Raw genomic sequence first — 922,746 nt, 5'->3', positions numbered from 1 at the left:
TCGCCCCGTTCAGGTCTGTGCCGCAATGAAAGCCCAAGCCCGCCATATCCTGGTGAAAACCGCCGAAGAAGCCGAACAGCTCAAGCAACGCATCGCCAAGGGCGAAGCCTTCGACGTGTTGGCGAAGAAATACTCCACGTGCCCCTCCGGCAAGCGCGGCGGGGACCTGGGTGAAGTGCGCCCCGGGCAAATGGTCGGCGCCATCGACGCGGTGATCTTCAAGAAACCTCTGCGGGTGGTGCATGGGCCGATCAAGAGCAAGTTCGGGTATCACCTGGTGCAGGTGTTTTATCGGGATTGAGGGATGCCGGCCCCGAAGCGGCTCCTGTGGCGAGGGGATTTATCCCCGCTGGGCTGCGCAGCAGCCCCAAGTTCGGCAGCTCGGTGTGCCAGGAAGATTGCGTCCACTGTTTTAGGGCTGCTTCGCAGCCCGGCGGGGATAAATCCCCTCGCCACAAAGACAGCACTTCCAAAAATGTCGCTACTTGGGTATCAACGCCCCCGGCACCTGAATCACCCGACTCGCCAGCCAATGCCCGGCCTCGGCCGCCTCCGCCGGGCTACCGCCCAGTAAACGACTCGCCAGGTAGGCGGCGCTGAACGAGTCTCCCGCCGCTGTCGTATCCACCACGCGCTCAACCCGTTGAGCTGGCACCTCATAGAACTGTCCATCACAACGGATCAGGCAGGCCTCGGCGCCACGCTTGAGCACCACCTCCGGCGTACCGAGTTGCCCATAGGCCGCGAACACCGCCTCGCTGTCGGCATGACCGAACAGCGCCTGTTCGTCCTCCACGGTCAGCAACGCCAGCTCGACGTGGGGCAACACGCTGCGGTAAGCCGCCCGGGCGGTCTCGACCGAAGCCCAGAGCCGTGGCCGGTAGTTGTTGTCGAACACCACCTGGGCACCGCGTCGCCGCGCCTCGATCAAGGTTTCGATGAGTTTGCGCCGGCCCTGCTCGCCAATCACCGCCAGGGTGATACCGCTGAAATACAGCACGTCATAGTCCGGCAAGGCTTCCAGGATCGGCGCGGCGGCCGGCGTGGTGAAGCACTCGCGCACCGCGGCCTCGTTGCGCCAGTACAGAAAACGCCGCTCGCCGGCCGCGTCGGTCTGGATGCAGTACAGGCCCGGCAGGCGTCCGGGCAAACGCTGGACCCTGTCCAGGCCGATGTTTTCTTCGGCCCAGCTGCGGCACATGGCGTCGCTGAAAGAGTCGTCGCCCAGGGCGGTGACGTAATCCACCACGCCCTTCTCGCCCAACGCGCGGGACAGATACACCGCTGTGTTCAGGGTGTCGCCACCGAAGCTCTGCACCAGACTGCCGTCGGCGCGGTGTTGCAGTTCGATCATGCATTCGCCGATCAGGGCGATGCGGGGTCTGGAATTGCTCATGGATGATCCTGATGGTTCGCCGGTGTATTGCAGGCCGCTATCGCGAGCAAGCTCGCTCCCACAGGGATCGTGGTGAACACAGGTTTTGTATTCACAACAAATCCAATGTGGGAACGAGCTTGCTCGCGATAGCCGCGACTCGGTCTCAAGACCTAAAAGCAGGTCTCCATAAGCTCAACCACCCGCAACCCCTCATCCACCAGGCACCCCACCCGCCACTTGTCGAACGTCAGGCACGGGTGGGAAGTCCCAAACGCAATGATGTCGCCCACCCGCAACTCAACCCCCGGCGCCACCGTCATGAACGCATGCTGGTCCATCACCGCCGTCACCTTGCAAGCGCTGACATCGTCGCCCGTCACCGAATCAGCCTCTGCTTTGTAGCGTTTGAGCGGCACCGGCAGCCCGGCGTCATAGGCGACGTCGCGCTTGCCCAGGGCGATCACCGCGAAGCCCGGCTCCGGCATCGACTGCACGTGGGCCCAGACTTCCAGGGCCGGGCGCAAGCCTTCGTGCAAGTCGCTGCGCCGCTCCAGCACGCAGCACTGGGCTTCCTTGTAGATGCCATGGTCGTGGGCCACATAACTGCCGGGACGCAGCACGCTGAGGAAACGCCCTTGGGCATTCCGGGCTTCGAAGGATTCGGCAATCAGGTCGTACCAGGCCGAACCCGAGGCGGTAATGATCGGCTTGGCGATGGCGAATGCGCCGCTGTCCTGCAACTGCATGGCCAGGCCCACCAGCGACGCGGCGAATTGGCGAATGCCGCTGATGGCGTGATCGCCGTGAATCACCCCTTCGTAGCCTTCGATGCCGGTCAAGGCCAGCGCCGGTTGCGCGCCGATGGCCTCGGCCAACGCCAGTACTTCGGCTTCGGTCCGACAACCGCAACGACCGCCGACGATGCCGTACTCGATCATCACATTGAGCCGCACGCCGCGAGAGGCGAAATAAGCGCCCAGGTCAGCGACATTGTCCGGATGATCGACCATGCAATGGAATTCGAACGCCGGGTCGGCCAGCAGATCGGCAATCAATGCCATGTTGGGTTTGCCGACCAGTTGATTGGCCATCAGCACCCGCCGTACGCCATGGGCGTAAGCAGCACGGGTCTGCACTGCCGTGGCGAGGGTCAGGCCCCAGGCGCCGGCTTCGAGCTGGCGGCGGAACAGCGCCGGGGTCATGCTGGTCTTGCCGTGGGGCGCCAGCTCGGCGCCGCTGTCACTGACGAATTTCTGCATCCAGCGAATGTTGTGCTCCAGCGCCTCGCGGTGCAGCACCAGTGCCGGCAGGCTGACGTCCCGCAACAGATGAGCGCCCACGGCAGCGGCGCCCTTCTCGACGTACGCGTTATCGATGGCAGAAGACATGTTCGAACTCCTCACACAGCCATGGGCTGGCTATTCGTTGATGCGACGGGCCAGGTTGTTGGCGCTTTCGATCAGCACCCGGCGGTAGTCGGCGTAATTGTTCTTGGCGTCAGCCCTCGGGGCGACGATGCACAGGGTCGCGATGGCAACGCCGCTGGGGTCTTTGACCGGTGCGGCGAAGCAGTGGGTGAAGGTGTCGGCGACGCTGTCGAAGGAGAAGAATCCATCGACGCCAGCCTGGCGGATTTCCTTGAGGAATTGCTCCAGGGGCAAGCGCTCGCCGTCCGGCAGGATGAAATCGTCAGGGTCGATCAGGTCGATGATCTGCTGGTCGCTCAAATGCGCCAGCAACAGGCGCCCGGAGGCCGTCCAGGGGATGGGCGCGTTCTCACCGATGTCCGAGGAAATGCGGAAATGCCGCTCGCCTTCCTTCATCAGCGCGACCGTGTATTTGCGCCCGTTGAGCAGGCACATCTGCGCCGTTTCCCGGGTCTGCCGGACGATGTCCTGCAAGGCCTGGTCAGCCTCGCGACTCAGGTCGAAATGCCGCAGGTGGGCCTGGCCGAGAAAATACAACTGGCGCCCCAGGTAGACATGGCCGTCCTTGCCCACCGGCTCGAGGATGCGCCGTTCCAGCAGAGACGCCACTAGTTCATAGACCGTGGACTTGGGGCTGCCGATGCCGCTGGCGATGTCGTTCGGGCGCAGCGGCTGGCCGATTTCCTTGAGGAAATCGAGGATATCGAACGCCCGATCCAATCCCCGGGCCCGGCGTTTGATGGTGTCTTCGGTCATGTCTTGGATTCCCATTCAATTGGCCGCGAGTGTACGCAGACTGCAAGCTGGCCACAGCTCATTGTGGCGAGGGGATTCATCCCCGCTGGGTGGCGAAGCCGCCCCAAAATTTCTGTTATGGCAAAAAAGTTGGGACTGCTTCGCAGCCCAGCGGGGATAAATCCCCTCGCCACAGGTGATCACTTTTTTCTTGTAGGCCACGCAGTCGATCTCGACCTTGCAATCGACCATCATGCTTGCCTGCACACACGCCCGGGCCGGGGCGTGTTCCGGGCTGAAATATTCGCCGAAGACCTTGTTGAAACTCCAGAAATCCCGCGGATCTTCCAGCCAGACGCCGCAGCGCACGACGTCTTCCAGGCCATAGCCAGCCTCTTTCAGAATGGCGATCAGGTTCTTCATGGTCTGGTGAGTCTGTTCGACGATGCCGCCAACAATGATCTCGCCATTCATCGCCGGCACCTGGCCGGACACGTGCAGCCAACCATCGGCCTCCACGGCGCGGGCGAAGGGCCGTGGTTGTCCGCCACCTGCGGTGCTGCCGGTGCCGTAGCGCGTAATGCTCATGGGTTATCTCCTTGTTGAAATGAATTAAAAACGCGTGTTCTTGAGGAATTCCGCCAGGCGCGGCGATTGAGGTCGCTCGAACAAATCCTTAGGCGGCCCCTGCTCTTCGATGCGCCCCTGGTTCATGAAGACGATCTTGTCGGAGACCTCGAAGGCGAAGCGCATTTCGTGGGTCACCAGCAGCATGGTCATGCCGTCTTCGGCCAGGCCCTTGATCACATTCAAAACTTCGCCGACCAGCTCCGGATCGAGCGCAGACGTCACTTCGTCAAACAGCATCAGGCTCGGGTTCATCGCAATCGCCCGGGCGATCGCCACGCGCTGTTGCTGGCCGCCGGACAACTGACCGGGAAAGTGATCGCGCCGTTCCAGCAGGCCGACCCGCTCCAGCCATTTTTCGGCCAGGGCCACGGCCTCGTCCTTGGGCAGCTTTTTCACCTTGAGCAAGCCCAGGGTGACGTTCTGCAGCGCAGTCAAATGCGGAAACAGGTTGAATTGCTGGAAGGCCATGCCGGTCATGGCGCGATGCCGGGCAATGACTTTCTCGGCGTGACGCACGCGCTTGCCACCCACCTCGTCATAGCCGATGGACTCGCCGTCGAGCATGATCTGGCCGCCCTGGAATTCTTCCAGCATGTTCACGCAACGCAACAGCGTGGTCTTGCCCGAGCCACTGGAACCGATCAGCGTGACCACGTTGCCGCGCTGCATGCTCAGGTCCACGCCCTTGAGCACTTCCAGCGGACCGTATTGTTTGCGCAGGCCACGAATGTCCAGCAGCGGTTGGGTGTTGGAGGGCTTTGTATTGGAGAGTTTCGAAACGTCAGTCATGGCAACGCCACCCGTTTTTCAATGTGCCGCCCGAGCAATTCGATGGCGTAGTTGATGATGAAGAAGAGAAAACCGGCGAACAGATAGAACTCCAAGGTCATGAAAGTCCGGGCGATGATCTGCTGGGTGCTGAGCAGCAATTCAGCCACACCGATCACCGACAGCAAGGTCGAGGCCTTGACGATTTCGGTGGAGGAATTGACCCAGGTGGGCAAAATCTGCCGCAACGCCTGGGGCAACAGCACGTAGCCCAGCGCCTGGTAGAACGTCAGGCCGATGGCTTGGCTCGCTTCCATCTGCCCACGGGGCAACGCCTGCAAGGCACCGCGCACGATCTCGGCCACGTGAGAGCCGCAGAATAGCGTCAGGCCCAGCACGCCGGCCTGGAACGCGCCGATCTGCCAGCCCAGGGCCGGGGCCATGTAGAAGCAGGCCAGCACCAGCACGAACACCGGTGTGCCGCGAATCAGGTCGACGTAAAAACGAAACGGCGCGCGCATCCAGACCCGCCCATACGTCAGGGCCAATCCGGCGACGACACCGATCAACGTGCCCAATACAATCGCCAGCACCGAACATTGCACGCTGGTCAGGAAGCCGTTCCACAAGGTGTCCCGGGCGACCCACAACTCATGTGGCCAACTGGGGGATTCGTACATGGGAAACTCCTAACGGCGGATCGCCAGGCGCTGCTCGAAATACCGCAGCAGCATGGCAATGAGGTAACAGGCCGCGACATACAGGGCCGTGGTCACCAGCCAAGTTTCGATCACGCGGTAGCTCTCCACGTTGATCTTGCGGGCGTAATAGGTCAGCTCCGGCACGGCAATCGCCGCCGCGAGGGAGGTGTCCTTGAACAGCGAGATGAAGTTGTTCGACAAGGCCGGCAGCACGTTGCGCAGCATCACCGGCACGGTGACGTAGGCCTTGACCTGCCATTCGCCGAGGCCGATGGCCAGCCCCGCTTCACGCTGCCCCTTGTGGATGCTCAACAACCCGCCGCGAAACACTTCGGTCAGGTAGGCCCCGGCGTACAGCGACAGCGTGATGACGAACGACGGCAGTTTGTCGAGGCGGACGCCCAAGCTCGGCAAGGCGAAGTAGATCAACAGGATCAACACCAGGATCGGCGTATTGCGGATCACCGTGACATACACCGACGCCAGCACCCGCAGGAGCCGATGTTTGCTGAGCAGCGCGAATGCCATCGCCAGGCCGATCACGCAACCAATGGCGATCGACACCAGCGCCAGGGAAAGCCCCAGGCCCAGCCCCGCGAGCAGGGTGTCGAAATCGCGCCAGACGGCGGCAAAGTTCAACTGATAATTCATGGTCGGCAGCACCTTCGACGGAGCGCCCGCAAGGGGCGCCCCGGGCTCACAGGGTCATTTGAATTCAACAGGGAAACCGATCGCCGGCGACGGCAGGTCAACGCCGAACCACTGCTTGAACGACGCCGCGTAGGTAGGGAATTCCACGCCGGTCATGGCCTCGTGCAGGGTGGTGTTGACGAAGTTCAGCCAATCCTGGTCGCCGCGCTTGACCGCACAGGCGTAGGTTTGCGGGCTCCAGGCATACGCCGGGCTGCGGTAGCGCCCAGGGTTCTGCACCATCAGGTATTTGACCGAGGACTGGTCGGTGGCGGCGGCATCGGCGCGGCCGGAGTTCACCGCCTGGTACATCAGGTCGACGCTGTCGTACTGGTCGACCTTGGCCTTGGGCAGCGCCTGGTGTACCAGTTCTTCGGCGTAGACGTTCTGCAACACTGCCACGGTGACGCCATCGCCAGCAGCCTTGAGGTCTTCGATTTCCTTGTACTTGCTGTTGGCCGGCAACAGCAGGCCCACCCCTTCGCGGTAGTACGGCAAGGTGAACGCCACTTGCTGGGCGCGACTGGCGGTGACGGTGATGAACTGGCAGCTCATGTCGACCTTGTCGGTCAGCAGGTTGGGAATCCGCGCATCGGAAGACTGCACCACGAATTCGACTTTCTCGGGATCGTTGAACAAGCCCTTGGCGACCATCCGTGCGATGTCGATATCAAAGCCCTGCAACTTGCCATCCGCTCCCTGGAAGTGCCACGGCGCATTGGTGCTGCCCGTGCCCACGATCAATTTCCCGCGTTGCAGCACGCTGTCCAGCTTGCTGTCGGCCGCCTGGGCGACACCCATGGCAGCCGTCGTGGCCGCGAAGAGAAAAACACACGCTTTGAACAAGGAAGGTCGGCGTTGCATGGCAAGCACTCCAGGGTGAGTTTATTCCGCTATACCGGAATGTGGTATGTAACAACGGAATAGACAGCAGAAAGTGTGCCACAGCCTTTCGACGCGGTGGAGCGGAAAATGGAATTTCAACGAAATCAGGCAGATAGAAAAACAGCGGGTGCAGGACGAAATCATCGCGCGTTTGCGGTTGCTACCGTTGGCTACGGCTGTCGGGTAGCAAGGCCCCAGCGCGAAGCACATCGAGTGCGCGATACACCCCAGCGCACCAAAATGGTCATCCCTACGTTTTTGCAAAGTTAGCCCGGCAGATACAGCAGATTCTTCTTTGCCAAGCCCAACAACGGCACAACCCGCCAGGACCGCTTTGTTAGTTTATGGGCATGCAATCACGACCTGCTGCCGGCAGTGTCATCAATGCTCTACGGGAGCCCGAAGGATGACCAAACCCTCTTATATTCCGCACAACACCGGACAGTTCTACATCAATGGTCGTTGGCAGTTGCCGGCCCAAGCGACGATGCTGGCTGTGATCAATCCGGCCACCGAGGAGGTAATCGCCGAGGTCGCCCAGGGCTCGTCCGACGACGTCGACCGCGCCGTCACGGCAGCTCGGGCGGCGATGCCCGGCTGGGCCGCGACGCCAGTGGCCGATCGCGCGAAAATTCTCGACAAGCTCCACGAACTGATCCTCGAACACCAGGAATCCCTGGCCCAGGTGCTGTCCCTGGAAATGGGAGCGGCGATCGGTTTCGCCCGCTCCATGCAAGTGCCGTTGGCGGCCGAACACGTCCGGGTGGCGCGCGATGTGCTGTCCACTTATGCATTCCAAAAGATCGAGAACGGCACCGCCATCGTGCGTGAACCCATCGGGGTCTGCGGCCTGATCACGCCGTGGAACTGGCCGCTCTACCAGATCACCGCCAAGGTCGCCCCGGCGATTGCCGCCGGCTGCACCGTGGTGCTCAAGCCCAGCGAACTGTCGCCCCTGAGCGCCCTGTTGTTCGCCCAACTGGTACACGACGCCGGTCTGCCGGCGGGGGTGTTCAACCTGGTCAACGGCGGCGGTGCCGAAGTCGGTGCGGCCATGGCGGCGCACCCCGACATCGACATGATCTCCATCACCGGCTCCAACCGCGCGGGCGCCCTGGTCGCCCAAGCCGCGGCACCGACGGTAAAACGCGTCACCCAGGAGCTGGGCGGCAAGTCGCCGAACGTGTTCTTGCCCGACGCCGACTTCGCCAAGGCCGTGCCGCCAGGCGTGATGTCGGCGTTGCGCAATGTCGGCCAGTCTTGCAGCGCCCCCACACGAATGATCGTGCCGAGGAACCGCCTGGCGGAAGTCGAGGCACTGGCGGCGACCACGGCCAATGCGATCGTCGTCGGCGACCCCTGGTCGGAAGACACCGTGCTGGGCCCGATCGCCAACGAGGCCCAGTTCAAGCGCGTGCAAGCGATGATCGAAGCGGGCCTCGCGGAAGGCGCCAAGTTGATTTGCGGTGGGCCAGGTCGCGTGGACGGCTTTGCCAAAGGCTTCTACACCCGGCCAACGGTGTTCTCGCAAGTCGATAACGGCATGCGCATCGCCCAGGAAGAAATTTTCGGCCCGGTGCTGTGCATCATTCCGTACGACACCCTGGACGAAGCCGTCGCCATCGCCAACGACACCGTCTACGGACTGGGCGCACACGTCCAGGGCCAGGACCTCGACCAGGCACGCGCCGTGGCCGCGCGCATCCGTGCCGGGCAAGTCCTGCTCAATTACCCAACCTGGAACCCGATGGCCCCGTTCGGCGGATACAAGCGCTCGGGCAATGGGCGTGAATATGGGGTCCATGGGTTCGAGGAATATCTGGAGATCAAGGCGATTGTCGGATTTGGTTGATCGCTCTGATATCGCGGACATCAAATGAAACCGAATTGACCAGCGTTATCCTTGGATTGGCGCATTGCAGCCCGGAGAATGGCCGGCCTCATTTGGCAGGACACATCAATGCGGCAAATCAGCGTCAACGCAAAGCCACTCAGGGGCCTGCATCGCCGCCTTCGCTCAATCGAGCGCTGGGCGTCGAGTTTTGAAGGCAATTTCTATCCAAGGCAGGACGGTTACCGATATTCGAACTGGAAAATCCCAGTCCACGAACTGCTGGTCGAAGGCGATCAAGCCCGGATCGAAGTCCAGGCGTTCTGCGTCCAGCAGTTGCTCGAGGCAGCGGCCCACCTATCCCGGGCGGCAGACCGCTCCGAAGGTTATTACCGCGTCGCCTGCCTTCTGACATGGCCATGGCTCTTTGAAAGCGAAGTCACCATTTTCTATGACAAGGACTACTACCTGGGTTTCCTCAGCGACGCGAACGCGCTAGCGCCCCAACGGATCAGCGACAAGTTGGCGCTGCACGTTCCACCCAATTTCATTGAGCACGGGCGTAACGTAGTCCACCCAGAAAACAACATCACAGTCCAATGGTGGTGCATAGGCGAACCGGCCTGAGCACCTCGCCAACCCTACTCCTCTGCCCGCCCCCCGCCCTCGCGATCCCCCTCATACCGCCGCGCCAGCGCAAACGCCGAGCAACCAGGATTCGCGGCGCACGGTCCAGCATTCGTAGGTGGGCTTGAGTTGATCGGGGGCGTCGAGCGCGCCGAGGTGCACTTCGATCTCGTCGCCGCTACGGGCGAACAGTGACGAGCCGCAGTGGGGACAGAAAAAGCGTCCGGCGTAGTCCCGGGTTTCGCCCGTGACGGTCACCGCATCCCGGGGGAACACGGCCGCCGCGAAAAACACTGCGCCATGGTGCTTGCGGCAATCCAGGCAATGGCAAAGGCCGACCCGGTAAGGGCGGCCGGACGCTTCAAGGCGAACGTTGCCGCACAAGCAACCGCCGGTGAATCGGTCCATCGGTCTTCTCCTCTGCAGTCGGGAAAAAATGTCATGACGCATGCCGATCAAGGATAGGCGCATGCTGCGCCATCAGCTCGATCACCCAGTCGATGAACACCCGCAGCTTGGCACTGATATGCCGGTTCGGCGGGTAGGCCACGTACATCGGCATCGACTCCAGGCGCCAGTCTTCGAACAACGGGACCAATGTCCCCTGCGCCTGGTGGACCCGCGACATGTAGGTGGGCAACCAGAGCACCCCGAGCCCCGCCAGGCCGGCGGCGAGATAGGCATTGCCATCGTCGATCGCCAGGGCGTAGCGCCCCTTGATATGCAGGTGCTCGTCCTGCCGGTGCATGGCATAGGGCAAGGCTTTGCCGGTGCGTGCCCAGAGGAAACCGACGACGCGGTGCTGGGAATCCTCCAACTCGCGGGGATGAGCCGGAGTGCCCAGACGCGCCAGGTAGCTCGGCGCGGCGAAGACGCCCAGGGCCAGGTCGCCGACGCGCCGGGCAATCAGCGATTGGTCCGTCAGCTCGCCACCGCGAACCACGCAATCGACGTTCTCATCGATCATGTCGACGATGCGGTCGCTCACCCCCATGTCGATCTGAATGTCCGGGTAACGCTCATAGAACGCCGGCAACGCCGGGATCAGGATCAGCGCCGCCAATGGGCTCGGCACATCGACCCGCAGTCGGCCGCGCGGCAACGCCTGGGCGCCGGACAGGCTGGTCTCGGCGTCGTCCAGGTCAGCCAGCAGGCGAATCGCCCGCTCGTAGAACACCGCGCCGTCCGCCGTGACGTTGACCTTGCGCGTGGTGCGGTTGAGCAACTTGACCCGCAGCCGCGCTTCGAGCTGTTGCACCAGTTGCGTGACGGTGGTCTTGCTCATGTGCAGCGTCTCGGCGGCCTTGGTGAAACTGCCGGCCTCCACGACACGCACGAACGCCTGCATCGCGTCGAAACGATCCATTCTTTGCCTCGGATTGTTTGGTTTCTACAAACAGTGATCGCCAAGGTTGCTCGTTTATCGCCCGGGCACAAGCCCCTAGAGTGACTTCATCGTTGAGTTCCGGCCGCTATCGGCCATTGATGGAGAGATTCCCATGACCACCCGAGACGTTGTTTTCCCACCCGGCCGCCAGGCGCTTTACGAGCGCAACCGTTATTCACCGGCTGTTCGCTCCAACGGTTTGCTGTTCGTCTCCGGACAGGTCGGCAGCCGCGAGGACGGCACGCCGGAGCCGGTGCTGGAAGATCAGGTGCGCCGCGCCTTCACCAACCTGAATGCGATCCTCGCAGCCGCCGATTGCAGCTTTGACGACGTGATTGACGTCACCGTCTTCATGGTCGATCCGGAGTCGATCTTCGAACGGGTCTGGAGCGTCGTGGCCGAATTCTGGGGCAACGCGCCGTACCCGACGGTAACGGCGGTGGGTGTGACGTGGCTGTATGGCTTCCAGTTCGAGATCAAGGTGGTTGCCAGGTTGCCAGGGTCCTCCTTGTAGCATCTGGCGTGTGGAGGGTCTGCGGTGAGTGTGATGGCTGTGCGTGCGCCATCGCGAGCAAGCTCGCTCCCACAGGGTTCCGTGCTGGCAGGAGAATCGAAGTCACCCCTAATAAATGTGGGAGCGAGCTTGCTCGCGATCGCGTAGGGTCAGCTTGCATGGTCTTTTCTTCCGACCGCAGGCTACCCTTTCACCGCCGCCTCGATCGCCGCGATGTCGATCTTGGTCATCGTCATCATGGCCTCGAAGGCGCGCTTGGCGGCGGCTTTGTCGGAACTGGTGACCGCATCCACCAGCACCCGCGGGCTGATCTGCCACGACACGCCCCACTTGTCCTTGCACCAGCCGCAGGCACTCGCCTGGCCGCCGTTGTCGATGATCGCGTTCCACAAGCGGTCGGTCTCGGCCTGGTCGTCGGTTGCGATCTGGAACGAAAACGCCTCGCTGTGCTTGAACATCGCCCCGCCGTTCAAGCCGATGCAAGGAATGCCGATCACCGTGAAATCCACCGTGATCACATCGCCCTGGCTGCCCGACGGGTAATCGCCCGGCGCGTGGTGGATGGCGTTCACCGCGCTGTCGGGAAAGGTTCTTGCGTAAAATTCCGCCGCCTCTTGCGCAGTGCCGTCGTACCAGAGGCAGATCCTGTTCTTGTTGTTCATTCGGATTCTCCGAAAGGGACTGGACCGTGAAGTCTAGCAGTCCCTCCGGAGGTGAATGGACTCAGGTGAACAGATCGACGCCCAACTGGAATGCCACCCACAACGCCAGGCCGGTCGCAAACATCAGCGCAATGTTCTCGAACAGATTGTTGCGGTATTCCTTGCCCAGCAGCGATTTCTGGTTGGACATGATCAGCAGGCCCAGGGAGATCACCGGCAGGCCAATGATGTTCAGTGCATTGACACCGATGGTCAGGGTCACGAAGTCCGGCATGCCCGGCAACGACCAGATCAACGGCGTGACGAGGATGAACAGCATGAACCACTTGTGCATCGGGTCGCGGTGGAATTCCTTGCCATAACGCTCGCGACGCTCGGGTCGCACGTGCTGGAAAGCATCGGTGATCAACATCGGGAACGCCGTGGTCTTGCCGGAAATGCTGGCGAACAGCGTAGCGAAGACGCCGATGAAGAACACGTACCAACCGATCGAGCCAAAGAACATTTCCAGGGCCTTGCCCAGGTCGCCGAGGGTTTTCACCTCGATACCGTTTGGCCGAAGAATCTCCGCGCCAACGATCCAGATCGCCAGGTTGATGACGATCCCGACGAACACCGCAAACAGCAGGTCGTTGCGCTGGATACGCTTGTGCTCCGGCCCGACCCAGCCTTTCTGGCGCATGACATAAGGGTGGACGAAGTTGGCGATGGAGCCCGCCACCGCACCGATCACCGAGACCGCCACCAGCAGCGCACCGTGCACGCCTTCATCGGGCGGAATGCTGAAGCCGATGGTGCCTTTGACGATCCCGGCGACATCCGGACCGGACATGACCGCCAGGGCCAGGAATGCCAGCGTCATGATCGCCAGCAAGGCCTTCATCACGCCTTCGATCATCGAATAGATATTGCGCCCGACGAGCATCCACACCGCCAGCACCACCGCCACCGAGCACAGCAGCGGGTAGTCGACCTTGAGCAGCATCGCCAGGGCCTCGCCGGCGCCCTTGATCATGTAGGCGTTCATCAAATGGCCCATGAGCAGCGCGTACACCAGCAGGAACCAGGCGAAGAACGGATTGAGCTGGGCGTAGCCCTGGAGGATGGTCATGCCCTGGTTATTGCAGAGCTGGAAGCGCGCGATGATGTTGACGATCAGGTATCGCAGCAGCAGGGACACCGCCAGCACCCACATCATGGCGTAGCCATAGTTCGCACCGGCCACGGAAGACGTGATGAGGTCGCCGGCGCCCAGCCAGGACAGCACTGCAATGATGCCGGGGCCAAGAAGCTTCAAGAGGCGTACGAAGCGGCTCTGCGCGGGAGCCACGGCCTGGCCTTCGGCGGAAGGAATGCTCGACATGGATGAGTCTCCGTTGTTTTTTTTGTGAGAAACGGAAACAGTCGACCACATTACGTACGACATCGTACAACTAAAATCAGACTGGAATTATGTAGAAATGTTTCATGGGCCCCGGGGCTCAAAGACACCGGGGCCGTCGACCTTCGTCACGGCGCCTCCCTCCGCTCACCGTTATTGATCATCCAGCGAATCATGCTCGCCAACGGCACCCGATAGTGCTGGGTTGCGCATTGGCCGGCCTGCTGCGGGTCGTACCATTCGACGTAGCGGCTGAACAGCACATGGCGGCCGTCCTCGGCCACCCGCAGCTCCATTTCGCGGCAATGCAACATTCCCTGATCGAGGGTTTTTACCCGTCGATGCAGGACCAGCGCCTGGCTATTCATTCGCGGCGCCCTCTTCCCCACATCGTGGAGCGTCCTGGACGGAACCCAACTTTCCTTGCGCGACAAAATCGGCACGGCGCTGGGCGATGGCGTCGCGAAGCGCCACGTAGTAATCAGGCTGGGTCTGCAGCTTGTCGGTGAGCGGCAACGCCTCCGCGCGGCCATCGACGACGCCACCCACGGTCTTGATCGTACCCAGTGTCTCGACGGTATCGCTGTTGTCGCCGAACGGATCGACCGCAAAGCTCACCACCTTGCCGGTCGCGTCCCTCAGGTTGGCGGTGCCCAGCAGCGGCAGCTCGACGATCGGTCCGGGAGCGATGTTCCAGACGCCAAACGTCTGGCCGAAATCGGACTCGTGGCGTTCGATGCCCAGCTTGCCCGACACATCGATCAAGCCGACGATACCCACCGTGGTGTTAATGGCAAAACGGCCCAGTGTGTTGACCGAACGCTGCCCGTTGCCTTGCAGCAAATCGTTGATGAACACCTTGGGCTCGCCGAAGTTGGCGACGAAGTTGTGCACGCCGGCCTGGAGCATGTCCGGCAATTTGCGATACCCACGGGCGATCGGGGCCAGGGCGTAATCGTCGACGGTGCGGTTGAAGGCGAAAATGCCACGGTTCACCGGTTCGGCTGGATCATGGACGGCGAAGGGCACGCTCTCGCAACTGCCTGGCGTGGCAGTGGGCGTACTGCTGCAACCGCTGGCGAGTGCCGCCAGCGCGACGAGGACGGTGGATCGGACAAGCAACGGCGCGGGTTTGGTGATCGGCATGCGGGGCTATCTCGGGGAGGAATGGGGACGATACCAATCAGCCAATGACGCGGTTCCTGTGGCGAGGGGATTTATCCCCGCTGGGTTGCGAAGCGACCCCAAAACCAGGCACCACGGTACGTCTGGTTCATTGAGTCAACAGCTTTGGGGCTGCTTCGCAACCCAGCGGGGATAAATCCCCTCGCCACGGGTTCCGTTTGCCATCGTCTAACCAACTGGAATCGACCCCATCCTGCCGCCGTTTTCTTGCCCACAGATTTCCGGATTATTGCTCTCCGGCAGCTTTGTTTCCGGATTGAAATATATGACGCAAGCCCCGGATTGCCCCTAGTATTCCACCCGTATTCATTGCCCGACGTGACCCCCGTGAGCCATTTACTCCTGGTGGACGACGACCTCGAAGTCCTCGCCCTCCTGCGCAAATTCCTCGAACAACATGGCTATAGCGTCGAAGTCGCCGCCGACGGCAAAGCGCTGTGGCAAGCGGTGGAACGCCGACAGCCGGACCTGATCATCCTCGACGTGATGCTGCCGGGCGACAACGGACTGGTGCTCTGCCAGCGCCTGCGCACCGAGCACCGGGTCGGGATCATCATGCTCACCGCCATGGGCGAGTTGAGCGACCGCGTCGTCGGCCTGGAAATGGGCGCCGACGACTACCTGACCAAACCCTTCGACGCCCGTGAGTTGCTGGCCCGGGTGCGCGCCGTCCTCCGGCGCACCGGTGAAGCCAGGGGCGCCCTGGGCGACTTGACCCGCCCGGTCCTGGAATTCGACGGCTGGCAACTGGACGTCACCCGCCGCGAGTTGCGCTCCCCCGACAAGGTCATGATTCCCCTGTCCAGCGGCGAGTTCGAACTGCTGCTGGTCTTCGTCGAACATCCACGTCGGGTGCTCAGCCGCCAGCAACTGCTGGACCTGGCCCGTGGCGAAACCTTCGATGCGTTCGACCGCAGCATCGACGTGCAGGTCAGCCGACTGCGTCGCAAGCTGGAGACCGACGTCACGGGCCCGTCGATGATCCGCACCGTCCGCAACAGCGGCTACTTGTTCAGCCCCCACGTGGTGAAGCGATGACACCGGGCGGCACGAAGGTGTCTCGACCACGGGACACCGTGGCGCGGTGGATCGCCTTGACCACGATGGTGGCGATGCTGACGTTGCTGGCCCTCAACGAATTGTTCGGGGTATTGGCCGGTGCCTGGGCGCGCCCTCCCCTGATGGAAACCGGCCTGATGGACAAGGCCGCGGCAATCACGCGCATCATCGATTCCGCCGCTCCCGGGCAACGCCACGACATCGCCAAGACCGCCAGCGACCCGGGGCTCAGCGTGCAATGGTTGCAGCGCTATGAGGACGCGCGGTTGCCAGTCATCGGGGACCCGGAGTTCAGTGAAGGCTCGGTTTTCCTGCGCCGGCAATTGAACAGGCCCGACGCCCGAATCGAGGCCTATGAGCCGGACGATTGGCCAACCAAGGATAATCCTGACAGGCGCTACGCGGTGATCATCGAGCTGACCGACCACACCTGGGTCATATTCTCGGTGTCATCCCGCAGTTGGGGCCTGGGGGAATGGCAACGCAACCTGATCATCATCGCGCTGATCCTGCTCTCAACCTTGATCGTCGCCCTGATCGCCACACGACACCTGGCGACACCCCTGGAGCACTTTGCCGAGGGCGCCCGGCGCTTCGGCGTGGACTTCCGGGCGCCACCGATCCCAGTCGTGGGCCCCTATGAAATCCGCCAGGCGATCCTCGCGTTCAACGCCATGCAGGCCCAGCTCAAGCACTTCGTCCAGGATCGCACGCAGATGCTCGCGGCCATCTCCCACGACCTGCGCGCACCGTTGACCCGCATGCGCCTGCGCGGGGAATTCATCGAGGACGCCGACCAGCAATCGAAGCTGTTCAGGGACGTCGACGAAATGCAGGCAATGGTCAACGCCGCACTGGAATTCTTCCGCGACGAAGCACGCCTTGAACACGCCACGGCATTTGATCTGGCTGAGCTGCTGCACACCGTCGTCGATGACTTCAGGGACGCCGGCACCGAAGTGTCGTTCGAAGGCGCCCAGCGTTTTGTCTATGTCGGCCGGCCCATCGGGATCAAGCGTGCGCTGACCAACCTGATCGACAACGCGGTCAAATATGGCAGCGAGCCCGGCGTTCGTTTGAAAGCCTTCGCCGATTGCGTCGAGATCCGCGTCGTCGACCGCGGGCCGGGCATCGCGCCTCACTACCAAGAGCAGGTATTCGCGCCGTTCTTTCGCGTCGAGGGCTCGCGCAACAAGAACACCGGCGGCGTCGGCCTGGGCCTGTCGGCGGCACGGGCGACGGTGCTGGAGCATGGCGGGACACTGGTGCTCAGGAATCGACGCGATGGCGGCCTGGAAGCCAGGGTCTCGCTGCCGCTCAATTGACCCCGGCGAGGCGCGCTGAAGAACGATGCCCTAAAACCCACGCGATTTCGGTAGGATGTCCGGCCTTTTGACCCGGACCCTGTCTCGTGGAATTGCCTCGATGATCCTGATCGTTTACGCCCATCCCTACCCCGACCAGTCGCGCGTCAACCAGCAGATGCTCAAGCGCGCGTCCGCCAATCCGGACGTGGTCATACGGTCGCTCTACGATCTCTACCCAGACTTCGCCATCGACGTCGAGGCGGAACAGCGCGCCGTCGAACAGGCACAACTGGTCGTGCTCCAGCATCCGATGTACTGGTACAGCATGCCGCCCCTCCTGAAATTGTGGATCGACAAAGTCTTCACCCATGGCTGGGCCTACGGCAAAGGCACCACCGCCCTCAATGGCAAGGGCCTGCTGTGGGCCGTGACCACGGGTGGCGAGCGGGAACATTTCCAGATCGGCGCGTACCCGGACTTTTCGGCGCTGGCCCAGCCGCTCCACGCCACGGCCCTTTATTGCCACATGCGTTGGCTGGAGCCGGTCGTCGTGCACGGCGCGTATGCCGCCGAGTCCGAAGCCCAACGCGCACAAATCGAACACTACGGCGCACGCCTGGCCTCTTGGAAGGAAGATTGAGATGGAGACGCACAGCCTGATCGAAATGCTCATCTACCTGGCCTCGGCAACGCTGATCGTGCCGATTGCCGTGCGCTTCGGCCTGGGCCCGGTGTTGGGTTACCTGCTGGCCGGCTGCGTGATCGGCCCGTGGGGGCTCAAGCTAATCACCGATGTGAAGGCGATCCTGGAATTCGCCGAAATCGGCGTCGTGCTGATGCTGTTCATCATCGGCCTTGAGCTTGATCCCAAGCGCCTGTGGGCGCTGCGCCGGATGGTGTTCGGCGGCGGCGCCTTGCAGATGCTGGCCTGCGGCGGCGCGATCGCGGCGTTCTGCGCGGCCTTGGGTTTGAACTGGACGGCAGCGCTACTGGTCGGCCTGACGTTGAGCCTGTCCTCCACGGCCATCGCCATGCAAGCGATGAGCGAACGCAACCTGACCGCCACCGCCGTCGGGCGCAGCAGTTTTGCAGTGCTGTTGTTTCAGGACATCGCGGCCATTCCCCTGGTCGCCATGATCCCGCTGTTGTCGGCCCACGGCGAAACTCCGTCAGGCATGGCCTTGGCGCTATCGATCGTGAAGATCGTCGCCGCCATCAGCGTCGTCGTGCTGCTCGGACGCTACGTGACGCGACCGCTGCTGCGTTTCGCCGCGCGCTCAGGCCTGCGGGAGATCTTCAGTGCCGTGGCGCTGTTCCTGGTGTTCGGTTTCGGGTTTCTGCTCGAAGAAGCCGGCCTGTCGATGGCCATGGGCGCGTTCCTCGCCGGAGTCTTGTTGGCGAGTTCCGAATACCGCCATGCCCTGGAGAGCGACATCGAGCCGTTCAAAGGTCTGCTGCTGGGGCTATTCTTCATCGGCGTCGGCATGTCGATCGATTTCGGCACGCTGATCAACGCACCGCTGAAAGTCATCACCCTGACCCTGGGCTTCATCCTGATCAAACTGCTGGTGATCAAGACCGTTAGCCGCTTCCTCAACGTCCCCGCCGGCCAGCGCTCCTGGCAAGCGGTGCTGCTCGGCCAGGGCAGCGAATTCGCTTTCGTGGTGTTCGGCGCCGCGACCTTGGCCGGCATTCTCACCGACCAATGGGGCAAGAGCCTGACGCTGGCGGTAGCCCTGTCCATGTGCCTGACGCCGCTGCTGATCCTGCTGCTGGACCGAATAGAGTCGGCCACCAAGAAGGACAGTCAGGAATCCGACCTCGTCGATCAGCAGAATCCACGGGTGATCATCGCCGGCTTCGGTCGTTTCGGGCAGATCGCCGGGCGCTTGCTGATGTCCTGCGGCGTCGAGGTGGTGGTTCTGGATCATGACCCCGACAACATCGAGACGCTGCGCAAGTTCGGCGTAAAAGTGTTCTACGGCGACGCCACGCGCCTGGATCTGCTCCACGCGGCCGGCGCGGCCCAGGCGGTGGTGCTGATCAATGCGATAGACGACCAGCAGGACAACCTGACGCTGACCCGCATGGCCCAGGAATATTTCCCCGGGTTGAAACTGATCGTGCGGGCGCGGGACATGGCGCACCTGATCACCCTGCGGCAACTGGGCGTGGAAAGCGCCGAGCGGGAAACGTTCGAAAGCGCGCTGGCATTGGGTCGCAGCGCGTTGGTGCAGATGGGCGTCGGCGCGTACGAGGCGCGCGAGCGCGCCGATCAGTTCCGTCGCCTCAACCTGCGCATGCTCGAGGAAATCGTCGCCCAGCCGGAAGACGACCTCAAGTTCCGGCACGACGCCTACCGCCGCGCCAATGCGCTGCTCACCGAGATGTTCAACGAAGACCGCCAGCGACCGATTGACAGTTGGCCTGAACATCACCGAAACGAGACGGAAAAAAGCGACGGCTAGATCTTGATACAGCCCGTCTGAAGTATCCGTGGCGAGGGAGCTTGCTCCCGCTCGATTGCGCAGCAATCGCACGATCTTGGGTCTGCTGCGCAGCCCAGCGGGAGCAAGCTCCCTCGCCACGGGTGTCAGCCATTTACCCGCGCGCCATGATCGCCGGCGCGCGTCTTCAGTCAACCAACCCATCCAACTCGGCCAGCATCTGCGTCGGGATCTTCAGCTCACTCGCCGAGAGGTTTTCCCGCAGGTGCGCCACCGACGAGGTGCCGGGAATCAGCAGGATGTTCGGCGCACGTTGCAGCAACCACGCCAGCGCGACACACAACGGCGACGCCTCCAGGCGCGCCGCTACGCTCGACAGGGTTTGCGACTGCAGCGGCGTAAACCCACCCAATGGGAAAAACGGCACGTAGGCGATGCCTTGCTTGCCCAGCTCGGCAATCAGTTGTTCGTCGTCACGATGGGTCAGGTTGTAGTGATTCTGCACGCACACCACCTTCGCGATGCCCTGGGCCTGCTTGACCTGGGACGCCGTGACGTTGCTCAGGCCCAAATGCCGGATCAAGCCCTGGCGCTGCAATTCGGCCAGTGCCGAGAATTGTTCCTCGATGTCGTCATCGGCGGGTGCATGCAGATTGCCCCAGGCGCGCAGGTTGACCACTTCCAACACATCCACGCCGAGGTTGCGTAAGTTGTCATGGACGGCGCGGGTCAACTCGGCCGGGCTGTGGGCCGGGTTCCACGACGCATCTGCACCGCGCACGGCGCCAACCTTGGTCACGATGACCAGATTCTCGGCGTAAGGGTGCAACGCTTCACGAATCAACCGGTTAGTGACATGGGGCCCGTAGAAGTCGGCGGTGTCGATATGGTTGACGCCCGCCGCCACCGCTTCGCGCAGCACGGCGATGGCCGCTGCCGGATCCTTGGGCGGCCCGAAGACCTGGGGCCCCGCCAGTTGCATCGCGCCATAGCCCATGCGCTTGACCGCACGATCGCCCAGTTGAAAAGTCCCTGCGGTGTCTGCCCTGCTCATCTCGTACCCCTTGGATTAAATGTGCCTGGGCCGACTATAGGCGTTGACCACTCCACTGATAATCGGGTGCAATCCGAACGGGTTGTACGGCGGAGAGAACAATGGCGACGGATATCCAGGACTTGCTGTCCTTTGTGGCGGTGGTAAATGCGGGTGGGTTTCGTGAAGGCGCGCGGCTCAGCGGCAAATCCGCGTCCAGCCTCAGCGATGCTGTACGCCGCATCGAAAGCCGCCTTGGCGTGCGCCTGCTCAACCGCACCACCCGCAGCGTGGTGCCGACCGAGGCCGGCGCGCGGTTGATGGAACGCATCGTGCCGGCCCTGGGCGAAGTCGAATCGGCGCTGGACGTGGTCAACGATTTTCGCGACCGCCCCTCAGGCACCCTCAGGCTGAACGTGCCGGTCAGCGCCGCCCGGCTGGTGCTGCCCGCGATCATCGCGCCGTTCTTGAAAAGCTACCCCGACATCAGACTGGAAGTGGTCACCGAGGAGAGTTTCGTCGACATGCTCGCGGCCGGGTGTGACAGCCGGCATTCGCTACGACGAACGCCTTGAGCAGGACATGATCGCCATCCCCATCGGCCCGCGCTTGCAGCGCTTCGCCACCGCCGCCTCGCCGGCATACCTCGACGCCCGGGGCCGGCCCGAGCACCCGCGGGATCTGCTTCGGCACGCGTGCCTGGCCGGCAAGTTTCCCAGCGGGGCCATGCCGCTCTGGGAGTATGAACGTGACGGGGAAACCATCAGCGTCGAGCCGAACGGCCCGTTGATCGTGCGCATCGGCGGCGCCATGGACCTGGCGGTACAAGCGGCCATCGACGGCCTGGGTGTTGTCCATTTGTTCGAGGATTGGCTGCGGCCGTACCTCGACAGCGGCGAACTCGAGCCGGTACTTGAACCATGGTGGCAGCGCTTTACCGGACCGTTCCTCTACTATCCCGGCCGCCGCTACCTGCCCTCGCCGCTACGGGCATTCGTGGACTTTATCAATCAGAACCGGGGCGAAACGAACAACACCGTCCACTGTGGGAGCGAGCCTGCTCGCGAAGGCGCTAAGCACATCCAACATCTCCACACACTGAACCACCGCTTTCGCGAGCAGGCTCCCTCCCACAAAGGTTCTGCGCCGTGCCCGCGTCCAACAAACAACACTGCTCACTGTGGGAGCGAGCTTGCTCGCGATGGCGGCAGTACATTCAACATCCCCGCAAACTGAACCACCGCTATCGCGAGCAAGCTCGCTCCCACAAAGGTTCTGCGCCGTGCCCGCGTCCAACAAACAACACTGCTCACTGTGGGAGCGAGCTTGCTCGCGATGGCGGCAGTACATTCAACATCCCCGCAAACTGAACCACCGCTTTCGCGAGCAAGCTCGCTCCCACAAAGGTTCTGCGCCGTGCCCGCGTCCAACAAACAACACTGCTCACTGTGGGAGCGAGCTTGCTCGCGAAGACGGTGGTTGATTCCCCCCACTGCCCGCTCGTCTCCCCGTCGCAAGGATTTTCGAACCAAGCATATCGCCACGGCTCGGACCTACATAACACCGCCGCAAGCCACCGTGCTGCGCTTCGACAAGCACGGTTTCGACGGCGGGATCATCAAGGTTCCTTTGCGCTTTGCTGCCGGGAGTTTTCGCTATGTGTGACGGTCTTGTTCAACACGTTTCTTCCAAGGACTCCCTGGCATATTTCGACCAGCGAGACATTTCCGGCGGTCATTTCGGGACAAGCCTGACGCCCGTGGAATTGTGCGTGGCCACCCCGCCGAAGACGCAGCCGCGACACGGCATGATCGCGCCAAACATGCAGGTCAGCGCCATCCGCCGTCGTGGTGGGCGCCTGGAGTGCATCAAGGTTCGCTGGGGCTGGTCGCCCATCTGGTCGGTGGGAACAATGCCTCCGCTGACGCACCTGCCGTTGCACCTGGTGATGCGCTCCAAGGTGTTCGACCAGATCAAGCGCGAGGGCCGCGTGCTGGTGGCGGTGGACGGCTGGTATGAATCGCCGGAACCGACCACGCCTCACCAGGCACAGCGTCCTGCCTACGTGACCTCCCGGCAATCGACTCCGATCTTCATTGCCGCCCTGGCCCAGGCCTGCGAAAACCCCCTGGGCTGCGACGGCTTGGCCCTGGTGACCTATGGCGACATCGCAAGCCAGCAGCAGCGCCTGTTGGCGTTCAACGCAGAAGACGCACTCGAATGGCTGGCGCCTGACCTGGGTTGGGAGCAGGCGCAGCAACTGATCGAGCGCATGAATGCCACGCCGCCGCACCTTGAACCGGGGGTGACCGTTCAACGCCCGGCCCAGGGCGGCCTTTGATCTGGAAGATGAAGCCATGTACGTAATCATGGGTGCCACGGGGCACGTTGGATCGGCCACGGCCCGAGCCTTACTGGCGCCAGGGCATGCGGTGATTGTCATGACCCGCAACGCCAGCCACGCCACGGAATGGCACGCCAGGGGCGCTCAGATCGTCGAAGCGCATGCTGAAAACGTCGAGTCACTGCGCGCCGCCTTTCAACTTGGGCGCAGGGCGTTCATTCTCAACCCGTCGGCGGCCCCCAGTACCGATACCGATGTGGTGGAACGAGGCACCGTCGCCAATATCCTGTCCGCCCTTGATGGCTCGGGGCTTGAGAAAATCGTGGTGCAATCCACCGCTGGCGCCCAGCCCGGCGAACGTATCGGCGATCTCAGCGTCTTGTGGGAACTGGAAGAAGGCTTGCGCAACCAGCCTATCCCGGCGGCGATCAATCGCGGCGCCTATTACATGAGCAACTGGGACAGCCTGCTCGACACCGTCCGAGATACCGGCAAGCTCCCCACGCTATTTCCCGCCGACCTGGCCTTTCCCATGGTGGCGCCTCGGGACCTGGGCGAAGTGGCGGCCGCACGGATGCTATCGTCGATTGACGACGTTGGCGTGCGTCACGTGCAAGGACCTCGCCTGTATTCGCCCAACGATGTGGCGCAGGCTTTTTCCAAGGCCCTCGGCCGGCCGGTCGAGGTCCAGGTGATACCCAGGGACCAATGGGAAAGCGCCTTCCAGCGCCTCGGTTTCAGTCTCGCCGCGGCGCAATCCTATGCGCGCATGAGCGCCGTCAGCCTCGACAGCGGCTTCGATGTGGGCGATGACGCGGCCCTGCACGGCACCACGACGCTGGAGGTCTACATTGAGGCGCTGGTGCAGCGCAGCGGCCTGGGAGCACTGGGATAACGGAATGCAGGAACGTTGCAGCAATGGGCGCTAAACTGCCGCGGTCTTTTTTTCCAGCATGAGGTTTTGCATGAGCAACCCAGACATCACGTTCACCCCCGACCCGGACGCAGACTCCATCTCCTCCGACGTCGCCGGCTTCGGCAGCTTGCTGGTTTCCACGCAAATCCCGACCCGCGCCGACGGCAGCCTGGAACTGGGCGACATCACGGCGCAAAGCGAGTGCACGTTGCAGGCGCTCAAGATTGCCCTGGAACGTGCTGGCAGTTCCATGGACCGCGTGCTGCACCTGACCATCTACCTCACCGACATGGCTGACCGCGCAGCCTTCAACGAAGTCTACAAACGCTTCTTCGCGAAGCCGTGGCCAGTGCGCGCGGCTGTCGGCGTGGCGGCGCTGGCGGTCGAGGGGATGCGGGTGGAAGTGACGGCGATGGCGGCGAAGGGCTGAACCGCACACCTCAGACAAGCGAGGAGCTTTTGTGGCGAGGGGATTTATCCCCGCTGGACTGCGCAGCAGTCCCAATAGCAGTCACCTCGGTGTGTCAGGCTTATCTCCATCCACCTCTTTGGGGCGGCTTCGCCACCCAGCGGGGATAAATCCCCTCGCCACGGGTTCTGTGTTTACTCATCTTTTCAGCCTACAGAGGGCTGTGTTTATTCGGTTGTAGGATCCTTCGCGTTCGGGCTACGTCGTCTTGCGCCGTTACCTACAACTACGCCAGAATCCGCCGGCTTGTGCGCCTTGGGGCCGGGCTTTACTGTTGCTCGGTCGCTGAAAATCAGCGATCGGGTTTGGTAGCCCGGCTTCTACATGACGCACAGCTTCACTGTTTCAGTTGCCCTTGCGCATCTGTATCAATGGTGGCCATGCGTAGGGCGTCTTCGGGCGCGCCGGTGTTCATGTGGACCGGTCTACCAACCTTCGTATGGCCGCCACCCTTCGTTTGGTAGCGAGGGTGAAGGCTCCTCTGAATTCCACATGAGACCTTCATTATGTTCAAAGTAACCCCGAATCCTCCCGACACCGATCCAGCCGACGCGAAGGCATTCGACGAAGCCGCCGACCGCGCCCTCGATTACTACCTCAAGCCTAAACCCAGCAAACCAACACCCGACCCCAGTCAACTGTTCACCGTGATCAACGGCGTGGGCAACGAAGCCCTGCTCGCCAACCTCAGCGAAACCCTCGCCTCGGCCAATGCGATGATCAATGACCTGGCGTTCGACCTGGACAGTTCGCGACGACACGTTGCGCTGGGCATCCTGCAACTGATCGAAATGGGCGCAATGCTGGCCAACCGTGCGCTGGACAACGTCGAAGCGCGCTAGCCGCCGTTGCACATCCCCTTTGTGGCGAGGGGATTCATCCCCGCTGGACTGCGCAGCAGTCCCAAGTTTTTTGCCAATGCATAAATTTTGGGGCGGCTTCGCCACCCAGCGGGGATAAATCCCCTCGCCACAAAGGGAGTTGCGTGCAATCCAGGGACAAATCCCCGCCTATACTTCTCTGCCAATCCCCCCGGGGCCTGCACTTCCAACAATAAAAAGCAGAGGTGGAACATGGTCTGGCAACAAGTCTACGATCCCTTCGGTAATGCGGTGCTGTCGACGTTCCTGGCGGCGGTTCCGGTGGTAGTGATGCTGGCGTCCCTGGCGTTCTTTCATGTCAAGGCGCACCTCGCGGCGTTGTACGCCCTGGCCTCGGCGTTGCTCATCGCGATTTTTGCCTTCGGCATGCCGGCCAACATGGCCGGTTCGGCGGCGCTTTATGGCGCGGCCAACGGGCTGCTGCCCATCGGCTGGATCGTGCTCAACATCATCTTCCTGCACCGGCTGACCACCGAGAACGGTTCGTTCAAGGTCCTGCAGGATTCCCTGGCGCGCATCACCGATGACCGCCGCTTGCAGCTGCTGTTGATCGCCTTTTGTTTTGGCGCGTTCTTCGAAGGCGCGGCGGGTTTCGGCACGCCGGTGGCGGTGACCGGCGCGATCCTGATCGGGCTGGGCTTTTCGCCGCTGGCCGCCTCGGGCCTGGCGTTGATCGCCAACACCGCTCCCGTCGCGTTCGGCGCCCTGGGCACGCCGATCATCACGCTGGCAAAAGTCACCGGACTGGATGAGATGGAGCTGTCGATGATGGTCGGTCGGCAACTGCCGTTCTTCTCGGTGATCGTGCCGTTCTGGCTGATCTGGGCGTTCGCCGGCTGGCGCAAGATGCTGGAGATCTGGCCGGCGATCCTGGTGGCCGGCGTCAGCTTCGCCATCCCGCAGTTCCTGGTGTCGAACTTCCACGGGCCGATGCTGGTGGACGTGATTGCCGCGCTGATCTCCATGGCGTGCCTCACCGGGTTCATCAAGGTCTGGAAACCGGCCACGGTGCATACGTCCGCGGCGCTGTCGGGCCGACACGATGATTCGAAGATCGACGCCAGCGAAGCACAGGCGCCGGTCGCCAGCGCCGCGTTTTCCAACGATGCCCGTCCTGCCGTGCTGCGCGCCTGGATGCCGTGGATCATTCTCACGGTGTTCGTGTTTGCCTGGGGCACCCAGGGCTTCAAGAACATCTTCGACACCCGCCCGGCCATCGACCCGCAGACACAATCGGCCAAGCTCGACCCACAGGGCAAACCGATGCGCGAAGCCAATCCGATCTTCTCGCCCCTGCTGACCTTCGGCACCATCCACCAGCAGATCGAAAAGGTCCCGCCCGTGGTGCCCCAGCCTAAAACCGAGGAAGCGGTCTACAAATTCAACTGGTTCACCGCCACCGGCAGCGGCATCTTTTTGGCGGCGGTTCTCGGCGGCTTGCTGATGGGCTATTCGATCCCGCAACTGGTGCGCCAATACCTGCGAACGTTATGGGTGGTGCGCTATTCATTGATCACCATCGTGGCGATGTTGGCGTTGGGTTTCCTGACGCGTTATTCGGGCCTGGACGCGACCATGGGCCTGGCGTTCGCCGCGACGGGCATTTTCTACCCGATGTTCGGCACGCTGCTGGGCTGGCTCGGCGTGGCACTGACCGGTTCGGACACGGCTTCCAACGTGCTGTTTGGCGGATTGCAGCGGGTCACGGCGGAGCAATTGGGCATCAGCCCGGTGTTGATGGCTGCCGCGAACAGTTCAGGCGGGGTGATGGGCAAGATGGTCGACGCCCAGTCGATCGTGGTCGCTTCCACCGCAACCCGTTGGTACGGTCACGAAGGGGAAATCCTGCGCTATGTGTTTTTCCACTCGGTGGTGCTGGCGATCCTGGTGGGCGGGCTGGTGACGTTGCAGGCGTATGTGGCGCCGTTCAGTCACATGGTGGTGGGCGGACGTTGACCGAGGACCGGGCATGATCGGGTTGTTGTGGCGAGGGGATTTATCCCCTCGCCACAGGCAAGCCTTTACAGCCGGTAGGCTTGCCTTTCTAGCAGGGTATTACTGAACGTTCTTCAGCTTGACCACATCACCGGACACCGAGGTGGTGTAGCCGGTCAGGACCCAGGCCCAGAACCAGTTTTCCTGGACTTGGGTGTTGATCATGGCGTCGCCGCCCTTGGCCTGGATCGCCGCGGTCTGGGCACGGACGAAACGGTTGTTCTGGCGGATCGGGATCACGCCGAACAGCAGCAGGCCGGTGGCCTTGGCTTCGCTGTGACCGACGACGGTGTATTGGCTGCTGTCGTACTGCTGGGTCTTCATCGGGGTGCCGGTGCAACCCGCCAGGACCAGGCCGAACAGTGCGCCGGCGACAACTTTGCTGATGTGGTTCATTTGAGGCTCCATGGATAAACGCCCGGGATCCATCTCTCGGGCGGCGCGTACTCTAACCGATCAGCAATAAAATGACACAACATCCTCTGCCCATTTCAGGGCTCGAAAGGCCCATGGCAGAGCCATTCGTCAGGTGCGCCTCCAGCGAAACAGACTCGCGTCGATAGCATGAAAACTACGCCACGGAAGGCAGTTTCTTGTCTTGACGACCGCCAGGTAACGGCCGGTCCCGTTGGAGGGTTTCATCATGATCGACGTAACAGTCTGGAGCGTTACCCTGCCGGTGCAAACGCCCGCGCAGGTCGTGGCGACCAAAGCCATGCCGAGTTTGAAAAACAAGTATTTCGACAATAACGGCCAGCGGATCGTCTTCTGGGCGCCCGTCACCGGCTCCCATACCGGTAACAGCAAATTCCCGCGTTCCGAACTGCGGGAAACCAGCAAGGATGGGAAGCATCGCAATTGGCGCTACAACAGCGGCACCAACACACTCAAGGGCGAACTGTCGGTCAACCAGGTGCCGTCGGAAGGCCGTGTGGTGGTGGCGCAGATTCACGCCAAGAATGCCCCGACGCCGTTGTTGAAACTGGTTTACCGCTACGAAAAGGGCACCGGCAACATTGACGTGGAATACCGGGTCAAGCCCAACGACAAAAAGAGCCCGGTGATCTACACCGTGCCCAAGGTGCCGTTGAACAAATCCTTCTCCTACACGTTGCAAATGGACAAGCAAGGCCAGCTCACGATGCTGATCGGCAGCAGCGGCAAACAGGTGAAGCTGGACAAGTCCTGGTACGGCTACGACTTCTATTTCAAGGCCGGCGTCTACACGCTGGACAACAAGGGTTATTCCAACGAAGGCGGGAAAGTGACCTACACCAAGCTGAGCGCCAGTCACAAGTGACTGACGCTCTTCCCACATTTACGCCTTGGACGGTGCCACGGCCGCTTGACGACCACTGAAGGTCAACAGGAAACCCACGAACACCACCAGCGCAAAACCGGCCGGGAACAGCCAGATGCTTTTCCAATCATGGCCGCCTTCCACCACGAAATGATCGGTCACCTGCCCCGCCACCCAGAAACCGATCAACATCCCCACGCCATAAGTCGCCAGGGTGATCAAGCCCTGGGCTGAGCTGCGCAGGTGTTTCGGCGCCTTGGCGTCGGTGTAGACCTGCCCCGAGACAAAAAAGAAGTCGTAGCAGATGCCGTGCAGGGCGATGCCGATGAACAACATGAACGCCAGCTCGCCGTTGTCGCCGTAGGCAAACAGCACGTAGCGCAACGCCCACGCCAACATCCCCACCAGTAGCGCCAACTTGATGCCGAAGCAGTGGATGAACAGCGGCAACAGCAACATGAACAGCACCTCGGACACCTGCCCGATGGCCATTTTCGCCGTCGGGTTGGTCATGCCGGTTTCGGCCAGGAAGGGATTGGCGTTCTGGTAATAAAACGCCAGGGGGATGCAGATCAGGATCGAGGCGATGAAGAACACCAGGTAGCTGCGATCCTTGAGCAGGCCCAACGCATCGAGCCCCAGGGATTGCTTGATGCCGCTCGCACTCGCCTGCTCCTTGAGCGGTGACGTGGCGGGGAGCGTAAAACTGTAGAGTCCGAGGACCAGCGAGGCGATGGCCGCCATCAGAAAGGTGTTGCGCAAGCCACCGGATGCAATCGCCTCGCGCGAATCCCAGGCGAACACGAAGCTGATCACCACGCCCGCGGCGATCCAGCCCAGGGTGCCCCAGACCCGGATGCGTGAGAACTCCAGCGCCGGGTCGCGCATTTGCCGGAAGGCCACGGAATTGACCAGGGCCAGCGTCGGCATGTAGATCACCATGTAGGCCAGCACGAAGGGGTAGAACGCGCCGAAATCCACCGCCGAATAAAGCTGATACAGCAACACCGCGCCCACCAGGTGCAACACCGCCAGGATGCGCTCGGCGTTGAAGTAGCGGTCGGCGATCAGGCCGATCACGAACGGCGCGATGATCGCCCCCCAGGACTGGGTGGCGAAGGCCATGCCGACCTGCCCGCCACTGGCTTGCAGCGTGCTGGACAGGAACGTGCCGAGGGTGACGAACCAGCCACCCCAGATAAAGAACTGCAGGAACATCATCACGCTGAGGCGTGCGTTTATCGTGGTCATGGCTGTCACCGTCTTGTTGTTCTTGTGAAATTTGAAGCCTCGTTTAGAGCACTTTGTGGCGAGGGGATTTATCCCCGCTCGGTTGCGAAGCGACCGCAAAAATTTGGGGGGCGGCTGCGCAGCCCAGCGGGGATAAATCCCCTCGCCACAAGGGTTACGTCATCGCATTGGGGGCAACCCCAACAACCGCCGGTTGGATGCCTCATCCGCCGTGACTCCGGCAAAATCATCGAACGCCTTGGCCGTCTTGTTGATCATGTGCCGCTGGATGAACGCCGCGCCCTCGGCCGCGCCCTGTTGCGAATCCTTCAGGCAGCACTCCCACTCCAGCACCGCCCAGCCATCAAAGCCGTATTGGGTCAGCTTGCTGAAAATCGCCTTGAAATCGATCTGCCCATCGCCGAGGGAACGGAACCGGCCCGGGCGATCCACCCAGCCCTGGTAGCCGCCATAGACACCGGAGCGGGCGTCGGGGCGAAACTCGGCGTCCTTGACGTGGAACATGCGGATGCGCGCGTGGTAGCGGTCGATGAAGCCCAGGTAATCCATCTGTTGCAGCAACAAGTGGCTGGGATCGTAGAGAATCGCGGCCCGTGGATGATGGTCGACCGCCTCGAGGAAGCGCTCGAACGAGGCGCCGTCGTGCAGGTCTTCGCCGGGGTGGATTTCGTAGCACAGGTCCACGCCCGCCGCATCGAAGCAATCGAGGATCGGCCGCCAGCGCCGGGCCAGTTCGGCAAAGCCTTGCTCGACCAGGCCCGAGGGGCGCTGCGGCCACGGGTAGATGTACGGCCACAGCAACGCACCGGAAAACGTCGCGTGGGCCTTGAGGCCCAGGCGCTGGCTGGCGCGGGCGGCCAGCTTCAGTTGCTCGATGGCCCACTCGGTACGCGCCTGGGGCTGGCCGCGCAGGTGGGCCGGGGCGAAGTCGTCAAACAACGCATCGAACGCCGGATGCACCGCCACCAATTGGCCTTGCAAGTGCGTCGACAATTCGCTGATCTCGACGCCGGCCGCTGCGCACGTGGCCTTGAGTTCGTCGCAATAGGCCTGGCTCTCGGCGGCCCGGGCCAAGTCGATGTAACGCGTGCCCAGCGTCGGCACCTGGATGGCTTTGTAGCCCTGCGAAGCGGCCCATCGGGCGATATTCGCCAAGCTGTCGAACGGCGCTTCGTCGGCCATGAACTGCGCCAGGAAAATCGCCGGCCCGCGCAGGCCGCGCGATGTTTGGTCGTGGGTCTTCACAGCTGCGATGCTCCGGTTTCCAGCGTGGTCCACTTTGCCTCGCCACGGTGATTGATGATGGCGGCCTCGATAAACGCCATGCCGCGCAAGCCGGTTTCGATGCCAGGTACGCCCGGCACATCAGGGCCTTCGACCTGGGCACGAATGGCCTGGGCGAAATCGCCGTAGAGGTTGGCCATTGCCTCCAGATAACCCTCCGGATGCCCCTGCCGGCAGACGCATCCGCCGAGTCGCCGCTTCACACAGCCAAGGCTGGCCGACACCACTGCGCAGGACGCGCAGCGGTTGGTCGACGGCGCGATGGATCAGGCTCGACGGTGCTTCCTGGCGCCACTCCAGCGCGCCTTTGTCGCCATAGACGCGAATCTTCAGCGGGTTTTCTTCACCGGTGCAGACCTGGCTGGCGAGCAACACGCCGCTAGCGCCGCCCTCCATCTTGAATAGCATCGCGGCGTCATCGTCCAACTGCCGCCCCGGGACATGGGTGCCCAGGGTGGCGCAGAGCTGCCGGATCGGTTGATCCGCGACGAACTCGGCCAGGGAAAACGCGTGGGTGCCAATGTCGCCGATGCAACCACCCAAGCCAGACCGGGCCGGATCATCGCGCCATTCGGCCTGCTTGTTGCCCTGGGCGGCGACGTCCTGGCTGAGCCAGCCTTGGGGATACTCGACGAACACTTTGCGCACCCGACCGATCACCCCCGAACGCACCATTTCCCGGGCCTGCCAGACCATGGGATAGCCCAGGTAAGTGTGGGCCAGGCCGTAGAGGCAACGACTGTCTTGCAGCACGTCCCTCAAGGCCAGCAACTCCTTGAGATTCAGCGCGGCGGGCTTCTCGCTGAACACGTGGAAGCCGGCCTTCAGCGCTTGGCTGGCAATCGGTGCGTGGAGGTGATTAGGCGTGACGATCACCAGCAATTCCATGCGCTGATCCAGCGGCAGCAGCGCTTCGTCGTCGAGCATCTGTTGCCAGTCGTGGTAACAACGCGATGCCGCCAGCCCCAGCGCCGCGCCGGTCTGCCGGTTGTTATGAGGGTCGCGACTGAACGCGCCGCACACCAGCTCGAAACCGCCGTCCAGGCCCGCGGCCTGACGATGGGCCTGGCCGATGAATGCGCCCTCCCCACCGCCGACGAAGCCCATTCTTATTTTCGGTGCTACAGGATTCATCGCGATTCTCTTCTGTCCGGATCGATGATGTAACCGGTTACATCATGACGGGAATCTAGGCTTGGTTTTGTCGCCTGTCAAACGCTATGGAACAGGCTTGAGATGTGTCGGGCGACAAACCTGCGGTAAGCTCGCCGCCATGCCTGGGTCGCCAGGCGCCGAATCGAGGTGCCCTTGTCCAACATCCGTGAAGTGGCCCGGCTGGCCGGTGTGTCGGTGGCCACGGTGTCCAGAACACTGAAATCTCCCGAACGCGTGCTGCCCGAGACCCGGGACAAGGTCAACGCAGCGGTACTCCAGGCCGGCTATCGACCGAACCTGATGGCGGTGCAGTTTCGCTCCCGGCGCACCGGCAACCTGGTGATTCTCGTGCCGACAATCGCCAACACGTTTTTCGCCCGGGTGATCAGCGGCGCCCAACAAGCGGCGCAAGCGGCCGGCTATCGGCTACTGCTGTGCGACACCCAGGGCCGCGAAGCCATCGAGCAGGAATTCGCCGCGCTGGTCTACGCCCATCAGGCCGACGGCGTGATCCAGTTGCGCGCCAGCGACCCCTTTGTCTCATTGCCTCCCGGCACCGACGCGCTGCCCCTGGTCAACGCCTGCGAGGTGGTCAAGGACGCGCCCTACCCGACCATCAGCCTGGACAACCGCGGTGCCGCGCGCGCCATGACCGAGCATTTGATCGGACTCGGCCATCGTCGCATCGGCATCATCAAGGGCCCGCGCAGCGGCCCGCTGACCCTCGACCGCGTGGCCGGTTACCAAGATGCCTTGGGCAACGCCGGTATCGCCCTCGATCCTGAATTGGTCTGCCACGGCGACTTCACCCTCAAGGCCGGCTACGACGGCGCCGGGACGATGCTCACACTGGCCGAGCGCCCCAGCGCGCTGTTCTGCGAGAACGACGAAATGGCCATCGGCGCGCTCAAGCGCATCAAGCAGATGGGCCTGCGGGTGCCCGAAGATATTTCCCTGGTGGGTTTTGACGATATTCCGTTCGCCGCGTATTGCGATCCCCCGTTGACGACCATTTCCCAACCGGCTGAAACCTTTGGCAACAAAGCCGTGGAGATGCTCATCGCGCTGATCGAGAAGAAACCCATCGCCCAGCAGCATGTGCAGCTGCCGTTCGAACTGACTGTGCGCGGCAGTTCGGCGTCGCGAACAGTGTAGGAGCTGGCGAAGCCTGCGATCTTTTGATCTTTGATCTTTCGCTTCCGATTCAATCGACAGCGAAAAGATCGCAGCCTCGTTTCACTCGGCAGCTCCTACGGCTCCTACGACGCCTCGACTCGCCAACACCCACGTTTCGACTACAGTGGAAAGACTCTGCATAAAGCCATAACAAGACGGAGAGTCCTCAATGCGAGTCAACAAGCGCTTCACCCTCCTGGCCGCCGCCGCAGCCTTGGCGGTCGCCACCACCGCCCAAGCTGCCCCGGTGTACATCAACATCCTGACCGGCGGCACCAGCGGTGTGTATTACCCGATCGGGGTCGGGCTTTCCCAGATCTACAGCAGCGGCATCGAAGGTTCCAAGACATCGGTACAGGCCACCAAGGCTTCGGTGGAAAACCTCAACCTGCTGCAAGCCGGGCGTGGGGAGCTGGCGCTGGCCTTGGGCGATTCGGTGGCCGATGCGAAAAACGGTGTGGAAGATGCCGGCTTCAAGGCCCCGCTGACCAAGCTGCGGGCGATTGCCGGCGCCTACCCCAATTACATCCAGATCGTCGCCAGCGAAGAATCGGGGATCAAGACCCTCGCGGACCTCAAGGGCAAGACCGTTTCCGTCGGGGCGGCAAAATCCGGCACCGAACTCAACGCCCGGGCGATCTTCAAGGCCGCCGGCCTGACCTACAACGATATGAAGGTCCAATACCTGCCCTTCGCCGAATCGGTGGACCTGATCAAGAACCGCCAACTGGACGCCACCCTGCAATCCTCCGGCCTGGGCATGGCCGCCATTCGTGACCTGGCGTCGACGATGAAATTGAACTACGTGTCGATTCCCACTGACGTGGTACAGAAGATCGGCAACCCGGCCTACCAGAGCGCCATGATCCCCGCCAACACCTACGACGGCCAGGCGGATGCCGTGCCCACCGTGGCCATCACCAATATCCTGGTAACCCGCGCGGATGTCCCGGACGAAGTGGCCTATCAGATGACCAAGCTGCTGTTCGACAACCTCCCCCGCCTGGGCACCTCCCACTCGGCGGCCAAGGACATCACGTTGAAAAACGCCGCGAAGAACCTGCCGATCGCCCTGCACCCCGGTGCCGAGCGCTACTACAAGGAAGTGGGCGCGCTGTAGCCGCTGGCCTGCAACGGCGCGGGGCGCCGTTGCAGCATTGCGTTTCACCTCCGCACGTCGACAACAGGCAGGCATTTCATGAGTGAAGACCAGCACGGCATCGCCACGGACCCACGGGACTGGCCCAAGACGCTGTTCTACGTGGCATTGCTGTTTTCCGTATTCCAGATCATCACGGCGGCCTTTTCACCGGTTTCCAGCATCGTGCTGCGGGCGGTGCATGTGGGCTTTCTGCTGTGGGTGGTATTTTTGAGCTACCCGGCCCACGGCAAGCAACGGCCCTGGCAGCCCTTGGCCTGGGCCTTGAGCCTGGCGAGCGTGGCGACGGCGCTCTATCAATGGGTGTTCGAGGCCGACCTGATCCAGCGTTCCGGCGACCTGACGACCGCGGACATGGTCATCGGCGTCATGCTGATCGTGCTGGTGTTCGAGGCGGCGCGGCGGGTGATGGGCATCGCCTTGCCGATCATCTGCGGCCTCTTTCTCGCCTATGGCCTGTTCGGCGAACACTTGCCAGGCGAACTGGCCCATCGCGGCTACGGCGTCGATCAAATCATCAACCAATTGGCCTTCGGCACCGAAGGCCTGTACGGCACGCCGACCTATGTATCGGCCACCTACATCTTCCTGTTCATCCTGTTCGGCGCGTTCCTGGAAAAGGCCGGCATGATCAAGCTGTTCACGGATTTTGCCATGGGCCTGTTCGGCCACAAGCTGGGCGGCCCGGCGAAGGTGTCCGTGGTGTCGTCGGCGCTGATGGGCACCATCACCGGCTCGGGCATCGCCAACGTCGTGACCACCGGCCAGTTCACCATTCCGCTGATGAAACGCTTTGGCTACAAGGCCGCGTTCGCCGGCGGCGTGGAAGCGACGTCGAGCATGGGCAGCCAGATCATGCCGCCGGTGATGGGCGCGGTGGCGTTCATCATGGCCGAGACCATCAACGTGCCGTTCGTGGAGATCGCCAAGGCCGCGCTGATTCCGGCGTGCCTGTATTTCGGCTCGGTGTTCTGGATGGTTCACTTGGAAGCCAAGCGCTCCGACCTCAAGGGCCTGCCCAAGGACCAATGCCCGAGCGCCTGGGGCGCGGTCAAGGAGAGCTGGTTCCTGCTGATCCCATTGGCCGTTCTGGTCTACCTGCTCTTTTCCGGCCGCACGCCGCTGTTCTCCGGCATGGTCGGGCTGGCGCTGACGGCCATCGTGATCCTCGGCTCGGCGATCATTCTCAAAGTGTCGAACTACGCCTTGCGCTGCGCCTTCTGGGTCGCGCTGGGCATCCTTTGCGTCGGGTTCTTCCGGCTCGGTATCGGCATCGTATTCGCGGTGATCGGCGTGCTGGTGGTGGCCTGCTGGTTCATGAAAGGCACCCGGGAAACCCTGGTCGTCTGCCTGCACGCCTTGGTGGACGGCGCCCGGCACGCCGTTCCGGTAGGGATCGCCTGCGCCTTGGTCGGCACCATCATCGCCGTGGTCTCGCTGACGGGCGTGGCGTCCACGTTCGCCGGCTATATCCTGGCGATCGGCAAGGACAACCTGTTCCTGTCGCTGCTGCTGACCATGCTCACCTGCCTGGTGCTGGGCATGGGCATCCCGACCATCCCGAACTACATCATTACCAGCTCGATTGCCGCGCCCGCGCTGCTGGAACTTGGCGTGCCGCTGATCGTGTCGCACATGTTCGTGTTCTATTTCGGCATCCTCGCCGACCTGACCCCGCCAGTGGCCCTGGCCTGCTTCGCCGCCGCGCCCATCGCCAGGGAGAGCGGCCTGAAGATCAGCTTCTGGGCGGTGCGCATCGCCCTCGCCGGCTTCGTCATTCCATTCATGACGGTGTACAACCCGGCGTTGATGCTGCAGGGCGACAATCTGTGGATGACGGCGTACATGGTGGTCAAGACGTTGTTGGCCGTCGGGCTCTGGGGGATGGCTTCCACTGGATACCTGCAACAGAAAATGCCGGTCTGGGAACGCCTGATGTGTTTTGCCGCCGGCGCGATGCTGGTGGTTGCCCTGCCCCTGACCGATGAGATCGGCTTCGTGCTGGGTGCGCTGCTGATTTTCCAGCACGTCTGGCGCTCACGACGTGTCGGGCGAGCCTTGGCGTGATTGGCTTGTGCCTGGGCTTGTCCGGCGTGGTCTGGGCACACCTTGAACTCAGCGAGTTCACGCTGGCCTGGAACCACACCATCGAGAAGATCCGTTGGGAGGAGGATTATCGGGTCAGCGAACAGGGCCTGATCCTGGGTGAGGCCAGGGTCAAGGGCAACGGCGCCGGCATGGAAATACCCGAGGGCGCTCGGCTGGAAAACGGCAGTTGGCGATACCACCGCGAACTGCCGCCGCTGCAACCGCTGAAGCTCGGCCGCACACCCCAGGCCGGCGACTATCAGCTGTGTCACGCCGGCGTTTGCCAGCCGATGGCGCATTGGCTGGGGCCGCCCGATGCGCAACAACCGGCCGTGGAATTGTGGAGCTGCCCTCTGTGATCGTCACTCAGCGCTGATGGAGCGCCACGCCGCTTGTGCCAACAACTCCCGGTGAGCCTTCGGGCTGGAGGGCACCCGCCCCGCCAGCCATGCCCGGCAATAACTTTCAGACGCGCCAATGATCAGCGAGAACATCAACTCGGCGGGATAGCGCTTGAGCGCCTCGCCCTGCTCTGCGGCGCTCAGCCACTGCCACAGTTGACCGTTACGTGAGGTGTTGCGGCTGGCGAGCTCGTCCTTGAACGGTCCCTTGGTTACCGCAAAGCGCGCGTGATACTGGAAACGCGCCCATTCGGGCTGGCTGTCCACCCAATCAACGTAGCTGTAGATCAACGCTTGCACGCCCTGTTCGGCGGTTGTCGCCTCGGACAGATATTGCTCGCGCAAACGCGCCTGATCCTCCAGGGCGGTGAAGAACAGCGCCGCCACCAAGCCTTCCTTGTTGCCGAAATGATGGTAGATCGCGCCGACGCTGGTCTGGCATTCGGTGCGGATCATTTCAATGGTGGTCGCCTCGATGCCCTGCTCGTTGAACAGCGCCAGGGCCTTGCGAAAGATATCGCGCTTGAGCTCGGCCCTTCTGCCGGGGAAGGCGCGTTCGAGTAAATCTGCTGTTTCCATGCTTGGCATTAACCGGTTCGTTGGATGGACCGGGCGCTGGGTTGCCCGTGATGAAGTGAGCACAGCTTGACAGATTCGCCACCAACAGAATACCGTTCCGTTACAGAACATTATTCTGTAAAAGAACATCATTCCGCAAAATCACTCGTCAGCGAGGCTTCACATGAATCAGGTTCTCGGTATGTTCAACAGCGCAGGTCCGGACGCCTTCAGCAAAATGGCCTGTCAGATGGCACCGTACTTTTCCACCATCAACCCGCTGGTCACAGAGTTGCGCCAGGGCGCGGCAACCGTGCAGGTGCCGTTTCGCAAGGAAATCACCAATCACCTGGGCACAGTCCACGCGATCGCCATGTGCAACGCCGCCGAGTTGGCTGCGGGCATGATGACCAACGTTTCCATTCCGGAAGGCGCCCGCTGGATTCCCAAAGGCATGAGCGTGCAATACCTGGCCAAGGCCAAGAGCGATGTGACGGCGGTTGCGAATGGCGACGAGGTGGACTGGCAGACCGAAGGCGACAAGATCGTGCCGGTGGACATTCATGACGTGGAAGGCAAGAAGGTGTTCACGGCGCAGATCACCATGAACGTGAAGCTGGGTTGAGGCCGAGGGCGTCCAGGACGCCCTCTATCCAATGATTGTGAAAATCGTGGCGAGGGGATTTATCCCCGCTGGGCTGCGCAGCAGCCCCAAACCTGTGAACTCAATATTCCTGGCACACCGAGTTGCCTGGTTTGAGGGCTGCTTCGCAGCCCAGCGGGGATAAATCCCCTCGCCACAAAACAGGTGCTCGACTCACTGAGAGACGTTGCTGAGCCTATTTTTTGGTCAGGCGAACGTCGCCCCCCGGGTGTTCACGAACAACGAGTACAGCGAGTGGCTGCCGGCCATGAACAGCCGGTTGCCTTCTCGCCCGCCGAAGCAGATGTTCGGGCAGCGTTCCGGCAACGAGATGTGCCCGATAGCCTTGCCCTCGGGGTTGAACACCCGCACGCCGTCGAGTTTTTCCAGGTCGGCCTTGGGATCGCCATTCCCGCCCCAACCGCACCAGAGGTTGCCGCTCTCGTCGCACTTGATCCCATCGATGGCCGCGTAGTCCAGCCCTTCGATGTGCTTGCGCCGCTCCCCCAGGGTGCCGTCATCCTTGACCGTGATCGCCCAGATCAAACGGTTGGGCTTGGCCCGGCCTTCGACTACGTAGAGGGTTTTTTCGTCCGGGGAAAAGCACAGGCCGTTGGGCCCCGCCAAATCGTCGATTACACGGCTGAGCTTGCCGGTCTGGCCGTCGATGCGGTAGACCGCGTGAGGCTGCGCCGGGGTGACTTTGTGCCCTTCATAATTGTTGCCGGTCTGGAACGGTGGATCGGTGAACCAGATCGAGCCGTCCCGCTTGCAGACGATGTCGTTGGGCGAATTCAACGGCTTGCCGTCGAAACTGTCGGCCAGCACGGTGATGGTGCCGTTGGGTTCGGTGCGCGTGATGCGCCGACCTTCGCTCGTCGTGGTCGAACCTTCGCAGACCAGCAACCGCCCCTGGCGATCGCGGCACATGCCGTTGGAGAAGTTCGAGTTCTCGCGGTACACCGACAAGCCACCGGTTACTTCATCCCAACGCACGATGCGGTTGTTGGGAATGTCACTGACCAGCAGGTAGCGACCGTCGCCGATCCATACCGGCCCTTCCGCCCAGCGCAAGCCGCTGGCGAGCTTCTCGACGCTGGCGTTGAAGATGCGCAAGTCCATGAAGCTGGGGTCGAGGATATTGATCAGGGGGTCTGGATAGCGCTGGCTCAGCGGCTCGGCCTGGGCCAGGCCGGACAGGTTTCCAAGTGTCGCGGCGGCGGCCGAGACCACCAGGGATTTCTTCAGGAAGATCCGGCGCCCCTGATCGGCGGTTGCAGGTTGCGAAGCATCCATCGTACGTCTCCGTTAATTATTATTGGACGGGGACGTTTGTTTTACTCTCTGATAGGACATCGTACAAGATCAAAAATACAGTTGTTGCTTGGCAGCGGCCTTCACGGCGTAGAAAAAGCCGAAATCGGCTTGAACGCGGCATATAACCTGACACTGAAACCAAGAAGCGTTTTCCGACAGGCTTGTTAGCGCTCGCCATATACGGTAAAAATTCGACTCAGTTGTACGACAACAAAATCAAAAGCCCGCTAAAGGGCTGACGCTGCTCACTCAAGATCGTCTAACAACCTGTGGCGAGGGAGCTTGCTCCCGCTGGGTCGCGAAGCGGCCCCAAAACTGCTGAATGCGGAGTTTTATATACACCGCATTCGCCGGTTTTACGGCCGCTTCGCAGCCGAGCGGGAGCAAGCTCCCTCGCCACGGGCCCCCCTTTTCTTAAGTGAGCAGCATTACGCTAATAGGGCTTGTTTCGCGCCCTCCTTTTGAGACGTCCTGCCATGACCCGCTCCATCGCCGCATCCAATGTTCCCATTCCATTCCCCCGCCCGATCGCCGTGCTCATTCTGCTCTGCATGGGCTGCGCCTTCGCTGGCAACCATGTCGCCGCGCGGGCGGCGTTCGATGACGGGGCCGGCGTGTTGCTGGCGATCCTGCTGCGCTCGGGCGGGACGTTGCTGGTATTGGCGGCGATGGTGTTGTGGCAACGCCAGAGCTTGCGCCTGCCGCCCGGCGCCTGGCGCTGGCAGTTGGCGTTGGGCCTGCTGATCGGCGCCCAAAGCCTGTGCCTGTATTCCGCCGTGGCCCGGGTGCCGGTGGCGCTGGCTCTGTTGGTGGGCAACGTCTTCCCGATTCTCCTGGCCCTGTTGACCTGGGCCCTCGGCGGCCCGCGCCCGACTGCCCGTACCGCAACGCTGATGGGCTTGATCCTGGTGGGCCTAGTATTCGTGCTGGAGGTGCCGACGCGGTTGGCGTCCCAGGCGGATGTCGGCCCGCAATGGCTGCTGGGGGTTGGCCTGGCGTTCTGCGCCGCGTGTGTCTTCGCGTGCGCGTTGTGGATCACCGATCACAAGTTGTCCCAGGTGCGCGGCTCAGTACGCAGCCTGCTGACGATTTTCATTGTGTTCAGCAGCGTCAACCTCGCCGGCCTCACCGGGGCCCTGCCCGGCGGCCTTGACTTCCCCGCCAGCAGCACCGGCTGGCTGGCGCTCGCCACCCTGATGGTGCTTTACGGCACCGGCTTCATCGTCTTGTTCATGTGCGTGCCGCGCCTGGACATGCCGCGCAACGCCCCGGTGATGAACATCGAACCACTGGCGACCCTGCTGATCGGCTGGCTGGTGCTGGACCAGATGCTCAACCCGGGGCAGATCCTGGGCGGCGCGATCGTGGTGACTGGCATCGTGTTGCTGACGTGGCGCAAGGTTGAGCGGGTCAAGGCGCCGGTGGAAGCTCACAACTGAATGCTTTTGTGGCGAGGGAGCTTGCTCCCGCTCGAGCGCGAAGCGGTCGCAAAAACCGGGGCTGCTGCGCAACCCAGCGGGAGCAAGCTCCCTCGCCACAGAGGGCTGTGTGGGTCCAGGGATTTGAGTGTTTGCCAGCTCTGAAACTAGTTTCAAAAGCCGCAGTCCTACCCCAGCCCTGAACGATGCATCCAGGGCTGACCGGCGCCGTTCTGGCGTCAAGGCAATTCCCTCCCGAGCCGTTCGCCCCATGCGCCATCCTGTTCGCTCTCGCCGTTTCGCTTCGCTGTGCCTCACGATCCTGTCTTCTCTCCTCGCCAACCCGGCCCATGCCCGGGGCGAAGGGCAACTGGTGAGCGCTATCAACGATTACCGCAGCCAGTCCCAACGGTGTGACTGGCAAAGATTGCGCGCCGCGCCCCCCTTGGTACTGCGCTCGAACCTGGCGTTGCCGATCGGTTTCCGTGGCGGACTGCGCGACGCACTGAAGGACGTGGGTTATCAAGCCCGCGAGGTACGCAGCATTCGCCTGACCGACGCACGGGACGCCGACGAAGCGTTGGAAATGCTCGCAGACGAGCATTGCGCGGCGCTGCTGGACAATCGGTACGCCGATATCGGCGTCAATCGGGTCGGTGACGAGTGGCGCGTGGTGTTGGCGCAGCCCATGGGGGGCAGCACGCGAATGAGCGATGCGGGCGCGCCGGACAAGACGCTGCTGGCCCAGGTCAACGCCGCCAGGGCCAAGCCACGGATGTGCGGGCGCCAGCGCTTTGCCGCCGCTCGGCCGTTGAGCTGGAACGCCGCCCTGGGTACCGCCGCCCTCGGGCATAGCCGCGCCATGGCCCGGGGTAATTATTTCGCCCATCGCGACCCGGACGGTCGCTCCACATCCGACCGGGCCAAGGGCGCCGGCTTTCGCGGACATAAGCTGGGCGAAAATATCGCCGCCGGACAACGCTCGCCGAGCCAGGCCATGGGCGACTGGCTCGCCAGCCCCGGGCATTGCGCCAACCTGATGAACCCGATGTTTACCCAGATGGGCGCCGCATCCGCCAGCGATCCGAGCAGTGATGCGGGGGTGTACTGGACGATGGTGCTTGGCGCGCCATAAGCCAATAGGCAGACATCATTGTGGCGAGGGGATTTATCCCCGCTGGGCTGCGGAGCAGCCCCCTGAACCAGTGCTCGGTGTGTCGGGCCGTGAGGGAAGAGGGGCCGCTGCGCGCCCCAGCGGGGATAAATCCCCTCGCCACAAATGCGGTATTTCAGATACTGAACTTGGCCAGCCCTCAAACCGGCCGACGCACCGCCCTCACCTTGCCGCTGCCGCCCCCGCCACAAAAGAACCGGTCCGCACCATCGGACTCCAGCCCCGACACGCCGATCCCCGGCGGCATCGTCACGCTTTCCAGCACTTGCGCCGTTTGCGGATCGATACGCCGCAGGTCGCTTTCATCATCTTCCCAGGTGCCATGCCACAGCTCGCCATCGACCCAGGTCACGCCCGTGACGAAGCGGTTGGATTCGATCGTGCGCAGAATCCTGCCGTCGGCCGGGTCGATCTGCAGGATCTTGCGCGCCTTGTACTGACCGACCCAAAGTGAACCTTCGGCCCATGCCAGGCCGGAGTCATCACCACTGTTGGGCGCCGGGATCGTCGCCACTACCTGGCCGGTGCGCGGATCGATCTTGCGGATGCTGTCGCCGGCAATCTGGAACAGATGCTGACCGTCGAATGCCGTGCCCGCATTCGCTGGAACATCAAGGGACTGCACGGTCTGGCCACTGGCGGGATCGAGGGCGTGCAGCTTTTCGCCCGAGGCGAACCAGACGCGCTCGCCGTCATGGCTCACGCCGTGCACGCAGTCGACGCCTGGAAACGGGCCGTATTCACACAGGATTTGTGCCTCTGAACGTTTCATCTCACATCGCCTCATCGGTGGGTGTGATTGCATCCTAGCCATCGAACGGCAGCGCAGTGAGTAACAATACCGTCGCGAATCCGGGCATCGGTGGCGCCGTCCAGCGCCGGGCCCTGGCGCGACCGAACGACTGCGCCTTGCCATTGGCCGCAAGGGTTTCCAAGGCTCGCTGCACACTGCGCTGGCTGGTGCCCAGGGCCAACGCGAGGGCCGAGCTGGACCAGGCTTCTCCATCCGCCAACAGCGCCAGCACCGCCCCGCAGGGTTGCTCGACGACATGCGCCAGTACCTGGATCTCGTCGGCATGGCGTGGCGTCAGGATAAAACCGCGCCGGGTCGCGACGACGTCGGCCACTGGACGCAGCGCCTTGCGCAACCGTCCCATCTCGACCCGCAGCCGGACGCGGTGGGAGTCGTCCGTCAACTTCAAGCCAAAGGCCTGGGTTACGAGCACTTCCCGCGAGGCATCGCCGGGCCAGGCTTGAGCCAGTTCGCGGGCCAGGGCAAACAGCACCGGGCGCCGGGCAAGTGAAATCTGGCGGCCTGCGTTGCCGACCGCATATCGGCAGGCATCCACCACCAGCGCCGCGCCGCCCAACAGGGCTTGCACCTCTTCGAGTGGCAACAAGCGCTCTTCGCCTCGGGCGACCAGGCGCGCTGCGGGCATACGCAGCATTTGCCAGGCGCTTTCGATTTCAGCATTCAACGCGCCAATGCCCGCTTGCCGTGCGGCGTGCCCGGCCCGTTCAAGGGCCTCGCGGGCGGTCTGCGCCTGCAGTCGTCGCATGGCAATGCCGAGCGGTCGCCAATTCGCAAGCCGCCCGGGACGCCAAAGGCAGGCCGTCAAGGTCCAGCTCGACGAGTTTGAGCTCGGCCTCGTCGAGCCGGCCCATCAACAACGACCGGCGAATCTCGATGGTCCGCGCATGGCCCGCGTTCGCTCGATCGCCTTGGGTTTCGAGCACCGACCGAGCGGCGTCGAGGCGCTTCATCGGCCAGGCGAGGTCACGGGAAGCCAGGGCAATTTCAGCCTCGGCGACGACGCACCGCGCCCGCGCCATGGCCTCCCTGGGCCCGAAGGCCAAACCGGCCCGCCGCATCAGGCCCTTGGCTTTTTCCAGCTCTCCCAACTGGGCCATGGCAATGCCACGAAGCGCGAGGGCCGGGGCATCATTGCGCAAGGCGACACGATTGAGCGCGGCCACCGGGTCCCCCGCCGCCAATGCGCGCGCTGCTGTGGTGATCATAAGATCCGTTACCATTCCCGCAGCTCCCTGTGGCGAGGGGATTTATCCCCGTTGGGTCGCGAAGCGGCCCCCTGTATCCCGACTGCTACACCGCAGTGACAGGCACAGCTGGGGCTGCTTTGCAGCCCAACGGGGATAAATCCCCTCGCCACAGAGTTGACCTGAGCGTTCGCTGGTTTTGAATCAAAGGCGGATCTTGGCCAGCCGGCATCACATCGATCCGCGACACCGCACTGCTCAACCGCCCCAGTCGATGGTTATGATTGGCGATGATCTGCTCCGCCGTCATGCTGCCGTTGTCCACCGTCGAATGGGCGTCGGCGGCCAGGACCACTTCGTACCCCAGGGCATGGGCCTGGCGCACGGTCGCGTTGATGCAATAGTCGGTTTGCAGCCCGCAGATCACCACGCGATCGATGCTCCGGGCTTGCAACAGCGCCAGCAGGTCGGTCTGGTAGAACGCGTCCGGCGTGGTCTTGCGCACCCGCAAGTCATCAGGTCCGGTGAGCAGGCCGCCGGCCAATTGCCAGGCGGCACTGCCATGTGCCAGCGAACCGTCCAGCTCTTCATGCTGGACCAGGATCACCGGCAGGTCGACAGCCCGCGCCCTGGCGCTGAGGTCGTTGATGGTCTGGACCAGGCGCTGGCTGTCGAAGCATTCCTCCTCGCCAGCACACAACCCCTCCTGGACATCGATAATCAGTAATGCGGTGCTCATGTTTCCCTCTTCGAATGGTCAGTAGCCCAACGACAATCCGGTGTTGCGGCGTGGATCGTTAGCGCCGTAGAAGCGGTTCTTGCCCACCGGCTTGCCGCCCAATGACGGCGCGCCCACCAGGATCGCGGCGATGTGGTTCGGATCCTGTGGCCCGGCAAACTTATGCCCCCAGCTCTCCAGCAGCTTGAGCGTATCGGGGCTGGCGGCGAAGGTTTCCAGGTTGGTTTCCTCCGGCATCCACTGTTGATGGAAGCGCGGCGCATCCACCGCTTCCTGCAGGTTCATGCCGTAGTCGATCACGTTGAGGATGGTCAGCAAGGTTGCCGTGATGATGCGGCTGCCGCCCGGGGTCCCGACGACCATCACGGTCTTGCCGTCCTTGGTGACGATGGTCGGGCTCATGGACGACAGCGGCGCCTTGCCCGGCGCGATGGCGTTGGCTTCGCCCTGCACCAGGCCGTACATGTTGGGCACGCCGACCTTGGCGGTGAAATCATCCATTTCGTCGTTGAGGATCACTCCGGTCTTGCTCGCCATCACGCCGGCGCCGAACCAGTCGTTGAGGGTGTAGGTGACGGAGACGGCGTTGCCCCACTTGTCGACGATCGAATAATGGGTAGTGTTGCTGCCCTCATGGGGGGCCACGCCGGGTTTGATTTGTTTCGAGTCACCGGCTTTCTGCGGCTCGATCGCCGCACGCAGCTTCGCCGCGTAGTTCTTGTCCAGCAGGTGGTCGATGGGGTTCTGCACGAAATCCGGATCGCCCAGGTAGCTGTTGCGATCGACGTAGGCGTGACGCATGGCTTCGATCTGGTAGTGCATGCCCTGTGCCGAGTGGAAACCCAGGTCTTTCATCGGGTAGCCGTCGAGGATGTTCATGATCTGGCACAGCACCACGCCGCCGGAGCTGGGTGGCGGCGCGGAGATGATGTGGTAGCCGCGATAATCGCACTCCACCGGTGCCAGTTCGCGGGTCTTGTACTTGTCCAGGTCAGCCTGGGTGATGATGCCTTTGTTGGCTTGGCTGGACGTGACGATAGCGTCGGCGACCCAACCTTTGTAGAAACCATCGGCGCCCTTGGTGGAGATTTCCCGTAGCGTCTTGGCGAGGTCCTTCTGCACCAGTTTCTGGCCGGCCTGCATCGGCTCGCCGTTGTGCAGGAAGATCGCGCCGGAATCACGCGCATCCTTCTTGAACACATCGGTGGCGGTTTCCAGCAGATCGACATCCCCCTGCTCCAGGACAAAACCGTCCTCGGCGAACTTGATGGCCGGCGCGATCAATTCCGCCCGGGGTTTGCTGCCATATTTCTTCAGCGCCAGTTCCATGCCGGAGACGGTGCCGGGCACGCCTACCGCCAGATGGCCGCGCGTGCTGAGTTCGGGGATGACGTTGCCGTCCTTGTCCAGGTACATGTCCGCCGTGGCGGCCAGGGGCGCTTTTTCACGGAAGTCCAGGAAAGTCTTGCGGCCATCGGCCATCTGCAAGGTCATGAAACCGCCACCACCGAGGTTGCCCGCCGCCGGGTAGACCACCGCCAGGGCATAGCCCACCGCCACTGCCGCATCCACCGCATTGCCACCGCTCTTGAGCACATCGACGCCAACGTGGGTCGCTAGGTGCTGGGCGGTCACCACCATGCCGTTCTCCGCGGCAACCGGGGCTTGGGACGCAGCGTGGGCAGTCAGACAGCAGAGGGAGAGCGAGGTGGCGATGAGGGTCCGGGCCAGGGATTCGAACTTCATGAGTCGGTCTCTTCTTGTTTTAAGGGTCGGGATCGCTTCAAAAGCACAGACGAGTATGGCTCGGTTTGCGCAATGTGCCCGTTTCCCGTCGAGCGACTTACGTCATCGTCGTCCTTGGGATAGGCTCACTGCGCTTGATCATCCCAATGCACAAGGACATCACTGATGACGCTGCGAATCGAACGCACGGACGCTCCAACCGATGAACAACGCCAGGCCATCCTCGCGCCACTGCGGGCCTATAACATCGCCCAGACAGGCGGAAGCGCGCCAGAACCGGTCGCCTGGCTGGTGCGCGACGAGCACGACGAAATCGTCGGCGGACTATACGGCCGAGTATTTTTTCGTTGGCTCTATATCGAGTTGCTGGTCGTGCCTGAACAGGCCCGGGGTCAGGGCACAGGCTCGGAATTGATGCAGATGGCCGAACAGCTGGCCAGGGAAAAGGATTGCGTGGGCATCTGGCTCGACACCTTCGACTTCCAGGCCCCGGACTTCTACCGCAGGCATGGTTTCACCGAGTGCGGCAAGATCGAGGACTATCCACCGGGGCATCAGCGTTTCTTCTTCCAGAAGCGCCTGATCCAGGCCGATTGAAATACCGATCTTGTGGGAGCGGGCTTGCTCGCGAAAGCGGTTAACTATTCAACATCGTTGCCGACTGACTCTGCGCTTTCGCGAGCAGGCTCGCTCCCACGGGGACAATAGTCAGGCCACCCCAGTCATTGTGGGAGCGAGCCTGCTCGCGAAGGCAGACACCTCGGTCTATCAGCTCAAAGACACGTCGCCAACGCCGCCAACCGGCGCTTGGCGACAAAGTCGTCATGCTTGGCGTAGTAATTCAACGCCGTACCCGTGGCACTGGCTTGCAGATCGACAAACGATTCGGCCGAGCGGGTGTACACCGTCGAGCCGCCATTCTTGCCCGGTTGCAAGTAGGCGTCGGCATCGACACCAAACACCGCTTCATCTTCCCAGGCAAACTTCACGCACTCGGCGACATTCTGCTGCGGCTTGTCGGAGGCCAGGGTCTTGTAGGGGGCTTGGGTCCGGGCTTGTTCCATCGCCGAACCCGCGCAGCCGGCCAGCAGGGTCGCGGCCACGGCCACCATCAGCATTCGCATCGCATTCACTCATCGAGAAAAAAACGGACTGTAGCATTGCGCCCCCTGTTGCCGTGCGGCTTTACCGAAATTTGCACGCGACAACGGCTATCGATTCGCGCAACCTGTTGGCTTATCGACCAAGGAGCGACCATGGCGACAACCGAACAGCAACACGAACGAGCCCTGCAGATCTTCCTCGACGAACGCCCCGAGCTGCGCGACGAACTGGACAACCTCAACCCGCTGCTGGCCCAGGCCAAGGGCGAAACCGCCGCGCAATACCGCGCCGAGCGGTTGCATGAAGCATTCGAAGCCGAGGCCGAAAGCGTCGGGTTGTTCGCCTGGGAACTGACGCTGTTGCTAACGACCGACTCAGCCGAGGACTACCAGGCCCAACGCATGGAAGTGCACAAGGAAGTGGCGGAAATGGCGGGGATGGAATGGGCAGAGTATTGCGAGCTGTATGGCCTCGAAAGCCAAAGCTGAACAACCCGCTGTGGCGAGGGGATTTATCCCCGCTGGGCTGCGAAGCAGCCCCCGGATGTGCCAACGCGGTGTATCAGGCAAACCACAGCGACCTAAAGAGGGGCCGCTGCGCGCCCCAGCGGGGATAAATCCCCTCGCCACAATGAGTACATCTGGGTTCTGTTTTGGAAGACCTGTAATCGCCCCCTCGTCCATAAAGCATTATCATGGCCGCAGTTTTGCTGATCGGGTCCGTCATGAAGTTCGCCATCGCGCTGTTTTCCGCCGCTCACGCGCCCTCCTCGCGCCGCGCCTTGCTGTTTGCCCAGGCAGCGCTGGCCGCCGGGCATGAAATCGTGCGGCTGTTTTTCTACCAGGACGGCGTCTACAACGCCGCCAACAGTGTCGTCACGCCTCAGGATGAACAAGACCTGCCCCAGCAGTGGCGCGCATTCGTCACCGAGCATCAGCTCGACGGCGTGGTGTGCATCGCGGCGGCGTTGCGCCGTGGCGTGTTGAACGCGGAAGAAGCCCAGCGCTACCAGCGTTCGGCGGCCAGTGTCGAAGCGCCCTGGGCGTTGTCCGGGCTCGGCCAGTTGCACGATGCGATCCAGGACGCCGACCGCTTGATCTGTTTTGGAGGCGCATGATGGCCAAGTCTTTGTTGCTCATCAGCCGCCAGGCCCCATGGTCTGGCCCTGGCGCCCGGGAAGCGCTGGACATCGTCTTGGCCGGCGGCGCGTTCGACCTGCCCATCGGCCTGCTGTTTCTCGATGACGGCGTGTTCCAGCTCGCCGCCGGACAGCACGCCAAGGTTGTCCAGCAAAAGGACCTGAGCGCCAACTTGCAGGCATTGCCGATGTTTGGCGTCGACGACCTGTTTGTCTGCGCCGACAGCGCCGCCGAACGCGGTCTCGCTGTCGATGCCCTGGCGCTGGACGACCTGAACGTATTGGGCGCAGCGGACATCGCCGCGCTCATTGACCGCTATGACCAGGTGATCACCCTCTGATGTCGACCTTGCATGTGTTGTCTCATTCCCCCTTCGGCGACAGCCGTCTCGCCAGTTGCCTGCGGATCCTGGGCACTCACGACGCGCTGCTGCTGTGCGGCGACGCGGCCTACGCGCTGCAACCCGGTACCGCGCCGTTCTCCACGCTGCACGCCAGCGGCTGCAAAGTGTTCGTCCTGACCGAAGACGCACAGGCCCGCGCCTTGCCTGTTCCGGACTGGGCCGAGGCCATCGATTATCCAGGCTTCGTCGAACTGTCGATCCAGCATGACAAGGTCAACACCTGGCTATGAAGACCCTGACCGTAGGCGAGCGCGGCATTGCGCTGGACAAAGATGGCTATTTGACCGATCTCAATGACTGGTCCGCCGACGTCGCCACCGCCTTGGCCACTGCCGAAGACATCGAGCTGAGCCCCGAACATTGGGAAATCCTCGAACTGCTGCGGGCCTTCTACGATGAGTTCCAGCTGTCCCCCGCTACCCGGCCGCTGATCAAGTACACCGCGCTGAAACTGGGGCCGGACAAAGGCAACAGCCTGCACCTGAACCGATTGTTCAAAGGCACTCCCGCCAAACTCGCCGCCAAGCTGGCGGGCCTGCCCAAACCGACGAATTGCCTATGACCGACTTCCCAGCACTGACCCTTGAAACCCCCGCCGAGCACCCGTTCGCCCAGTTCGTGCGCATTCTTGGCAAAGGCAAGCGTGGCGCCCGCAACCTGACCCGTGAAGAAGCGCGGGAAGCCATGGGCATGGTGCTCGACGAGCAGGTTGAAGAAACCCAGCTGGGTGCGTTCCTGATGCTGCTGCGGCACAAGGAAGAAAGCGCCGAGGAAATGGCGGGCTTCACCGACGCCCTGCGTCAGCGCCTGGAGGTACCGACATTGGCGGTGGACCTCGACTGGCCAACCTACGCTGCGGCAAGAAGCGTCATCTGCCCTGGTATCTGTTGGCCGCGAAATGCCTCGGACAAAACGGCGTGCGCATCTTCATGCACGGCGGCGGGGCCCACACGGCGGGCCGGCTCTACACCGAGCAACTGCTGGGTTTCTTGAGCATCCCGTTGTGCCGCGACTGGCAGCAGGTCGGCACCGCACTGGACCACGGCGGCCTGGCCTTCATGCCGCTGGTGGACTGGGCACCGCAGATGCAGCGCATGATTGACCTGCGCAACACCCTGGGCCTGCGCTCGCCAATCCACTCCCTGGCGCGGATCCTCAACCCGTTGGCCGCACGCTGCGGGCTGCAAAGCATCTTTCATCCGGGCTACCAGGCCGTGCACCGCGAGGCCAGCGGCTTGCTCGGCGACACCGCCATCGTGATCAAGGGCGACGGCGGCGAGATCGAGATCAATCCGGACGCCGACAGCCATTTGTACGGCACCACTGGCGGCAGCAGCTGGGATGAGGAATGGCCGCGCCTGTCCGAGCAACGCCACGTCAAACCGGAGAGTCTTGACCCCGAGCATTTGAAAGCGATCTGGCGTGGCGACATCGAAGACAGTTACCCGCAACTGGCGCTGATCGCTACCATGGCCCTGGCCTTGCGCGGCCTGGGCGTTACTCGCGACGAAGCGCTCGACAAGGCACGCCAGTACTGGCATGCCCGAGACAGATCGATTTAATCGATCATCAGCGCCCAACCTTTGCGCTATTAGTTCGAACCTATCGGAATAGACTCGTCTCCAATGATTATTGAGCGAGGACATCCAGATGGGTTTGTTGGTCGAGGGCCGCTGGCAGGACCAGTGGTATGAAAGCAAGGACGGCAGCTTCCAGCGTGAACAGGCACAACGGCGCAATTGGGTGACCGCCGACGGCAGCGCCGGCCCCTCGGGCGAGAGCGGTTTTGCCGCCGAGGCCGGACGCTACCATTTGTACGTCTCCCTGGCCTGCCCCTGGGCGCACCGGACGCTGATCTTTCGCAAGCTCAAGGGCCTGGAAAACCTGATCGACGTCTCGGTGGTCTGCTACCTGATGCTGGAAAATGGCTGGACCTTCGACAAGGCCCACGGCTCGACGGGCGACAAACTCGACGATTTGCAATTCCTGCATCAGCGCTACACCGCCGACACGCCCGACTACACCGGCCGCGTCACCGTGCCGGCGCTGTGGGACAAACAGAAGCGGCGCATCGTCAGCAACGAATCGGCGGAAATCATCCGCATGTTCAACAGCGCTTTTGATGGCTTGACCGGCAACGACTTGGACTTGTATCCCGAACACCTGCGCCATGAGATCGATGCGTTGAACGGGCGTATCTACCCGGCGGTGAACAACGGCGTGTACCGCGCCGGGTTCGCGACGACCCAGGCCGCTTATGAAGAAGCCTTCGACCAATTGTTTGCCGAACTGGATCGATTGGAAGCCTTGCTGGACACCCGTCGCTACCTGGCCGGCGAATACCTGACCGAAGCCGATATCCGCTTGTTCACCACGATGATTCGCTTCGACGCGGTGTACTTCGGTCACTTCAAATGCAACCTGCGGCGCATCGCCGATTACCCGAACCTGTCGAACTGGCTGCGAGAGCTGTACCAATGGCCGGGCATTGCCGAGACCGTGGATTTCACTCACATCCAGGGGCACTACTACGGCAGCCACAAGACCATCAACCCGAATGGGATCGTGCCCAAGGGGCCGAATCAGGATTTCACCGTGGCCCATGATCGGGAGCGGTTGAGTGGGAAAGGGATTTGGCGAGGTGCTGGGAACTGATCCTGGATTCTCGCGGTATTTGAAGGCCTCATCGTCGGAACGCCGCCCGGAGCAAGCTCGCTCCCACAGTGGACTGTGTTCAAACATGGCCTCCTGTGGGAGCGAGCTTGCTCGCGATTGGGGCCGACGCGGTCCTCAGACCTGCCCCTGAGCCCCTTCAAACCAAGCCAGTTTCTCGCGCAACTGCACCACTTCCCCAACGATAACCAGGGTCGGCGCATGCACTTCATGCTCGGCCACCAGCCGTGGCAAGTCCGCCAAAGTGCCGGTGAAAACCCGCTGGTTTGACGTCGTGCCTTGCTGGATCAACGCCGCTACGGCGTATTCGCCGCGCGACCGTGCTTGATCAGCTCGGTGCAAATCACTGGCAAGCCGACCAGGCCCATGTAGAACACCAACGTCTGTGCTGGCGAAACCAGGTCCGCCCACGGCAAGTCGCTGGTGCCATCCTTGAGGTGACCGGTGATGAAACGCACCGACTGGGCATAGTCGCGATGGGTCAGCGGAATCCCGGCGTAAGCCGCGCAACCACTGGCGGCAGTGATGCCCGGGACGACCTGGAACGGGATGCCATGGGCCGCCAGTTCTTCGATCTCTTCGCCACCACGGCCAAAGATGAACGGGTCGCCGCCCTTCAACCGCACCACGCGCTTGCCTTGCCGGGCCAGGTCGACCAATTGCTGGTTGATCTGATCCTGCGGCACCGCATGCTCGGAACGACGCTTGCCAACGTAGACCCGTTCGGCGTCGCGCCGGCACAGTTCGAGGATCGCCGGTGCCACCAGGCGGTCGTACAGCACCACGTCCGCCTGTTGCATCAGGCGCAAGGCGCGGAAGGTCAGCAGGTCCGGATCGCCCGGCCCCGCGCCCACCAGGTAGACTTCACCCGGCGCGTTCGGCGCCTCGCCGTCGATCTTCTCCCGCAGCAGCCGCTCGGCCTCCGCGCCCTGCCCGGCCAACTGACGATCGGCAATCGGGCCTTGGAACACCTCTTCCCAGAATGCCCGGCGCTGCTGGACATCGGGGAACAAGCCTTTCACCTGATTGCGAAAACGCGCCGCCAAACCGGCCAGTTGCCCGTACGTAGACGGAATCCAGGTTTCCAGCTTGGCCCGGATCAGTCGCGCCAGCACCGGCGCATCGCCGCCACTGGACACCGCGATCACCAGGGGCGAGCGATCGACAATCGCCGGGAAGATCACGCTGCAGAGCGTCGGCGCGTCCACCACGTTGACCGGCACACAACGCTTGTGGGCGTCGGCCGAGACCTGGGCATTGAGCGGCTCGTCGTCGGTGGCGGCAATGATCAGCCCGCAACCGTCCAGGTCCGCTTCCACGTAACCACGCTGGACGCATTCGCCGCCGCTGCCACTGACCAATTCCCGCAGTTGCGGTTCGATGTCGGGTGCGACCACCCGCAACAACGCGCCGGCGTCGACTAGCAGGCGAGACTTGCGCAGGGCAATCTCGCCGCCGCCGACCACCAGCACGCGGCTGCCGCGCAGGTTGTGGAACAGTGGCAGATAGTCCATTTAGCCGATGACCTCGATGCCGCCCATGTACGGTTTCAGCACCTCAGGCACACGGATCGAACCGTCGGCCTGCTGGTAGTTTTCCAGCACCGCCACCAGGGTACGACCCACCGCCAGGCCGGAGCCATTGAGGGTGTGGACCAGTTCCGGCTTGCCGGTTTCCGGGTTGCGGAAGCGGGCCTGCATGCGGCGCGCCTGGAAATCGCCGCAGTTGGAGCACGAGGAAATCTCGCGGTACTTGTCCTGGCTCGGAATCCACACTTCCAAGTCATAGGTTTTCACCGCACTGAAGCCCATGTCGCCGGTGCACAAGGCCAGGGTGCGATACGGCAGCTCCAGCAGTTGCAGGACTTTCTCGGCGTTGGCGGTCAGGCTTTCCAGGGCTTCCATGGACTTCGACGGCTCGACGATCTGCACCATCTCGACTTTGTCGAACTGGTGCTGGCGGATCATCCCGCGGGTATCACGGCCCGACGCGCCGGCTTCGCTGCGGAAGCACGGCGTATGGGCGACGAACTTGATCGGCAGTTGCTTGGCATCGACGATCTCGCCCGCGACGATATTGGTCAGCGAGACTTCGGCGGTCGGGATCAGGTACAAGTCGGCTTCGCCGTCGCGGCTGATCTTGAACAGGTCTTCCTCGAACTTCGGCAACTGGCCGGTGCCTTGCAGCGCCGGAGCCTGGACCAGGTACGGGGTGTAGGCTTCTTCGTAGCCGTGCTCGGTGACATGCAGGTTGATCATGAACTGCGCCAAGGCGCGATGCAGACGGGCAATCGGCCCGCGCAGCAAGGCAAAACGCGCGCCCGACAGCTTGGCGGCGGTCTCGAAGTCGAGCCAGCCGAATTTTTCGCCCAGGGCCACATGGTCCTGTACCGGGAAATCAAAGGTGGTCGGCGTGCCCCAGCGGCGTACTTCGACATTGCCGTCTTCGTCTTCACCAACCGGCACCGATTCGTGGGGCAGGTTCGGGATGCCCAGCAGGATCGAGTCCAGCTCGGTCTGGATCGCGTCCAGCTCGGTCTTGCCTGCGCTCAACTCGTTCGCCATGCGCTCGACATCGGCCATCAGCGGCGCGATGTCTTCGCCGCGCTGCTTGGCCTGGCCGATGGATTTGGAGCGCGCGTTACGTTCAGCCTGCAGGGCTTCGGTGCGGGTCTGGACGGTCTTGCGCTGTTCTTCCAGCGCTTCGATGCGCGCGACATCCAGGGCAAAGCCACGGGAAGCCAGGCGGTCCGCTACGTCCTGAAGGTTGCTACGTAACAGTTTGGAATCGAGCATGTCGGTCTCTCGTTATCAAAGTTTGGTCAGGGACAGGCCGGCCCAGGTGGCGAGCAGCCCGCCGAATACGGTGATGGCCGCGTAGCCCAGGGCCAGCAGCACTTGGCCGCTTTCCAGCAGGCGCACCGTATCCAGTGAAAAGGATGAAAAGGTCGTCAGGCCGCCAAGAAAGCCGACCATCAGCCCCGCACGCACCTCGATGGGCACCTCGGGGCGAATCAAAAACAGGCCGTAAAGAACGCCGATCAGCAGACAGCCCACGATATTAACGGCCAGCGTCGCGGTATAGAAGTGCCTGGGCCAATTTGCATTGATCCAGTTACCGGTGGCGAAACGCAACAACGTGCCGGCAACGCCACCAGCGGAAACTGCGAGTATCAGGGGGATCAAGGCTTTCTCCGCTGCCGTGGACTCAGGCGATCCAACTGCGCCAAGTGATTGAGCTTCTCGCCGATCTTCAACTCAAGGCCACGGGGCACGGGCTGGTAGAAGTGCTGGGGGTCGAGTTCTTCGGGAAAATAGTCTTCGCCGGCGGCATAAGCGTCGGGCTCGTCGTGGGCATAACGGTATTCGTCGCCATAGCCCAACTGCTTCATGAGCTTGGTCGGCGCGTTGCGCAGGTGCAGCGGCACTTCCAGGGAGCCGTGCTCGGCGGCGCTGCGCATCGCGGCCTTGAAGCCCATGTACACGGCGTTGCTCTTCGGCGCGCAAGCGAGGTAGGTGATGGCCTGGGCCACAGCGAGCTCGCCTTCCGGGCTGCCGAGGCGTTCCTGCACGTCCCAGGCCGCCAGGCACAGGCTCAGCGCGCGCGGGTCGGCATTGCCGATGTCCTCGCTGGCCATGCGCACCACCCGCCGGGCCAGGTACAGCGGATCGCAACCGCCGTCGATCATCCGCGCAAACCAGTACAGGGCACCGTCGGGATTGGAGCCCCGTACCGACTTATGCAGGGCCGAGATCTGGTCGTAGAACGCCTCACCGCCCTTGTCGAAACGCCGACGGGTATCGCCCAGCAGGCTTTGCAACAGCTCGACGCCAATTTCGCTGTCGTCTTCGGCCAGGTCCGAGGCGTTTTCCAGCAGGTTGAGCAAGCGCCGGCCATCGCCGTCGGCGGCGCTGAACAATATCTGGAAGCCCTCATCGCTGAGGCTCAGGTGACGCTTGCCCAGGCCACGCTCCTCAGTCAGCGCGCGATGCACCAGCTTGCGCATGGCCGCTTCGTCGAGGCTCTTGAGTACGTAGACCCGAGCGCGGGACAGCAAGGCGTTGTTCAGTTCGAACGAAGGGTTTTCGGTGGTCGCGCCGATGAAAATCAGCGTGCCGTCTTCGACATAGGGCAGGAACGCATCCTGCTGGGACTTGTTGAACCGGTGGACTTCGTCGACGAACAGGATGGTGCGCTTGCCGTACTGGCCGGCCTGCTGCTTGGCTATTTCCACCGCCTGGCGAATTTCCTTGACCCCGGCCAGCACCGCCGACACCGTTTCGAAATGCGCGTCCGAGACTTCCGCCAGCAGCCGCGCCAGGGTGGTCTTGCCCACGCCCGGCGGGCCCCAGAAGATCATCGAATGCAGGGCACCCTGCTCCAGGGCCTCGCGCAGAGGCTTGCCGCGGGCGAGCACATGTTCCTGGCCGACGTACTCATCCAGGTTGGTCGCGCGCAGGCGGGCGGCCAATGGCTGGGCAATCGGGGCGCTTCGAAACAGGTCCATGATTACTTACGAAACCTCCGCTGGGTCCTGTTGCCGACCAGTGAGTTGATTGAACACCACAATCCACTGTGGGAGCCATTGGGTTATTCCTGGATCACATCCGCACCCTTGGGGATGTCGAACTTGAACTTGGACGCGGCGATCGGCTCGTTGGCCTTGACCCCGGTGAACAGGATATTGGTGCGCTGGCCGACGCTGTCGATCAGTTGCATGTCATTGACCAGGCCATTACGGAACGACAGGCGCAGGCTGTCGAACAGGCTGTCCTTGGTCTTGGGCTTGAGCGTGAAGTCAATCACGCCGCCCGCCTCCTTGGAGGTAATGTCGAAACTCTGGCTGATCTCGGAGATGTCACCGGACAGCAGCAACGCCGGCGTCTGGGTCAGGCGGTGGTCGAGGGTCTTGATGGTGACCTGCTCCAGGTCCGGGTCCCACAGGGACACTTTCTTGCCGTCGGAAACCATCAGTTGCTCGGCGGGCGCATCGGTATGCCAGTAGAACAGGCCGGGGCGCTGCAGGGCCATGTCACCGGCGGTTTCCTGCAATTGGGTGCCACTGCCGTCGAGGGTCAACTGGGAAAAGCGTGCCGTCAGGGTCTGGGAGCCACCCAGCAATTGAGTCAGGCGGGCCACGTCCTTTTCGCCGGCGTGGGCCGACAACGTGCTCAAGGCCAATACGGGCAACAGCAGCATGCGAATCAGGCGCATGGGAATCCTCATGAATTCGTGGGGGGTCGAGCGGCGCGTCATCACGCCGCCCGGGTAGTCAGTCGCGCATCGGGCCCGGCGCGAGCACTTCGCGCGAACCGTTGGTGTTCATGGCCGTCACGACCCCGGCCATTTCCATGGCTTCGATCATGCGGGCGGCGCGGTTGTAGCCGATCTTCAGCTTGCGCTGCACTGCGGAAATCGAGGCCCGGCGGCTTTCCAGGACGAACTGCACCGCTTCGTCATAGAGCGCGTCGGTCTCGGCATCGTCATCGCCGCCACCGCCACTGCCGCCTTCAAAGCCACTGCCAGCCTCTTCGACACCGTTGAGGATGTCATCGTTGTATTCGGGCGCGCCGCGCAGCTTCCAGGCTTCCACCACGCGGTGTACTTCATCATCGGAAACAAACGCGCCGTGGACACGAATCGGCAGGCTGGTGCCCGGCGGCATGTAGAGCATGTCGCCATGGCCCAGCAGCTGCTCGGCACCGCCCTGGTCGATGATGGTCCGCGAGTCGATCTTGCTCGACACCTGGAACGCCATGCGGGTCGGGATGTTGGCCTTGATCAGGCCGGTGATCACGTCCACGGATGGCCGCTGCGTGGCAAGGATCAAGTGGATACCGGCCGCACGGGCCTTTTGGGCGATACGGGCGATCAGTTCTTCGACCTTCTTGCCGACGATCATCATCATGTCGGCAAATTCGTCCACCACCACCACGATGGTCGGCAGCTTGTGCAGCAGCGGCGCTTCGTCGTGGATGCTTTCGCGGTGATACAGCGGATCGCTCAATGGCGTGCCGGCCTCTTCGGCTTCCTTGACCTTGGCATTGAAGCCCGACAGGTTGCGCACACCCATCTTCGCCATGAGCTTGTAGCGACGCTCCATCTCGGCGACGCTCCAGCGCAGGGCGTTGGCCGCATCCTTCATGTCGGTGACCACCGGACACAGCAGGTGCGGGATGCCCTCGTAGATCGACAGTTCGAGCATCTTCGGGTCGATCATGATCAGCTTGGCGTCTTCCGGGCCGGACTTGAACAGGATCGACAGGATCATCGCGTTCACACCCACCGACTTACCGGAACCGGTGGTACCGGCCACCAGCAAGTGGGGCATCTTCGCCAGGTCGGTGATGACCGGCTTGCCGCCGATGTCGTGGCCCAGGGCCAGGGTGACCGGAGACTTGTGGTTGTCGTATTCCGGCGTCGACAGCACCTCGGAGAAACGCACGATCTGCCGGTCTTCGTTGGGAATCTCGATGCCCACGGTGGTCTTGCCGGGAATGACCTCCACCACCCGCACGCTGGTCACGGCGAGGGAGCGCGCCAAGTCCTTCGCGAGGTTGGCGATACGGCTGACCTTCACCGCCGGCGGCCGGCTGGATTTCGTAACGGGTGATGACCGGGCCCGGATGGATCGAATCCACCGAGACCTCGACACCGAATTCCTTGAGCTTGATCTCCAGCAGGTGACCGACCGCTGCCAGGGACTCGGGGGAATAATTGAGTTGCTTCTTCTCGGCCGGGTCGAGAATCGAGATCGGCGGCAAGGTGCCCTCGACCGCGCTGTCGACGAACAACGGTGCCTGTTTTTCCTTCTGCACGCGCTTGCTTTGCTCGGGCGGCTTGGCCGGGGCCATGGTGATGACCGGCGGCACCTGCTTCTCGCGCTCGGACATGTGCTTACTCAGGGCCTGCTCGCGCTCGATCAGGCGTTCCTTGACCTTGGCCTGCTCGCGTTTGTCCGGCGTGGTCGGCGCCACCACGTCATGGACCCGATCGTCCACCTCGCGCAGTTGCGCCACCAGTTGCTTGCGTTCGTTGCGCGCCGCCCACCAGCGGTTCAGCGCGCCCTGGATCAGCTCGATGAGGTCGAGGGTGATCTTGCCGGTGACGTCCATGACCTTGAACCACGACAGGTCGGTGAACACGGTCAGGCCGAACAGGAACAAGGCGATGAACAGCAGCGTGCTGCCTTGGATATTCAGCGCATTCCTGGCCAGGTCGCCGAGACTTTCACCCAGCGCGCCACCCGCCCCGGCCGGCAGGCCAGTGGGCGCATGGAAATGAATGTGGGCCAGCGCGGCCCCTGACAACACCAGGAACACCAGGCCAATCAGGCGCCAGGAGAACAGCCAGCCGCTCCACTGCCAGGGCTCATGGCGCTGGCGGAAGATCTGATAAGTCTTGATCGCCAGCAGCAAGGGGAAAATGTAGGCGAAATAGCCCAGCACCATGAACAGGATGTCTGCGCTATAGGAACCGGCGGGGCCGCCGAAATTCTGCACGTCGTCGATCTTGCTGTTATGACTCCAGCCCGGATCGTCCTTGCCGTAGGTCAGCAAGGCCATCATCAGGAACAGGCACAGGGCACCAATGGCGATCAACGCACCTTCCTTGAGCCGGTAGTGCAATTGTTGGCGCCAGAGCGGAACGACTGTCTTGGGTGCTGCGGTGGATTTCTTCAAAACGCTTCTTTTCCTGCGCCTATGGCGCGTCCATCTGTTGAATGACTATGAAAAACTGCCCGTGACGAGCAGGTAAAAAAGTGAATGTGCACATCCGGTACTACTTTTACCACTGTGGCATGCGTCCGGAAAACCGCAGGTGTTGCCGAAGATTTTGATCTTTTGCCTTCCCTGCGCTCAAAACTCAAGCATTGTACGGGTTTGTCATGCCCAAGGCATTGCCCGCACGCTCGGCGACAGCATAGCCATGATCAGGGTTCTCGGGCGCCAATTTGAGCATGCATTCTCTTTTGTGACAAAGGCTTATGAGGTGTTTTTATGAGCGAAGCGAAGCATTCACGCCTGATTATTCTCGGTTCCGGCCCTGCAGGGTACAGCGCTGCTGTCTATGCGGCCCGTGCCAACCTCAAACCCGTTGTCATCACCGGCCTGCAGGCCGGTGGCCAGCTGACCACCACGGTTGAAGTCGATAACTGGCCCGGCGACGTCGAAGGACTGACCGGCCCGGTGCTGATGGAACGCATGCAGCGGCATGCCGAGCGCTTCGACACGCAGATCGTCTACGACCATATCCACACCGCCAAGTTGCAACAGCGCCCGTTCGAACTCATCGGTGACAGCGGCACCTACACCTGCGACGCGCTGATTATCGCCACTGGCGCCTCGGCCCAGTACCTCGGCCTGCCGTCGGAGGAAACCTTCGCCGGCAAAGGTGTTTCAGCCTGCGCGACCTGCGACGGTTTTTTCTACCGAAACCAGGTAGTGGCAGTGGTCGGCGGCGGCAACACCGCCGTCGAGGAAGCCCTGTACTTGTCGAACATCGCCAAAGAGGTGCACTTGATCCACCGGCGGGACAAGCTGCGCTCGGAAAAGATATTGCAAGACAAGCTTTTCGAGAAAGCCACCAACGGCAATATCCGCCTGCACTGGAACCAGAACCTGGACGAAGTTCTCGGCGATGCCAGTGGCGTGACCGGCGCGCGCCTGCGGCACAGCGAGACCGGCGAAACCAGTACGCTGTCCCTGGCCGGGGTCTTCATCGCCATCGGTCATAAGCCCAACACCGACCTGTTCCAAGGCCAACTGAAGATGCGCGACGGCTATTTGATCGTGCGCGGCGGCAGCGAAGGCAACGCCACGGCCACCGACATCGAAGGTGTGTTTGCCGCCGGCGATGTGGCCGATCATGTCTACCGCCAGGCCATTACTTCCGCCGGTGCCGGGTGCATGGCCGCCCTGGATGCGGAAAAGTATCTCGATGACATCCCGGCCGTTTGACGGTTAACCTCTAGGCGGGCTCTGGTTCATCTGGAGCGCCGCCCTCCCCTTCTGCAAGCCCGGACACCCATGCTGACTTGGTTACAACGCAACACCTTCGATTTTCCGCCACTGGAAAAAGCCATGCGCGACCCCAACGGCTTGCTCGCCGCCGGTGGGGATCTGTCCGCCGACCGCTTGATCCAGGCCTATCGCCACGGTTGTTTTCCGTGGTTTTCCGAAGGCCAGCCGATCCTGTGGTGGTCGCCGGATCCGCGTACGGTGCTGTTTCCCGACGAGCTGCATGTCTCTCGCAGCCTGGGCAAGCTACTGCGCAAGCGCCGCTATGAAGTGACGTTCGACCGGGATTTCGCCGCCGTCATCAAGGCCTGCGCCGCGCCCCGCGATTATGCCGACGGCACCTGGATCACCGAAGCCATGCAGACCGCTTATCTGGAACTGCACCGACGCGGCTTCGCCCATTCGGTGGAAGTCTGGGATCAAGGCGCACTGGTGGGTGGCCTGTACGGCCTGGCGATGGGGCAACTGTTTTTTGGCGAGTCCATGTTCAGCCGGGCCGACAATGCGTCGAAATTCGGCTTCGCAACCTTGGTCCAACATCTCAAGGAGGCGGGTTTCGTGCTGATCGACTGCCAGATGCCTACGGAGCACCTGCATAGCCTGGGCGCGCGGTCGATCCCCCGCACGACGTTTGCCGGCTACCTGAAGGCGCATCTGGACCAACCGAACCACGCCACCTGGGTTTGCTGAGCGATATTCGCGCTCCTGGCTTACACTTGAATTTGAAGCTTATACCGAGGGTTGATCATGACCGAGTTGGCGCGCTTGAAGTTCTATGCCACTCAACCCCACTCCTGCAGTTACCTGCCCGAGGAGCAGGCCACGACCCTGTTCCTCGACCCTAGCCAGCCCATGGATGTGCATGTCTACGCAGATCTGTCGGAGATGGGCTTTCGTCGCAGCGGCGATCACCTCTACCGGCCCCATTGCCAGCACTGCAATGCGTGCGTTCCGGCGCGCATCCCCGTGGCCCGATTCACCCCCAACCGGCAGCAGAAGCGTATTTTCAAGCGCAACGCCGACGTACAGGTCCGCCCCGCCAAGCCGCAGTTCACCGAAGAATATTTCGACCTGTACCAGCGCTACATCGAACAACGCCACGCCGACGGCGACATGTACCCGCCCAGCCGGGACCAGTTTTCGACCTTCCTGGTGCGCGACCTGCCATTCTCACGTTTTTATGAGTTCCGCCTCGAGGGCCGGCTGGTGGCCATCGCCGTTACCGACCTGCTGCCCAACGGCCTCTCGGCGGTCTACACCTTCTATGAGCCCGACGAAGAAAAGCGCAGCCTAGGACGCTACGCAATCCTCTGGCAGATCAATGAATGCCGCCGCCTGGGCCTGGAAGCGGTGTACTTGGGCTACTGGATCAAGAACTGCAAAAAAATGAACTACAAGACCCAATATCGGCCCATTGAATTACTCATCAACCAGCGGTGGGTTGTCCTGAACTAGGGTTTGTACGAAAAGTTGCCGAGCGGCGATCAGGCAAGGCGAAAACAGGCGAGGAACGGCCGGGGTCGCGCTCGACTTGACTGGTTGTCAATGAGCATTCCGAGCCTGTTTTCAACGCAGCATGATCGTCGCGCAGGCACTTTTCGGACAAAGCCTAGGGGCCGCTCGTAGTCTGCGCCTTATCCACGCGCCGCATTCATTGAGTAACTCCGAAGAACCCCTTGGCTTGCCCCCCTTTTTCGGGCACAATGCACGCCGCTTTTGCCTGGCGCAGTTGCACCGGGCCATTCACTGGATACCGAGGGCTTTACTGCATGTCGAAAGAAGACAGCTTCGAAATGGAAGGCACTGTCGTCGACACCCTGCCCAACACCATGTTTCGTGTGGAGTTGGAAAATGGGCACGTCGTAACCGCGCATATCTCCGGCAAGATGCGCAAGAACTACATTCGTATTCTTACCGGTGACAAAGTGCGCGTCGAGCTGACGCCCTATGACTTGAGCAAAGGGCGCATCACTTACCGCGCTCGCTAACAAGTCAATACAAAACGCCCGGCTCATGTCGGGCGTTTTTGTTTGCCTGGGATTTGCCCCAATCTTCAGAAACACACGCCCCCCCTGTGGGAGCGAGCTTGCTCGCGAAGGCGGCGGCACAAGCACCGTTGATGCAAGCTGCCCCACCGCTATCGCGAGCAAGCTCGCTCCCACAGGGACTGGTGATGAAACCCAATCTTGTTCCATGCCCACAGCAGCGCCTGGTGTAGGCATGGAACAGCAAAAAGGCGCCTTTCGGCGCCTTTCGCTTTGTTGCAGGTAACGATCAAGCCATTTCGGCCGTGGTTTCGAAGTCGAAAGTCAGCTCGCCGTCCTTGATGTCGATGTGAACCACACCGCCATGCTCGGCCAGTTCGCCAAACAGGATTTCCTCGGCCAGCGGACGCTTGATCTTGTCCTGGATCAGGCGAGCCATCGGCCGCGCACCCATCGTCACGTCGTAACCACCTTCCGCCAGCCAGCTGCGCGCCGCATCGGTGACCTCCAGCAATACACGCTTGTCTTCGAGCTGCGCCTGAAGTTCGGTAAGGAACTTGTCCACCACGCTCTTGATGACCTCATGGCTGAGGCGACCAAACTGGATAATGGTGTCCAGGCGGTTGCGGAATTCAGGCGTGAAGCTCTTCTTGATCACTTCCATCGCATCGGACGAGTGGTCCTGATGGGTGAAACCGATCGAAGCGCGCGCCGCAGTCTCGGCACCGGCGTTCGTGGTCATGATGATGATCACGTTGCGGAAATCCGCCTTGCGCCCGTTGTTGTCGGTCAGCGTACCGTGGTCCATCACCTGCAGCAGCAGGTTGAAGACTTCCGGATGCGCTTTCTCGATCTCATCGAGCAACAGCACGCAGTGAGGCTGCTTGGTAATCGCCTCGGTCAACAGGCCGCCCTGGTCGAAACCGACATAGCCCGGAGGCGCACCGATCAGACGCGATACGGTGTGGCGTTCCATGTACTCGGACATGTCGAAGCGCACCAGCTCGATGCCCATCGCCTTGGCCAGCTGCCGTGCCGCCTCGGTCTTGCCGACACCGGTAGGCCCGGCGAACAGGAACGAACCGACCGGCTTGTCCGGCGACTTGAGTCCCGCGCGGGACAGCTTGATGGCGGTCGAAAGCGAGTCGATGGCCGCATCCTGGCCGAACACCGTCAGCTTCAGGTCACGCTCCAGGTTACGTAGCAGTTCCTTGTCGGAGCTGGTGACGTGTTTTGGCGGAATCCGCGCGATTTTGGCGACGATGTCCTCGACTTGCGGCACCTCGATACGCTTGACGCGATTCTCCACCGGCTGCAGCCGCTGGTAGGCGCCCGCCTCGTCGATGACGTCGATGGCCTTGTCCGGCATGTGCCGATCATTGATGTAGCGCGACGCCAGCTCGGCAGCGGCGCGCAATGCCTCGTCGCTGTATTCGATGTTGTGGTGCAGCTCGAAACGCCCTTTCAGGCCACGCAGGATGCCGATGGTGTCTTCCACCGACGGCTCCGACACATCGACCTTCTGGAAACGCCGTGCCAGGGCACGGTCCTTCTCGAAGATCCCACGGAATTCCTGGAACGTGGTCGAGCCTATGCAACGGATATCACCCGAGGACAGCAGCGGTTTGAGCAGATTCGAGGCATCCATGACCCCACCCGACGCAGCGCCCGCACCGATGATGGTGTGGATCTCGTCGATGAACAGGATCGCTTGCGGGCGTTTTTTCAGCTCGCCGAGCAGCGCCTTGAAGCGCTTCTCGAAATCGCCACGGTATTTGGTACCGGCCAGCAAGGCACCCAGGTCGAGGGAATACACCACGCTGTTGGCCAACAGATCCGGCACCTGGTTGTCGACGATGCGCTTGGCCAGGCCTTCGGCGATTGCGGTCTTGCCCACGCCTGCCTCACCCACCAGCAACGGGTTGTTCTTGCGGCGCCGGGCGAGAATCTGCGCAACGCGCTCGACTTCCGCCTCGCGCCCAACCAGCGGATCGATGCGGCCCTGGCGGGCCAGCTCGTTCAGGTTGCTGGCATACGCGTCCAGCGGATTGCCTGAAGAAGAAGACTCACCGCCCTCGTCGTCCTGCATATCCTGTTCACCCTCGGAATGATCGCCATGCCCCGGCACTTTGGAAATGCCATGGGCAATGTAGTTGACGACATCGATACGCGCGACGCTCTGCTGCTTGAGCAGGAACACCGCCTGGCTTTCCTGCTCACTGAAGATGGCGACCAGCACGTTGGCCCCGGTCACTTCACGCTTGCCCGAGCTCTGCACATGGAAGACAGCACGTTGCAGCACCCGCTGGAAGCCCAGGGTTGGCTGGGTTTCGCGATCCTCGTCGTGAACGGGGATCAGTGGCGTGGTGGAGTCGATGAACTCTTGCAAATCGTGCTTGAGTTTGTCGAGGTTCGCGCCGCAGGCACGCAAAACGGTGGCGGCAGCCTCGTTATCCAGTAGGGCCAACAGCAGGTGTTCGACTGTCATGAACTCATGACGCTTCGAACGAGCCTCCTTGAAGGCAAGATTGAGGGTGACTTCGAGCTCGCGGTTTAACATGGTTCACCTCATACCCAAGTGGTCGGCGTTAACCGTCCTTCTCGATTTCACAGAGTAGCGGATGCTGGCTTTCCCTGGCGTACTGGTTGACCTGCATGGCCTTGGTCTCCGCGATGTCGCGGGTAAACACACCACATACTGCCCGTCCCTCTGTATGAACGGCCAGCATGACCTTGGTCGCCAGCTCACGATTCAGGTTGAAAAACACCTCGAGCACTTCGACGACGAAATCCATCGGTGTGTAGTCATCGTTGAACAAAACCACCTTGTACATCGGTGGCGCCTGTAAAGCGGGCTTTGATTCCTGAACAGCAATGCCCGCTGAATCGTCGTCATGTTGATCCGGGCGATCCTGATTGAATGTTAGTCGAATCTGGCTGATTGCATGCATGGAAAGAAAGGTTCGTTTTAGTTGGCAAATACAGTGATGGGGCCGCTTGCGGGCGATTTCAACCGCTACCGCCCGATCACCTTGACTAACGGCAAATCGGTGTTACAACCAATAGAGCCCACCGTGGGTTAAAAAGGTCCGCGAAGTCAATCCGATTTCCATGATCGACGGCGGATCATCAGGATGATACTCCGTTGCCGGGGTGTGTTGCAGAGGGAAATTGGTATGTCAGGTACCACCAGCATGCGAGTCAAGGGAAAGGTCAAATGGTTCAATAACGCCAAGGGCTACGGTTTCATTATCCAGGACGGGAAGGACGAAGATCTCTTCGCTCATTATTCCGTCATTCAGATGGACGGCTATAAAACCCTGAAGGCAGGACAGCCCGTGACGTTCTGCATGATACAAGGGCCAAAGGGCGTACATGCCGTTGAAATTCGTCCGGTCGCCGTCGACGCCGAGAGCACTCAGGCCAGCGAAAAGCCAGAGCCGACCAGGGTCCACGTCAAGCCTCGGGTCACCGAGGACCATTAAAGGCCTGCCCCACGCATGAAAATGCCCGGTTTCGATCACTCGAACCGGGCATTTTTGTGTCCAGGCTTCGCTTACATATGGGAAATCAGCGCATCGCCGAAACCGGAAGACGACACCAGCTTGGCACCGTCCATCAGGCGCTCGAAGTCATAGGTCACGGTCTTGGCCGAAATCGCGCCGTTGGTGCCCTTGATGATCAGGTCAGCCGCTTCGGTCCAGCCCATGTGGCGCAGCATCATTTCCGCCGACAGGATCAGCGACCCCGGGTTGACCTGATCCTTGCCTGCGTATTTGGGCGCGGTACCGTGGGTGGCTTCGAACATCGCCACGGTGTCGGACAGGTTGGCGCCCGGCGCGATGCCGATACCACCTACTTCCGCCGCCAGGGCATCGGAGAGGTAGTCGCCGTTGAGGTTCAGGGTGGCGATCACATCATATTCCGCCGGACGCAGCAGGATCTGCTGGAGCATGGCGTCGGCGATGGCGTCCTTGACCACGACATTCTTGCCGGTCTTCGGATTCTTGAACTGCATCCATGGCCCGCCGTCGAGCAAGGTTGCGCCGAACTCTTCGGCCGCCACTTCGTAGGCCCATTCCTTGAAGGCACCTTCGGTGAACTTCATGATGTTGCCTTTGTGCACGATGGTCAGCGAGTCGCGGTCGTTATCGACGACATATTGCAAGGCCTTGCGAGCCAGGCGCTTGGTGCCCTGTTTGGAAACCGGCTTGACACCGATACCGCAATCTTCGTCGAAGCGGATCTTGGTGACGCCCATTTCTTCTTTAAGGAACTTGATGACTTTGGTGGCTTCGGCCGAACCGGCCTTCCACTCGATGCCGGCATAGATGTCTTCGGAGTTCTCGCGGAAGATCGTCATGTCCACGTCGCCAGGTTTCTTGACCGGGCTGGGCACGCCTTCGAACCAACGCACCGGGCGCAGGCAGACATACAGGTCGAGTTGCTGGCGCAGCGCCACGTTCAGCGAGCGGATACCACCACCGACCGGCGTGGTCAGCGGACCCTTGATGGAAACCACGTAGTCCTTGACCGCGTCCAGGGTTTCCTGGGGGAGCCAGGTGTCCTGGTCATAGACCTGCGTGGCTTTTTCACCGGCATAGACTTCCATCCAGGAAATCTTGCGCTTGCCGCCGTACGCCTTCTCGACCGCGGCGTCGACCACCTTGATCATGACCGGACTGATATCAACGCCAATGCCGTCGCCTTCGATGAAGGGGATGATCGGATTGTCGGGAACATTAAGAGAATGGTCTGCGTTGACGGTGATTTTGTCACCGACGGCCGGAACCTGAATCTTTTGATACCCCATGCTGAACTCCATTGCTTGGATTGAACATCTGGCTTGCGTTCGAGCGTAACCCAGTTGAATCGGCACGCAAACCCTACGTTAGGCCCATCCGTGGCAAAGCCTTGCACTTCGCGGTGTACAAGCCTGAAAACCAAGGGAAAAGCGCCAAACATGAGCATAGTCCGCCCCAGGAGTACTGCGACGTTTAGACCAATGGACGTGTACGGAAGTCTATGAACCATCGGCAGATCGCCAGCTACCTATGTATAATGCCGCCGCTGACCACAGGGTCACGACGGCTGACGGCTCTATTACGAGACTTTCCGCCATTTTGAAAGCCGGACCGTTACCGCGGCCCGACCGCTTGACGCTCGACTGATGCACCCAACATCACCGCGAAGAAACCTCGACATTCGGCTCACGGATGACTTTGAACGAACGCGCTTACCCGGCGCCCCTCGAGTTTCTGCGCATGCTTTAGCAAAGAAGAGAGTTAATCCGAATATGCCCACCCGCTCGAAGATCATCTATACCTTCACCGACGAAGCGCCTGCCCTCGCCACCTATTCGCTGCTGCCGATCGTCGAAGCCTTCACCGCTTCGGCCGACATCGCCGTGGAGACCCGCGACATCTCCCTCGCAGGGCGCATCCTGGCCAGCTTCCCCGAGCAACTGGGTGACAAAGCCGTAGCCGACCACCTTGCCGAACTGGGCGACCTGGCCGTTACGCCTGAAGCCAACATCATCAAGCTGCCGAACATCAGCGCCTCGGTACCGCAACTGCAGGCCGCGATCAAGGAATTGCAGGCCCAGGGCTACGCACTGCCGGACTACCCGGAAACCGTGGCCAGCGACGCCGAGAAAGACGCCCGCGCCCGCTACGACAAGATCAAGGGCAGCGCCGTGAACCCGGTCCTGCGCGAAGGCAACTCCGATCGTCGCGCGCCGCTGTCGGTCAAGAACTACGCCCGCAAGCACCCGCACAAGATGGGCGCCTGGGCTGCCGACTCCAAGTCCCACGTCGCTCACATGAACGCCGGCGATTTCTACGGCAGCGAAAAAGCCGCCCTGATCGACGCCGCGGGCAGCGTGAAGATCGAGCTGATCGCCAAGGACGGCACCGCCACCGTCCTGAAGGAAAAGACCACCGTTCAAGCCGGTGAGATCCTCGATTGCGCCGTGCTGAGCAAAAACGCCCTGCGCAACTTCATCGCCGCCGAAATCGAAGACGCCAAGCAAAAAGGCGTCCTGCTGTCGGTCCACCTGAAAGCCACCATGATGAAGGTCTCCGACCCGATCATGTTCGGCCAGATCGTCGCCGAGTACTACAAGGACGCGCTGGCCAAGCACGCCGAAGTGCTGGAGCAGATCGGTTTCAACCTGAACAACGGCATCGGCGACCTGTACGCCCGCATCAAGGCCCTGCCGGCCGAGCAGCAGGCCCAGATCGAAGCCGACATCCAGGCGGTCTACGCCGTGCGTCCAGCACTGGCGATGGTCAACTCCGACAAGGGCATCACCAACCTGCACGTGCCGAGCGACGTCATCGTCGACGCCTCGATGCCAGCCATGATCCGTGACTCCGGCAAGATGTGGGGCACCGACGGCCAGCTGCACGACACCAAGGCCGTGATCCCGGATCGCTGCTACGCCACCATCTACCAGGCGGTGATCGAAGACTGCAAGCAACACGGCGCCTTCGATCCGACTACCATGGGCAGCGTGCCAAACGTTGGCCTGATGGCCAAGAAAGCCGAAGAGTACGGTTCCCACGACAAGACCTTCCAGATCAAGGCTGACGGCGTGGTCCGCGTTTCGGACAACAACGGTCGCACCCTGCTGGAGCAGAACGTCGAGGCTGGTGATATCTTCCGTATGTGCCAGACCAAGGACGCGCCGATCCAGGATTGGGTCAAGCTGGCCGTCAACCGTGCCCGCGCCAGCGCCACCCCGGCGATCTTCTGGCTCGACCCGATGCGTGCCCACGACGGCGTGATGATCGAGAAGGTCCAGGCTTACCTGAAGGACCACGACACCAGCGGCCTGGACATCCGCATCATGTCGCCTGTCGACGCGATGAAATTCACCCTGGCTCGCACCCGCGAAGGCAAGGACACCATTTCGGTGACCGGCAACGTACTGCGCGACTACCTGACCGACCTGTTCCCGATCATGGAACTGGGCACCAGCGCCAAGATGCTGTCGATCGTGCCGCTGATGAACGGTGGCGGCCTGTTCGAAACCGGCGCCGAGCGGTTCGGCACCCAAGCACGTGCAGCAACTGCTGGAAGAAAACTTCCTGCGCTGGGATTCCCTGGGCGAGTTCCTGGCCCTGGCCGCTTCCCTGGAACACCTGGGCGTGACCTACAACAATCCCAAGGCGCTGGTGCTGGCCAAGACCCTCGACCAGGCGACTGGCGAGTTCCTGGATCGCAACAAGTCGCCTTCGCGCAAGGTCGGCGGCATCGACAACCGCGGCAGCCACTTCTACCTGACCCTGTTCTGGGCCCAGGCATTGGCCGTCCAGGATGACGACGCAGCCCTCAAGGCGCAGTTCACCACCCTGGCCAAGACCCTGACCGACAACGAAGAAAAAATCGTTGCCGAGCTCAATGCGGTCCAGGGCAAGCCCGTGGACATCGGCGGCTACTACTTCGCCAACCCGGAACTGACCCGCAAGGCCATGCGCCCGAGCAACACCTTCAACGCGGCGATTGCTGCGCTGGTGTAAGGTTGCAAGGAAGCACCACGAACCCCGGCCTTGTGCCGGGGTTTGTGTTTTTATGCATACCCTATTTGCCCCTGTGGGAGCGGGCTTGCTCGCGAAGGCAATTTATCATTCAACATTTGCATTGACTGACACACCGCTTTCGCGAGCAAGCCCGCTCCCACAGGGGATTCGCATCTCAATCCAACAATAGAGGAACCATCATGGACTGGAACCCCCACATCACCGTCGCCACCATCGTCGAAGACCACGGCCGCTTCCTGATGGTGGAAGAATCCAAGGGCGGCCGCGCAGTACTCAACCAGCCCGCCGGCCACCTGGACCCCAACGAAACCCTGATCGAAGCCGCCGTGCGCGAAACCCTCGAAGAAACCGGCTGGGACGTCGAGCCCACCAGCGTCACCGGCATCTACCTCTACACCGCCCCGAGCAACGGCGTGACCTACCAACGGGTCTGCTTCGCCGCCAAAGCCCTGAAACACCATCCCGAATACCAACTGGACGACGGCATCCTCGGCGCCAAATGGCTGTCCCGTGACGAACTGCTCGAACAGCGCGATCACTGGCGCAGCGAGCTGATCATCCGCTGCATCGACGATTACCTGGCCGGCCATCGCCATAGCCTGGCGCTTATCCGCCCTTCTCTTTAGCCTTGCGCGCCCGGGCCTGATAGAATCGCGTCCTTTTTCAAGACACTCATTGAATTCCTATGCGTGATCCAGCCTCTTCGAACACCCCAAAGCAACGCGTCATCGTCGGCATGTCCGGTGGCGTGGACTCTTCCGTTTCCGCCCTTCTGCTGATGGAGCAGGGTTATGAGGTGGAAGGCCTGTTCATGAAGAACTGGGAAGAAGACGACGGAACCGAATACTGCACCGCCATGGATGACCTCGCGGACGCCCAGGCCGTGTGCGACAAGATTGGCATCAAGCTGCACACCGCCAACTTCGCCGCCGAGTACTGGGATAACGTGTTCGAGCACTTCCTGGCCGAATACAAGGCCGGCCGCACGCCGAACCCGGACATCCTCTGTAACCGCGAAATCAAGTTCAAGGCATTCCTCGACTACGCGATGATGCTCGGCGCCGACCTGATTGCCACCGGCCACTACGTGCGCCGCCGCGACATCGATGGCCGCACCGAACTGCTCAAGGGCCTGGATCCGAACAAGGACCAGAGCTACTTCCTGCATGCCGTCGGCGGCGAGCAGATCGCCAAGACCCTGTTCCCGGTCGGCGAACTGGAAAAGCCCGAAGTGCGCGCGATTGCCGAGAAACACCAGCTCGCCACCGCCAAGAAGAAGGATTCCACCGGCATCTGCTTCATTGGCGAGCGTCGCTTCAGCGACTTCCTCAAGCAGTACCTGCCGGCCCAGCCGGGCGAGATCAAGACCACCGAAGGCGATGTCATCGGCCGTCACCATGGCCTGATGTACCACACCATCGGCCAGCGCCAGGGCCTGGGCATCGGCGGGCTGAAAGACGCCGGCGAAGAGCCGTGGTATGTGCTGGTCAAGGACCTGGAGCACAACGAGCTGATCGTCGGCCAGGGCAACGACCACCCATGGCTGTTCTCCGGCGCCCTGCTCGCCTCCGACATCTATTGGGTCAACCCGATCGACCTCAGCGAACCGCGCCGCCTGACGGCCAAGGTTCGTTATCGTCAGAGCGACCAGCCTTGCACGCTGGAGAAAACCGCCAGCGGTTATCGCGCCACGTTCGATGATCCGCAGCGAGCCGTCACGCCCGGCCAATCCGTGGTGTTCTACGACGGTGAAATCTGCCTGGGCGGCGGCGTGATCGAAGTCGCCGAGCCATGGAGCAGCAAGGCATGACGCCGATCCAGGAACAACTGACGGCGCTGGGCGGGGTATTTCTCGCCGCCGTGCTGGTGGATCGCATCGCCAAGACCGGCCAGACCAACGAAGCCGGGCTGGGCTGCATGCTCGGCAGCCTTCTGGTGCGCGACCCCAAGCACACCCTGGAAGTCTACGGCGGCGATGATCTGAACCTGCGCGAAGGCTATCGTGCCTTGATCGGCGCCCTGGAACGCGACCCCAGCGCCCTGCAACGCGAACCGCTGCGCTACGCCTTGTCGATGCTCGGGCTGGAGCGTCAGTTGGCCAAGCGCGACGACCTGCTGGAAACCATCGGCAAGCGCCTGCCGCAGATCCAATCCCAGGTCGAACATTTTGGCCCGTCCCACGAAAACGTGATCGCCGCGTGCGGCGCGCTGTACCAGGACACCTTGAGCACACTGCGCCAGCGTATCCAGGTGCATGGCGACATGCGCAACCTGCAACAACCGAGCAATGCCTCGAAGATCCGCGCGCTGTTGCTGGCCGGGATCCGCTCGGCACGCCTGTGGCGGCAGTTAGGCGGCCATCGCTGGCAACTGGTGATCAGCCGACGCAAATTGTTGAAAGAGCTGTACCCATTGATGCGCAACGAATAAGTCGCCTCGACCTTTTTTTGTGGATTTGAGGGCTGCCTTGCAGCCCAACGGGAGCAAGCTCCCTCGCCACAGGTAATAAACAGCTTTATCTCGTTACGCGTAATACGCCGGTCAGTTGGCGACGGACCGGCGTCTGTTTTCATGTATGATACGCGCCCCATTTCGTTGCCCGACTGTCCGAGAACACCCCATGCAGCTCTCTTCGCTCACTGCGGTTTCCCCTGTAGACGGCCGCTACGCCGGCAAAACCCAGGCCCTGCGCCCGATTTTCAGCGAGTACGGCCTGATCCGTGCTCGCGTCCTGGTTGAAGTGCGCTGGCTCCAGCGCCTGGCCGCCCACCCTGGCATTGGTGAAGTCCCGGCCTTTTCCGCCGAGGCCAACGCAGTGCTGAACGCCCTGGCCGACAATTTCGCCCTGGAGCACGCCGAGCGCGTCAAAGAGATCGAGCGCACCACCAACCACGACGTCAAGGCGATCGAATACCTGCTCAAGGAGCAGGCGGCCAAGCTGCCGGAACTGGCCAACGTCAGTGAGTTCATCCACTTCGCCTGCACCAGCGAGGACATCAATAACCTGTCCCACGCCCTGATGCTGCGCGAAGGCCGTGACGACGTGCTGCTGCCGCTGATGCGCCAGACCGCCCAGGCCATCCGCGAGCTGGCGATCCGTTTCGCCGACGTGCCGATGCTGTCGCGCACCCACGGTCAACCGGCTTCGCCGACCACCTTGGGCAAGGAACTGGCGAACGTGGTCTACCGCCTCGAGCGTCAGATCGCCCAGGTGGCCGCCGTGCCGCTGCTGGGCAAGATCAACGGCGCCGTAGGCAACTACAACGCCCACCTGTCGGCCTACCCGGACATCGACTGGGAAGCCAACGCCCGCGCCTTCATCGAAGACGAACTGGGCCTGAGCTTCAACCCGTACACCACCCAGATCGAGCCACACGACTACATCGCCGAGCTGTTCGACGCGATCGCACGTTTCAATACCATCCTGATCGACTTCGACCGCGACATCTGGGGCTACATCTCCCTGGGTTACTTCAAGCAGCGCACCATTGCCGGGGAAATCGGTTCCTCGACCATGCCGCACAAGGTCAACCCGATCGACTTCGAAAACTCCGAAGGCAACCTGGGCATCGCCAACGCGCTGTTCCAGCACCTGGCGAGCAAGCTGCCGATCTCCCGCTGGCAGCGCGACCTGACCGACTCCACCGTGCTGCGCAACCTGGGCGTGGGTTTCGCCCACAGCGTCATCGCCTACGAAGCCAGCCTCAAGGGCATCAGCAAGCTGGAGCTCAACGAGCAGAAGATCGCCGCTGACCTGGACGCCTGCTGGGAAGTCCTGGCCGAGCCGATCCAGACCGTGATGCGTCGCTACAACATCGAAAATCCGTATGAAAAGCTGAAAGAACTGACCCGTGGCAAGGGCATCAGCCCAGAAGCGCTGCAGACTTTCATCGATGGCCTGGACATGCCGGCCGACGCCAAGGCTGAACTGAAGAAGCTGACCCCGGCCAGCTACATCGGCAACGCGGCGGCACAAGCCAAGCGCATCTGATCCATCGCTTCACCTTGAGACGCCCGGCCGCGCCGGGCGTTTTTATTCGCGTCTGAAAAGTATATTTTTTCAATAGGTTACACATGAATCCTGACATTCCACTGCAACTCCTGGGCGGTATCACGGCACGGGAGTTCCTGCGCGACTACTGGCAGAAGAAACCCCTGCTGATCCGCCAGGCGATTCCTGATTTCGAAAGCCCGATCGATGCCGACGAACTGGCCGGCCTTGCCCTGGAAGAAGAGGTCGAATCGCGCCTGGTGATCGAGCACGGCGAGCGCCCGTGGGAGTTGCGTCGCGGCCCGTTCGCCGAAGATGAGTTCAGCAAACTGCCCGAGCGCGAGTGGACCTTACTGGTGCAGGCGGTCGATCAATTCGTCCCGGAAGTCAGCGAGCTGCTGGAGCATTTCCGCTTCCTGCCGAGCTGGCGCATCGACGACGTGATGATCAGCTTCGCCGCCCCGGGTGGCGGCGTGGGCCCGCACTTCGACAATTACGACGTATTCCTGCTGCAAGGCCACGGCAAGCGCAACTGGAAGATCGGCCAGATGTGCGACTCCGAAAGCCCGCTGCTGCCCCACGCGGACCTGCGCATCCTCGCCGATTTCGAGGCCACCGACGAGTGGATCCTGGAACCCGGCGACATGCTCTACCTGCCGCCACGCCTGGCTCATTGCGGCGTCGCCGTGGACGATTGCATGACTTACTCGGTCGGCTTCCGCGCACCGAGCGCCGCCGAAGTCCTGACCCACTTCACCGACTTCCTCAGCCAGTTCCTACCGGATGAAGAGCGTTACACCGACGCCGATGCACGCCCGGTGACCGACCCGCACCAGATCCAGCACGACGCCCTGGACCGCCTCAAGGGCCTGCTGGCCGAACACATGAGCGACGAGCGCTTGCTGCTGACCTGGTTCGGCCAATTCATGACCGAGCCACGCTACCCGGAATTGGTGGTGGGCCCGGAACTGGAAGAAGACGACTTGCTGGCCGGCCTGGAACAGGGCGCAGTGATCATCCGCAACCCGAGCGCGCGCCTGGCCTGGTCGGAAGTCGATGACGACCTGCTGCTGTTCGCCAGTGGCCAGAGCCGTTACCTGCCGGGCAAGCTGCGTGACCTGTTGAAGATGATCTGCGCCGCCGACGCGCTGCACATCGAAAACCTCGGCCCATGGCTGGCCGATGAAGACGGTCGCGGTCTCATCCATGAATTGGTCAAGCAAGGCAGCCTGGGGTTCGCCGATGAATAAAATTCACGTTCGTGTCGCAGACTGGCAAAAGGATAACGCCGAGATCCGGCGCATTCGTGAAGCGGTGTTCATTGCCGAGCAATCCGTACCACCGGAGCTGGAGTGGGATTCGGATGATCAGGACGCCGTGCATTTCCTGGCTCTCGAAGGCGACTTCCCGATCGGCACCGCGCGCCTGTTGACCGATGGCCATATCGGCCGGGTGTCAGTCCTCAAGGATTGGCGCGGGCTGAAGGTCGGCGACGCGCTGATGCAGGCGGTGATTGCCGAGGCCGAGAAACGCGGGCTCAAGCAGCAGATGCTCAGTGCCCAGGTGCATGCCACGCCGTTCTATGAGCGACTGGGGTTTGCAGTGGTCAGCGAGGAGTTTCTCGAAGCCGGCATTCCGCACGTGGACATGGTGCGGCGCTCGGCCTGAGGCCCGCAGGAAGCACCACCATAATGCCCTGTGGCGAGGGGATTCATCCCCGCTGGGTTGCGCAGCAACCCCAATGAAGCTGCCTGGATTCAAACTGACACACCGCAGCGACTGATTTGGGGCTGCTTCGCAGCCCAGCGGGGATAAATCCCCTCGCCACGAAAGCGTCCTGCAACGCCCAAAACGCCCCGCCATCCTCCGATGCCGGGGCGTTTTGCCGTCTATCATTCAACTTGCCCCACTCGTGGCCGACAAACTGGCAATATCAAGCCTTTGTCTCGCGGAGAAATGGACATGTCCCTACGCACCCTGCTGGCCACCCTGCTGCTCGGCTGCAGCCTGTCAGTCATGGCCGACACGCAAGTCGTGCCACTGAACTACCGCACCAGCGCCGACCTGCTGCCGGTGGCGCAGAACTTCATCGGCAAGGACGGCCAGGTCAGCGCCTACGGCAACCAACTGATCGTCAACGCCGAGCCCGGCAAGATCGAAGAACTCCGGCAATTCCTGGCCCAATTGGACACCGCTCCCAAGCGCTTGCTGATCACCGTAGACACCAACGAAAACAACCTGCAGGGCGACCAGGGCTACTCGATCAACGGCGCCGCGCCCAGCCAGACCCGCATCATCAACCGCAGCACGGCCAGCCGTGACGGCGGCGTACAGCAGATCCAGGCCAGCGAAGGCCAACCAGCGCTGATCCAGGTCGGCCAGAGCGTGCCTTTCACCAGCAACCAGACTGACGGCTACGGTCGCATGCAAAGCCAGACCGAATACCGCAACGTCACCCAGGGTTTCTACGTCACCGCCAGCGTCACCGGCGAGACCGTTCATCTGAACATCAGTACCAACCGTGACCGCATGAGCCAGGAACGTCCCGATGTAGTGAACGTGCAAAGTACCGACACAACCGTCAGCGGGCGCCTTGGCGAATGGATCACCCTGGCTGGGGTGAATCGCCAGACACAAGCCGATAAACAGGGCCTGACCCGCAGCTACTCGACCCAAGGCCGCGACGACATGATTCTGCGGGTGAAGGTCGATACCTTGAACTGAAGCACCAGAAACTGACTGATGAGTCGTATTAGACCAAAGATGTAGTGCCATAAAAAAAGCACTACAAAACGTTTGACGAGCCAAAAAACCGAAGGCATGATGGCCTCGCTCCCGCTAATCAGGGGCCCTGGCAAGGGCCTTCGGGTCGATGCTTGCAACCACCCTGCGAGCCGATTCGTGTCTGTACCGCCCACAAGGTGTGTTTGACGAGGTTGCGACTGGAACGAAGTTGTCCCGAGGGACGGAAGCGTAACTAGGTAACCCGGCATCACTCTGAGTTCGTATAAAGGCCCACGACGCCCGAATGCGCCCGCAGTTCGCCCCTACCTGCTCACTTTCCCCTCGAGCCCATCGTTCATCCCGTCGCCACCCCGCCTTGACCGACTTGTATGCCAGCCTCCTGATCAGCGAGCAGCCCTTCACACCCATGACGGGTGCGATTGGCAAGCTGGAATCTTCCAGCCCAGAACGACCATCCATACAAGACGCGACGAGGTTTATTTCCATGGCACTGACACGCGAACAGCAAATTGCAGCCCTTGAAAAAGACTGGGCTGAGAACCCGCGCTGGAAAGGCGTGAAGCGCAATTATTCCGCTGCTGACGTCGTCCGTCTGCGTGGCTCGGTTCAACCTGAGCACACCTTCGCGAAGATGGGCGCCGAGAAGCTGTGGAACCTGGTGACCCAGGGCGCCAAGCCAGCCTTCCGTCCCGAGAAAGATTTCGTCAACTGCATGGGCGCCCTGACCGGCGGCCAGGCTGTGCAGCAGGTCAAGGCCGGCATCCAGGCGATCTACCTGTCGGGCTGGCAAGTGGCCGCGGACAACAACTCCGCCGAGTCCATGTACCCTGACCAGTCGCTGTACCCGGTGGATTCGGTTCCAACCGTGGTCAAGCGCATCAACAACTCGTTCCGTCGTGCCGACCAGATCCAGTGGAAAGCCGGCAAGAACCCGGGCGACGAAGGCTACATCGACTACTTCGCGCCAATCGTGGCTGACGCCGAAGCCGGTTTCGGCGGCGTGCTGAACGCCTACGAGCTGATGAAGAGCATGATCGAGGCAGGCGCCGCCGGCGTTCACTTCGAAGACCAACTGGCATCGGTGAAGAAATGCGGCCACATGGGCGGCAAGGTACTGGTTCCGACCCAGGAAGCCGTACAGAAGCTGACCGCTGCCCGCCTGGCCGCCGACGTTGCCGGCGTACCGACCATCATCCTGGCCCGTACCGACGCCAACGCCGCTGACCTGCTGACCTCCGACTGCGACCCGTACGACCAGCCGTTCGTGACAGGTACCCGCACCCCGGAAGGTTTCTACAAAGTGCGCGCCGGCCTCGACCAGGCCATCGCCCGCGGCCTGGCCTACGCCCCGTATGCCGACCTGATCTGGTGCGAAACCGCCAAGCCGGACCTGGACGAAGCCCGTCGTTTCGCTGAAGCGATCAAAAAGGAATACCCGGACCAACTGCTGTCCTACAACTGCTCGCCTTCCTTCAACTGGAAGAAGAACCTGGACGACGCGACCATCGCCAAGTTCCAGCGCGAACTGTCCGCCATGGGCTACAAGCACCAGTTCATCACGCTGGCCGGCATCCACAACATGTGGCACAGCATGTTCAACCTGGCGCACGACTACGCCCGCAACGACATGACGGCCTACGTGAAGCTGCAAGAGCAGGAGTTCGCTGACGCCGCCAAGGGTTACACCTTCGTGGCTCACCAGCAGGAAGTGGGCACTGGCTACTTCGACGACATGACCACCGTGATCCAGGGCGGCGCCTCGTCCGTGACCGCGCTGACCGGGTCGACCGAAGAAGAACAGTTCCACTGATCCAAAAAGCAAGCGGCCCTTGCGGACCGAATAAAAACTAACCGCAAAGCCGACGATCTGAAGCCCCGACTGGTTCGGGGCTTTTTTTTGCCGGTTTCCCCGGTTCGTTTTTCATACCTTGAAATGACTGACCAACTGCTGCAACTGGTTGCCCAGGCGGGCCAGCTCGACGCTGGAGGCTGCGGTTTCTTCGCTGGCCGAGGCAGTCTGCTCGGATACATCGCGCACGCTCAGGATACTCCGGCTGATTTCCTCGGCCACCGAGCTTTGCTGCACTGCCGCGGCGGCAATCTGTTGGTTCATGGCCTGGATGCCCGACACCGCCTGGGTGATGTTGCCCAGGGATGCGCCAGCCTTGCCCGCCAATTCCACGCTGCTGTCGGTCAGCTCGCGGCTATTTCGCATCATGCTCGATACCTGGCGCGTGCCGTTCTGCAAGCCCGCCACCAGGTTTTCAATCTCTTCGGTGGAATGCTGGGTACGCTGGGCCAGCCCACGTACTTCGTCGGCGACCACGGCAAAACCGCGCCCGGCGTCGCCCGCGCGAGCGGCCTCGATGGCCGCGTTGAGGGCCAGCAAGTTGGTCTGTTCAGCCACCGCCCTGATCACGTCCATGATCGTGCCGATGCGCCCGCTTTCCTGTTCCAGCTCACTCATGGCTTCGACCGAGCGACCGACCTCGCTGGCCAGGCGCTCAATCTGAACGATGGCTTGCGCGACCACTTGGTCGCCAATACGGGCTTGCGCATCGGCCTCAGATGCGGCCGCGCGCGCTTGTTCGGCATTACGCGCGACCTCATGCACAGTGACCGACATTTCGTGCATGGCGGTCGCCACCTGATCGGTCTCGGTCTTCTGGCTGTTGACCCCGGCGCTGGTCTGCTCAGTGACAGCCGACAGCTCTTCTGCGGCGCTGGCAATTTGGGTAACACCATCGCGAATGCCAGCGATCAGGTCACGCAAGGTGGCGCCCATGCGCTGGATACCCTGCTGCAACATACCCAGCTCATCACTACGGGTCACGACCCTGTGTTGTGTGAGGTCGCCTGCGGCAATGCGATCGACCACCGCCAATGTGTCTCGCAACGGCCGAGTAATCTGACGGGTAATGATCAGCGCGGCAAAAATCCCCAACACCATCGCCAAGGCAGCACAGCTCAACTGCAGGACGCGAGCCTGGGCGCTGTCTTCGTCCCGGGAGACGAGTTGGCTGGCATACATCTCGTCACAGAGGCGGGTGATGGTTTCACCCAGATCGACCGTGTCCTGCACGGCCTTGCCAATGGCCTGGGTGCTGGCCGTGAAATCCTGCACCGAACGGCGGTAAGCAACCAGCGCGGTTTCCAGTTGCTTGAAGGTGTCGGCGTAGGCCGGACCGAACGCGCTGTTGAGGGTTTCGATGCCCTTGAGCGTATTTTCGAGCTGGCGGTTGGCGGCCTGCTCGGTGGCGCTGTTGGGGTTGCCGGTATAGCCACGCACTTCATAACGCACCAGCGCCACGTCCTCTTTTGCCTTGAGGATGATCCTGTACAGCTCGAAACGGCGCTCATCCGAGGCAGGCATTGCTTGTACATCTTCGATGACCTTGGCAATCAGCGCGGCGCCCTTGACGGCATTGACGCCCATCTCCTTGCGCATGGCTGCGTCATTGCGATAGGCCTCGCGCATCGTATTCAGCGCCACTTGATATTGCGTGCTGGCTTGCTCGATCAGCGCAAGCTTCTTCAGGTTTTCCGGTTTTTTCAGCTCGCTTGCGAGGCTTTTCTGCTTGGCGACAAACTGCTCCAGCGAGGCCTGGATCAATGCTCCCTTTTGCTCATCGCCCCTGTCCAACTGGTATTGCAAGCGAGCCCGGCGCAGGTGATCAAGGCGGTTGCCGAGCTCGGTGATGCTGGTCATACGATCGGTACGCTCGATCATTTTCCCCAGGCTGAACCAGCCGGTCGCGGCGAGAACGGCGGTCAGTAGCAGCACAACGGCAAAGCCCAAAGCCAGCTTGAGCATAACGCTCATATTCGCGATCCAAGAGTTCATGGCATTCCTTACGGTACTCAGCCGCGAACAAGGAAGGCCGGCGCGGCTATCCAGGAAGCGGGCGTTAGCCTAATCACGTATTGATATAGATGATTAGATGAATGAGTCGCAAAGATAGCCATTTGATATCAAACCTTCAAGACAAGTTGACGATGGCTGGAATGAGCGAAGCGCTGGTCGTCAAAAATCGACAGGAGATCGGACCTGAGGCGCTGGCGCGTGTTGATCGAATGAAAATTGATCGAACGCAGTATCGGGGTGTCTGAAAAGGAGTAAAACGTTCGGCGCTGACAATTGCAGTAGCGGCGATGTAAGAAAGACTCTCATGCACGACAGTAAGTGCATCGTGGAAAGGTCGGTACAGATAATAATAATTATCATTTGAAAGGCATTATCATTGTTACATTCCGCGCGAAATATTATTGATGAAGTGACGTCCAGTGCCCACCCGGCCTGGGTTGCAAGGCCATGGAGGTACGCTATGTCCTTATTCCAATAAATAATTTCGCTATAGGAATTTTACTTGCCCGGTGTTTAGCCATAAAATCACCGCGATTGATTGCTGCGACATATCGTCACTGCGTTATTTCTTTTCAAGCTCAGAGACCATTGCTCTCTGTTAAGGATTTCCAGCATGCCCGAAGCGACAGGACTCATGGCCCACAACTGGGGCTTTGCCATTTTCCTTCTGGGCGTGGTCGGCCTGTGTGCCTTCATGCTCGGCGTGTCGAGCCTGCTCGGGTCAAAAGCCTGGGGCCGCAGCAAGAATGAACCGTTCGAGTCCGGCATGCTGCCTACCGGTGGCGCCCGCTTGCGGCTCTCAGCCAAATTCTATCTGGTCGCGATGCTCTTCGTGATCTTCGATATCGAAGCCCTCTTTCTCTTTGCCTGGTCTGTGTCCGTCCGCGAAAGCGGCTGGACCGGATTTGTCGAAGCTCTCGTTTTCATAGCAATTCTGTTGGCAGGTCTTGTCTACCTTTACCGGGTGGGGGCTCTTGATTGGGCTCCGGAAGCTCGGCGCAAGCGGCAAGCGAAGCTGAAACAATGAGGCTTTGGCAATGCAATACAATCTCACCCGGATCGACCCCGATGCTCCTAACGAGCAGTATCCGATCGGCAAGCGGGAAACCGTCGCCGATCCGTTAGAAGATCAAGTCCACAAAAATATCTTCATGGGCAAGCTCGAAGACGTGCTGAACAGCACGGTCAACTGGGGTCGCAAGAACTCCCTGTGGCCGTACAACTTCGGCCTTTCGTGCTGCTACGTGGAAATGACCACCGCCTTCACGGCGCCCCACGACATCGCGCGCTTTGGCGCCGAGGTTATCCGGGCATCGCCGCGCCAGGCGGATTTCATGGTTATCGCCGGTACCTGCTTCATCAAGATGGCGCCGATCATTCAGCGCCTCTACGAGCAGATGCTCGAACCCAAGTGGGTTATCTCCATGGGTTCGTGCGCCAACTCCGGTGGCATGTACGACATCTATTCCGTTGTTCAAGGGGTGGACAAGTTCCTGCCCGTGGATGTCTACGTGCCCGGCTGCCCTCCTCGCCCCGAAGCGTTCCTGCAAGGCTTGATGCTGCTGCAGGAATCGATTGGCCAGGAGCGTCGCCCTCTGTCCTGGGTCGTTGGTGATCAAGGCGTCTATCGCGCCGAGATGCCGTCGCAAAAGGAACAGCGCCGCGAACAGCGTATCGCAGTCACCAACCTGCGCAGCCCCGACGAAGTCTGATCCAAGCTCTGTTCTGAAGAAGAAACGAGAACCTGGCTTCATTCTTTACGTTGACCGAAAGCGATAAATAACCATGACTACAGGCAGTGCTCTGTACATCCCGCCTTACAAGGCAGACGACCAGGATGTGGTCGTCGAACTGAACAACCGTTTTGGCCCCGAGGCGTTCACCGCCCAGCCGACCCGCACCGGCATGCCGGTGCTTTGGGTTGCCCGTGCCAAACTCGTCGAAGTCCTGACCTTCCTGCGCAACCTGCCCAAGCCGTACGTCATGCTCTATGACCTGCACGGCGTGGACGAGCGCCTGCGCACCAAGCGTCAAGGGCTGCCCGACGGCGTCGACTTCACCGTGTTCTATCACTTGATGTCGATCGAACGTAATAGTGACGTAATGATCAAGGTCGCCTTGTCCGAGAGCGACCTCAGCGTGCCGACCGTGACCGGCATCTGGCCGAACGCCAACTGGTACGAACGCGAAGTCTGGGACATGTACGGGATCGACTTCCCCGGCCACCCGCACCTGTCGCGCATCATGATGCCGCCGACCTGGGAAGGTCACCCGCTGCGCAAGGACTTCCCGGCCCGCGCCACCGAGTTCGACCCGTTCAGCCTGTCCCTGGCCAAGCAACAGCTCGAGGAAGAAGCCGCGCGCTTCAAGCCGGAAGACTGGGGCATGAAGCGTTCGGGCGCCAACGAGGACTACATGTTCCTCAACCTCGGCCCCAACCACCCTTCAGCCCACGGTGCGTTCCGCATCATCCTGCAGCTGGACGGCGAAGAGATCGTCGACTGCGTCCCGGACATCGGCTACCACCACCGTGGTGCCGAGAAAATGGCCGAGCGCCAGTCCTGGCACAGCTACATTCCGTACACCGACCGCATCGACTACCTCGGCGGCGTGATGAACAACCTGCCGTACGTGCTTTCGGTCGAGAAACTCGCCGGGATCAAGGTGCCGGACCGGGTCGATGTCATCCGCATCATGATGGCCGAGTTCTTCCGCATCACCAGCCACCTGCTGTTCCTGGGGACCTATATCCAGGACGTGGGCGCGATGACGCCGGTGTTTTTCACCTTCACCGACCGTCAAAAAGCCTACACCGTGATCGAAGCCATCACCGGTTTCCGCCTGCACCCGGCCTGGTACCGCATCGGCGGCGTGGCCCACGATTTGCCGCGCGGCTGGGAAAAACTGGTCAAGGATTTCGTCGAGTGGATGCCCAAGCGCCTGGACGAGTACACCAAGGCCGCCCTGCAGAACAGCATCCTCAAGGGTCGTACCATCGGCGTCGCTGCCTACAACACCAAGGAAGCCCTGGAATGGGGCGTCACCGGTGCCGGCCTGCGTTCCACCGGTTGCGATTTCGACCTTCGCAAGGCGCGCCCGTATTCCGGCTACGAAAACTTCGAGTTCGAAGTCCCGCTGGCGGCCAACGGTGACGCCTACGACCGCTGCATGGTTCGCGTCGAGGAGATGCGCCAGAGCGTCAAGATCATCGAGCAATGCATGCGCAACATGCCGGAAGGCCCGTACAAGGCGGATCACCCGCTGACCACGCCGCCACCGAAAGAGCGCACGCTGCAACACATCGAGACCCTGATCACGCACTTCCTGCAGGTTTCGTGGGGCCCGGTCATGCCGGCCAACGAATCCTTCCAGATGATCGAAGCGACCAAGGGCATCAACAGTTATTACCTGACGAGCGACGGCGGCACCATGAGCTACCGCACCCGGATTCGCACCCCAAGCTACCCGCACCTGCAGCAGATCCCTTCGGTGATCAAAGGCAGCATGGTCGCGGACTTGATCGCGTACCTGGGTAGTATCGATTTCGTTATGGCCGACGTGGACCGCTAAGCATGAACAGCACGCTTATCCAGACAGACCGTTTCGCCCTGAGCGAAACCGAGCGCTCGGCCATCGAGCACGAGCTGCATCACTACGAAGACCCGCGCGCGGCGTCGATCGAAGCCCTGAAGATCGTCCAGAAGGAACGTGGGTGGGTGCCTGACGGCGCGCTCTACGCCATCGGCGAGATCCTTGGCATCCCGGCCAGCGACGTCGAAGGCGTTGCTACCTTCTACAGCCAGATTTTCCGCCAGCCGGTAGGCCGCCACATCATCCGCGTCTGCGACAGCATGGTCTGCTACATCGGCGGCCACGAATCGGTGGTCAGCGAGATCCAAGGCAAGCTGGGCATCGGCCTGGGCCAGACCACCGCCGACGGCCGCTTCACGCTGCTGCCGGTGTGCTGCCTGGGCAACTGCGACAAGGCACCGGCGCTGATGATCGACGACGACACCTTCGGTGACGTCCAGCCGGATGGCGTCGCCAAACTGCTGGAGGGCTACGTATGACCCTGACTTCCTTCGGGCCCGCCAACCGCATCCAGCGTTCGGCCGAAACCCATCCCCTGACCTGGCGCCTGCGTGACGACGGCGAGGCAGTCTGGCTGGACGAATACCAGGCGAAGAACGGCTATGCCGCCGCGCGCAAGGCATTCGCCGACATGGCCGCCGATGACATCGTCCAGACCGTGAAAGACGCCGGCCTCAAGGGCCGTGGCGGTGCGGGCTTCCCCACCGGGGTGAAGTGGGGCCTGATGCCCAAGGACGAGTCCATCAACATCCGCTACCTGCTGTGCAACGCGGACGAGATGGAACCCAACACCTGGAAGGACCGCATGCTGATGGAGCAACTGCCCCATCTGTTGATCGAAGGCATGCTGATCAGCGCCCGTGCGCTGAAGACCTACCGTGGCTACATCTTCCTGCGCGGCGAGTACACCACCGCCGCCAAGCACCTGAACCGTGCCGTGGAAGAAGCCAAGGCCGCAGGCCTGTTGGGCAAGAACATCCTGGGCAGCGGCTTCGATTTCGAACTGTTCGTCCACACCGGCGCCGGGCGCTACATCTGCGGTGAAGAAACCGCGCTGATCAACTCCCTGGAAGGCCGTCGCGCCAACCCGCGCTCCAAGCCGCCCTTCCCTGCCGCCGTTGGCGTGTGGGGCAAGCCGACCTGCGTGAACAACGTCGAGACCCTGTGCAACGTGCCGGCGATCATCGCCGACGGCGTGGACTGGTACAAATCCCTGGCCCGTGACGGCAGCGAAGACATGGGCACCAAGCTCATGGGCTTCTCCGGCAAGGTCAAGAACCCTGGCCTGTGGGAACTGCCGTTCGGCGTCACCGCGCGCGAGCTGTTCGAGGACTACGCCGGCGGCATGCGCGACGGCTACAAGCTCAAGTGCTGGCAGCCCGGCGGCGCCGGTACCGGCTTCCTGCTGCCGGAACACCTGGACGCACAAATGTACGCCGGCGGCATCGCCAAGGTCGGCACCCGGATGGGTACTGGCCTGGCAATGGCGGTGGACGACAGCGTCAACATGGTCTCGCTGCTGCGCAACATGGAGCAGTTTTTCTCCCGTGAATCCTGCGGTTTCTGCACCCCTTGCCGCGATGGCCTGCCCTGGAGCGTCAAGCTCCTGATGGCCATCGAGAAAGGCCAAGGCCAACCCGGCGACATCGAGACCCTGCTGGGCCTGGTGGGTTTCCTCGGCCCAGGCAAGACCTTCTGTGCTCACGCACCGGGTGCCGTGGAGCCGTTGGGCAGCGCAATCAAATACTTCCGCCCTGAATTCGAGGCCGGCATCGCGCCAACCCGCGCGGGCGATCTCAATCAGGTGGTCACGCCGACCATGGTCGGCGCGTAACGACGCTTAAAAAAGGCGAAGGGTCCGTGCCCTTCGCCTTTCGTTCGATGACGCCTTTTCACCGAGGCTGTTTGGATTCGGACGAATGACAAGATTCCATTAGCCACGCCCGCTGACACCGGGCCAACGAAGAACTTTGAACCATGGCCACTATCCACGTAGACGGCAAAGAGCTCGAAGTCGATGGCGCAGACAACCTGTTACAGGCATGTCTGTCGCTGGGCCTCGACATTCCTTATTTCTGCTGGCACCCCGCCCTTGGCAGCGTTGGCGCCTGTCGCCAATGCGCAGTCAAGCAGTACACCGACGAGAACGACAAGCGTGGTCGGATCGTCATGTCCTGCATGACCCCCGCCACCGACGGCAGCTGGATCTCCATCGACGACGAAGAAGCGAAAGTGTTTCGCGCCAGCGTCGTCGAATGGTTGATGACCAACCACCCTCACGACTGCCCGGTCTGTGAAGAAGGCGGACACTGCCACCTGCAAGACATGACCGTGATGACCGGCCACAACGAGCGCCGTTATCGCTTCACCAAGCGTACCCACCAGAACCAGGACCTCGGCCCGTTCATCTCCCACGAGATGAACCGCTGCATCGCCTGCTACCGTTGCGTGCGTTTCTACAAGGACTACGCCGAGCGGCACCGACCTGGGCGTATTCGGCGCCCACGACAACGTGTACTTCGGTCGCGTTGAAGACGGCACCCTGGAAAGCGAATTCTCCGGCAACCTCACCGAGGTCTGCCCGACCGGTGTGTTCACCGACAAGACCCACTCCGAGCGCTACAACCGCAAGTGGGACATGCAGTTCGCACCGAGCATCTGTCATGGCTGCTCCAGCGGTTGCAACATCAGCCCGGGCGAGCGCTACGGCGAACTGCGTCGCATCGAAAACCGCTACAACGGCTCGGTGAACCAGTACTTCCTGTGCGACCGTGGCCGTTTCGGCTATGGCTACGTCAACCGCAAGGATCGCCCGCGCCAGCCGCTGCTGGCAGACGGCGCCAAGCTGAGCCTGGACGAAGCCCTGGACAAGGCCGCCGAACTGCTGCGCGGTCGCAACATCGTCGGCATCGGCTCGCCTCGCGCCAGCCTGGAAAGCAACTACGCCCTGCGTGAACTGGTCGGCGCCGAGCACTTCTACAGTGGCATCGAAGCCGGTGAGCTGGAACGCATCCGCCTGGTGCTGCAGGTACTCAAGGACAGCCCGCTGCCGGTGCCGACGATGCGCGACATCGAAGACCACGACGCGGTGTTCGTCCTTGGCGAAGACCTGACCCAGACCGCCGCCCGCATGGCCCTGGCCCTGCGCCAGTCGGTCAAGGGCAAGGCCGAGGACATGGCCGACGCCATGCGCGTCCAGCCATGGCTCGACGCCGCCGTGAAGAACATCGGCCAGCATGCGCTGAACCCGCTGTTCATCGCCAGTCTCGCTGAAACCAAGCTCGACGACGTGGCCGAAGAATGCGTCCACGCCGCCCCGGACGACCTGGCGCGGATCGGTTTTGCCGTGGCCCACGCCCTGGAGGCCAGCGCCCCGGCCGTCGACGGCCTGGACAGCGAAGCCGCCGCCCTCGCCCAACGCATCGCCGACGCCCTGCTGGCCGCCAAGCGTCCTTTGATCATTGCTGGCACCTCCCTGGGCTCCAAGGCGCTGATCGAAGCCGCCGCCAACATCGCCAAGGCCCTGAAGCTGCGCGAGAAGAACGGCTCCATCAGCCTGGTCGTGCCGGAAGCCAACAGCCTTGGCCTGGCCATGCTCGGTGGCGAATCGGTCGATGCAGCCCTGCAAGCCGTGATCGACGGCAGCGCCGACGCCATCGTGGTGCTGGAGAACGATCTGTTCACCCGCACTGACAAGGCCAAGGTCGATGCTGCGCTGAACGCCGCCAAGGTTGTGATCGTCGCCGACCACCAGAAAACCGCCACCACCGACCGCGCCCACCTGGTGCTGCCGGCGGCGAGCTTCGCCGAAGGCGACGGTACGCTGGTCAGCCAGGAAGGCCGCGCCCAGCGCTTCTTCCAGGTTTTCGACCCGCAATACCTGGACGCCAGCATCCTCGTCCATGAGGGCTGGCGCTGGCTGCACGCCCTGCGCGCCACCCTGCTGAACCAGCCGATCGACTGGACGCAACTGGACCACGTCACCGCCGCCGTCGCTTCGAGCAGCCCGCAACTGGCGCGCATCGTCGATGCCGCGCCGTCCGCCGCGTTCCGCATCAAGGGCCTGAAGCTTGCTCGCGAACCGCTGCGCTACTCCGGTCGCACGGCAATGCGCGCCAACATCAGCGTCCACGAACCCCGCACCTCCCAGGACAACGACACGGCATTCTCGTTCTCCATGGAAGGTTACTCGGGCTCCGCCGAACCGCGCTCGCAAGTGCCGTTCGCCTGGTCGCCAGGTTGGAACTCGCCACAAGCCTGGAACAAGTTCCAGGACGAAGTCGGCGGTCACCTGCGTGCCGGTGATCCGGGCACTCGCCTGATCGAAAGCCAGGGCGATGGCCTGGGCTGGTTCGCCAGCGTCCCACGTGCCTTCAATCCGGCACCGGGCACCTGGCAGGTCGTGCCGTTCCATCACCTGTTCGGCAGCGAAGAGAACTCTTCCAAGGCCGAACCGGTGCAGGAACGCATCCCGGCCGCCTACGTGGCACTGGCCAAGTCCGAAGCCGATCGCCTGGGCGTCAACGACGGTGCCCTGCTGAGCCTGAATGTGGCGGGCCAGACCTTGCGTCTGCCGCTGCGCATCAATGAAGAACTGGGCGCCGGCCTGGTGGCCCTGCCGGCTGGCCTGGCGGGTATTCCACCGGCGATTTTCGGCAAGACTGTCGACGGTCTGCAGGAGGCAGCGCAATGAGCTGGTTTACCCCTGAAGTGATCGCCGTGATCCTGACGGTCCTCAAGGCCATCGTGATCCTGCTGGCCGTGGTGGTCTGCGGCGCATTGCTGAGCTTCGTCGAACGTCGCCTGCTGGGCTGGTGGCAGGACCGCTACGGTCCGAACCGCGTTGGTCCGTTCGGCATGTTCCAGATCGCCGCCGACATGATCAAGATGTTCTTCAAGGAAGACTGGACCCCTCCGTTTGCCGACAAGGTGATCTTCACCCTGGCACCGGTCGTGGCCATGAGCGCCTTGCTGATCGCCTTCGCGATCATCCCGATCACCCCGACCTGGGGCGTGGCGGACCTGAACATTGGCCTGCTGTTCTTCTTCGCCATGGCTGGCCTGTCGGTGTACGCGGTGTTGTTCGCCGGTTGGTCGAGCAACAACAAGTTCGCCCTCCTCGGCAGCCTGCGGGCCTCGGCCCAGACCGTGTCCTACGAAGTGTTCATGGGCCTGTCGCTGATGGGCATCGTGATCCAGGCCGGCTCGTTCAACATGCGCGACATCGTCGAGTACCAGGCGCAGAACCTGTGGTTCATCATTCCGCAGTTCTTCGGCTTCTGTACTTTCTTCATCGCTGGCGTGGCCGTGACGCACCGTCACCCCTTCGACCAGCCGGAAGCGGAACAGGAACTGGCCGACGGTTACCACATTGAATATGCCGGCATGAAATGGGGCATGTTCTTCGTTGGCGAGTACATCGGCATCATCCTGATCTCGGCGCTGCTGGTAACGCTGTTCTTCGGTGGCTGGCACGGTCCGTTCGGCATCCTGCCGCAACTGTCCTTTGTCTGGTTCGCCCTGAAGACCGCGTTCTTCATCATGCTGTTCGTCCTGCTGCGCGCCTCGATCCCGCGCCCACGCTACGACCAGGTGATGGATTTCAGCTGGAAATTCTGCCTGCCGCTGACCCTGATCAACATGCTGGTGACCGCTGCGATCGTTTTGTTGAACGCGCCTGCGGCCGCGGTTCAGTGAGGATTTGACCCATGTTCAAATATATTGGCGACATCGTTAAGGGTACCGGTACCCAACTGCGAAGCCTGGTCATGATCTTCGGCCATGGCTTTCGCAAGCGCGACACCCTGCAATACCCGGAAGAACCGGTCTACCTGGCACCGCGTTATCGCGGTCGTATCGTCCTGACCCGCGACCCTGACGGCGAAGAGCGCTGCGTGGCCTGCAACCTGTGCGCCGTGGCGTGCCCGGTGGGTTGCATCTCGCTGCAGAAAGCCGAGACCGAAGACGGTCGCTGGTACCCGGACTTCTTCCGCATCAACTTCTCTCGCTGCATTTTCTGCGGCCTCTGCGAGGAAGCGTGCCCGACCACCGCGATCCAGCTCACGCCGGATTTCGAAATGGCCGAGTTCAAGCGTCAGGACCTGGTGTACGAGAAAGAAGACCTGCTGATTTCCGGTCCCGGTAAAAACCCTGATTACAACTTCTATCGTGTTGCAGGTATGGCCATTGCCGGTAAGCCGAAAGGCGCCGCGCAGAACGAAGCCGAACCGATCAACGTGAAGAGCTTGCTGCCTTAAGGAAGAAAGATGGAATTCGCTTTCTATTTCGCATCGGGTATCGCGGTGGTGTCCACGCTTCGTGTGGTCACCAACACCAACCCCGTGCACGCCCTGCTCTACCTGATCATTTCGCTGATCGCCGTGGCCATGACCTTCTTTGCCCTCGGTGCGCCGTTCGCCGGTGCCCTGGAAGTGATCGCCTACGCCGGCGCCATCATGGTGCTGTTCGTGTTCGTGGTGATGATGCTCAACCTCGGTCCGGCGGCGGTCCAGCAGGAACGCTCGTGGCTCAAGCCTGGCATCTGGGCGGGACCGGTGATCCTGTCCGCCCTGCTGCTGGGTGAACTGCTGTATGTGCTGTTCGCCCACCAGAGCGGCCAGGCCATCGGCCACACCACCGTGGGCGCGAAAGCCGTGGGCATCAGCCTGTTCGGTCCGTACCTGCTGGTGGTCGAACTCGCCTCGATGCTGCTGCTTGCCGCAGTCGTCACGGCGTTCCATTTGGGCCGTAACGAGGCGAAGGAGTAATCACATGCCTGCTATCCCTCTCGAACATGGCCTGGCGGTTGCCGGCATCCTGTTCTGTCTCGGTCTGGTCGGCCTGATGGTCCGCCGCAACATTCTGTTCGTGCTGATGAGCCTGGAGGTCATGATGAATGCCTCCGCCCTGGCCTTCATCGTCGCGGGCGCTCGCTGGGCGCAACCGGATGGACAGATCATGTTCATCCTGGTGATCAGCCTGGCAGCCGCCGAGGCCAGTATTGGCCTGGCGATCCTGTTGCAGCTGTACCGCCGCTTCCACACTCTCGATATTGACGCTGCCAGCGAGATGCGCGGATGAACCTTCTTTTCCTGACTTTCATATTCCCCCTCATCGGTTTCCTGCTGCTGTCGTTCTCCCGTGGACGCTGGTCGGAAAACCTTTCGGCGCTGGTTGGCGTGGGTTCCATTGGCCTGTCCGCCATCGTCACGGCCTACGTGATCTGGCAGTTCAACGTCGCCCCGCCGGAAGGTGGCGCGTACGTGCAGGTGCTGTGGCGCTGGATGGCGGTAGAAGGCTTTACGCCGAACTTCGCCCTCTACCTGGACGGCCTGTCGGTGACCATGCTCGGCGTGGTGGTCGGCGTGGGTTTCCTGATCCACCTGTTCGCCTCCTGGTACATGCGCGGTGAAGCCGGTTACTCGCGTTTCTTCGCCTACACCAACCTGTTCATCGCCAGCATGCTGTTCCTGGTGCTCGGCGATAACCTGTTGTTCCTGTACTTCGGCTGGGAAGGCGTGGGCCTGTGCTCGTACCTGTTGATCGGTTTCTACTACAGCAACCGCAACAACGGTAACGCCGCACTCAAGGCCTTCATCGTCACCCGCATCGGCGACGTGTTCATGGCCATCGGCCTGTTCATCCTGTTCCAGCAACTGGGCACGCTGAACATCCAGGAGCTGCTGGTCAAGGCGCCCGAGCACTTCAAGGCCGGCGACTTCTGGATCGTCCTGGCGACCCTGATGCTGCTGGGCGGTGCTGTCGGTAAATCCGCGCAACTGCCGCTGCAAACCTGGTTGGCGGACGCGATGGCCGGCCCGACGCCGGTTTCGGCACTGATCCACGCCGCGACCATGGTGACCGCCGGTGTCTACCTGATCGCCCGTACCCACGGCCTGTTCGCCCTGGCGCCGGACATCCTGCACCTGGTCGGTATCGTGGGCGGCGTGACCCTGGTGCTGGCTGGTTTTGCCGCACTGGTCCAGACCGACATCAAGCGCATCCTCGCCTACTCGACCATGAGCCAGATCGGCTACATGTTCCTGGCCCTGGGCGTCGGCGCCTGGGAAGGCGCGATCTTCCACCTGATGACCCACGCCTTCTTCAAGGCCCTGTTGTTCCTCGCCTCCGGTGCGGTGATCGTGGCCTGCCACCACGAGCAGAACATCTTCAAGATGGGCGGCCTGTGGAAGAAACTGCCGCTGGCCTATGCCAGCTTCATCGTTGGCGGCGCGGCCCTGGCGGCCCTGCCACTGGTCACCGCCGGCTTCTACTCCAAGGACGAAATCCTCTGGGAAGCGTTCGCCAGCGGTAACCAGGGTCTGCTTTATGCCGGCCTGGTGGGTGCGTTCATGACCTCACTGTACACCTTCCGCCTGATCTTCATCGCGTTCCACGGTGAGGCCAAGACTGAAGCCCACGCCGGCCACGGCATTGCCCATTGGCTGCCGCTGTCGGTGCTGATCGTGCTGTCGACCTTCGTCGGCGCCATGATCACCCCACCGCTGGCCGATGTGCTGCCGCAAAGCGTCGGCCATGCCGGCGGCGAAGCCAAGCACAGCCTGGAAATCGCCTCGGGTGCCATCGCCCTGGCGGGTATCCTGCTGGCCGCCCTGCTGTTCCTGGGCAAGCGTCGCTTCGTCACGGCCATCGCCAACAGCGGCATCGGGCGTTTCCTCTCGGCCTGGTGGTTCGCTGCCTGGGGCTTCGATTGGATCTACGACAAACTGTTCGTTAAGCCATACCTTGCGATCAGCCACATTCTGCGCAAAGACCCGCTCGACCAGACCATTGGCCTGATCCCGCGCATGGCCAAGGGCGGCCACACCGCCCTGAGCCGTACCGAGACCGGTCAACTGCGTTGGTATGCGGCTTCCATGGCGGCTGGCGCCGTGCTGGTTATCGGCGCCATCGTGCTGGTAGCGGTCTGATATGAACCTTGCGAACTTGCGAAAGGAAACGAGCCCGTCATGATTCTGCCCTGGCTAATCCTGATCCCCTTCATCGGCGGCCTGCTGTGCTGGATGGCGGAGCGTTCCAGCTCTACCCTCCCGCGCTGGATTGCGCTGCTGACCATGTCCCTGGAACTCGCGCTCGGCCTCTGGCTGTGGGCGACCGGCGACTATTCATTTGCACCGGCCCCTGGCGCCGATCCGACCTGGGCGCTTGAGTTCAAGCACACCTGGATCGAGCGCTTCGGCATCAGCGTGCACCTGGCCCTCGACGGCCTGTCGCTGCTGATGATCCTCCTGACCGGCCTGCTGGGTATCCTCTCGGTGCTCTGCTCCTGGAAAGAGATCCAGCGTCACGTCGGTTTCTTCCACCTGAACCTGATGTGGATCCTGGGCGGTGTCGTCGGCGTGTTCCTGGCGCTGGACCTGTTCATGTTCTTCTTCTTCTGGGAAATGATGCTGGTGCCGATGTACTTCCTCATCGCGCTCTGGGGTCACAGTTCGTCGGACGGCAAGAAGACCCGGATCTACGCGGCGACCAAGTTCTTCATCTTCACCCAGGCTTCCGGCCTGATCATGTTGGTGGCGATCCTTGGCCTGGTCCTGGTGAACTTCAACAACACTGGCGTGATTACCTTCAACTACGCCGACCTGTTGAAAGTGCAGATGTCCAAGACCACCGAGTACGTGCTGATGCTGGGCTTCTTCATCGCCTTCGCGGTGAAGCTGCCGGTGGTGCCGTTCCACTCCTGGCTGCCGGACGCCCACGCCCAGGCACCGACCGCCGGTTCCGTGGACCTGGCCGGTATTCTGCTGAAGACGGCGGCCTACGGCCTGCTGCGTTTCGCCCTGCCGCTGTTCCCGAATGCCTCGGCCGAGTTCGCGCCGATTGCCATGACCCTGGGCCTGATCGGGATTTTCTACGGTGCGTTCCTGGCCTTCGCCCAGACCGACATCAAGCGCCTGATCGCATTCTCCAGCGTTTCGCACATGGGCTTCGTGTTGATCGGGATCTACTCCGGCAGCCAGCTGGCCCTGCAAGGCGCGGTGATCCAGATGCTGGCCCACGGCCTGTCGGCGGCGGCGCTGTTTATCCTCAGCGGTCAGTTGTACGAGCGCCTGCACACCCGTGACATGCGTGAAATGGGCGGCATCTGGTCGCGCATCGCCTACCTGCCGGCGATCAGCCTGTTCTTCGCGGCCGCGTCCCTGGGCCTGCCGGGTACTGGCAACTTCGTCGGCGAGTTCCTGATCCTGATCGGCTCGTTCGTCAGCGCCCCATGGATCACCGCGATTGCCACGTCCGGCCTGGTGTTCGGTTCGGTCTACTCGCTGATCATGATCCACCGCGCCTACTTCGGTCCGGCCAAGTCGGACGAAGTGCTGCGTGGCATGGACGGTCGCGAACTGATCATGGTGCTTGGCCTTGCGGTGCTGCTGGTTTACCTCGGCGTCTATCCGCAGCCGTTCCTCGACACTTCCGCCGCCACGATGCATGGCGTGCAGCAGTGGCTCGGCACCGCCTTCTCTCAACTCGCTTCGGCCCGGTAAGAGCGCTATGGAATTCACGATTCAACACTTTATCGCGCTTGCGCCGCTGTTGATCACCAGCGCCACGATCATCGTGGTGATGCTGGCGATCGCCTGGCGCCGCAATCACGCACAAACCTTCCTGCTGTCGGTGGCGGGGCTGAACCTGGCCTTGCTGTCGATTCTGCCGGCCCTGAAAGTCGCGCCACTGGCGGTCACACCGCTGATCCAGATCGATAGCTTCGCGTGCCTGTACATGGCGCTGATCCTGGTCGCCACCCTCGCCTGCGTCACCCTCGCCCACGCCTACCTGGGTGATGGCGGTTCGGGTTACCCGGGCAACCGCGAAGAACTGTACCTGCTGATCCTGATGGCCGCCGCCGGTGGCTTGGTCCTGGTCAGCGCGCAGCACCTGGCCAGCCTGTTCATCGGCCTGGAGCTGCTGTCGGTGCCGGTCTACGGCCTGGTGGCCTACGCCTTCTTCAACAAGCGCTCGCTGGAAGCCGGCATCAAGTACATGGTGCTGTCGGCGGCCGGTTCCGCGTTCCTGTTGTTCGGCATGGCCCTGCTCTACGCCGAAGCCGGCACCCTGAGCTTCGTCGGCATCGGCCAGGCCCTGGCGGCCACCGGCCTGCCTAGCCCGATCGCGCAACTGGGCCTGGGCATGATGCTGATCGGCCTGGCGTTCAAGCTGTCGCTGGTTCCGTTCCACCTGTGGACCCCGGACGTCTACGAAGGCGCCCCGGCGCCCGTGGCGGCGTTCCTCGCCACCGCGTCGAAAGTGGCGGTGTTCGCGGTCATGGTGCGGCTGTTCCAGATCTCGCCAGTGGCGAGCAGCGGCGTGCTGAGCAACGTGCTGACCATCATCGCCATCGCGTCGATCCTGTTCGGTAACCTGCTGGCACTGACCCAGAGCAACCTCAAGCGCCTGCTGGGTTACTCGTCCATCGCCCACTTCGGCTACCTGCTGATCGCCCTGATCGCCAGCAAGGGCCTGGCCGTGGAAGCCATCGGCGTGTACCTGGTCACCTACGTGATCACCAGCCTCGGCGCGTTCGGCGTGATCACCCTGATGTCCTCGCCGTACAACGGCCGCGACGCCGACGCCCTGTACGAATACCGCGGCCTGTTCTGGCGCCGTCCGTACCTGACCGCCGTGCTGACCGTGATGATGCTGTCCCTGGCCGGCATCCCGCTGACCGCCGGCTTCATCGGCAAGTTCTACATCATCGCCACCGGCGTCGAGGCTCACCAATGGTGGCTGGTCGGCTCCCTGGTGCTGGGCAGTGCCATCGGCGTGTTCTACTACCTGCGCGTCATGGTCACCCTGTACCTGATGGAACCGAACCTGCGTCGCCACGATGCCGAGTTGCACTGGGAACAAAAGGCAGGCGGCGTGATGCTGCTGGCTATCGCCATCCTGGCGTTCTTCCTCGGTGTATATCCGCAGCCGTTGCTGACCTTGGTTCAGCAGGCTGGGTTGACCGGCTGATTGCCTGAGCGTCATCGGTAACAAAAATGCCCGTATCGTGAGATGCGGGCATTTTTTTTGGCTGCTCTATCACAAGGCGTGATAGCCGGCCGGCCTTGGCTCAGCCAGACTCAGGCGATTGATACTGACACCTTATTCAATATGATTTATTTTGCTGCTCATAGCTTCAAAATTAATCACCTATACTCAGCCTTCGAGAGTGACTGCTTCAGAAGACTGGCTCCTACTGTCGATTGCCAAGGAGAAATCCACCATGACTACCACTGCGAAGACCCGATCGGTCACGGCTCATGTCCCGGTCCACCTGGCCGAGAAAGTCGACCTGATGGCCGAGCGACTCGAGCGCTCCAGGAATTGGATCGTCAAACAGGCGTTATCTGCCTGGATCGACCAGGAGGAGGAGCGAAGCCGGCTGACCCATGAAGCGTTGGCGGACGTGGACGCTGGCCGAGTAATTGACCATCAGGCTGTCCAGGCTTGGGCCGACAGTCTCAGCACCGACGCCCCGTTACCGGTACCGCGCTGATGGAGTTGAAGTGGACCAGCAAGGCGCTTTCCGACATTGCTCGACTTTATGAGTTTCTGGCTTCGGTAAATCAACCCGCCGCCGCGCGGACCGTGCAACAACTCACGGCAGCGCCCAGCTCTCTGCTGGTTAACCCGCGAATTGGTGAACGCCTGGAAGAGTTCGAACCTCGAGACGTACGCAGAATTCAGGTCGGCCATTACGAAATGCGCTATGAAATAGTCGGTTCTACCCTTTACCTGCTACGCCTTTGGCACACCCGTGAGGATCGATGACTTGGGCTTGACCAACCAGACCACCGTCGCGCAGAAGCTGTTTTCATTTTGGAAGCCGCTGCGTTGAGCGTCGATATCGATTGCATAGTCGTCGGCGCAGGCGTCGTCGGCCTCGCTGTGGCGCGGGAGATGGCACAGGCCGGGCATGAAGTGCTGGTGATCGAAGCAGGCGATGCCATCGGCACGGGCATCAGTTCGCGCAATTCCGAAGTGATCCATGCCGGGCTTTATTACCCGCCCGGCAGTCTCAAGGCGCAGTTGTGCGTCGAAGGCCGGCGACGGCTATATGAGTACTGCGACAGCCACGGCGTCGAGACTCGCCGGCTCGGTAAATTGATCGTGGCCAAGGATCAGGCACAGTTGGCGGGGCTTGAAATGCTGCTGGCCCGCGGCCTGCTCAACGGCGTCGACGACCTGCGCCTGCTCGATCAGGAACAAGCACAGGCACTGGAGCCGGAGCTGTCCTGTGTCGGCGCGTTGTACTCGCCCTCCACCGGAATCGTTGACGTCCATGCCTTGATGCTGGCGCTGCAGGGCGATGCCGAGGCGGCCGGCGCCAACGTGGTGTTTCGCACGCCCTTGCTGGAGGCCCGGGTTATCGACGAGGGCTTCAGCCTGGTGTTGGGCGGCACGGCGCAGATGACATTGTCCTGCCGGCAATTGATCAACGCCGCTGGCCTCCAGGCCCCTGCCCTCGCCCGCCGGATCGAAGGCCTCGACCGGCATTGGGTGCCTGATGAATACCTGTGCAAGGGCAACTACTTCCAACTGTCCGGGCGGGCGCCGTTCCGCCATCTGGTCTACCCCGCGCCGGAAGCGGCCGGCCTGGGCATTCACATGACCCTCGACCTGGCCGGCCAGGCGCGCTTCGGTCCTGACACCGAATGGGTCGATACGGAAGATTACCGAGTGGATCCGGCTCGAGCCGAAGCCTTTTACCAGGCCATTCGAAATTACTGGCCAGGCCTGCCCGATCAGAGCCTGCAACCGGCCTACAGCGGGATCCGCCCGAAAATTTCCGCACCGGGGGAACCGGCTCGGGACTTTCTGATCAGCGCTGCCGCCGAGCATGGAATACCGGGTCTGATCAACCTGTTCGGCATCGAATCGCCCGGACTGACATCTTGCCTGGCGCTGGCGGAACGGGTTCGGCAACAGATCGACAACACCTGACCCGGCAGCGCAAAGTGCAAGGCGTTTTAACCGCCGCTCATGCAGCCTGCACGATGACAAAACTCGACTCCGTCATAACTAACTGTTTTTAAAGAGAATTTAAAAGCGACTCGGCTGGCACGAGGGATGCACCTTTCCTGTCACGTGGCGTCGGCGCTCGAAGCCGGCCCGCATCCGTGAATGACCGAGGAGCAGCACATGAACGCCATCGACCTGTTGAAAGCCGACCATGAACGCGTCAAAGCCATCCTCACTCAGCTGAGTGAATCCACTGATCGCGCCGTCAAGAAACGCACCGAGCTGCTGGCGAAGCTGGAAATGGAAGTGACCATCCATACCCGCCTCGAAGAAGAAATCCTCTACCCGGCCTTCAAGCAGGAAGGCGGCAAGGAAGAAGCCGAGATGTACTACGAAGCCAAGGAAGAGCACCGCACCGTCGACTCGCTGGTGCTGCCGGACCTGAAAACCACCGATCCTTCCCAGCCTGAATTTGCGGGCCGGGTGAAGGTGGTCAAGGAGCTGCTGGAGCACCACATCGAGGAAGAAGAAAAGGAAATGTTCCCGAAAGCCAAGAAGGTGCTGGGCAAGGCCAAGCTGGACGCCTTGGGCGAACAGATGGAAACCATGAAGGCGCAGTACAAGAAAGAACTGAGCAGCGCCAACCTCGCCGCTTGATCGAAGGCCGCGAACGCTTCAGCCACTCATCAGGATTGAAGCGTTCCGGCCTTTATTGCATCCGCTCGCGCAGGAACTCCACCAGCGCCTGCACCGGGCGCGAAGCCTGGCGATGTTGCGGGTAGACCGCCGACAGCGCCAACGGCTCGGTTTCAAAGCCCTCCAGCAGCTTGACCAACCGCCCGTCCTTCAACGCCTCACCAAGGATGAAGGTCGGCAGGTAGGTGATCCCCATACCGGCGATCGCCGCATCCCTGAGCAGGTCGCCGTTATTGGCCCGCATCCGCCCCGCCACTTCCAGGACCAGCGGTTTGCCATTTCCCTCGAAACGCCACTGCACCTGACGGCTGTGTCCATAGGGCAGGCAGTCGTGATTGCGCAGGTCTTCAGGTCGTGCGGGCGTGCCGTTCTCCGCGAGATAGGCCGGGCTGGCGCAGTACACCCGTTCGATGCTCGCGATGCGCCGGGCGATCAGGGTTGAATCCTCCAGCACGCCGATCCTCAGCGCCAGGTCGTAGCCCTCGCCCAGCAGGTCCACCGAGCGATCGCTCAGGTCCACCTCGACGCTAACGTCCCGGTAGCGCTGCAAGAACTGCGGCAGCAGGCAGCCCAGGTGCGCCACGGCGAACGACAACGGCGCGCTGAGTCGAATGGTCCCGCGCGGCTCGCTGGTCTGGCCGCTGATGCCCTGCTCCACTTGCTCGACTTCACTGAGCAGGCGCAACGCCGCCTCGTAGTAGCGCTGGCCGAGCGGCGTCACGTCCAGCCGTCGCGTCGAGCGGTTGAGCAAGCGCACGCCCAGGCGCTGCTCCAGCTCCATGAGCTTGCGGCTGACGAATTGCTTGGACAGCCCGAGCTTGTCCGCCGCCGCGGTGAAACTGCCCGACTCCATGACCTGGGCAAATATGCGCATTTCTTCGAAGGGGTTCATTGTCATTCCGTGGGTGGGACTTAGAAACATCCAAGCCAAATACAAAACCTGTGGCGAGGGGATTTATCCCCGCTGGGCTGCGTAGCAGACCCAATAACTAACCATGTGAACATTCTGACACACCGAGTAAGCCTATTTTGGGCTGCTGCGCAGCCCAGCGGGGATAAATCCCCTCGCCACAAGGGTGCTTCGGCAGACAAAAAGATGCCCGCACATTGGCGGGCACCTGTTCAGCCAGGACGCTGCTTACTTGGCCGTCAGCGCCGAGTAGCTGTTCATCAGGTTGCGGTAGTTCGGAATGCGCTGGGACAGCAGGTTGCCCAGGCCTTCGATGTCGTTGCGCCAGTCGCGGTGCAGCTCACAGGCCACCGAGAACCAGTTCATCATCTGCGCGCCCGCAGCAGTCATGCGCACCCAGGCGGCTTGCTGCACGGTTTCGTTGAAGGTACCCGAGGCGTCGGTCACGACGAATACGTCGAAACCTTCCGCCAGGGCCGACAGGGTCGGGAATGCCACGCAGACATCGGTCACCACGCCAGCGATGATCAGTTGCTTGCGACCAGTGGCCTTGATCGCCTTGACGAAGTCTTCGTTGTCCCAGGCGTTGATCTGGCCTGGACGTGGAATGTACGGCGCGTCCGGGAACATTTCCTTGAGCTCCGGCACGATCGGGCCGTTAGGGCCTTGTTCGAAACTGGTGGTCAGAATGGTTGGCAGGCCGAAGAATTTAGCCAGGTCAGCCAACGCCAATACGTTGTTCTTGAACTCGTTGGGCGAGAAATCCTGGACCAGGGAAATCAGGCCAGTCTGGTGATCGACCAGCAGGACCACCGCGTCGTCTTTGTTCAGGCGGTTGTAGGCGGGAACGTTGCTCATGGGATGACTCCTTTGGGATGGATGTTACAGCCCCCATGTGGGAGCGGGCTTGCTCGCGAAGGCGTCGTCACATCCAACAACCTTGCAAGCTGACACACCGCTTTCGCGAGCAAGCCCGCTCCCACAGGGGAATATGTTTGTCAGTCAAAAGGCAAAGCAGGAACAGCCAAACGCGCCCCAGAAACCCTGGAAGTCGCTGACCGGGACGTTCGACAAGCGCGCCCGTTCGTGGCTGTGGGAGTGCACCGTGCACGGACCGCTGCACTGGTGGACCTGGGCCTGCAACGGTGAGGTCGGACGCCAATGGCCCGGGACCTTGACCACGGGCGACCAGTCCGGCAGCACCGGGACGCTGGCCGGGCCGAGTTTTTCGAAGTCGCCGGCGGCGTAGACCACCTTGCCGTCGACCACGGTCAACACCGACTCGATCCACTTGATGGCTTCTTCCTCGACGCTGAAGAAGTCCGCGCTCAGGGCAGCCAAGTCCGCCAGTTGGCCGACCTTGATCTGGCCTTTCTTGCCCTGCTCGGACGAGAACCAGGCGCTGCCATGGGTGAACAGTTCCAGCGCGGTCAGGCGCGGCAGGCCTTCTTCGTGCAACGACAGGCCGCCAACGGTACGACCGCTGACCATCCAGTACAGCGAGGTCCACGGGTTGTAGCTGGAGACGCGGGTGGCGTCGGTGCCGGCGCCCACCGGCACGCCTTCGGCGAGCATGCGCTTGATCGGCGGCGTGGCCTCGGCCGCCTTGGCGCCGTAGCGATCAACGAAATATTCGCCCTGGAAGGCCATGCGGTCCTGGATTGCGATACCGCCGCCCAGTGCTCGCACGCGTTCGATGTTCTTCGGCGTAATGGTCTCGGCGTGGTCAAAGAACCATGGCAGGCCGTTGAACGGGATGTCGCGGTTGACCTTCTCGAACACGTCGAGCATGCGGCTGATGGATTCGTCATAGGTCGCGTGCAGGCGGAATGGCCAGCGCTGTTCCACCAGATGACGAACCACCGGTTCCAGGTCCTGCTCCATGCCTGGCGGCAGGTCCGGGCGCGGTTCGAGGAAGTCTTCGAAGTCCGCTGCGGAGAACACCAGCATTTCGCCGGCGCCGTTGTGCCGCAGGAAGTCGTCGCCCTGGTGCAGCTTGACGCTGCCGGTCCAGTTCTTGAAGTCGGTGAGCTCTTCCTTGGGCTTCTGGGTGAACAGGTTGTAGGCGATGCGCACCGTCATCTGTTGCTCGCGGGCCAATTGCTCGATCACCGCGTAGTCGTCCGGGTAGTTCTGGTAGCCGCCGCCGGCTGTCGATGGCGCTGGTCAGGCCCAGGCGATTGAGCTCGCGCATGAACTGGCGGGTGGAGTTGACCTGGTATTCCAGCGGCAGCTTCGGTCCCTTCGCCAGGGTCGAGTAAAGGATCATCGCGTTGGGCCGCGCCACCAGCATGCCGGTCGGATTCCCGTTGGCATCGCGAACAATCTCGCCACCGGGCGGGTTCGGCGTGTCGCGTGTGTAGCCGGCCACGCGCAACGCGGCGCGGTTGAGCAAGGCGCGGTCGTACAAATGCAACACGAACACCGGGGTATCGGGCGCGGCCTGGTTGAGTTCTTCCAGGGTCGGCATGCGTTTTTCGGCGAACTGGAATTCATTCCAGCCGCCCACTACGCGTACCCATTGTGGCGTCGGCGTGCGGTCGGCCTGGTCCTTGAGCATGCGCAAGGCATCGGCCAAGGACGGCACACCTTCCCAGCGCAATTCCAGGTTGTAGTTCAAGCCGCCACGGATCAGGTGCAGGTGCGAGTCGTTGAGCCCGGGAATGACGGTGCGGCCCTTGAGGTCAATGACCTGGGTGCCGCTGCCACGCAAGGCCATGGCCTCGGCGTCGGTGCCCACGGCGACGAAGCGCCCTTGGCTGATGGCAACCGCGCTGGCGCGAGGCTTCTCGCGGTCGACGGTGTGGAATTGGCCATTGAACAGAATCAGATCGGCGTTCATAGGGTTTCCTTGTGAATGGGAAGAAGCAAGGGACAGGCGCGGCCAGAAAGCCGCGGCGGCGCTGAGCAACGATCCGGCGGCGAGCAGTTGGCGGCGCAGCGGATCGGTTGGATCGTCGTTATTGGCCATGGCCGGGCTCCAGGTGTTCGTGGGCCTTGGACGCTTCCAACCATGGCGCGAACAGGCGGGTCGCCAGCGGCATGCACACGTACACCACCGAAAGCACGATGGTCACGGTGATCAGGAACGTGGCGACCACGTAGTTGGACAGGAACGCGTTGAGTTGCAGCAGCGGGCCCCAGAGCAAGGGCACCAGCAGCGTGTGCGGCAGGATGACGAATAGCGTCACCACCGATTGTTTCCAGCGCGGTGGCGGCGTAGCGGCATCGGCCAGCGGGGCGAACCAGAATTCCTTGTGGGAGGCGACTTCAGTCTGGTCGCCGTCGGCCAGCAGCGGCGTGGCCTCATTCACCAATTCGCGGCGCTCGGACGAGTCCAGCCAGCGCTGCATGGCCTCGGTGGAACAGAAACGCAGCACGCAGGTAAACAACGACAATCCGCCCTGCTTGCCCCGGACCACATCCACGCCCAGATGCCCCGGCCACTGGCCGGCAACGCTGACGATGCGCCGCAACCAGGCTTCATAGGCGCCGTCCTGGCCGGCCTTGATCCGGTGCTTGACCACCAGCGTGACGATTTCGTCGGAACCGGGCATGGCCGGTTTCGCGGTGGATTCGAGGGTTGGGGATTCAGACATGGCGAAGCACTCCATCAAAACGCGTGTTCATCGCCAGGCGGCCGGGGCCGGCAATGAATACGCTGGTAAATATGATCAGCAGTAACCAGCCGAACTGCCCTTCTTCCAGGCTCCACTGCGGATGCACCACCAGCAGCGCCACGGCCAGCAGGAACAGGATCGGCAGGCACGCCAGGCGCACCAGCACGCCGGCCATGATCAGCAACGGACACAGCACCTCGGCGAAAATCGCCAGGATCAGCGTGGGTGCGGCGCCGAGGTGGAACGGGTCTTCGATGCGGGTCAGTTCGGCGCTGTAGTTCAGCAACTTGGGCAAGCCATGCACCCACAGTAGGAACAACGCGCCGCTCAGGCGCAGGAACAGCAGGCCCAGGTCCTGCATGCGGCGTTCATCAGTGCTATTCATCGGTGGGCTCCGGCCGGGTCCGTCGAGACGGCCGCGGCTGCAGGCAACGGTTGGGACATGTGGGTGGCGATGCGCGAACGCAGCCAGCGCTCGGCGGGGTCGTTGTCATGCACGCCGCTCCAGACCATCGACAACTCGGCGGCATTGATTTCGAACGGCGGGTCTTCGGCGCGTAGCGCACAGCCTTCCACCAGCGCACAGGCGGCGTAGTCGGGAACGGTGGCGATCAGCTCGGTGCCGGCCAGCAAGGCCCGCAGGCCGCTGAATTGCGGTACCGCCAGCACGACCTTGCGCGCCCGGCCGATGCGGGCCAGGTCCAGGTCGATGTTGCCGCTCAGGTCGCCCGAAAACGAGACCATGGCGTGGGGCCGCGAACAGTACTCGTCCAGGGTCAACGGCCCGGGACGGTTGTCGCCGCGCAAGACCTTGCAGGGAATGTCCCGCAGTTTCTTGCGCTTGGCATTGGCTGGCAAGTCGGTGGTGTAGCTGACGCCGACGCTGATCTCGCCGCTGGCCAGCAGCGACGACATCAGCAGGAAATTGGCCCGGCGCACCACGACGATGATGCCCGGCGCTTCTTCGCGCAGTTGACTCAGCAGTGGCGGAAACAGGCCGAACTCGGCATCGTCCGACAGACCGACGCGGAACACGTCGCAACTGGTGGACGGGTCGAATGCCTTGGCCCGGCTGACCGCGCTGGAAATGGTGTCCATGGCCGGCTGCAGTTCCTGCAGGATCGCCAGGGCCCGCGGCGTGGGTTCCATGCCTCGGCCGTGGCGGATCAGCAGCGGGTCGTCGAACAGATCCCGCAGCCGCCCGAGCGCCGCGCTCACCGCCGGCTGGCCCATGAACAGCTTTTCGGCGACGCGGGTCAGGTTCTTCTCGAACATCAATGCCTCGAAGATCACCAGGAGGTTCATGTCGAGACGGCGTAAATCGTTGCGGTTCATGGGTGTCGTTCCTGTTCAATACCGAACCTGTGGGAGCGAGCTTGCTCGCGATGGCGTCATCACATTCAACATCGATGCAAGCTGACTCACCGCCATCGCGAGCAAGCTCGCTCCCACAGGTTTGCGCCCTGATCAGCCTCGGATGAACGCCAACAGGTCAGCGTTCAGTTGGTCCTTGTGGGTGTCGGTCAGGCCGTGGGGCGCGCCTGGGTAAACCAGCAGCTGCGAATTCTTGAGCAGTTTGGCGGCCGCGATGCCGGCGGTTTCGATCGGCACCACCTGGTCGTCATCGCCATGGACCACCAGGGTCGGCACGTCGATGTTGCGCAGGTCTTCGGAAAGGTCGGTCTCCGAGAACGCCTTGATGCAGTCGTAAGTGTTCTTGTGGCCGGCAAGCATGCCTTGCATCCAGAACCAGTCGATCATGCCCTGGGAAACTTTGGCGCCCGGACGGTTGGCACCGAAAAACGCGCTGGCCACGTCCTTGTATAGCTGAGAACGGTCGGCCAGGGAGGCTTGGCGGAAGCCGTCGAAGACTTCGATGGGCAGGCCGCCAGGGTTGGCCGGGGTCCTGAGCATCAACGGGGTGACGGCCGAGATCAGGCCGAGCTTGGCGACGCGGGCGGCGCCATGACGACCGATGTAGCGCGCCACTTCGCCACCGCCGGTGGAGAAACCGAGCAACACCGCGTCCTTGAGGTCCAGGCGCTCGATCAGTTCGGCCAGGTCATCGGCGTAAGTGTTCATGTCATTGCCATCCCACGGCTGGCTGGAACGCCCGTGGCCACGGCGGTCGTGGGCAATCACCCGGTAGCCGTTGGATGCGAGGAACATCATCTGCGCCTCCCAACTGTCGGAGTTCAATGGCCAGCCGTGGCTGAAGACCACCGGTTGGCCAGTGCCCCAGTCCTTGTAGTAGATCTCTGTGCCGTCGCGGGTGATGAACGTGCTCATGACATGACTCCTTGAGGTGGGTGGATCGCTCAATGGTCCGGCCAGGGGAGATATTTGCGTGAGTTAAACGTTGTTAATTTTTTCGGAACTGACGTGCTTTTGTGGCGAGGGAGCTTGCTCCCGCTGGGCTGCGCAGCGGCCCCGGGATTGTCGCCTCGGTGTGCCGGATTGATTGGGAAACGAGGGTTTTTGGGGCCGCTTCGCGGCCCAGCGGGAGCAAGCTCCCTCGCCACGGGTTTGGCGTTGCGCAGGGACATGGCAACACCACCCGCCGTTGCGCTTGACATAAAACCTGAGGAATATAGTCGGGTACAGCCCATCTCCATGGACAGAACCATGAGCACGCCATGAGCCAATACCTCAGCCTGCCCGTCGAAAAGACGGTGCATTTCGGCCCCTATCGGGTCCATCCGCGCCAGCGCCTGGTGTTGGAGGGCGGGCAGCCGTTGCGCCTCGGGCGGCGGGCGGTGGAGATTCTGCTGGCACTGCTCGAACACGCTGGCCAGGTGGTGAGCAAGCAGCAATTGATCGCCCGTGTCTGGCCCAAAAGCGTGGTGGAAGACACCAACCTGCGGGTTCACGTGGCAGCCCTGCGCAAGGCCTTGGGCGACGGACAGGCTGGCCAGCGCTACATCGTCACCGTGGCGCAGCGTGGCTACAGCTTTGTCGCGCCGGTCACCAGCGAACCGCCCGAGCAACTGGCCCGTATCCCCCACCCTTCCCTGGCAGGCAACCTGCCGCCGCGCCGCACCCGCGTGATCGGACGCCAGGGCCTGGTGGAAAGCCTGGTCGCCCAGTTGCCGCGAAAACGCTTCATCACCCTGGTCGGCAGTGGCGGCATCGGCAAGACCACCGTTGCCTTGCGCGTCGCCGAGCGGCTGATCGGACATTACCGTGATGGCATCTATCTGCTGGACCTGGGCTCGCTCAACGACCCGGCCATGATCGCGCCGAACCTCTGCGCCCTGCTGGAGCTGTCGCCGCAAGACGGCGCACCGCTTGAAACGATCCTCAGACCGCTCAAGGATCGCCATTTCCTGCTGGTGATCGACACCTGCGAGCATTTGATCGACGCCGTCGCCCTGCTCTGCGAGACCTTGCTGCGCGGCGCTCCTCACCTGCACATCCTGGCCACCAGCCGCGAGGGCTTGCGCGCCGAGGGCGAGCATGTGCAGCGCCTCGAGTCCCTGGCGCTGCCGCCCCGGGGAATGGCCATCGAAGGCTATCCGGCCCTGGAATACCCGGCACTGCAACTGTTTGCCGAGCGGGCGATGGCCAGCCAGGACGACTTCGAGCTGACCGACCATCAGATCCCGCTGGTCATCGACATCTGCCAGCGGCTGGATGGCATTCCCCTGGCCATCGAGCTGGCGGCCGCACAGGTGGGACGCTTCGGGCTCGAAGAGCTGCGCCGCCAATTGCAGGACAGCGTCGCCCTGCTCGTCCACGACAATCACGCCAGCGCACCGCGCCAGCAAACACTGCGGGCCACGCTGGATTGGAGCTTCGCGCTGCTCACCGCCTGCGAGCAGACTTGCCTGCGACGGTTGGCGGTGTTCATGGGCAACTTCAACCTGGCATCGGCGGCAGCGGTCATCGTCGGCCAGCATGTGGCGCCCGAACAGGTGCTGGTGTCGATCAGTCAACTGGTCGCCAAATCGCTGCTCAACGTCGAGATCGGTGACGAAGAGGTCCGCTATTGCCTGCTGGATACCACCCGCAGCTACGCCTTGGAGAAATTGATCGCGGCAGGCGAACTCGCCGCCAGCCAGGCGCGCCACGCCGAGCGCTGCCTGACCCTCATGGAGCAGGCTGAAAAAGATTGGGAACAGACCCCGACGCGGCTGTGGATCGCGCGCTACGCGACCTACCGCGACGACATTCGCGCGGCGCTGGACCGAGGGCTGGGCCCGCACGGTTCCCACAGCGTGGCGATCCGCTTGACGGCGCGCACCCTGCCCCTCTGGCAGGAGTTGTCACTCCTCAAGGAGCACGGTCTTTACGTCAACAAGGCCCGGGAACTGCTGCAAGGCAGCGCCTCGCCATGCCCAAGGTTGACCCTCGCCCTGGAACTGGCCCACGCCAGTCTCAACTACCACACCGAAGGCGGCACGCCCGCCACCGTCGCGGCGTTCGCCACGGCTCGGCGCCTCGCCCGACAGTATCAAGACCTGGCCGGTGAACTGCGGGCCCTGTCCGGCCACATGACGGTCAACCTCAGTTGCGGGCGCTATCAACAGGCGTTGGAACATTGCCAGGAGTTCGACCGGCTGGGCCTGCCGGGCGATCCGGTCATGTCCTTGAGTGCCCAGCGCCTGCGAGTACTGGCGTTGCATTTCATCGGCGACCAGGGTGCGGCGCGGCACGATGCCGAGCAGGTCATCCAGCGCCTGGCCCAGAACGGTCACTTGAGTCGCTTCACTCACGGTTTCGGCGTGCAATACGAACAGAGCGTGGCGGCGCTGACGATCCTGGCGCGGATCCTCTGGCTCCAGGGCTTCCCCGAGAAAGCCCGGCGCACCGCCAACCTCGCCCTGCAGATTGCCCTGCAAATCAACCACGGCCTGTCGATCTGCTACACCCTGGCGGTGAGTGGTTGCGTGATCGCCCAGTACACCGGGGATTACTCCACCGCCCGGGAACGGCTCGATATGCTGAAACACCAGGCCCGGAAACACTCGGTGATGCTGTTCCATGACTGGGCCTGCCACTTCGAGCGCGCGTTCGACGGCGGGCCCCTCGAGGCGTGCCCGTCCCCTACCAGTCTTATCCAGGACATGGTCGTGACTGTCCGGCCGGATACCGTCAGCCCGACCCAGATCGAACGTGCCCACAGTGGCGCGGCGGGCTGGTGCTCGGCGGAGATCCTGCGTGCCGCCGCCGAAGCCTTGCTGGCACAGGGCGGTGCGGGTGCCGAAGCGAATGCCGAAGCCCATCTGCTGGCCGCGCTGGCCGTGGCACGACGCCAAGGCGCGCGCGCCTGGGAGCTGCGCGGTGCCATCTCCCTGGCCCGCCTGTGGCAGCGGCAAGGTCAGGACGAGGCCGCGCACGACCTGCTCGGGCCGGTCTATCGAGGCTTTGCGGAAGGGTTCGACACCCCCGATCTAACGGAAGCCGGCGTGCTGCTCCAGGCGCTGGCTCGTCGGCTCGGGTCGTGAATGGCGCAGCTGCCACGCGTTCTGGAGCACGTAGCGGCGCCGCAGCAAATGCCACTGGCCATTACGCCGCAATTTTTCCAGGGCATAGGCACGGGTGGTGTTCAGCAGATAGAACCGAGTCCCTTCGGCCCGTTGTTCGACCATCACCAGCGATTGCCTGACCAGCCGTGACAGCAGCCAGGGCAACCGCTCCATACCCAGGTCAGTGCAACTGATGACGGCCATCGCGGCTTTCAGGGAAAACGCCTGTTCAAACACCGCCAGTCTCTGGAACACCGTTTGTTCATCGCGACTCAAGCGCTCGAAGCTCCAGTCCAGCGCTGCCTCCAGGCTGCCGTGACGCGCCACGGCCGTGCGACGCCCGTGGCTGAGCACCGACAGACCGCCGTCCAATTGTTCCAGAACGCCAGCAACCCCCAGGACATCGACTTGGGCCGCCGCCAATTCCAACGCCAGCGGTACGCCATCCAGGCGCCGGCAAATCTGTGCGAGGAGCACCAGGTCACGCTCCCCCGGCGTGAAGCCTTGCTGTCGAGCGCCGACGCGATCCATCAGTAACTGCACCGCCGGGCACGCCAGCACCTGGTGATCCGGGTCGCGGGGCGACGCCACCGTCAGGCCGGGCAGTTGCAGGACATTTTCTTGCGCCAGATCGAGGATTTCACGGCTGCTGAACAACAGCGACACACCGGGGGCCGACGCACCCAGCATCAGGGCCAATTCCCGACAGGCCCCGAGCAAGTGTTCAACACCGTCGAGCACCAGCAACACCCGGCAGGATTGCAGTCGCTGCTCCAACGGTCCGTCTTCCAAACCGAGGGCATGGCAGATCCGCGGCGCAATCAGGCTCGGGTCGTTGATGTCGGACAAGTCAATGAACCAGGCGCCTTGGTCGAAATGCTCCAGCAGCAGCTCTGCTGCCCGCAGGACCACAGTGGTCTTGCCGACGCCGCCCGAGCCGGTGACGGTGGTCAGGGGCTGGCGCGGGACTTCGACAAGCAACCGCCCCAGCACTTTGTCGCGTCCGATCACCGGGCTCAGGCGCGCGGGTAGATTGTGCCGCTCGCCCTGTTCGGCATCGGGCCCGTCGGCACTCGGCTCGACAACCAGCGGCGCGGCAAAGCAGTAGCCCTGGTGGGGGTGATTGAGGATGTAGCGTTTGCCATCCCGTCCGTCGCCGAACGTTCGCCGCAGCGCCGCGATATGCACCCGCAGGTTGATCTCCTCCACCACGCTGTCAGGCCAGACGTGAGCGATGAGCGTTTGTTTGCTGACGAAGCTGCCGGCGTGCGCCACCAGCAGTTGCAGAATATCCAGGGCGCGACCGCCCAACGCCAGGGGTTGGCCGTCGCGGGTGACCAGTCGCTGCTGTCGGTGAAAGACAAACGGACCGAAGCCCACCGTCTGTTCGGTGCCAGGTTTGACGAAGCTGTTCATTGAGCGATCCTGCGCCAGATAACCGGTCCGGGCGTGGCGTTGCGAATCATCGCAAGCGTCTGCCCTGGCTCTTTGCGCATCCTTTCCAGAGGGTTCGCCCTTATCTTGGCAGCCACCCGCCAGAGAACAATGCTGGCACAGGACGCATCACGGACATCACGGTGCCCTGGACGGACACCGACGGCTCAACTGAACTGTTGACGGTACTGGACTGGGGTCAGGCCGAGCTTTTCGCTGAACAGCAAGCGCATGTGGCGGACGCTGCCGAACCCGCTGCGAAAGGCCACGGTCTTGAGGGGCAAGTCGGTGGACTCCAGCAACTGTCGCGCCCGGTCGATGCGCGCGCCCTGGAGGAATTCCATGGGGGTCATCTTCACTTCCCGGACGAAGAGCCGGGCGAAGTGCCTGGAACTCATGGCCGCCAACGCCGCCATGCGCTCGATGGTGAACGGCTCTTCCAGATGCTCCATCACGTAATGCTGCACGCGGGTGACCGCCGACTCCTGGGTCGCCACCGCCGCCACCAGCGGACTGAACTGCGCCTGCCCGCCTTGGCGTTTCATCACCACCAGAAGCACCTTGGCGATATCCAGCGCGACCTTCCGTCCATGATCCTGGGCGACGATAGACAACGCCATGTCGATACCGGCCGTGACACCGCCGGAGGTGATCAAGCGCCGATCCTGCAAATAGATTTTGTCGGTCTCGACCAGCGCCTTGGGGAAACGCTGGATCAAGCGTTCGGTGTAATGCCAATGGGTGGTGACGCGGTGTTCGTCGAGCAACCCCGCCTCGCCCAGCACGAAGGCACCGGTGCAGATAGAGCCGTAGCGCGTGGCCCGTTGCGCCGACGCCCGCAGCCAGGCATGCAAGCCAGGATGCCTATCGTTATAGGCACCAGGACCGCCCGGCACGAGCAAGACGTCATAGGCGGCCCACGCCTGGTCGATGTGGAAATCGGCCTGGACCGTCACCCCGTTGGACGCCCGCAATGGGCCCCGCTCGGTGCCCAGGGTCAGCAGCTGATAGTGCTGATCGGGCGCAAGAAAACGATTGGCGATGGAAAACACTTCGAGCGGCCCGGCCATGTCGAGCAGCAGGAAATCAGGGAACAGCACCATTGCAACGGTTTTCATGGGAGAGACGCCAAGATCGAGAAGAACATGCCGGACCTTGTGGGAGCGAGCTTGCTCGCGATAGCGTCCCTCCAGTGGCATCCATGCACCTGACACGTCGCTATCGCGAGCAAGCTCGCTCCCACAAGGATCATCGGCTGGCATTATGACGAAGCCAAGCGCCCGCTGCGAGATTGTCCACTCAGAACGGACAGTATTTCGCCATTGAGCCGCTTATTGAACAGGCCGATTACCATTAATCTTCTTCTGAACCCGGCGAACGGCCACGGCCACCGCCCACTGAACCAGGAGAATTCTCATGCTGACCCTTCGCAAAGCTTCTGATCGCGGTATTGCCCGTCACGGCTGGCTGACCTCGTTCCACACCTTTTCCTTTGCCAGCTACCGCGACCTCAACCAACAAGGTTTTTCCGACCTGCTGGTCATCAACGATGACCGGGTTGCCGCCGCCAAAGGTTTTGGCCAGCACCCGCACCGGGACATGGAGATCTTTTCCTATGTGCTCGAAGGCGCGCTGGAACACAAGGACACCTTGGGCACCGGATCGGTCATTCGCCCGGGCGACGTGCAGTTGATGAGCGCCGGCAGTGGCGTGGCCCACAGTGAGTTCAACCACAGTGCCGACGAGCCGGTGCACTTCCTGCAAATCTGGATCGTGCCCAACGTGGTCGGCGCCACGCCGCGCTACCAGCAGGAGCACTTCAGCCCCGAACAGAAACGCGGTCGCCTGCAACTGATCATTTCTCCGGACGGCGCCGAGGGATCGCTTCACGTTCGCCAGGACGCACGGGTGTATGCCGGACTGTTCGACGGCCAGGAAAGCGCCACGCTGACGTTGGCCGCCGATCGCTACGCCTATGTCCACGTGGCCCGGGGCAGTGTCGAACTCAATGGCGTGCGGTTGCAGGAAGGCGATGGCGTGCGGGTGCGCCAGGAACAGGCGCTGACATTGGGCAATGGCCAGGATGCCGAGGTACTGGTGTTTGACCTGCGGCCACAGGAACTGCCGCAGATGCCATGAGACCGGTGCCTTGTGCAACCTGTGGGAGCGGGCTTGCTCGCGAAAGCGGAGGGTCAGTCAACATTGAGGTTGACTGGACTGACGTCTTCGCGAGCAAGCCCGCTCCCACATTTCTCTTATCCGCTGTTATTCGTTTTCCTGGGCAAACGCCCCGACGACCTCATCGATCACCGCCCGCACCCGCGCCGTGTGGCGCAGGTCCGCGTGCGTCACCAACCAGACCTCGTACGGCAGCGGTCGCGTGCGTTCCGGCCACAGGCGCACCAAGCCATCGCGCTCGCCCATGTACACCGGGATTTCCCCGACACCGATACCCGCCGCAATCGACCGGCGCACCAGCAGGCTTGAACTCAGGCTGGCAACGATCCGCCCACGGCTGACCGGCTCGGCGACCAGGGTGAAATCCTTCTGGCCCTGCAAGTACGGCTGATAGACCACCAGGTCATGGCCCTCAAATGCGCTGCCAGGCGTCGGCTCTCCATGGGCATCGACATAATCCCGCGAAGCAAAAAGTCCCACCGGCCAGCGGGCGATCCGCCGGGCGATCAGGTCGGGATTGTCTGGGCGGGTGTTGCGCACGGCGATGTCCGCTTCGCGCTTGACCAGGCTGATGATCTGCGTGGAGGCGTCCAGTTGCACGCGCACATCGGGGTGCCGTTGATGCAGGCGGGCAATGGCCGGGATCAGGAAATCGATCGCCAGCGAATCGGTCGTGGCCACGCGCACGTTGCCGATCAAGCGATCGTCCAGGCCCTGGATCCGTCGCTCCAGCTCCAGCGCCGATTGCTCCATTTTTTCCACGGACTTGAGCGCGGCTTCGCCCATTGCCGTCAAGGCATAACCGTCGGAGGTACGCAGAAACAGCGCCGCGCTCAGGGATTTCTCCAGCGCCACGATACGCCGTCCGACAGTGGCCTGGTCCACCCCCAATACCCGTGCGGCGCCACGCAAGGTCGACTCTCGACAGACCGCCAGGAACACCCGTGCGTCATCCCAATTCATCCGTCCTCCGGTGATGCATAACTGCATCGCTGTGCCGCACAATCGCTGCATAAACGCAACAACGATAGCCGATATGCTGGGCGCCATAAACCTCTCACGGGATCGCCATCATGCGTACATCATCCGCAGCGCTCGATTCACCTCCGACCGGCATCTGGTTGCCGATATTCGCCGGCCTCTGCGCCAGCCTTGTCAGCATTGGCCTGGCGCGATTCGCCTATACCCCGTTGATTCCGTCGCTGATCGAGGCGCATTGGTTCAGCGCGGGCGACGTCGTCTACCTCGGCGCGGCCAACCTCGTGGGCTACCTGATCGGCGCCCTGCTCGGTCGGCCCATGGCTCGGCGGCTGCCCCATAAAAATGCCCTGCGGTTGATGATGCTGGCAGTGACCGCTGCGTTTTTCGCCTGCGCCTTTCCACTGTCGGTGACGTGGTATTTCGCCTGGCGGCTGCTGTCGGGGATCGCCGGTGGCGCGATCATGGTGCTGGTGGCGGCGACCGTGCTGCCCCATGTGCCCGCCGCGCGCAGAGGGTTGGCCAGCGGCGCGATTTTCCTCGGGATCGGGCTGGGTATCGCGGGCTCCGGAACGATCGTGCCGCCCTTGTTGAGCCTGGGCCTTGAGGCCACCTGGCTGGGGCTCGGCGTGCTGTCGCTGGTGCTGACCGGGCTGAGCTGGTTCGGTTGGCCGCAGGATTTGCCCCACGTGGCCGCCGCGAAACACAGCACCCCGGAGGACACCACGCCCCGAGCCGTCTATCTGTTATTCGCCCAATACGCTTTCATGGCGGCCGGGTTGGTGCCAGCGATGGTGTTCCTGGTGGATTACGTGACCCGAGGCCTAAAGGCCGGTGCTCATGTCGGTGCCCTGGTGTGGGTGATGTACGGCGTCGGCGCGATTATCGGGCCCGTGAGCTATGGCTTTCTCGCGGATCATCTGGGCGCGCGCCGAAGCATTCGCCTGGTGCTCGCCGTGCAGGCCGTTGCCCTGGGTTTGCTCGCAGTTTCGCAGACGTTCCTGGCGCTGGCGTTGCTGGCGGTGCTGATCGGTTCGTTTCCGCCGGGTATCGTGCCGCTGGCCCTGGCGCGGGTGCATGAACTGGTGCCAAACCATCACCGCCAACAGGTGGCCTGGAGCCGTGCAACGGTGTCATTCGCCACGTTCCAGGCGGTGGCCGGTTTCGCCTATTCCGCGCTGTTCAACGCCAGTGGAGGGCACCATGCGTTGCTCTTCCTGATTTCCGCTGGCGCGATTGTCATTGCCTTTTTGTTCGACTACATTCCTCGCATTGCGGTGTCTGACACAAAAGCTTAAAGTTCCGCAAATTCGTCGGAGTCCGACCAGCGGTCAGCATTGCCATCATATTGCAATGTTGACTCGCTCCGACAAGCCAAGCAAAATGATTTCACTTGGCCACCACCCTCTGTCGTAGGTCCTTTCACGGAAGAAAAGAATGAAAAGGGTTATTTCTCTGGTCGCTGTCCTCGCGGCTTGCCCAGCGACAGCAGACGTACAGCAGATCCAGTACAACTACGATGATTCGAATGCCGAGTACGCCATCGTCTCGTTCGTCGAAACGGGTTCGGCTGTGCAGGCAACCGTTAGAAGAACCGGTGCCTATTTCACCAATTACACCAGGCTCGAACTTGATTGCGCCAACCGCAATGTCCGTCACATGGGCATGTACAACAGCGTCGAAGGTGTTGAAAAAGCCGAGTTCGACCAGATGCAAGGCCGGATCATAGACGGTTCGATCGCCGACGAAGTGGGAAAGGTGCTGTGCAAGGGCACGACCTTGACCGCCTCGCAGACAGAAGAATTGCCGACCGAAGATTTATTGGACGACAAGAGCTGAATCTAATCGCTTGCCTTCAGCGCTACCATTCGTAGCCGCGAAGGCAATTGCAGAACGAGTTCCTGAAGCTCTCGGACATTGGATGTCCCGCAGTTGATAAGCAAGGCCTTGCGGCTCGCCACTCGCTGCTCGAAGACTTCTTTTATTTCTGCCCAGACAGAAAAAAAGCCAACCTGACCGATCGCTTGAACACCCGCCTTGATCGGCGGGCGGGGAATCCTGATGCACGCTAGAAAGATATTCGAACTGCTGATGTCGTCGCTGGGCTACGTCTTGATCTCACTGCTTTGGTTCGTCTACGCCGTCCCGGGGATGATCGAACTGGATTCCGACTTTTCCCTCATAGCCGCCGCTTTTGGCTCCATCGTCTGGCTGTGTGCCACGGGCTGTATCGTCCTGTACGTCGTCCAGCGGATGCGCACGGCCTGATTAGGGCTCATTGCGATACGTGTTTTCGCCCGAAGGCCGAACGGTAGCTGCCGGGCGGAACACCAAAAAAATCCCGGAAACGTCGCTGGAAATGCGGGGAGCTGACAAAGCCCGTGGCCACGGCGATTTCCGTGACTGATCGATTGGTCTGCTGGATGAGCTGGCGTGCACGGGTCAGGCGCAGTTCCAGGTAATACCGCGTCGGGGTCGCACCGAGAAACCGACAGAACCGCCGCTCCAGTTGACGCTTGGACACCTTGACGCACGCCGCCAGCTCATCGATCGTCAACGGCTCCTCGACGTTCTGCCACATCAGTTCCAGTGCCAGCTTGAGACTTTGCGGCAGCGTCGGATCGGTCTCGACGAAGATCGGCGGCAGGTCGCTGGCGTCGTCGCCCGACTCGTCGCAGCGCAGGATCTCCTCGATCGCCCCCACCAGCGCTTCCCCACCCGTGCGGCGAATCAACTGCAGCATCATGCGCAACGAACTGTTGGCGCCCGCGCAACTGACGCGCTCGCGATCCACCACATAAGCGCGGCTGGAGACCTTCACAAGGGGGAACATCTCGGCCATGGTCGCGCGACTTTCCGGATGGACCGCGCATTCGAAGCCGTCGAGCAGGTTTGCGTCAGCGACAAAGAACACGCCGTTCCACAACCCGCCCAACAAGGCGCCAGAGGTTGCGTTGGCGCGCAGTTTGCGCCGCAGCAACGGCGAGCCTTGCAGCTTGACGCGAAAGCCGTCGGCGACAATCAGCACGTCCAGGTTGTCCGGCAGTTGCGCCAGCTCGACATCGGCCGAAATGACGATGCCCAGGTCACTCGTCACCTGCCCGCCCGACGCGCCGACCGTCAGCACTTCATAAAGCGGCATGTCGCTCATCAGGTTCGCGGTGACCAGCGCGTCCACCGCGCCGGTAAAGGACATCATCGAAAAATTGTCCATCAATACAAACGCGACACGGACCGGCGCCTGGCCGGGCGACGCAGCGCCCTGGGGCCGATAGGCCATGTTCTTGTTCTTGAGTACGCTTTCGAATGCGCTTGGCATGGGGCCTCGGGAGACAGGAAGGCGATCTTGACCGGAGCCGGGCACACGGCCCGAACCCTGCCATCTTCCCGATTAACCACCCAAGCGACCATCGTCTGCGCGACATCACTGTCAGCGATAACGACCTCCGACAAATGGCTACCTCAAGGGAATACGACCTTGGTCGATAGCCTATGGGTAGGCATGGGCGCTTTCCCTTCCAGAGTTCGCAACGCTCACCGCTAATGTTTCCGCCGTTCCAACACCGATAAATACCTGCGGGAGAAGTCATGAATATCAAACAGAAGCTGACATGGGCGTTCGCGGCCATTGCCTGCGTACCGGTGATCCTGGTGGCGGTGCTCGTGGTATTGAACCTGCGCGATGCGGCACAAGCCAACTTCCTGGACAGCAGCGGTCGCGAGATCCGCCAGATCGACAACGGCATGAAGCAGTTCTTCGACGGCATCATGCAAAACGTCGAATTCTTCGCCAAGGACCCGCGGATCGTCGCGGCCAAGGACTTGAAGAATTATTCCGCCGCCGACGCTGCGCAAACACCCCTGCCCGAGACCAACAAACAGATCCTGGACATTTTCGACCGGTTCGCCAAGAGCCATCCAACCACCGCCTACCTTTCCGTCGGCCTGGCGGACGGTGGCTATGCCAGTTGGCCGGATGATCCGAAAATCTCCAATTACGACCCGCGCGTGCGCCCTTGGTACAAGGCCGCCATCGCCGCGCCAGGCACCACCGTGAAGACCGATGCCTACTACTGGGCGCCGGATGACGTGTCGTTGATCGGCATCGTGCACACCGTCAGCGACGCCGCCGGCAAGCTGGTGGGCGTGGTGGGCCTGGACGTGTCGCTCAAGCAACTGACTGAGCTGGTCAAGAACATCAAGCTCGGCGACAGCGGCTACCTGATGCTGGTGGAAGCCAGCGGCAACGTCCTGGTGGACCCCGCCGATGCCAAGCACAACTTCAAGCCGCTGGCCGATCTCGGCCCGAACTACGCCGCACTGGCCAAGAGCAGCGATGGCGCCACCCAGATCGAGATCGATGGCGTGCCCTACATGGCCAACATCGTCACCTCCAAGAGCCTGGGCTGGCGCTTCATTGGCCTGATCAAGCGCGACGAAGTCATGGCCGGTGCATCGAGCCTGACCTGGCTGATCGCCGTCATTGCCGCCGCCCTGGCCGTGGTCTTCGCCATTGTCGGCGCCAGCTTCGCCAGCGTCATCGTCCGGCCGATTCGTGGCGTTGCCAACGGCCTGCAGGAAATCGCCGAAGGCGAAGGCGACCTCACCCGTCAGCTGGCCGTGCAAGGCAAGGACGAAACCGCCACCCTGGCGAGCTGGTTCAACCAGTTCCTGGGCATGATCGCGCAGTTGGTACAACGCATCGGCAGCGCCTCCTCCGACCTGCAGAATGCCGCCGCCGATACCAGCGATGTGGCCCAGAACATGAACGAAGCCGCCGGGCGCCAGCGCCAGGCCGTGGAACTGGTGAGTACCGCGTTCAACGAAATGGTCGCCACCGCCAACGAAGTCGCCCGCTCCTGCAGCCAGGCCGCCGTCAGCGCGGACACGGGTTATCGCGACGTTCACGACGGCCAGCACCACATCGGCGAAGCCACCGGCAGCGTGTTGAAGCTGAGTGAAGAACTGCAGCAGTCGACCCAGACCATGCAGGCGCTGGAGCAGGACAGCAAGAACATCAACACGATCCTGGACACCATTCGCTCGATTGCCGAGCAGACCAACCTGCTCGCCCTCAACGCGGCCATCGAAGCCGCCCGTGCCGGTGACCAGGGCCGCGGCTTCGCCGTGGTGGCCGACGAGGTACGCGCCTTGGCGCGGCGTACCGCCGACTCCACCGGCGAGATCGACAGCCTGCTCGGCAACCTCGCCCGGCGCACCCAGGAAGTGACACACCAGATGCAGAACAGCCTGCAGGTGTCGCACACCAGCGTCGAGCGCATCCAGCAGGCCCGCGACAGCTTCGACAAGATCCGCACGTCGGTGGACTCGATTCGTGACCAGAACACCCAAATCGCCACCGCTGCAGAGCAACAGCACCAAGTGGCCGAAGACATCAACCGGCACATCGCGCAGATTCATTCCGATGCGCAGCTGGTCGAGGAATTCGCCCACACCGCACAGACCGGTTCGAGCCGTCTGACGGATATTTCCGGGCAGCTCAAGGGCTTGGTGGGACGCTTCAAGTTCTAAACCGGGCTTAGGTCCACTGAAGATCCAATGTGGGAGCGAGCCTGCTCGCGAAGACAGTGTCACAGTCGACGAAGCATATAGACTGTGCCGGCCTCTTCGCGAGCAAGCCCGCTCCCACAAAAGCCTTGCGGTTCCCTGTGTTTTTTGCCTGCTGAATATCCTGTGTCGGAACGAACTTGCTCACTCCCCCACAAGGTGCCAGAGTCAGCGCTCAACCAACAGGACAGGCTCCATGCTCCACAAGCAACTGATCAGACGCCTGGACCTCATCACGCTTCAGTTGTTCGTCGCCGTCCATGAAGAAGGCACCTTGACCCGCGCGGCATCGAGGGAAGCTATCGCGGTGTCGGCGGCCAGCAAGCGCTTGATGGAGCTTGAGGAAGTGCTGGGCGTCGCGCTGTTTTCCCGTACCGCAAAAGGCATGTCCCTGACCGCCGCCGGCGAAACACTGCTGCACCACGCGCGACGCATGCTGGCCGAGGTGGAAAAAGTCGGCATCGAAGTCGGTGAGCATCTGCAAGGGCTCAGGGGCTACGTGCGCATGCTTGCCAATCTCTCGGCCATCATCCAATTCCTGCCTGAAGACCTGCACAGCTTCGTGTCCACCCACCTGCGGGTGAAGGTCGATCTGGAGGAGCGCCCCAGCACCGGTGTGGTCGAAGGGATCATCGACGGTGTGGCCGACCTGGGCATCTGCACGATGGACAGTGACACCAAGGACCTGTTCAGCGTGCCTTACCGCCACGACCGCCTGGCCGTGGTCATGCGCCCTGACCATCCATTGGCCAACCGGGCCCAGGTGGCCTTTTCGGAAACCTTGCCCTACGACCATATCGGCCTGCACGCCGCGAGCTCGATCAACAGCCGCGTCCACGCCGCCGCCAACGCCCTCGGCGAATCCTTGCGCGTGCGCATCCATGTGCCGGGGTTCGACGCGGTGTGTCGGATGGTGCAGGCGAACATGGGCATCGGCGTCCTGCCATACAAAGCCTACGAATTGTTTGGGCAAGGCCTTGGATTGACGGTCGTGCCGCTCACCGATGACTGGTCCCATCGAACGCTGTTGCTGGTGGTGCGCGACCGCGATGCCCTGTCCCCCGTGAGCCGGTTGTTGTTCGACCATCTTCAGCTCAGCGAGTGATCCAACGCCGCGTTCGCGAAACGCGAACGCCCCTTTCCAACACAAGGTTGGAATCCGCCTCGGGTCAGCCTCTAGTCTTGGCACAAATTCCAAGAAACACGAGGCTGCACCATGACTGCTCTTAGCGGAATCCGCGTCATCGAGATCGGGACACTCATCGCCGCCCCTTTTGCCGCGCGCTTGATGGCTGAATTTGGTGCCGAGGTGATCAAGATCGAAAGCCTTGGCCAAGGCGACCCACTTCGCAAGTGGCGAAAGCTGCATGAAGGCACCTCGCTCTGGTGGTACCTGCAGTCACGCAACAAAAAATCCCTGGCACTCAATCTCAAATCCGCCGAAGGCATCGCGATCGTCAAGCAACTGGCCGAAAGCGCCGATGTGCTGATCGAGAATCTTCGCCCTGGTGCATTGGAAAAACTCGGGCTGGGTTGGGACGTGCTGCATGCGCTCAATCCCAAGCTGACCCTCGTTCGGATCTCCGGTTATGGGCAGACCGGCCCTTACCGCGACCGCCCGGGATTCGGTGCGATTGGCGAGGCCATGGGCGGGGTTCGCTACACCACCGGCGACCCGCAATCGCCGCCCGCGCGCATGGGCGTCAGCCTTGGCGATTCGCTGGCCTCGATGCATGCGGTCATGGGCGCGCTGATGTCGTTGTTGCGGGTCAAGACCGGCCAGGGCGACGGCCAGGTCGTCGACGTTTCCCTCGTCGAAAGCGTGTTCAACGTGATGGAAAGCCTCGTGCCGGAATACGCCATGCTCGGCCATGTCCGCGAACGCAGCGGCGGCGCCTTGCCGGGCATCGCGCCGTCCAATACCTACCCGACGGCGGACGGTGGCTACGTCGTCATCGCCGGCAACAGCGACCCCATCTTCAAGCGCCTGATGATCGCCATTGGGCGACCCGACCTGGGTGAAAATCCGGCATTCGCCCATAACGACGGACGGGTCGCGGAATGCGAACAGCTCGATCGCGCTATCAGCGAGTGGAGCATCAGGCTGCCAATCGATGCGGTCCTCGACACGCTGGAAAAAGCCGAGGTGCCGGCGGGGCGAATCTACTCCGTGGAGGACATCGTCAGCGACCCGCACTACCAGGCGCGCGACATGATCCTGGATGCGCAGCTTCCGGGCGGCGCCGCCGTAAAGATGCCCGGGATTGTCCCCAAGCTGTCGGCCACACCGGGCACCGTCAATTGGCAAGGGCCGAGCCTCGGCCAGCATACCCAAGCGGTACTGGGCGAATTGGGCCTGGACGAAAGCGCCATCCAACGCCTGAAGAATGAGGGGGTCGTGCAATGATCACCGACTACTCGCAACGCCTTATCGTCCAGGAAGTCTCGCCCCGGGATGGCCTGCAGATCGAGCCGACCTGGGTCGAAACGGCGGACAAGGTCCAACTTATCGATCAGCTGTCCCTGGCCGGCTTCACGCGAATTGAAGCAGGATCCTTTGTGTCGCCCAAGGCCATTCCCGCGCTGCGCGATGGCGAGCAAGTGTTCCAGGGCATCGCGCGACGCCCCGGGGTCATTTATGTCGCGCTGATCCCCAACCTCAAGGGCGCACAACGGGCGCTCCATGCCGAGGCCGACGAACTGAACCTGGTGTTGTCAGCGAGCCAGAGCCACAACCTGGCCAACATGCGCATGACCCGCGAGCAGTCCCTGGCCGCCTTCGCCGACGTGGTTTCGCTGGTGAGTAACAGCGGCGTCAGCCTCAACGGCTCGGTAGCGACGACCTTTGGCTGCCCGTTCGAAGGGCCGGTCGATGAAGACGTGGTGATGCGCCTGGTCGATGCCTACCAAACGTTCGGCATGCAGGGTGTGACCTTGGCCGATACCACCGGCATGGCCAACCCACGCCAGGTCTACCGACTGGTGCGTCGGGTGCTGGAACGACTTCCCGCCAGTGCCTTGACGTTGCACTTCCACAACACCCGAGGCCTGGGCCTGTGCAACGTGCTGGCAGCCTACGAGGCCGGGGCCCGGCGTTTCGACGCCTCGCTCGGTGGACTGGGAGGCTGTCCTTTCGCCCCGGGCGCCTCAGGAAATATCTGCACCGAAGACCTGGTGAATCTCTGCGAAGAAATCGGCATCGACACCGGAATCGACCTGCCCCACTTGCTGAAACTGTCCCGCACCCTGCCCTCGCTTCTCGGGCACGAGATGCCAGGACAAGTGGCCAAGGCGGGACGAAATCGTGACCTTCATCCGCTGCCTCCTGGCATCGATTGACACACAACGAGGCGACTCGGGTCGCCAGCCAGACAACAAAAACAAAAGAGTTCCCCTAGGGAAACTCGCCTGGAGAAAAAACTCATGTCCGTATCCGTAACCTCACAGGGCGACGGCGTCGCCACCGTGGCCAACGATGAAAAAGCCTTGATCGCCAAAGTGGCATGGCGCCTGATGCCCTTGATCATGGTCTGCTATCTGTTCGCGTTCTTCGACCGCATCAACATCAGCTTCGCCAAGTTCCAACTGCAAGCCGACTTGAGCCTGAGTGATACCGCCTACGGCCTGGGCGCCGGACTGTTCGTGGTCGGCTACGTCCTGTTCGAAGTGCCCAGCAACATGATGCTCTACAAGGTTGGCGCGCGGCGCTGGATCGCTCGCATCATGATGTCCTGGGGTATCGCGACGGCGCTGATGGTATTCGTCACCGCCGAGTGGCAGTTCTACGTGCTGCGCTTCATCATCGGAGCCATGGAAGCAGGCTTCGCCCCCGGTGTGCTGTACTACCTCACCCTGTGGTTTCCACAGAACTACCGCGGGCGCATCACCTCCACGCTGTTCTTGGCGTCTGCGTTTGCCGGGTTGATCGGCGCACCGGTCTCCGGCCTCGTCCTGGGTCATATGGACGGCGTCCTGCAGATGCGCGGCTGGCACTGGCTGTTCCTGCTGGGTGGCATTCCCTGCGTGGGCCTGGGCCTGGTCGTGCTGTTCACCCTCAAGGACCGCGTCACGGACGCCAAATGGCTGACCGATGCCGAGAAAACCTACCTGGCCAGCCGGATCGCCAGCCAGGAACCCCACAAGCATGGCGGCTCATTGATGACGGCGCTGAAATTGCCGGGCTTCCTGATGCTGGGCCTGATCTACTTCCTCATCCAGGTCGCCTCGTACGGGCTCAATTTCTGGGCGCCGCAACTCATTCGCAGCGCCGGCACCGAAAGCCCGACCATCATTGGCCTGCTCACCGCGGCGCCTTATGTCTGCGGCGCCATCAGCATGATTGTGATCGGGCGCTGGTCCGACGCCACCGGGGAGCGGCGCAAATTCGTCTGCGGCCTGGTGCTTGCCGGCGCGATCGGTTTCTTCAGCGCGGGCATCTTTGCGAGCCACACGCTGCTGCTGACCATTTCCCTGGCGTTGCTCGGCAGCGGCATCATCGCCTCGATCCCGGCCTTCTGGGCGCTTCCTCCCAAGCTGCTCGCAGGTGCAGGAGCCGGCGCGGCGGGAGGGATCGCGCTGATCAACACACTGGGGCAGTTCGGCGGGATCGTCAGCCCGGTGATGGTGGGCTACATCAAGGACATGTCCGGCAGCACCACGCCAGCGCTGTATGTCATCGGCGGCACCTGCATCCTGGCCGGGGCCTTGCTGATGTGGGGCTTGCCGCAGTCGTTGAGGACGCTGGACAAGAATCAATAGCGACCTTACGAGCCATGGACGGCTCGCCCACCCGTTCGCTACCCTTTTGCCTTGATCGCATACATCCCGCCGGCAATCACCAGACAGGCGCCCACGACGGTCCAGGTGTCGGGTAGCTCGCCGAAGACCAACAGGCCGATCAGCGTGGCGAACACCAGAAGAGAATAGTTGAACGGCTGGAGTGTGGCCGCCGTTGCAACCTTCAGTGCCTGGAGCAATAACAGCTGGGCCACCACGCCGGTCATGGACAGCACTGCTATCAGGCCCCATTGCGCCGGGCTCGGTGATACCCAGCCTGGAAGGCCCAACATGGTGATCGCTACCGCGCCGAAAAAACCCATGTGAAGCATATTCGTGGCGAACGAGTCCTGCCGGCTGATACGTCGGGTCAGCACACTGAAAATCGCGAAACCCAACGCAGACAACAACGGAATCAGCGCTGCCAGTTCGAAGACGCCGGAGCCTGGACGAAGGATAACCAGCGTCCCCGTGAAGCCAATGGCGGCGGCAATCCATCGACGCACACCAATGAACTCGCCCAGGAACGCCCCTGCCAATGCCAACGTCATCAAGGGGAACACCGCATACAGCGCATGCATTTCCGCCAGCCCCAGATAGCGCAGCCCCAGTCCAAACAGTGCGCTTTCACCGACCCCGATGAGCGCACGAATGACCTGCTGGCAAGGATGGTGGCTTCGATACGCAGTCCGCAGGCTGCCCTGATAGACGCTGTAACCGACAGCAAAAGCCAGGAACACCCAATAGCGCACCATGACCAGTTGTGCGATCGGGAGGTCTTTGACCAGTACTTTGGTGACGCCATCCTGGGCTGCGAAAATCAGCATGGACAGAAGGCACAGGGCGATCCCTAACCGAGGGCGGGGGGTGTCATGATCATGCACCGCGCGCACCTGGGACGGTATCTTCAAGCAGGCTGCTCTCTGTGCGGCGCCTCGCAATGCTATGGCGCAACCGATCCCGTTCCAGCGCTTCGGCGGCTACGAGTGCTTCAACGCCGGCCCCGGCTTCGACTTGTTCAATGAAGTTCAAAATCGCCTTTTTCATGAACCAGTGCGAGGTCCGGTCCAACCTGGCCGATGCCGACTTCAACCTGGCGCGTGTCTCCTCATCCAACTTGATACCCAGCGTTGTCACGGTCATCGCTCAGCCTCTGAATGGAACAACCCCCTGCCCTGCTACACCTGCGACAGGACACAGCAGACAGTGCCCTCGGCTCTCGACCAAGGGCACCGGACTGCAACAGCTATCGGATAGCAACGACGATTACTGGGCTGGCGTCGCAGAAGCCGTCTGGCTGCCAAACATCGCTTCGAAACGCGGCTTGTTGGTTGCGTAATATTCCGCAACCACTTTGTCCGCCGTGCTGTCACGGGCATCCGCCATCAACTTCTCGAGGTCAGCCTTGGGGATCTTGAAGTTGGCGAAGAAGCGCGCCACGTCAGGGTGCTCCGCGCTGAATCCTTTGCGTGCGACGGCGTGGATCTGCTCGGCACCACCGAAGATCTGCTTCGGATCATCGAGGTAGCGCAGCGGCCATTTGGCGAACATCCAGTGCGGACTCCAGGCGTTGACCAACGACCATTTGTCGCGCTTGATGTTGCGATCCAGCTCGCTCAGCATCCCGGACTCCGACGAAGCCACCATCTTGTAGCCGTCGAGCTTGTATTCCTTGATGGCCTTTTCCGTCAGCTTGTACTGACCGTTGCCCACTTCCGATGTGAGGATCTTGCCACCGAGTTTTTCCCGCACTTCAGGCTTGTTGAGGTCCTCGACACTGGCGATCTCGCTGGTGGGAATGGAAGTGGGCACCGCCATGCCGATCCGGCCTTCGTACAGCACGCCGAGGTCTTCGAGCCTGTCCTTGTATTTGTCATAGAAGGACTTGTGGGTGCTGGGCAGCCAGACCATCGGGATCAAGTCGATATTGCCGTTAGCCAGCGCCTGGAACTGGATGCCGATGTCGGCCAGCACCAACTTGACCGGTTGCTTGAGGTGATCCTGCAACGCGGTGTTCGCCAGTTTCACCGCGATTTCCGTGTCCGACCAGTTCACCCAGCCGATACGGATGGGCGCGGGCTCCTCGGCTTGGACGATCAGGCTGCTGCAGGCTAAAGCAAGGCCTGCAAACCAGCCGATTAAAGTTTTACTGGGTAACGTCATCATGTGCATCTCCGCAGACTGTATTAATAGTTATTGGCAGGGCAGCAGAAGCATTCATTTTCCCATCACGACCGCACGCGGCCATCCGGTGGGTTCTAGTTATGAAAATCACGGGGACTAAAGTTTTTCGGCCCTCCTCCGCCCTCTGGCGTTTCCAACCGCAATGACCGGCTCATTCACAACGCCTTCTCGAGTGCCGGCAAAGCCTCGAACAAATCCGCCACCAACAGGTAATCCGCCACCTGGGCAATCGGCGCCTCGGCGTCCTGGTTGATCGCAACGATCACTTTGGAACCGCTCATGCCCGCCAGGTGCTGAATGGCGCCGCTGATGCCCGCCGCGATGTAAAGCTCTGGCGCGACGATTTTTCCCGTCTGCCCAACCTGCAGGTCATTGGGGGCGAACCCTGAATCCACGGCTGCGCGGGAGGCACCCACCGCGCCACCGAGCTTGTCCGCCACGCGTTCGATCAAGGCAAAATTGTCTTTGGCCTGCATCCCCCGGCCGCCGGACACCACGACGCGGGCGCTCGACAGATCGGGCCTTGCACTGGTTGTCAGTTGTTCACTGACAAAGCGGGCGTGGGTTGAGCTTTGGCCGCCCTCCACCGCGATGACTTCGCAGGGGTTGTCCTGTGTCAGCGCTTGGGCAAACGCCGAGGCGCGAACGGTGAGCAGCTTGATTGGATCGAGGGATTGAAACGTGGCGATCGCGTTGCCGGCATAGATGGGACGCTGGAAAGTGTCCGCCGAAACGATAGCGGTAACGTCGGAAAGCATGCCGACATCCAGGCTGGCCGCGACCCGCGGCAACAGGTTGCGACCCATGCTGCTGGCGTCAGCGAAAACGTGCGTATAACCCTCGCAGACCAACGACGTGATCAGCGGCTGGGTATTTTCGGCCAGTGTTTTCTCGAACCGCGCATCTTGTGCGAGCAGGACTCGGTCCAGGCCTTGGACGAGCGCAGCTTGGCGCGCCACTTCCGGCGCATCCGCTCCACCCAAGACCAGCAAATCCGTCTCGCCCCCCAGCGCCAGGGCGGCGGTCACGGCGCTGCGTGTACCTGCCGTCAGTTGACCGGCACTGTGCTCGGCGATCACTAAACTGCGCATCAAATCACCCCCGCCACGTTTTTCAGTTTATCCACCAGCTCAGTCACCGAAGCGACCGTGATGCCTGCCTTGCGCACCGGCGGTGGGACCACGCCCAACAATCGAGCGTGTTCCTTCACGCTCGCGCCCAAGGTGTTGGCGGCAATGATTTCCAATGGTTTTTTCTTGGCTTTCATGATGTTCGGCAACGACGCGTAGCGCGGTTGGTTCAGGCGCAAATCACAGGTCACCACGGCGGGCACCGTGAGGGCGACGACCTGGCTGCCGCCGTCGACTTCACGCTCGACGACCCATTGCCCGTCGACATGATTGACCGCCGAGGCGTAAGTGGCCTGACCGCAGCCGATCAACTGCGCCACCATTTGCCCGACCTGATTGTTCTCCTGGTCAATCGCCTGCTTGCCGAACAGGATCAGTTGCGGCTTTTCCTGATCGATCACCTTGCTCAAGTACTTGGCGACGTTGAGCGGCTCAAGGACCGCGCTCGTCTCCACCAGAAGTGCTCGATCCGCGCCCAGCGCCAATGCGGTGCGCAATTGTTCCTGCGCCGCAGGACTGCCCACCGAGACCACCACGACCTCGGACGCCAGCCCCTTCTCCTTGAGGCGGATTGCCTCCTCCACTGCGATCTCGCAGAACGGGTTCAAGGCCATTTTCACGCCGTTGAGCTCGACGTCCGAACCGTCAGCCTTTACCCGGACTTTCACATTCGGGTCGATGGCGCGCTTTACCGCAACGAGCACTTTCATGATTCCTCGCATCCCCCTCGCACTCTGGATCGACGCGGGCGACCGGCTACACGTGCCGGATCACCCCTGTTTCGACTGGATGGTAATCCTGGTTTTTCCACGACGCAAGAAAAATGTACACCAGTGTCTCAATCGTTGACACACATGAACATTGCACATACCGTTATGTCAAAACCAAGCCTGATGTTCTGTTCCCGGAGCAACACCATGTCCAGTGATCCTCTGCTGCAGCCCTACAAAATCAAGCATCTGACGCTCAAGAATCGGATCATGACCACCTCTCATGAACCGGCGTATCCCGTCGATGGCATGCCGAAGGACTTGTACCGTGCCTATCACGTCGAGCGGGCCAAGGCTGGCGTGGCGTTGACCATGACCGCCGGCTCCGCCGCCGTTTCCCGGGACAGCCCGCCAGTGTTCAACAACGTGCTGGCGTACAAGGACGAAGTGGTCAAATGGATGAAGGACCTGACCGACGAGTGCCACGAGCACGGCGCGGCGGTGATGATCCAACTGACCCACCTGGGCCGGCGCACGCGCTGGGACAAGGCAGACTGGCTGCCGGTCGTCTCGCCGTCCCATCGTCGCGAAGCATCCCACCGGGCCTTCCCGAAAAAGATGGAAGACTGGGACATCGACCGGATCATCAAGGATTACGTGGATGCCGCCGAACGCATGAAGGCTGCCGGCCTTGATGGCCTGGAGCTGCAGGCCTACGGGCATCTCATGGATCAATTCTGGTCGCCACTGACCAACGATCTCGACGGGCCCTACGGCGGCTCGCTGGAAAACCGCATGCGCTTCACCTTCGATGTGTTGCGCGGTATCCGCCAGCGTTGCGGCGAGGATTTCCTGCTGGGGGTGCGCTACACCGGCGACGAAGACTTGCCAGGGGGCTTCGGTGCCAGCGACGGCATCCGGATTTCCCACATGCTCAAGGACAGCGGCCTGGTGGATTTCCTCAACGTCGTGCGCGGGCATATCGATACCGATGCCGGCCTCACCGACGTGATCCCGATCCAGGGCATGCGCAACTCACCGCACCTGGATTTTGCCGGCGAGATTCGCTCGGCCACCGGTTTCCCGACGTTCCATGCGGCGAAGATCCCGGACGTCGCCACCGCGCGACACGCCATCGCCTCGGGCAAGGTGGACATGATCGGCATGACCCGCGCCCACATGACCGACCCGCACATCGTGCGCAAGATCATCGAGAAGCGTGAAGAAGACATCCGTCCCTGCGTTGGCGCCAACTATTGCCTGGATCGCATCTACCAGGGCGGCGCCGCGTACTGCATCCACAACGCCGCCACCGGGCGCGAAACCACCATGCCCCACGACATTCCCAAGGCGTCGGTCAAGCGCAAGGTCGTGGTGATCGGCACCGGCCCGGCGGGGCTGGAAGCGGCAAGGGTAGCCGGTGAACGCGGCCATGACGTCACGGTGTTCGAAGTGGCCGACCAGCCAGGCGGGCAGATCCGCCTGACCGCGCAGAGCGAGCGTCGCCGCGAGATGATCAGCATCATCGACTGGCGCATGGCGCAGTGCGAACGACTGGGCGTGAAGTTCCAATTCAACACCTGGGCCGAAGCCGAGACAGTCCTGGCCCAGGAGCCGGACGTGGTGATCGTCGCCACGGGCGGCCTGCCCCACACCGAGGTGCTCAAGCAAGGCAACGAACTGGTGGTTTCGACCTGGGACATCATTTCCGGCGACGTCAAACCCGGCCAGAACGTGCTGATCTTCGACGACGCCGGCGACCACGCGGCGCTACAGGCGGCCGAGGTGATCGCCAACAGCGGTGCGAAACTGGAGATCGTCACGCCCGACCGATCGTTCGCGCCGGAAGTGATGGCCATGAACCTCGTGCCATACATGCGCAGCCTGCAAGACCTGAACGTCACCTTCACCGTCACCTATCGGGTCGATTCCGTGGAGAAGCGCGACGGCCAGTTGGTTGCCAGCTTCGGCAGCGATTACGGCCAGGTGCACAAGCAGCGCGTGGTCGATCAGGTGGTGGTCAACCACGGCACCCTGCCCCTGGATGACCTGTACTTCGAACTGCGCCCGCATTCGAAAAACGACGGCGCGGTTGAACAACACGATCTGATTGCAGGGAAAACCCAGAACATCGTGACCAACCCCGAGGGCCGCTTCCAACTGTTCCGCATCGGTGACGCGGTGTCGGCGCGTAATACCCATGCCGCGATCTACGATGCGCTGCGGCTGGTCAAGGACATCTGAAGGCGCAGCCCGATAAGGATCGAGCAACGTTCGCCCTGAATAAGAAATGCGCTCAATCCGTGGCGAGGGAGCTTGCTCCCGCTGGGCTGCGCAGCAGACCTGTTATGAGCGCTTCGCACTCAAGCGGGAGCAAGCTCCCTCGCCACGGGTTATCCCGTCCGTAAACCTCTACAACCAACAGAAAGGAAATGAAATGTCCGTTTTTACCCATGTCACCGTCGGCACCAACAACCTGGCAAACGCTCGCGCATTCTATGACGCTACCTTGAAGGAAATCGGCCTGAAGCGCGTTGCCGACCTTGATGAGGCCGGCTCCATCTGGGGCGTCGACAAGCCTTCGTTCTTTGTACTGAACCCGGCCAACGGCAACCCGGCGTCCATCGGCAACGGCGTCACCGTGAGTTTCGAAGCGCCGGACCGGGCGGCGGTCCATGCCTTCCATAGCGCCGCGCTGGCGAACGGCGGCGTGTGCGAGGGGCTGCCGGGCTCTCGCGGCTGGGCGGAAAATGCCTACGCGGCTTATGCCCGGGACCTGGATGGGAACAAGCTGGCGGTGTATTGCTTCAAGGCTGAGTAATGAGATGTAGCTTGCTCGCAAAAGCGGTGGGTCAGTGACAGGGATGTTGGATCGGCTAACGCCTTCGCGAGCAGGCTCGCTCCCACAAGGGGATTGAGTTGCATACGATGTTTGTGGTGGATAAAGAGCCCAATGTGGGAGCGAGCCTGCTCGCAAAAGCGGTGGGTCAGTCACAGGGATGTTGGATCGGCTGTCGTCATCGCGAGCAAGCTCGCTCCCACAAGGGGATTGAGTTGCATACGATGTTTGTGGTGGATAAAGAGCCCAATGTGGGAGCGAGCCTGCTCGCGAAAGCGGTGGGTCAGTGACGGGGATATTGGATTGGCTGACGCCTTCGCGAGCAAGCCCGCTCCCACAAGTTCCATGCAGTGGATCAGCCTTGGAGCCCTTTGCGTGCGACTGCGGCGCCGGCTTGCAACGCCCTTCCCACCTGCGCCTCGAAATGCCCCTGGGTCATTGACTGCAAGGCGGCGGCCGTCACGCCGCGATAGGCGACCAGGGCATCGATCATCTGCTGGGCATCACGACTGACGAGCAACTGGCTGCTGTCGACCACGACATTTTTCGCGGCAAGCAGGGCAATCTCGGCTGGAATGCCGGCCGCCATTGCCTGATTCGCCAACGCCGTCATCAACAAGGCAGGAAAGGCCGGACCGGTGCCCGACAGCGCGCAGAGGTAATCAATGAAATCTTCCTGCTGGACCTCGGCAGCCGTGCCCACGCATTCGAACAAGCGCTGAACCAGGCTTTTCGTCGTCGGCTCTGCCACGCCAGCGCAATACCACGGCGTAAAGGATTGCCCGATCTCCACCGCCGCGTTGGGCATCGCCCGTACGACCCTTGAAGCCGAGGTCTGCGCGGCAATCGCCTGCGCCGTGATTCCGGCCATCAGTGAAATGACCGTCTTGCCCATCGCGTCGAGGGTCAGGTTGGCGAACTGCTCGGGTCGTACCGCGATGACGATGACGTCGCTGCGGTCCACCAGTGCCTGGTTGTCGGTGACCAGGCAAACGCCTTGCTGCGCCAGTGGATGTGCCCCGGAGCGATTGGAGAGGATCAGATTACCCGCTCGGCAACAAGGCCTTCGCCAGCACGGCCTTGGCAATCGCCCCACCCAGCCAGCCCGTACCGCCAATGATGCCCAGCGTCGGCTCGGTCATTTTTCAGCCGTCTCTTCAAAAGTTTCCACCAGCGGCACAAAGACCCCAGGCTCTTTTTCGGCATAGCCGAATTTGCCATAGAAACGATCCAGCTCGCGCTGCTTGGGCACCTTGCCGGTGAAGATGCTCACGTACTGGGGGATGCGCTGGAAACGCACGGTGATCAGCTCGCTGGTGTTCATGGTGATGTAGCCGATCTGCGTCAGATAGATCGTCCGGGCTCGCGCGTCGGCCCCTTGGCTGTCGTAGCCAAAGCGCTTGAACATGCTCGCCAGCGCGCCCATTCGCTGCTCGTCGACAACGGCAACTTCTTGCGCGACCTCTGCGGACTGGAGCGCCCAACTGCGCACCGCGAATTCAAACTGCGAGTCGAACAGTTGTGGGTTGAGCCAGCATTCGAAGACATTCAGGATCGCCTCGGAGATGCTCTCGGCGTAGCTTTCGCTTTGCCGGATCAACCCGCCGGTGTTGGTCTCGCGCCAGCGCGACAGCAGGGCCGCCAGCAACTGTTCGCGATCCTCGAAGAACCAATAGAAGCTGGTGCGTGACAAACCCAGGCGCTTGGCCAACGGCATGACCCGGACCGCATCGATGCCGGACTCCTTCAAGGCCTCGTAGGCCGCTTCCAGCCACCCTTCGGGCGACCCCCGCCAACCCGCGTCCTGGGCCTTGCCACGTGCCTTCCCTACCTGGGGCATCTTGCATCCACCTTATTGAACATACGTAATGCGAATGTACTCGGATGCCCGCTAAATGTACACCTAAGTACATTTGATCGACTCACCGCCTCTTATTCCCCCGAGAGCGCAAAAAAAATTGATGAGAAAAAGTCATGAACGGCTGATTTTAAATGGTTTGTCAGCGTGGCAGGCCCGGGACGAGTATCTGCTCCAGGCAAACCAAAACAACAACGAGCCGCCTCTATGTGGACTACGCAAGAAAAACTTCCATTGGGCGAGCACATCGCCCGGTACGTCGAGTGGCTGACCCAGCATGGCGCTGATGTATTCGACGCCATATCGTCGTCGCTCTCCGAAATCATCAGCCTCTTCACCAGCGCCCTGCTCTGGTTCAATCCGTTGGCCTTGATAGGGCTGCTGGCGCTGCTCGCCTTCTACATTCAACGCAAGGTGAGCCTGACGCTGTTCGTCGCGCTGTCGTTCCTGCTGATTCTCAACCTGGGCTACTGGCAGGAAACCATGGAGACCCTGGCCCAGGTGACATTCGCCACGCTGGTGTGCGTGATCGTCGGCGTGCCGCTGGGGATCGTCGCGGCGCATCGCCCCTGGTTCTACGCAGCCTTGCGACCGGTGCTCGACCTGATGCAGACCGTGCCCACCTTCGTCTACCTGATCCCGACCTTGACGCTGTTCGGCCTCGGCGTCGTTCCGGGGTTGATCTCCACGGTGGTCTTCGCGATCGCCGCGCCGATTCGCCTTACGTACCTGGGCGTGCGTGACGTCCCGCAAGAATTGATGGACAGCCGGCAAGGCGTTCGGTTGCTCGCGTCGCCAGTTGTTGGCCCGCATCGAACTGCCCCATGCGATGCCGAGCATCGCCGCCGGCATCACCCAATGCATCATGTTGTCGCTGTCGATGGTGGTCATCGCCGCGCTGGTTGGCGCGGACGGCTTGGGCAAACCTGTCGTCAATGCGTTGAACACGGCTGATATCGCCATGGGCTTCGAAGCAGGCCTGGCGATCGTGCTCCTGGCGATCATCCTCGACCGCATTTGCAAACAGCGCGAAACCGTAAGACGAGGTGACGCATGAGCATCATTCGTTTCGAAGACGTCGACGTCATTTTCGCCCATCGTCCCAAGGCCGCGCTGGACCTGCTGGATCAAGGTTTTTCCCGGTCGGACATTCTGCAGAAGACCGGCCTGATCGTCGGCGTGGAAAAGGCCAACCTGGAAATCAACAAAGGCGAAATCTGCGTATTGATGGGCTTGTCGGGTTCCGGCAAGTCCAGCCTGCTGCGCTGCATCAACGGCTTGAACACGGTGAGCCGCGGCAAGCTCTTCGTCGAACACGAAGGTCGGCAGATCGACATTGCCGCCTGCACCCCAGCCGAGTTGAAAATGATGCGCACCCAGCGCATCGCCATGGTCTTCCAGAAGTTCGCCCTGATGCCCTGGCTGACGGTGCGCGAGAACATCGGTTTCGGTTTGGAGATGCAGGGTCGCCCAGAGAAGGAGCGGCGCAGACTGGTCGACGAAAAGCTCGAACTGGTGGGCTTGACCCAGTGGCGCAACAAGAAGCCGGACGAATTGTCCGGCGGCATGCAGCAGCGCGTGGGGCTGGCCCGCGCCCTGGCGATGGACGCAGACATTCTGCTGATGGACGAGCCGTTCTCGGCCCTCGATCCGCTGATTCGCCAAGGGTTGCAGGACGAATTGCTCGATCTGCAGCGCAAGTTGCACAAGACCATTGTGTTCGTCAGCCATGACCTGGACGAAGCCCTCAAGCTGGGGACGCGGATCGCGATCATGAAGGACGGCAAGATCATTCAGTACAGCAAGCCCGAAGAAATCGTGCTCAACCCGGCCGACGACTACGTGCGCAACTTCGTCGCCCACACCAACCCGCTGAATGTGCTGTGCGCGAAAAGCTTGATGACTCCGCTGGACCGGTGCGTCTTCGCCCAAGATGAATACTGCCTGGATACGGTACAGAACCTCTGGATGGCACTGGATCAGTCCCGAGGACTGGCCAGCATCCGACGAGGCGCAACCGCCCTGCCGACGCAACGCTGGGAGGATGGCAAGGCCCTCGGGACCTTGCGCCGCCAAGTCACACTGGTAGCGCCGGAAACCAGCATGCGAGTCGCCTTGGGGATCCGTTATGAAACAGGTCATCCATTGCTCATAGTCGACGATGCCCAAACCGTCCTGGGCGTATTGGGCGACGTGGAACTGTACCGGGCGTTGCTCGGCCATGACCTGTCGCGCCCGGTCTTACCCGAGCCATTGCCGGAGCCTTCGGTGGCTTGAACAAACGACACCCATTTTTCCTGCTGCACTGCTTGCCCGCCAACCACCGATCATTTGCCTTGAGTGAGATCGACGATGAACCCTACCTTGAAAACCCATCGTGAACTGCTGGCCGATCGCGCCCCCGGCCATGGCATGCCCGGCGGTCTGTTCGGCCGCCAGGATATTTTTGAAACCGACGTCGATGTCTTTTTTACCAAACACTGGATCCTGGTCGGGGTCACCAGCGACGTTGCCGAACCCGGCGATGTCTCCACGATCGACATCGGCAAATCCTCGATCATCCTGGTGCGCGATGACGACGAGCATGTGCAGGCCTTCCGCAACGTCTGCCGCCACCGTGGGGCGCGCCTGAAACAGGCCGGCAAATCGACGGTGGGCATGCTGGTCTGCCCTTATCACCAATGGACGTACGACCTCGATGGCAGCCTCAAACATGCCGCGCACATGGGCAAGGACTTCGACCCGGGGTGCAAGAGCCTGATCCCTGTCCATACGCGCGTGGTCGGCACCCATGTTTTCGTCTGCCTGGGTGACGAGCCGCCAGAAGACATCCTGTACCTGGACCAACTCATGACGCCGCGTTTCGCTCAATATGACCTTGCCCATTCCAAGATCGCCTACGAGTCGGAGATCATCGAGAACGGCAATTGGAAACTGGTGATCGAGAACAACCGCGAGTGTTATCACTGCGCCGCCACCCACCCCGAACTGACGGCGTCGTTCCTGCCGGAGGATTTCGGCTTCTGCACCGATGGGCTGGGAGAGGACTCGCTCCAGGCGCTGCAGGAGTACCACCAGCGCAACGCCAATACCAAGCAGGACTGGGAGCGCGAAGGCTACCTGTGTGACGCCGTCGAGCATCTGGGCGAGGACGCGGTGACTCAGTTCCGCTCCCAGCGCCTGGTCATCGCGGGCAACGGCGAATCCCAGACCCTCGATACCCGCGTGGCCTGCACCCGGCTGTTTGGCGACCTCACGCGCCGCGACCTGGGCGACATGCACTTGTGGACCCATAACTCATGGACCCACATCATGAGCGATCATGCGATCGTCTCGTACATCATCCCGCTGGCGCCCGATAGAACCCTGGTGCGCACCAAATGGCTGGTGCACGCCGACGCCGTCGAAGGCGTGGACTACGCGTTGGACAAGCTGACCGAAGTCTGGGCGGCGACCAACCTCCAGGACGCCAGCCTCGTCGGCATCACCCACAGCGGCACCCAGGACCCGGCCTACACGCCCGGACCGTTCTCGGCGTTTACCGAAACCTATGTCGACCAGTTCTCGCGCTGGTACGCGGCGCGTCTGGCCGCCCACGGCGTGTGAGGGATGAACATGACGATTTACGAAAAGCTGACGCGCCCTGAACGTTTTACCGATCCGACGACCTGGGGAGCGTTTGGCGCGCAATGGCACAGCGGCGAGCAGAAGACCTTGCAGTGTTGCGCCGTGCGACAGGAAACCCATGATGTAAAAACGTTCACTTTCCAATGCGCGGACTTCAGCGCGTTGAGTTTCGAGCCGGGCCAGTTCATTACCCTGTCGCTCGTCATCAATGGGCAGGCCATTGCTCGGTGCTACACCCTGTCGTCTTCACCGACTCGCCCGTTCGCTTTTTCGATCACCGTCAAACGCGTGCCCGGAGGCGTGGTGTCGAACTGGCTGCATGACCATCTCAAGCCTGGAGACAACCTCAAGGCGTCCGGGCCGGCGGGCAGCTTCACGCCGGTTGGTCATCCAGCGGCAAAACTGTTGTACCTCTCCGCCGGTTCCGGCGTGACCCCGTTGATGTCGATGACCCACGCCGCCTGCGACATGGCTGCCAACCTGGACATTGTTTTCGTGCACAGCGCTCGCACGCCGGCGGATATCATTTTCCACGGCGAGTTGACGCGAATGCAGGCCGATATGCCGGGACTGCGGGTCATCGATATTTGTGAAGGGCTTGGCGACGCCAGCCACTGGCAACAGCCGATGGGTCGTCTCGATTTGCCTTTGTTGAGCCAACACGTCCCGGACTTCAAGGAGCGAGAAATCTTTACCTGTGGCCCCCAGGGTTACATGGAAGCGGTCAAGGCGTTGCTCAGGGAAGCGTCGTTCGATTTCGGCCACTATCATCAGGAAAGCTTCGATATCGCGGTGCTGAATGAGGAACCGTTGATCGAGCAAGCCGCTCCATTGGATCAACAGGACATCTTCACGGTCACGCTGGCACGTTCGGGCAAGACCTTCAGCATGCCCGGCCACCAGACCGTGCTGAGCGCAGCCAAAAAGGCCGGTGCGATTGTGCCTTCATCCTGCAGCCAGGGCGTTTGCGGCACCTGCAAGACCGCCCTGCTGGAAGGCACCGTGGACATGAACCACAACGGCGGCATCCGGCAACGGGAGATCGACAAGGGCCTGCGTTTGCTGTGTTGCAGCAAGCCGACGTCCAACCTGGTGATCGATCTCTAGCCGTCATGCCGGATTAGGTAGTCACTGCGCGCAGGCTTCTGCACAATCGCCCTGCGCTTGAAACCAACAAGACAGTGACCCAGCCCGATGAAACTGCAACCGTTGCCGCCGCTCAACAGCCTGGTAGCGTTCGAAGCCGCCGCACGCCACCTGAGTTTCACCGTGGCGGCCCGCGAACTGAACGTCACCCAGGGCGCTGTCAGCCGCCAGATACGCCTGCTCGAGGATTACCTGGGCACAGCGCTGTTTGTCCGCACGACCCGTGAGATCAACCTCACCGCGACAGGCAGCCAGTACTACGAAAGTGTTCGCGATACGCTGCAACAGATCGCCCGCGCCACGGCTGGCGTGCGTCATTGGCAAGGCGCGCAGCAAGTCACGGTGGTCACCAGCACGGCGATGGCATCGCTGTGGTTGCTGCCGTTGGTTTCGGAGTTCCAGCGTCAGCACGAGGAGATCGACCTGCGCATCATCGCGACCGATCAAGTCGAGGATTTCTCCCGCCTCGACTGCGACCTGGCGCTGTACTACTGCAGCACACCCCCCAAGAACATGAAGGTCACTGCGCTGTTCAATGAAGAAATTTTTCCGGTGTGCAGCCCGGCCTACCTGTCTCAGCATCCCGAGGCGGGCAACCTTGAACAACTCGGCGCCTGTACCTGGCTGTGGCTCGAGGACCAGCATCGGGACTGGATTGGCTGGAAGGAATGGTTCCAGCGCCTGGGCCATCCAGCGCCAGAACCTCGTCGACGCATCAACATCAACAACTACTCGATGCTGATCCAGTCGGCGCTGGCGGGCCAGGGAATCGCCCTGGCCTGGACGCGGTTGCTCGGCGACCACCTACAGACCGGCAATCTCGTGCGCCCGATATCCGCCATCTTGTGCACCGATGCGCAATTCTGCTTGTTGGAGCCCCTGGGCCAGGTGCCGAACCGGCAAAGCGTCAACCGCTTCCGCGAATGGTTGATGGCGCACCTGGCACAGACAGAGGATGCCTGACCCGTGGAACCTCGAACCCGTTTATCAATCAGCTTCAAAAATCAGCATTCACGGCCGATAACCAGAAAAGAGCCCAGTGATTGGGTGGTGGGAATACGGCGGGAACCGGTGATGACAGACATATATCTGCTGATAGCGAGCGGAACTGACCAGAGCGATGCCTACGTCCTGGGTTGGTTCGATGATCGAAACAAAGCCAGGGAAGCGGCCGAGCAGAAGGAATGGGAAGCTTATCGCGCCAGCCTGAAAGCGGAACATCCTTGGTCCAGCCAAAAACCGTTGGCGCCGGACAAGACCGAGTATCGGCGCTATTGGATCAAGACCGTTTCGAAGTTCGAACATGTGTCCGTGCCGAGGTCCCTGGCGGTTCACTGAGCGGCGCCCAGGCTTTTTACCCATCGCGCAAATTTAACGAACTGTGCGCTCTCGCCAAGGGTCTAGAAAATTAAGCCCATCCGATGAGAGCGTTCCTATGTTGAAATTTCTTGGTGGTACCGTTGGGATCATTTTCCTGATCGGCCTGATCGTGGTCATTGCCCTGTTCAAGTTCATCTTCTGATCCCCCACAGCGGTAGCGCAATGCGCTACCGCTGGTTTTCCTCGGGGTCGGAGGCTGGCAAGGACGCCAGGATCTGATCACGGCAAACTTCAAGGATTTCGTCTGCCAACGGCGAATCATCCGGGCAAGCGCGCGAGAGCATGACCGCGCCGATGGCATGGGCGAGCAAGTTGATCATCTTTGCCCGTCCACCTTCTCCTGTGGGCTCGAACTTTTCCTCAAGGGTAGCCAGCGTGCCTTCCACCCCATTGGCAAACGTGGCCTTGACCTCATCGGACTGACGCGCCGCGTCGCCACACAACGCCGCCATCGTGCAGCCGTTGCCCCGAGCGTCGCGGTGCTCCCGCGAGACATACATGGCAAAGAACCCAGCGACATCCAGGTCGCTGGCGCTGGTCAATGAGCGCGAAAGACTGTCCGCAGCGGCTTCGGCCATCAGGTCGGCCTTCGAACCGAAATGCTTGTAGAAACCGCCGTGGGTGAAGCCGGCCGCGGCCATCAAGTCCGCCACGCCTATCCCGTCAAAACCTCGCTCGCGAAACAACACGGACGCCGTCTCGACGATGTGTTCCCGGTTTGCCTGTGCCTGGGCCTTGGTGACTCTCATGTTCGTTTACCTCGTACCACTCCGATCAAGTCTTCATCATACATAGATGCCAACCGTAATCAAATTCGTTGACAGTTTAGATTTCGATCATCATCCTAAGCGCAAGCCGCACCCACCGCTCATCTACTGGCACGGAAACGAGAGACATGACCGATCAGATGCTGTTTACCCCCTATACCCTGGGCTCCCTCACCCTCGCCAACCGAGTCGTGCTGGCGCCGCTGACGCGTAACCGCGCAGGCAAAGGCTTCGTTCCCAGTGAATTCGCGGCGACCTATTACAGCCAGCGCGCATCGGCAGGCTTGCTGATTGCCGAGGCCACGCAGATCTCGCAGCAGGGACAGGGTTATCAGGACACGCCCGGCATCTACACCCAGGCGCAGATCGCCGGCTGGCGCGAAGTGACCGATGCGGTCCACGCCAAGGGCAGTCGGATATTCCTGCAACTGTGGCACGTCGGGCGCGTGTCCCACGTGGCCCTGCAGGAAAACGGCGCCGCCCCGGTAGCGCCTTCCGCCCTGCGCCCCGCCACCAAGGTGTTCGTCAATAACAGCTTCGAGGATGTGTCCGAACCGCGAGCGCTCGACGTGAGCGAGTTGCCGGGAATCGTCAATGATTTCCGCCAAGCGGCTGCCAATGCCATCGCCGCCGGGTTCGATGGCGTGGAGATCCACGGTGCGAACGGCTATCTGCTCGATCAGTTCATCAAGGACGGCGCCAACATACGTACCGATGCCTACGGTGGCTCGATTGAAAACCGCGCCCGCCTGCTGCTGGAAGTGACCGCCGCCGTCGTGAGCAAGATCGGTGCCGGACGCACCGGCCTGCGCATCTCGCCGGTCTCGCCCGCCAACGGCGTGTCCAGCAGCGCACCGCAGGCGCAGTTCGACTACATCGTCGATCAGCTCAACACCCTGGACATCGCCTACCTGCACGTCGTCGAAGGCGCGACCGCCGGGCCGCGTGATGTGGCGCCGTTCGATTTCGCCGGCTTGCGCCAGCGCTTCAACAACACCTACATCGCCAACAACGGCTACGACCTGGACCTGGCCACTTCGCAGCTCCTGGAAGACAAGGCCGACTTGATCGCCTTTGGCCGCCCGTTCATTGCCAATCCAGACCTGGTGGAACGCCTGAAAAGCGCCGTCCCTTTGGCTGCCCTCAACCCCGCGACCCTCTATGGCGGCGGCGCCGAAGGCTACATCGACTACCCGACGTTCGCCGAGGCGAATGCCCAATAGCGCCGAAAAAAATCACGCAGTTGATCGCCCCCCAATCCTGAAGAGACTGACACCATGACCACTCGCACAACCGTTCTCATCACCGGCGCTTCCACCGGTATCGGCGCCGTCTATGCCAAGCGCTTCGCCCAGCGCGGCCATGATCTGGTGCTGGTTGCCCGCGACAGCACGCGGCTAGAAGCACTGGCGACTGAACTGCGCAACGAACACACCGTGACCGTTGACGTGCTCCAGGCCGACCTGACCCAAATCGGCGACCTGCACAAAGTTGAAACCCGCCTGCGCGATGACGACCGCATCGGCATCCTGATCAACAACGCAGGCGCCGCCCAGTCCGGCAGCTTCATCGAACAGACCACCGACAGCGTCGCGCACCTGGTTTCACTCAACACCACCGCGCTGGTCCGGCTCGCCAGCGCCATCGCCCCACGCCTGGCAAACGCCGGCGACGGAGCGATCATCAACATCGGCTCGGTGGTTGGCCTCGCACCGGAATTCGGCATGTCGGTCTACGGGGCGACCAAGGCTTTCGTACTGTTCCTGTCCCAAGGGCTCAGCCTCGAACTGACCCCAAAAGGCGTCTACGTCCAAGCCGTCCTGCCGGCGGCGACCCGGACCGAAATCTGGGAACGCGCCGGCATCGACATCAATACCTTGAACGAGATCATGGAAGTGGGCGACCTGGTCGATGCCGCACTGGTCGGCTTCGACCGTCGCGAACCGGTGACCATCCCGCCGCTGCAGGACGGTGCGCGCTGGGATGCGTTGCAGGGGGCACGGCAGGGATTGTTGTCCGAAATCAAGCAATCGGCGGTTGCCGAGCGCTATAAAACCCAGGCCTGAACTGGGCAAGCGATGGCGAAGGTTCTACCTTCGCCATCGCTTGCGGTGATTATTGGGCGTCTTCCGCCGCCGCTTCGTCCGCATCCTCCGGTGGCGCCCCATAAGGCTTGCCAATCTCGACCCGGTCAGCCTTTACCCAACCGGTATAGTCCTCACCGTCCTTGGCGATGAAATTCACTTCCAGCCATGATTCGTCTTCCAGGCTGGAGTAAATGGTGAGGGAGTCGCCGGGTATGACGAAAATCTTCTTGTTGGCACAGGCTTCATCCGGTGCCTCATGGAAATGCAGGCGCCCGGTGCCGATGACCTTGCCTTGCACCGAAGGATGAAACTCAGGCACTGTCCCCGAGAGTTTTTCCGCCAGGGCCGAGCAGTTAACCTTAACGGCGGCCTGGCTCAGGCTGCTGAACAGGCATAGGCACAACAGGCTGGCGCGCAGATACATTCGCGGATTCCGTCTGGATGGGAGCCGTAGGATATAAAGTCTGGAATGCGCGGGGAAGAGACGTATCGGCATTTATAAACGGCTGCGTGGGGCCAAATCATCAGACCTCAAGGCCGCAATGACATGACGGACACAGAGACAGTCTGCGCCGACTGGGAACCGCTTGATCTTGAGTGGCATCAAGGCTTCGCGTTCATGGACGACGTGCTTCTGGGCGATGGGCGCGTGCCAGACGTCTACATCCTGCTCAGCCCTGAAGGCGCACGACCCGGCGAGCTAGCCCAACGTGCCGGGGACGGAGGTTATCCGCCCTCGCCGTTGATGGCCGGCCAGCCGGTCTGGCGGCATCGACGCAACCCGTGGATCTTGCGTGATGCGTTGCACGATTATTACCTGCTCCCCGATTACCGGGAGCGCCATGGTTACCATGCGCTTCAGGCCCTGCCTTTTCAGTTCCACCGGAGTTTGGAAAGTCTCGGCCACCAGTACTGGCGTGACGAAACCGGCGCCTATTGGTTCGGCGAATACGCGATCACCGAAATCCGGCAGGCACGACCCGACAGCCTGGCGCTGTTGCCATCGTCGCCCGTCTCGGTGGCTTCAACCTCTGCGTTGTTCAGCGACGGGGCGAGCATCTTCCTGCACGGAAAATTCATCGCCGCCGCCACCGCTCGGGTGCGGTACTGCAACCATCCGTCTTATCGGGTGATCGACGGGCAAGTCTACAAGGGCTTCAAGCCCCTGCACCAAAAGGACGGCACACCGCTGCCGATCGCAAACCCCGACGACTTCCACATGCTCGCCCAACGCTGGGGAACTGACGGACAGTCGATCATCGTGCAAGCGCAGCATGGCTCGAGCATTTCGTATGAATACTTCTACCGCATCGACAACGCCGACCTGGCAACCTTCACCGTGCTTAACGAACGCTACGCCAAGGACAATCGACGGGCCTATTACCTGACGGGGAAAACCATCCGCTACGTCGGCGATTTCCGCCTGCTCAAGTGTTCGCAGCCGACATTCGACGAGTGCGGCCGCGTGGTCAGCGCCAGTGAGTACGAGGATGACTATTTTGCCGTGGACGACAAATTCGTCTACGCCGCCGGGACCCGCTTGCGTGACGCCCATGGCCCGAGCTTTCGCCACTTGGGATTCGATTACTACCGTGATCGCCAGTACGTCTATCAACGCCAGAAACGCCTTGATGTCGACGTGGAAAGTTTCGTAGTGGCCCAGCTCTATCGCAATGACCAGGATTACGCGCCCGTACTGGCAGGCGACAAGAACGGCCCGCTGGGTTCTGGCGGAATAATCGATGCAGCCATGCAACAAGCCTGGGCCCCCTATTTCGAGGCCCATCCGCAATTGAAGGATTATTGGTGGCACCGCTTGCAGGCAAAGGCTGGCGCCGCGCAAATATTTTCAGAAACGGCGCCTTTACGCGCCATCGGCCTCGGCTTCGATGTGGGCCGCCAAGTGCATTTTCATGGACGGGCGATCAACGGGCTGGACGCGGCGAGTTTCAAACTGCTGGACACCCACCTGTGCGGCGATGCCCACGGTCTCTATCTGATCCCGTTCCATAACGCCGAAACGCAAGTGCCCGAACGTTTCTCCACGGAGCCTGCCGAGCACTTCCGCTCCTTGGGATCGCCTTACCTGACAGACGGAAAAACCGTGTATTGCCACCGGGTCTTCTATCATCCCCCCGAACCCATTCGGAAGGCTCACGCAGCGACTTTCGAGTCCTGTGGACATGGCTGGGCCAAGGACCGGGAAGCGGTGTATTACTACGGCGAGGCGAAAAAACGCCTCCATCCCGCTGAGACCCGCGTGCTCGGCACTTACGCCATCAGCCCTGCCCTGATCTTTTCGGAGGGCAAGTGGCTGGATGTCGACTTCGACCCTGATGAAGTCCGCGTGCCCCATCCGGATTTCCTGCAACTGGGAACACGCAAGTTGTTCTGCCATCGACGGCCGCTAAGCGCCAAGCGTTTTGATCTGGCCACCCTGGAGTTCCTGACCGAGCGCTATGCCCGGGACAGGCATCGGTTCTATTACTACGATGGGCATGGGACATTGACGGAGGTTGATGAAGCGGATTATTGGGCATCCCTTGGACAGCCGGTGGCGGGCGCTTAGAGATTGCACTCGTACTGATATTCGAAGGGGAAAAATACGGTATCGACCACCAAGGAGAACGGTGCGTCGATAAGCAAGAAAGGGATCAGCTTTCCTTTGGACGTGCCCACCAGCCACCAGTCGAAGCGCAGACCGATGTAGGGGCATCTGTGCTTGTCGTAGTCCATCCGCATCGCGGTGGCCATGCAGCCGCTCAAGCTGGTGATCAAGATCAGTAGAATTGCTTTCCGTAGCACTTGATGTCCTTGTTAGTTTTGCAAAGCCCGCGTAGGCCACCTTGGTTGGAAACCCCAGCGATGGATACGAAGGCGCATGGTTGTATGTTTTGCATACGCACAAGAAAGCCGATCTATCTGATCGGCTTAAATACCTGAATCAGTCAGGATACAGGGTCTGGACGGAGTGATTCGAACATTCAAGTTTGGTCAGGAGCATCAATCCTTGCGCCAGGTCTTCGAAGGTTGGGCCGCCGAGACAAAGCCGAATGCCGGCCGCCTGGTCAGTGTGATCGACCATGACCGATTCTGGCGCAGTCACTTTGATGCCAACCGCGGCAGCCGCTGTGGCGAAGCGATCGGCAGCGTCGCGTGGCATCGGTAGCCAGACGTGAAAGGCGTCCGGATGCCAGACAAGCCCGGCCGCGCCGAACAGCGAAGCGGCCAGGTCTGCTCGGCGTCGCGCTTCATGGCGCAGGTCCTGGGGGATCGATGCGATAACGCCACTGGACAGCCACTCCTCCACCACCGCGCAGGACAATGGCGACGGGGTCATTGGGACATCCTGCAAGACTGCTTGCGCGGCGGCATTCATGCCGTCCGGTAGCGTGAGCATGCCGATCCTCAGCCCGGGACCGATGGATTTGGACAGCCCGTTGACGTGCAAGACTCTCTCGGGCGCCAGCGTCACAAGCGCAGGTTCAAGTGGAGGTCCCAACGCGTAGACGCCATCCTCGATGATCCAGGCCCCGGACCGTCGACAGACATCGACGATAGCCTGCCGTCGCGCCGTGTCCATCGTTGCCGTCGTCGGATTGTGCAGCGTCGGGGTGAGATAAACCGCTTTGCCTGCGCTTGATTCGAGGCTATCGAGGGCGTCTGCAAGCGCCTGCGGCAGCATGCCTTGCGCATCGATCTCGACGCCTTGCATCCGGTAACCCTTGCGCCGGGCCAGGGCAATCGCGCCGGGATAGGTGATGCGTTCTGTCAAAATCACCCCTTCAGGACCGCAGGCAATATCGAAGGCCAGGGAAATGGCTTGGCGGGCATTACTCGTCAGCGCCAGATGCGACGGCTTGACCTCTATGCCGAGCGTTTCAAGCCAGCGCGCCAACAGACGGCGATGCTCCAGATGCCCGGCGGGCGGTGAATACAGGTTGAGATGATCGGTGTCGATCTTGCGCGCAATACCGGTCAGCGTCCGCGCCAAAAGACCGGCCGTCAGCATTGCCGGCGGCACGTTGGACGAGAGGTCGATCTGCCGGTCCTCATGTGCCTGGTGGATCGCCACGAACATTCCCCGGCCCTTGATGCTGCGCACCAGACCTCGTCGCTCCAGCACCGCATAGGCTTTGGTCACCGTGCCAAGACCGATCTGCAACTGCCACGCGAGGTCTCGATGGGCAGGCAGACGGTCACCCCCTTTCAGTCGCCCCTCGATGATGTCGTCGGCCAGGGCAAGCACCAGGCGCTCGGCGACACTCGCCTCGATGTCTGCAAGGCGGGGTATCCAGGGCGATTGAAGACGCATTGCCACCCTCCAGAATGATTAATAGTGTCGCGTGACACTATATAAATAGCCATAAAGTGTCACGCATATTAGGGTATTTCACGAAATCAATCTTTCACCATCAGTCTGGCCGCGATGACGGGGCGAGGCAGCGGAGCGTCCAATGTTTAGCCATGTGACCGTGGGCACAAATGATCTTGAGCGTGCAGGCGCTTTTTATGACGCTATCCTCGCGCCACTCGGTCTGAAACGACGAGTCGTAGTACCTGATGGCGGTCCGGCGGCGCTTTGCTGGGTCGCCGCCGAAGCGCCTCTGCCACGCTTCTATGTCTACATCCCTGCCAATGGCGAGCCATCGTCGATCGGCAACGGCAGCATGGTCGCCTTCTCGGCGTCCTCTGATCACGCCGCGGCGCTGGCCCATGCGGCGGGACTTGCCCATGGCGGGACGGACGTAGGAGCGCCCGGGCCGCGTCCCCGCTACGGTGACGGCTATTTCGGCGCATACCTTCTCGACCCCGATGGAAACAAGGTCCATATCGTTCATCGCGCGGATCTGCTGCAACCATGAAAAAAAACCACGCTTTACAGCGCAGCGGATCGCCGCATCCATTTCATGGGTTGCGGTATTCATTCCAAGGAGCCGCTCAATGATCGGCAGCCCGATCCTGCTCGCCTTCGGCACCTATGTCCTTGCCGCTGCAAGTCCAGGCCCCAGCAACATGGCAATCATGGATGTGGCGATGCGTGATGGTCGCACGCGCGCCCTGATGCTAGCGTCCGGCGTCATCACCGGCTCGCTCTTCTGGGCGATCCTGGCGGCCACGGGTATCAGCGCCTTGCTGGCCGCCTATGCCCAGGCGCTGTTATTGATCAAGGTGGTCGGCGGTGTCTATTTGCTTTATCTCGCGCTGCGTGCTCGGCAGATCCGCCATGCAGTCGACTGCGGACCGCACCAGCACGGTGGCAGGACAGGCGCCGCGTTACCTGTCGCTGTACCGCCAGGGTGTCCTTATGCACATCAGCAATCCCAAGGCCATCATGTCCTGGATGTCGATCATGTCGCTCGGACTCCGAGGGGACGCTCCACCGGGCACCTTATCGGCGATCATCGGTGGTTGCGCAGCGCTCGGCGTCATCATCTTCGGCGGCTACGCCATCGTTTTCTCGACCGCCACGATGATTGCCTGCTACGCCCGCGCAAGGCGCTGGATCCAGGGGCTTTTCTCGGCGCTGTTTGGCGTCGCGGGATTGAAGCTTCTGGTCTCGGCAAACTGATTTCGTGTTGAAACCAATGGGCCTGGTTCCCCTTCAAGGCAGGTCAGGCGAGCCTGTGTCGCCACGCAGGTGAGAGAGAATGTGATGACCCAGGTGATCCATATGATCGACGTATTCGGAGCAAAAGCCCTGAGTGGAAACCCACTGGCGGTGGTCATCGACGCGGATGCATTGCAGACAGATGACATGCAGCGCCTGACGCGCTGGCTCAACCTGTCGGAAACAGCCTTTGTGCTTTCGCCCACGCATCCGCAGGCGGACTACAGGCTGAGGATTTTCACGCTGGACAGGGAAATGCCATTTGCTGGACACCCGACGCTGGGAAGCTGCCATGCCTGGCTTTCGACCGGACGGGCGCCGAGGAATGAAACGCACATCGTCCAGGAGTGCGGTGTGGGCCTCGTGACCATTCGCCGTGAACAAGGACGGCTTGCCTTTGGCGCTCCCCCACTGCTCCGTTACGGCGCTCCGTCGAAGGTGGAATTAACCGAGGTGCTGCAGTGTCTCGGCATTGAACCCTGTGAGGTCGTTGATGCGGCGTGGATCGACAACGGTCCCGGATGGCTGGGAATCCGCCTGGCTTCGGCAGAGAAAGTCCTTTCCCTGCAACCGGCCCGGAGCTGGCCACGCAGAATCGACTTTGGCGTCATTGGTCGTCACGCCCATGGCGATGCCACCTTCGAAGTTCGCGCCTTTTTCAGCGATCACCTCGGTGCCATTGTCGAAGACCCGGTTACAGGCAGCCTTAATGCCTCACTGGCACAGTGGTTATTCGACACAGGTGTGGTTGAGCAAGACTATGTCGCCGCCCAAGGAACCCGCCTCGGTCGCCAAGGGCGCATCCACGTAACTCGCGATGATGCAGGCCAAATCTGGATCGGCGGCGAGACACGCACTCAGGTTGAAGGTCGCATTAGCGCAGGGGGGAAGGGGCTGGTTGCAGTAAATGCCTAGGCGACGGCATGGAGATCGCGCACCTGCAGAGGTGTTTCCGGCCTTTTGCTGGACGGCGTCAATGAACGATTCACGTGTTTGAATATCAGCGAAATTACCGGTTAGTTTTGCGCATGTTTTACACGCACACAAAAAAGCCGATCTAGCTGATCGGCTTAAGTGTCTGATTTTACTCAGTAAATATGGTCGGGACGGAGTGATTCGAACACTCGACCCCTAGCACCCCATGCTAGTGCGCTACCGGACTGCGCTACGCCCCGACTAGGCGTGAATCTTGTTCCGCTTCTCAACGGAACGCTCAGGAATATATCGCAAGCTTTTGAAAACTGGAAGTATTTAAAAGCAGAAATTTATTTCTTGAGCACCACCAGCACATCTTCAAGCTCGGCGATCATCTGGCGGATCATTTGTTTGTACTGGGTTGTGTCGTCCTTGGCCTCATCACCGGAGAGGCGCAGGCGTGCGCCGCCGATGGTGAATCCCTGGTCGTACAGCAGCGCGCGGATCTGCCGGATCATCAGCACGTCCTGGCGCTGATAATACCGGCGGTTTCCGCGGCGCTTGACCGGGTTGAGTTGAGGAAACTCCTGCTCCCAATAGCGCAGCACGTGCGGCTTAACCGCACACAGCTCGCTGACTTCACCAATGGTGAAGTAGCGTTTGCCTGGGATGACGGGTAGCTCGTCGTTATGACTTGGTTCCAGCATAAGCCTCAACTCGGGCCTTCAATTTCTGCCCTGGACGAAAGGTGACCACACGGCGAGCCGTGATCGGGATTTCTTCTCCCGTTTTCGGATTGCGGCCAGGCCGCTGGCGTTTGTCCCGAAGGTCGAAATTGCCGAAACCCGACAATTTGACCTGTTCGTTGTCCTCGAGAGCGTGCCTGATTTCTTCGAAAAACAGTTCGACCAATTCTTTGGCCTCCCGTTTATTCAGGCCCAACTCCTCATACAGACGTTCCGCCATCTCAGCTTTCGTCAGAGCCCCCATACGTCACTTCCTTAACGTGGCGTTCAACCTGTGTTCGAGCGAGGTGAGGATATTCTGCGTTGCGGTATTCACCTCATCGTCATTAAGAGTGCGCGATGGATGCTGCCAGGTCAAGCCGACGGCAAGGCTTTTTCTATGAGGATCAATGCCTTTACCCTGATACACGTCAAATAGCCTGAGGTCCGTCAGCCATTCGCCTGCATTTTCACGAATTACTGCCAGAACCGCGCTGGATGCGACATCGACGTCAGCCACCAGGGCAAGGTCGCGGCGCACTTCAGGAAAGCGTGACAACTCCTGGAATTTCGGCATTTTTCCTTGCGCGACTTCGGCCAGGACCAGCTCGAAAATGAAGACTGGACGGTCCAGACCCAGGGTCTTGGACAATTCAGGGTGGATCGCGCCGACGTAACCGACTTCACGACCGTCTCGCTCGATGCGCGCGGTCTGGCCCGGATGCAGCGCCGGATGCTTGCCAGGCACGAAAGTGAATGCGCCGAGCGCGCCGGCAAAGCCCAGCACGGCTTCCACGTCGGCCTTGACGTCGAAGAAGTCGACGACATCGCGCCCTTGTGCCCAGCCTTCCGGCAGGCGGCTGCCGCAAACGACACCGGCCAGCATTGGCTCTTGCTTCAAGCCGTCCAGCTGACCCACGAAGCGCAGGCCACTCTCGAACAGCCGCACGCGATCCTGCTGGCGGTTCAGGTTGTGCTGCAACGACTTGACCAGGCCCGGCCACAGGGACGAGCGCATGGCCGCCATGTCGTTGGAAATCGGGTTCGCCAGCAACAGCGGCTCGACACCCGGGTTGAACAGTTCGAACTGACGCGGATCGATGAAGCTGTAGGTGATCGCTTCCTGATACCCACGAGCCACCAGCAGGCGACGCAGCTCTGGCAGTTCGCTGCGAGCCTCAGCCTTGGCTTGCGGGGCCAGACGCGCCTGCGGATAGCGAACCGGCAGGCGGTTGTAACCGTACAAGCGAGCCAGTTCTTCGATCAGGTCGACTTCCAGGCTGATATCGAAGCGGTGGCTTGGCACTTCAACCTGCCACTGCCCTTCCCCATCGGCACGGATGGTCAGGCCCAGCGCGCCGAGCAGACGCTCGACTTCGGCTGGAGCCATTTCCATGCCCAGCATCTGGGTGATGCGTTGGGCACGCAAGGTGACCGGCGCAATCTTTGGCAAATGCTGTTCGCTGACCGTCTCGATGACCGGGCCGGCTTCGCCGCCAGTGATCTCCAGCAGCAGGCCAGTGGCGCGCTCCATGGCTTCACGTGCCAGTTGCCAGTCCACGCCACGCTCATAGCGGTGCGAGGCGTCGGTGTGCAGGCCATAGGAACGCGCCTTGCCGGCGACCGCGATCTGATCGAAGAATGCACTTTCGAGGAATACATCGCGTGTGGTCGTAGACACGCCGCTGTGTTCGCCACCCATCACGCCAGCAATCGCCAGGGCTCGGGAATGGTCGGCAATGACCAGCGTATCGCTGCGCAAGGCCACTTCCTGGCCGTCGAGCAGTACCAGTTTTTCGCCTTCCTCGGCCATGCGCACGCGAATGCCGCCGTTGATTTCGGCGAGATCGAACGCGTGCAGCGGTTGGCCCAGTTCAAGCATCACGTAGTTGGTGATGTCGACAGCCGCGTCGATGCTGCGCACTTCGGAGCGACGCAGACGTTCAACCATCCACAGTGGTGTCGGCTTCGAAAGGTCGACGTTACGGATCACGCGGCCCAGGTAACGCGGGCACGCTGCCGGTGCCAGAACCTCGATCGAGCGCACTTCATCGTGCACGGCGGGTACAGACGCGATCACCGGACGCGTTACCGGGGCGTCATACAGCGCGCCGACTTCACGGGCCAACCCGGCCACCGACAGGCAGTCGCCACGGTTCGGGGTCAGGTCGACCTCGATGCTCGCATCGTCCAGGCCCAGGTATTCACGAATGTCCTGGCCCACCGGCGCATCGGCCGGCAGCTCCATCAGGCCATCGTTGCCTTCGCCAATCTGCAGTTCCGCCTGGGAGCACAGCATGCCGTTGGACTCGACACCGCGCAGCTTGGCTTTCTTGATCTTGAAGTCGCCCGGCAGTTCGGCGCCGATCATGGCGAACGGAATCTTCAGGCCCGGACGCACGTTGGGCGCACCGCACACGACCTGGAACGTTTCCGCGCCATTGCTGACCTGGCAAACCCGCAGCTTGTCGGCGTCTGGGTGCTGCTCGGTGCCCAGCACCTCGCCCACCACCACGCCGCTGAAGGCACCGGCGGCCGGCGTCACGCTATCGACCTCAAGGCCGGCCATCGACAGGCGAGCAACCAGCTCGTCCTGGCTCACCTGCGGGCTTACCCAGCCACGCAGCCATTGTTCACTGAATTTCATCCTGCTCTCCTAAAGGTTCGTTACGACTAGCGAAATTGCGCGAGGAACCGCAAGTCGTTGTCGAAGAACAGACGCAAGTCATTCACGCCGTAACGCAGCATGGCCAGGCGCTCGACGCCCATGCCGAAGGCAAAGCCCGAGAATTCTTCCGGGTCGATCCCGGACATGCGCAGCACGTTCGGATGAACCATGCCGCAGCCCATGACTTCCAGCCAACCGGTCTGCTTGCAGACACGGCAACCTTTGCCGCTGCACATCACGCATTCCATGTCGACTTCAGCCGATGGCTCGGTGAACGGGAAATACGAAGGGCGGAAACGCACGGCCAGTTCTTTTTCGAAGAACACCCGCAGGAACTCTTCGATAGTGCCCTTCAGGTCGGCGAAATTGATGTCGCGATCAACCAGCAGGCCTTCGACCTGGTGGAACATCGGCGAGTGGGTAATATCGGAGTCGCTGCGATACACACGGCCTGGGCAGACGATGCGGATCGGCGGCTGCTGCGATTCCATGGTGCGGACCTGTACCGGCGAGGTATGGGTGCGCAACAGCATGTTCGCATTGAAATAGAAGGTGTCATGCATCGACCGGGCCGGGTGATGGCCTGGGATGTTGAGCGCCTCGAAGTTGTGATAGTCGTCTTCGACCTCAGGGCCTTCGGCAATGCCATAGCCGATGTGGGTGAAGAACTGCTCGATGCGTTCCAGGGTCCGGGTCACCGGATGCAGGCCACCGGAAGTCTGGCCACGGCCAGGCAGGGTCACGTCGATGGACTCGGCGGCGAGCTTGGCAGCCAGGCCTGCCTCCTCGAACAGCGCCTTGCGCGCATTGAGGACCTCTGTGACACGTTCCTTGGCGACGTTGATCAGCGCACCGACCTGCGGACGCTCTTCGGCCGGCAGGTTCCCCAGGGTCTTCATCACCTGAGTCAACTCGCCTTTCTTGCCAAGGTAGTGAACCCGGATTTGCTCCAGGGCATTGATATCTTCAGCGCTTTGCACAGCCTCTAGTGCTTGAGCGACCAGCGCGTCCAGGTTTTCCATGTACAGACTCCAGATACAAAATAGGGGAAGAGCTTTAAGGCTCTTCCCCTATTTATGACGTTTGACACCTGGGCCCGCAGATGCGGACCCCGGTGACTGCCGGGGGTACTTAAGCCAAGGTGGCTTTAGCTTTCTCGACAATCGCAGCAAACGCCGCTTTTTCGTTCACTGCCAGATCAGCCAGAACCTTACGGTCGATCTCGATGGACGCTTTTTTCAGGCCAGCGATGAAACGGCTGTAGGACAGACCGTTAACACGAGCACCAGCATTGATACGAGCGATCCACAGAGCGCGGAACTGACGTTTTTTCTGACGACGGTCACGGTAGGCGTATTGGCCTGCCTTGATTACCGCTTGCTTGGCAACACGGAATACGCGGGAACGCGCGCCGTAGTAGCCTTTAGCAAGTTTCAGAATTTTTTTGTGACGCTTACGGGCAATGACGCCACGCTTTACACGAGCCATGAGTTACTTCCTCTATTCTTGATCCAAAAATTAACGAAGGCGCAGCATGCGCTCGACTTTTGCCACGTCAGACGGATGCAGCAAGCTGCTACCGCGCAGTTGACGCTTACGCTTGGTCGACATTTTGGTCAGGATGTGGCTCTTGAAAGCGTGCTTGTGCTTGATACCGTTAGCAGTTTTCAGAAACCGCTTAGCAGCACCACTTTTGGTTTTCATCTTTGGCATGTTCGGATACTCCGCATTCAGTTGATAAACATAATCGCAAGGCCTGCCGTGCCCTGTTGATTACTTCTTCTTTTTCGGGGCGATGACCATGATCAGCTGGCGTCCTTCCATCTTAGGATGCTGTTCGACCGAACCGTACTCGAGCAGGTCTTGTTCAACCCGCTTGAGGAGTTCCATCCCCAGCTCCTGGTGGGCCATCTCACGGCCGCGGAATCGCAAGGATACCTTGGCCCTGTCCCCGTCACTCAGGAAACGTACCAGGTTGCGCAGTTTTACCTGGTAATCCCCTTCCTCCGTCCCTGGACGAAACTTGATTTCTTTTACCTGAATCTGCTTCTGGTTTTTCTTCGCCGCGGCAATCTGCTTCTTCTTCTCGAAGATCGACTTGCCGTAGTCCATCACCCGGCAAACGGGCGGGACTGCGTCGGCGGAGATTTCCACCAGATCAAGCTTGGCTTCTTCAGCAATACGAAGCGCTTCATCAATCGAGACGATGCCAATCTGCTCGCCATCAGCGCCAATTAACCGAACCTCGCGTGCCGAGATATTCTCGTTGATCGGGGCTTTCGGTGCAGCTCGTTTATCTTGTCTCATTTCACGCTTAATAATAATTACTCCGAATCTGGGCGACCACGCCGGGAAACCGCTTGCGCGAGAAACTCAGCGAATTCGGCGACGGGCATCGAGCCCAGGTCAGCACCTTCACGAGTACGCACAGCGACAGTCTGCATCTCGACCTCCCGATCTCCAATAACCAAGAGAAAGGGAACCTTGAGCAAAGTATGCTCGCGGATTTTAAAGCCGATCTTTTCATTTCTCAAGTCGGACTTGGCACGAAATCCGCTTTGGTTGAGAGTTTTTTCGACCTCGGCGGCAAAATCTGCCTGTTTATCAGTGATATTCATGATCACTGCCTGGGTCGGCGCCAGCCACGCGGGGAACGCGCCCTCGTAATGCTCGATCAGAATCCCGACGAAACGCTCGAACGAACCGAGGATCGCGCGGTGAAGCATGACCGGGTGCTTGCGGCTGTTGTCTTCGGACACATATTCAGCGCCCAGACGGATCGGCAGGTTGAAATCGAGCTGCAAGGTACCACACTGCCACACGCGACCGAGGCAATCTTTCAACGAGAATTCAATCTTCGGACCGTAGAAGGCGCCCTCGCCTGGCTGCAAGTCGTACGCAAGGCCCGCACTATCAAGGGCTGCGGCCAGGGCGGCCTCGGCGCGATCCCACAGCTCGTCGGAACCGACGCGTTTTTCCGGACGAGTGGACAGCTTCATTTCGACTTCGGTGAAGCCGAAGTCGCGATAGACGTCCATGGTCAGCTTGATGAAGGCGGCGGATTCTGCCTGCATCTGCTCTTCCGTGCAGAAGATGTGCGCATCGTCCTGGGTAAATGCCCGCACGCGCATGATGCCGTGCAGCGCACCCGATGGTTCGTTACGGTGGCAGGCACCGAACTCGGCCAGGCGCATTGGCAGTTCGCGGTAGCTCTTCAAGCCCTGGTTGAACACTTGCACGTGGCAAGGGCAGTTCATCGGCTTGATGGCGTAGTCGCGGTTTTCCGACTGGGTGGTGAACATGTTGTCGGCGTAGTTGGCCCAGTGCCCGGATTTCTCCCACAGGCTGCGGTCGACCACTTGCGGCGTCTTGATTTCCAGGTAGCCGTTTTCACGCTGGACCTGGCGCATGTACTGCTCAAGCACCTGGTACATCGTCCAGCCGTTCGGGTGCCAGAACACCATGCCCGGGGATTCTTCCTGGGTATGGAACAGCCCCAGGCGCTTGCCGATCTTGCGGTGATCGCGCTTCTCGGCTTCTTCGATACGCTGGATGTAGGCCGCCATTTGCTTCTTGTCCGCCCAGGCAGTGCCATAGACGCGCTGCAACTGCTCGTTCTTCGCGTCGCCACGCCAGTAGGCGCCGGACAGCTTGGTCAGCTTGAAGGATTTCAGGAAACGCGTGTTCGGCACGTGCGGGCCACGGCACATGTCGACGTATTCTTCGTGGTAGTACAGGCCCATGGCCTGCTCGTCCGGCATGTCTTCCACCAGACGCAGCTTGTAGTCCTCGCCACGGGCCTTGAAGACTTCGATGACTTCGGCGCGCGGGGTGACTTTCTTGATGACGTCGTAATCTTTCTCGATCAGCTGCTGCATGCGCTGCTCGATGGCCGCCATGTCGTCCGGGGTGAAAGGACGTTCGAAGGCGATGTCGTAATAGAAGCCTTCGTCGATGACCGGCCCGATGACCATTTTCGCGCTCGGATACAGCTGCTTGACCGCATGGCCAACCAGGTGAGCGCAGGAGTGACGAATGATCTCCAGCCCCTCTTCATCCTTGGGCGTGATGATTTGCAGCGTGGCATCGCTGTCGATGACATCGCTGGCGTCGACCAGCTTGCCGTTGACCTTGCCGGCCAGGGTGGCCTTGGCCAGGCCCGCGCCAATGGATGCGGCGACCTCGGCTACGGAAACCGGGTGATCGAATGAACGTTGACTGCCGTCGGGAAGAGTAATAGTTGGCATGGCGCCTCCTCTCCTAGTGGTGACCCCTACCAAAGGTCACGTGGGTTGGGATGAGCCAGTACAAGATCCAGTCCAGGCCATTCAATGACGAACGCCTGCCTTACAGCGGCAGGAGCCTTGCGGCCAACCGGGAAAACCGAACCAGAGTGACTGGGATTCAAATCAGGGTTAATCGAACATTTGCCGCCACCGGGACCTGTCGTCATCCGGCGCCTGAGAAATACCCGAGCCCGGCATCCTAGCACAGATGAACGGTCATCGCCGCCTCCGGATGGAAGCGCGCGTAAACTCACGCTTTTTATGCCAAAGTGCTGAACCGAAGCGCCTGCAACGCCTCAGATAACAAGACATCGACCCCAAAAGGAGCATCCTCGCATGCGTCTGAATACACTACTGGCAGTAGTCGCCCCCCTCGCCCTGCTGCTTCCGCTGGCCGCCCACGCCGAATGGCCGAAGGGCGAGCGTGAAAAATACATGGCCCAGTGCACTGAAGCGGCCACTCCCCAGATCGGCGCAGCAGCGGCCAAATCACACTGTGCCTGTGGCGCCGACGCGATCAAATCCTATCCGGCCAGTGACATCCAGGCGCTGATGGACAACAAGGCCACCCCTGAACTGCAGCAGAAAGCGCTCGGTCAAATCGCCAAATGCAAGGCCAATCCACCTGCGAAAAAATGAATAATCGGTACCACGCGAGGCCCTCGGCGCCGATAAAAAGGGCCGAATAAACGCTTTTTCGTACGATTTTTTCAGGTTTTTCAGCTTTTTTTATCGTCTTTACTTTCGGCTGAAAGCCTTTGAAACCGGGGCTTTCAGCCAATCCGGACGATAGAGAAAACACGACTGATTGGCAAACAGCTCGTCCGGGGGGCTCCCAAATCGAACATTTCGACTATGATACCCGGGTGTGCCCAGTTGGCCTGAGCAGCACAGTACACTGAAAATATATGTTTCTTGGAGATACACCATGTCTAATCGCCAAACCGGCACCGTTAAATGGTTCAACGATGAAAAAGGCTTCGGCTTCATCACTCCTCAAGGTGGCGGTGACGACCTGTTCGTACACTTCAAAGCTATCGAAAGCGACGGTTTCAAAAGCCTGAAAGAAGGCCAGACCGTTTCCTTCGTGGCTGAGAAAGGCCAAAAGGGTATGCAAGCTGCACAAGTTCGCCCAGAGTAATTTCCCGGCGCGCTAAAAAAACCCCGTCCAAGTGACGGGGTTTTTTATGGCCGGTCGAAAACCGAATCAGCCGCAGTTCACCCGATTGATCACCAGGTTGGCATCGGTATTGAGGTTCAGGCGATCGGAGCGGTACTCAAGGGTCACCATGTCGTTGGGCTTGAGAATACGAGCAATCTGCGCACCCGCACGAGTCCGTGCCTGCTCCAACAACTCCGGCGAGGCCTTCTTGCCGATCGCGAACTCGGCGGACTTCGCTTCGCAGCGGTCATGGCCGGTCTCGGCCGCCGCAGGTTCGGGGGTCGATTCAGAGGTGCTGCTGCAACCGCTCAACAGCGCAACGGCCAGCAAAGTACTCAGTGACGCGAGCTTCCAAGGCATGAAGCCTCCTTTTTTGATTGATAAACAGAGAGCGTGCGACAACCCAAACGGGGCTTGGTTTCAGCACCGTTGCCATCCGCCTGGGCAAAGCTGGCAGTTTGCCTGAGCCCGCGACCCTGTTCGGTCCAGAATCGTGACTGGATATGAACGCGGCTCAATAAACGTCGATGTAATCGAAAGGTGGATTGGGCCAGTTGTCCTTCAGCGCGTTGTAGATCTGCATGACCCAGACCTCGTCGCTGGCAGCGACCCGACCGACATATCCCGAGCCCTTCGCCCAGGTCTCGAGCCGAAACCGCAAGTCGCCGATATCAGTGCCACCGACCACACCCGAAGACAAATAGGCGATACCGCTCTTGGTCACGCGCAACTGCGTATGCTCGTCGTCACTGGCCGAGGCCAGCAATTGACGAACCGCCTCGACGGTGAGGCCGTCAGGAGCATTCAAATCGATCTGCACGGCGGGGCTCCCTTGAAAAATAAAAAGACGAGTGTCGCACAGCCCTCCCCCGATGCCTAAGTCGCAGTGCCAAATCCCTGGCAAAAATGTTTAACTCAGCCTACCGACCTCCAACTCGCGAGCCCTACCATGAGCACCGTCAGCATCGAAGCCACCATCAATGCCAAATGGTCGGAGGGCCATAGTTCCTATAGCCCGGGCAGCCCGGAGGAATTGGCAGTTATCTGCATAGAATTGTTGGTGAGAGAGTTGGGCACGGAGGTAGCCCGCGACTTTATCCAGCAAGCGTTCGAACGCTACCCGAGCATCGTCGACGCGGTGGATTGAACTCATGTGCCCCCAGGCCCAGCCTGCGGACACATAGCCAGGCAGGTTACTTCAGGCGCGCCAGTCGCTCGGTCAGCAGGTCAAAGAAGCCCTGGGCATCGCCGTTTTCCACCCAGAACGCGTTCTTCGGTGCTTTCAGGCCGTCGTACCAGTCGACGATGGTCTGCCCGAACGTCGGGCCCTCGCGACTGTCCACGACGACATTGACCGAACGACCGCTAAACAGTTGCGGCTTGAGCAGATAGGCAATCACCGTCGCGTCGTGCACCGGCCCACCCGTCATCCCGTAGTGCTCCATGTCGCCCTTGACGTATTCGTTGAGGATATCGCCGACCAATTTGCTGGCGTTGTTATTGAGCGCCGCAATCTGCTTCAGGCGTGCCTCGCTGGTGAGGATCTTATGGGTCACGTCCAACGGCAGATAGGTCAGCTTCACGCCACTTTTGGCAACCACTTCGGCCGCCTGGGGATCGGCGTACAGATTGAACTCGGCCACCGGCGTGATATTGCCGCCGTTGAAATGCGCGCCGCCCATGATGACCACTTCCTTGATGCCCTGGACGATGTCCGGTTCCTGGATCAGCGCAAGCGCGAGGTTGGTTTGCGGCCCAAGCATGGCGATGGTGATGCTGTGCGGCTTGGCGGCCTTGAGGGTGTCGATCAGGTAGTTGACTGCATTGCCCTGGGCCAAGCCTTTCTTCGGCTCATGCACGGTTACACCCGACAGGCCTTCCTTGCCATGGATGTTTTCCGCGTAGATCGGCGTACGCATCATCGGCTTTGGCGCACCGGCATAGACCGGGACCTCTTCGCGCCCTGCCCACTCCCGGGCCAGGCGCGCATTGCGAGAGGTCTTGTCCAGGCGCACGTTGCCTGCGACCGTGGTCAATGCGCGGATATGCAGTTCTTCGGGCGACGCCAGGGCGAACAACAGCGCAACCACATCATCGGCGCCCGGGTCGGTGTCGATGATCAGGTCGATTTTTTCTGCCGCCTGGGCGCTTGCGGTGGTGATCAGGGACAAAAGCAGCAGACTCCGCAGCAGTTGATGGACTTTCTGAGCATAGCGGTGCATGGCGCACTCCTTGTGCAGGTGGGTAAGACTCAGAACGTGACGCCCGCGACCAGCACCACGTTGCAATAGGGAGAGCACTCTCCCGTGCGGATAATCGCCCTCGCCTCGCGGCTGAGCAGCTTGAACTGTTCGTGACTGACCAGCTCCCGCGAGCCCAACGCGCCTTCGGCATGCAACGCCTCCAACGTGGCCAGGGCCGACGGTTGCTTATCAAGGATTTCCTCGGCCAGTACGTGGCTCTCGACCTGCATTTCGCTGAGCACCACCTTCAAGGTACTGACGAAATCAGGAATACCATGGGTCAGCGCCAGGTCGATCAGCTCGACGTGTGGCGGGACCGGCAGGCCGGCGTCGCCAATGACCACTTTGTCGCCATGGCCGAGGGACGCAATCAACCGTGACATGGCCACGTTCAGCAACGGAGTCTTTTTCATGATTTGAACGCCTGTACTTCCAGCAAAGTGGGGATGGAGGGCTGAGCGCCCGCGCGAGTGACCGACAGCGCAGCGGCGACCTGACCAAAACGAATCGCCTCGACTTCGTCCTTGCCGCTCGCCAGCGCGGCTGCGAAGCCACCGACAAACGTATCGCCGGCCGCCGTGGTGTCCACGGCCTTGACCCGTGGCGCGGGGAAGTGCTCGAAGCTCGAACCATTGGCGAACATCAACCCTTGGGCGCCCAGCGTCACAATCACTTTGCCGGCACCAGCCGGCAATCAACTGCGTCGCGGCAGCTTCGGCGGTTTCCAGGGAGTCCACCGCCAGACCACTCAGGACCATCGCTTCGCTTTCATTGGGGATCAGGTAGTCGACGTAGGCGTACCATTCGGCCGGCAGCGCACGGGAGGCCGGCGCCGGGTTGAGGATGACGGTCTTGCCGAGTTCGCGTCCGCGCTTGAGCGCATGCCCCACAGTAGCATCCGGCACTTCGAGCTGGCAGATGATGACATCGGCGCTTTGCAGCACGGCGTCGAAACGCTCGAGCACCGCTGGCGTCAGCTCGCCATTGGCCCCGGCGACGATGACGATCGCATTCTGGCTGTTGTCATCGACCACGATCAGCGCCACACCGCTGGAGCCGTCCACGACGCTGACCGCCTGGCAATCGATGCCCTCGGCCAACAGCGCACCGCGCAGTTGCTGGCCGTAGGCGTCACTGCCGACGCAGCCGACCATGGACACCTGCGCGCCCAGGCGCGCGGCGGCCACCGCCTGGTTGGCGCCCTTGCCACCTGGAATGGTAGAGAACGACTCTCCGATCAGGGTTTCACCACCGCGAGGCAGACGCGGTGCACGGGTCACCAGGTCCATGTTCAGGCTGCCTATTACCACTACGTTTGCTGGCATTGCTTCATTACTCATCTATTCGGTTCAGCGGTACTGGGCGAATGTGCCGGACAGCGGTGCAGTCGATTCTCGCAGGACAATGCTCGGCGTCACGATCCGCTGGTCAGTGACAAGCCCCGGCGTAGCGATGCGTCGCAGCAAAACTTCTGCAGCCATTTCGCCAAGCTGCAGGATCGACTGCCCCACCGTGGTCAGCGCCGGGTAGACATAACGGCTCATCTGGATGTCATCGAAGCCGATGATCGACAGCTCGCTGGGCACGCGCACATTGCGTTCGGCGGCGGCGCGCAGCGCACCGATACCGATCATGTCGTTGGCGGCGAAAATCGCGCTGGGCGGTTGCTGCTCAAGCAGTTGTGCCGCGGCCCGATAGCCGCCGGTACTGGTGAAATCACTTTCAAGCATGCGCTCCACAGGCAGCTCGATCCCCGCCTCTTTCAGCGCACGGCAATAGCCCGCCAGGCGCATTTGCGCCACGCTGGTGTCCGCCGGCCCACCAATAAAAGCGATGTCACGATGGCCCAGCTCCAGCAGGTGCCGAGTCGCGAGGTACGCGCCGTACTCGTGGTCGATGCGCACCAGGTCCGCGTCCACGCCGTCAAGCCCACGGTCAACGATCACCATGGGCGTGCGCACGTTGGCCAGCCCTTCGGCCAAGCCGACATCGCCCCCGGCCGAGGCCACGATCAGCCCGTCGATGCGTTTTTCCAGCAACACCCGCAGATAACTGCGCTGCTTGTCCGGGTTGTCATCGGAGTTGCAGAGGATCACGCAATAACCATTGCGCTCGCAGTAATCCTCGATCCCCCGAGCCAGTTCGGCGAAGTACGGGTTGAGACTATTGGGCACCAGCAGGCCGATGGTTGCCGTGGTCTTGGCCTTGAGCGAGCGCGCCACCGCGCTGGGCACGTAGTCCAACCGCTCGATTGCCGCCTCGACCTTGCGTCGCACCTCGTCACTGACCGGCCGCGTCTTGTTCACGACGTGGGACACGGTCGTGTAGGAAATGCCTGCAAGCGCCGCCACATCCTTGATCGTCGCCATGGTTCAAGCCCGCCGGCTGGCGCGCTGGCTGCGGTACGTGTCGAGCACCACCGCCACCACGATCACCGCGCCGGTAATGATGCGCTTGGTCGGTTCGGTGGCGCCGATCTGGGCCAGGCCCGCCGCCAGCACCGAAATGATCAGCACGCCGAAGAAGGTACTGATCACCGAGCCACGCCCGCCCATCAGGCTGGTGCCGCCGATCACCACGGCCGCAATGACCTGCAACTCAAGCCCCGAACCCGCGTTCGGATCCGCCGCTTCCAGGCGCGAAATCTGGAACAGCGCCGCAACGCCAGCCAGCAACCCCATCAGGCTGAACACCAGGATCTTGTAGGGTTTTGGGTTGATCCCCGCCAGGCGCACGGCTTCCTCGTTGGTGCCGATGCCGATCAGGTAGCGGCCGAACACGGTGCGGGTCAGCACCGCCTGGGCGATGAAGATCACCAGCAAGGCAATGATGAACGAAGGTGAAATGCCGAAGGCGATCGGGTTGGACAGCCAGGCGAACGAATCGCCGATGTAGGCGGTCCGCGAACCGGTCATCTGGTACGCCAGGCCCCGGGCCATTTCCAGCACGCCCAGCGAGACGATGAACGATGGGATACGCCAGGCCACGGTAATCGAGCCGGTGACAGTCCCCGCCAACGCGGCCACGGCCATGCCAAGCAAGGCCGACGGCCAGACGCTCCAGCCCCAGCCGAGCACCGCGACGCTGACTGTCGAGGCGGCGAGCGCCAACACCGATCCCACCGATAGGTCGATGCCACCGATGATCAGGATAAAGGTCATGCCGACGGCCAATACCATCAGGTCCGGAATCTGGTTGGCCAGGGTGCTGAAGGTGTCATAGGACAGGAAGTGGCTGCTCAGGACCGAGAACAGCGCGACCATGGCCAGCAACGCGCCAGCCAGGCCCAGGTAGGTGCCGAGGCCATAGAAATTGCCAGTGGATTTGCCAGCGGCAGGTGCGGTTTTCATGAGAGATCCCTAGGCGCTGCTTCGTTGAGCAGCGCATCACGTTTCTGGTAGCCGGCGAACGCGGCGGCAAGCAAGTCATCCTGGGTCCAGCTGTCGCGCTCGAAGGTATCGATCAGGCGCCCGGCGGACAACACGCCGATGCGATCACAAATCAGCATCAGTTCCCGCAGGTCACTGGAGACCACGACCAACGCCTTGCCCTGGCGAGTCAACTCACCGAGCAATGCATAGATGTCGAATTTGGCGCCGACGTCGATGCCACGGGTCGGCTCGTCGAACAGCAGCACCGAGCAATCGCGCTCGAGCCAGCGGCCGATCACGACTTTCTGCTGGTTGCCGCCGGACAGTTCGGACACCAATTGCGTCGGGCTCGAGCTGCGGATGCGCATCGCGTCGATCTGCCGCTGCGCCAACGCCACCTCGGCGCTGCCATTGACCAGGCCGGCGCTGGAAATCTCCGGCATGTTCCCCAGGGCGATATTCGCCGCGATGGATTGCGTCAGCAGCAGGCCTTCGCCCTTGCGATCCTCAGTGATCAAGGCGATGCCGTGGGCCACCGCATCGGCCGGCGACCGGATGCTGACGACACTGGCCGGCGAGCCCAGCGCCACGGTGCCGCTGTCGGCCGCATCGGCGCCGAAGATCAGCCGCAACAACTCGGTGCGCCCTGCCCCGATCAGGCCGGAGATGCCAAAGATTTCACCACTGCGCACTTCAAAGGATACGTCGCGGACCTTGTCGGACCGGCTCAGCCCCTTGACGGTCAGTGCAGGAGCACCGATTTGCCGGGGGCCCAGGTCGATGTGCTCGCCCAACTCACGGCCGACCATCAGCGTCACCAATTGTTCGCTGTTGTAGTTCGCCATCGGCTCGACGCAGACCAGGTTGCCGTCGCGTAGCACCGCAATGCGCTGGGCGACCCGCGCCAACTCTTCGAGGCGATGGGAGATGTAGATGATCGACACGCCGCGCGCCTGCAAGCGTGTGATCTGCTCAAAAAGCATTTCGACTTCGCGGGCCGTCAGCATCGCGGTCGGCTCATCGAGAATCAGCACATGGCAATCGCCGATCAGGTTGCGGGCGATCTCGACCATCTGCTGGTGGCCGATGCCCAGCTCACCGACCAGCGTGTCGGGATCAATTGCGTCGAGCCCCACCTGGGCCATGGCCTCGACCGCCGCCTTGCGCAGTTGCTTGCGGCTGATCCAGCCACCGTGGCTAGGCAGGTTGTCGAGGAACAGGTTCTCGGCCACGGACAGCGTCGGCAGCAGGTTGAGTTCCTGCATGACCATGCGTACACCCAGCGATTCCGCCTGGGCCCGGCTGCCGGGGCGGTAATCCTGCCCCTGGAATTGCATCTGCCCGGTCGTTGGCGTGACCAGGCCACCGATAATCTTGGACAAGGTACTTTTGCCGGCACCATTTTCGCCGGTCAGCGCCAGCACTTCACCGCGCATCAACGTCAGGTTGATATCGCTCAGTACCGGCTGGGCATAGGTCTTGCCGATACCGCTGACGCACAGGACAGCGTTCGGGTCGCGAACGGACATAACAAACTCTCCAATGCGCTCGCCCGGACGGGCGAGCGCCGTTGTGTCGCCAGGGTTACGGCTTGGTCACCAGCTCGACCGGAGTTTCGATAACGCCGTTGGCGCCGCTGTCGACTTTTTCACCCTTGAGGATCTTCAGCGCGGTCTCGATACCGAACACAGCCTGCTTGGCAGCGAACTGATCAGCAGTCGCCAGGACACGACCGTCCTTGAGCATCGGCTTGATCGCGTTGATGTTGTCGTAGCCGACCACTTGCACCTTGCCCGCCTTGCCAGCAGCGCGCACGGCCGAGACCGCGCCTACCGCCATGCTGTCGTTACCAGCCAGCAACGCCTTGATGTTCGGGTATTCGCTGAGCATCGACGAGGCAACCTGGTTGCCCTTGTTGATTTCCCAATCGCCCGATTGCAGTGAAACGACCTTGACCTGCGCCGCCTCCATCGCATCCTTGAAGCCCGCGGTGCGTGCCTGGGCATTGGTGGTGGTCGACACGCCTTCGATAATGCCGACCTCGTCACCGGCCTTGAGCTGCTTGGCCAGGTATTCCCCCACCAGGCGAGCGCCCTTGCGGTTGTCCGGACCTACGAACGGCACGTTGATGTTCTTGCTCTTGACCACTGCCGGGTCGAGCTGGTTGTCGATGTTGATCACGGTGATACCGGCGTCGACGGCTTTCTTGATCACCGGCACCATGGCCTTGGAATCGGCCGGCGCGATAATCAGCGCATCGACTTTGGACACGATCATTTGTTCGACAATGCGAATCTGATTGGCGGTGTCGGTTTCATCCTTGATCCCGTTGGAGATCAGGTCGAAATCGGCGGAGTGTTCCTTTTGATACGCCTTGGCGCCATCTTCCATGGTCAGGAAGAATTCATTGGCGAGGGACTTCATGACGAGCGCGACCTTGGGTTTTTCCGTGGTCTGGGCGAGCGCCGAGGAGAAAGGCAGCGCTGCGGATGCGGCCGCGAGCATGGCGACGGCGAGAAGGCGTCCAGCGAATGGCAGCTTCATGGGTTCACTCCGATTTTATGATTATTGTGAGCAAAATCGTCGCACGGCAATCGCGCAAACGTTTGCGTGGAATGAACTATGGTAAAGCATCGGCGTTTTGTCAACGTCCCGTTTTCATCCGGAACGTCATCGATCAAGCCGTGGTGTCGACCAGCGAACCCGAGCTGGATTCTTTCGCCAGCTCCTTGATCAAGCTGCCCGTAACCTGCTGCAGCGCGCCGGTGGTGTCGGCGATCTGACCCTGGATCGACAGGATAGCAGTCGTCTTGGCATCAGGCGTCGGATAAGGACGCGCCTGTGCCGCGGCAAGCTGCTGTTGCTGCTCGCGCAGTTGCTGTTGAAGCTCCTGCATGCGCTTGAGCAGTATTTTTGTGGCAATGCTTTGGTCGCTGTCGCTTTTTTCGGTCTTGCTCTCGGCTTCGGTCGCCAGATTCGCACGGACCTTGCCAGGCGCTTGCGTTTCGCCAAGGGCCTCGTCGGCTGCGTCGGCGCTCGCCTCGCTCAGGGCATTCAGCGTGGCCGCGGATTTTCCGCCAATGGTGATGGCGGCGGCATTTGGAAAGCCGATTGAAATGGACATGTCTCGCTCCGTGAAAGAATTTCCTACAAGCAAGATCGTCCGCTAGGGAATTTTCTTTAGGCCTCTGGCGGAATCTGCTGAAGACAGAGGACCTTTCTCAATAAAAAAATCCTTCTTCCTACATCAAAACGCAAAAAGCGCTGTCAGACGATTTTCTTGATTTTTAAGCAGTTGCGTAAATGCCTACAAATAAATACTGTATGCACGTACAGCTTAATAAGGATAATCCTGTGGCCACGCCCTCCGCTGCAACTACTCCCTTAGATTCCTATACACGACTCGGTCTTCGGGTCTCGAAAATCATCAATTCCCCCACCGCACAAAAAGCCAAGGCCGCGCTGATCTTCCGTCTTCCTGATGAACCGGTGGACGAATGGGAACGGCTGCTGGAGGAAATAGACGAGAACGACAACGTCACCCTCGCTTATCGCGACGATGGCGGCGTGCAGGTTTTCTGGGTTGTGCCGAAGGAAGATTGAGCCTGATGATTGTTCGCTGTTTAGCTTTATCGCTCGTCTTCGTTGCCATGGGCGCGCAAGCCGCTGCTCCCCGCACCTTCAACGAAGCCAAGAAAGTCGCCTGGAAACTCTACGCCCCGCAATCCACCGAGTTCTACTGCGGCTGCAAATACACCGGCAATCGGGTGAACCTGGCGGCCTGCGGTTACGTGCCACGCAAGAACGCCAGTCGCGCCGCACGCATCGAGTGGGAACATATTGTCCCCGCGTGGCAGATCGGCCATCAGCGTCAATGCTGGCAACAGGGCGGGCGCAAGAACTGCACGCGCTACGACCCGGTGTACCAACGGGCCGAGGCTGACCTTCACAACCTGGTGCCCAGCATTGGCGAGGTCAATGGCGATCGCAGCAACTTCAGTTTCGGCTGGTTGCCGGTGCAGAAGGGCCAATACGGTTCATGCCTGACCCAAGTGGACTTCAAGGCCAAGAAAGTCATGCCCCGCCCTTCCATCCGGGGAATGATCGCCAGGACGTATTTCTATATGAGCAAACAGTACGGCCTGCGTCTTTCGAAACAGGACCGGAGCCTGTACGAAGCCTGGGACAAGACCTATCCCGTGCAGGCCTGGGAGCGCCAGCGCAACCAGAGCGTTGCGTGCGTGATGGGGCGCGGAAACGAATTCGTCGGCCCGGTGGACATGAAGGCCTGCGGCTGAACACTTGAAAAACAAAAGGCCCCGGACGTGCGCGTCCGGGGCCTTTTGTTTGTCCGTCTGTTTATCGTGCTTGACGGATAATCCACAACCTGAGTCTCGATGTTGCGCTTCTTGGCGCGGACCAGGGCAGCGGTGATTTGCTCCTGCTTGGCTTGAGCCTCGGCTTCGGAGCTCAACGGCCCGACCAGAACCCGATCCTTGCCATCCTCCCGGACCACAGTGGACATGAAGCTGTGCTCGATCAGCCATCCGGTGAGATCGCTGACGGCCTGGGGCGTCTCGCCGCGAACCTCGACCGCCCATTGGGGCGCCGCAGCGGCCGCCGGCGTGGAGCTCGCCACTGCTTTCGGCTTGGGTGCCTCGACGTCGCGCCCTTCCCCACATCCAGCCAGCGCCAATACCGCGATAACCCAAGCCAATTTACGCACAACGATTCCCTCGCAAGACATGAAGCGGGGATTTTAGCATCCGCTCTCGCCAACAACGCCCTAAACAGTGCGCAAAACACGAGAATCCTGCCCGGCGTCTCTGTATAGTCGCACCCTGGGAATTAATGCTGCGTCTGCACGTCAGAAAGAGGCACCCACATTGTGACACTTAGCACTAATCTATAAGCAGTACCGACATCTGCACTGTCTGAATCAGGTGCCCTATAAAGCTATCAAGGAGAACACCATGCTGATACTCACCCGCAAAGTCGGTGAAAGCATAAACATTGGTGACGACATCACGATCACCATTCTGGGCGTAAGCGGCCAACAAGTCAGGATCGGCATCAACGCCCCGAAAAACGTTGCGGTGCATCGTGAAGAGATTTATCAGCGTATCCAGGCCGGCCTTACCGCCCCGGACAAGCCTCAAACGCCCTGAGCCTTGCCGCAGTCCGCAGCCAGCCCGCTTGCATCACCGCAAGGCTGGCTAAAGATGCATATCGACCGCGCCTCGCCCTGCCCCATCCGCCTTGACCTCGTCCAGCCGTGAAACCGATATTAATGGCTTGCCTCGTAGCATGGCTGTCAGACGTTTCGTTTTAATGGCGGGGAAGCAGGCGTTCGTGGCCGGTCAACCCAAGCTCACGCCGCGAGCCATCCCCGTGGCGGCGATCACCATCAGGATCAACAGCAACGCTTCCAAATGGCTGATCCGTGCATAGCGCCCCGCCCTCGATGGATCGATCGCGCGCCCTTTGCCGAGGGCTATCCGCCATTTGATCAGGGCGATCATCGGCGCGATTTCAAGCAACAGAATCGCCACGAACAGCGTCATCTTCAGGTGAAACAGCGGCTGATGCAGGTAATAGTCAGCGCCTTTTTCGTACCCGGCAAAAGCGCGCATCCCACCCGTTACCAGCAACACCAGCGCTGACAGTCCCCATGCGTTGTCCGCAACCAGGACATTGCGAACCACGTCAGCGCCCCCTGCGAGTCGGCGCAACGCCGTGCCACGGGTCAGCACCGCCCAGAACCCGAGGGCGAACGCCAGGAGATGGATGGCCGCGAGAGACCAGTGAGCGAGCATGGGAGGACTCCTGTCAGAGGATGTCGAATTGACCTGACAGTACTAGCTCATAATTAATCGATTGCTAGGGTTGGAATGCAAAAAACTGTGGGAGCGAGCTTGCTCGCGATGGGGATATATCAGCAGACAAACATGTTGCCTGACACTCCGCCATCGCGAGCAAGCTCGCTCCCACAGTGGGTATTTCGCGTCTAAGAGATCTTAGTCCGCCAATCGCCAGGTCGTCCCGCCCTTCCCGTCTTCCAGCACCACGCCCATGGCGGTGAGCTGGTCGCGGATGCGGTCGGATTCGGCCCAGTCCTTGTTGGCTCGCGCAGCCAGGCGCGCCTGGATCAACGTCTCGACCTCGGCGGCGTCCACGCGGCCTTCGGCGCCGGCTTGCAGGAAGTCATCGGCTTCGAGCTGCAACACACCCAGCACGCTGGCCAGTTCCTTCAAGCGCGCGGCCAAGCCCGCCGCCGCATCAAGATCGCTCTCACGCAGGCGGTTGATCTCACGCACCATCTCGAACAGCACCGCGCACGCTTCCGGCGTGCCGAAGTCGTCGTTCATCACTTCGGTGAAACGCGCCACGAATGCTTCGCCACCAGCGGGCGCCACGGCAGGCAGGCCCTTCAACGCATGGTAGAAACGCTCCAGGGCACCCTTGGCATCCTTGAGGTTATCTTCCGAATAGTTGATGGCGCTGCGGTAGTGGCTCGACACCAGCAGGTAACGCACGACTTCCGGGTGGTACTTGTCGAGCACGTCGCGGATGGTGAAGAAGTTGTTCAAGGACTTGGACATCTTCTCGCCGTTGATCCGGATCATGCCGCAATGCATCCACGCGTTGGCGTAGGTCTTGCCGGTGGCCGCTTCACTCTGGGCGATTTCGTTTTCGTGGTGCGGGAATTCCAGGTCGCTGCCGCCGCCATGAATGTCGAAGGTCTCGCCCAGGCAGCAGGTCGACATCACCGAGCACTCGATATGCCAGCCCGGACGCCCGGCACCCCACGGTGAATCCCAACTCGGCTCGCCCGGCTTGGCGCCCTTCCACAGCACGAAGTCCAGCGGGTCTTCCTTCGACTCGTCGACTTCGATACGCGCACCGATGCGCAAGTCTTCGATCTTCTTGCGCGACAGCTTGCCGTAGCCCATGAACTTGGCGACGCGGTAGTACACGTCGCCATTGCCCGGTGCATAGGCGTAGCCCTTGTCGATCAAGGTCTGGATCATCGCCAACATGCCCGGGATGTGGTCCGTGGCGCGCGGTTCCAGGTCCGGCTTCTGGATGTTGAGGCGCGCCTCGTCCTCGTGCATGGCCTTGATCATGCGCTCGGTCAACGCATCGTAAGGCTCGCCGTTTTCACGGGCACGGTTGATGATCTTGTCTTCGATGTCGGTGATGTTGCGCACGTAGGTCAGGTCATAACCGCTGAACCGCAGCCAGCGGGTCACCAGGTCGAAGGCGACCATGCTGCGGCCATGACCGATGTGGCAGTAGTCGTACACGGTCATGCCGCAGACGTACATGCGCACCTTGTTGCCATCCAGCGGCTTGAAGACTTCTTTGCTCTTGGTGAGCGTGTTGTAGATCGTAAGCACAGGGTTTCCCTTAAGACTTGATCACTGACCCCAGGAATCGCGCAAGGTCACGGTACGGTTGAACACCGGAGCACCGGGTTTCGAGTCCTTGATATCCGCGCAGAAGTAACCTTCGCGCTCGAACTGGAAACGGTCTTCCGGCTGTGCGTTGCCCAGCGATGGCTCGGCACGACAACCGGTGAGTACCTGCAAGGAGTCAGGGTTGATGTTGTCCAGGAAACTGGCGCTGTCTTCGGCCTTCTCCGGGTTCGGCGAACGGAACAGGCGATCGTACAGGCGCACTTCGCACTCGACGCTGGCGGCGGCCGGCACCCAGTGGATCACGCCCTTGACCTTGCGACCTTCCGGGTTCTTGCCCAGGGTGTCGGGGTCATAGGAGCAACGCAGTTCGACGATGTTGCCGTCGGCGTCCTTGATGGCCTCGTCGGCACGGATCACGTAGCTGCCGCGCAGGCGCACTTCGCCGGCAGGCTCCAGGCGCTTGTAGCCTTTTGGCGGCTCTTCCATGAAGTCTTCACGGTCGATGTAGATTTCCCGGGCGAACGGCAGGACGCGCACGCCCATGTCTTCCTTCGGGTGGCACGGCAGCTCGAGGTTCTCGACCTGGCCTTCCGGGTAATTGGTGATGACCACTTTCAGTGGGCGCAACACGCACATGGCGCGCGGCGCGCTGTGGTCGAGGTCGTCGCGGATGCTGAACTCCAGCATGCCGAAGTCCACCACGCCGTCGGAGCGGTTGGTGCCGATCATCTCGCAGAAATTGCGGATCGACTTCGGCGTGTAGCCACGACGGCGGAAGCCCGACAGCGTCGACATGCGCGGGTCGTCCCAGCCGCTGACGTGCTTCTCGTCCACCAGTTGCTTGAGCTTGCGCTTGCTGGTGATGGTGTAGTTCAGGTTCAGGCGGCTGAATTCGTACTGGCGCGGGTTGGCCGGCACCGGCAGGTGTTCCAGGAACCATTCGTACAGCGGACGGTGGCTTTCGAATTCCAGGGTGCAGATCGAATGCGTGATGCCTTCGATGGCGTCCGACTGGCCGTGGGTGAAGTCATAGTTCGGGTAGATGCACCACTTGTCGCCCGTCTGGTGGTGATGGGCATGACGGATGCGGTACATGATCGGGTCGCGCAAGTTCATGTTCGGCGAGGCCATGTCGATCTTGGCGCGCAGCACACGGGCACCGTCCGGGAACTCACCGGCGCGCATGCGGGCGAACAGGTCCAGGTTCTCTTCCACGCTGCGATCGCGGAACGGGCTGTTCCGGCCCGGTTCGGTCAGGCTGCCACGGTATTCCTTGGCCTGCTCCGGCGTCAGGTCGCACACGTAGGCGTTGCCGGACTTGATCAGCTCGACCGCCCAATCATGCAACTGGTCGAAATACTGCGAGGCGTAGCGCACTTCGCCGGCCCATTCGAAACCCAGCCACTTGACGTCGCTCTTGATCGCGTCGATGTATTCCTGGTCTTCCTTGGCCGGGTTGGTGTCATCGAAACGCAAGTGCGTGACGCCACCGAACTCCTCGGCCAGGCCGAAGTTCACGCAGATGGATTTGGCGTGACCGATGTGCAGGTAGCCGTTGGGCTCCGGCGGGAAGCGGGTGACGATCTGCGTGTGCTTACCCGAATCCAGGTCCGCCTGGACAATCGGGCGCAGGAAATTGACCGGCACGGCCGGGCCGGTCTTGGAATTCGAGGTAGGGTCGACAGTGGGCTTGCTCATAGGATCCTTGAACGTACAAGTGCGCGGCCGGGTGCGGCCTGATAAATCAAAGCCCGTATCATAGCCGATGCTGTCAAGCACCTGACAGGCCGAGCCGGCAAACGATTGAATTTAATCGATGAGCCGATGAAAAACAGCCTCGAAATTCGTGCCCGGCACGCTAAACTGCCCAACCTGGCCGATTACAGCCAGACCGGTTGCGGGCGTCCGCGCCCCCGAAACCCACGAATTCCTTGAAAGAGTAGTGATCATGACCCAAGTCAAACTGACCACCAACCATGGCGACATCGTCCTGGAACTGAACGCCGAAAAGGCACCGATCACCGTTAAGAACTTCCTTGAGTACGTCGAGGCCGGCCATTACGAAAATACCGTTTTCCACCGTGTCATCGGCAACTTCATGATCCAGGGCGGTGGTTTCGAGCCGGGCATGAAAGAAAAGAAAGACAAGCGCCCAAGCATCCAGAACGAAGCCGACAACGGTCTTTCCAACGACAAGTACACCGTCGCCATGGCTCGCACCATGGAGCCGCATTCGGCCTCCGCGCAGTTCTTCATCAACGTTGCCGACAACAGCTTCCTGAACCACAGCGGCAAGAACGTCCAGGGCTGGGGCTACGCAGTATTCGGTAAAGTCACCGCTGGCACCGACGTGGTCGACAAGATCAAAGGCGTGTCCACCACCTCCAAGGCCGGCCACCAGGACGTGCCAGCAGAAGACGTGATCATCGAGAAAGCCGAGATCATCGAAGCGTGATATTGCTGATTTCAGATTTGCATCTGGAAGAGGAGCGCCCGGACATCACCCGGGCGTTTCTGGATTTACTCGCCACACGCGCCCGCTCGGCGCAAGCGTTGTACATCCTGGGCGACTTTTTCGAAGCCTGGATCGGCGACGATGCCATGACGCCGTTCCAGCGTTCCATCTGCCAGGCCCTGCGCGAATTGAGCGACAGCGGCACGGCCATTTTCCTCATGCACGGCAATCGCGACTTCATGCTCGGGCAGGCTTTCTGCAAAGCGGCTGGCTGTACCTTGCTCAAGGATCCGAGTGTCGTGCAGTTCAACGGTGAACCGGTGTTGCTGATGCACGGCGACAGCCTCTGCACGCGAGATATCGGCTACATGAAGATGCGCCGCTGGCTGCGCAACCCGCTCACGTTGTTCATCCTGCGCCACCTGCCACTGGGCAGTCGCCAGAAACTGGCACGCAAGCTGCGCAGCGAAAGCCGCACCCAGACGCGGATGAAAGCCAACGACATCGTCGACGTCACGCCCGAAGAGATCCCGCGGATCATGCAGCAATACGGCGTGAAGACCTTGGTCCACGGCCACACCCACCGTCCCGCCATCCACAAGCTGCAACTGGGCGAACACGCAGCGAGACGCATCGTGCTGGGGGATTGGGACAAGCAAGGCTGGGCGTTGCAGGTGGATGAACAGGGGTTTGCGCTGGCGCCGTTCGGGTTTGCCCCGCCGCCACAACTGCCGGCACCCGATACGATCCCTGACTACATATAGATCCCTTGTGGGAGCGAGCTTGCTCGCGATAGCGGTGGATCAGTCAACGGTGATGTTGAACGTGAATCCGCCATCGCGAGCAAGCTCGCTCCCACAGGAGTTCATGGTTGCTTCAATGACCGCTGGCAGCAGGCCCCGCCTTCGCCGCGAACGGCGGCTTCGCCAGCCACACCAGCAGGATCAACCCCATGAACGCCCAGCCCAGCAACGTGAAGTAATCCACGGTGGAGAGCATGTACGCCTGGCTGGTGAGGATCTGGTCGAGCTGGGCATAGACCGGCGTGCTCGCGCCACCGAGTTGGTTGATCGTCTCGCGGGTGGCCGGCTCGAAGGTGCTGATGCTTTCGCTCAGGTACGCATGGTGCTGATCGGCGCGGCGGATCCAGATCCAGGTGGTCAGCGACGCGGCGAAGCTGCCGCCCAGGGTTCGCAGGAACGTCGCCAGCCCCGCGCCATCGGCGATCTGGTGCGGCGGCAGGTCCGACATCAGGATGCTCAGGGTCGGCATGAAGAACAGCGCCACGCCGATGCCCATGAACAACTGCACCAGGGCGATGTGCTGGAAATCCACCTCGTTGGTGAACCCGGCGCGCATGAAGCAGCTCAGGCCGATCGCCAGGAACGCCAGCCCGGCCAACAGGCGCAGGTCGAACTTGTGGGCGTACTTGCCGACGAAGGGCGACATCAACACCGGCAGGATGCCGATGGGCGCCACCGCCAGGCCGGCCCAGGTGGCCGTGTAGCCCATCTGGGTCTGCAACCATTGCGGCAGGATCAGGTTGATCCCGAAGAACCCGGCGTAACCGCCCACCAGCACAATGGTGCCGATGCGAAAGTTGCGATAGGCAAACAGCCGCAGGTTGACCACCGGATGTCCGTCGGTCATTTCCCAGATCACGAATACCGCCAAGGCAACGACTGAAATCAGCGCGCCAATGATGATGAAGTTCGATTCGAACCAATCCAGGTCATTGCCCTTGTCGAGGATCACCTGCAACGCACCGACCCCGATGATCAGCGTGATCAAGCCGACATAGTCCATCGGCTGGCGACTAGTGACCACGGGCCGCGCCTTGAGCTGCTGGCGCACGACCATCACCGCGAAAATGCCGATGGGCACGTTGATGAAAAAAATCCACGGCCAGCTATAGCTGTCGGTGATCCAGCCGCCGAGGATCGGCCCGGCAATCGGCGCCACCACCGTGACCATCGCCAGCAACGCCAGGGCCATGCCGCGCCTGGCCGGCGGGTACACGGCAATCAACAGGGTCTGGGTCATCGGATACAACGGCCCGGCGACCAGCCCCTGGAGTACACGGAAGCCGATCAGCTCTGGCATGGAGGTGGATATCCCGCACAGGAACGAGGCCAGGACGAACAGCATCGTCGCCCACAAAAACAGCTTCACCTCGCCAAAGCGACGGCTCAGCCATCCGGTCAGCGGCAGCGCGATGGCGTTGCTCACGGCGAACGAGGTGATCACCCAAGTACCCTGCTCCGAGCTGACGCCCAGGTTGCCGGAAATAGTCGGCAAGGCGACGTTGGCGATGGTGGTGTCGAGCACCTGCATGAACGTCGCCAGCGACAAGCCAATGGTGCTGAGCAACAGGCTGGGCGGCGTGAAGGACGCGTTATTGCTCATTGCGAGAGTCCTATGAAACGGAGGTGGTGAACTACTGGCGCCCCGATGAAATGGAATTACGCCCTGTGGCGAGGGGATTTATCCCCGCTGGGCTGCGTAGCAGCCCTTGTTTGATTAGATGAATGAGTCCCTGATACACCGGGTCGCAGTTTTAGGGCCGCTGCGCAGCCCAGCGGGGATAAATCCCCTCGCCACAGGGTTGGCGGCGCTGCCTCAGCGCTGTGCGGTATTGCTCGTCGCCGCGCTGTTCTCATGAATCAAACGACTGATCATCGCGTCGGCATCGGCCAATTGCCGGTCATAGACCTGGGTGCTGAACGAGGCTTTTTGCGGTGGCTGCTGGGCCAGTACCGGGCCGCTCTGGTCATGCAGGTTGACGTTGACCTGAGTCGACAGGCCGACCCGCAGCGGATGCTTGGTCAGCTCCTCGGCATTGATATGAATGCGCACTGGCACCCGCTGGACGATCTTGATCCAGTTACCGGTGGCGTTCTGCGCGGGCAGCAAGGCAAATGCGCTGCCGGTGCCGGCGCCCAGGCTGTCGACCGTACCGCTGTATTTCACGTCGCTGCCATACAGGTCAGTCTCGATGTCCACCGGCTGGCCGATGCGCATGTCGCGCAGTTGGGTTTCCTTGAAGTTGGCGTCGATCCACAACTGATCCAGCGGGATCACCGCCATCAACGCCGTGCCCGGCTGCACTCGCTGCCCCAGCTGTACGGTGCGCTTGGCAACATAACCGGTCACCGGCGCGATCAAGGTGCTGCGCGCGTTGGACAGATAGGCCTGGCGCAGTTGCGCAGCCGCCGCTTGCACGTCGGGGTGGGACGACACCACCGTGTCATCCACCAACGCGCTGGTGGTCTTGAGCTGTTGCCGGGCGTTGGCCAAGGCGTTCTGCGCCGAGGTCAGGTCGTCCCGTGCGTGGGACAGTTCTTCCTGGGAAATCGCTCCGCCGGCCGCGAGGTTCTTGCGTCGGCTGTAGTTTTCCTGGGCCTTCTGCACTTCGGCCTCTTGCGCATGCACCTGCGCCTTCATGCCATCGACATTGCTGTACAAGCCGCGCACCTGGCGCACGGTACGGGCCAGGTTGGCCTGGGCACTTTGCAGCGCGACTTCGGCATCGTTCGGGTCGAATTGCACCAGCACCTGGCCTTCGCGCACCAGGTCACCGTCATCGGCGCCAATGCTCACCACCGTGCCGGTGACTTGCGGGGTGATTTCCACCACATTGCCGTTGACGTAGGCGTCGTCGGTGCTTTCGTTCCAGCGACCATACAGTTCGTGCCAGGCCCAGACACCCACGCCGGCGAGAATGACGATCAGGGCCAGGGCCAGCAGCATCACCTTGCGCTTGCGCGGATTGCTGCCGTCCTGTGGGGTTTGTTGAGTTGTTTCGGCAGTTGCCATGACAAATACCTCGAATCAGTGAGTTGACGCGGTGGCGGCCGGTGTGGCCGAAGCTACGGTCCGGGTCTCGAAACCACCGCCCAGGGCCTGCATCAGTTGGATCGACAGGTCGATCTGCTCGGCATTGAGGGTCGCCAGTTGGCGTTGGGCCTGGAGCAGTTGCTGCTCGATGCTCAGCACGTCCAGGTAATTGCCGATGCCGGAGCCATAGCGCTGGACCACGGTGTCGTAAGAGCTTTGCGCGATATCCACGGCATGTTGCTGGGCGCCGATCTGCCGACCGATGTCACGCAACTGGTTGATGGTGTCGCTGACATCGCCAAGGGCCGCGACCAGGCTCTTGTTGTATTGCGCCACCGCCAGGTCGTAGTCGGCGTCCCGGGCATCGAGATCGGCCCGCAGGCGTCCGCCGTCGAAAATCGGCAGCGACACCGTCGGTGCCACATTGAAGAAACGGCTGGCCGAGCCGAACATCGCGTCACCCAACAGCGATTGCACTCCCGCCGCCGCGCTCAAGTTGAGGTTGGGGTAGAAATTGGTCTTGCCGGCTTCGATGTTCTTGCTCGCCGCCTCGACCCGCCACCGCGCCGCGACCAGGTCCGGACGACGGCCCAGCAATTCGGCCGGCAGATTCGACGGTAACGCCACGGCGCTGGCCTGCAGCACGTTGGGCCGGGCGATTTCGTTGCCACGGTCCGGCCCTTTGCCCAGCAGCACCGCCAAGGCGATCTTGGCGCTTTGCAAACGTTTCTCCGCGTCGATCAACGTTGCATCGGCGCTCGCTTCCAGGCTTTCGGTCTGCTGGAACTGATACTGGCTGTCGATCCCGGCGCCGAGGCGACGCTTGCCCAGGTCCAGCATCTGCCGCGTGCGCTTGAGGTCTTCGTTGGCCAAGTCATGAATGATATGGGCCTGGCCCAGGTCGCTGTAGGCCCGGGCCACATCGGCAGCCAGGGTCAGTTGCGCGGCCTGGCGGTCGATCTCGGCGGCGCGGGCCTGACCGAGGGCGGCTTCCCAGGCGGCGCGCTGGCCGCCCCAGAGGTCGAAGTTGTAATTGAAATCCACGCTCAGCGAACGCAACGTGCTGTAGGCCCCACCCTGCCCTTGCGGATCCTGGTCGCGAGCCAGGCGCGAACGGCTGACGCTGCCGCTGGCATCCAGGGTTGGCAGGCGTGCGGCGTTGGCGGCATAGGCGGCGGCACTGGCCTGGTGAACCCGGGCGCTGGCGATCTGCATGTCCGGGCTGTCGTGCAGCGCTTCGCGGATCAGGCTATCGAGTTGTGGGTCGCCGAGGCTTTTCCACCAGTCGCTTTTCGGCCACGAGGCCGGCGACAGCTTGACGCCAGTCAGGGACTGTCCCGCCTGGAGGCTCTTGGCTTCGAGGCTGACCCCTTCGGTCTTCAGGCCGCTGTAGCTGGCACAACCGGCGAGGCTCATGGCCAGCAGCACCAGGCCCAAGTGGGTACGCAAGGTTTGACGCTTCATTTTTTCCCCCAATCGCAAGACGGTGATGGGGTCACCGGCGGCGAGCAGTATTTTCTTGAGGATGTCTTCGAGGGTTTGCAGCTCCTCGCGGCTGATGGCACTGGCCAGTTGATTCATCGCATCGGCACCGATGAACGGCAGGCGATCGGCAAGGGCCTGGCCGGCTTCGGTCAGCACCAATTGCACTTGGCGCCGGTCCTCTGCCGAGCGTTGGCGAACCAGGAAGCCCTTCTGCTCCAGGCGATCGAGCATCCGTGTCATCGAGCCGCTGTCCAGGGACAGGTAGCGGCACAGTTCGACCGGCGTGTCGATGCCGTGCTGGGCCATGATGATCAGCACCTTGAACTGCGCGGCGGTGATGCCGACGGGCTCCATGTGGGTGTCGATGATCCGATCCTTGAGCAGCGCGGCACGGCCGAGCAGCATGCCGAGATGGCAATTGTGGAAATCGCCTGGGGTGAAATGCTTCATCTGGATACCGTTGTCGGAAGACGTTTTGCTGCCTAGGCAGCGAATGTATGTCGAGATATTACTGCTTAGGCAGCAAATGTCAAACAAATAGTTAGTTAGCTACGCATAGACAGACCTGTGGGAGCGGGTTTACTCGCGAAAGCGGTGTGCCAGTCAGCAATTTTTTAGCTGATAGACCGCATTCGCGAGCAAGCCCGCTCCCCACAGGTTGTTTTGAGGAGGGATCAGAAATCGCGCTTGTAGAAGATATCCAGCGAGCTGGCGACGCCGCTGGCGGCTTCGAGGTAGACCTTCTTGCTCAGCTTGTAGCGCAACGCGATGGTATTGGCCGGTTCGAACACGCCCACGCCATAGCGCAGGCTGAGTTTTTCCGACAGGTTGCCACTGGCGACCACGCTGGTGTCGTTGCCGCTGCCCTGGGTGTCGAGCTGGAAATCTTCGATACCCAGGTTGTTGGCCAGGCTGGTGGTCACGCCGGCGCTGCCCATCAAGCCCAGGCCCAGCGCGGCCTGGGCGAGCATGTTGTTGTCCTCGCCGGTGGTGCTCAACGGCCGGCCCAGCACCAGGTAGGACAACGCCTGCTCCTGGCTCATGGCCGGCTCGGAGAAGATCTGCGTGGTCGGCTGCTCGGCGCTGCCACTCAAGCGAATACCGGCGATCACATCGTCGGTCTGGCGGATCGCTTCAATGTCCAGGTAAGGCTGGTCGATCGGCCCGGCAAACAACAATCGCGCCCGGCGTACCGTCAGGCGTTGTCCGTAGGCCCGGTATTTTCCGTCGTTGAGCCAGAGCTCGCCGCGCGTGTCCATGTTGTCGCCGATGTGTACTTGGCCTTGGACGTTGGCCGTCAGGCCAAAACCCGAGAAGGCGAGTTTTTCCTGGCCGACGATGACATCGATGTCCATCGCCATCGCAATCGGTGCCTTGCCCTCTTCAGTCTGGTGGCCGACGATCACCGTGTCATCCGATACCTTGACCGTGGACGGCGGCAGCTCGCGAACTGTGATCTCGCCCTTGGGCACCAGGACCTTGCCGGCAATCGAAAGTCGTTCGCCTTGCATCGTGATGTTCAGGTTCGGCGCCACGTCCAGCACTGCGTAGGGTTCGACAGTGACCGGCAGTTGCGAGCCCTTGAGGGCCAGGTCCATGGTCAGGGCCTCGCCCCAGCCAATGCTTCCGGTCAGGCGGCCCTGCCCGCTCTTGCCACTTTTCCAGGCGCCATCGAGCCTTACCGTATCACCGGCGATCATGGCCCGCAGTTGCAGGGCTTCGAGGCTGATCGGCAGTTCCGGGCCGGACATTTCGCCGTCGCTGAGCACCAGGTTGCCGTTGACCTGGGGCGCGAGCAATCCACCGGACAGCGTGCCACTGCCGTTCAAATGACCGGTCAGGGTTTCCACCATCGGCACGAACGGCCGGGCCACCGACAGGTCCAGACCATTGAGTCGGAAGGAGCCGCTCAAAGGCTTGCTGGCCGGCAACGGGTTGATCCGTGCCTGGAGCGTCAGCTCACCCAGCCTCGCGCCGACGAAATTGATATCGGTATCGATGCGCGTCGGCGTCAGGCGGCTGCTGAGCGTCAGGGTCTGGTAGGGGAAATCCAGCCATTGCCCCTTGTCCTGCTCCTTATCTCGAATCCGCAAAGTACCGCCGCTGGCATCCACCAACACGCGGCCGTTCGGGCCGCTGGCCGGCAGGTCCAGTTGCAGGTCGGCGTTGAGCTGTCCGCGCCAGCCAAAATCCTTGGGCATCCACTGGGCCAGGCTTTCGATGGGGAATTGCTTGAGGTGATAACGCAGCTTTGGCTCCGGCATCAATCGCTGATCTTCCCCGCAGAGGCTGGCCTGGCCGGATCGCCAGCAGTGGGCACCGAAGTTCAGCGTGCCGTTGGCCAGGCGCTCAAGCGTCGCTGGTGCCTGCAAGCGCCAGGTCTGCCCGCCGACCTGCACGTCGCCGCTGGCGAGGCGTCCGCGCCAGTTGCCTTGGTCGAGCGAACCGTCGAGGGCCAAGGTGGTTTCCAACTGCGGCCCCTGCAGGTCGAGGTTGAGCCTCTGTTGCTTGATGTCGCCCTGGCCGCTGACCGTCAACACGCCCAGCGATGTTTCGCCGGCCCGGATGCCGCTCGCCTTCAAGTCGACCTTGCCCCGCTGCGCACTGTCGAGCGTCGCGTCCAGGTTCAGGCTTTGCAAGCGGTTGTCCTGGAAGGCCAGTTGCGTACCTTGCAAGTCGAGCTTGCCTTGCGGTGCCTTCAGCGTCCCGGCGAGATCGACGCGGCCGGTGATTTGGCCGCGCAATTGCGGCCAGAGCTGGGCCAGGCGCAAGAGCTTGATATCGATCTGCCCTGTCAGTTTCTGCTGCAGGCTGCCCGTGCCGTTGATGCGGTTGTCGCCCAGACGAATATCCAGCGCGCCGAGATTCCATTGTTCGCCAGCCCCGCTGGCCTTGGCCTGGAACAGCGCCGGCTGGCCGCGCAGCTTGCCCTTGAGGTCCAGGTCCGCGTCGAGCTCGAGGCGCTCGTTTTTCATCGTTCCCTTGCTGCGCAACGGCCCGGCCAGGGTGCCGGGCAACTCGCCGAGCCAATACGCCGGGTTGATGGCCGACAATTGCAGCGCCGTATCCCAGGCAACGCCGTCGGCAAATTGCAGGCTCAAGTGCCCTTCGGCCTTGCCCTGCCCGGCGGCGAGCTTGAGCTGTGGCAAATGGATCTGCGTCAGGTCGCCGCTGAACGGGCTGTCCAGGCTGAACGCCCCGGCCGGACCGTCCAACGCCGCGTGGAAATTGCCGAGGTATTTGCCATCGGTGTACGAGACTTCGCCATTAAAACGGCGCAACGTCACTTGCGGTTCGTCGATCAGTGGATAGAGGCGATGCCAAGGGAACTCCAGCCAAGCGATCTTCGCTTCGGCGCTCAGGCCTTCGCGCCAATCCAGCTGCCCGGTGAGCTTGAGGCTTTGCTGGTCGCCCGCATCCAGATCGAGGCCAGCGATCTGTGCGCCGTTGGCGTCGACCTTGCCGCTGAGCGACAACGCCACCGGGCCTTTCTCGGCGGGCAAACTCGCCTTGCCGAGCAGTTGATAGCCATCTTTCAGGTTACCCTCGCCGGTCAGTTCCAGCTGATTGAGCAACAGCGTGTCCGGCAGGTCGGCGCTGGCCTTGAAGCCGTCGGCGGTGATGCGCACCTTGGCCGGCAGGTTGTCCGCGAGCGGTTGCAACTCGCCCTTGAGGTGACCTTGCAGATAACCACTGCTGTCGGCAGTGAGCTCAAGGGTCCTGAGCAGATCGCCATCGACTTTCAGATCCAGCATCCAAGGTGTCGCACCCGGTGCCGGCAATGTCAGTTGGCCCGCAGCACTGAGCGGCCAGTTCCCACGCGGCTGCAACAGGCCGGACAGTTTCAGGCTCAACTCGTCGCGCTGCAATTGCACCGAGTCGATCTGCAGACCTTCGGCGGTCCAGTGCGCCGCCAGTTGCAACCCCTTGAGCTGTTCGCTGCCGTTGAACGACAGGCTGCCCACCTGGACGTCGCCCAACTCGATCGCCAAGGGCAAGTCCAGGTCCGGCAGGCTGATCGGACCGCTGCTCGGTGCATCGGAAGAGGCCGGCAGCTGCAAGGCAATCCTGTCGGCCTTGAGCTGCTCGATGCACAGGGTCATGCGTAAAAGGCAAAACGGCGACCAGGCGAAGATCGGCCGATCGAGTTCTACCCGGCTGGCGTCCTGTTGCCACACTACCCGGTCGGCATTCCACTGCCCGCCCAGCCGCCCCTGGAAACTCTCCACGGTCAGCCCTGGCACCAGGCCAAGGGCCCAGCGGCTGCCAAACGCCGTGCCCAACACGATGCTCAAGGCCAGCAAGACCGACACCAGCAACCCGCCAAGGGCAAGCAGCGTTATTTTCAAACCGCGATTCACAACTCAGGCCCCATGGAAAAGTGCAATCGAATGCCGCCGTCGTCGTCCAGGGCATGGGCCAGGTCGAGGCGGATCGGGCCGACCGGCGACACCCAGCGCACGCCGACACCCACGCCGGTCTTGAGGCTTGGCAAATCGAGATTATTGAAAGAGTTGCCCTGGTCAACGAAGGTTGCGACGCGCCATTTTTCCGCGACCGAATATTGATACTCGACGCTGCCGGCCACCATGTAGCGGCCGCCGATGCGATCGCCGTCGGAGTTTTCCGGCGACAGGCTCTGGTAGTCGTAGCCGCGTACGCTCTGATCGCCGTCGGCAAAAAAACGCAGGGATGGCGGGATCGATTTGTAGCCATTGGTAGCGCTGCCGCCGATCTGGGCGCGGGCCAGGAAACGATGCTTGTCGAACACAGTGGTCAAACCCTTGACCATGGCGGTGCCATACAAAAGGTTGTTGTCCGAACCCAACCCTTCCTTGGCGACCTTGGTGTCGAATTGCAGGCGATAGCCATGGTGCGGGTCGATACGGTTATCGCTGCGCAGGTACGAATAGCTGACGCCCGGCATCAGCAACGTACTCAGGCCCGAATCGTCGCCAAGACGGTATTCCTCGCGCTGCCACTTGAGCGACACCACACGCTGCCAGCCGCTGGGCAACTTGCTGTGCCATTCGGGCCCCACGGTCAGCAGTTTGCTGAGGGTGTCGGTGCCGGCCAGTTCTTCATATTGATAACCGTCGGCGTAGCGCAGCTTATCGGTCAACGGCGGGTCCAGCGGCACGTCGTACCAGAGGCCGATGTTTTGCCGGGGCGCCGAGACTTCCGCCTCCCAACCGTAGCTGTGCCCTTGCGGATTGACCCAGTGGCGCGTCCAGTTGGCCTTGGCCCGGGGGCCGACGTCGGTGGAGAACCCCAGGCCCAGCCCCATGGTGCGAGGCTTGCGGGTGTCGAGCTTGACCGCCACCGGGATCACGTTGTCGGTGGCCGCGGTGGGCGTCGCATCGACGCGCACGCCTTCGAAGTAGCCGCTCGATTGCAAGGCCTGGTTGAGTTCGGCGATGAGCTCGGAGTCGTAGGGCGCACCCGCCTTGAACGGCACCATGCGTTGCAGCAGGTCTTCATCGAAGGGTGTATCACCTTCGAAGCTGACCGCGCCCAGGGCGTAGCGCGGCCCGCTGTCGTAGATCAATTCGATGTCGGCGATACCGGCCTGCGGGTCCACGCGCAACGTCTGGCTGATGAACCGCCCACTGAAAAAACCATAGCGCGAGGCCTGGTTCTGGATTGTCCGCTTGGCGTCTTCATAGCGCCCGTGGTTGAGCACCGCTCCGGGTTTGAGGCCTGGGTTGTCAGGCACGCGGAAGCCCTTGAGCGACGCCGCCGGGCCGTCGATGCGGATCGTGACATTACGCAAGTGCACCGGCTCGCCGGGGTCGATGCTCAGGATCAGGCGCGGCGCCTTGCCCGCCTGGACCTCACTGTCGATCTGCGGCTGGTAGTAGCCCAGCGCCTGGGCCGCTTTGCGCGCCTGCTCCTCGGCGCCGCGACTGAAACGCAGCAACGCCTCTTCGTCACGATCGCCCACACCACCGATGTAGCCTTCTACGTTGGCCTTGAGTTCGTCATTGGAGGGTTTGACCCGCACATCCAATTCACTTTGTGCCAGCGCCACGCAGCTGAGGGACAGCAAGAGCGCGCCACCGGTCATTCGTCCTGGGAAATTCATGGCGCGGATGCTATCACGAGGTCGGGAGCCTGATAGAGCCAGACGATTCCCAAAAGTTCGTCTGACTAAGCCGTCGCGCTCTGCAGGACCTGCGGGTTCGCATGAAAGAAAACATGCTCGCGGATCGGTCCTACCGCTATTTCGCCAATTTCCTCATAACCCTGGCGTTTATAAAATTCGAGATAACGGGGATTTCCAGTGTCCAGCACCACGCCTTGGGAATGCTCGTCCACGGCACACCAGTTGTGCACCGCCTCGAGCAACTGTTCGCCGTAGTGTTTGCCCTGGAATTGCGGATGAACGCCCAGCAACGGCAATACATGCACCGCGTCCGAAGGCAGGCAGGCCAGCACGGCGGCGTGATAGTCCAGGTACCGTCGGGTACAGCGGAACCCCGTGCTCAAGACCATGCGCAGGCGCCAGGCCCAACTCTCGGTGATACCCAGACGCCGCTGCGGCGGGGCGATCAGGGCGATGCCTATCAGGCGGTCGTTGACCAGCAGGCCAATGGCCGGCAGGTCCTGGAGGAAATGCTGCTTGACCAGTTCACGCACGGTCGCCCGCACCCGCTGTTCATAGCCGGGACGCTCGGACTCGAACAGGTAGCTGAAGGTCGGCTCGTGGCGATAGGCCTGGTAGAGCAACGAACGGGCTTCGCGGGAATAGCCGCTGTCGAGCATATGGATATCAGCAGTGGCGGTTTCAGGCATGGCGTTGCGTCTCCTGGGCGGGCTCGATGAGGCCTGCTCTTATTGACTACGAACCCGATAGGGCTGCGATCGTTCCTACATGCCAAGGACATTAGCAGTGCATTTGTCCTACTGCCACGCTAGCCCCGCTCCCACATGTCAGCTAGCATCGCAGTTTTGCCAGGACAGCCGACCATGAAGATCGTCTCCTTCAACATCAACGGCCTGCGAGCCCGTCCCCATCAGTTGGCGGCACTGATCGACAAGCACCAGCCGGACGTGATCGGGTTGCAGGAAACCAAGGTCCACGACGAACAGTTCCCGCTGGCCGAGGTGCAAGCCCTGGGTTATCACGTGCATTACCACGGGCAGAAAGGCCACTACGGTGTCGCCCTCCTCTCGCGCCAAGCGCCGTTGACCTTGCACAAAGGCTTCGAGACTGACGATGAAGATGCCCAGCGGCGTTTCATCTGGGGCACGTTTGCCGATGCCAACGGTGTGCCGGTGACCATCATGAATGGTTATTTCCCCCAAGGTGAAAGCCGCGATCACCCCACCAAATTCCCGGCCAAAGAGCGCTTCTACAGCGACCTGCAGCAATTGCTGGAAACCCGCTTCAGCAACGACCAGCCGGTCGTGGTGATGGGCGACGTGAACATTTCCCCGGAAGACTGTGACATCGGCATCGGCCCGGACAATATGAAGCGCTGGCTGAAGACCGGTAAATGCAGCTTCCTGCCGGAAGAACGCGAGTGGATGGCGCGCCTGAAGAATTGGGGCCTGGTGGACAGCTTCCGCCACCTGAACCCAGACGTCACCGACCGCTTCAGCTGGTTCGACTACCGCAGCCGCGGTTTCGAAGACGAACCCAAGCGCGGGCTGCGCATCGACCTGATCCTGGCGTCCCACGGCCTGCTGCCACGGGTCAAGGACGCTGGCGTGGACTATGAACTGCGGGGCATGGAAAAGCCGTCGGACCATGCGCCGATCTGGTTGGAACTGAGCTGAATCCCAGCCACAGAAGATCCCTGTGGGACTGTGGGAGCGAGCCTGCTCGCGAAAGCGGTATCGATGTCGCATGACTGCGCCAGACACACCGCCTTCGCGAGCAGGCTCGCTCCCACACTTGATCGCGCCGGTCATTCGTTTCTCGTCGCACCTCTGTCATCTTTCAGTAACCCGACTGACTTAATCTTCCGGCACTTCCCAAGGTCAGAAGGTGGCCGGCATGCGGCTGTGCGTTGTGTTTTTCCTCGGTCTCTGGCTGCCATGCGTGGCATGGGCCGACCGTCTGCCCATTCCCGAACAGGGCCCTGCCCTGCGCCTCCAGGGCTCCAACACCATTGGCGCGGCGTTGGGGCCGGCCCTGGTCCGCGGACTGATGGAGAACCAGGGATTGCTCAAGGTCAGCGCTGAAATCACCGGCCGCGACAACGAGCAACGCATCGTCGGGCAGACCGCCGAAGGCCAGCGAGTCACAGTCGACATCGCCGCCCACGGCTCCAGCACCGGATTCACTGCGCTCAAGCAAGCCAACGCCGACCTGGCCGCCTCTTCCCGGCCGATCAAGGAAAGCGAACTGAAGGACCTGGCGGCCCTCGGCGATCTGAAAAGCCCGACATCCGAACAGGTCATCGCCATCGACGGCCTGGCGATTATTCTTCACCCACAAAACCCATTACGGCAGCTCGACACCGTGCAACTGGCACGCATCTTCAGCGGCGAGGCAAAAACCTGGGAAGCGGTGGGTGGCGTCGGCGGGGCGATTCATCTATACGCCCGGGACGAGCAGTCCGGTACGTATGACACCTTCAAGGAATTGGTACTCAACCGACAGGGAAAAAAGCTGGATCCTACGGCCAGACGCTTCGAATCCAGTGATCAACTGTCGGATGCCGTCAGCCAAGACCCACAAGGCATCGGTTTCATCGGTCTACCCTACGTGCGCCAGGCGAAACCTCTGGCGATTGTCGATGGCGATTCCCAACCCATGTTGCCGCTGAACAACCTGATCGCCACCGAGGACTATCCCCTTTCCCGGCGTCTGTTCTTCTATTTACCGCCCTTGCAGACCAATCCGTGGGCCGAGGCGCTGGTGGACTTCACCCAAAGTGAACAGGGCCAGGCTATCGTCGCGGCCAACGGCTTCATCGCCCAGACAGTCCAGGCGATGTCGGTCCCCCCCAACGCCTTGATGCCCGAGGGCTATCAAGCCCTCAGCCGCCATGCCCAACGCCTGACGGTGAATTTTCGTTTCGAAGAAGGCAGCGCCAATCTCGACAACAAGGCCCATCAGGACCTGGGGCGCGTGCTCGATTACATCAAGCAGCATGGCAAAGCCGATCGGCGCGTGACCCTGGTGGGTTTTGGTGATGCCAAGGACGATCCAGCGCGGGCCGACCTGCTGTCCAAACTGCGGGCGATGGCGGTGCGGCGTGAACTGGTCAAATTCGGCGTGGCGTTGCGTGAGGTGCGCGGTTTCGGCGCGTTGATGCCGGTGGCGGCCAACAGTGAAGATGAAGGACGGGTTCGCAATCGGCGGGTGGAGGTTTGGGTGTATTAGAAAGCTTCGCAATCCAAAGCGAAGCCAGTCATGTGGCGAGGGGATTTATCCCCGCTGGGCTGCGCAGCAGCCCTAAAACAGTGAACACAATCTTTCTGACATACCGAGTTGGCTGGTTTGGGGGCCGCTGCGCAGCCCAACGGGGATAAATCCCCTCGCCACGAAAGCTCTGATGTTTATGTCGATAATCTTGGCGTAGGAAGGGACTCCAACTTCTTGCGCCATTGCCTACAACTACGCCAGAATCCGCCGGCTTGTGCGCCTTGAGGGTGGGCTTTACTGTTGCCCGGTCGCTGAATATCAGCGATCGGGTTTGGTAGCCCGGGTAAAACTAAGGCGCACAGTTCCGGCATATTTATTATGGCGGCTGTGCGTGGGGCGCCTCCTGGCGCGCTGGGTTTGCCTTGGTACCCGGTCTACCAACCTGCGTATAGCCGCCACCCAATGTTTGGTAGCAAAGGGTTGCGGCTCCCATTACCAAGGAGTTTCATCATGTTCAAAGCAACCCCAAATCCGCCGGACAACGATCCAGCCGACTCAGCAGCGCTCGACAAAGCGGCAGCAGACCGCGCCCTCGATTACTACCTGAAACCCAAATCCAGCACACCGAAAACCGATCCAGGCCAGCTCTTCACCCTCATCAACGGCATCACCACCGAAGCCCTCCTCGCCAACCTCAGCGAAACCCTGGCCTCGGCCAACGCCATGATCAATGACCTGGCCTTCGACCTGGACGGCTCACGCGCGGCACGTCGCCCTGGGCATCCTGCAACTGGTCGAACTGAGCGGACTGCTGGCGAATCGCGCGCTGGATAACGTCGAAGCCCGTCCCTCGACATAACGCATCCCTGTGGGAGCGAGCTTGCTCGCGAAGGCGGTATGTCAGTCAACACTTGATCGACAGACCGATCGTTTTCGCGAGCAAGCTCGCTCCCACAGGGTTTCGAGGCGTTCGCCCTATTCCCGGCCAACGCCCCGAACGACATAGCACACTACCGCCCCGCCAATTCCATGATCATCCGCGAGAGCAAATAGATTCGCGGCACCACGCTCTCGACTTCAGCGTATTCCTCAGGGGTGTGAATGTTACCCCCGACGATGCCAAAGCCATCCAGCGTCGGCGTGCCAACCCCGGCCGACAGGCTGGCGTCCGCCGCCCCGCCGCTGCCTTCTTCGGTGAGTTTGCGCCCCAGTTCGCCGTAGATACCCTGGGCCATGGCCATCAATCGATCCGACTCCTTCGTCTGCGGCATCGGCGGCAAGCCACGCTGCAGGCTGGTGGTGACTTCGGTGTCGGCGATCAACTTGTCCTTGGACACCCGGGCCAGGTCTTTTTCGATGCGGTCGAATTCTTCCGGCACCGCCGCCCTCACGTCGGCCTTCGCCGTGGCCTGGTCGGGAATCACGTTGGTCCGGTCACCCGCCTTGAGCACGGTGAAGTTGATGGTGGTTTTCTTCTCCGCGTCGCCGAGCTTGCCCAGTTGCAGAATCTGATGCGCCGCCTCCATCGCCGCGTTGCGCCCCAGCTCCGGCGCCACACCCGCGTGGGCCGCCTTGCCCTTGACCTCCACCAGCGCCGTTGCGCTGCCCTTGCGCCACACCACCAGACCGTCAGCCGGACGACCCGGTTCAAGGTTCAGGGTCACGTCGTGGGCCTTGGCGGTTTTCTTGATCAGGTCGGTGGCGGCGTCCGAGCCGGTTTCTTCGCTGGCGTCGAGTAGGAAGGTGATCTGCGCGTAATTCTTGAAGTCGAGGTTTTTCAGCACTTTCAAGGCATAGATGCCGGCGACGATACCGCCCTTGTCGTCCATCACCCCCGGCCCGTAGGCCCGGCCATCCTTGATATGAAAAGGCCGCTCGGCGGCGGAGCCTTCCTTGAACACCGTGTCCATGTGGGCCATCAGCAAGATCTTCGCCTTGCCGGTGCCCTTGAACGTCGCCAGGACATGTTGAGTACCGTCCGAATTGGGCACCTTCTCGATGGTCGCGCCGAGCTTTTGCAGCTCATCAATGGCGATATCACCGACCTGGGTCAGCCCCGGTACATAACCGGAACCGGAGTCGATATTCACCAGCCGTTCCAGCAGTTTCAGGGCCTCGCCCTTGTACTGCTCGGCATCGGCCAGCACTTGCTGATGGGGCTGCGCAAAGACAGCGGGGGCGAAGGTGCCAAGGGCCAGGCTCAAGCCAAGACTGACGGCCAGACGGGAGCGACGAGCGATAACGGTCATGAGTTCATCCTTGTTTCGTCGGGAAAGTACCCTTGAGGGAGTCAAGGGGCACCCTACCCGACAAAACGCCAATGCTCTAGACCGTCGACGTCTCCAACACCGGTCGATGTCGCTGACAGACAACCCGATTACGCCCGCCAGTCTTGGCTTCGTAGAGCATCTGGTCAGCGTCGTTGAGCCATGCACCGGCATCGCCATAAGCCGGGCTAAACGCCGCCAAGCCAATGCTCAGGCTCACTTTCAAGGCCGGATCCTGCTCATAGGCGAGCGTGGCAAAACGTTCGCGCAAACCGTCCATGGCCTGGACCGCGTTGTGCAAGGTCAGGTCCGGCAGGATCACGCAAAACTCGTCGCCACCGTAGCGCCCGACAATGTCCGCGGCCCGCAGGTTTTGCCTGAGCAGCTTGCCGAGCTGGCGCAGCACAACGTCGCCGGCACCATGGCCGTAGGTGTCATTGATGGCCTTGAAATGGTCGATGTCGATCAGCGCGATTGCGCCGTGGATTCCGTCCGATGGATGACGCAGGCAACGCTGGAATTCTTCATCGAGTCGATCTTTCCAGGCGCCATGGTTGAGCAGCCCGGTGAGGCTGTCGGTGCGACTGAGGGCCAGCAATTCTCGCTTCTGCCGGCCGAGCGTGTAGGCTTGGCGAAAGCAGATCCAGCCCAGCGCCAGCGGATACAGGCACAGCAGCGGCAGGCAAGCATAAAGTTGCGCCGGGCTGGTCATGGGTACGCCGGTCAACGGGAAAATCACGCCCCCCACCGCGATCCCGGCCACTTGGGCCGCGGCCCCGACCAACAGGAAACGCAGGCCGCCGATGGCAACGTTGTTCATCGCCATCATCGCCAGGGTGACAGCCGTGGGCAGCGGATTGAATTGCATCGCGGCGACCCAGAAGCCGCCAAGAAAGGCATCGATCAGCAGGTTGCGGTGTTCGGCGTGGTACGGCACCGCCGAGCGACGCGCCCATTGATAGGACACGTGCGGCCAGAGCAAGCCGTTAAACAACATGAAGCCCCAGACCCAGGGCGCCGGGTCGAGGGGCAGGACGGCAACACTCACCACCAGCAACCCCAGCGCCAGGCCTAGGATGCGCGATGTATAAAGCCTCCTGGCCAGCGAGAGTCCCTTTTTTCCCGTCTTATGCATAGAGGCCTCTGCACCGCCGGTCTCCCGATCGCCGGGATGGGTTGTTGGGAGTCTATCAGGGCGCCGTCAAATAGCCATCACTCCATGCAGGGGGTATTTATCCCACCGGACGAACGTAGTTCTTCGCATATTTTGGCTATACATGAGGAGGGGAATTGTTGCCCGACACAGCGCGTATCAAAGCAGACACCTGCCTGACATCGCGATATTCCAAGGTTTCAGCTTCACTTACCTTGATCCGTCGGATCATATCGACGGGTCAACATCCAACGTGACCCATGGAGGGCAACGACATGCTGGTGTTGTGGGTGGTCCTCGCCGTGTTCATCGCCTGGAGCTGGCTGACGTATCCGGGCATCGGCCACGTGCTGTATGACCTGGGCATGGCCCTGGAAGCGCGGCTTTACCGGCTGCACAAGATCACGGTGCCCATCAGTGAAATGACGGTGTCGACCTGGCAAGGTGGCCCTTATGAAGCGTCCGGCAGCATCCTGATGCTGCACGGCTACAGTGCCGACAAGAACCTCTGGCTGCGCTTCGCCCGGCATTTTGTCAGCCAGTACCGCGTGGTGATTCCCGACCTGGCCGGCCATGGCGAAACCGGCTTCAAGGTTGGCGGCGGCTATGACATTCCGACCCAGGCCCGGCGGGTGATCGAGCTGCTCGATGCCTGCGGCCTGGACAAGGTCCATGTGATCGGCAATTCCATGGGCGGCCACCTCGCGGCGTGGCTGGCGGCGACCTCACCTGACCGCGTGCTGACCCTGGCGCTGATCGACCCGGCGGGCGTCACCGCCCCCCAACCCAGTGACATGGAACGCCACCTGGCCGCTGGGCATAACCCGTTCCTGGTGTATTCGCGGGATGATTTCGCACCGTTCTACGCCATGACCATGGCCTCGCCGCCCTGGTTGCCGAGCGTGGTGCTGGCGGCACTGGCCGAGCGTTACGAACAGCGCCGGGAAGAACTGGCGGAAATCTTCGTCGATTTTCGCGCCAGCCCACCGATGGAGCCCCGCCTGAACGACATCCGCGCGCCGTCGTTGCTGCTTTGGGGGCGCAAGGACCGGCTGATCGACGTCAGCAGCGTGCCGGTCTGGAGCAAGGGCATCGCCGATTTGCGGGTGGAGATCTGGGACGGCGTCGGCCATATGCCGATGGTAGAGAAACCCGGGAAAACGGCGGCGTTATATCGGGATTTCCTGAGGGGATTGGGGCAGTGAACACAAGGCAGGCTTGATTGCTTGCGACGACGTCTTCGGCGGGAGCCTTCGGATCAGTCCCTGGCAGAATGAAGTCCTGAAGATTCTTCGTTTGCCGGCATTGGCGAAGGCTGCGATCTTTCGTTCAACTTTCCCACAGCCCTCGCCAGGAATTCTCACGATGAGCTTCGTCAGCCCCGACTTGATCCGCCAACGCTTTTCCAGGGCGATGTCCGACATGTACCGCGACGAGGTGCCGCTGTACGGCGCACTGATGAACCTGGTGGAACAGACCAACGCCCAGGTGCTGGCAAACGACTCCCCGCTGGCCGAACACCTGCGCAGCACCGGCGAGCTCGAGCGCCTGGACTTGGAACGCCACGGTGCGATCCGCGTCGGCACCGCCGCCGAGCTGGCGATGCTCGGTCGCCTGTTTGCGGTGATGGGCATGGAGCCGGTGGGCTATTACGACCTCACGCCTGCCGGGGTACCGGTGCACTCCACGGCATTTCGCGCTGTTCACGAGGCATCGTTGCAAGTAAGCCCGTTCCGGGTCTTCACCTCGCTGTTGCGCCTGGAGCTGATTGAAAACACCGAGCTTCGGACCTTTGCCGAGTCGGTGTTGGCCAAACGGCAGATTTTCACCGCCGACGCCCTCGATCTCATTGAGCTGGCCGAGCGCCAGGGTGGCCTGACGGAGCACCAGGCTGACGAGTTTGTCCTGCAAGCATTGGAAACTTTCCGCTGGCACCACAGCGCCACGGTCACCGCCGAACAATATCGACAACTCAGCGCCCAGCATCGGCTGATCGCCGACGTCGTGGCCTTCAAGGGCCCACACATCAATCACCTGACGCCGCGCACCCTGGACATCGACATCGTCCAGGCCCAGATGCCGCGGCATGGCATCACGCCGAAGGCCGTGGTCGAAGGTCCACCTCGCCGACAGTGTCCGATCCTGCTGCGCCAGACCAGCTTCAAGGCCCTCGACGAACCCGTCGCGTTTACTGACTCGCCTCAGTCCAAGGGCAGCCACAGCGCGCGTTTCGGCGAGATCGAACAACGCGGCGCCGCCCTCACGCCCAAAGGTCGTGCGCTGTACGATCAATTGCTCAACGCCGCACGGGACGCCTTGGGGGAATTTCCCAACGAAGCCAACGCGCAACGCTACAACGCGTTGATGGCTGAACATTTCGCCCAATTCCCGGACACTCTCGATGAGTTACGCCAGCAGGCACTGGCGTACTTCCGCTACTTTCCGACATCGAAAGGCCTGGCCGCCAAGGGCACGTTGGCCAAACCGCTCACACTGGAGTACTTGTTGGAACAGCAATGCCTGCGCGCAGAGCCCTTGGTGTACGAAGATTTCCTGCCAGTCAGCGCCGCCGGTATTTTCCAGTCGAACCTCGGCGATGCCGCCCAGAGCCACTATGCCGGACAGTCCAATCGGCAGGCATTCGAAACCGCACTGGGACGAACAACCATCGATGAGTTGGCGCTGTACGCCGCGACACAGCAGCGCTCCATCGATGAGTGCATGTCTGCGTTGGGTGCGTAGAAAAGCCGAAGGCAAGACGGCGCAAGAAGTTGCACGGGGCGCTGGCTTCAATCCAGCGCTTGTCGCCGTTTCAGCCGCCCCAGCGCAGTGTGCAATCGACGGGGATACACGGCGCAGTCCATTGCGTGAATGTCCGGCGCTTGATGTCGGATTCGACAGCGCCGCTTCACCAAGCCACTGATTTATAGAGGTTTTTTAGCGAATGGCACAGCTCTTGATAACTCAGGCAGCCTCGGGACGATTCGCGACCCGGGCTTTCAGATTATTCCGCAAGGAGAGCATCCATTGGCTACCCCCGCTTACATGTCCATCGAAGGCACCAAACAAGGTCTGATCACTGCCGGCGCGTTTACCGCCGACTCGGTGGGCAACACCTATCAGGAAGGTCATGAAGACCAGGTCATGGTGCAAGGCTTCGAGCATCAGGTGATCATCCCGCGCGATGCCCAGTCGGGCCAGCCAACCGGTCAGCGCGTGCACAAGCCACTGGTCATCACCAAGGTTTTCGACAAGGCCTCGCCGTTGCTGCTCGCCGCACTGACCAGCGGTGAACGCTTGACCAAGGTCGAAATCCAGTGGTTTCGCACATCAGCCGCAGGCACCCAGGAGCACTACTACACCACCACCCTGGAAGACGCGATCATCGTTGACATGAAGGACTACATGCTCAACTGCCAGGACCCGAACAACAGCCACTTCACCCATCTGGAGGATGTCCACTTCACGTATCGCAAGATCACCTGGACCCATGAAGTCAGCGGCACGTCCGGCTCCGACGACTGGCGTTCACCGGTCGCCGGCTAAGTCACACAGGTGTTCGCCCAGTGCGACGGCCTCGGCATTCCATGCACTGGTAAAGAGCCTGACACTGGGCGAACGCAGACAATAATAGTGGAGCTTGCGCGGGATGTCCGTGAGCCCCACTTAAATAATTTTTCACGCCATGGGCCAAGGAATCCTTGCCCTCCCCCGCCAACAACTTCAATCGCGCCGGGCCGTTTTCTGCGCATCGGTTTCCTGCGCATCGGGATTACCGTGGCGTTGCTCACGCTTGGCCGGGTCGTTGGGGCGCAACGCGTCGTTGTCCCGCTCCACTTCACCAGGCATGGCCGGCTTATCAGGGTTGTGTTCGGATGGGTCTGATGTGGGCTTCATCTTGAATTCCTTCTGCTGTAGTGCCAACTGCTGGCGTGGGATTGCATGGCGGCGATGGCGTTTTAATCCAGGACCGAGTTGTCCTTTTCGCGAGCAGGCTCGCTCCCACATTGGAATGCATTCTTCTGTGGGAGCGAGCCTGCTCGCGAAAGGGCCGCCATAAGATCAGGCGTCGGGGTCTGCCACTTCCGCTGCGACGTTGGCATCCGGCGAGCGCTGGTGAAGTTCCTCGGCTCTGGTCTTCAGTTCTTGCCAGCGGTCCAGGTCAATCTCTCCCAGGCCGAACAGATCGTCAGCCAGCCGCATCAGCTCGGTGAAATGAGCGTCGGGCGACTGCTGGAAGTAAGCCTTGTCGTCGAACAGTCGCTGCCAATCGGCCAGCGACGGTGGTTTGAGGTCATCGCTCATGAAGGACTCCCGCGAGGCATTCATAAGCTATGAGGGGCGACGGATGCGGGGAGTTCCGGCGATTCTCAATAGCCGGTCATTTCCAGATAGCCGCTCCCGCCGTGACTGCCGCTCAGTTGCACCGGCCCTTCCCAGTAGGGAATGCGCAGGTTCATCCAAGCCCCGGGATTCAGCGCCCGGGTGGTAATGTCGAGCTGTTTGCCGGGGATCTTGACCGACCAGCGCACCGGCATCGCGCGCCCCGCGACCTTGGCGGTGTCCAGCGGCGCGAGGCTGATTTCGTCGGCATGCAACGTCGTCGCCTGGCCATGGGCATCGATCCAGGTTCCCGTGAGATACGGTGCGCCTTCCTTATGGCGCATGCGATAGAGCATCACCTGTTCGCCGCTTTCCAGGTGCAGCGAAAACCAGTCCCATCCGGTCTGGTTTTCCGTCAGCGGCTGGCTGCTCCACTCACGGTCAAGCCACGCTGGGCCGCTGACTTCGTAGCGCTGGCCGTCGATTTCCAGATGACCACGCGCCTGGAAAAACGGCTGGCTGTAGTAATACGACGCTTGGCCCTGCGCGGATTTCTGGCTGAAACCCTGGTCGCCTTGCAGGACCAGCGGACGCGTCGACCTGAGCTGCAGTTCATAGTTGAAGTGTGCGTCACGCGCCTTGAGCTGCATCGCCGCCAGGGGATCATTGCCAGTGGCTTGAGTCGTCAATTGCCAATCATCGATCCAGGCATCGAAAGGCGTAGTCCGCACCCCGGCCTGCCCGACGCCGCCCCGGGCGTAGCGCTCGGCGGCATGGTGGACGCTGGCGGAGGTCACGGCGGCGTGGCCGAGCCAGATCGTCTGGTTGCGCCAGCCACTGCCCTGCACCGCAGGATCCTGGGCGCTGCGGAACAACGTCCACTGCACGCCGAAATCCCGCCCTTCGGCGTCCTTGAGATTAGCGGTGATGTACCACCATTCGATGCGGAAACCTTCATGAACACCGTGATCGGCTGGGAAGCTGAACACGCGCCCGGGCACCACGGGCGTGAACGCAACGGTGTGGGTGCCGAGACCGGCAAAACCCTTTTCCGGCGGCGTCGAGTCATCACAACCGGCAAGCAATGCAAGGAGCATCAGGCCGACTCTAATCTTCATGGGCAAACGTCCTCAGCAAATCCGTCGGCTGCGTGCGGTACAGCGCGTACAGCGGCCAGGCCGATGCCAGCAGCGTGGCGAGCATCGCCAAGGCCAGCAGTTGCGCCAGTTGCAACGGAAAGACCCGCAACGGCAGGCGCCAGCCAAAGGCCTGCACATTGATCACCGCATCCAGGCACCAGGCCAGGGCAATGCCCAGCGGCACGGCCAATAACAAGGTCAGCAGCGCCAGCAGCCAGGTCTGGCCAAGGTTGAGCAGCATCAATTGCCGCCGCGTGACGCCTATTGCCCACAGCGGTGCCAATTGGCCGAGGCGGCTCTGGCTCTGGGTCAACAGGCTGATGAACAACGCCACCCCGGCTACGGCCAGGGTCAGGCTGTTGAGCGCGGCGGTGGCGGCAAAGGTGCGCTCGAACACTTGGGTTGACCAGCCTTTGAGCCGGGCCTGATCGACGATGCGGCTGTCGTCGAGGTTGAACCGGTTTTGCAACGCCGCCAGCAAGGGTGGGATCTTCGACGGTTCGATGCGCAGGTTGAAACGATACGGCGTGAGCTGCGGCCAGTGCGCCAGCAGGTGCTTCGCGTTGATCAACACGTGGCCCTTGGGATTGCCGTAGTCGGCGTAGATTCCGACGATGCGCGGCGCCCACGGACCTTGTGGGGTCGGGAGGGTCAATCGATCACCGATCCGCACTTTCAGGCGCCGGGCCAGTTGTTCGCTGAGCATCAGCGTGTCGGCGCCGGCCAGTTGCTCCCACGCCTGGCCGTCGGTCGACTCCAGCAACGGCCAGTGCTGGCGATAGGAAGCATGGTCGATGATGCCGAAAATGTCCGTCGGCCAGCCTTGCAAGGGAATCGACACCTGCCAGTTGGGCAGCACGGCGGTGACCGTCGGTTGTTGCTTGAGCCAGTCGTACAGCTCGCCCGCCTGGGCTGGCGTCTGCGGGCTGATATACAACTCGGCGGTCAGTCGTTGCTCCAGCCAATCGCTGAACGTCTGGCGAAAACCGGAGGTCATGCTGCCGAAGCGCCGATGTTCGCCGCCAACGCCAGCAGCAACGCCATCAGCGCCAGGCTCAGCGTGGGCAATTGCTGGCGGCAATCAGCGAGAAACCACTGCCCGAGCACCGAACGGCTGCCACGCAACAACCGGTTCAACACCCCATTGAGCAGCACCGGCAAAGCCAGCGCCGCGCCCAGCAACAACGTCGTCATCAAGACAAAACCGCTCGCCAGGCTGTCGCCCCGGACCAGCACCGACACGGCGATCAGCGCGGCCAATGTCGCCACCGCTCCCTGGCGCCGCAGCCATCGCGCATGGGCCTGGTGCCAGGCCTGGGGATTGGCCAGCGCCAGCAGAGGCAGGCGTGCAGCGCGCAAAAGACTCTGGGCCCCGGCCAGTAGCGCGCCGAGCAGGCCCAGGCCAATCCCGCCCAGCCACCACCAGGGGCTGAGGTTCAATTGCCCGGGCACTTGCGCGCCGTACAGGCCCCGCAGGCTCGCCGCCACATCGGGCAGCAACAGACTCGCCAGCCAATACCCACTGAGCACGCCAGCCACGCCGCCCAACAAGGCCAACGCGCCCAGCTCCAGCGCCAGGCTGATGATCAGCACCCGCGCGCTGACGCCGCAGGCCCGCAGGGTTCGCAACAGGCTGCGGCGTTGTTCCAGCGCCAGGCCGATGGCCGCATGAACGATGAACAACCCCACCACAAACGACAGGAACCCCAGCGCGTCGAGGTTCAAATGGAAGCTTTCGGTCAGGCGCGACAGGTTGTTTTCCTCGTCCGCGTGCTTGAATTGCAACAGGCCGTTGAATGCCTCGGGCAAAGTGGCCGTGAACGTGGCGGGCAGCAGCAATCGCGAAACCTGCTCCGGCAAACCCAGCAGTTGCTGGGCGAAGCCGATGTCCATCAACAACACGCCCGGCGCCATGTCGGGTTGCACATGCAAGGGCGGCAAGGCCTGGTCGCCGACGGTGCGAGGCCTGTCGCCCTCCTTCAGCCCCAGGGCTTGCAAGGTCGAGGGGGCGATCCAGGTACGCCCGGCACTGGTGAAGAACTCCACCACTTCATCGATTTCCCGGGCCTGTCCCGCCACGGCCGAACCCGGCGGCAGCGACACCGGGTCAATGCCCATCACTTGCAGCCGCTGCTCTTCGTGCCCCTTGAGCGTCACCCGCGCCTGCAACACCGGCGACACGGGCCAGCCTTGGCGACGCAGGTCGACAAACCATTGCTGCGCGAAGGTGCCGCCACCCGGCGCGCTCAGGCTGGCCTGGGGTTCGCCACCGATCAACTGGCTGGCCCGGGCGTAGCTGTCGCGAGCCTGGCTGTTCAGTGCCTGGACGCCGATGAGCAGGCTGGTGGCCAGCCAGAGCCCGGTCAGCACACTGAAGAATTGCACCGGGTGTCGTCGCCAGTGGCTGAGCAGGGCCTTGAGCGTCTGGCGAAAAACCATCAGGCCTGGACCGCCTGTGCCAAACGGCCACCTTGCAGCACCACACGATGCGCGAGGCGCGCCGCTACTCGTTGACTGTGCGTGACCATCAACAGGCTGGTGGGGCTGCCGTCGAGCAATTCCAACAGCAATTGCAGCACTTCGTCGCTGGTGGCTTCGTCGAGGCTGCCGGTCGGCTCGTCGGCCAACAGCAAGGGTGGCCGTGAAGCCAGCGCCCGGCCCAGCGCCACCCGTTGTTGCTGTCCGCCGGAAAGTTGTTCGGGATAGCGCCGCAGCAGGTCTGTCAGTCCGAGTCGCTGCACCAGATGCGCCTGCCAGCCAGCATCGAAACGCCCACACAGGCGCGCCTGGAAGGCGAGGTTGTCATCCACCGACAGGCTGCTGATCAGGTTGAATTGTTGGAACACCAGGCCGATTTCCGTGCGTCGCCAATTGGCCAGTTGGTGCTCGCTCATGCCGTCGAGCTGGTAGTTACCGCTACGGATGCTACCTCGGTCCGCTTTGTCCAGGCCGGCGACCAAGTGCAACAAGGTGCTCTTGCCGCTGCCCGATTCACCCATCAGCGCCAGGCTGCTGCCCGGAGGTAGCGTGAGGTCGACGCCCTGCAACACGGGTAGTGGGCCTTGGGGTGTGGCGTAGCTTTTGAAGACGTTGCGGACTTCCAGCATGGGCAGGACTCGGGGCAGATCGGCGAAGGCGTCAGGATAGCGGAGGTTCGGGGGTAGTGAGAGTTCCAAAAAGATGTGTGTGGTGCCACAGCCGACACAAATGTTGGATGTGCCTGCCTCTTCGCGAGCAGGCTCGCTCCCACAGAGGGTGCGGCGCGCGTGAGTTTCGGGTCAGTTGAACATCCAAGTGTGGGAGCGAGCCTGCTCGCGAAGGGGCCGGCACTTGCACCGTCCTCTCCGCTATGGCGCTGAATCAGCCATTATCGGCCTTCACTGCCCCGCCGCCACTTCGGTCTTCACCGGCCCTGGTGTGACGATGCTGTCCAGGTCGATATGTTTCCAGGCCGGCTTGGCCCCCAGCCGGGCATTGAAGCGGTAGTTGAAGGTGAAGTCGTCTTCGGTCGGTTGGTTCAATGGCTTGCCATAGTGGGCCATGATCCCGGCCGGGTCGTAGCCCATCAACTCCAGCAGCGTCGGGAAGATGTTGTAGTGGCTGGAGCGATCCTTGTTCTGTGCCAAGGTGCCGCGCCAGTCCAGCGTCTGCAGTTGGCGGCCCTGGATCACGACGAGCGGCACCAGCCCTTCTTCCTCCACCGGATCACCACCGCAGTGGGTGTTGAGCCCGGGGTTGCCGCGTTCGTGGAGGTCCTGGCCATGGTCGGAGGTGTAGATCAGCACGGCGTTCGTGAGGTTGCCTTCACGGAAAAGTCGCTGGAAAAATTCGCCGACGTTCCACAGCAAGGTGTTCTGGTAAGCGTTGCGGTAGAGCGCCCAATCGCCTTTCTCGCCGTTGAAACCATCGCGGCTGCCGGTGTCGCTCACGTCTTGGAACTGCCCGCGTGGCAAGGCCGGACGGTAGGTCATGAAGTCATCGGGGTATTTGTCATGGACTGGAAAATGCGCGCCGACCTTGTTGATCACCACCAGCTCGGCCCGGTCGTTACCCAGCAACTCGACCAGCTTCGCCACGGCCGCCATGTCCCGGTCGCGTACGCGGGTCTGGTCGAATTGGACGAATTGATCGATCGCTTTTTTTTCCAGCTCGGTCATCAGGTTCTGCAGATTGCCGCCGGTGCGCTGGGCGTCGATGTAGACGGTGCGCAACCCGGCCTGGTGGGCGTACTGCCAGATCGACGGTTGTGTGCTGTTGATGCGCACGTAGTCGGCTCGGGTGCCGCCATAACGCAGGGTAACGTTGGTGTCGGCGCTGCAATTGGCAACAGACGCCGCGTAGCCATAATTGAAAATGTCGACGCCGGGGGGCGGTGTCTTCAGCCCAGTGGAGATGCCGGACGGGGTGTTGATGTCGAGGTAGTTGCCGGCAATGCTTTCGTCGATGATCAGCACGATATCGTGGTCGATCGGAGAAGATTGCCGGGCGAGACTGACCGGCTCCCGAGGCCCGACGGTGTTGTGCAACGTCTCGTAGATGAACAGGTTCAGATAGGCCAGCGGCGTGTACATCACCGGCAGGCCGCGCGCGCCCTCGCCCGCTCGCACGAACAGCACAGCGCTGAGCAGCAGCACGCCCAACACGGGCGCGACGATCGGCACGTAGCCGGGCAGCGGTAGCCGACGTCGCGGTTTGAGGGCGATGCCCAACAACAGCAACACACCGCCGGCCACCGCGCTGATGATGACCTCGCGATATTGATAGGCCGCCTCCTGGATAAAACCACCGGAATACACCAGCGAGACGAACTGGCTGTAGGTCAGGTAGCTGTCGGTCACCCGCATGTACGTCTCGAAGAACACCGCCGAGACAAACATCGCCAGGGCAAACAGATGCCTGACCAACGCCGGACGAATGTAGGCGGTCATCCATAGCGCCAGCGCCAAGGCCAGGAACATCGCGCCAAACAGCACCGTTGCAAGACCAAAACCCAGGGCCGCCAGACGCTCCAGGTACAAGTCATGCCCCCGGAAAAGGTACAGCACCAGCAGCACTTCCTTGAGGTATCGGGTCATGGTTTCTCGACGGCGTCGCGCAGCAATGGAGGGTTCGCTTTCTGCACACTAGCAGCGGGTTTTCAAAGCGCAAGAAACTGGACGAACGGCCAGAGCGTCAAAAAAAAGTTAGCCCGAAAATGACACCTTTGACACCCATAAAATATAAAAAACTATGGATATATACCGTTCATCGCCTCGTTAAACAGCGATATCACCCTTTAAAAACGGCACTTATCCAAGTCTGTCAATGACTTGATATCAAAAAGCCCCAATCTCTCGAGTTTGCCAACACTGACAACTGTCATTTTGCTGACACGCTTTTCAGAACCTGCGCTATACCCCTCTAAACAGTTTCATCCGAGTTACATCAATCGGTTTACGAGGCGCGCGAAAGATGGACGTGAGCGTATTTGGAACGGGGTATGTAGGGCTGATACAGGCGGCGGCGCTGGCCGATGTCGGGCACCGCGTCCTGTGCGTCGACATTGACCCGAACAAGATCCGTCAATTGCAGCAAGCGGTACCGCCGATCAGCGAGCCGGGACTGTCCGGCCTGCTCGAAGACAACATCAAGACCGGACGCCTGTCGTTCAGCTCCCAGGCCAGCGATGCGGTGAACCATGGCGAACTGATCTTCATTGCCGTCGGCACGCCCGCCGATGAAGACGGCTCGGCGGACTTGAGCCATGTGCTGGCGGTCACCCGGCAAATCGCTGATTTCATGGACAGCGATCGCACCCTGATCATCAAGTCCACGGTGCCGGTCGGCACGGCTGACAAAGTCGCCGAATGCGCTCGCCAGGCCTTGGCGCGGCGTGGCCTGAAACAGCTGAATGTCCGCGTCGTCTCCAACCCCGAATTCCTCAAGGAAGGCAGCGCCCTGGCCGATTGCATGCGCCCGGACCGGATCATCATCGGCACCGGCGATCAGTTGGCGCGGGATCAGATGAGCGAGCTCTACGCGCCGTTCTGCCGCAACCACGAAAAACTGATGTTCATGGACAACCGCAGCGCGGAGCTGACCAAGTACGCCGCCAACGCCATGCTCGCCACCCGCATCAGTTTCATGAACGAACTGGCCAACCTCACCGAACGCCTGGGCGCCGACATCGAGGCCGTGCGCAAGGGCATCGGCTCGGACCCGCGCATCGGCTATCACTTCATCTACCCGGGCTGCGGTTTTGGCGGCTCGTGCTTTCCCAAGGACCTGCGGGCCTTGCTGCACACCGCCGAACAAAGCGGCATGCCCCTGCGCCTGCTGCGCAGCGTCACTGATGTGAACGACAGCCAACGGCACATTCTCTTCGAAAAACTGGCCCAGCAGTTCCCCGACGGATTGGCCGGCAAGTCGATTGCCATCTGGGGCCTGGCCTTCAAGCCCAACACCGACGACATGCGTGAAGCGCCCAGCCGCTACCTGATGGAAGCGCTCTGGCGCGAAGGCGCGAAAGTCCATGCCTACGATCCGGAAGCCATGTCCGAATGCCGGCGCCTGTATGGCTACCGCAAAGACTTGAACCTGTGCGCGACCCGCGATGACACGCTGGAAGACGCCGACGCCCTGGTGATCTGCACGGAATGGAAGAATTTCCGCGTGGTGGATTTCGATTTCCTGGCCGGCAAGCTCCGTGCGCGGGTCATCATCGATGGTCGCAACCTGTACAACCCCGAGCACCTCGCCGCTGCCGGGCTGCTGTATCGCGGCATCGGCCTGCGGCACACCGTGCCCAGCGTCCCGGGGCCACAAGCGTGAACATCCTGGTGACCGGCGCGGCCGGTTTCATCGGCGCCCATTGCGTGCTGCGGTTGCTGCGCGACGGCCACGACGTGTGCGGGCTGGACAATTTCAACGACTACTACGACCCGCAACTCAAGCACGACCGCGTGGCATGGGTGAAGGACCAGGTCGGGGAATTTCCACTGGCGCACATCGACCTGACCGACGCGTCGGCGATCGATGAATTGTTCCAGCTCCGTCGCCCGGACGTGGTGATTCACCTCGCCGCCCAGGCCGGCGTGCGTTATTCGCTGGAAAATCCCCGCGCCTATGTCGACAGCAATCTCGGCGGGTTCCTGAACATTCTCGAAAGCTGCCGCCATCACCCGGTCAAGCACCTGATCTACGCCTCTTCCAGCTCGGTGTACGGCGCCAACCAGCGCACACCCTATTCGGTGCAGGACGGCGTGGACCATCCGTTGTCGTTGTACGCGGCGACGAAAAAGGCCAACGAATCGATGGCCCACAGCTACAGCCACCTGTTCGGCATCCCTTGCACCGGCCTGCGGTTTTTTACTGTGTACGGCCCCTGGGGCCGGCCGGACATGTCGCCGATCCAGTTCGCCAAGGCCATCACCGAAAACCAGGTGTTGCAACTGTTCAACCACGGCGAGCATGCACGCGACTTCACGTATATCGACGACATCGTCGAGAGCATCGCCCGGCTGGTCGAACGCCCGCCTCGCCCGATACCGGACTGGAATCGCGAGCAACCAGACCCGGCCACCAGCCTGGCGCCATGGTGCCTCTACAACATTGGCGGACAGCACCCGGTGGCGCTGCGGACCTACGTCGCGCTGCTGGAAAAATACCTGGGCCGCACGGCCCGGATCGAGCTGCTGCCCCTGCAGCCGGGGGACGTGCTCAACACCTGCGCCGATGCCAGCGACCTGGCCCGGGCCACCGGTTTCCAACCGCGCATCGAACTGGACGACGGCCTGGGTCGCTTCGTCGACTGGTTCCTCGATTACTACGCGCACCCCATCGTCCACGCGCCGCTTGCGGCCGAATCTCAGCGGAGGAGTCTATGACCCGACATGAACAAGGCATCCCGATCAGCGCCTTCGGACGCGACAAACGTGTCGACCCCGAGCACCGCCGACGCCTGGACGCGGCGATTCACCGCCAAGGTCGCGGCTGGTTGACCGGTCGCGACGGCGGTCGGCCCTGGACGGTCTCGCGGACCAATCGGGTGGTGGCCTGCCTCGGCGCACTGGCGATCCTGGTGCTGCTCGCCCCGGTTCTGCTGGGCCTGGCATTGCTGGTCAAGTTTTCCAGCCCTGGCCCGGTGTTGTTCGTGCAAAAACGCACCGGTTATCGCGGTCGCGTGTTTGGCATGTACAAATTCCGCACCATGGTCGCCGACGCCGAAGCCCTGAAAGAGTCGCTGCGCCACCTGAACAAGCACGGCGCCGACGCCATCGACTTCAAGATCGACAACGATCCGCGCATCACCCCCATCGGCCGGTTCCTGCGACGCAGCAGCCTCGACGAACTGCCCAACCTGATCAACGTAGTGACCGGTGACATGCGCCTGGTCGGCCCCCGGCCCACCTCGTTCAACGCCTATCGCTACAAGGACAACCATCTTGTGCGCCTGAGCATCTACCCCGGCCTCACCGGCCTGTGGCAGATCTCCGGGCGCAGCAATATCGACTTCGACCAGCGCGTGGAACTGGACCTCAGCTACATCGCCGAGCAGAGCCTGATGTTGGATTTGAAGATCCTGATGATCACCCCCTTCAAAGTTTTCAGCGGCCACGGAGCGAGTTAAATGGACGGTTCGACGAATATCCTGACCATAGCCAGCCCGAGCGAGACCAACCTGACCTCGACCGTGCTCGACCCGGATCTGCGGATCCTTCTACTGACGGCCGCCAACACCGGCACCGGCACGAGCACCAGCGCGATGGCGCTGGCTGCCCAGCTGGCGCAGATGAGCAACGGTCGCGTGCTGCTGGTGGACGCAAGCCAGTCGCCGCATAACCTCAGCCAACAACTGTCGTTGCAAAAAGAGCGCGGTTTCAGCGACCTGCTGTTCAACAGCCTCGCCCCGCCCCTGCTGCAAGACTGTGTGGTGCAGATTTCCAGCCTGCCCTTCGACGTGCTGCCCAACGGTCGTCTCGGGCACAACGCCGAACGCCTGAGTCCCGAGCGACTGCGTCCGTTGTTCCGGCAACTGGCGACGCAATACCGCTTCGTGGTGATCGACGCCGACGCGGTGTACTCGGCCACCGACACCTTGGTCATGAGTACCCAGGTGGACGGCGTGGTGCTGGTGGTACGCGGCGAGGACACCCGCTGGGAAGTCGCCCAGGCCGCGCGGCAGCGCTTGGTCCAGGCCGGCGCGAAGGTCGTCGGCAGCGTGTTCAACCGCCGCAAGTACTACATGCCGAAGTGGCTCTACAACAACCTTTAAGCCTGCAAAAGGATGACGAGATGAACGCCAGAATGCTTGTCCTGCTGTTGCTGCCGCTTGCCGGTTGCTCCAGCCACAACGAAAACACGACGATGCCGGTGCAGATCCTCACGGCCGCGCCGGCCAATGCCCAGGCCACCGACATGCCCCGGGTCGAACAGACGCTGCGGCCGCAGGACGTGCTGGATGTGATTTTTCACATCGACACGACCTCTTCCCAGGCTTATCGCGTGCAGCCGGGCGACCAGGTTGCCCTGAACTTCACCGCTGCCAGCCAGCTCAACGGCACGCAACAGGTGATGCCCGACGGCACTATCGAACTGCCGGGCGCCAACACCTCGGTGAAAGTCGCCGGCCTGACCACCGACGAGGCACGCCTGGAAGTGCAGCGTGCCTACAACCAGAAGATGCTGTTCCAACCCAACCGCAACCAATTGAGCGTCCTGGTGACCAGCCCGATGTCCGGTGAGGCGAACTTGCGCAACACCTTGATCCACCCGGCCACGGGCATGAGCCGGGAGATCATCGTGGGCCGGGATGGCTACGCCGCCTTCCCGGAAATCGGTTCCGTGCCGTTGCAAGGCATGACCGTTACCCAGTTGGAGACCTTCCTCAACGAGCGCTACGCCCAGTTGCCAGGCCACATGACCGTCGACGTGCTGCTCAAGTCCACCGCCGACAACGAGATCTATGTGCTGGGCGAAGTGGCCCAACCCGGTTCCTACCCGATCCGCCGGCCCATCTCGGTCCTCGAGGCGCTGACGCTGGCCCGCGGCACCAACGTCAAGGCCCGGCTCGACTCGGTGGTGATCATGCGCCGCAACGGCAACCAGGTCGAAACCCGTCATTACGACGTGGAAAAAGCCTTGAGCGGCGATGCGTCGCAGATCGCCTACCTGCAACCGGAAGACATGCTCTTCGTACCCAAGACCGGCCTGGCCAAAGCCGGTGAAATGGCCCGGCAACTGGCCGACGTGGTGCTGTTCCAGGGCGTTGGCGTCAGCTTCGGTTATGACCTCGACAACAATAGCAACGGCAACTGACCCGGGTGAATGATCATGAATCCCAAGGAAAACTACCTGCACGAGTTCTTCAGGATCTTCTTCGCCAACAAGCAGTGGGTGAAGCGCGTCTTCCTGATTTTCGCCGTGATCGCCCTGGTGCTGCCGTTGATGCTCAAGCAGAGCTTCGACATAACCGCCCAGGTGATCGTCCAGTCGAAAAAACTCTCCCAAGGCGATGCCACGACTTCGCTGAACCAGGAAAACGCAACGTTCGTTCCGCCATCCCTGGCGGACATGGAAACCGAGAGCAACATCCTGCGCTCGCCAGCGTTGATTCGCGAAACCATCAAGGCCCTGCGCGACCAGGGGGAATACACCCCAAGCCCGGGCGTCCTCAACAAATGGGTGAGCGAACCGTTCAAGCGCTACATCACCCAGCCGCTGCGCGAATACGTCATCAACCCGGTGCGTGACGGCCTGGGGCTTGAAGTCGACCCCGTGCGCGACACGGTGCTCGACACGCTGACCGACGAGGCGATCGAAAACCTGAAGATCGAGACCCTGCCCGGTTCCAACGTGATCTCCATTGTCTACAGCTTCGGTGATCCGGCCCAGGGCACCCGGTTCGTGGGGCAACTGCTGCAAAACTACCTCACCGGCCGCCAGGACTTGCAGTCGATCGAGTTGCCCCAGACGTTCTATGAGCAGAAGAAAGTCCAGTACCAGACGCGCCTTGACGGTTTGGAAGGCAACCGGCTGACGCTGCTCGAGGGCGTTGGTTCTTCCGATCCCAAGGAAGAAATCACGTTCCGCTTGAATGCGATCAACACCGAAGAGCAGGCCCTGAACCTGTACCAGGATCGCCTGCTGCAAAGCCAACGCTGGCTCGATTACCTCAAGACCAGCCTGGCGGCGGCGAACAGCTCGCGGTTCAACGACTACACCTTCCCCTTCACCTTCACCACCACCGTGGACAACATCGCCTTCGAAGACAGGGAAATCAGGCAATTGGGTGAGCAATTGACCAGCCAGGTCAGCCGCTACATGAACGACCTGGCGATTTTCCAGCCCAGCAGCGAACCGATGTTGCTGGCGCGCGAACAGATCATGCGTACCCGCCAGCAATTCCTGAAAGTGGTGAATAACCGCATCCAGGAACGCACCACCGACCTTGCGGTGGTCAGCTCGGTGATCAATCAGAAAGTCGAACGCATCGCCGCCTTCAAGGACCGCATCCACCAGTTGCAGGAAACCCAGAGCAAACTGCGGCAAATGGACACCGAGATCAACGCGCTCCACGCGGCGTTCTCCACCTATGCCCAACGCTTCGCCGAAGCCAGTTCCGCCCGCTCGTTGGACAACGACCTGTCCAACGCCCGGGTCCTGAGCCCGCCGTTCGAACCGACCGCCGCAGCGTTTCCCAAGCCGGTGCTGATCATCGCCTTCGGCCTGTTCAGCGGCCTGCTGCTGGCGATCGCCCTGGTCTATGTGCGTGAGTTCTTCGACCATCGCTTCAAGCACCCTGCGCAAATCAGCCACCAATTGGATCTGCCGGTGCTGCTGGTGATCAACGAGCAATCGCCCGAACAGATCAACCCGCACCGCAACTGGAGCGTGCCCAGCCTTGTCCATTGGGTGAAAAATTGAACGCGCCGTTCGGCCCGTCCCGCCAAGACAGCCCCCTGTCGATCATTCATCTGCTCGACAGCGGCGGCTTCTATGGGGCCGAGCGGATGTTGCTCGATCATTGCCTGGCGACGCCCGGCCAGCATCAAGTGGTGTTCCTGGCGGCGCCGCCGACGTTGATCACGCGGTTCCGCCAGGCCGGGGTCGATTGCTGCCATTGCGCCAATTGGGCCGAGCTGCTGCAACATTTGCGGCACCGGCGCGACGAGCGACCGCTGATCAATACGCACAACTTCAAGGGCCTGTTGTTCGGCTGGGCAGCGGCAACGATGCTGCGCCTGCCGCTGGTGATCACCCAGCACGGCTTCACGCCACGCAGTCCCAAGCAGCGGTTCTATACGTGGCTGAGCCTGCAACTGTGCCGCACCGCGCCGGTCAAGCGTGTGGTTTGCGTGGCCGAAAGCATCGCCGCGCTGCACCGCCGGGCCAGCGTTAACGCGGACAAGCTCGACGTGATTCCCAACGGTTTGCCAGCCGCCACGACGCCGCTGCCCCATCGCGACGACAGGCAACGCTGGCGGGTCGGCTACGTCGGCCGCTTGAGCAGCGAAAAAGGTCCGGACCTGTTCCTCGACGCCATGATCCCGCTGTGCCAGCGCCATGCTTCGCTGCACGCGGTGATGCTCGGCGATGGCCCGGAACGCCAGCCGTTGCTCAAACGCATCGCCGATGCCGGGCTGCCAACGCGCATCGAGTTGCCCGGCTATCAGACCGACATGGACGACTGGTGGAGCCGCCTCGATGCGCTGGTGATCAGCTCGCGCACCGAAGGCACGCCGATGATCCTGCTCGAAGCCATGCAGGCCGGCGTGCCGGTGGTGGCGTTCGGCGTCGGCGGTATTCCCGATATCCTGCAGGACCGTCACAACGGCCTGCTCGCCACGCCGGCCGACAGCGAGGAGCTGGCACGCCAGATCGAAACGCTGTACAGCGAACCACCCCTGGCGCGAATCCTCGCCGACAACGCGCGCCGTACCCAAAGCGACCGCTATGACCTGCGCACGCTGGCCGAACGCTGGTCACAACTTTATATCCGCACGGCACGGGAGGCTCGGCCATGATCGTCCCGCTCTCGATCGTCAGTCTGCTGGGGCTGGTGTGCCTGGCATTGCTGGCCAGTCCTTATCCGTTTCTCGCACCGGGTGCGGTGCTTGGGCTCGTGGGCGTTGCCATGCTGTACCGCAAGCCCACTTGGGGTTTGCTGGGCATTGCCGCGCTGCTCCCGTTCGAAGGCCTGTTCAAGGACAACGCGTTTTCCGGCAGCAAATTCTTCGGTGTGGCGCTGATCCTGATTCTGATGCTGCAGTTGGCCTTGCACCAGATTCCTGCGACGCGCTTGCGCAGCAATATCTGGAAGCCGCTGCTCGGCTTCATGGCCCTGTATGGCCTGAGCCTGTTGATCTCGGAAAACATGGACCTGTCCCTGACACAGCTGCGTGAACTCTCGGTAGGGCTGATTCTGTTCGTGATCACGTTGCTGATTGGCCGCGAGCTGAACCTGGATATGTTCGCCCGACTGATGACCGTGAGCGTCGCCACGGCCTGCGTGCTCGCGATGTTTTCAGCCAAATACCAGGATCAGGGCCGCGCCTCGGGTCTGTTGGAGGACCCGAACGCCTTTGCCCTGTTGATTGCGTTTACCGTGCCGCTGGCATTGTGGTTGACCATTCGCAGCCAGAACTTGCTGCAACGCTTGTTCTGGGGTGGCGGCTTCATCCTGTTGTTGGGCGGCATGACCAAGACCGAATCACGCTCAGGCCTGGTCGTGTTGCTGCTCAGCCTGGTGATCGGGTTGTATCACTACAGGGCGCAGCTGCCACGCATACGTCCCCGGCACCTGGGGTTCGCGATGCTCGGCCTGGCGCTGGCTGTTCCAGCGACAATCGCCGTGATGCCGGCTGGCTACGTGGCACGCATCCAGTCATTGAGCATTCTCAGTTCCGGCGCCAACGCCTACCAGGACGGATCCTTGGGACGCCGCGCCTCGTACATCTTGGTGGGCAGCCAGATGATCCGGGAGAAGCCGATACTCGGTTCCGGCCCGGGAACGTTTCCAGAGCACTACGCCCCCACCGGTTACGCGAAGGCGTTCTCGGCCAATCGCAAACGGGGGGATCTGTACCGCCAGGCCCATAACACCTATCTGGAGATCTTCAGCGAAGTCGGCGTGCCGGCCGGCTTGATGTTTGTCGGCATGATTGGGCTGGGCCTCTACAACCTGGTGCGCGCGCGCCAACTCTGGCTCCAGCGTCGGGACTGGGCCCAGGCGGACCTGTTGACGCACCTGGGCATGAGCTTCCTGTCGCTGGCATTGTTCCTGATGTTCCTCAGCGCGCAGAACCACAAGTTGCTGTGGATCATGCTCGCCTTGACCAGTGTGCTGCGCTACCACGCCGAACAGGTCGAGCCGCAGGAGGCCCGTTCATGAGCCGCGTAAGCGTCGTCATCCCGATGTACAACGAGGCCCGCCACATCGGCCGTACGTTGCTGGCCGCGCAGGAAGCGGCTCGCCAGGCGCAACTGGAATGCGAGCTGATCGTGGTCGACAACGGCTCGGACGATCACGGCCCGCGCATCGCCAACGAACTGGGCGCACGTGTGCTGATCGTGCCTGGCGTGCACATCGGCGCCCTGCGCAACCGCGGCGCGGCGGTCGCCAGCGGTGAATGGCTGGCGTTCATCGATGCCGACATGGAAATGCCGGCCGACTGGCTCAAGTTGTTGGTTGAAATGGAAGGCCGCCAAGGTGATGTGCTGGGGCTTGACTTGGACACGCCCGCGCAAGCGCCTTGGTTCGCCCAAGCGTGGCAGCGCCGCAGCCAGCGCCCGGGATCGCGCCCCTTGCGCCGGGTGCAGTGGCTGCCCAGCGCCAACCTGCTGATGCGCCGCACCTGGTTCGGCCAGGTCGGCGGTTTCGACGAAACCCTGCGCACCGGTGAAGACAAGGATTTTTCCCTGCGCTTGCGCGAAGCCGGTGCGCAGTTGCTGCTGGTCACTGAAAGCCTGGCCTTGCACTGGGGTTACGAAGGCAGTTGGCGCGAGTGGATGAGCAAGGAACTGTGGCGCCAGGGCAGTCACTGGCAGTTGTTGCGCAGTCACGGGCCGAGCCTGCGCCTGTTGCGTTTTCCTGCGCTGTCGGTGGGCATCTGGGGCCTGGATTTCCTGGCACTGGTCGCCCTGCTCCAAGGCCAGGCGCGCCCGGCCTTGATGCTGTTATTGATCGCCACGTTGCCGGCCTTGTTTCTCAGCCTGCGCCAGAGCCACCGCGCCCCGCGCTTGACGTTGCAATTGTGGGCCTTGCACGAGGTGCGTTTGCACCTGACTGGCGCCGCGTTGTTGCTAAATCTTTTTCAATGGAATGCCAGGAGACCTGCCCGTGGCTGAATTCATTTATTGGTCTTGCCTGTTGCTGCCGGTGTACGCCTACCTCGGCTACCCCGTGCTGTTAACCCTACTGACGCCTTTTTTTCCGGTACGGCGCTACGGCAAACCCTTGCCGATGGATGTCAGTATCGTCATCGCCGCCCACAACGAGGCGCGGCACATCGAAGAAAAGTTGCGCACCTTGCTGGCCCAAGATTATCGGGCGCATTCGCTGCGGATCATTCTCGCCAGCGACGGTTCCACCGACGACACCGTGGCCTGCGCGCGCAGAATCGGCGACTCGCGCATCACCGTGCTCGACCTGCCACGCCAGGGCAAGGCCGCCGCCCTCAATACCGGCGTGGCCCATAGCTATGGCGAGATCCTGGTGTTCACCGACGCGGACAATCAATGGGCCCCGGACACGCTCGGCCACTTGCTGGCGCCGCTGGGCGATCCGGAAGTTGGCGCCTGCGCCGGGCACATGGACATCCCCGTGCCGGGCAAAGGCCTGAGCCTGGGCGACAGCCTTTATCGGCACTATGAAGGCTGGTTGCGCCGGGTGGAAAGCCGCACAGGCTGCATGGTCTCGGCCGACGGCGCGTTATTGGCGCTGCGCCGGGCACTGTTCCAGCCGATACCGGCGCAAGTCAACGATGACTTTTTCCTCAGCACCTGCGCGGCCGGCAGGCCGGCAAATCGATCGTTTATGCACCGAAGGCCCGGGTGACCGACCAGGGCGTGGACGAAGCCGGCAAGCAGTTTCGTCGTCGCCAGCGGGTCACCGTCGGCGGGTTGCAGAGCCTCGCCCAGCGTCGGGAACTGCTCAACCCGCTGCGTCATGGGCTCTATGCCATCGGGTTGATCAGCCACAAATTGATCCGCCGCCTGGCGCCGGTGCTGCTGCTGCCCTTGTTGTTGAGCAACGCCTGGCTGTGGAACGACCATCCGTTCTATCGCCTGAGCCTGGTGGCGCAGTTGCTCGGCTACGCCATGGCACTGATCGGGTTGCTGGACGCCGGCCACCGTTTGCCCCGGCCCTTTCGCCTGGCGGCGTTCGTGCTGGTGACGCTGGCGGGCATGAGCATCGGGCTCTGGCAGTTCCTGCGAGGCCAGCGCTACAGCCAATGGAATCCCGAGCAGAATCGTTAAGGAGATGGCCGATGTCGATCAAATACGTTTTCAAGCGCACCGGCGGCTGGCTGTACCTGAACACGTCCCTGGGTCGCCATCCGTTGCGTGGCGCCGGCGTCATCCTGATGCTGCACCGGGTGCTGAACAACGACCGCGCCGCCGAACTGCCCCATCGCAACGAGCTGTGCGTGGGGCCCGATGCATTCGAACATTTGCTGATCTGGCTGCAACGGCATTTTGAATGCGTGCCCCTGATGACATTGCTGCTGGCCGACCCTGAAAGCGTTCCAAACCGTCCCCGGGTGGCCCTGACGTTCGACGATGGCTGGCGCGACAATGCCATGAACGCCTTTCCCCTGCTGCGCCAATACCAAGTGCCTGCGAGCATTTTCCTGTCCACCGATTTCGTCGGCAGCCGCCAGCACTTCTGGTGGGAAAGCATCGGCGAAACCCTGTGGGGCAGCCATGGGCAGGTAGCACGGCATTCGCTGATCGAGCATTTGCAGCACGCCGGCCGGCCGTTGCCGGTGCTGCTCGATGATATCGACGACGAGCGCCGCAGCCTGGCGCTACTGCACTATCTGCAAAGCCTCAAGACCCTCGATGCGCGCACCTTGAGCGACCTCACCGAAGCCTGTCCGCACGGTGCCCAACCCCAGGCGCTGGACTGGACCCAGGTGCGCATGCTCGAAGATTCCGGCCTGGTGCGCTTCGGCCCCCATGGCGCCAGCCACGCGATTCTGACGGGCCTGGACGACCAGCGCCTGCACGAGGAACTGACCCGCAGCTGGACCGCCCTGGAGAATGGCTGCGCCCAGCCCTTGCCGGTGTATTGCTACCCCAACGGGGACAACGACGCCCGTGTGCGCGAGCATGTGGCGGCCCACGGTTTTCCGTTCGCGCTGGGCACCCAGGCCGGACTGTATCGCCATGACGGCGACCCGCTGAACCTGCCGCGTTTCGGCGTCAGCCAACGCAACGCCTGCCACCCGGAATTGTTGGCTTGGCGCATTCGTCGAGGAGCCCGCTCATGAACCGCGCACGTTACCTCAAGCTCCTGGTGTTGAGCATGGGCACAAGCCTGGCGATGCTCTGCCTGCGCCTGTTGCGCAACGTCTTGCTGGCACGGATCCTGGGGCCCAGCGAACGCGGGCTGTTGGCGCTGCTCAGCACCCTGCCGGACTTGATCAGCGCCATCACCAGTGGCGGGCTGAATTCCGCCGTGGGTTATCAGGCGGCGCAGCACCGCTCGATGAGCCTGCTGCTCAGCCATGTGTTGGTCTTCGGTTGCCTGCTGGCGGGACTGCTGACGTTGCTGGTGGTGGCGCTGGTACGTGAATTCGGCGCCGAACTGGACATCGCCGTGCAACTGGGGCTGCTGGCCTGGCTGCTGTTGCTGGCCGTACCGCTTGCGGTACTCAAGAGCGGCCTACTGACGCTGCACAACGCCTCCGGCGGCGTTGGCGCGTTCAACGCCTTGCGGCTGATGGAATCCCTGGTGCCGCTGTTGCTCTTCGTGGCGCTGTTCTGGATATGGAAAGACACGGCGCTGGAAGCAGCGCTGATCAGCTGGCTGGCGGGCCTGAGCCTGGTGGTGCTGGCAGGTTGGATGTGGTTGCGTCGCGATCATTCGATCACCCTGCGCTGGGACCGCACCGGCCAGAACGAACTGTTGCATTACGGTGTCCGCAGTCACCCGGATATCCTGTTCCAGCAATTGATGATGCGCTCGGACTACCTGTTCATCGGCGCACTGCTGGGCAGCACGGCGCTGGGACACTACGCCATGGCCAGCGCCGCCGCGGAACTGCTGCATATCGTCCCGGAAGCGGTCACCACGCCGCTGATGAAAAGGCTCCTGCAGCAAGACACCGATATGAAGCGCCTGACTCCGTTGGCCTTGCGCCTGACCGCCACCGCCATGCTGGGCGCCTGCCTGGGCATGGCACTGGTCGGCGAATGGCTGATCGTCACCCTGTTCGGCATCGCCTATCAACCGGCGTACTCGGCCCTGCTGGCGCTGCTGCCAGGGGTATTCGGGTTGTGCTACGCGAGCATCCTGCGCCTGGACCTGCTAGGCAAGAACCGCCCCGGCGCTGTTTCGCTGATGATGGGCGGGGGGGCGCTGTTGAACCTGGCGCTGAACGTGATCCTGATCCCGCGCTACGGCATCGTCGGCGCTGCCGCCGCTTCTTCAATTGCCTACCTGGGCGTGACCCTGCCGATGCTCGCCATGTATTGCCGCCTCAGCGGCGTGTCGCCGTGGCAGACGCTGATTATCCTGCCCAGCGATCTGCTGCCGATGCGTCAGATGCTGTTGGGAAAATCCGCGTGAATACCTTGTCCAGCAAAATCGCCATCGCGAGCAAGCTCGCTCCCCCAGGGTCCGGTGGCGGACACAACATGTGTAAGCACCACAAATCCCTCGTGGGAGCGGGCTTGCTCGCGAAAGCGGTGGGTCAGTTTGCGGTGATGTTGAAGGTGACGGCCTCTTCGCGAGCAGGCTCGCTCCCACAAGGGTCCGGTGTTGGACATGGCATCCGCATTCACCGCAGGTCCACTGTGGGAGCGAGCTTGCTCGCGATGGGGCCAGTGCGGCGCTTGCTCAAAATGGGCGGCTGTCTGTGTTTCCTGTTTTTGGCAACCTCGGCCCAAGGCGCGTCCATGCAATGGACCGGCATCCGTGACGGCAGCCTGTATCTGCAAACCGACCGCCCGGACACCGTCACCGTCCGCTGGGTGCCCGCCTGGCAAGCCGAGGCCAATGCCGAACATCTGTATCTGCTCGACGGCCATGGGCGATTGGCGGGTGAGCGCCTGGTCAAGGCGGATCAGACCCGTGGCGAGCAGCAATGGCCGCTGCTGCCGAGCGCCACCAGTTACCGACTGGAAATTCCCGGCTACAGTTTCCGGCGCTATAGCGTCGAACACGACGCGCGCATCCGTGCGTTGTTCGCCCCGGCCAAGGTGCATTTCAGTGCTGAAGCCCACGATGGCGACGAGCTGTATTTCAAAGTGGCAGCGGGCGAACAGGCGGTGCTGGCGGGCAAGTTCCACGGCGGCGTACGTGCGTTGCAAGCCCGGCGGGTTGCGGACGGCAAGCAGCTGCAACTGAATCTCAAGCCACAGCGGGCCTATTGGCAATTCGATCAGGTGGCCCTCCCGGTGGCGGACGCGGACCAAATCTGGCGCGTGCACCTGCAAGGCAACGGCAAGGTCGCGTTCTGGTTGGACGGCACCGCCAACCTGTTCGCCCAAGACCCGGCGCACTTGCAACCAGTGCGCCAGGATCCGGGGCAGACCCACCTGACGCTGCACGACGAGGCGCTCGGCACGACCCCCAAATTGGGCATATATATGCCCTATGAATTACTGCCGCCCTCCAGCTACGCGGTGCTCGATGCGCTAAAACCCCAGGCGGCAACCCTCTACAGCTTCGTCGACGTCATGGCGGCCAAGGTCAATCACGAAGATGCTTTCCGACGCTTGTACCGGGGGCGCTTCGGCATCAGCCAAGACATTACCCTGTTGGCCGCCAGTCAGCGCCGGGCGGATCTGCAGGCCGACCGGACCAGTCTCAGCGGCTTGCAAGCCTGGCTCATGTCGACCCGAGCCTCGGACGACAACGGCGTCCACTACCTCAGTTTTGCCGACGAGCCAAACCTGAACTACCCGGACTTCGCCAGTTTCCAGCAAGTGTTCCAAAGCATGGCTGCCCAGGTCCGCGCCGATCCCGCCAACGCACGCGCCGGTGTTCGCATCGCCATACCCGCCAGCTCCCGGTTCACCAATGGCCCCTTTACCGACAATGCAGCTGACAAGCGCGGGATCGACTGGGCACGGCGCCTGCTCGCGACGTCCGACGATCAGATCGACGCCCTGGCCTGGCATGAATGGATGATCCGCGACCTGCTGGCAACCCGGGTCTATCGCGACAGCGTCCGCCAAGCCGCCAACCTGGTGGGACTGGACAGCCAGGGCCGGCCCCGCAAGGCTTTGCTATTGGACCAGACCAACATGTCCAGCGGCTCGAGCCTGAGCCCTTACGACCAGGAGACCCACTACGCGGCCTTGTGGTGGACCTCGGTGGCGATCAACGCCTCCGCGGATGGATGGCTCGACATGCTCAACTGGTTCATGCTCGCCGACGAACCTGAATACCCCAAAGGCATGGTGCGGGTGCTGGACAATGAGCGCTTCGAACTCAAGCCCGTAGGCCTGGCCCAGCAGTTCATCCAGCAGCATTGGCTCGACCAGGTGCTGCGCCTGGACAACGACGCGTTTGAAGTCGACGTACTGGCCATGGCCACCGGCAAGCAACGCAACCTGCTGGGCGTGAACAAAAGCACCCGAGCCCATCAGGTCAGCCTCGACGGCACGGCCTGCCCCCAGCCAGGCATGAGCCTCCTGTATTTCGGCCCGGACAACCGCAGCCAAAGCGTTCCGTTTGATTGCAAGGCCGGCCAGGTCGGCTTTCTCCTGCCAGGGGAAACCGTGTTCGCCCTCGGTTGGACAGCTCCGCTTTCACCCCAACCCGCCACCCGTCAGGAGGCACCATGAACGCTCTGCAAACATTGCGTGATCACATCCAGAAAAAAGGTCTGCGCGCCGTCCTAAAACAGCTATGCAGACGCTACGTATTTTCCCATACCCGACTGGTGTGGCTGGAGCACGATATACGCACCCCGCTCCCCCCACACAACCTCAAGCCCTACCCACCAATGCGCCTGGAATTCATCACAATCGCCAACGCCGACGCATTTGCCCGGCACTTCGGCGACCGCGTCGAAACCATGCGCGAGTTGGCGGCCGAAGGCTATACGGGCTTGATGTACCTGGATGATCAGGGCGATACCGTGGGCTTCGCCTGGGCCAGCACCCGGGACTATTTCGACCGTCATTTCTATCGTTGCAACTTTCCGATCAAGCCTGGCGAGTACTTCCAGTTCGGTGGCGAGGCGATTCGTCGATACTGGGGAACCAGTATCTCGGCGGACATGCAGTTGGAGGTATGGAAAGTCATGGCAGACCAGGGATGCCACACGATGGTCGATGTCTGCGATTTGCAAAACGTCCAGGCGATCAAGATGCATATCCGCATGGGCTTCCAGGAGCGCGGCAAGATCACCCACGTGTATCGCCTGTTCGGTCATTGGAGGTTCTTTCGCGACACGCTTTACCGCGGTTCTGTGCTGGACGGCTTTCGTAAACCGGCCCAGCCGGTTACCTCGACAGCAGCGGCCTGACTTCCATGGCGATCCGGTACCAATGGTGTCGCTCCCTGGGCGCGGAGGATTTCCCTGCAACAGCTTATGAACAGCTGCGAACGCAGGTGGCCGACGCCACACCGTTCAACACCCTGGCCTGGCTGCAGGCGGCGGAATTCGCCCTGGTGCCGGAGCAGCAACTGCATATCCTGCTGGGCTGGCACGACCAGACCTTGTGCTTCTGCCTGCCCCTGATATCAGGACTGGAACGTATCGGCGGGCTGCGGTTCCGGGTGTTGCGTCATTTGGGTTTTCCAATGGCCGACCGCATCGCCCTGCTGGCGCGCATGGACGCCGAGGGCATGGGCCAGGCGCTGATGCAGATCCGTCAGCATTTGCCCCACGCGTTGCTGCAGATCAATGAAGTGATCGAGCCCGTCGGGGAGCAAAGCGTCCTCAGCGCCTGGATGGCGCTGAGTTCCACCGGAGAGCGGCGCCTCAGTTGCCGGGTTCCGGTGCACCTGATCACTGAAAGCGACCATCAGGAGATCTCTGGCGATCCACGCTACAAGCTGCGGCGAGCGCGCAAGCGAATCGCGGCTTGTGGTGCCGAGATCCGTCGGATAACGCCAGACGCCATCAGCATGGGGCAACTGTTGCGCGCCCTGGCCGATGTCGAGGACGCCAGTTGGAAAGGCGAGGAAGGCGTCGGCATCTTCGCCACCCCCTTCGCCGGCAATGGATGAACCTCGCCTTCACCGCCCTCGCCGCCCAGGGCCTGGTGCGAGTGGTGATGCTGGAGCTGCACGGCGAATGCATCAGCTATCGCCTCGGCCTGCTGGATCAGGGCCGGCTGTATGACTACAACCTGGCGTTCCTGCCGCAACACGCCGACCTGGGCAGCGGCCGGGTATTGCTCGAAGAGTGGATTCGCTGGGGGCTGGACGAAAACTGGCGGTGGATCGATGCGTCGCGGGTCAGCCTGGAGAACTCCAACCACCAACTGCACGAGCGCATGACCGGACAACTTGAACAGTGGCGCTGGAGTTTTTACTCCTGGCAACCCGATGGCTTGCTCCTGGGGTTGGCCTTGCGGCTATGGAAGAGCCTGAAACCCTGGCTCGGCAAGCGCAAGGCCAAACCAGCCGCGACGACGGCGTCTTCCACCAAACATCACGAGAATACGCATGCCTCGCCAAGTGATCGTCAACGCTGATGACTTCGGGCTCAGCCTCAGTGAAAACGACCTGATCCTGCGAGCCTTCGAGGCCGGCGTGATCAGCTCCGCCACGGCGATGGCCAACATGCCGGGGTTCGACCAGGCGTGCGAACTGTCCCGGCACCCGTTGCTTGAAGGGCGCGTCGGCCTGCATTTCAACCTCAGTTATGGACCGCCGCTGAGCCCGGCGATCAAGTCACGGAAAAATTTTTGCAATGCCGCGGGCGAGTTCGACCTCAACCTCTCGCGATACTGCCTGCGCCTTGGGTCGCGAGATCTGGCGGCGGTGGAAGAAGAGCTCCAGGCCCAGTGGCAACATTGCCTTGACCGTGGCCTGCGCCCCAGCCACCTGGACTCGCATCAGCACGTGCACAACATCTGGCCCGTCGGACAGCTGGTGGCACGCTTCGCCGCTCGACACGGCGTACCGGTGCGCCTGGCGCGCAACCTGGGGCCAAACCTGAGCGTGCCCAAGCGCATCTTCAAGACGTTGTTCAATCATCGCCTGCGCCGGCTGTGCGGCGCGACCGCCGACTACGTCTGCACACCAGCGGACCTTGACCACGCCGCGCCGCCGGGCCACGGTTCGCTGGAAGTAATCGTTCATCCACTGGAACTGGATGGCGACTTCGGTGACGCCAGTTTGCTACCGGGCAACTCACTGACCCAGGTGCTGCACCAGCGCCTGGCGGGGGTGCCGAAGGTGGGATATGGCGAGAATGGGCGCAGGTTCGTGCTGGTTGACGTGGGAGTGACTCCACCAGAACCGAGTTAAACGCAAATCCTGTGGGAGCGGGCTTGCTCGCGAAAGCGTCCTGACAGTCAACATTCTTACTGACTGACACACCGTCTTCGCGAGCAAGCCCGCTCCAGCAATAGCTGCATGCCTTGCGTCGACGTCAGTGACCCAGGCTCACCCGCGCCAGCGAGGCACGGCGATCGATGGCTTCACGCAGCCGACGTCTTTGCGCCTCCCACACCATGGCGTCGACCCGGACCGAACGCATCAGCACCAGCATCGCTGCCTTGGCATTCAGGTATTCAACCCATGCATCCCGGGCCTTGAGCCTGTGTCGTTCTTCATCGCTCATGTCCATGCGCCTGAGCGCCAGGGCGCATTCGTCCTGGATCAGCGGCCCAAGGGTCATCTGGATCCGGTGAGGAGCCTTGAAGCCTGCCGTACCGGCGACGATTTCCCGCGCCCGATCCAGGCCCCATTCCAGCGCCTGGGGAAGGGGTTCACGCAAGGCGCGGTCATGGAATTCCTCGACCCAGACGGAGCCGTTCGGTCGATAAACACAGACGAAAACCTGTGTGATGCTCTGCTGGTTGATCCGTGTCTGGACCTCGACCTGCGTGCCGTCCTCAAGAACTTCTTCGTGGTTGCGGCCTGGCAACCGGCTGTTCACCCAAAGCCAATACTGTGCGCTTCTACGTCGCATCGCGTTGCCCTCCCCCTAAGGAACAAGGAGTAAGGCACACGGGTGAAGTATTTTCCAGCCACGAAAAGTGCGCTCCGGACGAATGACAGCGTCGTCTATCGGTCGAGCTTTTTCTCCACCTGGGCGACCTTGTCCTGAAGTTTTTCAGCATCCTGTTCATGGCTCTTGATCGACTTGGGCGTGATCGTCTTGTCCACTTTGTCAGTTGCCGAATCCGGCTGGCGCACATCGCGCTCGACCACATCCACCGGCTCACCGGAAGCGTCTTTCGCCGGTGCATTGTTGCCAGGTTGGGTCTGCCCTTTGGAATGCTCGATCGTCATGATGTCGTCCTCGATGTGATGGTTGTCGAATTTTCGAGTGGGGCGAAACGGCGAGAGTTCGATCGGGTTGCACGTACCCTGGAAAGGCAGAGCGAAACCACGGGCAAACTGTCCGAAATCCCTGCGCGCAATCCAGAGAATCTGCTAAAAAGCAGCTTCTGTCCGAGTAGCGAATCGCATCGATGCCCGCATTTTTATTTTCTCGCTTCAAACAGCGCTGGCTGGCCTGGTCGTTGATGATCGCAACGGTGGTCGGCCTGCCAGTGGGCTGCGCGGCGTTGCAGCACAAGGAGCGCGAGCTGGTGTTTCGCATCGAACCGGGAACAGCGAGCTGGTTCAGCGGCCTTCCCAGCGGTTTGCAGGAATTCGATCTCAAGCCCAAGAATTTCAAGGCCGGGGAAAATATCCATGGCTGGTGGTGGCCGGCTGAACGCAAGAACGCACCGGCCATCCTGTACTTGCACGGTGTGCGCTGGAACCTGACCGGGCAATTGTTTCGCATCCAGCAATTAAGGGCGCTGGGCTATTCGGTGCTGGCAATCGATTACCGTGGCTTCGGCAAGAGTCAGGGGGACCTGCCGTCGGAGTCCAGCGTCTACGAAGACGCGCGAGTCGCCTGGGAGCACCTCGTAAAGCTGCAACCGGATCCGGCCCTGCGGCTGATCTACGGTCATTCGCTGGGTGGCGCCGTCGCGGTGGACCTGGCGGCGGAACTGGGCCAGGAGGCTGCAAGCAACGGCACCCCGGTGCCGGCCCGAGGCCTGGTGATCGAATCCACATTTACATCGCTGGGCGATGTCGCCACCGCCATGGCCGACACGTCCTTGCCGGTGCGCTGGTTGCTCTCGCAGAAGTTCGACTCCATCGACAAGATCGGCGAGATCAACATGCCGCTGTTGATTGTCCATGGTGCGGCCGACCGCTACGTGCCCCCCCGCTTCAGCGGACAGTTGTTCAACGCCGCCCGGGAACCCAAGCGTTTGCTGCTGGTGCCCGGAGCCACGCATAACAACAGCATGAGCCTGGCGGGCAGGACGTATCGGCAGGCGCTGGACGCGTTGATGAAAAGTACCCCCTCGTCGGTGGCTGGAAACTCCCAGGCCAGCCCGGACAAAGCGGGTTGATCCACAACCACCTGTGGGAGCGAGCTTGCTCGCGATGGCGGCGGCACATTCACATGGATGCAAACTGAACCACCGCTATCGCGAGCAAGCTCGCTCCCACAGGGGATTGGGTTACTTCAGATCCTGGGTAAAAAAAACGGCACCTTTCGGTGCCGTTTTTTATTGCCGGTACAAGATTACTTGCGCGCCGCCTCCCAAGATTTCAACAGCTCGGTGTAGCTCACGGTTTCACCTTTAGGCTTCTCGTTCGCCAGTTTCGGCTTCGGTGCGCCCGGCTGGTCGAACCAGTATTGCGCGTCGCGCTCAGGGTTCATCTTAGGTGCGCAGGTGGCTTGGGCCTTGGAGCGTTCCAGGCGAGTCATGATTGCGTCCTGGTCCTTGGCCAAGCCATCGAGGGCCTGCTGTGGCGTCTTCTCGCCGCTGGCCGCTTCGGCGATGTGGCTCCACCACAACTGCGCGAGGCGTGGATAATCCGGCACGTTGGTCCCGGTCGGGGTCCATTGCACGCGGGCCGGGCTGCGGTAGAACTCCACCAGGCCGCCGAGTTTCGGCGCCAGGTCGGTCAGGGCCTGGGAGTTGATGTCCGACTCACGAATCGGCGTCAGGCCGACGATGGTCTTCTTCAACGAAACCGTCTTGGACGTCACGAACTGCGCATAGAGCCAGGCCGCGAGTTTCTGCTTCTCAGGCGTGGACTTCATGAACGTCCACGAACCCACGTCCTGATACCCCAGCTTCATGCCCTCTTCCCAATACGGACCACGTGGCGAAGGCGCCATGCGCCATTTCGGCGTGCCGTCGGCGTTCACCACCGGCAGGCCCGGCTTGGTCATGTCGGCGGTGAACGCGGTGTACCAGAAAATCTGCTGGGCGATGTTGCCTTGGGACGGCACCGGGCCGGATTCGGAGAAGGTCATGCCCGCCGCTTCTGGTGGCGCGTACTTCTTCATCCAGTCCACGTACTTGGTGGTGGCGAACACGGCCGCGGGGCCGTTGGTGTCGCCACCACGGGTCACGCTGGAACCGACCGGGTGGCAATCCTCGACACGGATGCCCCACTCGTCCACCGGCAAACCGTTGGGCAGGCCCTTGTCGCCGCCGCCGGCCATGGAGAACCAGGCATCGGTGAAGCGCCAGCCCAGGGACGGGTCTTTCTTGCCGTAGTCCATGTGACCGTAGACGCGCTTGCCGTCGATCTCCTTGACGTCTTCGGAGAAGAACTTGGCGATGTCTTCATAGGCCGACCAGTTCACCGGTACACCCAGCTCGTAGCCGTACTTTTCCTTGAACTTGGCCTTCAGGTCCGCACGCTCGAACCAGTCGGCGCGAAACCAGTACAGGTTGGCGAACTGCTGGTCGGGCAGTTGATAGACCTTGCCGTCCGGCGCGGTGGTGAAGGAAATGCCGATGAAGTCCTTGAGGTCCAGGGTCGGCGAAGTGAAATTCTTGCCTTCGTTGGCCATCAGGTCGGTGATCGACTCGGTCTTGCCGTAGCGAAAGTGCGTACCGATCAGGTCCGAGTCGTTGACCCAACCGTCATAGATGTTCTTGTCCGACTGCATCTGGGTCTGCAACTTCTCCACCACGTCGCCTTCTTGCAGCAGGTCGTGGGTCAGTTGGATCCCGGTGATTTCGTTGAAGGCCTTGGCCAGCACCTTGGATTCATATTCGTGAGTGGCGATGGTTTCCGACACCACGTTGATTTTCATCCCGCGAAACGGCTCGGCGGCCTTGATGAACCACTTCAACTCTTCGAGCTGCTGCTCGGCTGTCAGCGTCGACGGCTTGAATTCACTGCCGATCCATTTTTTAGCGGCGTCTTCATAGGCGTCGGCCCAGGCCGAAGCGCTCAGCCCGCTGAGTGCCAGCGCGGCTGCCAATGAAACGCTATGTCGCAGCTTATTGTTTTTATCGAACATAGAGACCTCCTGTTTGGGTTTAAGAGCCTGATCGTCGAATGGTCGCGATTAGCCCCACCGCATCACTGCCAACAGCCACACCAAAGACAACGCGAACGCTATCCAGATGCTCCAGTCGGTGGCGCCGATTACCAGCAGATGCAGGTAGGCGCTACCGAGAAGACCGATAAACAACCGATCGCCACGGGTGGTGGCAATCGGCAGGAAACCACGCCGAGGGATGCTCGGCGAACGCAATTCCCACGTGGTCATGCCTATCAACAACAAGGCGATGACACCAAAAAACGCCGCCGTCGGGACGGTCCAGTTCATCCATTCCATCATCGACTCCTCAGACCCGGCCCAGGGCAAAGCCCTTGGCCACGTGGTTGCGAACGAACCAGATCACTAGCATGCCCGGCAGGATGGTCAACACCCCCGCCGCCGCCAGCACGCCCCAGTCGATACCCGACGCCGACACCGTACGGGTCATGACCGCCGCGATCGGCTTGGCATTCACCGAGGTGAGCGTACGGGCCAGCAACAGTTCGACCCAGGAAAACATGAAGCAGAAAAATGCCGTCACACCAATGCCGGAGCCGATCAACGGGATGAAGATCTTGGCGAAGAACTTGGGGAAACTGTAGCCGTCAATGTAGGCGGTCTCGTCAATTTCTTTTGGTACCCCGGACATGAACCCTTCGAGGATCCACACCGCCAGCGGCACGTTGAACAGGCAGTGGGCCAGCGCCACCGCGATGTGGGTGTCGAACAGGCCGATGGACGAATACAACTGGAAAAATGGCAGCAGGAACACTGCCGGTGGCGCCATGCGGTTGGTCAGCAGCCAGAAGAACAGGTGCTTGTCCCCCAGAAACCGGTAGCGGGAAAACGCATAGGCCGCTGCGGCAACGCGACGCCCAGGGAAATCACCGTGTTCAGGCTCACGTAATACAGCGAATTGAGGTAACCGGTGTACCAGCTCGGGTCGGTGAAGATCACCTTGTAGTTGTGGAAGGTGAAATCGTGCGGCCACAGGGTCAGGCCGCCAAGGATCTCGGTGTTGCTCTTGAACGACATGTTCAGCAGCCAGTAGATGGGCACCAGCAGGAACAGGATGTAGATCAGCAGGGGTATCAGCTTTCTCTTGCTCATTGTGCGGGCCTCAACGGTTGGCGTCGGAGTGCGTCATGGCGGTGTAGAACAGCCAGGACACCAACAGAATGATCAGGAAATACACCAGGGAAAACGCCGCCGCCGGGCCCAGGTCGAATTGACCGATAGCCATCTGCGTCAAGGTCTGGCTGAGGAACGTGGTGGCGTTGCCCGGCCCGCCGCCGGTGAGTACGAACGGCTCGGTGTAGATCATGAAGCTGTCCATGAAGCGCAGCATCACGGCGATCAGCAGCACACTCTTCATCTTCGGCAACTGGATGTGCCGGAACACGGCCCAGTTCGATGCTCGGTCGATCCGCGCCGCTTGATAATAGACGTCGGGAATCGCTCGCAGCCCCGAATAACACAGCAGCGCCACCAGCGACGTCCAGTGCCAGACGTCCATCACCAACACAGTGACCCAGGCATCCATGGTGTTGGCCGCGTAGTTGTAGTTGATTCCCAGGCCGTTGAGCGTCGAACCGAGCAAACCGATGTCGGCGCGGCCGAAAATTTGCCAGATGGTGCCGACCACGTTCCACGGGATCAGCAACGGAATCGCCAGGATGATCAGCACCAGGGATGACCATTTGCCCTTGGTCGGCATGGTCAGGGCGATGGCGATGCCCAGGGGAATTTCAATCAGCAGCACGCACGCCGAGTAGATGAACTGGCGCAACAGTGAATCGTGCAAACGGGGGTCGAGCAGCACCTGCTTGTACCAGTCGGCGCCGACGAAGTAACGGCTGGACTGGTCGAAAATGTCCTGCACCGAATAGTTGACCACCGTCATCATCGGGATCACGGCGCTGAAGGCCACCAGCAAGAACACCGGCAACACCAGCCACCAGGCCTTGTTGTTCTGCACCTTGTTCATGGCTGCACCTCGCTCAACGGTTCCAGCAAATACTCATCGGCATAGACCATCAGCCATTGGGCCGGAAAACTGATGTACGCGGTGCCTTCGGGCACAGGCTTGTCTTCGGCCAGGCGGACCTTGATCGGCGCGCCATCGAAGTTGAGGGTCAGGATCTTGTAGGTGCCCAGGTCTTCGACGTGCACCACGTCAGCCCGCATCGCGTCGTCATAGGGGCCGTCCCAGACATGAACGAATTCGGGGCGGATACCAACCTTCAGGGTTTTGCCCTGGGCCTCGGCAACGCGTTGTTGCAGGGTTTCGGACAGAGGCAAGTGGGTCGAGCCGAAGCCGACGCCACCGGGCTGCGCGGTGACCTCGATCAGGTTCATTCCCGGGCTGCCGATGAAGTAGCCGACAAAGGTGTGGCTGGGACGCTCGAACAAGTCCCGTGGCGTGCCGAACTGCACGATCTGGCCGCCGTACATCACCGCGATCTTGTCGGCGAATGTCGAGGCTTCCAACTGGTCGTGGGTGACGTAGACCATGGTGATGTTGAACTGTTCGTGAATCTGCTTGAGCTTGCGCCGCAGCTTCCATTTAAGGTGCGGGTCGATCACCGTCAGCGGTTCGTCGAACAGGATCGCCGACACATCGTCGCGCACCAGCCCGCGGCCCATGGAGACTTTCTGTTTTTCGTCGGCGGTGAGGTTGCGAGCCTTTTTATCCAGCAGATTCTGCAGGTCGAGGACCTCGGCGATTTCCTGCACCTTGGTGTGGATTCGCGCCTCGGCCATGCCCTGGTTGCGCAGCGGGAAGGCCAGGTTGTCGAACACCGTCATGGTGTCGTACACCACCGGGAACTGGAACACCTGGGCGATGTTGCGGCGCTCCGGGGTCAGCTCGTTGACGACTTTGCTGTCAAACATCACCTGCCCTTCAGACGGGCTGAGCAAGCCGGAAATGATGTTGAGCAACGTGGACTTGCCGCAGCCCGAAGGCCCGAGCAGCGCATAGGCGCCGCCCTGCTCCCAGATGTGGTTCATCTCGCGGATCGCGTAGTCCTCGGGGCCCGCCGGGGTGCTGGTGTAGCTGTGGGCGAGGTTCTGCAAACGAATTTCAGCCATCAGGCAACCCTCGCGATACGCTGCCCTGGGGCTTGGACCAGCTTGCCCTGGGCGTCGAAGACAAACAGTTTATGGGTCGGGATGTAGATGCGGATCGGCGCGTCAACGTCGTATTCATGCACGCCCGGCAAATGCAGCACCAGCAGGAAGTGTTCGTTGCGCACATGCAGGAACGTTTCCGAGCCGCTGATCTCGGCCACCTCGACGGTCACGGCCAGTTCGAGGTCGTCGTCATTGCTGGGCACCAGGGAAATATGGCTGGGGCGCACGCCGAATCGGAACTCGCCCTCACCCACCGGGCGCAGGTCGACGTTCAGCGGAAAGTGGACGAAATTGGCGAAGCTGACTTCATTGCCGGCGATCCGTCCGGGCATGAGGTTGATCGGTGGTTCGGAAAACAACTCGGCGGCCAGCACCGTTTGTGGCTGGTGATAGACCGAAGAAGATTTACCACTCTGGATCACCCGGCCTTCGTGAAGAATCGTCGTGGTGCCGCCCAAGGCCAACGCTTCGTTGGGTTCGGTGGTGGCGTAGACAGCGATGGTGTGGCGGGCCTGGAACAGTTCGCGCATTTCCTGGCGCAGCTCTTCGCGCAGCTTGTAGTCCAGGTTCACCAGCGGCTCATCGAACAGGATCAGCTCGGCGTCCTTCACCAGCGCCCGGGCCATCGCCGTGCGTTGCTGCTGACCGCCGGACAATTCCAGCGGGTGACGCTTGAGGAATTTTTCGATCCGCAACATTTTTGCGGTTTCCAGGACTTTACCCTGGATGATGTCTTCGGACACACCGCCCTGGCGCAACGGCGAGGCGATGTTTTCGAAAACGGTCATGGTCGGGTAGTTGATGAACTGCTGGTAAACCATCGACACGTTGCGCAGCCGTACTGGACGGTTGGTGACGTCGACGCCGTTCATCAGGATGCGGCCGCTGTCGGGCTTGTCCAGACCGGCCATCAGGCGCATGAGGCTGGTCTTGCCGGACAGCGTGCGGCCCAGCAAAACGTTGAAGGATCCGGGTTCGAAACTCAGATTGGCATCGTCGATCCAGGGCTGGCCCTCGACGGTGCGACAGATGTGCTCAAGCTTTAATGACATGGCTCGGCCTTTTTATTATTTGGAGTCAAGCGACCCGAATACAAAAGCGAAAGCCGTGCCAGAAATCGCAACCTATTGATCAGGTTGATATTTACCCTGATTCCTTGGGAAAAGACGTTCGTTGGTGAACACAAGTGAACAATCAGGAATGAACAACTGAACAACCAGCCGGTTGACAATGAACAATTTTGAACAACACTGAAAGAACGCTATCTGCCGGCCTGACGATATCCCTTGTGGGAGCGAGCTTGCTCGCGATGGCGGTGGATCAGTTGCATTGATGTGACTGACACACCGCCATCGCGAGCAAGCTCGCTCCCACAGGATCTGTATATGAAGTGATATTCAGGCCTGCCCCAGCACAAGGAACCTGTGCGAGACTTGCCACAACAATAAAAACAGCTCCTGCGAGAGTGCCCCATGGCCGCACCTGCTCCTGCCTTGACCCACGAGGCCATCATCCAGGCTTCCTGGTCCCGTTGCCGTGCCTTTGGCCTGAATCACCAGAGCGTGCCTGCGTTCGATCAACTACCGGCCGACGGCATCGCCCAGTTGCTGGAGAGCCAGCATTCACTGGTGCAGACCACCCACCAGGAAGTCTTGCCGTACTACGAGAACATCCTGAGCAATTCCAATTGCCTGATCATGCTGGCCGACCATCAAGGCCAGGTCCTGACCTCCTGGGGCACCCAGCGCTTCATCGACCCGAAACTGGCCCATGGCTTCAGCAGCCGGCGCGAGCTGGATGGAGCGCTGCACCGGGACCAACGCCATCGGCACCGCGCTGGCCTGCGAGCAGGCCGTGCACATCGAACATGATGAACACTTCCTCAAGGCCAACCGCTTCATGACCGGTTCCGCGGCGCCGATCTTCGACGCCGAACGCAAGGTCATCGCGGTGCTGGACGTCTCCAGCGACAGCTACCTGCCGCCCTCCCACACCCTGGGCATGGTCAAGATGATGAGCCAGACCGTGGAGAACCGGCTGATCCTCAACCTGTTTCGCGGTGAACATTTCCAGCTGACGTTCAACACCGGGCTGAACAACCTCGACAGCCAATGGGCCGGGCTGCTGATTTTCGATGAAACCGGTCAAATCCTGTCGGCCAATCGCCGCGCCGACAATCTGCTGGGCCTGAGCCTGTCGCGGGTGAGCATCGAAAGCCTGTTCAAGGTCTCGCTGATGGAGCTGTTGAACCAGCCCGACGGCCTGCCGTTCGCCTTGCAGGCGTCCGGACGCAATCGCTTCCAGTGCCTGCTCAAGCGGCCGAAACAGCTTTCGGTCAAGCCACGCATTTTCGCCGAACCGACGCCCTCGCCGACGCCAGCGCCGGCCAACACCGGGATCAGTCTCAACTCTCTGCACTTTGGCGACAGTCGCGTGGAAAAAGCCGTGCGCCAGGCTGAGCGCTTGCTTGAAAAAGATATTCCGCTGCTGATCCATGGAGAAACCGGCGTTGGCAAGGAAGTGTTCGTCAAAGCGCTGCACCAGGCCAGTTCGCGTTGCAAGCAACCGTTCATCGCGGTCAACTGCGCGGCGATTCCCGCCGAGCTGGTGGAATCGGAACTGTTCGGCTATGAAAAAGGCGCCTTCACCGGCGCCAATCAAAAGGGCAGCATTGGCCTGATCCGCAAGGCTGACCGGGGCACGTTGTTCCTCGACGAAATCGGCGATATGCCGCTGCCGACCCAGGCCCGGCTGCTCCGTGTGTTGCAGGAGCGTTGCGTGCAACCGGTGGGCAGCGCCGAGCTGTTCCCGGTGGACATCCGCATCATCTCCGCCACCAACCGCTCGCTGCGTGAACAGGTGCAACTGGGGCGGTTTCGTGAGGATCTGTACTACCGCATCGGCGGCCTGACCCTGGAGCTGCCGCCGCTGCGCGAACGCAGCGACAAGCAGGCGCTGTTCAAACGCCTTTGGGAACACCACCGCGAGCCGACCCAATGGGCTGGCCTGAGCCGTGAAGTCCTGGAGTTGTTCGAGCAACATCCTTGGCCGGGCAATCTGCGGCAAGTCAGCAGTGTGCTGCAAGTTGCCCTGGCCATGGCCGAGGAGCAGCCGATCCGCCCGGAGCATCTTCCTGACGACTTCTTCGTTGACTTGGAAATGGAACCGGTGGAGACGCCGGAGCCACTGACGGTGGACCTGAACGATGCCGAGGACCTGAACCGCCAGTTGCAGGCGGTGGGCGGGAACATTTCCCACCTGGCGCGGCGCCTCGGAGTCAGCCGCAACACCTTGTACAAGCGCCTGCGACAATCTGAAAGCTGACACAAATCCTGTGTGGGGGTGAGCTTGCTCGCGATAGCGTCAGTTCAGCCGATGATGAGGTGACTGATACAACGCCATCGCGAGCAAGCTCGCTCCCACAAGCTGCCATTTCATTGGAACAACGGATCAGTCGAACGCACCGTTGAGCACTTCATAGATGATACCGCTGGCGATCGCCACCAGAATCAAGTCCGTGCCAACCTGCTGCCATTCATAACCGTCATAGTGCGGCAAACGCCCCAGCAAACGCCCGTCGAGCTTCTTGGCGATGCCAGGGGGGAGCGGTTTGCCACGGGCCAGGTTCTTCTGGATACCCGGCGGCAGTGCCGGGCCCGGGCTCCAGTAATCGCGATAACCGCCAATCACGCCAAGAATGCCGCCACGATCGATGCTCGGGCCGTTATGCCAATCGCCACCGCCCTGGTTGCCTTTGCCACCCTGGTTGCCCTTGTTACCGGAGTTTCCCTGGCCGCCCTGGTTACCCTTATTGCCAGCATTTCCCTGTCCGCCCTTGCCTCCTTGCCCCTGGCCTTGATCGAATTGAGCGTTTCCCTTGCCGTTACCCGGGTCCGCCACAACAATCCCAGGGCCCGCGGCCAAGGCGAAACAGGTGACTGCAGCAATCAACGAGCGCGATTTGAACATGGCAGTTCTCTCAAAAAGGGGATGTCCCCTGTAAAGATATAGAGACTAACGGTGATATTAGTTCCATATCACGCTTACGTCATTCGCCGGCCCGACCTGGTCCACTGTTGCCCGAAAACGCCGCCACCCTGCGCCACAGGTTGATTGACTTGGTTTTGTATTATCAGTGACTTATTTCTGAGGCATGGTTGAAACGTTGCCGGCCTCGACGGCCACTGGTCGCCTTTGAAACTTCGCGAACGTCACGCGGGCGTGTCTGGCTCAAGGTTTGCAGCGGACCGTGGTAGCAGCGCAGGACGACGTCTTCCTGGCGCGGCAGCAAATTCTCAACGCTTGGTCAGCCACCGGAGATGTACCGTGTCAACTCTCAACGAAATCGCAGCGAACCACGCGAGAATGGCAAAGTTAAAGGAAGAAGAGTCGATGCGGCTGAATGCGCTTCAAAGCCAGATAGTGGGCAGTTTTGAAATGCCGTCCACCCAGCCTACACATGAAATGCCGCTGCACTTCTTGACCATAGCGACGGAGCATGTTTTTGCCGAGGCCGTGATTTGACGGTTTGCCCTGGTATTTGATCAACCTGTCGCCCGTTATACAACGGGCGCGTCACGTTCGCCTGCCTTCAACTTCTCTAGCCTTCCCCCAAGCGCCATGCCTGCGTCCGCAGGATCTACCGTGATGCCCATCACAGATCAGCGAGTCAGCTAAACAGCCAGTGCGGTATTTTCGTGCGCGAACGCTTATAAAGCGGACAGTAAAACTGCTTCAAAGTCGCGCGACCTCTCGAGAGAACGAATTCTTTCATGGAAAACAAGGAACGATAAAAATGAGCACCCCCGAGCACGTGGAAAGCACCGACAAATACAGCGCCAAATGGCAAGAACGCTTTGACTTCTTTGAAACCTATGGCGCACCCAACGACCCGCGCTACAAGGAAGCCGTCAAGACGCTGCCGGACTTCAAGAAAAAAATATTGATCAATGCCAACGTGATCGCGTTTTTCTTCGGCCCGATCTACCTGTTTGTCCTGGGACTCTGGAAGAAAAACCTGGCCCTGCTTGGGGCTTTCCTGGCGATCAACATCGTATTGAGCGTGGTCTTCGCCATTATCGGCATGGATTTCCCCCGACCTTTGAGCATGGGCCTGAACGTCGCGATGTCGATGATGTACGCGCTGATGACCAACTACGCTTACTACTTGAAAGAAATCAAAGGCGAGCAAGACTGGAATCCGCTCAAGGGCATGCGTCTCTGATAACGGGTTTAATCGTCAGTGCGCATAAAAATGGCGTAAACCGTCAAGCCTGAGTGTCTATTGGAAGTCGCCTGGGATAACCAGGCTTTCTTCCAAGGAGCTCGAAAATGGCTGACGACTTGAGCAACCGCGGACCGCGAGACCGGAGCCGCATCAACACTTCCGAAGAGTGGGAACTGAGATACTGGACAAAAGAGTTCGGCGTAACCGAAGACGAACTCAAGGCAGCGGTCAAGGCCGTTGGGGCAGGAGCCGAAGATGTTCGCAGGCAACTGAAAAAATAATCTAAAAGCCCTACATGACTGTAGGGCTTTTTTGTAGGTATTCGCGCCCCTCGATAAGCCTGTTAGAAAAAATGAATTACCCGCCGTGACGTTCGGTCAACAATTATGAACGCAGTAATCTGACGAGGTAACAGCGATGACTATCGAAGCAGAGACACTCGTACAACTGACCGAAGCACTTCAAGAACGCGGCATGGTACTGGTATCCGACGTGGCGTTTATCCGCGCACCCTATCGGCAGGATCATCATTGGGTTTGCACGGTCGAGTGATTAGGAATCCGCCGTGTTCATCGCGCCGGCAGTTCAATCAGAACGCGCCTGCGCCGAAAGCGGAACATCGAACACTCGATCGAATATCCACTGAAAAACCAGCGAGTAAAAAAAGAAAAATACAAACAAGCCCAGGTTCGTCACCAGCGCCAACCACAGGCTGATACCCAACCAGGCTCCAATCACCGGCGTCAGGATCAGCGTCAAGCCGCCCTCGAATCCAAGGGAATGAAGCAGTCGACGTTGCCAATTGCGATGGCGGCTGCGCTGACGCCGCTCCCACCATTCGAACAGGCCGTTGAAAAGCATGTTCCAGGCCAGCGCAACGGCAGAAATCACCAGCGACAGCAGGGTCGAATAGGCCATGCCCTGCCCATAGACGAGCGCAAGGGATGGCGCGACAAAAAGCACACCACCGGCCTCATAGAGTATGGCCTGAAGAATTTTGCGAGCTGCACCTTGCATCGATGGACTCCAGGAACCGAGAAGGAACCACAGCCTGGCAAGTTGAGCGCTCACGCTCAATTGAGCTAAATTGAGCCACGCTCAACCTGAGTAACCTTCCCGCCCATGTTCGCCAAACTGCCCCTTACCGCGTTGCGCGGCTTCGAATCCGCCGCACGGCTGGGTAGCTTCAAGGCGGCGGCCCAGGAACTGAATGTCAGCCCGGCGGCGATCTCCCATCAGGTCAAAAGCCTCGAAGCGTTTCTCGGCGTGCGACTGTTCGAACGCTCCAGCCAAAACGTGCGCCTGAGCGCTGACGGCGAACGCCTCCAGCCGTACCTGCACCGCGCCCTGCTCGATATCCAACACGGCCTGCAAATGCTGGTGCCGTCGTGTACCGCACAGTCCTTGGTGGTGAGCACAACGCCAGCGTTCGCCAGCCTGTGGCTGATACCTCGGCTCGGAGACTTTCATCGGTTGCATCCGGAGATTGATGTCAGGCTGCACAGCAGCAACGACGTGGTCGACCTACAACGTGACGCCAGCATCGACCTGGCGATCCGGGCCCTCTTCGCGCCAGATCCTCACCTGTTCGAGCAACCGCTACTGGATGAATACTTTGGTGCTTATTGCCAACCCGGTTGGCAACCGCCCACAGCGGGCTCGCCCGTCGAACTCATCGACGTGCCATGGCTGAGCAGCGCAAATGTCGCGGTCGATTGGGCTGCATGGTGCGCCAAGGCCGGCACCCTGGGCTGGCTGGAGAACGCGCGCTTTCGACGTTATGACGAGGAACAGCATGCCTTGCAGGCGGCGGTCGCGGGGCACGGGCTGGTGCTTGCCAGCAATGTGCTGGTTGCCGACGCGGTTGCGCGTGGGGAGTTGATTGATTACCGGCCTGAGGTTCGTTTGGCGGGGGCGCGGTATACGGTGGTGTGCGTGCCGGGGCGGGAGCGGCAGGTGGAGGTGCGGGCTTTTAGTGAGTGGGTGTTGGGGCGGAATGTTGGTTGAGTTGGATAGCACCATCAAAGAAGTTTGTTGCAGGACAAGGTGATACTTCACGGAGAGCCACATCAGGATGGAAGATGGAGACGGAGCTATTTCCTCGGAAAAATGCCGAAATGAAAATTCCGTCCCTGCGTCAAACCTCGGTGAGAACAGTACTGGTAGGATCCTGCTATCTTTTTTTGATAGCATGAGCAAAATGAACAACAGGCACCGGAAAATTTGGGAAGCGATCTACCACACGCCAACCAGCGCGACGGTAGTGTTTGCTGACATTGAGGCTTTAGTCGTTCATTTGGGCGGTCAAGTGTTGGAACGCCAAGGATCGCGGGTCAAGCTCGTGCTACGAGAGGCCCAGTGACGCTGTCATCGGCCGCACCCCGGAAAGGAAGCCAAGAAATATCAGGTAGAAGAGGCTCGTGAATTTTTCCAGCGGGCAGGAGTAGAGCTATGAACAGCATGACTTATAAGGGTTACACAGCCCGAGTTGAATTTGATGAGCGCGACGACATCTTTGTCGGCCGGGTCCTGGGCGTCCGTGACATCATCAGCTTCCATGCCGACTCAGTGGCGGAGCTACGAGCGGAATTTGCTGCCGCGATTGAGGATTATTTGGCGGACTGTGCCGAGCAAGGTATCAGCCCAGAGAAGCCCGCTTCGGGGAAGGTAATGCTGCGCATCCGCCCGGAAGTGCACGCCGCGGCTACCATTGCAGCCCAAGCCGCTGGCAAAAGCCTGAACCAGTGGGCGGACGAAGTGTTTGAACGAGCAGCACACGCTTGACCACAAACAAGCCCGGCACCAAACCGGGCCTTCAATGAAGCACTCTACGGCTTTCCCCTATCCTTATGCGGTCAAGGGCGCGGTTTAACGCATCCAGCGCCTTTAAGAGTGCCTGTGCCTCGGCTTCCCGACCATCTCCCCACAGGCGCTCAGCCATCTTGTTGAGCGCCAGGATAGATCGCTCGATTTCGGCAGCACTGGCTGTCGTTTTGTCGTCTGGTTGTTTCTTTGGCATGTTCACTGATGCTTTCTTCAAGGTGGGTCGGCGCTTTCACATTACAGGCATACCACGAGGCACCCGACGGTGCACCTAAGCATCGCAGAGCGCCACGCTCAAGCCCAGATGGCCGACTCTCTGTGAATAATCAGCGCCAGCCTAAGCCTACTTCGCACCACCGTTGCCACGATTCGTCTGGGCGTCCTGGTCGGACCCGGGGTTTCCAGGCGGCGGATTCCAATCTTCAGGCCTCTCGCCAGTGCCCTGCTTTGGCTCAGACTCAGCCTGCTCAAGACCGGAACCATGTCCTTTGCCCGTATCAGGCGCTTTCTCATCTGGCCCCGGATATGGCGCTTCCGGACCGTTATTATCAATCACCATAATCCCTCTCCTGTCTGGAGCGCAGTTCTGCGCATACGTATGAGAGGGCTTGCTTACATAGGAAGTGCTATGTCCGCGACGAGTGGAAGACCCCTTCGAAAAGCGAAAAGGCTCGATGCACGAAACTGTTGAAGCGAGCGGCATCACGCCGCAACCCTGATTGTTGTCCGCCAATCAGGCACAGGTGGGCCACATGACCAATCACTTCTGCTTCGCCTGGCAGATGAGCGAAGCGGCGACCCGTTCGTATCGCGAAGTCGAGTCGTGTTGTGTCAACTCGCTGCTGGAACTCGCCTACCAACGGATCGTGCAGCGACCAGGCGCGGATGGAAATTTCCCGGCCAGGTTGTTTCTCAGCGGCAATGCTCAAGTAGCGTTTCAAGGTATCGCCCGCGCTACGCCCCTCCCCCGCATAAGCGAGCATGCGCTCCGTGTAGTCTTCTTCCCAGGCGGTTAGCAAAGTGCGAACAAAATCTTCGCGATTATGGAAATGGTGATAGAACGATCCGCGCGTCACATTCAATCGGCGCGATAGACTTTCGGCTGAAATGCCAATATGCCCTACCTGGTCGAGGGCCTCAAAACCAGCCGCGATCCAATGGTTACGCGTTAGTTTTTCCATTCGTTATTTCGCTCCTATTTCGCACCATACAGGCTGTGTATGGCGCGCAACCGATTGATACCTTGCGAATACCGGCAAAGATGGCCGTTGCGTTTCATACGCCAGCAGTTTTGATGGAGCTCGCCTTGAAGAAAATCGTTCTAGTTGCTTTCGACCAGTTCACGGATATCGACCTATTCCTGATGTGGGACATCTTGGGCCGCAACACCAAAGACTGGCACGTCCGAATATTGGCTTCCAGCGCTATCGTGCGTTCGGCCCATGGCCTGCCTGTTTCAGTGCACGGTCCGCTTTCCGAGGCCAACAGCGCCGACGCGGTATTGTTCGTCAGCGGCAAGGAAGGGATACCCGCCGCACTGGCCGCCCCGGATTTCCTGCCATCGTTCGAACTTGCCCCCAGACGCCAGCGAATCGGCTCCATCTGCGCTGGAGCTTTCATTCTCGAACGGCTTGGGCTGCTCAGCGGCCGGGCAACTACGCACCCGGATGCACGATCGGGCTTGCAAGCCCTGGGACTCGAATCCGTGGACCAGCCGCTTGTATGCCAAGGGAATGTGGCAACCGCGGGTGGATGCCTTTCGGCGCTCTATCTGGTGGGATGGTTGATCGAATCCTGGTTCGATGTCGACAAGCGCCGTGCGACATTGCTCCCTGTTCTGCCAGCGGGGCAACAAGCACTCTATGATGCCTTGATCGGGCTCAGTATCCGACAAGCAGAAATGGGCGCCGCCCAACAAAAAAAGCGACATGGCATGTCGTCTAATTGGTAGTAGCACTCAGGAGAGATCCCCTATGCCCCGAAAATTTGAGCTCATCACGTCCGTGCCAGTCCCCTCAAGGTCCGGCATCACGCACCTTTACAAGTCGATGAACCTGGCGGACGCTTTTGCGATTCGGCTACCTGCGGGCACATCCGGCGATCCAGATTCGCTGGCTCGATTCATCCTTTCCAACCAACCATCCTGGATCGGATGGCTCATGAAAGTCCGAGACACCATCGCTGCCTGCTTTGGTCTCAAGACAGCCAGGCATCTGGCGACGCTTGCTGATCGGATTCAAATCTTCAAGGTCTACAGCACGAACCAGACCGAAATCGTCTTGGGAGAGGACGACAAGCACCTCGACTTCCGGATATCGATCCTGTGTTCAGGAGAGGCAGAGCCAGAGGGCAATCGCCAACTGGTGTTTTCAACCGTGGTCCATTGTCACAACCGTCTGGGCCGGGCCTACCTCTTTGTTATTGCTCCGTTTCACCGCTTGGTTGTCAAGGCCAGCCTCCGCCGTGCAGCGCGCGTTGGTTGGCCTTTGGCTGCCTGAGGCGCGACACAAAAAATCCCGTGACGAGGGAGCTTGCTCCCGCTGGGACGGTCCGACGCTTCGGGCGAAGCCGCCCCAAAAGGCATGGCGCTTTTTTTCCAGAAAACCGAACAAAGACTGAAAGCGAACCGGGCTCCTCGCCTTACTTGGCTTTTGCGCCCTTGATGTCACTGATGATTTTCTGGGAAATAGCCTCGACCTGCTCCTTGGTCATCGCCGACATGACGCCTTCCCAGGCAGACGACGACGTGTCGTACGTTCGGGTGCCGATCAGGCGGCCTGATTTCAAGTCCAAGTAATCTGCGCTGGAGTTGACCCACGCATTCCCCACCATGACTCCTGCACCGTAGCGTGCGCCAGGCGTCAGATAACGGAAATTGCTCACGTTGATCTTGATGCCAACCCCCTCTTTACCCCCAGGACTCGAAGCCTGGCCCTCCGCAAGGCTGTAGCCGGCGCGAGTCGCTTCGACTTGCAGTGCATCGTGCCATTCCTGTTTCAAGCGAGGCCAGTCCTCGCTCTGTTGAACCTTGCTGTTTCCCTGGAAGTTCACCACCAGGTTTTGCTTGGCTGACTCTTGGATGACCAGCGTTTCTGTCCCGCCGCTTTTGACGGAAGCAGCGCATCCGCTCAACATCAAAAGCGCAACAGCACAGGACAGTGCAATCGAAAGCTTGGAGTTGTTCATTGATTTCCCTATCCAAAAATCGGTGAGATGGAGGTCAAGTATGTCCGCCGGGGCAGACCGGTTATGAGCCGCCCATTAACGGGCGCTTGCCGGGGTCACTTCAGCACGAAGAGCGATCCATGCCAAGGCCGCAATCCACACGACGCATACCCCGTAATTAAGCCTTTGGTACAGGCCAAATCCATGCCCTTCGGCGAATGCCTTGGACATCATCGCGACCGTCACGACAGCCAGGATCAAGCAAAGCATCGAGAACCTTCCGAAACCAGGTGACGACAACAGTCGTTTGCCGAGGAAAGTCCACAACACAATGGCCAGCGCCAGCGTGACGAACATGATCAAACCCGCCAGGTTATGAACCTGCTGGGAAATTGAAGGCTGCGCTAAGCGCACATCCCTGATCACAGGAAAAATAGCCAGCAGCAAAGCTCGCCAAGCCATGGAGCAATACTAAAACGGCGCTGAACAGGGCGAGGCGCGATCCCCCGAAGTTGCGTATCAAACCTATCGCGAACAGTACGAATAGCACACCCAGCGGAAAGTTATTCACCCAGGCCGAATAACCATGCGTGGGAGCCCCTACCGCGCCCAACATACTCATCGCCTGGTCGAGATGGCTATAACCCGGATAGCCCAGCGACGTCAGCGCCACACCCGCGAACAACCAAAGAGGAATCAACAGACCCAGTCCCAGCAAAATCCGGTCAATGGTTTTCAAAGTACGACGCTCCTTTTTAATGGCAATGGACCGCTCCGTCTCCTACGAAGCGTCGTCATGCTAGCGGGCGTCCGGCATGGAGGGTATCTATTTTTGCAAGCCAGCGGGTAGATGCGTCATCCTGTGGCCCCTTCGAACCATGGACGGTCCTCATGAGCAAATGCTTGCCGAGCACTTTTTCGCCGATTGCGAGAAAGCTACTCATTGCTGCGCTAGGAATCTTATCGCTCATACAGCCTTCGTCTTCCTTCGCAGATAACGTCAACGGCGAAAAACTCTATTTGCAGAGATGTGCCATGTGTCACGGAACAGACCTCAAGGCAACGGGACCACTGGCTGGAAAAAGCAACCCTCCCACGCCTGACCTCACGACGTCCGCCTTCAAAAAGCGGCTGAGTGATTATCCAGGCGTTATCGTGTCCTCGATAATACTTCGTCCGAATGGCGACTTGATTCCGAAGACGTTGCGAGAGAATGGGGTACGGTTACCGCCACATGCTTGGAGCGTTATGGATCTGCGGGATTTGAATCAGTATATGCGTGGGGTGATTGCGGGAAATCGGTGATCTTTGAAACGAAAGGCCGAGGCTTGAATCCGAGGTCTACAAGCTTGGCTCTCGATGCTCGTGCGTAGCCGATGCTACTTCCCGGAGGGGAATCGATTGATGATCATCGAGACTGCTTGCGCCGGAGAGGCAAAGGCTGTGTCTATGCAAAACGGAGCTTCATCCCATGGCTCATATTCATGATCCATTACAGACTGCCAGGTGGGTGGCGTCAGCCCGGGAATATCGACCGTTCTTGTTTCGACCCGGCGTCGATGTTCATGTTTATCGGAGCAAATCACGTAGATGTTTTCCAGTCGGCTACCCGCTTGCAGGGCAACTTCGCTCCACGCGATTCGGCTTTCGAGGACCGGATTGACGCAATCAACAATGACGGTATGGCCCAAACGAAGATTATTCAAAGCAAGCTCATTGGCAACCATGTAACCACTGCGTCCCACGTCCTGCGCAAGAGCGCCAGAGTTTCGAATTGCCTGCTCAATCGTATCGACGCGCAGGTACACGGCGCCCGTCTTAACGGCTAGATTATTGGCGATAGTCGTTTTTCCGGTACCGGGAAGGCCGCTGAAGACGATGAGCATTCCATTTCCTTTTGATAGTGGGCTAATCCAGTGTAGGCAGTCGTGTTCCCGAGGTGGCTTCAATATTGCGGGAGAAGAAAGGCAGAAAAAGGTGAAAAAGGGAACGCCAGCACTACCCTGTCCGCCTTCTTCCGGCCGCTCACGGCGAATTGCCAAACGGATCATCGCGCGCGCCAAACGCAGCCCCTATATGTGATCGTCCCGGACATTGAAGGATGCTACGCATCAGCATCTTGACTTTCAGTATCCGACTGGATACGGTCAGCGCATGAACTATCTCATCCAGCAAACGCAGACATTCTCCGCTTGGCATTCATCGGTCCGTGACCTGTGAGCAAAAATTGCTATCGCCCGCCGCATTGATCGAGCTGCGGCGGGCAACTTGGGTGATGTAAAAGCGGTCGGGGATGGGGTTTTAGAGTTGCGCGTGGACGTAGGCGCTGGGTACAGAGTCTATTTCACCATGCGCGGTGGAGTGGTCATCGTGCTACCGGCAGGTGGTGACAAATCTTCACAAAATGCTGATATTCGGCGAGCGAAAAAATTGGCAAAGGAGATTTGAACATGAGCCAAAACCTGACGACATTTGATATGGCCGCGCTGCTCGATAGCGATGAAGCAATCAGTGAATACCTTTCTCAGGTGTTGGCTGACGGTGACAGTGAAGAGTTCCTTCGAGCGATTGGTTACGTAGCCAAGGCCCGCGGCATGGCGCAGATCGCCAAAGACTCCGGCTTGGGGCGAGAAAGCTTATACAAGGCGTTCGCACCAGGATCAAAACCGAGATTTGATACCGTGCTCAAGGTCATTCATGCGCTAGGTATTGATCTTCATGCGCAGCCTGGGCATGGAACTGAACATTCGCCAGCCTGAGAGTGGGTCCAATTTGCCCCTTTCCTTCGCGCCCTGTTCTTTGGCCTGCCAAACTTCTTTGCCCATACCATGCTTTAACCGGAATGCATGCCTTGCCTCCTTGAACCTTTTTCCACCCTTTATGAAACGGGCGACTATTTAGTCGCCCATTTTCATTATTCCGCCACCTGCGCTCGCAATCGTCGCCCGATCACATCCATGACGTCACAACCATCGCGCAATGACGTGGTCAGCAATTTACAAAAATCAGTCAGCACCACCGTGTCTGAGCTGATGTCAGAGCGAAACGCGATATTTTCCAAGACTTGGGTCACCGTGCGGATGCGGTAATCGGCCGTTTCGAAAAGGACGTCTAGAGGCGCTTCGGTGTCGATGAGCAGGGTTGCGGGGATGCAGTCGATGCCGGTGATGGGCATGTATCGGGTCATGGGGAGTACCTTCAATTGATAATGGGCAGGAGCTTCTGCGCTTCATTCAATCGAGTCGCCAAACCCGAGTCGCTATCTTGGCGACAGAGAGACAATAGGCCGCGCAATCTAAATGCTGCAATGTGCTGGCTTCTGAGATTCGTGTAGGAATTTGCGCCAATGCCTTTCGCGGCGCTCGTTTGGGCTCTCATTTCAGCGCTGTCGCCAGTTTTTAAAGACAGTTATCTTCTGCTCTGACGCTTCGCGCTCAGCACTTGAAAAGTACCTCGCACCGGGCACACCACCCTTCAGCTGCGCTCCGGTTCATTGGAAAACGGAGGGGAGGATGACTCGTATCGGCAACCGTCAAAACCAGAGAGAATCTTATGAATCTGCGCCGAATTTCGTCGGCAGGAACGCTCGTGCCTGCCCCTTCGACTATTTGAAGAACGCCGCCCGATACCTTGCTGTCAATCTGTTGCCACTCACACTGCCAGCCTGTTACCCACGTGAAGTCTTGAATTTGATAGTCGCCGGTGGCGCTTTGGCATTGAGCGAGTTTCTTGCTGGAGAGGTCAAAGACAAAAAACAGGGGGCTTGGATAACCGAGCATCTGAGTATCATCAAGGCTCAGACCTTCTTTTAGGTTGATGGATGCTACAAGTGCTTTTGCTCGCCGCTTGCGCCGTATCAAATGCCATATGGAGAGGCAAAATATAGAAATAGAAGCCAGGAAGAGCTGACGTCCTTCGACGGTAAGCTTACCGGACGAAAACTCTATCATGCCCCACACGAATCCTATCGTCGCAAGCCCCGATACCCAAGCGGCGGGGATCACTACACTGTTAGCGAGACGAGCTCCGAGCGTCCTCAAACAGGTTTTCATCATAATTCAGTTTTCGTCTCGGAATTGTTTAGCCAGTATCCCAAGCCTAGTCATCACGGCATCGACCTTCGCCTTGTCGTGCGCATACGGCGCCAAGAATGCCAGGATCATGTAGCGGTCTTCATAAAGCTCGCCCTGTACGTAGACCAAAGCGGCATCCAGCTGCGGCCGCTTTATGTCGCATTTTCTGTAGGCTTGCCGATCGGAGGCCCTGAACGTTTGGGGTGGTAGAGCGATATGAATATGGCGAAGTTGGCCGGATCGAGCCGCTGCCGGCTCGTGATATGGCTGATCACACCCCATGTAACTGGGAAGTGTCTGACCTTTGCTATCCATGCAGACGGTAAAATCTTTAATTATCTGGTCTAGTGCAAAAGGATGAGCTGCGAGTGCCAACTCGACATCAGCCCGCAATTCAGGATGGATTTCGACTCGAATCGCCACTATCCGACTTGATCGATCAGACGCTGCGTGTTGCGGGCCGTCAGGGCTTTCAGGCCGTCCAAGTCGATATCGCTCTCGATGACATTCGGGATGATCGTGCGTTGACGTATCAGGGAATCATTCATCGCCGCGACCGAGCGCGCCTTCGCTACAGCTCGAAGCAGCGTATTGAACTCTTTTTCGTGCCCGACCGGAGTACCGGCTTCACGGAGCCTCTTCTCTACAAACCTCAGGTTGTCTGCTATTAAGCCAAAAGGGTGGTCTTCCAGATGGCGCTCCGGAACCTCTGCCTCGCACAAAATCCTGGTGTATTTACTCATGTCGGTTTCGAGCTTGCGCAGTTCGCCAACAACACTTTTCACAAGATCCTGTACATTCGCCTGGGTCCGCTTCGCTGCTGCAGTTGACTGTTTGGCTGGCACTACTTCCGCATGCGCCATTTGATCAGTCATGACCAAGCATGCCGCAACCATAGTCATGGCGATGGTCGGCCCCGACCAAGAGCCTTTGCTTTGAGCTGCTACTGTCATAACGTCACCAAATCTATCGAATTGCTCAAATACTATACAGTGAAATCAAGGCTCGATGCATGGCAGCGAGCAGCCGGTAGTAAAGCCAGCGACACGCCTATCCACCGATTTACCAAACCTCTTTTCTGAAAACGCTCAGAGCGTAACGCGATAAAAAAACTCCGGCGAGGGGTTTGGGGTCAGATTAGTGCCCTTGAAGAGATTTTCAGAAACCTCCTACGTCGCAGCTATGCAAACCCCAGACGCAAAAAAGGGCCAACCTCTCGGTTGACCCTTCTAGACCGCTAGCAGAGCGGATTTTGTTTGGTAGGCGCGATTGGAACCGAGGGGCGAACCGAGGGGGACAGACCACAATTTTGGTCCGTCTATAATCGGCCAGTCGCATAATCATGGTCTGTCCCCGTTTCCATTCTGTCATCAAATTTTGCAGGCCACCTGCGGAGCCGCAGCAGGCGTCAACTTTTGGGGAATCACAATTGAAGTGCCAGGCACCGCGCTCAGTTCGAGAACCGCCAACATGCAAATAAGCGCTTGGTCGCCATCTTTGTTTGGACTGCTAGCCCTTCCGCTGCTTTCTCAGTGTAGGACTTACACCCAGCCGCCATAGCGATAATCATAGCGAAACCGAGGATGCTGAAGCCGCGCTTGAACTGCATAAACCGTCCTGTACTCCATTCGTGGATCGGCTATTCAACCCCACCCATTATAAAAATGCCAGCATAGCGCCATCTCCACGGAGCGCCTGGATCAGTCGAGATCAAACCCATTGGGTGAGAGAGTCATAGATTCGGTGTAGGTCGCCGGATCAATGATTTCGCGGAGGAAGACGACCTCGGCCAATTTCCGAGCGCTATCAGGTAACCCCACCCATTCCAGCAGCGCCCTCGCGTCTTCCTCTATTGCCGCGAGCGCGTCTACGTCGCTTTGAAGTCTAATATCGGCCGCCGGGCAGTGTGAGCTCAGATAGATGACAGCCCTTACATCTACGCCAGCAGCGCAAAAGCCCGCTGCGTTGGATATCGAGAAGCTTACGGTTGAGGTGACGCGTGTAACGATCGATAGAACAATTCATCCAAGTTACCCCTGGAGGAATTCTCTCATCGATGCACCGACGCTCAGATATCAGGTGGTAGGTCGTTCGTATCGGCGATAAGCGGAGCGTTCATAAAAGCATCCCAGCTTTCGTAAGCCTCGTGCTGCTTCTTGTGTGCGGCATCCCACTCGGGACCTGAAACACACCTTGATGATACTAGCTGCATCATTCCCATAGTGGCTGCGTCAAGCTCCACTAGAAGCTGGTGCGACTTAAATCTAAAGTCGTCAATACCAGACATTGTATTTCTCCTGAGCGGAACTCACCGCCATTGAGAAACAGCCGTTCCTCGGGCGGTTGAGTGATGGCGTCTCAGATAGTTCACACCGCCTGGCCGCCGGTCAGTTAGAAACCTCAAAGCTTGCGGTAGACGCCGAGTCTTGCGGTAGAAGGGAGAGGAGCTAGTCGCGTGGCCGTGAGAAGCATTGCACGGGCTACGCCAAAGGCCAGAGCTGCCGTCATAGATTCCGATGATCGCTCTTTGTAATACTCCTCAAAAAGCATTGCGCCCTTTTCGTCATACGCCCCGATGAATAGTTGGGTTGCGCCGTTGCGGGAGGTGCGCACCTGGACATCGATCTGGCCGCCGCCTGGTAGCAGGCCATCATGGCATCGAGTATGAAGTGCACAATCAGCCCACTCCCAGAAGACCCTCCTTCTTTGCTTTGTATACATGAGCATCGTGGCCTGAGAGGGTTTCATTTCTTTTACTCCCTTTTCAGGGACAAAAGTAAACTCATTGAATTAAACCGTGACCTCGAGGTATCCGAAGCCCACAAACCCAAATAGCACAACCGAGCGCCGGCAAGCTGTGCGTGTATCAGCTGAAGTCCAGCACCTCAGAAACCAACCCCGCCGACTCGGTGTAGCCCGCCAGATCAATGATCTCGCGGAGAAAGACGACTACCGCCAGTTTCTGAGCATCGTCAGGCAATCCCATCCATTTCAGCATCGCCCTTGCATCCTCCTCGATTGCCGCGAGCGCATCTACGTCGTTTCGCAGTCTCATATCGACCTCCGGCCAGTGTGAGTCCGGATAAGTGATAGCCCTTATCTCCGAATCGCGCCAGCCGCAGCGAAGGCTATAACGTTGGGAATCCAGACGTGCGCACTGAAATGGCCTGAGTGTTCGAATCGGAACTGAAGCAGATCAAAACGCCCACGGCATCGACAACCAGCAGGACGTTCACCAGCGGCTGCTGATGAACCTGATCGGGGCATACTTCGAGTCCCAGGCCAAGATGCGGCATCAGGCGGTGACACGTTTTGTTGTTACCGAAAAGGTGTCACGACTGATTGAGGCCGCTGCCATGAAGTCGCTTGCCGATGATCCGCCAGAGCCTGACGAGGAAATCGTCTTGCCGCCTCGCGGAAAATCTATTGAATAAAACTTTGCAGTCTGCGCATATGATCACGCATCGCAGTGGCAAGATTTTCTTTTTCCAGCAAGATCGCCTTCCATTCCTTTATTAAATGCTCCCCTGCATGGAAAAGCGATTGCGGTCTAGGCGACAAAAGCTCTGCCTTTTCATGGAAGTTGCTGATAGTTTTTGTAGTAGATAGGAATCTTTCTTTGACTTTTGCATCGGCGAACAAATCCACTGCTGCATTCATTGCCGAAAGTTCGTTGTGGATTTCGTGTCCAAATTCTTCTGTTCGTAGGAAGCTTTCGAGGGCTGTTAGAACTGAAAGATAGTGCCCTTCCACCAGATGGCGGATCGCTGCCTTTTCAGCTCGTTTCGCCGTTTCAGTAGTCGTGATGTTGTTGAGCAGCCAGGTCAGTGATGAGCCAGCCAACACGGAAACGGCAGATATTATGCCGACAGTAACCATTGCCAATTCCTGAGCCATCTTTCCCCTCGATCCGGCTCCAAGCCGATCAACCGTAATACCCCAACTCAAACCAAATTACCGCCACCAGTCACGGAGGGGGCTTTTACTCGATTTTGATCTTCATGTTGGGCTCGGTTTCCATGGTCGGACGACGCAACTCCGGATCGTTTGCGTCAAGACAACGGAACTGCACCTCGGCATTCGCATGGCGGCCGTAACCTTTGTCTATGGATGAATCTTTCAGCGGCATCAGCTGCTTGCCCTTACCCTCGCAGAAACCATTCGCCTGCTGATATAGCTCCGCCTTTACGGCCCCACCACTGAAGGCAGTAAAGCTACCATCCTTCGCGATCATGTAAGTGTCGCGCCCCATAGGCACAACACCTGGACCAGAGCAACCAACCATGAACAATGCACTCGTTGAAATCAGCAAAAGCCGCATCTATTGCGCTCCATGCGTTAGTGATGGCAAATAATAGAGCTATCAATCTGCCACTTTACCAAATTTCGCAAATGACGATCCAACACAGGGAGCGCAGAGCCTGCTACTGGCGTTAAAGCCTATGGCACACCTGCGGCACTTCTGGTTCGGCTTTTGCGCCGGGTCATGGCGCGCTTAGAACGGCTTGCTAGCGACAGCATTCCAGACAGATTCTTTTTCCTTGACGCGTCTTTGGAGCTCTAAGTTCGACCATGTGTGGCTGCAAACGATCATTTTTTGTCGCCACGGCTTTATCTTGTCATCAAGCGTACCATTGTGATCATCAACGAAACCCGAGAGTAGTAACGGTTTTAAATAAATCGAATACTCAGCAACAAACAGCGCAGAGTACCATATTAATAAACGCTCACTTTCGGATAACTGTACACGCAACGTATTTATAGCAAAATTTTTGAAACTATCACTAGCTGCTTCCTTAAGGAGAAAATCCAACACCAGAAAAACCGAATCAACATAAAGCCCTATCGAGGGCCATTTGTCCGTTCGCCACTTTTTGAACTTCTCTTCAGCCGAGAGAAAGGCGTCCATGTCAACGCCATCGATTTGGGAACATATGCTGATAATTCTAGCGAGAGAATCCCGCAATGCCATAACCGCATGATGTTGAGCCTGATGGCCATAAACGTACTCGCTAGGTATTGCCTTTGGCCCAGCGTACTTAACAGTCAAAAGCTTCGTGTTCAACGCATTCTCATTCATCAGTCCGATCAATTGAAAAAGGCGCTGTTCTCTAAGCTGCTCATCATGCCTACGCTCACCATCTTTATTGGCGGCCAACTGGGTCCGAAGAGTCACCAGCAATGCTATGAAAGCGAAAAATGACAGTATTGGATTCAATACACCGCCAAAATAATCACCGAACTGCCCCCACTTCTCTTGATCATTAAGGACATATGTTGAAAATACAGATACGTACCTTCCTGCAACACCAACAATCACAAGCAGGGCAAACGCCGCCGAACAATAAAGCCAAACCGTAAGTTTATTTCCTTTATCCACCATCTAAACTCCCAAATAGCCGTTAGCAATCGCCTGCCGACAATATCACGCCTGCCGGTCCACCTCCGGTGTAAATAGGCTATGGCTCGTTCTGCTAGGGCATCGAAGCGGCACCACTTGCATGGGAGTCGCTCGGCCAAGGGTCAGCTGTCCAAGAAACTCATTCGTTTTCGTCTACTGATGTTGGCCCACCAAATCTGGAGGGGAAATGGCATGCCTGACAACCTTGATACTGGCCAGCTAGATCAGGCGTTTGGAGGATTGGTCGGGGGTACGTTGGCGCTGAGTCGTTTGTCGTCACGCCGAGCTTGAGCAATTTCTTCCATCGCCCTAAGGGCGTCTGGATCACCACATAGAGCCATGCATTCAAGGCAATCCCCTCCACAGTCCAAAAGCTCGGGCCGGGAATTTAGCGGTCGCTTACATATGCTGCACTTCTTCATTTCGAATCCCGAATTAACAGACCGATAAAAACGTCGAGCCCTTATACAGCTGAACTGCTAATGGCCAGCCCCTCAAGCCTCGATAGCTGCTACCAATTTGACGCTTTGCAATAGTAATTCACCATCACAACCTTTCGCCGCTGCACGCGGCATGGAGCATCATCATGGCAAAAATCATTGCCCAAATGACAGTAAAGCTCCCTCGCCTCATGGAGGTGAGCGAGTACAGAAAACTACGGTACGCAGGCGGCAAACCCAGCGTGCAGCAGCTCAAAAGATGGATCGAGGAAGGAGAAGTGGTCGGGGAGATCAAGGGAGGGATGTACTTTGTTGACCTGCAGGCAGCAGTCATGGGAGCAAACGACCCGCTGCTGGCACAGATGATGGAGATTGGTTGATGGCGGCTCGGCCACGCATATTGAAAAACAGAAAGTTGCCGCCGAACCTCTACCCCAACGGAAAATATTGGCGGTACCGCAATCCCATCACCGGCCTGGTTACAAGCATCAATCGCCCTCTGGAGGAAGCAATAAAACTAGCGCGGGCGGCCAATCTGAAGCTGTCGGCGCTGGTTGTTGACGACGGCGCGCTACTCACCGTATTGACTGGCGAGCGCCTGCCGACGATCAACATCCTACTGCAGCGTTTCCAAGACGAGTGGCTTAAGGACAAAGGCTACGCAACTCGCACACTGGAGGAAATCAAGTTCAAGCTTCAGCGGTACCAGCGAGACCTTGGCGAACGCCTGATTGGGCAAATGGACGTGCTTGCCATGGCTGAATACCTGGACCAGTTCAGCAACAACGCCTATACAAAGCACCGCGGTCTCTGGATACAGATATTTGCTTTCGCTGTGGCTAAAGGCCTGGCAGAGCGAAATGTGGCCGAGCTAACCCTGGTGAAAAAGGAGGCGGAGAAGAAGCGTCAGCGTCACACCCTCGAAGGACTGAACTCAATCATCAACGCCGCAACTACGCCTCCGTGGTTAAAGCGTGCTATTCGCCTAGCATTGACCAGCCTCCAGCGGCGCGAGGACATCGTGACCTGGCTGAAGTCAGCCGCCAACATGGAAGAAAACACGCTGACCGTTTCGCCCGGAAAAACTCAGGGTTACAGCAATCCGGTTCACCTCAAAATCAAGATGGGCGCAGCCCTACGTGAGGTTGTAGGAGAGTGCCTACGCTCACCCGTAGCTTCCCCCTACCTGATCCATTACAAGCCCAAGGCGAGGCGCAGAGAGCAGATCAATGCGAAGGATCACTGGACCTCGGTGACGCCGGACTACCTGACCAAGGAGTTCAGCAAGGCCAGGGACGAGGCGCACGCCTACGACTACATGCCAGCCGGAGAGCGTCCTACTTTTCATGAGATTCGCGCTTTAGGCGCGTGGCTCTATGAGCAGCAGAACTTCCCCCAGGAATACATCCAGGCGCTGCTCGGTCATGCTGACGAAAAGATGACGAAGCACTACCAGAAGGGACACGGTGAGCAGACGATTGAATACGTCGAGGTGGGTGCCGAATTGGCGTTGTGAGGTGGGGTTTTGCAAAAGTTTTGAAAAAGTTTTGAAAATCGCACCCAACAAAAAAGGGCCCACCTTTCGGTGAGCCCTTCTAGACCGCCCAGCAGAGCGGATTTTGTTTGGTAGGCGCGATTGGACTCGAACCAACGACCCCCACCATGTCAAGGTGGTGCTCTAACCAACTGAGCTACGTGCCTGCTGTGAGGCGGCATTTTACGGAATTCCGGAGGGGTGTCAACACCTTTTTTTCACCTAACCCTATGAATATGCAAAATATTTAATTTCACCGATACAACGAAGATTTAGGGGTGGCTGGCGGCGGATTTTTATCTCGGGTAGGATCGCCGCATTCGTAAAAAATATAAAACAGAGGTTCCAGAATGGCGAACACATCCTACCCAGCGTCGTATTACGCCGCATCGGCCAATCCGGCGCCGTCGCGCCCTGCCCTGCAGGATGATGTCGAAACCGATGTGTGCGTGATCGGTGCGGGCTATACGGGGTTGTCTTCCGCGCTGTTTTTGCTGGAGCACGGTTTCAAGGTCACGATCGTTGAGGCAGCCAAGGTTGGGTTTGGTGCTTCGGGTCGCAACGGCGGTCAGATCGTCAACAGCTATAGCCGCGACATCGATGTGATCGAGCGCAGCGTTGGTCCGCAGCAGGCGCAGTTGCTCGGCAATATGGCGTTCGAGGGTGGGCGGATCATTCGCGAGCGGGTGGCGAAGTATCAGATTCAGTGCGATTTGAAGGACGGCGGTGTGTTCGCCGCCCTCACTGCTAAACAGATGGGTCACCTGGAGTCGCAGAAGCGTCTATGGGAGCGTTTCGGTCATACGCAACTGGAGCTGCTGGATCAGCGGCGTATTCGCGAGGTGGTGGCTTGCGATGAGTATGTGGGTGGCATGCTGGACATGAGCGGTGGGCATATTCATCCGCTCAATCTGGCGTTGGGCGAAGCGGCGGCTGTGGAGTCGCTGGGCGGGGTGATTTACGAGCAGTCGCCAGCAGTGCGCATCGAGCGTGGCGCCAGTCCGGTTGTGCATACGCCGCAGGGCAAGGTCAGGGCCAAGTTCATTATCGTGGCGGGCAATGCTTACCTGGGCAATCTGGTGCCGGAGCTGGCAGCCAAGTCGATGCCCTGCGGTACGCAGGTGATCGCCACCGAGCCACTGGGTGATGAACTGGCTCATCGCCTGTTGCCACAGGATTATTGTGTCGAAGACTGCAACTACCTGCTTGACTACTACCGACTGACAGGCGACAAGCGTCTGATTTTCGGTGGCGGCGTGGTGTATGGCGCGAGGGACCCAGCGAACATCGAGGCGATCATTCGACCGAAGATGCTCAAGGCGTTTCCGCAACTCAAGGATGTGAAGATCGATTACGCCTGGACCGGAAATTTCCTGCTGACGCTGTCGCGTCTTCCGCAGGTCGGGCGGCTGGGGGATAACATTTATTATTCGCAGGGCTGCAGCGGCCATGGCGTGACGTATACGCATTTGGCGGGCAAGGTGCTGGCCGAGGCGCTGCGTGGGCAGGCAGAGCGTTTTGATGCGTTTGCGGACCTGCCCCACTACCCTTTCCCTGGCGGTCAGTTGTTGCGCACGCCGTTTGCGGCGATGGGGGCTTGGTATTACGGGTTGCGGGATCGGTTGGGGTTCTGAGGCGAGTTCGCCATTTCACCGAGGGGCTGCTTTGCAGCCCAGCGGGAGCAAGCTCCCCTCGCCACAGGGGGCTGTTCCAATCTTCAAATCCCGGAAACAAAAAACCCCGGTCTTTCGACCAGGGTCTTTGCTATCGATTGGAAGAAGCTCTTCAGCTTTCTTCTTAGCTTCAAGGCGTTCAGTGGGCCTCGAAGCAGATATGGCGCAGCGGACGGGACTCGAACCCGCGACCCCCGGCGTGACAGGCCGGTATTCTAACCGACTGAACTACCGCTGCGTATCGCTGTGGACTTTCGTCCATCTAACTCGTCTGATCAAAACCCGTAGGCTTGGATCTCGAACCAGGCGAACCTGCTTCGGAAAATATGGCGCAGCGGACGGGACTCGAACCCGCGACCCCCGGCGTGACAGGCCGGTATTCTAACCGACTGAACTACCGCTGCGCGTCGGTGGAGGCTTTTGACAGCTTCCATCTTGCTTTCGCAAGACTCTCAAGAAACATGGTGGGTGATGACGGGATCGAACCGCCGACATTCTGCTTGTAAGGCAGACGCTCTCCCGGCTGAGCTAATCACCCTTTGCTGCGTTGAGGCCGCGAAATTTACGCAGGTACCGATGCTAAGTCAATAGCAGCGTTGGATTTTTTCAAAAACAGTTTCAAGCGGCAAGCACCAAGCTACAAGTAAAAGCACCGGACCCGCACCACGCTGCTTGCAGCTTAAAACTTGCCGCTTGCAACTGCCCCTCACTCATAAATCATTTTCTTGGTCATGCCGCCGTCCACCACGAACTCCTGCCCCGTGACAAAACCGGCATTGCGCGACAACAACCACGCCACCATCGCCGCCACGTCCTCCACCGTGCCTACCCTGCCCGCCGGGTGCTGGGCGTGATCGGCGTCGGTGAGCGGCTGCGCACGACGTTGTGAAGGGTCTCGCGCGTCGATCCAGCCAGGGCTCACGGCATTGACCCGAATCTCCGGCCCGAGGCTGATCGCCAAGGCGTGGGTGAGCGCCAGCAGGCCGCCCTTGCTCGCCGCATAGGCCTCGGTGTCCGGCTCCGATTGCGCTGCGCGGGTCGAGGCCAGGTTGACGATAGCGCCGTTGTGGGCACGCAGGTACGGCGCGCAATGCTTGGCCAGCAGCATCGGCCCACCCAGGTTCACCGCCAGGACCCGGTTCCAATAGGCAAGGTCGAGGCTTTCCAAGGTGATGTTGTGCGGGTCGGCGATAGCGGCGTTGCATACCAGCGCATCGAGGCGTCCGAACTGCCCAAGCACCTCAGCAACAGCAGTGGCAACCTGAGCCTCGTCCGCCACGTCCATGGCAATGAACCAGGCGTTGTCGCCCAACGCCTTCGCCACTTTGGAACCGCGCTCGCGATCCAGATCGGTCAATACGACCTGCCAGCCTTCACAGATCAACCAGGCGGCAATACCGAGGCCGATGCCCCGCGCGGCGCCCGTAACCAATGCAACCCGGCCATGAGTACCGCTCGGCGGCGTTGCCAGCTCAATCACAAGGCCGCCAACCCGCGAGCCAGGTCGGCTTGCAAATCCGCCACATCTTCGAGGCCGACCGCCACGCGGATCAGGCTGTCACGAATACCCGCCGACTCACGTTCCTGCGGCGACAGGCGACCATGGGACGTGGTGCTCGGATGGGTAATGGTGGTCTTGCTGTCACCCAGGTTGGCAGTGATGGAAATCAATCGGGTCGCGTCGATGAAGCGCCAGGCGCCCTCCTTGCCCCCCTTGACCTCGAAGCTCACCACTGCGCCAAAACCACGCTGCTGACGCAAGGCCAGTTCATGCTGCGGATGGCTATTGAGGCCGGCGTAATGCACTTTCTCGATGCCCTCCTGCTGCTCCAGCCACTCGGCCAAGGCTTGGGCATTGGCGCAATGGGCCTTCATCCGCAGACCCAGGGTTTCCAGGCCCTTGAGGAAGATCCAGGCGTTGAACGGGCTGAGGGTCGGCCCGGCGGTGCGCAGGAAGCCCACGATCTCTTTCATCTGCTCGCCACGACCGGCGACGACACCGCCCATGCAACGGCCCTGGCCGTCGATGAACTTTGTTGCCGAATGCACCACCACGTCCGCGCCCAGCTTCAGCGGTTGTTGCAGCGCCGGGGTGCAGAAGCAGTTGTCGACCACCAGCATGGCGCCCTTGGCGTGGGCGATTTCCGCCAGCGCGGCGATGTCCACCAGCTCGGCCAGGGGATTGGAAGGCGACTCGACGAAGAGCAGCTTGGTATTGGCCTTGATGGCAGCATCCCAAGCGGAAAGGTCCGCCAGGGGCACGTAATCGACCTCCACGCCGAAACGCTTGAAGTACTTTTCAAACAGGCTGATGGTCGAACCGAAGACGCTGCGCGACACCAATACATGGTCGCCGGCACTGCAAAAACTCATCACTACAGCCATGATCGCGGCCATGCCAGTGGCGGTGGCAACCGCTTGCTCGGCACCTTCCAGGGCCGCGATGCGCTCCTCGAAAGCCCGCACGGTGGGGTTGGTGTAACGCGAATAGACGTTGCCCGGCACTTCACCGGCAAAGCGCGCAGCCGCATCGGCAGCGGTGCGGAACACGTAGCTGGAGGTAAAGAACATCGGATCGCCATGTTCGGCTTCCGGTGTACGGTGCTGGCCCGCGCGAACCGCCAGGGTATCGAACGCTACGCCGTCAAGGTCGCTGTCCAGCCGACCGGCATCCCAATCCTGACTCATGCTGCCACTCCTTTATTCGGTTGAACGCAAACCGGCCCCTCAGGGCCGGTTGGGTGTCACTTAGTTGTTGTACAGATCGATGATCGCGCTGACCGCCTGAGTCTTGGCCTTGGACGCGTCGTTACGCGCGTTCTCGATCCGGTTCAGGTAGGCCTCGTCGATGTCGCCGGTGACGTACTTGCCGTCGAATACCGCGCAATCGAACTGCTCGATCTTGATCTTGCCGCCACCCACCGCTTCGATGAGGTCAGGCAAGTCCTGGTAGATCAGCCAGTCGGCGCCGATCAGGTCGGCCACTTCCTGGGTCGTGCGGTTATGAGCGATCAGCTCATGGGCACTCGGCATGTCGATGCCGTAGACGTTCGGGTAGCGCACGGCCGGGGCCGCCGAGCAGAAGTAGACGTTCTTGGCGCCAGCTTCGCGGGCCATCTGGATGATCTGCTTGCAAGTGGTGCCGCGCACGATGGAGTCGTCCACCAGCATCACGTTCTTGCCGCGGAATTCCAGCTCGATGGCATTGAGTTTCTGGCGTACGGATTTCTTCCGTGCGGCCTGGCCCGGCATGATGAAGGTACGGCCGATGTAGCGGTTCTTCACGAAGCCTTCGCGAAACTTCACGCCCAGGTGGTTCGCCAGTTCCAGGGCCGCGGTGCGGCTGGTGTCCGGGATCGGGATGACTACGTCGATGTCATGGTCCGGGCGCTCGCGCAGGATCTTGTCGGCCAACTTCTCGCCCATGCGCAGGCGCGCCTTGTAGACCGAGATACCGTCGATGATCGAGTCCGGGCGCGCCAGGTAGACGTGCTCGAAGATGCACGGGGTCAGGCTCGGGTTGGTCGCGCACTGGCGGGTGTACAGCTTGCCGTCTTCAGTGATGTAGACCGCTTCGCCCGGGGCCAGGTCGCGAATCAGGGTGAAGCCGAGCACGTCCAGGGACACGCTCTCGGAGGCGATCATGTACTCGACGCCTTCGTCGGTGTGACGCTGGCCGAACACGATCGGACGAATACCGTGCGGGTCGCGGAAGCCGACGATGCCGTAGCCGGTGATCATCGCCACCACCGAGTAGCCACCCACGCAACGGTTGTGCACGTCGGTCACGGCAGCGAACACGTCTTCTTCGGTCGGCTGCAGCTTGCCGCGCTGGGCCAGCTCGTGGGCGAAGACGTTGAGCATCACTTCCGAGTCGGAACTGGTGTTGACGTGGCGCAAGTCAGATTCGTAGATCTCCTTGGCCAGTTGCTCGACGTTGGTCAGGTTGCCGTTGTGTGCCAAGGTGATGCCGTACGGCGAGTTGACGTAGAACGGCTGGGCTTCGGCCGAAGTCGAGCTGCCCGCTGTCGGATAGCGCACATGGCCGATGCCCATGTGGCCGACCAGGCGCTGCATGTGACGCTGATGGAACACGTCACGCACCAGGCCGTTGTCCTTGCGCAGGAATAACCGGCCGTCATGGCTGGTCACGATACCGGCAGCGTCCTGGCCGCGGTGCTGGAGCACGGTTAGCGCGTCATACAGCGCCTGATTGACGTTCGACTTACCGACGATACCGACGATGCCACACATGCGACGCAACCCCTACTTAATGGATCTGAACTGAACAACACTCACTGCGGCGTTTTGGCCGTCGGCAAGAGGTGTTCCTTGAACGGTATTTCAGCGGGTACGCTGATACCGCTGGCAAGCCACTGACTGCTCCAACCCAGGATCAGGTTCTTGGACCAGTCTGCGACCAATAGAAATTGTGGCACGAGCCGGGACTCCTGCCACCACGTATCCTGCTGTACCGGCCCCAGGCTCAACAGCCCGACGGCGACGACCACCAGCAACGCGCCACGCGCCGCGCCGAAGGCCATGCCCAGGAACCGGTCCGTCCCGGAAAGCCCGGTGACGCGAATCAGTTCGCCGATCAGATAATTGATCATTGCGCCCACCAGCAAGGTGGCGATAAACAAGATGGCACAGCCCGCGATCACGCGGGCCGACGGTGTTTCGATATATCCGGCGAGGTACTGGGACAGCGAGCCACCAAACATCCAGGCTACGACTCCCGCGATGATCCAGGTCAGCAGCGAGAGCGCTTCCTTGACGAAGCCGCGACTCAGACTGATCAAAGCGGAGATGGCGACGATTGCAACGATCGCCCAGTCAACCCAGGTAAATGGCACGGTGCAGCCTACAGACGGATAAGGCGGCGCATTTTAGCAGAGCGCAGGGCTGTCGGTAAGCTGCGTGATTCAAATCAGCCAAATGGCGGTCAACCGCGCTCTGGCTGGAAGCGCACCACGAAGCCCTTGAGGTTCTGCTGGCGATTGAGCAGGTCGCGCAGGCGGTCGGCCTCGGCACGCTCGATCAACGGACCGACAAAGACCCGATTCTTGCCATCGGCAGAACGGATGTAGGCGTTGTAGCCCTGGCTGCGCAGGTTTTTCTGCAGTTTTTCGGCGCTGTCACGACTGGTCAGGCTGGCCAGTTGCACCGACCAACTGACCGACAGGCCATTGGCATCCACACGGCTTTGCGTGGTGTCCGGCTTGGGGGCTGCGGTGATCGGCTGGGTCGGGGCTGGCTTGATAGCGGGTGCCGCCGGAATAGGCGTTGGCGCGACGGCTGGCTTGCTCGGCACAGTCGGAGCGGGCGCGACAGGCGCTGTTGGCGCAGCAGGTTCCTGGGCGAGTTCTTCATCGCCCGGCACCGGCTCCTGAGGCAGCGCCTGGGGCTCGGGAACCGCGACCTGCTCAACCTGCACAGGCGGCACCGAAGGCGCCTGCGGGGCGGCCGGCGCATCAACCGTGACCTGGCGCTGCTCGTCCTGACGGGAAAACAGCATCGGCAGGAAGATCACCGCCAGGGCCACCAATACCAGGGCCCCGACCATGCGCTGCTTGTACGCCTTATCCAGCAATGCCATCTGCAGCTTCCTCCGTGGAGCGCCGGGCCAGCCATTGCAGGGCCTCGGCAACGCAAAAAAATGAGCCGAACAACAGGATCTCGTCATCGGGTGTCGCCAGGGCACACTGCCCTTCCAGGGCGGCGGCGACGCTGCCATAAGCATCCACCGAAGCGCCACGACGCTGCAAGGCTGCCTGCAACTCTCTGGCCGGACGCGAACGCGGTGATTCCAGCGGCGCCACGGCCCAGTGCTGGACACTAGCATTCAACGCGTCGACAACGCCATCCAGGTCCTTGTCCGATAGCAGCCCGAACACCGCCAGGCGCTTACCTGTCACCGGACGGCGCGCCAGGCGTTCCGCCAGATACAGCGCCGCGTGGGGGTTGTGGCCGACATCCAGCAACAGGTTCAGGCGCTTGCCTTGCCAATCGAACGAGCGGCGATCAAGACGACCGACGACGCGAGTCGCCTGCAACGCCTGGACAATCTGCCCGGACTCCCAGGGCAAGCCCAGCAATAGGTAGGCCTGGAGTGCCAGCGCGGCGTTCTCCATCGGCAAGTCCAGCAGCGGCAGGTCATGCAGCTCCACCGGGTTGCCCTTGGCATCGCTGCCACGCCATTGCCAGTGCTGCTCGGTCATGGCCAGGTCGAAGTCCCGCCCACGCAGAAAGAACGGGCAACTCAGCTCGCGAACTTTATCCAGCAACGGTTGCGGCGGATCGAGATCGCCGCAGAGTGCCGGCGCACCCTGGCGAAAGATGCCGGCCTTCTCGAAAGCCACGGATTCACGGGTGTCGCCCAGGTAATCGGCGTGATCCACCCCGATACTGGTGACCAGGGCGATATCCGCGTCCACGAGATTGACCGTATCCAGACGCCCACCCAGGCCAACTTCGAGCACGACGGCATCCAGGCCGGCACGGGCGAACAGCCAGAACGCCGCCAGGGTGCCCATTTCGAAATAGGTCAGGGAAGTCTCGCCCCGCCCGGCTTCCACCGCCGCGAAGGCTTCGCACAGCTGCGCGTCAGAGGCTTCGATGCCGTTGACCTGCACCCGCTCGTTGTAGCGCAGCAGGTGCGGCGAACTGTAGACACCGACATTCAACCCCTGGGCCCGCAGCAGCGAGGCCAGGAAGGCGCAGGTCGAACCCTTGCCGTTGGTGCCGGTGACGGTGATGACCCGAGGCGCCGGCTTGGCCAGTCCCATGCGGGACGCTACCGCTTGCGAGCGTTCCAACCCCATGTCGATGGCCGATGGATGCAGCTGCTCGAGGTAGGCAAGCCATTCGCCCAGGGTGCGTTGGGTCATAGCCCGGCAGGCACTGGCGGAACTACGATCGGTTCGATCGGTGCGGCGACGAACTTCGGCGTCGGCAGGCCCATCAACTGCGCCAGCAGGTTACCCAGGCGCGGACGCAGCTCCTGGCGATGGATGATCATGTCGATCGCGCCGTGCTCCAGCAGGAATTCGCTGCGCTGGAAGCCTTCCGGGAGTTTCTCACGCACGGTCTGCTCGATCACGCGCGGGCCGGCGAAGCCGATCAGGGCTTTCGGCTCGCCGACGATCACGTCGCCCAGCATCGCCAGACTGGCAGAAACACCGCCGTAGACCGGGTCGGTCAACACCGAGATGAACGGAATGCCTTCTTCACGCAGGCGCGCCAGTACCGCGGAGGTCTTGGCCATTTGCATCAGCGAGATCAGGGCTTCCTGCATCCGCGCGCCACCGGAGGCGGCGAAGCAGATCATCGGGCAACGGTTTTCCAGGGCGTAGTTGGCGGCGCGAACGAAGCGCTCGCCGACGATGGCGCCCATGGAACCGCCCATGAAGGAAAATTCGAAGGCCGAAACCACCACCGGCATGCCCAGCAGGGTGCCGCTCATGGACACCAGGGCGTCTTTCTCGCCGGTCTGCTTCTGGGCCGCGGTCAGGCGATCCTTGTACTTCTTGCCGTCGCGGAACTTCAGGCGGTCCACGGGCTCCAGGTCAGCGCCCAGCTCCACGCGACCTTCGGCGTCCAGGAAAATATCGATACGGGCACGCGCGCCGATGCGCATGTGGTGATTGCACTTGGGGCAAACGTCCAGGGTCTTTTCCAGCTCAGGGCGGTACAGCACCGCTTCGCAGGAAGGACATTTGTGCCACAGACCTTCAGGCACCGAGCTTTTCTTTACCTCGGAACGCATGATCGAAGGGATCAGTTTGTCTACCAACCAGTTGCTCATGCTTTCTTTCTCCAGTACCGGCGGCCCGAACGCTCTGGTTCGCGGCCCCGCGTATGCCCTTGAGCTTAAATTCATTGTGCGGCGAGGATCGAGGAACCACCGCGGTCAGCGCGAAACATGACCTGCGCCCAGCTCCACCATCCCTGCCATTCCCGACAACCGCTGCACCGCGATTGCCACTACGCTATCGGCCCACCCGGAGGCGGCGCCTGCCTGCTTTGTACAGTGCAGGTATGGACGGCGGCAGTCTGCCAGCCGTCACATTGACGATTGGCTGCTGCGCACAGCCGCCATGAACGCCCGGATCTTCGCCGGGTCCTTGATGCCCCTGGCCTGTTCCACCCCGCCGCTGACGTCCACCGCATAAGGGCGAACCCGCACAATGGCCTCACCGACGTTGTCCGCCGTCAGGCCACCGGCCAGGATGATCGGCTTGCTCAAGCCCTGCGGTACCAGCGACCAGTCGAAGGCTTCGCCAGTCCCACCCGGAACCCCTTCCACATACGTGTCCAGCAAGATACCGCTGGCACTGGCGAAGGCTGCACAACTGGCCGCGATGTCATCGCCCGCCTTGACCCGCAACGCCTTGATGTACGGCCGATGCCAGCCTTCACAGTCAGCCGGGGCCTCGTCACCGTGGAACTGCAAGAGACCCAACGGCACCGCATCGAGGATTTCCCCCAGTTCGCAACGGCTGGCATTGACGAACAGTCCCACCGGGGTCACGAACGGCGGCAGAGCCTGGATGATCGCCCTCGCCTGCTGCACCGTCACCGCCCGCGGGCTCTTGGCGTAGAACACCAGCCCGATGGCGTCCGCACCGGCCTCGATCGCCGCCAGCGCGTCTTCGACCCGGGTGATTCCGCAAATCTTGCTGCGAACGACCGGCATGGTGGCTAAAACCTCAGGCAAATCCGTGAAAGTCCCGGATGGTAACAAATGCAACGAAGGGCGTCAGCCGTCGAGTTCCGAGAAGCCCGTGAGGAAATGTGGCCCGATGTAACGCTCCGGCAGCTCAAACTCGTCACGGTATTCGACCTGCACCAGGTACAGGCCGAAGGGGTGCGCCGTCACGCCACCGGAACGGCGAATGCGACTGTCGAGCACTTCCTTGACCCATTCCACCGGCCGCTCGCCGGCGCCGATGGTCATCAGCACGCCGGCAATGTTGCGCACCATGTGGTGCAGGAACGCGCTGGCGCGGATGTCGAGCACGATCATCTTGCCGTGACGGGTCACGCGCAGGTGATGCAACTCCTTGATCGGCGACTTGGCCTGGCATTGGCCGGCACGGAAGGCACTGAAGTCATGCACACCCACCAGGTATTGCGCAGCCTCGGCCATGCGCTCGACGTCCAGCGGACGGTGATTCCAGGTGATTTCCTCGTTCAGGTGCGCCGGGCGAATCTGATCGTTGTAGATGACGTAGCGATAACGCCGGGCGATGGCCTTGAAGCGCGCATGGAAATGCGCCGGCATCACCTTCGCCCAGCTGACGCTGACATCGTGCGGCAGGTTGATGTTCGCGCCCATGACCCAGGCCTTCATCGAGCGCTCGACCTGGGTGTCGAAATGCACCACCTGGCCGCAAGCGTGCACACCGGCATCGGTGCGTCCGGCGCAATGCAGCGACACGGGCGAATCGGCGACTTTGGACAGCGCATTCTCGAGGGTTTCCTGCACCGTCAGGACACCGGAGGCCTGACGCTGCCAGCCGCGATAGCGAGAGCCTTTGTATTCAACGCCCAAGGCGATTCGAAAAAAGCCGTCGGCCGCCATTTCGGCGGCCGGGTTGTCTATGTTTGCCAAGGAATTACAGCCTGCTGAGGTACGCAAAGGCGGGCATTATAAAGCGGGTGCGGTGGGATGCCAGTGCAACGATGATCCGGGTTGGAACGACGGGCCCTTGTGGCGAGGGAGCTTGCTCCCGCTGGCTGCGCAGCAGCCCCTCCCTTGGTGCGCCGGCTATTTTTGCGAGCGCTGCGCACTCGAGCGGGAGCAAGCTCCCTCGCCACTACAGCCGCGTGAACTGCCTGCAAACAAAAACGGCAGCCTCACCGGCTGCCGTTTTTAGTTACCGCCGACTCACGCCAGTCGCGACAACATCTCCTTCGCTTCGCTCTGCTGGGTCGCATCGCCCTCACTGAGGACTTCGCCAAGGATATCCCGCGCACCATCGTTGTCGCCCATGTCGATATAGGCCTGGGCCAGATCGAGCTTGGTCGCCACTTCGTCGGTGCCGCTGAGGAAATCGAAGTCCGGCTCGTCGTCGGCGGTCGCCAGGGCATCTTCAGCCGTGAAGGTTGGCTGGGCCAGACTGTCGGAGAGCCGGTCCAGCTCGGCGTTGACGTCGTCCAGCTCGGATTCGAAGGCATCCTTCGGCTGCTCATGAGCATCCATCTCGTCGGCCAGGGACAGATCGAAATCCGCCGGCAGCTCAAGATCGTCCGACGGCGTATCGTCCAGGAGCGGCGTTTGCTCTGCTGGAACGTCCAGCCCCTTGAGGTCGTCATCCAGGTCCAACAGGAAATCTTCATCGGCCAAGGCCGGTGCCGGAGCATCGGCGCCGAGGTCCAGATCGAATTCCGGCAGATCGTCCAGGCTTTCATTAGCCTGGGTCTGCTGCTTGAGCACCGATTCGAAACTCAGGTCGTCGTCTTCCGGAAACGCGTCCAGCTCGGCCAGCGGCTCGGGTGCCGGGGCGGTCGGAGTTGTGTCCAGGTCATCCAGGCTCAGGTCGAAGGCGCTGTCGAGTTCTTCATCGGTTGCCGGCTTGTCTTCCAGCAGGTCCTTGACGTACTGCGCGTCCAGCTCAGCGGCCACAGCCGCTGCTGCCAGGCCTGCCGAGGCGGCGACGACCATGGCCGGGAAACGGCTCTTGAGCTGTTCCACCTGGGCATAGTTCTCGCCATTGGCGACCAATTGGCGCTCCTGGGCGATGAACGCATCGCGGTCGCCCTGCTGGCCGTAGACTTCCATCAGTTTCAAACGCAGGTCGCTGCGCTGAGGCTCGGCCTTGATGCCTTGCTCAAGCAGGTCAGCCGCCTGGTTCAAGCGACCACGATCGATGTGGGACTGTGCCTGGGGCAACACATCGTCGGAGCGGTCGGCGGCCGGGGCCACCAGCGGCGCGGCGATCGGTGGCGTGACGACGACGGGCGCGACCACCGGGGCTGGCTTCGGTGCCGGTGCCGGTACTGGCTTGGGTTCGAGTTTTACGCTGGGGGATGGAACCTCAATGCCCTCGAAGCTGCTCGGGGGCAGATCGAGCTCCGGGGAGAAGTCGGCCTCCTCCTCGAGGGCTCGGGCCATACGCACATGTTTCTCGGCTTCCTGCTGGGCCTTGCGGCGACGCGCAAGCAGCAATAGCAGCAGCAACAGGACCAACGCACCGCCACCAATCAACCCCAGCAGGATCGGATTGGTCAGCAGGTCATTGTATTTTTTCTCATCGGAAGCCGCCGGCGTCGGCTCGACCGGCGTGGCCGGTGGGGTCGCTTCAGGAGCCGCCTCGGGAGTCGCTGCTGGCGCGGTTGCCGGTGCTTGTGCCGACGGTGCGGGCGTCAGTTCTGCCGACATCGCCGGGGTCGATCCGCCCGTGGGCGGGACAGCGGCGCCTTCGGCCTGCATCTTGGCCAGTTGATTGTTCTTCAGCTCGATCAGACGCTGCAGCTTATCCAACTGGCTCTGTAAATCCGCCATGCGACTTTTCAGTTCTTCGTTGTCGCGACGAGCCGAATCGAGGCTTTCCTGGGTCACGGCAAGCTTGTTGCTCAGCGCCTGGGCATCGCCCGCAGCCCCTTTGCCCTTGCCGCCCGCCTTCGCCGACTCGGCGGAAACCAGGCTCAGGTTATCGCGACCGGCGGCCTGTGCCGGCGCGCCTTCCTTGCCGCCACGCTTGGTGGCATCCAACTGTTGCCGGCCGTTACCCGCCACGCCTCGACGGCCCTGGCGCCAAGCGGCATTCTGGGCCGCCACTTCGGCGATCGCCTGGGGTTGCGGCAGCGCCGTGCTCTGCACCGGATCGGGCAGGCGCAACACCTGGCCAGTCTTGAGCAGGTTGATGTTGCCATTGATGAAGGCGTTCGGGTTCAACGCCTGGATCGCCAGCATGGTCTGCTGGACCGACCCACCGTTGCGTACCTTGGCGGCGATTTCCCACAGGGTGTCGCGCGGCGTGGTGGTGTATTGGGACGGCTTGGTCGCGCCAGTGACCGGCGTGGCAACCACTTGGGACGGCTTCGCCCGGGCGGCATCGGCGGCCTGCGGCGAGAATTTGGACGGATCGAGCAGTACGCTGTAGTCGCGCAGCAAGCGGCCGTTGGGCCACATCACTTGCACGAGGAACTTGACCATCGGCTCGGACACCGGCCGGCTGGACGTAACGCGCAGGACGCTCTTGCCGTTGGCGTTGATCACCGGGGTGAAGCTCAAATCGTTGAGAAAGGCTTGGCGATCAATGCCCGCCTTGGCGAATTCTTCGGGTGGGGCCAGGCTCGGCACCACTTCGGCAGCGGTCAGTTGCTGGACATCGAGCAGTTCGATTTCGGCCACCAGAGGCTGGTTCGGCGGCGATTTCAGGGTCAACTCCCCGAGCCCGAGCGCATGCGCCATACCGGAGGACAGCGCCGAGGCGGCCGCTATTGCTAACACCAGTTTGCGAACTTGAACCATAGCCTCTTCCTTTGTTTGAACATTCCTCGGCCAGCGAGAAGGTGTTGATGCCGCTGCCGTAAGGCATTGCGCGCAGCCCCGAAGCGACGGTGCGCGCGATCGTTTCACTCATGCCCGGGAAAGCGTCCCCGGGAGGGAGGTTCGCCTTCAGCACTCTGGCCAAGCATAGCGCCCAGCTAGAATCATTCGACAAATTGTTGCCAAGTATCTTTTACAGCAGGTCTTTTATCAACAACTCAGCCACCTGCACCGCATTGAGCGCCGCGCCCTTGCGCACGTTATCTGACGTCAGCCACATATTTAGTTCCGCCGGATCGTCGATACCGCCGCGCACGCGACCGATGTAGACCACATCCTGCCCTACCGCATCGCCTACCGGGGTCGGGTAATCCCCCGCCTCCACCAGCTCGATACCCGGTGCTGCCTCCAGGGCCGCGTTGACCTTAGCCAAGTCAACAGGACCGGCAGACTCCACGGTCACGCTAAAGCTATCGCCAAAAAACACCGGGGCTTGAATGCAAGTGACGGAAATCTTTAACAAAGGTTGCTCCAGCACTTGGCGCAACTCACTCACCAGGCGTCTTTCAAGCTGGGTATGGCCCTGCTCATCGGGAGTGCCCACCTGGGCCAACAGATTGAATGCCATCTGCCGATCGAAGAATTTCGGCTCGAGCGGACGAGCATTGAGCAACTCGGCGGTCTGGCGCGCCAGCTCGCTCACAGCTACACGGCCCTGGGCGGACACGGCGAGGCTGGCGGTCAGGCTCACGCGCTGTATATCCAGGCATTGGCGCAGCGGTGCCAAGGCAACGGCCAGGACCGTGGCCGAGGGGCTGGGGCTGCTGACCTGAAACGGTTTGGACAGGTTGGCCAGCACCTGCGGGTTGGCCTCCGGCACGATCTGCGGCGCCTGGTCGGCTGGCAGCGCACCGGACAGGTCGATCAGCGCGCAACCGGCGGCGGTGGCTCGCGGGGCGAAGCTCAGGGTCACTGCCGGCCCCGCCGCGAAAAACACCAGTTGGACTTTGCTGAAATCGAACTCATCGACCTCGCGCACCCGCACGTTTTTGCCACGGAACATCACCGAGCTGCCCGCCGATTCGCTGCTGGCCAGCAGGTGCAGGTTGCCTATGGGGAAGTCGCGTTCTTCGAGAATCTGGACGAGGGTTTCGCCGACAGTACCGGTGGCGCCGATCACGGCAATATCAAAGGACTGGCTCATGGGTCTACCTCAGGTAAAACGTGGGGAGCGGCACTTTACCGGGTGGTGGGTGGGCAGGCAATTGAACACAAGAGAACCTGTGGCGAGGGAGCTTGCTCCCGCTCGGTTGCGTAGCGACCGCCAGATTGTTGGGGCTGCTGCGCAGCCCAGCGGGAGCAAGCTCCCTCGCCACGGGGATTGCACCAAACCAATAGAAAAAACCCGCGCCTCTCACAAGGCGCGGGTTCTTTCACAGCAGCAACCGATCAACGTTCAAGCAGGATCCGCAGCATGCGGCGCAGCGGTTCAGCCGCGCCCCACAGCAGTTGGTCGCCGACGGTGAAGGCACCGACGAACTGCGAGCCCATGTTCAGCTTGCGCAAGCGGCCCACCGGTACGTTCAGGGTGCCGTTGACCTTGGTCGGGCTCAGCTCCTGCATGCTGGTCTCACGGTTGTTCGGCACCAGCTTGACCCAAGGGTTGTGCTGGCTGATCAAGCCTTCGATGTCGGCGATCGGCACGTCTTTGTTCAGCTTGATGGTCAGCGCCTGGCTGTGGCAACGCATGGCGCCGATGCGCACGCAGATGCCGTCCACCGGGATCGGGCTCTTGAAGCGACCGAGGATCTTGTTGGTCTCGGCCTGGGCCTTCCACTCTTCGCGACTCTGGCCGTTCGGCAGTTCCTTGTCGATCCACGGAATCAGGCTGCCGGCCAGCGGCACGCCGAAATTCTCGGTCGGGTAGGCATCGCTGCGCATCGCTTCGGCGACCTTGCGGTCGATGTCCAGGATGGCACTGGCCGGGTTCGCCAGTTCATCGGCCACGGCGCCGTGGGTCACGCCCATTTGCTTGATCAGCTCACGCATGTGCTGCGCGCCACCGCCGGAAGCCGCCTGGTAGGTCATCGCGCTCATCCACTCCACCAGACCAGCCTCGAACAGACCGCCCAGGCCCATCAGCATCAGGCTGACGGTGCAGTTGCCGCCGATGTAGTTCTTGGTGCCCGCATCCAGCTGCTGGTCGATGACCTTGCGGTTCACCGGGTCGAGGATGATCACCGCGTCGTCCTGCATGCGCAGGCTGGAAGCGGCGTCGATCCAGTAACCCTGCCAGCCGGCTTCACGCAGCTTGGGGAACACTTCGCTGGTGTAGTCGCCGCCCTGGCAGGTCAGGATCACGTCGAGGGTCTTGAGTTCTTCGATGCTGTAGGCATCCTTGAGCACACCGGTGTCCTTGCCCACGGACGGGCCTTGGCCACCAACGTTGGAGGTGGTGAAAAACACCGGCTCAATGAGATCGAAATCCTGCTCTTCCAGCATTCGCTGCATGAGCACGGAACCGACCATGCCGCGCCAACCGATCAGACCTACACGTTTCATCGCAACTACACCTTTACAAAAGTGGGCCACCGTCGAAGCGGTGGGCCCGAAAGATTACAGATTCCGCAACGCGGCGACTACTGCATCGCCCATTTGCTGCGTACCGACTTTGGTACAACCTTGCGACCAGATATCACCGGTGCGCAAGCCTTGGTCCAGGACCACGCTGACGGCTTTTTCGATCGCGTCGGCGGCATCGTTCAAGTTGAAGCTGTAGCGCAGCATCATCGACACCGACAGGATGGTCGCCAATGGGTTGGCAATGCCCTGCCCGGCGATGTCCGGTGCCGAACCGTGGCACGGCTCGTACATGCCCTTGTTGTTAGCGTCCAGGGAAGCAGACGGCAGCATGCCGATGGAGCCGGTGAGCATTGACGCTTCGTCGGACAGGATGTCGCCGAACATGTTGTCGGTGACGATCACGTCGAACTGCTTCGGCGCGCGGACCAGTTGCATCGCGGCGTTGTCGACGTACATGTGGCTCAGCTCGATGTCCGGGTAATCCTTGGCCACTTGCTCGACCACTTCACGCCACAGTTGGCTGGAAGCCAGGACGTTGGCCTTGTCCACCGAGCACAGCTTCTTGCCCCGCACGCGGGCCATGTCGAAGCCGACCCGGGCGATACGGCGGATTTCGCTTTCGCTGTACGGCAGGGTGTCGTAGGCCTGGCGCTCGCCGTTTTCCAGCTCGCGGGTGCCGCGCGGAGCGCCGAAATAGATGCCGCCGGTCAGCTCACGGACGATGAGAATGTCCAGGCCGGAGACGATTTCCGGCTTCAGGCTCGAGGCGTCGGCCAGTTGCGGGTAAAGGATCGCCGGACGCAGGTTGCCGAACAGGCCCAGTTGCGCACGAATCTTCAGCAGGCCGCGCTCAGGGCGGATGTCGCGTTCGATCTTGTCCCATTTCGGGCCGCCCACGGCGCCCAGCAGCACGGCATCGGCGGCACGGGCCCGGTCGAGGGTTTCATCGGCCAGCGGCACGCCGTGCTTGTCGATGGCCGCGCCACCGATCACGTCGTGGCTGAGCTCGAAGCCCAAGCCGTACTTGCCGTTCGCCAGTTCCAGGACCTTGACCGCCTCGGCCATGATTTCCGGGCCGATGCCATCACCCGGGAGAATCAGAATCTGCTTGCTCATGCTTTCCTCGTTTGTTCGGTTTTCGGCACCACCCGCTGGGGCTGGCCGGGAAAAATCTATCGCTCGGCCCACAGCACCAGCACATCTGTACTGAACGAACCATCGGCCTCAATCTGAAAATATTCACGCACTTCGTCGCCCATCGAACGCTGCAGCTCGAGAATCGCAGCACGCATTACCTCGGGGGTGCGCATGCGCTCGACCCAGGACTGGTATTCCAGGCGCAGGCGCTGGCGCGAAGTACTGCGGGTGTGCAGCCCCGCTTCGCTGACCTGGCGCAACCATTCATCAGCCGAATAATCACGCACATGGCTGGTGTCGCGCAGCACTTCGATGCTCTGCAAGTAGGTGTCCAGCAACGGCGTCCCCGGCGACAGGATGTCGATGAACGCCATCACCCCGCCAGGCTTGAGCACCCGGCGCACTTCTCGCAGCGCCAGGCCGAGATCGCTCCAATGATGCGCCGAATAACGGCTGAACACGAAGTCGAACTCACCGTCGGCGAACGGCAACCGCTCGGCGGCGCCACGAACCGTGCTGATATTGCCCAGGCCGCGCTCAGCCGCTGCTGCGGTCACCACGTCGAGCATCTGCTGCGACAGGTCGTAGGCCACCACTTCACCGGCCAATGGCGCCACGTGGAAACTCACATGGCCGGCGCCGCAGCCCAGGTCCAGCACACGGGCATCGCCACGACCGGCCAGCTCGGCCTGCAACAGCGCGAACTCGGTACCCTGGGCGTGCACGGCACTGCTCAGGTAGGCCGAGGCCTGTTCACCGAATTGCTTTTGGACGACTTGGCTGTGGGCGGTGCTGGTCATGGGGATTTCCTTTTTAGGTCTAGCTTTGTATTGCCAGTGCCGCCGTCTTCGCGAGCAAGCCCGCTCCCACAAGGGGTTTTGTGAACGCCGCTAATCCAGTGTGGGAGCGGGCTTGCTCGCGAAGAGGCCAGCACTGACTGCATCAATTTCCGGTCAATCAAGCATCGCGAAACAACCAAGGCTGGCTCGCCCGATGCTTGGCTTCGAACGCGGCAATCGCCTCGCCGTCCTGCAAGGTCAGGCCGATGTCATCCAGGCCATTGAGCAGGCAATGCTTGCGGAACGCATCGATCTCGAAACCCAGCACCTTGCCGTCGGGACGGGTCACGGTCTGGGCCGCCAGGTCGATCTGCAATTGATAGCCAGGGTTGGCCTCGACCTGCTGGAACAGCTCATCCACTTCGGCGTCGCTGAGGATGATCGGCAGCAAGCCGTTCTTGAAGCTGTTGTTGAAGAAGATGTCGGCGTAGCTCGGCGCGATGATGCTGCGGAAGCCGTACTCTTCCAAGGCCCATGGCGCGTGTTCGCGGCTCGAACCGCAGCCGAAGTTCTCCCGGGCCAGCAACACACTGGCGCCCTGGTAACGCTCGGCGTTGAGGACGAAATCCTTGTTCAGCGGACGCTTGGAGTTGTCCTGGTACGGCTGGCCGACGTCCAGGTAGCGCCACTCGTCGAACAGGTTCGGGCCGAAACCGGTGCGCTTGATGGATTTCAAGAACTGCTTGGGAATGATCTGGTCGGTGTCGACGTTGGCACGATCCAAAGGCGCGACAAGACCGGTGTGCTGGGTAAAAGCTTTCATGCTGCGCTCCTTCAGATCAATTCGCGGACGTCGACGAAACGGCCGTTGACGGCGGCCGCGGCGGCCATCGCCGGGCTCACCAGGTGCGTACGGCCACCGGCGCCTTGACGGCCTTCGAAGTTACGGTTGGAGGTGGAAGCGCAATGCTCGCCCGACTCCAAACGGTCCGGGTTCATGGCCAGGCACATCGAGCACCCCGGCTCACGCCATTCGAAACCGGCTTCGAGGAAAATCTTGTCCAGCCCTTCTGCTTCGGCCTGGGCCTTCACCAGGCCAGAGCCTGGGACCACGATCGCCTGCTTGATGGTCGAGGCGACCTTGCGGCCCTTGGCGATCACGGCAGCGGCGCGCAGGTCTTCTATCCGCGAGTTGGTGCAGGAACCGATGAACACGCGATCGAGCTGAATGTCGGTGATCGCCTGGTTGGCGCTCAAGCCCATGTACTTCAAGGCGCGGACAATGGAATCGCGCTTGACCAAGTCCATTTCCTTGGCCGGATCCGGCACGTTCTGGTCCACCGCCAACACCATTTCCGGCGAAGTGCCCCAGCTCACTTGCGGCTTGATCTGCGTCGCGTCGAGCTCGACCACGGTGTCGAACTTCGCATCGGCGTCGGACACCAGGTCTTTCCAGGCTTCGACCGCCATGTCCCATTCCGCGCCCTTTGGCGAGAACGGACGGCCCTTGACGTATTCCACGGTTTTTTCATCGGCGGCCACCAGGCCAACGCGGGCCCCGGCTTCGATGGACATGTTGCAAATGGTCATGCGGCCTTCGACGGACAAGTCGCGGATCGCGCTGCCAGCGAACTCGATCGCATGGCCGTTACCGCCAGCGGTGCCGATCTTGCCGATCACGGCCAGGACGATGTCCTTGGCGGTCACGCCGAACGGCAACTTGCCCTCGACGCGCACCAGCATGTTCTTCATTTTCTTGGCGACCAGGCACTGGGTGGCGAGCACGTGCTCGACCTCGGACGTACCAATACCGTGGGCCAAGGCGCCGAATGCACCGTGGGTCGAGGTGTGCGAGTCGCCGCAGACCACGGTCATGCCCGGCAAGGTCGCGCCCTGCTCCGGGCCGATGACGTGGACGATGCCTTGGCGCACGTCGTTCATCTTGAATTCGACGATGCCGTATTCGTCACAGTTGTCGTCGAGGGTCTGGACTTGCAGGCGCGAGACCTGGTCGGCAATCGCCTCGATGCCGCCCTTGCGCTCCGGCGTGGTCGGTACGTTGTGGTCCGGGGTCGCGATGTTGGCATCGATGCGCCACGGCTTGCGCCCGGCCAGGCGCAGGCCTTCGAAGGCTTGCGGCGAGGTCACTTCGTGGATGATGTGACGGTCGATGTAGATCAGCGCCGAGCCATCGTCGCGCTGCTTGACCAAATGCGAATCCCAGAGCTTGTCGTAGAGCGTTTTGCCGGCCATCAGACGGTTTCCTCATCAGCTTGTTTCTATGCCCTGGGTCTTGAACAGGTCAATGACCCCTTGGCTTGTGAGGCTGATGTTATGAGGCTACATTAAATAACTCAAATTCATATTTTTCATACTTTGCATAACCAACAGGAATTCGACTGAAACGGCCATGGACCTCGCCAACCTCAACGCCTTTATTGCCATCGCCGAAACGGGCAGCTTCTCCGGTGCCGGCGAACGCCTGCACCTGACCCAACCCGCCATCAGCAAGCGGATTGCCGGGCTGGAACAGCAGCTCAACGTGCGCCTGTTCGATCGACTGGGCCGCGAAGTCGGCCTGACCGAAGCCGGTCGGGCCCTGCTGCCGCGGGCCTACCAGATCCTCAACGTACTCGACGACACTCGCCGCGCCCTGACCAACCTGACCGGTGAAGTCACCGGGCGCCTGACCCTCGCCACCAGCCACCACATCGGCCTGCACCGCTTGCCGCCTTTATTGAGGGAGTTCACCCGACGCTACCCACAGGTGGCCCTGGATATTCAGTTCCTGGATTCGGAAGTGGCCTACGAAGAAATCCTCCATGGCCGGGCAGAACTGGCCGTCATCACCCTCGCCCCCGAACCCCACGCGCTGGTACGCGCCGCGCCCGTGTGGGACGACCCGCTGGATTTCGTCGTGGCCCCGGAGCATGCGTTGCTGGAAAACGGCGCGGTGAGCCTGGCGGACATTGCCTTGCACCCAGCAGTCTTCCCGGGCGGCAATACCTTCACTCATCACATCGTGCGGCGATTGTTCGAAGCCCAGGGCCTGACGCCGAACATCGCCATGAGCACGAATTATCTGGAAACCATAAAGATGATGGTCTCCATCGGCCTGGCCTGGAGCGTTTTGCCGCGCACCATGCTCGATGAGCAGGTAGCGCGCATTCCTTTGCCGGGCATACAGCTCAGTCGCCAGCTAGGCTATATCCTGCACACCGAACGGACGCTGTCGAACGCCGCGCGGGCCTTCATGGCTCTATTGGACGCACAAATCGATCTGCCAGGGACAAGGGCATAAGTTGTGCTACTCCTATAGGGCCACTACGCCTGCGCATAACGCCCATCTGCCCAAGGCCCGCTAGAGAATGCCCAAACCCGCTGACCATCTCCCGCCCCTGCCGCGTATCCAGGCGCTGGACCCGAAACGGTCCGAGCAAAGCTGGGACAGCGCGCCACAATTGCTGGCCGCCCTGAACGGAGCGCGGCTGGGGGCTTGGTCGTGGGACATCGATACCGGGCAGATCAGTTGGTCGCGCGGCACCCAGGCACTGTTCGGCTTCGATCCGCGCCAGCCGTTGCCCGCAGACGTGGATTACCTCGACCTGCTGCTGCCTGAGGACCGATCCAGGGCCGTGCGCGCGTTCCACGCGGCGGTGGCCGGCGCACCGCTTGAACAGGCGATGCACCACCGCATCGTCTGGCCCGACGGCAGCCTGCACTGGCTGGAAATCAGCGGCAGCGTGCTACCCGACAAACACGGTCGGCCGCGCATGATCGGGGTCATTCGGGAAATCACCCACCAGCGCGAACGGGAACAAGCGCTGCGCAGCTCGGAAAAGCGCTTCGCCACGCTCTTTCACCTGTGCCCGAACATGGTCCTGCTCACCCGTCAGGAGGACGGGCTGATCAGCGAAGCCAACCAGTATTTCGAAAGCCTGTTCGGCTGGCCGGTGCATGACGTGATCGGCCGCACCACCCTGGAACTGGGCTTGTGGGTAGACCCCAGCCAACGGGCGAAACTGGTGGAAGCGACCAAGGCCAAGGGCGAACTGATCAGCATGGAGGTGGAGTTCCGCGCCAGTAACGGCCAGATCCACAATGGCATTCTCAGCGCCCAGAAGGTCGAGCTCGAAGGCCAGCCTTACTTGCTGAGCACGTTCCTCGACACCACCGAGCGCAAACTCGCAGAACAGGCTCTCAAGGACAGCCAGGAGCGCCTCGACCTGGCCCTTGACTCGGCACAACTGGGGACTTGGGACTGGCACATTCCCAGCGGCATGCTCTACGGCTCGGCCCGGGCAGCGCAGCTTCATGGCCTGGAGCCCAAGGCATTCCATGAATCGTTCGATGCGTTTTTCGAAGGTGTACCTACCGAAGAGCGCAATAACATGCGCAACGCCTACCGCAGCCTGCGCGAAGGCCCGGCGGGCAACTATCAACTGACCTACCGCGTACAACTGCCGGACGGCAGCTCGCGCTACCTGGAAAGCCGTGCCCGTCTCTACCGCAACGACGACGGCAGCCCCCTGCGCATGGCCGGCACCTTGCTCGACATCACCGACCAGGTGGAGCGCGAACAGAGCCTGGCGGCCTCGGAAGAAAAATTCGCGACACTGTTCCAGGTCAGCCCCGACCCGATCTGCGTCACCCACCAGGACGACGGCCGGTTTATCGAAATCAACTCCAGCTTCACCCAGACCTTCGGCTGGGCCGCCAGCGACGTGCTCGGTCGCAGTGCCGACGAGATTGGCCTGTGGGACGCTTCGGGCAGCAGCCTGCAACGCATCGAGCGGGTGATTCGCGAACAATCGCTGAGCAATGTCGCCGTGGTGGTCTATCACAAGAATGGCCAGCCGCTGACGTGCGTCATTTCCAGCCGCCAGATCAACGTCGGCAACCAGCCTTGCATCGTCACGACCCTGCGAGACATCACCCAGCAGCAACGCTCCGAAGCGGCGCTCAAGGCCAGCGAGGAAAAGTTCGCCAAGGCGTTCCACTCCAGCCCGGACGCCATCACCATTACCGAATTCGAAAGCGGCCGATACCTGGAAGTCAACGACGGCTTCTGTCGCCTCACCGGTTATCGCGCCGATGAAGTGATTGGTCGTACGGTCTACGAAGTTGGCATCTGGGCCGAGGAGAAACAGCGCGCGGCCCTGTTGGCGGAATTGCAGCTCAAGGGCCGTGTCCTTCACCAGGAAATGCTCGGGCGCAACAAGCGCGGGGAAGCGCTCACGGTGGAGGTGTCGGTCGAACCGATCACGCTCAACGAGAAGGCTTGCCTGCTGCTGACCGCCCGGGACGTGAGCCTGCTGCGCAACGCCGAGGCCCAGATCCGCCACCTCGCCTACCACGATTCCCTGACCAACCTGCCCAACCGGGCGCTGCTGATGGACCGACTGAGCCAGCAGATCGCCTTGCTCAAGCGCCACAATCTGCGCGGGGCATTGCTGTTCCTCGACCTGGACCACTTCAAGCACATCAACGACTCCCTTGGCCATCCGGTGGGCGACACGGTGCTGAAGATCATTACCGCTCGCCTCGAAGCCAGCGTGCGCCTCGAAGACACCGTGGCGCGGTTGGGCGGCGACGAGTTCGTGGTGTTGCTCAGCGGCCTGGAAGGTACGCGCGGCGTGGTCAGCCAACAGGTGCAGAACCTCGCCGACACACTGCGCGAACTGCTTTCCGAGCCGATGTTCCTCGACGGCCAACGGCTGCAAGTCACGCCAAGCATCGGCATGGCACTGATTCCGGACCATGGCTCGACGCCCACCGACCTGCTCAAGCGCGCCGACATCGCCCTGTACCGCGCCAAGGATTCGGGACGCAACACCTCGCAAATGTTTCACACCACGATGCAGAAAGCCGCCAGCGAACGGTTGCGCATGGAAACCGACCTGCGCCAGGCCTTGGCCCGCAATGAGTTCAGCGTGCATTTCCAACCCCAGGTCGACGCCCGGGACAACCGTATCATCGGAGCCGAGGCGTTGGTGCGCTGGCATCACCCGGACCTGGGCGCACAATCGCCCAACGAATTCATCAAGGTCCTGGAGGACAGTGGGCTGATTCTCGAGGTCGGCACCTGGATCCTCGATGAAGCCTGCGATGGCTTCAGGCAACTGATCGCCAAGGGCAAGATCGATCCGCAGCAATTCAGCCTGTGCGTGAACATCAGCCCACGGCAATTTCGCCAGAGCGATTTCGTCGAACGCATCGAAAACAGCCTCGCCCACCACGGCCTGCCGTGTGGCATGTTGAAGCTGGAAATTACCGAGGGCATCGTGATCCAGAACCTGGACGACACCATTGCCAAGATGCGCCGGCTCAAAAAGCTTGGAGTGAGCTTCGCCATGGATGACTTTGGCACCGGTTATTCGTCGCTGACGTACCTCAAGCGCCTACCGGTCGACACGTTGAAAATCGACCAGTCATTCGTGCGGGACGCCACCAGCGACCCGAACGACGCCGAAATCATCCGCGCCATCGTCGCCATGGCCCGCAGCCTCAACCTGGTGATGATTGCCGAAGGCGTGGAGACCTTGGAGCAACTGCAGTTCCTGCAAGGGCTCGATTGTCATTTGTACCAGGGTTATCTGCACAGCCGGCCGTTGCCGCTGGAGGCGTTTGAGCGGTTGTTGCCGTGACATGGAAACGCGGCGGGGAACCCTTGTGGCGAGGGGATTTATCCCCGTTGGGCTGCGAAGCAGCCCTAAAGCCGTCGCCTCGGTGTGCCAGGATAAACAGCGTCGTCTGTTCTTTTTTGGGGCCGCTTCGCAGCCCAGCGGGGATAAATCCCCTCGCCACAATTAATCTTCCACCGATCTCAAAAATGAAAAAGGGCGCCATTTCGGCGCCCTTCTTCAATGGCGATGGATCAATTCTCCAGCGCGGGTTTCTGCTGCGCACCGTTGATAGGGATGCGCTTGGCTTTCGCCTCTTCCGGTACCACGCGCAACAGGTCGATGCTCAACAGACCGTTGCTCAGGCCGGCGGATTTGATCTCGATATGATCCGCCAACCGGAAGGACAGCTTGAACGCACGCTGGGCGATGCCCTGGTGCAGGAAGGTCACGCTGTCGTTGCTGGCCTCGCGCTTGCCGCCACTGATGGTCAGCACACCTTTCTCCACTTGCAGGTCCAGGTCTTCTTCCCGGAACCCGGCGGCGGCGACTACGATGCGGTATTCGTCATCGCCATGTTTTTCCACATTGTAGGGTGGATAGCTGCTGCCCGGCTCGTTGCGCAGTGCGGTTTCGAACAGGTCGTTGAAACGGTCGAAGCCCACCGAGGAACGGAACAGAGGGGCCAGCGAAAATGCAGTACTCATGATTCAAATCTCCTGAAAGTTCAGCAAGTTTTTTTGTCTCCGCGACCCGAATTCGGCATCGCGTACCCCTTATCTAGGGTCTGCCAAAAACTTTTCAAGAGCCTTTTTTTGAAATTTTTTCAGGCCGCTTGGGTGCGCTGCACACCCAATAAATGGCCCACCGCGTCCAGGTCGGTTTCCCGGCGCACGGCACTGAACAGCTCAACCGCCTCAGGGTAGTTGCGGGTCAGCATGGCCAGCCATTGTTTCAAGCGACCCGGCGCCTGGCGTGGCGTCAGTTGCTCGACCACTTGCAACCAGAAATCCTGGAGCATCGGTTGCAGGTCGGCCCAGGTCATCTCGATGATCTCCTCACCGGCCCGGGCAGCGGCGATCTGCCGGGCCAGGTCGGGACGGGACACCAGGCCACGGCCGAGCATGATGTCCTCGACACCGCTGATTTCGCGGCACCGGCGCCAGTCTTCGACGCTCCAGATATCGCCATTGGCGAACACCGGCACCTTGACCACGTCCTGGACGCGGGGAATCCACTCCCAGTGGGCCGGTGGCTTGTAGCCGTCAACCTTGGTCCGCGCATGCACGACGATATGCGCCGCGCCACCTTCAGCCAGCGCCGTGGCGCAGACCAGCGCGCCGTCCGGGCTGTCGAAGCCGAGGCGCATCTTCGCTGTAACCGGAATGTGCTTGGGCACGGCGCGCCGTACGTGCTCGACAATTTCGTTGAGCAGCTCAGGCTCTTTGAGCAACACCGCCCCGCCCCGGGATTTGTTCACGGTCTTGGCGGGGCAGCCGAAATTCAAGTCGATCACCTCGGAACCCAGCTCGCAGGCCAGCGCCGCGTTCTCCGCCAGGCACACCGGGTCGGAGCCCAGCAATTGCACCCGCAGCGGCACGCCCGCGGCAGTCCGGGCACCGGCCAGCAGTTCAGGGCCGAGCTTGTGGAAATAGGCCGGTGTGAGCAGACGGTCGTTGACGCGGATGAACTCGGTGACGCACCAGTCGATACCGCCAACACGGGTCAGGACGTCCCGCAGGATGTTGTCGACCAACCCCTCCATGGGCGCCAGGGCAATTTGCATGGAAACACACACTCGAACGAAAAAACGTGCGGCAGTTTAGCGGATTTTGCCCCCGACATCGGAATTCACCACCAAACCCTGTGGGAGCGGACTTGCTCGCGATGGCGGAATGTCAGTTTGCGGGGAGGTTGGCTGTGCCGACGCCTTCGCGAGCAAGCTCGCTCCCACAGGGTACTTGAGCGTTCAAAAATCCAACATTCACCACAAATCCCTGTGGGAGCGGGCTTGCTCGCGATGGCGGCGGGTCAGTTTGCGAGGATGTTGGATGTACCGCCGCTATCGCGAGCAAGCTCGCTCCCACAGGGATTTAGCGCTACGCCATACCCTTCGATGAATTCCGCCGGCATGCGCTTGGGCCGGCCAGTGGACAGTTCAATGCAGACGAACGTGGTCTGGGCCCGCAGCAACGTGGTGTTGTCGCTGGGACGGACCAGTTGGAAATGCCGGGTCATTTTCAGCCGCTGGTCCCAGTCGACGATCCAGGTCGCCAACTGCAATTCGTCGCCCTCATAGGCCGCCGCCAGGTAATCGATTTCATGCCGCACCACTGCCATGGCCCGATCCAGCCGGCGGTACTCCACCAGGTCCAGGCCCAGGCGCTGGGAATGGCGCCAGGCGCAGCGTTCCAGCCAGATGACGTACACCGCATTGTTGGCGTGGCCCAGCCCGTCGATGTCTTCGGCATTCACCTGAAGGTCAATGATGAACGGCGTTGCCCGATCCCAGCCCATGCCCGTCTCCTGTCAAATGTGGATCGGGGCAGTGTAACGGAAGCTCAAGCCGATTGCCGCGCTTGCAGGCTGCGTCCGGCCAACAGTGATAACACGCCATCAATGACACGGGGATCGGCCAGGACTCGCTGATGGCCGCCCTGGGGTAACCGCAGCAAGCGACTGTCGAACCAGGCCTCATGGATCAGCTGCGATTCCTTCACCGAAACCGACGTATCGTCCTCGGCGTGGACGATCAAGCCCGGAATATCCAACTGGTATTGCGCGACGTCCATCTTCGAAGCCTGCATGCCCACGTCTTGCTCCACCTGGCGAATAAAGGCCGAGCGCGCCCGGGGTGGCATTCCCATCATCCGGGCAAAGCCACGCAGCACGCCGAGGATCCGCGCCGGCGCGGCGATGCTCACCAGCGTCTCGGTGCGCAAGCCCAACTGAACTGCCAGCATGGCACTGGCGCCTCCCATGGAATGGCCGATGACCGCTTGCAATGGTGGCAATTCCGCCGCGGCCTCAAGCATTGCCCGGGCAAACAACAGGACGTTGGCCTCATGACCGGGCGAGCGGCCATGGGCCGGCCCATCCAGCGCCACTACCGTATAGCCGGCATCGACGAGCGCGTTGATCAAGGCCGCGAACTGCGTTGGCCGCCCTTCCCAGCCGTGCATCAGCAGGACGGCCGGGCCTTTGCCCCAACGCAAGGCGGACAGGCCGAAGCGCAAGGTGATGCGCTCCGACGAAGCCAGCAATGGCAGCTCCCAATCTCGCGGTGGCAGGTTGCGGGGACTCATGAACACCTTACGCATTTTCTTCGCCACCAGGCGCGGAGCTATCCGGCCAAGGGTGCCATTGACGCCACGAATCCAGCTCAACCTGTCCATGCTCATCTCCAGGGCTTGCGCCTCAGCTCAGCGCACCGCCGACTTGGCGGCGCGCAGCAAACGATCCGATAACTCGCCCGGGCCCAACGCCCGTGCCAGGGCCAGGCCGCCAACCATCAAGGCAATGTCGGCCAGCGCTTTGTCAGCGTCTTCAGGGCTGGCCGCCAACTGCGCGACCATCAACTCGATATGTTCGTTAAGCACCTCGCGAAACGCATCCGGCAGCCGCCCGAGTTCACCGACCGACGCCGGGATCGGGCACGCCTGCTCGGTGGAGTCACGGTGCTTGCGCGACAGGTAGAACGCTGCGACCAAGGCGCGCCGCTCCTCACCCGTCAGTTCCGAATCCATGTCGGCGATCAAGCCACGGCGACGATTCAGCAATTGCTTGAACGCCTCCAGCATCAACGCGTCCTTGCTTTCGAAATGGGCATAGAAACCGCCCACCGTCAGCCCGGCCGCGCCCATCACCTCGCCCACGCTCGGCTCGGCCGGCCCGCGCTGGATCAGTGCATCACTGGCGGCCTTGAGAATGCGCTCACGGGTTTGTGCTTTTTTATCGCTCATCGTTGCCTCCGAATATTACGATTGAAATATTATTCCCATAATAAATTTCCGCAAGCGAAATATTGACCGCTGGTCAGAAGTATTTTTCGAGGATAAGGAAATTGGCTGAACGCCAGACAAACAAAAGGGCCATTCAATAATTGAATGACCCTTATAAAATCCCGCAGAGCGGGTAATCGTGGCGTCCCCTAGGGGACTCGAACCCCTGTTACCGCCGTGAAAGGGCGGTGTCCTAGGCCACTAGACGAAGGGGACACAAACCTTCTGAACATGATCAGCGCTGAGAACTGATCGCTTCAAGGCCGGTGTGGCCAGACCTTGAAGTGTAAATTGGTGGAGCTAGACGGGATCGAACCGTCGACCTCTTGCATGCCATGCAAGCGCTCTCCCAGCTGAGCTATAGCCCCGGATTTTTCGCCTCGCGGCGGAGCGACATCTTGTAACATCGCTTCTGTAAAACTGGCGTCCCCTAGGGGACTCGAACCCCTGTTACCGCCGTGAAAGGGCGGTGTCCTAGGCCACTAGACGAAGGGGACGCAAACCCTTCTATACAACTGATCAACGCTGAGTGTTGATCGCTTCAAGGTCGGTGTGGCCAGACCTTGAAGTGTAAATTGGTGGAGCTAGACGGGATCGAACCGTCGACCTCTTGCATGCCATGCAAGCGCTCTCCCAGCTGAGCTATAGCCCCTCATCGCTGAGGACGGGGCGAATCTTAAGGGCGTATCGGAGGGCTGTCAAATTTATTTTCAAAGAATTTGAAAATTTTTTGCCGGGATAACAATCACTTACCGACAAACCCCGGAAAACCGGGGCATGCCCTGCTCCATCGACCGCTTAAGCAATCGCGCCCAGCAGTTTTTCCCACTCCTTGTTTTCCTTCTTCGACACGCCACCGAGCAGATCGATGGCTTGGCGCAGGCGGAAACGGGTCAGGTCCGGCCCGAGGATTTCCATCGCATCGAGCACCGACACCGAGCTCGCCTGGCCGGTAATGGCGGCGAACATCAGCGGCATCGCATCGCGCAATTTCAGTTCCAGGGATTCGACCACGGCCTGGATGGTCGCGGTGATGCTGTCCTTCTCCCACTGACGCAGGCTTTCGAGCTTCCACAGGATCAGTTGCATCAACTGCCGTACCTGGTCGCCCGAGAGCTTCTTGGATTCGAACAGCTTCGCATCAGGCGTCACGCCGCCGGCAAAGAAGAACCCGGCCAACGGGGCGATCTGGCTGAACGTCTCGACCCTGCCCTGCACGTGCGGCGCGATCTTCATCATGTATTCGGGGTTGAATGCCCACTTCTGCACGCGAGCGGCGAATTCTTCAACCGGCAAGTCGCGCAGCCACTGGCCGTTGAGCCAGGATAGCTTTTCGACGTCGAAGATCGGCCCACCCAGGGAAACACGGGACAGGTCGAAGTGCTCGACCATTTCCTGCAGGGAGAACTTCTCGCGCTCGTCCGGCATCGACCAGCCCATGCGTCCCAGGTAGTTGAGCATCGCCTCGGGCATGAAGCCCATGCGCTCGTAGAACGTCACCGAGGTCGGGTTCTTGCGCTTGGACAGCTTGCTCTTGTCCGGGTTACGCAGCAGCGGCATGTAGCACAGCTGCGGTTGCTCCCAGCCGAAGTATTCGTAGAGCAGGATCAGTTTCGGCGCCGACGGCAGCCATTCTTCACCGCGCAGGACGTGGGTGATGCCCATCAGGTGGTCGTCGACCACGTTGGCCAGGAAGTACGTCGGCAGGCCGTCGGTCTTCATCAGCACTTGCATGTCCATGCGATCCCACGGGATCTCGACATCGCCACGCAGCATGTCTGGCACCACGCAGACGCCTTCGCTCGGCACCTTCATGCGGATCACGTGGGGCTCGCCAGCGGCCAGGCGACGGGCGACTTCTTCCTTGGACAGCAGCAGCGCGCGGCCGTCGTAGCGCGGGGTTTCGCCACGGGCGATCTGCTCGGCGCGCATCTGGTCGAGCTCTTCGGCGGTGCAGAAGCACGGGAATGCGTGCCCCATGTCCACCAGTTGCTGGCAGTACTGCTTGTAGATCTCGCCACGCTCGCTCTGGCGATACGGGCCGTGCGGACCGCCAACGTCCGGGCCTTCGCTCCAGTCGATGCCAAGCCAGCGCAGGGCGTCGAAAATCTGCTGTTCCGACTCGCGGGTCGAACGCAACTGGTCCGTATCCTCGATCCGCAGGATGAACTCACCGCCGTGCTGCTTGGCAAAGCAATAGTTGAACAAGGCGATGTAAGCGGTGCCGACATGGGGATCGCCAGTAGGCGAAGGCGCGATGCGGGTACGGACGGTGGTCATGGCATGTCTCGGAAAGAAGATAAAAGCAAAGATCAAACAGGGGGCGAATGGTAACAGGCGATGGTGGGCGGGCTCCAGTGAGAGCGGGATTTGTGTGGCATCTCTCAGACCGAGTCGCCTCCTTCGCGAGCAAGCCCGCTCCCACAGGAGATCGCATGCAGCCTGGACGACTCGGTCAACTGTGGGAGCGGGCTTGCTCGCGAAGAGGCCGTCGAAGCCACCGCAAATTCAGACAGCCAGCAACCGCTCCCGCAACTTGCCAATCTCATCGCGCAATTGCGCCGCCGCCTCGAACTCCAGGTCCCGAGCCAGTTGGTACATCTTCTCTTCCAACTGCCGGATTCGCTTGGTGATTTCGCTCGGCGAGCGCAGTTCGGCCTCGTAGCGGGCGCTCTCTTCGGCGGCCTTGGCCATGCCCTTGCGCTTCTTGCTGCGCGAGCCGGGCACGGTGGCGCCTTCCATGATGTCGGCGACGTCCTTGAACACACCTTTAGGGGTGATGCCATTGGCCAGGTTGAAGGCGATCTGCTTGTCGCGGCGGCGCTCGGTCTCGCCGATGGCCCGCTCCATGGAACCGGTCATGCGGTCGGCATACAGAATCGCGCGGCCATTGAGGTTACGCGCCGCGCGGCCGATGGTCTGGATCAACGAGCGCTCGGAACGCAGGAAACCTTCCTTGTCTGCGTCCAGGATCGCCACCAGCGACACCTCGGGCATGTCCAGGCCTTCACGCAGCAGGTTAATGCCCACCAGCACGTCGAAGGTGCCCAGGCGCAGGTCGCGGATGATCTCGACCCGCTCCACGGTGTCGATGTCCGAGTGCAGGTAACGCACCCGCACGCCATGGTCGGCCAGGTAGTCGGTGAGGTCTTCGGCCATGCGCTTGGTCAGCGTGGTGACCAGCACCCGTTCCTCCAGCGCCACGCGCTTGGTGATTTCCGACAACAGGTCGTCGACCTGGGTCAGCGCCGGACGCACCTCGACTTGCGGGTCGACCAGGCCGGTCGGCCGTACCACCTGCTCGACCACCCGCCCGGCATGCTCGGCTTCGTAGTTGCCAGGGGTGGCCGAGACAAAAATCGTCTGCGGGCTGACGCTTTCCCATTCGTCGAAGCGCATCGGCCGGTTGTCCAGTGCCGAAGGCAGGCGGAAACCGTATTCCACCAGGGTTTCCTTGCGCGAACGGTCGCCTTTGTACATGGCGCCGACCTGGGGCACGCTGACGTGGGATTCGTCGATCACCAGCAAGGCGTCAGGCGGCAGGTAGTCATACAAGGTCGGCGGCGGCGCACCCGCCGGACGGCCCGACAGGTAGCGCGAGTAGTTCTCGATGCCGTTGCAGTAGCCCAGCTCCAGGATCATCTCCAGGTCGAACCGGGTCCGCTGCTCCAGACGCTGGGCTTCCACCAACTTGTTGTTCGAACGCAGGTACTCCAGGCGCTCCTGCAACTCGACCTTGATCCCTTCGATGGCGTCCAGCAGGGTTTCCCGGGGCGTCACGTAGTGGCTCTTGGGGTAGAAGGTGAAGCGTGGCAACTTGCGGATCACTTCGCCGGTCAGCGGGTCGAACGCCGAGATGCTCTCCACTTCATCGTCGAACAGCTCGATGCGGATCGCTTCCAGGTCCGATTCCGCCGGGTAGATGTCGATCACATCGCCGCGCACCCGGAACGTCGCCCGGGCGAAATCCATGTCGTTGCGGGTGTACTGCAAGTCCGCCAGGCGCCGCAGCAAGGCGCGCTGGTCGAGTTTGTCGCCGCGGTCCACGTGCAGCACCATTTTCAGGTAGGTTTCCGGGCTGCCCAAGCCGTAGATGCACGACACCGTGGTGACGATGATCGCGTCCTTGCGTTCGAGCAGTGCCTTGGTCGCTGACAGCCGCATCTGTTCGATGTGGTCGTTGATCGAGGCGTCTTTCTCGATGAAGGTGTCCGACGACGGCACATACGCTTCGGGCTGGTAGTAGTCGTAGTAGGAAACGAAGTATTCCACGGCGTTGTTCGGGAAAAACGCCTTGAACTCGCCGTACAACTGCGCCGCCAGGGTCTTGTTCGGCGCCAGCACCAAAGTCGGTCGCTGCACCTGGGCGATCACGTTGGCGATGCTGAAGGTCTTGCCCGAGCCGGTTACACCGAGCAATGTCTGGTGCGCCAACCCGGCCTCGATGCCTTCGACCATCAGGCGGATGGCTTCTGGCTGGTCGCCGGCGGGCTGGAAGCGAGTGACGAGCTGGAATTCAGACATGACATGACCCCTGGGTTCATTCCTGTCGGCCAGGCGACGGGAACAAGAAAGACCGAAACGACTGACGCCGCCCGAGGAAAAAGTTGGAATTCACACAATGTGGAGGTGAATGCCTTCGCTTTCAAGACGAACGTCCTACACGCCTTGCAGACTTTGACGCTGCGAAGGGACTAACGGTCGAAAAAAATCGAAAATACTTACGGTAAACGCCGATTAGCCTGTCGCCCTGCCCGGTGATGGCCTCTATACTAGCTCCCCGTTTGTGCACCGCTCTAGTGCATCCGGCTGGAGCGCGACACGTCCCCTCACTCTCCATTCAGAGCCGCGCACTAATGAGCCTGTTTTCCGCTGTCGAATTGGCACCACGCGACCCCATCCTGGGCCTCAACGAAGCTTTCAACGCCGACCCCCGTACCAATAAGGTCAACCTGGGCGTGGGTGTTTACTGCAACGAAGAAGGGCGCATTCCATTGCTGCGCGCCGTGGTCGAAGCCGAGACGATTCGCGTGGCCCAGCACGTTTCCCGTGGCTACCTGCCGATCGACGGCATCGCCGCCTACGACCAGGCGGTCCAGACCCTGCTGTTCGGCAAGGACTCCGCGCTGATCGCCTCCGGTCGCGTCATCACCACCCAGGCCGTAGGCGGTACCGGCGCATTGAAGATCGGCGCCGACTTCCTCAAGCAACTGCTGCCTGACGCAGTCGTGGCCATCAGCGACCCGAGCTGGGAAAACCACCGCGCCCTGTTCGAAACCGCCGGCTTCCCGGTGCAGAACTATCGCTACTACGACGCCGCCACCCACGACGTGAACCGCAGCGGCCTGCTGGAAGACCTCAACGCCCTGCCCGACCGTTCGATCGTTGTGCTGCACGCCTGCTGCCACAACCCGACCGGCGTGGACCTGAGCCCGGAAGACTGGAAAAACGTGCTGGCCGTGGTCAAGGCCAAGAACCACGTTCCGTTCCTGGACATGGCCTACCAGGGCTTCGGCAAAGGCATCGATGAAGACGCCGCCGCCGTGCGCCTGTTCGCCGAGTCGGGCCTGACCTTCTTTGCCTCCAGCTCGTTCTCCAAGTCGTTCTCGCTCTACGGCGAGCGCGTCGGCGCCCTGTCGATCGTCAGCGAGTCGAAAGAAGAAAGTGCCCGCGTGCTGTCCCAGGTCAAGCGCGTGATCCGCACCAACTATTCCAACCCGCCGACCCACGGCGCCAGCATCGCCGCCGCGGTGCTCAACAGCCCAGAGCTGCGGGCCCAGTGGGAAGAAGAACTGGCCGAGATGCGCCTGCGCATTCGCGGCATGCGCGACCAGATGGTGGACATGCTGGCCAAGGCCGCGCCGCACCACGACTTCAGCTTCGTCGCACGCCAGAGCGGGATGTTCTCCTACTCCGGCCTGACCGTCGAACAAGTGACGCGCCTGCGCAACGAGTTCGGCATCTATGCCCTGGACACCGGCCGCATCTGCGTGGCCGCGCTGAACCAGAACAACATCGAAGCGGTGACCAAGGCCATCGTCCAGGTGATCTGACACTCGATGGGGTGAAAAATGGGAGGCCCTTGGCCTCCCGTTTTTTTGGGCCAACCTTGTGGCGAGGGTTAGTGTTCCGGCCGGAGCTGTGTGAAGCGGTAACATTTGCTACCTGAACGCCTCAGCCACGAAAATCCCGCCCAATCATCAACCCAAGCTTGACTTCTCTTTTCCAATCAGTAACATACGCGTCATTCCGCGATAGCTCAGTTGGTAGAGCAAGTGACTGTTAATCACTGGGTCCCTGGTTCGAGTCCAGGTCGTGGAGCCAGACAGCAATAATCAAAGCCCTTGAATCGAAAGATCCAGGGGCTTTTTTGTGGGCGCTTTTCCAGCCTCCAAGGCCCGCTGATGGCCGTGGACCGCCTGTCCAAGGTCGCTACCAGAACAATAATCTGGCGCCAATGCGGCATCATGGTCTGAATCCTGCTTTGTTTTTCCAACTCCCCAAGCTGTCACCTGAGCGTCATGGCGGTGCCGCACACTGTCCCGGTCCGCCATTGCAGCTTCATAACAACAAGGACGAAGCCATGCCAACACAAAACCCTCACCGCATCGTCGGACTGTGCACCTCGAGCAAGGTGTACAACGCACTGACCGAGCTCAAGCACCTGGAAGGCCACCGCAGCGCCAAGTTCCTTTCCCTGCTCGCGGAAAACCTGGTCCGCAAGGGCCTGCTCAACGAGCAGGAAGTGGTGCACATGCTCGATCTGGTGGTCGATTGAGCGACATCGATTCCAACTATCGAGCCTGTTGATTTTTCCTCATCCCGCAGGACACGTAAGGTAACCCCATCGATTGATGGAGGTTCCCATGCCGAAGGTTCAAATCATGTCTGTTGTTGGCAGCGCCGTCCCCGCCCCGCTCAGGGAGCGCGGCCTGTTGGCTTGCTGGTATCTGGTGCAGGACGGCGTGACCGTCAGCGGCCCGCTGACTTCCCTGCCCGCCGCCCAAGCCATGTCGCAGCGTATCGGCCCTTACTTGCTGCGCGCCTAGGGCAACTGAACCCGAGGCGTGTTCTCGACGAACAACGCCCAGCAGGACATGAACAGCGCCGCGATCAACGGGCCGATGACGAAGCCGTTCAGGCCGAACACCGCCAACCCGCCCAGCGTCGAGACCAGCACCATGTAATCGGGCATCTTGGTGTCCTTGCCCACCAGGATCGGACGCAGGAAGTTGTCCACCAGGCCGATCACGAAGACGCCGAACAGCACCAGCACCACGCCCTGCCAGATCGAGCCGGAAAGCAGGAAATACACAGCCACCGGCGCCCAGACGATACCCGCGCCCACGGCCGGCAACAGTGACAGGAACGCCATCAGCACCGCCCAAGGCAACACCGTCGGAATGCCCAACACCCAGAAAATCAAGCCCCCCAGCGCACCTTGGGTGATCGCGACGAGCAGGTTGCCCTTCACGGTCGCCCGCACCACCCGGTTGAATTTCAGTTGCAGGCGGCGCTTCTGGTGCTCGGCCAAAGGCACGGCCGAGCGCACCTTGCGCACCAGCTCCGGACCGTCGCGCAGGAAGAAGAACAGCAAATAAAGCATCACGAAAAAACTCACCAGGAACTGGAACGTGCCCTGGCCGAAACTGAATGCCTGGGTGGCGAAGAACTCGCTGCCCTGCATCGCGCTCTTGACGATCTTGTCCCGCAGCCCGCTCAGGTTGCCCAAGCCGAAACGATCCAGCAGATGCTGGAAGTACGGCGGCAGCGCGTCCTTGAAGCGAGCCAGGTAATCGGCAACATCCAGCTCGCCGCTTTCCAGGCTCTTGTACAGCGCCGCACCTTCCTGGACCAGCAAGGTACTGATGACAATCACCGGCAAGATCGCAATCAGCGTGCAGATGGCCAGGGTCAACAGCGTGGTGAGGTTGCGCGGCCAGTTGAGCTTGAATTGCAGGCGACGCTGCAGCGGCGCGAAGACGATACCCAGGATGACCGCCCAGAACACCGCCCCATAGAACGGCAGCAGGATCCAGACGAAGGCGATGCTGACCAGGATCAGCAGTACCATCTGCGACTTGTTTTGGAGGTTCTTGCGGTTCATTTGCTTTCCATGTCCTTGGCAGATAAACGTTAGTCCGCCAGGACTCGCCGGAGTGCCGTCGCGTCTGCCGCGCATCCTTGATCCAGATCAATACCGCCTGGCCGGCCGTGGCCTACCCTCGCCGCTTTTTGCGATCCGACGCCACCATGCCCCTCGTAGCCCCCGAACTGCTCGCCCCCGCTGGCACCTTGAAAAACATGCGCTATGCCTTTGCCTACGGTGCCGACGCGGTATACGCCGGTCAACCGCGCTACAGCTTGCGGGTGCGCAACAATGAATTCGACCACGCCAACCTGGCCGTCGGCATCGACGAGGCCCACGCGCAGGGCAAACGTTTCTACGTGGTGGTGAACATCGCCCCGCACAACGCCAAGTTGCGCACGTTCCTCAAGGATCTTGAACCGGTGATCGCCATGGGGCCGGACGCTTTGATCATGTCCGACCCTGGACTGATCATGCTGGTCCGCCGACATTTCCCGCACATGCCGATCCACCTGTCGGTACAGGCCAATACGGTGAACTGGGCGAGTGTCGAGTTCTGGCAACAACAGGGCCTGAGCCGGATCATCCTGTCCCGGGAGTTGTCGCTGGAGGAAATCGCCGAGATTCGCCAGCAGGTGCCGGCCATGGAACTGGAGGTGTTCGTCCACGGCGCGTTGTGCATGGCCTATTCCGGACGCTGCCTGCTGTCCGGCTATCTGAACAAGCGCGATGCCAACCAGGGCAGTTGCACCAACGCCTGTCGCTGGAAATATTCAGCGCAACCGGCGATGGAAAACGCCGTGGGGGATATCGTCCAGGTGTATCAGCCGGAACCGACCCTGGGCCTCGGCGCGCCGACCGACCAAGTGTTTTTGCTGCGAGAGGCCAATCGCCCGGACGAATCCATGCCCGCCTTCGAAGACGAGCATGGCACCTACATCATGAACGCCAAGGACCTGCGAGCCGTGCACCATGTGGAAAAACTGACCCACATGGGCGTGCATTCATTGAAGATCGAGGGCCGGACCAAGTCGCACTTCTATTGCGCGCGCACCACCCAGGTCTATCGCCGCGCCATCGATGACGCCATGGCTGGCCGGGAATTCGACCGCAGCCTCATGGCCGACCTGGAATCCCTCGCCCAGCGCGGCTACACCGAAGGCTTCTTGCGCTCGGCATGTGCATGACGAATACCAGAACTACCAGAACGGCAGCTCGGTATCGGAGCGCCAGCAGTTCGTCGGGGAGCTGACCGGCGCCCGGCGCGAGCGCTTGGCCGAGGTCCGGGTAAAGAACCGCTTCGGCCTGGGGGATCACATGGAGCTGATGACACCCAAGGGCAATTTCCACTTCGACCTGCACCAGTTGCAGAACATCAAGGGCCAAGGCATCGACGTCGCGCCGGGGGACGGGCATGTGGTGTATGTGCCGATTCCGGATGCGGTGGATTTGCGGTTCGGGTTGTTGATGCGGGATGTGCGGGAGCCATAGCACTGGCACTGATCCGATAATGCAGGCGCAACCAAACAACTGTGGGAGCGAGCTTGCTCGCGATGGCGGTGGGTCAGTCAAATGAATGCTGGCTGATCCGCCGCCATCGCGAGCAAGCTCGCTCCCCACAAGGTTTTGTTGTGTTTGCGTCTGTCGAACCCGGCAGAAACTGCCGAAGGCTGCGATCCTCCGCTCTCGATAAGGCCTGGCGGGCCAGGCGAAAAACGTCTGGATCGAAAGCGAAAGATCGCAGCCTTCGGCAGCTCCTGCTGCCCCGGGATCAGATCCGGAACTGCCCCACCAACTTGCCCAGGCGCTGGCCCAGGTCGGCCAGGCTACGGGAAGTCTGGGCGCCGAGCTGGGTTTCGTCGGCGACGCTGTCCACGGCCACGGCAATCTGGTGCACGCTGCGGTTGATTTCCTCGGCCACGGCGGTTTGTTCCTCGGCGGCGCTGGCAATCTGGGCGTTCATCGAGTTGATGGTGCCGATCAGCTGGGCCATGGTATCCAGCGACGCGCCAGCCTCGTTGGCCCGTTCCGAAGTACCATCGCCAGCCTCGCTGGAACGGCGCATGGCCTCCACCGCCGCATGGGTACCCGACTGCAGGCGGTCGATCATCCCCTGGATTTCCTGGGTACTTTGCTGGGTCCGGCTGGCCAGGGCGCGAACTTCATCGGCCACCACCGCAAAACCACGCCCCGCCTCACCGGCACGCGCAGCCTCGATAGCAGCGTTGAGGGCCAGCAGGTTGGTCTGCTCGGCAATCGAACGAATCACCCCAAGCACGCTGACAATCGAAGCCACGTCCTGTTGCAGGCTGTCCAGGGACACCCCGCTGCTGCGGATATCGTTCACTAGTGCATGAATCTGCTGGATGCTGCCGGCCACCACCCGCTTGGCGGACTGGCCTTCTTCATCGGTCTGCTGGGCCGCGACGGCAGCACCCTGGGCACTGCGAGCGACTTCCTGGGCTGCGGACGACATCTCGTTGATCGCCGTGGCGACCTGATCGGTCTCGTGGCGCTGGCGCTCCATCGCCTGTTCGGAGCGCTGTGCCTGCTCGGACACCTGTGTTACCAGGCCGGTCAGTTGCGAGGTCATGTCGGTGATCTGCCGCACCAGGCCATGGATCTTGTCGACAAAACGGTTGAACGAACCGGCCAGTTGGCCCAGCTCATCCTGACTGGTGATCGCCAGGCGCCGGGTCAGGTCGCCCTCGCCCGCCGCGATGTCGTCGAGGTTGTCTTTCATCAGGTGCAGCGGCCGCAGGATGGTGTTGGCGAGCAGCAGGCCCACCACCGCGATCACCAGCAACACCACGGCGGCAATCCCGACGATGCTCAGGATCACGCCTTGCACGCGGTCGTGGACCTTGGCTTCCACCAGTGCGACCTGGGCTTCGATGCCGTCCAGGTTGACCGAGCTGCCGACCGCCATGTCCCATTTGGACAGGTATTCGGTATAGCCGAGCTTGGGCACCAGGTCCTTGCTGCCGGGCAGCGGCGAGCTGTATTCCAGGTAATGCGTACCGTCCTTGGCGACTTTCACCAGGTCGCGGTTGACGTAGACACCGTTCGGGTCGCGGTTGTCCTTGAAACTCTTGCCCACGCCATCGGGGCTGTTGGCCTTGAACAGGCGAATGGTCTCGGAGTCGTAGCCGAAGAAGTAACCATCCTTGCCATAACTGACGTTGGACAGCAGCTTGATCGCCTGGGCGCGTGCCTCGTTGTCGCCAGGCGCGGCGGCATCGTAGAGCGGCTTGATCGCGGTAAGGCCCACCGCCACGTAGTTCTGCAACGTGGCCTTGGCTTCGCTGAGCAGACGCTCGCGAGTTTGCTGGACTTCGTTGCTGGCTTGCTCCTTCAAGATGAATGCCGTGGTCAAGCTGATGATCACCGCAGACAGCAAAACCGGCAGTATTGCCAGGGACAGGACTTTAGCCTTCAGGCTCAGGCGCATGCTGTTCACTCTTGTAGATGTTATGGCGTGGTTAGCTGGGTTAACGGCAGCGCACGGCAAAACTGTAGGACAAGGTGAACGGTTGGCGGGAGTCATTGAATTCAAGGGCCCCATCGCGAGCAAGCTCGCTCCCACAGGGGGATGATGCGAACACAAAATGTGTGAGCACCACCGGACCCTGTGGGAGCGAGCTTGCTCGCGAAGAAGGCGGCGCGGTCTTGGCCTACAACACCATCGCCGCCACCCAACCAAACGCCAGCAGCGGCAGGTTGTAGTGGAGGAAGGTCGGGACCACGGTGTCCCAGATATGGTGGTGCTGGCCATCGATGTTCAGGCCGGAGGTCGGGCCCAAGGTCGAGTCCGAGGCGGGCGAGCCGGCGTCGCCCAGGGCACCCGCGGTGCCGACGATGCAAACGATCGCCAGCGGGCTGAAGCCCAGTTGCAGGCACAGCGGCACGAAGATGGTCGCCAGGATCGGCACCGTGGAAAACGACGAGCCGATGCCCATGGTCACCAACAGCCCCACCAGCAACATCAGCAGCGCACCGACACCCTTGTTGTGGCCGATCCAGGCCGCCGAGGTTTCCACCAGGCTCTGGACTTCACCGGTGGCCTTCATCACTTCGGCGAAGCCCGAGGCGGCGATCATGATGAAACCGATCATCGCCATCATCTTCATGCCTTCGGTGAACAGGTCATCGGTCTCGCGCCAACGCACCACACCCGAGACCGAGAAGATCAGGAAGCCCGCCAGCGCACCGATGATCATCGAATCGAGCAGCAGCTGGATGGCGAATGCCGCCGCGATCGCCAGCCCCGCCACCAGCAGACTGAGGGGGTTGTAGCGTACGGTGACCTGCTCGGCGCGAGCGATCTTCTTCAGGTCGTAGACGCGTTTTTTTCGATAGGAAATGAACGACAGCACCAGGCCAAACACCATGCCCAGCGCCGGGATGCCCATGGCGTGGGTGATGTTGATGCCGCTGACGTCCACGCCACTGCGGGCGATATTGGCGAGCAGGATCTCATTGAGGAAGATGTTGCCGAAGCCCACCGGCAGGAACATATACGGTGTGATCAGGCCGAAGGTCATGACGCAGGCGATCAGCCGGCGGTCCAGCTGCAGCTTGGTCAGCACATAAAGCAGCGGCGGCACCAGCAGCGGGATGAAGGCGATGTGAATGGGCAAGATGTTCTGCGAGGCGACGGCAACCGTGCCCAGCAGGCCGATCAGCACCCATTTGACGCCTGTGCCGCCCGCGGCGTCCTGACGATCCACCATGGCCAGGGCCTTGTCGGCCAGGGCGTGGGCCATGCCGGATTTGGCAATCGCCACCGCGAAAGCGCCCAGCAGCGCGTAGGACAATGCCACCGTCGCACCGCCACCGAGGCCTGCGTTGAACGCCTTGAGCGTCGCCTCGATCCCCAGGCCACCCATCAAGCCGCCGACCAATGCGCCGACAATCAGCGCGATCACCACGTGCACGCGGGACAAGCTGAGCACCAGCATGACGCCAACCGCGGCAATTACTGCATTTATCATCGTTACCTCAAAGCACAGCGATGGAAAGCCACCGGACAAAAAGGTCGCGACTTTGCAGCAAGCGGCGGCAAGCTGCAAGGGCCATGCAGCGGGTTTTGCAGTCACTGCCCATCCATTGTGGGAGCGAGCTTGCTCGCGATAGCGGAGGGTCAGTCGATATTCATTTTGCTGAACTGACGCTATCGCGAGCAAGCTCGCTCCCACAGGGGCTCTGCGCCACCATTGGTATGTTTCAGCGCCTGGGCAAGTCGATCACGACTTTCAACCCGCCCCATTCGCTTTCATCCAACGCCAACGTCCCGCCCCAGGTATCTACGATGTCGCGCACGATGCCCAGGCCCAGGCCGTGGCCGTCCGTCTGCTCGTCCAGGCGCGTGCCGCGGCTGAAGACCTGGTCGCGGCGGTCTTCGGGGATGCCCGGGCCGTCGTCCTCCACGGTCAGGCTGAAGCCCTCGGCCGTCTCGGTCACGCTCAAGCGCACTTCGGCGTCGGCCCATTTGCAGGCGTTGTCCAACAGGTTGCCCAACAGTTCCAGCAGGTCTTCCCGATCCCACGGCAGGTGCAAGCCGGGCGGCGCGACGCAGGCCAGATGCAGGTGCTCGCCATGGATCATGTTCAACGTCGCCAGCAACCCCGGCAACTCGGCGTCGCAGTCCAAGTGCGCACCGGGCAAGGCATCGCCCGCCAACCGGGCGCGGTTGAGTTCGCGGTTCAGGCGCTGGCGGACCTGTTCAAGTTGTTCAAGCAACAGCTTGCGCAACTCCGGATAGGGATCGAGCTTTTCGTTCGAGGCCAGGCTTTGCAGCACCGCCAGCGGGGTTTTCAAGGCATGGCCCAGGTTACCGAGGGCATTGCGTGATCGCTTGAGGCTGTCTTCGGTATGGGCCAGCAGGTGGTTGATCTGTGCCACCAGCGGCTCCAGCTCCCTCGGTACCTGTTCATCGAGCTGCGAACGCTGCCCGCGCTGCAATTGGGCGATCTGCTCCCGGGCTTTCTCCAAGGGACGCAAGGCGCGCTGCACCGTAAGCCGTTGCAACAGCAGAATCAGCAGCAAGCCCGCCAAGCCAAGGCCAAGGCCGACCTGCTGCATTCGCAGGAAGCTGTCACGCACCGGGGTGTAGTCCTGGGCGACGCTGATGGAAATGGCCTGGCCCAGGCGTCGATAGTCGGTGCGCAAGACCAGCAGTTTCTGGCCTTCGGGACCCAGTTGCAGGTTGCTGTGCAGCCCCGGATGGTCGAGCTGGGGCAGTTCCTGGTCCCATAGGGAACGAGAGCGCCAATGCTCTTCGGCAAAATCGATACGGAAGTAATGTCCCGAAAACGGTCTTAGATAAGCCGGGGACAAGCGTCGCTCATCCAGTTGCAGGCCTTGCGGACCACGTACCAGCGCCACCAACAGGTTTTCACTGTCGTTGCGCAATCCTGCTTCCAGGTAACGCTGCAAGCCCAACTCGAACAACCACAGACTGGTCTGTGCCAGGATCAGGCCGACCACGACCATCACACCGATCAGTCCAAGGCTCAGGCGCCGCTGGATGGATCTCACTGCGCCTGTCCGCCGAACAGGTAACCCTGGCCGCGGCGGGTTTCGATCACGCTGCGCCCCAGTTTGCGGCGCAGGTGATTGACGTGGACTTCCAGCACATTGGAATCGCGCTCGGTTTCACCGTCATACAGGTGCTCGGCGAGATGACTTTTGGACAGGATTTGTTCGGGATGGAGCATGAAATAGCGCAACAGGCGGAACTCGGCGGCGGTCAATTGGATTTCCGCGCCGTCGCGAATCACGCATTGCCGACCTTCGTCCAGATGCAATCCCGCCGCCTGTAGCGTGGGCTGATTGACCTGGCCATGGGAACGGCGCAGCAGCGCCTGGATGCGCAGGTGCAGTTCCTCGGGATGGAACGGCTTGGTCAGGTAATCATCGGCCCCGGCCTTGAGCCCTTCGATGCGCTCGGCCCAGGACCCCCGGGCGGTGAGAATCAGCACCGGGGCGGTCAAGCCAGCCGCCCGCCATTGGGTCAGGACGTCGAGTCCCGGAACTCCGGGCAGGCCAAGGTCGAGAATGATCAAGTCGTAGGGCTCGCTGCTGCCCTGGTAAACCGCATCGCGACCATCGGCGAGCCAATCGACTGCGTAACCCTGTCGGGCCAGCCCGGCCATCAGCTCGTCGGCCAGGGGAACATGGTCTTCCACGAGGAGCAGGCGCATCAATCTTCCTTATCTTTGAGTAAACGGCCGGTTGCGGCCTCAAGGTCCAGTTCGCGCACTACGCCATCGGTATCCAGCAGCTCGACTTCATAAATGTAGACGCCGTGCTTTTCCTCAAGCTCGGCTTCCAGCAACTTGGCACCGGGGTGGCGGTCCAGTGCCTGTTGGAGCAAGTGTTCCAAGGGCAGTATCACGCCCTGCTGGCGCAATTGCAGGGCTTCGTCCTGATCCAGGTCTCGGGCTGCCGCCAGCGAGCAAAACGTCAACAGCGCCAGCGCCCAGCGGCTGCGGGCGCGAAGATTAAGCTTCATTACGTATCCTGATGATTCTTGAGCACCTCGCCGGTAACGGCGTCGAGTTCCAGGTCCCACTCGATGCCTTTGGCATCACGCAGGTCCACCTTGTAACGGTACTTGCCGTAATCCTCTTCCAGCTCGGTATCGGTCACCTTGGCATCAGGGTGTTTGGCCAGGGCAGCGGCGTTGAGTTTCTCGAAGGACAGGATGGTACCAGCGTCCAGCAGTTTTTTGGCCTCGTGGTCATGGAGGTCTCTGGCTTGAGCCAAGCCAGCGGTCAGGATCATGAACGTCGCGATAAAAAAGGCAGTCAGGCGGTTCACGGGTTATCTCCTTTTTATAATTTCACCGGAAAACTGTATCGGGGTGAACTTAACTGAAACTGAATTGCCATCATGGAACACATGTCAATCTGGGAGCTTGCTCGCTCCCACAGGGTCTTGTGTCGTTATAATTCACCGCTTGCCAGCATTCGAGACCGGTATGACCGCCATCCATATCAAGTTCCCCGCCCTTGCCCTCAAGGCCGGCCCCCGTGCCTTTCAGCGTATCCGCCAGGCGGGCCTCAGTGCCGCCGACGTCGGCACCCTGCCCGGCGCCGCCGGTGGTCCGAAGGCATTGGGTATCCAGGGGCTGGACCTGGCACTGTTCGGTGAATGGCTCCCCGCCGCGCCCCGGGAGCGTTCGCTGATCGGCGCTTCGGTTGGCTCCTGGCGCTTTGCCAGCGCCTGCCTGCCGAACGCAGCCGAGGGCATCCAGCGCCTGGGCACGTTGTATAACGAACAGAGTTTCGCCAAAGGCGTGACCATGGCAGGCGTCAGCCAAAGCTCCCAGCGCATGCTCGATGACTTGCTGGAAGGCCGCGACCTGACGATCCTCGACAACCCGCATTACCGGCTCAACATCATGGTAGTCAAGAGCCACGGCCTGCTGTCACAAGACCACCGAGGCCGGCTGGGCCTGGGTTTGTCGTCGGTGATTGCCGACAACCTGCGGGGCCGCGCACGCCTGTCGCGGCATTTCGAACGACTGATCGTGCACGACCCACGCCTGGCCCCACCGCTGCACCCGCTGACAGACTTCCCGTCGCGCTTCGTGCCCCTGGTGGCCGGCAACCTGCGCCAGGCACTGCTGGCGTCCGGCTCGATCCCGATGGTGATGGAAGGCGTGCGCGACCTCCCCGGTGCCGGCGCGGGCACCTACCGCGACGGCGGCCTACTGGACTACCACCTCGACCTGCCCTACAGCGGCGAAGATATCGTCCTCTATCCGCATTTCACCGACCGGGTCATTCCCGGCTGGTTCGACAAGGGCCTGCCATGGCGCAAGGGCAACGCCGAGCGCCTCCAGGACGTGCTGTTGCTTGCCCCATCGCGCGAATACCTGGCCCGCCTGCCGTACGGCAAACTACCGGACCGCAACGACTTCAAGCGCTTCATGGGCGACGACCCGAGCCGCCGCAAATACTGGCGCACCGCGATGGACGAAAGCCGCCGGCTCGGCGACGAATTCCTGGAACTGACGGCCAACGGTGGATTGGGCGAGCGTTTGCTGACCCTTTAGTCAGCATGCTCGCGCATCACACGGATCAACCTGATAAACTCCGCCGCCTGCCTCGCGACCGCTACCTTAAAGAGCCTGAACCTGTGGAAATCTTCAAAGAATTCACCTTCGAATCCGCCCACCGTCTGCCCCACGTGCCCGAAGGCCACAAGTGCGGCCGGCTGCATGGCCACTCGTTCAAGGTGGCGATCCACCTCAGTGGCGACATCGACCCGCATACGGGCTGGATTCGCGACTTCTCGGAAATCAAGGCGATCTTCAAGCCGCTCTACGAGCGCCTTGACCACAACTACCTCAACGACATCCCTGGCCTGGAAAACCCGACCAGCGAAGTCCTGGCCAAGTGGATCTGGAATGAGTTGAAGCCGCTACTGCCGGAACTCAGCGCCATTCGCATCCACGAGACCTGCACCAGCGGCTGCATCTATCACGGCGAATAAAAACCGGCGCAGCTCCCTGGCGAGCCTTCTGTGACAAGGAAACTTCTGTGGCGAGGGAGCTTGCTCCCGCTGGGCTCTGTAGGAGCTGGCGAAGGCTCGGGCCGCGTTCGGACGATCTTTTGATCTTTCAATTGAGTTCAAATTCTGGGAAAAAAGATCGCAGCCTCGCTTCGCTCGGCAGCTCCTACAAGCCCAGCGGGAGCAAGCTCCCTCGCCACAAGGTTGTCCCTGCTGAATCCCATTGACCTATGCTTGATCCCCTGAGCCATTTTCAGTGGAGTATCAAGCATGACCAACGGGCCGCTGGATCAGGTCTACGACTTCAACGGGCATTCTGTCCGCTACGCCATCCACGGCGAAGGCCCGCCGCTGGTATTCGTCCATGGCACGCCGTTTTCTTCCTATGTATGGCATCGGATCGCGCCGCTGTTCTTCACTACGCACCGAGTGCACTACTTCGACCTGCTGGGTTATGGCCAGTCCACGCAACCGGATGCCGACGTGTCCCTGGGCGTACAGAACCAACTGCTTGCCCAACTGCTGGAACACTGGAAGCTGGAACGCCCCGACGTGGTGGCCCACGACTTCGGCGGAGCCACCGCGCTGCGTACGCACCTGCTCAATGGCAAGGACTACCGCAGCCTCACCCTGATCGACCCGGTGGCCCTTTCCCCGTGGGGTTCACCTTTTGTCCAGCACGTGCGCCGGCACGAAGCGGCGTTCAGCGGCCTCCCCGATTACATTCAGCAGGCCATCGTGCCGACTTATATCCGCGGCGCGATCAAGCGGGACATTCCCGATGAAGAATTGGCGCCCTACGTGCAACCGTGGCTTGGCGAGCCGGGCCAGGCGGCGTTCTATCGGCAGATTGCGCAGATGGACGAGTGCTACACCTGCGAGGTCGAAGGGCTGTACCCGAGCGTACGCTGCCCGATCCAGATATTGTGGGGCGAAGATGACCAGTGGATCCCCATCGAGCGCGGTCGGACGTTGCACGGGATGATTCCGGGGGCGCTGTTTCAGCCCGTTCCGAACGCTGGGCACCTGGTCCAGGAAGACGCGCCGGAAGTGATTGTCGCGGCAGTTATGCGGTTCCTGGCGTGACTTCCCTCGATACAAGCACGGCGCATTCCCCTGTGGGAGCGGGCTTGCTCGCGAAGGCGGTGTGTCAGGTCCAGATACATTGACTGACACACCTTCGCGAGCAGGCTCGCTCCCACAAAAAACCGGATAAGCAGTGAGCGCTGTGTTCCAACTTGAATCACCGCCGCACCGCTTTCGCTCCTCGCAGCACACCCAACCCACAAATTGACTATAAATAACCAGCCCTCACCCGCTTGGCACGGCCGCTGCACGCTTGCGACTTTCCTTCTCCTACGCAAGGACCGCCACAATGACTCAGAACGATCCGGGCAATGACTATCCCTTGAGCGAAGTCCCGATGAGCGCTCGCAAGGGTTTGGCCTCCACGGCCATGGTGCTGCTGGGCTTCACGTTTTTCACCGCGACCATGTTTGCCGGCGGCAAGCTGGGCGTGGCGTTCGGTTTTGCCGAGATGCTCACGGTCATCGTCATCGGCAATCTGCTGCTGGGCCTTTATGCCGCGGGCCTGGGTTATATCGCCTTCAAGAGCGGGCTCAATTCGGTGCTGATGGGCCGCTTCTGTTTTGGTGAGGTGGGCAGCAAGCTCAGCGACTTGATCCTCGGTTTTACCCAGATCGGCTGGTACGCCTGGGGCACGGCCACCGCGGCGGTGGTGCTGGGCAAATATTTCGAATTGGGCCAGGGGACGGTGCTCGGGCTGATGGTGCTGTTCGGGCTGGGGTTCTGCGCCACGGCGTATATCGGCTATCGCGGACTGGAGATTCTTTCGTACGTCGCCGTACCGGCCATGTTGTTGCTGCTGATGCTCTCGATGTGGGTCGCGACGCAGAAGATCGGCGGCCTCGACGGGCTGCTGGCAGTCGTGCCCACGGGCAACCTGGACTGGTCGACGGCGATCACCCTGGTTTTCGGCACGTTTGTCAGCGGCGCCACCCAGGCGACCAATTGGACTCGATTCTCCCGTTCGGCGAAGGTCGCGGTGCTGGCGAGCCTGATCGGCTTTTTCCTCGGCAACGGCCTGATGGTGCTGATCGGCGCCTACGGGGCCATCGTCTATCAACAGCCTGACGTGGTCGAAGTGCTGCTGTTGCAGGGCTTCGCCATGGCCGCGATGGCGATGCTGCTGCTGAACATCTGGAGCACCCAGGACAACACCATCTACAACTTCGCCGTGGCCGGCTGCAACCTGCTGCGCACCCGTCGACGCAAGGCGGTCACCCTGGCCGGCGCGGTGATCGGCACGCTGCTGGCGCTGCTGGGCATGTACGACATGCTGGTGCCTTATCTGATTCTGCTCGGCACGGTCATCCCGCCGATTGGCGGGGTGATCATGGCCGATTTCTTCTTCCGCTGGCGCGGTCGTTACCCGCGCCTGGCAGAGACGCAGCTGCCAGCGTTCAACTGGCCCGGGCTGTGCGCCTATGGCGTCGGCACCGTGGCCGCTTTCAACTCGCCATGGATCGCACCACTGGTAGGAATCGCCGCCGGCGCGCTAACGTATGTGCTATTGATCGGCGTAACCGGCACTCGCACTGCTGACGCGCCCCTACAAGACCTCTAAAGGACTCGCCCGATGCACATCATCAACGCCCGCCTGCGCAATCGTGAAGGCTTGCATGAACTGCACCTGGAAAACGGCCTGATCGCCAGTATCGCCCGGCAGACCGAGGCCCCCAGCCTGGGGGCCGAAGACATCGACGCCGAGCGGCAACCTGGTCGTGCCGCCCTTCGTCGAGCCGCACATTCACCTGGACGCCACGCTGACCGCTGGCGAACCGCGCTGGAACATGAGTGGCACGTTGTTCGAGGGTATCGAGTGCTGGGGCGAACGCAAGGCCACCATCACCCACGAAGACACCAAGACCCGCGCCCGGAAAACCCTCCAGGCCCTCGCTGCCCATGGCATCCAACATGTGCGCACCCACGTCGACGTGACCGATCCCACACTCACCGCCCTCAAGGCAATGCTCGAAGTACGCGAGGAGAGCCGTCATCTGGTGGACATGCAGATCGTCGCGTTTCCCCAGGAAGGCATCGAGTCCTACCGCAACGGCCGCGAGCTGATGGAAGAAGCGATCCGCATGGGCGCCGACGTGGTGGGCGGCATTCCACATTTCGAGTACACCCGCGACCAGGGCGTCAGCTCGGTGAAATTCCTCATGGACCTGGCCGAACGCACCGGTTGCCTGGTGGACGTGCATTGCGACGAAACCGACGACCCGCACTCGCGCTTTCTCGAAGTGCTCGCCGAAGAAGCCCGCAGCCGCGACATGGGCGCCCGCGTCACCGCCAGCCACACCACCGCCATGGGCTCCTACGACAACGCCTACTGCGCCAAGCTGTTCCGCCTGCTCGGGCATTCGGGCATCAGCTTCGTATCGTGCCCGACCGAAAGCATTCACCTGCAGGGACGCTTCGACAGTTTTCCCAAGCGCCGCGGCGTCACGCGGGTCAATGAACTGCTCGAAGCCGGGATGAACGTGTGCTTCGGCCAGGATTCCATCGTCGATCCGTGGTACCCCCTGGGCAACGGCAACATCCTGCGGGTGCTCGAAGCCGGATTGCACATCTGCCACATGCTCGGCTACCGCAACCTGCAAAGTGCCCTGGACCTGGTCACCGACAACAGCGCCAAGGCCATGAACCTGGGCGAGCGCTACGGGCTGGAGCCTGGCCGTCCGGCGAACCTGCTGGTCCTCTCGGCCGACAGCGACTACGAAGTGATCCGCAGCCAGGGCCTGCCGCTCTACTCGATTCGCAACGGTGAAGTATTGATGAAGCGGCAGATGCCGGTGGTGGAGTTCGGGCCGCAGCTGGACTGAAATCACCAATACCTGCAGGAGCGAGCTTGCTCCGGGCGGCGATCCGACGATAGCGGTCTGTCCGTTGACAGCGATGTGACCGACCGGGCGCTATCGCGAGCAAGCTCGCTCCCACAGGGGACCTCAGTCGTGCACTGATTTTGCGCCCGCCGAATATCTACTGTGGGAGCGAGCTTGCTCGCGATGGGGTCATTGGCCGCGCCGCACCAAACAACCTCACCCGCACCAGCTCCCCCGCCTCTTCTTCCAGCAGAATCGGCGCAGTCCCGCCCGGCATTACGACCCTGACCACCCCCGCTTTCACCCAACCCACCCGCCACGCGGCACTGGCCACCGCGCTGGCGCTGGTGCCCGACGACGCGGTAGGACCTTCGCCCCGCTCGAACACCCGGGCGGCGATTTGTCCTTCGGCTTCGAGCCGCGCCCATTGCAGATTGATCCCTGCCAGACAAGGAACTCCCACCCCGCCCGGCGCCGCATAGGCAATGTCGGCCAGGACCCGCGACAGGGCCCGCGCGCGCATCTGCGCAAGGCTGGGCAACGCCGCCGCATCATCGAGCAAACTCACACAGTGAGGATTGCCGATGCGCACGAACTGGCTGTAGCCCCACGCCGTGTTCAACGCATGAAGCGCTGGAACACGGCTCACTTCGCACGGGCCGAACATCACGTTTTCGACACCATGGGCAGCCACGGCCCGTGGTCCGAACAGCGGCGCGCCCAGGTCCAACCAAAAACCCTGGACACCTTCGAATTCAGCAGCGCGAACCGAGGTCTGCACCGGTGAGACGCCTTCAGTTTTGTCGTGATGAACCTGCAGCAGACATTCACCGTCGCCCACCAGCAAACCTCGCTCCTGCAAGGCCATGGAAAAAATCGTCAAGCCATTGCCGCTACGCTCGGCAAGCGTCCCGTCGGTATTGACGATCAACACGTCAAACGGCGGTGCGTCCTGAAACGGGCCGATCAGCAGGCCGTCACTGCGATGAGCCTTGGCATCCGGCGGCGCTTCGCCCGGCGCCCATGCACAAAAAGCCTGCACGGCGGCAGCGCTCCAGGTTTCTCGGGTTTGCGCAGCCTGGGCAGCAGACGATGGCAGGTCGATCCCCAAGGCACGGACTTGCCGTGGCGAAACGACGCCATAGATATTGCCGCGTGCATCGTAGAACTGTGCCATGGACAAACCCGGATCGATCAACAAGGGCCGTTACTGTATGCCGGCGAAGACTACGAGGGCAAAGCTTGCCGGACACCCTGGCATTCGCGTCGGCACCTTGAGGTCGCAGTGAGGTCAGTGGATATGCAAGCATAGGCGCCTGCTCGCAACACCGTACCGCACGAAAGCCAAGGATGTTTCATGACCGCGATTACCCCTCCACCTACCTTTGCTCCAGGCCGCCTGGAACAGATGTCCACCCGCATCGCCTACCTCATCGCCGGGATCGGCATCGCCGCCTGGGCGCCGCTGGTGCCTTACGCCAAGGTGCGGGCGAACCTGGACGAAGGCACCCTGGGGTTGCTGTTGCTGTGCCTTGGGGTCGGGTCGATCCTGGCGATGCCGATTTCCGGCGCGCTGGCGGCACGGTTCGGCTGCCGTCGGGTGCTCAGTGGCGGCACGCTTTTGGTCTGCCTGGCATTGCCGTTGTTGGCAACGATGAGTTCCCTGCCATGGCTGGTGGCGGCGTTGTTTTTGTTCGGCGCCGGGCTCGGCACCGTGGACTCCACCGTGAACCTGCAAGCGGTCATCGTCGAGCGCGCCAGCGGCAAGACCATGATGTCGGGTTTCCACGGCATGTTCAGCCTCGGCGGGATCATTGGCGCGGCCGGCGTTAGTGCGCTGCTCGGCCTCGGGCTTTCGCCGCTGGCGGCGACGCTGGCGGTCAATGCCGTGCTGTTGGTGGCGCTGTTCAAGGCGGCGCCGCACCTGCTGCCCTACGGCAGTGAAAGTTCAGGTCCGGCGTTTGCCATTCCCCACGGCGTGGTGCTGTTTATCGGCATCCTGTGCTTCATCGTATTCCTGGCCGAAGGCGCGGTACTGGACTGGAGCGCCGTATTCCTGGCTAGCGAGCGCGCGGTGGATACCGCCTATGCCGGGTTGGGTTATGCCGCGTTTGCGCTGACCATGACCGTCGGCCGGCTGACCGGCGATTCGGTGGTGCATCGCCTGGGCGCCAAGCGCGTGATCATCTACGGCGGGTCGATCGCGGCGGCGGGTTTCCTGATCGCCACCGTCGCACCGATGTGGCAAGCGGCGCTGCTGGGTTATGCATTGGTCGGCGCCGGGTGTTCGAACATCGTGCCCGTGCTGTACACCGCCGTCGGCAAACAGACATTGATGCCCGAAGCCATCGCCGTGCCGGCCATCACCACCATCGGCTATGCCGGCATCCTCGCGGGGCCGGCATTGATCGGGTTTGTTGCCCATGGCAGTAGCCTGGGTATTGCGTTCGGGTTGATTGCACTGTCGTTGGTGGCGGTGGCGGCCAGTGGGAAGGTGTTGAAGGTCTGAGGTCTTGCAGATTTCCCCGTGGCGAGGGAGCTTGCTCCCGCTCGGCTGCGAAGCAGTCGTAAACCGATGTATGCGGTGTGCCTGAAGCTCCGCGTCCAGCAGGTTTTAGGGCCGCTTCGCGGCCCAGCGGGAGCAAGCTCCCTCGCCACAGGGGTACGCCTCAACCTTGGAGCTGGATCAAAACCCCACGCTCGCCTGCACGAAGAACGTACGCGGCGCGCCGACGTAGATGCCCGAGTTGTTGTCGCTGGAACGGGTGTAGTACTGGTGATCGAACAGGTTCTTGACCCCGGCGCCGACTTTCAGGTTCGACAATTGCTCGCCGAAGTCGTAACCGGCCCTTACGTTCCAGAGCATGTAGCCAGGCATGTCGCCATACCGACCATCGGCGTTACCGTCGGTGATGTAGTTGTCGCTGAAGCTGCCGTCAGGATTGACACTGTTGCCCGGTGAACGCTGCTTGGACTGGGCGAAGCCGTCGAGGTTGTAGGTCCAGCGATTGACGTCGTAGCGCAGGCCAACGGTGGCCACCTGGCGAGAGTAGAACGGCAGGTCGCGGCCCTTGAAGCTTGGGATATCCCCTTCATAAGTCGCGCGGGTGTAGGTAAAACCAGCACTGGCGGTCAGGCCCTCTAGGCGCGGGTCGAGCGCGGCCATGTCGTAGTGCACCGACGCCTCCAGGCCCTGGTGCTTGGTGGCGCCCATGTTGGTCCAGCCGACGTCGTTGCTGATGTACTGCAACTCGTCGTCGAAATCGATGTAGAACAGCGTCACTTCGCCGCCCCATACGTCATCGTTGTAGCGCGTGCCGATTTCGTAGGTCTTGGCCTTTTCCGGGCTCAGGCCATTGGCGGTGTTGTTACCTTCACCGCCCTGGCCCAATTGGAAATACTGCAGGCTGCCAAACGAAGTTTCGTAGTTGGCGAACAGCTTCCAGGCATCGGACAGGTGATACATCACGCTCAAGGCCGGCAGCGGTTCGTTGCTGTCGATGCTGCGGCGTTTTTCCTGCACGGGATTGCCGGCGGTGTCGAGCACCGGGCGGTCGTGCCATTCGGTGCTGATGCTTTCGAAGCGGATGCCTGGGGTGATGGTCCATTTGCCGACGTCGATCTTGTCATCGATGTAGACCGCGTGGGCTTCGGTGCCACCGGTGCGGTCCTGGTAGACGTGGCCATCGGAACCCGGGAGTACCACCGGTTCGTTGTTGCGCAGCGCCAGGCGGCTGGCCTCTTCGTGCATGCCTTCCTTGAGGTAGCGATAACCGACACTGGCTTCCTGGGTGGTGGGCCCGAAATCAAACACATGGGAAACCCGAGGCTCGATGCCGAAGGTGTAATACGTGCGCGGGTAGGACACCAGGTTGCGCTGGTCCCGGTTAGCGATGGTGCTGCCGCGGTAGCTGTCGGAGTAGTAGGTCAGCACCTCGGCCTGGGTGCGATCGCTGATCTCGCGAATCCACTTGAAGGACACGTCCTTGCGCCGGCCGCTGAAGTTGTCCCAGTCGCGGTCGGACTGGTACGGGTCGGCGTCGTACTGGGCCTGGGTCAAGCCGCCAGGCATGTCGGCCTTGGCGTCGTAGTAATGGAAATTCAACGAGAAGTCATCGACATCGGTCGGCGCCCAATGGGTCTTGAGAATGACGTCGTCGATGTCGTTGCCGTTATTGCTTTTGCGAAAACCGTTGCCGTTGACGCCGGAATACAACAGCGCCACGCCCAGGCCGTTGTCAGCGGTGCCGCCGAGAAACGCCGTGTCGATGTGCTTCCAGCCGCCGCGCTGGGATGTTTCCAGGGTGCTGCCGATTTCCCCGGTGGCTTTTTCAGGAATGGCGCGGGTGACGAAATTGATCACCCCTCCGACGTTCTGCGGCCCATAGCGCACCGACCCGGCGCCGCGCACCACGTCGATGCTGTCCAGGTTGCCGGATGAAATCGGCGCCATGGACAGTTGCGGTTGGCCGTACGGCGCGAACGCCGCTGGTACGCCGTCGATCAACACCGTGGAGCGTGGCGACAGGCGCGAGGTGAGGCCGCGCACGCCGACGTTCAGGGAAATATCACTGCCACCGGTGCCGTTGGCGTCCTGCACTTGCACACCGGGCACGCGACGCAGCACATCGCCAACGTTCATCGCGCCCTGCTCGACCATCGCCTCGCGACGGATCACCGTCCGCGCGCACGGCGTGGTTCTGCACCACTTCGGCATTGGCATCGCCGAGCCAGTCGCCAACCACCTGGATGTCGGTGGTGCCCAGTTCCAAAGGACCCGCCGTGGGCGGCCGGCAGAATGGTCACCGAGCCTTCATCGATCTGGTATTGCAGGCCGCTGCCCTGTAACAGTTGGCTGAGCGCCGCCTCCGGGGACAAGGTGCCTTCCACCGCCGGGGCTTGCTTGCCGGCCACCAGCTCCGGGCTGAAAAATACTTGCAACGAGGTCTGCTGGCCCAGCTGGCTCAGCGCCTGGCCCAAGGGTTGCGCCTGGATATGGATGGCTGTGGCGACCTGGTCGGCAAAGGCCTGGGGCAACCCGGCGCTGACAGCCAGGCTCAGGGCCAGCGGCAGCCAGCGTACGGGAAGGCGTTTGTTGTTTTTGGCGAAAGTTTTCACGTCGAACCTTGTCCTGTCGAATCGCAAGAATACGCGTCTGTTAATGCAAACCAGTTGCAGTTGGACAAGAAGACGAAGAACTCGAAAAAAACCTGAATCTATTTCGAAATTATTTCCTGGCTGCCGTCATCCAGCGTGCGCACGGCCACCGGCAGGATGTTTGGCAAGGCCTTGAGCAGCGCCTCGGGATTGTCCGAACGAAACACGCTGGTCAGGCGCAGGTTGCCCACCGATGCACTGGCAACCCGCAGGGGCTTGGCGCGATAACGGGACACTTCCTCGGCCACTTCACTTAACGGCGCATTGTTGAACACCAGTTTGCCGTTGCGCCATGCGGTGACTTCACCGGCATTGATCGCGTACGGCGCCGCGACCTTGCCCCGGGCATCGATCCGGGTGCCGAGGCCAGCCGTGAGGTTGACGGGCATGTCGCGACCCTGGACCCGGACGCTGCCCTGCTCCACCGCCACCCGGGAACCGTCGGCATCACGGCGCACATCGAAGCGCGTACCGGTAACCGTCACCTGGCCGTTGCCCGCGTCCACGGTGAACGGACGTCCCGTGTCATGCTCAACGCTGAACAGCGCCTCGCCCTCGACCAGTTCCACCCGGCGTTGGTGATGGGCGAACTGGACACGCACGTGGCTACGGCTGTTGAGGTCGATCGCCGAACCATCCGGCAAGGCGACATGCCGACGCTCACCGAGCGCGGTGGCAAATTCGCCGCTGTAATCGCCCGCAGCGTCCAGGCCACTGAACAGCCCCAACCCGACCGTCACCGCGAGCAACCCCGCGGCCACGGCAAAACGCAGCAGTGGTCGGCGCTTCGCACGTTCGGCGGGGCGTTCGCACAACGCTTGCAGACGCTCCTTGGGCAGCAGATCCGTCGCGCTCCAGATGCCTTGGAGCAGTTGAATCTCGTCGCGATGGTTGGGATGTTCGCTCAACCAGGCATCGAAACGCTGACGCTCCTCGACGCCCATCACCGGGTTTTGCAAACGCACGAACCATTGCGCCGCCTCGTCGCGAACCCTGCTCTGCCCGCACGGGCATTCACGGCTATCCATCATGGAAGGGTCCTGTGGCTCAGGTGGAAGAAGACGACGGGTCATTGTCCTGGCCCGTCCAGGCGATCCCGCAGATGGCGCAGGGTGCGGATCATATACTTTTCCACCATGTTTTTTGACAGCCCCAGGCGTTCGGCGATTTCCGCCTGGGTCAGGCCCTCGATCTTCTGCCAGACGAACACCGTGCGGCAGTTGGCCGGCAGTTCAGCCAGTGCTTGCTCGATGGAGTCCGCCAGTTGGATCGCGTGCATGTAGTGCTCCGGGTCGCTCGCAAGCGATGGGGTGTCGAACGCCACTTCCTCTAGGGCGCCCCGTCGATCTTCACGCCGATAGCCGTCCACCGCAATGTTGCGCGCCGTCTGGTGCAGGTAGGCCCGTGGCTGCTCCACTTGCGCCGAATCGGATTCGAGCACCCGCACGAAGGTGTCGTGGGCCAGGTCCTCGGCCTGCTGGCGATTGCGCAGGCGACGGGTCCAGGTGCCGATCAACTCTTCGTAATGCTCGAAAAAGCCGGGTCTGCGGGGCAGCTTGGGGATCATCGCGGCGCGCTGTGGGGACGGGATGTGAATAGTAATAGTTACTATTAATAGGAAGCAAACGCCGCCCGACCGGCTGGCACCAAAATAAAAGTGTGGGAGCGAGCCCGCTCGCGAAAGCGGTGTGTCAGTCAATAATTTTTATCGACGGTCGGTCCGCCTTCGCGAGCAGGCTCGCTCCCACAGGGGCAGGTCAGAACCGGCACACCGCCGCCGCTCCCGTGTCGGTCGGCATGACATGCTCGGGCGGCACCACGACGACCTCCCCGCCTTGGCGAGTCACGGCGAGGATCAGCTCATCCAGCACATCGGGTGCCTGCTCGTCGCCCGTCTCGTCAATCAGCAGCCGGCCTTTATCCAGGTCGAGCTGGCCTGGAACCTGGCGCTCCGCCTCCACCAGCAACAGCGCGACGCGGCCTTCCCAGGCGGCCTTGGCGATCTCCGCCAGTTTGTCCAGCGAACGCCCCTGCCCCACCGCGACGCCATAACGATTCAAGCTGTCGACAACGCGGTCAGCGTGGCTGTGGGCCATGAGTTTCGAGCAGTGCACACGCAACTCCTCCACACTCAATCGCGAAGGATCACCCTCGATGCCCTGCGCCAGTACGTTCGGGTTGTGACTGACGGCACGGAACACCGCCTGGTTCTCCGGCAGGGCCACCAGAATCATCGGCAGGCCCGACGGTTGCGAATGGTATTGCAGGATGGCTTTGTCCGCGGCGCGGAAGAACCGTTCGCGGTCCAGGTTGATTTCGTCCTGCTTACCGCCGCTGCGGCGGCCTCATGCATCATCGCATCGCCGCGTTCGCCGCTGCGGCTGAAACCATTGGGAAAGCCCTGCTGGTCACCCGGCGTCAGCTCGTCACCGAGCGCCTCGTTCTGGTTGCGCGGCACCTGTTCGGCCAGTTCGATTTTTTCCAACTGTTCCGAGGAGCCTTCATAGAGCCAGACCTCGTTGCGGGTCAGGCACAGCGCTTGATAACGCTCGGTAGACTGGACCAGGCGCAACAACGGCTTGAGGTAAGGATGGCTGTTGGCGAAGGCGCATTGCGGCACGCGCTGGCTCACCGAGATGACTTTGAAATAGTCACGGGCGCCAAACACTGCGATGCCGTCGCGGTTGGAATTCCAGAAACCCTGGTCCTCCACCAGCGCCAGGAATGGCTCGAGCAAAGGCGCGCAGTCCATGTCCGGGTGTTGCTGTTCCAGTTGGGTCTGCAGGTCGCGCACCAGGTTCTTGTAGCGGATCGGGTCCTGGCTGCGCTCGGGGAATGTGCGGTGGGTGGGCATGTACAGCGAAAGGCTCGGCTGTTCCTCGAACGCCAGGAGCTCGGCCAGTACTTGCCGGCTGAAGGGTTGATGAGCGGTCATGATCGCCTCCTTATTCTTTGCCACGAGCCTCTTGGTTTTCGAGGAAGTCTTCCTCCAGCATCGCGTCCACCATTTCGGGTGGCGCTTCATCGGTGGGTGCGGTCACACGCCCCATCGACTCGACGGCGGGGTTGAGCTTGCCGATCTGATGATCGAGCGCGTGCAGCATCTTCTCGGCGGCGCCCTCCACGGCCAGTTCGAGGCTCTCGGCCTTGTGGCTGACCGACATCGGCGAAAGTCCTTGCATGCGCGCCTCGATCTGGCAGCGCTTGTCGGCGGCGCCGCCCTTCTGGGCGTTTTCGTCGCTGACGTGGATTTCGATGCGGGCCAGTTGGTCTTCGAAACGCTGCAGCGCCTCCACCACCGTACTGCCAACCCACTCCTGCAGACGGGCACTGCCTTCGATATGGTTGCTGTTGACTTGAACTTGCATGATCGACTCCTTTGCAAAAGACGGCTGGCGCCGCCTGTTGTAGGTAGAAGAAGATCAAACGGGCGAAGTTCCCGGCGTGGGATGACTGGAGCCTGAGCGGCTGATGATGACCTCTGTGGGAGCGAGCTTGCTCCCGCTCGGCTCTGTAGGAGCTGGCGAAGCCTGCGATCTTTTGATCTTTGATCTTTGATCTTTCGCTCCAGAATGCATTGGCAGTGAAAAGATCGCAGCCTTGCTTCGCTCGGCAGATCCTACAGCGCAACCCAGCGGGAGCAAGCTCCCTCGCCACGGGGGCTACGGTGCTGCGGCTAGCGTGGAGGCTGGGGCGGCTCGATGTCATCCAGTGCTCGATTGGCCAGTAGCGTTCCCAGCTCGATCAATTGCTGAAGCCCCAACGCCACATGCCGCCGCGACCCTTCCAGGTCGAAGGCCAGGTCGTTGGCCATGGCATTGGCTGAAGCCAGGGTTTCGCTGAGGGTGGTCAGTATGGATTCGGTGTTGAGGCCCTTGGCCACGGTAAAGATCTGGCCGTCCTGGGTGTCGGGCTTGGCTGGCTTGTTGGGCGATAAATGGATGTCTAGAGCTCGATCGGCCGCTTCGCGACGTTCTGCTGAGTCGAGGCGGGTGTAGGCGGAGAGATCTTCGGCTTTTCTTGGGGGGTTGGGGGTGTTCTTGACCATCTTGAAACTCCTGACTTGATAGTGAGCTCACCCACCTCGTGACCAAACGAGGGTGGTGGGCTATACGCAGGTTGGTCAACCGGGAAGTCAGGCACCCGGCGCACTCGAGAGTGCCCCGCGCACAGCCCGCCGCAAAGCATACCGACAAAAGCGCCGAGATGCTGAGTTGCGCATGTGCGCCTGACTTCGAACAGGTGACCAAACCCGGTCGCTGATTTTGCAGCGACGGACAAAGCCTATCCCCACCGCTTCCGAACCACCAACCGACACGACTTGTCAGAAATTTCCGGCTCGCCACATTTTTTGTAGGAACACCCTCCCCCGTGGCGAGGGAGCTTGCTCCCGCTCGGCTGCGCAGCAGACGCCGCTTCTCAGCTCAGAAACTCTGGGGTCGCTTCGCAACCCAGCGGGAGCAAGCTCCCTCGCCACGGGTTTGCGTGTTCAGCCAGGTTGATCTCATAAAAAAAGACCCGCACTAGGCGGGTCGTTTTTTTGTTTTGGAGGAGATCAGAACTGCGGCGTGTACTTCACCGTGAACATCAAGTTACGCGGATCGCCAAAGTTGTTGTTGCCATTGAGCTGGTTGTAGGCCGGCGTTATGTAGGTCTTGTCGAACAGGTTGTTGGCATTGAGCGCCAGATCGATCTCTGACGTCAGCTTGTAGCCGACACGGGCGTTCCATACGGTGTAGCCCGGGATTTCACGATCATAGTCGTAAACCAGCGTGTGGCTTTGGGTGGTGAAGCCCAAGCCGGTGCTGACACGACTCCAGTCGCCTGTGAACTGGTAGTTGCCCCACACCCGCAGCATGTGTTTTGGCGTCCAGGTGCTGAAGACTTTGCCTTCGTTACTGTCGGTGTCTTTCAGGTACTTGGTGGTGTTGTAGGTGTAGCCCGCGAACAACTGCAAGTTGTCTACCACTTCACCGCTGATTTCAGCCTCGATGCCCTGGCTGCGCACGGTCCCAGACGCACTGGAGCAGTTCAAATCAGTACAGCCTGGAATTCTGACCGCACGGTTTTCATGATCGTAGCGAAAGACAGCCAACGAAGTGTTGACCCGACCATCCATCAACTCACCCTTGAGGCCAACCTCATAGTTTTTACCAACGATGGGCTTGAGCACCGAACCGCTAGGATCCAGGTTGGTCTGGGGTTGAAATACGTCCGTATAGCTGGCGTAAACCGCCCATTCGCGGCTCAGGTCATAGACGATACCGGCATAGGGCGTGACCACACCGGTTTCGGTTGAGTAGCTTGGCGTGTTGCGTGTAATTCCGGCTGCCATTTCAGTTTTCGACTTGTAGCTGAAGTCATACCAACTGACCCGGGAACCCAGGATCAGCGTCAGATCGTCCACTGGCTTGACGCGCCACGTGCCATAGACGCCTTTCTGCCGGATATCGTATTTGCTGAGAGTGCCCCGGCCGCCTGCGGCGATCAGACTGTCATAGCTGACGTCCGGGCGGTTGTTGTCCAGATCGAAGATCGTGTCGCTGCTGGCGTTGAAAGTCCGGGCGTATTTGTCATCCGTTTCCAGCTGGGAGAAGTTACCGCCGAGCATGACTTCCTGCTCCATCGACAGGGCTTCGAATTTGCCGACCAGGTTCATGTCCAGACCTACCTTGGTGGACTGGAAATCAGTCACGAAGTCGGCATATTGCACACCGGTGCCATCAGGATTGAGACCGACGAGGGCATTTTGCGTCCGCTGGTTCTTCGCCTGGTTATCCTCGCTCATGTACACGCCCCCCACCTTGAAGGCCCAGTCCTCATTGAAGCGATGCTCCAGATCGGCATAGTAGGTGGTGACATCGATTTCAGAACGGTTCCAGCGCGCGCCGGTGTAGGTGGAGCGCGACACGTCCGGCATCGAGCCATCGGCGTAGCGCGGCAAACCACGGATGTTGCCGCGCGACTCGCCATTGGATTGGCTGACCGCCAAGCCCAGGGTGGTGTCTTCGCTCAGGTCAACGTCCAGCGCGCCGTACAGCGAATGGGTCTTGCTCCAGGCATGGTCAACGAAGGAATTGCTCTGGTCTTCGTCGAGGACGATGCGGCCACGGACATTGCCAGCGTCGTTCAGCGGGCCGCCAGCGTCCAGTTGCAGCCCGTAGTGATCCCAGGAACCAGCCTTGCCGGTCAGGGTCACGGTCGGTGCGCTCTGGCCACGCTTGCGCACCAGGTTGACGGCGCCGCCGGGGCTGCCGGTGCCTTGCAGCAGGCCGGAGGCGCCACGGAGGATTTCCAGGCGGTCGTAGAAAATCAGGTCCTGGGTCGCCCAGTTGCCCAGCGAATAGGTGTTACGCGGAATCGGCACGCCGTCGTACTGCCAGTCGTCGATCTGGAAACCGCGCGACGACAGGATCATGCCTTGGCCGACGCCCTGCAGGCCGACGATGCCGGTGGTCTGGTTGACGGCGTCCTTGAGGTTGACCAGGTTCTGGTCATCCATCTGCTTGCGCGTCATCACGGTGATCGACTGGGGAATTTCCTTGAGGGTGTGGGTGCCCTTGCCGATCGTCACGGCATTGCTGGTGTACGAGTGGCTGCCTTCGGTCGTCGCATTCAACTGTTCGGCGTTGATCGTTGTCGCGCCCAGTTCCAGGCCCGCGCTGCCGGAACCCTTTACCAACATCAGCGTGTTGCCCTCGAGGCTGTGGCGCACGCCGGTGCCCTTGAGCAACTCGGTGATGGCTGCCTGCGGGCTCATCTTGCCGCTGACGCGATTGCTTTTCAGGCCGGCCAATTCGTCGGCGTTGTAGATCACTTGCTGGTTGGTCTGTTGGCCGAACGCTTGCAGCGCCTGCGGCAGCGGCTGCGCAGGGATATTGAGGCTGACGTCCTCCGCCATCACCTGGGCGCTCAACGACAATGCACCGACCAGACCCAGGCCCGACAACACCCGGCGCGAACGCAGGCCGCGAGACATGACCAGTGCCTTGAACAGCGGTTTCAACTCATGAATTGCCGACATCGTGCTCTCTATTATTGGTAGAAGTGAAAAGTCCATGGGGGCCGAATGGCCTGCCGTTCGCCAGCACGGTTTAGCGGCTGACCGGCCCCTCCCCGGGCACGGTCATCCGGCTGGACGACAGCGAAATTTTTCCTGGACACAACCGGCGCCTGGGCTGCCCTGCCCGAGCCGATTTGCCCGCATACCCTAGTAAGACGCAGCACCTGGGAAAAACCGGAATGAGTTTATTTATCATTCGCGAAAAAAAATAAAAAAAGCCGGCGCTTGTCGGCGCCGGCCTTTTGTTCTTGCCCTGTCAACTACCTTGCGCCGCCTTGGCGGCTTGCAGTTGCCGAGCCTGCTCAGTCAGGCGAGCCTTTTCCTCAGGGCTCATCGCCTCCATGCGCAGGCGTGCCTGGGCGATTTTCTCCAACTGCCCAGGGCTGCTCTCCTGCGACCGCAAGGCCACAGCCAACGAAGCCACGGTCGGATGATCGAAGACCAGCCCCGGATGGATGTCGCACTGCAGCAGCTTGCGAATGCCGGCCACCAACTTGATCACCAGCAGCGAATGACCAGCCGGCAGCGAAGAAGTCGCGGTCAATGCCCAATCGTTCAATTCCGAGCAGTTGCGCCATGCGCGCAGCGAGCAATTGTTCGAGTCCGTCACGGGGTCCGGCGCCCTCTTCATCGCCCGTCGCGACTGCCAACTGCTGCAACGCCTGGCGATCGATCTTGCCGTTGGCCAACCGAGGGAAGCGTTCGATCAGGTGCCAATGCTGCGGCACCATCACGCTGGGCAAGCGTGCGTTCAGTTGCGCCCGCGCAGTGTCCAGCACATCCGAAGGCAAGCCTTGCGGTGCCACGATAAAGGCCAGCAAACCCTGCTCGGCCGGTAGCACCAGCGCCTCGCCCACCTGCGGCACGCGCAGCAGCTCGGCCTCGATCTCCGCCAGCTCGATGCGGAAGCCGCGCACCTTGACCTGCTGATCGCGCCGCCCTTGCAGCTGAATCCCGCCGTCCGGGCGATAACGCGCCAGGTCGCCCGTGCGGTACAGGCGCTGCGCCGGATCGAACGGGCTCTGGATGAACGTCTGCCCGTCGGCCTCCGCATTCAGATAACCCCGGCACAACTGCGCGCCGCCCAGGTACACCTCGCCCAGCACGCCCACCGGCACCAGCCGCCGCTCGGCGTCCAGTACGTAGACTTGGTTGTTGCCCAGCACCTGGGTCAGCGCCGAGCAGTCATCGTCGCCCTTCAATGACAACGGATGAATCATGACGCCGACGGTGGCCTCGGTCGGCCCGTAGTGGTTGAACACTCGGCAATCGCTGCGCAATCGGGCGATGCGTTCGATCAACGTCGGGGCAATCGGCTCGCCGCCGAGCACCAGGGTGCGCGGCAATGTCGCTTGTTCGCTGTCGAGCAACGCCGCGAGGTGCGACGGCACGATCTTCAGGCAATCGATTTGATGCTGGCGCATGAACGTGGCGAACAACGCGCCGTCCTGCATCTGCTCATCGCTGGCGACATGCAGGGTCGCGCCATTGAACAACGCGCCAAACAGCGCCGTGTTGCCCAGGTCCGCCGCCACGGTGGAGCTGAAGGCCACGTGTCTGCACTGATCCAGCGCCAACGCCTGGCTGGCCTGGGCGGTGTAGTTGAGCAATTGCCGATGCTCGATCACCACGCCCTTGGGCACACCGGTGGAGCCGGACGTGAACAACACATAGGCGATGTCGTTGCCCTTGGTCGCCAGCGCCGGCAACGTCGCGTTCGCTGGGCTGAGCCCGGCCAATGCCAGGACCTTGCATGGCTGGTCCTGCCACGCCGGCAGGTACGCCGCATCGGTGAGCACCACTGCGGCGCTGGCCTGTTCCAGCATCAATGCCTGACGGGCCTGGGGCCATTGGGTGTCCAGCGGCAGATACGCGGCGCCGATGCGCCAGCTCGCCAGCATGGCGATCACCAGCTCCGCCGAGCGTGGCAAGGCCAGGGCGACAATCGAACCCTCGCCCAGGCCTTGGTCTTGGAGGCCGAGGGCCACGCGCTCGACCTGTGCGTTTAGCTGACCGTAGCTCAAGGATTGATGGGCGTCGGTCAGCGCGATAATGTCCGGCGTCCGCAGCGCCAGATCTGCAATACGTTGCGGCAGATAGCGGTGATCGGCCAGCGCCTTCATCGGCGGGTTGATCGCGCGCAAGCGCTGTTCCTCGCTGCGGCCCAGCAGGTCGAGCTGCGCCAGCGGCGTTTGCGCATCCGCAGCGATAGCGGCCAGCAGCACGTCGTATTGTTCCAGCACGGCGCTGGCGGCGGCTTGCGAGTAACGAGCGTCGGCGTAATGCAGGTCGATCGCGGCAAGCTGCTGGGTATCGTCCAGTTGGACCGTTAGCAGCAGCTCAAGCGGATCAGTCTGCACAAGCGAAGATCCTGTCCACTTCAGACCGCCGTCGCTGTGGACGAAACTTGCCCGAGCGACCGCGAAACCGTAGGCCGGATTCGCCGCGTCCGGCGCCAGCTCCGGCGTCCAGTATTCCTGCCAGGTACGATGCGCTTCGAGCCGCGCGGCCAACTCCCCCAGCCACTCGCTAAACGGTGCACTGGGGGACAACGGTACGCAAAGCGGCAGGGTTTTCTCGAACACGCCAATGGCATTGGCGAAGTAGTCGTAATCGCCGCGGCTGTCGTGACGGATGCCCACCAGTGCCTGGTCGGAACCGCTCAGGCGGCCCAACAGCAGCCACCACGCTCCCTGCAATAAGGTCGACAGCGATTGCCCAAGCTCATCGGCCAAGCGCTGCAAAGCATCGCGCCGGGCCGGTTCCAAGGCCAATGACACACGCGCATCGGCGGTCCCGCTGCCGGCGCGGCGTGCCGCCAGCCACGGCGTGTCGATCTGCGTCTGCAAGCCTTGCAGATGCTGCTGCCAATAGGTTCTCGCGGTGGCGGCATCTTCATCCAGCACCACTTCGCTGCGCCATTCCAGGTACTGGGCGAACTCGCCCGGCGCTTCGTCTTCCGATACCTGGCCCGCGTAAGCCTGGCGTACCTGTCCAAGCAGCAGGTCCATCGATGGCGCATCAGCACTGTAGCGGGCGATGCCCAGCAGCAGTTGCCATTGCCGTGGCGCCAGACGATAAAGCACCGCCTGGACGCCGGCCGATTCGCCGACTACGAACGCCTGGCCCAGGGTTTCGTTGATCTGCGCCTGGACCTCTTCAGCAGGTTGCTCGCTTGGGTTTATCGTCAACGGGAAGCGCCCGGCCTGGGCCACCTGACGCAGGCCGTGGAAGCCGGCGACCTTGACCAACCGTGCCAGCAACATCGGCTGCTGCGCCGCCAGTGTGTCGAACGCGCCGTGCAATCGTTGCGGATCGAGGTCGCCATCGATGATCACGCTCACCCAGCGCAGGGCCTCGCCACAAGTCACCGTGCCCGACAATTGTTCAAGCGCCTGCTGCTGCTCGGGCGTCAGGGCGAAACCCGCTTCCTGCGTGTCCATCATCACCTCGTTCATGCTCCGGTTTCCTCGGTATTGAATGCGCCCCGGGCAGATTGCCCAACGGTCGCTGGCCGTTGCAGGCTGGCGTGGTCGTACATATCGCCCATGGCGACGACGATTTTGCGAGGTCCTTCGAATGGGTCGCGGGCGTGGGCCACCAGCATGTTGTCCAGCAGGATCACATCGCCTTTCTTCCAGTCGAAACGCACCGCGCAGGCTTCGTACAACTCACCGATACGCGCCATCACCTCGTCTTCGATCGGTGTGCCGTCGCCGTAATAGACGTGCCTAGGCATGCGCTCCAGGCCGTACATCGACAACAGGTCCTGGCGCACGTCCGGCTCCAGCCAGTAGATGTGATGCAACTGCACTTGGTTGAAGAAGGATTTTTCCCCGGTGATCGGGTGTGTGATGATCGCCGGCCCCGGCGTGCGGGTCTGCAATTCGTCGTTGTCGAGCCAGCGCCACTGGATACCGCCGGCCCGGCATCGGGCTTCCACTTCGAGACGATTTTCGGTCTTGAAGAAGTGCTGCCACGACACGTCGAGCTTGTCGGTGAAGGTGCGCACGTACAGCAGCCCTTTGTCCTCGAACTGTTCGCGAAGGTCCGCCGGCAGTTTCTCGTACATCAGGCGGCAGTCCACCACCGGGGTCGCGCCGCCCACGGGCGCGGCCTGCTCGCAATAGAACATCTGCTTGCGCGGCCAACGGTCCTGGTGGGAGCTCTCGTTGTGGAACAGGATCATCTTGCGTTCCGGGTACGGCGTGGAGCGGTAGGTGTTCTTGCCCCCTTCCTTCTTCGGCAAGTCGCCGTACTGGCCGTACAGCCCCGGTTGAATCGCTTCGGCGAACGCTTCGAAGCCCTGGATGCCGTCCAGCGCGAATCCACGGAACAGAATGCCGGCGTGTTCGGCCAGTTTCTGTTCGATCAAGGGTCGGTTCTGCCGGATCCACTCGGTGACGTCCAGGTGCGGCTCGCCGGGCTCCAGCATCAGCGGGAAACGTTGTGGCGCCGCCACCAGCGATTCACGCACCAGCGCCGGACGCGGCCGCGCGGCCGGTGTCGCCGAGCGCTTGAGGAACTTGCCCAGTTTGTCGGCCTTGGGCCCCGGGACGTTGGCAGGCGTGGCGGCTGTCGCCACGTTGTCGACTGGCATGCTGATAGCTCCCAATTGAATGTCCTGATCAGCGACGATCTGTTCCAACAGGGTCGTCCAGGCCCGGATCAGGTACTGGACGCGCTCATGTCCGAACAAGCGTGTGGCGAACTGCCAATTACCGCGCAATTGCCCTTCTTCTTCGTCAACGAACAATGCCATGTCGAATTTAGAATGGTTCTGCAGCGCCGGCAGGAACTCCACGCTCAAGCCGGCCATGGAGCGCGTGCGCACCGGCACGTTGTTCATCACGAACAGCACCTGGAGCAACGGGTTCATGCCTTTGTGACGAGGCACGCCGGAGGCGTCGACGATCTGGTCGAACGGCAAGTCCTGATGCTCCAGCGCGCCGAGCAGATCGTCCTGGGCCTGGGCCAGGAATCGGCTGAAGGTCACGCCCGCATCGAAGCGCGAACGCAGCGGCAGGACGTTGACGAAGAAGCCGATCAAGCGTTCCAGCTCAGGTTGCTCGCGCCCGGCGACGTCAGCACCCACCACCAGATCCTGCGCGTTGCAAAGGCGATGCAATAACACCTGGAACGACGCCAGCAGCGTGCTGTACAGCGTGACGCCGGCCTCACTCGCAATGCGCCGCAATGCCGCGCTGAGGTCGGCAGACAGTTCGAACTGCAACGCATCGCCCTCATACGACGAGGTCTGGCCGCGAGGATTGTCCAGCGGCAGGTCAAGCCGCCCGTTGTAGCCGTCGAGTCGCTGTTTCCAATAGTCGGCCTGGCGCGCCAGCACGCCCTGGTCTTCCAACGCCTGCTGCCAGAGGGCGAAGTCATGGTATTGAACCTCCAGCGGCGCCAGCGGCATCGGTTCGTGGCGCGAAGCGGCTTCGTAGATCTGCACCAGTTCGTTGATCAACAACCCCATCGACCAGCCATCGGAAATGATGTGGTGCATGGCGTACAACAACACGTGCTCGGTCGGGCCCAGGCGCAGGATCCGCCCACGCAGCAGCGGCGCCTGTTCCAGGTCGATCGGGGTACGCGCATTGTCCAGCGTCGCCTGGGCCACTTGTTCCTGCTGGGCGCCAAGTGATAGATCGGAGAGGTCGACCAGCGGGAAATCCAGCTGGACTTCGTCGGCGATCACCGCCAGCGGGTCGCCTTCGTCGTCCTGGACATACGCGGTGCGCAGCACGGCGTGACGGCGCGTCACTTCGGCAAAACTGCTCATCAGCCGCTCGACCGACAACTCGCCGCTCAGGCGCAGGGCCATGGGCATGCCATACGCCGAAGTGCCGCCGGACAACTGCTCGGCGATCCACAACCGCCGTTGCACCAGCGACAACGGCGCCGATTGCCTTGGCCCATGGGCCTTGAGCCGGACCTTGCTGGAATCGCCTGCGCGCACGGTTGCGTCAGCGGCCTCGCTCATAAGCGCCGCCAATGCGCTGAGCCGTGGCTGATCGAACAGATCGCGCAAGCTCAGCGGATAACCCGTGAGTTTGCGCAGCCGGGAAATGGCCTGGGTCGCCAGCAATGAGTGACCACCGCGTTCGAAGAAATGATCGTTGCGGCCAACCTGTTCTACTTCCAGGACTTCTCGCCAGACGTCGGCGACCTGTTGCTCCAGTTCGCTTGCGGGTGGCGCGTAACCGTTTTGCGTCACCCCGGTTTCCACGCCCGGCAACGCCTTGCGGTCGAGCTTGCCGTTGGGGGTCAACGGCAGGTGATCGATGAACAACCAGTGCGCCGGGATCATGTAGTCCGGCAGGTGTTCCTTGAGTCGGGCTTTGAGTGGATCGCGCAGGGTGTCGGCGTCCAGCGACGCCACCACGTAGGCGACGAGTTGCTGCCCGCCCGGCCCTTCCTGGGCCAGCACCGCAACTTCGTTGACCTCGGGCTGCTGCAACAACCGCGCTTCGATTTCCCCCAGCTCGATACGGAAGCCGCGGATCTTCACCTGATGGTCGATGCGGCCCTGGTATTCGAGCACGCCGTCGGCGCGATAACGGCACAGGTCGCCGGTGCGGTACAGGCGTTCGCCGGTGGTGGAGAACGGGTTGGGCACGTATTTTTCGGCGGTCATCGCCGCGCGACCGAGGTAGCCCCGGGTGATGCTCGGCGCCGCTCAGGTACAGCTCAGCCGACACGCCTTGGGGGACGGGTTGCAGGTCGGCGTCGAGCAGGTAGCTGGCGGTGTGCTTGAGCGGGCGGCCGATGTTGGCCGTGCCGCCAGGGGTGCGGCGGGTCCAGGTGGAGTAGGTGGTGTCTTCGGACGGACCATAAAGGTCATAGACATGCTCAACCCCCTGTGGGAGCGGGCTTGCTCGCGAAGGCGTCCCCTCAGTTAGCCCATCATTGACTAACCCACCGCTTTCGCGAGCAAGCCCGCTCCCACAGGTGAGGGGTGTTGGGTAGAGAGCATCCACCAGGCTTTGCTTCAGCGGTTCACCGGCCAGGTTGATGATGCGCACGCTTTGCGGGATATCCCCGCTGCGCTGCAACGCGGCGATGGCCGAGGGCACGGTATTGATCAGGCGCACCTGGTCGCGGGCCGGCAGGTGCGGCAGTTCCAGGGCGTTGCGGGCAATGATCAGCGAGCCGCCGTTGGCCAGGGTCACGAAGAGCTCCCATACCGACAGGTCGAAGCACACCGAGGTCGAGGCGAGTACGCCTTGGATGTCGTCGCGGCTGTAGACGGTTCTGGACCAGTCGATCAATGCCAGGACGTTGCGGTGGGCGATGGCCACGCCCTTGGGTTTGCCGGTGGAGCCGGAGGTGTAGATGACGTAGGCGAGGTTGTCTGGGGTGACCGCTGTGTCCGGTGCGGTGAAGGGATACGAGCTCAACTCAGCCCGGTCCAGCATCAGCACTTCGGTCTCAGCTGGAACCGTCAGCGTCTGCGCCACTGCCTGCTCGATCAGCAACACCCGCGCCCGACTGTCATCGAGCATGTACGTCAAGCGCTCAGCCGGGTAATCCGGGTCCAGCGGCACATACGCACCGCCAGCCTTGAGCACCGCCAGCAGGGCGATCAGCAATTGCTCGGAACGCAGCATCGCCACGCCTACGCGCACTTCCGGGCCGACGCCCAGTTCGATGAGTTTGTGGGCCAGGCGATTGGCGCGGCCATCGAGTTCGCTGTAGCTCAGGCGAACATCATTGAACGTCACCGCCAAGGCATCCGGCGATGCTTCGGCCTGACGAGCGATCAGTTGGTGAACGCAGACGTCCTGTTCGAACGGCGCATCCACCGGATTCCAGTCATGAGTCAGGCATTGATGCTCATCGAATTCCAGCATCGACAGCTCACCCAACGGGCGCTCGCCCTGAGCGGTCATCTGCCCGAGCAACTGAGCCAAATGCGCCGCCAATCTTTCCACCGTGGCCGGGGCGAAGCTCGCCAGTTGATAACTCACGTGCACCGACAACTGCCGCTCCAACCCCACCAACAGCGTCAACGGATAGTTGGTCTGCTCCTGGGTGATTGGCGAACCAAAGCGCAAACCGTCCGGCGCGCCCTGCTCCAAAGCTTCGGCGATTGGGTAGTTTTCGAACACCAGCAGACTGTCGAACAACGCGTCGCCGCCCTGCCCGGCCCAACGCTGGATATCCAGCAACGCGGTGTGCTCGAACTCCCGCAGGGCCAGGTTCTGCGCCTGCACCGCTTGCAACCAACTGTCCAGCGACTGCTCGGCTCGAGGGCTGGCGATCACCGGCAAGGTGTTAATGAACAGGCCGATCTGCTGCTCGATGCCAGGCAAGTCCGCTGGGCGACCGGCGACCGTCGCGCCAAACGCCACGGTGGGTTTACCGGTGTAGCGCTGCAACAGCAGCAGCCACGCCGCCTGCACCAGCGTGTTCATGGTGACTTTCGAAGCCCGGGCGAAGGTTTCCAGGCGTCGGGTCAGTGCTTCGTCCAGCACTTGCACATGATCGCCATAACCAACACCAGCCTCCGTCGGTTTGGCCACCGCATCGGCCAGCCGCGTTGGTGCTTCCAGGCGTATCAGCGCAGGCTTCCAGAACGCCTCGCTGGCCGCCGCATCCTGGCGCTGCAGCCACGCGATGTAATCCCGATAACGTCCGCCGGCCACAGCAACAGATTGCCCGCTGTAGCGTTGCAGCACTTCACCAAGCAACTGCGAATTGCTCCAGCCGTCCATCAAGATGTGATGGCTGGTGTAGATCAAGTGATAGCGATCATCCGCGACCCGCACGACCACCAACCGCAACAACGGCGCCGCTTCCAGGGCAAACCCTTCCTGGCGCTGGGCCGTTGCGAGGGTTTCGAGGTAGCGAGGCAAATCAGCCTCCATGCGTGCGTCGTGCAACTGCAACGCAACCTCCACACGCTTGTGCACCACCTGCAACGCACGCTTGAAATCGCCGTCCCAGACAAAACCGCTGCGCAGCACGTCATGGGCGTCGGTCGCCGCTTGCCAGGCCTGGCGGAAGCGTTCGACATCCAATCCTTCGACCTCCACGCGCATCTGGTTGATGTAGTGGCCGGCCTGTTGCTCATACAGCGTGTGGAACAGCATGCCCTGCTGCATCGGCGACAGTGGATAGAGGTCCTCCACGTCTCGGGCCATCAGCGGCAAGGCGTCCAATTGCGCCTGGTCGAGCCCGGCCAGGGGGAAGTCCGACGGCGTGAAGCCGTGGCGCTGGGTCTCGCAACAGTGGTCGATCAAGTCCTGCAATTCGCGAGCGTAATCCACGGCCAGTGCCTGGATCGTCGCTTCGTCGAACATCTGCGTGCTGAAGGTCCAGTCGATGCTCAACTCGCTCGGCATAGACGCTGCCATTGAGGGTCAACCAGTTGTCCAGCGGCGCCAACGGACTCTGCGCGGCGCCCGCCGACTCGCTGGCCGGGACAAACAGCCCGCCGGCCTCTTCGCTGAAGCCGCTGTCGAACTGCCCCAGATAATTGAAGGTGATACGCGGCACCGGCAGTGCCGCGAGGGCACGACGCGTCGGTTCATCGCCCAGGTAGCGCAACACGCCAAAACCAAGCCCTTTGTCGGGGATGGCCCGCAGTTGCTCCTTGATCGCCTTGATCGAGCCTTCGGCGGTCGCCGTCGGGGTCAGGCGCACCGGGAACAGGCTGGTGAACCAACCCACGCTGCGGCTCAGGTCCAGATCATCGAACAGCGCCTCACGGCCATGGCCTTCCAATTGAATCAACGTCGAGGCCTGGGCAGTCCAACGGCCGATCACCCGAGCCAGCGCCGTCAACAGCAGGTCGTTGACCTGGGTGCGATAGGCCGCCGGTGCTTGCTGCAACAGTCGTCGGGTCAGTGCCTTGTCCAGCCGCGTCTGCACTTGCGCCCCATGGCACCTGCGCAAATCACTTCCCGGGTGGTCACAAGGCAGGTCGTGGCGAGCGCCTTCCAGTTGCGCCTGCCAGTACGCGACTTGGCCCTGCAACGTCGCGCTGCCGGCATGAATCTGCAACCGTTGCGCCCAGGCCTGTGCAGACGTGGTCTTGGCCGGCAATGTCGGCGTCTGGCCGGCCTGCAATTGGTCATAGGCCCGTTGCAAATCTTCCAGCAGAACCCGCCACGACACGCCGTCCACCACCAGGTGATGGATCACCAGCAACAGCCGCTGGCTGCCATCGGCCAGGGTCGCCAGAACACCGCGCAGCAGCGCGCCGCTGTCCAGTTCCAGGCTGCGCTGGGCGCGTTCGGCCAGGCCTTCGAGGGCCTGCGCATCCGCGACTTCGGCGGTCCACAGCAAGGGTGAGTGCTGCCAGAGTGAACGCTGCTCCATCAAAGTCTTATGGCGAGCGATCCAGGCGCCGTCCCCATGGGTGAAGGCCAGGCGCAAGGCATCGTGATGTTCGACCAAGGCCTGCAACGCCTGCTCCAGATGCCCGGCGTGCAACGCTCGCACGCCCTTGAGCAACACCGACTGGTTCCAGTGATGAGGCTCGGCCATGGCCTGTTCGAAGAACAACTGCTGGAACGGCAACAGCAGCGCCTCCCCTGTCACCGGGCCCTGGTCGATCACCAGCCCGCCGTCTCCGGTTGTCGCCACGCCGGCCAAACCCTGGATGGTCTGGTGCAGGAACAGGTCCTTGGGGCTGAAAAGGATACCGGCCTGACGGGCCCGGCTCACGACCTGGATGGAGATGATCGAATCGCCGCCCAGCTCGAAGAAGTTGTCGGTCACGCCCACGCGCTCCCTGCCGAGCACGCTTTGCCAGATATCCACCAGCGTCTGTTCCTGCGCGGTCACGGCTGCGACGTAGGCCTGGGGATGGGCGCTCGGCTCGGCCTTGGGCAGCGCCTTGCGCTCGAGCTTGCCGTTGGGGCTGACCGGCATTTTTTCCAGCCACACCCAGTGTTGCGGCACCATGTAGTCGGGCAAGGATTGGCTCAGATGTTCCCTGAGGCGCGCTTGCAGTGCCTGGCGAACGGCGTCGTCGGCGGCCAGCAGTTCCGCGCGCGCCGGAACCACATAGGCGACCAGCAGCGTGCCGTCCTGGGCCAGGACCACGGTTTCGCGCACCGCCTCGTGCTCGGCCAGGCGCGCTTCGATTTCGCCCAGTTCGATGCGCAGGCCACGGATCTTCACTTGATGGTCGATCCGCCCGGCATATTCGATCACACCGTCAGGGCGATAGCGCGCCAGATCGCCGGTGCGATACAAGCGCTGGCCATGGCCGAACGGCCCGGTGACGAAGCGCTCGGCGGTCAACGCCGCGCGTCGATGGTAACCCCGCGCCAGCCCCTCGCCCGCCAGATACAGTTCGCCAATCACGCCCACCGGCACCGGCGACAACTCATCGTCGAGGATGTAGGTGCCGAGGTTGGCGATCGGCTGGCCGATCGGCACGCTGTCGCGCTGCTCGTCGACACAGGTCCAGTGGGTCACGTCGATGGCCGCCTCGGTCGGGCCGTAGAGGTTGGACAGCTTGGCGTTGGACAGCTTGGCGAACACCTGCTGCTGGGCATCCACAGGCAGCGCTTCGCCGCTGCAGACGATTCGCTTGAGGCTGGTGCATTCGGCCACGCGCGGGTCCTGCACAAACGCCTGGAGCATCGACGGCACGAAGTGCAGCGTGGTGATGCCCTGGGCCGTGATCAATTCGATCAACAGCGCCGGGTCGCGATGGGCGCCTGGCGCGGCCACCACCAGCGTCGAACCGGTCAGCAGCGGCCAGAAGAATTCCCACACCGACACGTCGAAGCTGAACGGTGTTTTTTGCAGCACGCTGTCCGAGGCATCGAGGCCATACGCCTGTTGCATCCAGCACAGCCGGTTGACCAGGCCGCTATGGCGATTGCCCGCGCCCTTGGGCTTGCCGGTGGAACCGGAGGTATAGATCACGTAAGCCAGGTTTTCGCCGTGGACTTCGACGTCGGGATTGCCGTCGCGGCTGGCGTACAAGCCGTCGTCGGGCGAGTCCAGCACCAGGCTGCGCAACCCGTCCGGGATCGGCAAGGCCTCCAGCAGGTGTTGCTGGGTCAGCAGCAAACCAATGCCGCTGTCTTCGAACATGTAGGCCAGGCGATCACGCGGGTATTCGGGGTCCAGCGGCACGTAGGCGCCGCCGGCCTTGAGGATCGCCAACAGCCCCAGCACCATCTCCACGGAACGCTCCACCGCGATGCCCACCAGCACGTCAGGACCAACGCCCTGGTCGATCAAGCGATGGGCCAAGCGGTTGGCCCGGGCATTGAGTTCGCGGTAGCTCAGGCGTTGCTCGCCGAAGACCAGCGCAGGCGCGTCCGGGGTCCGGCTCACCTGTTCCTCGATCAGGCTTTGCACGCTGCGCTCGAGCGGGTATTGCTGCGCCGTCGCGTTCCAGTCAATGAGCATGTGCCGGTGCTCGTCCGCGTCCAGCAGCGACCACTGCGCCACCGGGCGATGCAGATCGTGCGTCATGTCATGCAACAGGTTGAGCCAATGCCCAGCCATGCGCTCGATGGACACCGGCTCGAACAGATCCGTCGCATAGGTCAGGGCCGCATGCAGGCCCTGCGGGCTCTCGACCGTGTCCAGGCTCAGGTCGAATTGCGCGGTGCGCTGCGTCCAGCCCAGGGGTTCGACGCAAAGGTCCGGCAAGGCATTGGCGAACGCCGAATCGGCTTCATTGCGGTGGTTGAACATCGCCTGGAACAACGGGCTGTGGCTGAGGTTGCGCTGCGGTTGCAAGGCATCCACCAATTGCTCGAACGGCAGGTCCTGATGCATCTGCGCGGCCATGGCCGTTTGCTTAAGCTGTTGCAGCAGCGCGGCACCGCTCAGCTCGCTGTGGAACTCGCTGCGCAGGACCTGGGTGTTGACGAAGAAACCGATCAGCCGCTCGGTTTCCAACCGTTGTCGGTTGGCGATCGGCACGCCGACGCGGATGTCGGCCTGGCCGCTGTAGCGGTGCAGCAGCGCCTGGAACGAACCGAGCAACAGCACGAACAACGTGACGTTTTCCCGTCGCGCCAGGGCCTTGAGACCGGCGCTCAACGCCGCGTCCAACACGATTGGCAGGCGTGCGCCGCGCAGGCTTTGCTGGGCTGGGCGCGGATGATCGGTGGGCAGTTCCAGCAACGGTTGTTCGCCACCCAGTTGCCCGGACCAATAGGCCAACTGACGATCCCGCTCACCGTCCGCCATCCATTGCCGCTGCCAGACGGCATAGTCGGCGTATTGCACCGCCAACGGTGGCAGATGCGCTTGCTGGCCTTGGACGAACGCCGAATACAGGCTCATCAGGTCATCGACCATCACCTGCAAGGACCAGCCATCGGAGACGATGTGATGCAGCGTCAGCACCAGGATGTGGTCCTGTTCGTCCACTTCCAGCAGCGCCACGCGCAGCAACGAATCAGTCAGCAGATCGAACGGGCGGTGGGTCTGTTGTTCGATCAAGGCCTGGATGTCGCGCCCTTCCAGGCGCTGCTCGACGAAATCGACCTGCCCCTGCCCGCGAATGACTTGGCAGGTGCGCCCATCCTCTTCGACGAACAAGGTGCGCAAGCTTTCGTGATGCGCCACCAGCGCGGCGAAACTCTGGCGCAGCGCCTCCTTGTCCAGCGCGCCGCGCATCCGCAGGGCCGTGGGGATGTTATAGGCGGCGCTGTCCGGGTCCATTTTCCAAAGGAACCACTGGCGTTCCTGGGCAAACGACAGCGGCAGTGGCGCATCACGAGGCACCGGCACCAGCGCCGGAGCCTGTTCGCCGGGCGCGGCCTCGAACGCCGCGACGAACGCCTGCAAGGTGCTGTGTTCGAACAGGCTGCGCAGCGGCACCTCGATGCCCAGCACTCGGCGGATCCGCGAAACCACTTGGGTCACCAGCAGCGAATGCCCGCCCAACTCGAAGAAATTGTCCTCCAGGCCCACGCGCTCAAGCTTGAGCACGTCCTGCCAGATCGCCGCGACTTGTTGCTCGGCCTCACTACGAGGCGCCACGTAGGCCTGTTGCACGTCGCTGGCGTCGGGCGGCCGGCAGGGCCTTGCGATCGATCTTGCCGTTGGGCGTCAGCGGCAATCTTGCCAGGAACAACAGGTGCGCCGGGACCATGTAGTCCGGCAACTGCGCCTTGAGGGCGGCCTTGAGCGTGGCGCGCAGCGACGCATCGGGCTCCGGCACTTCGCCGCTGGCAGGCACGACGTAGCCCACCAGTTGCGCACCGGTCGGGCCGTCGTGGGCGACCACCACGGTTTCGCGCACACTGTCCTGGGCCAGCAAAGCGGCTTCGATCTCCCCGAGTTCAATCCGCAGGCCGCGGATCTTCACCTGATGGTCGATACGGCCGAGGTATTCGACCACCCCTTCGGCGCGATAACGGGTCAGGTCGCCGGTGCGGTACAGCCGTTCGCCGCAGGTGGAAAACGGATCGGGCACGAAGCGTTCGGCGGTCAGCCCCGGGCGCTGGAAATAACCACGGGCCAGGCCGGCGCCACCGATCAGCAGCTCACCCGGCGCGCCGGGCGGGTTGAGCGCCAGGTCGCTGCCGACGATGTACAGCGCCGTATTGTCCAGCGGCTGGCCAAGGAAGGGCCGGTCGCGCTCGGGGCTCAACGGGTGCACCGCCGACCAGATGGTGGTTTCGGTCGGCCCGTAGAGGTTCCAGAGCTTCGGCGAAAGTGCCAGCAGTCGCTGGGCCAGTTCCTGGGGCAAGGCTTCGCCGCCGCACAGGAAAGTCCGGCCTGCCAGCACCGAGGCCTGCTCGTGATCGAGCAGCATGCGCCAGCTCGACGGCGTCGCTTGCAGCACCGTGACGTCGTGTTGTTCGATCAGCGCCAGCACCGCTTGCGGATCCTGGTGCACGTGCTGCCCGGTCAGCACGATGCTGGCCCCGGCGCAGAGCGGCCCATAGATTTCCAGGCCGAAAATATCGAAGGAGAAGGTTGTCAGCGACAGCATGCGGTCGCTGGCCACGAGGCCTGGCTGGGCGATCATGCTGGTGATGAAATTGCCCAGCGCGCCATGGCGAACCATCACGCCCTTGGGCTTGCCGGTGGAGCCGGAGGTGTAGATGACGTAGGCCAGGTGCTCGCCAGTCAGCGGCACCACCTGGCAGGTTTTCGGAGCGTCTTGCAGTGCGGCGTCCGGCTGGTCCAGCAGCAGGGTCCGGAGCGTCGGCGGGATCGGCAATCGCCCCTGCAAACGGGCCTGGGTCAGCAACAGCCCGATGCCGCTGTCCTCGATCATGTAGGCCAGGCGTTCCTCGGGATACGCCGGGTCCAGCGGCACGTAGGCGGCGCCGGCCTTGAGGATCGCCAGCAGGCCGACAATCATCTCGACGCTGCGCTCCACCGCGATGCCCACCCGCTCGCCAGCGGACACGCCCAGCTCGATCAAGCGGTGAGCCAGTTGATTGGCGCGGGCGTCCAGTTGTCGGTAGCTCAGGGATTGTCCATCGACGGTCAGCGCCAGTGCGTCAGGGGCTCGGTGCGCCTGGTCAGCGATGCGCTGGTGGACGCACACGGCTTCGGTGCCGTGGTCGGCGACACGCAGCCATTGCTGTTGCGTGAGGCGCTGTTGCGCCGGGTCAAGCAGCGGCAGTTCGCCGACTCGCTGGCGGGGCGCATCGACGATGCCTCGCAGCAGGTTTTGCCAGTGCTCGGCCAGGCGCTCGACGGTCCGCGGTTCGAAGAGATCAGTGGCGTAGGTCAGCTCTGCGGCGACGCCCTGCTCGGTTTCGTAGGTGCCCAGGGTCAAGTCGAACTGGGCGGTGCGCCCTTCCCATGTCAGGTCCTCGACCCGCAGTTGCGGCAGCTGCATCTGCCGACGGCCCGCAACATCGGCGTTCTGGTGGTTGAACATGACCTGGAAGATCGGGCTGTGGCTGAGGCTGCGCTCCGGTTGCAGGGCTTCGATCAGTTGCTCGAACGGCAGGTCCTGATGGGCCTGGGCCGCCATGGCCGCTTGCTTGACCTGGGCGAGCAATTCATCGAATGGCATCTGCCCATCGACGTGGGCATTGAGGACCTGGGTATTGACGAAAAAGCCGATCAGCCCTTCAGTCTCGACCCGATTGCGATTGGCCGTCGGCACGCCGACGCGGATCTGCGGTTGGCCGCTGTAGCGGTGCAGCAATGCCTGGAACGAGGCGAGCAGCACCATGAACAGGCTGGCGCCTTCACGCTGGGCCAGTTGCTTGAGGGCGCTGGCCAGTTCCGGCGCCAGCTTCACGTCCAGCCGCGCGCCACGAAGGCTTTGCACCGGGGGGCGCGGATGATCGAACGGCAGCTCCAGCACCGGTTGCTCGTCGCCGAGGGTCTGGACCCAAAAGGCCAACTGGCGTTCGCGCTCGCCGGCCTCCAACCAATGGCGCTGCCAGATGGCGTAGTCGGCGTATTGCACCGGCAGTTCCGGCAATGCCAGCGGCTGGCCGCCGGTGTCGGCGGCGTAACAGCGCACCAGTTCATCCACCAGCACGCGCATCGACCAGCCATCGGCGATGATGTGGTGCTGGATCAACACCAGCACGTGGTCGTCCTCGGCGATTCTCAACAGCGAAACCCGCAGCAACGGCCCGTGGCGCAAATCGAACGGACGCGCGGTTTCGCCTTCGACGTAAGCCTTGATGCCCGCGTCCTCGCTGACCGATGAACCGATGGGCAGCGCCTCGACAGCGATGCTCAGGGGCAGGTGCCGGTGGATGACCTGCACGGCTTGCTCGCCATGCTCGGCGAACGTGGTGCGCAAGCTTTCGTGGCGCTCGACCAGGGTATTGAAGCTGCGCTCCAGGGCCGGCACGTCCAACTGGCCCTTGAGACGCAAGGCGCTGGGAATGTGGTAGGCCGAACTGTGCGGGTCCATTTGCCAGAGGAACCACTGGCGCTCCTGGGCGTAGGACAGCGGGATGTGCTCGAACCCGGAACGCACCTCGGGGATCGGCAGGTTGGCCGGCGAGACGCCTTCTTCCAGCATCTTCTCCAGGTACAGCCTGCGTTTGTCCAGCGGCAGAGTGATAAAGCGCTTGGCAACTCTCAAAGCAACACTCTTGTCCATCAGACTTCCTCCATTTCATCAAGCAGGGCGTCCAGCTTGTTCAGTTTCTCTTCATTGATTGGCCCGTCGCTGCTGTCGAGTCGGGCGACGAAATCCTGCAGGACGGGGTGCTGGAACAGCAGTTGCGGGGTCAGGCTCAACCCCAGTTCGAGGGCCATGCGCGAGACGGCGGTGACCGCCAGCAGCGAGTGGCCGCCCAGCTCGAAGAAGTGATCGCTGAGGCCCACGCGTTCGACGGTGAGCACCTGGGCCCAGATCGCCGCGACTTGCTGCGCCAGTTCGCTGACCGGTGCTTCGTATGCGCTTTGCGAGCGCCCGGCCTCGATGCCCGGCAACGCCTTGCGGTCGAGCTTGCCGTTGGGGGTCAGCGGCAGTTGGTCGAGGAACAGCCAGTGGGCCGGGATCATGTAGTCGGGCAGGTGTTCCTTGAGTCGGGTCTTGAGTGATTCGCGCAGGGTGTCGGCGTCCAGCGAGGCCACCACGTAGGCGACCAACTGCTGCCCGCCCGGCCCTTCCTGGGCCAGCACCGCAACTTCGTTGACCTCGGGCTGCTGCAACAGCCGTGCCTCGATTTCTCCCAGCTCGATGCGGAAGCCGCGGATCTTCACCTGATGGTCGATACGGCCCTGGTATTCGAGCACGCCGTCGGCGCGATAACGGCACAGGTCGCCGGTGCGGTACAGGCGTTCGCCGGTGGTGGAGAACGGGTTGGGCACGTATTTTTCGGCGGTCATCGCGGCGCGACCGAGGTAGCCCCGGGTGATGCTCGGCGCCGCTCAGGTACAGCTCAGCCGACACGCCTTGGGGCACCGGTTGCAGGTTGGCGTCCAGCAGGTAGCTGGCGGTGTGCTTGAGTGGGCGGCCGATGTTGGCCGTGCCGCCAGGGGTGCGGCGGGTCCAGGTGGAATAGGTGGTGTCTTCGGACGGACCATAAAGATCATAGACATGCTCAACCCCCTGTGGGAGCGGGCTTGCTCGCGAAGGCGTTCCCTCAGTTAGCCCATCATTGACTGACCCACCGCTTTCGCGAGCAAGCCCGCTCCCACAGGTGAGGGGTGTTGGGTAGAGAGCATCCACCAGGCTTTGCTTCAGCGGCTCGCCGGCCAGGTTGATGATGCGCACGCTTTGCGGGATATCCCCGCTGCGCTGCAACGCGGCGATGGCCGAAGGTACGGTGTTGATCAGGCGCACCTGGTCGCGGGCCGGCAGGTGCGGCAATTCCAGGGCGTTGCGGGCAATGATCAGCGAGCCGCCGTTGGCCAGGGTCACGAAGAGCTCCCATACCGACAGGTCGAAGCACACCGAGGTTGAGGCGAGTACGCCTTGGATATCGTCGCGGCTGTAGACGGTTTTGGACCAGTCGATCAATGCCAGGACGTTGCGGTGGACGATGGCCACGCCCTTGGGTTTGCCGGTGGAGCCGGAGGTGTAGATGACGTAGGCGAGGTTGCCTGGGGTGACCGCTGTGAACGGCTCGCTCAACGGATAACGTGAAAGGTCGAGCTGATCAAGCATCAGCACTTCGGTTTCAGCCGGAACCGTCAAAGCCACCGCCTGCTCGGTCAGCAGCACTTTCGCACGGCTGTCATCAAGCATGTAGGCAACACGTTCGGCCGGGTAATCCGGGTCAAGCGGCACATACGCACCGCCAGCCTTGAGCACCGCCAGCAGGGCGATCAGCAATTGCTCGGAACGCGGCATCGCCACGCCCACGCGCACTTCCGGGCCGACGCCCAGTTCGATGAGCTTGTGGGCCAGGCGATTGGCGCGGCCGTCGAGTTCGCTGTAGCTCAGACGAACATGATTAAACGTCACCGCCAAGGCATCCGGCGATGCTTCGGCCTGACGAGCGATCAGTTGGTGAACGCAGACGTCCTGTTCGAACGGCGCATCCACCGGATTCCAGTCATGAGTCAGGCGCTGGTGTTCATCGAATTCCAGCATCGACAGTTCACCCAGCGGGCGCTCTCCCTGCGCGGTCATCTGCCCCAGCAACTGCACCAGATGCGCCGCCAATCGCTCCACGGTAACCGCCGAGAAACTCGCCTGCTGATAACTCATGTGCACCGACAACTGCCGCTCCAACCCCACCAGCAGCGTCAACGGATAGTTGGTCTGCTCCTGGGTGATTGGCGAACCAAAGCGCAAACCGTCCGGCGCGCCCTGCTCCAAAGCTTCGGCGATTGGGTAGTTTTCGAACACCAGCAGACTGTCGAACAACGCGTCGCCGCCCTGCCCGGCCCAACGCTGGATATCCAGCAACGCGGTGTGCTCGAATTCGCGCAACGCGAGGTTCTGCGCTTGCACCGCTTGCAACCAACTGTCCAGCGACTGCTCTGCCCGAGGACTGGCGATCACCGGCAAGGTGTTGATGAACAGGCCGATTTGCTGCTCGATGCCAGGCAAGTCCGCTGGGCGACCGGCGACCGTCGCGCCAAACGCCACGGTGGATTTACCGGTGTAGCGCTGCAACAGCAGCAGCCATGCCGCCTGCACCAGCGTGTTCACCGTGACTTTCGAAGCCCGGGCGAAGGCTTCCAGGCGTCGGGTCAGTGCTTCGTCCAGCACCTGCATATGATCGCCATAACCCACACCAGCGTCCGTAGGCTTACCCACCGCATCGGCCAACCGTGTCGGTGCTTCGAGGCGCTGCAGCGCAGGCTTCCAGAACGCCTCGCTGGCCGCCGCGTCCTGGCGTTGCAGCCACGCGATGTAATCCCGATAACGTCCGCCGGACACAGCAACGGATTGCCCGCTGTAGCGCTGCAGCACCTCGCCAAGCAACTGCGAATTGCTCCAGCCGTCCATGAGGATGTGGTGGTGGCTGTAGATCAGGTGATAACGCTGCTCATCGAGACGTACGATCATCAGCCGCACCAGGGCCGGCGCGCTCAGGTGAAGTTGTTGGCGTTCAGCATCGGCCAGGGCCTGCAGGGTCTGGTCAGGCAGCGGATCATCGCGCAGATCGTGCAGGCTGTAAGGCAGTTCCAGATACTTGCTGACCACTTGCACCGGCGCCGGCAAATCGCCCTGCCAGACAAACCGCGTGCGCAGGATGTCATGGGCATCCACCGCCGCCTGCCAGGCCTGGCGGAAGCGTTCCGGGTCCAGCCCTTCGATGTCCAGGCGCAGTTGGTTGATGTAGTCGCCGCCCGCGTCGCCGTACACGCCATGGAACAGCATGCCTTGTTGCATCGGTGACAACGGATACAGGTCGACGATCTGCTCGGACGGCAGCGGCAGTCCATCCAGTTGTGGCTGGCTCAGGCTCGCCAGAGGGAAGTCCGACGGCGTCACACCGCTGTGCTCGCCCCGGCAGCAATGCTCGATCAGCCGCTGCAACTCCAGCGCATAATCGTCGGCCAGGGCCTGGATGGTGGATTCATTGAACTGCTCGCGGCTGAAGGTCCAGCCCAGGTTCAGTTCGCCGCCGAACACCTGGCCGTTCAAGGCCAGCGCATTGGCCAGCGGTGCTTCGGCGTCCAGCTCATCGCCGGCGCCTTCATCAGCCGGGATGAACAAGGCACCGTCGGCCTCGCTGAAGCTGGCGTCGAACTGGCCCAGGTAGTTGAAGGTCAGGCTCGGCGTCGGCAGCCCGGCCAGGATCGCCCGCGTCGCGTCATCTGCCAGATAAGCCAAGGCGCCGAAACCGAGGCCTTTGTCGGGCATCGCCCGCAGTTGCTCCTTGATCTGCTTGAGGCAATCGCCCAAGTCCGCCCGTGGCGTGAGCCGGGCCGGGTACAGGCTGGTGAACCAGCCGACGGTGCGGGTCAGGTCGACGTCGTCGAACAAGGCTTCGCGACCATGGCCTTCGAGCTGGATCAGCGCGCTGTCGTGGCCGGTCCAGCGCACCATCACCCGGGCCAGTGCCGTGAGCAGCAAGTCGTTGACCTGGGTGCGATAGGCCTTGGGCGCGTCTTGCAGCAGTTGCCGGGTCAACGCGGCGTCGAGTCGCGTACGCACCGTCACCGCCAGGCGGTTCTGCTGGCCGCGCGGCAGGGTTATCCATCGGCAACGAAGCATCGACGTCTTCGAGCTGGGCCTGCCAGAGCGCCAGTTCCTGCGCCAACCGGTTGCTGCGGGCATGCGCTTGCAGGCGCTCGGCCCAGACCTGCGCCGAGGTGGTTTTCAGCGGAAATCGCAGCACCGCTCCGCTGGACAACTGGTGATAGGCGCTTTGCAGATCCTCGAACAGGATTCGCCACGACACACCGTCGATCACCAAGTGATGCACGGCCAGCAACAAACGTTGGCTGCCATCGGCCAGCGTCGCCAGGACCGCCCGCAGCAAGGGGCCCGCTTGCAGGTCCAGGCTGCGCTGGGCCTCGTTGGCGATGCCTTGCAACGCCTGCGCATCAGGCGCGTCCACGGTCCAGAGCAGGTCTTCGGATTGAGTGTCCGCAGAACGGTAAACCGCCCTCCAGCCGTCGTCCTGCTCGGTGAAGCTCAAACGCAGGCCATCGTGATGTTGCAGCAGCGCGCTCAACGCCTGGCTCAGGATCGGTGCGTCCAGACGCTGGGTCGGCTTGAGCATCACCGCCTGGTTCCAGTGATGACGCTGCGGTATCGCCTGTTCGAAGAACACCCGCTGCACCGGCAACAGCGCCAGCCCACCCGTCACCGGCCCCTGGTCGATGACTTGCGCGGCCTCGCCCTGGCGAACCACGGTCGCGAGCATTTCCAGGGTCTGATGCTGGAACAGGTCCTTGGGCGTGAAATGCATGCCGGCCTGGCGAGCGCGGCTGACCGCCTGGATCGAGACGATGGAATCGCCACCCAGCTCGAAGAAATTATCCTGCAGGCCGACGCGTTCAAGCTTGAGCACGTCCTGCCAGATCGCCGCCAGTTGCTGTTCCAGCGCAGTGCGCGGCGCCAGGTAGGCGTTCTGGGATTGGCTGGCATCAGGCTTGGGCAGATTCTTGCGGTCGAGCTTGCCGTTGGGGGTCAGCGGCGGGCGTTCGAGCAGCAACAGATAAGCCGGGACCATGTGCGCCGGCAAGGTCGCCTTGAGTTGCTCACGCAAGTGCTCGGCAAAGTCTTCGCGGGAAGATTCTGCCGCGACTACATAGGCCACCAGACGCTTGCCGCTGCCGGCGGTGCCTTCCTGGGCCACGACCACCGCTTCGCGCACGCCATCAAGGGCTTGCAGGCTGGCTTCGATTTCACCCAGCTCAATGCGGAAGCCGCGGATCTTCACTTGGTTATCGATGCGATCCAAGTAATCGAACGTGCCGTCGACGCGCTGGCGCACCAGGTCTCCGGTGCGATACAGCAAGCCCCCTGCGCTGAACGGATCGGCGACAAAGCGCTCGGCGGTCAGCCCCGGCCGGTTCAGGTAACCACGGGCCAATCCCGTGCCGCCCAGGTACAGCTCACCGGCCATGCCTTGGGGCAACAGGTTCAGGTCGGCATCGAGCACGTAGGCGCTGCGGTCGCCGATGCGGCTGCCGATGGGCGCGTAGGCAGCGCCACACGACACCTCGCGACCGGCCTTCCAGATCAGCGGTGTGACCACCGTTTCAGTCGGGCCATAACCGTTGATGATGTACTCGGGACGCAAGGCGCGCTTGACCCGTTCGAAACTGGCGTTGGGCACCGCGTCACCGCCGAAGCAGTAGATGCGCACCTTCGGCGGGTTGCCCTCGCGCTCGGCGTGTTCGGCCAGTTGTTGCAGGTACACCGGCGGGAACGCCACCACCGTCACGCCGTGCTCGTGCATGGCGTTGTATGTCTGTTCCGGGGTCCACAGGCTGTCATCGCGAATGAGCAGCGACGCACCGTGGGTCAGGCTGGTGAGCCAGCGCTCGTGGGCGCCGTCGAAAGCGAACGACATGAAATGGAATTCGCAATCGCTGTCGCGCATTTCATAACGCTCGCCAATGGCCTGGCAGTGCATCGCCAGCGGACCGTGGGCCACGCTGACGCCCTTGGGGTTGCCGGTGGAGCCGGAGGTGTAGATGACGTAGGCCAGGTTATGCGGGTCGAGTCGAACCGTTGGCGCGCTGGTCGGCAGCTCGCGCAGGTCGAGGCGGTCCAGCTCCAGCAACGGCAACGACTCATCCACGGGCAACTGCGCCGATACCGAGGAGTCGCTGATCAGCAGCGCCAACCCGGCGTCCTTCATCAAGTATGCCAGGCGCTCACGGGGGTAGCTGACGTCCAACGGCACGTAGGCACCGCCGGCCTTGAGCACCGCCAACAGCGTGACGATCACCCCTTCGCTGCGCGGCAGGGCCACGCCGACGCGGGTTTCCGGACCGACGCCGCGGCTGATCAAGGCGTGGGCCAGCTGGTTCGCGCGCCGGTCGATCTCGCCGTAGCTGAAATGTCGGCCATTGAAAATCACCGCCGTGCGCTGCGGGCGATCGGCCGCCAGCGTGGCGATCCGCTGGTGCACGGGAATGTCCACCGGGTACGACTGCGGGCGGTTGTCGGCCTGTTGCCGGGCGTGTTCGACGCCGTTGGCCAAGGCGATTTCACCCAGGTTGCGCCCGGCGTCCTGGCTGAATTGTTCGAGCAGGTGCAGCAGATGAGCACTGATGTGATCAATCATTTCGTCGGCGAACTGCCGGCGCTCGTAGCTGTAGTGCAGCGCCAGTTGTTCACCGAGGGTGACCGCGACGCTCAGGGCATAGTGCGTCTGCTCACGGTTGGCAACGTCGCCGAACGTGACATCGCTGCCGGTGCCTTGCTGCAAGGCCTGGGCAATCGGGTAGTTCTCGAACACCAGGAGGTTGTCGAACAGCGCCTCGCCGCCCTGCCCGGCCCAACGCTGGATGTCCGCCAACGGCGTGTGTTCGAACTCCCGCAGGCTCAGGTTCTGTGCCTGCACCGCTTGCAACCATTGGCCGACCGTCTGGTCCGGACGCGGGCTGCCGATCACCGGCAAGGTGTTGATGAACAGGCCGACCTGCTGCTCGATGCCCGGCAGATCCGCCGGCCGACCGGCCACGGTCGCGCCAAACGCCACGGTCTGGTGCCCGGTGTAGCGTTGCAGCAACAGCAGCCAGGCCGCTTGCACCAACGTGTTGACGGTGATTTTCTGCTGGCGGGCAAACGCTTCCAGCGCTTGGGTGCGCCGCGCGTCGAGCGTCAGGAAATGATCACCGTGGCCGCTCTCGCCACCGCCCGAGGCGGCGCGGGCGAGTCGGGTCGGCTCCTGCAACGAGGCCAGTTGTGCGCGCCAGAAGTCCTGGCTGAGCTGGCCGTCCTGGCGTTGCAGCCAAGCGATGTAATCGCGATAACGTCCAACACTGCTGGCCGGCACGCGCCCGCTATAGCGCTGCATCACCTCGCCGAGCAACTGCGAATTGCTCCAGCCATCCATCAGGATATGGTGATGGGTGTAGATCAGGTGCCATTGTTCGGCGCCGGTCCGCACCAGCACCAGGCGCAACAGCGGCGCCTGGCTCAAGTCGAAACCTTGCGCGCGCTCGGCCTCGGCCAGTGCGGCGAGGGCCTGGGCCGGGTCGGCCTGCTCGCGCCAGTCCAGCACGGTGAACGGCAACTGGACCTGCTTGTGGACGATCTGCAGCGGTTGCGCCAATTCTCCCTGCCAGACGAAGCCGCTGCGCAAGATGTCTTGCGTCGCGACGGTGGCCTGCCACGCCGCACGGAACCGCTCGGCATCCAGGCCTTGCACGTCCACCCGCAACTGGTTGACGTATTCGCCGGCCGCCTGCTCGTACAACGTATGGAACAACAAGCCCTGCTGCATCGGCGCCAGCGGGTAGACATCGTCCAACTGACCGGCCGGCACCGGCAGATGATCGAGTTGCGACTGGGTGATCCGCGCCAGTGGAAAATCCGACGGCGTGGCTTGCGGTTCTGCCAGGTTGACGCAATGGTCGATCAGCGCCTTGAGCTCGACGGCGTATTGATCGGCCAGTTGCTGCACGGTCGCGCTGTCGAACATCTCACGGCTGAAGCCCCAGCTCATCGCCAGCTCGCCGCCATGCACCTGCCCTTCCACCGTCAGCCAGTTGGCCAACGGTGCCGTCGGGTCCTGGGCGACGCCACTGCCTTCGCCGGACGGCACGAACAGCGCCGCCTCATCGAACTGGCGGTCGAACTGGCCGAGGTAGTTGAAGGTGATACGCGCAGTCGGCAGATCCGCCCATTGCGCTTGCATCGACGGCGTCGCCAGATGACGCAGCACGCCGTAGCCCAGGCCCTTGTCCGGGACGCTGCGCAGTTGCTCCTTGATGGTCTTGATCGAGCCGCCGATGTCATCGGTGGCGGTGAGGTTGACCGGAAACAGGCTGGTCAGCCAGCCCACCGTGCGGGTCAGGTCGATGTCATCGAACAAGTCTTCGCGGCCATGGCCTTCGAGCTCGATCAATGTGCCCGGCTGCCCGCTCCAGCGGCTGATGGTGCGGGCCAACGCGGTGAGCAGCAAGTCATTGACCTGGGTGCGATAAGCCGCAGGGGCCTGTTGCAGCAATTGCCGGGTGAGTCCGGCCTCCAGGCGCCATTCGATCTTTGCACCGTGGACGTTTTGCAGGCTTCCCTGCGGGCGTTCGCACGGCAGGTCCCGCGCGCCTTCGTGCTGGGCTTTCCAATAGGCCGACTGATCGTCAAAGCGCGAGGCTTCGGCATTCAGCCGCGCCGTCCAGCTCTGGAACGCGCTGGTCTTGGCCGGCAACGTCACGCCGCCACCCGCCGCCAGTTGCTCGTAAGCTTGCTGCAAATCTTCCAGCAGCACCCGCCAGGACACGCCGTCCACCGCCAGGTGATGGATGATCAGCGCCAGCCGCTGGCTGCCGTCGGCCAGGTTTACCAGCATGGCGCGCACCAGCGGCCCGTCTTGCAGGTTGAGGCTGCGCTGCGCCTCGTCGCACAGCGCGTTCAACTGCTCAACGGATCGGGCATCGCGCTGCCACAGGTCGGCGTTTTGCAAAAGCGGTCCATGGCTCTGCCGCCAGCCGTCGGCGTCTTCGACAAAGCGCAGGCGCAAGGCATCGTGATGGTTGATGACGCAGGTCAGCGCCGCGTCGAGCCGTTGTGCGTCCAGCGGTTCCCGTGGGGTCAGCAACAGCGACTGGTTCCAGTGCGCGCGGTCCTGCATCGCCTGGGCGAAAAACTGCTGCTGGATCGGCCCGAGCACGGCATCGCCAGTGACCGGCCCTTGGTCCAAGGCACTGTGGCTGTCACGGCGAGCCACCGACGCCAGGCTGCGCACGGTCTGGTATTGGAACAGGTCACGGGGATGAAGATGGATACCGGCCTGTCGCGCGCGGCTCACCACTTGGATCGAGATGATGGAATCGCCACCCAGTTCGAAGAAGTTGTCTTCGAGGCCGACGCGCTCCACTCCGAGCACGTCCTGCCAGATTTCAGCCAGGGCGGTTTGCAGCCCATCCTGCGGGGCGACAAACGCTTGCCGGGGCGCGGCGTCCGGTTGTGGCAGGGCCTTGCGATCGAGCTTGCCGTTGGCGGTCACCGGCAGGCAGGCCAACGGCATCAGGTAGGTCGGCACCATGTACTCCGGCAGACCGGCCAGCAGCCAGGCCTTGACGTCCTGTTGCCACTGCTCGTGCGGGTCGCTGTTTTCCAGCACCAGATAACCCACCAGATACTTGCCGTCCTGCACCAGCACCACGGCCTCGCGCACCCGCGGATGTTGCACGAGGCGGGTTTCGATTTCGCCGAGCTCGATGCGCAGGCCGCGCAGCTTGACCTGATGATCGAGGCGGCCGAGGTATTCGATCACGCCGTCGGCGCGCTGGCGTACGCGGTCGCCGGTGCGGTACAGGCGCGCGCCGTCGTGAAACGGGCACGGCACGAAACGCTCGGCGGTCAGCGCCGGACGTTGGTGATAACTGCGCGCCAGCCCCGCCCCGCCCAGGTACAACTCGCCCGCCACGCCCCACGGCACCGGCGACAGATCGGCGTCGAGCACGTGGGTGCGCAGGTTGGCGATGGGCTGGCCGATCGGCACACAATCCGCGCCCTCGTCGACGCAGGTCCAATGGGTCACGTCGATGGCCGCTTCGGTCGGGCCATAGAGGTTGTAGAGCGCGGCGTCCGGCAGTTTGGCGAAGACCTGCTGCTGCGCATCCAGCGGCAACGCTTCACCGCTGCAGACGATGCGCTTCAAACCTTCGCAGGTTTCCACGCCCGGCTCATGGATGAACGCCTGCAACATCGACGGCACGAAGTGCAGCGTGCTGACGCCATGACGGTTGATGGTGTCGATCAGTTGCCGCGGATCACGATGGGCACCTGGCGCGGCAACCACCAATCGCGCCCCGGTCATCAGCGGCCAGAAGAACTCCCACACCGAGACGTCGAAACTGAACGGGGTTTTCTGCAACACCGCGTCGCTGTCGTCCAGGCCATACGCCTGTTGCATCCAGCACAAGCGGTTGACCAGAGCCGCGTGGCTGTTGCCGGCGCCCTTGGGTTTGCCGGTGGAGCCGGAGGTGTAGATCACATACGCGAGATTCAGCGGGTCGACCGTCACGTCGGGGCGACTGTCGCTGTAGCTGTCGAGCCAATCGTCGGGCTGATCGAGCGCGATCACCTCGACGCCGTCGGTCGGCAGAACCGCCGAGAGCGAACGCTGGGTCAGCAGCAAGCCGATGCCACTGTCCTGAATCATGTAGGCCAGGCGATCCTGCGGATATTCCGGGTCCAGCGGCACGTAGGCGCCGCCGGCCTTGTGGATCGCCAGCAGGCCGACCACCATTTCCACTGAACGCTCGACGCAGATGCCAACCAGGCTGTCGGGCCGCACACCGCGCCCGAGCAGCAGATGGGCCAGTCGGTTGGCGCGGGCATCGAGCGCTGCATAACTCAGGCTTTGTTCGCCGAACAGCAACGCCGGGGCGTCCGGGGTGCGCGCCACCTGGGCTTCGATCAGTTGATGCATGCACAGCTCGGTCGGGTAGCGTTGGGCCGTGGCGTTCCAAGCGTGGACCAGCGTGGCATGCTCGTCGGCGTCGAGCAGCGGCAGCTCGCCGATACGTCGGGTCGGATCGGCAATCATCGCGGTGAGCAATCGCAGCCAATGCCGCGCCATGCGCGCGATGGTCGGCGCTTCGAACAGGTCCTCGGAGTACGTCAGCGCGGCGTGCAACGTGCCGGCTTTTTCATAGGTGTCCAGGGTCAGATCGAATTGGGTGGTGCGGGTCTGCCACTCGATCATGCCCAATTCGAGGCCGGACGCCGTGCGGATCGTGGTGACATCCGCCACCTGGGGTTGATGGTTGTACATCACCTGGAACAGCGGCGTGTGGCTGAGGCTGCGCTCCAGCTTCAACGCGTCGACCAGGCGTTCGAACGGCAAGTCCTGATGAGCCTGGGCGCCGAGGGCGATCTCCTTGACCCGGTGCAGCAACTCGTCGACCCGGGTCTGGCCATCCAGTTCGGTGCGCAGCACTTGGGTGTTGACGAAGAAACCGATCAGGCCTTCGATTTCATCCCGGTTGCGGTTGGCGATGGGCACGCCGACACGGATGTCCGATTGGCCGCTGTAGCGATGCAGCAGCACGTTGAACGCGCCGAGCAGCAGCATGAACAGCGTGACGCCCTGCTGCCGGGCGGTGCCGCGCAGTTGCTCCGCCAACCCGCTGTCGATAGCGAACTCATAACGGCTGCCGCGGTAGCTCGGCACGGCCGGGCGTGAGTGATCGGTGGGCAACTCCAGGACGGGATGCTCATCGCCCAATTGCGCCTGCCAATACGCCAGTTGCCGCGCCTGCTCACCGGCCTCCAGCCAACGGCGCTGCCACAAGGCATAGTCGCTGTACTGGATCGGCAAATCAGGCAGTTGCGGCGACACGCCGGCTTCATGGGCGTCATAGCAGCGGATGAACTCGTCGATCAGCACGTTCATCGACCAGCCATCGGAGACGATGTGGTGCAAAGTCAGCAGCAGCACGTGCTCCTGCGCATCGAGCTTGAGCAGTTCGACCCGCAGCAAGGGGCCATTCGACAGATCGAAGGGCCGCATCGATTGTGCTTGCGCAGCCTGGCGCACCGCTTGCTCGCGCTCGCCTGCCGGCAAGCCGCTGAGGTCCTGTCGCTCGATCATCAGCGGCGCATCGGTGGGCACTTGCAGCAGGCTGTCGTCGGCCTGGCGCTGGAACACCGTGCGCAGGGTTTCATGGCGCGCCACCAGGCTGGCGAAGGCCTGTTCCAGCGCCGACAGGCTCAACGCACCCTTGAGCCGCACCGCCCCGGGCAGGTTGTAGGCGCCGCTTTCGGGATCCAGTTGCCAGAGAAACCACATGCGCCGCTGGGCGTAGGACAGCGCCTGGCGATCCTCGGCTTCGACGCCCTGGGGAATGGGGAAACGGCTGAAGTCCACGCCCTCCTTGTCCAGCGCGGCGAGGAACATCTGGCGCTTGTCCAGGGGCAGCCCGATAAACCGGCGAGCAAGTTTCAAGGCGTCTTCAGCATTCATTTCTGGGTATCCGGAATCAGTGGGCACAAGGCACAAAGGCATGTCGTCCCTATGAAACGAACGCAAACCGGAAAAATTAGCGATTGGGAATAAGTGTCAGCAGGCGCTGATCGACCGGGATCCAGGCCCGTGCGCAATGCCCGCTCGCCTGCCATTACCAAGCCATCGGGCCCGACGCTCCATTACTGGGCAATACGCTTTGATTCGGTGCAATAAATCCCCCTGCACCTCGGCCAACCTGGGGATCGGCCAGTAGATCCCGGCGCCCGAGCCACTTGGCACAACCACTGCATAACGTCCATCAACATACATTTGGCAACGCCTTCAACGATGAGGGCGGTGCTTCCCGAGAGAACGGGACCAGGACAAAGGCGTCCTCGCTAGTTTTGCTAGCGAGACGCCTTTTTTTGTTTTCGAAAAAATTGCCGAGCCAGCCTGACCGCCGTGATGAGACAGGCCTGAGCCCGCGGAGAACCCTGATGAAAAAACTCAAACTGGTGATGATCGGCAACGGCATGGCCGGGGTTCGAACCCTCGAGGAACTGCTCAAGCTGAGCAACGAGCTCTACGACATCACAGTGTTCGGTGCCGAGCCCCACACCAACTACAACCGCATCCTGCTCTCGCCCGTGCTGGCCGGTGAGCAGACCTTCGAAGAGATCGTGCTCAACGACCTGAGCTGGTACCTGGACAACAACATCAAGCTGCTGCTCAACCGCAAGGTCGTGGAGATCGACCGGGTCAAGCGCCGGGTCATCGCCGAAGACGGCAGCGAAGCCGAATATGATCGCCTGCTGATCGCCACCGGCTCCACGCCGTTCATCCTGCCGATCCCCGGCAATACCCTGGACGGCGTGATCGGCTACCGCGACATCGCCGACACCCAGGCGATGATCAACACCGCCAAGACCCACAAGCACGCCGTGGTGATCGGCGGTGGCCTGCTCGGCCTGGAAGCCGCCAACGGCTTGAAGCTGCGCGGCATGGACGTGACCGTCGTGCATATCGGCGAATGGCTGCTGGAACGGCAACTGGACAAGACCAGCGGCCAATTGCTGCAGACCGCCCTGGAAAGCCGTGGCCTGAAATTTCGTCTCAGCGAGCAGACCCAGGCCCTGCACGACGCCGGCAATGGCCGGGTCGGCTCGGTCCAGTTCAAGAACGGCGACATCATCCCCGCCGACCTTGTGGTGATGGCGGCCGGCATCCGCCCCAACACCGAACTGGCGGAAAAAGCCGGCATCCCCTGCAACCGCGGGATCCTGGTCAACGACACCATGCAGACCTATGACCCGCGCATCTACGCCATCGGCGAATGCGCCAGCCACCGCGGCACCGCCTACGGCCTGGTGGCGCCGCTGTTCGAGCAAGCCAAGGTCTGCGCCAACCACCTCGCGCAACTGGGCTTCGCCACTTACAAGGGCTCGGTGACGTCGACCAAGTTGAAAGTCACCGGCATCGACCTGTTCTCCGCCGGCGACTTCATGGGCGGCGAAGGCACCGAGACCATCACCCTTTCCGACCCGATCGGTGGCGTCTACAAGAAGCTGGTGATCAAGGATGACGTGCTGGTCGGTGCCTGTCTGTACGGCGATACGGCGGATGGCGGCTGGTATTTCCGTCAGATCCGTGAGAATCACGCCATCAGCGAGATCCGCGATCACCTCATGTTCGGAGAAAACGCCCTGGGCGATGTAGGACACCAAGGCCAGGACAAAGCCATGAGCATGGCCGACACCGCCGAAGTCTGTGGCTGCAACGGCGTGTGCAAGGGCACCATCGTCAAGGCGATCCAGGAACACGGGCTGTTCAGCGTCGACGACGTGAAAAAACACACCAAGGCCGCCAGTTCCTGCGGCTCTTGCGCCGGCCTGGTGGAGCAGATCCTGATCAACACCGTGGGCGGCGCGGCGGACGTTAAGCCGAAAAGCGAAAAAGCCATCTGCGGTTGCAGCGACCTCAACCATGGCCAGATCCGCCAGGCGATCCGTGACCAGCACCTGCTGACCATCGCCGGGACCATGAGCTACCTGAACTGGCGCACCCCGAATGGTTGCGCCACCTGCCGTCCGGCCCTGAACTACTACCTGATTTCCACCTGGCCCGGCGAAGCCCAGGACGATCCACAGTCGCGCCTGATCAACGAACGCGCCCACGCCAACATCCAGAAAGACGGCACCTATTCCGTGGTCCCACGGATGTGGGGCGGCGTGACCAACCCGTCCGAACTGCGGCGCATTGCCGATGTGGCCGACAAGTACAACGTGCCCATGGTCAAGGTCACTGGCGGTCAGCGCATCGATTTGCTGGGCATCAAGAAGCAAGACCTGCCCGGCGTCTGGAAAGACCTCGACATGCCGTCCGGCCACGCCTACGGCAAATCCATCCGCACCGTGAAGACCTGCGTGGGCAGCGAGTTCTGCCGCTTCGGCACGCAGAACTCGACTCAGTTGGGGATCGAGCTGGAGCACGACCTGTTCAACATGTGGTCGCCGCACAAGGTGAAACTGGCCGTCTCCGGCTGCCCGCGCAACTGCTCGGAAGCGGGCATCAAGGACGTCGGAATCATCGGCGTCGATTCCGGCTGGGAGATGTACATCGGCGGCAACGGCGGGATCAAGACCGAGGTCGCCGAGTTTTTCGTCAAGCTCAAGACCGCCGAAGAAGTGCGCGAATACAACGGCGCTTTCCTGCAGCTCTACCGCGAGGAAGCCTTCTACCTCGAACGCACCGTGCATTACATGCAGCGGGTCGGCATGGAGCACATCAAGAAAGCCGTGCTGGAAGACCCGGAGCGGCGCAAGGCCCTTCACGAACGCCTGAAGTTTTCCCTGTCGCTGGAACAAGACCCTTGGAAACAGCGGCTGGAGCAACCCCAACTGAAAAAAGAGTTCGAGGTCATCCCCGTGAAGAACTTGGAGGTGCCAGCATGAATTGGCTGGATATCTGCGCGCTGGATGAAATCAACGCCCTGGGTTCACGCATCATCCAGGGGCCGAAAGGCGATATTGCGATTTTTCGTACCAGTGACGATGAAGTTTTCGCACTCGATGACCGCTGCCCACACAAGGGCGGTCCGCTGTCCCAGGGCCTGATCTACGGCAAGCGCGTGGCCTGCCCGCTGCATAACTGGCAGATCGACCTGGAAACCGGCCTGGCCCAGGCACCGGACGTGGGTTGCGCCCATCACCACTCGGCCCGGGTCGAGAACGGCCGGGTCATGCTGGCCCTGCGGGAAGCAAGCTCATGAGCCGCCAGACCACAGCCTCGACCTGCTGTTACTGCGGGGTCGGTTGCGGCGTGTTGATCGAGCATGACGGCGAGCGCATCCTCGGCGTCAGCGGTGATCCCGCCCATCCGGCCAACTTCGGCAAATTGTGCAGCAAGGGCTCGACCCTGCACTTGACCGGCGACCTCGCCGCCCGCGCCCTGTATCCGGAACTGCGCCTGGGCAAAAACCTGGCCCGTGGACGCACCGACTGGGACAGCGCGCTGGACCATGCCGCGCATGTTTTCGCCGAGACCATCGCCGAGCATGGCCCGGACAGCGTGGCGTTCTACATCTCCGGCCAATTGCTGACCGAGGATTACTACGCCTTCAACAAACTCGCCCGGGCCTTGGTCGGCACCAACAACATCGACAGCAACTCTCGGCTGTGCATGTCTTCTGCCGTGGTGGGCTACAAACGCAGCCTCGGCGCTGATGCCCCACCCTGCAGCTACGAAGACTTGGAACTGAGCGATTGCGTGATGATCGTCGGCAGTAACATGGCCTACGCCCATCCGATCCTGTTTCGTCGCCTCGAAGAAGCCAAATCCCGCCGTCAAGAGATGAAAATCATCGTCATCGACCCCCGGCGCACCGACACCTGCGACCTGGCGGACCTGCACCTGGCGATTCTGCCGGGCACCGATGTCGCGCTGTTCCATGGGATTTTGCATTTGTTGCTGTGGGAAGACTGGATCGACCGCAGCTTCATCAAGGCTCACACAGAAGGCCTCGCGGACCTGAAGAACCTGGTGCGCGACTACACGCCCGCCATGGTCGCCCAGCTCTGCGGCATCAGTGTCGAGCAACTGCACCAATGCGCCGAATGGATCGGCACCTCACCCAGTTTCCTGTCGCTGTGGTGCATGGGCCTGAACCAATCCACCGCCGGCAGCGCGAAAAACAGCGCGCTGATCAATCTGCACCTGGCCACCGGCCAGATCGGTCGGCCGGGTGCGGGACCGTTCTCGTTGACGGGCCAACCCAACGCCATGGGCGGTCGGGAAACCGGCAGCCTGTCGAACCTGCTGCCGGGCCATCGCGAAGCCGCCAACCCGGAACATCGCGCTGAAGTGGCCGATTACTGGGGCGTCGACCAACTGCCCGCGACCACCGGTTTGAGTGCGATCGAACTGTTCGATCAGGTGCGCAGCGGCAAGATCAAGGCCCTGTGGATCGCCTGCACCAACCCGGCGCAGTCGATGCCGGACCAGGCCGCCGTGCGCGAGGCCCTGCAAGCCTGCCCGTTCGTGGTGTTGCAAGAGGCCTTCCGCACCACCGAGACCGCCGCGTTCGCCGACCTGCTGCTGCCCGCAGCCAGCTGGGGCGAAAAAGAAGGTTCGGTGACCAACTCCGAACGGCGCATTTCCCACGTTCGCCGGGCAATCAACGCACCGGGAGAAGCGCGACCGGACTGGGCCATCACAGTGGATTTCGCACAACGCCTGGAGAAACGCCTGCGCCCGGGGCAATCCAGCCTGTTCGCCTTTGACGCTCCGGCCCAGTTATTCGATGAATACAAGCAACTGACCCGTGGTCGCGACCTGGACCTGTCCGGGATCAGCCACGCGCTGATCGATCAACTCGGCCCCCAGCAATGGCCCTTCCGCGAAGGCGCCACGGTCGGCACCGCCCGTTTGTACGTGGATGGAATTTTTCCTACCGAAAGCGGCCGCGCCCGATTTGTCGCCGACCCTTATCGCGCCGCCAAGGAATTGCGTGACGCCCGCTATCCGCTGACCCTGAATACCGGTCGCTTGCGTGACCAGTGGCACGGCATGAGCCGCACCGGTACCGCTGCGCAGTTGTTTGGCCATGTGAACGAAGCGGTGCTCAGCCTGCACCCCGACGAATTGACTCGCCATCGCCTGCAAGCCGGTGATCTGGTCAGCCTCAAGAGCCGTCGCGGCAGCCTGATCGTGGCCGTCGACAGCGACGACAGCGTGCGCCCCGGCCAGGCTTTCTTGCCGATGCACTGGGGCGATCGGTTTCTCAAGGGAGGGGTGAACACCCTGACCCAGCCGGCGTTCGATCCACTGTCCAAACAGCCAGAGCTCAAGCACAGCGGCGTACGCCTGGAAGCTGTAAACCTGCCCTGGCAACTTTTCGCGCTGGTCGAAGGCGATGTCCAACAACATTTGGAGACGTTGCGCCCGCTGTGTGAGGCGTTTGCCTACGTCAGCCTTAGCCTGACCGGTCGCGAACGTCCGGCGTTGCTGATTCGCGCCGCCAGTGCCGTTGCACCCGACCCACAACTGCTGAAGGCAATCGACGAACAACTGGGGCTGATCGAAGGGCCGGTATTGGCCTACGACGATCCGCGTCGCGCCATCGGAAAACGGGTGCGGATCGAAAACGGGCGTATCACCGCCATACGCCTGGCCGGCGAAACCCTGGCTCGGCATTGGCTGCAGAACCTGTGGCTGGAAGGTCGTGCCGACGAGCAACTGCGGCGTTGGCTGCTGGCGCCGTTGAGTGCGCCACCAGGCAACGCCGGCGCGGCCGTGGGCGGCGGGAAGACGCTGTGCAACTGCATGAACGTCAGCCAGCGCGCAGTGTGCGCCGGTATCGAGCGCGGCCTGGATTTGCAGGGCCTGAAAAAAGAACTGGGCTGCGGTACGCAGTGCGGTTCCTGCGTACCGGAAATCAAGCGCCTGCTGGTTGCCACCGCGCAACCGGTCGCCGCGATATCGTGAGGAAAACACTATGAACGCAAAAGTCTGGCTGGTCGGTGCGGGTCCCGGCGACCCTGAATTGCTGACTCTCAAAGCCGTGCGCGCCTTGGGCGAAGCCGACGTGGTGTTGATCGATGACCTGGTCAACGACGCGGTGCTGGAGCACTGCCCCGATGCGCGCATCATCGCCGTGGGCAAGCGCGGCGGTTGCCGCTCGACCCCCCAGGCGTTCATTCACCGGTTGATGCTGCGTTATGCCCGCCAAGGCAAATGCGTGGTACGCCTCAAGGGCGGCGACCCGTGCATTTTCGGCCGGGGCGGTGAAGAAGCGCAGTGGCTGCGCGAGCATGGCGTTGAAGTGGAACTGGTCAATGGCATCACCGCCGGCCTCGCGGGGGCGACCCAGTGTGACATTCCCCTGACGTTGCGCGGCGTTGCGCGGGGCGTGACGCTGGTCACCGCCCACACCCAGGATGGCAGCAGCCTGAACTGGCAAGCCCTTGCACAGGGCGGGACAACGCTGGTGGTGTACATGGGCGTGGCGAAACTGAGCGAGATCCGTGAGCAATTGCTGGCCGGTGGCCTCGCGGCGGATACGCCCGTGGCCATGATCGAAAACGCCTCCCTGCCCCATCAACGCGACTGCCGCAGCAACCTGGCCTCGATGGAAACCGATGCCGGTGCGTTTCAACTCAAGAGCCCGGCGATCCTGGTGATTGGCGCGGTGGCCGGTGCTGCCGAATTGGCCACCTCGCCTTCTGCCTTCGCGCAGGCTTCAATCCTCTAAAAGACAACCCCAAAACCTGTGGGAGCGAGCTTGCTCGCGATAGCGGTGGTTCAGTCACACATACATTGACTGACACACAGCCATCGCGAGCAAGCTCGCTCCCACAGTTGGATCTGCGTACGCCGGGGGAGATAAGTCGGCAGAATGGTCGCCTCCGCGAGCAGGCTTGCTCCCACAGGTTTTATGTTCCCTGTATAAATCCCAGGCAAAGAAAAACCCGGCCTAGGCCGGGTTTTTCCAAAGCTTCGGGCTAATTACTTAGCTTGGGCTTCAACCTGCGCTTCTACGCGACGGTTAACTGCACGACCAGCTTCAGTGGCGTTGTCAGCTACTGGGCGGGATTCGCCGTAGCCAACAGACTGAACGCGGGACGATTCAACACCGTACTGGTTGGTCAGAACTTGCTTGACGGCGTTTGCACGACGCTCAGACAGTTTCTGGTTGTAAGCGTCAGGACCGACGGAGTCAGTGTGACCTTCAACAGTGGTGCTGGTGGATGGGTACTGCTTCATGAAATCAGCCAGGTTCTTGATGTCGCCGTAGCTGTTTTCTTTAACAACAGACTTGTCGAAGTCGAACTTGACGTCCAGCTCAACACGTACGACTTCAGCAACAGCTGGGCAGCCATCAGCGTCAACGGTTACGTTGGCTGGGGTGTCAGGGCACTTGTCGACGTTGTCGCACACGCCATCGTTGTCGCTGTCGGAGCAGACTTCAGCCGGAGCTGGAACTGGAGCAGCAGCAGGCTTGGAGCCGCCACCGAAGTTCACACCGATACCGACGCTAGGAGCCCACTCGGTGTCGCCCTGGTCGATGTTGTACTGAGCTTCAACGCCGGCACGGGCGTAGAAGTTGTCGGTGAAATACAGCTTGGCGCCGCCACCAACGTTGGCGAAGGTAGAACGGTTACGACCGTTGCTGCCATTCTGGTCGATGCTCTGGTCCGAGAAACCGGCAGAGACGTAAGGACGCAGCATGTCGCCTGGGTTGTTGAAGTGGTACAGAGCGTCCAGAGCGGTGTTCGCGCCCTTGACGTTAGTGCCGTCTTCGGTACGTGCGTTGTGCACTTCGTCGTAGGCCAGACGCAGTTCAACGTCGTCGGTCAGGAAGTAACCAACCGAACCGCCGAACAGGTTGCCGTTGTTCTTGAAATCACGAGCGCTGTCGAACATTTCTTTCTTGGCGAAGCCTTCGATTTCAACTGCGCCTTGGCCTTGTGCCAGAGCGCCGAACGAAGTGGCAGCAATCAAAGAACCAATGGCAAAGCCCAAGGTGTTTTTCAGTTTCATCCGTTAAATCCCCATCTGGTGATTGTGAAGCAGTCCCGCAAACCGGGGGACAACTCGGCGGCAAGTCTATCAGAACTTGCCTACACGTAAGAGATATTTGCGCCGAACTAAGTTTCGGCAATGCCTGCAAATTTCTCACGCAGCTTGTCAAGAGCGCGCTTGTAACGCATTTTTGTCGCGCTCAAACCCATATGCATTATGTCTGCGATCTCCTGGAATTCCAGTTCTGCGACAAATCGTAGCACCAGAATTTCCCTGTCGATCGGGTTCACATAAACTAGCCAGCGATCGAGTCCACCCTTTTCCTCGGGCTTGGGCGCCTTTTCTTCAGACGCTTCCTCGAGAGGGTCAAGGCTCAACGCGTCCATCAACCGACGCTTTCGCCGTTCCTTGCGATACTGCGTGATGCATTCGTTGTAGGTGATGCTATATAGCCACGTCTTGAACTTCGATTTCCCCTCGAAGTTCTTCAAGCCGTACAGCACCTTCAACATCACCTCCTGACAGACATCATCAGCATCGCGATCGTTCCCAAGATACCGTGCACAAACGTTAAATAATGTTCTCTGGTAACGCCGCATCAGTTCTTCGTAAGCGCGTGTTACGTGGAACAGTTCCGTATGCGCGCGCGCAACCAACTCCTCATCGGAGAGATCACGGGGGTCGTAGCGCGTGGATAGCGATTGGGGTTTGTTCAAAACAAGTCGGGCCGACAGTCTAGGTCAATGTGCGCCGCAATCTGCGATGACAGGCATTTTGCGGCGGCATACATTAGCAGGATTTGCCGGGTTAGCGGCTACTCACATGCTGTTCCAGCAGGATCCGATTGGAAAGCGACACCAACTCGCCCTCCTCGGTCAGCAATGTGGTTTTCACCGTGCCGATCTCTTCGATCTGGCCTTCGACCTCGCCAACACGCACTTGTTGCCCAACCTCATACAATTCACGCACATAGATTCCCGCAAGAATCTGACCGGCAATTTCCCGGCTTCCCAACCCCATTGCCAGCGCGACCGCCAGACCAACGGTAATCAAGACAATCACGATCACATGGTTGAGCAGGTCTGTCTTGACCTCCAACTGACTGATCGCAACCGAAATACTGATGATGATCACCAGGCCCTGGGCGATTCGCCCGACGCCGAGCGGCGTAATCCAGCCCAACCCCCTCGGCCGCGCCGCGTACCAGCCCATTGGCCAGTTGCGCCAGCAAGACACCGACCAGCAGCACCAGCGCGGCACCGAAGACCTTCGGCAAATACAGCGCCAGCATGTCGAGGGTCGCCGAAACGCGCTCCAGTCCAAGGGACTCAGCGGCGGAAACCAGGAATATAAGCAGGACAAACCAATAGACGATCTTGCCCACCAGCGTCGAGATTGGCACCTGGATGCCGCCACGGGACAACAGTTTGGTCAGGCCGGTGCCGCCCATCAGGCGATCGAGGCCCAATTTGGCGAGCAGCTTGGACAGCAGCGTGTCCAGCAGCTTGGCCACGACGAAGCCCAACAACAGCACCACCAGGGCGCCGAACAGATTGGGAATGAAATTAGCCACCTTGGTCCACAACGCGGTCATTGCCGTGACGAGGCTCTGGGTCCAGAGATCGAGTTCCATATTCAGTCAGCCTTATCAGCGGTGCGAGTAACAGGTTTGCGACGGGAAACCGGCGAGACGTGGGCCGACCCGTTGTTCAGGGCGATCATCAGCGCGGGCAGCCAGCGGCCCAGCAGGCTGAACAGATCGCCAGCGCCGACCTGGCGGTTGGCGGTTTTGAGTACACGGCCCAGGCAGGCGTCATCGTCACGGCTGGACGGCGAAGCCTTGAGCATGTCGCGCAGAGACTGTTCAAACGGATCGTGCATACGCACCTCTCGTGATGTCTGTGGAAGACGCGATCAAATTTCGCCGGGTCACATGAAATCCCATCACACCCAACGCAAACGGCGGAACAGCCACCATTGTCCCAGGGCCACGCAGGCCATCAGCAGGCAGGCGACGATGAAGCCGTAGGGGCTTTCGGAAAACGGAATGCCGCCGACATTGATGCCCAGCAGGCCGGTGAGAAAACTCATCGGCAGGAAAATCCCGGTGATGATGCCGAAGCGGTACATGGTGCGGTTCATGCGCACCGAAAGACGCCGGTCCTCGGCCTCCAGCACAAGCCCCACGCGCTCCCGGGTCAATTCCAGCTCTTCGAGGTAACGGGTCAGGCTGTTGTTCAATTCATTCCAGTAGTCGCCGTCGTCCTCGACAAACCAGGGCAACTTGATTCGCGACATCTGCCCGAAAATATCCCGTTGCGGCGCCAGGAATCGCTTCAGCCCGGCGGCCCTTCGGCGGATGTGCAGGATGGCGTCATGCTCGGGGGTATACCGTTCGTCGGTGTCGAGTTTTTCTTCCTCGCCATCGACGATTTCAGACAGGCACGTCACCAGGTCCTGCACTTTGTTGGTCAGGTATTGCGCCATATAAAGGATGAGTTCCGACGCCGTCCTGGGTCCCTTGCCCTCGGCCAGCTCCGCCAGCAGCTCGTCGGTGGCGCGCAACGGCCGCAGCCGCAGGGAAATCACCCGCTGGGCTGCGGCGAAGATGCGCACCGAGACCATGTCTTCCGGCTCGGCGCCCGGATTCAGGTTGATTCCGCGCAGAAACAGCAGCAGCTCGGCGTTGGGCAGCGGCAGCAGGCGGGGACGGGTGTTCTCCTCCAGCAGCAGGTCGCAGTTGAACTCACTCAAGCCACTGGACTTGCGCAACCACGTATGGGTCTGCGGATGACTGCGATCCCAATGCAGCCACAGGCTTTCGTGGGCCTGCAGTTGCAGATCGTCAAGTTCGGTCCGGGCTATCGAACGCGCGCCGCCTTTTCCATCCAGCACCAGGGCATGCACCAGCCCCCATTGCGCGTTTTCTTCCTCGAACATCCTCATCCCTTATGGTCAAGACGCTTATTCAGGCATTTTCAGCGGGCTCGGCGAGACGATCACGCCGTTGTTGTCCGCGTAGACGTATTCGCCCGGACGGAAGGTCACGCCAGCGAAGGTCACTGCCACGTTGAGCTCGCCGACGCCACGCCGATCAGTCTTCATCGGGTGGCTGGCCAGGGCCTGGACGCCAAGGTCGGTCTGGGCAATGACGTCGACGTCGCGGATGCAACCGTAGATCACCAGCCCTTCCCAGCCATTTTTCGCAGCCTTTTCGGCCAGCATGTCGCCCAGCAACGCCCGGCGCAGGGATCCACCGCCGTCGACTACCAACACCTTGCCCTTGCCGTCGAGTTCAACCTGTTCCTTGACCCGCGAGTTGTCTTCGAAGCATTTGATGGTGACGATTTCACCGCCAAAGGAATCGCGGCCACCGAAATTGCTGAACATCGGTTCCAGGACTTGCACCAGGTCCGGGTAGGCATCGCACAGGTCGGGCGTGAGGTAATGGTTCATCGAACAACTCCTGCTGGGCTTGAACGTCTGGCTGAATGAACAACCGTTTGTGACCGGAACAACGTAGCGCGTCATATCTTAGCCGCAAGCCGGCCAGAGCGAAATGCCCCTGGCCAGAGCCTCGGTATCAGACCGCTTCGGCCAGCCTGGGCTGGTCCGCCAGCAATGACGCCTGCTGGTCTTGCAACCAGCGCCCTACCAGCGGCCAGACCTCCGCTTGCGCGGCCTTGCTGACGAGCATCTCGACATGGCCAAAATCACCGGTGAAGCCCTGTTCCCGCCCCAGGCAGACAAACTGCTTGTGCTCGGAACCGATCTGCTCGAACAATTTTCGACAAGCCCAGGTGGGATCCTGGTGATCGCCGGCCGCACTCACCGCCATTACCGGCACCTGCACATCGGCCAGGCCTGCCCACCAATTTTTCTCGGCGTCGCCGAAACGCCCGAACAGGCCATACCAGCGCATGCTCTCCAGGGCCAGTCCGATGGGTTCATCTTCCGGGCCGCGCTTGAGCCTGGTACCGGACAATTGTGCGAAACGCTTGAGAATGAAACGCCCGCTCCATTCCACCGGCGGGATTTTCAACGGCCAATAGGTGCGGCTGACCTGGGTGCCGAAAAATGCCGCCGACGCCACGGCGGGCTCGCCCAGGTAATGGCCACCCAGGGCTGCCGCCAAGGTGATACCGCCCAGGGAATGGCCAATCCAGTGCGGCACTTGTCCACTTTGCTCGCGCACAAAGGCGCCGATGGCCGGCAGGTCATACCGGGCGTAGTCGGCCACGCGATTGTTGCGATAGCCCTGGTTGCGCTGGGACAAGCCATGGCCGCGCATTTCGGGAATCCAGACATCGAAGCCTAGGCGTGTCAGGTACGCCCCCAGGCCAAGGCCCTTGGGCGAGTACCAGAAGCGTCGGTTGGAAAAACTGCCGTGCAACAGGATCACCGGGACACCACGGCTTTCGCCGGCATCGGCCATGCCCAGCCGGGTGACGGCCAGCTCAACACTGTAGTCCGGGCTGTTGCCGGGCTTGAGGCGATAGACATCTTCGCTCAGATCACCGCGCCGCTCGGCACTGATCAAGGCGACAGGAAAAAGGTTGCTGCTGCTTTGCATAATCTTCTTGCACAAAAAAGGGCGGCTTCCAGATGGAGCCCGCCCTACTTCAAATCAAAAGGGGCCAATGAACTGACAGCCATGGACCCTGTGGGAGCGAGCTTGCTCGCGATGGCGGTGGGTCAGCAACATCAATGCTGGCTGACACTCCGCAATCGCGAGCAAGCTCGCTCCCACAAGGTTACCCGGCTTACATTACCGGTGAGCTCCCTTCACTCGATCAGACCGCAGCCTGACCCTCAGCCAGGAAGAACCAGGTTTCCAGCACGGAGTCCGGGTTCAACGAAACGCTTTCGATACCCTGCTCCATCAGCCACTTGGCCAGGTCCGGGTGGTCCGAAGGGCCCTGGCCGCAGATGCCGATGTACTTGCCGGCCTTGTTGCAGGCAGCAATGGCGTTGGCCAGCAGCTTCTTGACCGCCGGGTTACGCTCGTCGAACAGGTGGGCGATGATCCCGGAATCCCGGTCCAGGCCCAGGGTCAGCTGGGTCAGGTCGTTGGAACCGATGGAGAAACCGTCGAAGAATTCGAGGAACTCGTCGGCCAGGATAGCGTTGGACGGCAGCTCGCACATCATGATCACGCGCAAGCCGTTTTCGCCACGGGCCAAGCCGTTTTCCGCCAGCAGGTCGACGACCTGGCTCGCTTCACCGAGGGTCCGCACGAACGGCACCATGATCTCGACGTTGCTCAGGCCCATCTCGTTGCGCACACGCTTGAGGGCGCGGCATTCGAGTTCGAAGCAATCGCGGAACGACTCGCTGATGTAGCGCGAAGCACCACGGAAGCCCAGCATCGGGTTCTCTTCTTCCGGCTCATAGAGCTTGCCGCCGATCAGGTTGGCGTATTCGTTGGACTTGAAGTCCGACAGGCGCACGATGACCTTCTTCGGCCAGAACGCCGCCGCCAGGGTGCTGATGCCTTCCACCAGTTTCTCGACATAGAAACCGACCGGATCGTCGTAGCCGGCGATGCGCTTGTCGACGCTGTCCTTGATTTCCTGCGGCAGGCCGTCGTAGTTCAGCAGTGCCTTGGGGTGCACGCCGATCATGCGGTTGATGATGAATTCCAGGCGGGCCAGGCCCACGCCGGCGTTCGGCAACTGCGCAAAGTCAAAGGCGCGGTCCGGGTTGCCTACGTTCATCATGATCTTGAACGGCAGCTCCGGCATGGCGTCCACGGAGTTCTTCTTGATGTCGAAGCCCAGCTCGCCTTCGAAGATGTAGCCAGTGTCGCCTTCGGCGCAGGAAACGGTCACGCCCTGGCCATCCTTGAGCAACTCGGTGGCATTGCCGCAACCGACCACGGCCGGGATGCCCAGCTCACGGGCGATGATCGCCGCGTGGCAGGTACGGCCGCCACGGTTGGTGACGATGGCGCTGGCGCGCTTCATCACCGGTTCCCAGTCCGGGTCGGTCATGTCGGAGACCAGTACGTCGCCGGCCTGGACCTTGTCCATCTCCGAGACGTCCTTGATGATCCGCACCTTGCTCGGCGCCGATGCGCTGGCCGATGGCGCGGCCTTCCACCAGCACGGTGCCGGTTTCCTTGAGCAGGTAGCGCTCCATGACGTTGGCCTGGGTGCGGCTCTTCACGGTTTCCGGGCGGGCCTGCACGATGTACAGCTTGCCGTCGTCACCGTCCTTGGCCCATTCGATGTCCATCGGGCACTTGTAGTGCTTCTCGATGATCATCGCCTGCTTGGCCAGTTCGCTGACTTCGGCGTCGGTCAGGCAGAAGCGCGCGCGGTCGGCCTTGTCGACGTCGACGGTCTTGACCGAACGACCGGCCTTGGCTTCGTCGCCGTAGACCATCTTGATGGCCTTGCTGCCCAGGTTGCGGCGCAGGATGGCCGGGCGACCGGCTTCCAGCGTGCCCTTGTGGACATAGAATTCATCCGGGTTCACCGCGCCTTGCACGACGGTTTCGCCCAGGCCGTAGGCACCGGTGATAAACACGACGTCACGGAAGCCCGACTCGGTGTCGAGGGTGAACATCACGCCGGCGGTGCCGGTTTCGGAGCGGACCATGCGCTGCACGCCGGCGGACAGGGCGACCAGCTTGTGGTCGAAGCCCTGGTGCACGCGGTAGGAAATGGCACGGTCGTTGAAAAGGGAGGCGAAGACTTCCTTGGCGGCCCGGATGACGTTTTCCACGCCACGGATGTTCAGGAAGGTCTCCTGCTGGCCAGCGAACGAGGCGTCCGGCAAGTCTTCGGCGGTGGCCGAGGAGCGCACGGCGACGGCGATGTCGGGGTTGCCTTCGGAGAGCTTGGCGAAAGCGGTGCGGATCTCGGCGTTCAGTTTCTCGGGGAACTCGGCTTCCATGATCCACTGGCGGATCTGGGCGCCGGTCTTGGCGAGGGCATTGACGTCATCGACGTCCAGGGCATCGAGCGCATCGTGGATCTGCTGGTTCAGGCCGCTCAGTTCCAGGAAATCACGATAAGCCTGGGCGGTCGTGGCGAAGCCACCTGGCACCGAGACGCCGGCATGCGGCGAGGTTACTGATCATCTCGCCCAGGGATGCGTTCTTGCCCCCCACATGCTCTACATCATGGACGCCGAGCTTATCGAGGGAAACTACGTACTCTACCAAGGTGATCTCTCCACTAACTGTGTTGGAAAAGCTCAAGGCACCGACGGCTCCAGGGGGAGCGCTAGCCGGCGATATGGCCTGGACCTGGAAAATAAGTGAGAATGCGGGCCACGGGCGGCCGGCAAATCGCGCCTATCATATCCAAGAATCGTGACTAGCTCACTAGCTTAAGGCCCAAGGCGCAAATGAAACGATCTGCTTTCTTTATCTCCGACGGCACCGGCATCACGGCCGAAACGCTAGGCCAAAGCCTGTTGGCACAGTTCGAAAACATTACCTTCGCCAAATTCATACGCCCGTACATCGACAGCGTCGACAAGGCGCGGGCCATGGTACAGCAAATCAATAAAGCCGCCGAAACCGACGGTTTCCGGCCGATCATCTTCGACACCATCGTCAATCAAGACATCCGTGAGATTCTTGCAACGTCGAATGGTTTCATGATCGACATTTTTTCCACGTTCCTGGCGCCCCTGGAGCAGGAGCTGAGCGAGCATTCTTCCTACTCGGTCGGCAAGTCCCACTCCATTGGCCACAACTCCAACTACATGGAGCGGATCGAGGCGGTCAACTTCGCGCTGGACAACGACGACGGCGCCCGCACGCATTATTACGACAAGGCCGACCTGATCCTAGTGGGTGTGTCGCGGTGTGGTAAGACGCCGACGTGCCTGTATATGGCGATGCAATTCGGCATCCGCGCGGCCAACTACCCGCTGACCGAAGACGACATGGAGCGCCTGCAACTGCCCAGCGCCCTGCGCGCCCACCAGCATAAGCTGTTCGGCCTGACCATCGACCCGGACCGCCTCACCGCGATCCGCAACGAGCGCAAGCCCAACAGCCGCTACTCAAGCTACGCCCAGTGCGAGTTCGAAGTGCGCGAAGTGGAAAACCTGTTCCGGCGGGAGAACATTCCCCACATCAACTCCACGCATTTTTCCGTGGAAGAGATTTCGGCGAAGATCCTGGTGGAGAAAGGGGTGGAGCGGCGGTTCAAATAAGGCAGCTATGAGCTGCAAGCTGCAAGCTGCAAGCTGCAAGCCAGAGTGGCCGCTGTTAGCTTGTAGCTTGTAGCTTGTAGCTTAAGGCTCTAGTCGCTTCACCAGCGCCTGCCCCACCTCCAGCGCCGACGCCGGGTTCTGGCCGGTGATCAACTCCCGGTCCATGACCACATGGGACGTCCACGGCGAGGTATTGCTGCTGTATTGGCCGCCCGCCTGCTCCAATGCAGTCTGTGGATAGAATTTCATGGCCCCGCCGCCCAACAGCCCCTTGGCCAATTCCTCTTCCTGATTGCTGATGACCGTCATCTTGTACCCGGCGTAAATCCAACCGGACTGGGCCGAGGCCTGGCCCTTGGTGGCCAGCTGCCGGACGAAGCCGTTGGCATCGGGTAGCGTCGACAACAGGGCGATCGGCCCGTGGCAGACCAGTGCGGTGGTTTTGCCTTTCTCATGGAAGTGCGTCAAGACCCGGCCCAGCGGCGCGCTGGTGAGCAGGTCCTGCATCGGCGCGTGCCCACCAGGAACGTACAGCGCATCGAACCGATCCAGGCCCATTTGTTCGGCACGGGTCAGGCTGATCACCGGTGAGTCTTCGGGCGAGGTGATTTTCAGTCGGGCCAGCAACGCCTGGTAGCGCTCAAGCTCCGCCGCGTCGTTATTGAAATACATCTTGTCCACCGAGGAGCGGTCCAGGGTCGGCGCCTTGCCCTCGGGCGTGGCGAAGGTCACGTGGTGACCGGCATCCAGCAACAGCTTCACCGGTTGTAGCAGCTCGTTGAGGTAGAACCCTGTGGAAAAGAACTGGCCATTTTTCAGATCCAGATGATCGGCATCCGACAGAACCACGAGCACGTTGTCGGCATGGGCCGCGGCACTGATACCGGCCAGAACGACAGACGTTGCCAAGGCAGTGAGCTTTTTCATGATGACTCCGCTTCGATAAAAGTTGTGCTCACTGTATTGATGCGCCTGCCGGCGATAAACTGGCTTCCAGGAACATCAGTTGGCCTCTGGAGGCAATAATGGCCCGTCGATTCGATCATCTGGCCGATGTGGAAGCCTTCGTCACCGTCGTGGAAAAAGGCACCCTCAGCGCTGGCGCTATCGCCCTCGGCACCACGCCTTCGGTGCTGAGCCGCGCCATCTCGCGCCTCGAAGCCCGGCTCGGCGTGCAACTGTTGCGACGCACCACCCGGCGGCTGAACCTGACCGATGCGGGGACGTTGTACCTGGAACAGTCGCGCTCGGCCTTTGCCCTGATTGATGATGTCGAGCGACGAATCCAGGGCCAGGACGGCGTGTTGACCGGCCGCGTGCGCCTGAGCGTGCCAACCACTTATGGCCATTACCGCCTGCCGGCGCTGCTGTCGCGTTTCGCCCAGGCGTGCCCGCAGGTGCGGGTCGAACTGAGCATCACCAACCGCAACGTCGACCTGGTGGCCGAAGGGTATGACCTGGCGATCCGCCTCGGGCCGCTGCCGGACAGTGGATTGGTCGGCCGCAAGCTGGAAGACGCCCGCCTCTGCCTGGTGGCCGCGCCGCGCTACCTGGAGCGTGCGGGTACGCCCACGCACTTCGACGAACTGGCCGCCCACGCCTGCCTGCCCTTCGTGATGCCCAGCAGCGGACGCATCGCGCCGTGGCTGTTTCGTGAACACCGGGAAGACCGGGAATGGTTGCCGAGCGGGCAATGTGCAAGTGTCCGATGACGTGCTGGGCATCGTGTCCCTGGCCCAGGCCGGGATGGGGATCTGCCAGAGCTATGAATTCATCGTCCGGGAGCGAGTCGAGCGAGGGGAACTGGTGGAGTTGCTGGAGGACTTTGGCGGCCGCAGTCGAACGTTTTCCATCATCTACCCGCCCCATCGACAATTGCCGGCGGCGGCGCGGGCGTTGATTGATTTCATGGCGGAACAATAGGTGGTAAACGCCACCCCCTGTGTGTGCGAGCTTGCTCGCGATTGCGGAGTGTCAGTCAGCATCAATGTTGCTGATCCGCCGCTATCGCGAGCAAGCTCGCTCCCACATGGGGCCCGACGTGACTGCAAGATTTGTATTTCCCTACAGCCCTACTGGAAAATTTCCGTGCTGCCACAGCTTCAACAGTTAGTGAGCCGCTGCCGCCTGCTCTTCCATCTTCTTGCGCAAGCTCAACGGCCGCATGTCGGTCCAGACCTCTTCGATGTAGGCCAGGCATTCCTTCTTGAAGCCGCTCTTGCCGACGGTGCGCCAGCCCTCGGGAACGGCCTTGTAGTCCGGCCAGATCGAATACTGTTCTTCGTGGTTGACCACGACCTGGAAGAGGATGTCCTCGCGGTCGAATACTGAAGTCATGGTGTTTCTCCGTCGTTGCTCAAGGTTCGCCGCGCCACGGGCGCAGCCAAGGTATGAAAAGGAACGTACCGGGCCGGATGAAAATTAGGCTTCGGCGACGGCGGCCTCCAGGGCGCGCCGGAAAATCTCGGCGACCCGATCGATTTCCGCCGCGGTAATGATCAACGGCGGCAGGAAACGCACCACGCCGCCCTGGCGGCCACCCAGCTCGAGGATCAATCCGCGCTTGAGGCATTCACGCTGCAACCGCGGCGCCAGGCGTGCATGCACCGGCGGATGCCCCAAGGCGTCCGGCTTGCCGGTCGGGTCCACCAGCTCGACGCCGAGCATCAGGCCGCGACCGCGAATGTCACCCAACTCCGCGAAATCCCGCTGCAGGATGTGCAAGTGCTCGCTCAAGCGCTCGCCCATGGCGGCGGCGTGGGCCGACACGTTGCGCTCCACCAGGTAGCGCATCACCGCAGAACCGGCGGCCATGGCCATCTGGTTGCCGCGGAAAGTCCCGGCATGGGCTCCCGGCAGCCAGGTATCGAGCCAATCGCGATAAACCACAACCGCCAACGGCAGGCTGCCACCGATGGCCTTGGACAGTACGACCACGTCCGGAATGATGCCGGCGTGCTCGAACGCGAACATCTTGCCGGTCCGGCCAAAGCCACTCTGGATTTCATCGACGATCAGCGCCACCCCGGCCTGCTCGGTGATCCGCCGCAGGCCGCGCAGCCAATCCAGATCGGCCGGTATGACACCGCCCTCGCCCTGCACCACTTCGACGATGACCGCTGCTGGCAATTGCACGCCGGCCTCCGGATCGTTCAGCAGGTTTTCCAGGTAATGCAGATTGGCCTTGATCCCCTCCGCGCCGCCCAGTCCGAACGGGCAGCGGTAATCATAGGGATACGGCATGAACTGCACGCCGTTGCTGAGCAACGCCCCCAAAGGCTTCTTCGGCCCCAGGCTGCCCATCAGGCTCAGCGCGCCCTGGCTCATCCCGTGATAACCGCCCTGGAACGACAACACCGTGCTACGCCCCGTTGCGGTGCGGACCAACTTGAGCGCGGCTTCCACCGCGTCCGTGCCGGTAGGGCCGCAGAACTGGATTTTCGCTTCAGCGGCGAGGGCCGCCGGCAACAGGCCGAACAGGTCCTGGACAAAGCGGTCCTTGACCGGCGTGGTCAGATCCAGGGTGTGCAGGGGCAGCTCATCGGCAAGCACTTGCTGGATCGCTTCGATCACCGCCGGGTGGTTGTGCCCGAGCGCCAGCGTGCCGGCGCCGGCCAGGCAATCGATGAACGTGCGGCCCTCGACATCTTCTACGTACAGACCCTTGGCGCGCTTGAGGGCCAAGGGGATTCGTCGTGGATAGCTGCGGGCATTGGATTCCTGGCGACTCTGGCGGGCCAGCAAGGGTGATTCGTTGAATTGATAAAGCGTCTCGACCGGCGCAGGGCTGACCCGTGCTGGCGGTGCTTGGATAGGACTGGTGACTGGCATGTTCTCGACCCCGGGATGAATGACCAAAAGGCGCACCGGGCAGGTGCGCATTCCGAAGCGCACATGCAGGTTTCCTGTTGTGGAAACGCATCAGCGAGGCAAGGATTTACTGCCGGATAAAGACCGTGGCGAGGGAGCTTGCTCCCGCTGGGCTGCGCAGCAGCCCCTCAAGCCAGGACACGCGGACCGTCAGATGAATCAAGCCCACAGGTTTGAGCCCGCTGCGCGGTCCAGCGGGAGCAAGCTCCCTCGCCACAGGTTATCTACGGACCGGGCGATAGTTGCACCGGCACGGTCAGCTCGACACGCAACCCGTCCGGGCGGCTGTCGAACTGCAGGCCGCAGCCGCAACGCTGGACGATGGCCTGGACAATCGCCAGCCCGAGTCCGCAGCCGTTGCTCTGGCCATTGCGCCAGAAGCGCTGGGTCAGGTGCTGGATATCGTCGGCTGCGATGCCAGGACCGTGGTCGCGCACCTGGAACCGCACACGCTGGCCGATCGTTTCCAGGTTCAATTCGATCTCGGTGTCGTCCGGGGTATGGCGCACGGCGTTCTCCAGCAGGTTGCGCAGCGCGGCGATGGACAGCACGGCCGGCATCTGCACCGGCGCATCGGTCAGTTGAGGCGACAGCTGCAATTTGATCCGCCGGGGTGCGCCGCCGGTCGCGTCCTGGATGGCCAGCCGCGCAACCTGCTCGGCGTTGCATTGCACCCCGTCATCGAACGACAGGCTGCCCTCCACCCGGGCCAGCAGCAACAGTTGCTCCAGCGTGCGATGCAATCGGTCGGCGCCCTCTTCCGCCCGGGCCAGGGACTGGTCACGGGCGGCGCCCTCGGTCATGCGCGCCACCTGCAGGTGTGTCTTGATGGCGGTCAACGGGCTGCGCAGTTCATGGGCGGCATCGCCGGTCAGCCGTCGCTCGCGCTCGATGGTCTTGCCGATGCGCTGGAGCAACTGGTTCTGGGTCTCCAGCAAAGGCCGCAATTCGCTGGGCAATGGGTGAATCTGCAACGGCTCGAGGGAATCCGCGTTGCGCCGCGTCAGTGCATCGCGCATGCGGTTGAGCGGCGCCAAGCCCTGGCCGATGCCCAGCCACAGCAGGCACAGGCAACCGAGCAAGGCCACGCCGACCGGCACCGAGGCCGCCAGCAGCACCGACAGGTTCAACGCCTCGCGTTCGATCTGGCGGTCCGCGGTGGTAATGCGCAAGTCGCCTCGGGCCAGGGTAAAACTACGCCATGGCGCGCCGTCGATCATCTGGTCGTGGAAACCCATTTTCTCGGCTTCCAGTGGCTGCCCCGGGGTGTCATGGCTACGCGCCAGAATCTCCCCGCGCAGCGAGCTGACCTGGCAGGCCATGCCACCTGGGACGCTCAATTGTTCCGCGCTGAAATGCGTGCCCTCCCCCTTGCTGGGTACCGGCGGCAACTGCTCCAGCAAGCCGGCGACCATCCGCGCCGAAGCCACCAGGCGCTGGTCGAGGGAAAACATCATCTGGTTGCGCAGGTCGCTGAGCATCCAGGCAGCGGCCAAGGCCCAGATCAGGGCAAAGGCCGCGCCGAGGGTCAGGCTCAGGCGCAGTCGCAGGCTGATCACTTGGCCGATTCCCCGCCATCGGCCGGCCCCAGGCGATAGCCCAGGCCGCGCACCGTCTCGACAATCCCGTTGCCCAACTTGCGCCGCAAATGGTGGATATGGACGTTCAAGGCGTTGCTTTCCAGCTCGTCGTTGAAGCCATAGACGCTGTCCTTGAGTTGCTCGGTGGAGAGCACCCGGCCACGACTGTGCAGCAGCGCCTGCAACAGCGACTGCTCGCGGCGGGACAGGTCCACCGGTTGGCCGTCCAAGGTGGTTTCCCGGCTGCTCGGGTCATAAGTCAGGCGACCATGCTCGATCAGGTTGACACTGCGCCCGGCCACGCGCCGCAGCAACGTGTGCAAGCGCGCCGCCAGTTCGCGCAGGTCGAAGGGCTTGAGCAAGTAGTCATCGGCCCCGGCCTGCAAGCCATCGACCCGGTCGGTCACCGAATCCCGCGCGGTGAGGATCAGCACAGGCATTTCCAGGCCTTGCTGGCGTAGCTGCTTGAGCAACTTGAGGCCGTCTTCATCCGGCAGGCCCAGGTCCAACACCATGACGTCGAATGTCGCCACGCCGACCATCGCCCGCGCCGCCGATGCGGTGGCGACGTGCTCGACGGTCAGGCCTTGAGCCGTGAGCCCGGCAACGATGCCGCTGGCAATCAACTCATCGTCTTCGCAGACCAGTACGTGCATGGTGAGCCCCACGGAAAAAGGTAGATTAGGCGGGTGGCCGATTAAGCCGACATTATGCGACGAGTCGGGCAAATATGGGCGATCATTGGCGCCTGCCGGTATCGCCGGGTTAATCGACGGTTAATCGCCGGTCGCCACTGTGCCCTTCACTTGCTTCGTTAAGGCTTTGTCCATGCGTCGATTGTTTTTGCTGTGGCTGTTCCTGATCTCGGGCCTGGCCCAGGCCGCCAATCCCTTCGAAACCAAACCCGATTTCCTGCCGGTGGAGAAGGCATTCGTCTTCACTTCCGAACGCCTGGACTCCGGTGAAACCCAATTGTTCTGGCAGATCGCCGACGGGTACTACCTGTATCAGCAGCGACTCAAGTTCGATGGCCTGGCCGACGCGCAAAAACCCAAGCTGCCCGAGGGCGAAGCACACAGCGACGAATTCTTCGGCGACCAGCAAGTGTATCGCCAGGCCCTGGAGCTGAAGATTCCCGCCGGGGCGACCGGCAAGATCAAGGTCGGCTTCCAGGGCTGCGCCGATGCGGGCCTGTGCTATCCGCCCCAGACCCAAGTCGTCGACCTGGGCGGCAACACGCCGGTGGCAGCCACTGGCGAAGCGCAGGACCAGGCCCTGGCCAGCGGCTTGCAACAGCGTGCGCTGGGCTGGAGCCTGCTGGTGTTCTTTGGTTTGGGACTGTTGCTGGCGTTTACCCCCTGCTCGCTACCGATGCTGCCGATCCTGGCGGGATTGGTGGTGGGCAGCGGCGCCGGCCCCCGGCGCGGCCTGGCATTGGCTGGCAGCTACGTGATCAGCATGGCCTTGGTCTATGCCGCCATGGGTGTGCTCGCGGCGCTGCTGGGCGCCAATCTCCAGGCAGTGCTGCAGCAACCTTGGTTGCTGGGGACTTTCGCGGCAGTGTTCGTGGTGTTGGCGCTGCCGATGTTCGGCTTTTTCGAATTGCAACTGCCCGCCGCCCTGCGTGATCGCTTGGAAAACGCCGGCCGCCAGCGCCGCGGTGGCAGCCTGGTGGGCGCTGGCATTCTCGGGGCGTTGTCCGGCCTGTTGGTCGGCCCCTGCATGACCGCCCCCTTGGCGGGCGCGCTGCTGTACATCGCCCAGAGCGGCAATGCGCTGCACGGCGGCCTGATCCTGTTCACCATGGGCATCGGCATGGGCTTGCCGCTGTTGCTGCTGGTGACCGTGGGCAATCGCTTCCTGCCCAAGCCCGGCGCCTGGATGAACCTGCTCAAAGGTGTATTCGGCTTTCTGTTCCTGGGTACCGCGCTGCTGATGATCCGCCCGGTCATCGATGGCTCGCTGTGGATCGGCCTGTGGGGCGCGCTGCTGGTGATCGCCGCCTACTGCGCCTGGCGCCAGACCGAAGGGTTCGGCCGCGCTGCCTATCTGTGGGGCAGCGTATCGCTGCTGTTCGGCCTGTGGGGCAGCCTGTTGGTGATCGGGGCAGCGGGCGGCAGCGATGATCTGTTCAAGCCGCTGGAGGTCTACAGCGGTGCCCGCGCCACTGCGACCGCCGAGACCCGGGACGCATTCACCACGGTCAGCGAGCCCGCCGCCCTGCAACGCGAACTGGACGCCGCCAAGGCCAGGGGCCAGTGGGTCTTGCTGGACTACTACGCCGACTGGTGCGTGTCCTGCAAGATCATGGAAAAACAGGTATTCGGCCGCACAGCGGTGCTGGACGCCTTGAAAGGCGTGCGCCTGCTGCGCCTTGACGTCACCGCCGACACACCGGCCAGCCGCGAACTGCTCAGCCGCTATCAGGTACCGGGGCCACCCAGCCTGTTGTGGATCGGCACAGACGGTGAAGAACGTCGCAACCAGCGGATTACCGGCGAAGTCGACGCCAAGGGTTTCCTGGAGCGCTGGAACACGACGCGGAACGCGCCCTGATGTTGACGTTGACCTTGGGCACCTTTGCCATCGCCCTCAATCATCTGCTGTTGATCAGCGCATTGGCGTTGGCGACTTTCGTCGGCTGGCGAGTGGCAAGGCGCGGCGGCGAAAACCCCGAATCGGTGCTGTTCGGACTGTTCCTGCTGGGACTCCTGACCGCAAGGATCGGGTTTGTCGTCGCTTACTGGAAACATTATCGGGATGACCCGTGGCAGATCGTCGATCTGCGCGACGGCGGCTTCCTCGCCTGGCCGGGCATCATCGCGCTGCTGGTCGGCGCCCTGCTATGGGCACGGCGCCGTCCGGGCCTGCGTCGACCGTTGGCTTTCAGTGTCACCGGCGGCCTGCTGTTCTGGCTCGTGGGAACAATGTCGCTGACGATCTATGAACAAGGCACCCGCTTGCCGGAGATCGACCTGCGCACTGCCGACGGCGAAACCGTGAGCCTCATCGATTATCAGGGCGGCCCGCTGGTGATCAATCTCTGGGCCACCTGGTGCCCGCCCTGCCGACGTGAAATGCCGGTGCTGGAAGAAGCCCAGAAACAGCGTCCGGACCTGACGTTCCTGTTCGTCAACCAGGCCGAAAGCATGCAAAGCGTGAGCACCTACCTCGCCACGCAGGGCTTGAGCCTCACCAACGTGCTGTTCGACGGCAGCGGTCGCCTTGGCCAGGCCGTCGGCTCGATGGCGCTGCCGACGACACTGTTCTACAGCGCCGACGGCCGCCTGCTCGGCAGTCACCTGGGCGAATTATCCGAAGCGAGCCTGGCCCGGGCACTGGAATACTTCGAAACGCCGGGTTCGACCACGGCGGCCCACCCCGCGACAAGGAAACTGCCATGCCCCGCCTCCACCACCTGCTGACACTGGCCTTCGCCAGGCGCGCTGCTGCAAGCGCCGCTGCTCCAGGCCGAAGAACTGCCTGCGGCCATCCAGAAGATCGAAGCGAAGGGCGCGAAAATCGTCGGCACCTTCGAGGCGCCGAACGGCTTGCGCGGTTATGCCGCGCAATACCAGAACCGTGGCATGGCCCTGTACCTGACGCCGGATGGCAAGCATGTGCTGCTGGGCAACCTATATGACGCGGACGGCAAGGACCTGAGCGCCGAGCCGCTGCAAAAACTGGTCTACGCCCCGATGGCCAAGGCCATCTGGGCGAAGATGGAGACCAGCAACTGGATCGCCGACGGCAACAAGGACGCACCGCGCACCGTATACCTGTTCAGCGATCCGAATTGCCCGTATTGCAACATGTTCTGGGAACAGGCCCGGCCCTGGGTCAGGGCCGGCAAGGTGCAGTTGCGCCACATCATGGTGGGCATCATTCGCGAAGACAGCCCGGGCAAATCGGCCGCGCTGCTCGCCGCCAAGGAGCCGGAGAAAGCCCTGGCGGACCATGAGAAGGCCGGCAAGGCCAGTCCGCTCAAGCCGCTCAAGGAAATACCGCCGGCCATCCAGGCAAAACTGGACGCCAACCAGGCGTTGATGGACGAGCTGGAGCTCTCCGCCACCCCGGCGATTTTCTATCTGGATGACCAGGGCGAGCTGCAACAACAGCAAGGCGCGCCGTCTCCGGACAAACTGCTGAAAATCCTCGGACCGAAGTGAACCGGTACACCGAACTGTGGCGAGGGGATTTATCCCCGCTGGGTCGCGAAGCGGCCCCAACACTGTCGACTTGGTTTGTCAGCTTCACCGAGGTATCTGGTTTTGGGGCGGCTGCGCAGCCCAGCGGGGATAAATCCCCTCGCCACAAAGTCAGTGCATCCGTTTCAGGAATTTCAACAACGCCTCGGTCACAAACTGCGGATTCTCCAGGTTGGAAATATGCCCCGCCTGTGGAATCAGCACATGATCGCAGCCAATCAGCTCGGCCATTTCCAACGCCTCGGACGGTGGCCGAGGCTTGTCCTGGTCACCGCACATCACCAGCGTGCGCTTGGCGTTCAATCCAGGCAGGCGCGGCAGGATGTCGTCCCGACCAAAAATGATCCGCCCCAACGGCACGATGCTGTCCTTCAGGCGCTCAGTCGGCAGCGCGGCCAATGCGGCGCGGAACTGTTGATAAAGCGAGGACTGCGGATCGATGCCCGGCCGGAAGAAAATCGGCACGATGATGTCCAGCAAAGGCTCGGGAATTGCGCCGCTGGCTTCGATCTTGTCGAACAGCGAAAAGTAATACAGCCGGGTCGGCTCCGGCTCGACGCCGACGTAGGTGTCCATCAACACCAGCGACTTCACGCGCTCGGGCGCGGCCAGCGCCAGCCGCGCGCCCCACATCCCGCCCACCGACAACCCGACCAGGTTGAAGCAGTCGATCTCCAGGTGATCCATCAACGCCAGCGTTTGACGGGACAGGTCGTCCAGCGAATTCATGCCCTCAGGCAAACGTCCTGACTGCCCATGGCCCCACAGCTCCGGGACGATGACTCGATAGTGCTCCGATAACGCATCAATCTGCGGCGCCCACATGCTCTGGTCCCACAGATAACTGCTGCCCAGCACCACCACCGGGCCATGGCCCTGGTCCAGGTAATGGAGCGGTTGTCCGTCAATCGTTGCAAAGGGCATCGGTGGCCTCCTTGTTTGGGAATGAAAAAACCTTGGGGAGACTGGGCCGCGAAGCGCCAGACGTCAACCTTGGGTCCCTGAGGTGCTGTCAATGGCCTCATCGCGAGCAAGCTCGCTCCCCACAGGGAGTGATCGACACAAATCCCATGTGGGAGCGAGCTTGCTCGCGATGGGGCCGTTACACGCACCGCAAAACTAAAGCCCTTCCAACTCCGCCATCAAATCATTCAACCGATCCACCTTCTCCTCGGTGATTTCACTGGCCTCCAACCCACCGATGTATTCAGCCAATTCCCGCACGGTGCTGCACTCGAACATGGCCCTGAGCGGCACGTCCCGTTGCAAGGCTTTTTGCACGCGCGAGGCGATTTGTGTCGCCAGCAACGAGTGCCCGCCCAGTTCGAAGAAATTGTCTTGTACGCCCACCCGTTCGGCCTTCAACACCTCGGTCCAGATATCGGCCAGGGTTTGTTCAAGATCGCTGCTGGGCGCCTGGTAGTCCTGACTCTGCAGTTGACCGATTTCCAGCGCCGGCAGCGCCTTGCGATCGAGTTTGCCGTTGGCATTGAGGGGCAGGCGATCGAGCCACAGCCAGTGCAGCGGCACCATGTATTCCGGTAATTCGCTGCGCAGGCGCTGTTTGATTCGATCCAGGCGTTCGCTCGGGCTCAGCGTGGCGTCGGCGGCAACCAGATAGCCCACCAAGTGCTTGCCATTGACGCCTTCCTGCACACCGACGGCCGCGTCGCGGACTTCGGGCTGCTCGTGCAGCCGTGCTTCGATTTCCCCCAGTTCGATGCGGTAGCCACGAATCTTCACCTGATGGTCGATGCGCCCGACGTATTCCAGCACGCCATCGCTGCGGCGACGTGCCAGGTCGCCGGTGCGGTACAGCCGCCCGCCCGGTGCGCCGAACGGGTTGGGCACGAACACCGGCGCGGTACGCAGCGGATCGCCGACATAACCACGCCCCACCCCGGTTCCGGCGACGCACAGCTCGCCCACCGCGCCCACTGGCACCAGTTCCAGGGCGCCGTCGAGCAGGTACAAACGGTTATTGTCGGTCGGCGTACCGATGGGCAGGTAGGTGCCACGGGTCGAGGCCATGTCGACTCGGAAGAACGCCACGTCATCGGAACATTCGGCCGGGCCGTAGGCATTCACCAGGCCGATGTCCGGGTAACGCGCCAGCCACTGATGGGCAAGTTCCGGTGGCATCGCTTCGCCAGTGGGCAGCATCCAACGCAAGCCATCCAGGCCGATGCGCTCCTGGGCAAGCATGCCCTGGATCAACGACGGCACGCTCTCCAGCACGGTAATGCCCTGGCGTCCGACATGGTCCAGCAGTCCTTGCGGATCGTGGGCGATCACATTGGGCACGATGTCCACCCGAGCCCCGAACAACGGCGCGGCCAGGAACTGCCACACCGAAATATCGAAGCTCTGGGACGCAGTCTGGGCAATCACATCGGCCTCATCCAGCGCCAGGTACGGCACTTTGCTGAGCTGGTTGTTGAGCATGCCGCGCTGCTGGACCATCACACCTTTGGGCAACCCGGTGGAGCCAGAGGTGTAGATCACGTAGGCGAGGTTGTCCGGCCCGCTGTAAACGCCGGGATTGTCCACCGCCTTATCACTGGCCTGGACGTCTTCCCAGACCAGCAGCTTCGGCCGCCCGGCACAGGCGAACGCTTCCAGCAAGGCCAGCGCCTGCTCGTGACAAGCCCGCGTGCACACCAGCAACGGCGTGCGACTCAATTCGATGATGCGACTCAGGCGCTGGCTCGGCAGGCCCGGGTCCAGCGGCAGGTAACCGCCGCCGGCCTTGAAGCTGCCGATGATCATGCCGAGTAAATCCAGGTCGCGCTCAGCGAGCAGCGCCACTGGCTGGTCGAGACCGACGCCCGCCTCCACCAGCGCATGACCGAGGCGGTTGCTGCGCTCGTTCAACTCGGCGTAAGTCCAGGTGTCGTCCTGGCAACTGGCGGCAATACGTTGCGGATGAGCCGCCACCCGGGCCTCGAACAGCTCGACGTAACTCTCCTCCAGCGGATAGGTCCGCGCGCTCTGGTTGCAACCTTCGATGAGGAAATCCTTCTCTTCAGATCCGATCAGCGCCAACTCGGCCATGTCACCGTGGAAACCTTCCATCAACGCCAGCAGCAATCGCTTGAACTCGCCCAGCAGCCCTTGGACCGTCGACTCATCGAAGTAACGCTGGTCGTAGGACAGGTGCAGCCCCAGATCGTCGCCCGGATAACACACCGCCGTCAGCGGGAAGTTGGTGTGGGTGCGGCCTGAATCCGAGGTGGCGTTGAGACTCTGGGCGCGGTCCAGCACCGAAACCTCCACCGGCGCGTTCTCGAACACGAACAGGCTGTCGAACAACGGCTGGCCCTTGGGCAGCTCGCTGACTTCCTGGATGCTCACCAGCGGCAGGTATTCGTACTCGCGCAGTTGCATGTTGCTGTCCAACAAGCCGTTGAGCCATTGGCGCACGCTGCAGCGCTGGTCATCCGCCGGGATCCGCACCCGCAAGGCAACGCTGTTGATGAACAGCCCCACCGTGCGCTGCATCTGCGGCAGCTCCACCGGACGCCCGGCCACGGTGACGCCGAACAATACGTCGCGATCACCGCTGATACGGCGCAACACCAGGGCCCACGCCGCCTGGGCGAAAGTGTTGACGGTCAATTGATGGGCCTGGGCCAGCTCGCGCAGGCGCGCACCGTCCCGGGCGTCGAGGCGGGTGTAGCAATCGCCGACGACCATGCCGCCGCTGTCACCGGCGTGTTCGCGCAGGAACGGCCGGTCACCCGGGATCGGCGTGGTCCGCTCGAAGCCTTGCAGGTTCTGTTTCCACCATTGCCGGGCTTCGGCCAGGCCCTGGCGCTGCAGCCAGCCAATATAGTCTCGATAGCGCGGCGGCACGGCCAGGCGAGGCTCGCGCTGTTCACCGAGGGCGGTGTAGATCTCGAAGAAATCATCCATCAGCAACGAACGACACCACGCATCGATGAGGATGTGGTGGTTGCTCATCATGAACCAGTAGCGCGCCGCGCCAACTCGGATCAAACGCAAGTGGAACGGCGCCTCGTTCAACAGATCGAAACCGGCCTCGCGCTCGCGCTTGAGCAGCGCCTGGAGCTTGGGCTCCTGGGCGTCGTCGGGCACTTGCGTCCAGTCGAGGTATTCCACCGACGTGCGGCCGGGCTTGTGGATGACCTGCAGCATGTCTTCGCCGACGTTCCAGCAGAACGAGGCGCGCAAGGCTTCGTGACGGGCGATCACCGCTTGCCAGGCCTGGGCGAACCGCTGCGGGTCGAGTTCGCTGTTGATGCGGTAGCGGTCCTGCATGTAATACAGGCCGGTGCCCGGTTCCAGCAATGTGTGCAGCAGCATGCCTTCCTGCATCGGCGTCAGTGGGTAGACGTCTTCGATCTCTGCGGCCGGCACCGGCAGGTTGTCCAGCTGTGCCTGGGTCAGTTTCGCCAGCGGGAAGTCCGACGGCGTCAGGCCGCCCGCCTCGTCCGTGAGGCAATGTTCGATCAGGTGCTGCAATTCCTCGAGGTAGGCGTCGGCCAGCGCGGCGATGGCCTGGCGATCATGGCGCTCGGCGCTGAAGGTCCAGCGCAGCGCCAGTTCGCCGCCACTGACCTGGCAGTCGAGGCTCAGTTCGTTGGGCAGCGGTGCGTCAGGGTCATGGATCGCGCCAAGCGCTTCGTCCAGCGGGCGGAACAACGCCTCCTGGCCGAGGGCATGGTCGAGCTGGCCGAGGTAGTTGAAGGTGATCGTCGCTTGCGGCAGGCAGGCCATGGCCTCGCGGGTGCCGATGTCTGCGAGGTAACGCAGCACGCCATAGCCGAGGCCCTTGTGCGGCACCGCGCGCAGCTGTTCCTTGATGGCTTTGATCGAGTTGCCGATGTCAGCGGCCGACGGGCTCAGGCGCAGCGGATAGACGCTGGTGAACCAACCCACGGTGCGGGTCAGGTCGATGTCATCGAACAGCGCCTCGCGGCCATGTCCTTCGAGCTGGACCAGCACCGATTCATGCTGGCTCCAACGGCACAACACCCGGGCCAGCGCGGTGAGCAACAGGTCATTGACCTGGGTGCGATAGGCGCTGGGGGCTTGTTGCAGAAGTTGCCGGGTGCGCTCGGCGTCCAGGCGCAGGCTGACGATGTCGGCATGCCGTTCCTGCCGCCCGCCGTCGGGACGGGCGCAAGGCAGCGTCACGTCCGGGCCACTCAACTGGCCTTGCCACCAGCTCAACTCTTCGCGCAGGGACTCACTGCCGGCGTAAGCCTGCAAACGCGCGGCCCAGTCACGGAACGGGCTGGTCTTGGCCGGCAATTGCAGCGTTTGTCTGTCGAGGCATTGGCGATAGGCGGTTTGCAGGTCGTCCATCAACACCCGCCACGACACACCGTCCACCACCAAGTGGTGGATCGCGATCAGCAAGCGCTGCCGACCATCAGGCAACTCTGCCAACACGGCCCGCAGCAGCGGCCCGTTCGACAGCGCAAAGCCTCGCTGCGCCTGGGCAAACACGGCTTCGCAGGCTTGCGGCGAATCCACCGACACAGCCTCCAGCAGCGCCCCTTCGAACACTGGCTGATGCTCGGCGCGCCAGTGCCCGGCGCGGTTGCCGAAGCCCAGGCGCAAGGCGTCGTGCTGCTCGAACACCGCGCGCAACGCTTGCTCCAGGTAACCCGGCTGCAAGCGCAGGGTCGGCTCCAGCAACAGCGCCTGGTTCCAGTGATGACGGCTGGGTATTTCACTGGCGAAGAACCAATGCTGGATCGGCGTCATCCCCGACTCGCCGCTCAACAATCCTTGCTCGGCGCTCACTTGTTCGCTGCGCGTGGCGACGGTCGCCAGGGCCTGCACGGTCTGGTGCTGGAACAAATCCCTCGGCGTGAAATGCAGGCCCTGTTGCCGGGCCCGGCTGACGACCTGGATCGACAGGATCGAATCGCCGCCCAGCTCGAAGAAATTGTCGTTGAGGCCGACCTGCCTGACGTTCAACACGTCGCACCAGATCGTCGCCAACGCTTGCTCCAAGGCACTGCTCGGCGCCACGTACTGTTGGCGATTGAGTTCGGGATCGGGCGTCGGCAAGGCGCGGCGGTCGAGCTTGCCGTTGGCGGTCAGCGGCATGCTCGGCAACAGGATCAGGTGCGCGGGCACCATGTAGTCCGGCAGTTGCGCCTTGAGGTGATTCTTCAGCGCTTCACGCAGCGCCGCTTGCCCGGCGGCATCCTGTTCGGCGATGTCGCTGACCAGGTAACCAGCCAATTGCTTGCCGCCCGGCATATCCAAGGCCAGTACCACGGCCTCGCGCACGGCGTCGTGTTCCAGCAGGCGGGTTTCGATTTCCCCCAGTTCGATACGGAAACCGCGAATCTTCACCTGATGGTCGATCCGCCCCAAATACTCCACCTGACCGTCGGCGCGCTGGCGCACCAGGTCCCCGGTGCGGTACAGCCGTCCGCCGTCAGTGCTGAACGGATCGGCGACGAAGCGCTCGGCGGTCATGCCCGGCCGCTGATGATAACCCTGGGCCAACCCGGCGCCGCCGACATACAACTCACCCGTCGCGCCTTGCGGCACCAAGGCCAGGTCGGCGTCGAGAATGTAAGCGACACGAGCGCCGATCACGCTGCCGATCGGTACGCTGCCGGCGCCCTCTTCCAGTTGTTCCGGGGCCAGGCTCGCCAGCGGCATGACCACGGTTTCGGTCGGGCCATAGGCGTTGAAGAACAGGTTCGGGCTGAACGCGGCGCGGATACGCTGCAGATGTTCGCCGGTCAGGGCTTCGCCACCGGTGATGCACATGCGCACCGGCAGCGTCTGGCCCTGGGTTGCCAGCCATTGCGCCAATTGGCTGCCATAGCTGGGCGTGAAACCGAGGATGTTGATGCGGTGCTGGCGGATCAGGCCGCAGATTTCTTCGGCATCCCACTGGCCCTGCGCGCGCAGCACCACGTGGGCGCCACTGAGCAACGGCACCAGCAAGCGCTCGGTGGCGGCGTCGAAATTGATCGAATAAAAATGCAGTTCGCAGTCATCGGGACGCATGCCGAAGCGCTGGATCACTGCCTGGCAATGCATGGCGATCTCACCGTGGGACACCACCACCCCCTTGGGTTTGCCGGTGGAGCCGGAGGTGTAGATCAGATAGGCCTGGTGCTGCGGTAGGTTGATCAGCGGCGGCGACTGGTCGGGATAATCCGCCAGGGCCTCGCGATCGTCCTCCAGGCACCAGCGCTGCACGCCCTCCGGCAGTTGGCCGATGGCTTGGAACATGGCCCGATCGCTGAGCAGCAAGCCGACGCCGCTGTCCTCGATCATGTAGAGCAAGCGGTCCAGCGGATATTCCGGATCCAGCGGCACGTAGGCGCCACCCGCCTTGAGGATCGCCAGCAGGCCGACGACCATGTCCAGCGAGCGCTCCAGGGCCAGCCCTACCCGGACCTGCGGTCCGACGCCACGTTCGCGCAACATCCAGGCCAGGCGATTGGCCCGGCGCTCGAGTTCGGCATAGGCCAGGGTCTGCCCGGCGAACGTCAGCGCCGGCGCATCCGAGCGCAACCGGGCCTGCGCTTCGAACAATGAATGGATGCATTGATCCAGGCGATGCTCGCCCGGCTCTTCGCCGAGGCTGTCGAGCAGCTGCTGCTGTTCACTGGCGTCCAGCAGCGGCAGCTCGCTCAGCCGCCGAGCCGGATCCACCAGCAGCGCTTCCAACAGGTTGCGCCAATGCCCGGCCATGCGGGCGATGCGCGGTTCGTCGAACAGGTCGGTGCTGTAGGTCAGGCAGCAGCCCAGGCGTTGGTCCAGGTCAGTGACTTCCAGGTTGAGGTCGAACTTGGTCGCCCGCGCATCGTTGACCAGGTAGTCGACGCTCATACCGGCCAGCGTGCGGCTCTGCTGGAACTCCCAGCGCTGCACGTTGCACATCACTTGGAAGAGCGGGTTGTACGCCGCACTGCGCGGCGGTTGCAGGGCTTCGACCAAATGATCGAAAGGCAGGTCCTGGTGGGACTGCCCCTCGATGACCGTGTGGCGCACCTGCTCGAACAACTCGCCCACCGACATCTGCCCGTCGAGTTGGCAACGCAGCACTTGGGTATTGAGGAACGCGCCGATCAGCCCTTCGCTTTCCGGACGGATGCGATTGGCCACCGGCGCGCCGATGCGCAGGTCGGTCTGGCCGCTGTAGCGATAGAGCAGCACGGCCAGGGCGGCGGTCATGGTCATGAACAGGGTCAAGCCATGCTCGGCGTTGAACGCTCGGACCCGTGCGGCCAAGTCATCGCTGAGGTCGAAACGGAACAGTTCGCCGCGATAACTTTGCACCGGCGGACGCGGGCGGTCCGCCGGCAATTCCAGCAAGGGATGTTCGCGGCCCAGTTGCGCGGTCCAGTAATCGAGCTGGCGCTGGCGCTCGCCGGACTCCAGCCATTGGCGCTGCCAGGCGCTGTAGTCGAGGTATTGCACCGGCAACGGCTCCAGCGGTGACTCGCGGTCATCGATGAAGGCTTCGTACAGCGCACTGAGCTCGCGGGCGAAAATGTCCATCGCCCAACCTTCGGTGACGATGTGGTGCAGCGTCAGCACCAGGTAATGTTCGCGCTCGGCGGTCTTGACCAGGCAGGCCCGCAGCAGCGGCCCGGTTTCCAGATCGAAGGGTTCGTGGGCCTCGCTGTCCGCCAGTTGTTGCACGCGTTGTTGGCGAAGGTCGGCATCGAGCATGGAAAAATCTTTCCAGCCCATGCGCAGGCCCGTCTCGTCGTGTACCTGTTGGCGAGGCACGCCGTCGATGCTTGGGAACGTGGTGCGCAAGGTTTCATGGCGCAGGATCAAGGCCTGCAACGCCGCTTCGAAGCGCCCAACATCCAGCATTCCGCGCAACCGAGCCATGCCGCCGACGTTATAGGCCGGGCTGTCCGGCTCCATTTGCCAGAGGAACCACATGCGCTGCTGGGAATAGGACAGCGGCACCGGTTGGCTGCGGTCGACTTTCTCGATCGGCGGCTGGCGGTTGGTCCGACCGCTGGCCTGGATCAGCCGCACCTGCTCGGCGAAGGTGCCCAGCTCGCTGGCTTCGAACAGCGTACGCAACGGCAGCTCGACGTCGCAGGCCTGGCGCGTGCGGGAAATGATCTGGGTCGCCAGCAACGAATGGCCGCCCAGGGCAAAAAAATCATCCCGCAGGCCGATGCGGGCAAGGCCGAGCACGTCGCGCCAGATTCCGGCGATCTGCTGTTCGAGGGCGGTGGCCGGCTCGACGTGTTCGCGCACCTGCCATTGCGGCTCCGGCAAGGCGCGACGGTCGAGCTTGCCGCTCGGGCTCAAGGGCATGGCGTCCAGGCGCAACAATTGCGCGGGCACCATGTAGTCAGGCAGCTCGCTGGCGAGGGCGTTTTTCAAGCGAGCGGCTTGGTCGGCCGCCTCTTCATCGGGCGTTGCTGCGGTGTAATAGCCGATCAACTGCGGACCGGCCGCCGTGTCGCGCACCAGCACCGCCGCCTGGGCGACGCCATCCTGGGCCAGCAAGCGCGCCTCGATTTCCTGTGGTTCGACACGGAAACCGCGCAACTTGACCTGTTGATCGAGGCGGCCGAGGTATTCGATCACGCCGTCGGCATCCCAGCGCGCCAGGTCGCCAGTGCGGTACAGGCGTGCGCCAGCCGATCCTTGGGGATCGGCGATAAAACGTTCAGCCGTCAGCGCGGGACGCCCGAGGTAACTCCGGGCCAGGCCCAGGCCACCGATGCACAGCTCACCCGGCACGCCGACGGGCACGGGATTGAGTTCGTTGTCGAGGATGCGGCACAGCACGTTAGCCAAGGGACGACCGATGGGCGAGCGCTCGCCATCGCCTGCGGTGCAATGCCAATGGGTGACGTTGATGGCGGTTTCGGTCGGGCCGTAGCGATTGTGCAACTGCGCCGTCGGCAGTTGCGCGAGCACTCGGTTGCGCAACTCGGCCGGCAAGGCTTCGCCGCCGGAGAAAATCCGCCGCAGGCTCGTGCAACGGGCACTCAAGGGCTCGTCGATAAACAGGCTGAGCAGCGGCGGGACGAAGTGCAGCGTGGTCACGCCGAACTGCTCGACCAGTTGCGCAATGCGGTGCGGGTCGCGGTGTTCGCCCGGGCCCGCCAGGACCAATTGGCTGCCGGTGATCAGCGGCCAGAAGCATTCCCAGACCGACACGTCGAAACTGATCGGCGCCTTTTGCATCAACACGTCGGTCTCATCCAGCCCATAGGCGGCCTGCATCCATTGCAGGCGCTCGGCCAGGGCCGCGTGAGTATTGCCGACACCCTTGGGTTGGCCGGTCGAGCCGGAGGTGTAGATCACGTAGGCCAGATGATCGCCGTGCAGGTGCAGCTCCGGCGGATTGCTCGGCCATTGCTCCAGGTGCAGCGCGTCCATGGCGATGACGCTGACGCCCTCGCAGGCCGGCAAGCGTTCGAGCAGTGCGGTTTGGGTCAGGAGCAGATCGACACCGCTGTCGTGGAGCATGTAGGCCAGGCGTTCGCTCGGGTAATCGACATCCAGCGGCACGTAGGCGCCGCCGGCCTTGATGATCGCCAGCACGCCGATAAGCAACTGCGGCGAGCGTTCGGCGGCAATCGCCACGCACACGTCCGGGCCGACACCTTTGTCGCGAAGATAATGGGCCAGCCGATTGACCTGGGCGTGCAGCTCGGCGTAGTCCAGCGCACCACCGTCCCACTGTAATGCAGTGCGTTGCGGGGTGCGGCGGGCCTGCTCATTGAGCAGTTCCGGGAGCCATTGCGTGGCGGGCTCGCAGGGTGCCGCCGCCCAACGCTGCTGCTGGGCGCGTTCTTCGACGCTCAGCAGAGGCAAGTCGCCGAGGGCCTGTCGTGGATCAGCGCAGACCGCCCGCAGCAAGCTGCAAAAATGCTCGGCCAGGCGTGCGATGGTCGCCGCCTCGAACAGCTCGTCCGCGTAGTCGAACGACAGTGTCAGCCGGCCGTTACGGTCTTCTTCGCTGTGCAATTGCAGGTCGAACTTGGCTTCGCGGCTGTGCCATGGCAATTCATCGGCCAACAGCCCCGGCAGGCGCCGCAACGCGCCAAGGTCGCGCTGCTGGTGGTTGAACATCACTTGGAACAGGCCTTGTTCGCGAGCCTGGGGGAAAGCTTCCAGCAGTTGTTCGAAGGGCAGGTCCTGATGAGCCTGGGCGCCGAGCGTCGCCTCCCGGGCCTGGGCCAACAGCGCGGCGAAGGGCCGGCGCGAATCGGTTTGCGCGCGCAGCACCTGGGTGTTGATGAAGAAGCCGATCAGCCCTTGGGTTTCCAGGCGCGGGCGGTTGGCGTTGGGCACGCCGATGCGCAGGTCGGATTGGCCGGTGTAGCGCTGCAGCAAGGCCTGGAACGCCGCCAGCAACAGCATGAATACCGTGGCGTCGTGCGCCTGGGCGACCTGGCGCAGGGCATCACCGAGCGTCTTGTCCAGGCGCAGGCTATGGCGCGCGGCGCTGCGATGCCGCTGGGCACTGCGCGGATGGTCGGTGCTCAGCGCCAGGGTCGGGTGCTCATCGCCCAACTGCTCTTTCCAATAGCGCAGTTGGCGCTCGGCTTCGCCCTGGGCGAGCCATTGTCGCTGCCAACTGCCGTAGTCGGCGTATTGCAGGGGCAGCGGTGCCAGTTCGGCGGTGCGTCCTTGGGACGCGGCGGCATATAGCCGCGAGAACTCGTCGATCAAGACGTTCATCGACCAGCCATCGGCGATGATGTGATGCATCGTCACCAGCAACTGATGATCGTCTTCAGCCAGGCGCAACAAGGTGACCCACAGCAGCGGTCCCTTTTCCAGATCGAACTGAGTGGCCGCTTCGTCTTCGCGGATCTGCCGCGCCCGGGCTTCGCGCTCGTAGGCAGGCATGTCGCTGAGGTCGATCACCTGAAGATTGAACTCACCGGCTGGATCAATCTGTTGCAGGGCCACGCCATCGCGCTCCAGAAAGCGCGTGCGCAAGGATTCGTGGCGCTCGATCAATTGCTGAAAGCTCTGGCGCAGCGCTTGTTCGTCCAGCTCGCCACGCAGGCGCAGGGCGCCGGGGATGTTGTAGGCGCGGCTAGCAAGGTCCAGTTGCCAGGTCAGCCACAAACGGTTCTGGGCCAGGGACTGCGGCAGGGCTTCATCGCGGGCCAACGAATTGATAACGCCCTGGGGCTGGCCTCCGTCTTGTTGCAGATTCGCCACCGCCGTCGCGAAAGCGCCTAGGGTCGGCGCTTCGAAGAGCAGGCGCAGGCTGAGCTCCACGCCCAGCACTTCACGCAACCGCGCAATCACTTGGGTGGCAGTGATGGAGTTACCGCCCAGCAGGAAGAAATGGTCAGCGCTGCGTACCCTATCGACCTGCAAGTGCTCGCACCAGAGTTGGCCGATCAGGTCTTGCAGCTCGGATGACGGCGCGAACTCGTCGACAGTCCCAGCCTTTGCCGAGGGAAACAATGCATAGCTGTCGAGGCTGCCGTCCGCCAATCGCGCGCGGCACGCCGAACGTTGCAGTTTGCCGCTGGACGTCTTCGGCAGCGCCCCCGGGTTGAGCAGCACCACCACGCTCGGCGCTTGCTGGCAGGCCTCGGCCACGGCCTGGCGAATCGCGTTGATCAAGGCTTCGGGAGACAGGATCTTCTGCACGCTGCGGCTGATCTCGGCGGCGATGCCGATGCCTTCCTCACCCGCCTCGTTGACGGCGAAGGCGGCGACGCGGCCTTTGCGCACCACCTCCACTTCCCGCTCGATGGTCTGCTCGATGTCCTGTGGATAAAGGTTGTGCCCGCGCACGATCAGCATGTCCTTCAAGCGTCCGGTGATGAACAGTTCGCCTTCGCGGACAAAACCCAGGTCACCGGTGCGCAGCCACGTGCGGCCGTCATGCTCGACGAAGGTCTTGGCGCTGGCCTCGGGGTTGCGCCAGTAACCGTGGGCGATGCTCGGCCCGGCGGCCCAGACTTCGCCGACCTGATTGTCGGCCAACGGTTGCAAGGCGTTGGGCTCCACGATCAGCACCGCATGGCCCGGCTGGTTTACACCGCAGCTCATCACCGCGCTGCCCTGCCCCGGTTCGGCACGGTTCTGCGTCAAGGCCGCGTCGTCCATGCGCATCGAGGGAATGCCCTGGCCACGTGGCGTGCCGGCGACGAACAACGTCGCCTCAGCGAGCCCGTATGAGGCCATGAAACTGTCAGCCGTGAAGCCGCATGCCGCGAACTTCTCGGCGAAGCGCTCCAGGCTGTCGAGGCGGATCGGCTCGGAGCCGGAATAAGCGACGCGCCAGCCGCTCAGGTCGAGGCGGCCCAGGGCAGACTCACTGACCCGTTCGCTGCACAGGCGATAGGCGAAGTCCGGGCCGCCGCTGATGGTGCCGCCGTATTCGCTGATCGCTTCGAGCCAGCGCAACGGCCGGGCGAGGAAATAGGCCGGCGACATCAGTACACAAGGCACGCCACTGAAGATCGGCTGCAACAACCCGCCGATCAGCCCCATGTCGTGATACAGCGGCAGCCAGCTAACGATGACATCGTCAGGATTCACATCGATGCCGAAACCATGACGAATCAACAGCTCATTGGCGACGAGGTTGCCGTGGCTGACCTGCACGCCCTTTGGCAATGCAGTGGAGCCGGAGGTGTATTGCAGGAAAGCGATGTCATTGTCTTGCAGGTCCGGCGCCTGCCATTGCTCGGCGCGGGCCGGATCGAGCGTATCGACGCACAACACTGGCGGCGCCGATTCGATGGCCTGCAAGGTGTCGCGCAAGTCAGCGGTGGTCAGCAACAACCGGGGTTCGGCGTCGGCGATGATCGACAGCAAGCGCTCCTGATGATGCCGACGGGTGGACTCCGGCGGATAGGCCGGTACAGCGATCACACCGGCGTACAGGCAGCCGAAGAACGCCGCGACGTAATCAGGGCCGCTGGGAAACAGCAGCACCGCTCGATCGCCGATTTTCGCTTCGCCCTGCAACGCCGCCGCGATCGTCCGGGCGCGCCGGTCCAGGTCGCAATAACTCAGTACCACGCCCTGCTGCGGACTGTCGGCAAGGAAGCGCAAGGCGACCCGATCCGGAGTCAACGCGGCGCGGCGCTGGAGGGCATGGGCCAGGGTGCTTGGGAGTTCGAACGCGTCGGTCATGGGGGGTTCCTGCCTGAAATTCGGCTTGCAAGTAGTCACCCATGGGGACGGATAACACCGCCAGATAATTAGTCGCTGCTCCCAGGCAACGCGCGCGCAGCGGCGCTCAGGCCCGTAGCACCCCGCGACAACGAGTCGCAGCGCTCAGTCTGGACTTCCTTTCATCAATAATTCTTCTTCTCAATTGACAATAATTATCATTAAGCCTAATTTGGCCCCCGATGTGTAGGACGGATCCGCTGGCCCGACCGTCCTGCTAACTAATTGCAGCAAGGTGAATTCCATGACGGAACAAGTATCCACAAGCAGGTGCGACTCACCGCTACTTCAGGCATTCGTCGATAACCGAACCATCCTGGTCAAGATCGCAGCGCGCATCACCGGGTGCCGGTCCCGCGCGGAAGATGTGGTCCAAGACGCGTTTTTCAGGCTGCAATCGGCGCCGCAGATCACCTCCTCCATCAAGGCCCAGCTCAGCTATCTGTTCCAGATCGTGCGCAACCTGGCGATCGACCATTACCGCAAGCAAGCGCTGGAACAGAAGTACTCGGGCCCTGAAGAGGAAGGCTTGAACGTGGTGATCCAGGGAGCTTCGCCGGAAACGTCGCATATCAACTTTTCCACGCTCGAGCACATCGCCGACGCGTTGACCGAGCTGCCCAGCCGTACTCGCTACGCCTTCGAGATGTACCGCCTGCACGGCGTGCCGCAGAAGGACATCGCCAAGGAATTGGGCGTCTCGCCAACCCTGGTGAACTTCATGATCCGCGACGCCCTGGTGCATTGCCGCAAGGTGTCGGGGGTACGCGGGGATACGTTTGCGCGGCGGTGATCAGCCGATTTGCCGATGCCCAATGTGAGAGCGGGCTTGCTCGCGAAGGCAGAGTGCCAGCTGACTTCTGTGCCAGCTGATACACAGCCTTCGCGAGCAAGCCCGCTCCCACAGGGACCTGCTCATCTCACATCAGCGAACACCGATCAAAAAACCGCTCCCGCCCCAGGATCATCAACGCCGCCCGCTTATGCGGGAAATCGAATTCCTTCTCACAATGGAAGCATTGGTTATGCAAATGCCCGATCATCCGGGCGTTGTCGGCCCGAGGCTCGGCCACCACGCGCTGGGTGCGTGGATCGTCGAGAAACAGGTAGTGCACCAGCGCGGATAGCCAGCTCGCGACTTTATGCGGGCCCCGATGTTGTTCCTCGCCCACCAGCATGTGGATACCGCGGTCATAATCGTGGGCGTCATAGAACGGCGCGATTCGATCTTCCTTGGCCCAATAGGCTTCGAAATAGGCGAATGGCTGGTCGTCGAAACAGCCGATCAACGTCAAGACCCGAGGGTCGTGCTGCAGTTTGCCCAGATACTCGCGATGCTGCTCCAGGCTGCCCTCCTCTTGCCAGAAGCTGGCGACCCGAGGGCTGTTCTGCCAGCGATTGAAGCGTGTCAGGTCCTGCTCGATTTCGAGGGTTCGCAGGGACACCCAAGCCCCCAGCCGCGCATCGAAACGTCGATACACCTCGCCTCGTGGCTTGATCGGTCGACGAGGATGGCGCTTGCCATCGGTGATGATCATTTGCTGCGGATAACTGCCGTTGAATGCTTCCCCCAGCCAAGGTTGCGGCAATTGCCAGAACAAGACGCGCTCACAGACGTATTCGTTCACCTCGGGCGTGCCCGCCAGCAAGCCACTGAGCAAGGCTTCGCCGGGGCGTTCGTCAAGGTGCCAGACCAATTGCTGGCAATCGGGATCCCTGGCAAACAACCAATAGCAGGCGGCCCACAGCGCCGGCCCTACAGGCCGGTCGTTGGCTTCTTGAAGATGCACATGAAGTTGAGGGCCGCGCTCCAGGCGCAGGCGGATCAAGGGCGCGCCTTCGAGCATCAGGCTCAGATGACGCTCGGTTTCATCAGCGCCGAGGTGGCGGCCACCCGGCAAGGGCAGCGTTGTTGAAGGCTTGGAGATGGACATTGGAGCGGCTCACGTATTCGTCGATGGTCAACGTGTGACGTGAGCCGGAATGGGAAATTTAGTCTGGCTCAATGAGCGTGTGGTGGCACCAACTCGATCCGGTAGGGCTGGAAGATCTCCAACATTTGCCCATTGTCCCGCAGTTTCTGCAGCAACCGTTGGAACACATCGGCACTGATGGGCGCCTGGGGTCGGATCAGCGCGTAATGGTGATAGATCTGATCGATGCGCTCGGAAACCAGCAACTGGGGGCCTACCTCAAGATTGCGCAACAGGTAGTCGCTGAGGTACGAGCGGGTCACCAAGGCAATATCCGCGCGCCCGCGCACCACCATCTGCAAATTGCTGTCGTGGGAATAGGTCAGCGTGGCGTTGTACTGCCTGATAAGGAACTTGGGGTCGGGGTTGAACTCGGCAAAGGCGTAGTGATAACCGCTGAACAACGCCAGGCGCTTGCCCCTCAGGTCAGCGAAATATGATTGCTGGCGATCTGGCTGGCGCTGGGTCACAAAGATCTCGGCGTCTTCCAGCCCCATGTCGACTGCGGTATGTGGCACATCCTGCCAGCCCCAGTCCGGGTTCTCGAAAATCGCCATGTCGACGCGTCCCTGCTTGAAATCATTGAAGCGGCGCGGAATCGAAGTGGGCACCAGGACGAACTGGTAATCGGCCTGCGATCGATTCAGGGCCTCCACCAGTTGCGGCAGCAGGCCGGTGTCGGCGCCGTTTTCGGGCCGAACGGTATAGGGTGGAAAATGTGCCGCGCCAATCCGCACCAACTGCGCCGCCTCAAGGGAAGACGTCAGGAAAAGAGCCAGAGCGGCCAGCAAAACACGTGAGGTCATCCCCATCGGCAATAACGTCAAGATACCCCACTCCCCTAAAAGACCCATCAATACAGTGACGCTAGGCGGTTTCAGCCGCTTAGCCAGCCATGCGGCCAATTTTAAGCGGTCGCTTGCTTATTATTTTTCTGCCAACACAAGGATCAGGGCCTGCTCGGCCAGTTCATCGAGACTCAGGCTGCCTTCGGTGCGAAACCAGGTGGTGGTCCAGGACAACGCACCGGTCAGGAAGCGCCGGGTAATGGACACGTCCCCGCGAATATACCCGGCCTCCTTGGCCCGCCCCAAGACTTCAAGCCAGACATCTTCATAAATATTGCGCAGGGCCAGGACGTGGCGCTGTCCGTCCGCGGACAGGGAACGCCACTCATAGACCAGCACCGCCATCGCCTCGCCGGTGCCGCCCATGATCGACTGCAATTCGCAGCGGATCAGCGCCAGCACCTGCTCGCGCACGCCGCGGGCCTCGGCCAGGGCCGCGCGCATCAACGCAGTGTTGTAGCGGATGGTTTCCTCCATCACCGCCCGAAGGATTTCGTCCTTGCTCTTGAAGTGATGAAAAATGCTCCCCGACTGGATGCCCACGGCACTCGCCAGGTCGCGCACAGTGGTGCGCTCGAAGCCTTTGTTACGAAACAGGTGAGCCGCGGTCTGGAGCAGTTTGCCGCGAGCACTGTCCGGGTCGGTCAGCTGACCGTTGTCGACCAGCTCGCGCATCACGCCCTGGGTTTTTTGCTCGTCCACCTGCGTTCTCCCACAGTCGATCAACCCATGCACGGCTATTTCATCAAATCGGCGTGGGCAATTTAAGCTGGCCGGGGCAACCTAGCAAGCGCTCGGGGCCAGGACTAGGCGGATGCGCCGGGTTTGACTACGCTCAAACCCATCAGCACGCCGATACCAGGAACTTTAGCGATGCCTCACTGGCTGGTGATTGATCTGGAGGCCACCACCGATGAAGGTGGCTGGCCGGTAAGCGAAATGGAAATTATCGAAATCGGCGCCAGCCTGGTGAACCGAGACGGCCGGGAGGTGGATCATTTCCAGCGGTTTGTCCGGCCACTGCGGCGACCGCTGCTCACCCCTTTTTGTCGCCAGCTGACTCACATCAGCCAGGCCAACATCGACAGCGCCGCCCCGCTGACCGAGGTCTGGCCTGTTTTCGAGCGTTGGTTGGCGCCCTATCACGCCAATCTTGAGGGCTGGATCAGCTGGGGTGACTACGATCGCAAGCAATTGCTGCAGGAATGGCAGCAACAACAACTGCAAAGCGTGCTTGGTCAGGTTCAGCACATGAATCTCAAGCAACGTTTCGCCAAGGCGCGTCGGCTGGAGCGCCCCTTGGGGCTCAATGCAGCGTTGCAATTGGCCGGGCTGCAGTTCTGTGGGCAACAGCACCGCGCACTGGAGGACGCCCGCAACACGGCGCGATTATTGCCTCTTGTGCTGACAGGCTGAGCGGTTCGCCGGGCGCGACAGATGACGACTGTTGTGGCCTTGTGCATACTGGCCGGCCTTTTTCAGCCCTTTCTCGAGGAATCGCCCATGTTTAAAGTCAACGAGTACTTCGACGGCACCGTCAAGTCGATCGCGTTCGGCACTGCCGAAGGCCCAGCGACCATTGGCGTCATGGCACCGGGCGAATATGAATTCGGCACCGCCCAGCGGGAAATCATGCACGTAGTGTCTGGCGCCCTGAGCGTAAAGCTGCCTGACAGCACCCATTGGGAAACCTTCGAGGCCGGCAGCCAGTTCAACGTCCCGGCCAACAGCAAGTTCCAGCTCAAGGTGGCCGTCGACACGGCTTACCTGTGTGAATATCGCGCCTGATATTTTCGTGGCGAAAACGGTTGTCCGGTAAATAGAAATGCCCGTGTCATTGGACACGGGCATTTTTGTTCTTGAGAGTTTTATTCCAGCACTTCGACCGGCATCCCCACTTCAAGCCTGCCGTTGCCGTCATTCACCAGGTTCTGCCCGAACATCGCGCCGTCAGGCGTCGAACGGTACTGCTGCAACGTCGCGAAAGGCTCGCGATTCGGATCGCGCTCACCGGTTTGCGGATCGACGGTGGTCATGATGCATCTTGAGCATGGCTTGACCACCCGGAACTCCACGTCGCCGATACGAATCCGCTTCCAGCCGTCTTCGGCAAATGCCTCGCTGCCCTCGATCACCAGGTTGGGACGGAAGCGCAGCATTTCCAGGGGGCGGCCGACCTTGCCAGACAGATCCTGCAAAGAGGCCTGTCCAATCAACAACAAAGGAAAACCATCGGCGAAAGCAACCTTGTCGTCGTCCCGGCCATAGCCGGCTGCCGTGGTACGGGCCAATTCCACCGGGACATGGACCAGCCGGGTGCGCTGGCCGATGAATTCGCTGACCCAGGCCGCCGCCTCGTCCCCGGCATCCGGCACCCGCAAGGTGTCACGCCAGATGATCACGCCGCGTCGTTGTTCTTCGATGACTGGCGGCAATGCCGCTTCGAAGGTGCCGTAGCCCGGCGCACTGAGCGTCAGGCCGCCCGCCTCGTTCCACAAGGCCGACAGCTGGCTCATTTTCGCCACGGCCCGCTGGGTCAGGAATCGCCCGCTGCCTTCATCGACGAGCATCCAGCGGCGGTCACCGTCCAACCCCAGCTTGTCCAGGCCAATCCCTTGCAGCGATTGGCCCTTGCCGGATTTCAACGGATAACGATACAGCGCGCTCAGCCGCAACATGGTCAGCTCCCCAGGCGAAAAAAGCCACCTTATACGAGCCGGCCACCGAAGCAAACCGGGATCGGTATCAGTCGAGCATCAGCCGCTGGCGCACCACGTCTACCAGCTTGTCCGGCTGGAATTTGGAAAGGAAATTGTCACAGCCGACTTTCTTGACCATCGACTCGTTGAAGCTGCCGGAGAGCGAGGTATGCAGCACCACATAGAGTCCACGCAAGCGCGGATCGTTGCGAATCTCGGTGGTCAGGCGATAACCGTCCATTTCCGGCATTTCGGCATCGGTGAAGATCATCAGCAACTTGTCGGTCATCACCTCGCCGAAGTCCGCCCAGGCCTTGAGCATGTTCAGCGCCTTCAGGCCGTCGCTGGCGATGTGCATCTTCACGCCCAACTGGCCCAGGGTGTCACGCAATTGCGAGAGCGCGACGTTGGAGTCGTCCACCAGCAGGACCTCACGGCCACGGGCGCGCTCCAACACCGGGTCTTCGAGCTTGTCGCGGGAAACCTTGGCGTTGTAAGGGACGATTTCGGCCAGGACTTTTTCCACGTCGATGATTTCCACCAACTGGTCGTCCACCTTGCTGATGGCGGTCAGGTAATGCTCGCGGCCGGCGCTGGTCGGGGGTGGCAGGATGGCTTCCCAGTTCATGTTGACGATGCGGTCCACGCCACCCACCAGAAACGCCTGGACGGAGCGGTTGTACTCGGTGACGATGATGGTACTGTTCGGCCCCGGCACCAACGGGCGCATGCCGATGGCCTGGGACAGGTCGATGACCGGCAGCGTCTGGCCACGCAGGTTGACCACGCCGCAGACGAATGGATGGCGCTGGGGCATCAAGGTCAGCTTCGGCAGTTGCAACACTTCCTGGACCTTGAATACGTTGATGGCGAACAATTGCCGCCCGGCCAGCCGAAACATGAGAATTTCCAGGCGATTCTCACCCACCAGTTGGGTTCGTTGATCTACTGTGTCGAGAATGCCGGCCATCGATGACTCCTGGGCTTGTTCGGATGAATCCTGTAATGGCGCTATCGGCGTCCTGCGCCAAATCTTGACCCTGAAATGAAATATCAAGGCGAGAGATTGATATCACATTAACATCATGCTTTACTGGCCTCCTGCTTTTTTTCATCCTCCTGTCCCCGCCGCGCGACTTCGGTTTGCGGACAAAGTTCCCCTGCCTAAGGGTTTCCCCTAGGCACAATCAGGTCCAACCTGATATTCCCGCTATTCAATAGCCATTAATGTGACGCCATTCTCATTGCTGAACGGAGTCAGGCTTTTGTGCGCGACCACAGGACATCGACCTTCCAGCCTTTCGGCCGATCCCGCGCGTGCAATCGTTTGCGCGCCGGACTCTGCCAAGCGGCGGGGATGCGCGAGGCGCCGTCGTTCGTTCACGGCCATGGGATCCAGCGTTCGCCACACGCGATTTACTTTCGCCTGACATGATGTTGTGGAGATAAGCATGCCGAACGATCGCAAGAACTGGAGCCAGCGCCTTCCAGAGTTCCTGACCGAAGCCGAGACGCTCTTGGCCAAGTCGGAGGAATGCCTGAGCCACCTGCAACTGATCAACAACGACAAGGACGCCATTGATTGCATGCTCAGCACGTTGCTGAAATTGGCAAACAAGGCCGATGCACTTGCGTTGGAGGCCGTTTCGGATTTTTCATTGCACATCCATGGCCTGCTCACCCATGCGCAAAATCGCATGGAGTTGCACGACCAGGCGTTGGGCGCATTGAAAGACTGCTTCACACTGATGGCCTGGCAACTCGAACTGGTTGACCACACCACAGGCAAATTGAGCCTGGACAGCAGCGAACAAACCTCCCTGATCGAAGCGTTTGCGTTCCAGGTGGGCCAGAATCCTTGCCAAGCGCTGCAAACTCCACGCCCGCTGGGGCTGGTACCCTACGCTCAGAAACAAGCATGAAACCGCCCGTCATGGCAGCCAGCCAAGTGCCCGGCTCACCGAGCTTTGCTACCACCAAGCCGAGCGCGACCAACGATATTTGAAGTGGTACTATGTCTTCCGTCAGTCACTTCGAACCGCCGCGCCAAAAGCCGCCAACCGAAGCCGTCCTCGACCTGAACCTTTTACCCGACCCGGCCCGTCAGATTCGCTGACTGGCCTGCCCGCAGCGAACATCCATTGGCTCCATCCGTTATGTACGCCAGCTTCAAGTCATTTACCTCCTGGCCACCCTCCCGAGAAAACGCCCGTCGGCTCACACTTTTGCTGTGCATCTGCTCGACCCTCGGCAGCCTGCTGGCCTACTGGTCGGCCATGACGGTGCCGCTGAGCTTGCTTGCACTGAACATGGCGGTCTTGGCCTGCGTCTGGATCCAGTATCGACTGTCGCGCAAGTCGATCAAGTTCCAGCCGCAGGAACTGGCCGACCGACTTCTGGAAGTCCAGGAAAACGAACGTCATCGACTCAGTCGCGAATTGCACGATGACATTGGCCAGTTGCTGACCGCGGCCAAGCTGCAGAGCGAATGGCTCAAGCGCCGCATGCCGCAAGAGCTGCAAGACCAATGCTCTGTCCTCAGCGAAACGCTCGACGAGACCCTGAACAAGGTGCGCGATGTGTCGGCGATTCTCAATCCGAGGCAATTGACCAGCCTGGGCCTGGAAGCCAGCCTGCGTGCGCATTTGCTCAAGACACTGGCCAATACGTCCGTGAACTGGAGCCTCGATTGCCAGCAGCGCATGACCGGCATACCGGAAGAAATGACCGTCGCCGCCTTTCGCATCACCCAGGAAGCGATCACCAACATTCTGCGCCACGCCCAGGCAAAGAATCTCCTCGTGCGCCTGCAACGGCTGCCCGAAGGTTTGACATTAGTGATCAGCGACGACGGCCAGGGATTTGTCCCAGCCGACCACCCTGCCCGCGAAGGACAACGCGGCATGGCCGGCATGTCGGAGCGGGTCGAGCAACTGGGCGGTACGCTCAAAATAGTCAGCGAGGCCGGCAAAGGCACGCATATCGAAGCTCGTTTTCCCTGGGCGCCCCGCGCCCTGGAGCGGGCCAGCAAGAATAAGGTTCTCCATTGACTTGTAATTTGCTTTTGGTAGATGACCATTCGCTTATCCGTGCGGGTGTGCGCGCCCTGGTCCTGGACCTGCCTGGCTACGCCGTTGTCGGCGAAGCCAATGACGGCTCGCAGTTGCTGGAGCTGGTGGAACGGCTCAACCCCGACATCGTGCTGCTGGATATTTCCATGAAAGACACCAGCGGCCTGCAAGCCTTGCAGCAACTCAAGCGAGTACGTCCCCACAGCAAGGTCCTGATCCTGTCCATGCACACCGACCCCGCACTCATCATGCAGGCGCTGGAATCAGGAGCGCACGGCTACCTGCTCAAGGACACGACCCCCACCGAACTGGGCCACGCGCTGGAAGCCCTGCGCAACGACGAACGCTACCTGAGCCCGGCCATTGCCCACACCGTGATCAACCAGGCCCTGACCCGCGTTCAAAAATATCAGCCCGATCCTGCCCAGACCCACAACCTGACGGCACGCCAGTTGGAAATCCTGCGACTGATCGTTCGCGGCAAGTCCACCCGGGAAATTGCCAACGGCCTGAGCCTGAGCATCAAGACGGTGGAAACCCATCGGGCTCAGATCATGAAGCGCCTGCAGATCCACGACGTGGCCGGGTTGGTCTTGTTTGCCGTGCGCGAGCAGATCATCAGCCTGGACGATTGAGCTTCGTCGAGCCGCCCAGCAGAGGCGAATCGGCGGGCAGATGTACACGTAGCGCTTGCGGGCGAACCGTAAAACGCAGGTCGTCTACTTGCAACGGTTCGCCGTCCAGATTGATGTCGAGGCCTTGGGCCACCTTGATTTCCACCCACGGCAAGCGTGCTCGCACGAACATGTTGTCGATGCCCAGCCCACCGGCCAGCAAATCCTTGAGCGTACTCACCACTTCCTGAGGCGCCGGCAAAATACTGATATCGAGCAAGCCATCGTCCGCCAGCGCCTCCGGACACAGCAAATGCCCTCCTCCGGCCTGCCTACCATTGCCAATGCCCAGCGCCAACAGATCGCCCCGCCAATGAAAACCGGGCCCCTGCAGCTCGCCATAGGCTGCGCTCAATTCGCTGAAGCGCGATAGGCCGGTGAACAGATAGGCAGCGCCGCCGAGGATTTTTTTCAGGTCCTCGGAGGTGTTCGCCGTCACCTGGCTACCGAAACCACCCGTAGCCATGTTCAGAAAGATCTGCCCGCCAACTTCACCAAGATCGACCGCCTGCGGCGTGATATCCAGCAAGTCCAAGGCGCGATCCGGTTCCAGCGGCACACCGGCGGCCCGGGCAAAATCATTCGCGGTACCCAAAGGCAGCAATACCAGGCTGGCGTCGCCGGATTGCTGGGCAATGGCTTCGGCAATATCGCGCAAGGTCCCGTCCCCGCCGCCAGCGATCAATCGGTTATAACCCGCGTCCAGGGCCTCATCCACACACCGCCGGGCATCGCCCGCTTCCCACGTCAACCGCACTGCCAAGTCCCAGCCTTGTTTGCGCTTGAGCATCACTGCCGCGCGAACCTCTTCGTTGAGCGCTTGCTTGCCGTGCAGGATCAATAGCGCCTTGCCTTTGCTCATCGTTGTCTCCGTCATTGGAAGGTTCAGGAAATGGGACCGCTCATTCGCTGGAAATAGCCCCGGACATGGGCAATATCCGCAAAAAACCTGATCAATTTCTCGATTCCAAGAATTTTCTTACAAGACTTGGCGAATCAGCTCAATTGACCCTCTAACCGTATTGAGACACCTTGACAGGGTGTTGTGCTGAACCTCTAAACAACCATCAGACAAGGATGTGTAACCCATGGATGGATATGTCACGGCCCCCTGGGGCCCGCTCACGCGCTCAAGAAATCATGGCGACAGGGGGAAATGCCCCATGCATAGCCATGAATACAAGCTGTCACCCCGCCACCTCGCATCCTTCGGGAACGAACCGGCCGATCTCAAAAGCGAATGCAAACGTTGCAGTAATCCCGTTGGAGGAATTGATTTGGAACCGCGCGTCGTTGAATTGGAAACCCACCTCAAATACATCCGAAGGGACATGGATGAAATCCGTATCGACGTGAAGGCCGTACGACACCGCCTTGCCTATCTGGCGGGTGCGGCGGCAGTCGTGGTCGGGCTGCTGGGGTGGGTCGCGAACAATCGTTTCGACCAGTTGGTGATGCTGCTGTCGCGATAAAGGCAACAGCGCGTAGAGACCCGATACAGAATCAGGCCGCAGCACGTTGGCGATTGCCGGGCTAGTCCAGGACTTCGCTCAAGGGGATGAAACTGACGATATCGCCTTCAGCCAGCGTCCTTCCTTCAAGGACCTCCACCAGCCCTTCGGCCCAGGCGGCACTACGCAGGACACCGGAGCTCTGGTTGCGATAAATGATGGCTCGACCATTTTCGATGCGTCCTCTCAAGAACTCGCGCCGATTGCCTGCCTTCGTCCAGACGAAACCGGCGGGCACCTGGAACTTGAGAGGCGACACCGCCTGAACACCTTGGCGACGCAACAGATAAGGCCGCGCCAACAGGGCGAAGGTCACCAGGGTCGAGGCAGGGTTTCCAGGCAGGCCAATCACCGGCACGCCGCGAAAATGCCCGAACGTCAGCGGTTTTCCCGGCTTGATGGCGAGCTTCCAGAGCGTCAACTCCCCTTCTTCACGCAACGCAATGCCCAGGAAATCCGCCTCCCCCACCGATACACCGCCCGTGGAAAGAATCAGGTCGACGTCCGATAGTTGAGCCAGGCAGGTGCGAGTCGTGGCCAGGTCATCAGGCAGGATACCCGCATCGACCACATCACAACCCAGGCGTTGCAACCAACCACAGAGCAATACGCGATTACTGTTATAAATCTGCCCCGGCCCCAGGGGCTGGCCGGGCTCTACCAGCTCATCACCTGTGGACAGCACAGCAACTCGCACCCTGCGTATCACGCCCAGCGATGCACGCCCCAAGGATGCCGCAAGCCCCAACTCAATCGGCCCCAGGCGAGTGCCGGCGCCGAGAACCTGCTCTCCAACGGTTGTTTCCTGTCCTTGGGGACGGATGTTCTGACCGCAGGCCATGGGCTGGGTAAACCGCACCCGCTGGTCGTCTTCGACGATGACGTTTTCCTGCATCTCGACGCAATCGGCGCCCATCGGGATCGGCGCCCCCGTAAAGATCCGCGCACAGGTGCCAGCGGCAAGGGGGTCCGGAGATTGCCCGGCAAAAATCCGCTGGCTGATCACCAGCGGTGTTTCACCATCCCAGTCAGCCAGGCGCAAGGCGTAACCGTCCATGGCGCTGTTGGGCCATGGCGGGAGGTCGAGCGTCGAGACCAGATCCTCCGCCAGCACTCTTCCCTGGGCCTCGGCCAATGACACTCGCTCGTGCTGGACGATGGGCGTGGCGGCCGCCATCTCGAGCAAGCGCTCCAAGGCGACCTCGACGGCCATCAAGGCACCCGTCTTGCCCGGTTTACCCACGGGATTCACAAGGGGCCGCCTGTTTCAAATGGGCCACGAAATTGCACGGCCTGTGCCGCGCGTCGAGCTGCTCGGCCAGGATTCCGTCCCATCCCGTGCGCACCGCATTGGTAGACCCGGGCAGGCAACATACCAGCGTCCCGTTGGCCAAGCCGGCCAGTGCCCGCGACTGGACAGTGGAGGTACCGATGTCCGCCACGGAAATCTGCCGGAACAGCTCGCCGAAACCATCGACCTGCTTGTCCAACAGGCACGCAACGGCTTCCGGCGTGCTGTCGCGCCCGGTAAAGCCGGTACCGCCAGTGATCAACACCACTTGCACGACATCGTCGGCGATCCAGGCGGCAACTTGCGCCCTGATCTTGTACAAATCATCTTTGAGCAACACCCGTGCCGCGAGGTTGTGCCCTGCCTCCGTGAGGCGATCGACAAAGACCTGGCCCGAGGTGTCGGTTTCCAGGGTACGGGTATCACTGACAGTCAGCACCGCGACATTGAGCGGCACGAAAGGTACATCAGCCTTGGCTTTCATAGGCTCGTCCAGTTGTAGGGGAAACAGCCTGGTGTTATATCACAGCGTCCCATTTTTTCGCCCGTGCGGAGACACCCGATGACCTCGAATAATGCCCTGCCACCTTGCTCCGTGCTGCTCCTCGCTGGCGGACGCGGTCAACGCATGGGTGGGCAGGACAAGGGCTTGCTGGAGTGGCGAGGTGAACCGTTGATTGCCCACCTTCATCGGCAAACCCGCACCCTGAGCGACGACCTGATCATTTCCTGCAACCGCAACCTGGAGCGCTACGCATCGTATGCCGACCAGTTGGTTCATGACGATGAAGGTGACTTTCCGGGCCCGCTGGCTGGAATCAGGGCTGGTCTCAAGGCAGCGAAGCATCCTTATCTGCTGGTGTTGCCGTGCGACGTACCGCAAATCGACTCGAGTCTGCTGGACAGCATGCGCGAAACGGCCAGCAAACATCCTGACAAACCACTGATGGTGCGTCACGGCGAACATTGGGAGCCGCTGCTTTGCATCATTCCCCGCGCCTTGTCAGCCACTTTCGAACAAGCCTGGAGCGATGGAGAACGCAGCCCCGGTCGCATCATGCGCACGCTGCAAGCAGTCGCCTTGCAATGCCCGTCCAACGATCCCCGACTGGCCAATCTCAACACGCCGGAACTCCTCGCCCAGCACAAAGGCGTGTCAGATTGACACTAGCCAGGAACTTGCGCGCGATGTATACGTCTGAAGGTCAGTAACTTGAAGAATCCATTTCGGAGAAACACCATGAACCAACGGACCCTCGCTACTTTCATGCTCGCGCTGGGCCTCGCCACTCTCGCCGGGTGCGCATCGCCAACAGTGATCACCTTGAATGACGGTCGCGAAATCCAGGCCGTCGACACGCCTAAATACGATGAAGAGAGCGGCTTCTACGAATTTGAGCAACTGGACGGCAAGCAGACTCGCGTGAACAAGGACCAGGTTCGTACCGTTAAAGATCTGTAATCTTCAACGTCACAGCCAGATACAGAAAAGCCCGCATTGATTGCGGGCTTTTTTTTGCCTGTCGAAAACGCAATGGCTACCACTGAAGCGTAATGTTGCTTTCAAAAAACCGATCCTGATTCGTGACCGGATCGACGAAACGCAATTCTTGGGCCAGCAACTTGAGCGGATTGGAGTAGTCATCCTGGGCATCCCGAATCACATCGGGGTAGAACGGATCGTTACAGATAGGTGCGCCCAAGGCATTCATATGCACGCGCAACTGATGTTTTTTACCGGTGACCGGATACAGTCCATAGCGCCACAGGTCACCGTTTTTTTCCAGCACGTCGATGGCCGTCTCGGTATTGGGTGCGCCCGCCCCCTCCTGCATTCGGAAAAACGGCTCGCCATCGACCAACCGGCTCTCATGCACGCGGGGAAAACTCAATCCAGGCAACGCGGGCGCAATCGCCTGGTAGCTTTTTTCGATTCGGCGTGTCGGAAACAACGATTGATAGATCGAACGGGTCTGCGGGTTGGCTGAAAACAGCACAAGCCCGGCCGTGTGCCGATCAATACGGTGCAGGGGCACCAGATGCGGGTTATCCAGCCGACGGATCAATCGCCGCAACAAGGTCTGCTCGACATATTCGCCCGCCGGAGTGACAGGGAGATAATGCGGCTTGTCTGCCACCACCAGGTGCTCGTCGGCATAGAGGATCGACTCGAGCACTGGGATCGGTTTTTCATCGGGCACTTCACGAAAATAGTGGATGCGAAGGCCTTCACGGTATGGCAGATCGGCACGGATCGCCTTCCCCTCCCCGTCCAGCACCCGGCCCCGTGCAATCCGGTCCAGCCATTGCTCACGGCTGATCGCGCTGAAATGCTCGCAGAGGCATTCCAGCACAGTCTGCCAGGCACCGGGCGGCAGGTACAAAGTGCTGGCCTGCTGATGAGCTGCGGAAAACGATGAACCGGGCATTGAAGACTCTTTACCTTTTTGCTGGGGCCGGCATTATCCGACAGTCATCTACGCCAGCCCAGCGATACCTGGCTCAGGCGGAGACCGTTGTCCGCCTTGCAGCGGCTTCGGTGAATTCCTTCAACCAGCGCAGCACTTCGACCGCCTCCCAGCGCCCCGGATCGTACAAGGCATACAAGAGGCCCTGATATCCCACCACATCCAGTTGCTTGTGGTAGCCGGCGCGCTGGAACAGCGCTTCTATCTCGGCGAAACAGGTATTGAAGTGCAGCTTGTTGAAAGGTGTCTTGCCCTCCGTGACCAGACCGTCCAGACGCAACTCCAGTACCGCTTCGCGTACAACGTCCACGGACATCCGGTTCACGCTGTTTTTCAATTGCTCGACATTGACCAAGGGTTGCACTCCAGTAGCTGTATGGACATACAGTAACCGAAGAACACCCTTTCGCCAATGGCGGCATGCAGGTCCAGCCGATGGAAGGCGTCAACGCAGGAATGAAGCAACCCGGTCAGGATCGTCGAACGGCCAATCCAGTTCCGCACCCGTGTCGATCCTGCGCAACACGGGAATGCGCAGCCCGTAGGCTTCGGACAAGACATCGCTCTCGGCAATATCAACCAGTTCCACCAACAATCCATGTTCGACGAAAGGCATCAACACACCCTCGGCGACTTCACACAGATGGCAACCCAGGGTGCCGAACAGCTGGCATTCCGGTGTCATGGCAGGTACCCCAAAAAGACAGATCGCCATTCTAGGCCCGCCCCACGCAACCGTCGAGCCGGGTACCATGTCGCAGTTTGTTTCGGTAAAACGCTGACGCAAATCACTGAGCCCAAATGCTTTTCCAGTGATGCTCGGTGTTTTTTCTGTTCTACGCTGGGTCTCGTAAACCTTGAAACGGAGTTTCTCTTGTTCGCCAACCTGCTGATCATTCTCGCCTCGTCCCTGGTGGTCATTGCCCTGTTCAGGCGCCTGCGCCTGCCACCGGTGCTGGGCTATCTGTGCGTCGGCCTGGCTGTCGGGCCCACCGCGCTGGACTGGGTGAATGACAGCGAAGAGCTGCCAGACCTGGCCGAGCTTGGGGTGGTTTTCCTGTTGTTTTCGTTGGGGCTGGAGTTCTCGCTGTCGAAGATGCTCGAACTGCGTCGGGTCGTGTTTGGCCTTGGAAGCCTGCAAGTTCTCTGCTCAGCCGCGCTGCTGGGCGTGCTGCTGGCAGGCAGTGGCGCTCCGCTGGCGGCGGCACTGCTACTCGGCGCAGGACTGGCACTGTCTTCTACGGCCATTGTCAGCAAGGAGCTGTCCAGCCTGGGAGAGATCTTCAGCAGCCACGGCCAGAACGCGATCGGGGTGCTGCTGTTCCAGGACGTCGTCGCGGTATTGCTTTTGACCCTGGTGCCTGTGTTTGCAGGTAACAGTGACGACGCCTGGTATTGGGCGTTGCCCTTGACCCTGGGCAAGACGCTGGTGCTGTTCGGCGGCCTGTTGCTGGCCAGCCGGCTGCTGCTGCCGCGCCTGTTCCATGAAGTGGCGGCATCCCGCTCCGCCGAGCTCTTCGTTTTGCTGGCCCTGGTGATCGTGCTGCTCACGGCGTGGCTTACCCACCTGCTCGGCCTGTCACCGGCCCTGGGAGCGTTCCTGGCTGGGATGCTTTTGGGTGAAAGCCATTACCGGCACCAGATCGAGGCGGACATACGCCCGTTCCGCGACATCCTGCTCGGGTTGTTCTTCGTCAGCATCGGCATGCTGATCGACCTGCAATTGTTCATGGACGATGGCCTGCTGATCCTCGGATTGACCCTCGGCCTGATGACCATCAAGGGCTGCGTGGTGGCCGCACTGGTGAAATGGCGCGGCAGCGATGGCGAAACGGCCTGGCGCAGCGGCCTGGCCCTGGCCCAGGGTGGCGAGTTCTGTTTCGCCCTGATGGCCCTGATGCAACAGAACCACTTCATGCCCGCCGATATCGGTGGCCTGCTACTGGCCGCGACATTCTGCTCGATGCTGGTGACTCCATTATTCCTCCGCGCCGCGCCAGGCATAGCTGCCCGGCTGCACCGCAAACCCAACGAAGAAGCGCAACTGGAGCAGATCAGCGAACGCAATGCAGGCCTGTCAGGCCACGTGGTGATTTGCGGGTATGGTCGCGTCGGCCAGTCCATTGGGCGTTTCCTACGCCGCGAGGGGCTGGAATTCGTCGCCCTGGACGACGACCCGGTCATCATCCGGGAAGCCACTGCGGGCGAACATTGCGTGCATTATGGCGATTCACGCCGAGCGGACCTGCTTACCGCGGTCGGGCTCGGTCGCGCGCGATTGGTGGTGATCGCGGTGGACAAGACAGACATCGCGATGACGGTACTCAAGGAGGTCCGGCGGGTGAATTCGCACGTACCTGTCCTGGTGCGCACCCGCGACGACAGTCAACTGGCCGAATTGCAGGCCGCCGGAGCCACCGAAGTGGTCCCGGAACTGCTGGAGTCCAGCCTGATGCTGGCGTCCCACGCGCTGATCATGCTCGGGTTGCCTGAACAGCGAGTCCGGCATCATGTCGATCAAGTCCGCCACGAGCGTTATGGGCTCCTGCACGGATTTTATCCGGGCAACCAGGACAAGGAGCCGTGATACCGATCAGTCCAGGTTCACCGCGCCGATCTTGTGGATCGACAGGTCGGCGCCGTAATACTCTTCTTCCTGGGTCAGACGCAGCCCCAACAAAGCCTTGATCGCCCCGTACACCGCGAACCCGCCGATCAGCGCAATCCCCACGCCTAGTGCCGTACCGATCAGTTGGCTGGCCAGGCTCACCCCGCCCAGGCCGCCCAAGGCCTGCTGGCCAAAGATCCCGCAGGCGATACCGCCCCAGACACCGCATAGCCCATGCAACGGCCAGACACCCAGTACGTCGTCGATTCTCCATTTGCCCTGGGCCGCTGTGAAACACCACACAAACAGAGCGCCTAGGCAATCGCGCCGGTCGCCAGCGCTCCAATCGGATGCATCAGGTCGGAGCCCGCGCAAACCGCCACCAAGCCAGCCAACGGTCCGTTGTGCAGGAAGCCCGGGTCGTTGCGCCCGACAATCAACGCCGCCACGGTCCCGCCCACCATCGCCATCAAGGAATTGACCGCCACCAACCCGCTCACACCGGGCAAGGTCTGGGCGCTCATCACGTTGAAGCCGAACCAGCCGACGATCAGGATCCACGAACCCAACGCCAGGAACGGAATGCTCGACGGGGCGAATGCCACCAGTCGCCCGTCCCGGTAACGCCCGTTACGCGGTCCGAGCAGAAGTACAGCGGCCAACGCCAGCCAGCCACCCATGGCATGGACCACCACAGAACCGGCAAAATCGTGGAAACCGGCACCGAAATGGCTCTGCAGCCAAGCTTGCAAGCCGAAGTTGCCGTTCCAGGCCACGCCTTCGAAAAAGGGATAGACAAACGCCACGATCAGCACCGTGGCGCACAGTTGCGGCGCGAAGCGGGCTCGCTCGGCTATTCCACCGGAGATAATGGCCGGGATCGCAGCGGCAAATGTCAGCAAGAAGAAAAACTTCACCAGGCCATAGCCGTGGTCCGCAGCAAGGGCCGCCGCCGGTTGCACAAACGTCACGCCATAGGAAACCCAATAACCGATGAAAAAATAGGCCAGGGTCGAGACAGCAAAATCACTGAGGATCTTTGATAGCGCGTTGACCTGGTTTTTTTGCCGGACCGTCCCGACTTCCAGGAACGCAAACCCGGCATGCATGGCCAAGACCATGACAGCACCAAGCAGGATGAACAGCGTGTTGGAACTATGGACCAGACTGTCCACGGCGCTTTGCATATTTTCCATGGTGATTGGCAGACCTGAAAAAGTTGAAAAAGCACCGAAGCGGTTCATTTCGCGCCATCAGCGCACCAAATTAAAACAATCCGCCAGCCTGTCGAAGGCGGTCGAACCGCTTTGGTGCATGACAATGAGCGAACCGATGCCCTGCTTCGTCGTGCTTTGCGTTTTTTGATTTTCTGGATCAAGGTTTTAGGGCGCTCGCCCAGCTTCAGCGCACTGGCGCAGGCTCACGCACCAGTACATGGCAAAAAGCCGAGCAAAAGTTGTACCAGTCAGTTTCACTGAACCTTCCTGCATGGCTCATACTCGAACGCTTCAGACGTCACCTACGGAGATCCACCCATGGCCAGAACCCAGGCAAAGACTGCTCAAGAAACGCTGATGGAAGACTTTCAGACGCTGGTCAGCGATACCGAGCGACTGCTGGATCACACCGCGACGCTGGCGGGCGACCAAGCTGACGAACTGCGCAGCCAGATCCACGAAACCCTGCTGCGCGCCCGCGAGACGCTCAAGCTGACCGAAGAATCCGTGCGCGAGCGCGGCCAGGCCGCCGTGATCGCCACCGAAGAATATGTACAGGCCAATCCCTGGCAATCGGTTGGTATTGCCGCAGGCGTTGGCTTTTTGATCGGATTGCTGGCGACACGGCGCTAATGATGGGTATCGACGAATCCGGCTCGCCCGAAACGGGCACAAGACCTACCGCACGACGCCTGGGCGCGGCGTTCCTCGGCTTGCTGCACAGCCACGTCGAATTGTTCGGCATAGAATTGCAGGAACAGAAGGCCCGTACCGTCAGCCTGTTGCTATTTGCCGGCCTGGCGCTGGTCTTTGCCTTGTTGTTGTTGGTTGGACTGTCCGCGCTCGTGCTGATTCTGGTGTGGGACACCTACCGCCTGGCGGGGATCATTGGCCTTTGCCTGTTCTACCTGCTGGCGGCATTGTTCTGCGGGCTTCGGCTCAAGGCTGCGATCTACGACGAGTCCTCGCCTTTCCATGCCACCCTCGAAGAACTGGCCAATGACCGGGAGCGCCTGTTGCCATGAGCCTGCCCGATATTCCTCAAGCCCGTACCCGACAGGAGATGCGCAAGGCGCTGGTGCGTTTGCGCATGGAGATGCACCGCCAGGAAATTCGCCAGGAAACGCGGCAACTGCTGCACCCCCTGCAACGGGTGCGGGGGTTTACGCAAAGTTGGCATGAGGGCTTCGGGCTCAAGCATGCCTCGCTTTGGGGCGTGGCCGCGGTCACCTTGCTGGGTTTCCTCGGCGGCAAGCGAACCCGGCGCGGGCGCTCCGGGGGCTTGTCGCGCCTGATCCGGCTGGCAACGACATTGCTTCCGCTGATCAAGCTCGCCAAGAGTACGCGTAAACCCTGATACTGCTCGACGGGCCCTTCTCATCGAACGGCCCGCTTCGACTGTCAATGCAACACCCTGGCACAACTGATCGCATCCCTCAGGCCTTGCAGGACACCGCGCGAACCGGGAAGCTAGGGCATCGACTCAACAAACGGAGCAACCGGCCTTGGATTGGCACACCCTGCTGACTCGCGAACGCCTGGGAAAAACGCTGCACAGTCCGGAAGAACTGGGCCGCAGTCCATTTCACAAAGACCATGACCGCATTATCTTCTCCGGTGCATTCCGTCGCCTTGGGCGCAAGACCCAGGTGCACCCGGTGTCCAGCAACGATCATATCCATACGCGCCTGACCCATTCGCTCGAGGTCAGCTGCGTCGGACGTTCGCTCGGCATGCGCGTCGGAGAGACCATCCGCAGCGCCCTGCCAGACTGGTGTGAACCCAGCGACCTGGGCATGGTCGTGCAATCGGCCTGCCTGGCCCACGATATCGGCAACCCGCCGTTCGGTCATTCCGGCGAGGACGCCATCCGCTATTGGTTCCAACAGGCCGCAGGGCGTGGCTGGCTTGATGCGATGAGCGAGGCCGAGCGTAACGACTTCCTCAATTTCGAAGGCAACGCCCAGGGATTCCGGGTTCTCACCCAGCTTGAATATCATCAGTTCGACGGTGGCACCCGGCTCACCTATGCAACCTTGGGCACTTACCTGAAATACCCTTGGACAGCCCGTCACGCCGACTCACTGGGCTACAAGAAGCACAAGTTCGGCTGCTATCAGAGCGAATTGCCGCTTCTGGAGCAAATCGCCCACAAACTTGGCCTGCCGCAGATCGAGGATCAGCGCTGGGCAAGGCATCCGCTGGTCTACCTGATGGAGGCCGCCGATGACATCTGTTACGCGCTGATCGACCTGGAAGACGGTGTGGAAATGGACCTGCTGGAATATTCGCAGGTGGAATCGCTGCTGCTGGACCTGGTCGGAGACGATCTGCCGGAAACCTATCGCCAGCTTGGACCATTGGATTCCAGGCGACGAAAGCTGGCTATCCTGCGCGGCAAGGCCATCGAACACCTGACCAACGCCGCCGCCCGTGCGTTCGTCGAACAACAGGATGCGCTGCTTGCCGGCACACTGCAGGGCGACCTCGTGGAACACATGCACGGGCCGGCCAAGCGCTGCGTGTTGAATGCCAAGGACATGGCCCGCAAGAAAATATTCCAGGACAAGCGCAAGACGCTCAACGAGATCGGTGCCTACACCACGCTGGAAATCCTGCTCAACGGTTTTTGCGGCGCCGCCCTGGAACAACACGGTGGTCGAACGCCCTCATTCAAGAATCGCCGAATCCTCGATTTGCTGGGCAACAACGCCCCCGATCCTGACGGGCCGCTGCATGGCGCTTTCCTGCGGATGATTGATTTCATCGCAGGCATGACCGACAGCTATGCCAGCGAAATGGCCCAGGAAATGACGGGGCGCACCCGCCAGTGAACTGACCCGGCAACGACCGGAATCCTGCGGGAGCGAGCGGCTGCGCTCCCGCAATCGGTGGTTTGACTGCTTCTTCAATAAACATTTTCCAATGGCTTGGAAAACGCTGGCGAGTGGCTGGAAATAGCTGAAAACTGCAGCCCTGCTTAGTTTCACAACTTGAAAACACATACACAAGCTAGAAGATAAACATCCCCTTCCCACGCTACCCGCCTACTAATTGGCTAAGTACATCGTGGTATCTCGCGTCTTTTTTTGTAGGAAAGTTCTGAAATTGATCACGCGTGCCCCGTCTCCTCGTACGAGCTGGCCTTAACTGGGCTAAGGTGCGCGCTTTATTTAAGCTTGCAGGGGACTTTATTCATGAACTCCGTTTTCATTGTCGACGATCATCCGGTCATCCGCCTCGCCGTTCGAATGCTGCTGGAGCATGAAGGTTATAAAGTCGTAGGGGAAACTGACAACGGCGTCGATGCGATGCAAATGGTGCGCGAGTGCATGCCCGACTTGGTCATCCTGGATATCAGCATTCCCAAACTTGACGGACTGGAAATTCTTTCACGCTTCAATGCCATGACCACGCCGCTCAAGACATTGGTGCTGACGGCTCAATCCCCTACGCTCTTTGGCATTCGCTGCATGCAATCCGGCGCCTCCGGCTACGTTTGCAAACAGGAAGATCTCAGCGAACTCGTCAGCGCAATAAAAGCCGTACTGTCCGGCTATAACTATTTTCCCAGCCAGGCGCTGACGCCCGTCGCTCATGACGATCCCCGCAGTATCGAGCTGGATCTTTTCAAGAGTGTCAATGACCGCGAGTTGATGGTTCTGCAACTTTTTGCCCAAGGCCGCACCAACAAGGAAATAGCCAAGGGCATGTTCCTGAGCAATAAAACAGTCAGCACCTATAAAAAACGGCTCATGCAAAAACTTAAAGTTAAGTCGTTGGTAGACCTGATTGAAATGGCAAAGCGAAACTCGCTGGTGTGAGAAACAATCGGATGTTCAATCGCATAAGCAACTATCTTCTGCTGTTAGGCGCAGGGTTATATGCGCAGATGCTCATGGCGACGCCGAATATGCCCCAGCGCTACGCGCTATTGAGTCGCGCGACGACGGATCCTATCGAAATCCGTCTCGACGAGACCCAACGAACCTGGCTGCAAGGTCGCCAGGAATTGGTCCTCGGAACTTCCGCGCCGGATTACCCGCCCTTCGACCTTTCCACCAGCGGGCGCGACTATGAAGGCATGACCGCCGATTATGCGGGCCTCATCGCCAAAGCGACCGGCCTGCCAATGAAAGTCCTGCGCTTCGCCTCCCGCGAGGCGGCCATTACCGCGCTCAAGCAGGGGCAAATCGACCTGCTCGGCAGTGCCAACGGTTTCGAAGCCCGAACCACCGGCATCGTCCTGTCGACTCCCTATGCCGTGGATCAACCGGTCCTGGTCACCCGGACGAGTGAAAACCGGCCCCTGACCGACGATCTCGAAGGGCTGCGGTTGAGCATGGTCTATCACTACCTGCCCCTGCACGAAATCGAAAAGCTGTACCCCAAAGCGTCTGTCATCGCCTACCCCTCCTACCAGAACGCCATCAACGCAGTCGCCTTCGGGCAGGCCGATGTATTTCTCGGCGACACCATTTCCACCCATTACATGATCAACAAGGGGTACTTGGGCAACATCCGCATGGCCAGCTTCGCCAAACATGAGTCGTCCGGATTCGCCTTCGCGCTGCGACACGACGACACCCGATTGCTGGACATCATCAACGCCACGCTCAACCAGACCCCCATCGCTGAACAAGCGGCAATTTCCAAGCGCTGGAGTGCCGAGCAGCGATCTGTACCTCACGGATCACAAGATACAACTGACCGACCGCGAACAGCGCTGGCTGGCCCAGCACCCCACAGTCCGAGTGGCCGTGAACGAAACGTTCGCCCCATTTACCTTTTTCGATCCGGACGGCGATTTCCGCGGCATCAGCGCCGACTTGCTGGAACGGGTCAGGCTGCGTACCGGCCTGCGCCTGGACATCCAGCGCCACGGGACAGACGACGGCATGATCGCCGCAGTCCTGGACGGCCAGGCGGACGTCATTGCCGCGCTCTCGCCCAGCCGCGAACGGCAACGACTGCTGAGATTCAGCCGTCCCTACATGGACAGTTCCTTCGTCCTGTTGACGCGCAAGCAGTCCGATACCCCGGCGACACTGGACCAGTTCGCGGGCAAGCGCCTGGCGATCGCCAAAGGCAACCCCGTCATCGATTGGCTACGCAGCCAGTACCCGGGCCTGCAAATAATCGAAACCATCGACTCGCTGCACGCCGTCCAGTTAGTCGCCCAAGGGCAAGCCGATGGCAGCGTGAACTCCCTGGTCATGGCCAATTACTTCATGTCCTCCCATACCTTGCGGGACACCTTGCAAATCAGCAGCACCGTGGGCACCCAGCAGGCAATGTTTTCCCTGGCCGTTGGAAAAAATGCCACGGAGCTCAATTCCATCCTCGACAAAGCCTTGACCAGCATCGACCCGGACGAGTTGGGCGTCATCAACAACCGTTGGCGTGGCTACGTCCCGGCGTCGGAAGTGGCCTGGCGCACCTATAACCGCGTGTTCCTGCAGGTCGCCGCAGGCGCTGGCCTGTTACTCCTGCTCTCCCTGGCCTGGAATGCCTACATGCAGCGCCAGATCAGGCAACGTCAACAGGCAGAGCTGGCGCTCAATGACCAGCTGGAATTCATGCACGCCCTGCTCAACGGCACGCCCCACCCGATCTATGTGCGGGACCGCAACGGTTTCCTGCAAAGCTGCAACGACAGCTACCTTGAAACATTCAATGCAAGACGCGAGGACGTCATCGGCAAGAACGTCATGCCCGGCGCCATGAGCAACGCCTTCGAGGCGCAGGAATACCAGGCGGACTATCAACGGGTGATGACCGAAGGCATTCCCCTGATCGTTGATCGGCCGCTGCACATCGGTGACAGGAAGCTCACGATCTACCACTGGATCCTCCCCTACCGAAATTCGGCCGCTCAAGTACAAGGCATCATCGGCGGCTGGATCGATATCAGCGAACGGCGAGAGTTGTTCGACGAATTGCGTGCCGCCAAGGAGCAGGCCGAGAATGCCAACCGGGCCAAAAGTACCTTCCTGGCGACCATGAGCCATGAGATCCGCACGCCGATGAACGCCGTGATCGGCATACTCGAGCTCGCCCTCAAGCACGCCGACAAAGGCCAGGTGGACCGCTCGGCAATAGAGGTCGCGTACGAGTCGGCCTCCGGCATGCTGGAGCTGATCGGCGATATCCTCGACATCGCCCGTATCGAATCAGGCCATCTGAGCCTGGCGCCCGAACGTGTCGACCTGAGAGCCCTCTTGCAGTCGGTCATTCGCGTGTTCGCGGGATTGGCCCGGCAGAAAAACCTGGCGTTGTCATTGCACTTCGAGCCTGCCGAAGGCAATCCGAACGTGCACATCGACCCATTGCGATTCAAGCAGGTCATCTCGAACCTGATCAGCAACGCCCTGAAATTCACCGAGCAAGGAGAGGTCAAGGTGAGCGTGAAGCTGTCGCCAACCGTCCACGAAGAAACGCTGCACATGCAACTGGAGGTCAGCGACAGCGGCATCGGTATCAGCCCGGCGGACCTGGGGCGGCTGTTCGAGCCGTTTGCCCAGGCCGATAACAGCAGCCGGATGGCGCGCAAGGGCGCAGGCCTGGGCCTGGTGATCAGCCGTCACCTCTGTCGGATGATGGGGGGCGATCTGCGGATGGACAGCCAGCCAGGCGTTGGCACCCAGGTCCGGGTCTCCTTGCAATTGACCGCCTTGCCCGGTGCTCCGGCGCACCCTGAGGCCGAACCCATGGTCGAAACCGCCGCCTGTGCATTGAGCGTCCTGGTCGTGGACGATCATCCGGCGAATCGCCTGCTGATGTCCCAGCAATTGGAATACCTCGGCCATCACCACCACCTCAGCCACGACGGCGAGCAAGGGCTCAAGGCCTGGCTGGACGGGGATTTCGACCTGGTGATCGCTGATTGCAACATGCCCATCATGAGCGGCTACGAACTCGCCAGGGCGATCCGTCTGCGCGAGACGGAACATCAGCTACCGCCCTGCACCATCCTGGGATTCACGGCCAACGCACAACCCGAGGAAAGACAGCGTTGCAAGGATGCCGGCATGAACGATTGCCTGTTCAAACCGATCAGTCTGAGCGCGCTGAATCAATGGATGAACCAGACCAAACCCGCCAAGCGTCCCCACGCATTCAACGCGCAATGCCTGCACGCCCTGACCGGAGGCAACCCCGTGTCGACGCGACGCCTGCTGGCGGAACTGCTCAGCAGCAACCGTTCGGACCGGCAGGAGTTGCTTGACGCCGCTGAAAACGGAGACAGGCGAGCATTGGCCGAGACAGCCCATAAAATCAAAGGCGTCGCCCGCATCGTACAGGCGACTTCGTTGGTTCAACTCTGCGAGGCATTGGAGCTGGCCTGTCATCAAGCGCCAGAACGAATCGAAGGGCATGCCCAGGCCCTCGAACAGGCAATGACAGAACTGGAGCAGGCCCTGCAAACGGAGATCATCAAGGCAGAATAACCCAGTGTTTACTATGCTGTTCGCTCAGCAGTGCGTAGCGGGGGCGATCCCCCCGAACACTTGGAGTGACGGAAATGCCCAGCGCACCGCGTCCGGAAAAACGCCGGTTTCCCCTGCACGTCCATATCAGCGTGATGTTCACGCTGCTCTTGCTCCTGACGGGCGTGGTGCTGGGTATATTCAATTACCAGCAAACCACCCAGATCATCCTGTCCAGCAGCGAAAAACTGTTCAATCGCGTCGAACAGGATGTGCGCGTGGACCTGTACGACACCTACGAACCGATCCGTCATCTGTTGGGCCTGCTGGCTGATTACCCGGCCACCCGCGAGCCCCGGATGGCGGAACGATTGGCCCTGCTCGCGCCTTTCAGCCGGGCACTGAGGGACAACCCGAACCTGGCGTCGTTGTACCTGGGCGATCGCAATGGCGACTTTCTGATGGTTCGGCCATTACGCACCGGGACCTTGAGAACCGCCCTCAAGGCCCCGGCCGACGCGACGTATCAGGTCTGGACCGTGGAACGTACGAGCGATGGCCAGGTTCACTCCCGATCGCTGTTCTATGACCAGGCCCTGACGCTCGTCGGCCAGCAAGACAATCCCGACGAAACCTTTGATCCACGCAGCCGGGGCTGGTTTCGCAGCGCAATGGAAACGGCGGAGCAGATTACAACCGAGCCCTATGTGTTCTTTTCCACCCGGAACATCGGCACGACCCTCGCCCGCCGCAGCGGCGAGCGTGCGGTCATCGGTGCCGACCTGACCCTGGCCGCCCTGTCCCAGACGCTGGCCAAGCACAAGGTCACCCCTGGCACCGAGATCGTCCTGCTCGACCCTCAAGGCAACGCGGTGGGCTATCCAGACAGCGGCCGACTGATCGTTGATACGGAATCATCAAGGCTGATCAAGGCCCGCGACCTGAACCCGGCGATTGCCGCCGCGCTCGATGAAAACAGCGACACGCCGCGCCTGGAGGCGGCGGGTCGCCAATGGATCGTTTCCCGCAGCCACATGCAGGAGGGCGGGCCACAAGGCCTGGAACTGGCGTTGCTGGTGCCGGAAGACGAGTTATTGGCCGATGCCTATCGCATGCGCTGGCAAGGCGCCCTGATTACCCTCGCCACCTTGCTGCTGTGCTTGCCCTTGGGCTGGCTGACCTCAAGGATCCTGGTCAAGCCGTTACGGTCCTTGGTGCAGGAGGCCGATGCGATTCGCAGCTTCGACTTCGATTACCCGGCGTCCCGTCGCTCCCCGGTGCTGGAAGTCGATCAGTTGGGCGTTTCCATGGCCCGCATGAAAGAGACCCTGGCGAGCTTTTTCGAGATCACCGCCAGCCTGCGTGCCGAAACCCGCTTCGCCCCGCTTTTGGAACGGGTGCTGTTCGAGACCGTGAAAATCGGCCAGGCCCAGGCCGGGCTGATCTATCTGCGCGAAAACGATGGCGAGCAAGTCAAGCCGTATGGACTGGTCATCGACGGAACCCCTCGGGACCTGCAAACGCTCGAACTGCAAAGCTATACGCTGAATGCTCCGAGCGGCCCCCATTGGTTTCAACGATTGACCGTCGCGGAAACACTGGTGTGCTCCCTTGGCTTCGAACAGGCCGGCGATCTGCGCGGTGTCCTGCTGGCTATGGACGCACCACGCGTCCACCTGATCGGCATTCACCTGCGCAACCGTCACCAGGAAACCGTCGGCGTGCTGGTGCTGTTGATCAGCGACAGCGGCACCGACGCCGACCTGGAAAAACTCCAGCCAGACCGCATCGCGTTCCTGCAGGCTGTCTCCGGCGCCGCGACGGTGAGCATCGAAAGCCAACGCTTGCAAGCCAGGCAGAAGCAACTGCTGGACTCGTTCATTCAACTGCTCGCCGGTGCGATCGATGCGAAAAGCCCTTACACCGGCGGCCATTGCCAGCGAGTACCCGCGCTGACGCTGATGCTCGCCCAAGCGGCAGCCGCCAGCCAGGCGCCCGCGTTCGAAGGGTATCGACCGACGGAAGACGAATGGGAGGCGCTGCACATAGCGGCCTGGCTGCACGACTGTGGCAAGGTCACTACACCTGAGTACGTGGTGGACAAAGCCACCAAGCTGGAAACCTTGAACGACCGCATCCACGAGGTCCGTACCCGCTTCGAAGTCCTCAAGCGCGACGCCTGGATCGATTACTGGCAGGCGCTGGCAAGCGGTGGCGAAGCGTCATCCCTGGCCCGGCAACGCGATGCGGCATTGGCGGCCCTGGATGATGACTTCGCCTTCGTCGCACGTTGCAACCTGGGCTCCGAAGCCATGGCCGACGATGACTTGCAACGCCTGCAACACATCGCCCAGCGCACCTGGACCCGCACCCTGGATGATCGCCTGGGCGTTTCCTGGGAGGAAAACCGCCGCCAGGCACGCGTCCCCAAACCGACGCTGCCCGTCACCGAATCATTGTTGGCGGACAAACCCGAACACCTGTTCGAGCGGCATGAGGCCGAGCTGATTCCGGCGGACAATCCGTGGGGCTTCCAGCTCGACGTGCCCACCTGGAAATACAACCGCGGCGAACTCTACAACCTCTGCGTCACGCGCGGCACCCTGACCCGCGAAGAGCGTTATGTGATCAATCACCACATGGTCCAGACCATCCTGATGCTCAGCCAGTTGCCCTTCCCCAGCCACTTGGAAAACGTCGCGGAGATCGCCGGCGGCCATCACGAGAAAATGGACGGCACCGGTTATCCCAAGCGACTCAAGCGCGAACAGATGAGCCTGCCGGCTCGAATGATGGCAATCGCCGATATCTTCGAAGCCCTGACAGCGGCCGACCGACCATATAAAAAAGCCAAGAAACTGAGCGAGGCCCTGGGCATCATGGCCACCATGTGCCGTGACGCCCATATCGATTGCGAGCTCTTCAAGCTGTTCATCGACGAGCGGATCTACTTGCGTTACGCCGAGGAATATCTTGATCCGCGCCAGATCGATGATATCGATCCGGGCAGCCTGTTGGCCAAGGCAGGATTGAACGCGTGATCAGCACTCGGTCAAACGCAGGAATATCGCCGCCAATTGCTCGATGCCGGCCTGGTCATGCTCGGTAAAACGCGCCAGTTTCGGACTGTCCAGGTCCAGCACGCCGATCAGGCGCCCGTCCTTGACCAGCGGCACGACCAATTCGCTGTTCGAGGCGCTGTCGCAGGCGATGTGCCCGGGGAAGGCGTGGACATCTTCGACGCGCTGGGTCTGGAGCGTCGCGGCGGCGGCACCACACACGCCGCGACCGAAGGGAATCCGTACACAGGCGATCTGCCCCTGGAACGGGCCCAGCACCAGTTCTTCGTTGCGATTAAGGTAAAAACCGGCCCAGTTCAAGTCGTCCATCTGATTGAACAGGAACGCCGAGAACTGCGCCGCGTTGGCGATGAAATCGCGCTCATCCGCCAGCAACGATTGCAGCTGCGCCGACAGCAGTCCGTAGCCTTCGAGACCTGCGCCGGTGTTCGTCAAATCGATCATGCGTTGTGCTCCAGAAGCTTGAGGCCCACCCAATAACGGGCAAATTGATAGGCGCACCGTCCATTGCGGTTGCCGCGCCCGGTCGCCCAGCGGACCGCCTCTATGTCCAACGCTTCGTCACGTTGCCAGGCCAGCCCGGCCTTGGCGGCGAGTGTGCCGATCCAATGCTCTACCACGTCGAGGAAATGCTCTTGGGTAAAGGGATAGAACGACAACCACAAGCCGAAACGGTCGGACAAGGCGATCTTGTCTTCGACGGCCTCGCTGGGGTGAAGCTCGCCGTCGACCCGCTTCCAGTTCTCGTTGTCGCTTTCCTTCTCAGGCACCAGGTGACGCCGGTTGGACGTCGCATACAGCAGCACGTTATCCGGCGCCTGTTCGAGGGAACCGTCCAATACGCTCTTGAGGACGCGATAATCGCCTTCACCGGACTCGAACGACAGATCGTCGCAGAACACCACGAAGCGCTGGGGCAGCTTGGCGACCTGTTCGACCACCCGGGGCAGATCGGCCAGGTGATCACGCTCGATCTCGATCAGCCGCAGGCCATGCCCGGCGTGTTCAGCCAGCAAGGCTCGTATCAGGGAGGACTTGCCCGTGCCACGCGATCCCCACAGCAGCGCATGGTTGGCTGGCATGCCGTCGATGAACTGCCGGGTATTGCGGCCCAACTGCTCAACCTGGCGATCCACGCCAATCAGGTCCGACAACCGCATATCGAGACTGACTTCAAGCGGCAGCAGGAAACCGCTGCGCCCGTCACGCTGCCAGCGCGCGGCCAGGGTCTGCGTCCAATCGATGGCGGGCCGTGGCGCCGGCAAGAACGGCTCTATGCGAGCCAGCACCGCATCGGCGCGGTCAAGAAAAGCAATTAATCGAGCGTCCACGTCTTCTCCTCGGACAGGTTCACGGTAATGATGACGCTACAGCGACGAAACGACGAAGCCGATGGCGGGTCTGTTTCACACGACACTACTCACCGGTCGCACCGGTATTCAGAGATGATCAGCTATGCTTGACCGGCGAAGGGAAACGTAAGTGGTTCACCATTCCATGGATATCAGGTTCACCCAACGGCTGTCGTACAAGCAGGCCCGACTGACCGTCCTGGTGGGTTTCGTGCTGGGCACGTTGTTAAGCCTGGTGCAGATCGGCATCGATTATGCCAGCGAAGACGCGTCGATCAACCGTGAAATCCTGTCCCTGTTGGAAATCAGCCACAACCCGGCATCGCGCATCGCCTATAACATTGACGCCGAACTCGCCCAGGAACTGGCCTTGGGCCTGTTGCGTTCACCGGCCATCATTGGCGCCGAACTGATCGATAACAACAATACGGTGCTGGCGAGCGTCAAGCGCCCTGAACTGCAAAGCAACTACCGCTTTATCAGCGACTTTCTTTTCGGCGCCCAACGCCAGTTCGAAGACCGACTCTATTTGAACCATCTGCCTGACGAGTCCCTGGGTATCCTGCGACTGGATGTCGATACGTATTCCTTCGGCAGTCGCTTCCTGCGCCGGGCCGAGGTCACCCTGCTCAACGGTTTCGCCCGCAGCCTGATCCTGACCGGCCTGCTGCTCGCCTTGTTCTACGTCATGCTGACCAAGCCACTGGTACGGGTCATCCGCGAGCTGAGCAGCCGCGACCCGAGCAGCAGCGAGCAAAGTCCCCTGGAATGCCCTACCGGCCACCAATACGACGAAATCGGCGTGCTGGTGTCGGTTGCCAACCAGCAGTTTGAAAACATCTCGACCGAAATACAGCAACGGCGCACGGCTGAAAATCGCCTCACCGATTACCTGGCGCAACTGGAAAACATCGTTTCGGCGCGCACCGCCGAGCTCAAGGCCATCAATGCCCGCCTCAGCCAGTCCAACGATGAACTGGAGATTGCCCGGCGTACCGCCCTGGACATGGCCGAAGCCCGCTCCGCGTTCCTGGCCAACATGAGCCATGAAATCCGAACGCCACTCAACGGACTGCTCGGGATGATCGCGTTGTCCCTGGACGGTCCATTGACCGCCGAACAACAGCAACAGCTCTCGATTGCCCATGACTCGGGCAAGGTATTGGTGGAGCTGCTCAACGATATCCTCGACCTGTCCAAGTTCGACGCCGGCCAACTGGAACTCGAACGCATACCGTTCGACCTCGGCTCGCTGATCGAGGACACCGCCAACCTGCTGTCACAAAATGCCGCGCCGAGCGTCGAACTGGCGTGCCTGATCGAACCGCAGTTCCCCGCCCAGGTATTGGGCGATCCGACCCGCGTTCGCCAGATCGTCAGCAACCTGCTGTCCAACGCCTTGAAGTTCACCCGCTTCGGCCGGGTCGACGTGCGCTTGAGCCAACACGAAGGCGGCGTGCGGATCGAGGTCTGCGACACGGGCATCGGCATACCCCAGGAAGCCCAGGCACGGATCCTCCAGCCGTTCACCCAGGCTGGCGCCGGCATCACGCGCCAGTTCGGCGGCACCGGGCTCGGGCTGGCACTGACCTACAACCTCTGTGAAGCCATGCAAGGCCGGTTGACGATCAGCTCCGAGGCGGGCTTCGGCAGCCAATTCTGCGCAGACCTGCCACTGCCTTGTCACACGCCCGCAGCCCCCATCGAGCCCTTGCGTGGCAATGTCGTCGCCATTACCACCGCCAATAGCGGATTGGCCGAATTGTTGGGAATGCTGGTGCCCGGCTGGGGATTGGACTATGTACAACGTTCCGTGGATGACGGGCTGCTGGGGCTCAAGCCCGACATCCTGATCACCGATTGCCCGGAATGCCTGTTCAATCTGCGGCCAACTTTCGCGGCGCCGATCCTGCTGGTGACCGCCTACGGCAGCTTCATGCCCAGCGAAGAGGCGGCCGCCCTCGCCCCCTTGCTGCAACAAGCCCGGCCGCTGGCGCGCCATGCGCTTTATCAGATATTGCGGCGCGCCCTGCAAAGCGAGGCGACCACCATCAACGACGCGCAGATCGAAGCGCTGGCGCCTTCGCGCCGCGGGCGAGTGCTGTTGGTGGAAGACAACCCCGTCAACCAATTGGTGGCCAAGGGCATGCTGGTGAAACTGGGCTGCGAGGTCGTCGTCGCGGCCCACGGCATCGAGGCCCTTGACCAGCTCGAACAGCAGGATTTCGATCTGGTGTTGATGGACTGCAACATGCCGGTCATGGACGGTTATGAAGCCAGCCGGCAGATTCGTCGCAGCGGGCGCTGGCTCAACCTGCCAATTGTCGCGCTGACTGCCAATGCGATGCCCGAGGAACGCGAACGCTGCCGCGCCGCCGGCATGAGCGATTATCTGTCCAAGCCGTTCCGACGCGAAGAGCTCGCGGCATTGTTGGATCAGTGGGTGCCCACTACGTCAGCGCTTTGATCTGGGCTAACAAATGATCCAGGCTGTCTCGCAGGTCCCCTACGCGATCCAGGTCGATGCCGCTGTCGCAGAGCAGACGGGCCTTGAGCGGGCCGACCTGCTCGCGCAGGGCCTTTCCACTGTCCGACAGGCTCAAATGAACCTCGCGTTCATCACGGGCTGAACGCTGGCGCTGGACCAACTCCAGTTGCTCCAAACGCTTGAGCAACGGCGTCAGCGTGCCGGAATCAAGCAGTAGACGCTCCCCCAGTGCCTTGACCGTGGGTTGTTCCGGAGCGTTTTCCTGCCATTCCCACAGCACCAGCATCGCCAGATACTGCGGGTAGGTCAGGCCGAGCTGATCCAGCATCGGCTTGTAGCCGCGAATCACCGCCCGCGACGCGGCATACAGCTTGAAGCACAGCTGGCTGTCGAGCTTCAGCGAATCGACTGACAGATCGTTCATTTGAGCAGGGCTTCGATCTCGGCGGTGAGGTCCTGGGGCTTGGTGGTCGGGGCGAAGCGCTTGACCACCTGGCCATCCTTGCCGATCAGGAACTTGGTGAAATTCCATTTGATGCCTTTGGACCCCAGCACGCCAGGCGCCCGCTGCTTGAGCTGGACGAACAGCGGATGGGCATTGGCACCGTTGACCTCGATTTTCTTGAACAATGGAAAGCTCACGCCGAAGTTGAGTTCGCAAAACTCGGAAATCGCCCCCTCATTGCCCGGCTCCTGCTTGCCAAATTGGTTGCAGGGAAAGCCCAGCACCACCAGCCCCCGGTCCTTGTAGGACTGCCACAACGCCTCGAGCCCTTTGTATTGCGGGGTGAAGCCGCACTGGCTGGCGGTATTGACCACCAGCACAGCCTTGCCGGCGAAATCGGCGAGAGTCTTTTGCTCGCCCTTGATGGTGGTGCACGGGATGCTCAGCAGATTGTCGGTCATGGGGGGCGGCTCCTGAAGAAGTTAGGACGCCGAAGATAGCGAGCAATTAAATTGTGTGCAATTTAATTATCGGGACACACCGACGTGCCGAGAGGCTTTTGTGGCGAGGGAGCTTGCTCCCGCTCGACGGCGCAGCCGTCGTAACCCCCGGCGGACGCGGTCTGTCTGGGCAAACTCCGGCAAATCGGTTTTGGGGCGGCTGCGCCGCCCAGCGGGAGCAAGCTCCCTCGCCACAAAGGACCGCGCAGAATTTTACTCGCGTGGCACGAGATCCAGGCACACCGAGTTGATGCAGTAACGCAGCCCGGTCGGCGGCGGGCCGTCCGGGAAGACATGCCCCAGGTGCGCATCGCATTTGGCGCAGACCACCTCGGTGCGGATCATGCCATGGCTCACATCCCGCACTTCCACCACCGCGCTGCCTTCGATCGGCGCGTAGAAACTCGGCCAGCCACAGCCCGAATCGAATTTGGTCGTCGAATCGAACAGCGGTTCGTTGCAGCAGATGCAGTGGTACACACCGTCGGTCTTGGTCGCGTTGTATTTCCCGGAGAACGGTCGCTCGGTGCCTTTGAGCCGGCAGACGTTGTATTGCTCCGGGTCGAGCATGTCACGCCATTCTTCAAGGGTTTTCTGCAACTTTTCCATCGTCCTACCTCGGCAATTGAAAAAGCCCGATCCGACGCTTTTCCGCGGATCGGGCGGCACGTATGATTGCGCCTCGTCAGGCGCCAGTCTGGCAGTCACGTCATGCGCATTCAAATGGATTGTGGCGCATCTACCGCGTCCGGCCCGGGCACAGACGCAGGATCCCCAGTACGGTAGTTCATATGCCGCCTGGATCGTTCATTTTCGGGAACACATCGCCATGCAGGTCAGCAAATCGAACAAGCTCGCCAACGTCTGCTACGACATTCGCGGCCCGGTGCTCAAGCACGCCAAACGCCTGGAAGAGGAAGGCCACCGTATCCTCAAGCTGAACATCGGCAACCCGGCACCCTTTGGTTTCGAAGCGCCCGATGAAATCCTCCAGGACGTCATCCGCAACCTGCCGACCGCCCAAGGCTACAGCGACTCCAAAGGCCTGTTCAGCGCGCGCAAGGCCGTGATGCAGTACTACCAGCAAAAGCAGGTAGAAGGCATCGGTATCGAAGACATCTACCTGGGCAACGGTGTGTCCGAGCTGATCGTCATGTCCATGCAGGCCTTGCTCAACAACGGCGACGAAGTCCTGGTGCCGGCACCGGACTATCCGCTGTGGACCGCCGCCGTGAGCCTGTCCGGTGGCAACCCGGTGCATTACCTGTGCGACGAACAGGCGAACTGGTTCCCTGACCTGGCGGACATCAAGGCCAAGATCACCCCGAACACCAAGGCCCTGGTGATCATCAACCCGAACAACCCGACCGGCGCCGTCTATTCCCGGGAAGTGCTGCTGGGCATGCTGGAATTGGCCCGCCAGCACAATCTGGTGGTATTTTCCGACGAGATCTACGACAAGATCCTCTACGACGACGCCGTTCACGTCTGCACCGCCTCCCTGGCGCCGGACTTGCTGTGCCTGACCTTCAATGGCTTGTCCAAATCCTACCGGGTGGCGGGCTTCCGCTCCGGCTGGATCGCCATCTCCGGGCCCAAGCATCATGCCCAAAGCTACATCGAAGGCATCGACATGCTGGCCAACATGCGCCTGTGCGCCAACGTGCCGAGCCAGCATGCAATCCAGACCGCACTGGGCGGCTACCAGAGCATCAACGACCTGGTCCTGCCCCAGGGGCGGCTGCTGGAACAACGCAATCGCACCTGGGAACTGCTCAACGACATTCCTGGCGTCAGTTGTGTCAAACCAATGGGCGCCTTGTATGCCTTCCCCCGGATCGACCCGAAAGTCTGCCCTATCCACAACGACGAAAAATTCGTCCTGGACCTGCTGCTCTCGGAAAAACTGCTGGTCGTCCAGGGCACGGCGTTCAACTGGCCATGGCCGGACCATTTCCGTGTCGTGACCTTGCCGCGGGTCGATGACCTGGACCAGGCCATCGGCCGCATCGGCAATTTCCTCAAGTCCTACCGCCAATGATCCAGCCAGCGTGCGAGGCCCCTCACCTCGCACGCTGTCTGATTCAGCAACACATCCGTTCTGTGAGCGCCACCAGGCCTTCTACACTGGGATTCGAGAGCGGATGGTCGACGCAACGCAACGTTCGCGGGGCGCGGATGCCGGATCTCATTTCCAGAGTCACTTTCAGAAAAGTCTTTCAAACATTTAGGACGGCTGTAGGACACAGTTTGAAATAGTAGGCGAGTTGAATAGCCCGCGGCAGCACCTTATATACCCCGCATAACGCTACATCTTTAGCATGAGGAGATTGCTACCACCATGATGCGCATCCTGCTGTTTTTGGCCACTAACCTGGCGGTCGTGCTGATTGCCAGCATCACCCTGAGCCTTTTTGGCTTCAACGGGTTCATGGCGGCCAACGGGGTTGATCTCAACCTCAATCAGCTGCTGATCTTCTGTGCGGTGTTCGGTTTCGCCGGTTCGCTGTTCTCGCTGTTCATCTCCAAGTGGATGGCGAAGATGAGCACCAGCACCCAGATCATCAGCCAGCCGCGCACTCGCCACGAACAATGGCTGCTGCAGACCGTCGAGCAGTTGTCTCGCGAAGCCGGGATCAAAATGCCCGAAGTCGGGATCTTCCCGGCCTACGAGGCGAACGCCTTCGCCACCGGCTGGAACAAGAACGACGCACTGGTCGCCGTCAGCCAGGGCCTGCTCGAACGCTTCTCGCCGGATGAAGTCAAGGCCGTGCTGGCCCACGAGATTGGCCACGTCGCCAACGGCGACATGGTTACGCTGGCGCTGATCCAGGGCGTGGTGAACACCTTCGTGATGTTCTTTGCCCGCATCATCGGCAACTTCGTCGACAAGGTGATCTTCAAGAACGAAGAAGGCCAGGGCATCGCCTACTACGTGGCGACCATTTTCGCCGAACTGGTCTTGGGCATCCTCGCCAGCGCCATCGTCATGTGGTTCTCGCGCAAACGCGAGTTCCGCGCAGACGACGCCGGTGCACGCCTGGCGGGCACCAGCGCGATGATCGGCGCCCTGCAGCGCCTGCGCGCGGAACAAGGCCTGCCGGTGCACATGCCCGACACCTTGAACGCCTTTGGTATCAACGGTGGCATCAAGCAGGGCCTGGCGCGCATGTTCATGAGCCACCCGCCACTGGAAGAGCGAATTGACGCGCTGCGTCGCCGTGGTTGATCGCTAGAGTCTCAAAAGGAAAGCCCGCAGCAATGCGGGCTTTTTTTCGGTTGCCAATTCATCTGCAACCTCGCCTGGCACAAACACGACACATCAACGCCTGGAAATCAGATACACCCGCTCATCCAACCGCTTCACCCCCGCCTGCAAGAATTTCCAGCTCTCCCCAAGCACATCCTGCTCCTGCAAAATCTCCAGACGCCAAGCGCCACCCAGCAACCGCTGCACTTCTTCATGCCCAACGGAAAACGGCGGCCCAGGCATTTCGTCCTGGTTGTAATCGAGGGTAATCAACAGCCCGACGCAGTCTGGCAATATTTTCAGCAAATGCGCCACGTACCGCTCGCGCATCGGCGCAGGCAATGCGATCAATGCAGCGCGGTCATACAACGTCGCGCAATCAGCCACGTCCAAAGGCGTCAGCGCAAAGAAATCACCGCAGCGAATTTCGATGGCACCGGCACGAAATATCTTGAAGGCGCCCTCCTCGCTCACGTTCGGCTCAAGCTGATGCTCCTGGAAAAAATCAGTGACGGCTTTCTCTGACAACTCAATTCCGAGCACGGAAAAACCTTGTTGCGCCAACCACATCAGATCCAGCGTCTTGCCGCACAGGGGCACCAACACTCGAGTCTCTTCGGGCAATCCCAATTGGGGCCAGAAACGCTGCAGATAAGGGTTCACCTCCGGCAGATGAAAGCCGATCTGGTTGGTTGACCAACGCTTGTGCCAAAACTCGGGGTCCATGGGGTTCGCTCCATAAATTCGATCAAAACAGGTTAAAACTTATATTAGATTTTGATCATTGACCTGACAGAAGATGACACATCTTAACGCTCAGGAGCCCGTCCATGCTGCCCAGCCTGTTTATTTCCCATGGCTCACCGATGCTCGCCCTGGAGCCCGGCGAAAGCGGCCCGGCGTTGGTTCGCCTGGCCGCGCAGCTGCCCAGGCCAAAGGCGATCGTCATTGTCTCGGCTCATTGGGAGAGCGACGAGCTGCTGGTCAGCGCCAACCCGCGACCGCGCACCTGGCATGACTTCGGCGGGTTTCCACCGGCACTGTATGAAGTGCAATACCCGGCGCCTGGCGACCCTAGACTGGCGGAACAGGTGGCAGACATGCTCAACGCCGCGCATCTGCCGGCACGCCTCGACTCTAAGCGGCCATCCGACCATGGCGTCTGGGTGCCGCTGTCGTTGATGTACCCCGAGGCCGACATTCCCGTGGTGCAGGTCTCCTTGCCCAGCCATCAAGGCCCGACACAGCAAACGCAAGTCGGCCGCGCATTGGCGAGCCTGCGGGAACAAGGGGTGCTGGTGATCGGTTCCGGAAGCATTACGCATAACCTGCGGGACCTGGATTGGAACGCCGGCCCTGAAACCGTCGAACCCTGGGCCAAGGCGTTTCGCGATTGGATGGTCGCCAAACTGGCGTCGAACGACGAGGTGGCGCTGCACGACTATCGCCGCCAGGCGCCCAATGCCGTGCGCAGCCATCCCAGCGATGAACATTTGTTGCCGCTGTATTTTGCCCGAGGGGCTGGGGGGACATTCAGCGTTGCCCATGCGGGGTTCACGATGGGGACGCTGGGGATGGACATCTATCGGTTCGACTGATCGCAAACCGAGTCGCGCCAATCGCGAGCAAGCTCGCTCCCACATTGGGTCTTCGGCGCTCACAAATCCCCTGTGGGAGCGAGCTTGCTCGCGATGGGTCTCCCCGCCGCTCGCACTGAAAAAACACCACACGACAGGCAAAAAAAATCCCCGAACCAGTCGGGGATTTTTCATGCTCGGTCAATCAACCCGCAGGTCGATCAATCCTCGCGGTAGCGACGCAGCTTGAGCTGCTTGCCGGCCACGCGGGTGTCCTTGAGCTTGGTCAGCAACTTCTCCAGACCATCTTCCGGCAATTCCACCAGGCTGAAGCTGTCACGCACCTGGATGCGACCGATAGCTTCGCGGGCCAGGCCGCCTTCGTTGAGGATCGCGCCGAGCAGGTTCTTGGCGGCAATGCCGTCACGAGCGCCCAACGCGGTACGGCAACGGGCACGGCCTTCGGCCAACGGGATCGGTGCACGACGCTCGCGATCACCACGGTCCGGACGATCGCCACTGCGCTCAGGACGGTCGCCACGCGGTGCGTTGTTCGGCACCAGCGGACGTTCCTTCTCGATCGCAGCCAGGTTCAGCGCTTGGCCGTTGGTGGCCTTACGCAGAAGGGCAGCGGCCAGGGCACGCGGGGTGCAACCGATGTCGGCGGTCAGGCGATCGAGCAGATCACCGTGGGTCGATTCGGCGTCAGCCACAAGCGGCGACAGGCTGTTGGTCAGTTTCTTGATGCGCGCATCGAGAACAGCCTGGGCGTCCGGCAGGCGAACTTCAGCCACCTTCTGGCCAGTCACACGCTCGATCACTTGCAGCATGCGGCGCTCACGCGGGGTAACCAGCAGCAGCGCGCGACCTTCGCGACCGGCGCGGCCAGTACGGCCGATACGGTGCACGTAGGATTCCGGATCGTACGGCATGTCCACGTTGAACACGTGGGTGATGCGCGGAACGTCCAGGCCACGGGCAGCAACGTCGGTCGCCACAACGATGTCCAGGCGGCCATCCTTGAGGGAGTCGATGACGCGCTCACGCTGGTTCTGGGCAATGTCACCGTTCAGCGCAGCGGCTTTGTAGCCTTTGGCTTCCAGGGCGCTGGCCAGGTCCAGGGTCGCTTGCTTGGTGCGCACGAACATGATCAGGGCGTCGAAGTCTTCGACTTCCAGCAGGCTCAGGACGGCAGAGGTCTTCTGGTCGGCGTGAACCAGCAGGTGAGCCTGCTCGATCGCGGTGACGGTCTGGGTCTTGCTCTGGATCTTCACGTGCTTCGGATCGCGCAGGTGGCGTTCGGCGATGGCACGGATCGACTGAGGCAAGGTGGCCGAGAACAGGACGGTCTGGCGGGTCTCAGGCATGGCCTTGAAGATGACTTCCAGGTCGTCCATGAAGCCCAGCTTGAGCATTTCGTCCGCTTCGTCGAGAACCAGGTGGTTCACGGTGGCGAGGACTTTTTCGTCGCGACGCAGGTGGTCGCACAGACGGCCCGGGGTGGCGACAACGATTTGTGCGCCATTACGGATTGCTTTCAGCTGTGGGCCCATCGGCGCGCCGCCGTAGACAGCCACAACAGTCACGCCCGGCATTTGCTTGGCGTAGGTTTCGAAAGCGGTTGCAACTTGTAGCGCCAACTCACGAGTTGGGGCCAGGATCAGAGCTTGCGGCTCGCGCTTGGACGGATCAATGCGGTGCAGGATCGGCAGTGCGAACGCGGCGGTCTTACCCGTACCGGTTTGCGCCTGACCAATCATATCGTGACCGGCGAGAATGATCGGGATCGACTGCTGCTGAATGGCCGAAGGCTCTTCATAGCCGGTAGCGACTACTGCAGCGACAATATTGGGATGAAGTTCAAGAGCGGCGAAGCCGCCGATTTCCTGGGTCATGGGTCTGCCTCTAAGTGCATCCGCAAAGACCCATGCTCCAAAGCTGCGCATGCCGTGTTGAGACTCAAGAGTCGCCCTGGCAGCTTTGTCGGCGGGGATTTGCGAAAACGAATGAATGAAAAAGAACGTCGCGGAAGCATCCGTTGTGCGGACATGCAACCGAAGCTGGCTTCGGGGAATTGCGCTACCTTGACGCGGCCCGGCTAAAGGCCGGCGCGCACTATACCGGAATTCGCCAAAAAAGGGAGATTTTTTTATCGACGGAAGGTGTGGCGGAGCTCTGTGCAATAGCCGTTGGGGGCGTCAGCTAAAACGATTCATCTTCGGATGGGATGAACTCTATTGTGGCGAGGGGATTTATCCCCGCTGGGCTGCGAAGCGGCCCCAAAATACCTGAGCTACCGATGCGTGAGCGAGCTTTAGGGGTCGCTTCGCGACCCAGCGGGGATAAATCCCCTCGCCACAGGAATTTCGTTGTGCCCTGGGTTCGTGTCACGTCGCCGGGCGGATGGCCTTGATCAACGACTGCAACGAATAACCCAACCGCGGCGCCAATCCTTCGGCCCGGGCAACCAGCCCGTCCATATCCAGCTCCTGGTCGAGGTCCGCCGGCACGATCAGGATCACGTTGCCCTCCTTCACCGGCAGCTCCCAATAATGCCGATGATAAAGACCACGCAACAGCGCGGCGCCCAAGGGCTTGCCGTCATCGGTCGCCCATTGGTTGATCACCAGCCAGCCGCCGGGGTTGAGGCGCTTCTGGCAGTTTTCCAGGAACCCCCAGGCCAGATGGCCTACGCCGGGACCGACGTCGGTATAGAGGTCGACAAAAATCAGGTCCGCCGGCTCTGCCGTTTCAAGCAATTCCAAGGCATCGCCGACGCGAATGTACAAACGCGGATCGTCATCCAGCCCAAGATATTCGATGGCCAGGCGCGGCACGTCGGGGCGCAGCTCGATCGCCTCGACATCTTCCAACGGCAGGAACTTGAGACAGGCCTGGGTCAGCGTCCCAGCGCCCAACCCCAGGAACAACGCGCTTTCCGGCTGCTCATGACACAACGCACCGATGAGCATGGCGCGGGTGTAGTCATATTCGAGCCAGCTCGGGTCGGCGGTGAACACGCAGCTCTGCTCGATGGCATCGCCGAATTCGAGAAACCGGTAATCGGCCACTTCGAACACGCGGATCATGCCGAACTCGTCGTGCACCTCGGCGAGCAAATGCTCGACGCGCTCCTCTGTCATTTCATCTCCTGATGTTGCCGGGCGGGCATGGGCCTGCGTATACGGGGCAAAGGCGCGATTGTCCGCGAAGCAAGCGGAACAGGTCACGCACTAATTTGCTGATAACATGAGCGCCCGAGCGTAAACCACCTAGAGATCATGATGAGCCAACCCTGGAGCCCTGACAGCTGGCGCGCCCTGCCGATCCAGCAACAACCCCGCTACCCCGACGCCGCGCACCTGTCGCAGGTGGAGCAGACCCTGGCCAGTTATCCGCCATTGGTGTTTGCCGGTGAAGCCCGGGAGTTGCGCCGTCAGTTCGCCGAGGTGACCCAGGGCCGGGCGTTCCTGTTGCAAGGCGGCGACTGTGCCGAGAGCTTTGCCGAGTTCTCGGCCGCCAAGATCCGCGACACCTTCAAGGTGCTCTTGCAGATGGCGATCGTCATGACGTTTGCCGCCGGTTGCCCGGTGGTCAAGGTCGGGCGCATGGCCGGGCAATTCGCCAAGCCACGCTCGGCCAACGATGAAACCATTGACGGGGTAACGTTGCCGGCCTATCGCGGCGACATCGTCAACGGCATCGGTTTCGACGAAAAAAGCCGCGTGCCGGACCCGGAGCGGTTGTTGCAGTCCTATCACCAGTCCACCGCCACCTTGAACCTGCTGCGCGCCTTCGCCCAGGGCGGCTTTGCCGATCTGCACCAGGTGCACAAGTGGAACCTGGATTTCATCGCCAACTCGGCCCTGGCGGAAAAATACAGCCACCTGGCCGACCGCATCGACGAAACCCTGGCGTTCATGCGCGCCTGCGGCATGGACAGCTCGCCGCAACTGCGCGAAACCAGCTTCTTCACCGCCCACGAGGCGCTGCTGCTCAATTACGAAGAAGCCTTCGTGCGTCGCGACAGCCTGACCAATGATTATTACGACTGTTCGGCCCACATGCTGTGGATCGGCGACCGCACCCGTCAGTTGGACGGCGCGCATGTCGAGTTCCTGCGCGGGGTGAACAACCCGATCGGGGTCAAGGTCGGCCCGAGCATGAACCCTGACGACCTGATCCGCCTGATCGACGTGCTCAACCCGGACAACGACCCGGGCCGGCTGAACCTGATCGCCCGGATGGGCGCCAACAAGGTCGGCGATCACCTGCCGCAACTGCTGCGCGCGGTGCAGCGCGAGGGCAAGCAGGTGCTGTGGAGCTCCGATCCGATGCACGGCAACACCATCAAGGCCAGCAGCGGCTACAAGACCCGGGATTTTGCGCAGATCCTGGGCGAAGTGAAGCAGTTCTTCCAGGTCCATGAAGCCGAAGGCACCTATGCCGGCGGTATCCACATCGAGATGACCGGACAGAACGTCACCGAATGCATCGGTGGCGCGCGACCGATCACCGAAGACGGCCTATCGGATCGCTACCACACCCACTGCGACCCGCGGATGAATGCCGATCAGTCGCTGGAGCTGGCGTTCTTGATTGCCGAGACGTTGAAGCAGGTGAGGCGATGAGCCAGACAGTTTTGTAGTGCCTGGCCTATCGCTTTCGCGAGCAAGCTCGCTCCCACATTGGATCTGCTGTGGACACAAAATCTGTGGTCACGAGGCCCCTGTGGGAGCGAGCTTGCTCGCGATGAGGCCAGCTCAATCACCCTCGATCTGGGCCAATGCCACCGCCAACCGCCCCCCACTCACTCGCTGGCAATTGAGCTGAACCCGCTCCAACCCCAACCAGTTGGCCATGCGCCGCAGATTCGTCGCCAACGCCAGCATCCCCTCCTCGTCCAGCCCCGCCTCTTCCTCGTGCACTGCATGCACCGCCAATTGCCCCACCGCCCGCTCAGCCCGCAAGTCCACCCGCGCCGCAATCCGCTCGTTGTGCAGAAACGGCAAGACGTAATAGCCATACACCCGCTTGTGCACCGGCGTGTAGATCTCCAGCCGATAGCGAAAATCGAACAGCCGCTCGGTACGACTGCGCTCCCAGACCAACGAATCGAACGGCGACAGCAGCGCACTGGCGGCGACCTTGCGGGGAATTTTCACGGTGGGTCGGCACCAGGCTGGCTGCTTCCAGTCCTCAACCTGGCAACGTAGCAGTTCGCCCGCCTCCTCCAGTTCGGCAAGCCGTTCACGGCTGTCCGCCGGACTCAAGCGAAAGTAGTCGCGCAGGTCCTTTTCGGTAGCGACACCCAAGGCTTCGGCAGCATGGATGAGTAAAGCGCGCTGGGCCTGGGCTTCGTCCGGCAGAGGTTGTCGCAGCACGGAATCCGGCAGGACCCGTTCCGGCAAATCGTAAAGCCGCTCGAAGCCCCGCCGTCCCGCCACCGTGACTTCACCCGCTGCGAACAACCATTCCAGCGCATGTTTTTCCGCGCTCCAGTCCCACCACGGGCCAGCCTTTTCCTGGCGCGTGGACAAACTGCCCGCGCCAATTGCTCCCTGGTCCCGGACCGCTTGCAGGACGCGGTGAATCACGTCTTGCTGCTCCTGGCCGAAACGCGCCAGTTGCTGGTAGATACCCGCGCCACGCGCCGCCCGCGCCATTCGCCAGCGCATCAACGGGTACATCGCCACCGGCAGCAGCGAGGCTTCATGCCCCCAATATTCAAACAGCGTGCGACGGCGGCCCTGGCTCCAGGCGGCTTGATCGAGCAAATCGCGATTGTAATGACCGAGGCGGGAAAACAGCGGGAGGTAATGCGAGCGCACCAGCGCGTTGACGGAGTCGATCTGCAGGACGCCGAGGCGTTCGATCAAGCGGTTGAGGCGCAAGGGTTGCACCGAAGCTGGCGAAAGCCGCCCATCGAATCCTTGGGCGGCCAACGCCAGGCGCCGGGCCTGTTTGAGGGTAAAGGATACAGTCGCGGGCATGGAGATCTCCTTGTCTGCTCGCAACCTACCTCACCATTGAACGGTTTGTGTAGGGAAGGATGGCTCATTTGTGCATTGGGTCGTCCCAGAATGGCCGAACCACTTCCTGCTCCACGTCGGCCCGACTTACGCCGATGTCCTTGAGCGCCTCGTCGCTCATGCCGGCCAGCAATTCACGCTCGTGGTGCAATTCGTACCATCGACTAACCTTATGCAGCAGAGCGCTGACCGAGAAGCCATGGGAGAGTTTTTCTATCAGTAGATATCCTTTTTGACCTTTCATCGTGATGTCCTCCGTTTGGGATGGCTCAAGTCTCGCGCTAACGCTAAGATCAATCCAACGAATGTTTCTTATGCAATACATCTCGGAGATTGATCCATTGTCGAGTTACCCGAGCATCGATACGGAAGTGCTGCGTACCTTCGTTGCCATCGCCGACCAAGGGGGGTTCACCCGCGCCGGGGAACTGGTCAACCGCACGCAATCCGCCGTCAGCATGCAGATGAAGCGCCTGGAAGAGGACGTGTTGCAGCGGCGGCTGTTCGAGCGCGACGGGCGCCAGGTCAAGCTCACCGCCGAGGGCCAGGTGTTGCTGGGTTATGCCCGGCGGATCCTCAAGCTGCACAGCGAAGTGTTCAATACGCTGCGTGAACCGCACATGGTCGGCACGGTACGCATCGGCACGCCGGATGATTACGTGATGCGGTTCCTGCCCGGGATCCTGCAACGCTTCGCCCAGTTCTATCCCCTGATCGAAATCGAAGTGCACTGCGAATCGTCCAAGCAGTTGCTGCTGCGCCAGGACCTGGACTTGTCCATCGTCACCCGCAAGCCGGGGGATGAGATCGGCCAGTTGCTGCGCAAGGAGCGCTTTGTCTGGGCCGAAGCCGCCTGCTTCAACGTCCATGAACAAACACCGCTGCCGCTGGCGATGTTCAACAGTGATTGTTTCTGTCGGCAATGGGCGTGCAACGCATTGGATGCAATGGGCCGCGATTATCGCGTGGCGTACAACAGCTCGAGCCTGTCGGCGCTGATGGCCGTGGTGGGCGCGGGCCTGGCGATCACCGCGCAATTGGAAAGCCTGCTGACCCCGGACATGCGGGTGCTCGGTGAGGCGGAGAACCTGCCGGAGCTGCCCGAGGCCAGCATCATGTTGATCCGCAACTTGCACAACCCGTCGCCGATCACCGAGTGCCTGGCCGAGCACATTGTCGAAGGCTTCAAGCTTTAAAGATAAGCAACACCGCACACAACACCAGGAAACCGCAGAACAGCCCGCGCAGCAGTCGCTCCGGCAAGGCGTGGGCGACTTTCACGCCCCAGCTGATGCTCATCAGCCCACCGATGGCCAGCGGCAGGCCGATCCACCAATCCACCTCATGGTGAAACGCATAGGTGGCGAGGGTCACCCCGGTGCTGGGCAAGGCCAGCGACAGCGACAATCCCTGGGCCACGACCTGAGTGGTGCCAAACACACTGGTGAGGATCGGCGTGGCGACAACCGCCCCGCCGACGCCAAACAGACCGCCCATCGTCCCTGACGCCGCCCCCAACACGCCAAGCCATGGCCAGCCGTGGCGCATCTGCGCCGAAGCGGGTGCCGTCGCGGCGAACATTCGGATGAGGTTGTAGGCCGCCAGCACGACCAGGAACACCACGAAACCGATTCGCATGCTTTGCGCGTCAATGCCCACGGCCCAGATGGAGCCGAGCCACGCGAAGCAGAATCCCATGGAGGCCAACGGCAGGACATGACGCATCTCGATGCGATTGCGTTGATGATAACGCCACAGCGCCAACATCACGTTGGGCACCACCATCACCAGCGCCGTGCCTTGGGCGATCTGCTGGTCCAGACCGAACCATACGCCCAACACCGGTATCGCGATCAATCCGCCGCCAATGCCAAACAATCCCCCCAAGGTGCCCAATGCGGCGCCCAACAGCAAATACAGCACGACCTCGACCACAGACGATTCTCCCTTTATAAGGGCGCCTATCCTACGCAGTTGGCGATAACCAGGAAATGCATAGCTGATCAGGTCGTCAGAATTATCTGGTGCATTAAAGGTTCGTCCGCTAGATTCACCTGGACTACTGATTGAAAGGTTTCGCCATGAGCACTCAACACGACAGCCCCGACCCTTGCGACGCCCTGTTATTGGATAACCAGGTCTGCTTCGCCCTCCATTCCACGTCGCTGCTGATGACCAAGGTCTACAAGCCGCTGCTCCAGGCATTGGGCCTGACCTATCCGCAGTACTTGGCGATGATGGTGCTGTGGGAAAAAGACGGTTTAACCGTCGGTGAAATCAGCAACCGGCTGCTAACCGACCCAGGTTCGCTGACGCCACTGCTCAAGCGCCTGGAGGCCGAAGGTTTGCTGAGCCGCACCCGCAGTCGGGAAGACGAACGCGTGGTGATCGTCGAGCTCACTGAGCAGGGCCGCACCCTGCAGAAAAAAGCCCTCGACATCCCGCAATGCATCCTTGCCGCCAGCGGCCAGACCCTGGAGCAATTGAAGAAGCTGCAACTTGACCTGCAAGAGCTGCGCGGGCATTTGCAAGACAGCCTCTAAATCACCGAAACACCGCTAATCCCTGTGTGCGAGCTTGCTCGCGAAAGCGGTGGATCAGCTTGCAGTGATGTTGGATATGCCGACGTCTTCGCGAGCAAGCTCGCTCCCACAATAGTCCTGCGCTGAATGCAAAGCTCATGGAAACCCAAGATCCCTGTGGGAGCGAGCTTGCTCCGGGCGGCGTTCCGACGAAAGCGGCGGCAAATCCGACATCCTCTGTTCAGATCCACCGCTATCGCGAGCAAGCTCGCTTTCACATTGGATTTCTGATGTAAGCAAGGTCTCGTCATCCAGCAACCTCTGTGGAACGAGCCTGCTCGCGATAGCGGCAGCCCTGTCTACCCTCCCCCCTCGAAAAATTTCTACTCTCAAAAATCGCTCTAGCTAAAGGCTTTCAGGCCTTTTCAGTTTGCCGACTCCATCTTGCCCCGAAAATTTATCTTGCGCGCAAATTATTAGTGCATTACATTCTCCTCACACCTACTTAGCGCGCAAACATTTAGCGCGAAACACTCAACCAGAAACGAGGCCTCCACCATGAAAACTCTCTACACCGCAATCGCAACCTCCACCGGCGGCCGTGACGGTCGTGCCATCTCCAGCGACAACATTCTCGACGTCAAGCTCGCCACGCCCAAGGAACTCGGCGGTGCAGGCGGTGCGGCGACCAACCCAGAACAACTGTTTGCCGCTGGCTACTCGGCCTGCTTTATCGGCGCGCTGAAATTCGTCGCCAGCCAGACCAAACGCAAAATCCCGGATGACGCCTCGATCACCGCCCATGTCGGCATCGGCCAGATTCCTGGTGGTTTCGGCCTCGACATCGACTTGCACATCACCTTGCCGGGCCTGGATCAAGCCGAAGCCCAGAGCCTCGTTGATGCAGCGCACCAGGTTTGCCCGTACTCCAACGCTACCCGCGGCAACGTTGACGTGCGCCTGCACGTAGCCGTTTAACCCTCTTCCCCGACCGAATTTCAAGGAGATAGACATGAACATCAGCAAAACCCTGACCGGCGCCCTTCTCGCCCTGAGCATCAGCAATGCCTTTGCCGGCGATATTGTCGAACACAACACCCAGGCATTTCTCGACGCACTGAATGCCGGCACCGGCAAGCCGCTGGAGCAGTTGTCACCCAAGGATGCCCGCGCGGTACTGGTCGGCGCCCAGGCAGGTGTGAAATTGACACTGCCCAAGGCCGATGTCAGCGAGAAGACCATCAAGGTCGACGGCCAATCGATCAGCCTGACCATCGTTCGTCCGGCCGGGGTCAAGGGTGAGCTGCCAGTGTTCATGTTCTTCCACGGCGGCGGTTGGGTGCTGGGGGATTTCCCGACCCACGAACGACTGGTTCGGGATCTGGTAGCGGGTTCGGGCGCCGTCGCGGTGTTCGTCAACTACACGCCGTCACCCGAAGCGCATTACCCGGTGGCGATCAACCAGGCTTACGCCGCGACGAAATGGGTGGCCGAGCACGGCAAGGAAATCAATGTCGATGGCAAGCGCTTGGCCGTGGCGGGTAACAGCGTGGGTGGCAACATGGCGGCGGTCGTGGCGCTGATGGCCAAGGACAAGGGTACCCCGGCAATCCGCTTCCAGGCCTTGTTGTGGCCGGTGACCGATGCCAGTTTCGAGACGGCGTCCTACAACCAGTTTGCCGAAGGACATTTCCTCAGCAAGAACATGATGAAGTGGTTCTGGGACAACTACACCACCGATGCCGGGCAACGTAACGAGATCTATGCCTCGCCACTGCGGGCAACCACCGCGCAACTCAAGGGCCTGCCGCCCGCGCTGGTGCAGACTGCCGAGGCCGACGTGCTGCGCGACGAAGGCGAAGCGTACGCCCGCAAGCTGGACGCGGCCGGCGTCCCCGTCACGGCGGTGCGTTACAACGGCATGATCCACGACTATGGTTTGCTCAACGTCGTGAGCCAGGTGCCAGCGGTGCGTTCGGCGATGTTGCAAGCGTCGCAAGAGCTTAAGCAACACCTGAAGTGAAGGTAATCCCTTGCTTTTGTGGCGAGGGAGCTTGCTCCCTCGCCACAGGGGCCGGGTCGAAATATAGATATAAAAAAGCCCGACTCAATGGTCGGGCTTTTTCATACAGAAGACTTCGCTTATTTAGCGCGGCCTTTGTAGGAACCGCCTTCGCGGGTATCGATCTCGATCATGTCGCCGATTTCGATGAAGTCAGCAACCGACAGCTCGGTACCGTTCTTCAGTTTGGCAGGCTTCATCACCTTGCCGGAAGTATCACCGCGAGCGGAGCCTTCGGTGTAGTCGACCTGACGCACGATAGTGGTCGGCAGTTCTACGGAAACCAGGCGCTCTTCAAAGAATACGGCTTCGCAAACGTCGGTCATGCCTTCTTCAACGAATGGCAGAACGCTTTCGATGTCTTCGGCGTTCAGCTCGTACATGGTGTAGTCAGTGGTGTCCATGAACGTGTAGGTGTCGCCGCTGATGAACGACAGGGTCGCTTCTTTGCGGTCCAGGATCACGTCATCCAGTTTGTCGTCCGCACCGTAGACGGTTTCGGTCTTGTAGCCGGTCAGCAGGTTTTTCAGCTTGGTCTTCATGATCGCGCTGTTGCGACCCGACTTGGTGAATTCAGCTTTCTGAACCAGCCAAGGATCGTTGTCGATACGAATCACGGTACCGGGTTTGAGTTCTTTACCAGTTTTCATTGCGAATATCCGAATTTGGATGGGATTTACAAAAATCTAGGCCGCGTATCATATCCAATTTCGGTAAAACTTCACCAGCGCCGTGGCAAGATCGGCTCGTGACGCCTGTTCCAGGCACCACGACCGGGCATGTTCGGCCAACTCCCGATCCTTCTCGCAGGCGGCTTTCCAGTGTTCGGCCATGTCTTGACCGGCATTCCAGGTGCGCCAAAGACCGCTGATCGCTTTTTCCGCTGGCTCGGAAAGTCCTTCGGTGTACAGCTTGAGAAACGCCTCGAGTTTCTCCAGGTGGACATCTTCTTCCTGTTGATAAATGTGCCAGAGCAGCGGCCGACCCGCCCATTGTGCCCGCACGAAGGAGTCCTCGCCGCGCACGGCGTTGAAATCGCAGCACCATAATAGTTGGTCGTATTCATCCTGACGGACGAAAGGCAATACCTGCACCGTCAGGGCGCCACGGCGATACGAGGCTCCCGCCCCAAGGCCGTCAATGCCCGCCCAACGCTCGACATCCCCCAGGATGCGTCCTTCCGGAACCAGGACATGCCACGGACGGGTATCCGTCGCCATCGTGTCAAACCAGCTCGCCAACCCGGCATTTTCGTAGGCGAACAACGAAATCAGACGTGCCCCAGGCTCCCGCTCGACGCCCAGCCCCCGCAGGAAAACCTGTTGTGCAGCGCCATCCTGCTGGAATTGTCGACGACGCTCCAACAGCCCCGCTTCGCGCAGCAAGCCACCGGTGCCTTCCTGGAAGCCTGGAAAGAAGAAATACTTCTGCACGTGCTTGTATTTCACCGACGGCAGACCGTGACAACCGATCACCCAGTCCTCGGCGCTCAGGTAATCGAGGTTCATCCACAACGGCGTTACCTGGCGCTCGGCCATCGCATCCATGTAGGCGCTGGGCAACTGGCAGGCAAACGCGGCGATCACCACATCGGCCGCCTCGACAGGCAGCCAATCCTTGGGCCAGTGACGCACTTGAACGCCCTGCTGCCACTGTTCGGACAGCGCGGGGTCTATTTCCGGACACAGCCGTTCAAACGCACGCAGGTCATCGACCCAAAGCCGAACCGCGACCCCATGCTCGGCCACCAATTGCCGCGCCAGGCGCCAAGTGACGCCGATGTCGCCGAAGTTATCCACGACGGTGCAAAAAATATCCCAACGCACGGTCATTCCCGACTCCCTGTGGCAAAGCCTGATTGTCCCGTATTAAACCCATGATGCAGAAGGGCCGACGGCGATTAATCTTCATGCGACAATCAGCGCCTAACCGTGCCCCTGCCAGGAAGCAGTCATGCCTGATTACCCATCGCCGCCGCGCCTTTCAGCCTTGAAATTGACCGTCAGTATCGCCTTGGGCCTGTGGCTGGGATTCGTCGCCATCGTCCTGACAGGTTGGTTGCTGTCCAGGTTCCTCTTCGCTGAACAACTGGCCCCGGTGGCCGCTGCGGTTCATCAACTGGCGCAACCGCCAGCGGTGCAACCGGCGCCCGAGCCGCCCACGCCGATGTTCGAGCAATTCCAGCAGAACCTACAGAAGAACGAGCAGCGCCAGGCGCTGGAACAGGTACGTAGCAACCCGCGCAACCTGTCGAACCCCAAATGCCAGTTCTGGCTGCAACAGGACCAGAACGCGCCGAGCGAGAAAAGCCGCGCCAACGTCCTGCAATTCTGCGAGTGATCATGAACAAACAGACTGTCCACCAGTTGATCCTCGACAAACTCAAGATTGACCTCGACATTGCCGAACGCGCCGCGCAGACCGCCTACGAAACCGCGACCCACGAAGAAAATATCGCGGAGAACAAATACGACACCCTCGGCCTGGAAGCTTCATACCTTGCCGCCGGACAAGCCCGACGCGTCGAAGAGATCCGCCAGGCGCTCGCTCTCTGCCAGAACCTGACACTGAGGCCTTACGACGAAGAGCGCGGTATCCAGGTCGGCACATTGATCGGGCTGGAAGATGAGGATGGCCGCCAACAGTGGCTATTCCTTGGGCCGGACGCAGCGGGGCTGAAGGTCTCGCTGGTGGGGCAGCCGATCACCGTCATCACCCCTCGCTCGCCGCTGGGCCGGAGCCTGCTGGGCAAGTTCGAAGGGGATGAAGTGGAAATCGTCGTGGCGGGTGCCCGGCAACAGTTCGCAGTCACCGAGGCTATCTAGCTATCGGTCAGTGCACCGGCAATTCGACGCCGTCGAACAGCTCTTCGAGTTCCTGCTTGTTGTGGCACTGGATGGCCTTGGCCATGACTTCGCGCGTCAGGTGCGGTGCGAACTTCTCGATGAAGTCGCACATAAAGCCACGCAGAAAGGTGCCACGACGGAAGCCGATCTTGGTCACGCTGGACTCGAACAACTCGCTGGCGTCCAACACCACCAGATCACTGTCGAGCTTGGTATCGACGGCCATTTTCGCCACGATGCCCACGCCCAGGCCCAGGCGAACGTAGGTCTTGATCACGTCGGCGTCGGCGGCAGTGAACACCACTTTCGGGGTCAAGCCACGATGACTGAAGGCTTCGTCGAGTTTCGAACGACCGGTGAAACCGAACACGTAGGTCACGATCGGGTACTCGGCCAACGCTTCGAGGGTCAGCTTCGGCAATTTGGTCAACGGGTGGCCCTGGGGCACCACCACGCAGCGGTTCCAGCGATAGCACGGCATCATCACCAGATCGCCGAATAGCTCCAGGGCTTCGGTGGCAATGGCGAAGTCCACGGTGCCGTCGGCGGCCATCTCGGCGATCTGCATCGGCGAGCCCTGGTGCATATGCAGCGCGACATCCGGGTATTGCTTGATGAAATTGCTGATCACCGGCGGCAGCGCATAACGGGCCTGGGTGTGAGTGGTCGCGATGGACAGCGTGCCTTTTTTCTCGTTGGAAAATTCCTGGGCAATCTGCTTGATGCTCTCGACCTTGCGCAGGATCTCGCCAGCCGTGGTGATGATGCGTTCACCGGCCGGGGTCACGCGGGTCAGGTGCTTGCCACTGCGGGCGAAGACTTCGACGCCCAGTTCGTCTTCCAACAGGCGGATCTGCTTGCTGATGCCAGGTTGCGACGTGTAGAGGCTTTGTGCGGTAGCGGAAACGTTGAGGTCGTGGTGCGCCACTTCCCAGATGTAGCGCAATTGTTGAAGCTTCATATGTATCCCTCAAAGCAGTTGGATGCGACGGGCATCAGCGACGGCATATAACTATATGAATGGTTGTATTAATAAATCTAGAACTTTTTATAAAAAAGCCATCATTTAGCCCTAGGCCTCTCCCTGCCATGCGGCGCTGGACCAGCGGCACCAGGTAGACCGGCACCCGGGATAACTGCAATACCCGTGCGGCGGTCCTGCCCAAAGGAGTTTCTCCATTCGCCCCCTGGCAGTGACTGCCTACGATCAACAAATCGACGGAGAGTTTCGCAGCCTGCTCGAGAATGACCTGGGACGGGTCACCCTGGAATACCCTCACCGACTTGATCAGTTGCAAGTCCTGCTGCCCCTCCCCCAACTCCTCGCGAAAGCTGTCCAGTACTCGCTGCTCGATATTGGCCATCACCGTATTCAGACCCTGGCGATGAAATTCGTTCAGCGCCTGCTCGTCCAGATAGCTTTGCAACACCGACTCGGCGAACAGCCCCATCGGTTCCACCGCATGCACTACATACAACTCGGCTTCAAACGTCCGTGCCAACGCCAAGGCATGCTGCATCACATAAGGGGCATAAAGCCCCAGGTCTGTGGCGTACAGCATCGAACGAATCATGTGACCTCCTCGAATGCCAGAATGGCGGAGATTGATTCAGCTTAGCAGCGCGCCAACGAGCGTGACGTGTGGCGTAACGCCTCAAAGTACGGGCGGTCAGAGCTTCACTTCGTTGCTGATGCCATGGGGCACATGCCCGGTGGCAACCACCTCGCGGGCAAGCTCGCAATGGCCGGTCTGGTCATCGAAAAACACGTCGGCGGCAAAGGCTTCGAGGAATGCCGACTTGGTCAGGCCGCCCAGGAACAGCGACTCGTCCAGACGAATATCCCATTCTCGCAGCGTACGGATGACCCGTTCATGGGCCGGCGCCGACCGAGCCGTGACCAATGCCGTGCGGATCGGGCAGGCATCCTCCGGGAATTCGCGCTGCAGGGCATTGAGCGCCGCCAGGAACCCCTTGAACGGCCCGCCTCGCAGTGGCTCGCGCGCGGCTTGGCGTTCACTGGCCTGGAAGGCTTCGAGGCCACCGCTCTGATAGATGCGTTCAGACTCATCGGAAAACAGCACCGCATCACCGTCAAACGCGATGCGCAGCTCCTCGCTGGCGGCACGGCTGGCCCCGCCTGACAGGATCGTTGCCGCCGCAAATCCGGCGTCCAATGCGCTGCGCACATCTTCGGCATGGGTGGAGAGGAACAGGTCGCAGCCGAACGCCTTGAGGTATGGATAAGGACTTCGACCGCCAACGAACGCGGCGCGGGAGATCGCCAGGCCGTAATGATGAATCGAGTTGAACACCCGCAGGCCAGTGTCGGCGCTGTTGCGCGACACCAGGATCACCTCGACACGGGCTCGCCCCAGGTGCTCGTTGAGATTGAGCAATTTCTGTACGAGGGCGAAGGCGTCCCCAGGCTCAAGGACCTCGTCTTCATGCTCGATCTGGTATTGCCGATAGGCCTCGACACCACTGGAAAGATAGACCTTGTGGCTTTCCCTCAGGTCGAACAAGGCTCGCGATGAAATCGCCAGCACCAGTTTGTCGTCGATGTTATTCGCCATGCTGTCCCCCTTCATCCATCAACGATTGCGGCGGTCCAGGAACGCCAGCGCCTGATACAAGGCTTCGATCTTCGGCAAATCGCAGCCCGCCGCCTTCGCCGCTGCCAGTGGCCGGCCGTAGATCGCATCCAGCTCCAACGGCCGTTCATGGGAATAATCGTGATACATGCTCGGCCAATAGTCGGGCATCTTTTCGGTCATCGTAAAGAGATAGTCGGCATACCCTGGTGCGATTTGATGCCCGCAGGCTTGCGCACCGCGTACCACCTCCGCCATCAAGGCCTGGACCAGACCGCGACTGTGGTCATTGGCCATCAACGGCGTGGTGCTGGCGCCCAGCAGCACCGAGAGGCCGTTGTACGGTACGTTCCATACCAGCTTCTGCCAGCGAGCCTGTTGCAGGTCGGGCATGGACTGGGAGTCGATACCCGCGGCACGAAACAACCCAGCCCCCTCCTCGACAATCGCCATGCGTTCGTCCTGGCCCTGGCAAGGACCGCTGTGATAACCGATATTCACCGCGCCAAGGGCCTGATGGGCAACGATGCCCGGCCCGACGCGGTGAACGCAGACCAGGCACAGGCCGCCCAATAAATGCAGTGAGTCGGGCAGTAGCGGCCGCAGATCATCCTCGACATCGAGCCCGTTCTGCAGCAACAGGACTTTAGCGCCGTCAGCGGCAGCCTGGATGATGACCGGGGCCAGGTCGGCATTGCTGGTGGTCTTGGCGCCCACCAGCAGCCAGTCGCAAGGCGGCATTTCGTTTGCCGAACGGTAAGCCTGGACCGGGTTGAGGGCCAGCGTGCCATGGACTGCGCTGTCGACTCGCAGGCCGCTTTCGGCCACGGCGGCAAATTCACTGCGCAACAAGAAATGCACATCGAAGCCGGCACGTGCCAGCATCACGCCGTAGAAGCCGCCAATCGCCCCGGTGCCGATCATTCCTATCCGCGCTTTTACGCCTGCCTGCATTACCGTAGTCCTCTTTGAAAACAATCCGTGCACACTATCAACGGGGGCCAGACGGCATGCAATCCAGATTGTAAGCAGCCGTGAAATTAATCCCCGGCCTGCCTTCGTAATTAAGGTCATCCAAACACCTGTGGCGAGGGAGCTTGCTCCCGCTGGGACGGTCCGACGCCTCGGGCGGAGCGGCCCCAAGACTTTGCGGTCGCTGCGCAACCGAGCGGGAGCAAGCTCCCTCGCCACGGGTCCATCGCTTTTCTCATGAGAACCTCATTACAGCCAGCCTTCGGGCTCGATGGCCAGACAAATAGGGATTAAACCCGTGCCTGCCCATTGTCGAGCCACCTCCTAACGCGCTAAGGTTCGGCTCCCCGACGCGCTTAAATCCGCTGTGCACCGCCGCGCGGGGATCGCTGGCGGCCGGCACCCGTGACCTGACGAGTAACACGATGGCTGATTTACCGATCAACGACCTTAACGTCGCCTCCAACGAAACCCTCATCACGCCTGACCAGCTCAAGCGCGACATTCCCTTGAGCGACGCTGCCCTGCGCACCGTGACCAAGGGTCGGGAAGTCATCCGCAACATCCTCGACGGCACCGACCATCGCCTGTTCGTGGTCATCGGGCCTTGCTCGATCCATGACATCAAGGCTGCCCACGAATATGCCGAGCGCTTGAAGGTGCTTGCGGCGGAAGTCTCCGACACCTTGTACCTGGTGATGCGGGTGTATTTCGAGAAACCTCGGACGACCGTTGGTTGGAAGGGCCTGATCAACGACCCGTACCTGGACGACTCCTTCAAGATCCAGGACGGCCTGCACATCGGCCGCCAGTTGCTGCTGGACCTGGCCGAAATGGGCCTGCCCACCGCCACCGAAGCCCTGGACCCGATCTCCCCGCAATATTTGCAGGACCTGATCAGCTGGTCGGCCATCGGCGCGCGCACCACCGAATCCCAGACGCACCGCGAAATGGCCTCCGGCCTGTCGTCGGCCGTCGGCTTCAAGAATGGCACTGACGGCGGCCTCACCGTCGCCATCAACGCCTTGCAGTCGGTTTCCAGCCCCCACCGTTTCCTGGGCATCAACCAGGAAGGCGGCGTGTCGATCGTGACCACCAAGGGCAACGCCTACGGCCACGTCGTGCTGCGCGGTGGCAACGGCAAGCCGAACTATGACTCGGTCAGCGTCGCGCTGTGCGAACAGGCGCTGAACAAAGCGAAGATCAAGCCGAACATCATGGTCGATTGCAGCCACGCCAACTCCAACAAGGACCCGGCACTGCAACCGCTGGTGATGGAAAACGTCGCCAACCAGATCCTGGAAGGCAACCAGTCGATCATCGGCCTGATGGTGGAAAGTCATCTGAATTGGGGCTGCCAGGCGATTCCGAAAGACCTCGCCGATTTGCAGTACGGCGTCTCCATCACCGATGCCTGCATCGACTGGAGCGCGACCGAGAAGACCTTGCGCGGCATGCATGCCAAGCTCAAGGATGTGCTGCCTAAGCGTCAGCGCGGCTAAAAGATCGCAGCCTCGTTGCACTCGGCAACTCCTACCCTACATAGCTCCTACACTTTGGAGCGGGGATGTAGGAGCTGGCGAAGCCTGCGACCTTTGCTTCCTTCAGACATAAAAAAACGCCGGGCTTTGCAGCCCGGCGTTTTTTTATGGTGAATTCTTGGTCTATCAAAGCTTCGCCGCGTGGCGCTGGTGGCGCTCCATGTAGCGCTCTACATAGGAGCAGGACGGGATCACCGTGTAGCCCATTTCTTCAGCGAACCGCAGCGCCTCTTCGGTCAACTTCGCGGCGATCCCCCTGCCACGCAATGCGTTGGGCACGAAGGTGCGATAGATGTCCAAGGTCTGCTTGCCCAGGTCCATATAGGTCAGATAGGCACGATGACCGTCCACAATGGTCTCGAACTGATGACCAGCCTGGTCATGGTGGATGGAAACCGCCTCGCTCATCACTACTCCTCGCGGGTCTGAATGCCGACCCCTACCTTACCGATGTTTTTCCGGCGAAGGAACCTCTACGCCACCCCGTGCCAATCCGGTCACCGAGGGCAAAAAACCAGCCGCCCAAACCTGAGCACGTCGTGAATAGTAGGCACCAATGACGCAAATGCTCAAGACACGCCTGTCACTGAAGTGGTGAACCTCGACGGGTTTATCGGTTGAGCCTCACTTTCAAGCGCTAGTCGGTCCAGACGCTATAGCTGAACATCGCCAGTTGTTGAGTCTTGAGACGAGCGCCCGCTGTTAAAGTCACCGCCATTAGCAATAAAAGATCCCTGGCGGACTGCACAAAAAATGAACAAAAGTCCAGGAGAATCAATAAACAACGACTTTTAGCGCCTTCGGTTGAGTTGACCGGTCTGCGGAACTTTTTTCAGCGGCACGCTCCATTCCCACGGTTGAGGCTGTGTATTTTTTAAACAACCAACAGAAAAGTTGCCTGAAAAAGAATCACCGCCTACAATTTTTTTGCTTCTTGCGCTACGTCAGTTTACTTACTACAAGTAATGAGTAGTATGTACGCCGGCTAACTCCTCACTCTGGGGAGACAGTCACTAAATAGAAAGTCCTTGAAGGGGAACACGATGAACAACGTTCTGAAATTCTCTGCTCTGGCCCTGGCCGCAGTTCTGGCTACCGGTTGCAGCAGCGCATCGAAAGAAACCGAAGCACGTCTGACTGCCACCGAAGACGCAGCAGCTCGCGCCCAAGCTCGTGCAGACGAAGCCTACCGTAAAGCTGATGAAGCTCTGGCTGCTGCTCAAAAAGCACAACAGACTGCTGACGAAGCTAACGAGCGTGCTCTGCGCATGCTGGAAAAAGCTAGCCGCAAGTAATAGTCCTTCGGGATTGTTATCGAGCCGACCCACTAGTGGGTCGGCTTTTTTATTGCCCGGTATTCTCCTGGCGATAAAAAACCCGCCGACATCCTGGAATGTGGGCGGGTTGTCGTAGAGTCGCTTATTGGGTCAGATCGACCGGCGCGCTCGATACCATCGGTGCCGAAGTATTCGGAACGGCAACCTCTACCGGCAGGCCGTCTTCGGCAGCCACCACGTCACGCACCACGTCCCAGTTCATGCGCAAGTTGCTGGTGATGTCTTCCCGCTTGAGCATCGCGTTGATGACCGCGGTGTGCTTGTCCACCACGGACGGGTTGCCCTTGTCGTCCAGCGGCGTATGGGCTTCCAGGTAAACCTTGCCGCCGCTTACGCCCAACTTGTACGGGTCGTTGATGATTCGCACCGAAGTCCCCACCGGCACCATGCTCGCCATTTCCAATACGTTGTTGTTGAACATCCGGAAGCAACCGTGGCTGGTACGCATGCCAATACCGAACTTCTTGTTCGAACCATGGATCAGGTAGCCCGGGGTGCCCAGGGTGAACTTGAACGGACCCAGCGGGTTGTCAGGGCCTGCCGGTACGACGTTCGGCAGCGGATCGCCATCGGCGGCGTGTTCAGCCTTGATCGAAGCTGGAGGCGTCCAGGTCGGGTTCGGTGTCTTGGCGATGATGCTGGTGTGGGCGATAGGCGAGCCCCAGCCTTCACGGCCGATCCCCAGCGGGAAGGTGTAGACCACGTTCCGCCCCTTGGGAAAATAGTAGAGACGGTATTCGGCGAGGTTGATCACGATCCCTTCGCGCGGGCCTGGCGGCAGGATGAAGCGGGTCGGCAGGACGATTTCGGTGCCCGCGCCCGGCAGCCACGGATCGACCCCAGGGTTGGCCGCGACCATCTCGCTGTAGCCCAGGTCATAGGTGGTGCCCAGGTCGGCGAAGGTGTCTTCGTATTTGGCCTTGATGACCTGCACCTGGCCGACGATGTCTTCACCCGGCGGTGGCAGAGGCAGCTCCAGGGCAGCAACGGGACCAGCCATACACAGGGCGGCAAGAGACAGGCAGCGGGCGACGGCAGGCAAGCGCGGCAACATCCGGGAAATCCTTCGCAGATCGAACAGAGGGTGTGGAAGCGGCGATTGTACACTGCCACCCGTTATTTCGGGGAGAGCGGCGCTGAAGCGCCCGATGCGCAGCATGCCGGGGGATTGAACTGAAACCCTGTGGGAGCGAGCTTGCTCGCGATTGGCAGTGAGCCTGCCTGCACTGTATGGGGCTGTGCCTGCCTATCGCGAGCAAGCTCGCTCCCACAAAAAAGCGATACTTTGAGCCAGGAGGATCACAACTCGAACCGCAACTCCGGCCAGATCGGCGAAGTCCCGCGTTTCTGGGACTCCAGGATTGCCCGGCACAGCGAGCACAGGCGATGGTCCTGGAAAATCTTGCGATCGACGCTCGACCAGCGCGGCTGGGCCGGCAGCAGACTGCCACACAGCGTCCGGTCGGCCGAACCGCCAAGCTCCAACTGCCGGGTCACCAAGTGCACCCGTACTTCCTGACAGGCGAACAGATCCAACTGCTCGTCGGGCTCGATCAGTTGGTAGGCAAACAGGGACCAGGCTGGACGCGGCATCGGGGGCTCCAAATCGGGGGCGCCACATTAGCCGAAACACCGCCTGTAGAAAAGCGTCAAAGCAGCGGTTTCAGCGTCGGCCAGACATTTTCCAGCAACTTGCCCTGGGCTGCGACGGACGGGTGCAATCCGTCGCCTTGCATCATCCCGGGCACACCTCCGATCTCCTTGAGAAAAAACGGCACCAGCGGCACGTTTTTCTCCTCCGCCAACGTGCTGTAGACCCGTGCGAACGCATCGGTATAGCGGCGTCCATAGTTGGGGGGCAGTTGCATCCCGAGCAAAAGCACTTTCGCCCCACTGGCGCGGGAGCTGTCGATCATCGCTGCAAGGTTTTGTTGCAATTGTGTTGGCGGTTGTCCACGCAAGCCATCGTTGCCTCCCAGTTCCAGGATGACGAGCTCCGGCTTATGGGCTGAAAGCAGCGCCGGCAGCCGTGCCAGCCCACCTGCGCTGGTGTCGCCACTGATCGAAGCATTGACCACCTTATCGTCGAAACCCTCGGTCTTGAGCCGTTGTTCGAGCAACGACACCCAGCCTTGCCGGGTATCCAGGCCGAAAGCCGCGCTGATACTATCGCCAACGATCAGGACTGTACCCGCCGCTGCGTTCTGGGCCATGCACATCAAGGCCAGGCCGGCACTCAAAAACCACACTCGCATCGGATTCTCCATGGGCTCAAGCATTCTCACCGCGACGGACCTTAGCAAAGTGGTTCCCAGCGCGGAAGGTGAACTGACCATCCTGCACGAACTCAGCCTGGAACTGAACAAAGGCGACAGCCTCGCCATTGTCGGCGCATCCGGTTCCGGCAAATCCACGCTCCTGGGCCTGCTCGCCGGCCTCGATCTGCCCAGCGGCGGTGAAGTCACCCTTGCCGGCCAGGCCCTCAGTACATTGGATGAAGATCAACGGGCCCGCGTGCGCGCCGAACACGTCGGTTTCGTCTTCCAGTCGTTCCAGTTGCTCGACAGCCTCAACGCACTGGAAAACGTCATGCTGCCGCTGGAACTGGACGGTCGCAAGGACGCCCGCGAGCGCGCCACGCAACTGCTGCAACGGGTGGGGCTTGGCCAGCGGCTGACCCATTCGCCACGCCAGCTCTCCGGCGGTGAACAACAGCGCGTCGCGATTGCCCGTGCGTTTGCCGCCGAACCCGACGTGCTGTTTGCCGACGAACCCACCGGCAACCTCGACAGCCACACCGGCGAACGCATCAGCGATCTGTTGTTCGAGCTGAACAAGGAACGCGGCACGACCCTGGTGCTGGTCACCCACGACGAACGCCTGGCCCATCGCTGCCTGGCGCCTGATCCGACTTGAAGCCGGCCAGATGGTCGCGCCCCTGGAGCCTTGATGGCACGCTTGCCCCTGTTGCCCCTGTTGCGCCTGTTCAGTCTTGCCGTCCGCCAGTTGCTGCGCGATGCCCGCGCCGGTGAACTGCGCGTGCTGTTCTTCGCCCTGCTGGTGGCCGTGGCGGCGAGCACCGCCATCGGTTATTTCGGTGCCCGGCTCAATGGCGCGATGATGATGCGCGCCACCGAATTCCTCGGCGCCGACCTTTTGCTCGAAGGCAGTTCCCCTGCCCGCCCGGAACAGATCCGCAGCGGCACCGAGCTGGGCCTGGAACATGCTCGTGTGGTCGAGTTCTCCAGCGTGGTCGCCACCGACAACGGCATCCAGCTGTCCAGCGTCAAGGCAGCCGATGACATCTACCCTTTGCGTGGCGAGTTGAAAAGCGCCCCGGCCCCTTTCGCCCCGGAAGAAACCGGTGGACGACCGGCCCCAGGGGAAGCCTGGGTGGAAGCACGCCTGTTGACGGCACTGGACCTGAAGATTGGCGACAGCATCGATGTCGGCAACAAGACCCTGCGCCTGAGCCGGGTGCTGACCTACGAACCGGATCGCGCCGGTAATTTCTACAGCCTGACGCCTCGGGTCATGATCAATCTCCAGGACCTGGATGCCACGGGCGTGGTGCAACCGGGCAGCCGGGTCAGCTATCGCGACCTGTGGCGCGGTCCGGCGCCGAGCATTGCAGACCTATCGCGACCTGGTCAAGCCAGGCCTGGAACCCAACCAGCGCTTGCAAGACGCCCGGGATGGCAATCGACAGATCGGCGGTGCTCTGGGCAAGGCCGAGCGCTACCTGAACATGGCCAGCCTGGTGGCGGTGTTGCTGTCCGGCGTCGCCGTCGCCCTCTCGGCCAACCGCTTCGCCACCCGCCGCTTCGATGCGAGTGCGCTGTTGCGCTGCCTGGGCCTGTCCCGCCGCGAAACCATGGTGCTGTTCAGCCTGCAACTGGCAATGCTGGGCCTGTTGGCGAGCATCAGCGGCGCGCTGCTTGGCTGGATCGCCCAGTTGGGGTTGTTTGCCTTGCTGCATGACCTGCTGCCCACCACCGTGCCGCCAGGCGGGATGCTGCCGGCCATTGCCGGGATCGGCACCGGGCTGGTGGCCCTGGCGGGGTTCGCCTTGCCCCCGCTCGCCGCCCTGGGTCGGGTACCACCGCTGCGCGTGTTGCGACGGGACATGCTGCCGATCCCTTCCAGCAGTTGGGTCGTCTACGGCGCCGCATTGGGCGCGCTTGGGCTGATCATGTGGCGCCTGAGCCTGGACCTGGTGCTGACCTTCGCCTTGCTCGGTGGTGGTGTGATTGCTGCGCTGGTGCTTGGCGGCTTGCTGTTACTGGCGTTGCAAAGCCTGCGCAGGATGCTGGCGCGTGCCTCGCTGCCCTGGCGGCTGGGGCTCGGCCAACTGCTGCGTCATCCCCTGGCGGCTGCCGGCCAGGCGTTGGCGTTCGGCCTGATCCTGCTGTCCATGGCCCTGATTGCGCTGCTGCGCGGCGAGTTGCTGGACACCTGGCAAAACCAGCTGCCGAAAAACGCGCCGAACTATTTTGCCCTGAACATCCTGCCCAACGACAAGCAGGCGTTCACCGACAAACTGGTCGCTCTGTCGGCGCAATCGGCCCCTCTCTATCCTGTGGTACCCGGGCGACTGATCAGCATCAATGGCGAGCCGGCCACGGAGTTCGTCACCAAGGACTCGGCAGGTGACCGGGCACTGCAGCGAGACCTGAGCCTGACCTGGGCTGAGGATTTGCCGGCGGGCAACGTCGTGACTGCCGGGTCCTGGTGGTCGCAGCAGCCGTCGGACGATATCCCGGGGGTTTCGGTCGAAGGCAAGGTCGCCGATAACCTCAAGATCAAGTTGGGCGACCGCCTGGTGTTCAGCGTTGGCGGCGTCAATCGGGAAGCGAAGGTCACCAGCTTGCGGGAGATCAACTGGGACAACTTCCAGCCGAACTTCTTCATGATCTTCCAGCCCGGCACCCTGAAGGATCTGCCGGCCACCTACCTCACCAGTTTTTATCTGGCGCCCGGTCACGATCAACAGATCGTCGACCTGTCCCGGGCCTTTCCAGCGGTCACGATCCTGCAAGTCGAAGCCTTGCTGGAACAGCTGCGCAGTATCCTCGCCCAAGTGACGCTGGCCGTGGAGTATGTCTTGCTGTTCGTACTGGCGGCGGGCATGGCCGTGCTGTTCTCGGGCTTGCAGGCCACCCTCGACGAAAGGATCCGGCAAGGCGCATTGCTACGCGCCCTGGGCGCCGAGCGGCCGCTGCTGACCAAGGCCCGGCGCATCGAGTTCGGCTTGCTGGGTGCGGTCAGCGGCTTGCTGGCCGCCCTGGGTTCGGAACTGGTGAGCCTGGTCCTCTACCGCTATGCCCTCGACTTGCCTTGGCATCCACACCCATGGCTGCTGGTGCTGCCGTTGGTGGGAGCATTGCTGATCGGTGGCGCAGGTGTATTCGGTACCCGTCGAGCGCTCAACGCCAGCCCGCTGACAGTGTTGCGCGAGGGTTGATAGACTTCGGGCCTCGTCATCACAAGAAGTCGCCATGAGTCGCTATCGCCCTCCCCGCACCGCCGGCACCGCGCTGATCACCCCCGAGGGTGAAGCGCGGATGCGCGCCGAACTTCATGAGCTCTGGCACGTGCGCCGCCCCCAGGTGACCCAGTCGGTCAGCGAGGCGGCGGCCCAGGGCGATCGCTCGGAGAACGCCGAGTACACCTACGGCAAGAAGATGCTCCGGGAAATCGACAGTCGCGTGCGTTTCCTCACCAAACGCCTCGAAGCACTCAAAGTCGTCAGTGAAAAGCCCAGTGACCCGAACAAGGTTTACTTCGGTGCCTGGGTCACTGTGGAGGACGAGGATGGCAACGAGTCGCGCTATCGCATCGTCGGGCCCGATGAACTGGATTTAAAACAACATCTGATCAGTATCGATTCGCCGCTCGCCCGGGCATTGATTGGCAAAGCCCTGGATGCCGAAGTCCGAGTCCAGACACCTGCCGGAGAACAACTGATCTATATCACCCGCATCGAATACCTATAACCAACCTGATTACAACTTCTACAGCAACGAAACATTGAAGTACAAGACAGAGACATTCTTGGTTTGACTTCAACTTGCCCATGCAGGAAATTAAATGTGCGCCAGACGCGCACTTTTAATTAATCACCTGATTATTCAAGGATGAATAACATGAACGCAAACTTCAGCGACCGCTGGATGGATAACACACCGGGCATTTATAAACTTCGTATCGATGAATTGATCCTGCCCGGCACGCATGACTCGGGGTCTGACAAGCAAGCTTCGAAAATGATGCTGCCCAACGAAATCACCCAGGACGTGCCTGTCCGCGATCAGATCATGCGGGGATTTCGGGTGCTCGACTTGCGTGTAGAGCTTTTCCCTGGCCAACCCATCGGCCATCCACGTCGTTTTCAGCTGTATCACCTCACCGCTTCTGGCCGCACCGTGGCCGACGATGTGCTTGGCGCGCTCAATGCCTTCTATGCGGATCCCGGACGCCAGAATGAAATAATCATTTTGAACTTCCATCAGTTCAAGAACTTCACCGAAGCTTCACATGAAGAACTCCATGCCTTGATCGATCAAACGATTGGGAACCGATTAATACCGTATTCCCAAAGTTATCTTACGCTGGAGCAACTACGACAACAGATGCCGGGAAAGAACGTGGTCATTTCCTATAACTGGCGTTCCGGCGACGGTTACTGGCCCGGTGTCGAACAACAATGGATCGGGGAGAACTACATAAGCACTTCGACACTGAAAGTCTTCATGGACGAAGCCAGTTCCAAGCCCAAAAGGCCCTACGCTCTGCGTGCCATTCAATGCGCCAAATATACCGGCCTTTACGTCCCGGACGATTTCAGCGACAAAGTGGACCTCTGGTTCGCGTCCAAGGACAGCGAGAGCTATATCCAGCGCTTCCATATCATCAACACTGACTGGTCGACACGAAGCAACATCGTGCTCAACTGCATGCACGCCAACCAATTCAGGGCCCAGGCCAAAGGCTGACGCCCTTAACGGCGTGTAATCAGCCCTTGCCTGGCTACACGGGTCAGTTGCTTGATCATTTCGGGAGCTTCCGCCCCCGTAGGGGACTGGATGACGGCCAAGTCGAAACTGTCATTGGCGAAACGCGCCAATGACTCGCCGTCCTCGACAAACTGGATGAGGAAAGCCGCCGGGCCATGGCTACGCCGCGGCCAGCCGTCGAGATAACGCAACAGCGTCGGCTGGTGAGTACCGCCGAGGAGAATTTTGGGGTTGCGTCGGACAAGGTTCGCCGTGATTGGCGCAAGACGTACAAGGGGGCTGGGTGTGTTCATCGTGTCGTGTCTCTGCCTCAAAAGTCTGCATGGCAGGTGAGAGGCAACACCGAACCAGCGCTTTAGCGGTATTTCGAAGCCGTGTTTCCTGGCTTCTATCGGCAACTGGATGAGTCACCTGGCGCCCCGCAAGTAGCTGTTTAAATCGGCGCATGAGCGGCATCCTAGAGAAGCCAACCGGGCAGTGTCAAGAATCGCCGCCCACAAAAAAGGCCCGTACTGGACGGGCCTCGATGATTCAAGCGAGCGATCAGCCAGCAATGGCCCGATCCACGGACAGCTTGCCTGCGCCTTCGATCAGCACCGCGACACTACCCGCCAGCAAGGCCAAGGCAAACTCGTAACCGTTGTTGGCCATGAACAGACCATTACCGATGTGCACGGAGAAAATCGCAACCAGCGACAAGATTGCCAGCCCCAATGCCGCCGGGCGCACCAACAGACCGATGATCAAAGCCAGCCCGGCAAAGAACTCAGTGCCGCCCGCCAAGGTTGCCATCAGGTAACCCGGAGCCAGGCCAATGCTTTCCATCCATTGCGCCGTCCCTGCCAGGCCATAACCGCCAAACAGACCAAACAGCTTTTGCGAACCGTGGGCGGCGAAAATGATCCCTACGACGACGCGCAAAACAGTCAGGCCGTAGCCAGCACGGGAGGACAATACTTTGTTGATGAGAGTGCTCATGGGGTGCATTCCTTGGTGTATGTGTGGTTGGACGCCATATTAATCAAATAATCCTATTGAAATAGCGCAAAATCTCCGCCATAATAATCAGTTTATTTGATCACTTCCGCAAAACCACCTCTCGTTCCTGGGACTCCAGCGACTCTCGCTCCCGGTCAAACGCCAGATAGTATTTATTCACACTATTAACGTAGCTGACGGCGCCCATTCCCACCTGCTCCATGGCGATTCGCTCGACCTGGAAAAACCACTGGTCAGGATTAAGGCCTCGCCGCCGGGCCTCGGCACGCATGCCTTGCACGCGCTCGGGGCCCATGTTGTAGGCAGCGAGGACAAACGCCATCCGCTCGCGCTCGTTGAGCTTGGAGCTGGCGAAGAACTTGCGGCGGATCATGGCCAGGTATTTGGCACCGGCCTGCACATTGGCATCCAGGTCCTGAATGTTATCGACTCCAACCCGCTGGGCCGCGGACGGCGTAATCTGCATCAGGCCCGTTGGGGCGCCACCACTGCGCGCCTTGGGTTGCAGGGCTGATTCCTTGAACGCCAGGGCCGCCAGGTTTAGCCAGTCCATGCCTTGGGCCTGGGCATGCTTCTGCAGGACCGGACGCAGTTTTTCCAGGCGCTGGCGATCGGCCCGGGCCAGCGGATAGTGGACCTGATACAAGCGGCGGTAGATGCGCAGGAATGCAGCGTCCTCATTGGCGGGCACTTTATAGGTCGCCAGGAACCGGTCGATGCTCGCTCGCAACATCGCGGCGTCGCGACGAACGAACCAATGTTCGTCACTTGGCTCGCCGATGAGCACCTGGCGGTCAAAGCGCAGCTTAGAAAGGATCTTGCCCCAGCGTTCGGCGATTGGTTGCTCGACGATGGTCAGGTGGAAGATTCCGCCCTGGACCATTTCCAGCACGTCCTCCACTGCCAGCGTGGGATCGACCCATTCGATCTTCACCGCAGGCAACTTCAGCAACGCCAGCTTCTGGTTGATCTGGCTGACCGCGTCGCCCGCCGCGCTGCCGTTGGGCAAGGCCAGGGTCTTGCCAGACAATTGTTCGACGCGGGTATAACGCTTCTCGCCCTTGATGCCCACCAGCAGCAGGGGCACATCGGTGCGGATCGGATCACTGGCGCTGACCGCATGGCCCGCTTGTGGCTCAAGCAATTCGCCAGGGGCCACCAGGTCGCCCTCCCCACGCTGCAAGGCACCGAGCAACTGGTCCTTGGCTTTGGGAATGATCTTGAGGGTAATTTCCTGGCCATCCCGGGCATGGCCATTGAGGTACTGCTCGAAAGCACGCAACCGATGATATTCGACGCCGATGGGTTGGCCCTGGACTTCGCCGGAACTGTTGCGGCTCTGATTGACCAATACTCTCAACACCCGGCTGCTGCGTATTTGCGCCAGGTCGCGCGTGGTTCCCGGCGCAACGGCCTGCACCGGCCCAGGCAGCCGGGCGTCGGCCGGCATCGGCAACAGCAGCGAACAACACAACAGTAGCAACACCTGGGGACGTGTCATCCACTCTCCGGAACGATACTGGCGAGCCAATCGCCTCGCAAAAGCGAGACCGGGTCGACAGAAACAGAGCACCTTGGGGCGCTGAAAAGTGCGAAAGACTGGCACAGCGATGGCATTTGCACCACCCCCGACCTGTCTCGTGGCCTCAACAGACAGCTCCAACTCGTTGTAGTTCTTGGCTTTTCTTGTATTTCTACAGCTCTGATATGCTTTCCGCCCTTTGGGCCGAGGTAGCACCATGCAACTCATCGATATCGGCGTCAACCTGACCAACCCCAGTTTCGCCGACAAACACCAGGCCGTGCTTGAGCGCGCCTATGAAGCCGGGGTCTGCCAATTGGTGTTGACCGGTACCAGCATCGAGGGCAGCGAACAGGCGCTCGAACTGTGCCAGCATCTCGATGAAGACGGGCAACGACTGTTTTCCACCGCCGGTATCCACCCCCACAGCGCCAGCGACTGGACCGCCGACAGTGCCCGGCACCTGAAGGATCTGCTCAAGCAGGACCGCGCCCGCGCGGTGGGTGAATGCGGATTGGACTTCAACCGTGATTTTTCTCCGCGCCCCCAGCAGGAAAAAGTCCTGGAGGAGCACCTTGCCCTCGCCGTCGAGTTGCAATTGCCAGTCTTCCTTCATGAGCGCGACGCCGACCAGCGCCTGCTGGAAATCCTCCGGGATTTCCGTGACCGATTGCCCGCCGCGGTGGTGCATTGCTTTACCGGCGAGAAGAAGGCGCTGTTCAGCTACCTCGACCTGGATCTGCACATCGGTATCACCGGGTGGATCTGCGATGAGCGCCGGGGCACGCATTTGCATCCCTTGGTGCGCGAGATTCCCCGCGGCCGGCTGATGCTCGAAAGCGATGCGCCGTACCTGCTGCCACGCACCCTGCGGCCCAAACCGAAGAACGGTCGCAACGAACCGGCCTACCTGACGGAGGTGTTGCGCGAAGTGGCCTTGCACCGGGGCGAAACCCAGGAAGACCTGGCGGCCCACAGCACGGCCTGCGCCCGGGCGTTTTTTGGGTTGCCCGATATCTCAGATTGAACGCATCCCATGTGGGAGCGGGCTTGCTCGCGAAGGCGGTGGTTCAGCCAGCACAGCAGTAACTGACCCAACGCCTTCGCGAGCAAGCCCGCTCCCACAACGACTCGCCGATATCCGTTGACCCACATCAAAACCCAGTCTTCCGAATAGCAGCAAAATAATGGCACCTTGCCAAAACTGTTTCCGCTATCAGAGAAGACCTTCCATGGGTGCCTGGCTTAGCAATATTTCGCTGAAATACAAATTCTGGGCGGTCAACGCCGTCGCCTTCGCCACCACATTGCTCCTGGTGCTCTATGCCATGCACCTTGAACAGCAGGTCCGAGGGGTGAGCCTGGGCCAGGTCTTCGGCGAGCGGTTCGGTCAATACGCCATGGCGGTGTTCGTGCTGATGCTGGCGATGCTTGGCGCGTCGCAATTGCTGATCCGCTTTCTGCTCAGTCAGCTCAACACCTTGAAAGACGTGATGCTGCACGTGGAGAAAACCGGTGACCTGTCTGCCCGCGTGCCGTTGGCCTGCAAGGACGAAGTGGGCCAGATGGCCGCTGCGTTCAATGCCATGCAGGCCGGCTATCAACGCGTGGTCGATACCGTTGCCAGCACCGCGCGGCAACTGGACAGTGGCGCGGCGCGACTGGCGTCGAGCATGAACGAAGTACGCCACGGCATGCTCGGCCAGCAGAGCGAAACCGATCAGGCCGCCACGGCGATCAACGAAATGTCGGCCACGGTTTATCACATCGCCCAGCACGCCGGCGCCACCCGCGACCTGTCGAAAACCACCGACACCCTGGCCGGAAATGGTCGCGAAGTGGTCAGCCGCGTGCAGCATTCGATCACCGGACTGTCGACCGGCGTCCAGCAGACCGCCGAAATGATCCAGCGCCTGGCCGAAGACAGCCAGAAGATCAACGGCGTGGTCAGTGTGATCCACAGCATCGCCGAGCAAACCAACCTGCTGGCGCTCAATGCGGCCATCGAAGCGGCCCGTGCCGGCGAGATGGGACGGGGCTTTGCCGTGGTGGCCGACGAGGTGCGCAACCTGGCCAAGCGGGTCCAGACCTCCACGGATGAAATCACCACCATGGTCTCGGCCCTGCAGGCGGGAACCCGCGATGCGGTGGATTTCATGCAGGAAAGTTCGCACAAGGCCGACGACTGCGTGCAACAGGCTTGCGAGGCCGGAGAGGCACTGGCGCAGATCACCGAGGCGGTGGCGCAGATGCGCGAGAGCAACACCCAGATCGCCGTCGCGGCTGAACAGCAGAGCCATGTCGCCGAAGAAATGAACCGGGCGGTGGTGAGTATTCGCGACGTGACCGAAAACACCGTGCGCCAGACCGTGGAGTCGGCGACCACCAGTCATGAACTGGCCACGTTGGCGGGAGAATTGAACAAAGCGATCGGGCAGTTGAAACTCTAAATATTGAATTTCCGGGTGTGCCTTTGTGGCGAGGGGATTCATCCCCGCTGGGCTGCGAAGCAGCCCCCGAATCCGGTGCTTTGTTAGATCAGGTTGATCGCATCCAGGTATTTGGGGGGCGCTCCGCACCCCAACGGGGATGAATCCCCTCGCCACAAAAAGTCTTTTCGCTATCAGCGCCTATCGCGATGATAGCCAACCGCGATTCGCCGCCCTGCCCGGCCCGACCTATCCTTGGGTTATTCGGTTTCACGAACTCAAGGAACAGCATCATGGGCAAACGTCACCCCAACCTTCCGGCCTGGCAATGGCGCGCCTACCCTGAAAATCATCGCCACCCGACCAACCTGGTCTTGCACCTGATCGCGGTGCCGCTGTTCATCGTTGCGTTTTTGCTGATTGTGTCGGGTGTGTTCAGCCTGAGCCTGGGCGATGTCGCCATCGGGGTGATCGGCGTACTCGCCGCGCTGGGCTTGCAACGCCACGGCCATAGCCTGGAAACACAGGCTTCCGAACCATTCAGTGATCGCAAAGACGCCGCGTCGCGCCTGCTGGTGGAGCAATTCCTGACCTTTCCCCGGTTCTTCCTCAGCGGCGGATGGTGGCGCGCCTGGCGCGATCGCCACCACCATTGAAGGACCGCCTGATCAGCCGAAAATCGTCACCGTCTGCCGGCTCATGGCGATCAGCCGGCCATCGGCGCTCCAGAATTTCGCCGCGACATGACCGTAACCGTCCTGGGCATGTTCGATCTCGGCGAGATACTGGCACCAATCCAATGTCGAGAGCTCCAGCAATGGCTGGACGAATTCGATGGTCCAGGTAAGCGTGCTGCCCGGCGCCATCTGGGTGAGGTGCGGCAGCAGCGCTGGCGGCCAGGCGTCCACCAACGCCAGGATGTGACCTTCGTCCAACGGCTCTTCCTTGACGTCCCCGCGCAAGCGCACCCAGCCTCCCATGCTGCGGGATTTGTTGCCGGTAAATGGCAATCCTCCAACGCTCCAACGCATTGCCAAATGACGCATGAACTCCGGGGTTCCGCCCTTGATGTAAGGCAACTCCTGGCACAGCTCGACATCCTTGAATTCAGGCGCGGGGTCGGCCTGCACCGCCACGACGGAAGATCGCGACGCGCCAAAGCTGCCTTGCACCACCGTCACGACCTGGCCGTTCTGCACGGCACGGCCCAATACCTGGCTGACGGCCTTGCCTTCGCGCAACACATCGACTTGAAAACTGACCGGCACGTCGGGCTCGACCGGACCGACAAACGTGATCGCCAGCGAACGCACCGGGCGATCCGCCGGGACGCATGCACGCATCGCCTCGTATTGCAGCGCCGCGACCAAGCCACCAAAGCTGGCACGCCCCTGGCCCCATTCAGGCGGGATCACCACGGCGTCTGGCTGATTGCGCACGGCATCGATCAAATCGGAAAAGCGCATGTCGACCTCAGAAGCAGGAAAAAAGATGAAGGGATCTTAACCAGCCCGCACGAGCAGTACAGCGCTCATTCCGGCCAAAGAGACTGACAGAAAAGCCGCGGGCCAAGAATCCACCGCGAATATCCTGTGGGAGCGGGCTTGCTCGCGAACGCGGTAGGTCAACGCATACGCTGTGACTGCACGATCGCAATTCGCGAGCAAGCCCGCTCCCACAAGGAGAACATGCAAGATTCAGGATTTATCGAAGCAACTGGCAATCAATTTATCCAGCACCCGATCGGACTTGGCCTCGGCCTTTTCCATGGTGATTTGCCAGACCGGTACACAGGGTTGCAGGTCGGCTTCCTGCTCGGCCCGCGCCAGCCACTGCCAGCAATCGTGCCAATCGCCCAATGCGCCCTGGGCGGACTTGAGCCGTGGCATGGCCGCCTCCGGCAAGCGATCGAGTTCAGGATAGGCTTCGATGGCGTAGCGCACGCGCTTGATCAACAGGCGCAGGCGATGACGGTCATGAGCCGGATCACGCAAGGCCTCGCCGAGTTTTTTCCATTGTTTGTCGAGGCGTTTTTCGATGCGTTTGCGCAGCCCGTCGAGCAAGCCCTGGCGCTGGGCTGCACGGATGAAGCGTGGGAACGCGTCGAGAATCATCAACAGCTGCGCCAGCTCGGGGCTGCCGGCCACGGCGGGATACGCCTCGGCCATTTGCACCTGGCGCCGCTGCGCCGCCTCGGTCTTGCCGTGCTTCTCGAGATAGGCCGCCAGCACTTCACGGTCGCGCAAAGGCGTGGTCAGGCTACCGACTGCCGACGCGGCCGTTTCCAGCTGCTCGACACCGGGCAGTCCACGCAACGGACGAAGCAGGCTGCGCAACCGACGGACCGTGGTCCGCAGGTCATGCAATGCTTCGCTGTCGGTTTGGGCGTTCAAGCGGGCCTGACAGGCCAGCAGGCGGACTTCCAGGCCCAGTATCCGGGCCACCAGCCGATCGATCATGAGACGTACTCCGTACGCAGCCTCAAGCGATAAGCTTCAAGCGGCAAGTGGAGCGGCGCCCTCTTGAAGCTCAAAGCTTAAAGCTTGCAGCTGCCTTTATCATCTTCCTGCGCGGGATTCGCGGATGTAGAAGCGGGCCTTCTCGGCTTTTTTGGTGCAGCCTTCATACGCTTCGAATTGCTGCTGGGTCTTGGCACCGGTCAGCAACGACAGGGCCTTGGAGTAGCTGACGGTACCGGCGAATCCTTCGGCCTTGGCCAGGTCAAGTTCACGCCATGCGCTGTCGAGCTGGCTGCCGCAACTGTCGCGGTAAGCGGTCTTGCTCGGCGCAACCGGCCAGGGCCAGAACCATCAAGGATGCCATCAGGGGCAGGCAGATCCGGGCTTTCATCGATAACACCTCAAGTCAGGTAAACAGTCGTGCTGGTATGACGGCTTTGCCGATAAAAAGTGCCTCGGCTCGACCGGTATATTCAAGTGTGGACGAGAATACGCAAATGCCGTCGTGGCGTGTCAAAAAACGACGTCTACGCCACAACGATTTGAGCCGGGCCGTCGATCAGTGCATTGTTGACGTCTGTTCGACGAGAGGCCACCTCATGACAAAACGTGTCGCATTGGTATTGGGCTCGGGCGGCGCCCGGGGCTACGCCCATATCGGAGTGATCGAGGAGATCGAACGGCGCGGCTACGACATTGCCTGTATCGCCGGCTGTTCCATGGGCGCCGTCGTCGGTGGAATCTATGCCGCCGGCAAACTCGAGGATTACCGCAACTGGATCGAAAGCCTCGATTACCTGGACGTGTTGCGGTTGGTGGACGTCAGTTTTCGCCTGGGGGCGATTCGTGGTGAGAAGGTGTTCGGACAGATCCGCAAGATTGTCGGTGAACTCAATATCGAAGACCTGCGCATTCCCTATACGGCGGTCGCCACCGACCTGACCAACCAGCAGGAAATCTGGTTCCAGGAAGGTTGCCTGCACCAGGCGATGCGGGCCTCGGCGGCCATTCCCAGCCTCTTCACCCCGGTCATGCAAGGCAACCGCATGCTGGTGGACGGCGGCCTGTTAAACCCATTGCCGATCGTGCCGGTGGTGTCGAGCCATTGCGACCTGATCATCGCGGTCAACCTCAACGCCACCAACCAGAAACAATACAGCCTGCCAGTGATCCAGCGCCCCGCGGCGTTCCGGCGTCGCTTCGACACCTTGGTCAGTTCCCTGGGGTCACGGCTGCCGTTTCGCCGCAAACAGGCCGAGCAGTTGCTGCTGTTGGAACAGGAAGCGCTGAAGGCCGAAGCAGCCGATATCAACCCGTGGATCGAGTCCGCCGAGCCCGAAGGCCAGCAGCCTGCCGCCGCGCCGGAAACCGAAGGCGCACCGAGATCCGCCACCGGCTCGTTCATCATCGACAACGTCGGGCCGGCGTCCTTGCTGGACCTGATCAACCAGAGTTTCGAGGTAATGCAGACGTCGTTGGCCCAGTACAAGATCGCCGGTTATCCACCAGATGTGCTGATCAACGTGCCGAAGCGAGTGTGCCGGTTTTTCGAGTTCTACAAGGCGCCGGAGCTGATTGCGCTAGGGCGGGAGATTGCCAGGGATACGCTGGATCGGTATGAGCGTGAGCAGAGCTGAAAGTGTTTGTAGACTTTTTGTGGCGAGGGGATTTATCCCCGCTGGGCTGCGAAGCGGCCCCAAAAAAGTATCAGAAATGGATTTTTCTCCTGACACTCCGAGTGATGAAATTTTAGGGCCGCTTCGCAGCCCAGCGGGGATAAATCCCCTCGCCACAACAGCGCTTGGCTTTAGATCTCAAAGGTGATCAAGCACCCTCCTCCAACAACCGATACCCCACTCCCGCTTCAGTCACGATAAACCGAGGCCGGGTCGGGTCGTCGGCCAGTTTCTGGCGCAGGTGACCGACGACGATGCGCAGGTAGTGGCTGTCTTCAACGTGGGTCGGACCCCAGATGTCCTTGAGCAATTGCTGCTGGGTGATGACCCGCCCCGGATGCCGCGCCAACTGCGCCAGCACCGCGTATTCCTTGCGGGTCAGGGCCACTTCGGCGCCGTCCAGCAGGACCCGGCGATAAGCCAGGTCCACCGTCAGCGGGCCCAACGTCAATGCCGCTGGCGGTGCTTCGCCTGCTGGCGCCTGTCGCAGTAGCGCACGCACCCGGGCGAGGAACTCCTGGATGCCGAATGGCTTGGTCACGTAATCATTGGCGCCATTGTCCAGCGCCTCGACTTTCTGCGCTTCGCTGGCGCGTACCGACAGGACCAGCACGGGCACCGCCGACCATTGGCGAAACTCGCGCAACACTTGCTGGCCGTCCATGTCCGGCAAGCCCAGGTCGAGCACCAGCAGATCCGGCTTGTTCAACGCCGCCTGGGCCAGGCCCTCGGCGCCCGTTTCGGCTTCGAGCACCTTGTAGCCTTGGGAGGCCAGGCTGATGCGCAAGAACTTGCGAATCTGCGGCTCGTCATCGATGACCAAAAGGGTCGCGCTCTGGCTCATGGGTTCCATTCATCACAATCAAGTCGCGAGAGCATAACGCAGCGCCGGTCAGGCTTCATCGTCCATGCCCGGTTGTGCCTGCAAGGGCAAGTGCAAGGTGATGCAGGTGCCGCGCCCGTCGAGGCCGTCGCCGACGCTGATCCGCCCGCCATGGGCACCGATCATGCCCTGGCAAATCGCCAATCCGAGCCCGGTGCCTTGCCCACCGCGATCACCGCGGGCAGCGGTGTAGAACATGTCGAAAATCTTCTCGCGCTCTTGCTCGGGGATGCCTGGCCCTTCATCCGCCACGGCGAACAAAACTTCGTCTACCGTCGCCTCGGCACTGAGCAACAATCGGCCGTGGACCGGGGAGAACCGCGCGGCGTTCTCCAGCACATTGACCAGGGCCTGCTCGATCAGCGCAGCGTGGACATACAACAACGGCAAGCCGGCCGGCACTTCGACGCTGACGGCCAGCGGCGCCAGCACCGCACGCAAGCGGTTCAGGGCACTGCCGACGATGTCGGCCGGCGACACCCAGTCCCGGGCCAACTTCAGGGCGCCGTGACCCAGGCGCGTCATGTCGAGCAGGTTCTGGATATAGCGATCCAGCCGCTCGGCCTCATCGCGGGTGCCTTCGAGCAGTTCGCGACGGTCCTCGATCGGAATCGCTTCGCCCAACGCCAACAAGCTGTCGATGCTGCCGCGCATGGACGTCAGCGGCGTGCGCAAATCATGGGAGACAGAGGCGAGCAAGGCGCTGCGCAATTGTTCGGTTTCGCCGTGCAGGCGCGCCGCCTCCAGGTCCTGCGCCAGTTGTGCCCGGGCCAGCGCCTGGGCCAACGGCTGGCTGAGGGCCGCCAGCCATCGCCGTCGCTGGTCGCTGAGCGGCTTGCCGTCTTTCGTGCAGACGCCGAGCAACCCCAGCGGCTCGCCCTCCGCCGACAAAGGCCACCACCACCAACGCCCGGACGGCAGCGTCGCGGTACCGGCGCCGGCCGGTTGATCGTGTTGCCACGACCAGTCGGCGGCGGCGCGCTCGGCCTCGTTGAACGTCAGCGGTTCGGGGGTCTCGACTTTCCAGCCAGCCGGGCCGTCCCGATTGAGCAAGCACAGTTGCAAGTCGTACTCGCTGTTGAGATGGAGCACGGCGGCGCTGATCACCGCCTGGCGATCGGTCGCGGCGGTCAGTTTGCGTGACAAGTCGAGCAGCTCCCCGGTTTCCTGCTGGGTGTCGCGCAGCGCCTGCAACTGGCGCCGCTGGCGGGCCGCGAGGTTGCCGGTCAAGGCCGCCATCAGCAGGAAGAACACCAGCGTCAGCACGTCCTCTTCGCGTTGAATCGTCAGGGAAAAATTCGGCGGAATGAACAGGAAGTCATAGGCCAGGAACGACAGCGCCGCACAGGCCAGCGCCGGGCCGAGGCTGCTGCGCACCGCCACCAGCAACACCGCCATCAGAAACACCAGGGAAATGTTGGGCAACGCCAGCAGCCCGGATATCCCCCAGGCCAAGGCGCTGGCCACCACCGTCGCCACCAGCGCCAGCGCATAGTCGAAACCGGTCTGGACGGAACCTGCACGCTGGCGGGCGGGTGGCGGCGATCCATCGCTGTCCAGTACGTTGATTTCCAGGCCACGGGCGTTGCGCAACAGGCGCGACGCGAGGCCACCGCCAAACAGGTTCCGGCGCAGGCGTGGCCGGGACTGGCCCACCAGCAGCAATGTCGCGCGACGTTGCCTGGCGTGTTGGATCAAGGTCTTGGCGACTTCGCCAGCCCGCAGCAGCACCACTTCCCCGCCGAGCCTTTCCGCCAGTTGCTGGACGTTTTGCAAGCGTTGGCGCGACGCCTCGTCCCGTGTCGCGCCGTTATCCACGTGCACGACGCTCCACGGCAGATGCCGACGCTGGGCGACCCGACTGGCGTGGCGCACCAGCCGTTCAGCCCGCACGTCGCCGTCCACGCCCACCAACAGCCGTCCCTGTACCGCCGGAGCCGACTGGCCCAGTTGTCGATAGCCCTGGGCCAGATCGTTATCCACCTGGGCGGCGGCGGTCTGCATGGCCAGTTCGCGCAAGGCGGTCAGGTTGGTCTGGGAGAAAAACGCATCGATCGCGGCCCGGGCCTGTTCCGGCACGTAGACCTTGCCGTCGCGCAAGCGCTCCAGCAGCTCGCGCGGTGGCAGGTCGATCAACAACAGCTCATCGGCTTCCTGCAATACCCAATCCGGCAACGTCTCGCGCACCTGCACGCCGGTGATGCCGCGCACCTGATCATTGAGACTTTCCAAGTGCTGGACGTTGACCGTGGTGTAGACGTCGATGCCAGCGGCGAGCAGTTCCTGGATGTCTTGCCAGCGCTTGGCGTGGCGACTGCCGGGCGCGTTGCTGTGGGCCAGTTCGTCCACCAGCACCAGGCTCGGGCGGACGGCGAGCAGGCCGTCGAGGTCCATTTCCTCAAGCATCACGCCGCGATATTCCGAACGTACCAATGGCTGCTGCGCCAGGCCATTCAACAGCGCTTCGGTCTCGGCGCGCCCGTGGGTTTCGACGACCCCGGCGATGACGTCCGTGCCTTGACGCAACCGGGTGTGGGCCGCTTGCAGCATGGCGTAGGTCTTGCCGACGCCCGGAGCGGCGCCCAGGAAGACCTTGAGACGGCCACGGTCGTGGCGCGGCAGGTTGGCTAACAGTGCATCGGCGCGGCTGGCGTCGCTCATGCTATGTCTCTTGTTTCAGGGATGGAATTGAGCCTCTGTGGGAGCGAGCTTGCTCGCGATGGCGGTCGTTCAGCCGCCACTGTCATTGACTGACCCACCGCTATCGCGAGCAAGCTCGCTCCCACAGGTTTTTACAGTTTTTCCAGGGCCATGTTCAGCGCCAGCACGTTCACCACCGGCGGGCCTACCAAGGGCCGCTCGGTGTTGTCATCGAGCAACTGCTGCAATGTCGACACCGGCACATTCCTGGCGGCGGCGACACGCGCCAGTTGATAGGCAATCGCCGCCGGAGGCAAGTGCGGATCCAGCCCACTGCCGGAGGTGGTCAGCAGCGCCAGGGGCACCGGTCCCTGGCCGGGCACTTGCAGCTTGTGGGCGTCATCGATCACGCGGGTGGCCAGTGCCGGGTTGCTGGGCGAAAGATTGCTCGCGCCGCTGGCCACCGTGGCAAAGGCACCTGCCGAGGGGCGCGAATGGAACCAGCCATCGCCGGTGAAATCCTGGGCGATCAACCGGGAGCCACGGACCTTGCCGTCGGCATCATGAATCAGGCTGCCGTTGGCCTGGTCCGGGAAGGCGACTTGCGCCACGCCGGTGACGAGCAATGGGTAGGCGACGCCGGTGAGCAGCGTCATCAGGAGTAACAGGCTCAAGGCCGGGCGAATCAAAGTGAACATTTCAAATCCTCAGTTGAAACACAGCTTGGTGAGTGAACACACATTTGTGGCGAGGGGATTCATCCCCGCTGGGTTGCGCAGCAGCCCCAAAAGAACCGCCACATTCATGTCTGACTACCGCAATCACAATCTTGGGTCTGCTTCGCAGACCAGCGGGGATAAATCCCCTCGCCACAAAAAAACTCACACCCAAGGCTCAAACCAAGTGCAACCCCGTCAATAACAAATCAATCGCCTTGATCCCCACGAACGGCACCGCGATCCCGCCCAGGCCGTAGATCAGCAGGTTGCGCCGCAGCAAGGCCGCCGCGCTCGCTGCCTGCACCCGCACGCCGCGCAGGGCCAGGGGGATCAGCACGACGATGATCAAGGCGTTGAAGACGATGGCCGAGAGGATCGCGCTCTGCGGGCTGCTCAGGTGCATGACGTTCAGCACGCCAAGCTGCGGATAGATCGAGGCGAACAGCGCCGGCAGGATCGCGAAGTATTTGGCGATGTCATTGGCGATGGAGAACGTGGTCAGCGCGCCACGGGTGACCAGCAATTCCTTGCCGATCTGCACCACGTCCAGCAACTTGGTGGGATCGCTGTCGAGGTCGACCATGTTGGCCGCCTCGCGTGCGGCCTGGGTGCCGTCGTTCATCGCCATGCCCACATCGGCCTGGGCCAGGGCCGGAGCGTCGTTGGCGCCGTCGCCGCACATGGCGACCAGCCGGCCATCGTTCTGCTCATGGCGGATGCGCGCCAGTTTTTTCTCCGGCGTGGCCTCGGCCAGCACATCATCCACGCCCGCTTCGGCAGCAATCGCGGCGGCAGTGAGCGGGTTGTCGCCGGTGACCATCACCGTGCGGATGCCCAGCTTGCGCAGCTCGGCAAAGCGCTCGCGGATACCGGGCTTGACCACGTCCTTGAGGTGAATGGCGCCGAGCAATTTGCCGTCCACGCAGACCAGCAACGGCGTGCCGCCGCTCTGGGCGATCTTGTCGACTTCCCGCGCCAGTGCAGTGGGCAGCCCGTCACGGGGCAGGCCGATGAAACTCAACAGGGAATCCACCGCGCCCTTGCGATAAACGCGTCCTTGATAATCCACGCCGGACAAACGGGTTTCGGCGCTGAAGGGCACGGCGGTCAGCGCGTCCAGAGCGGGTTCGGCCTGCGGATGCAACCCGCGTAGGTATTCGACGATGGACTTGCCCTCGGCCGTGTCGTCAGCCAGGGAGGCGAACAAGGCGCCTTCGGCCAACGCCTTGGCGCTTACGCCTGGGGCCGCATAGACCGCGGCACAGCGGCGATTGCCAAAGGTGATGGTGCCGGTCTTGTCCAGCATCAGCACGTGCACATCCCCTGCCGCCTCTACCGCGCGGCCGGACTTGGCGATCACGTTCAAGCGCACCAGGCGGTCCATCCCGGCGATGCCGATGGCCGACAGCAATCCGCCGATGGTGGTGGGGATCAACGTCACCAACAGCGCCACCAGGAACACCAGCGGCAGGCTGCCATTGGCAAAGTGGGCGAACGGCTGCAGCGTCACCACCACCAGCAGGAAGATCAGCGTCAGGCCGATCAGCAGGATATCCAGCGCCACTTCGTTCGGGGTCTTCTGGCGTTTGGCGCCTTCAACCAGGGCGATCATGCGGTCCAGGGTGGACTCGCCGGGATTGCTGGTGATGCGCACCAACAACCAGTCGGAGACCAGGCGCGTGTTGCCGGTGACCGCCGAGCGATCGCCGCCGGACTCACGGATGACCGGTGCCGATTCCCCGGTAATCGCGGCCTCATTGACCGCCGCGATGCCTTCGATCACTTCGCCGTCACCGGGGATCATCTCCCCTGCCGCGACCCGTACGACATCGCCTTTGCGCAAGCGGGTGGCGGGTACGACTTCAAAGCCGTCCGCGGTCTGGCGACGAGCGCTCAAGCCTTCGCTGCCGGCCTTGAGGCTGTCGGCACGGGCCTTGCCCCGACCTTCGGCCAAGGCTTCGGCGAAGTTGGCGAACAACACGGTGAACCACAGCCATAGGGCGATTTGCGCGGCCACGAAAGTCGGCACGGCGCTGTCGGGAACCAGGCACAGCACGGTGGTGAGGATCGCGGTGAGCTCCACCACCAGCATCACCGGCGCACGGTGCAACTGGCGCGGGTCAAGCTTGACGAACGCTTGCACCAGCGCTGGCCGCCACAGGGCTGACAGATTGGTTTTGGCTTGCTCCGGCGCCTTGGCGACGACGGTCTTGCTCATTGGCATGTTCATCATCAACTCCTCAGAAACCCAGGCTCAGGTGTTCGGCGATCGGGCCGAGAGCCAGGGTCGGCAGGAAGGTCAAGCCGCCTACCAGCAGAATGGTCACGGTCAACAGCGTCACGAACAGCGGGCCATGGGTGGGAAAGCTGTTCTGGCCGATGGGCGCGGTTTTCTTCAGGGCCAGGCTGCCAGCCAACGCCAGCACCGGCAGGATGTAGCCGAAACGACCGATCAACATGCCCAGGCCCAGCATCAGGTTGTGAAACGGCGTGTTGGCGCCGAAGCCGGCGAACGCCGAACCGTTGTTCGCCCCCGCCGAGGTGTAGGCGTAAAGCAACTGGCTGAAACCGTGGGCGCCAGGGTTGCTCACCGCCGCGGCAGGGCCGGGCAGGCTCGCGGCGATGGCGCCGAGCACCAGCACGCTCACCGGCATCACCAGCAGCGTCACCACCAGCAACTGCACTTCCCGGGCGCCGAGCTTCTTGCCCAGGTATTCCGGCGTGCGACCGATCATCAAACCGGCCAGGAACACGGCAATCAGGACATTCAGCAACATCCCGTAGAGCCCGGCGCCGACACCGCCGAAGATCACCTCGCCGACCATCATGTTGACCAGCGCCACCATCCCGCTCAGCGGATTGAGGCTGTCGTGCATGGCGTTGACCGAGCCGTTGGACGCCGCCGTGGTCGTCACCGACCAGAGTACCGTGGCGGTGGTGCCGAAGCGTGCCTCCTTACCTTCCAGCGGCGCAGTTTGTTCGACGGCTGCGTCGTCGAGGGCTGGATTGGGTTGGTATTCGGCCCACAGCGACGTCGCCCCGCCGATCAGGAACAAGGCCAGCATGCAGGCGATAATCGCCCGGCTCTGGCGCAGATCCTTGACGTAATGACCGAAGGTGAACACCAGCGCCGCCGGGATCAGGATGATCGACGCGACTTCGAAGAGATTGGTCCAAGCGGTCGGGTTCTCGAACGGGTGCGCCGAATTGACGCCGAAGAAACCACCGCCGTTGGTGCCCAGTTGCTTGATCGCAATCTGGCTGGCCGCCGGACCGAGAGGAATCACCTGATCGACGCCCTGCATCGTCACCCCATGCACATAATGCGCTAAGGTCTGCGGCACGCCCTGCCAGACCAGGAACAACGCCAGCAACAGGCACAGCGGCAACAACCCATAGAGCGTGGCACGGGTCATGTCGACCCAGAAATTGCCCAGGGTCGTGGCGGACTTGCGCCCGATCCCACGGCACAGCGCAACCAGCACGGCCAGGCCCGTGGCGGCGCTGACGAAGTTCTGCACGGTCAGGCCGATCATCTGGCTCAAGTAACTGAGGGACGCCTCACCGCTGTAGGACTGCCAGTTGGTGTTGGTCATGAAACTGACCGCCGTGTTGAACGCCTGGGTCCATTCCATGCCGGGCAGGTTTTCAGTGTTGAGCGGCAAATGCCCCTGTAACAGGAGTACGGCGAACAACAAGGCGAAACCCGCCAGGTTGAAGGCGAGCAAGGCCAGGGTGTACTTCTGCCAACTCTGCTCGGTGGTCGAATCGACACCGGCCACCTTGTAACAACACCTTTCCACCGGACCCAGCAACGGGGAGAGCCAGGTGCGCTGGCCTTCCATCACCCGATAGTAGAACCGCCCCAGGAAAGGCGCGGGGATCAGCACCAGCGCGAAAAAGCCGAGGATCAGCCCGTAGTCATAACCGTGCATAGCCGCTCCTAACCCCGGTCCGCGCGCAACAGCGCAACCAACAGATAAATGAACAGCGCCACTGCCAGCAGCAGCGACACCCCGTCCAGAACACTCATGGGATTTCTCCGTGGTACGGCGTCGTGCCGTGTGTGGAGGGATTGTCGGCAGGGAGGGTGTAAAGGTGCGAGATCGAGGGTGGGGTGGGGGAATAAAGAATCTGTAAAAATTGGTTTCTTGGTTGCCCGGGTGGACCTCATCGCGAGCAAGCTCGCTCCCACATTGCTCGGGCTGGGAATGAAAATTCGGAGCCACTAAAGATCCCCCTGTGGGAGCGAGCTTGCTCGCGATGAGGCCAGCCCAGGCACCGACGCTCCGAACTGGGGCACAAACCCAGGCGATCCAGCCGCGAACATCCCCGATACGACACGATTCTCCCCATTACGACCGCCCGAACCATACTGGCACGTCCACTGCACTGCCCTCCTCCAGCGCTTTTGCTACTTATCGAGGGGGAGCCACCAATGAACACACAACTAAAACCCACCCTGGGCACCCTGCACTTATGGGGCATCGCCGTCGGCCTGGTGATATCCGGCGAATATTTCGGTTGGAGCTACGGCTGGGGTGTCGCCGGCACGCTGGGCTTTCTGGTGACATCGTTCATGGTCGCGGCCATGTACACCTGCTTCATCTTCAGCTTCACTGAACTGACCACCGCCATTCCCCACGCCGGCGGACCGTTCGCTTATAGCCGCCGGGCCTTTGGCGAAAAAGGCGGTTTGATCGCCGGACTCGCGACGTTGATCGAATTCGTCTTCGCCCCGCCTGCCATCGCACTGGCCATCGGCGCCTACCTGAACGTGCAATTCCCGGCGCTCGACCCGAAACACGCCGCCGTCGGCGCGTACATCGTGTTCATGGGCCTCAACATCCTCGGCGTGAAACTGGCCGCAACCTTCGAATTGATCGTCTGCGTACTGGCCGTCGCCGAGTTGCTGGTGTTCATGGGCGTGGTTGCGCTCGGCGTTCAGCTTCAGCAACTTCGCCCTGAACGGCTGGGCCGGCTCCGACGTGTTCGGCGCACCCGCCATTGCCGGGATGTTTGCAGCGATCCCCTTCGCGATCTGGTTCTTCCTCGCTATCGAAGGCGCCGCCATGGCCGCCGAAGAAGCCAAGGACCCGAAACGCACGATTCCGAAAGCCTACATCAGCGGCATCCTGACCCTGGTGGTATTGGCCATGGGCGTGATGTTCTTCGCCGGCGGCGTGGGTGACTGGAGCACCTTGTCCAACATCAACGACCCGCTGCCCCAAGCCATGAAAGCCGTGGTCGGCGAAAGCTCCGGCTGGCTGCACATGCTCGTCTGGATCGGCCTGTTCGGCCTGGTAGCGAGCTTCCACGGCATCATCCTCGGCTACTCGCGCCAATTCTTCGCCTTGGCCCGCGCCGGCTACCTGCCCGCCTTCCTCGCCAAACTCTCGCGTTTCCAAACCCCACACCGCGCCATCATCGCCGGCGGACTGATCGGCATCGCCGCCATCTACAGCGACGGCCTGATCAACCTCGGCGGCATGACTCTCACCGCCGCGATGATCACCATGGCCGTGTTCGGCGCCATCGTCATGTACATCATGAGCATGCTCAGCCTGTTCAAGCTGCGCAAAACCGAGCCCAACCTGGAACGCACCTTCCGCGCGCCGGGCTACCCGATCGTGCCGGGCATCGCCCTGGTCCTGGCCGTGGTGTGCCTGGTGGCGATGGCTTGGTTCAATGCGCTGATCGGCTTGATCTTCCTCGGCTTCATGGCGGTGGGTTTCGTGTACTTCGTGATGACCGCACAGTTGCGTGCCGACGCTCCGGCCGATGCGATGTTGACCGGGCTATAAGGTGAGCCAGGCATAACCGGCGTAGTATGGAACCACTGCGAACAGTCTTCGCTCATAAGTGGTACGGGCAATGACCAGCGAAATACTCGTCTGGCCATTGCCCCTCAAGGAGAGCCCTATGCCCTGGTATGCCTGGTTAATCTTGATCGTCGCCATCGGCTCGATCGTGGGTGGTTTGATGATGCTGCGCGACACCGCCAACAAGGTTGAGCTGACGGACGAACAGCGCAAGCGTGTTGCCGAACGCAATGCGGAAATGGATGCGAAAGAGGCGAAGGATCGCTGACTGCTTGCTGCGCATCACTCTGTGGCGAGGGGATTTATCCCCGCTGGGGCGCGTAGCGGCCCCAAAACGTTTGAACTCGCAGTTTTAGAGTCAGGATCACTCCCGTAGGGAGAGGGCTGCTACGCAGCCCAGCGGGGATAAATCCCCTCGCCACAGAGGGCAATGCCTTGCCGCGTCAGCAGTGTTATTTCTCCCAATCCGCCTTGGCAATATGCAACCCGTGCAGCCCTTTGTAAGCCGCCCGCTCCGGCTGACTCCAGCCTTGTAGCAACGAATCCTCCAACCGATAAATCTCCACCCCCAGCGGACGACAAACGCTTAAAGGATCCTGCGCTTCCGGCCCCCACATCGCCAGCGACAGATCCCCTCCAGGACAAGTCGACAGCGCACACAACAAATCAATCTCGGCAAAAAACTCCAGGTAGTCGCCCTTCTGCGCCGGACACGCCTTCATGAAATACATGTCGTCATGATTCAGCCCGGTGCACTGGAAGATATTCAACACGTCATGCACATCGAACTCCGTCAGGCCGTGGGGCAACACCGCACGGGTCAGGTTCGAGTGACAGTGATGATGGAAATCCTCACCGGTCAGCTTCTTGTTCACATACGGGTCACAGCGCGTCCCCAACAAATCGTGCAAGCGCCCTCCATGTTCGTCGATGCCGTAAGCCGCCAAGCTATCATCGGTGATCGTTACCAATGGCCGCAGGAATGGCAGGTTCGACCACAACCGATCATAGGTGCTGACATGAGCGCCTTGAAGCTGACGAGTACGAGCCGCCCATAAGCGCTCCCGCGGATCGTTGGCATTCCAGACGTTGAAGTCCCCCACTTGCGGACCGACCGGGGTTGTCACACGGAAGACATGACCGGCCGGCACATGCCAGGCACGGCCGGTGCGGATTGGGACTTCGAACTGCTCGATCAGCGTGCGCTTGTCCTGCTCGGTGCGGATGCGGTCGTAGAAGGGTTTGTCCACTTGCAGGGCGGAGCCTTTGCTGACCTGGTAGGCGGCTGGGTAGTCTTTGTACATGACGCGAGTCCTTTGATCAGTGAGGGTTGGCGGGAGTCAGCAGATGCAGAAGCAACTGCTCGGAATCGTCGAGGTAAAGGCTCAACTCGTCGTGGGCAGCGCGCTTGTTACTTTCGGCCAGCAAATCGTGGATCTGCCGGTCACGGGCAAGCCACGGCGCCTGGAAACGTGCCTCATCGGGGGCGGAACAAAACACCAAACGCAGCTGCGCCACCACATTAGTGAAGAACTCATCGAGCAAGGGACTGCGCATCAGCCCCACGATGTGCTGATGAAAGGCCAGACCGTGGGTGCCCACCGCTCGCCAATCTTCGCGCTCGCGAGCCAGCTCGGCGGCCTCCAAGGCTTCGAGCATGCGGTCGGACTGGTATTCGCTCAGCGGATTGCTAGTGAGAATGGCCTGGAGTTCCAAGGTGCGACGGACCTTGAACACGTCGCGGACGTCGTCGACACCCAACCTGCGGACCATGACCCCTTTGTTACGCACGTAACGGGTCAAGCCCTCCTGACCGAGACGGTGTAACGCTTCGCGAATGGTGTTGCGAGAAGCGTTGTAGGCTGAGACCAGGTTGTTTTCGATCAGCGCCATGCCGGGGATGAGGCGGCCGCCGATGATGTCGGCGCGGAGTTCGAGGGTGATCTGGTCGGCTAGGGAAAGGGGGTAGGTCATGGGGGGCCTTGGATTGTTGAACAATCGGTTGGCGTTAGGTAATCAGTTTTTGTGCCAACCACGACAACGCACGGAACAATTCAACTGCATTCGCTGAATAGCAAAAAGGCCAGTCATCCGACTGGCCTCCCTTAAATAACCTTCAGTTCACTTCCAGCTTGTCACGATTCCTATCGAGAATCGCCTTGCCGATGCCCTTGACCTCAAGCAATTCGTCCACCGACGAGAAAGGCCCATTATTCTCTCGATACGCAACAATCGCCTCGGCCTTGCCCTTGCCTATCCCTGACAGCTCGCGCTGCAACGTTGCGGCATCTGCCCCGTTCAAATCCACCTTGGCGCCTTGCGTTTTCGCTGGCTGCTCCACCGCCAACGGCGAAGATACCAACTCCGGCTTGACCGCTGGGGCAGCAATAACAGCAATCGAGGCGCTGGTGAGGAAGGCAAAAATCAGCGAGTAGAAATAGCCTGTACGCATAAGTGACGCTCCATGACATCGTTGAGAGAGAAGCAGCTTTTCCGAAGCTGCTTCTCAAATTTAGACGATAGGGGGGAGCTGTCAAAAGTGTGTACGTTACTGTTTGTGTAATAATTGAAAATGAGTTCTGCCTTCACGTCGCTGCTAATTTTATTAGGTCGCAATCGTACCCTTTGAACAAAGCGAGCCGAACGGTATCGGGTCCTACGGTTGCCCTTTTTTTGACCACGCACATGTCATACCATCTCAGTGTTCTAAAGCCGCTGCGCGCTCACCGCTATTTGCCCCACTTACTATGGTGATTTAGGAACAGAGAACAGGCACTGCAACCTTCATATCAACTTTGACCTAAGCTTCAGCCCTTCAATGGATTTTTTCGACAGCCTATCGGCTTAGGAAAGAGGTTGGCTTTCCGATACAGAGAGGCTTGATAGTGGAACTCTTGTATAAATCGGCACAGACCAATCGCTGATTATTCGCATGGAGTGTGAAATTGTGGGTCGATCGCGCCTTCGCACAGTGGTTACGTAACAGCGAGCCGCGGTATCGATGCTTTACACGCAAGCATGCCGAGGTCTTTTCTCATAATCTCGTAGCCTCTCCAAGCTGAGCTGAATGTAGTCGAGCAGCTACGTATAGCGTATGATGTGCGGGCAGGCGTAACTCAAGAATGAATCCGAGGACACACCTTGTCTCGCATAACCAAAGATCAATCCAAACAATTGGACTCAATACGCGGTTTATCGGCCCTAATAGTATTGGCGGGGCACACCCACCAGGCCTTTATTCGCCCAACATTTAGCGAAACGTCTATTTATGTAAGTTTCCTAACTCAGTTCGCAGTAATGGTTTTCTTCGTACTAAGCGGATTCTTGATTGGAAAATCGATTTGCAACAACATTTCAACCAACGGTGATTTCAGCCTCGCTAAATATGCAAAAGATAGAGCACTTAGACTCTACCCTCCACTTATAGCTGCGATAGTACTGATGCTGATTTTGGCAATGCTAGCGCCGTATTTTTTTACAAGCGGAACAGCCAACTACTTAAGCATTCCAGGATTTAGTTTTATTCGGGAAACGTTCACAGCTAACGCAAAGCATATATATGGCACATTAGTATTTTTTAATGGATTCAAAACGACCACACCTGCGATTAACGGACCACTATGGAGTTTATCAATCGAAGCTTGGTATTACGTTATCGCAGCAGCAATTTTTTTATGGCCGACAAAAAAATTGCCGCTACCTTTCTTACTCTAATAACCATAGCAATAACTTATAAAAATCCGTTATTTTTTATTCTTATGCCGATTTGGCTTGCCGGCTTGGGCTTAGCTTTTATCCATCGCGAACGGCCAAAAATGAATAACAGTGTGTTTTTTTGTCTATTTATCATACTAACCATTGGAACAATATTTTCCATTTGGCTAGTACTTACGACAGAGGCAAACGACTCCAGCCCTTTAGGCGATCGCATGAATCACTTTAGGCTTATCTCTGGCCTATGGTTCGCTAGCTTTCTAGCGTTACTGCTGGGTAATGCCTTAAGATTCCCAACAATATTCCAGAGGACTGCGGCGTTTTCTTACACTCTCTATATAACTCACTTTCCAATCATTCTTTTTGTAGTCGGAATGACGCAGAAAATATTTATTCAATCGTTCTCCAATGCCCTAGCTTTATCACTTACAACAATGGTTATCGCCATTGTAGCCTCTATTTTTCTATCAAAAACCGTAGAAAACAAAAAACTCGTAGAAGACTTCATTTCCACGCATCTAAAAAAAGCAAAATATCTAAACAACAAGGTTCCATAAAGAGGATGAAGTTCTGGACCTAGCCTTGAGGGTATAATGACAAGACCATATTAGGGCACGCCATGCTGATTCTGGCCCAGTAGGATTACTCGCCCGGATCATTTGGCGAAGTTTGACCCTCAGACTCCCGGCACTTGGACTAAAAGCAAGCCGTTACGCTCTCGGGACAATATTCTGACTCGCTTACGGTCAGGGCTCGAGATGGCGCTGCTGGTAGATCCAGTCAACAATCTCTCCGTCCGGAGCGTAGCCACTGACGGTGTCACGAAGTAATTGACGGACTCGTGCATAATCGTCTTCTTCGATGGCGATGAGTAAATCTGCCAGCCTTAGCTTGAGGACATCCCAAGGCAGGAAGTCCTCATTGGCACTCATGATCATTGGATGCTGGGTCGCGACGACGTTGTCGCCTATCAACAATTCCTCATAAAGCTTCTCGCCGGGGCGCAAGCCGGTGAATTTGATTGAAATATCACCGTGCGGATTCTTTTCGGAGCGAACGCTCAAGCCAGACAAGTGAATCATCTTCTCCGCCAGCTCAACGATTTTCACCGGCTCGCCCATGTCCAGCACAAACACATCTCCACCCAAGCCCATGGAACCCGCCTGAATCACCAGTTGAGCTGCCTCGGGAATGGTCATGAAGTATCGCGTGATCTTGGGGTGGGTAACGGTCAACGGCCCGCCGGATTTGATCTGCTTATGGAACAGCGGAATAACCGATCCGGAGGAGCCCAGTACGTTACCGAAGCGGACCATGGTGAAGCGGGTCTTGTTAACTCGTGAGACGTTGGCCTGGTCACCGAACAGCACAGGGGCCAATTCACGACTCAATGCTTGCAACGTCAGCTCAGCGAGCCGCTTGGTGCTACCCATTACATTGGTCGGCCGTACAGCCTTGTCCGTGGAGATCAAGACAAAGTTCGACACACCCGCCTGCAATGCAGCCTGTGCAGTGTTCAGGGTACCGATTACGTTGTTCAAGACACCTTCGGCGATGTTGTGCTCGACCATTGGTACGTGCTTATAGGCCGCTGCGTGATAGACCGTGTCGACATTCCAAGTCTTCATCACATCGAGCAGTTTCTCTTGGTTGCGAACCGAACCCAAGATCGGCAATAGGCGAACAGATAGAGACTCCCGAGCGATTCGCGGCTCCAGTTCGGACAAAATGCTGTAGAGATTAAATTCGCTGTGCTCGAAAAGCAGCAGCGTGGTGGGTTTCAGCGCAAGGATCTGTCGGCAAAGCTCTGAGCCGATCGAACCGCCAGCACCCGTGACCAAGACCGACTGGCCTGTGATGCAATGTTCTAATAGATCAGGCTGCGCCGGCACTGCATCACGTCCTAGAAGGTCCGCGATATCCACTTCCTGGATGTCGTCCACCTTGACCCGGCCGCTGGCCAGATCCATGAAGCCCGGGACGCTGCGTACGTGCAATGGGAAGCCTTCGAGCAGGGTCAGGATTTCTCGACGGCGACCACGTGATGAAGAAGGGATGGCGAGCAGTATTTCCTGGGCGCCAGTCGCATCGATCATTTTTTGAATGTGGTTGGGTTGATAGACCTGGAGCCCTGCGATGACGCGATCGGCGATGCTGCTGTCGTCATCAATGAACGCGACAGGGCGCATCACCCGTCCCATGCGCAAGGCAGCGACGAGTTGGTTGCCTGCTGCGCCGGCGCCATAGATAGCAACCTTGGGTAGGCCATCGTCACGGTTGGTGAAGGGCACATGTTGGGCCGCGGTGAACCAGTCGCCCAGGAAGTATTGGCGCATCACGAGACGAAGCCCGCCGATCATGATCAGGCTCAACCACCAATAATTGAAGATAATCGAGCGCGGGACGACAGTCTTGTGGTTGCTGTACCAATACACCACTAAGGCCAATAGCAGCGCCGAAAGGCTCACTGCTTTACAAATAGTGATCAGCGCATCGTTACCAAAGTAACGCATGACAGCACGGTACATGCCGAAACGGATGAAAATAGGAATGGCGACCAGTGGAGCCGATGCGAACAGCCACAGATGCGTTTCGATCGGTGCAATCAACGCGTCGACACCCAGTCGCACGACAAACGCAAGCCACAGCGCAATCCAGACCAGCACAATATCCATGGCAACCTGAATTGCTCGCTTATGGCGCCTCGGGAGTCCCAACAAGACTGTTCTTAATTTATCCATGAATCCTTCCTGCACCCTGGCCAACTCCTAAACCCCGTCCGCCCTTACGCCGGTGGCAAACCACCGTGCGTTGGACAATCCATAACCGAAAAAAGCGAACCTAGCGTGAAATCAGGCCTTTTCAAGCTCGCCCGCATGAAACCTGACCGCAAGCATCACCAATGGCACATAAGCCACTATCAAAGCCAAGGCTCCGTCGATGTTCAACAATACGACGCATGCAGCCAACGGCAGCAGCCATAACAAATTGATTGCCATCACCGCCAAAGTCACAGGTAGATGCCGACCGAACTGACGCGAAGCGAACTGGTAGGCGTGGCTGCGATGAGCCTCGTAGACCTTGTCGCCACGAAGCAGCCGTCTTAGCAATGTGACGGTTGCGTCGACTATAAAAACACCGAGAAGGATCAGCCAAACCCATAAAAATTTGGATGAAACCCAGGCAGCCTGCAGCGACAGCATTCCCAGGATAATCCCGAGGAAGCCGCTACCCGCATCCCCCATGAAAATACGTGCGGGAGGGAAATTCCAATATAGAAAGCCAGCTACCGCCAGAGCGAGCAATAACGGAGCCACAATCAAAGATCCAAAACCTCCCAGCCAGTAAAGCAGACACGCCCCGAGACAGACGCAGATAGCCTCCACACTGGCAATACCGTCGATGCCGTCCATGAAGTTGTAGAGATTCAACATCCAAACCAAGTAAAGAACTGCCAGGACGTGCCCAAGCCAAGCCAGGTTAATTTCCACGTTAAACATTGTGATTACTGGCATCCCGCCTAGCCAATAAAGCGCCCATACCGATGCTATGAAATGTCCCAACAAACGCCAACGGGCAGCGATGTGGCCGTGATCATCGAGGAAACCGAGCACAGCGACTCCAGTTCCCGCCCCTAGCATTGACCACATAGCGTGCCAGGGCAGTAAATCGCTAGCGGCGAATATTGGCAGAGCCGCCAGGAAACTCAACACAATGGCCACGCCACCGCCACGTGGGGTTGGGGCGGAATGGGAGCTGCGGATATTGGGAACGTCAATCAGATTCCGGGCAAGGGCATACCTACGCAGCGCCCCGGTCAATGAAAGCGACAATAGTGCGACCAAAAGAAACATCAACCAAAAAGGCATAGGAAAACAAGCTCATAAATAGGATATTCAACGACCACGGGAGACGTAATCTTCTCCAGCTTTGAACAAAGCCTCCTCCGGACTCATCGGAGGACACCAAGATAAAATATCCCGAACCATGCGAGAGTCAATTGCAAGAGAACCGTAGAGTTGCTCATATGTGGTTTTACGTCCTAATAATGCTGCCCCCATCCGCACAAACATGTCGGGCAGGTAAAACAATCGCGCGTCACGTCCCATCCCTCTGGCGATGTATTGAATAATTTGAGTTGTCGATACATCCACCCCGTCGCTTACCAGAAATGTTCGGTTAGCTGCTGCATCATGCTCAAGACAAATCTGTACTAGGTCAACAAAATTCTCAAGCGCGACCATACTACGTTTATTGTCGACATTGAGAAAAGGGAGCGGAGCACCGCTTGCGATCAATTTCAACAACAATCCAAAATTACCAGGCGCGTTTCCTGCATAAATTAACGGCGGGCGCAATACAACCACCTCCATCGCGCTTCCGGAAGAAATGTCCTGAAGCCCCTTTTCTGCCTCAAGCTTTGACACGGCATAGTCTGCATGGGGGTTTAACGGAGAACGCTCGCTGAGGTAGCTATTATTTGTGACTGAGCCGTGTACGCCTATTGAACTTATAAAGATAAACCGCTTTACCCCGCAATCAGCAGCTTGGCGCGCCAAATTAAGCGTCGCGTCAACATTTACCTTCCTAAATGCTGTTAAAGGATCCTCATGCCTGTCATTTAACTTATGAGCTCTTCCTGCGACATGCACGACAATATCCACATCTTTCAGCAATGTAGTCCATCTGGTTTCAGCCGAAAGATCACCGATGCCTATAATTTGGGAGCCATCCGACATCATTTGCGTTAAGCGGGATGTGGCCAGAAGAGAATAATTAAGTCTCAGAGCTGTGCGTAGACTGTTTCCGACAAAACCAGTGCTACCCGTCAGGAGAACCTTTTTCATAATTCTCACTATTTAAAATAACTTGCCAACTTGAACGGCACCTTCATCGCCACCAACAAAATATTCGTGTAAATGCCATTCTCCCTGCAAGCCCTTACAATTTCCAAATTCTGATGTATCCGCCACCAAAAACCAGTTGTGCTTATACCACCCTCTCTCATTTTAACCATAACAGCGGAATGCCTTACCATTTTCACGCCTTTTGACATAAACCGGGCCATTAACTCGAAGTCCGCGGAGACTCGATACCCCAACTTATAACTTCCATACTTGTCGAAAAGCTCACGCCGAGCGTAAAAAGTAGGGTGAGGTATCATAAATCCGAAACGGACTTTCCAAGGCGAGAAGCCAGAAGAAGAATATCTGCGAGTCACAACATCCATCTCCTTGCGCTGCACAAATACCAGATCTGCATAGACGGCATCTGCGCTGGGGTTATTTTGCAGATGAGCAACCAGATTCTGGATCACATCACTACCAGCAAATACGTCATCAGAATTCAGTATACCGACAAAATCCCCGGTGGCGGCCTGGACGCCCTTATTCATGGCATCATATATACCTTTATCGGATTCGCTTATTACCTTAGAAATTCGCCCCCCGTATTCAGAGATCAGTTCGAGCGTGCCGTCCTTTGAGGCACCATCCACAATTATATATTCGATATCAGGGTATTGCTGCGACAAAACAGACTCGATAGTATCTCTGATAGTCTCAACACTATTGTAGCAAACAGTAATTATTGAAATCTTCAACACCATCAACTCCGACCGTATATATCTTCAAAACGAACAATATCATCCTCGCCCAAGTAGGTTCCTGATTGAACCTCAATAAGCTCTAAAGGAATGACGCCCGGATTTTCCAGGGAATGTATCTGACCTACCGGAATATAAGTGGACTGATTTTCCGTTACCAGATAACTTTTTTCACCGTTAGTTACACGAGCAGTTCCACTTACGACTATCCAATGCTCAGCGCGATGATGATGCATCTGCACTGATAATTTAGCGCCGGGATTTACCGTAATACGTTTAACCTGATAGCGCGGTCCGTTATCAACGGAGTCGTAGACACCCCAGGGGCGATAAACCTCACGGTGATTAGAGTATTCTGGTCGCTTACAACTTTTCAACTGATCGACTATCTTCTTTACGTCTTGGACGTCGTTTTTATGAGCCACCAATACAGCATCTTTGGTTTCAACAATCACCAAATCATCTACACCAATAGCGGACACCAGCCGATGAGTGGCGTGCAGATAACTGTTAGTCGTCCGTTCGGTGAGTACATCGCCTTTAAAAACGTTACCACCAGAGTCTTTGTCCGCCACGTCCCAGAGAGCTGACCAAGATCCCACGTCACTCCACCCCGCATCAAGCGGCACCATCACCGCATCAGAAGTGCGCTCCATGACAGCATAATCAATTGAAATTTCTGGACATTCAATGAAGGCTTCAGCGTTGATGCGAGTAAAATGCATGTCCTGTTGGGCACTTGCAAACGAAGCCTGACAGGAGCGAAGAATATCCGGTGCAAAGCGCCCTAGCTCTTGAAGATAACGGCTAGCTCGAAACATGAACATGCCGCTATTCCAAAAATACTCTCCACTCTCCAAATATTTCTGAGCCGTGGCGTAGTCAGGCTTCTCTACAAACTGGCTAACCATGTACCCGCCGCCTGTTATCTCCTTGCCCTTCTCCAGATAACCGAAGCCTGTTTCAGCATGAGTAGGCACTATTCCGAATGTGACCAGCTTTCCCAATTGAGCCAAAGCCAAAGCACGGGCGACGCTGGCATGAAATGCCTTAACGTTTCGAATTAGATGATCTGCGGGAAGGACAAGTAGGACCGGATCAGCTCCGGTAGCAGTAGCCTGCAATGCAGCTAACGCAATTGCTGGAGCAGTATTGCGCCCCGCCGGCTCAAGCACGATCCTCGCATCCTCCATTTCCAGCTGCCGCAATTGCTCAGCCGCAAGAAATCGGTGCTGTTCGTTACAGATCAGTATCGGCACCTCGTGAGCCAGCCCGTCCAGGCGTTGAATTGTGGACTGCAACAAAGACTGCTGAGCGTCGACCAACGGTAGGAATTGCTTGGGATTAAGCTGGCGAGAAAGCGGCCAGAGGCGGGAACCCATACCACCCGCCATGATTACTGGAAGAAACATACAAAGTTGTCCTTTAGGGCCCGCTGTCGAAGTGCTGCTGGCTTATTATCCAAGGCTAAATAGGGCAATTTCCATAAACCGGCCTAACAGCCGTCAATTCCTGACCTCTAGCTGATGCTCTACGAACCACTGGTACGCATCGCTTAGCCCTTCCTCCAGATCAATCGTTGCCTGCCAGCCCAACGCTCGGAGACGAGACACATCCAAGAGCTTACGTGGGGTACCATCAGGCTTGCTTGCATCAAAAGATAACAACCCGTTGAAGCCTGTGACCTTCGCAATAGTTTGCGCGAGTTCGCGTATGGTACAGTCTTTACCAGTTCCAACATTAATATGCGACAGCATAGGCCGAGTGTTGGCCTGATAAGTTGCCTCGTCAAGTTCCATCACATGTACGCATGCCGCGGCCATGTCATCGACATGTAAAAATTCGCGCATCGGGTTACCACTTCCCCAAATAACAACTTCTTCTTGGTTGGCTTGCACCGCCTCATGAAAACGACGTAGCAAGGCCGGAATTACATGGCTATTGCTCTGATGATAATTATCATGCGGCCCATAGAGATTGGTTGGCATTACGCTACGATAATCACGGCCATATTGACGATTGTAGCTCTCGCACAGTTTTATCCCAGCAATTTTTGCTACCGCATATGGCTCATTAGTTGGCTCTAAAATTCCCGTGAGCAAGGTCTCCTCCTTCATTGGCTGGGTCGCCTGCTTAGGATAAATGCACGAGGATCCTAGGAACAGCAAGCGTTGGACATCTGAATGATGCGCAGCCTGGATCACATTTGCCTGAACCATGAGATTTTCATATATGAAATCTGCGGGGAGCGTATTATTGGCATGAATACCCCCCACTTTGGCTGCTGCTAGATATACTTGATCAATTCGATTTTCCGCGAAAAAATCAAACACCGCCTGTTGATTTAGCAAATCCAGTTCATCACGACTGGCACATAAAATGGAGCGGTAGCCAAGAGCCTGAAGGCGACGTACGATGGCGGACCCCACCATGCCTCGATGGCCTGCCACGAAAATAGTCTGGTTTTGTTCGCGTGACATCATTAGTTCTCCAAAGCGACGGGAACATCATGGCCGTGTTGTTTGAGCAATGCATGACGCCGAGCCGCCTTGAGGTCCTCACGAACCATTTCTGCACACATTTGCTGTACGGTGATTTCCGGGACCCACCCCAGATTTTTCTTGGCTTTGCTTGGGTCCCCTAATAGGGTTTCAACCTCAGCAGGTCGGAAATAACGCGGGTCCACACGAACGACCACATCTCCAATATTTAGTGCAGGCGCGAGCTCACCGTCAATCCGCTCCACTAACGCCCGCTCCTCCACACCTTCGCCTTCGAAACGCAACGTAATCCCCAGCTCAGCTGCAGACCAACGCACGAACTCGCGCACGGAATACTGGACACCAGTAGCGATAACGTAATCTTCTGGCTTCTCCTGCTGCAACATCATCCATTGCATACGTACGTAGTCTTTGGCATGTCCCCAGTCACGAAGTGCATCCATGTTGCCCAGAAACAGGCACTGCTCCAGCCCTTGAGATATATTTGCTAAAGCTCGTGTGATCTTGCGCGTTACGAAAGTCTCGCCACGGCGCGGCGATTCATGATTAAACAAAATTCCGTTACATGCGTACATACCGTAAGCTTCACGATAATTGACCGTAATCCAATAAGCGTAGAGCTTAGCAACAGCGTATGGAGAACGCGGGTAGAAAGGCGTCGTTTCCTTCTGAGGAGTTTCCTGAACGAGGCCATACAATTCAGAGGTTGAAGCCTGATAAAAGCGCGTCTTCTTTTCCAACCCTAACAACCGAATAGCTTCGAGAATTCTCAGCGTACCCATCGCGTCTACATCAGCCGTATATTCAGGAGACTCGAAACTGACTGCGACGTGTGATTGTGCTCCGAGGTTGTATACTTCATCCGGCTGTACTTCTTGGATGATTCGAGTGAGGTTAGACGAATCGCTCAAATCGCCGTAATGGAGAACAAAATTACGGTTATTTACATGCGGATCTTGGTAAATATGGTCCACGCGTTGGGTATTGAATGAAGAGGCCCTACGTTTGATGCCGTGAACCTCGTAACCTTTCTCCAAGAGCAGCTCGGCAAGATAAGAGCCGTCTTGTCCAGTAACACCAGTAATAAGCGCTTTCTTAGCAGTCATTCTAAATTCTCCATATCGAGTTAATCAAATGCCTTTCAACATGCCTCTAACAACATCCGGCATTTTAAAAGTAGCATCCCACCCTAATTTTTTACGCGCTTTGGATGTATCAGCGCGACTAACCAAGAGGTCGGTGGGACGAAAAAACTCCTCGTCAACCACTACATGAGACTCCCAACTGAGCCCAAGACAGCTGAAGGCCTCTTGAACAAACTCCTCCAATGTTGCTGTATGCCCAGTCGCTATTACATAATCCTCAGGCTCATCCTGTTGCAGCATCAACCACATTGCCTCCACGTACTCGGGCGCCCATCCCCAGTCACGGGAAATATCCATACGACCCAACCGCAGCTTCTCAGAAGAACCAGAAGCAATACGCTTGGCAGTTGATATAATCTTCTGGGTTACGAAACGAGTGGGTCTCAACGGCGATTCGTGATTGAATAGAATCCCGGTGCAAGCATACAGGTTATATGCTTTTCGATAATTATCGACCAACCAGTATGCGGATGCCTTAGCAACTGCGTACGGACTGGAAGGCTGTAACGGCGTTAGTTCTGAAGCAGCCGCTCCTAATGTATCACCGAAACACTCACTGGACCCTGCGTGATACATACGCACAGGTCGTTCGGTCATACGGCAGGCCTCCAGCATATTGAGTGTCCCCAGTGTAATGCTTTGGATGGTTTCCGCTGGCTGCTCAAAGGATAACCCGACCGACGATTGACCAGCTAAATAATAGACTTCGTCGGGAGAACTTTTTTTCAAAGCCATAATGACGCTCCGAAAATCCTCGGGCACCATTGATAAAACCCTAATTCTGCCCTCAGGAATCCCGAGTGCCCTCCAGTTCTGGAATGACGCACCCTGAGCATCTCGTGAGGTAGCCCAAACAATATAATTTTTGCTCAGCAGGTAACGCGCTAGGTAGGAGCCGTCCTGCCCACTCGCACCGCAAATCAGTGCAACTTTTTGGTCAAATACCAAAACTCACCTCACCAATTTACTATAAACCGCCAGAGTATCATCGGCACAATTACTCCAGGAAAATCTCTTCAACCTTTCCTGGCCAATACCGGTCAATGTTTGCGCAAGAGACGGAGAGAAGGCGAGTTCCTCAATGACCGTGGAAATATTTTCTACCGAAGCGGGGTCAAAATAGGCACCTGCCTCGCCTACAACCTCAGGCATCGAGCTCGTATTGCTTAGCGCAACAGGACAGCCATTCGCCAGAGCCTCTAAGGGGGGAAGACCAAACCCCTCGTACAACGAGGGGTATACAAACACAGAAGCATTACGATAGAGCTCCCCCAGCGTCACATCCGACCCTCCCATTTGCTTGACCTGCTGCGCGTGGATAGCTAACCCACTGATCATATCTTTTTCAGTTTGGGAGAACCCTCCCCCTCCGAACGCTATGATATCAAATTCGTCCTTCAGTCGACTGGACGCTGCAAAAGCTCGTAGGAATCCAGAGAAATTTTTGTAACCGCCACGATTACCTACAAAAAGTAGATATGGGCGCCGCGCCGGACTCAAAATGGTAGTCGACGGAGAACCAGTTACAAAATTATCAAACCCCAGGTGCACGACTGAAATTTTTCCTGGGTCAACTGCGAACAGTCGTATCAGATCCTGCCGTGTACTTTCGGAAATACAAATCACGTGATCGGCTCGTTCAACCGCTTTTCGTTTGCGCATTGAAATATTCCCAAACTTAGAGAACTCATTGGGAAAAAGCTCGTGAACCATGTCATACACTGTCACTACCGCAGGAATATTTCTTCCACGCTTATCGAACACAGAATAGTAGGTTTCATGCACGACATCAGGATGCCATTTTTCAATTTTTCGATTAGCAACAAAATTATTATATAGTATAGTAGGTCGCATTAACTTGGAGGCCGACTTAGCAATACGCCGCCCCTCTACTAAGCCCTCATCAACTCCCTGCAAATATTCGTTGCAATGTAGCGGAGAGAAAATTTTAACATCATGGGAACTTTTAGAGAACTGCTCAGCCAAACGTACAAAGTACCTTGAAATACCACCATAGGCTTGCAAACAAAATATCTGATAATCCATAGCGATTCGCATTTATCTTCTTCCACATCAAGATTATAAAATAACAGCAATAAAAAACTAATACCCTTTAAATAACTGACTAGTCCCTCTAGCCCATCTCGCCCATTTATACACCGTACATCAACCGAAAAACAGCGCCTCCAAAAACATCAAATTTCGTTCGGCGGCAAAAATCGCTGATCATCTCGACTCTCAGATTTTATATGCCATGTAGCCATCAGCGCAGCCAATGAGACGTAAAGACAGGGAGAAAAATACCCATATCCGCGAAAAAAAAACTCGACGACATAACCAAACACCAAACCTTGAAGAACCATTATTTTTTTCGTCACGTCGCTTTTCAACGAAACCGAAGAGCTTGAACCAACCTTTATCAGCAAGCACACCAAAAACAATATATATAGGATTGCGAGCATCACTCCAACCAAACCAAATTCACTTATTATTTTCGCGGCGAGAAATCCACCACTTGTAATATTCATAAACTTACCTGTCAAATCCTCAAGCTTATATGATATATCACTTAGCTCGGTCCCTTCGTACCCTAGCATCTGAAAGCCAAGGCCTCTCCATTCCGTTGCATTGAGATTTATGTAACTTAAATCCCACCCCTGAAGCCACACCAAAGTTGTAATATTCTCCGTCCCCGAGAAGCTAAGACGACTGGAAAAGTACTCAACATCTGAAATAAAATAATAACCCACACCTAAAATTACCACCGGAGCAATCAACACCCCCCAACAAAAATAAATAGCTTGAAGCCGAACAATCATCACAACTATCACGATTACCACAAATAACAAAAATGTGAGACTCGGAAAAAGAAACGAGAATAAAATCATGTTTACAACCATATAAAGCCCAAAATTTCGGGAAGCAACAAAGCTATAACCCACGGCAAACATCCCATAACACACCGCAAAAAAACTTGGCTCAGAAAAAGGGAAAGGGTATTTTATTTTCTGCTCCCAACCGACAATTAAAAACTTATAAACAAGCCCAATCCAACCAAGGACAGCTAGAACATGAAGAAGCAGCATCAAAGATTTCTCCAACTCGCGCCATTCGGCCTTAGCCAGCCTACTTGAGAGCAAAGGAGAGGTTAGCAAGACAGCGATAAATGCCACTGCAGACAATGTTCTAACGTCACCAATAATATAATAAATATACAAAGAATTTAACATCAAAACACAGCAAACCGCCAAAACCCATAAAAACGTTTTGGTATGCAACATTCTGATCTGCTTAATATTTAGCCAAAACACAATCCAAGAGGCCAATATAAATCCCGGTGCAAGGGAGGACGTCTCGAATAGAACATATATCGCGTTCGGCAAAAGAAGCATAACGATCAAAGATAAAGCGACACCTTTTATCGCGTATCTTTCTTTAGATCTATTCATTTTGACCGTTTCATGATCAATCACCTCAGAGCAAAGCTCGCGTTTGGAACTGTTAATAAACTCTCTTAGCCCCGCAACCACTAAACCCCAACGTCTATAATCGTTTTGAAACCTCGGGCTACACAGGCCAAGTTTTCAGGTGTTATACATGCAGGGTTTGAGTCGGGGTCGCTAATAACCCCTTTGAATATCCGAGCCGACAGCCAATCCTCGTACTCCAATAAAGTCATTTTATCTTTTCCGTGCTTCTTCGAAGTTTCAATTATTTCACCAAGCGAAGAGACCTTAAACTGATCAATGGACAAGTGATGGCACAGGGCAAGCTCGTTAAAAAAAGCCTTGGCAAATGTAAAAGAGGGAACACCTAGTAAGGCTGCCTCATAAGCAGCCGTACCGGAAACGGTGACCACCGCCTGTGCATTCTTGATTAGTTTATGACTATCCTCATTCTCCCCAATTAAAAACACATTGTGAAGCCGAGTCACCTTATTATAAAAAAATATAGACCTGTCGCCTATTGCATTGCTGTGTTCCTTCACTAACAACCGCCAGCCATCCGGTAAAGCACGCCATATATTAAGAATATTGACATATTGATCGTCGTAATAACGACCAATGACATCTACAGAGGCCTCCGGTTGTTTATGCAACGGATACAATACATAGCGCACATTCTCTGCGCAGCTAGTTAAATCTCGCTTTTTGACGATTCTATATAATTCTCTATTGAACTCGCGCGCAAGGTGCTTTATTAGCTTTTTGGGCTTTGAATGCAACATCGCCGGGTTATCACTCTCATGATTTTTCCCGACTATAAAATTCATCAAACGTTTTATTCTATCACCCAAAGAAAAATACTTATTAACAAGCTGGTTATTCAAGCCTAGATAGTCAGGCTTAGCCAAAGTAATTTTTATATGCTCATAATCCATACCCGACGAACGGGCAGTCAGTTCCGACTGTTCTTCATCACTAAAAAAAGCGAAATGTCCCGAGGGCATGCGTACCGTATGTGGTGAGAGATAACGGCAGTTAAGTGATGGAAACATTTTTGTTATTCTGAGGATGAGCATTTCATGCCCCCAGGTAACCTCACCAAAAATATTTGCAATCTTATTGTTATTTACAAAATCGTATATCGGCTTCTGTACCCCACTCAAATAACTATGAGCCCATACCTGTTGCTCTTTTAGAGACCTATCACCAAATATAATTTCGTTCAGCCTAAAATTTGCGATAGGATCGCCGGATGCCCCTCGGCTTAGTAAAAGAACTTTATCTTCGCCGTATTCTACTTCCAGCTCTCGCTTCAGCTTGTCACTGACGGTTATCCAATATACTGAGACCCCGACCTTGGCCAGCTCCTGAGCGATACCACGAAAGAAAACTGTCTTTTTTTGATTGGCCACGAAGCAAATATTTTTACTCATTACTATACTCTATGCGTGCAACCATAAGGACGTCATTTAATCTAAGAACCTTGCCTGGGTTATTCCACGCCCCATAACAAGTACAACAAAAACTTTTCAAATTATTCGATTATCAGGCTCTGCAATTAAATTTATAAGCACAGGAGAGTTAGCCTCGATATCACACTTAACTTTTCTTCCGACAATACTGCTTAAATATTTTGGAGCCAAGCCAAAACCGGGGCGAACGCTACGTATACTGTCGCTCGTAATTACCTCGCCCTTCTTTAGGGTTCTAACAAAATACAAGGAACGTCTGAACTGCACGTTCCCTTGTTCACTGGATTTACGACCGTAATTAATATTGCCTAAAGCCGCCCATGCCGTTTTGCTATCCCGACAGAGCGCTACAAGCTCCGCAGGCTCGAGTGAAAAACTGTCATCAGGACCGCCGCCGCTGCGATCAAGGGTAAAGTGTTTCTCGATAATCGCCGCCCCCAGTGCAACGCTTGCAATCGCCGTTGTGTTGTCTAACGTATGGTCGGATAACCCTGTTACCAAACCATGGCGGTTGATCATGTCTGGTATCGTCCGTAGATTATAATCTTCTGCCGGAGCTGGATAACCACTAACACAGTGAAGAATAGCCAACTCTTCACAGCCGCCCTCCCGCGCGGCCTCAACAGCCTCGGCTATTTCATCCGCGTCCGCCATCCCTGTTGAAATGATCATTGGTTTACCAGTAGCGGCCACGTACTTAATCAAAGCTAAATCAACAGCCTCAAAAGAGGCTATTTTATAAGCAGGTGCATTTAGATCTTCCAATAGATCTACAGCAGTGGAGTCAAACGGCGAGCTAAACATAGTTATATTCAGCTTTCGGGCATAATCAAACATTGGACGATGCCATTCCCAAGGCGTATGAGCCCATTCGTAAAGCTGATAAAGTGTTTTACCGTCCCATAGACCGCCCTTAATCTGAAAGTCCGGTCCATCAGAATTAAGTGTAATTGTATCAGGGCGGTAGGTTTGAATTTTCACGGCATCTGCGCCAGATTTTTTTGCCTCTTCAATAATCCTAAAAGCAGAATCTTTATTACCATTATGATTCGCCGACATCTCCGCAATTATATAAGGAGGGAAGTCAGATCCGATTTTTCGACCATCGATAGAAATAAATTTATTCATCATCAACCCTCTCTAAACTTACTTTATATTTAAAACCGTGCATTCTAAAAAAAGCAGGGAATCGATCGGGATCGCTGATTCGCATTAAATCGAATTGGTTACTTATGCTTTGTTCTGGATCCAATTCACTATCGTCAGGATTGCGCTTTGGGTAATACGAAGAACCCACCTCCGCTTGAACGACAGGACGCACACAATGAAAATTCTCAACGGCAAATGTCATCAACTGACTTTCCGCCTCGAATAGAAGAGCATTGATTTCATGACATAATAGATGCTTTGGAACTTCGATCTTTAATTTCCGCCAAACACGCCCACTATCAACTTTGTCTTCCGCCTCTAATAACGTAACGACTAGTTGATCAGCTCCCTCTAGGATAGTCCATACATGAGGACTCCATCCCCGCCCCTGTGGTAAATCGCTTGCATGAATTACCAGCGTTTTTTTAAATTTGTTACGATCGACAGCCTCAATTATCTCTCCACAAGAGATAAGAAAAAGTATATCGCCCGACTCTAACTGAGACTTACTTCTGACCAGAACCACATCGTGCTGCGTCTGATGCAAATCTAACCAGCATTTCAACATATGATTGACGGGATGCGTTTCAGAACTACAAAAAATAGTGATTTTCATTTTTGCGCTTTCCCAAGCCACGACACAAGCGCTGCGCATCCCGCTCCATCTGTGACTGTAGCTGCCGCAGCGCTCAGTCGCTCCAAGAGCGATGGATCTTGCAGCAAGGCGTTGACTGAGTTAGTAATTTTCTCATTAAACGAAGGACTTTCAGGACTGCCCAAGGAGATAGCACTTCCACTATCTTGCAACGCCTTGCCGATCCCCATCTGGTTAGCAGCGAGAATCACAAATAGAGAAGGTAGTCCTAAACAGCACCTTTCCCATGATGTGCTACCTGCTGCGCCAATTGCCAAGTCACTGACCAACATTACTTCAGCCATATTATCGATATTACTCAAAACTTTTGTCGGATAGGGCATCGTCGCGGCCAGATCTTTAACATTTTTCAACCAAGGCGAAGTCCCCCCCATCACAACCGTGATGTTTATACTTGAGCGTAAATTTAAAGCACTTAAAGCCAGCATAATACGACTGGTTACGTTTTTTTCATCTACCCCCCCCATAGTTATGATTATATTTTTGAGAGAGGACGACGCTCTACGGCTTAAACTTTCATTGCGCAGCTCTGCAAAATCTTTTCGTAACAGCGCGTACCTGGGCCCGATTAATAACTCACAATCGGACGGAACATAAAATTTGTAATCTAATGGTAGTCGCCCTAAGTTTTGATCAAGCAACAGATCGCATAGATGAGCACGGTCCGCTAGGTCATCTATCACCATTAGTTTACGGCTGTACCTAACTGCTACTTTTTCCCACTGTTCGTCCAACGAGTAATGATCAACAACGAGCCAATCCGGCCTTAGCATTTCCAAGATGAGCTTGCTAGCATTTGCATCCTTCAGCTGTGTAGTTCCCAACCAATCTGCGTGGGATGGGGAGGGTGTGCGCACTGATTGCTTTTCGCTGAACTCAAGATCGGTCCGCAGCTTGTGAACTGGGAAACTTTTACTTTCAATATAACTAATCAAATTACCCGGATGTTCCCGACAAATAAAATGACATTCGGCGCCTACGGCTTTTAGCGCTTCAGCCAGCGTAAGACAACGCATAACATGCCCACTGCCAATCAGCAGCGAGGCATCTGCCCTGAATACTACCGTCATGCCTTTCATGCTTTGGCGCTTTCCGCTTGAAAGGCTTTATACATCCATTCAGCACGAACCCAATCTTCTGGGGTATCGATGTCTTGCACGCGGTGGCGCGGCAGCACCACGGCGCTGGACGCTGGGCTGAAAATCACATGCCCAGCCAGCCAAGCACTTGCCAGCCCCCAATAGAATTGCCCGGCGTCGTGGTAGCTCTCCTCCAGATCCTGGGAGCGAGTGTTGAAGTGCTCGGCGTGGAACATTTCCACACCTCCGTTTTCAGTCAGGCGAATCGCTCGCTGAATTGGGAATGCATAGCTGGTAACTGAAAATGCGTATTGGCTGCCCGTTCGCTCAAGAGTCGCCAGACCTCGCTGCAAATCTTCAGGGCTGACGAACGGGGCTGTCGCATAAAGGCAGCAAACCTGCTGGGCTTCAAACCCATCAGCCCTGAGACGTTCAATTGCTTGCTGAATAACCGGTATTGTTCCGGTGTAGTCGTCAGCCAACTCAGCTGGACGCATGAATGGAACGCTGGCTCCGCAATCACGCGCAACACCGGCAATCTCTTCGTCATCCGTAGACACAATGACCTTATCAAAACAGCCACTCTCGAGCGCCGCCTCGATTGACCAAGCGATCATTGGCTTGCCACAAAACATCTTGATGTTTTTTCGCGGGATTCGCTTGCTGCCGCCCCGGGCAGGAATGACGGCAAGTTTCATGCGTTCACTGCCTGATTAATGGCAGCTACCACCTGGTCTTGCTGTTCATCACTCATGGTCTGGAACATCGGAATGCTGATAGCTTCGCGATAGTAATCCTGGGCTACCGGGAAATCTTCCGGCTTGAACCCCATCTGTGCGTAGTACGGCTGCGTATGGACAGGAATGTAATGCAGGTTCACCCCAATCCCCTGCTCCCTCAGGGATTCGAACACTTGACGGTGGCTCTTGCTGATCTTGTCCAGCTGTAGCCGAATCACGTACAGGTGCAGGCCTGAATAACTGTCGGGATGTTGCCATGGGACAGTTACGGGCAACGCCGCGAGCAGATCGTTATAACGCGCCGCCAATTGGTGACGCCGAGCAATGTATTGATCCAGACGCTCCATCTGGCTGACGCCCAAGGCCGCCTGCAGTTCGGTCATTCGGTAATTGAAACCCAGATCGATCTGCTGGTAGTACCAAGGGCCGTCGGACTCGTGAGTCATTTGCTGCGGATCGCGAGTAATCCCATGGCTGCGCAAAAGCGCCATCTTGTTCGCCAGTTCGGCATCATTGGTCAACGCCATCCCGCCTTCCGCGGTAGTGATGATTTTTACCGGGTGAAAGCTGAATACGGTGATGTCGCTATATTTGCCGCTTCCGATGAACTCGCCTTGGTATTTTCCACCGATGGCATGAGAGGCATCTTCAATCACCATGAAGCCATAGCGCTTGGCGAGCCTATGGATTGCCTGCATGTCGCAGGGCTGGCCACAGAGGTGTACCGGCACGACCACCTTAGGCAGCGTACCCTCTCGCTCAGCCTTTACCAGCTTGCGCTCCAGCGCTTGGGGGCAAAGGTTGTAGGTTCGAGGATCGATATCAACGAAATCAACCTGGGCACCGCAATACAAACCACAATTCGCAGAAGCTACGAACGTAACGGGACTCGTCCATAAACGATCACCAGGACCCAGCCCCAAGGCGAGGCATGCAATATGCAGCGCCGATGTAGCGCTATTCACTGCAAGCGCATGGCTAGCACCCACATGGGCAGCAACCTGTTGCTCAAAACGAGGCACCATTGGCCCCTGGGTGAGGAAATCAGATTGCAGTACACCGACAACCGCGTCGATATCGGCTTGGGTTATGTCCTGGCGACCGTATGGAATCATGGATCAGATACTCCCGATCTTCGCTTCGTTGGCAGTGATCCAGTTGCCTAGATCCTCGTCGCTCATCCACTCGGTATTGTTATCACTGGCGTAGACGAACCCTTCCGCGACTTTCTTGCCGTCCTTGATACGTTTCGGGCAGGTCGCCCAGTCGTTGATGACCGGCAGGATCTTGAAATGCTCGGGATATTCGTAGGTGTAATAGGAGTCCTCGGCGCTGATCATCTGCTCGTGCAGCTTTTCCCCCGGGCGGATGCCGACGATCTTTTGCTTGGCGTCCGGGGCGACCACGCGGGCGAGGTCCGTCACCTTCATCGAAGGGATTTTTTTTACGTAAATTTCGCCGCCTTCCATATCCTCGAAAGCGTGCCAAACCAACTCGACCCCTTCCTCCAGCGAGATCATGAAGCGAGTCATGCGCTCATCGGTAATCGGTAGCTCGCCCTTGTCCTTGATGGACATGAAAAAGGGGATGACCGAGCCGCGCGAGCCCATGACGTTGCCATAACGCACGACGGCCATGCGAGTTTCGTGGCCGCCTGCATATGAATTACCGGCAACGAATAATTTATCGGACGCCAACTTGGTAGCACCGTACAGGTTGATCGGGCTACTGGCCTTGTCGGTGGACAACGCGACAACACGCTTGATGCCCTTATCGATACAGGCGTCGATCAGGTTCATGGCGCCGTTGATATTGGTTTTGATGCACTCGAAAGGGTTGTATTCCGCTGTCGGTACGATCTTGGTAGCAGCTGCGTGCACGACGTAGTCAACGCCATCAAGGGCGCGATAAAGACGCTCTTTGTCGCGAACATCGCCAATAAAGAACCGAACGCGCTTATCGCCTTCGAATTTCTTCGCCATGTCCCATTGCTTCATTTCATCACGGGAGAAGATGATGATCTTCTTCGGGTTGTACTTGGCCAGGGTCATCGGCACGAATGTGTTACCGAACGAGCCGGTACCACCGGTAATGAGAATGGTCTTATTGGTGAACATTGACGCGTCCCTTGGTTGCTTCCTGCCCGAAGTCAGGATTGAAATAAACGATAAGGCGCCGGAGTCAGGCGATGGAAACTCCAAGCCTTCCAACACAGGATGAAAAAGAAACTGATGCACAACCCCAGCGGCACAGCCAGCTGCGGCCGGTACTGCGCGAAAATCCAGGTAGCCAGAACGAATATTAGCAAACTGGCAATGTGGCTATGGATGATAGGCCTGTCACGCCCTTGGGCGTACAAACCATAATGCGGAACCATGCCTAGCGCATATAATACCGTAGCCAGCAGGATCCAGACGAATAAGCCTTGCTGTTCAGCATAGAGCGGCTTACCAAGCCAATCCAACAGGTGACCTATCGCCAGCAATCCAACCATCGCAAAAAGCCCTGAAAGGGCCGCAGTCTGAAGGAGTAGCTTGCGAAAGCTCCGGCGAAACCCGTCGCCATCGGACCGCTGGTACGAACTGATCAAATCAGGGTAAATAAACGCAAATACACCAGCATCAAGGAACGAAATTAGCGCCATGCTGATGCCCGTAAACAGGACATAAGCGCCCAACACCTCCATACCCGCCAATGCTTGAAACCAGTATCGATCCAGCGTGAAGAGGCCTCGAATCGCTAACGTCGCAACCAGGAGCGCAAAGGCTATCTTCAGCCCTTTAATGATCCAAGCCCAATCTACCTCCTGTCGCCATCCGTCGAGCCCCATACGCTTGATTCTGCAAATACCTAGAAGCAGAGCTATCCCCCCACCCACTGCCCAAGCCCCAAATACGACGTCAAGGTCTCGGGCCTCAGGCATGACAAACATCAGCCCAGTAACCAGGACCGCCCAGACTCCTGAGCGAAAAAACAGCATGAGACTGGCATAGAGCTGATCCGACACCGCAACCAACAAACGACCTAGCTCCTGAGTAAGATGCTCGAGTATCAGCAGCGCAAAAAACCAACCGATAACGCTCATCGGCAACAGATCTTCAACAAAGATCAAACTCAACAGTGGCAGGAAAATCGCGTAGAGGAGCACGGTCAAAGCGGCTTGGGCTTTGATCACCCCACCCCATTCCTCGCGACCTCGCTTGAGCAGCTCACGGGTACTGTAGGTATAGAAATCGAAACCCAAGAGATATAAGGAATATCCCACCGTTGCCGTCAGCAAGCCATAGATACCCAGCTCAGCCGGCTCGAGAAATCGGGCAAGAAAAAAGATAAGTAAGAATTTGCTGGCTAACGTCAAGCCGCGAATCGCTACGTTGGACAGTTGCAAGAAGTGATTATTGGACATTAAGCTCAATCAGTTAATATACGGGGCAATCGGCGAGAACCTGGCCTAGCTTGACCTTCAGAACACGGATTGCTTAGTCGGTCACGGTCCAAAACCCATACGCTCGTCAGATTATTATTCGGGGCAAGTGCATAATTGTCGGCCATGCCAAATGGAAGCGCAACATGAATGCTTACACATCTTTTGCAACAAGCCAGCCTTATAACACAGTCTAAGCTCTCAACAACGCCATCAAGACGCCACTAAATACACCACCTGCACGCTAGCATCCAATATCCAACCTTCGCCCTCCCCTCGGCTATCGACTAGCTGCGCGCTAGCGAAAATCAGCATTAAATTCCCAAAAATTAAAAAACCTGTCAGGCCAAAACACCAAACAGGTTAATACACATGAGATAGCACCTGGGATTCAGAAATAAAAATGAACCGCAGCCACGTTAAAGCTGGACACCTTTATCACGAATTACAACATATCTGACCAAAGCAAAAAAACCGCCAATCATCAGACCCGCAACGAAGCCCAACACCAAAATCAACCCCTTCCTCGGCTTAATCGGACTCTCCGGAACCTCAACACTACCATCCTGCCGATAAACCGAAATCAACTCAGCATCAATATTCAACTTACGATAAAAGCTATACCGCATCTGCAACGTCCGCAGATCCGATATAAAGGCATCATCCGACGCCCTGGATTCCAACGTCTGAATTTCAGCAGCCAATGCTTTACTGCCGCGCTGGTAATCCATCTTGCTACCGGCATCAACAGTAATATCTACCGCAGCAGAAGAATTAACCGTTGGTGTAGTCAAACCAATCGCCTCAGCGATTCTCAGCGCTTCCCGCAGCTGTTGAATCCGATCCTCACGCACCCGCTGCGCAGTCTCCCGTAAGCTGGTAATCCGCTGCTCCAGATTACGAGCTCTCACGGAAGCCTCAGCCGTGACGTTCTTGATCAGCTCTGACTCGGCCGCCTGACTTGCCCGTGCTACGTAGGCCTTGGCCCATTCGGTTGCCTTTACCGGATCACCGCTTTGAACCGTGACCGAGAAACGATCAGGGGTATCCTTGCCTGGCCCCTTGACCACCAGCTCTCGCGAGAACCGGTCATACAGGCGATCGAGAGCGCCCTTTCGCTGGGACTCATCGAGCGAGGGGAGATAGATTTCGTTAAAGAAGGTCTGGCGAAGGGATTCGCCTTGTAAGTTACGAGCAAACACTTCGTAAACATGTTTGATGGAATACGTTTCCAGCTCGGTACTTTTCCCACGCCCATAGTTCAACTCAGCGATCCCATTCTGAGTCGGCGGCATAATAAAAAGCTTTGCTTCATAGACAGGTTTGCTGAGAAACGCGTAAGCAGCGGCACCAGCAGTAACCAAAAGAGTTATGGCGATGATCAACCACTTTTGAGCCCAAAGCCCACGTGCGAGGGCGATCAGGTCGATTTCATCTTCGTCGCGCACTGCAATACGATTATCTTGCATGGATAGCCTCGCTTCCTTTTTTTAGCTTTACGCTTGCGGACACACTGGACGCATTAAAAGGTAAGACGGGCAAGTCCCCGGCGGACACGGCGGTGTTTTTATTTAAATTAAACAAATGCAGCATACCCAAAGTCAGAAATTTGCGGCAGCGATCCTTACTCCAAGACTACAGGGTTCACATTCCATTATTTCAGCCGCCTACCTCTCCCGGCGATCCACGCCAAAAGGGGGCCAATCATCATTCCACAGAGAAGCGCTAGCAAGACAAAAACCGAAACAGGAAGTTGCGGTGCCGACCATCCGAGAAACAACAATGCGACAGGCTGATCGTTTTCAAGCACGAACAGTACGATAGCCGAAGCCACGAGCACCGCAAGTACGACAAGCGCCAGGCGCCTAAAGTTCCGCATGGGGACCTCTTTTTCTGGGGGCCGTTTCAGACGTCGTCATCCTCATCCTCATTCACCCGGTCTCGCAGCTCCTTGCCCGGCTTGAAGTGAGGTACAAATTTTCCATCGAGGCTGACCGATTGGCCGGTTTTTGGGTTGCGACCCACCCGCGGGGCGCGGTAATGCAGGGAAAAGCTGCCGAACCCACGGATTTCGATACGATCTCCGGTGGCCAGGCATTGGGACATTTGTTCGAGCATGGTCTTGATGGCCAGCTCCACATCCTTGGACGAGAGCAGCCCTTGATGGGTGACAATCCGTTCGATCAACTCCGACTTCGTCATGTTTTTCCCTTCTTTTTCAAGCAGCTAGGAAAATCGCTTCAAAGGTTTTAGCATGCCCGGAGGAATTTGAACAGCCCAACTATTGACATATCTGCCACGCATGCTGATCGCCCCTTTTCGGTGCAAACGCACAGAATCCTTCAACTAGCGACACATGACCAGCATCTTTCTTGTCACGTAACCTGCCGGATTGAAGCCGAAAGGATATTGATCCTGGTCCTTGGCATCATCCGATCGGGTTATTACCTTGTAGCCTTGATCCTTGCACTCCCTGGCGGCGCGCTTGTAGCACTTCTCCCAGCCGGAACCCAATCCCGAACAGTCGATCTCGATGCCGCTTACACCACGTACCGCGTGGGTCTTGGTGCTCGTCACGCACCCCGCCAACGTCAGCATAATGGCTACCAAAAAGAGCTTGTTCATTCAGATCCTTTCAATAAGAGACAGGCTCCTGCCTCGGATGTTTTTGATTATGTTTCATAACAGAGACAGCCTGATGAAGCGGTTGGTTTCGCCGCGCCCCGAATGATCATGACCACTCCTTGTTCGATCGAGATAAGCCCGAGAAATCGCAGGCACAAAAAAGGGCGACCGAAGTCGCCCTTTTTCTATGGTCTGACAGAACTCAGTTCTGTTTTTCCATCTGTGCACGCAGCAGGTCGCCCAGAGTGGTAGGACCAGCAGCAATGTCAGTGGCTGGCTTGTCGCGCAGGCTCTGGATTGCTTCTTTCTCTTCAGCATCGTCTTTCGACTTGATGGAGAGCTGGATTACGCGGCTCTTGCGGTCAACGCTGATGATCTTGGCTTCTACTTCTTCGCCTTCTTTCAGGACGTTGCGCGCGTCTTCAACGCGGTCACGGCTGATTTCGGAGGCTTTCAGAGTCGCTTCGATATCGTCGGCCAGGGTGATGATGGCGCCTTTGGCGTCAACTTCTTTCACGATGCCCTTAACGATTGCGCCTTTGTCGTTCTCTTGAACGTACTCGGAGAACGGATCGCTTTCCAGTTGCTTGATACCCAGGGAGATGCGCTCGCGCTCAGGGTCAACCGACAGGATAACGGTGTCCAGCTCGTCGCCCTTCTTGAAGCGGCGTACGGCTTCTTCGCCCACTTCGTTCCAGGAGATGTCGGACAGGTGAACCAGGCCGTCGATGCCGCCGTCCAGACCAATGAAGATACCGAAATCGGTGATCGACTTGATGGTGCCGGAGATTTTATCGCCCTTGTTGAACTGGCCAGAGAAGTCTTCCCATGGGTTGGACTTGCACTGCTTGATGCCGAGGGAGATACGACGACGCTCTTCGTCGATGTCCAGGACCATGACTTCCACTTCGTCGCCGACTTGTACGACTTTCGAAGGGTGGATGTTCTTGTTGGTCCAGTCCATTTCGGAAACGTGTACCAGGCCTTCAACGCCTTCTTCCAGCTCAGCGAAGCAGCCGTAGTCAGTCAGGTTGGTAACACGAGCGGTGACGCGAGTGCCTTCTGGGTAACGGGCTTTGATAGCGACCCATGGATCTTCACCCAGTTGCTTGAGGCCCAGGGAAACACGATTGCGCTCGCGATCGTACTTCAGAACCTTGACATCGATCTCGTCGCCAACGTTGACGATTTCCGAAGGATGCTTGATACGCTTCCAGGCCATGTCGGTGATGTGCAGCAGGCCATCGACGCCACCCAGATCGACGAATGCGCCGTAATCGGTGAGGTTCTTGACGATACCCTTGACCTGCTGGCCTTCCTGCAGCGATTCCAGCAGAGCTTCACGCTCGGCGGAGTTCTCGGCTTCCAGGACACTGCGACGGGAAACGACAACGTTGTTGCGCTTCTGGTCCAGCTTGATGACCTTGAATTCCAGCTCTTTGCCTTCCAGGTGCGTGGTGTCGCGCACTGGACGGACGTCAACCAGGGAACCTGGCAGGAACGCACGGATGCCGTTAACGTCGACAGTGAAGCCGCCTTTAACCTTACCGTTGATAACGCCCTTGACCACTTCCTCAGCTGCGAAGGCCGCTTCCAGAACGATCCAGCATTCAGCACGCTTGGCTTTTTCACGGGACAGCTTGGTTTCACCGAAGCCATCTTCAACCGAATCCAACGCTACGTGAACTTCGTCACCAACGTTGATGTTCAGTTCGCCAGCGTCGTTGTAGAACTGCTCAAGCGGGATCAGCGCTTCAGACTTCAGACCAGCGTGAACGGTTACCCAGCGAGCCTGGTAATCGATATCAACGATAACGCCGGTGATGATGGAGCCTGCCTGAAGGTTCAGGGTTTTCAAGCTTTCTTCAAAGAGTTCCGCAAAGCTTTCGCTCATTTTAATTCCTGTTGATTAGGGCGAAGTAAACGCCCATCTCCACACCCCAGACGATGTGGGTTAGTTTCATATATAAGAAGCACCGCAGGACTATGACTGGTCCCCTGCGGAGCTTCCTGGTCACCCGGCGATATCGCGAAGCGCGATCTCGCTCATGATGCGTTGCAACACCTGGTCGATGGACAACTCCGTGGAATCCAGCTGTATCGCATCGGCCGCCGGCTTTAGCGGGGCCACTGCGCGCTGGGTATCACGCTCGTCGCGTGCACGGATCTCATCTAGCAGACTCGACAGACTAACATCCTCGCCTTTGCCCTTCAACTGCAAATATCGGCGACGAGCCCGCTCCTCCGCGCTGGCGGTGAGGAAAATCTTCAGCGGTGCATCGGTGAACACCACCGTGCCCATGTCCCGGCCATCGGCCACCAACCCCGGCGGTTCCTGGAATGCCCGTTGGCGCTGGAGCAATGCCTCGCGCACCGCCGGCAACGCGGCGACCTGGGAAGCCCCGGCGCCGACGCTTTCGGTGCGAATGACATCACTGACTTCGTCACCTTCGAGGATGATTCGCTGCAACTGGCCATCGGTGGCGGCGATGAATTGCACGTCCAGATGCGCGGCCAGGGCCTTGAGCAGCTCTTCGTTGGTCAGGTCGACGCCATGGTTGGCGGCTGCGAAGGCCAGCAAGCGATACAGGGCACCGGAATCGAGCAGATTCCAGCCCAGTTGCTTGGCCAGCATGCCGGCGATGGTGCCCTTGCCCGATCCGCTTGGGCCATCGATGGTGATGACCGGTGCCTTGATGTTCACGACTGTGCCTCTTGTGCTACTCGAATACCAACCTGCGCGCACAGCGCCAGGAAATTCGGGAACGACGTGGCGACGTTGGCGCAATCATGGATGCGGATCGGCGCGCTGGCGCGCAGGGACGCAACGCTGAACGCCATGGCGATACGGTGGTCGCCGTGCCCATGGACTTCGCCACCGCCAATCTGGCCGCCGTCGATGATGATACCGTCCGGCGTCGGTTCGCACTTGACGCCGAGCGCCAGCAGGCCGTCCGCCATCACCTGGATACGATCGGATTCCTTGACCCGCAGCTCTTCGGCGCCGGTCAGCACGGTGCGGCCTTCTGCGCATGCAGCCGCGACGAACAGCACCGGGAATTCGTCGATAGCCAGGGGAACCAGCGCTTCCGGAATCTCGATACCCTTGAGTTTAGCCGCTCGCACGCGCAAGTCCGCAACCGGCTCGCCGCCCACTTCACGCTGGTTTTCCAGGGTGATGTCGGCGCCCATCAGGCGCAGGATGTCGATGACGCCGGTACGGGTCGGGTTGATGCCGACGTGCTCGAGCACCAGGTCGGAGCCCTCGGCGATCGAGGCCGCCACCAGGAAGAATGCCGACGAGGAGATATCGCCCGGCACTTCGATGTGGGTCGCCGTCAGTTTGTTGCCGGATTCAACGGACGCCGTGGCGCCGTCAACCGTGACCGGGTAGCCGAAGCCGCGCAGCATGCGTTCGGTGTGGTCGCGGGTCGGGGCCGGCTCGGTGACGGTGGTCTTGCCTTCGGCGTAGAGCCCCGCCAGCAGCAGGCAGGATTTCACCTGGGCGCTGGCCATCGGCATGGTGTAGGTCAGGCCCTTGAGCTTGTTGCCACCACGAATGGTCATCGGCGGGCGACCTTCAGCCGCGGTCTCGATCACCGCGCCCATTTCCCGCAACGGGTTGGCGACACGGTTCATTGGACGCTTGGACAGCGAGGCATCACCGGTCAGGGTGCTGTCGAAGTCCTGGGCGGCCAACAGGCCGGACAGCAGGCGCATCGAGGTGCCGGAGTTGCCCAGGTAGATCGGGCCCGGCGCAGGCTTGAGGCCGTGCAGACCGACACCATGAATCGTCACGCGGCCGTGGTGCGGGCCTTCGATGACCACGCCCATGTCGCGGAACGCTTGCAGCGTTGCCAGGGCATCTTCGCCCTCGAGGAAACCTTCCACCTCGGTCACGCCTTCGGCCAGGGAGCCGAGCATGATCGAGCGGTGGGAAATCGATTTATCGCCCGGTACACGAATCCGCCCACTGAGGGAGCCACCAGGTTGTGCCAGGAAAATCAGATCGTTGGAGTTCATAGCGTCCACATAGGCCCGACGGGCCAGGATTTTACTGAAATGCTCGCGGGCCACCCTGGCGCGTGTGAAAACGCCCAGCAATTGGTGCCCGTCCCCTGCATCGACCGCGTCGCGCAAGGCGTCGAGATCGCTGCGAAATGTATCGAGTGTGCGCAGGACAGCTTCGCGGTTGGCGAGGAAGATGTCGTGCCACATGACCGGGTCGCTACCCGCGATTCTCGTGAAATCGCGGAAACCGCCGGCAGCGTAACGGAAGATCTCAAGATTTTCATTGCGTTTGGCCAATGAATCCACCAGACCGAACGCCAGCAGGTGCGGCAAATGGCTGGTGGCGGCCAATACTTCGTCGTGTCGCTCGACTTGCATGTGCTCGACATCCGCACCCAGCTCGCGCCACAGGCGATCCACCACCGCCAGCGCCGCCGGATCCGTCTGGTCCAACGGCGTCAGAATGACTTTATGGCGACGGAACAGCTCGGCGTTGGAAGCTTCCACCCCGCTCTGCTCGGAGCCGGCGATCGGATGCCCGGGCACGAAACGCGCTGGCATGCCGCCAAACGCCTCGGTCGCCGCCCGCACCACGTTGCCCTTGGCGCTACCCACATCAGTGAGAATCGCTTGCCCGAGATCCATCCCAGCCAATCGGGCCAGCAGTTTCTCCATGGCCAGGATCGGCACCGCCAGCTGGATAACGTCCGCCCCCTGGCAAGCGAGCAGCAAGTCGTCTTCACAGCGATCGACCACGCCGAGCTCTACAGCAAGCTTGCGCGATTGCGGATCAAGGTCGACCCCGACGACTTCCCGGCACAGCCCGCTTTCACGCAGGCCCTTGGCGAACGAGCCACCAATCAACCCGAGACCGACCACCACCAGGCGACCGATCATAGGTGCCGCAGGTTGCAGCGAGGTGACATCAACCACGAGCCAGGACCTTGCTCAACGCCTCCAGGAAACGGCTGTTTTCCGCGCGGCAGGCCAACGGTGACCCGCAGGTGATTGGGCATGCCGTAATTCGCTACCGGACGGACGATCACGCCTTCGCGCAGCAGCCCTTGATAGACCGGCGCCGCGACGCAACCCACATCTACACAAATGAAGTTGCCCTTGGAAGGAATCCAGCCCAGGCCCAACTCACGTAAGCCGGCTTCCAACTGTTGCATGCCGGTTTCGTTCAAGCGACGGCTTTCCGCCAGGTAGGCTTCATCCTGCAATGCGGCGCAAGCGGCCGCCAGGGCGAAGCTGTTGACGTTGAACGGTTGGCGCACGCGGTTCAGCACATCGGCCACCACGGCGGTGGACAGGCCGTAGCCAACCCGCAGCGACGCCAGGCCATAGGCCTTGGAGAAGGTGCGCGACACCAGCAGGTTCGGGTAGGCAGCCAGGAAATCCAGACCGTCAGGCAAATCGCTGCCTTCGGCGTATTCGATGTAGGCCTCGTCCAATACCACCAGCACGTGCTCGGGCACGTCTTGCAGGAAATCGTCCAGGGCCTGGGCGTCGAACCAGGTGCCGGTCGGGTTGTTCGGGTTGGCGATGAAGACCACGCGCGTGTTGGCATCGATGGCGGCCAACATGGCCGGCAGGTCATGCCCCCAATCCTTGGCCGGAACCACATGAGCATCGGCGCCGACGGCCTGGGTGGCAATCGGGTAGACCGCGAACGCGTGCTCGCTGAACACCGCGTTGAGGCCTGGCGCCAAATACGCACGGGCAACCAGTTCGAGAATGTCGTTGGAACCGTTACCCAGCGTCACTTGGTTCAGCTCGACGCCGCAGCGCTCGGCCAGCAGGCTCTTCAATGCGAAACCATTGCCATCCGGGTAACGGGTCAGCTCGGCCAGTTCGTCGCGGATTGCCGCGAGCGCCTTGGGGCTCGCGCCCAACGGGTTTTCGTTGCTCGCCAACTTGACGATGCTGGCCGGGTCCAGGTCCAGCTCGCGGGCCAGTTCGTCCACGGGCTTGCCCGGAACGTAAGGCGAGAGTTGTTGCACGCCTGGCTGAGCCAGTGCGAGGAAGTTGCCACTCATTAGCTATCCGCCCTTAAAGAACTGCCTTGGGGTAGGAACCCAGCACCTTGAGTGCCACTGCTTCCTGACTGATTTTCTCCAGCACACCTTTTACCAGCGGATCGCGGTGGTGGCCGACGAAATCGATGAAGAACACGTAGGTCCATTTACCGCTGCGCGACGGACGGGTCTCGATGCGTGTCAGATCGATACCGTTGTCGTGGAACGGCACCAACAGTTCATGAAGCGCGCCGGGCTTGTTGCTCATGGAGACGATGATCGAGGTCTTGTCGTCGCCGGTTGGCGGTACTTCCTGGCTGCCGATCATCAGGAACCGCGTGGAGTTGTCCGGACGGTCCTCGATTTTTTCGGCCAGGCGCGTCAAGCCGTAGAGGCCCGCCGCCATGTCACCGGCGATGGCCGCCGAGTTCCACTCACCCTTGACCCGCTTGGCCGCTTCGGCGTTGCTCGATACCGCCACGCGCTCGACATTCGGGTAATGGGCGTCCAGCCACTTGCGGCACTGGGCCAGGGACTGGGCGTGGGAGTAGATCCGGCTGATGCTGTCGGTCTTGGTGTTCTCGCCCACCAGCAGGTGATGGTGGATGCGCAGCTCGACTTCGCCGCAGATCACCATGTCGTGCTCGAGGAAGCTGTCCAGCGTGTGGTTGACCGCGCCTTCGGTGGAGTTCTCCACCGGCACCACGCCGAAATTCACCGCGCCGGCGGCTACTTCACGGAACACTTCATCGATGGCCGCCATCGGTTTGCTGATCACGGCATGACCGAAGTGCTTCATGGCGGCCGCCTGGGTGAACGTGCCTTCCGGTCCCAGGTAGGCGACTTTCAGCGGCTGCTCGAGGGCCAGGCACGAAGACATGATCTCGCGGAACAAACGCGCCATCTCTTCGTTGCCCAGCGGCCCCTTGTTGCGCTCCATGACACGCTTGAGCACCTGCGCTTCACGCTCGGGGCGATAGAACACCGGGACTTCGCCTTCGGCCAGGGAAGCCATCTTCACCCGGGCGACTTCCTGGGCGCAGCGCGCGCGCTCGCTGATCAGTTCCAGGACTTTTTCGTCCAGGGCATCGATGCGCAGGCGCAGCGCCTTGAGTTCTTGCTCAGACATCAGCCGTGTTCCTTCTCGAACTCTGCCATGTAGGCGACCAGCGCATTGACGGCGTTGATGTCCACGGCGTTGTAGATGGAGGCGCGCATGCCACCGACCGAACGGTGGCCCTTGAGGTTCAGCAGGCCGCGCTCGTCGGCGCCAGCCAGGAACGGCTTGTCGAGACGGTCGTCGGCCAGGCGGAACGGGACGTTCATCCACGAGCGGTCGGACTTGTTGATCGGGTTGCTGTAGAGGCCGCTGGCGTCGATGAAGTCATACAGCGTGCGCTGCTTCACTTCGTTGAGCTTGCCGATGGCTTCGACACCGCCCTGCTCTTTCAGCCACTCGAACACCAGGCCCGACAGGTACCAGGCCAGGGTCGGCGGGGTGTTGTACATCGAGCCGTTATCGGCCGCGACCTTGTAGTTGAGCATGGTCGGGCACAGGGAGCGGGCGCGGCCGAGCAGGTCTTCGCGGATGATCGCGACCAAGATCCCGCTCGGGCCGATGTTCTTCTGGGCGCCGGCGTAGATCATGCCGAAACGGGAGATGTCCACCGGGCGCGACAGAATGTCCGAAGACATGTCGGCCACCAATGGCACGTCGCCGGTTTCCGGGATCCAGTTGAATTCCAGGCCACCGATGGTTTCGTTAGGCGCGTAGTGAACGTAGGCAGCGTCGTTGGACAGGTTCCATTCGTTCTGGCCAGGAATGGCGAAATAGTCGTAGGGCTTGGCGGTAGCCGCCACGTTGACGTGACCGTAGCGCGACGCTTCTTCGATGGCTTTCTGCGACCAGATGCCGGTGTCGATGTAGTCGGCCTTGCCGTTTTCCGGCAGCAGGTTCAACGGGATCTGGGCGAACTGCTGGCTGGCGCCGCCCTGCAGGAACAGCACTTTATAGTTGGACGGGATGTTCAGCAGATCACGCAGGTCCTGCTCGGCCTTGGTGGCGATGGACACGAACTCATCGCTGCGATGGCTCATTTCCATGACCGACAGGCCCTTGCCGTGCCAGTCGAGAAGTTCACCCTGGGCGCGCTTCAGGACCGCCTCAGGAAGCGCCGCCGGGCCGGCACAGAAGTTATAGGCTCTCTTGCTCACATCCAATCTCGCTCTGATCTGGTGGTCACTTAAATCTTTTGATCTACACACAACTCCACTGTGGGAGCGAGCTTGCTCGCGATAGCGGCACAACAGTCAACATTGATGTTGAATGCCAGTCCGTCATCGCGAGCAAGCTCGCTCCCACAGGGGGGCCGTTCACTCAAGGTATGAAACCTCAGGGGAGCAGCATCACCCCAGAGGGGAATGTGCAGTGTCGCAAATTTTCAAACGGAACAAACAACAAGGGGGCGAATCTTCATCCGCCCCCTGTGTGTCCGCTTAGTCCTGCGGTTCTTCTTCGTCTGCGGCAGCGTCGAGTGGTTGATCGCCGACGGTGTCGTCGACATCGGCACCGAGGGTGCCATCGAACGCTACACCTTCTTCGCCTTCTTCCCCTTCCAGCTCCTCGCCTTCGACTTCCGACGGCTCCTGGACGCGCTCGAGCCCGACCAGTTTTTCGTCTTTGGCGAGCTTGATCAGCGTCACGCCCTGGGTGTTACGACCCAGGCTGGACACTTCGTCGACCCGCGTACGTACCAGCGTGCCCTGGTCGGAGATCAACATGATCTCCTCGCCATCGAGCACCTGGACGGCACCGACCAGGCGGCCGTTACGCTCGTTGCTGACCATGGCGATCACGCCCTGGCCCCCACGCTTGTACTCGGGGAACTCGCTGATGGCGGTACGCTTGCCGTAGCCACGCTCGGAAGCAGTGAGGATCTGGCTGCCTTCTTCCGGGATCAGCATGGAAATCAGCTTCTGCCCTTCCGGCAGGCGCATGCCGCGCACACCGCGGGCGGTACGGCCCATGGCGCGAACGTCGGATTCCTTGAAGCGCGTGACCTTACCGCCATCGGAGAACAGCATGACTTCGCGCTCGCCGTCAGTGATGGCGGCGGAAATCAGCACGTCGCCTTCGTCCAGTTCCAGGGCGATCAGGCCGACGCTGCGCTGGCGGCTGAAGGATTCCAGCGGGGTCTTCTTCACGGTGCCGTTAGCGGTTGCCATGAAGATGTAGTGACCTTCGGTGTATTCCTCCACCGGCAGCATGGTGGTGATGTATTCACCATCATCCAGCGGCAACAGGTTGACCAGCGGACGACCGCGGGCGGCACGGGATGCTTCGGGGATCTCGTAGGTCTTCAGCCAGTACACCTTGCCCTTGCTGGAGAACAGCAGCAGCGTGGTATGGCTGTTGGCGACCAGCAGGTGGGCGATGTAGTCCTCGTCCTTGACGCCGGTCGCCGACTTGCCTTTGCCACCGCGACGCTGGGCCTGGTAGGCGGCCAGCGGCTGGGTCTTGGCGTAGCCGCCGTGGGAAATGGTCACCACGCGCTCTTCTTCCGGGATCATGTCGCCCAGGGTCAGGTCCAGGCGCGCATCGAGGATCTCGGTGCGGCGCACGTCGCCGTATTCGGCGCGGATCACTTCCAGTTCTTCGCGGATCACTTCCATCAGGCGCGTGGCGCTGTTGAGGATGCGGATCAGCTCGCCGATCTGGTTGAGGATTTCCTGGTACTCCGCCAGCAGCTTTTCGTGCTCCAGGCCGGTCAAGCGGTGCAGGCGCAGTTCCAGGATGGCTTGCGCCTGCTCCGGGGACAGGAAGTACTTGCCTTCGCGCAGGCCGTATTGCGGATCGAGGTTTTCCGGACGGCACGAATCGGCGCCGGCGCGTTCGACCATCGCCACCACCGCGCTGGATTCCCAAGGCGTGCTGACCAGCGCTTCCTTGGCTTCCGACGGGGTTGGCGAGGCCTTGATCAGGGCGATGACCGGGTCGATGTTCGACAGGGCAACGGCTTGGCCTTCAAGGATATGACCCCGCTCGCGGGCCTTGCGCAGCTCGAATACGGTACGACGGGTCACGACTTCGCGGCGGTGACGGACGAAGGCTTCCAGCAGGTCCTTGAGGTTCAGTATCCGCGGACGGCCGTCGATCAACGCGACGATGTTGATGCCGAACACGCTTTGCAACTGGGTCTGGGCGTAGAGGTTGTTGAGGATCACCTCAGGCACTTCGCCACGGCGCAGCTCGATCACGACGCGCATGCCGTCCTTGTCGGACTCGTCACGCAGCTCGGTGATGCCTTCGAGCTTCTTCTCTTTTACCAGCTCGGCGATCTTCTCGATCAGGCGGGCCTTGTTCAGCTGGTACGGCAGCTCGGTGATGACGATCTGCTGGCGGCCGCCCACCTTGTCGATGTCTTCGACGGTCGAGCGGGCGCGCATGTAGATGCGACCGCGACCGGTGCGATAGGCCTCGATGATGCCGGCGCGACCGTTGATGATCGCGGCGGTCGGGAAGTCCGGACCGGGGATGTACTGCATCAGCTCATCGACGGTCAGCTCGGGATTGTCGATGAGGGCCAGGCAACCGTCGATGACTTCACCGAGGTTGTGTGGCGGGATATTGGTCGCCATGCCCACGGCGATACCGCTGGAGCCGTTGACGAGCAGGTTGGGAATACGGGTCGGCATGACCGCCGGGATCATTTCGGTGCCGTCGTAGTTCGGCACCCAGTCCACGGTTTCCTTGTGCAGGTCGGCCAGCAGTTCGTGGGCCAGCTTGGTCATGCGCACTTCGGTGTATCGCATGGCCGCGGCGTTGTCGCCGTCCACCGAACCGAAGTTGCCCTGGCCGTCTACCAGCAGGTAGCGCAGGGAGAATGGCTGCGCCATACGAACGATGGTGTCGTACACGGCAGTGTCGCCGTGGGGGTGATACTTACCGATCACGTCGCCGACGACACGGGCGGACTTCTTGTAAGGCTTGTTGAAGTCGTTGCCCAGCTCGCTCATCGCGAACAGCACGCGGCGGTGCACGGGCTTCAAGCCATCGCGCGCATCCGGCAGCGCCCGCCCGACGATTACGCTCATTGCGTAGTCGAGGTAGGACTGTTTCAGCTCGTCTTCGATATTGACCGGGAGGATTTCTTTGGCCAGTTCGCCCATGAGAAGCCTGATTCCTTTTTCTGGTGAAACCTCGTCACGTCCAGATGGGACGAACGAAGCTCGCCGCTGCAGAACAAATGCCATGCAGCGACTTACGACAAATCAACGAGTTATGCCATGGATCTGCGCAGTAAAGGCCACCTCGCGAGGCGGCCTTGGAAACCGCCGGATGTTATCACAAGAGCCGCCACGCACCTATCCCCCAGATGCGCATGGTGTGTAGTTAGTTGACCGATGACAGGCTGGAATGGGACGAGAGGGGCTCAGAGGCGCTGGGAATGGAGAAACGGAGGGCAAATGCCAGGTGTTTGCTGCCCGTCAGGGCCTCTTCGCGAGCAGGCTCGCTCCCACAAGGGGGCCGCATGCCATCCAATGTGGGAGCGAGCCTGCTTGCGAAGGCGATTGTTCAGGCGACAATCGCCCTCAATGCAACCGCTTGCGACACATCAATTGCGCCATCTTCGCCGCATCCGGCCGCTCGACGATGCCCTTCTCCGTCACGATCGCATCGATCAGGTCCGCCGGAGTCACGTCGAACACTGGATTGAAGGCATCGGCATCCGCCCCGACCCGCTTGCCGCCGACTTCCAGCAGCTCACGCCCATCACGCTCTTCGATCGGAATGTCATCGCCACTGGCCAGGTTCATGTCGATGGTCGAGCTCGGTGCCACCACCATGAAGCGCACGCCGTGGTGCATGGCACAGACCGCCAGTTGATAAGTGCCGATCTTGTTCGCCACGTCGCCATTGGCGGTGATGCGGTCGGCGCCGACGATCACCCAGGTCACGCCCTTGGTCTTCATGATGTGGGCGGCAGCGGAGTCGGCGTTGAGTGTCACCGGAATGCCTTCGTTGGCGAGTTCCCACGCGGTCAGGCGAGAACCTTGCAGCCACGGACGGGTTTCATCGGCATAGACGCGCTCGACCATCCCCTCGATGAACGCCCCGCGAATCACCCCAAGGGCGGTACCGAAGCCACCGGTGGCCAGGGCGCCGGTGTTGCAATGGGTCAGGATGGCCTGGGCGTTGCCCTGGTGCTTGCGAATCAGGTCAACACCGAGCTGGGCCATGGTCAGGTTGGCCTCGCGGTCGCTTTCGTGGATCGCGATGGCCTCAGCCTCAAGGGCCGCCAGCGGGTCGGCCTGTTCCTTGAGACGCGCCAAGCGGTCGCGCATGCGGTCCAGCGCCCAGAACAGATTGACCGCCGTCGGCCGGGAATCGGCCAGCAAGGCAAAATCCGCTTCCAGCGCATCTTGCCAGTCACCACCCTCGGCCAACCGCGCCCGCGCCGCCAGCACCACGCCATAGGCGGCACTGATGCCGATCGCCGGCGCACCGCGCACCACCATCGAACGGATGGCCTCGGCCACGCCGGCCGCGCTGGTGTAGCCGATCCAGTTTTCCTCGAACGGCAAAACACGCTGATCCAGCAGATAAAGAGCGCCATCGCGCCAATCGATGGCCTTCACCTTCTCCGCAGCCAACAGTCGATCGCGCATCCTTCACCCCGCACTCATGAACAAAAGCCGCCGATTATAGCGATCCCTCCGCGAAGACGCTCGGGTATACTTCGCCATCCTTTATAACCCATGGAACCGTTCCACGATGCCCAAGCCTGCCGTTGCGCTCGACTTATTATTGCTGCCGACCTGGTTGGTGCCTGTCGAACCCGCCGGTGTCGTGCTCAAGGATCATGGTTTGGGCATCCGTGATGGTTGCATCGTGTTCATCGGGCCACGGGCCGAAGCCATGAAGTGCGATGCCACGGAAATCCGCGAACTGCCTGGCATGCTCCTCAGCCCGGGCCTGGTGAACGCCCACGGCCACGCGGCGATGACGCTGTTCCGCGGCCTGGCGGATGATTTGCCGCTGATGACCTGGCTCGAACAGCACATCTGGCCCGCCGAGGGCAAATGGGTCGATGAAGACTTCGTCCGCGACGGCACCGACCTGGCGATCGCCGAGCAGATCCAGGGCGGCATCACCTGTTTCTCCGACATGTACTTCTACCCCAAGGTTGCCAGCGAGCGTGTCCATAACAGCGGCATCCGCGCGCAAATCGCCATCCCGATCCTCGACTTTCCGATACCCGGTGCCGCCAGCGCCGACGACGCCATTCGTCAGGGCATCGAGCTGTTTGGCGATCTCAAGCACCATCCACGGATCAAAGTCGCATTCGGCCCGCACGCGCCGTACACCGTCGGCGACGAGAACCTGGAGAAAATCCGGGTGATCGCCGAGGAACTGGACGCGGCCATTCACATGCACGTTCACGAAACCGCCTTCGAAGTGCAGCAGGCTGTGGATAACACTGGCGAGCGGCCAATGGCGCGGCTGGCCCGGCTTGGCCTGTTGGGACCGCGCTTTCAGGCGGTGCACATGACTCAGGTCAGCGACGAGGACCAGGCCCTGCTGGTAGAACACAACTGCAGCGTGATCCATTGCCCGGAATCGAACCTGAAACTGGCCAGCGGTTTCTGCCCGGTGGAGCGCCTGTGGCAGGCCGGCGTCAACGTCGCGGTCGGCACGGACGGCGCGGCAAGCAACAATGACCTGGACCTGCTGGGCGAAACCCGCACTGCCGCCCTGCTGGCGAAAGCCGTCGCCGGCTCGGCCACCGCGCTGGATGCCCATCGGGCCCTGCGCATGGCCACGCTCAACGGCGCCCGCGCGCTGGGTATCGAGTCGATCGTCGGTTCACTGGAAGTCGGCAAGGCTGCCGACCTGGTGGCCTTCGACCTGTCCGGCCTGGCGCAACAACCGATCTATGACCCGGTTTCGCAGTTGATCTACGCCACCGGCCGCCATTGCGTGAAACACCTGTGGGTGGCCGGCAAGCCGTTGCTGGAGGACGGTCGCCTGACTCGCATGGACGAGGCGCAACTGACCGCCACGGCCCAGGCCTGGGGCCGCCGGGTGAGCGGCCAGAACGAATAGCACGCCCCTTGAGCCACGGCTCGGGGTCACTGATTTTTCAAGTTTTTCGAGGATCTGCACATGAGCAACGTCGACCACGCTGAAATCGCCAAGTTCGAAGCCCTGGCCCATCGCTGGTGGGACCGGGAGAGCGAATTCAAACCGCTGCACGACATCAACCCGCTGCGGGTCAACTGGATTGACGAGCGGGTCAGCCTGGCCGGCAAGAAAGTCCTCGACGTCGGCTGTGGCGGCGGCATCCTCAGCGAAGCCATGGCCCTGCGCGGCGCCACCGTCACGGGCATCGACATGGGCGAGGCGCCGCTGGCCGTTGCGCAACTGCATCAATTGGAATCCGGCGTCAGCGTGGAATACCGGCAGATCACCGCCGAAGCCCTGGCCGAGGAAATGCCCGGGCAGTTCGACGTGGTCACTTGCCTGGAGATGCTGGAACACGTGCCGGACCCGTCATCGGTGATTCGCGCCTGCTTCCAGATGGTCAAGCCCGGCGGCCAGGTGTTCTTCTCCACCATCAACCGCAACCCGAAGGCCTACCTGTTCGCGATCATCGGCGCCGAATACATCATGAAGCTGCTGCCACGCGGCACCCATGACTTCAAGAAATTCATCCGGCCTTCCGAACTGGGCGCCTGGAGCCGCATGGCCGGGCTGACCGTCAAGGACATCATCGGCCTGACCTACAACCCGCTGACCAAGCACTACAAGCTGGCCGCCGACGTTGACGTCAACTACATGATCCAGACCCTGCGCGAGGAATAAGTCGATGCGTCTCCAAGCGGTTCTCTTCGACATGGACGGCACGCTGCTCGACACCGCGCCAGACTTCATCGCCATCTGCCAGGCCATGCGCGCCGACCGTGGCCTGCCGCCGATGAACACCCAGCACATCCGCGACGAAATTTCCGGCGGTGCCCGGGCGATGGTCGCGGTGACGTTTTCGATGGACCCGGAATCCCCGGGGTTCGAGGAGCTGCGCCAGGAATTCCTCGACCGTTACCTCAAGGGGTGCGCGGTCCACAGCCATCTGTTCGATGGCATGGCCGAAGTGTTGGCCGACATCGAGGCGGCCAACCTGATCTGGGGCGTGGTCACCAACAAGCCGGTACGCTTTGCCGAGCCGATCATGCAGCAGTTGGGCCTGGCCGAGCGTTCGAAAGTGTTGATCTGTCCCGATCACGTAAAAAACAGCAAGCCGGACCCGGAACCGTTGATCCTGGCCTGCAAGATGCTCGACCTGGACCCGGCCAGCGTGCTGTTCGTGGGCGATGACCTGCGGGACATCGAGTCCGGCCGCAGCGCCGGCACCAAGACCTGCGCGGTGACCTACGGCTACATCCACCCGGACGACAACCCCAAGCACTGGGGCGCGGATGTGGTGATCGACCATCCCCTGGCGCTGCGTGAAGTGCTGGATAACGCGTTGTGCAGTTGCTGATCTGAGTACCGCTTTTGTGGCGAGGGAGCTTGCTGTGGCGAGGGGATTTATCCCCGTTGGGTCGCGAAGCGCCCCCAAAATATATCTGCCACCGCAGTACATCAAATCGAACCCAGCGGGGCGGTGCGACGTTTCGCTAAATCCCCTCGCCACAACTGCGCACCACTACGCATTGTTTTGTTTCGTGAGGTTTCTTTATGTTTGACTACTCCGCCCGCCCCGACCTGCTCGAAGGCCGCGTCATTCTGGTCACCGGTGCCGGCCGTGGTATCGGAGCGGCTGCCGCCAAGGCTTATGCCGCCCATGGCGCCACCGTGTTGTTGTTGGGCAAGACCGAGGCCAACCTGACCCAGGTCTACGACGAAATCGAAGCAGCCGGTCATCCACAGCCGGCAGTGATCCCCTTCAACCTCGAAACCGCCCTGCCCCATCAATACGATGAGCTGGCCGCCATGATCGAGACCGAGTTCGGCCACCTCGACGGCCTGCTGCACAACGCCTCGATCATCGGCCCACGCACGCCCCTGGAGCAGTTGTCCGGTGAGAATTTCATGCGCGTGATGCACGTGAACGTCAATGCCATGTTCATGCTCACCAGCACCCTGCTGCCATTGCTGAAGCTGTCCAAGGACGCGTCCGTGGTGTTCACCTCCAGCAGCGTCGGGCGCAAGGGCCGGGCGTATTGGGGCGCCTATGGCGTCTCCAAGTTCGCCACCGAAGGGCTGATGCAAACGCTCGCCGACGAAGTCGACACCGTTGCGCCAGTGCGCTCCAACAGCATCAACCCCGGCGCCACCCGCACCAGCATGCGGGCCCAGGCCTATCCGGGGGAAAATCCGCTCAACAACCCGACGCCTGAAGAAATCATGCCGGTCTACCTGTACCTGATGGGGCCGGACAGCCAAGGCATCAATGGCCAGGCTTTCAACGCGCAATAACTGCCCGCCTCCCGTCGCGGCGGTTTACCGTCGCGGCGCAGACGCCTTCGGTGCATTACCCAGCGAAGCGCCAAGACCTTGCCGCCAGCCGCCCCTCTTATCGCCCCTAACCCGACGGTAACATGCTGTTTTTTCGCGTATTTTTTTAAAGATGAACCGAATGGCACGACTTTCGCTCTAACCACTCAAGCACGCCATGTCCGGCAAGCAATGGACGTTGAGACGCAATCCGCCAGCGCAAGTAAAGCGGACTAAACTCAGATCAATGTCCCTCGGGACTGATGGACCAGTACGACGCGTAGCCCAGTGCCGCTTCACCCGCCGGCCAGGATCGACTCAGTTAGGGGCTCACGCCATATGAAAACGCCCACGCAGACCAATGCGATCGACTTTGACAGCGCCAAGCTGCAGCGCCTGGGCCTGGCCCAGCCGTCGCCGCTCGTGACGCGGCCCGTCAGCCTTTCACAAGTGCGCCAGCAATTGAGCCAGCAGTTGCAGACCAGCCTGGAGCCGCAACGGATCCTCGGCCTGTTCTTCCGCGAAGTGCAGCGGCTGGTGCCCCTGGATGCGCTGGCCTACCAGCACAAACCCAGCGACTTGCGGCTGGAATTCGGCCAGCGCGGACATCACAGCCTCAGTTACAACCTTAGCCATGAAGGCGAACACTTGGGTGAACTGGTGTTCCGCCGCAACCAGCGCTTCGCCAACTCGGAGCAGAGCGAACTCGAGTCGATACTCTCCACGCTGTTTTTCCCGCTGCGCAACGCCTTGCTCTATCGCGCCGCCACGCAAAGCGCCTTGCGCGATCCGCTGACCGGTACCGGCAACCGTATCGCCATGGACCAGACGCTGGAACGTGAGATCGACATGGCCAGGCGTCACATGCAGCCACTCTCGCTGTTGATGCTGGACATCGACCATTTCAAGCGTATCAACGATAGCCATGGGCATGGCGTCGGCGACGAAGTGCTGAAAGCCGTGGCCGACTCGATCAAGAGCCAACTGCGCAATGTGGACATGGTGTTCAGGTTTGGTGGCGAAGAATTCCTGATCCTGCTGGCCAATACCAGCCGGGACGCGGCGGCCATGGTCGGCGAACGGCTGCGTTACGCCGCCCAGGCACAGGATTACTTTGCTGCGGGCACTCGGATCGAACTGACCGTCAGCCTGGGATGCGCAACGCTGCTGCCGGGTGAGTCCGCTGAAAGCCTGTTGCGCAGGGCCGACAGCGCGTTATACGTGGCCAAGCGCGAAGGTCGGAACCGGCTGACGATGGCGGGCTGAAGCCCAAACGCTCTGAACACCGACCCATTGCCTTCGCAAGCAAGCCCGCTCCCACAAGGGAATGGCGGCGCACTTGAAACTTCTGGTCACCACAAAACCAATGTGGGAGCGAGCCTGCTCGCGAAGGGGCCGGATCAGTCAACGCAAGGTTGAAGGTCAGACCGCTTTCGCGAGCAAGCCCGCTCCCACAGGAGGGTCAAGCTATAGGGGATCAGCTACCCGCCAACGCCAGGCGTTCACGGCTGGGCGCAGTTTTCTCTACAACGCCCGAGTGTTCCAGTTGCATGCAGCGCTCCAGGAACAGGTACATGTAGTCGTAGCTTTTGCAGACGGCCTGGCGCAGTTCCATCTGCAACGACTTGCTCGGATTCATGCCCGCCAGGGTGCAGATGATCTCCAGCGCTTCCCAAGGGTGGGCATCGTCATACTGGGCGTGCATCTTCAGCCACTTCATGGCCCGCTTGCGGTCTTCCTCGGCGAAAGCCGCCGCGTAGACGCCACTGGAACAGACCACCGCCGACCACTCCCCGGTCGCGCCCTCGATGGCGTAGTTGGTCGCGGCAATCGCCACGATCAACGAGTCCGCCGAGCTGGTGTGCCAGCACCAATGACTCAACGCATGCAGCTCAGGTGGCACCTGCTGCGCCTGCAGATCTTCGAGTGTCACGCCATGAGCGGCGCTCCAGTTCACCCAATAATCGGCATGATTGAGTTCGACTCGAATGTTGCGCATCAGCCAGCGGCGCGCCATGTCCTCGCCGGGATGGCGAGCGAAGCGTGTCTTGGTGAGGTTTTGTGCCATGTACAAGGCGAACTGTTCGACGACGGGCCAACCACCGATAAGGTAGTGGCGCATGGTCTTGGCGCTGAGCTTGTTGTCGCGCATGCGTTGATACAGTTCGTGTTCTACAACCCGGCGCTTGCTCTCGCCGCAATCTGCAATGAGCTGCTGTGCCCATTGCGGATAGCTCTTGGCGTCCATGAGCGGGCCTGTTCGGTTGAATGTGTCGATCACTGTCGGGCTCCTTTTGATTGTGATTTTCTGCGGATCAACAAGAGTTTCAGCGGAACGTGCCGGGGGCCTTGAACAACAACGGCTGAGGCCTGGCCGGCCTACATTGCAACGTGTCACAGGTAAACATCTGTGGCCGCTCGATGACATACCCCTGAGCGTAGTCCACACCGATTTCCAGCAATGCCTGCTCGATCTGGGCCGTTTCAACAAACTCGGCAATCGTACGCTTACCCATGACATGGCCGATATGATTAATCACTTCGACCATTGCCCGGTTGATCGGGTCGTCCAGCATATCCTTTACGAAACTCCCGTCGATCTTCAAGAAGTCTACAGGTAAATGTTTCAGGTAAGCGAATGAAGACATTCCGGCACAAAAGTCATCCAGTGAGAAATAACAGCCCAAACCTTTGAGTTCATTGATAAAGCGAATCGCGCTACCGAGATTCGAAATGGCGCTGGTCTCGGTAATTTCAAAACAAATCATTTCCGGCGGAATCGAGTAGGCCGCGAACTGTTTACGCAAGAAGTCCAGGAACGCCTGATCTCCTATAGTCGTGCCTGACAGATTAATCGCACACATGGCCAACGGGCCTTGCCGGGATTCGTTCAGGCATTGGCGAATGATCCTGAAGACATTCTCCACCACCCAGCGGTCCAACGACGTCATCAAGCCATAGCGCTCCGCCGCCGGAATGAAGCTGTCAGGCAGGATCATCCGCCCGGCCTCGTCATGCAGGCGCAGCAATATCTCGATATGCCCACCGCCATGATCCCCCGGGCCCAATGCAGCGATCTCCTGGGCGTAGAGGCAGAAACGGTTTTCCTCCAGGGCCATGTGCAAGCGCTGCACCCAGGCCATCTCGCCGAAGCGCAGGGACAACTCCGAGTCGTCGGCATGGTAGACCTGGACCCGGTTGCGCCCCTTTTCCTTGGCCATGTAGCAGGCCATGTCGGCGGCGCGCAGGGATGCCTCCAAGGTGGTCGGGCTCTGGGCGATATGCACCAGGCCGATACTCACGGTGGTCACGAATGGCCGGCCTTTCCACACGAAATGCAGGTTCTGTACGGTCTGGCGCAGGCCTTCGGCAATTTTCTCCGCGGCCTCCGGCGAGCAGTTTTCCAACAAGATGCCGAACTCATCGCCGCCCAAGCGGGCCAATGTGTCGTTTTCCCTTAACCCCGATTGCAGCAAGGCACAAATGTGCCGCAACAACTCGTCACCGGCCGCATGGCCACAGGTGTCGTTGACCAGCTTGAACTGATCGAGATCGAGAAACATCAGGGCGTGGCGCCCAACCTGGCGGGTCAGGTTATGCAGGGCTTGTTCAAGGCGGTATTCGAATTCGCGGCGGTTCGCCAGGCCGGTCAGCGCATCGTGAGTGGCTTGCCAGGACAGATTGGCAATGTACTGGCGTTCCTGGGTCATGTCGTGCAGCACCAGCACCGCACCACTGACCTTGCTAGGCGTGGCGGATCGGCGCCCCCACCAGGGTGACCGACACCGTGCTGCCGTCCAGGCGCTGGATCAACTTGGAATGCTCGCTGCCGCCCCCCAATCGTCCGCTCAGGATATGCTCGATCAAGGTCAGCCCTTCCGTCTGGGCATTGTCATCGAGCAAATTGAACAGCGCCGCCAGGGGCAACCCCGTGGCGTGCTCGGCTTTCCAATGGGTCATCGCTTCCGCGGCAGGGTTCATGTAGGCAATCGCGCCCTCGACGTCGGTGGTGATCACGCCGTCGCCAATCGATTGCAAGGTGATCTGGGCCCGCTCCTTCTCCAACTGAAGCGCATTGGCGAAGACCTGCCGCTGGGCCAGCAGTTTATGGGTGCGCAACAGCGCGAGGACAATCAACCCAAGGGCCGTGGCGAAATTGGTCACCAGCAACAGGCGCAGGATAAACCGCGACCCCTCGCCCAAGGCATCGCTGAAGGCCTTCGCGGCTGGGGTTACGGAATCGTTGATGGCGAAGATCTGTGCCTTCCAGCCGCGGATATCCGTTTCCGAGGCTTGGCCGGTGCTGATGTTGGCGTGCATCTGCCGGGCGACGTTGTCCAGTTCAATCAGGTAGCCATCACCCACCGTCCAGAGATCGATAGCTTCTTCCAGATAGCTGAAATGACGGAAATTGAGATACAGCCAGATCACGCTGGCTACGTCGTCGGGATGATTGCCACCCTTGAGAATCCCGGCCCGCGCGGCGTCGAGATCAGGCGGCTGGCGGTCCAGTGCTACCCGCAGTTCGTGACCGCCCTCGGGCACGGCGATGGCTTGCTGGTACTTGAGAAAAATCGCCTCGTCACGGCTGTCAGCGTAAAGATTGAGGTAATAAATGGCGTCTTTCTGGCCCTTGGACCAAAGGCTTTCCCCTGCTACATAACCGCGAACTGCCGACAATACGTAAAGACTGACGCCTCCCAGAAGGGCTTGAAACAGGACAACTGCTATAAAAGGCCAGACGATGCCCAACAGCCGAGGAGTTCCGAGAGTCCGCTTTTGCTTCATGAGGTCCCTTGCACAGGTAACTGCGATCAGCATTGACGCCAATCATCCTTGCAAGACTAGGAGGCGCAGCAGCTCCCCGCAAGAGGCTGTCCATTTATTTGACGCACTGAACCTCGGTACCTGGAGTCCGAAGAGGGTAAGCGTCGTCTTTTAGACGCCCCCTTATATTTTTCACACCGTATACATATATACCACGACGATTTTTTCTGAGGTGTTTTGATACGAACCTCCCCGCATGGCGAATGACAACGCCGCCTGAGAGCCGTATCTACTACCGAGAAAAAATGGACATGTCATTACTACAAACCCCCAACCCTCTAATTGACCCGTCACTGAGTCCAGTCCCGTCGCCTGATGAAAAACATCAAGGCCTACTGGGGGACTATGACTCTTTGCTCTCACTGCTCCGGAACACGCAACCCGAAGTACTTGCAAACACCTTGGTGAAACCCAAGCGTTGCTCTCCGATGTACTTGGAGGATGAAGCCGGACAGCGTTCGCTTCAGGCACTGGCGCAACATGAAGATTATCGGACACAGTGCACAAGGGTGGGCGCGCCATACTATCCCTTGACCGTCACCTTGATAGATGGAAAAGCCGTCTATGAAACACTTGCGAGAGACAGCCAGGTCACCGTCGCAATTCCACTGGGCAAAAATCCGGTGTGGGACTTATGGCTTCCCAATATTGAAAAAGCCGCTCGAAAACTGGGGGGCCAAATTCGCCAAAGCAGCGAGGTTACATTCGCAAGAATGGCCTGGTATTACGGCGTACCCCTCTGGGATCCGCTTGATGAAAAACAACGCGAAGACGTGATTCAGGCACTCGAAGAAAAGCGTGCCCGTCACGTGTTGGGACTGGGAGACGCAGTCCGTCTCGACGAACTGGGTCACGGCTCCGCCGTTGAGAACAGATCCGTCGACGATGTGATTATGGAGACGATGCGTGAACGCCTTCCCCACCTTCGTACATCATTACTGGCCCACCTGAGTCCGATAGACATAGCCAGCCTGACGATTCAGGACCTACGAGCAAAGCCATCGTTTTATCTCGAAAAAATCCTGCTTTCAGAAGAGTCCGAGGTGTTGACGGAAGCTCTGTTGCGAGCCTTGAACTGGTACGGCGGTGGTCACGGCGAAGACAGTGCTCCAAACGTACGAATCAAATTGCTGGTCAAAGCCATCGATCTTTGGTTATTAGCGGGCAAAAACGAACCAGATGATGCTATCGCCGGTTATCAATGGCAGGTGCACTCCAATTGGGGCAAGAGCTACGAAGCGATATCGCTGGCGTTCGAGTCACACCTGGTTGCTTCGAAACACGCTTCATCGGTGAATGAATCCATCCTGCTGGCCTGTTTGTATCGCTCATCGTTTCCCCTGGACTTCCAGATCCCTGACATTCCCTCGGAACTGCCCTACAGGAGCTCGACCATCTGGGTCAACTTTGTTCATGGCGTACATCTCGCAAATGCGATTGATCCGATGCTGCTGCAACGACTAAGCGTCCAACAACTGATTAACCTACCCACCGAATATATGGCTGAGGGCAACGCCGAAGATCTTAATCTGGTCTCACTCACAAGACTCCAACCTGCTACGGATTGGGCGGTCACCAATGGCTTCCTTCCCGAACGCACCGATGGAGGCCACTCGCCGCAGGCTATCGAAGAAGCAATGCAAAAACTCGACGAGACTATCGCCCAGTTAAATAGCGCTATCGTCGATCTCGACAAACAGCCGCCCGACAGACTGAAGATGGCAACCCTTGAGCTGACAAAGCTATTTGGGCATACCCGTTTCTTAGACTGGACACTGCTGAGGGAGGCCTCCGCTTTCCCCACCGGGACTCCTACATTTAGAAGCGGCCCGCGAGTCCACTCCTCTTATTCGCTCGTTGATGTGTATGCATCTGGAGAGTTGAGCAAAGCAAAATGGTACATCAACCCGCCCTCTTCGGCATGGTTAACGCTATCTGAAGAGGGAATATTAAACACCAATCTTTTTGGTCGCAAATTTAAAGGAAAAAAACCACAAAATATAGAGCAAACATTCGACAACCAGTTCAAGGATTATATCAAGCTGATTAGCAGCGCCTACCAGCAGTTAATAATTAACTTACTCGCATCGCTTCCTCTGCTTGATCGACGGGCATTGGAATACGGCACCATCAGGCTATACAGCCTTAGACAACCCACTGGGGATATAGGTGGCGTGTTTCAATTACAAGACGAAACACTAGCCTCCCGAGCCCGCTGTGGTTTTATTTTGGAAGCGACTTACCGCGACAACGTAACACACTACGAACTTGTACCGCGAGCGGGTGTGATTCGCCCCCGATTGGATATCATGCCGTACCATTTCAATCCAGGTATTGCACCCCGAACTGAGATAAACCCTGCCCAGCAAATCCAAATCGGCATCCCATTAACGATCGAAGATAAAAATAAACAGCTCCCTTTTGATTGGAATGCTCACGTCAACGGAACCGTTCCCGAAAGAAATATGCAATGCCAAGCCATCATGGACCACATCGGCGGCACATTGGGCAGATTAATGAACAATGATCTTCCCAACATCATCCCTACTACCTTGGAGTCAACCTCCATTCAGTCGATCGCTAATCACATTGCCGACCGCTTGCTTTTTATTGATGAAACAGCGTTGCGCCGCGCCTGTTACGGCCAAACCAAATTTGATACCCAGCAGGCGAATTTTGATAAGGTAGTAAGCGTAATAAAATCATTCGTTCCGTTTTGGGAAAGCATAGAAAATCTGAGATCAGGTGATAGAAGAAAAGTAAATGAAGGTTTGTTTGGTTTATTCGTAGACCTCGCAGCCTTCGCACTTCCCCTTGGAAAGTTTGCGTCCGGCTCCATGAAGATAATCAGTGCGGGCGGCAAACTTACCTTCACGAAAAAACTGCCTTTACTTGCAAAAAAAATAGGCGTTCTCATCAACTCCACCTTGAATCCACTTGATGGTATTCCCTCGCTGCTCAAGGCTGGTGGCGTGAGCCTGTTCAGGCTCAGTAAAAAAGGGTTTATCCGTCTCAAGCGATTAACTGGCAGAGCCGGTCGATACGACTTTCCCCAAGGCGTACCTCAAGCGACCGATCCGGGCCGATGGCGCCCGTTGTCAACGAAAGATCAAATAGCCACAGTCTATGGAATTGAAGATGTCCCGGTGCGCAATATCGCACCCCAAGGCAAACCCGACTTTCGGTTGGTCGACCCTTTTTCCACCAAGCCTTATGGACCTGCGCTGACAGCTGAACGTTCCGAATTGTCGTTGGGGCCCTCCCGATACGACCTGCTGGGCAAAACCGAAACCGATAGTTTCTTCAACATCCCTGACAAAACCCACATAAGAGAGGTATTGGAGGTCAACGGCAGCCGCACCTTTTATTTGGATGATGTTCCCTATCGACTGGAAGACGGCGCCCTGCGCAGAGTTGATACCTTGGATGCCACTAAAAACTTTAGGAAATTGCCATGCCGCTAGATCAAACTTGCAACATTCACTCATTGACCGGTGAAGTCGCCAAGCGCCCTGCCCTGGGAACGGACATTGGAGGCAAAAGCTGGGCGCCTTGGTTTGCCGATGTTCTCGTCGAACCCGTGAGCATTAGAGGCCACGAAGTGTTCTACAAACAAGGGAAGATATATGAAGTCAAAAATGGCAAATATGCGCCCTATAAAGGCAAGCCGGAATGGATCGGCCTGAGTAAAAAAACAGTCAAACCTAAATCAATAGTAGACGTAACGATAGAGTTTCAGACGGGCATATATGCGGGTATCAAGATCACCGGCATCGCCGAGGACATCAACGACATCCGTCGAGTCGGGGCGATCATGGTTCCCGATCTCAACCCGGACTTCAACTATATTTTCGCCAAACTAGATGACAAATACTACGTCCTTAGAAATCTCGCCAAGAATAAATCCGAAACATTGAAGCTACGACAACTGGAATCCAGTGAACTGGCCGAAGGGTATGGAGAGGAACTGAAGCGAATCTATGAGGGGTCGCTTAATGCAAACAATACCGTGCGACTCCACGGAGAAGAACTAGTTAACCAAGCGTTGGAAAGACTTGAAAAAGTTTCGATACCTATCGGCACCACCGCTAACCCTCCGAGGAATATGGATTGGGCCCAAGTCGACACATCTCCTGCCGAAGCCTTGATGTTCGATCAAAGAACCAGGTTGCTAGTCTGTGAAATGCCTGCTGGAACGGCTTTATGGAGCCCCGTCCACCTTTCCCCTCAGAACATACAGAACAAAACAACTTCCATCTTTGGCGACATTTTTAAAAAAAGAGAGCTTTCTATAGAACACGCTATGGGAGAATTAAAAAAAATCCTTCCGGGATCTCAAAAAAACATTGCTTTTGCCGAGGTCACTCTTACATCAGGAAGAGTTGAAATCTATGTCAGTGTTTCCGGCATCAACGACTATACCCGGCATCTCCCCGTATTCCGTGAAGGAAATCAATTGCAAATTGGCGACGTCACCTACTACAACGTGGACGCGCTTAAAGGCGGCACAGATCCCACCTCTCTTCTTCTAACGAAAGAAGGCGAATCGCTGCTAGCGATACCGCACCCCACGGCCGGCAGCTCGCAGACAATGAATCCCATTACGTCCGGCGACAGCGAGAGCAAGCTGATCAGTTATATCAGCGAAAAATATCCGGATAATGGAGATATCCGGTCGATCACTATTGCCACAACCTTGCCGCCATGCGATTCCTGCGCGATTGTGATGAAGGAGTTCGGTCATTTGCGTGGTGCAGATGCCCTGAACGTTACTTGGGGGAAACGTAAGTGTCCGACAAATAGCTAAACTGAATCCTTGGTTGCTATTCCTTAATGCCGCTGCAAATGCCCATAAAGCCTGGCATACAAACCACCATCGGCGATCAGCTGCTGGTGGTCACCATCCTCGGCAATTTGCCCGGCATCGAACACCAGCACCCGGTCCGCCTGTTTCACCGCGGATAACCTGTGGGCAATGATCAGCGTCGTCCGCCCACTCAAGAACCGCGCCAATGCCTGGTGAAGGTTGTATTCGGTGGCCGCGTCCAGGGCGGACGTGGCTTCGTCGAGGATCACCACCCGTGGATCGGCCAACACCATGCGAGCGATCGCCAGGCGTTGGCGCTGCCCGCCCGAAAGCCTGACGCCGGAACGTCCGACAACGCTCTCCAAACCTGCGGGAAGCGCTCGCACCGTGGCGTCGAGCTGGGCAATTTCCAATGCCCGCCAACAGGCCTCGTCGCTGCAGTCGCGGCCCATGGCGAGGTTGGCCCGCACCGTGTCGTTGAACAACGCGGGGTGCTGGAGCACCACCGCGACGTTTTCGCGGATGGTTTCGAGGCCGATTTCCTGCTGCGTCGCGCCACCAAACCGGATGCTGCCGGCCTGGGGTGTGTAGAGGCCCAACAGCAATTGCACCAATGTGCTTTTACCGCCACCGCTGGCACCCACGATAGCGACCTTCTCACCCGGCGAAATGGACAGGTTCAATCGGTTGAGAACCCTCTCCTCACCGTAGCCGAACGAGAGCCCTTGAATATCGATGCCTACGGTGTCGCGCCCCGTGAACGGGTCGACGCCGCCGCTGTACTGCGGCTCATCCGCCCGGGCCAGCAGTTCGTTGATACGGTTCAAGGCTCCGCCCGCCGCGTAAAAGGCGTATTGCAGGTTCAGCAATTGCTCGACCGGGCCGATCATGAACCATAAGTAGCTGAACACCGCCAGCATCTGGCCGATGGACAGGTCGGAAAACAGCACGGTGAGCATGGCCGCGGCGCGAAATATATCGATGCCGAACTGGAACAGTAGACCGCTGGCACGGTTCGAGGCGTCGGTTTTCCACTGCGAGTTCACCGCGTAATCGCGCACTTCCCTGGCGCGCATCCCCAGCCGCCCGAGGAAAAAACCCTGGCGATTGCCGGCGCGCACTTCCTGTATCGCATCCAGTGTCTCGGTCAAGGCCTGGGTGAAGCGCGAGGTGCTGTCGTTTTCCAGTTTCTTCAGGTGCTTCACCCGTTTGCCCAACTGCACCGTGGCGTAGATCACCAGCGGGTTGAACAACAGGATCAGCAGTGCCAGCTTCCAGTGCATCCACATCAGGATGCTGGCAGTGCCCACCAGTGTCAGCATGGCGACCAGGAAGCGGCTAAGGGTTTCGCCAACAAACTTGTCGAGGGTGTCGAGGTCGGTGACCAGGTGCGTGGTCACGGTACCGCTGCCCAGGCTTTCGTATTCCTTCAATGAAATTCGCTTCAGGCGTTCGATCAGCCGGACACGGATGCGATAGACGATGTCCTTGGCCAGGCTGGCGAACAGGCGCGCCTGCAACACGTTGAACACCAAGGCGCAGCAGCGCAGCGTCAGGGTGACCAACAGCATCAGTCCTATATAACCGGCCGCGCTCTGCCAAGCCGTTGGCAAGGCGAGGTTCATGATCTTCAACGCCGCATCGCCGTGGCCCAACAGCACCTCATCCACCAACAGCGGCAGCAGCAACGGGATGGGCACGCTGCACAAGGTGGCCAGCACGGCCACGCCGTTGGCGATCCACAAGGCTTTTTTATGTTTGAGGGCCAGGCGACGGATTTCTGCCCAGCTCAACCGATCGATAGGCGCCGGGGCCGACGCGTTGACGTTGGGCAGGTCATCAGGCACAGGTCGCCCGCTCCAGCCAGCGGCCGAGCAATGGCGCCAACTGCTCCAGGGGCTGGTAGCCATTGGTCAGCAGGGCCAATTGCCCGTCACGTTCGGCCAGCAGCGTGGGGAAGCCAGCGATGCCAAGGTCTTGTACCCAGGTGAAATCCGCAGCGGTGGCAGCGTGTTGGTCGGCACGGTCGAATGCAGCCGCGAACTCGATCCGCGGCAGCCCGGCCTGTTCGGCCAACTCGACCAGGATGCTGGCGCGGGTCACGTCGCGACCTTCGACGTAAAACGCCTGCTGGATCAGCTTCACCAGTTTCCAGGCCAGGTCCGGCGCCAGGCTGCGAGCCGTCACCAACGCCCGGCAAGCAGGCTCGGTGTCGTAGACAAAACCGTCGGGTAATGCCCCTTCAAAGTTGAACGGCTGGCCGGTGGCCTGGGTGACCGCCTGCCAATGTTCAAGAATGTAGCGCCGGGTCGTCGGCTCCAGGGCCGAGCCGCTGCCGGTGCGCAAGCCGCCCACCACCAGGTGCAACTCCACGCCTGCGGCCTGCGCCTGCTCGACCAATGCCTGCGCCACCGGAGCGAAGCCCCAGCACCAGGAACACATCGGGTCCATCACATACAGCAGGCGCGATGCCATGGCTTAAGCCTCGGAGGATGATTGCTTGTAGTTGTAGCCGATCGGGTGAGGCATGTTGCGAGCCTTGGCCAGCTCGATCTGCTTTTGCCGGTCGATGGCGCTGCGACGGGTCTTCTCGCTCAGCTTGTCCCAGCAATGCGGGCAGCTGATGCCCGGCACGTAGTGCTCCGAAGCGCGATCTTCAACGCTTACCGGCGTGCGGCACGCATGACATTGATCGTAGTCGCCTTCGCTGAGGTCGTGGCGCACAGTCACGCGGTTATCGAATACAAAGCAGTCGCCGCGCCATTTGGTTTCTTCCTGGGGCACCTCTTCGAGGTATTTCAGGATGCCGCCCTTGAGGTGATAGACCTCTTCGAAACCTTCACCGAGCATGTAGCTCGAGGCCTTTTCACAGCGAATGCCGCCGGTGCAGAACATCGCGACCTTCTTGTGCCGGCTCGGGTCGAAGTTGGCTTTGATGTACTCGGGGAATTCACGAAAGCTGGCGGTCTTGGGATCGACGGCGCCTTCGAAAGTGCCGATGGACACTTCGTAGTCATTGCGGGTATCGATCAACAACACTTCCGGATCGCTGATCAGCGCGTTCCAGTCCTGCGGCTCGACATAGGTGCCAACCCGCTTGTTCGGGTCCACCCCTTCCACGCCGAGGGTGACGATCTCTTTCTTGAGCTTGACCTTGGTGCGGTAGAACGGCTGCTCGTCGCAGTACGACTCTTTGTGGTCGATGTCGTCCATGCGCGGATCGTTCTTGAGCCAGGCCATCAACCCGTCGATCCCCTCGCGGGTGCCGGAAACGGTGCCGTTGATGCCTTCTTCGGCGATCAGCAGCGTGCCTTTGATGCCGTTGTCGAGCATCGCCTTGAGCAGGGGCTCGCGTAGCTCGACGTAATCTTCCAGGGTGACGAACTTATACAGTGCCGCCACGACAATGGGTGGTGTCATGGGTATTTCTCCAGGTGGCTACCCTCGCAAAGGGTGAACCGGATGCGAAAAAAAACGCGCCGGGTGAGCGGCGCGTTGCGGATTCTAGCAAAAACATATGGGTTGCAGGACTGCAATTGCAAGGCCGGTACATTGCCCTGTGGCGAGGGGATTTATCCCCGCTCGGCTGCGAAGCAGGCGCCAGGCTTCCCTCCGGATGGGCCCGCTTCGCAGGCCAACGGGGATAAATCCCCTCGCCACAACAAGCAACCTCACCACTGGCAATCAGTGCTTGCTACCACCCGCACAGGTCGGCGAAGCCGGGGCCGCGGCGGTCTGTGCCCACTCTTCAGGCGTGTAGGTGTGCAGCGCCAGCGCGTGGAATTCGCCCATCAGCTCGCCCAGCGTGCCGTAGACCTTCTGGTGACGCTTGACCCGATTGAGGCCTTCGAACTGCCGGCTGACCACCACCGCCTTGAAATGGGTTTGCAGCCCACGGCTGTGCATATGGCTCTCGTCCAGCACTTGCAGGTGCTCGGGCTGCAAGAGCCCGAGGGTCGATTCAATGCGTTGTTGCATGCTCATGCGGGGCTCCGCTCAGGGCTTTTTCTTGGCCGGCGCGGCGGCTTTTGGTTCGAGCTCGGCGGTCATGTCCGCCAGCAGCTTGTTGACCACCGGTACGGCGCTTTCAAGCTTGGCCTGGGTCAGTTGCGCCGACTGCTGGGTCAGCTGTGGCATTTTTTCCAGGACTTTCTTGCCCAGGGGAGACTGATAGAAGGACACCAGGTCCTTGAGCTCCGACTCGCTGAAGTTGCTGGTGTAGAGCTTGACCATGTCCGGCTTGAGCTTGTTCCAGCCGATGGCCTGGTCCAGCGCGGCGTTGGCCTTGGCCTGGTAAGTCTCGAGGGTGGCTTTTTTCGATTCCGGAGCCTTGGTCTGCTCGAAGCGCTGGGCAAACATCTGCTGCACTTGCATGTACACCGGGGTACCCAGCTTGTCGGCGTGCGCCAGGGTCAGGAACGCTTCGGCACTGGCGTTGTGGCTGGCGGTATCGGCGAGGACAGGGCCGCTGGCACACACCAGAGCAACTGCGGTACAGATGGCACGAAGACGGGTCATCGAGTTTCCTTATCTAACAGGCGAGGTAAAACCCCAAGGGCGACCATTCTGCGCCTAAAAAACGCCGGGGCTCAACCCCGACCCTTGGCGGGTCCGATTGACGGACCGAACCGCACGCTCCTAGATTGAGGGAACCGCTAACGCCCACCAGGGCCTAAACTGCGCATTCAGCCTTACAGGAGTTTGACCCGATGAGCCGTATCGAAACCGACAGCCTTGGCCAGGTTGAAGTCCCGGATGAGGCCTATTGGGGCGCCCAGACACAGCGCTCCATGATCAACTTTGCCATCGGCAACGAACGCATGCCACTGTCGGTGCTGCACGCCCTGGCACTGGTCAAGAAGGCCGCCGCGCGGGTCAATGACCGCAACGGTGACCTGCCCGCCGACATCGCCCGCCTGATCGAACAGGCCGCCGATGAAGTGCTGGCCGGCCAGCATGACGACCAGTTTCCCCTGGTGGTCTGGCAGACCGGCAGCGGGACCCAGAGCAACATGAACGTCAACGAGGTGATTGCCGGGCGCGCCAATGAGCTGGCGGGCAATCCTCGCGGCGGCAAGAGCCCGGTGCATCCCAACGATCACGTCAACCGGTCCCAGAGCTCCAACGACTGTTTCCCAACCGCCATGCACATCGCCGCCGCCCAGGCCGTGTACCAGCAGTTGCTGCCGGCCATCAGCGAATTGTCCGGCGGCCTCGCGGAACTGGCGGCGCGCCACATGAAACTGGTCAAGACCGGACGCACCCACATGATGGACGCCACGCCGATCACCTTCGGCCAGGAGCTGTCTGCGTTCATTGCCCAGCTCGACTACGCCGAACGGGCGATTCGCGCAGCCTTGCCAGCGGTCTGCGAGCTGGCCCAGGGCGGCACGGCGGTGGGCACCGGGCTCAATTCGCCCCATGGTTTTGGCGAAGCGATTGCCGCTGAATTGGCGGCGCTGTCCGGCTTGCCCTTCGTCACCGCGCCGAACAAATTCGCTGCCCTGGCTGGGCATGAGCCGCTGACCACGTTGTCTGGCGCGTTGAAAACCCTGGCCGTGACGCTGATGAAAATCGCCAACGACCTGCGCCTGTTGGGTTCCGGGCCCCGCGCCGGTTTTGCCGAAGTGAAACTGCCGGCCAACGAACCGGGCAGTTCCATCATGCCCGGCAAGGTCAACCCGACCCAGTGCGAGGCCTTGTCGATGCTGGCTTGCCAGGTACTGGGCAACGACGTGGCCATCGGTTTTGCCGCCAGCCAGGGCCACTTGCAATTGAACGTGTTCAAGCCGGTGATCATCCACAACCTGCTGCAATCGATCCGCCTGCTGGCCGATGGCTGCAGCAACTTCCAGCAGCACTGCATCGCCGGCCTCGAACCGGACGCCGAGCAGATGGCGGCGCATCTGGAACGTGGGTTGATGCTGGTGACGGCGCTGAATCCGCACATCGGCTACGACAAATCGGCGGAAATCGCCAAGAAGGCCTACAGCGAAGGGCTGACCCTACGGGAGGCTGCGTTGCAGTTGGGGTACCTCACCGATGAGGAGTTCGAGGCCTGGGTCCGGCCGGAAAACATGCTGGAGGCTGGCGGGCAGGGCTGAGTTTCATCCAAGGCAGGCAAGCCGCCTTCGCGAGCAAACCCGCTCCCACAGGATCTTTTGGTGGATGCGATATTGCGATCATCACTGATCCACTGTGGGAGCGGGCTTGCTCGCGAAGAACGATGATGCGGTCTAGCGGCTGACAGCCAAACGCTCCCGCCGGGCCCTGAGCCCGGCGATGAGCGATGGGCCCAATGCAACCAGCGCCGATCCCAGCACCACCAGCACCGCCCCGCCATACCCCAGCAGGTTGATCTGTTCGGCATGAACATAATCGGGCCACCACCAGGCCGCCATCGCCACGGCGGCGAAGGTCACCAGCGGCGTGATCGCCAGGGTCGCGCTGACCCGCGAAGCTTCCCAATGGGCCAGCGCCTCGGCAAACGCGCCATAGGCAATCAAGGTATTGAGGCAGCAAGCGAGCAACAACCAGCCTTGCAGGGGACTCAGTTGCAACGCCTCCAGCGGATGGACCCAAGGCGTCAGCAATAGCGCACAGAACAGGTAGATCACCATCATCACCTGCAACGAATTCCATACCGTCAACAGTTGCTTCTGGCCGAGGGCGTAGAACGTCCAGACGGTCGAGGCCAGCAGCACCAGCAAGACGCCCGCGGTGTAGTCGCTCAGGGAGGTCAGCAACTCGGTAAGGCGCTGGTTGAAGAACAGCGCGAAACCGATCAGCAGCACCAGCAAGCCGATGCCCTGCCCCACGCTGAAACGCTCCTTGAACACAAACAGGCTGGCAACGAGCAACATGATCGGCCCCATCTGCACCACCAGTTGCGCGGTGCCGGGACTCAAGCGATTCAAGCCCATCAGGTACAGCACGTAGTTACCCACCAGCCCCAGCACCGCCATCCCCACCAGCCAACCACCCTGGGGCCCGAGCACCTTGCGGCTGGGCAAGCGCCGGGTGGCCGCCAGATAGACGAAGAGCAGGCTGCCGGACACTATCAGTCGAAACCAGGTCACCGTCACCGGGTCCATCACCTGCAGCACTTGCTTGAGCTTGATCGGCAGGATTCCCCACAACAGGGCAGTCAACAAGGCAAGGAACAGCCCGTAGACCCAGCGACCGGACGAAATGTGCATGCAACCCTCGAAGCCAAGACATGAACGCCCATTCTAGGCCCGGATCGATCGGTGCACACAGGCACAGTTGGGCATTCGCCGCTGATGGAATTGTACGGGTCGTAGCCGTCGATCGGCTGGACAGGCGCAAATCGACGACACCACATATGCTCAATTGAGACGACCACGCTGCCCCCCTATGGAGACCCGAAATGCCAGGAACGCGCGCCCAAGATACAGACGCCCCGAAGACAATATTCCGCAGTGACCGGATCTGTCGGGTAAACGGCGAGTTTTATTTCAATACGCGCGAAGGCACCCAGGAAGGTCCGTTCGAGACTCGCGAGGCTGCGGAGCAGGAGGTCGCGGCGTATATCCAACGCATGATGCTGCTGGCCAAACCGCCGGCAGAAAGGTTCGAAGCCCCCGTGGCGAGGGAGCTTGCTCCCGCTGGGCCGCACGGCGGCCCCCTTACGGTTCATCCCCAGTAAAAGCGGCGACTGCTTCGCAGCCGAGCGGGAGCAAGCTCCCTCGCCACGAAAGTCCAGGGGCGGCGCTTATCGAACCGCCTCGAACAACCCCGTCGCGCCCATCCCACCGCCGACGCACATGGTCACCACGCCATAGCGCAGGTTGCGCCGTTGCAGTTCCCGCACCAGATGCCCCACTTGCCGAGATCCGGTCATGCCGAACGGGTGGCCGATGGAGATCGAGCCGCCGTTGACGTTGTATTTCTCATTGTCGATCTCCAATCGATTGCGGCTGTAGAGGCACTGGGAGGCAAACGCCTCGTTGAGTTCCCACAGATCGATGTCGCCCATCTGCAGGCCCTTGGCCTTGAGCAGCCTCGGCACCGAGAACACCGGGCCGATGCCCATCTCGTCCGGCTCGCAACCGGCCACGGTAAAACCACGAAAAAACGCCTTGGGCTTGAGCCCCAGGGCCAGCGCTTTTTCCAGGCTCATGACCAGTGTCATCGAAGCGCCGTCGGACAGTTGGGAAGAGTTGCCCGCCGTCACCGAGCCGTCTTCGGCGAACACCGGCTTCAAGCCGGCCAGGCTTTCGTAGGTGGTATCGGGACGGTTGCAGTCATCACGGTCGACCACGCCATCCAGGATCTGCACGGCACCGGTGTGCTTGTCCTCGACCCGATACTTGACCTTCATCGGCACGATTTCATCGTTGAACAGCCCTTCGGCCTGGGCCCGGGCCGTGCGCTGCTGGCTCTGCAAAGCGTAGCGGTCCTGTTCCTCGCGGCTGACCTGATAACGGCGCGCGACAATCTCGGCGGTCTGGCCCATGGGGAAATAGATTCCCGGCACCTGCTCCTTGAGGAGGGGGTTGATCAGGTTGTCGGTGTTGACACTCTTCATGGTCAGGCTGATGGATTCGACGCCGCCGGCGACGATGATCTCGCTGCAACCCGAGGCGATCTGGTTGGCGGCGATCGCGATGGCTTGCAAGCCCGAAGAACAGAAACGGTTGAGGGTCATCCCGGCCGTGCCGATGCCCAGTTGCGAGAGCACCGCCACGTTACGCCCGATGTTGAAGCCTTGGGCACCCTCGTTGGAACCGGCGCCGACGATGCAGTCCTCGACGCTGGCCGGGTCGATGTCGTTGCGCGCCAGCAACGCGTTGACGCAATGCGCCGCCATGTCGTCCGGACGGGTCATGTTGAACTTGCCGCGAAAGGACTTGGCCAATCCGGTCCGTACGCTGTCGACGATCACCACTTCACGCATGGCGGCACCTCATTGTTGTTATCGGTTAAGAGTGGAATCGAGGATAGATCCACCCCATAACCGAACGCGACAATCATTCACCCCGCGTATGCGTGCCCATCGGGCTAGTTCTTTTTCCGCGCTTGCCTGGCCGAACGCTCGAACGCGGCCTCCAGCGCCTCGTTCAGCGTTCGCAATACCTTGACCCGAGCCCAACGCTTGTCGTTGGCTTCCACCAAGGTCCAAGGCGAAATTTCGGTGCTGGTGCGATCGACCATGTCGCAAACCGCCGAGCGATAGGCGTCCCACTTGTCCCGATTGCGCCAGTCGTCCTCGGTGATCTTGAAGCGCTTGAAGGGGATTTCCTCGCGCTCCTGGAAGCGCTCCAATTGGGTTTGCTTGTCGATCGCCAACCAGAACTTCACGACCACCACGTCGGCGTCGGCCAGCTGTTCCTCGAAATCGTTGATTTCACCGTAGGCCCGCAGCCAATCGGCACGGCTGCAAAAGCCCTCGACCCGCTCCACCAACACCCGCCCGTACCAGGAGCGGTCGAACATGGTGAATTTGCCCCGCGCCGGAATGTGCCGCCAGAACCGCCACATGTAGGGGTGGGCACGTTCTTCCTCGGTGGGCGCAGCAATCGGCACGATGCTGTACTGACGCGGATCGAGCGCCGCCGCGACCCGGCGAATCGCCCCGCCCTTGCCCGCCGCATCGTTGCCTTCGAACACCGCCACCAAGGCATGCTGGCGCATGCGCTTGTCCCGCAGCAGGCCAGCGAACCGGGCCTGCTCGGTGATCAGCTGTTCCTCATAATCGGCCTTGTCCAGGCGCAGCGTCATATCCAGGCTGTCGATCAACGTCACTTGATCATCCAACGCTGGCAACGGTGCCACGTTGACTTTTTCTGCCTTGACCTTCGGCCGATCCAAGGCCTGGCGCAGCCCTTCGAGCAGGATCCGCCCGACCGCGAGGCTGCGGTAACAGGCATCGACGCCTTCAATCACGTGCCAGGGCGCGTAGTCGCGGCTGGTGCGGCGCAGAACGCGCTCGCCGTACTTGACGAACTTGTCGTAGGTCTGTGACTGCTGCCAATCCAGCGGACTGATGCGCCAGCTGTGCAGCGGATCGTCCTTGAGGCTCTTGAGACGGGCCTTCATCTGTTTCTTGGACAGGTGGAACCAGAACTTGAAAATCAGCGCGCCTTCATCGCAGAGCATTTTTTCCAGGCGCTCGGCACCGTTGATCGCCTGGTCGAGCCGGGGGTCTTTGAACTCGCCGTGCACCCGCCCCTGCAACATCTGGCTGTACCAGTTACCGAAGAAAATCCCCATGCGCCCCTTGGCCGGCAACATCCGCCAATAACGCCAGGCCGGTGGCCGCGCCAGCTCTTCATCGGTCTGCTGATCGAACGTACGCACTTCGATCAGTCGCGGATCCATCCATTCGTTGAGCAACTTCACCGTCTCGCCCTTGCCCGCGCCTTCGATGCCGTTGATCAGAACGATGACCGGAAAACGACCCTGCTGGTGCAGCTCGAATTGCGCTTCGAGCAACGCTTCTCGCAGTGCCGGGACTTCGGCCTCATAGGTTTCTTTATCAACGACGTGACCGATTTCGGCGGATTCGAACATGGGCAGCTCCTTCCAGGAATTGGGCAAGACTAGCGGATTGGATGCGCGCCTGCGCAGCAGATTCCTTCTGGATGCAGGCACGCTTGCCTTGGATCAAGCAACGCCTTGCCGATCGGCTAGAATGGCGCCTTCATTTTCACCGAGCCCGTCATGACGCCCATTCAACACCACGCCCAACTCGACTGGGATGACCAGGGTCGCCCGCGTTCCCGGGTGTTTAACGATGTGTATTTCTCCGACCAGTCGGGCCTGGAAGAAACCCGCTACGTGTTCTTGCAGCAGAACAACCTGGCCGAGCGTTTCGCCGCGCTGACCGAGGGTGGGCGGCTGGTCATCGGTGAGACCGGGTTTGGCACCGGGTTGAATTTCCTCTGCGCCTGGCAGTTGTTCGAGCGATGCGCGTCGGCGGGGGCGCGGCTGCATTTTGTCAGTGTCGAGAAGTTTCCCCTGAGCCCCGAGGACCTGCGCCGGGCCCTGGCCTTGTGGCCCGAACTCAAGGTCCAGGCTGATCAGTTGCTTGGGCAGTACGTCGCGATTTACCAGGGGTTCCAGCGCATGACCCTGGCGAACGGGCGGGTGACCCTGACGCTGTTGATCGGCGATGCTCTGGAGCAATTGCCGCAGCTGGATGGACAGATCGACGCTTGGTTCCTCGACGGTTTCGCCCCGGCGAAAAACCCCGAAATGTGGAGCGCCGAGCTGTTCGCCGAACTGGCGCGACTCGCGGCGCCGGGGGCCACCCTCAGCACCTTTACCAGTACCGGTTGGGTGCGACGCCGGCTGAACGCGGCGGGCTTCAAGATGAAGCGCACGCCAGGCATCGGCCATAAATGGGAGATTCTTCGCGGCGTGTTCCTCGGTTGGCCGGAACTGGCCCCGCTGCTCGGCGCCAATCAAACCCTGGTACGCCCGCCCCGCCCCGCCTGTCGGCGAGCGTCGGGTCCTGGTGATCGGTGGCGGACTGGCCGGTTGCGCCAGCGCCGCCAGCCTCGCCGCCCGAGGCTGGCAGGTGACCTTGCTGGAGCGTCATGCCGGTCTGGCCGAGGAAGCGTCCGGCAATCCGCAAGGCGTGCTGTACCTCAAGCTGTCGGCCCATGGCACCGCGCTGTCACAGATGATCCTCAGCGGGTTCGGCTACACACGGCGCTTGCTCGAACAGCTGCAACGAGGCCTCGACTGGGACGGCTGCGGTGTCCTGCAACTGGCCTTCGACGCCAAGGAAGCCGAGCGTCAGGCGCGCTTGGCCGAGGCGTTTCCGGCAAGTCTCTTGAAGGTCCTCGATCGCGACGAGGCCGAGGCGAAATCGAGCATCGGCTTGCCCAGCGGCGGCTTGTTTTACCCCGAAGGCGGTTGGGTGCACCCGCCAGCGCTGTGTCGCTGGCAAGCCTCGAACCCGGCGATCGCGTTGCAGCCACACCATGAAGTGCTGGAACTGCGCCGTGTCGACGGCCAATGGCAGGCCTGGGATGGCGCGCGTTGCGTGGCCTGCGCACCCGTCGCAATCCTCGCCAGCGCCGCTGAGATCAAACGCTTCGAGCCCACCGCCGAGCTGCCCCTCAAGCGTATTCGCGGACAGATCACCCGCCTGCCGCAAACCGCCCACAGCCAAAGCCTGGCGACGGTGGTCTGCGCCGAGGGCTATGTGGCCCCGCCACGCATGGGCGAACATACGTTGGGCGCCAGTTTTGATTTTCACAACGACGACCTGACCCCCACCGCCGCCGAGCATGCCGGCAACCTGCAGATGCTCGAAGAGATTTCCGTAGACCTGGTGGATCGGCTCAACGCTCGAGTCCTGGATCCAGCGCAACTGGAAGGCCGAGCGGCGTTTCGCTGCACCAGCCCGGACTACCTGCCGATCGTCGGACCGCTGGCCGATCACCCGGCCTTTATCGAAGCGTATTCGGCCCTGGCCAAGGACGCCCGCCAAGTACCTGATACGCCGTGCCCCTGGCTTGACGGCCTGTACGTCAACAGCGGCCACGGTTCCCGAGGCCTGATCACCGCGCCGCTGTCCGGCGAACTGATCGCCGCCTGGCTGGAGAACGAACCGCTGCCCCTGCCGCGAAGCGTCGCCGAGGCGTGTCATCCGAACCGGTTCGCGTTGCGGGCGGTGATTCGGGGCAAGGCTTGAACATAGTGTTTTCCTTGTGGGAGCGGGCTTGCTCGCGAAGCGGTGGATCAGTCATCCAAGACGTTGACTGATGAGACGCCTTCGCGAGCAAGCCCGCTCCCACAGGTTCTGCATCACCTCGAATAAATCAATCCTGCTCAATCCCCACCCGTCGGCTTATAACGCATCGATATAAAACTCACAGGCATCCCACCGGTCAGTTCCTGAGTACCCGCCCTTTCGGCGTGTATGGCTTGACCCCTCCCCAACGGAAAAACCGGTAAGGACTTATGTGCGGATTAGCTGGTGAGTTACGTTTCGATCAACAACCTGCGGACCTTGCGGCCGTAGAGCGCATCACCCATCACTTGGCCCCTCGCGGCCCCGACGCGTGGGGTTTCCATAGCCAGGGGCCCATTGCCCTCGGCCATCGACGCCTGAAGATCATGGACCTGTCCGACGGCTCGGCCCAGCCGATGATCGACAATCACTTGGGCCTGTCCCTGGCGTTCAACGGCGCGATCTACAACTACCCGGAACTGCGGGCCGAACTCGAAGGCCTGGGGTACGCCTTTTATTCCGGCGGTGATACCGAAGTGCTGCTCAAGGGTTATCACGCTTGGGGCGAAGCGCTATTGCCCAAGCTCAACGGCATGTTCGCCTTCGCCATTTGGGAGCGCGACGCCAAGCGCCTGTTCATTGCCCGCGACCGTCTCGGTGTGAAACCGCTGTACCTGTCACGCACCGGCCAGCGCCTGCGCTTTGCCTCGGCGTTGCCAGCCTTGCTCAAGGGCGGCGACATCAATCCGGTGCTCGACCCGGTCGCCCTCAATCACTACCTGAATTTCCATGCCGTGGTCCCCGCACCGCGCACCTTGCTGGCCGGCATAGAAAAACTGCCCCCGGCCACCTGGATGCGCATCGAGGCGGACGGCAGCACCGAGCAGAAAACCTGGTGGACGCTGCCCTACGGTCCCCGGCCCGATGAGCAGGATCTCAACCTGGAAGACTGGATCGAACGCGTGCTGGACAGCACCCGCGAAGCGGTCGCCATTCGCCAACGTGCCGCCGTCGATGTCGGCGTGCTGCTGTCGGGCGGTGTGGATTCGAGCATGCTCGTGGGGCTGTTGCGTGAGGTCGGTGTTGACGACCTGTCGACGTTCTCCATCGGCTTCCAGGACAGCCGGCGGCGAGCGCGGCGACGAGTTCCAGTATTCGGACCTGATCGCCAAGCACTACGGCACGCGCCATCACCAATTGCGCATCGACGAGAAAGAAATCATCGAACAGTTGCCCGCGGCGTTCCGCGCCATGAGCGAACCGATGGTGAGTCACGACTGCATCGCCTTCTACCTGCTGTCGCGGGAAGTGGCCAAGCATTGCAAAGTGGTGCAAAGCGGCCAGGGTGCCGACGAGCTGTTCGCCGGTTATCACTGGTACCCGCAGGTCGACGGGGCGAGCGATCCGTATGCGGCCTATCGCGCGGCCTTCTTCGACCGCAGCTACGAAGAATATGCCGCCACCGTGCAGCCCAAATGGCTCACCGCCAACGACGCCGCCGGAGACTTCGTCAAGGAACACTTTGCCCAACCGGGCGCCGATGCCGCAGTCGACAAGGCCTTGCGCCTGGACAGCACGGTGATGCTGGTGGACGACCCGGTCAAGCGCGTCGACAACATGACCATGGCCTGGGGCCTGGAAGCGCGCACACCGTTCCTCGACTACCGGCTGGTGGAGCTTTCCGCCCGGGTACCGGCGAAATTCAAGCTGCCCGACGGCGGCAAGCACGTGCTCAAGGAAGCCGCCCGCCGGGTGATCCCGAGCGAAGTCATCGACCGCAAGAAAGGCTATTTCCCGGTGCCGGGCCTCAAGCATCTTGAAGGCAACACCCTCGCCTGGGTCCGTGAACTGCTGCTGGATCCGAGCCAGGATCGCGGCCTGTTCAACCCGAGCATGCTCGATCGCCTGCTGACCGACCCCAACGGCCAACTGACACCGTTGCGTGGTTCGCGGCTGTGGCAATTGGCGGCGCTGAACCTGTGGCTCAGCGAGCAAGGAATCTGATCGATGAAACCCCATACGAACCTTCATAACCAACGACTCTTGCGCGGCCAGCCGCCGTCCTACGAACGCTTGCAGGCGCGGCTGGCCGAAGACGGCAGCGAACTGGGCGCCGATCCGATCGCGGTGCATTGCGGTTGGGGCCGGCTGTTGATCGGCCATACGTTTCCCGACCCGGCGAGCCTGGCCCGAGAGCTGCTCAACGAACAACCCGGCGAGCGTGATATCGCCCTGTACGTCGCCGCGCCCCAGCAGGTCTTGGGCCTGGAGCCGACGCAGCTATTCCTCGACCCCTCCGACACCTTGCGCCTGTGGTTCAGCGATTACCGGCAATCCACGAGGGTGTTTCGCGGCTTTCGGATTCGTCGCGCCCAGAGCGACAGCGATTGGCAGGCCATCAATCAGCTTTACCAGGCTCGCGGCATGCTGCCCATCGACCCGGAGCGATTGACACCACGGCACCAGGGCGGGCCGGTGTACTGGCTGGCCGAGGACGACGATACCGGTGCGGTGATCGGCAGCGTGATGGGTCTCAATCATCAGAAAGCCTTCAACGATCCGGAAAACGGCAGCAGCCTCTGGTGCCTGGCGGTGGATCCGCACTGTCCACGTCCCGGCGTAGGCGAAGTGCTGGTGCGCCACCTCATCGAACATTTCATGAGCCGTGGCTTGAGCTACCTCGACCTGTCGGTGCTGCACGACAATCGCCTGGCGAAAAACCTCTACGCCAAGCTCGGTTTCCGTAACCTGTCGACGTTTGCGATCAAGCGCAAGAACGGCATCAACCAACCGCTGTTCCTCGGTCCCGGCCCCGAGGCGCAATTCAATCCCTATGCCCGCATCATCGTCGAAGAGGCGCACCGACGCGGCATCGAAGTGCAGGTGGATGACGCCGAAGCGGGGCTGTTCACCTTGGTGCATGGCAGCCGCCGGGTTCGTTGTCGCGAATCCCTGAGCGACCTGACCAGCGCGATCAGCATGACGCTCTGCCAGGACAAGAGCCAGACGCACAAGGTATTGAAAAACGCTGGCCTCAACCTTCCGGCACAGCAGCTGGCGGGCAACGCCGATGACAACCTGGCGTTTCTCGATGAGCACGAGCGCGTGGTGGTCAAGCCTCTGGATGGGGAACAGGGCCAAGGCGTTGCGGTGGATCTACGCACGATCGAGGAAGTCCAGGCCGCCATCGAAGCCGCCAAGCGCTTTGACAGTCGCGTGCTGCTGGAAAGCTTCCACGAAGGGTTGGACCTGCGCATCCTGGTGATCGGTTTTGAAGTGGTCGCGGCTGCGATCCGTCGTCCGGCGGAAGTGATCGGCGATGGCCAGCACAGCATCGGCGCGCTGATCGAAGCCCAGAGCCGGCGGCGGCAGGCGGCGACGGGCGGCGAGAGCAAGATCCCCATGGACGCCGAGACCGAGCGTACCTTGCGCGCCGCCGGCCATGACTACGACAGCGTACTGCCGGCGGGCGAACATCTCTTCGTGCGACGCACGGCGAACCTCCATACCGGCGGCGTCCTGGAAGACGTGACCGCCATCCTTCATCCGACCCTGGCCGATGCCGCGGTGCGCGCTGCACGAGCGCTGGACATTCCCATGGTCGGCCTGGACCTGCTGGTCCCGGCGGCCGATCAACCGGATTACGTGTTCATCGAAGCCAACGAGCGCGCCGGCCTGGCCAACCACGAACCGCAGCCCACCGCCGAGCGTTTTGTGGATTTGTTGTTTCCCCATAGCCAGGCGGTGACCTGAGACCTTTGTGGCGAGGGAGCTTGCTCCCACCGGGCCTGTAGGAGCTGCCGAGCGAAGCGAGACTGCGATCTTTCCAGTGACACTCGAATCCCAAGCGAAAAGATCAAAAGATCGTCCGAACGCGGCCCGAGGCTTCGCCAGCTCCTACAGGCCCAGCGCGAGCTTGCTTCCTTGCCACGGGATCCGTCATTCCAATATTCCGCGAGGAGTTTCCATGATCAGTAAAATTCCCGAGCCGGACCTCGAATACCTGCAAAAAGTCCTGTTGGAAATGCTCGCCATTCCCAGCCCGACCGGCTTCACCGACACCATCGTGCGCTATGTCGCCGAGCGGCTCGAAGAGCTGGGCATCCCTTTCGAAATGACCCGGCGCGGCACGATCCGCGCCACCCTCAAGGGCCGCAAAAGCAGCCCTGACCGGGCGGTTTCGGCGCATCTGGACACCATCGGCGCCTCGGTACGGGCCATCAAGGACAACGGCCGCCTGACGCTCGCCCCGGTGGGTTGCTGGTCGAGCCGGTTTGCCGAGGGCAGCCGGGTCAGCCTGTTTACCGACACCGGCGTGATTCGCGGCAGCGTCCTGCCGTTGATGGCATCCGGTCATGCCTTCAACACCGCCGTGGATGAGATGCCCATCAGTTGGGACCACATCGAACTGCGCCTGGACGCCTACTGCACCACCCGCGCCGATTGCGAAACATTGGGCGTGGGCGTTGGCGACTACGTGGCCTTCGATCCCTTGCCGGAGTTCACCGAAAGCGGCCACATCAGCGCCCGTCACCTGGATGACAAGGCCGGGGTCGCCGCGCTGCTGGCGGCGCTCAAGGCCATCGTCGACAGTGGTGAAGAGCTGCTGATCGACTGCCACCCGCTGTTCACCATCACCGAGGAAACCGGCAGCGGCGCGGCGGCTGCGCTGCCCTGGGACGTCAGCGAATTTGTCGGGATCGACATCGCCCCGGTCGCCCCCGGCCAACACTCCAATGAACACGCAGTGAGCGTGGCGATGCAGGATTCCGGTGGTCCGTATGACTATCACCTGTCACGGCACTTGCTGAAGCTCGCCAAGGAAAACGAACTGCCGGTGCGCCGCGACCTGTTTCGCTACTACTTCAGCGACGCCCATTCGGCGATCACCGCCGGCCACGATATCCGTACCGCCCTGCTCGCCTTCGGTTGCGACGCGACCCACGGCTACGAACGCACCCACATCGACAGCCTGGCCGCGCTGAGTCGCCTGCTCGGCGCCTACATTCTCAGCCCACCGGTATTCGCCAGCGACGCACAACCGGCCCAAGGGTCCCTGGACCGATTCAGTCACCAGATCGAACACGATGCGCAGATGGAAAGCGATACCCGGGTGCCGTCGGTGGACAGCTTGATCGGGCAGCGTTCGGATAGTTGACTGGCGGAAACGCTGCTGCCGGGTGTGAACGCGCAACTGTGGGAGCGGGCTTGCTCGCGAAAGCGGCGGTACATTCAGCAATTGTCCTGACTGTTCCATCACCATCGCGAGCAAGCCCGCTCCCACACGGATGTGCCAGGGCAGCCAACCCCGGGCTAGCCGCCACAGCCCATCCGCCGTAGCATCCGCCCAATTGTCTAGCGGAGCCCTGTCATGCTGATCCCACACGAGCAACTCGAAGTCGATACCCTCACCCGCCTGATCGAGGATTTCGTTACCCGCGACGGAACTGACAACGGTGATGATACCCCGTTGGAAACCCGCGTCCTGCGAGTCAGGCAAGCCCTGGCCAAAGGCCAGGCCTTGATTGTCTTCGATCCCGAGAGCGAACAGTGCCAGTTGATGCTCAAGCACGATGTGCCCAAGCATCTATTCGATTGAACACCCCTTGCGCGCGGCACGCGCCTTTTTCTTCTGGATCTTCTCGTAGATTTCGAACCGGTGGACATCGACGTGCCGTGGCGCTTCCACGCCGAAACGCACGGTACTCCCACTGACCGATAACACGCGGACAGAAATGTCATCGCCGATGGAAATCAGTTCACCAATGGTGCGGCTTAATACGAGCATGGTTATGTTCCTTAAGAAGGTCTGGACCTCGACCATGCCCGGCCAATTTTCCATGCACAAGATACCGGCGATAAATCAGTAATCCCCTACAAACAGGGACCCCAACGCCTGAAGGAAATGTCCTGCAAAAACCCGTTTTCGACCTGATTCATGGCCCCGTGAGTCGCGGGCCGAACAGAATCACTCCCGCCCCCAACACGCAAAGGGCCACGCCAATCCAGTCGGAACCCAACGGTCGCACACGCTCCACCACCGCCAACCAGCCGATCGAGGCGACGATGTAGATCCCGCCATAGGCGGCATAGGCACGACCGGCGTAAGTGGCTTCGATACGGGTCAACAACACGGCGAACAGTGTGAGACTGAGCAGTGTCGGCGCGATCCACCAGGCGCTCTTGCCCTGGCGCAACCACATCCAGAAGGCGTAGCAACCCGCGATCTCGAAGAGTGCGGCGAGAAAGAACCAAAGGTAATTGAACATGGGGGGTGGTCCATCAGGAAGGCACGAGGGCGCCATCCTGATGGATGCCGGGAACGCGGGTCAACCCAGGTTCTGGCGGGCCTTGGCGCGCATTTTGTCAGCCATGGCGGTCATTTCGTCGTAGAGCGACTGTGGGTTCTTCTGCTTCATGGCCCAAGCAGCCCGCCCCTGTTCGTGGGGCAGGATCATGAACTGCCCTTCGGCGACCTGCAGGTAGATGTAATCGGCGATCTCAGCAGCCGTGATGGGCGAGCTTTCCAGCAATTTCCCGACCTGGGCCTTCATGGCCGGGGTCGGCCCGCGGAAAGAATCCAGCAAATTGGTCTGGAAGAATGACGGGCAGACCACGTGCACGCCGATTTCCTGCTGGGCCAGCTCAACCAACAGGCTTTCCGACAAGGCCACGACGCCGGCCTTGGCCACGTTGTAGTTGCTCATGGCGGGGCCTTGCATCAGCGCCGCCATGGAGGCGATGTTGATGATCTTGCCGCGACTTTTTTCCAGCAGCGGCAAGAACGCCTTGCAGCCCTTGACCACGCCCATCAGGTTGATTGCGATCTGCCAGTCCCAATCCTCCAGGGACAGTTCGCTGAAGAACCCGCCCGACGCCACGCTCGGCGTTGTTGACGATAACGTCGATGCCGCCGAGCTTTTCCTCGCAGGCCTGGGCGAATGCCGTGAGTTGGCTGTAGTCACGGACATCGCAGCGTTGGACGAACCCGTCGCCGCCCGCTTCGCGCACCTGCCTGAGGGTTTCCTGGAGACCTGGCTCACTGACGTCCGACAAGGCCAGGCGCCAGCCTTCGCGGGCCCAGCGCAGCGCGATTTCGCGGCCCAGGCCTGAGCCGGCACCGGTGATCATCATGCGATTTTGCATAGGGAAACAGCCTTGTTGTTCCGGGAGAGATAGGCCGAGTGTAGCGAAGCCCCCCGCCCGACCCACGCTCCATCAGATTGCTGAATGGCGAGGGCAAACCATGGGAGGTCTTGAAGTCATGTCCTGGCGTGAGTCGCGACACCACGGCAATGCGCTATATCGAACGACAAAAAACTTTGAATTTTTTACAGGACGTTACGGTCGGACTTTATAAGCCGCCCGGATTTAACGCATGCGCGCTGGCAGTTGAAAGTTTTAATCACTGATGAACTGACCAATAAGGAAATCAACAATGGGCACTATTCTTATCATCATCCTGATCCTCCTGCTGATCGGTGGCCTGCCGGTCTTCCCGCACTCCAGAAGTTGGGGTTACGGCCCGTCCGGTATCATCGGCGTAGTCTTGGTGGTGCTGTTGATCCTGCTGTTACTTGGGAAGATATAAATCCCAAGCGCAAAAAAAGAGGCCTTCAAGGCCTCTTTTTTTATTCACTGGACTATCAGTCCGGCTTGCCGTCAACAACGCCGGCGGTGTTATCCAACAGGCTCTTGGTCGCGGTTTGCAAGAACGATTCAAGTTGGGTTTTCATCTCGCCAGTCTCCGGAGCATCCGGGATGATCTCTGCGTGTGGGTTGGCGCCCAGTTCATAGCGAAACATCTTCGGTGCCATTGCCTTTTCCTCTGGCAATACCAGGATCTTGTCGTCGTGGATCAGCGCGGTGGTCTGGTCGCTGCCCGACGGCTTGATCACGCCAAATCCGCTGTCGCCTGGCGGCAGGTTCAACAAGTCGCGGCCCCAGCATTGGTTACGCACTTCTCCGCCGAGCCGGCCCATGATGGTCGGGACGATATCGACTTGGGTGCCAACGGTGTGATTGCGCTGGCCAAATTTCTCCTGGACGCCTGGCCCGATCAGCAGCATCGGCACGTTGAAACGGCCCAGGTCCATCTCGGTGATCTGGCGCTCGTTGCCAAAGCCATGGTCGCCGACCACCACAAACAGGGTTTCCTTGAAATAAGGCTCCTTGCGCGCCTTCTCGAAGAACTGGCCCAGCGCCCAGTCGGAGTAACGCATGGCGGTCAAGTGTTCGTTCAGGCGCCCACGGTCAGTGACCGGTTCCACCGGCAACGGCGTCGGCAGTGCGTAGGGCGTGTGGTTGGACAGGGTTTGCAGCAAGGCATAGAACGGCTTGCCGTTTTCCCGGGCCTTGAGCTCGATCAGGCCACGGTCGAACATGTCCTGGTCGGAGACGCCCCAGGTCGGATCGGAGAACACCGGGTTGACGAAGTCGTTACGGCCGATGAACGTGGTCATGCCCTGGCTGCTGAAGAAGCCTGACTGGTTGTCCCAGGCAAAATCGCCGTTGTAGACATACACGTCGTCGTAATCGCGAGCGCTGAGCAATTGCGGCAGGCCCGACAGCTTGTGGCTGCCTTCCGGCGTCTGCATCAGGTATTCGAAACCTGGCAGGTTCGGGAAGCACGCCATGGTGGCGAACATGCCCTGGTGGGTGTGGGTGCCGTTGGAGAAGAAACGGTCGAACAGCAGGCCTTCCTTGGACAACTTGTCGAGGTAAGGCGTGATGTTGCCCGGCGCGCCCAAGGCGCCCACCGAGTGGCCGGCCATGCTTTCCATCAGGATCACGACCACGTTCTTGATCGGCAGCGTCTTGTCGGCCGGCGGCGTGTAGTCGCGGCGCACCGCGGCGGTCTCGGTGTCGACGAGTTTATCGTCGGGCAGCACCAGCATGTTGCGCACGGTCTGCTGCGCCAGCGGCTGCTCAAGGGTGGCTTTCCAGATGTTGTCACGGTCTTCGGACATCCGGCTCTTGGCCGCAGCCACCAGGGACAACGTTCCGTTGAGGCCCAACTGGTTGGCGAAATTCGAATCGGTGGTATAGACGTCGCCCCAACGCAGTGGAGGGCCTTGGCGCAGGGTGCCGCGAGCAGCGGCCACGGCCACCAGCAGGCAGACCATGAATACCGCGACACGGCCGTACCATGGAGCGATCTGGCGCGTGCCAATGCTGCCGCCGCTGAAAGGTCCACGCGGACGCGTGGCCCGGTCGGCGCCCTTAAATGCCAAGCTCAGGATGATAGTGCCGCCAGCCCAGGCCAGCAGATAGCGCACCACCGGGAAGCCGTACCAGAGCATGCTCATCACGGTTTTCGGGTCTTCCTTGACGTATTGGAAGACCAGGCCGTTGAGGCGTTGGTGGAACTCGCGATAGAAATCCATCTCCATCAAGCCCAGGAACAGCGCGATGCTGGAGGTGACGGTCAGCCAGAAACGAAAGAACCCACGTGCCGCCATGGCCCGCGCACTGAACAACGCCAGCAACAACGGAATGCAGAGATAGACGACCAGCCGAAGATCGAAACGCAGGCCGTTGACAAACGCTTCCACGAAGGTCGAGGCCGGCGTGTCGAGGATCATCTCGCGGTTGTAGACCAGCAACGCCACGCGCAGCAGGCTGAACATGATCATCATCACCAGGGCACAGAGCAGCGTGTAGGCCAGGTGCGATTTGACGGTCGGTTGCAGCAGGCGATGCGTGGTGCGCTGCTGACTCAGGGCGTCCGGGATTGCCATGTCGTTTGAGGACCTATTGAAGTGGGGTCAAAAGTAGGAATTACAGCGCGCCCTCTGTCGAGCCATTCAAGGCCGGGGCTTGCGCGAAAGCGCAGATCTTGCACGAACGGTCATGGCATTGCCATTAAATAACCGGGCAATAAAAGCGCGGAGGATTGTCCGCAAGGTTTTGTGAAAATTTCGTTCAATGAATGTTTCGCAACACAAAAGTGCCCACTCACCAGAGCCGAACACCGTTGTGGCGAGGGGATTTATCCCCGCTGGGCTGCGCAGCAGCCCCATGGATTTACCTGACACACCCAATTGCTTGAATGTTTGTTGGGGCCGCTGCGCGGCCCGGCGGGGATAAATCCCCTCGCCACAAAAGCATCTTGCGACAACTTTCAGGATTTCAGTCGTTGCTCGGCTTGTTGATCGCCTGCAAAACATACTGCGGCATGGCGAACGCGCCGATGTGAATCTCGGGGTTGTAGTAGCGCGTAACAATGCCGCTGCCGATAAACCGCTCGCGCAGGGTTTCACGGGACAGTTTGCGGTAGGCCGTGTCGGTCGAACCCCAGGCGAAGGTCATGGCGCCGCCGATGTAGGTCGGCACGGCGGCCTGGTAGAAATGCCAATCGGCGAACAGGCCACGCAGGCGCCCGGCGGTGGTCTGGACTTCGCCCAGTTGCATGAACGGCGTGCCGTTCTGGGTCACCAGGATCCCGCCCTCGTTCAGGCAACGGCGGCAGGCCTGGTAGAAGTTTTCCGAAAACAGCACCTCGCCCGGACCGATCGGGTCGGTGGAGTCGGAAATAATGACGTCGAATTTTTCCTCGGTGGTGGCGACGAAACGCATGCCGTCGTCGATCACCAGGTTCAGGCGCGGGTCGTCATAGGCACCCTTGGAGTGGTTGGGCAGGAACTCCTTGCACATGTCCACCACGGTGCCGTCGATTTCGACCATGGTGATGTGCTCGATGCCCGCATGCTTGGTCACTTCCCGCAGCATGCCGCCGTCGCCGCCACCGATGATCAATACACGCTTGGCCGCGCCATGGGCGAGGATGGGAACGTGAGTCAGCATCTCGTGATAGATGTATTCGTCGGCTTCGGTGGTCTGGATCACCCCATCCAAGGCCATGACCCGGCCCATGCGCGGGTTCTCGAAGATCACCAGGTGCTGGTGTTCGGTGCGCACTTCGTGCAGCAGCTTATCCATGCGAAAACGCTGGCCATAGCCTTCGTAGAGGGTTTCCAGGTAATCGCCGGTCGGGGTGGTCGTCATGGTCAAGTGCTCCAATCAATACGCGGTGGGCCAATGAGGCTCGCAAAGGCGCGCATTCTACGACGCTGGGGATGACAGGTCGAACCTTGAAGGCCTCCTAGCCCAACCATATGACGAGAGAGCTGATTTCAGAAAATCATGCGAGCCTTTGTGGCGAGGGGATTTATCCCCGTTGGGCTGTGTAGCAGCCCCAAAACAACCAGCTTGTTGTATATGGCTCACCGAAGCGTCGGTTTTCAGGGCTGCTTCACCCCCAGCGGGGATAAATCCCCTCGCCACAAAGCCACCTCACCCGGCTTTAGTGAAATTTCTGCCCCAGCCCTGCTGGCACGCCTTCGATGGTGGTGTCTTCCCACGGCCCGTTCGGGCTGACGGCGCGGCTCCAGCCGTTGTTCCAGCGGTAGTAGGTGCGTTGGCGGTAGAACGTATTGGTCTGGTTATCCAGCACATAGACCCCGAGCTTGGCATCCCAGTGGCTGTTGCCGCCCGGCGGCGGGGCGAAACTGGCGGAGGTGCGCGGCAGCGGCTTCGTCGGTTTGTTCGGCGTCACCGGTTTACCTGGCGCGGTCGAAGGGATGGGCTTGGTGGTCGGTGTCGAGGGCGGGATGGGTGGCAACGGCGCCGAAGGTTCGGTCGGGCGCTGGACCGCACAAGCGCTCAGGCCCAGGACGAGCGTGAGCAGGGTGATACGAGCGATGGCGGTCATGGGGCGTGTTCCTGTCATTGGTCCGGAGTGTCGATGGTCAATTGTTGCAGCGCGCTGGTGCTGCTCGCCAAGGGCTGGCTGCGACCGATCCACTCACCGGCGGTTGGCTGGCCGGCTCGGGAGATGCGCGCCACCAGTTGGACTTCCGGGAAGTTCGACAGTTTCAGTTGCGGCATCATTGCGTCCGCGTCCCCCAGCTCGACGCTGGCCGGCAGGTCGGCGACAGTCAGGCGCTTGGCTGCCAGCGGTGCCGCAGCGGGCCGGAAACGGCGCGGGCAAAAATGAACACGCTGTCGCCCGGTTGCACCTTGGCCTTGAGTGCCGGAGCCAGGTCGACACGAACCTTGAGCAGCGCAGCGGTCTTGGCTGCCGGCGCCTGGGCGACCTTGCCCCCACTGGCCTGGAGCTTCTCGGTGGCGCGGGCGATACCACCTTGCAACGCTTCACGGGATTTATCGCCTTCAGGCAATTGCGCCAGCAGGCGTCCCCAGTAATCGATCGCGTCCTGATAGCGCTCGCCTTCGAACGCAGCGATGCCCAACAGCCCCAGGCTGGTGACTTCCTTCGGATCGAGCTTCAGCGCCTCGTCGGTCAATGCCTGGACCTTGTCCGACCATTTCTTGCCATCAGCGAAGTATTGCGCCTGGGCCCATTGCCCCAGCAGCTCCGGTTGGCGACCCGCGACCGCCACGGTGCGTTCGAAGATTTTCGCCGCGTCCGCCGGCCGGTCCTGGGCCATGTAGGTCCGGCCAAGGAAATACAGGCCCTCGGCAGAGTCCGGCTGCGCCGCCACCGCACGCTCCAGGCGCAAGGTCATCTCTTCCATCGACTGTGGCGCTTGGGCGAATTCACGGGTCAGCTCAACTTTGTCGCTGGCACCGAAATGCAGGTACAACGCCAGGCCCAGCACCGGCACCAGCACGGCGGCGAGCAGCGGCAACGGCTTGCCCAGGCGCGATTCACGTGGCGCATCGGCACCCTCGGTGTCCGCCAGCAGTTCACGGGCGGCCTCGGCGCGACCGGTGTCCAGTTGGGCCGCATTGAGCACGCCCTCCTCCCGCTCGGCCTGCAATTCGGCAACCCGCTCTTGATACAGCGCCACGTTCAGCGCGGTGCGGTCTTCTTCCAATTGGGCACGACGGCCACGCAACACGGGGATCAACAGGAAACTCAGGGCAACCAGGAGAAGCAGCCCTGCGGCGAGCCAGAAATCAATCATGCTTGGTTTTATCCAACAGTTGGTCGAGGCGCTGGCGCTCTTCGACAGAAAGCGTGTCCGGGGTGGCACTGCGCTGTACCCGGCGGCGGCGCACAATCACCGCAATCACCACGAAACCACCCAGCAGCAGCCCGGCGGGGCCGAACCAGAGTAGCGCGGTCTTGGAGGACAGGGCCGGGTTGTAACGCACGAACTCACCGTAGCGATCCACCATGAAATCGATGATCTGCTGGTTGTCCTTGCCCTCGCCGAGCATGCGGAAGATTTCCTTGCGCAAGTCCGCCGCGATCGGCGCGTTGGAGTCGGCGATGTCCTGGTTCTGGCACTTGGGGCAGCGCAGTTCCTTGGTCAGGTCGCGAAACCGCTCGCGCTCGGCGTCGTTGGCGAATTCATAAGTATCGATGGCGGCGTGGGCCACGCCCGCCAGGCTCAAGCCGAGGACGGCAGCGGCTAACCAACGCTTCATGGCTTGGCCTCATCCACCAGGGACTGGTACTTGGCGGCCAGTTTCTCGCGCCAGACCTGCTCGTCGATCACACCGACGAACTTGTCGCGAATGATGCCCTTGGCGTCGATGAAGAACGTCTCCGGCGCACCGTATACACCCAGGTTCAGGCCCAAGGTGCCTTCTTCGTCGCGGATGTCCAACTGATACGGGTTGTGGAACTCGGCCAGCCACTTCAAGGCGTCGGCATTGACGTCCTTGTAGTTGACGCCGTAGATCACCACGCCGTTCTGCGCGAGCTTGTTCAGCACCGGATGCTCGACCCGGCAGGAAATGCACCAGGTGCCCCATACGTTGACCAAGGCCGGCTTGCCCAGCAGGTCGGCACGGGTCAGGGTCTTGTCACCTTGCACCGACGGCAGGGAGAACTCAGGGAACGGCTTGCCGATCATCGCCGAAGGCAGCTCCGACGGGTTCAGGAACAGCCCCCGATAAAGGAACACCGCAACGAGCAGGAACAGCGCCAGCGGCACTACCATCAACCAACGTTTCATGCAGTGGCTCCTGTTGCACCCAGGGCTTCACGCACCCGGGCCTTCACTTTGACGCGATAACGCCGATCCAGCGCCGCCAGAACTCCGCCCAGCCCGGTGAGCAGGCCGCCGAACCAGATCCAGCGCACGAACGGCTTGACGTGGACCCGCACCGCCCAGGCGCCGTCGCCCAGGGATTCGCCCAGCGCCACATACAGGTCACGGGTGAAGCCGGCGTCAATGCCAGCTTCGGTCATCACCGAGTTCTGCACGGTATAGAGGCGTTTCTCCGGATGCAGCACGGTGATTTCCTCACCTTTGCGAAGGACTCGCACGGTGCCTTTGTCCGAGGTGAAGTTAGGGCCTTCGAAATGCTTGGCGCCCTCGAAGACGAACTGGTAGCCGCCCAGGTCCATGGACTCGCCCGGCGCCAGGCGCAGGTCACGCTCGGCACTGTTCTGGCTGGACAGCACCACGCCCAGGGCGCAAACGGCGATGCCCAGGTGAGCGAGCTGCATGCCCCAATAACTGCGCGTCAGGGTTGGCAGGCCCTTGATCAGGCCTTTATGGCGGGTCTTGTCGAAGATGTCTCGAACGCCGGCCAGCAACACCCAGGCCGCCAGCACGAAGGTCGCCAGCACCGCCCAGTTGAAGTCGCCGTAGGCGATGCCAGCCACCACGGCCAGGGCAGCCGTGCCCAACAGCACCGGCGTGAGCATGCCCATCAGCCATTTGACCGGCGTGTCCTTCCAGCGCACCAGTACACCAACCGCCATCACCGCCATCAGGATCGCCATCAGCGGAATGAACAGGGCGTTGAAGTACGGTGGGCCGACCGACAGCTTGGCGCCGGACAGCGCGTCGAGCACCAACGGATACAAGGTGCCCAGCAGGATCATCGACGCGGCCACCACCAGCACCAGGTTGTTGCCCAGCAGCAGGGTTTCCCGGGACCAGAGGTTGAAGCCGACCTGGCTCTTGACCACGGGCGCACGCAGGGCGAACAGCGTCAGCGAACCGCCGACCACGAACAACAGGAACATCAGGATGAACACGCCACGCTCGGGGTCGGAGGCAAAGGCATGCACCGAGGTCAATACGCCGGAGCGCACCAGGAACGTCCCCAGCAGGCTGAGGGAGAACGCTGCGATAGCCAGCAACACCGTCCAGCTCTTGAACACGCCGCGTTTTTCCGTGACCGCCAGTGAGTGAATCAGCGCCGTGCCGACGAGCCATGGCATGAAGGAAGCGTTTTCCACCGGGTCCCAGAACCACCAGCCGCCCCAGCCGAGTTCGTAATAGGCCCACCACGAACCGAGGGTGATGCCGATGCCGAGAAAGGCCCAGGCGACGATGGTCCAAGGGCGCGACCAGCGTGCCCACGCGGCGTCGAGGCGACCACCGAGCAACGCGGCAATGGCAAAGGCGAACGCCACGGAAAAGCCGACGTAGCCCATGTAGAGCATCGGCGGATGGACGATCAGGCCGATGTCCTGCAGGAGCGGGTTAAGGTCTCGGCCATCCATCGGCACTTGCGGCAGGATCCGCTCGAAGGGGTTGGACGTGACGATCAGGAACAGCAGGAAACCGGTGCTGATCAGGCCCATCACCGCCAATACCCGGGCCAGCATCACCTGGGGCAACTGCCGGGAGAACACCGACACCGCGAAGGTCCAGCCGGCGAGGATCAATGCCCAGAGCAGCAGCGAACCTTCGTGGGCGCCCCACACCGCGCTGAACTTGTAGTACCAGGGCAAGGCGCTGTTGGAGTTGCTGGCGACGTATTCCACGGAAAAATCGTCAGTCATGAAGGCGTAGGTCAGGCAGCCGAAGGCGAACAGCATGAACGCGAACTGCCCCCATGCCGCTGGCTGGGCCAGGCTCATCCACAGGCGATCGCCACGCCAGGCACCGAGCAACGGCACCACGGCCTGGACCAGGGAAAAACACAGCGCCAGGATCATGGCCAGATGGCCCAGCTCGGGGATAAAAATGCCGGTGGTCATCGATCAACCCTCCTTAACGGGCGCGGGCGCCGACTGGCCGCTGTCTTTCAAGGCCTTGGTCACTTCCGGCGGCATGTATTTCTCGTCGTGCTTGGCCAGCACTTCATCGGCCACCACCACGCCGTCGGCGTTGAGCTTGCCCAGGGCAACGATGCCCTGCCCTTCGCGGAACAGGTCCGGGAGGATGCCGCGATAGGTGATGGTCACGGTCTTGTTGAAGTCGGTGACGTTGAACGTTACGTCCAGCGAATCGCCGGAGCGCACCAGCGAGCCCTTTTCCACCATGCCGCCCGCGCGAATGCGTGTGTCCTTCGGCGCTTCGCCATTGGCGATCTGCGTCGGGGTGTAGAACAGGTTGATGTTCTGCTGCAGGGCACTGAGGGCCAGGCCGACCGCGGCGCCGACGCCGACCAGGATCGCCAGGATGATGACAAGACGTTTTTTGCGCAGCGGATTCACTGACCGTTCTCCCGGCGCAGACGACGCGCCTCTTGTTGCAGATACCGCTTGCGGGCCAGGATCGGCGCCGCCACGTTGAGGGCCAGCACCGCCAGGCAAATGCCGTAGGCCGACCAGACATACAGGCCGTGATGGCCCATGGCGAGGAAATCGCCGAATGACGCAAAACTCATCGAGCGGTCTCCAGGCTGTTCTGTACTTCAGCTTTCACCCAACTGGCCCGGGACTCGCGCTTGAGCACTTCCAGGCGCATGCGCAGCAGCAACACCGCGCCGAAGAAGCAGTAGAAACCCAGCGCGGTCAGCAGCAGCGGCAGCCACATCTCCACCGGCATCGCCGGTTTCTCAGTCAGGGTGAACGTCGCGCCCTGGTGCAGGGTGTTCCACCACTCCACCGAATACTTGATGATCGGGATATTGATGACCCCGACAATCGCCAGCACCGCGCAGGCCTTGGCGGCGCTGTCACGATTGCTGATGGCGTTGCCCAGCGCAATAAGACCGAAGTACAGGAACAGCAGGATCAGCATCGACGTCAGTCGCGCATCCCAGACCCACCACGAACCCCAGGTCGGCTTGCCCCAGATGGCCCCGGTGACCAGTGCCACGGCGGTCATCCAGGCGCCGATGGGCGCGGCGCATTGCAGGGCCACGTCGGCCAGTTTCATTTTCCACACCAGCCCGACCACACCGCAGACCGCCAGCATCACGTAGATCGACTGGGCCAGCATCGCCGTCGGAACATGGATATAGATGATGCGGAAGCTGTTGCCTTGCTGGTAGTCCGGCGGTGCGAAGGCCAGGCCCCAGACCACGCCGATGCCGATCAGCAACAGGGCGGCGACGCTCAACCAGGGCAGCATCCTGCCGCTGATGCCGTAGAACCACTTGGGTGAGCCGAGCTTGTGAAACCAGGTCCAGTTCATTGCTGTTTCCATCACGGTTGCGGCTCGCATCGCGAACCGCCGGGTCGGCCTTTACCTTCCTAGGAAGTGGTCAATTCTTGACCAGGCCTCGTTATTATTCGCCGACGCTGATCTTCAGGCCAGCGGCTATTGCAAAGGGTGTCAGGGTTATCGCCAGGGCGGTCAGGCTCCCAAGCCACAGCAGATACCCGGTCGCCGGCATGCCTTGCAGTGCGGCTTGCAAAGCGCCGCTGCCAAGGATCAAGACCGGTATGTACAACGGCAGGATCAGCAAGGCCAGCAACAAGCCACCACGCTTGAGCCCGACCGTCAGCGCCGCGCCCACCGCGCCGAGCAGGCTCAGCACCGGTGTGCCCAACAACAGCGAAAACAACAGCACCGGCATGCAGGCGGCGGGCAAACCCAGCATCATCGCCAGCAACGGCGAGAGCAGCACCAGCGCCAGCCCGGAAAAAACCCAGTGTGCCAGTACCTTGGCCAAAACCAGAAGGGCCAGGGGGTGCGACGAAAGGACCCACTGTTCCAGGGAACCGTCTTCGAAATCACTGCGGAAAAGCCCGTCCAGCGAGAGCAGCACCGACAAAAGCGCCGCCACCCAGACCAGTCCCGGCGACAAGGTTTGCAACAATTGAGTCTCCGGGCCGACCGCCAGCGGAAACAACGCGATCACGATGGCGAAGAACACCAACGGGTTGGCCAGTTCGGCCGGACGACGGAACAATAGGCGCGCTTCACGGGCAAGCAACAGGCCAAAGACACTCATACCGCCCAGTTCCCCAGGTCAATGCTGCGATAACCGGAGGGCATCCGGGCCAAGGTGTGATGGGTGGTCAGCAGCACCATGCCGCCGTTCTCGCAGTGCCGGGCGAGGTGTTCTTCAAGCTGCGCCACGCCTTGCTTGTCCAGTGCGGTGAACGGCTCGTCGAGGATCCACAGCGGCGGGCTGTCCAGATACAACCGCGCCAGGGCCACGCGGCGCTGCTGGCCAGCCGACAAGGTGTGGCTCGGCACGTCCTCGAAACCTTTCAATCCTACCGCCGCCAACGCCTGCCAGATCGCCTCGCGCTCGGCCGGACGATGCAGCGCGCAGAGCCAACTGAGGTTTTCTTCGGGGGTCAGCAGATCCTTGATGCCGGCGGCATGGCCGATCCACAACAGATTGCGCGCCAGCTCGCTGCGCTGGCTATGCAACGGTTGGCCGTTGAGCAGGATCTCGCCGGCAGTGGGCTGCATCAACCCGGCCAGCAGGCGCAGCAGACTGGTCTTGCCACTGCCGTTGGGGCCACTGATCTGCACCATATCGCCACGCGAGAGTCTCAATTCGAGATTTTCGAAGAGCAGCCGCAAGTCTCGCTCACAGGCGAGGCCGACGGTTTGCAGGAGAGGACTGGTCAAGGGATCGCGGGCCTTATACGGTTCAAGTCGGCCATGCAGCGGCCGTTAAAGTAGTGCAGCATAGATGCATTGATGGCCTGTTCCACAGAGCTGCGTCAAACAATTGCAAGGTTTTTGCCACTCTCCGGAAGGCGGGCGGCATTATACATGTGAAGCCCCCTCTGGGCTGATTCCAAGGTAAGACCGCTAATGACAGGCGACATGAACATCCCGCCACTGCCCCAGGTCACGGCAACGACGCGAATGCCCGCGGTGACGGGCGAATTGCTCAAGTTGCTGGCACCCGCCGAAGGGCTGATCGGCCCTGGCCAGACGGCCCAGGCCGAGGTGCTGTCGCTCAAGCAGGCGGACCAGGCGTTTCAGTTGCTGCTCAAGGTCACGCTGGAAAGCGGTCGCCAAGCCACCGTACAGGCCACCAGCACCCAGCCATTGCTCCAGGGCACCAGCCTGGCCGTGACCCAGCCGTCCGCCAGCAACCTGGCGATCACCGTGCAGCAGGCCCTCGCCTCCAGTGTCGCCACCCTCACCCGAATCGACACCACGCAGTTGCCCGTGGGCACCTTGTTGCAAGGCAAGGTGCTGACCAGCCAGGCCTTGCCGCAACTGCCGGGGCAACCGGCGGTGTATCGCTCGCTGGTGAGCCTGCTCAACACCGCCCAGGCCGGCAGTACCCTGGACATTGACAGTCCACAGCCGCTGCGGATCGGCATGCTGTTGAGTGCGCAAGTGCAAGACGCGCAGACATTGAAATTCGTGCCCTTGAGCAATCGCCAGGAACAACTGGCGGTGAGCCAGCAACTGGTGACGCAGGTAAGCCGCCAGGGTTCGCTGGACAGCTTGCTCGCCGCCCTGCAGAACCTTCCCGCCAGTGACGAAACCGGCCCCGAGCTGCGCGCCGCCGTGACGCGCCTATTGGCCGGTCTTCCGGATGTACAACAACTGAGCACCCCCAAGGGACTGGCCCAAGCGATGATCGCCAGCGGCGCGTTCCTTGAAAGCAAACTCCTGGCCGGACAGCCGCCAAGCCTGGCGCCGGACCTCAAGGGAGACCTGCTGAAACTGATCGCCCAGTTGACACCCGCCCTGCCCGCCTCCACCAACCTCTCTGCCATCATCGCCGCCAACACACTGGCCCAGGCCCTGCCCAGCTTTGTCCGCAGCGCCCTGGGGATGCTCGGCCAAGTCAGCGCCAAGCCACAACCCACCAGTTTTCCATTGCCCTCGCGGCTGTTGAAGGGACAAGACGAAGAAGGCGACCTGGAGCACCTGCTGCGCCTGGCAGCCGCCGCCGTTTCACGCCTGCAAAGCCATCAATTGTCGAGCCTGGAGCAAACCGGGCTGACCGATGACGGTCGGCTGATGAGTACGTGGCAATTGGAAATTCCGATGCGCAACCTGCAGGACATCGTGCCGCTGCAGGTCAAGTTCCAGCGTGAGGAAACCGCCGCCCGGGAACAACCGGACGAACGCCGCGAACAACCCGAGCCGAAACAGCAACTGTGGCGGGTCGAATTGGCATTCGACATGGAACCGCTGGGGCCGCTGCAGATTCAGGCCCAGTTGCTCAGTGGCAGCCTGTCCAGCCAGTTGTGGGCAGAACGGCCGTACACCGCCAGCCTGATCGAACGGAACCTGACCGCATTGCGTGAACGCCTGGTGACGTGCGGGTTGAACGTCGGCGACCTCGATTGCCACCTCGGCACCCCGCCCCAGGGCCCCAAGACTCGGCTGGAACAACGCTGGGTGGACGAAACCGCATGAACACAGAACCCCGCCAGGCCATCGCCCTCAAGTACGACGGCCACCACGCCCCGACACTCACCGCCAAGGGCGACGAAGCCCTGGCCGAGGAAATCCTGCGCATCGCCCGGGAAAGCGAAGTACCTATTTATGAGAATGCCGAGTTGGTGAAACTGCTGGCGCGCATAGAGCTGGGGGACAGCATCCCGGAAGAGTTGTACCGCACGATTGCCGAGATCATCGCGTTTGCGTGGAACCTGAAGGGCAAGTTCCCCCAGGGCTTTGACCCGCATGCGCAGAGTGTGGAGAAAGATGTGACGGAACGTGGGGATGATTACTAGTCGCTGAAGGCACTATCCCGTGGCGAGGGAGCTTGCTCCCGCTCGGCTGCGCAGCAGTCGTAAAAAGCCCGGGGTCGCTGCGCAACCCAGCGGGAGCAAGCTCCCTCGCCACAGGTGGCTTGGCTGGGATGATTGATGTACCCGCCAGAAAAACCTGTGGGAGCGAGCCTGCTCGCGAAGGCGGTCGCACATTCAACACATGGGTTGACTGTCACACCGCTATCGCGAGCAGGCTCGCACACATAAGTTTCGGGCGAAGGCGATCAACCGCCCTTGTGCAACTTGCTCATCAATTCCGCCTCGGCCTGGGCGAAGGACAGGCTGGAGGGGCGCGCTGTTCCAACTGGGCGAATTTATCCGGCAACGGCGCGACCACGGCACGCAGCTCATGGAGCGCTTCGCCCATGCGCACGGTGCCGTTCTGGTAATAGTCGACGCGCTTGGCCAGGTCCTTGATGCACTGGTCGCGCAGCGCATCGCCCATAACACCCGTTGAGCCAGGATGAAGAATGAGAACGCCGCCCGCAGACGATGCTCATCATCCCGGCGCATCGACTGCCAGGTAACCTTCATAGATCAGGCGAATGGATTGCCAGTCGTCTTCGCTGAAGGCGACACCGCCCATCAGACGCTCCGCCATCCGGTCGAAGGCAGTCACATCAACCCATAACTGGTCGGTGTCGACGTTGCAGAAACAGGCATTCATCGGTGATGAAAAAAGATTGTGGGTCACCACATACTCGTCCCCTTCACCGATCGCACAAGCATATCCCTTAAGGGACATCAGGCCCGTCACGGTTTGCTCCAGCAGGGACTCGCTGACTGAGCAAATACCGGCCTCGATGCAAATGACATCAGAAACCACAGCGGGCGCCAAAAGTACTGCATCGCGCAAATCGCAGCTATCTCCAAAATACGCCTCGTACAACTGCGCCAGCAGCGATGAGTCGTAACACTCGGAAAACAGCTTGGGTGTAATGGTCCCATGCATGCGGGCGCCAGCTTCGATCATCACAGGACCGTTCTCGCCCATGATCAACTCCATATGCACTGCACCATAAGTGACATCCAGCGCTCTAGCGGCACGCTTGGCATAATCGCTTAAGGCTTTGCTGACTGGCGCATCAAGCGGCAGCATGAAGGTAAATTTCTTCACGAAGTCGCACCCGGCAATGTCCAGTTCATCAGTGCGGATATAACGACAAACCGATGAAATAACGTAGCTACCTGCACAGGCCACCAGATCGACAACGTACTCCGGCCCTTGGATCATTGGCTGTAACAGAAAATGGTCGTTGACCGTCCAAGTCGCAGAAAACATATCCCAAGAAGCGTTTTCCAGTGCCTGTTGCAGCTCATCAGGACTGTTGCAACGCTGCACACCTTCGCCGTCGGCAGACGACCGAGGCTTAAGAATACAAGGATAGTGTTCCCACTGGGACATCGCTGGCTGAACACCTTCTCGCCCGTTGATGACGGCGGTGGGAATAAATGCCAGATCCGCCTCCGCCAACGAGCGTTGCATCTGGTCTTTGTGCCGACGTCTGCATGATGTGGCCGGGTCATTGCCCGGCAATGAATACCTGGCGGCGAGTTTTTCCGCTAGAAAGACACCATTCTCACTTCCTGGCAAAACAGCATCGAACAAGCCACTCTCCACAAGAGGCAATTGATCTTCGCAGGTAAAAATGCCTTTATACAACTCAGTCTGAAATTCACCTTTCTTCCTCGCACTGAGTTTCGGGATCCGTGCCACTTTATCGAGTTCAATTATCGCAAAACAATCCACTCCTCGATCTTTCAAATAACGCACCAGAATATTGGCATTTGAAACGGGATTGACAATTAAACATGACGGCATTTTTATTCCTTTTATTTACCGGAGACCATCAAACAAATCGACAGGAGGAGAAACAAAATCCGCTACTTCGAGTTCTATATCGAAATACTCTTTCAACACCTCCACCAACTCCCGCATTGACCTAACAACACGTCGAGTACGTGTGCACTCTTGAATGGAGACCAAAACGTTATTGACTAAATAACGCCCACCCTGGAGAGACGGTCTGGCACACACTAAATTATTGCTGAATGGAGACAATGGTGAATAGGCATTAAAAAACTGCCCCACCACAAATTCATCAACTTCGTAACTGGCGTCTCGCAGCACATACATATTTATCCATTGGATACCTCGCCGATACTGGATGCTCCACATCATTTTCGCAACTCGAAGCACTCGATACTCATGAACACCCTGCACTACCTGCGCATTGTTAAGTAAGCGCAGAGGGTACAAGAAACCTCGATAACCGAATCCGACGTCACAGAGCCACTCTTCGTCATCGGCACGCACCAACAGCACCATATGCGTGGACAGATTCATGACGCCGTTCTCCCGGGATACTGCCGAAAGGCTGCGCCGGACGCTGAAACCGAGCGTTTCCAATACCACAGCCAGCAAACCGTTCATCTGGGTACATCCACCGCCCCGACGCCCTGAGATCAGTTTGTCACTGATTTCAGTCATGTCGAAGGAAGGCACGATGCCCAGAAAGACATCGAGCATTTCGTACGCAATGGCATTCACGTGAGCAAAATGGATGTCGGCCAACGTTCCGGCACTTGTGTCCGAAGGGACTGCCAGATTAACTCTCTGGAAATAAAGAGCCAGCCAGTCAGGGATTAATGACGCAGGTGCAATCCCCTCGCACGATGAAATTATTTCAGTATTCAAGGGTCAACCTCGCTAAGATAGGGAGGGCTCAGCTATATAAAGGAAAAACAATCCGCGACGCGGCCTGGACAAAAAACTCAAGTTAACCGATATTCTCGCCATTGCCGATCTTGAGTATCGTGCCCGTTGTATTGATATGACGGGAAACCAACAACAAGACCATATGGGCAACTTCCTGCGGCCTCATGATTTTACGGCCGGGTATCGACTTCAAAACATCACGCTCGCTACCCCGCGCAAATGCCTTGAACATATCAGTATCAACAAAACCTGGGGCAATACCATTGACCCTTACATTAAACCTTGCCAACTCCAGAGCCAACCCGAGAGTCAATCGCTCAATAGCTGCTTTTGCACACCCGTAGGCGGTATTGCCGAGTTTTACTTTGGTAGCAGCCACCGAGCTTATGTTGATGATATTGCCGAAGCGGGCGGTGGTCATCACGGGTGCGAAAACATTGCAGTAATTCAAGGTACCGCCAAAATTAGTATCCATCACCTGATTAAACGCCTCATGACTGGAGCTCAAAAATATCCCGTCTCCGGTAATACCAGCATTATTGACCAAAACCGAAAGTCCCCCCTCGGCGAGGATTCGGTCACGCAATGCACGCACCTGATCAATATTTCGACTATCCAGCTGCACGACACTAAGATCAGGAAAATCTTCCATGAAACTGGCCGCGGCCCGTTCATCGCGCGCATAAGTGACAATCACTTTATAACCGGCCCCAAGCAGTTTTTCGGCGATACAACGGCCGATACCCCGGGTGCCACCAGTCACCACTGCAATGCCATTCATGTCTTCTCCCCCTCCAGCGCTATCACACCGCGGCAATAGTTGATGGCCTCGTGATGGAGTCTGAAATAGTAATTTTCATCGGAACTTTGAGTCCCAGGCTTTTTGTCGATCTCTAGGCATAGCTCCTGCCGTGGAGTGATCGGCTCGAGAAAAGCGACCCGAGAAATGGTCAACGTGCCCACGTGCGCACTTTGCATCCGGGCAATACAGTTAGTGACAAAACCGACGATGCAAGCGCCTGGCACAATCGGATAATCGGGAAAGTGTTCTGCGAATATAGGCGCTGCTGCGTTAACGGTCAGTCGAGCGTCAAAGCTCTGTGCTGAGACCGCTGACGCATCCACTAGAAAAATCTGCAACTCAGGCATTCACTGAAGTCCTTTTACTAAAGTAGGCATTAGGGAGAACCTCCGTTACTACCGATGCCACCAAAATGCTCGTATAAGAGCCGATCAAAAAGACCGGCCAGTACGTTTCAAAACCGAGACTCAAGCCAGCCAACCCCCAATTTATTGAGAAGGTCATGCACCAAGCCTTAGTGATGATGTTGTTTATTTCGAAAAACTCGCTCGACTGACGGATATTATCAACCACGCCTTCCCCGCTGTATTGCAGGGTAAAGGGCTGTTTGCGAAACACACTCCACCAACCCACGACGGTTAATACGCCATACAAAAGGAGCTTGACGACTTCGAACATTGCGACCTCCGGCACATACAAGGAAATCAGCGCCACCCCAAGTAGGCAAATGACCAACGTACACTCAATGACGAAGCCCTTTTGAAGGGTGTCGAAACAGAGGAGGAATATCAAAAAGGCCACCGTCAGTGCGGCTTCCGCAAAATTGCCATCGAGCCAGTCAAGGAGGTAGGGAAACAATAACCATGGAATTATGAGTTTGGTCATGACTTTTGCCCCTTGAGACTTAAAACTGTAATGGTCGCCAGCAGACAATCCCGAGTGTCCAAGTCAAGTGAACCGAACACTTCGACGCGCCCTGCGCCGCTGTCAAGGCTGACCCGTCCCGTCAATTGCGATATCCGCTGCGGGTTCAAACTTTGCAGCCCGGTAATCAATGCGGGAACGTAATGCGTCGACCGTCTCGCGTCGCAAGTCCCTCGTACGCAACGCACGGCAAACTGATTGAGCAATTCGACCAGCACCACGATCGCGCCATAGCATTCAATGTAGCGGTCAAGGTGCCCTTCGTTAACTTGACTGCGCCAGCCGTGTTCCGACTCGATTACCTGGGGACAAATTTCCAGATAAGCCGTCATTTAGAATGATCCCGCTGGCATATTATCGGACTTAAAAAAACGCAATAACCTGCGACTGCGTCCAACGATCAAACCATTGATCAACCCAGACCCCAATGACGACCAGACCACTAACGATTTTTCATTGGTCAGTTCCGCATGCATCGCTTCCTGGTAACCGCTGTAATAACGCCAGGCGAAGAAGCACCAATACACAATTAGCACTTTGATCGTGCCACCCAGCACCAGCCTCTCCCCTTCACGTTCCACGTTATGGTACGTATAGAAACGCAAGGCAAGCAACCACCCAACCAGTAACCCCAGCGCATAAACCGAAAGCGGAACCACGAACCCTTGGGAGATTTTCAGCGAGGCCACGGAAATAGCGACGAATATCGCCGGTGTCAGTAGCAACGACTTTTTTCGTTTCATGGTTCTTATAGCAGGCAATTACGCCGTAATACGTCACGATAAAAAAAGCTGCGTAAACCCATAGTGGCGTACCTCGCAAAATGTCGAGCATAAAACTCCTTTGACACTGCCTGTGCCTGAAACAATCGATGTCTATAAGACTGCCATTGGAAGTTGATTGCGCCGATCTAGCAAACGGTTGAGCTTGCCCCGTGGGTTATAGGAGAAGTCTGCATTGCTTGCCCACTTGACTACAGCAACACCACGCGCCACCGCTTCTTTCAACTTCAGGATTTGGAAGAGTTGCTCTTCCAGGCGTGCTGTCCAGAACGCATCAATAGCCGATGGTTCGACATCGACGAGCACTGTGATGCAGTCCTTGCCAGCATCGGTCGTCGATAGGCTCACCTGAAACGCCTCCGCCGATACGTCGGCAGCAATCAATGCCTGCGCAACCTGCGTCAGGCTGATGCGGTGACCGCCGAGACTAAACTCCTCGGCCACTCTTGGCCCGATTTCTAGGTAGTAATGCTTGTCTCCCCTCTGGGTCAACTCGCCAACATCACCTATTCGATAACGAATGATGGGCACCATCGGGGCCTTCAGATCGGTGATCAGCAACTCGCCAGTATCGGTCTGTTCCATGAAGAACCAGTCAGACAGTATCAAGTGCTGGTGCGGTTCCATGGCTGGCGTATTCACCGCCATGAACCCCAGCTCGGTGGCCCCGTAAAGGCTGTAGAACCGCACCTTCGGCCATAGGGACTGAATGAAACCGCGCTTGCTCAGATGGAATGCCTCTCCGACAAATACAATCTTGGTGATCGCCAGATCTACATTGAGCCTTTCTGCTGCCTGCGCGACCTGGATGATTCCGGTTGGTGAGCCCACCAACACATTTGCGTTGAAACGCTTCATGGTGCTTAGCAACGACGGCATGTTGTTCATTACGTCGGGACGCCCCACTGGCAGCACTGTCGAGCCAATCGGCTCAAGCATCCGGCACATGCCTTCGTAGTTGTAACCCAAGCATCCGGCGGTCAAGAGATTCACTACGGTATCGTCGGCACAAAACACATGCTCGGCCATGAAACCGCGAACCTGGTAAGGGTAGCTGTCTTCTGTGACGCGCTGAAAAATACGACTGGCCAGTATCAGGGGGGGCGATGTGGTGCCCGATGTAGAGATGACATAGCATTGTTTAAGCTTGTCGGAGTCAATCAGCGTATCACTCACATCCATGAGTGCTTTCTTGCTCATTGGCGGGTATTTCTGCACGAAATCTTCATACCCCATAACCGTAGGCAAATTCAGCGGGTAAGCCTGTTCAGCATACTCACCAACCATCTTGTTGAACTTATCGATGTCAAACGAAGTACGGTTTTTTATATTCATTATCCGATTCTTTTAAATATCATCGACGCGGCTAGGCCGCCCATGCCGAAGGAGTTTTTTAGGCAGTAATCCACAGTACGCTGCCGAGTGAACGGAGAAACATTAGCCAGGCAGTTGGGGTCCTTGGTCTCAAGGTTGATCGTCCCGGGAATGAAACCCGAGCGCAGGCTGATCAATGTATTGAGAGTTTCCATGGCTCCGGCGGCGGCAATCATGTGCCCGTGCAAAGACTTGTTGGCGGTGACGGGCACGTGTTCTCCAAGCACAGTGCAAATGGCTGCAGACTCGTGAAAGTCATTCTGGATCGTTGAGGTCCCATGCGCATTGACCATGCCAATATCACTGGCACGTAACCCGGCGTTACTCAATGCCCGGGTCATGGCCAGTTTCATTTCGGCGCTATCAGGTGCCGGCTTGACGATATGACTGGCATTGGTACTGGTGCCAAAACCCGCCAGCTCCATCAGCGGCTCTCGCCCCGCTTTCAGACACGCGTCCAGAGACTCCACGAGAAACAGTACTGCACCTTCAGCTGGTAGATAACCCGAACGCCGCGTATCAAAGGGCCGTGACAAACCCATGGGATCGAGCCGTTCATCGGTAGCGATAATATCGACCGACTCCAGGCCAATGTAATGCTCGGGGGTGACCTTCGCCGAGATGCCGCCGACGATCGCCGCAACTACTCGTCCCTGCCGCACGGCTTGAAAACCAATCCCGATCGCCTGCAAGGAAGCGGAACACAGCCCTAGATGCACTGATGCAGGGCCTCTGAACGGCACAAATTTATGGACGGAGCGCAGCGCATTGGTCGGGTCGTAACGAATAAAGTCCTGCACTCGAAAGTGCTTCTCGAGGGCCAAATCAAGATTGATAAACCGCCCACCTACCTTGTTCAGCTCGCACGCCAGATTGACCGTTTGTTGAATGTCCACCACGGGTTCGTCGACACCCAGAAAACAACCGATCCGATGCTCACCAATGGAGACTGGGTCGAAGGACACCGACGTCAGCAGATTTTCCATGGCCTTACGGGTGTAGAACTCATCATGACTGAATCGCTGCCGTTCGCCCTGGGTTGGAAAGTTTCCCGACTCGGGGATTCCTGCGAAATGGCTCTTGAACGTAGCGGTGTCATATTTGGCGATTTTTCTCACACCGGAACGGCCATCACGTAACGCTTCTTCAATAGCTGCATAGTGATCACCCAACGGCGTACAACAACCGAAGCCACTGATGACAACCTTTCGCTGACTCATGACGACACCCTCTGTGATGGCGTTGACTTGCGCAACACGATCAAGCCAAGGCCCATCCCTGCACCTTCGCCATGGATGATGATCACCCGGCCCGGCTCAATGGACGGGTCGGCTAACGCGCACACCAGATCGACCAGGCCGCTGGTGGCCACCGCATACCGTGACCTGGTTTTGTATCGACGTAATTCGAAGGTATTCAAACAGCTCTCCAACGCCTGCGCCTCCGCATCACCGATGCCGGGTGCACCGTTGTCGTAAAGCACCACTACCGGATGACTGTCTCGGACCCAGGGTTCCAGTTGTGCATAGGCCTCGACCCAGTCCTGGCGAGTGGCGAACATGCTGGTGGAGAATCGACTGACCGCCAGAAACACTTCTGCCAGTGGCTGGACTTGCCCCCAGGAAATCCGATCCGAGGTTTCGACAACCAGCGACACTGCGCCGCTGGTTCCCTGAACGCTTGAGTGACGTGACTCTCTGGCATCGATCAAGCCCATTTTTTTAAACACCTGGGCGTTATCGGCTTTGGACATATCACCGTAAGCACAGATCAAGGCCCTCCTCGACTCACTGCATGGCAGGTTATAGAAAGCCTCTTCCAGCAATGAGAGCCCGCCCAACGACATCTTACGCAACGGATAGCCGCCACCACGAAGCCCAAAGAGCTTTGATAAATGGTAGAGACCATTGGTAGGCAGCTTGCGAAACAGCCGCAAAGGGTGCACGGCATTGGCCATTTCACCTAGGTGGGCGAGCAAAGTAGCCTTATCGGTGTATTCACTGGACGATTTGAACTGCCAGATCACCTCATGAAAGTCTCGGACCGTTTCATAGGTGGTGTACACGCACATGGCGTCTTTTTCAGCCGGAGTGAAGCTAACGTTTTGCTCGGCCATGCTCATGGCCGAGAAAGCGACATTAAGGCTACAAATTGCTTGAGAGGTTAGCATGGCCCGGTCTTCGCGGGCGATGCACGGAACAATCGCCGCTAACAACTTCGCCTCTCCTGGCTGATTGTCTGGCAAATCGTCCGGGAGCCCACTCAGACAATGAACCAAGTCATGCGTGTTCAACGCTGCCTGTTCAATGCCATAACCAGTGATGAATAGATTAGGCATTTAGAACCGTCTCGATTCGTTGTGCGCAGAATTTTGGCGTCCAGTATTTATCCAGCGACTCGGGATTTACCTCCACACTGCTATCTAGTTCTAATATCTCATTAGTAAGTTTTTTACCTGCCTCAGTCCACCCCCCTTCAGCATAAAATTGCGGATCGATCAACAACCTCGTAAATGGCCATATATCATGCGGTTCAATACTTGGATTTATTTGAGCCTTGACCTCATAACAAAAATCAATGAAGTCGATGGAGGAAAAACCTATCTCCTCGAATGACGCGTCACTTCCAATATCGTCTGAAGACTCCAAAAAAAGTATATTCGCAGCGATTTCTTTAACTTTGGCGAGATACATAACACTCCTTATTATTCTCTAATTATGCGATATCAGATGGAGCTTTCAGCGTAGGCACCCGTTCAATTAGCAAATAGGCAAACCTACTAATAGACCGTTTCGACACCGAGCCACAAACCATTTACTTAAACATCACAATTCATCTTCAAGCCTTTATTGATAAACGTTGCCCTAGGCAGTCAGACAAACAAACTATTCCAACGGTTATAAAACTACCGACGACCGGCAACTATCACAAGTCAGCGCGATCCGAAAAAATTGTAGGTAATGGACTACGAAGGCGTAGGCTCCAGGACAAGAAGCCAACCGAAACTTCAATCGCCTTTAACTTTCGTATTGTTAGAAACTAAAAAGGCCACTTTTAGTTCGATTGCAAGCTTGCCCTCAAGTACGACGGCCACCACGCCCCAACCCTCACCGCCAAGGGCGACGAAGCCCTGGCCGAGGAAATCCTGCGCATCGCCCGGGAAAGCGAAGTGCCGATCTATGAGAATGCCGAGTTGGTGAAGCTGCTTGCGCGGATGGAACTGGGGGACAGCATTCCAGAAGAGCTGTACCGCACGATTGCCGAGATCATCGCGTTTGCGTGGAACCTGAAGGGCAAGTTCCCGCAAGGTTTTGACCCGCATGCGCCGAGTGTGGAGAAAGATGTGACGGAACGTGGGGATGATTACTAGTCGCTGAAGGCACTATCCCGTGGCGAGGGAGCTTGCTCCCGCTCGGCTGCGCAGCAGTCGTAAAAAGCCCGGGGTCGCTGCGGAACCCAGCGGGAGCAAGCTCCCTCGCCACAGGTGGCTTGGCTGGGATGATTGATGTACCCGCCAGAAAAACCTGTGGGAGCGAGCCTGCTCGCGAAGGCGGTCGCACATTCAACACATGGGTTGACTGTCACACCGCTATCGCGAGCAAGCTCGCTCCCACATTGGTCTTGGGTGATAGCTAAAGATCAACCGCCCTTGTGCAACTTGCTCATCAATTCCGCCTCGGCCTGGGTCAGGCCGCACGCCTGGGTCAGTTCGTCGATGCTGGCGCCCATGCCGACCAGTCGGGCGGCCTGAGCGAAGGACAGGCTGGAGGGGTCGCGCTGTTCCAGTTGGGCGAGTTTGTCCGGCAACGGCGCGACCACGGCACGCAGCTCATGGAGCGCTTCGCCCATGCGCACGGTGCCGTTCTGATAGTCGTCGACACGCTTGGCCAGGTCCTTGATGCGCTGGTCGCGCAGCGCATCACCCTGGGCCTGTTGAGCGGCGATATCCCGCTGGCCACGTATGTAGGACAAAAACATCGCCAGCGTGCCTGCCCAGAAAAGGAACAGGACAATGACTGCTACCTCAAGAATCAAATCAGATACTCTCCAGTTCCGACCACTCTTCTTCGCTCATCATTTTTTCCAGTTCGACCAGGATCAGCAACTCATTGTTCTTGTTGCAGACGCCCTGGATGAACTTCGCCGATTCTTCGTTACCGACGTTAGGCGCGGTTTCGATTTCCGACTGACGCAAGTAAACCACTTCGGCCACGCTATCGACCAGGATACCGACCACTTGCTTGTCGGCCTCGATGATTACGATACGGGTGTTGTCGTTGACCTCGGTGGAATTCAAGCCGAAACGCTGGCGGGTGTCGATGACGGTCACGACGTTACCGCGCAGGTTGATGATGCCCAGCACGTAGCTTGGCGCACCCGGAACCGGGGCGATCTCGGTGTAGCGCAGCACTTCCTGCACGCGCATGACGTTGATGCCGTAGGTTTCGTTATCGAGCTTGAACGTCACCCATTGCAAGATCGGATCTTCGGAACCCTTGAGAGACGACGCCTTATCATTCATACCCTGACCCCTCGAAAAACCGCCTGTGGCGGTGTGTGTTCTGTCCGGCGGCGCCTTGCGTCGCCGGTTGTCTTATTTCGGTTTCCGGACCGGCTTGCCGCCGTCCAGGTGTTTTGCCCCGCCGCTGGCGATCAGCTCCGCCAGTTCGGAAACGTCCAGCAAGGCGCACATGTGTTCGATCACCGTACCGGCCAGCCATGGCCGTTGCCCTCGATGGCTGCGCCACTTGATCTCGTTCGGGTCCAGGCGCAGCGAACGGCTGACCTGATGCACCGCCAATCCCCATTCGTAACCTTGCACCGAAATCACGTACTGCAGGCCTTGGCGAAAATCATCGCGATAACGGTCCGGCATGACCCAGCGCGCGGTATCCAGCACCTTCAGGTTGCCGGCCTGGCTCGGCAGGATTCCGAGGAACCACTCCGGCTGGCCAAACAACGGCGTCAATTCCTGGCCGGCCAGGGAGTAGATCGATCCCAGGCAGACCAGCGGCACCGCCAGCGTCAACCCGGCCACGTCGAACAACAAGCATTCGAACGGCTCCGCGGCCCACGCCGGACGGTCATCGACCTGCACCGGCGGTGGCGTATTGCTCGGCGGCAGGTGGATTTCCACCACCGGCGTCACCAGCCCCTGTAGCAACGGGGCGACGGTGGAGACCGGCGCCAGGATTGGCGCGGGGGCTTCCATCACCGCCACCTGAGGCTTGATGAACGGTGCCTCGACCGCAGCAACAATCACCGACGCTTGTGCGTCACGGGCCTGCTCTTCGAGCACGGCCGCCTGAAACTCGTCCAGCACCACCTCGGCTTCGACGGGCTCGGGCAATGCCTCGACCGCGCTCGGCGGCGCTGGCAATTCTTCGGTCGCTTCCTGCAAGAGCCCATCCAGATAGGACTGCAAGGCCATTTGCGGACGCGAAGTTGTCTTGATCGGCCGGTTCATGAGAACTGTGCGCCACTTGAAAAGGTTATCGGCATGAATGCGCCAGGACTTGAGGACCGGCGAGCGAACGCTCCGTTCATGGAGAAACTGCTCACCTTAAGCCACCTGCTGCGGGACGAGCTGCTGGGCCAGCAGATGCTTGAGGAGCGCGCGATAGGCCAGAACACCGCGGCTTTTGCCATCGAACTGCGACGGCGTCACACCGGCACGGCTGGCGTCTCGCAGGCGGGTATCGACCGGGATGTAGCCTTGCCAGATGTCATCCGGGTACATGTCGCGCAACACCCGCAGGGTACCGAGGGACGCCTGAGTGCGACGGTCGAACAAGGTCGGCACGATATTGAACGCCAACGATTGCTTGCGGGAACGGTTGACCATCGCCAGGGTGTTGACCATGCGTTCCAGGCCTTTCACCGCCAAGTGTTCGGTCTGCACCGGGATCACCAACTGCTGGCTGGCCGCCAACGCGTTGACCATCAGCAGCCCCAGCAACGGCGGGCTGTCGATGATCGCGTAATCGAAATCCTGCCACAGTTGCGCCAGACTCTTGGCGATCACCAGGCCAAGGCCGCTCTGGCCCGGCGACTGGCGCTCCAGGGTGGCCAAGGCAGTGCTCGACGGCAACAGGGAAATCCGCTCATCACTGGTCGACAGCAGCAATTGCCCCGGCAAGCCCTCGGGCACAGTGCCCTTGTGCAGGAACAGGTCGTAGTTGCTGTGTTCCAGGCTGTCGGGATCGTAGCCGAAATAACTGGTCATCGAGCCGTGGGGGTCCAGATCGACGATGACCACGCGCTTACCCGCCTCAGCCAGCAAACCGGCTAGAGCGATGGAGGATGTGGTTTTGCCCACACCACCTTTTTGATTGGCGACTGCCCAGACTCTCATTCGGATCGTTCCTCCCGGTCGAGACGCGCTCGACCGAGAAATAGCTCGGTTATAAAGCCGGTGACGGAGAATTGACGGCGTTCTGTCTTACCGGCGACTTGACCGGGGTCGGTGCAGTTTGTGTGCCAGCCCGCTTCAATGCCGCATCCGGTTTTGCATTGGCCGTGCCGGTGCCGGTCAGGCTGCGACGCACATCGAGGTTGCGCGAGACCACCAGCACCACCCGCCGGTTGCGCGCGCGCCCTTCTGCGGTGGCGTTGTTGGCCACCGGCTGGAACTCGCCATAACCCACCGACGCCAGGCGACCGGGGTTGACACCCTGCATGGCGAGCATGCGGACGATGCTCGCCGAACGGGCCGAAGACAGCTCCCAGTTGGTCGGGTACTGCGCGGTGCGGATCGGCTGGTCGTCAGTGAAGCCTTCGACGTGGATCGGGTTGTCGAACGGCTTCAGGATCGCCGCGACCTTGTCGATGATGTTGAAGGCCATGTCGCTGGGCATGGCGTCGCCGCTGCCAAACAGCAGGCTGGAGTTGAGTTCGATCTCAACCCACAACTCGTTGCCACGCACGGTCATCTGGTTTGAGCTGATCAGGTCGCCGAACGCGGCGCTGATGTCATCGGCAATGCTCTTCAACGGATCGCTGCTACCGGCAATGCCGGCGTCGACCTGTTCGGCATCCTTGACCAGCGGCTTGGCGGGAGTCACGGTCTTGGGCCGCTCCTCGCCAATCGGAATAGGCTTGAGGGCCCGGTCGGAATCGGTAAAGACACCGATCAACGCCTCGGAAATGACTTTGTACTTGCCTTCGTTGACCGAAGAGATCGAATACATGACCACGAAAAAGGCGAACAGCAGCGTGATGAAGTCGGCGTAGGAAACGAGCCAGCGTTCATGGTTGACGTGTTCTTCGTGATTTCTGCGACGTGCCATGGCCTTAGTCCATGAAGCCCTGGAGCTTCAACTCGATGGAACGCGGGTTTTCACCTTCGGCGATCGACAGGATCCCTTCCAGCAACATTTCGCGGTAGCGCGACTGGCGCAGCGCGATGGACTTGAGCTTGGCCGCGATCGGCAGCAGCACCAGGTTGGCACTCGCCACGCCATAGATGGTGGCGACGAAGGCCACGGCGATGCCGCTGCCCAGTTGCGACGGGTCGGCCAGGTTGCCCATCACGTGGATCAGGCCCATGACCGCACCGATGATGCCGATGGTCGGCGCGTAGCCGCCCATGCTCTCGAACACTTTCGCCGCTTCGATGTCGCGGGCTTCCTGGGTGTAGAAATCCACTTCCAGGATGCTGCGGATCGCTTCGGGTTCGGCGCCGTCCACCAGCAACTGCAAGCCCTTGCGCGAGTAGTTGTCGGGTTCGGCGTCGGCCACGCCTTCCAGGCCCAGCAGGCCTTCCTTGCGAGCGGTCAGGCTCCAGTTCACCACGCGGTCGATGCCGCCGGCCAGGTCGACCCGAGGCGGGAACAGAATCCACACCAGGACCTGCATGGCCCGCTTGAAGGCGCTCATGGGCGACTGCAACAGCGCAGCGCCAACGGTGCCACCGAGCACGATCAATGCGGCGGGACCGTTGGCCAGCGCGCCAAGGTGGCCGCCTTCCAGATAGTTGCCACCGATGATGGCGACGAACGCCATGATGATGCCGATCAGGCTGAGCACATCCATTACAGGCAGGCCTCGACCAGATTTTTACCCATGTCATCCAGGCTGTAGACCGCATCGGCGAGGTCGGCTTTGACGATCGCCATCGGCATGCCGTAGATCACGCAGCTGGCTTCATCCTGGGCCCAGATCGCGCTGCCGCCCTGCTTGAGCAAGCGGGCACCCTCACGACCGTCGGCGCCCATGCCGGTGAGGACCACCGCCAGAACTTTGTCACCGTAGGATTTCGCCGCGGAACCGAAGGTGATATCGACGCAAGGCTTGTAGTTCAAGCGCTCGTCGCCCGGCAGGATCTTCACCGCGCCACGACCGTCGATCATCATCTGCTTGCCGCCCGGTGCCAGCAGCGCCAGGCCTGGCCGCAGGATGTCGCCATCCTCGGCTTCCTTGACGCTGATGCGGCAGAGTTTGTCCAGGCGCTCGGCAAACGCCTTGGTGAAGGCCGCGGGCATGTGCTGGATCAACACGATTGGTGCCGGGAAGTTGGCCGGCAATTGGGTCAGGACCCGTTGCAGTGCCACCGGACCACCGGTAGACGTGCCGATGGCAACCAGTTTGTAGGCCTTGCGCTTGGGCGCTGGCGACGACGGGCTGGCTGGCGCCGGGCGCGCAGGTGCAGGTGCCGGAGCACTGCGAACCGGCGCCGGATTGAAGCTGCTCGACGAAGACGAAGACGGCGTTGGCGTTGGCGTTGGGGCAGCAGTCGGCGCAGGCGCCGGTGCGCTGTAGGCACTGACGCGGCGGTTGCTGCGGGAAATGCTGTGGACCTTCTCGCACAGCAACTGGCGGACCTTGTCCGGGTTGCGCGAAATGTCCTCGAAGTTCTTCGGCAGGAAATCCACCGCCCCGGCGTCCAGCGCATCGAGCGTGACCCGAGCGCCTTCATGGGTCAGGGAGGAGAACATCAAGACCGGGGTCGGGCAGCGCTGCATGATATGCCGCACCGCCGTGATGCCGTCCATCATCGGCATCTCGTAGTCCATGGTGATCACGTCCGGCTTGAGCGCCAGGGCCTGATCGATTGCCTCTTTGCCGTTGGTCGCCGTACCGACGACCTGAATGCTCGTGTCCGCCGAAAGAATTTCCGAGACGCGGCGGCGGAAAAACCCCGAATCGTCCACCACCAGGACTTTAACTACCATAAACACTCCGTTAGACGAGGCGCGGCGTCGGGCCGCGCCCCTCCAGAATCAAATACGCCGGGCGGCGTAGCGCTTGAGCATGCTTGGCACATCGAGGATCAACGCGATGCGGCCGTCGCCGGTGATGGTGGCGCCGGACATGCCCGGGGTGCCCTGGAGCATCTTGCCCAACGGCTTGATGACCACTTCTTCCTGGCCCACCAACTGGTCGACGACGAAGCCGATCCGCTGGGTGCCCACCGAAAGGATCACCACGTGGCCCTCGCCCTGCTCGACATGGGCGGCGGAGCTGACCAGCCAGCGCTTGAGGTAGAACAGCGGCAGCGCCTTGTCCCGCACAATGACCACTTCCTGGCCGTCGACCACGTTGGTGCGCGACAGGTCGAGGTGGAAAATCTCGTTGACGTTGACCAGCGGGAAGGCGAACGCCTGGTTGCCCAGCATCACCATCAGGGTTGGCATGATCGCCAGGGTCAACGGGACCTTGATGACGATCTTCGAGCCCTGGCCCTTGGTCGAGTAAATGTTGATCGAGCCGTTGAGCTGGGAAATCTTGGTTTTCACCACGTCCATGCCCACGCCACGACCGGATACGTCGGAGATCTCGGTCTTGGTCGAGAAACCCGGGGCGAAGATCAGGTTGTAGCACTCGGTGTCGCTCAGGCGATCGGCCGCGTCCTTGTCCATCACGCCACGCTTCACCGCGATCGCTCGGAGGACGTTCGGGTCCATGCCCTTGCCGTCGTCGGAGATCGACAACAGGATGTGGTCGCCCTCCTGCTCGGCGGCCAGGATCACCTTGCCGCTGCGGACCTTGCCCGAGGCTTCGCGCTCTTCCGGCGACTCGATGCCGTGGTCGACCGCGTTGCGCACCAAGTGGACCAGCGGGTCGGCCAGGGCTTCGACAAGGTTCTTGTCGAGGTCGGTCTCTTCACCCACCAGTTCCAGGTTGATTTCTTTCTTGAGCTGGCGAGCCAGGTCGCGAACCAGGCGCGGGAAGCGCCCGAAGACTTTCTTGATCGGCTGCATCCGGGTCTTCATGACCGCGGTCTGCAAGTCGGCCGTGACCACGTCGAGGTTCGACACGGCCTTGGACATGGCTTCGTCCTGGCTGTTGAGACCCAGGCGCACCAGGCGGTTACGCACCAGCACCAGTTCGCCGACCATGTTCATGATCTCGTCCAGGCGCGCGGTGTCGACCCGAACGGTGGTCTCGGCTTCGCTGGCCGGTTTTTCCGCAGGCGCGGCCGCCGGAGCACGGGCTGGCGCCGGCGCGGCGGCAGCAGCGGGTTTCGGTGTCTCGGCCTTCGGTTCCGGGGCCTTGGCGGCCGGCTTGGGCGCCGCCTTCGCGGCGGGTGCGGCTGTCGCGGCGGCGGTGGTTGCAGCGGCGGGCGCGGCGGTAGCCTTGCCGACTTCGCTGAACTTGCCCTTGCCATGCAGCTCATCGAGCAGCGATTCGAATTCGTGGTCGCTGATCAGGTCACTGCCCGCTGCCGCGGCCGCTGGCTTGGCCGGGCTTGGCGCGGAGGCGATGGCCGAATCCAGCGCATCGACGGCAAAGTTGCCCTTGCCGTGCAACTGGTCGAGCAAGGCCTCGAATTCGTCGTCGGTAATGTCGGAGTTATCCCCCGCTGCCTTTGGCGCAGCCGGGGCCAGCCGGCGCTGCGACCGCATCGGGGGCGAACTGGCCCTTGCCGTGCAACTGGTCAAGCAGCGACTCGAACTCATCGTCGGTAATTTCATCGCTGGCAGCGCCGTCGGCGGCTGGCGCAGCAGGTGCGGCTGGCGCCTCGGCTTCGGCCTTGACGGCGTTCAGCGAGTCCAGCAGCGATTCGAATTCATGGTCGGTGATGTCGCCCGATTCCTCGGCGACCGGCTCTTCCACAACAGGCTCGGCCACCGGCGCGGCTTCGTCAGCCGACTGCGGCTCGGCCAGGCGCGACAGCGCGGCGAGCAGCTCGGGTGTGGCCGGGGTGATCGGCGAGCGCTCGCGCACTTCGCTGAACATGCTGTTGACCGCATCCAGCGCTTCGAGCACCACGTCCATCAGTTCCGAGTCGACGCGACGCTCACCCTTGCGCAGGATGTCGAACACGTTCTCGGCAATGTGGCAGCACTCCACCAGCTCATTGAGCTGGAGGAAGCCGGCGCCTCCTTTTACAGTGTGGAAACCGCGAAAAATTGCATTGAGCAGATCCGCATCATCAGGTCGGCTTTCCAGCTCGACCAGCTGTTCGGACAGTTGCTCTAGAATCTCGCCGGCCTCAACCAGGAAATCCTGAAGGATCTCTTCATCGGCGCCGAAGCTCATTAATGGCTGCTCCTAAAATAGGGCTAAATCAAAATCCAAGGCTGGACAGCAAATCGTCCACATCGTCCTGACCGGACACAACGTCTTCTCTTTTATCGGCATGAATCTGCGGACCTTCACCCTGAGAGAGATGTTTTTGTGGATCTTTTTCAGCAAGCATCGCTTCACGGTCGTGTTCGATGTCGGCAAAGCGGTCGACCTGGCTAGCCATCAACACCAGCTTGAGCAGATTGCTTTCCACTTCGGTGACCAGTTGGGTCACGCGCTTGATGACCTGACCGGTGAGGTCCTGGTAATCCTGGGCCAACAGAATGTCGTTGAGGTTGCTTGCCACGGCGCGGTTCTCGGCGCTGCTGCGTGTCAGGAAACCGTCGACCCGCCGGGCCAGCTCCCGAAATTCCTCGGCGCCGACTTCGCGACGCATGAACCGTCCCCAATCGGTGCTCAACGCCTGGGCTTCCTCGCTCAGGCCGTTGACCAGGGGCGTTGCGCTTTCCACCAGGTCCATGGTGCGGTTGGCCGCGGCTTCGGTCAGCTTGACCACATAGCCAAGGCGCTCGGTTGCGTCGGTAATCTGCGAGACTTCCTCGGCCTGCGGCATGTTCGGATCGATCTGGAAATTGACGATCGCGCTGTGCAGTTCACGGGTGAGCTTGCCGACTTCCTGGTACAGACCACGATCCCGGGTCTGGTTGAGCTCATGAATCATTTGAACCGCATCGCCGAAGCGGCCCTTTTCAAGGCTGTCGACCAGTTCGCGGGCATGTTTTTTCAGGGTCGATTCGAAATCGCCCATTGAAGATTCGTTGTCCATAGCTCCCCCGTGGCGCCGTTAACCGATGCGTTCGAAGATTTTTTCGATCTTCTCTTTCAACGCCTGGGCCGTGAAGGGTTTGACCACATAGCCGTTTACACCGGCCTGGGCCGCTTCGATGATCTGCTCGCGCTTGGCTTCGGCAGTCACCATCAGCACCGGGAGGTGCTTGAGTTTTTCGTCGGCGCGCACATGGCGCAGCAAGTCGATACCGGTCATGCCAGGCATGTTCCAGTCAGTCACCAGAAAGTCGATGCTCCCGCTGTTGAGAACCGGAATGGCAGTGGTGCCATCGTCGGCCTCGACCGTGTTGGTGAACCCAAGGTCACGCAACAGGTTTTTTATGATCCGCCGCATCGTTGAGAAGTCATCAACGATGAGGATTTTCATGTTCTTGTCCAATTCGACCTCCAAGCAGTCTTAAACGCGCCCAGCACCTGAACGCGCCATTTCAATCAATCCGGCACAACACTCGACAACGGTCTGGAGCACAACGGATGGAGACTGGCGTGGCACTTGCCATGCCTGCCCCGCTCGCAGCATCTCCGCACCGCCTGTCAGCGTGCTCGCCACTCCCCCAAACGCCCCCGCAAACGGGCCGCGCACTGGCTGTGTAACTGGCTGACCCGCGATTCGCTGACCCCCAGGACCTCACCGATTTCCTTGAGGTTCAGCTCTTCGTCGTAGTACAGCGCCAAGACCAGTCGCTCACGCTCCGGCAAATTGGCAATCGCTTCCGCCAACGCACTCTGGAAGCGTTCATCTTCCAGGTCGCGCGATGGCTCCATGTGAGCACTTGCGCCATCCTCATGCAGCCCTTCGTGTTCGCCGTCCTGCAACAGGTCGTCGAAACTGAACAGGCGACTGCCCAAGGTATCGTTCAAAATCCCGTAATAATCGTCGAGACTCAATTGGAGTTCGGCCGCAACCTCATGATCTTTAGCGTCACGCCCGGTTTTAGCTTCAATCGCGCGAATCGCGTCACTGACCATACGGGTATTGCGGTGCACTGAACGCGGTGCCCAATCGCCCTTGCGGACTTCATCGAGCATGGCGCCGCGAATGCGGATACCGGCATAGGTCTCGAAGCTGGCGCCTTTGCTGGCGTCGTATTTGTTCGCCACTTCCAGCAGGCCAATCATGCCCGCCTGGATCAGGTCTTCGACCTGGACACTGGCCGGCAAGCGTGCCAGCAAGTGATAGGCGATGCGCTTGACCAATGGCGCGTAACGCTCGATCAATTCGTACTGGGCGTCCCGTGCCGATTTTTTGTAGAGATGGTTGTAACCGCTGGCTGTCATAACACGGGCCCTGCTGTTTGTTGCACAAGACGCTCGACGAAAAATTCCAGATGCCCGCGTGGGTTGGCGGGCAGTGGCCAGGTATCGACCTTCTGGGCGATCGCCTTGAACGCCAGCGCGCATTTGGAACGTGGAAAGGCTTCATATACGGCACGTTGCTTCTGGACGGCCTTGCGTACGCTTTCGTCGTAAGGCACTGCGCCGACGTATTGTAGGGCGACGTCCAGGAAGCGATCCGTGACCTTTGTCAACTTGGCGAACAGGTTGCGTCCTTCCTGCGGGCTCTGGGCCATGTTGGCCAGGACGCGGAACCGGTTCATGCCATAGTCGCGGTTAAGCAGCTTGATCAGGGCGTAGGCGTCGGTGATGGACGTCGGTTCGTCGCAGACCACCAGCAGGACTTCCTGGGCGGCGCGGACAAAACTGACCACCGAGTCACCGATGCCGGCAGCCGTGTCGATCACCAGCACATCGAGGTTGTCGCCGATGTCGCTGAAAGCCTGGATCAGGCCGGCGTGCTGGGCCGGGGTCAGGTGCACCATGCTCTGGGTGCCGGAAGCGGCCGGCACGATGCGAATCCCGCCGGGCCCCTGCAGGAGCACGTCGCGCAGTTCACAGCGGCCTTCGATCACGTCCGCCAGGGTGCGCTTGGGTGTCAGCCCCAGCAGCACGTCGACGTTCGCCAGGCCCAGGTCGGCGTCCAGCAACATGACCCGTCGGCCTAGCTCTGCCAGGGCCAGGGACAAGTTCACTGACACGTTAGTCTTGCCGACGCCACCTTTGCCGCCGGTCACCGCGATCACCTGTACGGGATGCATGCTGCCCATGTTCGTTCTTTACCTTGTCTTACTTAGACGGAGGCCACATTACTGGCTGCGCGTTCACATATGGAACAATGCATGGCAGACCATCGATGTAGGTACAAAAAATATTCATGAATACCTCAGCCAACCTGCTTGGTCGGGCTGTGGTAGATATCAGCGAACATGTCAGCCATGGCTTCTTCGCTGGGTTCTTCCTGCATTTGCACACTCACGGCACGACTGACCAGTTGATGACGGCGCGGCAGATGCAAATCATCCGGGATCCGCGGCCCGTCGGTCAGGTAGGCCACCGGTAGTTCATGACCGATCGCCAGGCTCAACACCTCGCCCAGGCTTGCCGTTTCGTCCAGCTTAGTCAGGATGCAGCCGGCCAGCCCGCAGCGTTTGTAGCTGTGGTATGCGGCGGTTAGAACCTGTTTCTGGCTGGTGGTTGCCAACACGAGATAATTTTTTGACTTGATGCCACGTCCGGCCAGGCTTTCCAGCTGCATGCGCAGGGCCGGATCGCTGGCTTGCAGGCCGGCGGTGTCGATCAGCACGACGCGCTTGCGCATCAGCGGCTCCAGCGCCTGGGCCAGGGATTGGCCCGGGTCCACATGGGTCACCGACACATTGAGGATCCGACCCAGGGTCTTGAGTTGTTCCTGGGCGCCGATGCGGAAACTGTCCATGCTCACCAGGGCGATACTCTGCGCGCCGTACTTGAGGACATAACGGGCCGCGAGCTTGGCCAGGGTGGTGGTCTTGCCCATGCCGGCCGGGCCGACCATGGCGATCACTCCGCCCTCCTCCAGTGGCTCGACTTCCGGCGTGGCGATCATCCGCGCCAGGTGCGCCAGCAGCATGCGCCAGGCCTGGCGAGGCTCTTCGATGCCGTTGATCAGCGCCAGCAGATCGCGCGCCAACGGGCCGGACAAGCCAATGCGTTGCAGGCGACGCCACAGGTTGGCCTGGGCTGGACGGCTGCCTTGCAGTTGGTTCCAGGCCAGCGAGCCGAGCTGGACTTCCATCAGCTCACGCAGGCTGTTGAGTTCGAAGCGCATCGAGTCGAAGGCGCGCGGGTCGACACCGCGGGCAGGCGCAGCAGGCGCCGGCTCCGGGCGACGCGGCTCGGCCGGCGTGGCCTCGACCAGCGGTTCGGCGGCGGTCAGCGGCAGGCCTGCGGTCAATGGCTGGCCGGCGAACAATTGACGATTGGTGCCAGCGCTCGCCGCGCCTTCGCTGCTGCGCAGGCTCAATTCGGCCTGGGCGCTGGCGATACGCGACTGGGTCTTGCGCAGCTCATCCTCGAGTTCCATGTTCGGAACGCGCGGGGCCAGCGCCGACAATTTGTAATCCAGCGCAGCCGTCAGCTCGACACCGCCAGCGATCCGGCGATTGCCAATGATGGCTGCTTCAGCGCCCAGCTCGTCACGTACCAGCTTCATGGCCTGACGCATATCGGCGGCGAAAAAACGCTTCACTTGCATAAACCACTACCTCAGCCGTTGGGCCCTACTGTCGCAACGATGGTCACTTGCTTGTTATCCGGTATTTCCTGGTACGCCAGCACATGCAGCCCCGGGACCGCGAGGCGCCCGAATCGCGAGAGCATCGCGCGAATCGGACCGGCCACCAGCAGGATCACCGGTTGGCCTTGCATCTCTTGCCGCTGGGCTGCGTCGATCAACGAGCGTTGCAGCTTCTCGGCCATGCTTGGCTCCAGCAGGACACCCTCTTCCGAGCCTTGTCCTGCCTTCTGCAGACTATTGAGCAATATCTGTTCCAACCTTGGTTCCAGAGTGATCACAGGCAGCTCAGACTCAGTGCCTACAATGCTTTGGACGATTGCACGGGATACGCCGACCCGCACCGCAGCCACCAGGGCGGCGGTATCTTGACTCTTCGAAGCGTTGTTGGCGATCGCTTCGGCGATGCTGCGGATGTCGCGCACCGGTACCTGTTCTGCCAACAGCGCCTGCAACACCTTGAGCAATTGCGACAGCGAAACCACGCCCGGCACCAGCTCTTCAGCCAGCTTCGGCGAGCCTTTGGCCAGTACTTGCAGGAGTTGCTGGACTTCTTCGTGACCGATCAGCTCGCTGGAGTGCTTGTACAGAATCTGGTTCAAGTGGGTCGCCACCACCGTGCTGGCGTCCACCACGGTATAGCCGAGGGACTGGGCCTGGGCGCGCTGGCTGATTTCGATCCACACCGCTTCCAGGCCGAAAGCCGGATCCTTGGCGGTAATACCGTTGAGCGAACCGTAGACCTGACCTGGGTTGATCGCCAGCTCGCGGTCCGGGTAGATCTCGGCTTCGGCCAGGATCACGCCCATGAGCGTCAGGCGATAGGCGCTCGGCGCCAAGTCGAGGTTGTCGCGGATGTGCACGGTCGGCATCAGGAAGCCCAGGTCCTGGGACAGCTTCTTGCGCACGCCCTTGATCCGCGCCAGCAGTTGACCACCCTGGTTGCGGTCGACCAATGGAATCAGGCGGTAGCCGACTTCCAGGCCAATCATGTCGATCGGCGTCACGTCGTCCCAGCCCAGCTCCTTGGTTTCCATGGCGCGAGCCGGCGATGGCAGCAGTTCCTGCTGGCGCTTGACCTCTTCCAACGCCTGGACCTTTTGCACATTCTGCTTTTTCCAGAACAGGTAGGCACCGCCAGCCGCCAGGGCCGCCATGCTCAGGAAGGAAAAATGCGGCATGCCAGGCACCAGGCCCATCACCGCCATCAGGCCGGCGGCAACAGCCAGGGCCTTGGGCGAGGCGAACATTTGGCGACTGATCTGCTTGCCCATGTCTTCGGAGCCCGAAGCACGGGTCACCATGATCGCAGCGGCTGTGGATAACAGCAGTGATGGCAATTGCGCCACCAAACCGTCACCGATGGTCAACAAGGCGTAAACCTTGCCGGCATCGCCGAAGGTCATGCCATGTTGGAAGATGCCGACGGCCATGCCGCCGATCAGGTTGATGAACAGAATCAACAGGCCGGCGATGGCGTCACCGCGCACGAATTTGCTGGCACCGTCCATGGAACCGTAGAACTCGGCTTCCTGGGCCACTTCCAAGCGTCGCAGCTTGGCCTGGCCCTGGTCGATGAGGCCAGCGTTGAGGTCGGCGTCGATCGCCATTTGCTTGCCGGGCATCGCATCGAGGGTGAAACGTGCGCTCACCTCGGAAATCCGCCCGGCGCCCTTGGTCACCACGACGAAGTTGATGATCATCAAGATCGCAAAAACCACGATACCGACCACGTAGTTACCGCCGATCACCACCTCACCGAAGGCCTGGATCACCTTACCGGCGGCGGCGTGGCCTTCTTGGCCATGAATCATCACCACCCGGGTGGACGCCACGTTGAGCGCCAGGCGCAACAGTGTCGCCACCAGCAGGATGGTCGGGAAGACGGCGAAATCCAGCGGCCGCAGGGCGTATACGCAGACCAGCAGGACCACGATCGACAAGGCGATGTTGAACGTGAAGAACACGTCCAGCAGGAACGGCGGCACCGGCAGCATCATCATGGCGAGCATGACCAGCAGCAACAGCGGCACGCCCAGATTACCCCGGCTGAGGTCTACGACGTTGCTGCGCGCGGTGCTGAGTAACTGAGAGCGATCCACCAATATTCCCCGTTCCTGTGAAGCAAACTTTTGACGCCCGAGAGGGGCGCAGGCGGGGTATTGCAAGAAGCTTTCCAACTTTTGCGAGAGGCTGAAATAGAGCGGCTTGACGTACATCCAGCCCTGTGGGAGAGCCTGCACCCACGCGGTCCTGCGGTCCGCTCGAGAAAAATGATGTATCTGTGGCGAGGGAGCTTGCTCCCGCTCGGCTGCGAAGCAGTCGTAAACCGGCGGGTGCGGAGTGCCTGATGCTCTGCATCTCGCGGCTTAAGGGGCCGCTTCGCGGCCCAGCGGGAGCAAGCTCCCTCGCCACGGGTTCATCGATTGCCTTGATTGAGCAGCATCAGTTCCCACAGAGCTTTTCGTTAGCCGGGATCAGGAATCGCGGCGCAAATCCGGCGGGATCGGCAGGTCCTTTAGCGGTTCGGGGCGCTTGCCCTTGCCGGCGCGGTGCTGGCGGATCTGGTAGACGTACGCCAGGACCTGGGCCACGGCCAGGTACAGGCCTCCCGGAATTTCCTGGTCGAGTTCGGTGGAGTAGTAGATCGACCGCGCCAATGCCGGGGATTCGAGCAGCATCACTTCGTTGGCGACGGCGATCTCGCGGATCTTCAACGCCAGGAAATCGCTGCCCTTGGCCAAGAGGACCGGCGCATTGCCTTTGTCCGGGTCGTACTTGAGCGCGACGGCATAGTGGGTCGGGTTGGTGATGACTACATCGGCGTCGGGAATCGCCGCCATCATCCGGCGCTGGGAGACCTCGCGCTGCAGCTGGCGGATCCGCTGCTTGACCTCCGGCTTGCCCTCCTGATCCTTATATTCGTCGCGGATTTCCTGCTTGGTCATCATCAGCTTCTGCTTGCTTTGGTAGAGCTGGATCGGCACGTCGATGGCGGCGATCAGGATCAAGCCACAGGCCATCCACAAGGTGCTCCAGCCCACCAGTTGCACGCTGTGAATAATGGCCTGTTCCAGCGGCTCATGGGCAATGCGCAGCAAGTCATCGATATCAGCCTGCAATACCGTCAGCGCCACGAAAAGAACCAGGAAAAACTTACCAAGCGCTTTTAACAGCTCCATCAGGGCCGTTGTGGAGAACATCCGCTTGAGCCCACTCGCAGGATTCATTCGGCTGAACTTGGGCGCCATGGTCTTACCGGAAAACAACCACCCGCCCAAGGAAATAGGCCCCAGGAAAGCGGCCAGCAACAAGAAGATCAGCACTGGCTGCACCGCCACGATGGCGATCTTGCCCGAATGCAACAAGTACTGCGCCATGGCCCCAGGGCTGAGCAGCACTTCCCGAGGCAGCGAAAAATTCAGGCGCATGATTTCCAGCAGATCCAAGGCCAGCCCACCACCGTAGATCAGCAAGCCACCAGCGCCGGCGAGCATGATCGCCAAGGTATTGAGTTCTTTGGAACGCGCAATTTCGCCCTTTTCCCTGGATTCTTTCTTGCGCTTCTCCGTGGGGTCTTCTGTCTTGTCCTGACCGCTTTCGCTCTCGGCCATGGTTCAGCGCGCCTGTGCCATGTCGCGTAACAACTGCAAGGCCTGGGTGGCCAGCGGCTGGTACTGGTTGAGGATGTCCCCGAGGCTGACCCAGAAAATCACCATGCCCAACACCAGGGTCAGCGGGAAGCCAATGGAGAAGATGTTCAACTGCGGGGCCGCCCGGGTCATCACGCCGAAGGCGATGTTGACCACCAGCAACGCGGTGATCGCCGGCAACACCAGCACCATGGCCGCGCCGAGTACCCAGCCAAGCTTGCCGGCGATCTCCCAGAAATGATTGACCAGCATCGCGCTGCCCACCGGCATCGTCGTGAAGCTCTCGGTCAAGACCTCGAACACCACCAGGTGCCCGTTCATGGCCAGGAACAACAACGTCACCAGCATCGTCAGGAATTGCCCGATCACCGCGGTGTTGACGCCATTGGTGGGGTCGATCATCGAGGCGAAGGCCATGCCCATCTGGATCGAAATGATCTGCCCGGCGACCACGAATGCCTGGAAAAACAATTGCAGCGAAAAGCCCAGCAAGGCGCCGATAAGGATCTGTTCGGCCACCAACATCAACGCACTGAGATCCAGCGCATTGACCGGCGGCATCGGCGGCAGTCCGGGAGCGATGACCACGGTGATCGCCAGGGCCAGATACAGACGCACGCGCCCCGGCACCAGGGTCGTGCCGAAGACCGGCATGCTCATCAGCACCGCAGTGACGCGGAACAACGGCAGGACAAACGACGCCACCCAGCTACTGATCTGGGTGTCCGTCAACGCGAGCATCGACATCCGGTCAGCCGATCAACTGCGGAATACTGCCGTACAACTGCAGGATGTATTCCATGAAGGTTTGCACCAGCCAGGGACCGGCGACGATCAGCGTGACCAGCATCACCAGCAGGCGCGGCAGGAAACTCAAGGTCTGTTCGTTGATCTGCGTGGCGGCCTGGAACATCGCCACCAGCAGGCCCACCAGCAGGCTCGGGATCACCAGGATGGCAACCATCATGGTGGTCAGCCAGAGGGCTTCGCGGAATAGGTCTACCGCAACTTCAGGCGTCATATCGTGTTACCCGCGCAAGTGGTCTAGACACCGCCGAAACTGCCCGCCAGGGTGCCGATGATCAACGCCCAGCCATCCACCAGCACAAACAACATGATCTTGAACGGCAGGGAAATGATCAGCGGCGACAGCATCATCATGCCCATGGCCATGAGGATACTGGCGACCACCAGGTCGATGATCAGGAACGGGATGAAAATCATGAAACCGATCTGGAACGCAGTCTTCAACTCGGACGTCACGAACAGCCGGCACCAGGATCGTCAGCGGAGCCTGGTCAGGACTGGCGATGTCGGTGCGCTTGGACAGGCGCATGAACAGGTCCAGGTCGCTGCTGCGAGTCTGGGCGAGCATGAAATCCTTGATCGGCACCTGAGCCTTGGCCACGGCGTCCTGGGCACTGAGTTTTTCCGCCAGGTAGGGTTGCAGCGCGTCCTGGTTCACCCGGTCGAATACCGGCGCCATGATGAACATGGTCAGGAACAGCGCCATGCCGGTGAGGATCTGGTTCGACGGCGTCTGTTGCAGCCCCAGCGCCTGGCGCAGGATGGAAAAGACGATGATGATCCGAGTGAAACTGGTCATCAGCATGACAAACGCCGGGATGAAACTCAGCGCAGTCATGATCAGCAGGATCTGCAGGCTGACCGAGTATTCCTGTGCCCCTTCGGCATTGGTGCCGAGGGTGATCGCCGGGATCGACAGCGGATCGGCGGCAAACGCCAACGGCGCAGCCAGCATCAGGGCCAACGCCAACAGAATGCGCAACGGCATTACTTTTTATCCTTTTGATCTTTACCCAGCAGTTCCATGAGCCGCTGGGCAAATTCGGGGGTGGCCTGCTCAGCGGAGGGCACCTGGACCGGCTCCTTGAGAACGTGCAGCGCGGTGATGGTGCCGGGGCTCAGCCCCAGCAGGATCTGCTCGTTGCCTACCTGCACCAGCACCAGCCGATCCCGCGGGCCCAACGCCCGGGAACTGATGATGTCGATGACCTGACCTTTGCCGGCGGGCCCCGCCTGTTGCACGCGCCGCAGCATCCACGCCAGGAAGAAAATCACCCCGAGCACCAGGAGCAGCCCCAGCACCAGTTGCGCCAACTGCCCGGCGATGCCGCTGCCACTGGCCGGCGCAACGGCCGCATTGGCCACCGGCTCGGCCGCCAGCACACTGAACGGCAGCATCAAGGCTGCGGCGAAAAAACCTTTCATTCAGCGCAGCTTCTTGATGCGTTCGCTCGGGCTGATCACGTCCGTCAGGCGAATGCCGAACTTCTCGTTGACCACCACCACCTCGCCATGGGCGATCAAGGTGCCGTTGACCAACACGTCCAGCGGCTCACCGGCCAGGCGATCGAGTTCGATGACCGAACCCTGGTTGAGCTGCAGCAGGTTGCGGATGTTGATGTCGGTGCTGCCCACTTCCATGGAAATCGACACCGGGATGTCGAGGATCACGTCCAGGTTCGGCCCGTCGAGCGTCACTTGCTCGTTGCTTTTTGGCACGCTGCCGAACTCTTCCATCTGCAGGCGGTTGGACGCGTGGGCGCCGGTATCGGCTGCCAGCAACGCATCGATGTCGGCCTGCCCGGCGTCGCCGGTTTCTTCCAGGGCCGCAGCCCACTCGTCGGCCAGCGCCTGGTCATCCTGGGTATTCATATCGTCAGCCATCATGTTTCCTCGGCGGGCAAAAATTCAGTTAAAAACGAAAACTTAAGAAATTGACAGCGCTCAGCGGCGTTCGATCGGCTCGATTACCTGCAACGCCAGGTTGCCTTTGTGAGAGCCCATCTTGACCTTGAAGGCCGGCACGCCATTGGCACGCATGATCATGTCTTCCGGCATCTCGACGGGGATGATGTCCCCCGGCTGCATGTGCAGGATGTCCCGCAGGCGCAGCTGGCGCCGGGCAACCGTCGCGCCGATCGGCACGTCGACGTCCAGCACGTCCTGGCGCAAGGCGTTGATCCAGCGTTCGTCCTGGTCGTCGAGGTCCGACTGGAAACCGGCGTCGAGCATTTCACGCACCGGCTCGATCATCGAATACGGCATGGTCACGTGCAGGTCGCCGCCGCCGCCGTCGAGTTCGATGTGGAACGTCGAGACGACAATGGCTTCGCTCGGGCCGACAATGTTCGCCATGGCCGGGTTCACTTCCGAGTTGATGTACTCGAAGTTCACTTCCATGATCGCCTGCCAGGCTTCCTTCAAGTCGACGAAGGCCTGTTCCAGCACCATGCGCACGACGCGCAGCTCCGTCGGGGTGAATTCGCGACCTTCGATCTTGGCGTGACGACCGTCGCCGCCGAAGAAGTTGTCCACCAGCTTGAAGACCAGTTTGGCATCAAGAATGAACAGCGCCGTACCGCGCAGCGGCTTGATCTTCACCAGGTTGAGGCTGGTGGGCACGTACAGCGAGTGCACGTATTCGCCGAACTTCATCACCTGCACGCCACCCACGGCCACGTCGGCCGAGCGGCGCAGCATGTTGAACATGCTGATACGGGTGTAGCGGGCGAAACGCTCGTTGATCATTTCCAGGGTCGGCATGCGTCCGCGAACGATGCGGTCCTGGCTGGTCAGGTCGTAGCTTTTGACGCTGCCCGGGTCAGCAGCGTTTTCGGTTTGCACCAGGCCGTCGTCGACACCGTGCAACAGCGCGTCGATTTCGTCCTGGGACAACAAGTCCTGCACGGCCATGTCGTGTTTCCTACTGCAATACGAAGTTAGTGAAGAGCAACTGTTCGATCACCACTTTGCCAAGCTCTTTCTGGGCCACTTCCTGCACGCTGGCCGTGGCTTTCTGACGCAGCATTTCCTGGCCGACCGGGGTGGCGAGGGTGTCGAAACTCTGTCCGGAAAACAGCATCACCAGGTTATTGCGGATCAATGGCATGTGCACACGCAACGCTTCCAGGTCGGCCTGGTTGCGGCCCTGCAACGTGATGCTGACCTGCATGTAGCGTTGACGACCGTTCACGGTGTAGTTGGCAACGAAGGCCGGAGCCATGGGCTCGAAAATCGCCGGCTGCTTGCCCACCGGTGCGGCTTCCGCCGCCGGTGCCGGCTTGCTTTGGGCGCTGTGCATGAAATACCAGGTCGCCCCCACCGAAACGCCCATCGCCAGGAGCAAGCCCACCACGATCAGGATGATCATCTTGAGTTTGCCTTTGGTTGCAGGGTCTTTTACAGCTGCTGCTTCACTCTTCGCCATGCCAATAATCCGTCACTAATCGGGGGGTTCACTGTTGCATGGCTAGGCAGGAGCAAGTGTTATGCCAGAAGTGTCCGCACTTGGAGTAGCGAGCTTGATGCGATCTCCAGGGACCGCAGAAACCAATGTGGGAGCGAGCTTGCTCGCGATAGCGGTGGATCAGTTCCGAACAAGGTGACTGACAAATCCGCTATCGCGAGCAAGCTCGCTCCCACAGGGGTTGTTGCATTGAATCAGGCGTAGTAGTCGACCGCACTGGTGCCGATGACGCTGGTCGTGCTGGCAGCCACTTCAGCGATGCTGGCGGGAGCGGCTTCATCCACCGAATCCACCCGCCCGCCCGAGGACGTCGTGCGTCCGGCCTGGGCCTGCTGCTGGGCTTGTTGGTCCTGGTTCTGCGAACCACGGGATTGATCCGACACGTTCACGTCGACCTGCCCCATGCCTTGCTGGGCAAAGCTGTCGCGCAAGCGATGCATCTGGCCTTCGAGGGCTTCACGAACGCCAGCGTGGGCGCTCATGAAGGTGACTTGGGTCTGCTGGTCCGGAACCATGTTCACCCGGATGTCCAGGCGCCCGAGTTCGGCCGGCTGCAACTGGATGTCGGCCGCCTTGAGATTGGCGCTCGACAAGTACATTACCCGGTTGACCACTTCCTCGGTCCAGCCGCTCTGGTTCATGGCGATGGGCTGGTTGACCGGCACCGCGTTGGCGGTTTTCGGCGTGGCGGCCTGGGTCAGTGCCGCCAAGCGATTGGCAAAGTCATCGACGCGGGTATCGCTCGAAGCCGCGGTCAGGTCCTTTAGGCCTTCGCTGATCAGGCCACTGAACGCCTTGTCGCCACCCTGGCTGCCGGCACCGGTGCTGTCCTGGTCGGCTTGCACAGTGAGCATGCTGGCCATGCCGGCGGCAAACGTCTGGGCCGAGGTCGGTTCGCCATCGGGCGAGGACGTCGGGGCGGCCTTGGGTTGCGCCTGGCTGGAAGCCGACACATGACCGCCCTGCTCCATCGCCAACCGCAAGGCTGGCAGCGCGTCGAGCGGATCAGCTTGCGGGTCGAACTCCGGATCCGTCACGGGTGCCGGGGCATTGGCCGCCGTCGTCGGAACAACGGCAGCCGCCACCGCAGCGGTGACTTGAGCATCGGCCGCAACCACCACGGGGGCGGGCTGAACCTCGGCAGTGGTCACCGCAACGACCGGCAACAACGCAGGATCAAGGGTTGGATCGACAGGCGCGGCGTCCGCTACGGGCTTCTCGGCCGCTTCGGTATCGTCATCCTGCGCAGTCTTGTCGTCGGCAGCAGCCGGCTTGTCGGCGGGCAAGGGTTTGCCGCTATCGGCAACCACCGGCTCCGGAGCGGCAGCCGTATCGCTGTCGACATCCTTTTTGACGGAGGTGTCGGAAGTCTTGTCGCGCCCCGGCTTTAGCGACGGCTCAACGACCGTCGGTGATTTGACGGGGGCCTGCTTGGCGAAGACCTGAGCGAAGCTGGAGGCTTTATTCCCGGCTTCCGGGCCCGCTGCCAGCGGATTGACGGCGGCCTGCGGCTTGGCCGGAGCAGTGGCCTGCAGGAGTGTATTGGGCGTAACAGGCATAAAATGGTCTCCGCTGCACTGGAATCAAGATGCAGTCGAGACAGGACAATGCAAGGGACGGGCCAACGCGTCGGACGACATCGTTTCAGCAATGAAAGCCTTCACGCTCTTCCCGGCAAAGCGTGCGGACGAAGGCAAACTCGCTGTCGATTTCATTGACCAGTTTTTCGATACCACCCAGCGACGGCTGTTTGGCGCGTTGCTCCAGCTCACCACACAGCTCAGCCAGGCGCAGGGCACCCATGTTGCTGCTACTGCCCTTGAAACTGTGGGCCGTGGCGCTCAGCTTTTCGGCGTCCCTGGCTTCATGCAGCACACGCAGGCGTGCTTCGGAATCCTCGAGGAAGGTGTCCAGCAATTCCGGATACCCGTCCTCCATGACTTCCCTCAACGTGCTGAGCACGTCGCGATCGAGATGAATTTCACTCACTTGCTCGCTCCCTGATCAAGATTGGCTCCGATTATGCCAGAGCCTCCCAGAAAAACTCCACGCGTGCACTACGACCATCGTCGGACCAGGAGGCCCGCTGGCAGAGTTGACGCACCAGGCTCACGCCACGCCCAGATAATCGGTCGCGATCCACGGGTCGCGCCATCACCTTGGCAACATCGAAGCCCTTGCCGCTGTCCTCGACCTCAATGACCAGACAGCCACCGTCACCATTGGGGGTGACGTGCAAATGCACCCGCACATGGCCATCGCTCAACGCGTCCAGGCGCTCGTTGCGCTCGCGGTAGTAACGGGCGAAACCCGTCGCATCGCGCTTGAGGCTGGAGTCCAACCCCAACACCCCATGTTCCAGGGCGTTGGAATACAGCTCCGACAGTACGCTGTAAAGGGCGCCACTGTGTGCCCTGAGCCCATGAACCTCAAGCAGCAATTGCAAAAGGTAAGGCATCGGGTTGAACCGCTTGAGCGTCTGCGCCCGGAATTCAAAGCTTACCGACCAGTCCAGCGGACTGGACTGGCCGCTATCGGAATAGACCGGAGGCGGCGGATTGAGTTGCGTCGGGGCGACGAGACGCACCTCGATCATGCTGAAGTCGTCACGGGCCTCGCCGCGAAAATCCTGCAGGGCTTGCTGGATATCTTCGAACAGGCGGTCGGGCTCACGGTTGGCCGAAAATACCTGCTGCAACCGCTCCACGCCAAACGGCTGGTCGTCGCGGTCACTGGTCTCGATCACGCCATCGGACAGCAGGAACACCCGATCGCCCACCGACATAGGGTGGACTTCGGTGCGGTCGTCAAACAACTGAGGCGTCAGTACGCCCAACGGCAAATGCCGCGCTCGGCAACGGTGTGCGTACGCCAGTGAGGCTGTCGTGCAGATAACCGTCGGGCATGCCACCGTTCCAGATCTCTACGGTGCAGCGCTGGAAACTCAGGCACAGCAGCGTCGCGCAACAGAACATATCCACCGGCAGGATGCGCTTGAGCTTGGCATTCATCTCCCGCAGGATCTGCGCCAGGCCGTAGCCCTTGGCGGTCATCCCGTAGAACACTTCCGCCAGCGGCATCGCCCCCACCGCCGTCCGGCAATCCGTGACCCGTAAAGTCCCCGAGCAGGATATGCATGTCGCCGGCCGGATTGAACGCGGCCAACAGCAGATCGCCGTTGAACAAGGCGTAGGGCGATTGCAGGTAACGGATGTTCGGCGCGCTCAGGCAGCCGGAGTGGGCAATCTTGTCGAATACCGCCTTGGCGACCCGCTGCTCGTTGAGCAGATAGTCATGGTGCCGGGCGATCTGGTCGCGCTGCTCCACCACCGTGGCTTGCAGCCGACGCAAACGGTCCATCGCCTTGATCTTGGCGGCCAGGATTACTTGGTTATAGGGTTTTGCCAGGAAGTCATCACCACCGGCCTCGAGGCATCGGGCAAGCCCTTCGCTTTCGGTCAACGAGGTGAGAAAGATGATCGGGACCAGTTGATCCCCGGCCAACTGCTTGATCTTCTGCGCCGCTTCAAAACCATCCATGACCGGCATCATCGCGTCCATCAACACAAGATGCGGACGCTGTTGCAGATAGACCTCGACCGCCTCGGCACCGTCAGCCGCAGTGAGCACGTGATGGCCCTGGCGACGGACGATGGTCGACAACAGCAGTCGATCGGCGGCACTGTCTTCGGCAATCAGGATCGTCAGCGGCTCCGGCGACGATTGCATGGCGATCAACTGATATCGAACAGCTTGTCGAAATTGGAGATCGCGAGGATTTTCTTGACGTCGCTGCTGCTGTTGACGACGCGGATATCCGATTCGTCGCCACCGGCATGGTCACGCAACAGCAGGAGCATGCCCAACGCAGAACTGTCGAGGTAAGTGGCTTCTTTCAGATCCACCACGATGGACTCGGGTTTCGTGTTGAGCTTTTCATAAGACTCACGAAACTCCTGGTGCCGGCCAAAATCGAAGCGACCCTTGATCGAGATCGTCAGTTTTTGCCCATCCGGAGATACTTCGGTAATGACAGACATATTCACTTCCTTGTCATGGACATACGTGTACAAGGTTTAGCACTTGGTAGAGGTCTGAGCAAGGTTTCAAATCGCCTACCCGACAAAACCCTACCGCCGTTATCAATACGGATCGTGGCGCGGCAGCCGCTGGGACAGCTCGTCCAGCAATTTCTGCTCACGCTTGTCCTCCAATTGCCGCGCCTCGTCGATGTAGCGCTGTACGAGTTTGCGCAACCCTTCAACGCGAGCGAACGCCTCTTGCCAGCTCTGGCGGGCCTTCTCCAGGTTGTTCTGGTGCCAGACCAGGCTCTGGCGCTGCTGGTCGATGGCCGTGCCCAACTGCGCGAGGAATCCTTGGTAGCCCAATAGCCATTGTCCGGAAACGCCATGGCTGCCGCGGGCGATCCACTGCTCCTGGTATTCGAGGCGAAAATTTTCCAGGTCCGCCAACTTGCTTTCGGCAACCGCCACCTGCCCCTGAAAATAGGCCAGCCGCTGGACGGCGGTCTTCTCGGCCTTTTCGGCCATGTCCACCACTGGCGCCAGGCGCGCCGCACGACTCATGCCCATGATTGGTTACGTGCCGGAGACAGGGGCGAAAATGGTTTGCAGGTGCGCTTCGCTGGCGCCCATGCCGATGCTGTCGTTAAGCGCCTGGCGCAGATATACCGCCATGGACGGATAGAGGCTGATGGCCGTGTCGGTCTCACGATCGCCGCCAGGTACATACGCTCCGACGCTGATCAGGTCGCGACTTTGCTGGTAGCGAGACCAATACTGCTTGAACTGTTGCGCACGCTTCATGTGCTCGGGGCTGATGACCGATGGCATGACCCGGCTGATCGACGCTTCGATGTCGATGGCGGGGTAATGCCCCTCCTCCGCCAAGCGTCGGGACAACACGATGTGGCCGTCGAGCACGCCTCGGGCCGAGTCGGCGATCGGGTCTTGTTGGTCGTCACCCTCGGACAGCACGGTGTAGAACGCAGTGATGGAACCGCCGCCCTTCTCCGCGTTACCGGCACGTTCCACCAGCTTCGGCAGCTTGGCGAACACTGAAGGCGGATAACCCTTGGTCGCCGGCGGCTCGCCGATGGCCAGGGCGATTTCCCGCTGGGCCTGGGCGAAACGGGTCAGCGAGTCCATCAGCAACAGGACGTTCTTGCCCTTGTCGCGGAAATATTCGGCGATGCGCGTGCAGTACATCGCAGCGCGCAGGCGCATCAGCGGCGCATCGTCCGCCGGCGAAGCGACGACAACGGAGCGCTTGAGCCCTTCCTCGCCGAGGATGTGCTCGATGAATTCCTTCACCTCGCGGCCCCGCTCGCCGATCAGCCCAACCACGATGATGTCGGCCTCGGTGAAGCGGGTCATCATGCCCAGCAGCACACTCTTGCCCACGCCGGTACCGGCGAACAGGCCCAGGCGCTGACCGCGTCCGACCGTCAACAAACCGTTGATGCAACGAATGCCCACATCCAGCGGCACGCTGATGGGGTCGCGCTTGAGCGGGTTGATCGTCGGGCCGTCCATCGGCACCCAATCCTCGGCCTTCATCCCGCCCTTGCCGTCCAGCGCCCGACCAGCGCCGTCCAGCACGCGACCGAGCATGCTCATGCCCATGGGCAGGCGGCCGGTATCGGCCAACGGCACCACACGGGCACCCGGGGCAATGCCGGCGACACTGCCGACCGGCATCAGGAATACCTTGCTACCGGAAAAACCCATGACCTCGGCTTCCACCTGCACCGGGTGATAGCTGTCGTCATTGATCACCAAGCAGCGACTGCCCATGGCCGCACGCAATCCTTCGGCTTCGAGGGTCAGGCCGACCATGCGCAACAGGCGACCTTCCAGGATCGGTTGGCCGGCCAGTTCGGTGGCCTCGGCGTAGCTGCCCAGGCGCTTGCCGAAGCTGGTTCGCTCAAGGCGCATCGTGGCCTGCCACTTCAGGTGTGATCGGCTCGCCGCTGTCGGGATCGACGATGGCGGCCGGCTTGGGTTCGTCCGGCAAGTCCAGGCTCAGGTCGGCGGGCGCCGGGTGCAAAGCCTGTTCGTGCAGTTGGTCGAACAGCTTGGCCATGATCTGGCTGATGCGGGTCTCGACGGTAGCGTCGATGCGGCTGTGCTCGGTTTCCACGCGGCAACCGCCCGGCAGCAGGGTTTCATCTTCGACGATGCGCCAGGTTTCCTCATGGCGCTCGCGCAAAGCCTTGACCAGTTCGAAGTCCTGCGGGTTGATGTACAACCGCACGTTGCCCACACCCAGCGGCAACAGCTTGAGGGCTTCGCGCATGACGTGTTCGATCTGGCTCGAATCGATGGCCAGTTCGCGCTGGATCACTTGCCGGGCGATGTGCTGCACCAGCCCGACCAATGACTTTTCAATCTGCGTGTCCTGCTCGGCGATGGGCTCGAACAGGTTCTGCATCAACGATTCCAACGCGCGCAGCTTGGCCGTGAGCGCCACGTCGGCTTCCTGACGGACCTTGATCGTGGTGCTGTGGAAACCTTCTTTTTCGCCAATGGCGAAGCCTTCGTTGTAAGCCTCCTGGCGGATGCTCTCGACTTCTTCGAGGGTCAGTGGCTGGACTTCTTCCAGCGGCACCTCTTCCATCTCCGGCAGTTCTTCCACCGGTTCCGGCTCGGGCTCGGGCACGTAGGGGTCGAAGCTGGGCAGCGACCAGACGTCGAAACCACCGACGTCACGGGCGCGGATCAGGTCGCTGGGTGAATCATCACTCTTGGCAGACATAACGACCTTAGATCATCTCTTCGCCGCCCTTGCCACCGAGCACGATTTCTCCGGCTTCGGCCATACGGCGGGCGATGGTGAGGATTTCCTTCTGTGCGGTCTCCACGTCGCTGACACGAACCGGGCCCTTGGCCTCGAGGTCGTCGCGCAACAGTTCGGCCGCCCGTTTGGACATGTTCTTGAAGATCTTCTCCTTGACGCCTTCGTCCGATCCCTTGAGGGCCAGGACCAGGACGTCGGAGGACACTTCGCGCAACAGTGCCTGGATACCGCGGTCGTCGACATCGGCCAGGTTGTTGAACACGAACATGAGGTCTTCGATCTGACCGGACAGGTCTTCGTCGACTTCGCGGATCGAGTCCATCAATTGACCTTCGATCGAACTGTCGAGGAAGTTCATGATGTCCGCCGCGCGCTTGATACCACCCAAGGTAGTGCGCGAAGCATTGGAGTTGCCCGAGAACTGCTTCTCGAGGATCTGGTTCAATTCCTTCAGCGCCGCCGGCTGCACGGTGTTCAGCGATGACACGCGCAGGATGATATCGAGGCGCACCTTGTGGTCGAAATTGCCCAGCACTTCGCCGGCCTGGTCCGGGTCGAGGTACGCCACCACGATCGCCTGGATCTGGGGGTGCTCGTAACGGATCACGTCGGCAACGGCGCGTGGCTCCATCCACTTCAGGCTGTCGAGGCCGCTGGTGTTGCCACCCAGCAGGATCCGGTCGATCAGGCCGTTGGCCTTGTCCTCGCCCAGGGCCTGGGTGAGCATCTTGCGCACATAGTCGTCGGAACCGACGCCCAGGCTGGTCTGGTCGCCGACGATGTCGACGAACTCGCTCATGACCTGCTCGACCTGCTCGCGGTGCACGTTGCCCATCTGGGCCATGGCCACGCCGACGCGCTGGACCTCCTTGGGCCCCATGTGACGCAGCACTTGGGCGGCGTCGGTCGACCCCAGGGACAGCAGCAAGATCGCGGCTTTGTCGACCCGGGACAATTTGGCAACAGCGGCTCGATTATCACTCATCTGCGTTAATCCACTCTTTCACGACCTGGGCCACACGACCCGGGTCTTCTGCCACCAGACTCTTGATGGCGTTCAACTGAGCGTCATAGCCTTCGCTCGGGCTTGGCAGCAGGATGCTCTGCGGCCCGCCGAGGCTGACGCGATCGTTGGCCAATTCGCCATCCAGGCCGCCCATGCCTCCCAGCTCTACATCACCCAAGCCAGCCAACTGCTTGTTCTTGCCGCCACCGGTAATGTTGTTGAGCACCGGACGCAACACACCGAACACCAGTATCAGGATGAACAGCACACCCAATACTTGCTTGACCACATCCCAGAACCAGGGTTGCGAATAAAACGGAATGTCGGCGATTTCTTCACCGCGCTCCAGGGAGAACGGCACGTTGATCACGCTGACGCTGTCGCCACGGCTGGCGTCGAAACCGACCGCGTCCTGTACCAGGCGAGTGAAGCGCGCCAATTCGTCGGCGCTCCACGGTGCACGGCTGGTTTCGCCGTTGGCCGGGTTGATCTTGACCTGATCGTCCACCACCACGGCGACCGACAGGCGATTCAAGCGACCCTGTTGCTGCTTGGTGTGGCTGATGGAACGGTCGAGCTCGAAGTTCTTGGTGGATTGTTGACGCTTGTCGGCCGGGTACGGCGCGAGCATCGGCTGGCCGGTGGCCGGGTCCATGATCTGTTGGCCGTTGGCATCGATCAGCGGCTGGCCTGGCTGCACCATGCCCGCGGCGGCGGTGGCGCCGCCGGTGGTTTGCGGCGCGCTGGCCGGCGACGGCGGCTGGTTGCTCAGGGCACCCGGCACGCCTTGCGGGCCATTGCTGGCAGTGCGCTGTTCGTTCACCGACTGCTCGCTGCGCAACGCCGGCTGATCCGGGTTGAACTGCTCGGAGGTCGATTCAACCGCACTGAAATCCACATCCGCCGACACTTCGGCCTTGTAGCGGCCGTTACCGAGGATCGGTTGCAGGATGTTATGCACCCGCTGAGTGAACATGCCTTCCATGCGACGGCTGTAGTCGTATTGCTTGCCGGCCATGGTCAGTTCGGAATTTTCCGCCTGGTCGGAGAGCAGGTTGCCCTTCTGGTCGACCACGGTGATCTGCGACTTGCTCAGCTCGGGAACGCTGGTCGCCACCAGATTGATAATGGCCAGGACCTGGCCTGGCTCCAGGGAGCGGCCGGAATACAGTTCAACCAGGACCGACGCACTCGGCTTGCGCTCATCGCGCACGAAGACCGAGCTTTTCGGGATCGCCAGGTGCACACGGGCACCCTTGACGTTGTTGAGGCTGGAGATGGTGCGCGCCAGTTCGCCTTCCAGGCCGCGACGATAACGCGTCGCTTCCATGAACTGGCTGGTGCCCAGGCCCTGGTCCTTGTCGAGAATCTCGAAACCGATGTTGCCATCGGTCGGTGTGACACCCGCGGCAGCGAGCTTGAGGCGCGCGCGCGCCACGTCGTCGGCCTTGACCAGCAAGGCGCCAGAGTTGGGTTCGACAGTGTAGGGAATGTCGGCAGAAGCCAGGGTTTCCATGACTTGCTTGGCATCCATGCCTTCCAGGCTACCGTACAACGGACGGTAGTCTGGCTGCTGGGACCACAACACGACGGCGAAACCAATCGCCACGCTGGCAGCCAGGCCGACCAACAGGCCAACCTGACGCAGCATGGTCATCTCGGAGAGGTTTTCCAGGAAAGACAGACCGAACAACGGCGGTTTGCCGTCTACCGGAGTGGCCTTGGCTGGAACGTTATCAACGGCTGCTTCTGCCATGACTCAATAGTTTCCTTAGACCGGCATCTGCATGATGTCTTGGTAGGCTTGAACCAGTTTGTTGCGTACCTGGGTCAACGCCTGAAACGAGACACTGGCTTTCTGCGAAGAGATCATTACGTCCGTCAGGTCGACGCCACTTTTGCCAATTTCAAAAGCACTGGCCAACTGGTTCGAAGCCTGCTGGGTATCGTTCACTTTATTGACGGCCTGACCGAGCATGTCGGAAAAGCTGCTGCCACCCACCTGGGGGACCGCGACCGATTTCGGCTGGGCCATGGCGTCCATTTGCATGGCCCGCATGTCCAACATCAATCGATTAAATTCAATACCTTGGCTCATGGTCTATTCTCTCTGGCGGCCCGCGTTTTTTTGACACTTACTCAGCGGGTACGTAGGTATTAGCAACAAGGGTGCCAGCTCGATGGCCGGCAGAAACAATTGCGCGCACCGCTCCACTGTGGGAGCGAGCTTGCTCGCGATGCCATCACATCCAACATCAATTTTGACTGACCCACCGCTATCGCGAGCAAGCTCGCTCCCACAAGGATTGGTGGCGACTATTCAACTGGCGAAAAGGTAGGCCTCCACGTCCATCCCCGCATCACGCATCTGCGCCAGCTTGTAGCGCAGGGTCCGCGGGCTGATGCCAAGGCGTTCGGCCGCCTCCTTGCGACGGCCGCGCTCGGCACGCAGGGTGTCGATGATCATCTGGAACTCGCGTCGACGCAGGTCGTCCTCCAGCGCACCCGCGGATTCCGCCACTTCCATCGGCGGAACCACCGCTGGGGCTGGCTGCAAGACCGGCAACGGCGCACAAGCCACCGGACCGGCCAGGCAAAAATCTTCGGGCTGGATCAAGCCGCCCTGTTGCAGGATGAGGGCCCGCTGGATGGCGTTATCCAGCTCACGGACATTGCCAGGCCAGGGATAAGCGATCAGGCAAGCCTGGGCTTCGGCGGACAGTCGCGCCGTTGCATGCTTCATTTTATTGACGTGCTTGGCCAGCAGGCGCTCGGCCAGCGGCAGGATATCGGCGGTGCGCTCGCGCAACGGACGCCAGGCCAACGGAAAAACCGACAGCCGGTAATAAAGGTCTTCCCGGAAACGCCCCGCCGCCACTTCGCCCGCCAAGTCGCGGTTGGTCGTCGCCACCACGCGGATGTCCAGGCTGATGGGCTTGCGCGCGCCGACCCGCTCCACTTCGCGCTCCTGCAGTACACGCAACAGCTTGGCCTGCAGGCCAAGGGGCATTTCGGAGATCTCGTCCAGCAGGATGGTGCCGCCGTCAGCCTGTTCGAACTTGCCGGCCTGGGCCGCGATGGCGCCGGTGAACGAGCCCTTCTCGTGCCCGAACAATGTGGCCTCGAGCATGTTGTCGGGAATCGCCGCGCAGTTGATGGCAATGAACGGTTCATTGGCGCGACGGGATTGCTGATGGATATAGCGGGCCAATACTTCCTTGCCCGTACCCGACTCGCCGGAAATCAACACGGTTGAATCACTGCGGGCCACTCGCGCGGCCAGCTCCAGCAATTGCGCGCTGGCGGGCTCGATGGCCACCGGCCCTTCACCCTCGACCGCAGGGCTTCCCAAGGCATGACGCGCCACCAGATCAAGCAGCGCCTTGGGCTCGAACGGCTTGACCAGGTAATCCGCCGCCCCCTGGCGCATGGCATCCACCGCACGCTCGACCGCACCGTGTGCGGTCATCAACAGGACTGGCAATTGCGGCTGGCGCGCACGCAGCAATCCGAGCAACTGGTGACCGTCCATGCCCGGCATGTTGACGTCGCTGACCACCAGGCTGAACGGCTCGCGCGCAACGGCCAGCAGCGCCTCTTCCGCCGAACCGACGGCAGCATGGTCATGCCCGGCCAACAGCAGCGTATCGGCCAGCGCCTCGCGCAGCGCACGATCGTCCTCCACCAGCAAAACCTTGATCGCCATTGCCTTCACTCCACCCCTGGCGCACTGGAAAACAGCGGCAGGACGATCAGCGCACAAGTGCCGCGCCCCAGCCGTGAGCGCAGCAGCAATTCTCCCTGATGGGCACGCGCAACGGCCTTGACTACGGTCAGGCCCAAGCCCGTCCCAGTGGCCTTGGTGGTGAAAAACGGTTCGCCCAGGCGGGTCAACACCGCTGGATCGATGCCACTGCCACTGTCGCTGACACACAGGCGCAACGTGCTGCCACGGGTGTACAGATGAACCTTCAACCGGACGTCACCGCCGCTGGCCTGGATCGCATTTTCAATCAGGTTCAATACCGCGCCCACCAAGGTGTCACGGTTGCACAAGACCTCGCCCACATGGCTGTCGCACTGCCAGCGGATCGGCAGATCCTGCACATGGGTCAAAGCCGCAGCCTGCAGGGATTGCAGCAGCGCCTTGGGCGTCACGCGGTCGGTCAACGGCAACTCGCCCCGGGCGAACACCAGCATGTCGCGCACCTGGTGCTCCAGCTCATGCAGGCGTTCTTTCAAGCGGCCAGCAAAGCGCTGCTGGGTGTCCATCGGCAGTTGCTGCTCCGTCAGATGACTGGCGTAGAGCAACGCGGCGGACAGTGGCGTGCGGATCTGATGGGCCAGCGACGCCACCATCCGCCCTAGGGAAGACAAGCGCTCGTGGCGGGCAAGCTGGTCTTGCAGGTGACGGGTTTCAGTCAGGTCATTGAGCAGCACCAACTGCCCAGGCTCGGCATCCAGCGAACGGGTCGAGATAGAGAGACGCCGACCGTCCTTGAGGGAGATTTCGTGGCCGTCGTCTTCGCGAGGGGCAAAGCAGCGGGCGATGACGTGCCGCCAAAGCTCGCCCTCGAGGGGCAGGCCGAGCAGCTCGCACGCCGCCGGGTTGGCTTCGCGCACGAAACCGTGCTCATCGATGACGATGACGCCGCCAGGCAAGAGATCGAGGAGATTTTGCAGCCGATTGGCCAGGCGTTCTTTTTCCGCCAGTTCCTGCATGCGCTGGGCGCTGACCACCGCCAGCTCACCCTTGAGCTCGGTCACCCGGGCTTCAAGCAGGCTGTAGGAATCAGTCAACTGGCTGGACATCTGGTTAAACAGCGAAAACGCCTGTTCCAGTCCAAGCCGGCTAGCCTGTTCGGCGGACGGCATGTGTCCCGGCTCGGGGACAGGCGACATCAGGGCGGCTTGGGTCATCGTGCTCTCTCGCTTGGCTGACCGTCAGTTAAACGGAACGTTGCGAGGGCTGTAGCAATACCCGTGCCGAAAAAAAACCGCCTGAAAATCAGGCGGTTGCAAAACAGGCGTCAATCATCCGCCTGTTCGTCTCCTTCGCGCCGGCTCATGCCGTACTTGCGCATCTTTTCCACCAGGGTCGTACGGCGGATACGCAGGCGCTCCGCCGCGCGGGCCACGATACCGTTGGCATCGTCCAGGGCCTGCTGGATAAGGCCTTGCTCCAGGCCCCCCAAGTAGTCCTTGAGATCCAGGCCTTCCGGCGGCAACAACGCATTGCTGGTGAAATCCGGCGTATGGCCGTTGATCGCCACGCGCTCTTCCAGGTCGCTGCGCAGGCTGTCGACCATTTGCTCGTCTTCATCATCGACGTAGCGGAATTTCTTCGGCAGCTCAGCGACGCCGATCACACCGTAGGGGTGCATGATCGCCATGCGCTCCACCAGGTTCGCCAGCTCGCGGACGTTGCCCGGCCAGCCATGGCGACAGAGAGACATGATCGCCGCCGAGTTGAAGCGGATCGAACCGCGCTTCTCATGCTCCATGCGCGAGATCAATTCGTTCATCAGCAGCGGGATGTCTTCGACCCGCTCACGCAGCGGCGCCATTTCGATCGGGAACACGTTGAGGCGGTAATAGAGGTCTTCGCGGAAACTGCCGACCTCGATCATGCTCTCGAGATTCTTGTGGGTCGCGGCGATGATCCGCACGTCGACGCTCTGGGTCTTGTTGCTGCCCACGCGCTCGAACGTGCGCTCTTGCAGCACGCGCAGCAGCTTGACCTGCATCGGCAGCGGCATGTCGCCGATCTCATCGAGGAACAGCGTGCCACCGTTGGCCAATTCGAAACGCCCGGCGCGGCTGGTGATCGCACCGGTAAACGCGCCCTTCTCGTGGCCGAACAATTCGCTTTCCAGCAACTCGGCCGGGATCGCACCGCAGTTGACCGGCACGAACGGCGCTTCGCGGCGCTTGGAATGGTAATGCAGGTTGCGCGCGACCACTTCCTTGCCGGTACCGGACTCGCCCAGGATCAGCACGCTGGCGTCGGTGTCAGCCACCTGCTGCATCATCTGGCGCACGTGCTGGATCGCACGGCTGGTGCCGACAAGGCTGCGGAAAAGATTGGGTTCGCGATGCCGACCGCGCTCACGGGCCTGGTCGTACATCTCGCGATAAACCTGGGCACGGTGCAGCGAATCGAGCAATTTGCTGTAGCTCGGCGGCATTTCCAAGGTGGAAAGCACCCGGCGGCGCTGGTCCTCAGGCAAGTCAAGGGAAGAATTTTCGCCCATTAACAAAACTGGAAGGAACTCATCCCAGGTTGAGAGTGTCTTTAGCAAGCCCAAAAGCGATGCGGGAGCATTTACGGTCCCGATAAGGACACAAATGACTTCACGGCTGGACGACAAAGAGCCGACAGCCTGCTGCCAGTCATGGCTGCCGCAGGGCAAATTTTCTTCGCCAAGAAAATTCAGAATCACCGCCAGGTCGCGGCGGCGGACGCTATCGTCATCGATCAGGAGAATTTTGGTTTCACGCCACATGCAATAGCAACTTCCCTAGTCAACTCAGTGCCCGAATTTGGGGGCAAGCTAGACGCTTGCAGACTTGTCATGCCTGTAGACGCCTGAAATCTGTAAACAGCCACTAGTTAAGTCAAAAAATCGTGCACAGTCAAATTTATGGCGCACTTTGTTCGGATTAAATGAAAATTAAATCATCCGAACAAGTGGTAAACCTTCGCCGCGTTCTGTGCCTGATGAATCTGCGACATTTCATCGACGATTGCCTGACGCTCTCCCGTCGCCGCCTCCAGCAACTGCCGGTACACCCCCAGCAACTCTTCCAGGTTGTTACGCAACGCCGCCTCGTCCACCTCGGACTCGCTCAACACGTCTTCCATGCAGGAACGGCACGCCAGGTCCAATTGACCGATGGCCTCCCAGTTCCGCTCAGCCAGGGCATCAACCAGGGCCTCACGGGTTTGTTCGATTCGCTGCAAGACAAGACTCATGAGCATACTCCTCAGAATTGCGGGCCAGCTGGCGCGATGCCGTCCCAGCCTTCCTTGACCGTGCGCAGCAGATCAGCGACTTCGTCGAGGATCTTCGGGTCGGTCTTGGCGTTGGCTTCGGCCAGGCGTTTCATCATGTAGGTGTAGAGCGCATCCAACTCGGCTACCGACTCGGCCTGATTCTCCAGGTCCAGGCCTTCACGCAGGCCACCCACGATACCGATGGCCTTGCTGATCAGTACGCCTTTGTTGGCGATGTCCTTGCGTTCCATAGCGCCCTTGGCCTGGGCGATACGGTCCAATCCACCTTCCATGAGCATCTGCACCAGACGATGGGGACTTGCTTCGGAGGTTTGCGCCTGGGCGCCAATCTTCTGGTATTGGCGAAGGGCTAACATCGGATTCATGTTCTACCTCATCAAAAACTTCGGTTCGTATAAACAGCGTATCGACGCTGCGTCAAAAAACTTTAGACCGAAAAAGCCGAAAGCCCGGAACGTCGCAAGACGTCGCCGGGCTTTTTTGCATCAGTCAGAATCAGCTGTTTTTCTGCTGTGCTGTCAGCGCTTCAAACATGGAGGTGATGTTGCTAGCGGTGGCCTTCAGCTTGCCGACCAAGGTGTCCATGTCGTTGTACTTTTTGGTCAGCACGGCAGTCAGGGTTTCGATCCGACGGTCCAAGGCCAACTGATCCTCGCCCAGTTTCGCCTTGAGGATTTCCAGATTCTTGGAGCGTGCCGTCAGGATGTTATCGACAGCCTTGCCGTTGGAATCTTTTTTGCCGGTCTCGGTATAGGGCTTGAGCGCGTTCTGCATACGCTCAATCAAGCCATTTTCGCCAGTGAACAGCGTTTGGACTTCGCCACCCAACTGCTTGGTATTCAACGCTTCAGTGAATTTCGCACTGTTGAAATCAAGAGCACCCGTTGTCTGGTTAGTGGTGATGCCTAGTTGAGACAAAACGGTCAGCTTGTCGCCCGCCCCGGTTTCGGACAACGGCGCACGAATGGCTGCCAACAGAGAGCGCGGCAACGAGTCACCCGTCAATGCTGCGGGAACCGAATTACCGTTAGCATCCGTTGAAGGCTTGGTCAAAGAGGTGACTGCCTTGGCAATGGCGTTATAAGCATCGACAAATTTCTGGATCGAAGCTTTCAGGCCGTCGGCGTTGGTGGCCACCGTGACGGTCGTCGGACCGGAGCCGGCGACGAGCAATGTCATGTTCAAGCCTGAAATAACGTTATCCAGCTTGTTGGTCGGGCTGGTCATAGCCAGCCCGTCGACAGTGAACTTCGCGTCCTGAGCGAGGCCGATCGAGCCCGAAGAGGTTGCGCTGGGCGCTCCCATCAACGTAGAGCCGTCGGCCGCCAGACTGGCAATACCGCTGAGCGAAATATCGCTGCCGGCACCGGTCTTTGTCGAACCCACTACCAGACGGGAACCAAAGTTGTCGGTGACGATGTTGGCGGTCAGGCCGCTGGAGGAATACTTGCTGTTTATCGCATCCCGAACCGACTGCAGCGTCCCGTCCGCCGGAACATCAATCGTGTAATCCTTGCCACTCTGGCTGATCGTCAGCGTGCCCGCCCCTACGACACTGGAAGCGCCACCCGCGAACGCGGCGGTAGCGACTTTTGATGACGTCGCCAATTGAGTGACGTTTACCGCGTAAGTGCCGCTTACCGCCGAGTTGCCGGCCGTCACCGTCAAGGCAGTGTTATTGGCCGAAGTGGCAGCAACCCCGGTGAATTGTGGCGTGGTCGTGCTGCCCAGGCTTTCAAGCGCGGACTGAAAGGTAGCCAGCAGTGATTTCAGGGTACCAATACCCGAAATATTGGCTGTGTTGGTCTTGGTGGCGCGGTCAATCTGACCTTGCTTGGCCGCTTTGTCAGAATCAACCAGTGCCTTGACGATAGCAGTGGTATCGAGGCCAGAGCCTAAACCCAAGCCAGGTAGAATTGGACTTGCCATGTGGGACTCCCTTCAGTGTGTCGCCGGCCTTTTGACCTTTACAACGCCCAAAAGAACATAACAACAGAATTCGTGCCGGTTGTCAGGCTTCGGCGCTGAACAACAAGCTGTTTGCATCATTCAAACTGTTAGCCAGCTTCAGAACTTCTTCGTTCGGGATCTGGCGAATCACTTCACCGGAACCACTGGCGATCACTTTGACCACTACTTTGCCTGAAGGCTCATCGATAGAGAACTCCAGGTTACGCTTGACCGATTGGACGAACTTCTCGATTTCCTGAACCGCTTTCTTCAGTTTGTCCTGCTCGGAAGCAGCATCCTTAGGGGTTTCCTTGACCGGAGCTACCACAGCAACCTCGGCCCGAGGCTTCTCCACGGGCTTATCGGCCACACTGGGCGCCGGTTTCGCCGCCGGATAAGACAAGTTCAGCTTCACGCTCATATCCATGTCCATCACCTCTTGAACGGAAAAAGCGAGAGAGCACGCAAGCGCACTCCCCCGCTAAAACTCATCCGGCTATTACTGAAGCAGCTTCAGTACAGCGGATGGCAGTTGGTTGGCCTGGGCCAGAACCGAAGTGGAAGCCTGTTGCAGAGTCTGCTGCTTGGTCAGCTGGGCAGTTTCAGCAGCGAAGTCGGTGTCTTGTACGCGACCCAGTGCAGCAGCGGCGTTTTCGTTCACGTTCTGCAGGTTGGAGATGGTGCTGGTCAGACGGTTTTGTGCAGCACCGAGGTCAGCACGGCTGGCGTTGATGGTCGCCAGAGCAGCGTCGATCGCGTCGATTGCAGCAGAGGTGCTTGCTTCAGCGGTGGCGCTGTCGCTACCGGTGATGGCGATTGCAGCAGAGTCAACACTCAGGGTTGCAGCGTCGAAGCCGCTGTCCAGAGTCAAGGTGATCTGGTTGGTAGCACCGGTGTTGGAACCGACCTGGAAGGTCATGGTGCCAGCGGAACCGTCGATCAGGTTTTTGCCGTTGAGGTTGGTCGAATCAGCGATACGAGTCAGTTCGTCGGACATCTGAGCAAATTCTTTGTTCAGAGCCACACGGTCAGCAGTACCGTTGGAGTCGTTTCGTGCCTGTACGGCCAGTTCACGCATACGCTGCAGAATGTTGGTGGATTCCTGCAGAGCGCCTTCAGCGGTCTGAGCGATGGAAATACCATCGTTGGCGTTCTTGATCGCAACAGTCTGACCGCGGATTTGCGAGGTCATACGGGTAGCGATCTGCAGGCCGGCGGCGTCGTCTTTAGCGCTGTTGATTTTCAGGCCGGAAGACAGACGAGTCATCGAAGTGGAGAGAGCATCGGAAGCCCGGTTCAGGTTCTTCTGAACGTTCAACGATGTGACGTTGGTGTTTACTGTTAAAGCCATGACGAATTCCTCGTTGGTTGGGTACTGCGGCTTCCGGCCCTGGCAACCGCCGGGTGTGGCCTAGAGAACCTTCGTAATAGTTATCGTCGTATTCGGAACTTGCTTTAGCAGATTTTTCAAAAATTTTGCCATCAGCGTGCCACCCCTCGTAAATCAAGGACTTGGCTGCGATTCAAGGTTGGAAAAATGGCGTCAGGGAAGCGCCGCTGACGTCGGTGGAAGCGCATTACAGCGGTGAAGCTGTAAAAGAAGGCTAGAGAGACTGACCAGCGGTCAGCAGCTGGACCCACTCGTATTCGAGATAATCAGCAAGCGAAATCCAGTTCTGCGCCTCTTGATTATCAAGCATCAGGGCAAGCAGCTCGCTCCACGACGAAGAGACCTCGCCTGGCATCCGTTCGACCAGGGGCTGCGCAGACTCGATCAGCGTGACCATCGCCAAGCCTGCCTCAACGTCCCGTCCGAGACGAAACAAGCGTGCGCACTTGCGGGCGTCACCGATCATTCTTTCGAGTTCGATCATTGCACATACTCCGGGTGGAAATCCGTGCCGACAATCATCGCCCCGTCCCGACTGCTGTTAAAGAAACGCACCTGGGGGTGGCCGGCGATAAAACGCTCCAGCTCGCAAAGATAGCTGCGGAAGTTGAGCTGGGTCTTGACTCGCCGACCATGCCCGTCAAGCACCCAATGCCTGGACGCCCCCAGTTGCGGCCCCAGGTCACCATCACCCCAACCTGCATGAGTCTTGTCATGGGGAAAGGCAAAATCGGCGCCGAAAAGCGTGACCTGCGCAGCGCCTATTTTCACCGCCAGGTCGACGGCCGGGTGAATCACGCTGCCGCCTACATGGAGTTCGGCCCGACGCAGTTGCTCGCGCATCTCCCGATAGACAGGACTTGATGAATACCCAGCGTAGCGCGCGCCCCGCCACGCTCCGATCACCGCAGGGTCGGCCATTGGCAGATAGACCAACGCAATGTTGTCGATGCTTTCAGGCGGAAGATGGCGCGCCGAGATACGCTGGTCGATGCTGACCACGATATCCGGGGCAATGCCATGGTCGATCAACGGTCGGTAAGCCGTATCGACACAAATCAACAACGGTCGCTCGGCTTGCTGGCTCAGGTGACGCAATTTCTCGAAGTGCCGCTCAAGGCTGGGACCGGTGGCAATGACAAACGCCTCGCCCCCCTTCAAGGTGCCGAACAACTCGGCAACGTCACGATCTTCCTGCACAAGGCTGAACGTCGATTGCAGACGTTCGACAATCTCAGGGGACTGGGGATCGAACGCTTGGTTGGTGAAGTCCAGATGAATCTCACTGATCAAGCGATCACGAATCTTGGCGTTGTAATCATCGGCCAGCACCAACTCGGCGGGGAGTGCGAAAAATGGCAACTGGATTTCCGCCAGATCACCGGCGTAGAGCAATACCACCCTCGGATCGGCAAGCCAGGGCGATTGATCCAGCAGCTGCAGGACCATGGCGAACACCGCACCGTTGAGGATATGCACATACAGTTTCTCAAGCCCTGCCCGTTCCAATAGCCGGCCTTGCAGATCCCCCAGCCCCGTGCCATAGACATGCACAATCGCAGCCTCCAACGGCAAGCTGGCGGCTTGCAAGTCGGCCTCGGCGAGTCGGTCATGGCGACTGGTCAACTGAATGCCGTTGATGCTCAAGGTCGATCCAAGCCCCTCGACCAGATCAGCCTGCAACCCACCCACGTCCTCCAGCAACAGACGCTCGGCCAAGGCCGGCCAACGCTGCTGGATCACCTGGAGGTTGCGCTCAAAGTACTCGCTCATGGCGTCTCGCTTTTGCATCAGGCAAAAAAATAGCGTTCAAGGTTACACCTTGGACGCTATTTTTTGTGCCCGGGTTTTATCGGCTCACGGGCGATAGATGATCGCCGAGCCCCAGGACAGACCTACGCCGAAACCACTCAATGCCACGCGCTTCCAGTCGGAATCGAGCACATGCTTTTCCAGCAGCAGCGGAATGCTCGACGACACGGTGTTGCCGGTCTCGACCATGTCCTTGATGAACTTCTCCGGCTCGCCTTCGAAACGCCGCGCCACGGCATCAACGATCGCCGCGCTGCCTTGGTGAATGCAAAACGCATCAATGTCACTGGGTTGCAGATCGGAATCGGCCAACAGCTCATGCAAATGTGCCGGCACCTTGAGCAACGCGAAGTTGAACACCTGGCGCCCGTTCATGAAGAACACACCGTCACTGACCTTCAGGTGCGGCGCACCGGAACCGTCCGTGCCGAACTTGGCCTTGCCCAGTTGCCACGGCGCATCCTCGCCCATCCACGTAGCTGTGGCGGCGTCGCCGAACAGCATCGTGGTATTGCGGTCTTCCGGATCAACGATTTTCGAATACGGATCGGCGGTCACCAACAAGCCGTTCTTCAGGCCGGCGGCTTCCATGAAACCCTTGATGGCGTAGATGCCATAGACATAACCCGAGCAACCCAGGGAAATATCGAACGCCGCCACGCTGGTGGGCAGGCCAAGCTTGTCCTGAACGATAGCCGCAGTGTGGGGCAAGCCTTCTTCATCGCCGTTCTGGGTGACGACGATCAGCACATCAATGGATTCGCGCTTCAGATCGGGATTGCTGGCAAACAACGCATTGGCCGCTTCGACGCACAGATCCGAGGTTTCCTGGCCGTCATCCTTGCGTGGCAAGAAAGCGGAACCGATCTTGCCGAGGATGAATTCTTCATCCTTTTCAAATTTTGCACCTTGTGCGTAATTGTCCACGCCGGCTACAGGAACGTAGCTCGCAATGCTTTTTATGCCAATCATTACGGCTTCCCAATCAAAAACAGCCCAATACCACCGCTCGCAAGGAATCGAGGGGCGCCGACAATCGGGAAGTGTAAAGGGCTATCACTGGTCCTGATAAGGGCCAGGCGCCATCTTCCCGGTCAATACAATACAGTGAAGATGCGCGTTATGACTCGCAGGTCACGCTAAATTGCCGAATAAGCCCTTTTTTGCGAGGGCTTATTCGACAATGGAGGGAGGCATCGGGCTATGCCAGCAACCGCGCCCAATCGACAGCTGTGGCAGTACCCAGCGCAAAACCGGTGCCGGTCAAGGCCAGGTTCGGGTTACGGGCCGCGTCATGGTCGAAGCGCGCCTGCCACTTGCTGCGCAAGGCCTCGACCGCCTCCGGCACATCGGGGAACGTACCGGCATGCAGCATCTGCGCCTGGGGTGTCCAGACCGTGAGATAACCCGCATCAGCCGCTTTCAGGCAAAGGTCGACGTCGGCAAAAGCCTCGGCGAAATGTTCTTCATCCAGTCCGCCTACGGCTTCGAACAAGTCTTTGCGGACCATCAGGCAAACGCCGGATACCGCCGAGTAGTTCTGTTCCGCTTGATGGCCGTTGAGATAACCCTTGGCGTCCTTGCGTTCGCCAACAAACACCGAGGCCACCTGGCCATCGGGCTTGAGCACCAGGCCAGCCTGGGTGGTGATACCACGAATATCCATCTGTTTGCTGCCGACGATCCCCACTTCCGGTCGCTGGGCCTGGTTGAGCAGGCTGTCGAGCCAGTTGGCGTTGATCACTTGAGCCTCGGCCGACAAAAATACCAGGTACTCACCCTTGGCCTGGGCAGTTGCCCAGTTATTCAGGGCCGACGTGCTGAGGCGCTGATCGCTGCGCAGGATACGAATCCGGTCGCCCTTGCCTTCCAGGCTGTCGAGCCACTGGGCTATTGCTTCGGACTGGCTATGGTTATCGGCGATCAGAATTTCATGGCGATGATAACGGGTGCGCTGCAGCACGCTGACCAACGCCTGCTGGGTCTGCTCGAAGTTGTCCCGACTTTCGAGAATGATCGATACCAACGGCCGCTCGGCATGCTGGTAGTCGATTTGATAGGTCAATGGTTGCGCCGAAGTGACCTGGGCACGATAGCCTCGGGCCGCCAGGTGGCGCGTCAGGACTTGGCGCTCCTGGGCATTTTCCTCTTGCGCCGGGGCGTTGCAGATCAGCAACGGCTCGGACAGGTGCGCCAGGCCGGCAAGCCCCGCGTCCTCGATCAGACGCAACAGCACGTCCAGTTCCAGGGCCTGGGTGTATTCAGGCGTGAATCCGCGCGCCTGTACCAGCACCTCACGACGAATCAGCCAATGCCGCGCCATCAGAGAAGGCACCGATTGCAGGAAGTCGAGATTGACGCCAGGGCGGAACACATCGACCAGGCTGCCATCGGCCTTGCGCTGGATTTCATCCATGGCCACGGCGCGCACGCCGTCGGCACCGATCAGTTCAAGACTGGCGCGCAGCAGACCGTTTTGAGTGAACTGGTCACCGGCCTCGGCCAGCACCATCCAGTCGACAGAGGACTGCCCAATGATCTGGTTGATGCGCTCGACATAGTTGGTGACGCTGACTTTTACGAAATGCACCGTGTCGCGCACGGTCGTGGTCGCCGGCAGGTCGCCGGTGGTGAAGACCACCACGTTGAACGCCTTGCAGTGGCCGTTGACCAGGCTGTCGAAGGTCGCCTGCAGCTTGAACATGTCAGCGTCCAGGTCCAGCAATAGGATGCCGAACTTCGGCCCACCCTGATGCTCGGCCAGGTGGGCGGCGATGGACTCGAGCTGCTGCGCATCCGGATTACGCACCTCAAGCCAATTCAACAAACGACCGGAGTGCATATTTTCCAGCAAGCGGCGATCCTGCTGACCTGGCACCGAGTCCAGACGCTCAGCCCAGGCCTGGAGTTTCACTGCCTCATCAGGCTCATCGCTGTTTTTCAACGACTCGGCCAGGCGCTTGACCACAGTGCGGTTGAACGCATACAGCCCTTGGGCTTCCCATAGACGGCTGCGTAGGGTGCGTTCGTTATCGTTGGGTTGAACACGCATCAATTCATGCTGACGCAACAAGATACCTTCCAACTGTTGAAGCTGAAGGCGACCGGCTGGCATGGCATGCAGCAGGAATTCAAACTGGGTCAGCAGATCGAACACCTTCTGATTATAAAATGGCATTTCGACAAACTGCTGCGGGCCGAACGAACGTATCGGCTCGCCCCCTGCTTCCAGCCATGCCGAACGGATGATCTGCGTTCCCTTGAGCGAACGCCCTTGCTGCAAGCAGTCGGCCATGGCCGCAAAACTGTCCAAAGCGATCTGCTTGATGCGCTCTGGAGCCTGCTCGCTGAGCTGGGTTGGCACGGATGCCAGGAACTCGGCGAACTGCTCACGTTCGGCGACGCTTTTGGCGTCTTTGTAGCTCAGCACCGTCAGCACGTTGGTGTTGTGTTCGGAACCGCCGTAGTTGAGTTCGCGCACAGCGAACGGAATCGGCAGGATTCGTGCCTTGGCGCAAGCCAGCAGGTAAAAGGTATGGCCGATTTCCTGCCACTCGAAACTGGTGCCTGGCGGCAGCATGCCGTACCACTGTTGCAACAGGTCAGTGCGGGTCACGGCGTAGAACGGCGGCAGGAACTGATCCATGAAACGGATCACACGGTCCTCGGCCAGTTCGCTGTCGTAGTCCTCGTGCACCTTGCGGTCACGGCGGAAATAGCAGACTTCCGTCGCGCAGGACAAATACATGATGCCGTAGCCGTGGCAAAGGCCGTAGTCGGGGTTGGCTTCGAGAAACTCCACCGACTCGGTCAAGGCATCATGCAAAAGGAAATCGTCATCGGCGGCGAACACCATATAAGGCGTTTTGACCTGGTTGACACCATAGGTCAATTTTTCCTGCAGCCCTTTGTAGGTGAACTGAGGCAAGTGGCGGTAATCGACCGACGGAAAACCCTCGGCGATCTGATCATCCCGCTCCACTGACGAATCCAACACCAGCACCGAGCACGGGTAGCTGCTGTAGTAATGCAATGTGCGGCGCAGGAATGCGCTGCGGTTGTGGGAGATGACCACCACGGTGAACCGCTCGCCCAGCGGTGCCACGTTGTTTTGAAGCGTATTTCGAACCTGCATATTTCCTAGTCCCCACAACCTGCCAGACGCTAATGACTTGAAACGGATGGATCAACGAACCCGACGCAGATAGCCATCCGGAGCAACGGTGATCAGCAGCTTGTTCTGCAGTTGCTGGTCGATTTCGAAACCGTCGTTTTCCTCGAGGTATTTCCACACCGCGGTTTTCGGGTTGTCGCCCGGGCCCCAAGGGCGATCCGGGAAGAAGTCCGCCGGCATGTCTTCCACCACCGTGTCCATCACCACGCAATAGCTGCCCACCGAAACCAGCGGCGCGTACAGACGCAGCTCTTCGAGCACGTGGTCATGGGTGTGGTTGGAATCGAGTACCAGGATGACTTTCTTGCCTTTGGCTGCTGCATGCACCTGCTCGGCAATGGCCGGATCGATGCTCGAACCTTCGATCATCGAGATGCGCTTGCTCATCGGATGGCTCTCGATGGCTTCGCGATTGTGCGGGCGGATATCCAGGTCAATGCCCAGTACTTCGCCGTGGCCTTGCAACTCCAGCAACGAAGCGTAATAAATAATCGAACCGCCGTGGGCGATACCGCATTCAATGATCAGGTCAGGCTTGATCTGCCAGATCAACTCCTGCATGGCCATCATGTCTTGCGGCAGTTGGATGATCGGCCGCCCCATCCACGAAAAATGGTAGCTGTACTTGTGGCGGGCCGACTCGTTGAAAAACTCCTTGGCCAGGCCGACCAGTTTCTGATCTTGGCCTTGCCCGGCGATTTCGGTCTGGCATTGGGCTTCGAAAGCTTTATGGATAGTGTTGTCGGTCATTTTTCGAATCTCGCGGTTATTGGAACGAAGCGCTGTCAACGGCGTGGTAGACGTAGCGCCCACCGGTCATCCGCTTGATCTCTTCGAGGTAATTGGAATTCATTACGAACAGGTTGGCGCCTTCTGGCAATGCACTCATGGCTTCTTGCGGCGAAGATACCCGGGCACCCGACAGCGGCAGATATCGCCCCTGCTTGGCCGGATTGATGTCCACTACGCAGTCCACCGCTACACCGGCTCGTTGCAGGAATAGTGAATAGATCACGCCTTTGGAGGATGCGCCCCAGATCGCCGAGCCTCGTTGCGGCGCAGCCTGGACTATCTGCACGGCGCGACCGAGGCTGGCGGTGAATCCGTCGGGCAATTGCAAGGCTGGAACGGGCTGTTCCGGCTTCAGGCGCAACGTGGCCAGATCCGCAACGACGTACAAGTATTGACCGCCGAACAGGTGCCCGGCCTCATACACCGTGCCAAACATCCGGCGCAGGTCATCGAGGCGGAAATAGTTGACGTGTTCATAGAACAGATCGAACCAGGCCCGGTGTTCCAGGATCCAGTCCAGGCACGGCACTTCGATGTAAATCTGTCCGCCGCGGTTGGCCGCTGCGATTTCAGCCAGGAAGCCCACTGGATCCTGGATATGCTCCAGCACATGACGCAGCACGACCGCATCGGCCGACAGCCCGAGGTCACGGGTAAACGGCGCCTTGATCACGTCGGCGTTGTCGCCCTCATAGGCCGGGTCGATACCCGTGATCGCGTAACTACGTTCCTTGAGCAGTTCCAGGAAATAGCCTTTGCCGCAACCGACCTCGATCAATTCCTGGCCGCTGAAATGCCGGCAGATGATCCCCTCCACGTCTGCAAGATGCTTCTGGAACTGAGCGGAATGGGCTTGTTCATTCTGATAGTCGCTGTCATAGCTGAGCTTGTCGGCATCGAACGCCTGGTTGAAAACCAATCCGCTCACTTCGTCCTGGACCAACACCATGTCGGCACTCGCCGAGGCTCTGGCCGACTGCTCATCGGCGAAGGTACGGTTCTGCAGAACCGGAAGGCCAATGGCCCGGTACAGCTCACGCGTCATGTTCGGCTCCCAACAAGGTTTGCAAACGTTCGGCCACGCCCCAGAACGCCATGGGTTCGTGAGTCGGATAGGGATAATGGCCCAGGTTCAGGCGAATGGCCGCGCCACGCTCGCGCAGCCGTGCTTCTACCAGCGCGCGAACCGACACCGGTTCGCCACTTGAGCAATTGACGACACCATTGAAGTCGCGCCGCGACAGCAGACCTGCCAGATAAGCACTCGCTGTTTCGATGGCCAGGTAATCGCGCAACTGCTCGCCACCCGACATATCGAATACCGGTGCTTGGGCATCGATGGCCCGGTCCAGCGCCGCGAGCAGGCTGTTGGGGTTCTGACCGTCGCCGTGCAAATAGAACAGACGTGCCCACTGCAACGTAAACGGGTGCTCGCGTTGCAGGTGTTCAAGAAACAGGCGCAGGGTATTTTTTGCCAAGCCGTAAGGGTTGGCCGGTTGTGGCGCAGTCTGCTCGTCGAGCGGTCCGCTCTGCAGGCCATATTCGAAACAGGTACCCGTGACCAACACCTGTCCCACCCCGGCCAGGACCGCTTGTTTGATGAACTGATAATCGGCCATCAGGTTATGTTCGAAATGAAACAGTGCCTGGTAATTCGGCAGTCCCGGCCACGCCAGATGCGCCAAGGCATCGACACCCTCGACCAATGCAGCGACGTCCAGCTCTTTCAAGTGGACATCGGCCGCGACGAATTCAACATGGTCGAACCAGGACAATTCCCTGGCCGGCTCTTCCCGGCGCGCAACCGCCCGGACCTGGCACCCGCGAGCGAGCAAGGCCGCGACCAGATGACGGCCTACAAACCCGGTGGCGCCAGTCACTAAAACTTTCATAGCAGCGTCAACTCAGGCACCGCGATGACAAACTGCCCGCCCCATTGGCGAACTTCACCCAACTGCTGGCTGACTTCGCTCAGCAAGTTCCAGGGCAGGACGAGCACGTAGTCGGGCTTCTCTGTTGCGATACGCTCAGGCGACACGATAGGAATCCGACTGCCCGGCAAATATTTACCTTGCTTGTGCGGATTGGCATCCGCCACCCACGCCAACAAGTCAGGCTTGACCCCGGCGTAGTTGAGCAAGGTGTTGCCCTTGGCGGCCGCGCCATAACCGACCACACGCTTGCCATCGGCCTTGGCCTGCAACAGGAAGCGCAGCAAGCCGTGCTTGATCGCTTCGGCGGCCGGCGCCAGGGTGGCGTAGTACGCGGCGGTTCTCACGCCCGCCTCCCGTTCGGCCTGCAATTGTTGCTGCACCGAGGACTGGATCGGACGCCGGACTCCATCAGCACGCTGGACGAAGACTCGCAACGAACCGCCATGGGTCGATAGCTGGCTGACATCGAAGACTTCCAATCCGTTGCGCTCGCACAGGGTTTGCACGGAAGTCAGCGACAAATAGGAAAAATGTTCGTGGTACAGCGTGTCGAACTGCTGCCCGGCCATCAATGCCAGCAGTTGCGGAAACTCGAACGTGGCGACACCGGTCGGTTTTAGCAGCGTGGCAAAGCCGGCGAGGAAATCATTGATGTCCGGTACGTGGGCCAATACGTTGTTGGCCGCCATCAAATCCGCTGCCCAGCCTTCGCTGCTCAGCTGCGTGGCGGTTTCACGACCGAAGAACGATTCGCGGATCTCCAGGCCTTTGGCACGGGCGGCCTCTGCGGTGCTGCGCGTCGGCTCGACGCCGAGGCAGGGGATACCGCGCTTGGCGACGTACTGCAACAGATAGCCATCGTTGGCGGCAATTTCCACCACGCGACTGTCTGCACTCAGGTCGAAGCGCTCGACCATCTCGGCGACGTAGCGCTCGGCGTGGGCCAGCCAGGTGCTGGAGAACGAACTGAAATAGGCGTACTCGGCGTCGAACAACGCGTCCGCACGTGTGTAATCCTCGGTCTGCACCAACCAGCATTGCAGGCACACCGCGACTTTGAGCGGCACCCACTGCTCAGCCTGGTCCAATTGGTCGGCCCGCACATAAGCGTTGGACGGCGGCGAAGTACCAAGGTCGATCAAAGGCAAAGCCAGGGCAGTCCCGCAACCTCGGCAATTCATAGACGCACTCCAGCGAAACCTTCGTCGAGCAAGGGATGGTTGCTGTCCCGGCTCGACAGATTATTGACAGGCAGCGGCCAGGCAATCGCCAGCCGCGGATCATTCACCGACAGGCCGCCCTCATGTTCCGGGGCGTAGTCGGCACTGTGCAAGTAAAGCAGCTCGGCGTCGTCGGTCAGGGTCTGGAACCCATGGGCGAACCCAGCCGGGATCAACAGACTGCGGCCATCGCCGGCCTTCAGGTGCTCGGCATGCCAGTGCAAAAATGTCGTGGAATCGGGACGCAAATCCACGGCTACATCCCAGACCTCGCCACGCAGGCAGGTAATCAGCTTGGCTTCCGGTTGCGCGGCGTTTTGATAATGCAGCCCACGCACACTGCCCCGCTCACGGGTGCAGGAATGGTTGATCTGGCGGATATGGAACGGCTGGCCGAATGCACTCAGGCTGCCCTCGCAGAACAGCCGGGCGAAATGCCCGCGCTGGTCTTCGAAACGTTTGTGCTGGACGCTGAACAGACCGGCCAACGGCAATGCCATCAAGGAAAACTCGCTCACAACGCGCCTCGATAAAGGTTCAATTGGCCGAGGGTGACTTGACGCATGTCATCACCGTTCTGCCACGCCAAGTGCCAATCGAGGGTCTGGGCCAGGCATTGTTGCAACGACCAACGCGGCTGCCAGCCGAGCAGCTGCCGGGCGCGGCTGCTGTCCAGGCGCAACAGGCCGGCCTCGTGCAAGTCGCTCGGCTCGATGCGCAGGCCCGGCGCTTGCGGCCAGCGCTCGGCCAGCAGCTGGACGACTTCACCGACACTGCACATGTCGGCTTCACTTGGACCGAAGTTCCAGGCACCGGCGAACTCCGGCCCCTGCTGATACAGACACTCAGCCAATTGCAGGTAACCGGCCAACGGTTCCAGGGCGTGCTGCCAAGGACGAACGGCTTGCGGATAACGCAGCGTCACCGGCTCGTCTGCCGACCAGGCTTTAAGCACGTCGGGAATCAGGCGCTCAGGTGCGAAATCACCGCCGCCCAGCACGTTGCCGGCCCGCGCCGTGGCCAGGGCCAAACCATGCTCGGCATAGCGCTCGGCTGAAAAGAAAGAGGCGGCATAAGACTGCGCTAGCAATTCGCAGCAGGCCTTGCTGCTGCTGTAGGGATCGTGACCACCGAGGGCCTCGTTTTCGCGGTAGGGCCATAACCATTCCTGGTTGGCATAGACCTTGTCGGTGGTGACCAGTACACAGGCCTTGACACCACCCACCTGGCGAACCGCTTCCAGAAGGTTGAGAGTCCCCATGACGTTGCTGGAGTAGGTGCCCAGCGGATCGCGATAACCTTCGCGCACCAACGGCTGCGCCGCGAGATGCAGGACGATCTCCGGCTGCACGTCGGCCAGCAACTCCAACAAGGCGCCGAGGTCGCGCAGGTCACCGCGTCGGTCATCAATGCTCTCGCCCACGCGGGCCAGTTCGAACAGGTTTGGCTGGGTGGCCGGGTCAAGGGAAAAACCACTGACCTTGGCCCCCAGGCTTTGCAGCCACAGCGTCAGCCAACTGCCCTTAAAGCCGGTATGGCCAGTGACCAGTACGCGCTTGCCACGCCAGAACTCAGGGTTCAAGACCATTGCTTCCATGGGGCCTCGCCGCTTTGCCACAGGGCTTCGAGGTGGTTTTTATCCCGCAGCGTGTCCATCGGATGCCAGAAACCATCGTGCTGGAACGCCTGGAGCTGCTGCTCGGTCGCCAGCGCCGCCAGCGGTTCGGCTTCCCAGGACGTCTGGTCATCAGCGATATAAGGCAAGACCTTCGGCGAGAGCACAAAGAACCCGCCATTGATCCAACCGCCATCACCCCGTGGTTTTTCGGTGAAACCAAGGACAGCATCACCGTCGCGCTCCAGCGCACCGTAACGTCCTGGAGGTTGGACCGCCGTCACGGTGGCGAGCTTGCCGTGGGACAAGTGAAAGTCCACGAGCGCACCAATATTGAGGTCCGACACGCCATCACCATAGGTGAAGCAGAACGCCTCTTCGTTTTCCAGGTAACGCGCCGCTCGCCGCAGACGCCCGCCGGTCATGGTTTCTTCGCCCGTGTCGATCAGCGTCACGCGCCACGGCTCGCTGTAGTTCTGGTGAACGTCCATGCGGTTGTTGCACATGTCGAAGGTGACGTCAGAGGTGTGCAGGAAATAGTTGGCGAAAAAGTCCTTGATGGCGTAGCCCTTGTAGCCCAGGCAAATCACGAAGTCGTGGATTCCATGGGCGGAATACTGCTTCATGATGTGCCAAAGAATTGGCTTGCCACCGATCTCGATCATCGGCTTGGGCTTGAGGTGCGACTCCTCGCTGATCCGCGTGCCGAGACCACCTGCCAAGATAACTGCCTTCATCGTCTCCCCTCTCGTTCATCACCGGGCTCGGCCAAGCGTTGTTTCGCTTTGCGGGCACGGGGATTACACCTTCGATGCCGATCCGAGCGCTGCGATAGGCCGCGAGCGCTCGTTTTATGGCGATATGAGGGGGTCTTGCAGGAAACGCGCCAGCTCTGGCGGGACGAATAGGCAGTGGAAGTCACTCAGACGGCCGCACGCGGCCTTTGTGGCGAGGGAGCCAACTCCCCCACCGCGACGGTGAACGCTGCATAGGGCAACGATCAATCCGGCAACCACCCCCACAACCAATGCTGCAGGTTCTTGCCGCTGAGCATGTAGTCCCGCAACACCGCTTCGCGCAGTTCGTCGCCCATGCGGTAGCTGGCGTCCGGGTCGGCCAGGTGCATGCGGATGGCCGCGATCCATTCCTCGGTGCTGTTGCTGCGCACTTTGGTGCAGGGCAGGAAACCGTCGTAGGCCTTGGTGTCGGTGCAGATTACGGGATAGCCACACGCACCGTACTCCAGCAGGCGCAGGTTGCTCTTGCAGTCGTTGAAGATGTGGAATTCCAGCGGGGCCAGGGCCAGGTCGAGGTTCAAGCTGGCCAGTTTGAATGGGTAGGTGCCCAGGCCGACCGAACTGTGAAACTCGTGGATATACGGACGCAGTGCATCGGGGCACATACCGAAGAACACCCACTCCACTTCATTTGCCAGCTCACGCACCACATCCGCGATGATTTCCAGATCACCACTGTGACTGGTCCCGCCCCCCCAGCCCACGCGAGGCTTGGAGGACGTGCCGCGCCGGCTGGTCAGCTTCGCCCAGGGCTCGGGCGTCAACATGTTAGGCACGATACGGATTTCATTGTGCATGCTGGACAAGGCGTCAGCGAGCGAAGCCGTGGTCACCACCACGCGATCACACAACCCGATGCCTTCACGCAGCATCTGCTCGATATTGGCCGGCTTGTTGCGCGCGTGCGTGTTTTTCTTCGGTGCCTGGACGACGTAATCGTCGAGTTCGAAGATCCGCAAGGCACCGGAGTATTTCTTCATGCGAAGAATATCGCCGAGCGGCCCCTTCGCTGTAGCGCCCCTGCAATACGATCGTATCCGGCGACAGGCGCTCGATCTCGACGGTGGAAGGCGACTCGTAGGCGACCCGGGCGATTACCCGTCCCGCGGCCTCCAACTCGGCCAACGGCGCCGTGACCCGATAATGACCGACCGCCGTGGCGTTGACTGGCAAGCCAAGTATCAATGGCAAGGCCCGGGTGCAGAACGGGTTCCAGTTATTGCGCAGCGACGGTTCCAGGCTGAAACTGGACGCCCCCAGGCTCAGCGCAGGATTGTAGGCCGGATCCCGGGCAACCTGCGGCAGCCATTTGCGATAAAAGACTTCGCGCTCGCGCTCCACCAACGGGGGTTCTTCAGATTGGGCAGCGGTCAGTTGTGGGTCGACCTTCATGACCGTGGCGTAAGGCGTCCAGACCACAAGGTAGCCGCTTTTACCTGCGCGCAGGCACAGGTCGACATCGCTGAGACCAAGGGTAAAGGACGCATCGTCCAGGCAGCCGAGTTCATCGAAAACCTGTTTGCGCACCATCAGACAGTCGCCGCTGACCGAACTCCAGTTCTGGGTCGTATGCAACCGTTGCATGTAGCCGCGCGAAGCCGCCGCTTCGCCGTAGAACGGCGTGCCCACGGGCCCGGCCAGCCCAAGAATCTGCCCTCCACCTGCAATCGCGCCCTGGGGATTTAGTATCCGGGCGCCGACCACGGCGACTTCTGGGCGCTGCGCTTGATTGAGCATCTCGTCCAGCCAGTCACTTTCGCAAACAACCAGCTGCGAACTGAGCAGAAGCAGGTAGTCCCCCCGGGCCTGGCCAGCAGCAAAGTTATGAACCGCGGCATCACTGTCCTCGCCGGCGTATCGCAATACCCGCAACATGCTCGCGCCCAACTGCGACATGTTCTCCAGCCAATCGAGCATGGCCGGGTCCCGAACGCCGCTGTCCACGATCAGGATTTCATAATGAGGATAGACGGTGCGCTCGATCAGGCTCTCGGCGCAACGCTGCAAGGCTGCGAGCGAATCACCGGTGCGCAGGATGATCGATACCAGGGGGCGGTCGCCGTTTCGGTAGTTGATGCGGTTGATCAACGGCAACGTGTCCGGGGAAATCTCATGATCGATGCCGATACGATCCAGGTGGGCGCCAACCAACCGGGCGTTGCCCTCGATGACCTCGGACAGCGACAACCATTGGGCGAAGCTCAGGACCGACTCGACCTGGATTTCCGCGATATGTTCGATGGTCTGGGGGCCGGCCTCTTCCACCAGGCGCCACAGCAGATCGTGGGGGGCCAGTTCACCGTGATTCGGTTCAAAGCCACCAAGGGCCATGAATCGTTCACGGTCGAAAGCCAGGGTCCGACCAACATAGGGATAGGCGCGCATCAAGTCCAGGTTGAAATCCGGCTTGAACACCGGCTCGAAGGACTCCCCATCCACCAACGCGCCTTCATCACTGTAGATGCAAAGGATGCCCGGCCTTCCGGCAACGCGCTCGGCCAGGATCAGCAACGCCGAATCGCGCAGCACGTCGCCGGCGCGCAGCACGTAGAACCAGTGCGCGCCTTCCAGCTGCGGAACGATGGCATTGAGCTGACGCGGCCAATCGGCCTGATAAGGCAGTTGCAGTACTCGCTCATCCGCTTCGCAATGAGCATCGGAAAGCACCACCACGGCCTGGGCTGGATACAGCTGGCCCTCGATGCTACGTAACGTCGTCGCAAGCGATGTCGCATCGCCGACAGCATCGATGATCAGTGGCACGATGTTCGGCCGAAACGGCCAACTATCGATGCGTGCGGGCATGACGCGTCGCTCTACCTCACTGAACCGACGGACAGCCAGCCATTCGCGATAGAAGCCCGCATAACTCTCACTCTGCGCCCCCACTCGACCGTTCACGACAGTATTGCGGTTACCCAATATGCGGGTTACGCAAAGCTCCTGCCACGCATGAGGCTCATCGGTGATTTTGTTCAGATCGATGCAGCGCACCCAGCCCGAAGCCGGAGCCGCTTCACCGCTGCGCGCAACCAGCATTTGCGCCAACCATCCCCACTCTGTTTTTGCCGCCTTGAGCATTTCCGGGGTCTTGCTCAAACGCTCCGGGTAGAGACGCTCGATACTCAACACGGTATTCAAGGCAATCAGGTTGCCGCGCCGCATCAGGCAGACAAACAAGGCGAAGTCGAGCACCGCGACAAAACCGGCACCGTCCTGAATAAGCGCAGGCAGTAGTTCCAGCACATCAGCCCGGCGCATCAGGGTCGAACTGAAATTGCCAACAAAGTTGGTTGGCGTGCTCTCGAAAATCGCCAGCATGTCGTCGCCCTTGAGCAAGGCGTCATTTGGCGAGAAGCGGCAATTGTCCACACGGGGCGGCAAGATGAAGTTGCCTGCATCGCACAACAGCCGTAGCGCGAACACCACACTCGCGTCAGCATGGTCCATCAACGCCTGGGCCTGCAGTGCAATGCTTGGTGCGAACAGACGGTCGTCATCGCACAACACCTTGATGAATTCGCCCCGCGCCTCTTCGACACAGCGCAACAGGTTGCCCTGCAGCCCCAGCCGTTGAGGGTTTTTCAGATAACGGACCGGATGGGCCGGCTCTTTGAAAGACGCGACTATGTCGCGGATTTCATCGCCAGGCGAATCGTCGCAGACGATGATTTCAACGTTTTCGTAGGTCTGGGCCAGGGCACTGAGCAGTGCCTGGTCGAAAAAACGAGGGTTGTAGGCAGGAATGACGATGCTGACGAGGGGAAGTGACTTCACGGTTAAAACTCTCGAGCGGCGGGCCCCGGCCTTTTCAGGTCGGAGCCCCGGAACCGCTTAAAAAAAGACGGTTGGCGGCTCGGTCGATACCGGCTCAGATCTTGTTGAACAGACCCAACTGGGCGATCTTGCTGAACGCCAGTTGTGAGGCTTGCAGCATGGTCTGTTGCAACGTCAGGCGGGTCATCACTTCGGCCGCATCGGAATCGCGGATTGACGATTGGGTGTGGTTGTTGGCCAGGATCAAGCTCTGGTTGGTGTCGCTCTGGGTGTCCAGAGCGGCGCCACGACCACCTACCGAACTCAGGGCGCTGGACAACTGATCAGTGCCGCTCGCCAGGTTGCCGATACCGGACGCCAGCGAAGCCTGCAGCTTCTGCAACGCTATCGGGTCACCGTTGGTAGGCGTGTTCAGGGCAGCCTTCAACTGGTTCACGGTGTCCAGGACGTTCTGGGTTTCGTGAGTGTTGACCGCGATGCTGAACTGATCGTCTGCGGCTGGCGTACCGTTCAGGGTAAAGCTCACGCCCGAAGCGGTGGCCACGTTACCGGCCAGGGTGCCGCTGGATACAGGCTGGCTGTTAGCCGTCAGCGGCGCCGCGTAGAGGTCGAAGTCGGTGGCACTGGTGAACTTCAATACCGCCGCACCCGTCGGGAAACTGGCATGGTAGGCCACCGGATCGGTGATCTCGCTGCCGGTGATCTGTACCGCGGTCGGGTTGCCGGGACTGCGCATTGGAACGAAGGTGTCCGGCTTGGCAGCCAGGGTGAAAGTACGGCCTGGCAACACAGTGCCAGGGACATCACCCGTTTGAAGATTGATGTTCAGGGTCAGTTCCAGGCCACGGAACTGGACCGCCTGCCCGCTCTTGCTGTTAGGGTCGAACGCACCGCCCTGGCTGGCTTCGGCGGTGACATCATTGCCGAGCGAGTCGGTGATTTTCAGTTGCGTGCCGCTGGTAAACTCAACGGTGTACGGCTCGCCGCTGCGGAATTTGCTGTTGTAGCTGACACTGGACGACACCTGGCCGTTGGACAAGACCACGCGTCCATCATCCACCGGCGGCGCGGTGCGGGTGACCTGGCTGCGGCTGGTGTTGACGGCTTGCTGGAACACTTCCCAGCCGGTGCTGTTGGTGGCCATCGACATAGTGTCGCCGATCGGCAGGTCGAGCGTCACCTGGTCACCGTTGTAGCTGTAGCTGCCATCGGTGTTGCGGCTAAACGGGATGGTGTCGCCCTTGGAACCGGCGAAGATGTACTTGCCGTTTTCATCCTTGCTGTTCATCAGGCTCAGCAATTGTTCTTCGATCTGCGCCAGCTCCGAAGCGTTGGCCTGGCGATCGGCGTCGGTGTAACCGGCGTTGCCGGCACCGACAGCCAATTCCTTGGCGCGCTGCAGCACGTTGCCGATACTGTTCATCACCGCTTCGGTGGTGCCAAGGGTGGCCTTGATGGTGTTGGCGTTGGTTTCGTATTGGGCCAGCATCGAGGCCTGGGTGCCCAATTGCAGCAGGCGCGAAGCACCGACCGGATCATCGGCGGCAGTGTTCACCCGCACCAGGCTGCTGGCCTCTTCGCTGGTCTTGACCACGTTGGCGAAGTTTTTCTGGTAGTTCGCAGCCGTGCTTTCGTAAAACTGAGAAGTAGAAATGCGCATGGGCTACGGCTCCTTAAAGACTGTTGATCAATGTGCTGAAAATTTCCTGCGCAGCCTTGATGATCTGCGAAGACGCGGTGTAGTACTGCTGGAACTTGACCAGGTTGCCGGTTTCTTCATCGAGGTCGACGCCGGACAGCGAGTCACGGGCATTCTTGGCGTTGTCCAGGATCGCGCCGGTGGCGGCGCTGTCCAGCTTGCCTTGGGCAGCCTTGGCACCGACGCCTTCCACCAGCTTGCCGTAGGCATCGTTCAGGGAAATGCCTTTGCTGGCCGAACCGGTGTCCACGGTCTTGGCGGTCTGCAAGCCGGCGAGCGCGGTACCGTTACGGTTGTCCAGGCTGCCGGGCTGGCTGAGGCTTATATCGATGCCGGCACCGTCGGATGGCGCGCCGGCAATCGACATATCGAACGTGACGGTACGCTGCACCGGCGGTACGGACGAATCCATGATCGGGGCGCCGGTGGCGTCCTTGAGCGGAACGCTCAGGCTCAGGGTGTTGCTCTGCCCAGGCTTGATCGTGCCGCTGCTGATCAGGCCACCCTTGGCATCGAGCAACTGGTAAGCCTGGCTGGTGCCACCGGCCGACGTCGCGCCGAACACCACCTTGACCGGCATCGAAGTCTTGATGCCGTTCTGGATGATGCTGGTGGTGGCTTCGTCGTAGATATCCAACTTCGTGGTCATGGTCGGCTGGCCACTGGCCGGAATGGTCAGCGTGCCGCTGCCGCCCGGCGTGATGGCGGCGCCCAGCGGGGCGGCAATCGCCAGCCGCTTGGAGTCGGTCATCTCGGTCTTGATGCTGCCCGCCGCGTTGCGGGTCGGGGTGATCTTGAACGAGTCGCCGGCAGCCGCGGTGCCGCTGGCGAAGGTCAGCGAGAAGCCATCGACCACTGGTGCCGGCGTGGTGGCGGTGTTGAACGCCCCCATCGAGGTGTTATCCGGCAAGCGCTGTACGGTGTAGTCGGTGGCGCTGGTGAAGGTGATCTTGTAGTCGTTGGTGGTCAACTTGCCGGTGTCTTCGATGGACACGTTGAAGTTGCCGGACCCGGCGCTGTTGCCCAGCGAGGCGACGCTGCGCTGGCTCATCTGGGCGGCGCTGTTGATGCTGCTGAACAGGTTGGAACCAAACGCACCGTTCTTGTCGATGCCCGAGGCCTGGATGCTGTTCATCTGGTCGGCGACAACCAGTGCCACGCGGCCCAGCTCGTTCATGGCCGGATCGAGCACGGTGGTGCGGTAGCGCATCAGGCCGCCGATCTCACCGCCGGTCATGACCTGAGTGATGTCCATGACACTGGAGCCGCTGTTGAGCTGGATGCCGATGCGGCCGGGATCGTTCTTGTCCGGCACCGCTTCGAGTTTGTTGGTGATGTTGCCCATCACCAGTGGCTGGCCGGAACCCAGGTAGATGTCCAGGCTGCTGCCGTTCTCGACCACCTGAGTGCCGGTGAACGTCGACAGTTGGCGAATGGTCTCGCTGCGGGCATCGAGCAGGTCGTTCGGCGCGCCGCCGGCGTTGGAGACTTCGGCGATTTTCTTGTTCAACTGGGCGACGGTGGTGGCCAGATTGTTGATCTGCTCGACCATGTTCGACAGGTTGCCGTTGATGTTCTGGCTCTGCTCCGTCAACTGGCTGGCAACCGAGTTGAAACGGTTGCTCAGGGCCTGGGCATCGCTGAGCAGCAACTGGCGGGACGCGTCGTCGCCCGGCTTGGCGTTGACGTTCTGCACCGAGGCGAAGAATTTGGTCAGCGCGCCGTTGAGGCCGGTGCCGCTGTCCGACAGCAGGGAATCGAGCGGGGTGATCTGACCTTGGTAGGCCGCCGCATCGCTGTTGAGCGAGGTGGTGGTCTTCAGTTGTGCTTCAAGGTACGAGTTATAGACCCGGCGCACATCCGCCAGGGTCGTGCCGGAGCCGATGAACACGTTGCCGTACTGGTTCGACGCCTTGGTGGTCTGCACGGTCTGCTGACGCGAATACCCAGCGGTATCGACGTTGGCGATGTTGTTACCCGTGGTCACCAGTGCGGTCTGGCTTGCGGACAGACCCGACATCCCGATATTGAGCAAACTCATGGTTCAGACCTTATAAAGTCGTGGTGGCACCGGCCGAGGCGTAGTTTTGGTAACTCGTCATCTGCCGGGCTATGTTCGAAATCTTGCTGGCGTAGTTCGGGTCGGTGGCGTAACCGGCCTTCTGCAACTCGCGTACAAACTGTTCCGGGTTATCGGCAGACTTGAGCACAGCTTGATAGCGATTGTTGCTTTGCAGCAGGTTGACCAAGTCGTGGAAGCTGTCGCGATACGAGGCGTAGGAACGGAACTCGGCCGTCTCCTTGACCATCTCGCCATTGCGGAATTCGCTGGTGATCGCCCGCGCCGAATCGCCCGTCCAGTTCTTGCTGGCCTTGATGCCGAACAGGTTGTGGCTGCTGCTGCCATCGGGCTGGCGCATGACCGATTTGCCCCAACCGGTTTCCAGGGCGGCCTGGGCCACCAGGTAGCGTGGGTCGAGGCCGATACGGTCGGCAGCTTCCTTGGCCATTGGCAGCATGGCGTTGACGAATTCGTCGGCATCGCGGAAGGCCTTGCGGGCCGGTGCCAGGGGCGGCTGGGCCACGGCGCGGCCATAGACCTGCATGTCGCCTTTCGGCTCGGCAGCCTTGAGCGCGGCCAGCCAATCGCCGTTGGCCAGTTCGCCAGTGGCAGGCTTCACGGCAGCGACAGCGCGGTCTGGCAAGAGGTTTTGCGCCGGGGCGTCGAGATGAGTCGACGCCGAAGGCACCAGGCCGGCGAGCAGGCGATCCGCCAATTTCGGCGGTAAGGCCAGGCGGCGCTGGTTGAGCAATTCCATGTCGTTGCGGTGCTCGCCCTCGCCCGCCCCGTGCGGCGTGCTCACGGCGCGCGAGGCCCAGAGCGGACGCTGGCCGTTGCTGCGCGACAAAGGCCCTTCGGGCAGCGTTCCAGCCGCCACAGGCGTGGGCACCGCAGCCTTGGTGGCCTTGTCCAGCGCTTCCTGCTGCTTGGCCGCCGACAGTGTGGCCGCTTCGCCGGGCGCCAACGGTTTGTTCTTGGACATCTGGCGCAGCAACACATCAGCAAGGCCGATACCACCGCCCTCGCGGGACATGGAAACGGCCAACTGCTGGTCGTACATTTCCTGGTACTGCTTGGCTTCCGGCGTATTCATCGGATTGTCCTTGCCCAGGGCCTCGGTGGCCGAACGCATGGACTTGAGCATTTCGCCGAGGAACAGCGACTCGAATTCCTGCGCCACTTTGCGCAGGTTGCCGTCGCTGTTCTTGTCGCCAACCTTGAGCTGGTTGAGGCGATTCAAGTCCGAGTAGGAACCCGAATCCCCGCTGACCAAGGCGCCTTTGCGCATATCCACCATGGCCGCGTTCCTTAAATCACGATCAGGTCGGCTTGCAACGCGCCGGCCTGCTTCAAGGCTTCAAGGATCGCCATCAGGTCGCCCGGTGCCGCGCCGACCTGGTTCACCGCCCGGACGATCTCATCCAGGGTGGTGCCCGGGCCGAACTTGAACATCGGCTTGGCTTCCTGCTCGGCATTGACCCGCGAACGCGGGACCACGGCGGTCTGGCCGTTGGACAACGGGCCCGGCTGGCTGACGATCGGGTCTTCGGTGATGGTCACGGTCAGGCTGCCGTGAGTCACGGCGGCTGGCGAAACCTTGACGTTCTGGCCGATCACGATGGTGCCGGTGCGCGAGTTGATGATGACTTTCGCCACCGCCTGGCCCGGATCGACTTCGAGGTTTTCCAGGATCGACAAGTAGTCGACACGCTGGCTCGGATCCAGTGGCGCGGTGACGCGAATCGAGCCGCCGTCGATGGCCTGGGCCACGCCTGGGCCGAGCATGTCGTTGATCTTGTCGACGATGCGCTTGGCGGTGGTGAAGTCGGAACGGTTGAGGTTCAAGGTCAGGCTGTTGCCCTGGTTGAAACCACTCGGCACCGCACGCTCAACCGATGCACCGCCAGGGATGCGACCCGCCGACGGAACGTTGACGGTAATCTTCGAACCGTCGCGGCCCTCGGCGTCGAAACCGCCCACCACCAGGTTGCCCTGGGCGATGGCGTAGACGTTGCCGTCGATACCCTTGAGCGGGGTCAGCAACAAGGTGCCGCCACGCAGGCTCTTGGAGTTACCGATGGACGACACGGTGATGTCCACTTGCTGGCCGGGCTTGGCGAACGCCGGCAGATCGGCACTGACCGACACCGCCGCGACGTTCTTCAACTGCACGTTGCCGGAGCCGGCCGGCACCTTGATGCCGAACTGCGACAACATGTTGTTGAAGGTCTGCAGGGTGAACGGGGTCTGGGTGGTCTGGTCGCCGGTACCGTTGAGGCCCACGACCAGGCCGTAGCCGATCAATTGGTTGGAACGCACGCCGGAAATACTGGCGATGTCCTTCAGGCGCTCGGCTTGAGCGGTGAAGGCTGCCGACATCACCAGGGCACCGATCAACAGCTGCTTAAGATTCAACTTGATCACCTAGAAAGGGAACTTCGGGCTGAGGAAGAAACGGTCGAACCAACCTGGCTGACTCGCATCGGCAAAGGCACCAGTGCCCGAATAGGTGATGCGCGCATCGGCCACGCGAGTGGACGAAACGGTGTTATCGGTGGCGATGTCATCGGCCCGGACCATGCCGGCGATGCGCACCAGTTCGTCACCGGTGTTGAGCGTCAGCCACTTCTCGCCTCGCACAACGATGATGCCGTTGGGCAGCACATCGGCGACGGTCACGGTGATCGAACCGGTCAGGCTGTTGCTCTGGCCCGACTTGCTGTCGCCCTTGGTGGCGCGGTCGGCACCGTAGCCGGCGTTGAGGCTCAGGTCGTTGCTGCCGATCGGGTTGTTGGTGGTCAAGCCCGAACCGAACAGCGACGTCAGGCCGACACTGGTCTGGCTGGTCTTGTCCATTTGTGAGTTGGCGTTCTTGCTGGCCTGGGTCCGCTCGTTCAGGGTGATGGTGATGATGTCACCGACCCGGAAAGCCTTGCGGTCGCTGTACAGGTTCTGCTCGAAACCGGCCTGGTAGATCGAACCGTTGTTGGCCGCCGCCGGCAACGGTGTGCGCGGCAACACCGGAGCGTAGTACGGGTCATTGGGCCTTGGCGTTGGCGCGACACAGCCCGCCAGTGCGGTGATCCCACTCAATGCCAGAACAGATACGAAGCGATTCATGACCCTACCTCTTGGTGTTGCAGGCGACCCTGGGGCCGCCCTGTCTACGTAATGACGAATGTTGCGACGCGATTACAGGTTCTGCGTGACGAACGAGAGCATCTGGTCGGCGGTGGAGATCACCTTGGAGTTCATCTCGTAGGCGCGCTGGGTGGTGATCATGTTGACCATCTCCTCGACCGTGCTCACGTTCGATGTTTCCAGGGTGTTCTGCAGCGTGGTGCCGAAACCGTTCAGGCCAGGCGTGCCGATTTGCGGCGCGCCACTGGCGGCGGTTTCCAGGAACAGGTTGTTGCCCACCGCTTGTAGGCCGGCCGGGTTGATGAAGTCGGCGGTCTGCAGGTTGCCGATCACTTGGGAGGCCGGGTTGCCCGCCACGGTGATGGACACGGTGCCGTCGCGACCCACGGTGAAGGTCTGGGCATCGTTCGGGATGATGATGGCCGGCTCCAGGGCGAAACCACTGGCGTTGACGATCTGACCATTGGAATCGAGGTGGAAGGTACCGTCACGGGTATAGGACGTGGTGCCGTCCGGCTGCAGGATCTGGAAGAAACCGCGACCGTCGATGGCCATGTCCAGCGGCTGCTCGGTGGTTTGCAGGCTGCCGGCGTTGAAGTTTTTCTGGGTGCCGACGATGCGCACACCGGTACCCACTTGCAGACCCGACGGCAATTCGCTGTCCTGGGTCGACTGGGCGCCAGGCTGGCGTTTTACTTGATAAAGCAGGTCCTGGAACTCGGCGCGATCACGTTTGAAACCCGTGGTCGAGACGTTCGCCAAGTTGTTGGAAATGGTGGTCAGGTTGGTGTCCTGGGCGGACAGACCTGTTTTGGCAACCCAAAGAGCCGGAAGCATTCGATTCTCCTCGTACGCCTGTTTTTCGGCGCAGCGCTGTAATTAATGATTAGATCTGCAAGACCCGAGCCATGGCCTCATCGCCTTCTTTGGCGGTGTTCATCATCTTGACGTGGAGCTCGAATTGCTTGGCCAGGGCCAGCACCGAAGTCATCTCATCCACGGCGTTGACGTTGCTCGCTTCCTGGAACCCAGACACCAACTGCACGTTGGCATCGATGGGCGCCGGTTGGCCGTCCTTGGTGCGGATCGAACCGTCCAGGCCCTTGGTCATATTCTTCAGGTCAGGGTTGACCAGCTTGATGCGGTCCACTTCAGCCATCACACGCGGGCCTTCGCCCATGGCGCGGATGCTGATGGTGCCGTCCTGGCCGATTTCGATTTTCTGCTCCGGCGGCACGGCGATCGGCCCGCCATTGCCCATCACCGGCATGCCGTTGCCGGCCCGCAGCACGCCCAGGGCGTCAACGTTGAGGCTGCCGGTGCGCACGTAGCTTTCACCGCCGTCGGGGTTCTGCACGGCCATCCAGCCCGGCCCGCTGACCGCCACGTCCAGGTCGCGACCGGTTTCAACCAGCGCACCCGGAGTGAAATCGGTGGCGGGACGCTCGGACATGGCAAACGCCCGCGCCGGAAAGCTGTCGCCGAACACCGGCATCGAACGTGCCTGCTCCAGGTCTTTCTGAAAACCGTTGGTGGAAATGTTCGCCAGGTTGTTGGCATGGGCCCGTTGCGCCAGTGCGTTCTGGCTGGCGCCGGTCATTGCCACATAAAGGTACTTGTCCACTGTCGTTCCTCTGCATGCCGGACGTTTGCCGCCCACTGCTGTGTTGCACAGCCTTAAGCAAATTGCAGACCAACTTTTTTCTGGCGCGGATGGGCCCGATAAACAAAGGACTTGGGTGGATTGGAAGGAATCATGGAAACGTATCGAAGACGAAAAACCGGCGGTGTCATGCCGGTTGCGGCAAGTGTCCGCCGAAGCTACTCAACTGGCCCACCCTGTGGCGAGGGAGCTTGCTCCCGCTGGGCCAGTCCGACGCCTCGGGCGTAGCAGCCCCATACTTTTGGCGATTGCTGCGCAGCCGAGCGGGAGCAAGCTCCCTCGCCACGGAACGCCTATCTTCACGCGCCGGATTCTTTGCCCACCTCATACTCCCGCAACTTATTGGCAATGGTCGTATGGGAAACCCCCAGCCGCTTGCCCAGTTGCCGACTGCTCGGATGCTCGGAATACAAACGTTCCAGCACCGCTTTCTCGAAACGCCCAACGATCTCGTCCAAGCCACCCTCAAGGGAAAAATCGCCAAGGGGCTGACGCACGCCGTAATCCGGCAGGCGGATGTGCTCGGCTTTCACCTTCCCGCCATCGCACAGGGAAACCGCCTGGAACAGCACGTTTTCCAATTGCCGGACGTTACCCGGCCAATGGTAGTGGCTGAGGCGGTCCATGGCCGCCGGGGCCAGCCTGGGCAGTGCACAGCCGATCTGGCGACTGGCCTGGTCGAGAAAATGCTCGACCAGCGGGGCCAGCCCGTCGAGGCATTCGCGCAGCGGTGGAATGTGCAGGGAAAGCACATTCAGGCGATGGTACAAGTCCTGGCGGAATTCGCCTCGGGCACAGAGCTCGGACAAATCGACCTGGGTCGCGCAGATCACCCTGACATCCAGGTACACCTCTTCATCGCTGCCTACGCGGCGGAAGCATCCGTCCTGCAGGAAGCGCAGCAGTTTCACCTGCAGACGCGGGCTCATTTCCCCGACCCCGTCGAGAAACAGCGTGCCGCCCGCCGTCAGTTCCAGCAGCCCGAGCTTGCCTTCGGCCCGGGCCCCTTCGAAGGCGCCGGGGCCGTAGCCGAACAGCTCGGTCTCAGCCATGGACTCGGGTAACCCGGCGCAGTTGAGCGCCATTAATGGCGACTGCCCGCGCGGGCTCGCCAGGTGACAGGCGCGGGCGAGCAATTCCTTGCCCGTGCCGGTTTCACCTTCGATCAACAGTGGCGCGTCCAGCGGCGCCATGCGCCGGGCTTCCCGGACCACCGCTGCCATCACCTTCGAGCTCTGGAAAATACTGTCGAAGCCGCGCAGTTCCTGCTTGCGCACGTTATAGATGCGTTCGCCCACCCGATCAGCGCGGTGCAAGGTCAACACCGCGCCGGCCATGGCCTCGCTGTCGTCGTGCTCCGATTGCAGCGGTGCGATGTCGGCCAGGAACACGTCGCCCTTGACCTTGACCCGCAACCCGTTGATCCGCGACTGGTTGGCGCGCACCAGCTCCGGCAGGTCGAAATCCTCGGCGTAGCGGGACAACGGGATTCCCGGCACCTCGTCCACACGCACCCCGAGCAACTGCGCCGCCGCCCGGTTGGCCGCGACGATGGAGCCGCCCATGTCAATGGACAACACAGGGAACTCAAGGGCGCCGAGCAAGGCGTTAAGTTCCATATGCCGACGCTCGCTGGGCATCAGGCCTACGCGCTTGACGCCGAATACCCCGGCAATGCCTTCGAATTTCGGACGCAACGCCTGGAACTGGATGTTGATCAGGTTCGGGCAGTGCAGGTAGATCGCGTTGCCATGCTCGCCCCCCACTTCACCCCGGGCGACGTTGATGCCGTATTCCACCAGCAGGTTGAGGATGTCCCGCAGGATGCCGATGCGGTTCTGGCAATGGACTTTGATGCGCATAAGAGGCCCGATGCTGTTCACGTAAGGTTTGTTGAATTCATTGTGGCGAGGGAGCTTGCTCCCGCTGGGCCGGTCCGACGCCTCGGGCACAGCAGCCCCCCTAAAAAACAGGGCCGCTCCGCGCCCCAGCGGGAGCAAGCTCCCTCGCCACAGAGGTTTTCGACGTGGCGACGCAAATAGTCGTCAAGATTATGTGACAGTTATAGGAAGTTTCCCAAGCGAAAATGCCCTAAACGGCGTGACCCACCGAGAAACGTAACGAAAACTTTACGATATAAGCTCTCGCGCGCCGCCGATCCTCAGAAGAGTCTGCTGCGAACACCGCTGCTTCGGGTTATCTCTAATGCATCGCTGGACATAACAACAAACAAGTCATCCCCCTGAGGGAAATCAGCAGGAGAGCAGCATGAAGCAGACGCAGTACGTGGCCCGCGAGCCCGATGCGCAAGGTTTTATCCACTACACCGCTGAAGAACATGCGGTGTGGAACACGCTGATCACCCGCCAGCTCAAAGTCCTCGAGGGCCGTGCGTGCCAGGAATACCTGGACGGCATCGACAAGCTGGGCCTGCCCCACGACCGCATTCCGCAGTTGGGGGAAATCAACAAAGTCCTCGGCGAAACCACCGGCTGGCAGGTTGCCCGGGTGCCGGCGCTGATCCCCTTCCAGACGTTTTTCGAGTTGCTCGCCAGCAAGCAGTTTCCGGTCGCGACGTTTATTCGCACCCGTGAAGAACTGGATTACCTGCAAGAGCCGGACATCTTCCACGAGATCTTTGGCCATTGCCCGCTGTTGACCAACCCCTGGTTCGCTGAATTTACCCACACCTACGGCAAACTCGGCCTACAGGCATCCAAGGAAGAACGCGTCTATCTCGCTCGCCTGTATTGGATGACCATCGAGTTCGGCCTGGTCGAGACCCCGCAGGGTCGACGTATCTACGGCGGCGGCATCCTGTCCTCGCCCAAGGAAACCGTGTACTGCCTGTCGGACGAGCCGGAGCACCAGGCCTTCGATCCGCTGGAAGCCATGCGCACGCCTTACCGCATCGACATCCTGCAACCCGTGTACTTCGTGCTGCCCGAGCTCAAGCGCCTGTTCGACCTGGCCCACGAAGACATCATGGGAATGGTCAAGCGCGGCCGGGAACTGGGCCTGCACGCGCCGAAATTTCCACCGAAAGCGGCGTGAACCGCCATTTTTGATCTCAATTGAGTCTGTTGCACGACACGGCTTTGCTTTAGCGTGGGTGCATCGACGTTTTCCAAATATTCGATCCGGGAACACACCATGAACACTCTGAACCAAGCCCATTGCGAAGCCTGCCGCGCCGACGCCCCACAGGTCAGCGACGAAGAACTGCCGGTACTGATCAAGCAGATTCCGGACTGGAACATCGAAGTGCGCGACGGCGTGATGCAATTGGAGAAAGTTTTCCTGTTCAAGAATTTCAAGCACGCCCTGGCGTTCACCAATGCGGTCGGTGAGATCTCCGAGGCCGAGGGGCATCACCCAGGCCTGCTTACCGAGTGGGGCAAAGTCACCGTCACCTGGTGGAGCCACTCCATCAAGGGCCTGCACCGCAACGACTTCATCATGGCCGCTCGCACCGACGAAGTGGCCAAGACCGCCGAGGGCCGCAAGTAATGCATTTCGATGCCATCGGCCGGGTGCCCGGCGACCCGATCCTCGGCCTGATGGAGGCCTACGGGGCGGACAGCAATCCCGGCAAGTTCGACCTGGGCGTAGGCGTCTACAAGGATGCCCAGGGCCTGACGCCAATTCTGCAGTCGGTGAAACAGGCCGAGCAGCGACTGGTGGATCGCCAGGTCACCAAGACTTACATCGGTGGTCATGGCGACGCCGCGTTCGGCCAGTTGATCAACGCACTGGTCCTGGGGGCAGACTCACCGCTGATCGCCGAGCAGCGCGCCGGTGCCACCCAGACCCCGGGCGGCACCGGCGCCCTGCGCTTGAGCGCCGACTTCATTGCCCATTGCCTGCCGGGCCGTGGCGTCTGGTTGAGCAACCCGACCTGGCCGATCCACGAAACCATCTTCGCCACTGCGGGGGTCAAGGCCAGTCATTACCCTTACGTGGGCGCTGACAATCGCCTGGATTTCGAGGCCATGCTGGCGACCCTGGGCCAGGTGCCGAAGGGCGACGTGGTGCTGCTGCACGCCTGCTGCCACAACCCGACCGGCTTCGACCTGTCCCATGACCAATGGCGCCAAGTGCTGGACGTGGTGCGCAACCGCGACCTGCTGCCATTGATCGACTTCGCCTACCAAGGCTTTGGCGATGGGCTGGAGCAGGATGCCTGGGCCGTGCGGTTGTTTGCCGAAGCGTTGCCCGAAGTGCTGGTCACCAGCTCCTGCTCGAAAAACTTCGGCCTGTACCGTGACCGCACCGGTGCGCTGATTGTCTGCGCCCGCGATGCCGAAAAGCTGGTGGACATTCGCAGCCAGCTGGCCAACATCGCCCGCAACCTGTGGTCGACGCCGCCGGATCATGGCGCGGCGGTGGTGGCGACAATCCTCGGCAATCCGGAACTCAAGGGGTTATGGGCCGACGAAGTGGAAGCCATGCGCCTGCGCATCGCGCAACTGCGCAGCGGCCTGCTGGAAGCGCTCGAACCCCATGGCTTGCGTGAGCGCTTTGCCCATATCGGCGTGCAACGCGGGATGTTTTCCTACACCGGCCTGACACCGGGGCAGGTGAAGCAGCTGCGCGAGCGCCACAGCGTCTATATGGTCGGCACCGGCCGGGCCAACGTCGCCGGCATCGATGCGACGCGCCTGGACGCGCTGGCGGTGGCGATTGCGGATGTTTGCAAGTAAGCAATAGTGGCTACATACCTTTTGTGGCGAGGGGATTTATCCCCGCTGGGCTGCGCAGCAGCCCTTGAGGCCGACGCCTCGGAGTGTCAGATCGCATCCATTCAAAAGCGTTGGGGCTGCTACGCAGCCCAGCGGGGATAAATCCCCTCGCCACAGAAATTCTCTTCACTACAGAAACCGCGCCACTCATTAGATTTACAGGCCTGTCCACTCCCGGACAAACTGCCCGATATCTTCTTGCGGCGCCGTGCGCGCTTCTTTCTGCGGGGTGCCGAGGTAGAGGAAACCAATCACTTCTTCGCCTTCTTCAAGCCCCAGTCCCCTGGCCACATGCGGCGAGTAAGCCAGTTCGCCCGTGCGCCAGACTCCGCCGACTCCCTGGGCATAAGCCGCCAGGAGGATGCCATGGGCCGCGCAGCCGGCCGCCAGCAGCTGCTCGGATTTCGGAATCTTGAAATGGTCCTGCAGGCGGGCGATCACTACCACGACCAGAGGCGCGCGCAGTGGGCCGTTAAGCGCCTTTTCCACCACGGCTTCGGCCACCAGCGGATCATTGAAGCGTGCAGCTTCGGCCAGCAGTTCCCCCATGCGATGGCGCGCCTGCCCTTCGACCGTCAGGAAACGCCATGGCCGCAACTGACCATGGTCGGGTGCGCGCATCGCGGCGGCGAACATCACTTCGCGCTGCTCCGGCGTGGGCGCCGGGTCCACCAGGCGCGGGACGGAAACACGGTTGAGCAAAGCGTCGAGAGCCTGCATCGGCCACCTCCTGGAAAAATTGTTCGGCTATTCTAGAGGCTTGTGCGACCAGTTCGTTAGTTCAAATTCAGTTACAAGCGAAGTAGGACGCCGGTTTACATGCCACCTGTCGCAGGTAGAATGGCGCCCTTTCCTCTTCAGCCCGAGCGGACTTCATGGCGTTGCCGACCCTGCGGATCATTGGTTTCATCATCGGCATCTTCCTGATCACCCTGGCGATCTTCATGGTCGTGCCGATGGCGACGCTGCTGGTCTTCGAACGCACCAGCGACCTGCCCTCGTTCCTCTGGTCGAGCATGATCACCTTTGTCGCCGGCCTGGCCCTGATTCTTCCCGGACGTCCGGAACACGTGCACCTGCGTCCCCGGGACATGTACCTGCTGACGGTCAGCAGTTGGCTGGTGGTGTGTGTCTTTGCCGCGCTGCCCTTTTTGCTGACCCAACACATCAGTTACACGGATTCATTCTTCGAAAGCATGTCGGGGATCACCGCCACCGGGGCGACGGTGTTGAGCGGCCTGGACACGATGTCGCCAGGCATCCTGATGTGGCGCTCGTTGCTGCACTGGCTCGGCGGTATCGGCTTTATTGGCATGGCCGTGGCGATCCTGCCGCTGTTGCGCATCGGTGGCATGCGGCTGTTCCAGACCGAATCTTCCGACCGCTCGGAAAAGGTCATGCCGCGCTCGCACATGGTGGCGCGGCTGATCGTGGCGTCCTACGTGGGCATCACCATCCTCGGCACGCTGGCGCTCTGGTGGGCCGGGATGAGCCTGTTCGATGCGATCAACCATTCGATGTCGGCGATTTCCACCGGTGGTTTCTCGACCTCGGACCTGTCGCTGGCCAAATGGACCCAGCCAGCGGTGCATTGGGTCACGATCGTCATCATGATCCTCGGCAGCCTGCCGTTCGCCTTGTACGTTTCGATGCTGCGAGGCAATCGCCGGGCGCTGATCAAGGACCAGCAAGTCCAAGGCCTGATCGGCGTGCTGCTGGTCACTTGGCTGGTGCTTGGCACCTGGTATTGGGCGACCACCGACCTGCATTGGCTCGACGCGCTGCGACACGTGGCGCTGAACGTGACCTCCATCGTCACCACCACCGGTTTCGCCCTGGGGGACTACAGCCTGTGGGGCAATTTCTCGCTGATGCTGTTCTTCTACCTGGGATTCGTCGGCGGCTGCTCGGGCTCGACCGCCGGCGGGATCAAGATTTTCCGTTTCCAGGTTGCCTATATCCTGCTCCGGGCCAACCTTAATCAACTGATTCACCCGCGTGCGGTGATCAAGCAGAAGTACAACGGCCATCGCCTCGACGAAGAAATCGTGCGCTCGATCCTGACCTTCTCGTTCTTCTTCGCCATCACCATTTGCGTGATCGCCCTGCTGCTGTCCCTGTTGGGCGTGGAATGGATGACGGCGTTGACCGGCGCGGCGAGCACGGTGTCCGGCGTCGGCCCGGGGCTCGGCGAGACCATCGGCCCGGCCGGCAACTTTGCCCCGCTGCCGGACGCGGCCAAATGGATTCTCTCGGCTGGCATGCTGCTGGGCCGATTGGAGATCATTACGGTGTTCGTGCTGTGTATTCCGGCGTTCTGGCGTCACTGACCGGCTTGGCCACGCCCCGCGCCCGATAGTCGCCAGGCGTGGTACCGAACCAACGACGGAAGGCCCGGAAAAAGTTGCTCGGGTCGGCAAACCCCAACAGATAAGCAATTTCCAGCAGGGTCATGCTCGGCTGCGCCAGGTATTGCTCGGCCAGCTCACGTCGGGTGTCGTCCAGCAGACTCTGGAAACTGGTGCCCTCTTCCTGCAAGCGCCGCTGCAAGGTGCGTTGCGACAGGTGCAGCGTCTGCGCCACCACGTCACGCTTGGGCTCGCCCTGGGGAAGCAGCCGACACAGCACTTGGCGCGCCTGGTGAGTCACGCGACTGCCGGAGAACCGCGCCAGGTACTCCCCCGCAAACCGGTCATGGAGCAGCGCCATGGCCTCGTTGGCGGTGGGCAACGGCGCCTCCATGTCGCCTTGCTGGAAAATCAGCGCGTCGCAGGAAGCATCGAACACCAACGGCGCACCGAAGGCTCGTTGATAAGGTGCAATGTCAACGGGTTCGGCGCCCTGGAACAGTACCTTCACCGGATGCAAGGGCCGTCCGGTCAGCCAGTTGCACAGGGCCAGCGCGCAGGCCAGCGACGCTTCGGCGCTTTGCCGGGTCGGTGGCAGGTGATCGCCGTGGACGGTCAGGATCAACCCGTAGCCTTCCTCCAAGTGACGGAAGCTCAAGTCAGCACTTTCGGCAATGATCCGCTGATAACGCACCAGCCGCTGGAACCCTTCGGCCAGCGTGCGGCTGGACATCAACGCGTAACCGACCACATGGAACGATGCCGGGCGCACCACCTTGCCCAGGTTCAGGCCGATGGCCGGGTTGCCCGACAACTCCACCGCCAGTTGCCAGAGCCGCGTCATCGAGTCCTGGGGGAAACGCGCATCAGGATCGTCCAGCGCCGCGAAATCCAGCCCCAGTTGCTTGAACAGCGCCCGACAGTCCAGGCCGTCCATTTCCAACGCCTTGACAATCCCCATCGCCCAGCTTGAAGAAGTGGTTCGTTCGCTCATGACGTTTACTTGCATGACGAGCCGCAGGGTACGGCTGGATTTGCGAAGGATACTAAAGTGGCGCTGATTGTCACTGGCTGTTACGAGTGACCGCTCTAAACTCACATCCGATACCCCTGAAACATCGGTTCACAACAAAACCAAAGAGCCTGCAGTCTTGGAAAACACCAAACACTTCAACACCTTCGCCGAGTTCTACCCGTACTACCTCAGCGAACACAGCGACAGCATCTGCCGACGCTTGCACTTCGTCGGCACTTCGCTGGTCTTGCTGGTTTTCGCCATGGCGCTGGTGGTTGGCGCCTGGTGGCTGTGGGTCGCCCTGCCAGTGGCGGGCTATGGCTTCGCCTGGATCGGGCATTTTTTCTTCGAGAAAAACCGTCCTGCCACTTTCCAACATCCCCTCTACAGCCTGCTCGGTGACTTCGTCATGTACCGCGACATGCTGCTCGGCAAGGTGGCGTTCTAGGAGGATTGCCGGTGGATACTCATGCGCGCTTCACCCACATGCAGGACGGGACCCGGGATGACTGGGCGATCATCGCGGCGGACTTCAGCGCCTATGCGCGGCAGTTGCCGGGGCGGGTCCTGGCCCATCTGAAATTACTCGACGGCGATTTTGGCGGGTTCCCGGTGGATCGCCTGACCCACTCCCTGCAAACCGCCACCCGCGCCTACCGTGACGGGCGGGACGAAGCGTACGTGGTCTGCGCCCTGCTCCACGACATCGGTGACACGCTGGGCAGCTACAACCACCCGGACATCGCCGCGGCGATCCTCAAGCCGTTCGTCAGCGCCGAAAACCTGTGGATGGTGGAGAAACACGGGATTTTCCAGGGCTATTATTTTTTCCATCACCTGGGCATGGATCGGCATCTGCGCGAGCAGTTTCTCGAACATCCGCAATACCAGGCCACCATTGATTTCTGCGCAAAATACGATGCTGCGGCGTTCGATCCCGAGTACGACACGCTGCCGCTGAGTTTCTTCGAGCCGATGCTGGAAAGGGTGTTCGCCGCGCCGAAGCAATCGATCTACAAGGCGGCGATGGCAGAGCAGCCCTGATTTATTGCAGACGCAGCAAATCCCGTGGCGAGGGAGCTTGCTCCCGCTTGAGTGCGAAGCGCTCACAAAAAGGGGCTGCTGCGCACCCCAGCGGGAGCAAGCTCCCTCGCCACGGGCCTTATGTGGTCTTCAGGCAGGCTCAGCCACTTTCAATTCAGCCTTGAGCAGCGCCTCCCGCGCCTGGGCGTCCGCCAGGCGATACAACTCGATCGTCCCGTCCCAATGCTCGATCAGCGCGGTGCAGGATTCGACCCAGTCGCCGCAGTTGAGATACTCCACCTCGCCGACCTGACGGATCTCGGCATGGTGGATGTGCCCGCACACCACGCCATGCAGTTCTCGCTTCACACATTCATGGGCGATGGCTTCTTCAAAGTCGCTGATGAAACTGACGGCGGTCTTGACCTTGTGCTTGAGGTACGCCGACAGCGACCAGTAGCCATAGCCATAACGGGCCCGCCAGTGATTGAGCCAGCGGTTGAGCGTCAGCGTGAATTCGTAGGCCGAATCCCCAAGGAACGCCAGCCAACGGTGATAACGAGTAATCACATCGAACTGATCGCCATGAATCACCAGCAGATGCCGACCGTCGGCGGTCACATGCACCGCCTCGTCCACCAATTGGATATTACCGAGGATCAGTTTCGAATAACGCCGCAGGAATTCGTCATGGTTGCCGGTGACATAGATCACCTCGGTGCCGCGCTTGCTCATGGTCAGCAAGCGACGAATGACGTTGGTGTGGGCCTGGGGCCAATACATGCCGCCACGCAGCTTCCAGCCGTCGATGATATCGCCCACCAGGTAGATTTTGTCGGCGTGGTAGCCCTTGAGGAAGTGCGACAGGTGCTCGGCCTGGCAATCCCGGGTGCCCAGGTGCACGTCCGAAATCCACAGGGTGCGAACACGCTGCTTGCGGCTGGGTCTGGCGAGCTCGGCGCTGGTCATTGGGCAACCCTCTGATCGTTTTCACCACAGTGCACCCCAGCGGTTAATGCCCCATGACAACAATAAGTCGATTGCATGACAGCGCGAGGCGCCGCGCCCTCGGTGTAGACTGACCGCCAACGACGGGAGACTGCGATGAGACCGATCCTCACGCTACGCCACTACAGCCACGATCTGATTGACCACAGCCACGACCACGCGCAACTGGTGTTTGGCTTGTCCGGCGCGCTGGACTTCGAAGTCGAAGGGCGTGGCAGCCAGGTGGTGCAGCAGAGTTTCGTGGTCGTGCCGGCGGGCGCCCATCATGCGTGCGGCAGTCCACAGGGCAGCCGCTGCCTGGTGCTGGACGTGCCGGACGATGAGTGGGTCGGGCAATGCCTGGGCGATCATGCCGACGCGAGCCGTCGCTTGCTCGACAGCAATACTCGCCTGCTCCTGGATGCAGGGCAAAGCCAGTTGGTCAGTTGGCTGGCCGGCAGCCCGGTGCACGACCCGCTGATCGCCCAGCAAGGCGCGGTATTGTTGCTCGCCAGCCTCAACGGCGGGCGCCAGGAAACCACCGGTGGCCGACGCCTGCCCTATGCCGCACTCAACGCCCACATCGACCAATATGCCGCCTACCCGCTGCAAGTCGCGGACCTGGCGCAGGTCGCCGGGCTTTCCAGTGCTCGCCTGCATGCCCGTTTCGTCGCCGAATGCGGGCAGACGCCAATGGAATACATCCGCAGCCGTCGCTTGCACAAGGCCGTGGCGTTGCTGCGTGACTCGTACCTGCCGATCGGCGAAATCGCCCAACGGGTTGGCTACAGTTCGCAAAGCGCCTTTGCCGCGGCCGTGTTGCGCGAATTCGGCGTCTCGCCGGGCAAGCTTCGGCGGCCACGCTAGTCTCGCGCTAAAAATCGCTAGGATCGCGACAGACAAAAACGGCTGGCGACGGGCTTAATAGCCAAACGTCCAACCGTTGAACAAGGATTGCAATGACACCCCGTACCGCCCTCGGCGCCCTGCACATCGGCGCACTCATGTTCGGCCTGACCGGCGTCTTCGGCAAACTCGCCGCGGCCTCGCCCGCCGTGATCGTGTTTGGCCGCGCGGTATTCGCCGTGCTGGCCCTGGCGGCGTTTGCCCGATTCGCCAGCCCTACCCGATGGCAGAAACTCCGGGGCCGGGACCTGCGCCTGTTGCTGCTGGGCGGCCTCTTGTTGACCGGGCACTGGGTGAGTTTCTTCATTTCGGTGAAAGTCGCCGGCGTCGCGATCGCCACGTTGGGATTCGCCAGTTTCCCGGCCTTCACCGTGCTGCTCGAAGGGCTGGTTTTCCGCGAACGAATCCGCGCCAACGAAATCTTCCTGGTGGTCCTGGTGAGCGTCGGCCTGGTGCTCGTGACGCCGGACTTCGACCTGGCCAGCGGCGCTACCACAGGCCTGCTCTGGGCGGTGGCCTCGGGGCTGTTGTTCTCACTGTTGTCGCTGACCAATCGCGCCGGCTCCGCCCATGTGCCACCGGTGCAGGCCGCGCTGTGCCAGAACGTCGTGGTCGGCCTCTGCCTATTGCCGATGGCTGCGCCGCAACTGAGCAACGCTCGCCCCCTCGACTGGCTGTGGATCGGCCTGCTCGGTGTGTTTTGCACCGGCCTGGCCCACAGCCTTTTCGTCGCCAGCCTGGCGGTGATCAAGGCCCGCACCGCCGCCGTGGTGTTCGCCATGGAGCCGGTCTACGGCATTACCATCGCCTGGTGGCTGTTTGATGAAAACCCGACGCTGCGCATGTTGCTCGGTGGCGTGCTGATCATCGTTGCGATCGCGGTGTCGAGCCAACTGGACGGCACGAAGAAATCCAGCGCCGGTGCCCAGGCGCCGTCTCACTGATCCCGTTCATTGAATTCTGTCGTTGTGCCCCAGGTCGCGCGCCGGGTCGATCTGGTCGCGGACCCGCTGCTTGAGCACCTTGGCCTCGGGGAATCCACCGTCGGCCTTGCGCTCCCAGATCTGCGTGCCATCGCAGCCAATATGAAAAACCCCACCGGTGCCCGGCACCAGGGACACCTTGCCGAGGTCGTCGCCGAATGTGCTGAGCAGTTCCTGGGCCAGCCAGGCGGCCCGCAGCAGCCATTGGCACTGGGTGCAGTAAGTGATGATGATTTCCGGTTTGTGTGCGCTCATTGCGGCTGAACTCCTGGTTCCAAAGGCGTCGTTATACTACTCGCCTTTGATCGCCCGCTCCGAGATCGACCATGCGCCGCCTGCTGCCTTGCCTGCTTCTTCTACTATTGCCCTTGCTCGGCCATGCCAACGAGCCCGCCGTTGAGACACCGCGCCCAAAGATCGGCTTGGTACTGTCCGGTGGCGCGGCCCGTGGCCTGGCCCACATCGGCGTGCTCAAGGCCCTGGAAGAACAAGGCATCAAGATCGATGCCATTGCCGGCACCAGCATGGGCGCAGTCATCGGCGGGCTCTATGCCTCGGGCTACAAGATCGATGAACTGGAGAAGCTCGCCCTGGGCATCGATTGGCAGCAAGCCCTGTCCGATGCCCCGCCGCGCAAGGACGTGCCCTTTCGGCGCAAACAGGACGACCGGGATTTCCTGGTCAAGCAGAAACTGAGCTTTCGCGACGACGGCAGCCTCGGCCTGCCGCTGGGGGTGATCCAGGGACAGAATCTTGCCCTGCTCCTGGAAAGCCTGCTGGCCCACGCCAGTGACACCCGGGATTTCGACAAACTACCGATCCCCTTCCGCGCGGTGGCAACCGACATCGCCACCGGCGAAAAAGTCGTGTTTCGCAAAGGCCATCTTCCCAAGGTCATCCGCGCCAGCATGTCGATCCCCGCCGTATTCGCCCCGGTGGAACTGGACGGTCGCCTGCTGGTGGACGGCGGCATGGCCGACAACATCCCATTGGACGTGGCTCGGGAAATGGGCGTGGACGTGGCCATCGTGGTCGACATCGGCACACCGCTGCGCACCCGCAAGCAATTGGTCACCGTGGTGGATGTGCTGAACCAGTCGACAACGCTGATGACCCGACGCAACTCCGAAGAGCAGTTGGCCACGTTGGGAAAAGAAGACGTGTTGATCCAGCCGGCCCTGGCAAGCTTCGGTTCCACCGACTTCGGTCGGGCGCAGGAAATAGTCGACGCCGGTTACCGCGCCACACGGATACTCGAAGCGCGCCTGGCGCACTTGCGGCCCGCCGAGCCGACCGACGCCGTGCTGATGGCGGCGCGTACCCCCAGCGAACGCACTCCGACCATCACCGCGATCCGGGTGGAAAACGATTCTAAAGTCGGCGACGACGTGATCCGCTATTACATTCGCCAGCAGATCGGCGAACCGCTGGACCTGGGCCGCCTGCAGACCGACATGGGCACGCTGTACGGCCTGGATTACTTCGAGCAGGTGCAATACCGCGTCGTGCACAAAGGCGCGGACAACACGCTGGTGATCAATGCCCGGGGCAGACGCACCGGCACTGATTACTTGCGCGTGGGCCTGAGCCTGTCGGACGACATGCGCGGTGACAGCGCTTTCAACCTCGGCGCCAGTTACCGGGTCAACGGCATCAATCGCCTGGGCGCCGAATGGCTGACCCGGGCGCAGATCGGCGACAAACAGGAGCTGTACAGCGAGTTCTATCAACCGCTGGACGTCGGCTCACGCTACTTCATCGCGCCTTACGGGCAGTTCGAATCGCGCAACGTCGAGTCGATTCTGGATAACGATCCGGTGGCCCAATATCGGGTCGAGCGCTATGGCTTCGGTCTGAACCTGGGTCGCCAGATCGGCAACAGCGGAGAGATCCGCTTCGGGGTTGGCCAGGCCTGGGGCAAGGCGGACGTGCGTATTGGCGATCACGACCAGCCTAGCGAAAACTTCAACGAAGGCTTCTACGAGCTAAAGTATTCGTTCGACTCCCTGGACAGCGTCTACTTCCCCCATGAAGGTGAAGACATCGGCCTGTCATGGCGCCAATACGAACCTGGCCTGGGGTCCGATCAACGTTACCGCCAGTGGGAATTCAAGCTGGACAAGGCCCTGAGCAGCGGCCCGGACACCTTCATCCTGGGCGGGCGCTACGGTCGAACGCTGGACACGGCCGAAGTCGTGACCTCCAGTTTCGTCCTCGGCGGCGCGCGGCAATTGTCGGGCTTTCGCGAGGATGGGATATCCGGCCAGAACATGAGCCTGATGCGCGCCGTGTATTACCGCCGGCTCACGCCTCGGGCGTACCTGCCCTTGGATTTCCCCTTGTACATCGGCGGCTCGCTGGAGCGCGGCCGGGCGTGGAACAACGACAACGAGTTCGACAGTGGCTACATCAACGCCGCCAGTGTCTTCCTGGGTTTCGACACGCCGTTGGGGCCATTGAATTTCAGCTACGGCTTCAACGATGACGATGAGCAGGCGGTGTATCTGAACCTGGGGCAGACGTTCTAGAACCGTTTCAAATTGTGGGAGCGAGCTTGCTCGCGATGGCGATCACTCAGTCGGCGATGATGTTGGCTACGGCTCAGTCATCGCGAGCAAGCTCGCTCCCACGCTGGATTCCCGTCGGCCGCGCAATCGCCTCAACGAATCCCGGCCAACAAGACTCGGGCGGTTTCCCTGAGCGGTTCATCGCCCTCTTGCAACAACTCTTCCAGCAAGGTGATGGCGCTCTTCAGGTCGCCTTCATCGATGCAATTCTGCGCTTCTTCCAGCTTTTCCGAATGCTCCGACGCCTGCAGCTCGAAGGGCACAGGTTCCAGGGACAGTGACTCGAACTCAGGCTCAACGGACAGCGGTTCCAGTTCCAGCGCCTGCTCTTCGTCGGCAAACCCATCGAGGAAATCATCATCCAGCGACTCGGTTTCCAACGGTGCGCCCCATTGCAGGTCCGGTTCGTCGAAGCCTGATAGCGCCAGCGTGTCGGCACGGGTAGACGGCGGCGTTCCGGGTACAGGAGCCGCCGACGGATCATCGGCCAGGTCCCAACTGTTCTCCAGGGAGAGCCCATCCAGGTTCAACTCGAACTCATCACTGGGCGCGGCAACAGGTTCGGGGGCGAGCATTGGAGCCGGGGGCTCCGGGGGCGTCTCCATCGGAGCGTTAACCATGGCGATCTTGGGGTAGCGCTTGCGGGTTTCTTCCAGCGTCTGGTGATCGACGCCTTGGGACAAGAGGTGGTTCTCCTGGGCCTGGAAGCCGATGACATCGCCCTGCTTGCCCAGCACATCCAACAACTTGAGCCCCAGGTCGGTACGCTCCGGCTCGGCCAGCAATGCCGCGCGCAGCAGGCCGGCAGCTTCGGTGAAACGGCCATAGGTCAGGTAGATTCCCACACCTTCGAGCACGTCTCCCAGAGGAGCATCACCGTTGTTGAACGACGCGGCGACTTCGGGGGGCTCTGCATCCGCGCTCTCCATATAGGTGTCGGTGTTGTCGTCCAGGGCCAGGTCGGGACGGGCGGTCAATGGCACCGGGTCCGCCGTCTCCTGCTGTTGCCGATGACGCAGGAACAGCAAAAGCGCCAGCAACCCAAGCATTCCCGCCAATCCAGCCACCCACAGCCAGTCGATGCCTTCGGTTTCCGCCACTGGCGCCGCCTCGACTGCCGATGCGGGTTCGGTGGATTCGGCAGGTTCAGGGGCAAGTTCCGAGGTCATCGCAGGTGGCGAGGCCTGGGTCAGTTGCGCTTGAAGCTCGCTGATCTGCTGGCGTTGCCCGGCGATTTCCTGATCCTGGGCGTGGATCCGAGCCTGCAATTGTTCGATGGTCTGCTGTTGCTGCTGGCTTTGCAGCACGCTGGCGGCCAATTGCTCGGTATTGCTGTCGATCGCTGCGGGAGCCGGGGCGGCAGATTTTTGGGCAGGCGCTGGCAAGATGGCCGAATCAGGCAGCAACAAGCGCTGGCCGATGGAAAGTCGCTCGCTGCCAGGGTTCAGCGCCTGGATACCCTGCATCAGTTCATTGACCGACGCATTGCTGCCCGCATCATGCAGACGCTTGGCGATCACCCAGGGATTGTCGCCCTGCACGACGGTGTAGCGCTTGCCCTGTGTTGCCGGGGGCGGCTTGATGGCGGGTGTCGCCTCGGCCGAGCTGGAGGGTTCGTCGACGGTCGGCACCAGGCCTGGCGTACCGGGCGGATCGATCAGCACGGTGTATTCGCGCAACAGGCGCCCGTTGGGCTGGTTGAGCTGTACGAGGAAGTTGAGGAACGGTTCCTCCACCGGTTTGCTGGAGGTCACCCGGATGAAACTGCGTCCGCCCCGCAGCACGGGGGTGAAACGCAGGTTGTTGAGAAAAAAAACGCGCTCCACCCCAGCACGGCTGAAGTCGTCCGGACTCGCCAGGCTGGCGGAAAGATCTCCCTCGCTGAGTCCCGCCGCATCAACCAGGGCGATATCGGCGCGCAACGGTTGGTTCAAGGCGGAATGAAGCGTGATTTCCCCAAGCCCCAGCGCCGACGCCAAGGCGGGAAACCCCAGGGCACCCACGACGACCGACACGTTGATCCAACTGCGCAACGTGGACTGCAAACTTTCAAGCATGGGTATCCCTTTGATCAACGACCTGTGCGAAACGCTTCCAATACGATCGCCTAGTACTGGTTATAGTTCGCTAACCACCGAATCTCAAAGGTCTGGCGCCAGGGATATGCCTCAGGATCTTTCCAGGTTGGCCAGGATCGTGCCGTGGACCCGCATGCAAACGCGCATGTCCGCTTCGTCGACGCCTTCGAACAACTCCCGGCGCAACTGCGTGGCAATGGTTTCGATTTGCTCGATCAGCGGCAATGCCGGCGCGCACAGTACGATCTTCTTGGCGCGGCGGTCCTCGGCCACGGCCTGGCGTTGAACCAGGCCCTGGGTTTCCAGGCTGTCGAGCAAACGGGCCAGGGTCGGGCCTTCGACCGCAACGCTCTGGGCCAGCTCCCGTTGGGTCGGGGCCTGTTCGAAACGGGCCAGGTGCAGCAGCACCAGCCAACGCGCCTGGGACAGGCCCAGCCCGGCGAGGCGACGGTCCAGCTCGGCGCGCCAGCCACGGGACATCTGCGCCAGTTGCATGCCAAAACGGTGTTGATCGGTCAAAGGCATAAAAAACTCATCAAATCTGAAATAGAGAAAAACTAATTATTAGTCAGCTAAGCATGACCTTTGGATTCAGGCAAGGCTCGCGCTGTAGTGAATCGTTAAAGGAGCGTAACTGTTTGATCAGACTTCGAATTCCGACTGCAGTGCGGCCCTGACGCAATACAGGACCCCTTCCGGAACCCGCCCTGCGAACAACGCGGCGACTTCCGATACGGGAGGCAGCTCGCCTTCGCCATCGAGAAACGCATCCTGGACCTCGCCCATCAGTTCTTCAGGCAGGTCCAGCGCTTGCTCCAATGAAAGCTGTTGTTGACCAATGGCCTCGGCCAGCATCGTGTAGACGTTCTTTTCCGAGCACTGCAATTGACTGGCAATCTGCAGCGGGGTCATGCCGGCCCGCGCCAGGGTGATGAGTTCATGGCGAACGTCGGCCACCGCCGGCAGGGTCTCGGCTTCGCCGCCCAGCACTTGGAGGAAGGCCTCGCCGTAACGCTCCAGCTTGCGTGCGCCAACGCCGCTGACCCGGGCCATTTCCGCCAGGGAGGTCGGTTGGCTGCGGAGCATTTCCAGCAAAGTGGAATCGGGAAAGATGACGTACGGCGGCACGCCGTGTTCCTCGGCCAACTTGCGGCGCAGGGCGCGCAACGCTTCCCACTGGTCACGCTCTTCGCCGCGCACCAATTGGCTGGCCTGGCTCTTGCTGCTCTTGACCGCGGTCGCCGGCTTGAGGTCGCGGCGCAGTTCCAGGGTGACTTCGCCCTTGAGCAAGGGCCGGCACGTCGCACTGAGGCGCAGGCCGCCGTAGCCTTCCAGGTCGATGTCCGCCAGGCCGCGCGCAACCAACTGCCGGAACAACGAGCGCCATTCGCTCTCGCTGCGGGCCTTGCCCACGCCAAACACAGACAGGTGCTGGTGGCCGAAGCTGCGGACTTTCTCGTTGTCCTTGCCCAGCAACACATCCACCAGATGCCCGACGCCGTAGCGCTGGCCCGTGCGATAAATCGCCGACAACGCCTGGCGGGCCGGCTCCGTGGCGTCCCAGGTTTCCACGCCATCGACGCAATTGTCGCAATGGCCGCAGGGCTGGGGCATGTCTTCGTCGAAATAGGCCAGCAAGGTCTGGCGACGGCAGCGGGTCTCTTCGCACAGCGACAGCATGGCGTCGAGCTTGTGCTGCTCCAGGCGCTTGTGCCGCTCATCGCCCTCGGAGTTCTGCAACATCTGCTTGAGCATCACCACGTCTTGCAGGCCGTAGGCCATCCAGGCATCGGCTGGCAAGCCGTCACGACCGGCACGCCCGGTTTCCTGGTAATAGGCTTCCAGCGACTTGGGCAAGTCCAGGTGAGCGACGAAACGCACGTTGGGCTTGTCGATGCCCATGCCGAACGCCACGGTGGCCACCATGATCAGGCCTTCCTCGTTGAGGAAGCGCTTCTGGTGATAGGCCCGCAAATCGTTGGGCAGGCCGGCATGATAGGGCAACGCCGGAAAACCCTGTTCGCTGAGGAACGCCGCCACTTCCTCGACCTTCTTGCGCGACAGGCAATAGACAATGCCCGCGTCGCTGCGTCGCTCGGCAAGGAACGCCAGCAACTGCTTGCGCGGCTGCTCCTTGGGCACGATGCGGTAGAAAATGTTCGGACGGTCAAAACTGGAGAGGAACCGCTCGGCATTCTGCAAATGCAGCCGGTCGACGATTTCCTCGCGGGTACGCTTGTCGGCCGTGGCGGTCAGGGCGATACGCGGGACGTCGGGGAACAATTCCGCCAACTGCCCCAATTGCAGGTATTCACGACGGAAATCATGGCCCCATTGGGACACGCAGTGGGCTTCGTCGATGGCAAACAGGGCGATTTCCAGGCTCTGCAAAAACGCCAGCATGCGTGGCTGCACGAGGCGTTCCGGCGCCAGGTAGAGCATTTTTACCTCGCCACGCTTGATCCTCGCGGCCAAGTCCCGTTGCTGCTCGGCGCTCAAGGTGGAGTTCAGCGCCGCAGCGGCGACACCCAATTCTTCAAGGGTGGCGACCTGGTCGTCCATCAAAGCGATCAGCGGCGAAACCACCACCGCCAGGCCGTTGCGCAACAGGGCCGGCACCTGGAAGCACAGCGACTTGCCGCCGCCGGTGGGCATGAGCACCAGGGCATCGCCACCGCTGGCCACGCGCTCAATAATGGCACCCTGGCGGCCACGGAAACTGTCGTAGCCGAAGATGTCCTTGAGAACGCGTTGAGCCTGTTCGAGCATAGAAACTCCAAAATCACCGAAACATCCCTGCAAGGCTGGTTCAGAATCACAAACGCTGCACCGGCAAATCGTAAGTGCGCGTTTCCAACCGACCGCAGGGCATCACAAAACGCGGCAGTATACCCGAGGGTTTCGTTGCGAAGGGGGCTGCTGACGGGAGGTGTGATGATCACGGCCGGGAGCCCACCGAACCTGTGGCGAGGGAGCTTGCTCCCGCTGGGTGGCGAAGCCGCCCCCAAAACCGGGCCGCTGCGCGCTGGAGCGCCAGCCCGGCCCAGCGGGAGCAAGCTCCCTCGCCACCGATGGCCCTGGCATGGAGTCAAGTCCGGCCAATGAGCAGGCAAATCCACCATGCGGCTGGCCTGCCCGCTCAAGAAGGCCTAGAATTCCCGCATTGTTTATTCCCCAAGGTAGCCCGTAATGTCCTTCGCTGAGCAACTGACCCGCCTGCAAGTCTTCCTCGACGCCGATGAGCTGCACGAAGAGGCGCTGGATTACGTGGCCGCTCATGGCTATCTGACCGCCCTGTCCATCTGCTCCGAGCCAGTGCCGGACCGTGAATGGATCGACGCCCTGTTCGCCGAAGAGCCGCATTACAGCGACGAAGCCCAGCGCGCCGAAATCGAAGCCACGCTGGTCGGCCTCAAGGCCCACATCGCCCGCCAACTGGCTTCCGACGAAGAATTCGAATTGCCGTGCGAGCTGGACCTGGGCGACGACCCGGACGATTCGGAACTGCGCGGCTGGTGCATCGGCTTCATGGAAGGCGTGTTCCTGCGCGAAGCTGCCTGGTTCGAAACCGCGGAAGAAGAAGTCAGCGAAATGCTGTTGCCAATCATGGTCGGTTCCGGCCTGTTCGACGAGCAACCAGAGTTCTCCGACATTGCCGCCGACGCGAACCTGATGGACGACATGATCGTGCAGATCCCCGAAGCGCTGACCGCCCTGTACCTGCTGTGCAACGCCCCGGACGAGAAACCGGCGATCCTCAAGCCTCGCCACCACTGAGTGACCGGGTGCCCTCGCCAATCGGCAAGCGCCCGCTGATCCTGCGTTACGCTCTGCTGGCCATCGGCTGGCTGAGCGTAGTGCTGGGGGTCATTGGCATTTTCGTTCCCGTACTCCCCACCACCCCCTTCCTGCTCCTGGCCGCCGCGTGCTTCGCCCGTAGTTCGCCGCGCTTCTACCAATGGCTGGTGGAACACCCCCGCCTCGGCCCGTGGATCAAAGACTACCTCAGCGGCAACGGCATTCCCCTCAAGGGCAAGGTCTACGCCATCGGTTTGATGTGGGCCAGCATCCTGTTTTCCTGCTACCTCGTGCCACTGCCGTGGGCGCGGGGGTTCATGCTCACCAGTGCGGTGCTGGTGACGGTTTATATCCTCAGACAGAAAACACTGCGCAGGCCTTGAATCGTGAAGAGGCCGCGAGCAGGTATTCAGCTGTTTTCATTCACAGTAGAATTCGTGTCTCATCCATTCGCTGGAACATCACCACTGCCGTAGCCTGGCATCGGTCCACATCGAGGAGAGTCTGTGAAACTGATCAGGCTGGAACTGGAAAACTACCGTTGTTTCCCTACATTAACTCTTGAGCTGGACCCCCAATTGACCTTGCTCGTTGCGCGTAACGGTCAAGGCAAGACGAGTCTGTTGGATGCTATCAAGGTCGCGCTGTGGCCCTATGTTCGCGGGTTTGATCTCGGTAGCACCACCAACGACACTACCGGCATCCACCCAGAAGACGTTTTCTTGCGCCCTCTCGCAGCCCATCAGATGGAGCCTTCTCTCCCCTCGCGGCTAACTGCCCACGCTTATTTTCAAGAGCAGCCCTGGAAATGGTCACGGCGTCGGGAAAGCATTCGCAAAGGTACGCAAACCCGCGGGGACGCAACGGCAACCTTGCTGGAAACAACCGCCGAGGCGCTTGAAGTACGGATATTTCACAAGGCAACGTCTGGCCAGGAGCCTCCCTTCGATTTGCCAGTGCTGGCGTACTACGGCACAGGCCGGCTCTGGAGCCAGAAAAAACTGACTGCTGCTTATGAAAAAGCGGAAAACGCCGAATTTTCCAGAACCTACGCGTATCGCGATTGCCTCGATCCGGCCTCAAGTTATAAACATTTTGCCAAGTGGTACACACGAATCTTTCGCAGCTATCGCGAGGAACAGATTCGCAATATTGAGCGTGGAAAATTAAGTGTTGATGTAAAAGACGAATTCGCACATCCCGTATTGGCTGTACAGAATGCGGTAAATGCCGTCCTCGCTACGCGGACAGGATGGCGAGATCTGGCATATAGCAGTGAATTTTCCGACTTGGTGCTGGAACATCCATTTCATGGTGTGTTGAAGGTCAGCCAGCTCAGCGATGGGATCCGCAATATTGTCGCCTTGGCTGCGGACATCGCTTATCGCTGCGTAAAACTCAACCCGCATCTGGGCATCATGGCTCCTAGTAGCAGCACAGGTGTGGTTTTGATAGATGAAGTCGACATGCACCTGCACCCGGCGTGGCAGCAAACCGTCGTACCTGATCTCCTCAATGCTTTCCCGCATATCCAGTTCATCGTGACTACCCATAGCCCTCAGGTGATCACCTCCGTACCAGCGCACTGCATCCGTGTTCTCCAAACCGAAACCGACGAAAACGGGCGACGGGTAACAGTGAGCAATGTGGATCAACAAACTCAGGGGGTCGCCAGTTCCCAAGTGTTGGCGTACGTCATGGACATCGATCCGACGCCCGACAATGAGCCAGCTCAAAAAATGAGCGAATACATGGGATTGATTCAGCAGAACCTTCATGAAACAACACAGGGCCAGGAACTGCGCAATTATCTGGATGAGCATTTCGGTAGTCAGCATCCGAATATGCTCGATTGCCATCGACTGATCCGGTTGGAAACGTTCAAACGCAAGCAGCTGATAAAACAGTAAGACAAGGAAACTGGGTACATGCGAAAGCTTGTTCGAGGTGAAGGGCCACACTGTCTTACCCGCTACAGACATGGATTGCACAAGTGGTCGTTACAATCTCCGACTTTGGAGGAACGTGATCAGCTCTGGGAAAGTCTGCAAGCTATGCAAGATACTCGTTGCGCTTATTGTGAGGCCGATATCAGCAAACCCGGCCACGCACACATTGAGCACTTTCGACAAAGAGACAGATACCCACAGGGCACCTTCGATTGGAGCAACTTATTTGGCTCATGCTGCCGGGAAGATGCGTGCGGTAAGTTCAAGGACAGCTGCGGCCCGTATGATCACAGTGTCTTACTCAAGCCTGACGTAGACGATCCGGATGACTACTTCATTTTCGTCAACGACGGCACTATCGTCCCACGGGCTGACCTAGATGATAGGTCACGGCAAAGGGCGATCGATACTTTGCGGATCTTCAACCTGGATGCTCGAAACGGAGCGTTACGTGAAATGAGACGCGAGGCCGTTCGTCCCCATCGGGATACGGCACAGACCCTCATGGAAATGTCTGAGGATTATCCTGAAACCGATTTTCTTAAGTTCCTTGAAGAGGAAATTCAGACAATCTCGAGCTTGCCGTTCTCCGCTGCGATCCGGCACTCGCTATCGAATAGGTGTTGACCGAAACACTTCCCAAAAAGGTGCTCTGCTGGCAAAACGTACGCTGGATTACGCTAGCCAGAACAACATGCCCTTCTGCGACGAGGGAGCTTGCTCGCGCTGGGTGACGAAGCCGCCCACAATGGGCCTGACGTGCTCTTCCAGACAGACCGCAGCGGTCGGTTTTACGACTGCTGCGCAGCCGAGCGGGAGCAAGCTCCCTCGCCACAAAAGCAAACCCCGCCCTATCCAGATTGGACATGGCGGGTTTTGTCATTTCAACTCACCTCACACCGTATCCACCTTCAACGAATGATCATTCAACATCCCGTTGATAATCGTCGCCGTGTCCGCCCCGCCAATCATCCCACCCGATCCCGGCGTAACACCGTAATGGCTGGCAAGATCGACGCCGGCCAGGTCGATGGTCTGGTTCGGCGTGGCGTCGGCGGTGGCGCTGACATCGATGCTGGTGATGACCGATGCGCCGGTGCCGGTGACAGTGAAGTGCAGGTAATCGTCCAGGGACGCTGCGCTGCCGTTTTCACCCAATAGCAGTTGGGACAGGTCGAGCTTGTCGAGGCCCGGGGTGAAGTCGGTGATGACGTCGTGGCCGCTGTTGCCCGCCTGCCATTGGAAGGTGTCGGCGCCGCTGCCGCCAGTGAGGATGTTGTTTCCGAGGCCGCCGATCAGGGTGTCATCGCCGCCACCGCCATTGAGCACGTCATGGCCAAGCCCGCCATCGATGCGATTGCCCGCGCTGTTGCCGGTCAGGGTGTCGTTGAAGTTCGAACCGACGAGGTTTTCGATGCTGGTCAGGGTATCCGTCCCGGCCCCCAGGGTATTTTGTGCGGCCAGCAGGCCGAGGTTCACGGTCACGCCTGCGCTGGCATGGGCGTAGCTGGCGGTGTCGCTGCCGGTGCCGCCGTCGAGAAGGTCGTTGCCGCTGCCGCTGTAGAGCAAGTCATTGCCTGCCTCGCCATGCAACGTGTTGTTGCCCGTACCCACGCTGAGGATGTCATTGCCATCACCAGCGTTGAGCACGTTGTCGCCATTGCCGGCCAGCAGCACATCGTCAGCGGCCGTCCCTGTCAGGGTGTGGCCCGCTTGATAGCTGATGTCGACCGCGGCGCTGTCGCTGCCGCCGTGGTTGTCGCTGGCGGTGTAGGTGCCGTGGTAATCCGTCGTGTTGTCCTGGGCGCAGGCGTAGTTGACCGTCATGGTCAGTTGATAATTTTCCGAGCCATTGACGTTACCGTTGCCAGGGTTGGGGATGTTGGTGATGTGGATCTGATAGTTGCCATCCGCCGCGGCAGTGAACGAGGCGCCGTCGTTGATGGCGACGAAAGGCCCGCCGTTCAGGGAATACTCCATGGCGACGCGACCGGCGGCGAGGTTGTGATCCAACGTCAGGGTTTCGCCTTGCTTGAGGCTGATGTTGAGCCGATCTTCATCGTTGGCGTTGTTGTTCGACACCGCCCCCAGCGCGCCACTGACCACCAGCATCGCCGTCATGCTCGCGGCGTTGGCGACGAAGGCACTGCGGTCGAGGTTGATCGATTGGACATTGTTGCCGGTAAAGCTGGCGGTGCCGGTAGTGCCGGTGAAGTCTCCACCCTTGGCGGCCCAGCCCGTATTGAAACCTGTGGGCGTAGCCGTGAGCGGATCGCCATTGGCGTCGCTGTCGTTGCCCAGCAGCAACTCCCCAGGCACCACGATATTGCCCGACAACACGTTGGTGATGACGTTGTCGGCGATCGCCACCGGCGCACTGTTGGGCACGACGTTGATCACCAGGTTTGAACCGGCCAGGTCGCCGTCGTTGTCGCTGACGGTGTAGCCGATGTGCTCGGTGATCAAGGTGCTGGTGGAGGTCTGCGAGGTGTAGCCGAACGCACCGGTGTCGAGATTGACCACCAGGGTGCCGTCATGGTCGGTGGCGATGCTCACGGTGTTGGTCGCGGTGTTGAACGTGCCGTGGTTCGCCCCGCCGCTAGCATTCAGTGCGCCTTGGCCGCCATTGGCGTCCGGGTTGTAGCTGTAGGTCGTTCCATCCACCACCAGGCTTTTGATAAATCCGCCGTCGGCGCCGAACGAACCGCCCTCGCCCAGCAGGTTGCCCGTCACGGGAATGCCCTGGACAGTGCCCGAGAGCACTGAATTGAGCTGGTTCAGGTCGGTGACCACCACCGCGTTGGTGTTGGTGTGGGTGCTGCCGTCATAGGCCAGCGGATCGAGGTGGACGTTACTGACGCCGCTGCCCAGGCCGATGGCGTAGTTCTTGATGCCGTTGGCGTCGAGGAAGGCTTTCCACGCCGCTTCGTCCGCGGTGCCGATTTCGCCCAAGGTCGGCTTGCCGTCCGAGAAGAAATAGCCAACGTTCTGTGCGTAGGTCAGTTGGCCGGAGGTTGCGAACGCCGTCTGCGCCATCGCCACGGCCGCATCGTAATTGGTGTCACCGTGGGCGATCAGAGCGGAAATCAGCGTCTTGGCAGTCGCTACGTCCACCCAGACGGTGCTTTGGTCGGTGGCGCTGCCGCTGAACGTCACGAGCTGGACTTTCACGTCGCCCATGTCGTCGTATTGGTCGAGCAAGGCGTTGATCGCCTGTTTGGCCAGGTCCATGCGCGAGAGACCCGGCACGCCTGAATCGTCTTTCATGCTGCCGGAGACGTCGAGCACGATCAGCAGGTTCGTATCGACTTCCATTGCAGTGACCGAGCGTTCGGACGCGATAGCCTTGGGCACGTCGTCAACGATGCTGACCACCAGGTTGCCGGTGGTGCTGTTGCCCAGGGCGTCAGTGGCCTGATACGTGAAGCTTTCATTCAGTACATTCGGGCCATCGTTGGCATGGGGCGAGGTTGTCGCCGGTGACGTCAGTGTGTAGGTGTAGGAACCGTCGGGGTTGAGCAACAACTGGCCGTGGGCGCCGGTGGCGTCGCCCAGCAGCGTGAACGTCACGGCGCCGGTGGCACCGCTGACCGAGCCCACCAGGGTGCCGCTGGCGGTTTCGCCGGTGGAACCCGGCTCACTGCCGGTCGCGGTACCGGGGGCCAGGTCCTGGCCATCCTGTTTCAGGTCCAGGGCTTTTTCATAGACAGTGACGTCATGATCGGTTTCCGCGACCAGGCAACTGTTGTGCACATCGATGGTGACGGTCGTGGTGCTTTCATCACCGTCGGCGTCGCGCACGGTGTAGGTGAACACATCGGTGGCGCCCGCTTCGCCCACGGAGCCGGGGTTGCTGTGATAGACCGCGTTGCCATTGGCATCCAGGGTCAGGTAGCCATACGTGCCATTGATCTGTGTGTTCAAGCCGCCAGTGACCGGGTTCGACGTGTCGCCGCCGGCCCGCACACCTACCACTGCGCCACCGTCGGCGCCAAGCACGTCGTTGTCCAACACGTTGCCGCTGACCGTCCCACCTTCCACCACCGCAGCGGTATCACAATGAGCCTGGGGCACGTCGTCGACGATGTTGATGACGATGGTGCTGGTGACGGTATTGCCGAGTGAATCCGTGGCCTGATAAGTAAAGCTTTCGCTCACCACGTTCGGCCCGTCGTTGGCGGCGGGCGAAGTGGAGGCCGGCGAGGTCAAGGTGTAGGTGTAGGAGCCGTCGGGATTGAGGAGCAGTTGGCCGTAGGCACCCGTGGCATTGCCGACGAGGGCGAAGGTGACGGCGCCAATGGCGCCGGTGACTGCATCCACGAGGCTGCCCGTGGCGGTTTCGCCGGTGGCGCTCGGGTCGCTGCCGGTAACCGTGCCAGGGGCCAGGTCCTGGCCATCCTGGTTCAGGTCGAGCGCACTTTCGTGCACGCTGACTTCATGATCCGGCGCGGCGACGAAGCAACTGGCGCGCACATCGATGGTGATGGTCGTGGTGCTTTCATCGCCATCGGCGTCGCGCACGGTGTAGGTGAACACGTCGGTGGCGCCCGGTGCGCTGACGGCGTTCGGATTGCTGTGATAGACAGCGTTGCCGTTGGCGTCCAGCGTCAGGTAACCGTAGGCGCCGTTGATCTGCGTGTCGAGGCCGCCGATGGCCGACGTGGACGTATCGCCGCCAGCGCGAACGCCGACCACCGCACCGCTCGCGGCGGGCCCGTCGGCACCGCCCTCGTCGTTGTTCAGCACGTTGCCACTGACGGTGCCACCCTCGTCCACCGAGGCGGAATCCGCGTGGGCCGTGGGCAAGTCATCAACGATGTTCACGTCCAGATTGCCCGTGGCCGTGGTGCCGTTGTCATCGGTGACCACCACCGGGAATTGCTCGCCCAGGCTGTTGGCGCCGTTCGCATTCGGATGGGCTTCGTTGTCGAGCAAGGTGTAGCTGTAGCTGACCACGCCCGTCGCGGCGTTGAAGCCGGTCACGGTCAAAGTGTTGCCCAGCGCGGTGGTGATCGATTGCGGGAAGCCGGCGACCGCTCCTCCGCTGACCACGGTGATGCCGCCGACGCTGAGGGTTTGCACGCCGTCCAGCGCGGTCACGGTGAAGGTGCCGCTTTGGGTCAGTGCCGGAGCGTCCGGGCTGCTGCCGTCGCTGAGGTTTTTCTCCTGCACCGTCAGCTCGCCGCCTTCCGTGTCGAGGCCGCTGATGATCACTGGATCGTCGTTGTTGTGGACTTGCAGCACCAAGTTGGCGGTGCTGGTGTCGCCGTCGGCGTCGGTCAGGGTGTAGGCGAAGGTTTCGCTGCCATTGCCGCCGCCGTGCAGGCTTTTGAAATCGGCGTCGGCGGTGTTCAGCGTGTAGGTGTAGGAACCGTCGGCGTTGAGCACCAGCGTGCCGTAGGTACCGGTGAACGTGCCGGGGGTGATCGGGCCGGACGCCACGTGATCGGCGCCTTGGGTGTCGTTGGTCAGCACACTGCCGGTCAGGGTCAGGTTGCTTTCCGAGGCGGTGCTGGCGTTGCTGTCGTCTACGGCCTTGGGCAGATCATCGACGATGTTCACGTCCAGATTACCGGTGGCGGTGGTGCCGTTGTCGTCGGTGACCACCACCGGGAATTGCTCGCCCAGGCTGTTGGCGCCGTTCGCATTCGGATGGGCTTCGTTGTCCAGCAAGGTGTAGCTGTAGCTGACCACGCCGGTGGCGGCGTTGAAGCCGGTCACGGTCAAAGTGTTGCCCAGCGCCGTGGTGATGGATTGCGGGAAGCCGGCGGTTACGCCACCGCTGACGACGGTGATGCCGCCGACGCTGAGGGTCTGCACGCCGTCCAGCGCGGTCACGGTGAAGGTGCCGTTTTGGGTCAGTGCCGGAGCGTCCGGGCTGCTGCCGTCGCTGAGGTTTTTCTCCTGCAGCGTCAGCTCACCGCCTTCGGTGTCGAGGCCGCTGATGATCACTGGATCGTCGTTGTTGTGGACTTGCAGCACCAGGTTGGCGGTGCTGGTGTCGCCGTCGGCGTCGGTCAGGGTGTAGGCGAAGGTTTCGGTGCCGTTGCCGCCGCCGTGCAGGCCTTTGAAATCGGCGTCGGAGGTATTGAGCGTGTAGGTGTAGGAACCGTCGGCGTTGAGCACCAGCGTGCCGTAGGTACCGGTGAAGGTGCCGGGGGTAATCGGGCCGGACGCCACGTGATCGGCGCCTTGGGTGTCGTTGGTCAGCACACTGCCGGTCAGGGTCAGGTTGCTTTCCGAGGCGGTGCTGGCGTTGCTGTCGTCTACGGCCTTGGGCAGATCATCGACGATGTTCACGTCCAGATTACCGGTGGCGGTGGTGCCGTTGTCGTCGGTGACCACCACCGGGAATTGCTCGCCCAGGCTGTTGGCGCCGTTCGCATTCGGATGGGCTTCGTTGTCCAGCAAGGTGTAGCTGTAGCTGACCACGCCGGTGGCGGCGTTGAAGCCGGTCACGGTCAAAGTGTTGCCCAGCGCCGTGGTGATGGATTGCGGGAAGCCGGCGGTTACGCCACCGCTGACCACGGTGATGCCGCCGACGCTGAGGGTCTGCACGCCGTCCAGCGCGGTCACGGTGAAGGTGCCGCTTTGGGTCAGTGCCGGAGCGTCCGGGCTGCTGCCGTCGCTGAGGTTTTTTTCCTGCACCATCAGCTCGCCGCCTTCGGTGTCGAGGCCGCTGATGATCACTGGATCGTCGTTGTTGTGGACTTGCAGCACCAGGCTGGCGGTGCTGGTGTCGCCGTCGGCGTCGGTCAGGGTGTAGGTGAAGGTTTCGGTGCCGTTGCCGCCGCCGTGCAACGCGACGAATTGCGGATCGCTGGTGTTCAGCGTGTAGGTGTAGGTGCCGTTGGGATTGAGGACCAGGGTCCCATAAGTGCCGGTGAAGGTGCCGCCAATGATCGGCCCGCTGTCGGGGCCGGTGGGAATTCGGTCAGCGCCCTGGTGGTCGTTGGGCAAGACATTGCCCGTGAGCGTGACAAGGGTTTCCGATGCGGTGCTGGCGTGGCTGTCGTCGATCGCCTGGGGCACGTCGTCGGTAATGTTGACGTCCAAGGTTCCGTTGGCGGTGTCGCCATCGGTGTCGACGGCCACCACAGGGAATTGCTCGCTGATGCTGTTGGCACCGCCACCCGCCGGATGGGTTTCGTTGTCGTTCAAGGTGTAGCTGTAGCTGACGACGCCAGTGGCCGGGTCATAGCCTGTGACGGTCAGGGTATTGCCCAAGGGCGAGGTGACGGATTGTGGGAAACCTGCGGGCACGCCGCCGGTAATCACATTGACACCACCGATGCTCAGGCTGCTCAGCCCGTCGGGCGCAGAAACCGTGAACGTACCGCTTTGCACCAGCGCGCCTGGATTGCTGGCGGTACCGTCGGCGAGGTTGGCTTCGTTGGCGGTCAGTTCGCCGCCGTCCACGGTCAGGCCATCCAGGGTGACAGGGTTGTCCGGGGTCTCGGGCGTTACGGGGGGGACGATGCCGTCGTTATTACTATCCGGATCGGCCGCCAATTCCAGCTGGGGAAACTCCGGAATCCCATTGAACCCCGCCGTGGGAAAGCCGATCTGCGGGTCGACTTGTCCACCGACTTCCTCCAGCAACACAAAGCTGTGACCGCCACCCAAGGCTCCCGCCGCGCTTGCGTTGCCGGGCCCCGCCGCGGTGGCTTCGCCCGCCTGGGTCGGGTCGGCGCCGAGCGGCGATGGCTTGCTGCAGCTTTTGCACATCGGTCAGTTGCGCGTCGCTCGGCGCTGCGGTTTCAGGCGTGTCGACATGCGGCGCCTGGTTAGCCAGCAATTGCGGGGTCAGGGTCAGGTCGCTGCCGCGCCCCAACGTCAATTCGTGGCCGTTCTGTAAATGCACGGCCACTGCGCCTTCGGCCCCGGTGACCAAGTGCTCGCCGGCATACAAACGATCACCTTCGACCAATGGGCGTCGCACCCCACCGGCGGCCTCCGCGAAAACCTGCCCTACCACCTTGCTGACGGTACCGATGAGCGCTGCCATGTGCATTCCCTCCGTTGCCAACCCGTGGTCGGCATCTGTCTGGGTGAAGAAGTCACGCTCAAGTCGACCGTCAGAATCTGGAAAATCTGCCAGCTTTCACGGGGCCTGGCGACGCTAGCGCTTCGCCATAACGACAAAAAACCGTCACCCTGAACCGCCCCGTTTTTCAACTTTTTTGCTGTTCTTCACGTCGTTTCAAAATTTGAATGGAACTTTTTATTGACGTCTTAAAACCGTCAGAACCCGTAAATACAAAGGCTCTTGCTCTGAACAATGTGCCGGTTTTTTTTAACGACATAAGTTTTTTTCGAAATAAGCGTTATGAGAAATTCTTCTTAGGTTTTCCACAGGATGTTCTTAGCTGTGTTGTTACAAGGTTGAAACGGTTTTGATCTTTTAAACGTCAATTTTCTGGCGACAACGAAGCACAACAGACCTCAGGAGATACACCCCATGCGCGTTCTTACACCCCTCTGCAGCGCGGTTTTGCTGGCCATGGCCTGTTCTTCTCAGGCGCAGGCGATGTCGTTGACCGAAGCCATACAGAGCACCATCGCGACGCACCCCGAATTGGCGCAACGGGTGGACAGCCGCCTGTCGGCCAATGAAGACGTCAAAGTGGCAAGAGGGGGCTTTTATCCGTCAGTGGATCTGAACGCCGGATATGGTCGCGGCTACAGCGACAACACCAATACCCGGGCGCTGGGCAACCATCACACGAACATCCTGACCTACACCCAGTCGGAGCTGCGCCTGCGGCAGATGATCTTCGACGGATTCAACACCGCCAATGAAGTCGAACGCACCCAGGGCGTGGTCAATTCCCGGGCCTATTACGCCCAGGGCACCGCGCAAGACCTGGCCCTGCGCACCATCGAGGTCTACCTGGAAGTCCTCAAGCGCCGCGAGCTGCTGACCCTGGCCAAGAACAACTTGCAGGCGCACCTGCGGGTCAACGACCAGATCGGCCTGCGCACCGAGCGCGGGGTGGGTAGCACCGCCGACTCCGATCAGTCCAATGCCCGTCGGGCCCTGGCGGAAAACAACTACGACACCGCCCAGGTCGACCTGGCCGACGCCGAGGCGAACTTCTATAGCGTGGTCGGGCGCATGCCCGATGAGTTGGAGACCCCGCCATCCACCAAAGGCGAGATCCCTGCCGAACTGCGCGAAGCCCAGCAAAGCATGGTGGATAACAACCCTTACCTGAAATCGGCCCAGGCCGACATCCAGTCCGCCGAAAGCCAATATGAAGTGGCGAAATCGCCGTTCTACCCGCGCTTCGACGCCGAGGCGGCAGTGGGCGCCAACAACAACATCGGCGGTGAAGAAGGTCACGACAATAATTGGCGGCTGGGCGTGGTGATGAACTACAACCTGTTCCGTGGTGGCAGCGACAAGGCGCGGCTGGCGTCCAACGCGCACCAGATCAACCAGGCCATGGACATCCGCAACAACGCCCTGCGCCAGCTCAACGAAGACACGCGCCTGGCCTGGAACGCCATGCTCAATGCGCGCAAACAGACCCCGACGGCCCGTGAATACGCCGACACCACCGCCCGCGTGCGCTCCGCCTACCAGGATCAATTCGGCCTCGGCCAACGGACCCTGCTCGACCTGCTCGACAGCGAAAACGAGCTGTACAACGCCAACCGTCGCTACACCGAGGTGCGCTACACCGAGGAGTTTTCGATGTACCGGGTGCTGGCGAACATGGGCCTGCTGCTGCACAAGCAACGGATCGTGCTGCCGGCCGATGCGGTCGCGCAGACCGAAGTCAAGAACCAGGCACGGCTGCCGGAACTGAAGTAATCCCGTGGGAGCGACCGACTTGACCAGCATGGAACCCACCACCCCGAGCGCCGACCCGCGCTCGAACTTCGATGATCCCTTGCTGGACGGCTTGTTGATCCTCTGCAAACTCCATGGCGCGACCGTCAGTCGCGCCAGCCTCAGCGCCGGGCTTCCTATGGCGCACCAACGCTTGAGCCTGGACCTGCTGCCGCGCGCAGCGGCCCGGGCCAGTTTGCAGGCGCGGCTGTTGCGTCGCGACCTGGCGGACATCTCGGCGCTGAATCTGCCGGTGATGCTGATCCTCGCCGGGGGCCGCTGCGCAATATTGCGGCGCTGGGGCGAGGACGGTCGCGCGCTGATCCTGCCCAGCGAGGCCGATGGCGGCGAACAATGGGTCAGCCGTGAAGAGCTGACCATCGACTACAGCGGCCAGGCCTTGTTCGCCCGGCCGCGTCACGAACTCGAAGACCTGCGCGCGCCCTTGGTGCCGCGGGTCGAAGCGTGGTTTCGCGACACCTTGAAATTGTCGCGCTGGTTGTACAGCGACGCGATCCTGGCGAGTTTCCTGATCAACCTGCTGGGCTTGATGGTGCCGCTGTTCGTCATGCAGACCTACGACCGCGTTGTGCCAAACCAGGCCACATCAACGCTGTGGGTGCTGGCCGTGGGGCTGCTGATCGGCACCGGTTTCGAACTGGTGCTACGAGTGGTGCGGGCCCATCTGCTGGACACCGCTCGGCAAGAAGACCGACGTGATTCTCTCGGCGACCCTGTTCGAACGCATCACCGGCATGGCGATGAAAGCCAAGCCCGTGACCATCGGCGGCTTTGCCCAGAGCATCCATGACTTCCAGGGTCTGCGAGAATTTCTCACGGCGGTGACACTCACCAGTCTGATCGACCTGCCCTTCGCCCTGCTGATGCTGGTGGTGATCGGCCTGTTGGGTGGATGGCTGGTGGTGATTCCCGTAGTGGCGTTTCCAATCACCATTGTCTTCGCCATGATCATCCAGGCGCGGCTGCGCGACACCGTGCAGAAAAGCCTGGCCCTGGGCGCCCAACGCCAGGCCCTGCTGATCGAAACCCTCGGCGGCCTGGAAACCCTCAAGGCCTGCAGCGCCGAAAGCGAGCGCCAGCATCAGTGGGAAAGCACCCACGGCGCCCTCACCCGCCTCGACAGCCACGCGCGCAACCTTTCGGCGCTGGCGACCAACGGCACGCTGTTCCTCCAACAACTGGCCGGCATGACGACCATTGTCGCGGGGGTCTACAGCATCATCGCCGGCAACCTCAGCGTCGGTGCGCTGGTGGCGACCTACATGCTCGGCAGCCGCGTACTGGCGCCGCTGGGCCAGATCGCCGGGCTGATCACCCGCTACCAGCAGGCCCAGCTCACCATGCGCAGCACCGATGCCCTGATGGCTTTGCCCCAGGAGCGCGATGCCAAGCAGCGGCCCCTTGATCGCACGCAATTGCAAGGCGCGCTGGACGTGAGCGGCGTGACCTTCCACTACAACGGCCAGAACACCCCGGCACTGGCGAACGTCAGTTTTAGCCTCAAGCCGGGTGAACGGATCGGGATCATCGGCCGCAGCGGCTCGGGCAAAAGCACCCTGGCGCGGCTGGTGATGGGTTTCTATGCGCCGGAGGAAGGCCAGTTGCTGCTGGACGGCCTGGACCTGCGGCAACTGGACGTCGCCGACTTGCGCCAACAGATCGGCTACGTCGCCCATGACCTGCCGCTGCTCGCCGGCAGCCTGCGCGACAACCTCACCCTCGGTGCCCGCTACATCAGCGACGCACGCATGCTGGAAGTGGCGGAACTGACCGGTGTCACCGAACTGGCGCGCCAACATCCGCAGGGCTTTGATCGTCCGGTGGGCGAGCGCGGGCAGTTGCTGTCCGGCGGCCAGCGCCAGGCCGTGTTGCTGGCCCGGGCCTTGTTGCTCGACCCGCCGATCCTGCTGCTGGACGAACCCACCAGCGCCATGGACAACAGCAGCGAAGACGTCCTGCGGCAGAAACTTCATACCCACGTACAGGGCAAGACCGTGCTGCTGGTCACCCACCGCACCTCGATGCTCAGCCTGGTGGATCGGCTGGTGGTGCTGGATAACGGCCGGATCGTGGCGGACGGGCCGAAGGATGCGGTGATCGAGGCGTTGCGTAAAGGGCGGGTGGGCTCCGCGGCGGTTTAAATACCAACACATATCCCTTGTGGCGAGGGGATTTATCCCCGCTGGGCTGCGCAGCAGTCCTAAAACCATGTGCCTCGGTGTGCCAGACAGACTGAGGCAACTGTCTTGGGGCCGCTTCGCAGCCCAGCGGGGATAAATCCCCTCGCCACAAAAGCTCGCACCGGATCTATAACAATTAACCAACGGGTACCGCCCCATGTCTGCTCAAACACCCGATTCAGCCGCCCGAAGCTACTTCGGCAGTTTCAGCAAAAGCGCCGAAAGCGAGTTCATGCCGGAAACCGCCGGCGCGACACTGCAGGACTCGCCGCGCCGGTCGCGCGTCACCGTGTGGCTGGCCGCAGGGCTGATTATCAGCGGGCTGGTCTGGGCCAAACTGGCGGTGTTGCAGGAAGTCACCACCGGCGAAGGCAAGGCGATTCCGTCGAGCAAGATCCAGGTGATCCAGAACCTCGAAGGCGGCATCATCACCGAGATTTTCGTGCGCGAAGGCCAGATGGTGAACAAGGGCGACACCCTGCTGCGCCTGGACGACACGCGGTTCCTGTCGAACAAGGGCGAGAGCGAGGCGGATCGTTATGCGTTGATGGCACAGGTCGAACGCTTGTCGGCAGAGGCCGAAGGACGGCCCTTGCAGTTGTCCACCGAAGTGACCGGCAAGGCGCCGCAGGTGGCCGAGGACGAGCGCGCGCTCTATGAGCAACGCCAGCGACGCCTGGCCAGCGAGCAGCGGACGCTGACCGAACAGCTGCGGCAAAAAACCCAGGAACTCGCAGAGTTTCGCTCCAAGCAAGGCCAGTTCAGCTCGGCGCTGGCCTTGCTGCAAGAAGAAATGAACATGTCGGCGCCGCTGGTGCGCACCGGGGCGGTTTCACCCGTCGAAATCCTGCGGCTCAAGCGCAGCGCGGTGGAAATCCGCGGCTCGCTCAACGCCACCACACTGGCGATCCCTCGGGCCGAATCGGCGATCAACGAGATCAAGAGCAAGATCGACGAATCGGAACAGACCTTCCGCTCCGATGCCGCGAAAGACCTCAACGAGAAACGCACCGAGCTGTCAAAAATCACCGCCACGAGCATCGCCATCGACGACCGCGTGACCCGCACCACCGTGGTCTCGCCGGTGCACGGGGTGATCAAGCAGTTGAAGGTCAACACGATCGGCGGCGTGGTCCAGCCTGGCAGCGACATGATCGAGATCGTGCCACTGGAAGACAATTTGCTGATCGAAGCCAAGGTCCGCCCACAGGACGTGGCATTCCTGCATCCAGGCCAGAAAGCCATGGTCAAGTTCAGTGCCTACGACTACACGATCTACGGCGGACTCAGCGCCAAGCTCGAACTGATCGGCGCCGACACCATCACCGATGACAAGGGCAACAGCTTCTATCTGATCCAGGTGCGTACCGACAAGAACCATTTGGGCGGGGATGCGAAACCGTTGCTGATCATCCCGGGGATGGTGGCGACGGTGGATATCATTACTGGGGAGAAAAGTGTGTTGGATTACTTGCTCAAGCCGGTGTTGAAAGCACGGACCGAGGCGATGCGCGAGCGGTAGGCTTTGGCTGGGATCTTCGGTGTCTGGGCTATCGCCATCGCGAGCAAGCTCGCTCCCACATTGGATTTGTGGTGACCACTAACCTTGAGTGCACTGGAGATCAACTGTGGGAGCGAGCTTGCTCGCGATGAGGCCGGCAACCACACCACCTATTCTCCAGCATGATTACGCCGGAACGTCTCCTCTCCCATCGCCGCAATCTGCCCCTCGATCAACGCCTCGAACGGCCTCAGCAACGGCTCGAAGCTCACCGGCGCCTCCAGGACCTGCAACGCCTGGACAATCGCCTCCACCGTCGACAGCGCCCCCGGCCCTGGCGCCTTGCGCAAGCGGTAGCGGGACACGCCACCGTCGGCCAACGTTACCCTCGGCAGTGCCGCCAGCAGCGGATTGAGGTGCAGGATCTTGCGCGCCTTGCGCCAGGTGCCATCGGGCACGACCAACAGCAGCGGCTCATCGGACGCGCCATAGGTCTGGATTGGCTGTGCATCGTCAGCGGGAAACAACAACCGCGCCCGGTAACCCGGTTGGTTGAGCAGCCGGGGCAAGTCCTCGAACACTTCACCCACGATCAACTCGGCATTGTTGAGCCCCAACGCCGCCAGTCGGGCAGTATTCAAGGCATGGTTCACTTCGCTGGGATGCTGCAACAGCAGAACGCGAGTACGACTGTCGAGGCAGGGGGTCAACGGGCACAGGCAATGGCTTTGCGGTCGTTGGCAGCGCGGGCATTGGATTCTGGACATGGTCACGCCTGGTTCAGTTGAGCTTTGAGCAGATCACGGAAGGTCTGGATCAGCGGCTCGCGGCTGCGGCCACGGCGCACGATCATCGAGAACGGCGCCTGATAACCAAACGTCGCTCGGCAACAGCACCCGCAAGTCGCCCTTGTCGACCCAGGCCTGGGCGTAATGCTCGGGCAGGTAACCGATGTAGGCGCCCGACAGTACCAGGATCAACTGCGCCTCCATGCTCTCCACCGTCGCCGCGCTGTGCTTGAAGCCATGACGGGCCAATTCGGCCTGGCTCCAGTAACCGCGCCCGACCATGCGCTGCTGGGTGATGACTTGTTCGGGAATGCGCCGTTCAGTGAACAGCGGATGACGGTTGCTGCAATACAACCAGTGCTGCTCGCGATACAGCGGCATGTAGACCAGCCCGCTCATGCGCGTGGAAAACGCGCCGATGGCCAAGTCCAGGCGGTTGTCCTGGACGCCGAGTTGCAGTTCATAGGGGCTCAGGACCGACAGGTGTAGATGCACCGCCGGATGTTCCTGGCTGTAGGCACCGATGGCTTCGGCGAACGGCAAGGCCTTGTCGCTGACAGTGGAGTCGATCACCCCCAGGTTCAACGTGCCGCGCAGTTCCCCCTTGAGCGCGGCGGCATATTGCTCGAAGCCTTCGAGCTCGCCGAGCAGGCGCAAGGTTTCCTGATGGAACAGTTCACCCTTGCTGGTCAGGCTGAACCCGCCCCGGCCGCGATGACAGAGCACCAGGCCCAGGGCCGATTCGAGCTGGCTCATGTAGGTGCTGATGGCCGACGTGGAAAGGTTGAGTTCGTGCTGGGCGTTGGCGAAGCCCTGGTGCCGGACCACGCTGACGAAAATGCGCAGCAGTTTCAGGTCGGGTAGAGCGTTGGCCATTGGGGTCTCCGAATTACTCAGGGCTTGGTAGCGCTCTTGTGGCGAGGGGATTTATCCCCGCTGGGCTGCGAAGCGGCCCCAAGACAGTCAACTCAATCTGCCTGATACACCGGGATACCAGGGTTTAGGGCCGCTTCGCGCCCCAACGGGGATAAATCCCCTCGCCACAGAGGGCATCATCTGCCCAGGGGATGCGCTGATTGGAAGTCTATCGCCCCGCCCGCCATTAGTTTAGAAAAATCTGAACTAAGTATTTGCCGCCAGCGATTCTTCGCGGCAACGGCTTTTCGCAGAATCGGCCCCTGATAAATAAAACAAACGATGAGGCCCTACCCGTGGACAAGATTCTTCACCAACCACTGGGCGGCAACGAAATGCCGCGCTTCGGCGGCATCGCCACCATGATGCGACTCCCCCATTTGCAAACCGCCGCCGGCCTCGACGCGGCGTTCGTCGGCGTGCCGCTGGACATCGGCACCTCCCTGCGCGCCGGCACCCGTTTCGGCCCCCGCGAGATCCGCGCCGAATCCGTGATGATCCGCCCCTACAACATGGCCACCGGTGCCGCGCCGTTCGACTCCCTGTCGGTGGCGGACATCGGTGACGTGGCGATCAACACCTTCAACCTGCTGGACGCGGTACGGATCATCGAAGAGTCGTATCACAAGATCCTCGAACACAATGTCATCCCGCTGACCCTCGGCGGTGACCACACCATCACCCTGCCGATCCTGCGGGCGATCCACAAGAAACACGGCAAGGTCGGCCTCGTGCACATTGACGCCCATGCCGACGTGAACGACCACATGTTCGGCGAGAAAATCGCCCACGGCACCACCTTCCGCCGCGCCGTGGAGGAAGGCCTGCTCGATTGCGACCGCGTGGTGCAGATCGGCCTGCGCGCCCAGGGCTACACCGCCGAGGATTTCAATTGGAGCCGCAACCAGGGCTTCCGCGTGGTCCAGGCTGAAGAGTGCTGGCACAAATCCCTGGCCCCACTGATGGCTGAAGTGCGTGAAAAAGTCGGCGGCGGCCCGGTGTACCTGAGCTTCGACATCGACGGCATCGACCCGGCCTGGGCGCCGGGCACCGGCACCCCGGAAATCGGTGGATTGACCACTATCCAGGCAATTGAAATCGTCCGTGGCTGCCAGGGCCTCGACCTGGTTGGTTGCGATCTGGTAGAAGTTTCGCCGCCCTACGACACCACCGGCAACACCTCGCTGTTGGGCGCCAACCTGCTGTACGAGATGCTCTGCGTACTGCCCGGCGTGGTTCATCGCTGAGGCGCGGCCATGAACGATCGAGACCAAGTCCTCAAGGCCGCCGCAAAATTGGTGTCGGCCTTCGCCCGCAATGACCGCGACGCCTATTTCGGTGCGTTCACGGTCGATGCGAGTTTCGTGTTCCACACCCTCGAACAGCCCCTGCTGTCCCGCGATGCCTACCAGGCGTTGTGGGATCGCTGGCGGTCCGAGGATGGCTTCGAGGTGTTGAGCTGCACCTCGAGCAACGCCTTCGTCAGCCTGCTAGGGGACGTGGCGATTTTCATCCATGACGTGGCCACTGAGCTGCGCATGCAAGGGGAGCTTCACTTTAGCCAGGAGCGCGAAACCATTGTGTTTCGCCAAGAACAACAAGGCCTATGGCTGGCCTGTCATGAACATTTGTCCGCAATGCCGGAAGGGCTGCCACCCCCTTAGCCAAGCAGGCGACGTTCACGCACGATGAACGCGCCTCGATGATCGGAGCAGATCATGCATAACAATAACGATAAAAGCCTTACGCAGATTGAAACCAACGGGGTCGAGCAGATCCCGGACCATGAACGAACCGCCGGCCCGGGCGATCTGTTTCGACTGATCTTCGGCGGCGCCAACACCTTTGCCACCGCCGTGCTCGGCAGTTTCCCGGTGCTGTTCGGCCTATCCTTCCAGGCCGGGGTCTGGGCGATCGTCCTGGGCGTGTTGGTCGGTTCGATCATCCTCGCGCCGATGGGCCTGTTCGGTCCGCTCAACGGCACCAACAACGCGGTGTCTTCCGGTGCGCATTTCGGTGTGCACGGGCGCATCGTCGGTTCATTCCTGTCGCTGCTGACCGCCATCGCGTTCTTCTCGCTGTCGGTATGGAGCTCGGGCGATGCGCTGATCGGCGGCGCCAAGCGGCTGGTCGGCGTGCCGGAAACCGACCTGAGCCTGGGCCTGGCCTACGGTCTGTTCGCCCTGTTGGTGTTGACGGTGTGCATCTACGGCTTTCGCTTCATGCTGTGGGTCAACCGCATCGCCGTGTGGGCCGCCAGCCTGTTGTTCCTGCTGGGCATCTTCGCCTTTGCACCGAGCTTCGACAGCCAGTTTGCCGGCACGGTCGCCCTCGGCCAGCCGGGCTTCTACGCCGCCTTCATCGGCGCGGCGCTGGTCGCAATGAGCAACCCGATTTCCTTCGGTGCCTTCCTGGGTGACTGGTCGCGCTACATCCCGCGAAACACGCCCAAGCCGCGCATCATGCTGGCGGTGATCGCCGCGCAATTGGCGACGCTGATCCCGTTCCTGTTCGGCCTCGCCACCGCCACCATCGTGGCAATCAAGGCGCCGGACTACATCGCGGCCAACAACTACGTGGGCGGGCTGCTCGCGGTTTCGCCGGGCTGGTTCTTCCTGCCGGTGTGCCTGATTGCGGTGATCGGCGGCATGTCCACCGGCACCACGTCGCTGTATGGCACCGGGCTGGACATGTCCAGCGTGTTCCCACGGCTGCTGTCGCGGGTCAAGGCGACGCTGCTGATCGGCGTGCTGTCGATTGCCTTCATCTTCATCGGTCGCTTCGCGGCGAACCTGGTGCAAAGCGTGTCGACCTTCGCCGTGCTGATCATCACCTGCACCACGCCGTGGATGGTGATCATGATCATCGGCCTGCTGGTGCGCCGTGGCTTCTACTGCCCGGATGACCTGCAGGTGTTCACCCGCGGCGAAACCGGCGGGCGCTACTGGTTCAGCCATGGCTGGAACTGGCGCGGATTGGGCGCGTGGATTCCCAGCGCATTGGTCGGCCTGTGCTTCGTCAACCTGCCTGGGCAATTCGTCGGCCCGCTAGGGGAATTGGCCGGTGGGATCGACATCAGCCTGCCGGTGACCCTGGGGCTGGCGTCGGTGGTGTACCTGGCGTTGCTGGGGCTGTTTCCGGAACCTGCGGCGGTGTATGGGCCGCAGGATCCGCGGAGCAAGGATGCTGTCTCGCCGAGCGCTGGACCTGTGGCGAGGGGATTTATCCCCGCTGGAGCGCGCAGCGGTCCCAAACCCTGACATCTCGGTGTGCCTGATAGATTGAGTTGGCTGTTTTGGGGCTGCTTCGCAGCCCAGCGGGGATAAATCCCCTCGCCACAACTCCATCTGTCCATGGCGCCATCTCGACTTCCTATAAAAAAGACAAATCGGAGACACGCCATCATGGCCTTGGATTTAATCGTCGTTCTCATCTACGCCACCGGCATGATCGCCCTCGGCTGGTACGGCATGCGCCGCGCCAAGACCCGTGACGACTACCTCGTCGCCGGGCGCAACCTCGGCCCGGGCTTCTACCTGGGCACCATGGCCGCCACCGTGCTCGGCGGCGCATCGACCATCGGCACCGTGCGCCTGGGCTATGTCCATGGCATTTCCGGGTTCTGGTTGTGCGGCGCCATCGGCCTGGGCATCGTCGGGCTGAGCCTGTTCCTCGCCAAGCCGTTGCTCAAGCTCAAGATCTACACCGTGACCCAGGTGCTGGAGCGCCGCTACAACCCGGCCGCGCGCCATGCCAGCGCACTGATCATGCTGGTCTACGCGCTGATGATCGGCGCCACGTCGACCATCGCCATAGGCACGGTCATGCAAGTGCTGTTCGGCCTGCCCTTCTGGGTTTCGATCCTGGTGGGCGGCGGCGTAGTGGTGTTGTATTCCACCATCGGCGGCATGTGGTCGCTGACCCTGACCGACATCGTGCAGTTCCTGATCATGACCATCGGCCTGGTGTTCTTGCTGATGCCGATGTCCATCAGTGACGCCGGTGGCTGGGACGCGATGGTGGCGGCCTTGCCGGCGCGCTATTTCGATTTCACCGCGATTGGCTGGGACACCATCGTCACGTACTTCCTGATCTACTTTTTCGGCATCTTCATCGGCCAGGACATCTGGCAGCGGGTGTTCACCGCCCGCAGCGAAGGCGTGGCCAAAGTCGCCGGCACCGCCGCCGGCCTGTACTGCGTGCTCTACGGCCTGGCCGGTGCGCTGATCGGCATGGCGGCCAAGGTGTTGCTGCCGGACCTGGAAAACGTCAACAACGCCTTCGCCAGCGTGGTGCAACACAGCTTGCCCAACGGGATCCGCGGCCTCGTCATCGCCGCTGCCCTCGCGGCGCTGATGTCCACCGCGGCGGCGGGACTGCTGGCGGCCTCCACCACCGTCGTCCAGGATCTCCTGCCGCGTCTGCGCCAAGGTCGTGAAAGCGGTAACGGCGACGTCCATGAAAACCGCATCGCGACCTTGCTGTTGGGCGGGGTTGTCCTGGCGATCGCCCTGGTGGTCAGCGATGTCATCAGCGCCCTGACGCTGGCGTACAACCTGCTGGTGGGCGGCATGCTGATCCCGCTGATCGGTGCCATCTACTGGAAACGCGCGACCACCGCAGGCGCGATCAGCAGCATGTCGCTGGGCTTCGTGACGGCGTTGTTCTTCATGTTCAAGGATGGGCTGGACGCGAACACCCCGATCTATTACAGCCTGAGCGTGGCGTTGGTGAGTTTCGTGCTGGTGAGTTTGCTGTCGCCAAGGTCGAATGTGGTGGCCAAGGCGGCTTGATCGAAACTGAATCGAGCCGAACACACTTGTGGCGAGGGGATTTATCCCCGCAGGGCTGCGAAGCTGCCCTGTTTAAGCCTTTCCTATCTTTCAGAAGATACTCTTGACCCTGTTTGCGACTGCTGCGCAGTCGAGCGGGGATAAATCCCCTCGCCACAGTGTTCGCGCCGCCAATAAAAAGATCGCAGTTCCGGGCCATCTCGATTGAAATGGTCCGGAACTGCGATCTCTCCAAATTCCTGGTGGGTTTACCGGCGGCGCGGCTGGCGGCGACGTTGCTCGTCGTCAGTGCGGATCGGTATCGGCTGCATGGGCGGCTCGATCAGGCCAAGCGCGACACCCAGGTCATGAAGCCAGTTCTGGATTTTCTCTTTCATCGTGGTGCCCCCTCAGGTGGTGCGAGCGGCAGATTTCTGTGGCCCCTTCGCACTGATAATAGTCCGAAGTCCTGTTCAATGCTCGTTACAGATTGCAATGATCTGTTACTGAATTGATCCAAATCCCAGGTGGTGAGTTCAAGCCGATTGCGCCGGGATCATTGGCGCACGCGGCCAGGCTTGTTGTTGCAATTCAATCCAGGCGTTCAGGTTGGCGCCGACCATGCCTTTGCGCCACATCAACCACGTCGTCGCACTGGCAAACGGCTCGGCCAGCGGATGCACCATGACACGTTCGCGCCCCGGCAGGCTGGCGAGCATCGACTCGGACATCAGCGCCACCCCGGAGCCGGCAATCACACAGGCCAGCATTCCCTGGTATGACTCGATCTCCATCGCCCGGCCCATGGTTGCATGGTCGTGGGCGAACCAGGCTTCCAGGCGCATCCGATAGGAACAGCCACGCCGGAAAGTGAACACCGCACGGCCCTGCACATCCAGCGCACTGCGCACCGGCAGATGATCGGTCTCAGTGATCAACACCAACCGCTCGTCGCACAACGGCACGCCATCCAACCCCGCCAGCTCCAGCGGGCCGTCCACCAGCGCCGCATCGAGGCGATTGGTGAGCAGGCCTTCAAGTAACTCCCCACTCGGTCCCGATTGCACTTGCAGGTTCACCGCCGGATAAGCCCGGTGATAAGCCGCCAGCAGGTCCGGCAAATGCGTCGCCGCCGTGCTGTACATCGTGCCCAGGACAAAATCCCCGGCCGGCTGGCCGCCCTGCACCGCCGCGTGGGCTTCGTCGTGCAAGGCGAACAGCTTGGTCGCATAGTCCAACAGGACTTTTCCCGCAGGCGACAACTGCAATCGCTGACGCTCCCTTAGGAAAAGATCCACGCCCAACTGCTCTTCCAGCTGCTTGAGCCGGGTCGACAGGTTCGACGGCACCCGGTGCAGACGCTCGGCGGCCCGAGTGATGGAACCCTCTTCGGCCACCGCTTGGAAAATACGTAACTGGCTGAACTCCACGACCTTCTCCAAAAACGAACAAGTTGCTCACTATTATTCATTTTTAATGAAAGTCAATCGGTCCTAGCCTGACGGTCAATCACCTCGACGCCGGAGATCGACCATGTCGCCCTTGATTCGCCTGCTCGCCAGCTTCATTGCCCTGATGATGGCCATGGGCATTGGCCGCTTCGCCCTCACACCGCAGTTACCTCATTTGATCGGCGAAGGTCAGGTGGACTTGACCGCCGCCGGTCTGATCGCCGCTGCCAACTACCTCGGTTATCTGCTCGGCGCGCTCGACGCCATGTTCGCCCGCCGTCCGGAACAGGTGCAGCGACGGTTGCTCGGCGGCCTGTGGTTGTGCGTGCTGTTAACCCTGGCGTCGTTCTGGGCCTGGGGCTTCTGGCCGCACCTGGCGTTGCGCTTCGGCACGGGCGTGGCGAGCGCCTGGGTGATGGTGATGATTACTGCCCTGAGCCAACCCTTGGCTGCGGCGACGGGGCGACCACGGCTGGGCGCACTGGTATTCGCCGGACCTGGCTTGGGAATTTTTCTGACAGGCTTGTTGGCCCTTGGCTCGAACCTGTTGGGCCATACATCCGACATCTTGTGGCTGGTATACGCCGGGGCGGCGCTGTTGATGTTGCTGGTGATCCTGCCGGCCCTGCCGAAACCCGTGCCTACGGCCACTGTTGCAGCGCCAACCACCGTGGCCAACCACCGCGGCATCGCCCGGCTCTGCGTGGTTTATGCCTTGTATGGCGTTGGCTATATCATTCCGGCGACCTTCCTGTCGCAGATGGCTTCCGCACAGTTCCACGGGCAATGGCAGGCAGACCTGTTCTGGCCTTGCTTCGGCCTGGCCGCAGCCATCGGCGTGCTGTTGGTGAGCCTGCGCCGGCCCAACCCGAACACCACCAGCCGCTGGTTGATGGCGACCTTGTGGCTGCAAGCTGCTGGCGTCTTTGCCTGCCTGCTGGGCAGCGGCGCGGGATTGGCGCTGGGCGTGATCCTGTGTGGCACGCCATTCCTGGCTTGCATGCAATTGATGGTGTTGCGTTCCCGAGAACTGGCGCCCCATGCCATCCAGCGCAACATCGGTCTGCTGACCGCGTGTTTCGCCATCGGCCAGCTCAGCGGACCGTTGCTGGCGGCGCTGAGCAGCCATTTCAGCGGCGGCTTGCAACCCGCACTGATCATCGCAGGCAGTGGCCTGGTGCTGGCGGGCGGCCTGTTGCTGCGGCCCGCCAACCGAAGCGCGGTCGAACGCTGCGCCCAGACCGTCCTGCGGTGATCAGGCCTGGCCGGCCGGGTTCAGCGATGTGTTCAGCTGTGGGAAAGGTTCGCGTCGCGCCAAGGCGAAATACAACACACCGCCAAGGAAGCAGCCGGTGAACCAGGCAAAGTTGGCCATCGGTTGGAGAAACGGCGTGAACGTGATTGCGACGCCCATCAGCGTCGCCGGGATCAACGCCTTCACCGCTGTCCAGTTGATCCCCCCGTTGTAGTAATAACGTCCAGTCGGGCCGTCGTTGAACAGCGCATCGACGTCGATCTGCTGCTTCTTGATCAGGTAGTAATCCACCAGCAGGATGCCAAACAACGGGCCGATAAACGCCGCCAGCACGTCCAGGGTGTAGTGGATCACTTCAGGGTTGTTGAACAGATTCCACGGCGTGATGAAAATCGAGGCCACCGCCGCAATCATCCCGCCGGCGCGCCAACTGATCTTGCTCGGCGCGACGTTGGCAAAGTCGAAGGCCGGGGACACGAAGTTCGCGACGATGTTGATGCCGATGGTCGCGGTGACGAAGGCAAAGGCGCCCAGCAGGACGGCGACGTTGTTGTCGATGCGCGCCACGGTGGCGATCGGGTCGTGGAGCATTTCTCCAAACACCGGCAACGTGCCGGAAACAATCACCACGGTCACCAGGGAGAACGCCAGGAAATTCACCGGCAGGCCCCAGAAATTTCCACGACGTACGTCGGACATGCTCCGGCAGTACCGACTGAAATCGCCGAAATTCAAGGTCGGACCCGAAAAGTAGGACACCACCAGGGCCGTCGCCACGATCACTTGGCCGAATGCCTGCCAACCGGATAGGGACTTTTCCGCCAGGGTAAAACTGATGTTGCTCCAACCAGCCTTCCAGACAATCCAACCGGCCAACAGGAACATCACGGCATACACCACCGGCCCAGCCCAATCGATGAAACGACGGATCGACTCCATGCCGGTCCAGAACACCAATGCCTGGACGAACCACAGGCTGAGGAAACCGAACCAGCCCAGGTAGGACAAGCCGGCAAAATGAGGTGTCGCGTAGGCTTCCATCGAAGGAAAAAACCGCAGGACTACGATGATCAGCGCACTTGACGCCAGGTACGTCTGGATCCCATACCAGGCCACCGCGATCAGCCCGCGAATCACCGCCGGGATATTCGCCCCGAACACGCCAAATGCCAGCCTGCAAATGACCGGATAAGGCACCGCCGCCTGTTGACTCGGCTTCGCGACCAGATTGGCGATCAATTGCACGATGCAAATCCCGCCGAGCAACGCGATCAGCACCTGCCAACTCGCCAGGCCCAAGGCGAACAGGCTGGCGGCAAACACATAGCCGCCGACGCTGTGCACATCACTCATCCAGAACGCGAAGATGTTGTACCAATTCCATTTCTGCGGCAGCGGGCCCAGGTCTTCGTTATAGAGACGGGGGCTGTAGCCGTTGGGCAATTGCTCGGACATTGCGGGGCTCCTTTTGGGTGCCGCCGTGCCCCCGAGTTTGATTGTCCACCACACTGCGCACGGGAGCCGGCGTGGTTTGTATACGGGTTGCTACGCAGAATGCGTGCCATAGGCGCTGGATACGAGACAAACCGCGCTTTTCAGCGCAGGTAAAAACCGAACGAGCACAACAGAACGCCCACGAACGGGGCGCGGGTGCATGGTTAAGGTGCAAGGAGTTTTGTATACAGCGAAAATTTGTGGCGAGGGGATTTATCCCCGCTGGGCTGCGGAGCAGCCCCAAAAATAACCACTCAATCTGGCAGGTACACCGAGGCGTTCGAATCAGGGCTGCTTCGCAGCCCAGCGGGGATAAATCCCCTCGCCACAGGATGACCTAGCCAACGGTGGTTTGCTCGGCCTAACGATCAAGTCAGCTCAATACGATCAGCATGAATGACAATCTGCCCATTCTTGTACAGCGCACCAATGGCCTTCTTGAAGTTGCCCTTGCTCACGCCAAACAGACTGCTGATCAACACCGGGTCGCTCTTGTCGCTGACCGGCAGCGTGCCGTTGTTTTCACGCAACTTGGCGAGGATCTTCGCGTTGAGGCTGGTGGCCGCTTCCTGACCCACCGGCTGCAAACTCAAGCTGATCTTGCCGTCCGGACGGATCTCCTTGATGAAACCCTTTTCCTGTTTGTAGGCGCGCATGAACTTGAAGATTTCGTTCTTGTGGATCAAGCCCCAGTGCTTGTTATTGATGATCGCCTTGAAGCCCATGTCGGTAGCTTCGGCAACCAGCAAATCAACTTCCTGCCCAGCCGTGTAATTGGCCGGCGTCTTGTCCAGATAACGATCCAACCGCGCGGTGGCGGTGATGCGGCGGGTGTGCTTGTCGAGGTAGACGTGCACCACGCAGTACTCGCCCGCCGTCAGCTGGCGTTTTTCTTCGGAATACGGCAGCAGCAGATCCTTCGGCAGGCCCCAGTCCAGGAACACGCCAATGCTGTTGACTTCAACCACTTTCAGGCTGGCGAATTCCCCAACCTGGACTTTCGGTTTTTCCGTGGTGGCGATCAGTTTGTCGTCGCTGTCCAGATAAATGAAAACATTGAGCCAGTCTTCATCTTCACTGGGAATATCCTTGGGGATATAACGGTTGGGCAGGAGGATTTCACCGTCCGCGCCGCCGTCCAGGTATAAACCGAAGTTGGTGTGTTTAACCACTTGCAAACTGTTGTAGCGCCCGACTAAAGCCATTTCCAAATACCCTCATTGCGTGGGCGGCATTCTACCCGGTTTTGCGGTGCGATTCGTGACGTTGAAGGATCTGACCGCGTAGGCCTTGATTTTCAAGGGTTTTCGCCCTTGACAAAGCCACTCGTCAGACGGCGAAGGGCTCGAGCCGTGCCGCTTCAGCTTTGAATAAAAGGCACGGTTGTTATTTAAAAACAGTGGCTTAGCGGTAATAAACAGGCATGGATCGGTCAATATTCAGGCCTTGCCGAAAATAATCAAAGGGGATATTTGCCAAGCAATTGTCAAGTATTTCCTGTACGATGCCTGGCCCAATTAATTATCCATAGGTTAATGGCCGTCATGCGCGTAAAAGCATCCAACAGCAAAGCAAAGCCAGCTCCAGCCGTTGAAACCAGCGAGTCGATCAACGACCAGATCGCTGCGTTCCTCAAGTCCGGCGGTGAAATCCAGCAGATTGCCAAAGGTGTCAGCGGCCAGACCTTCGGTCCGTCCAAGCAGATCAGCCTGGGCAAGAAGTAATCCCCCGCGTCACCTGGTCCCAAAGCGCTTTGAATCCCGAAGCGCTTGGGCTGGAACCCCTCTCCTTAAATCCATTCCCGCAGAAATCGACGAACGGCCATCGCTGCCGAACATTCGCCGGTATGCTTGCACCTCTCTAGCTCAAGCGTTCCAGCTTGGTTACGGTTCCCTGCTCCTCGCTATTGATGGAGTGAAGCATGCGCATTCCTGTTGTCCTGCTGACGTTCAGCTTGCTCGCTTGCCCCTTTGCCTATGGGCAGGTATTCCAGCGCGAGCTCGGTGACTTCGACCTCAAGCTCGGCACCACCCCCAGCCGCAGCATGGCCCAAGGCCTGGTCACACCGTCGAGCACCGGCTCGTTCCACGGCGGCCTGGACCTGAGCCACGACAGTGGCTGGTACGTCGGACAATGGTCACCCAGTGCCGGCTACTCCGCCGACCTTGAAGTCGATTCCTACATGGGCTTCAAACACCCTTTCGACCAGACCCTGGGCTACGAAGTCGGCCTGATCCACTACAGCTACCCCACCGTCGACACCCTCGACAGCCAGGAATTCTACGGCGGCCTGACCATCCTCGGCAGCCGCTTCGGTGCGGCATTGAGCAACGACCCGGATAAACAGAACAGCACCCTGTTTGCCGACCTCGGTGGCAACGTGCCCTTCGGCATCGGCATCAGCGCCAAATACACCACTCACCAACTCAATACTCCAGTCTCGGTGGAAGATGGTTATGTAGGCAGTTTCAGTGACTGGTCGCTGAAAATTTCCCGTCCGTGGCGGGGCATCGACCTGGACCTGATCTACAGCGACTCAAGCCTCAGCGGTAGCAGCTGCTCGGCGTACTCCGGCCACAACAGCGAATGCGATAGCCTGCTGACCCTGAAGATGGCCCATCCTTTTTACTAAGCGTTACTTATTCAATCGGCTGAACTGCCGCGCGCCTGCCATGCTCAAACAAAGCACCTCCGCTTTCGCAAGGACTCGCTCATGTCGCGCTGGTTAGTACGCACCGCCATGTTCATCGCCCTGCTGCTGACACTCACCGCTTGCAGCCGTGTCGGCCTGGCCTACCGCAACCTCGACCTGATCATTCCCTGGACACTCAACGATTACCTGGAGATCAACGGTCAGCAAAAAGACTGGTTCGACGATCGCCTCAAGGAACACTTGAGCTGGCATTGCACCACGCAATTGCCCGGCTACCTGGATTGGCTCGATCGCCTGAAGACCATGGTGCAGACCAACCAGGTGACTGATGAAGCCTTGCAGCAGCGTACCCGCGAGGCCAAGGCCGCGATCGCCGAGACCGCCCGGGAGATCACACCTTCGGCCATCGAGTTATTGCAGGGCCTGAGCAACGAGCAGGTCGCCGACATGGACGCCGCGTTCGTCAAGGACCAGCGCAAGCGGCAGCGTGAATACCTCAAGCCGACTTTGGAACAGCAGATCAAGGAGCGCGCCGAGCGCATGGAGAAACGCCTCAACGACTGGATCGGCCCGATCAACGACGCACAGCGCCAGCGGGTGATGGCTTGGTCCAACGCCCTAGGCGACCAGAACCAACAATGGATCGCCAACCGCGCCCACTGGCAAAACCAGTTCAGCGAAGCCGTCGCCCAGCGCCACAGCCCCGACTTCCCGAAACGTATCGAGCAACTGCTGGTAAACCGCGAAAGCCTATGGACGCCCGCTTACCGCGAGGCCTACAACAAAACCGAAGCCCAGGCCCGCAGCCTGCTGGTGGACCTGATGGCCAACAGCACTCCGGCGCAGCGTGAACGGTTGTTGCAGAAGATTGATGGGGTGAAGAAGGATTTCAGTGATCTGAAATGCTTGAAGGCAGCACGCTCGTAAAACCACTGTAAATCCAATGTGGGAGCGAGCTTGCTCGCGATAGTGGCTGAACAGGCAACACATCAGTTGAATGTCAGACCGCTATCGCGAGCAAGCTCGCTCCCACAGGGTTCAGCGCAGACCATCAGGCAATCTGCGCCTTAGAAGCCAAATCATCAAAGGTAAACTCATCCAGCGCATCTTCCTGCTCATCCAGCACCTGGCGCGGATGATCATTGCCCGGAATGCTGCTGTCGATCAGGCTCAACAACCGCGAGCCGCGTGGTGTCAGCACAAAATTCTCGCCGTTGCCGCCCTCCTCCTCTGGCCGGGGCTCGATATACCCACGCTCCAACAGTAATTTTTCGTACTCCCCAGCGACCGCTTTCAGATGATCGAGGTTCTCGATTTCCTCGCCCTGAGCCGCCTTTTCCGCCGCGTGCTGCTCCGCATAAGGCCGAGGGGTGAAACTGTGGCCGGCGCCGTTCTGCACTTCGTGGAGCAACCGTTCGATCAAGTCCCAGTTATAAGTCGTCATCCTGGTCCATCCTCTAAAGCTTAAGAGAGAGATGCCTACCTAACGTGTGACCGAAGCGGTTCAGCGCCGTTCAGCCGGGTTTTCGACCGCCCATATCCACAAGCCGACCAACGGTTTGTCGAATCCGCCGCCAGCCAAACGACTAACTTTTGCAATCGTCGGTATATCCATCCCTGAGGAGAAGCCCCATGAACATCGAGCACCATCAGGTCGTCTCGCGTGAAGAATGGCTCGCCGCCCGCCGCGAACACCTGGCCCACGAAAAAGCCTTCACCCGCGAACGAGACAAACTCAGCGCCGAACGCCGCGCCCTGCCCTGGGTAAAAATCGACAAACCCTACCGCTTCCAAGGCCTCCACGGCGAACTGAGCCTCGCCGACCTGTTCGGCGGCCGCAGCCAACTGATCATCTACCACTTCATGTTCGGCCCCGGCTGGACCGAAGGCTGCCAAGGCTGCTCGTTCCTGTCCGACCACATCGACGGCGCCAACCAACACCTGGCCCACCACGACGTCGCCGTGGTGGCCGTGTCCCGCGCGCCCTTCGCTGAATTCCAACCCTTCAAGCGTCGCATGGGCTGGGCCTTCGACTGGGTTTCATCGCATGGCTGCGACTTCAACTATGACTTCGGTGTCAGCTTTAAAACCGAAGACACCGCCGCTGGAATAGCCACCTACAACTACGAAAAAACCGACACCACCGAAGGCGAACTCCCAGGCCTGAGCGTCTTCTATCGCAACGAAGCCGGCGACATCTTCCACACCTACTCCACCTACGCCCGCGGCCTGGACATATTGGTCGGCACCTACAACTACCTCGACCTCACGCCCAAGGGCCGCAATGAAGACGAGATCATGGATTGGGTGCGGCATCATGATAAGTACGAAGAGGCCAAGCCGCGTGGTTGCTGCCACAGCTGATGCGCCAAGCAGCCCAGTCGAGCCCGGTCCCCGTGGCGAGGGAGCTTGCTCCCGCTCGACTGCGCAGCAGTCGCCAGTTTTGCCTTAACCACAGCGCTACGCGAGAGGATTGATCGAATCGGAAGACCTGCGAGCGCCGCTAACAGAATCAATGACAACGGGCGACTTCTCAGTCGCCCGTTGTCATTGATTTGCTCACCGATGATGGCCCTGCTGAGCCTGCATGTATTGCCGAAGAAGCTGATTGATGCGTGTTTGATAACCCGCACCCTGCCCCTTGAACCACTCAACCACATCGGCATCAAGGCGAATAGTCACCGCCTGCTTTACCGGCACACGCAGCTCGGCGCGACGGAAGAAGTCCTCATCCAATTCGGGGATATCGCTGGTATCGATGTCCGCATCATCCAACTTGGCCAAGCGCTCCCAGTCAGTTTTCGATGTTTTCGACATAACGTATGCCTCCTATTTCGTAGCTATCGGGCGGAGGCATGCGGATCTCATCGCCTCGCCGTTCGGTGTAGCCAACCGCGCCAGCCACATACTGATCCGGCCAATGGTTCGACGCGGCGCACCTCTGACCAAAGAGACTACTGTCGAAACCGTCCTTCTGAAATCAGACGCGTCCCCTATAGAAGTACGAAGGATCTCGCTCGAAGGTTGAAACTTCCTACAAATAGACAGATGACAAAACAGCTCGTAGTGGAAGAAACGAGGACTTATCCACATCCCAACGGACACTAAGAGGCCAACCCCTGCGGCTAACGATGCGGATAAGCACAATCTTCAAGCCGAGCACCGCCCCGTGGCGAGGGAGCTTGCTCCCGCTCGACTGCGTAGCAGTCGCTTGCTTTAAGCCGACAAATGCCAGGCCAAACGTCCTACACGAAGCTCGGAAAGCGGTGTCTTGTGGCACTGGACCGGGCCAGCCTATAGTCCCTCGTCGCTCAAAAAGACGACCGGGTTTGGCGACTCGCATCAACAGAGAGGCTCATCAACTTCCGAGGCTCTTGCTATGACCAGATACATGCCCATCACTGGCGTCGACTGCACGCCTGCCACCCTCCTCATCGAAACCGACGCCCCACTCGACGTACTCTTTGAAACCGCCGACTACCGCATCCGCACCGTGACCCAGCTGCTGGAAAACATCGCGTTCCGTTCGGACATCAGCTCCGATACGGTTGTGCTTTCTGATTTTTGCAAGCTGCTGACGATATCGCTGCGCGATGGGTGTGATGTGTTGGATGTGATTGGGAGACGGCTGCGAGCGCAAGCTGCTGAATAACGAAAACGGGCGACCTTCGGGTCGCCGTTTTTCACATGCGCGGAAAGCAAAATGGACTCTGGGTACAGACCAGGTTCTACAAGCACAGCATCAACAGTTGAGCCGTGCGCTATAAAACGAAGACCCAAGCCTTACCCCATACTGATGAAAAGACGTCGATCACCAGGACCGAAGTCAGGAAGAATGGATACCCGAAGAAGGATAAGTAGTTGCCATTCAAATCTGTTTCCTTTTTGCTTGAACGTTGTAGCAGCAGCCGGACTTTGCTTGATCATGCCAGACACGGTCGGGAGAATAGAGGGGGTTGCAGTTGGGAAACGTTGGCCTGTACGAGACAGTAGTGATCGCCGCCGTTGCATTCTTTGCATCCCTGATCGGAGGCGTTTCAGGCTTCGGGACGGGATTGATCCTGCCCATCGCACTGGTGCCTATTGTTGGCGTTGAGAACGTGATCCCCCTAATGGCGGTCGGCATGGTCCTGACTAACGGTAGCCGAGCCTGGGCGTTTTGGCGGGCTATCGAGTGGGTACACGTCAAAAGACTGCTGTGCGCGGGCTTGCCTTGTTGCGCCTTGGGTGCTTACAGCTACACCCTGCTGTCCTCACGATGGATTTGCGTCCTGCTCAGCGGGGTCATGTTTTGCAGCATCTTGTTCCGACGGTTGCGTTCGTCATCCAACCACGCTCTTGGAAGCCTGGGAGAAGGCGTTTGCGGCGCGGGGTTTGGCCTCGTCAATGGGGCAATGACTGGAACTGGTCCAGTACTCAGCACCATCCTCTTGTCGTCGGGGCTATACGGCGCTCCTCTCATTGCAACCGATGCGGTCATCTCTTTGACGATGGGACTGGCCAAGGTAGCCGTATTCGGAGGGTTCCAGCAGCTCGACGCCAAACTGGTGCTGGGCGGGCTTTTGATCGGATTGGCAACCGTACCCGGGGCGTTTGTCGCCCGCCGTTTATTACGCAATGTGACACCGGGCGGGCATTCACTTTTAATGGAGGGCGTGGTTTTCATCGGTGCGGTTATGCTGCTGGTGCGAGGCTTCTACTGATAGGTTTATCGAAGGGATGCGCTTCTCGACTCGCCTGCTGCCGGCGGACAGGCAAAGAAACTGCTGGCGCAACAACCCAAAAGCGGGATTTTCTAAATGGTAAATCAATGAACTTTCCACCCGCCCCCAGCCTCAACCGGATATCCGCCCAACAAAGGAATACGAGGCCCGAGCCATGAAAACCCTCATCAAACTCACTCTCGCCGCCACCCTCGCCTGCGCCCTGCCCGCCTGGGCCACCTGCACGCCTGAAGAAGCCACCCTCAAGCGCGAGCAACTGGCGGACAAGGTCGCCAAGCTCACCGAGCAGGACCCGTCCAAGGCCAAGGAAATGAATGACGAACTGCAAGCCATGGATCTGGGGACTTCCAGCAAGGATCTGCCGGACAAGTGCCAGTTGATCGACAAGCGCCTGCAGGAATTGGAAGAGGCGCAGAAGAAGGCGGAGTGATCGCTGAGTCAGGCATGACCAGCTTTTGTGGCGAGGGGATTTATCCCCGCTGGGCTGAAGCGGCCCTCCCGATTAATCTGACATACCGGGTTGCCAGATTTAGGGCCGCTTCGCGCCCCAGCGGGGATAAATCCCCTCGCCACGGGCGTCGTGTCAGATTCATCTGTGCATAAAAAAACCGGACCCAAGGTCCGGTTTTTTCATGAAGCGCTAACGCCAACTCACTCAGCCGCTCGGCGCCTCTGGCTTGCGGCGCTTGAGCGGGGCCATGCCGTCCTTGCTGACCAGCGACGGGGCGTCGGTCTTCGGGCGGTTGGCGGTCTTGCGTTTGGTCGGGGCCTTGGCGCCGGTTTTTTTCTTGTCGCCCTTGCCGTCGACCTTTTTCTTCTTCACGCCAACGGCCTTGCCCGACGCCTTGACCTTTTTCGGTCCGCCGTACGTGCCTTTGACTTCCTTGATGGTGCGGCGCTCGAAGCTCTGCTTGAGATAGCGCTCGATGCTCGACATCAGGTTCCAGTCGCCGTGGCAGATCAGCGAAATCGCCAGGCCGTCGTTGCCGGCGACGACCGGTACGACCGATGCGGTGCACGTATTCGTCGCCGCTGCGGGGCATGTCGAAGTTGATGACCATGTCCAGGCCATCCACGTCCAGGCCACGGGCAGCGACGTCGGTGGCGACGAGGATTTTCACGCCGCCCTGCTTCAGGCGGTCGATGGCCAGCTTGCGGTCCTTCTGGTCTTTCTCGCCGTGCAGCACGAACGCCTTGTATTCCTGGGCAACGAGGCGACCGTAGATGCGGTCGGCCATGGCCCGGGTGTTGGTGAAGACGATGGCTTTTTCGTAGGTCTCGTTGGCCAGCAACCAGTTCACGATTTGCTCTTTGTGCTGGTTGTGGTCAGCGGTGATGATCTGCTGGCGGGTGGTGGAGTTCAGTTGGCTGACCGCGTTGAGCTGCAAATGCTCAGGGTTATTCAGCACCTTGGCGATCATCTCGCGCAAGCCCGAACCGCCGGTGGTGGCAGAGAACAGCATGGTCTGCTGGCGATTGACGCATTCGTCCACCAGGCGCTGCACGTCTTCGGCAAAGCCCATGTCCAGCATGCGGTCGGCTTCGTCCAGCACCAGCACTTCGACTTCCTTGAGGTCGAGGTTGCCGGCGTTCAATTGCTCGATCATCCGCCCCGGCGTGCCGATCAGGATGTCCGGCACCTTGCGCAGCATGGCGGCCTGGACCTTGAAGTCTTCGCCGCCAGTGATCAGGCCGGACTTGATGAAGGTGAACTGCGAGAAGCGCTCCACTTCCTTCAAGGTCTGCTGGGCCAGTTCACGGGTCGGCAGCAGGATCAGGGTCTTGATGCTGACGCGGATCTTGGCCGGGCCGATCAGGCGGTTGAGGATCGGCAGCACGAACGCGGCGGTCTTGCCGCTGCCGGTTTGCGCCGTCACCCGCAGGTCACGCCCTTGGAGCGCGAGCGGAATAGCCGCTGCCTGCACCGGCGTTGGCTCGACAAATTTAAGCTCGGCCACGGCTTTGAGCAGGCGTTCGTGCAGGGCGAATTGGGAAAACACGGGTGCTACCTCGAAGAAATGCAAAAAAACAGCTGCATAGGGTAACGGTTTCGAGCGCGAAGGCCGAGTTTCTTTGTGCAAACGGCAGCAAATCGACGTGTTTTGATGACTGGATTCACGATCAACGGTCACTTCACGGCGCTTAAATGCTCTAATTCGCCCCATCGCGCTCACAGAAGACCGTCTCACCCATGGATATCAAACAACTCTGGCTCAACCTCCAGGATTTCTGGGGCGCCCTGGATCAACATCCGCTGCTGCATTCCGGCCTTGCGCTGGCGCTGCTGGTGACGATCGCATTGGTGCTCGGGCGCGTGGCGCGCTACCTGATCCTGCACGGCGCCAAGCTGATCGGCCGGCAACCGGCCCTGCACTGGGTCAACGACCTGCGCCAGAACAAAGTCTTTCATCGCCTGGCGCAGACGACGCCGTCGCTGATCATTCAGTCTGGCCTCCACCTGGTGCCGGGGCTGAGCAAGACCAGCACGGTTTTCCTCGGTAATGTCGCGCTGTCCTTCACCATCCTGTTCATGTTGCTCGCCATCAGTGCCCTGCTCAGCGCCCTGCTGGACGTCTACGCCCGCACCGAACACGCACGCACCCGCTCGATCAAGGGCTATGTGCAACTGACGAAAATGGTGCTGTATGTGTTCGGCGCGATCATCATCGTCGCCACGCTGATCGATCGTTCGCCGCTGTTGCTGCTGTCGGGCCTGGGTGCGATGTCGGCGGTGATCCTCTTGGTCTACAAGGACACGCTGCTGTCGTTCGTTGCCAGCGTGCAGTTGACCAGCAACGACATGCTGCGGGTCGGCGACTGGATCGAGATGCCGCAGGTGGGCGCCGACGGCGATGTGGTGGACATCACGCTGCACACGGTCAAGGTGCAGAACTTCGACAAGACCATCGTCTCGATCCCGACCTGGCGGTTGATGTCCGAGTCGTTCAAGAACTGGCGCGGCATGCAGCAATCCGGCGGACGACGGATCAAGCGCAGCCTGTTCATCGATGCCAGCGGCGTGCGCTTCCTGCATGATGACGAAGAGCAGCGCCTGTCCCAGGTTCGCCTGCTGACCGACTACATGGGCCGCAAACAGGCCGAACTCAAGGCCTGGAACGAAGCCCAGGGCAACGTCGCGGCGATGGCGGCCAACCGCCGGCGCATGACCAACCTGGGCACCTTCCGCGCCTATGCCCTGGCCTATTTGAAAAGCCACCCGGAGATCCAGCCGAACATGACCTGCATGGTGCGCCAGCTACAGACCACCGCACAGGGCATCCCGCTGGAAATCTACTGCTTCACCGGCACCACCGTGTGGGCCGACTACGAGCGCATCCAGGGGGATATCTTCGATTACCTGCTGGCGGTGATGCCGGAGTTCGGCTTGGGCCTGTACCAGCAGCCGAGCGGCACGGATCTGCGGGCGGGGTTGTTGCCGGCGGTGCTGGGGGCGAGTCACCTGCCGGAGCCGCAGAAGCAGGTGGTCTGAAGCCAACCCGATTCCCCTGTGGGAGCGAGCTTGCTCGCGATAGCGGTGTGTCAGAAACATAGATGCTGACTGATAGTGCGCCATCGCGAGCAAGCTCGCTCCCACAGGGGTTAGGGTGAAGGCTGAGGTTGTCGTATCCCCAACCGACTGATCCACACCGCCGCCAGTATCACCGACCCACCCAGTAGCAACCGCCCCAGCGCCTCGTGCTGGTTCCAGATCAGCAGGTTCACCAGCAGCCCCACCGGCACGTGCAGGTTGTTCATCACCGCCAGCGTGCCGCCGTTGACCAGGCAGGCACCTTTGTTCCACCAGTACAGCCCCAACGCGGTGGAGACCAGCCCGAGGAAGACCAGCACGCCCCATTGCAACGGCGCCTCCGGCCAGAAATCAGCCTTGCCGAACAGCAGGAACGCCGGCAACGCCACCATCAGCGCGCCGAGGTAGAAATAACCGAAACGCCGATAATGCGGCAGGTCGCTTGGGTGACGCGCCACCAAGTGCTTGTACAACACCTGCCCGGCCGCATAGGTGAAGTTGGCGAGTTGCAGCAGCAAGAAGCCCATGAAGAAATCCGGGTTGATCCGGTCGTAGCGAATCACCGCCGCGCCGGCCACTGCCACCAGCGCCGCGATCAAGGCCCAGGGATTGAAGCGACGATTGAGGGCGTCTTCGATCAAGGTCACGTGCAGCGGCGTAAGGATGGTAAACAGCAGCACTTCCGGCACGGTCAGCACTCGGAAACTCAGATAGAGGCAGACGTAGGTCACGCCAAACTGCAGAGCGCCAATCAACAGCATCCCGCGCATGAACGATGGCTCGACCTGACGCCAGCGCGTCAGGGGAATGAACACCAGTCCCGCCAGCACGACGCGCACCAGCACCGCGAAATAACTGTCGACATGCCCCGCCAGGTATTCGCCGATCAGGCTGAAGGAAAATGCCTGGATCAAGGTCACAAAAAGTAGATAGCCCATACCGCTCCTCGTTTTGAATGGCGGCGAAGATAGCGGGTTTTGGTGGTTGTCGCGACTATCTCGACACGCAGGACCCTGTGGGAGCGAGCTTGCTCGCGAAAGCGGAGTATCAGGCAGCTAATGCATCGACTGACACGACGCCTTCGCGAGCAAGCTCGCTCCCACATGGGCATTCAGCGAATGGAAAATTGCAGGCAAAAAAAAGCCCGATCTCGCTAAAGCGTTCAATCGGGCTGATGCACTCAGGAGCAATAAGTGCAAAGGGAGGTTCGATGCGCAAAACGGTTTGAAGGGAAGCGCCGAGTCACTAGACCACTCGGCGATTACCCGAGGATTAACGGCTCAGGCGACCTGGGAAAGCTTGGCGTTGGCCTGGTTCAAACCCTTCTCCTGGAAGTCGCCGCCCAGGTTCATGCCCTCGGCATGGATGAAGGCCACGTCATGGATACCGATGAAACCCATGACCTGGCGCAGGTACGGTTCCTGGTGATCGGAGGCGCCGCCGGCATGTGAATGCCGCCGCGTGCGGTGAGCACAAAGGCGCGTTTACCGGTCAACAAACCCTGGGGGCCGGTGGGGGTGTACTTGAAGGTCACACCGGCACGCAGCACGTGGTCGAGCCAGGCTTTCAAGGTGCTGGGAATCGCGAAGTTGTACATCGGCGCCGCCATCACCAGTACGTCGGCGGCCAGCAGTTCGTCGGTCAGTTGGTTGGAGCGTTCCAGGGAAGCATTTTCGATGTCGTTGCGCTGCTCGGCCGGCTTCATCCAGCCGCCCAGGAGGTTGGCATCCAGGTGCGGTACAGGATTGACGGCCAGGTCGCGAACGGTGATTTCATCGGACGGATGCGCAGCTTTCCATTGGCTGATGAAGGTCTGGGTCAATTGACGGGAAACCGAATCTTGCTGGCGGGCACTGCTTTCGATGATCAGGACGCGGGACATGGCTTGTAGGCTCCATCTGAAAATGTTGTCAGTCGATGGAGTGAAGGTTAAGCGCGATCATATCGATGAAAAAGCGCAAATAATTGCTGCAACACATCGATATTTTCGTTTATAAGCGGAGCAAGCTTTATGGCGCTGCCCCGCCGCCGGTTATTTCGGCTTGCAGGTCAGCTCGATGCGCAGCTTGATGATGTTGCGGTTGAACTTGGCGGTGGCGTTCTTGAACTTGCCGGCTGGCGACTTCGATGTTGCGGGTGCGCGGCGCTTCCGGGCCGTTGCGAAACACCACTTTGCAAGCCGCATCGGTGCTGCCGTAGTTGTTGACCTGGATCGAGCCGATGTCGGCATCGGTGTCGTAGGCGTTGTAGTCGATGCTCAGGCCGTTGAGGTGTTTTTCCACATCGATCGGGTAGGCAAAGGCGGTCAGCGGCAACAGGGCCAGCAGCGCACAACAGATTTTTTTCATTCGGCAGTCTCCACCAAGGGACCGCCAGCTTAGGACAAGAGGAGCTCAATATGAAAGCGCCCCGCGTGACCCTTGATCAATGGCGAACGTTGCAGGCGGTGGTGGACCACGGTGGTTTCGCCCAGGCCGCCGAAGTGCTGCACCGCTCCCAATCCTCGGTGAGCTACACCGTGGCCCGCATGCAGGACCAGCTCGGCGTGCCGCTGCTGCGCATCGATGGACGCAAGGCCGTGCTGACCGAGGCCGGCGGCGTATTGTTGCGCCGCTCGCGGCAACTGGTGAAGCAGGCGAGCCAACTGGAAGACCTGGCCCACCACATGGAGCAAGGTTGGGAAGCGGAGGTGCGCCTGGTGGTCGACGCAGCCTACCCCAGCGCCCGCCTCGTCCGGGCGCTGACGGCATTTATGCCGCAGAGCCGAGGCTGCCGGGTGCGGCTGCGTGAGGAAGTGTTGTCCGGCGTCGAAGAAGTGCTGCTCGAAGGCGTGGCCGACCTGGCCATCAGTGGCTTCAGCATTCCCGGTTACCTGGGCGCGGAATTGAGCGACGTCGAATTCATCGCAGTGGCCCATCCCGAGCACCCCCTGCACCGCCTCAACCGCGAGCTGAACTTCCAGGACCTGGAAAGCCATCTGCAAGTGGTCATCCGCGACTCCGGCCGCCAACAGCCCAGGGACGTCGGCTGGCTTGGTGCCGAACAACGCTGGACCGTCGGCAGCCTCGCCACTGCCGCGACGTTTGTCGGCAGCGGCCTGGGATTCGCCTGGTTGCCCCGGCACATGATCGAACGAGAACTCAAGGAAGGCTTGCTCAAGCGTCTACCCTTGGAACAGGGAGGCAGCCGCAATTCGACCTTCTATCTGTTCTCCAACAAGGAAAAACCCCTGGGCCCGGCCACGCAAATCCTCATCGAACTGCTGCGCACCTTTGACACGGCGCCGTTGGATGCACCGTTTGCCGCCCCTGAACAAGCCTGACAAGGACTTCACCGATGGCCTACTTCGAGCACGAAGGTTGCAACCTGCACTACGAGGAATATGGCCATGGCGCGCCCCTGGTTTTGGTCCACGGGCTGGGTTCCAGCACACGGGACTGGGAAAAGCAGATCCTCGTGCTGTCCGCCCGCTATCGCCTGATCGTGATGGATGTGCGTGGCCACGGTCGCTCCGACAAGCCACGCGAGCGCTACAGCATCGGCGGTTTCAGCGCAGACCTGGGCGCGCTGATCGATCACCTCGACCTGGGCGCCGTGCACCTGGTGGGCTGGTCCATGGGCGGCATGATCTGTTTCCAACTGGCCGTCGACGAACCCGCGCGGGTCAAGAGCCTGTGCATCGTCAACAGTGCCCCCGAGGTCAAGGTCCGCACGCCCGATGATTGCTGGCAATGGTTCAAGCGCTGGAGCCTGATGCGCCTGCTCAGCCTGGAAACCATCGGCAAGGCCCTCGGCGCCAAGCTGTTCCCCAAACCCGAACAGACCGAGCTGCGCCTGGAAATGGCCCGGCGCTGGGCAACGAACGACAAACGTGCTTATCTCGCCAGCTTCGACGCCATTGTCGGCTGGGGCGTACAGGAACGCCTGGCGCAAGTTGCCTGTCCAACCCTCATCATTTGCGCCGATCACGACTACACCCCGGTGGCGCTGAAAGAGGCTTATGTAAAGCTATTGCCTGACGCACGACTGGCAGTCATCACCGATTCACGGCACGCTACGCCGCTGGATCAACCTGAACGCTTCAACCAGACCCTGCTTGAATTCTTGACCGCTATCGATTCCACTACCCAGGATCATTGAACCCATGCTGAAAAAACTCGCCCTCGCCGCCGGCACCGTCCTTTTTGCTGCCAACCTGATGGCCGCGCCTGCGCCGCATGTCTTGCTGGACACCACCAACGGCCAGATCGAAATCGAACTGGACCCGGTGAAGGCCCCTATCAGTACCAAGAACTTCCTTGAGTACGTCGACAGCGGCTTCTACAACAACACGATTTTCCACCGTGTGATTCCGGGATTCATGGCCCAGGGCGGCGGTTTCACCCAGCAGATGCAACAGAAAGACACCAAGGCGCCGATCAAGAACGAAGCCAGCAACGGGCTGCATAACGTGCGCGGCACCTTGTCGATGGCCCGCACCTCCAACCCGGATTCGGCCACCAGCCAGTTCTTCATCAACGTGGCCGACAACGCCTTCCTCGACCCAGGCCGCGACGCCGGCTACGCGGTGTTCGCCAAGGTGGTCAAGGGCATGGACGTGGTGGACATCATCGTCAACTCCCAGACCACCACCAAACAAGGCATGCAAAACGTGCCGATCGACCCTGTGATCATCAAGTCGGCCAAGCGCATCGACTAAACCCGCAGGGCAAGCCTGGGCGGCGTCGGCGATCCCGCGCCGCCCACAGCAAAAGAAGGAGAGCCCTGCCCGGGCTAGGTACCCATGGTTTATCGCCGTTTCGAAAAACTGATCGACATCTTCCGCGACGCTCCGACATCGGCCCCGCCGAACCGCGTCCTGCCCTTCTACACCTATTACCTGAAACAAGTCTGGCCCAGCTTCGCCGCGCTGCTGGTGGTTGGCCTGATCGGCGCGCTGATCGAGGTGGCACTGTTCAGCTACCTGAGCCGCATCATCGACCTGACCCAGGCCACGCCCAGCGCCGACTTCTTCAAGGTCCACGGCCTTGAACTGGCGTGGATGGCCGTGGTTGCGCTGGTGTTCAGGCCGATCTTCGTGGCCCTGCATGACCTGCTGGTCCACCAGACCCTAAGCCCGAGCATGACCAGCCTGATCCGCTGGCAGAACCACAGCTACGTGCTCAAGCAGAGCCTCAACTTCTTCCAGAACGATTTCGCCGGGCGCATCGCCCAGCGCATCATGCAGACCGGCAACTCCTTGCGGGACTCGGCGGTGCAGGCCGTGGATGCGTTGTGGCACGTGCTGATCTATGCCATCAGTTCCCTGGTGCTGTTCGCCGAAGCCGATTGGCGCCTGATGATTCCGCTGTTGATGTGGATCGCCGCCTACATCGGCGCGCTTTATTACTTCGTACCACGGGTCAAGGAGCGCTCGGTGGTGTCGTCCGATGCCCGCTCCAAACTCATGGGGCGGATCGTCGATGGCTACACCAACATCACCACCCTGAAGCTGTTCGCCCACACCAACTTCGAACAGCAATACGCCCGCGAAGCCATCGAAGAGCAGACCGAAAAAGCCCAGCTGGCCGGCCGCGTGGTGACCAGCATGGACGTGGTCATCACCAGCATGAACGGCCTGCTGATCGTGGGCACCACGGCCCTGGCGCTGTGGTTGTGGACCCAATCGCTGATCAGCGTCGGCGCGATTGCATTGGCCACCGGCCTGGTGATCCGCATCGTCAACATGTCCGGCTGGATCATGTGGGTGGTCACCGGCATCTTCGAAAACATCGGCATGGTCCAGGACGGCCTGCAGACGATCTCCCAGCCCGTCAGCGTCACTGACCGCGAGCAGGCCAAGCCACTGGCGGTGGCCCAGGGCGAAGTGCGTTTCGAGCATGTGGATTTCCACTACGGCAAGAAAAGCGGCGTGATCGGCGACCTGAACCTGGTGATCAAGCCAGGCGAGAAGATCGGCCTGATCGGGCCATCCGGCGCAGGTAAATCGACGTTGGTGAACCTGTTGTTGCGCCTCTATGACGTACAGGGCGGGCGCATCCTCATCGATGGCCAGGACATTGCCCACGTCGGTCAGGAAAGCCTGCGCGCGCGCATCGGCATGATCACCCAGGACACGTCGCTGCTGCACCGCTCGATCCGCGACAACTTGCTTTACGGCAAGCCCGACGCCACCGACGCGCAACTCTGGGAAGCGGTTCACAAGGCCCGGGCGGATGAGTTCATCCCATTGCTCTCGGACGCCGAAGGCCGCACCGGTTTCGATGCCCACGTCGGCGAGCGCGGCGTGAAGCTCTCCGGCGGCCAGCGCCAGCGCATCGCTATTGCCCGGGTGCTGCTCAAGGATGCGCCGATCCTGATCATGGACGAAGCGACCTCCGCGCTGGACTCGGAAGTCGAGGCGGCCATCCAGGAAAGCCTCGAGACGCTGATGCAAGGCAAGACCGTGATCGCCATCGCCCACCGCCTCTCCACCATCGCCCGGATGGACCGGCTGGTGGTGCTGGAGAAAGGTCGGATCGCCGAGACGGGCAGCCATGCCGAGCTGTTGGCCCAGGGTGGGTTGTATGCGCGGCTGTGGCAGCATCAGACGGGTGGATTTGTCGGGATCGATTGAACCCTGGTTAAGCACAAAACCCCGTGGCGAGGGAGCTTGCTCCCTCGCCACTGGGGCTCAGACAGCCTCAACACTGCCGATAAGGCAGTGCCGTCCTGGCCTCTTCGGCATACGCCATCACGCCCTCGTGTTCGCGCGCCAGAAAATCCGCCACCGCCGCTTTCAGGCCTGGATGACGCAGGTAGTGCCACGAGCGGGTGATCACCGGCTCGAACCCACGAATCAACTTGTGCTCGCCCTGGGCCCCGGCGTCAAAACGTTGCAGGCCATTGGCAATCGCGTAATCCATGCCCTGGTAGAAACACGTCTCGAAATGCAAGCGATCAAACTCCGCCAGGCAACCCCAATAACGCCCATAAAAGCTGTCGCCGCCCACGAGGCTGAACGCCATCGCCACCGGCCGTGAACCTTGCTTGGCCAGCACCACGCGAATGGCCTCGGGCATGCGCTCGGCCAGCAGGCTGAAGAACGCACGGGGCAGATAAGGCGCCTGCCGACGCACCGCGTAGGTGTTGGCGTAACAGGCGTAGACGAAATCCCACTGCGCCTCGTCCAACTGACGGCCTTCCAGCCATTCGAAATCAATGCCCTGCCCCGCCACCTGCTCGCGTTCCTTGCGCATCTGCTTGCGCTTGCGGGAACTGAGCGCATCGAGGAAATCCTGGAAGTCCCGATAGCCGCGATTCTGCCAGTGGTATTGGCAGCCGATCCGCTGCAACCAGCCCTCCTGCCCGGCCAGAGCAGCATCGGTAGAGGCATCGGTGAAATTGATGTGGGCACTGGAAAGCCCTTCGATCTCCAGATAGCCCGGCAAGCTGCCCAGCAACTCCAGGCCATCCTCAGCACGCGCCGTCAACAGTCGCGGGCCACTGACCGGACTGAACGGCACCGCCGTCAGCAGCTTGGGGTAATAGTCGATGCCGGCCCGGGCGCAAGCATCGGCCCAGCCGTGATCGAACACGTACTCGCCATAAGAGTGCCATTTGCGATAGCTGGGCAACGCCGCCAGCAGCCGCCCTTCCTCGATGTGCAGCAAGTGCTCGGGCTGCCACCCGGTATGCGAGCCCAGGCTGGCGCTGTCTTCCAGGGCGGTGAGAAAAGCGTGGCGCAGGAAGGGTTGGTTGACGGGCACCAACGCGTCCCATTCTTGCGGTGAGATGGCGGACAGGCTGTCCAAGACGTGAAGCGGCATGCGGTTCCCCGGGATCCAGACGACGGATTGCGCGAGTATCGCCGATCCTGAGCGGACGGGGATAAAAAAAACCCCGCCAGAGGCGGGGTTCAAAGGAGCTGTAACGGATGAAGATGTAGCGGTGTATCAGGTCAGCGATTTAGAACACGTACTGGGCGCGCATGACAAAGCCGTCGCCGTCGTCATCACCGTTGACGTTGGTGACCTTGTCGGTCTTGGCCTTGACGTAGGCGGCCGAGATTTTCACCGCTTCGTTGGCGTACCAGTTCACACCCAGGTTGTGCACCTTGGCTTCGGCATCGCCCACTTCGCGGGTGGCGCTTGCAGTGGTGATGTTGTCGTCTTCAACGGTCATGCTGTCGAAGCGGTAGAACACTTCCCAGGCGCCGATGGACTTGTTCTGCGGCTTGATCGCATCAAACTTGCCGACTTTATAACCACGGGACTCGCCAGTGAGGGTGTACGCGCCCTGGACGTAGAAGCCGTGGCCCTTGATGTCTTCGAAACCGTCGGCGTCAGCCTTGGTCTTGCGGGTGATGTATTCACCTTGGATCGACGCCGGGCCCATGGCGAAAGCGGCTTCCAGGCCGAACGCGGTGTCGCGGTCGTACGAGCCGGCCGGGGAGTTGTTGGCGCCGCCCAGTACCGGACGGTTGCCGTTTGGACCGGCGTCATTGCCGCCCAGGGTTTCAACGCCACGCATGCCCAGGCGGGAGCGGTAGCGTGCATCGAACACGGTGTCGGACACGTCACGGGAAGCCACGTTCAGGCCGAAGTGCAGCACGTTGCTTGGCGTCGTGCATCGGTGCGAACACGAAGCGACCGTTGACCTGCTTGACGCTGTCGCCGTCGGTGTCGTCGGTGTCTTTGCTGAACACGCCAGCCGAGGCGTAGAACGAATCGGCGAAAGTGCTCGACGCCTGGATGCCCAGGCCGTTCTGGTGGCTGTTGGCCCAGTCGATCAGGTCGTAGGCGGCGTTACGCTCTGGCGCGGTCACCCACTTGGAGCTGGTGGCTTTTTCCAGGCCGAAGTCGGGGTCGAAACGGCCAACCTTGATCGAAACAGGCTTGAAGCCGTTGTAGGCCAAGGACGCTTCGTCGAAGTAACCGTTGTCGGAGTCACCACTGTTGTGGGACATGTCGTAGTTGATGGTATAGGCCCAGTCCGTGTACAGCACGCCGGAAAGTTCCAGAAAGGCACGGCGGATGTAAGCGGCGTCTGCCGAGTTGCCGTTGTCAGTGTAGATACCATCAAACTGGCTGTAGTCAGCCTGCAAACGACCGCCGAGCTTGAAGCTGAACTCTTTGTCAGTGGTAGCGACCTCCAGGCCGCCCTTGGTCTTGACCACGATATCGGCGCCGTCAGTGGTCACGGTGCCGGCGAAAGCCTGGGCGGTTACTGCCATTGCCAGTGCGCTGGCGGCAACACCTGCGAAGTGCTTACGGATCATCGAAGAATTCCCCTAGTTGGTAGTCTATGCGTTAGAAAACACGCGGAACTGGGCCCGCTGGTGTTGGGAGGGGATCTTGGCGATGGGTTATGTCAGGCGAGTTGCTATCACATAAAGATTTTATGACAGCGGAACTTTTTACTTCGAAAGGGAATAAAAAAAAGAGCAGCTTCGAGAGGTGAGCTGCGAGCGGCAAGCTAGAGCGGTGAAGAGCTGATCAGGCTGCTTTTTGTGGCGAGGGAGCTTGCTCCCGCTGGGGCGCGAAGCGCCCCCATACCGACTGTCATCACGGCTTTCGGAGTGACAATAGGGCCGCTGCGCAGCCCAGCGGGAGCAAGCTCCCTCGCCACAGGGAAATCGAGCAGCGTCAAATCAGCGCTTGCGCAGGATCACGCTGCCGATCGAATAGCCGGCGCCAAACGAACTGAGCACCGCGACCGAACCGCTGGGCAAGTCGTCCTGGTACATGTGGAATGAAATCACCGAACCGGCCGAGCTGGTGTTGGCGTAGCGGTCGAGGATCACCGGGGCTTCCTCTTCGGTGGCTTCGCGTCCCAGCAGCTTGCGCACGATCAGCTGGTTCATGCTCAGGTTGGCCTGATGCAGCCAGAATCGCTTCACTTCGCCGACGTTCAGCTGGTTTTCTGCCAAATGAGCGCCGATCAGCTCCGCCACCATTGGGCAGACATCACGGAACACCTTGCGGCCTTCCTGGACGAACAGTTTGTCCCGCGTGCCGATGCCCTCTTCCGCCGCGCGGTTGAGGAAGCCGAAGTTGTTGCGGATGTTGTTGGAGAACTTGGTGAGCAGCTTGGTGCTGACCACGTCGAACTGGTACGGCGAGGTCGCCCGGTCCGCGCGCTCGATGATCACAGCCGTGGCCGCGTCACCGAAGATGAAATGGCTGTCGCGGTCACGAAAATTCAGGTGGCCGGTGCACACTTCCGGGTTGACCATCAGGATCGCCCGGGCCTGGCCCAGCTGCACGCTGTTGGCGGCGGCCTGGATGCCGAACGTCGCCGAGGAACAGGCCACGTTCATGTCGAAACCAAAACCTTCGATGCCCAGGGCTTCCTGGACTTCGATGGCGATGGCCGGGTATGGACGCTGCAGGTTGGAGCAGGCAACGATCACGCCGTCGATGTCGGCGGCGGTACGGCCGGCGCGCTCAAGGGCTTGTTTCGCGGCGCCGACGGCCATTTCGCAAAGCACCGACCACTCGTCGTTGGAGCGCTCGGGCAGGCGTGGGGTCATGCGTTGTGGATCGAGGATACCGTCCTTGTCCATGACAAAGCGGCTCTTGATGCCCGACGCCTTTTCGATGAACGCCGCATTGGATTCGGTCAATGCTTCCACTTCGCCGCGCTCGATGGCCTCGGCGTTATCGGCGTTGAACTGCGCGACATAGGTATTGAAAGATTGCACTAGCTCTTCGTTGGAGATGCTGTTGGCCGGGGTGTACAGGCCGGTGCCGCTGATGACGACGTTATGCATGGTCGTGTCTCTGATCTGTTCAGGCAGAAAATATTGGCACCGACGTACCAACACACAAAGGGACTTTTCCCATCCGGGGAAGCAGCCCAGGCATCGCTTTATTCCGATCCGCCCGTGAGATTGAAGCGCAAAACCACGGGACCGGCATTTATAGCCGCGAAGTTTGCCATAAACGCTGGCGTTTGGCCCATGTTCCATTCACTACAACACCCTACCCTGTGGGAGCGAGCTCGCTCCCACAGCGCTTCACAGAAAGTTGATGGTGTGTGGCATCAACCCTCCACCAACCCCCACTGCTTGCCCAGACGCTTGTCGGAGATCGGCACCTTGGTCCCCAATTGCTGGGCAAACAGCGACACGCGGTATTCCTCAAGCCACCAACGGTACAGCTCCAATTGCGGGTCGCGCTCGCCTTCCTGGGCGTGTTTGCTGGCGCGGGCCTGGTATTGCGCCCAGAGGTTGGACAGCTCGCCGCTCCAGACTCGGTCCTTCTGCACCTGGCTGCCCAGCTTCTCGAAGCGTTGCTCGATGGCCTTGAGGTAGCGCGGCAGCTCCTTGAGCCATTGGTGCGGGGTTTCCCGCACGAAGCCCGGATACACCAGGTGGCTAAGCTGCTGCTTGATGTCATTCAGCGCCACGGCCTGGGCGAGGTCGATCTTGCCCTTGAAGCGTTTCTGCAAGCCGTGCCAGATTTTGAGGATGTCCAGGGTCAGTTTCGCCAGGCGTTCGGCGTGCTCGGTCCAGCCGCCACGCTTGCGCTCGGCCAGGGCCGCCAGTGCGGCACCGTCACGGGGCAGGCTCGGCTCGCCTTCGAGGATGCAGCTGTCGAGGCTGACCAGCAGGATGTCTTCCACCAGACCGTCCACGCGCCCAAGCTCGCGGTACAACAAGCCCAACTCCGTCAACCCGGGCAGTTTGCCTCGGAGAAACTTCGCCGTTTCGGCCAATTGCTGCATGAGCAAGCGCTGCAACGCGCGACGATGCTGGAACTCGGCTTCGGCCGGGGTCGGGAAGCGTCCTTCCTTGACCACCCCGCCCTCTTCCACCAACGCCGGGTAGACCGTCATCGACAATCCGGCAATCTTCTGCTGGGTTTTCTCGGCCACCGGCGCGAAGACTTTCGCTTCCACCGGTTCCTGGCTCTTGGCCGTTTGCGGCACGGCCAACGCGGCCTGGCTGGCTTCGGCAAACCGCGCGGTCAGTTCGGCCAGGTCTCGCCCTTCGCCGAGAAACTTGCCCTGGCCATCGACGATTTCAAGGTTCATGCGCAGATGGCTTTCAACCTGCTGCGTCGCTTCGGCCCAGGCTTCATCACTGACCCGCGCGCCGGTCATGCGCAGCAGCTCACGCCCCAACGACTGTGGCAACGAGCCCTCGGCAAACGTAATGCGCTGCAGCGCCGCCTTGACGAAATCCGGCACCGGCACGAAGTTCTTGCGCAAGGCCTTGGGCAGGTTGCGCACCAGGGCGATGCACTTGGCTTCGATCATCCCCGGCACCAGCCAGTCCAGACGCTCCGGCGGGAGCATCGGCAGCAGCGGCGCCGGCACCCGCAAGGTCACACCGTCGCGGGGATGGTTGGGTTCGAAGTGATAGCTCAACGGCAAGGTCAGGTCGCCGACACGCAAGGTGTCGGGGTACTGGTTGGCCGTCACCTCGCTCGCCTCGCGGGCCAGCACGTCTTCCTCACGCATGATCAGCAGCTGCGGGTCTTTCTGGCTGTTGATCCGGTACCAGCTATCGAACGTCGCGGTCTGGTGGATCTCGGCGGGCAGGCGCGCATCGTAGAAGGCAAACAGGGTTTCCTCGTCCGCGAGGATGTCACGGCGACGGGCCTTGGCTTCGAGCTCGTCGAGTTGTTCCAGCAAGCGCGTGTTGGCGCTCAGGCACTTGGCCTTCGACTGGATCTCGCCGCGTACCAGCGCCTCGCGGATGAACAACTCACGGGACACCACCGGATCCACCGGCCCGTAGTGCACCGGCCTGCGACCGACGACGATGAGGCCGAACAAGGTGATTTGCTCATAGGCCACCACTTGCCCGCGCTTCTTCTCCCAATGGGGCTCGAAGTGGTTTTTCTTGATCAGGTGCCCGGCCAGCGGTTCGATCCAGTCCGGCTCGATCTTCGCCACCATGCGTGCGTACAACTTGGTGGTTTCCACCAGCTCGGCGGTCATCAGCCACTGCGGGCGTTTCTTGCCCAGGCCCGACGAGGGGTGGACCCAGAAGCGCCGCTGGCGAGCACCGAGGTAATCGCCGTCTTCGGTCTTCTGGCCGATCTGGCTCAACAGGCCCGACAGTACGGCCTTGTGCAGTTTCGGGTAGTCGGCCGGGTCCTTGTTGAGGCTCAGCTGCATGTCGCGGCAGATCAGGCTCAACTGGCGATGGGAATCGCGCCATTCGCGCAGGCGCAAATAATTCAGGAAGTTCTTGCGGCACCAGTTGCGCAGCGGGCTGGCGGTCAAGGCCTGGCGCTGCTCTTCAAAACCGCGCCACAGATTGACCAGCCCGGCAAAGTCCGAATCCGCGTCCTTCCATTGGGCGTGGGCCTGGTCGGCGGCCTGTTGGCGCTCGGGCGGACGCTCGCGCGGGTCCTGGATCGACATGGCGCTGGCAACGATCAGCACTTCCTGGAGGCTGCCCAATTTCGCCGCTTCCAGCAACATGCGGCCCATGCGTGGGTCCACCGGCAGGCGCGCCAATTGCCGACCCAACGGCGTCAACTGGCTGTTGCGGTCCACCGCCGAGAGTTCTTGCAGCAGGTTGAAACCGTCGCTGATAGCCTTGCCGTCCGGCGGCTCGATGAACGGGAAATCGGTGATTTCGCCGAGGCGCAGGTGCAGCATCTGCAGGATCACCGCCGCCAGGTTGGTGCGCAGGATTTCCGGATCGGTGAACTCGGGACGGCTGAGGAAATCTTCCTCGCTGTACAGGCGCACGCAAATCCCCGGCTCGACCCGTCCGCAGCGGCCCTTGCGCTGGTTGGCGCTGGCCTGGGAAATGGCTTCGATGGGCAAGCGCTGGACCTTGGCGCGATAGCTGTAGCGGCTGATGCGCGCGGTGCCGCTGTCGATCACGTAGCGGATGCCCGGCACGGTCAGCGAGGTCTCGGCGACGTTGGTCGCCAGCACCACGCGACGGCCCGGGTGGGACTGGAAGATGCGTTGTTGTTCGGCGGGCGACAGGCGCGCATACAGCGGCAGGATTTCGGTGTGCTTGAGCTGGGCCTTGCGCAGCATCTCCGCGGCGTCGCGAATCTCCCGCTCGCCCGGCAAAAACACCAGCACATCGCCGGGGCTGCGCCGTTCGCTGCGCTCGTAGGCGGCGATTTCGTCGAGGGTGGCGAGGATCGCCTGGTCGACGGTCAAGTCGTCCTCGACCCGGTTGCCCTCCTCGTCCTGCTCCAGCGTCAGCGGGCGATACCAGGTTTCCACCGGGAAGGTGCGGCCCGAGACTTCAACGATTGGCGCGTCATCGAAATGCTTGGAGAAGCGCTCCAGGTCGATGGTCGCCGAGGTGATGATGACTTTCAGGTCCGGACGACGCGGCAGCAGGGTCTTGAGGTAGCCGAGCAGGAAGTCGATGTTCAGGCTGCGCTCGTGGGCTTCGTCGACGATGATCGTGTCGTAGCGTTCGAGGTAACGGTCGTTCTGGGTTTCGGCCAGCAGGATACCGTCGGTCATCAGCTTGATCAGGGTGTTGGCGTCGCTCTGGTCCTCGAACCGCACCTGATAACCCACCAGCGCGCCCAACGGCGTGGCCAGCTCATCGGCGACCCGGCTCGCCACGCTGCGGGCCGCGATGCGGCGCGGCTGGGTGTGGCCGATCAAGCCCTGCTGGCCGCGGCCGATTTCCAGGCAGATCTTCGGCAACTGCGTGGTTTTGCCCGAGCCGGTTTCGCCGGCAATGATCAACACCTGATGCTTGAGCAACGCCTCCTTGATTTCGTCGCGCTTGGCGGCGATCGGCAAGTTGTCGTCGTAGCGTATCGACGGCACGCTCGCCTTGCGCGCCAGCACCTGGTCGCACGACGCCTGCATGCGCGTCACCCACTGGGCCAGCTTGGCTTCGTCGGGCTTCTTGCGCAGCTCGAGCAACTGCCGCCGCAACCGGTGACGGTCGGCGAGCATGGCGTGATCGAGGTTTTTCAGCAGTTTGTCGATTGTGGGGGCTTGGTCGGTCATCAGGTACGCAGGGGAGTAGGAGCAGCGGCAAGTTTCAAGCTGCAAGCGACAAGTTGCAAGCGGCACCGGCCTGAAACCCGAAACTTGCCGCTTGAAGCTTGAAGCTTGAAGCTGCTTCTACCCCTTACGCCGATACGGGAACACATCGATCACCTTCCCCGCCCGGATCGCCTCTTGCAGGCCTTTCCAGTAGTCAGCGTTGTACAGCTCGCCGTGCAGTTGATCGAAGAGCTTGCGCTGGCCGGCATCGGCGAACAGGAACGGCGGGAATTCTTCGGGAAAGACGTCCAGCGGGCCGATGGAATACCAGGGCTCGGACGCCATCTCATCTTCCGGCGTGCGCGGCTGGGGGATGTGGCGGAAGTTGGCTTCGGTGAGGAAGCAGATTTCATCGTAGTCGTAGAACACCACCCGGCCATGGCGGGTCACGCCGAAGTTCTTGAGCAACATGTCGCCGGGGAAGATATTGGCCGCCGCCAGTTGCTTGATCGCCAGGCCATAGTCTTCCAGCGCCTCGCGCACCTGGGCTTCGTTGGCGTTTTCCAGATAGAGATTCAGGGGCGTCATCCGGCGTTCAGTCCAGCAGTGGCGAATCAGCACGGTGTCGCCTTCCACCGACACCGTGGACGGCGCGACCTCAAGCAGTTCCTCCAGGCACGCCGGCTCGAATTTGCCCAGGGGGAAGCGGAAGTCGGCGAACTCCTGGGTGTCGGCCATGCGCCCGACCCGGTCGACGCTTTTCACCAGTCGATACTTCTCGATGACCGTGGCCCGGTCGACGTTTTTCGACGGTGAGAAACGGTCCTTGATGATCTTGAACACCGTGTTGAAGCCCGGCAGGGTAAACACGCTCATGACCATGCCGCGCACACCCGGCGCCATGATGAACTGGTCGTCGGTGTTCGCCAGGTGGTTGATCAAGGCGCGGTAGAACTCCGACTTGCCGTGCTTGTAGAAACCAATCGAGGTGTACAGCTCGGCGATGTGCTTGCCCGGCAGGATGCGCTTGAGAAAGCCGATGAATTCCGCCGGCACCGGCACGTCGACCATGAAGTACGAACGGGTGAACGAGAAGATGATCGACACCTGCGCCTCGTCGGTGATCAGCGCGTCGATCTGGATACCGCGACCTTCGCGGTGCAGCAGCGGGATCACCAGCGGCCATTGGTCGTCGCGGGTGTAGATGCGGCCCACCAGGTAGGCGCCCTTGTTGCGATAGAGCACCGAGGAAAACAGTTCGACCGTCAGTTCCGGGTCCTTGCAGACCCAGTCCGGCAGGTTCTCGCGCAGTTGGCTTTCGAGGCGTTGCAGGTCGCCAGGCAGGTCGGCGTACTCCTCGCTGAAGCGATAATCGGCGAAGATCGCCACCAGCATCTTGTCCAGTTGCCCCTGGGGCTTGTAGCTACGGGTCTGGGCCGCGCGGGCACGGCGCAGGCTTGGCCGCGTCGTGTGGATGAACATGGTGCCGTCGCTGATCAGGTCATGACTGAACAGGCCGCAGAAGATCGAGTTGTACCAGGTCTCCGACAATTCGTCGTCAAAGCGCAGGTCGATCAGGCTGATGTAGGCGCTTTTCACCAGCGGCCAGCAGCCGACATCCATCAAGGCTTCGGCAGCGAAGGCGTCGCGTAACCTGGCGACGGTTTCGAAAACTTTTTCTTCATACAGATTGATGCGCGCCGCCGATGCCGCCTGCGCCTCCAGCCATTGGGCCTGCTCGAACCGGGCGCGGGCGCCATCGGTGATCTGCCGGAAATGCTCGCGATAATCGTCGAAGCCGTCGAGGATCGAACGGGCGATATCGGTGGCGGGCCATGGCTGCGGCATAGGGTAAACCTCGGCGGGTCATGCTTGTTATTGGCGATTGAGCTTAGAGGTCAATTGCTCGGCAACGCAACCATTGCCATCGGTGTTTGGCGGGGCGACACTTGCGGCCCGATCAAGGAAGGACAGATTCGTGAACCTCGTCGATATCCTGCGTTTGCTGTCATTGGCCGCCATCTGGGGCGCGAGCTTTTTGTTCATGCGCATCATCGCCCCGGTCCTTGGCACGATTCCTACGGCCTTCTTCCGCGTTTCCATTGCCTTCGTCGGCCTGCTGGTCATCCTCGCGCTGATGCGTGTCGACTGGAATTTTCGCGGCAAGCTGAAAGCCGTGATGGTACTGGGCTTGATCAACTCGGGTATTCCGGCAACGTTCTACTCCCTGGCAGCGCAAGTGTTGCCGGCCGGTTATTCGGCGATCTTCAACGCGACGACACCGCTGATGGGCGTGTTGATCGGTGGGCTGTTTTTCCGCGAGCCACTCACGGCGGCGAAGGTCAGCGGGGTCTTTCTCGGCCTGATGGGCGTCGCGATCCTCACCCGGGCCGGCCCGGTGGCGTTCGACCTGCAACTGCTGATGGGCGCCCTCGCCTGCCTGCTCGCAACCACCTGCTACGGCTTTGCCGGCTTCCTTACCCGGCGCTGGCTCGATCATCAAGGCGGCCTGGACAGTCGCCTGTCCGCCCTGGGCAGCATGTTCGGCGCCACGCTCTTCCTGTTGCCGCTGTTTGGCTACAGCGTGATCACCCAACCGCCGGCCAGTTGGGGTGGCTGGAGCGTCTGGCTGTCACTGCTGGGCCTGGGCCTGGTGTGTACGGCATTTGCCTATATTCTTTATTTCCGGCTGCTGAGCTCCATCGGCCCGGTCAAGTCCATGACCACGACCTTTCTGATCCCGCCGTTCGGGGTGTTGTGGGGCGCGTTGCTGCTGGATGAGCCGCTGGGCATGGCGCATGTGTATGGCGGGGTGTTGATTGCGGCAGCGTTGTGGTTGGTGTTGAAGCCTGGGGTGTCTAGTCGGTAGTTCATCGGGACGGCCGAAAAGCTTCGCGAGCAAGCCCGCTCCCACAGGGATTGCGCGTAACCTGTGGGAGCGAACCTGCTCGCGAAAGCGATGGTACTGCCAGCGATTAGCTATCGGCTCTTACGAAACACAAACACCAACCCGACAATGATCAACGCCATCCCCAGCAAGCTCAACAACGCCAACCGGTTGCCGAACACCAGGTAGTCCATGATCGCCGTCACCGCCGGCACCAGGTAGAAAAGACTGGTGACGTTGACCAGGTTGCCCCGGGCGATCAGCCGGTACAGCAACAGCGTCGCCAACACCGACACCACCAGCCCCATCCACAACACCGGCACGATGAAACCCGCGCTGTGCTCGAAGTGGAAGGGTTGGAACGGCACGAACACCGCGCACAACACGAGCCCGGCCAGGTACTGCACCGGCAGCGTGCCCAGCGGATTATCGGTGATGCGCTTCTGCATGATGGACCCCGCCGTCATGCTCACCAGCGCCAACAACCCGCACAGCATGCCCGCCAGTGACATGCCGGCCAGGCCGATGCCTTGGTACACCACCATGATCAAGCCCACCAATCCCAGCGCCAGGCCGAACATCCGCTGCCAGGAACGCTGGCGCTCCATGAGCACCACGGTAAGGATCGGCTGCACGCCCATCAGCGTGGCCATCACCCCGGGGGTGACGTTCAGTTGCAGCGCCAACAGATAGAAAATCTGGTAGGCACCCAATAACACCAGGCCGGTCGCCGCCGCGTACCACATCGGCTTGCCGGCTTTGGGCAACGTGAACTTCAACATGGGTATCAACAGCACCAACGCACACAGTGCGATAGCAAAACGGATCAGCAGGAAAGCGAAGGGGGACGCGTGGGCCAGGCCCAGTTTGGAAAAGATCGCCCCGCTGCTCCACAGCAGAACGAACAGGCTCGTGGAAGCCGTCGCCAATAAGGCGTTTTTGGAAAGGGAAAACATGAATACCACCTGTAGTCAGGCAAGAAGCCAACTCAGCCGAAGCTGAAATCCAGTCGTTTTTTCAGGCGGGCACAGGGAACGGCAACCGTTGCCGATCAGCCCTGAACACCAACACCCGGCGGTGATACGCAGGCGTATACCGGTGAGCGACTGACAGGTGGAGGGTATTGACCGATCTGCTCAGGCGACCGATTCCCGCACGGCACGACGCCAGCGTTGAACGCTGGAACCACGACCGCGGTGAAAGGGGATGCAGGCATGAGCCGATCTCTTGGGGGATGGGTCGAAAACCGAGCGCCGACTATAACCAGCGCTCTATGTGTAACGCAATATCTAGACAAACAACCAGTAGCCCAGCGCCGTGAATACGGCTACGGCCAGGACGGGACGCATGACCCGATAGGCCTTGGGGTGCTTGCGCTTGAATTGCTTGACCTTGCCGCTGATGCCGTCGCTGAACGACTTGCTCCAGGCATAGGCCCGGTTGATACCGCCGACACGTTCGTCATCAAGGTTCTGCGGTGCGGTGGCCCGCCCGAGGAAGGCGCTGATGGCGCGGTTGAGCCGGGTCATCAACCGGTTGCTCAACGGCCGTTCGACATCGCAGAACAGAATCACACGCGTCTGCGATGTTTCATTCTTGACCCAATGCACATAGGTTTCATCGAACATCACGTCTTCACCGTCGCGCCAGGCGTAGATCTGCCCGTCGACGAAGATCCGGCAATCATCGGAATTGGGTGTGGACAGCCCCAGGTGGTAACGCAGGGACCCGGCGAAGGGATCGCGATGGGGGTTCAGGTGACTGCCCCCCGGCAACAAGGCAAACATCGCGCCTCGCACATTGGGGATCTGGCTGACCAGCTCGACGGTCCGGGGGCACAGCAACTCGGCAGACGGCAGCGGTTTGTCGTACCACTTGAGGTAGAAGCGCTTCCAGCCCTTCTTGAAGAACGAGCCAAAGCCGGCATCGTTGTCTTTCTCGGCGGCGCGAATGTAACCCTCGTCGAACAGATGCATCGCTTCGTCGCGGATCACTTGCCAGTTCTCCTTGAGCACGTCCAGTTCGGGGAACTTGCTGCGATCGAGGTAAGGCTTGGAGGGCACGCCGGAAAACAGGTACATCAAGGCGTTGTAAGGGGCGAACAATGCCGAATGGTTGACGAACTGGCGCAGCACCGGCAAACGCGCCTTGCCACGCAAGTGCACATACAGCGTACTGCCCAGGAAAAGCAGCAGCACCGAGGCCTTCGCGACAAACGAAACGGTCATTCTTTTTAACTCCTTGTCTGGAACCATTTACGCAACGTCATCAGCCCGACGCGGCGGCCGGCCATGTTAAACGTCCCTTTGCCGGTTAAACATCGCCGGGCGCAACATTCACTGTTGAGGATTACGCAACAAAGCCCTTGTTAACATGCGTCGCCTGAACCTTGGCTGACACCAAATCAATCTTCAGAGCAACTAAACCTATTTGTGGCGAGGGGATTTATCCCCGCTGGGTCGCGAAGCGACCCCAACAAGGCCAAACAGATCCTGCAATTGATCGCAATGGGGGCTGCTCGCAGCCCAGCGGGGATAAATCCCCTCGCCACAGAAAACCCCTCGCCACTCCCTGCCTGTGGTTACTGCTGAATCTCCTGCTCGGTAAACAAATCGCTGAACAGCATGCTCGACAGGTACCGTTCGCCCGAATCCGGCAGGATCACGACGATGGTCTTGCCCTGCATTTCCGGCTTCTCCGCCAGGCGCGCCGCCACGACCATGGCCGCGCCGCAGGAAATGCCGCAAAGGATGCCTTCTTCCTGCATCAAGCGCAGGGCCATGGCCTTGGATTCGTCATCCGTGACCCGCTCGACCTGGTCCACGATCGACAGATCGAGGTTCTTCGGTACGAAACCTGCGCCGATCCCCTGGATCTTGTGGGGGCTGGGCTTGATCTCCTGTCCCGCCAGTGCCTGGGTGATTACCGGCGAAGCCTCGGGCTCCACCGCCACCGAAAGGATCGGCTTGCCACAGGTGTTCTTGATATACCGCGAAACCCCCGTAATGGTTCCGCCGGTGCCTACCCCAGCGACCAGCACGTCTACCGCGCCATCGGTGTCGTTCCAGATTTCCGGGCCGGTGGTTTTTTCGTGGATCGCCGGGTTCGCGGGATTATCGAACTGCTGCGGCATGAAATATTTCGACGGGTCGCTGGCCATGATCTCGGCGGCTTTCTCGATGGCGCCTTTCATGCCCTTGGCCGGTTCGGTGAGCACCAGCTCCGCGCCCAGGGCCTTGAGCACTTTGCGCCGCTCGATACTCATCGAGGCGGGCATGGTCAGCGTCAGCTTGTAGCCACGGGCGGCGGCCACGAACGCCAGGCCGATGCCGGTATTGCCTGAGGTCGGCTCGACAATGGTCATGCCGGGCTTGAGTTTGCCGGAGCTTTCCGCGTCCCAGATCATGTTCGCGCCGATCCGGCATTTGACCGAGTAACCCGGGTTACGCCCTTCGATTTTCGCCAGGATGGTCACGCCGCGCGGGGCGATGCGATTGATCTGCACCAATGGCGTATTGCCAATGGAATGGGCGTTGTCAGCGTATATACGACTCATGGCCGGGTCCTTAATACAGAGAAAATTTAGCGTTTAAAGGTAAGCCTGTTGCCGAAGGCCGTCCAGTTGCACCGAACGTTCCCGTTGTTGCAACAGTCAATGGCATTAACAACGGAGACTACTCTTATGAAGCGTCGATACAGCTGGCCACTGTGGACATTCGTCGCCATCGTTGCGTTGCTGGTGGCCGTGCATTTCGCCTTGCCTTATTTGGTGCGCGATTACCTGAACGACAAACTGGCCAACATGGGCGATTACCACGGCCAAGTCACGGACGTCGATCTGGCCCTCTGGCGCGGCGCCTATCGGATCAATGGCCTGAAGATCACCAAGGTCGACGGCAAGGTCCCGGTGCCGTTCGTCGATGCTCCATTGGTCGACTTGTCCGTAAGCTGGCACTCGCTGTGGTATGACCATGCGGTCGTCGCCGAAGTGGAGTTCGCCCATCCGGAAGTCAACTTCGTCGACGGCGGGGCCAACCGCGAGAATTCCCAGACAGGCCGGGGCACCAACTGGCGAGAACAACTGAGCAAGCTGATGCCCATCACACTCAACGAGGTGCGTATCAATGACGGCAAGCTCACCTTTCGCAACTTCAACTCCAAGCCGCCGGTGAACCTGCGGGCCACCAACGTCAACGCCAGCTTTTATAACCTGACCAACGTCGTGGACACCGAAGGCAAGCGCGACGCCCGTTTCGAAGGCAAGGCCCTGGTGGCGGAACACGCACCATTGGAAGTCCAGGCGACCTTCGACCCCTTGAGCAACTTCGAGGACTTCGACTTCCGCTTGCGCGCCACCAACATCGAGCTCAAGCGCCTGAACGATTTCGCCGCGGCCTATGGAAAATTCGACTTCAACGCCGGCCACGGCGACCTGGTGATCGAGGCCGAAGCCGACAACGCCCGGCTCAGCGGCTACATCAAGCCACTGCTGCGTGACGTGGACGTATTCGACTGGCAGCAAGACGTGGAGAACCAGAACAAAAACATCTTCCGCTCGGTCTGGGAAGCGTTGGTCGGCACAAGCGAAACCGCTCTGAAAAACCAGCGCAAGAACCAGTTTGCTACCCGGGTCGAGCTCAGTGGCAATGTGCATCAGCAGGACATCAGTGCCTTCGAAGCCTTCCTGCAGATTCTGCGCAACGGTTTCGTCCAGGCCTTCAATGCCCGCTATGAACAACCGCCGCCCTCGAAGGATTAGATTTTGGGTTTAACCACGTAGCGGCCTTTTTGCTCAGCCACTGCTCGGCCCGCTCCGCTTTGCAGCGAATCCCAGCCCAGGCACGCCAGGGCCAGCGATCGCGGCACGGCCTCCCGGCCGCTGCTGTAGCGGCTGATACTTCGGGCACTGACCCCCAGCGCTTCGGCTGCCTTGTTCAGCGGCAAACCGGTACGGGCGCGCCAGTCGATGAAAATGCGAGTGTTTTCATCCACGGCATTCTGCGCCAGCGCATCGAAATACAAGGTATCAGCGCCGATCTGGATATCCAGATAGGGCCATTCCACGCTCCAGCCATCATCGCCAAGGGCTGCACCCGCAAACGCACCCTTTTCCAGCAAGGGTTTCAGGCCAGGGTAACGTTGCACGTCGGCGGTCAAATCCAGCGTCAATCGCTGGCCGTCGATAAACGTCAACTCGAGACTGAACGGTAATGAAGGCTGCACGGCCAATAACCGCGGCCTTTTCATGGGTAGCATCGTTGCCATTCCTCCAGCAATTGCGCCTGATGGGACCTTACCCAGTCCAGCGACCAAAACATGACTTTCGTGTTACGCACTTGTGGCGAGGGAGCTTGCTCCCGCTGGGCTGCGAAGCGGCCCTAAAAGCCTGCGAGCGCTGCGCACTCGAGCGGGAGCAAGCTCCCTCGCCACAACAGCTCTTCGCCTTTAACAAAACTTGGGCCTTAACATATCGCCAAATTGGCGATATGCAATACTGGCAAGCCGCCGAGACTGAGTCAACATGTGACGACCCATTCAGAGACTGAATACAGCGTCTGCGTTCACAGTCGGCGGGGCCTCGCGGTATAGTCGGGCACGACATTTATTTCGCGCGCCCCGCCTCGCCGGGCCGGCGACACCGTTCGAGGAGTTGCAGATGAAGTTCGAAGGCACCAGCGCCTACGTGGCCACCGATGACCTGAAACTGGCCGTCAACGCCGCCATCACCCTGGAGCGACCGTTGCTGGTCAAGGGCGAGCCGGGCACCGGCAAGACCATGCTGGCCGAACAATTGGCGGAGTCCTTCGGCGCGCGCTTGATCACCTGGCACATCAAGTCCACCACCAAGGCCCACCAAGGTTTGTACGAGTACGACGCGGTCAGCCGCCTGCGCGATTCCCAGTTGGGCGTGGACAAGGTCCATGACGTGCGCAATTACTTGAAGAAGGGCAAGCTCTGGGAAGCCTTCGAGTCCGAGGAGCGGGTGATCCTGCTGATCGATGAGATTGACAAGGCCGACATCGAATTCCCCAACGACCTGCTGCAAGAACTCGACAAGATGGAGTTCTATGTCTACGAGACCGACGAAACCATCAAGGCCAAGCAGCGCCCGATCATCATCATTACCTCCAACAACGAAAAGGAACTGCCGGACGCCTTCCTGCGCCGCTGTTTCTTCCACTACATCGCCTTCCCCGACCGCGTCACCCTGCAGAAAATCGTCGATGTGCACTACCCGGACATCAAGAAGGACCTGGTCAGCGAAGCGCTGGACGTGTTCTTCGACGTGCGCAAGGTGCCAGGCCTGAAGAAAAAACCTTCCACCTCCGAACTGGTTGACTGGCTCAAGCTGCTGATGGCCGACAATATCGGCGAAGCAGTGCTGCGCGAGCGCGATCCGACCAAGGCGATTCCGCCGCTGGCCGGCGCCCTGGTCAAGAACGAACAGGACGTGCAATTGCTTGAGCGCCTGGCGTTCATGAGCCGTCGCGGCACGCGCTGATCCTCTTCGTCCAACAAGAGCGAGGGCGATTGCCATGCTGCTTAACCTGTTCAATGAGATGCGCGCCGCCAAGGTGCCCGTGTCGGTGCGCGAACTGCTGGACCTGATCAACGCGCTGAAACAGCGGGTGATCTTCGCCGACATGGACGAGTTCTATTACCTGTCCCGGGCGATCCTGGTGAAGGATGAACGGCATTTCGACAAGTTCGACCGGGCGTTCGCCGCGTACTTCAACGGCCTGGAAAAACTCGACGATCACCTCCAGGCGCTGATTCCCGAAGACTGGTTGCGCAAGGAATTCGAGCGCTCGCTGACCGACGAGGAACGGGCGCAGATCCAATCCCTGGGCGGCCTGGACAAGCTGATCGAAGAATTCAAGAAACGCCTGGAAGAACAGAAGGAACGCCATGCCGGTGGTAACAAGTGGATCGGCACTGGCGGTACCAGCCCGTTCGGCTCCGGCGGCTTCAACCCGGAAGGCATTCGGGTCGGCGACGCTGGCAAGCGCCAGGGCAAGGCCGTCAAGGTCTGGGACCAGCGCGAGTACAAGAACCTCGACGATCAAGTGGAGTTGGGCACTCGCAACATCAAGATCGCCCTGCGCCGCCTGCGTAAGTTCGCTCGCCAGGGCGCGGCCGAAGAACTGGACATCGACGGCACCATCGACCACACCGCCCGGGACGCCGGCCTGCTGAATATCCAGATGCGCCCGGAGCGCCGCAACACCGTGAAGTTGCTGCTGCTGTTCGACATCGGGGGCTCGATGGATGCCCACGTGAAGATCTGCGAAGAGCTGTTCTCGGCCTGCAAGACCGAGTTCAAGCATCTGGAGTACTTTTACTTCCACAACTTCGTCTATGAATCGGTGTGGAAGAACAACCTGCGCCGCACCTCGGAGCGCACATCGACCCAGGATCTGCTGCACAAATACGGCGCCGACTACAAAGTCATCTTCATTGGTGACGCGGCCATGGCGCCCTATGAAATCACCCAGGCCGGCGGCAGCGTCGAGCACTGGAATGAAGAAGCCGGTTACGTGTGGATGCAGCGCTTCATGGAGAAATACAAGAAGCTCATCTGGATCAACCCGTACCCCAAGGACACCTGGGGCTATACCGCCTCGACCAACATCGTGCGCGAGTTGGTGGAAGACCGGATGTACCCGCTGACGTTGCGGGGGTTGGAGGAAGGGATGCGGTTTCTTTCCAAGTAGGATTTTTGGTTGCCTGTACAGGCCTCATCGCGAGCAAGCTCGCTCCCACAGAGATCTTCGTCACACCTGAGATCCCTTGTGGGAGCGAGCTTGCTCCGGGCGGCGATCCGACGATGCTTCTAGCCTTTCAAAAACACCTGCAAACACTCAACCTGCTGCCGATGGGCAACCGCCTGCACCACCGGCCGCAACCGCACCTGCGTCCCCGGCAGGCATTGCGCCAGCCGGGCCAGGGACAGCGGGGTCAAGGCGCCCAGGCGCGGATAACCGCCGATGGTTTGCCGATCGTTGAGCAGCACGATCGGCTGGCCGTCCGGCGGCACTTGCACGGCGCCCAGCGGAATGCCTTCGGAAATCATCGCCGGCCCCTGGTATTCCAGCGCCGCGCCCAACAACCGCATGCCCATGCGGTCGGCGCGACTGTCCAGCGTCCAATCGGTATTGAACGCATCAAACAGGCTACGCCCGCTGAACGCACCGTTCTGCGCGCCGAGGATCAGGTCCAGCGGCTGCACCTGCTGGAAATCCGGAATCCGCGTGTACGGCATTGGGCGCGGCGTCGCCGGGCCTGAATAGCTCAAGCGCTCACCGCGACCCAGCGCTCGCCCTCGCCCATCCAGACCGCCGAGTTCTTCACGCACAACCGTCGAGCGGCTGCCCAGGACTTGCGGTGCGTCGAACCCGCCAGGCGCCGCCAGGTAGGCCCGGGCGCCAAGCACGGGCTGAGTGAGCGCCAGCACCTGGCCTTTGCGCAAACTGAAGAAGCGCCACGACGCCACGCCCTGGCCGTCAATGCGCGCGCCCAGGTCCGCCCCGGCCAACGCCAGCACGCAATCGTCTTCGGCCAACACCGTGAAGCCACCAAGGGTGATTTCCACCACCGCCGCGTCCGGCGCATTGCCGAGCATCCAATTGGCCCAGCTCATCGACAGCCAGTCCGCCGCGCCGCCCTGGGTCACGCCCAGGTGCCTCACGCCGAACCGGCCGGCGTCCTGCAACAGGCACAGCGGGGTGCTGGCCTCGATCAACAAACGGCTCATGCCTGGGCCTCCAGCGGTGTGTCGTCACCGCCCAGGGCGATGAATTCAGCGTGATCGACGGCGGCGAAACGCACCGTGTCACCGGGCTGCATCAGGCTGTAGCCGTCGCGCTCGCGGTCGAATAACTTGGCCGGGGTTCGACCGATCAGATTCCAGCCGCCAGGTGACACCACCGGATACGCCGCAGTCTGGCGCTCGGCAATGCCAACGCTGCCCGCCGCCACGCGCTTGCGCGGGGTGTCGAGGCGCGGTGCGGCCAGTGCTTCGTCCACCAATCCCATGAATGCAAAACCTGGCGCAAAGCCCAGGGCAAACACCTGGTATTCGCGCTCGCTGTGGCGACGGATCACCTGCTCCACCGTCAGCCCGCTGCGACTCGCCAGCAAGCCCAACTCGGGTCCGACGCTGGGGTCGTACCACACCGGCAGCACATGGCATCGGCCAGCAGACCGGGCATCCGGGGAAAGGTTGTTCAGCGCTTCCCCGATCAAATCGCGCGCCTGGGCCGGTGTCAGGCCAAGCAAATCGTAATGCACCATCAAGGTCGTATAGGACGGCACCAGATCGATCAGATCGTCGGCGAAAACCTGGCGCAGGCGCTCGCTGGCAGCGAGCATCCACGGCATGTTGGCCTCGGCGATTTCGTCGAACAGGCGCACCATCAGGCAATCCACCGCCACCACTTCCACGCGTGGTTTCATGGCGCGCTCTGCCGGACCAGGGCTTCGCGGATGCGTTGCACGGCGGCCACCGAACTGGCGTTGTCGCCGTGCACGCACAAGGTGTTGGCCTTCAGGTGCAAGGCGCTGCCGTCGTTGGCAGTCAACGCATCGCCGCGAGCGATCGTCAGGGCCTGCCCAATGATGGTTTCGGGATCGTGATGCACCGCGCCCGGCGCTTGCCGCGAGACCAGGCGGCCGGCGTTATCGTAGGCCCGGTCGGCAAACGCTTCGAACCACAGGGTCACGCCGTACTCGTCGCCCAGGGCCTGGGCGGCGCCGTTGTCACGAGTGGCCATCAGCATCAGCGGCAATTGGCGGTCATAGGCGGCGACGGCCTGGATCACGGCGCGCAGTTGCGCCGGGTTGGCCATCATGTCGTTGTACATTGCGCCGTGGGGCTTGACGTAGCTGACGCGCCCACCCTGGGCACGGCAGATGCCGTCGAGGGCGCCGATCTGATAATGCAGCAGATCCTGCAGTTCCTGGGCGCCATAGGCCATGGAACGTCGGCCGAAGCCCGCCAGGTCCTGATAGGCCGGGTGCGCGCCGATCCGCACGCCGTGGCTCAGGGCCAGGCTGACGGTCTTGCGCATGATGCTCGGGTCGCCGGCATGGAAGCCGCAGGCGATGTTGGCGCAATCGATGAAGGGCATCACCTCGGCGTCCAGACCCATGGTCCAGCTGCCGAAGCTTTCGCCGATATCGCAATTCAATAGCAGGCGGTTCACGGTGAACGCTCCTGTAGGCTCTTTCTTCTTTGACCGTGGGATTTGCATCCCACAGGTTATCAGTTACTCGGCTTCCAACTGCTTGCCTTGGGTTTCCGGCAGGCTCAGGGCCGCCAGGATCACCACGCCGTAGGACACCGCCGCGAACGCCCCGATGCCGACACTCAACGGCACCTTCTGGCTCAGGATACCGATCAACAACGGGAACAACGCCGCCACTGCCCGGCCGATGTTGTAGCAGAACCCCTGCCCTGAACCCCGGATGCGGGTCGGAAACAGTTCGGTGAGGAACGAGCCCATGCCGCTGAACATCCCCGAGGCGAAGAAGCCCAGGGGAAAGCCCAGCCAAAGCATCACGTTGTTGCTCACCGGCACTTGGGTGTACAGCAATACGATGGTGAACGAACCCACGGCGAACAGGACGAAGTTTTTCTTGCGACCGAGGATGTCGCTCAAGTACGCGCTGATCACGTAACCCACGTAAGAACCGACGATGACCATCGCCAGGTAGCCACCGGTACTCAGGACGCTCAGGCCACGCTCGTTCTTGAGGAAGGTCGGCAACCAGGACGTGATGGCATAGTAGCCGCCCAGGGCACCGGTGGTCAGCAGCGAAGCACGAAGGGTGGTGAAGAGGATGCCGGGGGCAAAGATCTCGTAGAACTTCGCCGGATTTTCTGGCGTCAGGCGGGCCTTGGTCTGGTTGTAGACTTCCGGATCCTTGACCAACCGGCGAACGAAAATCACGAACACGGCCGGCACGATGCCCAGGATGAACAAGGCACGCCAGGCGTCTTCCGGTGGCAACACCGAGAACAACAGCGCATACAGAATCGCCGTCATGCCCCAGCCCAGCGCCCAACCCGACTGCACCATGCCCACCGCCTTGCCGCGGTCCTTGGCACGGATCACCTCGCCCATCAACACCGCGCCAGCGGTCCATTCGCCGCCGAAACCGAAGCCCATCAAGGTGCGGGCGATCAGCAGCTGTTCATAGTTCTGGGCAAAGCCGCACAGGAAGGTAAAGAAGGCGAACCACAGCACCGTCAGTTGCAACGTGCGCACCCGACCGATGCGGTCCGAGAGAATGCCAGCGACCCAGCCGCCCAGGGCCGAGGCGATCAGGGTGCTGGTGTGGATCAACCCGGCCTGTCCGGTGGTAATACCCCACATCGCAATCAGGGTCGGCACCACGAAGCTGAGCATTTGCGTGTCCATGCCGTCCAGGGCGTAACCGATCTTGCAGCTCCAGAAGGTGCGACGTTCCTGCTGGTTGATGTTGCGGTACCAATCGAACGGACCGGAACGGGCCTGGGGTTGGGGGACGCCGAGCGTGTCGGGTGCACTCATGGTGGTTCTCCACGGTTTTATTGTTGTGAGTCTCGACGACGCAGACGTGGAGACCGTTGCCCCGATTCTTGAGCGCGCAGCTGATCGCGTCCAACGAATAAAACCTTGGCCGGGTCATAAGAAAAATTTGATTGGGTGGCCCAAACAGCGAGAGAACGGAGAGGACACCGTTGTGGCGAGGGGATTTATCCCCGCTGGGTCGCGAAGCGGCCCCAACAAGGCCACCTCCTGTATCAAGCAGGATTACCAATGGGGCCGCTACGCAGCCCAGCGGGGATAAATCCCCTCGCCACAAAAAGCCCGCGGCGGCGCTATAGCCCGCGCAGGTCACGCTCTTCGATCGGCCGGCTCTGGCGCAAGCGCTTGCCGCCCAGCACCACCCAGTCGATCAGGCGGAACAGGCATTCCAGGCCGAACGACAGCAACATCGCGCCGCTGATGCCCCAGATCATCGCTTCCGGGGTCAGCAGGATCTGGTAGCTGTAGCCGTTCCAGGTTTCCTTGCGAATATCCGGATCGGCCGCCAGCGCCACCTGCAACAAGCGGATGTACCACGGGCCTTGCATCGCCTGGAACTGCTTGTCCAAGGCCTGCTGGCGCACGAGCAAGGTGTTCAGGCTGTCGGCGTCGCTGCGAAAGATCGGGTCTTCGCTGGCGCGGTAATGGGCCACCAGGGCCTGCATGTCACCCTTGAAGAATTGACTGGCGGTGCCCTGGAAACCTTGCAGGCCGGTTTGCGCCTCGATCAGGTGCGCCTCGACCCGCTTGGCGTAATCATTGATGAAGCCCGGCACCTGGACCCCGACCAGCAGGCCCACCGCGAACAACACCAGCCGTAGATAACTGAGCAACATAACGTGACGTCCTTATTCGGTGCGGCCATGGCTGACGCATTCACCGCGTCGCCACAGGCTCCATTGACCCGGTTCGTAGCGGGTCCAGGTTTCGTTTTCGGTCAAGGGTTCGGTGGCGATCACCGTGACCACATCGTTGGGGGTGGTTTCAGCCTGGAAATCCACGATGACGTCGACATCCTTGAGCCGCGCCGGGCCAAACGGCGCGCGCCGGGTGATCTGGGCCAGTTTGGTCGAGCAATAGCAGAACAGCCAGTCGCCATCGCTGAGCAGGCAATTGAAAACACCCTTGCTACGGTATTCGCTGCAAGCGGCGATCAACGAAGGCAACAATTGCTCCACTTCCACTGGCTCGGGAAAGGCCTGGCGCACACGGTTGAGCAAATCACAGAACGCCGCTTCGCTGTCGGTATCGCCCACCGGGCGGTAGAAGCTCACGCCCGGCTGGAAATCGGCGAGTTGGCCGTTGTGGGCGAAACACCAGTTGCGGCCCCACAATTCGCGCACGAACGGGTGTGTATTGGACAGGCAGACCTTGCCGACGTTGGCCTGGCGGATGTGCCCGATGACCACTTCGCTCTTGATCGGATAACGCTGCACCAGGTTCGCCACTTCCGACTCGCTGCTCGCGGCCGGGTCCTGGAACAGGCGCAGGCCACGGCCTTCATAGAACGCGATGCCCCAGCCGTCACGGTGCGGCCCGGTCTTGCCGCCCCGCTGCATCAGCCCGGTGAAGCTGAACACGATGTCGGTCGGCACATTGGCGCTCATGCCCAATAACTCACACATGCTCGAACCCTCGATTGATTGGGCAGCCCGGCTACAGGCGTGGTTCGATTCGCGAACGCTGGGGATTGCTCGGCACGGGTGGCCGACCGTAACGGTCGTCACCGGCCACACCGAACGGTGGCTCGTCATCAGGCTCCGCAGCGGCGGCGGCTTTCGCGGCGGCCGCCCGCTCTCTGCGAGCGTTGGCAGCGCGCTCGATGGGGAAGCGGATCAGCACGAAAATCAGATAAAGGCCGAAGGCGATCATGCCGTACATGAGCAGATCGGACGCCGCGCGCCAGACGTTGTTACCAACCTTGAACAACACGTCCAGGGCGGCGATGGCCAGCGCCGGGGCAAATTTTTCCTTCACCGGGTCCACGATAGTGGGGCTGAACAGCAGCACCGCCATCAGCAGCCGCAGCGGCTCGCGCAACCAGCGCCACATGAAGCGGGTCATGCGCATCCAAACCAGGAGGCAGCCCAGGGCGGCAAAGGCGTACAAGCCCCAGGCAATCAGATAGTCGTTCTCGGTCATGGTGTCCATGGCAAGGCAGGCAAAGAGGCGCTTATAGTAACGGCTTTTCGCTCGTCAGGCTGCCCCGGCTTCTGCAGCAGACTGATGCGGTCAAATTTCCAGCTCGGCGACCGAACCGACCCAGCAGGCCACTTGTCCCTTTTCGTATCACGCTCGAGAGTTTTTCCATGCCCCTATCTGCCCAAATTTGCGATGCCCCGATTGCCCGCAAGGCCCCCGGCGTCGACCCGTATGCCTGGCTGCAGGAGCGCGACACCGATGCCGTGCTCGAATACCTCAAGGCTGAAAACAGCTATCAGGAAGCAGCGCTCGCCGACCAGGCCGAACTGCGCGAAACGCTGTTCCAGGAAATCAAGGGACGGATCCTCGAGACTGACCTGTCCTTGCCCTCCCCCTGGGGCCCGTACCTGTATTACACCCGCACCACGGCCGGCGACGAATATCCGCGCCACTACCGCTGCCCGCGTCCGGCCGATGACAGCCTGACCGTCGATGAAAGCCGCGAACAGTTGCTGCTGGACCCGAACGCCCTGGCCGGCGGTGGATTCTTTGCCCTGGGCGCGTTCAGCATCAGCCCGGATCACCAGCGCCTGGCCTACAGCCTGGACACCACGGGCGATGAGATCTACACGCTGTTCGTCAAGGAACTGTCCAACGACAAGGTCAGCGAACTGTCCTTCGAAAACTGCGATGGCAGCATGACCTGGGCCAACGACAGCCTGACGCTGTTCTTTGGCGAACTGGACGAGACCCATCGCCCCCATAAGCTGTTCCGTTATCGCTTGGACGGCACCGCCGCCGAAGAGGTGTTCCACGAGCCGGACGGGCGTTTTTTCCTGCATTGCTACCGTTCAAGCTCGGAGCGCCAACTGATCCTGTCCCTGGGCAGCAAGACCACCAGCGAAGTCTGGGTGCTCGACGCGACGCAACCGCAGCAGCCGTTTACCTGCGTGGCGCCACGGGTAGAGGACCATGAATACGACGTCGATCACGGCTTGCTCGACGGCGAATGGACCTGGTTCATCCGCAGCAACCGCGACGGCATCAACTTCGCGTTGTACCAGGCGGCCGACACAGGTGAGGCGCCGATCGAGGCTGACTGGCAAAACCTGATCCCCCACAGCGACACGGTGATGATCGACGGCCTGAGCCTGAACGCCACGGCCATGACCTTGAGCCTGCGCGAAGGCGGCCTGCCGATCATCGAAGTTCACCCACAAGGTGTGCCGAAATATCGGGTGCAATTGCCAGACGCGGCCTACAGCCTACACGTACAGAACAGCCTGGAGTTTGTCAGTGAGCGCATCCGCCTGCGCTACGAGGCACTGAATCGCCCGGCGCAGATCCGCCAATTGGACTTGGCCAGCGGCGATCAGGTCGTGCTCAAGCAAACCCCGGTGCTGGGTCCGTTCGATGCCGATGCCTATGTCAGCCAACGACTCTGGGCCACCGCGCCGGACGGCACGCAGGTGCCCATCAGCCTGGTGGTCAAGCGAGAATCCCTCGGCAAACCCGTGCCGCTGTACCTGTACGGCTACGGCGCCTATGGCGAAAGCCTCGACCCGTGGTTTTCCCATTCGCGGCTGAGCCTGCTGGACCGCGGCGTGGCGTTTGCCATCGCCCATGTGCGTGGTGGCGGTGAACTGGGTGAAGCCTGGTATCGCGCCGGTAAGCAAGAGCACAAGCACAACACTTTCAGCGACTTCATTGCCTGCGCCGAGCACTTGATCGCCAAAGGCTTGACCACCGCCGACCAGTTGGCGATCAGCGGCGGCAGTGCCGGCGGGCTGTTGATCGGCGCGGTGCTCAACCAGCGTCCGGAGCTGTTCAAGGTCGCGATCGCTGAAGTGCCGTTCGTCGATGTGCTCAACACCATGCTCGACCCCGACCTGCCATTGACCGTGACCGAATACGACGAATGGGGTAATCCCGAGGAGCCGGACGTCTATGATCGGATCAGGGCCTACGCCCCGTACGAAAACGTCCGCGCCCAGGCGTACCCGGCCATGCTGGTGATCGCCGGTTACAACGACAGCCGCGTGCAGTATTGGGAAGCGGCCAAGTGGGTCGCGAAGCTACGGGCCACCAAGACCGATGACAATCCCCTGCTGCTCAAGACCGAACTGGGCGCCGGCCATGGCGGCATGAGCGGTCGTTACCAGGGATTGCGTGACGTAGCACTCGAATATGCGTTTGTGTTGAAGGTTTTGGGGATGGTCTGAGGAACTCTGGAGGATGGCCGGGTCTTAGCTGCATGCGCAAGGCTCAGACATGACGCTGTCCCAATGTGGGAGCGAGCTTGCTCGCGATGGCGCCAGTTCAGCCACATGGTTGTCGACTGATACGCCGCTATCGCGAGCAAGCTCGCTCCCACAGGGGTTCGCCTACACTCAAAACAATCCAAAAAATCGCAGAAAACGACAAGAAAAGACCGTGACGACATGTCAGAACCGACCTTACTGAACAAAGAAATCCGCGACTGGCTGATGGACTGCGGTCTGTTCGACCAATTGCTGCCCGTCGACTTTGCCGCCGCGTCGGGTTACTTCAGCATCAGCACCATCGCCCAGGGCGAGGCGATTTTCCGTGAAGGTGATGCCGGCAGCTTCATGTGCATCCTTCACACCGGCCAGGTGGCCGTGCAGAAAACCGGACCCGACGGCCAGCCAGTGACCATCGCCACGCTGCGCAGCGGCCGGGCCTTCGGCGAAATGGCCGTGCTCGACGGCGAACGACGCTCGGCCAGTTGCATCGCCGCCACCGATTGCCAACTGCTGAACCTGGGCAAGGATTCCCTGGAGAAAATGCTCAACGACGCGCCCAAGATCGCCGCCAAGATCATCCGCGCCCTCGCCGTCTCCCTGTCCAAGCGCCTGCGCATGGCGGATGGGCAGCTGTTGTCGCAGCAGGTCTGACCACCATTAAACCTAGCCGGAGCCTCTGTGGGAGCGAGCTTGCTCGCGATAGCGTCAGTTCAGCCAGTATCAATGTTGACTGATACACCGCTATCGCGAGCAAGCTCGCTCCCACAGGTTATTGCATTGTGTGGGCGTCCTACCCCCCCCGGCGACTTGACCTTCGGCGGCTTCGGCTCCATACCCGGTATCGGCTGGTCCTTCGGCGGCCTGGGCATTTCGATGGGCGGTAACAGGGGCGGGCCGTTTCCGGGTGCCACCTTGGGCACTCCGCTAGGCGTCACCGGCGGATAGGGCATGGGCGTGGCGGTGCCCGGCGCCCCCGGGATGCTGGGCGGGCTGACCGGAATCGTCGGCTGCTGGGCCTGGGCGCAACTTATCGAGAGCGCCGCCAGGGCAATGGCCGTTAGAATGATGCACTTCATCAATGGCTCCGTGGCTATTGTCTGCTTTCAGGCTAGCCCCTGCCGGGCCGGTCTGCTCCTTCCCCATGAGATTTCCATGAAACGTTTTGTTCTGCTCGACACCACGCCTATCCCTGACAACGGCGGCGCCCTGTGCCTGTTCGAGTACGGCGAAGATTTCGTGATCAAGATCCAGGGCGGCGACGGCGGGCAGCTGATGAACACCCGCATGCACGGTTCCGAAGACGCCTTGGCCGAGATTCCCTGCCGCAAGGTCGCCGGTCGCCCCGGCTCGCGCGTGTTGATCGGCGGACTCGGCATGGGTTTCACCCTCGCCTCCGCCCTCAAGCACCTGGGCAAGAATGCCGAAGTGGTAGTGGCCGAACTCGTGCCAGGCGTGGTGGAGTGGAATCGCGGCCCCTTGGGTGAAAAGGCCGGACGGCCGCTGTCGGACCCTCGCACGGTGATCCGCATGGAAGACGTGGCCAAGGTGCTGCAAGCCGAGCCCCAGGGGTTCGACGCGATCATGCTCGATGTCGACAACGGCCCGGAAGGCCTGACCCAGAAAGCTAACAGTTGGCTGTATTCGGCAGGAGGCCTGGCGGCGTGCGCCAAGGCCCTGCGGCCTAAAGGCGTCCTGGCGGTGTGGTCGGCCAGCGCCGACCGGCAGTTTTCCGACAAGTTGAAGAAGGCCGGCTTCAAGGCCGAAGAGGTGCAAGTGTTCGCCCATGGCAACAAAGGCACCCGCCACACCATCTGGATTGCCGAGAAACTCAAGGGCTGAGCTAAACTCTGTCCAACCGTCATTCAGTCTTTTCTACAAAGGTGAACCCATGAGTTCGTCCACCCCACCGTCCAACACCGCCAAGCTGGACCGCATCCTCGCCGACGCCCAGCGCGACCGGGAGATGGGCTATCGCGACAAAGCCCTGAAAATGTACCCCCACGTCTGCGGCCGCTGCGCCCGTGAGTTTTCCGGCAAGCGCCTGAGCGAACTGACCGTTCACCACCGCGACCACAACCACGACAACAACCCACAGGACGGCTCCAACTGGGAGCTGCTGTGCTTGTATTGCCACGACAATGAGCACTCGCGCTATACCGACCAGCAATATTTTGGCGACGGTTCCCTGAGCACGCCGAAGATCGCCAAGGCGACCCACAACCCGTTCGCTGCCCTGGCGGGCTTGATGAAAAAAGACGAATAATCCAGCCATTGTGGCGAGGGGATTTATCCCCGCTGGGCTGCGCAGCAGCCCCAATATCTCATTGCCGCTGCGAGCTGTCAGACGTAACGCAGGGGGCCGCTACGCGACCCAGCGGGGATAAATCCCCTCGCCACAGGAATTCCTTGAGCGACACAAATCCAATGTGGGAGCGGGCTTGCTCGCGAAGGCGGTCGACCATGCCCCACACATCTCGAACCTGACCACGCTCCCCATTCCCCGTATAATCGCGCCTTTTCCCAAAGGCACCCCGTCCGTGGCCAACAAACGCTACAGCTGCATCGGTCTGTTCAACCCCAAGTCGCCGGAAAACGTCGGTTCGGTCATGCGTGCCGCCGGCTGTTACGGCGTGGCGTCGGTGTTCTACACCGGCAAGCGCTATGAACGCGCCGCCGACTTCGTCACCGACACCAAGAAGGTCCATTACGACATTCCGCTGATCGGCATCGACGACTTGAAGAAGATCCTGCCCCTGGGCTGCGTGCCGGTGGCCGTCGAGCTCGTGGAAGGCGCCCGTCCGTTGCCCGAATACACCCATCCGGACCGAGCGCTGTACATCTTCGGCCCCGAGGACGGTTCGCTGGACAAAGACATCCGCGACTGGTGCGAAGACGTGATCTACATCCCCACCAACGGCTGCATGAACCTGGCGGCCACGGTCAATGTCGTGTTGTACGACCGCATGGCCAAAGGCAACAACACGCGCTCGGGTCCGCAATTCCGCTGACCGGCGGGAAATTCCATGGAACGACGGATTCGCTCTGGCAGTCAGCTTTATACAATTCCCCACACTGGAGACAGATCATGAGCGATAACAATCCGTTCGGGCCGGTGGATACCACCCCTTTCCAATCCCGCAGCCCGCAGAACGTGCACGGTTGGGAGCGCATCGGTTCATTGGCCGGTGGGGTCCTGATGATGGGCAAGGGCTTGCGCCGTGGCGGTGTGATCGGCCTGGCGCAACTGGCAATCGGTGGCATGGCCCTGGCTCGCGGCATCACCGGGCATTGTTCGGCGAAAAGCCTGCTGGAAAAAAATCGCCAACATCTGCATGACGCCCGCGCCCGCATCGAGCAGGCCGGCGACGAACTGAGCCGCATGAAGACCAATGCCGAGGCGGCGACTGGCACGGCTACAGTGACGGGGAATGATTCGTTGAGTTCACCTAGGGCTGGGCTCTGATTTTTGCAGTGCCGCTGATGCCCTCATCGCGAGCAAGCTCGCTCCCACATTGGATTTGTGGTGTTCACAAGAGCCCTGTGGGAGCGAGCTTGCTCCGGGCGGCGTTCCGACGAAAGCGGTATTAATGAAGTAACCGGGTATCCAACACTGTAGAGCCCTCACCCAGGATACTTTCGCTGAGCTGCACAAACTCCCCGGTATCCACCGTTTCCAGGCGCATCGCCCCTTGCAGCACGTCATCGAGGGAGCGCTTGTTGCGGGTCTTCAGGCGAATCTCCCGATCCAGTTCCTGCAGCAACAGCACCGCCTTGGCAACCATCGCCGGGCTCACCTGGTCGCCGCGCAAGGTCGTGACACCCTTGCTGTCCCGGGCGAGACGAGCATTCAGGGCTTGATAGCGCTCGTCGCTCATGCCGGCCGCGCGGCGCAACAGTTCGATGGCGTAGTACTCATTCAATCCTTCGCTGATCCAGTCACTGCGATCCTGATCGTTGATGCGCACCAGCATCTGCATCAACTCCCGCAACAACGGACTGCTGCCCCGTTCGCTGACCAACGGCGGGCGGCTGTGCAGGTAGATCGATTCGTGGCCCGCCAGGACGCCACGCCACATCGGATCCCCGGCGCCGACGATCAGCAGTTTGGCCGGATGACGCGGCACCACTGCCTGCACCTGCGGCCAGACAAACGTCAGCAGCGTCAGCACATCCATCCGCCGCATGCCCTGGCCCAGGGGCGAAGCCACTGTCACTTCGGTCTCGCCCAGGCGCGTGCGGCGACTGCCGAGTTTGCCGACGAGCATCCAGCCCGTGGGGCGATCGAACAAGCGCGAGGGGTTATCGATACGAAAGCGTTGCTTGCCGATACGCGGCCAAGGCGTCTCGATGCTTTTCCAGCCGTTGGGCAGTTCGAACGCCAGGCGAGAGACCAACTCGATGCCGTCCTGCTGGTCCAGCTTCGCCGGTGGCACCAGGTCATCGCCGCGCAGCAGCGCCCAGCTCGGCGTCATGCGGGTTTCGAAAGAGCCGTTCTTGCGCGATTCGCTGATGCGCACGCGGTAGGTCAGGCTCGCCTTGCCGGCATGGAGGGACGCCAAACGCCCCGCGATGCCTTGCCAGGCGTGAGCTGCCATTGGCCGTCCGCCTTGAAATCGCTGTAGCGGCCTTCATCGCCCAAGTCAAAGTCCAGGCTGCGCACCGCCGAGCCCCGCGCGAGGGTCAGGCGCACTTCAGCCTGGTCGCTCTGCGGCAACAGGTGAACGTGGTAATCCAGATCGACTTTCTGTGCTGCCCACAGCGGCCCGCACACCGCCAGCAGCCCCGCCGCCAGCAACCGTTTCAATCCTGCAGCCATGGGCGCTCCCTGGTGATGCGATGCCTTGTGTTCAGCCCGCGCGAAAGATCAGGTGATCTTCCCAGTCTTCTTCGGCCACGCTGCCTTCGGCCAGCATGCGCCCGGATTGGGAAATGCGTTCGTGGTGCACGGCGTCGCGATCACCACAGACCAGGTGGTGCCACAGCGGCAGGTCCTTGCCCTCGCTGACCAGGCGATAGCCGCAGGTCGGCGGCAGCCATTTGAACTGATCGGCCTTGCCCGGCGTGAGCTGGATGCAGTCGGGGACGAAGTCGCGGCGATGGGCGTAGTCGGTGCACTGGCAGGTTTTCAGGTCCAGCAGTTTGCAGGCGATACGCGTGTAATAGACGGTGTTGTCGTCTTCATCCTCGAGCTTTTGCAGGCAGCACAGGCCGCAGCCGTCGCACAGCGATTCCCACTCTTGTGGATCGAGCTGATCGAGGGTTTTGCGTATCCAGAACGGTTCGACTTTGGCGGCCATGGCTCAAGCATCAACATCATGTGGTGAAAAGGCCGACAGTCTAGTGCCGCGACCTCCCGAGGCCAAGCATTGGCGACTGTCGGTAGAAGGGACTTGTCAGGCCGGACGCCGGGACGTAGGTTGCTTGATCACGTTTCCGAACCCAGCCAAGGTGAGCCCATGAGCGCCAATTCCCGCATCGCCGATTACACCATCCATCCTCAATTCATCGAGCGCTGGTCGCCCCGCGCCTTCACTGGCGAGAGCATTGCCGAAGAAACCTTGCTGAGCTTTTTCGAAGCCGCGCGCTGGGCTCCTTCGGCGTACAACTCGCAACCGTGGCGCTTCCTGTACGCCCGTCGCGACACGCCGAACTGGGAGCGTTACCTGGGCCTGCTCAACGAGTTCAACCGTGGCTGGGCCCAACACGCCTCGGCGCTGGTGATCATCGCCTCGAAAACCACCTTCGCGGTGCCCGGCGCCACGGAAGAAACCCCGGCCCAGTGCCACACCTTCGACACGGGCGCGGCCTGGGGTCACCTGGCGTTGCAAGCGAGCCTCAGCGGCTGGCATACCCATGGCATGGCCGGCTTCGACCAGGAACTGACCCGCAAGGAACTGAAGATCCCGGACGGCTACGCCCTGCATGCCGCCGTGGCGATCGGCAAGCTGGGGGACAAATCGACGCTGGCCGACTATCTCCAGGCCCGCGAAGTCCCAAGCCCGCGGCGGCCGTTGAGTGAGTTGGTGGCCGAGGGTGATTTCACCCTGTAAAGCAGAGCTACGGTGCCTACTTAAATGTGAAACCGAACCCGTGTCGAGGGAGCTTGCTCCCGCTCGGCTGCGCAGCAGTCGTAAAAATTCAGCCGTTGCCTGATGCATCTTGTTGAATGGTTTTGGGGCTGCTGCGCAGCCCAGCGGGAGCAAGCTCCCTCGCCACAATGGCTCATAAGCCTTTAGGAAAGTTGGGCTTCAGTAACCTCGGGCGAAATCCACTTCCCCACGCAGCGCTTCACCAGCCTGGTAGGCGCGCAGGTTTTCCAGGAACAACTGCACCATCATCGGCGGCGAGGTTGGTGCCGAGCTGTGGCCGGTCAACAGCAGGCCCCAGGCCGTCCAGAACGGATGACGCTGCGGCAACGGCTCCTGGCGACACACGTCGATCACCGCGCCGGCCAGATGCCCTTCCTTCAAGGCTTGCACCAGGTCCGCGTCCACAACCGCCACGCCACGGCCGACGTTGATGAACAACCCGCTGGGCTTGAATTGCTTGAACAGCGCCGCGTCGTAGATGTCATGGGTATCCGGCGTATTCGGTAGCAGGTTGATCACGTAGTCCGCTTCGCCCACCAGGCGCGGCGAGTCCTTCAGCGCCCCCACCTCGATAAACGGCGCCAACTCACGGGCTTCACTGGCGATGCCGTACAACTGCACGCCAAACGGCACCAGGAACTGCGCCACCCGCTGGCCGATATCGCCAGTGCCGACGATCAACACCTTGCGCCCCGCCAGGCTTTGCCCTTGGCGGTTGTCCCACTTGCGCTCCACCTGGCTGACCAACCGCGCCAGGACTTCGCGTTCATGCCCCAACATGTAGGTGAGCACATATTCGGCCATCACCTGGCCGAATATGCCGACTGCGCGGGTCAAGCGATAATCGCGCGTCAGGCCCTCGGCCAGCAGCGGCGTGATGCCCGCCCAGGTCGATTGCAACCAACGGGGCCGGTGACCTTGACGCAACAGGGTCGCCAACAGGTCAGGCTGGCCGAGCCAGACCGGGCAGTCAGTGGCTAGCCGCGACAGCTCGGCGGAATCGCCGCTGGTCAGCACCTCGATGTCGGGTGCAGCCTGACGCAAGAGCTGGGCATAGACCGCGTGGTCGTGTTCGGCAATCAGAACGCGCATGAATCAAACCTTTCCAAACAGTGCAGACGGCCGCTGACAGAGTGTTGCTCCATCCATGCGGCCCATCGCCAATAATCATTTCAATATTCAAGAGGCCCCAGGACGGGCGCCCCGAAGTATCAGACCGGGTCGTTGCGTCGCAGCAACTCTTCGGGCAGATGCTCGATGTACTCGTCTTCAGCCGGAGGCATCTGCAAGTGATAGCCCTGGGTGTCGAGGTTTTCCAGCACCTTGTTGATGTCCTCCCGGGACAGTTGCCGCTCCGGGCTCAATACCAGGTCGAAGGCATGGATGGCCTTGCCGAACGCGGCCATCAACGGCTCGGGCACGCGGGCCAATGCCTCGCTCTTGAGCACGTAGAGGTACATTTCGTTTTTCTTCGAGCTGCGGTAGATGGAGCAGATACGTTTCAAGGCTGTTCTCCGGCGGTGGCCAGGCTGTCGAGCAATGCCTGGCCCATCAACTCGCGGCGCCAGCCACGCAGCGAATCGGGCAATTGGTAAGGCCCCTCGGGAAAGCCGCTCTTGATCAGGGCCTCGAGGGTTTTCTTGCGCAGCATCAGTTCCGGGGCAATGCCCAGGCGCTCGGCTTCAGCCTGCCCCAGCGCCTTGAGCCGCTTGACCAGCGCCGAGGCCTCGATCGGCAGCGGTTCGGGCACTGCGGCCGGCCATTGTTCAGGTGGCACGCTGCCCGCGCGCTTGATCAGGTCGAGCAGGAACTCACCGTCCTGGCGTACGGTACGCGGGTGCATGTCTTCGATCTTCGCCAGCGCACCGAGGTTATCCGGCTGCGTGCGGGCCAGGGGCCATAGCGAATGCTCGCGAATGATGCGGTTGCGCGGCAGGTCACGGGCGCGCGCCTCGCGCTCACGCCAGGCGCACAGCTCGCGCAGTACGGCCAATTGCGCCCGGGACAGCTTCCAAGCCAGCTTGGCCTCGCGGTACACCTCGTACGGGTCGACCTCGCGGCGCAGGTTGGCCACCAGTTCGGCGCCATCCTCCAGGACCCAGCTGTATTTTTCGTCGGACAGCTTCGGCCGCAGTTGTACGAAAACTTCCGCAAGATGCACGGCATCCTCGGCGGCATAGCTGATCTGGGTTTCGGACAGGGGCCGCTGCAACCAGTCGGAACGGGTCTCGCCCTTGGGCAATTCGATGCCCAGCACTTCCTGCACCAACCGCGAATAACCCATGGAGAAACCCAGGTTCAGGTAGGCGGCGGCCAATTGCGTGTCGAACAGCGGCGCGGGCAAGCTGCCTGTCAGGCGCAGCAAGACTTCAAGGTCTTCGCTGCAGGCGTGCAATACCTTGAGCACCGCCGGGTTTTCCAGCAGCGCGGCCAAGGGCTTCCAATCGTCGATGGTCAAGGGGTCGATCAGGTACGCACTTTTGCCATCACCGATCTGCAGCAGGCCGGCAATGGGATAAAAGGTGTCGACCCGCATGAATTCGGTGTCGAGTGCGACGAACGGCAACTGTTGCCATTCGGCGCAAAACCGACCGAGGCTATCGTTGTCGCGAATCCAATGAATATCGATGGCCACACGGCTCTCCCTTGAAGAATGGCGCGCAGTATATATCGCCGTCGGCGATTGCGAGCATCTACAGAGCAAGAGCTTGAGAGAAATCGCCTGCGCAAACGCAAGAATAGTCCTACATCTGCAGTTATCCGGCCTTACGTAATACATACACCCGTTTAAACGCCAGGCCGGGCAGGAAATCCTGATGCCACACCACGCTGAAACCGGCCGCGAGAAACTCGGCTTCGACGCAGGCCTTGTCGGTGAGGTTTCGTTGTGAGGCGTGGCCGAGCTTGAGGCGTCCCTCGACCTGCACTGACACGATCACCGTGTCCCGGCTGACCCGGTGGAATTCCCGCAGCAAAGCCAGGCGATGTTCGCTGGCCTGGATGTGCATAAACAATTGCAGACAGAAAATGCAATCCACCGCGTTCGCCGACAGCCCAAGGGTGAACGCCGAGCTGGGAAAAGTCTTGATCCGCTGGAGCAGCGCACCGCCATGGTGGCTGCGGGCATGATCGAGCGTATCCGGCGACGGGTCCGCCGCCAGGATCACCCGGTTGGCATGTTCGCCCAACACCGGCCAGAACCGCCCCGCCCCACACGCGACGTCCAGTACCAACCCAGGCTCACCGGCCACCTTCAAGGCGTTGCGTACCAGTTGCTCATCACGCCAGAAAGTCAGCCGCAGCCGCCGAGGCGTCGGCTGACAGCAGATTTGCGCATGCTCCTGGTCATGCTGCCTGGCGAACTCAAGCTCGACGGTGGAGGGGGATTGCCCGGGCATACTCTCGGCTCACGGAAAAGGTTGGACGACAGGTTAAACAGGGCTACGTGAAAAAAAGGTGTAGGAAGATTATTCCCTGGCCAACACCCCATCGATCACTGCGCTGCGGCAACTGGCGAACATGTCCAAGTCCTGGTTGTAGACCTTGCTGTTGACTTCCAGCAGCCCGAGCATCGAATGAAACAGGTTGTCCTGGCTCAAGGGTTTGTCCCGACTCATTTGCAGGCAATGCGTATCGACCGAGAAGGACTTCTGATAACTGTCGGAAAACCAGGCCAGCATTGCCACATGCTTCTGCTGCTCAGGGGCCAGCATGTAGGGCGTGCCATGGAGGAACAGGTTGTATTCGCCCAGGGACTCGCCGTGGTCCGACAGGTACAGCATGGCGGTGTCGACCTTGTCCTGGTTGGCTCGCAGCAAATCGATCAACATCGACAGCACGTGATCGGTGTAAACCAGCGTGTTGTCGTAGCCGTTGACGATGCTCTCGCGGCTGCAATTGTTCAGCGCATTGCTTTCGCACACCGGGGTGAAATGCTCGTATTCCTTCGGGTAGCGCTTGAAATATTCCGGCCCATGACTGCCCATCTGGTGCAACACCAGCACGGTGTCCTTATCGAGGGTGTCGATGAAATGTTGCAAGCCCTGGAGCAGGATTTCGTCGCGGCACTCGCTATTGGCGCACAGGGACGGATCCTTGAGATTACTGACGTCCTGCAACGTGACCCGATCGCAGGTGCCTTTGCAGCCGGACTGATTGTCCCGCCAGATCACTTCCAGCCCGGCGCGCTTGAGCACGTCCAGCAGCCCCTCTTCATTCTTGGCCTTGCTGGCGTCGTAGTTCTTGCGGCCCATGTTGGAAAACATGCACGGCACTGACACGGCCGTCTCGGTCCCGCAGGAATGCACGTCGGTGAAAGCGATCAGGCCGGCCTCTTTGTCCAGTTGCGGGGTGGTATCACGGTTGTAGCCAAGAATGCCGAAGTTCTCGGCACGCGCGCTTTCGCCGACCACCAGGACAGTGAGTGATTTTCGTGCATGGGTTTGCCAGGCCGGGTTGCGGCTAGCATCCTCGCCCAACGTGATGAACGGCTGCTTGGCCGACGCGACTTGCTCGCGCAAATAACCGAACGACGCCCCGATGTAGTTGCTCGGCACCACCATCAGATGCAGTTCATGGTGGTTGCGAAACAACGAAGACAGCCCTTGATAATTGATCATGGCCACCGCGCCGAGCACCGCAACCGAGGCCACGCCGACCAGCAACTTGCTCAACAACTCCCTCGGCCAGCGGCGATAACTAATCGGCGTCTTGAACAATAACCAGGAAGGCAAGACACCTAACAAACCAATGTAGACGAACAACTTCAACGACAATAGATCGCGAACTTCCGTGGCATTGGTTTCGGCGAAATTTCGCAACATGCCGGCATCCATCAAGACCCCGTACTGGGCCATGAAATACGCCACGCCCGCGCTGATCATGAATAACAACATTAACAACGGCTTGAGCACCGGGCGGAACGCCAACAACGTCAACACCAGGTTGAACGCGCAGAACACGATTACGGCAAATGCCAGGCACAGCAGCAGGCCGCGGCCATCCGCCGCAGTAATCACAAGCAGGTGCTGCCAGAGAATAAAGTTGAAACCCACTAACAAAAAGGCACTGGCGACCAGCGTCACCCACTCGGGGCGCACGGCTTTAATAGTCAGCATGATGATTGGAGGCTTCCTGAAGTTGCTCTTTTAAAAGAAAGTGCCGCAAGCAAATGTGAAAAATTCATTTCCTACGGCAACACAAACTTTAGGCAGCCCACCATCAATTTTTCGTGAAAAAGTTGCCAGTAAATAATTATTTAAGGAACGTTTTCAACCCCCCGTCAGGCTTGGTTCAGGTACCAGCGCCAGTCCTGCTCACCTACTTCCCCCATGAATTGACGATATTCGGCGCGTTTGACCGCCAAATAGACACCGAGAAACTCGCTGCCAAACGCTTCTCGTGCCCATGGCGAGGCCTCAAGCGCATTCAAGGCTGTAAGCCAGTCGGTGGGCAGCAACTCGGTCGCCTGGGCGTAACCATTACCTTGGACCGGCGCGCCGGGATCACGCTGTTGCCGTATGCCGCGATGAATCCCGGCCAGTATCGCGGCGGCGGCCAGATACGGGTTGGCATCGGCGCCGCAAACGCGGTGTTCGATGTGTCGCGAAAACGCCGGGCCGCCAGGCACCCTCAGGCTGACCGTGCGATTGTCCACGCCCCAGGTCGGTGCCAGTGGCGCATAGCTGTTGCTCTGGAATCGACGGTAGGAGTTGGCGTTCGGGCAGAACAGCAAGAGCGAATCCAGCAGCGTATCGAGCATTCCCCCTACCGCGTGACGCAGCAGCGGCGTGCCGTCGGCGGCTTCGCTGGAAAACAGGTTGTGCCCGTCCCGGTCCGCCAGGCTGACGTGCATGTGCATGCCGGAGCCCGCCAGATGCTCGAATGGCTTGGCCATGAAACACGCCGCCATGCCGTGTTTATGCGCCACGCCCTTGACCAGGCGCTTGTAGCGCACCGCCTCATCCATGGCCTGCAAGGCATCGGTGCGGTGCTCGAGGGTGATTTCGACCTGCCCCGGTGCGTATTCCGAAATAGCGGTTCGGGCCGGAATGCCTTGCAGTTTGCAAGCGGCATACAGGTCGGCCAGGAACGGCTCGATCTGCTCCAGCTCGCGCAAACCATAGACTTGTGTGGCCCGTGGCCTGCCACCGTCAGCGTCACGCGCCGGTTGCGGTCGGCCTTGGCTGTCGCGCTGGGCATCCAACAGGTAAAACTCCAGCTCCGCCGCCATCACCGGGTAATAACCGTCGGCCTGCAAGGCGTCGATCACCCGGCTGAGCAGAAGGCGCGGGTCGGCGACTGCCGCAGGCATTCCTTCCTCGGGATGCATGCCGACCTGCACGGCGGCGGTGGGAATCAACCGCCACGGCATGCGTTGCAAGCTGCCGCTTAGGGGGTAGGCACGGCAATCGATGTCGCCGACATCCCACACCAACCCGGAGTTTTCGACGTCGTCGCCATTGAGGGTCAGCCCGAGCATCGTACTGGGCAGCGGTCGACCGTTTTCGTAGACCGCCAGCAGCTCGTCCCGGTGCAATAACTTGCCCCGTGGCACGCCGTTGTTATCAAGGATGAACAGTTCGAAGAGCTCGACATCAGGGTTCTGATCGAGAAACGCCCGGGCGTGTTGCACGGGCGCGAAAGCATTTTTGGCAAGGCTCATGGGAAGGCTCGTATTTCCATGTCGGACGGGCGACCAGGCGCCGTCGGTCTGTGCTCGCCAGCGACGAACACGGTGTTTGATCAACAGGAAATACGGGAATCCGGAGGACGCGCGTGGCGACAGTGCCACAAGGCCCAGAAGGCCAGTTCGGACGGCAGCGCACTGAGGGATGGAGGTATGACGGGCGTAGTCCTGCCGAGCGGATCGACCGCGGCGGATGAAAGGTATCGGAGCACCAAGGGCCAACCGTTCATGAGCGCATCACAGGGACAGTATCCGGCAAGCGTCCCACGGCCCCCACGGACCCTTAAACCTGGATTTGATGGAGCTTGGATCAGGGCGAGCTAAACATAAGCAAACGAATGACGCCGTGGGCAACATTCTCCTCTTCCTCTCGTTCCGCTAGGATCATCCGCCTGGTTTGCGCAAGACCGCGCAAGAGCACTGCGAGACAGAACGGATGCTGAACAGTAACGCCCTCAGAAAACTCGACATGCAGGACCTCATGGTGTTTAGCGCCGTGTATGAACAGGGCAGCGTCACCGGCGTGTCCGAAGCACTGTGTGTCAGTCAGTCGACCGTCAGTTATTGCCTGAAGAAACTGCGTGCCTGTTTCGAAGATGAACTGTTTATCAACAGCCGTACCGGCATGCGCCCGACCTATAAAGCCGAGGGGATGTACGAGCATGTGCGCGCCATCCTGCAACGAATCAATCAGTGTCATGCCGGGTCGCCAACCTTCGATCCAAGGCGTCAGGCCATCACCTTCAATATTTGCGCACCCGAATACTTCGAACAGCTGATCCTGCCGCGACTGCTGCGGGGTTTCGATCACGCCGACTTGCCGGTGACGGTGAACGTGAGCAAGCTCGAAGCGGACATTCCCGTCGAAGCCCTGCGCAATGGCAGCCTGGACCTGGTGATCTGCTTCGGCCCGAATTTCCACAGCAATCATGCCGACCTGAAATCCAGGCCGCTGCTGGACGATGATCTGGTCTGTGTCGTGGATAAACGGGGCGCGCCGCTGGAGCCGCCGCTGAGTCTCGAAACATTCCTACAGCGTCGGCACGTTTTTCCGACACCCTGGGCTTCGTCCAGCAACATGATCGACGGCTGGCTGGCGATGCAGGCGCAGCAACGCCAGATTGCTGCGCGTGCCAACAGTTACGGCGCGGCGCTGAAGATGATCGCGGGTACCGATTTCATCCTCACCCTGCCCCGCCGCATCCAGCGACTGCTCGCCAATGACGCGGGTTTTCATCACTACGACGCGCCTGAAGGCTTGCCTGGTTTTACCCTGGACATGCAATGGAGCCTGGGTGTCGATCAGGACAGCGCCAACATCTGGTTGCGTGAGCAGGTCATCGAGGCTTGCCTTGGGCACTGAAGCTTAAAGACCGATGGCAGCCTTGGCATAAGGGCCACGATCAATGTCGAGGAGTTCCACGCACAACTGCACACTGACACCGGCGGGCCAAGGTCCCAGATCCTGGAGCACCGCCAGCAGATTGTCGGCCAACTGTTTCTTGATCTCCGCCGAGCGGCCACTGAGCAAGGCCAGTTTCAAATGCACGAACCCGCGCTCGCCGATGCCGGTGCCGACCCGAAATGTATCGATCTTCACCGCACGGCTCTTGATGTCGTGCTCAGCCGCGAACTGACCGGAGGCCACCAGCGCGTTGTTCAGGCGCAGCAGTGCGACATCGGCGTTCAGCTCGGTCAGGTTGGCGGTGTATTCCATGTGCAGGTGAGGCATGTGTTTCGACTCCGATTCGAAAAAGCGAGGGTGGGGTGACAGCTGTCGCAACGATACCTCGACTGGCTCAGGTCAGGCAGGTTTTGTTTCGCCTGCCAGCGGCATCCGTTCGCTCATGAACGCCTCCAACCGCGACCTCAGCCACCGCTCGGCCGGGTCATTGTCGACGTGGCTCAACCAAACCATGGACAAATCCACCGTCGGCGTCTCGAAGGGAAAAGGTTCACAGAACAATTGGCCGGACGCGGCCATGGCCGTGGCGGTGTAGTCCGGCAGGCTGGCGATCAGATCAGTGCCGGCCAGCAACGCCGGCAAGGCGCTGTACTGTGGCACCGACAGCACCACGTGGCGCTTGCGGCCGATTTCGGCCAGCCATTCGTCAGCCAGGCCGGCAATGTTGGCCGTATGGGAAACCAGCACCTGGGGCCGCGCGCAGTATTCATCCAGGGTCAGCGGTGTATCCGAGGCATCGGCCCGCAGCACGCGGGCCCGGATGTGCCGCAGCAGCTTGCGTTTGGCATTGGCCGGCAGCCCCCGAGTCTGGCTGATGCCGACGGTGATGTCGCCTGAGGCAAGCAAGTCGGGAATGCGCCAGTAATCGACGTGCTGCACCACGAACACGACGTTGGGTGCTTCCTGGCGCAGGCTGCGCAACAGCGGCGGTAGCAGGCCGAATTCCACGTCGTCCGACAGGCCGATGCGGAATGTCATGGTGCTGTTGGCGGGGTCGAAATCATGGGACAGACTCAGCGCCACCGACAGTGAGTCCAGAGCCGGCGACAGATGCTGGATGATTTCCTCGGCCCGCGCCGTCGGCTCCATGCGGTGCCCGACGCGGATGAACAACGGGTCGTTGAACATCGCCCTGAGGCGATTGAGGGCCGAGCTGATGGTCGGTTGGCCAAGGAACAGTTTTTCCGCAGCCCGCGTCACGTTACGCTCGAGCATCAGCGTTTCAAAAACCACCATTAGGTTGATGTCGGCCTTGCGCAATTCGTTGCGGTTCATCCATTGCTCCTGGTTCCAGTCGGTGAGGCAGGCGCTGCAATTTTCTGAAATATCTCACAATCATTGGAAACGTATTCCCATTAGCGAAAATTATCAGCTTGGCTAGGCTTGCGACGACATGTACAGAACATGTCCTGAACGAATAAATCGCATGGAGCGAACCGATGTATTTTGAAATCTATCGACAGACCCGAGGAACCCCAAGCACCGGACAAGGCCAGTGGCGCTGGCGCTTGAGGGCCGGCAATCATGAAACCCTCGCCAGCGGTGAATCCTACGTGAACAAGGCTGACTGCCTGCACGTCATCGGGTTGATCAAGAGCGCGCACGGCGAGACACCTGTAAAAGAAATCTGAAGCCGTCCACGGGCCGACCATCCTGAAGTATCGTATGCAGCGAACAGCGAGAGGTCGCGCCCATGGCTCAATCGAATAACCGTAGCGACTGGCTGGTGCGTGCGCCTGAATCGGGGAAACTGGAGCGCATCGAGGCCTATTTCAGTGGTCACGGCTACAGCGCCCACCGGCATGACACCTACGCCATCGGCTTCACCCTGTCCGGCGTCCAGAGCTTCAACTACCGGCACAGTAAACGTCATAGCCAGCCTGGTGGAACCATCGTGCTGCACCCCGATGAGGTTCATGACGGCGAAGCAGGCACCCGCGATGGCTTTCATTACCGGATGTCCTACATCGAACCGTCCCTGATCCAGCAAGTGCTGGGTGGCAGGCCTTTGCCCTTCATCGAGGGCGGACTGTCGAACGATCCCCGGCTCAACATCGCGACCCGCAGGTTGCTCAATACACTGGAGCATCGCCTCGACCCACTGGAGGAAGACGACGCCATCTATGATGTGGCCCAGGCGCTCGCCGTCGCGGCGGGTCGCCGACGCGGACGCCGGCTGCTGGACTACCCCGCAGCGGAGCGTGCGCGCCTGTTCATCCATGATGCCCTTGGCCAGCCGATTACCCTGGACGATCTGGTCGAGGCCAGCGGCCGGGATCGCTGGAGCCTGTCACGGGATTTCCGCGCCCTGTACGGCACCAGCCCCTATCGCTACATCACCCAGCGCCGATTGAACGAAGCCCGGCGCCTGGTATTGCAGGGCCTGCCATTGAGCGAAGCAGCCCTGGCCTGTGGTTTTTTCGACCAGAGCCACATGACCCGGCTGCACACCCAGGCCTTCGGCATTTCACCGGCGCGCTGGCTGAAAATGCTGCGCTGAAGCCCCTGGGTCACCCTGCAAAAGCTGCACGATCATCCAATACCCGCCCTGCCCCAGGCCGTAACGTAGTGCTCATCTTTTCCAGTTGAGGAGCATGCCCCGATGAATCAGTACTCCCCCATTAACTTCGCTCAGAAATACGCGCTGTTCGCCGAGCAATGGGCGCCCAAAGTCATCGCCGAAATGAACGACTACCAGTTCAAGATCGCCCGGCTCGAAGGCGATTTCATCTGGCACACCCACGCCGATACCGATGAAACCTTCATCGTGCTGGACGGTGAGCTGCGTATCGATTTTCGCGACGGCGCCGTCATGATTGGCCCGGGCGAGATGTATGTCGTCAAGAAAGGCGTCGAGCACAAACCGAGTGCCGAGCGGGAAGTGAAACTCTTGTTGATCGAGCCTCGCGGCGTCATCAATACCGGTGAAGAAACCAACGAGCGAACGGCGGTCAATGACGTCTGGATCTGACCGGGCCTGGCTCAGTCGTACTCCGCCTCCTGATGATCACCGAGCAGCCGCCGCTGGCGAGGCGTCGCGGCGGCGAGCACGACGGGATTGAACTGCCAGTGCAGATAGGGCGAGAACTTTTGCGCGACCATCCGTCGACCGTAATGCACCTGGAGCATGTACCGTGTGCGGTCGACGGTCCGGTTGTCGCTGCCGGCGTGCCATAACTCGCTGCGCAGTACCAGAACATCGCCCGCCCGACACAACACTGGCTGCGCCGGACGCCCATGCCACTGCGTCTCACCCGCCGCTGGTGCACGGCCCGCCTTGTGGCTGCCGGGAATCACCTGTGTCGGGCTCAGGTCAGCGTCGATGTCATCGAGGTAAAACTGCGCGGTGAACACCTGCATCGGCAGTTCAAAACCGGGATCAGCCAACAGGGCCGGCGGCAGCTCCATCGGCAGGTAATCCAGATGCAATGGCGCGCCGACAAAACCGGGATGGCAGCGCCAGGCCGTCTGGCCGATGATGTGGCAATCGTCGCCCAAAGCCGCTTCGGCGAGTTCGATCACCCCGCTCACTTCCAAATACGGCAACCAGAACGGATCCCGATTGAACACGCATTTGTAATGATCGATGACGCCGCTGTAATCCCAATGTTGGGGTTTCAGCTGGTCGATAGTACGACGCACGTCAGCGACTTGCGCGGCATCCAACACGCCGGGCATCAGGACAAAACCGTCCTGATGCAGGGCTCGCAGGAGGTCGTCAGTCGACACGACACCACCTGCTTCAGGTGCGGAAGCGGCCGGTCAGCTCTGCGAGGTTTCTCGACAGGCTGGAAAGCTGCTGGCTGGCGTGCATGCTCTGGGCGGAATTGGCCGCCGCTTCGTTGGACAAATCACGGATGTCGGAAATATTGCGGGCTATTTCCTCGGTGACGCTGCTTTGCTCTTCACAGGCGTTGGCGATTTGCGCGGCCATGTCGTTGATTCGCTGGATCGAACCACCTGTGCCGCTGAGGACCTGGTCGACACCCGCGGCGCGCTCAACACTGTCGCGAGCCTTGCTACTGCCGACCTGCATCGCTTGCACAGCCTTGGCGACACCGCTCTGCAACCGCTCGATGCGAACCTGGATGTCCTTGGTCGAGTCCTGGGTACGAGCCGCGAGCGCCCTCACCTCATCGGCCACAACGGCAAACCCACGGCCCTGCTCACCGGCCCGTGCGGCTTCGATTGCAGCGTTCAGTGCCAACAGGTTGGTCTGCTCGGCAATGCCACGAATCACTTCGAGCACAGCACCGATGCTGGAAGTTTCCTGGGCCAACGCCTCGATCGTGCCCGAGGCGCTTTCGACTTCCTGGGCCAACTGGCGGATCGAATCGATGGTGCTGCTGACGACTGCGGTGCCGTCGCGAGACTGACTGCTCGCCTGTTGCGCGGCGTCCGAGGCGCTTACTGCATTATGCGCAACCTCATGCACGGCGGCGCTCATCTGGGTGGCAGCGGTACTGACTTGATCCAGTGCCGCATGTTCGCTGCTGATCAGCCGATCATTCGTCGCAGCCATATCGGCCATGGCGCGCGCAGCGGCATCGACCTCCCCGGTCACTCGGCCCACTTCGGCAATCAGCGGTTGCAGCTTGTCGAGAAAACGGTTGAACGCACTGCCGAGCTGGCCCAACTCATCAGCCGAACGGACTTCGAGACGACCTTTCAGATCGCCGCCGCCCTCGGCGATCTGTTCGACCCGGTGCAGCAAGCGACGCATCGGACGCAACACCACCATCGGCAAAGTCACGATCAGCAGGACGCAACCGAGCAGACCGACCAACAGAATCCCTCCCTGCTGCAGGCCCACGGCTTGTCCGTGATCGATCGCCGCCTGGCCTTCCCGTTGCGATGCCTCATCTTCCAGCTCACCGAGTTTGTCGATGGCATCGCGCATGGTGTTGAACTTGCTCTCGCCATCACCAAAACTCAGCGCACTGGCCGCCTGCGGATTGCTCGCGGCTTGCTCAACGATCTGCCGCGAAATTTGCGACCACTGGGCAAAGCGGTCATTGAACTGACCGACCAGCGCCTGCGCCTCGGCACCCGGCTGCATCGCCGCGTATTTTTGCACGCGGTCGTATGCTTGCTTCAGATTGTCCCTGTGGCTGGCCCGCAGCGCCTCGACATGAGTCCCCGCCCCGTCGCCCAGCAAGCTCCGTTCGGCAACGAACGCCTGGTACAGGTCGCGATCCGCATTGAGCAACAGGCTGATGGCCGGCAGATAACGCTTGGTCAACTGCGTGCTGGACTCCGTCACCTGGCCGATCCCACGCATGCCCGCGCCCCCCATCAGCACCAGCAATACAGCCAGGAACACCATCGGGAGGGTGATTTTCCAGCGAAAGCCCAAGTCGGCGAAGAACCGCAGCATGGTGTCATTCCTTACACAGGGGGATTACCTGCCTATCGGCAGCCTTGTCTTGAGCTATAGACCATTAGTCCAATTGTTACAAAGCTTTGGGTATGGGGAAGACTGTGGTTAGGCAGGTCGCGGAGGGATTGGACCGGGTGAAAATGATCGGAGGGACATCAGTGTTTTGGGGAAATTTTCTGACATTTTCCGCCCACATAATTCTAGGAATGTTCTTACGCATCGTCTGATTGATGATTTTAACGGTAAGCCTTTATAGTCCGAGGCGTCGTTCGTAAGAGCGGCTTGGGTTTGGCGACTCGATTACAAATGGTAAGAAGGCCTTCAATCAAACGGAGTTTGAAATGAACAGATACATGGCTCTTACTTAGTAACGCCGACGATCAACCCCTTTTAGTCGATACCTCCGCACCGTTGCACATCTTGCTCGACACGGCGGGCTATAGAATCCGCGCTGTCACCCAGCTTTTAGAGAACCTCGCAATGCGAGGGGACATTCCGAGCGACTCAGTGGTCCTCCAGGACTTTGCACAGCTGTGCTGCATCTCCTTGAGGGATGGTTGCGACGTGCTCGATGTCATTGCCCGACGCTTGGATGCAGAGCCTGCTAGTTCAAAGGGCTCTCACGGGTAACACCAATTAGAAAGTGGATGCCACGAGGAAACACACAAACCGTGGCGAGGGAGCTTGCTCCCGCTGGGCGCGAAGCGGCCCTGTTTTTGGCGCTGCTACGCAGCCCAGCGGGAGCAAGCTCCTCGCCACAGGATGATTACCCGGCTTTATATCGCTTAACTGACTGGCATTACTCTCACGGGGCCCATCTCGTCGAAACGAGCATGGCTCGATGAACCGGAACCCTCCGCTTTGCCCGGACTCGATTAGTCACACAAGCTGATCAGCATGAATACACATACCTCGGAGACTCCGATGGCTACCAAAAAAATCAAGAAAACTCACAGGAAAGCCACTCACGAAGAGCTGACATTTCTTGACGTTCGACAAGCTGCAAGTGATGGTCAGAACGTGTTCGATAGATTTGTGATCACTGGCAAGCTTGCTACTAAAAAGTAGTTCTGGATGCCAACCGTTAAATTCGCACCCCTTTTGAAGAAGCAGAGAGCCGTAAATATTGCCGCACACCTTTTATAACTACGAAGTGTACGGCGAGATACCGGTCATCTTTGACAATAAAATCGTAATCTATCCCCCACGGCGCATCATAATAGGTCAGACGATCCCTGCCCCGAAACTCACGCTCGCGGTACTGTCGCGCAATCCATAACGCTACGCTCCCGTACGCCACAAAACCCCAGAAACGAAAAAACCCAGCGGATACGCCAAGCTTTTATGGGAACGGATGATTTTATTCTTCCTCCGTTCCTGTCGTAGAATTTCCATATTCCAAGACGTCGCAAGCCGCGATGAGGTCGGTGTAGGAATTAGGCATTTTTCCGTTTAGGAGCATTGCAGTAAAAACTGCATACACATCATTTTTATCGCCATCCTTCCTCAACGTTCTCTCATCATTGAGCCACGCATAGATGACGGTCATCGGCGCCTCGGATCTGAACTGAAAAAACAGGCGATACCGTGGAGGTATCCCTTGCTTCTTCACCCGAAACCAGTGCTTAAAGTCACGCCCTAGCGTGTTCCCCTGACGATAGCAGGGGTGGGTCGGATCGGACGGAACATTGATTAGGATATTCGCGCTCACCGTATCGAAAAGCTTGTAGACCGGATGATGGTGAAAGCCTTCCGGGTCATTAGCCATCACCCTCTCAACAGCGACGGTAATTTCTTCGAGGCGCGCAATGAATAACGGGTGAGCATAAAGTGCCCACCCGTTTTCGATATGAATCGTGCTTTCAGTCACGCTTAGCCTTCTTGAAGCTCGCGACGACGATTATCGTCCGCCTGATTGCGAATTGCTTGAATTCGCTGCAGCAGGCCGCGAGGGATAGGCTGGATACCTTCAGGATTTTCCTTGATATCCCTGTCAAGCAGATCAAGGAACTCGATACCTGCTTGAATCTCCGCCTTTCTGTCGGTAAACGAGACGACATTGCCTTTAGACATGACCTCTCTCCATTGCAAATTTTCCTGCACTTTCAACAGGACATGGCCTGAACGCTTCATGGCGAGCATGGCCTCACGGGGCATTTCCGTGCCCTCTGTAGGATCACTGTAGATCACTATGGTTCACGAGGAGTGCATTTAACACCATCAAAGCCGAATAAAGGAAGCCTGATGATGTAACAGATGGCGAAGCCCGTTCGAATGACCAGACAAGACGAAAATGTCATATCAGACGTCGACTTGCGTGCCTCTGTGCCGCAAGACAAGTCTCGCACGATCAAGCCGTGGCCCATCGAATACGCTTGTTTTCTGACGGGCGGTTATACCACCTGTGCAACAGAAAAGACCAAGGCGGTGTCTGGGCGGAGTCGAGGAGGATTCCAGCATGGCTGGGGAATGACATCCACGCTCATTCCCCCAAATACAAAAAACCCCGAGGCGATTAAGCGCTCGGGGCCTTTAAATATGGCGGAGAGATAGGGATTTGAACCCTAGGTACTGTCGCCAGTACAACGGATTTCGAATCCGTCCCGTTCGGCCACTCCGGCATCTCTCCAGTGGCGCGCATCATACCAGCACATTCGCCGGAAGCGAACCCCCGAGCGAAATTTTTTCCGTGCTATCAGATGCTTGCGTCGATTACAGCGGTACACCCAGGCGTTGGGCGACTTCTTCGTAGGCTTCGATGACGTCACCGAGGCCTTGGCGGAAGCGGTCCTTGTCCATCTTCTTCTTGGTGGCCTTGTCCCAGAGGCGGCAGCCGTCCGGGCTGAACTCGTCGCCCAGGACGATGGAGCCGTCGCTGAACACCCCGAATTCAAGCTTGAAGTCCACCAGCAGCAGACCGGCGTCGTCGAACAGCTTGGTCAGCACGTCGTTGACCTTGAGGGACAACTCCTTCATGCGCGCCAGTTGCTCGGCGGTGCCCCACCCGAACGCCACGACGTGGGATTCGTTGATGAACGGGTCGCCCTTGGCGTCGTCCTTCAGGAACAGCTCGAAGGTGTAGGGGTTGAGCTTCATGCCCTCTTCCACGCCCAGGCGCTTGACCAGGCTGCCGGCGGCGTAGTTACGCACGACGCACTCGACCGGGATCATGTCCAGCTTCTTGACCAGGCATTCGTTGTCGCCCAGCAGTTTGTCGAACTGGGTCGGTACGCCGGCGGCTTCGAGCTTCTGCATGATGAAGGCGTTGAACTTGTTGTTCACCATGCCCTTGCGGTCCAGCTGTTCGATGCGCTTGCCGTCGAACGCCGAGGTGTCGTTGCGAAACAGCAGGATCAAGCGGTCAGCGTCGTCGGTCTTGTAAACCGACTTGGCTTTGCCGCGGTAGAGTTCTTCACGTTTTTCCATGATGGGCTCCGCTTGCTAAGTAGATGGGCTAGGCGATATGTCGCCAGTCGAGCCCTGAATCTTGATCGGCCAGTTGCAGCCAGTCCGGGTCGCACCCGAGGGTGTCGACAAAACATTGCCGGGCCAGCTGCGGCAGGTTGTTCTTGCTGCTCAGATGGGCCAGGACCAGGTGTTGCAGGCCTTGCCAGCCCAACTCGGCCACCAGGTACGCCGCCTGGTGGTTGTTCAAATGTCCGTGTTCCCCGCCTACCCGCTGCTTGAGAAAGTAGGGGTAGAACCCACGCGCCAGCATGTCCCGGCAGTGGTTGGATTCGATCATCAATGCATCGAGATCCCGGTAACTGTCCATCACCCTGTCGCAATACGAACCCAGGTCCGTGAGCAATCCGAAGCGCCGCTCGCCGTCGCTGAACACATATTGCGTCGGTTCCCGGGCATCGTGGGCCACGCTGACGACGCTGATGTCCAGGCCTCCGATACGCAGTTGCTCGCCACCGGCCACGAAACCGGCTGGCTCGATGGGCTTGCGCAGGCCTTCCAGCGTGCCACGGCTCAGGTACACCGGCAGATTGTAGCGCCGAGACAGCAAACCCACGCCATGCACGTGGTCGGCATGTTCGTGGGTCACCAATATCGCGCTCAGTTGCGCCGGGTGCACACCCAGGCGCAACAGGCGCTTCTCGGTTTCCCGCAGGGAGAAACCACAATCGACCAGCACGTACGTGCCAGCACTGGCTATCAGCGTGCCGTTCCCCTGGCTACCGCTGCCGAGAACGGCAAAACGCATCGGATCAGCCCAGGTTGTCCTGAATCACGCCCAACACCTTGCGAGCCACGTCGGCCGGCGCCACGGTGTTGATGTTTTTCTCGACGGTGACCTGGACGTTGTCGCCGACCTTGCTCAGGCGAACCTGGTAACGCTCGGCACGGGCTTCGATTTCTTCCTTGTCCGGCTTGCTGCCGAACAGGCCACTGAAGAAGCCAGGTTTCTCGTCTTTCTTCTCGGCTTTTTCGGCGAGGTTGATGTAGTACAGGCCCAGGCTGCGGTTGATGTCTTCAACGCGCCATTCACCCTGTTCCAGCGCACGACCCACGCTCGACCAGGCACGGTCGAGGTCGGAGCCGACATTGAGCACCGGGTTGCCGCTGCCGTCTTCGCTCAGGCTGACGCGACTTGGCGTGTCGTAGTCGCGGGTGGCGAGCATCGACACCGAGCCGCCCTGCTCAGCGGTACGGCTCATGCTCGCGAGCATGTCGTCCACCAGCGCTGCGTCGAGGCCGGTGTTGACCGAACGGTTGGTGAAGGCCACGTCGGCAGTGCTGCCGGCGGGACGCTCGGCGCTGACCACGTAGATTTCACTGGTGTTGCGCTGCACGCCTGGCTCGATCCGCACACGCACGCGGGTTTCGCTGTCGGCTGCAACACCGGCGGCACTCAGGCGCTTGGCCATGGCGGCGGACAGCTCATCGGAACGCTGCCAGGTGGTGGTGAATTCGCCCGTCTGTGGGCGCTGTTCGTCCAGGCGGAAACCGTTGTCCTGGAAGAACTGGATTGCCACGGGCCAGACTTCGGCCGGTGGATGCTGGCCCATGACCCAGCTGGAATCACCGCTCTTCTGCAGGGTGTAGTCGCTGGCATCGGCCACGGCCGACAGCGGCTGTGGACGCGGGACAACGTATTCGCCCTTGACGCTGTCGTCGGCGACGTTGCGCGGGATCGGCAGCAGCGGATCCAGGCGCTTGGCGACGCTGACGTCCGGCGGCAGTTGCATCGGTGCAGTCTGTTGCGCTTGCAGGTAATCGCTACCACGGTCGCGGAAGTAACCTTCCGGCCCCCAGATCCATCCGCAGCCACTGGTGCTGGAGATAATCAAGGCAAGTGCGGAAAGTCCGGCCATTCGCTTCATGCGTTGTACTTCCTCAATTAAACCAGGACGCCGGACTGGCGCATGGCCTGCCGCAGCGTTTCGTGACAAGGGGTGCTCAGCCAGGTCAGTGGCAGGCGGATGCCTTCATGCATCAGGCCCATTTCGACCAGGGCAAACTTCACCGGGATCGGGTTGGCTTCGATGAACAGGTCCCTGTGCAGCGGCATCAGTTTTTCGTTCAGTGCCCGAGCGGTCTCGGCGTCGCCGTTCAGCGCAGCCTCGCAGAGGTCGGCCATTTCGCGCGGGGCAACGTTGGCGGTGACGGAAATGTTGCCCTTGCCACCCATCAGGATCAGCTCGACGGCGGTCGGATCATCACCGGACAGCACGAGGAAATTCTTGTCCACGCCATCGAGGATGGCCTTGGCGCGCTTCAGGTCGCCGGTGGCTTCCTTGATGCCGATGATGTTCGGCACGGTGGACAGGCGGATCACAGTCTCGGCCTGCATGTCGCAGGAGGTGCGGCCGGGAACGTTATAGAGGATCTGCGGGATGTCGACGGCGTCGGCAATGTGCTTGAAGTGCTGGTACAAGCCTTCCTGGGTCGGCTTGTTGTAGTACGGAACGACCAGCAGGCAGGCATCGGCCCCGGCTTCCTTGGCGTTGCGGGTCAGCTCGACGGCTTCGCGGGTCGAGTTGGCGCCCGTGCCGGCGATGACCGGAATGCGCCCGGCAACCTGTTTGACCACGGCTTTGATCACGGCGATGTGTTCTTCAACATCAAGGGTTGCCGACTCGCCGGTAGTACCGACTGCGACGATGGCATGGGTGCCGTTCTTGAGGTGGAAGTCCACGAGTTTGCTGAGGCTGTCCCAGTCAAGACGCCCTTGTGCATCCATGGGAGTGACCAGTGCCACCATACTGCCCGCAATCATGAAACCGCTCCTGCCGGAAAAAGAGAGCGGTAATGGTACTGGCGCCAAGATGCTTGTACAAGCGAACTCCCATTCCCCTTGGCGATGGTTTTCGCTACCCTTCAGGCTTTGATCGGTACTGATAAGCTCATACGCCGGTTTCCAGCTTCCGTTTCCGTCGCTCCAAGCCCCGATCCTGCGTTTGTCCCGGGGGTATTTGTGTTGCCCCGCAACGCATTGTCCCCTCCAGGCACAGGGCTTGAACCGTTCGGTTTCCCAGGGCTGTCACCGCGCCGAGCTGAAACGTATCGACCGCTCATCGCTTTAGGAATGCTGCATGTCCACCCCCACAGTCCGCGAACAATTCCTTGTCATCAGTGCCCTTGGCGCCAACCCCATGGAGCTGACTAACGTCCTGTGCCGCGCCAGCCATGAGAATCGCTGTGCCGTCGTGACGTCACGCCTGACTCGCCATGGCGAATGCAGCGCGCTCGTGCTGGAAATCTCCGGCAGCTGGGACGCCCTGGCCCGCCTGGAGGGCAGCCTGCCCTTGCTGGCCAAGAAGCATGCGTTCACCGTCAACGTGGTCCGCAGCGCAGCGCTGGAGAACCGTCCCCAGGCCCTGCCCTATGTGGCCTACGTGAGTTCGGCCTATCGCCCGGACATCATCAACGAGCTGTGCCAGTTCTTCATGGACCATCAAGTCGAGCTGGAGAACCTGACCTGCGACACCTACCAGGCTCCGCAGACCGGCGGCACCATGCTCAACGCTACGTTCACCGTGACACTGCCGGCCGGCACCCAGATCAGTTGGCTGCGCGATCAGTTCCTGGATTTCGCCGACGCGATGAACCTGGATGCCCTGATCGAACCGTGGCGCCCACAAAACCCAATGTAAGGAAGCGTTCATGGCCGTTGCCGTCGACCAGCCGGTTACCGATTTCCAAGCGCCCGCCACCAGCGGGCAGACCGTCAGCCTCGCGGCCCTGAAAGGCAAGCAGGTAGTCATTTACTTCTACCCGAAAGACAGCACCCCGGGTTGCACCACCGAAGGCCAGGGGTTCCGCGATCAGTACGCACAATTCCAGGCCGCCAACACCGAAGTGTTCGGCGTCTCCCGGGATAGCCTCAAGTCCCACGAGAACTTCAAGTGCAAGCAGGAATTCCCCTTCGAGCTCATCAGCGACAAGGACGAGGCGGTTTGCCAGTTGTTCGACGTGATCAAGTTGAAAAAGCTATACGGCAAGGAATACCTGGGCGTTGATCGCAGCACATTCCTGATCGACAAGGATGGCGTGCTGCGCCAGGAATGGCGCGGCGTGAAGGTACCGGGGCATGTGGATGCGGTGTTGGCGGCGGCTCAGGTGCTTAACAAGGCCTGAAATCTCGTTGCCTGTACTGGCGCTATCGCGAGCAAGCTCGCTCCCACACTGGATTTGTGTCGTTAAATCAAATCCCTGTGGGAGCGAGCTTGCTCGCGATGAGGCCTTAAGCATTACTTCATATTCAAGTCACAACAACGGCGCCACCACCGGTTCCTTGCTCGGCCACGCATCCAGCACCGCCTTGAACAGCGTCGCCAGGGGAATCGCGAAGAACACCCCCCAGAACCCCCACAAGCCGCCAAACAACAGCACCGCACAGATGATCGCCACCGGATGCAGGTTCACCGCCTCGGAAAACAGCAGCGGCACCAGCACATTGCCATCCAGCGTCTGGATGATTCCGTAGACCGCCATCAGGTAGATGAACTGATCGCTCCAGCCCCACTGGAACAGTGCAATCAGCGCCACCGGCACCGTCACGACCACGGTGCCGACGTAAGGCACCACCACGGAAATACCCACCAGCAAGGCCAGCAACGCTGCGTAGTTGAGGCCCAGGGCAACGAAGCCAATGTAGGTCACGCCGCCACAGATGAAAATCTCGATGACCTTGCCGCGGATGTAATTGGCGATCTGCCGGTTCATTTCCTGGGCAACCCGAGTGATCAGCGCTCGTTCGCGCGGCAGATAACCGCGGACCCAGCGCCCGATCATTTCCCGGTCCTTGAGAAAGAAAAACACCAGGATCGGCACCAGCACGAGGTAGATCATGATGTTTACCAGCAGCGGCAAGCTGGACAGGGAAAACGTCAGCGCCCACTGGCCGAACTTGCCGATCTCACCGCGCACCACTTCGATCGTCTGCAGCACCTGTTCATCCGAAACCAGGTGGGGATAGCGTTCAGGCAGTAACAGCAGCAGCGATTGCCACTTGGCGAGCATTCCTGGGAGTTCGTTGAACAGCGTCACCAACTGATGCCAGAGCAAGGGCACGATCACTACCAGGAACACCACCAGCAGTCCCATGAACAAGGCGAACACCATCCCCACCGCCAAGGAACCCGGCAGCCGCATACGCTCCAGCGTGGTGACCAGGCCTTGCATCAGGTACGCCAGCACCATCCCCGCCAACACGGGTGCGAGCATGCCCCCCAGTGTCAGGACCGCAGTGAATCCGAGGAACAGCAGCACGGCCAACACCACGGCTTCTTCATCCGAGAAGTAGCGCTGGATCCAGTCGCGTAACACTTTGAACATTAAAAATCCTTATGGGAGGGCTGTCGGCTTTCAGGCCTTTTGCAACCAGTAACGGTAGACGCCGTTCTCGTCCTCTTCGCGCAGCAGCGTATGACCGGCCAATCGGGCAAAGGTGCGGAAATCACGTTGGGAGCCCGCGTCCGTGGCGGTTACCTTGAGCACGGCGCCGCTGGCCAGGCGATTGAGTTCCAACTTGGCCTTGAGCAACGGCAACGGACAATTCAGGCCGCTGGCGTCCAGTTCGGCATCGTGGGCTACATCATCGGTCATTGCTTCACTCCGCAACAGGTCGTCGAGCCGCCTAGAATATCTGGTCCCGGACACGCTGTCCGGCTACAGTAAGGTCTTTGTCGACTAAGGCTCCGTGCATGACATTTCTGCGCCCCACCCTGCTGACGCTCGCTTGCCTGCTCGCCTCACCGGGCTTCGCCGACGACCTGCCGTCACTTGGCGATGCCAGTTCTGCCATCGTCTCGCCGGAACAGGAACACCAATTGGGTCGCGCCTGGCTGGCCCTGCTGCGTAGCCAGGTCTCGCAACTCAACGACCCGCAGCTCAAGGATTACGTCGAAACCAGCGTCTACAAGCTGGTGGAAACCAGCCAGGTCAATGACCGGCGCCTCGAATTCATTCTGATCAACAGCCCACAGCTCAACGCCTTCGCCGCACCCGGCGGGATCGTCGGGGTCAACGGCGGCCTGTTCCTCAACGCGCAGACCGAAGGCGAATACGCCTCGGTCATGGCCCACGAACTGGCGCACTTGTCGCAACGCCACTTCGCCCGTGGCGTGGAAGCCCAACAGCGTATGCAAGTGCCAATGATGGCGGCGCTGCTGGCTGGCATCGTGGTCGCCGCCGCTGGCGGGGGCGATGCCGGGATTGCCGCCATCGCCGGGACCCAGGCCGCCGCCATCCAGGAACAACGGCGCTTCTCGCGCCAGAACGAGCAGGAGGCCGACCGCATCGGCATCCAGAACTTGGAAAAGGCCGGCTATGATCCACGGTCGATGCCGACCATGTTCGAACGGCTGATGCGCCAGTACCGGTTTGACGCCCGTCCCCCGGAGTTCCTGCTGACTCACCCGGTTACCGAGTCGCGTATCGCCGACACCCGCAACCGTGCCGAACAGGCCAAGCCGGGGGGCATCGAGGACAGCATGCGCTATCAACTGATCCGCGCGCGGGTCCAGTTGACGTATGAAGAAACCCCGGGACTGGCCGCCAAGCGCTTCCGCGCGCTGCTCGACGAAAACCCGAAGAACGACGTGGCTCGCTATGGCCTGGCAATTGCCCAGGTCAAGGGCGGCCAGTTGAATGAGGCCCGTGAAAACCTCAAGCCGCTGCTGGCCAAATCACCCAACGAGATCATCTATAACCTGGCCCAGGTCGATCTGGACATCACCAGCAACAAGCTGCCAGACGCTCAATCTCGCGTCGACCGGCTGCTGGCCCAGTACCCGGGCAATTACCCGCTCAACCAGGTCCGTGTCGACCTGCTGCTCAAGCAGAATCGTCCCGCCGATGCGGAAAAAGCGCTGGAGACCCTGCTCAAGAGTCGTCCGGACGATCCGGACGTCTGGTACATGGTGGCGGAGACTCGCGGCCTGTCGGGCAATATCATCGGTTTGCACCAGGCCCGCGCCGAGTACTTCGCGCTGGTCGGAGACTATCGTCAGGCCATCCAACAACTGGACTTCGCCAAACGACGCGCGGGGAGCAATTTCCCGTTGTCGTCGCGCATCGATGCCCGGCAGCGGGAGCTCATGGAACAAGAGCGGATGGTCAAGGACATGATGGGTTGAATATCCATCAGGCATAAAAAAACCGCCTCGATTCGAGGCGGTTTTTTTTCAGCTCGGCTTATTCGGCCAGCTTGAAGGTGATGAAGCTTGCACGCCCCTGACGCAGGACACGCATCGACACCGAGCGGTTCTTCGGCAGCGCCTTGGCGATGTCGGTGAACTCCTTGGCGGAGCCGATGGCCTGGTTGTTCAGGTGCGTAATGATGTCGCCTGGTTGCAGGCCAATCAGGGCAGCAGGACCGTCCTGCACTTCCTTGATCACCACACCACCTTGCAACTCCAGGGTGCGCTTCTGCTCTTCAGTCAGCTCGACCACCGCAACACCGAGGCGATTGCTGCTGCGCTCGACGCCGGACTTGGGCTGCGATTCGAGTTCTTTACCCTCTTCCGGGATCGCGCCGACAGTCAGCTCGACATTCTTGCGCTTGCCTTCGCGGATCACTTCCAGGTTGGCCTTGGCGCCAGCCTTGAGCGCGCCCACCAGATGTGGCAAGTCGGCGGACATGATGATTGGCTGGCCATTGAGGCTGAGGATCACGTCACCCACCTGCAAGCCACCCTTGGCGGCCGGGCCACCTTCTTGAATTTGCGCAACCAACGCACCGGCGGGTTTCTCCAGCCCGAACGACTCAGCCAGATCCTTGTTCACTTCCTGGATGACCACGCCCAACCAACCCCGGCTGACCTTGCCCTCGCTTTTCAGTTGGTTGGATACATCCATCGCGACATCGATCGGAATGGCGAACGAAACGCCCATGAAACCGCCCGAACGGGTATAGATCTGAGAGTTGATGCCCACCACTTCACCGTTGAGGTTGAACAACGGGCCACCGGAATTGCCTGGGTTGATCGGCACGTCGGTCTGGATGAAAGGCACATAGTTTTCGTTCGGCAGGCTACGCCCGATAGCACTGACAATCCCTTGGGTCACAGTGTGGTCGAAACCGAACGGCGAACCGATGGCGACGACCCACTGGCCAGCCTTCAGATCCTGGGATTTGCCCAGCTTGAGCACCGGCAGGTCCTTGCCGTCGATTTTCAGAAGCGCCACATCGGAGCGCGGGTCGGTGCCGATCAGCTTGGCCTTCAGCTCGCTGCGATCGGCCAGGCGCACCAGGATCTCATCGGCATCGGCGATCACATGGTTGTTGGTCAGGATGTAGCCGTCAGGCGAAATGATGAAGCCCGATCCAAGGGACTGGGCTTCACGCTGGCGACCGCCGCCCGGCGAACGCGGTTGCTGCGGCATCCCACGCTCGAAGAACTCGCGCAGCATCGGCGGCAGGTCTTCCAGGTCTGGCATCTGCTGGTCCGAGACACGGCGATCCGGCAACTTCTGTGTGGTACTGATGTTCACGACAGCGGGCGAAGCCTGTTCGACCAGTTGTGTGAAGTCCGGTAATTCCACTGCCACGGCAGGAACGGCCTGACCGAGGACCAGCACGGTGGCAAATATGGAAAGATAGGTTTTCAAGCGTGGTATCGACATACGGCTCCCGTTACGACGAGCATGGTTAAGCGATATGGAGCAAGGACTACCGGAGAACGATACGCCGGTATTATTGTTCCGCAAACAGACAAGGCCAGAGCCGAGCGGCTCTGACCTAATAGAAAAAAATTGGTTTTTTTGCAAATGAAAATGCTGACAGGAAGTTTCGGCATTTCGATCAAGCCTTGGCGTCATCGGCCTCTTGCGCAATCGAGCCACCTGAGCACTGTGCTATTGGGCTGCCGCGACATCGGAGCGCATGGACAGCGCGATCCGTTCCGCCGTGCCAATGGGAATCTCACCTACCACCGTGACCATCATCTCGCCTTGGGGCGTGGTGAGCCGACGAGAAACAGCAGCCGTCGGACCCAGCTGGGTACGAGTGTCGGTTGCGGTGGCGCCATTCAGCGGTTCCAGGAATACCGAGAAACGAGCGAGCCCGTCGTCGTACATGAGACTATTGACCTGGATCTTGGTGTCCGGATCATTGCGTGCCACGCTGCTGGTCAGTTCAAAGCCAGGCGGAAGCCAGTCTGAATGCCAGGTAGTCTTCACGGCGGTAGCTTTATTCGAATCCTGAACGACAGCCTTGCACTCGGCACTGGCCTGCAGGTCACCTTCCGAAGGTTCGGAGGTGTTCAGTCGAGTGAACTGAAAGCGCTCCAGCAATTGGCCCTTGTCATTGAGCAACAGGGACTTGAGCGGTAAACCGGTCTCTTTGTCCAGATGCAGCTCGAAGCCATAGCGATGCTGGTCTTTAGGGGTCAGGGCGACAATGACAGCCTGACGCCCGGCCACGCGCGACTTGCCAATGACGGCAAGGTCGTACCAATTCTTGAGTTTTTGCGGATCGAGCGCACGTGCAGTGCCATCAGGCGTGTTTCCCAGCCCGGCGATCAAGGTGCCGCTGACGCATTGAGTATGTCCATCAATGCGCATGACCTCCTGTGCCGAACCGTCGAGCTGGAGCAACCGCTCGCGGACTTTGCCATCCTGGACGCGATGCCAGATGTTATGGGTAGAAAAACTACCGTTACGCTCGTAAACGAAAGTGCCCTGGAAGCTCTGCTGTTGCTCGGCCTGACTCAGACGATTGAGCCAGTCCTGAGCTTCACCGGCATAGGCTGGAGCCACACACCAGCCACCGAGCAGAAGCGAAACGAGAGGTATGGCGCGCATGGTCCTCCTTAACGGTTTTCCAGACTGGCCGCACGAGCATATGGCAGAGCGCTTTCAGTACCTTTCAACGCAGCTTGCTGAGCATGCTGGCGCAGATAGTTGGGCAGACGCTGATCGTGCCAACCTGGCTGTCCTTGCAGAACCCCGTTAGTCATGGGACCTGCGGCTTCAGAACTTTCGCTGTAGCCGGCCAGAACCGCAGGACCTTTGACCTGTGGCGTCGCCAGGCTTGGCTGGTTGGACTGCTGCGCCATTTGCACGCCAGCGATCTCATCCTGGTTGTACAGACGCACACCCGCCAGCACAGCAACGGTGACCGAAGCGGCAACAGCCAGTCGGCCCAGGCTGCGCCATGGTCCGCGGGAGGCTTTCGCCGGTACGGCTTCATCCGCCAGTGCAGCAGAAACCGCCGCAGCGATGTCCAGACGCGGAAGCAGCAGATCCTTGTGCATGACAGCCCGGGCGATCTGGTAACGAGCCCAGGTCTCACGGGTTTCAACATCGTCAAAGGCATTCAATACCCGACGCAATTCCAATTCGTCCGCTTCGTTATCCATCACTGCGGACAGCGATTCCTGCAGGGCTTCACGACTCATGGCGTTCCTCTCTTGGCTGTCGCCGCTGTCTCAGTTTTCCTGCAACAACGGTTGCAGGGCTTTATCGATGGCCTCCCGAGCGCGGAAGATCCGGGAGCGCACGGTACCCACCGGACACTGCATGACGCTCGCAATGTCCTCGTAACTCAGACCGTCGAATTCACGTAAAGTTAAAGCCGTACGCAAATCTTCAGGCAGTTGCTGGATGGTTCGATGGACGGTGCCTTCAATCTCATCCCGCAGCAATGCACGTTCAGGTGACTCGAGGTCCTTGAGGCCATGATCGCCATCGTAGAACTCGGCATCCTCGGAACTCACATCGCTATCCGGCGGCCGGCGGCCGCGTGAAACCAGATAGTTTTTCGCCGTGTTAATGGCGATGCGGTAAAGCCACGTGTAAAACGCGCTATCCCCGCGAAAATTTCCAAGTGCGCGGTAGGCCTTGATGAAGGCTTCCTGGGCAACATCCTGGGCTTCATGGGTGTCGTGCACGAAACGCACGATCAACCCGAGAATTTTGTGCTGGTATTTCAGCACTAGCAGATCGAAAGCTCGCTTGTCGCCGCGCTGAACGCGTTCGACCAGCTGCTGATCCTCTTCCTGGGTTAGCATGAACACTCCTCGATGAGCTCGAAGGAGGCTTGCATTACCAATTGACCGGGCTTGCAAACATAGACTCGGGCTTTTCGCAAAAGTTCTCCCCCTTCAAAGCAAGTTTCCGGCGCGCTCTGATCCGGCACGCACGAAAAACGCAGCACGAGATTCCCCGGCCGCGCGAATAATCTGTCGCCGGGCCTGTCGGACGAGGATTCAGATGAATCCCTGCACCAACCCGACGCTGTTCCCTTCTGCAGACAACCGTCTATTGAACGTATGCGCTTGGCAAAAGTTCCCACTATTTATCGCTCTTCAACGCGAAGATTTGGCGACCATGACGAGATAAACAGCGTTCTGTCCTCGAAAAGGCCGCGTTGTCGCACATTCATCGAAACCTTGACCCGACGAAGCGCATCGCTTTCCTGTCACCCTGGTTTCACATTGCCATGAACGCCCGGCTATTGTGCCGATCCCCCCTCTATATACTAGTGGGCTGCGTGGCTGCCTGACCCGTCGAAGCGGTGTCTGGCGCTAACCCCGACCCGGGTCGCTTCAAGCGGAAACCATTCGAATGAGCCAACAGTTCCAACATGATGTTCTGGTAATCGGCAGCGGCGCCGCCGGGTTGAGCCTGGCCTTGACCCTGCCTGCACATTTGCGCATCGCCGTGCTGAGCAAGGGAGACCTGGCCAACGGTTCGACGTTCTGGGCCCAGGGCGGCGTGGCGGCCGTGCTGGATGACGCCGATACCGTCCAATCCCACGTCGATGACACACTTAACGCGGGCGGCGGGCTGTGCAATCAGGAAGCGGTGCGCTTCACCGTCGAGCACAGCAAGGAAGCCATCCAGTGGCTCATCGACCAAGGCGTGCCATTCACTCGCGATGAACAGTCCGGCACCGAAGATGGCGGCTTCGAGTTCCACCTGACCCGCGAGGGCGGGCACAGCCATCGGCGAATCATCCATGCCGCCGATGCAACCGGCGCGGCCATTTTCAAGACGCTGTTGGCCCAGGCCCGGCAGCGCTCCAACATCGAATTGCTGGAGCAACGGGTCGCGATCGACCTGATTACCGAGAAGCGCCTGGGCCTGGAGGGGGATCGCTGCCTGGGCGCCTATGTGCTCAACCGCGGCACGGGAGAAGTGGACACCTACGGTGCGCGCTTCGTTATCCTGGCCTCCGGTGGCGCGGCAAAAGTCTATCTCTATACCAGCAACCCCGACGGAGCCTGTGGTGACGGCATTGCCATGGCCTGGCGCTCGGGCTGCCGGGTGGCGAACCTGGAATTCAACCAATTCCACCCTACCTGCCTGTATCACCCGCAGGCCAAGAGCTTCCTGGTGACCGAAGCCCTGCGTGGCGAAGGTGCTCATCTGAAGCTCCCCAACGGGGAGCGCTTCATGCAGCGCTTCGATCCTCGCGCCGAATTGGCACCCCGGGACATCGTCGCGCGGGCCATCGACCATGAAATGAAGCGCCTGGGCATCGACTGTGTCTATCTGGACATCAGCCATAAACCCGAGGCGTTCATCAAGAGCCATTTCCCGACGGTCTACGAGCGCTGCCTGGAATTCTCCATCGACATCACCAAGCAGCCGATCCCGGTGGTACCGGCAGCGCACTATACCTGTGGCGGGGTGATGGTTGACCAGCATGGCCGCACGGACGTGCCTGGCCTGTATGCCATCGGCGAAACCAGCTTCACCGGACTGCACGGCGCCAACCGCATGGCCAGCAACTCGCTACTGGAATGTTTCGTCTATGCCCGCTCGGCGGCGGCTGACATTCTCGAGCAATTACCCCAGATCGCCATCCCGGTCGCCCTGCCCTCGTGGGACGCCAGCCAGGTCACCGACTCGGACGAAGACGTGATCATCGCGCACAACTGGGACGAACTGCGGCGCTTCATGTGGGACTACGTCGGCATCGTACGCACCAACAAGCGCCTGCAACGGGCGCAGCACCGGGTGCGCCTGCTGCTCGACGAGATCGATGAGTTCTACAGCAACTATAAAGTCAGCCGCGACCTGATTGAACTGCGCAACCTGGCGCAGGTGGCCGAACTGATGATTCGCTCGGCCATGGAGCGCAAGGAAAGCCGAGGCCTGCATTACACGCTTGATTATCCGAACCTGCTGCCCGAGGCGCTGGATACTATCCTGGTGCCGCCCACCTACGCCGGCTGAACCGCAGCCGTACCCGCAGGCGCCGGTGGACATCCGGCGCCAGCGCGTCGCGGGGCACGCACAACGAGCGGATCCGCCACTCGCCCTTAAGGCGAAAGCGCAGCACCACGATCATCGGTAATGCGAGGCTGTCAGGTCGCAGCTGCACCGGTTGCCAACCGACATCGACGCGCCAGAGCTGCCAACCATCGGCATCGCGACGCAAGCCACGGAAGGCCTGTCGATGGGTCAGCAGCAAATGTCGCGGCAACACCCAGGCGCCATGGCCCAGGCACAGCATGACGCCAACGGCTGCGAAGCCGGACGGGACAGCCAGGAGCAGCAACGAGCCCAGGGCGAACGCCTGGGCCACGAGGTACGCCGCCAGCAATTGCCCGGAGGCCTGCCAGCGGCATTCGAAGCGATTACTTGGGTTGGACACGATCCAGAATCATCCGGACCATGCGTTGCAGTTCCGGGTCTTCCGATTCACTGCGCTCCATGAACCAGCCGAACATGTCCTGATCCTCGCACTCGAGCAGACGGACGTAGCAGGCACGATCGACCTCGTTAAGATGGGGGTAGACCTCTTTCACGAACGGCACCAGCAGCACGTCAAGCTCAAGCATGCCGCGGCGGCTATGCCAGTAGAGGCGATTCAGTTCAACATCTTCGACCATGGAGCGCTCCTCAAATAGAGCGCAAGTATACAGGCCCCGCCGTGGCGTGACAGACGGCTTTGGTCGGGCGCCGTCAATCCTTTGTGAACTACCCATTTCATGGGCGCCCCCTTATGATGTCTACCAGACTTTTTACCCTGCGATGACCCATGGCTGATTCCGCATTTTTCTGCACCCTGTCCCACGAAGGCGTACTCGCGGTCCGCGGCGTGGATGCCGGCAAATTCCTGCAAGGCCAATTGACCTGCAACCTCAACTACCTCAGCGACAGCCAGGCCAGCCTGGGCGCCCGTTGCACCCAGAAAGGCCGGATGCAATCGAGCTTTCGTATCGTCCTCGAAGGCGACGGCATACTGATGGCCATGGCCACGGAGCTTCTGGAGCCGCAACTGGCGGACCTGAAGAAATACGCGGTGTTCTCCAAATCCAAACTCACCGATGAAAGCCCGGCATGGGTTCGCTTCGGATTGGAAAACGCGGACACCGTGCTGAGCGGGCTGGGCCTCGACCTGCCGGCCGAAACCGACAGTGTGGTTCGCCAGCCATCGCTGATCGCTATTCGCGTCTCCCCCGGCCGCGCTGAACTCTGGGTTCGCGCCGAACAGGCCGATACGCTGCTGACGCAGCTGCGCGAGCAACTGCCCGAAGGCGACTTGAACCGCTGGCTGCTGGGTCAGGTCCGCGCGGGAATCGGCCAGGTCATGGCGGCCACGCGCGAGTTGTTCATTCCGCAGATGCTCAACCTGCAAGCCGTAGGCGGCGTGAGCTTCAAGAAAGGTTGCTACACCGGCCAGGAAATCGTCGCGCGCATGCAGTACCTCGGCAAACTCAAGCGTCGCCTGTATCGCCTGGAACTGGACGCCGCTGAATTGCCGGAGCCTGGCACCCCGCTGTTTTCCCCTACGCATGGCAGCTCGATCGGCGAGGTCGTCATTGCCGCCCGTGCCGAGCGAAACATTGAACTGCTGGCAGTATTGCAGGCCGAAGCGGCAGAAGATGGCAATTTGCACCTCGGTGCTTTGGAAGGACCCGCGCTACAATTGCTGGACTTGCCTTACGAACTGGACCGCGACCGCGAAATCCAGCGTTGATCGCAACATTTTGTCGCAACACCCTAGAGAACCGAAATGAGCGATTTGGCGGATAAGGTCCAGCGGGATTTGGTGGCGGCCATCGATAATGATGACCTGGTCTTGCCAACATTACCGGAAGTGGCCATGCAGATTCGCCGGGCCGCCGAAGACCCGGAAATCAGCGTCAGCAACCTGAGCAAAGTGATTGGCCGTGACACCGCCCTCTCGGCGCGCCTGATAAAAGTCGTCAACAGCCCGTTGCTGCGCGCCACGCAGGAAGTGACGGACCTGCACACGGCAATCACTCGGCTGGGCGTCAACTACAGCAGCAACCTGGCGATTGGCCTGGTCATGGAGCAGATTTTCCATGCCCGCTCCGAGGTCGTGGAACAGAAAATGCGCGAAGTCTGGCGCAAGAGCCTGGAAATAGCGGGTGTCAGCTACGCCCTCTGCCGCAGCTACACGCACCTCAAGCCTGATCAGGCGGCCTTGGGCGGATTGGTCCATCAGATCGGCGTCCTGCCGATCCTGACGTATGCCGAAGACAATAATGAATTGCTGTCGGACCCCATCAGCCTCAACCACGTCATCGAGACGATTCACCCGGTGCTGGGCGACAAGCTGCTCAGTGTCTGGGAATTTCCGGAAAGGTTGGTGAAGCTGCCGGGGTTGTACCTGGATTTCACCCGAGACTCCAAACAACTCGATTATGTAGACCTGGTGCAAGTCGCCGCGCTGTATTGCTACAAGGACACCGACCACCCGCTGAGCCGGATCGACGCGGTTGGAGTGCCGGCAATCAAGAAGCTGGGCATCGACCTCGACGATAAGGATCGGTGCGCGGACATTGAAGAAGCACGGACGATGTTTTACTGAACAGCCCGGACATCGAACCTGAACCTGGCATCAGTCCCGTGGCGACAGCATTCAGCGCGGGCTTATTCTGAGCCAGGGATGAAACTCACCCGTACCTTCAGCCCACCGTCCTGACCGTCGTGAAGGCTGATCTGCGCCAGATGCGCACGGCAGATTTCCCCGACGATCGCCAGCCCGAGGCCCGAGCCGGCCACCTGCTGGTTTCGCCGGTAGAAGCGCTGGAACACTCGTTCCCGTTCAGTCTCAGGAATACCGGGACCGTCATCCTCGACTTCCAGCACCGCCGCGCGCGACGACCCGCAGGATGACGTTGCCACCCGACGGTGTATGGGCCAGCGCGTTATCCACCAGATTGCTCAACAGCTCGTTCAATAAGGTCGGCTCGCCCCGCAACCAGATCGGCTCGTCGGCTTCCAGGGCCAACGCGACACCACGGGCATGAGCCAGCGGGGCCATGGCCATGCCCAGCTCACGGGCCAATTGGCTCAGGTCGAGCAATTGCGCACCGCCCTCGGCAATCGCCCGGGCGCCGTTTTCCACTCGCGCCAGTGACAGCAACTGGTTCGCCAGATGGGTCAAGCGGTCGGTGCCCTGGGCCGCGGTTTCCAGGGTTTCACGCCAGGTCGCCGGTTCGCTGGCACGCAAGCCCAGCTCCAGGCGTGCCTTGAGGGCGGCCAGTGGCGTGCGCAGTTCATGGGCGGCATCGGCGATGAATTGCGCCTGCCGTTCGAATTGGCCACGCAGGCGCTCGGTGAAATGGTTGAGCGCCCGGACAAGGGGCCACAACTCATGCTGGACCTCCACCAACGGAAGCGGCCGCAAGTCGTCTGGCTGACGCTCTTCCACCGCCGTACGCAGGCGCTCCAGCGGACGCAACGCGGCGCTGACCGCGAACCACACCAGCAATAATGCACCGACGGCCAGCATGCCCAGCCGCAATAGCGTGTCGGCCATCAGGCCCCGGGCCATGCTGATCCGTGCTTCTTCGGTTTCCGCCACGCGGATCTCCGCCATGCCGTTCATTTCCGGCTCGCTCACGGCCTTCAGCAGGCTGACCACGCGCACGTCCTGGCCCTGGTAACGCGCGTTGTAGAAACGTGCCAATGCCGGATAATCGTCAGTGCGCGGCGTGCCGGGCGGCGGACCCGGGAGATTTTCGTAACCGGAAATCAGCTGTTGGTGGATGTCGTTGACCTGGTAGTAGATACGTCCGGCGCTGTCATAGGCGAAGGTGTCCAAGGCCACGTAAGGCACGTCCGCGCTGAGCGTACCGTCTCGCTGCGAAAGACCGGCGGCGATGGTCCGGGCCGAGGCCAGCAGCGTCCGGTCATAGGCGGTATCGGCGGCTTCGCGACCATTCCAGTAGGCGCTCAGGCCGCTGGCGAGCATCAGCACCACCAGCAGCGATGCCAGGTTGCGCAGCAGCCGCCAGCGCAGGCTGTCGGGCTTATGCATCTCGGGTTTCCAACAGGTAGCCCAGCCCCCGGAATGTCACGATCGCCACGGCGTGGCCGTCGAGTTTCTTGCGCAAGCGATGCACATAGATCTCGATGGCGTCGGGGCTCGCCTCTTCGTCCAGGCCGAAGACCTGGGCTGCCAATTGCTCCTTGCTCATCACCCGCCCGGGCCGGGCAATCAGAGCCTCCAGGACAGCCTGCTCGCGGGAGGTCAACGTCATCAACTCATCGTCGAGGGTAAAGCGGCGGGTGTCCAGGTCGTAGACCAATCCTCCGCAGCGCTGCTGGCGCTCGCCACCCAACACGCTACGGCGCAGCAATGCCTTGACCCGGGCTTCCAGTTCGGTGAGTTCGAACGGCTTGGCCAGGTAATCATCGGCCCCAAGATTCAGCCCATGGACGCGGTCCTTGACGTCGCTGCGAGCGGTCAGCATCAGGACCGGCGTGGTCTTGCCCCGGGCCCGCAGGCGCGCCAGCACCTCGAAACCGTCCATGCGCGGCAGCCCGACATCGAGGACCACCACAGCGTATTCCTCGCTGCCCAACGCCAGGTCGGCGGCCACGCCGTCATGCAGCACGTCCACGGTCAAACCGGTGCTCTTGAGGGCTTGGGCGACACTTTCGGCGAGCTGCAGATGATCTTCGACGAGCAGAACACGCATGGTTTTTCCTCGATTCAAGGTATGGCCGACGCCATTCTTTGGCGCGGAGTTTACAGCCGCATCCGCAACTGTGAAGCCAAAAAGCATCCTGAAAGCTATTGAAAGGTTAGCGAAAGGTTGGCCGGCTAGAGTCCTGAAACGAACAGTTACGACTGTGGATCGCGTAACAGATCGCGAACGAAAAACGCCTCGAAGCGTTTTCGCCGAATAAAAACAATAAAGCGGAGTCACCACCATGCTGTCCATACAGCTTCAGGCTTCAATGCCCGTCCGTCTTTCCAGCCTCAACCAGACTACCCTTTCCTGTGCCGTTGCCCGCGCCGATGTTCATCGACGTCAGGATGCATCCGCGCAGCGCGATCTGCCGTACCCGTGAATGCCGGTGCCGACCAACCTCGCCCGGCCTCGGCCCTATTTTTTGCAACACACAACAACAACTCCTGTGGAGACAAAAATGAACCTATCACTGCGTAAAGTAGCCCTGGCCGTCGGATGCCTCGTGTTCGCGGGGCCGTTGCTCGCCGCTGACGCCTCCAAAGAACCCAAGCGCCCGGAATGCATCGCACCCGCCGCTCCGGGTGGCGGTTTCGACTTGACCTGCAAATTGGCGCAAAGCGCACTGGTCAACGAAAAACTGCTGACCAAGCCAATGCGTGTGACCTACATGCCCGGTGGTGTCGGCGCGGTGGCCTACAACGCGGTGGTGGCCCAGCGTCCGGCCGACGCCGGCACGTTGGTGGCCTGGTCCAGCGGTTCGTTGTTGAACCTGGCGCAAGGCAAGTTCGGCCGTTTTGATGAAACCAACGTGCGCTGGCTCGCTGCAGTCGGCACCAGCTACGGCGCCATTGCCGTGAAAAGCGATTCGCCCTACAAGAATCTCGACGACCTGGTACAGGCGCTGAAGAAAGACCCGGGCTCGGTGGTCATCGGTTCCGGCGGCACAGTCGGTAGCCAGGACTGGATGCAGACCGCTTTGATCGCCAAGGCCGCCGGTATCGACCCGCGCAAACTGCGCTATGTGGCCCTTGAAGGCGGCGGCGAAATCGCCACCGCGCTGCTTGGCGGTCATATCCAAGTGGGCAGTACCGACATCTCCGACTCCATGCCACACATCCTGAGTGGCGACATGCGTCTGTTGGCCGTGTTCTCCGACAAACGCCTGGACGAGCCGGAAATGAAAGACATTCCGACCGCCGTGGAACAGGGCTACGACATCCGCTGGCCGGTGGTACGTGGCTTCTACCTCGGCCCGAAAGTCACCGATGAAGAATACGCCTGGTGGAAAAACGCCTTCGACAAACTGCTGGCCTCCGAAGAGTTCGCCAAGCTGCGCGATCAGCGCGAACTGTTCCCGTTCGCCATGACCGGCCCGGAGCTGGACGCCTATGTGAAAAAGCAGGTAGCCGACTACAAGGTGCTGGCCAAAGAGTTCGGCCTGATTCAGTAATCGCCTCTGTTCTCGTGGTGGCGCTGAGCTGAACTCGGCGCCACCCAGGAGTTTGTCATGCTCACCATCCAACGTATTTTTGCCTCGGTGTTGCTGCTGGCGTGCATCGGCCTGGCGCTGATGGCCTGGCCGTACCAGGCACCTTTTTCCTACGAGCCGGTCGGCCCGCGCGCCTTCCCCTTGCTGATGCTGGGGCTGATGGGTTTGGCGCTGCTGTACATGGTGTTCCGTCCCGCGCCCATCGTGCACAGCGATGAAGACCCACAGCTGGACCGCGAAACCCTGCAGAAAATCGGCATCTGCGTGGTGCTGCTGCTGGTCTTCGCCGGAACCTTCGAACCCCTGGGGTTCATCCTCTCCAGCATTCTCATCGGGGTGCCGATGGCGCGGCTGTACGGCGGTCGCTGGGTGCCGAGCGTGGTGATCATCAGCCTGATGGCCATTGGTCTTTATCTGTTGTTCGACAAGCTGATGGACGTGCCGCTGCCCTTGGGCCTGCTCGACGTCCTGGAGAATTGATATGGATACCCTGAATTATCTCGGCCAGGGTTTTGGCGTTGCATTGACCCCCTATAACCTGGTCACGGCCCTAGCCGGCACGCTGATCGGCACCGTGGTCGGCCTGCTGCCGGGCCTGGGCCCGATCAACGGCGTGGCGCTGTTGATCCCGATTGCCTTCGCACTGGGGCTGCCGCCGGAGTCGGCGTTGATCCTGCTGGCGGCGGTGTACCTGGGTTGCGAATACGGCGGGCGTATCAGCTCGATCCTGCTCAATATCCCGGGCGAAGCCTCCACCGTGATGACCACCCTCGACGGCTACCCGATGGCTCGCCAGGGCCTGGCCGGGGTGGCGTTGTCGCTGTCGGCGTGGAGTTCGTTCATCGGCGCGCTCATCGCCACCTGCGGCATGGTGTTGTTCGCACCGTTGCTGGCCAAATGGGCGATTGCCTTCGGGCCGGCGGAATATTTCGTCCTGATGGTGTTCGCCATCGTCTGCCTGGGCGGCATGGCCGGTGATCGTCCGCTCAAGACCTTCGTCGCGGCGCTGATCGGCCTGTTCCTCTCCAGTGTCGGGATCGATGCCAACAGCGGTGTCTACCGCTTCACCGGCGATAACATTCACCTGACCGACGGCATCCAGTTCGTCGTGCTGGTGCTGGGCCTGTTCTCCATCAGCGAGATCCTGTTGCTGCTGGAAAAAACCCACCGTGGCCAGGAAGCGGTAAAGGCCACCGGGCGAATGATGTTCAACTTCAAGGAAGCGGCGTCGGTATTCGTCGTCAACCTGCGCTGTGGCTTGCTGGGCTTCATCATGGGCGTATTGCCGGGCGCCGGTGCGACGCTGGCCAGTGCCGTGGCCTACATGACCGAAAAACGTATCGCCGGTGCAAGTGGCACATTTGGCCAGGGCGACAGGCGCGGCCTCGCGGCACCGGAGACCGCCATTGGCGGCGCTGCCTGTGGTGCGCTGGTGCCGATGCTGACCCTCGGCGTTCCTGGCTCGGGCACCACGGCGGTGATGATCGGCGCGCTGTCGCTGTACAACATCACCCCTGGCCCGCTGCTGTTCCAGCAGCAACCGGATATCGTCTGGGGCCTGATCGCCTCGTTGTTCGTCGCCAACGTCATGCTGGTGATCCTCAACATCCCGATGATCCGCATCTTCACCCGCATCCTGGCCGTGCCGAACTGGGCGCTGGTGCCGGTCATCGCCATCATCACCGGCATCGGTGTCTATGCGGTGCACGCCACCACATTCGACCTGTTCCTGATGATCGGTATCGGCATCTTCGGCTATATCCTGCGCAAGCTGGAGTTCCCGCTGTCGCCGGTCCTGCTGGGCTTTATCCTCGGCGGGCTGATGGAGCAGAACCTGCGCCGTGCGCTATCGATCTCCAACGGCGCGCTGGAAATCCTCTGGTCGAGCCCGATCACGTTCGGTTGCTGGATCCTGACGGCGATCATGTTGTTCATGCCCCTGCTGCGAATCTGGCGTCGTCGCAGTGCCCAGCGTCGTGCCCTGGCCAATGTCTGAGGCAACTACTTTCAGACATTGGTGGGGAACACCGCTGGTCGGTCTGGCCGGCGGTTATCTGGCCAGCCTGATCGGCTGGCCCTTGCCCTGGATGGTCGGCTCGCTGTTGGCGATCATCCTGGTGCGCTGCCTCACACCGTGGCAATTGATGGAAATTCCCGGCGGCCGCAAATGCGGCCAATGGGTGGTGGGCATCGGCATCGGTTTGCACTTTACGCCAGTGGTGATGGAACAAGTCCTGAACCACTTCGGCCTGATTTTCTTCGGCGCGCTGATCACCAGCGTGTCCAGCGTGGTGAGTGTCTGGCTGATGCGTCGCACCGGCGAAGACCGCGCCACCGCTTTCTTCTCCAGCATGCCGGGCGGCTCCGGCGAAATGGTCAACCTTGGCGCCCGCAACGGTGCGATGCTCAGCCATGTTGCCGCGGGCCAGAGCCTGCGGGTCCTGGTGGTGGTGTTGTGCGTGCCGGCCGCATTCAAGTATCTGCTGGGCGATGGAACCCCGGTGCAACACGCCACGACGGTGGACTGGTTGTGGCTGGCGATCCTGTTTCCGGCAGGCGCCCTGCTCGCCTGGATCTGGGAACGCTTGCGCCAACCCAACCCATGGCTGTTCGGTCCGTTGTTGGTCAGCGCAGCGGTGAGCATTGGCTGGGATCTGCACATCGGCCTGCCCCACGGCGCCAGCCAGGTCGGCCAGTGGTTGATCGGCAGCGGATTGGGTTGCCATTTCAACCGGCAGTTCTTCCGTCGGGCACCGTCGTTCATGGGACGCACACTGGTTGGCACGGTATTGACGATGCTGATCGCAACGCTTGCGGCCCTGGGCCTGAGCACCTTGACCCAACTGGACTTGCGTTCGCTGACACTGGGCATGATGCCCGGTGGCATCGCGGAAATGAGCCTGACGGCGGAAACGCTGCAATTGTCGGTTCCGTTGGTCACGGCGTTGCAGGTGATGCGGCTGTTATTCGTGCTGTTTCTGGCGGAGCCGTTGTTCAGGTATTGGATGCGCAGGCCGGGTTCGGACTTGTAGACCGAGTTGCCCCCTTCGCGAGCAAGCCCGCTCCCACAGAGAACTCGCGGCGTACAAAAATCGGGCGGCCACTGAAGATCCAGTGTGGGAGCGAGCTTGCTCGCGAAGGGGCCAGCCCGATTAGCGCATCAAACCGGCGGCAACCGCCATTCGATCGGCTTCTCGCCATGTTGCTCGAGGAACTTGTTGGTCCGGCTGAAATGCCCGCAGCCGATGAATCCCCGATGGGCCGACAGCGGTGACGGATGCACCGAGGTCAGCACCAAGTGCTTGGTCGCATCGATCAGCTTCTGCTTGCTCTGGGCATGGGCGCCCCACAACAGGAACACCAGGTGAGGCTGGTGTTCGCTGACCACCTCGATAACCCTGTCGGTAAAGTGCTGCCAACCTTTCTTGGCGTGGGCGTTGGCATTGGCGCGCTCCACGGTCAGGGTCGTGTTGAGCAGCAACACACCCTGGTCGGCCCAGCTTTGCAGGTAGCCGTGGCTGGGAATGTCGATGTTCAGGTCGCGCTTCAACTCCTTGTAGATGTTCACCAGCGAGGGTGGTGTCGGCACGCCCGGCTGCACCGAAAAGCACAAGCCATGTGCCTGGCCTGGACCGTGATACGGATCCTGGCCAAGGATCACGACCTTGACCTTGTCCAGCGGCGTGGAATTGAGCGCGTTGAAGATCAACGGCGCGGGCGGATAGATCTCCTTGCCGGCCGCGTATTCACTGCGCAGGAACTCGCGCAACTCTGCCATGTAGGGCTGGTCGAATTCGGCACGCAGTGCCTGCTTCCAGCTCGGTTCGAGTTTGATACGGTCGTCAGAAGTCATGGGCACACCCGTTAAAAACAATGGGCGCACCCTAGGAAAGCCTACAGGGCTTGTCAATTGATCTGACGCGGATCCGGCACTTTCCCCCACAGCAGTCATACTGATCATTCAATTTTCTGATCGAGGTCACGATGAATCTGCACTTCGAAGAACTTACGGGTATCAATGGTGCGCGGCTCGGCATCGCCACCCTGGATGCGGAAAAATCCCTGAATGCCCTGACGCTGCCGATGATCAACGCCCTGCATGATCGCCTGGATGCCTGGGCCAGGGAGCCGCAGGTCGTCTGTGTCCTGCTGCGCGGCAACGGCGCCAAGGCGTTCTGTGCCGGTGGTGAAGTGCGCAGCCTGGTAGAAGCTTGCCGGGCTCATCCCGGTGAGGTGCCACCGCTGGCCGCGCAATTCTTCGCGGCGGAGTACCGCCTGGATTTCAACCTGCACACCTACCCCAAGCCGCTGCTGTGCTGGGGGCACGGCTATGTGCTGGGCGGCGGCATGGGTTTGCTGCAAGGCGCAAGCACGCGGATCGTCACGCCGAGCAGTCGCCTGGCAATGCCGGAGATCAGCATCGGCCTGTATCCGGATGTCGGCGCCAGTTGGTTCCTGTCGCGCCTGCCGGGCAAGCTCGGGCTGTTCCTCGGCCTGACCGGTGCCCACATGAATGCCCGCGACGCCATCGACCTTGGCCTGGCCGACCGTTTCCTGCTCGATGGGCAACAGGACGACCTGATCGAGGGCCTGCTGCAACTCAACTGGCAGGAGCAGACCGAGATGCAGCTCAACAGCCTGCTCAAGGCCTTGCAGCAAGAAGCCCTCCCCCAACTGCCCGAAGCCCAATGGCTGCCCCGCCGGGAGAAGATCGACGAATGGCTGGATGTCAGCGATGTGCGCTGCGCCTGGAAAGCCCTGAGCTTGCTGGTGGACCATCCCGATCCGCTGATCGCCCGGGCAGCCAAGACCATGGCCGAAGGCTCACCGCTGACGGCGCACCTGGTCTGGGAGCAAATCGCCCGAGCGCGGCATTTGTCCTTGGCCGGTGTGTTCCGCATGGAATACACCCTGAGCCTCAACTGCTGCCGCCATCCGGAGTTCAGCGAAGGCGTGCGGGCACGGTTGATCGACAAGGACCACAAGCCTCGTTGGCACTGGCCGGACATCAATCATGTGCCCGAAGCGGCAGTGGAGGCGCATTTCCACAAGGTGTGGGAGGGGCGGCATCCGTTGGCGGATTTGTCCAATGAATAGCCGAGCTAGAAGATTCCTGTGGGAGCGAGCTTGCTCGCGATAGAGGCATGCCAGACACATCGATATTGGCTGACCCGACGCCATCGCGAGCAAGCTCGCTCCCACAGGGCGGGTTTATGCCAGGCACAAAAAAAGCGGCGCTCAATGCGCCGCTTTTTTGTTGCCCTGGGATCAGCGGTGGTTGCCCCGTCCATCGCGACCACCATGTCCGCGATCACGATCGCCGTGTCCCCAATGATCTCGCCCGCCTCGACCGCCCCGGTCGTCATTCCAACCACCCCGGTCACGGCCGCCCCAGCCGCCACGATCCGGATAAGACCGGTATGCACGCGGCGGCGAGTAATAGCGTGGGCCTTGCTGGTAGTAACGCGGTGCCGAGTAATAGCGTGGCGCCGGTTGGTAATACCGCGGTGCGTAATAGCCACGCGGTGCCGAATAATATCCTCCGCTGTAATAGGCCGGCCCTGGCGAGGTGTAGACCTCTGAACGGTAATAGCTCGAGTCTCCGTCGTAGTAAGGCACGCATGCCGAAAGAGTCAGACCAAGAAATGCAATGAGGAGCAGTCGTCGATACATGGCGGCCTCCTGGACCGCGAATGGGCCGCATCAGCGACGCTGATGGGCGGCAGTCAACGTTGTGTGACTGACGAATATTCAGACAGCAAAATCGGAATCTGGTGCGACATGGCAACAACTGGAAACATGTCACTCGTCGCCCTCTTCCGGTGCGCCATGGCACCACAAGCAAGCACAAATCCGCCCTCAATCATCCCTCTCCGACGCTCGCCCGCTCTGGCATGGGCCTTTGCCTGAATTGGCACGGCTCTCGCTTTAACAATCCCCGTGCAGGAGTCATCACAGGTTCGCGGCACCACAATTTGCAATGGCTGACTAGGGTTCCGGCTCGCCTCTGGCGAGTGGCTGGTCCGAGAGTTGGCGACCTCCAGTTGAGGTTACACGGCGGGACAAAAGCCCGGGAGACAAGCCACCGTTCGCGGTGCCGCGTTGCTCCTGTCCGCCCTTGATCAACTGGAGAACCACCATGTTCAAGCTTCGTCTGTCCGCCCTGCTCCTCGCCGCTCTCTCGGCCCTCATGAGCTTCTCTTGCGTCGCCGCGCAAAAAGATCACTTCAGCGTGTGCTGGACCATTTACGCCGGCTGGATGCCCTGGGAATACGCCGGCAGCCAAGGCATCGTCGACAAATGGGCGAAAAAATACGGCATCACCATCGATGTCGTACAGCTCAACGACTACGTCGAATCCATCAACCAGTACACCGCTGGTCAGTTCGACGGCTGCACCATGACCAACATGGACGCCCTGACCATCCCCGCCGCCGGTGGCGTAGACAGCACCGCGCTGATCGTCAGTGATTTCTCCAACGGTAACGATGGCATCGTCCTCAAGGGCGACGGCAAGAAAGTCGCCGACCTCAAGGGCATGGACGTCAATCTGGTGGAGCTGTCGGTGTCTCATTACCTGCTGGCCCGCGCGCTGGATTCGGTCGGCCTCGCCGAGAAAGACCTGAAAGTCGTCAACACCTCCGATGCCGACATTTCCGCCGCCTTCAACACCGACCAGGTCAAGGCCGTCACCACCTGGAACCCGATGCTCTCGGACATCAAGGCGCAGCCAGGCGTGAGCGAAGTGTTCAACTCCAGCCAGGTGCCTGGCGAGATCATGGACATGATGGTGGTCAACACCCAGACCCTCCAGGACAACCCCGCCCTGGGCAAGGCCTTGACCGGCGCCTGGTTCGAAGTGGTGGCGCTGATGAACGCCAGGAATGCCGCCGCCAACGCTGCGCTGGAACACATGGCCAAGGCCTCGGGTACCGACCTCAAGGGTTTCCAGGCGCAACTGGACACCACCAAGCTGTTCGCCACGCCCCAGGAAGCGCTGGGCTTCGCCACCAGCGATCAACTGCCCGCCACCATGGGCAAGGTGGCCGAGTTCTCGTTCAAGCACGGCTTGCTGGGCGAAGGCGCCAAGGACACGAACGCGGTCGGCATGGCATTCGCCAATGGCGTGACCCGCGGCGACAAGGCCAACCTCAAGCTGCGCTTCGACCCCACCTACGTACAGCTGGCCGCCGACGCCAAGCTGTAGACCGGAGGACCTGGCATGCGCCTGATCAACCGCTACCCGGATCGCCCCAGCCGCTTGCTGCTGGTCATCCTGCCATTCGCGCTGGTGCTGTTCGCCTATTTCATGGGCTCGGCCGAACGACTGACAGAAAACCCCAACGACAAGCTGCTGCCCAGCGCCGGGCAGATGATCGATGCAGTGAAACGCCTGGCCTTCACCGCCGATGCCCGCAGTGGCGACTACCTGCTCTGGCAAGACACCGCGTCGAGCCTACGCCGGTTGGCCATTGGCCTGGGCATCAGCGCCCTGGCCGGGCTGTGCCTGGGCATCGCCGCCGGCACGCTACCGCTGTTCGGCGCGCCGTTGTCGCCGTTGCTTACCGTGGTCTCGATGGTGCCGCCCCTGGCGATCCTGCCGATCCTGTTCATCGTCTTCGGCTTGGGGGAACTGTCGAAAGTGATGCTCATCGTGATCGGCATCACGCCGTGCCTGGCGCGGGATCTGGAACAGCGCGCCCGGGAGATCCCGTCCGAACTGCTGATCAAGGCCCAGACCCTCGGCGCCTCGACCTGGACGCTGATGCTGCGCGTGGTGCTGCCGCAACTGCTGCCACGCTTGCTGATCTCGCTGAGATTGATGCTGGGTTCGGCCTGGCTGTTCCTGATTGCCGCCGAAGCCATCGCCTCCACCGATGGGCTCGGGTATCGGATTTTCCTCGTGCGTCGTTACCTGGCGATGGACGTGATCCTGCCGTACGTGGTGTGGATCACGCTGCTCGCCTGGCTGATGGACTGGGGGCTCAAGCGCCTGACCCTTCGAGCGTTCCCTTGGTACGAGGGGGGCGAGAGCATGAGCTTCATCAAGGTAAACAACGTCTGGCAGCAATACGACGATCAGGTCGTGCTGGAACGCTTGAACCTGAACGTCGCCGAGGGTGAGTTCTGCACACTGGTGGGCGCGTCGGGTTGCGGCAAGTCGACCTTCTTGCGCTTGTTGCTCGGCCAGGAGCGCACCAGTCGCGGACAAATCCTGCTGGATGGCGAACCCTTGGCCGGCGAACCAGACGCCAGCCGGGGCGTGGTGTTCCAGCGCTACTCGGTGTTCCCACACCTCACGGTGCTGGACAACGTCGCCCTGGGCCTGGAGTTGCCGCGTTCACCGTTGCTGGGCCGTCTGTTCGGCAGTGCCAAGCGCCAGGCTCGCGAAGAGGCTGCGCAATTGTTGGACAAGGTCGGCCTGGGCCACGCGTTGGACAAATACCCGGCGCAGCTTTCCGGCGGCATGCAGCAGCGATTGGCGATTGCCCAGGCGCTGATCATGAAGCCCCGAGTCCTGCTGCTGGATGAGCCCTTCGGCGCCCTCGACCCGGGTATCCGCAAAGACATGCATGCCTTGTTGCTGGCGCTGTGGCGCGAGACCCAACTGACGGTGTTCATGGTCACCCATGACCTGTCCGAAGGCTTCAGCCTCGGCACGCGCCTGCTGGTGTTTGACAAGGTGCGCGTCGATCCCCACGCACCTGGCGCCTACGGTGCACGCATCACCTACGACATTCCATTGAACAGCGACCGCCGCACCGCCCGTGCCGCCGTCGACGCCCTGCCCGCCGAATTGGCCGGCACGTTGCGTATCGCTTGAAAGGAGTTTTTCCATGACCGATTCGATCCAGCTGTTCCCCCCCTTCGCCGAAGAACTGCTGCCCGGTGGCGGCCATCGCTCGTTCGTGCTCAAGCGCGGCCAACTGCTGCGCCTGACCGATCTGCGCGGTGGCGCCAACGTGAGCCTGACACTGCTCAACGCCAACGAAAAAACCGAACGCCTGAACCTGCCCGACAGCCTCAAATGCCAACACACCGCCAAGCTCACCGCCGGCCATTGCCTGTATTCGGACATGGGGCGAGTGCTGGCGGCGATCACCGCTGACACCTGTGGTTGGAGCGACAGTTTTGGCGGTGTGCTCTGCGCCGAAGAGGTCGCTGAGAAATACGGTCAGGGTCGTTATCAGGAGCTGCGCAACGGCTTCTTTCGCAACGGCACCGACAACCTGCTGGTGGAGCTGGGCAAATGGGGGTTGGGCCTGTCCGACCTGCTGATGACCCTCAACTTGTTCAGCCGGGTCGACGTCGACGCGGCCGGCCATTTTCACTTCGTGGAGGGCAATTCCAAAGCTGGCGATTACATCGAGCTGTACGCGCCGATGGACACCTTGGTAGTGCTGACCGCGCTACAACACCCGATGGACCCGAACCCGCAATACGCCCCGCAACCGCTCAAGCTCAGTTGGATGAACGCCACCCCCAGCGTCGCCGAACATTGCCGCCAATCGCGCCCGGAAAACCAGCGCGGCTTCATCAACACCGACCGCCTGTTCGCCTGAGGATCGTCGCCATGTCACTCGCCATCGCCACTGCACACAAACAACCCGAGACCGCCATCTACCGCGCCACGATTCCTGCCGGCGAACCTTGGCTGACCGAAGTCAAGGCCGGCCAGACCTTGCGCATCCTCGACCTGGAGGGCAACCAGGCGGTCGATACGCTGTTCTACAGCCTGGCCAACCCCAGGGAACGCTATGACGTGCAGCGCACCTTGCGCCGGCAGAACAGCGTTTACCTGGGCACCGGGAGCGTGCTGTATTCCAACCTCGGCCGGCCGATGCTGACCATCGTCGAAGACACCTGCGGGCGTCACGACACCCTCGGCGGCGCCTGCGCCCAGGAAAGCAACACCGTGCGCTACGCCCTGGAAAAACGCCACATGCACAGCTGCCGCGACAACTACCTGCGGGCCTGCGCCCACGACGGTCGGCTGGGCAAGGGCGACATCGGGCCGAACATCAACTTCTTCATGAACGTGCCGGTCACCGCCAATGGCGGCCTGACGTTCGAAGACGGGATCTCGGCGCCGGGCAAATACGTCGACCTGCGGGCCGAGATTGACGTGATCGTCTTGATCTCCAACTGCCCGCAGTTGAATAACCCGTGCAACGCCTACAACCCCACGCCAGCGGAGCTTCTGATATGGAACTGAAATTCGTGCGCCTGCGCCGCTGGTTGTTCGCGTTGTGCCAGAGCCGGTCGGGGCAGTGCATCAAATAACGTTTACCAGACACCCGCAATCCAATGTGGGAGCGGGCTTGCTCGCGAAAGCGGTCCGACAGAGACATTGATGTTGACTGACACACCGACTTCGCGAGCAAGCCCGCTCCCACAAGGTTCAGCGGTGTTTTTAAGGTTGATTATTTCGCTCACGGGGACGACCCCGTTGGCCATCGAAAACTGCGGGACGGCCCGCATCCCAGTTCAGGCAGCACGTATGCCTGAGGGGGCAATGCCATGTTCGAAAAAATCCTCATCGCCAACCGTGGAGCCATCGCCTGCCGCATCCTGCGGACGTTGCGCGAATTGAATGTCCAGGGCGTCGCGGTGTACTCCCAAGCCGACGCTGCCAGCCTGCACATCCTCCAGGCCGACGAAGCCCACTGCCTGGGCGAAGGCGCGGCGGCCGGTACGTACCTGGCGGTGGATAAGCTGCTGGCGATTGCCAAGAGCAGCGGCGCGACGGCGATTCATCCCGGCTACGGCTTCCTCTCGGAAAACGCCGCTTTCGCCGAAGCCTGCGAGGCCGCGAATATTGCCTTCATCGGGCCGACACCGGAGCAACTGCGCGTGTTCGGTCTCAAGCACACCGCACGAGACCTCGCCCGCCAGCACGGCGTGCCGCTGCTTGAAGGCACTGAATTGCTCGACAGCCTCGACACCGCGCTGCTGGCCGGAACACAGGTCGGTTACCCGGTCATGCTCAAAAGCACGGCGGGCGGCGGCGGAATCGGCATGCGCGTGTGCCGTAGCGCCGCCGAGTTGAGCGAATCCTTCGAAGCGGTCAAACGCCTCGGGCAGAACAACTTCAGCGACGCCGAGCGTGTTCATCGAGAAGTACATCGAACGGGCTCGTCACCTGGAGGTGCAAGTTTTCGGCGACGGCCAGGGCCAAGTGATCGCCCTGGGCGTGCGCGATTGCTCGGTGCAACGGCGCAACCAGAAAGTCCTTGAGGAAACCCCGGCACCCAACCTGCCCGAAGGCATGGCCGAGGAACTCTGCGCGGCGGCGATCAAACTGGCCCGGGCGGTGAACTACCGCAGCGCGGGCACCGTGGAGTTCGTCTACGACAGTGACGCCGGGCGCTTCTACTTCCTGGAGGTGAACACGCGGCTGCAAGTTGAGCATGGCGTCACCGAGCAGGTCTGGGACGTCGACCTGGTGCGCTGGATGGTGCAATTGGCCGCCGGTGAGCTGCCGCCACTGAGCGAACTGAGCCTGGGTTTGAAAGCCTGCGGCCACGCGATCCAGGCGCGCCTGTATGCCGAGGATCCGGGTCGGGATTTCCAGCCAAGCCCAGGGCTGCTCACGGCGGTGGCGTTTCCTCAGGCCGACGGCAAGGCACTGCGCATCGACACGTGGGTCGAGGCAGGCTGTCAGATCCCGCCCTACTTCGATCCGATGATCGCCAAGGTGATTCGCTGGGCCCCGACCCGCGAGCAGGCGCGCAAGGGCCTGCATCAAGCGTTGGAAGACTGTCTGCTATACGGCGTCGAAACCAACCGCACCTACTTGCAGCAGATTCTCCTCTACGCGCCCTTCGCAACCGGCCAGCCCTGGACGCGTTGCCTGGAGACCCTGGCCTACCGCGCCAACACGTTCGAGGTGCTCAGCCCCGGCACCCAGACCAGCGTCCAGGATTACCCTGGCCGCCTCGGCTATTGGGCGGTGGGCGTACCGCCGTCGGGACCGATGGACAGCCGCTCGCTCCGCTTGGGCAATCGACTACTGGGCAATGACGAAGGTGCGGCGGCGCTGGAGATCACCATGAGCGGACCTTTGCTGCGCTTCAACTGCAACGCCCGGGTGACGGTGACCGGTGCGCAAATTGCCCTGGCCCTGGACGGCGAAGCGGTGCCGATGAACACTCCGCTGTCGATCGCCGCCGGATCCACCCTCGCCCTGGGCACCATCAGCGGCGCCGGGGCGCGCAGCTATCTGTGCCTGCAAGGTGGCTTGCAAGTGCCGGATTACCTGGGCAGCAAAAGTACCTTCACCCTCGGCCAGTTCGGCGGCCACGGCGGACGGGCGTTGTGCACCGGCGATGTGCTGCACCTGGCTGCTTTGGATGAGCGTGCCGCGTTGCCGTCAATCGACGCGCCGCCGCTCATGTTGCCCCCAGTGCGGCAGATCCGCGTGATCTACGGCCCGCATGGCGCGCCGGAATATTTCACCGAACGCTACATCCAGACGTTCTTCGACACCTCATGGGAAGTGCATTTCAACTCCAGCCGAACCGGCGTGCGGCTGATCGGGCCGAAGCCGGAATGGGTCCGGGCCGACGGCGGCGAAGCAGGCCTGCACGCCTCCAACATTCACGACAACCCGTATGCCATCGGCGCCGTGGATTTCACCGGCGACATGCCCGTCATCCTCGGCCCCGACGGCCCCAGCCTGGGAGGCTTCGTCTGCCCGGTGACGGTGATCGAGGCGGACCTGTGGCAGTTGGGACAGCTCAAGGCGGGGGACAAGGTGCGGTTCGTGCCGGTGGATATCTCGACCGCCCGATCATTGGTAACAGACTTCCCCCGTGGCGAGGGAGCTTGCTCCCGCTCGAGTGCGCAGCGCTCGCCAGACTGCACGCCGACCACTGAAAAGTTGGGGCCGCTGCGCGACCCAGCGGGAGCAAGCTCCCTCGCCACAGGTTTTGGGGATACACAAACATTGGTGTCACCCGTGGTGTTGGATATCGGCCAGGACGATACCCGCCTGGTCGCTCGCCTGGCTGGCGACACCCACCTGCTGCTGGAAATCGGCGCCCCCGAACTGGACCTGGTGCTGCGTTTCCGCGCCCACGCCTTGATGCAGGCCCTGGAACAAAAGCACCTGCACGGTGTGATCGACCTGACGCCGGGCATTCGCTCGCTGCAAGTGCACTACCAGCCCGAGCAACTGCCGCTGGCCGATTTGTTGGCTATCGTCGCCGGTGAGTGGGATGCCGTGTGCGCTGCGCAAGACCTGCAAGTACCCTCGCGCATCGTCCGCCTGCCGCTGTCCTGGGACGACCCGGCCTGCCAATTGGCCATCGAAAAATACATGACCACCGTGCGCAAGGACGCCCCTTGGTGCCCAAGCAATCTGGAGTTTATCCGGCGCATCAACGACCTGCCCAACCTCGACGAAGTGCAACGCACGGTATTCGACGCGAGCTATCTGGTGATGGGCCTAGGGGACGTCTACCTCGGGGCGCCGGTCGCCACGCCGCTCGACCCACGGCATCGGCTGGTGACCACCAAATACAACCCGGCCCGGACCTGGACCGCGGAAAACTCGGTGGGCATCGGCGGCGCCTATATGTGCGTGTACGGCATGGAAGGTCCGGGCGGCTATCAGTTCGTCGGGCGCACGTTGCAGATGTGGAATCGTTATCGGGATGTTGCCGCGTTTGACGGCAAGCCTTGGCTGCTGCGGTTCTTCGACCAGATCCGCTTCTATCCGGTCAGCGCCGATGAACTGTTGCGCATCCGGCGGGATTTCCCCTTGGGCCGCTTCGACCTGAACATCGAATACAGCCAGCTCAACCTCGCCGACTATCGGGGTTTCCTGGCCCGGGAAGCGGACAGCATCGCCGCGTTTCGTCAGCAGCAACAACAAGCCTTCAAGGCCGAGCGCGAGCGTTGGATCGCCAGCGGCCAGGCGCATTTCGACAGCGAGGAACCGACACCCGCGCCGAGCGAAGAGACGTTGCTGGGCGAGGACCAATTGAGCGTCGACAGCCACATCGCCGGCAATCTATGGCAAGTCCAGATAGAAGTGGGCACGCGGGTCGCCGCCGGTGACGTGTTGGTGATCCTGGAGTCCATGAAGATGGAGATCCCGGTGCTTGCGCCGATGGCCGGCGTGGTTCGCGAGGTGCGCGTCCAACCCGGTTCGGCGGTGCGCGCCGGACAGCGTGTCGTGGTGCTGGAACGTGACTGAACTCAATCAAGGGATTAATGCGATGAACCTCTCTCTGCGCCTGGACAACCTGCGCGACGCCTACCGCAACGGCAATATCACACCGCGCAAACTGCTGCTTGCCCTGCGGGAAAAAGCCGCTGCGCTCAACCCGGACTATCACCTGTTCATCCACCTGCTGTCGCCCGAGGAGCTGGAACCCTTCCTGACAGCATTGGAAGGCGCCGCCCCGGAAAGCCTCCCGCTGTATGGCGTGCCGTTTGCGATCAAGGACAACATTGACCTGGCCGGCATTCCCACCACCGCCGCCTGCCCGGCGTTTGCCTACGTGCCAAAACGTTCGGCGACGGTGGTCGAGCAGTTGCTGGCGCTGGGGGCTGTTCCCCTGGGCAAGACCAACCTCGATCAATTCGCCACCGGGCTCAACGGCACCCGCACCCCCTACGGTGCCTGTCGCAACAGCGTGCTGGCGGATTATCCGTCGGGTGGCTCGAGTGCCGGCTCGCCGCTGGCGGTGGCCCTGGGTCTGACAAGTTTTGCCTTGGGCACCGACACCGCAGGCTCCGGTCGGGTGCCTGCGGCGTTGAACAATCTGGTCGGACTGAAAGCCACCAAAGGTTTGATTTCCACCGCAGGCGTAGTGCCGGCCTGCCGAACGCTGGATTGCGTGACCACGTTCACCGCGACGGCGAGGGAAGCCAGCCAGCTATTGGCACTGACTGCACACCTCGACCCGCGCGACGAATACAGCCGCCGCAACCCGCAATGGAACGACGGCTCGGCGTTCGGCGCGCCACGACGCTTTCGCTTCGGCGTGCCCCGTTGGCAAGACCTCGAATTTTTCGGCTGTGACGAAGGCCCACGGTTGTTCCGCGAAGCCATCGAGCGCCTCGAACGCCTGGGCGGCGAAGCCGTCGAGCTGGACCTGTCGCCCTTCCTCGAAGCCGCACGCTTGCTCTACGAGGGGCCCTGGGTCGCCGAACGCTACAGCATCGCCGGGGAATTGATCGAGCGCGAACCCGACGCGGTGTTGCCGGTGATCCGCGCCGTCTTGGCGAAAGCGCCTACGGTGACGGGTGTCGAAACCTTCCGCGCCCAGTACCGTCTGCAAGCGCTCAAGGCCCGATGCGACCGCGCGATGGAAGCCCTCGATTGCGTGCTCACCCCGACCATCGGGCGCCCGGTGACGCTCGCCGAACTCGCTGCCGAACCGCTGCTGCGCAACGCGGAGCTGGGTTACTACACCAACTTCATGAACCTGCTGGACTACGCCGCCGTCGCCGTGCCCAGCGCTTTCATGGCCAATGGTCTGCCTTGGGGCGTCACGCTGTTCGGCCGGGCTTTCACCGATCAATACCTGCTGGGCGTGGCTGACGCCTTGCAACGACAGCAACTGCCTGGCCTGCCAACACCCGCCCATCCGGCGCGCCATGATCGGGCTCGATTGGTGGTGTGCGGCGCGCATCTGGATGGGTTGGCACTGAACGGGCAACTCACGCAGCGTGGCGCGCATCTGATCGAGACGACCCTCAGCTCGCCGGATTACCGCCTCTATGCCCTGGCCGGCGGCCCACCATTGCGTCCCGGCATGCTTCGCGTCGACGAGGGTGGCGTGGCGATTGAAGTGGAAGTCTGGGAACTGCCGAGCAGTGAATTGGGCTCGTTCCTGACTGGTATTCCCGCGCCGCTTGGGCTGGGCAAGGTGCAACTGGCCGACGGCCGCTGGGAAAGCGGTTTCATTTGCGAGCCGTATGGCCTGGACGGCGCGCAGGACATCAGTCACCTGGGAGGTTGGCGAACTTACCTGCGCAGTCAGAAATAGCGGTGAACCTGTGGTGGGAGAGCACACTCGCTCACCACAGCGTCCACAAACTGCAAATCCAGATACCTTTTTCCGCAAGGCCACTAAACTGATTCCATTGGGTCACTTCAAGGGAATCGCCATGTCGCTTCGCTCGCCGTTGTATTCCCCTCGCTCACCATTGCTGCTGTTGACCATTTTGCTCTGTGCCGGCTTCCTGGTGACTTCATTGCTGGGCTATTACGCCGCCAACACCTCGCTGCGGGACAATGCCCTCAAGGCGCTTTACCTCAATCTGCTGATCGGCGTGCTGGTGACAGCGGCCGCCCTTGTGGTGCTCTATCGGTTGATTGCCAGCTACCAGCGCCGGATCGACGCCCAAGCCATTCTCGACGGCCTGACCGAACTGCCGAATCGCCGGGGTTTCGACCTGCTGGCGGTGCAAGCCCTGCACGAAGCCCAGCGCGAGCCCAAGCCCTTGAGCGCCCTGTTGCTGGAGGTGGACAACTTCAAGCAACTGGACACCACCCATGGCCACATCGCCAGCGATCAATTGTTGACCGGCCTCGCCCGTGACCTGACCGATAACCTGCGACATTCGGACATTATCTGCCGCTGGAGCACCGATGCTTTCGCCCTGCTGCTCAAGGACACCGACGGCCAGAACGGTCTGAAGATCGCCGAGAAGATTCGCCAGCGCATCGAGCAGCAGCGCTATTTTTGCAGCGGAAAACAATTGCGGGTCACCATCAGCATCGGCGTCACCACCCTGCAGGATCAAGACACCTTGCACAGCCTGCTGTCCCGGGCCGATCATGCGCTGCAGCGCGCCCGACAGACCGGGAGCAATCGAACCTGCGTGGAAATGCCTCACTCCAGCTATGAATAAACCTGACCTCTGTCCGGCCTGCGGTGCCGTCAATGACTGCGCCCTCGCCGACCCGGAAACCGCCGATCGCGCCTGCTGGTGCTACGGCGTGAGCATCGACCCGGCGGTGCTCCAGGCATTGCCGGCCGAGCTGCGCGACAAATCCTGCCTGTGCCCACGGTGCGCCCGCGTGGATGACCAACTGCGCGCCAAGCCCCGACCGATCACGTAAGATGCCGGCCCTCCGCCTCCTAGCCCGTACTGCCCATGCGCGTTGACCGATTCCTCAGCAATCTGCCGCGGTTCAACCGCCAACAGGTCCGCTTCTTGTTAGTGGAACGTCGCGTACGGATCGACGGCCAGACCGTCATCGATCCACAGGCACACGTGCGCGAATTCAGCCGCGTCGAGGTGGATGACGAAGTGCTCCAAGCAGGGCGACCGGCGCGGTATTTCATGCTGCACAAGCCGCCCGGCTGCGTCAGCGCCACACGCGATCCGCAGCACCGTACCGTGCTCGACTTGCTCGACGAACCGGACAAGGATGACCTGCACATCGCCGGTCGCCTGGATTTCAACACCACCGGGCTGATGCTGATCACCAATGACGGCAGTTGGTCGCGGCGCCTGACCCAACCGCAGACCAAGCTGCCGAAGGTCTACTACGTCGAGACCGAACAAACCATCACCGCCGAGTACGCCGTCACCTTCGCCCAAGGCCTGTATTTCGCGTTCGAGGACCTCACCACCCAACCGGCGGAACTGACGCTGCTAGGACCGACGTCCGCACGGTTGAGCATCGTTGAAGGGCGCTACCATCAGGTTAAGCGCATGTTCGGTCACTTCAACAATAAAGTGCTGCGTCTGCATCGCGAACGGATGGGCCCGCTGGTACTGGACGCCCATCTGGAGCCCGGGGGATATCGCGCCCTGGGCCCGGAAGAAATCTGCCTGATCTGAAGGAAATGACCGCTGGGCAGAAGTGTCGAACAATTTCCAATGAGCACTTGCGCAACCGCCGGCCCCCTGCTTGAATCAAACCGTCGGCCGAAATGTGACCGACGAGTCACACCATACCTCTAAGAAACTTTTTGCCGGCTGGAGCCCTCAGGTTCCGCCTCATGCGTCGGCAAACTGCCCGCTATAACAACACCCGTCGACCGGCTGTCATGGATCGACATGGGCCTTATCTTCCAGGCGAATGCCTACCTGTCACATTGCCCGTGCAATCTCATTGCGCGCATACCCGCTTGCCAGGAGTCTTATGACATGAGGCCAGAAATCGCTGTGCTGGATATACAGGGTCAGTATCGGGTTTACACGGAGTTCTATCGCGCAGACGCCGCGCAAAAGACCATTATCCTGGTCAACGGCTCGATGGCCACCACCGCGTCGTTTGCTCAGACCGCGAAAAACCTCTACCCGCAATTCAACGTTGTGTTGTACGACCAGCCCTACGCGGGCAAGTCCAAGGCCCACAACCGCCACGAGAAAATGCTCACGAAGGAAATCGAAGGTCAGATTCTCCTGGAATTGATCGACCACTTCGCCGCCGAGCATGTGCTGTCGTTTTCCTGGGGCGGCGCCGCCACGCTGAGTGCCCTGGCGCAACGGCCACGGCGCATCGAAAAAGCCGTGATCAGTTCGTTCTCACCGGTGCTCAACGCGCCGATGCGCGACTACCTCGAACGCGGTGTGGATTACTTGAGCAGCCTGGACGGCGACCGTGTCGGCCACTTGGTCAACAACACCATCGGCAAGCACCTGCCGCCATTGTTCAAGCGCTTCAACTATCGCCACGTCAGCAGCCTGGCCGAGCACGAATACGGGCAGATGCACTTCCACATCAGCGACGTGCTGCACAGCGACCAGCAGTGCTACGTCAACGCCGCCAAGAAGGTCAACGTTCCGGTGCTGTTCCTGAACGGTGAATGGGACGAATACACCTCGGCCACCGACGCCAGGCTCTTTGCCGACCACGTCCAGCACAGCACCTTCACCACGCTGCAAGCCACCGGGCACTTCCTGGACATGGAACACAAAGCCGCCTGCCGCGACAGCCGCGACGCGTTGCTGGGCTTCCTCAAGCCGACCCGCCACGAAAGCCGACCGCGCTACAGCTATGTGCAGGACTACCATGCACTGGCTATCTGAAAAGTCATCGCGGGCGAGCCTCCGACAACGAGGCTTGCCCGCGAAGACCGCTCTGCTTTGAGGCTTGCGCAGACGGACAACCTCACCGTCCGGAAAGAAAAACTTCAAATCCAAGGCGACATCTGGTACAAAGTCAGCCGCTCTGAGCGGGTGTCGTATAATGGCATTACTCCAGCTTCCCAAGCTGATAACGAGGGTTCGATTCCCTTCACCCGCTCCAATCGAATTCAGGTCCTGCGTCGTGGTGGTTTTGACGGGGGATTAAAAAACCGGCTCTTGGTGGCCGGTTTTTTTGGTCTGCGATTTGTGGAGGCCTTGGCGGTAATTTTCTCTTCAGCGGGCGGGGTTGAAAACTTTTGCCCGGTTCAAGCAATACCGGGCAAAAGCGACGCATTCGAAACTCAAATGCTGGCTTAGCTATTTAGGCAAACAGATCATCGGCAAACGCCTTAATGCCCGACAGGCTGACGACCTGCATATCAGCCGTCTGGATCTGTTCGATGTTGTCATAACCTGCATACCAATCCTTGAGGCGCACACCTTCTTGCGGTGTCTCTCCTGAGGAGAAACTTGATCGGTGTAGATAGAGGTCATCACCGATGCGATCAACCAACAGTTCAGAGCTGCTGATATAGGACAATACCAATGTGTCGCCGCTGCTGATGCCGTCGTCCTGAATCGTCACTAACGTTGGAGTATTGATGGTGTAGGTATCGCCTCCCTCACCACCGTTAGCAAAACCGCCCCCCTGCAATACCAGTTTGTCATCCCCCAGACCTCCTAACAGTGAAAAGCCCAAGCCGGTCCCTGTCAGCAGGTCGCTGCCGTCCCCACCATCAGCCATACCATGTGCCACAGTGATGGTGTCACTTCCAGCCTCACCGTAAGCTTGAGTACCTTCGTCATTGGCAGCCGTGACGATGGTGTCGTTACCGTTGCCGCCGTACAGGATGTCTGCCTGCGGCCCATTCGCCGAGCTATCGATATTAAAAGGCCCAATCCACGAAGTCAGCCCACCATAGAGGAAATCATTGCCATCCCCGCCGTCGATGACGTCGTTGCCCAAGCCGCCCTCCAGATAATTGACACTCGTATTTCCAACCAAGACATCATTGAAATGACTGCCCAACACGTGTTCGATATTGAGCAATACATCGCCTTCGGCATCGCCGCCTTGATTGATTTGAGTCTGCAAGTTGATCGAGACGCCTGTTGCGCTTGTAATGTAAAAAGCACTGTCCAGCCCTACGCGACCATCGATTACATCTGCCCCGACTCCGCCAATGAAGATGTCCTTCAGACCCGAGCCCGATAGCGTGTCGTTGAAGTTGCTGCCCTGAATCATTTCAATGTTGGCGTAAGTATGACCAGCAGCCTCCCCTGTGTTAGTGCCGGTGGTCAGGTCGATCGTCACCGCGCTGTCAGCCTGTTCATAAGTGACTACATCGATGCCACCCGCGCCGTCGTGCACCATGGGCGAACTACCGCCATAGAAAATGTCATTGAAATTCGATCCTCTGATCACCTCGATACCGGTGTAGGTGTCACCTGCCGCGATCCCGGAATGCACGCCCGTCTTGAGGTTGATGCTCACAGCTTCTTTGCTGTCGATATAACCCGCTACGTCAATGCCGGCACCGCCGATGAACTGATCCGCGCCCGCGCCACCGTACAGTGTGTCGTTACCTGAACCACCGGTAATGACGTTGTCGCTCTCATTGCCGTAACCGGTGAATGCGCCAGTGCCGACATAAGTCAGGCGTTCGACGTTCGCCGCCAGGACCGTGCCGCTGGTATTGATCACCGATACACGGACTTCATCGTTGCCGCCACCGGCCTGTTCGATGATGGTGGGGGTCTGTCCCATGTTGATGTTGTAGACGTCGTCGCCAGCCCCCCCGTCCAGCCGTATCCCTACGGCCATGCTGTACGGACCCGCGGAGAACACGTCGTTGAAAGCAGAGCCTATGACGGTTTCGACCTCCGCCAAGATGGTGCCTTCGGCATCTCCGCCCGTTCCTGCGGCTCCCACCCCGCTACGGATATTGACGTTTATCCCGGCAGTCGAGCCCGAATAGTCGACCGTGTCGACCCCGGCACCGCCGTTAAAATCGATACCGCCACCATCGCCAATGAACGTGTCGTTGAAATTAGATCCCTTGATCGCCTCGATGTCGGTGTAGGTATCTCCTGCCGCGATCCCGGTATGCACGCCTGTCTTGAGGTTGATGGTCACAGCTTCTTTACTGTCGATATAACCCGCTATGTCATAACCGGCACCGCCAATGAACTGATCCGCTCCCGCGCCACCGAACAATGTGTCGTTACCTGAACCACCGGTAATGACGTTGTCGCTCTCATTGCCGTAACCGGTGAATGCGCCAGTGCCGACATAGGTCAGGCGTTCGACGTTCGCCGCCAGGACCGTGCCGCTGGTATTGATCACCGATACACGGACTTCATCGTTGCCGCCACCGGCCTGCTCGATGATGGTGGGGGTCTGTCCCATGTTGATGTTGTAGACGTCGTCGCCAGCCCCCCCGTCCAGCCGTATCCCTACGGCCATGCTGTACGGACCCGCGGAGAACACGTCGTTGAAAGCAGAGCCTATGACGGTTTCGACCTCCGCCAAGATGGTGCCTTCGGCATCTCCGCCCGTTCCTGCGGCTCCCACCCCGCTACGGATATTGACGTTTACCCCGGCAGTCGAGCCCGAATAGTCGACCGTGTCGACCCCGGCACCGCCGTTAAAATCGATACCGCTACCATCGCCAATGAACGTGTCGTTGAAATTAGATCCCTTGATCGCCTCGATGTCGGTGTAGGTATCTCCTGCCGCGATCCCGGTATGCACGCCTGTCTTGAGGTTGATGGTCACAGCTTCTTTACTGTCGATATAACCCGCTATGTCATAACCGGCACCGCCAATGAACTGATCCGCTCCCGCGCCACCGAACAATGTGTCGTTACCTGAACCACCGGTAATGACGTTGTCGCTCTCATTGCCGTAACCGGTGAATGCGCCAGTGCCGACATAGGTCAGTCGCTCGACGTTCGCCGCCAGGACCGTGCCGTTGGTATTGATCACCGATACACGGACTTCATCGTTGCCGCCACCGGCCTGTTCGATGATGTAGGGGGTCAGCCCCAGATTGATATTGTAGATGTCGTCGCCAGCCCCCCTTCCAGCCGTACCGTTGGGATTACGGTGTACGGGCCAGCGGAAATCACGTCATTGAAGGCAGAGCCTATGACGGTTTCGATATTCGCTAAAATAGTGCCTTCGGTATCTCCGCCCGTGCCTGCGGTTCCCCACCCATTACGGATATCGACGTTTACCCCGGCAGTCGAGCCCGAGTAGTCGACCGTGTCGATTCCGGCACCGCCGTCGAAATCCATACCGCTACCATCGCCAACGAACGTGTCGTTGAAATTCGATCCTCTGATCACCTCGATACCGGTGTAGGTATCACCTGCCGCGATCCCGGAATACACACCCGTCTTGAGGTTGATGCTTACCGCTTCCTTGCTGTCGGTATAACCCGCTACGTCAGTTCCGGCACCGCCAATGAACTGATCCGCTCCCGCGCCACCGAACAATGTGTCGTTACCTGAACCACCGGTAATGACGTTGTCGCTCTCATTGCCGTAACCGGTGAATGCGCCAGTGCCGACATAGGTCAGTCGCTCGACGTTCGCCGCCAGGACCGTGCCGTTGGTATTGATCACCGATACACGGACTTCATCGTTGCCGCCACCGGCCTGTTCGATGATGTAGGGGGTCAGCCCCAGATTGATATTGTAGATGTCGTCGCCAGCCCCCCCTTCCAGCCGTACCGTTGGGATTACGGTGTACGGGCCAGCGGAAATCACGTCATTGAAGGCAGAGCCTATGACGGTTTCGATGCCAGTGAGAATATCCCCCTCTGCGTCGCCACCCCGTCCAACAAGTCCAGCTCCCTGGCGCAAATCTATACTGATACCTTCAGTAGATGCCGAGTAGTCAACAGTATCTAAACCAGCACCGCCATCGATTTTGTCTGCACCAGCGGTGCCCTTGATTACATCGTTCCCACCCAGAGCGTTGATCTCATCATCCCCAGTGGTGCCAATTAATGCATCTGCGCCAGCCGTTCCATTAATAACTGCCATGCTTTTTCCCTGTTTTAGGATGGTAGAGGAGGTCTCGTAAATCAGTGTTTGTTTACATAACTGAAGCATGAGTCTCGGCGTTGTTTTTCGGCTGTGGCCAGTGAAGCTTGAGCGGAGACTTTGTCTAAGGAATGGGCAATTAAAGTGTCATTTATTAAATTTCAGGCACGACAAAACCGCCCAATTCGAAAACGGCGCGTGTTTGGCTTTTTATGATCAATGTATATTGGCGCAGCCGATCCATGCTGAGCTCCATTCAAGGCCCTTCCCCCTATGGGAAGTCAACTGGGCACTGAGCGTCCCTGCGTGATAGCACGACAATATCTCTCTACACAAGAGGTCTGGCACCGAAAAAAGGGCAGCACGCTGTTCGCGTCCAACATTGCCCTTTCTATGCCCACAACGAGCTCCGTCCCAATGAGGCTGGCAGAGGGCAATCACATGGTGACGGCGATTGCGAGACGTTGCGCGGCAGGAGCTTTGTAGCGTACGTCAGGGGACCACACCGATGATTTGATTTAGCGACAGAGAATCAAACATGCTTTACGGCAAAAGCGATGACCGCAAACGTGGTCAGGGCAAACGCAGCACCGATGCTGAACGGCAGCAACGTAACCCGGATTATAGCCGGGGCCGGGCGCCTCATTTCTTCGGCTAGCGCTTCCGCCTCTTGATGTAATTGCTCGATGCTCTCTTGATAATTACGAGGCGTGGACACGTCTCTTTCTCCTCCAGGGCTGCGGCTCTTGCTGAGTTTTGAACTACTCCGGGCAAAGCGCAGTACTTTAATAGCGCAAGTACCGTAGTGTGGGAATCGCTCATCGCCAGCCATTCATTTCGAGGGGAACACTATTCCTATCTGCTCGGTTACGGATAGCGGGTGATTTCCGCGTGGTTTGTAGGCAAAACCAGCAAGTTGCGTACGACAGACAACGGCCTCAATCCCCAGCCAAATGCCCCAACGGCAACGGCCCCGGCGCCTTCACCGTGTTAATTGCAAAATTGCTGCGAATATCACTCACTCCCGGCAGCTTCAGCAGCTTGCCTGTGACGAACCGGTCATAGGCCCGCAGATCGGGCACCACCACTTGCAGCAGGAAGTCGGACTCGCCCGACACCAGGAACGCCGAGATCACCTCGGGCAGTGCGGTCACTGCTTGACGAAACGCCTCGGCTCTTTCGTCGGTGTGCCGTTCGACCTTGATGCCGACAAAGATCGTCATACCAAGGCCTACTTCATCGCGGTCCAGGATGGCTTGATAGCCGCGAATCACTCCCGCTTCTTCGAGCATCCGCACACGGCGCAGGCACGGTGACGGCGACAAGCCGATTTCTTCGGCCAGTTGCACATTGCTCAACCGCCCGTCCCGTTGCAGTGCCGTCAGGATTTTGCGGTCGTAACCGTCAAGTTTCATAATTTGGCATTTTCCATTTATATGACTGAACCACTTGGCAGGTTATGCCAATTTCTAAAGCTTTAGAAGCTGAGTACGCAACCACCTGCCCTGCCCTTCGGCCATAGACTGACACCTTCAATTCACTGATTGCGGGGGTGTGCGATGACAGAGCTCTGGCTGTTTTTCATGGCGTTGACGGTGGCGTACCTGTTGCCCGGGCCGGACATGATTCTCGTGCTGCAGACCGGCGCCCGTCAGGGCCGGGCCGCGGCGCTAGCGACGGCGGTAGGATTGGGGATTGCCCGGGCATGTCATGTCGCGTTGGCAGCGATGGGCCTCTCGGTGTTGTTCAAGACGGCACCTTGGACCTTCGATGTGGTGCGCCTGGCCGGGGCTGCTTACCTGGCTTGGATCGGGTTTCAATGTTTGCGGACGACGTTGTTGCCCAGCTTCGAAGGAGACGCACCTACGATCGGAAAGCGACAATGGCACCAGGCGATCCAGCGCGGCCTGCTGACGAACCTGCTCAACCCCAAGGCCTTGCTGTTTTGCTCGGTGTTGCTGCCGCAGTTCATCCATCCACAGGACGGGCCGGTGCTGGAGCAATTCGCAATCTTGGGCATGGTGCTGGTCGGCGTTGGCCTGCTGTTCGACAGCGCTTATGCATTGATCGGCGTGGCGCTTGGACACTGGCTACAGCGCTCGCCTTCGGCCCAGCGCGTGCAGCAGTGGTTGTTTGGCAGTCTTCTGATTGGTTTTGCGGTGCGGCTGACGTTTGTGCAGCAGTCGTAGGTCCTGTGGATAAAGGAGTCCTACTGGGAAAACGGCTCAAAACCGGGGCTGCTTCGCAGCCCAGCGGGAGCAAGCTCCCTCGCCACGTCTATATCAGCCCCTCATCTCACATCCCTAAATAAAGCCAACCCCGCCCTATCCCGCTCTGGCCCGACGCCGCTTCTAGACTTCAAGCGAAGCGCCCACCAGTCCCAACCGTCGCTCACGGTGGTTATGGTGTTGATCATTCCTCATCAGTAGGTATAGTAACCACCAATAACACCACAGGGAGGTGTTGTGAATAGCCGATTCTTGATAAGCCAAATTGTTGCGGATGGTTGGTACCTGGTGCGTATCCGAGGCAGTCACCATCACTTCAAGCACCCGACCAAACCGGGGCTGGTCACGGTTCCTCATCCCAAGAAGGACCTGCTCAAGAAGACGGCCATCAGTATCTTGCAACAGGCCCTTCTCCAGACAGCCAGTTGCCCCGTTTTTCCGGAGGACGATTGAATGCTTTACCCGATTGCGATTTCCATGGGCGATGACAAGCACGCCTGGGGTGTTGAGGTGCCGGATATTCCCGGTTGTTTTTCCGCAGGTGACGACCTGGATGAGGCCATGGCGATGGCGCGTGAGGCGATCGAGGGGCATTTCGAGATTCTGGCTGAAGACGGCTCACCGATTCCATCGGCCAATACCGTTACCCTGCATGCAGCCAATCCACAATATGCCGGCTGCACTTGGGCGCTGGTGGATATTGATGTGACCAAATACCTGGGCAAGGCGCAGAAACTCAACATCACGTTGCCCGGCTACCTGCTCAACCGGATTGATGAATATGTGTTGAATCATCCTGAAGAGAAGAGCCGCTCCGGCTTCCTGGCATCGGCAGCGCTGAAGGTGCTGCAACAAGGGCGATGAGCAACCGCTGACAAAATACAAACCTGTGGGAGCGAGCTTGCTCGCGATAGCGGCTAATCAGTCGACAGCGAGGCTGCTGATCTGACGCCATCGCGAGCAAGCTCGGTCCCACAGGTTTGGTCCTTATTTGCTCTCCGGCTTGGACTCCTGCATCTGCACCGAAGATTTGGTGCCGTCGGTGTTGTCCTTGGTCTCGTTACCCGAGTTGTCAAAACAGCCGTGCAGGGCGAACAGGCAGCAGGCGAGGCAAAAAGTGCGGGCGAAATTCATGATGGACTCCGATGCTGGGGGCTTTAAGGAGTGACCTGCGAGCGTGGCAATGGTTGCGACTGTCATCGTGCCGGACGATGAACGTCGACGAACGTTTGCGGTTGAAATGTAAGTAGAATTTTCACCGACTCGTTGCTGTCACACCAGACAGGTGCATCCCATAAGGAAACACGGCAATGACGTTCGCAAAAATCGCGCAAAAACTGTCCCTCTGGGCGGGGGAGCCCCAAGACATTCCTGGGGGCCATCGTGTTGTTGGCGCTCTGGGCTGCCAGCGGACCTTTCTTCGGTTTCAACGACACCTGGCAATTGATCATCAACACCTCGACAACCATCATCACCTTCCTGATGGTGTTCCTGATCCAGAACACCCAGAACCGCGATACGGATATCTTGCATTTGAAAATCGATGAATTGCTGCGGGCGTCCAAGGACGCGCAGAACGCAATGCTCGGTCTCGAATCGCTGGACCTCAAGCAACTTGAAGCGCTGCGCAAGCAATATCAGGACATGGGCAAAGACGAAGCCAAGAGCCTTGACGGTATTGAGCAGAAGAACAAGATCGACTTGAACCAGTGCTGATGCAGAGGCGCGAGTGGTCCATGCCACTCGCGCATTTTTTGCGCATCAGGGCAACGGGTTGCCTCCCGTCACGCCAAACACTTCCCCGGTGATATAACTCGACTCTTGCGATGCAAGCAGCACATAAAGCGGCGCGCATTCCGCAGGCTGTCCGGGACGTTTCATCGGAACCTGGGAGCCAAACGTAGGAATCTTTTCCCGTGGTTGTCCCCCGCTGGGTTGCAGCACGGTCCAGATCGGCCCCGGCGCAACTGCATTGACACGGATGCCCTTGCTGATGACTTGCCCGGCCAACGCCTTGGTGAACGCCACGATCGCCGCCTTGGTGGTGGCGTAGTCCAGCAGCGTCGCGGACGGATCGTAGGATTGGATCGACGCCGTATTAATGATGGTCGCACCGGCCGGCATCAGTGGCACCGCAGTCTTGCAGATCCAGAACATCGCATAGATGTTGGTTTTCATGGTGTCGTCGAACTGCGCGGTGGTGATGTCGGCGATGTCTTTTTGCGCCTCCTGCTTACCGGCGACGTTGACCAGGATATCCAGGCCGTCGAGTTGCTGTTGCGCCATCTTGACCATTTGCGCACAGAACGCTTCATCCTTGAGGTCGCCAGGGATGGCGATGGCCTTGCGGCCCTCAGCCTTGATCAGTTCGATGACTTGCTGGGCGTCGCGCTCTTCGCTGGGCAGGTAATTGATCGCGACATCGGCGCCTTCCCGGGCGTAGGCGATGGCGGCGGCGCGACCGATCCCGGAGTCACCGCCGGTGATCAGTGCCTTGCGCCCTTCCAGGCGGCCGAAGCCTTGATAGGATTTTTCGCCATGATCGGGTTGCGGCAGCATGTCCTGGTCGATGCCCGGCGGGGACTGCGGCTGGTCCGGAAATTCCGGACGCGGGTATTGGGTCAGCGGATTCTGCATCGCGTATTGGTTGGGTTCTCGGCGTGTAGACATCGAGGTTCTCCTTTCTTGCGGGCAAAACGAGCCGGGACGTTGGCGCCCCGGTCCTGAACATAAGTCGGCGCAGTGGATCAGCGACTGGCCTGCAACGCCCTGGCCATCTCGAGATGGGTCTGCAGCTTGGGCAGCGTTTCGTCAGCGAACGCCTTGATCTCCGGCACGTCGGTGGTCTGGGCCTGCTGCTGGATCTGCTCGATGGCTTCTTCAGTGGCCTTGACCTGGCTGGCGGCATAAGCCGCTTCGAACGACTCGCCCTCGGCCACTTGCGGCATCAGGGTCTTGGCCTTGTCCGCCACTTCTTCCCGTGGCGCGACAGGCAAGTCGAGCTTCTTGGCGATTTTCGCCAAATGTTGGTTGGCGGTGGTGCGGTCGTTGATCACCATGATGGTGTAGTCCTTGACCTCCCGTGACTCCGCTTTCGAATGCGCCTCACGGCTGGCCTCGATGTCGGCCATGCCTTTGGCGGATGCATCGTTGATGAATTCGACAGGTGACTGGGCCCAGGCACTGTTGGCACCCAGGCCCATCAGCACGACAACACTGGTGGTGCGTAAAAAGGTGGCCATCCGGCTCATGGTCGCGCCCTCCTCTGAAATAAAGTCGCGACGCAATTTCCGTCGCAGAAATCAGAACCACCATTGGATATTCAGCGAGACGTGCGACCCGGCTTGCGGCCAATCTCGGCCTTCAGCGGGCTTTTATCGACGCTCGCGATGGTGGTTCTCCCACTTTTGCGACCTGCTTCGGACACCTTCGTTCGATCGTGGGCGACGTTTCCCGGATAAATGTTGCTAGACCCGCGCATGGCCCGGCCCTCCGTATTGCAAGAAATGACGGGCACGCATGCCCGGTATTTCATTGGAAATGGCCCAAGTCTCAAGGTTTGGAAAACACACGAATGCCACGACGAACGGTGGCGCGGACTCAGATGCCGAAGGCTCGGTGGTTGTGACGCTTGGCGGCGTACATCGCCTCGTCGGCGTGGCGGAACAGGGTGATGTCTTCGGTGCCATGGTCGGGAAAGCAGGCCACGCCGATGCTCGGTTCGATACTCAGGCAGTGGCCATCCAGCCGCAGCGGCTCAGCCAATGCACGGCGGATTTTTGCCTGCACCCGCTCGGCGTCTGTGACGTTCTGGATGCTATGCAACAAGACTACAAATTCATCACCACCGATGCGCGCGACGGTGTCGGTTTCGCGTATGCAGCCCCTGAGCCGACTCGCCACCGCTTGCAACAACATGTCGCCAACGCCGTGGCCATAGGTGTCGTTGACCTGCTTGAAACGATCCAGGTCGATATACAGCAAGGCCATCCGCCCCGACGCGGCACGGGCCGTGGCCAGCGCAGCCTTGAACCGCTCGCGCAGCAGCTCGCGATTGGGCACCTGGGTCAGTTGGTCGTACTGCGCCATGTGCTGCAACCGGGCGTGCAATTGCTGGCGCTCGATGGCGAGGGTGATCTGCGCACAGACGTATTGCAGCAATTCCTTGTCTTGTTCGGTGTAGCGTTCGCTGTCCGGGGCACTCTTGACGATCAAGGCACCGATCGTACCGTTCTGCGAATTCAGCGGCACGCCCAGCCAACAAGGCGATTGCGGCGTCGACACTAGGTCATGGAACTCCGCGGGCAAGGCACTGCAACCGGGGGTGAGCAGGATCGGCTGACCACTGCGGATGACTTCGGCGCACAAGCGTCCGATCATCGTACCGGGCAATTCGGGTTGTCGCTCTCGATCGTCGACGTGATACGCAAAGTCGATCTGCTCGCATTGCTCGTCATACAGCGCCACCGAAAAATTCAGCGCCGGTAGCCACTCGCCGATGATCAGGTGGACGCGCTTGAGCAAGGCCAGCAGGTCGGCGGCGGCATGGGCTGCCTCGGAGATCGCATACAACGCCGCCTGACGGGACTCCGCCTGCTTGCGCTCGGTGATGTCACGCGCCACCGCGATGCGCAGTTGGTCAGCCTCCGACCAGCGGGCCGACCACAGGATATGCACCACGCCACCGTCCTTGCGCAGGTAGCGGTTCTCGAAATTGAGCTTAGGCTCGCCCTCCATGATTTCCCGCGCAGCGTCGAGGGTCCGCTGGCGGTCGGCGGGATGCACCAGGTCGATCATTCGCCGGCCGATCAGCTCCTGTGGCGTGTAGCCCAGAATGCGCTCGCACGCCGCACTGACGAACACGAAACAGCCTTGGGCGTCGACGGCACATACGGCGTCCAGCAACAAATCGAGGTAACTGGCCAGCGGCGCGGGATTTCGAGTATCCATGACGCGGTAAGCCATCCGGGTGATACAGCCATGGGAGAACCGGGCATCCGTCAATCCGCGCCGCCCTGCAGACATGCGCAACCACGTATACCCACATTACCGATGAGGATAGCGCAGGCAATGGGACCGCCCTTGGAAAATTGACATCATTTTGCCAACACGCGATGGACAAGACCGAAGCGAAATCCATATTCAATGGGTTGACCACGCGCGCAGGGTAGCAAACGCAGCAAATTCACGGGTCGAAACCCTACTCCCACGCCGCAAATGGATTTCCCGTCCATCTCCCTAGGCAAGGTCCTACGTAGAACTCTCCGATCACTCTCAAATACACCGGAAACAGCCGATTCAAAGCCCTGCCCAGCAGTCTGTAAAGTCTCGACATACACACAAAGTGAAACACCCACGGACAGCAACGCATCACCAAGGAATGTACTCGAACCATGAACCAGACTGCGCTACCACCCCATCGCTTCAGCAACTATCGCAAGGTGATTTCCCTGGCGGACCAGGACTGGCAGAACGCCGACACCGGAAAAGCCGCCGGATTGAATGTGCACATCGAGAGCCCCAATGTGCTGGTCGACCAGCATGGTCGGACCTTCCACCACTTCTGTACGACATCCTACCTGGGCCTGGATTATCACCCCGCCTTGCTGGATGGAGCCATGACGGCGCTATGGGAAGCCGGAACCCTGCGCGTTGCCAACTCGAAAAATCGCTGCAAGCTGGAAATCCTCGACCAATACGAAAGCCAACTGTCGGAGTTGTTCGGCGCCAGTTGCCTCAGTGCATTGTCTTGCAGCGCAGCGAGCTCGGGAATACTGCCGTTGCTGGCCAGCGGTGCCTTGACCGGCAATCGACCACCGGTCATGGTCTTCGACAAGCAGGCCCATTACTCGATGAACCATATCAAGGCCGCCTGTGCGGATGAAACCCAGGTCATCACCTGCCCACACAACGACATGGACTTCCTCGAAGACGTGTGCAAACGCCACGCTAACGTGACCTACGTGGCGGACAGCGCCTACAGCATGGGCGGCATGGCGGACCTGGATAGCCTGATGTGTCTCAAGCAGCGCCATGGCCTGTTCCTTTATCTGGACGATTCCCATGCGTTGTCCGCCGTGGGGCCCTCCGGCATTGGCCTGGTGCGATCGCGAATCCAGGCGGTGGACGAACGCACCCTGATTGTCGCCTCGCTGGCCAAATCATTCGGTGCCAGCGGTGGACTGGCCATGTTTGGCAGTGAACGGCACAAGACCCTGGTGCAACGTTACGGCGGCCCAAGCAATTGGTCGCAAAGCCTGAATTCGGCCGCTATCGGCGCAGGCATGGCCTCGATCCGCTTGCACCGCAGTCCCGAATTCAGTTCGTTGCAGGAGCGTTTGCAAGCTAATATCCGGCTGTTCGACAGCCTTATCCGCACCGAACAGTACGCCAGCCCCATGGCGATTCGCCTGGTGCACTGCGGCGAGGCGGTCCTGGCCACGCGTCTCGCGGTTGAACTCGCCGAACTGGGGTATTTCACCTCAGCGGTCTTTTTCCCCGTGGTGCCACAAGACAAAGCCGCGATCCGGATCACCCTGCGTGCCGACATGACGCCTGAGGTGATCCGTTCGTTCTGCGAGCAGGTCATTGACCTGCTGTTGGCCCACGGGCGCGACACTCGCCCTTGAATCGAGCCCTTGATGAACAACCGCACAACCCTGATCGTCACCTGCGCCACCGTTTTCCTCGCACAACTGGGCATGAGCATCTACCTGCCGGCCGTGCCTGACATTGCCCTGGACCTCAAGGCCAATGCGGCCCAGGTGTCGTGGGGATTGTCGGTCTACCTGATCGGCATGGCGCTGCCCATGCTGTCATGGGGCAGCCTGAGCCAGCGGCTCGGGCGCAAACCCGTCTTGCTTACGGCATTGGTCCTGTACGGCCTGGGCAACCTGGCCTTGCCGTTGGGCACGTCACTGGAAGCGTTCTTGACGTTCAGGTTGTTCCAAGGCATCGGTGCCAGCGGTATTTCGGTGATGGCGCGAGTATTGATCCGCGACACGTTCAGCGGCGACCTGCTGGCCAAGGCGCTGTCGTGGATATCGATCGCCTTCGTGGTTGCCCTCGGCATCGGCCAGTACCTCGGTTCGTTGATCCAGGTCGCGTTCGGGTGGGAGGCGATTTTCCTGGGCTTGGGTGCGGTCAGCCTGGTGATGGCAGCGGCGGTGTCCAGGGCCCGGTTTCCGATATTGACCGAAGTAAACAGTGGGCAATCGGCGTGGCACGTGTACGGCCAAATCGTCAGGCATCGCGGTTTTCTGCTACCTGCACTGGCAGGTGGGCTGGGGTATGGCGTGATCATCGCCTTCAACACCGGCGCGCCGCTGATCCTGCAGGAAAGTTTCCATTGGTCCGCCATCGAATACGGCCTGTTGGGCTGGCCGATCAGCGCGGCGTACCTGCTCGGCGCGTTGGCGGTGAATGCATTCGTGCTACGCACCGGCCAGCGTCGACTGATGGTCTGGGGCATCGCGCTCGTGCTGGGCGGCAGCGTGACCATGCTGGCGGGAAGCATTGCATTGGCCAGTGTTGCCCTGCTGTTCTGGCTCCCGTACTGCTTCGCGGTGTTCGGCCAGTCGTTGAACTACCCCATCAGCCTGTCATTGGCGAACGAGGGCTCGCCAGTCGCCGGCGCATACGCCATGGCACTGAGCGGTTTCCTGCACCAGTTGATGGCCTCCGCGATCGGCGCCTTGGCCAGCCTGTTGTTGAGTCAACAGGCCTGGCCATTGGCGCTGTTGTGCACGCTGTTGGCGATGGCGGCGATGTTGTGCGTCAGGTTCATGCCGCCTCGGGCCACTTAGAACGCGCCGCGGAAAATCTCCTCGATCTGGCGCTGGTCCGCCGCTCGCGGGTTGGTCAGGCCGCAGGCATCCTTCAAGGCGTTGGCGGCGAGTACCGGCACGTCATTGAGGCGCACGCCCAGCTCACGCAAGCCCGCTGGAATGTCCACATCCACGGCCAGGCTGCGAATCGCCGCGATGGCGGATTGCGCACCTTCTTCAGGGCTGAACCCACGAATATCGGCCCCCATGGCATGGGCTACGTCCGTCAGCCGGACGGCACAGACCGCGGCATTGAAACTCTGCACATGGGGCAGCAACACGGCGTTGCACACGCCATGGGGCAAGTCATAGAAACCGCCCAACTGATGCGCCATCGCATGCACGAAACCCAGCGAAGCATTGTTGAATGCCATCCCCGCCAGAAACTGTGCGTAAGCCATGTTCTCCCGCGCCGCCAAGTCATTGCCGTCACGCACGGCCAGGCGCAGGTTGTTGCTGATCAAGGTAATCGCTTTGAGGGCGCAGGCGTCGGTGATGGGCGTGGCGGCGGTGGAGACATAAGCCTCGATCGCATGGGTCAGCGCATCCATGCCGGTCGCGGCGGTCAATCCTTTTGGCATCGCCACCATCAGGGCTGGGTCGTTGACCGACATCAGCGGCGTGACGTTGCGGTCGACGATGGCCATTTTCACATGACGCGTCTCGTCCGTGATGATGCAGAAACGGGTCATTTCACTGGCGGTGCCGGCCGTGGTGTTGATGGCGATCAGCGGCAGTTGCGGCTTGCTGGAGCGGTCGACGCCTTCGTAGTCGCAGATCTGCCCGCCATTGGTCGCGCACAACGCGATGCCCTTGGCGCAATCATGGGGAGAGCCACCACCCAGCGACACGATGAAATCGCAGCGGCTTTCCTTCAGCAAGCCGAGCCCGAGTTCAACGTTGGCGATGCTCGGGTTGGGCTTGGCACCGTCGTAGATCACCGCGTCGACATCCTGTAATGCCAGCAACTCGGCCACCTTGGAGGCCACGCCGGCCTTCGCCAACCCCGCGTCGGTGACGATCAGTGCCTTGCGAAAGCCGTAGTTGCGGATGGCGGTCATCGCCTCGTCGAGGCAACCCAGGCCCATGATGTTCACGGCGGGAATGAAAAAAGTGCTGCTCATGGGGACACGCTCCTGAAAGAGGCCGGATCGGCAGGGGCGTACAGGATTGACCGACTGGTCACAACGTATCTTGATCTGGCTCAAGACTGGGTCGTGATAAAGTCACGCCCTGCCTTTGCCACGTTTTGAGATGACTTTCGCAATGACCGATTTCCAGGAATACGACGCCCGGCTCGAAGATTGGGAGACCTTGCGCGCCGACACGGCCTTCAGCGGCCTGTTGGTAGGCAACGGCGCCAGCCGCGCCGTGTGGGACGATTTCGGCTATGACTCGTTGTTCGAAAACGCCCGTACCGTCGAGGAAAAACCCCTCAGTCCGTCGGAGCTGAGCGTGTTCGATGCGCTGCAGACCCGCAGTTTCGAGCAGGTGCTGGGTGCGCTGAAAACCACCAGCCGGGTCAACAAGGCCCTGGCGGTGAGCTCCGCCGCGCCGCGCAATCGCTACTACGCGATCAAGGAAGCGTTGATCAACGCCGTGCACGCCATGCACATCCCCTGGCGACTGGTGCAAGCGTCGACCCTGCAACGTCTCAACCAGGAACTGGGCCGCTACCGCACGGTGTTCACGACCAACTACGATTTGCTGAGCTACTGGGCGATCCAGCACGCTCCCGACACCGTCACCGACCTGTTCCTGGGAGCCGATCACAGCTTCGACCTGAGCCAGGCCAACACGGATAAACCATGCCTGCTGTACTTGCACGGTGGCTTGCACCTGGTGCGCAACCAGGACGGCACGGCACGCAAGCTCACCTCCACCGAGGGTACGTTGCTGGGCAGTTTCGCCATCAACAACACCCTCAAGACCCTCGATGATGTCCCACTGTTCATCAACGAAGGCCCGAGCCAGGACAAACTCAAGACCATCCGCAGCAGTGACTACTTGTCGTTCTGCTACGACCAGTTGCTGCAGCACGGCGACAACCTGTGCCTGTTCGGCCACGCCCTGGGCGAGCAGGACAGCCACATCGTTGATGCCCTGCGCCAGGCCGCGCCGAGAACCTTGGCCATCTCGATCTACCCGCGCAGCCAGGCTTGTATCCAGCACCAGAAACGGCATTACGCCAAGCTATTCCAAGGCCTGGACATTGAGCTGCGCTTCTTCGATGCCAAGAGTCATCCGCTGGGCGATCCGAAGCTGGCAGTGCCGGTTGAGGTGTAGTCTCCCGGTGACGTCTACAGGGTAATCGCCGTGCCCAGCAACGTCAGGAACCCCGCCAACCAGTTCGGATGCGCCGGCCAGGCCGGTGCCGTGGCCAGGTTGCCCTGGACGTGACCTTCGGTTACCGGAATATCGATGAAAGTCCCGCCGGCCAAGCGCACCTCCGGGGCACACGCCGGATAGGCGCTGCACTCGCGGCCTTCCAGGATGCCCGCCGCCGCGAGCAATTGCGCACCGTGGCACACCGCGGCGATCGGCTTGCCGGCCAGATCGAAATCACGCACCAGTTGCAGGACCTCTTCATTCAGGCGCAGGTATTCCGGAGCGCGACCGCCCGGCACCAGCAGCGCATCGTAATCGGCGGCCAGGACCTTGGCGAAGTCATGGTTGAGGGCAAACAAATGCCCCGTTTTTTCGCTGTAGGTCTGGTCGCCCTCGAAATCATGGATCGCGGTGCGGACGGTCTGGCCAGCCGTTTTATCCGGGCACACGGCATGCACCGTGTGGCCGATCATCTGCAACGCCTGGAACGGCACCATGACTTCATAATCTTCGACGTAATCGCCGACCAGCATGAGGATTTTCTTTGCGGCCATGGACTGGGCTCCTTTGGAATGCGTGAGGGTGGACGCATTAAAGGTAGACCGGTACATCGGTAGGTGAGGGATAAGCGCTGATTACCTGACGGGCTGTACCTCTGCCCCTCGTGGGAGCGAGCTTGCTCGCGATTCAGGCGATGCGGTGTTTCAGGCACACCGCGTTATCGTTTCATCGCGAGCAAGCTCGCTCCCACAAGAGGTCAGTGCTGTGCGGCGAGGTAGCCATCCGCTCGCAGCAGCGTTTCGAGGCAGTGCTCGGTGATGTGATAGAACGCCTTGAGTTCTTCGATCCTGGCGAGCAGTTCGGCGGGATCCACCGGTTCGGCACGCTTGACTGCGAGGATCATCTTGTTCTTGTTGGTGTGGTCCAGGGAAATGAACTCGAACACCTTGGTCTCGTAGCCGCAGGCTTCGAGGAACAACGCCCGCAAGCTGTCAGTGACCATTTCCGCCTGCTGGCCCAGGTGCAGGCCATATTGCAGCATCGGCTTGAGCAGCGCCGGGCTCTGGATCTGCAGGCGGATCTGTTTGTGGCAGCACGGCGAGCACATGATGATCGAGGCGCCCGAGCGAATGCCCATGTGGATCGCGTAGTCGGTGGCAATGTCACAGGCGTGCAAGGCAATCATCACATCCACCGCGCTCGGCGCCACGCTGCGCACGTCGCCATGCTGGAAGCTCAGGCCCGGGTGCTCCAGCCGCGCGGCGGCTTCGTTGCACAGCTTGACCATGTCTTCGCGCAACTCCACCCCGGTCACCACGCCTTCGGCCTGCAAGGTGTTGCGCAGGTAATCGTGGATGGCGAAGGTCAGGTAGCCCTTGCCCGAGCCGAAGTCCGAGACCCGCACCGGCTTGTCCAGGGCCAGCGGCGAAGACGTCAGCGCATGGCTGAAGACCTCGATGAACTTGTTGATCTGCTTCCACTTGCGCGACATCGCCGGAATCAGTTCGTGCTTGTGATTGGTTACGCCCAGGTCAGCCAGGAATGGCCGGCTCAAGTCGAGGAAGCGGTTCTTCTCGCGGTTGTGCTCGGTCGATGGCACCTCCCGCAGTTGCTGGGGCTTGCTCTTGAACAGCGAGCTCTTGCCCTTCTTGCTGTACTCCAATTGCGCCTCGTCGGTGATCGCCAGCAGGTGCGCGTTCTTGAACGAAGCCGGCAACAGCGCGGCGATGGTATCCACGCCTTCGGCCAGCGGGAAATTCTTGGTGATGTCGCGGGTCTTGTAGCGATAGACGAAGGACAGGCAAGGCTGATCCTTGACCGTGAGCTGCTTGATGATCAGCCGCTGCAGATCGGTTTCGTCACCGACGTACTTGGCCAGCACCAGCTTGATGAACGCGTTCTGCTCGAGATTGGCTTGCAGCAGCGCGATGAACTGGGCGTGGTGATCCGGCGCGGGACGGGCGGGAGTTGCAGTGACGGACATGGAGAAGCAGCCTCGGGGCGGGCGGATCGGGAATGGCGGGTATTTTAGGGGGGATGGGGTGCCAGGGCACGGGGAATTTCCTGTGGCGAGGGGATTTATCCCCGTTGGGCTGCGCAGCAGACCCAAATCAGACAACAGATCTCGACCCATAACCGGCTGTCGGCTAAAGGGGGCTACGCCCCCAACGGGGATAAATCCCCTCGCCACAACGGTGTCCGGCAGACACTCAGCCCAACACCACCAACCGATTCGGCAGTTCATTACGCGCATGGGTCACCGGTACGTGCTCCTTGAGCAATTCGCCGCAGGCCTCGATGCACGTCACAAAACCCTGCAACGTCTGGCCTTGGCGAACCTGCTGGGTGAACACCGCGACAATCGCATCCCAATGTGTATTGTCGAGTCGCTTGGAAATGCCCTCGTCCACCAAAATCTCCACATAGCGCTCGGCCTCGCAGACGAAGATCAGCATGCCGGTGCTGCCCACGGTGTGGTGCAGGTTCTGTTCGAGAAATTGCCGGCGCGCCAGGTTGGAAGCCCGCCAGTGGCGTACGGAGCGAGGGATCAGGTGCGTGGTGATGCCAGGCATGCGAAACACCAGGCACAGCACGATGAAACTACCCCACTGCACCCACAGCAGACTGTGCAGGGTCAGCCAACCTGTCAGGTACTGCAAGGCGCCGGGGACCACCAGTGCCAGCAGGCTGGCCCATAGCAACGGGATGTAGGCGTAGTCATCGGCGCGGGCGGCAAGCACCGTGACCAGCTCGGCGTCGGTGTCGCGCTCGACCCGGGCGATGGCCTCGGCCACTTTGCGTTGTTCGTGTTCAGTCAGTAATGCCATGTTTGAAAAAGCCCGCTCATTATTGTTCTCACCAGCCGCCCGACGAACCGCCGCCCCCGAAACTGCCGCCACCACCGCTGAAGCCACCGCCTCCGCTGCCACCGAAGCCACCACCGCCGCTTCTGTAACTGCTACCACCGGAACCGCCGCCGCTGGGCAGGATACCGAGCACTTGGCAGACGAATATCGTCAGGATGAAAAGCATCGCCAGGAAGATGAACAGCCCCGGATGGCGCTCGACGAAATCCCTCTCGTCCTGCTCACCCGCGTTGTACGCGGCTGCCGGTTCATCGAGGGAACTGCCGCCCAGGACCACGAGCATCGCCGCCACGCCGTCACTGATGCCCTTGTTGAAATTGCCCGTCTTGAACGCCGGGGTGATTACCTGGTTGATGATCACCGAACTCTGGGCATCAGTCAGACGATCCTCCAGGCCATAACCCACTTCGATGCGCAGTTTACGATCATCGCGGGCGACGATCAGCAGCGCGCCGTTGTTTTTGTCTTTCTGCCCGATGCCCCAGTGGCGGCCCAATTGATAGCCGAAGTCTTCGATGCTGGCGCCCTGGAGGTTGGCCAGCGTGACGACGACCACCTGTTCGCCGGTCGCCTGTTCATGGGCCTTGAGTTGCCCATCGAGTTGCGTGCGAACCGACGGGTCGAGCAGTTGGGCGGAGTCCACCACCCGCCCGGTCAACGCCGGGAAGCTCAATTCGGCCTGGGCTGTGGCTGCAAAAGCCCAGAGCAACAACATGAACAGCTTCAAGCTTCGAGCAGCAAGCCTCAAGCCGAAAGCAGTGCGCGTTGCCTGGACTTGCAGCTTGCTGCTCGGGGCTTGAGGCTGCTTCATCAAAACTTCACTTCAGGCGCTTTTTCGGCATTCGGGCTGGTGGCCTCGAAGGTCTCGCGGATCGGCAAGTCGCTGTACATCACGCTGTGCCACAGGCGACCGGGGAAGGTGCGGATTTCGGTGTTGTATTTCTGCACCGCCAGGATGAAGTCGCGACGGGCCACGGCGATGCGGTTCTCGGTGCCTTCGAGCTGCGACTGCAAGGCCAGGAAGTTCTGGTTGGCCTTCAAGTCCGGGTAGCGCTCGGACACCACCATCAAGCGGCTCAACGCGCCGCTCAACTGATCCTGGGCTTGCTGGAACTGCTTGAGTTTTTCCGGATTGTCCAGCGTGCTGGCATCGACCTGGATCGAAGTGGCCTTGGCCCGCGCTTCGATCACCGCCGTCAGGGTTTCCTGCTCATGCTGGGCATAGCCCTTGACGGTCTCTACCAGGTTGGGAATCAGGTCGGCGCGGCGCTGGTACTGGTTCTGCACCTGGCCCCAGGCCGCCTTGGCCTGTTCGTCCAGGGTCGGGATGTTGTTGATGCCGCAACCGGCCAGCAGTGTGGTGAACAGCATCAGGGCCAGCAGTTGCAGGCCGCTGCGGTGGTTCAGTCGTGGATTCATCAGGTGAAGCTCTCCGTTGCATTGCATTAACAAAACACCGCCACCTATCTTGCCGGTGTCTGGGGCATAATCGCCGCCGCACTGGATCGAATCGGATCTATGGGCTAAAAGATGCGCGGTGCGAAACTAAGTTCATCGCCACAGGTTCGAAAGTGTGCTGCATTTAATTGGATAACACCCGAACAACAATAGCCGCTCCTCACATTTAGGCTGACCGGCGTGTACTGATCACCGCCCTTTAGGCTTGCGAGAAAACTATTCATGAAGAAGCTGTGTTTGCTGGGCCTGTTTGTCACCCTGGCCAGTCAATCCGTATTAGCCGACAACCCGCCAGCCCCCATAGAGAACAAGGACGCTTTCATCAGCAACCTGATGAAACAGATGACCCTTCAGGAAAAGATCGGCCAGCTGCGCCTCATCAGCATCGGCCCGGAAATGCCCCGGGAGATGATCCGCAAGGAAATCGCCGCCGGCAACATCGGCGGCACGTTCAACTCCATTACCCGCGATGAAAACCGTCCGATGCAGGACGCGGCCATGCGCAGCCGGCTGAAGATCCCGATGTTCTTCGCCTATGACGTGATCCATGGCCATCGCACGATTTTCCCGATTCCCCTGGCCCTGGCCTCGAGCTGGGACATGGATGCCATCTACCGCTCCGGCCGCATCGCAGCCAAGGAAGCGGCGGCCGACAGCCTCGACATTACCTTCGCACCGATGGTCGATATTTCCCGCGACCCTCGCTGGGGCCGGACTTCAGAAGGCTTCGGCGAAGACACCTACCTGGTGTCGCGCATTGCCGGGGTGATGGTCAAGGCGTTCCAGGGCAGCGGTGCGAACGCAGCCGACAGCATCATGGCCAGCGTCAAGCACTTCGCCCTGTATGGCGCCGTGGAAGGCGGTCGGGACTACAACACCGTGGACATGAGCCCGGTGAAAATGTACCAGGACTACCTGCCGCCCTACCGCGCCGCCATCGACGCTGGCGCAGGCGGCGTGATGGTCGCGCTGAACTCCATCAACGGCGTACCGGCCACCGCCAACACCTGGCTGATGAACGATCTGTTGCGCAAGGAATGGGGTTTCAAGGGCCTGGCCGTCAGCGACCACGGCGCGATTTTCGAGTTGATCAAGCATGGCGTCGCCCGGGACGGTCGCGAAGCGGCCAAATTGGCGATCAAGGCCGGCATCGACATGAGCATGAACGACTCGCTCTACGGCAAGGAGCTGCCCGGCCTGCTCAAGGCTGGCGAGATCGAGCAGAGCGACATCGACAATGCGGTCCGCGAAGTACTGGCCGCCAAGTACGACATGGGCCTGTTCAAGGACCCGTACCTGCGTATCGGCAAGGCCGAGGATGACCCCGCCGACGTCTACGCCGACAGCCGCATGCACCGCGCCGATGCCCGCGACGTGGCGCGCCGCAGCCTGGTGCTGCTGGAAAACCGCAACCAGACCCTGCCCCTGAAGAAAACCGCGAAGATCGCCTTGGTCGGCCCGCTGGCCAAGGCGCCGATCGACATGATGGGCAGTTGGGCCGCCGCCGGGCGTCCGGCGCTGTCGGTCACCGTGTACGACGGCATGGCCCGGGCCCTGGGCGGTGAGTCGAAGCTGATCTATGCCCGTGGTGCCAATATCACCGGCGACAAGAAAGTGCTCGACTACCTGAACTTCCTCAACTTCGACGCCCCTGAAGTCGTGGACGACCCGCGTCCGGCACAGGTATTGATCGATGAAGCGGTTAAAGCCGCCAAGGAAGCGGACGTGGTCGTGGCCGCCGTGGGCGAGTCCCGTGGCATGTCCCATGAATCGTCGAGCCGCACTGAACTGAATATCCCGGCCAGCCAGCGCGAACTGATCAAGGCCCTGAAGGCCACCGGCAAGCCGTTGGTGTTGGTGCTGATGAATGGCCGTCCGCTGTCGCTGCTGGAAGAAAAACAGCAGGCCGATGCGATCCTGGAAACCTGGTTCAGCGGCACCGAAGGCGGCAATGCCATCGCGGACGTGCTGTTTGGTGACTACAACCCTTCGGGCAAGTTGCCGATCACCTTCCCACGCTCCGTCGGGCAGATTCCTACCTACTACAACCACCTGAGCATCGGTCGGCCGTTCACACCGGGCAAACCAGGCAACTACACCTCGCAGTACTTCGACGACACCACCGGCCCGCTCTACCCGTTCGGCTATGGCCTGAGCTACACGACGTTCAGCCTGTCGGACATGGCCCTGTCGTCCACCACGCTGAACAAGACCGGCAAGCTGGATGCGAGCATCACCCTGGAAAACACCGGCGACCGTGACGGCGAAACCGTGGTGCAGCTGTATATCCAGGACGTGACCGGCTCGATCATCCGTCCGGTGAAGGAATTGAAAAACTTCCGCAAGGTGATGCTCAAGGCCGGCGAGAAGAAGGTCATCCACTTCGACATCACCGAAGACGACCTGAAGTTCTTCAACGCCCAGCTCAAGTACGCCGCAGAGCCAGGCAAATTCAACGTGCAGATCGGCCTGGATTCCCAGGATGTGAAGCAGCAGAGCTTTGAGTTGCTCTGATCCAGCAACACTGAAATACCCTATGGGAGCGAGCTTGCTCGCGATGAGGCCTCATCAGTCACCGCATCATCGACTGTCAGGCCGCCATCGCGAGCAAGCTCGCTCCCACATTGGTTTTGCGGTGGATGGTTAGCCCCGCCGATCCAACAAGTTCACCACCACCCGATCCACCAATCCCCACACCCTTTGCTTGAACCGCTTCCACAATGGCCGGCGCTGCCAGGCGTCGAGGCTCATCTGCAGGCTCTGCTCGAAGTCCCGTTCAAAACTGGCCGCCACGGCCTTGCTCAATCCGGAGTCCAGCGCCTCCAGATTGGCTTCGAGGTTGAAGCGCAGGTTCCAGTGATCGAAATTGCACGAGCCGATGCTGACCCAATCGTCCACCAGCACCATTTTCAAGTGCAGGAAACAGGGTTGGTATTCGTAGATTTTCACCCCGGCCTTGAGCAGGCGTGGGTAATAGCGATGGCCGGCGTAACGCACGGACGGATGATCGGTGCGCGGGCCGGTCAGCAGCAGGCGCACATCGATGCCCCGCGCGGCGGCCTTGCGCAGCGAGCGGCGCACGTTCCAGGTCGGCAGGAAATACGGCGTAGCCATCCAGATGCGTTTCTGGCCGCTGTTCAATGCCCGGGACAGTGACTGCAGGATGTCGCGGTGCTGGCGGGCGTCGGCATACGCCACCCGGCCCATGCCTTCGCCGACCGGCGGAACCCGAGGCAGGCGCGGCAGGCCAAAATTGGACGCCGGTTTCCAGGCCCGTCGATGGCGGTTGGCGAGCCATTGGCGGTCGAACAGCAACTGCCAATCGAGCACCAGCGGACCGACGATTTCCACCATCACTTCATGCCAGTCACTGTGGTCATCCAAGGGGTTCCAGAACTCATCGGTAACCCCGGTGCCACCGACCACCGCCAAGCGTTGGTCGACCAGCAGGAGCTTGCGGTGATCGCGGTAGAGATTGCGCACCCAACGGCGCCAACTCAGGCGATTGTAGAAACGCAGTTCCACACCCGCCTGGACCAGGCGATTGCGCAGGCCCAGGGTAAACGCCAGGCTGCCGTAGTCGTCGAACAGGCAGCGCACGCGAACACCGCGTTCGGCGGCCTGGACGAGGGCCTGGACCATCGCCTCGGCGCAAGCGCCCGCCTCCACCAGGTACAACTCCAGTTCGACCTGTTCCTGGGCGCGGGCAATCTCCACCAGCATGCGCGGGAAAAACTGCGGACCGTCGATCAACAGCTCGAAGCGATTGCCTTCGCGCCAAGGGAATACCGGGCCGCTCATGTCAGCGCGCCGTGAAGATCAGTACCGCATTCACCGGCACCGACAGGCTGATGGCCGACAATCCGGCTAATGTTCGAAGCGTTTCCAAACCCGGCGCCAGATCGAAATCCGCTGCGTTGAGCACGACTGGCTCCAGGGTCACGACCTGGAAGCGACGCTCGTCCAGGCGCGTCGCCAGCAGTTGAACGTTGTATTCGTGCTGCTTGCCATGCAAATCCACCGTCACCGGCAGGCGCAGTTCCAGTTGCGCGCCATTGGCCAAATCCTGGATCGGTATCAGGTCGAGCTGCGCAGTGATGGTGGCCTCGGCGAACTGCTTGATTTCAAACAACTCGGCGCGCATGCGCTCGTCCCGCAGGGGAATGCCGCTGTTGATGGATTCGAGTTCGACCTCCAATCGCGCAAGGCCCTTGGGCTGGACCTGGCCGTGCAGCACGAGGAAACGCTGGACCTCGGAGACATTGCCGTTTTTGCTGCTGATAAAAGAGAGCCGCGACGACTCGCCGTCCAGATACCAATCGGCCTCGGCCGGCAGCGCGGCGCAGGCCAGCAGCAAGGTGGTGACAACGTGGGAGAAAGACCGCTTGAACATACAGACTCGGGGGGCAGATAAACCTGTGGCGAACCTTAACCGGGCCGAGGGCGCTTGCAAACTGTCTGTAGCAACAACAACCAGAAATCGCCCAGCTTTCGTGGCGAGGGGATTTATCCCCGCTGGGTTGCGCCGCAACCCCAAAACAGGCGAAGCATTGCATTAGGGAGAAACTTAGTTCAGCTATAGGGCCGCTACGCAGCCCGGCGGGGATAAATCCCCTCGCCACAGGGTTCGCGTCGTTTCTGGATTACTCCAACCGACACCCCTGTCGCTCCCCAATCCACCGCGCACTGTGGCTGCGCCCCAAGCCGCTGACGGTGATGCGCTTGGCTTCAGGTGTGTCGAGAAAATCGTTGGTGGGCACCGACTGCTTCACATAACCCCGGCAATATTCGGCCGGTTGCTGCATTACATAGCGGCACGAACAATATTCCTTGGCGGTATAGGCGCTGATGACGCCGGGAAACGCGCGCAACGCCACCCGCTCCAGCCAGACCCAACCGAACAGGGCAACCAGCAGCACCGCCATCAAGGTAAGCGACACTTTGCGCATCATGGCTGCACCGTCCCGGCGAAAGCCGCCATGGCGCGCTTGAGCAATTCGTTGTGACGATAGCTGCCGTCGCGATCGTCGCCGTAGCGCACGATCACCAACCTGGCGCTGGGAATGATGTACAGCGCCTGGCCCCAATGCCCAAGAGCAGCGAAGGTATCGGGTGGCGCGTCCGGCCACGGGCGGATCGTTCGGTCAGCGGCGCGATTGAGCCACCAGTGTCCGCCGGGCACGGCTTCGTCCTGACCGGCCTGGAAGCGGGTGAACGGCTCGCGGCTGAACGCAATCCAATCCTTGGGAATCAATTGTCGATCGCCCCAACGGCCATCCCGTTGCATCAACAGGCCGACACGCGCCAGGTCCCGAGCCGTGAGATAGGCATAGGACGAACCGACAAACGTGCCGCTGGCGTCGGTTTCCCAGGTCGCGTGACGGATGCCCAAGGGATCGAACAAGGCTGTCCAGGGATAATCGGCATAGCTCGCCGGGCCGACGATAGTTTTCAGTGCTGCCGCCAGCAGATTGCTGTCGCCGCTGGAATAGCGGAACACCTGGCCGGGCGGGCTGAAGCTGTCGTGCCCGGCGGTGAACGCCGCCATGTCGTGGCTTCCGCGAGTATAGAGCATCGCCACGACCGAAGAATTGAGCGGCGCGTATTCGTAGTCTTCTTGCCAGTCCAGGCCGGACGCCCAATGAAACAGATCGGCCAGGGTCATGCCCGGGTGTCGCTTCAGCGGCGGGTAGTACCGGGCCGCCGGGTCATCCAGGGCAAAGCGTTTTTCACCGTAGGCCACGCCGAACACCGTCGCCAGCAGGCTTTTGCTGATGGACCAGGTCAGGTGCGGGGTCTGGGCGGTGGTCGGCCCGGCGTAGCGTTCGTAGACCAGCCGACCGTCTTGGATCACCAGCAGCGCGTCGGTGCGAATGCCTTGGCGGGTAGCGTCGTCCCTCGGTACGAAGGCGTATTGCTCCAGGGCTTCGATGGCCGGCCCAGTGGGGGGCGGGCTGCTTGACCATTGCTCACCGGGCCAATCCTCGGCCTGGGCGTTCAGGTTGAGCAGCAACAGCGGGATCAGGAACCAGCCTTTGGACATTCGCGGGGCTCGCAGGATTGAACCTTCAGAGCCTATTCAGACTTGATGACAATTTCGAGGCGTGCGTGGCCCCCCTGTGGGAGCGAGCTTGCTCGCGATAGCAGAGTGTCAGCTAAGCATATGGCGACTGACAAACAGCTATCGCGAGCAAGCTCGCTCCCACAGGGGGCAGCCGCTTGAGGGGCTACCCCAACGCCTTGTCCAACCGCTTGGCCCGCGCCCCCGCCGCAATGTCCATCACCGCCTTGTCACGCCCCCACATCTCACGCCACGCCGCAGGTCCACCGGCCAAGGCGTCGTTCAGTTCGGCTTCGAGCCCTTGGAACTGGACGAACAGGCCACCCAGCAGCACATGCGTGGCAGCGCTCGAAGGATTGTGGCGGCTCGCCTCCGCGCACCCGGCGAGCAGCGCCAACAGGCGCAGTCGCAACGCCTGGGGCCAGGCGCATTCTTGCCCGACGCCATACAACCATGCAGTCATCGCGCTGAGCACATAAAGGTCTTCCAGGGTACGAAACGGTTTGACGTAGGCGTCCCAGCCGTCACCCGCCAGCAATTCGCACAGCGCGCCCTCCAACAGCACCCGACCATGGCTGATCTCCGGCATGAAGGGCAGGCCCGGGAGTTTTTCCAGCACCACACCCGGTTCGCCTGCGTAGGCCACCGCCAGGCTCAATCGCGGGCGCTCGTCTTCCGGCGACTCGCTTCGGGCCGCGATCAACAGCCATTCGGCGGCATCGCCAGCGGTGACGAAATCCTTGCGCCCGCTCACTCGCAAGTCGGTCAGGCGGGTCTGCATATCTGCCGGCCGCAGGCTGCGCTGCTCGGTGGCACACAACGCGCCGAGACTTTGCGGCGCGCTCGGCCAAAGCGTCCGCAGCGCCGCCTGATAGCCCACCAGGAACGCCAACCCAGGCGTCGCCATCGACCGCGCCCCGACCACGGCCAACTCGAACGGCGTGACCGTCCCCAGGCGGTGCAACAACGCGGCATAACCTTCAGCCAGATCCGCCCAGGCGGGCAACCGCTCGCCGCGTTCGATCAGGGTTTGCCAAGGCATGAAGGGCTCCTTTCGTGGGCTGTCATATAAGCATCACCAAAGCTTCATGGCGGTGACACCGGGGCTACATAGCCTGACTTTGCACAACATGGCTGCATAAAGAAAGTCGATTGGCTCAACCCAAGACGGGTAGACAGCCCGCACGGAGACTCGCTATGACCCAGATCGCCCGCATCCGCGACACCGGCAATGAACGCCGCCTGCAAGCCGAACGCCTGATCGGCGCCCAGGCCTTGCACGAAGCACAGGCCCTGCGCTTCAACGTCTTCAGCGGCGAATTCAACGCCAAGCTCAAAGGCGCGGAAATGGGTCTGGACATGGATGATTATGATGTTCACTGCGCCCACATCGGCGTACGCGACCTGAACACCGGCCGCCTCGTAGCCACCACTCGGCTGCTCGACCACCAGGCCGCCAGTAGCCTGGGCCGGTTCTACAGCGAAGAAGAATTCGCCCTCCACGGCCTGGTTCATCTGCAAGGCCCGATCCTGGAAATCGGCCGTACCTGCGTCGACCCGGCCTATCGCAATGGCGGCACCATCGCGGTGCTCTGGGGCGAACTGGCCGAAGTCCTCAACGAAGGCGGCTACAGCTACCTGATGGGTTGCGCGAGCATCCCGATGCAGGACGGCGGCATCCAGGCCCAGGCGATCATGCAGCGCCTGCGCGAACGCTACCTGTGCACCGAACACCTGCAGGCGGTGCCGAAAAAGCCCTTGCCGAGCCTGGACGTACCGTCCAACGTCATCGCCGAGATGCCACCGTTGCTCAAGGCCTACATGCGCCTGGGTGCGAAGATTTGCGGCGAGCCGTGCTGGGACGAAGATTTCCAGGTGGCCGACGTGTTCATCCTGCTCAAGCGCGACGAACTCTGCCCACGCTACGCCCGTCACTTCAAGGCAGCGGTCTGATGAGCCGGTTGCGGGTGTACGCGCGCATCGCGCGAGTATTGCTGGTGGTGGCGCTGGGCCTGAGCATGGCCAGCGTGTTCGGCCTGTTCGAACGCCTGGGCGTTGCCAACTCCATGGTCCGTCGCCAGCGTTGGTCGCGATTTTTCATGACGCGGTTGACCAATGCCCTGCCCTTTTCGGTGACGGTCCACGGCCAACTGCCCCGCCAGCCGATGCTGTGGGTCAGCAACCATGTGTCCTGGACCGACATTCCGCTGCTGGGCATGCTCACGCCGCTGTCGTTCCTGTCCAAGGCCGAAGTGCGCACCTGGCCGGTGGCCGGCTGGCTCGCCGCCAAGGCCGGCAGCCTGTTCATCCGTCGCGGTTCGGGCGACAGCCAACTGATCCGCAAGCAGATAAGCCGTCATCTTGAACAGGCTCATCCGCTGTTGATGTTCCCGGAAGGCACCACCACCGATGGCCGTTCGCTGCGCACCTTCCACGGTCGCCTGTTGTCGGCGGCCATCGATGCCGACGTCGCGTTGCAACCGGTGGCGATCCGTTACCTGCGCAACGGTGAACCGGATTCACTGGCCCCGTTCATTGGTGACGATGATTTGCTGTCGCACCTGATGCGGCTGTTCGCCAATGATCGTGGCGACGTGGAAATCCATCTGCTGGAACCGATTGCCTGTCACGGTCAGGAACGCGCGGTACTGGCGTTCCTGGCGCAGCAGGCGGTGCACAGGGCGTTGTTTGGCGAGATGCCAGAGAAGCAGCCAGTGCCGGTGCGGCCGGCGGCGATTGCGGCTTGATCCGTGTGAGATCCCTGTGGGAGCGAGCTTGCTCGCGATAGCGATTCAACATTCAGCAGATGTTCTGGCTGATATACCGCTATCGCGAGCAAGCTCGCTCCCACATGGGTTTATGGTGTGGTTTGGTTTTGGGCGAAATCCTGCAACTGCGGATAGAACAACCGAAAATCCTCGCTCAACGGCTCATAGAGCTTGACCAGTTCCGTCATCGCCCCCGCCAGCTCCTCCGGCCGTGACAAGCGCCGGGAAATGCCGCGCAGCACCTGCCCGATCACTTCGAATTCCTGATAGGACCCCAGCCAGTCATCCGCTGCCATGAACGGTGCGATGTGCGCCAGGCGCCCCGGCAACTGCGGTTCGGCGGCGAGGACCTGATAGACGCGGGAGGTGAAGTCCATCAGCGGCCCCTCACCGTACAGCGTCCAATCCCGGGCCAGGCAATGGTCGAAGAACACATCCAGTACGATCCCGGCATAACGCCGCCGCACCGTGGAAAAGCGCGACAAAGCGATATCCACCAACGGATGGCGATCGGTGTACATGTCGATGCGTCGATGCAGAGCGATCGCCGCTTCGATCCGCGGGTCGAATTGCCCTTGCAGCGGCCCTTTGACGAAATCGCCATAGAGGCTGCCGAGCAGTTGTTCCCGGCCAGGGCCGCCGAGGTGCAGGTGCGCGAGGTAGTTCATGGCGGGCAGCTTAGCACCACCGCGCCCATATCGTTATAACCCGATATAGCGATTTGTTCGGGGTTCAGATCAAATACATATTGGTATATCGCGAATTAACGATTTAAGGTTCGCTTCATCGCGATATAGCGTTTTACTCACCCGAGCCTGCCACCATGCCCCTCGACCTCGACGAAATAATAAAAGCCCTGGCGCACCCAGTACGGCGAGACATCCTCAACTGGCTCAAGGACCCCAAGGTCCAGTTTCCCGAGCAGTTGCACAACCATGAATTCGGCATTTGTGCCGGCCAGATCGACCAGCGTTGCGGCCTGTCGCAATCCACGGTCTCCGCGCATCTGGCGGTGCTGCAACGGGCCGGGTTGATCACCAGCCAGAAGGTCGGTCAGTGGCACTTCTTCAAACGCAACGAGGAAGTGATCCAGCAGTTCCTCAAGCAAATGAGCCAAGAGCTCTGACCTGACAAGGATTCGACATGCCCCTTTCCCTCTTCATCCTGGCGCTGAGCGCCTTCGCCATCGGCACGACGGAATTCGTCATCATGGGCTTGTTGCCCGACGTGGCGGCGGACCTCGGCGTGTCGATTCCCGGCGCCGGCTGGCTGGTCACCGGCTACGCCCTGGGCGTGGCCATCGGTGCGCCGTTCATGGCCCTGGCCACCGCGCGGCTGCCGCGCAAGGCCGCGCTGGTGGCGCTGATGGGGATCTTCATCATTGGCAACCTGCTCTGCGCCGTCGCCAGCGACTACAACGTGCTGATGCTGGCGCGAGTCGTCACCGCCCTGTGCCACGGTGCGTTCTTCGGCATCGGTTCGGTGGTCGCCGCCGGCCTGGTGGCGCCGAACAAGCGTGCCTCGGCCGTGGCCCTGATGTTCACCGGCCTGACCCTGGCCAACGTGCTTGGCGTACCGCTGGGCACCGCGCTGGGCCAGCAAGCCGGCTGGCGTTCGACCTTCTGGGCGGTAACGATCATCGGCGTAGTCGCCCTGATCGGCCTGATCCGCTTCCTGCCAGCCAAGCGCGACGAGGAAAAACTCGACATGCGTTCGGAGCTGGTGGCGCTCAAGGGAGCGGGCCTGTGGCTGTCGTTGAGCATGACCGCGCTGTTCTCCGCCTCGGTGTTCACCCTGTTTACCTACGTCGCCCCGCTGCTGGGTGAAGTGACCGGCGTATCGCCCCGTGGCGTGACGTGGACCCTGGTGCTGATCGGCCTAGGCCTGACCCTGGGCAACATCATCGGCGGCAAGCTGGCGGACAAGAGCCTGGCGAACACGCTGATGGGCGTATTCCTGACCATGGCGGTGGTGTCCACCATCTTGAGCTGGACCAGCGTGGCGTTGATCCCGACCGAGATCACGCTGTTCCTCTGGGCCACCGCCTGTTTCGCCGCGGTGCCGGCACTGCAGGTCAACGTGGTGACCTTCGGCAAAGACGCACCCAACCTGGTGTCCACCCTGAACATCGGCGCCTTCAACATCGGCAACGCCCTGGGCGCCTGGGTCGGCGGCAGCGTCATCGACCATGGCCTGGGCCTGACTTCCGTGCCCCTGGCGGCGGGCGCGCTGGCCGTGCTCGCGCTGCTGGTGACCCTGATCACTTTCCGCCAGGGCGGCAATGCCGACCTGGCCCCTGCCACTCACTGACTTTTAATTCTTTACTTGCGAGGTTGTATTTCATGGCGACAATTTTCGACCCTATCAAACTCGGCGACATCGAGCTGAAGAACCGCATCATCATGGCCCCGCTCACTCGCTGCCGTGCAGACGCCGGCCGTGTGCCCAACGCGTTGATGGCCGAATACTACGTGCAACGCGCCTCCGCCGGCCTGATCCTCAGTGAAGCCACGTCGGTGACGCCGATGGGCGTGGGCTACCCTGATACGCCGGGCATCTGGTCCAACGATCAGGTCCGCGGTTGGGCCAACGTGACCAAGGCCATCCACGGCGCTGGCGGCAAGATCTTCCTGCAGCTCTGGCACGTGGGCCGAATCTCCCACCCGTCCTACCTGGACGGCGAGCTTCCAGTGGCACCGAGCGCCATCCAACCCAAGGGCCACGTGAGCCTGGTGCGTCCGCTGGCCGACTATCCGACCCCACGTGCACTGGAAACCGCTGAAATCGCCGACATCGTCGATGCCTACCGCGTCGGCGCGGAAAACGCCAAGGCCGCCGGTTTCGATGGCGTGGAAATCCATGGCGCCAACGGTTACCTGCTCGACCAGTTCCTGCAAAGCAGCACCAACCAGCGCACCGACAACTACGGCGGCTCCCTGGAAAACCGTGCCCGCCTGCTGCTGGAAGTGACCGACGCCGCCATCGAAGTCTGGGGCGCCGGCCGCGTGGGCGTGCACCTGGCACCGCGCGCCGACTCCCACGACATGGGCGACGAGAACCGCCTGGAAACCTTCAGCTACGTTGCCCGCGAGCTGGGCAAGCGTGGCATCGCGTTTATCTGCTCCCGCGAGAAAGAAGGCGAAGACAGCATCGGCCCGCAACTCAAGCAAGCCTTCGGCGGCCCTTACATTGCCAACGAACGCTTCACCAAGGACAGTGCAAATGCCTGGCTGGCAGAAGGCAAGGCTGACGCCGTGGCGTTTGGCGTGCCGTTCATTGCCAACCCGGACCTGCCGGCACGCTTGAAAGCCGACGCGCCATTGAACGAGCCGCATCCGGAAACATTCTATGGGAAAGGTCCGGTGGGTTATATCGATTATCCATTGATGTAATTTAAACCACGCAGCCTTGTAAAAAAGCCCCGACTCGAAAGAGCCGGGGCTTTTTACGTCTAATGACTTTAACCCCAATCCAATTATTAAAGTTGAAATATCAAATAACAACACAACACCGTCTCACCATGGATTAATACTTCCGACAACGCTAATAATAAGCCCGAACAACCACCCTTCCACTGAACGAACCCCATCACCACCAAAAAATACAAACATGCAACTTCAACGTTTTACCAACCCAAAACATAATCAAATACTATTTATCTTATGCAGGCTTTAGCAGCCTGAAACTCTTTAGAGGGATCTTACTATGAGCCTTATGAAAAACCTGATTCTCGCCCTGTTACTGGGCCCCTTGGCGGCCGCCGTCAGCTTGGCCAACACGAACATCATCGTCAATGTTATAAACGATACGTCCCATGATCTGGAACTGACTAACCTTCTGGGTGAGTTTTCCATACCTGACGATTTTTCTGTCGTCCCCGCCGACGCAAATATGGAGTTTCACTTCAAACATGAAAGACAATTCACCTACCCCGTTGCTGGCTGGCAACCCACACTGAGGAAAATAAAACCTATTGAACTGGTTCTGACCTATCAGATGACTAACTTTAACTTCGGCTGCCAGCTGCAAACCCTGTTTGACGCCCGAGTTATTTTCGGTTTCCTGGAACCCAGCTACAAACCAAATTGGCAAAGCAGAACCGCGTATACCGGGAATGGCGAATATTCCTGTCGGTCAGTAATTACCCAAAGAATGCTGGAACCGCCCTTCAGCTACACCATTAACCTGACGATCGATGACAACAACCCGACCTGATCCAATGTTAGCGAGACTGAGGCCCAGGGCACGCGCCTGAGCAGGATGCGATTTGGCAAACACGCAACAATTTCCCTACAAAATAGCCGAGGCGCCGTCTTTCAACGCTGAGGCGGTGCCTATATAAAGTACCCCGCCAGGATAAATTTCCGGCGGGGTACTTCCTGATCGGCTATTGACACAAACCGACTCAATTACGCATTTTGTTTCATTTGCGCAGGCTAGGGCTCAAGTGCAGCATGTCCAGCCCGGTTTCCACCCAGCGCTCCGCTTCACCTGCCAGTGCGAAGCTGTCGGGGGCCAGCAGCCACTGGTAGAGGATGCCGTCAATGTAGGCATGAATGGCCACCGCCGCCCTTTCGGGATCCAGGTCATCCGGCAACTGGCCGCGTTTCATCGCATTGCGCAGCGACAGCGCAATACGCACATTACAGTCGAGGCTGACCTGCCGCCGCTGCTGGCGCAGGTCACACATTTCATCGGTGAACTCGCATTTATGGAAAAGAATCTCGTTGATGCGTCGGGTTTTCGGATCCAGGGCCACCTGCTGGAACAACCGCACCAGCAGTTTGCGTATGCATCCCAGGGGATCGACCTCCTCTTCGCTCTCACTGGCGCGTGCCAGCTCATCGAGCGGTTCATGCAACGTATCGAGCATGGCCTGGAGCAGATCCGCCTTGTTGCTGAAATGCCAGTAGATGGCGCCCCGCGTCACACCGGCGAGCGTCGCGATGTCAGCCAGCGTGGTGCGCGCCACGCCTCGCTCGAAGAACGCTTTTTCGGCCGCTTCGAGTATCTGGTTGCGAGTCTCCAGAGCCTCCTCTTTGGTACGACGGACCATGGCAGTAAACACCTCAATCAGGATGCATAAGCGATGCGTAAGGTTCAGCATGACAATCCATGAGGCAGTGCCGTCGACATGCGTCCCCGATTCGCATCGGCCTTTGTAAGGCTTTTGTAAATACGGATGGTACGCAATTTGGCTGTTTACAAACAACCGTGTACGTAAGTATATTTCTTAGCATCCTACTAATTGCTTATCTTGCTCTTTTTTACCTTCCACCTTCGAGCGCGCCTGTTACGCGCCTGGACCCGAGGATTTCCATGCAATTCAAGCCAGCTGTTACCGCTCTGGTCACTGCCATCGCCCTGGCATCGCTGCTCAGCGGATGCAAAAAGGAAGAGGCTGCCCCTGCGCCTCCCCCTCCCCAGGTCGGTGTGGTAACCCTCAAGACCCAGCCCTTTACCCTGACCTCCGAACTGCCGGGCCGCACCAGTGCGTTCCGCGTCGCGGAAGTGCGCCCGCAGGTCAACGGCATCATCCTCAAGCGCCTTTTCAAGGAAGGTGCCGACGTCAAGGCCGGCCAGCAGCTCTACCAGATCGACCCGGCCGTCTATGAGGCGACCCTCAAGAGTGCCGAGGCCAACCTGCGCTCCACCAAGTCGATTGCCGATCGCTACCAGCAACTGGTCAACGAACAGGCCGTAAGCCGGCAGGAATACGACACCGCCGTGGCCAATCGCCTGGAGTCGGAAGCCAACCTGCAGACTGCCCAGATCAACGTGCGCTACACCAAGGTCTATGCGCCTATTTCCGGTCGCATCGGTCGCTCCTCGGTGACTGAAGGCGCCTTGGTAAGCAACGGTCAGACCGATGCCCTGGCGACCATCCAGCAACTGGACCCGATCTACGTTGACGTGACGCAGAGCTCCGTCGAGCTGCTGCAACTGCGCCGCGAACTGGAAAGCGGCCGCCTGCAAAAGGCAGGCGACAATGCCGCCATGGTCAAGCTGACGCTGGAAGACGGCAGTCAGTATCCCCACGAGGGCAAACTGGAATTCTCCGAAGTCTCGGTCGACCAGACCACCGGCTCCGTGACCTTGCGCGCCGTGTTCCCCAACCCTGACCACACCTTGCTGCCGGGCATGTTCGTCCACGCACAATTGCAGGCCGGTGTGAACAGCGCGGCGATCCTGGCACCGCAGCAAGGCGTGACCCGCGACCTCAAGGGCATGCCGACCGCGATGGTCGTGGGCGCCGACAACAAGGTCGAGCTGCGCCAGCTCAAGGCCAGCCGCACCGTTGGCAACCAGTGGCTGATCGAAGACGGCCTCAAGGCCGGCGATCGCCTGATCACCGAAGGGTTGCAGTACGTACGGCCAGGTGTGGAAGTCAAGGCCACCGAAGCCACCAACGTAGGCGCCAAGAATCCGGCCCCCGCCCAGGCAGCTGACAAAGCCGCTGCGGCGGCAAAGGGGAGTAAACCATGTCGAAATTCTTTATCGACCGTCCGATCTTTGCCTGGGTAATCGCCCTGGTGATCATGCTGGTCGGCGCCCTGTCGATCCTCAAGTTGCCGATCAACCAATACCCGAGCATCGCGCCACCGGCCATTGCGATCCAGGTGACCTACCCGGGCGCATCCGCGCAAACCGTGCAGGACACCGTGGTGCAGGTCATCGAGCAACAGCTCAACGGCATCGACAACCTGCGCTACGTGTCGTCGGAAAGTAACTCCGACGGCAGCATGACCATCACCGCGACCTTCGAGCAGGGCACCAGCTCCGATACCGCGCAGGTCCAGGTCCAGAACAAGTTGAACCTGGCCACCCCGCTGCTGCCGCAAGAAGTGCAGCAACAGGGCATCCGCGTGACCAAGGCAGTGAAGAACTTCCTGATGGTGATCGGTGTGGTCTCGCGCGATGGCAGCATGACCAAGGACGACTTGGCCAACTACATCGTGTCCAACCTGCAGGATCCGATCTCGCGTACCGCCGGTGTCGGTGACTTCCAGGTCTTCGGCGCGCAATACGCGATGCGGATCTGGCTCGACCCGGCCAAGTTGAACAATTTCAACCTGACCCCGGTAGATGTGAAGAACGCCATCGCCGCGCAAAACGTCCAGGTCTCGTCCGGCCAACTCGGCGGCTTGCCTGCCCTGCCCGGCCAGCAACTGAACGCCACCATCATCGGCAAGACCCGCTTGCAGACCGCCGAGCAGTTCAAGGCGATCCTGCTCAAGGTCAACCCGGACGGCTCGCAAGTGCGCGTCGGCGACGTCGCCGATGTGGGCCTGGGCGGTGAGAACTACAGCGTCAGCGCCCAGTTCAACGGCGCACCAGCGTCGGGCCTGGCGGTCAAACTGGCCAACGGTGCCAACGCCCTCGATACAGCCAAGGCCCTGCGCAAGACCATCGACGACCTCAAGCCGTTCTTCCCGCAAGGCGTGGAAGTGGTGTTCCCCTACGACACCACGCCGGTGGTGAGCGAATCGATCAAGGGTGTGGTTGAAACCCTGGTCGAGGCGGTCGTACTGGTGTTCCTGGTGATGTTCCTGTTCCTGCAGAATTTCCGCGCCACCATCATCACCACGATGACGGTGCCGGTGGTGTTGCTGGGTACCTTCGGGATCCTTGCGGCGGCCGGCTTCAGCATCAACACCCTGACCATGTTCGGCATGGTGCTGGCCATCGGCTTGCTGGTGGACGACGCCATCGTCGTGGTGGAAAACGTCGAACGGGTGATGAGCGAAGAAGGCCTGTCACCCAAGGAAGCCACCAAGAAATCCATGGGCCAGATCCAGGGTGCGTTGGTGGGTATCGCGCTGGTGCTGTCGGCGGTGCTGTTGCCGATGGCGTTCTTCAGCGGTTCCACCGGTGTGATCTACAAGCAGTTCTCCATCACCATCGTCTCGGCCATGGCCCTGTCGGTGCTGGTCGCCCTGATCTTCACCCCGGCCCTGTGCGCCACCATGCTCAAGCCGATCCCCAAGGGTGAGCACGGCACACCGAAACGCGGTTTCTTCGGCTGGTTCAACCGCAATTTCGACCGTGGCGTTCGCAGCTACGAGCGTGGCGTAGGCAACATGCTCAGGCACAAGGCCCCGTACCTGTTGGCTTACGTGATCATCGTGGTCGGCATGATCTGGCTGTTCACCCGCATCCCGACGGCGTTCCTGCCGGAAGAAGACCAGGGCGTGCTGTTTGCCCAGGTGCAGACACCAGCCGGTTCCAGCGCCGAGCGGACCCAGGCGGTGGTGGACAAGATGCGTGAGTTCCTGCTGCGTCCAAGCAAGGACGGCGGCGAAGGCGATGCCGTCGCATCGGTGTTCACCGTGACCGGCTTCAACTTCGCCGGTCGTGGCCAGAGCTCCGGCATGGCGTTCATCATGCTCAGGCCGTGGGAGGAGCGTAACGCCGACAACAGCGTGTTCAAGCTTGCTGGCCGTGCCCAGCAGCACTTCTTCACCTTCCGCGACGCGATGGTGTTCGCCTTCGCCCCGCCGGCCGTGCTGGAACTGGGTAACGCCACCGGTTTCGACGTGTTCCTGCAGGACCGTGCCGGTATCGGCCACGACAAGCTGATGGAGGCTCGCAACCAGTTCCTGGGGATGGCGTCCCAGAGCAAGATCCTCTCCCAGGTGCGTCCGAACGGCTTGAACGACGAGCCGCAATACCAGCTCGAAATCGACGACGAGAAGGCCAGCGCGCTGGGCATCACCTTATCGGACATCAACAACACCCTGTCGATTGCCCTGGGCAGTAGCTACGTGAACGACTTCATCGACCGCGGTCGGGTGAAAAAAGTGTATGTGCAGGGTCAGCCCGGCGCTCGCATGAGCCCCGAAGACCTGAAGAAGTGGTACGTGCGCAACAGCGCCGGGACCATGGTGCCGTTCACTGCGTTCGCCAAGGGTGAATGGGTCTACGGCTCGCCGAAGCTGGCGCGCTACAACGGCGTCGAAGCGATGGAAATCCTCGGCGCCCCGGCCCCGGGCTATTCCACCGGTGAAGCCATGGCCGAAGTCGAAGCCATCGCCAAGAAGCTGCCGGCCGGTGTCGGCATTTCCTGGACGGGCCTGTCCTACGAGGAACGTCTGTCGGGCTCCCAGGCGCCGGCGTTGTATGCCTTGTCGCTGCTGATGGTGTTCCTGTGCCTGGCAGCGCTGTATGAGAGCTGGTCGATTCCGATCGCGGTCATGCTCGTGGTGCCCCTGGGGATCATCGGGGCGCTGATGGCGACCAGCCTGCGCGGCCTGTCCAACGACGTGTACTTCCAGGTGGGCTTGCTGACGACCATCGGCCTGGCGGCGAAAAACGCCATCCTGATCGTCGAGTTCGCCAAGGAACTCCACGAACAGGGCCGGACCCTGATGGAAGCTGCCATCGAAGCCTGTAGGATGCGTCTGCGGCCGATCATCATGACGTCCCTGGCGTTCGTCCTCGGCGTGGTTCCGCTGGCGATTTCCACCGGCGCCGGCTCGGGCAGCCAGCACGCCATCGGTACCGGCGTGATTGGCGGTATGCTCACCGCGACCATCCTGGCAATCTTCTGGGTGCCCTTGTTCTTCGTGACGGTGTCGTCGATGGGTCGTCGCAAGAATATCGACCAGGACCACACTCCTGAAACTTCTAAAGAGGCTGGCCAATGAGCAAGTCGCTACTTTCCCTGACCATCGCCGCCGTCGTGCTCAGCGGTTGCTCGCTGATCCCCGACTATCAGCGGCCCGAAGCACCGGTCGCGGCGCAATACCCGCAAGGCCCGGCCTACGAGCCGGCCAATGCGCCCGGCCAGGCTGCCGCCGAACAGGGTTGGAAGCAGTTCTTCCATGACCCTGCGCTGCAGCAATTGATCCAGGTCGCCCTGGAGAACAACCGCGACCTGCGCGTCGCGGCGCTGAACATCGATGCCTACGCCGCGCAGTACCGCATCCAGCGCGCGGACCTGTTCCCGGCAGTCTCGGCCACCGGCTCCGGCAGCCGCCAGCGGGTACCGGCACGGGCTTCGCAAACCGGCGAAGCGGCGATCAGCAGTTCCTACTCGGCAACACTGGGGATCAGCGCCTATGAGCTGGACCTGTTCGGTCGCGTCCGCAGCTTGAGCGAGCAAGCCTTGCAAAGCTACTTCGCTACCGAAGAAGCCCGCCGCAGCACGCAGATCAGCCTGGTGGCCAACGTCGCCAATGCCTACCTGACCTGGCAGGCCGACAAGGAACTGCTCAAGCTGACCCAGGAAACCCTGGGCACCTACGAGCAGAGCCTGAAGCTGACCTCCCGCAGCGCCGAAGTTGGCGTGGCCTCGGCCCTGGACCTGAGCCAGGCGCGCACGGCGGTGGAAAACGCCCGCGTGCAACTGGCCCGCTACACCCGCCAGGTGGCCCAGGATGAAAACAGCCTGACCCTGCTGCTGGGCACCGGCCTGCCGGCCAACCTGCGCACCCAACCGTTGAGCGATGACCTGCTCAGCGAAGTGCCGGCCGGTTTGCCGTCGGACCTGTTGCAACGTCGTCCGGACATCCTCCAGGCCGAACGCAACCTGCTCGCCGCCAACGCCAATATCGGCGCCGCGCGGGCCGCGTTCTTCCCGAGCATCAGCCTGACGGCCAACGCCGGCACCCTGAGCCCGGACCTGTCCGGCCTGTTCAAGGGCGGTTCGGGCACTTGGACGTTCGCGCCGCAGATCAACCTGCCGATCTTCAACGCTGGCAGCCTGCGGGCGAGCCTGGATTACGCCAAGATCCAGAAAGACATCAACGTCGCGCAGTACGAGAAGTCGATTCAGACGGCGTTCCAGGAAGTCTCCGACGGCCTGGCCGCGCGCCAGACCTACAACGAGCAGTTGCAGGCCCAGACCGACTTCGTCGCCGCCAACCAGGACTACTACCGCCTGGCCGAGCGTCGCTACCGCATCGGTGTCGACAGCAACCTGACCTTCCTCGACGCCCAGCGCCAGTTGTTCAGCGCGCAACAATCGCTGATCACCGACCGCCTTGCGCAACTGACCAGCGAGGTCAATTTGTACAAGGCCCTGGGCGGTGGCTGGAATGCCGAGACGGGCAAGAGCGAACCGGTGGCGGAGAAGGCGCCGGAAACGAAGTTGTTCTGATTTGACGTCTGAAAACACGAAGCCCACCGAAAGGTGGGCTTCGTGTTTTTAAGGATTAATAAATATCCGAGTTCAACACACAACCCTGTGGGAGCAAGCTCGCTCCCACAGGGGATTGCGACCATCCATTCGGTTACTTTGCCGTTCGATAATCGCCCAAAACCCGCAAACAGCAATTGAACGGATCCCGGGCCGACCTTCACCATCGCTCGCACAAAACCAATAACAACAGGTTCGATGCCATGTCCCCACGCCCTGCACCGTCCGGCTGATCCTCGGTCGCTTTAGCAACCTGGCCCCACCGTACCGTTCGCACCCAAAAGTTGCGGCAACAACTCGCTTCGTCCACAAAAAATAAGAGACAACGCCCATGAAGCCCACACAGCACCTGTTCCCCAGCCTCATTGCCGTCGCCCTGAGCAGTACCGCCCTGCCCGTCCTGGCGGCGGAGTCGGGGTTTGTCGAAGACGCCAAGGCCACGCTGAACCTGCGCAACTTCTACTTCAACCGCAACTTCACCAACGACAACGCCGCCCAAGGCAAAGCCGAAGAATGGACCCAGAGTTTCATCCTCGACGCCAAGTCCGGCTTCACTCAAGGCACGGTCGGTTTCGGCGTGGACGTGCTGGGCATGTACTCGGTCAAGCTCGACGGCGGTCGCGGCACCGCCGGCACCCAATTGTTGCCAGTGCATGACGACGGTCGCCCGGCCGATGACTTCGGTCGCCTCGGTGTCGCCCTCAAGGCCAAGGTCTCGAAGACCGAACTGAAGGTCGGCGAGTGGATGCCGGTGCTGCCGATCCTGCGCTCCGACGACGGTCGTTCCCTGCCCCAGACTTTCCGTGGCGGCCAGGTCACTTCGACCGAAATCAACGGCCTGAGCCTCTACGGCGGCCAGTTCCGCGCCAACAGCCCGCGCAACGACGCGAGCATGGAAGACATGTCGATGAACGGCCGTGGTGCCTTCACCTCCGACCGTTTCAACTTCGGCGGCGGTGAATACGCCTTCAACGAAAAACGCACCCAGGTCGGCGTCTGGTACGCGGAACTGTCCGACATCTACCAGCAGCAGTATTTCAACCTGACCCACAGCCAGCCGATCGGCGACTGGACCCTGGGCGCCAACCTTGGTTACTTCACCGGCAAGGAAGACGGCAGCGCGCTGGCCGGCGACCTCGACAACAAAACCGCGTTCGCCATGCTTTCCGCCAAATACGGCGGCAACACCTTCTACGTCGGCCTGCAGAAAGTCGGCGGCGATGATGCCTGGATGCGCGTCAACGGCACCAGCGGCGGCACCCTGGCGAACGATAGCTACAACTCCAGCTACGACAACGCCAAGGAAAAATCCTGGCAAGTGCGCCATGACTTCAACTTCGCTGCTGTCGGCGTGCCGGGCCTGACCCTGATGAACCGCTACATCAGCGGTGACAACGTGCACACCGCCACCGTCGATGACGGCAAGGAATGGGGCCGTGAAACCGAACTGGCCTACACCGTGCAGAGCGGTGCGCTGAAGAGCCTGAACGTGAAGTGGCGTAACTCGACGATGCGCCGGGACTTCAGCACCAATGAGTTCGATGAGAACCGGTTGATCGTCAGCTATCCGATCAGTCTGTTGTAGAAGCCAAACATGGAGGGAGGCTGTACCACCGTCATCGCGAGCAAGCTCGCTCCCACAGGGTTAAATGTCGAGCACAAAATTTGTGTTCCCTGAAGATCCAGTGTGGGAGCGAGCTTGCTCGCGAAGGCATCATCACATTCAACATTGATGCAAGCTGACCCACCGCTTCCGCGAGCAGGCTCGCTCCCACAGGGATCGGGGGTGGGTCTCACCCCCGTGATTCGACGCCCAGTTCATCCCAGACCGATTCGGCCAGGTGAAAGGTGGCGTTGGCTGCCGGGATGCCGCAGTAGATGGCGCTCTGCATGATCACTTCCTTGATCTCGCTGCGGCTCACGCCGTTGTTGGCGGCGGCGCGCAGGTGCAGCTTGAGTTCTTCGTTGCGGTTCATACCGATCAGCATGGCGATGGTGATCAGGCTGCGGGTATGGCGCGGCAGTCCCGGGCGGGTCCAGATGTCGCCCCAGGCGTGACGGGTGATCATCTCCTGGAATTCGCTGTTGAATTCAGTCAGGGCGTTGAGGCTGCGGTCCACGTGGGCATCGCCCAGCACGGCGCGGCGTACCTGCATGCCTTCGTCGTAACGTTGTTTCTCGTCCACAAAAAATTCCTCAGGCCCGGCCGGAATCAAGCAGGAAATCCACCACCCGCGCGCTGAACGCAGCACCGGCCTGGACGTTGGAAAGATGTGCAGCGTAAAACTCGGCGTACTCGGCCCCACTGACGCGCTCCTGGATGAAGTGCCCGCCCGACGGCGGCGTCACCGCATCTCCGGTGCCGGCGATCACCAGCAGCGGCACGCGAATCGACATCAATTGCTCGCGGAAATCGGCATCACGCACCGCCGCGCAGTTGGCTGCATAACCTTGGGGCGACGTGGCGGCCAGCATGTCGGTGATTTTTTTTGCCGTCGCAGGCTGGGCCTCGGCAAAGTCCGGGGTAAACCAACGGGCAATCGAGGCGTCACGCAACGCCACCATCGCATCCTTGCCATCACGCAGCACGGTTTCGATGCGCGGGTTCCACACCGACGGATCGCCGATCTTGGCCGCCGTGTTGCACACCACCAATTTGCGCAGGCGTTCACCGGCATGGATGCCCAGCCACTGGCCGATCAACCCGCCCATGGAAAGGCCGCAGAAGTGCACCTTGTCGATATTCAACTGATCCAGCATCGCCAGCACATCGCGGCCCAGTTGTTCGATGCTATAGGGACCTTCGGTCACCAGCGACTGGCCATGCCCCCGCGTATCGAAACGCAGCACGCGAAAATGCTCGCTAAAGGCAGGAATCTGCTCGTCCCACATATGCAAATCAGTGCCCAGGGAGTTGGAGAGCACCAGCACCGGGGCGTCTTGCGGCCCATCGAATCGGTAGTTCAGATCGCCTTCGGCGAGTTTGACGAATCCCACAACTATCTCCTTTCAGGCATTCAGGGCAAGGTGTTCGGCCACGGCCCGGGCAACCCAGGTCTGGGCCTGGCCGAGGTAATGGGCCGGGTCGAGCAGATGATCGAGCTCGGTCGTGGACAACTGCGCGGTGACCTGGGGTTCATCCCCCAGCACAGCGCGCAGATGCCGCTGTTCGGCCACGGCGCGCTTGCAGCATTGTTCGAGCAAGTGATGCGCGGTATCGCGCCCCACAAGTTGGGCCAGGACGATGCTCACCGCTTCCGCCAGCACCAACCCCTGGGTCAGTTCCAGGTTGCGGGCCATGCGCGCCGCATCCACGTCCAACCCTTCGGCCAGCAGTCGCGCCTGTTGCAAGGCACCGGAGACCAGGCAACAGATCTCCGGCAGGGTTTCCCATTCGGCGTGCCACAGGCCCAGGCTGCGCTCGTGTTCCTGGGGCATGGCGCTGAACAGTGTCGACAACAAGCCAGGCACGCGCGTCGCCGCGCCGATCAGCACCGCCGCACCAACCGGGTTGCGCTTGTGGGGCATGGTCGACGAACCGCCCTTGCCTGGCGCCGACGGCTCGAACGCTTCGCCGGCCTCGGTCTGCATCAACAGGCTGATGTCGCGCCCCAATTTGCCCAGGCTACCGGCGACCAACCCCAGCACCGCGCCGAACTCCACCAGACGATCGCGCTGGGTGTGCCACGGTTGTTCCGGCAGGGTCAGTTGCAGCTCGGCGGCCAGAGCTTCGGCCACCGGCAGCGCCTGTTCACCCAACGCGGCAAGTGTCCCGGAGGCGCCGCCGAATTGCAGCACCAGCAGACGCGGCTTGAGTTCGCGCAGGCGTTGTCGGCTGCGGGTAACCGCCCCCAGCCAACCGGCGATCTTCATGCCCAGGGTCACCGGCGTGGCGTGTTGCAACCAGGTGCGCCCGGCCAGCGGTGTGGCGGCATAGCGGTCAGCTTGTCGGGCCAGGGTGACGGCCAGTTGCGCCAGCTCTGCCTCGATCAAGCCCAACGCCTGGCGCAGTTGCAGCACCAACCCGCTGTCCATCACATCCTGGCTGGTGGCGCCCAGGTGCACGTAGCGTTCAGCCTCGGCGCTGTCGATGGCGATGCGCTTGCCCAACGCCTTCACCAGCGGGATCGCCGAATTGCCGGCGCTGGCAATTGCTTCGCTCAGCGCGGAAAAATCGTACAGCTGGGCACAGCACGCGTTCTCGATCGGCGCCACCGCGTCGGGGGGAATCAGCCCTACGCGCGCCTCGGCCCGGGCCAGCGCGGCCTCGACATCCAGCATCGCCTGGACCCGCCCCGCATCACAGAAGATCTCGCGCATGTCGCGGGCGGTGAAGTAGGCATCGAACAGCTGATTGGCCGGTCGTTCGCTCATAAACAGTCCTTCGGAAAATGGTTGCCTTTGTGGCCACTACTTGCTGTGGCGAGGGGATTTATCCCCGCTGGGGCGCGAAGCGGCCCTTAATACCTGCTCTCGTCAGACGACTGATCGAGCCGACCTTGGGGCTGCTGCGCAGCCCAACGGGGATAAATCCCCTCGCCACAGCAAGCTCCCTCGCCACAATGACTCAAACAAGCCTTAAGTGAATGGATCAAAGATCATGGTGCAAATACGTCGGTTGCTTGGGCAGGCGCAGGCTGAACAGGAACGCCACCACCATCATCACCGTGACATACCAATAAAACGCGTTCTCCATGCCTTGGGCTTTCAGGCTCAAGGCGACGTATTCCGCCGAGCCACCAAAAATCGCATTGGCCACCGCGTAAGCCAACCCTACTCCCAGCGCGCGCACTTCAGGTGGAAACATTTCGGCTTTCACCAGGCCACTGATGGAGGTATAGAAACTGACGATCGCCAGCGCGAACGTGATCAGCACAAAGGCCAAAAACGGGCTGCTGATGCTTTTCAGCGTCAGCAGGATTGGCACCGTGCACAGCGCCCCCAGGCCGCCGAACCAGAGCATGGAGTTACGCCGGCCGATCTTGTCCGCCAGCATGCCGAACAGCGGCTGCATGCACATATACAGGAACAGCGCGCCGGTCATGATGTAACTGGCGGTCTTGGCGTGCAGGCCCGCCGTGTTCACCAGGTATTTCTGCATGTAGGTGGTGAACGTGTAGAAAATCAACGAACCGCCCGCGGTATAGCCCAGCACGGTAATGAACGCGGCCTTGTGGTCGCGAAACAGCGCGGCGATGCTGCCGGCGTCCTTGTTTTCGCGCATTTCCTTGCTGCTGGTTTCCTTCAAGGAGCGGCGCAGGAACAGGGATATCACGGCCGCTATCGCGCCCACCACGAACGGAATCCGCCAGCCATAGGCACGCAGTTCGTCTTCGTTGAGAAACTGTTGCAGGATCACCACCAGCGACACCGCCAGCAGTTGTCCGCCAATCAGCGTCACGTACTGGAACGACGCAAAGAAGCCACGCTGGCCTTTCAGGGCGACTTCGCTCATGTAGGTGGCGGTGGTGCCGTATTCGCCGCCGACCGACAGGCCTTGCAGCAGGCGTGCGAACAACAGCAACAGCGGTGCCCAGACACCGATGTCCTTGTAGGTGGGCAGGCAGGCGATGAGCAACGAGCCGAAACACATCATCAGCACCGAGATCATCATTGAGTTCTTGCGCCCATGACGGTCCGCCACCCGACCGAAGATCCAGCCGCCGATGGGTCGCATCAGGAACCCGGCGGCGAACACACCGGCCGTGTTGACCAGTTGCACCGTCGGGTTGTCCGAGGGGAAGAAGGCCGGCGCGAAGTAAATCGCACAGAACGCATAGACATAGAAGTCGAACCATTCGACCAGGTTGCCGGATGAGGCACCGACGATGGCGAAGATGCGTTTGCTGCGCTCCTCACCGGTGTAGTGGCTGGTTGGGGTGGTCATGGGTTATTCACTCGTTGGGGCTGACGAAGTCTAGACACACTTCGTAACACTCCCGTTCCACAAACAGTTTTTCAACGTGTAGTGCCTGTACTACCGCCATCGCGAGCAAGCTCGCTCCCACAGGGATTGCATCATCTCTGTGGCGAGGGAGCTTGCTCCCGCTGGCTTGCGCCCGTAGGAGCTGCGATCTTTTCCCTGACACTTGAGCCTCAAGCGAAAGATCAAAAGATCAAAAGATCGCAGGCTTCGCCAGCTCCTACAAAGCCGAGCGGGAGCAAGCTCCCTCGCCACGGGGAGTTCATTCAATAATCGAAGAACACCGTCTCGGCATCCGTGCCCTGCAGGATCACGTTCCACTGATACACGCCCGACGCATCGGCCTTGGCGACGAGGGTGCCGCGACGCTCCTCGGGCACGCAGGCCAGCAGCGGGTCGGTTTCGTTGGCCGGCTCGCCATCGAAATAAATGCGCGTCAGCAAATGCTTGACCAACCCGCGGGCGAACACCAGCACCACCAGGTGCGGGGCCTGGGTCGTGCCTGCCAATCCCGGTACGGTGCCCGGCTTGATGGTGGTGAAGCGGAAGCGCCCTTCGGCATCCACCGGCACCCGGCCAAAGCCGTCGAAGTGCGGGTCCAAGGGTTTGTCCTGGTCGTCTTCCGGGTGCGCGTACTTGCCAGCGGCGTTGGCCTGCCAGACTTCCAGCATCGCGTCGTTGACGATTTGGCCGTTGCCATCGACCACCTGCCCGGTGATCGCCACGCGCTGGCCGAGCGTCTCGGCAACGGTCAGGTCTTCGCGGTTCAGCCATGTCAGGCCGATGTGGTAGTAAGGCCCGACGGTGTGGGACGTAGTGGCGTTGAGCGTCATCTTATTTCTCCATCGGCGTGGCATCGCGGCCGCGCAAGACGATGTCCCAGCGATAACCGAGGGCGTAGTGAGGGACGGTTTTTTCCAGGTCGAAACGGGCGATCAGGCGTTCCTTGGCACTTGTGTCCGGCACGCAGTTGTAGATCGGGTCGTATTCCAGCAACGGGTCGCCCGGAAAATACATCTGCGTCACCAGGCGCGTCAGGATGCTCGGCCCGAACAGTGAGAAATGGATGTGCGCCGGGCGCCAGGCGTTGTGGTGGTTGCCCCATGGGTAGGCGCCGGGCTTGATGGTCTGGAACTGATACCAGCCGTCGGCGTCGGTGACGGTGCGACCGGTGCCGGTGAAATTCGGATCCAGCGGCGCATCGTGGTCGTCACGGTCATGGTTGTAGCGACCGGCGGCGTTGGCCTGCCAGATCTCCACGAGGATGCCCGGCACTGGCTCGCCGTGCTCATCCAGTACGCGCCCGTGAATGATGATTCGTTCACCCAGCGGCTCGCCAGCATGCTGGGCGGTCAGGTCGTGGTCCTTCTCCTTCAGGCGATCGGCACCTACGGTCGGCCCGGTAATTTCCGACAGCGAATGAGGCAGGTACACCAGCGGCTTGGACGGCGAGCGCAGGTTGGTGGACTGGTACGGCGGGTGCAGATACTCCGGCTGGGTGCCCGCTTGTGGGCGACGATAACCAGGCTTGTCAGTCATGAAGCATTCCTCGGTTTCTTATTAGTAGAGCGACGCATCAGACGCGTTCGATCGCCAGCGCCAGACCTTGGCCGACGCCGACACACATGGTCGCCAAGCCTTTCTTGCCGCCTGTTTTTTCCAGATGATGCAGCGCTGTCATCACCAAGCGTGCGCCGCTCATGCCCAGCGGATGACCCAAGGCGATCGCCCCACCGTTCGGGTTGACTTGCGGCGCATCGTCCGCCAGTCCCAAGTCTCGCAATACCGCCAAACCTTGGCTGGCGAAGGCTTCGTTAAGCTCGATCACATCAAAATCCGCGACGGCCAATCCCAGGCGTTCGGTGAGTTTGCGCACCGCCGGCACCGGACCGATGCCCATCACCCGCGGCGCCACACCGGCGCTGGCCATGCCCAACACTTTGCCGCGGGGCGTCAGGCCATGTTTTTTTACTGCTTCGGCCGACGCCAGGATCAACGCGGCCGCGCCGTCATTGACGCCCGAAGCGTTGCCGAGGCGGTGACCGTCTTGTCCGGACCGTTGACCGGTTTGAGTTTGCTCAGGGTTTCCAGCGTGGTGTCAGGGCGAGGATGTTCATCCTGCTCGACCACGGTTTCGCCCTTTTTATGGGCGATGCGCACCGGCACGATTTCCTCGGCGAAAAACCCTGCCGCCTGGGCCGCCGCCGTGCGTTGCTGGCTGCGCAAGGCGAAAGCGTCCTGGTCGGCGCGGGACACCGCGTAATCATCCGCCACGTTATCAGCGGTTTGCGGCATCGCATCCACGCCGTACTGGGCTTTCATCAACGGGTTGATGAAACGCCAGCCGATGGTGGTGTCCTCCAGCTTCATGTTGCGGGAAAACGCCGCGTCGGCCTTGCCCATCACGAACGGTGCACGAGACATCGATTCCACGCCGCCGGCAATCGCCAGTTCCATCTCGCCACTGGCGATGGCGCGGAACGCGGTGCCAATAGCGTCCATGCCCGAGGCGCAGAGCCGGTTGAGGGTCACGCCGGGAATGCTTTCCGACAGGCCCGCCAACAGCAGCGCCATGCGCGCGACGTTGCGGTTGTCTTCACCGGCCTGGTTGGCGCAGCCGAGGAACACTTCGTCCACCGCGCTCCAATCCACCGATGGATTGCGCTCCATCAATGCCTTGATCGGCACGGCGGCCAGGTCATCGGCGCGCACGCCGGACAAACCGCCGCCAAACCGGCCGATGGGGGTTCGAATCGCATCACAGATATAAACGTCACGCATCAGGCTTCTCCCGGTGCCTGGCCATGGGCCGCCGCGGTACGAGCTTCCAGGTCGCGCAATGCGCGCAGCTCGACTTCGGTCGGCTCGGCGGTGGTGTGCACCTGGTCGGCGAAACGGATCGCCCACCCGGTGGCCGCAATAACTTGCTCGCGAGTCACGCCGGGGTGCAATGCGGTGACCACGAATTCATGGCTGCTGGCTTCCGGTTCCATGATGCACAAGTCGGTGATGATGCCCACCGGACCTGCGCCCGGCAGGCCCAGGCGCTTGCGCGAATCGCCGCCTTCGCCGTGACCGACCGAGGTGATGAAATCCAGCTTGTCGACAAACGAACGCGCCGACTGCTTGAGGATGATCAGCACGCTCTTGGCCGAACCGGCGATTTCCGGCGCGCCACCGGCACCCGGCAGGCGGACTTTCGGTTGATGGTAATCGCCCACCACCGTGGTGTTGATGTTGCCGAAACGGTCGACCTGGGCCGCGCCGAGGAAACCGACGTCGATACGTCCGCCCTGCAGCCAATAGCGAAAAATCTCACCGGTCGGGACGACAGTGTCCGCGGTTTCCGCCAGCTCGCCGTCGCCGATGGACAGTGGCAACACGCTGGGCTTGGCGCCGATCGGGCCGGATTCATAGATCAGCACGACGTCTGGCGATGAGGTCAGACGCGCCAGGTTGGCCGCTTTCGACGGCAGGCCGATGCCGACGAAGCACACGGCATTGTTCTTCAAGCGACGCGCCGCGGCGACGGTCATCATTTCGTTGGTGGTGTAGTTCATGCTTTCACCTGCGAAGCGGCTGCCAGTCGGGCCTGGAATTCACTGAAATCCCGGGTGCCGTGGATGTATTCGTTGATCCATGCGGTGAACGTCTCACGGTCCCGGGCGATCGGATCCCACGCCTGGTAGAAACGATTGTCACGCTCGGTGTAGCCGTGGGCGTAGGACGGATGGGCACCGCCGGGGACATGGCACACCGCGCTCAACGCCCAGGTCGGCAGCACGCAGGCGTTCATCGGCGCGTTCAGGTCGTCGACGATTTCTTCCACGGTGACGATGCAACGCTTGGCGGCCAGGGCGGCTTCTTTCTGCACGCCGAGAATGCCCCACAGCAGCACGTTGCCCTTGCGGTCGGCTTTCTGGGCGTGGATCACGGTGATGTCCGGGCGCACTGAAGGTACAGCGGCCAATACTTCACCGGTGAAGGGACAGGTCACGCTCTTGATCAGTGGGTTGACCTTCGGCAGGTCGGAACCGGCGTAGGCTCGCAGTACCGCGAACGGTAAGCCGGAGGCACCGGCGACGTAGGCATTGGCCAGGTCGGCGTGGCTGTGTTCTTCGATCTCCAGCGGGTGCGGCCATTGTTTTTCCACGGCATCGCGCAGGCGGTGCAAGGACCCGACGCCAGGGTTGCCGCCCCAGGAGAAAATCAACTTGCGAGCACAACCGGCGCCGATCAACTGGTCGTAGATCAGGTCAGGCGTCATGCGTACCAACGTCAGGTCTTTCTTGCCCTGGCGAATGATTTCATGACCCGCCGCCGTTGGTATCAGGTGCGTGAAGCCTTCGAGCGCGACGGTATCGCCGTCGTTGACGAATTGCTTCACCGCGTCGTGCAGCGAAAGGATTTCAGCCATGGGGCAGGCTCCCGTTTTTCCAGTAGACCGACGTGAAGAAAAAGGCGCGAGGTCAAGCGCCGGAGTGACTGAAGATTAAGCTTCGGGATGACGGCAAAACAATCCGATAATCGACTGAGTGTTCGTTTATCGAACAGATTGTTGTTTGGCTATCGATTTCCCCTGCCATCGGAAACACGCGGGACTGTGGCGAGGGAGCTTGCTCCCGCTGGGCTGCGTAGCAGCCCCAAAAATCAGGGCCGCTTCGCGCCCCAGCGGGAGCAAGCTCCCTCGCCACGGGTGAGGATTCAGGCTCGGAAAAACTCAGGTCGCATCCGCATGGCTGACCATGCCCTTGATCACCACCGCCGTGGTCGCCAGGGCCGCAGGAATGACCAACGCCGTCAGGACCTGCTCGAAGTTCCAGCCCAGGCCCAACAACGTCGCGCCCATCCAGGCGCCAAGGATCGCCCCGAACCGACCGATGCCCAGCATCCAGGAAACCCCGGTGGCCCGGCCCTGGGTCGGATAGAAGCGCGCCGCCAGGGAAGGCATCGCCGATTGCGCGCCGTTTACGCACATGCCGGCCACCAACACCAGGGTGGCGAGCAAGGTGATGTTGCCCAGGCTCTGCCCTACCGCGTAGGCAAACAGCCCGGCCATCAGATAGAAAATGCCGATGACCTTGTGCGGATTGAACCGGTCCATCGCCCACCCCACGCCGACCGCGCTCAAGACGCCGCCGAATTGAAACAACGCACCGATAAACGCGGCCTGTTCCATGCTCGCGCCACTGTCACGCATCAGGGTCGGTAGCCAACTGGTCAGGAGATAGACAATCACCAGCCCCATGAAATACGTCAGCCACAACAACAAAGTGCCAGCGCTGTAGGTCCCGGAGAAAATCACCGCCAGCACGTTGCGCGCCTTCACGGTTTTCTGTTCCGGCACACTGAAGCTGGATGCCTGGGCAATGGTCGAAGGATCAATCGGCGCCAAGGTCTTGCGCACTTTGTCCGTGCCACGGTTCCGCACCACCAGGTAACGCGCCGACTCGGGCAACCAGAACAACAGCACCACCGCCAGGATCAGTGGCAGGATTCCGCCGATCATCAACAGGCTGTGCCAGCCGAATGCCGGGATCAACTTGGCCGAAATGAACCCGCCGCCAGCCATGCCGAGGTTGAAGCCACAGAACATGCTCGTCACCAGCAGCGACTTCTTGCGCTCCGGCGTGTACTCGGAGAGCAGCGTCGTGGCGTTCGGCATGCCAGCGCCCAGGCCCAGGCCCGTCAGGAAACGCAGCACCAGCAATTGGTCGACATTGGTGCTGTAGGCGGAAGCCAGGCTGAATGCGCCGAACAGGGCGACGGCCCCGACCAGCACGACCTTGCGCCCGAAGCGGTCCGCCAGGGGCCCGGAACCCAACGCGCCGAAGACCATGCCGATCAGCGCGGCACTCATCACCGGTCCAAGGCTGGCCCGGTCGATGCCCCAGTCCTGGGACAGGGCCGGCGCGATGAAGCCCATGGCCGCCGTATCGAGGCCGTCGAGGAAAACAATCAGGAAACAGAGAATGACCACGCGCCACTGATAGCGCGAAAGCGGTTGAGCGTTGATGAAGGACTGCACATCGAGGCAAGTGCCTACGGAAGTCTGGGGCTGGTTCATTTTATTTTTATTCCACGCAAGGGACGCCAGATGACGCTGCGCGACATTAATGAGACCAGGCAAATACCGTCAATTCATCCCGGCCGACTGTGTGCGTTTATCGAACAACTTAGCCTGAACACTTAACTGAACAATTGCGCGCTGAGGTCCCGGCTGGCTCCCAGCAGGCCCGGCAGGAAGCGTTGCTCCAACTCGTTGCGGCTGACCCGACCCGCGTGGGTACTGACATTCAGCGCCGCGACCACCTGGCCCGATGCGTCATACACCGGCACGGCGATCGAGCGCAGGCCTTGCTCCAGTTCCTGGTCGACGATGCACCAGCCTTGTTGCCGAACCTGCTGCAGGCATTCGAGCAACGCCTCGGGTGTATGCAACGTCCGGCTGGTCTTGGCCTGCAAGTCGGCGTGGTCCAGGTAATCGCGCAACGACGCATCGTCCAGGGCAGCCAACAGGATCCTGCCCATCGATGTGCAATACGCCGAGCAGACGGCCGCCCACGGACAGATCCACGGAAATCAGCCGCTGGGTGGTGGCCGAGCGGGCGATATAGAGGATGTCGTCACCTTCGAGCGTCGCCATGTTGCAGGCCTCGTGCAGCTGCTCGCTCATGCGGTCCAGGTACGGCTGGGCGGACACGGCCAACGGTGTCGACGACAGATAGGCGTGACCCAGGGTCAGCACCTTGGGCAGCAACGAATAGGTACGTCCGTCGGTGGTGGCGTAGCCGAGCTTGATCAAGGTATGCAGGCAACGTCTGACCGCGGCGCGGGGGATTTCCGTGCGGTGGCTGATCTGGGCGATGGTCAGGTGCCGCTTGCGCTCCTGGAATGCCTGGACCACGGCCAGGCCGCGGGCCAGCGACGTCATGAAATCCGGATCGCCAGTCAACGCCTGGATCCGCTTGGCAGGCGAGGCAACGATCGGCGGCGCGACTGAGGTGAAAGCGTTGCGCAATTGGTCGTTCATGTCGGATCCTCTGCGGAATATCGGCTATTACAACTGGCGGGCCGGCAGACGCACAAGGACGGATCGCCGACACCGTTCGATTATCGAACCGCCGATCGATAATCGCAATCAAGTGATGATGAATCCATGTCCCGACTGACCCGCACAGCGCTTTCGAAAGCGGCCGGCAATGGACATGTCCCCACTCGAAAATTGAACTTGTCGCCAACAATGGCGTCAGGATATCGACAGTTAGGGAAATACGTCTGTTGACACAACTAGTCCATACAAATATTGATTCACACAAACAACCAGCGGTTTTATCTTTACCGATAGTGTTCTTCCAACGGACCGCTATAATGCGTTTCAGTGACGGCGAGGCCCATCGACCTTACCATCCGCAGGCACGACAGTTCATCGCTGTTGTGTCGCCTGCCGGTGCCTGAAGCACCTGTGGCCGCTTCCCCTGTATCGGCAACAACACGAAGCCCTGATGCTACGTCAGCTGTCAGCTCTGGTGCCGTGGCCGTCTGCATGTTCCCATGCAGTGCGTATCACCAGATTCAATTAATTAATTAGGTAACACTGTGACGAAAGACGAACTGCGCGCGGAACTTGAGCGCCAGGAACAACGTTACAAGGAAGTTTACGGCGGGGAGATCACCACCTACGCCGCGCAACCTGAACCGGAACGCAAACCTTGGCGTAAACGCGCCACCGTCCAGGATCAGGCGTTCAGCCAGGAACTTCAGAAGATGGAAAAGGAACTCAAGGCCGAAGAGAGCTAACCTCCGGGCTTGATGTTTTCTGTGGACGGTATCCGGTCGCCACCCTGGCCGGCCCTCGTCGTCAAGCGCCCGCCAAAAGCGGGCCGCCATTTTCGCCACCGCCGGTTGGGGGCGTTCATGACCGACCTCTCTTCCAGATATTTCATACACATTTTCAGGCCCCTTCCTACCCCGAGGAGAGGCGTGTCCGCAGGGCTTTCTGCCTTGTAAACAAAGGCTTGCAGCTCCCCGGCAAAACCATGCCACGCACGGTTTCCTCCCGATTATTTCGTAGAAGAATGTGACCGATGAGCAGGCAGTGCATCGATTACCGAGGTTTTCTGGCATAATCGCGCCCCCTTATTCCCGGGTCAGAAAACCTTCATGATCGATTTATTCAGCGGACTGGATGCTTGGGTGCTTGTGAGCCTCTTGCTCGCCCTGGCTTTTGTCCTCGCCTTCGAGTTCATCAACGGCTTTCATGACACCGCTAACGCGGTTGCCACTGTTATCTACACCAAAGCCATGCCACCTCACCTGGCGGTGTTCTTTTCCGGTGTGTTCAATTTCCTCGGCGTGCTGCTGGGCGGCGTGGGGGTGGCGTATGCCATCGTTCACTTGCTGCCGGTGGAACTGCTGATCAATGTGAACACCGGACACGGGCTGGCCATGGTGTTCTCGCTGCTCGCAGCGGCCATCACCTGGAACCTGGGCACCTGGTACTTCGGTATTCCAGCGTCCAGCTCCCACACGCTGATCGGTTCGATCCTCGGCGTCGGCCTGGCCAATGCGCTGATCAACGATATCCCGTTGGCCGACGGGGTGAACTGGCAGAAGGCGATCGATATCGGCGCTTCCCTGGTGTTCTCGCCCATGGCCGGCTTCCTCATCGCCGCCCTGGTGTTGATTGGCCTGAAGTGGTGGCGTCCATTGTCGAAGATGCACAAGACGCCAGAGCAGCGTCGCAAGATCGACGACAAGAAGCACCCGCCGTTCTGGAATCGCCTGGTCCTGGTGATCTCGGCCATGGCGGTCAGCTTTGTCCACGGTTCCAACGATGGCCAAAAAGGTATCGGCCTGATCATGCTGGTGCTGATCGGTATCGTGCCGGCGCAGTTCGTACTCGACCTGACCAGCACCACCTACCAGATCGAGCGTACTCGTGATGCGACCCTGCACCTGAGCCAGTTCTACACGCGCAACAGCGACTCCCTCGGTGAGTTCCTGGCGCTGGGCAAAAGCGTCGAAGGTGATCTGCCGGAGAAATTCCGTTGCAACCCGCAACAGACCGAACCGACGATCAACGCCCTGCTCGACACCCTCAAAGGCGTGGCGGACTACCACTCGCTGCCGTCGGAAAGACGCATCGAGGTTCGTCGCTACCTACTTTGCCTGGACGACACGGCGAAGAAGGTCGGCAAGTTGCCAGGCCTGGCGGCCCGCGAGAAAGACGACCTGAACAAGCTGCGCAAGGACCTGACCGCCACCACTGAATACGCCCCGTTCTGGGTGATCCTGGCGGTTGCCCTGGCACTCGGCCTGGGCACCATGGTCGGCTGGAAACGCGTGGTACTGACCATTGGCGAGAAGATCGGCAAGCAAGGCATGACCTATGCCCAAGGCATGTCGGCGCAGATCACCACCGCCTGCATGATTGGCGCGGCGAACATCTTCAGCCTGCCGGTTTCCACCACCCACGTGCTGTCTTCCGGCGTGGCGGGCACCATGGTCGCCAACAAGAGCGGCCTGCAAGGTGGCACCGTGCGCAACATTCTCCTGGCCTGGGTGCTGACCCTGCCAGCGACAGTCGCCCTGTCGGCCGGGCTGTTCTGGCTGGCGTCCAAGGCCTTGGGCAGCTGATTCCAGCGGCTCACAAAAAAAGGTGCGTTCCTTGCGGTTCGCACCTTTTTTTATGCCCGCACACCTGACAACTGTGGGAGCGGGCTTGCTCGCGAAGGCGGCGGGTCAGTTAGCGATGCAGTGGCTGACATGCCGCATTCGCGAGCAAGCCCGCTCCCACACTGATTTAGCGTTGCCCTAGAAAAAATGCGCACAAAAAAAAGGGCGACCGAAGTCGCCCAAAATGCCTTGCGTGCTCGTTGTCGCTGGAAAGACCTACGGCTTTTTGCGCTTGTGAGCGTCTTTCCAGATGAATAATCCGAAACCTGCGAAAAACACGAACATGAGGCCAACCGTCAATACACCGGCAAACACCACATTATCGATAAACATGACTGGCCTCCTGGTCTTGTCCCTGTTGCGATGGGTTCAAGTTAACCAATCAGGCCTGGATGAAAATTGACCGGCGTCAATAACGCCCGCAACGGGGCGCGAAGAGGGGGAAATAACTGATCTGCATCAATGGATCGAGGGGATTTCAGCGCTTTTTCGGTTTGTTTTTCGGCTTTTTCTTCGCCTTGCCCAAAGGCATCGCCTGTTCGAATGCCTGGCGAACTTCATTGAGGCGCTTTTCGTTGAGGTCATGGACGCGCTTGGCGCGTTCAGCACTGAAGTCGATCAGTTTGTCGTCTTGGCTCATGGCGTACGGCATCGTGCAGTGAATGGCGATGCGCCCATGATGCGGGCTGTCGGACATATTGGCAAAGCCCGGATCAGATCTGGATATCGACCCACAGGCCCTGGCGCGATTCCCCCTCCACCAGCGGGACAACCGGAACGGTGTTATCGGCGTTCAGTTCCGTGCCGGGGACCGCCAGGTGCTCCTCGGGATCCTCATCCGCTTCACGGCGGCGCCGGTTGCGCTCCTGCTGGCGCTGCTGTTCCTCGCGCAATAGCAGCGCGGCCTCTTCCGGATCGCGGTTCTGCAGGTCGATGGTGCTTTCGTTGGAGCTCTGTTGCACCGGGACCACGGGCGGTATGTCCGGTCGCTGGCGAACCGGATCCTGTTGAGCGGTGATGGGTACGGCGCTCAAAGGGAGCATGGGTGGCAACATAAAGGTCTCCTGTCTTCAGGTTGTCGGCCAAGGGAGGTGCGGCTTGAACCGCTGGTCCGAAACTTGTGACCTGGTTGGCATTACGCCCCGGCAGGACACAAGCTTGTTTGATCACCGAGCCCGCTTAAGTTCCCTTGGATCACTGGATGACAAGTCGCCGCGAAGGCTGCATGCGTGCGTAAATCCTTTGGTCTGACGGAGCATTCCGTTAAGATAGCCGGCTTTTTCAAGGCGGGAGTCAGGCAGCATGGCGCAGCAGTATCAACCGGGGCAACGCTGGATCAGTGACAGCGAAGCCGAGCTGGGTTTAGGCACCGTTCTGGCACAGGACGGCCGCTTGTTGACCGTGCTCTATCCGGCCACTGGCGACACTCGCCAGTACGCGCTACGGAATGCGCCCCTCACTCGCGTGCGGTTTTCGCCGGGTGACGTGATCACTCACTTCGAAGGCTGGAAAATGACCGTGCGCGAAGTCGATGACGTCGACGGGCTGCTGGTCTATCACGGCCTCAACGCACAGAACGAAGTCGTCACGCTGCCGGAAACCCAACTGTCGAACTTCATCCAGTTCCGCCTGGCCAGCGACCGCCTGTTCGCCGGCCAGATCGATCCCCTGGCGTGGTTCTCCCTGCGCTACCACACGCTGGAACACACCAGCCGCCAATTGCAGTCCCCGCTATGGGGCCTGGGTGGCGTACGTGCCCAGCCGATTGCCCATCAACTGCACATCGCCCGCGAAGTGGCCGACCGCATCGCGCCGCGCGTGTTGCTGGCGGACGAAGTGGGCCTGGGCAAGACCATCGAAGCCGGACTGATCATTCATCGGCAACTGCTCTCCGGCCGTGCCAACCGCATCCTGATCCTGGTGCCGGAAAACCTCCAGCACCAATGGCTGGTTGAAATGCGTCGGCGCTTCAATCTGCAGGTGGCGCTGTTCGACGAAGAGCGTTTCATCGAAAGTGATGCCAGCAACCCGTTCGAAGACACCCAACTGGCGTTGGTGGCACTGGAATGGCTGGTGGAAGACGAGAAAGCCCAGGACGCGCTGTTTGCCGCGGGTTGGGATCTGATGGTCGTCGACGAAGCCCACCACCTGGTGTGGCATGAAGATCACGTCAGCCCGCAATATGCGCTGGTGGAGCAGCTGGCCGAAACCATCCCCGGCGTGTTGCTGCTCACCGCGACCCCGGAGCAACTCGGCCAGGACAGTCACTTCGCCCGCCTGCGCCTGCTTGACCCGAATCGTTTCCATGACCTGCAGGCCTTCCGCGCCGAAAGCGAAAACTATCGCCCGGTGGCCGAGGCCGTCCAGGAGCTGCTGGACAAAGGTCGACTCTCGCCCCAAGCCCACAAGACCATCCAGGGTTTCCTGGGTAACGAAGGCGAAGCACTGCTGACCGCCGTCAACGATGGCGACATCGAAGCCAGCGCCCGCCTGGTTCGCGAGCTGCTGGACCGCCACGGCACCGGCCGCGTGCTGTTCCGCAATACCCGCGCCGCCGTACAAGGCTTCCCCGAGCGCAAGCTGCACGCCTATCCACTGCCGTGCCCGGACGAATACCTCGAACTGCCGTTGGGCGATCACGCCGAGCTGTACCCGGAAGTCAGCTTCCAGGCCCAGCCGGACGCCAGCGAAGAAGAGCGCTGGTGGAAATTCGACCCGCGCGTCGAGTGGCTGATCGACCAACTGAAAATGCTCAAGCGCACCAAGGTCCTGGTGATCTGCGCCCACGCGGAAACCGCCATGGACCTGGAGGACGCCCTGCGCGTGCGCTCCGGCATTCCGGCCACGGTTTTCCACGAAGGCATGAATATCCTCGAGCGTGACCGTGCCGCCGCCTACTTCGCCGATGAAGAGTTCGGCGCGCAAGTGCTGATCTGTTCGGAAATCGGCAGCGAAGGCCGCAACTTCCAATTCGCTCACCACTTGGTCCTGTTCGACCTGCCGTCGCACCCGGACCTGTTGGAGCAGCGGATCGGCCGCCTGGATCGGATCGGCCAGAAACACACCATCGAGCTGCACGTGCCCTACCTGGAAACCAGCCCGCAAGCGCGGCTGTTCCAGTGGTATCACGAAGCGCTGAATGCCTTCCTCAACACCTGCCCGACCGGCAACGCCTTGCAGCATCAGTTCGGTCCGCGCCTGTTGCCGTTGCTGGAAGAAGCCGACGATGGCGACTGGCAAGCGCTGATCGATGAGGCCCGCGCCGAGCGCGAGCGCCTGGAAGCCGAGCTGCACACCGGTCGCGACCGCCTGCTGGAGCTCAACTCCGGCGGCGCAGGCGAAGGTGACGCGCTGGTCGAAGCGATTCTCGAACAGGACGACCAGTTCGCCCTGCCGATCTACATGGAGACCCTGTTCGACGCCTTCGGCATCGACAGCGAGGACCACTCCGACAACGCGCTGATCCTCAAGCCGAGCGAAAAAATGCTCGACGCCAGTTTCCCGCTGGGCGACGACGAAGGCGTGACCATCACCTATGACCGCAACCAGGCGCTGTCTCGCGAAGACATGCAGTTCATCACCTGGGAGCATCCGATGGTGCAAGGCGGCATGGACCTGGTGCTGTCCGGCTCCATGGGCAACACCGCCGTGGCGCTGATCAAGAACAAGGCGCTCAAGCCCGGCACCGTGCTGCTGGAACTGCTGTACGTCAGCGAAGTGGTTGCCCCGCGCTCGCTGCAACTGGGCCGCTACCTGCCACCGGCCGCCTTGCGCTGCCTGTTGGACGCGAACGGCAACGACCTGGCGGCCCGGGTCTCGTTCGAGACCTTGAACGACCAGCTCGAAAGCGTGCCTCGCGCCAGCGCCAACAAGTTCATCCAGGCCCAGCGTGACCAGCTCGCGCCGCGGATCAATGCCGGCGAAGAGAAGATCACCCCGCGTCACGCCGAACGCGTGGCCGAGGCTCAACGTCGCCTGGCGGCTGATACCGAGGAAGAACTGGCCCGCTTGACCGCGCTGCAAGCGGTTAACCCTACTGTTCGGGACAGTGAGCTGGAGGCACTGCGCCTAAGCAACGTGAGCAGGGGTTGGCGATGCTGGAGAAGGCGGCGTTGCGGTTGGAGGCGATTCGGGTGTTGGTGGCCGGGTGATTTTCGGCTGGGTTATGGGTGTATATCCGTATCTTCGGCCTTAAAGCTGACCTGGTTCTGTTTTCACCTGTGGGAGCGGGCTTGCCCGCGAAGAGGCCGGCAGGTTCGATATCTTCATCGACTGTGCCGCCGCCTTCGCGAGCAAGCCCGCTCCCACAGTGGTTTTTCAACAGTCACGAATCTTGAAGTTCAAGGGCTGTAATATCCCACCGCCACCAGGAAATGTCCCGCCTTCTTCAAATACGCATGCTTGTTCTCAACCCTCCCCGTCACCGGATTCTTCCAGCGATACTCATATTCCCCAGCGTCCTGCTTGCCGATCATGGCCAGGATCGGCTCGCCCACAGGCTTGCCGTCCGGATCCTTGATCTTGGCGAAATCGGTATTGATCAACCGCAGGTTGGTGCCGTGCCCAACATAGCGACGGGTATCGAGGTCAACGACAAACACATACAAGTCGTCCTGAAGGTAGCCGCCCTTGAGCGAGTTGATCGCCGTCAGCGTGCCTTTCTCGTTCTTCAGCAAATCACCCGCCGCCTTGTCCAACAGCGCCCTCGCCTGTTCGGCGGAGGCCCTTGGCAGGTAGTAGCCAACCGCGAGGATTCGCTCGCCGACCCGCTGGAAATACACATGCTTGCGCTCGACCTTGCCGTCTGCCCAGTTCTGCCAACGATAGTCAGCCTGCTGGATACCGCTGGCCTCGGGGGTTTTCAGCGCCTCTTTGAAAGCCTTGCGCAAGTCAGGTCCCAGCACCTCGGAAACGTCACGCCCGATCAACGCTGATGAAGGACCGCCGCTGGCAAGCATTACGCCTTGGGTATCGACCACGAACACGTAGCGGTCCTTGTCGACGAATTCGCCCTGGCGGCTGAACGCGGCGAACGCTTTGTCGCCGTTGTCGTGGTAGTAGGCCAGGGCCTTTTCCAGCAATGCCCGGGCGGCCTGGCCGTCGTCCGGCGCGGCGGCCTGGGCCTGGACCAATATCAGCAGTGCGGCCAGCCCGGCCAGCCTTCGAATAAACCCCATGCGCGCGCCCTCGTTCTTGTTGGTGTTTCAAGAGCGTAGACGGCGTGGGATAAGTAGGAGCTGCCGAGTGCAACGAGGCTGCGATCTTTTCCCTGACAATTGAGTTTTGAGCGAAAGACCTGAAGATCAAAAGATCGCAGCCTTCGCCAGCGCCTACGGGGTAGGCGCTGGCCAAGAGCTACCCAGGCTTATTGGGACCGAGCGCTCAGTTGCTGCTGCAGGTACTGAATCTGCGATTGCAGCGTGTTGATGTTGCGGGTGACCTGGCCACGGAACGCATCGAATTCGGCGGTGTTGCCCGAACGGTTGTCCTGCTGGCTCTTGAGCACGACCATGTCCTGCTCCAGGCGCTCGATGGCCGAGTTGGAAGTGGCTCGCTTCAGGGCCGTGATGTCGGCACCGATGCTCTTGAGCTGGGCATCCAGGGCACCGCCCTCGCCTTGGTTCTTCAGGGCAGTCACTTCAGCCGTCAGCGTCTTGAGCTGGGCTTGGAGTTCTTTGTTGGCCGCCTGCAACTGAGCGGTGGCGTTTTCCTGTGCGCTGGCCTGGGTAATGATCTGGGCCAGTTCCTTGCCCAGGTCATCGGACGGACCGAACGCGCCTTGCTGCGGCTTGTTCACCTCCTGCAACCGGCTTTCGAATTGCCGGCCCTGCTCCTGCAGCTTGTTGTCCAACTGCTTGATCTGCAGTTTCAAGGCTTCACTGTCGCTCATGACATTTGACTGGCCGGCGACAACCTTGCCGGAAATGTCCTGCAAGCGCCCCGCCGCATCCTCGCTGATCCGGGCGAAGCTTTCCTGGGTGGCCACCAGTTGCTGTTCCATCAGGGAAATCTGCTGGAAGCTCCACCACGCCAGGAACGCGAAGGCGCACAGCAGCGCGCCGATCAGTGCCCACAACGGCCCTGTGCTCGGGCCCTTGACCTTGGCGGCCGCAACGGGCGCCGGACGCGCTTGCACGTGGGGCTGGCGGTTGGGCATGAAGTCATCGTCATCGGGAATGTCGGCCCGCATCCGCAGGCTCGGTACATCATCGAAGTCGTCGTTGGCATCGTTACGCATGGGCATGGGTCTAACCTTTGGGAAACCGGGGATGGCTTGATGTGGCGAGTATAACCCCCTCGCCCGCCGCACCCATTGACCCCGAACCGGGCACTCGGTTCATGACGGGGCGATCAGCGGGCGTCCTGGACACGCCACCAGGCGCAAAATTCATCGAGGGCGGTCCACAAACCGACCTGTGGATCGTAATCGAGATAGTGCCTGGCCCGACTGATGTCCAGGGTGAAATTTCTGTTCATGACCTGCATGCCCAGGCGCGACACCGTCGGTTCGGGGCGACCGGGCCAAAGCGCGCACAAACCTTCGTTCACGGCACCGAGGCTGTAGGCCAGCCCGTAGGGCCGATAACGCCTGACCTGCGGGACTTCCATTTTTCGCATCACGTAGTTGACCACGTCCCACAGCGGAACCGGCGTCCCGTTACTGATGTTGTAGGCCTTGCCCAACGCCGAATCCGTGGCCAGCAGGCTGCTGAGCAGCGCTTCATTGAGGTTCTGGACGCTGGTGAAATCCACTTTGTTCAGTCCGTTGCCGACAATCGCCAGCCGACCCTTGCGCTGCATTTTCAACAGGCGCGGGAAAATGCTCATGTCTCCGGCCCCGGTGACGAAGCGCGGCCGCAGCGCCAACACTTCCAGGCCGAACTCCTGGGCGCCGAAGACTTTCTGTTCCGCCAGGTATTTGGTGGCGGCGTAGGGATGCTTGAAGCGCTTGGGCACTTGTTCTTCCGTCAGTCCCACGTGGTCACGGCCATCGAAATAAATGGACGGGGACGACAGGTGCACCATCCGCCGAACCTTCTGCTTGAGGCAAGCCTCGACAACGTTTTCGGTGAGCTGGACATTACCCAGGTGAAAATCCTGATAGCGGCCCCACAGCCCCACTGAGCCGGCGCAATGCACCACCGCATCAACGTCCCGACACAGTTCACGGGCCAGTTCCGGGTCGCTCAGGTCGCCTGGGATGAATTCGGCGCCGCGCCTCACCAGGTGCTCGACGCTTTCGGCCCGGCGGCCGTTGACCCGAACATCCAGGCCTTGCTCCAGGGCGAAACGCGCAAAGCGTCCGCCGATGAAGCCGCTCGCGCCGGTGACGAGAATTTTCATGTAGTGCTCCGATGAAGAAGGTTTTGCGTATTGCGTGCAATCCTGACGCTGCGAATCAGCCCAACGGCACCAGCCACTGCCCAGACGCGCGAACCAGTTGTTCGGTCAACAAGCCGAGCAACTGGCCGCCATTGCGCCAATGATGCCAGTACAGCGGCACATCGATCGGTTTATCTGCCACCAGCTCCACCAGTTCGCCCCGCTCCAGTTGCTCACGGACCTGTAATTCCGGCACCAGCCCCCAGCCAAGCCCCGCCTCGGCAAGGCGAATGAAACCTTCGGATGACGGGCACAGGTGATGCTCGAACCCCCCTTCGACGCCGAGGGACGCAAGGTATCGGTGCTGCAGGAAATCATCCGGGCCGAACACCAGGGCCGGCGCGCGAGCCAGTTGATCGGCGCGCACTCCATCGGGGAAATGCCGGGCGATGAAGGCCCGATTGGCAAGGGCACGGTAACGCATGGCCCCCAGCAATACGCTGCGGGCACCCGCCACGGGACGCTCGCTGGCACAAACACAAGCCGCCACTTCGCCAGCACGCATGCGCTTGAGGCCAACGGTCTGGTCCTCTACCACCAAGTCCAGCAACAGATGCTGTTCGGCGCAGAATGTCCCCACGGCGCCGGCCCACCACGTCGCCAGACTGTCGGCATTCAAGGCAATCCGCAGGCGCTCGGGGAGTCCCTCCTCGTCCAACGCTGGTACCAGGCTTTGCAGATCACGCTCCAGCAACCTGACCTGCTGGACATGGTTGAGCAGGCGACGGCCGATCTCGGTCGGTGCCGTGCGGCGTGGCGCGCACCAGTACGGGCTGGCCAACGCGCGCCTCGAGCAATTTGATCCGCTGGGAAATGGCCGATTGCGACAACCCCAGGACCTGCGCGGCACGTTCGAAACCGGCCTGCTCGACCACGGCCGCCAGGGCGGAAAGCAATTTGTAGTCGAACATCAGTTTTCCTAATGAGCAATCAGCAAGATTGGTTTTTCTTATAACTCGACGAACCGGAGAATGGCCAGCATTGCGAACCTGGATGGAGAAATACTTTATGTGGCAAAGCTATGTGAACGGCCTGCTGGTGGCCCTCGGGTTGATCATGGCGATTGGCGCCCAGAATGCCTTCGTCCTCGCCCAGAGCTTGCGCCGCGAGCATCACTTGCCCGTGGCGGCGCTCTGCGTGACCTGCGATGCGCTGTTGGTGGCTGCCGGGGTATTCGGGCTGGCAACCCTGCTGGCCCAAAGTCCGCTGCTGCTGTCGATCGCCCGCTGGGGGGGCGCCGTATTCTTGCTCTGGTACGGCAGCCAGGCATTGCGCCGGGCCTTTTCGAAACAAAGCCTGCAACGGGACGAGAAACAGGCGGCGCGCTCATTGCGCACGGTGCTGCTCAGCGCGTTGGCGGTCACGTTGCTCAATCCTCACGTCTATCTCGACACCGTGCTGCTGATCGGCTCCCTAGGCGCCCAGCAAAGCGTGCCCGGTGCGTATGTCCTGGGGGCGGCCAGTGCCTCGCTGCTGTGGTTTTCCGTTCTCGCCATCGGTGCCGCGTGGTTGGCGCCCTGGTTGGCCCGGCCCGCTACCTGGCGCGTCCTGGACCTGCTGGTGGCGCTGATGATGTTCACCGTGGCGATGCAATTAATCGTCTCGGGCTGATATTCCAAACCGCTCTGGAACCTCTATCCCACACAGTTGTTGCGTGGTTATGCCGCACCCCCGGTGCTATGATCCGACTCCTGCGCCCAAAGAGTACAAACTCGCTGGCGCTAGTCTGGCCGCCCGTGATCGGCCTTGCGCTCACCGCAACTGACCTGATTAGGAGAATCACCATGGCTTTCGAATTGCCGCCGCTGCCGTACCCACACGACGCACTGGCGCCACACATCTCCAAAGAAACGCTGGAATACCACCACGACAAGCACCACAACACCTATGTCGTGAACCTGAACAACCTGGTGCCTGGCACCGAGTTCGAAGGCAAGACCCTGGAAGAAATCGTCAAGACTTCCTCGGGCGGTATCTTCAACAACGCCGCTCAGGTCTGGAACCACACCTTCTACTGGAACTGCCTGGCGCCAAACGCCGGCGGTCAACCAACCGGCGCCCTGGCTGAAGCCATCAACGCCGCCTTCGGTTCGTTTGACAAGTTCAAGGAAGAATTCAGCAAGACGTCCATCGGCACCTTCGGTTCCGGCTGGGGCTGGCTGGTGAAGAAAGCTGACGGCTCCCTGGCCCTGGCCAGCACCATCGGCGCCAAGCAACCCGCTGACCAGCGGCGACACCCCGCTGCTGACCTGCGACGTTTGGGAACACGCCTACTACATCGACTACCGCAACCTTCGTCCAAAGTACGTCGAAGCGTTCTGGAACCTGGTCAACTGGAAGTTCGTGGCTGAGCAGTTCGAAGGCAAGGCCTTTACTGCGTAAGTTGTGATGCCAATAAAAAACGGCGCTTTCCCGACGGGAAGGCGCCGTTTTTTTTGGGGGGCGCTTGGATTGTTGTGTCGGAGCGGGCTTGCTCGCGAAGGCAGAGTGGCAGGCAACCTGTCCGTCGGCTGATACTCCGCTTTCGCGAGCAAGCCCGCTCCCACCACAAGCTTCGCGGTGAACGAGCAACAATCGCCCAGGGCAGATGACCTCGCGTCTGAAATCCAAGAAAAAATCCCGCCAGGCCTCAAGTTGCAGGCCCTTCCAACCGAAACAATGGTCGTAGAGTAATCACTCTGTAAACACCGTATAACGGCCAGGTTTCAGGCGAAAACCCTTGTGTTTGATTGTCCCTTTGACTGACATCACAGGATTGCCAATACTCATGGCAACTTGACGCTACCCGCACGGAACAAGGAATCTCTCTTTGAAGCTGGAACTCAAGAACAGCTTGTCTGTGAAGTTGCTCCGGGTCGTGCTCCTCTCGGCATTGATCGTTGGCATGATCTTGAGCTGTGCCCAGATCGTGTTCGATGCCTACAAAACCAACCAGGCCGTTACTGACGACGCCCAGCGCATCCTCGATATGTTCCGCGATCCTTCTACCCAGGCGGTCTACAGCCTGGACCGGGAAATGGGCATGCAGGTGATCGAAGGGCTGTTCCGGGACGAAGCCGTGCGCATGGCGTCCATCGGCCACCCCGGTGAAACCATGCTCGCGGAAAAGACCCGGCCTTTGCAGCATTCCAAAAGCCGTTGGCTGACCGACCTGATTCTCGGCCAGGAACGAACCTTCACCACGCAGTTGGTGGGTCGTGGCCCCTACAGCGAATATTACGGCGACCTCAGCATTACCCTGGACACCGCCACCTATGGCCAGGGCTTCATCATCAGTTCGGTGATCATCTTTACTTCCGGAATGCTGCGCGCCTTGGCGATGGGCCTGGTGCTGTACCTGGTTTATCACTGGCTGTTGACCAAACCCCTGTCGCGGATTATCCAGCACCTGACCGAAATCAATCCCGACCGCCCCAGCGCGCACAAGATCCCGCAATTGCCGGGACACGAACACAATGAGCTGGGCCTGTGGATCAATACCGCCAACCAGTTACTCGCCTCCATCGAGCGCAATACGCACCTGCGCCATGAAGCAGAAAACAGCCTGCTGCGCATGGCCCAGTACGACTTCCTGACCGGCCTGCCCAATCGCCAGCAACTTCAGCAGCAATTGGACAAGATCCTGGTGGATGCCGGGCGCCTGCAACGTCGCGTAGCGGTGTTGTGCGTAGGGCTGGATGATTTCAAGAGCATCAATGAACAATTCACCTATCAGACTGGCGACCAGTTGCTCTTGGCCCTGGCCGATCGACTGCGCGCCCACAGCGGGCGTCTCGGCGCGCTGGCGCGATTGGGCGGTGACCAGTTTGCCCTGGTCCAGGCCGATATCGAGCAACCCTACGAGGCCGCCGAACTGGCCCAGAGTATCCTCGACGACCTGGAAGCGCCGTTCGCGATCGATGATCACGAGATCCGCCTGCGCGCCACGATTGGTATCACCTTGTTTCCCGAAGACGGTGACAGCACGGAGAAACTGCTGCAGAAAGCCGAGCAGACCATGACCCTGGCCAAGACCCGCTCGCGCAATCGCTACCAGTTCTACATCGCAAGCGTCGACAGCGAGATGCGGCGGCGCCGCGAATTGGAAAAAGACCTGCGCGAAGCCCTGGCCCGTGGACAGTTCACGCTGGTGTACCAGCCGCAGATCAGTTACCGCGATTTGCGCGTGGTGGGCACCGAAGCCTTGATTCGCTGGCATCATCCCGAACACGGCCTGGTGCCGCCGGACCTGTTCATTCCCCTGGCCGAGCAGAACGGCACCATCATCGCCATCGGCGAATGGGTGCTGGACCAGGCTTGCAAGCAATTGCGCGAGTGGCACGACCAGGGCTTTGTCGACATGCGCATGGCGGTGAACCTGTCCACTGTGCAGTTGCACCACGCCGAGCTGCCACGGGTGGTGAACAACTTCCTGCAGATGTACCGCTTGCCGCCACGGAGCCTGGAACTGGAAGTCACCGAGACCGGCCTGATGGAAGACATCACCACTGCTGCCCAGCATCTGCTGAGCCTGCGTCGCTCCGGAGCGCTGATCGCCATTGATGACTTCGGCACCGGTTATTCGTCGCTGAGTTACCTCAAGAGCCTGCCGCTGGACAAGATCAAGATCGACAAGAGTTTCGTCCAGGACCTGCTCGATGACGAAGACGACGCGACCATCGTCCGCGCCATTATCCAGTTGGGCAAAAGCCTGGGGATGCAGGTCATTGCCGAAGGCGTCGAAACGATCGAGCAAGAGGCCTACATCATTTCCGAGGGCTGCCACGAAGGCCAGGGCTACTACTACAGCAAACCCCTGCCGGCCCGGGAGCTGGGCCTCTATCTGAAGCAGGCGGAGCGCATCAAGGCCTCCATCGTCTGACTCCCGCCTACAGACGCCGCCCAAAGGCGGCGATCTGCATTATCAAACAAGAAATATTTACAGCCGCACCCTTTACACATAATGCAAATCTTTCGCATTATGTCGCAGTTTTTGCGCACCCTCGCGCCAGCCCCACTCATCATCGAAGCAGGATCTACGCCATGATTCGTATGCCTCTGGCTACCGCCAGTCTGTTGGCCATCGCCATTTCCCTCGCCGGTTGCGGCGAAGGCAAAGACAAGGCCGCCGCGCCGCAAGCGCCAACGCCGGCCGCCAGCGCCGCTGCACCGGCGGCCCCCGCTGCCGCTGGCAAGATCGACGAAACCGCAGCCAAGGCTGTTGTCGCGCACTACGCCGACATCGTCTATGCCGTCTACAGCGATGCCGAATCCACCGCCAAGACCCTGCAAACCGCCGTCGACGCCTTCCTCGCCAAGCCGAATGCCGACACCCTGAAAGCCGCCAAGGCTGCCTGGGTTGCCGCGCGCGTGCCTTACCTGCAGAGCGAAGTATTCCGCTTCGGCAACACCATCATCGATGACTGGGAAGGCCAAGTGAACGCATGGCCCCTGGACGAAGGCCTGATCGACTACGTCGACAAATCCTACGAACATGCCTTGGGCAACCCGGGCGCCACCGCCAACATCATCGCCAACACCGAAGTCCAGGTCGGCGAAGACAAGGTCGACGTCAAGGACATCACCCCGGAAAAACTCGCCAGCCTGAACGAGCTGGGTGGTTCCGAGGCCAACGTTGCCACCGGTTACCACGCCATCGAATTCCTGCTGTGGGGCCAAGACCTCAACGGTACCGGCCCTGGCGCCGGCAATCGCCCGGCCTCGGATTACCTGGAAGGCGCCGGCGCCACTGGCGGCCACAACGACCGTCGTCGTGCCTACCTGAAGTCCGTGACCCAATTGCTGGTCAACGACCTGCAGGAAATGGTCGGCAACTGGAAGCCGAACGTGGCCGACAACTACCGCGCCACCCTGGAAGCCGAACCTGCCGAAACCGGCCTGCGCAAGATGTTGTTCGGCATGGGCAGCCTGTCCTTGGGCGAACTGGCGGGCGAGCGTATGAAAGTCTCCCTGGAAGCCAACTCCCCGGAAGACGAACAGGATTGCTTCAGCGATAACACCCACAACTCGCACTTCTACGATGCCAAGGGCGTGCGTAACGTCTACCTGGGCGAATACACCCGCGTCGACGGCACCAAGATGACTGGCGCCAGCCTGTCGTCCCTCGTGGCCAAGGCCGACCCGGCCGCCGACACCGCGCTCAAGACCGACCTGGCCGACACCGAAGCCAAGATCCAGGTCATGGTCGATCACGCCAACAAGGGTGAGCACTACGACCAACTGATCGCTGCTGGCAACACCGCGGGCAACCAGATCGTACGCGACGCCATCGCCGCCCTGGTCAAGCAGACCGGTTCGATCGAACAGGCCGCGGGCAAGCTGGGCATCAGCGACCTGAACCCGGACAATGCTGATCACGAGTTCTGATCAACGTTGGACGATTGAAAAAGGCGACCTTCGGGTCGCCTTTTTTGTTTGTGTGCCCTTCTGCGCACGGACATAAGCAAAAACCCGTGGCGAGGGAGCTTGCTCCCGCTGAGTTGCGCAGCAGCTCCTTTCATTTAACTGGCACACCGCGGGGGGCCGCTTCGCGACCCAGCGGGAGCAAGCTCCCTCGCCACGGGGCTGTGCCCGGCGCCACCTCATTGCAACCCGGCAAGCCTGGCTTCGATAAACCGCCGTTCCGGCAACTGCTGCGTCAGTTCAAGCGCACGTCGATACGCCGCCCTCGCCTCTTCAACCCGCCCCAACTGCCGACAGAACTCCGCCCGCGCCGAATGGGCCAGGTGATAGTCGGTCAATTCGCCCCGGCCCAATATCCCGTCGACCAGCTGCAGCCCCGCCTGGGGCCCGTCGCGCTTGGCCAGGGCAGCCGCCCGGTTGAGTTCGATCACCGGTGATGGCACCGCGCGCAAGAGCACGTCGTAGAGGCCGACGATCTGCGGCCAGTCGGTCTCTTGCGCCGTCGGTGCTTCGGCGTGCACCGCAGCGATCGCCGCTTGCAGGCAATAAGGCCCAAACCGCCGGGTATTGAGCGCGGCCTCGACCATGGCGCAGCCTTCGGTGATCATGGCGCGATCCCACAGCGACCGGTCCTGCTCGTCCAGCAAAACCAACTCGCCGGTCATTGAGGTTCGTGCCGGCCGCCGCGATTCGTGCAAGAGCATCAATGCGAGCAACCCCATGACTTCGGCTTCGGGCAGCAACTCCATCAACAGGCGCGCCAAACGGATGGCTTCGCGCGTCAGGTCTTCGCGGGTCAATTCGGCGCCCATCGATGCCGAATAGCCCTCGTTGAACACCAGGTAAATGACCCGAAGCACACTGTCGAGCCGCTCAGGCAGCTCCGTACGGGACGGCACCTGATAGGGAATCTTCGCATCGCGAATCTTTGCCTTGGCCCGCACGATGCGCTGGGCAATGGTCGCTGGCGCGGCGAGGAAGGCCCGGGCGATTTCCTCGGTGGTCAGGTCGCAGACTTCACGCAGGGTCAACGGCACCTGCGCATCGGCTGCCAGTGCCGGGTGACAACAAGTGAAAATCAGCCGCAGCCGATCGTCTTCCACGTCTTCATCGCTCCACTCGGTTTGCTCCAGTTCTTCAAGCTGGGCAATCAGCATCGGTTGCGAGGCGGCGAAGCGCGCCCGCCGACGCAAGCTGTCGATCGCCTTGAAGCGTCCGGCCGATACCAGCCAGGCCCGCGGGTTATCGGGCACACCGTCACGCTGCCAGCGCTCGACCGCGATAAAGAAGGCCTCGTGCAGGGCTTCTTCAGCGAGGTCGAAATCCCCCAGCAGGCGAATCAGGGTCGCCAGGATTCGCCGCGAGTCCTGGCGATAAACCTGCTCGACCCGTGCCTTGACCGCGTCGGCGGGCATCAGGCGGACAGGCCTTGGGTCACCGGCCTGATGGCTCGGCTGGAAACAGGCTCAAGCCTCATGAAAGCGCTCCCGTGGAGGATGAACGTTCAGGGATTCAATTGCCGCACAGGCCGGACCTCGACGCAGCCAACCCGGGCCGCCGGTATGTTGCCGGCGACCTGGATAGCTTCGTTCAGATCCTTGGCATCGATCAGATAGAAGCCCGCCAGTTGCTCCTTGGTTTCGGCGAACGGGCCGTCGGTAATCGACAACTTGCCGCCGCGCATGCGCACCGTGGTGGCGGTTTGGACCGACTCCAGGGCTTCGGCCGCGACCATCCGGCCGCTGCCCTGGATCGATTCGGCGTAGGCCATGCATTCGGCGTCCTCGGGACTGTCCGGCGAGTTATGCAGAACCTGTTCGTTGCTGTACACCAGGCATAAATACTTCATGGAAAACTCCGTGATCGGACTGATCGACAAGGATGGCAGAAGCGAACCGCAGCCGCTCAGGGCTGCAGATCGAAAATCGCCGTCCCGGCCATCGGATCGAACGGCGCCGACCAATGCTCATGGACGATTTTCCACTGCCCGGCGGAACGTTTGTAGCACGCCGTTACGCGCATCCAGCAAGCCTGCTCCTCGCCTTTGTCGTTGGTGCCGCCGCAATAGGCCAGCCAGTGGGCGAACGCAATATTGTCGGCTGGCGTGATCTGCACCTGATGGAAATCGAACTTGTGCGGGCCGGGGCACATTTCCATGCAGGCCTCCCAGTGGGTCCGGTAGGCGACCTTGCCCTTGAATTGCAGGGCCTGGATGGCGTCGAACGAGACAATGTTGTCGTCGTAGAGCGCCATGACTTTTTCCACGTCCTTGGCCATGACAGCCTGGCGATAGGTGTCGATCAGCGCCTGGATTTCGGTTTCGGTGGCTTGGGTGTTCATGGTGGTTCTCCGCAGTTTTTTGTTAGAGACATCCTTTGTCGTTTGGAGAAACGGCGAATCGACAGCCAAACAAAAATAATCCAAAGAAAAAATTTCGCTAGAATCCAAGGCCCATTCTGTCGGCAAACAACGGACGTTTTGATGACCGCCCAGCTCGTGCCTTATGAAGACCTGACCCCGCTGCAACGGCAACAGGTCGAATCCATCGAAATCCACCCCGAACAAATCAAGTTCTCCGGCGACATCCACGGTGCGTTGCACACACTGCTGTCCAAGCCCGGCCCAGGGGTCAAGGGTTTCGCGTTGCTGGCCGGCGAGGTTCCGGTGGCGTTCCTGCTGCTCAAGCGCCCGCCCGTGCTGCCCGCCTGGGCCAACGAACACAGCGCCACCCTGCACGCATTGCAAGTCGACCACCGCGCCCAAGGCAAGGGCTATGGCAAGGCCTGCCTGCAAGCGCTCCCCGCCGTGGCACGGGCAGCGTGGCCGGAAATCAAGGGATTGGAGCTTTCGGTCGATGCCGACAACGACTCGGCCATCGCCCTTTACGCCCGGCTGGGCTGGGTCGACAGCGGAGAGGCCTACAAGGGCCGCATCGGTTATGAGCGGCGGATGGGGTTGGTGTTTCAACCAGGCGGATCAGCCGCCGGGAGGACTGATCCATGTTGACCTCGATTGAACAACTGGAAGCGATCTACGGCCAGCCCCATGAGCGGGCAGTGCGCAAACAGATCCCTTTTCTCAACGAGGATTACCAGGCGATGGTCCGGGCCTCGCCAATGGTGATCATCGGCTCGGCAGGGCCTGATGGCTTGGACAGTTCGCCCCGTGGCGACGCACCGGGTTTCGTGCAGATCCTCGACGAACACACTCTGGCGCTCCCCGACCGCCCGGGCAATAACCGCATCGACACCCTACGCAACGTCCTTCATGACCCTCGGGTGTCCCTGCTGTTCATCATCCCCGGAATCGGTGAGACGTTGCGAGTCAACGGCACCGCGCGCATCAGCGTCGAACCCGAGCTGCTCGAGCGCTTCGCTGTCAACGGGAAGTTGCCTCGCACGGTATTGCTGATCGCGATCGAAGCGGCGTTTTTTCATTGCTCCAAAGCTATCGTGCGCTCAGAGCTGTGGAATCCGGAGCGCTACCTTGATCGCTCGGCAGTTCCCAGCGCCGGAGCGATCCACAAGCGTTTGAATGAGGGGTTCGATGCCGAGGCTTATGACCGTGAAACACCTGCGCGGGTGCAGGCCAGCCTGTATTGAATAATCCTCTTCGCGCCTGAGGACGCATGGGGCGGGTTACTTTGGCTTGAGGGGAATCCAGATTTCCAGGCTGCCTTCGCCGGTCCGGGGATTGAAGTCTTCGCTGTAGCGCTCGAATTCCGGCTCGTCCGCCGCTTCGTGGCCGGATCGAGGCAGCCATTCCTTCCAGATGTATTGGAAGGTGTCCGGCAGGTTTTTCAGCGGCCCCTTGTGCTCGAACACCGCGTACGGCCCGGGCTGGACCTCTATCCAGCGGTACTGTTCGGGCAGGTCGTCGAGCCGGCTGATTTCCACCCCGGCAATGTATTCGAAGCCACCTTGACCGTCCGGGTTGCAGCACACCCCGTAGGTGACTTCGTCTTTCTGCCCCGGCACCTTGCCGAGCCAAGGCAGGAATTTTTCCCAGAGCTGCGGGATGTCCTGGGCAGTGTCCTGGGTAAAACGCGCGCCGAAACCGGCGATCAGCTGAAAGCGTCCCTGTTCAAAGCGCGGCTCGCCTGCGTTAACGCGTTTTTGCGTTTCCATTGCTTCAACACTCCGGAAAACTTGAAGTCGGGCTTGGCAGTATAGAAGCCAAACCGTGATTGCCAGACCGTTTCGCTTGTCAAAGTCCAGGCAGGATAGCCGTAGCGTTTTTTCCTACAAACTCGTTGTAGCCAGAAACAATCACGTAAACGGCGAAATAACAGAAGATCGCCGCGGAAGCCCAATAGGAGTAGCGCAGCAACTTGTCCCCTAACAATTTTCCGCCTTGGGTCGCCGCCAGGCACAGGCCCGCGCTCCAAAGCAACCCGGCGCTGAGAAATCCTCCCAGGAACAACGCCGAACTGAGCACAGTGCCACCACCAGAGCGGGCAATCAGCGTCCCGCCCACCGCCGCGAACCAGAGAATGGCACTGGGAGATGACATCGCGAGGAAGATTCCCCGAAAGAACTCCTGGCGTGGCGAGTTGCCTCGAGTTTCGCTGGCCTCGGCCAACACTGCATGATGGTAGATCGCTGAATGAACCATCTTCGCGGCGAAATACAACAACAGGACCGAGCCGCCAATCCACAGCACCCAGCGCACCGTGTCGTATTGCAACAACACAGTCATCCCGGCCAACGCCAGGACTGCGTAGATCAAATCCCCTACACAGGTGCCCAGGCCCAGGGCAAAGCCTTGGAAATAGCCGCGTTGCATCGCCAGGGTGATCATCGCGATATTGGCCACGCCAATGTCCAGGCACAGCGAAAGGCTCAGCAGGAAGCCGCTGGAAAATTCCATCATTCGTTCCATCAAGATTGGGTGTGCAGTGTTTACCGATCCACGGACCGGCGGTGGCACCGCAGCCGGGGCAACAGTGTCGTCGAAAATAGTTCGATGCGGCTACTGGACAATCTGTCATCAGCCCGATTATCTTGCGCCGCAGGCCACCGCAGTGGCCAACGTCGCTCGGACGGTTCCGGGCGCTCACGTATCTCGAGGCAACAATGGCCGAACAAGGTTCGCCGCGCCGCTTTGCGCGCATCGATCGACTCCCCCCGTACGTATTCAATATCACTGCCGAGCTGAAGATGGCTGCGCGTCGGCGCGGCGAAGACATCATCGACTTGAGCATGGGTAACCCCGACGGCGCCACGCCCCCACACATCGTGGAGAAACTGGTCACCGTCGCCCAGCGTGAAGACACCCACGGCTACTCCACGTCCAAAGGCATCCCACGCCTGCGCCGCGCCATTTCGCGCTGGTACAAGGACCGCTACGAAGTCGACATCGACCCGGAAAGCGAAGCCATCGTCACCATCGGTTCCAAGGAAGGCCTGGCGCACTTGATGCTGGCCACCCTGGACCAGGGCGACACGGTGCTGGTGCCCAACCCCAGCTATCCGATCCACATCTACGGCGCGGTGATTGCCGGCGCCCAGGTGCGTTCGGTGCCGCTGGTGCCTGGCGTGGATTTCTTCGATGAGCTGGAACGGGCCATTCGCGGCTCGATCCCGAAGCCGAAGATGATGATCCTCGGCTTCCCTTCCAACCCGACCGCACAATGCGTGGAGTTGGACTTTTTCGAGCGGGTCATCGCCCTCGCCAAGCAGTACGACGTGCTGGTGATCCACGACCTGGCCTATGCCGACATCGTCTATGACGGCTGGAAAGCCCCGTCGATCATGCAGGTGCCCGGCGCGAAAGACATCGCGGTGGAATTCTTCACCCTGTCCAAGAGCTACAACATGGCCGGCTGGCGCATCGGCTTCATGGTCGGCAACCCGGAACTGGTCAGCGCCCTCGCGCGGATCAAGAGCTACCACGACTACGGCACTTTCACCCCGCTGCAAGTCGCCGCCATCGCCGCCCTCGAAGGCGACCAGCAATGCGTGCGCGATATCGCCGAGCAATACCGCCAGCGCCGCAATGTGCTGGTCAAGGGCCTGCATGAACTGGGGTGGATGGTGGAAAACCCGAAGGCGTCGATGTACGTCTGGGCCAAGATTCCCGATGCCTATGCGCACCTGGGGTCGTTGGAGTTCGCCAAGAAGCTGTTGGCCGAGGCCAAGGTCTGCGTCTCGCCGGGGGTGGGGTTCGGGGAATATGGGGATGATCACGTGCGCTTTGCACTGATCGAGAACCAGGACCGGATTCGCCAGGCGGTGCGGGGGATTCGGGGGATGTTTCGGGCGGATGGGTTGATCAAAAAACCTGAGGCCTGACACAAAATTAATGTGGGAGCGGGCTTGCTCGCGAAGGCTGAGTGTCAGTCGAGTAGATGATGACTGACACACCGCCTTCGCGAGCAAGCCCGCTCCCACAGTTTGTGCCACAGCGCCTGTTAGATCACCAACGACAGCAGCAAGATAAAGATCAAGCCCACCACCGACAGGATGGTTTCCATCGCCGTCCAAGTCTTGAAGGTTTCGGCCACGGTCATGTTGAAGTACTGCTTGACCAGCCAGAAGCCCGCGTCGTTGACGTGGGACAGGATCAACGAACCGGCACCGGTCGCCAGCACCAGCAACTCACGGTTCACACCCGGCATCATCCCAACGACCGGCACCACGATCCCGGCACCGGTAATGGTGGCCACGGTCGCAGAACCCGTGGCAATCCGAATCACCGCAGCCACCAGCCACGCCAACAGGATCGGCGAGATCTGCGCGCTGACCGCCATGTGGCCGATCACGTCACCCACGCCGCTGGTCACCAGCATCTGCTTGAAGCCACCACCGGCACCGATGATCAGGATGATCGCGGCCGTCGGCGCCAGGCTGGCGTCCAGCCATTTCAGTATCTGGCTGGAGCCGATGCCCTGCTTGTAGCCGAAGGTGTAAAGCGACAACAGCAACGCCAACAGCAGCGCCGAGATCGGGTGGCCGATCATGTCCATCCAGGTGCGGAAGAAGTTGCCGTCCGGCAGCGTCACGTCAGCAAAAGTCTTGAGCAACATCAGGAACACCGGCGACAGCACGGTGACCAGGGTGATGCCGAAACTCGGCAGTTCGGTGCCGTCGGTTTCACGCGCCAGTTGATCCACCAGTTCCTGGTTCGGATGACCGGGGATGTGCTTGGCAATGAACGTACCGAAAATCGGGCCGGCAATGATGGCGGTCGGCAGCGCAACAATCAGGCCATAGAGAATGGTCTTGCCGATGTCAGCACCAAAGATGCCAATCGCCAGCAACGGGCCCGGGTGCGGCGGCACCAGGCCGTGGACTGCGGAAAGGCCGGCGAGCAACGGGATGCCGATCTTGATGATCGACACGCCAGTGCGGCGCGCCACGATGAACACCAGCGGGATCAGCAGCACGAAACCGATTTCGAAGAACAGCGGGATGCCCACCAGGAACGCGGCGAACATCATGGCCCATTGCACCTTGTCCTTGCCGAAGGCGCGGATGAGGGTCTGGGCAATCTGATCGGCCCCGCCCGACTCGGCCATCATTTTGCCAAGCATGGTGCCCAGCGCGAGGATGATGCCGACAAAACCGAGCACGCCACCGAAGCCGTCCTGGAACGCCTTGATGATGGTGCCGATCGGCATGCCCGACGTCAGGCCGAGAAACGCGGCTGCGATGGTCAGCGCAATGAAGGGGTGGATTTTGAACTTGGTGATGAGGACGATAAGTCCGATCACCGTAACCACTGCATCAAGCAGTAGGTACGTCTCGTGGGACATGCCAAACATGGGGGGTGTCTCCTGATTTGTTGTTGTTATTGAAGCAGTTATTTATGGACCGTCGGGACAGCGCTATCTTTCTGACGCAAAATTTTGAAACTCAACTGGCCAGCTTCAAACCGTGGGCCAGCCACCAGACGTAAGCCTGGCGTGCCAATTCATCAATGCTGTGGCTGGACGCATCCAGAGCCAGGGTCAGGGGCTCGCCAACAGGGGATTCAAGGGTGGCAAACTGGCTGTCGATCAGGGTCGACGGCATGAAATGACCGGGACGATGGGAAACACGGTCGGCGGCCACTTCAGGGGTCAATTCGAGAAACACGAAGCCCAGGCCAGGCAAGGCGCTGCGCAGGCGCTCGCGATAGCTGTGCTTGAGGGCCGAGCACGTCAGCACCGGGCGCTCGCCCGTGGCGTCGACACGGCGCAACTCGTCGCACAGGCTGTCGAGCCAGCCGGCACGGTCGTCGTCGTTCAGGGGGATACCGGCGCTCATCTTCTGGATGTTGGCCGCGGGGTGGAACGTGTCGCCTTCGATGGCGGTGGCGCCGCTCAGTTGGCACAGGGCCTGGCTGACGCAAGTTTTGCCGCAACCGGCAACGCCCATGATGACCAGGGCGGTGATTGGATTATTCATGTAACACCTCAGCGCGCAGACAGCGCTACCTTTGCCAGTTATGACACCGCAGCAAAAGCAGAAGTTGCCGACGCCTTCTTGTCATTTTTGTGGTTGCAGCATGTTCGTCCACGGCACCAGCGCACAGGGATCAGGCAAACCCCATCAACGCATTTGCAGCCGCGCCGAGACAGCGCTACCTTAGTGCCTTGATTTTTGTTTGGCAAGCCGCCCTGATGACCGTCACTAAAAACGATAAGAATACTCGCACCACCGGTCGCCCCACGCTCAATGAAGTCGCACGCCTGGCCGGTGTCAGCCCGATCACCGCCTCCCGTGCCCTGCGCGGCGTCAGCAGCGTGGCCGTGGAGCTGGTGGAAAAGGTCCGCCAGGCCGCCCTTGAGCTCAACTACGTCGTCAACCCCGCCGCCCGCGCCCTGGCCTCGGCCCAGAGCCATTCGGTGGTGGTGCTGGTGCCATCGCTGTCCAACCTGTTGTTCATCGATACCCTGGAAGCCATTCATCGCGTCTTGCGGCCCAAGGGCTTCGAAGTGGTGATCGGCAACTACCACTATTCCCGGGACGAAGAAGAAGACCTGTTGCGCAACTACATGGCCTATCAGCCCCGGGGTTTGTTGCTGACCGGGTTCGACCGAACCGAAAGCGCACGGCGCATGATCGAGGCCAGCAATATTCCCTGTGTGTACATGATGGAACTGGACCCCGGGGCTGGCCTCAACTGCGTGGGTTTTTCCCAGCTCAAGGCCGGTGAAACGGCTGCCGAGCATCTGATCTCCCGGGGGCGCAAGCGCCTGGCCTACATCGGCGCGCAATTGGACCAACGGACGTTGCTGCGCGGCGAAGGTTTCCGTCGCGCGCTGCAGAAGGTCGGGCTCTACGACCCGGACCTGGAAGTGTTGACCCCTCGCCCGTCATCGGTCGGCCTGGGCGGCGAGTTGTTCCTGCAATTGCTGGCGAGCCATCCGGACGTCGATGCGATCTTCTTCGGCAACGACGACCTGGCCCACGGTGCCCTGCTCGAAGCGTTGCGCTGTGGCATCAAGATCCCCGAGCAGGTTTCGATCCTCGGTTTCAACGACCTGCCCGCCTCGGCACACATGGTGCCGCGCTTGAGCAGCATCAGTACTCCCCGGGAAGCCGTCGGCCGCCACGCCGCGGAACAGATGCTCACCTTGATGGCCGGCAATCGCATCGCCCAGCCGGTGGTGGACCTCGGTTTCGAACTCAAGGTTCGCGAAAGTACCTGAGGCTCGGCACGATGCGGTCGATCCCTGCCGACGAACGGCAAGGTTTGGCCACCGCCGCTGAGCGCACCTTCCCCGTAGCCCTTGAAATACGGGACGTTGCGACGATGGCACGGGATATGCTGCTGCCCATCGCTCAGCCATTACCCGCAGGTGTTCATCATGTTGGTCAGTGTAAAACAACAAGCGATAAACCTACCCCTCAAGCGCCCGGGCGAAGACCCCACCGCCGAAGCCGCCAGCGGCCTGCAAAGCGCCGCCTTGCAAGCGCTGCGCGACAATATCCAGGCCCAGGCCAACCAAGGCAGCACCCAAGTCCAGGAGTCCATCACCCGGCAGGCCACGCAGCAGGTCAACGCCGCTACCGCGATCAGTGACAAGGTTGATGAGGCCTTCGCCAAGACCCGCGTGCAATTGCAAACGGTCGGCTCGTCAGCCCTTGAAGACACCAGCTCTGCCATGGCGCAGTTCAAGGACTACATGAGCAAGACGCCGGAAGAGCGCCTGCGCGACAGCATTCTCGAGGAGATGGGCATTACCGAAGAGGAATATGAGGCGATGCCGCCCGAGAAGCAACTGGCGGTCGGCGAGGAAATTGCCCAGCGCATGCAGGACAAGGCGGCGATGGCACAGGTCGAAAAAGCCCAGGAAAGCCGGTCGGATGAGAAGCACCCGGTCACGGACATGTTCCTCGCCTCGCTGTGAACCCGCCAGACAAGCGCCGGGAATATCCCGGCGCATTGTTTGTTCCCCTATAATCGCCCGCCTCCATTACACACCGCGCCCGCGCCATGTCCGAATTCCACTGCACACGCCTCGACGAGCCGCTATGGCCGCTGATGAACAAGTTCTACCGCGCCCATCAGTCGTCGATGAAAGCCGTGCGCGACGCGCAGCTTTGGGTGGCACGGCGCGAAGAAATCATCGCGGCACTCTGCCTGCGACCGGTTTCGGGGGGACATTGGCTGACGGGATTGTTCGTCGACCCGGCGTACCGCGTGCAAGGCGTCGCGGGGCGGCTGATCGCCGAAGCCGTGAAAGGCCTGGACGAGCCGGTGTGGTTGTTCTGCCACCCGGACCTGCGCGGCTTTTATGAGCGACGCGGGTTCAGTTTCGACCCGGAGCTGCCTTATGCGATGGCTGAACGACTGAGCCGGTACGCGCGCAGCAAGCCGATGATTGCGATGGGGTTGCCTACACGGTCCTGAATGGCACCCAGCCCCTTGTGGGGCGAGCTTGCTCGCGATGGCATAAGGTCAGTTGCCTCATGGGTGGCTGACACACCGCAATCGCGAGCAAGCTCGCTCCCACAGGGTTTGGTGGTGGATGTTTAATTGTCCGCTGAAGGATCGAGATCCGGAAACATCACCTCGGTAAAGCCGAACTTGCTGAAATCGGTGATGCGCGACGGGTACAAGCGGCCGATCAGGTGATCGCATTCATGCTGCACCACCCGGGCGTGGAAGCCTGAAGCGACGCGCACGATCGGCTCGCCCTTCGGGTCGAAACCTTCGTAGCGGATCTGCTGGTAGCGATTCACCGCACCACGCAAGCCTGGCACCGACAAGCAGCCTTCAAAGCCTTCTTCCATCAGTGGGCTCAGCGGCGTGATCAGCGGGTTGATCAGGATGGTCTGCGGCACCGCCTCGGCATCCGGATAGCGCTCGCTGTGCTCGAAGCCGAAGATCACCAGTTGCAGGTCCACACCGATCTGCGGTGCCGCCAGCCCGACGCCACCAACACTTTCCATGGTCTGGAACATGTCGTCGATCAATTGCCACAACTCGGGACTGTCGAACATTTCCGGCGGCACCGGCGGAGCGATGCGCAGCAGGCGTTCGTCGCCCATCTTCAGGATTTCACGGATCATGGTCGGGCTTCGTCAGTGTGGTTGTGATGGATGGAATGATCGCGCCCCAGGCCCGACACATGCTGCTTCTCGTGCTCGCCCGGGGTCTTTTCGCCCGTGTCCTTGCCTTCGGCGGACATGTGCTCGATCACCGCATTCATCTCCGCGCCGAGCAGCAGCACCGCCGCCGAGATGTAGAAATACAGCAACAACACGATGATCGCGCCGATACTGCCATACATCGCGTTGTAGTCGGCAAACGTCTTCACGTAGAACGCAAAGCCCAGGGACGCGATGATCCACACCACCACCGCCAATACCGAGCCCGGCGTGATGAAGCGAAACTCCTGCTTCACGTCGGGCATCACGTAGTAGATCAACGCCACGGCCACCATCAGCAGAAACACGATGACCGGCCAGCGCACGAGGGTCCAGACGGTAACGATGAATTCCTCCAGGCCGATCTGCGCGGCAATCCAGCCCATCACTTGCGGCCCCAACACCATCAGCGCGGCGGCGGCCAACAGCATGCCGGCGATGCCGACGGTGTACAGGATCGACAGCGGGAAACGCTTCCAGGCCGGGCGGCCTTCGACCACGTCATAAGCGGCGTTCATGGCGCTCATCATCAGGCGCACGCCAGCGGACGCGGTCCACAACGCAACCACGATACCCACCGACAGCAAGCCGCCCTTGGATTGCTGCAGCTGGTCGATCACCGGGTTGACCTGCTCCAGCGCCTGGGGCGGCAGGACCAGTTCCGATTGCAGGCGCAGCCAGGAGAAAAAGTCCGGCAGGTGCAGGAAGCCGATCAGCGCGATCAGGAAAAGAATGAAGGGAAACAATGAAAACAGCATCTGGTAAGCCAGAGCGGAGGCGTAGGTCGACATCTCGTCGTCGAGAAACTCGGTCACCGTGCGCATCATCACGCGGTGCAAGGGCAAGCCTTTCAAGGCCGGGAACATCATGAGCGTCTCCTTTCGCCGCAAAAAGAGGGGTCGCGTGGCGACTCAGGGGCCGTTTTCTACAACAAAGTAGCCTGTTTGGCGACTTTGGAGCAATTTCATCGTTTTACCAACTGACGCAGAATTGACCGGAGATCCATCGGGCAAGTTTCATCGTTCGTGCAAGCGGGGCTTTATGTTTGGCCGGCAACCGTCGAGAATGCCCCTCGTATTCAGGCCGTGGCCCGAAGCTCCAATCCCGTAGGAACGTTATGAAACTCGATAAGAAGCAGGCCATCGCCCGCAGGAACCAGGAACTGGGCGGTGCCGTCCTGGGTGTCAACAATTGCCATTTCAGCGAATTGAACCGCAACCGCAACATCTTCTGGTTCGATATTCCGGTGGCGCGCCTGGCCATCGGGCAGTACGAATGGATTCACCTGCTGCTGCACACCCCGGCCACCGACGAACTGCTGCACCTGAAAGTGCCGACCGTGTTCCTGCGGGAAAAAATGGAAGGCCTGGAAGTGCGCAACCAGGGTAAACGCAAGGCCGCCCTGAGCCTGGAACTGAGCGCCGACAAGGATTCCTACTTGCAGGACATGCGACCGGGTGGCACCAACCTGGATTTTGCGCAGTTTCGGTTGTAACGCCCATACCTGCCATTGTTGCAGAAGCGCTTTTGTGGCGAGGGAGCTTGCTCCCGCTGGACGCGAAGCGGCCCCTTGCGGTGAATCAGTCGGGACGGACGGGGCTGCTGCGCCCGAAGTGTCGGACCGACCCAGCGGGAGCAAGCTCCCTCGCCACAAGAACAGTCCTGCTCCAGGGCATCATCGCCCAATGAAAAGCCCCGCATCAGCGGGGCTTTTCATTGGCAGCGTGCTTACTTCTTCAGCCCCAACTTCCTCAGTTCTTCATCACGCAACTCGCGCCGCAGGATCTTGCCCACATTGGTGGTCGGCAATGCATCGCGGAACTCCACGGTCTTTGGCACCTTGTAGCCGGTGACGTTGGCGCGCATGTGTTCCATCACCTGCTCCTTGGTCAGCGTGACACCTGGCCGCGCGACGATGAATATCTTGATCGCCTCGCCGGACTTCTCGTCCGGTACGCCGATGGCCGCGCATTGCAGCACGCCCGGCAAGGTGGCCAATACATCCTCCAGCTCGTTCGGGTACACGTTGAAGCCGGAGATCAGGATCATGTCTTTCTTGCGATCGACGATGCGCATGTAGCCGTCCGGCTGGATCACCGCAATGTCACCGGTCTTGAGCCAGCCTTCGCTGTCGAGGATCTCGTCGGTGGCGTCCTGGCGCTGCCAATAGCCCTTCATCACCTGAGGGCCCTTCACGCACAATTCGCCGATTTCTCCCAACGGCTGCTCTTCGCCCGCGTCGTTGATCACCTTGCATAACGTCGACGGCACCGGAATGCCGATGGTGCCAACCTGGATGTTCTGGATCGGGTTGACGGTCGCCACCGGGCTCGTCTCGGTCATGCCGTAACCTTCGCAGATCGGGCAACCGGTGACCGCTTTCCAGCGCTCCGCCGCCGCCAGCTGCAGGGCCATGCCGCCCGACAGGGTGACTTTCAACGCCGAGAAATCCAGCTTGCGGAAGGCTTCGTTGTTGCAAAGCGCCACGAACAAGGTGTTAAGACCGACGAAGCCGCTGAATTTCCACTTCGACAGTTCCTTGACCATGGCCGACAAGTCGCGCGGGTTGCTGATCAGGATGTTGTGGTTGCCGATCAGCATCATCGCCATGCAATGAAAGGTGAAGGCATAGATGTGGTAAAGCGGCAGCGGCGTGATCAGCACTTCGCAACCTTCATTGAGGTTGGAGCCCATCAGCGCCTTGCACTGCAGCATGTTCGCCACCAGGTTGCGGTGGGTCAGCATCGCGCCCTTGGCCACGCCAGTGGTGCCGCCGGTATATTGCAACACCGCCACGTCATCGCGGCTGGGGTTGGCTTCGTTCACGGGCTGGCCGTGGCCCTTGCGCAGCACATCGTTGAACTTGATGGCCTTGGGCAGGTGATACGCCGGGACCATCTTCTTGACGTACTTGATCACGCTGTTGATCAACAGACGCTTGAGCGGCGGCAGCAGGTCGGCCACTTCCGTGACGATCACGTGCTTGACGCTGGTCTTGGGCACCACGTTTTCGGCCAGGTGCGCCATGTTCGCCAGGCACACCAACGCCTTGGCGCCGGAGTCGTTGAACTGGTGCTCCATTTCCCGCGCGGTGTAGAGCGGGTTGGTGTTGACCACGATCAGCCCGGCTCGGATGGCACCAAACACGGCGACGGGGTACTGGAGGACGTTGGGCAGTTGCACGGCGATTCGATCGCCCGGCTGCAAATCGGTATGCTGTTGCAGGTACGCGGCAAAGGCACCGGACAGCTCGTACAGCTCACCGTAGGTGATCGTCTTGCCAAGGTTGCTGAATGCCGGTTTGTCGGCGAAGCGCTGGCAGGATTGCTTCAACACCGCCTGAATATTCGGATACTCATCTGGATTGATGTCGGCAGCAATCCCAGCTGGGTACTTATCCTTCCAAAAGTCTTCGATCATGGAAGCCCCACTCCTCAGCAACGCGAATTCTCACCGCATTTGATGCGATTATTATTGGTGTTTGTTTATTGGGTGAATCTGGCTTGGATAAAGGCCGAGAAGTCACAAAAGCGCGCCGAGAGTAGCAGCTTTGCCAAGGGTCGCCTAGAGCCAAAAGTGGCCCCTACAGTCATAAACATGACTCAAGAATATGCAATGGTCATTTTTAGAGTAAAAAACCTAAGCCTTGCCTAATTGACCCGAATACATAAGAACCTGTGGGAGCGAGCTTGCTCGCGATGGCGGTGGGTCAGCCAACATTTCTGTTACTGACAGACCGCTATCGCGAGCAAGCTCGCTCCCACAGGGTTCCACTTTCACTCTCGAGCGTCAGGCGATATCGCGCAACTCCCGACGCAGGATCTTGCCCACCGGCGTCATCGGCAGCGACTCACGCAACACGATGTGCTTAGGCACCTTGTAGCCGGTGAAGTTTTCCTTGCAGTACGCCTTGAGTTCTTCGAGGCTGACCCCGGCCTCACGGGCGACCACGAACAGCTTCACCGCCTCCCCCGAGCGCTCGTCCGGCACGCCGATCACCGCGCAACTGGCGACTTTCGGATGGGCCATCACCACATCCTCGATTTCGTTCGGGTACACGTTGAAACCCGAGACAATGATCATGTCCTTCTTGCGGTCGACGATCCGCACGAACCCGTCGGGGTCGATCACTGCGATATCACCGGACTTGAACCAGCCCTCGCTGTCCAGCACTTCGGCAGTCGCTTCGGGCTTGTTCCAATAGCCTTTCATGATCTGCGGCCCCTTGATGCACAGCTCGCCGCGTTCACCGAGGGGCATCTCGACGCCGTCGTCGTTGATGACCTTCATCAGCGTACCCGGCACCGGCAGCCCTACCGTCCCCAGGCGCGACTTGCCGCCATAAGGGTTGGCGCTGGCCACCGGCGAAGTTTCGGTCAGGCCGTAGCCCTCGGTAATGCCGCAACCGGTGAGCTGTTTCCAGCGTTCGGCGGTGGCCTTGACCAACGCGGTGCCGCCCGAGTTGGTGACCTTGAGGCTGGAGAAATCCAGCGTCTTGAAATCCGGGTGGTCCATCAGCGCCACAAACAACGTGTTGAGCCCCAGCAGCAGCGAAAACCGCCAGTTCTTCAGCTCCTTGATAAAACCGCCGATGTCCCTCGGATTGGTGATCAGCACGTTGTGATTGCCGGTGACCATCATGCACATGCAGTTCGCCGTGAAAGCATAGATGTGGTACAGCGGCAGCGGCGCGATCATGACCTCCTGACCTTCGCGCAACAGTGGCTGGCCGTCGTCGCCGATCTGCCCCAGGCAAGCGCGGGCCTGTTGCATGTTGGCCACCAGGTTGCCGTGGGTCAGCATCGCGCCCTTCGCCAAGCCGGTGGTGCCACCGGTGTATTGCAGCACGGCGATGTCGTCGAGGCTGACGTTCAACGGCTTGATGCCCTGGCCGCGTCCCAGGCGCAAGGCGCTCTTGAAGGAAATGGCCTGTGGCAGCGAATAGGCCGGGACCATTTTCTTGACCTTGTTCACCACGGTATTCACCAGCCAGCCCTTGGCGGTGGGCATCAGGTCGCCCATCTTCGCTTCGATCAGGTATTGCAGGTCGGTGTCCGGCAGCACTTCCTGGACCTTCTGCCCGAACAGGTTCATGTACACCAGCGCCCGGGCACCGGAGTCCTTGAACTGATGGCGCATTTCCCGCGGGGTGTACAGCGGGTTGGTATTGACCACGATAAGTCCGGCGCGCAGGGCACCGAAGACAGCGATCGGGTATTGCAGGACATTGGGCATCTGCACCGCGATGCGATCGCCCGGCGCCAGGTCGGTATGGGCTTGCAGGTAACCGGCGAAGGCCGCGCTATAGCGTTCGAGCTCGGCGTAGGTGAGCGTTACCCCCATGTTGCTGAACGCCGGACGATCGGCAAATTTCTTGCAGGAACGCTCGAACACCTCGATAACCGACTTGTAGGCGCCCTGCTCGATATCCAAGGGCACGCCGGCTGGGCGTTTGTCATTCCAGAAATCAGGCTGCATTGTTTTTATCCTCTTTACCTGAACCTATCCGGGCCGCCTCTGTATCGCACATGGAGACGGAGCTCTTCGGACACTAGCAGCTATGGCCATTCAGGCAAATATGGCAACTTGCGTCATAGATTGTGTGAATCTTCGTGGATCGCCCTCGCCTGATCAGGCGAGACGCAACGGATGCGCTATACAATGCAGCGACGCTGCGTCTGACTTCGTGCAAAGGAAACGCCATGATCCACCAAACGTTCTGGCTGACCGCGACTGACCACAGCCGCCTGTTCGTCAATCAGTGGTTGCCCGAAGCCGCCCCGCTGGCGGTGATCATGCTGGCCCACGGCATGGCCGAACACAGCGGCCGCTATGGGCGCCTGGCCCAAGCGTTGTGCGATGAAGGCTATGGCGTCTACGCGCCGGACCTGCGCGGGCATGGCAAGACTGGCGAAGCAGCGGCACTCGGTCACTTTGCGGACGAGGACGGCTGGGCCAAGGTGGTCGGCGACCTGGCGAGCCTGAACCACCACATCGGCCAGCAACATCCAGAAACACCAATCCTGCTGCTGGGCCACAGCATGGGCAGCTATATCGCCCAGGGCTATCTGTTGCACCACAGCGCCAGCCTGCATGGCGCCCTCCTCAGCGGTTCGAATTTCCAACCCGTGGCGCTTTATCGCGCGGCGCGCCTGATCGCCCGCTTCGAGCGACGGCGCCAGGGGGCCACCGGGCGCAGCGCCCTGATCGAATGGCTGTCTTTTGGCAGTTTCAATAAAAGATTCAAACCGACGCGCACGCCCTTCGACTGGCTCAGCCGTGACCCCGCCGAAGTGGACAAGTACGTCCACGACCCGCTGTGCGGCTTTCGTTGCAGCAATCAGCTCTGGGTGGATCTGCTCGGCGGGTTGCAGCAGATCAGCAAAGCGTCCAATCTCGCGCAGATCGATCCGGGCCTGCCGCTGCTGGTGATTGGCGGCGAATGTGATCCGGTGAGTGAAGGCAAGCGTCTGAAGGATCTGGCCGATGCCTTGAGCAGCGCCGGCAATCAGCATCTGCAACTGAAGATCTACCCGCAGGCCCGGCACGAATTGTTCAATGAAACCAACCGCGATGAAGTGACTGCCGATGTGCTTGCCTGGATCGCCCAGGCCTTGAGCCACAAGCGGCCACCTCGCAGCGAATAGAACGACAGCGTTTTTCCTTTTTACCGTTACAGGAACCAGACATGACCCAGGTCACCAACATCCCTTACGAAGCCCTCGAAGTCGGCCAGACCGCCAGCTACAGCAAGACCGTCGAGGAGCGCGACATCCAGCTGTTCGCCGCGATGTCGGGCGATCACAACCCGGTGCACCTGGACGCCGAATTCGCCGCCGCCAGCATGTTCAAGGAACGCATCGCCCACGGCATGTTCAGCGGTGCGCTGATCAGCGCGGCGGTGGCGTGTGAACTGCCTGGGCCCGGCACCATCTACATCGGCCAGCAGATGAGCTTCCAGAAACCCGTGAAAATCGGCGACACCCTGACCGTCCGCCTGGAGATCCTGGAAAAGCTGCCGAAGTTCCGCGTGCGCATCGCCACCCGCGTGTTCAACCAGCGCGATGAACTGGTGGTGGACGGCGAAGCCGAAATCCTCGCGCCGCGCAAGCAGCAGACTGTGACGTTGCCGGAATTGCCGCAGATCACTGTTGGCTGACTACAGCGATCTATGGGAGTGAAATGTGGCGAGGGGATTTATCCCCGCTGGGGCGCGAAGCGCCCCCAATACCTCAAGACCACTGCGGTGTGTCAGCCTGGGCACAGGGGCTGCTGCGCAGCCCAGCGGGGCGGTGCGACGATTCGCTAAATCCCCTCGCCACAAATGACTGCAGTGTTGCGGCTATCGCTGTGCGTCCCGCACCTGCACACTCGCGGTCATCCCCGCGCTCAACGTCACCCCTTCCGGCACCTTGTCGAGCTTGATCCGCACCGGAATGCGCTGGGCCAGGCGCACCCAGTTGAAGGTCGGCTCGACTTCCGCCAGCAGCTGCGCGTCAGGGTTGGTGTTGCGGTCGGTGATGCCGCGGCTGATGCTTTCCACATGGCCTTCCAGCGCATGCCCGGCGCTCATCAACCAGACCTTGACCGGATCGCCCACGCGAATCCTCGGCAGTTTGGTTTCTTCGAAATAGGCCTGCACATAAAACGTCGAGTCATCGATCAGCGCCATGACCGGTTGCCCGGCATTCACGTAGTTGCCTTCGGCCAGGCGCAGGTTGGTGATGTGGCCGCTACGCGGAGCCAGGACCTGGCTGCGGGCCAGGTTCAGCTCGGCGACCTTCGCTTCGGCCTGGGCCTCGCGCAGTTCACCACGGGCGATACCGGCGTTGATCTGGGCGTTCTCGCGCAACTCGGCACTGATGGCCTGGGGCCCCAGGGCGGCCCGGCGACTGGCTTCGTGCTCACGCAGGCTCAACTGTTGCTGACGGGTCTGGACCACCGCCCGGGCTTTCTCCACGGCGGCCTCGAAACGCTCGCGATCGATACTCAGCAATAAATCGCCGGCCTTGACCTGCTGGTTATCCACAGCCTTGAGCTCGCGCACCCAGCCCGAGACGTCGGGGGCGATCACCACCACGTCGGCGCGGATTCGCGCATCACGGGTCCAGGGCGTGAGCATGTAGTACTGCCACAAATGAAACCCGGCGAAGATCGCCACGGCCACCACGCACAACGTGACGGCGACACGTACGGAGGTACGCATGTTCAACTCCTCATAACGGTCCGAGGACCAGGGTAATGACAGTCAGGACGCAGACATACAGGGCACAGTCGAACAAGGCTTCGTGCCAGATCCAGCGCCCGGCCGGCAGCAGGCCGAGCAACAGGCGCAGCGCACCGGTCGCCAGCAAGGCCAGCACCACGTAAATCAGGAACGGGCTGAGCAACACCCCGCCAATCGACCATTCACGCAAGCCCATGGCTAAGTTCCCCTCGTTCGGATTCGTGCTGGCGACACCAGGCGCGCCAGCTGCTCTGCAGTTGCACGACGGCGCCCTGGGCCAGTTTCAACGCATCGCTGGAAGGGTGCTGTGCCAACACCTGCAGATAGTCGTCGCTCACCCAGACCAACGCCTCGGCCTGGTCGCCGGCCGGACCGTGTTCCAAAACCTGTTCCAGCGTTTCGAAATAGCGGCGCTGGGCTGGGCTTTCGGGGATTTGGGCGACGGCCAGGCTCAATCGCAGGTGCAGTAGCTCATCGCCGATGTCCAGGCCCAGCAAACCGTCGTCCCAACGACTGCGCGCCGGCACCGGCAGTTCGGGATAGTGCCGGGCCAGTTGCAGCAACCGGTCGGCCATGCGCCCGCCAAACCAGCTTTCGGCGCCGCCCAGGTTGCGATGGGTCAGGCGCACCAGGTCATCCAGGGTCGCGGCCAGCAGCCGACGACTGTGCCAGGCCGGGTTACGCAGAATCAGGAGCTTGAAAGCCAAGACCGCCGCGCCGACGCCAATCATCATCGCCTGGGCATTGTTGAAAAAAGCCGCGACGTCGTACTTCATCGCATTGAGCGGTGACACCAACACCACGAAATGCAGGCAGAACGAAGTGGCCGTGGCAAATATCGGCGGCTTGGCCATCCCCAGCGCCCCGAGGAACAGCGGCACGCCCATGGCCATGCAGAGCATCGCGAAACTGTTCCATTGCGGCAGCAGGATTTCGCCAATCACGAACGCTGTCGGCACCGCCAGCAGAATGCCCCGCAAGAAACTCATGCCGATCTGCGCGCCGTTTTCGCGGCTGGCGAACAGGCTGCACACCACGCAAGTGAGCACCAGGGCACCGGACGCGGCAGGCCAGGCGGTTGCCAGCCAGAAACACGACACTGCCAGGAATGCGAGGGCACTGCGCGCACCAAAGACCATGGCCAGGGACAAATCGCGGTGCGGCGCCAAGGTTCGCGGCGGGTCCACCGTCGCCCTGCCCTCCTGCACCGCCGCCAGCGCAGCGCAGGCGGCCAGGGCGGTATCGAGCAGCAAGGCGAAACGAGCCAGGCAATAACTTTGCGCGGAGCTGATTAGCGGGTCGTGAGAGGCGTCCCAGACCCGCGGTCGTAACGCCTGCAATGCCGAGCTGTCCGCCTCCAGGGCTTGCTGTACCTCGTCCATCCAAGGCTGGAGCGCTTCGGCTTCCTGCGGTTCGAGCTGTTTCCACTGCCTGCGCACCGAACGGGAAATACGCAACAGCATCAACAATTTCTGGCTCAAGCCACTGATGGCCCGGGCGCGCTGGCGACCCAGGCTGCCTTCGAACCAGGCGTGTTCGCGTTGGGCGTCCACCGCGACGATCTTGCCGAGGATTTCGAGCAAACCCTTGCGCGCCTGGGCATCACCCGCCAACGTGGCGCGGGCCGCCTGCATGCCGCTCAGCCAGGCCGCACGGGCCTGGTCCGCCAGTTGTCGCTCGACCCGCAGGGGCCAGAGCAGCGCACTGGCCGCCGTGGCACAGGCGATGCCCAGGCTGATTTCGGTGCAACGCGCAACGGCTTGATCAAACACCGCAAGCGGATGGGAAATGGCCGGCAAAGCGATAATCGCCACCGTGTAGCCCGCCAGCACGAATGAATAGGACCAGGCGCTGCGCAACAGCGTCGAACACGCCGTGCACACGCCCAGCCACAGCGCCAGCGCCAGCAGGAACAACCATGGCGTCTGGGCGAACAGGCCCATGAACACCACCGACATGATGGTTCCCACCAGGGTGCCGAGCAAACGCGCCAAGCCCTTCTGCACCACCATCCCGGACAACGGCTGGGCGACGATGAATGCGGTCATCAGCGCCCAGGACGGCTGTTCCAGGCCCCAGCGCAACGCCAGCCATAGCGCCAGGCCGCCACCGAGCACGGTCTTGATGGCGAACTGCACAGCGAGGCGATCAGGGGCGAACAAGGCCTGGAGGGTAATGGGCACGCGAGAAACTCTTCTAGGGATGTTGTAACGATAGATCGCTGGGAAGGTGGCGCAATTATTAGCTAGCTATCTATTCGAGTCCAGAGTTGTTTGTCGACCCTTCATGTGAAGGCTCCCTCGCCACAAGAGTGTTCCCCGTCAGCCTGAGTCGCTCCACACAAAAAAAACGCCAGGCAAGCTGGCGTTTTTTTGGGCATCAAAGATGCGTATCAGCTGGCACGCGCCTGGTTACGCAGCGCCTTGACCTGATCGTGGTTGCGTTGCACGCCGTGGTACTGGCGCTCGACGAGATCACGAATGCCTACCAGGTTGTGCTTGTTGATTTTCTCGATGGCTTCCTTGTAAGCCTTCAGCGCATGGTCTTCGCCGCGCTCGGCTTCGTTGAGCACCGCTTCTTCGTCCTTGCCGGTGAACATCGACTTCACGTCGACCCAACGGCGGTGCAAGTCACCGGAGACGCTGGTGGAAGTTTCGGGTTCGCCACCCAGGGAACGGACCGCTGCCTGCAGTTCGGCCGCAGCGGTTGCGCAATCGGCGGAGCGCTTGACGAAAAGCGCCTTGAGCTCAGGATGCTTGATGTCTTCAGCGCAGGTCTTGAATCCTTCCTGGCCATCCTTGCTGGTCTCGATCAGGTCGTTCAAGACGGAGATGGATTCTTTGTTGATGTCAGTCATTTTTCAGTTCCTTTGCTTGGTGAATAAAAACCTGCAAGGAATATTGCATCGGCCATGCCAGCCACCAAAAACGATATAAATCCTTAATAATCAACCAGTTAAAAAACAGCGGAAAATCTGTATCCGCGTTATTTGCATGATCTGTCATTTGGCCTGCATGCAGAATGCCTGTATTTTGCCGATGGTTCCTATCAAGACAAATCGCAATGAATCCGGAAAAACTTGAGCTGCTGGTGACGCGCCAGATGCCCTTCGGCAAATACAAGGGCCGAATCCTCGCCGACTTGCCTGGTCAGTACTTGAACTGGTTCGCACGGGAGGGTTTTCCCAAGGGCGAACTGGGCGGCTTGCTGGCCTTGATGCAGGAAATCGACCACAACGGCTTGTCGGACCTGCTGGACCCGTTGCGGGCTAAACATGGCTTGCCCAAGCCTCGCCATTGACCATTGCCGCTGATTGATTGAGCCCCGCCATGCCCGAGAACACCCTGCGCGCCCACGACGAAACCTTCTGGGAAACCTTTATCGGTCGCTACGATGTCGACGCCGATGGCTTGCTCAATCTTGAAAACGGCTACTTCGGCCGAATGTCGCGCACCGTGGTCGAGGAATACCAGCGCAACATCGAACTCATCAACCGCAGCAACTCGGTGTACGTGCGCCAGCACTTCGACCGGGAACACGGCGAAGCCATTCGCCGCCAGGTGGCGCAACTGATCCGCGCCCCCGCGTCCACCGTGGCACTGGCTAACAGTGCGGTGGATGCCCTGCAGACGCTCATTCGCAACTACAACGGGCTCAAGCCCGGCGACAAGGTGCTGATCAGCGACGTCGAATACACCTCGGTCAAGAGCGCGATGCGCTGGCTGGCTCGCCAGCGCGGCGCGGAAGTCGTTGAGCTGGTCCTTCCCTACCCCGCCAGTTTCGACAACTTGGTGAGCACCTATCGAGAAGCCTTCATTCGCTACCCGCGCCTGAAGGTGATGGCGCTGACCTACGTCAATCACCTGACCGGCCTGGTGATGCCGGTCCAGGCGATTGCCGAGGCGGCGCGGGAATTCGAGGTCGACATCATTCTCGACGGTGCCCACGCCTTGGGGCAGATCGATTTCGACCTGAAGAAACTCGGCATCCCGTTCGCCGGGTTCAATCTGCAAAAATGGATTGGCGGCCCCTTGGCCCTGGGCTTTCTCTACATCGCGCCACAACGGCTGGCCGACATCGACCCGGACATGGACGAAGCCAACTACCCTGCCACCGACATACGCTCACGCACGCCCCACAGCACGCCCAATATCCCCGCGTTGCTGACGCTGCCCCTGGTGTTCGAAGAGCACCGTGCCCTGGGCGGTGCATCAGCCAAAGGCGCGCGGCTCTGTTACCTGCGCGACATGTGGGTGAGCGCCGTTCGTGACGTTCCGGGTATTGAAGTCATGACCCCGGATGACCGGCGGCTGTATTGCGGTATCACGTCCATGCGATTCACCGCACAGCCGGACCAGCAGGCGATGGCCGCCCGACTGCTCAAGGACCATGGGATTTTCACCGTGGTGCGCGAAACCAGCGTTGGACCGTGTATTCGCATCACGCCGGGATTGATTACGTTGGCGCGGGATATCGAGCGACTCACTGCGGCGCTGATTAACCTGAGCAGTACATAACCCGTGGCGAGGGAGCTTGCTCCCTCGCCACGGGGATCTGCAGCGAAATAATGGGCAAAAAAAACGGCGCGCCGACCAAGCGCACCGTAAAGCCGTAGAACACACAACGAAGTTCGGTAAGACAATCAGTCCAGCAACGCCAGTGCCTCGGCGGTGCATTCCTGGATACGGGCCCAGTCGCCGTTCTTGATCCACTCCGGATCGAGCATCCAGCTGCCGCCCACGCACATCACGTTTTTCAACGCCATGTAGCTCTTGATATTCGCCGGGCTGACGCCGCCGGTCGGGCAGAATTTCACTTCGCCGAACGGTCCGCCCAAGGCCTTGATCGCCGCCACGCCACCGCTGACTTCCGCCGGGAACAACTTGAAGCGGCGATAGCCCAGGCCATAACCTTCCATGATGCCCGAGGCATTGCTGATCCCCGGCAGCAACGGGATCGGGCTCTGGACGCTAGCCTCCAGCAGATCGCGAGTGATGCCTGGGGTAACGATGAACTGCGAACCGGCTGCCTCGGCGGCGGCCAGCATGTGGCGATCAAGCACCGTGCCAGCACCGGTCACCAGTTCCGGACGCTGTTCACGCAGCACCTGGATGGCCTTGAGGCCGAACTGCGAGCGCAAGGTCACTTCCAACGCCGTCAGACCGCCCGCCGCCAGGGCATCGGCCAGTGGCAGGATGTCCTGTTCACGGGCAATGGTGATCACCGGCAGGATCCGCGCCTTGGCGCAGAGGCTGTCGATCAGGGCAACTTTGTCCGCCATGGAAACGGTCGGGGATGGGTTTGTCATAGCGGCTGATCCTTGGTTCATGGGCACCAGTAAATCTCTAACGTAGGTTGCAGAAACGCGCGGATCGGCATTTCGGCGACATCGTCACCGGCCACCGCAGCGTTCAGGGTGGTCAATTTCGACTGACCGGAAATCGACAGCACTTTGTGTCGAGCCGAGGCCAGCAAGACGCGGCTCATGGTCAGGCGCTGGTGCGGCACGGTTGGCGCCAGCATCGGCCAGCAACGGCGCGCGCCCTCCTTGTCCAGGGCCTCGGCCAGGTTCGGACTGCCGGGAAACAGCGACGCGGTATGCCCGTCATCGCCCATGCCCAGGACCAGCACATCGATCGGCGGCAGCTCGGCCAGCAGCCGGTCCGCCTGTTCGGCGGCGGCTTCCAGGTTGGCGCTGGCGCTGTAGAGGCTCAGGAACTGGGCCTTCGCCGCAGCCCCTTGGAGCAGATAACGCTTGAGCAGGCCGGCATTGCTGTCGGCATGTTCAACCGGCACCCAGCGCTCATCGGCCAGGCTCACCACCACTTTCGACCAGTCCAGCGCCTGCTTGGCCAGGTTCTGGAAAAACGCTACAGGGCTGCGACCACCGGAAACCACCAGGGTCGCCGCGCCCTTGGCATCGATCACGGTGCGCAGTTGCTCGGCCACGTTCAGCGCCAGTTTTTCCGCCAGCGCCACCGGGCTCTTGAATGCCAGGGCTGTGACGCCCTGGGGCAGTTGCAATTCAGATATCGCCATACCATGACCTCCCATCCCGCGTGATCAGTGCAATGGAGCTCATCGGCCCCCAGGACCCAGCGGCATAAGGCTTGGGCGCATCACCGGACTTCTTCCAGCCGGCGATCAACTGGTCACACCACGTCCACGCGGCTTCGATTTCATCTTTACGGACAAACAGGTTCTGATTGCCGTTCATGACTTCCAGCAACAACCGCTCGTAGGCATCGGGAATCCGCGCGCTGCGATAGGTGTCGGAGAAGTTGAGTTGCAGCGGACCGCTGCGCAATTGCATGCCCTTGTCCAGGCCTTGCTCCTTGGTCATCACCCGCAAGGAAATCCCTTCGTCCGGTTGCAGGCGGATGATCAGTTTGTTGCTGATCTGCAAGCGCTGCTCGGGGGCGAAGATGTAGTGGGACGGTTCCTTGAAGTGAATCACGATCTGCGACAGCTTTTGCGGCATGCGCTTGCCGGTGCGCAGGTAGAACGGAACACCGGCCCAGCGCCAGTTGCGAATGTCGGCGCGCAGCGCAACAAAGGTCTCGGTGTCGCTCTGGGTATTGGAATTGGGCTCTTCCAGGTAGCCCGGAACCGCCTTGCCTTCGCTGTGGCCGGCGATGTATTGGCCGCGCACCACCTGGGTGGTCAGGCCTTCCGGGCTGATCGGCGCCAGGGCCTTGAGCACCTTGACCTTCTCGTCACGGATGCTGTCGGCGGACAGGTCGGCCGGCGGGTCCATGGCAATCAGGCAAAGCAGTTGCAGCAAGTGGTTCTGGATCATGTCCCGCAACTGGCCGGCCTTGTCGAAATAGCCCCAGCGGCCTTCGATACCGACCTTCTCGGCCACGGTGATTTCCACGTGGGAAATGTAGTTCTGGTTCCACTGGGTTTCGAACAGGCTGTTGGCGAAGCGCAGCGCGATCAGGTTCTGCACCGTCTCCTTGCCCAGGTAATGGTCGATACGGTAGGTGCGGTTTTCCGGGAAGAACTGCGCCACGGCATCGTTGACCTTGCGCGAGGATTCCAGGTCCGAGCCGATGGGTTTTTCCAGCACGACACGGGTGTTTTCGCTCAAGCCGACTTTCGCCAGGTTTTCGCAGATCGCGCCGTAGACGGCGGCCGGCGTGGCGAAATAGGCAATGACCTGTTGCTGGGTCGAACCGGCCTGCTCGGCGAGGGCGACGTAATCCTCAGCCTTGAGGAAATCCACGTGCAGGTAGGTCAGACGCGCCAGGAAACGCTCGATCACGGTTTCGTCGAGGTCTTTATCACCCACATAACGGCGCAGCTCAGTGGTGATGAACGCCAGGTGCTGCTGTTCGCTGCCGGGTTCGCGGGCCAACGCCAGGATCCGCGTGTCCTCGTGCAACAGGCCGGCGCCATCGAGCTGATAAAGGGCAGGAAACAGCTTGCGCAACGCCAGGTCGCCCAACGCGCCGAACAAGGCAAAGGTGCACGGTTCAACCGTAATCGAATGCATGATGTTTGTTCTTTTATCAAGTTAAGCTACAAATACCTTTTTTCAAGGTATCACTCAAGGAAAAATGTAGTAATAACCACAACATTTTTCGAAAATACCGATTCCGAGTGGTGGTCCGTCGGAGCCATCAGTAGGATAGGCCACCGCAAAGGGTCGTATCAAAGACCCGCCTCTCTAGGAATCTTGTATGGACCGCGTGCGAAATCTACTGGAGCAGATCCAGAGTCGCCTGGAAGACCTGAACAAGGCCGAACGCAAGGTGGCCGAAGTGATCCTGCTCAACCCACAGCAGGCAACCCGTTTCAGCATCGCCGCCCTCGCCCAGGCCGCGTCGGTCAGCGAACCGACCGTCAACCGCTTCTGCCGCTCGTTCGGTGTCAGCGGCTACCCGGAGCTCAAGCTGCAACTGGCCCAAAGCCTGGCCAGCGGCGCGGCTTATGTCAGCCGCGCGGTAGAGGCCGACGACAACCCGGAAGCCTACACGCAGAAAATCTTTGGCAGTGCCATTGCGTCATTGGACAGTGCCTGCCAGGCCCTTGATCCAAATTTGATCAGTCGCGCCGTGGATTTGCTGATCCAGGCCCGGCAGATCCACTTCTTCGGCCTCGGCGCCTCGGCCCCCGTGGCCCTGGATGCCCAGCATAAATTTTTCCGCTTCAACCTGGCGGTGACCGCCCACGCCGACGTGCTGATGCAACGCATGATCGCCTCGGTGGCCCATACCGGTGAGTTGTTCGTGATCATTTCCTACACCGGGCGTACCCGCGAATTGGTGGAAGTGGCGCGCATCGCCCGGGAGAACGGCGCATCGGTGCTCGGCCTGACCGCCGAAGGCTCGCCGCTCGCCAAGGCCAGCACCTTGAGCCTGAACATTCCGCTGCCAGAAGACACGGACATCTACATGCCGATGACGTCGCGGATCATCCAGCTCACCGTGCTGGACGTGCTCGCCACCGGCATGACCTTGCGCCGAGGCGTGGACTTCCAGCCGCACCTGCGCAAGATCAAGGAAAGCCTGAATGCCAGCCGGTATCCGGTTGGGGATGAGTTCAACTGATGTCATTCAGAATCTTCGGCGCCTGACGATCCGTCTTCGCGAGCAGGCTCGCTCCCACAAGGTTTCGTGAACGCCATAGAACCAGTGTGGGAGCGAGCTTGCTCCGGGCGGCGATCCGACGATGATGGCAGCTGCCACACCAAAGATTCTGGACTAAGCCCCCGCCCGCGCCTGCAAACTCAAATGCGCCCGCTCCCCCGGCGCCAGGCACACACTGTCGGTGCCGCCGCTGGCCGCTTCGACGCAGACGAATTCGTTGACCTCATCCCAACTCACCCCCAGCAACGGCCGTGCGCCCGGATGCCAGACCACGGTGTCGGCACTGTCACCGGTGTCGATGCACAGTTCGCGTTGCCAGGCGTGATCCTTGAGCTGCAATTCCCCTTCGTGCTGGAACACCCGCTGGCAGCCACCGTCCACCCGCAACTCGCCTTGCTGCCGGCAAACCTCGCGGTTCAATTGGTCATAACCCTGTGCACCTTCGAGCCCAGACAGCGCTACCTCACCGACGTCGCCAATACGCCAATAGGCGTGCAACGCCTGGCTCAACTGGCAAGGCAAGCTGTCTTGATGCTCGGTGCTCAAGCGCAGCTCCATGCGTTCGCCCAGGTCGGCATGCAGGTCCACTTGCCAGTCGCACAATTGCAATTGCCAGTGCAAATGCACGCCGTCGTCATCGCTGCGGCTGTCGAGCAGTTTCCAATTGATCAAACGCGCCCAGCCATGGGACGGCCAGGCATTTTCGCTCGGATGGCGGCCGTACCACGGCCAGCACACCGGAACGCCGCCGCGTATTGCACCGACCTGCGGCCACTTCGCCGCGCACCACAACCAGGGTTTCTGGCCGCGCGGCTGGAAGTGCAGCAACTGCGCACCCTGGCGACTGAAAACCGCCTGGCACAGGGGATGATCGATGACCAACACATCACGCTGCTGATAGCGCTCCCACGCAAACACCGGACGCTCGCGCAAGGATCTGAAAAAGCGTTGCAGGGGATGCTCATGCATGGGCTGTGGTCCTGGAAATCATTGAGTTGCTCATCTGCTTTTGTGGCGAGGGAGCTTGCTCCCGCTCGGCTGCGAAGCAGTCGTTAAGGAAGCAGATTCCGTCTGGCTGAAGCACCGAGTTGAATGGCTCAGGGGTCGCTTCGCAACCCAGCGGGAGCAAGCTCCCTCGCCACAGGTTCCGCGCCCAACCAAACGATCAATGCTTCACAAAAAAAAGCGGACAGCCTTGGCCGTCCGCAAATATGCGCACATAGAGAGGAGCTTATCGCAACAGCGTTAGAACACCGACTGAATTTTCAGGCCGGCTACCAAGGCGTTATCGACCTCGTCAACACCGCCCGGGTGGGTGATGTATTGCAGGTTCGGACGCACGGTCAGCCAGTTGGTCACGTGCACGCCATAGTTGAGTTCGTAGTTGTACTCAGTGCTACGCAGTGGCGCGAACAGTGGATCGTTGTAGTCAGTGACGCCGTTGGCGGCATTGGTCAGCTCGGCGTTTCTCTTCACGTCTTCGTTGACATGGATACGGGAGAAACCGATCCCGATGTCATCCTTCGGACGGGCGTCGAACGGCCCTTTGTACACGAACATCAACGACTGGTAGTTGTCGACGACGTTGGTGTCCTTGTCGTGGAAGGTCGCGTTGGCCGCGATGTTCAGGCCGCGGGAAGCGTCGCCGTTGTGAGTGGTGAGCTGTTGCTGCGCCACGAACCAGTAGCCGTGCTTGCTGTCGTGACTGCGGTAGGCGTTGCCGGTGGTGGCGGCATCGTTGCCGTCTTCGTCTTCACGGACGTCGTTGGCGTCAGCCGTGCTCTTGTAGTAACCGACGCGGTATTCGCCCGGCAGGTTGTTGACCTTCGGCGACCAGACCAGTTCGACAGGAATGACGGTACCTTTGGTGCCGCTGCCGCTGAGCTTGAAGCCGTTGCCGTGCTCCAACTGCGATGGGTTCTGGTTGTACGCACCGATTTGCGCGTAGAACTCAGGCGTGATGTTGTACTTCACGCGGATCGCGGCCTGGCTGACTGGCCAGTTGTACCAGATACCGGTCGCCCAGTTACCCACCTGGGAGCCACAGAACGCCAGGTTCTGGAATTCGCAAGGGAAGGTGTTGAAGTCTTCGCCTTCGCCGAAGTAACCGGCCTTGACGTCCAGCTTGCCGTCGAGGAACTGGTGCTTGATCCACAATTGGGTCAGACGAACCATGTGGCCACGGCCGTAGACTTCTTGGGAAGAACTCAGGGTACCCGCGCGCGGGTCGCCGACACGGTCGTTGGAGATGTTCTGACCGTTACGGTTGGTCAGCTGGATCTTGGCCTGGGTGTTATCCCAGCCCCACAGCTTTTCCAGGTCCAGCGCCACGCCCAGACCGAACTGGTCGGCGTAACGCGCGGTCTTGTCGTTGTTGTAGCCACCGTGCAGGTTGCCGCCCACCTCGCCGACGTAGTCGGCCTTGATGTCGATACCCTGCTCGATCAGTTTGGTCCGTTCACCGCCCCAGTCGCCCGTCATCCACTGCGAATCGGCGCTGAACGCGTCGGCAGCGTGTGCGCTACCGGCCAGCATCATCGCCGCAACGGCTGACAACTGGCAGATAAGCTGGGCATTGTTTTTCTTCTTCATCCCTACATCCTCGTCTTTATTGTTATTAACTGTTTTTATCTAACGCGGTTTACAACGATTGCGATGGATGGTCCCCCACTCACCGCATACTCCTTTTCCTGTGGAAGCGAGCGTGCTCGCGATAGCGGTGTGTCATTCACTTCAGCCGCAACTGATGTACCGCCATCGCGAGCAAGCTCGCTCCCACATATGTTCATCATCGGCCCTTGAACTGCGCCACATTGGCAGGCCGGTCTTCAGCCTGCGGCTGCGCGGCCACGCCCAGGCGTTCGCCGGACTTGGCGTCGAACAGCAAGACTTTCGCGGGATCGAATTGCAACGTCAGGGTCTCCCCCGGCTGCGGCGCCACGTCCGGCGCCAGTCGGCAGCAGACCTTGGTGTCGTTGAGATTGACGAACACCAGGGTGTCCGGACCGGTAGGTTCGGTAACCTGGACTTCGGCGCGAATGGTCGGCAAACCGTTCGGCTCGTTGCCGGCCAGCACGATCTGCTCCGGCCGCAGGCCAAGAATCACTTCGCGATCTTCCAGCCCGGCGTCCTGCATGCCCAGCGGCAACTCGCAACGGGCCTGGCCGCTGTCGAGCAAGGCCAGCAGGCGACCGTCCTTGCGTTGCAGGCGCAGCGGGATGAAGTTCATCGGCGGCGAACCGATGAAGCTCGCCACGAAGAGGTTGGCCGGGTTGTTGTAGATGTCCTTCGGCGTGCCGAACTGCTGGATGATCCCGTCCTTCATCACCGCCACTTTGTCGCCCAGGGTCATCGCTTCGATCTGGTCGTGGGTCACGTAGACCGTGGTGGTCTTCAGGCGCTGGTGCATCAGTTTCATTTCGGTGCGCATCTCGACCCGCAGCTTGGCGTCGAGGTTGGACAGCGGCTCGTCGAACAGGTAGATCTTCGGCCGCCGCGCCAGGGCACGGCCCATGGCGACGCGCTGCTGCTGGCCGCCGGAGAGCTGGCCGGGCTTGCGGTTGAGCAGGTGCTCGATCTGCAACAGCTTGGCGACCCGCGCCACTTCTTCGTTGATGTCCGACTGTTTCATCTTGCGAATCTTCAGGCCGAACTCGATGTTCTCGCGCACGCTCATGGTCGGGTACAGCGCGTAGGACTGGAACACCATGGCGATGTCACGATCCTTCGGGCTCATGCCGCTGACGTCCTGGTCGCCGATCATGATCGCGCCGCCGGTGATGGTCTCGAGGCCGGCGATGCAGTTCATCAGGGTCGATTTGCCGCAACCCGAAGGGCCTACCAGGATGAGGAATTCGCCTTCCTTGATCGACAACTGGATGTCTTTCAAGGTGTCGGGCAGGCCCACACCGTAGGTCTTGTTTACATTGCGAAGTTCAAGCGTAGCCATGATTACCCCTTGACCGCGCCAGCCGTGAGGCCGCGCACGAAATACTTGCCTGCGATCACATAGACCAGCAGGGTCGGCAGCCCGGCGATCATCGCCGCCGCCATATCCACGTTATATTCCTTGGCCCCGGTGCTGGTGTTGACCAGGTTGTTCAGCGCCACCGTGATGGGCTGGGAGTCACCGCTGGAGAACACCACGCCGAACAGGAAGTCGTTCCAGATCTGGGTGAACTGCCAGATCAGGCAGACCATGATGATCGGCGTCGACATCGGCAGGATGATGCGGCGGAAGATCGTAAAGAACCCGGCACCGTCCAGGCGCGCAGCCTTCACCAGCGCATCGGGGATGCTCACGTAGTAGTTGCGGAAGAACAGCGTAGTGAACGCCAGGCCGTAGACGACGTGGACAAACACCAGGCCGGTGGTGGTGCTGGCCAGGCCCATCTTGCCGAGGGTGAACGAGGCCGGCAGCAGCACGGTCTGGAACGGCAGGAAGCAACCGAACAGCAGCAGGCCGAAGAACAACTGCGACCCACGGAAGCGCCACATCGACAGCACATAACCGTTCAACGCACCGATGGCGGTGGAAATCAGCACGGCCGGCACGGTGATCTTGATCGAGTTCCAGAAATAGCCGTTGACCGTCGCCCAGGCCTTGACCCAGCCGATGCCGCTGACCACGGTCGGCCAGCTCAGCAGGTTACCGGTGCTGATGTCTTCCGGCGTCTTGAAGCTGGTCAACAGCATGACCACCAACGGCACCAGGTAAAGCAGTACCGCGAGGATCAGCACCGCGTAGATCGCGATGCGGCTCAGGCTGATGGAAGGTTTCGCAGCGAGACTAGTCATGACGCTTGGCCCTCAGCTCGGAATACAGGTAAGGCACGATGATCGCGAGGATCGCACCGAGCATCAGGATTGCGCTGGCCGAGCCCATGCCCATCTGGCCGCGACTGAAGGTGAACGAGTACATGAACATGGCAGGCAGGTCGGAGGAGTAACCCGGGCCACCGGCGGTCATGGCCGCCACCAGGTCGAAGCTCTTGATCGCAATGTGCGCCAGAATCATCACGGCACTGAAGAACACCGGGCGCAGGCTCGGCAGTACCACTTTCCAGTAGATGCGCGGCATGCTCGCGCCATCGATCTGCGCGGCGCGGATGATCGACTGGTCCACGCCACGCAGGCCGGCCAGGAACATCGCCATGATGAAACCCGAGGCCTGCCATACGGCAGCGATCACCAGGCAATACACCACGCGATCAGGGTCGATCAGCCAGTCCAGGCGGAAGCCTTCCCAGCCCCAGTCACGCAACAATTTATCCAGGCCCATGCCCGGGTTGAGCAGCCATTTCCAGGCGGTACCGGTGACGATCATCGAGAGCGCCATCGGGTACAGGTAAATGGTGCGGATGAAACCTTCGCGACGAATACGCTGGTCGAGGAACACCGCCAGCAGCACGCCGATGACCAGGGTAATGCCGATGAACATGCCACCGAACACCGCGAGGTTCTTGCTGGCTACCCACCAGCGGTCGTTGTCCCACAGCCGTGCGTATTGCGCCAGGCCCGCCCATTTGTAGGTGGGCAGGAAAGTCGACGTTGTGAACGACAGGACGAACGTCCACAGGATGTAGCCATAAAAGCCCACCAGGACGATGAACATGCTCGGCGCCAGCACCAGTTTTGGTAGCCAGCGCTGCAATGCATCGAACGGCGAGGCCTTGCTGAACACAGCAACAGAACTCATGAGGAAATCCAAACCAAAGAATAAAAACTACAAATGCATTCCCTTTGTGGGAGCGGGCTTGCTCGCGAAAGCGGTGTGCCAGCCAACGGATGTATCAACTGACACGACGCCTTCGCGAGCAAGCCCGCTCCCACAGGGCTCGCGGTGCTGACCTTACTTGGCCGACTGAACCGCTGCGCCCAGTTTCTTGGCAGCATCGGCCGGGTCGGCTTTCGGGTCGTTGATGTAGTTGGTCACGACGTCAAAGAACGCGCCTTGTACCGCCAATGTGGTCGCCATGTTGTGCGCCATGCTTGGCTGCAGGCCGCCGCTCTTGGCGTCTGCCAGGAAGTCCTTGGCAGCGGTCTGGGCGCAGGAGTCGAAACCGTACTTGCCCATGTCGGCCAGCATGTCGTTACGCACCGGGATCGAGCCCTTGTTGATGCTGAAGACTTTCTGGAAGTTCTCGCCCAGCACGACCTTGGCGATATCCTGCTGCCCCGCCGAAGTGCCTGCGTCCTTCTGCTTGAACACCGCCAGGGAGTCAATGTTGTAGGTGAAGGCCTTGTCAGTGCCTGGGAACGCTACGCACTCGTAGTCCTTGCCGGCGACTTTCTTCGCCGCGGTCCACTCGCTCTTGGCCCAGTCACCCATGATCTGCATGCCGGCCTTGCCGTTGATGACCTTGGCCGCTTCCAGGTTCCAGTCCTGGCCCTTGCCGTCGGCGTCCATGTAGGTCGCGACTTTCTTCAGCTCGGTCAATGCCTTGACCATTTCCGGACCGGTCAGCGCCTTGTTGTCCAGGTCGACCAGGGCTTTCTTGTAGCCATCAGCGCCCATGACCGAGAGCACCACCGCTTCGAACACGGTGCTGTCCTGCCACGGCTGGCCGCCGTGGGCCAGGGGAATGAAGCCTGCGGCCTTGAGCTTGTCACCGGCGGCGTAGAATTCTTCGAGGGTGGTCGGGTTCTTGGTGATGCCGGCTTTCTTGAAGACTTCCGGGTTGATCCACAACCAGTTGACGCGGTGGATATTCACCGGCACAGCGACGTAGTCACCTTCGTACTTCACGGTGTCGGAGACTTTCTTGTCGAGCAGGCTGTCCCACTTTTCCGCCTTGGAAACGTCCTTGAGGACGTCGGTGTCGAGCAGGCCAGTGGTTGCCCATTCCTGGATGTCCGGGCCCTTGATCTGGGCGACGCCCGGTGGGTTGCCAGCCACGGCACGGCTCTTGAGCACGGTCATGGCAGTGGAACCGCCACCGCTCGGCGACGGCGCCGTCCTTCCAGGTAAAGCCGTCTTTTTCCACCTGGGCCTTGAGCACATCGACCGCGGCTTTTTCACCACCCGACGTCCACCAGTGGACGACTTCCACGGAACCTTTCGATTCGGCGGCCAGGGCGCTGACAGGGAATGCTGCGACGGGAAGCAAGGAAGCAAGAGAAATGACAGTAGCGAGGCGAGAAATCGCATTCATCTAGAAGTACCTTTCTTGTTGTTATGCATGCAAGTCTGGTGCTTGCGCTGCATGGATTCTAATCAGGGGTTATCCCTTCGCAGGTAACGAAGGGACGCGGATATGTCACTGCATGGTTACACAGGCGCGGGAGCGGATAACCGCGCCAACGCAGACGCCATGCTGGGCGCCAGGGGAAGCCGAGGTATCAGCACGGCTTGCCAGGCGTGGTAAAGGTCCGGCTTGCCCGGCCAGATGTCGGCGCTGGGGCGGTTTTGTGGATCGAGTTCGTGGTGCCAACTGCCGTTGCAGCGGTCGATGAAATGCTTGTCGCAGAATTCCCAGAAACGCCGGTACCAGGCTTCGTATTGCGCCTCGTCGGTACGCTTGAGCAGCGCGCTGGCCGCTGCCGCCGCTTCGGCATGCACCCAATGCAGGCGATGACGAACCACGGCGCGGTTGTCCCAGTCCAGGGTGTAGACAATGCCCGGCGCGCCATCGACGTCCCAGCCGTGGCGGCAGTTCTGGTCGAAGAGTTTTTGCGCGTCCTGGGCCAGCCAGCCCGGGGTCAGCATGCCGATCTGCACGCGCGCGGCTTCAAGGTGCAGCAGTAGCCGCGCCCATTCGAAACCATGGCCGGGCGTGGTGCCGTAGGGACGAAACCCATCGGCCGGGTTGTCGTGGTTGTACTCGCGCAGCGGCTGCCAGTCGCGGTCGAAATGCTCGACGACCATGTAGTCGTTGGCGGCCGCATGCCCATGGATGACCCGCTCGACGATGCGCAGGGCCCGCGCCAGCCAGCGCGGGTCGTCCGTGGCATCGGCCAGGGCGAGAAAGGCTTCGGTGGCGTGCATGTTGCTGTTGGCGCCGCGATAAGCCTCTTCTTCGCGCCAGTCGCGGTTGAAGGATTCGCGCAAGGCGCCCTCTTCTTCGCACCAGAAATGCTCGTCGATGATCCGCACGGCTTCCTTGAGCAAGGCCTCGGCGCCGGGGCGCTGGGCCACGACCGCAGAGCTGGCGGCCAGGGCAACGAAAGCATGCAGGTAGGCGGCTTTGCCGGTTTCGTTTTCAGCGGGATTGGCCGTGGCGAACCAGCCGCCGAACTCAGCATCGCGCAGCGGCCCCATGAGGGCTTGCACGCCATGATCCACCAACTCGACAAACCCCGGCAGGCCCTGGATGTGGGCCATGGCGAAGCTGTGGGTCATGCGCGCGGTGTTCATGGTTTCGGCGCGGGCATCGGCGGGCAGGCGACCCAGCTCGTCCAGGTTGCCGAAACCGTCCGGCAGCTTCGAGGCCTTGGCAAACGCCAGCAGCCGCAAGCCTTCGGCGGCGAGCCATTGCTGGTGGGCAGGAGCGTTCAACCAACTGCTGAACGCCGGTTGGAAGGTGTCCATCGACATGACCTTTTTTGTTGTTTTGACCCGGGGAGTCTAAACAAGGGAGGGTCGGTGGCAGGTAACGAAAGGGACGAGTTATGTCACCGACTTGTGACATTTTCTTGAAAGGGGTGTTGGGACTACTGGCGCCTTCGCGAGCAAGCCCGCTCCCACAAGGGACTTGTGTCAAACACAATACCTGTGTTCAACGAGGTCCAATGTGGGAGCGGGCTTGCTCGCGAAGAACGATAGCGCGGTCCGACTAATCCACACTGCGAGGCAACTGCAACGTCACCCGCAACCCGCCCTCGCGCAGATTCTGCAGGCTGACTTCGCCACCATGGCTATGGGCAATGTTGCGGGCGATGCCCAGCCCCAAGCCGTAACCCTGCTGCTGCCCGGCCAGGCGAAAGTGCGGCTCGAAGACTTGCTCCAGGCGCTGTTCCGGCACGCCCGGGCCTTCATCGTCGACGTGCAGGATGAACGCTGTTTCATCGTCATCGATGTGCAGATGGGCACGCTGTCCGTATTTCAAGGCGTTGTCGATCAGGTTGCCGATGCAGCGCTTGAGGGCCAGCGGCTTGCCGGAATACGGCGCCAGCGCCCGACCATCCTGGGTGACCCGGCCATTGCCGTTGGGCGCGAGGTAGGGTTCCACCAAGCAATCCAGTACGTGATTGAGGTCCACCGGCTCGATGTTCTCGTGGATGTCGGTGTCCTTGACGCATTGCAACGCGCCCTTGACCAGTAACTCCAGCTCGTCCAGGTCACGGCCAAACTTGGCTTGCAGGTTTTCATCCTCCAGCAGCTCGACCCGCAACCGCAGCCGGGTGATCGGCGTGCGCAGGTCATGGGAGATCGCACTGAACAACTGGCTGCGCTCGGTCAGGTAGCGGCTGATGCGCTCGCGCATGGCGTTGAACGCCCGCCCCACTTCCACCACCTCACTGCCGCCGCCCTCGGCCACGGGCTGCACTTCAGCGCCAAGGGACATGTCCCGCGCGGCTCGGGCCAGACGCTTGAGGGGCCGGCTCTGCCAGTGCACCAGCAAGCCGATGAACAACAGCAACAGGCTACTGGTGAGCACGATGAACCCCACCTGCTGCTTGGGCAGGTCCTGTTCTTCGAGGCTGGTATAGGGTTCGGGCAGCAGCGAGGCGATGTACAGCCATTCACCCGGCGCCATCTGGATCTGCGTGACCAGCACCGGCGGATTCACCGGCTCAAGCGTCAGGGCGTAATGGGCCCAGGAGCGCGGCAGCTCATCGAGTTTCAGCCCGCCGTTGAAGATCCGCAGGTCTTCGGGGCTGACGAACTTGACGGAGATGTCCGCGTTGTTGCCCAGGGAGCGCCGCAGCACTTCATCCACCGCCTGGAGCACCGCCAGTTTGCGTGGTGTCACGGGCAACACGTCCATGCCCAGCGGCTTGTCATTGAGGGTGACGACGAATCGTGTACCGCCCATGCTCCGCAACTGGTCCAGCACCAAGGGCCGGTAAGCCACCGGCAGGGAGCGCAGATAGCTGACAGTGGCGGTCATCGAATGGGCGAGGCTGCGGGCGCTGGTGACCAGGCCTTCGAGCTGGGTGGCACGCAGTTGCGAAACCCAGATCAGGCTCGACAGCGTCTGGGCGAACAGCACGACCAGCAGGGTCAGCAGCAGCATCCGCCCGAGCAACGAGCGCGGCACCGGTATCCGCCGGACAATTTTCCTGATCGATTCAGTGACCATTGCTGGCAACCACACTGGCCGCCAGTTGATAACCGCTGCCGCGCACCGTGCGAATCAACCGCGGTGGCTTGTCCGTGTCGCGCAAGCGCTGGCGCAGACGACTGACCGCCATGTCGACGATCCGGTCGAGGGGCATCAGTTCGCGCCCACGGGTGGCATTGCCGATGGTGTCGCGGTCGAGGATTTCCTGGGGATGATCGAGGAACAGCTTGAGCAACGCGAAGTCGGCGCCGGAGAGGATCACTTCTTCGCCATCGGTGTGGAACAGCCGATGGCTGACCATGTCCAGCCGCCACTCGTCGAAGGCCAGCACATCGCCGCCCGACCGTTCCTGGCCGAACTGTGCCCGGCGCAGCAGCGCCTTGATACGCGCCTGCAATTCACGCGGGCTGAACGGCTTGCCCAGGTAATCATCGGCTCCCAGCTCCAGGCCAATGACCCGGTCGGCCTCATCGGAACTGGCGGTGAGCATGATGATCGGCACATGGGCCTGGCGCGGGTGTTCGCGAACCCAGCGGCAAAGGCTGAAGCCGTCCTCGTCGGGCAGCATCACATCGAGGATCACCAGGTCGCTCGGCGCCTCGTTCAAGGCCTGGCGAAACCCGGCGCCGTCGGGCGTGGTGCGCACCTGGAAACCCGCACGGCTGAGGTAGGTGTCCAGCAGTTCGCGAATCTCCTGGTCGTCGTCGACCAACAAAATCGATTTGTTCACTGAACTCACGGGGCCTCGTCCTTGTTGTTTGGATTGGGGGCGATTATGCCTGATGGACGGGTTCTACAAACACACCACAAAACACACTACAAAACCCTGTGGGAGCGAGCTTGCTCGCGATAACGGTTTATCAGTCAGCATCAATGGCGACTGACACTCCGCTATCGCGAGCAAGCTCGCTCCCACAGGGGGTCGTATTTCAAACTTCAAGCGTGTGTCGACTGCTCCAACGCCACGCCCGCGCCCATCAGGCCGGAGTACGGCGCTGTCACCAACCAGACCGGAATACCCTTGAAATAATCGCTCATGCAACCCTTGTCGGCGAAGGATTTGGCGAAGCCACTCTCAAGGAAGAAATCGGCAAACCGCGGGACCACGCCGCCAACGATGTAGACACCGCCGCGCCCACCCACCGTGAGTACGTTATTGCCCGCCACGCGCCCCAGCCATCGGCAGAACTGCTCAAGGACTTCCAGCGCAACAGGGTCCCCTGCCAGGCCGGCGGCGGTAATGGATTCAGGGGTATCGAGCACCGGTTCATGACCGTCCACCGCGCAGATCGCCCGGTAGACGCGGGGCAAGCCACTGCCACTCAGCGCGGTTTCGGCGCTGACGTGGCCGATTTCGTTGTAGATGTGTTGCCAGAGCTGGGTCTCGCGCGGACTGCTCATCGGCAGGTCGACATGGCCGCCCTCCCCCGGCAGCGCCGCGAAGCGACCTTCGCCCAGGTCCAGCAGCGTCCCGACGCCCAGCCCGGTGCCCGGCCCGATCACTACCGCCGGGCGCATCGGCTCCGGCGTGCCTTGGCAGACGACCCGGTATTCATCGGGACGCAAGCAGGTCATGCCCAGGGCCATGGCGGAAAAGTCGTTGACCAGCAACAGCTTCTCCACCTGCAGCGTCTTGCAGAACGCCAGGTTGCTCAGGCGCCAGTGGTTGTTGGTGAAGCGAAACTCATCACCGCTCACGGGGCCGGCCACCGACAGGCACACCGAGCCAATCGCACCCGGCGCCATGCCCATGCCGCTCAGGTAAACCTTGATGGCATCTTCCGGGCAGGCGTAATCCGCCGTCGCCAACACCTGGATGTTCTCCAGGTTGTGGTTCTTCCACAGGGCGAAACGCGCATTGGTCCCGCCGATGTCACCGACCAAAGCCAGTTTCAATTAATCGCCTCCAGGGCAGAAGTGAAGGCGCTGGCGCCCTGCTCTGCCGAGCTGAAAGCCATGCGCATGAAACCGAACAGCTCGCGACCGGTGCCGATGTTGTTGCCCAACAGGCCCTTGGCCGGCTCGCGCGCGGCGAATTCCTCGGCGTCCACCTTCAGTTCCAAGGTGCCTTTGACGCCATCGACGCGGATGATATCGCCCTCCTGCACCCGAGCCAACGCGCCGCCGACATAAGCTTCGGGGCTGACATGAATGGCCGCCGGGATTTTCCCCGACGCGCCGGACATGCGCCCGTCGGTGACCAGCGCCACCTTGAAGCCGCGATCCTGCAGCACGCCGAGGAACGGCGTCATCTTGTGCAGCTCGGGCATGCCATTGGAGCGCGGGCCCTGGAAGCGCATCACGGCGACAAAATCCTTTTCCAGCAGACCGGCCTTGAACGCATCGGCCAGATCCTGCTGATCCTGGAAGACCATGGCCGGCGCCTCGACGACCTGGTTTTCCAAGGCCACGGCCGAGACTTTCATCACACCACGGCCGAGGTTGCCTTCCATCACCCGCAAGCCGCCTTCCGGCGAGAACGCACGGGCCACCGGGCGCAGGATGTTTTCGTCGAGGCTTTCGATCGGGCCGTCGCGCCACACCAGCTCGCCATCCTCGAGGAACGGCTCCTGGGTATAGCGGCTCAATCCGTGACCCAGCACGGTGTTGACGTTCTCGTGAAGCAGACCCGCTTCCAGCAATTCGCGGATCAGGAACGACATGCCGCCCGCCGCCTGGAAGTGGTTGATGTCGGCCTTGCCGTTCGGGTAGACGTGGCTCAGGGTCGGCACCACCTCGGAGAGGTCGGCCATGTCCTGCCAGGTCAGCTGGATGCCCGCCGCCATGGCAATGGCCGGCATGTGCAGGGTGTGGTTGGTCGAGCCGCCGGTGGCGTGCAGCGCAACGATGGAGTTGACCAGCGAGCGCTCGTCGACGATTTCGCCGATGGGCATGAAGTTGCCGCTCTGCTTGGTCAGGCGTGTGACCTGGAACGCCGCTTCACGGGTCAGGGCGTCGCGCAGCGGCGTGTTCGGGTTGACGAACGAAGCGCCTGGCAAGTGCAGGCCCATCACTTCCATCAGCAATTGGTTGGTGTTGGCGGTGCCGTAGAAGGTGCAGGTGCCGGGGCTGTGGTAGGACTTCATCTCCGATTCCAGCAGCTCTTCGCGCGTCGCCTTGCCTTCGGCGTAGCGCTGGCGCACGTCGGCTTTCTCTTTGTTGGAAATGCCCGAGACCATCGGCCCGCCGGGCACGAAGATCGTCGGCAAGTGACCGAAGCGCAGCGCGCCCATCATCAGGCCCGGGACGATCTTGTCGCAGATGCCGAGCATCAGCGCGCCGTCGAACATGTTGTGGGACAACGCCACCGCCGTGGACAGCGCGATCACTTCGCGGCTCGGCAGGCTCAGTTCCATCCCGGCCTCGCCCTGGGTCACGCCGTCGCACATGGCCGGCGTACCGCCAGCGAACTGGCCGACAGAGCCGATCTCGCGCAGGGCTTTCTTGATTTGTTCAGGGAAGGTTTCGTACGGCTGGTGGGCCGAGAGCATGTCGTTATAGGACGACACGATGGCGATGTTGGCGGCGTTCATCATCCGCAGGTGATGCTTGTCTTCCGTGCCGCAACCGGCCACGCCATGGGCGAAGTTGGCACACTGCAGCTTGCCGCGCATCGGGCCGTCGCTGGCTGCACCGCGGATCAGTGCAAGGTAAGCCTCACGAGTAGCGCGACTGCGGGCGATAAGCCGTTCGGTGACCTCAAGTACGCGGGGATGCATAGGTAGAACTCCAGGCTAACGGGTGTGGCGACCTGATTGTCTATGCTGGTTCAAAAGCCTTTGTACACCGCAGGAAAGACAGGGCGACAAACGGTTTTTGACCCATCGGACCAGTTGATTCAGGTCGCTCGTTGTAGATAAAACAAAATATTGCCACTAAAAAGGCTTGTTTTCTATTTTTATGCGAATAATCTTGTAATTCCAACAACAAATCGACGGCGGCGCAGTTAATGACTCTTCGAATCGCAATCAATGGTTTTGGCCGCATCGGCCGCAACGTCCTCCGCGCACTGTATACCCAAGGCTATCGTCGCGACTTGCAGATCGTCGCCATCAACGACCTGGGCGACAGTGCAATCAATGCCCATCTGCTCAAGTTCGACACCGTGCACGGCACCTTCGATGCCGACGTCCAGCACGACCACGAAAGCCTGACGGTCAATGGCGACCGCATCTCGGTCAGCGCCATCCGCAACCCGGCCGAACTGCCTTGGGCGGCCGAGAAGATCGACGTCGTGTTCGAATGCACCGGCCTGTTTACCGACCGTGCCAAGGCAGCCGCCCACATCAGCGCCGGCGCCCGCAAGGTGATCATCTCGGCACCGGCCAAGGGCGCCGATGCCACCGTCGTGTATGGCGTCAACCATGACATCCTGCGCCAGTCCCACCAGATCATCTCCAACGCGTCGTGCACCACCAACTGCCTGGCCCCGGTGGCCCAGGTGCTGCACCGCGAGCTGGGTATCGAAAGCGGCCTGATGACCACCATCCATGCCTACACCAACGACCAGAACCTGACCGACGTCTACCACAGCGACCCCTACCGCGCCCGCTCGGCCACCCAGAACATGATCCCGAGCAAGACCGGCGCCGCCGAAGCCGTGGGCCTGGTGCTGCCGGAACTGGCCGGCAAGCTGACCGGCATGGCCGTGCGCGTACCGGTGATCAACGTATCCCTGGTCGACCTCACCGTGCAGCTCAAGCGCGAAGCGTCGGCCGAAGAAGTCAACGAACTGCTGCGCCATGCCAGCCAGCATTCGAAGATCCTCGGCTACAACACCCTGCCGCTGGTTTCCAGCGATTTCAACCACAACCCGCTGTCGTCGATCTTCGACGCCAACCACACCAAGGCCAGCGGCAAGCTGCTCAAGGTATTGGCCTGGTATGACAACGAATGGGGCTTCTCCAACCGCATGCTGGATAACTGCCTGGCGTTGTGTAACGCGGAGTAACCGCCCCAGCAGCTTTTGAGCTTTTCTGTGGGAGGAGCTTGCTCGCGAAAGCGGTGTATCAGTCAACATCAATGGCGACTGACACTCCGTCATCGCGAGCAAGCTCGCTCCCACAGGGTTACAACATCGGTGAAATGAAGGCTTGACCCGTCGCGCAGATGATAAGCATTATCATCTACTCGAACCGGATCGGGCCCTACCGTGAGTCAATCGCGTTTTCATCACGTCTTTCTCGCCCAGCGTACCCCGCTGCTGCGCACCCTCGAGCGGATGGTCAACAACCCGAGCACCGCCGAAGACTTGCTTCAGGAAACCTACTTGCGCGTCACCCGCGCCCTGAGCGAGCGCACCGTCGATCATCTCGAACCCTTTGTCTTCCAGACCGCCCGCAACCTGGCGCTGGACCATTTGCGCGCGCGGCGAATCCAGTCACGGACCCTGGTCGATGACGTGCCGTTGGACGTCGTGAACAATGTGGTCGCCCCCCAAAGCAGCGCCGAAGACGCTGCCCATGCCGAACGAATGCTCGAACGCCTTAACGTCAGCCTGCAATCCCTCAGCCCGCGCCAACGGCAGGTCTTCATTCTCAGTCGGCTGCATGGCCACAGTTACCAAGACATCGCGCAACGATTGGACGTGTCCCTGAGTACCGTGCAAAAAGAATTGAAACTGATCATGGCCATCTGCGTGGGCGTGGCCGAACGCAACCCATGAATCAAGCAACAAGCCAGGCGTTTCGGGCCGCAAGCTGGACGCAAGCTTGCCAGCCACCGCTTGCGGCTTGTAGCGTGTGCCTGCCGCCAATAATGAGAATCCACCGTGACGGACAACCATCGCCCACCTGAAGCCGCCGAGGCACAGGACACTGCCCACGCCATGGACCAGGCGCTGGACTGGTTGATCCTGCTCGACAGCCCCAGCGAGGAGCAGCGCCAACACTTCCAGGCCTGGCTGGCGGCCGATCCTCGCCATGGCGAAGCGTTCGCCAGGGCCCAGGCGATCTGGAATGGCCCGCACGTCATCGAAAGCGCCCGACAACTGCGAGACCAGCCCAAAGTCACCGCGCTGTCGCGCCTGCGTGCCCATTGGAAACCGTTGGCAACTGCCGCCGTGCTGTTTCTCGGCCTGTTCAATTTCAGCGACTTGCCCCTGCACTTCGAAGCCGATCACCTGACGGTGGTCGGTGAGCGCCAGCGCCTGCAATTGGAAGACGGCTCCAAGGTCCTGCTCAACACCGATTCGGCGTTTTCCAGCACGTTCAGCGAACAGCGGCATGTGGCCCGCCTGTACAAGGGCGAGGCATTCTTCGAAGTGCCAGGCAACCGCAACCTGCCGCTGGAAATTGATGCCGGCCCGGTCACCGCCAGCGTCAGCGACACCACATTTGCCGTGCGTTACCTCGACGGCGTGGCCCAAGTCCAGGTGCAGCGCGGCGACATCGACCTGCGGGCCACCCGGTACGACACCCACGTGCGGTTGTCGGCCGGAGAAAGCATCCGCATCGGCCCCAACGGCTTCGACCGCCCCACACGCCTCGATGCGGGTACCGAGCTGGCCTGGGTACAAGGTCGGCTGGTGTTCGAAAACCGGCCGCTGAGCCAAGTCCTGGCCGAGCTGCGGCGCTACTACCCTGGCTGGATCATCAATACCAACGAACGTCTGGCCAACATCGCGGTGACGGGCAATTACCGCCTCGACCAGCCGCTGGATGCGGTCCGCTCCCTGGCGCACATCACCTCTGCGCGGTTGCAGGAATTCCCGGCACTGGTGATCCTGAACTAAATGAGAATTATTTTTACTCGATAGCCTTCGCTGGTTCGTCTCGTTATAGCCAATGCAATTGATTCGCATCTTCACGATGCCGATCTGCACCTATAACAGATGCGACACGGAGCGTTATCGATGTCCTCTCGCCTTACTTGCCGATTCCTCGCACCTTCCCGCGCGCTGTCATTACTGACCGCCGCCATCCTGATGGCCGGTGCCGCACCAGCAGCCTTCGCCGTCAATGGGCAATCGCCCGCCCACAACATGGGTGACTACACCTTCAACATCGCCCGACAGCCCTTGGTCTCCGCGCTCAACGCATTCACGACGGTGACGGGCTGGCAAGTCGGCTTGCCGGCTGAACTGGCCGCAGGCGTCGCTTCGCCGGGCGTGAACGGCTCTCTGCCGCCGGAAAAAGCCCTGGAGCGCTTGTTGGTGGGGACCGACCTGAGCTACCGCAAACTGGGCGATAACAACATCGTTCTGGAAAAACGCAGCGCCGGCAATGTGCTGGACTTGCAGCAAGTGACCATCAGTGCCACCCGCCAGGAACAGGACATCACCAGCGTACCGAGCACCGTTTCCATCCATGATCGCCAGGAACTCGATCGCAACAACGTCAACACCATCAAGGACCTGGTGCGCTACGAGCCCAGTGTTTCGGTGGGCGGCGCAGGCCAGCGTGGCGGCATCAGCGGCTACAACATCCGCGGCATCGACGGCAACCGGATCCTGACCCAGGTCGATGGCGTGGAAGTGCCCGGCGGTTTCTTCAACGGTCCCTATGCCAAGACCCAGCGCAACTATGTCGACCCGGAGATCATCAAGCGCGTGGAAATCCTCCGTGGCCCGGCCTCGGTGCTGTACGGCAGCAACGCCATTGGCGGTGTCGTCAGTTATTTCACCCTCGACGCTGAGGACATCATCAAGCCCGGCCAGGACGTCGGCGCACGCCTGAAGACCGGCTACAGCTCTGTCGACGAGAGCTGGCTCAAGTCCTCCACCGTCGCCGGTCGCAGAGGGCCATTCGACGGCCTGCTGCACTACAGCCAGCGCGACGGCCACGAGACCGAATCCTACGGCAGCAACAACGGCACCGGACTGGACCGCACCGCGGCCAACCCCGAAGACGTACGCGCCAACAACGTGCTGGCCAAGCTTGGCTGGGATTACAGCGATGACGCGCGCCTGAGCCTGGTGTATGAGAAGTACAAGGACGATCGCGACATCGATCTGAAAAGTGCCTACGGCGGCCCGTACGCCAACGGCCAACCGGCCATTCCCGCCTCGATCCTGCCCGGCGGCATGTACCAGTGGCGCACCGGCAACGACACCATCACCCGCGAACGTTTCGGCCTGGAGCACAACTTCGACCTCGACAGCCTGCTGGCCGACACGATCAAGTGGAGCCTGAACCACCAGGTCGCCAAGACCGACCAGAGCACCGCCGAATTCTACTTCCCGATCACGCGCCAGGTACTGCGCACGCGAGAAACGCTCTACGAAGAGAAGCAGTGGGTGTTCGACGCGCAACTGGACAAGTCATTCCGCATTGCTGACACCGATCACGCACTGACCTACGGCACCACGCTCAAGCAACAAAAGGTCACCGGTTCGCGCAGCGGCAATGGCGTGTGCCTGGCGGTCGGCGTGGGCTGCCCCGCCGTCGGCGCGATCAGCACGCGGGACGTGCTGGCAAAAGCCAGTGACTTCCCGGACCCGACGATCAACACCTACAGTTTGTTCGCCCAGGACCAGGTCAGCTGGGACAAATGGACCTTCACGCCAGCACTGCGCTACGACCACACCCGGCTCAAGCCACACCTGACCGAGGAATTCCTCAGCACCGTGGCCCCCACCGCCGCAGCGGCACGGTCAGTGGCCAGGACAAGACCTGGCATCGCGTCTCGCCCAAGTTCGGCCTGACCTATGACCTGACCGACCAATACACCTGGTACGGCCAGTACGCCGAAGGTTTCCGCACCCCGACCGCCAAGGCCCTGTATGGCCGTTTCGACAATGCGGGTATTGGCTACAGCGTGAAACCCAATCCCGACCTGGAACCGGAAAAAAGCAAGGGCTACGAGACCGGCCTGCGCGGCCGCTTCGACTCCGGCTCGTTCGACGTGGCGGTGTTCTACAACAAGTACCGCGACTTCATCAACGAGGACGCCATCATCCCCGGCGCCGACCGGTTGACCTTCCAGAGCAACAACATCAAGCACGCCACCATCAAGGGCATCGAAGCCAAGGGTCGCCTGGACCTGGACATGTTCGGCGCACCACGGGGGCTCTACACCCAAGGCTCGGTGGCTTACCTCCATGGCCGCAACGACGACACCGGCGAACCGCTCAACAGCATCAACCCACTGACCGGCGTGTTCGGCCTGGGTTACGACCAGGCGCAGTTTGGCACCTTGCTTAGTTGGACCCTGGTGAAGAAGCAAGACCGCGTCGATGACAGCAACTTCAACTCCCCTGATGGCGTCAGCAGCCAATTCAAGACGCCGGGTTTCGGCATTGTCGACCTGAGCGGGTACTACAAGGTCACCGACGACGTCACGGTCAGCGGCGGCCTCTACAACCTCACCGACAAGAAGTACTGGCTGTGGGACGACGTGCGCGGCTACGACAGCGTCGGCGAAGCGGCGGTGCTGAACCCGGCCAATCTCGATCGCCTCACGGCGCCTGGGCGCAACTTCGCGGTCAACCTGATCTGGGATATCTGATCCAGCGTTCAGCCAAAACAATTATCTGTGGCGAGGGGATTTATCCCCGCTGGGGTGCGCAGCAGCCCTAACAAAAATGGGACCGAAAGAAGCGGACTTTGGGGCCGCTTCGCGCCCCAGCGGGGATAAATCCCCTCGCCACAACTTCCACTCAAAGGAATTTTTCATGACCACACACCGCCCCGTTACCCGCTCCCAACGTCTGAACCAGATCACCCACGAGCCTCACGGCAGGCTCGACGCGCTGGTCAAGGCCCACGCCCCATTCGAAACCCAGGCCAGCTACGCCCGCTTCGTTGTCGCCCAGTACCAGTTCCAGTCGGAACTGGTGGCGCTGTACAACGACACGCAACTGACCGCGCTGATTGCCGATTTGCCCGCGCGCTGCCGCGCCGAAGCGGCCAAGGCCGACCTCGCGGACCTGGACACCGAAGTGCCGGCTCCCCTGGCCGGCGCAGTGAAGAACCCGACCCAGGCCGAAGCCCTCGGCTGGCTGTTCGTCTCCGAGGGTTCCAAGCTTGGCGCTGCGTTCTTGATCAAGCGCGCCGTCACCCTTGGAATGAACGAAATCTTTGGAGCCCGCCACTTGGCAGAACCGGCGAGCGGCCGCGCCGAAGGCTGGAAAACCTTCACCCGGACCCTCGACGAGTTGCCCTTCACCGAACAGCAGGAAGCCGAGGCGGACAAAGGCGCGCTGGACGCCTTCAACCGCTTTACCGTGCTGCTGGAACAGGCTTACGCGGCGCAATTGACTTGAATCCCCACCATCCCCTGTGGGAGCGAGCTTGCTCGCGATGACGGACTGCCAGCCAGCCTATTGGTCGCCTGACACACCGCTATCGCGAGCAAGCTCGCTCCCACAGGGCCAAGCGCCTGTCGGATAGAAATACATGAGCCGTACGCCCTCGAAACTCAGCCAACTGCTCTTCGCCCTCCTCGCCTACGCCAGCCTGGCCATCGGCCTGGTGGCCATCGCCGTGCCCGGCTTGCCGACCACTGAATTCATCCTGCTCGCCGCCTGGGCCGCGACCCGCAGTTCCCCGCGCCTGAGTGCCTGGCTGGAGGGCCACCGATTATTCGGACCGATGCTGCACAACTGGCGCAACGGCAAGGTCATCCCGCGCCGGGCCAAGATCGCCGCAACGGCCAGCATGCTGTGCTGCGCAGGGTTGATGCTGCTGGTGCTCGAACACCACTGGCCGGTTTACCTCGCGCTCGCGGGCATGGGCCTGGGCAATCTCTGGATCTGGTCACGCCCGGAACACCGTGGCAAGGGAGCTTGCTCCCGCTGGGCCGGTCCGACGCCTCGGGCGTAGCGACCCCCGATGTTCGTTTGATCTATGCTCGCTCTCTGGTTCAGGAGGGCTTCCAAATGTCAGACCTACTCTCATCCATGCAAACCGCCATCGGCTTGCCCACGACACCGATCCCCTTCACAGGCGAAGGCGCCCTGCCCTCGGCCTTCGCGGTCACGGAGCTGGCCAGCGCGAGCATCGGTGTGGCCGGTCAAGCGGTCGCCGAGCTCATCTACCAACAAACCGGTCGCCTGCCGACGCTTGAAGTCGACCAGCGCCTGGCCTCGTTCTGGTTTTCCACCTCCCTGCGACCCATCCGCTGGAGCGTACCGCCGATGTGGGATCCGGTGGCAGGCGACTATGCCACCGCCGACGGCTGGATCCGCCTGCACACCAACGCGCCGCATCATCGCCAGGCGGCGGAAAAGGTCCTCGGGGCCTGCGCCGACCGCGCCGACATGGCCAGCAAAGTGATCCGTTGGAACAAGGCCGACCTGGAGCAAGCCGTGGTCGACGCCGGCGGTTGCGCCGCACAGATGCGCTCGTGGCAGGCGTGGCAACTCCATCCGCAGGGCTTGGCGGTGAATGCCGAGCCTCTCGTTCAGTTGGATGACGACGCCGAAGGTTCGCCTGCGCCCTGGCTCGGCTCCGTCGCCCAGCCCCTGGCGGGCCTCAAGGTGCTGGACCTGACCCGCGTGCTGGCCGGCCCGATTGCCAGCCGTTTTCTTGCCGGCCTAGGCGCCGACGTACTGCGCATCGACCCGCCAACCTGGAACGAACCCGGCGTGGTGCCGGAAGTCACCCTCGGCAAACGTTGCGCCCGCCTCGACTTGCAGCAACCCGCCGACCGCGCAACGTTCGAGGCGCTGCTCAAGGAGGCCGACATCCTGCTACACGGCTACCGCGCCGACGCACTGGAACGCCTGGGCTATGGCGCCACGCAGCGCCAACGATTGGCCCCCGGCCTGATCGACGTCTGCCTCAACGCCTACGGCTGGAGCGGCCCCTGGCAACACCGCCGCGGCTTCGACAGCCTGGTGCAGATGAGCTGCGGCATCGCCGAGGCCGGCATGGCCTGGAAACACGCCGACAAGCCGACGCCGCTGCCGGTCCAGGCCCTGGACCATGGGACGGGTTACCTGATGGCGGCCAGCGCGATTGTGTTGGTCGCCCGCCGCTTGGCCACCAGCCATGGCGGCTCGGCACGCCTGTCGCTGGCGCGCACGGCGAAGCTGTTGATCGACGGCGGCGCTGGCACTCAGGTTGCATTGCGCCCTGAAGACGAGGCTGACCAGGGGCTGCTGGTGGAACAGACGCCGTGGGGCCCGGCGCATCGTTTGCAGGTCCCGCTGAGGATCACCGGAACGCCGCTGCAATGGACGTTGCCGGCCGCGGAATTGGGGGCTCACCGGGCACAGTGGTGATCGCCCGATCGCCATCGTCAGATCGCCTCCCGGAGCACGCTCGCTCCCACAGGTTTTGTTTCAACCAAACCCCATGTGGGAGCGAGCCTGCTCGCGAAAGCGGCACAAGAGTCACCACTAAATCCACGTCGAACGGTTATCTGACCTGGATCAGCTACCGCCCTTCCCAATCGACTTAGGCTGTTGACTCTCTTCCCCCGCATGGGAGTCATGCAATGTCCGATACCCCCGGAAAACTACGACTGGGTGCGCTGGTCGCGCTGGTAGTAGGATCGATGATCGGCGGCGGGATCTTTTCCCTGCCACAGAACATGGCCGCCAGCGCCGACGTCGGTGCCGTATTGATCGGCTGGGCCATTACCGCAGTGGGCATGCTGACCCTGGCTTTCGTCTTCCAGACCCTGGCCAACCGCAAGCCTGACCTGGACGGCGGCGTATACGCCTACGCCAAGGCCGGGTTCGGCGACTACATGGGTTTCTCGTCGGCCTGGGGCTACTGGATCAGCGCCTGGCTGGGCAACGTCGGCTACTTCGTGTTGCTGTTCAGCACCCTGGGCTATTTCTTCCCGATCTTTGGCGAGGGCAACACCGTCGCCGCGGTAATCGGCGCCTCGGTGTTGCTCTGGGCCGTGCATTTCCTCGTACTGCGTGGCATCAAGGAAGCCGCCTTCATCAACCTGGTGACCACCGTCGCCAAGATCGTGCCGCTGCTGTTGTTCGTGTTGATCGCGGTATTCGCCTTCAAGCTGGAGATTTTTACCGCCGACATCTGGGGCCTGAAGAATCCCGACCTGGGCAGCGTGATGGACCAAGTGCGACACATGATGCTGGTGACCGTGTGGGTGTTCATCGGCATCGAGGGCGCGAGTATTTTTTCCGCCCGCGCCGAGAAACGCAGCGACGTCGGCAAGGCCACCGTCATCGGTTTCATCACGGTGCTGTTGTTCCTGGTGCTGGTGAACGTGCTGTCCCTGGGGATCATGACCCAGCCTGAACTGGCCAAGCTGCAGAATCCATCCATGGCCGCCGTGCTGGAACATGTGGTCGGTCACTGGGGCGCGGTGTTGATCAGCGTTGGCCTGATCATCTCGCTGCTCGGCGCCCTGCTGTCCTGGGTCCTGTTGTGCGCCGAGATCATGTTCGCCGCCGCCAAGGACCACACCATGCCCGCGTTCCTGCGGCGGGAGAACGCCAACCATGTGCCGGCCAACGCCCTGTGGCTGACCAACGCGATGGTCCAGGTATTTTTGGTCATCACCCTGTTCTCGGCCAGTACCTATCTGTCACTGATCTACCTCGCCACCTCGATGATCCTGGTGCCGTACCTGTGGTCGGCAGCCTATGCAGTGTTGCTGGCGGTGCGCGGCGAGACCTACGAAGGCTTCGCGGCCGAGCGCCGCAAGGACCTGATCATCGGTGCCGTCGCGTTGATCTACGCCATGTGGCTGCTGTACGCCGGCGGGATCAAATACCTGCTGCTTTCCGCCCTGCTCTACGCCCCCGGCGCGATCCTGTTCGCCAAGGCCAAGCATGAACTGGGCAAGCCGGTTTTCACCTCGGTCGAGAAGCTGATTTTCGCCGCCGTGGTCGTCGGAGCCCTGGTGGCTGCGTACGGGCTCTACGCGGGTTTCCTGACCCTCTGACCGGTCAACTGTTTTATCTGGAGGATGTGTAATGACCACGGAAAAAGTGAAGTACGGCGTCCACTCCGAAGCCGGCAAATTGCGCAAAGTCATGGTCTGTTCACCCGGCCTGGCCCACCAGCGGCTGACGCCGAACAATTGCGACGAGCTGCTGTTCGATGACGTGCTGTGGGTCAACCAGGCCAAGCGCGACCATTTCGATTTCGTCACCAAGATGCGCGAACGCGGGATCGACGTCCTGGAGATGCACAACCTGCTGACCGACATTGTCGCCATTCCCGAGGCGCTGGATTGGATTCTGCATCGCAAGGTCACGGCCAACGCCGTGGGCCTGGGCCTGGTGCATGAAGTGAGTGCGTGGCTGCGCAGCCTGGAGCCGCGCCATATCGCCGAATACCTGATCGGCGGCGTCTCGGCCGATGACCTGCCGGACAGCTTCGGCGGCAAGACGATCCAGATGTTCCGCGACTTCCTCGGGCACTCCAGCTTCATCCTGCCGCCGCTGCCCAACACCCAGTTCACTCGCGATACCACGTGCTGGATCTACGGCGGCGTGACCCTGAACCCGATGTACTGGCCGGCGCGACGCCAGGAAACCCTGCTGGCCACCGCCATCTACAAATTCCACCCGGAGTTCACCCACGCCGATTTCCAGATCTGGTACGGCGACCCGGACCACGACCACGGCAATGCCACCCTCGAAGGCGGCGACGTGATGCCGATCGGTAACGGCGTGGTGTTGATCGGCATGGGCGAACGCTCATCCCGCCAGGCCATCGGCCAACTGGCGCTGAACCTGTTCAAGCACAACGCCGTGGAGCGCGTGATCGTCGCCGGCATGCCGAAATCCCGCGCAGCCATGCACCTGGACACCGTGTTCAGTTTCTGTGACCGCGACCTGGTGACGATTTTTCCGGAGGTCGTCAGCCAGATCGTGGCGTTTTCACTGCGCCCGGACGAGAGCAAACCCGGCGGCATCGACGTACGCCGCGAGGAAAGCAGCTTCCTCGATACAGTAGCCGCCGCCCTCAAGTTGCCGGCGCTGCGGATAGTGGAAACCGGCGGCAACAGCTTCGCCGCCGAACGCGAGCAATGGGACGACGGCAACAACGTGGTCGCCCTGGAACCGGGCGTGGTGATCGGCTACGACCGCAACACCTATACCAACACGCTGCTGCGCAAGGCCGGCGTGGAAGTCATCACCATCAGCGCCAGCGAGTTGGGCCGGGGCCGGGGCGGCGGCCATTGCATGACCTGCCCGATCATTCGCGACCCTATCGATTACTGACCTTCGAGCCTGGGCCGTTTTTATCGAGAACGGCCCAGGGGATAACCGACACCCAAGGAGATCCACCATGGCTTTCAACATGCGCAACCGCAGCCTGCTGAGCTTGATGCACCACACCAACCGCGAGCTGCACTTCCTGCTGGACCTGTCCCGTGACCTCAAGCGCGCCAAATACACTGGCACCGAGCAGCCGCACCTCAAGGGCAAGAACATCGCGCTGATCTTCGAAAAAACCTCGACCCGCACCCGCTGCGCCTTCGAAGTCGCGGCCCATGACCAGGGCGCCCACGTCACCTACATCGACCCGGTGTCGTCGCAGATCGGCCACAAGGAAAGCATGAAGGACACCGCCCGCGTCCTGGGGCGCATGTTCGACGCCATCGAATACCGGGGCTTCGAACAGGAAATTGTCGAAGAACTGGCCAAGTTCGCCGGGGTACCGGTGTTCAACGGCCTGACCGCCGAATTCCACCCGACCCAAATGATCGCCGACACCCTGACCATGCGCGAGCACAGCGACAAGCCGCTGCATGACATCAGCTACGCCTACCTGGGCGATGCGCGCTACAACATGGGTAATTCGCTCCTGATGATCGGCGCCAAACTGGGCATGGACGTGCGCATCGGCGCGCCGAAAGCGCTGTGGCCGCACCAGGATTTCATCGACCAATGCCAGGCCTTCGCCGCCGAAAGCGGCGCGCGGATCACCATCACCGAGGACCCGCAAGAAGCCGTCAAGGGCGTGGATTTCATCCACACCGATATCTGGGTGTCCATGGGCGAGCCGGTGGAAGCCTGGGACGAACGCATCGAGCAATTGCTGCCCTACCAGGTCAACACGCAGATGATGAAGGCCTCGGGCAACCCCCGGGTGAAATTCATGCACTGCCTGCCGGCGTTCCATAACAGCGAAACCAAGGTCGGCAAGGACATTGCCGCACGTTATCCGAATCTCGCCAACGGCGTTGAAGTGACCGAGGAGGTTTTCGAGTCCCCGGCCAACATTGCCTTCGAACAAGCGGAAAACCGCATGCACACCATCAAGGCGATCCTGGTGGCGGCGTTGGCGGATATCTGAATCCGGTTGAAGTGCTTTTCATTGTGGGAGCGAGCTTGCTCGCGATGTCGGCGGCCCATCCAACATCAATGCAAGCTGACACTCCGCCATCGTCGGATCGCCGCCCGGAGCAAGCTCGCTCCCACAGGGGACTGCATTGTTAGTTACATATTTGAAAGGACAACACCATGCGCATCGTCGTTGCCCTGGGCGGTAACGCCCTCCTGCGTCGGGGGGAACCCATGACCGCAGACAATCAACGCAGCAACATCCGCACCGCGACCGAACAGATCGCCAAGATCCATCCGGGCAACCAACTGGTCATCGCCCACGGCAACGGCCCGCAGGTCGGCCTGCTGTCGTTGCAGGCGGCGGCGTACACCTCGGTCACGCCGTACCCGCTGGACGTGTTGGGGGCCGAAACCGAAGGCATGATCGGCTACATCATCGAACAGGAACTGGGCAACCTGTTGGACTTCGAAGTGCCCTTCGCCACGCTGCTGACCCAGGTTGAAGTGGACGCCAACGACCCGGCGTTCCAGACCCCGAGCAAGCCCATCGGCCCGGTCTACAGCCAGCAAGAGGCGGAAAAACTCGCCGCCGAGAAAGGCTGGGCCATCGCCCCGGACGGCGACAAGTTCCGCCGCGTGGTCGCAAGCCCCAGGCCCAAGCGCATCTTCGAGATCCGTCCGATCAAATGGCTGCTGGAAAAAGGCAGCATCGTGATCTGCGCCGGTGGCGGCGGCATCCCGACGATGTATGACGTCGACGGCAAGCTGCAAGGCGTGGAAGCGGTGATCGACAAAGACCTGTGCTCGGCGCTGCTGGCCGAACAACTGGACAGCGATCTGCTGGTGATCGCCACCGATGTCAACGCCGCGTTCATCGACTTCGGCAAGCCGACTCAGAAAGCCATCGCCCAGGCCCACCCCGACGACATGGAACGGCTCGGTTTCGCCGCCGGGTCCATGGGGCCGAAGGTGCAAGCCGCCTGCGAATTCGCCCGCCACACCGGCAAGGACGCGGTGATCGGATCGCTGTCGGACATCGATGCTATCGTCCAGGGCACCGCTGGCACCCGCATCAGCATGGCAACGCCGGGGATCGTTTATCGGTAACGGCAAAACTTATGCGGCAGGCGCGGTGTCTGCCGTTCTCCACGCCTTCGAAGGAGAGACCTTATGGCCACGTTCCAACCCGGTCACCTGCACATGGAGCGCCATGCGCTGAGCAAGGACGACTACAGCTACAACCTGTGCATCGACTACGAGATTGCACAGGATCCCAAGGAGGGAACGGGCATGTCCTTCCGCCTGCACGGCACGGTGGAAGACAAGAACGTGGACGAGACGTTTTTCCTGGCCAAGGACCAGGCCTTCGACTTCGCCCGCCACGCCACGCGCATCGCCCAGCAATACGGCATGCCGAAGACCGCCAGCATCGGCTCGATGCACAAGTACTACGACGAAATGTTCGAAGACGTACGCCACCAACTGGACGTCAAGCCGGGGGATCCGATGAAGCCTGAGCACCTGGCATAACCCGGTTAAAAGACCACCCCAATCCCCTGTGGGAGCAAGCTTGCTCGCGATAGCGGTAGATCAGTCGACACTCAGGGTGACTGACCCGCCCTCATCGCGAGCAAGCTCGCTCCCACAAGGGATATCAGTGTTCTGAATATCGGTTAAACACCCTCACTGCCTCGCTGGCAACCCGCCACAGCTGACCTATGCTGAAAGCAGTACCCCCGGGTATTCGTTCAGAGGTCATCGCCATGAACATCAAAACAAGAAGACGCCTCGCCATCTTCATCACCTGCACCGCCACGCTTGCGCTGTACGGCACCGCGGCTTATCGGGTCGAGCAGGCCAGGCAGTTGCCCCGTGACTACGCCAGTTGCAACTTCGAACGCTGCATACCGCACAACGCATCCCTGAACGCTCTGCGCTGAGGCGGTTTCAGTCGTCTAGCTGATCGGTCTTGAGCCGGTCGCGGAAGGCCTTTGGCGAAATGCCGACACGCCGGCGAAACAGTCGGGTGAAGTTGGTCGGGTCAGAGAAGCCGAGCAGTTCGGATATCTCATAGATCGTCATGCCGGTGTAGGTCAGCAGCCGCTTGGCTTCCAACAATTGCCGCTCATGCATGATCTGCAATGCCGGCTGCCCCGCCAGTTCGCGGCAGGTACCGTTGAGGTGCGACACCGAAATACCCAGGCGATGGGCCAAGTCTTCGACCTTGACGTGCTGACGATAGGTTTCCTCCACCAGCTGAATGAAGCCGTTGAGGTATTCCCGGGCCCGTTGCGGGCGCTGGGTCGAGGTGCGCCGGCTCATCACTTGGCGACTGACCCAGACCATGATCACGCTGACCAGTGCGTGCATGAGCATTTCCCGGGCCGGTTGATGCCCGACGTACTCGGCCTGCAAGGCGCTGAACAAACTGTTGAGATAATCGGCGTTCTCGCCGGCCGGGTAGGCTTCGGCCTGGGCCAGGATATTGACCGAATGGCCCAATTGCCCTTGCAGGTGCGTGACCAGCGGCGCCGCCAGCGTCACGACATAACCCTGCACATCCTCGGAAAAACGAAAACCATGGACCGACAGCGGCGGCAGGATCTGCACCGCCGGCTCGTCAAGCCGGGTGCGTTGGCCTTCAATTTCCAGCTCTGCCTCGCCCTTGAAGACAAACAGCAACTGGCACAGGTCGGCATGCCGATGGGGCTTGATCTCCCATTGGTGCTCGCTGCTGCGGCTGGAAATGGTTTCGCAGTGCAGCAGGTCCGGCGTGGGCCAATCCTGGCTTTCGCCATAAAGCTTGAACACCGGGATCGAAGGCAGCTCAGTTTTCTTCATAACGAGGATCGGCCTTGGGTTACGGGCGGTAATCGCACCGATTGGCAGAAAGTACAGGTTTCAGCGCAGTTTTCCCCTTCAATTGACAGGTCCGCAAGCGAAAAATGCACGCCAGGATTACTAAAAATAAACGTCGACCCTGGTCGCGTGCCTCTTGCGAGTCATAACAACAATGAAAACCCTCAAGACCCAAGTCGCCATTATCGGCGCCGGCCCCTCTGGACTGCTGCTCGGCCAGTTGTTGCACAACGCTGGGATCGACACCGTGATCCTCGAACGGCAGACGCCCGACTACGTCCTCAGCCGCATCCGCGCCGGTGTACTCGAGCAAGGCATGGTGCAGTTGCTGCGCCAGGCCGGGGTTGGCCAGCGCATGGACGCCGAAGGCCTGCCACACGATGGCTTTGAACTGGTCCTCAATGGTCGCCGCGTGCACATTGATCTCAAGGGCCTGACCGGCGGGCAGAACGTCATCGTCTACGGCCAGACGGAAGTCACCCGCGACTTGATGGCGGCACGCGAGGCATCCGGCGCGCGGACGCTGTATCAGGTCGACAATGCCCAGCCCCACGACCTCACGAACGATCACCCCTTCGTGACCTTCGAACACGCCGGCGAAACCTGGCGCCTGGATTGCGACTACGTGGCCGGCTGCGACGGTTTCCACGGCGTGGCGCGGCAGTCGATTCCGGCGGAAAAACTCAAGGTCTTCGAGCGCGTCTACCCGTTCGGCTGGCTCGGCATCCTCGCCGATACCCCGCCCGTCCACGAAGAACTCGTCTATGCGCGCCACGAGCGCGGCTTCGCCCTGTGTAGCATGCGCTCACGCACCCGTACCCGTTATTACCTGCAAGTGCCCGCCGAGGAACAGGTGGCTGACTGGCCGGACGAGCGCTTCTGGACCGAACTGAAAAACCGCCTGCCCGCCGACCTGGCCGAAACACTGGTGACCGGTCCCTCCATCGAAAAAAGCATCGCGCCGCTGCGCAGCTTTGTGGTGGAACCGATGCAATACGGAAGGATGTTCCTGGTGGGCGACGCCGCCCACATCGTCCCGCCGACCGGTGCCAAGGGGTTGAACCTGGCTGCCAGCGATGTCAGCACGCTGTTCAATATCTTGCTCAAGGTCTATCGCGACGGTCGCCTGGATCTGCTGGAACGCTACTCCGACATCTGCCTGCGAAGGGTCTGGAAAGCCGAGCGGTTTTCCTGGTGGATGACGTCGATGCTGCACCGCTTCGATGACGATGCGTTCAACCAGCGCATCAGCGAAGCGGAGCTGGAGTACTTCGTCGACTCCGAGGCAGGTCGAAAAACCATCGCGGAAAATTACGTCGGCCTTCCTTACGAGGCTATCGAATAGTCGGCTATCGATTTAAACTGCGGGCATTTCGCCGCCAGGCACGATGCCCGCAGGTTCCACCGTGACTCAGCTCAATACTCCCCAAGCCCAACAGCCCGCCATCCGCAGCGTGCTAGTGGCGCTGATGCTGGCGATTTTCCTCGGGGCGTTGGACCAGACCATCGTCGCGGTCTCGATGCCGGCCATTTCCGCGCAGTTCAAGGACGTCAGCCTGCTGGCCTGGGTGATCTCCGGCTACATGGTCGCCATGACCGTGGCCGTGCCGATCTACGGCAAGCTGGGCGACTTGTATGGCCGGCGACCGCTGATGCTGTTCGGCATGGGCCTGTTCACCCTCGCCTCGCTGTTCTGCGGAATGGCGCAGAACATGGAGCAATTGGTGCTGGCGCGGATTTTCCAGGGCATCGGTGCCGGCGGCATGATTTCCGTGAGCCAGGCGATCATCGGCGACATCATCCCGCCCCGCGAGCGCGGTCGCTACCAGGGCTATTTCAGCAGCATGTACGCAGTGGCGAGCGTGGCCGGACCCGTGCTCGGCGGCTACATGACCGAGTACCTGTCGTGGCGCTGGGTCTTCTGGATCAACCTGCCGCTGGGCCTGGGCGCCTGGCTGGTGGCCCGGCGCACGCTGGTGGGGCTGCCGGTGCCGCAACGCACGCCGATCATCGACTATTTGGGCACCGTGTTGCTGATCATCGGCCTGACCGCGTTGCTGCTGGGCATTACCCAGATCGGCCAGGGCCACGCCTGGCACAGCCGCGAAGTGCTCGGGTCGCTAGGTTTCGCGGTGGTCGTGCTGGGCTTGTTCGCCTGGCATGAACGCCGCGCCCGCGAGCCGTTGCTGCCCATGCACCTGTTCGTCAACCGCAGCGCGGTGTTGTGCTGGTGCACGGTGTTTTTCACCAGTTTCCAGGCCATCTCCCTGACGGTGCTGGTGCCGTTGCGCTTCCAGAGCGTGACCGGCGCCGGCGCCGACAGCGCCGCGCTGCATTTGCTGCCGCTGGCGATGGGGCTGCCGATCGGTGCTTATTTTGCCGGGCGGCGGACCTCGGTCACCGGGCGCTACAAACCGATGATTCTCGGTGGCGCCGTGCTCTTCCCGTTCGCCATCCTCGGCATGGCCTTTACGCCGCCCGCTGTGTTCTGGCTGAGCAGCCTGTTCATGTTGCTCAGCGGCATCGCCTCCGGCATGCAATTTCCCACCTCGCTGGTGGGCTCGCAGAATTCGGTGCAGCAACGGGACATCGGCGTCGCGACCAGCACCACCAACCTGTTCCGCTCCCTGGGCGGGGCGGTGGGCGTGGCGCTGATGTCGGCGCTGCTGCTGGCGTTGCTGCAGGATTCGGGTTTTGCCCAGCTCGCCGGTTCGTCGGTGGTGGGCGAAGGGCACTCAGGCAACGTGCTGCTCGATGGCCTGAATGCCGCACCGGGCGAGGCGCTGGACGCTTTGCGCGAAGAATTGCAGGCAACGTTCCGTCACCTGCTGATGATCAGCGCGGCGGTGTCGTTGCTGGGGCTGGCGGCGGCGGTGGCGATGCCCGATCGCCTGTTGCGCGGACGAGAAGAAAAGACTCGGTAGCCAGAACAACACCTGTGGCGAGGGGATTTATCCCCGCTGGGCTGCGCAGCAGCCCTAAAACTGACGCCGCTGTGTGGCAGGTGAACTGAGTGCTTTTCGAGGGCTGCTCCGCACCCCAGCGGGGATAAATCCCCTCGCCACAACAGCTCGCTCGCCAAAGATTGAGCCTGGCGTTATCAAGCTGTCGCCGCCACGCCACCCGGCTCCACGGTCACGCTCATCCCCTCCTTCATCCGCCTGGCATCGCGCACAAAGCAGCGAGACGCCAGGAACAGGAACACCATGGTCAGCAACAGCGCCACCGGAATCAGGTACATCGCGTCATGCAGGCCGATGGCCTTGAACGCTTCGGTCATCTGGTCGACACCGGCGGCCGTCATGGCCGTGCGGGCGAAGTAGTCGGACAAGCCACCCACCACCACCGGCCCCAGGCCCCCGCCGAGCAAATACAATCCGGCGAAATACAACGCCATCGCCGTAGCACGCAGGCGCGGCTCCACCACGTCCTGGATCGCGGTGTAGACGCAGGTGTAGAAGTTGTAGGCAAACAGCCAACCGACACTGAATACCGCCACGAACACACCGATCTCGATGCGCCCTGCATGCAGGGCCCACGCCGTGGTGACGGTGGAAATCGCCAGGCTGAACGCTGCAAACAGCAGACGGCCGTTGGGCACGCGCTGGTGGATCTTGTCGGCGACCCAACCGCCCAAGGTCAGACCGAACAATCCGGTTACGCCGACCATGATGCCGGTGGCCACGGCCGCCTCGTGCAGCGGCATCCCGAAATAACGCTGCAACATCGGCACCAGGAACGAGTTGCAGGCATAAGTCGCGAAGTTGAAGCAAAGCCCTGCCAGCACCAGCCAGAGAAAGGTCGGAATTGCCAGCACCCGGCGAACCGGCTTATCAACCTTTTCCTGGGACACCTGCACGGTTTCGGCCGCGCCGCGCTTGGGCTCCTTGATAAAAAACATGAACACCGCCAGCACCAGCCCCGGCACCGCCGCGATGAAGAACGGCGCACGCCAGCTGTCGAACGCCTTGACCATCGCGCCAATGGTGAAGAATGCCAGCAGCAGGCCCAGCGGCAGACCCAGCATGAAGATGCCCATCGCCCGCGCCCGGCGGTGAGCCGGGAACAGATCTCCAATCAGCGAATTCGCCGCCGGTGCATAACTCGCCTCACCGATGCCCACGCCCATGCGCACCAGCAGGAACGCCCAGAAACTGCCCACCAGGCCATTCACCGCCGTCAGCCCACTCCAGGCCGCCAGGCCCCACCCCATCAACTTGCTGCGCGAACCGGTATCGGCCATGCGCCCCAGCGGCAAGCCGGCAATGGCGTAGACGATGGTGAACGCGGTACCGATGATGCCGATCTGGAAGTCGCTGAGGCTCCATTCCATGCGGATCGGTTCGATGATGATCGCCGGGATGGTGCGGTCGAAGAAGTTGAACAGGTTGGCCAGGAACAACAGGAACAGAATGCGCCAGGCATTCGCCGCTTGGGTCGAGTTCTGCATGGGTCCGTCTCTTTTATTGTTATGGGCGAGGCTTCCGAGCCCGGAATCTGCAATCTAGACAGCGATGCGCAGGCTGTCTCCAATCATTCGCCTGGCTGATACCCGACCATGGCGCCGGGCGTGTTTCATGACGGCGGTCAATTTCCTGTAACAATTGCCATCATTTCGCCTGTTTTCGATTAAAGAACGCCGTGGCATGGCCGATCCAACATGATCAGGAATAGATTCTCCCCGAGCGCTGCTCAGGCTGCAGCCCTGGACGCTTGGGTCGACATTCGCGCCATTCAAGGACGCGAGCTCCCATCCGCGACGGTTCGTCGACGAAATCGACGCACCAACCAGTTCAGGCATACGGCGCACAATGACTTCCAAAAAAACAGCCACTGCGGTTTCCGATCTGACCCTGAGCCCGGCCGCCAACGGCCCTGAAGCCTCGACGCTGTCGAGCAGCTCGCGATCCCTCGCAACCCAGCAATACCTGTATTTCACCGAGACCAACACCGACCGCATCCTCGACAACCTCGACGGCCTGCGTGATGCCGTGTTCCCGCGCCCGCCGCACCTGGTGGATGACGAGAGCGAACGCGGCCAGCAGGAATTCCCGTCGGTGTGCCTGATCGGCCTGGGGCGCTGCGGTTCCAATATCGCGCTGGACGTGGCGGAGCTGGTCTACAACGCTCGCAAGTTCTACCTCAACGAATTCAACGCCGAAGACAAGACCTACGGTGACAAGGGCTATCGCCCGGCGCAATGGATGCGCAACCTGCGCCTGGGCACCAGCAAGGCCAGCAAACCGGTGTTCCTGGTGGAGCCGCTGGTCATGCTGGGCGACTTGGACAAAGACATCGCCGGGCGTATCCGCTTCTCGCGCAAAGGCGAAAAAAGCGGCTTCCTGCGCGACTACAGCAAGATGAAAATCATGGACCTGTCGGAAGTCCATGCAGGCGGCGCCGGTAACGCGCCGATCCTCGGCCAGTACCTGGCGAAGATCATCCTGAACAAGGACACCCAGCGCTTCTCCAGCCCCGACTGGAAAATGATCCACTCGTACCTGATCGACAGCTGCGGCATCAAGGCCAACCAGTCGCGCCTGTATTTCTCGATCTTCAGCGCCGAGCGGCGGTACCGGCTCAGGCATGGCCTCGGAGTTCGGCCTGGCCCAGCAGTACTCGTACATGAACAAGACGTTCGACACCAAGCCGATGGACGAACACGACAGCAAGAGCGGTCATTCCTTCGTCTTCGAGCCGATCTTCACCAGTGGCATCTGCGTGCTGCCGAATATTTCCGATCACCGCAGTGAAATGTCCGAGGCCCTGCACATCAACGCCGGACGGCTGTTGTGCAAATACCTCTCGGAAGAATGGGATTTCTCGTACAACTTCGCCAACGAAGACAGCAGCGAAGCGAGCGTGATGGGGCGTATCCGGCCATGGAACGCGATGATGCTGATCTCCAACGACATCATGCGCTACGCCGAAGAAAGCGATGACGGCAACATCCAGAACATTGATGTCAATGCCATGGAAAAGCACGCCAACCAGTACATTTCCCAGCAGATCTTCAACATCCTGACGGCCCAGGCCGTAACGACCGACTACGACCAGAACTACTTCCGTCGCGCCGGCATCGACATCGGCGAAACCATTCGCCTGGACGCCAACGACCTGTTCATGAGTCTGGCCGGTCCGGTGGCGATTGCCTACGCCGAGTCTGTCGTCCCGGAAACCCCCGCGCCGAGCGGCGACAAGTTCAAGGTGTTCGAAAAAGAGCCGCCGCGCCTGAACATCGACGACCTGTTCTTCCGCTCCATCGACCTGCCGCACTTCAACAAGGTCACCCAGGCCATCGAAGGCATCAGCCTGCTGCCCATCGAGTCCAAGCGTTACCGCGCCTCGCTGGAGCAATACAAGAACTCTGGCTACGACGCTGCGGCCCTGCATGACCTGCACTTCTTCAAGAACTGCTCGTCGGTGGTATCGATCGTCTCGTTGCCGAAGGACTACAAGCTGTCCTACATGGACCTGAACCGGCTCAAGACCCACCTCAACAGCCTGTTCCCCAACACCACGCTCAAGCGCTACGCCTTGGTGATCGGCGCCTCGGCGAACCTGTCGCTGACCACCCTGATCGCCAAGAGCCCGTGCCTGTCGGACGATTTCCTGACGCTGATCGTGGCGTTCATCAAGCGCTGCTTCGCCCGTACGCCGTACCGCTTCGACGAGACCCTCGACAATTCGATCCTGGACTTCATCATCAACGAAGAATTCGACGAGGCGCGTATCGACGATCTGCTCAACGAATTCGAGAACCCGGCGAAGATCCTCGACACCAACTGGTACGCGATCAAGCCGATGTACGAGAAGAAATACCGCGAGCTGATCAGCGACAAGGAGAAGTTCGTCTCGATCAACGACATTCGCCTGTCCCGGGATTGCGTGAAGAAGTCCATCAAGTATTTGCGCGAGATTTACCGTCACCGGATCGGCAAGACCAAGGTTATTTCGCTTAATAACCATACGGGCAGGTCTTATTGAGGCTGGCGCAGCACCGCGTTGCCCCTTTCGCGAGCAAGCCCGCTCCCACAGGGGACCGCATTCTTTCTGAAGAAACGCGGTCCACTGTGGGAGCGGGCTTGCTCGCGAAGGCGGCCTGTGCAACGCCTCGAAACAACATCCAGAAACAATTGAGCAGCCAAAAGGCTGCTCAATAAACTGTTCCCGTTACGTATACGTCACCCTCCCTTGTGGCGTTTCGCCACGGCAGGCTGCCATCACGCTACTCGCCTACACACTTTCCAGCAGGTCCAAGCGAGAACCAATTTGGTGCACCGATCAATTCGATGCCCTTTCCTGGATCATGATCCACGGCGAAACCACCACGGCCCAGAGTTCTGGATCGCGCTCGAAAAAATCCAGCGCCCGCGTTTCAGACAGCTTGGCGACCTGCCCGGCGCCCAGCCAGGCGGCGACTTTGGTACCTTCGTCCTGGGCAAGGGCCTCGGCGGCTGCGATCAGATCCAGTGCCGGGTCGACCCACAATAGGGCACCCTTGGCAAAGAACGGCTCCAGCTCCTTCCAAGTGATAGATGCGGTTTCACCGAGCAATTTGGCATAGAGGGTGCTAGGTTCTTGATTCATGGGAGCTGTCCGGAAAAGAAATCGGCGCGAATGATAACGTCGGTGGTCTGGCAGAAAAACCCGGTTGCAATTGCAGCACCGATTGAAAAGCGCAGCAAAGCCAAGGATTGCCGATTTGACCGGACAAACCCCGCCGCGAATCTGTCTTTTTCTTTCAATAAAGCGACACCCTCAGGTTTTGCCCCCAAGCGCCAGCTTCCCTTGCCAACAATCGGCGCTCTACACTGTACCGGTACAGTTGCCGGGGGCATTTTCCGCGAGGATATCCAAGATATCTGACCCGGTTCTGCTGCTACGGCGCCAGGACTATAAAAACTACAACAGCATGAGTGGAGCACTATGACTAAGGCTACTAAGCAGATTTCCAAACTGTTTGCCGCTATGGTTCTGGCCGGGGTTGCCAGCCATTCGTTTGCCGCCGACACCATCAAGATCGGCATCGCCGGCCCGAAAACCGGCCCTGTAGCCCAATACGGCGACATGCAGTTCAGCGGCTCCAAGATGGCGATCGAGCAGATCAACGCCAAGGGCGGCGTCAACGGCAAGCAACTGGTCGCCGTTGAATACGACGACGCCTGCGATCCAAAACAAGCGGTCGCGGTCGCGAACAAGGTCGTCAACGACGGCGTCAAGTTCGTGGTCGGCCACCTGTGCTCCAGCTCTACCCAGCCCGCTTCGGACATCTACGAAGACGAAGGCGTGATCATGATCACGCCAGCGGCCACCAGCCCGGACATCACCGCTCGTGGCTACAAGATGATCTTCCGCACCATCGGCCTGGACAGCGCCCAAGGCCCAGCGGCCGGCAACTACATCGCCGACCACGTCAAGCCGAAGATCGTTGCGGTCCTGCACGACAAGCAGCAGTACGGTGAAGGCATCGCGAGCGCGGTGAAAGCCACCCTCGAGAAGAAAGGCACCAAGGTTGCCGTGTTCGAAGGCGTAAACGCCGGCGACAAGGACTTCTCCTCGATGATCGCCAAGCTCAAGCAAGCCAACGTCGACTTCGTCTACTACGGCGGCTACCACCCGGAGCTGGGCCTGATCCTGCGTCAAGCCCAGGAAAAAGGCCTGAAGGCCAAGTTCATGGGTCCGGAAGGCGTGGGTAACGACTCGATCTCGCAAATCGCCAAGGAAGCTTCCGAAGGCCTGCTGGTGACCCTGCCGAAATCCTTCGACCAGGATCCGGCCAACGTCGCCCTGGCTGACGCGTTCAAGGCCAAGAAAGAAGACCCGAGCGGTCCGTTCGTATTCCCGTCCTACTCCGCTGTGCAAGTGATCGCCCAGGCCATCACCTCCACCAAGAGCGAAGACCCGGAAAAAGTGGCTGAAGCCATCCACGCCGGCACCTTCAAGACGCCGACCGGTGACCTGAGCTTCGACAAGAACGGCGACCTGAAAGACTTCAAGTTCGTGGTTTACGAGTGGCATTTCGGCAAACCTAAAACCGAAGCTTCGCCTCAGTAAGGCCCTGCCTGACTGACTGCCAATAAAGCCCACGGCGTGCCGTGGGCTTTGTTTTGAATGTATTGGGCCGCGCTGGCGTGATCCGCCAGTCTCCCCACCTGAAAATCTCAAAACCGTCATCAGCGGTTCGCTGGCAAAACCCGCGTTCGAAGTGGATGAAGATCCACGGGGCCGGGCGGGAAAATGACTCCACCAGTGAAATGCGTATCAGGTTTTTAGGAGCGTTGTAATGCCTGACATCTATCACTTCTTCCAGCAGCTGGTTAACGGCCTGACCGTTGGCAGCACGTATGCCCTGATCGCCATCGGCTATACGATGGTCTACGGCATCATTGGAATGATCAACTTCGCCCACGGCGAGGTGTACATGATCGGCTCCTACGTGGCGTTCATCGCCATCGCCGGGCTGGCCATGATGGGACTCGACAGTGTCCCGCTGTTGATGACCGCGGCTTTCATCGCGAGCATCGTGGTCACCAGTTCCTATGGCTACAGCATCGAACGGATTGCCTATCGCCCCCTGCGCGGCAGCAACCGTCTGATCCCGCTGATTTCCGCCATCGGCATGTCGATTTTCCTGCAGAACACGGTACTGCTTTCGCAAGACTCCAAGGACAAATCCATTCCCAACCTGATTCCGGGCAACTTTGCCATCGGGCCAGGTGGGGCACATGAAGTGCTGATTTCCTACATGCAAATCGTGGTGTTCGTGGTGACCCTGGTCGCCATGCTCGGCCTCACCTTGTTCATCTCCCGTTCCCGCCTGGGCCGCGCCTGCCGCGCCTGCGCCGAGGACATCAAGATGGCCAACCTGCTGGGCATCAACACCAACAACATCATCGCCCTGACCTTCGTCATCGGTGCGGCCCTGGCGGCCATCGCCGCGGTGCTGTTGAGCATGCAATACGGCGTAATCAACCCCAACGCCGGCTTCCTCGTCGGCCTGAAGGCCTTTACCGCCGCGGTACTGGGCGGCATCGGCAGCATCCCCGGGGCAATGCTCGGCGGGCTGGTGCTGGGCGTGGCGGAAGCCTTTGGCGCCGACATCTTCGGCGACCAGTACAAGGACGTCGTGGCGTTCGGCTTGTTGGTTCTGGTTCTGTTATTCCGGCCGACCGGCATCCTGGGCCGCCCGGAGGTTGAAAAAGTATGACTAGGCATCTCAAATCGGCGCTTTTCAGCGCCCTGCTGGTCTGGGCCGTGGCCTACCCGGTACTCGGTCTCAAACTGACCATCGTCGGCATCAACCTGGAAGTGCACGGCACCAGCCCGGCCATCCTTGCCACCATCGCGATCTGCTCTGTGCTGATGTTCCTGCGCGTGCTGTTCAGCACGCAGATCAGCGCTGCATGGAAAGCATCGCCCGGCGTGCCGGTGATCCCGGCCAAGGCCAGCAACTTCCTGACCCTGCCGTCGACCCAGCGCTGGATCGTGCTGGGCCTGATCGTCGTGGCCCTGGTGTGGCCGTTCTTCGGTTCGCGCGGCGCGGTAGATATCGCCACGCTGATCCTGATCTACGTGATGCTGGGCCTGGGCCTGAACATCGTCGTAGGCCTGGCCGGGCTGCTGGACCTGGGCTACGTCGGTTTCTATGCCGTCGGCGCCTACAGCTACGCGCTGCTGTCCCACTACTTCGGCCTGAGCTTCTGGATCTGCCTGCCGATCGCCGGGATGATGGCCGCCACCTTCGGTTTCCTGCTGGGTTTCCCGGTCCTGCGCTTGCGCGGTGACTACCTGGCGATCGTGACCCTGGGTTTTGGCGAGATCATCCGTCTGTTCCTGCGCAACCTGACCGACATCACCGGTGGCCCGAACGGCATCAGCAACATCGAGAAACCGACGTTCTTCGGCCTGACCTTCGAGCGCAAGGCCGCCGAAGGCCTGCAGACCTTCCACGAGTACTTCGGCCTGCAATACAACTCGATCAACAAGGTGATCTTCCTCTATCTGGTTGCCCTGTTGCTGGCCCTGGCCGCGCTGTTCGTCATCAACCGCCTGCTGCGCATGCCGATCGGCCGCGCCTGGGAGGCATTGCGTGAAGACGAAATCGCCTGCCGTGCGCTGGGTCTCAACCCGACCGTGATCAAGCTGTCGGCGTTTACCCTGGGCGCTGCGTTTGCCGGTTTCGCCGGTAGCTTCTTTGCCGCCCGCCAAGGCCTGGTGACGCCCGAGTCCTTCACCTTCATCGAGTCGGCGATCATTCTCGCCATCGTCGTGCTGGGCGGGATGGGCTCGCAGTTGGGTGTGATCCTGGCGGCGATCGTAATGATCCTGCTTCCCGAAATGATGCGTGAATTCAGTGAATACCGCATGTTGATGTTCGGCGCCTTGATGGTGCTGATGATGATCTGGCGTCCTCAAGGTCTGCTGCCGATGCAACGCCCACACATGGAGCTGCGCAAATGAGCCGCGAGATCCTCAAGGTTGAAAACCTAAGCATGCGCTTTGGCGGCTTGCTGGCGGTCAACGGCGTGGCCCTGACCGTAAAAGAAAAACAAGTGGTTGCCTTGATCGGGCCGAACGGCGCGGGCAAGACCACCGTGTTCAACTGCCTGACCGGCTTCTACCAGCCCACCGGCGGCACCATCCTGCTGGACGGCGAGCCGATCCAGGGCCTGGCCGGCCACCACATCGCCCGCAAGGGCGTGGTGCGGACCTTCCAGAACGTGCGGCTGTTCAAGGACATGACGGCGGTCGAGAACCTGTTGATCGCCCAGCACCGTCACCTGAACACCAACTTCTTTGCCGGCCTGTTCAAGACCCCGGCGTTCCGCAAGAGCGAACGCGAGGCCATGGAGTACGCCGAGTATTGGCTCGACAAGGTCAACCTCACCGAGTTCGCCAACCGTACCGCCGGCACCCTGGCCTACGGTCAGCAACGGCGCCTGGAGATCGCCCGCTGCATGATGACCCGTCCGCGGATCCTCATGCTCGACGAACCGGCCGCTGGCCTGAACCCGAAGGAAACCGAAGACCTGAAGGCGTTGATCAGCGTGTTGCGCGAGGAGCACAACGTCACCGTGCTGCTGATCGAGCACGACATGAAGCTAGTCATGAGCATTTCCGACCACATCGTCGTGATCAACCAGGGCACGCCCCTGGCCGACGGCACGCCGGAACAGATCCGCGACAATCCTGAAGTGATCAAAGCCTACCTGGGGGAAGCGTAAATGCTGCAGTTCGAAAACGTTTCCACCTTCTACGGCAAGATCCAGGCGCTGCACAGCGTCAACGTCGAGGTCCGCCAGGGCGAAATCGTCACGCTGATCGGTGCCAACGGCGCCGGCAAGTCCACGCTGCTGATGACGCTCTGCGGTTCGCCCCAGGCCCACAGCGGCAGCATCCGCTACATGGGTGAGGAATTGGTGGGCCAGGACTCGGCGCGCATCATGCGCAAGAGCATCGCGGTGGTGCCGGAAGGTCGTCGGGTATTTGCCCGGCTGACCGTGGAAGAGAACCTCGCCATGGGCGGGTTCTTCACCGACAAGGGCGACTATCAGGAACAGATGGACAAGGTGCTGCACCTTTTCCCACGCCTGAAAGAACGTTTTACCCAGCGCGGCGGCACCATGTCCGGCGGCGAACAGCAAATGCTCGCCATCGGCCGTGCGCTGATGAGCAAGCCCAAGCTGCTGTTGCTCGACGAGCCTTCCCTGGGCCTGGCGCCGATCATCATCCAGCAGATCTTCGACATCATCGAACAACTGCGCAAGGATGGCGTGACGGTGTTCCTGGTGGAGCAGAACGCCAACCAGGCGCTGAAGATCGCAGACCGGGCGTACGTACTGGAGAACGGTCGCGTGGTGATGCAAGGCACCGGTGAAGCGCTGCTGACCGACCCGAAAGTGCGCGAGGCGTACTTGGGGGGTTGAATCTCTCGCAATAAAAAACGGCCTTCGGGCCGTTTTTTTCGTTCGGATGATGGACGTAAATCCCTGTGGCGAGGGAGCTTGCTCCCGCTGGCTGCGTAGCGGCCTTAAGATTTTGCGGTCGCTGCGCAACCGAGCGGGAGCAAGCTCCCTCGCCACGGGTACAGCGTGTTTCATCCTACAACCGATCCAACGCCTCCCCACTCCTCTTGAACCACTCAATCAGATAATCAGCCAGCACTTGCGTACGCTTGGGCAGCCCACCCTGATACGGGTGCACCAGGTACATCGGCATGCGCCGGGTCTGGAAGTCGCGCAGCAACCAGCGCAGGCGTCCGTCAGCCAATTCCTCGTTGAGCAGGTAAGACGGTAACCGGGCGATGCCGGCACCCGCCAGGGCGGCTTTTTTCAACAGGCTGTAATGGTTGCTGGCAAACGGCCCGGACACTCGCACCCGCAGCAATTCGTGTTGCTGGTGGTACAGCCATTCCTCACGTCCGCTGTAGTGGCTGTTGAGCAAGCACTTGTGCTCCGCCAGGGCCTGGGGTGTTTCCGGCTCGCCGTAGCGCTCCAGATAAGCCGGGCTGGCGCAGGTCATTTCATGCCAGGCCAGCAACGGACGAGCCACCAATCGCTCATCGATCGCCGCATCGGAGCGGATCGCCAGGTCGAAACCATCGCGGGATAGATCGCGATAGCCGTTGTTGAGCTCCAGCTCGATCTGCACGTCGGGATAGGCATGGGCAAACTCGGTAAGCAGCCCCTCGAAGAAGGTTTCGCCCAACGAAACCGGAACCGTCATACGCACCGGCCCGGAAACTTCGCCCTTCAAGCGGGCCAATGCCTGACGCGCCCTTTCCACCTGGACCAACAACGCCTGGGCCTGGGGCAACAGCGCAGCGCCCGCCGCAGTGAGACTCAAGCGTCGTGTCGTGCGCTGGAGCAGCAGCACCGAAAACCGTTCCTCCAGAAGACTGATGCGCTTGGACAGTTGCCCCTTGCTGCACCCCAACTGCTGCGCCGCCAAGGTGAAACTTCCAGCCTCCACCAGCACGGCAAACGCGGCGAGGTCGTCTATTTCGCTCAATGGATTGTTTCCAAATGAAAACCAAAGGTTTCCCATTAGCACGCTTATCCCCAGGAAAATCCACTCTAGACTTCAACCTCGTTCAACCCTACTGAGGTACAGCCCATGAAAATCCTGTTGATCGGTGCCAACGGCACCATCGGTTCAGCCATCGATAACGAGCTATCGCCGCGCCATGAAATCGTGCGCATCGGCCGCCACAGCGGTGACGTGCAGGTGGACATCAGCGACAGCGCCTCGATCCGCGCCCTGTTCGAAAAGACCGGGCGCTTCGACGCGCTGGTCTGTGCCGCAGGCAACGTCACCTTCGCGCCCCTGGGCGACATGACCGAGGACAGCTTCGCCCTCGGCTTGAAGGACAAACTGATGGGCCAGGTCAACCTGCTGCTGATCGGCCGCGAATTTGCCAACGACGGCGCATCTTTTACCTTCACCACCGGCGTGCTCAGTCACGACCCCATCAAGAGTGGCGCCTCGGCAGCCCTGGTGAACGGCGCCCTCGACAGTTTTGTACGCGCGGCGGCAATCGAATTGCCGCGAGGGTTACGGGTCAATTCGGTGAGCCCGAACGTACTGCTGGAAGCGATGGACAAATATGCCCC

The 922,746-nt window shown here is 60.9% G+C and carries 761 protein-coding genes, 12 tRNA genes, 83 pseudogenes and 1 riboswitch (1 of these 857 running past the window's edge); of the genes and pseudogenes, 352 read left to right on the top strand and 504 right to left on the bottom strand.

What is annotated here, in order from left to right; all coding sequences use genetic code 11:
- The first annotated feature begins 25 nt into the window (after positions 1 to 25).
- A complete protein-coding gene (locus AB4N42_RS14165; RefSeq protein ID WP_019690952.1) occupies positions 26 to 301 on the top strand; it encodes a peptidylprolyl isomerase in 276 nt (91 codons plus the stop codon).
- A gap of 180 nt (positions 302 to 481) precedes the next feature.
- Here AB4N42_RS14165 and AB4N42_RS14160 read toward each other — a convergent pair whose 3' ends face one another.
- The 8 genes and pseudogenes from AB4N42_RS14160 to AB4N42_RS14125 all read right to left on the bottom strand — a co-directional run bounded on the left by AB4N42_RS14160 (position 482) and on the right by AB4N42_RS14125 (position 7,193).
- Complete coding sequence (locus AB4N42_RS14160) at positions 482 to 1,396, bottom strand: sugar kinase (protein WP_030141400.1); 915 nt, start codon at positions 1,394 to 1,396, stop codon at positions 482 to 484.
- 152 nt (positions 1,397 to 1,548) lie between these two features.
- Positions 1,549 to 2,766: an amino acid deaminase gene (locus AB4N42_RS14155; protein ID WP_030141399.1), complete on the bottom strand. Its 1,218-nt coding sequence runs from the start codon at positions 2,764 to 2,766 to the stop codon at positions 1,549 to 1,551.
- 30 nt (positions 2,767 to 2,796) lie between these two features.
- Positions 2,797 to 3,561: an IclR family transcriptional regulator gene (locus AB4N42_RS14150; RefSeq protein ID WP_030141398.1), complete on the bottom strand. Its 765-nt coding sequence runs from the start codon at positions 3,559 to 3,561 to the stop codon at positions 2,797 to 2,799.
- Between the two features lie 183 nt (positions 3,562 to 3,744).
- Positions 3,745 to 4,128, bottom strand: a pseudogene (locus AB4N42_RS14145) (RidA family protein); the annotation flags it as partial.
- A gap of 24 nt (positions 4,129 to 4,152) precedes the next feature.
- On the bottom strand, positions 4,153 to 4,959 hold the full coding sequence (locus tag AB4N42_RS14140) for an amino acid ABC transporter ATP-binding protein (RefSeq protein WP_460116336.1): 807 nt from the start codon (positions 4,957 to 4,959) through the stop codon (positions 4,153 to 4,155).
- Complete coding sequence (locus AB4N42_RS14135) at positions 4,956 to 5,618, bottom strand: amino acid ABC transporter permease (RefSeq protein ID WP_030141395.1); 663 nt, start codon at positions 5,616 to 5,618, stop codon at positions 4,956 to 4,958. The genes AB4N42_RS14140 and AB4N42_RS14135 overlap by 4 nt, the downstream gene beginning before the upstream one ends.
- A 9-nt stretch (positions 5,619 to 5,627) precedes the next feature.
- Positions 5,628 to 6,290, bottom strand: coding sequence for an amino acid ABC transporter permease (locus tag AB4N42_RS14130; protein ID WP_460116335.1), 663 nt, complete (start codon positions 6,288 to 6,290; stop codon positions 5,628 to 5,630).
- A gap of 54 nt (positions 6,291 to 6,344) precedes the next feature.
- A complete protein-coding gene (locus AB4N42_RS14125; protein WP_030141393.1) occupies positions 6,345 to 7,193 on the bottom strand; it encodes a transporter substrate-binding domain-containing protein in 849 nt (282 codons plus the stop codon).
- A gap of 427 nt (positions 7,194 to 7,620) precedes the next feature.
- Between AB4N42_RS14125 and AB4N42_RS14120 the strand changes: the two genes are divergently transcribed.
- Entirely contained in the window at positions 7,621 to 9,066 is a 1,446-nt protein-coding gene (locus AB4N42_RS14120) for an aldehyde dehydrogenase family protein (protein ID WP_460116334.1), read from the top strand.
- Positions 9,067 to 9,144: 78 nt separating this feature from the next.
- Complete coding sequence (locus AB4N42_RS14115) at positions 9,145 to 9,672, top strand: DUF3916 domain-containing protein (protein ID WP_460116333.1); 528 nt, start codon at positions 9,145 to 9,147, stop codon at positions 9,670 to 9,672.
- Positions 9,673 to 9,686: 14 nt separating this feature from the next.
- On the opposite strand, the pseudogene AB4N42_RS14110 reads toward AB4N42_RS14115, so the two are convergent.
- Positions 9,687 to 10,080: pseudogene (locus AB4N42_RS14110) on the bottom strand (GFA family protein).
- A gap of 31 nt (positions 10,081 to 10,111) precedes the next feature.
- On the bottom strand, positions 10,112 to 11,038 hold the full coding sequence (locus AB4N42_RS14105) for a LysR family transcriptional regulator (protein ID WP_460116332.1): 927 nt from the start codon (positions 11,036 to 11,038) through the stop codon (positions 10,112 to 10,114).
- A 133-nt stretch (positions 11,039 to 11,171) separates the two neighbouring features.
- Here AB4N42_RS14105 and AB4N42_RS14100 point away from each other — a divergent pair, with 133 nt between their 5' ends.
- Positions 11,172 to 11,573 (top strand): RidA family protein, encoded by a 402-nt coding sequence (locus AB4N42_RS14100; protein WP_460116331.1) that lies wholly within the window; start codon positions 11,172 to 11,174, stop codon positions 11,571 to 11,573.
- Between the two features lie 182 nt (positions 11,574 to 11,755).
- Here AB4N42_RS14100 and AB4N42_RS14095 read toward each other — a convergent pair whose 3' ends face one another.
- The 4 genes from AB4N42_RS14095 to AB4N42_RS14080 all read right to left on the bottom strand — a co-directional run bounded on the left by AB4N42_RS14095 (position 11,756) and on the right by AB4N42_RS14080 (position 14,762).
- Positions 11,756 to 12,235 (bottom strand): VOC family protein, encoded by a 480-nt coding sequence (locus tag AB4N42_RS14095; protein WP_460116330.1) that lies wholly within the window; start codon positions 12,233 to 12,235, stop codon positions 11,756 to 11,758.
- A 61-nt stretch (positions 12,236 to 12,296) separates the two neighbouring features.
- Positions 12,297 to 13,598, bottom strand: a complete 1,302-nt coding sequence (locus tag AB4N42_RS14090; RefSeq protein ID WP_334597943.1) for an Nramp family divalent metal transporter — start codon at positions 13,596 to 13,598, stop codon at positions 12,297 to 12,299.
- Positions 13,599 to 13,744: 146 nt separating this feature from the next.
- Positions 13,745 to 13,984, bottom strand: a complete 240-nt coding sequence (locus tag AB4N42_RS14085; protein ID WP_030141385.1) for a hypothetical protein — start codon at positions 13,982 to 13,984, stop codon at positions 13,745 to 13,747.
- Positions 13,977 to 14,762: an MlaA family lipoprotein gene (locus tag AB4N42_RS14080; RefSeq protein WP_460116329.1), complete on the bottom strand. Its 786-nt coding sequence runs from the start codon at positions 14,760 to 14,762 to the stop codon at positions 13,977 to 13,979. The genes AB4N42_RS14085 and AB4N42_RS14080 overlap by 8 nt, the downstream gene beginning before the upstream one ends.
- Before the next feature lie 366 nt (positions 14,763 to 15,128).
- Between AB4N42_RS14080 and AB4N42_RS14075 the strand changes: the two genes are divergently transcribed.
- From AB4N42_RS14075 to kefC, 4 genes are all read left to right on the top strand, one after another.
- The gene (locus tag AB4N42_RS14075; RefSeq protein WP_030141383.1) at positions 15,129 to 15,839 is read left to right on the top strand and encodes a response regulator; all 711 of its coding nucleotides are present in this window, start codon (positions 15,129 to 15,131) and stop codon (positions 15,837 to 15,839) included.
- Positions 15,836 to 17,185 carry a sensor histidine kinase gene (locus AB4N42_RS14070; protein WP_460116328.1) on the top strand — a complete coding sequence of 450 codons (1,350 nt, stop codon included), beginning with the start codon at positions 15,836 to 15,838 and terminating at the stop codon, positions 17,183 to 17,185. The genes AB4N42_RS14075 and AB4N42_RS14070 overlap by 4 nt, the downstream gene beginning before the upstream one ends.
- Before the next feature lie 100 nt (positions 17,186 to 17,285).
- Positions 17,286 to 17,807 (top strand): glutathione-regulated potassium-efflux system oxidoreductase KefF, encoded by a 522-nt coding sequence (kefF, locus tag AB4N42_RS14065; RefSeq protein WP_460116327.1) that lies wholly within the window; start codon positions 17,286 to 17,288, stop codon positions 17,805 to 17,807.
- A 1-nt stretch (position 17,808) separates the two neighbouring features.
- Positions 17,809 to 19,635, top strand: a complete 1,827-nt coding sequence (kefC, locus tag AB4N42_RS14060; protein ID WP_460116326.1) for a glutathione-regulated potassium-efflux system protein KefC — start codon at positions 17,809 to 17,811, stop codon at positions 19,633 to 19,635.
- A gap of 166 nt (positions 19,636 to 19,801) precedes the next feature.
- Here the strand turns inward: kefC and AB4N42_RS14055 are convergent, their stop codons facing one another.
- Positions 19,802 to 20,668 (bottom strand): aldo/keto reductase family oxidoreductase, encoded by an 867-nt coding sequence (locus AB4N42_RS14055; protein WP_460116325.1) that lies wholly within the window; start codon positions 20,666 to 20,668, stop codon positions 19,802 to 19,804.
- A 101-nt stretch (positions 20,669 to 20,769) separates the two neighbouring features.
- On the opposite strand from AB4N42_RS14055, the pseudogene AB4N42_RS14050 reads away from it, so the two are divergent.
- The 6 genes and pseudogenes from AB4N42_RS14050 to AB4N42_RS14025 form a co-directional block, all read left to right on the top strand.
- Positions 20,770 to 21,667: pseudogene (locus tag AB4N42_RS14050) on the top strand (LysR family transcriptional regulator); the annotation flags it as partial.
- Between the two features lie 637 nt (positions 21,668 to 22,304).
- The gene (locus AB4N42_RS14045; RefSeq protein ID WP_460116324.1) at positions 22,305 to 22,988 is read left to right on the top strand and encodes an SOS response-associated peptidase family protein; all 684 of its coding nucleotides are present in this window, start codon (positions 22,305 to 22,307) and stop codon (positions 22,986 to 22,988) included.
- A gap of 16 nt (positions 22,989 to 23,004) precedes the next feature.
- Positions 23,005 to 23,886, top strand: a complete 882-nt coding sequence (locus AB4N42_RS14040) for an NmrA family NAD(P)-binding protein (protein WP_030141376.1) — start codon at positions 23,005 to 23,007, stop codon at positions 23,884 to 23,886.
- A 70-nt stretch (positions 23,887 to 23,956) separates the two neighbouring features.
- Positions 23,957 to 24,337 carry a RidA family protein gene (locus AB4N42_RS14035; protein WP_460116323.1) on the top strand — a complete coding sequence of 127 codons (381 nt, stop codon included), beginning with the start codon at positions 23,957 to 23,959 and terminating at the stop codon, positions 24,335 to 24,337.
- 545 nt (positions 24,338 to 24,882) lie between these two features.
- Positions 24,883 to 25,218 (top strand): DUF6124 family protein, encoded by a 336-nt coding sequence (locus AB4N42_RS14030; protein WP_030141374.1) that lies wholly within the window; start codon positions 24,883 to 24,885, stop codon positions 25,216 to 25,218.
- Positions 25,219 to 25,449: 231 nt separating this feature from the next.
- Complete coding sequence (locus AB4N42_RS14025) at positions 25,450 to 27,213, top strand: L-lactate permease (protein ID WP_460116322.1); 1,764 nt, start codon at positions 25,450 to 25,452, stop codon at positions 27,211 to 27,213.
- A gap of 99 nt (positions 27,214 to 27,312) precedes the next feature.
- Here the strand turns inward: AB4N42_RS14025 and AB4N42_RS14020 are convergent, their stop codons facing one another.
- Positions 27,313 to 27,648, bottom strand: a complete 336-nt coding sequence (locus AB4N42_RS14020; protein ID WP_030141372.1) for a hypothetical protein — start codon at positions 27,646 to 27,648, stop codon at positions 27,313 to 27,315.
- A gap of 247 nt (positions 27,649 to 27,895) precedes the next feature.
- Between AB4N42_RS14020 and AB4N42_RS14015 the strand changes: the two genes are divergently transcribed.
- Positions 27,896 to 28,552, top strand: a complete 657-nt coding sequence (locus AB4N42_RS14015) for a polysaccharide lyase family 7 protein (RefSeq protein ID WP_030141371.1) — start codon at positions 27,896 to 27,898, stop codon at positions 28,550 to 28,552.
- Positions 28,553 to 28,570: 18 nt separating this feature from the next.
- Here the strand turns inward: AB4N42_RS14015 and AB4N42_RS14010 are convergent, their stop codons facing one another.
- The 3 genes and pseudogenes from AB4N42_RS14010 to AB4N42_RS14000 form a co-directional block, all read right to left on the bottom strand.
- Positions 28,571 to 29,803: a nucleoside permease gene (locus AB4N42_RS14010; RefSeq protein WP_460116320.1), complete on the bottom strand. Its 1,233-nt coding sequence runs from the start codon at positions 29,801 to 29,803 to the stop codon at positions 28,571 to 28,573.
- Positions 29,804 to 29,962: 159 nt separating this feature from the next.
- Complete coding sequence (locus AB4N42_RS14005) at positions 29,963 to 30,985, bottom strand: sugar phosphate isomerase/epimerase family protein (protein WP_236010276.1); 1,023 nt, start codon at positions 30,983 to 30,985, stop codon at positions 29,963 to 29,965.
- Between the two features lie 59 nt (positions 30,986 to 31,044).
- Positions 31,045 to 32,221, bottom strand: a pseudogene (locus tag AB4N42_RS14000) (Gfo/Idh/MocA family protein).
- Between the two features lie 174 nt (positions 32,222 to 32,395).
- Here AB4N42_RS14000 and AB4N42_RS13995 point away from each other — a divergent pair.
- From AB4N42_RS13995 to AB4N42_RS13980, 4 genes are all read left to right on the top strand, one after another.
- A complete protein-coding gene (locus tag AB4N42_RS13995) occupies positions 32,396 to 33,397 on the top strand; it encodes a LacI family DNA-binding transcriptional regulator (protein WP_460116319.1) in 1,002 nt (333 codons plus the stop codon).
- Positions 33,398 to 33,587: 190 nt separating this feature from the next.
- Positions 33,588 to 34,538, top strand: a complete 951-nt coding sequence (locus AB4N42_RS13990; RefSeq protein ID WP_217859884.1) for a TAXI family TRAP transporter solute-binding subunit — start codon at positions 33,588 to 33,590, stop codon at positions 34,536 to 34,538.
- Between the two features lie 78 nt (positions 34,539 to 34,616).
- Complete coding sequence (locus AB4N42_RS13985) at positions 34,617 to 36,644, top strand: TRAP transporter permease (protein ID WP_460116318.1); 2,028 nt, start codon at positions 34,617 to 34,619, stop codon at positions 36,642 to 36,644.
- Complete coding sequence (locus AB4N42_RS13980; protein WP_030141364.1) at positions 36,641 to 37,024, top strand: DUF1850 domain-containing protein; 384 nt, start codon at positions 36,641 to 36,643, stop codon at positions 37,022 to 37,024. The genes AB4N42_RS13985 and AB4N42_RS13980 overlap by 4 nt, the downstream gene beginning before the upstream one ends.
- A gap of 3 nt (positions 37,025 to 37,027) precedes the next feature.
- Here the strand turns inward: AB4N42_RS13980 and AB4N42_RS13975 are convergent, their stop codons facing one another.
- The gene (locus AB4N42_RS13975; protein ID WP_217859887.1) at positions 37,028 to 37,645 is read right to left on the bottom strand and encodes a TetR/AcrR family transcriptional regulator; all 618 of its coding nucleotides are present in this window, start codon (positions 37,643 to 37,645) and stop codon (positions 37,028 to 37,030) included.
- Between the two features lie 163 nt (positions 37,646 to 37,808).
- On the opposite strand from AB4N42_RS13975, the gene AB4N42_RS13970 reads away from it, so the two are divergent.
- Positions 37,809 to 38,249: a hotdog fold domain-containing protein gene (locus tag AB4N42_RS13970; RefSeq protein WP_030141362.1), complete on the top strand. Its 441-nt coding sequence runs from the start codon at positions 37,809 to 37,811 to the stop codon at positions 38,247 to 38,249.
- 225 nt (positions 38,250 to 38,474) lie between these two features.
- Here AB4N42_RS13970 and AB4N42_RS13965 read toward each other — a convergent pair whose 3' ends face one another.
- The gene (locus tag AB4N42_RS13965; protein WP_198796063.1) at positions 38,475 to 39,563 is read right to left on the bottom strand and encodes an SMP-30/gluconolactonase/LRE family protein; all 1,089 of its coding nucleotides are present in this window, start codon (positions 39,561 to 39,563) and stop codon (positions 38,475 to 38,477) included.
- 497 nt (positions 39,564 to 40,060) lie between these two features.
- On the opposite strand from AB4N42_RS13965, the gene AB4N42_RS13960 reads away from it, so the two are divergent.
- Both AB4N42_RS13960 and AB4N42_RS13955 read left to right on the top strand, forming a co-directional pair.
- Positions 40,061 to 41,023, top strand: coding sequence for an EamA family transporter (locus AB4N42_RS13960; protein ID WP_198796062.1), 963 nt, complete (start codon positions 40,061 to 40,063; stop codon positions 41,021 to 41,023).
- Positions 41,024 to 41,273: 250 nt separating this feature from the next.
- The gene (locus tag AB4N42_RS13955; RefSeq protein ID WP_217859889.1) at positions 41,274 to 42,137 is read left to right on the top strand and encodes a CAP domain-containing protein; all 864 of its coding nucleotides are present in this window, start codon (positions 41,274 to 41,276) and stop codon (positions 42,135 to 42,137) included.
- 178 nt (positions 42,138 to 42,315) lie between these two features.
- Here the strand turns inward: AB4N42_RS13955 and AB4N42_RS13950 are convergent, their stop codons facing one another.
- The 4 genes and pseudogenes from AB4N42_RS13950 to ggt form a co-directional block, all read right to left on the bottom strand.
- Positions 42,316 to 42,948, bottom strand: coding sequence for a Vgb family protein (locus AB4N42_RS13950; protein WP_460116317.1), 633 nt, complete (start codon positions 42,946 to 42,948; stop codon positions 42,316 to 42,318).
- A gap of 34 nt (positions 42,949 to 42,982) precedes the next feature.
- Positions 42,983 to 44,210, bottom strand: a pseudogene (locus AB4N42_RS13945) (helix-turn-helix domain-containing protein).
- Between the two features lie 187 nt (positions 44,211 to 44,397).
- Positions 44,398 to 44,913 (bottom strand): annotated as a pseudogene (locus AB4N42_RS13940) (cysteine hydrolase family protein); the annotation flags it as partial.
- 18 nt (positions 44,914 to 44,931) lie between these two features.
- Entirely contained in the window at positions 44,932 to 46,659 is a 1,728-nt protein-coding gene (gene ggt, locus AB4N42_RS13935) for a gamma-glutamyltransferase (RefSeq protein ID WP_030141356.1), read from the bottom strand.
- A 165-nt stretch (positions 46,660 to 46,824) separates the two neighbouring features.
- On the opposite strand from ggt, the gene AB4N42_RS13930 reads away from it, so the two are divergent.
- The gene (locus AB4N42_RS13930) at positions 46,825 to 47,256 is read left to right on the top strand and encodes a GNAT family N-acetyltransferase (protein ID WP_030141355.1); all 432 of its coding nucleotides are present in this window, start codon (positions 46,825 to 46,827) and stop codon (positions 47,254 to 47,256) included.
- A gap of 176 nt (positions 47,257 to 47,432) precedes the next feature.
- On the opposite strand, the gene AB4N42_RS13925 is transcribed toward AB4N42_RS13930, so the two are convergent.
- On the bottom strand, positions 47,433 to 47,783 hold the full coding sequence (locus AB4N42_RS13925) for a hypothetical protein (protein ID WP_460116316.1): 351 nt from the start codon (positions 47,781 to 47,783) through the stop codon (positions 47,433 to 47,435).
- 132 nt (positions 47,784 to 47,915) lie between these two features.
- On the opposite strand from AB4N42_RS13925, the gene AB4N42_RS13920 reads away from it, so the two are divergent.
- The 7 genes and pseudogenes from AB4N42_RS13920 (at position 47,916) to AB4N42_RS13890 (ending at position 51,960) form a co-directional block, all read left to right on the top strand.
- On the top strand, positions 47,916 to 48,251 hold the full coding sequence (locus AB4N42_RS13920) for a DUF6388 family protein (RefSeq protein ID WP_030141353.1): 336 nt from the start codon (positions 47,916 to 47,918) through the stop codon (positions 48,249 to 48,251).
- 236 nt (positions 48,252 to 48,487) lie between these two features.
- Positions 48,488 to 48,880, top strand: coding sequence for a sulfurtransferase complex subunit TusD (gene tusD / locus AB4N42_RS13915; protein WP_334598804.1), 393 nt, complete (start codon positions 48,488 to 48,490; stop codon positions 48,878 to 48,880).
- Positions 48,880 to 49,242: a sulfurtransferase complex subunit TusC gene (gene tusC, locus AB4N42_RS13910; protein WP_198796057.1), complete on the top strand. Its 363-nt coding sequence runs from the start codon at positions 48,880 to 48,882 to the stop codon at positions 49,240 to 49,242. The genes tusD and tusC overlap by 1 nt, the downstream gene beginning before the upstream one ends.
- Positions 49,242 to 49,535 carry a sulfurtransferase complex subunit TusB gene (gene tusB / locus AB4N42_RS13905; RefSeq protein WP_030141350.1) on the top strand — a complete coding sequence of 98 codons (294 nt, stop codon included), beginning with the start codon at positions 49,242 to 49,244 and terminating at the stop codon, positions 49,533 to 49,535. The genes tusC and tusB overlap by 1 nt, the downstream gene beginning before the upstream one ends.
- Entirely contained in the window at positions 49,532 to 49,867 is a 336-nt protein-coding gene (locus AB4N42_RS13900) for a TusE/DsrC/DsvC family sulfur relay protein (RefSeq protein ID WP_030141349.1), read from the top strand. Before tusB ends, AB4N42_RS13900 begins: the two co-directional genes overlap by 4 nt.
- A pseudogene (locus tag AB4N42_RS13895) lies at positions 49,864 to 50,867 on the top strand (glycosyl transferase family protein). The gene AB4N42_RS13900 and the pseudogene AB4N42_RS13895 overlap by 4 nt, the downstream one beginning before the upstream one ends.
- An 88-nt stretch (positions 50,868 to 50,955) precedes the next feature.
- A complete protein-coding gene (locus AB4N42_RS13890) occupies positions 50,956 to 51,960 on the top strand; it encodes a glutathione S-transferase family protein (protein ID WP_460116315.1) in 1,005 nt (334 codons plus the stop codon).
- A 135-nt stretch (positions 51,961 to 52,095) separates the two neighbouring features.
- Here AB4N42_RS13890 and cysG read toward each other — a convergent pair.
- The 6 genes and pseudogenes from cysG to AB4N42_RS13860 all read right to left on the bottom strand — a co-directional run bounded on the left by cysG (position 52,096) and on the right by AB4N42_RS13860 (position 59,660).
- Positions 52,096 to 53,492 (bottom strand): annotated as a pseudogene (gene cysG / locus AB4N42_RS13885) (siroheme synthase CysG).
- Positions 53,493 to 54,773, bottom strand: coding sequence for a serine--tRNA ligase (serS, locus tag AB4N42_RS13880; RefSeq protein ID WP_030141345.1), 1,281 nt, complete (start codon positions 54,771 to 54,773; stop codon positions 53,493 to 53,495).
- A 15-nt stretch (positions 54,774 to 54,788) separates the two neighbouring features.
- Complete coding sequence (gene crcB / locus AB4N42_RS13875; RefSeq protein WP_030141344.1) at positions 54,789 to 55,163, bottom strand: fluoride efflux transporter CrcB; 375 nt, start codon at positions 55,161 to 55,163, stop codon at positions 54,789 to 54,791.
- On the bottom strand, positions 55,160 to 56,485 hold the full coding sequence (locus tag AB4N42_RS13870) for a replication-associated recombination protein A (protein WP_030141343.1): 1,326 nt from the start codon (positions 56,483 to 56,485) through the stop codon (positions 55,160 to 55,162). The genes crcB and AB4N42_RS13870 overlap by 4 nt, the downstream gene beginning before the upstream one ends.
- Before the next feature lie 83 nt (positions 56,486 to 56,568).
- Positions 56,569 to 57,192 carry an outer membrane lipoprotein chaperone LolA gene (gene lolA / locus AB4N42_RS13865; protein WP_030141342.1) on the bottom strand — a complete coding sequence of 208 codons (624 nt, stop codon included), beginning with the start codon at positions 57,190 to 57,192 and terminating at the stop codon, positions 56,569 to 56,571.
- Between the two features lie 58 nt (positions 57,193 to 57,250).
- Positions 57,251 to 59,660 (bottom strand): annotated as a pseudogene (locus AB4N42_RS13860) (DNA translocase FtsK).
- Positions 59,661 to 59,978: 318 nt separating this feature from the next.
- Between AB4N42_RS13860 and trxB the strand changes: the two are divergent.
- The 4 genes from trxB to infA all read left to right on the top strand — a co-directional run bounded on the left by trxB (position 59,979) and on the right by infA (position 62,986).
- The gene (gene trxB, locus AB4N42_RS13855; RefSeq protein WP_217859896.1) at positions 59,979 to 60,938 is read left to right on the top strand and encodes a thioredoxin-disulfide reductase; all 960 of its coding nucleotides are present in this window, start codon (positions 59,979 to 59,981) and stop codon (positions 60,936 to 60,938) included.
- A gap of 69 nt (positions 60,939 to 61,007) precedes the next feature.
- A complete protein-coding gene (gene aat, locus AB4N42_RS13850; RefSeq protein ID WP_030141339.1) occupies positions 61,008 to 61,688 on the top strand; it encodes a leucyl/phenylalanyl-tRNA--protein transferase in 681 nt (226 codons plus the stop codon).
- Between the two features lie 57 nt (positions 61,689 to 61,745).
- A complete protein-coding gene (locus tag AB4N42_RS13845; RefSeq protein ID WP_030141338.1) occupies positions 61,746 to 62,453 on the top strand; it encodes an arginyltransferase in 708 nt (235 codons plus the stop codon).
- Positions 62,454 to 62,767: 314 nt separating this feature from the next.
- The gene (infA, locus tag AB4N42_RS13840; RefSeq protein ID WP_002553999.1) at positions 62,768 to 62,986 is read left to right on the top strand and encodes a translation initiation factor IF-1; all 219 of its coding nucleotides are present in this window, start codon (positions 62,768 to 62,770) and stop codon (positions 62,984 to 62,986) included.
- Positions 62,987 to 63,272: 286 nt separating this feature from the next.
- Here infA and clpA read toward each other — a convergent pair whose 3' ends face one another.
- Complete coding sequence (gene clpA / locus AB4N42_RS13835) at positions 63,273 to 65,543, bottom strand: ATP-dependent Clp protease ATP-binding subunit ClpA (RefSeq protein ID WP_030141337.1); 2,271 nt, start codon at positions 65,541 to 65,543, stop codon at positions 63,273 to 63,275.
- 28 nt (positions 65,544 to 65,571) lie between these two features.
- Complete coding sequence (gene clpS / locus AB4N42_RS13830; protein WP_030141336.1) at positions 65,572 to 65,934, bottom strand: ATP-dependent Clp protease adapter ClpS; 363 nt, start codon at positions 65,932 to 65,934, stop codon at positions 65,572 to 65,574.
- Positions 65,935 to 66,159: 225 nt separating this feature from the next.
- Here clpS and cspD point away from each other — a divergent pair, with 225 nt between their 5' ends.
- On the top strand, positions 66,160 to 66,468 hold the full coding sequence (gene cspD, locus AB4N42_RS13825; protein WP_460116314.1) for a cold shock domain-containing protein CspD: 309 nt from the start codon (positions 66,160 to 66,162) through the stop codon (positions 66,466 to 66,468).
- A gap of 71 nt (positions 66,469 to 66,539) precedes the next feature.
- On the opposite strand, the gene icd is transcribed toward cspD, so the two are convergent.
- Entirely contained in the window at positions 66,540 to 67,796 is a 1,257-nt protein-coding gene (gene icd / locus AB4N42_RS13820) for an NADP-dependent isocitrate dehydrogenase (RefSeq protein ID WP_030141334.1), read from the bottom strand.
- A gap of 483 nt (positions 67,797 to 68,279) precedes the next feature.
- Here icd and AB4N42_RS13815 point away from each other — a divergent pair.
- From AB4N42_RS13815 to aceA, 9 genes and pseudogenes are all read left to right on the top strand, one after another.
- Positions 68,280 to 70,506 (top strand): annotated as a pseudogene (locus AB4N42_RS13815) (NADP-dependent isocitrate dehydrogenase).
- 200 nt (positions 70,507 to 70,706) lie between these two features.
- Positions 70,707 to 71,153, top strand: a complete 447-nt coding sequence (locus AB4N42_RS13810; protein ID WP_030141332.1) for an NUDIX hydrolase — start codon at positions 70,707 to 70,709, stop codon at positions 71,151 to 71,153.
- 59 nt (positions 71,154 to 71,212) lie between these two features.
- Positions 71,213 to 72,337, top strand: coding sequence for a tRNA 2-thiouridine(34) synthase MnmA (mnmA, locus tag AB4N42_RS13805; RefSeq protein ID WP_030141331.1), 1,125 nt, complete (start codon positions 71,213 to 71,215; stop codon positions 72,335 to 72,337).
- Complete coding sequence (gene hflD / locus AB4N42_RS13800) at positions 72,334 to 72,957, top strand: high frequency lysogenization protein HflD (protein ID WP_460116313.1); 624 nt, start codon at positions 72,334 to 72,336, stop codon at positions 72,955 to 72,957. Before mnmA ends, hflD begins: the two co-directional genes overlap by 4 nt.
- A 190-nt stretch (positions 72,958 to 73,147) precedes the next feature.
- The gene (gene purB, locus AB4N42_RS13795; RefSeq protein ID WP_030141329.1) at positions 73,148 to 74,518 is read left to right on the top strand and encodes an adenylosuccinate lyase; all 1,371 of its coding nucleotides are present in this window, start codon (positions 73,148 to 73,150) and stop codon (positions 74,516 to 74,518) included.
- 83 nt (positions 74,519 to 74,601) lie between these two features.
- Positions 74,602 to 75,768 carry a ribosomal protein uL16 3-hydroxylase gene (locus AB4N42_RS13790; RefSeq protein WP_030141328.1) on the top strand — a complete coding sequence of 389 codons (1,167 nt, stop codon included), beginning with the start codon at positions 74,602 to 74,604 and terminating at the stop codon, positions 75,766 to 75,768.
- Positions 75,761 to 76,186: a GNAT family N-acetyltransferase gene (locus AB4N42_RS13785; RefSeq protein ID WP_030141327.1), complete on the top strand. Its 426-nt coding sequence runs from the start codon at positions 75,761 to 75,763 to the stop codon at positions 76,184 to 76,186. Before AB4N42_RS13790 ends, AB4N42_RS13785 begins: the two co-directional genes overlap by 8 nt.
- Before the next feature lie 294 nt (positions 76,187 to 76,480).
- Positions 76,481 to 77,242, top strand: coding sequence for a secretin N-terminal domain-containing protein (locus AB4N42_RS13780; RefSeq protein ID WP_431145105.1), 762 nt, complete (start codon positions 76,481 to 76,483; stop codon positions 77,240 to 77,242).
- A gap of 505 nt (positions 77,243 to 77,747) precedes the next feature.
- Positions 77,748 to 79,073: an isocitrate lyase gene (aceA, locus tag AB4N42_RS13775; protein WP_030141325.1), complete on the top strand. Its 1,326-nt coding sequence runs from the start codon at positions 77,748 to 77,750 to the stop codon at positions 79,071 to 79,073.
- Positions 79,074 to 79,184: 111 nt separating this feature from the next.
- Here aceA and AB4N42_RS13770 read toward each other — a convergent pair whose 3' ends face one another.
- Positions 79,185 to 79,889 (bottom strand): methyl-accepting chemotaxis protein, encoded by a 705-nt coding sequence (locus tag AB4N42_RS13770; RefSeq protein WP_410002300.1) that lies wholly within the window; start codon positions 79,887 to 79,889, stop codon positions 79,185 to 79,187.
- A gap of 198 nt (positions 79,890 to 80,087) precedes the next feature.
- A pseudogene (locus tag AB4N42_RS13765) lies at positions 80,088 to 80,972 on the bottom strand (methyl-accepting chemotaxis protein); the annotation flags it as partial.
- A 236-nt stretch (positions 80,973 to 81,208) separates the two neighbouring features.
- Between AB4N42_RS13765 and AB4N42_RS13760 the strand changes: the two are divergent.
- From AB4N42_RS13760 to AB4N42_RS13675, 18 genes and pseudogenes are all read left to right on the top strand, one after another.
- On the top strand, positions 81,209 to 81,373 hold the full coding sequence (locus AB4N42_RS13760) for a hypothetical protein (protein WP_334597965.1): 165 nt from the start codon (positions 81,209 to 81,211) through the stop codon (positions 81,371 to 81,373).
- A gap of 368 nt (positions 81,374 to 81,741) precedes the next feature.
- Positions 81,742 to 82,155, top strand: coding sequence for an NADH-quinone oxidoreductase subunit A (locus tag AB4N42_RS13755; RefSeq protein WP_030141323.1), 414 nt, complete (start codon positions 81,742 to 81,744; stop codon positions 82,153 to 82,155).
- 10 nt (positions 82,156 to 82,165) lie between these two features.
- Positions 82,166 to 82,840 carry a NuoB/complex I 20 kDa subunit family protein gene (locus AB4N42_RS13750; protein WP_030141322.1) on the top strand — a complete coding sequence of 225 codons (675 nt, stop codon included), beginning with the start codon at positions 82,166 to 82,168 and terminating at the stop codon, positions 82,838 to 82,840.
- 73 nt (positions 82,841 to 82,913) lie between these two features.
- Positions 82,914 to 84,698, top strand: coding sequence for an NADH-quinone oxidoreductase subunit C/D (gene nuoC / locus AB4N42_RS13745; RefSeq protein ID WP_030141321.1), 1,785 nt, complete (start codon positions 82,914 to 82,916; stop codon positions 84,696 to 84,698).
- 2 nt (positions 84,699 to 84,700) lie between these two features.
- On the top strand, positions 84,701 to 85,198 hold the full coding sequence (nuoE, locus tag AB4N42_RS13740; RefSeq protein ID WP_018609201.1) for an NADH-quinone oxidoreductase subunit NuoE: 498 nt from the start codon (positions 84,701 to 84,703) through the stop codon (positions 85,196 to 85,198).
- A complete protein-coding gene (gene nuoF, locus AB4N42_RS13735) occupies positions 85,195 to 86,553 on the top strand; it encodes an NADH-quinone oxidoreductase subunit NuoF (protein ID WP_030141320.1) in 1,359 nt (452 codons plus the stop codon). Before nuoE ends, nuoF begins: the two co-directional genes overlap by 4 nt.
- 143 nt (positions 86,554 to 86,696) lie before the next feature.
- Positions 86,697 to 89,412, top strand: a pseudogene (nuoG, locus tag AB4N42_RS13730) (NADH-quinone oxidoreductase subunit NuoG).
- Complete coding sequence (nuoH, locus tag AB4N42_RS13725; protein WP_460116312.1) at positions 89,409 to 90,416, top strand: NADH-quinone oxidoreductase subunit NuoH; 1,008 nt, start codon at positions 89,409 to 89,411, stop codon at positions 90,414 to 90,416. Before nuoG ends, nuoH begins: the two are co-directional and overlap by 4 nt.
- An 11-nt stretch (positions 90,417 to 90,427) precedes the next feature.
- Entirely contained in the window at positions 90,428 to 90,976 is a 549-nt protein-coding gene (nuoI, locus tag AB4N42_RS13720) for an NADH-quinone oxidoreductase subunit NuoI (RefSeq protein ID WP_003180051.1), read from the top strand.
- A 9-nt stretch (positions 90,977 to 90,985) separates the two neighbouring features.
- On the top strand, positions 90,986 to 91,486 hold the full coding sequence (gene nuoJ, locus AB4N42_RS13715; protein ID WP_030141317.1) for an NADH-quinone oxidoreductase subunit J: 501 nt from the start codon (positions 90,986 to 90,988) through the stop codon (positions 91,484 to 91,486).
- Positions 91,487 to 91,490: 4 nt separating this feature from the next.
- A complete protein-coding gene (gene nuoK, locus AB4N42_RS13710; RefSeq protein ID WP_003180046.1) occupies positions 91,491 to 91,799 on the top strand; it encodes an NADH-quinone oxidoreductase subunit NuoK in 309 nt (102 codons plus the stop codon).
- The gene (nuoL, locus tag AB4N42_RS13705) at positions 91,796 to 93,649 is read left to right on the top strand and encodes an NADH-quinone oxidoreductase subunit L (protein WP_217859902.1); all 1,854 of its coding nucleotides are present in this window, start codon (positions 91,796 to 91,798) and stop codon (positions 93,647 to 93,649) included. The genes nuoK and nuoL overlap by 4 nt, the downstream gene beginning before the upstream one ends.
- Before the next feature lie 39 nt (positions 93,650 to 93,688).
- Complete coding sequence (gene nuoM / locus AB4N42_RS13700) at positions 93,689 to 95,221, top strand: NADH-quinone oxidoreductase subunit M (protein WP_217859903.1); 1,533 nt, start codon at positions 93,689 to 93,691, stop codon at positions 95,219 to 95,221.
- Positions 95,222 to 95,228: 7 nt separating this feature from the next.
- Positions 95,229 to 96,692: an NADH-quinone oxidoreductase subunit NuoN gene (nuoN, locus tag AB4N42_RS13695; protein ID WP_217859904.1), complete on the top strand. Its 1,464-nt coding sequence runs from the start codon at positions 95,229 to 95,231 to the stop codon at positions 96,690 to 96,692.
- A 253-nt stretch (positions 96,693 to 96,945) separates the two neighbouring features.
- Positions 96,946 to 97,218 carry a CopG family ribbon-helix-helix protein gene (locus AB4N42_RS13690; protein WP_030141313.1) on the top strand — a complete coding sequence of 91 codons (273 nt, stop codon included), beginning with the start codon at positions 96,946 to 96,948 and terminating at the stop codon, positions 97,216 to 97,218.
- Positions 97,218 to 97,493: a type II toxin-antitoxin system RelE/ParE family toxin gene (locus tag AB4N42_RS13685; RefSeq protein ID WP_198796045.1), complete on the top strand. Its 276-nt coding sequence runs from the start codon at positions 97,218 to 97,220 to the stop codon at positions 97,491 to 97,493. The genes AB4N42_RS13690 and AB4N42_RS13685 overlap by 1 nt, the downstream gene beginning before the upstream one ends.
- 63 nt (positions 97,494 to 97,556) lie before the next feature.
- The gene (locus tag AB4N42_RS13680) at positions 97,557 to 98,666 is read left to right on the top strand and encodes an NAD(P)/FAD-dependent oxidoreductase (protein ID WP_460116311.1); all 1,110 of its coding nucleotides are present in this window, start codon (positions 97,557 to 97,559) and stop codon (positions 98,664 to 98,666) included.
- A 198-nt stretch (positions 98,667 to 98,864) separates the two neighbouring features.
- Positions 98,865 to 99,341, top strand: a complete 477-nt coding sequence (locus AB4N42_RS13675) for a hemerythrin domain-containing protein (RefSeq protein ID WP_030141310.1) — start codon at positions 98,865 to 98,867, stop codon at positions 99,339 to 99,341.
- Positions 99,342 to 99,393: 52 nt separating this feature from the next.
- On the opposite strand, the gene AB4N42_RS13670 is transcribed toward AB4N42_RS13675, so the two are convergent.
- The 7 genes and pseudogenes from AB4N42_RS13670 to AB4N42_RS13640 form a co-directional block, all read right to left on the bottom strand.
- A complete protein-coding gene (locus tag AB4N42_RS13670) occupies positions 99,394 to 100,272 on the bottom strand; it encodes a LysR family transcriptional regulator (RefSeq protein ID WP_198796043.1) in 879 nt (292 codons plus the stop codon).
- Positions 100,273 to 100,518: 246 nt separating this feature from the next.
- On the bottom strand, positions 100,519 to 101,148 hold the full coding sequence (gene ycaC / locus AB4N42_RS13665; RefSeq protein WP_030141308.1) for an isochorismate family cysteine hydrolase YcaC: 630 nt from the start codon (positions 101,146 to 101,148) through the stop codon (positions 100,519 to 100,521).
- Positions 101,149 to 101,292: 144 nt separating this feature from the next.
- A pseudogene (locus tag AB4N42_RS13660) lies at positions 101,293 to 103,132 on the bottom strand (amidohydrolase).
- A gap of 118 nt (positions 103,133 to 103,250) precedes the next feature.
- Positions 103,251 to 103,889: an antibiotic biosynthesis monooxygenase gene (locus AB4N42_RS13655; protein ID WP_198796042.1), complete on the bottom strand. Its 639-nt coding sequence runs from the start codon at positions 103,887 to 103,889 to the stop codon at positions 103,251 to 103,253.
- Positions 103,882 to 104,295 carry a DoxX family protein gene (locus AB4N42_RS13650; protein ID WP_030141305.1) on the bottom strand — a complete coding sequence of 138 codons (414 nt, stop codon included), beginning with the start codon at positions 104,293 to 104,295 and terminating at the stop codon, positions 103,882 to 103,884. The genes AB4N42_RS13655 and AB4N42_RS13650 overlap by 8 nt, the downstream gene beginning before the upstream one ends.
- Positions 104,292 to 105,245, bottom strand: coding sequence for a LysR family transcriptional regulator (locus AB4N42_RS13645; protein WP_030141304.1), 954 nt, complete (start codon positions 105,243 to 105,245; stop codon positions 104,292 to 104,294). Before AB4N42_RS13645 ends, AB4N42_RS13650 begins: the two co-directional genes overlap by 4 nt.
- 132 nt (positions 105,246 to 105,377) lie before the next feature.
- The gene (locus AB4N42_RS13640) at positions 105,378 to 106,199 is read right to left on the bottom strand and encodes an alpha/beta fold hydrolase (RefSeq protein WP_030141303.1); all 822 of its coding nucleotides are present in this window, start codon (positions 106,197 to 106,199) and stop codon (positions 105,378 to 105,380) included.
- A gap of 347 nt (positions 106,200 to 106,546) precedes the next feature.
- Between AB4N42_RS13640 and AB4N42_RS13635 the strand changes: the two genes are divergently transcribed.
- Positions 106,547 to 109,357 carry an ATP-binding protein gene (locus AB4N42_RS13635; RefSeq protein ID WP_460116310.1) on the top strand — a complete coding sequence of 937 codons (2,811 nt, stop codon included), beginning with the start codon at positions 106,547 to 106,549 and terminating at the stop codon, positions 109,355 to 109,357.
- On the opposite strand, the gene AB4N42_RS13630 is transcribed toward AB4N42_RS13635, so the two are convergent.
- Both AB4N42_RS13630 and AB4N42_RS13625 read right to left on the bottom strand, forming a co-directional pair.
- Positions 109,304 to 110,794, bottom strand: coding sequence for an ATP-binding protein (locus tag AB4N42_RS13630; protein WP_258647922.1), 1,491 nt, complete (start codon positions 110,792 to 110,794; stop codon positions 109,304 to 109,306). The genes AB4N42_RS13635 and AB4N42_RS13630 overlap by 54 nt on opposite strands.
- A 185-nt stretch (positions 110,795 to 110,979) precedes the next feature.
- Positions 110,980 to 111,930: a GlxA family transcriptional regulator gene (locus AB4N42_RS13625; protein WP_030141831.1), complete on the bottom strand. Its 951-nt coding sequence runs from the start codon at positions 111,928 to 111,930 to the stop codon at positions 110,980 to 110,982.
- A gap of 298 nt (positions 111,931 to 112,228) precedes the next feature.
- Between AB4N42_RS13625 and AB4N42_RS13620 the strand changes: the two genes are divergently transcribed.
- Positions 112,229 to 112,951 (top strand): pirin family protein, encoded by a 723-nt coding sequence (locus AB4N42_RS13620; protein WP_030141832.1) that lies wholly within the window; start codon positions 112,229 to 112,231, stop codon positions 112,949 to 112,951.
- Between the two features lie 126 nt (positions 112,952 to 113,077).
- Here the strand turns inward: AB4N42_RS13620 and AB4N42_RS13615 are convergent, their stop codons facing one another.
- The gene (locus AB4N42_RS13615) at positions 113,078 to 113,953 is read right to left on the bottom strand and encodes a LysR family transcriptional regulator (RefSeq protein WP_030141833.1); all 876 of its coding nucleotides are present in this window, start codon (positions 113,951 to 113,953) and stop codon (positions 113,078 to 113,080) included.
- Positions 113,954 to 114,063: 110 nt separating this feature from the next.
- On the opposite strand from AB4N42_RS13615, the gene AB4N42_RS13610 reads away from it, so the two are divergent.
- From AB4N42_RS13610 to AB4N42_RS13600, 3 genes are all read left to right on the top strand, one after another.
- Positions 114,064 to 115,266, top strand: a complete 1,203-nt coding sequence (locus tag AB4N42_RS13610; protein WP_431145095.1) for a YbfB/YjiJ family MFS transporter — start codon at positions 114,064 to 114,066, stop codon at positions 115,264 to 115,266.
- 139 nt (positions 115,267 to 115,405) lie between these two features.
- Complete coding sequence (locus tag AB4N42_RS13605) at positions 115,406 to 115,807, top strand: hypothetical protein (protein WP_217859912.1); 402 nt, start codon at positions 115,406 to 115,408, stop codon at positions 115,805 to 115,807.
- A 222-nt stretch (positions 115,808 to 116,029) separates the two neighbouring features.
- The gene (locus AB4N42_RS13600; protein WP_030141836.1) at positions 116,030 to 116,236 is read left to right on the top strand and encodes a hypothetical protein; all 207 of its coding nucleotides are present in this window, start codon (positions 116,030 to 116,032) and stop codon (positions 116,234 to 116,236) included.
- A 7-nt stretch (positions 116,237 to 116,243) separates the two neighbouring features.
- On the opposite strand, the gene AB4N42_RS13595 is transcribed toward AB4N42_RS13600, so the two are convergent.
- On the bottom strand, positions 116,244 to 117,287 hold the full coding sequence (locus AB4N42_RS13595) for a GlxA family transcriptional regulator (RefSeq protein ID WP_460116309.1): 1,044 nt from the start codon (positions 117,285 to 117,287) through the stop codon (positions 116,244 to 116,246).
- Positions 117,288 to 117,556: 269 nt separating this feature from the next.
- On the opposite strand from AB4N42_RS13595, the pseudogene AB4N42_RS13590 reads away from it, so the two are divergent.
- The 6 genes and pseudogenes from AB4N42_RS13590 to AB4N42_RS13565 all read left to right on the top strand — a co-directional run.
- Positions 117,557 to 118,639: pseudogene (locus AB4N42_RS13590) on the top strand (HAMP domain-containing protein); the annotation flags it as partial.
- A 6-nt stretch (positions 118,640 to 118,645) separates the two neighbouring features.
- Positions 118,646 to 119,500 (top strand): methyl-accepting chemotaxis protein, encoded by an 855-nt coding sequence (locus tag AB4N42_RS13585; RefSeq protein WP_431147495.1) that lies wholly within the window; start codon positions 118,646 to 118,648, stop codon positions 119,498 to 119,500.
- A 232-nt stretch (positions 119,501 to 119,732) separates the two neighbouring features.
- A complete protein-coding gene (locus AB4N42_RS13580; RefSeq protein ID WP_198796036.1) occupies positions 119,733 to 120,641 on the top strand; it encodes a LysR substrate-binding domain-containing protein in 909 nt (302 codons plus the stop codon).
- Positions 120,642 to 120,752: 111 nt separating this feature from the next.
- Positions 120,753 to 121,943: a CaiB/BaiF CoA transferase family protein gene (locus tag AB4N42_RS13575; RefSeq protein WP_030141840.1), complete on the top strand. Its 1,191-nt coding sequence runs from the start codon at positions 120,753 to 120,755 to the stop codon at positions 121,941 to 121,943.
- Positions 121,940 to 122,875 (top strand): hydroxymethylglutaryl-CoA lyase, encoded by a 936-nt coding sequence (locus AB4N42_RS13570; protein WP_030141841.1) that lies wholly within the window; start codon positions 121,940 to 121,942, stop codon positions 122,873 to 122,875. The genes AB4N42_RS13575 and AB4N42_RS13570 overlap by 4 nt, the downstream gene beginning before the upstream one ends.
- Before the next feature lie 84 nt (positions 122,876 to 122,959).
- Entirely contained in the window at positions 122,960 to 124,294 is a 1,335-nt protein-coding gene (locus AB4N42_RS13565; RefSeq protein WP_460116308.1) for an MFS transporter, read from the top strand.
- A 38-nt stretch (positions 124,295 to 124,332) separates the two neighbouring features.
- Here the strand turns inward: AB4N42_RS13565 and AB4N42_RS13560 are convergent, their stop codons facing one another.
- From AB4N42_RS13560 to AB4N42_RS13540, 5 genes are all read right to left on the bottom strand, one after another.
- Positions 124,333 to 125,196, bottom strand: coding sequence for a DMT family transporter (locus AB4N42_RS13560; protein WP_030141843.1), 864 nt, complete (start codon positions 125,194 to 125,196; stop codon positions 124,333 to 124,335).
- Positions 125,189 to 125,455, bottom strand: a complete 267-nt coding sequence (locus AB4N42_RS13555) for a ribbon-helix-helix protein, CopG family (protein WP_030141844.1) — start codon at positions 125,453 to 125,455, stop codon at positions 125,189 to 125,191. Before AB4N42_RS13555 ends, AB4N42_RS13560 begins: the two co-directional genes overlap by 8 nt.
- Positions 125,456 to 125,578: 123 nt before the next feature.
- On the bottom strand, positions 125,579 to 126,478 hold the full coding sequence (locus AB4N42_RS13550) for a glycine betaine ABC transporter substrate-binding protein (protein WP_030141845.1): 900 nt from the start codon (positions 126,476 to 126,478) through the stop codon (positions 125,579 to 125,581).
- 173 nt (positions 126,479 to 126,651) lie between these two features.
- Entirely contained in the window at positions 126,652 to 127,587 is a 936-nt protein-coding gene (locus tag AB4N42_RS13545; protein ID WP_460116307.1) for an electron transfer flavoprotein subunit alpha/FixB family protein, read from the bottom strand.
- A complete protein-coding gene (locus tag AB4N42_RS13540) occupies positions 127,587 to 128,336 on the bottom strand; it encodes an electron transfer flavoprotein subunit beta/FixA family protein (protein ID WP_460116306.1) in 750 nt (249 codons plus the stop codon). The genes AB4N42_RS13545 and AB4N42_RS13540 overlap by 1 nt, the downstream gene beginning before the upstream one ends.
- Before the next feature lie 207 nt (positions 128,337 to 128,543).
- Here AB4N42_RS13540 and AB4N42_RS13535 point away from each other — a divergent pair, with 207 nt between their 5' ends.
- A complete protein-coding gene (locus AB4N42_RS13535; RefSeq protein ID WP_198796032.1) occupies positions 128,544 to 130,580 on the top strand; it encodes an NADH:flavin oxidoreductase in 2,037 nt (678 codons plus the stop codon).
- 193 nt (positions 130,581 to 130,773) lie between these two features.
- The gene (locus tag AB4N42_RS13530) at positions 130,774 to 131,157 is read left to right on the top strand and encodes a VOC family protein (protein WP_030141849.1); all 384 of its coding nucleotides are present in this window, start codon (positions 130,774 to 130,776) and stop codon (positions 131,155 to 131,157) included.
- 373 nt (positions 131,158 to 131,530) lie between these two features.
- Here the strand turns inward: AB4N42_RS13530 and AB4N42_RS13525 are convergent.
- Positions 131,531 to 132,317: pseudogene (locus AB4N42_RS13525) on the bottom strand (pyrroline-5-carboxylate reductase family protein).
- Positions 132,314 to 133,015 carry a TetR/AcrR family transcriptional regulator gene (locus tag AB4N42_RS13520; protein ID WP_460116305.1) on the bottom strand — a complete coding sequence of 234 codons (702 nt, stop codon included), beginning with the start codon at positions 133,013 to 133,015 and terminating at the stop codon, positions 132,314 to 132,316. The pseudogene AB4N42_RS13525 and the gene AB4N42_RS13520 overlap by 4 nt, the downstream one beginning before the upstream one ends.
- A 225-nt stretch (positions 133,016 to 133,240) precedes the next feature.
- On the opposite strand from AB4N42_RS13520, the pseudogene choW reads away from it, so the two are divergent.
- The 7 genes and pseudogenes from choW (at position 133,241) to AB4N42_RS13485 (ending at position 139,328) form a co-directional block, all read left to right on the top strand.
- Positions 133,241 to 134,090, top strand: a pseudogene (gene choW / locus AB4N42_RS13515) (choline ABC transporter permease subunit).
- Entirely contained in the window at positions 134,087 to 135,310 is a 1,224-nt protein-coding gene (gene choV, locus AB4N42_RS13510) for a choline ABC transporter ATP-binding protein (RefSeq protein ID WP_217859920.1), read from the top strand. Before choW ends, choV begins: the two are co-directional and overlap by 4 nt.
- Positions 135,311 to 135,385: 75 nt before the next feature.
- The gene (locus AB4N42_RS13505) at positions 135,386 to 136,639 is read left to right on the top strand and encodes an aromatic ring-hydroxylating oxygenase subunit alpha (protein ID WP_407683344.1); all 1,254 of its coding nucleotides are present in this window, start codon (positions 135,386 to 135,388) and stop codon (positions 136,637 to 136,639) included.
- Between the two features lie 9 nt (positions 136,640 to 136,648).
- A complete protein-coding gene (locus AB4N42_RS13500; protein WP_460116304.1) occupies positions 136,649 to 137,767 on the top strand; it encodes an FAD-binding oxidoreductase in 1,119 nt (372 codons plus the stop codon).
- A gap of 87 nt (positions 137,768 to 137,854) precedes the next feature.
- Complete coding sequence (locus AB4N42_RS13495) at positions 137,855 to 138,769, top strand: LysR substrate-binding domain-containing protein (protein ID WP_460116303.1); 915 nt, start codon at positions 137,855 to 137,857, stop codon at positions 138,767 to 138,769.
- 111 nt (positions 138,770 to 138,880) lie between these two features.
- Complete coding sequence (locus tag AB4N42_RS13490; protein ID WP_030142163.1) at positions 138,881 to 139,144, top strand: hypothetical protein; 264 nt, start codon at positions 138,881 to 138,883, stop codon at positions 139,142 to 139,144.
- Between the two features lie 97 nt (positions 139,145 to 139,241).
- Positions 139,242 to 139,328: a small membrane protein YohP gene (locus AB4N42_RS13485; RefSeq protein WP_442087941.1), complete on the top strand. Its 87-nt coding sequence runs from the start codon at positions 139,242 to 139,244 to the stop codon at positions 139,326 to 139,328.
- A 25-nt stretch (positions 139,329 to 139,353) separates the two neighbouring features.
- Here AB4N42_RS13485 and AB4N42_RS13480 read toward each other — a convergent pair whose 3' ends face one another.
- Positions 139,354 to 139,935 carry a TetR/AcrR family transcriptional regulator gene (locus AB4N42_RS13480; protein ID WP_030142162.1) on the bottom strand — a complete coding sequence of 194 codons (582 nt, stop codon included), beginning with the start codon at positions 139,933 to 139,935 and terminating at the stop codon, positions 139,354 to 139,356.
- Positions 139,936 to 140,081: 146 nt separating this feature from the next.
- On the opposite strand from AB4N42_RS13480, the gene AB4N42_RS13475 reads away from it, so the two are divergent.
- Positions 140,082 to 141,176 carry an alkene reductase gene (locus AB4N42_RS13475; RefSeq protein ID WP_460116302.1) on the top strand — a complete coding sequence of 365 codons (1,095 nt, stop codon included), beginning with the start codon at positions 140,082 to 140,084 and terminating at the stop codon, positions 141,174 to 141,176.
- Between the two features lie 54 nt (positions 141,177 to 141,230).
- Positions 141,231 to 142,019 (top strand): SDR family NAD(P)-dependent oxidoreductase, encoded by a 789-nt coding sequence (locus AB4N42_RS13470; protein ID WP_198796024.1) that lies wholly within the window; start codon positions 141,231 to 141,233, stop codon positions 142,017 to 142,019.
- A gap of 49 nt (positions 142,020 to 142,068) precedes the next feature.
- Here the strand turns inward: AB4N42_RS13470 and AB4N42_RS13465 are convergent, their stop codons facing one another.
- A complete protein-coding gene (locus AB4N42_RS13465) occupies positions 142,069 to 142,464 on the bottom strand; it encodes a hypothetical protein (protein WP_460116301.1) in 396 nt (131 codons plus the stop codon).
- Between the two features lie 123 nt (positions 142,465 to 142,587).
- Here AB4N42_RS13465 and AB4N42_RS13460 point away from each other — a divergent pair, with 123 nt between their 5' ends.
- On the top strand, positions 142,588 to 144,609 hold the full coding sequence (locus AB4N42_RS13460; protein WP_460116300.1) for a DKNYY domain-containing protein: 2,022 nt from the start codon (positions 142,588 to 142,590) through the stop codon (positions 144,607 to 144,609).
- Here AB4N42_RS13460 and AB4N42_RS13455 read toward each other — a convergent pair.
- Together AB4N42_RS13455 and AB4N42_RS13450 are read right to left on the bottom strand one after the other, a co-directional pair.
- A complete protein-coding gene (locus AB4N42_RS13455) occupies positions 144,606 to 144,845 on the bottom strand; it encodes a YceK/YidQ family lipoprotein (protein WP_030142156.1) in 240 nt (79 codons plus the stop codon). The genes AB4N42_RS13460 and AB4N42_RS13455 overlap by 4 nt on opposite strands.
- A gap of 139 nt (positions 144,846 to 144,984) precedes the next feature.
- Positions 144,985 to 146,355, bottom strand: coding sequence for an aminotransferase-like domain-containing protein (locus tag AB4N42_RS13450; protein ID WP_460116299.1), 1,371 nt, complete (start codon positions 146,353 to 146,355; stop codon positions 144,985 to 144,987).
- A gap of 142 nt (positions 146,356 to 146,497) precedes the next feature.
- Between AB4N42_RS13450 and AB4N42_RS13445 the strand changes: the two genes are divergently transcribed.
- From AB4N42_RS13445 to AB4N42_RS13435, 3 genes are all read left to right on the top strand, one after another.
- A complete protein-coding gene (locus AB4N42_RS13445; protein WP_217859926.1) occupies positions 146,498 to 146,905 on the top strand; it encodes a VOC family protein in 408 nt (135 codons plus the stop codon).
- A 79-nt stretch (positions 146,906 to 146,984) separates the two neighbouring features.
- Complete coding sequence (locus AB4N42_RS13440) at positions 146,985 to 147,623, top strand: LysE family translocator (protein WP_460116298.1); 639 nt, start codon at positions 146,985 to 146,987, stop codon at positions 147,621 to 147,623.
- A gap of 73 nt (positions 147,624 to 147,696) precedes the next feature.
- Positions 147,697 to 148,566 (top strand): PhzF family phenazine biosynthesis protein, encoded by an 870-nt coding sequence (locus AB4N42_RS13435; RefSeq protein ID WP_460116297.1) that lies wholly within the window; start codon positions 147,697 to 147,699, stop codon positions 148,564 to 148,566.
- A gap of 183 nt (positions 148,567 to 148,749) precedes the next feature.
- Here AB4N42_RS13435 and AB4N42_RS13430 read toward each other — a convergent pair.
- From AB4N42_RS13430 to thrS, 9 genes are all read right to left on the bottom strand, one after another.
- A tRNA-Pro gene (locus AB4N42_RS13430) sits at positions 148,750 to 148,826 on the bottom strand.
- Between the two features lie 90 nt (positions 148,827 to 148,916).
- The gene (locus AB4N42_RS13425; protein ID WP_003179985.1) at positions 148,917 to 149,273 is read right to left on the bottom strand and encodes a MerR family transcriptional regulator; all 357 of its coding nucleotides are present in this window, start codon (positions 149,271 to 149,273) and stop codon (positions 148,917 to 148,919) included.
- On the bottom strand, positions 149,254 to 149,556 hold the full coding sequence (gene ihfA / locus AB4N42_RS13420; protein ID WP_002553164.1) for an integration host factor subunit alpha: 303 nt from the start codon (positions 149,554 to 149,556) through the stop codon (positions 149,254 to 149,256). Before ihfA ends, AB4N42_RS13425 begins: the two co-directional genes overlap by 20 nt.
- A 3-nt stretch (positions 149,557 to 149,559) precedes the next feature.
- Positions 149,560 to 151,938 (bottom strand): phenylalanine--tRNA ligase subunit beta, encoded by a 2,379-nt coding sequence (gene pheT, locus AB4N42_RS13415; RefSeq protein WP_460116296.1) that lies wholly within the window; start codon positions 151,936 to 151,938, stop codon positions 149,560 to 149,562.
- A gap of 26 nt (positions 151,939 to 151,964) precedes the next feature.
- Positions 151,965 to 152,981, bottom strand: coding sequence for a phenylalanine--tRNA ligase subunit alpha (pheS, locus tag AB4N42_RS13410; protein WP_030142134.1), 1,017 nt, complete (start codon positions 152,979 to 152,981; stop codon positions 151,965 to 151,967).
- Between the two features lie 109 nt (positions 152,982 to 153,090).
- Positions 153,091 to 153,447 (bottom strand): 50S ribosomal protein L20, encoded by a 357-nt coding sequence (gene rplT, locus AB4N42_RS13405; RefSeq protein ID WP_002553161.1) that lies wholly within the window; start codon positions 153,445 to 153,447, stop codon positions 153,091 to 153,093.
- Between the two features lie 30 nt (positions 153,448 to 153,477).
- Positions 153,478 to 153,672, bottom strand: coding sequence for a 50S ribosomal protein L35 (gene rpmI / locus AB4N42_RS13400; RefSeq protein WP_002553160.1), 195 nt, complete (start codon positions 153,670 to 153,672; stop codon positions 153,478 to 153,480).
- Positions 153,673 to 153,732: 60 nt separating this feature from the next.
- The gene (infC, locus tag AB4N42_RS13395) at positions 153,733 to 154,284 is read right to left on the bottom strand and encodes a translation initiation factor IF-3 (protein WP_169432615.1); all 552 of its coding nucleotides are present in this window, start codon (positions 154,282 to 154,284) and stop codon (positions 153,733 to 153,735) included.
- Positions 154,284 to 156,206 (bottom strand): threonine--tRNA ligase, encoded by a 1,923-nt coding sequence (thrS, locus tag AB4N42_RS13390; RefSeq protein ID WP_460116295.1) that lies wholly within the window; start codon positions 156,204 to 156,206, stop codon positions 154,284 to 154,286. Before thrS ends, infC begins: the two co-directional genes overlap by 1 nt.
- A gap of 375 nt (positions 156,207 to 156,581) precedes the next feature.
- Here thrS and AB4N42_RS13385 point away from each other — a divergent pair, with 375 nt between their 5' ends.
- Together AB4N42_RS13385 and AB4N42_RS13380 are read left to right on the top strand one after the other, a co-directional pair.
- Positions 156,582 to 156,884 carry a hypothetical protein gene (locus AB4N42_RS13385; RefSeq protein WP_030142131.1) on the top strand — a complete coding sequence of 101 codons (303 nt, stop codon included), beginning with the start codon at positions 156,582 to 156,584 and terminating at the stop codon, positions 156,882 to 156,884.
- 289 nt (positions 156,885 to 157,173) lie between these two features.
- A complete protein-coding gene (locus tag AB4N42_RS13380) occupies positions 157,174 to 157,386 on the top strand; it encodes a cold-shock protein (protein WP_003179963.1) in 213 nt (70 codons plus the stop codon).
- Positions 157,387 to 157,452: 66 nt separating this feature from the next.
- Here the strand turns inward: AB4N42_RS13380 and AB4N42_RS13375 are convergent, their stop codons facing one another.
- Together AB4N42_RS13375 and AB4N42_RS13370 are read right to left on the bottom strand one after the other, a co-directional pair.
- Positions 157,453 to 157,767 carry an I78 family peptidase inhibitor gene (locus AB4N42_RS13375; protein ID WP_030142130.1) on the bottom strand — a complete coding sequence of 105 codons (315 nt, stop codon included), beginning with the start codon at positions 157,765 to 157,767 and terminating at the stop codon, positions 157,453 to 157,455.
- Between the two features lie 154 nt (positions 157,768 to 157,921).
- A complete protein-coding gene (locus AB4N42_RS13370) occupies positions 157,922 to 158,227 on the bottom strand; it encodes a hypothetical protein (protein WP_030142129.1) in 306 nt (101 codons plus the stop codon).
- Between the two features lie 129 nt (positions 158,228 to 158,356).
- Here AB4N42_RS13370 and AB4N42_RS13365 point away from each other — a divergent pair, with 129 nt between their 5' ends.
- Positions 158,357 to 158,554 (top strand): hypothetical protein, encoded by a 198-nt coding sequence (locus AB4N42_RS13365; RefSeq protein ID WP_030142128.1) that lies wholly within the window; start codon positions 158,357 to 158,359, stop codon positions 158,552 to 158,554.
- Between the two features lie 46 nt (positions 158,555 to 158,600).
- Here the strand turns inward: AB4N42_RS13365 and AB4N42_RS13360 are convergent, their stop codons facing one another.
- From AB4N42_RS13360 to AB4N42_RS13325, 8 genes and pseudogenes are all read right to left on the bottom strand, one after another.
- The gene (locus tag AB4N42_RS13360; RefSeq protein WP_030142127.1) at positions 158,601 to 159,629 is read right to left on the bottom strand and encodes a nucleoside hydrolase; all 1,029 of its coding nucleotides are present in this window, start codon (positions 159,627 to 159,629) and stop codon (positions 158,601 to 158,603) included.
- 29 nt (positions 159,630 to 159,658) lie between these two features.
- Positions 159,659 to 160,033, bottom strand: coding sequence for a D-ribose pyranase (rbsD, locus tag AB4N42_RS13355; protein WP_460116388.1), 375 nt, complete (start codon positions 160,031 to 160,033; stop codon positions 159,659 to 159,661).
- 26 nt (positions 160,034 to 160,059) lie between these two features.
- A pseudogene (gene rbsK, locus AB4N42_RS13350) lies at positions 160,060 to 160,975 on the bottom strand (ribokinase).
- A 24-nt stretch (positions 160,976 to 160,999) separates the two neighbouring features.
- Complete coding sequence (locus tag AB4N42_RS13345) at positions 161,000 to 162,019, bottom strand: LacI family DNA-binding transcriptional regulator (protein WP_030142124.1); 1,020 nt, start codon at positions 162,017 to 162,019, stop codon at positions 161,000 to 161,002.
- 3 nt (positions 162,020 to 162,022) lie between these two features.
- On the bottom strand, positions 162,023 to 163,000 hold the full coding sequence (locus AB4N42_RS13340; RefSeq protein WP_030142123.1) for an ABC transporter permease: 978 nt from the start codon (positions 162,998 to 163,000) through the stop codon (positions 162,023 to 162,025).
- Positions 162,997 to 164,550: a sugar ABC transporter ATP-binding protein gene (locus AB4N42_RS13335; protein WP_217859929.1), complete on the bottom strand. Its 1,554-nt coding sequence runs from the start codon at positions 164,548 to 164,550 to the stop codon at positions 162,997 to 162,999. The genes AB4N42_RS13340 and AB4N42_RS13335 overlap by 4 nt, the downstream gene beginning before the upstream one ends.
- 55 nt (positions 164,551 to 164,605) lie before the next feature.
- Complete coding sequence (locus tag AB4N42_RS13330) at positions 164,606 to 165,565, bottom strand: sugar ABC transporter substrate-binding protein (protein ID WP_030142121.1); 960 nt, start codon at positions 165,563 to 165,565, stop codon at positions 164,606 to 164,608.
- Positions 165,566 to 165,698: 133 nt separating this feature from the next.
- Complete coding sequence (locus tag AB4N42_RS13325) at positions 165,699 to 166,145, bottom strand: hypothetical protein (RefSeq protein WP_460116294.1); 447 nt, start codon at positions 166,143 to 166,145, stop codon at positions 165,699 to 165,701.
- Positions 166,146 to 166,324: 179 nt separating this feature from the next.
- Here AB4N42_RS13325 and AB4N42_RS13320 point away from each other — a divergent pair, with 179 nt between their 5' ends.
- Together AB4N42_RS13320 and AB4N42_RS13315 are read left to right on the top strand one after the other, a co-directional pair.
- Complete coding sequence (locus AB4N42_RS13320) at positions 166,325 to 166,624, top strand: DUF1654 domain-containing protein (protein WP_051066074.1); 300 nt, start codon at positions 166,325 to 166,327, stop codon at positions 166,622 to 166,624.
- A gap of 5 nt (positions 166,625 to 166,629) precedes the next feature.
- Positions 166,630 to 167,319 (top strand): endonuclease I family protein, encoded by a 690-nt coding sequence (locus tag AB4N42_RS13315; RefSeq protein ID WP_334598003.1) that lies wholly within the window; start codon positions 166,630 to 166,632, stop codon positions 167,317 to 167,319.
- A 68-nt stretch (positions 167,320 to 167,387) separates the two neighbouring features.
- Here the strand turns inward: AB4N42_RS13315 and AB4N42_RS13310 are convergent.
- Positions 167,388 to 167,747, bottom strand: a pseudogene (locus AB4N42_RS13310) (SPOR domain-containing protein); the annotation flags it as partial.
- 247 nt (positions 167,748 to 167,994) lie between these two features.
- Here AB4N42_RS13310 and csrA (AB4N42_RS13305) point away from each other — a divergent pair.
- The gene (gene csrA, locus AB4N42_RS13305) at positions 167,995 to 168,189 is read left to right on the top strand and encodes a carbon storage regulator CsrA (protein ID WP_003179932.1); all 195 of its coding nucleotides are present in this window, start codon (positions 167,995 to 167,997) and stop codon (positions 168,187 to 168,189) included.
- 192 nt (positions 168,190 to 168,381) lie between these two features.
- Here csrA (AB4N42_RS13305) and AB4N42_RS13300 read toward each other — a convergent pair whose 3' ends face one another.
- The 3 genes from AB4N42_RS13300 to AB4N42_RS13290 form a co-directional block, all read right to left on the bottom strand.
- Complete coding sequence (locus AB4N42_RS13300) at positions 168,382 to 168,837, bottom strand: DUF2214 family protein (protein WP_460116293.1); 456 nt, start codon at positions 168,835 to 168,837, stop codon at positions 168,382 to 168,384.
- A 201-nt stretch (positions 168,838 to 169,038) separates the two neighbouring features.
- Positions 169,039 to 170,421 (bottom strand): cysteine--tRNA ligase, encoded by a 1,383-nt coding sequence (cysS, locus tag AB4N42_RS13295; RefSeq protein WP_460116292.1) that lies wholly within the window; start codon positions 170,419 to 170,421, stop codon positions 169,039 to 169,041.
- A 21-nt stretch (positions 170,422 to 170,442) separates the two neighbouring features.
- A complete protein-coding gene (locus AB4N42_RS13290) occupies positions 170,443 to 172,140 on the bottom strand; it encodes a glutamine--tRNA ligase/YqeY domain fusion protein (protein WP_030142114.1) in 1,698 nt (565 codons plus the stop codon).
- A 250-nt stretch (positions 172,141 to 172,390) separates the two neighbouring features.
- Between AB4N42_RS13290 and AB4N42_RS13285 the strand changes: the two genes are divergently transcribed.
- Together AB4N42_RS13285 and AB4N42_RS13280 are read left to right on the top strand one after the other, a co-directional pair.
- Positions 172,391 to 172,897: a peptidylprolyl isomerase gene (locus AB4N42_RS13285; RefSeq protein WP_198796007.1), complete on the top strand. Its 507-nt coding sequence runs from the start codon at positions 172,391 to 172,393 to the stop codon at positions 172,895 to 172,897.
- Positions 172,894 to 173,661, top strand: coding sequence for a UDP-2,3-diacylglucosamine diphosphatase (locus AB4N42_RS13280; RefSeq protein ID WP_030142112.1), 768 nt, complete (start codon positions 172,894 to 172,896; stop codon positions 173,659 to 173,661). Before AB4N42_RS13285 ends, AB4N42_RS13280 begins: the two co-directional genes overlap by 4 nt.
- A gap of 112 nt (positions 173,662 to 173,773) precedes the next feature.
- On the opposite strand, the gene AB4N42_RS13275 is transcribed toward AB4N42_RS13280, so the two are convergent.
- The 7 genes and pseudogenes from AB4N42_RS13275 to AB4N42_RS13245 all read right to left on the bottom strand — a co-directional run bounded on the left by AB4N42_RS13275 (position 173,774) and on the right by AB4N42_RS13245 (position 185,014).
- A complete protein-coding gene (locus AB4N42_RS13275) occupies positions 173,774 to 175,303 on the bottom strand; it encodes a DHA2 family efflux MFS transporter permease subunit (protein WP_407683355.1) in 1,530 nt (509 codons plus the stop codon).
- A 213-nt stretch (positions 175,304 to 175,516) separates the two neighbouring features.
- Positions 175,517 to 176,713, bottom strand: coding sequence for an HlyD family efflux transporter periplasmic adaptor subunit (locus AB4N42_RS13270; protein ID WP_407683356.1), 1,197 nt, complete (start codon positions 176,711 to 176,713; stop codon positions 175,517 to 175,519).
- A gap of 15 nt (positions 176,714 to 176,728) precedes the next feature.
- A complete protein-coding gene (locus AB4N42_RS13265; protein ID WP_460116387.1) occupies positions 176,729 to 178,198 on the bottom strand; it encodes an efflux transporter outer membrane subunit in 1,470 nt (489 codons plus the stop codon).
- Between the two features lie 153 nt (positions 178,199 to 178,351).
- Positions 178,352 to 178,624, bottom strand: a pseudogene (locus AB4N42_RS13260) (MarR family winged helix-turn-helix transcriptional regulator); the annotation flags it as partial.
- Between the two features lie 269 nt (positions 178,625 to 178,893).
- The gene (locus AB4N42_RS13255) at positions 178,894 to 182,580 is read right to left on the bottom strand and encodes a translocation/assembly module TamB domain-containing protein (RefSeq protein ID WP_460116291.1); all 3,687 of its coding nucleotides are present in this window, start codon (positions 182,578 to 182,580) and stop codon (positions 178,894 to 178,896) included.
- A complete protein-coding gene (locus AB4N42_RS13250; RefSeq protein ID WP_460116290.1) occupies positions 182,577 to 184,304 on the bottom strand; it encodes an autotransporter assembly complex protein TamA in 1,728 nt (575 codons plus the stop codon). The genes AB4N42_RS13255 and AB4N42_RS13250 overlap by 4 nt, the downstream gene beginning before the upstream one ends.
- A 65-nt stretch (positions 184,305 to 184,369) precedes the next feature.
- Positions 184,370 to 185,014 (bottom strand): GNAT family N-acetyltransferase, encoded by a 645-nt coding sequence (locus tag AB4N42_RS13245; protein WP_030142105.1) that lies wholly within the window; start codon positions 185,012 to 185,014, stop codon positions 184,370 to 184,372.
- A gap of 174 nt (positions 185,015 to 185,188) precedes the next feature.
- Between AB4N42_RS13245 and xthA the strand changes: the two genes are divergently transcribed.
- The 3 genes and pseudogenes from xthA to AB4N42_RS13230 all read left to right on the top strand — a co-directional run bounded on the left by xthA (position 185,189) and on the right by AB4N42_RS13230 (position 188,397).
- Positions 185,189 to 186,001, top strand: a complete 813-nt coding sequence (xthA, locus tag AB4N42_RS13240) for an exodeoxyribonuclease III (protein ID WP_030142104.1) — start codon at positions 185,189 to 185,191, stop codon at positions 185,999 to 186,001.
- A 220-nt stretch (positions 186,002 to 186,221) separates the two neighbouring features.
- Positions 186,222 to 187,556: a substrate-binding domain-containing protein gene (locus AB4N42_RS13235; RefSeq protein ID WP_460116289.1), complete on the top strand. Its 1,335-nt coding sequence runs from the start codon at positions 186,222 to 186,224 to the stop codon at positions 187,554 to 187,556.
- Positions 187,557 to 188,048: 492 nt separating this feature from the next.
- A pseudogene (locus tag AB4N42_RS13230) lies at positions 188,049 to 188,397 on the top strand (DUF6124 family protein).
- A 151-nt stretch (positions 188,398 to 188,548) separates the two neighbouring features.
- Here AB4N42_RS13230 and AB4N42_RS13225 read toward each other — a convergent pair.
- Positions 188,549 to 189,787: a M20/M25/M40 family metallo-hydrolase gene (locus tag AB4N42_RS13225; protein WP_198795999.1), complete on the bottom strand. Its 1,239-nt coding sequence runs from the start codon at positions 189,785 to 189,787 to the stop codon at positions 188,549 to 188,551.
- A gap of 76 nt (positions 189,788 to 189,863) precedes the next feature.
- Positions 189,864 to 190,940, bottom strand: coding sequence for a diguanylate cyclase (locus tag AB4N42_RS13220; protein WP_460116288.1), 1,077 nt, complete (start codon positions 190,938 to 190,940; stop codon positions 189,864 to 189,866).
- A gap of 293 nt (positions 190,941 to 191,233) precedes the next feature.
- On the opposite strand from AB4N42_RS13220, the gene AB4N42_RS13215 reads away from it, so the two are divergent.
- The 3 genes from AB4N42_RS13215 to AB4N42_RS13205 all read left to right on the top strand — a co-directional run bounded on the left by AB4N42_RS13215 (position 191,234) and on the right by AB4N42_RS13205 (position 194,504).
- The gene (locus tag AB4N42_RS13215) at positions 191,234 to 192,163 is read left to right on the top strand and encodes an alpha/beta fold hydrolase (RefSeq protein WP_431144961.1); all 930 of its coding nucleotides are present in this window, start codon (positions 191,234 to 191,236) and stop codon (positions 192,161 to 192,163) included.
- A 160-nt stretch (positions 192,164 to 192,323) separates the two neighbouring features.
- Positions 192,324 to 193,700 carry a 2-oxoadipate dioxygenase/decarboxylase HglS gene (hglS, locus tag AB4N42_RS13210; RefSeq protein WP_030142097.1) on the top strand — a complete coding sequence of 459 codons (1,377 nt, stop codon included), beginning with the start codon at positions 192,324 to 192,326 and terminating at the stop codon, positions 193,698 to 193,700.
- Between the two features lie 285 nt (positions 193,701 to 193,985).
- A complete protein-coding gene (locus AB4N42_RS13205; RefSeq protein ID WP_030142096.1) occupies positions 193,986 to 194,504 on the top strand; it encodes an Hcp family type VI secretion system effector in 519 nt (172 codons plus the stop codon).
- Positions 194,505 to 194,681: 177 nt separating this feature from the next.
- Here AB4N42_RS13205 and AB4N42_RS13200 read toward each other — a convergent pair whose 3' ends face one another.
- The 6 genes and pseudogenes from AB4N42_RS13200 to AB4N42_RS13175 form a co-directional block, all read right to left on the bottom strand.
- Positions 194,682 to 194,855, bottom strand: a complete 174-nt coding sequence (locus AB4N42_RS13200; protein WP_187293355.1) for a hypothetical protein — start codon at positions 194,853 to 194,855, stop codon at positions 194,682 to 194,684.
- 165 nt (positions 194,856 to 195,020) lie between these two features.
- A complete protein-coding gene (locus tag AB4N42_RS13195; RefSeq protein WP_030142095.1) occupies positions 195,021 to 195,263 on the bottom strand; it encodes a hypothetical protein in 243 nt (80 codons plus the stop codon).
- A gap of 65 nt (positions 195,264 to 195,328) precedes the next feature.
- A complete protein-coding gene (locus tag AB4N42_RS13190; RefSeq protein ID WP_334598012.1) occupies positions 195,329 to 196,399 on the bottom strand; it encodes a lipocalin-like domain-containing protein in 1,071 nt (356 codons plus the stop codon).
- A pseudogene (locus AB4N42_RS13185) lies at positions 196,389 to 198,862 on the bottom strand (ABC transporter permease). The gene AB4N42_RS13190 and the pseudogene AB4N42_RS13185 overlap by 11 nt, the downstream one beginning before the upstream one ends.
- Positions 198,859 to 199,527, bottom strand: a complete 669-nt coding sequence (locus AB4N42_RS13180; RefSeq protein WP_030142171.1) for an ABC transporter ATP-binding protein — start codon at positions 199,525 to 199,527, stop codon at positions 198,859 to 198,861. Before AB4N42_RS13180 ends, AB4N42_RS13185 begins: the two are co-directional and overlap by 4 nt.
- Positions 199,528 to 199,797: 270 nt before the next feature.
- Positions 199,798 to 201,495, bottom strand: a complete 1,698-nt coding sequence (locus tag AB4N42_RS13175; protein WP_460116287.1) for a sulfatase-like hydrolase/transferase — start codon at positions 201,493 to 201,495, stop codon at positions 199,798 to 199,800.
- Positions 201,496 to 201,871: 376 nt separating this feature from the next.
- Here AB4N42_RS13175 and AB4N42_RS13170 point away from each other — a divergent pair, with 376 nt between their 5' ends.
- From AB4N42_RS13170 to AB4N42_RS13095, 16 genes and pseudogenes are all read left to right on the top strand, one after another.
- Entirely contained in the window at positions 201,872 to 203,230 is a 1,359-nt protein-coding gene (locus AB4N42_RS13170; RefSeq protein WP_030142091.1) for a UDP-glucose dehydrogenase family protein, read from the top strand.
- Entirely contained in the window at positions 203,227 to 204,285 is a 1,059-nt protein-coding gene (locus tag AB4N42_RS13165; RefSeq protein ID WP_460116286.1) for an NAD-dependent epimerase, read from the top strand. The genes AB4N42_RS13170 and AB4N42_RS13165 overlap by 4 nt, the downstream gene beginning before the upstream one ends.
- Positions 204,282 to 205,028: a sugar transferase gene (locus tag AB4N42_RS13160; protein WP_030142089.1), complete on the top strand. Its 747-nt coding sequence runs from the start codon at positions 204,282 to 204,284 to the stop codon at positions 205,026 to 205,028. The genes AB4N42_RS13165 and AB4N42_RS13160 overlap by 4 nt, the downstream gene beginning before the upstream one ends.
- Positions 205,029 to 205,673, top strand: a complete 645-nt coding sequence (locus tag AB4N42_RS13155) for a CpsD/CapB family tyrosine-protein kinase (protein ID WP_030142088.1) — start codon at positions 205,029 to 205,031, stop codon at positions 205,671 to 205,673.
- Positions 205,674 to 205,693: 20 nt separating this feature from the next.
- The gene (locus tag AB4N42_RS13150) at positions 205,694 to 206,716 is read left to right on the top strand and encodes a polysaccharide biosynthesis/export family protein (RefSeq protein WP_460116285.1); all 1,023 of its coding nucleotides are present in this window, start codon (positions 205,694 to 205,696) and stop codon (positions 206,714 to 206,716) included.
- A gap of 15 nt (positions 206,717 to 206,731) precedes the next feature.
- Positions 206,732 to 208,324, top strand: a complete 1,593-nt coding sequence (locus tag AB4N42_RS13145) for a GumC family protein (protein WP_030142086.1) — start codon at positions 206,732 to 206,734, stop codon at positions 208,322 to 208,324.
- Entirely contained in the window at positions 208,321 to 209,424 is a 1,104-nt protein-coding gene (locus AB4N42_RS13140) for a glycosyltransferase family 4 protein (protein ID WP_217859943.1), read from the top strand. The genes AB4N42_RS13145 and AB4N42_RS13140 overlap by 4 nt, the downstream gene beginning before the upstream one ends.
- A complete protein-coding gene (locus tag AB4N42_RS13135; protein WP_217859944.1) occupies positions 209,421 to 210,791 on the top strand; it encodes an O-antigen ligase family protein in 1,371 nt (456 codons plus the stop codon). The genes AB4N42_RS13140 and AB4N42_RS13135 overlap by 4 nt, the downstream gene beginning before the upstream one ends.
- A complete protein-coding gene (locus AB4N42_RS13130; RefSeq protein ID WP_460116284.1) occupies positions 210,788 to 211,747 on the top strand; it encodes a glycosyltransferase in 960 nt (319 codons plus the stop codon). Before AB4N42_RS13135 ends, AB4N42_RS13130 begins: the two co-directional genes overlap by 4 nt.
- Positions 211,740 to 212,878: pseudogene (locus AB4N42_RS13125) on the top strand (glycosyltransferase family 2 protein). The gene AB4N42_RS13130 and the pseudogene AB4N42_RS13125 overlap by 8 nt, the downstream one beginning before the upstream one ends.
- An 11-nt stretch (positions 212,879 to 212,889) precedes the next feature.
- Positions 212,890 to 213,894 carry a polysaccharide deacetylase family protein gene (locus AB4N42_RS13120; protein WP_030142081.1) on the top strand — a complete coding sequence of 335 codons (1,005 nt, stop codon included), beginning with the start codon at positions 212,890 to 212,892 and terminating at the stop codon, positions 213,892 to 213,894.
- The gene (locus AB4N42_RS13115) at positions 213,891 to 215,195 is read left to right on the top strand and encodes an oligosaccharide flippase family protein (RefSeq protein WP_460116283.1); all 1,305 of its coding nucleotides are present in this window, start codon (positions 213,891 to 213,893) and stop codon (positions 215,193 to 215,195) included. The genes AB4N42_RS13120 and AB4N42_RS13115 overlap by 4 nt, the downstream gene beginning before the upstream one ends.
- 248 nt (positions 215,196 to 215,443) lie before the next feature.
- Positions 215,444 to 217,420 (top strand): hypothetical protein, encoded by a 1,977-nt coding sequence (locus AB4N42_RS13110; RefSeq protein WP_460116282.1) that lies wholly within the window; start codon positions 215,444 to 215,446, stop codon positions 217,418 to 217,420.
- On the top strand, positions 217,417 to 218,106 hold the full coding sequence (locus tag AB4N42_RS13105) for a GNAT family N-acetyltransferase (protein ID WP_030142079.1): 690 nt from the start codon (positions 217,417 to 217,419) through the stop codon (positions 218,104 to 218,106). The genes AB4N42_RS13110 and AB4N42_RS13105 overlap by 4 nt, the downstream gene beginning before the upstream one ends.
- Before the next feature lie 5 nt (positions 218,107 to 218,111).
- A pseudogene (locus AB4N42_RS13100) lies at positions 218,112 to 219,283 on the top strand (GNAT family N-acetyltransferase).
- A complete protein-coding gene (locus AB4N42_RS13095) occupies positions 219,255 to 220,061 on the top strand; it encodes a ChbG/HpnK family deacetylase (protein ID WP_460116280.1) in 807 nt (268 codons plus the stop codon). The pseudogene AB4N42_RS13100 and the gene AB4N42_RS13095 overlap by 29 nt, the downstream one beginning before the upstream one ends.
- A gap of 124 nt (positions 220,062 to 220,185) precedes the next feature.
- On the opposite strand, the gene AB4N42_RS13090 is transcribed toward AB4N42_RS13095, so the two are convergent.
- Together AB4N42_RS13090 and AB4N42_RS13085 are read right to left on the bottom strand one after the other, a co-directional pair.
- Positions 220,186 to 220,728 (bottom strand): hypothetical protein, encoded by a 543-nt coding sequence (locus AB4N42_RS13090; RefSeq protein WP_030142076.1) that lies wholly within the window; start codon positions 220,726 to 220,728, stop codon positions 220,186 to 220,188.
- Between the two features lie 95 nt (positions 220,729 to 220,823).
- Entirely contained in the window at positions 220,824 to 221,051 is a 228-nt protein-coding gene (locus tag AB4N42_RS13085; RefSeq protein WP_198795987.1) for a hypothetical protein, read from the bottom strand.
- A 182-nt stretch (positions 221,052 to 221,233) separates the two neighbouring features.
- Here AB4N42_RS13085 and AB4N42_RS13080 point away from each other — a divergent pair, with 182 nt between their 5' ends.
- On the top strand, positions 221,234 to 222,175 hold the full coding sequence (locus tag AB4N42_RS13080) for an alpha/beta hydrolase (RefSeq protein ID WP_460116279.1): 942 nt from the start codon (positions 221,234 to 221,236) through the stop codon (positions 222,173 to 222,175).
- 176 nt (positions 222,176 to 222,351) lie between these two features.
- Here the strand turns inward: AB4N42_RS13080 and AB4N42_RS13075 are convergent, their stop codons facing one another.
- The 6 genes and pseudogenes from AB4N42_RS13075 to AB4N42_RS13050 all read right to left on the bottom strand — a co-directional run bounded on the left by AB4N42_RS13075 (position 222,352) and on the right by AB4N42_RS13050 (position 228,305).
- On the bottom strand, positions 222,352 to 224,094 hold the full coding sequence (locus AB4N42_RS13075) for an ABC transporter substrate-binding protein (RefSeq protein WP_323155710.1): 1,743 nt from the start codon (positions 224,092 to 224,094) through the stop codon (positions 222,352 to 222,354).
- A gap of 48 nt (positions 224,095 to 224,142) precedes the next feature.
- Positions 224,143 to 224,415 carry a DUF2160 domain-containing protein gene (locus tag AB4N42_RS13070; RefSeq protein ID WP_030142071.1) on the bottom strand — a complete coding sequence of 91 codons (273 nt, stop codon included), beginning with the start codon at positions 224,413 to 224,415 and terminating at the stop codon, positions 224,143 to 224,145.
- A gap of 10 nt (positions 224,416 to 224,425) precedes the next feature.
- Positions 224,426 to 225,228 (bottom strand): annotated as a pseudogene (locus AB4N42_RS13065) (carbohydrate ABC transporter permease).
- A 10-nt stretch (positions 225,229 to 225,238) separates the two neighbouring features.
- Positions 225,239 to 226,105: a carbohydrate ABC transporter permease gene (locus AB4N42_RS13060; protein ID WP_030142069.1), complete on the bottom strand. Its 867-nt coding sequence runs from the start codon at positions 226,103 to 226,105 to the stop codon at positions 225,239 to 225,241.
- Positions 226,102 to 227,211, bottom strand: a complete 1,110-nt coding sequence (locus AB4N42_RS13055; protein WP_407683369.1) for an ABC transporter ATP-binding protein — start codon at positions 227,209 to 227,211, stop codon at positions 226,102 to 226,104. Before AB4N42_RS13055 ends, AB4N42_RS13060 begins: the two co-directional genes overlap by 4 nt.
- Positions 227,211 to 228,305: an ABC transporter ATP-binding protein gene (locus AB4N42_RS13050; RefSeq protein WP_030142067.1), complete on the bottom strand. Its 1,095-nt coding sequence runs from the start codon at positions 228,303 to 228,305 to the stop codon at positions 227,211 to 227,213. The genes AB4N42_RS13055 and AB4N42_RS13050 overlap by 1 nt, the downstream gene beginning before the upstream one ends.
- A gap of 420 nt (positions 228,306 to 228,725) precedes the next feature.
- Between AB4N42_RS13050 and AB4N42_RS13045 the strand changes: the two are divergent.
- Positions 228,726 to 230,577, top strand: a pseudogene (locus AB4N42_RS13045) (sigma-54-dependent Fis family transcriptional regulator).
- A 126-nt stretch (positions 230,578 to 230,703) separates the two neighbouring features.
- On the opposite strand, the gene AB4N42_RS13040 reads toward AB4N42_RS13045, so the two are convergent.
- Positions 230,704 to 231,222 (bottom strand): anti-virulence regulator CigR family protein, encoded by a 519-nt coding sequence (locus tag AB4N42_RS13040; RefSeq protein ID WP_407683371.1) that lies wholly within the window; start codon positions 231,220 to 231,222, stop codon positions 230,704 to 230,706.
- Between the two features lie 357 nt (positions 231,223 to 231,579).
- Here AB4N42_RS13040 and AB4N42_RS13035 point away from each other — a divergent pair, with 357 nt between their 5' ends.
- The 4 genes from AB4N42_RS13035 (at position 231,580) to AB4N42_RS13020 (ending at position 233,032) form a co-directional block, all read left to right on the top strand.
- Positions 231,580 to 231,777 (top strand): hypothetical protein, encoded by a 198-nt coding sequence (locus AB4N42_RS13035; protein WP_198795984.1) that lies wholly within the window; start codon positions 231,580 to 231,582, stop codon positions 231,775 to 231,777.
- 271 nt (positions 231,778 to 232,048) lie between these two features.
- Complete coding sequence (locus AB4N42_RS13030) at positions 232,049 to 232,477, top strand: DUF2628 domain-containing protein (RefSeq protein WP_198795983.1); 429 nt, start codon at positions 232,049 to 232,051, stop codon at positions 232,475 to 232,477.
- A gap of 107 nt (positions 232,478 to 232,584) precedes the next feature.
- Positions 232,585 to 232,761, top strand: coding sequence for a DUF3606 domain-containing protein (locus tag AB4N42_RS13025; protein WP_080628505.1), 177 nt, complete (start codon positions 232,585 to 232,587; stop codon positions 232,759 to 232,761).
- 136 nt (positions 232,762 to 232,897) lie between these two features.
- Positions 232,898 to 233,032, top strand: a complete 135-nt coding sequence (locus AB4N42_RS13020) for a hypothetical protein (protein WP_258647972.1) — start codon at positions 232,898 to 232,900, stop codon at positions 233,030 to 233,032.
- A 33-nt stretch (positions 233,033 to 233,065) separates the two neighbouring features.
- Here the strand turns inward: AB4N42_RS13020 and AB4N42_RS13015 are convergent, their stop codons facing one another.
- Positions 233,066 to 233,497, bottom strand: coding sequence for a PACE efflux transporter (locus AB4N42_RS13015; RefSeq protein WP_030138079.1), 432 nt, complete (start codon positions 233,495 to 233,497; stop codon positions 233,066 to 233,068).
- 105 nt (positions 233,498 to 233,602) lie between these two features.
- Between AB4N42_RS13015 and AB4N42_RS13010 the strand changes: the two genes are divergently transcribed.
- Both AB4N42_RS13010 and AB4N42_RS13005 read left to right on the top strand, forming a co-directional pair.
- Positions 233,603 to 234,487 (top strand): LysR substrate-binding domain-containing protein, encoded by an 885-nt coding sequence (locus AB4N42_RS13010; protein ID WP_030138078.1) that lies wholly within the window; start codon positions 233,603 to 233,605, stop codon positions 234,485 to 234,487.
- A 444-nt stretch (positions 234,488 to 234,931) separates the two neighbouring features.
- A complete protein-coding gene (locus tag AB4N42_RS13005; protein WP_030138077.1) occupies positions 234,932 to 235,264 on the top strand; it encodes a type II toxin-antitoxin system HicB family antitoxin in 333 nt (110 codons plus the stop codon).
- Positions 235,265 to 235,295: 31 nt separating this feature from the next.
- On the opposite strand, the gene AB4N42_RS13000 is transcribed toward AB4N42_RS13005, so the two are convergent.
- Together AB4N42_RS13000 and AB4N42_RS12995 are read right to left on the bottom strand one after the other, a co-directional pair.
- Positions 235,296 to 235,499, bottom strand: a complete 204-nt coding sequence (locus AB4N42_RS13000) for a hypothetical protein (protein WP_030138076.1) — start codon at positions 235,497 to 235,499, stop codon at positions 235,296 to 235,298.
- A 430-nt stretch (positions 235,500 to 235,929) separates the two neighbouring features.
- On the bottom strand, positions 235,930 to 236,484 hold the full coding sequence (locus tag AB4N42_RS12995; RefSeq protein WP_460116278.1) for a TetR/AcrR family transcriptional regulator: 555 nt from the start codon (positions 236,482 to 236,484) through the stop codon (positions 235,930 to 235,932).
- A gap of 125 nt (positions 236,485 to 236,609) precedes the next feature.
- Here AB4N42_RS12995 and AB4N42_RS12990 point away from each other — a divergent pair, with 125 nt between their 5' ends.
- Both AB4N42_RS12990 and AB4N42_RS12985 read left to right on the top strand, forming a co-directional pair.
- Positions 236,610 to 237,254: a DJ-1/PfpI family protein gene (locus AB4N42_RS12990; protein WP_217859959.1), complete on the top strand. Its 645-nt coding sequence runs from the start codon at positions 236,610 to 236,612 to the stop codon at positions 237,252 to 237,254.
- 22 nt (positions 237,255 to 237,276) lie between these two features.
- Positions 237,277 to 237,801, top strand: a complete 525-nt coding sequence (locus AB4N42_RS12985; RefSeq protein WP_030138072.1) for a DUF2867 domain-containing protein — start codon at positions 237,277 to 237,279, stop codon at positions 237,799 to 237,801.
- Positions 237,802 to 237,943: 142 nt separating this feature from the next.
- Here the strand turns inward: AB4N42_RS12985 and AB4N42_RS12980 are convergent, their stop codons facing one another.
- Complete coding sequence (locus AB4N42_RS12980; RefSeq protein ID WP_460116276.1) at positions 237,944 to 238,489, bottom strand: hypothetical protein; 546 nt, start codon at positions 238,487 to 238,489, stop codon at positions 237,944 to 237,946.
- Positions 238,490 to 238,564: 75 nt separating this feature from the next.
- Positions 238,565 to 239,207 (bottom strand): annotated as a pseudogene (locus AB4N42_RS12975) (DUF998 domain-containing protein).
- Positions 239,208 to 239,359: 152 nt separating this feature from the next.
- On the opposite strand from AB4N42_RS12975, the gene AB4N42_RS12970 reads away from it, so the two are divergent.
- A complete protein-coding gene (locus AB4N42_RS12970) occupies positions 239,360 to 239,773 on the top strand; it encodes a c-type cytochrome (RefSeq protein ID WP_080628503.1) in 414 nt (137 codons plus the stop codon).
- Between the two features lie 74 nt (positions 239,774 to 239,847).
- Here the strand turns inward: AB4N42_RS12970 and AB4N42_RS12965 are convergent, their stop codons facing one another.
- Positions 239,848 to 240,354: a P-loop nucleotide/nucleoside kinase family protein gene (locus AB4N42_RS12965; RefSeq protein WP_258647977.1), complete on the bottom strand. Its 507-nt coding sequence runs from the start codon at positions 240,352 to 240,354 to the stop codon at positions 239,848 to 239,850.
- Positions 240,355 to 240,622: 268 nt separating this feature from the next.
- On the opposite strand from AB4N42_RS12965, the pseudogene AB4N42_RS12960 reads away from it, so the two are divergent.
- Both AB4N42_RS12960 and AB4N42_RS12955 read left to right on the top strand, forming a co-directional pair.
- Positions 240,623 to 240,916 (top strand): annotated as a pseudogene (locus tag AB4N42_RS12960) (type II toxin-antitoxin system RelE/ParE family toxin).
- Positions 240,917 to 240,918: 2 nt separating this feature from the next.
- Positions 240,919 to 241,227, top strand: coding sequence for an addiction module antidote protein (locus AB4N42_RS12955; protein ID WP_258647978.1), 309 nt, complete (start codon positions 240,919 to 240,921; stop codon positions 241,225 to 241,227).
- Positions 241,228 to 241,382: 155 nt separating this feature from the next.
- On the opposite strand, the gene AB4N42_RS12950 is transcribed toward AB4N42_RS12955, so the two are convergent.
- Entirely contained in the window at positions 241,383 to 241,655 is a 273-nt protein-coding gene (locus tag AB4N42_RS12950) for a hypothetical protein (RefSeq protein ID WP_018610855.1), read from the bottom strand.
- Positions 241,656 to 241,980: 325 nt separating this feature from the next.
- Between AB4N42_RS12950 and AB4N42_RS12945 the strand changes: the two genes are divergently transcribed.
- Entirely contained in the window at positions 241,981 to 242,280 is a 300-nt protein-coding gene (locus tag AB4N42_RS12945) for a hypothetical protein (protein ID WP_258647979.1), read from the top strand.
- A gap of 246 nt (positions 242,281 to 242,526) precedes the next feature.
- Here the strand turns inward: AB4N42_RS12945 and AB4N42_RS12940 are convergent, their stop codons facing one another.
- The 5 genes from AB4N42_RS12940 to AB4N42_RS12920 all read right to left on the bottom strand — a co-directional run bounded on the left by AB4N42_RS12940 (position 242,527) and on the right by AB4N42_RS12920 (position 245,596).
- Positions 242,527 to 242,964 carry a type II toxin-antitoxin system YafO family toxin gene (locus AB4N42_RS12940; protein WP_258647981.1) on the bottom strand — a complete coding sequence of 146 codons (438 nt, stop codon included), beginning with the start codon at positions 242,962 to 242,964 and terminating at the stop codon, positions 242,527 to 242,529.
- The gene (locus tag AB4N42_RS12935; RefSeq protein WP_217859964.1) at positions 242,964 to 243,416 is read right to left on the bottom strand and encodes a hypothetical protein; all 453 of its coding nucleotides are present in this window, start codon (positions 243,414 to 243,416) and stop codon (positions 242,964 to 242,966) included. The genes AB4N42_RS12940 and AB4N42_RS12935 overlap by 1 nt, the downstream gene beginning before the upstream one ends.
- A 1,193-nt stretch (positions 243,417 to 244,609) precedes the next feature.
- Complete coding sequence (locus tag AB4N42_RS12930; protein WP_431144936.1) at positions 244,610 to 244,828, bottom strand: hypothetical protein; 219 nt, start codon at positions 244,826 to 244,828, stop codon at positions 244,610 to 244,612.
- A 113-nt stretch (positions 244,829 to 244,941) separates the two neighbouring features.
- Positions 244,942 to 245,262, bottom strand: a complete 321-nt coding sequence (locus AB4N42_RS12925) for a hypothetical protein (protein ID WP_431147484.1) — start codon at positions 245,260 to 245,262, stop codon at positions 244,942 to 244,944.
- A gap of 145 nt (positions 245,263 to 245,407) precedes the next feature.
- A complete protein-coding gene (locus tag AB4N42_RS12920) occupies positions 245,408 to 245,596 on the bottom strand; it encodes a hypothetical protein (RefSeq protein ID WP_431144934.1) in 189 nt (62 codons plus the stop codon).
- A gap of 193 nt (positions 245,597 to 245,789) precedes the next feature.
- Here AB4N42_RS12920 and AB4N42_RS12915 point away from each other — a divergent pair, with 193 nt between their 5' ends.
- The gene (locus tag AB4N42_RS12915; protein ID WP_431144932.1) at positions 245,790 to 245,975 is read left to right on the top strand and encodes a hypothetical protein; all 186 of its coding nucleotides are present in this window, start codon (positions 245,790 to 245,792) and stop codon (positions 245,973 to 245,975) included.
- Here AB4N42_RS12915 and AB4N42_RS12910 read toward each other — a convergent pair.
- The 3 genes from AB4N42_RS12910 to AB4N42_RS12900 all read right to left on the bottom strand — a co-directional run bounded on the left by AB4N42_RS12910 (position 245,965) and on the right by AB4N42_RS12900 (position 247,924).
- Positions 245,965 to 246,438: a hypothetical protein gene (locus tag AB4N42_RS12910; protein ID WP_431144930.1), complete on the bottom strand. Its 474-nt coding sequence runs from the start codon at positions 246,436 to 246,438 to the stop codon at positions 245,965 to 245,967. The genes AB4N42_RS12915 and AB4N42_RS12910 overlap by 11 nt on opposite strands.
- A gap of 85 nt (positions 246,439 to 246,523) precedes the next feature.
- Entirely contained in the window at positions 246,524 to 246,862 is a 339-nt protein-coding gene (locus AB4N42_RS12905) for a hypothetical protein (RefSeq protein WP_431144929.1), read from the bottom strand.
- Between the two features lie 174 nt (positions 246,863 to 247,036).
- Positions 247,037 to 247,924: a hypothetical protein gene (locus tag AB4N42_RS12900; protein ID WP_431144928.1), complete on the bottom strand. Its 888-nt coding sequence runs from the start codon at positions 247,922 to 247,924 to the stop codon at positions 247,037 to 247,039.
- A gap of 604 nt (positions 247,925 to 248,528) precedes the next feature.
- Here AB4N42_RS12900 and AB4N42_RS12895 point away from each other — a divergent pair.
- Positions 248,529 to 248,762: a hypothetical protein gene (locus AB4N42_RS12895; RefSeq protein ID WP_431144926.1), complete on the top strand. Its 234-nt coding sequence runs from the start codon at positions 248,529 to 248,531 to the stop codon at positions 248,760 to 248,762.
- Positions 248,762 to 249,898 carry a tyrosine-type recombinase/integrase gene (locus tag AB4N42_RS12890; RefSeq protein ID WP_431144924.1) on the top strand — a complete coding sequence of 379 codons (1,137 nt, stop codon included), beginning with the start codon at positions 248,762 to 248,764 and terminating at the stop codon, positions 249,896 to 249,898. The genes AB4N42_RS12895 and AB4N42_RS12890 overlap by 1 nt, the downstream gene beginning before the upstream one ends.
- A 108-nt stretch (positions 249,899 to 250,006) precedes the next feature.
- Here the strand turns inward: AB4N42_RS12890 and AB4N42_RS12885 are convergent.
- A tRNA-Val gene (locus AB4N42_RS12885) sits at positions 250,007 to 250,083 on the bottom strand.
- A gap of 183 nt (positions 250,084 to 250,266) precedes the next feature.
- On the opposite strand from AB4N42_RS12885, the gene AB4N42_RS12880 reads away from it, so the two are divergent.
- Positions 250,267 to 251,550: an NAD(P)/FAD-dependent oxidoreductase gene (locus tag AB4N42_RS12880; protein WP_258647982.1), complete on the top strand. Its 1,284-nt coding sequence runs from the start codon at positions 250,267 to 250,269 to the stop codon at positions 251,548 to 251,550.
- 200 nt (positions 251,551 to 251,750) lie between these two features.
- On the opposite strand, the gene AB4N42_RS12875 is transcribed toward AB4N42_RS12880, so the two are convergent.
- From AB4N42_RS12875 to leuC, 19 genes are all read right to left on the bottom strand, one after another.
- A tRNA-Asp gene (locus AB4N42_RS12875) sits at positions 251,751 to 251,827 on the bottom strand.
- 89 nt (positions 251,828 to 251,916) lie between these two features.
- Positions 251,917 to 251,993, bottom strand: a tRNA-Asp gene (locus tag AB4N42_RS12870).
- A gap of 58 nt (positions 251,994 to 252,051) precedes the next feature.
- Positions 252,052 to 252,127 (bottom strand) — tRNA-Val (locus AB4N42_RS12865).
- A gap of 168 nt (positions 252,128 to 252,295) precedes the next feature.
- On the bottom strand, positions 252,296 to 253,069 hold the full coding sequence (locus AB4N42_RS12860; RefSeq protein WP_198795941.1) for an SDR family oxidoreductase: 774 nt from the start codon (positions 253,067 to 253,069) through the stop codon (positions 252,296 to 252,298).
- On the bottom strand, positions 253,066 to 254,277 hold the full coding sequence (locus AB4N42_RS12855) for an O-succinylhomoserine sulfhydrylase (protein ID WP_460116273.1): 1,212 nt from the start codon (positions 254,275 to 254,277) through the stop codon (positions 253,066 to 253,068). The genes AB4N42_RS12860 and AB4N42_RS12855 overlap by 4 nt, the downstream gene beginning before the upstream one ends.
- Positions 254,278 to 254,337: 60 nt before the next feature.
- Positions 254,338 to 255,843 (bottom strand): amidophosphoribosyltransferase, encoded by a 1,506-nt coding sequence (gene purF, locus AB4N42_RS12850; protein ID WP_030142021.1) that lies wholly within the window; start codon positions 255,841 to 255,843, stop codon positions 254,338 to 254,340.
- Between the two features lie 41 nt (positions 255,844 to 255,884).
- Positions 255,885 to 256,445, bottom strand: a complete 561-nt coding sequence (locus tag AB4N42_RS12845) for a CvpA family protein (RefSeq protein WP_030142022.1) — start codon at positions 256,443 to 256,445, stop codon at positions 255,885 to 255,887.
- 89 nt (positions 256,446 to 256,534) lie between these two features.
- A complete protein-coding gene (locus AB4N42_RS12840) occupies positions 256,535 to 257,188 on the bottom strand; it encodes an SPOR domain-containing protein (RefSeq protein WP_460116272.1) in 654 nt (217 codons plus the stop codon).
- Positions 257,172 to 258,479 carry a bifunctional tetrahydrofolate synthase/dihydrofolate synthase gene (folC, locus tag AB4N42_RS12835; RefSeq protein WP_217859969.1) on the bottom strand — a complete coding sequence of 436 codons (1,308 nt, stop codon included), beginning with the start codon at positions 258,477 to 258,479 and terminating at the stop codon, positions 257,172 to 257,174. Before folC ends, AB4N42_RS12840 begins: the two co-directional genes overlap by 17 nt.
- Positions 258,476 to 259,396: an acetyl-CoA carboxylase, carboxyltransferase subunit beta gene (gene accD, locus AB4N42_RS12830; RefSeq protein ID WP_030142025.1), complete on the bottom strand. Its 921-nt coding sequence runs from the start codon at positions 259,394 to 259,396 to the stop codon at positions 258,476 to 258,478. The genes folC and accD overlap by 4 nt, the downstream gene beginning before the upstream one ends.
- 258 nt (positions 259,397 to 259,654) lie before the next feature.
- On the bottom strand, positions 259,655 to 260,287 hold the full coding sequence (locus AB4N42_RS12825) for a phosphoribosylanthranilate isomerase (protein ID WP_030142026.1): 633 nt from the start codon (positions 260,285 to 260,287) through the stop codon (positions 259,655 to 259,657).
- Positions 260,288 to 260,350: 63 nt separating this feature from the next.
- Entirely contained in the window at positions 260,351 to 261,175 is an 825-nt protein-coding gene (gene truA / locus AB4N42_RS12820; RefSeq protein ID WP_030142027.1) for a tRNA pseudouridine(38-40) synthase TruA, read from the bottom strand.
- Positions 261,176 to 261,481: 306 nt separating this feature from the next.
- Complete coding sequence (locus AB4N42_RS12815) at positions 261,482 to 264,070, bottom strand: FimV/HubP family polar landmark protein (RefSeq protein WP_460116270.1); 2,589 nt, start codon at positions 264,068 to 264,070, stop codon at positions 261,482 to 261,484.
- 211 nt (positions 264,071 to 264,281) lie between these two features.
- Positions 264,282 to 265,292 (bottom strand): aspartate-semialdehyde dehydrogenase, encoded by a 1,011-nt coding sequence (locus AB4N42_RS12810; RefSeq protein ID WP_198795935.1) that lies wholly within the window; start codon positions 265,290 to 265,292, stop codon positions 264,282 to 264,284.
- 245 nt (positions 265,293 to 265,537) lie between these two features.
- Positions 265,538 to 266,650 carry an aspartate-semialdehyde dehydrogenase gene (asd, locus tag AB4N42_RS12805; protein WP_030142030.1) on the bottom strand — a complete coding sequence of 371 codons (1,113 nt, stop codon included), beginning with the start codon at positions 266,648 to 266,650 and terminating at the stop codon, positions 265,538 to 265,540.
- Positions 266,651 to 266,704: 54 nt separating this feature from the next.
- Positions 266,705 to 267,787: a 3-isopropylmalate dehydrogenase gene (leuB, locus tag AB4N42_RS12800; RefSeq protein WP_198795934.1), complete on the bottom strand. Its 1,083-nt coding sequence runs from the start codon at positions 267,785 to 267,787 to the stop codon at positions 266,705 to 266,707.
- A 56-nt stretch (positions 267,788 to 267,843) separates the two neighbouring features.
- Positions 267,844 to 268,608 (bottom strand): class I SAM-dependent methyltransferase, encoded by a 765-nt coding sequence (locus AB4N42_RS12795; RefSeq protein ID WP_460116269.1) that lies wholly within the window; start codon positions 268,606 to 268,608, stop codon positions 267,844 to 267,846.
- Positions 268,609 to 268,765: 157 nt separating this feature from the next.
- Complete coding sequence (gene leuD / locus AB4N42_RS12790; protein WP_030142033.1) at positions 268,766 to 269,410, bottom strand: 3-isopropylmalate dehydratase small subunit; 645 nt, start codon at positions 269,408 to 269,410, stop codon at positions 268,766 to 268,768.
- Positions 269,411 to 269,421: 11 nt separating this feature from the next.
- On the bottom strand, positions 269,422 to 270,840 hold the full coding sequence (leuC, locus tag AB4N42_RS12785; protein WP_003203866.1) for a 3-isopropylmalate dehydratase large subunit: 1,419 nt from the start codon (positions 270,838 to 270,840) through the stop codon (positions 269,422 to 269,424).
- A gap of 157 nt (positions 270,841 to 270,997) precedes the next feature.
- On the opposite strand from leuC, the gene AB4N42_RS12780 reads away from it, so the two are divergent.
- On the top strand, positions 270,998 to 271,888 hold the full coding sequence (locus AB4N42_RS12780; RefSeq protein WP_030142034.1) for a LysR family transcriptional regulator: 891 nt from the start codon (positions 270,998 to 271,000) through the stop codon (positions 271,886 to 271,888).
- 67 nt (positions 271,889 to 271,955) lie between these two features.
- Positions 271,956 to 275,234: an EAL domain-containing protein gene (locus AB4N42_RS12775; RefSeq protein ID WP_198795932.1), complete on the top strand. Its 3,279-nt coding sequence runs from the start codon at positions 271,956 to 271,958 to the stop codon at positions 275,232 to 275,234.
- A 230-nt stretch (positions 275,235 to 275,464) separates the two neighbouring features.
- Here the strand turns inward: AB4N42_RS12775 and AB4N42_RS12770 are convergent, their stop codons facing one another.
- The 11 genes from AB4N42_RS12770 to uvrB form a co-directional block, all read right to left on the bottom strand.
- The gene (locus AB4N42_RS12770) at positions 275,465 to 275,917 is read right to left on the bottom strand and encodes an Hsp20 family protein (protein WP_030142036.1); all 453 of its coding nucleotides are present in this window, start codon (positions 275,915 to 275,917) and stop codon (positions 275,465 to 275,467) included.
- 119 nt (positions 275,918 to 276,036) lie between these two features.
- The gene (locus tag AB4N42_RS12765) at positions 276,037 to 276,996 is read right to left on the bottom strand and encodes a tRNA dihydrouridine synthase (protein ID WP_407683381.1); all 960 of its coding nucleotides are present in this window, start codon (positions 276,994 to 276,996) and stop codon (positions 276,037 to 276,039) included.
- A 245-nt stretch (positions 276,997 to 277,241) separates the two neighbouring features.
- Positions 277,242 to 277,727, bottom strand: coding sequence for an acyl-CoA thioesterase (locus AB4N42_RS12760; RefSeq protein WP_460116268.1), 486 nt, complete (start codon positions 277,725 to 277,727; stop codon positions 277,242 to 277,244).
- Positions 277,728 to 277,771: 44 nt separating this feature from the next.
- Complete coding sequence (locus AB4N42_RS12755) at positions 277,772 to 278,605, bottom strand: alpha/beta fold hydrolase (RefSeq protein ID WP_030142038.1); 834 nt, start codon at positions 278,603 to 278,605, stop codon at positions 277,772 to 277,774.
- A gap of 27 nt (positions 278,606 to 278,632) precedes the next feature.
- A complete protein-coding gene (locus tag AB4N42_RS12750) occupies positions 278,633 to 279,172 on the bottom strand; it encodes a TetR/AcrR family transcriptional regulator (protein WP_030142039.1) in 540 nt (179 codons plus the stop codon).
- Positions 279,173 to 279,351: 179 nt separating this feature from the next.
- Positions 279,352 to 279,427: transfer RNA gene (locus AB4N42_RS12745), tRNA-Glu, on the bottom strand.
- Between the two features lie 76 nt (positions 279,428 to 279,503).
- Positions 279,504 to 279,579 (bottom strand) — tRNA-Ala (locus tag AB4N42_RS12740).
- Positions 279,580 to 279,632: 53 nt separating this feature from the next.
- Positions 279,633 to 279,708, bottom strand: a tRNA-Glu gene (locus AB4N42_RS12735).
- A gap of 79 nt (positions 279,709 to 279,787) precedes the next feature.
- Positions 279,788 to 279,863 (bottom strand) — tRNA-Ala (locus AB4N42_RS12730).
- A 146-nt stretch (positions 279,864 to 280,009) separates the two neighbouring features.
- Positions 280,010 to 281,491, bottom strand: coding sequence for a glutamate--tRNA ligase (gene gltX / locus AB4N42_RS12725; protein ID WP_217859977.1), 1,482 nt, complete (start codon positions 281,489 to 281,491; stop codon positions 280,010 to 280,012).
- Between the two features lie 228 nt (positions 281,492 to 281,719).
- The gene (gene uvrB, locus AB4N42_RS12720) at positions 281,720 to 283,735 is read right to left on the bottom strand and encodes an excinuclease ABC subunit UvrB (RefSeq protein WP_030142041.1); all 2,016 of its coding nucleotides are present in this window, start codon (positions 283,733 to 283,735) and stop codon (positions 281,720 to 281,722) included.
- Positions 283,736 to 284,067: 332 nt separating this feature from the next.
- On the opposite strand from uvrB, the gene AB4N42_RS12715 reads away from it, so the two are divergent.
- The 4 genes from AB4N42_RS12715 (at position 284,068) to AB4N42_RS12700 (ending at position 286,260) form a co-directional block, all read left to right on the top strand.
- Positions 284,068 to 285,264, top strand: a complete 1,197-nt coding sequence (locus AB4N42_RS12715) for an amino acid aminotransferase (RefSeq protein ID WP_460116267.1) — start codon at positions 284,068 to 284,070, stop codon at positions 285,262 to 285,264.
- A 195-nt stretch (positions 285,265 to 285,459) separates the two neighbouring features.
- Positions 285,460 to 285,535 (top strand) — tRNA-Asn (locus tag AB4N42_RS12710).
- 259 nt (positions 285,536 to 285,794) lie between these two features.
- Positions 285,795 to 285,989 carry a hypothetical protein gene (locus AB4N42_RS12705; RefSeq protein WP_003179723.1) on the top strand — a complete coding sequence of 65 codons (195 nt, stop codon included), beginning with the start codon at positions 285,795 to 285,797 and terminating at the stop codon, positions 285,987 to 285,989.
- A gap of 88 nt (positions 285,990 to 286,077) precedes the next feature.
- Positions 286,078 to 286,260 (top strand): hypothetical protein, encoded by a 183-nt coding sequence (locus tag AB4N42_RS12700; protein WP_030142043.1) that lies wholly within the window; start codon positions 286,078 to 286,080, stop codon positions 286,258 to 286,260.
- On the opposite strand, the gene AB4N42_RS12695 is transcribed toward AB4N42_RS12700, so the two are convergent.
- The gene (locus AB4N42_RS12695) at positions 286,257 to 287,318 is read right to left on the bottom strand and encodes an AI-2E family transporter (RefSeq protein WP_030142044.1); all 1,062 of its coding nucleotides are present in this window, start codon (positions 287,316 to 287,318) and stop codon (positions 286,257 to 286,259) included. The two genes, AB4N42_RS12700 and AB4N42_RS12695, sit on opposite strands and share 4 nt — an antisense overlap.
- Before the next feature lie 146 nt (positions 287,319 to 287,464).
- Here AB4N42_RS12695 and trhP point away from each other — a divergent pair.
- Positions 287,465 to 288,791 (top strand): annotated as a pseudogene (gene trhP / locus AB4N42_RS12690) (prephenate-dependent tRNA uridine(34) hydroxylase TrhP).
- Between the two features lie 280 nt (positions 288,792 to 289,071).
- On the opposite strand, the gene AB4N42_RS12685 reads toward trhP, so the two are convergent.
- From AB4N42_RS12685 to AB4N42_RS12655, 7 genes and pseudogenes are all read right to left on the bottom strand, one after another.
- Positions 289,072 to 289,827: a methyl-accepting chemotaxis protein gene (locus AB4N42_RS12685; RefSeq protein ID WP_371856978.1), complete on the bottom strand. Its 756-nt coding sequence runs from the start codon at positions 289,825 to 289,827 to the stop codon at positions 289,072 to 289,074.
- A gap of 102 nt (positions 289,828 to 289,929) precedes the next feature.
- A pseudogene (locus tag AB4N42_RS12680) lies at positions 289,930 to 290,751 on the bottom strand (cache domain-containing protein); the annotation flags it as partial.
- 223 nt (positions 290,752 to 290,974) lie between these two features.
- Positions 290,975 to 292,291 (bottom strand): Na+/H+ antiporter family protein, encoded by a 1,317-nt coding sequence (locus AB4N42_RS12675; RefSeq protein ID WP_187293354.1) that lies wholly within the window; start codon positions 292,289 to 292,291, stop codon positions 290,975 to 290,977.
- Between the two features lie 235 nt (positions 292,292 to 292,526).
- On the bottom strand, positions 292,527 to 293,840 hold the full coding sequence (locus AB4N42_RS12670; RefSeq protein WP_030142048.1) for an ATP-binding protein: 1,314 nt from the start codon (positions 293,838 to 293,840) through the stop codon (positions 292,527 to 292,529).
- Positions 293,837 to 294,505, bottom strand: a complete 669-nt coding sequence (locus AB4N42_RS12665) for a response regulator transcription factor (protein ID WP_431144902.1) — start codon at positions 294,503 to 294,505, stop codon at positions 293,837 to 293,839. The genes AB4N42_RS12670 and AB4N42_RS12665 overlap by 4 nt, the downstream gene beginning before the upstream one ends.
- Positions 294,505 to 294,816 carry a PepSY domain-containing protein gene (locus AB4N42_RS12660; protein ID WP_030142050.1) on the bottom strand — a complete coding sequence of 104 codons (312 nt, stop codon included), beginning with the start codon at positions 294,814 to 294,816 and terminating at the stop codon, positions 294,505 to 294,507. The genes AB4N42_RS12665 and AB4N42_RS12660 overlap by 1 nt, the downstream gene beginning before the upstream one ends.
- Positions 294,816 to 295,124, bottom strand: coding sequence for a PepSY domain-containing protein (locus AB4N42_RS12655; RefSeq protein WP_030142051.1), 309 nt, complete (start codon positions 295,122 to 295,124; stop codon positions 294,816 to 294,818). The genes AB4N42_RS12660 and AB4N42_RS12655 overlap by 1 nt, the downstream gene beginning before the upstream one ends.
- Positions 295,125 to 295,284: 160 nt before the next feature.
- Between AB4N42_RS12655 and AB4N42_RS12650 the strand changes: the two genes are divergently transcribed.
- The 5 genes and pseudogenes from AB4N42_RS12650 to codA all read left to right on the top strand — a co-directional run bounded on the left by AB4N42_RS12650 (position 295,285) and on the right by codA (position 300,730).
- Positions 295,285 to 296,364 (top strand): patatin-like phospholipase family protein, encoded by a 1,080-nt coding sequence (locus tag AB4N42_RS12650; RefSeq protein ID WP_431144899.1) that lies wholly within the window; start codon positions 295,285 to 295,287, stop codon positions 296,362 to 296,364.
- Between the two features lie 83 nt (positions 296,365 to 296,447).
- Entirely contained in the window at positions 296,448 to 296,804 is a 357-nt protein-coding gene (gene queD / locus AB4N42_RS12645) for a 6-carboxytetrahydropterin synthase QueD (protein WP_025212792.1), read from the top strand.
- A gap of 288 nt (positions 296,805 to 297,092) precedes the next feature.
- Positions 297,093 to 297,908 (top strand): alpha/beta fold hydrolase, encoded by an 816-nt coding sequence (locus tag AB4N42_RS12640; protein WP_460116266.1) that lies wholly within the window; start codon positions 297,093 to 297,095, stop codon positions 297,906 to 297,908.
- 289 nt (positions 297,909 to 298,197) lie between these two features.
- The gene (codB, locus tag AB4N42_RS12635; protein ID WP_030142054.1) at positions 298,198 to 299,469 is read left to right on the top strand and encodes a cytosine permease; all 1,272 of its coding nucleotides are present in this window, start codon (positions 298,198 to 298,200) and stop codon (positions 299,467 to 299,469) included.
- 12 nt (positions 299,470 to 299,481) lie between these two features.
- Positions 299,482 to 300,730 (top strand): annotated as a pseudogene (gene codA / locus AB4N42_RS12630) (cytosine deaminase).
- A gap of 157 nt (positions 300,731 to 300,887) precedes the next feature.
- On the opposite strand, the gene AB4N42_RS12625 reads toward codA, so the two are convergent.
- A complete protein-coding gene (locus tag AB4N42_RS12625) occupies positions 300,888 to 301,907 on the bottom strand; it encodes a diaminopimelate epimerase (RefSeq protein ID WP_460116265.1) in 1,020 nt (339 codons plus the stop codon).
- 180 nt (positions 301,908 to 302,087) lie between these two features.
- Here AB4N42_RS12625 and AB4N42_RS12620 point away from each other — a divergent pair, with 180 nt between their 5' ends.
- Positions 302,088 to 303,239 carry an MFS transporter gene (locus AB4N42_RS12620; RefSeq protein ID WP_030142057.1) on the top strand — a complete coding sequence of 384 codons (1,152 nt, stop codon included), beginning with the start codon at positions 302,088 to 302,090 and terminating at the stop codon, positions 303,237 to 303,239.
- Positions 303,240 to 303,416: 177 nt separating this feature from the next.
- On the opposite strand, the pseudogene AB4N42_RS12615 reads toward AB4N42_RS12620, so the two are convergent.
- The 11 genes and pseudogenes from AB4N42_RS12615 to AB4N42_RS12565 form a co-directional block, all read right to left on the bottom strand.
- Positions 303,417 to 305,848 (bottom strand): annotated as a pseudogene (locus AB4N42_RS12615) (TonB-dependent siderophore receptor).
- Between the two features lie 98 nt (positions 305,849 to 305,946).
- The gene (locus AB4N42_RS12610; RefSeq protein ID WP_030142059.1) at positions 305,947 to 306,918 is read right to left on the bottom strand and encodes a FecR family protein; all 972 of its coding nucleotides are present in this window, start codon (positions 306,916 to 306,918) and stop codon (positions 305,947 to 305,949) included.
- A 38-nt stretch (positions 306,919 to 306,956) separates the two neighbouring features.
- On the bottom strand, positions 306,957 to 307,454 hold the full coding sequence (locus tag AB4N42_RS12605) for a sigma-70 family RNA polymerase sigma factor (RefSeq protein ID WP_198795917.1): 498 nt from the start codon (positions 307,452 to 307,454) through the stop codon (positions 306,957 to 306,959).
- A 190-nt stretch (positions 307,455 to 307,644) separates the two neighbouring features.
- Positions 307,645 to 308,196 carry a baeRF3 domain-containing protein gene (locus AB4N42_RS12600; RefSeq protein ID WP_460116386.1) on the bottom strand — a complete coding sequence of 184 codons (552 nt, stop codon included), beginning with the start codon at positions 308,194 to 308,196 and terminating at the stop codon, positions 307,645 to 307,647.
- Complete coding sequence (locus tag AB4N42_RS12595; RefSeq protein ID WP_460116264.1) at positions 308,118 to 308,822, bottom strand: baeRF6 domain-containing protein; 705 nt, start codon at positions 308,820 to 308,822, stop codon at positions 308,118 to 308,120. The genes AB4N42_RS12600 and AB4N42_RS12595 overlap by 79 nt, the downstream gene beginning before the upstream one ends.
- Before the next feature lie 10 nt (positions 308,823 to 308,832).
- Entirely contained in the window at positions 308,833 to 309,255 is a 423-nt protein-coding gene (locus AB4N42_RS12590) for an HPF/RaiA family ribosome-associated protein (RefSeq protein ID WP_198795915.1), read from the bottom strand.
- Positions 309,256 to 309,563: 308 nt separating this feature from the next.
- On the bottom strand, positions 309,564 to 309,935 hold the full coding sequence (locus AB4N42_RS12585; protein WP_030142063.1) for a DUF6124 family protein: 372 nt from the start codon (positions 309,933 to 309,935) through the stop codon (positions 309,564 to 309,566).
- A 507-nt stretch (positions 309,936 to 310,442) separates the two neighbouring features.
- Positions 310,443 to 312,911, bottom strand: coding sequence for a TonB-dependent siderophore receptor (locus AB4N42_RS12580; RefSeq protein ID WP_460116263.1), 2,469 nt, complete (start codon positions 312,909 to 312,911; stop codon positions 310,443 to 310,445).
- Positions 312,912 to 313,206: 295 nt separating this feature from the next.
- A pseudogene (locus AB4N42_RS12575) lies at positions 313,207 to 316,408 on the bottom strand (non-ribosomal peptide synthetase).
- Positions 316,405 to 329,976: pseudogene (locus tag AB4N42_RS12570) on the bottom strand (non-ribosomal peptide synthase/polyketide synthase). The pseudogenes AB4N42_RS12575 and AB4N42_RS12570 overlap by 4 nt, the downstream one beginning before the upstream one ends.
- Positions 329,976 to 342,385: pseudogene (locus AB4N42_RS12565) on the bottom strand (non-ribosomal peptide synthase/polyketide synthase). The pseudogenes AB4N42_RS12570 and AB4N42_RS12565 overlap by 1 nt, the downstream one beginning before the upstream one ends.
- 479 nt (positions 342,386 to 342,864) lie before the next feature.
- On the opposite strand from AB4N42_RS12565, the gene nirB reads away from it, so the two are divergent.
- Genes nirB through cobA form a run of 4 tightly spaced genes read left to right on the top strand, consistent with a single transcriptional unit; the run spans position 342,865 to position 349,115 of the window.
- Complete coding sequence (gene nirB, locus AB4N42_RS12560) at positions 342,865 to 345,318, top strand: nitrite reductase large subunit NirB (protein WP_460116262.1); 2,454 nt, start codon at positions 342,865 to 342,867, stop codon at positions 345,316 to 345,318.
- Entirely contained in the window at positions 345,315 to 345,635 is a 321-nt protein-coding gene (gene nirD, locus AB4N42_RS12555; protein WP_030141942.1) for a nitrite reductase small subunit NirD, read from the top strand. Before nirB ends, nirD begins: the two co-directional genes overlap by 4 nt.
- Positions 345,632 to 348,349, top strand: a complete 2,718-nt coding sequence (locus AB4N42_RS12550) for a nitrate reductase (RefSeq protein WP_323154568.1) — start codon at positions 345,632 to 345,634, stop codon at positions 348,347 to 348,349. The genes nirD and AB4N42_RS12550 overlap by 4 nt, the downstream gene beginning before the upstream one ends.
- A 10-nt stretch (positions 348,350 to 348,359) precedes the next feature.
- Entirely contained in the window at positions 348,360 to 349,115 is a 756-nt protein-coding gene (cobA, locus tag AB4N42_RS12545) for a uroporphyrinogen-III C-methyltransferase (RefSeq protein WP_198797255.1), read from the top strand.
- A 254-nt stretch (positions 349,116 to 349,369) separates the two neighbouring features.
- Here the strand turns inward: cobA and AB4N42_RS12540 are convergent, their stop codons facing one another.
- The 8 genes and pseudogenes from AB4N42_RS12540 to ppsA form a co-directional block, all read right to left on the bottom strand.
- Entirely contained in the window at positions 349,370 to 350,404 is a 1,035-nt protein-coding gene (locus AB4N42_RS12540) for an OmpA family protein (RefSeq protein ID WP_030141939.1), read from the bottom strand.
- 107 nt (positions 350,405 to 350,511) lie between these two features.
- On the bottom strand, positions 350,512 to 351,102 hold the full coding sequence (gene sigX, locus AB4N42_RS12535) for an RNA polymerase sigma factor SigX (RefSeq protein WP_025212681.1): 591 nt from the start codon (positions 351,100 to 351,102) through the stop codon (positions 350,512 to 350,514).
- 91 nt (positions 351,103 to 351,193) lie between these two features.
- A pseudogene (locus AB4N42_RS12530) lies at positions 351,194 to 352,019 on the bottom strand (mechanosensitive ion channel family protein).
- Between the two features lie 2 nt (positions 352,020 to 352,021).
- Entirely contained in the window at positions 352,022 to 352,267 is a 246-nt protein-coding gene (locus tag AB4N42_RS12525) for a hypothetical protein (RefSeq protein ID WP_014337331.1), read from the bottom strand.
- Positions 352,268 to 352,330: 63 nt separating this feature from the next.
- The gene (locus tag AB4N42_RS12520; protein ID WP_217859994.1) at positions 352,331 to 353,326 is read right to left on the bottom strand and encodes a zinc transporter ZntB; all 996 of its coding nucleotides are present in this window, start codon (positions 353,324 to 353,326) and stop codon (positions 352,331 to 352,333) included.
- 24 nt (positions 353,327 to 353,350) lie between these two features.
- Entirely contained in the window at positions 353,351 to 353,842 is a 492-nt protein-coding gene (gene rraA, locus AB4N42_RS12515) for a ribonuclease E activity regulator RraA (RefSeq protein WP_030141937.1), read from the bottom strand.
- 127 nt (positions 353,843 to 353,969) lie between these two features.
- A complete protein-coding gene (locus AB4N42_RS12510) occupies positions 353,970 to 354,959 on the bottom strand; it encodes an alpha/beta fold hydrolase (protein ID WP_460116261.1) in 990 nt (329 codons plus the stop codon).
- A gap of 220 nt (positions 354,960 to 355,179) precedes the next feature.
- Positions 355,180 to 357,557: pseudogene (gene ppsA / locus AB4N42_RS12505) on the bottom strand (phosphoenolpyruvate synthase).
- A 185-nt stretch (positions 357,558 to 357,742) separates the two neighbouring features.
- On the opposite strand from ppsA, the gene ppsR reads away from it, so the two are divergent.
- Positions 357,743 to 358,561, top strand: coding sequence for a posphoenolpyruvate synthetase regulatory kinase/phosphorylase PpsR (gene ppsR, locus AB4N42_RS12500; RefSeq protein WP_003199510.1), 819 nt, complete (start codon positions 357,743 to 357,745; stop codon positions 358,559 to 358,561).
- An 81-nt stretch (positions 358,562 to 358,642) separates the two neighbouring features.
- Here ppsR and AB4N42_RS12495 read toward each other — a convergent pair whose 3' ends face one another.
- Positions 358,643 to 359,488: a type 1 glutamine amidotransferase domain-containing protein gene (locus AB4N42_RS12495; protein ID WP_030141933.1), complete on the bottom strand. Its 846-nt coding sequence runs from the start codon at positions 359,486 to 359,488 to the stop codon at positions 358,643 to 358,645.
- A gap of 98 nt (positions 359,489 to 359,586) precedes the next feature.
- Between AB4N42_RS12495 and AB4N42_RS12490 the strand changes: the two are divergent.
- Positions 359,587 to 360,484: pseudogene (locus AB4N42_RS12490) on the top strand (LysR family transcriptional regulator).
- Positions 360,485 to 360,670: 186 nt separating this feature from the next.
- Here AB4N42_RS12490 and AB4N42_RS12485 read toward each other — a convergent pair.
- The 4 genes from AB4N42_RS12485 to AB4N42_RS12470 all read right to left on the bottom strand — a co-directional run bounded on the left by AB4N42_RS12485 (position 360,671) and on the right by AB4N42_RS12470 (position 364,667).
- Positions 360,671 to 360,898 carry an MbtH family protein gene (locus AB4N42_RS12485; RefSeq protein WP_030141931.1) on the bottom strand — a complete coding sequence of 76 codons (228 nt, stop codon included), beginning with the start codon at positions 360,896 to 360,898 and terminating at the stop codon, positions 360,671 to 360,673.
- 84 nt (positions 360,899 to 360,982) lie between these two features.
- Complete coding sequence (locus tag AB4N42_RS12480; RefSeq protein ID WP_460116385.1) at positions 360,983 to 362,392, bottom strand: diaminobutyrate--2-oxoglutarate transaminase; 1,410 nt, start codon at positions 362,390 to 362,392, stop codon at positions 360,983 to 360,985.
- A gap of 263 nt (positions 362,393 to 362,655) precedes the next feature.
- A complete protein-coding gene (locus AB4N42_RS12475) occupies positions 362,656 to 363,990 on the bottom strand; it encodes a sensor histidine kinase (RefSeq protein ID WP_334598043.1) in 1,335 nt (444 codons plus the stop codon).
- Complete coding sequence (locus AB4N42_RS12470; protein ID WP_030141928.1) at positions 363,987 to 364,667, bottom strand: response regulator; 681 nt, start codon at positions 364,665 to 364,667, stop codon at positions 363,987 to 363,989. Before AB4N42_RS12470 ends, AB4N42_RS12475 begins: the two co-directional genes overlap by 4 nt.
- Positions 364,668 to 364,839: 172 nt before the next feature.
- Between AB4N42_RS12470 and dsbD the strand changes: the two genes are divergently transcribed.
- From dsbD to dsbG, 3 genes and pseudogenes are all read left to right on the top strand, one after another.
- Complete coding sequence (gene dsbD, locus AB4N42_RS12465; RefSeq protein WP_217860000.1) at positions 364,840 to 366,567, top strand: protein-disulfide reductase DsbD; 1,728 nt, start codon at positions 364,840 to 364,842, stop codon at positions 366,565 to 366,567.
- A complete protein-coding gene (locus AB4N42_RS12460; protein WP_217860001.1) occupies positions 366,567 to 367,436 on the top strand; it encodes a TlpA disulfide reductase family protein in 870 nt (289 codons plus the stop codon). Before dsbD ends, AB4N42_RS12460 begins: the two co-directional genes overlap by 1 nt.
- Positions 367,412 to 368,180, top strand: a pseudogene (dsbG, locus tag AB4N42_RS12455) (thiol:disulfide interchange protein DsbG). The gene AB4N42_RS12460 and the pseudogene dsbG overlap by 25 nt, the downstream one beginning before the upstream one ends.
- Before the next feature lie 150 nt (positions 368,181 to 368,330).
- Here the strand turns inward: dsbG and AB4N42_RS12450 are convergent.
- Both AB4N42_RS12450 and AB4N42_RS12445 read right to left on the bottom strand, forming a co-directional pair.
- Positions 368,331 to 369,143, bottom strand: a complete 813-nt coding sequence (locus tag AB4N42_RS12450) for an alpha/beta fold hydrolase (protein WP_460116260.1) — start codon at positions 369,141 to 369,143, stop codon at positions 368,331 to 368,333.
- Between the two features lie 195 nt (positions 369,144 to 369,338).
- Positions 369,339 to 382,325, bottom strand: a complete 12,987-nt coding sequence (locus AB4N42_RS12445) for a non-ribosomal peptide synthetase (RefSeq protein WP_460116259.1) — start codon at positions 382,323 to 382,325, stop codon at positions 369,339 to 369,341.
- 283 nt (positions 382,326 to 382,608) lie between these two features.
- Here AB4N42_RS12445 and AB4N42_RS12440 point away from each other — a divergent pair, with 283 nt between their 5' ends.
- A complete protein-coding gene (locus AB4N42_RS12440) occupies positions 382,609 to 383,157 on the top strand; it encodes an RNA polymerase factor sigma-70 (protein ID WP_030141922.1) in 549 nt (182 codons plus the stop codon).
- Between the two features lie 127 nt (positions 383,158 to 383,284).
- Here AB4N42_RS12440 and AB4N42_RS12435 read toward each other — a convergent pair whose 3' ends face one another.
- The 3 genes from AB4N42_RS12435 to AB4N42_RS12425 all read right to left on the bottom strand — a co-directional run bounded on the left by AB4N42_RS12435 (position 383,285) and on the right by AB4N42_RS12425 (position 385,887).
- Positions 383,285 to 384,298: a GNAT family N-acetyltransferase gene (locus tag AB4N42_RS12435; RefSeq protein WP_030141921.1), complete on the bottom strand. Its 1,014-nt coding sequence runs from the start codon at positions 384,296 to 384,298 to the stop codon at positions 383,285 to 383,287.
- Between the two features lie 68 nt (positions 384,299 to 384,366).
- Positions 384,367 to 385,143: a substrate-binding periplasmic protein gene (locus tag AB4N42_RS12430; protein WP_460116258.1), complete on the bottom strand. Its 777-nt coding sequence runs from the start codon at positions 385,141 to 385,143 to the stop codon at positions 384,367 to 384,369.
- A gap of 120 nt (positions 385,144 to 385,263) precedes the next feature.
- The gene (locus AB4N42_RS12425) at positions 385,264 to 385,887 is read right to left on the bottom strand and encodes a TetR/AcrR family transcriptional regulator (RefSeq protein ID WP_460116257.1); all 624 of its coding nucleotides are present in this window, start codon (positions 385,885 to 385,887) and stop codon (positions 385,264 to 385,266) included.
- Between the two features lie 171 nt (positions 385,888 to 386,058).
- Between AB4N42_RS12425 and AB4N42_RS12420 the strand changes: the two genes are divergently transcribed.
- Both AB4N42_RS12420 and ppnP read left to right on the top strand, forming a co-directional pair.
- Positions 386,059 to 386,601, top strand: coding sequence for a 3'-5' exonuclease (locus tag AB4N42_RS12420; RefSeq protein WP_030141918.1), 543 nt, complete (start codon positions 386,059 to 386,061; stop codon positions 386,599 to 386,601).
- A gap of 87 nt (positions 386,602 to 386,688) precedes the next feature.
- Entirely contained in the window at positions 386,689 to 386,973 is a 285-nt protein-coding gene (gene ppnP / locus AB4N42_RS12415; protein ID WP_030141917.1) for a pyrimidine/purine nucleoside phosphorylase, read from the top strand.
- Between the two features lie 80 nt (positions 386,974 to 387,053).
- Here the strand turns inward: ppnP and AB4N42_RS12410 are convergent, their stop codons facing one another.
- Together AB4N42_RS12410 and AB4N42_RS12405 are read right to left on the bottom strand one after the other, a co-directional pair.
- A complete protein-coding gene (locus tag AB4N42_RS12410; RefSeq protein WP_217860007.1) occupies positions 387,054 to 387,863 on the bottom strand; it encodes an MOSC domain-containing protein in 810 nt (269 codons plus the stop codon).
- Positions 387,864 to 387,930: 67 nt separating this feature from the next.
- Entirely contained in the window at positions 387,931 to 388,854 is a 924-nt protein-coding gene (locus AB4N42_RS12405; protein ID WP_030141915.1) for a chemotaxis protein CheV, read from the bottom strand.
- 481 nt (positions 388,855 to 389,335) lie between these two features.
- Here AB4N42_RS12405 and AB4N42_RS12400 point away from each other — a divergent pair, with 481 nt between their 5' ends.
- The 3 genes from AB4N42_RS12400 to AB4N42_RS12390 all read left to right on the top strand — a co-directional run bounded on the left by AB4N42_RS12400 (position 389,336) and on the right by AB4N42_RS12390 (position 391,590).
- Positions 389,336 to 389,806: a hypothetical protein gene (locus tag AB4N42_RS12400; RefSeq protein ID WP_460116256.1), complete on the top strand. Its 471-nt coding sequence runs from the start codon at positions 389,336 to 389,338 to the stop codon at positions 389,804 to 389,806.
- Between the two features lie 234 nt (positions 389,807 to 390,040).
- Positions 390,041 to 390,934 (top strand): sensor histidine kinase, encoded by an 894-nt coding sequence (locus AB4N42_RS12395; RefSeq protein ID WP_030141913.1) that lies wholly within the window; start codon positions 390,041 to 390,043, stop codon positions 390,932 to 390,934.
- A complete protein-coding gene (locus tag AB4N42_RS12390; protein ID WP_030141912.1) occupies positions 390,931 to 391,590 on the top strand; it encodes a response regulator in 660 nt (219 codons plus the stop codon). Before AB4N42_RS12395 ends, AB4N42_RS12390 begins: the two co-directional genes overlap by 4 nt.
- On the opposite strand, the gene yegS is transcribed toward AB4N42_RS12390, so the two are convergent.
- Positions 391,574 to 392,491 (bottom strand): lipid kinase YegS, encoded by a 918-nt coding sequence (yegS, locus tag AB4N42_RS12385; protein WP_460116255.1) that lies wholly within the window; start codon positions 392,489 to 392,491, stop codon positions 391,574 to 391,576. The genes AB4N42_RS12390 and yegS overlap by 17 nt on opposite strands.
- 301 nt (positions 392,492 to 392,792) lie before the next feature.
- Here yegS and AB4N42_RS12380 point away from each other — a divergent pair, with 301 nt between their 5' ends.
- A complete protein-coding gene (locus AB4N42_RS12380) occupies positions 392,793 to 393,101 on the top strand; it encodes a hypothetical protein (protein ID WP_030141910.1) in 309 nt (102 codons plus the stop codon).
- A 61-nt stretch (positions 393,102 to 393,162) separates the two neighbouring features.
- Here AB4N42_RS12380 and AB4N42_RS12375 read toward each other — a convergent pair whose 3' ends face one another.
- Positions 393,163 to 394,353, bottom strand: coding sequence for a molybdopterin molybdotransferase MoeA (locus AB4N42_RS12375; protein WP_407683466.1), 1,191 nt, complete (start codon positions 394,351 to 394,353; stop codon positions 393,163 to 393,165).
- 22 nt (positions 394,354 to 394,375) lie between these two features.
- Entirely contained in the window at positions 394,376 to 394,915 is a 540-nt protein-coding gene (gene moaB / locus AB4N42_RS12370) for a molybdenum cofactor biosynthesis protein B (protein WP_030141908.1), read from the bottom strand.
- A 78-nt stretch (positions 394,916 to 394,993) separates the two neighbouring features.
- On the opposite strand from moaB, the gene mobA reads away from it, so the two are divergent.
- Positions 394,994 to 395,596: a molybdenum cofactor guanylyltransferase MobA gene (gene mobA, locus AB4N42_RS12365; RefSeq protein WP_030141907.1), complete on the top strand. Its 603-nt coding sequence runs from the start codon at positions 394,994 to 394,996 to the stop codon at positions 395,594 to 395,596.
- Positions 395,597 to 395,671: 75 nt separating this feature from the next.
- A complete protein-coding gene (locus AB4N42_RS12360) occupies positions 395,672 to 395,893 on the top strand; it encodes a YgdI/YgdR family lipoprotein (protein WP_030141906.1) in 222 nt (73 codons plus the stop codon).
- A 76-nt stretch (positions 395,894 to 395,969) separates the two neighbouring features.
- Here the strand turns inward: AB4N42_RS12360 and AB4N42_RS12355 are convergent, their stop codons facing one another.
- The 3 genes from AB4N42_RS12355 to AB4N42_RS12345 all read right to left on the bottom strand — a co-directional run bounded on the left by AB4N42_RS12355 (position 395,970) and on the right by AB4N42_RS12345 (position 397,584).
- Positions 395,970 to 396,860 carry a pseudouridine synthase gene (locus AB4N42_RS12355; protein ID WP_217860009.1) on the bottom strand — a complete coding sequence of 297 codons (891 nt, stop codon included), beginning with the start codon at positions 396,858 to 396,860 and terminating at the stop codon, positions 395,970 to 395,972.
- A gap of 73 nt (positions 396,861 to 396,933) precedes the next feature.
- Positions 396,934 to 397,254, bottom strand: a complete 321-nt coding sequence (locus tag AB4N42_RS12350; protein WP_030141904.1) for a transcriptional regulator — start codon at positions 397,252 to 397,254, stop codon at positions 396,934 to 396,936.
- A gap of 90 nt (positions 397,255 to 397,344) precedes the next feature.
- Positions 397,345 to 397,584: a glutaredoxin family protein gene (locus tag AB4N42_RS12345; protein ID WP_030141903.1), complete on the bottom strand. Its 240-nt coding sequence runs from the start codon at positions 397,582 to 397,584 to the stop codon at positions 397,345 to 397,347.
- A 189-nt stretch (positions 397,585 to 397,773) separates the two neighbouring features.
- Here AB4N42_RS12345 and AB4N42_RS12340 point away from each other — a divergent pair, with 189 nt between their 5' ends.
- Complete coding sequence (locus tag AB4N42_RS12340; protein ID WP_198797270.1) at positions 397,774 to 399,486, top strand: cation:proton antiporter; 1,713 nt, start codon at positions 397,774 to 397,776, stop codon at positions 399,484 to 399,486.
- Between the two features lie 6 nt (positions 399,487 to 399,492).
- Here AB4N42_RS12340 and AB4N42_RS12335 read toward each other — a convergent pair.
- Positions 399,493 to 400,703, bottom strand: a pseudogene (locus tag AB4N42_RS12335) (ammonium transporter).
- Between the two features lie 339 nt (positions 400,704 to 401,042).
- On the opposite strand from AB4N42_RS12335, the gene AB4N42_RS12330 reads away from it, so the two are divergent.
- From AB4N42_RS12330 to AB4N42_RS12300, 7 genes and pseudogenes are all read left to right on the top strand, one after another.
- Positions 401,043 to 401,357, top strand: coding sequence for an ElaB/YgaM/YqjD family protein (locus tag AB4N42_RS12330; protein WP_030141900.1), 315 nt, complete (start codon positions 401,043 to 401,045; stop codon positions 401,355 to 401,357).
- Positions 401,358 to 401,359: 2 nt separating this feature from the next.
- Entirely contained in the window at positions 401,360 to 401,749 is a 390-nt protein-coding gene (locus AB4N42_RS12325; RefSeq protein ID WP_030141899.1) for a phage holin family protein, read from the top strand.
- Positions 401,746 to 402,081 carry a hypothetical protein gene (locus AB4N42_RS12320; RefSeq protein WP_030141898.1) on the top strand — a complete coding sequence of 112 codons (336 nt, stop codon included), beginning with the start codon at positions 401,746 to 401,748 and terminating at the stop codon, positions 402,079 to 402,081. Before AB4N42_RS12325 ends, AB4N42_RS12320 begins: the two co-directional genes overlap by 4 nt.
- Positions 402,082 to 402,229: 148 nt before the next feature.
- The gene (locus tag AB4N42_RS12315; protein WP_030141897.1) at positions 402,230 to 403,558 is read left to right on the top strand and encodes a deoxyguanosinetriphosphate triphosphohydrolase; all 1,329 of its coding nucleotides are present in this window, start codon (positions 402,230 to 402,232) and stop codon (positions 403,556 to 403,558) included.
- Positions 403,559 to 403,921: 363 nt separating this feature from the next.
- Positions 403,922 to 404,548 carry a response regulator transcription factor gene (locus tag AB4N42_RS12310; protein WP_030141896.1) on the top strand — a complete coding sequence of 209 codons (627 nt, stop codon included), beginning with the start codon at positions 403,922 to 403,924 and terminating at the stop codon, positions 404,546 to 404,548.
- 11 nt (positions 404,549 to 404,559) lie between these two features.
- Positions 404,560 to 408,175: pseudogene (locus AB4N42_RS12305) on the top strand (transporter substrate-binding domain-containing protein).
- A 74-nt stretch (positions 408,176 to 408,249) separates the two neighbouring features.
- The gene (locus tag AB4N42_RS12300) at positions 408,250 to 411,195 is read left to right on the top strand and encodes an HD domain-containing phosphohydrolase (protein WP_460116254.1); all 2,946 of its coding nucleotides are present in this window, start codon (positions 408,250 to 408,252) and stop codon (positions 411,193 to 411,195) included.
- Here the strand turns inward: AB4N42_RS12300 and AB4N42_RS12295 are convergent, their stop codons facing one another.
- Positions 411,196 to 411,678 carry a GAF domain-containing protein gene (locus tag AB4N42_RS12295; protein WP_264426178.1) on the bottom strand — a complete coding sequence of 161 codons (483 nt, stop codon included), beginning with the start codon at positions 411,676 to 411,678 and terminating at the stop codon, positions 411,196 to 411,198.
- Positions 411,675 to 412,565 carry an ATP-binding protein gene (locus AB4N42_RS12290; RefSeq protein WP_460116253.1) on the bottom strand — a complete coding sequence of 297 codons (891 nt, stop codon included), beginning with the start codon at positions 412,563 to 412,565 and terminating at the stop codon, positions 411,675 to 411,677. The genes AB4N42_RS12295 and AB4N42_RS12290 overlap by 4 nt, the downstream gene beginning before the upstream one ends.
- 166 nt (positions 412,566 to 412,731) lie before the next feature.
- Here AB4N42_RS12290 and AB4N42_RS12285 point away from each other — a divergent pair, with 166 nt between their 5' ends.
- Positions 412,732 to 415,053 (top strand): hybrid sensor histidine kinase/response regulator, encoded by a 2,322-nt coding sequence (locus AB4N42_RS12285; protein WP_198797275.1) that lies wholly within the window; start codon positions 412,732 to 412,734, stop codon positions 415,051 to 415,053.
- Here the strand turns inward: AB4N42_RS12285 and AB4N42_RS12280 are convergent.
- From AB4N42_RS12280 to msrB, 3 genes are all read right to left on the bottom strand, one after another.
- A complete protein-coding gene (locus AB4N42_RS12280) occupies positions 415,037 to 415,498 on the bottom strand; it encodes a MarR family winged helix-turn-helix transcriptional regulator (RefSeq protein ID WP_198797276.1) in 462 nt (153 codons plus the stop codon). The two genes, AB4N42_RS12285 and AB4N42_RS12280, sit on opposite strands and share 17 nt — an antisense overlap.
- Complete coding sequence (locus tag AB4N42_RS12275) at positions 415,495 to 415,980, bottom strand: glutathione peroxidase (protein WP_030141888.1); 486 nt, start codon at positions 415,978 to 415,980, stop codon at positions 415,495 to 415,497. The genes AB4N42_RS12280 and AB4N42_RS12275 overlap by 4 nt, the downstream gene beginning before the upstream one ends.
- A gap of 252 nt (positions 415,981 to 416,232) precedes the next feature.
- The gene (msrB, locus tag AB4N42_RS12270; RefSeq protein WP_030141887.1) at positions 416,233 to 416,628 is read right to left on the bottom strand and encodes a peptide-methionine (R)-S-oxide reductase MsrB; all 396 of its coding nucleotides are present in this window, start codon (positions 416,626 to 416,628) and stop codon (positions 416,233 to 416,235) included.
- 220 nt (positions 416,629 to 416,848) lie between these two features.
- On the opposite strand from msrB, the gene AB4N42_RS12265 reads away from it, so the two are divergent.
- Positions 416,849 to 418,060 (top strand): pyridoxal phosphate-dependent aminotransferase, encoded by a 1,212-nt coding sequence (locus AB4N42_RS12265; RefSeq protein ID WP_018603142.1) that lies wholly within the window; start codon positions 416,849 to 416,851, stop codon positions 418,058 to 418,060.
- A gap of 300 nt (positions 418,061 to 418,360) precedes the next feature.
- On the top strand, positions 418,361 to 419,248 hold the full coding sequence (gene htpX / locus AB4N42_RS12260; RefSeq protein ID WP_003199411.1) for a protease HtpX: 888 nt from the start codon (positions 418,361 to 418,363) through the stop codon (positions 419,246 to 419,248).
- 93 nt (positions 419,249 to 419,341) lie between these two features.
- Here the strand turns inward: htpX and AB4N42_RS12255 are convergent, their stop codons facing one another.
- Entirely contained in the window at positions 419,342 to 419,995 is a 654-nt protein-coding gene (locus tag AB4N42_RS12255) for a thiopurine S-methyltransferase (protein ID WP_198797278.1), read from the bottom strand.
- 104 nt (positions 419,996 to 420,099) lie between these two features.
- On the opposite strand from AB4N42_RS12255, the gene AB4N42_RS12250 reads away from it, so the two are divergent.
- Positions 420,100 to 420,867 carry a DODA-type extradiol aromatic ring-opening family dioxygenase gene (locus tag AB4N42_RS12250; RefSeq protein ID WP_217860016.1) on the top strand — a complete coding sequence of 256 codons (768 nt, stop codon included), beginning with the start codon at positions 420,100 to 420,102 and terminating at the stop codon, positions 420,865 to 420,867.
- Positions 420,868 to 421,067: 200 nt separating this feature from the next.
- Here AB4N42_RS12250 and AB4N42_RS12245 read toward each other — a convergent pair whose 3' ends face one another.
- Entirely contained in the window at positions 421,068 to 422,741 is a 1,674-nt protein-coding gene (locus AB4N42_RS12245; protein ID WP_030141884.1) for a DEAD/DEAH box helicase, read from the bottom strand.
- A gap of 492 nt (positions 422,742 to 423,233) precedes the next feature.
- Positions 423,234 to 423,989 carry a spermidine synthase gene (locus AB4N42_RS12240; RefSeq protein ID WP_030141883.1) on the bottom strand — a complete coding sequence of 252 codons (756 nt, stop codon included), beginning with the start codon at positions 423,987 to 423,989 and terminating at the stop codon, positions 423,234 to 423,236.
- A gap of 141 nt (positions 423,990 to 424,130) precedes the next feature.
- Here AB4N42_RS12240 and AB4N42_RS12235 point away from each other — a divergent pair, with 141 nt between their 5' ends.
- The gene (locus AB4N42_RS12235; RefSeq protein ID WP_030141882.1) at positions 424,131 to 425,477 is read left to right on the top strand and encodes a class II 3-deoxy-7-phosphoheptulonate synthase; all 1,347 of its coding nucleotides are present in this window, start codon (positions 424,131 to 424,133) and stop codon (positions 425,475 to 425,477) included.
- 132 nt (positions 425,478 to 425,609) lie between these two features.
- Here the strand turns inward: AB4N42_RS12235 and AB4N42_RS12230 are convergent, their stop codons facing one another.
- A complete protein-coding gene (locus AB4N42_RS12230) occupies positions 425,610 to 426,839 on the bottom strand; it encodes a winged helix-turn-helix domain-containing protein (protein ID WP_460116252.1) in 1,230 nt (409 codons plus the stop codon).
- A gap of 64 nt (positions 426,840 to 426,903) precedes the next feature.
- Positions 426,904 to 427,122: a DUF1127 domain-containing protein gene (locus tag AB4N42_RS12225; RefSeq protein WP_030141880.1), complete on the bottom strand. Its 219-nt coding sequence runs from the start codon at positions 427,120 to 427,122 to the stop codon at positions 426,904 to 426,906.
- A 97-nt stretch (positions 427,123 to 427,219) separates the two neighbouring features.
- Here AB4N42_RS12225 and AB4N42_RS12220 point away from each other — a divergent pair, with 97 nt between their 5' ends.
- Positions 427,220 to 428,074, top strand: a complete 855-nt coding sequence (locus AB4N42_RS12220; RefSeq protein WP_030141879.1) for a LysR substrate-binding domain-containing protein — start codon at positions 427,220 to 427,222, stop codon at positions 428,072 to 428,074.
- On the opposite strand, the gene AB4N42_RS12215 is transcribed toward AB4N42_RS12220, so the two are convergent.
- On the bottom strand, positions 428,064 to 428,813 hold the full coding sequence (locus AB4N42_RS12215; RefSeq protein ID WP_030141878.1) for a sulfite exporter TauE/SafE family protein: 750 nt from the start codon (positions 428,811 to 428,813) through the stop codon (positions 428,064 to 428,066). The genes AB4N42_RS12220 and AB4N42_RS12215 overlap by 11 nt on opposite strands.
- A gap of 146 nt (positions 428,814 to 428,959) precedes the next feature.
- Between AB4N42_RS12215 and AB4N42_RS12210 the strand changes: the two genes are divergently transcribed.
- The 3 genes from AB4N42_RS12210 (at position 428,960) to AB4N42_RS12200 (ending at position 431,423) form a co-directional block, all read left to right on the top strand.
- Positions 428,960 to 429,421 (top strand): MarR family winged helix-turn-helix transcriptional regulator, encoded by a 462-nt coding sequence (locus AB4N42_RS12210; protein ID WP_460116251.1) that lies wholly within the window; start codon positions 428,960 to 428,962, stop codon positions 429,419 to 429,421.
- 537 nt (positions 429,422 to 429,958) lie between these two features.
- Positions 429,959 to 430,378: an organic hydroperoxide resistance protein gene (locus AB4N42_RS12205; RefSeq protein ID WP_030141876.1), complete on the top strand. Its 420-nt coding sequence runs from the start codon at positions 429,959 to 429,961 to the stop codon at positions 430,376 to 430,378.
- Between the two features lie 34 nt (positions 430,379 to 430,412).
- A complete protein-coding gene (locus AB4N42_RS12200) occupies positions 430,413 to 431,423 on the top strand; it encodes an alpha/beta hydrolase (RefSeq protein ID WP_431144852.1) in 1,011 nt (336 codons plus the stop codon).
- Positions 431,424 to 431,542: 119 nt separating this feature from the next.
- On the opposite strand, the gene AB4N42_RS12195 is transcribed toward AB4N42_RS12200, so the two are convergent.
- Both AB4N42_RS12195 and earP read right to left on the bottom strand, forming a co-directional pair.
- Positions 431,543 to 432,112, bottom strand: coding sequence for an elongation factor P (locus tag AB4N42_RS12195; RefSeq protein ID WP_003226785.1), 570 nt, complete (start codon positions 432,110 to 432,112; stop codon positions 431,543 to 431,545).
- 48 nt (positions 432,113 to 432,160) lie between these two features.
- Positions 432,161 to 433,294, bottom strand: a complete 1,134-nt coding sequence (earP, locus tag AB4N42_RS12190; protein ID WP_460116250.1) for an elongation factor P maturation arginine rhamnosyltransferase EarP — start codon at positions 433,292 to 433,294, stop codon at positions 432,161 to 432,163.
- Positions 433,295 to 433,415: 121 nt separating this feature from the next.
- On the opposite strand from earP, the gene AB4N42_RS12185 reads away from it, so the two are divergent.
- Positions 433,416 to 433,802: a hypothetical protein gene (locus AB4N42_RS12185; RefSeq protein WP_198797283.1), complete on the top strand. Its 387-nt coding sequence runs from the start codon at positions 433,416 to 433,418 to the stop codon at positions 433,800 to 433,802.
- Positions 433,803 to 433,804: 2 nt separating this feature from the next.
- Complete coding sequence (locus AB4N42_RS12180; RefSeq protein ID WP_030141872.1) at positions 433,805 to 434,287, top strand: GreA/GreB family elongation factor; 483 nt, start codon at positions 433,805 to 433,807, stop codon at positions 434,285 to 434,287.
- Between the two features lie 7 nt (positions 434,288 to 434,294).
- Here the strand turns inward: AB4N42_RS12180 and cysB are convergent, their stop codons facing one another.
- The 4 genes and pseudogenes from cysB to AB4N42_RS12160 all read right to left on the bottom strand — a co-directional run bounded on the left by cysB (position 434,295) and on the right by AB4N42_RS12160 (position 437,856).
- Positions 434,295 to 435,269 carry an HTH-type transcriptional regulator CysB gene (gene cysB, locus AB4N42_RS12175; protein WP_003199376.1) on the bottom strand — a complete coding sequence of 325 codons (975 nt, stop codon included), beginning with the start codon at positions 435,267 to 435,269 and terminating at the stop codon, positions 434,295 to 434,297.
- Positions 435,270 to 435,390: 121 nt separating this feature from the next.
- Positions 435,391 to 435,882 (bottom strand): annotated as a pseudogene (locus AB4N42_RS12170) (universal stress protein); the annotation flags it as partial.
- Between the two features lie 96 nt (positions 435,883 to 435,978).
- A complete protein-coding gene (locus AB4N42_RS12165; protein WP_030141870.1) occupies positions 435,979 to 436,884 on the bottom strand; it encodes a 5'-nucleotidase in 906 nt (301 codons plus the stop codon).
- 18 nt (positions 436,885 to 436,902) lie between these two features.
- The gene (locus AB4N42_RS12160; RefSeq protein WP_030141869.1) at positions 436,903 to 437,856 is read right to left on the bottom strand and encodes a putative 2-dehydropantoate 2-reductase; all 954 of its coding nucleotides are present in this window, start codon (positions 437,854 to 437,856) and stop codon (positions 436,903 to 436,905) included.
- A 443-nt stretch (positions 437,857 to 438,299) separates the two neighbouring features.
- Between AB4N42_RS12160 and AB4N42_RS12155 the strand changes: the two genes are divergently transcribed.
- A complete protein-coding gene (locus AB4N42_RS12155; RefSeq protein WP_030141868.1) occupies positions 438,300 to 439,376 on the top strand; it encodes a 3-deoxy-7-phosphoheptulonate synthase in 1,077 nt (358 codons plus the stop codon).
- 165 nt (positions 439,377 to 439,541) lie between these two features.
- Here AB4N42_RS12155 and AB4N42_RS12150 read toward each other — a convergent pair whose 3' ends face one another.
- Positions 439,542 to 439,823, bottom strand: coding sequence for a GNAT family N-acetyltransferase (locus AB4N42_RS12150; RefSeq protein WP_030141867.1), 282 nt, complete (start codon positions 439,821 to 439,823; stop codon positions 439,542 to 439,544).
- A 635-nt stretch (positions 439,824 to 440,458) separates the two neighbouring features.
- On the opposite strand from AB4N42_RS12150, the gene oprI reads away from it, so the two are divergent.
- On the top strand, positions 440,459 to 440,710 hold the full coding sequence (gene oprI / locus AB4N42_RS12145; RefSeq protein ID WP_011335311.1) for an outer membrane lipoprotei OprI: 252 nt from the start codon (positions 440,459 to 440,461) through the stop codon (positions 440,708 to 440,710).
- A 124-nt stretch (positions 440,711 to 440,834) separates the two neighbouring features.
- Here oprI and AB4N42_RS12140 read toward each other — a convergent pair whose 3' ends face one another.
- The 3 genes from AB4N42_RS12140 to AB4N42_RS12130 form a co-directional block, all read right to left on the bottom strand.
- Positions 440,835 to 441,806, bottom strand: coding sequence for a L,D-transpeptidase family protein (locus tag AB4N42_RS12140; protein WP_030141866.1), 972 nt, complete (start codon positions 441,804 to 441,806; stop codon positions 440,835 to 440,837).
- Positions 441,807 to 442,051: 245 nt separating this feature from the next.
- On the bottom strand, positions 442,052 to 442,345 hold the full coding sequence (locus AB4N42_RS12135) for a hypothetical protein (protein ID WP_003199347.1): 294 nt from the start codon (positions 442,343 to 442,345) through the stop codon (positions 442,052 to 442,054).
- A gap of 56 nt (positions 442,346 to 442,401) precedes the next feature.
- Positions 442,402 to 443,007, bottom strand: a complete 606-nt coding sequence (locus tag AB4N42_RS12130) for an arylesterase (protein WP_030141864.1) — start codon at positions 443,005 to 443,007, stop codon at positions 442,402 to 442,404.
- Positions 443,008 to 443,017: 10 nt separating this feature from the next.
- Here AB4N42_RS12130 and AB4N42_RS12125 point away from each other — a divergent pair.
- From AB4N42_RS12125 to AB4N42_RS12110, 4 genes and pseudogenes are all read left to right on the top strand, one after another.
- Positions 443,018 to 443,702 (top strand): annotated as a pseudogene (locus tag AB4N42_RS12125) (ABC transporter ATP-binding protein).
- Positions 443,702 to 446,216 (top strand): annotated as a pseudogene (locus tag AB4N42_RS12120) (ABC transporter permease). The pseudogenes AB4N42_RS12125 and AB4N42_RS12120 overlap by 1 nt, the downstream one beginning before the upstream one ends.
- Positions 446,217 to 446,250: 34 nt before the next feature.
- On the top strand, positions 446,251 to 446,748 hold the full coding sequence (gene greB / locus AB4N42_RS12115; RefSeq protein ID WP_030141861.1) for a transcription elongation factor GreB: 498 nt from the start codon (positions 446,251 to 446,253) through the stop codon (positions 446,746 to 446,748).
- A gap of 150 nt (positions 446,749 to 446,898) precedes the next feature.
- A complete protein-coding gene (locus AB4N42_RS12110) occupies positions 446,899 to 447,747 on the top strand; it encodes a PI-PLC domain-containing protein (protein WP_080628611.1) in 849 nt (282 codons plus the stop codon).
- A 5-nt stretch (positions 447,748 to 447,752) separates the two neighbouring features.
- On the opposite strand, the gene AB4N42_RS12105 is transcribed toward AB4N42_RS12110, so the two are convergent.
- The 3 genes from AB4N42_RS12105 to AB4N42_RS12095 form a co-directional block, all read right to left on the bottom strand.
- Positions 447,753 to 448,061, bottom strand: a complete 309-nt coding sequence (locus AB4N42_RS12105) for a hypothetical protein (protein ID WP_030141859.1) — start codon at positions 448,059 to 448,061, stop codon at positions 447,753 to 447,755.
- A gap of 250 nt (positions 448,062 to 448,311) precedes the next feature.
- Positions 448,312 to 448,746, bottom strand: a complete 435-nt coding sequence (locus tag AB4N42_RS12100) for a DoxX family protein (protein WP_030141858.1) — start codon at positions 448,744 to 448,746, stop codon at positions 448,312 to 448,314.
- Positions 448,747 to 448,846: 100 nt separating this feature from the next.
- Positions 448,847 to 450,268, bottom strand: a complete 1,422-nt coding sequence (locus AB4N42_RS12095; RefSeq protein ID WP_334598060.1) for an MltF family protein — start codon at positions 450,266 to 450,268, stop codon at positions 448,847 to 448,849.
- Between the two features lie 238 nt (positions 450,269 to 450,506).
- Between AB4N42_RS12095 and AB4N42_RS12090 the strand changes: the two genes are divergently transcribed.
- The 3 genes from AB4N42_RS12090 (at position 450,507) to AB4N42_RS12080 (ending at position 453,374) form a co-directional block, all read left to right on the top strand.
- Complete coding sequence (locus tag AB4N42_RS12090; RefSeq protein ID WP_198797289.1) at positions 450,507 to 451,316, top strand: TatD family hydrolase; 810 nt, start codon at positions 450,507 to 450,509, stop codon at positions 451,314 to 451,316.
- Positions 451,317 to 451,521: 205 nt separating this feature from the next.
- A complete protein-coding gene (locus AB4N42_RS12085) occupies positions 451,522 to 452,739 on the top strand; it encodes a methyl-accepting chemotaxis protein (RefSeq protein ID WP_217860024.1) in 1,218 nt (405 codons plus the stop codon).
- A 272-nt stretch (positions 452,740 to 453,011) separates the two neighbouring features.
- On the top strand, positions 453,012 to 453,374 hold the full coding sequence (locus AB4N42_RS12080; RefSeq protein ID WP_030141854.1) for a DUF962 domain-containing protein: 363 nt from the start codon (positions 453,012 to 453,014) through the stop codon (positions 453,372 to 453,374).
- 12 nt (positions 453,375 to 453,386) lie between these two features.
- Here the strand turns inward: AB4N42_RS12080 and AB4N42_RS12075 are convergent, their stop codons facing one another.
- The 3 genes and pseudogenes from AB4N42_RS12075 to AB4N42_RS12065 all read right to left on the bottom strand — a co-directional run bounded on the left by AB4N42_RS12075 (position 453,387) and on the right by AB4N42_RS12065 (position 455,568).
- Positions 453,387 to 454,184, bottom strand: coding sequence for an acyl-CoA thioesterase (locus tag AB4N42_RS12075; protein ID WP_460116249.1), 798 nt, complete (start codon positions 454,182 to 454,184; stop codon positions 453,387 to 453,389).
- A gap of 231 nt (positions 454,185 to 454,415) precedes the next feature.
- On the bottom strand, positions 454,416 to 455,177 hold the full coding sequence (locus tag AB4N42_RS12070; RefSeq protein ID WP_030141852.1) for a CHAD domain-containing protein: 762 nt from the start codon (positions 455,175 to 455,177) through the stop codon (positions 454,416 to 454,418).
- A 99-nt stretch (positions 455,178 to 455,276) separates the two neighbouring features.
- Positions 455,277 to 455,568 (bottom strand): annotated as a pseudogene (locus AB4N42_RS12065) (hypothetical protein).
- Positions 455,569 to 455,776: 208 nt separating this feature from the next.
- Here AB4N42_RS12065 and AB4N42_RS12060 point away from each other — a divergent pair.
- Positions 455,777 to 456,814: a patatin-like phospholipase family protein gene (locus tag AB4N42_RS12060; protein WP_460116248.1), complete on the top strand. Its 1,038-nt coding sequence runs from the start codon at positions 455,777 to 455,779 to the stop codon at positions 456,812 to 456,814.
- 187 nt (positions 456,815 to 457,001) lie between these two features.
- Here AB4N42_RS12060 and AB4N42_RS12055 read toward each other — a convergent pair whose 3' ends face one another.
- From AB4N42_RS12055 to kdpF, 6 genes are all read right to left on the bottom strand, one after another.
- Positions 457,002 to 457,697, bottom strand: coding sequence for a response regulator (locus AB4N42_RS12055; protein ID WP_181288862.1), 696 nt, complete (start codon positions 457,695 to 457,697; stop codon positions 457,002 to 457,004).
- Between the two features lie 48 nt (positions 457,698 to 457,745).
- On the bottom strand, positions 457,746 to 460,397 hold the full coding sequence (locus tag AB4N42_RS12050; RefSeq protein WP_460116247.1) for a DUF4118 domain-containing protein: 2,652 nt from the start codon (positions 460,395 to 460,397) through the stop codon (positions 457,746 to 457,748).
- 131 nt (positions 460,398 to 460,528) lie between these two features.
- The gene (kdpC, locus tag AB4N42_RS12045) at positions 460,529 to 461,074 is read right to left on the bottom strand and encodes a potassium-transporting ATPase subunit KdpC (RefSeq protein WP_460116246.1); all 546 of its coding nucleotides are present in this window, start codon (positions 461,072 to 461,074) and stop codon (positions 460,529 to 460,531) included.
- A 196-nt stretch (positions 461,075 to 461,270) separates the two neighbouring features.
- The gene (gene kdpB, locus AB4N42_RS12040) at positions 461,271 to 463,325 is read right to left on the bottom strand and encodes a potassium-transporting ATPase subunit KdpB (protein ID WP_198797578.1); all 2,055 of its coding nucleotides are present in this window, start codon (positions 463,323 to 463,325) and stop codon (positions 461,271 to 461,273) included.
- A 10-nt stretch (positions 463,326 to 463,335) separates the two neighbouring features.
- Positions 463,336 to 465,030: a potassium-transporting ATPase subunit KdpA gene (kdpA, locus tag AB4N42_RS12035; protein ID WP_460116245.1), complete on the bottom strand. Its 1,695-nt coding sequence runs from the start codon at positions 465,028 to 465,030 to the stop codon at positions 463,336 to 463,338.
- 8 nt (positions 465,031 to 465,038) lie between these two features.
- Complete coding sequence (kdpF, locus tag AB4N42_RS12030) at positions 465,039 to 465,128, bottom strand: K(+)-transporting ATPase subunit F (protein ID WP_032863112.1); 90 nt, start codon at positions 465,126 to 465,128, stop codon at positions 465,039 to 465,041.
- 405 nt (positions 465,129 to 465,533) lie between these two features.
- Here kdpF and eat point away from each other — a divergent pair.
- Positions 465,534 to 466,899: pseudogene (gene eat, locus AB4N42_RS12025) on the top strand (ethanolamine permease).
- A gap of 118 nt (positions 466,900 to 467,017) precedes the next feature.
- Complete coding sequence (locus AB4N42_RS12020) at positions 467,018 to 467,185, top strand: DUF2897 family protein (protein WP_003183831.1); 168 nt, start codon at positions 467,018 to 467,020, stop codon at positions 467,183 to 467,185.
- A 184-nt stretch (positions 467,186 to 467,369) separates the two neighbouring features.
- Here the strand turns inward: AB4N42_RS12020 and AB4N42_RS12015 are convergent, their stop codons facing one another.
- The 3 genes from AB4N42_RS12015 to AB4N42_RS12005 all read right to left on the bottom strand — a co-directional run bounded on the left by AB4N42_RS12015 (position 467,370) and on the right by AB4N42_RS12005 (position 469,369).
- A complete protein-coding gene (locus AB4N42_RS12015; protein ID WP_460116244.1) occupies positions 467,370 to 468,221 on the bottom strand; it encodes an urea carboxylase-associated family protein in 852 nt (283 codons plus the stop codon).
- A 16-nt stretch (positions 468,222 to 468,237) separates the two neighbouring features.
- A complete protein-coding gene (locus tag AB4N42_RS12010; RefSeq protein ID WP_460116243.1) occupies positions 468,238 to 468,891 on the bottom strand; it encodes a GntR family transcriptional regulator in 654 nt (217 codons plus the stop codon).
- A 142-nt stretch (positions 468,892 to 469,033) separates the two neighbouring features.
- Positions 469,034 to 469,369, bottom strand: a complete 336-nt coding sequence (locus tag AB4N42_RS12005; protein WP_460116242.1) for a ComEA family DNA-binding protein — start codon at positions 469,367 to 469,369, stop codon at positions 469,034 to 469,036.
- Positions 469,370 to 470,058: 689 nt separating this feature from the next.
- Here AB4N42_RS12005 and AB4N42_RS12000 point away from each other — a divergent pair.
- Together AB4N42_RS12000 and AB4N42_RS11995 are read left to right on the top strand one after the other, a co-directional pair.
- Positions 470,059 to 470,631 carry an acyltransferase family protein gene (locus AB4N42_RS12000; RefSeq protein WP_460116241.1) on the top strand — a complete coding sequence of 191 codons (573 nt, stop codon included), beginning with the start codon at positions 470,059 to 470,061 and terminating at the stop codon, positions 470,629 to 470,631.
- Positions 470,592 to 471,188 carry a hypothetical protein gene (locus AB4N42_RS11995; protein ID WP_460116240.1) on the top strand — a complete coding sequence of 199 codons (597 nt, stop codon included), beginning with the start codon at positions 470,592 to 470,594 and terminating at the stop codon, positions 471,186 to 471,188. The genes AB4N42_RS12000 and AB4N42_RS11995 overlap by 40 nt, the downstream gene beginning before the upstream one ends.
- Positions 471,189 to 471,377: 189 nt before the next feature.
- On the opposite strand, the gene AB4N42_RS11990 is transcribed toward AB4N42_RS11995, so the two are convergent.
- The 30 genes and pseudogenes from AB4N42_RS11990 to mtnA all read right to left on the bottom strand — a co-directional run bounded on the left by AB4N42_RS11990 (position 471,378) and on the right by mtnA (position 507,170).
- Positions 471,378 to 473,372 carry a polysaccharide biosynthesis protein gene (locus tag AB4N42_RS11990; RefSeq protein ID WP_460116239.1) on the bottom strand — a complete coding sequence of 665 codons (1,995 nt, stop codon included), beginning with the start codon at positions 473,370 to 473,372 and terminating at the stop codon, positions 471,378 to 471,380.
- A 111-nt stretch (positions 473,373 to 473,483) separates the two neighbouring features.
- On the bottom strand, positions 473,484 to 474,500 hold the full coding sequence (locus tag AB4N42_RS11985; RefSeq protein WP_460116238.1) for an MraY family glycosyltransferase: 1,017 nt from the start codon (positions 474,498 to 474,500) through the stop codon (positions 473,484 to 473,486).
- A gap of 27 nt (positions 474,501 to 474,527) precedes the next feature.
- Complete coding sequence (locus tag AB4N42_RS11980) at positions 474,528 to 475,478, bottom strand: NAD-dependent epimerase/dehydratase family protein (RefSeq protein WP_080628509.1); 951 nt, start codon at positions 475,476 to 475,478, stop codon at positions 474,528 to 474,530.
- 8 nt (positions 475,479 to 475,486) lie between these two features.
- Positions 475,487 to 476,239 (bottom strand): glycosyltransferase family 2 protein, encoded by a 753-nt coding sequence (locus AB4N42_RS11975; RefSeq protein WP_261978081.1) that lies wholly within the window; start codon positions 476,237 to 476,239, stop codon positions 475,487 to 475,489.
- A complete protein-coding gene (locus tag AB4N42_RS11970; RefSeq protein WP_460116237.1) occupies positions 476,239 to 477,648 on the bottom strand; it encodes a mannose-1-phosphate guanylyltransferase/mannose-6-phosphate isomerase in 1,410 nt (469 codons plus the stop codon). The genes AB4N42_RS11975 and AB4N42_RS11970 overlap by 1 nt, the downstream gene beginning before the upstream one ends.
- Positions 477,649 to 477,741: 93 nt before the next feature.
- The gene (fcl, locus tag AB4N42_RS11965; protein ID WP_460116383.1) at positions 477,742 to 478,716 is read right to left on the bottom strand and encodes a GDP-L-fucose synthase; all 975 of its coding nucleotides are present in this window, start codon (positions 478,714 to 478,716) and stop codon (positions 477,742 to 477,744) included.
- A 2-nt stretch (positions 478,717 to 478,718) separates the two neighbouring features.
- Entirely contained in the window at positions 478,719 to 479,843 is a 1,125-nt protein-coding gene (gene gmd / locus AB4N42_RS11960; protein ID WP_460116236.1) for a GDP-mannose 4,6-dehydratase, read from the bottom strand.
- 24 nt (positions 479,844 to 479,867) lie between these two features.
- The gene (locus AB4N42_RS11955; protein ID WP_460116235.1) at positions 479,868 to 480,830 is read right to left on the bottom strand and encodes a GDP-mannose 4,6-dehydratase; all 963 of its coding nucleotides are present in this window, start codon (positions 480,828 to 480,830) and stop codon (positions 479,868 to 479,870) included.
- A 3-nt stretch (positions 480,831 to 480,833) separates the two neighbouring features.
- Positions 480,834 to 481,940, bottom strand: coding sequence for a glycosyltransferase family 4 protein (locus tag AB4N42_RS11950; RefSeq protein WP_460116234.1), 1,107 nt, complete (start codon positions 481,938 to 481,940; stop codon positions 480,834 to 480,836).
- 137 nt (positions 481,941 to 482,077) lie between these two features.
- Positions 482,078 to 483,331, bottom strand: a complete 1,254-nt coding sequence (locus AB4N42_RS11945; protein WP_460116233.1) for a hypothetical protein — start codon at positions 483,329 to 483,331, stop codon at positions 482,078 to 482,080.
- Between the two features lie 80 nt (positions 483,332 to 483,411).
- A complete protein-coding gene (locus AB4N42_RS11940; RefSeq protein ID WP_460116232.1) occupies positions 483,412 to 484,761 on the bottom strand; it encodes a capsular polysaccharide export protein, LipB/KpsS family in 1,350 nt (449 codons plus the stop codon).
- 96 nt (positions 484,762 to 484,857) lie between these two features.
- Positions 484,858 to 485,928, bottom strand: coding sequence for a pseudaminic acid synthase (gene pseI / locus AB4N42_RS11935; RefSeq protein ID WP_460116231.1), 1,071 nt, complete (start codon positions 485,926 to 485,928; stop codon positions 484,858 to 484,860).
- Positions 485,921 to 486,565 carry a formyltransferase family protein gene (locus tag AB4N42_RS11930; protein WP_460116230.1) on the bottom strand — a complete coding sequence of 215 codons (645 nt, stop codon included), beginning with the start codon at positions 486,563 to 486,565 and terminating at the stop codon, positions 485,921 to 485,923. The genes pseI and AB4N42_RS11930 overlap by 8 nt, the downstream gene beginning before the upstream one ends.
- Positions 486,562 to 487,683, bottom strand: a complete 1,122-nt coding sequence (pseG, locus tag AB4N42_RS11925) for a UDP-2,4-diacetamido-2,4,6-trideoxy-beta-L-altropyranose hydrolase (protein WP_460116229.1) — start codon at positions 487,681 to 487,683, stop codon at positions 486,562 to 486,564. The genes AB4N42_RS11930 and pseG overlap by 4 nt, the downstream gene beginning before the upstream one ends.
- Positions 487,680 to 488,381 carry a pseudaminic acid cytidylyltransferase gene (pseF, locus tag AB4N42_RS11920; protein WP_217860034.1) on the bottom strand — a complete coding sequence of 234 codons (702 nt, stop codon included), beginning with the start codon at positions 488,379 to 488,381 and terminating at the stop codon, positions 487,680 to 487,682. The genes pseG and pseF overlap by 4 nt, the downstream gene beginning before the upstream one ends.
- Positions 488,378 to 489,538 (bottom strand): UDP-4-amino-4,6-dideoxy-N-acetyl-beta-L-altrosamine transaminase, encoded by a 1,161-nt coding sequence (gene pseC, locus AB4N42_RS11915; RefSeq protein WP_217860035.1) that lies wholly within the window; start codon positions 489,536 to 489,538, stop codon positions 488,378 to 488,380. The genes pseF and pseC overlap by 4 nt, the downstream gene beginning before the upstream one ends.
- A 3-nt stretch (positions 489,539 to 489,541) precedes the next feature.
- Complete coding sequence (gene pseB / locus AB4N42_RS11910) at positions 489,542 to 490,540, bottom strand: UDP-N-acetylglucosamine 4,6-dehydratase (inverting) (protein WP_198797559.1); 999 nt, start codon at positions 490,538 to 490,540, stop codon at positions 489,542 to 489,544.
- 32 nt (positions 490,541 to 490,572) lie between these two features.
- Positions 490,573 to 491,829 carry a lipopolysaccharide biosynthesis protein gene (locus AB4N42_RS11905; RefSeq protein ID WP_460116228.1) on the bottom strand — a complete coding sequence of 419 codons (1,257 nt, stop codon included), beginning with the start codon at positions 491,827 to 491,829 and terminating at the stop codon, positions 490,573 to 490,575.
- Between the two features lie 437 nt (positions 491,830 to 492,266).
- On the bottom strand, positions 492,267 to 493,316 hold the full coding sequence (locus tag AB4N42_RS11900) for an LPS O-antigen chain length determinant protein WzzB (protein WP_460116227.1): 1,050 nt from the start codon (positions 493,314 to 493,316) through the stop codon (positions 492,267 to 492,269).
- 185 nt (positions 493,317 to 493,501) lie between these two features.
- On the bottom strand, positions 493,502 to 493,726 hold the full coding sequence (locus tag AB4N42_RS11895) for a lipopolysaccharide assembly protein LapA domain-containing protein (RefSeq protein ID WP_460116226.1): 225 nt from the start codon (positions 493,724 to 493,726) through the stop codon (positions 493,502 to 493,504).
- 26 nt (positions 493,727 to 493,752) lie between these two features.
- Positions 493,753 to 494,049 carry an integration host factor subunit beta gene (gene ihfB, locus AB4N42_RS11890; RefSeq protein ID WP_030141011.1) on the bottom strand — a complete coding sequence of 99 codons (297 nt, stop codon included), beginning with the start codon at positions 494,047 to 494,049 and terminating at the stop codon, positions 493,753 to 493,755.
- Positions 494,050 to 494,193: 144 nt separating this feature from the next.
- Positions 494,194 to 494,472, bottom strand: a complete 279-nt coding sequence (locus tag AB4N42_RS11885) for a hypothetical protein (protein ID WP_460116225.1) — start codon at positions 494,470 to 494,472, stop codon at positions 494,194 to 494,196.
- 202 nt (positions 494,473 to 494,674) lie between these two features.
- Positions 494,675 to 496,366, bottom strand: a complete 1,692-nt coding sequence (gene rpsA / locus AB4N42_RS11880) for a 30S ribosomal protein S1 (RefSeq protein ID WP_030141013.1) — start codon at positions 496,364 to 496,366, stop codon at positions 494,675 to 494,677.
- Between the two features lie 120 nt (positions 496,367 to 496,486).
- Complete coding sequence (gene cmk, locus AB4N42_RS11875; RefSeq protein WP_030141014.1) at positions 496,487 to 497,176, bottom strand: (d)CMP kinase; 690 nt, start codon at positions 497,174 to 497,176, stop codon at positions 496,487 to 496,489.
- Complete coding sequence (locus AB4N42_RS11870; RefSeq protein WP_236010372.1) at positions 497,173 to 499,380, bottom strand: bifunctional prephenate dehydrogenase/3-phosphoshikimate 1-carboxyvinyltransferase; 2,208 nt, start codon at positions 499,378 to 499,380, stop codon at positions 497,173 to 497,175. Before AB4N42_RS11870 ends, cmk begins: the two co-directional genes overlap by 4 nt.
- 28 nt (positions 499,381 to 499,408) lie before the next feature.
- A pseudogene (gene hisC, locus AB4N42_RS11865) lies at positions 499,409 to 500,522 on the bottom strand (histidinol-phosphate transaminase).
- A gap of 13 nt (positions 500,523 to 500,535) precedes the next feature.
- Positions 500,536 to 501,630 carry a prephenate dehydratase gene (pheA, locus tag AB4N42_RS11860; protein ID WP_003199233.1) on the bottom strand — a complete coding sequence of 365 codons (1,095 nt, stop codon included), beginning with the start codon at positions 501,628 to 501,630 and terminating at the stop codon, positions 500,536 to 500,538.
- Positions 501,630 to 502,715, bottom strand: coding sequence for a 3-phosphoserine/phosphohydroxythreonine transaminase (gene serC / locus AB4N42_RS11855; RefSeq protein WP_030141017.1), 1,086 nt, complete (start codon positions 502,713 to 502,715; stop codon positions 501,630 to 501,632). The genes pheA and serC overlap by 1 nt, the downstream gene beginning before the upstream one ends.
- 282 nt (positions 502,716 to 502,997) lie before the next feature.
- On the bottom strand, positions 502,998 to 505,670 hold the full coding sequence (gyrA, locus tag AB4N42_RS11850) for a DNA gyrase subunit A (protein ID WP_030141018.1): 2,673 nt from the start codon (positions 505,668 to 505,670) through the stop codon (positions 502,998 to 503,000).
- 423 nt (positions 505,671 to 506,093) lie between these two features.
- Positions 506,094 to 507,170: an S-methyl-5-thioribose-1-phosphate isomerase gene (mtnA, locus tag AB4N42_RS11845; protein ID WP_030141019.1), complete on the bottom strand. Its 1,077-nt coding sequence runs from the start codon at positions 507,168 to 507,170 to the stop codon at positions 506,094 to 506,096.
- Between the two features lie 106 nt (positions 507,171 to 507,276).
- Here mtnA and AB4N42_RS11840 point away from each other — a divergent pair, with 106 nt between their 5' ends.
- The 5 genes from AB4N42_RS11840 (at position 507,277) to AB4N42_RS11820 (ending at position 512,265) form a co-directional block, all read left to right on the top strand.
- Complete coding sequence (locus AB4N42_RS11840) at positions 507,277 to 508,608, top strand: TRZ/ATZ family hydrolase (RefSeq protein WP_198797553.1); 1,332 nt, start codon at positions 507,277 to 507,279, stop codon at positions 508,606 to 508,608.
- Positions 508,609 to 508,668: 60 nt separating this feature from the next.
- Positions 508,669 to 509,367 carry a bifunctional 2-polyprenyl-6-hydroxyphenol methylase/3-demethylubiquinol 3-O-methyltransferase UbiG gene (ubiG, locus tag AB4N42_RS11835; protein ID WP_030141021.1) on the top strand — a complete coding sequence of 233 codons (699 nt, stop codon included), beginning with the start codon at positions 508,669 to 508,671 and terminating at the stop codon, positions 509,365 to 509,367.
- A 4-nt stretch (positions 509,368 to 509,371) separates the two neighbouring features.
- Complete coding sequence (gene mupP, locus AB4N42_RS11830; RefSeq protein ID WP_030141022.1) at positions 509,372 to 510,043, top strand: N-acetylmuramic acid 6-phosphate phosphatase MupP; 672 nt, start codon at positions 509,372 to 509,374, stop codon at positions 510,041 to 510,043.
- A 197-nt stretch (positions 510,044 to 510,240) separates the two neighbouring features.
- Entirely contained in the window at positions 510,241 to 510,981 is a 741-nt protein-coding gene (locus AB4N42_RS11825) for a YciK family oxidoreductase (RefSeq protein ID WP_198797552.1), read from the top strand.
- Between the two features lie 357 nt (positions 510,982 to 511,338).
- A complete protein-coding gene (locus AB4N42_RS11820; RefSeq protein WP_030141024.1) occupies positions 511,339 to 512,265 on the top strand; it encodes a GGDEF domain-containing protein in 927 nt (308 codons plus the stop codon).
- A 211-nt stretch (positions 512,266 to 512,476) separates the two neighbouring features.
- Here AB4N42_RS11820 and AB4N42_RS11815 read toward each other — a convergent pair whose 3' ends face one another.
- Both AB4N42_RS11815 and AB4N42_RS11810 read right to left on the bottom strand, forming a co-directional pair.
- Positions 512,477 to 513,247: a TenA family transcriptional regulator gene (locus AB4N42_RS11815; RefSeq protein ID WP_206768601.1), complete on the bottom strand. Its 771-nt coding sequence runs from the start codon at positions 513,245 to 513,247 to the stop codon at positions 512,477 to 512,479.
- Between the two features lie 79 nt (positions 513,248 to 513,326).
- Positions 513,327 to 515,787 (bottom strand): annotated as a pseudogene (locus AB4N42_RS11810) (EAL domain-containing protein).
- A 284-nt stretch (positions 515,788 to 516,071) separates the two neighbouring features.
- Here AB4N42_RS11810 and AB4N42_RS11805 point away from each other — a divergent pair.
- Together AB4N42_RS11805 and AB4N42_RS11800 are read left to right on the top strand one after the other, a co-directional pair.
- The gene (locus tag AB4N42_RS11805) at positions 516,072 to 519,290 is read left to right on the top strand and encodes a hypothetical protein (RefSeq protein ID WP_460116224.1); all 3,219 of its coding nucleotides are present in this window, start codon (positions 516,072 to 516,074) and stop codon (positions 519,288 to 519,290) included.
- On the top strand, positions 519,281 to 520,633 hold the full coding sequence (locus tag AB4N42_RS11800; RefSeq protein ID WP_460116222.1) for a deaminase domain-containing protein: 1,353 nt from the start codon (positions 519,281 to 519,283) through the stop codon (positions 520,631 to 520,633). Before AB4N42_RS11805 ends, AB4N42_RS11800 begins: the two co-directional genes overlap by 10 nt.
- A 23-nt stretch (positions 520,634 to 520,656) precedes the next feature.
- On the opposite strand, the gene AB4N42_RS11795 is transcribed toward AB4N42_RS11800, so the two are convergent.
- From AB4N42_RS11795 to AB4N42_RS11775, 5 genes are all read right to left on the bottom strand, one after another.
- Positions 520,657 to 522,543, bottom strand: coding sequence for an ABC transporter ATP-binding protein (locus AB4N42_RS11795; RefSeq protein ID WP_323155238.1), 1,887 nt, complete (start codon positions 522,541 to 522,543; stop codon positions 520,657 to 520,659).
- The gene (locus AB4N42_RS11790) at positions 522,473 to 523,075 is read right to left on the bottom strand and encodes a DsbA family protein (protein ID WP_187293339.1); all 603 of its coding nucleotides are present in this window, start codon (positions 523,073 to 523,075) and stop codon (positions 522,473 to 522,475) included. Before AB4N42_RS11790 ends, AB4N42_RS11795 begins: the two co-directional genes overlap by 71 nt.
- A gap of 36 nt (positions 523,076 to 523,111) precedes the next feature.
- Positions 523,112 to 524,053, bottom strand: a complete 942-nt coding sequence (trhO, locus tag AB4N42_RS11785; RefSeq protein ID WP_030141031.1) for an oxygen-dependent tRNA uridine(34) hydroxylase TrhO — start codon at positions 524,051 to 524,053, stop codon at positions 523,112 to 523,114.
- Positions 524,054 to 524,317: 264 nt separating this feature from the next.
- A complete protein-coding gene (locus AB4N42_RS11780) occupies positions 524,318 to 524,617 on the bottom strand; it encodes a BolA family protein (protein ID WP_030141032.1) in 300 nt (99 codons plus the stop codon).
- 12 nt (positions 524,618 to 524,629) lie between these two features.
- Positions 524,630 to 525,151 (bottom strand): DUF2059 domain-containing protein, encoded by a 522-nt coding sequence (locus AB4N42_RS11775; RefSeq protein WP_030141033.1) that lies wholly within the window; start codon positions 525,149 to 525,151, stop codon positions 524,630 to 524,632.
- 191 nt (positions 525,152 to 525,342) lie between these two features.
- Between AB4N42_RS11775 and AB4N42_RS11770 the strand changes: the two genes are divergently transcribed.
- Positions 525,343 to 526,737 carry a class II fumarate hydratase gene (locus AB4N42_RS11770; protein WP_030141034.1) on the top strand — a complete coding sequence of 465 codons (1,395 nt, stop codon included), beginning with the start codon at positions 525,343 to 525,345 and terminating at the stop codon, positions 526,735 to 526,737.
- A 132-nt stretch (positions 526,738 to 526,869) separates the two neighbouring features.
- Here AB4N42_RS11770 and AB4N42_RS11765 read toward each other — a convergent pair whose 3' ends face one another.
- Positions 526,870 to 527,832 (bottom strand): DMT family transporter, encoded by a 963-nt coding sequence (locus AB4N42_RS11765; RefSeq protein WP_217860045.1) that lies wholly within the window; start codon positions 527,830 to 527,832, stop codon positions 526,870 to 526,872.
- A gap of 191 nt (positions 527,833 to 528,023) precedes the next feature.
- On the opposite strand from AB4N42_RS11765, the pseudogene AB4N42_RS11760 reads away from it, so the two are divergent.
- A pseudogene (locus AB4N42_RS11760) lies at positions 528,024 to 528,212 on the top strand (DUF6316 family protein); the annotation flags it as partial.
- Between the two features lie 156 nt (positions 528,213 to 528,368).
- Here AB4N42_RS11760 and AB4N42_RS11755 read toward each other — a convergent pair.
- Positions 528,369 to 529,553 (bottom strand): thiolase family protein, encoded by a 1,185-nt coding sequence (locus AB4N42_RS11755; RefSeq protein ID WP_030141037.1) that lies wholly within the window; start codon positions 529,551 to 529,553, stop codon positions 528,369 to 528,371.
- A gap of 104 nt (positions 529,554 to 529,657) precedes the next feature.
- Positions 529,658 to 531,169, bottom strand: coding sequence for a polyphosphate:AMP phosphotransferase (pap, locus tag AB4N42_RS11750; protein ID WP_460116221.1), 1,512 nt, complete (start codon positions 531,167 to 531,169; stop codon positions 529,658 to 529,660).
- A gap of 150 nt (positions 531,170 to 531,319) precedes the next feature.
- Here pap and mnmC point away from each other — a divergent pair.
- From mnmC to AB4N42_RS11725, 5 genes and pseudogenes are all read left to right on the top strand, one after another.
- A pseudogene (mnmC, locus tag AB4N42_RS11745) lies at positions 531,320 to 533,303 on the top strand (bifunctional tRNA (5-methylaminomethyl-2-thiouridine)(34)-methyltransferase MnmD/FAD-dependent 5-carboxymethylaminomethyl-2-thiouridine(34) oxidoreductase MnmC).
- Positions 533,304 to 533,572: 269 nt separating this feature from the next.
- Positions 533,573 to 535,346 (top strand): annotated as a pseudogene (locus AB4N42_RS11740) (N-acetylglutaminylglutamine amidotransferase).
- Between the two features lie 3 nt (positions 535,347 to 535,349).
- Positions 535,350 to 537,095, top strand: a complete 1,746-nt coding sequence (gene ngg, locus AB4N42_RS11735) for an N-acetylglutaminylglutamine synthetase (RefSeq protein WP_030141041.1) — start codon at positions 535,350 to 535,352, stop codon at positions 537,093 to 537,095.
- A gap of 214 nt (positions 537,096 to 537,309) precedes the next feature.
- Positions 537,310 to 538,500 carry an osmoprotectant NAGGN system M42 family peptidase gene (locus AB4N42_RS11730; RefSeq protein WP_030141042.1) on the top strand — a complete coding sequence of 397 codons (1,191 nt, stop codon included), beginning with the start codon at positions 537,310 to 537,312 and terminating at the stop codon, positions 538,498 to 538,500.
- Between the two features lie 213 nt (positions 538,501 to 538,713).
- A complete protein-coding gene (locus AB4N42_RS11725; RefSeq protein WP_030141043.1) occupies positions 538,714 to 538,941 on the top strand; it encodes a YheU family protein in 228 nt (75 codons plus the stop codon).
- Here AB4N42_RS11725 and csrA (AB4N42_RS11720) read toward each other — a convergent pair.
- The 3 genes and pseudogenes from csrA (AB4N42_RS11720) to AB4N42_RS11710 form a co-directional block, all read right to left on the bottom strand.
- Positions 538,930 to 539,130, bottom strand: coding sequence for a carbon storage regulator CsrA (gene csrA, locus AB4N42_RS11720; RefSeq protein ID WP_198797737.1), 201 nt, complete (start codon positions 539,128 to 539,130; stop codon positions 538,930 to 538,932). The genes AB4N42_RS11725 and csrA (AB4N42_RS11720) overlap by 12 nt on opposite strands.
- A gap of 148 nt (positions 539,131 to 539,278) precedes the next feature.
- Entirely contained in the window at positions 539,279 to 539,611 is a 333-nt protein-coding gene (locus AB4N42_RS11715) for a YnfA family protein (protein WP_460116220.1), read from the bottom strand.
- Between the two features lie 60 nt (positions 539,612 to 539,671).
- Positions 539,672 to 540,488 (bottom strand): annotated as a pseudogene (locus AB4N42_RS11710) (SDR family oxidoreductase).
- A gap of 292 nt (positions 540,489 to 540,780) precedes the next feature.
- On the opposite strand from AB4N42_RS11710, the gene AB4N42_RS11705 reads away from it, so the two are divergent.
- Complete coding sequence (locus AB4N42_RS11705) at positions 540,781 to 540,933, top strand: DUF3309 family protein (RefSeq protein WP_018606531.1); 153 nt, start codon at positions 540,781 to 540,783, stop codon at positions 540,931 to 540,933.
- Between the two features lie 55 nt (positions 540,934 to 540,988).
- Here the strand turns inward: AB4N42_RS11705 and AB4N42_RS11700 are convergent, their stop codons facing one another.
- The 12 genes and pseudogenes from AB4N42_RS11700 to ccmA all read right to left on the bottom strand — a co-directional run bounded on the left by AB4N42_RS11700 (position 540,989) and on the right by ccmA (position 552,037).
- Positions 540,989 to 543,082 carry an LTA synthase family protein gene (locus tag AB4N42_RS11700; protein WP_323155827.1) on the bottom strand — a complete coding sequence of 698 codons (2,094 nt, stop codon included), beginning with the start codon at positions 543,080 to 543,082 and terminating at the stop codon, positions 540,989 to 540,991.
- A gap of 391 nt (positions 543,083 to 543,473) precedes the next feature.
- Entirely contained in the window at positions 543,474 to 544,349 is an 876-nt protein-coding gene (speE, locus tag AB4N42_RS11695) for a polyamine aminopropyltransferase (protein WP_030141047.1), read from the bottom strand.
- A 298-nt stretch (positions 544,350 to 544,647) separates the two neighbouring features.
- The gene (locus tag AB4N42_RS11690; protein WP_198797734.1) at positions 544,648 to 545,055 is read right to left on the bottom strand and encodes a hypothetical protein; all 408 of its coding nucleotides are present in this window, start codon (positions 545,053 to 545,055) and stop codon (positions 544,648 to 544,650) included.
- 14 nt (positions 545,056 to 545,069) lie between these two features.
- Positions 545,070 to 546,274: pseudogene (ccmI, locus tag AB4N42_RS11685) on the bottom strand (c-type cytochrome biogenesis protein CcmI).
- Positions 546,267 to 546,740, bottom strand: a complete 474-nt coding sequence (locus tag AB4N42_RS11680) for a cytochrome c-type biogenesis protein (protein ID WP_030141050.1) — start codon at positions 546,738 to 546,740, stop codon at positions 546,267 to 546,269. Before AB4N42_RS11680 ends, ccmI begins: the two are co-directional and overlap by 8 nt.
- The gene (locus tag AB4N42_RS11675; protein ID WP_030141051.1) at positions 546,737 to 547,273 is read right to left on the bottom strand and encodes a DsbE family thiol:disulfide interchange protein; all 537 of its coding nucleotides are present in this window, start codon (positions 547,271 to 547,273) and stop codon (positions 546,737 to 546,739) included. Before AB4N42_RS11675 ends, AB4N42_RS11680 begins: the two co-directional genes overlap by 4 nt.
- Positions 547,270 to 549,258, bottom strand: a complete 1,989-nt coding sequence (locus tag AB4N42_RS11670) for a heme lyase CcmF/NrfE family subunit (RefSeq protein WP_460116219.1) — start codon at positions 549,256 to 549,258, stop codon at positions 547,270 to 547,272. Before AB4N42_RS11670 ends, AB4N42_RS11675 begins: the two co-directional genes overlap by 4 nt.
- Before the next feature lie 3 nt (positions 549,259 to 549,261).
- Positions 549,262 to 549,717, bottom strand: coding sequence for a cytochrome c maturation protein CcmE (gene ccmE, locus AB4N42_RS11665; protein WP_407683445.1), 456 nt, complete (start codon positions 549,715 to 549,717; stop codon positions 549,262 to 549,264).
- A complete protein-coding gene (gene ccmD / locus AB4N42_RS11660; RefSeq protein ID WP_007939192.1) occupies positions 549,714 to 549,890 on the bottom strand; it encodes a heme exporter protein CcmD in 177 nt (58 codons plus the stop codon). The genes ccmE and ccmD overlap by 4 nt, the downstream gene beginning before the upstream one ends.
- Positions 549,887 to 550,642: a heme ABC transporter permease gene (locus AB4N42_RS11655; protein ID WP_460116218.1), complete on the bottom strand. Its 756-nt coding sequence runs from the start codon at positions 550,640 to 550,642 to the stop codon at positions 549,887 to 549,889. The genes ccmD and AB4N42_RS11655 overlap by 4 nt, the downstream gene beginning before the upstream one ends.
- Before the next feature lie 94 nt (positions 550,643 to 550,736).
- On the bottom strand, positions 550,737 to 551,405 hold the full coding sequence (ccmB, locus tag AB4N42_RS11650) for a heme exporter protein CcmB (RefSeq protein ID WP_030141055.1): 669 nt from the start codon (positions 551,403 to 551,405) through the stop codon (positions 550,737 to 550,739).
- On the bottom strand, positions 551,402 to 552,037 hold the full coding sequence (gene ccmA, locus AB4N42_RS11645) for a cytochrome c biogenesis heme-transporting ATPase CcmA (protein WP_198797732.1): 636 nt from the start codon (positions 552,035 to 552,037) through the stop codon (positions 551,402 to 551,404). Before ccmA ends, ccmB begins: the two co-directional genes overlap by 4 nt.
- 189 nt (positions 552,038 to 552,226) lie before the next feature.
- Between ccmA and fliK the strand changes: the two genes are divergently transcribed.
- Positions 552,227 to 553,798 carry a flagellar hook-length control protein FliK gene (fliK, locus tag AB4N42_RS11640; RefSeq protein WP_460116217.1) on the top strand — a complete coding sequence of 524 codons (1,572 nt, stop codon included), beginning with the start codon at positions 552,227 to 552,229 and terminating at the stop codon, positions 553,796 to 553,798.
- A complete protein-coding gene (locus AB4N42_RS11635; RefSeq protein WP_460116216.1) occupies positions 553,795 to 554,118 on the top strand; it encodes an EscU/YscU/HrcU family type III secretion system export apparatus switch protein in 324 nt (107 codons plus the stop codon). The genes fliK and AB4N42_RS11635 overlap by 4 nt, the downstream gene beginning before the upstream one ends.
- 263 nt (positions 554,119 to 554,381) lie before the next feature.
- Here the strand turns inward: AB4N42_RS11635 and AB4N42_RS11630 are convergent.
- The 12 genes and pseudogenes from AB4N42_RS11630 to AB4N42_RS11575 all read right to left on the bottom strand — a co-directional run.
- Positions 554,382 to 554,599: pseudogene (locus AB4N42_RS11630) on the bottom strand (DUF2802 domain-containing protein); the annotation flags it as partial.
- Positions 554,600 to 554,656: 57 nt separating this feature from the next.
- Complete coding sequence (locus AB4N42_RS11625) at positions 554,657 to 555,979, bottom strand: ATP-grasp domain-containing protein (protein ID WP_460116215.1); 1,323 nt, start codon at positions 555,977 to 555,979, stop codon at positions 554,657 to 554,659.
- A gap of 15 nt (positions 555,980 to 555,994) precedes the next feature.
- Positions 555,995 to 556,855: an arylamine N-acetyltransferase family protein gene (locus AB4N42_RS11620; protein ID WP_460116214.1), complete on the bottom strand. Its 861-nt coding sequence runs from the start codon at positions 556,853 to 556,855 to the stop codon at positions 555,995 to 555,997.
- A gap of 82 nt (positions 556,856 to 556,937) precedes the next feature.
- Positions 556,938 to 557,657: an SDR family NAD(P)-dependent oxidoreductase gene (locus AB4N42_RS11615; protein WP_460116213.1), complete on the bottom strand. Its 720-nt coding sequence runs from the start codon at positions 557,655 to 557,657 to the stop codon at positions 556,938 to 556,940.
- A complete protein-coding gene (locus AB4N42_RS11610) occupies positions 557,654 to 558,025 on the bottom strand; it encodes a hypothetical protein (RefSeq protein ID WP_460116212.1) in 372 nt (123 codons plus the stop codon). The genes AB4N42_RS11615 and AB4N42_RS11610 overlap by 4 nt, the downstream gene beginning before the upstream one ends.
- Positions 558,018 to 558,563 carry a hypothetical protein gene (locus tag AB4N42_RS11605; protein ID WP_460116211.1) on the bottom strand — a complete coding sequence of 182 codons (546 nt, stop codon included), beginning with the start codon at positions 558,561 to 558,563 and terminating at the stop codon, positions 558,018 to 558,020. Before AB4N42_RS11605 ends, AB4N42_RS11610 begins: the two co-directional genes overlap by 8 nt.
- Complete coding sequence (locus AB4N42_RS11600) at positions 558,560 to 558,934, bottom strand: hypothetical protein (RefSeq protein WP_460116210.1); 375 nt, start codon at positions 558,932 to 558,934, stop codon at positions 558,560 to 558,562. The genes AB4N42_RS11605 and AB4N42_RS11600 overlap by 4 nt, the downstream gene beginning before the upstream one ends.
- On the bottom strand, positions 558,935 to 559,345 hold the full coding sequence (locus tag AB4N42_RS11595) for a hypothetical protein (RefSeq protein ID WP_460116208.1): 411 nt from the start codon (positions 559,343 to 559,345) through the stop codon (positions 558,935 to 558,937).
- A gap of 132 nt (positions 559,346 to 559,477) precedes the next feature.
- Entirely contained in the window at positions 559,478 to 560,719 is a 1,242-nt protein-coding gene (locus AB4N42_RS11590; RefSeq protein WP_460116207.1) for a phenylacetate--CoA ligase family protein, read from the bottom strand.
- Positions 560,719 to 561,978: a beta-ketoacyl-[acyl-carrier-protein] synthase family protein gene (locus tag AB4N42_RS11585; RefSeq protein ID WP_460116206.1), complete on the bottom strand. Its 1,260-nt coding sequence runs from the start codon at positions 561,976 to 561,978 to the stop codon at positions 560,719 to 560,721. The genes AB4N42_RS11590 and AB4N42_RS11585 overlap by 1 nt, the downstream gene beginning before the upstream one ends.
- Positions 561,975 to 563,096 (bottom strand): hypothetical protein, encoded by a 1,122-nt coding sequence (locus tag AB4N42_RS11580; protein ID WP_460116205.1) that lies wholly within the window; start codon positions 563,094 to 563,096, stop codon positions 561,975 to 561,977. Before AB4N42_RS11580 ends, AB4N42_RS11585 begins: the two co-directional genes overlap by 4 nt.
- Positions 563,089 to 563,451 (bottom strand): acyl carrier protein, encoded by a 363-nt coding sequence (locus AB4N42_RS11575; protein WP_460116204.1) that lies wholly within the window; start codon positions 563,449 to 563,451, stop codon positions 563,089 to 563,091. Before AB4N42_RS11575 ends, AB4N42_RS11580 begins: the two co-directional genes overlap by 8 nt.
- 377 nt (positions 563,452 to 563,828) lie before the next feature.
- Between AB4N42_RS11575 and AB4N42_RS11570 the strand changes: the two are divergent.
- A pseudogene (locus tag AB4N42_RS11570) lies at positions 563,829 to 564,128 on the top strand (EscU/YscU/HrcU family type III secretion system export apparatus switch protein); the annotation flags it as partial.
- 269 nt (positions 564,129 to 564,397) lie between these two features.
- Here AB4N42_RS11570 and AB4N42_RS11565 read toward each other — a convergent pair.
- The 60 genes and pseudogenes from AB4N42_RS11565 to AB4N42_RS11270 form a co-directional block, all read right to left on the bottom strand.
- Positions 564,398 to 564,793, bottom strand: coding sequence for a DUF2802 domain-containing protein (locus AB4N42_RS11565; protein WP_030141059.1), 396 nt, complete (start codon positions 564,791 to 564,793; stop codon positions 564,398 to 564,400).
- 1 nt (position 564,794) lies between these two features.
- On the bottom strand, positions 564,795 to 565,280 hold the full coding sequence (locus tag AB4N42_RS11560) for a chemotaxis protein CheW (RefSeq protein ID WP_024778681.1): 486 nt from the start codon (positions 565,278 to 565,280) through the stop codon (positions 564,795 to 564,797).
- Positions 565,281 to 565,352: 72 nt separating this feature from the next.
- On the bottom strand, positions 565,353 to 566,225 hold the full coding sequence (locus AB4N42_RS11555) for a CheW domain-containing protein (protein WP_198797730.1): 873 nt from the start codon (positions 566,223 to 566,225) through the stop codon (positions 565,353 to 565,355).
- 96 nt (positions 566,226 to 566,321) lie between these two features.
- Positions 566,322 to 567,113 (bottom strand): ParA family protein, encoded by a 792-nt coding sequence (locus tag AB4N42_RS11550; protein WP_030141062.1) that lies wholly within the window; start codon positions 567,111 to 567,113, stop codon positions 566,322 to 566,324.
- A gap of 49 nt (positions 567,114 to 567,162) precedes the next feature.
- Positions 567,163 to 568,047: a flagellar motor protein MotD gene (gene motD / locus AB4N42_RS11545; protein WP_030141063.1), complete on the bottom strand. Its 885-nt coding sequence runs from the start codon at positions 568,045 to 568,047 to the stop codon at positions 567,163 to 567,165.
- A gap of 4 nt (positions 568,048 to 568,051) precedes the next feature.
- The gene (locus AB4N42_RS11540) at positions 568,052 to 568,792 is read right to left on the bottom strand and encodes a flagellar motor protein (RefSeq protein ID WP_030141064.1); all 741 of its coding nucleotides are present in this window, start codon (positions 568,790 to 568,792) and stop codon (positions 568,052 to 568,054) included.
- Entirely contained in the window at positions 568,792 to 569,931 is a 1,140-nt protein-coding gene (locus AB4N42_RS11535; RefSeq protein ID WP_460116203.1) for a protein-glutamate methylesterase/protein-glutamine glutaminase, read from the bottom strand. The genes AB4N42_RS11540 and AB4N42_RS11535 overlap by 1 nt, the downstream gene beginning before the upstream one ends.
- Positions 569,932 to 569,979: 48 nt before the next feature.
- Positions 569,980 to 572,242: pseudogene (locus AB4N42_RS11530) on the bottom strand (chemotaxis protein CheA).
- 28 nt (positions 572,243 to 572,270) lie between these two features.
- Positions 572,271 to 573,056 (bottom strand): protein phosphatase CheZ, encoded by a 786-nt coding sequence (locus tag AB4N42_RS11525; protein ID WP_460116202.1) that lies wholly within the window; start codon positions 573,054 to 573,056, stop codon positions 572,271 to 572,273.
- Positions 573,057 to 573,074: 18 nt separating this feature from the next.
- Positions 573,075 to 573,446, bottom strand: coding sequence for a chemotaxis response regulator CheY (locus AB4N42_RS11520; RefSeq protein WP_003183998.1), 372 nt, complete (start codon positions 573,444 to 573,446; stop codon positions 573,075 to 573,077).
- Positions 573,447 to 573,613: 167 nt separating this feature from the next.
- On the bottom strand, positions 573,614 to 574,357 hold the full coding sequence (gene fliA / locus AB4N42_RS11515; protein WP_030141068.1) for an RNA polymerase sigma factor FliA: 744 nt from the start codon (positions 574,355 to 574,357) through the stop codon (positions 573,614 to 573,616).
- Positions 574,354 to 575,184 carry a flagellar synthesis regulator FleN gene (gene fleN / locus AB4N42_RS11510; protein WP_003184001.1) on the bottom strand — a complete coding sequence of 277 codons (831 nt, stop codon included), beginning with the start codon at positions 575,182 to 575,184 and terminating at the stop codon, positions 574,354 to 574,356. Before fleN ends, fliA begins: the two co-directional genes overlap by 4 nt.
- 116 nt (positions 575,185 to 575,300) lie before the next feature.
- Entirely contained in the window at positions 575,301 to 576,650 is a 1,350-nt protein-coding gene (gene flhF, locus AB4N42_RS11505; protein WP_030141069.1) for a flagellar biosynthesis protein FlhF, read from the bottom strand.
- Between the two features lie 11 nt (positions 576,651 to 576,661).
- Positions 576,662 to 578,791: a flagellar biosynthesis protein FlhA gene (gene flhA / locus AB4N42_RS11500; RefSeq protein ID WP_198797727.1), complete on the bottom strand. Its 2,130-nt coding sequence runs from the start codon at positions 578,789 to 578,791 to the stop codon at positions 576,662 to 576,664.
- A gap of 375 nt (positions 578,792 to 579,166) precedes the next feature.
- Positions 579,167 to 580,303 carry a flagellar biosynthesis protein FlhB gene (gene flhB, locus AB4N42_RS11495; RefSeq protein WP_030141071.1) on the bottom strand — a complete coding sequence of 379 codons (1,137 nt, stop codon included), beginning with the start codon at positions 580,301 to 580,303 and terminating at the stop codon, positions 579,167 to 579,169.
- A gap of 3 nt (positions 580,304 to 580,306) precedes the next feature.
- Complete coding sequence (gene fliR / locus AB4N42_RS11490; protein ID WP_437127698.1) at positions 580,307 to 581,083, bottom strand: flagellar biosynthetic protein FliR; 777 nt, start codon at positions 581,081 to 581,083, stop codon at positions 580,307 to 580,309.
- A gap of 10 nt (positions 581,084 to 581,093) precedes the next feature.
- Entirely contained in the window at positions 581,094 to 581,363 is a 270-nt protein-coding gene (gene fliQ / locus AB4N42_RS11485; RefSeq protein WP_003184009.1) for a flagellar biosynthesis protein FliQ, read from the bottom strand.
- 23 nt (positions 581,364 to 581,386) lie between these two features.
- A pseudogene (gene fliP, locus AB4N42_RS11480) lies at positions 581,387 to 582,137 on the bottom strand (flagellar type III secretion system pore protein FliP).
- Complete coding sequence (fliO, locus tag AB4N42_RS11475; protein ID WP_030141074.1) at positions 582,137 to 582,574, bottom strand: flagellar biosynthetic protein FliO; 438 nt, start codon at positions 582,572 to 582,574, stop codon at positions 582,137 to 582,139. Before fliO ends, fliP begins: the two are co-directional and overlap by 1 nt.
- Positions 582,575 to 583,033, bottom strand: coding sequence for a flagellar motor switch protein FliN (gene fliN / locus AB4N42_RS11470; RefSeq protein ID WP_030141075.1), 459 nt, complete (start codon positions 583,031 to 583,033; stop codon positions 582,575 to 582,577).
- A gap of 60 nt (positions 583,034 to 583,093) precedes the next feature.
- Positions 583,094 to 584,062, bottom strand: coding sequence for a flagellar motor switch protein FliM (gene fliM / locus AB4N42_RS11465; RefSeq protein WP_030141076.1), 969 nt, complete (start codon positions 584,060 to 584,062; stop codon positions 583,094 to 583,096).
- A gap of 10 nt (positions 584,063 to 584,072) precedes the next feature.
- Complete coding sequence (gene fliL, locus AB4N42_RS11460; RefSeq protein ID WP_030141077.1) at positions 584,073 to 584,576, bottom strand: flagellar basal body-associated protein FliL; 504 nt, start codon at positions 584,574 to 584,576, stop codon at positions 584,073 to 584,075.
- Positions 584,577 to 584,809: 233 nt separating this feature from the next.
- Entirely contained in the window at positions 584,810 to 586,174 is a 1,365-nt protein-coding gene (locus AB4N42_RS11455) for a flagellar hook-length control protein FliK (protein ID WP_460116201.1), read from the bottom strand.
- A gap of 85 nt (positions 586,175 to 586,259) precedes the next feature.
- Complete coding sequence (locus AB4N42_RS11450; protein ID WP_030141079.1) at positions 586,260 to 586,604, bottom strand: Hpt domain-containing protein; 345 nt, start codon at positions 586,602 to 586,604, stop codon at positions 586,260 to 586,262.
- A 31-nt stretch (positions 586,605 to 586,635) separates the two neighbouring features.
- Positions 586,636 to 588,344 (bottom strand): annotated as a pseudogene (locus AB4N42_RS11445) (ATP-binding SpoIIE family protein phosphatase).
- Between the two features lie 5 nt (positions 588,345 to 588,349).
- Positions 588,350 to 588,655 carry an STAS domain-containing protein gene (locus AB4N42_RS11440; RefSeq protein WP_030141081.1) on the bottom strand — a complete coding sequence of 102 codons (306 nt, stop codon included), beginning with the start codon at positions 588,653 to 588,655 and terminating at the stop codon, positions 588,350 to 588,352.
- 102 nt (positions 588,656 to 588,757) lie between these two features.
- Complete coding sequence (gene fliJ / locus AB4N42_RS11435) at positions 588,758 to 589,207, bottom strand: flagellar export protein FliJ (RefSeq protein ID WP_030141082.1); 450 nt, start codon at positions 589,205 to 589,207, stop codon at positions 588,758 to 588,760.
- Positions 589,208 to 589,213: 6 nt separating this feature from the next.
- Entirely contained in the window at positions 589,214 to 590,572 is a 1,359-nt protein-coding gene (gene fliI / locus AB4N42_RS11430; protein ID WP_030141083.1) for a flagellar protein export ATPase FliI, read from the bottom strand.
- Entirely contained in the window at positions 590,562 to 591,392 is an 831-nt protein-coding gene (fliH, locus tag AB4N42_RS11425) for a flagellar assembly protein FliH (protein WP_198797722.1), read from the bottom strand. Before fliH ends, fliI begins: the two co-directional genes overlap by 11 nt.
- Positions 591,393 to 591,399: 7 nt before the next feature.
- Positions 591,400 to 592,419: a flagellar motor switch protein FliG gene (fliG, locus tag AB4N42_RS11420; RefSeq protein ID WP_007958288.1), complete on the bottom strand. Its 1,020-nt coding sequence runs from the start codon at positions 592,417 to 592,419 to the stop codon at positions 591,400 to 591,402.
- Positions 592,412 to 594,196, bottom strand: a complete 1,785-nt coding sequence (fliF, locus tag AB4N42_RS11415; RefSeq protein WP_030141085.1) for a flagellar basal-body MS-ring/collar protein FliF — start codon at positions 594,194 to 594,196, stop codon at positions 592,412 to 592,414. The genes fliG and fliF overlap by 8 nt, the downstream gene beginning before the upstream one ends.
- Positions 594,197 to 594,211: 15 nt before the next feature.
- A complete protein-coding gene (gene fliE, locus AB4N42_RS11410) occupies positions 594,212 to 594,538 on the bottom strand; it encodes a flagellar hook-basal body complex protein FliE (RefSeq protein WP_003199082.1) in 327 nt (108 codons plus the stop codon).
- Positions 594,539 to 594,760: 222 nt separating this feature from the next.
- A complete protein-coding gene (gene fleR / locus AB4N42_RS11405) occupies positions 594,761 to 596,146 on the bottom strand; it encodes a sigma-54-dependent response regulator transcription factor FleR (RefSeq protein WP_030141086.1) in 1,386 nt (461 codons plus the stop codon).
- Positions 596,147 to 596,151: 5 nt separating this feature from the next.
- The gene (locus AB4N42_RS11400) at positions 596,152 to 597,360 is read right to left on the bottom strand and encodes a sensor histidine kinase (protein ID WP_272929131.1); all 1,209 of its coding nucleotides are present in this window, start codon (positions 597,358 to 597,360) and stop codon (positions 596,152 to 596,154) included.
- Between the two features lie 110 nt (positions 597,361 to 597,470).
- Complete coding sequence (locus tag AB4N42_RS11395) at positions 597,471 to 598,946, bottom strand: sigma-54 dependent transcriptional regulator (protein WP_030141088.1); 1,476 nt, start codon at positions 598,944 to 598,946, stop codon at positions 597,471 to 597,473.
- 173 nt (positions 598,947 to 599,119) lie between these two features.
- Positions 599,120 to 599,416, bottom strand: coding sequence for a hypothetical protein (locus AB4N42_RS11390; protein WP_030141089.1), 297 nt, complete (start codon positions 599,414 to 599,416; stop codon positions 599,120 to 599,122).
- 11 nt (positions 599,417 to 599,427) lie between these two features.
- A complete protein-coding gene (gene fliS / locus AB4N42_RS11385; protein WP_030141090.1) occupies positions 599,428 to 599,823 on the bottom strand; it encodes a flagellar export chaperone FliS in 396 nt (131 codons plus the stop codon).
- 130 nt (positions 599,824 to 599,953) lie between these two features.
- Entirely contained in the window at positions 599,954 to 601,387 is a 1,434-nt protein-coding gene (fliD, locus tag AB4N42_RS11380) for a flagellar filament capping protein FliD (protein WP_460116200.1), read from the bottom strand.
- Between the two features lie 82 nt (positions 601,388 to 601,469).
- Positions 601,470 to 601,835 carry a flagellar protein FlaG gene (locus AB4N42_RS11375; RefSeq protein WP_030141092.1) on the bottom strand — a complete coding sequence of 122 codons (366 nt, stop codon included), beginning with the start codon at positions 601,833 to 601,835 and terminating at the stop codon, positions 601,470 to 601,472.
- Positions 601,836 to 601,907: 72 nt separating this feature from the next.
- Entirely contained in the window at positions 601,908 to 602,759 is an 852-nt protein-coding gene (locus tag AB4N42_RS11370) for a flagellin domain-containing protein (RefSeq protein ID WP_030141093.1), read from the bottom strand.
- 253 nt (positions 602,760 to 603,012) lie between these two features.
- Complete coding sequence (locus tag AB4N42_RS11365; RefSeq protein ID WP_030141094.1) at positions 603,013 to 603,282, bottom strand: hypothetical protein; 270 nt, start codon at positions 603,280 to 603,282, stop codon at positions 603,013 to 603,015.
- Positions 603,279 to 604,571, bottom strand: coding sequence for a motility associated factor glycosyltransferase family protein (locus AB4N42_RS11360; RefSeq protein ID WP_030141095.1), 1,293 nt, complete (start codon positions 604,569 to 604,571; stop codon positions 603,279 to 603,281). The genes AB4N42_RS11365 and AB4N42_RS11360 overlap by 4 nt, the downstream gene beginning before the upstream one ends.
- 84 nt (positions 604,572 to 604,655) lie before the next feature.
- Positions 604,656 to 605,582 carry a ketoacyl-ACP synthase III gene (locus tag AB4N42_RS11355; RefSeq protein WP_030141096.1) on the bottom strand — a complete coding sequence of 309 codons (927 nt, stop codon included), beginning with the start codon at positions 605,580 to 605,582 and terminating at the stop codon, positions 604,656 to 604,658.
- A gap of 229 nt (positions 605,583 to 605,811) precedes the next feature.
- Positions 605,812 to 608,745: a TIGR00180 family glycosyltransferase gene (locus tag AB4N42_RS11350; RefSeq protein ID WP_460116199.1), complete on the bottom strand. Its 2,934-nt coding sequence runs from the start codon at positions 608,743 to 608,745 to the stop codon at positions 605,812 to 605,814.
- Between the two features lie 51 nt (positions 608,746 to 608,796).
- Complete coding sequence (locus tag AB4N42_RS11345; protein WP_030141102.1) at positions 608,797 to 609,534, bottom strand: cephalosporin hydroxylase family protein; 738 nt, start codon at positions 609,532 to 609,534, stop codon at positions 608,797 to 608,799.
- Between the two features lie 16 nt (positions 609,535 to 609,550).
- Positions 609,551 to 610,621: a class I SAM-dependent methyltransferase gene (locus AB4N42_RS11340; protein WP_460116198.1), complete on the bottom strand. Its 1,071-nt coding sequence runs from the start codon at positions 610,619 to 610,621 to the stop codon at positions 609,551 to 609,553.
- Entirely contained in the window at positions 610,611 to 611,468 is an 858-nt protein-coding gene (locus AB4N42_RS11335; RefSeq protein ID WP_460116197.1) for an NAD-dependent epimerase/dehydratase family protein, read from the bottom strand. Before AB4N42_RS11335 ends, AB4N42_RS11340 begins: the two co-directional genes overlap by 11 nt.
- The gene (locus tag AB4N42_RS11330) at positions 611,465 to 612,691 is read right to left on the bottom strand and encodes a methyltransferase domain-containing protein (RefSeq protein ID WP_460116196.1); all 1,227 of its coding nucleotides are present in this window, start codon (positions 612,689 to 612,691) and stop codon (positions 611,465 to 611,467) included. Before AB4N42_RS11330 ends, AB4N42_RS11335 begins: the two co-directional genes overlap by 4 nt.
- Entirely contained in the window at positions 612,688 to 613,248 is a 561-nt protein-coding gene (rfbC, locus tag AB4N42_RS11325; protein ID WP_460116195.1) for a dTDP-4-dehydrorhamnose 3,5-epimerase, read from the bottom strand. The genes AB4N42_RS11330 and rfbC overlap by 4 nt, the downstream gene beginning before the upstream one ends.
- Complete coding sequence (rfbG, locus tag AB4N42_RS11320) at positions 613,245 to 614,327, bottom strand: CDP-glucose 4,6-dehydratase (protein WP_460116194.1); 1,083 nt, start codon at positions 614,325 to 614,327, stop codon at positions 613,245 to 613,247. The genes rfbC and rfbG overlap by 4 nt, the downstream gene beginning before the upstream one ends.
- Entirely contained in the window at positions 614,309 to 615,082 is a 774-nt protein-coding gene (gene rfbF, locus AB4N42_RS11315) for a glucose-1-phosphate cytidylyltransferase (RefSeq protein WP_217860073.1), read from the bottom strand. Before rfbF ends, rfbG begins: the two co-directional genes overlap by 19 nt.
- 263 nt (positions 615,083 to 615,345) lie before the next feature.
- Positions 615,346 to 618,919, bottom strand: a pseudogene (locus tag AB4N42_RS11310) (glycosyltransferase).
- 94 nt (positions 618,920 to 619,013) lie between these two features.
- On the bottom strand, positions 619,014 to 620,579 hold the full coding sequence (locus AB4N42_RS11305) for a flagellar hook-associated protein 3 (protein WP_323155092.1): 1,566 nt from the start codon (positions 620,577 to 620,579) through the stop codon (positions 619,014 to 619,016).
- Positions 620,580 to 620,592: 13 nt separating this feature from the next.
- The gene (flgK, locus tag AB4N42_RS11300; protein WP_460116193.1) at positions 620,593 to 622,659 is read right to left on the bottom strand and encodes a flagellar hook-associated protein FlgK; all 2,067 of its coding nucleotides are present in this window, start codon (positions 622,657 to 622,659) and stop codon (positions 620,593 to 620,595) included.
- Positions 622,660 to 622,669: 10 nt separating this feature from the next.
- On the bottom strand, positions 622,670 to 623,974 hold the full coding sequence (flgJ, locus tag AB4N42_RS11295; RefSeq protein ID WP_460116382.1) for a flagellar assembly peptidoglycan hydrolase FlgJ: 1,305 nt from the start codon (positions 623,972 to 623,974) through the stop codon (positions 622,670 to 622,672).
- 14 nt (positions 623,975 to 623,988) lie between these two features.
- Positions 623,989 to 625,059, bottom strand: a complete 1,071-nt coding sequence (locus AB4N42_RS11290; protein ID WP_162488974.1) for a flagellar basal body P-ring protein FlgI — start codon at positions 625,057 to 625,059, stop codon at positions 623,989 to 623,991.
- Between the two features lie 45 nt (positions 625,060 to 625,104).
- Complete coding sequence (gene flgH / locus AB4N42_RS11285; RefSeq protein ID WP_030141114.1) at positions 625,105 to 625,800, bottom strand: flagellar basal body L-ring protein FlgH; 696 nt, start codon at positions 625,798 to 625,800, stop codon at positions 625,105 to 625,107.
- Between the two features lie 72 nt (positions 625,801 to 625,872).
- Positions 625,873 to 626,658, bottom strand: a complete 786-nt coding sequence (flgG, locus tag AB4N42_RS11280) for a flagellar basal-body rod protein FlgG (protein WP_030141115.1) — start codon at positions 626,656 to 626,658, stop codon at positions 625,873 to 625,875.
- A gap of 49 nt (positions 626,659 to 626,707) precedes the next feature.
- The gene (locus AB4N42_RS11275) at positions 626,708 to 627,445 is read right to left on the bottom strand and encodes a flagellar basal body rod protein FlgF (RefSeq protein ID WP_003199043.1); all 738 of its coding nucleotides are present in this window, start codon (positions 627,443 to 627,445) and stop codon (positions 626,708 to 626,710) included.
- A 338-nt stretch (positions 627,446 to 627,783) separates the two neighbouring features.
- Complete coding sequence (locus tag AB4N42_RS11270; RefSeq protein WP_460116192.1) at positions 627,784 to 629,346, bottom strand: sigma-54-dependent transcriptional regulator; 1,563 nt, start codon at positions 629,344 to 629,346, stop codon at positions 627,784 to 627,786.
- Between the two features lie 406 nt (positions 629,347 to 629,752).
- On the opposite strand from AB4N42_RS11270, the gene phhA reads away from it, so the two are divergent.
- The 3 genes from phhA to AB4N42_RS11255 all read left to right on the top strand — a co-directional run bounded on the left by phhA (position 629,753) and on the right by AB4N42_RS11255 (position 632,187).
- Positions 629,753 to 630,538, top strand: a complete 786-nt coding sequence (gene phhA / locus AB4N42_RS11265) for a phenylalanine 4-monooxygenase (protein ID WP_460116191.1) — start codon at positions 629,753 to 629,755, stop codon at positions 630,536 to 630,538.
- A gap of 99 nt (positions 630,539 to 630,637) precedes the next feature.
- Complete coding sequence (locus AB4N42_RS11260) at positions 630,638 to 630,994, top strand: 4a-hydroxytetrahydrobiopterin dehydratase (protein WP_030141118.1); 357 nt, start codon at positions 630,638 to 630,640, stop codon at positions 630,992 to 630,994.
- On the top strand, positions 630,994 to 632,187 hold the full coding sequence (locus tag AB4N42_RS11255) for an amino acid aminotransferase (protein WP_460116190.1): 1,194 nt from the start codon (positions 630,994 to 630,996) through the stop codon (positions 632,185 to 632,187). The genes AB4N42_RS11260 and AB4N42_RS11255 overlap by 1 nt, the downstream gene beginning before the upstream one ends.
- Positions 632,188 to 632,382: 195 nt before the next feature.
- On the opposite strand, the gene AB4N42_RS11250 is transcribed toward AB4N42_RS11255, so the two are convergent.
- A complete protein-coding gene (locus tag AB4N42_RS11250; RefSeq protein ID WP_258648081.1) occupies positions 632,383 to 632,946 on the bottom strand; it encodes an NAD(P)H nitroreductase in 564 nt (187 codons plus the stop codon).
- A gap of 155 nt (positions 632,947 to 633,101) precedes the next feature.
- Here AB4N42_RS11250 and AB4N42_RS11245 point away from each other — a divergent pair, with 155 nt between their 5' ends.
- Complete coding sequence (locus AB4N42_RS11245; RefSeq protein ID WP_460116189.1) at positions 633,102 to 634,556, top strand: TrkH family potassium uptake protein; 1,455 nt, start codon at positions 633,102 to 633,104, stop codon at positions 634,554 to 634,556.
- Here AB4N42_RS11245 and AB4N42_RS11240 read toward each other — a convergent pair.
- Entirely contained in the window at positions 634,513 to 635,568 is a 1,056-nt protein-coding gene (locus AB4N42_RS11240; protein WP_198797703.1) for an AraC family transcriptional regulator, read from the bottom strand. The genes AB4N42_RS11245 and AB4N42_RS11240 overlap by 44 nt on opposite strands.
- Positions 635,569 to 635,725: 157 nt before the next feature.
- On the opposite strand from AB4N42_RS11240, the gene AB4N42_RS11235 reads away from it, so the two are divergent.
- A complete protein-coding gene (locus AB4N42_RS11235; RefSeq protein ID WP_460116188.1) occupies positions 635,726 to 636,037 on the top strand; it encodes an Mpo1-like protein in 312 nt (103 codons plus the stop codon).
- An 11-nt stretch (positions 636,038 to 636,048) separates the two neighbouring features.
- Entirely contained in the window at positions 636,049 to 636,633 is a 585-nt protein-coding gene (locus tag AB4N42_RS11230; RefSeq protein ID WP_258648083.1) for an HD domain-containing protein, read from the top strand.
- A 129-nt stretch (positions 636,634 to 636,762) separates the two neighbouring features.
- Here the strand turns inward: AB4N42_RS11230 and AB4N42_RS11225 are convergent, their stop codons facing one another.
- Entirely contained in the window at positions 636,763 to 637,581 is an 819-nt protein-coding gene (locus AB4N42_RS11225) for a UDP-2,3-diacylglucosamine diphosphatase (protein WP_030141125.1), read from the bottom strand.
- Between the two features lie 135 nt (positions 637,582 to 637,716).
- On the opposite strand from AB4N42_RS11225, the gene AB4N42_RS11220 reads away from it, so the two are divergent.
- Together AB4N42_RS11220 and AB4N42_RS11215 are read left to right on the top strand one after the other, a co-directional pair.
- Entirely contained in the window at positions 637,717 to 638,466 is a 750-nt protein-coding gene (locus tag AB4N42_RS11220) for a helix-turn-helix transcriptional regulator (RefSeq protein WP_431144737.1), read from the top strand.
- 92 nt (positions 638,467 to 638,558) lie between these two features.
- A complete protein-coding gene (locus AB4N42_RS11215) occupies positions 638,559 to 639,449 on the top strand; it encodes a DMT family transporter (RefSeq protein ID WP_431144735.1) in 891 nt (296 codons plus the stop codon).
- A gap of 6 nt (positions 639,450 to 639,455) precedes the next feature.
- Here AB4N42_RS11215 and AB4N42_RS11210 read toward each other — a convergent pair whose 3' ends face one another.
- Positions 639,456 to 639,743 carry an Rdx family protein gene (locus AB4N42_RS11210; RefSeq protein ID WP_030141128.1) on the bottom strand — a complete coding sequence of 96 codons (288 nt, stop codon included), beginning with the start codon at positions 639,741 to 639,743 and terminating at the stop codon, positions 639,456 to 639,458.
- Positions 639,744 to 639,814: 71 nt separating this feature from the next.
- On the opposite strand from AB4N42_RS11210, the gene AB4N42_RS11205 reads away from it, so the two are divergent.
- On the top strand, positions 639,815 to 642,016 hold the full coding sequence (locus AB4N42_RS11205) for a patatin-like phospholipase family protein (RefSeq protein ID WP_030141129.1): 2,202 nt from the start codon (positions 639,815 to 639,817) through the stop codon (positions 642,014 to 642,016).
- 131 nt (positions 642,017 to 642,147) lie between these two features.
- Here the strand turns inward: AB4N42_RS11205 and AB4N42_RS11200 are convergent, their stop codons facing one another.
- The 3 genes from AB4N42_RS11200 to recQ form a co-directional block, all read right to left on the bottom strand.
- On the bottom strand, positions 642,148 to 644,112 hold the full coding sequence (locus AB4N42_RS11200) for a FimV/HubP family polar landmark protein (RefSeq protein ID WP_198797701.1): 1,965 nt from the start codon (positions 644,110 to 644,112) through the stop codon (positions 642,148 to 642,150).
- Positions 644,113 to 644,223: 111 nt separating this feature from the next.
- On the bottom strand, positions 644,224 to 644,658 hold the full coding sequence (locus AB4N42_RS11195; protein ID WP_030141131.1) for a MarR family transcriptional regulator: 435 nt from the start codon (positions 644,656 to 644,658) through the stop codon (positions 644,224 to 644,226).
- 117 nt (positions 644,659 to 644,775) lie between these two features.
- Positions 644,776 to 646,902 (bottom strand): DNA helicase RecQ, encoded by a 2,127-nt coding sequence (gene recQ, locus AB4N42_RS11190; RefSeq protein ID WP_460116186.1) that lies wholly within the window; start codon positions 646,900 to 646,902, stop codon positions 644,776 to 644,778.
- Positions 646,903 to 647,322: 420 nt separating this feature from the next.
- On the opposite strand from recQ, the gene AB4N42_RS11185 reads away from it, so the two are divergent.
- The 4 genes from AB4N42_RS11185 to ptuB all read left to right on the top strand — a co-directional run bounded on the left by AB4N42_RS11185 (position 647,323) and on the right by ptuB (position 650,507).
- The gene (locus tag AB4N42_RS11185) at positions 647,323 to 647,910 is read left to right on the top strand and encodes a UPF0149 family protein (RefSeq protein WP_030141133.1); all 588 of its coding nucleotides are present in this window, start codon (positions 647,323 to 647,325) and stop codon (positions 647,908 to 647,910) included.
- 8 nt (positions 647,911 to 647,918) lie between these two features.
- Positions 647,919 to 648,314 carry a YbaN family protein gene (locus AB4N42_RS11180; protein WP_460116185.1) on the top strand — a complete coding sequence of 132 codons (396 nt, stop codon included), beginning with the start codon at positions 647,919 to 647,921 and terminating at the stop codon, positions 648,312 to 648,314.
- 123 nt (positions 648,315 to 648,437) lie between these two features.
- A complete protein-coding gene (locus AB4N42_RS11175) occupies positions 648,438 to 649,841 on the top strand; it encodes an AAA family ATPase (protein WP_460116183.1) in 1,404 nt (467 codons plus the stop codon).
- 18 nt (positions 649,842 to 649,859) lie between these two features.
- Positions 649,860 to 650,507 carry a retron Ec78 anti-phage system effector HNH endonuclease PtuB gene (ptuB, locus tag AB4N42_RS11170; protein WP_460116182.1) on the top strand — a complete coding sequence of 216 codons (648 nt, stop codon included), beginning with the start codon at positions 649,860 to 649,862 and terminating at the stop codon, positions 650,505 to 650,507.
- A 267-nt stretch (positions 650,508 to 650,774) separates the two neighbouring features.
- Here the strand turns inward: ptuB and AB4N42_RS11165 are convergent, their stop codons facing one another.
- Together AB4N42_RS11165 and AB4N42_RS11160 are read right to left on the bottom strand one after the other, a co-directional pair.
- Entirely contained in the window at positions 650,775 to 657,608 is a 6,834-nt protein-coding gene (locus AB4N42_RS11165) for an Ig-like domain-containing protein (RefSeq protein ID WP_460116181.1), read from the bottom strand.
- A 28-nt stretch (positions 657,609 to 657,636) separates the two neighbouring features.
- Positions 657,637 to 657,822: pseudogene (locus tag AB4N42_RS11160) on the bottom strand (hypothetical protein); the annotation flags it as partial.
- On the opposite strand from AB4N42_RS11160, the gene AB4N42_RS11155 reads away from it, so the two are divergent.
- The 4 genes and pseudogenes from AB4N42_RS11155 (at position 657,739) to AB4N42_RS11140 (ending at position 663,441) form a co-directional block, all read left to right on the top strand.
- Positions 657,739 to 658,041 carry a hypothetical protein gene (locus tag AB4N42_RS11155; RefSeq protein ID WP_460116431.1) on the top strand — a complete coding sequence of 101 codons (303 nt, stop codon included), beginning with the start codon at positions 657,739 to 657,741 and terminating at the stop codon, positions 658,039 to 658,041. The pseudogene AB4N42_RS11160 and the gene AB4N42_RS11155 sit on opposite strands and share 84 nt — an antisense overlap.
- Positions 658,042 to 658,341: 300 nt before the next feature.
- On the top strand, positions 658,342 to 659,700 hold the full coding sequence (locus AB4N42_RS11150; RefSeq protein WP_198797189.1) for a TolC family outer membrane protein: 1,359 nt from the start codon (positions 658,342 to 658,344) through the stop codon (positions 659,698 to 659,700).
- Positions 659,701 to 659,719: 19 nt separating this feature from the next.
- Positions 659,720 to 661,880 (top strand): annotated as a pseudogene (locus AB4N42_RS11145) (type I secretion system permease/ATPase).
- Positions 661,881 to 662,076: 196 nt separating this feature from the next.
- A complete protein-coding gene (locus AB4N42_RS11140; protein WP_460116180.1) occupies positions 662,077 to 663,441 on the top strand; it encodes an HlyD family type I secretion periplasmic adaptor subunit in 1,365 nt (454 codons plus the stop codon).
- A gap of 149 nt (positions 663,442 to 663,590) precedes the next feature.
- Here the strand turns inward: AB4N42_RS11140 and AB4N42_RS11135 are convergent, their stop codons facing one another.
- Positions 663,591 to 664,187 carry a tRNA-uridine aminocarboxypropyltransferase gene (locus AB4N42_RS11135; RefSeq protein ID WP_460116179.1) on the bottom strand — a complete coding sequence of 199 codons (597 nt, stop codon included), beginning with the start codon at positions 664,185 to 664,187 and terminating at the stop codon, positions 663,591 to 663,593.
- Between the two features lie 2 nt (positions 664,188 to 664,189).
- Positions 664,190 to 665,084: pseudogene (locus tag AB4N42_RS11130) on the bottom strand (LysR family transcriptional regulator).
- 335 nt (positions 665,085 to 665,419) lie between these two features.
- Between AB4N42_RS11130 and speB the strand changes: the two are divergent.
- The 4 genes from speB (at position 665,420) to AB4N42_RS11110 (ending at position 669,916) form a co-directional block, all read left to right on the top strand.
- Positions 665,420 to 666,370, top strand: coding sequence for an agmatinase (gene speB / locus AB4N42_RS11125; RefSeq protein WP_072341466.1), 951 nt, complete (start codon positions 665,420 to 665,422; stop codon positions 666,368 to 666,370).
- Between the two features lie 9 nt (positions 666,371 to 666,379).
- Entirely contained in the window at positions 666,380 to 666,787 is a 408-nt protein-coding gene (locus AB4N42_RS11120; protein WP_323154372.1) for a YybH family protein, read from the top strand.
- A gap of 51 nt (positions 666,788 to 666,838) precedes the next feature.
- The gene (locus tag AB4N42_RS11115; protein ID WP_334598811.1) at positions 666,839 to 668,383 is read left to right on the top strand and encodes a purine-cytosine permease family protein; all 1,545 of its coding nucleotides are present in this window, start codon (positions 666,839 to 666,841) and stop codon (positions 668,381 to 668,383) included.
- Between the two features lie 144 nt (positions 668,384 to 668,527).
- A complete protein-coding gene (locus AB4N42_RS11110) occupies positions 668,528 to 669,916 on the top strand; it encodes a sodium:solute symporter family protein (RefSeq protein ID WP_217860090.1) in 1,389 nt (462 codons plus the stop codon).
- 248 nt (positions 669,917 to 670,164) lie between these two features.
- Here the strand turns inward: AB4N42_RS11110 and AB4N42_RS11105 are convergent, their stop codons facing one another.
- Together AB4N42_RS11105 and ptrR are read right to left on the bottom strand one after the other, a co-directional pair.
- Entirely contained in the window at positions 670,165 to 670,293 is a 129-nt protein-coding gene (locus AB4N42_RS11105) for a PA1414 family protein (RefSeq protein WP_256222727.1), read from the bottom strand.
- A gap of 138 nt (positions 670,294 to 670,431) precedes the next feature.
- Positions 670,432 to 671,325 carry a putrescine utilization regulator PtrR gene (gene ptrR, locus AB4N42_RS11100; protein ID WP_198797183.1) on the bottom strand — a complete coding sequence of 298 codons (894 nt, stop codon included), beginning with the start codon at positions 671,323 to 671,325 and terminating at the stop codon, positions 670,432 to 670,434.
- Positions 671,326 to 671,428: 103 nt separating this feature from the next.
- Between ptrR and AB4N42_RS11095 the strand changes: the two genes are divergently transcribed.
- Positions 671,429 to 672,601, top strand: a complete 1,173-nt coding sequence (locus tag AB4N42_RS11095; RefSeq protein ID WP_217860091.1) for an MFS transporter — start codon at positions 671,429 to 671,431, stop codon at positions 672,599 to 672,601.
- Here the strand turns inward: AB4N42_RS11095 and AB4N42_RS11090 are convergent, their stop codons facing one another.
- Positions 672,602 to 674,056 (bottom strand): NCS1 family nucleobase:cation symporter-1, encoded by a 1,455-nt coding sequence (locus tag AB4N42_RS11090; RefSeq protein WP_217860092.1) that lies wholly within the window; start codon positions 674,054 to 674,056, stop codon positions 672,602 to 672,604.
- Positions 674,057 to 674,463: 407 nt separating this feature from the next.
- A complete protein-coding gene (locus AB4N42_RS11085) occupies positions 674,464 to 675,300 on the bottom strand; it encodes a CvfB family protein (protein WP_460116178.1) in 837 nt (278 codons plus the stop codon).
- Between the two features lie 330 nt (positions 675,301 to 675,630).
- On the opposite strand from AB4N42_RS11085, the gene AB4N42_RS11080 reads away from it, so the two are divergent.
- The 3 genes from AB4N42_RS11080 to AB4N42_RS11070 all read left to right on the top strand — a co-directional run bounded on the left by AB4N42_RS11080 (position 675,631) and on the right by AB4N42_RS11070 (position 677,675).
- Entirely contained in the window at positions 675,631 to 675,819 is a 189-nt protein-coding gene (locus tag AB4N42_RS11080) for a hypothetical protein (RefSeq protein WP_018607615.1), read from the top strand.
- 197 nt (positions 675,820 to 676,016) lie between these two features.
- Positions 676,017 to 676,727: a TorF family putative porin gene (locus AB4N42_RS11075; RefSeq protein WP_030141148.1), complete on the top strand. Its 711-nt coding sequence runs from the start codon at positions 676,017 to 676,019 to the stop codon at positions 676,725 to 676,727.
- An 81-nt stretch (positions 676,728 to 676,808) separates the two neighbouring features.
- Positions 676,809 to 677,675, top strand: a complete 867-nt coding sequence (locus AB4N42_RS11070) for a DUF6279 family lipoprotein (protein ID WP_460116177.1) — start codon at positions 676,809 to 676,811, stop codon at positions 677,673 to 677,675.
- Positions 677,676 to 677,799: 124 nt separating this feature from the next.
- Here the strand turns inward: AB4N42_RS11070 and AB4N42_RS11065 are convergent, their stop codons facing one another.
- Complete coding sequence (locus AB4N42_RS11065; protein ID WP_030141150.1) at positions 677,800 to 678,192, bottom strand: hypothetical protein; 393 nt, start codon at positions 678,190 to 678,192, stop codon at positions 677,800 to 677,802.
- A 188-nt stretch (positions 678,193 to 678,380) separates the two neighbouring features.
- On the opposite strand from AB4N42_RS11065, the gene AB4N42_RS11060 reads away from it, so the two are divergent.
- Complete coding sequence (locus AB4N42_RS11060) at positions 678,381 to 679,112, top strand: DUF899 domain-containing protein (RefSeq protein ID WP_217860094.1); 732 nt, start codon at positions 678,381 to 678,383, stop codon at positions 679,110 to 679,112.
- A 195-nt stretch (positions 679,113 to 679,307) separates the two neighbouring features.
- Here AB4N42_RS11060 and AB4N42_RS11055 read toward each other — a convergent pair whose 3' ends face one another.
- Positions 679,308 to 679,565 (bottom strand): BrnA antitoxin family protein, encoded by a 258-nt coding sequence (locus AB4N42_RS11055; RefSeq protein ID WP_460116176.1) that lies wholly within the window; start codon positions 679,563 to 679,565, stop codon positions 679,308 to 679,310.
- Positions 679,566 to 680,127: 562 nt separating this feature from the next.
- Between AB4N42_RS11055 and AB4N42_RS11050 the strand changes: the two genes are divergently transcribed.
- From AB4N42_RS11050 to AB4N42_RS11040, 3 genes are all read left to right on the top strand, one after another.
- Positions 680,128 to 680,400, top strand: coding sequence for a hypothetical protein (locus tag AB4N42_RS11050; RefSeq protein WP_030141153.1), 273 nt, complete (start codon positions 680,128 to 680,130; stop codon positions 680,398 to 680,400).
- Positions 680,401 to 680,740: 340 nt separating this feature from the next.
- Positions 680,741 to 681,451 carry a sulfite exporter TauE/SafE family protein gene (locus AB4N42_RS11045; protein ID WP_460116175.1) on the top strand — a complete coding sequence of 237 codons (711 nt, stop codon included), beginning with the start codon at positions 680,741 to 680,743 and terminating at the stop codon, positions 681,449 to 681,451.
- Positions 681,452 to 681,626: 175 nt separating this feature from the next.
- Positions 681,627 to 681,902, top strand: coding sequence for a hypothetical protein (locus AB4N42_RS11040; protein WP_030141155.1), 276 nt, complete (start codon positions 681,627 to 681,629; stop codon positions 681,900 to 681,902).
- 225 nt (positions 681,903 to 682,127) lie between these two features.
- Here AB4N42_RS11040 and AB4N42_RS11035 read toward each other — a convergent pair.
- Positions 682,128 to 683,472: pseudogene (locus AB4N42_RS11035) on the bottom strand (DEAD/DEAH box helicase).
- A 191-nt stretch (positions 683,473 to 683,663) separates the two neighbouring features.
- Between AB4N42_RS11035 and AB4N42_RS11030 the strand changes: the two are divergent.
- Positions 683,664 to 684,962 carry a mechanosensitive ion channel family protein gene (locus AB4N42_RS11030; RefSeq protein ID WP_258648100.1) on the top strand — a complete coding sequence of 433 codons (1,299 nt, stop codon included), beginning with the start codon at positions 683,664 to 683,666 and terminating at the stop codon, positions 684,960 to 684,962.
- A 110-nt stretch (positions 684,963 to 685,072) separates the two neighbouring features.
- Here the strand turns inward: AB4N42_RS11030 and AB4N42_RS11025 are convergent, their stop codons facing one another.
- The 3 genes and pseudogenes from AB4N42_RS11025 to AB4N42_RS11015 form a co-directional block, all read right to left on the bottom strand.
- Positions 685,073 to 685,939: a carboxylate/amino acid/amine transporter gene (locus AB4N42_RS11025; RefSeq protein WP_323154361.1), complete on the bottom strand. Its 867-nt coding sequence runs from the start codon at positions 685,937 to 685,939 to the stop codon at positions 685,073 to 685,075.
- Positions 685,940 to 686,281: 342 nt separating this feature from the next.
- Positions 686,282 to 686,883, bottom strand: a pseudogene (locus tag AB4N42_RS11020) (FMN-dependent NADH-azoreductase).
- Positions 686,884 to 687,033: 150 nt separating this feature from the next.
- A pseudogene (locus tag AB4N42_RS11015) lies at positions 687,034 to 687,349 on the bottom strand (3-phosphoglycerate kinase).
- Between the two features lie 50 nt (positions 687,350 to 687,399).
- Here AB4N42_RS11015 and AB4N42_RS11010 point away from each other — a divergent pair.
- The 4 genes from AB4N42_RS11010 (at position 687,400) to AB4N42_RS10995 (ending at position 691,617) form a co-directional block, all read left to right on the top strand.
- Complete coding sequence (locus AB4N42_RS11010) at positions 687,400 to 688,323, top strand: LysR family transcriptional regulator (protein ID WP_030141161.1); 924 nt, start codon at positions 687,400 to 687,402, stop codon at positions 688,321 to 688,323.
- Positions 688,324 to 688,337: 14 nt separating this feature from the next.
- Entirely contained in the window at positions 688,338 to 689,141 is an 804-nt protein-coding gene (locus AB4N42_RS11005; protein ID WP_460116174.1) for an alpha/beta fold hydrolase, read from the top strand.
- Positions 689,142 to 689,145: 4 nt separating this feature from the next.
- Positions 689,146 to 689,700, top strand: a complete 555-nt coding sequence (locus AB4N42_RS11000; RefSeq protein ID WP_030141163.1) for a peptidylprolyl isomerase — start codon at positions 689,146 to 689,148, stop codon at positions 689,698 to 689,700.
- 84 nt (positions 689,701 to 689,784) lie between these two features.
- Positions 689,785 to 691,617, top strand: coding sequence for an ABC transporter ATP-binding protein (locus tag AB4N42_RS10995; protein ID WP_030141164.1), 1,833 nt, complete (start codon positions 689,785 to 689,787; stop codon positions 691,615 to 691,617).
- Between the two features lie 67 nt (positions 691,618 to 691,684).
- Here the strand turns inward: AB4N42_RS10995 and AB4N42_RS10990 are convergent, their stop codons facing one another.
- From AB4N42_RS10990 to aceK, 5 genes and pseudogenes are all read right to left on the bottom strand, one after another.
- Complete coding sequence (locus AB4N42_RS10990; RefSeq protein WP_460116173.1) at positions 691,685 to 692,809, bottom strand: GNAT family N-acetyltransferase; 1,125 nt, start codon at positions 692,807 to 692,809, stop codon at positions 691,685 to 691,687.
- 139 nt (positions 692,810 to 692,948) lie between these two features.
- Positions 692,949 to 694,215 (bottom strand): annotated as a pseudogene (locus tag AB4N42_RS10985) (OprO/OprP family phosphate-selective porin).
- A gap of 417 nt (positions 694,216 to 694,632) precedes the next feature.
- Positions 694,633 to 695,754: a beta-ketoacyl-ACP synthase III gene (locus tag AB4N42_RS10980; RefSeq protein ID WP_198797169.1), complete on the bottom strand. Its 1,122-nt coding sequence runs from the start codon at positions 695,752 to 695,754 to the stop codon at positions 694,633 to 694,635.
- A gap of 272 nt (positions 695,755 to 696,026) precedes the next feature.
- On the bottom strand, positions 696,027 to 699,938 hold the full coding sequence (gene hrpA / locus AB4N42_RS10975; protein WP_460116172.1) for an ATP-dependent RNA helicase HrpA: 3,912 nt from the start codon (positions 699,936 to 699,938) through the stop codon (positions 696,027 to 696,029).
- A 117-nt stretch (positions 699,939 to 700,055) separates the two neighbouring features.
- Positions 700,056 to 701,765 (bottom strand): bifunctional isocitrate dehydrogenase kinase/phosphatase, encoded by a 1,710-nt coding sequence (aceK, locus tag AB4N42_RS10970; protein ID WP_460116171.1) that lies wholly within the window; start codon positions 701,763 to 701,765, stop codon positions 700,056 to 700,058.
- A 130-nt stretch (positions 701,766 to 701,895) separates the two neighbouring features.
- On the opposite strand from aceK, the gene AB4N42_RS10965 reads away from it, so the two are divergent.
- Positions 701,896 to 702,786: a DMT family transporter gene (locus AB4N42_RS10965; RefSeq protein ID WP_217860108.1), complete on the top strand. Its 891-nt coding sequence runs from the start codon at positions 701,896 to 701,898 to the stop codon at positions 702,784 to 702,786.
- A 110-nt stretch (positions 702,787 to 702,896) separates the two neighbouring features.
- On the opposite strand, the gene AB4N42_RS10960 is transcribed toward AB4N42_RS10965, so the two are convergent.
- The 3 genes from AB4N42_RS10960 to cysK form a co-directional block, all read right to left on the bottom strand.
- A complete protein-coding gene (locus AB4N42_RS10960; RefSeq protein WP_323154353.1) occupies positions 702,897 to 703,760 on the bottom strand; it encodes a DMT family transporter in 864 nt (287 codons plus the stop codon).
- 333 nt (positions 703,761 to 704,093) lie between these two features.
- The gene (locus AB4N42_RS10955; protein ID WP_198797164.1) at positions 704,094 to 705,032 is read right to left on the bottom strand and encodes an aspartyl/asparaginyl beta-hydroxylase domain-containing protein; all 939 of its coding nucleotides are present in this window, start codon (positions 705,030 to 705,032) and stop codon (positions 704,094 to 704,096) included.
- Between the two features lie 353 nt (positions 705,033 to 705,385).
- Positions 705,386 to 706,360, bottom strand: a complete 975-nt coding sequence (gene cysK, locus AB4N42_RS10950) for a cysteine synthase A (protein WP_030141173.1) — start codon at positions 706,358 to 706,360, stop codon at positions 705,386 to 705,388.
- 126 nt (positions 706,361 to 706,486) lie between these two features.
- Between cysK and AB4N42_RS10945 the strand changes: the two genes are divergently transcribed.
- A complete protein-coding gene (locus AB4N42_RS10945; protein WP_198797163.1) occupies positions 706,487 to 707,563 on the top strand; it encodes a DUF748 domain-containing protein in 1,077 nt (358 codons plus the stop codon).
- On the opposite strand, the gene AB4N42_RS10940 is transcribed toward AB4N42_RS10945, so the two are convergent.
- Positions 707,560 to 708,060, bottom strand: coding sequence for a DUF2442 domain-containing protein (locus tag AB4N42_RS10940; protein ID WP_258648106.1), 501 nt, complete (start codon positions 708,058 to 708,060; stop codon positions 707,560 to 707,562). The two genes, AB4N42_RS10945 and AB4N42_RS10940, sit on opposite strands and share 4 nt — an antisense overlap.
- 400 nt (positions 708,061 to 708,460) lie before the next feature.
- Between AB4N42_RS10940 and AB4N42_RS10935 the strand changes: the two genes are divergently transcribed.
- Entirely contained in the window at positions 708,461 to 709,306 is an 846-nt protein-coding gene (locus AB4N42_RS10935) for an AAA family ATPase (protein ID WP_003184225.1), read from the top strand.
- 34 nt (positions 709,307 to 709,340) lie between these two features.
- Positions 709,341 to 710,519 (top strand): vWA domain-containing protein, encoded by a 1,179-nt coding sequence (locus AB4N42_RS10930; RefSeq protein ID WP_003198888.1) that lies wholly within the window; start codon positions 709,341 to 709,343, stop codon positions 710,517 to 710,519.
- A gap of 119 nt (positions 710,520 to 710,638) precedes the next feature.
- Here the strand turns inward: AB4N42_RS10930 and AB4N42_RS10925 are convergent, their stop codons facing one another.
- The 7 genes from AB4N42_RS10925 to AB4N42_RS10895 all read right to left on the bottom strand — a co-directional run bounded on the left by AB4N42_RS10925 (position 710,639) and on the right by AB4N42_RS10895 (position 716,528).
- Positions 710,639 to 711,559 (bottom strand): 5-oxoprolinase subunit C family protein, encoded by a 921-nt coding sequence (locus tag AB4N42_RS10925; protein WP_460116170.1) that lies wholly within the window; start codon positions 711,557 to 711,559, stop codon positions 710,639 to 710,641.
- Entirely contained in the window at positions 711,556 to 712,260 is a 705-nt protein-coding gene (gene pxpB / locus AB4N42_RS10920; RefSeq protein ID WP_030141178.1) for a 5-oxoprolinase subunit PxpB, read from the bottom strand. The genes AB4N42_RS10925 and pxpB overlap by 4 nt, the downstream gene beginning before the upstream one ends.
- Complete coding sequence (locus AB4N42_RS10915; protein ID WP_407683897.1) at positions 712,257 to 713,009, bottom strand: 5-oxoprolinase subunit PxpA; 753 nt, start codon at positions 713,007 to 713,009, stop codon at positions 712,257 to 712,259. Before AB4N42_RS10915 ends, pxpB begins: the two co-directional genes overlap by 4 nt.
- Before the next feature lie 63 nt (positions 713,010 to 713,072).
- Positions 713,073 to 714,359 carry an MFS transporter gene (locus AB4N42_RS10910; protein WP_198797160.1) on the bottom strand — a complete coding sequence of 429 codons (1,287 nt, stop codon included), beginning with the start codon at positions 714,357 to 714,359 and terminating at the stop codon, positions 713,073 to 713,075.
- Between the two features lie 311 nt (positions 714,360 to 714,670).
- Positions 714,671 to 715,213: a DUF2937 family protein gene (locus AB4N42_RS10905; protein WP_460116169.1), complete on the bottom strand. Its 543-nt coding sequence runs from the start codon at positions 715,211 to 715,213 to the stop codon at positions 714,671 to 714,673.
- A gap of 12 nt (positions 715,214 to 715,225) precedes the next feature.
- On the bottom strand, positions 715,226 to 716,002 hold the full coding sequence (locus AB4N42_RS10900; protein WP_030141181.1) for a class II glutamine amidotransferase: 777 nt from the start codon (positions 716,000 to 716,002) through the stop codon (positions 715,226 to 715,228).
- A 31-nt stretch (positions 716,003 to 716,033) separates the two neighbouring features.
- On the bottom strand, positions 716,034 to 716,528 hold the full coding sequence (locus tag AB4N42_RS10895; protein WP_030141182.1) for a hypothetical protein: 495 nt from the start codon (positions 716,526 to 716,528) through the stop codon (positions 716,034 to 716,036).
- Between the two features lie 158 nt (positions 716,529 to 716,686).
- Between AB4N42_RS10895 and AB4N42_RS10890 the strand changes: the two genes are divergently transcribed.
- Both AB4N42_RS10890 and AB4N42_RS10885 read left to right on the top strand, forming a co-directional pair.
- On the top strand, positions 716,687 to 718,741 hold the full coding sequence (locus AB4N42_RS10890) for a S9 family peptidase (protein WP_460116168.1): 2,055 nt from the start codon (positions 716,687 to 716,689) through the stop codon (positions 718,739 to 718,741).
- A gap of 219 nt (positions 718,742 to 718,960) precedes the next feature.
- The gene (locus tag AB4N42_RS10885; RefSeq protein ID WP_030141184.1) at positions 718,961 to 719,434 is read left to right on the top strand and encodes a cyclic nucleotide-binding domain-containing protein; all 474 of its coding nucleotides are present in this window, start codon (positions 718,961 to 718,963) and stop codon (positions 719,432 to 719,434) included.
- A 143-nt stretch (positions 719,435 to 719,577) separates the two neighbouring features.
- Here AB4N42_RS10885 and AB4N42_RS10880 read toward each other — a convergent pair.
- Positions 719,578 to 719,859: pseudogene (locus tag AB4N42_RS10880) on the bottom strand (hypothetical protein); the annotation flags it as partial.
- Positions 719,860 to 719,935: 76 nt separating this feature from the next.
- On the opposite strand from AB4N42_RS10880, the gene AB4N42_RS10875 reads away from it, so the two are divergent.
- The 4 genes from AB4N42_RS10875 to AB4N42_RS10860 all read left to right on the top strand — a co-directional run bounded on the left by AB4N42_RS10875 (position 719,936) and on the right by AB4N42_RS10860 (position 722,246).
- Positions 719,936 to 720,622: a spermidine synthase gene (locus AB4N42_RS10875; protein WP_181286703.1), complete on the top strand. Its 687-nt coding sequence runs from the start codon at positions 719,936 to 719,938 to the stop codon at positions 720,620 to 720,622.
- Between the two features lie 49 nt (positions 720,623 to 720,671).
- Entirely contained in the window at positions 720,672 to 721,046 is a 375-nt protein-coding gene (locus tag AB4N42_RS10870) for a YajD family HNH nuclease (protein ID WP_003184246.1), read from the top strand.
- A gap of 274 nt (positions 721,047 to 721,320) precedes the next feature.
- On the top strand, positions 721,321 to 721,791 hold the full coding sequence (locus AB4N42_RS10865; RefSeq protein WP_030141187.1) for an RNA methyltransferase: 471 nt from the start codon (positions 721,321 to 721,323) through the stop codon (positions 721,789 to 721,791).
- Between the two features lie 77 nt (positions 721,792 to 721,868).
- Complete coding sequence (locus tag AB4N42_RS10860) at positions 721,869 to 722,246, top strand: YgaP family membrane protein (RefSeq protein WP_030141188.1); 378 nt, start codon at positions 721,869 to 721,871, stop codon at positions 722,244 to 722,246.
- A gap of 121 nt (positions 722,247 to 722,367) precedes the next feature.
- On the opposite strand, the pseudogene AB4N42_RS10855 reads toward AB4N42_RS10860, so the two are convergent.
- Together AB4N42_RS10855 and AB4N42_RS10850 are read right to left on the bottom strand one after the other, a co-directional pair.
- Positions 722,368 to 723,599 (bottom strand): annotated as a pseudogene (locus AB4N42_RS10855) (hypothetical protein).
- 31 nt (positions 723,600 to 723,630) lie between these two features.
- Positions 723,631 to 724,080 carry a YcgN family cysteine cluster protein gene (locus tag AB4N42_RS10850; RefSeq protein ID WP_030141190.1) on the bottom strand — a complete coding sequence of 150 codons (450 nt, stop codon included), beginning with the start codon at positions 724,078 to 724,080 and terminating at the stop codon, positions 723,631 to 723,633.
- Between the two features lie 159 nt (positions 724,081 to 724,239).
- Here AB4N42_RS10850 and AB4N42_RS10845 point away from each other — a divergent pair, with 159 nt between their 5' ends.
- Positions 724,240 to 724,833: a nitroreductase family protein gene (locus tag AB4N42_RS10845; protein ID WP_030141191.1), complete on the top strand. Its 594-nt coding sequence runs from the start codon at positions 724,240 to 724,242 to the stop codon at positions 724,831 to 724,833.
- A gap of 198 nt (positions 724,834 to 725,031) precedes the next feature.
- Here AB4N42_RS10845 and AB4N42_RS10840 read toward each other — a convergent pair whose 3' ends face one another.
- From AB4N42_RS10840 to AB4N42_RS10815, 6 genes are all read right to left on the bottom strand, one after another.
- On the bottom strand, positions 725,032 to 725,964 hold the full coding sequence (locus AB4N42_RS10840; RefSeq protein WP_460116167.1) for a D-2-hydroxyacid dehydrogenase: 933 nt from the start codon (positions 725,962 to 725,964) through the stop codon (positions 725,032 to 725,034).
- A 119-nt stretch (positions 725,965 to 726,083) separates the two neighbouring features.
- Positions 726,084 to 726,377, bottom strand: a complete 294-nt coding sequence (locus tag AB4N42_RS10835) for a YcgL domain-containing protein (RefSeq protein ID WP_030141193.1) — start codon at positions 726,375 to 726,377, stop codon at positions 726,084 to 726,086.
- Positions 726,374 to 727,507: a ribonuclease D gene (rnd, locus tag AB4N42_RS10830; RefSeq protein WP_030141194.1), complete on the bottom strand. Its 1,134-nt coding sequence runs from the start codon at positions 727,505 to 727,507 to the stop codon at positions 726,374 to 726,376. Before rnd ends, AB4N42_RS10835 begins: the two co-directional genes overlap by 4 nt.
- 121 nt (positions 727,508 to 727,628) lie before the next feature.
- Complete coding sequence (locus tag AB4N42_RS10825; protein ID WP_198797152.1) at positions 727,629 to 728,270, bottom strand: class I SAM-dependent methyltransferase; 642 nt, start codon at positions 728,268 to 728,270, stop codon at positions 727,629 to 727,631.
- A 69-nt stretch (positions 728,271 to 728,339) separates the two neighbouring features.
- Entirely contained in the window at positions 728,340 to 729,989 is a 1,650-nt protein-coding gene (locus AB4N42_RS10820; protein ID WP_030141196.1) for a phosphoethanolamine transferase, read from the bottom strand.
- A gap of 164 nt (positions 729,990 to 730,153) precedes the next feature.
- The gene (locus AB4N42_RS10815; RefSeq protein ID WP_460116166.1) at positions 730,154 to 731,536 is read right to left on the bottom strand and encodes a glutamine synthetase family protein; all 1,383 of its coding nucleotides are present in this window, start codon (positions 731,534 to 731,536) and stop codon (positions 730,154 to 730,156) included.
- A gap of 460 nt (positions 731,537 to 731,996) precedes the next feature.
- On the opposite strand from AB4N42_RS10815, the gene AB4N42_RS10810 reads away from it, so the two are divergent.
- Positions 731,997 to 732,923, top strand: coding sequence for a LysR family transcriptional regulator (locus AB4N42_RS10810; protein WP_431144704.1), 927 nt, complete (start codon positions 731,997 to 731,999; stop codon positions 732,921 to 732,923).
- A 3-nt stretch (positions 732,924 to 732,926) separates the two neighbouring features.
- Here AB4N42_RS10810 and AB4N42_RS10805 read toward each other — a convergent pair whose 3' ends face one another.
- Together AB4N42_RS10805 and AB4N42_RS10800 are read right to left on the bottom strand one after the other, a co-directional pair.
- Positions 732,927 to 733,292, bottom strand: a complete 366-nt coding sequence (locus tag AB4N42_RS10805; RefSeq protein WP_181286693.1) for a 5-carboxymethyl-2-hydroxymuconate Delta-isomerase — start codon at positions 733,290 to 733,292, stop codon at positions 732,927 to 732,929.
- A gap of 72 nt (positions 733,293 to 733,364) precedes the next feature.
- The gene (locus tag AB4N42_RS10800; RefSeq protein WP_407683902.1) at positions 733,365 to 734,300 is read right to left on the bottom strand and encodes a LysR substrate-binding domain-containing protein; all 936 of its coding nucleotides are present in this window, start codon (positions 734,298 to 734,300) and stop codon (positions 733,365 to 733,367) included.
- A 164-nt stretch (positions 734,301 to 734,464) separates the two neighbouring features.
- Between AB4N42_RS10800 and AB4N42_RS10795 the strand changes: the two genes are divergently transcribed.
- The 3 genes from AB4N42_RS10795 to AB4N42_RS10785 all read left to right on the top strand — a co-directional run bounded on the left by AB4N42_RS10795 (position 734,465) and on the right by AB4N42_RS10785 (position 735,996).
- Positions 734,465 to 734,656: a YegP family protein gene (locus AB4N42_RS10795; protein ID WP_030141201.1), complete on the top strand. Its 192-nt coding sequence runs from the start codon at positions 734,465 to 734,467 to the stop codon at positions 734,654 to 734,656.
- Between the two features lie 62 nt (positions 734,657 to 734,718).
- A complete protein-coding gene (locus AB4N42_RS10790; RefSeq protein ID WP_198797147.1) occupies positions 734,719 to 735,525 on the top strand; it encodes an AraC family transcriptional regulator in 807 nt (268 codons plus the stop codon).
- Between the two features lie 102 nt (positions 735,526 to 735,627).
- Complete coding sequence (locus AB4N42_RS10785) at positions 735,628 to 735,996, top strand: cupin domain-containing protein (protein WP_030141203.1); 369 nt, start codon at positions 735,628 to 735,630, stop codon at positions 735,994 to 735,996.
- An 11-nt stretch (positions 735,997 to 736,007) separates the two neighbouring features.
- On the opposite strand, the gene AB4N42_RS10780 is transcribed toward AB4N42_RS10785, so the two are convergent.
- The 3 genes and pseudogenes from AB4N42_RS10780 to AB4N42_RS10770 all read right to left on the bottom strand — a co-directional run.
- Positions 736,008 to 736,754 (bottom strand): phytanoyl-CoA dioxygenase family protein, encoded by a 747-nt coding sequence (locus tag AB4N42_RS10780; protein WP_030141204.1) that lies wholly within the window; start codon positions 736,752 to 736,754, stop codon positions 736,008 to 736,010.
- A 13-nt stretch (positions 736,755 to 736,767) separates the two neighbouring features.
- Entirely contained in the window at positions 736,768 to 737,547 is a 780-nt protein-coding gene (locus AB4N42_RS10775) for a methyl-accepting chemotaxis protein (protein WP_431147471.1), read from the bottom strand.
- Between the two features lie 78 nt (positions 737,548 to 737,625).
- Positions 737,626 to 738,402 (bottom strand): annotated as a pseudogene (locus tag AB4N42_RS10770) (MCP four helix bundle domain-containing protein); the annotation flags it as partial.
- Positions 738,403 to 738,746: 344 nt separating this feature from the next.
- Between AB4N42_RS10770 and AB4N42_RS10765 the strand changes: the two are divergent.
- Positions 738,747 to 739,035 (top strand): annotated as a pseudogene (locus AB4N42_RS10765) (short-chain dehydrogenase).
- A 730-nt stretch (positions 739,036 to 739,765) separates the two neighbouring features.
- On the opposite strand, the gene AB4N42_RS10760 reads toward AB4N42_RS10765, so the two are convergent.
- The 7 genes from AB4N42_RS10760 to dapA all read right to left on the bottom strand — a co-directional run bounded on the left by AB4N42_RS10760 (position 739,766) and on the right by dapA (position 744,634).
- The gene (locus tag AB4N42_RS10760) at positions 739,766 to 740,275 is read right to left on the bottom strand and encodes a type II toxin-antitoxin system YhaV family toxin (protein ID WP_030141206.1); all 510 of its coding nucleotides are present in this window, start codon (positions 740,273 to 740,275) and stop codon (positions 739,766 to 739,768) included.
- Between the two features lie 2 nt (positions 740,276 to 740,277).
- On the bottom strand, positions 740,278 to 740,562 hold the full coding sequence (locus tag AB4N42_RS10755; protein WP_030141207.1) for an AbrB/MazE/SpoVT family DNA-binding domain-containing protein: 285 nt from the start codon (positions 740,560 to 740,562) through the stop codon (positions 740,278 to 740,280).
- Positions 740,563 to 740,944: 382 nt separating this feature from the next.
- Positions 740,945 to 741,034, bottom strand: a tRNA-Ser gene (locus tag AB4N42_RS10750).
- Between the two features lie 83 nt (positions 741,035 to 741,117).
- Positions 741,118 to 741,831: a phosphoribosylaminoimidazolesuccinocarboxamide synthase gene (purC, locus tag AB4N42_RS10745; RefSeq protein WP_198797143.1), complete on the bottom strand. Its 714-nt coding sequence runs from the start codon at positions 741,829 to 741,831 to the stop codon at positions 741,118 to 741,120.
- 28 nt (positions 741,832 to 741,859) lie between these two features.
- Complete coding sequence (locus AB4N42_RS10740; protein WP_217860128.1) at positions 741,860 to 742,618, bottom strand: MBL fold metallo-hydrolase; 759 nt, start codon at positions 742,616 to 742,618, stop codon at positions 741,860 to 741,862.
- A 4-nt stretch (positions 742,619 to 742,622) separates the two neighbouring features.
- The gene (gene bamC / locus AB4N42_RS10735) at positions 742,623 to 743,738 is read right to left on the bottom strand and encodes an outer membrane protein assembly factor BamC (RefSeq protein WP_407683905.1); all 1,116 of its coding nucleotides are present in this window, start codon (positions 743,736 to 743,738) and stop codon (positions 742,623 to 742,625) included.
- A 17-nt stretch (positions 743,739 to 743,755) separates the two neighbouring features.
- Positions 743,756 to 744,634, bottom strand: a complete 879-nt coding sequence (gene dapA / locus AB4N42_RS10730) for a 4-hydroxy-tetrahydrodipicolinate synthase (protein ID WP_198797141.1) — start codon at positions 744,632 to 744,634, stop codon at positions 743,756 to 743,758.
- 316 nt (positions 744,635 to 744,950) lie between these two features.
- Between dapA and AB4N42_RS10725 the strand changes: the two genes are divergently transcribed.
- Positions 744,951 to 745,511, top strand: a complete 561-nt coding sequence (locus AB4N42_RS10725) for a glycine cleavage system transcriptional repressor (protein ID WP_123342296.1) — start codon at positions 744,951 to 744,953, stop codon at positions 745,509 to 745,511.
- Between the two features lie 10 nt (positions 745,512 to 745,521).
- Positions 745,522 to 745,995: a peroxiredoxin gene (locus tag AB4N42_RS10720; RefSeq protein WP_030141213.1), complete on the top strand. Its 474-nt coding sequence runs from the start codon at positions 745,522 to 745,524 to the stop codon at positions 745,993 to 745,995.
- A 129-nt stretch (positions 745,996 to 746,124) separates the two neighbouring features.
- On the opposite strand, the gene AB4N42_RS10715 is transcribed toward AB4N42_RS10720, so the two are convergent.
- Positions 746,125 to 747,195, bottom strand: a complete 1,071-nt coding sequence (locus AB4N42_RS10715) for an AI-2E family transporter (protein ID WP_217860132.1) — start codon at positions 747,193 to 747,195, stop codon at positions 746,125 to 746,127.
- A gap of 30 nt (positions 747,196 to 747,225) precedes the next feature.
- Positions 747,226 to 747,465, bottom strand: a complete 240-nt coding sequence (locus AB4N42_RS10710; RefSeq protein ID WP_030141215.1) for a sulfurtransferase TusA family protein — start codon at positions 747,463 to 747,465, stop codon at positions 747,226 to 747,228.
- A gap of 98 nt (positions 747,466 to 747,563) precedes the next feature.
- On the opposite strand from AB4N42_RS10710, the gene AB4N42_RS10705 reads away from it, so the two are divergent.
- Positions 747,564 to 748,997, top strand: coding sequence for a M48 family metalloprotease (locus AB4N42_RS10705; RefSeq protein WP_198797139.1), 1,434 nt, complete (start codon positions 747,564 to 747,566; stop codon positions 748,995 to 748,997).
- A gap of 58 nt (positions 748,998 to 749,055) precedes the next feature.
- Here AB4N42_RS10705 and AB4N42_RS10700 read toward each other — a convergent pair whose 3' ends face one another.
- From AB4N42_RS10700 to rpoE, 4 genes are all read right to left on the bottom strand, one after another.
- Entirely contained in the window at positions 749,056 to 750,486 is a 1,431-nt protein-coding gene (locus AB4N42_RS10700) for a DegQ family serine endoprotease (RefSeq protein WP_460116165.1), read from the bottom strand.
- Between the two features lie 231 nt (positions 750,487 to 750,717).
- Positions 750,718 to 751,665: a MucB/RseB C-terminal domain-containing protein gene (locus AB4N42_RS10695; RefSeq protein WP_258648122.1), complete on the bottom strand. Its 948-nt coding sequence runs from the start codon at positions 751,663 to 751,665 to the stop codon at positions 750,718 to 750,720.
- 8 nt (positions 751,666 to 751,673) lie between these two features.
- Entirely contained in the window at positions 751,674 to 752,261 is a 588-nt protein-coding gene (locus AB4N42_RS10690) for a sigma-E factor negative regulatory protein (RefSeq protein ID WP_030138292.1), read from the bottom strand.
- Positions 752,262 to 752,291: 30 nt separating this feature from the next.
- Positions 752,292 to 752,873, bottom strand: a complete 582-nt coding sequence (gene rpoE / locus AB4N42_RS10685) for an RNA polymerase sigma factor RpoE (RefSeq protein WP_003172477.1) — start codon at positions 752,871 to 752,873, stop codon at positions 752,292 to 752,294.
- Between the two features lie 556 nt (positions 752,874 to 753,429).
- Here rpoE and nadB point away from each other — a divergent pair.
- Positions 753,430 to 755,046, top strand: coding sequence for an L-aspartate oxidase (nadB, locus tag AB4N42_RS10680; protein WP_030138293.1), 1,617 nt, complete (start codon positions 753,430 to 753,432; stop codon positions 755,044 to 755,046).
- Here the strand turns inward: nadB and AB4N42_RS10675 are convergent.
- Together AB4N42_RS10675 and AB4N42_RS10670 are read right to left on the bottom strand one after the other, a co-directional pair.
- Entirely contained in the window at positions 755,015 to 755,467 is a 453-nt protein-coding gene (locus tag AB4N42_RS10675; RefSeq protein ID WP_460116164.1) for a protein YgfX, read from the bottom strand. The two genes, nadB and AB4N42_RS10675, sit on opposite strands and share 32 nt — an antisense overlap.
- Positions 755,451 to 755,705: an FAD assembly factor SdhE gene (locus tag AB4N42_RS10670; protein ID WP_003184348.1), complete on the bottom strand. Its 255-nt coding sequence runs from the start codon at positions 755,703 to 755,705 to the stop codon at positions 755,451 to 755,453. Before AB4N42_RS10670 ends, AB4N42_RS10675 begins: the two co-directional genes overlap by 17 nt.
- 149 nt (positions 755,706 to 755,854) lie before the next feature.
- On the opposite strand from AB4N42_RS10670, the gene ygfZ reads away from it, so the two are divergent.
- Both ygfZ and AB4N42_RS10660 read left to right on the top strand, forming a co-directional pair.
- Positions 755,855 to 756,796: a CAF17-like 4Fe-4S cluster assembly/insertion protein YgfZ gene (gene ygfZ, locus AB4N42_RS10665; RefSeq protein ID WP_323154333.1), complete on the top strand. Its 942-nt coding sequence runs from the start codon at positions 755,855 to 755,857 to the stop codon at positions 756,794 to 756,796.
- A gap of 36 nt (positions 756,797 to 756,832) precedes the next feature.
- A complete protein-coding gene (locus AB4N42_RS10660) occupies positions 756,833 to 757,654 on the top strand; it encodes an HDOD domain-containing protein (RefSeq protein WP_198797134.1) in 822 nt (273 codons plus the stop codon).
- 62 nt (positions 757,655 to 757,716) lie between these two features.
- On the opposite strand, the pseudogene AB4N42_RS10655 reads toward AB4N42_RS10660, so the two are convergent.
- Positions 757,717 to 759,109, bottom strand: a pseudogene (locus tag AB4N42_RS10655) (sensor histidine kinase).
- Entirely contained in the window at positions 759,102 to 759,773 is a 672-nt protein-coding gene (locus AB4N42_RS10650; RefSeq protein WP_030138298.1) for a response regulator, read from the bottom strand. The pseudogene AB4N42_RS10655 and the gene AB4N42_RS10650 overlap by 8 nt, the downstream one beginning before the upstream one ends.
- Before the next feature lie 454 nt (positions 759,774 to 760,227).
- Between AB4N42_RS10650 and AB4N42_RS10645 the strand changes: the two genes are divergently transcribed.
- Genes AB4N42_RS10645 through AB4N42_RS10630 form a run of 4 tightly spaced genes read left to right on the top strand, consistent with a single transcriptional unit; the run spans position 760,228 to position 764,291 of the window.
- Positions 760,228 to 761,220, top strand: a complete 993-nt coding sequence (locus AB4N42_RS10645; protein ID WP_030138299.1) for a Bug family tripartite tricarboxylate transporter substrate binding protein — start codon at positions 760,228 to 760,230, stop codon at positions 761,218 to 761,220.
- Between the two features lie 57 nt (positions 761,221 to 761,277).
- Positions 761,278 to 761,739, top strand: coding sequence for a tripartite tricarboxylate transporter TctB family protein (locus tag AB4N42_RS10640; protein WP_030138300.1), 462 nt, complete (start codon positions 761,278 to 761,280; stop codon positions 761,737 to 761,739).
- Between the two features lies 1 nt (position 761,740).
- Complete coding sequence (locus AB4N42_RS10635) at positions 761,741 to 763,255, top strand: tripartite tricarboxylate transporter permease (protein ID WP_460116163.1); 1,515 nt, start codon at positions 761,741 to 761,743, stop codon at positions 763,253 to 763,255.
- Positions 763,248 to 764,291, top strand: a complete 1,044-nt coding sequence (locus AB4N42_RS10630) for an AbrB family transcriptional regulator (protein ID WP_460116162.1) — start codon at positions 763,248 to 763,250, stop codon at positions 764,289 to 764,291. The genes AB4N42_RS10635 and AB4N42_RS10630 overlap by 8 nt, the downstream gene beginning before the upstream one ends.
- 128 nt (positions 764,292 to 764,419) lie before the next feature.
- On the opposite strand, the gene ung is transcribed toward AB4N42_RS10630, so the two are convergent.
- The gene (gene ung, locus AB4N42_RS10625; protein ID WP_460116161.1) at positions 764,420 to 765,112 is read right to left on the bottom strand and encodes a uracil-DNA glycosylase; all 693 of its coding nucleotides are present in this window, start codon (positions 765,110 to 765,112) and stop codon (positions 764,420 to 764,422) included.
- Between the two features lie 131 nt (positions 765,113 to 765,243).
- Here ung and AB4N42_RS10620 point away from each other — a divergent pair, with 131 nt between their 5' ends.
- Positions 765,244 to 766,356 carry an enoyl-CoA hydratase/isomerase family protein gene (locus AB4N42_RS10620; protein ID WP_460116160.1) on the top strand — a complete coding sequence of 371 codons (1,113 nt, stop codon included), beginning with the start codon at positions 765,244 to 765,246 and terminating at the stop codon, positions 766,354 to 766,356.
- Between the two features lie 171 nt (positions 766,357 to 766,527).
- On the opposite strand, the gene AB4N42_RS10615 is transcribed toward AB4N42_RS10620, so the two are convergent.
- Positions 766,528 to 766,932: a hypothetical protein gene (locus tag AB4N42_RS10615; RefSeq protein ID WP_030138305.1), complete on the bottom strand. Its 405-nt coding sequence runs from the start codon at positions 766,930 to 766,932 to the stop codon at positions 766,528 to 766,530.
- 304 nt (positions 766,933 to 767,236) lie between these two features.
- Positions 767,237 to 767,338, top strand: a riboswitch (guanidine-I (ykkC/yxkD leader).
- 60 nt (positions 767,339 to 767,398) lie between these two features.
- On the opposite strand from AB4N42_RS10615, the gene AB4N42_RS10610 reads away from it, so the two are divergent.
- From AB4N42_RS10610 to AB4N42_RS10550, 13 genes and pseudogenes are all read left to right on the top strand, one after another.
- The gene (locus tag AB4N42_RS10610) at positions 767,399 to 768,466 is read left to right on the top strand and encodes a putative urea ABC transporter substrate-binding protein (protein ID WP_460116159.1); all 1,068 of its coding nucleotides are present in this window, start codon (positions 767,399 to 767,401) and stop codon (positions 768,464 to 768,466) included.
- A gap of 15 nt (positions 768,467 to 768,481) precedes the next feature.
- Positions 768,482 to 769,294, top strand: a pseudogene (locus AB4N42_RS10605) (ABC transporter permease); the annotation flags it as partial.
- The gene (locus tag AB4N42_RS10600; protein WP_407683913.1) at positions 769,295 to 770,083 is read left to right on the top strand and encodes an ABC transporter ATP-binding protein; all 789 of its coding nucleotides are present in this window, start codon (positions 769,295 to 769,297) and stop codon (positions 770,081 to 770,083) included. It abuts the pseudogene before it with no gap.
- Positions 770,084 to 770,096: 13 nt separating this feature from the next.
- A complete protein-coding gene (locus AB4N42_RS10595; RefSeq protein WP_217860144.1) occupies positions 770,097 to 770,822 on the top strand; it encodes an urea amidolyase associated protein UAAP1 in 726 nt (241 codons plus the stop codon).
- An 11-nt stretch (positions 770,823 to 770,833) separates the two neighbouring features.
- Positions 770,834 to 771,475 carry an urea amidolyase associated protein UAAP2 gene (locus AB4N42_RS10590; RefSeq protein WP_460116158.1) on the top strand — a complete coding sequence of 214 codons (642 nt, stop codon included), beginning with the start codon at positions 770,834 to 770,836 and terminating at the stop codon, positions 771,473 to 771,475.
- 305 nt (positions 771,476 to 771,780) lie between these two features.
- Positions 771,781 to 772,497, top strand: coding sequence for a biotin carboxylase N-terminal domain-containing protein (locus tag AB4N42_RS10585; protein ID WP_460116157.1), 717 nt, complete (start codon positions 771,781 to 771,783; stop codon positions 772,495 to 772,497).
- A pseudogene (uca, locus tag AB4N42_RS10580) lies at positions 772,415 to 775,462 on the top strand (urea carboxylase); the annotation flags it as partial. The gene AB4N42_RS10585 and the pseudogene uca, both read left to right, overlap by 83 nt.
- Positions 775,463 to 775,484: 22 nt before the next feature.
- Positions 775,485 to 777,263 carry an allophanate hydrolase gene (atzF, locus tag AB4N42_RS10575; protein WP_460116156.1) on the top strand — a complete coding sequence of 593 codons (1,779 nt, stop codon included), beginning with the start codon at positions 775,485 to 775,487 and terminating at the stop codon, positions 777,261 to 777,263.
- Between the two features lie 211 nt (positions 777,264 to 777,474).
- Positions 777,475 to 778,131, top strand: a pseudogene (locus AB4N42_RS10570) (GGDEF domain-containing protein); the annotation flags it as partial.
- Positions 778,124 to 778,342, top strand: a complete 219-nt coding sequence (locus AB4N42_RS10565; RefSeq protein ID WP_460116155.1) for a cysteine-rich CWC family protein — start codon at positions 778,124 to 778,126, stop codon at positions 778,340 to 778,342. The pseudogene AB4N42_RS10570 and the gene AB4N42_RS10565, both read left to right, overlap by 8 nt.
- 35 nt (positions 778,343 to 778,377) lie before the next feature.
- Positions 778,378 to 779,070 (top strand): pseudouridine synthase, encoded by a 693-nt coding sequence (locus AB4N42_RS10560; RefSeq protein ID WP_460116154.1) that lies wholly within the window; start codon positions 778,378 to 778,380, stop codon positions 779,068 to 779,070.
- A gap of 309 nt (positions 779,071 to 779,379) precedes the next feature.
- Entirely contained in the window at positions 779,380 to 780,264 is an 885-nt protein-coding gene (locus AB4N42_RS10555) for an alpha/beta fold hydrolase (protein ID WP_030138315.1), read from the top strand.
- 146 nt (positions 780,265 to 780,410) lie between these two features.
- Positions 780,411 to 780,484: transfer RNA gene (locus AB4N42_RS10550), tRNA-Gly, on the top strand.
- Between the two features lie 201 nt (positions 780,485 to 780,685).
- Here AB4N42_RS10550 and AB4N42_RS10545 read toward each other — a convergent pair.
- The 4 genes from AB4N42_RS10545 to AB4N42_RS10530 all read right to left on the bottom strand — a co-directional run bounded on the left by AB4N42_RS10545 (position 780,686) and on the right by AB4N42_RS10530 (position 785,831).
- A complete protein-coding gene (locus AB4N42_RS10545) occupies positions 780,686 to 783,352 on the bottom strand; it encodes a beta strand repeat-containing protein (protein ID WP_460116153.1) in 2,667 nt (888 codons plus the stop codon).
- A gap of 53 nt (positions 783,353 to 783,405) precedes the next feature.
- The gene (locus AB4N42_RS10540; protein WP_460116152.1) at positions 783,406 to 784,416 is read right to left on the bottom strand and encodes a calcium-binding protein; all 1,011 of its coding nucleotides are present in this window, start codon (positions 784,414 to 784,416) and stop codon (positions 783,406 to 783,408) included.
- 532 nt (positions 784,417 to 784,948) lie between these two features.
- Positions 784,949 to 785,134, bottom strand: a complete 186-nt coding sequence (locus AB4N42_RS10535; RefSeq protein WP_460116151.1) for a hypothetical protein — start codon at positions 785,132 to 785,134, stop codon at positions 784,949 to 784,951.
- Between the two features lie 220 nt (positions 785,135 to 785,354).
- On the bottom strand, positions 785,355 to 785,831 hold the full coding sequence (locus tag AB4N42_RS10530; RefSeq protein ID WP_030138472.1) for an Lrp/AsnC family transcriptional regulator: 477 nt from the start codon (positions 785,829 to 785,831) through the stop codon (positions 785,355 to 785,357).
- A gap of 144 nt (positions 785,832 to 785,975) precedes the next feature.
- Here AB4N42_RS10530 and AB4N42_RS10525 point away from each other — a divergent pair, with 144 nt between their 5' ends.
- The 3 genes from AB4N42_RS10525 to AB4N42_RS10515 all read left to right on the top strand — a co-directional run bounded on the left by AB4N42_RS10525 (position 785,976) and on the right by AB4N42_RS10515 (position 787,508).
- Entirely contained in the window at positions 785,976 to 786,605 is a 630-nt protein-coding gene (locus AB4N42_RS10525) for a LysE family translocator (protein WP_431144682.1), read from the top strand.
- 276 nt (positions 786,606 to 786,881) lie between these two features.
- A complete protein-coding gene (locus tag AB4N42_RS10520) occupies positions 786,882 to 787,097 on the top strand; it encodes a type II toxin-antitoxin system HicA family toxin (RefSeq protein WP_030138470.1) in 216 nt (71 codons plus the stop codon).
- Complete coding sequence (locus tag AB4N42_RS10515; protein WP_323154539.1) at positions 787,098 to 787,508, top strand: type II toxin-antitoxin system HicB family antitoxin; 411 nt, start codon at positions 787,098 to 787,100, stop codon at positions 787,506 to 787,508.
- A gap of 123 nt (positions 787,509 to 787,631) precedes the next feature.
- Here the strand turns inward: AB4N42_RS10515 and AB4N42_RS10510 are convergent, their stop codons facing one another.
- A complete protein-coding gene (locus AB4N42_RS10510; protein ID WP_217860155.1) occupies positions 787,632 to 787,778 on the bottom strand; it encodes a hypothetical protein in 147 nt (48 codons plus the stop codon).
- 176 nt (positions 787,779 to 787,954) lie between these two features.
- Between AB4N42_RS10510 and AB4N42_RS10505 the strand changes: the two are divergent.
- Positions 787,955 to 788,360, top strand: a pseudogene (locus AB4N42_RS10505) (low affinity iron permease family protein).
- 45 nt (positions 788,361 to 788,405) lie between these two features.
- Here AB4N42_RS10505 and AB4N42_RS10500 read toward each other — a convergent pair.
- From AB4N42_RS10500 to AB4N42_RS10490, 3 genes are all read right to left on the bottom strand, one after another.
- A complete protein-coding gene (locus AB4N42_RS10500; RefSeq protein WP_030138467.1) occupies positions 788,406 to 789,314 on the bottom strand; it encodes an SDR family oxidoreductase in 909 nt (302 codons plus the stop codon).
- Positions 789,315 to 789,391: 77 nt separating this feature from the next.
- Positions 789,392 to 789,895 carry a DUF4142 domain-containing protein gene (locus tag AB4N42_RS10495; protein ID WP_198797114.1) on the bottom strand — a complete coding sequence of 168 codons (504 nt, stop codon included), beginning with the start codon at positions 789,893 to 789,895 and terminating at the stop codon, positions 789,392 to 789,394.
- 349 nt (positions 789,896 to 790,244) lie between these two features.
- Positions 790,245 to 791,594: a sensor domain-containing protein gene (locus tag AB4N42_RS10490; RefSeq protein ID WP_198797113.1), complete on the bottom strand. Its 1,350-nt coding sequence runs from the start codon at positions 791,592 to 791,594 to the stop codon at positions 790,245 to 790,247.
- A 443-nt stretch (positions 791,595 to 792,037) separates the two neighbouring features.
- Here AB4N42_RS10490 and AB4N42_RS10485 point away from each other — a divergent pair, with 443 nt between their 5' ends.
- Together AB4N42_RS10485 and AB4N42_RS10480 are read left to right on the top strand one after the other, a co-directional pair.
- On the top strand, positions 792,038 to 793,273 hold the full coding sequence (locus AB4N42_RS10485; RefSeq protein ID WP_217860157.1) for an aminotransferase class I/II-fold pyridoxal phosphate-dependent enzyme: 1,236 nt from the start codon (positions 792,038 to 792,040) through the stop codon (positions 793,271 to 793,273).
- A gap of 12 nt (positions 793,274 to 793,285) precedes the next feature.
- Entirely contained in the window at positions 793,286 to 794,449 is a 1,164-nt protein-coding gene (locus AB4N42_RS10480; RefSeq protein ID WP_460116150.1) for an MFS transporter, read from the top strand.
- Here AB4N42_RS10480 and yiaY read toward each other — a convergent pair.
- Positions 794,446 to 795,594, bottom strand: a complete 1,149-nt coding sequence (gene yiaY / locus AB4N42_RS10475; protein ID WP_431144670.1) for an L-threonine dehydrogenase — start codon at positions 795,592 to 795,594, stop codon at positions 794,446 to 794,448. The genes AB4N42_RS10480 and yiaY overlap by 4 nt on opposite strands.
- 142 nt (positions 795,595 to 795,736) lie before the next feature.
- Here yiaY and AB4N42_RS10470 point away from each other — a divergent pair, with 142 nt between their 5' ends.
- A complete protein-coding gene (locus tag AB4N42_RS10470; protein ID WP_460116149.1) occupies positions 795,737 to 796,756 on the top strand; it encodes a DUF4917 family protein in 1,020 nt (339 codons plus the stop codon).
- A gap of 14 nt (positions 796,757 to 796,770) precedes the next feature.
- Here AB4N42_RS10470 and AB4N42_RS10465 read toward each other — a convergent pair whose 3' ends face one another.
- From AB4N42_RS10465 to AB4N42_RS10445, 5 genes are all read right to left on the bottom strand, one after another.
- Complete coding sequence (locus tag AB4N42_RS10465; protein WP_460116148.1) at positions 796,771 to 797,352, bottom strand: DJ-1/PfpI family protein; 582 nt, start codon at positions 797,350 to 797,352, stop codon at positions 796,771 to 796,773.
- Between the two features lie 203 nt (positions 797,353 to 797,555).
- Entirely contained in the window at positions 797,556 to 798,782 is a 1,227-nt protein-coding gene (locus tag AB4N42_RS10460; RefSeq protein ID WP_460116147.1) for a class I SAM-dependent methyltransferase, read from the bottom strand.
- Positions 798,783 to 799,008: 226 nt separating this feature from the next.
- Positions 799,009 to 799,626 (bottom strand): TPM domain-containing protein, encoded by a 618-nt coding sequence (locus tag AB4N42_RS10455; RefSeq protein ID WP_323154537.1) that lies wholly within the window; start codon positions 799,624 to 799,626, stop codon positions 799,009 to 799,011.
- A gap of 28 nt (positions 799,627 to 799,654) precedes the next feature.
- Positions 799,655 to 800,380 (bottom strand): TPM domain-containing protein, encoded by a 726-nt coding sequence (locus tag AB4N42_RS10450; protein ID WP_460116381.1) that lies wholly within the window; start codon positions 800,378 to 800,380, stop codon positions 799,655 to 799,657.
- A gap of 95 nt (positions 800,381 to 800,475) precedes the next feature.
- Entirely contained in the window at positions 800,476 to 801,084 is a 609-nt protein-coding gene (locus AB4N42_RS10445; protein WP_030138456.1) for a LemA family protein, read from the bottom strand.
- A 261-nt stretch (positions 801,085 to 801,345) separates the two neighbouring features.
- Between AB4N42_RS10445 and bglX the strand changes: the two genes are divergently transcribed.
- Positions 801,346 to 803,637 carry a beta-glucosidase BglX gene (bglX, locus tag AB4N42_RS10440; RefSeq protein ID WP_030138455.1) on the top strand — a complete coding sequence of 764 codons (2,292 nt, stop codon included), beginning with the start codon at positions 801,346 to 801,348 and terminating at the stop codon, positions 803,635 to 803,637.
- 129 nt (positions 803,638 to 803,766) lie between these two features.
- On the opposite strand, the gene AB4N42_RS10435 is transcribed toward bglX, so the two are convergent.
- The 5 genes from AB4N42_RS10435 to AB4N42_RS10415 all read right to left on the bottom strand — a co-directional run bounded on the left by AB4N42_RS10435 (position 803,767) and on the right by AB4N42_RS10415 (position 808,226).
- On the bottom strand, positions 803,767 to 804,924 hold the full coding sequence (locus tag AB4N42_RS10435) for a phospholipase D-like domain-containing protein (protein WP_030138454.1): 1,158 nt from the start codon (positions 804,922 to 804,924) through the stop codon (positions 803,767 to 803,769).
- A 1-nt stretch (position 804,925) separates the two neighbouring features.
- Positions 804,926 to 805,516: a YceI family protein gene (locus AB4N42_RS10430; RefSeq protein ID WP_198797108.1), complete on the bottom strand. Its 591-nt coding sequence runs from the start codon at positions 805,514 to 805,516 to the stop codon at positions 804,926 to 804,928.
- Between the two features lie 250 nt (positions 805,517 to 805,766).
- Complete coding sequence (locus AB4N42_RS10425; RefSeq protein ID WP_030138452.1) at positions 805,767 to 806,075, bottom strand: hypothetical protein; 309 nt, start codon at positions 806,073 to 806,075, stop codon at positions 805,767 to 805,769.
- Positions 806,072 to 807,166, bottom strand: a complete 1,095-nt coding sequence (locus tag AB4N42_RS10420; RefSeq protein ID WP_460116146.1) for a serine hydrolase domain-containing protein — start codon at positions 807,164 to 807,166, stop codon at positions 806,072 to 806,074. The genes AB4N42_RS10425 and AB4N42_RS10420 overlap by 4 nt, the downstream gene beginning before the upstream one ends.
- A 184-nt stretch (positions 807,167 to 807,350) precedes the next feature.
- Positions 807,351 to 808,226, bottom strand: coding sequence for an acyl-CoA dehydrogenase family protein (locus AB4N42_RS10415; protein WP_217860165.1), 876 nt, complete (start codon positions 808,224 to 808,226; stop codon positions 807,351 to 807,353).
- 155 nt (positions 808,227 to 808,381) lie between these two features.
- Here AB4N42_RS10415 and olsB point away from each other — a divergent pair, with 155 nt between their 5' ends.
- Entirely contained in the window at positions 808,382 to 809,137 is a 756-nt protein-coding gene (gene olsB, locus AB4N42_RS10410) for an L-ornithine N(alpha)-acyltransferase (RefSeq protein ID WP_030138449.1), read from the top strand.
- Entirely contained in the window at positions 809,137 to 809,931 is a 795-nt protein-coding gene (locus tag AB4N42_RS10405; protein ID WP_460116145.1) for a lysophospholipid acyltransferase family protein, read from the top strand. Before olsB ends, AB4N42_RS10405 begins: the two co-directional genes overlap by 1 nt.
- Before the next feature lie 110 nt (positions 809,932 to 810,041).
- On the opposite strand, the gene AB4N42_RS10400 is transcribed toward AB4N42_RS10405, so the two are convergent.
- Complete coding sequence (locus tag AB4N42_RS10400; protein WP_198797103.1) at positions 810,042 to 810,620, bottom strand: acyl carrier protein phosphodiesterase; 579 nt, start codon at positions 810,618 to 810,620, stop codon at positions 810,042 to 810,044.
- Between the two features lie 155 nt (positions 810,621 to 810,775).
- Between AB4N42_RS10400 and AB4N42_RS10395 the strand changes: the two genes are divergently transcribed.
- The 4 genes from AB4N42_RS10395 to AB4N42_RS10380 all read left to right on the top strand — a co-directional run bounded on the left by AB4N42_RS10395 (position 810,776) and on the right by AB4N42_RS10380 (position 814,167).
- On the top strand, positions 810,776 to 811,078 hold the full coding sequence (locus AB4N42_RS10395) for an ArsR/SmtB family transcription factor (protein WP_030138446.1): 303 nt from the start codon (positions 810,776 to 810,778) through the stop codon (positions 811,076 to 811,078).
- 17 nt (positions 811,079 to 811,095) lie between these two features.
- A complete protein-coding gene (locus AB4N42_RS10390; protein ID WP_198797102.1) occupies positions 811,096 to 812,262 on the top strand; it encodes an MFS transporter in 1,167 nt (388 codons plus the stop codon).
- Positions 812,263 to 812,294: 32 nt separating this feature from the next.
- Positions 812,295 to 813,344 (top strand): alkene reductase, encoded by a 1,050-nt coding sequence (locus AB4N42_RS10385; protein ID WP_323154531.1) that lies wholly within the window; start codon positions 812,295 to 812,297, stop codon positions 813,342 to 813,344.
- 313 nt (positions 813,345 to 813,657) lie between these two features.
- The gene (locus tag AB4N42_RS10380) at positions 813,658 to 814,167 is read left to right on the top strand and encodes a hypothetical protein (RefSeq protein WP_460116144.1); all 510 of its coding nucleotides are present in this window, start codon (positions 813,658 to 813,660) and stop codon (positions 814,165 to 814,167) included.
- Positions 814,168 to 814,375: 208 nt separating this feature from the next.
- Here AB4N42_RS10380 and AB4N42_RS10375 read toward each other — a convergent pair whose 3' ends face one another.
- Positions 814,376 to 815,008 (bottom strand): TetR family transcriptional regulator, encoded by a 633-nt coding sequence (locus AB4N42_RS10375; RefSeq protein WP_030142282.1) that lies wholly within the window; start codon positions 815,006 to 815,008, stop codon positions 814,376 to 814,378.
- Between the two features lie 263 nt (positions 815,009 to 815,271).
- Between AB4N42_RS10375 and AB4N42_RS10370 the strand changes: the two are divergent.
- The 4 genes and pseudogenes from AB4N42_RS10370 to AB4N42_RS10355 all read left to right on the top strand — a co-directional run bounded on the left by AB4N42_RS10370 (position 815,272) and on the right by AB4N42_RS10355 (position 822,677).
- Positions 815,272 to 816,431 (top strand): annotated as a pseudogene (locus tag AB4N42_RS10370) (efflux RND transporter periplasmic adaptor subunit).
- Positions 816,432 to 816,434: 3 nt separating this feature from the next.
- A complete protein-coding gene (emhB, locus tag AB4N42_RS10365) occupies positions 816,435 to 819,599 on the top strand; it encodes an efflux RND transporter permease subunit EmhB (protein ID WP_334598176.1) in 3,165 nt (1,054 codons plus the stop codon).
- The gene (gene adeC, locus AB4N42_RS10360) at positions 819,596 to 821,053 is read left to right on the top strand and encodes an AdeC/AdeK/OprM family multidrug efflux complex outer membrane factor (protein WP_407683923.1); all 1,458 of its coding nucleotides are present in this window, start codon (positions 819,596 to 819,598) and stop codon (positions 821,051 to 821,053) included. Before emhB ends, adeC begins: the two co-directional genes overlap by 4 nt.
- Positions 821,054 to 821,423: 370 nt before the next feature.
- Complete coding sequence (locus AB4N42_RS10355; protein WP_334598177.1) at positions 821,424 to 822,677, top strand: OprD family porin; 1,254 nt, start codon at positions 821,424 to 821,426, stop codon at positions 822,675 to 822,677.
- 208 nt (positions 822,678 to 822,885) lie between these two features.
- Here the strand turns inward: AB4N42_RS10355 and pcaC are convergent, their stop codons facing one another.
- From pcaC to pcaR, 11 genes and pseudogenes are all read right to left on the bottom strand, one after another.
- Entirely contained in the window at positions 822,886 to 823,278 is a 393-nt protein-coding gene (gene pcaC, locus AB4N42_RS10350; RefSeq protein WP_030142291.1) for a 4-carboxymuconolactone decarboxylase, read from the bottom strand.
- Between the two features lie 10 nt (positions 823,279 to 823,288).
- Positions 823,289 to 824,089, bottom strand: a complete 801-nt coding sequence (gene pcaD / locus AB4N42_RS10345; protein WP_030142292.1) for a 3-oxoadipate enol-lactonase — start codon at positions 824,087 to 824,089, stop codon at positions 823,289 to 823,291.
- Between the two features lie 12 nt (positions 824,090 to 824,101).
- Positions 824,102 to 825,466 (bottom strand): 3-carboxy-cis,cis-muconate cycloisomerase, encoded by a 1,365-nt coding sequence (locus AB4N42_RS10340; RefSeq protein WP_460116143.1) that lies wholly within the window; start codon positions 825,464 to 825,466, stop codon positions 824,102 to 824,104.
- Positions 825,467 to 825,683: 217 nt separating this feature from the next.
- Positions 825,684 to 826,979, bottom strand: coding sequence for an MFS family transporter (locus AB4N42_RS10335; RefSeq protein ID WP_217860173.1), 1,296 nt, complete (start codon positions 826,977 to 826,979; stop codon positions 825,684 to 825,686).
- A gap of 302 nt (positions 826,980 to 827,281) precedes the next feature.
- A complete protein-coding gene (gene pcaG, locus AB4N42_RS10330) occupies positions 827,282 to 827,848 on the bottom strand; it encodes a protocatechuate 3,4-dioxygenase subunit alpha (protein WP_460116142.1) in 567 nt (188 codons plus the stop codon).
- A gap of 1 nt (position 827,849) precedes the next feature.
- Positions 827,850 to 828,554 (bottom strand): protocatechuate 3,4-dioxygenase subunit beta, encoded by a 705-nt coding sequence (pcaH, locus tag AB4N42_RS10325; protein ID WP_030142296.1) that lies wholly within the window; start codon positions 828,552 to 828,554, stop codon positions 827,850 to 827,852.
- 37 nt (positions 828,555 to 828,591) lie between these two features.
- A pseudogene (gene pcaF / locus AB4N42_RS10320) lies at positions 828,592 to 829,799 on the bottom strand (3-oxoadipyl-CoA thiolase).
- Positions 829,796 to 830,575: a CoA-transferase subunit beta gene (locus tag AB4N42_RS10315; protein WP_323154528.1), complete on the bottom strand. Its 780-nt coding sequence runs from the start codon at positions 830,573 to 830,575 to the stop codon at positions 829,796 to 829,798. Before AB4N42_RS10315 ends, pcaF begins: the two are co-directional and overlap by 4 nt.
- A complete protein-coding gene (locus AB4N42_RS10310) occupies positions 830,572 to 831,432 on the bottom strand; it encodes a CoA transferase subunit A (RefSeq protein ID WP_217860175.1) in 861 nt (286 codons plus the stop codon). The genes AB4N42_RS10315 and AB4N42_RS10310 overlap by 4 nt, the downstream gene beginning before the upstream one ends.
- Before the next feature lie 303 nt (positions 831,433 to 831,735).
- Entirely contained in the window at positions 831,736 to 833,082 is a 1,347-nt protein-coding gene (locus AB4N42_RS10305; RefSeq protein WP_460116141.1) for an aromatic acid/H+ symport family MFS transporter, read from the bottom strand.
- A 122-nt stretch (positions 833,083 to 833,204) separates the two neighbouring features.
- A pseudogene (gene pcaR, locus AB4N42_RS10300) lies at positions 833,205 to 834,048 on the bottom strand (pca regulon transcriptional regulator PcaR).
- A 566-nt stretch (positions 834,049 to 834,614) separates the two neighbouring features.
- On the opposite strand from pcaR, the gene AB4N42_RS10295 reads away from it, so the two are divergent.
- A complete protein-coding gene (locus AB4N42_RS10295; protein WP_030142302.1) occupies positions 834,615 to 834,815 on the top strand; it encodes a hypothetical protein in 201 nt (66 codons plus the stop codon).
- 363 nt (positions 834,816 to 835,178) lie between these two features.
- Positions 835,179 to 836,654 (top strand): inorganic phosphate transporter, encoded by a 1,476-nt coding sequence (locus AB4N42_RS10290; RefSeq protein ID WP_198798223.1) that lies wholly within the window; start codon positions 835,179 to 835,181, stop codon positions 836,652 to 836,654.
- Positions 836,655 to 836,909: 255 nt separating this feature from the next.
- Here AB4N42_RS10290 and ccoM read toward each other — a convergent pair whose 3' ends face one another.
- The 3 genes from ccoM to AB4N42_RS10275 form a co-directional block, all read right to left on the bottom strand.
- Positions 836,910 to 837,026: a cytochrome c oxidase subunit CcoM gene (gene ccoM / locus AB4N42_RS10285; RefSeq protein WP_030139315.1), complete on the bottom strand. Its 117-nt coding sequence runs from the start codon at positions 837,024 to 837,026 to the stop codon at positions 836,910 to 836,912.
- Positions 837,027 to 837,171: 145 nt separating this feature from the next.
- Complete coding sequence (locus tag AB4N42_RS10280) at positions 837,172 to 837,390, bottom strand: hypothetical protein (protein WP_460116430.1); 219 nt, start codon at positions 837,388 to 837,390, stop codon at positions 837,172 to 837,174.
- 16 nt (positions 837,391 to 837,406) lie between these two features.
- A complete protein-coding gene (locus AB4N42_RS10275) occupies positions 837,407 to 837,748 on the bottom strand; it encodes a hypothetical protein (RefSeq protein ID WP_030139316.1) in 342 nt (113 codons plus the stop codon).
- A 247-nt stretch (positions 837,749 to 837,995) separates the two neighbouring features.
- On the opposite strand from AB4N42_RS10275, the pseudogene rapA reads away from it, so the two are divergent.
- Positions 837,996 to 840,844: pseudogene (rapA, locus tag AB4N42_RS10270) on the top strand (RNA polymerase-associated protein RapA).
- Positions 840,845 to 841,033: 189 nt separating this feature from the next.
- Here rapA and AB4N42_RS10265 read toward each other — a convergent pair.
- The 4 genes and pseudogenes from AB4N42_RS10265 to AB4N42_RS10250 all read right to left on the bottom strand — a co-directional run bounded on the left by AB4N42_RS10265 (position 841,034) and on the right by AB4N42_RS10250 (position 844,987).
- Positions 841,034 to 841,870 carry a cache domain-containing protein gene (locus tag AB4N42_RS10265; protein ID WP_217860177.1) on the bottom strand — a complete coding sequence of 279 codons (837 nt, stop codon included), beginning with the start codon at positions 841,868 to 841,870 and terminating at the stop codon, positions 841,034 to 841,036.
- 188 nt (positions 841,871 to 842,058) lie between these two features.
- Positions 842,059 to 842,937, bottom strand: coding sequence for a hypothetical protein (locus AB4N42_RS10260; RefSeq protein ID WP_030139319.1), 879 nt, complete (start codon positions 842,935 to 842,937; stop codon positions 842,059 to 842,061).
- A 107-nt stretch (positions 842,938 to 843,044) separates the two neighbouring features.
- On the bottom strand, positions 843,045 to 844,037 hold the full coding sequence (locus AB4N42_RS10255; RefSeq protein WP_030139320.1) for an NAD-dependent epimerase/dehydratase family protein: 993 nt from the start codon (positions 844,035 to 844,037) through the stop codon (positions 843,045 to 843,047).
- 55 nt (positions 844,038 to 844,092) lie between these two features.
- Positions 844,093 to 844,987: pseudogene (locus AB4N42_RS10250) on the bottom strand (LysR family transcriptional regulator ArgP).
- A gap of 97 nt (positions 844,988 to 845,084) precedes the next feature.
- Between AB4N42_RS10250 and AB4N42_RS10245 the strand changes: the two are divergent.
- The 4 genes and pseudogenes from AB4N42_RS10245 (at position 845,085) to AB4N42_RS10230 (ending at position 850,442) form a co-directional block, all read left to right on the top strand.
- The gene (locus AB4N42_RS10245) at positions 845,085 to 845,687 is read left to right on the top strand and encodes a LysE/ArgO family amino acid transporter (protein ID WP_198798227.1); all 603 of its coding nucleotides are present in this window, start codon (positions 845,085 to 845,087) and stop codon (positions 845,685 to 845,687) included.
- A gap of 173 nt (positions 845,688 to 845,860) precedes the next feature.
- Positions 845,861 to 846,458, top strand: a pseudogene (locus tag AB4N42_RS10240) (superoxide dismutase).
- A 427-nt stretch (positions 846,459 to 846,885) separates the two neighbouring features.
- Positions 846,886 to 848,937, top strand: a complete 2,052-nt coding sequence (locus tag AB4N42_RS10235) for a putative bifunctional diguanylate cyclase/phosphodiesterase (RefSeq protein WP_198798228.1) — start codon at positions 846,886 to 846,888, stop codon at positions 848,935 to 848,937.
- A 161-nt stretch (positions 848,938 to 849,098) separates the two neighbouring features.
- A complete protein-coding gene (locus AB4N42_RS10230; RefSeq protein ID WP_030139325.1) occupies positions 849,099 to 850,442 on the top strand; it encodes an imelysin family protein in 1,344 nt (447 codons plus the stop codon).
- Between the two features lie 215 nt (positions 850,443 to 850,657).
- Here the strand turns inward: AB4N42_RS10230 and AB4N42_RS10225 are convergent, their stop codons facing one another.
- The 3 genes from AB4N42_RS10225 to AB4N42_RS10215 all read right to left on the bottom strand — a co-directional run bounded on the left by AB4N42_RS10225 (position 850,658) and on the right by AB4N42_RS10215 (position 852,818).
- A complete protein-coding gene (locus tag AB4N42_RS10225; protein WP_030139326.1) occupies positions 850,658 to 851,893 on the bottom strand; it encodes an RNA polymerase sigma factor in 1,236 nt (411 codons plus the stop codon).
- An 89-nt stretch (positions 851,894 to 851,982) separates the two neighbouring features.
- Positions 851,983 to 852,327 carry a YciI family protein gene (locus tag AB4N42_RS10220; RefSeq protein ID WP_030139327.1) on the bottom strand — a complete coding sequence of 115 codons (345 nt, stop codon included), beginning with the start codon at positions 852,325 to 852,327 and terminating at the stop codon, positions 851,983 to 851,985.
- 56 nt (positions 852,328 to 852,383) lie between these two features.
- Positions 852,384 to 852,818 carry a YybH family protein gene (locus tag AB4N42_RS10215; RefSeq protein ID WP_030139328.1) on the bottom strand — a complete coding sequence of 145 codons (435 nt, stop codon included), beginning with the start codon at positions 852,816 to 852,818 and terminating at the stop codon, positions 852,384 to 852,386.
- A gap of 141 nt (positions 852,819 to 852,959) precedes the next feature.
- On the opposite strand from AB4N42_RS10215, the gene AB4N42_RS10210 reads away from it, so the two are divergent.
- Both AB4N42_RS10210 and AB4N42_RS10205 read left to right on the top strand, forming a co-directional pair.
- Positions 852,960 to 853,484, top strand: a complete 525-nt coding sequence (locus tag AB4N42_RS10210; RefSeq protein ID WP_051065940.1) for a GNAT family N-acetyltransferase — start codon at positions 852,960 to 852,962, stop codon at positions 853,482 to 853,484.
- On the top strand, positions 853,478 to 854,080 hold the full coding sequence (locus AB4N42_RS10205; RefSeq protein ID WP_030139330.1) for a pyridoxamine 5'-phosphate oxidase family protein: 603 nt from the start codon (positions 853,478 to 853,480) through the stop codon (positions 854,078 to 854,080). The genes AB4N42_RS10210 and AB4N42_RS10205 overlap by 7 nt, the downstream gene beginning before the upstream one ends.
- Before the next feature lie 36 nt (positions 854,081 to 854,116).
- On the opposite strand, the gene AB4N42_RS10200 is transcribed toward AB4N42_RS10205, so the two are convergent.
- The gene (locus tag AB4N42_RS10200; protein ID WP_030139331.1) at positions 854,117 to 854,605 is read right to left on the bottom strand and encodes a GyrI-like domain-containing protein; all 489 of its coding nucleotides are present in this window, start codon (positions 854,603 to 854,605) and stop codon (positions 854,117 to 854,119) included.
- 79 nt (positions 854,606 to 854,684) lie between these two features.
- The gene (locus AB4N42_RS10195; protein ID WP_030139332.1) at positions 854,685 to 855,347 is read right to left on the bottom strand and encodes a LysE family translocator; all 663 of its coding nucleotides are present in this window, start codon (positions 855,345 to 855,347) and stop codon (positions 854,685 to 854,687) included.
- 206 nt (positions 855,348 to 855,553) lie between these two features.
- Here AB4N42_RS10195 and alaC point away from each other — a divergent pair, with 206 nt between their 5' ends.
- Positions 855,554 to 856,771 (top strand): alanine transaminase, encoded by a 1,218-nt coding sequence (gene alaC, locus AB4N42_RS10190; protein WP_030139333.1) that lies wholly within the window; start codon positions 855,554 to 855,556, stop codon positions 856,769 to 856,771.
- A 119-nt stretch (positions 856,772 to 856,890) separates the two neighbouring features.
- Here the strand turns inward: alaC and AB4N42_RS10185 are convergent, their stop codons facing one another.
- Entirely contained in the window at positions 856,891 to 858,243 is a 1,353-nt protein-coding gene (locus AB4N42_RS10185) for a GntP family permease (protein ID WP_198797698.1), read from the bottom strand.
- 91 nt (positions 858,244 to 858,334) lie between these two features.
- Positions 858,335 to 858,868 carry a gluconokinase gene (locus AB4N42_RS10180; protein ID WP_030139335.1) on the bottom strand — a complete coding sequence of 178 codons (534 nt, stop codon included), beginning with the start codon at positions 858,866 to 858,868 and terminating at the stop codon, positions 858,335 to 858,337.
- Between the two features lie 215 nt (positions 858,869 to 859,083).
- Between AB4N42_RS10180 and gntR the strand changes: the two genes are divergently transcribed.
- The 3 genes from gntR (at position 859,084) to AB4N42_RS10165 (ending at position 861,320) form a co-directional block, all read left to right on the top strand.
- Complete coding sequence (gene gntR, locus AB4N42_RS10175) at positions 859,084 to 860,115, top strand: HTH-type transcriptional regulator GntR (protein WP_030139336.1); 1,032 nt, start codon at positions 859,084 to 859,086, stop codon at positions 860,113 to 860,115.
- Between the two features lie 159 nt (positions 860,116 to 860,274).
- Complete coding sequence (locus tag AB4N42_RS10170) at positions 860,275 to 860,817, top strand: hypothetical protein (protein WP_030139337.1); 543 nt, start codon at positions 860,275 to 860,277, stop codon at positions 860,815 to 860,817.
- Positions 860,818 to 860,903: 86 nt separating this feature from the next.
- Positions 860,904 to 861,320, top strand: coding sequence for a GNAT family N-acetyltransferase (locus AB4N42_RS10165; RefSeq protein WP_030139338.1), 417 nt, complete (start codon positions 860,904 to 860,906; stop codon positions 861,318 to 861,320).
- A 122-nt stretch (positions 861,321 to 861,442) separates the two neighbouring features.
- Here AB4N42_RS10165 and def read toward each other — a convergent pair whose 3' ends face one another.
- Entirely contained in the window at positions 861,443 to 861,982 is a 540-nt protein-coding gene (gene def, locus AB4N42_RS10160) for a peptide deformylase (RefSeq protein ID WP_030139339.1), read from the bottom strand.
- Positions 861,979 to 862,929: a YihY/virulence factor BrkB family protein gene (locus AB4N42_RS10155; RefSeq protein WP_030139340.1), complete on the bottom strand. Its 951-nt coding sequence runs from the start codon at positions 862,927 to 862,929 to the stop codon at positions 861,979 to 861,981. Before AB4N42_RS10155 ends, def begins: the two co-directional genes overlap by 4 nt.
- A 248-nt stretch (positions 862,930 to 863,177) precedes the next feature.
- On the opposite strand from AB4N42_RS10155, the gene AB4N42_RS10150 reads away from it, so the two are divergent.
- Positions 863,178 to 863,555, top strand: coding sequence for a hypothetical protein (locus tag AB4N42_RS10150; RefSeq protein ID WP_030139341.1), 378 nt, complete (start codon positions 863,178 to 863,180; stop codon positions 863,553 to 863,555).
- A 233-nt stretch (positions 863,556 to 863,788) separates the two neighbouring features.
- On the opposite strand, the gene fadD1 is transcribed toward AB4N42_RS10150, so the two are convergent.
- Together fadD1 and fadD2 are read right to left on the bottom strand one after the other, a co-directional pair.
- A complete protein-coding gene (gene fadD1 / locus AB4N42_RS10145) occupies positions 863,789 to 865,480 on the bottom strand; it encodes a long-chain-fatty-acid--CoA ligase FadD1 (protein ID WP_198797695.1) in 1,692 nt (563 codons plus the stop codon).
- A 369-nt stretch (positions 865,481 to 865,849) separates the two neighbouring features.
- Positions 865,850 to 867,538 carry a long-chain-fatty-acid--CoA ligase FadD2 gene (gene fadD2, locus AB4N42_RS10140; RefSeq protein WP_030139343.1) on the bottom strand — a complete coding sequence of 563 codons (1,689 nt, stop codon included), beginning with the start codon at positions 867,536 to 867,538 and terminating at the stop codon, positions 865,850 to 865,852.
- A 224-nt stretch (positions 867,539 to 867,762) separates the two neighbouring features.
- Here fadD2 and AB4N42_RS10135 point away from each other — a divergent pair, with 224 nt between their 5' ends.
- Both AB4N42_RS10135 and AB4N42_RS10130 read left to right on the top strand, forming a co-directional pair.
- Positions 867,763 to 868,707: an alpha/beta hydrolase gene (locus AB4N42_RS10135; protein WP_030139344.1), complete on the top strand. Its 945-nt coding sequence runs from the start codon at positions 867,763 to 867,765 to the stop codon at positions 868,705 to 868,707.
- A 41-nt stretch (positions 868,708 to 868,748) separates the two neighbouring features.
- Positions 868,749 to 869,219 (top strand): MaoC family dehydratase, encoded by a 471-nt coding sequence (locus tag AB4N42_RS10130; protein WP_217860184.1) that lies wholly within the window; start codon positions 868,749 to 868,751, stop codon positions 869,217 to 869,219.
- A gap of 183 nt (positions 869,220 to 869,402) precedes the next feature.
- Here AB4N42_RS10130 and AB4N42_RS10125 read toward each other — a convergent pair whose 3' ends face one another.
- The 4 genes from AB4N42_RS10125 to AB4N42_RS10110 form a co-directional block, all read right to left on the bottom strand.
- A complete protein-coding gene (locus AB4N42_RS10125) occupies positions 869,403 to 870,266 on the bottom strand; it encodes an efflux RND transporter periplasmic adaptor subunit (RefSeq protein ID WP_258648160.1) in 864 nt (287 codons plus the stop codon).
- Positions 870,267 to 870,276: 10 nt separating this feature from the next.
- Positions 870,277 to 870,483, bottom strand: coding sequence for a DUF1656 domain-containing protein (locus AB4N42_RS10120; protein WP_030139347.1), 207 nt, complete (start codon positions 870,481 to 870,483; stop codon positions 870,277 to 870,279).
- Positions 870,470 to 872,470: an FUSC family protein gene (locus tag AB4N42_RS10115; RefSeq protein WP_030139348.1), complete on the bottom strand. Its 2,001-nt coding sequence runs from the start codon at positions 872,468 to 872,470 to the stop codon at positions 870,470 to 870,472. Before AB4N42_RS10115 ends, AB4N42_RS10120 begins: the two co-directional genes overlap by 14 nt.
- Positions 872,471 to 872,679: 209 nt before the next feature.
- Positions 872,680 to 873,144 carry a PA2169 family four-helix-bundle protein gene (locus AB4N42_RS10110; protein ID WP_217860187.1) on the bottom strand — a complete coding sequence of 155 codons (465 nt, stop codon included), beginning with the start codon at positions 873,142 to 873,144 and terminating at the stop codon, positions 872,680 to 872,682.
- Positions 873,145 to 873,350: 206 nt separating this feature from the next.
- On the opposite strand from AB4N42_RS10110, the gene AB4N42_RS10105 reads away from it, so the two are divergent.
- Positions 873,351 to 873,587, top strand: coding sequence for a DUF3820 family protein (locus AB4N42_RS10105; protein WP_053119117.1), 237 nt, complete (start codon positions 873,351 to 873,353; stop codon positions 873,585 to 873,587).
- 29 nt (positions 873,588 to 873,616) lie between these two features.
- The gene (locus AB4N42_RS10100; RefSeq protein WP_030139351.1) at positions 873,617 to 874,804 is read left to right on the top strand and encodes an aminotransferase class V-fold PLP-dependent enzyme; all 1,188 of its coding nucleotides are present in this window, start codon (positions 873,617 to 873,619) and stop codon (positions 874,802 to 874,804) included.
- Positions 874,805 to 874,929: 125 nt separating this feature from the next.
- Here the strand turns inward: AB4N42_RS10100 and AB4N42_RS10095 are convergent, their stop codons facing one another.
- The 3 genes from AB4N42_RS10095 to zwf are packed head-to-tail and all read right to left on the bottom strand — an operon-like array spanning position 874,930 to position 877,785.
- Positions 874,930 to 875,595, bottom strand: coding sequence for a bifunctional 4-hydroxy-2-oxoglutarate aldolase/2-dehydro-3-deoxy-phosphogluconate aldolase (locus AB4N42_RS10095; protein ID WP_030139352.1), 666 nt, complete (start codon positions 875,593 to 875,595; stop codon positions 874,930 to 874,932).
- Positions 875,596 to 875,612: 17 nt separating this feature from the next.
- Positions 875,613 to 876,326: a 6-phosphogluconolactonase gene (gene pgl, locus AB4N42_RS10090; RefSeq protein WP_460116140.1), complete on the bottom strand. Its 714-nt coding sequence runs from the start codon at positions 876,324 to 876,326 to the stop codon at positions 875,613 to 875,615.
- Complete coding sequence (gene zwf / locus AB4N42_RS10085) at positions 876,313 to 877,785, bottom strand: glucose-6-phosphate dehydrogenase (protein ID WP_030139354.1); 1,473 nt, start codon at positions 877,783 to 877,785, stop codon at positions 876,313 to 876,315. Before zwf ends, pgl begins: the two co-directional genes overlap by 14 nt.
- Positions 877,786 to 877,981: 196 nt before the next feature.
- Here zwf and AB4N42_RS10080 point away from each other — a divergent pair, with 196 nt between their 5' ends.
- Entirely contained in the window at positions 877,982 to 878,842 is an 861-nt protein-coding gene (locus AB4N42_RS10080) for a MurR/RpiR family transcriptional regulator (protein ID WP_181289374.1), read from the top strand.
- Between the two features lie 153 nt (positions 878,843 to 878,995).
- Here AB4N42_RS10080 and AB4N42_RS10075 read toward each other — a convergent pair whose 3' ends face one another.
- The 11 genes and pseudogenes from AB4N42_RS10075 to edd form a co-directional block, all read right to left on the bottom strand.
- Entirely contained in the window at positions 878,996 to 879,850 is an 855-nt protein-coding gene (locus AB4N42_RS10075) for a D-hexose-6-phosphate mutarotase (protein WP_030139356.1), read from the bottom strand.
- Between the two features lie 276 nt (positions 879,851 to 880,126).
- A complete protein-coding gene (locus AB4N42_RS10070; RefSeq protein ID WP_030139357.1) occupies positions 880,127 to 881,473 on the bottom strand; it encodes a carbohydrate porin in 1,347 nt (448 codons plus the stop codon).
- A 196-nt stretch (positions 881,474 to 881,669) separates the two neighbouring features.
- A complete protein-coding gene (locus AB4N42_RS10065; RefSeq protein WP_030139358.1) occupies positions 881,670 to 882,830 on the bottom strand; it encodes an ABC transporter ATP-binding protein in 1,161 nt (386 codons plus the stop codon).
- 2 nt (positions 882,831 to 882,832) lie between these two features.
- Positions 882,833 to 883,678, bottom strand: coding sequence for a carbohydrate ABC transporter permease (locus tag AB4N42_RS10060; protein ID WP_030139359.1), 846 nt, complete (start codon positions 883,676 to 883,678; stop codon positions 882,833 to 882,835).
- A complete protein-coding gene (locus AB4N42_RS10055; RefSeq protein ID WP_030139360.1) occupies positions 883,671 to 884,579 on the bottom strand; it encodes a carbohydrate ABC transporter permease in 909 nt (302 codons plus the stop codon). The genes AB4N42_RS10060 and AB4N42_RS10055 overlap by 8 nt, the downstream gene beginning before the upstream one ends.
- Before the next feature lie 153 nt (positions 884,580 to 884,732).
- Positions 884,733 to 886,035 (bottom strand): annotated as a pseudogene (locus tag AB4N42_RS10050) (ABC transporter substrate-binding protein).
- 116 nt (positions 886,036 to 886,151) lie between these two features.
- On the bottom strand, positions 886,152 to 887,411 hold the full coding sequence (locus AB4N42_RS10045; RefSeq protein WP_198797688.1) for a D-mannose isomerase: 1,260 nt from the start codon (positions 887,409 to 887,411) through the stop codon (positions 886,152 to 886,154).
- 244 nt (positions 887,412 to 887,655) lie between these two features.
- A complete protein-coding gene (locus AB4N42_RS10040; RefSeq protein ID WP_460116139.1) occupies positions 887,656 to 889,125 on the bottom strand; it encodes an ATP-binding protein in 1,470 nt (489 codons plus the stop codon).
- Positions 889,115 to 889,846 carry a response regulator gene (locus AB4N42_RS10035; RefSeq protein WP_030139365.1) on the bottom strand — a complete coding sequence of 244 codons (732 nt, stop codon included), beginning with the start codon at positions 889,844 to 889,846 and terminating at the stop codon, positions 889,115 to 889,117. Before AB4N42_RS10035 ends, AB4N42_RS10040 begins: the two co-directional genes overlap by 11 nt.
- Before the next feature lie 197 nt (positions 889,847 to 890,043).
- Positions 890,044 to 891,003 (bottom strand): glucokinase, encoded by a 960-nt coding sequence (locus tag AB4N42_RS10030; RefSeq protein ID WP_030139366.1) that lies wholly within the window; start codon positions 891,001 to 891,003, stop codon positions 890,044 to 890,046.
- Positions 891,000 to 892,826, bottom strand: a complete 1,827-nt coding sequence (edd, locus tag AB4N42_RS10025; RefSeq protein ID WP_030139367.1) for a phosphogluconate dehydratase — start codon at positions 892,824 to 892,826, stop codon at positions 891,000 to 891,002. The genes AB4N42_RS10030 and edd overlap by 4 nt, the downstream gene beginning before the upstream one ends.
- A gap of 230 nt (positions 892,827 to 893,056) precedes the next feature.
- Between edd and gap the strand changes: the two genes are divergently transcribed.
- The 13 genes and pseudogenes from gap to AB4N42_RS09960 all read left to right on the top strand — a co-directional run bounded on the left by gap (position 893,057) and on the right by AB4N42_RS09960 (position 907,212).
- Positions 893,057 to 894,058, top strand: coding sequence for a type I glyceraldehyde-3-phosphate dehydrogenase (gap, locus tag AB4N42_RS10020; RefSeq protein ID WP_003184623.1), 1,002 nt, complete (start codon positions 893,057 to 893,059; stop codon positions 894,056 to 894,058).
- A gap of 201 nt (positions 894,059 to 894,259) precedes the next feature.
- The gene (locus AB4N42_RS10015) at positions 894,260 to 894,772 is read left to right on the top strand and encodes an RNA polymerase sigma factor (protein WP_030139368.1); all 513 of its coding nucleotides are present in this window, start codon (positions 894,260 to 894,262) and stop codon (positions 894,770 to 894,772) included.
- Between the two features lie 105 nt (positions 894,773 to 894,877).
- Entirely contained in the window at positions 894,878 to 895,840 is a 963-nt protein-coding gene (locus AB4N42_RS10010) for a FecR family protein (RefSeq protein ID WP_030139369.1), read from the top strand.
- A gap of 120 nt (positions 895,841 to 895,960) precedes the next feature.
- Positions 895,961 to 898,554 (top strand): annotated as a pseudogene (locus AB4N42_RS10005) (TonB-dependent receptor).
- Positions 898,555 to 898,720: 166 nt separating this feature from the next.
- A complete protein-coding gene (locus tag AB4N42_RS10000) occupies positions 898,721 to 899,311 on the top strand; it encodes a biliverdin-producing heme oxygenase (protein ID WP_460116137.1) in 591 nt (196 codons plus the stop codon).
- Between the two features lie 133 nt (positions 899,312 to 899,444).
- Positions 899,445 to 899,870, top strand: a complete 426-nt coding sequence (locus tag AB4N42_RS09995; protein WP_030139372.1) for a YbaN family protein — start codon at positions 899,445 to 899,447, stop codon at positions 899,868 to 899,870.
- Between the two features lie 56 nt (positions 899,871 to 899,926).
- Positions 899,927 to 901,273, top strand: coding sequence for a CoA transferase (locus tag AB4N42_RS09990; RefSeq protein WP_407684225.1), 1,347 nt, complete (start codon positions 899,927 to 899,929; stop codon positions 901,271 to 901,273).
- Between the two features lie 215 nt (positions 901,274 to 901,488).
- Positions 901,489 to 902,916, top strand: coding sequence for an arginine-ornithine antiporter (gene arcD / locus AB4N42_RS09985; RefSeq protein WP_431144637.1), 1,428 nt, complete (start codon positions 901,489 to 901,491; stop codon positions 902,914 to 902,916).
- A gap of 31 nt (positions 902,917 to 902,947) precedes the next feature.
- Positions 902,948 to 904,204, top strand: a complete 1,257-nt coding sequence (arcA, locus tag AB4N42_RS09980; protein WP_431144635.1) for an arginine deiminase — start codon at positions 902,948 to 902,950, stop codon at positions 904,202 to 904,204.
- Positions 904,205 to 904,271: 67 nt separating this feature from the next.
- On the top strand, positions 904,272 to 905,282 hold the full coding sequence (locus AB4N42_RS09975; RefSeq protein WP_030139376.1) for an ornithine carbamoyltransferase: 1,011 nt from the start codon (positions 904,272 to 904,274) through the stop codon (positions 905,280 to 905,282).
- Between the two features lie 167 nt (positions 905,283 to 905,449).
- Entirely contained in the window at positions 905,450 to 906,379 is a 930-nt protein-coding gene (gene arcC, locus AB4N42_RS09970) for a carbamate kinase (protein ID WP_198797681.1), read from the top strand.
- A 63-nt stretch (positions 906,380 to 906,442) separates the two neighbouring features.
- On the top strand, positions 906,443 to 906,802 hold the full coding sequence (locus AB4N42_RS09965) for a DUF5064 family protein (RefSeq protein WP_198797680.1): 360 nt from the start codon (positions 906,443 to 906,445) through the stop codon (positions 906,800 to 906,802).
- A gap of 233 nt (positions 906,803 to 907,035) precedes the next feature.
- Entirely contained in the window at positions 907,036 to 907,212 is a 177-nt protein-coding gene (locus tag AB4N42_RS09960; protein ID WP_181289314.1) for a hypothetical protein, read from the top strand.
- Positions 907,213 to 907,219: 7 nt separating this feature from the next.
- Here AB4N42_RS09960 and AB4N42_RS09955 read toward each other — a convergent pair whose 3' ends face one another.
- Complete coding sequence (locus AB4N42_RS09955) at positions 907,220 to 908,113, bottom strand: helix-turn-helix domain-containing protein (RefSeq protein ID WP_030139379.1); 894 nt, start codon at positions 908,111 to 908,113, stop codon at positions 907,220 to 907,222.
- A gap of 172 nt (positions 908,114 to 908,285) precedes the next feature.
- Between AB4N42_RS09955 and pobA the strand changes: the two genes are divergently transcribed.
- Together pobA and AB4N42_RS09945 are read left to right on the top strand one after the other, a co-directional pair.
- Positions 908,286 to 909,476, top strand: a complete 1,191-nt coding sequence (pobA, locus tag AB4N42_RS09950; protein ID WP_258648167.1) for a 4-hydroxybenzoate 3-monooxygenase — start codon at positions 908,286 to 908,288, stop codon at positions 909,474 to 909,476.
- 61 nt (positions 909,477 to 909,537) lie between these two features.
- Entirely contained in the window at positions 909,538 to 911,055 is a 1,518-nt protein-coding gene (locus AB4N42_RS09945; protein WP_431144630.1) for an MDR family MFS transporter, read from the top strand.
- A gap of 176 nt (positions 911,056 to 911,231) precedes the next feature.
- On the opposite strand, the gene AB4N42_RS09940 is transcribed toward AB4N42_RS09945, so the two are convergent.
- Entirely contained in the window at positions 911,232 to 912,581 is a 1,350-nt protein-coding gene (locus AB4N42_RS09940) for a spinster family MFS transporter (protein ID WP_030139382.1), read from the bottom strand.
- 361 nt (positions 912,582 to 912,942) lie between these two features.
- Between AB4N42_RS09940 and AB4N42_RS09935 the strand changes: the two are divergent.
- A pseudogene (locus AB4N42_RS09935) lies at positions 912,943 to 915,118 on the top strand (hypothetical protein).
- Positions 915,119 to 915,415: 297 nt separating this feature from the next.
- Here the strand turns inward: AB4N42_RS09935 and AB4N42_RS09930 are convergent.
- Positions 915,416 to 915,721: a DUF2288 domain-containing protein gene (locus AB4N42_RS09930; protein ID WP_030139383.1), complete on the bottom strand. Its 306-nt coding sequence runs from the start codon at positions 915,719 to 915,721 to the stop codon at positions 915,416 to 915,418.
- A 42-nt stretch (positions 915,722 to 915,763) separates the two neighbouring features.
- Here AB4N42_RS09930 and AB4N42_RS09925 point away from each other — a divergent pair, with 42 nt between their 5' ends.
- The 6 genes from AB4N42_RS09925 to AB4N42_RS09900 all read left to right on the top strand — a co-directional run bounded on the left by AB4N42_RS09925 (position 915,764) and on the right by AB4N42_RS09900 (position 921,060).
- Positions 915,764 to 916,000, top strand: coding sequence for a hypothetical protein (locus tag AB4N42_RS09925; RefSeq protein WP_460116136.1), 237 nt, complete (start codon positions 915,764 to 915,766; stop codon positions 915,998 to 916,000).
- 60 nt (positions 916,001 to 916,060) lie between these two features.
- Positions 916,061 to 917,188, top strand: a complete 1,128-nt coding sequence (locus AB4N42_RS09920) for a branched-chain amino acid ABC transporter substrate-binding protein (RefSeq protein WP_030139384.1) — start codon at positions 916,061 to 916,063, stop codon at positions 917,186 to 917,188.
- A gap of 229 nt (positions 917,189 to 917,417) precedes the next feature.
- Positions 917,418 to 918,341: a high-affinity branched-chain amino acid ABC transporter permease LivH gene (gene livH, locus AB4N42_RS09915; RefSeq protein WP_014336891.1), complete on the top strand. Its 924-nt coding sequence runs from the start codon at positions 917,418 to 917,420 to the stop codon at positions 918,339 to 918,341.
- Complete coding sequence (locus AB4N42_RS09910; RefSeq protein WP_030139385.1) at positions 918,338 to 919,594, top strand: high-affinity branched-chain amino acid ABC transporter permease LivM; 1,257 nt, start codon at positions 918,338 to 918,340, stop codon at positions 919,592 to 919,594. The genes livH and AB4N42_RS09910 overlap by 4 nt, the downstream gene beginning before the upstream one ends.
- On the top strand, positions 919,591 to 920,358 hold the full coding sequence (gene livG, locus AB4N42_RS09905; RefSeq protein ID WP_030139386.1) for a high-affinity branched-chain amino acid ABC transporter ATP-binding protein LivG: 768 nt from the start codon (positions 919,591 to 919,593) through the stop codon (positions 920,356 to 920,358). Before AB4N42_RS09910 ends, livG begins: the two co-directional genes overlap by 4 nt.
- Positions 920,359 to 921,060, top strand: coding sequence for an ABC transporter ATP-binding protein (locus AB4N42_RS09900; protein WP_003184675.1), 702 nt, complete (start codon positions 920,359 to 920,361; stop codon positions 921,058 to 921,060). It abuts the gene before it with no gap.
- Between the two features lie 175 nt (positions 921,061 to 921,235).
- On the opposite strand, the gene AB4N42_RS09895 is transcribed toward AB4N42_RS09900, so the two are convergent.
- Positions 921,236 to 922,144: a LysR family transcriptional regulator gene (locus AB4N42_RS09895; protein WP_030139387.1), complete on the bottom strand. Its 909-nt coding sequence runs from the start codon at positions 922,142 to 922,144 to the stop codon at positions 921,236 to 921,238.
- A 105-nt stretch (positions 922,145 to 922,249) separates the two neighbouring features.
- On the opposite strand from AB4N42_RS09895, the gene AB4N42_RS09890 reads away from it, so the two are divergent.
- On the top strand, positions 922,250 to 922,746 hold the 5' portion of the coding sequence (locus AB4N42_RS09890; protein ID WP_030139388.1) for a short chain dehydrogenase. The gene runs 103 nt beyond the window's last position; 497 of the gene's 600 nt are visible here — the first part of the coding sequence; its start codon is at positions 922,250 to 922,252; the stop codon falls past the right edge of the window.

This window comes from Pseudomonas sp. H2_D02, from assembly GCF_054677635.1.
This window is presented reverse-complemented; position numbering and strand designations above follow the sequence as displayed.

Excerpts from the sequence above, each read along its gene's own strand:
- mobA (WP_030141907.1), top strand. The coding sequence starts at position 394,994 with ATGACCTCGAATAATGCCCTGCCACCTTGCTCCGTGCTGCTCCTCGCT.
- AB4N42_RS10415 (WP_217860165.1), bottom strand. The coding sequence starts at position 808,226 with ATGCCTTGGCAAACCCTGATCGAACGCGGCGAGCGGTTGCCCGCCTGG.
- AB4N42_RS10705 (WP_198797139.1), top strand. The coding sequence starts at position 747,564 with ATGACATTTCTGCGCCCCACCCTGCTGACGCTCGCTTGCCTGCTCGCC.
- AB4N42_RS13375 (WP_030142130.1), bottom strand. The coding sequence starts at position 157,767 with ATGCCTTGGAAGCTCGCGTCACTGAGTACTTTGCTGGCCGTTGCGCTG.
- AB4N42_RS10280 (WP_460116430.1), bottom strand. The coding sequence starts at position 837,390 with ATGTCCGACAGCCCGCATCATGGGCGCATCGCCATTCACTGCACGATG.
- rfbF (WP_217860073.1), bottom strand. The coding sequence starts at position 615,082 with ATGAAGGCAGTTATCTTGGCAGGTGGTCTCGGCACGCGGATCAGCGAG.
- AB4N42_RS13685 (WP_198796045.1), top strand. The coding sequence starts at position 97,218 with ATGGAGTTGAAGTGGACCAGCAAGGCGCTTTCCGACATTGCTCGACTT.
- AB4N42_RS11930 (WP_460116230.1), bottom strand. The coding sequence starts at position 486,565 with ATGAAAATCACTATTTTTTGTAGTTCTGAAACGCATCCCGTCAATCAT.
- AB4N42_RS13635 (WP_460116310.1), top strand. The coding sequence starts at position 106,547 with ATGAGCCAATACCTCAGCCTGCCCGTCGAAAAGACGGTGCATTTCGGC.
- AB4N42_RS10640 (WP_030138300.1), top strand. The coding sequence starts at position 761,278 with ATGCTCACCATCCAACGTATTTTTGCCTCGGTGTTGCTGCTGGCGTGC.
- AB4N42_RS10165 (WP_030139338.1), top strand. The coding sequence starts at position 860,904 with ATGTCCGAATTCCACTGCACACGCCTCGACGAGCCGCTATGGCCGCTG.
- tusB (WP_030141350.1), top strand. The coding sequence starts at position 49,242 with ATGTCGACCTTGCATGTGTTGTCTCATTCCCCCTTCGGCGACAGCCGT.
- AB4N42_RS12880 (WP_258647982.1), top strand. The coding sequence starts at position 250,267 with ATGGCGAACACATCCTACCCAGCGTCGTATTACGCCGCATCGGCCAAT.
- AB4N42_RS11005 (WP_460116174.1), top strand. The coding sequence starts at position 688,338 with ATGGCCTACTTCGAGCACGAAGGTTGCAACCTGCACTACGAGGAATAT.
- AB4N42_RS10715 (WP_217860132.1), bottom strand. The coding sequence starts at position 747,195 with ATGTTCAAAGTGTTACGCGACTGGATCCAGCGCTACTTCTCGGATGAA.
- AB4N42_RS11395 (WP_030141088.1), bottom strand. The coding sequence starts at position 598,946 with ATGTGGCGTGAAACCAAAATTCTCCTGATCGATGACGATAGCGTCCGC.
- AB4N42_RS10265 (WP_217860177.1), bottom strand. The coding sequence starts at position 841,870 with ATGGGGTTTATTCGAAGGCTGGCCGGGCTGGCCGCACTGCTGATATTG.
- AB4N42_RS10170 (WP_030139337.1), top strand. The coding sequence starts at position 860,275 with ATGTTGGTCAGTGTAAAACAACAAGCGATAAACCTACCCCTCAAGCGC.
- AB4N42_RS12430 (WP_460116258.1), bottom strand. The coding sequence starts at position 385,143 with ATGACCTCACGTGTTTTGCTGGCCGCTCTGGCTCTTTTCCTGACGTCT.
- zwf (WP_030139354.1), bottom strand. The coding sequence starts at position 877,785 with ATGCATTCGATTACGGTTGAACCGTGCACCTTTGCCTTGTTCGGCGCG.
- AB4N42_RS13495 (WP_460116303.1), top strand. The coding sequence starts at position 137,855 with ATGAAACTGCAACCGTTGCCGCCGCTCAACAGCCTGGTAGCGTTCGAA.
- AB4N42_RS10260 (WP_030139319.1), bottom strand. The coding sequence starts at position 842,937 with ATGCCCATGCGTAACGATGCCAACGACGACTTCGATGATGTACCGAGC.
- AB4N42_RS13640 (WP_030141303.1), bottom strand. The coding sequence starts at position 106,199 with ATGAGCACGTTCATCACCCGCGACGGCACAGAGATCTACTACAAGGAC.
- AB4N42_RS12160 (WP_030141869.1), bottom strand. The coding sequence starts at position 437,856 with ATGCAGGCAGGCGTAAAAGCGCGGATAGGAATGATCGGCACCGGGGCG.
- AB4N42_RS11390 (WP_030141089.1), bottom strand. The coding sequence starts at position 599,416 with ATGAGTCTTGTCTTGCAGCGAATCGAACAAACCCGTGAGGCCCTGGTT.
- AB4N42_RS13010 (WP_030138078.1), top strand. The coding sequence starts at position 233,603 with ATGTTCGCCAAACTGCCCCTTACCGCGTTGCGCGGCTTCGAATCCGCC.
- trhO (WP_030141031.1), bottom strand. The coding sequence starts at position 524,053 with ATGACACCACCCATTGTCGTGGCGGCACTGTATAAGTTCGTCACCCTG.
- fadD2 (WP_030139343.1), bottom strand. The coding sequence starts at position 867,538 with ATGCAGCCTGATTTCTGGAATGACAAACGCCCAGCCGGCGTGCCCTTG.
- gmd (WP_460116236.1), bottom strand. The coding sequence starts at position 479,843 with ATGACTGCTAAGAAAGCGCTTATTACTGGTGTTACTGGACAAGACGGC.
- leuB (WP_198795934.1), bottom strand. The coding sequence starts at position 267,787 with ATGAGCAAGCAGATTCTGATTCTCCCGGGTGATGGCATCGGCCCGGAA.
- AB4N42_RS12780 (WP_030142034.1), top strand. The coding sequence starts at position 270,998 with ATGGACCTCGCCAACCTCAACGCCTTTATTGCCATCGCCGAAACGGGC.
- AB4N42_RS13550 (WP_030141845.1), bottom strand. The coding sequence starts at position 126,478 with ATGATGACGTTACCCAGTAAAACTTTAATCGGCTGGTTTGCAGGCCTT.
- purC (WP_198797143.1), bottom strand. The coding sequence starts at position 741,831 with ATGGAAAAACGTGAAGAACTCTACCGCGGCAAAGCCAAGTCGGTTTAC.
- AB4N42_RS12285 (WP_198797275.1), top strand. The coding sequence starts at position 412,732 with ATGGATATCAGGTTCACCCAACGGCTGTCGTACAAGCAGGCCCGACTG.
- AB4N42_RS11675 (WP_030141051.1), bottom strand. The coding sequence starts at position 547,273 with ATGAAACGTTGGTTGATGGTAGTGCCGCTGGCGCTGTTCCTGCTCGTT.
- AB4N42_RS10875 (WP_181286703.1), top strand. The coding sequence starts at position 719,936 with ATGAAACGTTTTGTTCTGCTCGACACCACGCCTATCCCTGACAACGGC.
- aat (WP_030141339.1), top strand. The coding sequence starts at position 61,008 with ATGCTGACTTGGTTACAACGCAACACCTTCGATTTTCCGCCACTGGAA.
- AB4N42_RS13070 (WP_030142071.1), bottom strand. The coding sequence starts at position 224,415 with ATGGAATGGATGAACTGGACCGTCCCGACGGCGGCGTTTTTTGGTGTC.
- AB4N42_RS14040 (WP_030141376.1), top strand. The coding sequence starts at position 23,005 with ATGTACGTAATCATGGGTGCCACGGGGCACGTTGGATCGGCCACGGCC.
- AB4N42_RS12360 (WP_030141906.1), top strand. The coding sequence starts at position 395,672 with ATGAACCAACGGACCCTCGCTACTTTCATGCTCGCGCTGGGCCTCGCC.
- AB4N42_RS11060 (WP_217860094.1), top strand. The coding sequence starts at position 678,381 with ATGAACATCGAGCACCATCAGGTCGTCTCGCGTGAAGAATGGCTCGCC.
- AB4N42_RS10595 (WP_217860144.1), top strand. The coding sequence starts at position 770,097 with ATGACCGATTCGATCCAGCTGTTCCCCCCCTTCGCCGAAGAACTGCTG.
- AB4N42_RS12770 (WP_030142036.1), bottom strand. The coding sequence starts at position 275,917 with ATGAGTACTGCATTTTCGCTGGCCCCTCTGTTCCGTTCCTCGGTGGGC.
- AB4N42_RS13145 (WP_030142086.1), top strand. The coding sequence starts at position 206,732 with ATGAATCCCAAGGAAAACTACCTGCACGAGTTCTTCAGGATCTTCTTC.
- AB4N42_RS12250 (WP_217860016.1), top strand. The coding sequence starts at position 420,100 with ATGCTGCCCAGCCTGTTTATTTCCCATGGCTCACCGATGCTCGCCCTG.
- oprI (WP_011335311.1), top strand. The coding sequence starts at position 440,459 with ATGAACAACGTTCTGAAATTCTCTGCTCTGGCCCTGGCCGCAGTTCTG.
- AB4N42_RS09955 (WP_030139379.1), bottom strand. The coding sequence starts at position 908,113 with ATGAAGAAAACTGAGCTGCCTTCGATCCCGGTGTTCAAGCTTTATGGC.
- fliN (WP_030141075.1), bottom strand. The coding sequence starts at position 583,033 with ATGGCTGACGATATGAATACCCAGGATGACCAGGCGCTGGCCGACGAG.
- AB4N42_RS14125 (WP_030141393.1), bottom strand. The coding sequence starts at position 7,193 with ATGCAACGCCGACCTTCCTTGTTCAAAGCGTGTGTTTTTCTCTTCGCG.
- AB4N42_RS11555 (WP_198797730.1), bottom strand. The coding sequence starts at position 566,225 with ATGAACCGGCCGATCAAGACAACTTCGCGTCCGCAAATGGCCTTGCAG.
- AB4N42_RS12275 (WP_030141888.1), bottom strand. The coding sequence starts at position 415,980 with ATGACCGACAATCTGCTGAGCATCCCGTGCACCACCATCAAGGGCGAG.
- gltX (WP_217859977.1), bottom strand. The coding sequence starts at position 281,491 with ATGACCACCGTCCGTACCCGCATCGCGCCTTCGCCTACTGGCGATCCC.
- AB4N42_RS13480 (WP_030142162.1), bottom strand. The coding sequence starts at position 139,935 with ATGAGAGTCACCAAGGCCCAGGCACAGGCAAACCGGGAACACATCGTC.
- AB4N42_RS10585 (WP_460116157.1), top strand. The coding sequence starts at position 771,781 with ATGTTCGAAAAAATCCTCATCGCCAACCGTGGAGCCATCGCCTGCCGC.
- AB4N42_RS13270 (WP_407683356.1), bottom strand. The coding sequence starts at position 176,713 with ATGGCAACTGCCGAAACAACTCAACAAACCCCACAGGACGGCAGCAAT.
- AB4N42_RS13195 (WP_030142095.1), bottom strand. The coding sequence starts at position 195,263 with ATGAGCGATGACCTCAAACCACCGTCGCTGGCCGATTGGCAGCGACTG.
- AB4N42_RS13435 (WP_460116297.1), top strand. The coding sequence starts at position 147,697 with ATGACCCAGGTGATCCATATGATCGACGTATTCGGAGCAAAAGCCCTG.
- AB4N42_RS13500 (WP_460116304.1), top strand. The coding sequence starts at position 136,649 with ATGACGATTTACGAAAAGCTGACGCGCCCTGAACGTTTTACCGATCCG.
- AB4N42_RS11140 (WP_460116180.1), top strand. The coding sequence starts at position 662,077 with ATGTCTGCTCAAACACCCGATTCAGCCGCCCGAAGCTACTTCGGCAGT.
- AB4N42_RS12945 (WP_258647979.1), top strand. The coding sequence starts at position 241,981 with ATGACTCGTATCGGCAACCGTCAAAACCAGAGAGAATCTTATGAATCT.
- moaB (WP_030141908.1), bottom strand. The coding sequence starts at position 394,915 with ATGAAAGCCAAGGCTGATGTACCTTTCGTGCCGCTCAATGTCGCGGTG.
- htpX (WP_003199411.1), top strand. The coding sequence starts at position 418,361 with ATGATGCGCATCCTGCTGTTTTTGGCCACTAACCTGGCGGTCGTGCTG.
- dsbD (WP_217860000.1), top strand. The coding sequence starts at position 364,840 with ATGCGTCGATTGTTTTTGCTGTGGCTGTTCCTGATCTCGGGCCTGGCC.
- ggt (WP_030141356.1), bottom strand. The coding sequence starts at position 46,659 with ATGAAGTTCGAATCCCTGGCCCGGACCCTCATCGCCACCTCGCTCTCC.
- AB4N42_RS11120 (WP_323154372.1), top strand. The coding sequence starts at position 666,380 with ATGAACGATCGAGACCAAGTCCTCAAGGCCGCCGCAAAATTGGTGTCG.
- AB4N42_RS10485 (WP_217860157.1), top strand. The coding sequence starts at position 792,038 with ATGAACCAGACTGCGCTACCACCCCATCGCTTCAGCAACTATCGCAAG.
- AB4N42_RS10125 (WP_258648160.1), bottom strand. The coding sequence starts at position 870,266 with ATGCGTACCTCCGTACGTGTCGCCGTCACGTTGTGCGTGGTGGCCGTG.
- AB4N42_RS10495 (WP_198797114.1), bottom strand. The coding sequence starts at position 789,895 with ATGAGCCGGATGGCCACCTTTTTACGCACCACCAGTGTTGTCGTGCTG.
- gntR (WP_030139336.1), top strand. The coding sequence starts at position 859,084 with ATGACCGTCACTAAAAACGATAAGAATACTCGCACCACCGGTCGCCCC.
- AB4N42_RS12825 (WP_030142026.1), bottom strand. The coding sequence starts at position 260,287 with ATGCCGGTCGTTCGCAGCAAGATTTGCGGAATCACCCGGGTCGAAGAC.
- AB4N42_RS11195 (WP_030141131.1), bottom strand. The coding sequence starts at position 644,658 with ATGCCTTTGACCGATCAACACCGTTTTGGCATGCAACTGGCGCAGATG.
- AB4N42_RS13645 (WP_030141304.1), bottom strand. The coding sequence starts at position 105,245 with ATGAACCGCAACGATTTACGCCGTCTCGACATGAACCTCCTGGTGATC.
- AB4N42_RS12105 (WP_030141859.1), bottom strand. The coding sequence starts at position 448,061 with ATGAACACACCCAGCCCCCTTGTACGTCTTGCGCCAATCACGGCGAAC.
- pheT (WP_460116296.1), bottom strand. The coding sequence starts at position 151,938 with ATGAAATTCAGTGAACAATGGCTGCGTGGCTGGGTAAGCCCGCAGGTG.
- AB4N42_RS13790 (WP_030141328.1), top strand. The coding sequence starts at position 74,602 with ATGAATCCTGACATTCCACTGCAACTCCTGGGCGGTATCACGGCACGG.
- AB4N42_RS10990 (WP_460116173.1), bottom strand. The coding sequence starts at position 692,809 with ATGCCGCTTCACGTCTTGGACAGCCTGTCCGCCATCTCACCGCAAGAA.
- AB4N42_RS12310 (WP_030141896.1), top strand. The coding sequence starts at position 403,922 with ATGAACTCCGTTTTCATTGTCGACGATCATCCGGTCATCCGCCTCGCC.
- kdpF (WP_032863112.1), bottom strand. The coding sequence starts at position 465,128 with ATGAGTGTTCTGGACGGGGTGTCGCTGCTGCTGGCAGTGGCGCTGTTC.
- AB4N42_RS10430 (WP_198797108.1), bottom strand. The coding sequence starts at position 805,516 with ATGTTCAAGCGGTCTTTCTCCCACGTTGTCACCACCTTGCTGCTGGCC.
- AB4N42_RS11355 (WP_030141096.1), bottom strand. The coding sequence starts at position 605,582 with ATGATTGGCATAAAAAGCATTGCGAGCTACGTTCCTGTAGCCGGCGTG.
- AB4N42_RS13115 (WP_460116283.1), top strand. The coding sequence starts at position 213,891 with ATGAACCGCGCACGTTACCTCAAGCTCCTGGTGTTGAGCATGGGCACA.
- AB4N42_RS12345 (WP_030141903.1), bottom strand. The coding sequence starts at position 397,584 with ATGACACCGGAATGCCAGCTGTTCGGCACCCTGGGTTGCCATCTGTGT.
- AB4N42_RS13300 (WP_460116293.1), bottom strand. The coding sequence starts at position 168,837 with ATGCTCGCTCACTGGTCTCTCGCGGCCATCCATCTCCTGGCGTTCGCC.
- folC (WP_217859969.1), bottom strand. The coding sequence starts at position 258,479 with ATGACCCAACGCACCCTGGGCGAATGGCTTGCCTACCTCGAGCAGCTG.
- AB4N42_RS13130 (WP_460116284.1), top strand. The coding sequence starts at position 210,788 with ATGAGCCGCGTAAGCGTCGTCATCCCGATGTACAACGAGGCCCGCCAC.
- AB4N42_RS11165 (WP_460116181.1), bottom strand. The coding sequence starts at position 657,608 with ATGTGCAAAAGCTGCAGCAAGCCATCGCCGCTCGGCGCCGACCCGACC.
- fadD1 (WP_198797695.1), bottom strand. The coding sequence starts at position 865,480 with ATGATCGAAGACTTTTGGAAGGATAAGTACCCAGCTGGGATTGCTGCC.
- AB4N42_RS13085 (WP_198795987.1), bottom strand. The coding sequence starts at position 221,051 with ATGACGATCGAGCATTCCAAAGGGCAGACCCAACCTGGCAACAATGCA.
- AB4N42_RS10930 (WP_003198888.1), top strand. The coding sequence starts at position 709,341 with ATGCTGCTTAACCTGTTCAATGAGATGCGCGCCGCCAAGGTGCCCGTG.
- AB4N42_RS10695 (WP_258648122.1), bottom strand. The coding sequence starts at position 751,665 with ATGCGCGCCATACCTCTCGTTTCGCTTCTGCTCGGTGGCTGGTGTGTG.
- AB4N42_RS11725 (WP_030141043.1), top strand. The coding sequence starts at position 538,714 with ATGCTGATCCCACACGAGCAACTCGAAGTCGATACCCTCACCCGCCTG.
- AB4N42_RS14085 (WP_030141385.1), bottom strand. The coding sequence starts at position 13,984 with ATGAATAGCCAGGCGCTGGTCCTGCATCGACGGGTAAAAACCCTCGAT.
- AB4N42_RS13340 (WP_030142123.1), bottom strand. The coding sequence starts at position 163,000 with ATGAAAACCGCACCTGCCGCTGGCAAATCCACTGGCAATTTCTATGGC.
- flgG (WP_030141115.1), bottom strand. The coding sequence starts at position 626,658 with ATGCTTCCGGCTCTTTGGGTTGCCAAAACAGGTCTGTCCGCCCAGGAC.
- AB4N42_RS10355 (WP_334598177.1), top strand. The coding sequence starts at position 821,424 with ATGAAGCCCACACAGCACCTGTTCCCCAGCCTCATTGCCGTCGCCCTG.
- AB4N42_RS12205 (WP_030141876.1), top strand. The coding sequence starts at position 429,959 with ATGAAAACTCTCTACACCGCAATCGCAACCTCCACCGGCGGCCGTGAC.
- AB4N42_RS10995 (WP_030141164.1), top strand. The coding sequence starts at position 689,785 with ATGGTTTATCGCCGTTTCGAAAAACTGATCGACATCTTCCGCGACGCT.
- tusC (WP_198796057.1), top strand. The coding sequence starts at position 48,880 with ATGGCCAAGTCTTTGTTGCTCATCAGCCGCCAGGCCCCATGGTCTGGC.
- nirD (WP_030141942.1), top strand. The coding sequence starts at position 345,315 with ATGAATTGGCTGGATATCTGCGCGCTGGATGAAATCAACGCCCTGGGT.
- AB4N42_RS11905 (WP_460116228.1), bottom strand. The coding sequence starts at position 491,829 with ATGTCCAATAATCACTTCTTGCAACTGTCCAACGTAGCGATTCGCGGC.
- AB4N42_RS10810 (WP_431144704.1), top strand. The coding sequence starts at position 731,997 with ATGCTGAACAGTAACGCCCTCAGAAAACTCGACATGCAGGACCTCATG.
- AB4N42_RS10515 (WP_323154539.1), top strand. The coding sequence starts at position 787,098 with ATGCTTTACCCGATTGCGATTTCCATGGGCGATGACAAGCACGCCTGG.
- fleN (WP_003184001.1), bottom strand. The coding sequence starts at position 575,184 with ATGGGCAGCATGCATCCCGTACAGGTGATCGCGGTGACCGGCGGCAAA.
- AB4N42_RS11335 (WP_460116197.1), bottom strand. The coding sequence starts at position 611,468 with ATGAAAGTTTTAGTGACTGGCGCCACCGGGTTTGTAGGCCGTCATCTG.
- AB4N42_RS14005 (WP_236010276.1), bottom strand. The coding sequence starts at position 30,985 with ATGGCCGACGAAGCGCCGTTCGACAGCTTGGCGAATATCGCCCGATGG.
- pcaH (WP_030142296.1), bottom strand. The coding sequence starts at position 828,554 with ATGACTGACAAGCCTGGTTATCGTCGCCCACAAGCGGGCACCCAGCCG.
- AB4N42_RS10610 (WP_460116159.1), top strand. The coding sequence starts at position 767,399 with ATGTTCAAGCTTCGTCTGTCCGCCCTGCTCCTCGCCGCTCTCTCGGCC.
- AB4N42_RS12355 (WP_217860009.1), bottom strand. The coding sequence starts at position 396,860 with ATGCCCGGTTCATCGTTTTCCGCAGCTCATCAGCAGGCCAGCACTTTG.
- AB4N42_RS11080 (WP_018607615.1), top strand. The coding sequence starts at position 675,631 with ATGGCCGTCATGCGCGTAAAAGCATCCAACAGCAAAGCAAAGCCAGCT.
- AB4N42_RS11340 (WP_460116198.1), bottom strand. The coding sequence starts at position 610,621 with ATGACGCGTGAGCTGTACCGGGCCATTGGCCTTCCGGTTCTGCAGAAC.
- AB4N42_RS10790 (WP_198797147.1), top strand. The coding sequence starts at position 734,719 with ATGGCTCAATCGAATAACCGTAGCGACTGGCTGGTGCGTGCGCCTGAA.
- clpA (WP_030141337.1), bottom strand. The coding sequence starts at position 65,543 with ATGTTAAACCGCGAGCTCGAAGTCACCCTCAATCTTGCCTTCAAGGAG.
- AB4N42_RS12010 (WP_460116243.1), bottom strand. The coding sequence starts at position 468,891 with ATGACCTACCCCCTTTCCCTAGCCGACCAGATCACCCTCGAACTCCGC.
- AB4N42_RS11800 (WP_460116222.1), top strand. The coding sequence starts at position 519,281 with ATGCCGCTAGATCAAACTTGCAACATTCACTCATTGACCGGTGAAGTC.
- AB4N42_RS13465 (WP_460116301.1), bottom strand. The coding sequence starts at position 142,464 with ATGTATCTGCGCGCCAGCCTGTTGTGCCTATGCCTGTTCAGCAGCCTG.
- fliM (WP_030141076.1), bottom strand. The coding sequence starts at position 584,062 with ATGGCCGTGCAGGACTTGTTGTCCCAGGACGAAATCGACGCGCTGTTG.
- AB4N42_RS13160 (WP_030142089.1), top strand. The coding sequence starts at position 204,282 with ATGACCCGACATGAACAAGGCATCCCGATCAGCGCCTTCGGACGCGAC.
- AB4N42_RS10310 (WP_217860175.1), bottom strand. The coding sequence starts at position 831,432 with ATGGCTGAAATCCTTTCGCTGCACGACGCGGTGAAGCAATTCGTCAAC.
- AB4N42_RS12840 (WP_460116272.1), bottom strand. The coding sequence starts at position 257,188 with ATGGCATTGCTGGATAAGGCGTACAAGCAGCGCATGGTCGGGGCCCTG.
- AB4N42_RS10395 (WP_030138446.1), top strand. The coding sequence starts at position 810,776 with ATGCCCCTCGACCTCGACGAAATAATAAAAGCCCTGGCGCACCCAGTA.
- AB4N42_RS10120 (WP_030139347.1), bottom strand. The coding sequence starts at position 870,483 with ATGGGCTTGCGTGAATGGTCGATTGGCGGGGTGTTGCTCAGCCCGTTC.
- AB4N42_RS13595 (WP_460116309.1), bottom strand. The coding sequence starts at position 117,287 with ATGCCAAGCGCATTCGAAAGCGTACTCAAGAACAAGAACATGGCCTAT.
- AB4N42_RS10645 (WP_030138299.1), top strand. The coding sequence starts at position 760,228 with ATGAACCTATCACTGCGTAAAGTAGCCCTGGCCGTCGGATGCCTCGTG.
- flgK (WP_460116193.1), bottom strand. The coding sequence starts at position 622,659 with ATGAGTTTGCTCAATATCGGGATGTCGGGTCTGTCCGCAAGCCAGACC.
- AB4N42_RS11000 (WP_030141163.1), top strand. The coding sequence starts at position 689,146 with ATGCTGAAAAAACTCGCCCTCGCCGCCGGCACCGTCCTTTTTGCTGCC.
- AB4N42_RS13290 (WP_030142114.1), bottom strand. The coding sequence starts at position 172,140 with ATGAGCAAGCCCACTGTCGACCCTACCTCGAATTCCAAGACCGGCCCG.
- AB4N42_RS10480 (WP_460116150.1), top strand. The coding sequence starts at position 793,286 with ATGAACAACCGCACAACCCTGATCGTCACCTGCGCCACCGTTTTCCTC.
- AB4N42_RS11600 (WP_460116210.1), bottom strand. The coding sequence starts at position 558,934 with ATGACGGCTTATCTGGAAATTTGTCCCCAGGTAATCGAGTCGGAACAC.
- AB4N42_RS10710 (WP_030141215.1), bottom strand. The coding sequence starts at position 747,465 with ATGACCGATGATGTAGCCCACGATGCCGAACTGGACGCCAGCGGCCTG.
- AB4N42_RS13235 (WP_460116289.1), top strand. The coding sequence starts at position 186,222 with ATGCGGCTGTGCGTTGTGTTTTTCCTCGGTCTCTGGCTGCCATGCGTG.
- AB4N42_RS10635 (WP_460116163.1), top strand. The coding sequence starts at position 761,741 with ATGGATACCCTGAATTATCTCGGCCAGGGTTTTGGCGTTGCATTGACC.
- AB4N42_RS10615 (WP_030138305.1), bottom strand. The coding sequence starts at position 766,932 with ATGTATCGACGACTGCTCCTCATTGCATTTCTTGGTCTGACTCTTTCG.
- AB4N42_RS13845 (WP_030141338.1), top strand. The coding sequence starts at position 61,746 with ATGACCGAGTTGGCGCGCTTGAAGTTCTATGCCACTCAACCCCACTCC.
- nuoM (WP_217859903.1), top strand. The coding sequence starts at position 93,689 with ATGATTCTGCCCTGGCTAATCCTGATCCCCTTCATCGGCGGCCTGCTG.
- AB4N42_RS11400 (WP_272929131.1), bottom strand. The coding sequence starts at position 597,360 with ATGACCCAAGCCGCCCTGATGTCGCCTGTCCCCGAGCCGGGACACATG.
- AB4N42_RS10390 (WP_198797102.1), top strand. The coding sequence starts at position 811,096 with ATGCCCCTTTCCCTCTTCATCCTGGCGCTGAGCGCCTTCGCCATCGGC.
- AB4N42_RS11615 (WP_460116213.1), bottom strand. The coding sequence starts at position 557,657 with ATGAATGGCATTGCAGTGGTGACTGGTGGCACCCGGGGTATCGGCCGT.
- AB4N42_RS13990 (WP_217859884.1), top strand. The coding sequence starts at position 33,588 with ATGCGAGTCAACAAGCGCTTCACCCTCCTGGCCGCCGCCGCAGCCTTG.
- AB4N42_RS11755 (WP_030141037.1), bottom strand. The coding sequence starts at position 529,553 with ATGCGTGAAGTGGTGATCGTCGACAGCGTACGGACCGGATTGGCCAAG.
- AB4N42_RS11150 (WP_198797189.1), top strand. The coding sequence starts at position 658,342 with ATGCGCGTTCTTACACCCCTCTGCAGCGCGGTTTTGCTGGCCATGGCC.
- AB4N42_RS14090 (WP_334597943.1), bottom strand. The coding sequence starts at position 13,598 with ATGTCGAGCATTCCTTCCGCCGAAGGCCAGGCCGTGGCTCCCGCGCAG.
- nuoK (WP_003180046.1), top strand. The coding sequence starts at position 91,491 with ATGCCTGCTATCCCTCTCGAACATGGCCTGGCGGTTGCCGGCATCCTG.
- AB4N42_RS13425 (WP_003179985.1), bottom strand. The coding sequence starts at position 149,273 with ATGCTGGAACCAAGTCATAACGACGAGCTACCCGTCATCCCAGGCAAA.
- AB4N42_RS11995 (WP_460116240.1), top strand. The coding sequence starts at position 470,592 with ATGGCCGACAAAAAAATTGCCGCTACCTTTCTTACTCTAATAACCATA.
- hrpA (WP_460116172.1), bottom strand. The coding sequence starts at position 699,938 with ATGACCGACCAAGCCCCCACAATCGACAAACTGCTGAAAAACCTCGAT.
- olsB (WP_030138449.1), top strand. The coding sequence starts at position 808,382 with ATGACCCAGATCGCCCGCATCCGCGACACCGGCAATGAACGCCGCCTG.
- fliF (WP_030141085.1), bottom strand. The coding sequence starts at position 594,196 with ATGGCAGAAGCAGCCGTTGATAACGTTCCAGCCAAGGCCACTCCGGTA.
- AB4N42_RS10820 (WP_030141196.1), bottom strand. The coding sequence starts at position 729,989 with ATGCTGACTATTAAAGCCGTGCGCCCCGAGTGGGTGACGCTGGTCGCC.
- AB4N42_RS10130 (WP_217860184.1), top strand. The coding sequence starts at position 868,749 with ATGACCCAGGTCACCAACATCCCTTACGAAGCCCTCGAAGTCGGCCAG.
- fliL (WP_030141077.1), bottom strand. The coding sequence starts at position 584,576 with ATGGCGAAGAGTGAAGCAGCAGCTGTAAAAGACCCTGCAACCAAAGGC.
- AB4N42_RS11375 (WP_030141092.1), bottom strand. The coding sequence starts at position 601,835 with ATGGATATGAGCGTGAAGCTGAACTTGTCTTATCCGGCGGCGAAACCG.
- AB4N42_RS13755 (WP_030141323.1), top strand. The coding sequence starts at position 81,742 with ATGCCCGAAGCGACAGGACTCATGGCCCACAACTGGGGCTTTGCCATT.
- hglS (WP_030142097.1), top strand. The coding sequence starts at position 192,324 with ATGAGCTTCGTCAGCCCCGACTTGATCCGCCAACGCTTTTCCAGGGCG.
- kdpA (WP_460116245.1), bottom strand. The coding sequence starts at position 465,030 with ATGCACGGTTATGACTACGGGCTGATCCTCGGCTTTTTCGCGCTGGTG.
- AB4N42_RS13950 (WP_460116317.1), bottom strand. The coding sequence starts at position 42,948 with ATGAAACGTTCAGAGGCACAAATCCTGTGTGAATACGGCCCGTTTCCA.
- AB4N42_RS13215 (WP_431144961.1), top strand. The coding sequence starts at position 191,234 with ATGCTGGTGTTGTGGGTGGTCCTCGCCGTGTTCATCGCCTGGAGCTGG.
- AB4N42_RS12255 (WP_198797278.1), bottom strand. The coding sequence starts at position 419,995 with ATGGACCCCGAGTTTTGGCACAAGCGTTGGTCAACCAACCAGATCGGC.
- nuoJ (WP_030141317.1), top strand. The coding sequence starts at position 90,986 with ATGGAATTCGCTTTCTATTTCGCATCGGGTATCGCGGTGGTGTCCACG.
- ccmB (WP_030141055.1), bottom strand. The coding sequence starts at position 551,405 with ATGAGTGTCTTTGGCCTGTTGCTTGCCCGTGAAGCGCGCCTATTGTTC.
- AB4N42_RS09975 (WP_030139376.1), top strand. The coding sequence starts at position 904,272 with ATGGCTTTCAACATGCGCAACCGCAGCCTGCTGAGCTTGATGCACCAC.
- AB4N42_RS11975 (WP_261978081.1), bottom strand. The coding sequence starts at position 476,239 with ATGGTGTTGAAGATTTCAATAATTACTGTTTGCTACAATAGTGTTGAG.
- AB4N42_RS11215 (WP_431144735.1), top strand. The coding sequence starts at position 638,559 with ATGACACCCCGTACCGCCCTCGGCGCCCTGCACATCGGCGCACTCATG.
- AB4N42_RS10335 (WP_217860173.1), bottom strand. The coding sequence starts at position 826,979 with ATGACCACCCCAACCAGCCACTACACCGGTGAGGAGCGCAGCAAACGC.
- AB4N42_RS12695 (WP_030142044.1), bottom strand. The coding sequence starts at position 287,318 with ATGAACCGCAAGAACCTCCAAAACAAGTCGCAGATGGTACTGCTGATC.
- AB4N42_RS11330 (WP_460116196.1), bottom strand. The coding sequence starts at position 612,691 with ATGAATTGCCGAGGTTGCGGGACTGCCCTGGCTTTGCCTTTGATCGAC.
- purF (WP_030142021.1), bottom strand. The coding sequence starts at position 255,843 with ATGTGTGGCATCGTCGGTATCGTCGGTAAGTCGAACGTCAATCAGGCG.
- AB4N42_RS13030 (WP_198795983.1), top strand. The coding sequence starts at position 232,049 with ATGAGCACCCCCGAGCACGTGGAAAGCACCGACAAATACAGCGCCAAA.
- rfbG (WP_460116194.1), bottom strand. The coding sequence starts at position 614,327 with ATGGAAGCAATGGTCTTGAACCCTGAGTTCTGGCGTGGCAAGCGCGTA.
- AB4N42_RS13040 (WP_407683371.1), bottom strand. The coding sequence starts at position 231,222 with ATGTTCAAATCGCGCTCGTTGATTGCTGCAGTCACCTGTTTCGCCTTG.
- AB4N42_RS12760 (WP_460116268.1), bottom strand. The coding sequence starts at position 277,727 with ATGGGCTGGGATCGGGCAACGCCGTTCATCATTGACCTTCAGGTGAAT.
- AB4N42_RS10275 (WP_030139316.1), bottom strand. The coding sequence starts at position 837,748 with ATGTTGCCACCCATGCTCCCTTTGAGCGCCGTACCCATCACCGCTCAA.
- AB4N42_RS13005 (WP_030138077.1), top strand. The coding sequence starts at position 234,932 with ATGAACAGCATGACTTATAAGGGTTACACAGCCCGAGTTGAATTTGAT.
- AB4N42_RS10690 (WP_030138292.1), bottom strand. The coding sequence starts at position 752,261 with ATGAGTCGTGAAGCCCTGCAGGAATCGCTGTCCGCAGTGATGGATAAC.
- AB4N42_RS10210 (WP_051065940.1), top strand. The coding sequence starts at position 852,960 with ATGACCGCCCAGCTCGTGCCTTATGAAGACCTGACCCCGCTGCAACGG.
- AB4N42_RS11795 (WP_323155238.1), bottom strand. The coding sequence starts at position 522,543 with ATGGCTACCAGCCCCTGGAGCAGTTGGCGCCATTGCTCGGCCGCTGGC.
- AB4N42_RS12080 (WP_030141854.1), top strand. The coding sequence starts at position 453,012 with ATGGGCAAACGTCACCCCAACCTTCCGGCCTGGCAATGGCGCGCCTAC.
- greB (WP_030141861.1), top strand. The coding sequence starts at position 446,251 with ATGAGTCGCTATCGCCCTCCCCGCACCGCCGGCACCGCGCTGATCACC.
- bamC (WP_407683905.1), bottom strand. The coding sequence starts at position 743,738 with ATGAAGCGAATGGCCGGACTTTCCGCACTTGCCTTGATTATCTCCAGC.
- AB4N42_RS11535 (WP_460116203.1), bottom strand. The coding sequence starts at position 569,931 with ATGGTAGTTAAAGTCCTGGTGGTGGACGATTCGGGGTTTTTCCGCCGC.
- AB4N42_RS14015 (WP_030141371.1), top strand. The coding sequence starts at position 27,896 with ATGATCGACGTAACAGTCTGGAGCGTTACCCTGCCGGTGCAAACGCCC.
- AB4N42_RS10620 (WP_460116160.1), top strand. The coding sequence starts at position 765,244 with ATGAATCTGCACTTCGAAGAACTTACGGGTATCAATGGTGCGCGGCTC.
- fliQ (WP_003184009.1), bottom strand. The coding sequence starts at position 581,363 with ATGACGCCTGAAGTTGCGGTAGACCTATTCCGCGAAGCCCTCTGGCTG.
- AB4N42_RS09940 (WP_030139382.1), bottom strand. The coding sequence starts at position 912,581 with ATGCAGAACTCGACCCAAGCGGCGAATGCCTGGCGCATTCTGTTCCTG.
- AB4N42_RS13440 (WP_460116298.1), top strand. The coding sequence starts at position 146,985 with ATGATCGGCAGCCCGATCCTGCTCGCCTTCGGCACCTATGTCCTTGCC.
- AB4N42_RS12935 (WP_217859964.1), bottom strand. The coding sequence starts at position 243,416 with ATGACTGATCAAATGGCGCATGCGGAAGTAGTGCCAGCCAAACAGTCA.
- AB4N42_RS11895 (WP_460116226.1), bottom strand. The coding sequence starts at position 493,726 with ATGCGGAACTTTAGGCGCCTGGCGCTTGTCGTACTTGCGGTGCTCGTG.
- AB4N42_RS13530 (WP_030141849.1), top strand. The coding sequence starts at position 130,774 with ATGTCCGTTTTTACCCATGTCACCGTCGGCACCAACAACCTGGCAAAC.
- AB4N42_RS10540 (WP_460116152.1), bottom strand. The coding sequence starts at position 784,416 with ATGGCAGTTATTAATGGAACGGCTGGCGCAGATGCATTAATTGGCACC.
- AB4N42_RS12075 (WP_460116249.1), bottom strand. The coding sequence starts at position 454,184 with ATGCGCTTTTCCGATTTGATCGATGCCGTGCGCAATCAGCCAGACGCC.
- AB4N42_RS12330 (WP_030141900.1), top strand. The coding sequence starts at position 401,043 with ATGGCCAGAACCCAGGCAAAGACTGCTCAAGAAACGCTGATGGAAGAC.
- AB4N42_RS10150 (WP_030139341.1), top strand. The coding sequence starts at position 863,178 with ATGAAACTCGATAAGAAGCAGGCCATCGCCCGCAGGAACCAGGAACTG.
- AB4N42_RS14070 (WP_460116328.1), top strand. The coding sequence starts at position 15,836 with ATGACACCGGGCGGCACGAAGGTGTCTCGACCACGGGACACCGTGGCG.
- AB4N42_RS12460 (WP_217860001.1), top strand. The coding sequence starts at position 366,567 with ATGTTGACGTTGACCTTGGGCACCTTTGCCATCGCCCTCAATCATCTG.
- AB4N42_RS10290 (WP_198798223.1), top strand. The coding sequence starts at position 835,179 with ATGATCGATTTATTCAGCGGACTGGATGCTTGGGTGCTTGTGAGCCTC.
- hflD (WP_460116313.1), top strand. The coding sequence starts at position 72,334 with ATGACGCCGATCCAGGAACAACTGACGGCGCTGGGCGGGGTATTTCTC.
- AB4N42_RS11575 (WP_460116204.1), bottom strand. The coding sequence starts at position 563,451 with ATGTATCTCGCCAAAGTTAAAGAAATCGCTGCGAATATACTTTTTTTG.
- AB4N42_RS10000 (WP_460116137.1), top strand. The coding sequence starts at position 898,721 with ATGACCACACACCGCCCCGTTACCCGCTCCCAACGTCTGAACCAGATC.
- AB4N42_RS10860 (WP_030141188.1), top strand. The coding sequence starts at position 721,869 with ATGAGCGATAACAATCCGTTCGGGCCGGTGGATACCACCCCTTTCCAA.
- AB4N42_RS12795 (WP_460116269.1), bottom strand. The coding sequence starts at position 268,608 with ATGACCAGCACCGCCCACAGCCAAGTCGTCCAAAAGCAATTCGGTGAA.
- AB4N42_RS12905 (WP_431144929.1), bottom strand. The coding sequence starts at position 246,862 with ATGCGGCTTTTGCTGATTTCAACGAGTGCATTGTTCATGGTTGGTTGC.
- AB4N42_RS11765 (WP_217860045.1), bottom strand. The coding sequence starts at position 527,832 with ATGCACATTTCGTCCGGTCGCTGGGTCTACGGGCTGTTCCTTGCCTTG.
- AB4N42_RS10895 (WP_030141182.1), bottom strand. The coding sequence starts at position 716,528 with ATGGACACCATGACCGAGAACGACTATCTGATTGCCTGGGGCTTGTAC.
- AB4N42_RS11700 (WP_323155827.1), bottom strand. The coding sequence starts at position 543,082 with ATGGCAATCCCGGACGCCCTGAGTCAGCAGCGCACCACGCATCGCCTG.
- AB4N42_RS13190 (WP_334598012.1), bottom strand. The coding sequence starts at position 196,399 with ATGAAGATTAGAGTCGGCCTGATGCTCCTTGCATTGCTTGCCGGTTGT.
- AB4N42_RS13960 (WP_198796062.1), top strand. The coding sequence starts at position 40,061 with ATGACCCGCTCCATCGCCGCATCCAATGTTCCCATTCCATTCCCCCGC.
- AB4N42_RS12540 (WP_030141939.1), bottom strand. The coding sequence starts at position 350,404 with ATGAAACTGAAAAACACCTTGGGCTTTGCCATTGGTTCTTTGATTGCT.
- AB4N42_RS10525 (WP_431144682.1), top strand. The coding sequence starts at position 785,976 with ATGACAGAGCTCTGGCTGTTTTTCATGGCGTTGACGGTGGCGTACCTG.
- AB4N42_RS10630 (WP_460116162.1), top strand. The coding sequence starts at position 763,248 with ATGTCTGAGGCAACTACTTTCAGACATTGGTGGGGAACACCGCTGGTC.
- AB4N42_RS12410 (WP_217860007.1), bottom strand. The coding sequence starts at position 387,863 with ATGTTGCGGCTGAGCGCGCTGTATCGTTATCCGTTGAAATCCGGCAAG.
- AB4N42_RS12445 (WP_460116259.1), bottom strand. The coding sequence starts at position 382,325 with ATGACCGACGCGTTCGAACTCCCAAGCACCCTGGCCCATGCCCTCCAG.
- AB4N42_RS14095 (WP_460116330.1), bottom strand. The coding sequence starts at position 12,235 with ATGAACAACAAGAACAGGATCTGCCTCTGGTACGACGGCACTGCGCAA.
- AB4N42_RS10960 (WP_323154353.1), bottom strand. The coding sequence starts at position 703,760 with ATGTTTTCCCTTTCCAAAAACGCCTTATTGGCGACGGCTTCCACGAGC.
- AB4N42_RS10490 (WP_198797113.1), bottom strand. The coding sequence starts at position 791,594 with ATGGATACTCGAAATCCCGCGCCGCTGGCCAGTTACCTCGATTTGTTG.
- AB4N42_RS11625 (WP_460116215.1), bottom strand. The coding sequence starts at position 555,979 with ATGCCGTCATGTTTAATTGTCAATCCCGTTTCAAATGCCAATATTCTG.
- AB4N42_RS13575 (WP_030141840.1), top strand. The coding sequence starts at position 120,753 with ATGACTGCTCTTAGCGGAATCCGCGTCATCGAGATCGGGACACTCATC.
- AB4N42_RS10105 (WP_053119117.1), top strand. The coding sequence starts at position 873,351 with ATGAATCCGGAAAAACTTGAGCTGCTGGTGACGCGCCAGATGCCCTTC.
- AB4N42_RS12165 (WP_030141870.1), bottom strand. The coding sequence starts at position 436,884 with ATGGCGAATAACATCGACGACAAACTGGTGCTGGCGATTTCATCGCGA.
- fliO (WP_030141074.1), bottom strand. The coding sequence starts at position 582,574 with ATGAAAGGTTTTTTCGCCGCAGCCTTGATGCTGCCGTTCAGTGTGCTG.
- AB4N42_RS11590 (WP_460116207.1), bottom strand. The coding sequence starts at position 560,719 with ATGAATATAAAAAACCGTACTTCGTTTGACATCGATAAGTTCAACAAG.
- AB4N42_RS12965 (WP_258647977.1), bottom strand. The coding sequence starts at position 240,354 with ATGCTCATCGTCTTCAGCGGCCTTCCCGGTACCGGAAAAACGACTATC.
- AB4N42_RS13155 (WP_030142088.1), top strand. The coding sequence starts at position 205,029 with ATGGACGGTTCGACGAATATCCTGACCATAGCCAGCCCGAGCGAGACC.
- AB4N42_RS13605 (WP_217859912.1), top strand. The coding sequence starts at position 115,406 with ATGAAAAGGGTTATTTCTCTGGTCGCTGTCCTCGCGGCTTGCCCAGCG.
- AB4N42_RS11520 (WP_003183998.1), bottom strand. The coding sequence starts at position 573,446 with ATGAAAATCCTCATCGTTGATGACTTCTCAACGATGCGGCGGATCATA.
- AB4N42_RS12020 (WP_003183831.1), top strand. The coding sequence starts at position 467,018 with ATGCCCTGGTATGCCTGGTTAATCTTGATCGTCGCCATCGGCTCGATC.
- AB4N42_RS12700 (WP_030142043.1), top strand. The coding sequence starts at position 286,078 with ATGCCGAAGGTTCAAATCATGTCTGTTGTTGGCAGCGCCGTCCCCGCC.
- AB4N42_RS13675 (WP_030141310.1), top strand. The coding sequence starts at position 98,865 with ATGAACGCCATCGACCTGTTGAAAGCCGACCATGAACGCGTCAAAGCC.
- flhF (WP_030141069.1), bottom strand. The coding sequence starts at position 576,650 with ATGCAAGTGAAGCGTTTTTTCGCCGCCGATATGCGTCAGGCCATGAAG.
- AB4N42_RS12920 (WP_431144934.1), bottom strand. The coding sequence starts at position 245,596 with ATGAGACTGCGAAACGACGTAGATGCGCTCGCGGCAATCGAGGAGGAT.
- AB4N42_RS13025 (WP_080628505.1), top strand. The coding sequence starts at position 232,585 with ATGGCTGACGACTTGAGCAACCGCGGACCGCGAGACCGGAGCCGCATC.
- AB4N42_RS13600 (WP_030141836.1), top strand. The coding sequence starts at position 116,030 with ATGCACGCTAGAAAGATATTCGAACTGCTGATGTCGTCGCTGGGCTAC.
- AB4N42_RS12050 (WP_460116247.1), bottom strand. The coding sequence starts at position 460,397 with ATGAGCGACGCCAGCCGCGCCGATGCACTGTTAGCCAACCTGCCGCGC.
- AB4N42_RS13105 (WP_030142079.1), top strand. The coding sequence starts at position 217,417 with ATGAACGCTCTGCAAACATTGCGTGATCACATCCAGAAAAAAGGTCTG.
- pgl (WP_460116140.1), bottom strand. The coding sequence starts at position 876,326 with ATGGCGATATCTGAATTGCAACTGCCCCAGGGCGTCACAGCCCTGGCA.
- AB4N42_RS11185 (WP_030141133.1), top strand. The coding sequence starts at position 647,323 with ATGTCCTTCGCTGAGCAACTGACCCGCCTGCAAGTCTTCCTCGACGCC.
- AB4N42_RS13475 (WP_460116302.1), top strand. The coding sequence starts at position 140,082 with ATGACCGATCAGATGCTGTTTACCCCCTATACCCTGGGCTCCCTCACC.
- AB4N42_RS10565 (WP_460116155.1), top strand. The coding sequence starts at position 778,124 with ATGAATAAACCTGACCTCTGTCCGGCCTGCGGTGCCGTCAATGACTGC.
- AB4N42_RS11940 (WP_460116232.1), bottom strand. The coding sequence starts at position 484,761 with ATGAGTAAAAATATTTGCTTCGTGGCCAATCAAAAAAAGACAGTTTTC.
- AB4N42_RS11250 (WP_258648081.1), bottom strand. The coding sequence starts at position 632,946 with ATGCAGGCTCTCGACGCTTTGCTCAACCGTGTTTCCGTCCCGCGCCTG.
- AB4N42_RS12665 (WP_431144902.1), bottom strand. The coding sequence starts at position 294,505 with ATGCGCCTGCTCCTCGTGGAAGACCATGTTCCCCTGGCCGACGAGCTG.
- AB4N42_RS11560 (WP_024778681.1), bottom strand. The coding sequence starts at position 565,280 with ATGAATGATAAGGCGTCGTCTCTCAAGGGTTCCGAAGATCCGATCTTG.
- AB4N42_RS13180 (WP_030142171.1), bottom strand. The coding sequence starts at position 199,527 with ATGCTGGAAGTCCGCAACGTCTTCAAAAGCTACGCCACACCCCAAGGC.
- AB4N42_RS11055 (WP_460116176.1), bottom strand. The coding sequence starts at position 679,565 with ATGTCGAAAACATCGAAAACTGACTGGGAGCGCTTGGCCAAGTTGGAT.
- AB4N42_RS11840 (WP_198797553.1), top strand. The coding sequence starts at position 507,277 with ATGCCCAAGCCTGCCGTTGCGCTCGACTTATTATTGCTGCCGACCTGG.
- purB (WP_030141329.1), top strand. The coding sequence starts at position 73,148 with ATGCAGCTCTCTTCGCTCACTGCGGTTTCCCCTGTAGACGGCCGCTAC.
- AB4N42_RS10800 (WP_407683902.1), bottom strand. The coding sequence starts at position 734,300 with ATGAACCGCAACGAATTGCGCAAGGCCGACATCAACCTAATGGTGGTT.
- rpsA (WP_030141013.1), bottom strand. The coding sequence starts at position 496,366 with ATGAGCGAAAGCTTTGCGGAACTCTTTGAAGAAAGCTTGAAAACCCTG.
- AB4N42_RS12090 (WP_198797289.1), top strand. The coding sequence starts at position 450,507 with ATGCAACTCATCGATATCGGCGTCAACCTGACCAACCCCAGTTTCGCC.
- flgH (WP_030141114.1), bottom strand. The coding sequence starts at position 625,800 with ATGAATCGCTTCGTATCTGTTCTGGCATTGAGTGGGATCACCGCACTG.
- xthA (WP_030142104.1), top strand. The coding sequence starts at position 185,189 with ATGAAGATCGTCTCCTTCAACATCAACGGCCTGCGAGCCCGTCCCCAT.
- AB4N42_RS12480 (WP_460116385.1), bottom strand. The coding sequence starts at position 362,392 with ATGCCAGTCACCAGTCCTATCCAAGCACCGCCAGCACGGGTCAGCCCT.
- AB4N42_RS13020 (WP_258647972.1), top strand. The coding sequence starts at position 232,898 with ATGACTATCGAAGCAGAGACACTCGTACAACTGACCGAAGCACTTCAA.
- AB4N42_RS10040 (WP_460116139.1), bottom strand. The coding sequence starts at position 889,125 with ATGGTCACTGAATCGATCAGGAAAATTGTCCGGCGGATACCGGTGCCG.
- AB4N42_RS13175 (WP_460116287.1), bottom strand. The coding sequence starts at position 201,495 with ATGACCCGATACCTCAAGGAAGTGCTGCTGGTGCTGTACCTTTTCCGG.
- leuC (WP_003203866.1), bottom strand. The coding sequence starts at position 270,840 with ATGGCCGGCAAAACGCTCTACGACAAGCTCTGGGATTCGCATTTGGTC.
- AB4N42_RS14140 (WP_460116336.1), bottom strand. The coding sequence starts at position 4,959 with ATGACTGACGTTTCGAAACTCTCCAATACAAAGCCCTCCAACACCCAA.
- nuoN (WP_217859904.1), top strand. The coding sequence starts at position 95,229 with ATGGAATTCACGATTCAACACTTTATCGCGCTTGCGCCGCTGTTGATC.
- AB4N42_RS13780 (WP_431145105.1), top strand. The coding sequence starts at position 76,481 with ATGTCCCTACGCACCCTGCTGGCCACCCTGCTGCTCGGCTGCAGCCTG.
- AB4N42_RS10305 (WP_460116141.1), bottom strand. The coding sequence starts at position 833,082 with ATGAACCAGCCCCAGACTTCCGTAGGCACTTGCCTCGATGTGCAGTCC.
- AB4N42_RS14080 (WP_460116329.1), bottom strand. The coding sequence starts at position 14,762 with ATGCCGATCACCAAACCCGCGCCGTTGCTTGTCCGATCCACCGTCCTC.
- AB4N42_RS11050 (WP_030141153.1), top strand. The coding sequence starts at position 680,128 with ATGACCAGATACATGCCCATCACTGGCGTCGACTGCACGCCTGCCACC.
- AB4N42_RS13900 (WP_030141349.1), top strand. The coding sequence starts at position 49,532 with ATGAAGACCCTGACCGTAGGCGAGCGCGGCATTGCGCTGGACAAAGAT.
- AB4N42_RS12510 (WP_460116261.1), bottom strand. The coding sequence starts at position 354,959 with ATGCAAAGCAGCAGCAACCTTTTTCCTGTCGCCTTGATCAGTGCCGAG.
- fliD (WP_460116200.1), bottom strand. The coding sequence starts at position 601,387 with ATGGCAAGTCCAATTCTACCTGGCTTGGGTTTAGGCTCTGGCCTCGAT.
- AB4N42_RS11205 (WP_030141129.1), top strand. The coding sequence starts at position 639,815 with ATGCGCCGCCTGCTGCCTTGCCTGCTTCTTCTACTATTGCCCTTGCTC.
- AB4N42_RS13385 (WP_030142131.1), top strand. The coding sequence starts at position 156,582 with ATGCGTCTGAATACACTACTGGCAGTAGTCGCCCCCCTCGCCCTGCTG.
- AB4N42_RS14020 (WP_030141372.1), bottom strand. The coding sequence starts at position 27,648 with ATGAACCACATCAGCAAAGTTGTCGCCGGCGCACTGTTCGGCCTGGTC.
- AB4N42_RS10805 (WP_181286693.1), bottom strand. The coding sequence starts at position 733,292 with ATGCCTCACCTGCACATGGAATACACCGCCAACCTGACCGAGCTGAAC.
- yegS (WP_460116255.1), bottom strand. The coding sequence starts at position 392,491 with ATGAGCAAAGGCAAGGCGCTATTGATCCTGCACGGCAAGCAAGCGCTC.
- AB4N42_RS11440 (WP_030141081.1), bottom strand. The coding sequence starts at position 588,655 with ATGTCTGTCATTACCGAAGTATCTCCGGATGGGCAAAAACTGACGATC.
- AB4N42_RS10205 (WP_030139330.1), top strand. The coding sequence starts at position 853,478 with ATGTTGACCTCGATTGAACAACTGGAAGCGATCTACGGCCAGCCCCAT.
- AB4N42_RS11610 (WP_460116212.1), bottom strand. The coding sequence starts at position 558,025 with ATGCCTGAGTTGCAGATTTTTCTAGTGGATGCGTCAGCGGTCTCAGCA.
- kdpB (WP_198797578.1), bottom strand. The coding sequence starts at position 463,325 with ATGAACATGCCAATGAGCAAGACCGTCGTCGCCAAGGCGCCGGAGCAA.
- AB4N42_RS10455 (WP_323154537.1), bottom strand. The coding sequence starts at position 799,626 with ATGGCATTACTGACTGAACACGAACAACGCAAAGTGGCCGAGGCCATC.
- AB4N42_RS12715 (WP_460116267.1), top strand. The coding sequence starts at position 284,068 with ATGAGCCTGTTTTCCGCTGTCGAATTGGCACCACGCGACCCCATCCTG.
- AB4N42_RS12755 (WP_030142038.1), bottom strand. The coding sequence starts at position 278,605 with ATGGACAGGTTGAGCTGGATTCGTGGCGTCAATGGCACCCTTGGCCGG.
- AB4N42_RS13890 (WP_460116315.1), top strand. The coding sequence starts at position 50,956 with ATGGGTTTGTTGGTCGAGGGCCGCTGGCAGGACCAGTGGTATGAAAGC.
- AB4N42_RS11870 (WP_236010372.1), bottom strand. The coding sequence starts at position 499,380 with ATGATCGGTCGCCTGGTGGTGGTCGGTCTCGGGTTGATTGGTGGCTCG.
- AB4N42_RS10845 (WP_030141191.1), top strand. The coding sequence starts at position 724,240 with ATGAGCGCCAATTCCCGCATCGCCGATTACACCATCCATCCTCAATTC.
- AB4N42_RS13655 (WP_198796042.1), bottom strand. The coding sequence starts at position 103,889 with ATGTCTGAATCCCCAACCCTCGAATCCACCGCGAAACCGGCCATGCCC.
- AB4N42_RS10905 (WP_460116169.1), bottom strand. The coding sequence starts at position 715,213 with ATGTTGCTCAGTTATCTACGGCTGGTGTTGTTCGCGGTGGGCCTGCTG.
- AB4N42_RS10925 (WP_460116170.1), bottom strand. The coding sequence starts at position 711,559 with ATGAGCCGTTTGTTGATCGAGGCCAGCACCCCGCTGTGCCTGTTGCAG.
- AB4N42_RS10900 (WP_030141181.1), bottom strand. The coding sequence starts at position 716,002 with ATGTGTGAGTTATTGGGCATGAGCGCCAATGTGCCGACCGACATCGTG.
- livG (WP_030139386.1), top strand. The coding sequence starts at position 919,591 with ATGAGCCGCGAGATCCTCAAGGTTGAAAACCTAAGCATGCGCTTTGGC.
- nadB (WP_030138293.1), top strand. The coding sequence starts at position 753,430 with ATGAGCCAACAGTTCCAACATGATGTTCTGGTAATCGGCAGCGGCGCC.
- AB4N42_RS12240 (WP_030141883.1), bottom strand. The coding sequence starts at position 423,989 with ATGACAGAGGAGCGCGTCGAGCATTTGCTCGCCGAGGTGCACGACGAG.
- AB4N42_RS11240 (WP_198797703.1), bottom strand. The coding sequence starts at position 635,568 with ATGAGCGAACGAACCACTTCTTCAAGCTGGGCGATGGGGATTGTCAAG.
- AB4N42_RS12900 (WP_431144928.1), bottom strand. The coding sequence starts at position 247,924 with ATGGTGGATAAAGGAAATAAACTTACGGTTTGGCTTTATTGTTCGGCG.
- lolA (WP_030141342.1), bottom strand. The coding sequence starts at position 57,192 with ATGCGCCTGATTCGCATGCTGCTGTTGCCCGTATTGGCCTTGAGCACG.
- AB4N42_RS13505 (WP_407683344.1), top strand. The coding sequence starts at position 135,386 with ATGAACCCTACCTTGAAAACCCATCGTGAACTGCTGGCCGATCGCGCC.
- fliJ (WP_030141082.1), bottom strand. The coding sequence starts at position 589,207 with ATGGGCATGAGTCGTGCGGCGCGCCTGGCGCCAGTGGTGGACATGGCC.
- AB4N42_RS11040 (WP_030141155.1), top strand. The coding sequence starts at position 681,627 with ATGAAAACCCTCATCAAACTCACTCTCGCCGCCACCCTCGCCTGCGCC.
- AB4N42_RS11820 (WP_030141024.1), top strand. The coding sequence starts at position 511,339 with ATGAAAACGCCCACGCAGACCAATGCGATCGACTTTGACAGCGCCAAG.
- AB4N42_RS13670 (WP_198796043.1), bottom strand. The coding sequence starts at position 100,272 with ATGAACCCCTTCGAAGAAATGCGCATATTTGCCCAGGTCATGGAGTCG.
- AB4N42_RS13315 (WP_334598003.1), top strand. The coding sequence starts at position 166,630 with ATGATTGTTCGCTGTTTAGCTTTATCGCTCGTCTTCGTTGCCATGGGC.
- AB4N42_RS12400 (WP_460116256.1), top strand. The coding sequence starts at position 389,336 with ATGCCGAACGATCGCAAGAACTGGAGCCAGCGCCTTCCAGAGTTCCTG.
- AB4N42_RS10870 (WP_003184246.1), top strand. The coding sequence starts at position 720,672 with ATGAGTTCGTCCACCCCACCGTCCAACACCGCCAAGCTGGACCGCATC.
- AB4N42_RS14150 (WP_030141398.1), bottom strand. The coding sequence starts at position 3,561 with ATGACCGAAGACACCATCAAACGCCGGGCCCGGGGATTGGATCGGGCG.
- AB4N42_RS11825 (WP_198797552.1), top strand. The coding sequence starts at position 510,241 with ATGTTTGACTACTCCGCCCGCCCCGACCTGCTCGAAGGCCGCGTCATT.
- AB4N42_RS13650 (WP_030141305.1), bottom strand. The coding sequence starts at position 104,295 with ATGAATAGCACTGATGAACGCCGCATGCAGGACCTGGGCCTGCTGTTC.
- AB4N42_RS13975 (WP_217859887.1), bottom strand. The coding sequence starts at position 37,645 with ATGGAAACAGCAGATTTACTCGAACGCGCCTTCCCCGGCAGAAGGGCC.
- tusD (WP_334598804.1), top strand. The coding sequence starts at position 48,488 with ATGAAGTTCGCCATCGCGCTGTTTTCCGCCGCTCACGCGCCCTCCTCG.
- AB4N42_RS11365 (WP_030141094.1), bottom strand. The coding sequence starts at position 603,282 with ATGATCGAACTCGAAAGAATGATCGGTGACGCCCGCAAGTGCGCACGC.
- AB4N42_RS12955 (WP_258647978.1), top strand. The coding sequence starts at position 240,919 with ATGAGCCAAAACCTGACGACATTTGATATGGCCGCGCTGCTCGATAGC.
- AB4N42_RS12210 (WP_460116251.1), top strand. The coding sequence starts at position 428,960 with ATGAGCACTCAACACGACAGCCCCGACCCTTGCGACGCCCTGTTATTG.
- def (WP_030139339.1), bottom strand. The coding sequence starts at position 861,982 with ATGATCCGTGAAATCCTGAAGATGGGCGACGAACGCCTGCTGCGCATC.
- AB4N42_RS12395 (WP_030141913.1), top strand. The coding sequence starts at position 390,041 with ATGTACGCCAGCTTCAAGTCATTTACCTCCTGGCCACCCTCCCGAGAA.
- AB4N42_RS11715 (WP_460116220.1), bottom strand. The coding sequence starts at position 539,611 with ATGTTCAATTACCTTTGGTTCTTTCTCGCCGCACTCTTCGAGATCGCG.
- AB4N42_RS11900 (WP_460116227.1), bottom strand. The coding sequence starts at position 493,316 with ATGCAAGATAATCGTATTGCAGTGCGCGACGAAGATGAAATCGACCTG.
- ubiG (WP_030141021.1), top strand. The coding sequence starts at position 508,669 with ATGAGCAACGTCGACCACGCTGAAATCGCCAAGTTCGAAGCCCTGGCC.
- AB4N42_RS14045 (WP_460116324.1), top strand. The coding sequence starts at position 22,305 with ATGTGTGACGGTCTTGTTCAACACGTTTCTTCCAAGGACTCCCTGGCA.
- AB4N42_RS14155 (WP_030141399.1), bottom strand. The coding sequence starts at position 2,766 with ATGTCTTCTGCCATCGATAACGCGTACGTCGAGAAGGGCGCCGCTGCC.
- fleR (WP_030141086.1), bottom strand. The coding sequence starts at position 596,146 with ATGGCGATCAAGGTTTTGCTGGTGGAGGACGATCGTGCGCTGCGCGAG.
- AB4N42_RS12985 (WP_030138072.1), top strand. The coding sequence starts at position 237,277 with ATGCCCCGAAAATTTGAGCTCATCACGTCCGTGCCAGTCCCCTCAAGG.
- AB4N42_RS13095 (WP_460116280.1), top strand. The coding sequence starts at position 219,255 with ATGCCTCGCCAAGTGATCGTCAACGCTGATGACTTCGGGCTCAGCCTC.
- AB4N42_RS10315 (WP_323154528.1), bottom strand. The coding sequence starts at position 830,575 with ATGAACTACACCACCAACGAAATGATGACCGTCGCCGCGGCGCGTCGC.
- AB4N42_RS12195 (WP_003226785.1), bottom strand. The coding sequence starts at position 432,112 with ATGAAAACTGGTAAAGAACTCAAACCCGGTACCGTGATTCGTATCGAC.
- AB4N42_RS11200 (WP_198797701.1), bottom strand. The coding sequence starts at position 644,112 with ATGCTTGAAAGTTTGCAGTCCACGTTGCGCAGTTGGATCAACGTGTCG.
- AB4N42_RS10940 (WP_258648106.1), bottom strand. The coding sequence starts at position 708,060 with ATGCTACCCATGAAAAGGCCGCGGTTATTGGCCGTGCAGCCTTCATTA.
- AB4N42_RS10785 (WP_030141203.1), top strand. The coding sequence starts at position 735,628 with ATGAATCAGTACTCCCCCATTAACTTCGCTCAGAAATACGCGCTGTTC.
- AB4N42_RS13365 (WP_030142128.1), top strand. The coding sequence starts at position 158,357 with ATGAGCACCGTCAGCATCGAAGCCACCATCAATGCCAAATGGTCGGAG.
- AB4N42_RS10815 (WP_460116166.1), bottom strand. The coding sequence starts at position 731,536 with ATGAGCCTTGCCAAAAATGCTTTCGCGCCCGTGCAACACGCCCGGGCG.
- AB4N42_RS12450 (WP_460116260.1), bottom strand. The coding sequence starts at position 369,143 with ATGCCCTTTGCAACGATTGACGGACAACCGCTCCATTACCTGGACCAG.
- AB4N42_RS10420 (WP_460116146.1), bottom strand. The coding sequence starts at position 807,166 with ATGTCCAAAGGCTGGTTCCTGATCCCGCTGTTGCTGCTCAACCTGAAC.
- AB4N42_RS11780 (WP_030141032.1), bottom strand. The coding sequence starts at position 524,617 with ATGAGCATGCAACAACGCATTGAATCGACCCTCGGGCTCTTGCAGCCC.
- AB4N42_RS12855 (WP_460116273.1), bottom strand. The coding sequence starts at position 254,277 with ATGAGTCAGGATTGGGATGCCGGTCGGCTGGACAGCGACCTTGACGGC.
- AB4N42_RS10055 (WP_030139360.1), bottom strand. The coding sequence starts at position 884,579 with ATGAGTTCTGTTGCTGTGTTCAGCAAGGCCTCGCCGTTCGATGCATTG.
- AB4N42_RS10435 (WP_030138454.1), bottom strand. The coding sequence starts at position 804,924 with ATGAGCGGCCCGGTATTCCCTTGGCGCGAAGGCAATCGCTTCGAGCTG.
- AB4N42_RS10590 (WP_460116158.1), top strand. The coding sequence starts at position 770,834 with ATGTCACTCGCCATCGCCACTGCACACAAACAACCCGAGACCGCCATC.
- AB4N42_RS12180 (WP_030141872.1), top strand. The coding sequence starts at position 433,805 with ATGAACAAACAGACTGTCCACCAGTTGATCCTCGACAAACTCAAGATT.
- AB4N42_RS12595 (WP_460116264.1), bottom strand. The coding sequence starts at position 308,822 with ATGACCGCTCATCAACCCTTCAGCCGGCAAGTACTGGCCGAGCTCCTG.
- AB4N42_RS10340 (WP_460116143.1), bottom strand. The coding sequence starts at position 825,466 with ATGAGCGAACGACCGGCCAATCAGCTGTTCGATGCCTACTTCACCGCC.
- AB4N42_RS10600 (WP_407683913.1), top strand. The coding sequence starts at position 769,295 with ATGAGCTTCATCAAGGTAAACAACGTCTGGCAGCAATACGACGATCAG.
- yiaY (WP_431144670.1), bottom strand. The coding sequence starts at position 795,594 with ATGAGCAGCACTTTTTTCATTCCCGCCGTGAACATCATGGGCCTGGGT.
- AB4N42_RS10500 (WP_030138467.1), bottom strand. The coding sequence starts at position 789,314 with ATGTCTACACGCCGAGAACCCAACCAATACGCGATGCAGAATCCGCTG.
- AB4N42_RS11730 (WP_030141042.1), top strand. The coding sequence starts at position 537,310 with ATGATCAGTAAAATTCCCGAGCCGGACCTCGAATACCTGCAAAAAGTC.
- AB4N42_RS12135 (WP_003199347.1), bottom strand. The coding sequence starts at position 442,345 with ATGCCGCGTCCAGCCTGGTCCCTGTTTGCCTACCAACTGATCGAGCCC.
- AB4N42_RS11155 (WP_460116431.1), top strand. The coding sequence starts at position 657,739 with ATGCACGGCCACTGCGCCTTCGGCCCCGGTGACCAAGTGCTCGCCGGC.
- AB4N42_RS10510 (WP_217860155.1), bottom strand. The coding sequence starts at position 787,778 with ATGAATTTCGCCCGCACTTTTTGCCTCGCCTGCTGCCTGTTCGCCCTG.
- AB4N42_RS12585 (WP_030142063.1), bottom strand. The coding sequence starts at position 309,935 with ATGGTCAAGAACACCCCCAACCCCCCAAGAAAAGCCGAAGATCTCTCC.
- pseB (WP_198797559.1), bottom strand. The coding sequence starts at position 490,540 with ATGTTCACCAATAAGACCATTCTCATTACCGGTGGTACCGGCTCGTTC.
- AB4N42_RS12970 (WP_080628503.1), top strand. The coding sequence starts at position 239,360 with ATGAGCAAATGCTTGCCGAGCACTTTTTCGCCGATTGCGAGAAAGCTA.
- mnmA (WP_030141331.1), top strand. The coding sequence starts at position 71,213 with ATGCGTGATCCAGCCTCTTCGAACACCCCAAAGCAACGCGTCATCGTC.
- AB4N42_RS10095 (WP_030139352.1), bottom strand. The coding sequence starts at position 875,595 with ATGACAAACCCATCCCCGACCGTTTCCATGGCGGACAAAGTTGCCCTG.
- cspD (WP_460116314.1), top strand. The coding sequence starts at position 66,160 with ATGTCAGGTACCACCAGCATGCGAGTCAAGGGAAAGGTCAAATGGTTC.
- kefF (WP_460116327.1), top strand. The coding sequence starts at position 17,286 with ATGATCCTGATCGTTTACGCCCATCCCTACCCCGACCAGTCGCGCGTC.
- AB4N42_RS12155 (WP_030141868.1), top strand. The coding sequence starts at position 438,300 with ATGGCTGATTTACCGATCAACGACCTTAACGTCGCCTCCAACGAAACC.
- pseG (WP_460116229.1), bottom strand. The coding sequence starts at position 487,683 with ATGAAAGGCATGACGGTAGTATTCAGGGCAGATGCCTCGCTGCTGATT.
- ygfZ (WP_323154333.1), top strand. The coding sequence starts at position 755,855 with ATGGCTGATTCCGCATTTTTCTGCACCCTGTCCCACGAAGGCGTACTC.
- AB4N42_RS13075 (WP_323155710.1), bottom strand. The coding sequence starts at position 224,094 with ATGTTCGATAAAAACAATAAGCTGCGACATAGCGTTTCATTGGCAGCC.
- AB4N42_RS09960 (WP_181289314.1), top strand. The coding sequence starts at position 907,036 with ATGAACATCAAAACAAGAAGACGCCTCGCCATCTTCATCACCTGCACC.
- AB4N42_RS10720 (WP_030141213.1), top strand. The coding sequence starts at position 745,522 with ATGGCCGTTGCCGTCGACCAGCCGGTTACCGATTTCCAAGCGCCCGCC.
- AB4N42_RS10840 (WP_460116167.1), bottom strand. The coding sequence starts at position 725,964 with ATGCGCGTTCTGATTGCCGAACACGACCACGCGGTCTATGCCCAGCTC.
- AB4N42_RS11095 (WP_217860091.1), top strand. The coding sequence starts at position 671,429 with ATGTCGCCCTTGATTCGCCTGCTCGCCAGCTTCATTGCCCTGATGATG.
- uvrB (WP_030142041.1), bottom strand. The coding sequence starts at position 283,735 with ATGTCTGAATTCCAGCTCGTCACTCGCTTCCAGCCCGCCGGCGACCAG.
- pheS (WP_030142134.1), bottom strand. The coding sequence starts at position 152,981 with ATGGAAAACCTGGACGCGCTGGTCGCTCAAGCACTAGAGGCTGTGCAA.
- AB4N42_RS13055 (WP_407683369.1), bottom strand. The coding sequence starts at position 227,211 with ATGGCTGAAATTCGTTTGCAGAACCTCGCCCACAGCTACACCAGCACC.
- AB4N42_RS12110 (WP_080628611.1), top strand. The coding sequence starts at position 446,899 with ATGAACGCAAACTTCAGCGACCGCTGGATGGATAACACACCGGGCATT.
- AB4N42_RS12930 (WP_431144936.1), bottom strand. The coding sequence starts at position 244,828 with ATGTCTGGTATTGACGACTTTAGATTTAAGTCGCACCAGCTTCTAGTG.
- AB4N42_RS10155 (WP_030139340.1), bottom strand. The coding sequence starts at position 862,929 with ATGATGTTCCCGGCCTTGAAAGGCTTGCCCTTGCACCGCGTGATGATG.
- ccoM (WP_030139315.1), bottom strand. The coding sequence starts at position 837,026 with ATGTTTATCGATAATGTGGTGTTTGCCGGTGTATTGACGGTTGGCCTC.
- AB4N42_RS10070 (WP_030139357.1), bottom strand. The coding sequence starts at position 881,473 with ATGAAGAAGAAAAACAATGCCCAGCTTATCTGCCAGTTGTCAGCCGTT.
- AB4N42_RS11030 (WP_258648100.1), top strand. The coding sequence starts at position 683,664 with ATGGATATCAAACAACTCTGGCTCAACCTCCAGGATTTCTGGGGCGCC.
- AB4N42_RS11585 (WP_460116206.1), bottom strand. The coding sequence starts at position 561,978 with ATGAGTCAGCGAAAGGTTGTCATCAGTGGCTTCGGTTGTTGTACGCCG.
- aceK (WP_460116171.1), bottom strand. The coding sequence starts at position 701,765 with ATGCCGCAGCCATGGCCCGCCACCGATATCGCCCGTTCGATCCTCGAC.
- AB4N42_RS10700 (WP_460116165.1), bottom strand. The coding sequence starts at position 750,486 with ATGTCGATACCACGCTTGAAAACCTATCTTTCCATATTTGCCACCGTG.
- AB4N42_RS10075 (WP_030139356.1), bottom strand. The coding sequence starts at position 879,850 with ATGCATGAGCATCCCCTGCAACGCTTTTTCAGATCCTTGCGCGAGCGT.
- AB4N42_RS12605 (WP_198795917.1), bottom strand. The coding sequence starts at position 307,454 with ATGATCCCCAAGCTGCCCCGCAGACCCGGCTTTTTCGAGCATTACGAA.
- AB4N42_RS14130 (WP_460116335.1), bottom strand. The coding sequence starts at position 6,290 with ATGAATTATCAGTTGAACTTTGCCGCCGTCTGGCGCGATTTCGACACC.
- AB4N42_RS10060 (WP_030139359.1), bottom strand. The coding sequence starts at position 883,678 with ATGACTAGTCTCGCTGCGAAACCTTCCATCAGCCTGAGCCGCATCGCG.
- fliR (WP_437127698.1), bottom strand. The coding sequence starts at position 581,083 with ATGCTCGCGTTGACGGACACCCAGATCAGTAGCTGGGTGGCGTCGTTT.
- AB4N42_RS12995 (WP_460116278.1), bottom strand. The coding sequence starts at position 236,484 with ATGGAAAAACTAACGCGTAACCATTGGATCGCGGCTGGTTTTGAGGCC.
- AB4N42_RS12060 (WP_460116248.1), top strand. The coding sequence starts at position 455,777 with ATGACAAAACGTGTCGCATTGGTATTGGGCTCGGGCGGCGCCCGGGGC.
- AB4N42_RS12815 (WP_460116270.1), bottom strand. The coding sequence starts at position 264,070 with ATGGTTCAAGTTCGCAAACTGGTGTTAGCAATAGCGGCCGCCTCGGCG.
- AB4N42_RS11290 (WP_162488974.1), bottom strand. The coding sequence starts at position 625,059 with ATGTCGGCAGCCTTCACCGCTCAAGCCGAGCGCCTGAAGGACATCGCC.
- AB4N42_RS09990 (WP_407684225.1), top strand. The coding sequence starts at position 899,927 with ATGTCAGACCTACTCTCATCCATGCAAACCGCCATCGGCTTGCCCACG.
- AB4N42_RS11980 (WP_080628509.1), bottom strand. The coding sequence starts at position 475,478 with ATGAAAAAGGTTCTCCTGACGGGTAGCACTGGTTTTGTCGGAAACAGT.
- AB4N42_RS13690 (WP_030141313.1), top strand. The coding sequence starts at position 96,946 with ATGACTACCACTGCGAAGACCCGATCGGTCACGGCTCATGTCCCGGTC.
- AB4N42_RS13870 (WP_030141343.1), bottom strand. The coding sequence starts at position 56,485 with ATGGACCTGTTTCGAAGCGCCCCGATTGCCCAGCCATTGGCCGCCCGC.
- AB4N42_RS11945 (WP_460116233.1), bottom strand. The coding sequence starts at position 483,331 with ATGAATAGATCTAAAGAAAGATACGCGATAAAAGGTGTCGCTTTATCT.
- AB4N42_RS13570 (WP_030141841.1), top strand. The coding sequence starts at position 121,940 with ATGATCACCGACTACTCGCAACGCCTTATCGTCCAGGAAGTCTCGCCC.
- ptuB (WP_460116182.1), top strand. The coding sequence starts at position 649,860 with ATGCGAAAGCTTGTTCGAGGTGAAGGGCCACACTGTCTTACCCGCTAC.
- AB4N42_RS12915 (WP_431144932.1), top strand. The coding sequence starts at position 245,790 with ATGAACCTGATCGGGGCATACTTCGAGTCCCAGGCCAAGATGCGGCAT.
- AB4N42_RS13060 (WP_030142069.1), bottom strand. The coding sequence starts at position 226,105 with ATGAACAAGGTGCAGAACAACAAGGCCTGGTGGCTGGTGTTGCCGGTG.
- pseF (WP_217860034.1), bottom strand. The coding sequence starts at position 488,381 with ATGAAACTTGCCGTCATTCCTGCCCGGGGCGGCAGCAAGCGAATCCCG.
- rplT (WP_002553161.1), bottom strand. The coding sequence starts at position 153,447 with ATGGCTCGTGTAAAGCGTGGCGTCATTGCCCGTAAGCGTCACAAAAAA.
- AB4N42_RS11090 (WP_217860092.1), bottom strand. The coding sequence starts at position 674,056 with ATGTCCGAGCAATTGCCCAACGGCTACAGCCCCCGTCTCTATAACGAA.
- AB4N42_RS12375 (WP_407683466.1), bottom strand. The coding sequence starts at position 394,353 with ATGGCCGTCGAGGTCGCCTTGGAGCGCTTGCTCGAGATGGCGGCCGCC.
- AB4N42_RS11635 (WP_460116216.1), top strand. The coding sequence starts at position 553,795 with ATGAACACAGAACCCCGCCAGGCCATCGCCCTCAAGTACGACGGCCAC.
- motD (WP_030141063.1), bottom strand. The coding sequence starts at position 568,047 with ATGGCACGTCGCAGAAATCACGAAGAACACGTCAACCATGAACGCTGG.
- AB4N42_RS10445 (WP_030138456.1), bottom strand. The coding sequence starts at position 801,084 with ATGAATCCACGACTGAACCACCGCAGCGGCCTGCAACTGCTGGCCCTG.
- AB4N42_RS13520 (WP_460116305.1), bottom strand. The coding sequence starts at position 133,015 with ATGCCCCAGGTAGGGAAGGCACGTGGCAAGGCCCAGGACGCGGGTTGG.
- AB4N42_RS12750 (WP_030142039.1), bottom strand. The coding sequence starts at position 279,172 with ATGAGCGATAAAAAAGCACAAACCCGTGAGCGCATTCTCAAGGCCGCC.
- AB4N42_RS14165 (WP_019690952.1), top strand. The coding sequence starts at position 26 with ATGAAAGCCCAAGCCCGCCATATCCTGGTGAAAACCGCCGAAGAAGCC.
- AB4N42_RS14010 (WP_460116320.1), bottom strand. The coding sequence starts at position 29,803 with ATGACCACGATAAACGCACGCCTCAGCGTGATGATGTTCCTGCAGTTC.
- AB4N42_RS10460 (WP_460116147.1), bottom strand. The coding sequence starts at position 798,782 with ATGTCCGTCACTGCAACTCCCGCCCGTCCCGCGCCGGATCACCACGCC.
- nuoL (WP_217859902.1), top strand. The coding sequence starts at position 91,796 with ATGAACCTTCTTTTCCTGACTTTCATATTCCCCCTCATCGGTTTCCTG.
- AB4N42_RS13770 (WP_410002300.1), bottom strand. The coding sequence starts at position 79,889 with ATGTCGGTCACTGTGCATGAGGTCGCGCGTAATGCCGAACAAGCGCGC.
- AB4N42_RS11805 (WP_460116224.1), top strand. The coding sequence starts at position 516,072 with ATGGACATGTCATTACTACAAACCCCCAACCCTCTAATTGACCCGTCA.
- livH (WP_014336891.1), top strand. The coding sequence starts at position 917,418 with ATGCCTGACATCTATCACTTCTTCCAGCAGCTGGTTAACGGCCTGACC.
- clpS (WP_030141336.1), bottom strand. The coding sequence starts at position 65,934 with ATGCATGCAATCAGCCAGATTCGACTAACATTCAATCAGGATCGCCCG.
- AB4N42_RS12100 (WP_030141858.1), bottom strand. The coding sequence starts at position 448,746 with ATGAGCACTCTCATCAACAAAGTATTGTCCTCCCGTGCTGGCTACGGC.
- fliI (WP_030141083.1), bottom strand. The coding sequence starts at position 590,572 with ATGCGCCTTGAGCGAACCAGCTTCGGCAAGCGCCTGGGCAGCTACGCC.
- AB4N42_RS12295 (WP_264426178.1), bottom strand. The coding sequence starts at position 411,678 with ATGATCGATTTGACGAACACCGGCGCAGGTCTCGAAGGCTACGGACTG.
- AB4N42_RS12055 (WP_181288862.1), bottom strand. The coding sequence starts at position 457,697 with ATGAGCCAGAGCGCGACCCTTTTGGTCATCGATGACGAGCCGCAGATT.
- AB4N42_RS13090 (WP_030142076.1), bottom strand. The coding sequence starts at position 220,728 with ATGCGACGTAGAAGCGCACAGTATTGGCTTTGGGTGAACAGCCGGTTG.
- AB4N42_RS14100 (WP_460116331.1), top strand. The coding sequence starts at position 11,172 with ATGACCACCCGAGACGTTGTTTTCCCACCCGGCCGCCAGGCGCTTTAC.
- gap (WP_003184623.1), top strand. The coding sequence starts at position 893,057 with ATGACTCTTCGAATCGCAATCAATGGTTTTGGCCGCATCGGCCGCAAC.
- AB4N42_RS11360 (WP_030141095.1), bottom strand. The coding sequence starts at position 604,571 with ATGAGCGAGTACTTTGAGCGCAACCTCCAGGTGATCCAGCAGCGTTGG.
- AB4N42_RS11815 (WP_206768601.1), bottom strand. The coding sequence starts at position 513,247 with ATGGACGCCAAGAGCTATCCGCAATGGGCACAGCAGCTCATTGCAGAT.
- AB4N42_RS13360 (WP_030142127.1), bottom strand. The coding sequence starts at position 159,629 with ATGCACCGCTATGCTCAGAAAGTCCATCAACTGCTGCGGAGTCTGCTG.
- AB4N42_RS12070 (WP_030141852.1), bottom strand. The coding sequence starts at position 455,177 with ATGATCGATCGGCTGGTGGCCCGGATACTGGGCCTGGAAGTCCGCCTG.
- AB4N42_RS10465 (WP_460116148.1), bottom strand. The coding sequence starts at position 797,352 with ATGGCCGCAAAGAAAATCCTCATGCTGGTCGGCGATTACGTCGAAGAT.
- AB4N42_RS11370 (WP_030141093.1), bottom strand. The coding sequence starts at position 602,759 with ATGGCTTTAACAGTAAACACCAACGTCACATCGTTGAACGTTCAGAAG.
- AB4N42_RS09920 (WP_030139384.1), top strand. The coding sequence starts at position 916,061 with ATGACTAAGGCTACTAAGCAGATTTCCAAACTGTTTGCCGCTATGGTT.
- rbsD (WP_460116388.1), bottom strand. The coding sequence starts at position 160,033 with ATGTCACGGTTGATTGCGTCCCTCGGCCATGGCGACAAAGTGGTCATT.
- AB4N42_RS13335 (WP_217859929.1), bottom strand. The coding sequence starts at position 164,550 with ATGTCCGTTCGCGACCCGAACGCTGTCCTGTGCGTCAGCGGTATCGGC.
- AB4N42_RS11085 (WP_460116178.1), bottom strand. The coding sequence starts at position 675,300 with ATGGCTTTAGTCGGGCGCTACAACAGTTTGCAAGTGGTTAAACACACC.
- AB4N42_RS10980 (WP_198797169.1), bottom strand. The coding sequence starts at position 695,754 with ATGCATAACGTCGTCATCAGCGGCACCGGCCTGTACACCCCGGCCAAC.
- fliH (WP_198797722.1), bottom strand. The coding sequence starts at position 591,392 with ATGTCTGCCAAGAGTGATGATTCACCCAGCGACCTGATCCGCGCCCGT.
- AB4N42_RS14115 (WP_460116333.1), top strand. The coding sequence starts at position 9,145 with ATGGCCGGCCTCATTTGGCAGGACACATCAATGCGGCAAATCAGCGTC.
- AB4N42_RS13110 (WP_460116282.1), top strand. The coding sequence starts at position 215,444 with ATGGGGCCAGTGCGGCGCTTGCTCAAAATGGGCGGCTGTCTGTGTTTC.
- AB4N42_RS13275 (WP_407683355.1), bottom strand. The coding sequence starts at position 175,303 with ATGAGCAATAACGCGTCCTTCACGCCGCCCAGCCTGTTGCTCAGCACC.
- mupP (WP_030141022.1), top strand. The coding sequence starts at position 509,372 with ATGCGTCTCCAAGCGGTTCTCTTCGACATGGACGGCACGCTGCTCGAC.
- AB4N42_RS12625 (WP_460116265.1), bottom strand. The coding sequence starts at position 301,907 with ATGGCACAGTTCTACGATGCACGCGGCAATATCTATGGCGTCGTTTCG.
- pap (WP_460116221.1), bottom strand. The coding sequence starts at position 531,169 with ATGTTCGAATCCGCCGAAATCGGTCACGTCGTTGATAAAGAAACCTAT.
- AB4N42_RS14025 (WP_460116322.1), top strand. The coding sequence starts at position 25,450 with ATGGTCTGGCAACAAGTCTACGATCCCTTCGGTAATGCGGTGCTGTCG.
- rpoE (WP_003172477.1), bottom strand. The coding sequence starts at position 752,873 with ATGCTAACCCAGGAAGAGGATCAGCAGCTGGTCGAACGCGTTCAGCGC.
- aceA (WP_030141325.1), top strand. The coding sequence starts at position 77,748 with ATGGCACTGACACGCGAACAGCAAATTGCAGCCCTTGAAAAAGACTGG.
- AB4N42_RS11075 (WP_030141148.1), top strand. The coding sequence starts at position 676,017 with ATGCGCATTCCTGTTGTCCTGCTGACGTTCAGCTTGCTCGCTTGCCCC.
- AB4N42_RS11985 (WP_460116238.1), bottom strand. The coding sequence starts at position 474,500 with ATGCCTTTTTGGTTGATGTTTCTTTTGGTCGCACTATTGTCGCTTTCA.
- AB4N42_RS10775 (WP_431147471.1), bottom strand. The coding sequence starts at position 737,547 with ATGGCTGCGACGAATGATCGGCTGATCAGCAGCGAACATGCGGCACTG.
- AB4N42_RS12495 (WP_030141933.1), bottom strand. The coding sequence starts at position 359,488 with ATGAAAAAGCTCACTGCCTTGGCAACGTCTGTCGTTCTGGCCGGTATC.
- truA (WP_030142027.1), bottom strand. The coding sequence starts at position 261,175 with ATGGCGGCCGACGGCTTTTTTCGAATCGCCTTGGGCGTTGAATACAAA.
- AB4N42_RS10220 (WP_030139327.1), bottom strand. The coding sequence starts at position 852,327 with ATGAAGTATTTATGCCTGGTGTACAGCAACGAACAGGTTCTGCATAAC.
- AB4N42_RS13985 (WP_460116318.1), top strand. The coding sequence starts at position 34,617 with ATGAGTGAAGACCAGCACGGCATCGCCACGGACCCACGGGACTGGCCC.
- AB4N42_RS10135 (WP_030139344.1), top strand. The coding sequence starts at position 867,763 with ATGATCCACCAAACGTTCTGGCTGACCGCGACTGACCACAGCCGCCTG.
- choV (WP_217859920.1), top strand. The coding sequence starts at position 134,087 with ATGAGCATCATTCGTTTCGAAGACGTCGACGTCATTTTCGCCCATCGT.
- AB4N42_RS13930 (WP_030141355.1), top strand. The coding sequence starts at position 46,825 with ATGACGCTGCGAATCGAACGCACGGACGCTCCAACCGATGAACAACGC.
- AB4N42_RS10850 (WP_030141190.1), bottom strand. The coding sequence starts at position 724,080 with ATGGCCGCCAAAGTCGAACCGTTCTGGATACGCAAAACCCTCGATCAG.
- AB4N42_RS12520 (WP_217859994.1), bottom strand. The coding sequence starts at position 353,326 with ATGTTCGAGGAAGAAAACGCGCAATGGGGGCTGGTGCATGCCCTGGTG.
- atzF (WP_460116156.1), top strand. The coding sequence starts at position 775,485 with ATGAACCTCTCTCTGCGCCTGGACAACCTGCGCGACGCCTACCGCAAC.
- AB4N42_RS11255 (WP_460116190.1), top strand. The coding sequence starts at position 630,994 with ATGCATTTCGATGCCATCGGCCGGGTGCCCGGCGACCCGATCCTCGGC.
- AB4N42_RS10885 (WP_030141184.1), top strand. The coding sequence starts at position 718,961 with ATGTCAGAACCGACCTTACTGAACAAAGAAATCCGCGACTGGCTGATG.
- AB4N42_RS09965 (WP_198797680.1), top strand. The coding sequence starts at position 906,443 with ATGGCCACGTTCCAACCCGGTCACCTGCACATGGAGCGCCATGCGCTG.
- AB4N42_RS12320 (WP_030141898.1), top strand. The coding sequence starts at position 401,746 with ATGAGCCTGCCCGATATTCCTCAAGCCCGTACCCGACAGGAGATGCGC.
- AB4N42_RS13200 (WP_187293355.1), bottom strand. The coding sequence starts at position 194,855 with ATGAAGCCCACATCAGACCCATCCGAACACAACCCTGATAAGCCGGCC.
- phhA (WP_460116191.1), top strand. The coding sequence starts at position 629,753 with ATGAAGCAGACGCAGTACGTGGCCCGCGAGCCCGATGCGCAAGGTTTT.
- AB4N42_RS11220 (WP_431144737.1), top strand. The coding sequence starts at position 637,717 with ATGAGACCGATCCTCACGCTACGCCACTACAGCCACGATCTGATTGAC.
- ppsR (WP_003199510.1), top strand. The coding sequence starts at position 357,743 with ATGAAACGATCTGCTTTCTTTATCTCCGACGGCACCGGCATCACGGCC.
- arcD (WP_431144637.1), top strand. The coding sequence starts at position 901,489 with ATGTCCGATACCCCCGGAAAACTACGACTGGGTGCGCTGGTCGCGCTG.
- accD (WP_030142025.1), bottom strand. The coding sequence starts at position 259,396 with ATGAGCAACTGGTTGGTAGACAAACTGATCCCTTCGATCATGCGTTCC.
- AB4N42_RS11595 (WP_460116208.1), bottom strand. The coding sequence starts at position 559,345 with ATGAAACGAAAAAAGTCGTTGCTACTGACACCGGCGATATTCGTCGCT.
- AB4N42_RS11950 (WP_460116234.1), bottom strand. The coding sequence starts at position 481,940 with ATGCGAATCGCTATGGATTATCAGATATTTTGTTTGCAAGCCTATGGT.
- AB4N42_RS11580 (WP_460116205.1), bottom strand. The coding sequence starts at position 563,096 with ATGCCTAATCTATTCATCACTGGTTATGGCATTGAACAGGCAGCGTTG.
- AB4N42_RS10110 (WP_217860187.1), bottom strand. The coding sequence starts at position 873,144 with ATGACTGACATCAACAAAGAATCCATCTCCGTCTTGAACGACCTGATC.
- AB4N42_RS10650 (WP_030138298.1), bottom strand. The coding sequence starts at position 759,773 with ATGCGTGTTCTGCTCGTCGAAGATCATCTGCAGCTCGCCGAAAGTGTC.
- AB4N42_RS10555 (WP_030138315.1), top strand. The coding sequence starts at position 779,380 with ATGAGGCCAGAAATCGCTGTGCTGGATATACAGGGTCAGTATCGGGTT.
- ycaC (WP_030141308.1), bottom strand. The coding sequence starts at position 101,148 with ATGAGCAACGTTCCCGCCTACAACCGCCTGAACAAAGACGACGCGGTG.
- edd (WP_030139367.1), bottom strand. The coding sequence starts at position 892,826 with ATGCATCCCCGCGTACTTGAGGTCACCGAACGGCTTATCGCCCGCAGT.
- AB4N42_RS14030 (WP_030141374.1), top strand. The coding sequence starts at position 24,883 with ATGTTCAAAGTAACCCCGAATCCTCCCGACACCGATCCAGCCGACGCG.
- AB4N42_RS14055 (WP_460116325.1), bottom strand. The coding sequence starts at position 20,668 with ATGAGCAGGGCAGACACCGCAGGGACTTTTCAACTGGGCGATCGTGCG.
- AB4N42_RS13540 (WP_460116306.1), bottom strand. The coding sequence starts at position 128,336 with ATGAAAGTGCTCGTTGCGGTAAAGCGCGCCATCGACCCGAATGTGAAA.
- AB4N42_RS11670 (WP_460116219.1), bottom strand. The coding sequence starts at position 549,258 with ATGACCACCGGCATTTTTATCCCCGAGCTGGGCCATCTGGCCATGATC.
- cobA (WP_198797255.1), top strand. The coding sequence starts at position 348,360 with ATGAACGCAAAAGTCTGGCTGGTCGGTGCGGGTCCCGGCGACCCTGAA.
- nuoI (WP_003180051.1), top strand. The coding sequence starts at position 90,428 with ATGTTCAAATATATTGGCGACATCGTTAAGGGTACCGGTACCCAACTG.
- AB4N42_RS11105 (WP_256222727.1), bottom strand. The coding sequence starts at position 670,293 with ATGAAAGAGAAAATCCAGAACTGGCTTCATGACCTGGGTGTCGCGCTT.
- AB4N42_RS12140 (WP_030141866.1), bottom strand. The coding sequence starts at position 441,806 with ATGTTGCCGCGCTTGCCTGCCGTCGCCCGCTGCCTGTCTCTTGCCGCC.
- csrA (WP_198797737.1), bottom strand. The coding sequence starts at position 539,130 with ATGCTCGTATTAAGCCGCACCATTGGTGAACTGATTTCCATCGGCGAT.
- mtnA (WP_030141019.1), bottom strand. The coding sequence starts at position 507,170 with ATGCGCGATCGACTGTTGGCTGCGGAGAAGGTGAAGGCCATCGATTGG.
- ngg (WP_030141041.1), top strand. The coding sequence starts at position 535,350 with ATGAAACCCCATACGAACCTTCATAACCAACGACTCTTGCGCGGCCAG.
- AB4N42_RS13760 (WP_334597965.1), top strand. The coding sequence starts at position 81,209 with ATGAGTCGCAAAGATAGCCATTTGATATCAAACCTTCAAGACAAGTTG.
- AB4N42_RS13120 (WP_030142081.1), top strand. The coding sequence starts at position 212,890 with ATGTCGATCAAATACGTTTTCAAGCGCACCGGCGGCTGGCTGTACCTG.
- AB4N42_RS12245 (WP_030141884.1), bottom strand. The coding sequence starts at position 422,741 with ATGACCCAGGAAATCGGCGGCTTCGCCGCTCTTGAACTTCATCCCAAT.
- ung (WP_460116161.1), bottom strand. The coding sequence starts at position 765,112 with ATGACTTCTGACGACCGTATCAAACTCGAACCGAGCTGGAAGCAGGCA.
- ccmD (WP_007939192.1), bottom strand. The coding sequence starts at position 549,890 with ATGAGTTTTGCGTCATTCGGCGATTTCCTCGCCATGGGCCATCACGGC.
- AB4N42_RS12265 (WP_018603142.1), top strand. The coding sequence starts at position 416,849 with ATGCAGGTCAGCAAATCGAACAAGCTCGCCAACGTCTGCTACGACATT.
- AB4N42_RS09930 (WP_030139383.1), bottom strand. The coding sequence starts at position 915,721 with ATGAATCAAGAACCTAGCACCCTCTATGCCAAATTGCTCGGTGAAACC.
- AB4N42_RS12200 (WP_431144852.1), top strand. The coding sequence starts at position 430,413 with ATGAACATCAGCAAAACCCTGACCGGCGCCCTTCTCGCCCTGAGCATC.
- pheA (WP_003199233.1), bottom strand. The coding sequence starts at position 501,630 with ATGTCTGAGCAAGAACTCAAGGCGCTGCGCCTGCGCATCGATGCCCTG.
- AB4N42_RS12015 (WP_460116244.1), bottom strand. The coding sequence starts at position 468,221 with ATGTACAAAGACTACCCAGCCGCCTACCAGGTCAGCAAAGGCTCCGCC.
- AB4N42_RS14160 (WP_030141400.1), bottom strand. The coding sequence starts at position 1,396 with ATGAGCAATTCCAGACCCCGCATCGCCCTGATCGGCGAATGCATGATC.
- rpmI (WP_002553160.1), bottom strand. The coding sequence starts at position 153,672 with ATGCCAAAGATGAAAACCAAAAGTGGTGCTGCTAAGCGGTTTCTGAAA.
- pseI (WP_460116231.1), bottom strand. The coding sequence starts at position 485,928 with ATGAATAAATTTATTTCTATCGATGGTCGAAAAATCGGATCTGACTTC.
- AB4N42_RS13325 (WP_460116294.1), bottom strand. The coding sequence starts at position 166,145 with ATGTCCATTTCAATCGGCTTTCCAAATGCCGCCGCCATCACCATTGGC.
- infA (WP_002553999.1), top strand. The coding sequence starts at position 62,768 with ATGTCGAAAGAAGACAGCTTCGAAATGGAAGGCACTGTCGTCGACACC.
- pobA (WP_258648167.1), top strand. The coding sequence starts at position 908,286 with ATGAAAACCCTCAAGACCCAAGTCGCCATTATCGGCGCCGGCCCCTCT.
- recQ (WP_460116186.1), bottom strand. The coding sequence starts at position 646,902 with ATGCTCGAACAGGCTCAACGCGTTCTCAAGGACATCTTCGGCTACGAC.
- AB4N42_RS10225 (WP_030139326.1), bottom strand. The coding sequence starts at position 851,893 with ATGCCCGCCGACGCGGTCAAGGCACGGGTCGAGCAGGTTTATCGCCAG.
- AB4N42_RS13150 (WP_460116285.1), top strand. The coding sequence starts at position 205,694 with ATGAACGCCAGAATGCTTGTCCTGCTGTTGCTGCCGCTTGCCGGTTGC.
- gyrA (WP_030141018.1), bottom strand. The coding sequence starts at position 505,670 with ATGGGCGAACTGGCCAAAGAAATCCTCCCGGTCAATATCGAAGACGAG.
- AB4N42_RS10200 (WP_030139331.1), bottom strand. The coding sequence starts at position 854,605 with ATGGAAACGCAAAAACGCGTTAACGCAGGCGAGCCGCGCTTTGAACAG.
- AB4N42_RS10245 (WP_198798227.1), top strand. The coding sequence starts at position 845,085 with ATGTGGCAAAGCTATGTGAACGGCCTGCTGGTGGCCCTCGGGTTGATC.
- fliA (WP_030141068.1), bottom strand. The coding sequence starts at position 574,357 with ATGACAGCCAGCGGTTACAACCATCTCTACAAAAAATCGGCACGGGAC.
- fliG (WP_007958288.1), bottom strand. The coding sequence starts at position 592,419 with ATGAGTGATAATCGAGCCGCTGTTGCCAAATTGTCCCGGGTCGACAAA.
- AB4N42_RS12620 (WP_030142057.1), top strand. The coding sequence starts at position 302,088 with ATGACCGCGATTACCCCTCCACCTACCTTTGCTCCAGGCCGCCTGGAA.
- AB4N42_RS11540 (WP_030141064.1), bottom strand. The coding sequence starts at position 568,792 with ATGGATGTGCTCAGCCTGATCGGCATCATCATGGCGTTCGTCGCCATC.
- codB (WP_030142054.1), top strand. The coding sequence starts at position 298,198 with ATGACTCAGAACGATCCGGGCAATGACTATCCCTTGAGCGAAGTCCCG.
- AB4N42_RS13750 (WP_030141322.1), top strand. The coding sequence starts at position 82,166 with ATGCAATACAATCTCACCCGGATCGACCCCGATGCTCCTAACGAGCAG.
- AB4N42_RS13265 (WP_460116387.1), bottom strand. The coding sequence starts at position 178,198 with ATGAAGCGTCAAACCTTGCGTACCCACTTGGGCCTGGTGCTGCTGGCC.
- AB4N42_RS12705 (WP_003179723.1), top strand. The coding sequence starts at position 285,795 with ATGCCAACACAAAACCCTCACCGCATCGTCGGACTGTGCACCTCGAGC.
- AB4N42_RS12810 (WP_198795935.1), bottom strand. The coding sequence starts at position 265,292 with ATGAGCCAGTCCTTTGATATTGCCGTGATCGGCGCCACCGGTACTGTC.
- alaC (WP_030139333.1), top strand. The coding sequence starts at position 855,554 with ATGGCCGAACAAGGTTCGCCGCGCCGCTTTGCGCGCATCGATCGACTC.
- AB4N42_RS10825 (WP_198797152.1), bottom strand. The coding sequence starts at position 728,270 with ATGCCCGGGCAATCCCCCTCCACCGTCGAGCTTGAGTTCGCCAGGCAG.
- AB4N42_RS12185 (WP_198797283.1), top strand. The coding sequence starts at position 433,416 with ATGCCTGATTACCCATCGCCGCCGCGCCTTTCAGCCTTGAAATTGACC.
- pxpB (WP_030141178.1), bottom strand. The coding sequence starts at position 712,260 with ATGAAACCACGCGTGGAAGTGGTGGCGGTGGATTGCCTGATGGTGCGC.
- AB4N42_RS10400 (WP_198797103.1), bottom strand. The coding sequence starts at position 810,620 with ATGAACTACCTCGCGCACCTGCACCTCGGCGGCCCTGGCCGGGAACAA.
- AB4N42_RS13345 (WP_030142124.1), bottom strand. The coding sequence starts at position 162,019 with ATGGCGACGATCAAGGATGTGGCGGCGCTTGCAGGCATTTCCTACACG.
- AB4N42_RS10670 (WP_003184348.1), bottom strand. The coding sequence starts at position 755,705 with ATGGTCGAAGATGTTGAACTGAATCGCCTCTACTGGCATAGCCGCCGC.
- AB4N42_RS11770 (WP_030141034.1), top strand. The coding sequence starts at position 525,343 with ATGAGCCGTATCGAAACCGACAGCCTTGGCCAGGTTGAAGTCCCGGAT.
- AB4N42_RS11690 (WP_198797734.1), bottom strand. The coding sequence starts at position 545,055 with ATGACCGCCATCGCTCGTATCACCCTGCTCACGCTCGTCCTGGGCCTG.
- AB4N42_RS12225 (WP_030141880.1), bottom strand. The coding sequence starts at position 427,122 with ATGAAAGGTCAAAAAGGATATCTACTGATAGAAAAACTCTCCCATGGC.
- AB4N42_RS13630 (WP_258647922.1), bottom strand. The coding sequence starts at position 110,794 with ATGAACAGCTTCGTCAAACCTGGCACCGAACAGACGGTGGGCTTCGGT.
- AB4N42_RS14135 (WP_030141395.1), bottom strand. The coding sequence starts at position 5,618 with ATGTACGAATCCCCCAGTTGGCCACATGAGTTGTGGGTCGCCCGGGAC.
- AB4N42_RS10180 (WP_030139335.1), bottom strand. The coding sequence starts at position 858,868 with ATGAATAATCCAATCACCGCCCTGGTCATCATGGGCGTTGCCGGTTGC.
- AB4N42_RS11270 (WP_460116192.1), bottom strand. The coding sequence starts at position 629,346 with ATGCGCATCAAAGTCCATTGCCAGAACCGCATCGGCATCCTGCGGGAC.
- AB4N42_RS13585 (WP_431147495.1), top strand. The coding sequence starts at position 118,646 with ATGATCGCGCAGTTGGTACAACGCATCGGCAGCGCCTCCTCCGACCTG.
- AB4N42_RS12405 (WP_030141915.1), bottom strand. The coding sequence starts at position 388,854 with ATGGCCGGCATTCTCGACACAGTAGATCAACGAACCCAACTGGTGGGT.
- AB4N42_RS10935 (WP_003184225.1), top strand. The coding sequence starts at position 708,461 with ATGAAGTTCGAAGGCACCAGCGCCTACGTGGCCACCGATGACCTGAAA.
- thrS (WP_460116295.1), bottom strand. The coding sequence starts at position 156,206 with ATGCCAACTATTACTCTTCCCGACGGCAGTCAACGTTCATTCGATCAC.
- AB4N42_RS11305 (WP_323155092.1), bottom strand. The coding sequence starts at position 620,579 with ATGCGCATTTCTACTTCTCAGTTTTACGAAAGCACGGCTGCGAACTAC.
- cysK (WP_030141173.1), bottom strand. The coding sequence starts at position 706,360 with ATGAGTCGTATATACGCTGACAACGCCCATTCCATTGGCAATACGCCA.
- AB4N42_RS13225 (WP_198795999.1), bottom strand. The coding sequence starts at position 189,787 with ATGACCGTTATCGCTCGTCGCTCCCGTCTGGCCGTCAGTCTTGGCTTG.
- leuD (WP_030142033.1), bottom strand. The coding sequence starts at position 269,410 with ATGAAAGCTTTTACCCAGCACACCGGTCTTGTCGCGCCTTTGGATCGT.
- AB4N42_RS11225 (WP_030141125.1), bottom strand. The coding sequence starts at position 637,581 with ATGACCAGCGCCGAGCTCGCCAGACCCAGCCGCAAGCAGCGTGTTCGC.
- AB4N42_RS11605 (WP_460116211.1), bottom strand. The coding sequence starts at position 558,563 with ATGACCAAACTCATAATTCCATGGTTATTGTTTCCCTACCTCCTTGAC.
- AB4N42_RS11135 (WP_460116179.1), bottom strand. The coding sequence starts at position 664,187 with ATGTCCAGAATCCAATGCCCGCGCTGCCAACGACCGCAAAGCCATTGC.
- dapA (WP_198797141.1), bottom strand. The coding sequence starts at position 744,634 with ATGATTGCGGGCAGTATGGTGGCACTGGTCACTCCCATGGATGCACAA.
- AB4N42_RS12420 (WP_030141918.1), top strand. The coding sequence starts at position 386,059 with ATGCCTCACTGGCTGGTGATTGATCTGGAGGCCACCACCGATGAAGGT.
- AB4N42_RS13220 (WP_460116288.1), bottom strand. The coding sequence starts at position 190,940 with ATGCATAAGACGGGAAAAAAGGGACTCTCGCTGGCCAGGAGGCTTTAT.
- AB4N42_RS10375 (WP_030142282.1), bottom strand. The coding sequence starts at position 815,008 with ATGGTCCGTCGTACCAAAGAGGAGGCTCTGGAGACTCGCAACCAGATA.
- AB4N42_RS12925 (WP_431147484.1), bottom strand. The coding sequence starts at position 245,262 with ATGTATACAAAGCAAAGAAGGAGGGTCTTCTGGGAGTGGGCTGATTGT.
- AB4N42_RS12890 (WP_431144924.1), top strand. The coding sequence starts at position 248,762 with ATGGCGGCTCGGCCACGCATATTGAAAAACAGAAAGTTGCCGCCGAAC.
- cysB (WP_003199376.1), bottom strand. The coding sequence starts at position 435,269 with ATGAAGCTTCAACAATTGCGCTACATCTGGGAAGTGGCGCACCACGAC.
- AB4N42_RS12235 (WP_030141882.1), top strand. The coding sequence starts at position 424,131 with ATGAGCCAACCCTGGAGCCCTGACAGCTGGCGCGCCCTGCCGATCCAG.
- AB4N42_RS10045 (WP_198797688.1), bottom strand. The coding sequence starts at position 887,411 with ATGGACACCTTCCAACCGGCGTTCAGCAGTTGGTTGAACGCTCCTGCC.
- adeC (WP_407683923.1), top strand. The coding sequence starts at position 819,596 with ATGAGCAAGTCGCTACTTTCCCTGACCATCGCCGCCGTCGTGCTCAGC.
- AB4N42_RS12895 (WP_431144926.1), top strand. The coding sequence starts at position 248,529 with ATGGCAAAAATCATTGCCCAAATGACAGTAAAGCTCCCTCGCCTCATG.
- AB4N42_RS14035 (WP_460116323.1), top strand. The coding sequence starts at position 23,957 with ATGAGCAACCCAGACATCACGTTCACCCCCGACCCGGACGCAGACTCC.
- AB4N42_RS12005 (WP_460116242.1), bottom strand. The coding sequence starts at position 469,369 with ATGCGTACAGGCTATTTCTACTCGCTGATTTTTGCCTTCCTCACCAGC.
- AB4N42_RS12085 (WP_217860024.1), top strand. The coding sequence starts at position 451,522 with ATGGGTGCCTGGCTTAGCAATATTTCGCTGAAATACAAATTCTGGGCG.
- AB4N42_RS10945 (WP_198797163.1), top strand. The coding sequence starts at position 706,487 with ATGAAGCGTCGATACAGCTGGCCACTGTGGACATTCGTCGCCATCGTT.
- speE (WP_030141047.1), bottom strand. The coding sequence starts at position 544,349 with ATGACGACCACCCCGACCGGCGATTACCTGGAAACCCTCTACGAAGGC.
- AB4N42_RS09900 (WP_003184675.1), top strand. The coding sequence starts at position 920,359 with ATGCTGCAGTTCGAAAACGTTTCCACCTTCTACGGCAAGATCCAGGCG.
- fliK (WP_460116217.1), top strand. The coding sequence starts at position 552,227 with ATGACAGGCGACATGAACATCCCGCCACTGCCCCAGGTCACGGCAACG.
- AB4N42_RS12230 (WP_460116252.1), bottom strand. The coding sequence starts at position 426,839 with ATGCCCGCGACTGTATCCTTTACCCTCAAACAGGCCCGGCGCCTGGCG.
- asd (WP_030142030.1), bottom strand. The coding sequence starts at position 266,650 with ATGAAACGTGTAGGTCTGATCGGTTGGCGCGGCATGGTCGGTTCCGTG.
- AB4N42_RS13470 (WP_198796024.1), top strand. The coding sequence starts at position 141,231 with ATGACCACTCGCACAACCGTTCTCATCACCGGCGCTTCCACCGGTATC.
- AB4N42_RS12470 (WP_030141928.1), bottom strand. The coding sequence starts at position 364,667 with ATGCACGTACTGGTCTGCGAAGACGATGAGTTGATTGCCAGCGGCATC.
- nuoF (WP_030141320.1), top strand. The coding sequence starts at position 85,195 with ATGACCCTGACTTCCTTCGGGCCCGCCAACCGCATCCAGCGTTCGGCC.
- AB4N42_RS13460 (WP_460116300.1), top strand. The coding sequence starts at position 142,588 with ATGACGGACACAGAGACAGTCTGCGCCGACTGGGAACCGCTTGATCTT.
- nirB (WP_460116262.1), top strand. The coding sequence starts at position 342,865 with ATGAAAAAACTCAAACTGGTGATGATCGGCAACGGCATGGCCGGGGTT.
- rraA (WP_030141937.1), bottom strand. The coding sequence starts at position 353,842 with ATGAACCATTACCTCACGCCCGACCTGTGCGATGCCTACCCGGACCTG.
- AB4N42_RS11345 (WP_030141102.1), bottom strand. The coding sequence starts at position 609,534 with ATGACCGACAACACTATCCATAAAGCTTTCGAAGCCCAATGCCAGACC.
- flhB (WP_030141071.1), bottom strand. The coding sequence starts at position 580,303 with ATGGCCGAGAGCGAAAGCGGTCAGGACAAGACAGAAGACCCCACGGAG.
- AB4N42_RS13050 (WP_030142067.1), bottom strand. The coding sequence starts at position 228,305 with ATGTCATTAAAGCTTGAGCACATCTGTCGCACCGTCGAGGGCCAGCCC.
- AB4N42_RS12300 (WP_460116254.1), top strand. The coding sequence starts at position 408,250 with ATGCCCAGCGCACCGCGTCCGGAAAAACGCCGGTTTCCCCTGCACGTC.
- nuoH (WP_460116312.1), top strand. The coding sequence starts at position 89,409 with ATGAGCTGGTTTACCCCTGAAGTGATCGCCGTGATCCTGACGGTCCTC.
- AB4N42_RS14120 (WP_460116334.1), top strand. The coding sequence starts at position 7,621 with ATGACCAAACCCTCTTATATTCCGCACAACACCGGACAGTTCTACATC.
- AB4N42_RS09910 (WP_030139385.1), top strand. The coding sequence starts at position 918,338 with ATGACTAGGCATCTCAAATCGGCGCTTTTCAGCGCCCTGCTGGTCTGG.
- AB4N42_RS13610 (WP_431145095.1), top strand. The coding sequence starts at position 114,064 with ATGCGTACATCATCCGCAGCGCTCGATTCACCTCCGACCGGCATCTGG.
- AB4N42_RS11680 (WP_030141050.1), bottom strand. The coding sequence starts at position 546,740 with ATGAAGCGTTGGTTAGCCGCTGCCGTCCTCGGCTTGAGCCTGGCGGGC.
- AB4N42_RS10755 (WP_030141207.1), bottom strand. The coding sequence starts at position 740,562 with ATGCCCCGTGAGGCCATGCTCGCCATGAAGCGTTCAGGCCATGTCCTG.
- AB4N42_RS11210 (WP_030141128.1), bottom strand. The coding sequence starts at position 639,743 with ATGAGCGCACACAAACCGGAAATCATCATCACTTACTGCACCCAGTGC.
- AB4N42_RS13000 (WP_030138076.1), bottom strand. The coding sequence starts at position 235,499 with ATGCCAAAGAAACAACCAGACGACAAAACGACAGCCAGTGCTGCCGAA.
- AB4N42_RS13490 (WP_030142163.1), top strand. The coding sequence starts at position 138,881 with ATGACAGACATATATCTGCTGATAGCGAGCGGAACTGACCAGAGCGAT.
- AB4N42_RS13615 (WP_030141833.1), bottom strand. The coding sequence starts at position 113,953 with ATGAATTGGGATGACGCACGGGTGTTCCTGGCGGTCTGTCGAGAGTCG.
- AB4N42_RS13450 (WP_460116299.1), bottom strand. The coding sequence starts at position 146,355 with ATGCGTCTTCAATCGCCCTGGATACCCCGCCTTGCAGACATCGAGGCG.
- arcA (WP_431144635.1), top strand. The coding sequence starts at position 902,948 with ATGACCACGGAAAAAGTGAAGTACGGCGTCCACTCCGAAGCCGGCAAA.
- AB4N42_RS13285 (WP_198796007.1), top strand. The coding sequence starts at position 172,391 with ATGACCCAAGTCAAACTGACCACCAACCATGGCGACATCGTCCTGGAA.
- earP (WP_460116250.1), bottom strand. The coding sequence starts at position 433,294 with ATGACCGTGCGTTGGGATATTTTTTGCACCGTCGTGGATAACTTCGGC.
- AB4N42_RS13535 (WP_198796032.1), top strand. The coding sequence starts at position 128,544 with ATGTCCAGTGATCCTCTGCTGCAGCCCTACAAAATCAAGCATCTGACG.
- AB4N42_RS12910 (WP_431144930.1), bottom strand. The coding sequence starts at position 246,438 with ATGGCTCAGGAATTGGCAATGGTTACTGTCGGCATAATATCTGCCGTT.
- AB4N42_RS13965 (WP_198796063.1), bottom strand. The coding sequence starts at position 39,563 with ATGGATGCTTCGCAACCTGCAACCGCCGATCAGGGGCGCCGGATCTTC.
- AB4N42_RS13485 (WP_442087941.1), top strand. The coding sequence starts at position 139,242 with ATGTTGAAATTTCTTGGTGGTACCGTTGGGATCATTTTCCTGATCGGC.
- AB4N42_RS10890 (WP_460116168.1), top strand. The coding sequence starts at position 716,687 with ATGCCCCTATCTGCCCAAATTTGCGATGCCCCGATTGCCCGCAAGGCC.
- ppnP (WP_030141917.1), top strand. The coding sequence starts at position 386,689 with ATGTTTAAAGTCAACGAGTACTTCGACGGCACCGTCAAGTCGATCGCG.
- AB4N42_RS13170 (WP_030142091.1), top strand. The coding sequence starts at position 201,872 with ATGGACGTGAGCGTATTTGGAACGGGGTATGTAGGGCTGATACAGGCG.
- AB4N42_RS12765 (WP_407683381.1), bottom strand. The coding sequence starts at position 276,996 with ATGCAAATTGCCCTGGCGCCCATGGAGGGGTTGGTCGACAACATCCTG.
- AB4N42_RS11110 (WP_217860090.1), top strand. The coding sequence starts at position 668,528 with ATGGCCTTGGATTTAATCGTCGTTCTCATCTACGCCACCGGCATGATC.
- msrB (WP_030141887.1), bottom strand. The coding sequence starts at position 416,628 with ATGGAAAAGTTGCAGAAAACCCTTGAAGAATGGCGTGACATGCTCGAC.
- AB4N42_RS11550 (WP_030141062.1), bottom strand. The coding sequence starts at position 567,113 with ATGAGAGTCTGGGCAGTCGCCAATCAAAAAGGTGGTGTGGGCAAAACC.
- AB4N42_RS13920 (WP_030141353.1), top strand. The coding sequence starts at position 47,916 with ATGGCGACAACCGAACAGCAACACGAACGAGCCCTGCAGATCTTCCTC.
- pseC (WP_217860035.1), bottom strand. The coding sequence starts at position 489,538 with ATGATTCCATACGGTCGCCAGGACATAACCCAAGCCGATATCGACGCG.
- csrA (WP_003179932.1), top strand. The coding sequence starts at position 167,995 with ATGCTGATACTCACCCGCAAAGTCGGTGAAAGCATAAACATTGGTGAC.
- AB4N42_RS12950 (WP_018610855.1), bottom strand. The coding sequence starts at position 241,655 with ATGACCCGATACATGCCCATCACCGGCATCGACTGCATCCCCGCAACC.
- AB4N42_RS12590 (WP_198795915.1), bottom strand. The coding sequence starts at position 309,255 with ATGCAAGTTCAAGTCAACAGCAACCATATCGAAGGCAGTGCCCGTCTG.
- AB4N42_RS10470 (WP_460116149.1), top strand. The coding sequence starts at position 795,737 with ATGACCGATTTCCAGGAATACGACGCCCGGCTCGAAGATTGGGAGACC.
- AB4N42_RS11010 (WP_030141161.1), top strand. The coding sequence starts at position 687,400 with ATGAAAGCGCCCCGCGTGACCCTTGATCAATGGCGAACGTTGCAGGCG.
- AB4N42_RS11655 (WP_460116218.1), bottom strand. The coding sequence starts at position 550,642 with ATGAACTGGACCTGGTTTCACAAGCTCGGCTCACCCAAGTGGTTCTAC.
- AB4N42_RS12440 (WP_030141922.1), top strand. The coding sequence starts at position 382,609 with ATGACGGAACAAGTATCCACAAGCAGGTGCGACTCACCGCTACTTCAG.
- AB4N42_RS10450 (WP_460116381.1), bottom strand. The coding sequence starts at position 800,380 with ATGTTGTTGCTCTGGGCTTTTGCAGCCACAGCCCAGGCCGAATTGAGC.
- AB4N42_RS11790 (WP_187293339.1), bottom strand. The coding sequence starts at position 523,075 with ATGTGTTCCTGGTGCTGGGGCTTCGCTCCGGTGGCGCAGGCATTGGTC.
- AB4N42_RS10100 (WP_030139351.1), top strand. The coding sequence starts at position 873,617 with ATGCCCGAGAACACCCTGCGCGCCCACGACGAAACCTTCTGGGAAACC.
- AB4N42_RS11245 (WP_460116189.1), top strand. The coding sequence starts at position 633,102 with ATGGCGTTGCCGACCCTGCGGATCATTGGTTTCATCATCGGCATCTTC.
- AB4N42_RS11350 (WP_460116199.1), bottom strand. The coding sequence starts at position 608,745 with ATGCAGGTTCGAAATACGCTTCAAAACAACGTGGCACCGCTGGGCGAG.
- AB4N42_RS13625 (WP_030141831.1), bottom strand. The coding sequence starts at position 111,930 with ATGAAAACCGTTGCAATGGTGCTGTTCCCTGATTTCCTGCTGCTCGAC.
- bglX (WP_030138455.1), top strand. The coding sequence starts at position 801,346 with ATGAAGAAGCTGTGTTTGCTGGGCCTGTTTGTCACCCTGGCCAGTCAA.
- AB4N42_RS13565 (WP_460116308.1), top strand. The coding sequence starts at position 122,960 with ATGTCCGTATCCGTAACCTCACAGGGCGACGGCGTCGCCACCGTGGCC.
- AB4N42_RS13620 (WP_030141832.1), top strand. The coding sequence starts at position 112,229 with ATGCTGACCCTTCGCAAAGCTTCTGATCGCGGTATTGCCCGTCACGGC.
- AB4N42_RS10560 (WP_460116154.1), top strand. The coding sequence starts at position 778,378 with ATGCGCGTTGACCGATTCCTCAGCAATCTGCCGCGGTTCAACCGCCAA.
- AB4N42_RS10740 (WP_217860128.1), bottom strand. The coding sequence starts at position 742,618 with ATGCGTTTTGCCGTTCTCGGCAGCGGTAGCCAGGGGAACGGCACGCTG.
- AB4N42_RS12095 (WP_334598060.1), bottom strand. The coding sequence starts at position 450,268 with ATGACACGTCCCCAGGTGTTGCTACTGTTGTGTTGTTCGCTGCTGTTG.
- AB4N42_RS10385 (WP_323154531.1), top strand. The coding sequence starts at position 812,295 with ATGGCGACAATTTTCGACCCTATCAAACTCGGCGACATCGAGCTGAAG.
- trxB (WP_217859896.1), top strand. The coding sequence starts at position 59,979 with ATGAGCGAAGCGAAGCATTCACGCCTGATTATTCTCGGTTCCGGCCCT.
- AB4N42_RS10380 (WP_460116144.1), top strand. The coding sequence starts at position 813,658 with ATGAGCCTTATGAAAAACCTGATTCTCGCCCTGTTACTGGGCCCCTTG.
- AB4N42_RS13970 (WP_030141362.1), top strand. The coding sequence starts at position 37,809 with ATGAATCAGGTTCTCGGTATGTTCAACAGCGCAGGTCCGGACGCCTTC.
- AB4N42_RS11885 (WP_460116225.1), bottom strand. The coding sequence starts at position 494,472 with ATGAACAAGCTCTTTTTGGTAGCCATTATGCTGACGTTGGCGGGGTGC.
- AB4N42_RS12580 (WP_460116263.1), bottom strand. The coding sequence starts at position 312,911 with ATGTCGGCAATTCATGAGTTGAAACCGCTGTTCAAGGCACTGGTCATG.
- AB4N42_RS10795 (WP_030141201.1), top strand. The coding sequence starts at position 734,465 with ATGTATTTTGAAATCTATCGACAGACCCGAGGAACCCCAAGCACCGGA.
- AB4N42_RS11705 (WP_018606531.1), top strand. The coding sequence starts at position 540,781 with ATGGGCACTATTCTTATCATCATCCTGATCCTCCTGCTGATCGGTGGC.
- AB4N42_RS10425 (WP_030138452.1), bottom strand. The coding sequence starts at position 806,075 with ATGATGCGCAAAGTGTCGCTTACCTTGATGGCGGTGCTGCTGGTTGCC.
- AB4N42_RS12150 (WP_030141867.1), bottom strand. The coding sequence starts at position 439,823 with ATGAGCGAGGCGGTTTCCATCCACCATGACCAGGCTGGTCATCAGTTC.
- AB4N42_RS12485 (WP_030141931.1), bottom strand. The coding sequence starts at position 360,898 with ATGACTTCAGTATTCGACCGCGAGGACATCCTCTTCCAGGTCGTGGTC.
- AB4N42_RS13320 (WP_051066074.1), top strand. The coding sequence starts at position 166,325 with ATGCCTACAAATAAATACTGTATGCACGTACAGCTTAATAAGGATAAT.
- AB4N42_RS10065 (WP_030139358.1), bottom strand. The coding sequence starts at position 882,830 with ATGGCTACGCTTGAACTTCGCAATGTAAACAAGACCTACGGTGTGGGC.
- AB4N42_RS11775 (WP_030141033.1), bottom strand. The coding sequence starts at position 525,151 with ATGACCCGTCTTCGTGCCATCTGTACCGCAGTTGCTCTGGTGTGTGCC.
- AB4N42_RS10910 (WP_198797160.1), bottom strand. The coding sequence starts at position 714,359 with ATGAGTGCACCCGACACGCTCGGCGTCCCCCAACCCCAGGCCCGTTCC.
- ihfA (WP_002553164.1), bottom strand. The coding sequence starts at position 149,556 with ATGGGGGCTCTGACGAAAGCTGAGATGGCGGAACGTCTGTATGAGGAG.
- AB4N42_RS10195 (WP_030139332.1), bottom strand. The coding sequence starts at position 855,347 with ATGGAATTTTCCAGCGGCTTCCTGCTGAGCCTTTCGCTGTGCCTGGAC.
- AB4N42_RS10215 (WP_030139328.1), bottom strand. The coding sequence starts at position 852,818 with ATGAACACCCAAGCCACCGAAACCGAAATCCAGGCGCTGATCGACACC.
- AB4N42_RS12435 (WP_030141921.1), bottom strand. The coding sequence starts at position 384,298 with ATGTCCATCTCCAAGCCTTCAACAACGCTGCCCTTGCCGGGTGGCCGC.
- AB4N42_RS12525 (WP_014337331.1), bottom strand. The coding sequence starts at position 352,267 with ATGCACGATCCGTTTGAACAGTCTCTGCGCGACATGCTCAAGGCTTCG.
- AB4N42_RS13330 (WP_030142121.1), bottom strand. The coding sequence starts at position 165,565 with ATGAAGCTGCCATTCGCTGGACGCCTTCTCGCCGTCGCCATGCTCGCG.
- AB4N42_RS12775 (WP_198795932.1), top strand. The coding sequence starts at position 271,956 with ATGCCCAAACCCGCTGACCATCTCCCGCCCCTGCCGCGTATCCAGGCG.
- AB4N42_RS11455 (WP_460116201.1), bottom strand. The coding sequence starts at position 586,174 with ATGCCTGTTACGCCCAATACACTCCTGCAGGCCACTGCTCCGGCCAAG.
- AB4N42_RS10955 (WP_198797164.1), bottom strand. The coding sequence starts at position 705,032 with ATGACCGTTTCGTTTGTCGCGAAGGCCTCGGTGCTGCTGCTTTTCCTG.
- AB4N42_RS13785 (WP_030141327.1), top strand. The coding sequence starts at position 75,761 with ATGAATAAAATTCACGTTCGTGTCGCAGACTGGCAAAAGGATAACGCC.
- AB4N42_RS14105 (WP_460116332.1), bottom strand. The coding sequence starts at position 11,038 with ATGGATCGTTTCGACGCGATGCAGGCGTTCGTGCGTGTCGTGGAGGCC.
- AB4N42_RS11970 (WP_460116237.1), bottom strand. The coding sequence starts at position 477,648 with ATGTTTCTTCCAGTAATCATGGCGGGTGGTATGGGTTCCCGCCTCTGG.
- AB4N42_RS12380 (WP_030141910.1), top strand. The coding sequence starts at position 392,793 with ATGCATAGCCATGAATACAAGCTGTCACCCCGCCACCTCGCATCCTTC.
- AB4N42_RS10405 (WP_460116145.1), top strand. The coding sequence starts at position 809,137 with ATGAGCCGGTTGCGGGTGTACGCGCGCATCGCGCGAGTATTGCTGGTG.
- fliS (WP_030141090.1), bottom strand. The coding sequence starts at position 599,823 with ATGAATCCGATGTTAGCCCTTCGCCAATACCAGAAGATTGGCGCCCAG.
- AB4N42_RS13955 (WP_217859889.1), top strand. The coding sequence starts at position 41,274 with ATGCGCCATCCTGTTCGCTCTCGCCGTTTCGCTTCGCTGTGCCTCACG.
- AB4N42_RS13080 (WP_460116279.1), top strand. The coding sequence starts at position 221,234 with ATGCCCGCATTTTTATTTTCTCGCTTCAAACAGCGCTGGCTGGCCTGG.
- AB4N42_RS12610 (WP_030142059.1), bottom strand. The coding sequence starts at position 306,918 with ATGATGGATAGCCGTGAATGCCCGTGCGGGCAGAGCAGGGTTCGCGAC.
- AB4N42_RS13380 (WP_003179963.1), top strand. The coding sequence starts at position 157,174 with ATGTCTAATCGCCAAACCGGCACCGTTAAATGGTTCAACGATGAAAAA.
- AB4N42_RS10725 (WP_123342296.1), top strand. The coding sequence starts at position 744,951 with ATGTCCACCCCCACAGTCCGCGAACAATTCCTTGTCATCAGTGCCCTT.
- icd (WP_030141334.1), bottom strand. The coding sequence starts at position 67,796 with ATGGGGTATCAAAAGATTCAGGTTCCGGCCGTCGGTGACAAAATCACC.
- AB4N42_RS13555 (WP_030141844.1), bottom strand. The coding sequence starts at position 125,455 with ATGACCGTGACAACGCTGGGTATCAAGTTGGATGAGGAGACACGCGCC.
- serS (WP_030141345.1), bottom strand. The coding sequence starts at position 54,773 with ATGCTCGATTCCAAACTGTTACGTAGCAACCTTCAGGACGTAGCGGAC.
- AB4N42_RS12280 (WP_198797276.1), bottom strand. The coding sequence starts at position 415,498 with ATGAACGATCTGTCAGTCGATTCGCTGAAGCTCGACAGCCAGCTGTGC.
- emhB (WP_334598176.1), top strand. The coding sequence starts at position 816,435 with ATGTCGAAATTCTTTATCGACCGTCCGATCTTTGCCTGGGTAATCGCC.
- AB4N42_RS12685 (WP_371856978.1), bottom strand. The coding sequence starts at position 289,827 with ATGGAGCGCCAGCGCCACGAGACCGATCAGGTCGCCACGGCGATCAAC.
- AB4N42_RS12130 (WP_030141864.1), bottom strand. The coding sequence starts at position 443,007 with ATGCGAGTGTGGTTTTTGAGTGCCGGCCTGGCCTTGATGTGCATGGCC.
- AB4N42_RS11070 (WP_460116177.1), top strand. The coding sequence starts at position 676,809 with ATGTCGCGCTGGTTAGTACGCACCGCCATGTTCATCGCCCTGCTGCTG.
- AB4N42_RS12640 (WP_460116266.1), top strand. The coding sequence starts at position 297,093 with ATGACCAACGGGCCGCTGGATCAGGTCTACGACTTCAACGGGCATTCT.
- kefC (WP_460116326.1), top strand. The coding sequence starts at position 17,809 with ATGGAGACGCACAGCCTGATCGAAATGCTCATCTACCTGGCCTCGGCA.
- AB4N42_RS13245 (WP_030142105.1), bottom strand. The coding sequence starts at position 185,014 with ATGCCTGAAACCGCCACTGCTGATATCCATATGCTCGACAGCGGCTAT.
- AB4N42_RS10530 (WP_030138472.1), bottom strand. The coding sequence starts at position 785,831 with ATGAAACTTGACGGTTACGACCGCAAAATCCTGACGGCACTGCAACGG.
- AB4N42_RS12660 (WP_030142050.1), bottom strand. The coding sequence starts at position 294,816 with ATGAAGCTTAATCTTCGCGCCCGCAGCCGCTGGGCGCTGGCGCTGTTG.
- AB4N42_RS13925 (WP_460116316.1), bottom strand. The coding sequence starts at position 47,783 with ATGCGAATGCTGATGGTGGCCGTGGCCGCGACCCTGCTGGCCGGCTGC.
- AB4N42_RS13445 (WP_217859926.1), top strand. The coding sequence starts at position 146,498 with ATGTTTAGCCATGTGACCGTGGGCACAAATGATCTTGAGCGTGCAGGC.
- AB4N42_RS13015 (WP_030138079.1), bottom strand. The coding sequence starts at position 233,497 with ATGCAAGGTGCAGCTCGCAAAATTCTTCAGGCCATACTCTATGAGGCC.
- AB4N42_RS12325 (WP_030141899.1), top strand. The coding sequence starts at position 401,360 with ATGGGTATCGACGAATCCGGCTCGCCCGAAACGGGCACAAGACCTACC.
- AB4N42_RS11025 (WP_323154361.1), bottom strand. The coding sequence starts at position 685,939 with ATGGGCTATCTACTTTTTGTGACCTTGATCCAGGCATTTTCCTTCAGC.
- ihfB (WP_030141011.1), bottom strand. The coding sequence starts at position 494,049 with ATGACGAAGTCGGAGTTGATCGAACGGATTGTCACCCATCAAGGGCTG.
- AB4N42_RS09995 (WP_030139372.1), top strand. The coding sequence starts at position 899,445 with ATGAGCCGTACGCCCTCGAAACTCAGCCAACTGCTCTTCGCCCTCCTC.
- AB4N42_RS12980 (WP_460116276.1), bottom strand. The coding sequence starts at position 238,489 with ATGAACAACTCCAAGCTTTCGATTGCACTGTCCTGTGCTGTTGCGCTT.
- pcaG (WP_460116142.1), bottom strand. The coding sequence starts at position 827,848 with ATGACGCTCAACGCCACTACGTCCCACACCGTCGGGCCTTACTACCAC.
- AB4N42_RS10230 (WP_030139325.1), top strand. The coding sequence starts at position 849,099 with ATGATTCGTATGCCTCTGGCTACCGCCAGTCTGTTGGCCATCGCCATT.
- AB4N42_RS13250 (WP_460116290.1), bottom strand. The coding sequence starts at position 184,304 with ATGAATTTCCCAGGACGAATGACCGGTGGCGCGCTCTTGCTGTCCCTC.
- AB4N42_RS13545 (WP_460116307.1), bottom strand. The coding sequence starts at position 127,587 with ATGCGCAGTTTAGTGATCGCCGAGCACAGTGCCGGTCAACTGACGGCA.
- AB4N42_RS12550 (WP_323154568.1), top strand. The coding sequence starts at position 345,632 with ATGAGCCGCCAGACCACAGCCTCGACCTGCTGTTACTGCGGGGTCGGT.
- AB4N42_RS10185 (WP_198797698.1), bottom strand. The coding sequence starts at position 858,243 with ATGTTTGGCATGTCCCACGAGACGTACCTACTGCTTGATGCAGTGGTT.
- AB4N42_RS10660 (WP_198797134.1), top strand. The coding sequence starts at position 756,833 with ATGAGCGATTTGGCGGATAAGGTCCAGCGGGATTTGGTGGCGGCCATC.
- AB4N42_RS13135 (WP_217859944.1), top strand. The coding sequence starts at position 209,421 with ATGATCGTCCCGCTCTCGATCGTCAGTCTGCTGGGGCTGGTGTGCCTG.
- fcl (WP_460116383.1), bottom strand. The coding sequence starts at position 478,716 with ATGTCACGCGAACAAAACCAGACTATTTTCGTGGCAGGCCATCGAGGC.
- nuoE (WP_018609201.1), top strand. The coding sequence starts at position 84,701 with ATGAACAGCACGCTTATCCAGACAGACCGTTTCGCCCTGAGCGAAACC.
- AB4N42_RS11990 (WP_460116239.1), bottom strand. The coding sequence starts at position 473,372 with ATGGATAAATTAAGAACAGTCTTGTTGGGACTCCCGAGGCGCCATAAG.
- AB4N42_RS13810 (WP_030141332.1), top strand. The coding sequence starts at position 70,707 with ATGGACTGGAACCCCCACATCACCGTCGCCACCATCGTCGAAGACCAC.
- fliE (WP_003199082.1), bottom strand. The coding sequence starts at position 594,538 with ATGAGCCAAGGTATTGAATTTAATCGATTGATGTTGGACATGCGGGCC.
- AB4N42_RS11260 (WP_030141118.1), top strand. The coding sequence starts at position 630,638 with ATGAACACTCTGAACCAAGCCCATTGCGAAGCCTGCCGCGCCGACGCC.
- arcC (WP_198797681.1), top strand. The coding sequence starts at position 905,450 with ATGCGCATCGTCGTTGCCCTGGGCGGTAACGCCCTCCTGCGTCGGGGG.
- AB4N42_RS11065 (WP_030141150.1), bottom strand. The coding sequence starts at position 678,192 with ATGACGACTTATAACTGGGACTTGATCGAACGGTTGCTCCACGAAGTG.
- AB4N42_RS13580 (WP_198796036.1), top strand. The coding sequence starts at position 119,733 with ATGCTCCACAAGCAACTGATCAGACGCCTGGACCTCATCACGCTTCAG.
- AB4N42_RS11525 (WP_460116202.1), bottom strand. The coding sequence starts at position 573,056 with ATGGACAACGAATCTTCAATGGGCGATTTCGAATCGACCCTGAAAAAA.
- AB4N42_RS12650 (WP_431144899.1), top strand. The coding sequence starts at position 295,285 with ATGACCGCCATCCATATCAAGTTCCCCGCCCTTGCCCTCAAGGCCGGC.
- kdpC (WP_460116246.1), bottom strand. The coding sequence starts at position 461,074 with ATGTTCACTTTGATTCGCCCGGCCTTGAGCCTGTTACTCCTGATGACG.
- nuoC (WP_030141321.1), top strand. The coding sequence starts at position 82,914 with ATGACTACAGGCAGTGCTCTGTACATCCCGCCTTACAAGGCAGACGAC.
- AB4N42_RS10255 (WP_030139320.1), bottom strand. The coding sequence starts at position 844,037 with ATGAAAATTCTCGTCACCGGCGCGAGCGGCTTCATCGGCGGACGCTTT.